This window comes from Fictibacillus enclensis, assembly GCF_030123385.1.
GTDB classification, from domain to species: domain Bacteria; phylum Bacillota; class Bacilli; order Bacillales; family Fictibacillaceae; genus Fictibacillus_C; species Fictibacillus_C enclensis.
Genome location: NZ_CP126109.1, coordinates 3,735,735 through 4,658,480, shown reverse-complemented (window position 1 = coordinate 4,658,480; position 922,746 = coordinate 3,735,735). Strand labels below are relative to the sequence as shown.

Genomic DNA, 922,746 nt, shown 5'->3' with positions numbered 1-922,746 from the left:
TCATAACAGGTCCCGGAAGAGAAATTGGTGCGGCGATGGCAGCCAGTGAAAAGATCGATATGATCAGTTTTACCGGAGATACAGCGACCGGAAAGTCGATCATGGAAACAGGGGCCAAAAATATCAAAAAGATCGCGCTCGAACTTGGAGGCAAATCCCCTAATATTGTTTTTGAGGATGCAAATCTCGACAAGGCGATTCCGATCATCGGCCGTTCCATTTTTATTTCCGCCGGCCAAATCTGCATGGCCGGGTCCAGAGTAATTATTGAGGAATCCATTAAGGACACAGTGGTTCAGCGGTTGAGAGAATATGCCGAACAGCTCAAGGTGGATAACGGCCTTTTGGAAACATCCGATATGGGGCCGCTTGTGTCGCAAAGTCAATTGGACATTGTCCAAGGCTATTGCGATCTGGGGCGTCAGGAAGGGACGATTGTAACAGGCGGTGAGCGCTTGACCGGGGGATCGCACGACCTGGGCTATTACTTCCAACCGACCATTATTGACGGCCTCGCGAGTGACAGCAGGGTGATGCAGGAAGAAATTTTCGGGCCTGTACTCGCTGTTCAGACGTTTTCGAGCGAAGAAGAAGCGCTTCATCTGGCAAATGACAGCGACTTTGGGCTTTCTGCGGGAGTATGGACATCCAACCTTAACCGCGCCATGCGTTTGTCAAAAGGGATTGAGGCTGGAACCGTATGGATCAATACGTATAATAAAAACTTCCCTGAAGCAGAGTTTGGCGGCTACAAGCAAAGCGGTCTGGGCCGGACACGGGGCGTGGATGGTTTGATGGAATACTGTGAAACGAAGCATGTCCATATTGAAGTCGAAGAACTGGGGGAGGAAGTATGATGCAGAGTAGTTCCATTACTCAACAGTCGGAGCAAAGCTACTCCTTTCATCTGCCGACCCGAATTGAATTCGGGTTTGGTAAAGCCTCCATACTTGGCGGACACCTAGCTGCAATGGGAGTGAAACAGGCGTTTATTGTAAGTGACCAGGGAGTGGTGTCCGCAGGATTATTAAGTAACATTAATGCCTCTCTTCAAGAAGCTGGCATCTCATCTGAACTGTATCTCGAGGTGGAGCCGGATCCCAGTTTTAAAACGATTGACAGAGGAGCGGATTGTTTTCGCAAAAGTAACTGCGATGTCCTGATCGCCGTTGGAGGGGGCAGCGTGATGGATACGGCCAAAGGAATAAGAATCGTAGCTCAACACGGTCAAAGTATTGGGGATTACGCAGGAGTTGAACGGATCAAAAGTGGTTCGGTCATTCCGCTTGTCGCGGTACCGACCACCTCCGGGACGGGCAGTGAGGTTACGATTTTCGGAGTTTATTCGGACTGGGAAAACCAGGTGAAAGTAACCGTCAACAGCCGATATATGGCACCGACATTGGCCATTGTGGATCCCGAGCTGACATTGGGCCTGCCGAAAAAAATGACCGCATCCACCGGAATTGATGCATTGGCCCATGGAATTGAAACCTACTTTTCCCGCCGGGCCAGCCCGGCAACCGACGCACTGGCGACAGAGGCAATTGCAACGATAGGCTCTTCTTTAAGAGCAGCGGTGGAGAAAGGTCATGACAAGGCGGCACGGACCCGGATGTCGCATGGAAGCTTGCTCGCAGGCATGGCATTCAATAACGGATTGCTTGGACTGGCGCACGCCATTGGCAGCGCGCTTTCAGGACATTGTCACGTGCCCCATGGCATAGCGATCGGGTTGTTGCTTCCGCATGTCATCGAGTTCAATGCGGGAGAAAATGTTCAAAAAGCAGCAAACATTGCGAACCTGCTGGGAATCCATAATGGATCGTCTTCATCCCTAGCGGCGCAGGCAGCAGAAGCCGTAGCTCAACTGGTTTCCGATATTGGTCTGCCGACCCGGTTAAGAGACGTTGATGTATCTGAACATCAGCTTGGTGTTATCGCTTTGGATTCTTTCAAAAGCGGAATGATGAAGTGGAACCCGAAACAGCCGTCCGAGGCTGAGGTGCTGGAACTGTTGAAGAAAATATACTAATCCAATGGGGAGGTATGTTCGATGGCTGAAGAACTGGTATCTGGTTTGGATGAAAGTACGGATGAAGTGGCCTGGAAGCTTTATCGAAAAGCGATTCGGTTTGGCACGTGGGATCCTGCTGAAATTGACCTATCACGTGACAGGGAGGACTATGAAAGACTGGACAAGGATTTGCAAGACTACCTCATTCACTTTTGTACCGGTTTTCTCGATGCGGAAGAAAATGTGGCCTTGAAATTCTGTCCATGGATCATGCTCGGGGCTTCCACTCAGCAGCAGGCCTTTCTTAGCACGCAGCTTGTGGAAGAATTCAAGCATACCGAATTTTTTCTTCGCTATTTTCAGGAAGTACTCGGCATCCACAGGACTGAAGGTGTGCAAAATGCGGTTCAGCAAAAGCTGGACGAGCGGGGCAAAAGGATGCTGAACGCTCTGGAAGGCAGTGAAGAGCAGAAGGAAGAGGCGCTGGTGGAGGGGCTCGCCCATTACCAGGGAATCATTGAAGGCGTACAGGCCATGGCAGGTTACGACGTTTTCGAAGCCGTGTATGGCAGTAAAGGGATTTTGCCGGGATTGAAGGAAGGATTCAAACGGATCAAGGAAGATGAAGGGCGTCATGTCGGATTTGGACTCCGCATGCTGAAGCTGCTCGCCAAACAGGAAAAGCATGCAGCCCGCATACGGAGAGTGTATGAAGAATATCGTCCTCTCATTGCGATCCGGTATGATCAGCCGGTTATCGTCAACAGCCGCCAAATCCCTGTTCCCCCTGAGGTAAACGGTCGAGAGCGCGTAATGAAACTTTTTGAGCGCCGCCTGAAGGATATTTTCGGAGTCGTTTCGGTGAGGTGAACAAAGGAGGATCTCAGGTGGCGAAATTAAATTGACCAACGATTTAAGAATTTAAAGTAAAAGGAGGCCGTTGTATGAAAGCTAGAACATTCCGTACATGGCTGGACCATCTTCAATCAAAGGGACGGTTGGCCGTAATCAATAAAAAGGTGAGTCCTGATTTTGAGATTGCGGCAGTGGCCAAAAAGCTTGATGGCCAAAAAGCGGCCTACTTCTCTAATGTAGATGGCTATAAAGTTCCTCTGGTTTCAGGAATATGCTCGAGCCGGCAGGATTTTGCAGATGCCTTGGAAACCGATGAAAAAGGAATCATTCCTAAATTCTCTAAGGCGGTTTCAATTCCAAAACCTTGCAGATTAATAGAAAAAGAGGATGCCCCAGTAAAAGAGAATATTATAACGGAAAACATCGATATACTGAAAACCTTTCCTATTCCTATACATCATGAAATGGATTCAGGTCATTACATCACAGCGGCACTGTTCATTACACGCGATCCGGACACGCGCAAGCAAAATGTATCGATTCATCGCCTGCAAATTTCAGGTAAGGACAAGCTTGGTGCATTATTGCTTCCGAGGCACACTCATCATCTATATAAACAAGCAGAGGAGCAGGGGAAACCATTGGAATGTGCGATCGTCATTGGTGTCGATCCGCTGACGCTGCTCGCCTCGCAGGCCAGTACGCCATTTGGCGTGGATGAGCTGGAAATTGCGAGCGCGCTGCATTCTGAACCGCTTGAAACCGTCCGATGCGAATCGGTGGACATCGATGTGCCTGCCCGCGCCGAAATTGTAATAGAGGGAAAAATCCTTCCTCATATACGCGAACCTGAGGGGCCATTTGGAGAATTCCCTAAATATTATGGACCGCGAAGCGACAAAGAAATTGTACAGGTCACTGCCATTTCCCATCGGCATAATCCCATCTTCTATACCATTGTCCCAGCAGGTTATGAACATCTTTTATTGGGAGGTATTCCTAGAGAGGTAAGCCTCCTCGAGAGCATACGACAGACAGTTCCTTCCGTAGCGGCTGTCCATATGAGTCCGGGAGGCACGTGTCGATATCATGCCATCGTTTCGATAAAAAAACGAAATGAAGGCGAAGCCAAGAATGCCATGCTGGCCGCTTTCGCCAACAGCTTTGACATTAAACATGTCGTAGTTGCAGATGAGGACGTTGATATTTTCAATATGGAGGAAGTCGAATGGGCAATCGCCACTCGTTTTCAGGCCAGCAAAGATATGGTTGTGATTCACGATGCCCAAGGTTCAAAGCTCGATCCATCTACCGATAACGGCTTAGGTTCAAAAACAGGTTTTGACTGCACCATCCCATTAAATAGTGAACCCATGAGATATAAGAGAATCACCATTCCGGGATATGATGAGCTAAATCTACAAGACTACCTTTCTGACGACTCGTCTGAATCAAAGAGAGAGAGTTTTGAAACAGACAAAGTCCTAACATGAAGGAAAGCACTCTTCGGGGTGCTTTTTTGGTGTTTATGGATGGGAGTAGGTTATGAAAATGACTTAATCAACAGGATGTTTCCGGAAAGACCGGTCAGCACCACATTTAAGTAGTCCACCCCGATATCGACACCAATCGTGTAGCCGGCATTTTTATTAAAAACAAGCATAACAGGCCGCCTGCCACCGCTTGAATGCCCCTGGCCAATTTCAAAAATCAGGTTGTCCTCCATCAGGCTTCCTTTTCTATAAAATGATTGAAAATAAAAATAATCATTGAAATAGTCTAAGAGTTTGATTATGATGTCTTTAAGTTAGTTTTTCCATTAAACAAACTAACTTTAGCAAAATCATACTCATTTTTTTAAGCGGTTAAGATAACGCTTACATAGCGGGGAGGATGTCCATGAAAAAGGTACTATCGGTTTTAGTGCTTGCGGCGCTTATATTTGCTGCCACAGCCCACGGTCAGGATTTACAGAAGGGCAAGAAGAGCGGTCAGATCGTAATCGGCTTGAGCATTGATGATTTGAGGCTTGAACGCTGGCAGAACGACCGCGATATTTTTGTAAAAGAAGCGAAAAAGCTTGGTGCGAAGGTAATGGTCCAGTCGGCCAATGGCGATGATACGAAGCAACTTTCCCAGTCGGAAAACCTGCTATCGCAAGGAGTCGATGTGCTTGTGGTGATTCCTCACAGTTCTGACGCCATGGCATCGGCAGTTGATTCGGCGGAAAAGCAGGGAGTGCCCGTTGTGGCGTATGATCGCCTTATTACAAACTCTAATGTAACGGCTTACATTTCGTTTGACAATGTAAAAGTGGGCGAAATGCAGGCGAAATACCTCGTGAATAAAGTGCCAAAAGGAAACTACTTTTTGATGGGCGGCTCTCCGACTGACAGCAACGCGAAGCTGTTCCGCAAAGGACAAATGAACGTGCTGCAGCCCTTGATCAAAAGAGGCGACATTAAAGTTGTCGGCAACCAGTGGGTGAAGGACTGGCAGGCAGATGAAGCGATGTCCATCATGGAAAACGGGCTCACGAGCAATAAAAACAACATCGATGCAGTAGTGGCATCCAATGACAGCACAGCAGGCGGAGCTATTCAGGCGCTTGCAGCACAAGGACTTGCCGGAAAAGTGGCGATTTCAGGTCAGGATGCGGATTTGGCAGGGGTGCAGCGGATTGCTGGCGGAACGCAAACGATGACAGTCTACAAACCAATCAAAAAACTGGCAACTGAAGCAGCCAAACTAGCAGTAGATGTCGCCCAAAAGAAAAAGATCAAAACGAACGGCAAGGTGAATAACGGGGAGAAGGACGTGCCATCCGTATTGCTCGATCCGATTGCCGTGGATAAAAAGAATATCAAGGAAACGGTCGTGAAGGACGGATTCCATAAGGAACAAGAGATTTACAAAAAAACGAAGAACACTAAAGAGTAATTGGAGGGTGCAAAATGGACAACGATATTCTTGTGATGAAACGCATCTCCAAAGATTTTCCAGGTGTAAAAGCCCTTGATGAAGTCACTTTTTCCGTCAAAAGAGGTGAGATTCATGCCCTGTGCGGGGAAAACGGCGCCGGAAAATCAACGCTGATGAAGGTGCTGAGCGGTATCTATCCACCAGGGACGTATGACGGGGATATCATTGTAAATGGTGAAGTAAAGCAGTTTCATACGATCAAAGACTCGGAAAATGCCGGAATCTCCATCATTTATCAGGAACTCGCGCTCGCGCCAGAGTTAACGGTAGCAGAAAACATTTTCCTCGGGAATGAAAGAGCACAAAAGGGCATCATTAACTGGGACCAGACGAATCTGGAGGCGAAAAGATGGCTCGATCAGGTGGGGCTGGATATCTCCCCTGAAAAAAAAGTCAAGGATCTTGGCGTTGGCCAGCAGCAACTTGTTGAAATCGCAAAGGCACTTTCCAAAAAAAATGACCTGATCATCCTGGATGAACCTACAGCTGCCCTCACGGAAAGCGAGGTCGAAACACTGATCGGTATTCTGGAGGAGCTCAGGCGCCAGAATGTGACCTGCATCTATATTTCCCATAAGTTGAACGAAGTGATGAGGCTTTGTGATTCGGTTACCGTTTTACGGGATGGGAAAACGATTGTTACGAAGCCGATTGATGATATGGATGAAGACAAAATCATTGCCTATATGGTCGGCCGGGAACTGACTCAGCTTTATCCGAAAAAAACTGGGGACTATATCGGTGGACCGGTTCTGGAAGTGAAAAACTTCAACGTCCATGACTATGCGGGCAGGCATGTAATTAAAGACGCGAGCTTTATGGCGCGAAAAGGTGAGGTCCTGGGCATTGCCGGCCTGATGGGGTCTGGCCGGACGGAGCTGTTTACGAGTCTTTTTGGTGCCTTTGAAGGAAAATACAGCGGAGAAATCACGATCGATGGGCAGAAAGCTTTTATTAAATCAGCAGCAGACGCCATTAAATATGGCATGGCCTATGTATCCGAGGACCGGAAAAAGACGGGGCTCGTGCTCGATATGAGCATACGCAACAACACGACAATGGTGGCGCTTGATTCCGTCAGTGGAAACGGCGTTATTGATGAAGCCAAAGAGGTGCATGAAGCGGAGAAATACATGAAAGTGTTCAGGACAAAGGCGCCTTCCATCGAAACGAAAGTCGGCACGCTAAGCGGCGGGAACCAGCAGAAGGTGGTGCTCGGCAAATGGCTCATGACAAGTCCGAAAATCCTGATTCTCGATGAGCCTACAAGAGGAATTGATATCGGCGCAAAGTCGGAAATTTACGCCTTTATCCATGAGCTCGCCAAACAAGGAATCTCAATCATTATCATTTCTTCAGAACTGCCCGAAGTGCTCGGCATGGCCGATCGTGTGCTTGTCATGTCGGAAGGCCGGATTGCCAAAGAGCTCTCCATCGAAGAGGCAGATCAAAATACCATTATGAAATGGGCTACAGGAGGGGCTGTCCATGCTTAATGCAAATGCGAATACACAAAGCAATCTTAATGATCCAGCGCCACAAAGGAAAGAAATTAAGCCAGAACAAAAAGGGAAATTCCGCCTGGATTTTCGTCAGTACTCACTTCTGATTGCCATTCTGGCGATTTTCGTTATCTTTACGATCGCGACAGACGGTTCATTCGTCACTTCGCGGAACCTGTCCAACCTGTTCCGCCAGATGTCGGTCACAGGGATCCTGGCTATCGGGATGACGCTTGTCATCGTTGCGGGGCATATTGATTTGTCCGTCGGCTCCCTGGTGGGTCTGACCGGGGGAATCGCCGCCATCCTTCATGTCTGGTATGACTGGAACACGTTTGCGGCCATCGGTATCGCCCTTATCCTCGGTGTCATCCTTGGCGCTGTGCAAGGCTGGTGGATCGCTTATAAAAATGTGCCCGCGTTTATTGTGACGCTTGGCGGAATGATGGTGTTTCGAGGTATTCTGATCGGGGTAAGCAACGGGGAAACGATCGCTCCGCTTCAGGATAATTTTAAAATGATCGGCCAGGGCTACATTCCATACACGGTCGGCTACATTATCGCCGTCATCGTTGTTGCCGCCTTGTTTGCTCTTTATTTTAAAAACCGTGTAAAAAAGATAAAGCTCGGCTTGCCGCTTGGCAATGAAAACGCGGCGTACGGAAGAGTTGCTCTTTTCTCGATCGTTTTTCTGCTGTTTGTCTACATGATGAACCGTTACCTTGGAATCCCGGCACCGATTATGGCAGTACTTGTTGTGGCAGGAATCTTTATTTTCCTTTCGCAAAGAACAACGTTTGGCCGCCATGTGTATGTAATCGGAGGCAACGCGGACGCCGCCAAATACTCGGGGATCAAAATCAAGCGCAATGTTCTCATCGTTTACATGCTGATGGGACTCCTCGCCGGAATTGCCGGAGTGCTCCTGACAAGCCGCCTGAACGCGGCAACCGTGGGGGCAGGGAACATGCTGGAACTGGATTCCATCGCAGCGGTCGTTATCGGTGGAACGAGCCTGATGGGTGGTGTCGGGACCATTATGGGTTCCATCATCGGAGCGCTGATCATGGTCAGCATCGATAACGGAATGAGCATGATGAACATCGAGCCGTTCTGGCAGTACATTGTTAAGGGCTCTATTCTCGTGATAGCGGTTTGGATGGATGTTTCTACGAAAAAGAAGCAATAAGGAACGAAAAATCAGGAGATTGTTTCTCCTGATTTTATTTTTGTTAGGTATGAGTTTTATGAAAATGACGTGATATGCAACTAAACCGTGTCGAACCGCAACTAAATTGTGTCGAAGCGCAACTAAAACTCCCGGAGCCGCAACTAAAATCACCGATACCGCAACTAAATGATGTCGAACCGCAACTAACCACAAAAAAGCCAGCCGGTTACACACTCCAGCTGGCCACTTATTTTTAATATCAACTAATAATATCCTCTATTTCTCCCAAAGCTCGACAAGTCGACCGTCAGGATCTTTAATCCAAGTAAACTTTCCATATTCACTAACCTCTTTTTTCTTTTCGAGAGGTACACCGATTTGTTCAAGATGATTCATCGTCTCGTCCAGATTATGTACTTGGAAATTCAACATCACTTGTTGTTCTGTTGGAAAATAATTGTCATCCTCGGTAAACAAAGAAAAGATCGTTTCATTTCCTGATTCGGGTTTAATCATTGTCCCGTTCCAATTTTCCAGATCAATCTCCAGCACTTCACTGTACCACTTTTTTGTAGCCTCCAGATTCTTTGTTCTCCAAAATATTCCTCCGAAACCCTTTATCATCGTATCTGACCCCTCTCTGTTAACTTATACAAGTTCATTATAACCTAGCCATTATCCTAATTTTAGAAGTTTGTGCGCAAAAAAGAAACTCATCTAAGGCTGACGAGTTTCTCCCTTTTTTATATCACTTCAACAAATTACGTTCCTTAAATAAATCTCTCTCCAATTTCACTGTTTTGCCACCGGTTTTGAACACTGCATACTCCACAGCGGGCTGTACCACCACGTTATCGAGCAGCAATTCTTCACCTTTGAACTTCAGCTTAAGTTCATGTGCACCTTTGCTTAGATAAACAGGGTGCTCTGCATTCGCTAACGTCAGAAAATCGGTATCCGGGGAAGGGAGGATCTTCATAAAGCTCACACTTCGGCCATCGACCTGAACATCAAGCTTGCCGGCAGAACCGGCTTCTTGGACCAGTGCACCTGACAACAGGTACAAGCCGCTCTTATCGACCGAAATCTTTTTAGAGATCACATCGGAATTTCCTAATCTAACAATCTTTCCGCTATAGGAAGCATCGCCAGTCCATGGGCTTTCAGGTGTCACCGTCTCCGGCTTGCCAAGCACCGTATCAAAATCTTCAGCTTCTTCTACAACCGCTGTATGCCGCTTAACGGTTTTTGCCTGTAAAAGCTTCTCTGCTTTCGGAATGGAATTTACCGTCTGCAACGCCATCAATGCTTCGATCGTCGACTCGGCACCGGAGTTCCAGTTTACTTTTCCGGTAACGCCATTTAATCCATCATAACCGCGGCCTGTCTTTGAATCATACATCACGGCATCTGCATTATTGTTGCCTGTAAACCAGGAGGCAGCGAGTCCCGCATATTGAGCATATTTTGGATCTTTCGTTGCTTTAAAAACCTCCGCAAATCCCTGTGTCAGCATGTTCACGCCATAGGCGATTTGCTCATCCTTCGCCATCGTTGGCGCCATTTCCTTGATGATTCCCGTAACAAGCAGATGGGAGAAGAGCTGGTCTGCTTCCTGCTGTGCGGACTTCACCCATTTCTTTTCACCGAGCACCCGGCCGGCTTTTGCCAAAGCAAAGGATTGGCCGCTGCCCCATGCATGCCAGAGGGTAGGGGAGCCGTCCCAGCCAAGATGGGCACCGTACGGGTACTGCGTATACGAACCATACTGAAACTCATTGAGTCCACGGCCCACTTTTTTCATTGAATTCTTTACACTCGCCAGAGGTTCAACCTCATAAAACTCAGCAAGACCCAGCAAGGCATTGGACATGGCGTCAAAGCCGCCGATCCATGCGGGCACTTTGTAACCGTGTACATTTTTGTATTCACCATAGTGCTCATTTACTTTTTTCTGCAGGGCTTTATTCGCTAAAAGGAAACTGTCCTTCAATTTAGCAGCATAAGGAGGATCAGCTTTCTTGAACACGCCGTATCCTTGTCCAATGGCCCACATCGCGCGTGCGGCCCACCAGTCAAACGACTTTTTGCTTGTCGGGCCATCGGTATTGATCGAGAGGTCCTTGTTCACAAAGTTATAAAACTCGCCGTCATCTGCCTGCATGTGCATGACAAAATTCAACGCTTTCTTCGCATTCTCCAGGGACTTCATATTCCCATTTTGCTCATAATCGTTCAAATACACGACCGCTGCACGGGCCACATCGTCCACGCAGGCAATCCCTTCACCCGACGCATCGACCCACTTGTAATCCGGAGCTTCCGAATAGATGTGGGTGATCAGCATGTCCACACCGTCAATTTTCACATCCTCGTTTAAAAAATTGAGGTGCTCCAGATTCACCGGTGTTTTTTCTTCCGACGGTTTCCCCGCCGCATGTGCATAAGCCGGTGACGCAAGACAAAAGGCCACCACAAACGCCAAAAGCATTCTAACTCTCTTCATAATCTTCCTCCTTTTTATGATGATAATTTATGAATCTTTTAAAAAGGTTGTTGCTTTGGAATGTAAGGAGTCTACTTTGATAAGTTGATTGGAGTGGAAGGTGCGAGACTCCGACGGGAAAAGCGGGACAGATAAGACCAGGGAGGCGCTCGCGCCGTTACCGCAGGAGCTTGCGACGAGGAGGCTCAGCGCCCGCCCGCGGAAAGCGAGCAGCCTGCAACGGAAATCAACCACTCCAAAGAGCAACAAAGGTTCCATCAACAGTCAACCTTTAAAAAAGTTAAAGCCTGAATTCATGAAAACGATTACGTAACTCCTCAAGAATTTCCTTTGGTGTCTTGTTCGTGGTGTCATAGAGGTAGGTCCGATTGGCGGGGTCATTCTCCAACTGGTTTAATAAAAACAGCGACCGGTCAACCAGGTTCACATCTCCCCGTTCCTGCAGCCGCTGCACAAGAAGATCTTCATCCGCCCGCAGCACAATATAATAAAGCTCAACATCATATCCGGACAGCTCCCGGCAAAACCACTCCAGTTCATCCTCCACCACATAATCGAGGAGAATATTTAAGCCGTGTTGGAGAAAATTACGAGTGATGGAGAGGGTGTTTTGCCAGACGATGGACAGTTGATCATCCCATGACGGCTGATCCCTGCCGACAAACATCGAATGAATGTCATCCCCCTGAATCAGGACGACTTTTTCCAAACTCTCAGCCAGCATTTTGGTGATTGTGGATTTACCTACTCCACACGGCCCGGAAAAAATGTAAATCTGGTTCATGAGTTGGATCTCGCTTTGGCGGTTGACTCCCGCACAATTAATTCCGCTGGAAGGAGCAGTTCGATGATCGGCTCGTCCCGGTACTGCATGCGCCAGGTGAGCTGCTCGACCGCTTTACGGCCGTACAGATCAAGGTCGATGTTCATCGTTGTGATTTTAGGAGTGGTCAGCCGGGAGAGCATGCCGTTGTCAAAACTAACCACGGACGCCGCGTCAGGTACAGAGATGCCGTGCTGCTGCAGGGCGGACCGGACGAAAAAGCCAAATCCGTCATTGACGCAAAACCAGGCGGTCGGCTGCACATCGAGCCCCTGCACGAGCCCATTCACATCCCGTTCATCTTCTTCCATTGCACTAAACACAAACTCATCTTTCCGCTCGATCCCATGCTCGGCGAGCGCCAGATCATAGCCTTCTAACCGTTCCTGATAGCTCGGGGAGAGCTTCGCGTTTCCGACATACGCGATATCCCGGTGGCCAAGCTCAAGCAAGTGCTTGACCGCGGTATAGGCACCGAACCGGTTGTTCGTTAAAATGGCGTCCGCATGGATGAGCGGGTGGTGATGGTCAATCATGACCGTCGGAATGCCGGTCGCGATCACCGCGTTCGTGTACTCGTTGCTGATGTGGGAAAGAATAAGCACACCATCCACTTTACCTTCCGCGATAAAGGAAGGTAGCACAAGATTATCCCGTGATTCAGTGTTCACTGACTGAATGAGCAGGTTCATGCCGTGCGCGGTCACTTCTTTTTCAATGCTCAGGTAGATTTCGCCGAAAAAGCTTTTCAGCGAAAAAGCATAATCCGACGCGATCAATCCGATATTGCCGGTACCCCGGCTGACGGGATCAATCGAGAGGGTATTCTTTCTCACTCGATAGCCCAGCTCTTGAGCTTTTTGTTCAATTCGTTTCCGGGTGGCGTCACTTACGCCCGGCTTTCCGGACAGAGCCTGGGAAACGGAGTTTTTCGATATATTCAATGCATCTGCGATATCCTGCATGGATACTTTTTTGGCCATAGGGTCTCAAACCTTTCAACGGATAATGACAATCATTGATTTGTCACGTTACAAAATAATCATAACCTAACTCGAACAACTGGTAAACAACTATTCATAAAAATCATCCATAAGACTTACTTGAAAAAAAGTTGACAGAACTTTTGTAATCATGTAAAACTGTAATTGTAAGGTTATTAATCACATTACAAAGTGACAAATATAATAAAATGTAATGTTTTCCAGCAAGAAAAAGGAAGGGCGCTGGATTTTTTTCTACTTATGAATGATAGCGCTGTCAAAAAACGTATTGGGGGATATTGTGATGAAAATGAAAAAAGCAGCATCACTATTGCTTGGAGCGTCAGTATTGGCTGGTTCACTTGCGGGCTGTTCAACCGGAAACCCGGCGAGCGAGGATTCGACGTCCAAGAACGGAACAACAACGATTGAATTCTGGGCTGCGCCAAACCCGCCGCAGCAAGCTTATTGGAAAGAAACCGCTAAAGCGTTCGAAAAGGATCATCCGAAAATCAAGATCAAGGTGAGCCCGATTAAGGAAAGCCCTACATCTGAAGCGAGCATCCAGTCCGCCATCGCGGGTAAGGAAGCACCAACCATGTCGGAAAACATCAACCGCGGATTTGCCGCCCAGCTGGCAGAAAGTAAAGCGATCGAGCCGCTGAACAAGATGGAAGGATACGACGATATCCTGAAGTCACGCAGCATGAGCAACACGATCAAAGGCTGGAAGTTCTCTGACGGCAACCAGTACGTACTGCCGATCTACTCCAATGCGATGCTGTTTGGCTGGAGACTCGATATCCTGAAAAAGCTAGGGGTTAACGAGCCGCCAAAAACATACAGTGAAGTGCTTGATGTTACAAAGAAACTGAAAGCAAAATATCCGGACAAATACTTGTGGGCAAAGCCTGACCTTGCTGACCCAACTGCATGGAAGCGCTGGTTTGACTTCTTCATGCTATATGACGCAGCATCTGGCGGCAACAAGTTCATCGAAGGCAGCAAGCTCGTAGCGGACGATAAAGCCGGTGTGGATGTGCTGAACTTCATGGACAACATCCGCAAGGAAAAAGGAATCCTGACCAAGCAGTCCAAGGATCCGTTTGAAACCGGTCTTGGCATCTTTACCGACATCGGACCATGGACCCTTCAATACTGGGAAGAGAAGTTCCCTGAAATGAAATACAATAAAACCTTTGCATTCTCTACGCCTCCAGTTCCGGATGGCACGGATACAAAAAATGTATCCACATTTGCGGATACAAAAGGCCTTGTAATCTATTCCTCTGCTCCTGAAAATGAGAAAAAAGCAGCGATGGAATTCATCAAGTGGATCTATTCAAAACCTGAAAATGACGTGAAGTGGATGGAGAAAACAAATCTTCCGCCAGCACGTGACGATTTGGCAACGAACGATGCGTTCAAAGAGATCTTTGAAAAGAATCCCGCACTGAAGCCATATGCCGAAGCGATTCCAAACGCCGTGCCGTCCATTGATAATGCGAAATACAATGAGCTTCAAACGTACATTGGCCAATATGCCGTCAACCCAGTCGTAAAAGGGGAAGTACAGCCGAAGAAAGGCTGGGAAAAGATGAAAGAGGCCATTGAGGGGGATCTCAAGTAATGAGAGCCAAAAATAACAACGGAATGGGCTGGCTATTTGCCAGTCCTTACCTTTTATACGGGCTGATCTTCTTTCTCATCCCGCTCGGCTGGTCGTTCTATCTATCGATCACCGACTGGAACCTGATCGCCCCGGTATTTCATCATGTTGGGATTGACAACTTCATCAAAGCACTGAAAAGCCCAGGTGTTCATGCCGCATTCTTCGTCACCTTCAAATTCATGATCGTGTTCGTGCCGATGGTTATCGCGTCATCTTTGATTGTGGCACTCGTCGTTCACGGCCTGCCGCGCTTCAAAGGCTTGTTCCTGATCGGCTTCTTCCTGCCGTATCTCGCATCCGGCGTTGTATCGTCCTTTATCGTGAAAGGATTTCTTTCCTACAACAGCCCGGTGAACACCTTCCTAAGAGGCCAGCTTGGACTCGACATCAACTGGCTCGGCACACCATTGTCGGCATTGCTACTTGTGGCAGTCATTATCGCATGGAAGTTTACTGGCTATTACGCGCTGATCTTAACGTCGGGCTTTGAATCGATTAACCAGGAAATTTACGAAGCGGCTGCCATTGACGGTGTAAACGGATGGCAGCGCTTTTGGAGAATTACCCTGCCGCTACTGTATCCGGCATTGTTTACGACCTTGATCCTTTCGATCGGCGTGACCTTCGGGATCTTTACCGAGGTGTACCAGCTGACAGGGGGAGGGCCGAACTTTGGGACCAACACATGGCAGATGGAAATCTACAAGCAGGCGTTCCAGAACCTGTCCGCCGGCTATGCATCTGCAGTTGCCTTGATCGCATCGGTCGTAACGTTCATCTCGATTTTTATCATTCGAAAATTCTTGGAAATGTGGGGGAAACGAAATGGTTGGACATAAGAAAAAATCACTCACCATCCGCTATATTATCGCGTTCCTTCTGCTTTTGCTTATGGTGTTTCCGTACCTGTACATGGTGCTGAACTCGTTTGCGGACTGGAGCCAGGTGGACCGTAAGCTGATTCCAACGAGCTTCACGCTTCATTCGTATGAATGGCTGCTGAACGGCGGGCAGTCCGCCGAACCGCGTCCATGGATTAGGGCCTTCTTCAACAGTCTGATCGTCTCATCCGGTTCAACCATTTTAATGATGGTTACAGGGGTGGTCGTGGCTTATGCGCTTGCCAAGCTGCAGTTCCGCGGCCGCAACTTCCTGAACAACGCCATCCTGTTTCAAATGTTTTTCCCGGCGATCATCCTGCTTGTGCCAACATTCCTGATCATCCAGCGCCTGGGTATGTATGACTCCTACTGGGGGATGATTCTTCCGAAAGCACTGAGCTTGTGGGCCATCTTCATGTACACCAACTTCTTCCGGGCGATTCCGGACACGTTTATTGAAGCGGCAAAACTGGACGGTGCATCCGACTGGCAGATCATCTTCCGGATCATATTACCGATGTCCAAATCCATTACGATCGTCGTGTTCCTGTTCTTGTTCATGGAACGCTGGACCGAGCTCCTGTGGGATATGATTGTCGTCAAAAGCGACAACATGCTGACCCTGAACGTGCTCCTGTCCCAGATGTTCGGTCCGTACGGCGGCTATCCGGGACCAATGTATGCGGCATCCGTGATCCTGACCGTGCCGATCATCATTCTGTTCTTGTTCTTTGCCAAGCAGTTTAAGGAAGGTATGCAATTTACACTGAAATAAGGAGGGTGAACCCTATGAAACTAACGAAAACCGATGTGAAAACATGCAGCGAGCTGCTGAACCAATACGAGAAAAAAGACAAGCCGGGTCTGCCGGAAAAGCTTATTTTTGAAGGTGTAGGAAACCATGACGTCTACAATATCTCAGCACCGTTTGAAGATGACGGCCAGCTCGTGATCGCCGGACGGGTGGAAGCCCGGGACAGCGAGCAGTCAGAGGTTCATTTCTTCATTCAATCCGGAGAAGTTTGGGTGCCAAGAGAAGGCGCTCCGGTCCTGAAGCTGCAGGATCCGTTTTTTACCCATATCGCAGGCGAGCTTGTTCTCGGTGGCGTGCAGACCTTTCCGCATCCTGCGATTGAAAATGCCCTTGGCTGGCGCACGGTTTTTTATAAAGGCAGCAGCATCAACGACCTGGAAGAATTCTTCAAAGGACCGGACGGCATGAAGGACCTCCGCATTGCCGAGCTGCTTAACGGCTCAATCGCCATCTTCACACGGCCGCAGGGCGAAAAAGGCGGCAGAGGAAAGATCGGATTTACGACCGTTCCTTCGCTTGATGATTTAAGCATTGAAGTGATTGATAATGCTCCATTGCTGGAAAATCAGTTCATTGACGACGAGTGGGGAGGGGCGAACGAGCTTCATGTCCTCTCCAGCGGGCTGATCGGGGTGCTTGGCCACATCGCTAGCTTTGATGGGCAGGGCGACCGCCATTACTATCCGATGCGCTTTATTGTGGATCCGAAAACCGGTGAGCATTCGGACATCGAGCTGATCGCTGTACGAGATGACTTTTTGCCGGGAGAAACGAAGCGTCCCGATCTGTTCGATGTGGTGTTCAGCGGCGGATTGGTGCGAAAAGAAGACGGAACGGCCGATCTGTATGCAGGCATCTCGGACGCCGAGGCCCATAAACTGACGATTCAAGATCCGTTCCTACCCTATGAGAGATAAGGAGACTGCAGCATGAACGTATATCGATATGAAGAGAACCCCTTAGTAACACCTGGTGATGTTAATCCTCACCGTGATGATTTTGAAGTGATTGGCGCGTTTAACGCGGGTATCGCCCGATACAAGGATGAAGTCATCATGCTGCTTCGCGTGGCAGAGCGTCCGGTGAGTGACGATCCTACTATTGTGAAAGCGCCCGTTTTTAATACGGAAAAAAATGAACTTGAAATCCTGGAGTTCGATACATCCGATGAGCAATACAATTTTGACGACCCGCGTACAATCCGGAAAAGCGATGACCTGAGCCGGTTCGCGTATCTTACGTCGTTATCGTATACACGGATTGCCCGAAGCAAGGACGGCCGCAACTTTACGATCGATCCTGAGCCATTCTACTATCCAACGAACGAGCTCGAGTCGTTTGGAATTGAGGATCCGCGCATCACGCAAATCGGCGACACGTACTATATCTACTTCAGTGCGGTTTCACCGGTTGGTGTGGGAGAGTCGATGATTTCGACAAAAGACTTTCAAACCATCGAGCATCATGGCATGATTTTTGCGCCGGAAAACAAGGACGTGCTTATTTTCCCAGATAAAGTGAACGGCAAATATTACGCGCTTCACCGCCCGGTGCCAAAAAGCACGGGCGCACCGGAAATCTGGATCGCCGAATCTCCGGACCTTCTGCACTGGGGAAATCACAAATATCTACTCGGATTGCGCGATGGCATGTGGGATGATGGCCGAATCGGCGGGGGAGCTGTACCGATCAAGACGGATAAAGGCTGGCTAGAACTTTACCACGGCGCCAGCAAGGACAACCGCTACTGCATGGGCGCGGTACTCCTTGATCTGAATGACCCGACGAAGGTTATTGCCCGCTCGGAAACTCCAATCCTCGAGCCCGAAGCAGACTATGAAGTGAACGGCTTCTTCGGAAATGTCGTATTCTCCTGCGGAGCATTAGTTGATGGAGACACCGTGAGAATGTATTACGGCGTGTCGGATACATCGATGGCATGTGCGGAATTGAGTTTGAGTGAGATTTTGGAATCGTTAACTTCATTCGTAGAAGCATAAGGAAGGAACGGCCCTCTGATCAGGGCTGTTCCTTTTATAATTTGCTCCCTATCTTACGACTGATCGAGTCGTAATCAAAAGTAAAAAAGGAACATACATACTTTTCACCAATATTGGAGGCATAAAAGAGAAAATCTTATCGTTTATAGCTGCATAGTCGTTCTGTAGTGGCGAGAAAGAACAGAAGAAGAGTGCGGATTGACCTGCACTCTTCTTTTTGAGCGGGTTTTTCGCTTCCACAATTTAACTTACTCTCGAAATCAGCTCTTTTATTCTCAAAAACTTACGACTTATTCTCAAAAACCATTTATTTACTCTCAAAAAGCCCTCTTTTATTCTCAAATGGTTTATGCCTATTGGATTTCGATAAATTTCGCTACAATCTTTTGCCGTTATAATAAAGCAACAAACTTCTATCCTGGTCGTTATATGGGATATGCATTGTCGGATTGTTTTCAGTTAATATCTTCTTCTTTTAGTTAGAGGTTATTGAATCGGTGATAACTTCACGGTTGCTTCGGTTTGAATCGTATATTCATCATCCGCTTCGAATGTATAAGAGGGGTTGCCGTTGCTGCCTAGAATCGTATTCACTTCTAAACCGCCGCCATAATCCCATACCACAAAGTTGCTTCCGGATCCTACCGGTGTTGCCAAATAGCGGCCGGCCGGAAGATCTTTTCCTACTGTATATTTACCTGCCTGAAGAATCTTCGGTGCGCCTTTCGCTTTTTGTATCTGCCCAGTTAATGAAGCTAGTTCTCCTTTTTTGCTCTTCACTTCGGATTGAAGATCCTTTAACTTGGCTTTTGCGTCATCCATTTCGCTGTTAATACTTGATATCTTTTCATCAGCTTTCGTACGAGCGTCTTTAAGCTGCTGCTCAATTTTGGCGCGGCCATTTTTCAATTCAGTGTCCAACGTTCCTTTCGTATCTTTAAGTTGGTCTTTTGTATCCTTTAGTTCATTCTCCACTTGGTCCCGGCTATCTATTAGGGCAACCACTTTCTCTTTTTCCTCTTGTTTTAATGATATATCTTTTTCCAGAGCATCTAACTCTTTTTGCAATTTCTCAGACTCATTTTTCTGTTTGTCTATATGTTTTTCAAGGGCAATTGAATCCAGCTTGCGCTCATTAAGGGATATTTTTGCTCCCCATGATCCCCAAACCACACCGATCAACAGCATAATAATAGCCCCAGCAATAATCCCCGCGACTTTAAATACGTTCTTCCACTTTGATGCCGGTTTCCTTCGTTCTAGTTCCATTTAACTCCCCCCGATTAGCGATTATTTTCTTTGCTGAAGAACAGGTATTATGTACCTATGTTATAGTATCGTCATTTTACATAATTTAGGACTTATTCCTAATGAATACATCATCATTTGAATCATTAGCAATTGATAAAAAGCCTCCTCCGAATACCCGATGAAGGATTAAGTTGCAGGCTTTTTTTATGGTCTAAAACTGCGCCAGTGCTGATTTTTAAAGGAATTGGCAAATAGTTGCACGTATTATTTCTTCATCCATAGTATATAAATTATAATATTACCTTGACAGTCACAGTACTTCATTGCATAATACTGATATGGAGGTAATTTTATGAGCGAGAACAAAATCACATCCGACCTGCTGCGTGGCCATACCGATACGATGATTTTACGGCTTCTTTCCGAAGCGGATCGTTATGGATACGAAATTGTAAAGTTGATTGCTGAACGGTCGGACGGCAATTATGAGTTAAAGGAAGCCACGATGTACTCCAGCCTTCGCCGGCTTGAAGCAGACGGCGATGTGGAGTGGTACTGGGGCGATGGATCTCAGGGAGGACGGCGTAAGTATTTTAAGATCACCGAAAAAGGCAAAGAGACTCATGCCAACAACATCAGCAATTGGGAGTATGCCAAACGTGTACTCGAAAAATTATTATAAGGAGACGTGACGTATGAACGAAAAATTAAATCAATACGTAAATGGCGTTTTTGCACCCTATAACGGGGTGAAAAGTGTGGATGAATTACAAGCGGATCTGCTGACCGATCTGCAGGAACGGTTCAACGAACTAAAAAAAGAAGGCAAGGACGATGAAACAGCTCTAGAGATGACGATTGACAGCATTGGTGATATCGAGCAAACGGTACAGGAGGTTGCCAACCTCACCCGATCATTGGAGCGTCAGGTGCTGACCAACCTCAGCTCAAGCGACTTAACAAATAGTGACTTTGCAGGGGTTACCGCACACAAAGGAAAGTTTGCGGGGAGCTCATTGCACGGCTCCGACTTCTCGGGCGCTGACTTGACCGGCAGCTCATTTAAATCTAGCGATGTGCGTGAAGCCAATTTCAACAACGCTAATCTGACAGACTGCACTTTCTCCACCTTAGACCTCTCCAATTCAAGCTTCAACCATTCCATCCTTGTGCGCACAAAATTCAGTAAGTCGTCGCTGGCCGGCGTCGAATTCAGAAATATAACCTTGACCGATGTGATGCTGACCATGACCGATCTTAGCAAAACCACCTTTGAAAATTGTACCTTTGACGGCGTGGACTTCACAAATTCTTCATTAGAAGGATTGAACCTGGATCATCAAACCTTTATCGGCGTCAAATTTGATAAGGCCGGGCTGAAAGAAGTGACGTTCAGAGGCGCAACCCTCAAAAATGTATCCTTCAAGGGACCTGCTTTGTCCAAGAGATTTTACCGTGCCATAAAAACCATCTGCTTTGACGATGCAAGAATGGATAAACTGACCTACGCCGCGCTTAAAGGCCTGGAAGCCGATTTATCAAAGGTTACGGTTATTTAAAGAGTTCAGAATAGGAGGAGAAGAGGATGCAAAACCAGTCCATTCAAGTAAAAGGTTTGCAAAAGTCCTATAAAAATCTTCATGTATTAAAGGGTGTGGATTTCGAGGTGGAGAAGGGCAGTATTTTTGCCCTGCTTGGTTCCAATGGAGCGGGCAAGACGACCATCGTCAGAATCCTCTCTACGCTGCTCAAACCGGACAGCGGGACGGCTGCCGTAAACAGCTTTGATGTTGTATCAGACCCTGAAAATGTAAGGCAATCGATCAGCCTGACCGGGCAGTTCGCCGCCGTGGATGAGGTGTTGACCGGGCGGGAAAATCTAATCATGATCGCCAGACTCCGGCACCTTGAGCAGCCCCGTCAGGTTGCGGATGATTTGCTGCAGCGCTTCGGGTTGACCGAGGCCGCTGACCGGAGGGCGTCTACGTATTCAGGCGGTATGCGCCGCAGGCTTGACATTGCGATGAGCCTGATCGGCAAACCGCAGATTATTTTCCTTGACGAACCGACGACCGGACTGGATCCCGAGGCGCGTATCGAGGTTTGGAAGGTCGTCAAAGAATTGGCTGACAGCGGAACGACGGTATTCCTGACCACTCAGTATTTGGAGGAGGCGGAACAGCTTGCCGATCAAATTGCCATCCTGCATGAGGGCAGGGTGATTGCCAGCGGTACGCTCCAGGAGCTGAAAAAGCTATTCCCGCCCGCGAAGGTAGAGTATGTAGAAAAACAACCTTCATTAGAAGAGATCTTCCTCACGATCATCAATAAAAAGGAGGAAAAGGTACAATGAATAAACATTTCTTCAGCGACATGGGAGTGATGGTTGGACGTTCGATGCGCCATATTTCCCGCAGTTTGGATACCATCATCACGGTGACGATCACTCCGATTGCCTTATTGCTGCTGTTCGTTTATGTGTTTGGCGGTGCCATTAAAACCGGCACGGATAATTATGTGAACTATCTGATGCCCGGCATCTTGCTGATCGCGGTTGCGAGTGGTATATCTTATACGGCTTACCGCCTGTTTCTGGATAAGTCAAAGGGGATCTTTGAACGATTTCACTCCATGCCGATTGCGCGTTCCACTGTGCTGTGGGGGCACGTCCTAACCTCGCTCGTATCCAATGCCCTTTCTGTTCTCATCATCATTCTCGTAGCGCTCATCATGGGCTTTCGCTCACCGGCAGGGGTGCTGTCATGGCTCGCTGTAGCCGGTATCATTGCATTGTTTACCCTCGCCCTCACCTGGATCGCAGCGATTGCCGGGCTGTCCGCAAAATCGGTGGACGGTGTCAGCGCCTTTTCCTATCCGTTAATCTTCCTGCCATTTATCAGCTCAGCGTTTGTACCCACCAATTCAATGCCGTCCGCCGTCCGCGCCTTTGCCGAAAACCAGCCCGTCACCTCGATCGTGGAGTCCATCCGTGCACTGCTGTCAAACCAGCCGGTGGGAAACGAGATATGGATAGCGCTGGCATGGTGCGTGGGAATTATGATTGTAGCTTATTTCTTTGCGATGAGGGCGTATAAAGCACGAATATGAAGATTCAAACGAAAAAATAGGAAACCCTACTCAAGGGTTTCCTAGGCTTTTTTTCGCTTATCCAAATACTTAACAAAAGCAACGATCGCCACACCGGCAGTAATGCCCCAGGTCAAAAAGAAGGCGAGACCAAGTCCGATGTTCGCATCCGCAGTGGGATGTTTAGCATCATCATACAGGGCATAGGCGAGCGGGAAGGCCGAAACGAACAACGCCAAATACAAAAGAAAGCTTTTTGAAAGTGTTCGGTCCCTGATTGTCTGGTGCAACGCAATGAACGACACCGCAAGTAAAAGAAACGTAAGGATAGACATGGAGATTCCTCCTGATCCTTGAATATACATACCTCTTATTTTACGATACGTTCTAATGATTGGTGCCTTGATTTACCTTTGTGCTGTTCAGTTTCTTCAGCACCTTAATCCGGTCCAGGTGCATGCCTTCATGATACAAATTACAGCTCAAAAACTCTTCGACCGTGGACATATACAGTCCCTGGGAAGTGGTATAGTCTTCCGCTGTCTTCTCCTTTAAACGGCCGCTGAATGTTGCTTCGATCCGGTCGATCTGATGTTCCAGCAGATTCAGGATTTCAGATAGACTGACCGGCATTTTTTGCCTGTTTTCCGGCTTTGTACCGGGGTTGAAAAGGGATGGAAACACCTCGGGCATCACCCAGTCTTCTTTGGCAAAATAAAAGGCATTCCTCTCCAGAATGTTATAAATGTGCCCCAGGTTCCACTTGATGTTGTTATTAAAACCCTCCGGAATGATCTCGGACTGTTCGTCACTCAGACCTTCCACGAGTTTCAGTGTATTTCCCCTGACAAAACGAAGCTGTGTAAACAGATACTCGCTCATTTGTCATTCTCCAATAGTTCAAAAATGATCTTCAAATCCTTGAACGTATCCATGTAGGCGTACCGTCCGCCGGTATACTCTCCCTTTTGAAGGAGGGACATGTTTTGCCCTTCCATCAGCATCACTTTTTCCTTCATGCCCTCCACCACAAACGCGATATGATGCGGGCCTTCTCCATGCTCATCAAGATACTCACGCCAGGTGCTTGGCTTTTCATCCGGCTGGATCAGTTCCAGCTGCAATGAACCCATGTCAAAAAAGGCCAGTATGGCGCGTGCCTCGGACGGCTTGCCCCTATATTCCGTCCGGGCAACGTCAGCTGGATCTGTCCAGTTGCACGGCGGCTTCTCCACGCCAAAAAAGTCAGCGTATGCCTGTGCCGTCTTTTCAATGTCATGAACGAGAATTCCAATTTGCGTAATCACGTTTGTCCCCAAAATGTTAGCTGGTGATTGCGTTTGATTTTGCATGCGAACCTCTCCCTTATGAAAGTTATGTACCCCTGTATATTCCATAGAAACCCAGCAAATCCCCCTTCTATTCCATCAAAAATATGTGATTGTAAGATACCCGTAACTATGTAACAATGTATTTCCTGAAAAGAAAGGGGCAGTATGTAAAAAATGAAGATAGTTAGCAAAGAAATCCAAACTTTGTCTATAAAATCTCTGCAGTCCACTCTTCGAAAGCTTGAAAATGCCTATAAAAGTATGAACGGTAAAGGATCAAATACAACCCTTGTGGAAAAGAGGCGTGATGCCGTAAAAGTTGGATTGGACTGTCTGGAGAACGCTTGGCATGGAACGGAATTTTCATACGATGAATAAGCCATCTTAGCTGCCAAACAAATTCTCCAAAATCTGCTTCCTTCTATTCAAAAACAGTATGAGAAAGCGAAAGAGGGCAGTGCCCAAAAGACGATCATTGAAAGACGGATCAGGGCGATTGATCTGGCCATAGAGGCCTTAGAGGATTACATCCAAAAGTAATTGTCTCTATTTTTTCGGTTCGACATGATTTAGTAGCATATCACGTCATTTTCATAAACCAAGCATAAAAAAAGCGTTCAAGATTTCTCTGCACGCTTACCTTTCATACAGCTCCAGTGGCAAATCATCCGGATCACTGAAAAACGTAAACCTTTTCCCAGTCCATTCATCCACCCGGACAGGCTCAACTATTACTCCATATTTCTCCAAATGTAAGACCGTTTCTTCAATATTCTCCACTTCAAACGCCAGATGCCGGAGTCCGCGGGCTTCCGGATAGCTTGGACGCTCCGGGGGATTGGGGAAGGAAAACAGTTCGATTTGAGCATTCCCAATCTCCAGGTCAAGCTTATAGGAGTCCCGTTCTTCCCGGTAAACCTCATTGATTACGCGCATGCCCAATATATTTACATAAAAGTTTTTGGAAGTTTCATAGTCGGAACAAATGATGGCGGCGTGATGAATTTTTGTTAGCATGGATGATATCTCCTTTATCTATGGATGCCGGGTACAATCGCCGGCTTTTAATATCTCTATTTTGTTTTACCGCATTCGGCTGCAAGGTCCACTGAATGCACTCCCCAAGTATTTTTATAATCTCTACCTTCAAATTAATCAATTGAACGAATCTTATCTATAAGAGTTTTACTTGCAGCCCTTATTTCCTCTACTAAACGATAGATTCGTATAACGTGATATGAATGATAAAAAAACTAAAAAGCAAATGGCATCAGTTGAAATTCATGTACTATCATCAGATGGCAAGAGATTGTCTGGACCCTAAATTAAAGGAAAGTTTAATACAAAAAGCCAATTACCACAGAAGTAATTTTAGCTATTAGAATTAAGGAGGAGAGTGCAGGAAATCTGCACTCTCTTTTTTTTATTTCGTTTGATTTAGTGTGAAATAATCGAGCTCTACCGCACCTCGGCTCTTGCTAAACGAAATATCATTTTTTCCTTTTTTTAGCTTTACCTTTACCGCTGTCTCCTGCCACTGGTCACTTCCTTCACCTTTATAAAGAATCAGCGACTTTTTGCCGTTAACATGAAGCACCTGTACCGTATTGGAACCTTCAGGTTGTTTATAACGAATGTTCATTTCATACGTTCCTGCCTTCTCCACAGAAATAGGGAAGCGAACGGAATTATTATGAGCGGACATCAAACCAACCTTTTGATGATTGGCCGCATCATACTCATTCACAACCTTGGCATTATTCAAGTATCCAAGCTCTGCTTCATACTGAAAAACCTTCGTCTTCTTCGGGACCAGATCAATCCGGTCAATTTCGGCAAAAAGCGTTCCTTTGGATAACCTGATTTTGTTCTTTCCTGCATCCAGATGGATGTCTTGTTCAGCATCTCGCCACGTATCCCATCCATAGCTTGGATACTTTACTTCACCTAACAATTTCCCGTTCAATGCCAGTTGATGAGTAGAAGTTTCACCCATGCCATTGGAATAGCGAACCTTCAATGTATAGTATCCAGGTGGTGCATCCACATTAAATTCCACAAAGCTATCGTTGTAATCAATCATGCCGACCTTGCTGCCGCCGGAAGCACTCGTATTATTTAAAATAGTAGCATGGTTTACTACTCCGTTTTCGGCTTCATAGGAATACACCTTTCCAGGAAGAGCGGGAACAAGCTTACCACCGTCTTCACCTGATGGTGCACGCAGTAGGGTATCGGCAGGCAACGGAGTTCCGAAGTTCGGTGTACCGTCCGCCTTCCACGTGAATTCCTGCATCCTCACATTCCGGTTCCAGCCAGCTCCCTTGAACTTGGCTGCATGATAAACGATCCAGTCTTCCTTGCCGTCCGGTGATTTGACAAAACTGTTATGGCCGGGACCATAGACATTGTCGGCAGGACTGCTTTTAAACACCGGCTCAGGATTCTTCGACCAGTCCCCAGCCTTCAACGGATCCTTCCCATTCAGCTTCAGCATACCCAGACAATAATCATCCGTCCAGCTGCCGCTCGCTGAATAAACAAGAAACACATCTCCCTGTTTGTTCTTCAAAATTTCCGGTCCTTCATTAATCAAAGGAGTCCCGTTCTTCTCCCAAGGCAGCTCCGGCCGCGACAATTCTACACGGTCACCTGAGATCGTCCATGGATTCTTCATTGGGGCGATATAGATCTGCTGGCTGACGTTTTTATCGCCTTCCCAGCCGGACCAGATAAAATAACGATTGTTTTTGTATTCCAAGACCGTGCCGTCAATGGCCCATTTGTCCGATGGATCAGAAATTTTCCCAAGTTTCGTTCCTTTAGGATAGGAGTACTTCCCGAGCGGGTCAGAGCCTTCGGATTCCAACACATACATCCGCTGCTTGCCCATGTCCCCGTCCCCGGCTGCAAAGTAGATGTACCACTTGCCATCCAAAAAGTGCAGCTCAGGAGCCCAGATGTTCCCGCTGTTTTCCGTACCAGGCTCAGGCGTCCATACCACCTTTTTCTCAGCATCATCCAGACCGGTCAGCGTCTTGGATTTCCGGATGGTCAAGTTGTTGCCGGTCGTCTGCATGTAATAGTAATAGCCGTCCGTGTGCTTCACCACCCATGGATCGGCACCATCACCAACAACAGGGTTCTTAAACAGCTTCATTTCTGAAGGAGCACTGGCGGACGAAGGGGAAGGGAAAAGTAAAGCTACAATTAAAAGCCCCAGAGTAAACGCATACATTTTTCTGATTTTCAATATACAACATCCTTTCATAAAGGAAATTTTGACTCCCTAAACAGTTTCACAGAAAAGACAGGATTCCTTCCTTTCCGCGGTTACTTCCGTAAAGTATTCGTATTTCGACAAAACTTAGGAAAATTCTGCAAAAATCTACATAGTTATTTCCATACTCAACCGTCTATTTTCCCAATACAGAAATAGACAAATCTAGGTTATCATATCTATACACCCATTAATTAAAGTAGGAGATATCGCACATGACCGATGAATTGAGTTTCTTCAGGGGTTGTATGTGGGGGTTGGGGATATCATTGCCGATCTGGCTAGTGATCTTTTTGACTGTTCATTACATCACGATTTAAAAAACAACTAAACAACGACAAAAAACGTCCGATATAGTGGACGTACCATTGAGTTTATAGAAGCCATAAAAGCAAAAGAGAGTGCGGCCAGGCACTCCCTTTTAAATCACTTTATTTCCACTTCTTTAATTTAAGCTTAAGAACATGGGATACTTCTTCTGCTTCCGCTTCGCTTAAACTCTCAAACTGCCCTTGGTACTTGACGATAAAAAAAGTACTTGAGGGCTTCTTTTTGTTGTACGTCAGGTCGTAGCCTTCGTCAATGTTGCACACTAACCGATACTGCTGATGGAAATTGAGAATATCCACTGGTCCACCAACCAGCTGTTCAAATTCCCTAGGTGAGTTCGGAATGTCGGTAATATACGGGCGTTTTTTTTCCGGCATTACCATCACGACGTGAAGTTCTGACATAATCATCCTCCGGGTGTCCATTGTTAAGTTCTTTATAAAGAACTACTATTAGTTTATTAAACCATATATCCTACACAAAATAAATGGTTTAATACAAAATATACCACATTATGAGTAATAGGTCCTATAAAAAGAACGATATTTTTAAGTTGTAACTATTAATTTCAAGGGTATAGTTCCTATTTCATAAAAACATTATAATACGCAGTGAGGAGGATAACCAGTAGAAAATAGAGTGGAAGATATTTCATAAAATTATTCAGGGAAAACAAAATATGAAAATTTTTTACAAAAAATATAAAATCATGTCTTTAAATACCAAATTCCTATGCTATAATACAGCGTATGTGAAAATTTTACTTATACATATTTTCGGAGGGTGTTATGGAAGAAACAATAAGTCTTAGAGATATTTACCAAACGATAAGAAAGCGAATCGTCATGATTGCCTTGATAGCTGTCATTGCAGTAGCGATTGCCGGAGTAATCTCTTATTTTGTTTTAACCCCGGTTTACCAGTCATCTACGCAAATTCTCGTTAATCAGAAAAAGTCGAAGGATGTACCGGAATATAATCAAGTCCAAACCAACTTGCAGATGGTAAACACCTACAGTGTGATTATGAAAAGCCCAGCCATTCTTAGTAAAGTGATAGATAACCTCAACCTTGATACAACAGTCGAAGCTCTCAACGGAAAACTCACCATCAGCAGTGAACAAGATACCCAAGTATTAAACGTAGCCGTTCAGGACGAAGATCCAGCGATGGCTGTCAAAATTGCCAATAATATAGCCTCAACCTTTAAAGAAGAAGTACCAAACATCATGAAAATAGACAATGTAAGTGTACTTTCCAAAGCAGAATTAAAAGATAACCCATCGCCCGTCAAACCAAATCCGAAAATGAACATGGCCATTGCTCTTGTTGTCGGACTGATGGCAGGAGTAGGACTCGCCTTTTTACTGGAATACATGGACAACACATTAAAAACAGAGCAGGATATCGAAAATTACCTGGGGCTCCCAGTACTGGGCACCATTCCAAAAATCACGGTAAATGATGAAAAAGCTCCTAAAGCACCAGCTAACCGAAGAAAAGCAGGATAAATTTATAGGGGGAAAATGCATTGAGCCGCAAGATGCGTAAGACGATTAACGATTTAACACAAAGAAGCTTAATCACACACAATAACCCAAAGTCGCCCATCTCTGAGCAATACCGTACGATCCGGACAAACATACAATTTTCATCCATTGACACACACTATCAAAGCATTATGGTTACTTCATCTAGTCCAGGAGAAGGAAAATCAACCACCGTTGCTAACCTTGCCGTTGTACTCGCTCAGCAGGGGAAAAGCGTTCTCTTAATTGACGGTGATCTGCGAAAACCTACTGTGCACTATACATTCAAGGTCAGTAACATCCAGGGAATCACGAACGTTCTTACCCGCCAAATCAGCTTGGAAGATGCAGCTCTACAAACAAGCGTTGAAGATCTGTCTGTATTGCCAAGCGGACCGGTTCCGCCGAATCCTTCTGAACTATTAAACTCAAAGTCGATGGAAATGCTGGTAGAAGAAGCGAAGAGCAAATACGATTATGTATTGTTTGACACGCCGCCGGTATTGGCTGTAACAGATGCCCAAGTGTTAGCAAACCGTTGTGACGGAGTGGTACTCGTGACAAGTAGTGGAAAAACAGAAAAAGAAGCGGCCATCAAAGCGAAGGAATTGCTCGATAACGCAAATGCGAAGATTTTGGGTGTCGTTTTAAATCAAAAAGAAATGAATGAAAACAGTTACTATTATTATTACGGGGCAAATTAACAAAAAATTTACACATTCGACAAAATATGCCCCTTTTCAAATTTGGTAATTATGCTACGATAGGAAACATATGAGAAAACATGGTAAAAAGAACCATTGACAGGTTAGGTCCGGTTACTTTGGTTCTTGGCACCATTTTTTGTGAAAGGGGAGTGGGTCTTTTGATTGATGTCCATAGTCACATATTACCGAGCGTTGATGATGGTGCACAGGATCTGGCAGAAAGTCTCGACATGGCCCGACAGGCGGTCGAAAACGGTATTACGACTGTATACGCCACACCTCATCATCGAAATGGCCGTTATGAAAACAGCAAAGACGACATCCTGATGAAAACGGATGAATTAAATCTCGCTTTATCACAACATCAAATTCCTCTAACCATACTTCCCGGGCAAGAAGTTCGCATTTATTCGGAGTTTCTGGATGATCTGGCAGCAGGTGAGCTGCTTACCTTAAACAACCAGAATAAATACATACTCATCGAACTTCCATCAAACCGCGTACCCAGTTACACCAGCCAAATCATTTACGAGTGTACCTTGCAGGACATTACACCTGTTATTGTCCATCCAGAACGAAACAGCGAGATCATGGAGAATCCTGATCTTCTATACAACCTTGTCAAAGAAGGGGCACTTACCCAGGTAACCGCATCAAGCATAACCGGAGCTTTCGGCAAGAAAACCAGTGCGTTTTCTATCAAACTAATAGACCATCATTTGACACACATTATAGCTTCCGACGCTCATAATATTTCGTCACGGGGCTTTTCTTTATGGGAAGCGTATAGCGAAATAGGTAAAAAGTCTGGTGAAACCATGTCTTATTACCTAAGAGAGAACGCACAGCTGTTATTAAACAATGAAAGTATTTATACAGAAGAACCAACTCAAATAAAAAAGAGAAAGCTATTGGGTCTTTTTTAAAGAACGAAACTTTTAAGTTGAAAAGGATGATAGGGATGAAAAAGGTTAGAAAGGCGATTATACCGGCAGCGGGATTAGGGACACGATTCTTGCCGGCAACAAAGGCCATGCCTAAGGAAATGCTGCCGATTGTAGACAAGCCGACGATTCAATACATCGTGGAAGAAGCGATTGAATCCGGAATTGAAGACATTATCATCGTAACCGGTAAAGGTAAACGTGCGATTGAAGATCACTTCGACCATGCGTTTGAACTCGAACAGAATCTTTTTGAAAAAGGCAAAATCGATTTACTTCAAAAAGTACAGCAGTCTTCCAAAATGGCAGACATTCATTACATCCGCCAGAAAGAACCAAAGGGTCTTGGTCATGCGGTATGGTGCGCACGTAAATTCATTGGGGACGAGCCGTTCGCTGTATTGCTTGGTGACGACATCGTACAGGCGGACAAGCCTTGCTTAAAGCAGCTCATCGAACAATACGAAAACACAGGCTCTTCAGTGATTGGTGTACAAACGGTACCTGAAGATCAAACAAGCCGCTATGGCATTGTGGACCCAACTTCTCACAACGGTAGACTGTATGGTGTTCAAAACTTTGTAGAAAAGCCAGCACAAGGTGAAGCACCATCCAACCTGGCAATTATGGGCCGTTATGTATTGTCTCCAGAGATTTTCCACTATCTCGACAAGCAGGAAAAAGGATCTGGCGGAGAAGTTCAACTGACCGATGCCATTCAAAAGCTAAATACCTTCCAAAGAGTATTCGCCTATGATTTCGAAGGAACACGTTATGACGTTGGGGAAAAGTTTGGCTTTATTTCTACCACATTGGAGTTTGCATTAAAAGATAAGGATTTGCGTCCTAGTCTTCTTCAGGAAATGGATCGATTAACTGCTCTGTTTAAAGCAGAAGCAACAAAGTAATTCAAACAAGGTGATGCCTCCTTACCTATATCAAAGGAGGCACTCGGTTATGCTGTGGGTGTCTTACAGCACCTTAGACGCGAGTCGTCGATAGCATGATGTGAGGACGGGTTAAATGCCCTCTTTACATATTAAATTATGAAAAAAAGAGAAAGGTGGGGATAAACAAGTGGCAGAACATTCGCAAGTCCGTCTGTTGGAAGAAACACCTGCTCAATTATTGAATTATGAAAAACGATTTGGGTACGAAGCAGCAAAACGTTTCATTGATATTATCGGTGCTTTGGCAGGACTTATTATACTATCATGGTTATTTCTGATCGTGGCTCTCCTTATAAAAAAGGAAGATGCAAAAGGACCTGTGTTATTCAAGCAGATCCGAGTTGGAAAAGACGGCAAAGAATTTTATATGTACAAATTTCGTTCCATGGTCACCGATGCCGAAAAACAGTTAGAGAAGCTTCTTCATTATAACGAGATTGCAGGCGCGATGTTTAAGATGAAGGAAGATCCACGCGTTACAAAGATCGGGAAGTTCATTCGCAAGACGAGTATTGATGAACTTCCGCAATTAATCAATGTACTAAAGGGTGATATGAGCCTGGTAGGTCCACGCCCGCCGCTTCCAAGAGAGGTACAAGAATATACCAATTATGATAGACAGCGTCTGCTGGTCACTCCCGGCTGTACAGGCCTCTGGCAAGTTGGCGGCAGAAATGATGTGGGTTTTAGTGACATGGTGGAACTTGATTTGGAATATATCAGCAACCGAAGCTTGCTGTTTGATATAAAGATTATCTTTAAAACAATTAAAGTGTTATTTGGTTCAGATAACGCGTACTAAAGGGTGGGAACTATGAATAAAGATAGCAAAATTTATGTAGCAGGCCATCGTGGTCTTGTAGGATCAGCCATTTTAAGAAGGTTGGAAGAAGAAGGATATACGAACCTCGTCTACAGAACAAGCAGTGAGCTTGATCTTCGTGATCCGCTGCAGGTGGAATCCTTCTTTAAAAATGAAAACATTGACTACGTATTCCTTGCAGCAGCAAAGGTTGGAGGAATCGTGGCGAACAACGAATACCCAGCTGATTTTATACGTGACAACCTGCTCATTCAGACAAACGTCATTGATGCAGCATATCGAAATGGTGTAGAGAAATTGATGTTCCTTGGCAGCACATGCATCTATCCAAAAATGGCACCTCAGCCATTAAAGGAAGAGTATCTGTTAACCGGTGAGCTCGAACCAACGAACGAACCCTATGCCATTGCAAAAATTGCTGGGATTAAAATGTGTGAATCGTACAACCGCCAATATGGCACTAAATACATTTCCGTTATGCCAACGAACTTGTACGGCGTAAACGATAACTTTGATTTGGAAACGTCTCACGTATTGCCGGCACTGCTTCGAAAGTTTCATGAAGCCAAAGAAAACAACAAACCGTTTGTAGAGATCTGGGGAACAGGAACGCCAAAACGTGAATTTCTTTACTCTGACGATTTGGCCGATGCATGTGTATTCTTAATGAATACTTATGAAGGCAATGAAATCGTGAATATCGGTGTAGGGGAAGACCTGGAGATTAAAGAACTCGCTTATAAAATTAAAGATGTAGTTGGTTATGAAGGCGAGCTGCAGTTTGATACTTCCAAGCCAGACGGCACACCAAGAAAGCTGGTAGATGTAACAAAGCTTCACTCTTTAGGATGGAAAGCAAATACTTCTTTAGATGAAGGTTTGCAAAAAGCGTACGAAGGATTCTTGAATTACCTAGAAACTGAAAAAGAAACCAATTTGGTTCGATAAGCGGAGGAAAATATGAAAAAGGCGTTAATCACAGGGGTAACGGGGCAAGACGGATCATTTTTATCAGAATTTCTATTAGAAAAAGGTTATGAAGTACACGGTATTATCCGCCGCAGCTCTTCTTATAACCAAGAGCGTCTGGAAGACCTTTTGACGGAAGAAGAAGCAAATGCTTTAATAAACAATTCTAACTTCCATCTTCACTACGGAGATGTAACAGATGCGACCAACATGATTAACATCATCAACCAGGTTCAGCCAGATGAAATTTACAATTTGGCTGCTCAATCGCATGTCCGTGTTTCTTTTGACATGCCAGCTTACACACTGGACGTTGATGGAAAAGGGACGCTAAATATTCTTGAAGCTGTGCGAATCTTGGGGCTAACAGAAAAAACAAGAGTATACCAGGCATCCACTTCTGAGTTATTCGGAAAAGTTCAAGAAGTACCACAAAGAGAAACAACACCATTCTATCCGCGTTCACCATACGGGGTAGCCAAAATCTACGGATTCTGGATTACAAAGAACTACCGTGAGTCTTATAACATGTTCGCCGTAAACGGAATTTTATTCAACCATGAGTCAGAGCGCCGTGGCGAAACGTTCGTAACACGAAAAATCACGTTGGCAGCGGCCCGTATTGCGCAAAGCAAACAGAAGAAGCTTTTGCTTGGTAATCTTGATTCTCTACGTGACTGGGGCTATGCAAAAGACTATGTTGAATGCATGTGGATGATCCTTCAGCATGACAAGCCGGAAGACTTTGTTATTGCAACAGGCGAAATGCACTCTGTTCGTGAATTTGCGGATTTGGCATTTAGACATGCTGGTATCCAGATCGAATGGATAGGTACTGGTGTAGAAGAAAAGGGAATCAACAAAGCAACCGGTGAAGTCATTGTAGAAGTTGATCCAAAATTCTTCCGACCTGCTGAAGTAGAGCAGTTGTTGGGTGATCCTACCAAATCTAAAACACTGTTGGGATGGAATCCTACTAAAACGCCTTTTGAAGAATTAGTTCGTATTATGGTACAAGCAGATATGAAGAAGGTTGAGAATGAAGATAAAGTTAAGAAGATGTTTGACTAAATTTTAAAAATTATACTGCAAGTATTTGAATAAAAGGATCTCTTTTCATTCTTAATATGACTTTTTTAGTTTGTAATTTCGTACAAGGTGGAGAAACGCATGATGAACTTGCATCAAAAAAAAGCAGTTTATATTGATTTTAAACAACAGGTTGAAAAGTATAATATACCTACTTGCAATATTCTTGGTGTAAATATTGCAGCTATTAATATAGAATGGCTTTTGAAATACCTCCGGCTAAATATAAAAAGTGAATCCGGAAACCGGTTAGCAGGTGATTATATTTGTGTTTCAAATGTCCATACTACCGTTATTTCATACGAAGAAGAAGATTATTGTAAAATTCAAAATGACGCATTAATGGCAATTCCTGACGGTGGTCCACTTTCAACAGTAGGTAGAAAGCGAGGCTTTAAGAGTATGGGAAGAATCCCTGGTCCAAGCCTTATGGAGGAATTGTTTAAGATTTCTTTAGAGAATGGATACCGACATTATTTCTATGGTTCTACTGAAGATACTTTAAATAAAATGTATACGAACTTAATAAAAAAATACCCTGGTATTCAGATTTCGGGATCATATAGTCCACCATTTAGGAATTTATCAGCTGAAGAGGATACCGACATTATAAAAAGCATAAATAGAACATCGCCTGATTTCATATGGGTAGGTTTAGGTGCTCCAAAACAAGAAAAATGGATGGCGAATCATCAAGGAAAAGTAAATGGCTTAATGATTGGTGTTGGTGCTGGTTTTGATTATATCGCTGGAAATATAGAAAGAGCTCCCGAATGGATGCAGAAGCTTAATTTAGAATGGTTCTTTAGACTTGTACAGGAACCTAAAAGATTATTTAAGAGGTATTTTAATACAAACAGAAAATTTTTGTGGCATGCAATTATAAGGGGGAAATGAGGATACTTTCAGAAATCATAAGAAATATAAAGTTACTTCGATGTAAATTAATTTTATTAAAAAAGAAAAATATAACCATAGGAAAAAACACTACATTTGGTCGCGGAACAGTTTTTTATTCACCAAATAGAATGAGAATAGGAAATAACGTATATATTGGGAAATATTGCTCGTTTGAAGCAGATATTGAAATTTCTGATGATGTTTTATTTGGAAATAATGTTGGATTAATAGGTAAATATGATCACGATTATAGCTATATTGGGAAGAGTATAAAAGATAGCCCATGGATTGGTGATTTCAACTATAATTTCAAAGGTAAAAATTTAAAAATTATTATTGAAAGAGACACCTGGGTAGGATATGGAGCAACTATAGTAAGTGGTGTTCGTGTTGGACGAGGCTCTATAATTGCAGCGGGGAGCGTTGTTTTAAAAGATGTTGAGCCTTATACAATAGTAGCTGGTAACCCAGCTAAAAAAGTTTCTAATAGATTTACAGCAAGTCAGATTGAAGAACATGAATCATTTTATGGGAAAAACAAAAGTGGAGAATTAAAAGAATGAAAGTAGGAATTCTTGTTACAAGTATTGGTAATTTTGGAAAAAAAGGCTATTATAACTCTCAGGAAATTGGGTTAGCCAAAGAGCTTGATAAATTATTTGAAAAAGTAATTGTTTATAAGTGTATTTCTGAAACAGAATCTCTTTCTATAGAAAAAATTCAAGGATGTAAACATACCTATATCCATTTACTTCCTACTAAAAATTTTGGTATTAACGGTTTTATTGATCTGCAACGGATTGATAATAGTATTGACGCATTAATATATTTTTCTGACACTCAAATTATTGTTCCGAAAGTATACAAGTGGTGTAAAAAAAATAATGTTAAGCTAATACCTTATATCGGAGTTTTGCAAAGTCATAGTGAAAATTTTATTAAAAAAAATATTATTAATATTTTATTTAAGAGAAACATTTCGGTTTATAGAAAATGTGATTGCTTAGTTAAAAATCCTCAAGTACAAAATAAACTTCAGTTTCAGGGGATTAAGGAATGCACCATTTCTCCTGTTGGATTAGATTTAAGTATATTAAAATCTGATTTTCAATTAACGGATTCATCTTTACTGAAAACAAAGTGGGGTTACTCCATCAATGATAAAGTTCTTTTGTTTATAGGAAGATTAGTCCAAGAAAAAAGACCATTAAAACTTATATCTATTTTCAAAAACATACATGTGGCTAATCCTGAATATAAATTGTTAATTGTAGGAAGGGGAGTGCTGTATGAGGAGATGCGAAACTTTATATCAGTAAATAACTTAGAAGATTCCATAAGAATTATCGAACAAGTTCCCAATACAAAAATTTGGGAGTTGTATAAAATTTCTGAGGCATTTATTAATTTAAATGAACAAGAAATATTCGGAATGGCTATTTTAGAAGCTATGTACTTTGGATGTAAAGTTGTTGCATCTAGAGCGCCAGGTCCTAATTATATAATTGAACATGGGGTTTCTGGATACTTGGTTTCCAATGACAAAGAGATAGTAGATGCAATACATTCTCAAAATAGTTCGCTCCAATTTGCCTCACGAGATAGAGTGGTGAGGTATTTCACTTGGAAAAATACAGCAGAGATAATCCTTAATCTTTTAAAAAAAGATAAAAGAAATGAATCCTATGGAGGATCAAATGGAAGTTAAATTAAAAGGTGCTTTTTTAAAATCTTTTGTTAGTAGTATATCACCGGAGATTTTGACTAAAATTTTATATTATAAAAATTTTAGAAAAAAATTGAATTTTAAAAAACCAGTATCATTTAACGAGAAAATTCAGTATTTAAAGATAAAAAAATATACAGATAATCCTACCATTACTCAATGTGTCGATAAGTACCGAATAAGAGAATATTTAAAAAAATATAACCTTGATAGTTTATGTCCAAAACTATATGGAGTTTATAATAATGCTGACGATATAGACTGGGACAAACTCCCCATGAGTTTCGTTATAAAGTGTAATCATGGTAGCGGTATGAATATCTTATGTTCTGAAAAAAATGAATTAAATAAAGAAGAAGTTAAGAAAACATTAAATACTTGGATGAAGAAAGAGTATTGGAAAATATTTGGTGAAACACAATACAAAAATGTACAAAAGAAAATTATTATTGAAGAACTGTTGGACCCCAATATTTTAACCTACAAATTTTACTGTTTTAATGGGCAAATTAAAGTATCTTATGTATCCCTAAACGGCGAAAATGGTGAAAAAGAAAAATATATAGATTTCTTTGATGAAAAATGGAATTGGATTCCAGTGAAGCTGTGGCCACATGAGCATGCACCTGTCCATCCAAATAAACCAAAAGCTTATGATGAAATGTGTAATATAGCAAGAACGCTTTCTAAAGATTTCCCCTTTGTAAGAGTAGACTTGTATAACGTAAATGGCGATATCTATTTTTCAGAATTAACTTTTGTCCCTACAGGTGGAATGATGAGATTAACTCCAGAAAGTGTAAATGAGGACTGGGGAAAATGGCTTGAATTATAATCTCATAACTAACTTTTTAAGGAGAACATTTGAATGAACTTTATTTCTATTATTACCCCATGTTTTAATAGTGAGAATACAATTAGGAAAACCTTGGATCAAGTACTTAATCAATCTTATCAAAATTTTGAGTATATTATTATTGATGGAGCTTCCACTGATAATACATTAAAAATAATAAATGAATATAAATCTAAGTTTGGCGATAAACTTCGTATTATATCTGAAAAAGATAATGGGATATATGATGCTATGAATAAAGGGGTTTCAATGGCGAGAGGAAATCTTATCGGCATTATTAATAGTGATGACTGGTTTGAATTAAATACATTGGAGTTAGTTAATCAGAACTATTCTGGTGCAAAGTATGAAATCCTTTATGGCATGCAAAAAAACTGGGAAGACAATAAAATAAAAAATGTTTTTATTAAAAGTCACGAGTTTATTCATGAACAGATGTTATCCCACCCAACATGTTTTGTTACTAAAAGCACTTATTTAGACTTTGGTAATTTTGATTTGACCTATAAATCATCAGCAGATTATGAATTTATGATAAGAATGGTTAAGTCTATGAAAGTTTGTTTTAATCCTATATATGAAATTATGTCCAACTTCAGGTTAGGTGGAATGTCCAGTGGACAGATCGGGGTAAGGGAAGATGCAAAAATAAGATATCATTATGGAATAATTAGTAAAAAGAAAATGTGGTTCACGATAATTAAAAGTTTCACTTATGAATTTCTAAAAAAGAAGAAATTGGTATAAATTAAAGGAGATTTTATGATAAGCATATTCTATCAAATACTAGGTTTATTGCATAATAAATCAATTTTTTTAGAAAAATTAATTACTAAAATTTTCAAGTTTATATTAAATTCTGTTTACCCTTTGTATTATAAGGTTTCAGGTATGAATAGGGGAATGGGTATTAATACCAGTAAGGTACGGAATGAAAAGATAATTATTTCCTTAACAACCTTTCCTAGCCGTATTAAAAAAGTATGGGTATGTATAGAGTCGCTACTAAGGCAAAGTGAAAAGCCCGATATGGTAATTCTTTGGCTTGCAAAGCCGCAATTTCCAAACGGAGAAAAAGATTTACCCAAGCAATTATTATTATTGAAAAAAAGAGGATTGAATATTCGTTTTACAGAAGATGATATGCGATCTCATAAAAAATATTATTATGTAATGAAAGAATATCAAGATGAAATAATTATTACCGTTGATGATGATACCTTTTATCCCGAAAATTTAGTGGGGAATTTATTGAAAAAGTCTTGTGAGAATCCAAACTCTATAATTGCTAATAGGGCATGGCCAATGGCTTTTAATGAGGCTGATGAATTGTATCCATGTAATGAATGGAGAAAGTTTGCTGTAGTTGATGGGATTAAAAAAAATCATTTTGTACAAGTGGGTGTTAACGGAGTATTGTATCCTCCAAGATCAATAGATGGAGACATAGCTTTTGACAAAGACTTAATTAGAAAATTATGTCCTTTAGCGGATGATCTATGGTTAAACGCTATGGCGACTTTAAATAACAAAAATGTGATTGAAGGCATTCCGTATGACAGATCAGTCATTTTTTTAGAAATCTTCGGTACTGCAAAATTCGGTCTAACAAAAGTAAATGTTGGCAGAAATAAAAACCAGGAGCAATTAGAAATGCTTATAAAGTATTTCCCAAAATATTTACAGACAATTAAGAAGAAGGTTGCTCTTATTTTAAATGATCTTTAAAAATATATTATGAATTATAATTAGATTGAAAAAGCAAAATATAAGAGAGGGCTACAATGAAGGTATTAAAAACCAAAGCTTCATTTCATATAAATATCAATACAATTCTTTTAACCTTATTATTCTTTTTTATGCATAATTGCTTTTATTTAGTAGATTCCTCTCATAAAATATTGGGAATCATAGGATATCAAGATTTTTTATTTCTATATTGTTTTCTAATATGTATATATTATTACACGAGATATCCTAAAAATTATTTTCAAGGAACCTTTGCTAAGGTAATTCTTTTTGTCCCAATTATAGTCATATTATCTAGTTTTATGGCTTACGCTTACTATGGCCAAAGTTTAATTTCCGGAATATTGACTCAGAGAGCATGGCTTATAACGATGTTTTTATATTTCCCGTTCATGGCACTAATTCGTAATGGAAAATTAAATTTTGAATCTTTCTTATCAATTATGTATAAAGTTGTTTTTTTTGAATTGATCCTCTACTTTATTCAATACTTTGTTGGTGAGTCAATGATGTTCCTAAAAGTTATTTACAATTATAGATACGGAACTTTAAGGCTTTACTGTGATACCGCCTACATGACTCTATTAGCAACATTTGCAACAGTAAAATTTATGAATAAAGAAAAAATAATAAAAAATGCATTCTTCATAACTGCTGTTATATCATACGTTTTTATAGTCAATAAAGGGCGAAGTGCTTGTATGATATTATTACTAACTATTGCGCTGGTTATACTTCTTAGCAAATCTAATATAATATATAAAATAGTTATTATGGTACTTGCTTCATTTCTCGGGTTATATGTTTTTTTGAGCACAGAAACAGTCCAAGAATTTATAGCTATTATTTTTCAAAGTGCTGATGATGTAACTTACAACGTGAGACTTCAAAGCCAACAATACTATTTGTCTAAATTGAATTCCACAAATGGAGCTTGGGTATTTGGATTTGGTTATCCGAACTCTACTAATCCGAATTCAATGGCTGCTACTGGTGTGTACTTAGGTTATCTTCTTGCTGATAATGGTATCTATGGTTTTTTATTTTGCTACGGATTATTAGGTGCAATTTGGTATTTATACAGTTTGTTAGTGCAAATTAAAAGTTCTATTAGGTTGCTTTATAAAAAAAGTAAGGATAGTGCAATGATAGTTACAGTCGTAATCGGGTTGGCATCAATAGTTACAAATGTCCAGTTTTTTTATTCTTTTTATTCTTTTTATAGTGTACTGGTATTTATAGCCATTGAGTTGTTATTTAAAAAATATGAAGTGATTTATAAGGTGAAAAATAATGAATTATTTTAAAGCTTTTTTATTAAATTTACATTATAAAAAAAAATATAAAGGTTGTAATATTAAAAGTCACGCACTAATGAGTAACGTAGATTTAGAAGGTGGAAATACTATAGGGGAGTATTCCCACATTAGGAACACTCGAATAGGATTTGGAACTTACATTCAACCTCATGCTAAAATATATCAAACAAGGATAGGAAGATTTTGTTCAATAGGTAATAATTTTTCTATTATTATGGGAAACCACCCTATTACAGATTTTGTATCAACTCACCCCGCCTTTTTTTCAAATCGAGGCCAAGCAGGTTTTACTTTTGTTAAAAAAAGCATCTTTGACGACTTTAAATATACCGAAAACGGCTTTTTGTGTGAGGTTCAAAATGATGTTTGGATAGGAGACGATGTTCGTATCCTAAATGGATTGACCATTGGAAATGGAGCTATTATTGCTGCGGGCGCTGTAGTAACTAAAAATGTGCCACCTTTTGCAATAGTTGGAGGAGTCCCTGCTAAAATAATTAAATATAGGTTTGAACTTTCGGAGATTGAATTTTTACAAGACCTTAAATGGTGGAATAAGGATATTAAGTGGATTCGGGATAACTCAGAACACTTTAAATCCATTAATTCCTTACGTAAAGTGTTGCAAATCAATCCCTAGCTGAACTTTTAAAATGTCCTTAAAGAGGGCTTTTTTTGATTGGCGAATGTCAGCAGGAGATGAGAGGTAAAAAGAATGAGAGATTCTAACGAGTACTTAGTAAGTGTGGTAGTCCCAAATTATAACAATCAGGATTATATTGAAAAATGTATAAAAAGTATTTTTGATCAGTCATATACAGGAGTTTATGAAGTGATTATAGTAGATGATTGTTCAACTGACAATTCAGTTCGTATAATACAAGACCTAATGAAGGTTTATTCAAGATTAAAGTTAATCCCTTTGAAGAAAAATGGGGGGGTTAGTAATGCGCGAAACGAGGGATTATTTAGTGTCAAAACTAAATATGTAACATTTATAGATTCAGATGATTATTATTTTAATAAGGAAAAATTAAAAAATGAAATGGAACTTATAAAAAAGTATAGAACAAAGATAGGAAAAGAAATATTATCTTATTCATCTGTTGTAAAAGCACAAAATGATTTATCAAGGTATTATTTTCCACCTTCAAATAAAAAAATGTATCTGCAAGGAAATGTTGAAGTCAATTTGTTGAAAGGTAGAAAATTTAAAACAATTATGAGAGATTATTGTCTATCTACAGAAATTGTTCGGAGTGTCGGTGGATATAATCCTAATCGCAATTTGTATGAGGATTGGGAGCTTTTATTAAAATTATCTAGTATTGTCGAATTTTATTGTACTTTTGAGTATGGAACCGCATATCGTGTTTCAATAAATGGGTTATCTCAGCGCCCAATTTCATTACTTAATAAAAAGAAAAATGAAATTTTCTATGAATTCTTAAATAGCAAAAATGTATGGGTAAGAGCAGAGATTTTACTTGTGAAAAAATTAGTAGATTTTAATTCTTCTTTAAAAAGAAAATATTATCTATTTAAAAAGTTTGTAAAAGGTGTACTACTAAAGACTGGATTATATTCGATTAATCATAACAACTAAAAAATATTTTTTAAAAATACAAGAATCAAATTGGAGAAGGTAGGTCCAATAAAATTGAAAACAAATATTGCTAAAAAATTTTTAGGGAATACTAGCTGGCTTATAGCACAGAATATATATTCAATGCTTTTGTCATTAGTAATTGGTTCTTTAACTGCAAGATATCTCGGGCCATCAAATTATGGAGTTTTAGGCTATGGTGCATCTTTAATCACATTATTTGTTTCTATTAGTAAGCTAGGATTAGACAGTGTAATATTAAATGAATTAATAGTACAACCTGAGAAAAAAGGTGATTACTTAGGTGCTGCTTTAGTAATGAGGCTCATAGCATCTATTTTTTCTGTTATAGGAATAAGTTTATTGGTATTTTGTATCGAACCCGGTAATGGGCTTTTACTAAAAGTAACATTCTTTCAGTCTTTGGCTATTGTTTTTCAAGTTCATGAAACATTTAATTATTGGTTTCAAACAGAACTAAAATCAAAATATTACGTTATATCTTCTATTATAGCGTTAACTATCACTGGTGTTTGGAGAATATACTTATTATATAGTAACGCATCAGTAGAATGGTTCGCGCTTTCGACGAGTATTCAGGCTTTAGTTATATTTGGAATAGCAATGATTATGTTTAGAAAATTAGCGAAACTTAAGCTAAATATTCATTTAACAGATATAAAATACTTATTGTCTAGGAGCTATCATTTTATTATTGCAAATTTATCAATTGCTATATATATGCAGATCGATAAAATTATGCTAGGAAAATTTATGGGAGAAAAAGCTGTTGGTATATATTCAGCCGCAATGACTATAGCATTATTGTGGGTATTTATTCCAAATGCCATCATAAACTCTGCACTGCCTCTCATAATTTCAGAAAGAGGTAAAAACTATAAAGGATATATTAAAAGGTTGCAATTTTTGATATTTACTATAGCAACTATAGGATTCTTGGCAGGGATATCTATTTTGGTATTTGGTAAGTTGGCCGTATCTATATTATATGGAAGTGCTTATATGCAATCTATTAATACACTATACATTTTAATTTGGTCAACATCCTTAGCTATTTTAGGAACAAGTCTAAGTGTTTGGATTGTAGCAGAAGGATTGAATGCATATCAAAAATATATGGCGTTAATAGGAGCAGCTGTAAATGTAGTATTTAATTTAATTGCAATACCTAAAATGGGTGTTAGTGGCGCTGCTTTAGCAACTTTTTGCTCTCAATTTGTTGTACAATTCATAGCTCCTTTGCTATTTAAACAAACTCGCCCTATGATTAAAATACTTTTGGGATCCTTTCTGATTGTAAACAGGGATAATTTAAACTTAGTTAAAAATTTGTGGTATTCAATGATAAAGAAAGATATTAAATCTTTTTCTGGTGAAAAATTGAACTAGATTATTAGTGTTTAAAGGTGGGACTATTATGAAAATTGCAGTGGCTGGGACTGGGTATGTTGGATTAGTGACGGGTGTATGTTTAGCTGAGAAAGGCCAGCTCGTTACTTGTGTGGATGTAGATTATAAAAAAATATCATTATTAAATTCAGGTAGATCTCCTATTTATGAACCTGGTCTTGAAGAGTTACTTGAAAATAATATGAGTCGATTGCATTTCACGACCAATTATCAGTTGGCATATCGGGATGCAGATGTAATATTTATTGGGGTAGGTACTCCAGAAAAGCAAGATGGATCAGCTAATTTAAGTTATGTTTATGAGGTAGCGGAGCAAATTGCTTTAAACATTGAAAATGATTGCGTGGTCGTTGTCAAATCTACTGTACCAATTGGGACAAACGATAAAATAGAGGCTCTAATTAAGTCTAAATTAGCACATAATGTAAATGTATATGTAGCCTCCAATCCGGAGTTTTTGGCACAGGGAACAGCTATTAGGGACACGTTGCATACATCTAGGATCGTTATTGGAGTAGAACAAAAATATGCTGGTAATGTATTAACAGAGGTTTATAAAAATTTTGATGCTCCGATTGTAATGACAAATAGAAAAAGTGCTGAAATGATAAAATATGCGTCTAACGATTTTCTTGCACTTAAAATATCTTTTATAAATGAAATTGCTAATTTATGCGAAATTATTGGTGCTGATATAGAAGATGTTGCACATGGTATGGGCTTTGATGATCGAATAGGAAACAGATTCTTAAATGCAGGAATAGGATATGGAGGATCTTGTTTTCCTAAAGATACCAAAGCCTTACATTGGTTAGCAAACTTTCATGATTATGAGTTAAAGACCGTAAAGGCAGCCATAGATGTAAATGAAAATCAAAAGCTTAAATTATTCAAAAAATCTCGTAAGTATTATGAGAGTTTGAAAGGTCTTAATGTAGCGGTATTAGGGCTAACATTTAAACCAGGAACCGATGATTTACGCGAAGCACCCACACTGGTGAATATTCCATTGATGATTGAGGATGGAGCGAATGTTAAAGCATGGGATCCGGTAGGTATGAAGAATTTTAAGAAATTACATCCAGAAGGTATTAATTATTGTAATTCCATTGAGGAAACTTTGAGAGATACAGACGTTTGTTTTATATTTACAGAATGGGATGAAGTTAAAGATATTGATCTTGGGACTTTCAGTAAAGTAATGAGATATCCAATTGTAATAGATGGAAGGAACTGCTACGATTTAGCAAGTGTAAAAAAAGCAGGAATTATTTATGATTCAATTGGTAGAGAAACAATAAACAGCTTAGAAACCGCTCTTGTATAGTGGTGAAATCAAGTATTAAACATTGTAAATAACTAAAAGCATAAAGGCTTTTTATTTTGGAGGAAAATAATGAAACTTATTCTTCTATCAGGCGGTTCTGGCAAACGACTTTGGCCGCTTTCAAATGATACACGTTCTAAGCAGTTCCTGAAAGTCCTGGAAAATGCAATTGGTGCAAAGCAATCCATGGTTCAAAGGGTATGGAACCAGATTGAGAATGTTGGATTAGCGGAGTCCACTGTGATTGCAACCTCTAAATCACAAACTGAAATGATTCACAGCCAATTAGGGGAACATGTTCCTCTGATCATAGAGCCCGAACGTCGGGATACCTTTCCAGCCATCGCGTTAGCGGCGGCTTTTTTGTTTGATGAAAAACAAACGGATCTGGATGAAACCGTTGTGGTACTTCCAGTGGATCCTTACGTCGAGGACAGCTTTTTTGCTAATGTCCAAAATGTAGAAGGTGCTCTTAAAGATTCCGGTGCCAATCTCGCTCTTATGGGTGTGAATCCTACCTACCCATCCACTAAGTACGGTTATATTGTGCCTGAAGAGGTAATTACCTCTAACGATTACTTTAAGGTAGAACGTTTTACTGAGAAACCGAGTGAGGAAAAAGCAGAGGTGCTTATTAATCAAAATGCATTATGGAACACAGGTGTCTTTGCATTTAAGCTTCAATACCTAATTGATATTTTGAAAGAAAAAGGATTGCCGCTTAGTTATAAAGAACTTTCTAAACTGTATCACCTGCTGCCAAAAATCAGTTTCGATTACGAAGTTGTGGAAAAAGCGGAACATATTGTTGCGGTACCTTACAGTGGATATTGGAAAGATCTTGGAACCTGGAATACCTTAACCGAGGAGATGGCAACAACCCAAATCGGCAAAGGTGTTATTTCAGATGATGCCAAGAATACTCATTTGGTAAATGAACTGGAGATTCCGGTGACCGTGTTGGGTGTTTCCGATGTTGTGGTAGCCGCCAGCCCGGACGGCATCCTGGTCGCCGATAAAGCGTCCAGTCCAAAGATTAAGGATTTGATTGCGGACTTTGATCACCCTCCAATGTATGAAGAACGTCTATGGGGCTGGTCTAAGGTCTTGGATTACGCCAAGTATACCAATGAAGAAATGGTGACTAAACGCATATGCATCCATCAAAACAAGAATTCAACGTACCACTACCATAACTTGCGAGATGAAGTATGGACGATTATCCGTGGTGAAGGCGAACTCATTCTTGATGAAAATGTCCGCCGTGTCAAAGCTGGGGATATTATTCACATATCTGCGGGTAAAAAGCATGCGATCCGTGCGATTAAAGAATTGGAGTTTATTGAAGTACAAACCGGGAAAGAAGTTGTAGATACGGACTTTGTCCGACTTTTCCATGACTGGGATGACATCATGGGACACTATTACAATTCAAAAGCTCAGGTTATTATTTAAACTGCGTAAGCCCACTGGCTCTGCCAGTGGGCTTATTTGTATATGGAGAACAACATGAAAACCATTGCTTATTATATTTCGGAATACGGTTTTGGCCATGCCACCAGGTCAATTGCCTTGATGAGAGAGATGTTAAGAACGGATAAGGAATTAAGAATTATTGTTTGTACCAGTTTTTCTTTGGAGTTTATTAGGGATTCACTGGTGGAGTTTGGTAATCGGGTTGTTTATCACAAGGGAGTAACCGATATTGGTTACATTCTTCAGAAAGGTTCATTGCAACTCGATAAGGATGCATTGAATACAGCGTGTCAGAATTATTTATTCAAGTCAGATGACTTGGTTAAACAAGAAATTGAATACTTAAGTTCTTTCAATGTGGATTGTATACTCTCTGACATTGTTCCTATTGTTTTTGAGATAGGAGATGGGATGAACATTCCGACGGTTGGTATTTCTAATTTTACCTGGTGGAGCGCTTATGAGGGAGTAATTGATCCCTTATTAAATAATGAGTTTAAAGCCATGTATGAGAAGATGGATCACTTCATTCAGCTGGCCGGCTGTAACGAGCCAGCGTTTGGACGGAAAAGTAACGAGCAGTTTGGTTTCTTTTGCAGGGAATCAGATGATAGAGAAGTGCAAAGGCTACGCGATCAATTGAATCCGTCTGGCAATAAGCGTATCGTGTTTATTCCTATTGGGATGAAGATTGAACTTAATATGGCTGAGTGGCCATTATGGAACAATGAAGACTGTGTATTTGTTGTATCCAGCCATATGGATATACAGCATCCTAATGTAGTGAAGGTACCTGCTGATTATACAGAAGTGCAAAACTATGTGGCTGCTGCTGATTTGGTGATATCAAAGGCCGGGTGGGGAACGGTCAGTGAAGCTGTGGTTCATCAGAAGCCATTGCTAATTATTGAGCGGGAAGAGATGAATGAGGATCGGAATACGATTAAGTATTTAACAAATTATAAGTTATGTAATCTTACACACCGCGAAAGAGTTATTGATTTTTCATTTGTAGAATTTAATGAGCATCTTATTTGCGTTGAAAACAAGAAAAATGAAATTACTAAAGAAATATTAAAAAAATTAAACATTAAAAAAGTGATAATCTAAATTGAAGATTAGTTGATTAGTAAAATGTCTAATTACTATAGAAGGGATTGAACAAAGATAATTGAGAGAATATTCACGAAGGTACCTGTATACATTTTTGGTGCTTTGATTTTTTTAATTTTATATATTTTTTCTTTTTTTGGAGGCTATCTGATTGTCTTTTCATTATGCGAACATTTTAATTTTGATTACAAGTCTAAATTTGTGTTATTGTTTGTCCCTGTTTTTATATTTGCAAATGTTATCACCTTATTTATAACTATCCTTATCCATATTATTTACGAACGGGGATATAAACAAGAAGACTTTATTCGAGTATTTACAAACATACATTTTTTGGTGAATTATTTTTATGGAGCGCTTTCTGTTATTTATGCCTCATCGGAAACTATGTTTAAAGGGTTAAAGGTTCCTCATTTTCTAAGTAAAGAAGATGGTAGTTGGAATTACTGGCTCATGGTATTTTTTATTGCTTTATCTAATAAAGAAATATATAAGACTTTTCAAATTGACCTGGAAAGTTCAATTAACAAATTAACTCAAAAATTAAAGCCTACTGTAATTATATTTAATAAAATAATATTATTTCTTAAAAAGATAGGTTGGTATTTAGTGATGTTAGTTCTATATTATTTGAGAATATTATTGCTTAATATTTTTAAAGGACTCTTTTTCTATATAAGATCCACTTTACTTATAATATATTTATTCACCCTATTATTAAAAGTGAAAATAAGAAGGAGAAAGAGCCAAATTGGTTCAAATTAATACACTCTCAATTAAAGTTTACGATGTGTTGCTATATGCTTTAATTAACGTTTTTGGATTTTTTTCAAAAAACTTTCGGCCATCTGGAAGGGACTAAAAGCATCAATGGTGCTCCCCGCTATATGAGAAGTAATTATCAGCTTTAACTGCTCATCATTTGTATTCAACAGTTCATGATTAGAGACATCCAGAGCAGCCTCCATTATTCTTTTCTTAATACTTTGAAGTAATGCTTTTTCATTTTTAAGACCGGAGCGGGCAGTCACATTATCTAATAGTTTCTGCCCGATAAAGTGTGAGTGTCCTTACTTAAGTAAAAACTTAGAGAAATTACATCTGAAGTCAAGACTGATTTCCAGTTAAGGATAGAAAACTCCTTTTATAATTATGAATGAAGTGAAGTTTAAAATTCATATTTCTTTACGGAGGTGCCCATGAACGAGCCTAAAGCTTATGGCGTATTTTCTAAACGAAAGAATTATGTTTTTAGAGATTCTGCATATATTCAATGGGGAAACAGTACCCGGTCCATTGGAAGCTGTCTTCTTCTCAATCCTGGTTCGTCAAAGTTAAGCAGTCATCTTAATAAAGAATTGGAGAATACAGGGATTGCAAGTGGTGGCATCACGCTCGATCCAACCATGCGGCAATTAACTTTAATGGTTTATAAGATGTATAAAGAACAACCTCAACTAGATGGAAGGCTTCATATTTATAATTTATTTAGCCTCCAGAATCCATCATCTGAAAAAGCGATTGAAGTGTTCGAAGAATTGACATCCACAGGTGAACTTGATGTTAATTGTTCAATGATTACGCTTGAGGAGCTTAAAGAGCATCCCTGGATTTTGCTAGGATGGGGATGCATGTATAAAGCGAGATGGATTCATTTAAAACAAGCTAAGCTCAACTGGCTTCAGCTTATTAAAGAATCTGGTATTAAATCATTTGGAAAAAGGAATGGGATGGGGGATAAGTATTACCATCCATGTCCTCAATTAATTAAAGACAGGGGCGCCATGGTAGATCATTTGGTTACTCTATACAAAGAATGCACATAATGATAGGAGTCACCCAATTGAAACTAGCATCTCAGAGTCTAAATACGCTCAAATATGGGAATTAATAGATTATGAAAACATTCAAATTTCTTATCGTTGTTGCCTGGACTCTTTTTCTTGGTATTCATACCTTTACGGACAATCTTGAAGCCCTGTTAGGCAGCCAGATTATTGAATTTAGATTGACCTCACCTGACTTCTCACACTTCTTCAGTTTCTCAGACATAACCTTGATTCATCCTAACTTTATTCTCATTAAAACCGGACACTTTTTAGGTTTTGCTATCATGGATCTTTTGCTTTTTGCCTGGTTAGGAAAGCATGGACGGGCTGCGGTTCTGTCCTTTGGTTTTGCTGTATTTACCGAAGTAATGCAGCTGTATTTTGGACGGGATGGCCGGTTGTATGATGTAATTATTGATACGATGGGGATTATTTCGGTGTATGTGTTGCTGAAGTCATTTAAAGCGAGACGTCACGAGTCATCGATGTAATGATGCAAGCCAAAAAATGAGAAGCATTGATTCCCTAGAATTGATGCTTTTTCAAGTATCTAAGGGGGACACATAATGAAAACGGAAATCCGAGTCATAGCTTCAGCGATTCATGTTATAAACCAACATGCGAAGAATGCACCTTCACTCTATTCCATTAAGCAGAGGGCAATTCAGGAATTGCTGAAAGATGGCCGTGCTCACAAATTAGGTCTGCATTATTCACCGAACTCGGGAAATGCGTGGCGGCAATTGGATGTGCTAATTAGGGTTGATGATTTTTTATTTCATATTCCCTCCACAAAAGAAGATCGGAAAACATTAGAGGTGTTAGAATCTAATCCTAATCATCGTAATCCCAAAGTAAGTATATCTTTAAATCGTGCCAAGCAAATTCTAAAGGTTTTTTATCCCCAGCCAAAGCCTTCTGTTGTTCATAAGCACCCTGCCCCAAAGCAACAAACTCCCTATATCGGGTTATCCACCTATCTGAATGGTAAAAAGAGATAATTATATTTTTAAGTCTTTCATTTAACTTGAGTATTTGTAACCGTCAACCGTGTTAGAGATTATTGAATCACGCCATCAGGCAAAGCGATCTTCAAAGGATAACTCGTTAATCCGTGGCGTTCCATCATTGATACTTCACCGATCAATTAAAATACTGTATGAGTCATGCAGATTCTATCAAGTATTGCGTCCGCGAGTGTCCCTTCACCATTTTTTCCTGCCACCCCACGGTGAATAGATTCGATGGCTGTAGTCATCCAGACAGATGAACTTTATGGATTGATAGATTACTTTCAAAACTTTCAATTAAGTTATAAGGACTTTGGCTGATTACAGCCATTAAAACTTACCGCATCTGCCATCTTATTTACCACCGAGTGACGTATGCTTTACCGTTTTGTGCCAATTTACTGACCATCTCACACAGGTAAGCCCTACAGGCCAAAGTCATTGGGTCTGCAGGGCTTCCGTTTTGCTTTCCTCAAGGTGCCTCAGGCACCGTTTATCTCTGAGCTAATCCGTGGCGCTCGCGCATAGAGACCTCCCCATCAATCAATATCTGATAGGAGTCATGGATGATCCGGTCGAGTATCGCTTCTGCGATGGTTTCGTTCCCTAATCTCAAGTGCCACCCGCTAGGATCGATTTGTGAGCAGTAGATGGTGGAGACTGTTTTATGTCGGGACTCAGAAATCTCAAGCAGAATTGCTGCTTCATCAGTCGTCAGATCAGTTAAAAGCCATTCGTCGAGAATGAGTAGGTCCACTTTTGTGTATTTTTTGATGAGTCGTCGATAACTTCCGTCAGCTGCCAGCTTCGCTAACGTGAGTTCATCAAGCAGTTCGGGTAATCGGATATACCGCACTCTGAAGGATTGCCGACAAGCTGATACGCCAAATGCGGTCGCAAGGTAAGTTTTTCCCGATCCTGTCGGACCCTTCAAAATCAGATTATGGCCATCCAAGATGTAAGCGCCACTGGCCAGCTTCAGTATCTGCTCTTTGTTCAGGCGGCGATCTGCGTGGTATTCAATATCTTCGATACAGGCATTAGAATTTATGAAAGAGGCGGCGTTGATCAGCCGATGCAGCTTATTGTTTTTTCGACGGGAATGTTCCAAATCGACGAGTAACGAAAAGCGCTCATCAAAGTCCATTTTTTGAAAATCTCTATTGGACGCCTGTTCCGCATAGGCCTCGGCCATCCCATTTAATTTCATTTCATTCAACTTGGTCATCGTTTGCTCATTCATTGGTATCCGCCCCTCCGTAATAGGCTGCTCCGCGCATGAAGCCATAATGGTTGTTGGTGCTTTCTGCCTTTCTTTTCAGCTCTAGCTCGGCATCACTTTTTTTGTTGTTCGCCAATAAGGTTTGGATACCTTTGACCGTAGGTCTGGCGGTCATCGAGATGATCATCTTACAGGCACGCTCAATTTCATACTTAGAGTATCGCCGTTCTGTCTTCTTCAGTGAAAAAATCGATTGAAGGGCCAACTTTTCTGTCTGCGAAGAGTCCAAAAGGTAGTGAATGACTTTTAAAGTGTTCCCACCGATGCTGCCCGCCCATTCCTTAGCGTTCTCTGGTGTCTGGTCGACATAGAGTTTATGGTTGTCAGGCATGTGGTCATGGGTCGTGGCCAACTGTCCAAACTTCCCATATAATCTTTTGTGAGAAGCGATTCGCATATGGTTGAAATAGATCTCGACGAGATTTTCTGAGAGACGTACCTCAACTTGCCGATTGATGTATTCATAAGGGACGGAATAAAACATGCTCTCGACAGAGACATGATAATCTGGTCGGACTTTAGCTGTCCTCCACTCAGACATTTTGTACGGTATTTCGGGAAGAGGAGAAAGGGCAAACTTCTCTTCTTCTTCAAAGGCGGAGAATCGACAACCCTGCTTTCGTGTAAAGGATCTGTGATTGAACTCTTCTAATTTTCCGCGAACCTCCCGGTTCAACTCTTCGATGCTGAAGCAGTGAGTATTCCTTAGTGCGGCGATAATCCAAGTGGAGATGACACCAACGGACCCTTCGACACTTGGCTTGTCTTTCGGAGCCCCTACTCGCGCGGGCATGACCACTGTTCCGTAATGGTCCGCCATCTCCCTGTATGTCGGATTGAGGACAAGCTCGCGCAACGTATGTTTGGTGACGCCGGCTTTCAGATTGTCTGGAATGACAATCTGTGTGCTTCCCCCGAAGTACGAGTACGCATGGTTATGGGCCGTGATCCAAGCGGACAAGTTCATGGACAAACTGGCTTCCGCATAAGACAACTGGCTGCACGGCAAGGTCGCCACGAAAATATAGGCTTTCGCTTTTTCACCTGTGTCCCGGTCAATGATGAAGGCGGTGGAACCGGCCCAGTCAACTTCCATGACTTCTCCTGGTTTGCGGCGGATGCGAAGCGTTGCCTTGTGTTTGTTCGCATAACTACTGTAATGGCGCACAAAACTCCGATAGGAGTAAGGAATTTTCTTGTTTACACGGCACTCCGTCTCATATTCATGATGGAGGAGCGACAACGTGACATTCGGTTTGGCCAGTTCTTTGTGGATGTGGTCAAAGTCGATGGGCTGCCTTCCTGAAGCCTTCAAAGATTTTTCAGGGAACAAAAATTCCTCGAGCCATTTGTCGGTCACATCTTCGTCTAATGGTTCTTTCAGCCCTTTTCTCTCTGCTCGCTCAATCACCTCCGTCACTTTTTGTCTCGAATTGCCTGTGCTTGACGCGATGCTTCTTAAGCTGAATCCTTCCTCCTTCAACCTCAAAATCCTGGAATATTGAAGCATAAAAAATACCTCCTATGTATCGATGTCACACCTGAGGATGTGCACATCAATTATATAGAGGCATTATATTTGTTTGGTCGGTATCATGTCATCAACTGGTAAATTCTTTGTCACTCTTTGGTAAATAAGATGTCAGACGTGGTACATTTCAATGGCTGTAATCACTTTGGCACATAAAAAATGTTAAAAAATTAAGAATTTTATAAAAAATTAGAAAAAATTGTAGACAAACGTAATTTCCTCGTTTATACTCTTTATTAATTGGAAGCGCATACATATTTTAAATGTATACGTATTCATGGTATTATTGATCTAAAATGAATACGTATACATTTTCTGAAAAAATAAAATGTATACGTATTCATAAAGAAAGGTACGAGAGATATGATGTCGTCAAGAGATGTAGCAAAAATTGCAGGTGTTTCACAAGCAACTGTGTCCCGTGTAATGAATTCGCCTGAAAAAGTAAAGCCGGATACTCGTATCAAGGTGTTAAATGCAATGGAACAGCTAAATTATTATCCTGATTCAATTGCTCGTAGCATGAAAAATGGCAGAACCTTTAATATTGGTCTTATTATTGGCGGACTGAGTAACCCTTTTTTCGCGGAGACAGCAGAAATCATCATCAAAACGGCAGGAAAGTATAATTGCCACGTTACTCTATGTGTTACGGAAGAAATACCTTGGAAAATGGATGAATCGATCGATCTTCTTATTACCAAACGCGTGGATGGAGTCATTATTGGCTCTGTTGGTAGGGATGACCCAATTCATCGCTTAAAGAACAATAATATTCCTTTTGTTCTTTACAATCGAAGAAGAGATCGGGAAGATGAAGATTATGTGATTCAAGATAATTTAAAAGGAGGATTTGATGCAGTATCCCACTTGATTCGTTTGGGTCACACGAAAATAGGAGCCCTTCATGGACCGGTTGCTTTTGATACCGTTGAAGAGAGGATGAAAGGCTACTATGAAGCGCTTTCTACAAACCATTTAAGAATCTATGATCACTTTGTTCAGGAAATTGATTTCACCGATACAGAGAGTAAAGTGGAACAAGCCATGAAGATTATGTTCAATGACCATGTCAAACCTACAGCTCTTTTCACAACGGCAGACTTTCTGGCGCTGGATGCAATTGAATATTTAATGGCGAATCAATATCGAATACCCCAAGACATTGCCTTAGTGGGATTTGATAATACTAAAATTTCAGGGCATAGCTTGATAGGGCTTTCTACGGTTGGACAGCAGGCTGGAGAGATGGCTAGATTAGCAGTGGAACGATTGATGAAAAAGATTGAGAATGAGGGAGGGAAAGAAAATTGTACTGAAATGGAACTGCAGAATCCTTGGAACATCAAGCTTGAACCTCAATTAATTGTTCGAAAAACCTGCGGTGCAAATCTGAAGGACCCAAATTAATGAAGTTACAATTAATAGGAACGAGGAGTTGATCACATGGTGTTTGTGAAATGGGTAGATAAGCTTAATCAAGTTCTGGAGAAGTTACTCGGACTTGTCCTAGCGGTGATGACCCTGGTGGTGTTCTATCAAGTAATGGTTCGATTTGTCCTCACCTCATTTGGTGGACAGTTTTCTGCTCCATGGACAGAAGAATTAGCAAGGTATCTTATGATATGGCTCGTTTTTATTGGTGGAGCAGTAGCTGCACGAAAAGCCAATTCACTTGCTGTTGAAATATTAATTCAATCTGTCCCGCCTTTGGTTGGAAGGCTAGTAAAAGTAGGTTCTCATATCGCCTCTCTCATCTTCTACGCATTCATTTTTGTTATTGGCTTAGTTTGGATACAGTTCGGGCTGTCAGAAACGTCTCCAGTGATGAAGGTGTCAATGTCTTACATATATGCTGCCATGTCAGTGGGGTCAGGATTGATGATTTTAAACACGATTACAATATTAGTAGATGCTTATGTAAATAAAAAAGACATTCTTGAGGTAATAGACGTAGAAGTGGAAGAAGCGTTAGCAGATTATAAGACGAACAGAAAGGAGACTGCTGTATGATCTCAGCGTTGTTTATTGCCATTTTGGTCTTTTTATTAATTAGCGTTCCTATTGCGGTTTGCTTGGGATTTTCATCCTTGGTGGCATTACAAGTAGGTGGTTATCCTCTAATTACTTTGGCTCAGGCCGTCTATGAAAGTTTAGATTCTTTTTCCCTGATGGCCATCCCCTTTTTTATATTAGCAGGCAACCTTATGCAGACTGGCGGCATGTCGAGACGTCTAATCAATCTGGCGAATGTATTAGTGGGTTGGTTTAGAGGTGGACTTGGTTCAGTATCTGTACTAACTTCCATGTTTTTTGCCACGATTTCAGGATCATCTTCCGCAACAACAGCAGCCGTTGGTTCAACGTTGATACCTGCGATGGAGAAGAAGGGCTATCCAAAAAATTTCGCCACGGCTACATGTGCCGCGGCCGGGGAACTTGGAGTTATCATACCACCCTCAATTCCTATGGTGGTTTATGGTTTAGTTGCAAATGTTTCTATCGGAAGCCTTTTCCTTGCAGGTTTTATTCCAGGTCTTTTAATCGGAATTTCCCTTGTTTTGACGATTATCATTGTTGCAAGAGTGAAAGGGTTCGACCTTGTGAATCGTACAAGTTTACGCCAATGGTTGATAGAACTGTGGAGAGCCTTTACCGACTCATTTCTAGCTTTAATAATGCCGATCATTATTCTCGGCGGGATCTATGAAGGTGTGTTTACACCCACAGAAGCATCTGTCGTTGCGGTGGTTTACGGATTTATTGTATGTATGTTTGTGTATCGAGAATTAAAATGGAAAGACTTACTCCCCATTCTTGGAAAGTCAGCGGTTGGAACCTCTATAATCATGCTGATTGTCGCCTACGCATCAATTTTTGGTTACATTTTGACTGCAGAAGAAGTGCCACAAAAGCTCGGAGAGGCTTTAGCCCACTTCTCAGATAGCCCCATTGTTTTCTTACTACTAGTTAACATCTTCTTATTCATCACGGGAACCCTCATGGAAGCATTAGTTTCTATTATTATTATCGCCCCAATTTTAGCACCGATTGCTGTGCAATTTGGAATCGATCCAGTTCATTTTGGAATTATCATGGTTGTTAATATGGCTATCGGGATGCTAACTCCTCCAGTAGCAGTAAACCTAGTTGTGGCTTGTCAGATTGCTAATCTAAAAATGAGTCAATTGACTCGCCCTGTTTTGCTCTACCTAGCAATATTAACTGTAGATGTATTAATCATCAGTTATATTCCCGCTATTTCGATGTGGCTTCCATCGCTTTCAAAATAAGAAAAGGAGGTAGAACTACTAGAAATTCGATTATATTCAGAAAAAATTGAGAATAGATGAGGTGTAAATTTATGAAAATGTATAAGAAACTTTGCTCCATTCTTATAGGATCTGTTCTTATGTTAGGCACTGTATTAACTGGTTGTAGTAATATTACGAATGGTGCAGAATCCGGAAAAAACTCAACAAAAGTCGTAAATTTTAAATTGGGTCATACTCTGGCACCGGATAGTCATTATAATGTAATGGCTAAAGAATTTGCAAAATTAGTAGAGAAAAAGTCCAAAGGAACGATTAAAATTACTGTATTTCCTCAGTCCCAGTTGGGCGGTGAAGTGAAAATGATCCAAGGCGTACGTTCGGGATCAATGGATATGGTAGTCACCGCACAGGCACCTCTAGAAAATACGATAAAAGAGTATTCCATTTTTGATGTGCCTTATTTGTTTGACAGCATTGACCAGGCGAATAAAGTCCTGGCGGGAGAAGTAGGCAAAAAATATTTAGATATGCTACCTCAACATGGTCTTGTCGGTTTGGGCTTTTTATCGGTGGCCGAGCGAAATGTATTTTCTTCGAAGCCAATTCACAAGGTAACCGATATGCACAAGTTTAAAGTGCGTGTAATGCAGGCCCCCGGTTATGTAAAAGCATATGAATCTCTGGGAGCTCAACCTACACCTATGGCGTACTCAGAAGTGTATCTTTCCTTGCAGCAGGGAGTAGTGGATGGTGGAGATACATCTCCAGACCAATTTGTCATGGATAAGTTTGTGGAAGTGTCTAAGTATTACAACAAGACAAAGGTACATTATTTACCAGCTTTACTTATCATGTCTAAGAAAAAGATGGATGCTTTAACACCAGAACAACAAAAAATTATTAAAGAATCATCTAAGGAAGCGTTGCAAGTAGGTATCGATTATTACAAGAAAGCTTATGATGAAGCGATCAAAACTTCAAAACAAAAAGGGGTTAAAATAATTGAACCTGATTTATCAGAATTTAAAAAAGCAACGGAAAAAGCCCAAAATGATTTGTTAAACGAAATTCCAAACGGAAAAAAGCTCTTTGACGAGATTCAATCGGCAAAATCTAAATAAAGGTAAAAACTAAACAAATTATGACAGGAACCTGGCGGTAATTATCTGATTATTAGAAAGAGAGGGAATATTTAAAAAATGGGTAAAAGACCGAATATGGATATTTTTAACTATAATGATACGGCAGAGTTTTCAAAAACAGTGACTGAATATGATGTATATGCTTTTGCAGGAATTGTTGGAGATTTTTACGGTGTACATCTGAACGAGGAATTCTCCAAAAAAACTCGTTTCGGTAAAAGGATAGCACAAGGGGCATTATCTGTAGGTTTTCTCGCTACGCTTAACGGTTATATGGCGGCACGAGTACCTGAACCAGGTGCTGTTTCCTATCGCTACGATGTGACGTTTACTGCACCGGTATATCTTGGCGATACAGTGACTGCACGGTTAGATTTGGTAGAAAAGGAAGAAGAAAGGAACGTTTGTATTTTTCAAGCCACTGTTACCAATCAAGATGGGGCGGTTGTAGCAGAAGGTAAGACGTATTTAAAAGTCTTATAGACCTATAAGATATGAATTTAGACCAGAATTTTTTCATTCCGTTTAGAAAATACAAAAAGAAAGGGGTTTTCACCAATGATTGTCCAATGTGACGTACTCGTGATCGGTGGAGGAGCTGCAGCAGGTCGTGCTGCTATAGAGGCTCATGATCAGGGATCTTCAGTAGCAGTAGTTATGAAGGGAGCATTTGGAACAAGCGGTGCCAGTGCTTTTAAAATAGCCGAAATCGCTGGATATAATGTGGCTGACGGTTTAGTAGACCCTGCAGATAATCCAGACACACACTTTTCTGATATTATGCGGGCAGCTGCGGGTATGGCAGATCCTGAACTCGCTAAGATACTTACTGAAGGTGCTATTGATTCTCTGCGGGGTTTGGAGCAGATGAACATACCTTTCCATCAGGATGACGACGGGAAATACATGGAGGTTCTCGGCTGTTTTGCTACTAAACCGCGAATGCATCTCATACCAGGACACGCAGAACCCATTGTTCATGCACAAAAGGAAGCTATATCAAACCGTCAAATCCCTGTCTATGAATGGATGTTTTTAACCAAGTTCCTGGTTGACGATAACCGTATTGCCGGTGCGATTGGCATTAATCGCGAGGGGGAGCTAACAATCTTCCACACGAAAGCAATAATTATGGGAACAGGTGGAGCCGGTCAGCTTTTCTCTTATAATATTAATCCAGCTGATATTACGGGTGACGGTTACTCTATTGGGTTCAAAGCCGGTGCTGAACTCGTCAATATGGAATTTATGCAAGCAGGCCCCGGTTTGATTTATCCATGCAAAAATATGTTTAATTCCTGGTTATGGGCTTTACATCCTAAAGTAACCAATGGGTTAGGAGAAGAGTTCATTCATAAGTATCTACCGCCAGGCATGACATTAGAGATGTGCATGGACTTAAGATCCGGGCACTATCCGTTCTCAAGCTACGATGGTTCTCAGTGGATTGATATCGCCATCCAATCCGAAATTAAAGAAGGCCGGGCTTCAAAACATGGAGGAGTTTATGTCGATTTTACGGATATCAATATAGATAAACTCCTTAAAAAGAAGCGCGGGGAAGAACTAAACAGGTCATGGAATATTACAGTAAACTGGTTGATTGAAAACCGTAAGCTGGATCTTCGCAAAACCCGGGTTGAAGTGGCTATATTAGGACACGCCATCAATGGTGGATTGTTGATTGATGACAAGGCGGAAACGAGGGTCAGCGGACTTTTTGCTGCAGGGGAAACTGCGGGTGGACCACATGGTGCTGACCGATTAGGAGGGAACATGATTCTGACTTGCCAGGTGTATGCAAAAATCGCTGGACATTCAGCCGCAAATTTTGCGAAGAATAATGAATTGATCCCACTGCCTCATGACCAGATTGAAGAGGAAACAGTGCGATATCGTGTATTACGTTCCATTAATGGGTCTATTAAGCCGCATCATATTAAAAAAGAATTACAGGAAATCATGTGGAGACACGTCCTAGTCATTCGGGGTGAAGATAGTCTGACCATAGCCCTGGAGAAGTTAAGGTCCCTTCGAGAAAAATGCCAATCACAAATGATTGTAAGCAACAACAAAGAACTGATGAATGCGATAGAAGCAGAAAATCTAATATTGGTAGGTGAGATTATCACAAGAGCAGCATTATTGAGAAAAGAAACCAGAGGAAGTCATTTCCGAGTAGATTTTCCAAGCAGGAATGACAAGGAATTTCTTTATCGCATTGCATCTCATATGCAAGGCGATAATATAGAACACCGTACATTAGAAAGTGAAAAAGAATGGGTTAGGAGCTATCCTTATGAAATTGTCCACGCTTGATAACATACTTGTTGAACAAATAGGAAACGTCTTGATAGCCAAAATCAATCGACAGGACAAGCTCAATTCATTCAGCCCAAGAGTATTGGAAGAATTTAATCAAGTTCTCGATCAAACTGAACTCGACAAATCAGTAAAAGTTCTAGTAATTACAGGAGCTGGTGAAAAAGCTTTTGTTGTTGGAAACGATGTCACCCAATTAAAAGAGGTAGATACCGTCGGTGCCTATGAACAAATGGTGGCAGGACAGCAAACTTTCCTTCGAATTCATGAATATTCAAAACCAGTGATCGCGATGGTAAACGGTTATGCCCTCGGTGGCGGCTTTGAATTAGCTCTGTCATGCGATATGGTGATAGCTTCTGAGAATGCCCAATTCGGCTTTCCAGAAATCAATCTGAACACCATGCCGGGATGGGGAGGTACACAATTGGCCGTTAAAAAAATGGGGATTAACCGGGCGAAGGAGATGGTCCTGTCCGGTAAATACTATTCGGCGGAGGAATGTATACCATTCGGATTTGTCAATAAATTATGTCCATTAGAGAAGTTGAGACAGGAAACACTGGAACTAGCAAACACCTTAGCGAATAAAGAGGCCTTCACACTGAAGATGGCCAAAGACGCTTTAAATCGCGGAGAAGAGCTAGACATCGCCCATGGATTCCGCTATGAAGCGCAAGCCTATGCCGTTAATTTTAGTGCCCCGCATGCAAAGAAAGGTTTTGAATCATTTTTAAATCGAAAAAAACAGAGGTAGGTGCTCTTCGATGTTAGTTAAGGTAAAAGAAGAACAAAAAATGATACGCAAAGTGGTCCGAGAATTGGCCGAACGTGAAGTTGCCCCTATGTCAGAGAAATTATGGGAGCACCAGTCATTCCCTTATAAATTTTGGAGGATGGCCGGAGAGCTTGGTCTTATCGGATTACCGTATGAAGAAGAGTTTGGTGGGGGCGGTGGGGATTGGCTATCTTTTGTCATCGTGCTGGAGGAGCTTGCCCGGGTCGATTGTGCGGTTGCTAACGCGATTATGGCTAATTCCTCGGTTGGTAGTTTGATCAGCAATTACGGAACAAAAGAACAAAAAAACAAGTATCTTAAGCCTATTTTAACAGGTGAAAAGATCGGAGCTATTGCCTTAACTGAAGCTAATGCAGGATCTGATGCTTCGTCTATTAAAACCCATGCGGTGCTTGACGGGGATGAATGGGTGTTAAATGGTTCCAAGATTTTCATTAGCAATTCGGATAACGATATAACAGGACCGGTTGTGCTGGCCGCAGTAACTGGAAAGAAAGAAGATGGCCGAAACGAGATATCGAATTTTATAGTTCCCAACCGAACTCCTGGTTTCACGTATGGCCGAAAACTGAATAAAATCGGATGGCGTGCTTCCAGTACGGGTGAACTTTTTTTCGAAAATTGCCGTATTCCAAATGAAAATCTTCTTGGGGACCGTGGATCTGGTTTAAAGCAAACGCTTACCACTATTAATACCGGTAGAATCTTAATCGCCTCCATGGGATTAGGGATCTTACAAGGGTCATTAGACCGCTCCATTTCCTATATGAAGGAGCGAACTACATTTGGTAAAGCGTTAACCGAATATCAATCTCTTCAATTCAAAATTGCAGATATGGCAACACATACTGAATTGGCACGACTAATGATCTATCATGCAGCGTCTCTTAAGGATGATGGCAAACCATTTGATAAAGAAGCTTCTATGGCGAAACTGTTTGCAACTGAAAAAGCAATGGAAGCTGCCCATCAAGCGATTCAAATCCATGGAGGTTACGGAATCATGAGTGAGTACGCCGTTTCACGAGCTTTTGGGGACGCTAAGGTGTTGGAGATCGTGGAAGGTACTTCGGAAATTCAACGAATGATCATTTCTCGCATGCTTTTGAAATAATCACAAAAGGGAGGATACAACGATGTTAAACGGAATCAAAGTCTTAAGCTTTACGCATTTTTTGCAAGGTCCCTCAGCCGTCCAGATGCTAGTTGATTTAGGAGCGGACGTGGTGAAAATTGAGTCTCCAAAAGGAGCATTCGAAAGACACTGGTCAGGTTTTGATGCGTTTGTTAATGATGTGAGCGTTTTTTTCTTACTAGGAAATCGCAATCAACGAAGTTTATCCATTGATCTCCGGACAAAAGAAGGTAAGGAAATCATTTATCGGATGGTTAAAGAGGCGGATGTGCTCGTCGAGAATTTCCGACCTGGAGTGATGGACCGACTTGGATTCAGTTATGAAGCGCTTAAAGAAATAAACCCTCGATTGGTTTATTGTTCCTGCACCGGATATGGGTCCGATGGTCCTTATCTACAACGTCCTGGGCAAGACTTGCTGCTGCAGGCAATTAGCGGATTATCACTAGTTTCAGGCGGCAAGGACGCACCTCCTACCCCAGTCGGTTCAGCTATAGTCGACCAACACGCCGCAGTACTAGCTGCGTTTGGTATCGTATCTTCCCTCCTGAGCCGTGAAAAAACAGGACAGGGCCGAAAGGTCGAAAGTAATCTTTTAAACGCTGCTCTTGATTTGCAAATTGAGCCACTCACTTATTACTTAAATAAAGGGCCACTTTGGGAGCGAAGTGATCTCGGGAGCCGATTCCATCAAGCTCCTTACGGTATTTATCAAACCAAAGACGGATGGATCGCGATCTCTATGACTCCGATCGAAAAGCTAAACAAAGCCTTTAACAATAATGAGTTAGAGCAATATACTTCCCAGGACCAAATGGAAAAACGGGAGGAAGTTAACCAAATCGTTTCCCAGGTCATCAAACAAGAATCAACGGATTATTGGTTCTCAGTATTTGAAGACAACGATATCTGGTGTTCACCAGTCAACGGTTATGAAGAGGTTGAAAAGGATCCGCAGGTGGAATGGAATAAAATGATTATGACTGTCAATCATCCCGATGCGGGCCAAGTGCGTCTACTAAACCACCCTGTTCGATATGAGAATCATGAGTTAGGAGTCAGCCAACATCCTCCTCGTCTGGGTGAACATACAATAGAAGTTTTACATGAGTATGGTTATTCCGAAGAAGAAATTGAGAAGTTCCTACAAAGTGGGGTTGTAATTGAAAACCAAAGAAAATTGGAGCGTACAGGGGGCTAGAAAATGAGTACCTTGCTATTGAATATGGATGATATTGAAATTGGTAAACAACAAACCACCATTCGTAACATAACGGATGAGGATGTAGAGGCATTTGGCCGCCTTTCTGGGGATTTCAATCCACTTCATATGAATGATGAGTTTGCATCCAAGTCCCACTTTGGTCGCCGGGTGGTACATGGAATGTTTACAGCAGCTATAATATCAGCCACTCATACTGATTTAACAGGACCCGGTTTTGTTTATGTCGGTCAGGAACTTAATTTTAAAGCCCCTGTTTATATCGGGGATACGATTACTGTTACTGTAACGGTAACAGGGAAAAAAGAAGACAAGCGTATACTTATATTAGAAACGATGGTTTCAAAGCAGGCTGGCTCAGTTGTTCTACAAGGAAATTCAGCATTAATGGAATTAGAAGGTCTAAAAGCTAGACGGGTAGTATCACAGGAGACTGAACATGCTTAAAAATTGGAAGTTTCATAGTGCTAGTTCTATCCTTTTTGGCAATGGGGCCATTCATCAACTTCCTAACTTGATTGAAAGGTTTAAACCAAAAAGAATAGTCTTGATAACAGACCCCGGCATTGTAAAAGCCGGAATTGCAAATCGGGCTACAGAAATTCTTCGGGACGTGGGGATTAAGCTGGTAGTCTACGATCAAGCGGTTCCTGAACCAACGATGGCATCAGTCTTAACATGTTTCTCACAACTGGAAGAATATCAGCCTGATTTACTTATAGCACTCGGAGGAGGATCTTGCATTGATTTATGCAAAATGATCTCTTTATTGCTTACCTATGGTGGACATCCCGCTGACTATTTTGGGGAAGCAAAAATTCCAGGAAGTATACGGCCAATTATTGCGATTCCGACTACCGCGGGTACCGGTTCGGAAGTCTCTCCGGTCACAATTGTAACTGACGAACAGACGAATTTAAAGGTGGGAATATCCGATCAATCTTTAAGGCCAGCTGTAGCATTGTTGGACCCAGAACTTACGGTTAAGCTACCACCATACATTACGGCGTGTACTGGTATGGATGCCTTATCCCAAGCGATCGAGTCCTATTTTGCAATAGATTACCGATATATAGAAGCCGAAGGAAATCTGATTTACCAAGGATCCAATCCAATGAGTGATGTGTTTGCAGAGAAAGCTATCCGCCTTATTAGTGAAAATTTGTCTACCGCTGTACATCAAGGAAGCAATCTGGCAGCACGATCAAATATGCTTTTGGGGAACTTATACTCAGCTTTGGCTTTTACCAATTCGGGCACGTCTTTAATTCATGCCTTGTCCTATCCCATCGCGGAAATCACCAAAAAACCTCATGGGGAAATTATTGGTCTGCTTCTTCCCTACGTTATGGAATATAACATGTTTGCTGATGTAGACCGTTTTTCAGAAATTGGTATCTTTCTAGGGGAAAGGGGAGAAGGAAAATATAATCTTGCAAAGGCTGGGATAGAATTCGTATCCAGGCTTGTCGACGATCTTGGGATGCCGACAAGGCTTGAGATGATAGGAATAAAAAGAGAACATTTTGATTTAATCGTAGAAAAATCTCTTGGGATCGATAGGCTTATACGGATAAACCCTAAAAAACCACAGTTTGAAGGTGTGAAATCTCTCCTTAATAAAGCTTTTTAATAGAAGTGAGAAAAATAAAGGATTTCCCAATTTTATTAGGGGAGGTGAAAAGATGAGATTAAAAGATCAGGTTGCGCTTATAACGGGTTCCACTTCAGGACTGGGGGAAGCTATTGCGAAACGTTTTGCTCATGAAGGAGCAAAAGTTATCATAGTCGGGCGGAATCAAGAACGGGGAGAAGCTGTTGCTGCGACGATTCGGGGGCAGGGCGGAGATCCCATGTTTGTGTCCGCTGATGTTACCTCTGAGCAAAATGTTAAAACCATGGTGGATAAGGTTATCAATCGATTTGGTACGATTGACATTGTCGTCAATAATGCAGGTCTTGTCCTACCTGGAAGTGTCATAGAGATGACATTAGAGCAATGGAATAAGGTTTTTCAAATGAATGTAACCTCCACTTATCTTGTTAGCCACCATGCAATCCCTTTATTGTTAAAACAAATGAGGGGATCCATCATAAATATTTCCTCCGAAGCGGGATTAAAAGGTTTAAAAAATCGCTCGGCATATTGCGCTGCAAAGGCCGCAATTGTGGGTTTAACCAAGGCAATGGCGGTTGATCATTCTTCAAAAGGAATACGTATTAACTGTATCTGCCCAGGTACCATTAAAACCCCAATGATTCAGGAAATAATTGAGAATCACGAAGATCCTGATGGAATAGAGAAAGAATTTTTAAACAGGCGTTTAACACCCGAATTAGGAACCCCAGGGGAAATCGCAGAAGCAGCGTTATATTTTGCTTTACCGGAAAACCGTTATGTAACAGGTGCCATTTTATCCGTAGATGGAGGGGCTTTGGCTAAATAATTCCTTGGTAATGCTAAAAATGTATACGTATTCATTCCAATTTCATACGAAAAGCATGTGACTTTGATTCGTTATTTTACTTGTTTTATTGTGTTAATTGCAATGAATGATAAGTATGGTTATCGTTAAACGTCCATATGAGTAAAAATAATGAGAATCAACATTAGTAGGAATTAAAAAAACGAGGAGGATCTATTATGCGAATTGTACGTTTTTTGGATGGAAATAATGTTCCGACACTAGGCGCCATAACCGATAATGAGAAAGTGTATCCATTGCCATTCATAGACTTTTTGGAGTTGATCAGTGAAGCTCATCGTAAAGCGGTAAAGCCTGTTGTTTTAATTCAAGACGTAATTGAAACCACCGATCCTTATATCGAAAAGCCGACGAATCTTAAGTTACTAGTACCTATTGTTGCTCCGGAGGTATGGGCTTCTGGTGTCACTTATGAAAGAAGTAAACAAGCAAGAAATTATGAAGCAACAGGTGGAAGAGAGGATGCCACCACCTATTATGATAAAGTTTACGATGCAGAAAGGCCGGAGATATTCTTCAAATCAACGGCTGCCCGAACTGTTGGCCCGAACCAGGAAGTCTACCTTCGAAGCGATTCCAAATGGCAAATTCCAGAGCCGGAACTCGGGCTTGTACTTAGCAAAGAAGGGGAAATATTGGGATACACCATTGGCAACGATATGAGCTGCCGCGATATTGAAGGGGAAAATCCACTGTATTTACCACAAGCAAAAATATGGAGAAACTCTTGTTCTATAGGTCCAGCCATCCGATTAGCTGAAACAGTCGAAGATCCTTATTCGTTCGAAATAAAATGCGCCATTTACCGGGACGGAACGAAAGTGGTAGAGGGTACAGCGAGCACAGATCAGCTGAAGCGTAAGTATGATGAGTTGGTTTCCTATCTTGGACGCGACAACGAGATTTTCGATGGGACTATTCTATTAACCGGCACCTGTATTGTCCCACCAGACGAATTTACGCTAGAGAACGGAGATAACATTGAAATTGAAATATCGGATATCGGTGTATTAGAGAATGTGGCTAAAACACAAGTGAGAGGGGATGTCTTAACTTCTTAAAATTACATTTAACAAAGAGAAATAGGTTAAATCTTAAGTAAAACTAGCTGATAGCAAGTAACAATTAGAAATCAATAAACATATGCGTCATTAATAAAGGAGTGATAGATTTGACTGTGAAAACTGAAACAAAAACATACCTTAATTATATCAATGGTGAATGGGTTCCTTCTTCTTCACAACATGTGTATGAAAGCATAAATCCCGCCAATAAGAATGAGATTGTGGGATATGTACAAAAATCAACCCAAGAAGATCTAGACCGGGCGGTCGATGCTGCGAAGAAAACTCAACTTATATGGAGAAATCTATCAAGTCCCGCCAGAGGAGAATACTTGTACAAGGTAGCAAATTCGCTAGAAAAAAATATCGATGAAATAGCTGAAACCATGACGAAAGAAATGGGAAAAACTTTCGTAGAAGCAAAAGGTGAAACCGCGCGAGGAGTAGCTATTCTTCGCTATTTTGCGGGGGAGGGTATGAGAAAAGTGGGGGACGTAATTCCTTCCACAGAAAGCCAAGCTCTAATGTTTACGACTCGTGTACCATTAGGAGTAGTAGGAGTTATTTCCCCTTGGAATTTTCCTGTGGCCATTCCAATTTGGAAAATCGCACCAGCAATTGTTTATGGAAATACCGTTGTATTAAAACCTGCTCAAGAGACATCGGTTACAGCTGCAAGGGTAATTGAATGCTTCCATGAAGCGGGATTGCCGGGCGGAGTCGTTAATATGGTTACTGGTCCAGGATCTGTGATCGGTCAGGGAATCATTGATCATCCTGATATTCACGGAATTACTTTTACGGGTTCTGACCAAGTAGGCAAGCGAGTGGGACAAGGGGCCCTTGCCCGTGGAGCAAAATATCAGCTTGAAATGGGGGGCAAAAACCCTGTAATTGTCGCCGAAGATGCTGACCTTGATTTGGCTGTTGAAGCGACGATTAGTGGTGGTCTTCGTTCTACAGGACAAAAGTGTACAGCTACCAGCCGAGTAATTGTACAGAAAACCGTGTATAACGAGTTTAAAGAAAAACTTCTTTCGAAGGTAAAAGAGATAAAGGTTGGCAACGGTCTTAATAGTGACACGTGGATGGGACCGTGTAGTAGTGAATCCCAATTAAATACGGTTCTTTCATATATCCAAAAAGGGTGGGACGAAGGGGCAACACTACTTCATGGTGGGAATAGGTATGAAGTGGAAGAATTGAAGAATGGATTCTTCGTTCAGCCGACAATATTTGAAAATGTTAATAGCAGTATGGCGATCGCCCAAGAAGAAATTTTTGGACCGGTTCTTGTTTTAATTAAGGTTGAAAACATTGAAGAAGCGTTACATATCGCCAATGATGTTCAATTCGGATTAAGTGCGTCTATTTTCACTTCGAATATTGGAAACATGCTTTCCTTCATTGACAATATGGAAGCTGGGCTTATAAGAATCAATGCCGAGTCGGCGGGGGTAGAATTGCAAGCTCCATTCGGTGGAATGAAGCAATCTAGTTCTCATTCTAGGGAGCAAGGACAAGCTGCCATTGAATTTTTTACATCTATTAAAACAGTGTTTGTCAAACCTTAAAAAGACACTCGGTCATTTAGAAACCCAGGGAATATGGGTTCCTTGTTTAGCCTTTCTATTTTATAAACAACTTTGATTTATGAATTGCCATCGGTTGATGCCATAAGAACTTATCATCAAAAACAAATTTGCTTGTTCTGGCCAGAGCATTTACGTAAACTGAACCCTCAGACTTACTTTGTAGATTTGAGCGAAAAAGTTTGGCAAACAAAGATGGATCTTTTAAAAAGTATACTCACCTGAACACATTTATTGAGCTGGAGCTGAGATTTTTCAACTTTGAAACACGAAGCTTTACTTTATTGCAAAGGGGTAATTGAGTTTGCCAATTATTCAGGCTGTTGACCGGGCCCTCCGTATCCTGGATTTGTTTAATAAATACGAAAAAGAACTGAAAATTAATGACATCAGCTTGCGAATGGGACTTCATAAAAGTACTGTCCATTCTTTATTAAAGACACTTCAGCAGCACAGCTATATCGAACAAAACTTAGACAACGGAAAGTACAAGCTGGGAATGAAACTGTTTGAAAGAGGAAACTTTTTCATTAATAGTTTTAGTATCCGAACGGTTTCCAAAAAACACCAAATTGAAATCTCAAAGATAACAGGAAACACAACCCACCTTGTCATCCTTGACGGAAAAGAGGGGGTCTATATTGACAAAGTCGAAGGTTCAGCTGACACCATTCTATATTCAAGTATTGGTCGTAGAATTCCGGTTCACTGCAGCGCAGAAGGAAAAACGCTTTTAGCCTTTAAAGGGAAGGAAGAAATGCGAGCACTTTTAGAGGGCTACGATTATATAAGCCATACACCAAATACTATTACGAATGAAAACGACTTTTTGGCTGAGCTAAAGAATGTAAGAGAAAACGGGTACGCTGTAGATAACGAGGAAAACATACCCGGTGTAATGTGTATCGCAGTTCCAATCCGAAACCATACAGGAAATGTTGTTGCTGCAATAAGTATGTCGCAAAGGGTACACCTTATTAATAATTCACTGTTAAATGAACGCGTTAATATGCTTAAGAAAACAGCAGAAATAATTTCACACAAATTAGACTGCGATATTCAGACTTACAAATATGAATAAAAATAGGAATTCGTAAGTTGCAGCAAAGGTATTGTGCGGATTTAGTTCGTAAAAAAATGTCCCAATTATTCATATAATTTTAGTTGATGAATTGGAAAGATTAGAACGAAATAGAAAAATGAGATCGTTACTTCTTAAATAGGGATGTAATAAGACTTCCTATTACAGGGGTGCTGACAATTCAATAGGCATTTTAGAACTTGTGTCGATCTTTCGACATAAGTTCTTTTTAATGGGGAATTTTTATGAAAGGAAGAATAGAAGAAACGGTCTAAAACTCCCCCTTCGTAAACTTGTCCCCATGAACCTCCAAAAAGTGTTTGTTTGATTCATTGAACTCCTTTACCGTTTGAAACTCACTCAGCTCTTTAAAATTCGTAATTTTTCCAGGCACCATGTGACTCTTCCTCTCTATAAAAAGATCTTCACACTTTAAATAGAGAAAAAGGAGTCATTACTTTGAAAACTTTTTTGGTAATAAACCTTTTACCATGTCAGGACCCACCGTATATGGAAAACGTACGGTGGGTCCTGACAATTACAAAATGAATTATCAGAATATTATTGACATTTAAACAGGTCGGTGATATTTTAATTTTAATTAGTCATAGTTTAGGATTAATTATTAGAGGGGGTTAGAGGATGCACTTTTTGGATTGGTTGGTCTTGGGTTTGTTTTTTATTGTCATGCTGATTATTGGATTCTGGTCATTCAAAATGGTCAAAGGATCCGAGGACTATTTTGTCGCAGGGGGGAAAATGCCCTGGTGGTTATCGGGAATTTCTCATCACGTATCAGGCCATAGTGGTGCTGTATTTGTGGCGTATGCAGGATTAGCGTATACACAAGGAGTCAGTCTTTATTTTTGGTGGGCGCTCCCTATTTTCGTAGCCTGTACGATTGGTGCGTATTTATTTGCACCCCGATGGTCCCGGCTCCGGTCAACCTTGAACATTGAGTCACCCACTGAGTATTTAGCACTCAGGTATAACATCCCGACACAGCAAGTCATTGCCTGGAGCGGAGTACTGCTCAAGCTATTTGATGTTGGTGCCAAATGGGCGGCAATTGGTATTCTCCTAAATGTGTTTACGGGGATTCCCATTATGACAGGTGTATTAATCTCTGGATTGATTTCTCTTGTCTATATTACGGTTGGGGGATTGTGGGCAGACGTACTAAATGACTTTGTCCAATTTGTCGTTCAGCTTCTTGGCGGGATCGTTATGTTTGTTGTGGTCATGATGAAGCTTGGCGGACCGAGTTCCTTTATGGGAATATGGGACCAGCTTCCAGCTGCAAACAGTGATCCATTCAGGGAACCCTATACTGCCGGATACGTTATAATCTACGCCTTTATCGTACTGCTCAGCTATAACGGGGGGACGTGGAATCTGGCGACACGCTTTATTTCCTCTCCTTCTGGTAAAGAGGCCAAAAAGTCATCCTTGCTTTCCGCTATTCTTTATCTCATTTGGCCGATCATTTTGTTTTTCCCAATGTGGGCAGCTCCGTTGATCCTGCCTAACTTAAAAGATCCTACACAATCCTATGCTCTTCTCACCCAGGAACTTCTCCCGCAAGGATTGGTCGGTCTTGTTCTTGCTTCACTATTTGCTGCCACCATGTCCATGACATCCTCTGATTCGAACACCATTGCTTCTGTTATTACCCGTGATATCCTGCCTGTTATGTCCAAACGGTTTGTCCAGATGTCCCAAAAACGGGCATTAAAAATTGCCCGTATTACAACACTCCTATTCACTGCTTTAACACTGATAGTCGCTATTAATTCTGACATGTTCGGAGGCGTCATCGGATTATTAATCACATGGTTTGCCGCACTGGTAGGCCCGGTTTCCATTCCTATGCTGTTTGGACTTCTTCCTGCATTTAAGCATTGCGGTCCGGTAGCGGCTATTGTTTCTATTGCAGCGGGGCTTGCTGGATTCGTTGTGGTGAATTATGGTCTCGACGTATCTTTAGCGGTTCAGGTAGGTACACCTGTCCTCATTTCATTTTTTACCTATAGTGCAGTGGGCTGGCTAAACCGTAATCAGCCAGTGTTATCAGATGTTGACGACTTATTAGCTTCCTTAAGCAGGAAGGAAAAAGATAAAGCTGGAGATGGAAGTGATCTCGCCTTATAAGAGGTATAAAAAAGGAGAGAACCATGAATTTCAACGAGCTATTAAAGAATACCGAACGACATGTCCAAACCTCCTTGCTGCCGTTTTGGGAAAAAGCGATGGACCATGTTTACGGCGGAGTGTACACATGCTTTAACAACAAGGGGGATACTCTTCTTTCACGGGATAAGTATACCTGGTCACAAGGAAGGTTTTTATGGATAGAGAGCCGGCTGTATCAGATGATGAAAAAGGGCTTGATGAATGGAGACCAGGAATTTTTCCTGCAGCATGCAGAAATAACATACGAATTCCTGAGGAAAAATGCTTTTTTGGAGAACGGAAACTGTGCTTTTTTGCTAACGGAAGACGGAGAAAAGAAGGAAAGTATAAAAGGAGAAGGGTATGATACGAGTTTCTTTGCAGACTGTTTCGTCATACTTGGCTTTTCCGAATACAGCAGAGCTACAAGGAACCAAGAAATTCTAACGGAAGCTATAAACACGTTTAACCATCTCTTGAATCGGTTGGACATGGGAAAGGTGAGGAGTGAACCCTATCCGGTCCCTCAGGAGTTCTCTTCTCATTCGTTTCCGATGATTCTCTTAAATGTGGCTCAGGAGCTGGCAGATTCAGCAGAGCAGCTCGGAAGTTCCGATGCACCATTGCTTGAACAGCAAGCGGCAGGGTTCATGACGGATGTGATGAATACATTTCGGATGAAGGACGGGACGATTCAAGAATTAAAGACAGATGAAGATCCATTACGCGATACACTTTTATACCGTCACCGAAACCCCGGACATGGGATTGAATGCATGTGGTTTGTGATGGCACTGGCCGAAAAAAGGAACGATAAAAAAACGATGGAAGACGCATGCACGTCCATTCTAACGATACTGGAGGGAGGCTGGGACCAGGAATATGGAGGCCTTTACCGATTTATTGATGTGGATGGAGGAAAGCCACAAGGGCGGAGAATTAGTACAGAATACGAAAGGCTGATCGAAGAAACATGGGATACGAAGCTCTGGTGGCCTCATTCAGAGGTGCTGTACGCCACACTTTATGCGTTTTGCTATACGAGGAATCCTGTGTTTGAGCAATGGTTTCATCGTATTCAAGAATATGTCTTACAGACGTTTCCTAATGAAAATCAAGATGTAGGAGAGTGGATCCAAATCAGGGATCGCAAGGGTATGCCTATTAATAAGCTGGTAGCTTTGCCGGTGAAGGATCCCTATCATATTTTGCGTAATTTTTTATTAATGATCGAACTGCTTCAAAAGCAGCATGGCGGAGAGTGATGAATGATGCAGTTGTTTCTTGGAACATCAAAAGTAGATATCACACCGGAGCATCCCGTTGAACTTGCTGGATATGCCCATAGACAAACTCCCTCTGAGGAGGTGAAGTCGCGGTTAAACTTGCGGGCATTTTACTTTTCCTGGCATCAAGGAAAGGAAGAAACGAAGCATGCTGTGCTGTTAATTGGCGACTTGATCTGGTGGGGATCGGACTATGTATCGCTTCTCAAAAGAGAAATAAAAAAAGAGTGGGGTATTGAGTGGGATGCCATCATCTTACATGCGACCCATAATCACTCAGGGCCTCAAACCAGCAATCATTTTACTGCTTACTTGGGCAAGGCGGATGAACATTACTTAGAGTTTCTGAAGCGACAGTTACGGGACGCAATCGAATCGGCAAGAAATAATACAGAAGCCGTTGCCATAAAAAGAGCAGCGACCACTTGTCACATTGGAATGAACAGAAGGCAGTTTGATCATGGGAAAATCGTGATGGCACCGAATCCTGACGGCGTGATAGACTCTGAGGTCATTCTATTAAAGTTTATAACAGCATCCGGAAACATGAAAGCCTTGTTAACGCATTATACATGCCACCCCACCACGACAGGTGACAATGCTATATCCTCCGAGTTTCCGGGCCATGCAATGGCAGTTCTTGAGGAATCGTATAATCAAAGATTCTTAGCAGGATACCTTCAGGGATGCTGTGGAGATATCCGGCCTGCTCTAATCAAAGAAGGAGAATTTTACAGAGGTAAACAGGAGGACATCGAGCGATTGGGAATGAAGCTGGCAAAAAAAATTGACGGAGTATTAACCAATGGTCAGTGGAGCAAGGTTGAAGTAGAAGAGTTTCAGGTTCATAGCTCTGAGATTCGTTTAGCATTTTATGACCATCCTTGTTTTGAAGATACAATACAGCCTGTTGAATTGAAGAGTGAATGGAAAAGGGCTGTGCAGAAAAAGTTCTTTGGTCAAGGTAATACGGTCCCATTGCGAATGACATTGTGGAAGATTAGCTCGAACCTATCATTTCTTACCTTTAATGCTGAAGTGGTGGCTGAATATGGACTTCAACTTAAAGAGAAATATGACGGAAAAATTATACCGCTTCCCTACAGCAATGGGATGATCGGCTATGTACCAACAGCCAACCAAATTTCCGAGGGTGGCTATGAAGCGATTGAGTCTTGTTCTTACTTTGCATTGCCCTCTCCATTTTCAAAAGAAATTGAAAAGGAAATTTATCGAGGGATAGATGAACTCATACTGAAAGGAGAATGGTTATCTAATGGAATACAGCCCTGAAATTGTTAAGCAGTTTGATCATTTGAATGTAAAAGTATTTTTGACCAGGGAAGCTATGGGGATAGAGGCTGCGTCAGATGTTGCAGATAGATTAATAGAGCTTTTGTCTAAACAATCAGAAGTAAGAATGGTTTTCGCGGCTGCTCCTTCACAAAAGGAACTGCTGGCAGCCTTGGTTCATCATCCTGCGATTGACTGGTCACGAGTTATAGCTTTTCATATGGATGAGTATGCCGGTCTGGCTGAAGATTCACCACAGAGCTTTGGTTACTTTTTAACAACTAGTATTTTTTCAAAAGTTCCCTTTAAACGCACGTACGTAATCAATGGAACAAATCCATCTCATGAGGAATGCAGACGTTATGCTGAGCTAATCAATGAAAAACCGATTGATATTGTGTGTTTGGGAATCGGGGAGAATGGTCATCTTGCTTTTAATGATCCGCCAGTTGCTGATTTTAAGGACCCTGAAACGATGAAAGAAGTAGAACTGGATGAAGCATGCAGACAGCAGCAAGTAAATGATGGCTGTTTCGCTGCCTTTGATGACGTGCCAAAAACAGCTTTGACGTTAACTATTCCTGCCTTGATATCAGGACACTTTCTGTTTTGTGTCGTTCCTGGCCCTACTAAAGCAACTGCTGTCCATCAGACGTTAAATGGAGAAATCTCTGAGCGTTGCCCGGCATCCATTTTACGAATTCATCCAAACTGCATTCTCTACTTGGACAGCGACTCATATGGTGGTGAGTAGGTGAAATTACAAGCCATTCACTATAAAACTGGTCGCCCGATAGATGTAACGATTGAAGAGGGAACATTTTCAGCGGTAAATCTTCACCCTGCAGAAGAATCTTTACCTTATATAGCGCCTGGCTTCGTAGACATCCAAGTCAATGGGTATAGAGGAGTGGATTTCAATACACCACCATTGAATTTTGAGTCGATTAAACAGGTATGCCGTGCATTAGCGAGTCAGGGAGTAACCACTTTCTTGCCAACGGTCATCACCAACAGCCCTGACCATATTCTTGCTTTACTACAGGCGATCCGAAAAGCAGCAGAACAAGATGATGTCATAAACCAGATGATGGCGGGCATTCACTTGGAGGGACCCTATATATCTCCGAAGGATGGCCCAAGAGGGGCTCATAATAAACAGTATGTCAAAGGACCAGACTGGACGGAGTTCCTTGAGTGGCAAGAAGCATCAGGAGGAAGGATATCAATTATAACCCTATCACCTGAATGGCCGAATTCCGTTGAATTTATAAAACAATGCACGTCTCAAGGCATTGTTGTATCCATAGGGCATACCTCAGCCGATCCTGAACAAATTCAAGAAGCGATTAAAGCTGGCGCGCAATTGTCCACTCATCTTGGAAACGGAGCGGATCTCTTCTTAAAGAGACATCCAAATTATCTCTGGGAGCAACTGGCCAGTGATCATTTATCGGCAAGCATGATTGCTGATGGCTTTCACTTACCTGATTCTGTGTTAAAGATTTTTATCAGGATGAAAGGAGAGAAAGCCATCCTGATCAGTGATTGCGTCTCATTAGCTGGTATGCCTCCTGGAAAATATGATCTGCATATCGGGGGAGCAGTAGAACTCCATCCATCCGGCAGGCTTTCTATGCGGGATCAACCCGAATTATTAGCGGGTTCCGCCCAGCCTCAACTCTGGGGAATAAATCACCTCATAAAAAGCGAGATATGCGAGCCTGAGAAGGCGGTCAATATGGCGTCTCTTCATCCTGCTGCATTGCTGGGTCTTCCGCAACAAAGGGGAATTTCAGCGGGGGCTCCAGCGGATTTTATCCTTTTTCACCGGACTCCAGCGGGAATTGAGGTTATCGAAACTTACAAACGAGGGATAAAGATGTACAAGAGTAGGGAGGCATATGTATAATGAGCGATCGTTTAACCACTCAGTATTTGGAACAAGTAACGAAGCATATGAAGAAACTTCATGATGAAGAAGGGGAATCCATATTAAAGGCTGCCCGAATGGTCGCAGACCAAATTAAAGAAGATCGACTGGTCTATGCATATGGTCCAGGTGGGCATTCCAATCTGGGATCTCAAGAGCTATTTTTTCGCGCCGGTGGCCTGATGCATGTGAGTGCCATTTTGGATGAGGGGACCTTGTTAAGCAGCGGGGCATTGCGTTCCATGGCTATAGAGAGGACTCCGGGATACAGTAGTATTGTTATGGATGAATACGGACTTCAGCAAGGTGACCTGCTAATTATCATCAATGCTTATGGCATCAACTCAGCAACGATCGATGCGGCATTGGAGGCGAAAAAACGGAGCATTCGGACCATTGGCGTCACCTCAAGAAGTCATGCAGACGAAACTCCAGCTGATCACCCGGCAAGGCATCCATCAAAAAAGAATTTGTATGAGTTAGTAGATGTCGTTCTCGACAGTTCGACCTTCGCTAATTCGTTCCTGCTAAATGCCATGGCGGCAGAAGCAATCGGGATGTTGGCAAAGGATGGTGTAACTCCCCCTATATGGAAGAGTGGCAATGCCTCAGGCGGAGATGAGTGGAATGGACAATTCATTGAGCGATTCAAAGGTAAAATCAAAAAATTGTAGTGTTTGGATTAAACATATAGGAGTCTGAGAATGAAAAGCAAAGGTACCGCGGTCTTACGGGAACAAAATCAAAAGAAAATTCTCGATTACATTCGGGCACATCAGCCTTGTTCGCGACTGGAAATTGCTCAAGACCTTGGCTTGAGCAAGAATACAATTTCGTTAATTGTCGAGCAGCTTTTAAAAGATGGCATTGTGGCGGAATCGGGGATTAAAGAGCTTCATGGAGCAGGAAGGCCAAGAATCATGCTGACCTTGGTACCGGATGCCTTTCAGTCGATTGGACTTCTTGTTCAACAAGATAAACTGGAATACGTGGTACTGGATTTTCGCTTAAATGAAATAGAAGAAGGAGAATTACGGGTTAGTTGTGATCATGATGTTTTACAAGAGCTTATACGACTTGCTGAACAACTTTCGAAGCGTTATCCGAACTCAAAAGGGATTGGCATAGGAATCCCGGGTCTTGTTGATCCGGAAACAGGATATGTGTACCAATCCTCTAAATTGGATTGGAAGAATATCCCCTTGAAACAGGAGATAGAACGTATAGTTAACCAGCCTGTGGCCGTGTTTAACAGTGTAAAAATAGCAGCAGAAGGGATGTTGAAAGATGAGAATCCGCTTTCCAGCTATTTTTATATTCGAATCAGCGAAGGTGTGGGTGGCGCCTATATTATCAATGATCATATTGTGAATGGAAACAGCTGGACTGCCGGTGAAATTGGACATATTTCGGTGGACCCGGAAGGACCGCTTTGTAAATGTGGGCAACGCGGGTGTTTGGAGCAAATGATAGGTTTAAATGCTCTTAAGGAGTATGCAAATCAAGTGATGGGATATCAAATGAATACTAATGATTGGATCAAAATGATTCAAAATGATAGTAGGCTGAATAAGGAAATCACAAGATACGGCCTGTTATTGGGACGTGCACTGGTTCAAGTTATTCACTTGATCAATCCTCAAAAGATTATTATTGATTCTCCGTATAACATTTTCGATCCATTCAGAACCAACACGCTGGAATATTCTCAAAAACATACACTTCCGTATGCCTTTGAGAAAACAGAAGTTACCTTTACCAACGAAAGGTTTTCTCCAGCTAAAGGAGCAGCAATATCCATCCTGTTGAAGGATTAATTTAAAACAGCGAGCGTTTATTGATAAACGCTCGCTGTTTTATTTACTTTTTTACCGAAGAAATCCTCTTAGAGAATTAAAGTATAGAATGCAAAAGGATTGAACGCTTACTATCAATAAAAGATTACACCGGAGTTATACGGGATCATCTATGTGAATCTATTGGAACGTATTCTCGCTATCTTATCAAGTTTTGTCAGTTTCCTAACTTATTAAAGATTTCCTTTGCCAACTGCTTAGGACTATTCCTAAAAGCATCAATGGTACTTCCGGCAATGTGAGTAGTAATCGTTACATTATCCAGCTTTAACAGTTCATCATTGTGTTCCAAGGGCTCGTGGTCAAAGACGTCTAGGGCAGCGCCCATGATTTTCTTTTCCTTAAGGCTTTGAACTAATGCTTTTTCATCGATGAGACCGGAGCGAGCCGTGTTGATAAGAACGGAGGAAGGTTTCATTTTATCCAGCTCCTTCTGACCAATAAAGTGCTCTGTGTCCTTGCTCAGACGTAGATGTAGGGAAACTATATCTGATTCCCTTAGCAAAGTATCAAGAGCCACTTTCTTATATGGAGCAGGTATGTCATTCGTGTACTCGTCAAAAATGATAATATTGCATTCTAATGCGTGTAAGTACTTGGCTAACCGTATACCGATATTACCGAACCCCACTATCCCTATGGTCTTGCCTGCAAGTTCAGGTATGGCATCACTGTTAGGGAAATCTTTGATCCAGTTTCCTTGTTTTAAAGCTGCATGAGAACGGGCAATGTTTCTTACTTCAGAAAGAATCATTCCTAAAGTGAATTCAGCCACAGCTCTGGCGTTTCGGCCGGGCGTATTGAGGACTTCGATATTTTGTTGAGCGGCAGCTTCCTGGTCGATATTTTCTGTACCGCCCCTTAGAACACCAACGATTTGTAATTTCTTTGCTTGTTGAAGAACCCTTTTCGTCACTGGTGCAAAATGAACAATGAGCAAATCAAAGTCTTCAATTCCTTCATATAACTCTTCTGGAACTGAAACTGCCTCAGGTCCCTTGGTTTCCACTTCAATATTATCTTTTTGCAGCATTTCTAAGGAGGAATGGTTCCATTCTCTTACTTCAATTTCGATTCCTTTTGATTTTAGATCGGATAGACCGTTTTCCATCACATCTGAAGGAATAAATAAATCGGATATGGCTAACAACTTCAAGAAAATCATCTCCTATGCGCGTTTGTTGGACCCCAGTAAGTGGATTTTTTGTGCGACGACTTCTGCAAGCGAATGTTTGATAGGTGACAGCATATCTTCTGGCAAAGGGTCAATTCGATTCAAGTTCGCCGCTGCTTCTTTCAACCCGTTTGCCATGGCGATTCTACAGTCTGCATACAGGTTCACTTTGGTGATTCCGTTGGCTATTACTTCTTTGATCTGATGTTCAGGTGTGCCGGATCCTCCGTGCAGGACAAGGGGAGACTTGCTGATTCTATTAATCTCTTTCGTGCGCTCGATATTCAAATTGGGTTCCGCATGATAAACGCCATGGGCTGTCCCAATGGACACAGCAAGAGCATCACAATTGGTCCTTTCGATAAACTCGGCTACCTGTTTAGGTTCCGTCAGCATGGAGTCTGTACCATAATTGCCACCAAGTTCATTTCCACCAACATGTCCTAGTTCAGCTTCTACACTGATATTGTAGGAGTGGGCATAATCCGAAACTTCTTTTGTCAGCTTGATGTTCTCCTCAAAAGGGAGGCTCGACCCATCAATCATAACGGAAGTGAATCCGTGTGCTACAGCTTCTTTAACCAGGGAAAAATCCATGGCATGATCCAAATGCAGCACAATGGGAATGCTGTATTGAGAAGCTACGGTTTTAATATAATCCGCAAGAAACGCAAATCCTTTTGGCTCACGCAGGTTATGCTCCAGGCACATAAGAATGACAGGTGATTGTTCCTTCTCCGCCGTGTCCAGGATGGTTCGCACCATGATATCACCAATGCAGTCAAATGCGGGTACCGCATATTGCTTTTGTCGAGCATCCTGTAATACTTCTTGTAACGTAACTAGCATATATCGTTCCTCTCCTTTTTGTTATCTCATCAGCATGCCGCCAGTGGCATCCAGGGTCGCTCCGGTGATGTAGTTTGCTTTTTCCGATACCAGGAAAGTTGCAATATCAGCAATTTCATTGGGCTGTGCCACCCTGCCTAAGGGAATACGGTTGACATAGTAGTCTTTGTTCTTCTGCAGGGCATCACCAATCATGTCGGTTTCCACAATTCCCAAAGCCAGTGCATTTACATTGATACCTTGCCCCGCTACCTCTCTTGCCAGGGATACCGTAAAGGAAACCACACCGGCTTTACTTGCAGCATAGTGTGAGTGACCCGTGGTAGAGCCGTGAAAAGCAGCCTGGGAGGTAATGTTTAATATTTTTCCTTTTCTCTTTTCTTCTGATAACATTTGAACGAACGTTTGACAGGTAAGAAAGACAGAGGTGAGGTTCACTTGCATGGTATGGTTCCATTCCTCTAAGGAAATGTCCTTTACCCAGTTTTTCGGCCAGATACCGGCATTGTTCACTAGAATATCTACGTCGCCAAAGGACTCTTTAGCGGCCTCGATTAATTTTCGGCATTCCTCTGGGTTATCTAAGTTGGCTTGAACAGCAATGGCGCTGCCGCCGGTTTGTTTGATCTGGTTGACCGTTTCCTCCGCTGCTGATTGACTGTTGTTGTAGTTAACTACAACATGGGCACCTTCTTGGGCAAGCGCTAAGGTGATTGCACGTCCTACGCCTCTTGAGCCTCCTGTTACAATAGCTGTTTTTCCGTTTAAATTAAGTTCCATTTTGATGATCAACTCCTTGGTTATTGCCAAATAGGCTCCAGTGCACCTAGTACTTTATTAAAGTACATATATTTTTCCTCATATACAGCCTGGCACTCTTGATTAGGGGTATATGTTTTTCCTACTTTTATCATTTGTTGAGCGGCCTCTGTAAAGGAGGGGTACTGTCCGGTTGCAACAGCGGCACAGATCGCAGCACCTAATGTTCCTTGTTCGGTTCCTTCAACGACTTCAATGGGTGTTTGAAGTATATCGGCAAACATCTGCATCCAAACCTCCGACCGCGTCGCTCCTCCTGCAATTCGAATGATTTCGGGCTTGCTTCGGTATTTCAATAATTTATCAACATGAATTTTATGGCCAAACACTACTCCCTCATAGAGGGCCCTTAACATATGAGCCTTTGTATGCCAGCCGTTAAATCCAAAGAAGCATGCCTTTGCATTAGGGTGGACATTAGACCCAAATAAAAAGGGGAAGAACAAGATATTGGATTCAGTGGGTTGTGTTTTTTCAACCATTTCATTACACAACTGATAAACGGAGATCTTTCGTTTCTTTGCTTCTTCGTATTCGTGATTGAAGTATTCTTTAACAAACCACTCCAGGTTACTGGCAGAAGTGGGGCTCCCTTCAAGGGTCAGCCAGTATCCAGGTATACAGTAGATGGAAGTCATGAATAGTTCTTTATCAACGACCGGTTCTTTGGTTATATACTCGTTAATGCTCCATGTACCTGCGACGATACACAGTTTCTCTTCATCGGTGATTCCTGTTGCGATAGCAGAGGCATCAATATCAAATAATCCTCCGGCTACTGGAGTCCCTGCTCTCAGCCCGGTGAGCTGAGCTGCCTCCTCAGTTACATATCCACAAATTTCCCCGGAGTATTTTACAGGAGGCAGTTTGGTAAAGACTTCTTCGATTCCTAATGTACGAAGGATCTCCTCATCATACTTCCGTTCCCTGATGTTAAATAGACTGGATCCGGAGATATCTGTTATTTCTGCATGGGGCTTACCTGTAAGCTTATAGCGAATGTAATCCTTGCACATGAATACCCAACGAGTCTGGGAAAGAACCTCAGGTTGATATTTCTTAAACCAGGCTAATAGGGCTGCCGGTTGACCTGCCCAGAGGGATTGCATGGTCTTTAAAAGTACTTTATCTGCTGTGCCATCGTCATTCCATTCACTAATAATGTCTTTTGCCCTTGAATCAGTGGATATAATTCCATTTGTTACAGGCTCTCCATTCTCATCCACTAAATAGATTCCATTTCCATGTCCGGTTGTAGCGATTCCAACAATATGGGCAGGGTCAATTCCCGATTGATGTAATACTTCTTGAATGACCTGAACATTTGCCTCCCACAGCTCATGCATATTTCTTTCGGTGTGACCGGGTGAAGGCATAAACATTTCTGTTGTACGGCTGGCTACTGCCAGTTCTTTTCCGTCTAACGTAAATAATCCTGCTTTGGTAACCGTTCCACCATTATCAATTCCCAATATAAACTTTGGCATAACCGTCAGCTCCTTTAAGAAAATAGCTTAGATAATTCGATGAAAATCCAGCCTAATGGAGTGGTCGCACCTCCAACCAGATTGGCTAACTCTGTCGTTGATGATACGTTGGCTGGAAGCTTTACATTAACCATTTCCGCAGCTTCCGTGTAATAAGGAGCGATTGAAGTACCCGCATACAAGACAAGAGTGACGATCACAAGTCCCGTAATAAATAATCGAATCAAATTTTTCTTTAAATATGGAGCCGCCATTGGAATAAGGAAAACCAGCGAGGCCAGATCGACAAAAGGAAGGACCTTATTTCCAGGCAGTAAAATGGCCAGTAAAAGAGCACCCGGAATCAAGAGCAATCCCGTAGCCAGCACTGCCGGATTTCCGACCAGTAATGCTGTATCTAGACCAATATAGAACTCACGGTCAGGAAATCGCTTCTTTAATAACGCTTCGGCGGCTTCCCGGATAATGTCTAACCCTTGCACCAAGATGTTTATCATGGAAGGCAACAGCACCATGACGGCAGCAACTTTTATACCAAGCGTAAGAATATCAGCCACATTAAAGCCGGCCAGTATGCCTAACAGAACACCTAAAATCGATCCTAATGTCAGCGGCTCACCCATAATCCCATATTTCTTTGTGATTTCGTCTGGAGAAGCCTTAACATTCCTTAGACCGGGGATCCGTTCGATCAGCCAATTCATCCCAATCCCAATCGGAACAAAGATTGCGGAGGTAGCGTGAGCAAAAGAAATACCCTTCAGGTCAAACTCCTCTTGGATTCGTTTGGCTGTTATGTCCGCAATGATAATGGCGATGAGAAAATGCAACAACGAAACGATGACTGAGATGGTAATGCTTTTTGTAATGGCATAAACAACACCACCTGTCAGCATAAACTGCCAGTAATTAAAAATGTCAATATTTACTGTTTTTGTTAACTTTAATAGTAACAGAACGAGATTTAAAATAATTGCTCCAAATACAACAAATGGAACAATAGGAGTACCCCAGCCTATCGTCGCACCGACAGGCCATCCTGGATCCACAACGGTTAATTTTAATCCAAAGCGGTCAACCATCGATTGTGCTGCCGGTCCCAAGGAGTCTAGAAGCAAACCGATTACCAAATTGATTCCGACAAAACCAATGCCAATCAACATAGCGGCTTTAAACCCTTGGCCGATTTTAATTCGGAAGACCAAGGCCAAGATAAAAAAGATGATCGGCATCATAACCGCAGGTCCTAATTGAATGATGGAATTGATGATTCCCATTTACATCTCCCCCTTATTATTTTTACAAGCCAACCGCAGTTCCTGCGCCTCACCTCCTGCGCCTCACCTCCTTTAAAAATAAAAAACCCTACAGAACACTAGCTTTTGCTAGTGCCCTGCAGGGTTTTATCGATGTCACATCACCCATCTAAACTATTTTGTTTTCCATAGGTCGGAGCTGCTGGTAGTAATCCCGTGAAATCCAGCATTAAAGAGCTCTGCAACGTCTTCCTTTGTGGATATAAAACCTCCAGCTAAAACAGGAGCTTTTTTGAACGTTTTGATCTGCTCGATAAAATGTTTTGCAAAGGGACCGGGCAATACTTCAATGGCATCCAATTGGCTGCCGTTTGTACTTTTTAAGCCGGTTTCCAATGATCGGGAATCGAGTAAAAAAAGACGATGTATGCTGAACAAACCTAAATCTTTTGCCTGGTTAATAATTTTAACATTGGGGGAGATAATGCCATCTACTTTAAACAGATCACGAAGCATTTTCAGGCCAATGGGATCCTTATTTAAGCCCCCAACCAGATCCAAGTGCACAATGACTTTTTTATTTGATTCATGGCATTTTCTCGTAAGGCTCTGTAAATTCCCAATGTGAGTCTCAGAAAGGAGAATAATTGGAGATACACTTTTAAGTGCAATTCGCAGCTGTTTAAGATCTCTGACAGATGGAATGACTGTGTTTTCTAGTATAAAGCTAGTACTCATGAAGACCCACCTATTTATTAAAGCGTTTACATAGATAATAATAATAACTTGTCGAAATTGTCAATTACTTTTATGAATATTAGATTATCGAACAGTTTGTGTTAGACACATGCCCGTGATGTGCTACCTGTAAAAAACCAGTATTTCTAAGCCTGGATGCATAAGACATACTATAAAATTCAATGTTCTCATCATTCATCCGAAAACAGGTGGTTTTTCTTAAAGAAAATCGGTCGTACAGTTTTTCCTTTGAAAAAGTTGTCTACAAATGATGCTTGCTTTCCAGGATGATTTCCTCGTCTTTTTGTAACATAAACTCATCGTCGCCGATGAGACTTTCTATTAAACTCATGTTGGCAATGAAAAGTTTAACCCTAAATTCGACAATATGAGCTTTCAAGAAGCGGGCAGGTGCCAAAAGAACTACGTGATCTAATACAGGTTGGTAAAAAGGATAGAGTTAAAGAGTTAGCAAAATAAGGTAAAATATGATGGCGATTAACTTTTATAGGGATTTATACGGTAAAGTGCTAAGGACGAAAGGAGGATGGCCGTTATGCTCGGGTTTTTGGATGGTGTGCGTGTACAAAGGCAGATTGAATCGATTAATCGGGATATACAACAGATTAAAGAGGTTCAGCAAGGCCTTCTTACCTTGCAAAAAGATACAAATACGCTCTCTCAGAATATTGCTCGTGATGTGACTCAGGAAACGCGGGAAGACATTTGGAAGGGAAAGAAGCAGCAGGGGTACAAGGACATGTATGAGTCGCTGGACAAGACACTTTCAAGCTTTAAGGGTGACATCGGACAGCAGGTCTATTACATGGATTACTGGATCTCCTATTTGGAGGGCGAACGATCCAAGTTAATGGTGTCCCTTCACGAAATTAAAGAAGCACTGAAGAAGCAGGAATCCAACAAATAAGGCAGGAGGGACTTCATGGAAATTAAAATAGAACCTAATCGGCTGGCAAGCTTGTTCAAAAGAATGCTGGAGCATCAAAACCGGTCGAAGAATCTTCAGCACAGACTGGAAAGGGAAACCGGAAAAGCCAGTTCCATCCTCTCTCGTTCTGAATTCCCGCCTCCGTTTTCAGGACAGATTTCCGCCATAAATGGTAGTATAAAGGAAACGAGCCAAACGATCGTACAGACGCTCGAATACCAGGCCGCCTGGCTCTCGTATTTTGCCCATAAGGCCTCTGGTGCCGATAACGTACCGCTCTCGCTCACCCAGGCCACAGCGATCCTTACGAAGTACGACGACCGCTTCAAGGATCCCGGCAAGACAGATGGCATCAACGCAGGCAAGCTGGCAAAAGACGCTGCCGGAGAACTAACCGGAGTATACGATGCCCAGCGTGCCGCCACTGGTATTGACCCAGCCACCGGAGAAAAAATCTCCGGATGGAGCAGAGTTATGGCCGGAGGAATGTTTGTCTTTGGGCTTACCCCTGTCGGAAAGGGTGTTAAGGCATTCAAGGTTGTGAGAACGGCTGATAAAGTGATTGGAGTGGCGAAGGAAGGGCAGGCCGCGAGGAGAGTTGTTGGGTCTGCGGATGTTATTAAGGGTATTAATGGAGCTTCTAATAGTGGTGAAAATCTAAGTAGAATAGAATATTTACGTAATAAATATGGCCGGTTTTCTCCACAAGAAATAAATCATAGGATTAATTTGCGTGGGGCTGTCGCTGAGGAAGTTCAAAGATTAAATAAACAGGGTCTTTCCAACAGAGAGATGGGACCAGCAGTTTCTGGCACTCTTGATAAAACAACAGGTAAGTATTATTTTGGTATTAATAATACTTCAGGTAAGGTTCCCGAAGAGCTACACCCTATGATAAAACAGCGGATTACCGATATGCCGAAAAGTATTAAAGAAGGATATAAATATACGTATGGTGCAGGCTCTCACGCAGAAGTTTATTCATTAAATAAAGCGTTGCTTGCAAACCCGGAAGCAGGTGCTTCAAATTTTATTACCCATGTAGTAAGATCCGGTAAAAAATTAAAACCTGCGGGTATGATGATGCCAACCTGTCCACATTGTAATTTCATTACTGAAGGATTTGAATTTAGTTCAGAGGTGAAAAAGATTGGAAAATCAAATTGAAATTTTAAGTAAAGAATATGTTATAAAACACGGGGTAGACTTTGACGAGGAATTATGGTTTACCTCATACAGTGATGAAGTTTTAGATAATCCTGAAGATCAGAATGGCAAACCTTTTACTGGTTTGGCTTATGAATTATATGATAATGGTAATTTGATATACTATACAAATTATATAAATGGTTTTATTGAAGGGGAGTTAGTAGAGTTTTATAAAAATGGAAATTTAAAGTCTGTAAAAAACTTAATACATGGTCAAAGTAATGGGATTGAAAAAATCTGGTACGAAAATGGGGATTTGAAATTTGAAGGTGAGTACAAATTTGGTATAGCTCTTCATTATACAGAATGGGACACTCAAGGCCAAATAGTCAAACAAAAACTATCTCCTACAGAAGCAGATTTAGAATTAATTCAGTCTTTTTCTGAAAGTAATAATCAATGAAAAATGTGGATTCTAATATGAAGTTAATACATGAATTCACCGAGATTCAGAATCAATTGTCATCTAAAGTTAACTTGAATAATAGCTTTGATGTTAGTGAAATCGAGACTATTGCGGGAGTAGATTTAGCTTACTGGGATAGAAATAATACGACATGTGGTACATGTTGTATTGTTATGATTGATTATCATACCAAGGAAGTTGTCGAAAAGGTATATAGTCATGGAGAAATAAATGTTCCTTATATTTCAGGTTTCCTAGCTTTTCGTGAGTTGCCCTTAGTACTTGAAGCCGCTAAGAAACTATCTAAAGAACCTGATCTATATATGTTTGATGGCAACGGGTATTTACACTATCGACATATGGGAATTGCTACTCATGCTTCAATGTATTTAAACAAGCCAACAATTGGAGTGGCAAAGAGCTATTTAAAAATAGAAAATATTGACGTTTCGATGCCTAAAGACGAAGTAGGCTCGTACAATGACATTGTAATTCACGATGAAGTTTATGGTAGAGTCTTGAGGACTTCACAACATGTAAAGCCAATCTTTGTTTCTTGTGGAAACTGGATTGATTTAGATACTAGTACTCATATTGTCATGAACTGTATCAATAAAGAAAGTCGCTTGCCTATTCCTGTAAGAGTAGCCGATATAGAAACTCATAAAATGAGGAAGAATCTAATGAAGGATTAATAAGTGTATCTTGATCATATTAGTTGAAGACTAACCTTGAATGGCAATGTGCTTTTCAAGGTTTCTTTATGATGAATATTGATAAAAACTATGAGTAATATTGGTCGATTGAAAAAAATTATGGAAGAAATTACAGGATTATGACGATGCAGTATCTGATGAAGATTCATTTGCTACCGATACAACAAAAATGATTTAAAAAGAAATTCTGTTCTTTAAGTGTAATCTGAAAAAGCCCTCAACGTTTCTTTATTATAATCAGAATTGAGGAAAGTATTTTAAAACAGGGTTTCTAAAGGGAAGCTAATGTATTTTTGTATTCTAAAAAAAAGGTTTGGCGTTATGCTGAACTTTCTAGCAAGTTGTAGAGATAATAGGTTAGCAAATAGTTTAATAAGCCGAGTCAGTAGTGTGCTGGCTCGGCTTTTTTGCATTATCTATTAATTTTTCTTCACCGACGAAATCCCCGTCGAAGTAATTGCCTCTACTGTTTCCAAATACTTAGCTTCCCGCTCCGGTTCTGAGAGGAAATGCAGGCTGATCCGGTCGATGAGGTAAAGCATGCTCATGTCGAGGCCGGTCAGCAGGAAGTTGTTCCTGGCGGGATGGATGGTCCAAAGAATGGCATCCGACTGCTTTGTGAGTGGGGTGTTGCCAAAGGCCGTCAGTGCGATTAGTTTGGCGCCTTTTTCTTTTCCTTTGCTTACGGATTGAAGAAGATCTACCGTCTGGCCAGATCGTGAAAAGGCGATGATTACGTCTCCCGGCTGCTGCAGGGTGCTTTTGATGACCATCAAGTGCGGATCCATTACAGCTTCTGAAACAAAACCCATCCGGCTGAGCCGGTAATTCAGCTCCTGTGCGGCAAGACCGGAGCTGCCCAGTCCATAAATGAACAGTCGTTTGGCTTCCCGAAGCAGGGTCATCACCTGGTCAAAGGCCTGGTTGTCCGATAGGGAGCGGACATCGGCCAGCATCTCCCGGTAGGAGGAAGATAGGGTATGTTCGATCCCTTCCTCACCTGTCTTTTCAGAGCCCGAAGCAAGCTTCACCTTCATTTCCACGAAGCTTGTGCAGGAGGCTTTTTTGGCGAACCGGGTGATGGTGCTCACCGATACGCCGGTTTTTTCGGCCATCTCCTGGATCGAGCTGTGGGACGCACCGTCCGGATCGGACAGTATATAGTCGGCAATATTTTTTTCCTTTTGGGAAAGGGAAGAATAAATACTTTGAATTTCCTTAAGCAGGGAAGCCATCGTCTACATCCTTTTATCTCTTAGTTTCAGCGGCAAATCGTGCGGTGATTTGCTGAGGCCGGGTAATGGCACCGCCAACCACGACGGCATGCACACCAGCATCGAGCGCTTCTTTTACCATTTCAGGTGTCATGATGTTTCCTTCCGCAATGACGGGAAGGGATACGTTCTGGAGGACTTCTCTTAAAAAGGCGAAGTCGTTCTCATACAGCTTACTGCCTTTTGTTTCGTTTGTATAGCCAAAAAGGGTAGTCCCCACACAATCAAAGCCCAGCTCCTCCGCTTGCTTTGCTTCTTCCACCGATGAGATGTCTGCCATAAGCTGGACCTTCGGATTCTGTTTCCGCGCATAGGACACGAGCTCTTTTAATGGTAGTTCATCGGGACGTTTTCTTAGAGTAGCGTCCATTGCGATCATTTCGCAGCCGCTTTCGATCAGTTCGTCCACTTCTTTTTTCGTTGCCGTGATGAATACCTCACTGTCATCATAATCTCGTTTTACAATACCGATGACAGAAAGGCTGACCTCCTGTTTAATGGCAAGAATGTCCTCTTTCGAATTGGCCCGTATGCCTGAAGCTCCACCTTCCTTGGCGGCAAGTGCCATCTTCGCCATGATATAGGAGCTGTGAAGCGGTTCGTGTTGTAAGGCCTGGCACGAAACCACCAGGCCGCCGTTAATCTGTTCAAGCATACTTTTCCCCTGCCATTTCTTCTACTTCGTTTTTAATAATCGTGACATCCGGTCCATAGATGATCTGGATGCCGTTTCCTTTCTTGATCACCCCTTTGGATCCCGTTTTCTTTAGAATCTCTTCATCAATGAGTGCCGGATTATTGACGGTCACCCGGAGCCTTGTGGCGCAGCAATCCACGTTCTGCAGATTTTCTCTGCCTCCAAGTCCCTGAATGACTGCCTCGGCACGTTCGCTTCCATTTGTAATGTTCACGGAGGCTTCACCCGCATCTTCCCGCCCTGGTGTTTTGAAATTGAACTTCTTGATCAGGAAGGTGAAGGAAAAGTAATAGACGAAGAACCACGGAATTCCGACCACCGGCACCATAAGCCAGTTGGTTTTTGCGTTCCCCTGAAACACACCAAATAAGAGGAAGTCTATGAAACCGCCTGAGAATGTTTGGCCGATCGTAATTTGAAAAATATGTGCAAGCATGAATGCCATTCCGTCCAAAAAGGCATGCAGCACATAGAGCATAGGAGCGACAAACAAAAATGAAAATTCAATTGGTTCTGTGATACCGGTCAAAAAGGAGGTGAGAGCAGCTGAAGCCAGCAGTCCGGCCACTTTTTTCCGGTTTTCAGGTTTGGCTGTACGGTACATCGCCAGACAGGCACCGATCAAGCCGAACATCATCGTAATAAAGCGTCCGGACATGAAGCGGGCCGTACCGATATAAAAGTGCTGTGTGCTTGGATCGGCTAATTGCGCAAAGAAAATACGCTGTGTGCCTTCCACCAATTTTCCGTCCACGGTTAGTGATCCACCAAGACTGGTTGTCCAAAACGGCATATAGAAAATATGATGAAGCCCAAACGGTCCGAGCATGCGGAGCACAAAGCCATAGATCAGCGTGCCGATATAACCGGTCGCTTCCACAAGGCCACCCATCTGAAAAATACCTTTCTGGATGAACGGCCAGACGAAAAAGACGACGGCTCCAAGCAAAATTGCTGAAAAAGATGCAATGATCGGAACAAACCGGGACCCGCTGAAGAACCCAAGGAACTGTGGCAGCTGTTTTTTGTTATAGCGGTTATGAAGCCAGGATGTCATGATCCCGACGACCACGCCGCCAAACACTCCCGTTTCCAGGGTCTGAATCCCCAGACTCATTCCCTGTCCGGCAGCCGCAGGATTCTTTGCGTCCATTGTTCCGGTAATCGTTAATAGCGCAGAAATGGTCGCGTTCATGACCAGGAAGGCAAGAACACCTGCGAGGCCGGCTGTTCCCTTGTCGCCTCGTGCCAGACCAACAGAAATACCCACCGCAAAAAGCAAGGCCAAATTGGCAAACACTACGTTTCCCGCACTCGACATAATCGTAAATATGGCTTGAAGCCAGCCAATGTCCAGAAACGGATACGCTTTTATCGTATTCGGGTTCGACAGCGCTCCGCCAATCCCCAGCAATAGCCCCGCTGCTGGCAATACGGCAATCGGAAGCATAAACGATTTACCAAACTGCTGTGCCTTCTCGAAGAAACTACTCATCAAGTAACCCCCCTTTTATGAAAATGATTTTCATGTTTAGTATAAGAGTAAAGAGGGAGGGAGGTCAAGAAAGGGTTTCAAAGGATTTTAACAAAAGTAGTAAAAATATTCTTTTAATTCTAAAAAATATATGCTAATCTTATAAAAAATAAAGTATTACTTAAATTTTTACTGTGTCATTGAATTTTATGAAAGGGCGTACTGCATGGAAGACATTTATAAGAAAATTAAAGATTTACGGCAAAAGAAAGGCTTCACGTTAAAAGATCTAAGTGAACGGACCGATTTGTCGGTTAGCTTTTTATCCCAGGTGGAAAGAGGTTCATCTTCACTCGCGATCACCTCACTAAAACGTATAGCCGATGCGTTTGAAGTTCCGATCACCTGTTTTTTTGAAACTGAAACGAATTACAACTACATCGTAAAAGTAGAACATCGAAAGCCTTTTACCATTGAAGGGTCTTCTGCCAGTTACACAAGGTTAAATGGTGAATTTTCAGGCCGTTCCCTTGAACCTCTTTTAGTTACCCTCTCTCCAAAGCAAGTCCAAACCCAAACATCCAGTCATCCAGGTGAAGAATTTTATTATGTGTTAAAGGGAGCTGTCCTTTTTACGATTGATGGAAAAGAATATTTCGTCAGAGATGGCGACTCGATTCATTTTCCTTCCAATGTCCCTCATTTTTGGGAAAATCCATTGAACGAAGAGTCCATGATTCTCTGTGTATTGACCCCGGTTATTTTTTAATTTACATATCAATGAAGGGAAAGGTGGTTTTCAGGCATGAGAGTAGCAACTGACATAGGTGGTACGTTTACCGATCTGGTATACGTGGATGAAAAAGGAAAGATCGGGGTGGCAAAAAGTCATACGACTCCGCCACATTTTGAGCAAGGTGTTCTCGATGTAATGGAAAAGAGCGGGATTGACCAGACCGCCATCGAGACATTTATCCATGGAACGACCGTCATTATCAACGCGTTAACTGAACGCAAAGGAGTGAAAACGGGTTTAATTACGACAAAGGGATTCCGGGATGTTCTTGAAATTGCACGAGGTAACCGGCCGGACTTGTTTAACGTCCGATACGAGAAGCCATCACCGTTTGTTCCCCGCTACCTCAGGCAGGAAGTAAACGAACGTTTAAATTACAAAGGAGACGTTCTCTCTCCGCTTGATCCGGAAGAGGTCAAGGAAGTGGTGGAATATTTCCGAAAAGAGGGAGCCGAGGCTATTGCGGTGGCTTATCTTCATTCCTATATCAACCCGGTTCACGAAAAGAAAACGATCGAAGTGATTAAAGAAGTATGGCCGGAAGCGGTAATAACGGCTTCCCATGAAGTCACGAAGGAATGGCGGGAGTATGAGCGGACGAGTACAGCGGTGCTAAATGCTTATGTTAAACCGATTGCTGCGTCTTATGTTAACCGTCTGAACAGCAAACTGCTTGAAAACAAAGCAAAAAGCCAGAACTATATTATGCAGTCGAATGGAGGGACAACCACCTTTGGACAAGCGAAGGAAACGCCGATCAATATGGTGGAATCTGGTCCGGTAGCAGGAATTTACGGAGCAGCCGTACTGGGGGAATTGATTGGAGAAGAAAACATCATCGCGTTTGATATTGGTGGTACAACAGCAAAGTGCTCGTTGATCAATAAGGGTGAAGTAAAGGTTTCCACTGACTATTACATCGAAAAAAATGATCGAAATGCCGGTTATCCGATTAAAGTGCCGGTTGTCGATATTGTGGAAATCGGCAATGGAGGGGGCTCTATCGCTTGGATTGATGAAGGAGGTTCCCTAAAAGTTGGACCGCAATCGGCTGGGGCGGTTCCCGGACCGGTCGCTTACGGACAAGGAGGAACAGAACCGACCACAACGGACGCCAACCTGCTTTGCGGTCGTTTATCCCGGGATAACTTTGATTATTCCGTTGATCTTGAGTCGGTCAGAAGAGCAATTAAGGAAAAAGTGGCTGACCCGTTTGGCATAAGTGAGGAAGAAGGAGCGCTTGGCATCATCCGGATTGCCAACTCCAACATGTTGAATGCCCTGAAGCTGATTTCCGTCCGTAAGGGCTATAACCCAAAAGAATTCACACTCGTCGCTTTTGGAGGCGGAGGCTCAATGCATGCGGCTGCATTGGCTAAGGAACTCGGTGTCAAAAAGGTCGTCGTTCCTGTTGCATCGTCTGTCTTTTCAGCTTGGGGCATGTTGATGACTGATTTGCGCCATGATTACATCCAAACGTATATTAAACGATTGTTTGAGCTGGAGGTTTCGGAATTCAACCAGGAATGGGCCAAGCTTGAACAGCAGGCTTTCCATCAATACAAGGAGGAAGGCGTTTCTGAAGAGAACATTCTGTTCACACGCTTCGCTGATATGAGGTATCTTGGCCAGGAACATACCGTTAAGGTTCCGGTGCCTGAGGGTGAACTGACGAAAGACTCACTTGAGATCATGACGCAACGATTCCACAGCCTTCATGAAAAAAATTATACGTTCAAGCTCGAAGAATCCCCAACAGAAATTGTGAACCTGCATCTTACCGCTTTAGGGACCGTACAGAAACCGGAACTTCCGAGGCTGGAAGTTGTAAATGGAACAAAAGATGAGGCGCTTAAGGAAGTGCGAAACGTATTTTATGAAGAAGCTGGCTGGCGGGAGACACAGGTCTTTGATCGTGAGTTATTGGGGCCAGATGTTGAAATCCAGGGACCTGCCATTGTGGAGGAACCGTCGGCTGCGACGGTTTTGTATCCAGGTCAAACGCTGACGGTGGATGCCTATGGAAACTTACTCATTGATACGGGGGTGGAATAAGATGACAGCTGAAGTGAATGTGAAAATTGATCCGTTTACACTGGAAATTGTAAAGGACTCCTTGATTGCGACAGGAGACGAAATGTTTTTGGCGCTGGCGCGAACGTCCATGAGCCCGATTATCTATGAGGTGTTGGACTATGCGAGCGGGTTGACAGATTCCAAAGGGCAGTTGCTGACACAAGGGAATGGGGTAACCGGGTTTATCGGCATGCTAACGTTTATGGTCAAGCAAACCTTGAAAAAATTTGGCGGCGAAGGTGACCTGAAGCCCGGGGATATTATTATCATTAACGATCCGTATGGCGGGGGAGGTTCTCATCTTTCTGATGTTGGCCTTGTTATGCCAATCTTCCACGGAGAGGAGATCGTCGCTTTTTCTGCTAACAAAGCCCACTGGACAGAGGTCGGTGGGAAGGATCCGGGCTCGTTCAGCAATGATGCAACTGAGATTTTCCAGGAAGGGCTGCAATTCCCGTGTGTGAAGCTGTTTGATGAAGGAAAAATCAATCAGCCTTTAATTGATATCATTCAATCCAATGTCCGGTTTCCGGATCTGTCACTCGGTGATTTATGGGCCCAAGTGGCCGCTCTTCGCACCGGAGAAAAACGTGTGAAAGAGCTTTGTGCTAAACACGGAAAGGATGTTGTACAGGCATCGGTTGAACATCTGCTGAACCATGGTGAACAAATGGCGCTGAAGGAACTGAAAAAGCTGCCGAAAGGAACCTTTGAAGCTGAAAGCTATATTGATGACGATGGATTTCAAAATGGACCGTTTAAAATTCAGGTAAAGGTCACGATTACGGATGAAGAATTCCGCTGTGACTTCAGGGGAAGCCATCCGCAGGTACCAGGACCGATCAACTGCTCATACACCGCCTTGGTTTCCGCGGTCCGCACAATTTTCCTGGCGCTCACCAATCCTTCACAGGACGTAAATGATGGGGTGTTCCGCCCGCTGACCATTATTACTGATCCAAAGTCAGTGCTCGCTGCTGAGCGGCCGGCTCCCGTATCCATCTACTGGGAAAGCATGCTTGCTGGTGCAGATCTGATCTGGCAGGCGCTTGCGCCACACTTGCCTGACCGGTTATCTGCTGGACATCTGCTGTCGGTATGTGCCGTAACCTTGTCTGGTAATCATCAGGATACGAACGAACCCTTTCTCATTGTTGAGCCTTCTGTTGGCGGCTGGGGCGCCGGAAAAGGAATGGACGGAGCAAGAGGACAATTTTGTATTGGTGACGGTGAAACCTATAATGTTCCGATCGAAGTGGCCGAAACCCGCTATGGAGTCATGATTGATGAATACAGTCTGCGAACTGACGGAGCAGGTTCTGGCGAGTACATCGGCGGAGCAGGAGTAACCCGTTCCTACCGCGCCATGAGTGACAACCAGATGGTTTCCGCGACATTTGGCAGAAACAAGTTTGTTCCATGGGGCTTCAATGGAGGGGGAGATGGTTCCTCAAACGAGTTTGTTATTGAGAAGGCAAACGGGGAAATGGACGGGCCGTTCGGCATTTATCCTCGCTATCCATTAAATAAAGGGGATGTCGTGAAATTGATGACTGCCACTGGAGGTGGTTATGGAAATCCGATGGACCGTCGAGCGGACCAAGTTGCCTGGGATGTGAAGAACGGCTATATGACTGTGGAACAGGCTAAAGAAATTTATGGAGTAGTTGTGAACCCCCATACCTTTAAGGTAGAAAGGGTTTCAGAGATCAGGGGGAGCAGCAATGAACATCATTAATCTTCAGGACGTATCACCCGAAGAAAATCAGGCGTATTCCCTCCGGACGGTATTTCAGGAACTGACCAAAAATACCTCCGTGAAAATTGGGACAGTGACGGTTTATCCGGGTGAGAAGGTCCCACTGTCCGGCGTTTCTAATCATACTGAAGATGAATATTCCATCATTACGAAAGGAACGCTGCTTACCGAAATCAACGGAAAGCAATGCCGTGTCTCTTCTGGACAGGCTACCTTTATTCCAGCAGGAGAGGAACATACGGCGTTTAATGATGGTGAGGAAAATTGCGAACTTGTTTTTGTGATGGTAGGGTAGGGCCTTGTTTTTTACAAGGCCTTTTTCATAATAAACGAATGGGGGATGGGGATGTATGGAGGAAACGGGTTGGAACAAAACCGGAAACGATGAAGCACTTTCAGCTATACCTCTGGAAAAACGGCAGCACTGGCTAACACCGGCGATGATTTTTGGCGGGCTCGAATTTACGATTCCTGTATTGATGGTTGGGGCGACCCTGGTCGGTGCCTTTGGTTTATCTTCAATATTTTGGATTTTGGTCGTATCACTGCTGGTTTTTCAATGGGTTGGCAATGCGGTTGCCGGTTATATGGGAGCGAAAACAGGGCGCTCCTCCTCTGTGATTGCACGCACGAGCTTTGGCGCACACCAGGCCCGTTTTATTGTTGGCCTTACCATCTTTATTGTCTCCCTTGGCTGGTGGGCTGTTCAGACGGCTGTTGCGGGGAATGCCATATCCGCCATGTTTGGCATTGATTATGAACGGGATCTATTCGCATGGGGAATTGTTACCGTCATTGCCGGGCTGCTGTTTGCCATTCCTTCCATTATTGGTTACGGTTCCATGAAATGGACGGATTACATTGCGGTGCCCGCGGGACTTCTGCTTGTTGTCGCAGGTATTTTCTATGCCTTAAAAAATACGGGCTGGGAGACCATTACCGCATGGAAGCCAACTACCTCCATGTCCTTTCTTGCAGCAATCAGCCTAATCATTGGAGTCAATGTCTCCCAATGGGTGATTGCTTCAGATTATACCCGTTACGCCAAACCTAGAGTTAAAGACAACATTCTAATCCCGCTTGGAATTGTGGCTGTTGGTTTTCCACTATTTTATGTAGGAGCTATCATGTCGGTTGGTGTAGGCGATGCCGATATTGTCAATGTTATGATGAAGCTCGGGTTTCCAGTATGGGGCTTTCTCATTCTCTGGTTTGCCACATGGACAAGCCAGCTTGTGAACAATTACAGCATGGGGCTTGCACTGGCTAATATGCTGAACGTCAACTCAAATAAAGGGCGTGCCCTGCTTACGTTGGGCGGAACAATCATTGCTATTATCGTCGCTCTTATGGGAATACTCGATCATTTCATGGATTTCCTGTACATGACGGCCTTGATTTATCCTGCTATTGCAGGTGTCATGATGGCTGACTTTTTCTTTTTGCGCCGCCAGCAATGGGTCGACAATCCCGGATGGAACTGGATGGCGACCATTGCACTTGTGGCCGGTACACTTGTCGGTTACCTGACTCAATATGCGACATCCTTTGGGCTTCCAGCCGTTCAATCCCTTATCGCCTCAGGAATTGTTTACCTGATTTCCATGAAAATAAAAGCAGCGGTCAAACCGGATCACTTTTGCTCAGTTAGGGAAGGGGAGGTAATAACACCTGCCGTACAGCAAAAAATTTAATGGAAAAATGAAAGAGCGAGCCTAAGGGAGGCTCGTTTTTTATTTCCCATTCTTAAATGACAGGGTTTTCAATAAAAACATACAGGTAGAAAAGCCTATAACTGGCTGGTAGAATATTCCTATATATCATTTACCTGAGGTGTGAAAATGCACAAATCTAGTATGGATCAACCAACGATGACTTCAAATAGTGATTTGGTTGAACGCTTTGAAGTAGCATTCAACCAAATCCACCATATCTTAAAACGCCTGAATCCCAATGAATACAACGATGCTTTTATGAAGCTTCTCACGGACTCCAGCCGCAAACACCGGGTGATTCAGCAAGTGTATTATGACTTAAAGCAGTTTGCTAAGCTGCGAAATGCACTGGTTCATGAAAAACTGGAGCGGAAGACCTTCATTGCCACCCCCCATGAAAACACGGTTCTTAAAATTGAAAATATCGCCAAGCTGCTATCCAAACCACCGACGGTTTTAGATATTGCAACGGCTTTTGTTGTGTCGGTAAACCCCTCAACACCGCTTAAAGAGCTGATAAAAATAATGGGCGCTTCTTCGTATAATCAATTTCCTGTCTATGAGAACGGTGTGTTTCGGTTTCTGATCTCAGAGTATGGATTAACGAAGTGGATGGCGGCTTCTATTCACAAAGGAAGTATCCATGTCGAAGGAAAAACAGTGGAGAATCTTAAGCCCTATGAAGAGCATCATAATGTCGTGTTTGTTAAACGTACGATGGATATCTTTGAGTTAGAGGATATTTATGAGGAATCCTTTCAGGAAAAAAGAAAGCTGGAGGCGGTTATCGTCACCGAGAACGGTTCACCGCTGGAAGCTCCCTTAGGTATTGTGACCTCATGGGATCTTATTGAGATTGATTTATTGGTAAGCAGAGACTAGCAATATGAGCGAAAATGGGTTGCAAGTGCGGTAGTTTAGTAAGAATGTAAAGAATTTAATGGGGTTTGGGGGGATAAACGGTCTATGTTTAATTTTGAAGAAAGCCAGGAGATGCTAGATCGGTTTGAGTTTGACCTTTTACCGGATATACATAGAAAAATCAATACGGGGAAGTCAGGGGCAGAGATCTACCTTGTCCAATATATTAAAAAAATAGAAAAGAAACGCCGCCGGGTGCCAGCTCTCGTGAAGATTACCTCCATTGAAGAAGGAGAGCGGGAAGAGGCAGCATACAAAATGGCTCTGCATCTTGCAAGTCAAGCAGAAATGAATCATTCTATTCCAAGTGTCCTGGATATTAAAACGTTTGAAAATCAGCATGCGGTCATGTATGAGTTTGCCGGAGCCGCAGAGAGTTTTACAATCAATGAAGCCATTGAAAAACAGATGGCTGTTGATTATTCTGGCATCATCAATGAGGCATTAAATTTTATAAATGGTTGGGGCGTAGAGAAAAAAAGGATCCTCTCTCCTTATGATCATATGATTGAAACGCTAGGGACAAAAAGGTGGGAGACGCTGTTTCATCCCATTAAGGAATTGGGGGCTGATACCAATTCTGCAGTACTGAGTTTTCATGGTAATCTATTCCCAAATCCTCTCGTTTACCTGTACAATAAAAATCTATGGAAAGAAGAAACCATGTATGTCAAACACAGTCATTCACATGGAGACTACCATGGAAACAATATTATCGTCACCGATAAAAACAAGAGTGATATTTCTATTATTGACTTTGCGGAATTAAAGCAGCATACGAATCTTTTTTATGATTATCGGTACTTGGAGCTTCACCTTTTGCTGGATTGCTTTCCGTTGGGGTCCAGTGACAATCAGGATAAATGGATGGAAATCGGCAGTTATGTGACACGAGACCTCATGAAAGAGCTTCAGCAGCCACTTGATATTCCGGATGGCATTGCTCCGTTCGATAAGATCTTGCCTTGTTTTGGAGCGGAATTTATTGAAGAGGTGGGCGAAATCGCTGTTAAGGATTATCAGCCGTCCTACTATATTGCAGGAGTATGCGCCGGATTGATTTATGCGAGAAGAACAAAAATAAATGTATTGAACCGGTTTGCCGCTTTTGTTTATGCCCTATTTAACCTGAAAAAGGCCCTCCGATGCTTGAACATTAGTTTGCCCAATGAGGTTTCCCTTCCGCTGGCATGGCCTGCCGACCGGGAGAGTAAGGAGCTTGAGCAGATCATCCGGGAAAAGTTGTTTTCGATTTACGCACAGCCGATCGTAAATACATTGACCAAAGAACTGGAATATGTTGAGATCCTCACGAGATTTAACAGCAAGAGTCCTGATTACTGGTATGACATGGCGAGAAGGGATGGCCGATTGGATGAGATTACGATTGCTACCTGTGAAGAATTTGTCCAAAATGCAAACTATTTAAAAGAATTAAAGATTAAAGGAATCTTTTATAATTTGGAAGCCGATTTGACGAAAGAGACAATCGTGAAATGCATTGAGCTGTTAAAACAGACTCAGCTTTCGTTCACGATAGAGATCACGGAGCATGTAAAGAAGGACTTGGAGCTTTGGAAAAGTATTGCGGAAGAAGAGGGCGTTGCTATTTCTTTGGATGATTTCGGAGAAAAAGCCGCAACCGAGCTGGAAGAGATTACAGTTTTGCAGCCAGCTTTTGTAAAAATGAAAAGAAACAAGCTGCAGGAGTACTATAGTGCGATTATGGATTTGGACCGCCAATACATCCGAAAAATGGTCATCGAGCATGTAGAAGAGGAAGAATTGAAGCAGCTTACACAGGATGGTATTAAGTATGTTCAAGGCTGGCTCTGTTCTGTCGCGAAAAAACTCAAGGACATTGATGCCGACCAATGGAACGCCGGTTTTTTAAAAGGATAAACCAATGGGAAGTGTAAAAGATGAAAATCCAACAATTAGATAAAATGAGCGCAGCCATTGAAATGGCTGCGGCTGCTCATCAAACACAAGTCAGAAAAGGGAATAAGAAGCCTTATATTTCCCACCCCTATTTTGTAGGAATGCTGCTGCTGGATGCAGGCTGCACGGAGGAGACGGTTCTTGCCGGTATTTTACATGATGTGATCGAGGATACGGATGTCACTGATGGAGTCATTCGTTCAGCATTTGGCGATCGGGTTATGGAGATGGTGGAGGGAAGTTCTGAACCGGATAAATCTCAATCGTGGGAAGCGAGAAAAAAGCATACGATTACGTATTTGCAGAAAGATGCTTCGGTGGAAGTTTGCCAAATTGTATGCGCCGATAAGCTCCATAATGTCCTTTCGTTAAGGCAAGATCTGGAGAAGCAGGGAGAGGCCGTTTGGAGCCATTTTAAACGAGGCAAGGATTTGCAGGAGTGGTATTACACCTCACTCGTTGAGGCACTTGGCCGTCGGGTAGGGTCATTCCCGCTGTTTCTCCAATTAAAAAAAGAGGTGCAGAGCCTCTTTTATCGTTAGATGTGCTTCATAAAGGCTTGGTTGACGAAGTTATTTTCGGAAGAGAAGTGCTTTTTAGATAGGAAGAAGTACTTGATGAATGACTAACGAAGCGATCGGGAATTAGCGAAGCACGAACCAACTGAAACAATCGTTGAAAAATGAATTGAATATCGTGAAGAAGTGCAAAAAAACGTCAATTCGATCGAATTGGCGTTTTTTCGTGTTGCTTATCGACGACTGTGTTGCAATGATTCCTTCATGTTATCAAGATTAAAAGGAAGGATGTAATTCTTTACCCCCACTGCAAAGAAGGAGGAAAAACTTAGGGGTTAGTTTTACGATCCCGTGTTGCAACATATGTTTTACAACAGGATGTAAGGAGGGGCCAAATAACATGCCAAATGGATTGAAATATAATATTAGAAATCAATTTGTCATTGGTGTTAATGATCGTACACTTGCAAAATTGCTAAAGACTTTAGCGTTAAACGGAATAAATATAAATGGTTTTCAACAACATAAAACTAGTAGTTTTCAGAATATCTTACGATTTGTAGTCGGGAAAACTGAAGGTGAGAATAATAACGATCTTCAAACCGTTAGAGGCATTCTTAAACAATTGCAAGTGGAATGGTGGGAAAAGAAGGTGATTCAAATTCTTGAGATTGCATCAGGCGCTCCAGGACAATTAGGTATGGTATATGGGGCATTGTGGTGTAGAGTAAAGATTGAGACGATATACTTAGGAGAAAACACAAAATTATATTTAGATGTCTCAGATAATCAAGAAGCCATTTCTATTTTATCTGCTCCAGAACTTAAACTTTGTAAGTGAAAGGTTAATGAAAAAAACTCTTGGAAAAAGGGAACTGATTTTCCGCTATATATACGCTCCATTTGCCAGCTGCAAATAATATCGTTTAACTCAGGATTTATTATCATTTATCAAATAATCATGATTATTTGATAAGATTGAACATAATTTAGGAGTAAGTCGCTCAAGTGGGTAAGCACATACTGAAAGTCTTCTCTCCTTTTGAATTACCTCATTCGCCTTGCATTCATACTTTTGTACCAACTCATCATTGGCTTCTTGAGAACTCCATTCGACGTGGGCCCATGTCCATGCTGGCTTATTTTCCTGATCTAGAACCATTGTATGGCTGGAGAAGTGATTGACAATGGTGTGTGTGTGAAAATCTCCATTTAAAAGATAAAAGTCAAAATTATTTATAAGAAGGATTTCTGACATCTTGTCAGCAGGAATTAAGCTCTCCATTTTCTCTTTTAATTTCGGTAAGTTTTTCGCACTCTCTACCACTAAAATGCGATGTTGCCTTTTCAGACCTAACAAGATAAAAGACACGAGATTGGATAGGTACTTCTCTTCATTTTCATATTTATAAAAAATATGACCTTGTTTTAAATCCCTTAACTCCTCGATTGGTTGCCCCATGATAACCATCCTTAATGTATGATAAATTCATCAATTACCTGATAACCCTTCAAGTATGTAATTTGCAGAAAACTGGAAAACGATGTCGTGTTTATAAACAGATTAAAACGGTACCTGACGTTGCCTAACTCCCATGAAATTGGCTTTCATTGATTCCATCAACAACTAACTGTATATTTATATTACTAAAAATGTGGTTCATTTTCATTGCAAATTAATCCCTGTAATTTTTAGTAAATTGCTTTTCTTGTAAGATCTGAGTCCTGTTACAGAAATTATCCCAAATTCTTTAAATAGTAAGCTAAAAATCTTAAGTAAGTTCTGTAAAAGTATCCATTTTGGATGCCCATCCAATTGTCAGGTACTTCTTCAGCATTATTTTCCTAGGCGCGTGGGATTACATAGGTGTTGTAGTTTCTTCTTTTTTTGCTGTTCTGTGCTTCTCATAAATCCGAAACCCATCCCTCACCCGTTTGTTTGAGGATTTTGTATTATGTTCCCATGACCAATAGGCCAAAAACGTAAGCAAACCGCCGAGTAAACTAATCATTATCAGTACAGCTATGTATTTAAAATGGTACGTTCGGTACATGATGACCAAAGAAAAGAGAGTAATGAGTGCGAAGTTGAAGCAAGCGGAACGGGTGATGCGGATTTTCGTCCGGATGTAGTCCAACTGGTTCGCCTGGTTTTGGTCATTTGTAAGAAGGATGAGCTCCCTTGCTGTTTTTCGGTTTTCGTCCCTTGTTTCTTTTTTCCTCTTTCTAAAAACTACATCATCTACAAAATTATCGATCAAAATACCAAGTGTATAAATAAAGGGAAGCATAAGGACAAAAAGAGCCAATAATGTGTCCTTGTTGGTGCTCTTTAAATAACCAAACAAAGGCTGGAAAAAATCCACGCCCAAGACCATGACGGCGCATAAAACCAAAGCGATAAAAAAATGAAATCCATTAATGAGATGCTCAATCAGCATATTTGTCGTATTTCCCATACCGATCCTCCATACATAATAAAAATGCCAAGCTTTATTATTTTATAGTGAATGACCATTTTTGTGAATAGTTGGAATAAAAGAATATAAAGCGAAAATCTTCTTTGCCTCGTTAATAATTGGTTGAGAGGTGTAAGAAGTACTAGATGAACCAAGTGATGTTGGTAAAAACGATAGAGTTAAAGAATTAACAGAGTAAGGTAAAATAGGATGATATCAAGATTTCAGCAGCAAATCGCATGTTTATGAAGGGGGAAAGGTCAATGATACTAGAAGCCGCTATGCTTCAAGTGAAACCAGGGATGGAGCAGGAATATGAAGAATCATTTCGCAAAGCATCTAAGATTATTTCATCTATGAAGGGCTATATTTCACACGAATTACAGCGTTGTATGGAAGAAGAGGGTAAATATTTGCTTCTTGTTAAGTGGGAGAGTTTAGAAGACCACACCGTAGGATTCAGGCAATCAAAGGAGTATCAAGAATGGAAATCGTTATTACATCGTTTCTATCACCCTTTTCCGACAGTGGAACATTTTGAAAAAGTACATCTGGCACAAGGGGATTCTAATTTATGATTAAGGGACTCCTAAACATTGGAGTCCGACCATGATCTAATCAAATATCGGGATATCATAGATCATGTCATTGAATATTTAAAAAACCATCCTGAAACGGGCAGCCAAAACATCATGAAGTTAGCTTGGAATGGGGATAATATCGCTTATTAGAGCTTATTAAACGATTGTTTAAAAGAGTTGCAAAGGATGACTTAAACTTATCCTACTTGCTTTTATTTGAACATGAGACATTCAAATGATCCCGTGAAGTTATTGAGCAAAATTGCTGAACTCCATAAGTGAAGTATCTGTTACCGTGCAGCATCACACCATTCTTCATGAATTCTCATTATCTTTTTCTAAATTAATAATATATTTTAGACCAGAATGTGCATCTTTAAAAATTGGTGCATCAATACGCTCTTGTATTGCTAATGCTAAATCAGGATTAATTCCTACTATAATAGATTGAACACCGATTAAGCGCAATGTTTCAGTCAAACGGTTAAGGTTATAATGCACAGTTTCATCAAAACTCGTAACACCAGCGAGACTAAGCATAACGTAACGAATTCTTTTGTCTACACATTCTTGTAAAACAGTTGATATAATATGCTCTCCCCGTAAAACATTCATATCCCCATATAAAGGTAAAGCTATTGTTTTATCCCAAATGTGTAGTATAGGTACCGAAAGTTTTTGAATCAGTTGATCCTTCCTTCGCTCTTCCTCATCTTTTGTTGTCATATCCATTAACATTACTGTATAACCAACTAGTTCTTTATTGTCCTGGATAGGGGTAATGATAATATCAGCAATAATTTTGCTTTTTATATTAATTCTTGCCTTATGGCCATCCTTAATACCTTTGTCCATAATGAAGCGCTGGTTTTTAGGGTTTTTATGAAAAAAGTCCATATTTTTCCCAATGATCTCATCAATTGAATTTAAACCGTATAACGGATAGATGTTTTTCATCACTTCTTCTGCTTTCTTGTTTACCCAAACGATCCTGTATTCAGTGTCTGAAATGATGATTACTTCCCCAATGCTATTTAACAAGTCAGCATTTGATATGTTTATTCCTATCTGGTCCATAGCGAAAACTCCTTTAATTCAGTTGACCTTTATTATAGCAAGTTGTATCCCGAAATATTAGTGACTTATTTATCTTTTGAAACAAGAATCTGCCTAGAATTTGCCGAACTCACCCATTTTAGGAAATAAAAACGAGGTAAATCCACACAGAATTGAGGGAGTTCACCAAACCTGCCCTTTACATCTACATATTCACATTGGAACAATCACAAGTCCAGTAATAGCTATTGGTAATATGTCATTTATTAATACCTTGAGTTCTTATTATATTTTCGATTGGCAGTAGATGAATCGCAGCAATAAAGTTAAGGTGTCAAAAGTCCTAGTTAACTAAAAGGTTGGTAAAAAAGATACCAGTAAAACAAAAAATTTACAGAAACCGCCAAATGAAAAACCAATTTCTCAGTATTAAAATGAGAAATTGGGTTTCATTTCTTTTCACATCTTGGTGGTTTCATGAGCGCGATAGAAAAGAGAATACTTCTGTTCTCTTTTCTACTTTATACTATGCAAATACAATAGGAAATGCTTGGACATTTTATTGAAAATTAGTTTTTGTAAAAAAAAGAGAGATTAAAAAGAGACCAGGATTCTATCCAAGGTCTCTACGCCAACATAAAATCAATCTTAGCAACTGTGGCGGTTTTTTTTCTTCTTTTTACATTTGAAAATGAAACTAGAAGAACTAGAAGAACTAGAAGAACGTCTACATTTTGAGGATCGTTTTGAGGATCGTTTAGAGGAACGCTTGTGATGAGAAGAAGAGCTAGAGCTTCTTTTTCCGGATTTTTTTGGCATATGTCTTCCCTCCTTAAAAGAACAGAGAAACATAGTAACTTTTCTCTGTATTTTATATTATTCAGGTGTGTTCGTTTTTGTTTGGACAAGCATATAAAACAGAAAAAAATAATTTTTCTATTTGAACTGTCACTAGAATAATAACTTATATAAAAGTTATAAATGGTTTCTAACATCCTATGGGTCTGGTGTTGATATATTTAGGAGGAGCTAAGTCAAATATATCTCCTGTTGTTATTCAGATAGAGAGATATAGAAATTTAGGAATGAATAAGAGCTCGTTGACGACAATACAGCAAAGAACTTTTATAAATTTCTATCTCAGAGGATTAAAAGAGGCTGTAAATGAAAGGATAAAAAGGTAAGCTTTCTATAATGAAATAGCGCAAAACAATCCTTTAGAATGGCGCCCTATAGCCATATACCAATTATTCTCGCTCTTTTGGCCAAGAGCCTTGTTGTTTACGAATTAATACAATTTGTCCGATGTGGTACACGTTGTGCAAAATTTGACGAGCCAGACCCCCAACAAGTTCCTCATCCAATTGACCGTCATTCACTTGTGCCAGTGATTTACGCAAGTCTTCACAAATTAGGTGTGTTTCTGACAAGACGGCCTTCCATTTTTCAAAGTCTGTTGGATCCCCGCTATCCCCAAAGGTATTCTCTGACAAGATTGCCTCCCATTTAGAATTTGGTGGTTCCCCAATATCTCCAAATGTAGCTTTGTTATCAGAGGCCTCTTTTTTAGACGTTGTATCATTGATTTGTCTAACAAGCAGGGCATTGTAATAATTTAGATGGTTCACCGTCTGCCAAATGGTATTCCCACCTTCAGGAGGCTGCCAGCTTGCATCTTTGGAATTTAAACCTTTAAGAGCAGATTCTAAAGGCAAAAACCAGGTCTCCGTATTCCAGATAAAGTCAAATTCCATGCGAAAAATATCCATCAGTTCCAGGCTCATTTGCTTCCTCACTTCCATCACTCCTTTATATTTATAGTTTAGATCGGTTTAACAATAAAACAACTCACAAATGGATCGTAACATAAGAGAACAAGCAGACCCTATAGGATCTGCTAGTTTGATGTAAGTCTAAAGGCCCGCGTCATTAGCTGTTTTGCAAAAAGTCTCTCATAAACGTGGTTTCTCAAGTTGAGGAGCATGTCCCACATCGTCTGACGGTTTTTATCTTTTTCATTTTTGCTACATGGATTCGTAATTAATCGTCATATTCAATCTTGTTAATTCACTGCCTGGGTTATGGTAGGCATGGTTGCAGTTGGCTTTAAAACGGATCGACTGATCTTTTTCGAGTAAGTAGGTTTGCCCGGATATCGTTAATTCGAGCTGACCGTCAAAAACGGTAATGTATTCCTCCGTGCCATCGTGATGAGGAGCTGCATCTAAATAGCCTCCTGGCTCAATCTCTACCATGTATATTTCAAATTGCTTGTTGTTTTCGAAGGGGAAGTAGGGATATACTTTATATTTCCCATCATTCTCGGGCAATTCCAATAAGTCTTCTTTTGAAATGATTGTTATATTGTTCGCTGATTCTTGAATGAGCGAAGTGAATGAAACCTTTAGTCCATTCGCGATTTTCCACAGCGTTGTTATGGTTGGAATCGATTCTCCGCGTTCGATTTGGCCTAACATGGTTTTGCTGACACCGGTCAACTCAGATACTTTATCCAAACTTAATTTATTCATCCTTCTGAACGCCTTCATGTTTTCGGCGACCACAACATGGATTTCCTTCACATTTATCCCTCAATTTTTTATTTACAATATAACGTATAAATTATACAATTTAAAGCACAAGACGCTATAAAGTATATTTGTGCTTTATAGCATACAAGGAGTGTTGCCATTATGTCCGTGTTGTCACTGTTGGTTTATGCTTTTGTTGCAAGCTTCACCCCTGGGCCCAATAATATTATGTCATTGTATTTCGCCAATCAATTTGGTTTGAAACACACGTTTAGATTTTGTGTAGGAGTGGGTCTTGGATTTTTCATTTTATTGTCGATCGCTAATTATTTTACCGTTGCCTTAAACACCGTTTTTCCACAAGTTGAGTTCATTATGAAACTATTTGGCTGTCTCTATTTGCTTTACCTGGCTTATAAGATCATGAAGAGCAAGCTGGGGAAAGAACAACAGTTCAACAGCCGATACAACAATATGAAATCAGGTGCGATGTTGCAATTTATCAACCCGAAAGGAACCGTTTATGCCATTACGGTCACGGCCACATTCATTGCTCCTTTTTACCATCATTATTTGTCTCAATTCCTATTTGTCATCTTGTTGGCTGTGATTGGATTCCTTGGGACATTCAGCTGGAGCTTGTTTGGATCCTTGTTTAAGAAGTGGATTGCACAATATCAGATGGTTTTCAATATTACCATGGCTTTGCTGCTTGTTTATACGGCGGCTGCGATTTTGTTTCATTAAAACAATACCGGTACCAGAAGCTGATATGGGGTATTTTTTACTCCTTGTTTTATTTGTATTGGCTTAATTTAAGCCCTTTTAAATATACTTTTAACATTTTGGTTTTCAACAATGGACATGCTATAATTAAGGAAATATAAGGATGAGAAATGAGGAATGAAAATGAAAAATTTGTACTCAATCCGTCCACAAGATTTTACAGAATTCGAAAATATGATGACTGATTTTAGTAAAAGAGCAACTATGCAACCTTCCGATAAAGTTGTTGAAGTCAAAGTAATAAAAACCCAGCACGCTCCTGTAGCTGTAGTTATTGATTCGAAGGAAGACGATAGTATGAAACCAGAAAAGAGAAGATTGACGGTTGAAGAAAAATTAAAACTTGCCGAGAAAATTGTAGGTAAAGCAAAGTATTTTGATCGAGAGGGTCTTCGAGAATCAGATTGTATCGCCAATCGAGAAGATTGGGAGGAAGACGCTGAGTGAGGCTGTTGTTTGATACCAACATCTGGGCAATTTATGAAAAAGGATATGAACCTGTTATTAACTATATTCAAGAAAGAATTAAAGAGGGACGAGAACACGAATTTTGTATGTCTCGGATGATTCAACATGAGTTGCTTTCAATTCAAAGCTTTGACACTGAAGATGAAATTAAACATAGTCGCCTTTCCATGATTGAGATGTGTGAAAGCTTTTTTGAAGTTGATGAGCAAACCGTTTTACTTGCTGCAGAAATAAGAAGAAGAACTAAAAGAAATGGACTAACTATAAAAGCTCCAGATGCAATTATTGCTGCAACGGCTAGAATCCATAATGCTAGGTTAATTAGTCACAATGACAAAGACTTTTTATGGGCGAGCCGGGAATATGATATTGAGTATTATAATCCTATTTTAGATAAAGACCATTATATTTCGTTTAATAGACGGTTTAACCAAGAAAATAGTTTAGAAGAAAAGTAGGAATAGCCTGGAAGGGTTATTCCATTTTAAATAAAGGGAAAAGATGCGATCCTGCAAAGGGACCATATGAATAGAGGGAAGAACACCCGTACCCTCCTCCGGTACGGGTGTATCTTTTCCTTTTTTTAATTCAGGTTCTAATTCACCGAAACTCCCTCTTCCTCCGCATACGAAGCATCCGCTTGTCTCTTAAGCCGGGCAGATCCATACAGCACATAGTAGACCAGAGACACTAGGAAAATACCGAGAATCACATAGATCAAAGGGACCGATGTGCCAAACAGCATCATATTGGTGGTCAATACGCTGTATTTAATGATGCTGTACAAACACACCAATCCGAGGATCAGGGCAATGCTTGGCACAACCGGATACTTTACCTTAAATGGACGTGCCAGCTCCGGTTCTTTTTTACGAAGAATGAAGAGGGAAACCATGCTGATGCAGTACATCATCATTGCCCCGAAAACAGAAAGGATGATGAGCGCGTTGGCGAAGCTCGCTGAGCCTGCACAGATCACACCGATGGCTCCAGGAATCAAGAGGCCGCCGACCGGAACGCCTTTCTTGTTCGTTTTGGCCAAGAACTTCGGGAAGTAGCCATCTCGTGCCAGGGCGTACGTCTGTCTGGAGAAGCCCATGATGATGCCGTTCAAGCTGGCGATAAGGCCAAACAATCCGATGATGGCCAAAACGGTTGAAAGGCCGTTGTCGTATACGGAGGACAGCGCCTGGGGAAGGGGATAATCGGCAAGCTTACCGTTTCCTCCGCCAAGACCGGCGGTAACAAAAAGCGTAAATAATGTAGCTGTAGCTAAAGTGATGATCGCACCAATAAAGCCTTTGGGAATGTCTTTTCTAGGATTCTCTACTTCTTCCGCAGCCATCGCTCCGCCTTCAATCGCCAGGTAAAACCAGACGGCAAACGGGATAGCGGCCAGGACACCTGTCGGTCCATTCAGAAAGGAGTTGCCGTTCAAGATGTTGGAAGCCTCCACATGAGGCAGGCCAGCGACATAAAAGATGGACAAGCCGATCAGTGCCAGAATGGTAGCGGTAAGCTCAATGACGGCAACTTCCTTAACGCCGATCAGATTTAAGAGGATGAAGAAAATAAATGCTACGACCGTGGCGTACACCGGGTTCACAGCTGGAATGAGGAAGTGAATGTACGCGCCTGTAGATACCGCAATGGCTGGAGGCGCGAATATGAATTCAAGCAGACACGCCATTCCTGCCATATAGCCGCCAAACGGTCCCATGGCTCGTCTCGCATACGCGGAAGGACCGCCGGATTGGGGAATGGAGGTGGAGAGCTCCGCATAGCTGAACATAAAGGTCGTGTAAAAAACGGTGACAATCAGCGTAGCAATCGCAAGTCCGATAATCCCACCCTGTTCAAATCCATAGTTCCATCCGAAGTATTGCCCCGAGATTACCATCCCTACTGAAATTGCCCATAAATGAATCGGCTTTAAATGTTTTTGTAGCGCCATCTCTACTCCTCCTTTAGTTGTGTTTACTTAAGTTGATTTGGGGACTTTTGTTTCAAAAAGTCTTCATTGATTAGTTGATTGAAGTAGAAGGTGCGAGATCCTCGAAAATGAATTTCACATTTACTTCGTGCGATGTCTCGCTGCCGAATCGTTCCTTGTCCTGCAGGAGATGCGGGACAGGTGAGACCAGGTAGGCGTTTACGCCGGTAAGGTAGGCGTTTACGCCGGTAAGGTAGGCGTTTACGCCGGTAAGGTAGGCGTTTACGCCGGTAAGGTAGGCGTTTACGCCGGTAAGGTAGGCGTTTACGCCGGTAAGGTAGGCGTTTACGCCGGTAAGGTAGGCGTTTACGCCGGTAAAGAAGGCGCTTGCGCCTGATGGGCTCAGCGCCCGCCCGAGAAAGTAGGCGCTCGCGCCGGTAAAAGCGAGCGACCTGAAACGGAAATCAACCACTTCCAAAGACAACGAAATCGCACTTAAACAATGAGGTGCACACCGCTTGTCTTCTGCTGAAGCATCTTGTCAATCAAGGTTCCGATATGGGCGGCGGCTTCAATCGGAGGCGTTCCCCGTTTATGGATATTCGAAATGACCATGCGATCGGATTCCTTTTTACCTTTGCCCGGCTGGTAGCACATGTAGGCACTCATCGATTCGGCGCTCATCAGTCCCGGCCGTTCCCCGATCAAGAGGACAAGGGCTTTTGGCTTTAATATCTCGCCAATTTCATCCATGCAGGCGACGCGCCCACCTTTAACAAAAAAGGAGGTTCCGATCTGAAGATTGTAGGATTCCAGGGAATCGATCAATGCCGGATAAACGTCACTCAGGTTTTCTTCAATGGCCTTTGCGCTTAATCCATCCGACACAACGACCTGTACATCCGGTGCCTGCAGGCAGTTTTTCTGAAGGACGGCCTTTGCATCGTCGGCCAATAATCTTCCGTGGTCGGGCCGTTTTAAGTAATGTTCCATGGATTCCACTTGTGTGGTCACCGAGAAAAGGTTGAATTCGGACAGGATTTTGTCAGGCACGGTGCCGTATACCGAATCGACAGCAGCTGCGTGATCGGTACGAAATTGAAGCACATCCTTGGTTAAGGGCCTTGTTCCTGTCCGGCCGACGCCAATGCGGGCAGGGGTGAATTGTTTGAGCGTTTCAAGCGGATCTCGTTTTGAATTTGCCAACATGATAAGCCACTCCTTACGTTAGATTCATAAAAATCGTCGGATCGCCAGCCTTGGAGGTAAAAATGCCATTTTGCGTGATGCCTTGCTCTTCAAGCCACTGTGCAAAGAGGGGAGCAGGGGTCTGGCCGAGCACCTGGCGGACAGTAGCTATGTCGTGATAGCTCAGGGACTGGTAATTCAGCATGCAGTCATCGGCCATCGGTACGCCGATCATAAAATTTACACCCGCCGTTCCGAGCAGCATGCTCAGGTTGTCCATGTCATTTTGGTCGGCATCCATATGATTGGTGTAACAGACGTCAACGCCCATCGGCAGGCCGTGCATTTTGCCCATAAAATGATCTTCGAGACCTGCCCGGAGGACCTGCTTGCTGTTATACAAATATTCCGGTCCGATGAAGCCGACCACAGTGTTTACGATGAACGGCTTATAATGGCGGGCGAGGCCGTAGCACCGGGCTTCAAGTGTCACCTGGTCAATGTCAAAGTGGGCTTCAGATGAGAGTTCCGAGCCCTGGCCGGTTTCAAAGTACCAGCGGTTCGGGCCGGCTGCTGTTCCTTTTTCCTTGATCAAAGCGGTCGCTTCATCCAGCATGGAAAGGGAGATCCCAAACGAATCATTGCCAACTTCGGTACCAGCCAGACTTTGAAAAATCAGGTCAGCAGGCGCGCCTTTTTCGATCGCTCTCATCTGGCTGGTCACATGGGACAGCACACAGTTTTGGGTGGGAATCGACCATTCATTGATCACATTTTTCGTTTCATGCAGAAGGGCATAGATGTTGTCGGTCGTGTCAATGACGGGATTGATTCCAATCACCGCGTCACCGATTCCGTAGCTCAGAGCTTCATATAAAGAAGCTCTCATGCCCTTGATGTTATCGGACGGGTGATTGGGCTGGGCTCTGGAAGCGAGAATTCCTTTTTGGCCAATCGTCGTCTGGCAGGTGGTTTGCACTTCAATTTTGGAAGCAGCCTGAATCAAATCCAGATTGGACATGATTTTGGCGGTAGCGGCAATCATTTCACTGCTCAATCCTTGGCTAAGTGTTAACAAATCATCGCTGACGTGCTGTTCAGACAGGATATATTCCCTCAGCTCGGCGACGGTCCAGTTTTTGATGATTTCATAAACGGCAGCCTCGACCTGGTTTTCGATGAGTGCGGATACGTTGTCTTCATCGGGACTGAGCAGCGGGTAATTCCGAATTTCAGAAAGGGTAAGATCTGCCAGCACCTGCTTAGCGGCCATCCGTTCTTTCATGGAGCTGGCGCTGATTCCAGCCAGTTCGTCTCCGGAACGTTCTTCATTTGCTTTTGCCATGATTTCTTTCAGACTATGAAATGAAAAGGTTTCTCCTAATAAGGTCGTCGTTTTATACATGGTCAGTCTCCTTGAAAGTGGTTTGGATTAGGATGAAAAAGCCAGGGTTTTTACCGAAACGGAAATAGCTTCTCCTGCGACTGGCAATCCTAAATCGATAAAGTCTCCATGTGTAAAATCAATCTGATCCAGACAAATGATATCGAGCGTTTTGCTCTGTTTGGCGAGGGCCTGCCCCAACGCTTTTGCGATATCCTGTTCACATAGGACGACAAGGCACTTTGCTTCCTTAAAACAAGCGGTAAATTCAGCAAGGATAACTTTTGTCAACTGCTGAAGCATTGTATAGCTGCAGTATGGAAAGTGAGATAACGCCATAGCAACCGGAGGATCGTCCTCACTAAAAAGAGTGGAAGCCTGTTTTAATGCTTGTTGAACCCGTACTTGAAACCGCTCGGGCTCCCACTCCTCTTCCTGCTGTACGGGTACATCCACAATGGGAACGTTTTTTAGCGGAAGCCGGTCGGACTTGATATAGACGGTTGATCCGCTCACTTCCGTATTTTGCATGCCGGCACCAATGACCGTTGCCCGTGCGGTTTCAGGCGCCTCAGATACACCCAGAGCTTGAATATGAAAGGCAAGAAGCGGGCCGATATCTCCGTGCACGGTCACTTCCTCTAACGTTTCCGGCTTTTTCCCTTTCATCATGGCTCCCACGCCGCCTGACACGAGCAGGGTATCGGGCTGGATCGCGGACCTCGTATGAGGAGACACGAGCAGGGAAGAGGCTTTCCTGCTTCCTTTGACGTAATTGACCGTTTCTTCCGCCATCAGCTGGCAGATGGAAGAGAGTTGTTCGAAGCTCGCCTTTTCTCCTTTCCTCAATGGATTGAAACTATTTTCTAAAAATTCAGTCAAATAGGAAGAGACGTAGGTCACTTGGCCGTCCTTATCCAGACGAATCAGTCTTCCGCCCACATGAAGGGTGAACGTCTCAATGACTTTTCCGTCCTGACATAAAGCAATGTTGGCTGTGCCGCCACCCACATCGATATTTGCGATTATTTCACCGGTTTGAGTGGAGCGTTCGATGGCTCCTGATCCTTTGGCAGCCAGCACGCCTTCCAAATCGGCTCCTGCTGTCGCAACCACAAAGTTTCCGGCATGCTCCGCCAGGTAATGAACGATTTTCTCTGCATTTTGCTTGCGGGCACTTTCGCCTGTAATGATAACCGCTCCCGCATGGACTTGTTCCAGGGTGACCCCGGCTTGTTTGTACTCCTTCTGTAGCAACTGCGTTAATTGCTCTACATCAATTTCAACTTCGTTTACCAAAGGGGTGGTATAGATGGAACTGGCATACGTCACCCGGCGGTCGATAATTTGACAGCCTGGCAGCGTGAACTGATCCTGTGATTGTGCAATCAACAGCTCACTGATTATCAGTTTGGTTGTGCTTGTTCCAATATCTAATCCGATGCTTGTCATCCATTGCCGGGTCATATCACCAATTTTTCATCTCCTTTTGAATATGTTGACTATCAAAGTACAGATTTCCGACATCTTTCACTAACTGTGTCACAAAATCTAACAAACTTTCATGTGAAAAAGGTTACAAAAGTTAAAATAGTGGCAGATTTGACGCGATGTAACCGCTTTCTAGCAGTCTAACATGTTTTAGCAAGGGAACGAAACAGGTAGTAAAGCCTATATCCGTTTGGGATGATACTCCCAGACTTATTGCGTTAAAAGGTATCCTGCCATTCATGTTGAAAGTAAAGAGGTAGAGGTGAGGGAAATGGTCAAAGCAGATAAGTTCGCCTCCTAAAATCGCAAAATTACATTTTAGGAGGCAAATCAAATGACATTTCATATCATTGATCGCCAAAATTGGGATCGAGCTCCATATTTTGAACATTATTTAAGCCCAAGGTGCAGCTATAGCGTAACAGCGAATATTGTTATTACGAAGTTGATAGAAAGGCTTCAAACCAAAAAACTCAAGTTTTACCCTGCTTTTATTTACATGGTCAGCAAGGTTGTAAATGAGCATACCGAATTTCGAACGGGCTTTAACGACGGGGTATTAGGCTATTGGGATCACATGCTGCCAAGCTATACGATCTTCCACAACGATACCAAGACGTTCTCCAGCATATGGACGGAGTTCTCGCAGGATTATTGTGAGTTTTATAACAACTACAATGAAGATATGAAGCGATATTCTGATGTTCAGGGCTTTTTCACGAAAAGCCATGAACCTCCAAACACCTTTCCGATCTCCATGGTACCCTGGGTCAGTTTTACAGGGTTTAACTTGAATATAAACGAGGATAACAACTACTTATTGCCCATCCTTACAGGCGGAAAATATTTTAACCAGGACGGTAAAACACTTTTTCCATTAGCCGTACAAATGCATCATGCGGTATGCGACGGGTATCATGCGAGTTTGTTTATTAATGAGGTGCAGGAGCTGGCTGATCGATGTGAGGAATGGATCTTTTAAAAATAAAATGTAGAGGGGATGTATATGAGATTATCAACTTTAGTCATAGACGGGGAAGAGAAGGCTGCTGTTATAACAAACAATGGAGCAATCTCAATAGAAACGATCAATCAACAGTTTCAACAACGATTTGAAACCAGGGTTTTTGAAATCATTCAGTCTAACCAGCTCACCCATCTAACAGATTGGTATGACGCAAAGGACAGTGAAGAGCTCGACCAGGTTTGTGAAGTGATTCCGGGAGAGCAACTAAAATATGCTCCTCTATACAAACATCCAGGAAAGATATGGGGGATTGGTTTAAACTATGTGGAACATGCATCAGACCTTAGTGAAAAGGCGCCGAATACTGAACCGGCCAGCTTCATGAAGCCTGATACCACCATTATTGGATATAATGATACGATTCAGGTTCCTTTACAATCGGAAAGAACAACAGCAGAGGCGGAGCTTGGAATCATTATTGGACAGGAATGCAAGGACATTTCCGAGGAAGATGCTCAGTCGGTTGTAGCGGGTTATACGACGATTATTGATATGACGGCAGAAGATATTCTTCAGAGAAATCCCCGGTATCTAACACGATCAAAAAGTTTCGATACATTCTTTAGCTTTGGTCCTGAGCTCGTAACACCTGATGAAGTTGAAGATGTCCATAAATTGAACGTCTCGACGATTATAAATGGTAAAGTGCATCGGAAAAATGTGGTGGCCAACATGACTTTCCGGCCTTGGGACCTTGTATCCTTTCATTCAAAAGTGATGACATTGCTGCCAGGAGACATTATTTCAACAGGGACACCAGGTGCAGTGGTTATTAGGGACGGGGATATCGTAGAATGCCAGATTGATGGCTTTACACCATTGATAAATAAAGTTGAGGACCTAAAGGTAACGAAAGCAAAAAATCAAGCTGATAAAGCTGTAACGCAAAACTAATAAAAAATAAAATGCCATCCAAGTGATGGCGTTTTATTCTTAGCAGACTTCTTTCTTTTGGTGAAAGGATTTAAACGCTTGTTTAAAAACAAGAAGATGAAAACAACAACACTAATGATTACCATGAAAGTCACAGTTGAAAATGGAATCATTACCGTTCCGAACTCAGCGGGAATTGGCTATGAACCAAGTTTGGAAAAAATCAATAAGTACACGACATACAGTCAAACATATAGTTCAAATGAAATAGCAGCCGTTTAAAAAGTCTACAAAAAAAGCTCATCCTTACCAATGAACTGACCTAGCTAATTGGGACAGAAAAAAACACCTAGGCTGCCATGCTCCTGAATTCTACTGGAGTATGGCAGTTTAATTTTGTAAATGGTCGATTGTAATTATAATAATACATGTAATCTTGTACTTTTTCTTGTACAATGGAACTTGTAAGACGCGGTCTTAGCGGGCTGCTGAATTCTTCCGACTTTAGCGAGGAATGGAAGGATTCGATGACGGCATTATCCAAGCAATTGCCTTTCCGGGACATGCTTGTGATGATGCCTTTTTCTTTTGCCTTTTCCTGAAAAGCATAGGAAGTATATTGAGCTCCCTGGTCACTATGCAAGATCACCTCGTAGGTTTCTCGTCCTCTGCAGGCGTCTTCCAGGGTTTGAGTGACGAGCGAGGTATCTTGTTTATCACTGATTCGATAGGCCAGGATTTCGTTGTTGTACAAGTCCATGATGGTCGATAAATATAACATCTTTTCTCCATAAGGCAAATACGTAATATCTGTGACCCATTTCTGATTGGGCTTCTCTGCTGAAAAGTTTCGCTCCAGAAGATTGGCGACGATACATTTGCTTTCTCCTGCCGTATAGGAGGTTCTCTTTGGTTTTACCCGGCATTGAATGTTGTATTTCTGCATGATCTTCTGCACCGTATTTCGATGAGCTTTCATCTGGTGGTCTTTGTAGAGAAGGTCTCGCACCATTCGGTGCCCAATCCGGTATTTAAATGCTTTACACAGGGCCAGAATCTGTTGTTCCAATGGAGTGAGATCCCACGACTTGTTTTTCCACCGATAGTACGTGGACCTTGGAACCTTTAATCCTTCGCAAATCATGGCAATGGTGTACTTCTCTTTAAATAGATCCACTAATTCGACGAATACTTCTGGAACCACTTCCTTTCGATCTCCTGATACTTTCCCACTAATTCTTCTCTCATCTCATAAATGGCTAATTTTCGTTTAAGTTGTTCAAGCTCACTTATCTCTTCCGGTCCTTTCCCAAAGGTATATTGTTTTCCAATCGGTTGGGCTAACCGTTGTTCCTCCCCATCTCGAAACCACTTCATCCACGTTTTAATTTGCGTACGATTCTTAATCCCAAATTGATTCATCAGTTCCTGGTTGGAATACTCTCCTGTTAATTTTAGACGAATCACTTCTCTTTTTAGCTCTTCAGAATAGATCTTCTTTTTTCTCGCCATGAGAAAAACACCTCCACTTTGTCGATATTTGTATATACGACCATGGGGGTGTTTTTTCCTTTGTCTCATTTAATTAGGTCACTCTACCAAATTGGGATGAGCTTTTTATAGTTATAAAAGTTTTTTGTTCTGTAGTGGTTTTAAGTCCTATTTTTAACCTATGAAGCCTTCACTGTAACTGCTGATGGAGCTTTTGCGCTGAATCTGCTAATCACCAGGCCTACAATAGTACCAACAAGTGCAGGCACGATCCATTCTAATCCAACAGAGGATAGGGGAAGGAGGTTTCTCAAGGTTTGAATTGGCCCTAAATCAAGGCCGAACGTATTTAAACCGTTGATTACGGCAAATACAGCTGTAAATAAGATCGCGCTTCCGTAGACTTTTTTCGCATTCTTAAAGAAGCGATGGAAAAAGGTTAGTGTGATTAATACGATTGTTAACGGATAAGCAGTGACAAGGAACGGCACCGAAACTTTAAGGATTTGGTTCAATCCCAGGTTTGAAAGGGTGAAGCCTACAAGTGTAACGGCTAACACGACCGTTTTGTAGCTTGCTTTAGGAATCAGATTCGAAAAATATTGGCCACAGGCTGATGTTAATCCGACTACTGTGGTGAAGCAGGCTAACGTAAAAATTAAGCCGAGCAAGGTTTTACCGCTCTGTCCCAATAAAAGGGTCGAAGCCGTTGAGAGAATTTCGGTGCCATTCTCAAACGAACCATTGGCCTGCATTTTTCCACCAATTAATCCGAGACTGATGTATACCAATGAAAGCAATACCCCGGCAACCAACCCGGCTTTCAACGTATAGTTCGTTAATTGTTTTCTATCACGGACGCCTCTTTGCTGGATCGCTGTAAGAATGACAATTCCAAATGCCAGTGCAGCAAGGGCATCCATTGTGTTATACCCTTCAAGGAAGCCTGTAGAAAAAGCACCGGATTCATATTTCGCTGATGGTGACTGGAGTGGCGCATCCAGTTTAACAAACCCGACTACGCACAAGACAACCATAGCTAACAGTAAAACTGGAGTAATCCAACGGCCCATGTATTTTTCCATTTTGGAAGGGTTTAAGCTGATAACATAAACAAGGGCAAAGAATAGAACAGTGAATAAGAATAAAATCAAAGATGAGTTCACTGATTTTCCAAGAAAGGGTTTAACTCCCATCTCATAAGCAACATTGGCGTTTCGCGGAATAGCAAGGAATGGTCCAATCGATAAATAAATGACAACCATAAAGGCTGTACTGAATAGCGGATGAACGCGATTTCCGATGGTTTGGACGCCGCCTTTTACAAGGGAAACGGCGAACAGCACGGCAAAGGGCAATCCCACGCCGGTAACGATAAATCCTGTCATGGCGAGCCAGTAAGATGTACCAGACTCCGCTCCAAGGAATGGCGGGAAGATCAGGTTTCCGGCTCCAAAAAACATAGAAAATAACATCAATCCAATAAATAAGGTGTCCAGTTTTCTCAAAGTAATCTCTCCTTTATTGTTTTTTAAACATAAAAAAACCCGTCCCTAATGCAGGGACGAGTTTGTGCTCGCGTTACCACCCTTATTCCGCAGCTAACAAGCTTACGGCTCTCAGTCAACGTACAATCATACGTGTTCCTTGTAACGGCGGACAACCCGTCAAAGCTTACGAATGTTCAGCTTTGCACCTCAGAGATGATATTCGGACAAGACCTGAACATCGGCTTTCACCAGACACCGACTCTCTTTAGGACAGGATTCCTATCTTACTCTTCTCGTCATTGATTTTAGTTATAAAAGTAATTTAGCAAACGAAAATTGATAAGTCAATATTTTTTGGTAATTTTAAATATTGGTAACTCAAACTAAATATGGGTTGGGAAGGAAGCGGGAGGAAACGGTTGAAGACTGGTTTGATCGAATGGATTATAAGTCGGAAACGAAAAGAGAGATTGCGGATTTATACAGAAAGGTACGATATGGTGAGCATCCACTTACAAAACAGGAACTGGACGTATAAAAAAGAAATATCTCAGAGTTGAAAAAGGAAATAAAAAGAGCTTCAAAAGAGAAGTAATGCTAAAAGCAGTGCCATTTCTGATGGGAAATGGCACTGCTTTTAAACGATTGTTTAAACTGCCTTTATTCCCTTTATTCCCTTTTGCGAAAAAAACGACAAAGCTCTTCATATGTTTCATTTGGCGCTTCTTCCGCAAGATAGTGCCCGCAGTCGAGTTCCCTGCCTTCGTGGGTCGCCCAGTCCTGCCAAACGTCAAGCACATTATACCAGCGTGGGAGCATTCCTTTTTTGCCCCAGAGCACAAGAGTAGGGCATTGGATTTTTTTATTTCCCCGGTCTGCTTCATCAAGCTCATAATCAATCGAGGCACCTGCCCTGTAATCCTCGCACATCGCATGGATGGTTCCGGGCTCGTTGATCCACCGCAAATAATCCCGAAGTGCTGCCGGGTCAAACAGCTCCTTTTTCCCGTTGAAGTAAAGGTGCTCTGGGTTTTCACCAATCATTTTTTCTGGAAGGTCGTAAGGCTGGGCCAGAAAAAACCAATGAAAGTAGCCCATGCCAAAGTCCATCGTCGTCCTGCGGAAAGCTTCTCCGGTTGGTACGATGTCGAGGACTGCCAGCCTTGTCACCTTTTCGGGTTCGTCAAGGGCTAACCGGTAGGCGACCCTGCCGCCCCGGTCGTGGCCCGCTATGGCAAATTCGGTATAGCCAAGCTGATTCATGAGCGATACCATATCCTTTGCCATGGCCCGCTTGGAATAAGGATAGTGGTTCTCATCCGTTCGTGGCTTCGAGCTTCCGCCGTATCCTCTTAAATCAGGAGCAATCACCGTAAAGTGTTTGGCCAAAAGGGGTGCTGTTTTATGCCACATGACATGAGTCTGGGGATGGCCATGAAGCAGCAGCAGCGGTGGTCCTTCTCCGCCAATGCGGACACGCAGTGTAGCTTCACTGGATTGTATTTATTTTAATGCGAAGTGTTCAAACAACGCAATCTCCTCCTTTCATTTCCATTACCCTGTTGAAATGGACGGATAAACTGCAGTTTCTGTTGGGAAATCGCGCTGCTTTTAAACGCTCGTTTAACTATTATTCTTCTTCATTCCCTCTGGAAATAACGTTACCTTTTGCATCATAAACGGTCACCTTCACCGGCAACTTTACTTCATCTTTTTGAAAAGTCGCATACCACACCCACAGGTCATCCCGGACGAAGAAGCGGTTTGGCTGTACATGGCCTTCACTGTTAATGACGATGGTCTTAGCCTCGTCCTCGGCAAACCCGTATATGATGGACAAATTCTTTTGGACCTTATTTTTTACCTGCCAGATGATCGGGCCTCTGTCGCCACGCTCCTCGTTAAATTCCTGGAAATTCAGCATCGGGTAAATGAACTTTTTAAATTCGGTAAATGCATTATTGGTCAACGCGGGAGTAATCCCTGTACTGCTCTCGGCAAAAACCAGATGTGAGTCAGCATCAAACAAACGAATTCCTTTGCAGTCACCATCCTGGTCCGCCACTCTTTGGCAGACCTGCTCTTCGAGGGATGTGTCGGGAATGTCAGGAGGAGCTGGGCTGGCCGGACTCGATGGCCGTGAAACAAAAAAGTAAATCACCACAATGATCCCTATACAAAGTACACCTAATACCCATTTTTTACTCATCTTCAAAAGCCCCCGTTTCAACTTCATTTTAAAGATATTCCGTTTCTGTGAGGTTTTTCCTTTTTGTTACCCATCATATGTTGCCTTCGAAATGACCATGAGGAAATCGGCCTTTGGCAGGATATGGATTAGACGAACCAGAAAAGCGATTTTATAATAGAGGAAGAAAACGTTTACAGAGGAAGAATCCTTAAAAACAGGCGAGGGGAGGTGTACACGATGGCAGAGTATGTATCTAAGGCAAATCGTGAAGACAAAGGAATGATTTTTACATTTTCGAAAAGAAACCAGCAATTTGTCTATTCGTATTCTCATGGGCCTTTGCTGGACCAAATCCATGGGGGCCAGGAGATTACCGGAAAAACCGTTTTTGACCTGTATAAGAATGCGCCTGATCTGGCACATGTTATCCATGAATATTATGAAATGGCGTGGAATGGAGAGTATGTGGAATACGAAGTTCATTTTCGGGACAAAGAGTACCTCACCAGTCTCCGTCCTGTGGCCGATCAAGGAACAGTAGCTCAAGTGGTGGGGATATGTACGGACATCACACTGCAAAAAGAGCAGGAAAGAAAGTTGGCCCATGCGATGGCACGATCCGACTTTCTATCAAAAATGAGCCACGAGCTCCGCACGCCGCTGAATGGCATACTGGGATTTGCCCAGCTTTTGGAATTGGAAGAGGACTTAACGGACACCCAGTATGATTTTGTACAGGAAATACTAAATGGCGGAAGGCACCTGCTGGAATTGGTTAATGAGGTACTGGATCTATCACGCATCGAAACTGGCAACTTGAAGATAGCCATTACTGAAGTTGAGCTTCTAACGGTGCTCCAGGAATGCGTTAAGATTGTTAATCCGATGGCCAAGAAGAAGAATATTACGATCGATGTACAGCGTGATCATTCCAATACGACGATGCGGGTGCTGGCGGATCCTGTACGCCTGAAGCAGATCTTCCTTAACCTGTTGAATAATGCGATCAAATATAACCGGGAATTTGGAAAGGTGTATCTCTACTGTCACCAGGAAGGCGATCATCAGGTGATCCAGGTGGAGGATACAGGAGTCGGTTTCTCAGCCTCCGAGTATAATAAAGTGTTTGTTCCTTTTTATCGAATTGAAGGTTCCAAGGAAGAGGGGACGGGGATTGGGCTCTCGCTGGTCAAACAGCTTGTCAATCTGATGGATGGAAAGATTTCTGTGACCAGTACGAAAGGAAAAGGAAGCAATTTCAAGGTCACTCTGCCTGTCCCTCCTAACCTAAAGACAGGAGTCAGGTGGGGAGAAAACGTGGAACCCGACGGCACGGATATGGAGAAAACCGACGTTTACCGGTTGCTCTATATTGAAGACAATGAATCTAATATTCATCTTGTCCAAAATATTCTTAACCCACAGCCTGCGTATTCGCTTCTTGTTGCCCGCACGGCGAAAGAAGGGCTGGCCCTGCTGGCACACGAAAAAGTAGACATGATTTTACTGGATATTAACCTTCCGGACATGGATGGCTATGAAATGATCGACATCATCAGAGCCTCAGACGCGGCCAAGGATACAGCGGTCATTGCTGTTAGCTCCATGGCAGCTTCCGGAAACATACAGCAGGCGCTTGACAGGGGCTTCGATCATTATGTGACGAAGCCGATCAATGTCAAGGAATTTCTGACTGTGATCAATGATGTACTGAACAATACGATTCACCAAAATATACCCGATGCGAGAATTTACAGCACAGGCCCGCATGGTGAGCAAGCCGTATCGGCAAAAACGCTGCAGCTTTCCCTGGAAGACCTGAAGAAAATCAATGAGAAAAAGTATCGGGCTGCCATTTCCATGCATTATGCCGGGAATGATTGGGCAAGAACCCAGGTGGAAGGATTAACCGTAACGTTTGAACGAATGGGAATTGAGGTCATTGCCGTTACCAATGCAGAATTTAACTGGGAAAAGCAAGTGGCTGATATTGATGGAATCGTTGCCAAACAACCGGATATCCTTGTAAGTATTCCTGTCGATTCGATCAAGACGGCAAAAGCTTACCAAAAGGCGGCACAGTCCGGCATCAAGCTGATTTTTATGGAAAACACACCGGAAGGACTGAAGCATGGCGAGGATTATGTCAGCATCGTCTCCGCCGACCACTATGGAAACGGTGAGGAATCCGCCCATATCATGGGTGAGCAGCTGAAAGGCAGGGGCTCAATTGGAGTCATTTACTATGAAGGCGATTTCTTTTCCACTCGGCAGCGGACCACAGCCTTTGAAAAAACAATCAAAGAACACTATCCCGGCATCCGAATTGTCGAACGGGTGGGAATCAAAGGTCCGGACGGCGGAGAAGAAGCCACTGCCTGTCTGTTGGACAGGCATCCCGGTCTGAATGGCGTGTTTGTCGTATGGGACATACCAGCGGAAGGGGCGATGACCGCGGCCCGCAAGGCAGGAAGAGACGATTTGGTCATCACAACGACAGATCTTGGTATCCATGTTGCTCTGGACATGGCTCGTGACGGACTGATTAAAGGATTGGGCGCCCAACTTCCGTATCAACAGGGAGTGGCCGAAGCCATTTTGGCAGGTTACGCCCTTCTTGGCCGACAGGCACCGCCTTATGTCGCGGTGCCGGCATTAAAGGTGACCCAAAGGAACATGCTGGAGGCCTGGAAGCTCGTGTATAACATGGAGGTACCGGAAAGGATCCAAAATGCACTGCAGGAAAAAGGGAGATGATGAGATGAAAGTGCTGATTGCTGAGGATGATGCTTCTTCAAGAAAACTGCTTAAACTGTTTATCGACAGTCTGCCTGATTACCATATTGCAGGAGAAGCAAAAAACGGGGAGGAATTAATTCAATATGCCGCCAGTGAAAAGCCGGATATTGCATTGGTGGACATCGGCATGCCCTTGTTAAATGGGATGGAGGCTGTCAAGGCGTGCAAGGAATTCCAGCCGTCCATGCAGGTGATTTTTATTACGGGACACGACGATTATGCTCTTGAGGCATTCGAAGTGAGGGCGGTGGACTATATTATGAAACCGATCGAACGGAACCGCCTGTACGGAGCTTTGGATAGGGCGGCACAGGTGATTTATTCACAGGGTGAGAGGGTGCCGACCGTTAAAAAGGACCTGAAGATCAAGCAGCAGAGAAACATCATTTTTATCCCGTTGGACGACATTTTGTTTATTGAACGGATGGACCGCAAGTCTGTCATTCATACGAAAAACAAATCCTATGAGACGAATGAACCGCTGGCAAGTTTGGAAGTGGCTCTGGATTCGAGGTTCCAGTCATCACACCGGTCATATATCATCAACGCGGAGCATCTCGTGCGGATTGAAGCAGCCGGACAAATGTACAAAGCCTATTTTAAGGACTACGGGGAAACCGCAAAGATTTCCAAGCATAAAGTCGACGAACTGCAGCGGTATAAGGCGTTATAAGATCACTTAAAATAGGTTGAACACGGAAATACAAGAGGAAATCGAGAACTTACTGGCCAAAATTTGAGATTTACTGTCCAAAACAACGATTCCACTGTCCAACCATTCATTATAGAAACGGGCTGTCCAAGAAGTCTGGAAGCCGTTGATTTTCGTTCCAGGCCGCTCGCTTTTACCGGCGCGAGCGCCTACCTTCGCGGGGCGTGCGGTGAGCCTTACCGGCGTGAACGCCTACCTTTTGGCGCAAGCACCTGCGGTACCGGTGCTAGCACCTACTTAGTCTCACCTGTCACGCTAGTCCCACAGGACAAGGAACACTTCGGCAGCGAGAACATCGCACGAAGAAAATGTGAAGTTCATTTTCGAGGAGTCTCGCGCCTTCCACTACAATCAACTTTCATGGAAGTTTTTTACGCAAAAAGGAGCTGCCTGAGGGTCAATTTTTGACTTTCAGGACAGCTCCTTTTTTATTTTTTAAAATTTGTGGTTTTTTTGTTTCACTGGATTAATTAGACGTTCGAATATTAAAAACACCTGGTCCGAATGGAAGAAAAAGCGGTCTGAAAGCGGTTAGACAACCGAAATGTATGCGATTACAATGCCGTTATAGATAGTCTGACGAAACACAAAAACAGAAGAGAGAGTCTAGATATGGCAGGGATAAGAGATGTAGCTGAGCAGGCAAATGTATCGATTGCTACGGTGTCCAGGGTGCTGAGCAAACCGGAAACAGTAGCAGAAGAGACGATGAAAAAGGTCATGAAAGTGATTGAGCTATTAAACTACCAGCCCAATGCAGCAGCCCGCCAGTTGAGGCTGTCGGAAACGACCACGATATTGGTTGTAGTCCCGGATATAACGAATACCTTTTTTTCAAAGGTGTTGAGAGGCATAGAATCGGTCGCCATCGAGAATGGATACCAGGTTCTTCTTGGCGACTCGGCCAACAATGCGGAGCGGGGGAAAGGATACCTGAATATCCTCCGCCAAAAAAAAGCTGCCGGGATGATCTTGCTGACGGCTGGGATTGAGGCGAAGATCGTTGAGAAAATCGCCCTTGAGTATCCTGTGGTTCTAGCCTGCGAGTACTTAGAAGGTGTCAACGTACCCACCGTATCCATCGATAATGTAAGCAGTGCACGCAAAGCGACTGAGTACCTGATCCATCTGGGTCATAAGAAAATCGGGCTCATTTCGGGCCCGATGAACAGTGTGCTTGGGCGCGACCGGCTAAAGGGCTTCTACCAGGCAATGGCCCAGTACAACGTAAAGGTTGAACCTGAACTGGTTCAGGAAGGGGATTTTTCCTACGAAACCGGCTTTAACATGATGCTGAAGCTGCTGGCGTACAGCCAAACTCCAACCGCGGTATTTGCAGCGAATGACGAGATGGCCTTCGGTGCCATTAACGCGGCCGAACAGAAGGGATTATCGGTGCCAAGGGATATTTCAATTATAGGGTTCGATGACATCCAGTTTTCAGCCATTTTTAAACCCGCACTGACTACTGTATCTCAGCCGGCATTCCAAATCGGAACGAAAGCGATGGATCTGCTGCTAAGGCTGATGACAAAACAGAGGTTCAGCAAAACCAAAACCCAGTACATTTTGGAAAACCAAATCATCACCCGGGATTCATGCCAAAAGCACGATCAGTAAACACAACATGTAAACGTTTACGAATCAGCAACCAAATGAATAGGCAAAGGAAAGCCAAAAATTTTTGAAACGACTGTAAACGTTTACAGTAAGGTGGACCGATAAATGCTGAAAAATGACCTGAGAATGAATGTAAACGTTACTAAACATCCTTAAGGAGGTGGTGTTGGCGGTATTCTGCTTCCCAATCATGAATCTTAAAAACCATCAATTAAGGGGGAAAAATAATGAAACTCGGATATCAAACAAATACATGGGGCGGGGTCGTCGGCCATCCGGCAGGAGTTACGTCCATAAAAGATTTATTCTATCTGGCCAATGGATCAACAGAGGAAGCGTTACAGGACATTAAGGATGCAGGTTTTAAAGGGTTTGAACTCTTTGATGGAAACCTGATGGAATACAAGGACCAAAAGGAAGCGTTCAAGGAATTGATCAAGCGGCATTCCCTGGAGTTTGTCGGGGTATACGCAGGCGCTAACTTTATCTACCCGGATATTTGGACTGAAGAGCTGCTCCGGCTGGAGGAAGCAGCATCACTCGCTTCAGAGCTGGGGGCACGGCATTTCGTTGTTGGCGGGGGAGCCGTCCGGGCGAACGGAATATTGGACAGCGACTACCGTCAACTGGGGGAGGCACTAAACCAGGTTGCAGCGCTTGCGGAAAAATACGGCCTCATCCCGAGCTACCATCCTCATTTGGGAACGATTGTTCAATCACCGGATCAACTGGACAAGCTAATGCCGCTGACGACCATCAATCTTTGCCCTGATACCGCCCATATAGAAGCAGGCGGAGGGGACCCGGTTGAAGTGATCAAAAAATACATCAACCGCATCAAATATATTCATTTGAAAGATTACCGCGATGGCGCGTTTGTCCCTCTTGGTGAAGGAGTACAAAAGTTTGACCAAATGATTCGCCTTCTGGATGACGCGGGCTATGATGACTGGATCATTATTGAACTGGATCAATATGAGGATCCGAAAAAAGGAGCAACGATCAGCCGCGAGTATTTGACTCAATTTGAAAAAGTTAATAGATAGGGAGGTTAGGTCCATGAAAAAGATAGGTTCTGTTGTAACGGCTGCCGCCCTGGCCGGCATGCTGGTGCTTACCGGCTGTGGAAAGCAAGATGCAAGTTCGAGTGCCAATGGAAAAAGTGAAACCAGTGATCTGAAGACACAGGAATCACCGAAATCGGGTCCGATTACGATCAACCCGAAGATTGAAGACAAAGAGATTTTAGGAAAGGGTCCATATGGCGAAAAGGCGGTTTCCGCCAAAACATTGAAGCTGACAGAGGCCGAGATTGCCAAGATCAAAAAAGGTAACTATAAAGCGGCCATTGTCATGCATTACACAGGAAACGACTACTCCACCGCCCAAATCCGGGCGCTTAAAGCGACCTTTAAACGGATGGGCGTGAAGGTTATTGCGGTAACCGATGCTCAATTTAAAGCGGAAAAGCAGGTATCGGACATCGAGACGGTCCTGGCAAAAAAGCCTGATATTATCGTGAGTGTTCCGGTTGACCGCGTTTCGACCGCCGGAGCCTTCAAAAAAGCGGCGGATGCTGGTGTAAAGGTCGTGTTTGTGGATGGCGTTGCGAATGACCTGAAACCTGGAAAAGACTATGTCAGCGTCGTGTCGGGTGACAATTCCGGAAACGGTGCAGCTGCAGCAGAGGTAATGGGCGAGAAGCTGGGCGGAAAAGGAAAAATCGGCGTAATCTATCATGATGCTGATTTCTTTGTCACCAAGCAGCGGTCCGATGAGTTTGAAAAAACGATCAAGGAAAAATACCCAAAGATCAAAATTGTAGCCAGAGCCGGTATATCAGGACCGAATGATGGCGAAAAGGTCGCTTCAGGAATGCTTACCAAATACCGTGACCTTGATGGACTGTTTGTCATCTGGGACGTGCCGGCCGAAGGGGCACTGGCTGCTGCACGGACGGCAGGCAAGGATAATCTTGTCGTTACAACGACCGACCTTGGAACGAATGTGGGCTTGGAAATTGCCTCCGGAGGTATCGTGAAAGGCCTGGGGGCCCAGTTGCCTTATGACCAGGGAGTAGCGGAAGCGATGCTGGCGGGCTATGCGATGCTTGGAAAGAAAGCACCAACTTATGTAGCGGCACCGGCTGTAAAGGTAACTAAGGATAATGTATTGGAATCCTGGAGACTGGTGTACGGGGCGGACGCTCCAGATGTTATCAAGGATGCTGCAAAATAAAAAACACAGGAGGAATGATTGAAATGAAACGATTTAACGTAGGAATGATTGGCGGAGGATTTATGGGAAAAGCACATGCACTGGCGTATGCAGGCATGCCGATGTTCTTTTGGCCGGCACCGGCGGTTCCCCACCGTCACACCATTGTAGATGTGACGGAGGAGCTGGCAAAGAACGCAGCGATGAAGCTGGGCTTCGACCACTATGAAACGGATTGGAGAAAAGTAGTGAACGACCCGGAAATCGATGTAATCGATATTGTCACGCCCAACCATACCCATGCCGAAATCGCGATCGCAGCGGCCAAGGCTGGTAAGCACATCATTTGTGAAAAGCCGTTGGCGCTCGGTGCCGAGCAAGCAAAAGAAATGCTGGATGCCGTAAATGAAGCCGGTGTGAAACACATGGTTGCTTTTAACTACAGAAGAACGCCTGCTGTTGCATTGGCGAAAAAATATATTGAAGAAGGGCGAATCGGCAAGATTTTAAGCTTCCGTGGTACGTATCTTCAAGACTGGTCAGCTGACCCTGAATCCCCGCTCTCATGGCGCTTTCAGAAAAAGATCGCCGGATCTGGTGCGTTGGGTGATATCGGGACACACGTTGTTGATTTTGCGCGTTACCTTGTCGGCGAAATTACAGATGTGAATGCTGTAACGAAAACATGGATTCCTGAACGACCGGTTCAAACCGGAGGTACAGACAGTCTCGGGAACGTAAAAGGTGGCGCGGACGTTCCAAAGAGCCCTGTGGATGTAGACGATGAATTCATTACGATGGTGAAATTCGACCAGGGCGCTATTGGAACCATTGAAGCGACCAGAAATGCCTGGGGACGAAACAATTACCTAACGTTTGAAATCCATGGCGAAAAAGGTTCTCTCGCCTTCAATTACGAACGCCGTGATGAACTGCAAGTATGCTTCTCGGATGATCCGGGAGACGCAAAAGGGTTCCGTACCGTTTACACAGGGCCGAATCACCCGTATGGCGAAGGATTATGGCCAATACCGGCACTGGGTATCGGCTACGGGGAAACCAAGATCATTGAAACCTATGACTTTTTCAAATCAATCACAGAGGATACTGTCGTTTCACCAAACTTCCATGACGGCTACAAAATCGAAGCCATTGCTGACGCGATTCTTCAATCGGCAGAAAACAGCCAATGGGTGACGGTGGCAAAGGAACTCTCCGAAGTGAAATAAACTGAAGTGAAATTCGATAAGGGCTGCCTCTATAACGCAGTCCTTATTAGCTAAGAGGGTGAGTGCGTGGAACAGCCATTGCTTATGATGGAGAATATTTCAAAGTCCTTTAACGGAATCACTGTTCTGGATTCCGTGGGTTTTTCAGTAAAGAAAGGTGAAGTGCATGCGCTGATGGGAGGAAACGGCGCAGGCAAATCGACCTTGATGAAAATATTAACCGGTGTTTATTCAGCTGATCAGGGCGATATTTTTATCGATGGCAAGAAAGTAGAGATCCATAATACGGATGACGCCCGAAACAATTTCATCTCCATGATCTTTCAGGAATTCAGCTTGATTCCTTCATTGACGGTCGCGCAGAATATTTTTCTGACGAGGGAATCAAAAACTTCCTTAGGGCTTCTTAATGATAAACAATGCATCGAGGAAACAGAAAAGCTTCTCGAGGAGTTGGATGTGGACATCCACCCCAATGATATAGTTGGTAATCTTGGCGTCGGTTACTGGCAGATGACGGAAATTGCGAAAGCTCTGTCCCAGGAAACCAAAATTCTTGTGATGGATGAACCGACATCCTCTCTGACCCAAAAAGAAACAGAAATCCTGTTTTCCTTTATTCAAAGGCTGAAAAACAAGGGATATGCAATTATTTACATCTCTCACCGGATGGAGGAAATTTTTGAAATATGTGATCGGATTACCGTGCTGCGGGACGGGAAGTTTGTTGCCACTGAGGAATGCAGGGACACGGATCTGGACACCGTGATCCAGCACATTGTCGGAAGGGATTCCAACAAGGCCTTTGAATGGAAGGAACGGCCGTATTCAACCGATGTCACTCCTGTCCTGGAAGTCAAAAACCTGCAAGCCGGTTCAAAAGTAAAAGATGTCAGCTTCAAGGTATTTCCGGGAGAGATTCTTGGTATTGCGGGATTGATGGGCAGTGGCAGATCAGAGACGGCGAGGGCCATTTTCGGAATCGATGCGAAAGAAGGCGGAGAGATCCTCATTAACGGGGAGCAGAAAACAATCAAAACAGCTCCGGATGCGATTGATGCCGGATTGGCCCTCATTCCAGAAGACCGCCGCATGCAGGGGTTAATTCTTGAGCACAGCGTCAAAGAAAATATTATCCTGCCCATTTTATCAAAATTAAAAAAGGGGCCGGTTCTTGATGAGGCAAAAGCGAACGAAATGGCCAGCCATTTTGTCGAGAAGCTGAGGATTAAGACCGACGATATTTTTAAGACGTCCCGTTTACTGTCGGGTGGAAACCAGCAAAAAATCGTACTTGCCAAATGGCTGGCAAACAATCCCGAGATTTTGATTTTGGACGAGCCTACGATCGGGGTGGATATCGGTGCAAAGACCGAAATCATTGATGTGATCCGCGAGCTTGCTGACAGCGGTAAAGCAATCGTGGTTATATCGTCAGAATTCCCCGAACTTATGGCGCTTAGCGACCGGGTCATCGCCATGCACAATGGCCAGGTCGTGAAGGAATTAAGAAGAACAGAAATCCATTCAGAGGAGGAGCTTCAGCATGCCATCCAAGGAAATTAATGCTCCGGGCCAGGTTGTCTTAGGCAAAAGCAAGCCGCGGCCGGTTCAAAAGTTAGATTGGAGAAACTATATTGTTTATTTTGCATTCATCGGGGTCCTGATTTATTTTTCCATTTCTCTGTTCGATGAAGGCTTCGTCTCAACGGATAATCTGTTGAATATCGCCAGACAAACAGCCATGATCTCGATCATGGCTGTGGCGATGACCTTTGTCATCAGTACGGGAGAAATCGACCTTTCCGTAGGATCAACCACCGCACTTGCTTCTTTAACTGCGGCGCTTGCCATCCAGTCCGGATTCGGAATGCTTGGCGGACTTGTGGCAGGCCTTGGTACAGGGCTTATCGTCGGACTGATTAATGGCTTATTAATCACCAGGTTTGTCATTCCTTCGTTTCTGGTGACTCTCGGGATGATGGGGATCGTTAAAGGGATGGCCATGTGGGTTACCGATACGGCTCCAGTGCCCATCATCAACTCTGCCTTTAACTTTCTGTTTGGTTCGGGAGATATTGGTTCCGTTCCCATTCTATTAGTTTGGACATTGCTTGCCACTGTTGCCGCTCATATTCTTCTGAGAAAAACCTCCTTCGGCCGGCAGACACTCGCCACCGGCGGGAATGAAAGCGCTGCAAGATTTTCCGGGGTCAAAACCCATCGCATCAAATTGATGGTCTTTCTGGGAACAGGATTGGCAGCAGGGTTTGCCGGAATTCTCTACGCCGGTCGCATGCATGCAGGACGCTATACGTTCGGTGATGGTGATGAACTATCGGTTATTGCCGCAGTTATCCTTGGCGGGACGAGTCTTTTCGGCGGGGTTGGTACGGTGATCGGGACATTGATTGGATCCTTGATGATTGGTACCATCAACAACGGATTGATCATCATGGGTCTGGATGTCAGCCAGCAAATGATGATTAAGGGACTCATTATCATCCTGGCTGTAGCGTTTGGAAAGAAAGCGATGAAAAATTAACAGAAGCGCAAAGGAGCATGAAGAGTGGAAAAGATAAAGGTTGGCATCATAGGAACAGGCTTTATTGGGCCCACCCACATTGAAGCCATCAGACGTCTTGGCTTTGTTGAGGTGTATGCCCTGGCTGAAAGCAGCCAGGATTCGGCTGAAGAAAAAGCAGCGAAGCTTGGCATTCCAAATGCTTACGGCGATTATCGTGAAATGCTGAAAAACAAGGAAATCCAGGTGGTCCATAACTGCACACCGAATCATCTGCATTTCGAGATCAACCGCGACATCATTTTGGCCGGAAAGCACGTATTGTCAGAAAAGCCGTTGGCCATGTCCAGCAGGGAATCGGAAGAGCTGCTGGCATTGGCCACGGAGAAGAAGGTTGTTCACGGTGTCAACTTCAATTACCGTCAATTTCCGGTTTTAAAACAGCTCGAAACGATGGTCCAGAACGATGAAATCGGAAAGGTGAACCTGGTGCACGGGAGCTATTTGCAGGACTGGCTTCTGTTCGATACGGACTATAACTGGCGATTGGCACCTGGTACAGGGGGAAGATCCAGAGCGGTAGCCGATATTGGATCCCATTGGTGTGACACGGTTCAATATGTGACCGGGAAAAAAATTGTGGAAGTATTTGCGGACTTGGCCACTGTCATTCCAGTAAGGAAAAAACCGGTGGTGAATGTCTCAACATTCGGCGGCCAGCAAACAGAAGATGAAAGTTACGAGAATGTACCTATTCATACGGAAGATTATGCTTCGGTCCTTGTCCGGTTCAATGATGGAACGAAAGGGGTATTCACCGTTTCACAGGTCAGCGCAGGACGGAAGAACCGGTTAAGCTTTGAACTGAACGGCAGTAAGTGTTCTGCCTATTGGAATCAGGAGGAGCCGGAGAAGCTGTGGATTGGGCACCGTAATCGTGCCAATGAGGTCCTTTTGGCGGATCCTGCCCTCTTCTCGGCGGATGCCAAGTCATCCATCCACCATCCTGGCGGACATAACGAAGGGTGGCCCGATGCATTGAAAAATATGATGCTGAACTTTTACACGTCTATCCGTGATGGACAAACATCCGGAGCTGAGGCCAATTTTGCCACATTTGAGGATGGCCACCTGTCGATGCGCATCACTGAAGCTATTTTGGAAAGCAATGAGCATCAAAAGTGGGTGAAGGTTGGAGCCGGTCAGGAGGTCTTTTCGTGAAAATTGGTGTGTTTACCGTCCTCTACCAGAATCTCTCGTTTGAAGAAATGCTGACCAAGCTTTCGGAAGCAGGCGTTGATGCAGTTGAGTTAGGCACTGGCAATTTTCCAGGAAACAGCCACTGCCATACGGATGAGCTCCTGGATGCTCCTGATAAGCTGAGAGCTTTCCAACGGGCACTGGAAACGAGAGGGATGACAATCAGCGGATTAAGCTGCCATGGCAATCCGCTGCATCCCAACCCTCATGCGGCAAAAGAGGCGCATGATGTCTGGCGAAAAACCGTGTTGCTCGCTGAAAAGCTGGAGGTCCCTGTTATCAACGGCTTTTCAGGCTGTCCGGGAGATCATCTGAACGCCAAATATCCGAATTGGGTAACTTGTGCCTGGCCGCCTGAGTACAAGGAAATGCTTGATTGGCAATGGAACGAGGTCGTCATTCCCTACTGGAAGGTAGAAGCAGCCTTCGCACAGCTTCACGGAATTGAACGAATCGCCCTGGAGATGCACCCGGGATTTGTGGTGTACAATCCGGAAACGCTCCTCAAGCTGAGAGAGCATGCGGGTCCGGTGATCGGTGCCAACTTTGACCCAAGCCATCTCATCTGGCAGGGCATTGATCCTGTTGAAGCGATCAAAAAACTTGGCCGTGAAGATGCCATCCATCATGTCCATGCGAAAGACGTGTACCTTGATCAGGCCAATATCAAGGTCAACGGTGTCCTGGATACAAAGCATTACAGTGAAATATTGGATCGTTCATGGACATTCCGGTCCGTCGGATACGGTCATGACGAAAAAATGTGGAAGGATATCATCAGTACACTTCGTGCGGTCGGGTATGACTATGTCATCTCCATTGAACATGAAGATATGCTGGCTTCCATTGATGAAGGATTAGGCAAAGCCATTTCTTTACTTAAACGAAACGTATTCAAAGACAAAGCGGCCGAATTATGGTGGGCATAAACAGAAATTCACTGAAAGTACAGGAGGGACAACGTATGACGATGCAAGCTGCCTTTTTTCCAGGTAACAAGAAAGTAGAAATACGTGAAGTGGAGATTCCGGTTCCCGGTCCGGGTGAAGTGCTGATCAAAATGAAGGCTTCGGCCATTTGCCGGAGCGATATGAGCTTGTACTATGGCAGCTCCGTTTTCTCGGGCGACTCCACATGTGGCTGTCATGTTCCGGGCCATGAACCAGCAGGGGTCATTGAGAAGGCAGGGGAGGGAGTTTCCCAATTTCAAGCCGGTGACCGTGTCGCAGTTTATCTGGCGGTCGGCTGCGGGGAATGCCCTTCCTGCAGGAGCGGCTACAAGATGTTTTGTGAGGAATTTAAATGCATTGGGTTTGACGCTCATGGCGGGGATGCAGACTACATGGTGGCTCCGGCTGAAAACTGCATGAGACTGCCGGATGAAATGGACTTTATTACAGCCGCTGTTTCAACTGATGCAGTTGGAACCTTGTACCACGCCCAAAAACGATTATCCGTATCGGGAAGAGATACGGTTGTGATCTTCGGCATGGGTCCCATGGGAGGAGCCGGGGTGATGATCGCAAAAGCACTCGGCGCGCGAGTGATTGCGGTCGATATGATCCACGAGCGGCTGGAGGTCGCCAAAGAGCTGGGAGCAGACCATGTCATCAACGGTGGCGAAGCTGATGTACTGAATGAGATTGCCCGCATCACCCATGGCACGGGAGCAGACGCGGCGATCGACTGTTCGGGAAGTCCGTATGCCGAAAACAATGCGCTGGACTGTGTCAGAGCCCACGGCAGAGTCGCTTTTATAGGAGAAAGCAGGGAAACAACGATCAAACCGAGTGACCAGCTCATCCGCAAGCAGATTACGTTAATTGGCTCATGGTACTTTCCCATCCATGAGTATGACGAAATTGCAGATTTTATTATCAAAAAAGAATTGCCTGTCGAAAAGCTGGTGACGCACACATTTAAACTCGAAGAAGCGGAACGCGCCTTCCAACTCTTTGATGAACGGAAGACAGAAAAGGCGGTCTTTGTTTGGGAATGACCCATTTCAAGAGGGAGGAGATGCAGAAGTGAAAGGAATATCTTTTAATACATGGGTGTACAGCAGTTTTCCGGTTTGGGTACCTTCCTATCCGTTGGATGAGGTCATCAGCAGGCTGTCTTCCTTTGGCTATGATGCGATCGAAATCGGGTGTGCGAGCCCCCATGCCTGGCCTGATTATTTATCAGGCGACAGAAGGCAGGAGGTGCTCAAGCTTCTAAAGCAAAAGAATTTGAAGGTATCGGCAATGCTTCCTGCACCAGGGGGCGGTCCCGGCATGAATGTCAGTTCTCCGCTTGCCGAAGAGCGGGAATTCACGATTAATCATTACAAAAAGATCGTGCAGCTGGCTCATGAATGGGAGTGTCCGACTGTCATCTATGTTGCGGGCTGGGTGGTTCATGGAACCTCACAAAAGGACGCCTGGAATTACAGCCTGGAAGGATTGGGAGAAGTGGCGAAATTTTCGGAGGAGCTTGGCATAACACTGGTGGTCGAACCCACTCCCGCGGACAGCAATCTTATTGAAACAGCGGATGATGCTCTGCTGTTAAGCGAGCAGACAGGCGCCTCTAATGTAAAAGTCATGTTTGATACCTTCCATGCTCTCTATCGAAACGAAGTGCCCAGTGACTATATCTACCGGATGGCCGATCAGCTGCACCATGTTCACATTTCGGATAATGACCGCCTTCCTCCCGGACAGGGCAGAGGGGACTTTGATGCCGTAATAAAGGCTTTAAAGGATATTAAATATGACGGCTACTTGTCCATGGAGGTTGGGTTTCATACCAGACAGTCGGAACCAGACTGGTACGCCAAAACGTCGATTGAGTTTTTGAAATCGAAGCTGCAGGATGAACGAAAGATTGTGAGTTTATAAAAGTTAAAGGGGAGAGATCGAAATGGCGCAAAAAATTAAAGACCATAACGGTGAACACGTTATCCATGGCCGTGAAACAGTAAATGGTGTTCGACTTCACTACTATACAGCTGGACAAGGGGAACCGGTTGTCCTCTTGCATGGTGTTCCCAAGACGTCGTATTACTGGCGCAATGTGGTGCCGAAGCTATCCGGGAACTATACGGTTGTCGTACCTGACCTTCGCGGGTTCGGGGATTCGGGCCGTACGCTCGATGGCTATGATATGCCCAATATGGCCGAGGATATTGCTCAGCTTATGACGGCGTTGGGCCACGAAACGTTCTATCTTGTAGGTGAGGATTGGGGAGCGGCAGTTGCTTATGCGTTGACGGCGAAATATCCTGAACGAGTAAAAAAACTAGTGTATCAGGAAATGCTTCTTCCCGGGTTCGGTCTTGAAGAGTGGTCCCATTTAACACTTGAGAATGTAAAAACAAATCATTGGATTTGGCATATCAATTTTTACAATGTGCGTGATTTTCCTGAACTTTTAATTAGCGGTCGTGAAAAAGCCTATTTTTCTCACTTTATTAGACATGAATGTTATGACCCTACCGCGATCACTGAGGAAGCCATTGATGAGTATGTGCGTTGCTATTCTGCACCTGGCGGGCTCCGTTCCATGTTCGAAGTCTATCGTGCCACATTTCAGGATGCTGAATTTTTCCTGGAAGCATCGAAAACGAAGCTGCAAATGCCGGTACTTGCCCTGGGCAGCAAATATTTTATAGCTGAAGAGTGTACAAGGGAAATGAACCTGGTTGCCGAACATGTAGAAGAAGTAATTTTGCCGTGGGGCCATCAGTTGGCCGAAGAATGTCCGGAAGAATTGAGTCGTGTATTGCTCGATTTTATAGGAAAATAAACAAGCTATAAATCTCTTTTTGAAAGCGATTTAAATGATAAATATAAAAGGAGAGTAGATGCAAATGGCAGAGCTTAGCTCATATGGAGGCAATGTGAATCGAACGTTTGAGGCAACGGGATACTTCAGACTTGAGCGCGAAAATGAGCGCTGGTGGCTTGTTGATCCGAAAGGGAATCAGTTCGTGACCGTCGGGGTTAATCATGCGGATGAAACCAATTTAAAGTATGACCATAACTTTGATATCTGGAAAACGAAATACGGCTCACGGGAAAATTGGATCAAAGGGTTAAGCGAAGATCTTAAAAGCTGGGGGTTCAACACAATCGGCTGGACAGGGGACTATATCAGCGGAGACTGGGGAGTAGCCCTTGATTGGTTCGGTGATCCGATCAACCTGGGGCATTCACAAAGCTGGTCAGCGGCCGATTATAAGCATGCCGATATGCCGTATTGCTTACAAATAAGGGTTTCTGAATTTGAGGATTGGAATGGACATCCGGTGTATCCTGACGTCTTTTCCCATGAATTTGAAATGTATTGTGACTATCTGGCGCGGAGCATCTGTGCCGACCATGCCGGCAGCAAGAATTTAATCGGGTATTTTCTTGTCGATATTCCGGCATGGATCCGCCATGCAAGCGGCAGTGATTTTAAACAGCTGGAAGATTTAAACGAGCAGGAACGCAGCAGTAAACTATACGAGGTAGCGGCGAAATATTACGAAACCATCACAGCAAGCATCAGAAAGTACGATACTAACCACCTGATTCTCGGGGACCGGTTTAACGGCAACAAAGGAATCCCGGAGGAGGTGCTGAAAGCCATGAAACCTTATGTTGATGTGCTGTCGGTCCAATACTTCACAAGCCCGGATGAAGCGGGTTACCAGCAAATGAAGGAAGATCTTGCCCGGTGGCAAGCCATCGCTGACAAGCCTGTTGTCATCGCAGATATCGGAAACTGGTGCAAAACGCATATGAATCCCAACCGCGTAAGTGACATTCATGATCAGGCAGGACGAGCTGACGATTATATCGCCTCACTGAACACGGTTCTTCATGAGCCATGGTTCCTTGGCTGGCATTGGTGCGCCCATCTCGAGAACAAAGCAAGAGGATGGGGAATCAAAGATCCATACGACGAACCTTACGCTGATTTTGTTGATCCAGTCAAAGACTTTAACAAAGGTGTCTATCAAAAGATTGAGGATCGTGTAAAGCTCTAAGAATAAGAGCGGTTTTTTCCAAGAAGGCCTGTGACTGACTGCAGGCCTTCTATTTTCTTTGCAGATTAATCACTCCTATATTCCTTTAATCGTGCAGCATTGGTTTCAACTTGTTGATAATATGGGTTAATCGATCAGCATTTTTGTTGTATACTCTTTGAGCATCCTTAGATTCGGTTTGCAGCGCAAACATTTCTAAATCGGCCTGACATTTTTTTAAGGAGGCTAAGAGTAATGGCTTTTCCTGGGGAGAAGGCACTTGGATTTTATCATCAAAAAGATCCATCGTTAACTGGCCATATGAATCAACTTGAGCCAAAAAGACATTATCGAGAGAAACTCCGGCTTTATCTAGTTCCTCATTTAACCACCCTCGGTTTAATCCACGATTGGACAGGGGCTCATCTAAAATGTTTCCATCCATAATGACAGTTTGGGGTTCTTTGATAGGGGCAACTTTAATTTGAAGATCTTTTGCAGTAAGAGGCTGGTTTTCCTTTTTTAATAAAACACTCAGATGTCCATTCGGCTCTAGTAAAGCATATTCAACGTCAGATACTTCAAAGACATTTTTATCGCGAAGCTGTTCAAGCAATTCATCAATGGTATACCGTTCCTTTTTTAAATTATCCTCCATTATTTTACCGTCTTTTATTATAATTCTTGCCTTACCCTCTGCAAAATCCCTTATTTTTTTACTTTTCATGGAAAAAAGTCCAATGGCAAAAGGAACCAACGACCAAATGCTCATACTAATGAGACCATGTATGATATTTCGTTCCAATCCCATCGTGACTTCTGCTGCAATACTTCCTATGGTGATCCCAGTTACATATTCAAAAAAAGACAATTGTGATAATTGTTTTTTGCCCAGGAACCATTTTGTTAATAAAAAGAGGGTGATCAAAAAAATAAAGGAACGTACAACAATATCTACCCAATCTAACATAACAATCTCCTTTTATCCCGAATTTCTATTTCCCTTTATATTGTGGTTCTTCGGATTCAAGCTGTGCGATTCTTTGTTTTAAATCTGAAATCGCTTTTCCCACCTCTAACATACACTCATGAAATAATTTTTTCGCATCGTCTTCAGAAGATTTTTGCGCTAAATTACTCAGTGTTGCTTCTGCTGCTTTTAACGTTACCATGCATTGTTTGACATTGGATGCTACTGTCATTTGCGGACCTCCCTTATCCTTTGGGTTTAAATAGTAATGCTCCTATCATTCCAAAAATGATGGCTGCGGATATACCCGCACTTGTTACCTTAAACATTCCGGTGATCACACCAATAATTCCATGTTTTTCCGCTTCTGCCATGGCTCCATCCACAAGAGCATTTCCAAAGCTTGTAATTGGAACCGTTGCACCGGCTCCTGCAAAATCCATTAAAGGCTCATATAAGCCCACCCCGTCAAGAATCGCACCCACGACAACTAAAGTGGCCATTGTATGAGCAGGAGTCAATTTAAAAACATCAAACATAATCTGGCCGATCACACAAATCGCCCCACCAATGACAAAAGCCCAGAAAAAAATTGCCATTTACTCTTCACCTCCATATTCGATGGATACCGCATGAGCAATGCAAGGAATCGTTTCCTTTTGCTGAAAAGTTAAAGGAGATAGAAGAGCGCCTGTTGCCACGACAAGCATTTTCTTAAATTCCCCTTTTTTCATTCGATTTAATAAATGCCCGTAAACCACCGTTGCAGAACATCCACAACCGCTTGCTCCAGCCAGTACAGGTTGTCCTTCCCGGTAAATCATTTTTCCGCAATCTTGAAATTGCCCCTTCTTGAAAGACAAACCGTGTTTATTCATTAAGTCGAGAGCGATATGATGGCCGATTTTACCTAAATCACCTGTAACAATGAGGTCATAATAGGAAGGTTCTATTCCACAATCTTTTAAATGTGCCTCAATGGTATCTACAGCTGCTGGTGCCATAGCCCCGCCCATATTAAATGGATCAGATAGTCCCATATCGACCACTTTACCAATCGTTGCAGAAGTCACGCGAGGTCCCTTTCCCTTGTCACTTAAGAGGGCACTTCCGGCTCCAGTTACCGTCCATTGGGCGGTTGGCGGTTTCTGCCCGCCATATTCTGTCGGATATCGAAATTGTTTTTCTACCGCAGCATTATGACTTGCAGTTCCAGTCAATAAGTACTTTGCGCCTTTCCCATTAACGATCAATGCACCTAGAGCGAGACCTTCCATTGAAGTGGAACACGCGCCGAATAATCCTAAGTAGGGAGCTTCCAGTGTTCTGCAGGCAAAACTCGTCGACGTAATCTGATTAATGAGATCCCCGGCTAAAATAAATTGAATATCTTCTTTTTTTAGACCGGCTTTTTCAATCGCAGTGTCACAAGACTCTTCAAACAAAACCGTTTGTGCCTGTTCATAAGAATCTTGGCCGAGCCATAAATCTTCGTGAAGGAGGTCAAAGTCTTCAGCGATTCGCCCATTGGCTTCAAAGGGTCCCCCGACCGTTCCGGTTGAGATAATCACAGGCTTATTTTCAAACACCCATGTCCGATGTCCATTTAACATTTAAAAACCTCCATATTGAATAATAAGGGTTTTAATGATGGCAATAACGAATGCAGAAAATACACCAAATAAAATAACTGAGCCTGCTAACTTAAACATGTTGCTGCCGACACCAAGAACAAATCCTTCTGTCCGGTGCTCGATCGCAGCGGAGATGACAGAATTTCCAAAACCCGTAACCGGCACCGCTGTACCCGCCCCACCAAACTGTGCCATCCGGTCATAGACTCCAAATCCCGTTAACAGCATAGAAATGAAAATTAAAGTAGCAACAGTCGGATTCCCTACGTTTTTTTCTGTAAAATCAAAATAATTGATATACATAAAGGAAATGAGCTGTCCTACTAAACAAATAAAACCACCCACGAAAAATGCTTTAATACAATTGGATAGTACGGGTCGTTTGGTTTCCCTTTCTTCTTGAAATTTTTGATATTCTTGTTGAACAGGCGTTACTTCTTTGTTGTTATTAGCCATTAAAAGGTTTCCTTTCTACAAAAAGAATTTTTTATGCTTCGTCCGTCGCTTTAGCTTTTATCTTTTGAAGTTCTTTATCAATTTTTTTCGAGTTCATTTTTGGTTCATCTACTTTATTTTCCAATTCCTCAAGTTTTTTTAAAATTTTTTGATCGGTACTGACATACACTTTCAGGTCGGGAAATTGTTTCTCCAGCCGTTTTTTAATTTTCTTTCGCAGACTTTTTAACTGAAAGCGTTCTAAATGTTTTGGTTTTGCCGCCACAAACATCTCCTTATCAGAGTTTACTGCTTTAACATCGATGATTTCTTCCATAGAAAGAATCTCTTTTTTTGCCTTTTGAGAAGCAGACTGTTGGGTTTGGACATAGGCAATTTTAGTTGAATTTTCATTCTTTTTTTTACTTTCCTCTTTTGGTTTATTACAGCCGCTATTCAGTAGGAGTAAAACCAAAAGAGGGATCAAAATACCCTTTGGTTGAATTTTTCTCATACGATCACCCGTTCCTCAAATATGTAAAAAAGAAATTGGAAAAGGATGACATGGTCACCCTTTTCACTGATCTCAATCGGTTTACTGTTGTTTATATTGTGGCTCTTCTTGTTCAATTTCTTGCAGACGCGGACTTAAAGAATCCACGATTGTCTGGGCTTGTTGGGCGCAGTTTTGAAACAATTGCTTTGCCTGCTGGTTTTCAGTATCAAGAGCAAAAGTCTCAAGACTTGCCTGAGCACTTTTTAATCCTGCCAGGGTTGTTTTTAAATTGCTTGCGACTGTCATTTGGTTTCCTCCTATATCATATTTTAAGTCAAGTCGGCTGAGTCCCCTATGTTCTTCAATTCGTGAGGGACTTGGTTTCTTGTCCAGAGTCATCAGAACGATTTTATTTTTATTTAATAGAAGCTACAATATACAGGAAAATACAGGAAGGCCTAAGATGATGGGGAGATAGCGAAGTAACAACCACCTTAAATGATCAAAATAATATAGTTCAGATATGAACAAAGAATTTTAAAATGTAGCTTGAAACAAATATGAATAGGATTTTCCCAATTATTCCTTCGGTTGGAGTTGGTGTTGCTGCGTATCAAATGATGAGTGGTAATAATGTGGAAAGTGAAAAACATCTGCGTATCTAATGGTCTGCTTTGTAAACGATTACAGGTTACCGGATGTTTGATCCTGTTGCTGCATGCCGGTTCCCAGTCTCATCATGTTTGAGGCGAACTGGTATTTGAACACACATCAACCCTATAGCAAATAGTTAAGAACACAACTGGTTATCACCTCAATACGCAAATTGCCTGAGAATTACTTTTTAAAACGGATAACACCACTTCCTCAGGTAATTAAAAAAGGAGAGCACCACCCTCCATCGGAAATAGAAGGTTGGCATCCTCCATGAATTTATTTATTGAGGTATATTATTGTTATTGTTTGGCATCTGCTGGTTATTTGACAGGTTCTCCTAGGCAAAGAGTAAAGATCATTTTATATAATATCCAAAGGTGTTTTTCTTGTTGGTTTTGGAAATACCTCGTCAAGTCTGTTCAGATCTTCTATGGTCAATTGAATCGTAGCAGCTTGAGCATTGGCTAAAACATGTTCTTCCTTAACCGCTTTTGGGATAGCAATTACGTTGTTCGAACGAATGGTCCACGCAAGAGCAATTTGTAATGGTTGCATATTGTATTTTTCCGCAATCTCAATGATGGTTGGATCGCTTAGTAATTGTCTTCTTAAGCTTCCTCCCTGGGCCAGGGGACTATAGGCCATAATTGGCATGTTATGTTCATGATGCCAGGGTAGGAGATCATAATCAATTCCTCTAGAACCTAGATGATATAACACTTGATTTGTCACACATTTTTTTCCGTTAGGGGTATTCCACAACTCAATCATATCTTCCGTATCAAAATTAGAAACTCCCCATCTTGCAATTTTACCATCCTTGCGCAGTTTCTCCATTCCTTCAATCGTTTCCGCCAAAGGAACACGGCCTCTCCAGTGTAAAAGATACAAATCAAGATAATCTGTTCCTAATCGTTTTAGACTATTTTCACATGCGCTTTCAATCAAATCTAACCCGGAATGATGAGGATATACTTTCGATACTAAAAAAACTTTATCTCTACGCCCCTTGATTACCTCACCAACCAAACGTTCGGAATCGCCATTTCCGTACATTTCAGCCGTATCGATTAGCTTCATGCCTAGTTCTATTCCAAGTTGCAAAGCTTTGATTTCTTTGTTTTTCGATTGAGGATTTTCACCCATGTACCATGTTCCTTGACCAATACTTGGAAGAAAGGTTCCATCAGCTAAAGTTACGATACGTTTTTCAAGTGAATGCTTCATTCTCAATATTTTTTCATGGTCATGTAAACTCAATTTCATCATTCCTTTCAAAGCTCACCTTGTTTTTCTTGAACGAAAATTCCTTTATTACCATTTATTGAAAAACTGGATTATAATTTTTCAAAAAAAATGTGGCTATACATTGTTGTAGTATAGCCACAAAAATAACATATTAATGCTCACTTACACCAAATGAGCTCCGCCATCAATAAGAAGAGCAGTACCGGTTGTAAAACCATTTTTCACTAAGTACACGTAGGCCTCTGCAATGTCTTCAGGCTGTGCCACGCGATTAACAGGTAGCTGCTGTGCAATGTTGCTGTATAAATTTTGTCTTTGCTCGTCAGGCATCCCTCCGTAGAGTGGGGTGTCTACGATACCAGGTGAAACAACATTTACCCGTATAGGGGCCAGGTCTACTGAAAGCCCTCTAACCAATCCATCGATCGCTGAATTGATCGAAGCAAGTGTAGTTGCCCCCTGTGGCGGACGGATTCCATAAACACCAGAGGTCAATGTGATAGAACTGGTATCATTTAAGTACGGAATAGCAGCACGAACGGTTGAGTATTGCCCCCAAAACTTACTATCAAACGCTTCTCTAACATCCGCAACAGGTAAGTCACTAAAATGACCCATTGCACCTTCACCTGCCGTAACGACAAGGTGATCAAAATTCCCTACCATTTTAAAAAAGTCAGCTAGTTTTTCTTCACTGCGAAAATCAATATTGTATCCTTCCACATTACCACCGAGTACATTCTTTGCCTCCGATAGTTTTGCCTCAGAACGACTTGCAATAATGACTTGAGCAGATTCATCAAGAAATGCCTTTGCTGTGGATAATCCGATACCAGAAGTACCTCCTATTACGACTACACGTTTTCCTTTTAATGACATTGTATGAACCCTCCTTGAAAAATTCTTTTTAGGTTGTATCTGAAAACAATATTACATACTACTTTTGGTGAAAATAATATAAACCAACGCTACATTATTTTATTTTGCTAATAGTTTTAGCGCTTCACGATTGAATGCCGGGATATCATCTGGAAAACGGCTAGTCACAATTTTATTGCTTACCACAACTTCTTCATCTTTGTAGTTAGCCCCTGCATTTTTTAAATCATTACGAATAGATTTGAAACCAGTTATGTCGACGCCTTTTAACAGGTCTGTATCGATCAATACTTGTGGTCCATGGCAAATGGCAAAAACAGGTTTGCCTTCTTGGATAAATTCTTTTGCGAATTGACCAAAGCGGTCATCTTCACGAAGTAAATCAGGGGAGAAACCACCTGGAATAAGCAAAGCATCAAAGTCTGCAGGATTAACCTCATCAATGGCTTTATCAATTTTTACGGTTGCGCCTTTTTTACCAGTGACTTCATTTCCTGCATGTTTATCAATTGTAATTACTTGATGACCAGCTTCTTTGAATGCTTCTGCAGGTTCTGTAAATTCAACATCCTCAAATAAATTGGTGATAAGTGTAGCAATTTTTTTGTCCAATCTAAAAACCCTCCTTGTAATCGCAAAAACTTTCTCACAAAAACTGCTTATAATTAATGGAAGAGGTGGGCTCGAAATTTACTTCCGAACCACTCTCTATCCAACTAAAATGTAACTAACGTAATGCTTTAACAAGGGCTTTTCCAAATTCTTTAGCCCCTTGTGGACCATCGCCAGTAATAATATCATCGTATGCAACAACATGTTGTTCAACATAGTTAACGTCAACAGCTATCAATTCGTTCTTTTGAACGTCTACTGGATAGCAAGTTGCTTCTCTTCCAGAAAGCAAACCAGTTTTAGCAACTGTAACAGCCCCTGCACAAATTCCTGTTACAAGAACTTTCTCATTGTAAGCTTGCTTCAAAAAGTCTTGTAATTTTTGATTTCCCCATAGATGATCATTTGTACCAGATCCTCCAATGACCGAAACAACATCAAATTCTGTGGGCGATACGTCCGAAAAGATAACAGAAGCAGTTGCTTTTCCATCATAGTCACCAGTAATTTCACCTGCCACGGTGCTGGCAATGGTTACTTCGACTCCTGCATTTTCAAGTTCTTCTTTTGGTTTGAATAACTCATCTTCATTAAAACGTTCTGGCGGTATAATTAAGAGTGCTTTTTTACTCATTATTTTTTTCTCCTCAAAAAGAAAAAGATTTGTTGATAACACTTTTTCTTATATTGTATTTTTACTTGTGGTTGTTAACCATTTCAGTGAGCTGTGCAAGTTCTAGTGGATTGCGAAAAGCATCAGCTGAAGAACTTCCAACGCACAATCGGTGAAAGGTTTAGAAATGAGAACGGTATATCAAATTTTGTATGCTCAGATATAGATTTATCCCTTTTTCAAAAAGTCTGTATTACATATGCTTTGAAATTATTTCTGTCAAAGCTTCTTTTGGATTGAACCCGATAACCTTATCTACAGCCACTCCGTCTTTGAAAAGAATCAACGTTGGAATGCTCATGACTCCAAATTTTCCTGCTGTTTCGGCGTTTTCATCTACATTAAGCTTGATAATTCTAACGTTGTCACCCATTTCACCATCGATTTCCTCCAATACAGGTGCAATCATTTTACAAGGACCACACCATGGTGCCCAAAAATCGACTAAAACTAATCCCTCTTTCATTTCAGTGCTAAATGTTTGATCTGTTACGTGTGAGATAGCCATTATGATATCCTCCTATTCATTCTTATAATTTTAATGAAAGTATTTTTTTTGCTTACAAAAAATACAATATTACCCCCCTTTTTTAATGTAATTAAAAAAGTTACAGTTTGCTTAGTTTGCAGTTGATGGTCTGGTAAATGTCCCTAACAAACTAATCTATTTTAAAAGCCACTTTCCAAATTGATTGCTTCCTGTTCAAAAGGAATTACTGTAATTTTAATGTTTACAGTTTGTGAAGTCAAGAAAAATTAACTTGATATTCTCAAATTCCATCCTTAATGGGTATACACCGATGAAAAGTTCTCATCTTATTTTCATTTTTCACCTGAAGCAGATTTTTGATGCCGAATCCATGAGCAAAGAAGTAGAAGCCGATAACTCCATTTATTTAGTCACTTTTATTTAATCCATTAATTTACAGTTGACCCCATAAACTGTAATGATTAAATTTACAGTATAGCTAGAGGAAACGAGCTTAAATATTGTATCACATGCGCTTAATGAATTTTATAGATGAGACTCGGACGTGGAAAAACATTTTCAAAGGAGGAAGGAAAACGATGATTGAAGTATTCGTTACAGTTAATTTTTTAGATAGAAATTATCAAACCAATGTTATTGTAAATAAAGAAATGACATGGAAAAAAATTAAAAAAATAGCAGAACAACAAGTCAAAAAACAATGGGATCTTTAAATGTATAACTGCCTATACAAGGCATCGAATTGCTTTTTCATTAGAAAAAGTGGTGACAGCGGTTTCCATTATTGCTTGACAAGCTAAACTGTAATATTTAATATTACATTATATTATAATTATTAAAAGGTGAAAAGGTAACTGTATATTAAAGGGCTTTTTTATTTGTTAGGGGGTAGGGCCATGAATAGTGATTTTACGCTTGCCATTCATAGTTTAACGTTTCTTGCATTGCAGCTGGACCGGATGTCAACAAGTGATGCTATCTCAGAGAGTGCCGGTGTCCACCCGGTACGCATTCGTAAAGTGTTAAGCTTGTTAAAAAAACATGGATTTATAAAATCAAAAGAAGGAACCGGCGGCGGATTTATTTTTACTCTAGACCTTAGTGAAGTTAATCTTTGGGATATATATATGATAACCTCTGAAGGTGCTCTGCAGCCTAAGTGTCCTGATTCAAATGAAAATTGTATTGTGGGCGCGAATATGAAAAGAGTATTATTTACAATTTTCTTAGGTGCGGAAGAACATTTGGGTGAATTTTTAAAGAACTATACAATTAAAGAAGTTGTCGATCTTGTAAATCAAGAAAAAAATAGCGGCTGTGACTAATGGCCGTAGACTTCTTTTTATTAAATGTAATAAAAAACATTACAGATTTATCTAGGTGATATATACCCGATGACTGTAGCTTAAAAAGAGGTTCTTTCTTGATCCATAAAAAAAATAACTTAAGAAGGTGAAAATGGATGTTGACGAATGGTAATTCCGTTTTGAAAACAGGTGATTGGATTAAGGGAACATTAGGGGATGGGGAATTAATAATTGGTTATATTAAGTCACAGAGTATGCTGGAGGAGTTGTTAAAGTAACGGTTGCTACGAGTGACAATCGTAAAATGCTTGGCAAAACAATTCCGACTTTAAGTAAAAATGTTAGGAAACTGCCACTTTCTAAGGCGGTAAACAAGGAACAAATTCTATTATAGATTTTTTAAATTAAATTTTACCGGGTTTGGAAACTTTCATTTTTTTTCGTGAAAAATTTGCGATTACACAATATATTTTTTGAGGAGTGTTAAACATGGCTAATATGAAAGTAAATGTGAACGCTGTTTGGAATGACGGAGTAAAAGGGAATGGAAAGCTTAGTGCAAACTTCCTTGAAACAAAAATTGCTATACCTGCATCCATAGGAGGAAGCGGGGATGGAGCAAATCCAAAAGAGGTACTTGTTTCATCTGTGACAACTTGTTATACAGCAACTCTTGTGTTTGTGCTCGAAAGTAGAAAGTTACCTGTAGTGGAGCTTACGGTGGATTCTGAGGCTAACATTGCTGATAATGAGTTTAAAATTACGCATTATCCACATATTGTTTTATCTTCTGATGCAACTCAAGAACAGATCGAATCAGCACAAAGAGCTGCAGAAGCGGCAGATAAGGGATGCGAAGTGGGAAATCTATTGAAAAAAGCAGATGTTAAAATTGAGGTTCAACCCAAAGTTTCCTCTAAGTAAAGTATTGACCTGAATATTTAAATAATTTGTTAGCGTAGAGGGGCAGGCAAAAAGGGAGCTTTGGATTCGAATTAGGGATGCCGGGTTTTTAACTTGATCAATTACCTTCTGATCAACCTTTGGGGGTCTTCCGCTAACTTGCAGCAGAGCTAATACTAAAGAAGTAAATTCGTGTCCCAGAGGAATACCGGCAAAAGTTACTCCAGTGTCTTCGCCAACACGATTTACACTAAAGCTAGGGGTTCTCGGTAATTCCGTTTGTACTACTGTAATTTTTGGTGACATGGTTTTTCAGTTACATTCCAACCACCATTGGTTCGGTCCTCTTTTATTTGTTTAGGCATGAAAACAGATGGGTGACATTGAATCCCGAGAATTGGTTGATGCTGTACTTAATTTTAGTTGCTTTGTATGAAATCCACTCAACAATCAGGGACTTTTATCCTGATTGGAATGGCAGGTCCTCAAAATCTTATAAAGGATGTGGCATCGAGCCACCAATTAACCCGTTTATTTCCTGCATAATTTGGGGATAACATATATAACCCTTTTACTTGCTTGCCCCCCATGACAAGCAAGACCCCCTAGTGAGCCTGGAGGATGACAGACCTTCAGGCTTTTTTTATGGCTGTGAACCTCTATTAGTAGTGAATTTGTCCGATGTAATTTACATTTACTTCTTTTATTTGAAACCTGTTCCATAAGGTGTGTTATAATTCTAAATAAGAACAAAATGTTATTTTTATCGAACGTGATAAAGGTAGATGGGGGACAATTATGGCCATTTTAATCACTGGCGGTTCAGGTTTTATCGGCAGTCATACCTGTATCGAGCTATTGAATGCGGGATATGAGATTGTTGTATTGGATAACTTATCAAACAGCCACATTGAATCATTAGAACAGGTCCGTGAGATAACAGGAAAGTCTTTTGTTTTTGAACAAGTGGATTTATTAGATAAAAATGAAGTAATGAGAGTATTTTCGGATCATTCGATTGAAGCAGTTATTCATTTTGCTGGCCTAAAAGCGGTTGGTGAATCCGTATCTAAACCGCTTTTCTACTATTATAATAATGTAGCCGGAACGTTGGTGCTTTGTGAAGTCATGCAGCAATTTGGCGTAAAAAATCTGGTTTTCAGTTCATCAGCCACAGTTTATGGTCTGACAGATCAGGTCCCGATCTCCGAAGGAGCACCTCTCGATGCCACCAATCCGTACGGACGCACAAAGTTAATGATTGAGGAGATTCTTCGAGATCTTTGTGTGTCTGATAGAGAATGGAGCATTTCATTGCTGCGTTATTTTAACCCCATCGGTGCTCATGAAAGTGGGAAAATCGGAGAAGATCCCAATGGAATACCCAATAATTTAATTCCGTATATTACTCAAGTTGCCGTTGGAAAACTGCCTAAGCTCCAAGTTTTCGGCGATAACTATGAGACAGTGGACGGTACGGGCGTGAGAGACTACATCCATGTCGTGGATCTGGCGAAAGGCCACTTAAAAGCTTTGGCTAAAGTCTTAAACAGTAAAGGTATTGAAGCTTACAATCTGGGGACCGGTAATGGCTATAGTGTCCTTCAAGTTCTGCACGCCTTTGAACAAGTGGTTGGCGTAAAAATCCCATTTGATGTTACAGATCGTCGGCCGGGAGATGTGGCGATCAGTTATGCAGACCCATCAAAGGCCCAAAGTGAATTGGGATGGAAGGCAGAGAAAGATATACATGAGATGTGCCGTGATGCATGGAATTGGCAGAAGAACAATGTAAATGGTTTCAGGGGTAAGGTGTTACAATAATAATCTTTTTAAGACTAAAATCGATATATTATGACCTTGGTTTAAGCCAAGGTTTTTCAATAGGAAAGACTTGTCCAGCAAAAAATAAGGACAGTCTTTCCTTCTATATTAAAGTGTAGCTGATTGTATAAAGTCAGGCATGGTGGGAATGCGGATATAATGTCCGCCTCGACTGTACCCGTCCCATTTTATTCTCTCCCTATTTTGCGGTTACTCCACCGTCAACCGGCAGTTCAATTCCGGTAATATGGCCCGTTTCGTCTGAAGCCAGGAATAAAACGGCCGTCGCAACTTCCTTCGCGGTTCCCAAGTTTGGTAAAGTGATTTGCGATAAAAAGTGCTGTACGGCACACATTTGGAAATAACATCGCGCTTAAATTGCCCATCACATATATCGTGGATGATATCTTTCCGCATACTCAGCAAAAGATATTAAAAGAAATTCTTTTATCCGATGTTCAGCCCAAATAAGGTGATTGATTTTGAACAAAACAACCCGTACAAAAAGAGGACCTGGTTGCCCATGAGGCATATCAGGTTATTTTTTTATTAGACAATTTATTAAATTTGTCTTGCAATTCTGACAATAATAGGTATACTAAATGTAACCGATTACATTTTACACACAGCAGAAATCATTTCAGGAGTATAGGGGATGCACCAATGGTAAAGATGAGCGATGTGGCAGAGAAGGCGAATGTTTCAAAAGCAACGGTTTCACGGGTTCTGAGAAGTCCGGAAACCGTGAAAAAGGCAACGCGGGATAAGGTGCTGGCGATCATTGAGCAGTTGAATTACCAGCCGAACATTTTGGCGCGGCATTTCAGGCGAAGTGAAACGAATACGATTCTTGTCGTGATCCCGAACATCATGAATACGGTGTTCTCCCATATTCTTGGCGGAATTGAACATGAAGCCGGGAAGCATGGATACCGTGTAATTCTCGCCAATACGAACAAGCAGGTGGAAAAGGAGTATGAGTATCTTGACCATTTGAGACAGCGCCAGGCGGACGGCATGATTTTGCTGTCAGCCCGGATGGATAAAGGCGTCTTATCAGAAGTGATGAAACAGTATCCGGTTGTTCTCACTGCAGACTATCTCGAAGGCATTCCCATTCCGACGGTGACCATTGATAATGTAAGCAGCGGCCGGACAGCAACCGAGCATCTGATCAAGCTCGGCCATTCCCGAATCGCTCATATTACCGGTCCGCTTCATCTGCTGGTCAGTCAGGACCGCCTGAAAGGGTACCGTCAGGCGCTATTGCAAAATGACCTGGATGTTGACAACATCCTGATCCAGGAGGGCGATTTTTCCCATGAATCAGGGTACAACCAGATGACCAAGCTGCTGGCGCTGGAACATCCGCCAACTGCGGTGTTTTCGGCCAATGATGAAATGGCGACAGGCATCATCAAGGCGGCGAAGGATCATGGTCTCTCAGTTCCTGAAGATCTAGCGGTTGTGGGATTTGATAACGTCAAGCTCTCCGCCATTTATGACCCGGGCATTACGACCATCGCCCAGCCGATGTTTGAAATGGGAAGCAAAGCAATGGAGCTGCTGCTTCAGCAGATTAACGGGGATGAAACGAGCAAGAAACAATACGTGCTTCAAAATGAGCTTGTGATCCGGGAGTCCTGCGGAGCAAATCAGAAAAAACTCGGTTAGTCATGTAATGGGTTACATTTTACAGACTTAAGAACCCCTTTACTTTAGGGGGTTAGCAACAATGAAAAATGAAACCGATTACATTTTAAAATATGCTCTATATAAAAAAGGAGAGGTTGTTTATGTCCAAACGCATACCTGTTGCGCTGCAGATGTTCACGCTGCGCAATGAAACAGAGAAAGATTTCACAGGAACGCTGAAAAAAGTAGCGGAAATCGGCTATGAAGGCGTAGAGTTTGCTGGATATGGCGGGCTGGAGGCTACTGAATTAAAGAAGGTGCTCGATGATCTTGGATTAAAAGCTGCATCCAGCCATGTGCCATTGACGACATTGGAATCTGAACTGAGCTCTGTTATTGAGTATCAGCATGCGATTGGCAACAAGCACATTGTATGTCCGTTCCTGCCGCCAGAGCGAAGAAGCGAACAGGATTACCGTGAACTCGTTTCCATTTTGAATTCTGTTGGTGAAACCTGTTACAAGGAAGGCTTGTCCTTCGCGTACCATAACCATGATTTTGAACTTCAGCCGCTGTCTGATGGGCGAAAGCCGCTTGAACTGCTGCTTGAGGAAACCAATCATGACTGGGTAAAGGCAGAGTTTGATGTGTACTGGCTGACCAAAGCGGGAGAAGATCCTGTGAAGTGGCTTGAAAAGTATCAGGGACGCACACCGCTCGTTCACTTGAAGGACATGACGACAGACGGTGAGAAATTCTTTGCGGAGCTTGGCACCGGCGGCGTGGATCTGTCCGCGATTTTAAATAAAGGAGAAGCTTCCCAGGTGGACTGGTGGGTTGTCGAACAGGACCAAAGCCGCCGCTCACCGCTTGAAAGCATCGAAATCAGTTTTCAATACCTCACCAAGAACTACATAACGGCTTAAATCTATTTAAAAACAAGAAAAGAGGGGATTGCTGTGAAAAGAGTAGTGTTGATGTTAAGCCTTGTGGCAGCACTGTTGTTATCAGCATGTGGGTTAAATGGCGGTGGATCGAAGGAATCATCTGCCGATGGTTCAGGCTCCAAAGGGAAAAAGACGCTGGAATTGTGGCAGATTGATCCGGGTGAAAAGGAAAAGGTGTATAAGGAAGCGGTCGCACGCTTTGAGAAAAAGCATCCAGATGTAAAGGTGAAATTCCTTACGATTCCGAACGACGCTTACAAGCAAAAGCTTTCTGTTGCGATGTCCGGAAACCGTGCGCCTGACGTGTTTACAAGCTGGGGCGGCGGCTGGCTCAAAAACTTTGTGGACCAGGATAAGGTGCTTGATATTACAGCTGATACAGACAAAGAGCATTTCAACAAATTGGCGCTCGACAATTCAACGTATGACAACAAAGTATACGGATTGCCGCTGGGCTTATCCGTCGACGTGATCTTTTACAACAAAGAAATCTTCAAGAAATACGGGTTAACCCCTCCGAAAACCTATGATGAGTGGCTGAAAGTCATCGATACACTGAATAAGAATGACATTATTCCTCTTGCCTTGGCTAACAAGACGAAATGGCCAGGTGCTTATTATTTCATGAACTTCGCGAGCCGTGTTGGCGGAACGGACTTGTTTGACAGTGCGTTACACCGTACGGGCAAAACCTTTGATGATCCTGCTTATGTGAAGGCAGGAGAGCTGATACAGGAAATGGTGAAGAAAAAAGCCTTTAACTCTGGCTTTAACGGCATCCCGTATGATGAAGGTCAAAGTCGCCAGCTTATGTATTCCGGCAAGGCGGCTATGATGGATATGAGTCTTGCATTTGTAAACAACATGAAAGAAGAAGCGCCTGATTTTGCGAGCAAGCTTGATTTCTTCATCTTCCCGACCGTTAAAGGCGGCAAAGGTGACCAAACAAATCTTGGCGCATCGGCAAGTCCGGTTTGGTCTGTAGCGAAAAACAGCAAAAACCAGAAGCTGGCCACTGAGCTTGCCAAAGAGATGACTAGTACGGAAACTGCAAAAGCCTATGTGGAGCGTACAGGATCCTTAACTTCAGTGGATGGCGTGGCTCCGAAAGATGAAATGGGCAAACGCTTCTATGAAGCTGTAAGTAATGCGACACACCTTCAAATGCCTTACGATCAGACCCTTCCTCCAGAGCTTGCGGAGCTTCATAAAGACACTACACAAGCGGTGTTCGGTCTGGACATGACACCGCAAGAAGCAGCGAAAAAGATGGAACAAAAAGCGAAGCAAGACCTGAAGAAAGAGTAAATGACGGAGGATCAAAGGGGCGGGCAGCCCCTTTGATTCTTTCCTTCATAAAACGTGAGGAGGGATGACGTGGAAACGCAATTAAAAGGAGTACGCACGGCAACACCCGCGGCGCAAGCAGCTACACGGCCAAAGAGAAAGTCATTGAACAAATTCATAACGATCAGCTTATTTTTGGCCCCGGCCATCATTGTTTATATCCTTTATGTGCTCTACCCGATCTTCACGACGCTGCTCTACAGCTTTTACAAGTGGGACGGGGTCGGCGCTGGTGAGTATGTGGGTTTGCAGAACTATATTAACCTGCTGAGTGATAACGTGTTTTGGACGTCGCTTACGAACAATACGTGGGTAATCCTGACATCGATTTTTGTGCAGATTCCGCTCGGGCTGATCATGGCACTGATGCTCCTGGCACCGATTCGCGGCATCCGGTTGTTCAGTGGAATTTATTTTTTTCCATTCTTGATTTCAACCGTTGCAGTCGGTTTGTTATGGGTACTGATGCTTGATCCGCTGAACGGAATCATCAATCAGATTGTGAGTGTGTTCGGCTTTGAAAATGTGGAATGGCTGAGCCAGAGCAACACGGCCATGTTTGCGGTCTTGCTCGTAATTGTCTGGCAGTTTTCCCCGTTTTACATGATTCTCTTTAAGGCAGCGATCGTCGGAATTCCGGAAGAGCTGTACGAAGCGGCGGAAATCGACGGGGCGAGCGCGTTCACGAAGTTCTTCCGTATCACCTTGCCGCTTTTGATGCCAACGATTGTGAGCTCATCCATCCTCGCGATTGTCGGATCTCTGAAGGCGTTTGATATTTTCTACGTCATGACCGGCGGCGGGCCGAACCATGGTACGGAGCTTCTCGGAACGTACATGTTCAAGCAGGCGTTCGTGAACTTTAACATGGGCTATGCCAGCGCCATCGCGTTTGTCATGTTCTTCCTGGCCATGATTGTGACCATCATTATTCAGGCGCTTGATTATTACCGGAAAAAGAAAGGAGCCTATGTATGAATGTAGCGATTAAAAAAGTCCCTTTGTATGTGATTGCCCTTATTCTGCTGGTGTTCACAGGCTATCCCTTTCTTTACATGATTTCCACCAGCTTAAAAAGCCGGACGCAGTTCTTTGAAAAGCCGTATTCCCTTTTTTCATCCTTTACGTTGGAAAACTTCAAAAGTGTGTTTGAAATGGGACTTTCCCGTTATTTTTTCAACAGTATTCTTGTATCAGTCATTGCGGTGTTTGCCGTTATGCTGATTGCAGCGCTTGCCAGCTATCCGCTGAGCCGGATGAAGTTCAAACTGAACCGTGTGGTGTTCCTGCTGTTTATCGCGGGAATGATGCTTCCGATCCATGCAACCCTCATCCCGGTTTTCAAGCTTTCCCAAAGCATGGGATTGTATGACACCGTTTGGGCGCTGCTTGGGCCGTATATCGCATTCAGTTTGCCGATTTCGATCTTTATTTTGACGCAGTTCATGCAGGAAATTCCGGCGTCACTGGAGGAAGCCGCAAAGATTGATGGCTGCAGCCATTTCGGCATTTTCTGGCGTGTCATTCTGCCGATGCTGACTCCGGCGTTGATGACCGTTTTAATTTATAACTTTATCCATCTATGGAACGAATTTATTTTTGCTCTCGTGCTCATTTCAAGTCCTGAAAATATGACCCTGCCGCTAGGATTGCAGGATTTTAAAGGCGAATTTTCCGTCAACATTCCGGGCTTAATGGCCGCACTGACCCTCGCCAGCCTGCCGATTCTTGTGGTCTATATTTTCTCGCAGGAAAAAGTGGTCAAGGGACTTGCCGGCGGAGCAGTAAAAGAGTAATAGACAGGAGAGAGATACCATGAAAAAGATTAACATTGGACTGATTGGCTGCGGTGTGATCAGTGATATTTATTTGAAAAACTGCAGCAGTTACGATCATCTGGAAGTAGTGGCTGTATCCGATCTGGATCAGAAGCGGGCAGAAGAAAAGGCCCAGCAGTACAACATTCCGTCTGTTCTTTCAGTGGATGAACTGATCCATCATGAAGATATTGGCATTGTGCTGAACCTGACACCTCCGGGCGGTCATTATGCGCTTTGCCTGCAAGCGCTGAATGCGGGTAAGCATGTGTATGTGGAAAAGCCGCTTTCGGTTTCTGTTCCGGAAGCTCAGGAACTGATTGATACGGCAAAAGAAAAGGGACTGTTGATCGGTGCTGCGCCGGATACGTTCCTTGGAGCAGGACTGCAAACATGCCGTGCCTTGATTGAGGACGGAGCCATCGGCCAGCCGGTTGCGGCGACGGCTTTCATGATGTCACGGGGACCGGAGCAATGGCATCCGAGCCCGGCGTTCTTTTACCAGGCGGGCGGCGGACCGATGTATGATATGGGCCCCTACTATCTGACCGCCTTTATTTCACTGCTCGGACCGGTAAAACGCGTAACCGCTTTAGCGGGCATGCCGTTTCTGGAACGTACGATTATGTCAGGAGAAGATGCGGGCAAGAAAATCCCTGTTCATACACCGACACATATTTCAGGTAATGTGGAGTTTGAAAGCGGAGCCATTGGCACGATTATCACAAGCTTTGACGTGCAGGCGAGCCGGCTTCCTTTTATCGAGATTTATGGAACGGAGGGAACGATCTCCGTTCCGGATCCAAACACATTCGGCGGTCCTGTCGTGTTGAAGCAAAAGGGATCTGACGAGTGGGTGGAGCAGGAGCTTGTGTCTGAAACAGTGGAAAATTCAAGAGGAATCGGAATCGCTGATATGGCAGATGCGATCTTGGAAAAACGGCCGCACCGAGCTTCAGGTGAACAAGCGTTTCATGTGCTGGAGATCATGCACGGATTCCACGAGGCGGCGTCACTTGGCAAGCATTATGACATGCAGAGCACTTACAACCGCCCTGCAGGTGTAAACGAAACATTAGTATCAGGAGGGAACTAATAAATGAACACATTGCGAGTTGGAGTTATTGGCTGCGGCAGTATCGCGAGAAAGCGCCACCTGCCAGAATATGAAGCGAATGAACAGGTGGAAATTGTAGCAGTTTGCGATCTTCTCCCGGAACGGGTGCAGGAAACTGCTGAGCAGTATGGAGCTGCCAGCTATACCGATTATGAAGAGCTTTTGAAAAATCCGGATATTGATGCAGTCAGCGTATGTCTGCCTAACTACCTGCATGCTCCTGTAACGATTGCGGCACTAAATGCTGGCAAGCACGTGCTTTGTGAGAAGCCGATGGCTACATCGAAGGAAGAAGCAGAAGCGATGAACAAGGCGGCTCAGGAAAGCGGCAAAACATTGATGATCGCTCATAACCAGCGTTTTGTGGCTTCCCATCAGAAGGCCAAGCAGCTGATCGATAATGGTGACCTTGGCAAAATCTACAGCTTCCGCACCACGTTCGGCCATCCCGGACCGGAGCAGTGGAGCATCGACGGCCGCAACAGCTGGTTCTTTGACAAAGAAAGAGCCTTTATCGGCGCGATGGGTGACCTTGGCGTACATAAAACCGACCTCATGCGCTACCTGCTCGGTGAGATCACCGAAGTCGGCTCGTTCATCGATACAAGCGCGAAGGAAAACACCGAAGTGGATGATAACGCGGTCTGCATTTTAAAGACCGAAAAAGGCGTTATTGGCACCCTGGCTGCAAGCTGGTCCTATGTTTCAGGCGGAGACAACTCAACCATCATTTACGGTGAGAAAGGCATTCTCCGTCTGGAAGATGATCCGAATTATTCCCTCGTCGCTCAATACAAAACCGGAGAAACCGTCAACTACGAGCTGGAGAGAATCCAGTCCAATGATAAAGGCGGACAAACAAAGTCCCATGTCATCGACCACTTCACAGACGCTGTCCTGAATGGAAAAACTCCGCTTATCACGGGAGAAGAAGGCATGAAGTCATTGGATGTGATCCTCGCTGCGATTGAGTCGAACGAGACCAAGCAGATTGTGAAGGTTGGGGTGAGTGAGGGGAAAGCTCTTACTCATCAATAGAGTATTCATGATAAAGAGATGACCTCGGTATTGTTCCGGGGTCGTCTTTGTTTTTGGGGGGAGAAGCTGATGTTATAATGGATCACAAAGTGGATGGAGGGGAAGCAGATGTCTTATGAAGTTGTACATACCAACGTATTTTCTTTAGAAGAAGGTGGAGGAAATCCATGTCCCGTTGTGTTAAATGCCGATGATTTAACAACAGAGGAAATGCAAAGGATGACAAAGGACTTTGCTCATGAAACAGCTTTCGTGTTAGAACCAACTCGTCCAGATTGTGATGTAAAGTTTCGTTTTTTTGTTCCATTACATGAGATGGAAATGTGTATCCATGCGACAATTGGAAGCACCACCGTTCTTGTAAAACGGGGATTGATCAAACACTCACCGCTTCAGGTGGAGACCTTGTTAGGGCCTGTTAAAGTGGAATGGGAAGTAAGAGGATCGGATGTAGACGTTACTGTTGAACAATTCTCCCCGGAATTTAAGGACGAAAACCCTTCAAAGGAAGACGTATGCAAAGCATTAGGTATTGGAATGGATGACATTCATGACTTTCCTGTTCAATCTGTTTCTGCGTCTCGTTATAAATTAATCATTCCATTAAAAAGCGTTGAAACACTTAATCGTCTTACACCCGTTTATGAATACCTTTGGAAATTATGTGATGAATATCATACGACTGGATTTTACCCTTTTGCGATTGAACAAAACAACGGGCAGAGTGTCCAAGCTCGTCAATTTCCCAAAAGAGCCGGGTATAACGAAGATCCGGCAACAGGTGTAGCTGCGTGTGCATTAGGTGCCTATTTAACCGAACATAACGTGTTTTCATCATTATCGGAGGGGTGGAACAGTTATCGAGTGATCCAGGGAGTCGCTATGGACCGGCCAAGTATGATTGTTGCTGAAACATGTAGTAAAGAAAATAAAGTAATCCGCACTCGAATTAAAGGAAACGCACTAGAAACACGTTAAGTGTTTTAGTGCGCGAGATTTTATAGGGTGTATTGAAAGGCTTTCACTACAATGCCATCGTCAAGCGGAGAAAAGTCGAGCTGGGGTAACCGCTTGAAACCCATTCGCTCATAAAGCTTAACGGCACTCTTCATAAAATCTGCCGTATGGAGACCGACCGCAGGATAGCCTTTGGCCTTGGTTCTAACAAGGCATTCTTCAACGAGCGCTTTTCCAATCCCCCGCTTCCGGAACGAAGGGTCCACCACTAGCATTCTTATTTCTGGAAAAGTTGAAATCCCAGTCAGTCCATCATAGGCATCGGTTTCTGGAGGGAATACTACGATACTTCCAGCAATCTCCCCGCCCCATTCTGCGACCAAATACTCTGCTTCTTCCTCCGTGCTGACATCAGCAGAAATGGCCTTTAATAATACCTGCAAATGCGCTTCAGGTACATCTTGTTCATACTGTGAATAAGCGTTAATTCTTTGTTTCTGAAGGAAATCATATTCCGACTCCTTCGCCGCTCGAACGACTAACATGTACAACCCTCCTGAGAATAGTGTAGGTACATCTTACAATAGTTTAGAAGGTGGTTAAATAAATAATAACTTCAAATTGACTTTTATCGGTTTATTTACGATATTTCCACTATTTTTTCTCGCAGCGTCCTTTATATAGAGAGTTGTTGTACAGCAAACTAAATTTATGAATGTTGCTCAAGATAGTCTATCAATTGGGTATTTATTATATTTTAATTAGTATCATCTTTGTTTTTTCTAAAATATAGATTTCAAGGACAATTGATATTTTTGGCTTAATGATGCAGTAAAAACAAAAAGGTGCGACTAAAAAGGCCGCCCCCACTATCAATCACCCAAGATTCTATTAATTTTCTTCATTGCACGATGTATTTGTTCCTCTTTTAAATGGCGGGATGCTTGTAAAGGGACAAGAACTCTAAACACTTTTGAAAGCTTTGCATGAAGCCCTGCAGGAGGATCCTTATCAAAAGCTGCATCTTTTATGAGGTGTTCATATTTAGATATAACATCCCCTGTAGCAAAATCATCATCCCGACGAAAGGGTTTGTTACTTTGCAAGTTTGCTAGGGTTTGTTTCAGCAATACTTTATTATTCTCGATTACTCCAACAATGGTATTTTGGGTAATAACCCGTAAAGCGTGCACTTGATCCTTCAATACTTGCGTTTCCGCATTTTCCTTTTGCACGTACAGGTAAATGTTCACTCCGAGCGAGAGAACAAACAGTACAGCAAATAGAATGACATACTTTTTCAAATGGGTTCACGTCCTCAAATGGGTATATGGAAACAATATCCTTCTGAATCATATATCATAATTATGCTTATGCCTATGAGTTTAAATTAACAATTATATCCATTTTTTATACTTGCTTCAAGGTCGAATGTAGTCGGTGGGATGATGCAGGTCGTTGCGTCATCCTTTTCCTTTTTGAAAATGACTTGTTTGGTGAAGTTGGCAAAACGGTGAGTAACGTCCTCATTTTGGTGAGTAAACGATGAAAAACGGTGAGTAAACCAGGATTTTCCGTGAGTAATCACCATCAAAACGTGAGTAAAGCCGCAAAAGCAACCTTCCCCTCCATAAGAAAAACTGCTAACGTGTAAGCAAGCCAATCACTACTGTAGAAGGAGGACGTTTATTGAACCTGCAGACTCAAAATCGCTCCCCGCTTATTTCCCTTTATGAAAGTAAGCACAACGAAAAAGACGTGGTCCAGCCCCATCACCATCAAAACCACCAGATTCTCTACATCCTGGATGGGGAAGGGATCTGCATGTTAGATGGCGTGGAAAATACACTTAAAAAAGATTGTTTTATGATTATTCCGCCCGGGGTGGAGCACTCCATCCATTCTCACTCGAAAACGAGTGTGCTTGTTCTGGAATTTGATTCAAGCACGCTGGGTGAGGACATTCAGCAGGAGGTCATTCCTCATGTTTTTCAAAAAGCGTGCGTGCTGCGGCTGAATACGTTCGACAGCAGTGATGTCCGGCAGCTCCTCCGGAAAAAACTGTATGAACAATCCCACCGTGATCTTTTTTGGCAAATGGCACTCAAGAACTCGTTGAGCGAGATGCTTATCATCATTTCACGCTCCTACACACAGGAGGCGGCGGACCTTAATTCGCTAAGAGTGGAGCAGCTGAAGCGGTACATCGAAACCCGTTACTTTGATATCCGCAGTGCGGAGGAATTGGCGAACCGGATCGGCATCAGCAAACGTTACCTTCAACAGATCTTCAAAGAATACTACAGCATGACTCCTCTTCAGTATTTAACCGAAGTCCGCATAGGGCGGGTAAAGAAAGAGCTGCTTGAAACAGAAAAGGATATTGTATCGATCTGTTTTGAGATCGGCTTTGAATCGTTATCTACGTTTTACCGGCTGTTTAAAAAAATGGTCGGTGTCTCTCCAAATGTCTACCGAACGACGTACAAATCAAAATGAGTTCCGAAATTGAGAATTTCATTCGCTATCTAGTAAGACAGGATGAGCTTATGCCTTTAAACTGACGTTAAATCAATGAGGAGGTTAGAGCCATGACGACTCATAATGCAGGTGTCATTTTAAACGGCGTAACAGGAAGAATGGGAACCCGGCAGCACTTGATCCGTTCCATTCTGGCCATTCGTGAACAAGGCGGTGTGCAGCTGAACAACGGTGATGTGGTGATGCCGGATCCGATATTGGTCGGGCGAAATGAAAAGAAGCTGGCAGCTCTGGCCGAAGCTCATTCGCTCAGCCGATGGACAACTGATCTGTCCGAAGCGCTGCAAGACGAGTACAACGTGATCTATTTTGATTCCCAAACAACCGACCGTCGGCAGGAGGCGATTAAACAGGCGATTGCTGCCGGAAAGCATATCTATTGTGAAAAGCCGACAGCCACCTCAATGGAAGGTTCCCTGGAGCTTGCTAGAATGGCAGAGGAGGCTGGTGTCAAAAACGGTGTCGTGCAGGATAAATTATTCCTTCCAGGCATTATGAAGCTCAAACGCCTGCTGGATGCCAACTTTTTTGGTGAGATTCTATCGGTCCGCATGGAGTTTGGCTACTGGGTGTTTGAGGGGGACTGGCAAGAATGCCAGCGTCCATCCTGGAACTATAAGAAGGAGCTGGGCGGAGGCATTATCGTGGATATGTTCCCTCACTGGCGCTATGTGCTGGATGACCTGTTTGGCGGGATAAAAGCCTTGTCGGCTGTGACTTCGACACACATTGGGACCCGGGTGGATGAAGAGGGAAATACATATAATGCCACAGCAGATGATGCAGCATATGCCACCTTTGAGCTGGAAAACGGTGTAATTGCGAGCGTTAATTCTTCCTGGGCTGTAAGAGTCAACCGGGATGACCTTCTCACCATACAAGTGGACGGAACCGAAGGAAGTGCAGTGGCAGGGCTTCGCCAGTGCAAAACACAGCACCGGATTAACACGCCAAAACCGGTATGGAACCCGGACCTTGAAAATACCATCGATTTTCAAAGCCAGTGGAGCGAAGTCCCAGATAACCAGATTTTTGACAACGCTTTCAAGGTGCAGTGGGAGTTATTTTTTAAACATGTCTATCAGGATGATCCGTTTCCTTGGGATTTGCTCGAGGGAGCAAAAGGAACGCAGCTTGCCGATCTCGGACTGCAATCAGCCAAAGAACGCCGCTGGCTTGATGTGCCGGAATTGACCACAGCAGGGAGGGTGAAGGATGAGCACTATATATCTTCCAGTTCCTGATGGCACCGCGTTTCACTATCATCTTGAGAACAAGGAACCACTTGCAAAATCAAAATCAACGGCTGCCCCGTTTCGTTCAAGAACTGCATATGCCGCAGCCCATGTGGTCGCCAATCCTTTCTCGCAGAGTAAAAGGGATGTTATCGATTGGGAGCTGACCCTGCATTATCGGCGCCATTTATGGTCACTTGGCTTGTCGGTGGCAGAAGCGATGGACACCGCGCAGCGCGGCATGGGCCTTCAATGGGAGGACGCAAAGGAACTTATCACCCGCTCTGTGAACGAGGCCAAGGCAGTTGGCGGAGGGATTGCCTGTGGCGCCGGGACCGATCATCTTCGTGATGATGAACAATTTTCGCTCGCCGCGATTTGTGAAGCCTACGAGGAGCAGGTTGCTCATATAGAACAGGCCGGAAGCCAGGTGATCCTTATGGCCAGCCGCGCGCTGGCTGCCTCTGCCCGGTCCCCTGAAGACTATGAGTTGGTATACGGAAGAATCCTGAAACAAGTTTCAAAGCCGGTCATTCTTCACTGGCTCGGAGATATGTTTGATCCGAAGCTTGCCGGCTACTGGGGATCCAACGACCTGGATGAAGCAATGGAAAACTGTCTGGCGATCATCCGAAAATATGAAAACAAGATCGACGGGATCAAAATCTCATTGCTTGATGACCAAAAAGAAATCAAAATGCGCCGGTTGCTGCCAGCTACGGTGAAAATGTATACCGGTGATGATTTTAATTATCCATCTCTGATCGAGGGAGACGAAGTTGGCTATAGTCATGCCTTGCTGGGCATTTTTGACGGGATTGCGTCTGTTGCTTCCTCCGCTCTGGGAGATCTGGACAATGGAAACCTGGCGGACTACCGGAAGAAGATGAATGTGACCGTTCCCCTTTCCCGACATATTTTCCAAGCACCGACGTACTGTTACAAGACGGGCATTGTGTTTCTGGCGTATCTCAATGGGCATCAGCCTCATTTCCGAATGGTAGCTGGCGCGGAAAGTACGCGTTCCATCCTGCATCTCTCTCAATTGTTCCAGCTCGCTGACCAGGCGAACGTGCTCGCTGATCCTGAGCTCGCCATAAAACGAATGAAGCCTTTGCTTCAACTGGCCGGTGTTCATCAGATGGAGGCCGTCAAATGAGAGGCGCTGTGGATGTGAAAAGGCTCAGCTTAAACCAGATCACAACGGAAAACTGGTCGCTGCCCGAGGCGATTGAAGGGTGTCTTAGACAAGAGATTGAAACGATTTCAATTTGGCGGCATAAAATCGCCGATATCGGATTGAAGGAGAGCAGCCGGTTGATACGGGAATCCGGCCTGAATGTGTCCAGTGTATGCCGGGGTGGAATGTTTCCTGCCCTGTCAGCTTCAGAGCGTAACGAACGGATTGAAGACAACAAGCGCGCGGTAGAAGAAGCGGCAGAGCTCGGGACAGAGGTGCTTGTGCTTGTTTGCGGTCCTTCTCCTCATAAAGATCTAACAGAAAGCCGCAAATGGGTGCAGGAGGGAATCGAAGCGATCCTGCCGTTTGCCCAGCAGCATGGAGTGAAGCTTGGCATTGAGCCTCTGCATCCGATGTTTGCGGCGGACCGATCGGTGATTACCACACTTGCTGAAGCAAACGACCTGAAAAATAGAATGGGATCAGATCAGGTTGGCGTGATCGTGGATGTGTTTCACATATGGTGGGATCCCTATTTGTACGAAGAAATCGACCGTGCCAACGGGAGCATTTTTGGATTTCATGTTTCTGACTGGAAGGTGCCGATCACCGATCTGTTAATGGGCCGTTCATTGATGGGAGAAGGAGTCATTGATATCCCGCGAATCCGGAATGCAGTCGAACAAAATGGCTACCACGGGCCGATTGAGGTTGAAATTATGAACAAGGAACTGTGGGAGATACCTGGCGATGATAACCTGGCGTTGATCAAAAAGGCATTTGCTCAGCATGTCTAATTCTTCAACAAATTATAGCAACATCTGTCATCAATCCCGATAAATGAAGCAACTTGAACAAAGCATGCTGATTCCCAACCTTTTACCATAAGAGGAAGGAGTATGTCATATAGGGAGTGATTTCATGAAATTGGCGTTTACCACGCTTGGATGTCCAAACTGGAACCTGGAGACGATGATCTTCCGTGCCGTTCAGTACGGTTATCAGGGAATCGACTTTCGTGGGTATCTGGGGAAAATGGAAATCTACCGGCTGCCTGAGTTTTCGACGAAGCTGGAAGAAACAAGGGACCGATTCAGGGAAGCTTCACTTGAAATTCCCTGCTTTTCCTGTTCGGTCCGCTTATTTACCGAATCAACGGAGCAACGAGAAGAGTACCTTGCAGAGTTGAAACAGTATGCCGATCTTTGCGAGTATTTTGGAACCCCATTTATCCGGGTGTTCGGCGGTTTGATTGGGGACCGTGAGAAAGAGGAAGCGATAACCATTGCCGCTCGGAATACGGCGGAGTATTTTAAGGTTATCGAAGGTCGGCCGGTCACCCTGCTGCTGGAAACACACGATGACTGGACGGGCTGCCAGGTTGTTCAGGAGCTGCTCAGCCAGGTGAATTCTCCTCAGCTGGACGTTTTATGGGATGTTCATCATCCATACCGGATGATCGGAGAGGAACCGGAGCAAACGTGGAACGTATTGGGAGATAGAATCAGGTATACCCACTGGAAGGATTCCTATGTGAAAAAAGAGCATAAGAGAGGCTATCAGCTTTGTCTGCTTGGAGAGGGAGATATCCCGCTTTACCGGATGTATCGTTTGCTGAAGGATCAAGGCTATGAGGGGTACTTTACGCTGGAATGGGAGAAGGTCTGGTGCCCTGAAATTGAAGAGCCGGAAATTGCGTTTAAGCAATATGCTGACTTTATGAAACAGTTGGAACAGCAGGTCTCCTCTGGTCCGACCATGAAATTCTGACACCGGGAGGAAGCTATGATCAATTTTGCGATTGCAGGATGCGGAAGGGTGGCAGCCGTTCATGCGGAAGCGATCCAACAGGCGCAAGGAGCTAAGCTTCTTGCTGTTTGTGATACCAACGAGGAACGTCTTTATCCTTTTGCACAAAACTATGGAGCGGAGTCTGCGTTTACTGATTTCAGAGCAATGATCAATGATCCCACTATCGATGTGGTCAATATATGCACTCCGAACGCCCTCCACGCGGAAATGGCCATCCAGGCAATGGAAAAGGGCAAACATGTCATGATCGAAAAACCGATGGCATTATCGATTCGTGATGCAGACCGGATCATCGAAACGGCGAAAAAACACCATGTCAAAGCAACGGTCGTTCATCAAAACCGGTTCAATGAAGCGGTTCAAACGACAAGAAAAGCACTGGAAGAAGGCAAGTTTGGAAAAATGGCTTACGGGACGGCGAACATCCGCTGGCGTCGGGGCCAGGAATATTATGATCAGGATGCCTGGCGTGGAACGACCGCCATGAAGGACGGCGTTTTGATGAACCAGTGCATCCATACCATTGACCTGCTGATTTGGCTGATGGGACCGGTCAAAAGCGTGATGGGAAAAACCGCAACCCGCACGGTGGATATTGAAATGGAGGATGTGGGCACCGCCCTTCTTGAATTCCAGGATGGATCCATCGGCGTGGTTGAGGGAACAGGAGCTATTTATCCAGCCGATCTCGGAGCAAGCTTGAATTTATTCGGAGAAAACGGCACCGTCTGCATTCGCGGTAACGCGGCTAACCAAATTGAAAAGTGGCGCTTCTCCACCTCCTTTCATGAAGAGGAAAGCAAGATGGTCTCCGATCAAAGCAACCTTCCCGACTCCGTGTACGGCGAAGGCCACAAAACCATCGTCACCGACTTCATCCGGGCCATCCAAACAGACACCGAACCCTACGTCTCACTCCAAGAAGGCCGAAACGCCATCCAAGTCATTCTAGCCATCTACGAATCTTCCAAAACAGGAAAAGCGGTTGAACTAAGAGCACAGCAGGACATGAAGAAAAATTCACTCTTATCAGGCTGACAATGATTTTTTAATAGGGAATTGCTTTAGGAGCATTCTTGAAAAGAACTACACTGCTAAGTTGATTGGAGTGCAAGGGCGAGACTCCTGCGGGAAAAGCGGGACAGATGAGACCAGGAAGGCGCTCGCGCCGTTACCGCAGGAGCTTGCGACGAGGAAGTAGGCGTTTACGCCGGTAAGGCTCACCGCACGCCCCACGGAAAGCGAGCGACCTGGAACGTAAATCAACCACTATCAAAAACATCCCAGCATAAAGAAAATACAAGGAGGCATCACATGGAAAACGTAAGGCTTGGAGTCATAGGAGCAGGAAACATGGGAGGAGCACACGCACGCTATCTTCTCAACGGAGAAATCAACGGAGCCATTCTCACCGCCGTCCTCGATTCGAGCGAAGAACGAGCAGAGGCACTAAAAAAAGAACTTGGCAGCAATGTACAGATCTTCACCGACGAAGATTCATTCTTCGAATCCGGTCTGTTCGATGCCGTACTGATCGCAACACCACATTATTTTCATTCTCCGCTCGCCATCAAAGCATTTGACCATCAGTTGCATGTGCTTTGTGAAAAGCCGGCAGGTGTGTACACCAAACAAGTCCGTGAAATGAACGAAGCCGCCGAAAGAAGCGGAAAGGTATTTTCCATGATGTACAACCAGCGCACCAATCCGCTGTACCAGAAGCTACGGAATCTCATCCTTACGGGAGAACTGGGCGAAATCCGCCGGGTGAACTGGCTGATCACCAACTGGTACCGGTCGCAAAGCTATTACGATTCAGGCGGCTGGAGAGCCACATGGGAAGGAGAAGGCGGTGGTGTGCTCATCAATCAGTGTCCGCACCAGCTCGATCTGTGGCAATGGATGACAGGCATGATGCCCAAGCGCATGCGTGCGTTTTGCTATTTTGGCAAGCACCGGGATATCGAAGTGGAGGATGATGTCACCGCTTTTGCGGAGTATGACAATGGCGCGACCGCGGTCTTTGTTACGACAACAGGAGAAGCTCCGGGAACGAACCGGCTGGAGATTGCCGGCAGCCGGGGCAAGGTGGTTGTTGAGAACGGAAAGCTCGATTACTGGAGGCTGCGGGTATCAGAGCCTGAGTTTAACCGTGAATACAAAGGCGGCTTCGGGGCACCGGAATGCTGGAAGGTCGAGGTGCCGATTGAAGGCAAGGAAACGGCGCACCGCGGCATCACCCAGAACTTTGTGGACGCCATCCTGGAGGGAACTCCGCTCATTGCACCGGGAATCGAAGGGATTAAGGGGCTTGAGCTTTCCAATGCGATGCATCTTTCCACATGGCTGGATGACTGGGTGGAATTCCCGGTAAACGAGGATCTCTATCTGAAACATCTGCAGGAAAAAGAGGCACAATCCACCGGGAAAAAAGATAAAAACAGCGTTGTGCTGGATGTTGGCGGCACGTACTGATAAAGGAGCGGACACATGAGCAAACAAGACGGCATGAATTATGCCCCAAAAGGAAAACCAAACCGGGTGGTGGCAGAAGGTGACTTTTTTATCGCTGCCGTTGCCCTGGATCATGGCCATATTTACGGCATGTGCAACGGCTTGATTGAAGCGGGTGCCACGCTGAAATGGGTGTATGATCCCGATCCGGAAAAAATTGATCAATTCAAGAACGCCTTTCCGGAGGTCCAGGTCGCTTCCTCCGAGGAAGAAGTTCTGAATGATCCGGACGTTAAGCTTGTGGCCGGTGCCGCCATACCCTCCAAGCGCTGTGAACTGGGCTTGCGGGTGATGGACCACCAAAAGGACTATTTTACAGATAAAACGCCTTTTACCACATTGGAACAACTGGAACAGGCGAGACAAAAGGCAACAGAAACCGGACAAAAGTACATGGTGTATTACAGCGAACGGCTCCATGTGGAATCGGCAGTGTTTGCCGGAGAGCTGATCGATAAGGGAGCGATCGGCAGGGTCATCCAGGTGACAGGCTTTGGCCCTCATCGTTTATCGGCATCATCCAGACCAGATTGGTTTTTCAAAAAAGAAACGTATGGCGGAATTCTTTGTGATATTGGCAGCCATCAGATCGAGCAGTTTCTTTTTTATACAAAGTCAAAGAATGCCAAGGTGCTCTCAAGCAAGGTTGGAAACTACAGCAGCAAGGATTATCCCGAGCTTGAGGACTACGGAGACGCTACACTCGTCAGCGATAATGGGGCAACCCAATACTTTCGGGTCGACTGGCTGACGCCAGACGGACTCCGTACATGGGGCGACGGAAGAACGTTCATTCTTGGAACGGAAGGCTATATTGAAATCCGTAAGTACATTAATGTGGCGAGTGAAGACAGCGGGGATCACCTGTATTTGGTGAATGGCGAAGGCGAACAGCACTTTCACCTCACAGGCAAAGTGGGTTATCCGTTTTTTGGCGAACTGATCCTGGACTGCCTGAACCGGACGGAAAAGGCGATGACCCAGGAGCATGCCTTTAAAGCGGCGGAATTGTGCCTGATTGCCCAGGAGAATGCAATCAGGGTGGAATAGAAAAATTCAAAGGGCGGGCTGATAACATGAAGTTTTCTGTGTTTACTGTAATGGCACCGGATGCAACACCTGAACAGTTACTAGGCTATCTGAAGGAATACGGTTACGAGGGAGTGGAATGGCGGTTTAAAGAAACGCCTCATGAACTCAAAAAGGAAGAGCCGAGCTTTTGGGGCAATAACCTGTGCACCATTGCCCCGGATATCACCGATGAAGAGCTTGCGCATTTGTCGGCTGTAACAAAAGAAAACAACATTGAAGTAACGAGCGTGACGCCTTACCTGGCCTGTGGTGATCTGGCGGCAACGGAAAATGTTCTGAGGGTGGCACAATCACTCGGTGCATCAACGGTACGCCTTGGTGTTCCCCGGTATGACCGAAACCGAAATTACAATGATTTGTTTAAGGAAGCTGTGGCCTACTTAAAAGAAGCGGAAGAGATGTGTAAGCAATACGGCGTTAAGGGACTGGTCGAGACGCATCATCAGACGATTGCTCCAAGCGCCAGCCTTGCCCATCGTTTGATTTCTTCCTTTAACCCTGACCATATCGGAGTGTTATATGATCCGGGCAACATGGTGCATGAAGGATTTGAAAATTACCGGATGGGAATGGAGCTTCTCGGACCGTACCTCGCTCATGTTCATGCGAAAAACGCCATCTGGAAACAAAGCGGGCAGGCAGAGGACGGAAGTGTTCAGTGGAAAGCAGAATGGGCCTTGCTGGAAAAAGGAATCGTGGACTGGAAGCAAGTGATTCAGGACTTAAAGGCGGTTGGCTATGATGGATATATTGGCATCGAAGACTTCAGCCAGGCACTGTCAACGAAGGACTCCCTGAAGCATCATGTTCAGTCGTTGAAAAAACTGCTGAATGAAACGCTGGCGGTATAAAGGAGGAGGAGAAGACAATGAAGCTTGGCTGTTGTACAACCATCGAAAATGCCGCTATTGCCAAAGAAGCCGGTTTTGATTTTCTGGAATGTACGGTGGTATCCCTCGTACCGGAAAATGATGATGACTTTCCTGCTATCCTGGAACGCTACCAGGATAGCGGGCTACGGGTAGAGGCCTGCAACATCTTTTTGCCGGGGTCACTTAAAATCACCGGTGAACACGTGAACATTTCAGCAGTTGAACGCTATGTTGAAAAAGCGCTTCTTCGGGTGAAGCAAATCGGGGCGGACACGGTCGTTTTTGGGAGTGGAGGCGCCCGGTCCCTGCCCGATGGATTTTCCAGGGAAAAGGGAGAGGAGCAGATCGTTCAGTTTCTTGAACGTGTGGCAAACTACAGTGATGCGCTCGGCATTACGATCGTTATCGAGCCGCTGAATCAAAAGGAAAGCAACATCATTAACTCGGTTCCCGAAGCAGTAAGGATCGCCAAGAAGGTAAATCGTCCATCCATCCAGGTGCTGGCTGATTTTTATCATATGGATGAGGAAAATGAGCCGCTTGAGCACCTGGCTTCCGAAAAAGACTATATCCGGCATATTCATGTGGCTGATACCGGAAGGCGGGCGCCCGGTACGGGGACCTATCCTTACGGCAGGTTTGTTTCCTGTCTGAGCGAGGCGGGGTACAACGGCCGGATCTCCATCGAATGCCAGTGGCAGGATTTTGAGGCGGAAGCAGGTGCAGCAAGGCAGTTTTTATCATCGGTTCTTTACTCCCGGAAAGTATAATCAGGTTAGCTTTTCGTTTTAAATCGTAAAGGGGGAGAAAAAAATTGGAGGAAGAATTCTTTGTTTCTGAGTACCGGATGTCCAAAGAGATCAAGAAAGAGGACTATGATTTTCATTCCCATGATACGTACGAGGTGTATTTCTTTCACAGCGGCCGATGCAAGTACATGATCGGTGATGAAATCCATCACCTTCAGGAAAACGACATTATCATTATGGATGGTTTGACACTGCACCGGCCTTACCCTGAAGAAGAGCAGCCTTATATCCGAAGCGTGATCCAGTTTTCCGGAGAGTGGCTGAAGCCTGTGCTCGCCAATTTAAAGGTGCCGGAGCTGTTAAACCCTTTTTATATGCTGAACAATTGCTTGTTCCGCGGGGTGGATCAGGACATGCTGCTTGAAATCGAAGAGCTGATCAAGAAAATAGCACAGGTCGGTTTTTCAAGAGGGTACAAGCAGGAGGACAAGTTTGAAAACCGGCTGAAGGAAGGCGAAGTGACTACGCTTCTCGTTCAGCTGTTGTTTAAAATCTATGAATTGAGCAAGTTGAGGATCGTCAAAATTCCCTCCGTCAAGTCGGAAAAACGCATGCACGTCGACCGCATCATCCGGTGGGTGGAAGACAACCGGGAAAAGAACATCAAACTGGATGATATCGCCAAGAGCCTGAATATCAGCAAATATTATATGTCCAGAATCTTCAAGTGCGTAACCGGCTTTACGATCATGGAATACCTGATGAGCTGCCGCATCAAACGGGCCAAGTATTTGCTCGAAATGCACCCTGAAATGTCGATCCTGGAGGTGGCATTGGAGTCTGGATTTGAAAATTCCTCGCATTTTAGCCGCTTTTTCCGCAAACAAGTTAAAATTACACCTACCGCTTACCGCAACGAGCGTACCATAAGTGAACCGCTGGATCAGATCGGAAACTATTAAAACAAAAATAGAGCAATATCAGACAAATTTTTCAAAAAAAAGGACTATCCTGCAACCTTTAAATTATCCGAAAATTAGTAAAATTAAAACAGATAAATGAAAGCGTTTTATATTTCAGGCAAAACCTTGATTTTCCCGCCAATTGAAAGGAGGCTGTCATGGCTAACAACAGCATTGAGCTGAACGTACAAATGGAAGTGGAAAAGGTGCGCAGCAAACGAAAGGACTGGGGGCTCAAATGGTATGTTTTCCTGATTCCGAGTTTCCTGGGGATTCTGCTGTTCATGGTCTACCCTATCTTTGAATCCCTTCGGCTCAGTTTCTATCAATCCAACGGAACGGTCGAGCATTATATCGGACTCGCAAACTTTAAGTCTGTTTTAACCTCGAACTCGTTTTGGAACGCCGTATGGAATACCTTTTTTATCGGTATCTTTCAAATCATCATTACCATTCCACTCGGTTTTATCTTTGCATCGATCATCAACTCTACCAAACGGGGCCAGAATTTTTTCAAAGTCCTCTATTTCCTGCCTAATGTTACGTCCATTGTTGCCGCCGCCATGATTTTTGCTTTCGTTCTTCATCCGGAAATGGGAATCGTCAACTATGTTCTGCACGCCATCGGGCTGCCGACACCAGGCTGGCTTTCTGATCCTTCCACCTCAAAGTGGGCGGTCATTATTCTTGCGGTCTGGCACTGGGTTGGTTTTGTCATCATCATTTGTCTTGCCAATCTCCAGGCGATTCCGAGCGAAATGTACGAAGCCGCAAAAATCGACGGGGCAAGCGGGCTGCAGCAATGGTTTTTTATCACCATTCCCAATATGGCAGGAACCTTTGCCTTTTTGCTGATTACCGGATGGATTGGAGCGCTGCAGCGATTTAATGAAGTCTATGTGCTGGGCGGACCAAACGGAAGTCCGGCGCGGTCCATTCAAACGATGGGAGCGTTTATTTACGAACGAGGCTTTACAGGGTTTGAGTTCGGAATCGCTTCGGCTGCGACGTACATCATGTTCATTTTGATACTGGTCTTCACGTTCATCAACCTGAAAGTTTCCAAGATGAAAATCTAAGTGAAAGGGGGATGTGTTTCATGAAAGCTGGACTTTCCTATAAAAAGAGAGAACAGATTGCAGGAGGCTTCAAATTCATTATTTTGCTGCTGTTTGGCCTGCTGCTCATTACGCCTTTTGTTTGGATGGTGAGCGTGGGATTTGACCGCACCGCCAATGTCACGATGCCCTTTCCGCCCAAATTAATACCGAAGCACCCATCGTCGTTTAACTTTGGCATTGTGTTTGAAAACGGAAGCCTGTTCAAGGCCTACCTCAACTCTGCGATCGTTACCGTCAGTTCTGTGTTTATCGGTGTATCGGCATCGCTTCTCGCAGGATATGCGTTTTCCAAAGGACGGTTCAAAGGAAAAAAGGTGTTGTTTGTGGTGGTGCTTTGCACGCTCATGATTCCAATGGAGCCGCGCCTGATTCCATTGTACAAGCTGTTTAATTCCGTTCATCTGCTTAATACGTTCTGGCCGCTCGTTCTGCCGTCTCTGATCAGCGGCATGCTGATCTTTCTTTGCAAGCAGTTCTTTGACCAATTACCGGACACGCTGAGAGAGGCCTCGCAAATTGACGGGGCAGGGGAATTTACAACCTTTTTCCGCATTTATCTTCCTCTTGCCGGACCGATTGTGGCAACGATGATTATTTTAGCCTTTATCTGGAGCTGGAACGATTTCATGTGGCCGCTCGTTGTGCTCAACAGCAAGGAGCTTCAGACCGTCCCTCTGTATCTCGCCAGCTTCTCGCTCGAGAACGGGACAAGCCTTGGCGGATTAACGATGGCACTGGCGACCATGAGTGTCCTGCCGATCGTCATTTTGTATCTGTTTTTACAAAAATACATCATTCAGAGCATTGCGCTTAGCGGAGTAAAAGGAGAGTAGGACCCATTTTAAAGGAGGCGGAGAAATGAAACATGTTCGGAAGGGGATTTCGTTATCGCTCATTTTGATTCTGGCTGTAATGGCCATGCTGACCGGCTGTTCAAGCTCGGATACTTCAGGAAAAGCGGATGGAAAGTGGGCAGGGAAAAAGATTAAAGTGCAGATGATCGGAGACTTCAAGGACAAAACAGCAACTGATCCAATCACGGGAAAGAAAGTGAAAGGGATTGATGTGTTAAAAGAGGAATTTGAAAAACAGCATCCCGGTGCATCCGTGGATTTCATTCTGATGCCGTGGGAAGGATATACGGAAAAAACGCAGGCGATGATTACCTCCAATGAAGCCGATGTATATCAGATGCCTGGACTCGCGGATTTCGCGCCTCAGGGTGTACTTGAACCTCTTCAGCCGTACATCGATAAAGACAAAGAAATGGATCTGGACAAGTTTATCGATAGTCAGGTGGATGGCTGGAAGGTGCTTGGCAAGGATGACGACAAACTGCAAATCTACGGTCTTCCGTTTTTGGGAGACGCGCGTTTTATCGCGTATGACAAAAAGCTGTTTGACGACTGGGGTGTTGACTATCTTTCCGACCACCCGACCATGAAGGAGGTTGCGGAAAAGGCTAAACAAATGACCGGGAAAAACCCGAAAACCGGTAAGCAGAACTATGGCATCTGGTTCCGCGGTGACTGGTCCTCCGCGTTCACCTTGATCGATCTGGCTGAAGGCCAAAACGGTAAATGGGGAGAAGGGTTTGCCTGGAAAGATGTGAAGTTCAATTTTAACTCTCCGGAGATGAAAAAAGGGCTGGACTGGCTGCTCGACATGAAGAATTACGCGCCAAAGGGCCTTGTCAGCAATCAGGGTTCAGAAAAATGGCTCACCAAGGATAACAACGTTGCCATCATGATGAATCAGGGGCCTGGCGATACCATCAAACCGACCTATGCTCAAGGGTTAGAAGACCGAATCGGAATCGCCCAGGAATTCAAGAACAAGGACGGCAAAGGCGGATTGTTTGCAGGAAGTCCGCTCGCGATTGCCAAGAGCAGTAAAAATAAAGACCTGGCCTGGGAATGGATTAAATTTGCGACCGATGAATTTGCGCAAAAGTACGTCTTTGAAGAAGTTGGTGCCATTCCGGCCATTAAAGCCGCAAAGGATTGGAAGAGTACAAAGGAAATGCCGCTCATGCAGCCGGTGTTCGAAGCCATGAGCAGTCCGTGGACACCACGCTATCCTTGGGGCTCCTCACAGCCGCGCTTTACCTTAACATCAGAGGTTGAGGCTGCCTTAACCGGCAAGCGTACGGCACAACAGGCATTGGATAAAGCGCAACGCGAGAGCACCGCCTGGGTGAAAAATAGAAAGTAAGTTGAAGGAGGAGGAGAAATCCTCCTTTCTTTGCATAGGAGGGATGTTGGATGGACGGTACAGCCTTTGGAGGCTTTTACATGGCCTGTGTGTGGTTTGCGCGTTTCGCGTTTTTAAGTGTTCTGTGGATTCTTTTCAGCCTGGCAGGATTGGTAATCGGCGGTGTTTTCCCGGCAACCGCCGCACTGTTTGCGGTCGAGCGTTCCTGGATCCGAAAAGAGGAAAGCCCTTCGCTAGTTCGTCAGTTTTGGAAAGAATATCGAACTCAGTTTGTAAAGGCGAACCTGTTGGGGTATTTTATGGTGCTATTCGGAATGCTTCTGTGGGTAAATGTAAAACTGGTGTTTCCCGTCGATTATTTTTTGGTTGGTGTGCTGAAAGTTTTGCTACTTGGTTTGTTCTTTTTATATGTGATCGTCCTTCTGTATCTTTTTCCGGTGCTGGCCCATTTTAAAGGCGGACTTCTGGATTGTGTGAAGAATGCCTTGTTTGTTGGGTTGTCCTCACCGTTGATGACGGTGCTGAGCGGCCTGAGTATCCTGGTGGTAACGTATATTTGCTATGTGATCCCGGGGCTTGCTGTCTTTTTTTATGTGAGTGGTGCAGGCTTTCTTTCGATGTGGTTTTCTCATTGCGCATTTCTCCGGCTCGAAGGGAAAGCAAAAGCAGGTGGATGGAATGGATAATCCAACGCGGCTCCTATGGCTCGACACGATGCTCACCTTGGCCAGAACACCGCTTGGGGCGTTGGCCAAAAGAGAGCTGAAAGCAAACATGAAGGTGGAAATGAAAGAAGGAGCAGACAGAGAATCGTATGTTCATCTGGAAACACTTGCCCGGCTCCTTGTCGGGATGGCACCGTGGCTTGAAGGGAAATCAAAAGGCAGTGAAGAACGTCTTCGAAAGCATTATAGCCAGCTGGCTCGTGAGGCGATTGATGCTGGAACAGACCCGTCATCACCCGACTATATGAATTTTTCACAGGGCTTTCAGCCGATTGTGGACACTGCATTTTTGGCCCAAGCCATTCTCCGGGCGCCAATTGAACTTTGGGAGAAGCTGGATGGCCGGGTGAAGAGGAATGTGGTTAATGCTTTTAAAGCGACCCGATCAAGAAAACCCGTGTTCTCTAACTGGCTGTTGTTTTCTGCGATGATTGAAGTGGCTTTGCACCGGATGGGTGAAAGTGACTGGGATCATATGCGGATTGACTATGCCATAAAGCAGATGGAGCAATGGTATGCGGGAGATGGCGTCTACAGTGACGGTCCCCATTTTCGTTTTGATTACTATAATAGCTTTGTTATTCAGCCTATGCTAATCGATGTTTTGGAGGCGGTTGGTTCTCATTATGATGACTGGCATGAAAGAGCGCAGACGGTAAAAGAGAGGTCGCGCCGCTATGCAGAAATTCTTGAACGGTTGATCTCGCCGGAAGGAACATTTCCGGCTGTTGGCCGTTCGCTCGCCTACCGATGCGGTGTTTTTCATACGCTGGCTCAGCACGCGTGGCGAGAGGACTTGCCGGAGAGTGTGTCTTCCGCCCAGGTTCGGTGCGGATTGACTGCCGTTTTGGAAAAGTGCCTCCTTGCAGCCGGAACGTATACGGACGATGGTTGGTTAACGGTCGGATTTTGCGGCCATCAGCCGGGAATTGGTGAAGGCTACATTACGAATGGCTCTGCCTATCTTTGCTCGTTGATCTTTTTGCCATTGGGCTTGCCGGAATCAGTTTCCTTCTGGCGTGATGAGGATGAAAGCTGGACGTCAAAAAAGGCTTGGTCCGGATTGGATTTTCCGATGGATCATGCATTGAAAAGTTAAGTGGGAAAGGAGTGCAAACAGTATGAAAGGATTATTTATCATGGACGAGGCGCCTTTTGATTGGGTGTACCCGTCAACTATACGACAGCAAATTGAAGATCTGGTTGGTATGGATCTTCCTTTTTTGACTAAGGACCAGGTTAAGGAAAATAAATCCATTCTAAAGGATGCTGAGGTCATTTTTTCGGGATGGGGAGGGCCAGAGCTCGACGAAGCGTTTTTGGCGGCAGCACCCCGTCTGAAAGCTGTTTTTTATGCGGCAGGAACAGTAAAAAACATTGCCACTCCGGCGTCGTGGAGAAGAAACATCCGAATTTTCAATGCGGCTGAAGCGAATGCCATCCCAGTAACGGAATTTGCGCTGTCACAAATTCTGTTTTCCTTAAAAAGCGGCTGGAGCTATGTCCGAAGCATCCAGCGGGATCATGCTTACCCGGGAAAATCGATATCTGCCGGGGCAGGGGCATATGGAAGCACAGTGGGAATCATTTCACTGAGTAAAATCGGCCGCCGGGTGTGTGAGCTGCTTGAACCGTTTGATGTGAAGGTCATTGCCTATGATCCATATGTAAGCGAAGAGGCTGCCGGAAGTCTGGGTGTGGAGTTGTGTTCACTGGAAGAGGTATTTCAGCGGGCAGATGTTGTTTCCCTGCATACGCCGTTATTGGACGAAACACGGGGGATGATTACGGGACAGCATTTCTCCCTGTTAAAACCAAATGCCAGTTTTATTAACACCGCGCGCGGGGCCATCGTACGAGAGGATGAAATGATAGAAGTGTTGATGCATCGTGAGGATATCACTGCGGTCTTGGATGTGACCTATCCCGAGCCGCCTGTACCGGGATCACCTCTATTTACCCTTCCCAATGTGGTGCTGACCCCGCACATTGCTGGCAGTAAAGGATCGGAATGTGCCCGCATGGGACAAAGCATGCTGGATGAATATCAGCGGTATTTGAAGAATGAACCGCTAAACTGTGAGGTGCTGGAGAAGGACATGGGGATTATGGCTTAACGAAGGAGTTCGGCAACCTCGGTGAGTAATTTGACAAAGAAGATGAACCCGAGACCTGTAAAATAAGACATGTCGCTGTTACACTGGATCTCCACAGATAGACTCATCATGATCAGCATCACATCAACTAAAGCATAAACACATAACTTAAATGGAGAACCCCAGATATGAATGTCTTTAAAAAAGATAGGAGATATTATGACCTTGACCCTGCGAATGTACGCAGGGTTTTTTATATCAAGCTTGGTTTCCATCTGCATCAGCTCCTCACCATTCAATTGATATCTCGTAGAAAGTTCATAATTGATAGAACCAACGCTAACGTACTGATGCCCAGTACTAGTAAGTAATACTTCTTGTTTTCATTCTGTATGAACCAAAAAATACTTAGGATAAATATCATCAAGCAGAAAAAAAGAGGGGCCCATATGTCTGAAGATATACCGAGAAAATAAAAGTTTCGATAATAAGAAACTATAGCAAAGGTAAAATTAGCTCCTGTTAAAGCTATAAAAAAGAGGTTTTGTAGGCGTTTTTTTCGTTTCATACTCCAGATCCCCTTGGTAGGTTTAAAAGCCATTCTTTTTTAAACTACCACTCTGCTCAACGATCGAACCTTTTTATTGTAATATTGGTAATAAATTACTAATTATTCTGGCTAGCATGTAAAACAACCCACTTATCTAGAAACGCCGCTAATATAATTCCAACACTATACCTCACCAAATCCACAGCAAGAAACCCTTTTCCAAGAATCAATGCTCCCAGTAAAGTATCCCGGATCTGGTTGATCCAATCATCTTGATAGAGCTGTGAGAATTCAACCCCAAAGCTGAACAGAAAACTAAGCAGTATGGCTGTACCCAGGCTTTTTCGTACGAATAAATACCGAAATGCAAAGTACACCATGGCCGCCCAAAGAGCATCCCCCGCATTCTCCGCAAAAAATGCTGGAAGGGAGGAGCCGTATAACCTTGAGGCCAGGCCAAGCATAATCATGATTATAATCAACAAAAGATAGATGGCTCGTTTCAATTCATTCACTCTTTCATAAGAGATTAAAAACCCTGTCAGATAATCTAGCATATTTTAACATATATACCTCTCCTGTTCGTATAATCGATTGATGTAGAACCTGATAGCGGGAGCAGAGGATATGTGGATCTACATACATACATAGATGAAAAAAACGGCTGACCTAAGGTTTCTGGTCAGCCGTTTGTTATTTTCTCCGTATCCCGATCCTTCTTCCCGCCTCTTCTGGTTTTGATAGAATTTGCTGGTCTTTTCCGAGAGTATCAATCTTGGATTGAATGGCGGGCGGAAAAGGGGCTGCACGGCCAGTGGCCATATCCATGCCCATCAGCATTTGCTCGCTGATTGCCAGACGATTTCCTTGTTCATCATTCATCGTAAAAAAGACATGCAGACGTTTTGAGTCAAAGTCCAGGAGCTGAAGAATGATATGAAGTTCCTGATTCAAATGCGCTTCTTTTAAATAAACCAGATGGGTTTCCAGTGTATAGATCGAGTACTGATATTCTTCACGAAACTCAGCATCAATGCCAAGAGAATCCATAAGTTGATCGACCGCCTTGCTGAAGACAAGAGCATAGGCCGAATCGTTCATATGGCCGTTATAGTCGATCCAGTCACTGTGCACAGCCGTTTTCAGCAAAGGATTGATAAAATTACCCATCACTTTCCCTCCAAATCTATCAGTTAGAGTCTTCCGTTTAAATTGGCTGCCGGCCAATATTTTGAAAGCAATTGCTGCAATTCGATCAGAAAGTCGTCTCTGCGCTTTTCTAAATCAGCGATAGTGTGATCCTTCGTTTGTTGTTCACAGCCGTCAATCACTTTATTGCTTAATTCCTCGGTAAGTTCGGGGGCAACGAGTTTCGTCCAAGGCAGTTTCAAGGCGGGTCCGAATTGCTCAAGCATGTGTTTCATTCCTTGTTCTCCGCCCGCCAAATGTAACGTTAGGAAGGGTCCCATCAGCGCCCAGCGCAGACCGGGACCGTATACAATGGCAGCATCTATTTCTTCGGTAGTAGCTACCCCGTCATTTACAAGATGGAGTGATTCTCTCCAAATCGCTTCCATCAAACGGTCAGCCACATGACCCTCAATTTCATTTGAAATGACCAGCGGCTTCATCTTGATAGAATGATAGAATTGCTCAGCCCTTTGGATCACTTCGGGAGAGGTCTTCTTTCCTCCCACAAGCTCAACAAGAGGAATCAAATAAACCGGGTTAAACGGATGGGCAACAATTACCCGTTCCGGTCGACCGCAATCCGACTGAAGCGTGCTTGGCTTCAACCCGGATGTACTTGAAGCAATGATCGCCTCAGGCTTGGCATACTCATCGATCTGAGCTAACAAGCTGCGCTTGATATCCTCTCGTTCAGGAGCGTTTTCCTGAATAAAATCCGCATGTGCCACTGCTTTTTCCAGGTTGGGTTCAAAGGTTAGCTTATCCTTTGAAGCGCCCTTTGCGAGTCCAGCTTTTTCAAGCGCTGGCCAAGCTGTTCCCAAAGCGTTTTTCACTCTGGATTCCGCTCCAGGTGCAGGATCCGTAGCGACTACGTCATAACCTTGTGACAAAAAACGGGCAATCCAGCCGTTCCCGATTACACCTGTTCCAACGACCGCTATTTTCTGTATCGAATGATTATTCATGGGGAACTCCTTTTGCAAACGGGTTGTTTAATTTTAAGTGTTTTCTCGCTTCTGCTGGTGTCATCGGGTTAGCTCCAAGGCCACCCATGATACCGACGACCTTGTCCACCAGCTGGGCATTGGTTCCCAAAATCCCTTTACCAACATAAAGGTTATCTTCCAGACCAACACGTACATTGCCGCCAAGCAGCATGGATTGAATGGCTGTTGGGAGTTGCAGGCGTCCAATGCCAAACGCTGACCAGTGTGCGTTTGCCGGCAAGCTGTTCTTCATATACAGCATCGTTTCAGCATCAGCTTCTGCTCCCCAAGGAATGCCTAGGCAAAACTGGAACATCGGATCCTCATCAATCAGACCTTCGTTGATGAGTTGTTTGGCAAAGCGCAGATGGCCGGTATCAAAGCACTCCAGTTCTGGCTTCACGCCGCTTTGCTGGATGAGCTTTGCCTGTTCACGAAGCCAGGAGGTCGTACTGATATAGAGCTGGTCACCGAAATTCAGGCTGCCGCAATCGAGCGTGCATATCTCGGGTAGAAGTTTACTAATAGGTTCATGGCGTTCTGCAGGCAGCTGGATGTCTGTACCAGGTCCGCCAGTGGCCGGGTCCTCATTGCTTGGCATCCAGTCTCCCCCGCCTCCGGCTGTAAGATTTAAGATGACATCTGTTTCAGATTCACGAACCCGCTCTACAACTTCACGAAAAAGTTCAGGGTCATGACTGATTCCACCGGTCTTTGGATCACGAACATGGATATGGGCGATGGTAGCACCAGCTTTGGCGGCTTCGATGGCTGATTCTGCGATTTCCTTAGGTGTGACTGGAACGTGCGAGCTTTTTTGGGTCGTTTCTCCTGCACCGGTTACTGCACACGTTACAATAACATTCTGATTCATAGGGATTCCTCCTTAAAAAGGGTAAAAAAAAGAAAATGGAGTGAATCTTCCATTTTCTTTTTCGTTGTACGTTGGAGCTCAACTTTAGGGTTTAGGAACATGCTTGAAGATCTCGCCGCTTTCAAAGAAATCGACCAGGCGGGACAACCATTGATAATAATCCAGCCATTCTTTTGTTTCTTTTAGAAGATCATTGACCTTAAGTTCCATCTCTTCCGTAAGGGTCTCATTATCCAATATGCCCTTTATCTCAGCTGACAGTTTTTTTTCAAACATTTTATTCTTGTTGATCGTTTTTTGCCAGTTGGAGGTAAACAAGGAAATAAAGGTTTGGTAGTAGTCCTGCTCCACGTTATATAAATCCTTCCGAATACCCTTCTCAAACACTTTTTCGGCAATATTCAGATCGACCATTTCCCTGACAACCTGACTCATACGGGTCTTGCTCATACCCGTAGCTTCTGATAGCTCATCAAGCGTCATCGGCTTTCGATTCATATAAATGATGCCTAATACCCGCCCGACAGTTGTAGAAACACCATAGGTGTGCATATTGTCAGCAATTTTCTCAACCAGTTGATCTTCAACATTCCTTATTTTCACAGATGGCTGTTTTTCAACCAAATGAATCACCCTTCCAGTTACCAGCTTCTTCATGAGCCAATGTATCACAAACCCGCGAAAACCAAAAATGAATATATCAAAGAAAACCAAGGCAATCAGCAAGCAATTGTAAGGAAAAGCCGGTCTGTACTTATTATCAGAATAATTTTACGTAAATATTGTGCATTTTATGCAATTTGTAAACTTTTTATTTCACAAAGTTTAATTTAAGCTTAAGATAGCACAAAAGTCACGGAATGTTGTTAACCAATGTGAGATCCGAATCATAAGAGGAAATTTACGGAGGTGTTTTATCATTGCTGAAATTTGATCGAGTTTCAAAAGTGTATAAAGGAGGAAAGAGAGCGGTTAACCAATTATCACTGGAATTTGAAAAGGGCGAATTTATTTGTTTCATTGGCCCTAGTGGATGCGGAAAAACAACGACGATGAAAATGATTAACCGACTCATCGAGCCAACCGAAGGGAGCATCTATATTAATGGAGTGGATGTATTAAAAAAGGATCCGGTTGAGCTCAGAAGAGAAATTGGCTATGTGATTCAACAGATTGGGTTGTTTCCTCATATGACCATCCAGGAGAACATTTCCATCGTCCTTAAATTGTTGAAATGGCCGGAAGATAAACGGCGCGCCCGGGCAGAAGAATTGTTATCCCTTGTGGATATGACACCAGAATATCTGGAGAGGTACCCTCATGAACTGAGTGGGGGCCAACAGCAGCGAATTGGCGTTTTACGTGCGCTGGCTGCCGATCAGCCGTTGATTTTAATGGATGAGCCGTTTGGTGCTCTTGACCCCATTACCAGGGATTCTCTGCAAGAAGAGTTCAAGAAACTGCAGAAGAAATTGGATAAAACCATTGTGTTCGTCACTCACGACATGGATGAGGCTCTGAAGTTGGGAGACCGAATCGTGATTATGCGGGATGGAGAGCTGGTCCAATGCGATACACCAGATGAGATTCTCCGCAATCCGGCCAACGATTTTGTTGAAGAGTTCATTGGGAAAGACCGTCTGGTACAAGCGAGGCCGAACATTCAAACCGTTGAACAAATCATGAATCCGCAGCCTGTAACGATTACCGGGGATCGTTCGTTATCCGAAGCGATTCAAGTGATGAAGCAGCATCGTGTGGATTCCTTGCTGGTGGTTGATGAAAGTAACATCCTTAAAGGGTATGTGGATGTTGAAATTATTGACCAGAACCGGAAAAAAGCCAACTCCATCAAGGAAGTCCTTAAAACGGAATTCACCGTGCAAAAAGATGACCTGGTACGTGACACCATCCGAAAGATCCTTAAAAAAGGAATGAAATATGTAGCCGTTGTGGATGAAAATCAGCGTCTTGCCGGCATTGTGACGAGGGCGAGCCTGGTTGATATTGTTTACGATTCCATCTGGGGCGAAGCAAGGGAGGAGATGCAATGGACGCCGTCATCCAATTTTTAAGTGAGTACGGCAGTGAAATGGCGTATAAAACGTGGGAACACTTATATATTTCATTACTTGCCGCTTTGCTTGGAATCATCATCGCTGTTCCGCTTGGTGTAGCCTTAACAAGGGTTCCAAAAGCAGCAGGAGCGGTAATGGGGATTTTGGGAATTGTCCAGACCTTCCCAAGCTTTGCGATTTTGGCCTTTTTTATTCCTCTTCTCGGGGTGGGAAAAGTTCCAGCCATTATAGCTTTATTTTTTTACTCCGTTTTACCGATTTTGCGAAATACCTATATTGGGGTGAAGGACGTGAAACGCAGTCTGCTGGAGGCAGGACGCGGAATGGGAATGTCCGGCTGGGAGCGGATCCGCTATGTGGAATTGCCGCTTGCTGTTCCTGTCATTATGGCGGGCATCCGGCTTTCAACCGTTTACTTGATCGGCTGGGCAACACTTGCTGCCTATATCGGTGCCGGCGGCCTCGGTGATTATATTTTCAGTGGGCTGAATCTGTTTCAGGCTGAATTTATTATTGCCGGTGCGGTGCCTGTCACCATACTGGCCTTGCTGACCGATATTCTATTGGGCAGGCTTGAACGTTGGGTAACACCCAAAGGAATGAGAAAAATGAAGGAAGCTGCTTAGGAAGGAGACAACTCATGAATAGCGTAAAACGGCTTACTATAGTCGCTGCCGTTATGGCAGTTCTATGCCTCAGTGGCTGCTCTCTTCCAGGATTAAGCGGCCCGGCAAAAAACACGATTGCCATTGGTACCCTGGGTACTTCTGAATCTCAAATCATGGGGAACATGGTTCGTCTCATGATTGAGCATGACAGTGATTTGAAAGTCAATATGGTCAATAACCTTGGTTCGTCTACCGTTCAGCATCAGGCCATGATGAACGGTGACGTGGATATTACGGCAACACGGTATACGGGAACGGATCTGGCCGGGCCATTAGGTATGGAACCTGTAAAAGATCCGAAGAAAGCCCTGAAAGTGGTTCAGCGGGAATTTCAAAAGAGATACGACCAAACGTGGTTTGATTCTTATGGTTTTGCCAATTCGTATGCGTTTACCGTTACGAAGGAACTTGCCGAGAAAGAGAATCTTCATACCGTCTCGGATTTGGAGAAACATGCCCAGAATCTTAAACTTGGTGTAGATAACGCCTGGTTAAAACGAAAGGGAGACGGTTATAAAGGATTTACGGAAAAATACGGTTTTGAGTTTGGAAAAACCTATCCGATGCAGATCGGCCTGGTCTATCAGGCAGCAGCCAAAGGTAAAATGGATGTGGTGCTCGCCTATACAACCGATGGACGGATCAAATCTTATAACTTAAAAGTACTTGAAGACGATAAACAGTTTTTCCCGCCATATGATTGTTCTCTGGTTGCACGGAATGAAGTGCTGAAGGAACATCCGGAACTGAAAGGCAAGCTTGAAAAGCTCTCTGGAAAAATTGATACGGAAACGATGCAAAAGATGAATTTCGAAGCGGATGGAAAGAAGAAGGAACCGTCCATTATCGCAAAAGAATTCCTGGAGAAACATAACTATTTTGAATAGGAGGTGCCAAATTGGAGACGATCAATGAAATCATAAACTATTACATGCAGAATGGAAGTTATGTTTGGGAACAATTTTACCGGCATTTTCTCATGTCGGCCTACGGCGTGTTATTTGCTGCCATTGTAGCGATTCCTGTTGGCATTCTCATCGCGCGCTATCACCGGCTTGCAGGCTGGGTCATTTCATTGGCTAATGTCATTCAAACGATTCCTGCTCTGGCCATGCTGGCGGTGCTGATGCTCGTCATGGGGCTTGGCACCAATACGGTGGTATTTGCACTCTTTCTCTATTCACTGCTTCCTATTATTAAAAACACGTATACGGGAATCCGGAATGTGGACCATGCCTTGCTCGAGTCAGGAAAAGCGATGGGCATGACCAAATTTCAGGTGTTGCGGATGGTAGAGCTCCCATTGGCGATTTCAGTCATCATGGCTGGGTTGCGTACCGCATTGGTCATCACCATCGGGATTGCCACCATTGGTACATTTATTGGCGCCGGCGGATTAGGGGATATCATTCTTCGCGGTACCAACGCAACCGATGGCACATCCATCATCCTCGCCGGAGCCATTCCCACTGCAGTAATGGCTGTCCTGGCAGATGTAATGATGGGATGGCTGGAGAAACGATTATCACCGAATAAAAAGACGAAGAGACCTCTGCAGCAGAATACCGCTGCATGATGCGGCCTTACCAAAGGGACTGGGAACAGTCCCTTTTCTTGTTGCCTTTTTCATCACCTTCAATAATAATAAATGTAGGAAAATTCTAAAATTATTGAAGGAGGCGCTCATGTACCGGAAAGAATTCTATGTGTTAGACCGTAAAACGCCAATTTCTGCTGTCATCCGAAACTACAGGAAAGAAGATTTTGATGATTTGATTGCGGTTCAGCAGGAAAGCTTTCCGCCTCCTTTTCCTCCCGATCTTTGGTGGAAAAATGAGCAATTGAGGAATCACGTGGAATTATTCCCCCAGGGAGCGCTTTGTGCAGAAATCAACGGAAGAATGGCCGGTTCAATGACCGCTCACCTGGTTCATTTTCAACCGGATGATCCGGACCATACCTGGGAAGAGGTGACAGACGGCGGGTATATCCGAAATCACCAGCCAGACGGTAACTCACTGTATGTAGTTGATATTTGTGTGCGCCCTTCCTATAGAAAGCTTGGAATCGGCAAATGCCTGATGAACTCCATGTATGAGATTGTGGTTCACCATGGGCTTGAGCGGCTGATTGGCGGAGGAAGAATGCCGGGCTATCATGAAAAATGCAGCAGTCATACACCACAGGCGTATCTCGAATCGATTGTGAAGGGAGAGTTTCATGATCCGGTCATTACGTTTCTCATGAGCTGCGGCCGTGTTCCTGTCAAGGTCGTGGAAAACTATCTGGAGGATGAAGAATCCAGGAACTGTGCAGTGCTGATGGAGTGGAGGAATCCCTTTTTAAAAAAGGGATGAGGCCTTGCTTGTAACATAAATAACTAAATAATAAGTATAAATAAGAACCCTGATGCGGGAACATCAGAGTTCTTCCTACAGCTATTGGCAAGTGCGGTGGCCGATTTTATGCAAAAGTAACCACCTCAGGTTGTCTTCGCGGACAGGGTGGTTACTTTTTTTGTTTCATGAACTGATAGAAACATAAAATTTTGCTAGATTTTCACTACTAATTCCCTTCACCCTGACATAGGTTGTATTAAGAGATTTGAGCAACCAGAATGGAGGGGATGTATGAAACGGGGATTATTCTTTTTTATGGCGTTTATTATCGTAACCGGTCTTTGTACGGGTATGAAAGTCAATCAGCTGCTTTTTGCAAAATATGAAGATAATGGGACTTCCCCGGCTGGCCTGATAGTGGCCGGTGTTAATCCGAAGCAGCTGGAGCGGGAAGCGAAAAGTCAGATGAAACGGGATATCGAAGAGGAGTTCCGCTCTTCCATGTCCTATACCTTTGGGGATTTGAAACGATACCATTCGGTTCTGGATACGCAGGCGGTTCTGGCTAAAAAGGAAACCTTCTTTATCATCCAATCGAAAAATGAGTCCTATAACGAACAAGTGGAGCGATTCTTCACTGTAAGTCTTGACCATTTCAGCACAGAAGCTGATCCTGAGCGCCGTGTGCACCAGGTTTGGCTGGTTGATAAGGATTTTACGATTCTTAAAAAGCAGAAAGTATTTTGAATAGCTACAACGTGTAAAAGCAGCCGCCTCTCGTCCGGACGTAGAGGATGGCTGCTTTTTATGTTATACTATAGGTATGACACTTTTTCAGCTCTATTCTCTTATGGCGAATACATAAGTGTTTTTGATGCAAATAGACTAATGACATTGTGCCACGGCCCCCCATTGGATTTGAGGAGCCGGGCCTTTTCTTATTGGAGGAAAGATAGAATGAAAAATCAACACGTTCATATGTTGTCTGTTTCCAAGCCGGCTGGATGGCTTTTGATTTTGGGTATTATCTTTGCCGGCGCTAATCTGAGAGCGCCATTAACCTGTGTAGGGCCGCTCATCGAGATGATAAGGGAGAATACAGGGATGTCCAACACACTCGCGGGTATGCTGACGACAGTGCCGCTGCTCGCTTTTGCGTTGATCTCGCCACTGGCGCCGAAAATGGCACGTAAATTCGGCCTGGAGCACACGCTCTTTGGTGCATTGCTGTTACTGGGCGCAGGTATTTTATTGCGGTCTGTTCCTCTCTCATCCGGATTGTTTGGCGGGACGGTATTGCTTGGAGTTGCCATAGCGGTTTGCAACGTTCTGCTTCCGAGTTTAATCAAAAGAGAGTTCCCGAACAAGGTAGGGTTGATGACAGGAACCTATTCGGTTTCCATGAACATGTGGGCAGCCGTTGCTTCCGGAGTGAGTATTCCCATTTCAAAAGGATTGGGCTATGGATGGCGCTTTGCGCTTGTGTGCTGGGTACTCATCTCGCTCGTTTCCATTCTTGTTTGGCTTCCTCAGCTAAGGATGAAGCATGTTCCCATATCTTCTGTAAAAGGCACATCCATGTGGGGTTCAGGGCTTGCCTGGAAGGTGACGCTGTTTATGGGGCTGCAGTCCACCGTTTTTTATTCGATTATTACTTGGCTTCCAGCCATTTTGCATCAGCAGGGACTGAGTCCTTCAAAAGCCGGCTGGCTGCTGTCACTGACTCAATTTGCTAGTCTGCTTCCAACGTTCTTCGTTCCGGTTTTGGCGGGCAGGAGCGCCGATCAGCGAAAACTCGTAGCCTTTACGGTCCTCTTTTTACTCTTGGGCTATGCCGGCATTCTTAGCGGGATAACCTGGCTCGCTCCTCTCTATGTGATTTTGATTGGGATCGGCATCGGCTCAGGATTCGGCTTGGCGACCATGTTTTTTGTGCTTCGGACGCAAAATGCCCATCAGGCGGCAGAGCTTTCAGGAATGGCGCAATCGGTCGGTTATTTGCTGGCTGCGATTGGACCGGCCCTTTTTGGCTTTTTGCATGATAAAACCCATAGCTGGACCCTTCCCCTTACAGTGTTGGTCGTGGCCGGCGTGCTACTTTTTTTCGTTGGCATGGGAGCGGGAAGCAACCGGTATGTGAGCGTTGAGAAAGATACTGATGTTCTTCAGAAAAAAGCTTTATAACGTAAGAAAACAGGCTGTTGAACACGAACAGCCTGTTTTTTTATATGGATTTTTAAGGCAGGAGATATACCATATAGTGCGGATAATCCTGTAATTGCTCTCTTCTTAACTTACCTTCATCCACTAATTCATCAAGTCCCTTTTCCACTTCGATTGCTTGGACTCCATACAAATCTGCCATTTTTACTGGTGAAACCGCCATATGCTTCGGCACTTTTGCTGAGGATACAATCATCGCCGTGACTTGCGAAAGTAATTTTTCCTTTTCCATTTTTTGATCCACTCCTTTATCACATCTATCAAAATCCTAACCAATCTCTTCTTTTCCTATGCAAATCCATTTTAATTCCCTTCGGTTTTGGCAATGCTTGTTAAAAAGAAACGAAATTGGAATAAAAGGAGGCTGATTTATTCAATGGAAGACAACCATTTTTCCATACAAATCAACGGAAAAGAATTTCCTGCTACAGAAGGCCAAACCATTCTGCAGGTGGCCAAATCACAGAACTATGAGATTCCGAGCATTTGTTATCACCCTGACCTTGGTACGATTCAAACGTGTGATACCTGTTTTGTGCAGGTAGAAGGCGAACTGGTTCGTGCTTGCTCCACTAAGGCTACACCCGGGATGCAGGTCGATTCACTGTCAAAAACCGTCAAGGATGCACAGTACGAAGCGATGTCCCGCATTTTAAAAAATCATGAGCTCTATTGCACGGTTTGCGATAACAATAACGGCAACTGCGTGGTGCATAATACGGCTGAATATCTGGAGATTGAGCATCAGAAATATAAATTTGAAGCGAAACCTTACCCGCCGGATAACTCACACCCTTTTTACCGCTATGAACCGGATCAGTGCATTTTGTGTGGAAGGTGTGTGGAAGCCTGCCAGGATTTGCAAGTGAATGAGACGCTGACCATCGACTGGGAACGTGAAGCTCCACGCGTGATTTGGGATAACGATGTTCCGATCGATGAATCATCATGTGTTTCCTGTGGCCATTGTGTCACGGTCTGTCCCTGTAATGCACTAATGGAAAAATCGATGCTTGGAGAGGCGGGGTATCTGACAGGCATTCCGGCCAACATGCTTGGACCGATGATCGATCTTACGAAGGAAGTCGAGCCGGGGTATAAGGAGATTTTCGCCATATCCGAAATGGAAGCAGCCATGCGGAAAGCCAGGATCAACCGGACAAAAACAGTGTGTACATACTGTGGGGTAGGCTGCAGTTTTGAAGTTTGGACGAAGGGCCGGGAAATCCTGAAGATCGAACCGAGTGAAGAAGCTCCGGTTAACGGAATATCGACCTGCGTCAAAGGAAAATGGGGCTGGGATTTCGTTAACAGTGACAACCGTCTGACGAAGCCTTTGATCCGAAAAGGAGAAGAGTTTGTTGAGGCTACCTGGGAAGAAGCGTTGAAACTCATTGCGGAAAAGCTGACAGGCATAAAGGAAGAGCATGGTGCTCATTCCATCGGCTATATCGCCTCTTCCAAATGCTCGAATGAAGAGAATTATATTTTTCAAAAGTTTGCGCGATCCATTATGGGAACCAACAATGTGGACAATTGCTCACGATACTGCCAGTCTCCGGCAACGGCAGGACTGTTGCGGACCGTTGGAATTGGCGGTGATGCCGGAACCATTAAGGATATTGCAGCATCTGAGCTGGTCATGGTTGTTGGGGCCAATCCGGCAGAATCCCATCCTGTTCTGGCTACCCGAATTAAACGTTCCCATAAATTGCACGGGCAAAAATTAATGGTCGTTGATCTGAGGAAAAATGAACTGGCTGAGCGGGCTGATCTGCATGTTCATCCCAAACCGGGTTCAGATTTGATTTGGCTATCAGCAGTTACAAAGTACATTCTTGATCAAGGATGGGAAGACAAAACATTTTTGGAGAAACGGGTCAATGGATTTGAAGAATACCGGTCATCATTGGATAAGTTCACACTGGAATACGCCGAGGAAAAAACAGGATTATCCAAAGAAACGTTGATCCAGATGGCAACCATGATTCATGAGGCAAAGTCGGTCTGTGCCTTATGGGCAATGGGTGTCACCCAGCATATGGGAGCGACCGATACGAGTACAGCAATCTCCAATTTGCTGCTCGTGACAGGAAACTACGGACGAACCGGAACAGGTGCGTATCCGCTTAGAGGACACAACAACGTTCAGGGGGCGTGTGATTTTGGCACGATGCCTGCTTGGATGCCGGGTTATGAGCCTGTCCAGGACAAAGAAGTGCGCGAGCGCTATGAAAAAGCATGGGGCGTCAAGCTTCCGGAAGAGCCGGGACTGGATAACCATCAAATGGTGGAAGGTATCCATAAAGGAAAGTTAAAGGCACTTTATTTGTTCGGTGAGGATATGTCACTCGTGGATTCCAATTCGAATTTTGTGGATGATGGCTTTGAAAAGCTGGAATTCTTTGTGGTGCAGGACATTTTCTTCAGTAAAACCGCTCAATTTGCGGATGTGGTTTTACCGGCAGCACCAAGTCTGGAGAAGGACGGTACATTCGTCAACACGGAACGCCGCATCCAGCGTTTTTACAAGGTGCTTGAGCCGCTTGGCCAGTCGAAACCGGATTGGGAAATCTTTCAGGAGTTGGCTAACCTCATGGGAGCCAATTGGAACTACACACATCCTGGTGAAATTATGAAAGAGGCGGCCAGTCTTGCCAAGTTTTTTGCCGGTGTAAGCTATGATCGGCTGGAAGGATGGAACAGCCAGCTTTGGCCGGTAGCAGCAGATGGTACCGATTCTCCGCTCTTGTACAAGGAGAGGTTTGCATTTCCTGACGGCAAGGCGAAGCTGGTTGCTGTTGAATGGACTGAGCCGTTTAAGCCGGGTGAAGAGTTCGACCTGCATTTAAATAACGGCCGTTTGCTTGAACATTTCCATGAAGGAAACATGACGTACCGCTCAGAGGGGCTTACACACAAAGTTCCTCATCCTTGGGTGGAAGTCTCGCCAGAGCTTGCCCGTGAACGGGAGCTTGAGGACGGGGCACTCGTTGGCCTGACTTCCCCGTATGGCCATGTGGAGGTCCGGGTAATCGTCACCGACCGGGTGAAAGGCAATGAGCTATATCTGACCATGAACACTTCTGAGGACATTGAAGCGGTTAACAAGCTGACGAGCAGCTACCACGACATTATGACTCACACACCGGCATATAAGGAAATGGATGTCAGGATGGAAGTTCTCGAAACTTCCGGAGAGCCTCCATTACCAAAAGTGAATCACCGATTTGGGAACCGTATTCCACAAATCAGTGTCCGCGTGGAAGCCAAGTGGAAGCGTGACGATTTCACGCCGATTGAAGAGTTGATAAGGGGGGACGAATATGGCGAAAGCAATCAGGCAAATTAAAAAGGAAGCCCGCACCCGGGAAGAAGAACAGGCAGAAGCAGTGGCAGGAATTGTTCGGGAACTGGCTGACAACAGCGAAGCGATTCTGACCATGATTAGCATTGTGAAAAACCTTCATGAAATGGGGGCACTGGATACTTTATCCGCTCTTATTGAAAAACGTAACGATGTTGGAGTAATCGCAATTCAGCAAATTAACAAGCCTGAAATACACAAAACGATTAAAAACGGAATAAACGCCTTTAATTTTCTCGGTACCATCCATCCGGATCAATTGAAAACGATGCTTTCCGGGATGAGTAAGGGGCTTGAGAGAGCGGCCGATTCTGCAGAAAAAGAGGATACCCCAAGTCTCTGGCAACTGGGAAAAAGCATGCGCACTCCTGAAACGAGAGCCACGATGGCCATGATGATGGAGTTTTTGCAGGGCATGGGCGAAGGCATAAATGAAGTACCAAGACACAAGAAATAAAGGATGAAACGCGCATTGGAAGCAAAAATCATCAAAATTAAAGGGCTTGAAAATGAGCAGGATGCCGATACCATTTCAAATGCACTTCAGCATGTATGGGGTATTGGGCAGGTTGATGTCAACATCAGCCGGGGAGAAGCAAGCATCAGCTTCGACCCAAGTATGGCGTCCTATGAGGATTTTCTTCAGGCCATCCATGAGAGAGGCTATGTTGTGGAGGATGGTCTTCAGTGATTCAGATGAAAAAAGGAGAACAAACGCATGAAAAAATGTGAAATCTGCGGATTGGAAGAGCCGCTCGAAAACCACGAAGCAGGCGATTCCCCGAAAATTCTTCATCTCTGTGAAAGCTGCCAAAATGACCGCAAGTTCGATGGATTAGATCATGTTTAAAAAGGAAAAACAGGTGAACCGGAATAAGGGTCACCTGTTTTTCCTTTTTCCTCTAATCGGATCTATTCTGAAGGAGTTGTTGCTTTATGGCAGTAAGGTCTGTGCAAACAAAACTGGCGCCCGTCAATTTTCCCTCCATTGAATATATTGGTTTTCCAAAAATGTCATACATATGAATGCCATCGGACATGTCATAATGAATAAGCTTGCGCTGGGGCTGGTCCGTTTTAATGATTTTATACTTCAATGCCATAAATTCTTTGGAGCCTGCATGATCGATTAATTCATCATCTCTCTTTCCCAGTAGAAAATTGGGCGCATCGTAATCAGACGGAGGATTAAAGGCCCATGTGTACCGGAGCTGCAAATCGCAGTGGGCAATGGATACAGGTGAGGAGGATAAGACTTCATTAAAAGGTTCATTAAAATAGTTCGAGTAAAACCGTGCCGTATCAAAGTTTAGTACTTCGGCTATTCTTCTGGCGACTTCCTGGCTCGGAACCCTTTTTCCCCATTCAATTTGGGAGTAATAGCTCCTGTCGATAAAAGCAGCGGATGCGACTTTTCCCTGAGACATGTTTTTTTGCTGTCGTAATTGTAATAACCATTTTCTCATTGTGACCACCTGAAACTTTTCTTCTCTTTTTTCTATGATTATAAACCTGGATGAAATCAAATCAATACTAATAATGTGAATTCATGATAAATTTTGGTCAAAAAAGGAAAAAATCACTTTATCTCTATGTTTCAGATGATAAAGCGGTTCTTCAGGCTGGGTTTACTCTATTCTTGTAATTGATTGGTCTTTGTAGGAATTATTGTAAAGCATACTTCATCCTATGTTTGGAACAATACCATTGTATTTACGATAAAAAGGAGGGGTATCAAAATGGATCAACAGAAAGTATTAGCTGCCCACGAGTCTTTGGACTTACATGAGGCCATTAACTTTAAAACGCTTTGTATCGCCAAGTCTAAATTAATGCAAGGACTGGTTTTTGATGATGATCTTAGGAATTTAATGAAAAAAGATGTTGAACAATCAATACAAGATCTGACTGAATTGCAGTCCCTCTATGAACGAGCACCTTTTCAAGCTCCTGTTCCTCAAAATCGCCCCACTCCCATCATTGATGGAAAGGAAGGTACCATCCATTGAATAATGATTATTTGGACCCGATAAACTCGCTGCATATGCCTGAGATGGCAGACACTACCTTTGCCATGGACTTTCTTCTTCGTGCCAAAGAAGGTGTTCGCAACATAGCTGTAGCATTAACCGAATCCGCATCACCTGATGTCCGTGCCACATTAAGAAAACAATTGATGCAGGGCATAGCGATGCATCAGGAAATATCTGAATTGATGATCAAGAAAAAATGGTTCCATCCTTACGAATTAACGGAACAGTACCAATTGGACCAGCTATCGGCCAACAATACGATGAAAATCGGCAAAATGAACCTGTTTCCTGTTGAGACCAATCGAAAGGGCTTGTTCGATCGGACACCTGATGAACATTGACACTGGAGGTTATATAGTATGAAGGCGGTAACGTATCAAGGGATAAAAAATGTTGTTGTGAAAGAAGTGCCAGACCCTAAGATTGAAAAACCGGATGACATGATCATCAAAGTAACCAGTACAGCAATATGCGGTTCTGATCTGCATTTAATTCATGGCATGATCCCTAACCTGCAAGAGAACTATGTCATTGGACATGAACCGATGGGAATCGTTGAAGAGGTTGGCCCTGAAGTGACTAAAGTAAAAAAGGGAGACCGTGTCATCATTCCATTTAACATCGCATGCGGTGAATGCCGTTTCTGTAAGGACAATTTGGAAAGTCAATGCGACAATTCAAATGATAATGGAGATATGGGAGCCTATTTCGGCTATTCCGGTACAACTGGCGGTTACCCAGGCGGGCAAGCGGAATATTTGAGAGTTCCTTTTGCCAACTTTACTCATTTTAAAATCCCGGAGACCTGCGAGGAACCTGATGAAAAGTTAGCGGTTATTGCGGATGCGATGACCACTGGTTTTTGGAGTGTCGATAATGCGGGCGTAAAGGACGGGGATACCGTTATCGTTTTGGGATGCGGTCCCGTGGGACTTTTTGCACAAAAGTTTTGCTGGCTAAAAGGGGCGAAGCGCGTGATTGCCGTTGATTATGTCAATTACCGCCTGCAGCATGCGAAACGGACAAACAAGGTTGAAATTGTGAACTTTGAGGATCATAAAAATTGTGGAGAATACCTGAAGGAAATTACCAAGGGCGGTGCGGATGTAGTCATTGATGCGGTTGGTATGGACGGAAAAATGACAGATATGGAGTTTCTTGCCAGTGGGTTAAAACTTCACAGTGGTGCATTAGGTGCCTTTATCATGGCGACCCAGGCTGTCCGAAAAGGCGGCAATATCCAGGTGACCGGCGTTTATGCGGGAAAATACAACGGTTTTCCATTTGGAGATATTATGAATCGCAATGTCAATATCCGCTCCGGACAAGCACCTGTTATTCACTATATGCCTTATATGTTTGAACTCGTTTCTACAGGAAAGATCGATCCGGGAGATGTGGTCAGCCATGTCCTTCCGCTCAGTGAAGCGAAGCGCGGTTATGAAATTTTTGATACCAAAACGGATGATTGCATAAAAGTCGTCCTGAAGCCTTAGGAAGGAGGATTGAAAATGAACTATGCTCTGCACGAAGTACTTGAGGTTCAAGAAATGGCCGCTTTTAAAACAAATTGTTTAACCAAGTCCAAAACGATGAAAGCACTGGTCAGTGACCCAAGGCTAAAAGAAATGATGCAGCAAGACATTGATCTTTCCACCAGTCAGTTGAACGAATATACCTCTGTTTTATCCAATGCAAAGCAATCGTTAGGAGCTGAGTTAAATTGAATTCAATCATTGAAAACTTAACAGGAATGGATGCCATTTCCGACCAGGTTGTTGCGATGGATTTATTGATTGCGGCAAAAAGCGGTGTCAGAAATTACGCGATGGCTGCCACAGAAGCCGGAACACCTGAAATCAAAGAAATGTTAACCCGGCATTTGGAGGAAGCCATAGAGATGCATGAACAAATTTCCGGTTATATGGCGGAAAAAGGATGGTATCATGCTTGGGATACGAACGAGCAGATCCAATTGAATTTGACAAATATGAATACCGCTTTGAATTTGCCAACACTATAGATGATGTAAAGGGGCTGTCTGAAAAGTCAAAAAATGACCTTCAGGCACCCCTTTTTGCACGAAAAAACTTCGTGGAAAAGTTGATTGTAGTGGAAGGTGCGAGACTCCTGCAGGACTAGCGGGACAGGTGAGACTCCCGAAGGTGCTTGCGCCAAAAGGTAGGCGTTCACGCCGGTAAGGCTCACCGCCCGCCCTGCGGAAAGCGAGCGGCCTGGAACGAAAATCAACGACTTCCAGACTTCTTGGACAGCCCCTTATTTATTGTCAGTATGCAGGAGCAGGCAATTCATCTATGTTCATGCGAAGCAAACTATACGGCTTTTCCCGCAGATCCCTTCCATAATGAAACCTGGCCTGCCGGTGTAATTGGTTCACAATCACATATAAGTATTGATCCGGTCCAATCGAAAACGTATCCGGCCATAAAAGCCTCGGGTCATGTGCAATGGTTTCCATGTTTCCGTTCGGCATGATCTTTCGTATGCTGTTGTTTTCATAATCCCCTGCATAGACGTTTCCTTTTGCCCCGGTAATCATTCCGTCAGATGCCCCTTTTTCCCCCAAATACTCCACCCGGGAAAGTAAGTCCTTCTCCGGTATCGTTCTGTCTCTCAGGGCTTCTGTTGAAATGGAGAACAGATGACGGCTGGTTAATGGACAAAAAAATAATGTCTTTCCATCCACAGAGATCGCGATACCGTCAGACGCCAGTCGAAAGGGAGAAATGGAGCCGTCTTTATTGCGGTTCATCAGTATTTTACCTTCTACTTTTGGCAAGAAATAGGGATCGGGTGATGTAGGTGGGGTGCCACTTAACCGTCTGAATGCGTTTCCGGTTTCTAAATCCACAACAATGATCGCTCCTGGACCTTTGGAGGATGAATCTGTGATATAGGCATAACCGGCTTTTCCTGCGCGAAAATCAAAGCGAACATCATTCAAATATGTGGTTGGCAGGATGACTTCTTCTGTAAAGGTATACACATTTCTGATTGTATTTGTTTTTAAATCAACAGCGACCAGTTTTGCTCCCCCTTTAATCGGTTCAGAAAAATTGGGTGCTGCTGTATCCAAAACCCAAAGTGTTCCCCTTCCATCAGCCACTACACTTTGGACACTGATAAATGACATCGCAACGTTTGTTGGGTTATCCAAATTTGCTGCCAAATTTGGATAAGGCTGTAATTGATCACCCGCAATTTCAGCCACCGTAAATTTCACGTCATCTCCCCATTTCGGAAAGCAAACGAAAATACGCCCGGTTTCTGACACGGTAACGCCAGTAGGCATAGCCCCATAAAATGAATAAACGAGTTCAAACTTACCGAAATATTTTTCCATAGGCAGCATAAAATTCATCATCTCCCTCATCGATTTGAACCGATATTACCTATATATGACCGGCAGTTTTTCTTGTGCATGGCAAAGAACATGGGCGGAGCGCTTGCTTTTTTCTTTGGTTAAAATCTTTTCACTTGTACATAATAAATGCAGAAACTATCAAGGTATTCGGTCAGGTGGTAGGTATTGATGTTCCGTAAAAGGAAAAGGAAAGCAGCCAATGAGCAAAATAAAGAAGAGAAGAACGGAATGATGAGTGAAGCTGTAACGCTCGATTTATTAAAACAGGCAACTGCGAAAATGGATGATGCTAAAATCGTGCAGCGGCAAACAAACAACGGGGCTTCTTTTTCGCTTGTATACATACAAACGCTGATCGACAGGGAGAGGCTGAACGAAGCCATTATTGAGCCTCTTCTTCAGAGTGAGGATCAGGCGTTTATTCAATGTATATCCACCTGCAGCGTTTTAAGAATCCATTCAATGGAAGAAGCGAAAGAATACATGCTGTTTGGTGCTGTTCTCATCCATGATCATGAGAATAGTGAATGGTGGGCGGTAAAACTGGAGAATTCGCTCAGCCGAGCGATCGAAAATTCGGATACTGAGACGATAATGTACGGGCCCAAAGACAGCTTTACGGAAAGGATTGAGCAGAATGTGTTCATGATTCGGCGGCGTCTGCCCGTTACGGAGCTAAAAGCAGAAAAGTTCCAGGCAGGTTCGAATACCAAAACCCAGGTTCAGCTGCTGTATATGGAAGGAATTGCTAATCCTGATATCGTCGAAATTGCACGAAAAGATATTTCAAAAGTGAACTTTGACATGATTTTGGAGTCCTCCAATCTTTCCGCTTTTATGGATGATCATACGCACAGTTTGTTTCCACAGTTTATGCAGACGGATCGTCCGGACTCGTGCGCCTATTCACTGGGGCTTGGCAAGATTGTTATTCTGCTGAATGATACACCTTTTGCACTCATCGCCCCCATTACCTTTTTTCATCTGTTTCAATCTCCAGAAGATTATGTTCATCGCTGGGTGATTGCCAGTTTTTTACGAACCCTTCGTTATTTAAGTTTTTTTATAGCCATCACTTTGATTCCTCTTTATGTGGCATTAACCACTCATCATTATCAGATGATTCCGCTCCAGATTCTGTATGTACTCATGGAATCACGGACCAAACTGCCGTTCAGCCCATTTTGGGAATCACTGATCATGTTGGTTATCATTGAAATTATTAAAGAAGCGAGTTTACGGATGCCGACAAAAACGAGCCAGACCATTGGAGTTATTGGCGGTATTGTCATCGGACAAGCTGCTGTTGATGCGGGATTTGCCAGCAAGGTGCTGATTGTTCTTGTGGGAATCTCGGCAATTGCAAGCTTTTTAGTGCCGAATTATTTAGTCACAAAAGCAACTACCATCCTTCAATTTTTAATTCTTATTCTTGCATCATTTTTTGGGATCTTGGGAATTGCCTTTGGATTGATCCTCCTGCTCGCTCATCTGAATGGTCTTTCTTCCTTAAAACAGCCATATTTTGCACCGGTTGCTCCGCTTTACTGGAGAGATTGGAAAGATCTTTTTGTTCGCGCACCATTGCCATGGGATAAGCTGCGGCCGGAATATTTGAAGACGGTGAAAAAATGGCGGGTTTCAAAAGAGGAGGGGAGCGAATGAGCAGCAGATTTCGCTTGTTTGATAGAACTGCTGTTATGGGAAGTGGTTATATCTTTGCCATGGTGAACCGGATGCAAATGCTGTACTACGTATTAATTTTGCCCAAACATTTGGTCCATCCTTATATGATGGCAGGGATCCTTGGAGTGGGTGTTCTTTCGCAGATCAACCTTTTGATTCTGGCCAAATATTTAACATCGAATTATTTTGTTCTGGGTTATCGCGGCTTTGTCCAATTATTTAGCGAAAAGATTGTCCGATTCTTTGCACTTCTGGGGATTTTTTTCATTTTAATTAAAGTGACCGTGACCACTTTGGGGTATGTCGAAATTGTCCACCAATTTATGTTTCCCTCGATGAAGACGAGCTGGCTTATTTTCGTCTTGATGGCATCCGGGTTTTATATCGCTTCTCAAGGGATGGAGAAAACGATTCGTTTGTCCATCATCGGTTTTTTGGCCACAATCTGGGTGATTCTTGTCTATATTCCATATTTCTTGCCGCCCATTGCCGAAACTCATCATTTGTATCCGTTGGTGCCGGGGGAGGTTTCACTTCATTCATGGTACGGACTGCTGATGGTTTGGTCTGCCCTCTCCGGACCTGAATATTTAGTTTGCCTGGGCCCCTGGATCGGTCCTAAGGAAAAGATTTTAAGGGGAATGAGTATAGGCAATGCACTCTCAGTCTTTGAATACCTTGTTCTGTTTGGGGCGTGTCTTCTCTATTATGGTTCACCCTATTTGGAGAAGATTAGTTTCCCGGTTGTGAACATGATCCGCTACCTGCAGTCACCTGGTTTTGAAAGGGTGGATCTTATATTAATTTCTCTAAACATGATCTATTTTCTCTATTTGATTGCCCTTTTTTTATTATGTTTGTATGGAGCAATAAGAATCGTGGCAGGGAGAATAAACATCAAGACGAATCGCAAGGGCTTTTTAGGAAGTGTAATTGCCGTTTTTATCTGTATGCTGGTCATTAATGGCTGGTACTGGAGGGAAGGACAGGAATTAAATGTGTGGGTAACACTGCAGCTATGGCTGGGTGCAATAACCTACCTATTGGTTCCTTCTGTACTTGCCATTGCGATGAGATGGAAGAGGAGGCAGTCATAGATGAAGATTTTCTTGTCCATCATTTGTATCCTCCTCGTTTTTTCAGGCTGTTCCTCACCTTTTGTTGAAGACAATACGGTTGAGGAGATTGCTCCGGTCACCTTTTGGTCCCTGAATCAAGGGGAAGGGGGCGAATTGGAAATTACGACCCTCGTCCCTCCGGTTACTAATGAGAAAAAAAGGCTGTTTACACTGAATGTGGATTTATTAAAGCAGGGGAAAAAAGAATTCAACCTGAAGTTTTATCGGGAATTGAAGCTTGGCCAGCTTCGCATGCTGATCATTAATGAAAAGCTGGCAAAAAAAGAAATCCTCCCGTTAATTGATACGATCCTCTCAGATCCAGATGTATCTCCGCGCCTTTTTCTTGTACTGGTCAGAGGGAGCTTTGAAGATTTTTTAGAAGAGGAAAGGAAAGTGCAGAAGAACCTGGATTATTACCTTTATCGGATGTTTCGGCATTACGAAAGAAGAAATCAAGGAGAAATGAGCATCGTCAATTTGCATGATTTTATGGAAAGGGTCTATTCTCCTTATTCCGATCCAGTGCTTCCGATATTCAAGGCAGACAAAGATAATTTTACGTATGATGGAACGGCTTTATTTAATGAAAATAAGTATGTCGGTTCCATTAATAAAAGGGAAGACCAAATGTTTCAGCTCATTGCCAATGACCATTATTTAAAGAATCTTCCCATCCCGCATCTAAAGGTTTCCTTGGGCCAGGTACGCTCCAAGGTTCATATGCAGGTCGATGATCAATTCAAAACGTTAAACATTCATGTTTTGATAAAGGGAAGAATCGATGAATACCGAGGACACCTAAACTTACTCAGTCGAAGTGAAATGAACAGGATGACCCATGATATCGAGTCTTATTTACAACGGGAAACCGCGGGGCTTGTAAAGGAAACACAAAGGTTAAAGATAGAACCGCTGGAAGTGGGAGCCCATACGCTCTCTCCCTTGGTTCATCCAATGACAAGAAGGGTATGGCTGGACCATTATGAAAAAATGAAGGTTCATGTGAAATACTCGGTGAAAATAGAACCGCTAAGTTTGTAATTAAAAGGAGCTGGTGTTTGCCAGCTTTTTTTGTTTGGAACGAAAGAGTTGCTTTATGATGAACAACGCGACTATAATAGCAATAGTGAAACGATACGTATCGTTTCGTTTAGAGGGTTTTGGAGGTTGTAAAAAATGAATCAAACCAAACAGCCAAGAAATAAGGAAAAAATTTTGGAAGCAACCATCAGCGTATTGGACCGTACAGGTTATTTGTGTTTGACGATTGAGGGGATTGCGGCAGAAGCTGGTGTGGGAAAAGCGACCATTTACCGATGGTGGCCAACGAAAGCTCATCTTGTTCTGGATGCCTTTTTAATGGTGACGGAGTGTGCGTTTCCATTCGATCTCAATGATTCGATCAAAAACAATTTTGTGCAGCAGCTAAAAAACCTGGCGGATGTGTTCAGTACGACACTCGGCCGGTCGATGCTTGCCATCATTGTGGAGGACAAGGGAATTTCTGATGCGTTTTATACTTCGTACCTGAGTCTGCGCCGAAGGGATTCAGCTGCCTTTTTGCGCCAGGCCATGGAAAGAGAAGGGATTGAAGCGGAAGTTAATATCGGTATCCTGCTCGATATGCTCTTTGGTCCGATCTATTTTCGCATTCTCATTTATAAACAAACACCAGATGAACGCTTTATTTCTGAGCTGGTGGACCATGTGATTGCTGGTATTTTACCGGCATGCAGTGGAAAGTAAGCAAGTAAAGGAGACCTTTAGTGAAAAATAATAATAATAAATATACCATTATGACCCTTATTTTACTGTGGAGCGGATTGGTTATCATCTCGAGCATGTATGTGACCATCCCGCTCACCACCGTGTTCACGGACACTTTTCATGTTACAGCCAATCAGGCAGCCTGGATTGGAAGTTCATTTTCATTATGCTACGCGATCGGTTGCCTGCTGTACGGACCATTTTCCGACAAGTATGGCCGTAAAATTTTTCTTGCCAGCAGCATTAGTGCGTTAGCGATTGTTTCTTTTATCATTGGATTTATTGATCATTTTTCAGGATTAGTGATGCTCCGGGCATTTGAAGGTCTGATTGCTGCCGCCTTTGCTCCGATCTCTTTTGTTTATGCCGCAGAAATGTTTTCGCCTGAAAAGCGTCTGACAGCAGTCGGCTTTATCAGCTCGGGTCTTTTGATGGCAAGCGTGGTGGGGCAAGTGTTCAGCGGGGCCGTCAACCATGCGTTTGGATGGCACGCCATTTTTACCATTTTGGGCGTTGTTTACCTGGTTTCAAGCCTGCTTGTCATTTTCTTTTTGCCAAAGGACGATATTCCACGATCGCAAGGCAGTGTGATCGCTCAATTTAAACAAACAAAACTGTTGTTTCGGAACAGACAGCTGATGATGATCTATATCATTACATTTACTCTCCTGTTGTCCCTGGTTGGCATGTATTCCGTGCTAGGCAATTATCTGACTTCTCCTGAATGGGGATTGTCTGCCCGGCAGATCTTGTGGGTACGGGCCTTCGGTATTATTGGGATGCTGCTCTCACCGTTTGCCGGCAGGATCGCGGGAAAACTGGGCAATGGCCTGATGTTCCGCGGCAGTTTGGTTTTAAGTGTTGCCGGTCTGGCAGGACTTGGTTTCAGCCATAATCTGCCGATGCTTATAGTGACCACTGTCCTGTTTGTTGCCGGAATCGCGTTGATTACACCCATTTCGATTACGCTCATCAATCAATTGTCAGGAGCCGCAAAGGGAAGCGCCATTTCCTTCAACGCCTTTATTTTGTTTTTAGGCGCGAGCACCGGACCATCCGCCGCCCTCTATATAATGAGCCGCGTCTCCTATCAGAGCGCCTTTGAATGGCTGAGCCTTTTTATGGCCGCTGGATTCGTGATCTCTCTGTTTATCAAAACAAGCCCTGGACAGACAGAGGCCATATCGTCTGTTAAGCAGGTTTCATAAGTGAGACCGGAAGCACCCCGCATGAGTCGGGGTGCTTTTTTTTGAAAATGATGTGTTATGCAACTTTTCCATGTCGAACCGCAAGTAAATCTCCGAACACCGCAACTAAACCGTGTCGAACCGCAACTAACGACCTCGCGCGCAAAAAAAACGGGCCGCCTGAGTTGAGGAGGCCCATTAAAATGCTTTTCTCCGTATTTTTTGCGATAAATTCTTCTTCTAAAAACTGTTTTTTAAGATATAATCCCCTTCGGCACAAGCTCCACAACAGCATGTGAACGATTATGGGCTCCGAGCTTTTTTATAGCTGTTTTCACATATTGTTTAACTGTAAGCTCGCTTATTTTCATCGAATTTGCCATTTCCTTTGTGCTTTCTCCCAGGAAATTCTCTTCATGACTTCCAATTCTCTTTTGGTTGTATAACGCCCAATCACGCTCTCCAGTTCCTTATATCCGTCCTCAAATCCATTTCTCCCACGTTACATTTTCTAGTTAAGGTTACTTATCTCTTCGAAAGGCTAAAGAACTTAGTTTATTGAATATCCAAACTTAAGATAAAGTGATATAATATTCTAAATGTTTTGTATATGCAGGAGTTTAGTGAAAAAGTTCTTAAAAAATCAAAAAAACAATGGGTCAGAAGAAAAAAAGGGAGCGATTATACCATGAAAAAAAACGCGTTAATTGTTTGGGGCGGCTGGGATGGTCATGAACCGGAGCAGATTTCTCAAATTTTCAAAGGAATCCTTGAAGAAGAAAATTTCAATGTTGAGGTTTCAAATTCTCTTGACTCTTATGCAAATGCAGAAAAACTAAAATCACTGGATTTGATCGTTCCGCACTGGACAATGGGCGAGATTGAAAAGAAATATGTTCTTAATATTTCTGAAGCGGTCATGAATGGTGTCGGATTGGCGGGGTGCCATGGCGGGATGTGCGACTCCTTCCGAAACAATGTAGACTGGCAATTCATGACAGGGGGGAATTGGGTGGCGCACCCTGGAAATGATGGAGTGGAATACATGGTAAACATTAAGCATTCCACAAGTCCTCTCTTGGAAGGTCTCTCTGATTTTAAAGTGTTGAGTGAACAATATTACCTCCACGTTGATCCCGCTGTTGAAGTATTAGCAACGACACGCTTCCCGGTGGTTGACGGACCGCATGCTGCCAATAAAGCGGTGGACATGCCTGTTGTCTGGACAAAACGCTGGGGCCAGGGACATGTTTTCTATAATTCTTTAGGCCATAAAGCAAATATTGTGGCTATGCCAGAGGTTACTTTTATGATGCGTCGTGGTTTTCTTTGGGCTGCTGGAGGCAAAAAACGAGCCAACGATCTGTTAGTATCAGCCTTTGGAGCATCAGGTAACGGAAACGGCCGTATCTACACAGGAATGGGGGATAGCCAATAAAATGAAAAAACTTAAAATCGGCATTATCGGCTGTGGCTACATTAGTTCTATTTACATGAAAAATTGTACGGAATTTGAGCACCTGGAGCTGGTGGGGTGCGCGGATTTGGATGTAGAGCGGGCAAAGGCGCAAGCAGACACGTTTAATATCCCTAAGTCATGCTCTGTCGAAGAACTGCTTTCTGACCCGGAAATCGAGTTGATTATTAATTTAACCATTCCCAAAGCCCATGCTGCTGTATGCATCCAGGCGCTTGAAGCGGGAAAGCATGTGTTTACGGAAAAACCACTGGCTGTTACACGTGAAGAGGGAAGACAAATTTTAGAAACGGCCAAAAAACATAATCTCCTTGTTGGGAGTGCACCAGACACCTTCCTGGGAGCTGGCATACAAACGGCGGTCCAATTAATCGAACAAGGTGAAATTGGTGTGCCAATTGGAGCATCTGCCTTCATGATTTCCCGCGGGCACGAGCATTGGCATCCAGACCCTGCATTTTATTATGACCTTGGCGGGGGGCCGATGTTTGATATGGGACCGTATTACTTAACGGCCCTGGTAGCTCTTTTAGGACCGATTAAACGAATTTCTGGTTCCACTCGCATTAGTTACCCTGAAAGAACAGTGCTTAGCCAACCAAAAGCAGGAACGAAAATTAAAGTGTCCACCCCGACTCATATTTCAGGCGTGATTGACTTTGAATCGGGAGTAATCGGAAATATGACAACCAGCTTTGATGCCATTGGCGGTACATCACTTCCTCCTATTGAAATTTACGGCAGCGAAGGGACTTTGCTTGTGCCTGACCCGAATACGTTTGGTGGTGCCGTAAAAATAAGAAAGCGCGACGAGATTGAATTTAAAGAGGTACCTCTAATGTTTGGTAATGATCAAAACAGCAGAGGACTGGGTGTTGCCGATATGGCCAAAGCCATCCTTGAAGGCGGGAAATACCGGGCAAATGGCAGACTGGCTTATCATGTTCTAGAAGCCATGCATGGCTTCCATGATTCCTCAGACAGCGGAAGACACTATGTCATGCAAAGCACCTGTGCTCGCCCGGAACCTGTGTCATTGGAATTGCAAGCGAAGTAGATTCCTTATTTTTAGGTGAACATTATCTAATACGTCATATTAGCTTTTGTAAGCACTTTCATAGAAAGGATAAAAACAAAATATGAGAGTGAAGGAGACATGTGAAGATGGAGAAGTTGGCTGAGCAATTGCATACACTGCCCCTGAAATCAGTACAGATCAAGGATCGGTTTTGGTCCAGGTACATTAAACTGCGGGATGTGGTCGTTCCCTATCAGTGGGAAGCGCTAAATGACCGCATTGAGGGAGCTGAACCGAGCCATGCAATCAAAAACTTTAAAATTGCTGCGGGGGAGGAAGAAGGATCATTTCACGGCATGGTGTTTCAGGACAGTGACGTAGCGAAATGGCTGGAAGCGATCGGGTATTTATTAGACAGAAAAAGATGAGAAATTGGAAAAGATCGCGGATGAAGTCATCGATGTGACCGCAAACCTGGGCCAACCGGGGAATTGGAGAAATGAAGGTATGGGTAGATGCAAGGGCGAATGTATAAAGAGACACTGAATTCAATGTTGGAGGCTAGATGAATTATGAAAACAATGCAACGCCCTAAAGTCATATCCCCAGGTTTTTTTGGCAGCGTGATTGCTGCCGATTCCAGACGAACAGTATTTGATTTCCACAATGAAGTGCTGATTGCCAGGCAGGCACACATTGATTTTCTTTTTATCGGAGATTCCATAACGGAAATGTGGGATACAGAAACGTATTTTGGCGGAAAAGGAAACCGAATCGTGAACCGGGGAATTGGGGGAGACACGACCACCTACATGCTGAAGCGCTTTGATGCTGATTGCGTTCAGCTCAAACCGAAATATGCTGTCATGAAAATAGGTATCAACAATTTATGGGCACTTGATGCTCCAGTAAGAGGGGAACGAAAGGATCAGACAAAACTGCTTGCAGAGGTAGATTCTGACATTGCAGAGATGGTCAGAAAGGCGAAGGACGGCGGGATTATCCCGGTAGTTTGCTCGCTTCTTCCAACAAATATTGAAACGAACTTGCAGACCTGCATCCGCAATGAGCTTGTTCTTAAAATCAATGAGCAGTTGAAAGAGCTGGTACAAAACGAAGACATTCCTTATGTAAACTACCATCCTCATCTGACAGAGCCCGATGGCAAAACGCTTCGTCCGGAACTTGCTGACGATGGCCTTCATCCGCATGTGCTTGGGTATGATATAATGGCTAAAGTTTTGCGTGAGGAATTAGAAAAACAGGGTATTACTATTTAATAAAAAGTGTACCAAAAATCAAGCCAGAAAAGGGAATTCCTTTTTCTGGCTTTTATTGTGGCTCTGTTTCTGGAATGAACACTTAGAATTTGGTTTTGTTTACAGGGATATTTTTAAATTTGTCGAAAACCAAATAAGCCATGTAAATCCAGGAAGTAGGGAACGGTATGTGGGAGTCTATCCAAAGCATGTGCTTGCATGTGGTATTTATTCTTTTTACGATTCTAATCTATCAAGTCTTCTTTAAAGAAAGAGAAGAGGAACGGAAAAAAATTCGTTCGAAATTCTTTTTGTTCATGCTCATTATCTTGGTTTTTACAATGAGCCAGCCTGTCCTTTATTCGGAAACCTATAAGTACGACTTTAAAGCAGTCGTGATTATTTTGTCCTTTTTATACGGAGGAAAAAGGGTAGGGTTTGCTGCTTTTTTGGCATTGCTTATCATTGGGTTTTTGACAAACCAGAAGCTGTTGATCCTGTTAGGCAATTATTCAGTGTATTGTCTTTTGTTGCTCCTTGTCACCCGCATGTTTCATCGCTATCAGATAAGGGGCAAGGTCCTGGTGATCAGCTTGTTTTATATGATGATTCCGATCACCAGAGGGATTTTTCTTGAACTAAAAGGAGATGATCGGCAAACCTATTTCGAACTAGGCTCTTCGCTTATTGTATTGGCCACCCTGATTGCTATCGTCTACTTAATTGAGAACATGGAAGAGCAGCTCAAAATGAAACAAGAGCTGATGCAGGCGGAAAAAATGAATGTGGTGAGCCAGCTGGCGGCTTCTGTTGCACATGAAATCCGCAATCCTATGACATCGGTGCGGGGATTTATGCAGTTATTGCAAAAAGAAGAGTTAACGAAGGAGCAGCAATTGTACATAAACATCTCCATTGAGGAATTGGACCGGGCTCAGGAAATCATTAATCAATATCTGGCACTTTCCAAGCCCCAAACCGATCAATATGAGATTATTGATTTAACATCCCTTATTCAGCAATCCATTGACGTGATGCAATCGTATGCTATTCTCAACAGCATTCAGATCACACAGGAAGTAGAGCCGTCTCTCGAAATTGAAGGATTGAAGCTTGAAGTTCAGCAAGTATTCATCAACATTATCAAAAATGCGATTGAAGCCATTAAAAGTGATGGTGAAATCGGGATATCGGGCAGTAAAACGGCCGATGGCTTTGTCTCCATTCAAATCAAAGATAATGGAGTAGGCATGACTAAAGACCAGCTCAAAAAGCTGGGCAGCCCCTATTACTCAACAAAGGAAAAGGGAACCGGATTGGGATTGACCGTTTGCCATCAAATCGTAAAGCAGATGGGCGGGCAAATTTTGATTAACAGCGAGTTAATGAAAGGAACATGCTTTACGATTAATTTGCCAGCTTATAAGAAAAAATCAGAAGAGTATACACCATGACGTTCGGCCAATGCCGGGCGTTTTTTATGTCTTCATGGAAAAATCACTCGAAAATTGTCGACTAAATATTCAGAAAATAACATTGACTTCGAATGAAACCGATGGTAAATTAATACCTAATAATATAACAATATATAACGTATTATAATGTTGTGTATTGTTTTGGGTATGCGCGCACCCGAAAAATTCAATAATTGGAGGCAATATTCATGAGTACAGAATTAGTGGTTGACGTAAAAAAACAAGTTCAGGCAGCCCTTGAGGAAGTTAAGAAAAAAACAATCGAAAACGTATTTTTTGTCGCATGTGGAGGATCATCCGCTATCATGTATCCAAGCAAATATGTGATTGACCGTGAGGCGAAAAAAATCGACGCCCACTTATACAGCTCTAATGAATTTATCCACCGTAATCACAATAAATTGGGTGAAAACTCCCTGGTCATTCTTTGCTCCCACTCCGGTAACACGCCAGAAACTGTAGAATCTGCAAAATTTGCCCGATCAAAAGGAGCGCTGGCCGTTTCCTTGACGAATGTGGAAGGTTCTCCGTTGGCTCAAGCCTCTGATGTTGTCCTCAAGTATGAGTGGGGAGAAGAAGCAATTGCCTTCACAACGAACTACTCCGTTCTTTATCAGCTTGTTTTTGGTGTATTAAAAACAATTGAAAACAATGATAAGTTTGCACTGATCGAAGAAAGCCTTGAAAATCTTCAGCAGGTATACGAAAAAGCAGCAGAGCTATACAAGGGAAATGCAGAGGATTTTGGCCAAATGTACAAAAACGAAAACATTATTTACACGATGGCCAGTGGCGCCAACTATGGAGTGGCTTACTCGTTTGCAATCTGCATCCTGATGGAAATGCAATGGATACATTCCCACGCCATCCATGCGGGTGAGTATTTCCATGGGCCGTTTGAAATCATTGACCAGGAAACGCCGTTCATTATCCTCCTTGGTCTGGATGAAACGAGACATCTTGAAGAACGCGCGCTGGAATTTTCCAAGCGTTATGGCAAAAAACTGATTGTCCTTGATGCCGCTGATTTTGATTTCACAGGTGTACGTGAGGAAGTGAAAGGTTACATTGCTCCATTAGTCCTAAACTATGTGTTGAGAACTTATGCGGATCGACTGGCTGAAGAGCGCAATCATCCACTATCAACGAGAAGATACATGTGGAAGGTTGAATATTAAACCTATCAAGCGTTTACAGGGGGAGGAAAGGAAATGAAACGACTGCTACTTTTAGGTATGATCACCGCCATGATGCTTTCATTCATGGCGGGTTGTACCTCCAGTTCGTCATCAGGAAGCGACGATGACACCGTTGTACTCCGTTTTTTCCATCGTTGGCCGACAGAGCCAAAAAAGCAATACTTTGAAGATGCGGTGAAAGAGTTTGAAAAGTCCCATCCGAACATCAAAATCCAAACCGAAGCCGTTTTGAATGATTCCTACAAAGACAAAATCCGGGTGCTGCTTGGCTCGGATAATCCTCCTGACGTGTACTTTTCCTGGAGCGGCGAATTTGCCTACAATTTCGCCCGTGCCGGACAAGCCTATGATTTAACCAAGTATGTAAACGATGATAAAAAGTGGTCAGATCAAATCATTTCTTCTCAGTTTAAGCCCTTTACCCTGGATGGGAAAATTTACGGAATTCCCTGGTCAACGGACGGCAAAGCCTTTTTTTACAACAAAAAGATTTTCAAAGACCTCGGTTTAAAGGCACCGACTACCTGGGATGAATTGCTCTCTGTTTCCAAAGACATTGAGAAAAAGGGCATTACACCGATCGCTTTCGGCAGCAAGGCACCTTGGACAATCTCTCACTACATCGGCTCATTGAATGCCCAGATGGTACCGGAAGATGTCATCGAAAAAGACTATAACCTCAAAAATACGGATAGTGAATTTACAAATCCGGGATATGTGAAAGCCCTGGAAAAGTTTAAAGAGCTCGAACCGTACTTTAATAAGGGTGTTAACTCGGTGGACCACGAGTATGCACGCCAATTGTTTAACAGTGGAAAAGCAGCGATCGGCTATTTCCAATTAGCCGAGATTGGAATGATTGAGCCAAGCCTGAAGAAAAATCTTGGGGTGTTCAACACGCCGGAAATTGAAGGCGGAGAAGGAAATCCGAACTCGATCACCGCTGCTCCAGAAGGAATCATGATTTCTTCCAAAACCAAGCATCCAAAAGAAGCGATGGAGTTCATTAAATTCCTCACGTCCAAAAAGAAGGGTACGGAACAGCTGACAAAGGTCAGTGAATACAGCGCTGTTAAAGGAACAACCAATGAAACGAATGCTTCCAAGCTTCAGCAAGATGCCATTAAACTGATTGTAAATGCCGACAAAACCTATCTCTGGTTCGATACAGCAGTGGATATCAAAATTGTTGATGCTTATTTAAAAGGATCACAGCTGATGCTCAATGGAAAGAAAACACCAAAAGAAGTGATGGCGGACGTTCAGAAAGCCGCCAATGGATTGCAGAAAAAATAAAAAACGATGATGAGAAGGTGGTTGCACGTTAACCACCTTCTTTTAAAAAAAGAAGAGGTGAATCCATTGCCGATCAGAAAACTCGTCCCGTATCTGTATCTTGCACCTTGCATAGTGATGATGGGGCTTTTTGTATATTATCCAATCGTGGAAAACTTCAGATTCAGTTTTTATGATTTCTCGGCTTTCTCCCCGGACAAGGCATTTGTCGGGTTTACCAATTTCATCAACCTCTTTCATGATCCGGTGTTTTATACCGCATTAAAAAATAACGTCTGGTATGCCGTCATCTCGATCATCTGCCAGGTGTTTGGCGGACTGATTTTGGCCGCTATTCTCGAGGATCCCATTACCCGGTTCATCAGCAGTTTTTTTCGGACGGTTTTCTTTTTGCCGGTGGTTATCTCGGTTACGGTCATCGCATTGCTTTTTACCTTTGTCTATGAGCCGAACATGGGAATCCTGAACAGCTTTCTGCACGGATTGGGACTGGACTCCTGGGCAAGGGAATGGCTCGGTGATTCGGAAACGGCGATTTTCGCTGTGATTGCCGTGTCCCAATGGCAGAGTATCGGTTACACCATGATGTTATTTATCGTTGCCATTCAGGCGATTCCTAGGGAAATTTATGAAGCAGCAGAAATGGATGGAGCCGGTAAAATCCGCAGGTTCCTTTCTGTTACGGTTCCACAGGTGAAAGAGATGTTTTTTGTCGCTTCTCTAATTACGCTGACAGGTGCTTTTACTGTTTTTAATGAACCGTATATTTTAACGGGAGGCGGTCCCGGCAATGCCAGTGAGGTGCTTGGTACTCTTCTTTACAGCTCAGCTTTCGCCAAAGATCAGATGGGCTATGCATCCGCCATTGCCACCGTTATTCTCGTTCTCACATTACTCGTGTCCTTGGTTCAAATGAAGCTATTCCGAACAGGGAAGGATGATTGATTTGGAAACCAAAGCAACGATTGATTACACCTACAATGTACCGGTCAAAAGAAGACGGAAGAAGGCGAAAATCAAAGGAGCTGTCCCACTTTATTTCATTTTAGTGGTCTATTTTATAGTGGTGGCGTACCCGCTGTTCTGGATGATTATTAATTCCTTTAAAACCACGGACGAAATTTTCTCCAACAGCTGGGCCATGCCGGAGAAATGGCTGTTTTCCAACTATTCCCACGCTTGGGAGACAGGAATTTCAGGATATTTCGTGAATAGCTTAGTCGTTACTGTCAGCACCTGTTTAGGGACCGTGTTCATCAGTGCACTGGGGGCTTACGGGTTAACACGGTTTTCCTTCAAAGGAAAAAATGCGCTTCTTATTCTTTGCATGGGAGGAATGATGCTCTCCCCGCAAGTCAGTCTTGTTCCTTTATATAAGCTGATTCAGGCTTTGGGCATCCATGATACGTATTTGGCGCTGATTCTTCCCTATGTCGCTTACCGGATCCCCATCACCATTTTGCTCATCCGTGCCGCTTTCCTGGATGTGCCAAAGGAAATTGAAGAATCTGCTGTCCTTGATGGATGCGGTTCATGGGCTGTGTTCACCAAGATATTTTTACCGCTGAATTATCCGATCCTTTTGACCGGGATTATTCTTACGGCGTATTTTACATGGAACGAGTTTATGTTCGCGCTCATTTTTGTCGATTCAGAATCGCTGAAAACCATACCTGCCGGGCTGATGCAATTCAGGGATGCGCTGCAGACCAACTGGGGAGTTCTTCTGGCAGGTTTGATGATTTCGGCAGCGCCTATTATTCTCTTATTTTTATTTATGCAAAAATATTTCATTCGCGGCTTGGCTGCAGGCAGTGTAAAAGGATAAGAAAGGATTGGAATACAAATGAAATTAATAGCGATTGGTGATAACGTAGTTGATGTTTACCTGGAACGGAATGAAATGTATCCGGGAGGGAACGCGCTGAATGTAGCGGTGCTGTCACGGCAGTTCGGTGCGGCTGAAACAGCATTTATAGGTATCGTAGGAAATGACACAGAGGGTGATCATATCCTTGAATCTCTGAAAAAAGAAAATGTGGATGCCAGCAGGGTTCGCCGGGCAATCGGGGAGAGCGGAAAAGCCTACGTTAATCTGGATGAAAAGGGCGACCGTATTTTTGTGAAATCCAATAAAGGAGGCATACAGTCTTCCTTAAAGCTGAGACTAACAGAAGAAGATTATGAATCTATTAAACGCTACGATGTGCTGCACACGAGCATTTACAGCAGTCTGGAGGATGAGTTGCCCCGGCTGCAGAAATTGATCCCTCTTTCTTATGATCTTTCCAATCACTATACCGATGAGCTGCTCCAAAAGGCATGTCCTTATCTTACGTTTGCTTTTGTTTCGGGAAGCGATTTAACGGAACTGGAAATTGATGCATTGATCGCTAAAATTCATACATTGGGAACCGCCAATGTGGTGGTCACCAGAGGCTCCAAAGGCGTAATTATGTCAGATGGATCCAACCGGTACATTCAGGGCATTGAGGAAGCGGAGGTCATTGATACGCTCGGAGCAGGAGACTCGTTTATTGCCGGATTTTTAACAAGCTTCTTTAACCAGTCTTCTATTGAAGAGTCCTTGCAGTTCGCTGCCTTAAATGCCGCAAGAACCTGCGAAGTGATGGGAGCATTTGGCCATGGCAAATCGTTGATGGTATGAAAAATGGAACTAGCCAGCAATGGCTTAGTTCCATTCTTTTAGGTTGAAATGGTAAATGCAATATGAGTCGTTGGTACTTTAAAGGTGGAAATATGAATGGGCACTCCTTGATCGTCAAATACAGTTTTATCAATATTAAATACCATGGCCCCGGGATCACAATCCAGATACTCGGCCTCCGTAGCAGAAGCAGGTACAGCGGTCAAAATCTTGGTGGAAGAGGTGGATTGCATGTTCACTTGATAAATATTTTTCATAACATCATAGGTGGATTCATATTCAAAAATGTTCTCCATCAGTTTTGGAAAGCGGATCAAGGAATAATGGACAATATCAATGGTGAATGGCATGTCATCAATAAACATCAGGCGCGAAAGATTCAGTACAGGTGAACCCACTTCAATCTGAAGAGCCTCGGCAACTTGTTTTGTCGCTTTTATTTCCTTGCATTCCAATACTTTTTTCGAGGAGTTCACTCCCAATTGCTTGCTGAAATCGGAAAATCCTTCAACGGTAATCAGCTCCCGTGCCACTTTTTTTCTGGAAACAAACGTACCTTTGCCTTGCTTTCTTTCCAAAAGCCCTTCTTCTACCAATTCTTGAATGGCTCGTCTCACAGTAATCCGGCTCACACTGTAAAGATCACAAAGTTCAGCCTCGTTCGGAATTCTGTCCCCTGCTTTATAGACCCCTTTATCCATCTCATCTTTTATGTTGATTATCAGCTGTTCATATAAAGGAAGGGAACTGGCGTTGTTCAATTTCATTGATTAAGGTTCCTCCTAGTATTAAGTCATTATATAATATTATATAACAAGTATAATATAAAGTCATATGGTTACTACGTTCTTATAAAACTATTCGGCAGACAAATTAAATTGGCTGCTTATTCAGTGACACTCCTTACTAATCCCTTTTCTTTGTTATAACTACTTTGGCTTTGATTCATCATTTTTTCATCAAAAAATATTCAAGAAGTAAAAAATTTCCTGTATACTATCTATAGTGAAATACGTATGGGGGGTATATTGTGAATGAAAGTAGATGTTCTTATAATAGGAGCCGGACAAGCGGGAATAGCCATGAATTATGCTCTTAGAAATAAAGGATTGCATACTTTAATGATTGATTCTAATTCAAGAATCGGCGAATCATGGAGAAAGCGTTATAACTCTCTTGTATTGTTTACTCCAAAAGAATATAGTTCTCTTCCTGGTCTTACGATGGAAGGGAATCAACAAGACTTTCCTACAAAAGATGAAATGGCTGCTTACTTGGAAAAGTATGTATCTTATTTTGAATTACCGTATCAATTGAATATAAACGTTGAAAGTGTAACAAAAAAAGCAGAACTCTTCTCTATAGTGACAAACCATGGAGAATTTACATCAAAGAATGTAATTGTTGCAACTGGAGCCTTTCAGAAGCCTTTTATACCGCCAATAGCAGAAGTGAGTGGAAAGGATGTTTTTCACATTCATTCATCCGAGTATATCAACCCGACAAGATTGGACGAGGGATCCGCTTTGGTTGTTGGAGGTGGAAATTCTGGTGCTCAAATAGCAGTGGAATTAGCTAATGAAAGAAATGTATGGTTAGCAGCCAGCCATCCTTTTAAATTTTTGCCACTGAGGATCTTGGGAAAAAGTACGTTTTACTGGTTAGAAAAAATGGGTTTACTATATGCTGGCATAAATACGAAGAAGGGAAAATGGTTTTACAATCAGAAAGACCCCATTTTTGGTGGTGAATTAAAAAAATTAATAGCTACAGAAAAGGTAGCCATTAAGCCAAAAGTGGTTAACGTCAAGGGAGATGAAGTCGAATTCGCAGATAGCAGCAAGGTTCAAATCAAAAATATTGTATGGGCAACCGGATTTGTCCCTTCTTATGAGTGGATTCGAATTGAAGGGGCATTATTATCAAATGGCAAGCCAAATCATAATAGGGGCATTAGTCCGGTTAAGGGATTGTATTTTATCGGATTGCCCTGGCAGAATCAGCGCGGTTCCTCACTTGTTTGTGGTGTAGGAAGAGATGCTTATTACATAGCAAATCATTTAGCCTAATTCTGATGTTTAACCTGCCATTAGGATTTCACAGGGCTGCTGAAAGCCTTCCAGTAAAAACACTTCTCTTGATCATTAAACGGTGAATAAATAAAAAAATAGGCTGCCGAGAGTTTCTCGACAGCCTCAATACTGAGAGCTATAAAGCCCTATAAAATTTGTATAGGTTACATTCCCCCTACAACGTTATATTTCATGTGTATTCTCTAAATGTATATCTACTTGATTTTACTACTTATTCCTCTCCGAAGCCGTTCTTGGAGATTCTTACATACTAATGGCCATTCTTCACGGAGGATTGAATAGTAGGCTGTATCTCTAACACTACCATCATTTGCTGGAACGTGGGATCTTCGAATCCCTTCAAAGGTGGCACCAAGTCGCTGTATAGCAGAACGGGATCGTGCATTACGAGCATCTGTTTTCAGAGTGACTCTAATTGTATGCCAGACATTAAACGCATGGGTAAGCATAAGGAGTTTACATTCTGTATTGACTCCGGTACGCTGGACTGAATGCGCGTACCAAGTGCTGCCAATTTCAGCTACTGTTGGTGGATCTGTATCTGTTGGTAAAGCTCCAACACCAACACCTGGCGGCCAGGGCGATGGCCAGGAGAAAATTTCAAGGTCAAGAAATCTTGTAGTTCCGACAACACGACCTGTTTCAATGTGCCGAACAACAAAGGGCAATTCACGGCCTTTTGAATAGGCGGTAAGAGCTTTATCAATGTAGTACTTAGTCTCTTCTATTCCGTTTGGAACAGTGGTATAGGCATAAGTTGATCTGTTTTCAGAAGCAGCTTCACAAAGATCAGGAATATGTTCTATTTTTATTGGTTCTAAACAGACTAAAGAACCGTAAAGAGTTACAGGGGTTAGCATCTTAACACAACCTCCATTTGACGAGAACTTTTTAAAAGAACCCGTTTTATTAAAATAGATAGGGTAAGAAGGATACAATATGCTAAAATTTATTTCTATAAAATATGTATTAAGAATTTAAACCCTTATGTGAGTTAAATTAATTCAAACAGAGTAAAGAAATTTATCCCTTTAAAAATAACAAAAACAGAGAGAAAAGTAATAAGATGAACCCAGCGGAATACAAAGAAGAAAATTAATGGGTTGAGCCATTTGGTTCAACCTGTTTCATCAATTACCTGGACACCTAAGTCATAAAAGGGAGGGGCTACAGGCCCTTCTCTTTTTTTTATACCTTAATTTTGTACCAATCTGTCTTAGCTTTCACTATTCTGATTAGAATTTGATTTGCTTATAATCGAAGGGAAATGAATGAAAAGGAGGCAGATTACATGGCGACGCAGTTGAAAGTGGCTTCACCGCTTTTGTTGACAGATGACCAAATCAAGAAGTTTATTACAGACGGATTTCTCATCCTGAAAACAGACTTCTCCAAGGAATTTCATGAAACGTTAAACACGCAATTAAGAATGGTATATGAGGAAGAAGGAAACCCGGGGAACAATCTCTTGCCAAGAATTCCGGAACTGCAAAAAGTGTTAGAACATCCTGTCATTACAGGGGCATTAACCAGTGTTCTGGGTTCAGATTATATGCTTCATGCTCACCGCCATGGCCATTATAATGCTTCTCCGGAAGCCGGAGGGTGGCATAAAGACAGCTACTGGGGATATCAACGGATGCGCAATCATCATCCATGGTGGGCGATGATCATGTATTTTCCGCAGGATACGCCTCGGGAACTCGGGCCGACGGGGATTATGCCAGGAACACAAAATTATGAAACCCGTATTTTCCAGGATGATGATACAAAGGAAGAAGCCTTAGCCAGTGGAAAGGCAGGAACCTTTACACTGATCCATTATGATATTTGGCACAGGGCAACCGCAAATGTGCTGGGTGAACCGCGCTTTATGCTAAAGTTTGAGTTTATGAGAATGAAAGCACCGGCAGTTCCAAGCTGGGCTCATGAAGAGCAAGCCTGGAGCAAGCCAACGTCTTCTCAAGCTCTCCCGGAACAGCATGAGGTGATGTGGGAAGATACGTGGAACTGGCTGGCTGGAAAGACGGGAAGCCTGGCAGGGACAAAGCCGAAGGAAGAAGCTGAGGTTAAAGCACTCGTACACCAACTGGAGGATGAATACGAACCGCGGGCGTTAAATGCGGCCTACGAACTTGCCTGCAGCGGGAAACATGGGGTATACGAACTTTTGCAAGCTCTATATCATGAAAATGTAAGAGTATCACGGCTTGCCGCCTACGGCCTTTCCATTGCTGGACCTGAGGCAGTTTCCGTATTAATTTCTGCTCTGGAGAATGGCCGTCCGAGAACGGTCGTGCATGCGGCTTTTGCATTGGGTGAGCAAGGACCTCAAGCGGTAAAAGCAGTGCCTCAATTAATTCAATGTTTACGTCATCCATCAGAGAAGGTTCGCCGCACCGCAACAGAGGTGCTTTCCATGATTGGTGAACTGTCAGAGGAAGTGGTTCAGGGGCTCGCTCAATGCCTGGAGGATTCAGATGTGCAGGTTCGCTTTATGGCCGGTCTCTCTCTTGCACGCCTTGGCTCAACTGCCGCCGCCGCAGTTCCATCGCTGGAAAAAGCACTGAATGATGAGAACCGGTATGTTCGGGCCCATGCGGCAGAGGCGCTCCGTTATATTGGAACGGAGCAAGCAAAGGATACCCTCATCCAATTTCTTTTTAATTCGCGATGGTGCCCGACCACTACTCCGGCAAATCCGTTTTATCCTTGAAATAATCTGGCTCCGTATCCATACGGAGCTTTTTTTTGGTGTTTGTAGCTCCGGAGCGCGAGATCATCTCCCGATAGTTTTTCGGTGAAAATCCAATCTGTTCCCGGAACATCCGTGAGAAATAAGAAACCTCCATACCAAGCGAATCTGCGATAGCAGATACACTCTGATCGGTGAACAGCAACAGGTGTTTTGCCCTTTCGATGCGCTGGCGATTGATGAATTGAATGGGGGACAGACCAGTATATTTTTTAAAAACAGAAATAAAGTAATTAGGGTGAAAACTTGCGATGCGGGCCAGCTCCTCAACCGATAAAGAGTCATGGAGATGGCTTTCGATGTACTGCAAGATCTTATCCATTTTTTCAAAGGACGGAACCGTACGGGAATCAAACTGGATATCTTGACTTTGTTCAATAAAGTCGGCCATGATTTCAAGCAGTATCGAGTGAATGCGAAAGCCGCTGGATAAATCCCCTTTTTCGGAATAGAAGATCAGCTGCTTAAATTTTTGGATTAACAGCTCTGGATCACGGGGTTTAACAAATACCGGCGCCTGGATGATTTGAAACAAATGAGCATCATTAACTTTTGAGCTAAAGTGGCACCAATACTTTCCGAACGTATTATGGTCGTTAAGGGTTCCATACGCTTGGGTGGAACCAGCCGGAAGCAGATAAAGGTCACCCGGTTTGGGGTAATAAATCTTGCCGTTTGTTTTTACAAAGCCTTCACCCTCCATAATAAAATACAGCTTGTTAAACTCGGGAACATAGCTGTCCTCGGCCCAGGTAATGGGAACTTTCGTATATCTGGCAATGGACAAGTCCAGTTGAGCATTCGTCATATACTTTTTCCAGAAGGTAGTTTGCTGCATGTTTTTTTCACCACGCCTGTCTTGTCTGTTTTGCTCATTATATCAATATATTTGAAAAATTTGAGTGTGGGAGCTGTATACCGTTTTATGAAAATGACGTGATATGCAAGTATTTCTTGTCGAACCGCAAGTAAATCCGACAGTGCCGCAACTAAAGCGTGTCGAACCGCAAGTAAATTCCGATCTCCCGCAAGTATTCTATGTCGAATCGCAAGTAAAGGCCCAGCCACTTCTCACAATCCCCAAAAAGAAGGATAAACCAATAGGAAGCGCGAACTTTTTCATCAATAAATAGAGGAGCTGATGTGTATTTGATCGTGAAAAACCGAAAGTTACCGATCCATATACGAAAACTAGAGGCATTATTACGGAGATTACCTACGGAACATGTGAAACGAAGAGAGATTGAGGAACAATTGGCCCGCCGAATGGCTGGATACCGGGGAGAGCAATCCCTGGACTATTATCTTGGGTTTCTTACTAATTATTTCATTCTCCATGATCTCCGGCTCCCAGACCGAGATCATCACTTCCAGCTTGATACGCTTCTCATTTCCCCGTATTTCATCCTCATTTTAGAAGTGAAAAACATTTCAGGCACTCTCATTTTTGATGACCACTTTAAACAGCTGATTCGCGTTACTCCAGAAAAAGAGGAAGGCTTTCCGGATCCGATCCTCCAGGTAGAACGCCACCGCGATCAATTGTCAGGCTGGCTTTCCGCACAAAAACTTGAAAAGGTTCCGATTGAAACGCTGGTGGTGATCAGCTATCCCAATACAGTGATTAAAAACACGCTGTTGAATCTGGCGCCCCATTTATCAGAAAAGGTCATTCATAGTGGCAACTTACTTACAAAAATCAAAGCTTTTGAAACCCTCCACAGCAAGCCCCTTCTCACTCCCCAGCAACTAAAAAGGATTTCGAGAAAACTCCTCATGAGCCATACCATTTCTAACCCAGCTGTTCTTCAGCAACTTCAAATCCAGTCACATGAAATTCTAACTGGTGTCCAATGTCCCGAATGTTCTTCACTGCCACTGATCAGACTGCATGCCAAGTGGATCTGTCCAAGCTGCGGTTCCTTGTCAAGAGACGCACATTTCTCTGCCCTCAACGACTACAAGCTCCTCATTGACCTCAGCATCTCAAACCGCGAACTTAAAGATTTTCTTCATTTGTCCTCCATGTATGCAAGCTCCAGAATTCTTCATTCGATGAATCTCCCTTATTTAGGCTCGTATAAAAATCGACGGTACATGATGTCCCTTGATGATTGAGAGGGAGCTCAAAAGGGCCATCCATGAAGCGTGGGTGGTCTTTTTTTACGGTTGTAGTTTTATGAAAATGACGTGATATGCAAGTATTCTTTGTCGAACCGCAAGTAAACTCAGGTTTACCACAACTAAAGCGTGTCGAACCGCAAGTATTTCACGATTTACCGCAAGTATTCCTTGTCGAACCGCAAGTAATGCACGCACACATCCCAATTCCTCCAACAATTCTGACAGAAAAACTAGTAACCCTCCCCGGTCTGTGTTATTTTTACTATATCAGAGTTACGTACAACTTTGAAAGTTGAGCATACAAGTAAAGAAAACAAAGGATGGATGAAGGGTGAAGGAAAACTCAAAGTACATACAAGTGAAAAATCAGATAAAAGATTGGATCCTGGAAGGGAAAGTCAAACCGGGAGAAAAGATCTATTCGGAAAATGAGCTGGTTAAACGATTTGGCGTGAGCCGCCATACGGTAAGGCAAGCGATCGGCGTGTTGGTTCATGAGGGCTGGCTGTACCGTGAGCACGGATCCGGAACGTTTTGTTCCAACCGGCTGCTTCAACAAACGAAACGAGAGAGCAGCAAGAACATCGGTGTCATTACCACGTATATGTCGGATTATATTTTTCCATCGATTATCCGCGGGATTGAACAGTATCTTTCCAGCCAGGGGTATTCGTTGATCATGGCCAGTACCAATAACGATTTGGAAAAAGAAAAACAATGCCTGCAGACGATGCTGAGCAAAAATATCGATGGTTTGATCGTTGAGCCGACAAAGAGCAGCTCGGCGAACCCGAACATCAGTTATTATTTGAATCTGGAGCAGCACCATATTCCTTACCTGATGATCAACCAGTACTACCAAGAAATCAATCCGCCGCACCTTGTCATTGACGATGAAAAGGGAGGCTTTATGGCGACCGAGCATCTGATTCAATACGGCCATAAGAAGATTATTGGTATTTTTAAAAGTGACGACCTGCAGGGTGTTAACCGGATGAAAGGCTATATTGATGCCTTTCGGAAATACAATCTCCCATTTTTCCCTGACATGATTGTTACCTATACAACGGAAAACAAAGAAGAAAAGATTGCTGAAATTCGTTCCTTACTTGAAGGGAAAGACCGACCGACCGGAATGGTCTGCTATAACGATGACGTGGCTTTGAGTGTTCTGAACATCGTCCGCAGCCTGAACTTAAGTGTCCCGGGAGACCTCTCGATTGTGGGTTATGATGACTCCCAGCTGGCAACCGCATCTGAAGTGAAGCTCACCTCTATCGCCCATCCAAAAACACAAATGGGCATTGATGCAGCGAAACGGATTATTGCCAAAATCGAAGGGAAATCGTTGGAGAATGGGACAGATTCAATGGTTTATGAGCCCGAACTGATTGTAAGAGAGTCGACAAAAAGGCTGGCTTCCAAAATAATTACATGAATTTTTTGAATTTTCTCCTTGAAATTTGTAGAAACGGTGCTACAATAAAAAACAAGTGATGCGTACAAGTTATTGTGCATAGAAGCGTATGTATGAAAGTGATTAATGACTTATCCCCTTTGTCATCTCACAATGCGTACGCTTTTGTTTCGACTTGTACGTACATCATTCTTTCTTTGTAAACGCTTACTAAAAACTTTGAGTGTAAGAAGGTGAATGAATGAGTAAGTATTCGATCGGCGTGGATTTTGGCACGCAATCAGGAAGGGCGCTTTTGGTGGAAGTGGCCACGGGCAGGGAGGTTGCAACCGCGGTAAAGGAATATTCTCATGCAGTGATGGACCGCGAGCTGCCCAGCGGCAAAAAGCTGGAAGAGGACTGGGCGTTGCAGCATCCGCAGGATTACCTTGAGGTGCTCCAAACCACCATTCCCCAAGTGTTGAAGGAAGCAGGGATATCCGCCAATGATGTAATCGGGCTTGGCATCGACTTTACCGCCTGCACGATGCTGCCGGTGGATCATGATGGCACACCACTTTGTATGCATGAAGGGTATCAGGATCATCCGCATGCCTATGTGAAGCTATGGAAGCATCATGCGGCACAGGAGGAGGCCAATCGTCTCAACGAAACCGCCGAACAACGGGGAGAAAATTTCCTGGCAAGGTATGGCGGGAAAATTTCATCGGAATGGCTGATTCCAAAGATTTGGCAAATTTTAAATGAAGCACCTGAAGTGTACGAAGATGCCGCTCATATGCTTGAGGCGACCGACTGGGTGATCTCCCAATTGACCGGATCGATTCAGCGAAACAGCTGTACTGCGGGCTACAAAGCGATTTGGCACAAGCAGGAAGGCTATCCGCCAAACGACTTTTTCAAAGCACTCGATCCAAGGCTTGAACACGTGGTGGAGGAAAAGCTGAGTGCACCGATTGTCCCGATCGGTTCGAAAGCCGGGGAGCTGACAGAAAAAGCAGCTGAGCTGACCGGGTTGAATCCAGGGACAGCCATTGCGGTCGCGAACGTTGACGCGCATGTCGCCGTACCAGCTGTTGGCATCACAGAGCCGGGTAAGCTGCTGGCCGTGATGGGAACCTCCACCTGCCATATCCTGCTGGGTGAAAAAGAGGAAATCGTTCCAGGCATGTGCGGTGTGGTGGAAGATGGCGTCATTCCGGGGTATCTCGGTTATGAAGCGGGACAATCGTGTGTAGGTGATCATTTTGAATGGTTTATTAAAAACGCTGTACCGGAAAGCTATCAAAGAGAAGCGGAAGAAGCAGGCAAGGAAATTCATCAATACCTTACCGAAAAAGCGGGGTCGTTGAAAGCCGGCGAAAGTGGTCTTCTGGCGCTGGACTGGTGGAATGGCAACCGTTCGGTGCTTGTGGATGCGGACCTTACCGGACTGCTGATCGGCGCGACGCTGGCGACCAAGACGGAAGAAATCTACCGGGCGCTCATTGAAGCGACGGCCTATGGCACCCGAATGATTGTGGAAACGTTCCGAAAATCCGGTGTCTCGGTTCATGAATTTTACGCTTGCGGGGGCATTGCTCAGAAAAATGCCTTCATGATGCAGGTGTATGCGGATGTACTGAACATGGAGATCCGGATATCCGATTCGGCGCAAACTCCGGCACTCGGAAGTGCGATGTTTGGAGCAGTGGCTGCCGGCAAGGAGAACGGGGGCTATGAAGATATCCAGGAAGCGGCCAAACATATGGCGCGGATTAAGGATCAAGTGTATCAGCCCCGGGAGGAAAACGTTGCGGTCTACAGCGCGCTGTATGATGAATATGCCAGGCTGCATGACTATTTTGGACGCGGAGAAAACAACGTGATGAAGACATTGAAAACGATCAAGAAACAAGCAGGGGAGGTTATGCACCATGCTTGATCAGTTGAAAGAAGAAGTGTTGGAAGCAAATCTTGCGCTGCCAAAGCATCAGCTTGTTACGTTTACATGGGGAAATGTAAGCGGTATCGACCGCGAGACGGACCGTGTTGTCATCAAACCGAGCGGCATCCCTTATAATCAGCTGAAAACAGAGCATATGGTGGTGGTTGATCTGAATGGTGATGTGGTGGAAGGGAACTTAAATCCATCCTCTGATACGCCAACCCATGTTGCGCTGTACCGGGCTTTTCCCGATATCGGCGGCATCGTCCATACCCATTCACCATGGGCAACCAGCTGGGCGCAGGCCGGCCTTGCGATACCGCCGCTTGGCACCACGCATGCTGATTATTATTACGGCGAAATTCCGTGCACGAGGGCATTGACTGACCTGGAAATTCAGCAGGATTATGAAGTGGAAACAGGCAATGTGATCATTGAAACGTTCCGTGAGCGGGGACTTGAGCCCTCTGCCATCCCTGGGGTGCTTGTGACCAACCATGCGCCGTTTTGCTGGGGGAAGAATGCGGACCAGGCGGTGCATAATGCGGTCGTTCTTGAGGAAGTAGCGAAGATGGCGCTTCATACCCTGCAGCTGAATCCTGGAATTCCGGCAATCAGCCAGGCCATTTTGGACAAGCATTACCTGCGAAAGCACGGTGTAAATGCCTATTATGGCCAGAAACAATAGACCAACTTGTCCGTATGAGTAGAAAGAGGAGGAGCTTATGATTGGAACAGCATCGTATGAATTTTGGTTTGTAACCGGGAGCCAGCATCTTTACGGAGAGGAAACGATCCGCGAGGTGGAGGAGCACTCCAAAATCATGGTGAGAGGGTTGAATGACCATATCGCTGGAGAGGGTTCAATTGTCTTCAAACAGGTTCTGACCCAGCCGGAAGAGATTCAAAGGCTCTTTTTGGAGGCGAATCTGGATAAAAAATGTGCAGGCATCGTGACATGGATGCACACCTTTTCTCCGGCTAAAATGTGGATTTCCGGCCTGAAATCCCTGCAAAAACCCCTTTTGCACTTACATACACAATATAACAGGGACATCCCGTGGGATTCCATCGATATGGATTTTATGAACACGAACCAGTCGGCACATGGTGACCGGGAGTATGGCTTCATTAATTCGCGAATGAACATTGCCCGCAAAGTTATGGTGGGCCATTGGGAGAGCGAACAGGTTCATGCCAAGCTGTCCGGCTGGATGCAAACGGCGGCTGCTTTTGAAGAAAGCAAGCATCTGAAAGTGGCACGCTTTGGTGACAACATGCGTGAAGTTGCGGTAACCGAAGGCGACAAGGTCGAAGCGCAAATCAAGTTTGGCTGGTCGATCAATGGCTATGGAGTGGGAGAGCTGGCCGAATATGTGCATGCTGTCAGTGATTCGGAGGTCAATCAGCTTTTCGAGGAATACAGCACGCTTTATGATATCGCAGAAAGTGGAAGAAAAGGCGGGGAGAAGCATACGTCCATTTTGGAGCAGGCCCGCATTGAACTCGGCATGAGAGCTTTCCTCGAAGACGGCGGGTTCACCGCGTTTACAACAACCTTTGAAGACCTTCATGGGATTCCTCAACTGCCGGGACTTGCCGTACAGCGGCTGATGGGAGACGGATACGGATTTGCCGGTGAAGGAGACTGGAAAACAGCGGCCCTTGTGCGTGTGATGAAAATGATGGCCAACAACAAGGATACGTCCTTTATGGAGGATTACACGTATCATTTTGAGCCTAACAATGAGCTCGTCCTTGGCTCGCACATGCTTGAGGTCTGTCCGAGCATTGCTGCGAACAAGCCAAGAATTGAAGTCCACCCGCTTTCGATCGGAGGAAAAGCGGATCCTGCCCGGCTCGTGTTTGACGGTAAAGCCGGACGCGGACTGAATGCTTCCATCATCGACCTGGGGCACCGTTTCCGTCTGGTCATTAATGAAGTGGATGCGGTTCAGCCGGTCGAGAACATGCCGAAGCTGCCGGTCGCACGCGTGTTATGGAAGCCGCAGCCGTCACTTGCTGAATCGGCGGAACAATGGATCATAGCGGGAGGTGCACACCATACGTGCTACTCTACCGTATTGACGCCGGAGAATCTGAGAGATTTTGCAGAAATGTGCGGAATCGAATGTGTACTGATCAACAATGATACAAAATTTCATGCTTTCCAAAATGAACTTCGCTGGAATGACCTGCTTTACCGATAAAATTTCAAGGAGTGGTGATTGATGGCACAACTGGACAAAGCAAAAATGATCGTGGACAAGGATTTTCGCATTGCAGAGATTGATGAACGGATTTACGGGTCTTTTATTGAGCATCTGGGGCGGGCCGTTTATGGAGGAATCTATGAGCCGGACCACCCGTCAGCAAACGAACACGGATTTCGGATGGACGTCATTGAACTTGTAAAACAGCTGAACGTACCGATCGTCCGGTATCCCGGTGGAAACATGGTGTCGGCCTATAACTGGGAAGATGGAGTTGGGCCGAAAGAGGAGCGGCCAAGACGGCTTGAGCTCGCCTGGCGCACGATTGAAACCAATGACGTGGGAACGAACGAATTCGCACAATGGGCAAAGGAAGCGAATTCCGAAGTGATGATGGCCGTGAACCTGGGAACGCGCGGCATTGATGCGGCCCGTAACCTCCTGGAGTACTGCAACCACCCGGAGGGCACGTACTATAGTGATCTTCGCATTAAGCATGGCTACAAGGAACCGCACAAAATCAAGACATGGTGCCTCGGCAATGAGATGGACGGTCCTTGGCAGATCGGCCATAAAACAGCAGATGAGTACGGCAGGCTGGCGGCAGAGACGGCCAAAGCCATGAGGCTGGTGGATCCTTCTATTGAACTGGTATCATGCGGAAGCTCCAGTATTGGCATGCCGACGTTCCCGGAATGGGAAGCAAAAACACTTGATCATACCTACGATTACGTGGATTTTGTATCGCTTCATCAGTATTATGGCAACCAGGACAATGACTCTGCCAACTATTTAGCCAAAACCATGGACATGGATCATTTTATCAAAACCGTTATTTCCACTTGTGACTATATCCAGGCGAAAAAACGAAGCAAGAAAAAAATCCATTTAAGCTTTGATGAATGGAACGTCTGGTACCATTCCAAAGACCATGATGCCAAGCTGGATCCATGGACCATTGCACCGCCACAGCTCGAGGATCATTACAATTTTGAAGACGCATTGCTCGTCGGAAGCATGCTGATCACGCTTCTGAAGCATGCGGACCGTGTGAAGATGGCCTGCATGGCGCAGCTCGTCAATGTTATTGCCCCGATTATGGCTGAGCAGGGAGGATCCTGGAAACAGACGATTTTCTATCCATACATGCACGCTTCTGCTTTTGGAAGAGGAGTTTCTCTTCAGCCGGTTGTTTCTTCACCGCTTCATGACACGAAGGATTATACAGATGTCCCTTATCTTGATTCAGCTGTAGTTTACAACGAAGAAAAAGAAGAAGTGACGATTTTTGCCTTAAACCGCCATCTCTCTGAATCTCTTCCGCTGACTGCTGATGTTCGCAGTTTCGCAGATTACAGATTGGTAGAGCACATTGTGCTTGAGAATGACGATTTAAAAGCGGTTAACTCGCTGAATGAAGAAAAAGTAAAACCTCATGGAAATGGTTCTGCCGAGCTTAAGGATGGAATCATTGAAGCTCAGCTTTCAAAGGCGTCCTGGAATGTGATTCGCCTGGCCAAATAAAGGGGAGGTGCCTGGCATGTCATTCATAGAGTCTGTCACATCGGCGTTTCAGTCCTGTTCATGCGGTTCGATTCACCATGAAATTAACATGAAAAAAATCTTGATTTCGGATGAGACGGTGTACAGGGAAATGGCCGCTTTTATCAAGGAACAGGGGTTCAAAAAAACCGTACTTGTTTGTGACGGGAGTACGCTGAAAAGCGCAGGGAACAAGGTCAGAGAGATACTGGAGTCCTCGGGGATTTCAGTTTCTCTGTCCCTGATTTTGCCGAATCATCATGGAGACGTTGCAGCCGATGAAAAATCACTGATTCAAACGCTGCTGGAAACGCCAAAGGACACGGATGTGCTGGTGGCTGTCGGCTCCGGTACCTTGCATGATATTGTCCGGTTCGCCTCACATCAGCGTGGAATTCCCTTTATTTCTTTCCCAACCGCCGCTTCTGTGGATGGATTCACCTCAGCGGGTGCCCCATTGATTGTGAGGGGAGAAAAGAAAACCATTCAGTGCATCGCACCCATCGCATTGTTTACGGATATTACGGTGTTAAAAGATGCACCGCCAGATTTGGCCGCGGCAGGGTTTGGCGACATGCTAGGAAAAATAACATCGCTCGCTGATTGGAAGATTTCCCGCTGGATGGCAAATGAACCGTATTGCCCGACAGGAGCTGATCTTACAAAAGAGGCATTGGAAAACTGTCTGTCTCATTTGGAGGAGATTGCCGCACGGAGTGAAAAAGGTTTGACTGTTTTATTGGAGTCTCTGATTATCTCCGGCCTTGTTATGCTCGTCCTGGATCATTCCCGGCCCGCGTCAGGTGGGGAGCATCATCTCTCCCACTACTGGGAGATGGATCTATTAAAACGGGACGCTCCTCAACTTTTGCATGGCGCGAAGGTGGGAGTGGCCTCTGCCCTTCTTACTTCAATATATAAAAGATTAATAGAAGAAATGAACAGGAATCAAGAATTCACAGATCCGGTAAAAAACAGTAGATATCAGCAGCATCAAATGAAGATTGCCCAAACGTACGGTGAGTTGCCCGCTGAAAAACAGATGCAAGAATGGCTAGCAAAGGTTGGGGGACCCACCACCATACAAGAGCTTGGAATCACCCAAGAACTATTGGAAGAGGCATTGCAGCAGGCGCATACCATCAGAGACCGGTGGACCGGCTTGAAAATGAAAAACCAGCTCAGATTAACACCACAGCAGTAAAATTCAGTTCATACTGAGGGGGGTTAATGATGAAGAGGAAGGTTTCGTGTGTTTTGGCTGTTTTGCTCGTAATTTCACTTTTGTCCGGATGCAGCGTGAATACGGCGAGCGGTCCGGCCAAATCAAAAACAACAACACTAACATACTGGACGTTCAATGGACTGCACGAGGCATTGTTTCAGGATGCCGCAACAAAATGGAACAAGCTGCATCCTGACCGGAAGATTAAATTAAATTCAGTTGTCTATCCTTATGGCCAGATGCATGACAATTTGTCGATCTCTCTGATCGCAAATCAGGGTGTACCGGATCTGGTGGACATTGAACAAAAGCGGTTTGCGACCATGATTAAAGGCAAAAACGTTCCGCTCGTGGATCTGACATCCCTGGTGGCGAAAGACCGCGACAAGTTTGTGGAATCACGGCTTACCATGTACAGCAAGAATGGAAAACTGTACGGCATTGGTACCCATGTAGGAACTACTGTGATGTACTACAACATGGACATTATGAAAAAAGCCGGGGTGGACATCGATCAGATCCAGACATGGGAGGATTATGTAAACGCTGGTAAACAGGTAAAGCAAAAAACAGGAAAGCCGATGACCACAATTGAAACAAAGGATCCGAATAATTTCCTGCCTATGATTGTCCAGCAAAAATCTGGTTTCTTTAATAAAAACGGCAAGCTCATCCTGAATAACAAAATCAACGTAAAGACACTCAAGTTTCTCAGGGATATGGTGTACAAGGACAAAGTCGCTATTCCCACTCCCGGAGGGAATCATCACGCAGAGGAATACTACGGGTTCATGAACCAGGGAGGTGCTGCTTCTGTCATGATGCCGATTTGGTACATGGGGCGTTTTCTGGACTATATGCCGGATTTAAAAGGGAAAATTGCGATCCGACCAATGCCGGCCTGGACAAAAGGCGGAGACCGTTCAGCGGGAATGGGCGGTACGGCAACCTCTATTCCAAAGGCATCCAAGCATATTGAGCTTGCCAAGGACTTTTTGCAATATACCAAAGCGTCCAAGGAAGGCAACATCAAGCTGTGGACGGTGCTCGGCTTTGACCCGCTCAGATGGGATGTGTGGGATGATCCAGCGCTGAGAAAAGAGAACAAATACACTGACTACTTCACAAACGGTACCCGCCTGTTTAATATGCTTCTTGAGCTGAAGGATGAAATCAACCCGCTTTATATGACAAAGGACTTTCCGGCCGTTTCAGATAAGCTGGCCACCCAAATTTTATACAAAACCATTAAACTGAAAAGCGAATCACCGAAGAAAGCACTGGATGATGCAGCCAGAGAACTCAAATAACCTGATTTCTAAAGCGAGGGGGATATTGATGAAGGTGGTTCAAAGCAATGCCCAGTCTGTCATCCTTTCCAAGGAGAAGAAAAGAAGCCGGTTATCCGGCTTGCTGTATTCGAGAAAAGTGGCTCCTTATGTGTTCGTTGCTCCGTTTATTGTTTCTTTTTTGGTGTTCTTTGCCTATCCGCTCATTCAGACGTTTATTATGAGCTTTCAGGAAGTGCTGCCAGGTGAAACAACCTTTGTGGGATTGGAAAATTACAGGAGGCTGAATAATCCGACGTTTTATACCGCGTTGCTGAATACGGTTCAATACACGTTCTGGACTCTTGTTGTATTAATTCCGATTCCTTTGGTGCTGGCGGTTTTATTAAACTCCAGGATGACGAGGTTCAAGAATATTTTTAAATCGGCGCTTTTCATTCCTGCACTCACGTCGACCATTATTGCTGGAATTGTCTTTCGGCTCATCTTTGGAGATATGGATTCTGCGTTCATGAACTCCATTCTTATCAAGCTTGGTTTAAAGCCGGAGCTGTGGCTTTCGAGTGAGAGCACAGGAATGTTCGTCATGGTGCTGCTCGCCTCATGGCGGTGGATGGGTGTAAATATGCTCTATTTCCTGGCCGGCTTGCAAAACATTTCGAATGACTTGTATGAAGCGGCGGAAATTGACGGTGCTTCCACGTTCCAGAAATTTTTTCACATCACACTGCCTAGTTTGAAGCCTGTAACCGTCTATGTGCTGACCATCAGCATTGTCGGCGGGTTCCGAATGTTTGAGGAAAGCTTCGTATTCTGGCAAAACTACTCTCCTGGTGATATTGGATTAACGCTCGTGGGCTACATTTACCAGCAGGGATTGGCTTACAACAATATGGGACTTGGCGCCGCGATCGGTATGGTTTTGCTAGTCATTATTTTAATTGTAAGCGTTATCTCACTCAAAATCTCCGGTTCATTTAAGGAGGAACACTGAGATGAACAGAAAACAAAACACAGCCCTTTCAAAAGTATCGGTCAACGCGTTTTTTATCCTTTTGTGTCTCGTCACGCTGTTTCCGTTGTTTTCTCTCGTTCTTGCTTCACTTAAGCCTTCCACAGAACTGCTGAGATTTGGTTTGAATATGAAACTGGATTTTCATGTGATGAGCTTTAAGAATTATGCCTATCTGTTTCAGGGAGGAAGCATTTATTTCGAGTGGTTTAAAAACAGCTTGCTGCTTCTGGTTATTTCAACCGCCCTTACGCTGTTTTTCTCATCGATGGTGGGATACGGTCTTGCCGTCTATTCGTTTAAAGGCAAAAACGTCCTTTTTCTTCTGGTTCTTTTTATCATGATGGTGCCCCTTGAGATTATGATGCTGCCCCTTTTCAAGATGACAGTAGCGCTAAAGATTGTTGATTCCTACACTGGGGTGATCCTGCCCTTTATCGTGGCACCTGTTGCGGTGTTCTTTTTCCGGCAATATGCGCTCAGCCTGCCAAGAGCATTGCTGGAATCTGCCCGGGTGGACGGCTGTACAGAGTTTGGCATTTTCCTCCGGATCATGATGCCGCTCATGAAGCCGGCGTTTGGAGCCATGGCCATTTTGCAGGCGTTGGGAAGCTGGAACAACTTTCTCTGGCCGCTCATTGTGCTTCGGTCCAAAGAGATGTTTACCCTGCCCATTGGGTTTGCTTCACTCTTGAGCCCGTACGGCAATAATTACGATCTGCTTATTTCCGGAGCGGTTTTGGCGGTTATCCCAATCATCATCATCTTTTTATTCTTTCAAAAGTACTTTATCTCCGGCTTAACCTCCGGGGGTATCAAGGGATAAAAGAAGAGGAGGAGAGGCAGGTATGAAACGGACGGTAAATGGTATGGTGCGGCTGTTCTTGTTAAATACGATGTGGCTGATTTGTTCACTGCCGATTGTCACGATTTTCCCGGCAACGGCTGCAATGCTCGGTGTCATCCGGGATTGGAGGCTTCAAAAGGAGTATCCCCTGGTCAGCCGCTATTGGTCACATTTCAGGGAAAACTTGAAAGCCAGTTTGATCATTGGCTTGGCATTGTCGCTATGGATTCTGGCACTGCTGCTGAATGTGGACATTATCCTGCAGCTAGGCACGGTGCTGCGCTGGATGCTGCTGCCGGTTACCGTGGCTTTGCTTCTCGCCGCTGTTTTTGTCCTGCTGCTCTCTTTTCCTTTTATGGTGCATTACGAGCTGGGTCTTAGAAGCATGTTGAAAAACACCCTGTATTTCGTGGTGATCCAGCCACACGCAGCGTTTCTTTGTCTGCTTCTTTTTTCACTCTCGGTATGGCTCATACTCACGGTGCCGTTCCTTGTTTTTATAGTAATAAGCCCTGCAACGTATCTCATGTATCGCGTATGTGATCACTCGTTTCAAAAAATAGAAAACATGAAGCGCATGACCGGAAAGATGTCTTCCATGATCGGACAGTAATATTTCAGACTTCAAAGGAGATATTTTAATGAAAAAAATCCTTTCTGTCATTCTGCTGCTTACGATGCTACTGGTCCTTTCTGCTTGTAGTTTGGAAAAAGCAGAAAGCACCAACAGCGGTTTTGTGGGCATTTCCATGCCAACCAAATCGTCGGAGCGGTGGGTCAATGACGGTGAAAATATGAAAAAACAATTTACGAAGCTTGGTTATAAAACCGACCTGCAGTATGCGGAGGATGTGGTTGAAAACCAGGCTGCCCAGCTTGAAAACATGATGACCAAGGGGGTCGACGTGATTGTCGTAGCCCCTATCGATGGAACGGCCGCCCTCACAAATGTACTTGAACGGGCGCATCGTGAAGGCATCAAAATCATCTCGTACGACCGGCTGATTTTTAACACGGATTATATTGATTACTACGCCACCTTCGACAACTTTAAGGTGGGTGTTCTTCAAGGAAAGTACATCGAAAAGAAGCTCGGCCTGAAAACGAAAAAAGGTCCGTTTAACATTGAACTGTTTGCCGGTTCACCGGATGACAATAACGCGTATTTCTTTTTCGATGGCGCGATGAGCGTGCTGAAGCCCTACATCAAGGAAGGCAAGCTGAAGATTCCGAGCGGGCAGGATAAATTCAATCAAGGCGCAACCCTCCGATGGGATGGTTCGCTCGCACAATCCCGAATGGATAATCTCCTCAGTGCCCACTATTCCGATAAAAAGCTGGATGCAGTGCTGTCTCCTTATGACGGCATCTCCATTGGAATCATCTCCTCATTAAGGGGAGTGGGGTACGGAAAACCGGATAAGCCGCTGCCGGTCATTACCGGACAGGACGCGGAGCTGGCCTCGGTCAAATCCATTCTCAAGCATCAGCAGACGCAAACTATTTTTAAGGATACGAGAAAACTCGCGGAGCAGGCGGTTAACATGTCTGCGGCGCTGCTGCATGGCAAAAAAGCGGAAGTCAACGATACCAAAACCTACGATAACGGCAAAAAGGTTGTTCCTGCCTACCTGCTGCAGCCGGTTTCGGTCGATGCAGACAATGTGGAAGATGTACTTGTCAAAAGTGGCTATTATACGAAGGAACAGCTTGGGATCAAATAGCAGCTGGGAGGTTTAAATACCATGTCAGACATCATATTGGAAATGAAAAACATCACCAAGGAGTTTCCGGGCGTCAAAGCGCTAGACGGTGTATCCCTGAAGGTTAAAGAAGGAGAAATTCATGCGCTTTGCGGGGAGAATGGCGCCGGTAAATCGACGCTCATGAAGGTATTGAGCGGCGTCTATCCCCACGGCACATACTCAGGAGAAATTTTATTCAACAGAAATTCGTGTGCCTTCAAAACGATCAAGGACAGTGAACAGCTTGGCATTGTCATCATCCATCAGGAGCTGGCGCTGGTTCCTTACCTGTCGATCGCTGAAAACATTTTTCTTGGAAACGAGCAATCCCGGCGCGGAATCATCAATTGGCACCAAACCACCATGAAAACCAAGGAATTGCTGGAGAAGGTGGGATTGAAGGAGAATCCGGATACAAAGGTGGGAGACATTGGGGTCGGAAAGCAGCAGCTCGTGGAGATTGCAAAAGCGTTATCCAAAAACGTGAAACTGCTGATTCTGGACGAACCAACGGCCTCACTCAATGAAAGGGACAGTGAAAATTTGCTGCAGCTGATGCTGGAGTTTAAAAAGCAGGGCATTTCCTCTATCATCATCTCCCATAAGCTGAACGAAATCGAAAAGGTCGCCGATTCGATTACGATCCTGAGGGACGGGCAGTCCATTGAAACGCTGTCGATGAAGGATTCACAAGTGAATGAAGACCGGATCATTAAAGGAATGGTGGGGCGCGATCTGACGCATCGTTATCCTGACCGCCACCCGAATATCCGCCAAACGATCTTCGAGGTAAAAAAATGGAATGTGCATCATCCTCTTCATGCCCACCGAAAAGTGATTGATGACGTTGATCTTCATGTCCGAAGCGGTGAGATTGTCGGAATTGCCGGCTTAATGGGAGCAGGGCGCACAGAGCTTGCGATGAGCCTTTTCGGAAAAAGCTACGGCAAGAAAATCAGCGGCCAAACCTTCCTGAGAGGGGAGGAAGTGATGCTCGATGGGGTGGACAAGGCGATTGGCCATGGCCTTGCCTATGTATCCGAGGACAGAAAAGACAGCGGCCTGATTCTGATGGAGGATATCAAAACGAATATCTCGCTTGCGAGCTTAAAGCAATTCTGCAGCCGGTTTGTGGTGAACAAAAACAAAGAGGTGCAGGTGGCCGAGGAATACCGGAAGAAGCTGAACATTAAAACACCGAGTGTCCACCAAAAGGCAGGACTTCTAAGCGGAGGGAACCAGCAGAAAATCGTACTGAGCAAATGGATTCTTTCCAATCCGGAACTGTTGATCCTGGACGAACCGACACGCGGGATTGATGTGGGCGCAAAGTATGAAATCTATACGATCATTGATGAACTCGCACAGCAAGGAAAAGGAATCCTCATGATTTCTTCAGAACTGCCCGAGCTGCTTGGTATGTGCGACCGGATCTATGTCATGAACGAAGGCCGGATCACAGGTGAAGTCACGCGCGAAGAGGCAAGCCAGGAAGTGCTGATGAGATACATGACAAAACGTAAGGAGAGTGACCACCATGCAAAGTCAGCTGGAAGTACCGAAAAAGCAAGATAAACAGCAAGAGCTTTCCGTAGGACAGGTTATCCGGAATAACATGAGACAGTACACGATGATTATTACCTTGATCGTCATTATGCTTTTTTTTCAACTGTTAACCGATGGCTTGCTGCTCAAGCCGCTTAACATTACCAATCTCATTCTGCAAAATGCGCATATTCTGGTGCTCGCTATTGGAATGGTCCTTGTCATCATTACCGGCCACATTGACTTATCCGTTGGTTCTGTGGCTGCTTTTGTGGGTGCCGTTTCGGGCATTATGATCATTAACCATAATGTTCCTACCTTCCTGGCCATCATCATTTCGCTCATTCTTGGGGCAGCGATCGGTGCCTGGCAGGGATTCTGGGTCGCTTATGTTAAAATTCCGGCCTTTATCGTCACCCTGGCCGGCATGCTCATCTTCCGCGGACTGACGATGGTCGCCCTGGAAGGCAAGTCCATTGCACCGTATCCCGATGCGTTTCAAAGCATGAGTGCGGGATTCATTCCTGACTGGCTTGGCGGCGGTTCACTGCACGTGACCACGATGGTCATTGGATTGGTGCTATCGCTTCTTTATGTGTTCAATGAATGGAAAGCAAGGAACAATCAAATCTCCTATGGTTTTGATCTACCACCGGGCGGCTTGTTTATCGCAAAGCTTGCCGCCATTTTTATCGTGCTGAATCTGTTTGCCTATGTTTTGGCCACCTATGAAGGCATTCCCAATATTCTTGTGATCCTTGGCGTTCTTGTTCTCCTTTATAGCTTCGTTACGAATCAGACGACAGCGGGCCGCCATATTTATGCGATTGGCGGAAACGAGAAAGCCGCACAGCTTTCCGGCATCAAAACCAAGAAGGTTACCTTTTGGGTATTCGTCAACATGGGCGTATTGTCTGCGCTTTCCGGCCTGTTGTTTGCTGCCCGTCTGAACGCGGCTACCCCTAAAGCAGGTAACCTGTTTGAGCTGGATGCCATTGCTGCCTGCTTCATCGGCGGTGCTTCAGCCTACGGGGGGATCGGAACCGTTGCAGGAGCCATTATTGGCGGTCTTGTGATGGGAATCATGAACAACGGCATGTCCCTTCTTGGCGTCGGCATCGACTGGCAGCAGGGCATCAAGGGCTTTGTCCTTCTCGCTGCCGTGGCGCTGGATATCTATAATAAGAATAAAGCGGCTTGATTCTTGTGAGAAATGTGAACCCCTCTTCAGAAAAAAAGAAGAGGGGTTTTTTATCCTTCCTAACGAGAAGACTCCTTACTCAAAATTCGTCGGAATTTAGGTGGAGGGTAGTTCAAGAGACTACTAAAAATATTTTAGTAGTTTTTTATAATACTACTAAAATGAAGGGCAGATCAAACAGCATTAATCCGCATCAGCTGCACATCGGAAACCCAGGTGCCCTGCAGAGCTATCAGGTGTATTTGCACTTCTTGCCGCCACGCGGTACCGATTGCAATAAGATCGATGACATAAATACGATCCGCCCTTAGTAACTTTTGAGTGCCCTTTTATTGGACCTGCCGGGTTATTAAGGTTCGACTCATGAGTAGAACTGAACCAATCAGAGCACCACTCCCATACATTGCCTACAGAATTATAGAGGCCAAAATTATTTGGGGGGTAGGCATACACTGGTGCTGTACCCACATATTTGTCTTTTGCAGTGTTTTCATAAGGGAACTTCCCTTGCCAAATGTTGCATTGGTGAACCCCATTTGGAGTTAGTTCGTCACCCCATGGGTATTTTTTTTGTTCAAGTCCCCCTCTTGCTGCAAATTCCCACTCTGCTTCCGTTGGCAAACGTTTCTGTTTCCAATTGCAATAATGCATGGCGTCATTCCAAGAAATATGAACGACCGGGTGATCCAAACGATGGTAAATGGTTGAATCTGCACCCTCGGGATGTTTCCAATCAGCACCATTCACAACAAGCCACCAGGGTGTTCCTTGAGGTGCTTGATTCACTTCCCGTTTTACTTTTTCAGATACAAACTGGTGGAAAACAAATGACCAACCATACTTTTCCGCTTCTGTTACATAGGAAGTACATTGTACAAACTCAGCAAATTCTTTGTTTGTCACAGCATACGCATCGATGTAAAAAGGATCCAGATGTACTTCTCGGATTGGTCCTTCTCCATCGGATGCGAAGCCTTCTTGGTCATTAGTGCCCATTAGAAAATTTCCGCCTTCCAAAAGGATCATGTGTTCTTTTTCGGTAGTTACCCCATTAGATCTCATACTCTTTGCCTTAACATATTTCCGTTCCATTCGGTTTGGTGTACAGCAGGTTTTATGCTTCAATTTATTGTTCCTTTCTCCAAAATTGAAGTAGGCTTTATTCAAATTCTTTTGGATGGCGTTTTTTTAGCTCAGGAATATATGTTTCTCTTCCGGTTTCTTTTAGTCTTTCAGAATACATTTTCAAGTGTCCATTTGCATGAAATGGTCCACCTTCTTTCATCACTGTCCATAATGGATCCACATCCCCATCCATTGTTGTCATCATTTCATCATGCCATTCGTTCAAATAATAAACAGCTTCCTTACAAATGTCTCTCCGTTCGCTTGCAATATTATGTTGTTCATGTGGATCTTCTTTTAGGTTAAATAGCATTTCTTTGTCAAAAAGATGATACCCGTCATGATACGTACGTATATAGAGCCAGTCGTCAAAACGAACCCCGCGCTGGCAAACATGGGCACATTGTGATATGACAAGAAATTCTCGGTTATTCTCTTTCCGTTCTTTAAGAACCGAAGCATAGCTGGTGCCGTCCCAACTTGTTTTGGCAGGTTTTTGTAACATTTCTGCCAGTGTGGGCGCTAAATCCAAGCTATAATGCAATCCATGATCGACATGGCCTGAAGTGATTCCCGGCCATCGAATAATCATAGGAATCCGGCATGTTCCGTGGTCAGCTGTTCCATGTTCACCATAGATTCCTAATTCTCCTAGGTTCTCTCCATGGTCTGCTGTAATCACAATAATAAGGTCTTCCATTAATCCTTGGTTTTTAAGCTCTTCAAAAATCCTTCCAATATGGTCATCCATATAACGAATTCCGATATCATACCCATCGATCATTTTTTTCATATCTTTCATGTCCTTGATCTCAACAGGATATCTTGGATATTGAGGCAAGGGGTTGCTCCAAAACATGTCGATCTCATGGACGCTATGTGGCCCGATCATATCTTTGTGTCTTTCTAATACTTCTTCATTCAGCCATTCTGGAATATCATCATTTTCAAATGGATTACCAAATTCTTCCGGCGCGCGGTACGGTGTATGCGGATCCCAATAATTCACGTATAGGCACCATTGATCCTTCTCTGCATTTCGTTTGATCCAATCCAGTACAGTTGGGGTTACTTCTTCTGCAGATTCCATCCCACAGTTGCCAGTGTTATAAATCTCATTAAATCCTGCATTAAAGTGCCATGCTGAATGTCTTTCAGAGAATGGGCTGATAAGTGCTGTACGCAACCCTTCAGAACGGAGAAATCCAGGAAGACTTTCACGTACGAGCCGGTCCTGAAAATCACGTTTGGCACCTTCATGCCGTAGATCTGCTGCTGAGCCGCCGTGCCCAACCGCTCCGTGGTGTATTCCGAATTGGCCTGTCATAAGGCTCGTCCGTGAAGGAAGACAAGGTGCATCAGGAGTATAATAATTTGTAAATCGGACACCTTCATCTGCGATCCGATCAATATTTGGTGAAGTATTTCGATGATAGCCATAGCAACCTAAGTGATCTGCCCTTAAGGAATCGAGGTCTAAAATTAACATTCTCATGCTCTTAAACTCCTTCCGCCATTTAAAGTACCAAAATATTTATTGAAACGTTTCGACAGTTATTAGTATAGAGAGTTAAAAATTTAATTTCAATAAAAATTCAAATTTTCTGCTAACATTAGAGATCAGGATTTATTCTTGTAGAGGGGCTGGGAACGCGAGAAACTGGTTGGAAGAAGTCCAGGATGAACAGTTTGTTCAGTCGGATTACTACTTGCAGTACAACAGCCTGATTCAATCCCAAAAGCTTGCTCATTTACTAAAAAAGCATGATGTGATCATGAATTTCTACGGACATCCCAAATTTATGCCGTACGTTACCAATTACATCAGCTAACGTCATGACTATTTTAAATATGTCGATAACAGGTGTTCAGAAAGAATGAGTTTCAATAAGATATCAGCAAAAAGGCCCTTTTCCTACTTGGAATAAGGGCCTTCCTTAGTGTTCGGGTAATGCAGCTTTTCGGAATGCTTGATTTTAAATTGTTTCGGTGATTCACCGGTAAACTTTTTGAACAGCATAGTAAAATAATTGGGATTATCGTAACCGACAAGCTGGGCAACCTCACGCACTTTTAAATTAGTTGAGACCAAAAGCCGCTTCGCTTCTCCCATCCTTCTCTTAATCAGATAATGGATGGGGGAGAGGTTCGTCTCTTCCTTAAACACATGGGAAAGGTAATAAGGGCTGATGAAAAAGGCTTCGGCAAGGTCCTCCAGTGACAGTCTTTTCGTATAGTGCTTGTCGATATATTCTTTTATCTGGTGTGCAAGTGACTCCCTTGATTCAGCCGAAATATCACTGTGATGCAGATGAAGGATGCGGTAGATCAACGTAATGAGAGAGATCAGTAAATGTTTCGAGACTTTTTCATACCCATCCTCTTTTAGTGCCGCTTCATCAAAGATTTCGGCTAACAGGGTTTCTATTTTGGGAGAATATTTGGTGCGTCTGATCACAGGCTCGATGCCTGAAGGGATGATATGAAGATCGTCCAGCCCTGCAATGGAAAGGTTGGTAATTCCGCAAAAATAGGTTTTTAACGGCTGAGAAGGGTTGGACCATTCCTCGTGCAGGACATCTTTATTGTAGATGAGGGTATCGCCTTGTGATACTTCATAAGTGGTCCCATCGATCGTAAACGTCCCCTTACCGGCACAAATATGGACAATTTCGCTTAAGTTGTCATGCTTGTGGCTGGAGAACTTCCAGTAGGGATTGTCGCAGATCTGCCCGGCATACAGAAGATGAGGGTCTTTATTGATTAACAAAGTTTCAGGGGAGAACGATTCTTGATCAAGTATGTCTCTCAATACAATAACCTCCCAATTCGTTTGAGAACCATCTGAACAGGATGGTTCTTTTTAGTGTATAAGAGAAAATGCTTGAAATCCATAGAGAACCGCAAGATATGAAAGGTTTTGGTAAAGGTGAACAAGATAGTGTTGTTTTCTAAGTTAGGAGCGGAACAAAGGTAACGATTACGAGTTTCATAGGAGATAACCGCAAGATTGTATAGATTTTTAAAGAGAAAGACAAGATTGTTAATTGTACGAAAACAGTCAAAGGACTACGATAAAATCAACATCAAACCACAAATAAAAAAAAGGAGGAAGAAAGATGAACAAACAACAGCTCAATAATATTCTCGAAATCGCAGTTCCGTTAAACGAGAGAAAGAACCATGAACCGCTGCGTGTGCTGAGTGAAGACGATTGGACGTTTTGGAAAGAGAACGGATATGTGATTGTGCGGGATGCCGTTCCGAAGGATCACCTTGAGCGTCTGGTCAACTTGATTTGGGATTTTGAAGAAAAGGACCCTCAGGATTCTTCCACCTGGTATAAGCCGGCAAGGCGAGAAATCCAAATGGAGGAGCTGAAAAACACAGGAATGGTGGAGCTCTACAATCATCAGTACCTGTGGGACAACCGGATGTTTCCGAAAGTTTATGAGGCATTTACAGACATCTGGGGAACAGAAAAATTGTGGGCGAGCATCGACCGGTGCAACCTCAATCTTCCAATGAAGCCAGGCCATGAATACAATAGCTTCATTCATTGGGACGTGGATACTTCGCTTGATCCGATTCCAGTCAATGTACAAGGAGTCTTGTCCCTTGTCGATACGGATGTCGATATGGGCGGGTTTCAATGCATTCCGGAACTTTACCGTGATTTTGATGAGTGGGTGAAGAAACAGCCGGAAGACCGTGATCCGCATAAACCGGATACGACCGGGTATACGCCGACCAAAGTTGTCACAAAAGCCGGTGATCTGCTCATTTTTAACAGCATGCAGCCGCACGGTATTCGCCCAAATTATTCGGATAAGCCCCGTCTTGCACAGTATATCTCCATGTTCCCTGCACAAGAAGGTAACGATCAATTGAGGGAAACGAGAATTCAATCATGGAAGGAAAGAATACCTCCAACCGGAAAAGCCTTTCCGGGAGATCCGCGCAACCTGGAGCATCAAAAATACGAGACAGCACAGCTCTCGGAATTGGGAGAAAAGCTGCTGGGATTGAAAAAATGGTAGATTTTGAAGCGGTGCCCTGGTGCACTGCTTTTTTCTTTGAATGTTATTCCTATTTGCAGGTGATTCGCCTATAATTGAAAAAAATAAGAGGGGGGCCTGCCGATGAAAGAATTGCAGACTGAGAGATTGCGCTTGAGACCTTGGGAACCATCCGATTACAAAGATTTATACGAGTATGCGAAGAGTGAGCAGGTGGGTCCAAATGCCGGCTGGAAGCCTCATAAGGACGAAGAGGAAAGTAAGGGAATCATAGATTTATTTCTAAAAGAGGACGAGACCTGGGCGATTGAGCTGCCTTCAGAAGGAAAGGTGATCGGCAGTATCGGCCTGCATGACCGTACACCTGATTTGTCCCTCGTATATCTAAATCAAAAAGAAATAGGTTATGTGCTGAATCCCGCTTATTGGGGCAATGGCTATGTTCCTGAAGCGGTAAACACTGTGCTTCAATTTGGTTTTGAAGAGCTGAACCTCGACATTGTATGGTGCGGCCATTTTGATTTTAACCATAATTCCAAACGGGTGAATGAAAAATGCGGCTTCAATTTCCGGTTCAGCCAAGAGAAAATTTTGGAGCGTGTGGATGGGAAAGTAGTTACGTCTTTATACTACAGCATTCTTAAGGAGGAGTATGAGGAACGCACGCAACAAGTAGAATAGCAGAGTGAGAGAAAATACCGTTTGCGAACGGTATTTTTTTGGGCCGTTTTATGAAAATGATGTGTTTGGTGAGTAAAGCAGGTAAAACGGTGAGTAAAATAGGAGTTTCCGTGAGTAAATGTAATCGAATGGTGAGTAATGATAGAAATTCCGTGAGTAAGCCAACAAAAGTCGTGAGTAAACGCCGCCCATCACTTCAAAAATATAGCAGGTCTTCCCGCCTGAACAGGGAATGTATAAAATAGATGATTTTTCGTCAAGAAAGGGGTGCCTGCTGTGAAAGTTGTCATCTTGGGCTATGGTTTTATTGGAAATATTCATTTAAGTGCCTATCAAAAAATGAATGACGTTGAAGTTGCCGGAATTTACTCGACCACCAAAACAGGGAGCATTGAGGGAATACCGGTATACAACGATCTGGACGAGTGCTTGGAGCATGCGGATGTGGTAGATATTTGCCTGCCAACCTTTATGCACCGTGAAGTTTTTGAAAAAGCGGTAGCCAAAGGCAAGCATATTTTTCTTGAAAAACCGATGGCACATACAGAGGAAGACTGCCGATTCATGCTGGAGCAGGAACAGCGTTCGGATGTCAAAGTCATGGTCGGACAGGTGCTTCGTTATTTTCCCGAGTACCGCCAATTAAAAGAAAATATTAATCCTGGGAAGCCGGCGTCTTCGCTGCTATCACGCAGGTCACAGCTGCCGGTTAGCGCGAAAAACTGGTCGTTGGAACGGAAGAACAGCGGTGGCGTCATTCTTGATCTTTTACTGCATGACATTGATTTTGCACGCTGGGCGTTTGGGCCTGTTACTCGGATCTTTGCGCAAAGTGACACTGAGCATTACTACGCATTACTGACCCTTCGTCATGAGAACGGGTCTATCACACGGCTGGAAGGAAGCTGGAGGTATGACGGCGGTTTTGTTCAGGAAGTAGAAATCGCGCAGGAAAATGAGCTCTTTACCTACAACAGCCAGGATGTCTTGCCGCTGCAGGTTCATCAAAATGTCTCTGCTTCAAAAGATTCCACCGAGATTCCGGCCGTACTTTTACGGGATGACCCTTGGTATCTCGAGCTGAGGGAATTTATAGACGCCATTCGGAACGACCGGCCGGTTCCCATTACACTCCAGGACGCCTATGAAAGCACGAGGGTGGCTTTGCTGGCCTTGAAGTCAGCGGACGAAAAACGGCCTATTTCCTTAGTAAAGGAGCTGAATACCTGATGAAGGTCTCTATTTTATCAACGGCTCACGTCCACTTTGAAGCCTTCGCGAGTGCGGTAAAGCAATGTACGGGTACGGAGCTGGCCGGAATTTATGATGATGATGCTCATCGCGGAAAAAAGAAAGCGGCTGACCTGCAGACGGTCTTCTTTGAAAATATCCATGATGCGCTGGCGGTATGTGAGGCGGTGGTCGTCTGTTCAGAGAATGCCAAGCATGAGGAGCTGGTGCTTGCGGCCATTGAAGCGAATAAACACGTTCTCTGTGAAAAGCCACTGGCCATATCTACTGTCAGCGCGGAGCGGATGGCGAAAAAGGCCGTGGAACAGGACGTGGTATTGGCTACCGCTTTTCCATTGAGATTCAATACTCCGGCCATGGAAATGAAACGAGTGATTGAGCAAAAGCAAATTGGGGAAGTGCTCGCTTTTCATGGGGTAAATCCGGGGCAATGCCCGAAAGGCTGGTTTATTGATAAAAAGCTTTCAGGCGGGGGCGCACTGATGGATCATATCGTGCATCTCGCTGATTTGATGAGATGGCTGACCGGAGCGGAAGTTTCAAAAGTATATGCAGAAGCCGATTCCTTTTTGGTTCCGTGCATTACGATTGACGATGTGGGACATGTCCAGCTCGAGTTTAATAACGGCATCATTGCCGATATCGACCCAAGCTGGTCACGGCCGGAAGGCTTCCCGACATGGGGAGGAATAGATCTCCGGGCTACTGGAACCCAAGGGGCAGTTGATTTAAGGGCCTACGCACAGAAGGTGACTCAATACAACAATACGAAGACCCTTCACCACGATTACGGTGACTTTGAATACTTGTATATGATGAATGCCTTTGTAGAAACCATTGAAAATCAACAGACCGAGCTTGCGAATGCCTGGGACGGAGTGGCGGCCACCAAAATTGTGGATGCTGCCTATCAGTCGGCAAAGGAGCATGAAGTGGTCACCATTGCATGAGCACCTTTTTGAAAGGTGCTTTTTTTCTCCCTATTTATGTAATTTTAATTGATTATTATTCTCAATTAGGATAGGATGTTAATAGATTACGAAGTTTCTCCTTCTCATTTTTTGGAGATTCACATTTTAACAAGAAGGAGGGGGCATCCATCGATACGATCAAACGTTTCGCCTCATATTATAAACCATATAAAGGGCTGTTTATTCTGGACTTCAGCTGTGCGGTTTTCGTTGCTCTGCTGGAGCTTGCATTTCCTGTTGCCATGAACCGTGTGATTGACGACTTGCTGCCAACAAGCAACTGGCGCTGGATTTCGATTGCTTGTATCATTTTGCTGTTTGTTTTTATCTTGAGCACGTTCATGAACTATGTGGTCACCTACTTCGGTCACCGGCTTGGGGTGGGCATTGAAACGGATCTTCGCAGAGATTTGTTTGCCAAGCTGCAGAGACAGTCCTTTTCGTTTTTTGACAACAATAAAACCGGCCATCTCGTATCCGGTTTGACGAATGACTTAATGGACATCGGCGAAGTGGCTCACCACGGTCCGGAGGATTTGTTCATCGCGATGATGACGATCGTCGGTTCCTTTGCCATTATGTTTAACATCAACTGGCAACTGGCTTTAATTCTTGCTGTCGCGATTCCGATCATCATTTTTGTTTCTCTCTTTTACAGCAAAAAAATGTCCAAAGCGTTTCATACGATGTATGAAAAGATTGCCGGTTACAACGCCCGGATTGAAAACAACATTGGCGGAATCCGTATCGTGCAATCTTTTACAAAAGAAGAGCATGAAATTAACTTGTTCAAAGGCACAAATGCCGGCTTTCGCATTGCCAAGCTGGTTGCCTACAAAATCATGGCGTGGAGCAGCTCCATCAACTTCGCCCTTATGAAGATCATCTTATTGCTGGTTCTCGGCTGCGGTTCCTGGTTTGTTATTAACGACCAGATGACATATGGGGAGTTTGTCGCGTTTGTCATGCTCTCTAACGTCTTCATCGCACCGATCAAGCACATCAACCAAATTCTCGAGCTGCTGCCAAAAGGGTATGCAGGGTTCAGGCGGTACCTTGAAGTATTGGATATGGAGCCTTCCATTAAGGATAAGGAAGATGCGATTGAGGTTGCCCATGTCCGTGGTGACATCGCATTTGAAAATGTAAGCTTTGATTATGAAGAGGACCAGTCTGTGCTTGAAAATATTTCGTTCCGTGTTCGGGCCGGGGAAACGCTGGCTCTGGTAGGGCCATCCGGCGGCGGAAAAACGACGCTGTGCTCTTTGATTCCCCGTTTTTATGATATTACTGAAGGAACGATCACCATCGACGGCATGGATGTGCGTGACCTGACATTGCAATCGTTGCGCGGCCAGATCGGTATCGTCCAGCAGGATATTTATCTTTTTGACGGAACGATTCGGGACAATATTATGTATGGTGACTTTGAAGCGAGTGAAGAGGTGCTGTGGAACGCCATCCGAAGCGCTCAGCTGGAAGAACTCATCGAGAGTCTGCCGGAAGGGCTTGAAACAACGATCGGCGAGCGCGGCGTGAAGCTGTCGGGCGGGCAAAAGCAGCGCATTTCCATCGCCCGCATGTTTCTGAAAGACCCGGCGATCTTGATTCTGGATGAGGCTACATCGGCACTGGATACGAAGACCGAGCGTGCGATCCAGGCGGCGCTCGATGAATTGTCCAAAGACCGTACAACTATTATCATCGCCCACCGTTTATCCACCATTCGCAATGCCGATAAAATCATTGTCGTCAAAGACGGACAAATTCAGGAAGAAGGCAGCCATGAAGCACTGGTTGCCGGTGAAGGAGATTATTATCAGCTGCTGCAGACGCAGATGGTGTAACAAATTCTATAGACGCATTGAAAAAGCTGCCAAACGGCAGCTTTTTTGTAATTCTAGTAAAAACGTCGGAGATATTTTTAAAGAATTTAGCGAACGTTGGATAATCCTGCTTTATTTTGTAATATAAATGTAATGGTGGTGCTATATTCCTGTTACCTACGTGCTATATAGTTAGACAGGTAGAAAACAACAGGAGGAACACAACTCAATGTTAAAAAAGAATCTTCTAGCATTATTGTTGCTTGCCGCTATTTTTACTACAGTCCTAGTATCACCATCCAAGAGTGAAGCTGCTTCGACTACATACCATACAAAAGCCATTTCGGTCGCTAAGTCCAATTTGGGCGTCCGCTATCTTTGGGGAGGCATGTCTCCAAGAGGGTTTGACTGCTCCGGACTAGTGAAATACTCATATAGCAAATCAGGAAAGACGCTGCCTCGTACAGCAGCTGAAATGTATAATAAAGGAACAAAAGTGAAATCTCTAAAGGTTGGCGATCTTATGTTTTTCGCACCCAACAGAGCTTCACGCCCTACGCATGTTGCCATGTACATGGGAAGCGGAAAAATGATTCAGGCCGCTACCTCCCACGGAGTTTCCATTACAACAACCAGCAACAGCTACTGGCATCCGCGCTATATTGGTGCAAAAAGAATATAATTAATCAAACCGCTCCTATATGGGCGGTTTTTATATTTTTATAAAACTGCAGTTTGTACAGGAGTAATTTTTTTGTAGACTGCAATCATTGCAGCCTTTCGCAAATTCATACAGTTTTCTGCATCCACACCCTCTTTTTTTGTGGTTTATCATTATTTTAATAATTGCTAAAATTAAAAATATGAAAGCGTTATCAAATAAGGAGGGGTATTATGGATGGAAGAGAGATAAGGAATTGTATGGGCCGTTTTGCCACAGGTGTAACCATTGTTACTTGTGATACAGAGGAAGGTACTCACGGTTTAACGGCAAATTCATTTACATCTGTTTCTTTGGATCCTCCGCTTGTTTTGGTTTCTGTGGATAAGAAAACCAAGGCGTTAAAGCGGTTGAAAAAGAATTGTTTTACAGTGAACATTTTAAGAGAGGAACAACAGGATGTGGCGATGCATTTTGCCGGACGTCCGCTTGCGGTACCGCCGTTTGATTGGGAAGAAGGAACCCTATGCAATCGCCTGAAAGATACACTGGCTTATATCGAGTGTGAACCATGGGCGGAATATGATGGAGGAGATCATATTCTTTATGTTGGAAAGGTTCAGGATTTTAAATATAACGAGGGAAATCCTCTTGGCTATTATTGTGGTAAATTCTCAGCTGTTGTCACCAAATCAGTCTGAAGCAATGGAAAGTGGGAAAAGGTATGAAACCTTATCAGTTACTTTTTGAGAATTTAATCGATATAAATCCCCGCACTGGCATGATCAAATTCAACAATAAACGAATGGCCTTATTTTCCGTAGAAGCATTAGGTTTTCTCAGAAGAGACTTGGTCAATACGTTAGGGATGGAGAGGGCGAAAGGGTTTCTTATGAGGTATGGCTGGGCATGCGGTTATAAGTCAGGGGAAAATATTGAAGAAATATATGAATGGAAATCCAAAAAGGACCTGTTGCTGGCAGGTCCATACCTTCATTCACTTGAGGGGGTTGCCACTGCGGAACCGGATACCATTGAGATTAATGAGGAATACCTTTACTTTACAGGGCAGTGGAAGGATTCTTTTGAAGCCATTGAACATACAAAGCATTACGGCCACAGTAAGGATCCAGTTTGCTGGATTCTTGTTGGCTATGCGAGTGGCTATTTAACCAAGACCTATGGAAAAAAGGTTTTGGTATACGAGGAAAAATGTCTGGGGAAAGGGGATACCAACTGCCGTTTTGTTGCCAAAAGATTGGACTTGTCGGATAAACAGCACCGCCAGGATCTAGGGTACTATGAAACTGAATCTCTTTTATCTGAATTGGACAGAGTCTATAAAGAGGTACAGGAACTGAATGATCATATTATGGAATCAGAGCAGGTACAGAAACAATTAACAGATATGATGCTGGCAGACAAAAGTATTCAGGAAACGGTATCCTTTATTGCAGATATTCTTCAAAAAAGTATTGTAATTGATTTGGATCACGGCACACCTATTAAAAATTTTATGGCCGGCTCTCATCAATCGTTATACCATCAATGGAAAGATGATGGTAAAACAAACTGCAAAAACAAAGAATGTATCGAAACCTTTCCGATACAGGCGAACACTAAACACCTTGGAATAATGATACTCATTAGCGATCATCCTCTTAATCAAAAAGAGAATCTGATCATCCAGCGTTCGCTTAAAATTTTTACGATACAGCTTTTTCACCAGAAGAAGCTTGCTCAATCCATTTGGGAGAAGAAAGCCAACTGTTTTGATGATCTCATTCGTAATAAATATGATGACAGCATGTTTCAACATAATATGAATGTATTTGATTTTAACCCTAACGTCTCAAACCGGATTCTTACCATTCATGTGCAACCGACATCCTTAAAGGAACCGGTGCTTCAATACTTGGTGAATGACTATCCGAAAAAGGATATTTTTTTTATGGGCCACGACATCGTTTTTATTTTGGATAACCCAACATGTTGACGACATAGAGAAGTTCTCCAAACAGCTTCATGCTTCGCTTCAAATTAAGTTTAAGCAGGCGACCACTTACCTTAGTGTGGGCCGGGTGGCTGGACATGTAAAGGATTTGGCAAAGAGTTATCAAGATGCATGCCATATTGGTGAATTTATACGGCTCGCCTATCCAACCGAAAGCAGAGCTTCCTATTTTGAAGAGCTAGAATCGGTCATGATGCTTCTAAAAGGCACGAACCAGGAAGAGATGATTGATTTTTGTAGAAATACTCTGGGGAAATTAATCGAATATGATCAACTGAATCAAGGGAACTTGATTATCACGCTAAAATCGTACCTGGATTATAACGGTAATTTGCAGCAAACGGCCGATAATCTTCATCTTTCAATTGCGGGCCTTCGTTACCGTATGGAGAAAATCGAGTCCATATGCAAGGCCGACCTTAAAACAGGCGCTGGCCGGTTTAAATATCAGCTGGCCACTGCTGTTTATTTTGCCATTCAAATCATCAATAAAGATTTAACCCTTACCGATTGGAATCTTTCACAATAACGCCTTTGCAGGATCCATTAATTATTACGCGCAACCATTGAAAGGGCAGGTGTAATTTATGCAGGTAATTGTCAGAGCAACGGTTGATGACGCAGAGGAAATTCTTACGCTTCAAAAAAAAGCGTATATTACGGAGGCAGAAATCTATAATAATTATGAAATTGAACCATTGATACAGTCTCTGGAGAATGTTAAACATGCATTTGATACGAGTACGTTTTTAAAGTGTGTGGAAAATGATAGCATCATAGGTGCAGTCAAGGCAACTGAAAAGGATGGAATTTGTTATATCGGGAAGTTAATGGTTCATCCTGATTGCCAGAATCAAGGTATTGGAAAACGCTTAATGTCCGAGATTGAGCGCTTGTTTACGAATGTCGATTATGAATTGTTTACCGGCAGAAAAAGCTATAAGAATATAGCCTTTTATGAGAGTTTAGGTTATCGAGGGTTTAAACATGAGAAATCTCCAGTAGACGGAACATTGTTTTTATACATGATGAAAAATGGTGAAAAATAAACAGAAGTTTAAAAGACTAAGTGAGGCCAATGAACCGGCTGCACTTAGTCTTTTTTAATCTAATAAACACTGATTTCTAAGTTGGGTCTTCCCAGAAGCTCACATGCCATATCCATTTTTTTGTGCCGAATGAGATTTCTGATTCGTGTTGATGAAACGGTTTTCCCTTTGGAACATTTGATTAAAGGATGAATATGTGTGACAAAGTTTTCGGCCAAACAGGCTGTTGTTCCTTCTTTTCCTTTGCCGAACTGGAAATTCGGTCCTACCCACACTTCCCTGGGAGATAATCCGCTTAGTTCGTTCATAAAATCCTTTGCTTCTCTCGTTGTATATTGCTGGTTGAAATCTGCTAAAATCACATAATCAACATTTAATCTTTTAATGAATTTCAATTTTTCGCTCACCGGTGTTAACAGCAATTGATTTTGAAAGTATACACGGGGTGGGGGATCAAAGGTGTAGACAACGGAAGGGACATTCAGATCCTTTGCCCGCCTGACAGCATTGGAGATGAGTGATTGGTGCCCGATATGAATACCGTCAAAGGCGCCTATGGTTATGACACATTGCTCGAGTTTTAACGTCTTTTCTCTGTATACTTGCAATGTTATCTCTCCTTATTTAAGTCGTTTCCTCTACCTTTTACTTGGAAAAATAACTAACGTCTTCAGGGTTGATCCATACATCTGTTGTCCAGCCATCCAGGTCATAATCGTTCATGCATTCCTCTGCAAAGTTTTTAAACCGATCAGCCTCTCCGGTTTCCTCTGCCACATGGACATTTTCCAGGCGAATGTTTTCGTGGTTCCCGGAATAGTTTCTTTCATAGAGTTCATGCCTGCCTCCATATTCCGTCCCCACAACATCCCAAAGCAATTTGATGAGCTTTATTTTCTCCACGGCCTCTACTCCATAGGATCCTCGGTATAATTTGTCCAGGTATGGACGGAGTTCGGGATTTTTCCAGTCATGGACACTGGAAGGCTGAACAATCAGACTGCCGGCTACTACGTTTTCGATAATTTCTTTGATTTTCGGCCAACCTTCTGACATAAAGACACGATATGCCATGCCGTAATTCAGATTGGGAAGAACTGTACCGTTTCGTCCCTGGTCTGGATTCAAAGCCATGGCATCGCTCATGGCCCAGAACATGTTTTTCCAGGCTAATACTTCTCCCACGTTTGCCTGAACGCCACGGAAGGTATCAGTTCCATTGATTTTAACAGCTTTCAGGAGCAGTCCCGCGATAAAATCCAGTTTCACAGCCAGACGTGTCAGTCCGTGAAATGTAAAGCGGTTTAGGAATCCGCTGTCTTTAAAAAAGCTGTTGATCTTATTAATATCCTTGTAGATAAAAATATTTTCCCAAGGAATTAAAGCATTATCAAAAATAAGTACAGCATCATTTTCATCAAAGCGGCTGCTTAAAGGGGAATCATAGGGACTGCCCATGACAGCAGCATTCATTTCGTAGGAAGTTCTGCACACCAGCTTCACTCCCGGTGTATCCATGGAAGCTACAAAGCAAAGGGCCATGTCCTCGTCTCTGACTGGGGCAGCACCATAGTTAGCGACAAAATTGTAGTTGGTTAAGGCCGAGCCGGTCGCTACCATTTTTGCTCCGCTCACAATAACGCCTTCCTCTGTTTCTCCTACGGCTTTAATGAAAATATCTTTTACAGCCTCAAGAGGTTTGTTACGATCCACCGGCGGATTAATGATCGCATGGTTGAAAAACCAGTTTCGTTCCTGTGCTTCCTTGTACCATTTCCGTGCATTATCTGCATATTCACCATAGTAATCTGGATCGGCGCCTAATGTTGTCAAAAAGCTGGCTTTATAATCTGAAGATCTCCCCATTTGCCCATAAGAAAGCTTGGCCCATTGGGCAATGGCATTTCTTGACTTTAAAAGGTCCTGTGCATCTTTATCGACTTGAAAAAACTTGTGGGTATAGCCCCCATTTCCAGTGTCCGTCTCTACAGTTAATATGTCTTTTGTTTTTTCCTCATGAAGCGCGTCGTATAATCTTGCGATTGATCTTGCGGAGTTCCGAAAAGCAGGGTGTGTTGTTACGTCTTTAACTTTCTCCCCGTGAATCCAAACTTCACGGCCGTCTCTCAGACTTTCCAGGAAATCCTGGCCTGTCAGCGGGGTTTTGACCAGTTCTTTTTGTTGGGTACTCATTTCATTTCCTCCTTTTTAAAGCGCTTTCAAACTATAATTTCATTATGGATAAGCAAATGAAATAATTAAACTGTAAAAACATAGGGACAACTGGTTACTTTCTTATACAATTTGCAGGACATATAGCATAATTGCTGAAATAATCCATATTATTAAGAATTAGAATGGTCACGCTGGATTCTTTACTAAAAAGAGTTTTAATAATTATTTGTAGTTAAGGAATCAATGATTACGCTTACATTAAAAGAATATTCAAAATTTATAATAAACTTATTGACTTGTCATTTTGAAGCTGTTAACCTTAATTTTAAAATTGATCAGAAAATTCAATGACGAGAACAGTAGGATAATATTTTTGTTCCAAAGAGAGCCGGATTGGGTGGGAGCCGGTGAACAAACATTATCTGAAGATCATCTCTGAGAAGCAAAGCTGAACGATAAAGTAAGCTTTGTCGGTAGTTTCCGTTAAAATGTCGGTTGACTAAGAGCCGGAGCCTGTTTTCGCTCCGGAACTAGGGTGGTAACGCGAGCCAAACTCGTCCCTAAAAAGGGATGAGTTTTTTATTTGTAAAAAATATGGGTTTTTTATTTGTGAAAAAACGAACGGGAAAGGAAGAGGAACATGGAACAGGTACAGCAAAAACAAAGAACGGTGCTGGTGGAAGACATCATGATCGCCAATCAGCGCATCAAGGATGTGGTCCTTCATACCCCTTTGCAATATAATCCTTTATTGTCCGCACAGTATGACTGTAAATTATATTTGAAACGGGAGGACTTGCAGGTGGTCCGCTCCTTCAAGATCCGCGGGGCGTATAACCGGATTAAGAAGCTTAGCCCGCAGGAGCTCGCCAACGGCATCGCATGTGCCAGTGCCGGAAACCATGCACAGGGTGTTGCCTATTCCTGCCACCTCTTGCAAAGCAACGGCAAGATCTTTATGCCGACCACTACGCCAAAGCAAAAAGTGAACCAGGTCAAGTTCTTCGGCGGCGAACACGTTGAAGTAGTGCTCACAGGTGACACGTTTGACGATGCCTACGAGCAAGCGATTGCCAGCAGCCGCGAGGAAAACCGGACGTTTATCCATCCTTATGACAATGAGGACGTAATTGCCGGGCAAGGGACGGTCGCAGTGGAAATCCTGAATGACTGTGATGATAACATCGATTACATGTTTGTCCCGATTGGCGGCGGCGGACTGGCAGCTGGAATGGGCACATTCATGAAAAGCGTATCTCCGCAAACGAAGGTCATTGGCGCGGAGCCTGCTGGGGCGGCAGCGATGAACGAATGCATGCTTAAGGGAAAACATGTATGCCTCGACCGTATTGATCCGTTTGTGGACGGTGCTGCTGTAAAAAATGTAGGGGAGATCACGTATGAAATCTGCCAGCAGATCTTGGACGATATCGTGGTAGTACCTGAAGGAAAAGTTTGTTCCACGCTTTTATCGCTTTATAACAAGAATGCAATCGTGGCTGAACCAACCGGATCGCTTGCACTTGCTGCACTGGACGAGTATGCAGAGGAGATCAAAGGCAAAACCGTCGTTTGTGTTGTGAGCGGAGGAAACAACGACATCGGCCGCATGCAGGAAATCAAGGAACGTTCCATGATCTATGAAGGCTTGCAGCATTATTTCATTGTTCATTTTCCACAGCGGGCCGGCGCGCTTCGTGAATTCCTGGATGAAGTGCTCGGACCTGATGATGACATTAACCGATTTGAATATACGAAGAAAAACAACAAAGAAAGCGGGCCGGCCCTGGTCGGCATCGAACTGAAGCACAAAGAGGACTATCCGGAGCTGATCGAGCGGATGAACCGCAAAGGATTTGCCTATCAAAATGTCAATCAGGACAAAACATTGTTTCAGTTGTTGGTGTAAGAGGGAGAAAGATGGTACAAATATGTGCCATCTTTTTTTACTTCTTCGATTTAAAGCAATAAGGCAGGAATAAGAGGAAGGTTATAGAAAACGTTACACTGAAAACTGAAGCAAAGGAGTGAAGAAAATGAACACAAAAAATGATTGGGAAAACCTTCTGGTGCTAGAAAGGAACCGGGAGCCGGCACGCTCTTGCTTTGTCTCCTATGAAGACAAAGTATCTGCCCTATCTTATGAAAAAGGAAGATCCTCCAGGTTTAAGCTGCTTAATGGAATGTGGAAATTTTATTATGCAGATCAGCCGGCACTGGCACCTGTTGGTTTTCAAAGGGATGACTTCAATGTTGAGAACTGGGATGAGATCCCGGTGCCTTCCAACTGGCAAATGAACGGTTATGGACATCCTCATTATACGAATGTCCAATATCCGTTTCCTGTAGATCCACCCTATATTCCCAATGAGAATCCTGCGGGTTCCTACAGACGGGAATTTTATGTACCGGATGGCTGGCAAGAGCAAAACATCCTTCTCCGTTTTGAAGGTGTGGACAGCAGTTTTCACGTGTGGGTGAATGGCGAGGAAGCAGGATACAGCCAGGGGAGCCGTTCGCCTTCGGAATTCGATATCACTTCTCTCATCAGAGAAGGTAAAAACACGCTGGCTGTACAAGTCTATCAATGGTCTGAAGCGAGTTACATAGAGGATCAGGATATGTGGTGGCTAAGCGGGATTTTCAGAGATGTGTATTTAATTGCGCAGACTCATGTTCACGTGAACGATTATTTTATCCGGACAGAGCTGGACGAAAACTATCAGGACGCTGTTCTTCATTTGGATGTGGACGTGCATAATCATCATTCGAAAAAATGTAAGGGCTACCACGTAGAAGTATCGTTATTGGACAGGGATTTTAAAGCTGTAAATGGTGTTGATAAAAGAGAGGAAATCTCAGTTGATCCTTTCGATAAAGCACGGCTAACGCTGTCGATGCCCGTAATGAATCCTGAAAAATGGTCAGCAGAATCACCGTATTTGTATCACCTTCTTCTTACGCTTAAAGATGATCAAGGAAATACGATCGAAGAACTAGCAGCCAGAACAGGATTCCGCAGTGTTGAACTAAAGGACGGATTATTCCTTGTTAACGGAGTACCGATCAAGCTGAAAGGGGTTAACCGGCATGACCATCATCCTGATTTTGGACGTGCGGTTCCGCTGGAATGGATGATCGAAGATGTGAGGTTGATGAAGACTCATAACATCAATGCCGTGAGAACCTCTCATTATCCAAACGATCCGAAATTTTATGACCTGTGTGATGAGTATGGATTATATGTGATAGGTGAAGCTGATCTTGAATGCCATGGCTTTGTATTTACTGATAATATGCACCAGCTCAGTGAGGATCCGGACTGGCAGGAAGCGTATATGGACCGGATGCGCCGCATGGTCGAGCGGGATAAAAATCATCCTTCCATTATTATGTGGTCGCTTGGAAATGAGTCGGGATTCGGCCAGAACCATGTGGCGATGGCAGAATGGGCCAAACAACGAGATCCTTCGCGTCTCGTTCATTATGAGGGAGAAGTACGGGAAATCATGGTCAAGGATGACAACAACCCGAAACGCGAACCCGTTGCCTCAGATGTGTTCACCACCATGTATACCGCAGTTGAGATCATGGACCAATTGGGGAGCCGGACCGATTTGGAAAAGCCTCATATTTTATGTGAATATGCGCATGCCATGGGAAATGGACCTGGAGGATTAAAGGAATATTGGGAAACCTTCTATAACTATCCCCGCTTGCAGGGCGGTTTCGTCTGGGAGTGGCTGGATCACGGCATTCGCCAACAAACAGCGGATGGTGAAGAATACTTTGCCTATGGTGGAGACTTTGGCGAGCAGCCTCACGACGGAAATTTCGTGATCGACGGACTGGTTATGCCGGATCATACTCCTTCCCCAGCATTGGGCGAGTACAAAAAAGTCATCGAGCCGGTATTGGTGGAAGAGCGGGATTTGAAAAACGGGAGAGTTTCCATTCTCAACCGCTATGATTTTCTTTCACTTAATCACTTGCAGTTAAACTGGTCCATTGAAGCCGATGGCAAACGAATGAGCAGTGGAGTCGAGTTACTGGAGGATATTCAAGCAGGTGAAACGAAAGAGATAGCTGTTCCATATGCTCTTCCGGTTGTCATTCAGTCTGGAACAGATTACTGGCTGAACCTTTCGTTTACCTTGATCTCTGATACTGCTTGGGCAAAAGCGGGGCATGAGGTCGCCTGGTCGCAGTTCAAGCTTCCTGTTCACGCAGAAGCTGCGGTAATGGACAGACGTGTTATGCCTGATTTGGAAACAGTGGAAGAGCCGCATAAAGTGCAAGTAAAAGGCCAGGCATTTGAGGCCGTGTTCAACAAATTGAATGGACGAATGGAATCTTGGACACATGAGGGGTCTTCTGTGCTGGAAAAAGGGCCAAAGCTTCACTTCTGGAGAGCACCGATCGACAATGATTATTTGGCGAATTCAGGATGGAAGGCGGTATCTTCCTATGACCAGTGGGTGGAACATGGCCTGAATCAGCTGCAGCAGCGGTTAATCTCTTTCACATATGAGGTTTCTGTTGATGATAAGAGCGTTAGACTTGCGGCCAAATATCGAATTGCACCGGCTAAGCTAAGCTGGGGGATTTCTGCAACGCTAATGTACGAGATTTATGGAAGCGGCGATGTGGTTTTAAAAGCAGAGGGCCGGCCTGAAGGGAACTATCCTGCCACACTGCCGAGAATCGGACTGCAGCTTGAGCTGCCGAACGAATTGGATCAGGTGAAGTGGTATGGCAGCGGACCAGGAGAATCCTACATTGACAGCAAGCAGGCTGGACGAATTGGAGTCTGGAGGACTAATGTAAATGGGCTTTACACACCATACGTGCTGCCACAGGAAAACGGCAACCGGCACGAAGTCCGCTGGGCGTCGTTTACCAATCATTATGGCACTGGCTTGTTTGCAGGAGGAATACCCGTGATCGATTTCGGTGCTTCCCGTTATTCGGTGGAAACGCTAGAGGCCGCCAAGCATACGCATGAGTTAGTACAAGAAAATCATATTGTGCTGCATCTGGATCATCAGCAGCATGGGCTTGGATCTGCCAGCTGCGGCCCGGATGTATTGAATAAATATCAGCTGCATACGGGGGATTTTCAGTTTGCCGTCCGCCTGAAACCTTTTAATGAGGGGCAGATGCCGGCTGCGGAGCTTGGAAAGATCAGTTTTGAAGAAAAGATTCGTACGGTGAAAAGTTAAATAGACCAAGTAGGATGACGCGGTAATCTCTGCGTCATCTTTTTTTATGAAAATGATTGGTTTGGTGAGTAATTGTTCAAAAATGGTGAGTAATGACCTGATTTCCGTGCGTAATTGGATGAAAACGGTGAGTAAGACAAAAAAATCCGTGAGTAATCCGCACGAAACCGTGAGTAAAACAGTTGTTCCGATGCTTTTGCTCTGTCTCTCGGTTCCTGATACAAAGGTTTCCGTTTTAATTTGTTTGGGTAGTGTCTCTCCAAGGTGGTTTGTACGGAAAATATCTGCATATTCTCTGCCGCCAAAGGGATAATATGGAAGTATTTGTACTATTCGTGACAGTATTCAAAAAAGGAGTGTGCTTATGAAGAGAACAGTTGCTGATCTGTTGGTCGAGTCGTTGAGAAGTGCCGGTATTGAACGAATTTACGGAATTGTGGGAGATTCACTGAACGCTGTGCTGGACTCCATCCGTCGTTCTGGAAAAATTAAATGGATTTCGGTCCGCCATGAGGAAGTTGCTGCCTTTGCAGCCGGATCAGATGCAATGTTAAGCAACAGTATCGCAGTTTGTGCAGGGAGCAGCGGTCCGGGGAACCTGCATCTGATCAACGGGCTTTATGATTGCCACCGCAACCGGATTCCGGTTCTGGCCATTGCGGCTCATATTCCAAGTAACGAGCTTGGCGGGCAATACTTCCAGCAAACCCGTCCGGAGCTTTTATTCCGGGATTGCAGCCATTATTGCGAGGTGCTGACACGTCCTGAGCAGATGCCGCGCATGGTCACGATGGCCATGCAGCACGCCATTGGCCAGGAAGGGGTATCCGTCATCATTTTGCCAGGAGATGTAGCTTCTCTTCATGATGAAGAAACGGTACCTCCGCAGGTGATTCATGTGACCAAGCCGGTCGTGCGCCCATCGGATGAAGAACTTGAAAAGCTGGCCGGTTATTTAAATAAAGGAAAAAAAGTGACCATTCTTGCCGGTGCAGGGTGTGCAGGCGCGCATACGGAGGTCATCGCCCTCTGTGATGCCCTGAAATCACCGATGGTTATTGCGCTCAGAGGGAAGGAACATCTGGAGTACGACAATCCATATTCGGTTGGTCTGACAGGGCTCATAGGATATGCCTCAGGCTATCATGCCATGATGGAGTGCGACGTGCTGCTCATGCTCGGAACCGACTTTCCATACCGTCAGTTCTTCCCTGAAAAAGCGGATATTCTCCAGATCGACATTCGCGGGGAACACCTTGGACGAAGAGCCGCGCTCAGCTATGGGCTGGTTGGTGATGTGAAGCATACAATTGAGGCACTGCTTCCGTTATTGAAGGTGAAGAAAGATACCGGCCATCTGGACAAGCACGTCAAAGACTACGCCAAGGTGCGCAAAGATCTTGATAAGCTGGCAACCGGTAAAAAAGGCAAAGGGCCAATCCACCCTCAATATCTAACCAAGGTCGTTAGTGATTATGCTTCGGAAAACGCGATTTTTACGTGTGATGTTGGAACGCCGACGTTATGGGCTGCCCGTTATCTTCAAATGAGTGAGGGACGCCGCTTGCTGGGGTCATTTAACCATGGGACGATGGCCAACGCATTGCCGCAAGCCATTGGCGCCCAAGTGTCTAGAAGAGATGCCCAGGTGATCTCCTTATCAGGCGACGGTGGACTGGCCATGCTCATGGGGGATCTTCTTACCCTGAAGGTTCATCAGCTTCCGGTCAAAGTGGTGGTCTTCAACAATACTTCATTAAGCTTCGTGGAATTGGAGATGAAGGCGGCGGGATATCTGGAGACAGGAACGTCACTTGGGGAATTCAATTATGCCTCAATAGCTGAAGGAATGGGCATTAAAGGCATTCGCGTTGAGGATCCAGGTGACCTGGAGGATGCGGTTAAACAATCATTTAACCATAACGGTCCGGTGCTGCTTGATGTGGTTGTCAACCGTCAGGAGCTTGCTCTTCCGCCGAAAATCGAATTCGAGCAGGCACACGGCTTTACAATGTGGATGCTCAAGACTGTGCTGAACGGAAAAGGAGATGAATTGGTCGATCTGGCCAAGACCAACCTGTTCAGATGATAGAAAATAAAGTAAAAGTGCCAAGCGGGATGACCGCAAGGCACTTTTTTTTATGTTTGCTGATCGCTTGCAGTTTTGGGTTTTTTTCGAAAGCGATTGTAGACTTCCAGAATAATCAATGTAAAAACAGCCACCCAGATGAAGCTAAAGCTCGTCATTAGCAGAAAACTGACAATCCCAAAAATGACAGCCATTATCCGTGCATAAAACATTTGGTTTGTTGCCTTGCAGATCATCACGCAGATTAAGCCAAACAGAATCGAAAGTATGAGCATCACTGGTAATGCATGAAACAAGCCTCCCATATTCGCCCCCTTTCTTATTTTCTATACCATCATCCATAAATAAATTGTACACTAATTCGAATGGTAATTACTGTATAATTTATTAAAAATGGGGTGACACCATGCTTTATTTTATATTTAAGCTTATCGTAGGAGTCTTGTTTACACTAGCCGTCTCTATGTTTGCGGTTGGCTGCAGTAAAGCTGATGCATTTCTTGAATAACGGACCAGACCATGGATAAGAAGTGCGATCATTTTGGCGAGTGTTATAGGAGGAGAACTGCTTATCGTTTGGTGTATTTCCACCTACAATCACTGGTTTTTGTGGATTGTTTGTTTGGTTGGGGCTGCTTTTGCCTGGTGCTCTCTTTATCACATCCATTTATGGAAAAGCGTATAACAACAGCACGAGCACAACCGGGAATTTTTGTGTCAGAGACAGCCAAAGTGAAATCACCATTCACCGTACCCGGTGGAACCCGGTTACTATGGGAACCTTGCTTTTTTCAATAGGAAGCATTGCATTTACACTCATTTACTATCATAAGTATTTTTAATCGAATAAAAATTTACATTAAATGGTTAATGCGCATGAATTTAGGGGAATAGCGATACAAAAGCATGAAAGAGGTGAAGCCGTGATCCAAAAAGTGGTGTTGGTGGCTGCTATTGCTTTTGTATTCGCTGTTGCCTATTTTTCGTTTGCCGCTGTACAGCCAACCAGGTATAAGGATTCACATGGAAATCAGGTAGTGAAGGGATCCGATCTTTGGAACCAGGTATCCTACCGTATTACGGAGAGGAAAGGGAAACCCGACAGCTGGTACACAGTAACAGAAAATGGTTATGGACATACAGAGGAAAAAGAAGCAACCATCAGATATCTTAACCGTTATAAACAACATGTCGCGCATATAGGGTATATGGAAGCAGCTATTCATATCCTAGCAACGATCTATGCTGCTGGGAGTTTGATCGCTTTTATGTACCGCAAATCAATAAAACCCCAATCCATGGAGGTTATAAAAGGTGCAGTAGCAATTGCTTTACTGGCAACCTATTATATTGGCAGCACAAGCTGGATTCAAATGAATTCGAGAGCTGAGGATATTTCAGAGGATGCGGTAGAACATGCAAGACAATAATAATGACTTTCGATGTGGTTATGAGAGTAAAGGAGACAGATGATGCGACTCGTATTGTCGATAATAGGCGGAATGGCTGTTATGATTTTTGTCACGTTTTATACCTTTACTGCAATGAGCAGTCAGGAACAGGACCGCAGCAAGTTAATCACCCTGTCGCGGGATCACTGGCATCAATTGCACTATAAGCGGATTCTGGATTCACGTAGTGATACGAAGGAATGGACACTGGGCACTAAGTACGGAGTGATCCATGTTTCTGAAAATAAGAAAGAAAATGGTATGAAGGATTTAGAAGCTTTGGGGGCCGTTAGAGACGCGGGGCACAGTGAATCTCTTCTCTATTTCCTCACTGCTCTTTTGCTGGTGGTAACCGGCGTGTTTTACATTAACCGCAGGCGAATCACCCAAAAAAATCCTTACTTGTTAAAAGCGTTGCTGTTCATTTTACCTATTATTATTTTAGGTACCGTGATAGGAAGTGTTCAAGGTGCTGCGAGAGCGGGTGAACGCGCAGAGAAGGTGTTTTTAGAGATGGAAAAATAATAAATGAGGTGTTCATGTGAGCCGGCGTTTTCTGGTACTTCTGGTTACAGTTGCAGTTTGCTACGTAGCTTTATATCTTTTTCTTGATTATGCGCACTCGTCTTATCGTGAATCAAAGGTTGTTATGGTATTTCAAAACCATGATTATTGGAGTGATGTGTCTTATCGTCAGAAGGTCTTTATAAAGAGTGACCTGCCCACAGAGTGGACGCTATCTGTCAGTGAAGGAAAGAGCCGAACGTATGTGGAAACCGAAAAGAATCAAGAATTCCTTAGGGATTTTGAAATGAGTTTAAACGAAGCTGCTTCAGAAGAAAGACAAGCCTTTACCTGGGGAGCAACCACCTTATTAATCTCTTTTTGCTTTTGGCTTTACAGAAAAGAGTGGATTCCGCCGAATGACAAACATCCAAAACAGTGGCTTTTTCTAGTTGGCGTTTTAGTGTTCTACTTTGGCATTTTTGTTTTTCAACATGTGCAACCTGCCTTATACGCCAAGGAAGATGCCGAGGATGCCTATTATGACCTGCGTGTCGGTTTCCGGCAATAATAGATTTGGCGCAAAAAAACCTCTGCAGGTGGTCTTTGAGGGGCAGTACAAGGGTGACGTGTAGTTTGGAATCAGGGTATTAGCCTAAAATTTATTGAAAGTAGCAGGTATCCACATGGCTATTTTTTAAAAAACAGCGAAAAAGCAGGGTGAAAAAACGAAGTCGTTTTCCCGCCTGCTTTCAATGTAAGCCCTTATTAGACAGTTCTTGATTTTAATTTAAGCTGAGAACGATTTTTCAGAAGATAGTTCTACATCTTGTGCGACGGAAGGGACGTTAAAAATATGATGATGAATGTATTCATATGTGTTTTTTGTATTTTGGCCATCTGTACATTCCATTAGCTTGGCATACTGAGCTAAATAAAAGGATGATTGGGGCCGTGCATAGTTTTCTGAAATTTGGGAATGCAGCTCATTAAATTTTTCGGTAATATCACCAAATGCGATCTCTTTTTGTAGAATATTAGGTGAACCATATTCCTTCTCCGCCAACTCTTTGTCTTCCCAGTAAAAGATTACATTGCTTCCGCCTGCAAATGCATAAAAGGTGATGGAAGAGTAATCTGAAATGACAACCTTACTGCGGAGCAGGGCATCTTTAATATCTCCGACAAAAAAGTAGGATTCATATTGTTTATAAATGTCGGGAAACTGTTCCTGCAGAATGATTTTTGATTTTGGATGGAGAACGACATTGACCTTTTTATCTTGATAATAGGGTTCCTTTCGGATCAGCTCCAGGAAAGACAAATAGCGATCTAAATAGCTGCCTGGTTCGATACTTCCGGTAAGGTCCCATGGACGCCACGTCAGCATAAAGGTAATGTCAGTCTTTGTGTTCGTCTGTTCTTGCACATATAAATCAAGGTTTGGAAGTCCTGTGACCATGATTTCTTTTTCAGTATAAGTCGTATTCTTTAAAAATAAATCTCTCTCGAAATTAGAGTTAACCAGAATATAATCCGGGGCAATTGGTACTTTTCGGTTAAAGTATCCTCTTTCAAAAACATTGGTTGCCATACTCGGGCCGTGCTGAAGCATTACTTTTTTGTTTGTCTTAAGAACCTTTCTTTTTATGCGGTAGTCATTATCATACAGCCTTCTTTGGATGTGACTGACTAGATCAGAGGAGAGAAAGCTTCTTGCCAAAAAGATATAGAGAAAAGATAGAAAACTATTTTTAGCCACAATGCGTTTACCGTATTTTTGCTTGAGCTCTTGAAATTGAACATGATCCTTATCAAGGATATAAACGCAGACATCCCCCTTTTGATAAGCATACTTAAAAAGCTCAAAAGCGGATTCTGAGGCCCCCATACTGAACTTCTCGAAATAAATATCGTACTTTTCTTTATTTAACATTATGAAATGTAGCAGATACGCGAACACTTCTTTCACCGCAATCCATTTGCTCATAATACTGGTGACCACAATGACATATTGGCCAGTAATTGACTTTCTCACAAATAATTCACTATTCATTTTCTTTAAGCGGGTTGAGGTGGTATTGTATAAATAATGTTTTTTATTATAGCCATGTTTTGAAGCGGATTTCAGGTTGTACCAATAATTGTTTTCGTTATGATCAATTTTAATATAGACAGGTATATTAATAGAACTGGTTTCTAAATAGTGCTGATAGATCAATTTAACGGGAACCCAGCACCAATAAGCATGAAAAAGCAGTGTAAGTTTTCCTGTGTTAAATGCAAATCGTTCCCTGACTTTTTTCGGAAAGAAAAAATGAACCCTTACATTAACACTTTTATCATAGCCAAAGGATAAATGAGTTTCATTAAATGAGTTATTCTTAAAGCGCATAATCCCCAAAAACAAAAAATGATACAAAAATAAGAGAACAGTGCCTCGAATTGCCGGTGTTTTCTCAACCTTATCAATGTATTTTTCAAAATGGTTCTGTCTTGTCTTAAGAAAAGCAAGGTTTTGCTTGGAATCTACATAAAAAACAATTCTCTCGTGAACAAACTTTCCTTGTTTGGTGCGAATCTTGCGTAAACTCATTGTTTGTAATACGGTCAACGGTTCGTGTTCAATCAGTTTCACCACTTTTCCAGTTTCCTGATTATACACATAGTATTTTTGGTGAAGTTTTTTCTTTCGATCATTTATACTCTTAGTGCCATTAAAAGTACAATAACCATCTGTAAGCATTGGCTGGTTATTCACTTTTTTTCCAAATATTTTGCCTATCCCCATCTTTTTCCCCCGTTTTAAATTTAATACAAAATGAAACAAAATTTCACAAAAACAGCCATTATATACCATGATATTATTATAGTAAGTGATTAAGGTCAACCCAAATAGAAATAAAGACCTAGCAAGCCGGCCTTAACCTTATTTATTATTCCTGGTATGGAGGTTTTATGATAAAAAGAATGGTCATTACATTATCAGTCCTTTTCCTCCTTTTCCTTGTATTGTTCGGCAGCTATAAACTTATGAACGCCCGGAACTTTCAAATATTCGGCGGATTGATAAGCCATGTGAACACGAATGAAAAGGTGGTCGCCGTGACCTTCGATGACGGGCCAACGGAAAACGTGGATGCCCTTCTTCCTGTACTTAAAAAGTATCATGCAAAAGGAACGTTTTTTCTGATCGGAAATGAGCTGGAAAAAAATATGGCGGAAGGCAAGAAGCTGGTAAAAGCAGGTCATCAAATTGGCAACCATACGTATTCCCACAAACGGATGATCTTCAAGTCACCTTCTTTTATCAAGCGAGAACTGAAAAAGACAAATGCTTTGATCCGCCAGACCGGCTACAAGGGAGAGATTAATCTCCGCCCGCCAAACGGAAAAAAGCTCGTCGGATTGCCGTATTACGCAAATAAATTTCACATGGACACCATTACCTGGGGCCTCGAGCCGGACACCTATTACACCTCGGTGGAAGACAAGGTGAATTATATTGTGAAAAATGCGAAGCCCGGTTCCATTATTCTTTTTCACCCGATGTATGATAACACCGGGAATGAACTGAAGTCGGTGGAGAAAACACTCGATGCTTTAAGTAAAAAGGGTTACCGGTTTGTAACGGTGAATGAACTGCAGAAGATGAAATGATAAAAACAGCACAAACTTAGAAAGTTTGTGCTGTTTATTTTAATGGAAAAGGATTGTTTTCACCTGGTTCGGCTGTACTACCGTTTCAAAGCTGTTGTTTTGCACCTCTTTGTCTTCCAGCGGCTGTTCATTTAAATTGACCAACTGTACACGTTCAAGTTGGTGCCGTGCCTGGAAGGAGGCTGTAAGCTCTTGATGAGCCCCGTTGTAAAACCGGAGAACGTAACCATCTTCTTTTTCAGCTTTTTTCAAGGTGCTCATTATGGCTCCAGGTTGTACTTCTTTCAAAAAGCTATAGCTGAGGGGTGTCTTGACTTGTGAATCATTCAGTTTCATGGCATTGAACGGAATCTTGTTATAAAACTGAACCGGTGTTACATATTCCTTCGCCATCCGTGCTACATTCGCTTTTAACGTAGATTCAGGATGAATGACAAGGGCAAAATCGAGCTGAATTTTGCCAAGGAGCTGCGAATCAGGTGTGGGAAGCTTAATGCCGGAAGGGCGCCCTGGCCGTCTCAGCATATTTTCCTTACCTAGCACGCCTACACTTCTAAACAGGGTGATAGCAATGGTATCGTAGTGATCACCGACAATTTCAAATTCTCTGGAGCTGTTTGTCAGGACACTCACGCCGCAATCTTCATCGGAAAGTCCTGCAAAACTAAGCATCGGATAGATGGAGTCCGGCCGTTCATCCCACTCCTCTTGTTTCCAGATATCCATCGCCGGGTCTACGACCTCACGTTTAATGGTGCCAAACTGATTATCGGAAACCGACAAGGAGGAAGCGATTCCTGTTGGAACCAAAGCCCGTAAACGATGGTCTTTTGCATGGTTTTCAATATCAAATACAACTTCGATGACAGGTTTATGGCGAGGGACTGTCAGGGTTATTTGGACAACTACCGAACTGTTAAGTTTTTGTGCTTTTCGCTCGTTTAAATCTCCCGGAACTGGCAAGTTGTACTGAATGCTGATAACCGAATTAAATTGGTTTTGTTTGATTTCAATATCGGCTTGTGCATCTTTGCTGTAGATTAGTTTTTCATCCGGAAGCGGAGAGAAATCATACTCATCCCCGTCATCTCCTCCGTCTTCCAGTAAGAACACATTTTCAAAGTTTTTCTTTAACCTTTTATCAAAAATGTTGAGTGTTCCGTTGGGATTTACGGTGATCTCATAATAGTCTGATTCAACTTTGTCCGTCTTTGATCCAGCAATCTTCAAGTCCTGATCTTCTTCCTCTACAAAATAGGTTTTATAGCCGAGAGCAGGAATTTTGTCTTTTAACTGCACGGTATATTTAATAAAAGGATCATAGTTCCCGTAATGAACGATCTGCCTGTCGATCAGGCCGGGGTCCATGATTTCACGATCAAGTACTTCGAAATCAACAGGAGAGGAGTTCTCATCCTTAAGAGTAAATGACTTCAGCTTGGTAATAACTGTTGTTGTCAGAACCTCTTCGCGTTCATAGGGAAGAAGGTTGAAGGCGCAAAGCCGGTCGTGCTCCCGCTTTGTATCCATGGCATCTGTAATTCTGCGTTTGTAAAAATGAATAAGCTGGTCAACACGCTCTTCAGCCAGGAAGAAGCGGTTGTATATCTCCTGATGCACCTTGTCTGAACAGCAGCAGCCGATACTGTCATGCGCATGGTTTTTCATGATTTCCTTCCAGATCGGTTCAATCAGACCGTGGTGGTATTCAAAGCCAAGACTGTAGGCGAGTGATGCGAGCGGCTCCAGAATGTTCGTTATTTTATTTTCAATCCGCGTGTTGGCTGCTTTAATGTCCATGCGAGTGGAATAAATACTGCGGTGGACACGGGAATATTTGCCGTCAAGGAATTCTCCCTTTAACGTTGGCAGGTGATGATTTTTTTCAAGCTCGGCAAAAATGTTTTCATAGCGGCTTAAAAAGAATTCCCGGTCAGGATACAAGTTTTGTAGCTTTTCAATAATGGTAAAGATGTTTTTTTGAATTGGCATCTGGTCATGGCCGTTCGGAAGAATAATGTTTTCTGTAGTAGCTCCACGGTCTAGGACCTTAAAATACTTCTCCATCCGCTCCTGCAGTTTTTCTTCGTCCTCCGGCAGGTATTTACCGATGGCATATCCCAATGGAAAAAGCTGTACAAGTACTTTTGAGCCTTCGTCCGTTTCCCAGTAGAATTCCGTGTTATCTGTACCATGGCGCTCTGAGGTGCCTCGCCAAAAAATAGAGTATTTAATATCAAATCCTTTTAGAATTTGAGGCATTTGTGACGATTGACCGAATGAGTCGGGCAGGTAGCCAATTTTCATCGGACTGCCAAACTCTTCACAGTCTTTCAGTCCGTATAGCAGGTTCCTGACGATGGACTCTCCGCCAACAACCATCTCATCGGTTTGCGTATACCATGGACCGATGATCAGTTTGCCGGATTGGACCAGTTTCCTTACTCTTTCTTTGTTTTCAGGCTTAATGGCAAAATAGTCTTCCAAGATCGCTGTTTGGCCATCGAGTACATAATAAGGGTAGTCAGGATGATTTTCGAGCATTTCCATGATTTCTTCCATGTTGTTCACAAGCAATATGCGTGATTCTTCTGTTGAAAAATACCACTCTCTATCCCAATGCATATGGGGAACGATATGAACCTTTTTCATGATGTCCTCCAATTTCTCTGTAATTCCACCTGATTATGCGGCGGTTTTGGTTATCTGTTCTTTTTTGTTTTTTCGCTGGCGTGTGGCAATGAGCAGGAACATCGAGATGGCAGCACCCATAAGTGCAGCACCAAACCAGATTCCGGCTGCAGCCAGTATAGGCTGACCTTTAAGGAGAGCTAGGGAGAAAATTCCTGCACCTGGTACATTTAATCCGATGTGAAAATAAGAGACAATAGCCCCTGTCACAGCCGACCCTGCAATCAGGGAAGGAATGACCCTCAGTGGATCATTGATCATGAAAGGAATAGCTCCTTCCGTAATACCTGCCAATCCCAATAGCCAGGTTTGCTTTCCGACTTCCTGCTCCGCTTTTGTAAAATATTTTTTCCCAATGATTGTGGCTCCGGTAACCGAAAAAGCAGAAACCATTTTGACCGAAGCGAAGGTTGCATAAGGCACAATATTTCCACTGGCCATGGCACCAATACAGAAGGTGTAAGCCGCTTTGTTCACAGGTCCCCCGAGGTCGAAGGAAACCATTGCCCCGATGATCGCCCCCATGATTAAAGCGTTCGTTCCGGACATGCCTTTCAGCCATTCGATCAGTCCTTCATTCAAAAAAGCGAGAGGCTTACCGATGAGAAACAGCATGATAGAACCGACGACGAGTGTGCCGGCGACCGGGTACAGCCAGAAGCTGATGAATCCGGCAAAGGTTCCTTTTGGTTTCACTTTTCGCTTCAAAAACTTAAGAAAATAACCGGCGAGCAGTCCGCCCAGCATGCCGCCAAGGAATCCGCTGCCAATCAGGTTGGCAGCAACACCTGCTGCAAAACCAGGTCCCAACGCGGGTTTATCTGCGATGGAATAGGCCATGTAGGCCGCTAAAATAGGTACCATCAATGTGCCAAGCAAGGTTCCGCCAAGCTGGCGTAAGAGCCATAGCCACGAGCCTTCCTGGTTATAAAGATCCTGCATGTCAAATGCCTGGGAGAACAGGACGGCAGCGGCAAGGGTCATTCCACCGGCGACAATAACAGGGATGATATAGGAAATTCCCGTTAAGATGGAATCTTTAATTTCTATTTTGAAGCTTTTTGAATCGCTTTCATTTTCTGTTGTAGAAATCGCGGTAAATTCTTTTTTGCTGCTGTTTTCGGATTTTTCAAGAGCCTCGTTCACAATCTTCTTTGCATTTTTTAAGGGTGCAGCCACAGAAGTTTTCACTTTTGGAAGATGGACATAGCGGTCTTCATCTTTAACTGCCACATCCGTCGCAAAAATGACGGCATCTGCTTCTCGAAGCTGGGTATTCGTATGTCTTCCATCAATACCGTTTGCCCCTTGTTTTTCAACAATGACCTCCACACCGAGTTCTTTGCCGGCTTTTATAAGGGCTTCGGCTGACATGTAAGTGTGTGCGATGCCTGCGGGACAGGCTGTCACGGCCAACACAGTTTTATTGTTCTGCGGCGCTTGTTCATTACTGATTGTTTCTTCTGTTTCCTCATGCTTATCCAGTTTTTGAAAAAGCTCATTGTTGTCTCTGGAATCGATCAGCGAATTTTTGTATGTTTCGTCCGATAACCGTGTTACCAGCTCTGCCAGCAGAGAAAGATGGGTTGACCCTGATTCATTTTCGGGTATGGCCAATAAAAAAATGATTTCCACTTGATTGGATGGATCAATGCTCTCCCAGGAATCCAGTGGCTTGTCTAAAGTAAGGACCACAAAAGCGGCTTCTTTTACAGCAGTGGATTTTCCATGAGGAATTGCCAGCCCACCTTCAAATCCGGTAGGTGATAAGCTCTCCCTTTGCATAACTGCCTGGTAAAACGCTTCTTTTGAATGAAGTTTGCCTTGTTGGTCCAACTGATCAATCATGTATTGAATGATTTCTTCCTTTGACGAAAAAGACTTATGGGTACCGATCAAATTCGGGGATGTAAGCCTTTGCAGCAACATGCTGAAACCTCCCTTTCGCTAGGTTTTCTTAATGTGAATTCATCCTAGCACAAAAAAAAATAAGAAGATGTTTTCTTCTTATTTTTACACTCTCTTCGTTTTAAATAGCGTTTTCATGTGTAATTATACACACTGACAGGGGGAGAAATTAACCTACTTTTTACTAGCAGACCAGTAAGTTTCTGACAGTGCTCTGAGGACGATCATGAGTGGAGTACGGTCGGTAATATTATAGCCATTCAACTCTTCTCGTGGTGCATAGCAGTACAATTGAAGATCTGCCATGCGTTCAAGGGAGTTGTGGCTAAAGTGGGTCAGCGAGATGATTTTAATTCTTCTCTCCTTGGCGAGGTTCGTCATCTCCAGAACAAGCGGTGTCTCACCCGACAGACTGATGACAAATAAAACATCATCTGCGTTCATACGTTCAATTTCGTGAACCGTTTCATGACGGTGTAGTTCAAAGTCTGCTGCCTTTCCGGTGACCTTTAAATTTTTTACCATCATTTCGCAAAAGGGAGCAGTATCTCCCACTCCAAAGAAAAGAACATGATTGGCTTCCCATAGCCATTTGACCACCTGGGACAGCTTGTCATGATCAATTAATTCCATTGTTTTCATGACGTTCTTGTAGGGGCCCTCTTGATGGATGTTATTTTGTAGTTCCTCTTTTAGATTATTTTTTAACTGGGAATAGCCGTCATACCCCAACTTTTTTGAAAGACGTGTAATGGTGTTGGGAACGGTAAAAAGAGCAGCGGCCAGTGCTTGAATGGATAACTTCACTACCTCCTGCTTGTTGTTGATGATGTATTCAATAATTTGATCATCTGTGTCGTTCAGCTTGTATTCATATTGATGGGCTCGTTCCTCAAACTGCATAAGCATTCACCTGCCGTCCAACTGATATTCTTAATATCTCATTATATCAAAAATCCATGTGGCTTTCGTACAGGTGACTCGGCCATTATACAGCCTTCTTCATTCTGGTGTTCGGCAGCAGCCGTGCTTTTTCCAACCGGGAACGAACGGTAATGCCGATCCAGCTGGCGAGGAACGCTTTGATCAGCCCGACTACGATAAACGGATAAGCCCCAGCGGCCAATGCCTTGGTCCAACTGAGGTCGACCACAAATTTGAGCTGGACGACACCGAATAAAAGCGTGATTACCATTCCGGCAGTGTTGGCCATCATGGCGTTTGTAAGAGTAAAAGACGTTTTTTCAAGGAGGAGGCCCGTAATGAATGCGGCAAAGATAAATCCGATGATGTAGCCTCCGGTTGGCCCGATAATGACGCTTAAGCCACTTTTTGCTTCGGCAAAAACAGGTACTCCTGCAGCCCCAACGGCCATATAGCCGATCATGGTCAGTGCACCAAAACGGCGACCCAAAATGGTAGCGGTGATTCCGACAGCAAGCGTCTGTCCACTGATGGGCACAAGGGGAAGCGGGATTTCAATTTGCGCCAAAATCGCTGTCATCGCCACAAACAAGGCGCAGATGATGGTCGTGCGCAAACGTGTGGATTGGTCCATAGCATGTCTTCCTTTCTTTATTAATGTAAACTTTATATAATTAAAGGTTAACATTAGAAATGTGAATTGATAAGTTATTTTTTTCTATATGCCCTCATAAGTTCTTTTTATGTTTTGCCTTCATAAGGAGGGGAAGACAAAATATACAAATACTTACAAGGGTGGGTTCATCAAATGAAGTTTCGTTTTTTGGCAGCAGCCATACTATTGACCGTATTTATGCTAGCCGGGTGCAATTCCGGAAATACGGCATCCAAAGATAACTCCTCCGGCAAGCCGCAATCTACAAAGGAAGAGAAAGGTGCAACAAATGATTCCAAAGCGAATCAAGAAAGTGACTCCTCAAGCGGTAATGATTCTTCAACCGAAGCAAATAACAGCACTGAGGACAACAACGATAAACCTTCATCAGACGATGTCCATGACCAGGATGTTAACAAAACAACCTATAAGACCAACGAGGAAGCTGCAGAAGCGATAAAGGGCTACGAAAAAATTGAGCAGACGAATGTGGATCTGGGGCATGATATTAAAGCTTTTGCTGAGGGGGCGGCGGGTCATCAATATCTTTCATGGAATGAAGGCCGCTGGCTGATCCAGGTGAATTATCCATCCGATCCCCAATATGCAATAGATAAAAATGTCGATGGGTTAGGGTTTTCCAAGAAGATTGTTGCCTATTTGGAAACTCACTATCTGCCGGCCCCAAAGGATAAAGGGATTGTGAAAATTAATGGATTTAAAGACTCCGGAGTGACGACCGTTCAGTGGCAAAAAGGAAAAGTGGTTTATGAGATCAAGTCAACGAAAAATAGCCCGATTGAAACACTGGAGAAAGCAGTGGAAGCAGGGAAGAACCGTTAAACAATTGTTTAATTGAATGGAAAGGAAACAGCCACTCTGTGTATTTTTGGCAGAGTGGCTGTTTTTTTATACCGATTGATAGCTTTGCAGCATGTGTTCAATGAATTCTTTAATGGTGGAACTCATGAATTTTTGTTTCCGGTATACGATTCCAACTTCTTTCAGCGGAATGGAAGGAATGATGGGGATTTGGCGTATTTTCCGGGTGTCAACGGTGTTCAAATAGGACTTGGGCAAAATGGTGATGCCCTGGTTCAATATGGTCATATGAAGAAGCGAATGCATGTCCGACAGTTCAACGGCCGGTTTGATCTGAAGGCCAAGGCTTTTGAAATAGCCGTCGATATACTGGCGGGTCAGGTACTTCTCCTGCAGCAAAAAAAGAGAATGCCCCGACAGATCTTTAATGTGAATGTACTCATTTTCAGCCAGGGGATGTTCATTTGATACGACCAGTGTAAATTCATCTTTAAACAACACTTTATGTTCCAGCTGGCTTTCGTTGATTGGCAGAAGAACAATGCCCACCTCAAATTCATTGTTCAGTGTTTTTTCTATAATTTCATCTGTGGCAATGTCGATGATGGATAATTCAATACCAGAATACTTTTTTTGAAAAGTGGCGAGTGAAGGCAGGAGCAGATGGTTGCCCGAACAACCGATTGTAATCTTGCCTCGCTGCATCAAGTTGATTTCGTCCATTTTCATATGAATTTGGTGAACTTCTGAAAAGATGCGCCGGGCATGGTATTGGAGGACTTCACCGGCCTGTGTCATTTGAATTTTTTTGCCGACACGGTAAAACAAGGTGGCGCCTAACCGGCTTTCCAAAATTCGTATTTGCTGACTGAGTGTTGGCTGGCTGATTCCTAGCCTTTCCGCTGCTTTCGTAAAATGCAGTACTTCACAAACTGCTAAAAAGTATTCTAAAAGACGAAGATCCATAGACTCTACCTCAATCATAGTTTCTGCCTATGAAAACCATAGACACAATAGTATTGTAATGCAGTTGTACGGACACTTACAATATTGGTAAACCATTTATTTTAAATATTTAAACAATTTCAAAGACGGATCAAAAGGAGAGTTTGTTGTGACGAGCAAATATACGGCAAGCACGGCATTTTTGGAAGCGCTTCATGAAGCGGGCGTGTCCTATATCTTCGCAAATTTTGGAAGTGATCATCCGGCTATGATTGAAAGTCTGGCAGAAGCGAAAAAAAGCAGCAAGCTGTTACCGGAAGTCATCATTTCACCACATGAAATGGTCGCTTTGAGTGCGGCCAATGGCTATGCACAGGTAACGGGTGAGCCTCAGGCTGTGATTGTTCATGTTGAATGTGGGACACAGAACCTGGGAGGTGCCGTACATAATTCAGCAAAAGGGAGGACACCGGTCCTCATTTTTGCGGGAGCTTCACCGTTTACTCAGGAAGGAGAAGCTACGGGAAGCCGCAATGAGTTTATCCATTGGATCCAGGATGTGGCGGACCAGCGGGGAATCGTCCGGGGCTACACCAAGTATGATAACGAAATCCGATCCGCAAAAAATATTAAACAGCTTGTTCACCGGGCGATACAGTTTGCGGCAAGCGATCCTAAAGGACCCGTGTATCTGGTGGGGCCAAGGGAAGTGATGGAGGAAGAAACAGAGCCTGTTGCCATCGAAACCGACCGCTGGCAGCCGATTGCTCCATCCGCTCTTCCCCCTCAAGGGATAAAAGAGATCGTAAATGCTCTAACCAAGGCTCAAAAGCCGCTGATTGTAACGTCATATGCGGGGCGAAATCAAGAGACTGTTAAGGAATTGATCCGTCTCAGCGAACGGTTGGCGATTCCGGTAATCGAGTCTGTTCCTAATTATATGAATTTTCCTTCCACCCATTCAATGCATTGCGGCTATCAATGGAATGCTCCAGAACAAAATGAACTGCTGGCAGCGGCTGACTGTGTGTTGGTAATTGATAGCGATGTTCCCTGGATTCCGCTGATCAATAAACCTTCCTCTGAATGCGACGTCTATTATATCGATGTAGATCCGTTGAAAGAGCAAATGCCTTTATGGTACATCCCGTCCAAACATTTTTTTAAGGCGGATTCATACACCGCACTTTTGCAATTGAATGAATGCGTCAGCAGCTTGGTTTTAAATGAGGGAGAGATTGAGAAAAGACGACAGCGGATCACTCGCATTCATGAATCCCAGCGAGCTGAATGGCGGCAAAAAGAGCAAATCAATGGAGAGGAAATCTCACCAGAATATTTAACGGCATGCATACGGGAGATTACGGATGAAAATACGATTATTTTGAATGAAGGAATATCAAACTATGAAACCATTTATAAACATATGCTGGCGGAAGCTCCAGGAAGCATCATGGGCAGCGGGGGCGGGGCGCTCGGCTGGCATGGAGGGGCAGCAATCGGAGCTAAACTTGCTGATCCTCTTAAAAAGGTAATCAGTCTGACAGGAGATGGTTCCTATTTTTTCAGTGTTCCTTCCACTGTTCATTGGATGGCCAGAAAGTATAATACGCCTTTTTTAACAATCATCTACAACAACAGGGGCTGGAAATCTCCGAAGCTCTCAACTCTTGGTGTTCATCCGAACGGTGTGGCCAATGAGACAAATGAATTTTGGGTAGATTTTGCTCCACCGTCCGACCTGGCGGGAATAGCAGAAGCAGCTGGCGGTGCTTACGCAAAAGCTGTAAAGCATCCGGATGAATTAAAAGAGGCCCTGAAACAGGCTCTAGCGGCGTTGGAAGAAGGACGAAGCGCCGTTCTTGATGTTTACCTTCCCTCCATTCAAAGCGAAAACAAGAAACCGGCACACTCCGGACTCTACTCTCATTAATCAAAAGACCAAAGGAAAGGAATGAATTTATTGATAACGGCTGCTGGTATTTTTACGAATGTTAACAAGCAATATATCAATGGAGAATGGAAGGAAGGAGGCACAGGAACAAAAGCTCATATTGTAGATCCGTATGATCGGAGTCTGTTGGCTGAAGTGGTATTGGCTGGCCGAGAAGAGGTGGATGAAGCCTATCAGTCAGCGAAAGCTGCCCAAAAAAACTGGGCAGCCGCTCCGGCAGAGGAAAAAGTAAAGGTCATGGAAAATGCTATCTCTATTCTTAAGGAGCATCAGGATAGGGTCATTGACACATTGGTCCGTGAAGCGGGGAGCAGCAGGTTGAAGGCAACGATCGAGGTTCAGGCAGCTCTCGGTATTATGCGGGAAGCCATGACGTTTCCCGGCAGAATGGACCCTGTTGCCATGACGTCCCACATCCCCGGAAAAGAAAATCATATCGTTCGCAAGCCTGCAGGGGTCGTTGGCATTATTTCGCCGTTTAACTTTCCTTTTCACCTTTCAATAAGGTCCATTGCTCCAGCTATTGCCACTGGCAACACCGTGGTGCATAAACCGGATTTGCAGACGGCGATCTCGGGCGGAGGAATCATCGCCAAAATTTTTGAGCTTGCCGGTCTGCCAAAAGGAGTGTTAAATGTTTTGCTCACCACTCCTGCCGTGATTGGAGATTATTTTATCGAACATCCGATACCACGAGTGATCTCCTTTACCGGGTCCACTCCAGTTGGGAGAAAAGTAGGGGCGCTTGCCGGACAGCATTTAAAGAAGGCAGCCCTTGAACTAGGAGGAAACAATCCGTTTGTTGTATTGGAGGATGCAGATATTCAACAAGCTGTGGAGGCTGCAGCTTTTGGGGCCTTTTTGCATCAGGGGCAAATCTGTATGAGCATTAACCGTATTTTTGTTCCGCGGAAAATCCATGATGATTTTACAGCACGGCTGGTGGAAAAAATCCGGAGCATCCCATATGGAGATCCCAAAGAACCAGAAGTCATTATTGGACCATTGATCAATGAAAATCAGATAGAAAAATTTTTGAACGTGGTAGCAATTGCCAAGCAGGAGGGTGCGCATTTGGCTTTGGAAGGGACAAGGATTGGCAATATCATTTCTCCGTTTGTTTTTACAAATGTGACTAACCAATCGACTGTCGCTCAAACGGAACTGTTCGGCCCCGCAGTTTCTATTATTCCGTACGATTCAGAAGAAGAAGTGCTGGAGCTGGCAAACGATACGGAGTTCGGATTAAGTTCGGCTGTTTTTACCGCTGATCTTCAAAAAGGATTTCAATTTGCGCAGAAGATAGAAAGCGGAATGACACATGTAAATGACCAGACCGTAAACGACGAAGCTGAGGTTCCGTTTGGCGGGGAAAAATGCTCCGGCCTTGGCCGCTATAACGGTGAGTGGGCGCTTGAGGAGTTTACCACCGTGAAGTGGATTTCCGTTCAGAAAGAAGCAAGACACTATCCGTTTTAAAAAGGGAGGACATACACAATGCGTACACAGGTAGGAATTATTGGAGCTGGACCAGCAGGATTAATGCTGTCCCACTTGCTTCACTTGCAGGGAATTGACTCGATTATCATTGAAAACCGGTCACGTGAAGAAATTGAAGGAACGATCCGTGCCGGATTGCTTGAGCAATGTACGGTAGATCTTATGAAATCAACAGGTGTAGCTCAGCGCATGATGCGTGAAGGCCATATTCATGAGGGAATTGAACTGCGGTTTAAGGGGAAAGGCCATCGGATCAACATTCATGACCTGACAGGAAAAAAGGTTACAGTGTACGCACAGCATGAAGTGATCAAGGATTTGGTACAGGCTCGCCTGGATGCTGACGGAACGATTATTTTCAGTGTTCATGACACCAGCCTGCATGACCTTGACACCACGCAGCCGACGATCCGTTTTAAGTGGGAGGAAACCGGGGAGCAAGAGGAAATCATCTGTGATTATATTGCAGGATGCGATGGATTCCATGGCCCAAGCCGGCCCGCTATTCCGGAAACGGTTCGAAAGGAATATCAAAAAAAGTATCCGTTTGGATGGCTTGGAATTCTTGCAGAAGCCCCGCCCTCTTCCCCTGAACTGATTTATGCCAACCATGAGCGCGGCTTTGCGTTGGTGAGTACACGTTCGCCAGAGATCCAGCGGCTCTACCTTCAAGTAGACCAAAACGACAAAATCGAGAACTGGTCTGATGAGCGGATCTGGGAGGAGCTGCAGCTGCGCCTTGCGTCTCATGACGGTTTTAAGCTGATCGGAGGGCCGATCATTCAAAAGAATATCGTTTCCATGCGCAGCTTTGTGTGTGATCCGATGCAATATGAACGGCTTTTCCTTGCCGGGGATGCAGCTCACATTGTCCCGCCAACCGGCGCAAAAGGGCTAAACCTCGCGATGGCAGATGTCCAGGTGCTGGCTCATGCGCTGGGTGAATTCTACCGTGAGAGGAATCCAGGTTTTCTCCAGAACTATTCGGATACGTGCCTGCGCAGAGTATGGAAAGCCGAACGCTTTTCGTCCTACATGACGACGATGCTTCACCGCCATGATGAACATACTCCGTTTGATCAGCAGATCCAGCTGGCGGAATTGGACTATGTCACTTCTTCGAGAGCGTCCTCCACGAGCCTTGCGGAAAATTATGCAGGTTTGCCGGTTGAGTGCCCAAAGGATTGGATCAAGGAATTAGAGACACCACTGTTAAAAAACTAACAAAATTGAAAGCGATTTCTTCCTTTTCTCGTTTCTGAGAGGTATGCTGAAGGTATGGGAACAGAGAGGGGATGAGTGAAGTTGGAAATGAAAGATTTGAAAGATACGATGCTTGGGGCATTGGGCATAGAGATTGTTGAACTTTCCGATGAGAAGGCGGTCGCGACCATGCCGGTCCACTCGGCCACACACCAGCCGTTTGGACTGCTGCATGGCGGAGCATCCGTAGCGTTGGCAGAAACCATTGCGAGTATTGGAACCTATCATTTTATTAATGAAAACACCGAGATGGCCGTCGGAATGGAGATCAACGCCAACCACCTCCGCGGCAAAAAGGATGGACTCGTAACAGCTACCGCAACACCGCTACATAAGGGCAGAACCTCCATGGTCTGGGACATTAAAATTACCGATGAAGCCGAGAAATTGGTGTGCGTGTCCCGCTGCACTATGGCTATCATGAAAAAGAAGTAAGAAAAAGGCCTGTTGAGGGCCTTTTTTGCGTCTTTAAGAGGGTGTTGCGCCGGGATTCGGGCGAGTTTTTTCACTTCACAAAAAAACAAGAGGAGCCTGTCCTCTTGTTTTTTACAGTCCACTATAACGCCAGCCGGCTGTATGAACCTTCTAAATGTTTTTCCATAGCCTGCAGAACTTGCTCCAGATCTCTGTTTTTTAACGCAGCAATAATTTGACGGTGTTCTTCTGTTCCTTCTTTAACATCAACCTGCCCTTTTGGATGGTATAGACGGGAATTATGAAGATGAATATTTAATCCCTTCCAGGCTTGCAAAAGATAAGGGTTACCCGCTATTTCAAATAAATAAATATGAAACTTTTCATCTGCATCAATAAACGGACGAAATTGTGTGTAAACAGGCAGATCGGGAATGGTAATCTGGCTTTCTTCTAAAATGCTTTCCAATTGAAGGATAGCATCCTCTGTAATGTGCTCCACTGCTAATTCCATTGCATTTAATTCAAGGATTTTTCGTGTTTCGTACAATTGTTTAAAGGCTTTTTGATCAAGAAGAGGAGTCACAATATATCCCCGGTATGGAGTGAAGTCTACCAGACCTTCAGCATAGAGACTGGATAATGCCTCACGAACCGGAACAATGCTGCAGCTTAATTCTCCTGCAATTTGATTGATTGTTACCTTTTCACCAGGTTTTAATCGTTGATCCAGAATTTCACCTTTAATGTATTCACGTATTTGGCTTACGACCGATTGTTTCTCCAATTGCATAACCATATCATTTCCTCCTGACACTTTAGGGTTAAATCGTTGATGACAGATAAAAGACCCTAGTACTCTATTTAATTTTATCAAAATTTTCTAAAAACATATTGCGCAATTACATATCGTGTATTAGGATAGATCGTATAATGATATATTATTATACGATCTATAATCTGTCATTACTTTTTATTACATACAACTAGACTGACTTTAACGCTTAAATTAATTTTTCGCACTAAAAAGAAAGCGTTTACAAAGGAGGTTAATGATGAGCATACATTTTCGAAATGTCATGATGCGGCCCAATGACAATGTCTCTACCGCTCTGACAGACATTCCCGTCGACAGCTTGGTAAGTGTGAAGTGTAATCAGCAAACGATGGAAGTAACAGTAAAAGACACCATCGAATTTGGGCACAAGTTTGCCGTCGTCACTATTCCAGAAGGGAGCGATGTGGTCAAATACGGCGAAGTCATTGGTGTAGCCGTAAAAACCATTGAGGCGGGCGAACACGTTCATATTCATAATGTCGATGGAAAAAGAGGAAGGGGAGATATAACCCATGGAACAGAATCTGCTTTGGGGATATAGGCGTCCGGACGGGAGAGTTGGAATCCGAAATCATGTGTTGATTTTGCCAACGATTGTGTGTGCCACGCAAGCAGCTAAAAATGTGACCGAACTCGTGCAAGGCACAGTATCGTTTATTCACCAGCATGGCTGTGCGCAGGTTGGGGTTGATTATGACCAAACCTTCCGCACCTATGTAGGAATGGGGACCAATCCGAATGTGTATGGAGTTATCGTGATGGGACTTGGTTGTGAAACTCATCAGGGAAGAAGTGTCGCTGAAGAAATTGCCAAGTGTGGAAAGCCGGTTGAACTTGTGTCCATTCAGGATCATGGTGGGACTCTTGCTGCAACGGCTGAAGCGGCCAAGATTGCGGCACAAATGGTACAGGATGCCTCTGCGCTGGTAAAGGAACCATTTGACATGAGTGAGTTAATCGTTGCTACAGAATGTGGAGGTTCGGATGCCTGCTCTGGTCTATCTGCCAATCCTGCCGTAGGTTATGTGAGTGATAGAATTGTCGATCGGGGTGGCACAGCCATTTTGGCAGAAACAACAGAATTGATTGGTGCCGAACATCTGTTGGCAGATCGTGCGGTGAATGACCAGGTGGCGCAAAAGGTATACCAGGTCATTGAAGCAATGGAGAGCCGTGCGATACACATGGGTGTCGACATCCGAACTGGAAATCCGAGTCCTGGTAACCGGAAAGGCGGGTTGACTACGCTGGAGGAGAAGTCATTGGGAGCTGCAGCGAAAGCAGGTACACGGCCACTACAGGAGCTAATCGACTATGCGGAACGTCCTTCTGAGAAAGGGCTAGTTTGGATGGATACGCCAGGCCATGACATTGAACAGTTATCTGGAATGGTTGCTGGTGGTGCTCAAATTGTTTTATTTACAAGCGGGCGAGGAACACCAACGGGTTCACCCATCGCTCCAGTTATTAAAATCGCAACCAATACCTCCATGTTTGAAAAAATGAGAGAAAACATGGATGTGAATGCTGGAACAATTATCGAGGGTACGGAAAATCTCGAGTCGGTTGGCGAGCGTATTCTTAACGAAATTGAACGAACAGCCAATGGGAAACTAACTAAGTCAGAAATTCTGAAACAGTATGATTTTGGCATTTGGCGAATCGGTCCTACATTTTAAATCCTTTTTGTAAGCATTTACTAATAGTTGGAAGAGAAATGAGGAGGTAGAGATATGAATATTAAACAATCGATTGAAAAAGTCCCTGGTGGACTTATGGTCATTCCTTTACTCGCCGGTGCTTTAATTAACACAATCGATCAATTGCATATTCCTTTCATCATGAACTTCCTTAAAGATATTGGTGTAGCTGCAACAGAAGATGGAAATTATGAGCTTTTACGAATCGGTGGCTTTTCTCAGGCACTTTTTAAAGATGGTGCACTCACTCTGTGTGCCCTTTTCCTATTCTGTGCCGGAAGCCAGATGAATTTGAGGGTTGGTGGCCGGGCACTGAAAAAAGGAGTACTGCTGACTTCCTCAAAATATGCAACAGGCGTTATTATCGGAGTGTTATGGGGTTTATTATCAGATCCGGTGCATGGTTTTTTGGGCTTATCCACCATGGCCATTATCGCGGCTATGACCAATGGCAATGGAGGAATGTTTGCTGCTCTCACCGGACAGTATGGCAACCGATCGGATGTAGGAGCGACTGCCGTTCTGTCCTTGAATGATGGTCCTTTTTTCACACTGATGGCGCTAGGAATGATGGGGGCGAATTTTCCGTTCATCGCTTTTGTTGCCGTGCTGTTGCCGATTTTAATCGGTATGCTTCTGGGAAACCTGGACAAAGAGATTCGTTCGTTTTTGGCAGCAGGTGAATATCTGGTTATTCCGTTTTTCGCCTTTGCTCTGGGAACAGGCATGAATTTATCCAACTTCTTTAACCCCGAAGTGGTGGGTGCCGGGCTAGTATTGGCCTTAATGACGGTCATTTTTACTGGTGGAATGGGGGCCCTTGTATTCAAGCTTTTCCGGGAAAAAAGCAAAATTGCTCCTTGGGCGGAAGCCTCTACAGCTGGTAATGCCGCTGCTACACCTGCTGCCATCGCTGCAGCTGCAACAGTGGCCAGCGGATCGGGTTTGATGACCGCTTCTCAAGCGCAGGTTTATCAGGATCTCGTGGCTGTCGCGACTGCCCAAATATCGATATCCACGATTACAACAGCCCTGCTTTGCCCTGTTGCCGTGATTTTAGTAAACAATTATCAAACGAAAAGAGGCATCAATGGAAAAGTAGAGTTTTATGGAGAAACCGGTGAAAGAAAAGGGGAAAAAGAAATTGCAGCAGGAGATGTACCGGTTTCCTGATTCGAAAAAGGCCTGTTGAGGGCCTTTTTTCTTTTTAATAAAAATTTTCTAATTTCGCGTATAGGACAAGTTTGGTCCCGGGGACAATGAAGGTAAAGGAGGACGATGCTGATGAACACATTTGAAGTCATCTCGTTAATGCTCAGCTTTGGAATGTTTGTAATCGCTGTTCTCGATTTTCACAATCACGACAAAAACTCCTGATCCAGACCCAGAAAATGATCCGTACCGAAAAGGGCCCGAAAAGCGGGCCTTTTTTTAGTGATCCATTTATAGGTTTGTTTTTGTTTGAAAATGTTCTATATTAGTAAATACAAAGTAAGCTTTTTTGGAGGATATAGCTTTATTTTAAACGTATGAAAAAATATTGAGTTTGCTAGAAGAAAATAAAATTGTAAAAGTAGCTCAGCTAAGCCGGGATCTTAACGTAACAGAGAAAACCATCCGCGGCGATTTGGAAACGCTCGAGGAGAGAAAGCTTCTGAAGCGGGTGCACGGGGGAGCAATTTTGCCCGAGGAGGATCACCGGATTCTTCCGATTGCCGAACGGTAGTCCGGCCAAAACGAAGTGAAGCATGCGATTGCTGCCAAAGCTCTTGAACTCATCTCACCAGGTGAAACCATTTGACGGCTTTGATTCAATTTGCACGGATTGAGGAACTGGATGATATCGTGACAGACCAGGATTTAGACGCCGATTTAAAAGAGAAACTCGAGAAGAAAAAGATAAAAATCTATACCATTTAAAGAAGGATGACAACATTTAAACGTTGTCATCCTTTTTTGCTCTGCTTTAATCAAACCATAATAAACAAGAAAGAACATTCTCGGACACAAAGGGCAGGAGGAAGACCATGATTTCACTTTTTTCGTTGAAAGGAAAGTATGCCCTGATTACCGGGGCGAGCCGCGGCCTTGACAGGGAATGGCGGTCGGCCTTGCCGAAGCAGGAGCTACGGTAATTGGTGCCGGAATGAGCGATAGGTCAGAAACCCAGCAAAAGATAGAATCTTTTGGAGGCGCTTTCCATGGATTGAAGGCTGATCTGTCACAGCCAGATGCCGTAGGAAAATTGGTAACAGATGCGCTTTCCGTATCAGGGCAGATCGATATTTTAGTCAATAATGCAGGCATCATCCGCCGGACAGAGGCGGAACAGTATTCGGATGAAGATTGGTATGATGTGAACCAGGTTAACCAGCATGCGGTGTTCCAGCTATCGCGAGAAATTGGCAAGCATATGCTGGAGCGCGGAAAAGGGAAAATTTCTTTGATGACATGGACGTTGTGAATATGGAAGATTTGAAGTAATAGAATGAGAGATGAAGGCTAATCCGGGTAACGGGTTAGCCTTTTATTATGAAATAAACGTAGCGAGAATTGTTGAAATGCATTTGGCTTAAACAGTTTGAGAATAAATCGGATGTTTTTGAGAATAAATGAGCCGGATTTGAGAATAAATCGTGGATCTTTGAGAATAATTCATGTCGATTTGAGAGTAAGTTAATTTTTGGAAACGCAAAATGAGCCCGTTCGCGGATAAAAGCTCCTGTTTCGCGGATAAATCGCCATTTTCGCTGATAATCACTACAAATTCGCGCATAAGTTAATTCCTGGAATCGAATAACTGCAAAAATATAAACCTGCCGAGTTTAAAAAGTTGAAATAGTGTGAATTTGGGTATAGCGCTGGTGAATAAGAAAGGAGGGAGCCATAAAACCTTGGAACAGGTAAACCCCAATTTTTCACTGATGAAGATGCTTGCATTTTTTATCCCGCTGGGCTTCTCGGCCAGCCTGACGTCCATAACCCATGTGATCATCAACGGAACACTCGGCCGTGCGGACCATGCGGAAATCATCATCGCCAATTACGCGATTGCGCTGTCTCTGTTTGGCATTATTGAACGACCTGTTCTTGTTTTCAGGCAAACTTGCTCGGCACTGGTTAAAGGCAAGGCGTCATTTCAGGTGTTGTTCTCTGTCTTTGTGAAGGTGACGATTGCCATTTTTCTCGTTTGCGTACTAATTGGATTTACACCGCTCGGAAACTGGATTTTTCTCACGCTGTTTGATGCCGATCCTGCCACACTGCATCAGCTATTTTCCACCTTTCGGATCATTGCCCTTGTGATTCTGTTCTCCGGGATGCGCTGTCTCTATCAGGGAATCATCATTAACCACTTCGAAACAAAGTGGATTACAGCCGGTGTTATTTTTCGCCTGGCAGGCATGCTCCTCATCTCGTTTGGCCTCGTCCACTTTGATCTGGTTCAATCCAGCTCGGCGGGTGCGCTCATTTTCTTGACGGGAATGGCCATCGAATGCGGGTTCAGTGTGTGGAGAGGCCGTACCATTCTGGCGGAACAGGGAGAGGTCGATGAGCCGGAGCTAAAGAAAAAAGAAATTTATTCGTTTTATACGCCGCTCGTATTCTACTTATCCTTTCAGACCATTATCATCCCGATCATCTACGCGTTTCTTGGAAAAATTGAAAATGTCCCTATCGGAATTGCTTCCTTTGCTTTGGCCTTCAGCATCACCAATCTCGTTTTAAGCTTTTTTATGTATACCCATCAGTTGGTGCTGCAGTTTTTTAAGAAAAACAGAAGCACGGTTATCAAATGTGTCGTGTTTTTCAGCCTTGTCCCTTCACTGCTTCTTTGTGTGCTCTGTTTTACACCGGCGGGGCTATGGTTCATGAACCATATTATGGGTACCAACGAGGCACTCGGGCAGGAATGCTTAAGCGTTTTGAAATTTTTTATTATCAAGACACTCGTTTTTCCGTGGGTGGATTTTCTGGGAGGCATCCTTATGCTGCAAAAAAGTACACGGAGCATGCTGAAGCCTCAAGTTCTGAATATCATTACCGTGTGTGTATTTATTGTGCCATTGGTTTACTTCCTGCCTGATCTGAATGGGCGCGCCGGAGCCATTGCCGCTTCAATCGGTGAATTGGCGGGCTTGCTGGCGGTTTATCAGGTGGTTAGGAGGGTCACCCAACGAAAAAATCCTCAAGCAGGAATGTCGGAAAATTTCTAAAAAGGTATTGTGTTTGGAAAAGTGAAGTTGTACAATTAACCACGAGGAAAATTGTTAACGTGAACATAGGAACATTTTTGAAAGCGGCTTTTTTGTGGTGAATTCTCATCGGGAAAGCCGTTTTTCAGAACTCTGTATTGTTAGCGTTAACATTTTAGAAAATTAAGAAAGTTGGTGGAAGAATGGCAAAGTTTATGGATGAGAATTTTTTGCTCAAAAATGATATTGCAGTTACTTTGTACCACGATTATGCACGTGAAATGCCAATTATCGACTATCACTGTCATTTAAGTCCGAAGGAAATCTATGTAAACAAAACCTTTAAAAATATCACCGAAGCCTGGCTCTCAGGTGACCATTACAAGTGGCGCGTCATGAGAGAAAACGGCATCTCGGAAGAATACGTAACCGGAGATGCACCAGATTACGAGAAATTCCTGGCTTGGTCCAAAACCGTTCCAATGGCGATAGGAAACCCGCTTTACAACTGGACACACCTTGAGCTTCAGCGCTTTTTTGGGATCTATGACATTCTAAATGAAAAAAGTGCGCCGCAAATTTGGGAGAAAACAAATGAGCTGCTGAGCAGCGGATCATTTGGAGCAAGAGACTTGATCGTGAAATCCAATGTAAAAGTAATCTGCACAACCGATGACCCGACAGATTCTCTTGAGTATCACGCACTTTTGAAAGATGAAGCCGACTTTCCGGTAAGTGTCCTGCCAGGGTTCCGTCCGGACAAAGGCTTAGAGATGAATAGAGATACGTATCTTCCATGGGTGGAAAAGCTTGCAGAATCTGCTGAACGCAGCATTGAGAATTACGATGAATTTCTTGAAGCCCTTGAATCCAGAGTCCGTTTCTTCCACTCTTTAGGCGGACGTGTTTCAGATCACGCCATCGATTCCATGGGCTTTGAAAAAGCAAGCAAAGAGGAAGTCGCGCAGATTTTTGCAAACCGTCTTTCTGGAGGTACTGTATCCCGTCAGGACGAAACCAAATATAAATCGTATACGCTCCGCTTTTTGGGAGAATTGTATGCAGAGCTTGACTGGGCCATGCAATTCCATATTAACGCCTTGCGTAATAATAACAGCAGAATGTTGAAAACCATCGGACCGGATACCGGTTATGATTCAATGAACGATGAAGGAATCGCAAAGCCACTTGTTCATCTGCTTGACTCGCTCGATGCGAACAATAAGCTGCCAAAAACGATTCTTTATTCCTTAAATCCGAATGATAACTATGTGATCGCAAGCATGATTAATAGTTTCCAGGATGGTGTAACACCAGGGAAGATTCAGCATGGAACCGCGTGGTGGTTCAATGATACGAAGGACGGAATGCTCGCACAGATGAAAGCGCTGTCCAACGTGGGCTTGTTTAGCCGATTTATAGGAATGCTTACTGATTCCAGAAGTTTTCTATCGTATACACGCCATGAATACTTCAGAAGAATTGTCTGTAATCTGATCGGTGAATGGGTGGAAGACGGGGAAGTGCCGGAGGATATCGAATTGCTCGGCAGCATCGTCCAGGGCATTTCCTACAACAACGCGAAGGACTATTTTCAGTTTCAAGCGAGTGAAGTAAACGTATAAGCAAAAAAAGATTCCCTGCTCAGCATAGAGGGCCAACAATATACTGAGCGGGAATCTCTTAGAAAAACTATAGATTAAAATTATATCGTACAAAAAAGGCAAGTTCAAATATAATCACAGAGGTGCGAAAATGAGTGCAGAGCTGGCAAAAAAGGTCGTGCCAATAGAGACAGAAAAAAGACTGTCTCTAAAGGAAAAAGTGTCTTATGGTTTTGGTGATTTTGGCAACGGTTTCATGTTTGACCTGGGCCAAATCTATCTTTTAAAGTTCTTTACCGATGTCGCAGGCATCCCGGCAGCATTTGCGGGTACCATCTTTTTGGTCAGTAAGCTGTTCGCTGCGATCACTGACCCGATCGTCGGTTCTTCCATCGATTACCGGAAGAATATTGGAAGCCGCGGCAAGTTCCGTCCTTACCTTTTGATCGGAAGTATGGTACTTGCGCTGTTAACCATTTTGATCTTCCTGTCTCCGGATCTGTCAACGACCGGAAAACTGATTTATGCCTATGCGACCTATATGCTGTGGGGACTCGGCTACTCTTTTGTTAACATACCGTACGGTTCACTAGGTGCAGCAATGACCCAGAATGCGGATGACCGGACGTCCATCGCGACCTTCCGCCAAATTGGTTCTCTCGGCGCCTTGTTCATTACGAGTGTCGCTGTTATGCCGATTCTTGTGAAGTTTGACAACCCGAAAGTGGGCTATCCGGTCGTGATGGGGCTGTTCGCGGTCATCGGAGTGATCTGGTTTTATGTATGCTACCGAAATTGCAAGGAACGTGTCGTGGTAAAGGAAGCACCAAGAGAAAAGCTGACGTTCAAGTCTGTCATCAAGACGTTTGTGCAGAACAAACCGTTGCTGACCCTCGTTCTGATGACGATTTTCTCGATATCCGCCTACAATATTAAATCAGCCATGCTTGTGTATTTTGCTCAGTATAACCTTGGAAACGTAGAACTTATGGCGTATATGAACTTTATCATTATCGGTTCTTCTTTCCTTGGCGTGGTGTTCCTGCCCAAGCTTGTAAAAATCTTTGGCAAGAAACAAACGGCGATGATTGGTTTTGGGATCAGTGTGGCAGCCGACCTGGTTAACTTTTTGATACCGTCCAATGTGTATATTTTTACGATCCTTGCAAGTATCGCATTTATCGGAATCAGTATTCCAAACGGCATCACCTGGGCGCTTGTTTCCGACATTATCGATTATGGCGAATGGAAGTCAGGCGAGCGTAAAGAAGCAACAACGTATTCGCTGTTTAACTTTTCACGCAAGCTGGCGCAATCGTTGTCCGGCTTCCTTTCAGGGATTGGCCTTGGGCTTGTTGGTTATGTGCCGAACGTAGCACAGACCGCAGGTGCTCTTATTGGAATAAAAGCGCTTTTGCTCCTGTATCCTGCGCTTGCGCTGACACTGGCCATGATTATTGTTGGTTTCTTGTACAAGCTTACAGACAAACAGCATGCCCGGATTGTCACTGAACTTCACCAAAGAAGTTAAAGTTTTTTGAAAACGGGGTACATGCAGGTTTAGCTGAGGGAGCCTGCGTGTTAAACTAGAAACAAAGATTGCAGATTAAGGACTATGGCAAAAGGATGAAACAAGTATGGTAACGATAAAAGATATTGCTAAACTGGCGAATGTTTCTCATACCACGGTGTCAAGAGCGCTTAATAATAGTCCTTACATTAAGGAACCAACCAAGCGGAGGATTCTTGAAATCGCTTCCCAGCTCAACTATACACCCAACTACAATGCCAAGAACCTTGTGATGCAGAAGTCGCATACAATCGGCCTTTTTTTCACAAGCATCACAAACGGAACATCACCAATCTTCCTGGCGGATACCATCAAAGGGGTAAACAGTGTGATCGGGCAGGAATTCAATCTGTTCGTGCGGGGAATCGATGATTACGATGACTTTTCTTCCATTAATAATATGAGGTTTGACGGCATCATTTTAATGAGCCAGAGTGAGGTCGACAACACCTTCATCTATCATGTTATGCAGAAAAGGATTCCTCTTGTTGTCCTGAACCGGGAGATACAGGAACAAGGCCTGATCAACTTGCTCTCCAATGACCAGGTGGGAGCCCGGCAGGCAGTTGAACATTTAATTACCAATGGACACAAAGACATTGCTCTAATTGAGGGGAAAAGAGGGTTCAAATCGGCACAGGCCCGCAAGGAAGGGTATATGGCCGCCCTCATTGAAAATGAGCTTTTGATTCATAAGGAGTATCAGGTGGAGGGCCATTACGATATGCAGAGCGGGTACACCGCGATGAATCAATTGCTGAACCTGGACCGTCCTCCAACGGCAGTGTTCTGTTCCAATGATGACATGGCCATTGGGGCGATGAATGCGGTATTTGCCAGAGGCCTGAAGGTTCCCGATGATATGTCCATCGTCGGCTTCGATGATATCGGCTTCGCCCAATACACAACACCAAGGCTGACTACCGTAAAACGCCCGGTTGAAAAAATCAGCATTGAAGGGGCAAAGCGTCTATTGGCCGCCATCAGCCAGGTCCCTGGGCAAGGTGTCAAGCTGTTCGAAAACACATCATTGATCGTCAGGGACTCTGTAAAGGATCTGAAAGAGGAAAAAATGTAGGTCCTTTATGTTACACCTCTGCAAAGTTTCTTCACTGACAAGTTGATTGGAGTGAAGGGTGCGAGATCCTCGAAAATGAAAATCACATTTTCTTCGTGCGATGCACCGCTGCCGCAGCGTTCCTTGTCCTGCGGGAGTAGCGTGACAGGTGAGACTGGGGAGGCGCGTGCGCCGACAGGCTCACCGCACGCCCCACGGAAAGCGAGCATTCCGAAACGCAAATCAACCACTTCCAAGAGCAATAGAGCTTGGGGAAAACTAAAGATAAACGCCCGTTTAAACCTAAACGGGCCTTTTTTTCAAAATGTATTGTTCACGTGTGCAAAAAGACAATAGGAGGGGTTGGATTGGAAACATTAAATCGAACCATGGCCGGGGTTACAAACCGTTATCCCGAGAAGGTGCTGCAATTTGGAGAAGGCAACTTTTTGAGAGCGTTTGCAGATTGGCAAATTCAGGAGATGAACGAAAAAGCAGATTTTAATGGAAGCGTTGTCGTTGTCCAGCCGAGAGGTTCAGGGAAAATTGAGCGTCTGAATCATCAGGAAGGCCTTTTTACCCTTTATCTTCAAGGAATCAAAGAGGGACAGGAAGTCAATGAGCACCTCGTAGTAGATTCCATCAGCCGCGGCATCAACCTGGATCAAGATTATGATCAATATCTGCAGCTGGCTGAAAGCGAAGAACTGCGATTTGTCATTTCAAACACAACGGAAGCCGGCATCCGGTTTAACGAGAATGCTAGATTAGAAGATCGTCCTCAGGAGGGTTTTCCGGCGAAATTGACCGCTTTTCTTTATCACCGGTTTCAGGCGTTCAGCGGGGATTCTTCCAAGGGCTGTGTAATGATTCCGTGCGAATTGATCGAGAACAATGGACCGGAGCTGAAAAAAGTCGTACTGCAGTATGCCGAGCATTGGAACCTGGAGCCTGCATTTGTGCAATGGCTTCACGAAGCCAACACATTTTGTTCGAGCCTTGTAGACCGGATTGTGCCGGGCTATCCAAAAGACTCGGGTGAAGAAAAAGAAGCAGAACTGGGATACCGTGATGAACTGATGGTGGTATCAGAGCAATATTATCTTTTTGTGATTGAGGGGCCAGAGTGGCTGAAGAATGAGCTTCCATTTGAAAAAGCAGGCTTGAACAGCTTTATCGTGGATGACCTTACCGCCTATCGTGAACGCAAGGTGCGAATTTTAAACGGTGCCCATACAGCCATGCTTCCTGTGTGCTATTTGTACGGATTGGATACGGTGTCACAGTCGGTGAATGATGAAGTGGCCGGAGCATTCGTTAAAGAGCTGATCGCAAAAGAAATTATTCCGGCGATGAAGTACAGCGAGGAAGAGATGAAAGCTTATGCCCAGGATGTTCTTGAGCGCTTTAGAAATCCGTACATTCACCACTTTTTAAGCTCACTTGCACTTAATGCCATTTCGAAATTCAATGCGCGGAATGTGCCGACCCTGGTGGATTACGTGGAAAAGAAACAGAAGCTTCCCCAACGCCTCACTTTCTCGCTCAGCGCTCTCCTGTACTTCTATAAAGGAAAAAGAGGAGAGGAAGACATTCCGCTTGATGACAGTCCTGAAATTATAGAAGAGTTTAAGGAGCTTTGGCAGAAAGTCGACAGCAAAGAATTGCAGCTGACTGCTTTCGTTCAGGACGTACTCTCCAAAGAGCAGTGGTGGGGAAGAGATCTCTCGTCGATTTCCGGGCTGACCACAGCGGTCGCCGAGCATTTGAAAGTCATTGAAGATAAAGGGATTGAGGCTGCACTTTTCGAAGTCAATGCTGCCTTAATCAAATAAAGGAGCGGTATCATGAAGGACTATTTGCAAATCCATGAAAACGATAATGTCATTTTGGCTCTCCGCGATTTGAAAGAGGGAGAGGTGCTCTCTGCAGGAGGACAAGCAGTGGTGTTAAAGAGCGCGGTAGGCCGCGGTCATAAGGTGGCGCTTGCCGATCTTCCTGCCAACAGCGATGTGATCAAATATGGTTATCCCATCGGCCATGTGACTGAAGAGGTGAAAGCGGGAGAATGGGTGCATACCCACAACACGAAAACCAACCTGTCTGGAACCGAGGAGTATGAGTACCATCCGAAGAAAACAGAGCTCGCTTATACAGAAGAACATCTGACGTTTCAAGGCTATCGCCGGGAAAACGGCAAAGTGGGGATTCGCAATGAACTTTGGATTGTTCCAACCGTAGGATGCGTTAACGGCATCGCGGAAAAAATTATCAAGCGTTTTGAGAAGGAAGTCGGGGACATTGCGCCTTTTGATAACGTTCTTGTACTCAAGCACAGCTATGGCTGCTCCCAGCTTGGGGATGACCATGAAAACACACGGCAGATTCTGATTGATGCGGTAAACCATCCAAACGCCGGAGGAATCCTTGTGCTTGGGCTTGGCTGTGAAAACAATGAATTGCCTGCCTTTAAAGAGGCACTTGGATCTATCAATGAAAACCGGATCAAATTTTTGGTTTCACAGGAGGTCTCAGATGAAATTGAAGCCGGGGTGGACCTAGTCAAAGAAATCCATGCGGCAGCAGAGGGAGACCGGCGCGAAGAGGTTCCGGTTTCAGAATTGAAGATCGGCTTGAAGTGTGGCGGATCGGACGGCTTTTCCGGCATTACAGCCAATCCGCTTCTTGGGCGGTTTTCAGACTATCTTATCTCTCAGGGAGGCACGACCGTTTTAACCGAGGTGCCGGAAATGTTTGGTGCCGAAAAACTATTGATGGAACGGGCACAGGATGAAGAAGTCTTCCACAAAATCGAGCATCTGGTGAATGATTTTAAGGATTATTTTCTTCAGCATGATCAGCCGGTTTACGAAAATCCGTCTCCGGGCAATAAGGCTGGCGGTATCACAACATTGGAGGACAAGTCGCTTGGCTGCACGCAAAAGGCCGGTACATCAACGGTTGTGGACGTGCTGAAATATGGAGAAGTATTAAAAAATAATGGATTAAACCTGCTGAGTGCACCGGGCAATGACCTGATTGCTTCAACCGCTCTGGCTGCCGCGGGATGTCATATGGTTCTTTTCACCACAGGCCGCGGAACGCCGTTCGGAACATTTGTCCCAACCATGAAGATTTCAACCAATACTCAATTGTTTGAAACAAAGCCGCACTGGATTGATTACAACGCCGGAACGCTGCTTGACGACGATGTTTCGAGCGAAGAAGTGACAAAGGATTTTCTTCACTATGTCATCAAAGTGGCAAGCGGTGAACAAGTAAATAACGAAAAAAATGACTTCAGAGAAATTTCCATCTTTAAGTCAGGTGTAACACTTTAATCAATAGAGAGGGGTCGGTTAGATATGAAAGGAATCATTTGCGAAGAACCCAATGCATTCAAACAAATTGAGGTAGAAAAGCCTGTGCCCAAGGAAGGAGAGGCACTGCTAAGGATTCGCCGGGTTGGCATCTGCGGCACGGATCTGCATGCATTCAGCGGGAACCAGCCATATTTTACCTATCCCCGCATTCTTGGACATGAGCTATCCGGTGTCATTGAATCCATCGGCGCCAATCCATTTGGCTATAAGGAGGGCGATCAGGTAAGCATTATTCCTTATCTGGAATGCGGAACATGTGTGGCCTGCAGAAACGGAAAAACCAACTGCTGCACAGATATGAAGGTGCTTGGTGTCCATGCGGATGGCGGAATGAGAGAATGGATGGCTGTTCCAGTCGATCATCTGATCAAAACGGAGGGCCTAAGTCTGGATGAGGCAGCCATGATCGAGCCTTTAAGCATTGGCGCGCATGCGGTAAGACGCTCCCGGTTGAGAGAAGGTGAGAATGTACTCGTGATCGGGGCAGGGCCAATCGGTCTTGGCGTTATGGCGTTTGCCAAAGCGGAAGGTGCCCGGGTTTTTGCCATGGATCTTGATGCCGAGCGGTTAAACTTTTGCCAAAAGTGGGCGGATGTTGATGGGATTGTAAATGCAGCAGATCAGCCGATCGAAAAACTGATGGAGCTGACAAACGGCGAACTTCCGACCGTTGTTCTGGATGCAACAGGTAACGCACGTTCCATGATGAGTGCGTTTGATTATGCGGCACATGGCGGAACCCTTGTATATGTTGGGTTAGTTAAGAGTGACCTAACGTTCTCAGATCCTGATTTTCATAAAAAGGAACTGACCCTGATGGGCAGCCGAAATGCCACACGGGAAGATTTTGAAAAGGTGCTGAATACAGTAAAAAGCGGGGAAGTTGATCTAAAGCCATACATTACCCACCGCTCAAACCTGGATGAAATGATCTCAGATTTTGATGGCTGGCTCAAGCCGGAATCCAAAGTGATTAAAGCCATTGTCGAATTTTAAACAGATTTTTTTAAATTAACAGATTTTTTGTCTTGCGTTTGTAAGGGTTTTCATATACGATGTTACTAAACCGGTTTACCAAACCGATTTAGTTCGGTTGTCTATGAAACAGCCCATACATTTTGCTTTTTAAGTTTATAGAATGCTTTTGCTCAAGATGGTTGCATTGGAAACTTCATTGAAAAATTGATTGTAGTGCAAGGTGCGAGACTCCTACGGGACTAGCGGGACAGGTGAGACTACAGGCTCACCCCCCGCCCCGAGGAAAGCGAGCAGCCTGGAACGAAAATCAACCACTTCCAAGAACTACAGAGCTTATAGAAAAGAAAGGGGTAGAAATGTGCCAGAACAGTTCGGGATTTTAACCATGGGTGATGCGATGATCACGCTGAACCCTGCAACAACAGGGCCGCTGCGCTTTGTTGCCAATTTTGAACGAAAAGTAGGAGGAGCGGAACTCAATTTCGCGATCGGCTGTGCAAGGCTTGACCTTCGCTCCAAATGGATCAGCCGGCTCGGAAAAGATGAATTCGGACGTGTTATTTACAATTTTGCCAAGGGGGAAGGCGTGGACATGAGCGATGTGGCTTATGTTGAAGGACATCCCACTTCACTTAACATAAAAGAAATCCGTGAAGACGGATCCGGCAAAACGTTTTACTATCGTTACAACTCACCGGTGCTAACGATGGAACCGGAAGACATCACAGAAGAGATGTTTAAGGATATTCACATTGTTCATCTTACCGGTGTGTTCATGGCGATTGACCGCAAGAACCTGGATATCGTACACCGCGTACTGTCCATTGCCAAAGAAAAAGGTATCCTTGTTTCCTTCGATCCGAATATTCGCCTGAAGCTGTGGAGCATTGAGGACGCCAGGGCGGCCTATCATGATGTGTTCCCTTATGTAGATATTCTTTTAACCGGCCGCGATGAAATCAAAAGCATCATCGGTACAGACGATGACAAAGAACTGGCAGATTTCGCCCGGCGCTATTCCATCAGCCAACTGGTCATCAAAGACGGAGGAGAAGGTTCGGCGCTATACATCGATGGACAATGGGTGCGGAAAGAAGCCTATTCCGTTACACCAGTAGATACAGTAGGCGCAGGAGACGGCTTTGATGCAGGGTACCTGTACAGCTTCCTTCATGGGTTTGAGCCGGAAAAGCGGCTTCAGTTCGCCAATGCGGTTGGTGCACTGGTTACGACCGTATCCGGCGATAATGAGGGACTGCCGCTCCTTGAAGAAGTGTTGTCTTTTGTAAACCAAGAAGCCGTTGTAGAACGATAGAACGATAGAACGATAGGGAGGAAGAATTATGGCAACAACAACATTGTCAGCGCAGGAAGCAAAAGAACTGGTAAAACAAAAGCTGATGGATGCCAGGCTGAACGAAAAGGATGCCGAAAAAGTGGCGGACGTTCTTGTTCATGCGGATCTCAGAAATGTGAATTCACACGGGGTGCTGCGGACAGAGCATTATGTGAACCGTCTGAAGATGGGAAGCATCAATCCGGAGGCGAAGCCTGTGTTTAACGAAACAGGACCGGTGACCGGGGTACTGGACGGTGACGACGGATTCGGTCATGTGATTGCTGATATCGCCATGGATCATGCGATGGATATGGCGAAAAGAAATGGTGTGGGCATGGTAACCGCCATGAACAGCAGCCATTGCGGAGCACTCAGTTATTTCGTGCAAAAAGCAGCCGAAGAGAAACTGATCGGCATTGCCATGACACACACTGACAGCATTGTGGTACCGTTTGGAGGAAAATCCTCTTTTCTTGGAACGAACCCAATCGCCTATGGTGTACCGGCTAAAGAGAAGAAACCATTTATTTTGGATATGGCGACTTCGAACGTGGCATTCGGAAAAATCCTTCAGGCGCGCGAAGAAGGAAAAGAGATTCCTGAGGGATGGGGAGTGGACGAGCATGGTGTTCCCGCTACCGATCCGCATCAAGTCGCTTCTCTTTCAACCTTCGGCGGCCCGAAAGGCTACGGACTTTCTGTAATTGTCGATGTATTCTCAGGGCTTTTGGCAGGTGCCGCGTTCGGCCCGCATATTAGCCGGATGTATGAAAATTTAGATCAAAAAAGAAAACTTGGACATTATTTCTGTGCCATCAATCCATCATTTTTTACAGACAGAGACGCATTTCTAGAACAAATGGATGCCATGATGGAGGAACTGCAGCAGGTTCCGCCTGCACCAGGCTTTGATCGAGTATATGTACCAGGGGAGATAGAACAGCTTCACGAGGAGAGAAACGTAAAGAACGGGATTACGATTGCACAGCCAGTGTATGAATTCTTGAAAAGCAGGTGAAGAAAATGAAAGCGGTTCAAGTACGAAAAGCGCATGACCTCGTCACAGAGGAAATCGAAAAGCCAGTCATTGTAAACGATGATGACGTTCTGGTCAAAGTAAAGCGGGTGGGTATTTGCGGATCGGACATGCATATTTATCATGGCACAAACCCTCTCGCTACGCTTCCACGTGTCATTGGCCACGAAGTGACCGGCCAAGTGGAGCAAGTAGGAGCGGCGGTTAAGCACCTTCAGCCTGGAGACCACGTGGTGGTTGAGCCGATTTCATATTGCGGAACATGTTATGCATGCCGCAAAGGCCGGCCGAATGTTTGCTTGTCCCTTTCTGTTTTCGGCGTTCATGAAGATGGAGGCATGAGGGAATACCTGGTGCTGCCGGAAAAACAGCTGCATTCGGTTTCAGCGGAACTGCCTTGGGAAGAAACGGTGATGGCTGAGCCTTATACCATTGGCGCGCAGGCCGTTTGGAGAGGCCAGGTGGAAGAAGGCGACACCGTTCTTATTCAGGGAGCAGGGCCGATAGGAATTTGTATTTTAAAAATGGCAAAGCTGCAGGGCGCATCTGTTATGGTGACCGACCTGAATGAAGAGCGACTGGCGTTTGCCAAAGAAAACGGTGCAGATGTAACGGTCAATGTTCAGCAGGAGGATGTGCTGGCTCGGGTTCAGGATTGGACTGACAATGAGGGAGCCAATGTTGTTATTGATGCGGTTTGCCTTCCTTCGACCTTTAAATTATCCGTTGATGCGGTTTGCCCGGCAGGAAATGTGGTCGTTCTTGGCTTCGATGAAAAGGAAGCGGGAATCTCTCAGCTTCCTATTACGAAAAAGGAAGTAACGATTACCGGTTCCAGACTCCAGACCAACCAGTTTCCGAGAGTCGTAGAATTATTGAATAATGGAAAGCTTACGCATGACGGGCTTGTGACCCATACTTTTTCGGTAAATGAGGTTCAAGACGCCTTCCGGTTTGTTGAAGAGCATCCGGATCAGGTGCGCAAGGCGATTATTACGTTTGATTAAAGGAGGAGAAAGAGCATGCTGCCAAAGTATTCAGTTTATCAGCAGTTGATGGAAGCAAAAGTGGTTGCCGTTGTCCGCGGACAAAACAGCCACGAAGCCATTCAGGTATCAAAAGCAGCCATTGAAGGCGGAATTACCGCCATTGAGCTGACCTATACCACTCCGGAAGTGGAGGAAGTGTTTAAAGAATTGCGCCACATGAATGTGCTTTTGGGTGCAGGTTCTGTAATGGATCCGGAAACGGCAAGACACGCCATTTTATCCGGAGCGAAATTTATCGTAAGCTCCCATTTCGTAAAAGAGATCGCAACACTTTGTAACCGCTACAGTGTTCCGTATCTGCCAGGTTGTATGAACATTTCCGACATGGCGCTCGCCCTTGAGGCGGGATGCGATGTGCTGAAGCTGTTCCCGGCCAATACGTTTGATCCGTCATTTATTAAATCCGTAAACGGCCCGCTGCCTAATGTCCGTATCATGCCAACAGGTGGAATTTCATTGAAGAATATGAACGACTGGCTGAGTGCCGGCGCAGTGGCTGTCGGGGTAGGCAGTGATTTAACCAAAGCCTTCCAGAAGGGCGGATATGATGAAGCGGTATCGTTAAGCAGAGAGTATATCGCGAAAATGAATCAACATTCGGAGGTGTAACATGAATATTACGTTTCGATGGTACGGGCGGGACAATGATACCGTAACAATGGAGCATATCAAGCAGATTCCTAACGTGAAGGGAATTGTTTGGGCCCTGCACCAAAAGCCTGTAGGTGAAGTATGGGAAAAGGAAGAGATTAAAGAAGAAGTAGAGTACATTCAGAGCCATGGCTTTCATACCGATGTCGTGGAAAGTGTGAACGTCCATGAATCCATTAAACTCGGAAACAGTGAACGCGATCGCTACATTGAAAATTACAAACAGACGATCCGCAATCTCTCCGAATTTGGCGTAAAGGTCATCTGCTACAACTTTATGCCGGTCTTCGACTGGACACGGACTGACATGTACCGCCCACTTGAGGATGGTTCCACGGCTTTGTTTTTTGAAAAAGCAAAAGTTGAAAATCTCGATCCAGAAGAGCTGATCCGTACGGTGGCAGAAGCCTCAGACCTAACGCTTCCGGGCTGGGAGCCTGAAAAGATGGCAAAGATTAAAGAGCTTTTTGAAGCTTATAAAGAAATTGATGAAGAAAAGCTTTGGGATAACCTGAAGATCTTCCTGGACGAAATTTTGCCGGTAGCCGAGGCATACGGCATTCAAATGGCCATTCATCCGGATGATCCGCCATGGTCCATCTTCGGATTGCCGCGCATCATTACAGGAGCAGAAAGCTATGAACGCTTGCGGGCGATTTCCGATTCTCCGGCCAACGGCATCACAATGTGTACAGGTTCCATGGGTGCCAATCCTGCCAATGATATGGTCGAGATTGCGAAAAAATATGCAAGTATCGCTCCGTTTTCCCATATCCGAAATGTAAAAATCTATGATAACGGCGATTTCGTGGAAACGTCCCACCTGACAACGGATGGTTCCATCAATGTCCAGGGTGTGGTAGAAGAACTGCACAAGCAAGGCTACAACGGATATGTACGTCCCGATCATGGACGCCATATCTGGGGTGAGCAATGCCGTCCGGGTTATGGCCTGTACGACCGGGCTCTCGGGATCATGTACTTGAACGGCCTGTGGGACGCCTATGTCGCTCTAGCCAAAAAAGAGGTGGAAGTATGATTCCAGTTCACGAAAATCTCAATGGCAAAGCCGCAGTAATTACCGGCGGAAGCGGTGTGCTGTGTTCTGAAATGGCACGAGAGCTTGCCCGTCATGGTGTTAAGGTGGCTGTACTGAACCGTACCGCGGAAAAAGGCAAAGAAGTGGTGGATGAAATTGTTGAGGCAGGCGGAATGGCTCTTTCGGTTTCTGCTGATGTGCTGAACCGTGAGTCACTGGAGAAAGCAAAAGAGGAAGTCCTGAGCCGGTTCGGCTCTGTCGACCTGCTGATTAACGGAGCAGGAGGCAATCATCCTGACGCCATTACGGATGTAGAAATTTATGAAGAAGAAGGGCAAGGAAAATCCTTTTTCGATATGGATGAGAACGGGTTTTCAAGAGTGTTTGCGACCAACTTTACCGGCTCCTTCCTTGCTTCCCAGGTGTTCGGCAAAGAGCTGCTGAAATCCGAATCAGGTGCCATCATTAACATTTCATCTATGAGCGCCTATTCCCCGATGACCAAGGTTCCAGCCTATAGCGCAGCGAAAGCTTCCATTAACAACTTTACGATGTGGATGGCGGTTCATTTTGCGGAAACAGGTCTCCGGGTCAATGCGATTGCACCAGGGTTCTTTTTAACCAAACAGAACCGTGACCTGCTTCTAAAGGAAGATGGCAGCTATACGGACCGCTCGAAAAAAATCATCACGGGCACACCAATGAAGCGATTCGGAAAACCGGAAGACCTTCTCGGTACGCTGCTCTGGCTTGCCGATGATTCGTATTCTGGATTCGTCACAGGCATTACCGTCCCTGTTGATGGAGGATTTATGGCGTATTCCGGCGTCTGACCGGATATGCTGTTTTCTCCGGCTGATTGTAAAGCGCTTACAGTTTGCTTATACTAGTGAAATATGACGAATTAGACGGGGATGCATAATGAAAACCATTACAATCGCAGACGTGGCCAAGCATGCCAATGTTTCCAAAAGCACGGTTTCACAATTTTTAAACCAGCGCTTTGATTATATGAGTGAAAAAACCAAACGAAAAATCGAGGCAACCATTCAGGAGCTGAATTATCAGCCGAATTTCGTAGCCCGCAGCTTGAAGCAGAAATCTACCTTTACGGTGGGCGTGGTGGTCGCCAACATCCTGCATACCTTTTCCACCCAGGTAATCCGGGCCATCGAAGACTATTTTCATGAGCAGGGCTTTCACATTATTGTCTGCAATGCAGATGATGAGCCCGCCAAGGAAAAGAAGTACATTGAAATGCTGCGTGCCAAACAGGTAGACGGCATTATCATTTTTCCGACAGGTGAAAACCGGGCTTTGTATGAAAAGATGAAGCAGGATCGTTTTCCGATCGTGTTCATGGACCGGACGATTGAGGACCTTGAAATATCGACCGTGATGCTCGATAACCATGCTGCGGCGAAACTCGCTGTAGACCGTTTTGTTGAACAGGGGCTGGACAGGATTGCTATCGTAACAACGTCCATTATCCGCAACATCAGCCCGAGGGTGGAACGGATTGAAGGATACAAAAGAGCGATAGAAAAACGCGGTCTTCCTATTCGGGAGGAGTACGTTAAAACAGCGGATGTTGACCACATCTCAGAAGTGCTCTCGGAACTGTATTCTTTACCCGAGCCGCCGCAAGCGATTTTGGCAGGTAATGATATCGTTCTCGTTGAGGTATTGAAGTTCATGAAGGAAAAGGATATTGCCATACCTGAGGATACATCCGTTATCGGAATTGACGACGTTTCGTTTGCCAGCTTCTTTACCCCGCCGGTCACGACAATTGCTCAGCCGGCTGTGGAAATGGCAAAACAGGCCGGAACTATTCTTTTTAAGCAGATTAAAAACAGTGAGCAGGCAGAGCAATGGATGTACCGTTATGAGCCGACACTTATTTCAAGACATTCAGGATAAAAAGGGATAACTTTTCCTGTAAAAATAAACCGGTTTACTCCGGTTCGCTTTCAACAGTCAGAAGATTCACACAGTATAGGGGAGGGTTTTTTAGATGTTTACAAAAGAAAGGCTTCCAGTTATTATCTTGTTATTTTTAGCCGGAGTCATAAATTATTTGGACCGTTCAGCATTATCCATAGCAGCACCATTTATTCAGGATGATCTGACACTGTCTGCGACACAAATGGGTTTGATCTTCAGTAGTTTCTCGGTAGGTTATGCGATTTTTAACTTTTTGGGCGGAATGGCGTCTGACCGCTATGGCGCGAAGTTGACCCTGTTCGTGGCCATGGTGGTTTGGTCCCTGTTTAGTGGCGCGGTTGCGCTTGCTTTCGGATTCGTCAGCCTGATGATTATCCGTATCCTGTTCGGAATGGGGGAAGGACCTCTTTCGGCCACCATCAACAAGATGGTCAATAACTGGTTCCCTCCGACCCAGCGGGCTTCTGCTATCGGATTGACGAACAGCGGTACCCCGCTTGGCGGAGCAATTTCGGGACCGATCGTCGGTATGATCGCAATTGCCTTCAGCTGGAAAGTTTCCTTTGTGCTGATTATGATCATCGGATTAATTTGGGCGATCTGCTGGTTCAAGTTTGTTAAAGACAAGCCGGCAAAGCGTATGGGCGATGCTCCTGCGATGAAAACAGAAGTTGCTCCTAAAGAGAAAATTCCGTTGACGTTTTACCTCAAACAAAAAACAGTACTCTTTACTGCATTTGCTTTCTTTGCTTACAATTACATTCTTTTCTTCTTCCTTACCTGGTTCCCAAGCTATCTGGTGGAAGAACGTGGCTTAAGTGTAAAATCGATGAGTGTGATCACGGTTATTCCATGGATCTTAGGATTTATCGGCCTTGCAGCCGGCGGGTTTGTATCCGACTATGTGTTCAAGAAAGTCGCTAGAAAAGGCGTTCTGTTCTCACGTAAAGTCGTTCTTGTTTCTTGCTTGTTTGCTTCAGCGGTATGTATCGGATTTGCAGGATTGGTTACCACAACAGTAAGTGCTGTAACTTTAGTAGCACTTTCCGTATTCTTCCTGTACTTGACGGGTGCCATCTACTGGGCAATCGTTCAGGATGTGGTTGATCAGCAGAATGTCGGTTCCGTTGGCGGTTTCATGCACTTTTTGGCCAATACAGCGGGTATTATCGGGCCTGCATTAACCGGTTTTATCGTGGACAAGACAGGAACCTTCTCAGGGGCATTCCTGCTCGCCGGCGGCCTTGCCATATTTGCATCTCTTGCGGTTATTCGCTTCGTCCGACCGATTATTGTGAAGAAATCTGAGGTGGACATAGAGGATACAGTGACTTATTAATTTAATGAAATTGATAAAACCGGACTCGTTGGAATGGAGTCCGGTTTTTTTATTTGTGTAAAAAAGGATTTATCTGAGTAGAAAAGAAAGTAGTTGAGTGGATTTTTTGTGTACTGAAGATATTTGGAAAAAATGAAGCGGGTTATGGAGAGGATAAAATGAAAGTGATTGGTCTTATTGGTGGAATGAGCTGGGAATCTTCCGCTGAATATTATCGGATGATGAATGAGGAAATCAAGCGAAGGTTAGGAGGCTTACATTCGGCCAAGTGCATTTTATATAGCGTTGACTTTCAAGAAATTGAACGTTATCAGTCAGAAGGAGCATGGCAAAAGGCGGGTGAAGTGTTGAGTAATGCTGCACGTTCTTTAGAAAAAGGCGGAGCTGACTTTATTGTCATTTGCACGAATACCATGCACAAAGTAATAGATGCCATTCAAGCATCAGTTAACATTCCTCTTTTACATATCGCAGATGCAACAGCGGACCGAATCATAGAGAACGGCTTACATTCAGTTGGCTTACTTGGCACCAGGTACACAATGGAGCAGGATTTTTATAAATCACGTTTGGAGAGTAAAGGTATACAGGTGATTGTGCCAAAAGAAACGGAAAGAGAAATGGTAAACAAGGTGATTTACGAAGAATTATGTTTGGGGAACATTCGTCAAGATTCAAAGGATGAATATAAAAAAGTGATCCAAGGATTAATCGAATCAGGTGCTCAAGGAATTATTTTAGGCTGTACAGAAATTGGCCTATTGATCAAGCCCGAGGATTCGTCCGTTCCTCTGTTTGATACGACGAACATACATGCATTGGAAGCTGTAAACTTGTCCTTAAAATAAATCTTATGAGTTGAAAAAAGAATGCGAGTAAGAAAAACATCAGGAGGAAAGCTGCTATGAAATTTGTGTTGTTGTTTGGCCCGCAGGCTGTCGGGAAGATGACGGTGGGGCATGAGCTGGCAAAGATGACGGATCTGAAATTGTTTCATAATCACATGACAATTGATTTGGTTCATCACTTTTTTGATTACGATACAAAAGAAGGATCACGCCTCGTTCATTCCTTTCGCGAGCAGATCTTTGAAGAAGTCGCCAAGAGTAATCAGAGCGGCATGATTTTTACCTATGTATGGGCCTTTAATGAGCAGGAAGACTGGGACTATGTGGATCGCGTATGCAGGATTTTTGAGAATCAAGGAGCCGATATTTACTTTGTCGAGCTTGAGGCAGATTTGGATGAACGGCTGCAGCGGAACAAAAGCGAATTTCGTCTGGCGCAAAAACCTACGAAACGGGACTTGGAGTGGTCAGATGGGGAACTGATTTCATCTATGGACAAATACCGGCTGAATTCCCACGAGGGCGAGATCAAAAGAAAGCCCTATTTGCGGATGAACAATACGAAGTTGAGTGCAGAAAGGACGGCCATAAGGATAAAAGACGAATTTGGGCTGTAATTTAATAGATTTTAAGTGAAAAAGCCTCATTTTTGGGAGGCTTTTTTTGCTTTTTGGAGCGGTGGAGGTTACAAGCCGAAATCAATGATTACCCGCCAAAACCATATTATGTAAACTTCCGGCACACTTCGACCCCCCTCCCCTGCTTGTCAGATAATCTCCCCTTCTTTTTCTATTTAACACATTGCAATATTTTGTCATAAACAGTATCATTATATTTAATATATTGTAAGAATATTCAATTTATTGAAAAGGGGTGGAAGTATTTGTCGGAAATGCCCAACTTAGATTCAAACACGCCCTCTGCACCACAGCAAGAGCCCCTGATCTCCTTAACGGGTGTGTCCCCCAGGATTGAAGTGTATCCATTCTATTACCACAACCATCTGCCCGGCTCGGAGAACGATTGTTTTCTGCGAAAGGGAACAGTGGAAAAACTCATCAACGCGGCAGAACAGCTGCCGCCTGGCCTGAAGCTGGTCGTCCTTGACGGCTGGCGGTCCTATGAAACGCAGCTTGCAATCTATGAAACCATTAAAAAAGACCTCGAAGATCAACAACTCACCCCAGAAGAAATGCAGATTGAAATTTCCAAATATGTAGCCATTCCCACCCGGGACTTGATGAAGCCGTCGCCCCATCTAACTGGCGGAGCCGTTGACCTTACGCTCGCCAACGAGCAGGGCTGGCTTGACATGGGAACCGGCTTTGACGATTTTACCGAAAAAGCGCAATTGGAATGGTATGAACGAAAGGCGAGTCTCACCCCGCAGGAAAAAACCATCCGTGACTACCGCCGCTTGTTGCGACAGGTGATGGAAAACGCGGGCTTTGTGTCCAATTCAGAAGAGTGGTGGCATTACGATTATGGCAACAGGAGGTGGGCGAACGCGACAGGCGGCTCCATTTTGTATTACGGAATTGAAAGGTAGACAGCGAGAATCGGTATATCCGTTTTTAGTTAATAAAAATAAGGGTTATGGAGGAAAACAATGAAAAAGAAAATGAGTATACTGCTGATTGCCGTGATGATTGTTGCGTTGTTATCGGCCTGTGTAAAGAATTCAAACGCCAAGCCGTCGGGCGGCGAAGGCTCCGACTCCCATTCAGAAGCGGCAAGCGGCAAAGATGTTTTAACCATTGCAACAACAGCAGAACAGGGGACGATCGATCCGGCTGTAACTATGGATAATTCCGCATGGAAACTTACATATCCGGCCTACGAACGTCTTGTGGAATATGACGGAGGAAGCACGAAGGTCAAACCCGGACTGGCCAAAGAATGGAAAGTGAGCAAGGACGGGAAAACCTGGACGTTCAATTTAAACGAGGGACATAAGTTTGCCGACGGGACAGCGGTTGATGCGGATGCTGTCAAAAAGAGCTTTGAACGCCTCAAAAAAATCGGCAAAGGTCCATCAGAAGTATTTAGTGTGATTTCAAACATTAAAGCAGAGAATCCAACGACGGTGGTATTCACACTCAAAGAAAATTTCCCGCCTTTTATCTCGACACTGGCAGCCAACTATGGAAGCATCGTCAATCCGAAAGTGATGGACCATGAACAAAACGGCGACATGGGCCAAAACTATCTGGCCACCGCCACGATGGGAAGCGGTCCGTACAAGCTGGCCAATTGGAAAAAGGGTGAGTATGTAAGGCTGGATCAAAACAAATATGCCTCCAAGAAGCCTTCCTTCAAAAAAGTCTATTTTAAAATCGTAGCTGATCCTTCCGCACAGCGTCTTCAGCTGGAAAAAGGAGAAATTGATATCGCCGAGGGTATTCCGGTCGATCAGATCAACGCGGTGAAAAAGATTGAAAACGCGAAGCTGCTTCAGGAACCGAGCTTGCTTGTTGAATATGTTTACGTGAATTCGACCAAGGGCAATGAGGCGCTGAAAAATAAAAAAGTCCGCCAGGCGCTCAGTTATGCCGTTGATTACGACAAACTGATTGATGCGGTGCAGCAGGGTTACGGAACTCAGATGCGCGGACCGATTCCAAAAGGACTTTGGGGCCATGACGACCAGGCCAAGCAGTATACGTATGACAAGGATAAAGCTAAAGCATTGCTGAAAGAAGCGGGAGTTTCCAATCTCAGCCTCGACCTTTTGTATTCGGACAACAAAACATGGTGGGAAACAGAAGCACTGACCATTCAGTCCAATCTAAAGGACATCGGGGTTAAAGTCAACCTGAAAAAAGTAGCGTATGCGACCTCGCGGGAAATGATGGACAAAGGCGAGTTTGATCTGGCGCTTGGCATGTGGAGCCCTGACTTTGGTGATCCGTATGCATTCATGAACTACTGGTACGATTCCAAAAACTTCGGACTGGCCGGAAACCGCGCGTTTTATAAAAATGATGCCGTCGATCAGAAGCTGAGAAAAGCGGCCACCTTAAATGATGCCAAACAGCGCGAGAAGCTGTATCAGGAAGCACAGGACACCGTGATTGATGATGCTCCTTATATTCTTCTGTACCAAAAGGACTTCTTGATGCCTATGAGCAAAGATGTGAAAGGGTTTGTGTATAATCCGATGCTTGAGAGCATGTACAACCTTGCAGATATGTCCAAATAACCATAAAGCGGAGTGTTAACCATGAAGAAAATGATTATTAACCGGCTGGGACTCCTGATTTTTGTGGTGTTTGGTGTCACCCTTATCTCCTTTTTGCTGTCGCATGTCATTCCGGGCGATCCTGCCCGGATGATGGTGGGGCAGCGGGCGAATGAGAAAACACTGCAGCAGGTACGGCAGCAGCTCGGGCTGGACCAGCCTCTTTTCATTCAGTATGAAACGTACATGAAAGGCATTTTAAGCGGAGATCTCGGCACATCGATCCGTACGCAAAAGCCGGTGATTGATGACCTGGAAGCCTTTTTCCCGGCGACCATGGAACTGGCCATCATTGCCTTTATCTTTGCTTTGGCGGTCGGCATCCCCCTTGGTGTTCTAGCGGCGGTTAAAAAGAACAGCTTCTGGGACCATGCCAGCCGGATTTTCTCCATCGGCGGGGTTTCTACTCCCGTGTTTTGGAGCGGGCTTGTGATCATCCTTATTTTTTATGGCTATTTAAATTGGTTTCCTGCAAACGGGCGATTGGATATGAACATTCATCCTCCGACACACATAACCGGTCTGTATATCGTTGACAGCTTGCTCAGCGGGGACATGGTGGCGTTAAAAAGCAGTCTCCATCATATTTTGCTGCCGGCCATCGTGCTTTCTTACGCACAACTGGCCGTGATTACCCGCCAGGTGCGTGCGAGCATGCTGGAAATCATGGAACAGGAATACATTCGTACGGCGATTGCCAACGGAATCCACGGACCGTTTCTCTTTTTCCGGTACGCGCTCAGGAATGCGCTCATCCCCACTATAACGGTTGTCGGCATTTCCTTTGGATCCCTTTTGGGAGGAGCGGTCGTGACAGAAACCATTTTCGGCTGGCCAGGCATGGGAAAATATGTGGTCGACTCGATCGCCTATCTTGATTTTCCTGCGATGATGGGCTTTACACTGTTGATTGCGGTCGGCTATGTGATCATTAACCTGATTGTGGATCTCACCTATTATGTTCTTGATCCGCAAATCAAGGGATAGGAGGTCAGTTATGGAAACACCACTGCAAACGGAAACGAGCCAGCCGAAGCCGATTACCTCGGTCCGGCCGTTTTGGTACAAGCTGAAACAAAATCAGATGACCTGGGCAGGATTGGGGATTTTGGGTGTGATCGTTCTGTGCTCTCTGATCGCTCCCATTCTCACACCTTATAACCCCACTCAGGTCGATATCTCGCAAAAGTTTCTGGGTCCTTCTCTTCATCATTGGTTTGGAACCGATGAAGTCGGCCGGGACATTTTAACAAGAATTTTGTATGGTGCACGAATTTCTCTGGGAGTCGGCATTACGGTCATTATCATGGCAAGTGTAATAGGAATCTTGATTGGCACCGTTTCCGGCTACTTTGGCGGTGTGATTGACGTGATCATCATGCGGATCATGGATATGGTCATGGCCTTTCCGACGCTGATTCTGGCCATGGCCTTGGCGGCAGCATTAGGTCCGAGCCTGCAAAACGCCATGCTTGCCATAGCTATTGTAAAAATTCCGGTCTATGTCCGCCTGGCCCGAGGGGAATCGCTTGTGCTCCGTGAAAAATTGTTTGTGAAGTCAGCCCAGTCGTTCGGAATCAATCCATGGCGCATTATCGGCAAGCATATTGTGCCTAACTCGGTTTCTCCTGTCATTATTCAGGCAACGCTTGATGTCGGTGATGCGATTCTCATGATCGCAACCCTCGGCTTCCTTGGTCTCGGGGCCCAGCCGCCAACACCGGAATGGGGAGCCATGATCAGCATCGGCTGGAAGTACCTGCTGGACTTTTGGTGGTATCCGACCTTTCCAGGCCTGTTCCTTTTCTTATCTGCAGGATCGCTCAATCTAATTGGTGACGGAATCCGAGATATTTTGGATCCGAAAGCCGGACGCTAGGAGGGACATCATGGTACTCGAACTGAAAGATCTGTGCGTGGATTTTACAGGCATGAGAGGAAAAGTCAGAGCACTGAACAATGTCAGCCTTTCGATTGAAAAAGGGGAGGTGCTTGGCGTTGTTGGTGAATCGGGATCGGGAAAATCGGTCACCGCACTATCCATCCTTGGACTGCTTGGCTCGAATGCCAACATTTCAAACGGTGAAATCTCTTATTCGGGGCAAAATCTTTTAACGCTTGGTCCAAAAGAAATGCAGAGCCTGCGGGGCAAGAAAATCGGCATGGTGTTTCAGGAGCCAATGACGGCCCTGCATCCGACAATGAAGGTCGGCAATCAGCTGGCTGAAGTGATCAAACGGCACCGGAGTGTATCGAAAAGGCAAGCCTGCAAGCTTGCAGTCGAAGCGTTAAAAGAAGTTCACATCCATGACCCCGAACTTGTGGCCAAAAAGTATCCATTTGAACTGAGCGGCGGTATGCGGCAGCGGATTGTGATCGCCCTGGCGATGTCCGCACCGCCTGACCTTTTGATCGCGGATGAGCCGACAACCGCACTTGATGTGACGATCCAAAAGGAAATTTTACAGTTGATAAAAGAGCTGAATGACAGGCGGGGCACATCCGTGCTGCTAATCACCCATGATCTGGGCGTGGTGTCAAATGTGTGTGACCGGGTGATGGTGATGTACGCGGGAGAAGTGGTGGAAGAAGGGATAACGGAAGAGGTGCTGAATGCTCCTTCGCATCCTTATACCGAGGCATTGCTCCATGCTCTGCCTGATCTCGCGGATCCCGGAGAGCCGCTTAAGGCCATTCCGGGTGAAGTTCCTGATTTACAAAACCGTCCTGCTGGCTGTGCCTTTGCGTCGAGATGTCCGAAAGCGATGGACATTTGCGGCGTTTCCGCTCCGGCCCTGGAACCTGTATCAACTAACCGCTCAGCTGCCTGTTGGTTAAGGAGGGATACCCATTGAACACACTCATCGATTTTCATTCTGTAGATAAATCGTTTCATAAAGGAAAACAATCGGTGAGGGCGGTCGTTGATGCCAATCTTACCGTAAAAAAAGGCAGTGTTGTCGGTCTTGTGGGCGAATCGGGATCCGGTAAAAGTACGCTTGGTAAGATGCTGATTGGTTTGGAGATGCCGTCTGAGGGCAGCATTTACTTTGAGGGCACACCGCTTTGGAAAAAGAAGAAATTCATGCGTCCCCGTCCCGGTGATATTCAGACCGTTTTTCAGGATCCGCAATCTTCTCTTGACCCCCGGATGCGTGTCAAAGAAATCATTCTTGAACCGCTTTTGGCGCTTGGCAGCAGAGAGCGAAAGGAAAAAGGCGGACGGGAACGGCTCACTTCGCTAATGAAGCGGGTGGGTCTGAAGGCTGAACATCTTGACCGCTATCCCCATGAGTTTAGCGGCGGACAACGGCAGCGGATTGCTATTGCCAGGGCACTCATTACCGACCCATCTTTTATCGTTCTCGATGAACCGACTTCCGCCCTTGATGTTTCGGTTCAGGCACAGGTGCTTAACCTGCTGAAGGAACTGAAAAATGAGCGAAATTTAACGTACCTGTTCATTTCCCACAACATGTCGGTCATCCGGTACATGTGTGATGTGATCGCAGTCATGTATAAGGGGCGAATTGTGGAATCCGGCCCGGCCCGTGAGCTGTTTGAATCTCCACGCCATCCGTACACAAAGATTCTCTTATCCTCACTGCCGAGTATTTTTGGGGAGAAAGGGCCGGTGTTAAGCTTTGCTCCTCCTGCTGAAAAGGAAACGGGGGAGGAGGCGTGCGGATTTTTTGACCGCTGTCCCTTCCGGATGGATGCTTGCTTAAAAGCCCCTGCATTCGAAGCCATCACCGAAGAGCATGGTGTAGCGTGCCATCGTGAAGGATAGGGAGGAGGAATCACATTGATTCAGGGGGAGCGGCTTAGGGAACTGCGAAAGCAGCGTAATTTTACACTTCAGGCGTTAGCGGCACAAACTGGCTTAAGCTCAAGCCTGCTGTCTCAAATCGAGCGGGGACTGGTGGACCCGACTGTGAGCACGTTTTGGAAAATATGCACTTGCCTCAACGTTCCTCTAACCTATCTTTTTGAAGGGGTGGATGAGGACCGGTTGGTGGTAAGGAAGAACCAGCGCCGGAAGATTCAGCTGTCGGACGAAAAGGTAAGGTACCATCAGCTGACCCCCAACCGAAGCGGAAAGCTGGATTTTCTTATGGTGGAAATCCAGGCCGGCGAGATGAAGGAGGCCGAACTGGTTGCTCATTCTGGTGAGGAGTGCGGCATTGTGCTTCAGGGTGAGCTGATCGTCATCCTTGGGGATCAGGAAATTCACCTTCAGGAAGGTGACAGCATCCACTTTTCCAGTACGACGCCGCACCGGTATGTAAATCCGGGGAGTGATGCATCATTATCCATTTGGGTGATGATCGCCACCTGATTTTGGGGTGAAAATGATAGATTATAAGGAAAAAGGCCTCCGAAAAAGAGGCTTTTTTGCTTGTTGGATGTATTTTTGGTCCGTTTTGGAGCTGGGTGAATGGTTTTTGGGGGTGAAATTTTGCGCTGGAATTGGGAATACAAGCCGAAATCAAGAATTTACCCGTTAAAACCAGATTATGTCAACTGCCGACCGCGCTTCCGGCCCAAAACCACATACAAATCTAGTTACTTTTTCAAAATCCCCAAATATTCAACCCACGGACCTACATCGGCACGATAACGTTCAGCCATGACCCGGACGATCTGGGCAATATGAGTCAAATCGTGCAACGTCCATGTGGAGATCAGTTCTCTCGCTTTAACGGTGCCAAAAGCGGGATGGGTGCCCTTGCGTTCGAGCGCATCACCCTCATCATTCATTAAAACTCTCAGCCTCGCAACATTTTTTTCACGAATCTGGGTAAAGTCCGTCAGCTTTTTTTCGATTGTGCTATCCTTTTGTTCATTCAAATGGGCGTACCGGTCAAACGGAGGAAACGGCCGGCCTTCTCCTTCTTGAAGGATCCATTCCAACCGGGGAATCCAGTTGGTTTTCTCTCCCTCAATGAGGTGGTCGACCACTTCAACGGCATTCCATGTCCCTTCCCCTTCATTGCAGTGAAGCCAGCCTGGCGATAATCCCGATAAAAAATGCTGCAGTGTCCGGGGTGTGCGCTCCAGCACTTCGATCGCTTCGTTCAGTGTAAAGTTCATTTCATCACCCTTCCTTTCTCAAAAAGAAATTCAATGAGGGTGAATCAAATTCCTCTACTCTTAGGAACCTGAATCCGCTGTGAAGGTTTTCTGACCAGTCCGAAATAGGAAAGGAAGGCAAGAAAACTTGCAGAAAAAATGACCATTCCCATCGGAACCGCTGAATTTTCGCCGGCCACCCCGACAAGCGGTGCGGCGAGCGAACCGAGGATAAACGGCAATAAACCGAGCAAGGCGGACGCGCTTCCGGCAATATGCCCCTGGGCATCCATCGCGAGTGAAAAAGAAGTCGTGGAGATGATCCCAAGTGAACTGACAAAAAAGAAAATCGGGATAACGACGGCGGCCAATGGTGCTTTTAACAGTACCGAAATGAGCAGTACAGCTCCCGCCAGGTTGGAAACGAGTAAGCCGATTTTTAAAAACGTCGTCTCCGGGATGATATCTGTTAACCGGCCGACAAGCTGGCTTCCGAGCATTAAGGCAAATCCGTTGATGCCAAATAAAATACTGAAAACCTGGGGAGATACACCGTATATATTTTGATAAACAAACGGGGTTCCGGATACATAGGCGAAGATTCCCGCGATAATAAAGCCTTGTGTAAACGCGTAGCCAAGAAACTGACGGTTTTTCAATAAAGAGCCGAAATTTCGGATAACCTGAAGCGGATCGCTTGGTGTGCGCTTCTCACTCGGCAGCGTTTCTTCCAATTTGGCAGAAACAATCAAAAACAAGATCAAGCCGATACAGGCCAAAACAATAAACACACCGGTCCAGTCGGTGAACGCTAAAATGGTGCCGCCGGTTACCGGGGCAAGGATGGGCCCTAGGTTGTTGACCAGCATCAACAAAGCAAAAAACTTGGTAAGTTCCTTGCCGCTGTACAGGTCGCGAACGACGGCCCGGGAGACGACCAGCCCGCCTGCTGCCGAGAAGCCCTGGATAAACCGGCTGGCGATAAAGAAATAAATATTCGGGGCAAAGGCACAGGTAAGGGAAGCCACCAAATATAAAATCAGAAAAATAAGCAAGGGTTTGCGCCGGCCCTGAACATCACTCATGGGGCCGATGATCAGCTGCCCCACGCCAAGGCCAAGCAAACAGGTGGTTAAACTGATTTGCACCAAAGACGCGGTCGTGTCAAATTCCTTTGCAATCGTAGGAAAGGAGGGCAGGTATGTATCAATGGTGAACGGGCCTAAAAGGGCAAGAGAACCTAAAAGAAGTGCAAGCTGCATTCGTTTTCTTTTTGTTATTTCAGTCAATGTTATCGCCTTTCTTCTCTATTAGTTTTATATAAACCGTGTTCTATAATACTGAACAAGCGGGAGACTTTTATTAATTATAGAGGATAGATTACCAGATTTAAACTTTTATAAACTGACTTTTCAAATATTATAAAAAAAAGAAAAACCCCGCCCAACTTTATGGGCGGGATTTCTTCTAATCCGCAAGGGTATTCGCTGACTGATCTTCATATGATGCTCTTGCTGCGTTTCTCTTTTTCAAAAGGAAGAAGGAGCCAATCACCACAGCTGTAACGAGTAAGGTGAGGAAAAGCTGCGAACGCATCGACCCAATGAAGGCCATCGATATTAAAATCACGGTGATGCTGACAATCACAAAATACGATAAAGCGGGGAAGAGCCACATTTTCAGCTCCAGGGCTTCGCCAGCCGCCTCGGCCCGGCGCCGGATAACGATGTGTGAAATGGCAATGGCCAGATACACAATTAACGCGATGGCACCAGAGGCGTTAATCAAAAACTGAAATAGCTTGTCCGGTGAAACGAAGTTAAAGATGGCTGCGATAAAGGCAACCACTGTTCCTGCCCATACAGCCCGGACGGGTACGCCCTGTTTACTTAATTTAAGAAATGCTTTTGGCGCATCTCCACGGCGGGCAAGCGAGTAGATCATCCGTGAATTGGTATAAAGCGCCGAGTTTAAACAAGAGAGAACCGAAATTAATACGACGATGTTCATGATCAATCCTGCACCAGGGATATTGACCATCTTCAACATGGTAACATACGGGCTCTCAAGGGCTGTCGTAGAGTTCCATGGCAGCAACGTAACGAGAATGGCAACGGAACCAATGTAGAAAATGAGAATCCGCCACACGACGCTTTTGATGGCAACGCGGATTGTTTTCTTTGGATCTTCTGATTCACCTGCAGCGATAGCGGCAATTTCGGCTCCAAAATAGGCAAAGATAACAGTAGCCACACCAAGGAAAACGGAACTTACGCCATTTGGTGAGAATCCGCCGCGGCCGAGGAGGTTTTCCGTACCTGGTGTTTTGATGCCTGGGAACAGGTGAAAAATAATCGCCAGGCCAAGACCCATAAAGAGGGTGATGGCCACAATTTTAATCAATGCAAACCAGTATTCAAATTCTCCAAATGATTTTACAGAGAAGATGTTTGTTAAGGTCAATAAAACGGTTAGGACCAGACTCCACGTCCAGATGGGAATGGAAGGAATCCAACCGTGGACGATCGCTCCGCCGGCCACAGCCTCGATGGCGATAACAATGACCCAGAAGAACCAGTAGAGCCATCCGATGGTATATCCCGCCCAAGGCCCGATGGCTTCACGGGCATAAGTGGCAAACGAACCGCTGTCAGGATTTCGTGCCGCCATTTCACCAAGCATTCTCATCAGAAATACGACGAGCAAGCCGGCAAAGGCATAGGAGAGAACAGCACTTGGCCCTGTTGAACGGATGACAGATCCGGCGCCCACGAACAGCCCTGCTCCGATAATCCCACCTAAGGAAATCATCGTAATGTGCCTTGTTTTCAGTTGTTTCTGAAGTCCTTCTTTATTTTTCATTGATTTTTCGCCTCCTTGACTTTTTTGTGCGGAATGGAAGTTCAGCGATTACAAGCCAATGGAAACATATTTCACTTCCAAATATTCTTCAATTCCAAAGTGGCCGCCTTCACGTCCCAATCCGCTCTGTTTCGTGCCGCCAAATGGTGCCTGCGCAACGGACGGCAGCGCATCGTTCAAACCGACAATGCCGTAATCCAGTTCTTCGGAAAGGGTAAGCGCCTGAGTCAAATTTTCCGTATAAAGATAAGCCGCAAGGCCGTATGGCGTATTGTTTGCCCGTTCAATAGCTTCTTCTGCTGTTTTAAACGTGGTGATCGGAGCAAGCGGTCCGAAGGTTTCCTCGTTCATGCACAGCATGTCATCCGTGGCATTGGCAATAACCGTTGGCTCCATGAACAGAGAATCCCCTTTGGCGGATCCTCCGCAAGCCAGGCTTCCGCCTTTTTCGATGGCATCCTGCAGATGGTTTTGGACTTTTTTGACGGCATTTTCATCGATCAGAGGGCCGATGTCGGTTCCTTCTTCCAGACCGTCTCCCACTTTCAAGGCGGAAACCGCTTGGATAAACGCTTCGGTAAACTCTTCTGCGATGGATTCCTGTACATAGGCACGGTTGGTGCAGACGCACGTCTGGCCGGCATTGCGGTACTTCGAAGCCAGCAGTCCCTGTACGGCTTTTTCAATATTGGCGTCCTCCATCACGATAAAAGGAGCATGGCCGCCGAGCTCAAGAGAGATCTTTTTTACAGTATCTGCTGCTTTTCGCATGAGCAGCTTGCCAACTTCAGTAGAGCCGGTAAATGATATTTTCCGGACGCGGGTGTCCTCCATCCAGGCATCGGAAATGGCGGCTGCGTCACCGGTAACCACCTGCAGCACGCCTTTTGGAATGCCCGCTTCAATAGCCAGCTCTGCCAGCCGGATGGCAGTAAGCGGCGTTTGTTCAGCCGGCTTGACGACCGCTGTGCAGCCAGCTGCAAGGGCAGGCGCCACCTTTCTTGTGATCATTGCGGCCGGGAAATTCCACGGCGTGATGGCTGCAATTACACCGACCGGCTGCTTTTGGACAAGCAGCCGCTTATTGGTATGGGAAGCGGGAATGGTTTGACCGTAAATCCGCTTCCCTTCTTCTGCGTACCAGGAGATAAAACTGTTGGCGTATGTTACCTCACCTATCGCTTCCTTCAATGGTTTGCCTTGTTCCCGGGTCATCAATTCCCCGAGTTCTTGTTTGTTTTCTTCGATCAGCTGGTGCCACTTCATGAGCAGGGCGCCTCGGTCTTCAGCCGTACGCCTGGACCAGCTTTTGAAGGCATGGTGAGCAGCATCTGCAGCGGCTCGTGCTTCATCAAATCCTCCGTTTGGTACGGTAGCGACGACCGTGTTGTTTGCCGGGTTCGTTACTTCAATGAAAGATTGCATGTGTATCACTCCTCAATGCTGTTAGTTGGATGCAGAAACGGCTGTACGCTCGACGGCCTCAATGGATTCATTTAAAATTTGGATTAGCTCGTTGATTTCCTGCTGATTGATAATCAATGGTGGTGCGAAGACAAGGGTATCCTGATTGTCGAACACGACGGAACGCACGATCAGTCCACGTTTTGCGGCTTCTGCCAGCACCTTAGGCGCCAATGGTTCAGGGAAGCGTTCGTTTGTTTCTTTATTTTTAACGATCTCAACCGCACCAATCAGGCCGAGAGTCCTTACATCTCCGACGATGGAACGTTCGGATTGAATTTTCTTAAAGCCTTTCAGCAACTCTTCACCCATCACACGGGCATTGTCGATCAGGTTTTCGCGCTCGAGGATTTCAAGATTTTTAAGTGCAACCGCACAGGCCATCGGATGTCCGCTGTACGTGTAGCCGTGAAGCAGCGTTCCTTCGGACAGTTCGATGAAGTCGTTGTGCATCGTTTCGGAGATCATGACGCCGCCGAGCTGAGCATAGCCGCTTGTGATCCCTTTAGCAAAACACATCATGTCAGGAGCGACATCATAATGATCGATTCCGAAATACTTGCCGGTACGGCCGAATGCTGTGATGACTTCATCCGTAATAAAAAGAATGCCAAATTCGTCGCATATGCTTCGGATTTCTTTAAAATAGCCTTCGGGTGCGATGTGCACGCCGCCTGCTCCCTGAACGGGCTCCGCGATATAAGCAGCGACGGTTTCAGGGCCTTCCTCCTGAATTTTGTCTCGTAATGCCTGCGGCGAGAAATGGTCCACATAGCAAAAATCAGGTGCCAGTGAGTTAGTGAAATCACGAAACGGTTTCAGGCCAGTTGCACTTGTGGCTCCCATCGCCACCCCGTGGTAGGACTGTGAACGGGAAATGATTTTTTTGCGCTCCGGCTGCCCTTTTAAAATCCAGTAATGGCGGGCAAGCTTATAGGCAGTATCATTGGATTCCGAACCGCCTGAAGTGAAAAATGTGGCGGTGAGGTTCCCTGGTGCAATTTCTGCAAGCTTGGCCGCGAGCTTGATCGCCGGTTCGTTTGAGAAGGTGGCGAAACAGGAGCTGTAGCCCAGTGTTTTCATCTGTTCGTATGCAACCTGAGCAATCTCTTCCCGCCCGTGGCCGATATTCACGTTCCAGAGAGAGGAGAGGCCGTCAATTGAGCTTCTGCCCTTGAGGTCGTAGAGGCGGACTCCTTCTCCCTTGGTTAAAATAAATTCCGGACCGTTCGCTTGCTGCTGTTTGATTGCGGTCGTCGGATGCAAGAAATGCTTTTTATCGAGTTCTGCCAATTGTTCATAGGATTTTTGATTTTCCATCATAACCACCCTTTACTGAATAATTATAGTTTTCTGACTTAATAACGCTTTCATTATTACTAATGCAAGTTCTGTGCCAAACGGTTTGACGGGCATCCTCCTATGGTTTGATTCATAAATGAATTAACCACGATGAAATTCGATTCACTTATGAATTATCGATTCAATATTGAATTAATGCCATATTTTTTTAGCCGCCTGAACACAGTCGGCTGGCTTAACCCCAAATATTCTGCCATTTCATACGTAGACTTGCAGTTTCGGCTTGCCCGAAGGAGCCAGCTTTTTTCTACAGCTTCCAGTGCTTCCTGGAGGGAGGATGCTGGAGTATCAACTTCCGGGACATGGTCTATTTCCTTTTTTTGCACAAAAGGAAGATATTCCGGCAGAATCATTTTTTGTTCAAGGGTAACGACAAGACGTTCCATCAGGTTCTCGAGCTCTCGTACATTACCGGGCCAGTCATGCTGCCAAAACGCCTTCAGTGTTGAAGGATGGATGGTCTTTTCACTGCCATACTTTTCGTTAAATACCCTTAAAAAGGTTTCGGTCAGCTGATGAATGTCTTCTTTTCTTTCCCTGAGAGGGGGAATGCTGATTGGGACGACATTCAGCCGGTAGTAGAGATCATCACGAAAGGTGCCGGCTTTTACCATTTCCTCAAGGTTTCGGTTGGTCGCAGCCACGAGGCGGAAATTGACGGTACGGGTTTTCGTGCTGCCCATTCGTGTAATTTTCTTCTCCTGAAGAACTTTAAGAAGCTTCACCTGGATGGAAAGAGGAAGCTCACCCACTTCATCCAAAAACAGCGTTCCCTGATCCGCAAGTTCAATCAATCCCACTTTCCCTTTTGCACTAGCACCGGTAAAAGCACCCTGCTCGTAGCCAAACATTTCCGACTCAAAAAGACTTTGCGGAATGGCTCCACAGTTCACTTCAATCATCGGTTTCTCCCGGCGGTCACTTCCGCTGTGAAGCGCTTTGGCAAACACGGTTTTACCAACCCCCGACTCACCCTGTAATACCACCGTTGCTTCACTTCGGGCCACCTTGTTGACGAGCTCCCAAACTGTCTGCATCGGACGGCTGTTGATGATGACATCCGTCGGGATGGATCCCCTGACACGAAGCTGCTCAATTTCCGATTCGTAGCGCATCATTTTCTGCTGCAGCTGTTCATATTGTTCCTTCAGGTCTTCCATTTCCGTCATATCATGCGAAAAGCTGATGACCCGGATGATTTCGTTATCTTCATTAAAAAGGGGAATACCGCGTGTCATGATGACTTTCCCAGTCCCCGTTTTTTGCATAAATGTAATCGGTGCTTTCTGCTGAAGCACACTGAGCGTAACCGAAGGACTGAAAATTTTCTTCTGCTCTAGCTCTTTAACGGACGCGCCAACAAGCTCCTCGGAAGAAATCCCGTACATCTCCTTGCTGTTTTTGACTGCCCGCAAAATGATGCCTTCGCTGTCGGTTACGATGATGTTTTCGCCGGATTCGTTGATAATTCCCTCGATTTCCATCTCCAGCAGTCTTAGTTGTTCATCCATGGCTACAACTCCCTGATTTATTGAAACATTATTCTGATTATTAATTAGGATAACACAGCTTCTCTTGAAAAGGAGTAGGAGGATTACGGTTTCCAGTACTTCACAAAAATCATTTTTTTCAAGAACCCATCATAGAGTGTAAAGCGTCTAGCAAAAGAAAAAGAGGACAAACTATGCTAATCTGATGGTAGAGTAAATTGAAGAAAGGAATGTTTTGATGGGAGTGGAACTGGAACAAAAAGAGATTAAGCTGATTGCCCTGGATATGGATGGAACGTTATTGAATGATGAACTGGAAATTTCACAAAAAAACCGGCTGGCGATCAGGGAGGCACAGGAAAAAGGTGTACATGTGGTGCTCAGTACGGGACGATCACTCCTTACATGCCGTGATTATGCAAAATCGCTTGAGCTAAAATCGTATCTGATTACGGTAAACGGCAGTGAAATCTATGATGGAGAGGGAAACCTGGTTGAGCGGAATTCGCTTCATAACGATGAAATTGCAAAACTGATCGAGATGACGAAGAAGCATTCGGCCAAGTTTTGGGCCGTTTCCACTGATAAGGTTTGGCGCGAGAACTTTCCGGAAAATGCGGCCGAAATGGAATGGCTGAAATTTGGTTTTAATATTGCCGATGATGAAGTCCGCAAACTGGTACTGGAGGAGCTGGCACTTAATAAGGAGCTTGAGATCAGCAACTCCAGCCTGACCAACATCGAGATCAACGCGGTCGGCGTTACAAAGGCAAAAGCGCTCAACCGTGTTTGCAATGAACTCGGTATCACGATGGATAATGTGATGGCGATGGGCGATAGTCTGAATGATATCCTCATGATCACAGAGGCGGGCATTGGTGTAGCCATGGGCAATGCGCAGGATACAGTAAAAGAAGCAGCCGACTGGATCACAGGAACCAACGTGGAAGACGGCGTAGCGCAAGCAATCCGAAAATGGGCGTTATAAGGTAAAAAGAAAGAGGGAGGAGCTGTCCTGAAAGTCAAAAATTGACCTTCAGGCAGCTCCTTTTTGCGTAAAAAGCTTCCAGGAAAGTTGATTGTAGTGGAAGGCGCGAGACTCCTGTGGGACTAGCGTGACAGGTGAGACTCCCGCAGGCGCGTGCGCCAAGAGGCTCACCGCACGCCCCACGGAAAGCGAGCGGCCTGGAACGAAAATCAACGGCTTCTAGACTTTTTGGATAGCCCCCTTTTTTTTGCGTTTTATTGGGGAGGACGGGGTAGCGATTCGACAAACCTGCCCGGAAGTTTCGCAAAGTTGCCCGGGAAATGCTGAAACCTGCCCGAAAACCCCGTAAACTTGCCCGCAAAATTCTCCAAAAACCTGCCCGCAAACTCCCTAACCAACCACTCCCCAACAAAAATAAGCCTCAAGGCGTAGCTGAAATACAGCCGCAGTACATTTCTGGAGAATCTTCCGGGCCGTATGATAGGAATATGAAAATTTTAAAAGATATTTACAAATTCTGGTTTATATTTTCCGGGATTGTAAGTATACTGGGTTGTGAGGCTTTAAATGCTAGGTATAAAGGACCGAACAGCTGACCTTTGCCTCACATACATAGGAGGGGGAGTTGAAAAACAAGACGTTTCTTTTCAACAAGAGATACACACGGTGAAATGAAGATGGGGAGTGGGAAATGTATGCAGTCTATTACAAATTGGGCTTTTCGCAATAAAGCCCCGGTCACGTTGTTTGTAATCATAGCGCTTATCATTGGAGCGGTAAGCTATTTTCGTTTGCCGATGGAATTTCTTCCTGAAGCAGATAATCCGCAGGTGAGTGTGGTTACGATCGGCCAGGGATATGATGCCGGATCAATGACAGAAAAAGTGACCGAGCCGGTAGAGCAAGCAGTATCCGGTGTAAAAGGAAAGTCATCCGTTCTGTCAACAACGGGTGATGGCTATTCGCAAATTACGATTAATTTTGATTCGAAAACCGATATGAAGGAAGCAAAGCGGGAAGTGCAGGATGCGGTGAGCTCGCTGAAATTCCCTGAAACCGTCGGGAAACCGCAGGTATCACAGCTGAATACGTCCATGATTCCTGTAGGGCAAGTCTCCTTTACGTTTGCTGACGGCCTGAACAAAGAAAATATGGAAAAAGCGAAAAATCAACTGCTTCCGCTTTTCGACAGCAAGAAAAGCATTTCACAGGCCAGCATTTTTGGAGAAAATACTTCCCGTGTGGAAGTAAAGCTGGACACAAAGAAACTGAAAGAAAAAAACATACCGGTCAATAGTGTAATGAGCGTCCTGCAAGGACAGAATGCCTCTGTAACGGCAGGCGGTGCCACCATTGACGGCAAAAAAAGCACGATTAATGTGACGGATAACCTGACTTCCGTACGTGCGTTGGGAAAATTAATTATACCGGTTCAGGCTGCTGATCCGAAGGCACCTCCGGTCCGTTTGAAGGACGTAGCAACCGTTAAGCAAAGTAAAATGGAAGATACCGTACTGCGCATTAACGGGAAAGAAAGCCTGGCCATCACGGTATTTAAGGAAAACAGCGCCAGTGCCGTAACAGCGGGCAATGATGTCAGAGATACGGTCAGCAAAATCAATAAGGAGTACCCTGGGGTAAAAGCGAAAACCATTTTTACAACAGGAGAAATGGTGGAAAACTCAGTAAACAGCATGATGAAGGAAGTGCTGCTTGGGGCATTGTTTGCCACGATCGTTATTCTTGTGTTTCTGAGACGAGTAAAGCCTACTCTGGTAACGATTGTATCCATTCCGCTATCGCTTGCGATTACACTGCTTCTTCTCTGGCTGTCCGGCGTTACATTAAACATCCTGACGCTTGGCGGTGTGGCGGTAGCCGTTGGCCGCCTGGTGGATGACAGTATCGTTGTGGTAGAAAATATTTTCAGACGAAGCCAGGGCAAAGCCTTTACAAAAGAAAATGTACTGGCGGCGACAGGAGAAGTTACGCGTGCGATTACGTCTTCCACATTGATCACCGTTGCCGTGTTCCTGCCGATGGGTCTGGTCAACGGCTCACTGAAGGCGTTTTTATTACCGTTCGGATTGACCGTCACCTATTCCTTGCTGGCGTCCCTTTTAGTAGCGTTAACCGTCGTTCCGCTGATGAGCCAGGGCATGCTGAAAAATATGAAGCTTCCGGCACACGGGGAGCCGAAGCGATATTTGAACCTGTTAAAATGGTCGTTGAACCATAAGTATGTACCGATTATTGTAGCTGTTGGTGTGCTGGTCGGAGCAGTCGGCATGTATGTCTCCCTGCCAAAGGGTGAGGTAAATGCTGAAGATGCCAGTATGGTAGCTGTGAATATGGAGTTTCCATCCAATACCCCGACAGATGAAATCAAGGATCGAATGAAAACCTTTGAAAGCAAGCTTGCCGACCTGAAAGGCTACAAGTATTTGCTGACGCAATATGGAGTCAGTGAAGACGAAGCGAAATATGGCAGCGTGAGTTCATCGGATGTCGTGAAATATACGGCCATCATGAAGGAAGACGCGAATGCGGACGATTTCATCAAAGAAGTGAACAAAGCGAAAAAAGAGGAAAGCGGAGTAACGATTACCGCCTCACCGGGAACCATGTTTGGCTCCGGCACGGGAACCTCTGAAATTACGTACGACATCCAGGGGAATGACAAAAATGAACTGGCAATCACATCCAAAGAGCTGATGAATGAAATCAAGGATGTGAAAGGGGTCAAGAAGGTTTCAAGCAACCAGGATAAAACCGCCCCTGTTTATACGGTTAAAGTTGATACAGAAAAAATGAACACCGAGCAGGCCGCGCATCAGATTGCTTCCCTCATTCAGCCAATGCCAATTGGAACCATCACGCTCGATGATAAAACCACACCGGTTCTGCTGGATGCAGGTATCAACCCGTCGAAGGATTCGGATCTTGATGACCTTTCTGTTCAGACGGCACAAGGCATTCAGCCGCTGTCCAAAGTGGCGGACATTACGATGGAAAACAAGCCAAGCACAGAGCTGCATAAGGATGGAAAGCCATACATCCGCATTTCTGCGGAAGTAAAGCCTGATAACCTTTCTGCTGTGGCTGCTGCCATCGATAAGAAAGTCAAAAAGCTAGATCTTCCAAAAGGCATGAACCTTGAAAAAGGTGGTGCGGCAGAACAGCAATCCAGCGATTTTGCGGACCTTGGAACGACAATGCTTGCGTCTATCCTGATCGTTTATCTGATCATGGTTATCACGTTTAAAACGTTCCGGGCACCGCTTGCGATCCTGATGACTCTTCCACTTGCCTCCATTGGTGCGGTTCTTGGTCTCTTGGTCTCGGGTGTTCCGGCAGATCCAACGGCACTGATTGGCGGACTTATGCTGATTGGAATTGTGATTACGAATGCGATCGTGCTGATCGACCGCGTGAAGCAGAACGAGGAAAAGATGATCATCCGCGATGCCATCATCGAAGCGTGCGGCACGCGTCTCCGCCCGGTTGTTATGACAGCTGTTGCCACGATTTTTGCGATGCTTCCGCTCCTCTTCTCCCACACGGAGGACGGCAGCCTCGTATCCAAATCGCTCGCGGTAGTTGTAATCGGCGGACTGACGGGTGCAACGGTCCTCACCCTTGTTATCGTTCCGGTTTTCTATGAACTGCTTCACTTCAGAAAATCCAAGCGCCAGCGTGTTGAAGCTGCACAGGATACCGTTCCGTTAACCAAAAATGCATAAATAAGACTGCCTCTTAAGTAACATACTTTTGAGGCAGCTTTTTTTTACCGATATCAGCCCTTTTCCAATTCATCACCATACAGAGGGATAACATGTAATTGGAACCTCTGCATAAGTTTTAGTATGATGGACAAAAAGGAGGGAATCCATGAGAAGTGCGAATCCGAGTTTAAAAGATTCAACGTTTACGAATCTGAAAAATCAGGGGCTGAATCACCCGATGACATTGCAGGGAACTGTGAACAGGACGTTCATCCTTCTTGTGCTCATTTGTGCCACAGCATTTTATACATGGAATCAATACTATGACGGTAAAGAGATACATGGGCTGCTTCTTGTTGGGGTGATTGGTTCTCTGATCGTATCCCTGTTCACCATATTTGTTCCAAGAGCGGCTCCCTTTTCAGCCCCGCTTTACGCACTGCTTGAAGGACTGGCCCTCGGCGGCATAAGTGCCATGTACGAAGACAAGTATTCAGGGATTGCCACTCAGGCGGTCGTCCTCACGTTCAGCGTGCTTTTTGGCCTGTTAATTGTCTACAAGCTGGGATGGATCAAGGTCACCAAAAACTTCAGGATCGGAGTCCTTTCCGCCACGCTCGGCATTCTCATTGTTTACCTCGTAGATCTGGTGCTCCGCTTCTTTGGTCTTCAGGTTCCCTATCTTCACGAAACCGGCTGGCTAGGTATTCTGATCAGCCTCGTGATCGTTGGTGTAGCTGCCCTTAATCTTGTGCTGGATTTTGATTTTATTGAATGCGGTGTGAACCGGAGAGCACCCAAATACATGGAATGGTACGCAGGCTTTGGCTTGATGATTACCCTTGTCTGGCTGTATGTTGAAATTCTCCGTCTGCTGTCCAAAATCCGAAAATAAATAGCCAGTAGCCATTGGGATATGGAAAGAAGTTTCTCTCTTATTTTAATGATAGATATTCGCCAGGATTACGAGAATCACGGCCACAATAATAAAACCAAAACCCATACCGGTCGCTTTCGCCCGGTAATAAAGAATGCCGGCATAAATCAATACAGCCGCAGCACAGATGGCGAACAGGGGAAGATGAGGGAGGACATACCGGTCAAAGGAGTTAAAACCTGCTAAACTCAAAAAAACCGCCTCTTTTCTAAAGTATTGGTTCATTTAGCATACAATAATTCATTAAAAAAGGGTAACTGCAGTCGTTGCAGTTACCCTTCATTATTGGAATCAAACAGTGCCGGCCTTCATGAGCATTCCGGCTAACGGGCGCTCCATCAGGTTTTCCATCCATTGGGCGGTATCAATCAATTGCTGGAGATCGGTTCCGGTTTCGATTCCCATTTCATGAAACATATTCACCATATCCTCTGTACAGACATTGCCGACGGCTTTTGGTGCAAAAGGGCAGCCGCCAAGACCGGCAATGGAAGAATCGAACCGTTTTACACCCGCCTGATATCCAGCGAGAATGTTCGCCATTCCCAGTCCGCGGGTGTTATGAAAGTGAAGGCCGAGTGAAAGGTCCTGCCCGAAAGCCTCCAAAAACCGGGAAACCACTTCGCCGACCTGAGCCGGGTTGGCCATTCCGGTGGTGTCTGCCAGCGTGATTTCGGTGCATCCCGCTTCTAAAAATTTTTCTGTGATTCCAAGAACATTTTTTAACGGGACTTCACCCTCGAATGGGCATCCGAAAGCGGTGCCGAGCACGCCGGCCACAATTTTTCCGGCAGACCGTCCTTCCTCAATGACAGGAACCAGTTCTGCTACCGCCTGCTCCACTGTCCGCTTTGCATTTTTAAGATTAAAAGTATCACTGGAAGTCGTAACGACATGAAGTGCATCAATGTTCGTGTTAAGAGCACGCTTAAGCCCCGAAGCGCTTAAAACCAGGCCGCTATAGCGGACATCCTCCCGCTGCGGAAGCCGGGAAACGATTTCTTCGGCATCGGCCATTTGCGGAACCACCCTAGGGTTCACAAAAGAAACACACTCGATATTGCGGATGCCCGCGGAAATTAAACGTTCGATTAAGTCTAGTTTGGCCTCAGCAGAAAGCAGTTTGCTTTCATTTTGAAGACCGTCACGTGGGCCAACTTCACATAGTTCAATCATGGTCCTGCCTCCTTTATGAGGGAGTGGTTATTTGTTCAAAATTGTTTAACACATGATCCCGTCCCTGATAAATGTGTTCATGCATCGCAATGCGCGCCCGTTCCGGTTCCCGATTGGTGATCGCTTCCAGTATCGTTTTGTGAACTTCAAACGATTGAACGATCTGAAATTGGTTGTACCAATAGAACGACCGGAAGACGAGCGGTACGACTACGACCTTGGAAATGTGGAAGTAAAGGTGGTCATTTCTGGCCGCTGACACGATGGCTTCATGAAACTCCTGGTTGACCTCTGTAATTTCCCGGATGCAGTCAATATCAGATTCCACATAGGTTTGTATGACTTTTTCATATCGGTTATTAGCGTCTTGCATTCGTTTAAGATCATCTGCTGTTCTATGGATGGCCGCCTGGCCTGCCGCATAGCTTTCGAGAATCGTCCGCAAATCATAGATTTGGCGGATATCCTCTCTGGTAAAATTTCTTACTCCCACGCCGCGTTTCAAGGGAATAACAAGTCCTTCTGCTTCGAGTTGTTTAATAGCTTCCCGAATCGGCGTACGGCTTAAACTGAGAGTTTTGGCGAGTGTTTCTTCCGCAAGCCTCGCACCCGGCTCGAATTTGCCTTGAATGATGGAATCCTTTATAAACTTGTATGCATCCATAACAACACCTCATATTGATTGTATACAATAGAAAAATAGTTATCAATATTTTCCGAAAAAACAGATAAGAAAACGCTTAATTTAATTAAATTTACCTATTTTTTAATAAGCTGTTGACTTCTTGTATACAATGACTTAAATTTGTATACATAATTCAGAAAATTTCGTAATAAACAGCTGATTGGCTCAGGATAGGAGGAATCAAATGGAAACCAATCAACTTCCGCTGCAGGACTTAAGGGTGCTTGAGCTTGGAACGCTGATTGCCGGTCCGTTTTCAGGGCGGCTGCTTGGCGATTTTGGTGCGGAACTTATTAAAGTGGAACCGCCGGGAAAAAGTGATCCCATGCGAAATTGGGGAAATTCGAAGGAAGGAACCGGCTTATGGTGGCCCGTTCAATCCCGCAACAAAAAGTCCATCACACTCAACCTGCGTGATGAAGAAGGTCAGAAAATTTTAAAGGAGCTTGTCAAACAAACGGATATTATTATTGAAAATTTCCGGCCGGGTACGATGGAGAAATGGAATCTGTCGTACGAGGAGCTGTCAGAGATCAACCCGAGGCTGATCATGGTCCGGACATCGGGTTATGGCCAAACTGGTCCGTACCGGCACCGTGCAGGATTTGGAAGTGTCGGCGAGGCAATGGGCGGACTTCGTAATGTGACAGGCTTTCCAGACAGGCCGCCATCAAGGATCGGAGTTTCGATTGGCGACACACTGGCTGCGCTATTCGCGACGATCGGCTGTCTGGTTGCGGTTCATGAAAGAGAATCGTCCGGGCGGGGCCAAGTGGTGGACACGGCCCTCTACGAATCTGTATTTTCGGTCATGGAAAGCATGATTCCGGACTATTTGCTTGCCGGCTATGTTCGGGAGAGGATGGGGAATATCCTTCCCGGTGTGGCTCCATCCAACATTTATTTTACAAAGGATAAAACATATATCGTGATTGGAGCGAACGCAGACGGTGTATTTAGACGGCTATGCGAAGCGATGGGACAGCCGGAGCTTGCCGATGATCCGAAGTATGCCACACACGGAGCACGCGGGGAACATATGAAAGAGCTTGACCTGCTGATTGAGGAATGGACTAAAACGCTGGATGCCAAAGAGTCGCTTGCCATTCTGGATAAAAAAGGGGTGCCCTCTGGATTGATTTACACGGCAAAGGAAGTGCTGGAGGATCCGCAGTACAAAGAAAGGGAAATGATCGTCAACGTGGAGCATCCGACTCTTGGACAGTTTCCGATGCCAGGTGTTGTTCCCAAGTTGAGCCGCACACCAGGCAAGGTCAAATACCCTGGGGCCGAGACGATGGGCAAGCACAACTGCGAGATTTACGGAGAGCTGCTTGGCTACAGTGAGGATAAGCTGATGGAATTGCAGGAAAGACAAGTTATTTAAGGGCAAGATTGAAAGCGGTTACGAGAAATGAAAATGGGATGGAGGAGGAAAAGGGAAATGAAGAATGGCGGGATCAAAGAACCGATTCAGAAGAAATGGATATGGCTTTTGCTTTTGCTGATTGTTTTGGCAATCGTTCCGTGGTATTTTCCTGAAAGTGCAGTAGAGCCTTTTGTACTCGGATTTCCTTTGTGGGCGTTTCTCTCCACAGTTTTTTCTATTGTTTTGTCTGCCTATCTGAGCTGGCTTTGCCTCAAGCAGTGGAACATTGTGGAGGATGAGGAAGAAGCGGAACGGTCAGAGGAGGTTCAGCGATGAAACTGACATTTGCAGGAATGGATGGCATCATCATTTTGTCCGCTTTTGCGGTGATCATGCTTGTGATTGGCTATCTTTCAGGCAGGGGTGAAAAGAACATTCATCACAGTCTTTCGGGTTATTACCTGGCCGGAAGAAACCTTGGATTTATCGCCTTATTCTTTACTCTTTATGCCACGCAGTACAGTGGAAATACCATCGTCGGTTATGCGCCTAGCGCCTACCGAACGGGTTTTTCCTGGCTGCAGTCGATCTCATTCATGACCATCATTATCGGCATTTATCTTTTGTTTGCCCCAAGGCTTTATGTGGTCGCCAAACGGAAGAAATTCATTACACCGACCGACTGGCTCGAGTTTCGTTTTAAATCCAAAGCGGTCACACTTCTCAGTATATTTTTAATGCTGTGGGGGTTGGGGAATTACCTGCTTGAACAGCTGGTGGCGATCGGGCAGGCGGTTGCCGGCATGACAGGCGGAACCATTCCCTATCAAATTGCGGTTATTGCCTTTGTACTTGTCATGCTGGCCTACGAATGGATGGGCGGCATGAAAGCAGTCGCCTTCACGGATGTCATGCAGGGCATTATTTTGATGATTGGGATCTTTGTTTTTCTTATTGGTGCCTTGTATTTGGTGGGAGGAAACTTCAGTGAGGTGACAACCTATGTCCATCAAAATGAGCCGGCCAAAGTGGCTGTTCCTCCTGCTGAAACGTCCATCAACTGGTTGAGTATGCTCGTGCTGGTCGGCCTGGGGGCAAGTATTTATCCTCACGCCGTGCAGCGGATCTATTCGGCACAGAGTGAGCGCACCTTAAAGAAGTCGTTTGCCCGCATGGCATGGATGCCACCAATTACGACGGGTTTGGTATTTGTCATTGGGATTATTGGGCTTATGCTGTTTCCTAACCTGGATACAGGCGGATCAGAGCAGCTTGTTGGTCTTATGGCGAACAAGATTGCCGCCATCCATCCTATCTATTACTGGACGATGATTATCTTTTTTGGGGGAATAGTCGCCGCCATTCTGTCCACAGCTGACTCTGTCCTGTTAAGTTTTTCATCTATGCTGTCTAATGATGTGTATGGAAAGTTCATTAATCCAAATGCATCGGAACATAAAAAAGTCATGGTCGGAAAAGTGGGGGGCGTTATCGCCATCTTCGGCCTGCTTGGCATCGCCTGGAATCCGCCAGGCACACTTTATCAGATTTTTGTTCTGAAATTTGAGCTTCTTGTACAAGTCTTCCCGGCCTTTGTTCTCGGGCTGTACTGGAAAAAAATGAGTGCGAAGCCCGTGTTTTGGGGCATGCTGATAGGCGCTGCTTTTGCAGGCTACCTGACACTGACCGGTCACAAAACGGTGTATGGCATTCATGGAGGAGTAATCGGACTGATCGCTAACTTTGCCATCTGTGTACTCGGTACTGTTTTTGCCAAAGCAACGGCAAAGAGCACCTTGAAGGAAGAAGAGGTTGCTGTTTTGGAATTAAAGGCATAATCTGCTGCATCACTTATGGAGCCATCCAGCATTGCTGGGTGGCTTTTTCTATGAAAATGATGTGTTTGGTGAGTAATTGGCATGGAATGGTGAGTAAAGCTCCTATTTTCGTGAGTAACCGGAGTCAAATCGTGAGTAATCACACCAAAACGGTGAGTAAATCATGTCGAGCCGAGAGTAAACAACAAAGCTGAGAAAATGAATTCATAAAAAACACCTCCCAGAGGCGGTTTTATTTTAAAAAATCAGAAATAACAGAAAACGAGTGAAAAATTAGGGTACTATCTTAATTTTTTCGGATTATCAAGAGTTTTGAAACCGTTTACAATTAAACTATCGTTTAAACAATTGATTGAGGGGGCGTAAAAGATGAGTAAACGGTTGAGAGCAAGAGCGCTTTTGGTTGTCTCAGCATTGATGCTGGTCCTGATGTCGGCCTGTTCGGGTAATGGCGAAAAGGCTTCGGGCAACGGAAGCGGGGATAAGATTGAACTGACGTTTTGGAACATATGGACGGATCCTTCCCCACAAAATAAGGCGAGCTTAAAGGCGGTTAAGAAGTTTGAGAAGGAACATCCAAATATTGTTATCAAGCAGCAAAACATTCCTCATGACCAGTTTAAGGTCAAGGTGAAAACGCAAGCGGCTGGCCAGCAGCTGCCGGATCTGGTTCAGGTATGGCCGGGGGCTGAGCTGACACCGCTCGTAAACGGCAAGCTGATTCAGCCGCTCAACAGCATATTGAGCCATTGGGACGGCCTGATCAAGAAAAACCAGCTCACCGATTACAATGTGGACGGAAAGCAATATGCACTTCCGGCAAACGTAACGCCAACGAGCCTTGTTTACTATAATAAAAAGATGCTTGCCAAAGCAGGGTATAAGGAATTTCCAAAAACCTATGAAGATTTCAAATCGCTCATCAAAAAGCTGAAAAAGCAGGACGTCATTCCGATCACGCTTGGTAATAAAGCGCAATGGGTACTGCAGTCTTCCTACATTTCTATGATTGGTGACCGCATGACAGGAAGCGATTTCCTTCCTGATGTATTAGATGGCAAAAAGAAGTTTACGGATCCGGAGTTTGTCAAAGCAGTCGGTGTAATTAAGGAACTTGCGGATATGAAGGCCTTTAACGATGATTTTAATTCTATTGATAATATCCAGCACAGAGACTTGTTCGTCATGGGTGATGCGGCGATGATGATTGATGGTGCATGGTCACTCGGTCCTGTACTTGAGGCGATGGACGATGACAGCAATATGGGGATTGCCCTTTTCCCTTCCATTGATGGAGGCAAAGGCAGCCCTGAGGCTGTTTCTGCAGTAACAGGGACAGGCATTGCCCTGAACAGCAAGCTGAAAGGCGAGAAACTGAAAGCCGCACAGGAATTCTTAAAAAGCTTTTACAGCAAAGACTACTATACTGACTTGATGAAAGCAGATATTTTGGTTCCTGCTGATATTGATCCGCCTAAAGGGGTGAGTCCGGCCTTGAAGCGGGTAGCGAAGCTCACAGGCGACCATATTGCACCGGTTTATGATGCCACTCTTCCGGTGGATGCAACCGATGTGATCAATTCAGGGCTTCAGGAGGTTACGCTCGGTCAGATGACGCCGGAACAGCTTGCCAAAAAACTGCAGGCAGCGGTGGATAAAGAAAAGTAAAAGGATCAGTTGGAAATCAAGTAAACTTGCTTGATTTCCTCCTTTTTAAGGAGGGATACCATGCATCTGTTAAACCGCTATAAGTGGCCGGCCCTTATCGGCATCGCGCCGGCACTTGTAATCTATCTGTTATTTGCCATCGTTCCTATCATTCTTTCCTTCTATTATTCGGTCATGGATTGGGACGGTTTTACAGAAATGAAGTTTGTAGGACTGGCAAACTTTAAGGAAGCACTGCACGATCCCGTATTCTGGGGAGCCTTGAAGAATAACCTGCTGGTCGTGGCCGCGTCCGTCTTTGGCCAGGTTCCGCTCGCCCTTTTCTTTGCTTTGCTGATCAACCGCAAGCTGAAATTTGGCAAGGTGTTCAGAACGCTGGGCTTTATGCCGGTGGTCATCTCGACCGTCATTATCTCTCTTGTCTGGGGAATGATGTATAACTCGAGAAGGGGACTCTTCAACCAGCTGCTAGAAGGAGTGGGTCTTGGCGACTGGGCGCAGAACTGGCTGGGAGATCCGAAATGGGCCATGTTTTCTGTCTGTGTGACGATCATCTGGCAGTTTATCGGGCTGTATTTGATCATCTTTCTGGCGGCACTCCAAAATATCCCGGAAGAAATCTATGAAGCGGCAAAAATTGACGGAGCGTCCGGCCTTAAACGGACCTTATACATTACGCTGCCCATGATGAGAAACACCATCATGGTGGCCGTTATTCTTTGCATCAGCGGGAGCTTGCGGACCTTCGACCTCATTTATGTGATGACAACGGGAGGGCCGGGCCATACGACCGAAGTGCTGGCGATGTACATGTTTGACCAGACGTTCTCTTCGACACGATACGGCTATGGAAGCACCTTGTCGCTCTTTATCTTTTTCTTCAGTCTCGCGCTGGTCTACCTGTCTACTCTTATTCTGAGAAAAAGGGGGGATTAAAATGGCTCATGTGATGGTGGAAAAACAGAAAAACACCGAGCTTCGAAAAGAATCAAACAAGGGCAGGCGTTTTTCGAAAAAGGCGCTGATCTATCTTTTGCTTGTGATCTATGGGCTGGTGAACGCCTATCCGATGTTCTGGATGTTTCTGAATTCGTTTAAAAGCAATATCGATTTTGCGAAGAATCCGTTTGGATTGCCGATGCAATGGCTGTTTGATAACTATAAAACCGCATGGGAGACGGCAAAGCTAGGCACCTATTTTTTCAATAGCGTCATTGTTTCCGTGGCAGCGGTGGCGGTAACGATTTTTTCCGGGGCCATCGCGTCCTACTTTCTGGCGCGGTTTGCTTTCAAATGGGGAAAGATGGTGTACGCCTTCTTTGTATTCGGCATGCTGATCCCCATTCATGCCACACTTGTTCCGATGTTTCTGCTCATGAAGTCTTTGGGCCTCTTAAACACACATCTTGGATTAATATTACCGTACATTGCCTTTAACCTGCCCATCACGATTTTTATCCTCGTGAGCTTCATGAAGTCCTTTCCACGAGACATTGAGGAATCGGCGATCATGGACGGGTGCGGTGTTTTCCGGATTTTCTTTTCGATCATCCTTCCAATGACCCGGCCGGCATTGGCCACAGTCATTATCTTGAACTTCATCAATAACTGGAACGAATTTTCCTTTGCGCTTGTGCTGATTAATGATGATTCGTTAAAAACACTTCCGCTTGGGCTGGCAAACTTCGCCGGGCAGTTCACCACCAATTATGGCGCCCAGATGGCAGGCCTTACAATGGCCGTTATCCCAGTAATCATCATTTATTTATTGCTTGAGGACCATCTCGTGAAGGGGATGACAGCCGGTGCGGTAAAAGGCTAAGCTAGTGTTATACGAAGCATAACAGGAGTAGATGCGATGAAACGGCTTCTCTATTTTCCGGACTGGCAGCTGAGGTGGAAGTTCTTATTCATTTTCCTGGCACTGGTGATGATCCCGATGATTGCCTTCAGCTTATTCATTTATTCACAGGCAAACCAGGCCATCCAGCTGCAGGCGATCGACAATACGAAAAGCCATCTGGAGAAGGTGGAAGACAATATGTCAGCTGCCATTCTCAGCATTGAAGATATTTCTTCCTACATGATTTACAGCAATGACTTCCGGACCTTTTTAACAACACCAAGTACCCCGGAGAATCAGGTCCGGCTGAAACATCTGGAAGAACGGATCAACGGCTATGCGGTTTTTCATTTGAATTCCAAACCGTATTTGGATTCCATCACGCTTACCGGCCTTCATAACAGCCGGATCCATATCGGCACTCCGCTGGAGAAGAATGAGGAGGGCGTCTGGGAAAGAAAGGCGAAGGCGCTTTATGGCAAAGTATTTTGGAGCGAGGCCTATACGATTACAGATGATTGGGGCCGAAAGAAAAAGGTCGTCAGCTTGTTCAGGGTAATCAATGATATCAACAATATCACACGGCCAATTGGGCTGGTGACCATCCGGCTGGATGCCGCCAAGCTGTACCAGCTCATTGAAACCGATTCAAAAAGTCTTCAGCAAACCTTTGTGCTGGATCATAATCAAAAAGTCGTCCTTCACCATGATCCATCATTGATTGGAAAAACGTATCCCGATAAGAAGTTTATGAATAAGACGCTGCAGCAAAAAGAACAGGGAGGATCCTTTCTTTACGAAAAAGAATCAGAGCAATACCATGTGGTCACCCAGCCGCTTGAAGGAACAGATTTGGTTCTTGTCGCCATTGTCGACAAGGCGAATGTAGCGGAAGGCTTAAAGAAGATCATGGATTCGATCATCATGATGATGGTGGTCCTTACCTTGTTTGGAATCCTGGCCATGGCGGGTTTTTACCATTTTAATATTAAGCGGATCGTTCGTTTGACGGAGCAGACCCGGCAAGTGGAAAAGGGTGACTTTTCTGCGAATGTCCTGGTCCATTCCCGGGATGAAATCGGATTGCTGGGCTTACGATTTAACAAGATGGTGGAGAGGATTCAGCATTTGATTGAAAAAGAATACAAGATGGAAATCCGCAGCAGGGAAGCGGACCTCAAGCTTCTGCAAAGCCAGATTAATCCTCACTTTCTGTACAACACACTTGATATGATTCGCTGGACAGCCAGGCTTGAGAATGCGATGGACACGAGCAAGCTGATCGAACAGCTTTCCAAAATGTTTCGAATCAGCCTGAACCGGGGCAAGCCATGGATAACGCTTGAGGCCGAACTGACCTACAGCCAGAGCTATTTGGCACTGCAAAAAAGAAGACTCGGAAAAAAGCTGGAATTCACGCTGTATTGCGAAGCCGGAATTATGGAAGCTCAGGTGCTTAAACAGTTGATCCAGCCACTTATTGAAAACAGCCTTCAGCATGGATTTGAGAATATGCGTAAAATCCGGAAAATCTATATCCGCTGTTTTCAGGAAGACAACAGGCTGGTCATTGATGTGATGGATAATGGCAAAGGATTTTCTCCTGAAGAGGCTGCATCCGCCATGAGAGGAGGCTTTGCCCTTCAAAATATTCAGGACCGGTTAACGAGCGCTTATGGGGACCGGGGAACGCTGGAAATCCGGAAGAAAGAATCCGGGGGAGCATGGGTCAGGCTTGTTTTTCCTTTTGATGCCGAAAAAAGTGAAGGTGATGGCTATGACGCTGAGAGTGTTGATTGTGGACGATGAACCGATCATTGTGCAGGGACTGAAGGAAACCGTGCCATGGGACCAAATCAATGCAGAAGTTGTTGGAGAAGCTTATGACGGTGAAGAAGCGATTGAGATTTTGCAGGAAACTGAAGTGGATGTTATTTTATCCGATGTGAAGATGCCGGTTATGGATGGATTGAAGCTGAGGGAATGGGTATATAAGAATGCCCCGGGAATAGAGACGGTAATGGTCAGCGGCTATGAGGAGTTTGAATACGCTCAGCGGGCCCTCCGGCTCGGTGTAAAGGATTATTTGCTGAAACCGGTGGACATTGAAGAATTAATGGTTCTTGTCCAAAAAATATCAAATGAAAGACGGCATGACCTTGAAAAAGAGTGCAGACAGCATCTGCAGCGGCTGCTGACGGACACGGTCCTAGATCACGAAATGGATGGGGAAGACCGCCGTTTTACGTGTCTGGAAGGAAAGCATTTGCTTTTACTGGGCAGTGAAATGCAGCAGTACCATGAAAAAACAGAGAACCTCAATCCAGAGCAGGAACAAGAATTGAAACAAAGGTGGAAAGCAGCGCTGGAAAACGAGTTGAACTCACAGGATATGATCAGTGCCTCTTTTTTCAGTGACCAAAATCGGCTGATAACCCTTTGCCTTGCAGAAAATGACGATAAGGAAAAGGAGCATTTCCTCCAGGTGCAAAAGGGTTTGGAAAAGAAGGCGGGGATCAGCTGCTTCTTGTGCATGACTGCTGTTGAGTTAAGTCAGGATCTGAAAAGTGGCTATCAGGAATTACTGCACGGCCTGGATGGGTATCCGTTTCAGCCCGAACCGGTTTATTGGTCATCGGAGGTAGGGGATTCATCCTGTTCTTTTTCATGTGAAGAAGAAGTGAGGCATGTGTTTCAGCTGGAAGCAGATGATACGGCCGAAGCGGCAGAAAAGCTTTTTCTGAAGTTCTCCGACTGCCGGTATACGGCTGGCGCGATTTGTATGGCCATTTCATCTGTTGAACACAGCCTTTTGGAAGGGTTTCCAAAGGCTGTTCGCTTCGAGTTTTTAATGGGAGTGAACCCGACCGTATACAACTCGTACGATCAGCTGAAAAACCTGTTTTTAAAGGATCTGTCATCTTATTTCTCGTTTCAGCAGAGAGCAGCCCATGAAGGATCACGCTGGCTGATTAAGAAAGCGGTTTCTTATATTCAAAAGTATTATGCCGAGGACCTGAAGGCAGGTGAAGTAGCGGGCATTATCCATGTTTCGCCAAATCACTTCAGCCAGCTGATCAAGCAGGAAACGGGAAAACATTTTAATGAATTTTTACACGAGGTCCGGCTGGAACAGGCGAAGAAATTGTTAAAGGAAACCTCTTGCCGCGTTTTTGAGATTGCAGAGAGGGTGGGATACCGCGAATACAAATACTTCGTTCATATCTTCAAGAAAAGTACGACACTTACGCCAACCCAATACCGGAATCTGGTTCACGCCCATGGCGGGCACGAAAGAAATCCATATGAAGAAAGGGAGAGAATGTGAAATGAAGCTATCAGGCGAATGGAAGCTGAAGTGGTTTGAGCCGGGGAAGGTGCCTTCTCTGGAAATAGCAGCTCCATCCTATATCGATCATTTTTGGATGGGGGCGTCTGTCCCGGGAGACGTTCACTCCGAGCTTTTGAAGAAAAGGCTCATTGAAGATCCATTTGTAGGACACAACGACCTGGCCAGCAGCTGGGTGGAAGAAAAGGAATGGTGGTACCGCACCACGTTTCTGTGGGAGGATGAATGCCTGGATGAGGAATATCTGCATCTGGTTTTCGAAGGACTTGATACGTACGCGGCCATTTATCTTAACGGAAAAGAAATCGGAAACACGGAAAACATGCTGGTGGAGCATACCTTTGAGGTTACCCGGCAGGTTCAACAGGGTAAAAATGTGATCGCCGTTAAATTCGATCCCATCGCCATCCACATGAAAAACAAGGAAAAGGATTATTGGTGCAGTTATGGAAAGGAACGTATCTGGACACGCAAGGCTGCGATGAATTTTGGCTGGGACTGGGGGCCGCGCCTCGTGACTGCGGGAATTTGGAAGGATGTTTCCTTAAAAAAATACACAAAAGCCCATCTTGAAGGAGTACACGCAAAAACGGTGAAAGTTGAAGAGGATAAAGCGCTGATCGAGGTGGAAGCTGACATTAAACAGTCGTTTAAAAACAAAGAAACGCTGATCCTGTCAGTTGAACTCAGGTCCCGGACAGAAGTGGTCACCTCCGAAACAGATGTGCTCTACCGTAATGGCAGAACCACAATGGAGGTGCCTCAGCCGAAGCTCTGGTGGACGCACGACCTTGGCGACCCATACCTGTATCAATTAAGAATAGAACTGAAGGATGAAAGCGGAGCGGTCCTTGATGTTCATGAACAGAGCTTTGGCATCCGCGAAATTAAGGTGGAACTAACCCATGAAAACGGAGAAAACCTGTTTGCTTTCAATTTGAACGGTGTCAGGATTTTTGCCAAGGGGGCGAACTGGATTCCTGTTCACAGCTTTATCGGCAGTGCAGAAGACAGCAGATATACGAAGCTTCTGGAACTGGCCAAGGACGCTCATATGAATATGATGCGTGTCTGGGGCGGGGGCATCTATGAAAAGGATATCTTTTACAAGGAATGTGACCGGTTAGGACTGCTTGTTTGGCAGGACTTCATGTTTGCCAACGCCCTTTATCCTGATTACAACCGGAATTTTATGCTCAATGTGAAGGACGAAATCACGAAGGTCATAAAAAGGCTGAGGAATTACTCATGTCTGGCGATCTGGTGCGGCAATAACGAGATTGACTGGATTTATGACCGCAAGCATTCGGATGGCGAGATTACCACACCATTTTACGGAGAGCGCATATATCATGAAGTGATTCCGGAGCTGCTCACAGAGCTCGATCCTGGCAGGCTGTATTGGCCAAGCTCTCCCTTTGGAAGTTCGGGAGACAGCGACCACGATGATGAAACGGTGGGTGACCGCCATAACTGGGTGGTTTGGCACGGAAATGTCGAGCCAAGAAAAAAAGGAGAGCCGGTCATTCAGAACATTTCGCTTGAAGGGGTTTCTTTTAAACAGTACAAAAAGGATTATACCCTCTTTTCGAGCGAGTTTGGCATGCATGCGTCTTCCAACTCTCATACCTTGTCCAAATACATTCCAGAAGGCGAGTTTTATTGGAAAAGTGCAGAGATGTCCTACCGGAACAAAGATCATTTTCATGAAAAAGGGATTCTTCTTATGGAAGGGTTCACCGGAGTGCCGGATACCATTGAAGAGTATATGAACTATTCGATGCTGACCCAGGCAGAAGGGCTGAAGTACGGAATTGAACACTACCGGCGCCGCAAGCTGTACACCAGCGGTGCGCTCATCTGGCAGCTTAACGATTGCTGGCCGGGCACCAGCTGGTCCATGGTCGATTATGAACTCCTGCCTAAAGCGTCCTATTATTATGCCAAAAGGTTCTTTGCCCCTGTTCTTGTTACGCTTGACCATGATCCCGGCAGCGACCTTGAACTCACGGTGATCAATGATCAGCTGCAGCCGGTGAACGACTCGGTGACGCTGGAAGTGCTTGATTTTAATGGAGCAACAGTATTTTCGCGGAAACTGGATTTTGAAGCGGAAGGAAACAGTGTTTTATCCCTTTTCAAATTTACAGAGGAGGAAATCCTTCAGGGGAAAAACGCGGGTGAAGTGATGGTTTGCCTTTCTTCAAGAAATGGAGCGTTCCCGGAAAACAGATATTATTTGCGGGATTTCAAGGAGATTAACTATCCGGAGGCACACCTGGAAATCGAAGAAAGCAGAGAGCAGAATACCATCACTGTCAGGGCGGACAAACTCGCCCGTTTTGTAAAAATCGATGTTGATCAGGAAGAGGTGCTTTGCTCGGATAACTTCTTTGATCTGCTTCCTGGTGAGGAAAAAACCATTTGTATTCGGTCTTTAAAAGATCATGAGGTCAATTTAGAATCTCTGAGGGTCTCTGCCATTAATGCGGACTCAGTGAAAGCAACGGAAACAGAAGCCATACAACTTTAAGGAAAAGGAGCGAACGTGATGACACAGGAATTGTCCTTCAATGCAACCAGCACAAAAAGCACTTTGCAGCTAAAAGACTGGAAGTTCAAGGCATGTGATGAACAGAACTGGCTTTCTGCCGAAGTACCGGGATGTGTGCATACCGATCTACTAAAAAACGGGCTGATCTCTGATCCGTTTTACGGTAAAAATGAGCTGCAGCTTCAATGGATCGATAAGAAAGATTGGGAGTACGAGACCACGTTTGATGTGCCTCATACCATGCTTTCCCTCGACCGGCTGGAGCTTCTGTTTCACGGGCTGGATACGTACGGTGAGGTTTACCTGAATGATACGCAAATTCTAAAGACAGACAATATGTTCAGGGTATGGAAAAAGGATGTTAAGGAGCACCTGAAAGAACAAAACAATGTGCTTCGGATCCGCTTCCACTCGCCCATTGAAAAAGATCTCGTAAAACAGGAGAAGCTCGGCTATAACCTGCCTGCGGTCAATGACCATTCGCAGGACGGAGAAGTAGGCGACAAGACATTAAGTGTGTTTGCGAGAAAGGCGCCGTATCATTATGGCTGGGACTGGGGCCCTCGTTTTGTGACGAGCGGAATCTGGAAAAGCGTTGAACTGGCAGGCTGGTCAACGGCAGAGATTAGCGACCTTTTTATTCAGCAGAAAAAGGTTACTTCCTCTTCCGCCGAACTGACCGCTGTCGTGGAGATTGAAACGGAAAAAGAGGCTGAAGGCACCCTCCATATAGAAGCAGAAGGAATCAGTATCTCACAGGATGTACGATTGGCTGTTGGAACCAATACGGTAGAAATCGAACTGAAAATCACCAATCCGAAGCTCTGGTGGAGCAGAGGCCTGGGTGAACCGTATTTGTATGATTTTACTGCATCGTACGTTCAGGAAGAGCAGATGATTACGGAAAAAACGGTACGCACAGGGCTGCGTTCAATCAGGCTGGTTCGCGAAAAAGAGGAACAAGGCGCTTCCTTTTACTTCGAATTAAACGGAGTACCGGTTTTCGCCAAGGGAGCCAACCATATTCCAAACGACAGCTTTGTGACCGAAGTGACCTATGAGCGGTACAAACACGAAATCATCAGTGCAGAACTGGCGAACATGAACATGCTCCGGGTGTGGGGCGGCGGAATCTATGAAAACGACGAGTTCTATGAACTGTGTGACCAGCACGGGATCTTGGTTTGGCAGGATTTTATGTTTGCCTGCAGCATGTATCCTGGCGACCAGGATTTTATGGACAATGTCAAGGCAGAGGCGGAGGATAACATCAGACGCCTAAGAAACCATCCGTGCATTGCCTTATGGTGCGGAAACAATGAGATGGATGTTGCCTGGGCCCAATATGATGAGGAAGCGGGATGGGGATGGAAGCAGCAGTATTCACAGGAGCAAAGGGATGAAATCTGGCAATCCTATGATACACTTTTTCATCATCTGCTGCCGGAAGCCGTTCAACGGCTCTCGCCTGAAATAGCGTATTGGCCGTCATCGCCGATGGCCGATTGGTCCAATGACCGCCAGCAGCATTCAAACTATGTATCCGGCAGCGGTGACATTCACTACTGGGACGTGTGGCACGGCTCTAAACCCTTTGAGGAATACAACAGTCATGTTGGGCGCTTTATGAGTGAATACGGGTTTCAATCGTTTCCGGAATATAAAAGTGTAAAACAGTATGCGGAAGATGAGGATATGGAACTTGAATCGGAAGTGATGCTTCACCACCAGAAAAACGGCCGCGGGAACGCCCTGATTAAAGAATACATGGAAAAGTACTTGCCGGTAGCGAAGGATTTTCCGTCGTTCCTTTACATGAGCCACGTGCTTCAGGCTGAGGGCATCAAGTCTGCCATTGAGGCCCACCGCAGGAAAAAGCCCTATTGTATGGGAACCTTGTACTGGCAAATGAATGACTGCTGGCCAGTAGCCTCATGGGCTAGTATGGATTATTACGGACGCTGGAAGGCACTGCATTATTATGCGAAGAAAAGCTTCCAAGATGTTATGGTGTCCATTGACGGAACGAACAGCGAAAAAGTGGATGTTCATGTGATTTCGGATCAGTTGGATCCGGTGGAAGGAACACTGATTTCGAGGCTGCTGAATTTCCAGGGTGAGGTCATCAGGGAATTCAAGGATGCTGTTAACCTCGAAGGGAACACAGGCAACGTAATATTGTCCCTGTCCACGGCCGAGCTGTTGGATGGACAGAATCCGGCAGGAACTGTCCTTCAGGCAGAGCTTGTTGCAGATGAAAGAGTCATAGATTGGAAGGAGCATTATTTTGTGTCCGGAAAAGAACTAAAGCTGCAGAAGCCGGTGCTGTCTATAACAAGGGTCAGTGACAGTGAATACATGATTGAAACGAATACGCTGGCCAAGCAGGTATGGCTTTCCGCAGAAAACGAGGGCGTGTTTTCGGATAACTATTTTGATTTAATTCCGGGAAGGCCAAAGCGGATTCAATTTTTCGAGCGCAAAGATGGAGCGCTTGTCTTTGGGTCACCGGAAAATTTGGAAGTTCAATCTATGTATGATTTTATGAAAAGGTAACCATGTTTGTACTTGTGGGAGTTAATATCCGTTCCAGGATGCTCGCTTTCCTCGGGCGGTCGCTGAGCCTTACCGGCGTAAACGCCTACTTCCTCGTCGCAAGCTCCTGCGGTAACGGCGCGAGCGCCTCCCTGGTCTCATCTGTCCCGCTTTTCCCGTAGGAGTCTCGCACCTTTCACTCCTATCAACCAATCGATGAAGAATAAAAAGACTGACCCGGGCGCTTTAAAAGGCTTTCGGGTCAGCTTTTTCATGGGTCTATGGTATAATGAATAAAAATTTAGAAAATTTAGAACTCGGAGGGATAGATTCTTGAATGTACCGATGCTGTTGCCTCAGTTTTTGGATCGTGCCGTCAAGGTTTATGGAAAGAAAGCAGCAATCGTAGGGGAAAATCGAACGTATACATACAGAGAAATAAACGACCGGGTTAATCAGCTGTCACGTGGGTTACAGGAAGCGGGGATTAACAAGGGTGACCGCGTGGCCTATCTGGCACCGAACACATCCGAAATGTATGAAGGGTTCTATGGGGTGCTGCAGCTGGGAGCGGTGATGGTGCCGCTCAACACCCGCCTGAAGCCTGAGGATTATTTGTACATCCTCAATCACAGTGGCACAAGGGTATTATTTGTCGATGCTGAGCTCCTTCAGCTGATCAAACCGGTTTTTGACGAGCTAACGACTGTAGAGGCGATTTTCGTCCATGGTTTGGAAGAGGATCAGGAAGCCTGCCGGTCGTATGAAAAATGGCTCAGCGGTTTTGAATCTGATCCTGTTGACCGGCCGGATATGGATGAAAATGATCTGGCCACACTGCTTTACACGAGTGGAACGACAGGCAAGCCAAAAGGAGTCATGCTGTCTCACCGCAGCAATTTTATGCATGCGCTTACAACGCAGCATCACCTGCGTGTATCGGATCATGATGTGCTTCTGCATGTATTGCCGATGTTTCATGTGAATGGCTGGGGATCGCCTTTTTATTACACAGCAAACGGTGCCACTCAAGTGTTCTTGAAAAAGGTGGTGCCAGCTCATATTTTTCAAAAGGTGAAAGAGAACAGTGTCACGGTAATGCACATGGCGCCGACGGTTTTAAACGGACTGCTTCAGTATGCCGATCAGCAGGCGGAGGAAGCCAAAACAGAACAAAATATCCGGATTGTTATTGCCGGTTCCGCGCCGCCTCCTGCGTTTGTTAAAGCGGTGGAAGAAAAGCTGAAGTGGGAGTTCATTCAGGTGTACGGCATGACAGAAGCTGCTCCGCTGATCACAACCTCGATCATCCGGGACACCCAGCAGCATCTGGATCCGGAGGAAAAGTATCGCCTTAAAGCCAAGGCCGGCTATGAGTTTATTGGCAGCGAGGTGAAAGTGGTCAATGAAAACGGAGACGAAGTGGCACCGAACGGAAAAGAGATTGGTGAAATCATTGTTCGCAGCAACACGGTAATGGAAGGGTACTGGAATAACCCGGAAGAAACCCATAAAGCCATTCGCGATGGTTTTTATCATACAGGGGATATGGCGTTGGTCGATGAGGAAGGAAACATCGAGATCGCCGATCGGAAAAAGGATATCATTATCTCAGGCGGTGAAAACATTTCATCCATTGAAGTGGAAGCGGTGCTGTATGATCACCCCGCGGTACTTGAGACAGCGGTCTTTGCCGTGCCGCATGACAAGTGGGGAGAAACTCCTCAGGCTGTCGTTGTACTCAGAGAAGGCTATGACACGAGTGAAGACGAACTCATCACCTTTGCGAGAAGCCGGATGGCCCATTTTAAGGCGCCGACAATCATTAAGTTTGTTGACGAACTGCCAAAGACTGCATCTGGTAAGATCCAGAAGGTTCATCTCAGAAAAGCCTACTGGGAGAATAAAGGAAAGCTGGTAAACTAGTTTTGTATAGAGGACCGGGCTTGCGCCGGCCTCTTTTTTGGTTTGCGGTTTTATGAAAATGACGTGATATGCAACTATTTAGTGTCGAACCGCAACTAAACTTGGCTGTACCGCAACTAAATCGTGTCGAACCGCAACTATTGCACGTCGAATCGCAACTAAACCGGCTGCACCCGCAACTAAACCGATCCAGCCGGCCTTCCAGACCCCGAAAAACGCAAGAGAGCAGCTGAACATGTCAGCTGCCTGCTTCCTTAAGTAATTTTTGTTTGGCCGTATAGGCCATATGAAAGTATTTGCTCGCTTTTTTGTCATTTGAGACACTGTAGAATTCGGAGGCAAGCTTTTCCGCATAATCCTGCACATAACCCCACAACTGCATGGATTCGAAATAGGAAAGGGCATCAGATGCTGTTTTTTCAAGCTGTTCTGCGGTAGCTGAATGATTGCAGTCGCTCAAAATGGAAAAGTGATGAATATATTCTTCGTTTTGTGCATCCCGAGCGATTTTTAAGCCCAGTGTAATCCACTCATTGGCCCGTTCGAAATTTCTTAGCTTTACTTGTTCACGGGCAATCAGATAGGCAGTTTTATAATCGGTGTTTTTCTCTTCAAATGCTTCGCTTAAGTGAGCGAGCGCTTTCTCAGAGTAATTTTGTTCTGCATACAGCATTCCCAGATTATAGCGGATTTTCAGTTCAAACGGTTCTTTTTTCAGTGTGCTGGAACGAAGAATGTCGAGTGCAGAGAGAAAATGATCTTCAGCTTCCCTGAACTGTTTTAACGAAGTGGAGGCTAGGCCGATGACGTTTTCGCTGCCGGCAAGCTTCACTTCATAACCGGACTTGTCCTCAAAATACTCTTTGGCTTTAAGGGCATGGCGGACGGCAAGCAGAGGCTGGCGTATATGATAATAAAAGGTGGCGACTTTATAGTTGAACTCTGCTTTTTCAATGTCATCGGTAAACTGATTTAAACGTTTTTCAGCAAGCTGGTAGTGAAGCTTGGCTTCCAGGTAATTTCCGGTTTCTGTGGCATAAATGGCTTTGAAGAAGTGAAAGTAATAAGATAAAAAGTCGTCGGTTTCTCTTTTTTGCCCTTCATTCAGATGGTTCAGGGTATACCTGGCCTCCCATAAATCGTCGATCAGCAGTTGATACCTGAAGCATAATAAAGAGTAATAGATAAAAAGAGTCTGGGTAGGATCAATCTCCATGTTTTCAATCTTTTCGTCAATCTCCAGCTTGAGTCTGCGGGATTCTACGAGGTTTTGTGAAAGAATTTCACGGTACCAGCTGTTTAACAGCTGAATCATCTGATCCGTACTCGTCAACTCTATTTCCATAACATTCGCCCCACCTTTTTGCATAAATTTACATTTTAACACAATCTTAGCATATTGGGCTTTTTAACGATTGAGTCAATTGACGCAATTAATAGAAAATTCATCCGTTCCTTTTCTCCTACTTTTTATGTCCAACGAAAAAAGGGAAGGAGGCCGCTCTCTCTCTTCCCTGAATGCTATGTGAAGTTCTGGGTGTGCACCTGAGCAACGATCTGGTTACCCATTCGTTGTAGAAAATGTTTTCCCGTGTTCGGCATTCGGTACGGCTGATTGTTCCGCGATATAGCCACCAATCAATAAAGCGCCAGCTAATGCAATACCAACAAGAGCACCTGTCATTTTCTTCATATTGACACCCCTTAAAAATATTTTTAGTTTTCAGTCTGCTGAAGCTACAAGATGTCAGACCCCCCTGACCTCCTTCCTTCAACAATGTTTTACAATTTACAACAATAATAGCAAATATCAATAGAATTGGAGTGGGTAATTTGTTTTAATTTTCAAAAATTTTACATCAGTCTAATTTACTAATTTTTCCTGAATAAAAGATCCCCCGCAGAACATTAGCGGGGGATCTCATCGTTGGGCTATTTCTTTTCAAGCTCTTCCCATTCCATATGAGTTTGCGGAAAGCCGTTGGCCTGCCATTCCGACCGGTAGGTGGAATCAAGCTGCGTTAATCCTTTTTCCTCGGGATCTTTGTTGGCGTCCACGCTCTCCATTCGGTCGACCCGCAGGCTTCTTTTGTGATCCACGTCCGGCAGAACATTTGGCGAGTGTTTTTTTAACCGGTAGGAGTTAATGGCAAGTACGGCACTTGTAGACAGGGCTGATCCAATCAATATGTTTCTGGTTGAGCTTCTCATAGTTTACCTCCATCAGCTAGTGTTAAAAGTGATCTATACCCTTCTATACCCGTTTTTTGTGTAAAACCCTCATTTTTTATTTTCGGCAAGGTAATGCTCGACTTTGTTAACACCGCCGCCAAATAGACGTTTGCCCGTTCCGGTGTAGGTGTATCCGAAATCATCCTTTTGTTTGTAATGATTAACGGCCTTGTCCAGATCATGAAAGATTCTGTGCAAGTAAAGCAATGCTGTTTTGTCCTTCTCTTTGGACACTATTTCAGCCAGCTCTCTGGCATTTTGGAAATCCTTTTTTACCGTTTCACTTTTTACCGTAACAGAACGGATTTCATTCACCAGTTCAATGGCGTGAGTTTGCTGATCCGCCCAGTTGATCGTTTCGTCCTTGTCATAGCAAAGCGTTTTATTATAGTACTGATGGGTGGAATCGATCAGTGTGCTATAGGGGACTTCCCCTCCTGGTTCTGTGGCTTCGACCTCCTCGGTTACAGAAGCTGTTGACAAGTAATACCATCCCAGTCCGGCCAGACTTACCAGAAGCACGGCAGCCAAAATGAAAAACTTTCTTTGGTTTTTTATAATCGTCAAACGCTCACTTCCTTTGTTTTTTGAAATTACCAATTTTTAGTGTAACTTTTATTGGCTTTGATCGACTAATAAGGTGTAATCCAAATAATCAGGGTGATAAAAAGAGAGGGGTCTTAAAAAATGAAAAAAATGATTGCTTCTGTTTTAACTGCTTCTGCATTGCTTATGGGAGTTCCTTCTGTGGCCGGTGCCCAGACCGCCCCCGATTACTCCATATTTCAACTGCCAAAGTCAGGAGTTCTGAAATCCGGTGACCATGGAGAAAACGTGAAAATCCTTCAATGGGCATTAAATAAAGTGATGAATGCAGGGTTGAAAACAGACGGAATCTTTGGCCCAAAAACAAAGAAAGCCGTCATTGCCTTTCAAAAGAGTGCAAAATTGGTTCCGGATGGGATCTATGGGAAAAAAACGCATGCTGCTCTGTCTGAAAAAGTGAACTCTTACGGCTTTCCGGAAATCGTGTTGAAAGAAGGCAGCAAGGGGAATGCGGTAAAAATTCTTCAAAAAGCACTGAATGAAATTGGATCTTCTCTCAGTGTGGACGGCATTTATGGCCCGAAAACGAAAGCGGCAGTCCTCAAGTTTCAAAAGAAATATCCAGAGCTAAAGGATACAGGTATTTTTGATGCTCCAACACGAATTCTCCTGGATAAAGTACTGCACGACTAATCTGATTTTGTATCCACCCGAAAAACGGGCTGTCCAAGAAGTCTGGAAGCCGTTGATTTTCGTTCCAGGCCGCTCGCTTTCCGCGGGGCGTGCGGTGAGCCTTACCGGCGTGAACGCCTACCTTTTGGCGCAAGCGCCTGCGGGAGTCTCACCTGTCACGCTAGTCCCGCAGGAGTCTCGCACCTTCCACTACAATCAACTTTTCATTGAAGATTTTTTACGCAAAAAGGGGATGCCTGAAGGTCAATTTTTGACTTTCAGGACAGCCCCTTTTCTTTCTCTTTACTTGGTTACGAGCACTGGACATTCCGCTTCAGATAACACCTGTTGGCTTACACTGCCCAGGACCATACGCTTCAGCCCGCTCAGTCCCCGGCTTCCCATGACGATCAGATCCATATCATGAACTTTTGCATAGTCACAAATCGACTTTGCTGCATCCCCTTCAAGAATTTCTGTTTTCACATGGTCTGTATAGTGTAATGCTGTATTTCTTGCTTCCTCCAATAACGTTTCGCCCTGTCCTTTTTCCGAAGCGGCGGCGTCCCTTACTTCCTGCTCGACTGATCCCTTGTAGGCTGCCATTGTAAACCCTTCCCCATAAAGCGGGTAGGCCGGTTCAGCCAAAACATGGGCGAGCGTCAACTCGCTTCCTGTGCTTTTTGCCAGTTCTGCACCATATTGCAGGGCTTGATGACTTCCTTCTGAGCCGTCAAGCGCAATCATCACTTTTTCATACTTCATCTTATTCTCCTCCTTTGCAAAATACTGGCGGGCCGAAGCATTCTTATACTTATCTCATAGCCTATTTCGGATTTTCCTAAACAAAAAAGGAAAGAGCGGGTCCTAACTCTGGATGTGTTCTTTCCATTTTTAATTTTTTTCCAGAATCCAGAGTGCCATTTGAAGGGCAAAGGCATCCTTGAACTTCCTGGGATCATAACCGGTTTCTTCTTTTATTTTGTTGAGTCTGTAGATGAGTGTATTCCGGTGGATGTGGAGGCTGTCTGCGGTTTGCTGCAAATTCAGATGGTGATCCAAAAAACACTGCAGTGTGCCGGTTAATGAAAGCACAGAGTTTAGTAGTACACGGCGTGAAAGCCTGGCAGCTGCAACAGGGTTCAACTGATGGATCAGCGCCTGGGCTTCAAGCTTTGCGAACAAAAGCACCTCCTCCTGCGGATCACCGATTTCAAGAGCAAGGATGCAGTCTTCGTACGATTGATGAAATAATTCCAGAGTGGAGAACGGTGTGCTGCAGGCTATTCGGAACTTGAAATGGTGGAATTTCAATAGCTGCAGGACCGCCTCTCGCTTTCTTTTTCCTTCGTCTTCTTTTTGATAGGAAAAGGCCATACACAATCGTTTGGTATGAACAAATCCTGCCAGGCAATGATCCGATCCCGCAGCCTTTTCCAGCTGCTGGATAAGCACCGAACGAGACAGGGATTGACCTTCGTCCAGTTCAATAACCAGTGTCTGGAGGGTGGGGGGCAGTTCAATCTTCAGAAGGCCAAGCCGTCGAAGAACATGCTCGATGGATGGCTGTTCGCTCAGCAAGTCCTCGATAATCATATCCTTTGTCCGCTGCTGCCATTCAGTCTGGCTGGCCATATACGACTGTTTCACCATGAGCTCTGTGGTCATTTTCACCAATCCGGCCACATCTTCTATTTCTTTGGGATTACCGGTGATCCCGATGACCCCGACAATTTGCTGGTCAAAGACGATAGGTAGATTAATCCCTGGCTGGGCGCCTCTCCATTTTCCATCATGGTCCAGAGGAACAGTAAAAGGTTGTTCGCTTCGCAGCACTTCCAGGGCACCCTCATGAATATGATAGAGGCGCGATGAATCACAGGAAGCGATGATGATGCCCTTACTGCTCATGATATTCACATTGCGGTTTAGCCGGGATGAGGTTTCTTTTACGATCATTTCAGCGATTTCAGTCGTTAGCATGTCGTTCTCCTTTGGTTATTTTCCACAAAAAATTATAAAAAATAAAAGCGATTTGTAGAGGTTTTATCCATAGATTTATAATTTTCAGACAAGTATACTATAACCAACCATATAATGAAAGCGTTTTCTAAGGGGGTTCAGGGTTGAAGATTGTTATTGCGCCAGACTCATATAAAGGAAGTTTATCGGCAACGGAAGCTGCAGCAGCGATCGAACGCGGGATAAAGAAGGCGAATCCTTCAATTGAAACGGTCATTGTGCCGGCGGCTGACGGCGGAGAAGGAACCATGGACACACTTGTTGCCGCGACTGCCGGTGAGAAGAAAGAAGTGAGGGTAACCGGTCCGCTGGGACAAGAGGTTGTGGCATCCTATGGCGTATTGGGTGATACCAGCATGTGTGTGATCGAAATGGCTGAAGCCTCAGGGCTTTGCCTGCTTACGCAAGAGGAACTCAATCCGCTGGCTTCTACCACATTTGGGACCGGACAGCTGATCAAACAGGCACTGGATGATGGATTCCGCTCCTTTATTCTCGCTATCGGTGGGTCAGCCACCAATGATGGCGGTGCAGGTATGCTCCAGGCGCTTGGTATGAAGCTGGTGGACAAAAATGGAGCCGAGATCGGTTCCGGAGGCGGAGAGCTAAGCCGTCTGGAAGTTATTGATGACACAGGATTTGATCAGAGAATTAAGGAGAGTACCTTCCTCATTGCGTCGGATGTCGAGAATCCGCTTGTCGGGAAATCCGGTGCTTCAGCCGTTTTTGGCCCGCAAAAGGGAGCAACAGCAGAAATGGTAAACGTGCTGGATCAAAACCTTTCCCATTGGGCGGATAAAGTGGAAGAACTGACAGGAACAAGATTGCATGACCTGCCGGGAGCCGGGGCAGCGGGCGGGATTGGAGGAGCCTTTCAGGCGTTTTTTTCCGCTCAGATGAAGCGTGGCGTTGATATCGTGACGGAGTATGCCGGTCTTCCCGAAGCTCTTGATGGAGCTGATCTTGTCATAACGGGAGAAGGCAGGGTCGATTTTCAAACGGCTTCCGGTAAGACGCCGATGGGCGTAGCACAGAAAGCAAAAGAAAAGGACGTTCCAACCGTTATCCTTGCCGGCTCGGTCGGCGATGGCGTGGACGTTCTCTATCAATACGGCATCATCAGCATCACGAGCATCATTCAGCAGCCACTAACCCTTCAAGAAGCAATGGAACAATCATCTCAATTGCTGGAGTATAGTGCAGAACAGGTTGTCCGAACATTTATTCATGATAAACCAACAAGCGAAAGCGGGGTTCTACACTATGAAACTTAAACAAACGATTGAAAAAGTACCCGGAGGACTCATGGTCGTTCCACTGTTGTTCGGGGCGTTACTGAATACTATTGACCAGCTTCATTTGAAGCCGGTGATGAATTTCTTAAAATCGCTCGGTGTTGCCAAAACGGAAGAAGGCTACTACGAATTTTTGCGCATAGGAGGCTTCTCTCAGGAACTGTTTAAAGACAGTGCGCTCGTTCTGATTGCACTCTTCCTGTTTTGTGCAGGAAGCCAGATGAACTTGCGGGTTGGAGGAGCAGCACTGAAAAAAGGGATCCTGCTTACTACTTCCAAGTATTTCACCGGATTGGCGGTTGGTTTGCTGTTTGGTTATTTCTTTGATCCGATGGACGGGTTGTTTGGACTTTCCACACTGGCGATTATTGCGGCCATGACGAACGGAAACGGCGGAATGTATGCGGCCCTTACCGGCCAGTACGGAAACCGTTCCGATGTAGGCGCGGTGGCGGTGCTTTCGTTGAACGACGGACCGTTTTTTACACTCATGTCACTTGGACTGCTGGGATCAAGCTTTCCGATCATTTCCTTTATTGCCGTACTGCTGCCGATTGCCATCGGAATGATTCTTGGAAACCTGGACGAAGATATCCGTGATTTCCTGAAAGCGGGAGAAATTCTGCCTGTACCGTTCTTTGCCTTTGCTTTGGGAGCGGGAATGAATCTTGCCAGCTTTTTCAATCCGTCAGTCGTTACAGCAGGTCTGACCATTGGCCTCATGACTACGATTCTTACGGCATCTACGGGAATTCTTGTATTTAAATTATTTAAAGAAAAAAGCTTCATTGCACCGGTTTCGGAAGCATCGACGGCAGGAAATGCGGCAGGTACTCCGGCAGCGATTGCGGCCGCTGCATCGGTTGCAGCGGGGTCGGGAATGATGAGTGCTGCAGAGGCGCAATCCTACCAGGATATTGTAAACGTTGCTACTGCGCAGATTTCGATCGCCACACTGACAACGGCCATTTTATGTCCGATTGCGGTGATTCTTGTAGATAAATGGCAAAAGGCGAGAGGAATCGACGGCAAGCTGGAGAAGTTTGAATTGGAAGGACGGGACCAAAAAGAGAGAAGCGTACCTTCAACTTCAGCGTAATGGACAGTTAAAAAGGAGAGAACAACATATGGAGACAACTTTGTTATACGGAAAAGAAGGGCTGAAACTGAATCTCCCTGAAAACACGTTTGTTGTGGAACCGAATAACCTTCCGGGAGTTGAGAACAAAGAGCAGGCGATTTTGGATGCGTTGAGAAATCCGATCGGTGCACCGTCACTAAAGGAAAGTGTCAAGGCGACAGACAAAGTAGCCATTGTAATCAGCGATATTACAAGACCGACACCAAATGACGTGCTTGTTCCTCTGCTCATTGAGGAACTGGATCATGTGCCGCTTGAGAACTTTGTGATCATCAACGGGACAGGCACTCACCGCGACCAGACAGAGGAAGAGTTTGTGCAAATGCTCGGCCAGTGGGTCGTCGATCATATCAAGATTGTCAATAATCACTGTCATGACCTGGATTCACTCGTTAATGTGGGAAGAAGCAAGTTCGGCTGCGACGTCTATTTGAATAAAGACTATGTGGAAGCCGATTTCCGCATTGTTACGGGATTCATTGAGCCCCACTTTTTTGCGGGATTTTCGGGCGGCCCAAAAGGCATCATGCCTGGCATTGCCGGTATAGAAACCATTATGACCTTTCATAATGCTCGAATGATCGGGGATCCACGCTCCACTTGGGGCAACATGGTGGATAACCCGGTTCAGGAAATGACACGCGAAATCAATGCGATGTGCAAGCCGCATTTTATGTTGAACGTGACGCTGAACCGGGAAAAGGAAATCACCAATGTGTTCGCCGGGGAGCTGTATGAGGCACACGATAAGGGATGTGCGTTTGCCAAGGAACATGCCATGATCCGCTGCAAAGAGAGGTTTGATGTGGTGATCACCTCCAACTCCGGCTATCCGCTTGACCAAAATTTGTATCAGGCAGTTAAAGGAATGAGTGCCGCTCACAAGATTGTGAAAGAGGGAGGCTCCATCATTGTTGCCTCCGAATGCTCTGACGGGCTGCCTGACCACGGGAATTACTCGAAAATTTTTCAATTTGCCGAAACACCACAGGAGCTGCTCGATCTGATCAATGATCCCGATTTTAAAATGTTCGATCAGTGGCAGGTTCAAAAGCAGGCGGTCACCCAGGTGTGGGCAGATGTTTATGTCTATTCCAAGCTGACCGATGAGCAGGTAAAAGGAGCCATCCTGATGCCGACCCATGACATTGAAAAGACACTGGAAGAGTTAAAAGAGAAATACGGACCTGAGATGACAATAGCGGTGCTGCCACTCGGGCCGCTAACCATTCCTTATGTGGAAGAACGGAGGGGTTCTGTTGTTGGATAAGTATAAAAAACTGCAGGATATTTTACGAGAAATGAAAACCGTAGTGGTCGCTTTTTCCGGAGGGGTGGACAGCACTTTTCTATTAAAAGTCGCGCTTGATACGCTTGGAAAAGAAAACGTGCTGGCGGTCACTGCAGACAGCGAGACCTATCCGTTTGAGGAACTGCAGGAGGCAAAACGGTACGCAGCGATGCTCGGCGCACGCCATGAAGTGATAGAAACCTCAGAACTCAGCATTCCCGGCTATTCCGAAAACACCTCCAACCGCTGTTATTTTTGCAAGAAGAGTTTGTTTGAGCATCTGATTCCGATTATGCATGAACATCACTATGAAAATATCGCGTTTGGTCTCATAGCCGATGACATGGGAGAACATCGGCCGGGAACAAAAGCCGCAAGAGAATACAATGTACGGGGACCAATCCAGGAGGCCGGTTTGTTCAAAAGCGAAATACGTGAGCTTTCCCAGCAGTTGGGACTTCCTACATGGGATAAGCCCTCCTTTGCCTGCCTTTCATCAAGAATTGCCTATGGAGAAGAAATTACCATCGAGAAGTTGAGAAAAGTGGACCGTTCCGAACAGGCCATTCGTGCCATCGGCATCCGTCAGGTACGGGTCCGCACGCATGGTGACATTGCCAGAATTGAAGTAGTGCCAAAGGAAATGAACAGGCTTCTTGAACATCACGAAGAAATTACAAAGCAGCTGCAGGAGTTTGGCTACAGCTATGTAACGATGGATTTGACCGGCTATAAAAGCGGCAGTATGAACAAAGTGCTGGCAGAAACCAAAACAACGTAGAGAAGGAGATTTCATGAAAAAATTCGAAGACCTCGGCTTCAGTAAGGTGGACCTGGATCGCGAGAAACGTACAGGCTATCCTGAAGTCATCTATGGAGAAGGAAAAACAGCAGATCAGATTAAAAAAATCATGGAAACCCTGATTGAGACCCATGGGAAGGCTATGGTTACCCGGCTTTCCAAAGAGAAGGCAGAAGTGATGCTCGCCGTATATCCTGATGCTCACTATCACGACGTTTCCAGAATTCTTTTATACGGACCTCCGCGTGAGAAATACGGTGGGGATGTGATGGTTATCGCGGCAGGCACCTCCGATCTTCCTGTTGCAGAGGAAGCGGCCATTACCGCCGATTGGATGGGCTGCAAAGTCAACCGCCTGTATGATGTTGGGGTAGCGGGCATTGACCGGCTGCTGGCCTATCGGGAAGATATCACAAAAGCCAGTGTGCTGATCGTTGTGGCCGGTATGGAAGGAGCTCTGCCGAGTGTGATTGGAGGCATGGTTCAGCGTCCGGTTATTGCGGTTCCGACTTCTGTGGGGTATGGTGCCCATTTGCAGGGTCTTACTCCGCTTCTCGCCATGCTCACCTCCTGTGCGTCCGGAATGAGTGTGGTGAACATTGATAATGGATTTGGTGCGGCCTATCAGGCGGCTCTTATTTTAAAACTCGCAAATGAGGGGATTGCCAATGAAACAGCTTTATCTTGATTGCCAGTACGGCATTTCCGGTGATATGACACTTGCTGCGCTTTTCGACGTTGGCGCTGATCTTTCCTACGTAACAGAGCAGCTGAAGCAGCTTCCGATTGATTCGTTTCACATGACCACCAAGAAAGTCGATAAGAGAGGAATCTCAGCGAACCTGCTTGACCTTCAGTTTAAGGAAGCGGAACTGGTAGGTGCCGCACATGTCCATGAAGCAGGCCACAGCCATTCTCACGAACATGACCATCACCATCATCACGATCATGAGCATGAACACAGCCATTCGCATGAACATGATCATCATCATCACCACCATGACCATGTTCATCGGAAAGCATCAACGATCTTGGAGATGATTGAAACAAGTGAGCTTCCTGTTCGGGTAAAGGAACGGAGCCGGCGTGTATTTGAAGTCATCGCCGAAGCGGAGGGTAAGATTCACGGAATGGATCCAAAGGAGGTTCACTTTCATGAGGTGGGTGCCATGGATTCCATTATTGATGTGATCGGAGTATGCCTGGCGCTCGAAGATTTGCAGGTTGATGGAATTGTAGCCTCACCCGTCCCGACGGGCTATGGCAAGGTGAGGATGGCGCATGGACTCTATCCCATTCCGGCCCCTGCGACGGCCGAGATTCTTAAAGGAGTGCCGCTTGAGGCTTTCCATGTAAAAGGCGAACTGACCACGCCAACAGGAGCCGGCTTCTTAAAGGCGCTTGCCGATGACTATGGGTATATGCCACCTCTTGTCATCGAGAAAATCGGATATGGAGCAGGACAAAAGGACTTTGAGCATCCGAACGTTCTCAGAGCAATCCTTTTTGAGGAGAAAGTAAAGTAGAAAAGCCCGGGAGAGAGCGGGAATTGCGATCTCCCGAGCCTTTTTGTGTGGTTTTTTACCAGTTTGTGAGTGATGCCGGTGGATAGGTGGAGGGTAATCGAAAATTTACTGTCCGCGCAACTAGTTTGACCTGTTATATACCGGACGGGGGTATATCCTCTCACAATCACCCAGTGATTTTACTTTGAAAATATTAAACTTACTAATTGCTTTTAAATTAAAAATAGTAAAATGAGACCATTTTCAGAAAAATAAAAAAACGGATTGACATCCTTTGACAAGATGTACTATGATTATCACAGTTATTAGTTATACAGAACACGGTTTTATATTATAAAACAACTAAGACATTGCATTTCCAGAAACAATCATCATTTTGTAAGGAGGGCAGTGTCTTTTGTTTAAAAATATAACAGAACAGAGTTTTATAATGTAAAACCATTAGTCCTCCGCTATGCTGCTTTTTTATTTTTTTGCAGCATGATGGCAACGCTTTCAAAAAAACGTAAAAAACCAAACGAAAGGGTGGTTAGGGTGAAAGTCAAGAAAAGCTTGGGTGTTGTAATGGGCATCATGCTGATGCTGTCCCTGATCCTGTCGGGATGCGGCAGTAAATCCACTTCCTCATCGGGAGAAAAAACAAGGACCATAAAAGTCGCCAATTATTTTGCCAAGGATCATCCGCAGAATGTGGCGTTGCGAGAGAAATTCAAGCCCATGGTTGAAAAGGAATCCGGCGGCACGCTGAAAGTCCAGATCTATGACAACAGCACACTCGGTGCCGAAAAGGAATTTTACGATGGTGTTCGAAACGGCACCATCGAAATGGGGATCCCCGGACTGATCATGCAGTCGGATATCGAAAAAATGGCGGTTCCGGAATGGCCTTTCCTTTTTAAAGACTATGAACATGTAAAAAAGGTGCTCAACGGCCCAATCGGAAAAGAACTCACTGAGGATCTTGAAAAGAAGCACGGTGTTAAACCGCTGGCCTGGAGTGCCAATGGTTTCCGAATGTTCTCAAGCAGCAAACCCATCAATAACATGGATGACTTTAAAGGGCTGAGAATGAGAATGCCAAACATTCCAAATTACATAAAACTTGGCAAGCTGCTTGGCATGAATGTAACGCCAATGCCGATTTCTGAAGTGTTCTCGGCGCTGGAGCAGAAGGTGGTAGACGGCCAGGACAATCCGATTGCCACGTTAAAAGCATCAGGCTGGTACGAAGTGCAGGACCATGTACTGGAATCCAATCACATGTTCAGCCCGAACATTTATATCATCAACAGCAAATTTTTCAACAGCCTGTCTAAAAAGCAGCAGAGCATCATAGAAAAAGCATCAAAAGAAGCCGCTGATTATGAATTTGGCTTGATGGAAAAAAGCTACGACAAGGACAAGCAGGATCTTGAGAAGGAAGGCATTAAATTTACCGCACCTGATGCCACTTTTAAACAAGACATGGAAAAAGCAGCGGATCCGCTCTATAAGGACTTTTACAAAAAGTACCCGTGGGCCAAGGACCTCGTAGCCAAAATCAAAAAAGAAGCTGAATAAGGGGGAATCCAAAATGCTTCAGAAAATAAGCAGGATCGCAAACGGTATCCTGAATGGAGCCATCGCCTTTTCTCTGGCCTCGATGGCCATCCTGGTGTTTGGAAATGTCGTATTGCGGTACGCCTTTAACTCGGGAATCACTTGGTCTGAAGAAATGTCCCGCTTTCTGTTTGTTTGGATGGTGTTCTTTGGGGCTATTGCCGCTCTGAAGGATAACATGCACCTCGGTGTAGACCTGGTCGTCAATCTGCTGCCAAAGACACTGAAGCGGACCATGTTTGTTTTCAGCAATCTCTGTGTGCTGTTTATCCTTTGGCTGCTGCTTGATGGAAGCTGGAAAATGACGGTGCTTAACATGGACAGCATCGCTCCTGCAACCGGCATCTCCCTTTCCTGGGTTTATGGGATCGGGCTGGTCACAAGCCTCTCAATGGCAGCCATTATCATCACCAACATGGTAAAAGTCCTTTTTGCTAAAGACAAAGACAGTTCATTCTCGCTCATTGCAGCGGTGGATGATGTCAGCGTGGAACAAAAAGAGGTAAGGGAGGGATAAGGACATGCTCGGTGTATTTTTAGGATCATTGTTTGGCTCGCTCGTCATTGGTGTACCGATCGCTTTTGCGCTCATTTTGTCAGGTGTGGCACTCATGTTCGTTATGGGTACGTTTGACAGCCAGATTATTGCCCAAAACCTGATCAACGGGGCCAACAACTTTTCTTTGATGGCCATCCCGTTCTTTGTGCTGGCGGGTGAACTGATGAATGCGGGCGGGATTTCCAAAAGGATTGTCAGTTTTGCGATGTCGCTTGTCGGGCACATCCGCGGCGGTCTTGGGTTTGTGGCCATCATTGCGAGCGTGCTGTTTGCCGGTTTATCAGGTTCAGCGGTGGCGGATACCGCAGCGCTTGGTGCCATCCTCATTCCAATGATGGTCTCAAGGGGCTACAATATCGAACGTTCGACGGGTCTCATATGTGCCTCCGGAATTATTGCTCCCGTCATTCCGCCGAGTATTCCGATGATCATTTTCGGCGTAACGAGCGGCGTATCCATTACCCAGCTTTTCATGGGGGGAATCATTCCCGGCATCATGATGGGGGGCGGGCTGCTGGTGGTTTGGTCGTTTATCGCAAGAAAGGATGACACCGAGCTGCCAAAGCGGAGCACAGGAAAAGAAATTCTTAGTGCCATTAAACAGGCAAGCTGGGCGCTCTTCCTTCCCGTTATCATTATCGGGGGCTTGCGCGGCGGTATCTTTACACCGACTGAAGCAGCAGTGGTTGCTGCCTTTTATGCCTTGTTTGTCGGATTGTTTGTCTACCGGGAGATTAAAGTGAAGGAATTGTACAGTGTGCTTGTGGCAGCGGCCAAGACGACGAGCGTGGTTATGTTTGTTGCTGCAGCAGCGATGGTCTCCGCCTGGCTGATTACAGTGGCCAATGTTCCAACGGAGATTGCGAATATGCTGAGCGGTGTCATTGACCATCCACTATTGCTGCTTCTTTTGATCAATTTGCTGCTGCTTGCCGTTGGATTGGTTATGGATTTAACTCCAGCCATTCTTATATTTACACCGGTGCTTCTTCCGGTTGTAAAAATGGCAGGGATCGATCCGGTGTATTTTGGAATTGTGATGGTCATCAACCTCTGTATTGGATTAATTACACCACCGGTTGGAACCGTTCTTTATGTAGGTTGCGGAATCAGTAAGATCGATATCCTAAAGCTAACCAAGGGGATATTGCCTTTCTTGATTGTTCATGTGATCGTTCTTCTCTTATTGATTCTGTTCCCGAGCATTATTACGGTTCCTCTGAAGTGGCTTACTTAAAAGAAGGAAGGTTCTGTTATGACAACATTTAAAGTAGTGGTTACCGACTGGGAATATAATGATCTTCGGTATGAAAAAGCAGTATTTGAACAATACCCGGAAGTTGAATTGATCGGTGCTCAATGCCGGACAGAGGAAGAAGTCATTGAGGCCTGCCGGGATGCGGATGCATTGATCAATCAGTACGCACCTCTTGGAAGGGAGGTCATTGATCAGCTCGAAAAATGTCAGGTGATTACGCGCTACGGGGTTGGTGTGAATACGATCGATCTGGAGGCGGCGACCGAAAAAGGCATTTGCGTTGCCAACGTTCCGGACTATTGCATGGATGAAGTGTCTGATCATGCGCTTTCTCTCCTTCTTTCTGCAAGAAGAAAGGTCGTCAAAGCGAATGAGCAGGTAAAAAAAGGAAATTGGGATTTTAAAGTGACCCAGCCGATTCACCGGCTCCGCGGGCAGGTGCTCGGACTGGTAGGGTATGGAAAGATTCCGCAAAGCCTGGCTGAAAAGGTGCAGCCCCTTGGGTTAAAGGTCGTTGCTTTTGATCCCTACTATCCTGCGGCAGAAGCAAAAAAGAAGGGGGTACAACTAGTTTCTCTGGAAGAATTATGCCGGGTGTCTGACATCATCTCTGTCCATGCCCCGTTAACAGAAGGGACAAAAGGCATGATCAATGCCTCCCTGTTTTCCCAAATGAAAAATGATGCTCTTCTCATCAATACGTCAAGAGGGCCGGTAGTGGATGAAGAGGCGCTAATTGAAGCGCTCGAAAAGGGAGAAATCGGAGGAGCGGCTCTGGATGTAATTGAGGAAGAACCGATTGCTGAAAACCATCCCTTCCTCTCCATGGATAACGTAATCCTGACGCCTCATGTGGCTTGGTATTCTGAGGAAGCAGCCAAAGAAATGAGAACAAAAGCAGCGCTTGGTGTGGTGGACGTTCTGATCTGCAAGGAGTATCCAAAGTATCTTGTAAACAAGCAGGTGGAAGAGCGGTCCGTGCTGAAAAGCAATCAGCCGGAAAGCCGCTATGCGATGAGTTAGTCAATCTGATGAGAAGGGGGAAATAGAGTGAAAAATTGGGTGAAGAAACTGGCAATTGGAGTCGCTATCCCGGGCATGTTGATCCTTGGGGGCTGTGGAGCAACGAAAACAGGAGGATCCGAAAAAGGCGGGATACAGGAACGAACCATTAAAGCAGGGATTGGGTTAAATGAAGATCATCCGGAAGGACAAGGCTTGAAAAAGTTCAAAGAGCTGGTTGAGAAGAAAAGCGGCGGGAAAATGAAGGTGCAGAACTTTTACAGCGCCACGCTTGGCGATGACCAAAAAATGACCGAGGCGCTGCAGGGGGGACTTCAGGAGGTTACCATTCCTTCCACCTCACCGCTTGTTGGAATGATCAAGGAATACGGCATCTTCGACTTTCCATTTGTTTTTAATACTGAAGAAGAAGCGTACTCCGTTCTTGATGGAAAAGTGGGGCAAGAGCTATTGAAAAAGCTGCCGGAGCACAAGCTGATTGGACTGGGGTATTGGGAGAATGGATTCCGCAACCTGACAAACAGCAAACATCCCGTGAAGACTGCGGAGGATTTTAAAGGATTGAAGATTCGTACGATGCAAAACGAGGTTCACCTTGATGCATTTAAAAAGCTCGGAGCCAACCCAACTCCAATGGCGTTTTCCGAAGTCTTCACCGCGCTTGAAAGCAAAACGGTCGACGGACAGGAAAATCCGCTCGCGACTATTAAATCCAGCAAGTATGACGAGGTTCAGCCCTACTTAAGCATGACCAAGCACGTGTACACACCTTTTGTTTTTCTTGTGAGCAAGCAGTTCTGGGACAAGCTTTCAAAGGAAGAACAAAAAATCATGAGAGATTCTGCGCAGGAAGCAGGAAAATACCAGCGTGATCTGAACCGCAAAGAGAACGAAAAAGCTCTCGAGGATTTGAAAAAAGCTGGCATGAAGGTCAATGAGGTCTCCGACGCTGAAAAAGAAAAAATGAAAGAAATCGTGAAGCCGGTCACAGACAAATACGCGAAAAAGTTTGGACAGGACCTGGTCGATGAAATGATGTCAGAAGTGGAAAAAGCGAGGAAAAAATAAGAGAAAAGTCAGATAAGGAGGAAGAGGGATGGAGATCATATCACAGTTGCTGCAGGATATAGCCCTTCCAAAGATGATGAAAGTGAAGCAATCCTTTCATGCTCCTGAACTTGATGACACCGCACAGGCCGTTCAGCAGACATTAAAAGAAACAGGCGTACTCTCAAGGATATCGCCTGGTGACCGGGTAGCCATCGCCGCGGGTAGCCGCGGTGTGGCCGACCTTCCCATACTTGTCAGGGAAACGGTCAACGCTGTCATATCAGCAGGGGGTTCTCCTTTTATTGTGCCTGCCATGGGCAGCCACGGCGGTGCCACGGCTGAAGGGCAGCGTGAAGTGCTCGAGCAGCTCGGTATCACCGAAGCATCGGTCGGCGCACCGATTGTATCCAGCATGGAGGTCGTGCAAACCGGCACGCTTGAAAACGGCCTGCCTGTTTACACCGATAAAAATGCCGCCAGTGCAGACAAGGTGATCGTTATTAACCGGATCAAGCCGCACACGGCTTTCCGAGGCCCGGTTGAAAGTGGTCTGATGAAGATGATCACAATTGGCCTTGGAAAGCAAAAAGGGGCGGAGGCCGCGCATGCCTACAGCTTTAAGTACATGGCAGAGCATGTTCCCCAAATGGCCAAGATGGTTATGGCCAAGATTCCGATTATTTTCGGACTTGGATCCATTGAGAACGCCTATGACCGACCAGCCAAAATTGTTGCCGTTCCTGCCGAGGAAATGGAAGAAAGAGAGCCGGGGCTTTTGCTTGAAGCGAAAGTGCTCATGCCAAAAATTTTATTTGATCCAATGGATGTGCTGATTGTTGAAGAAATCGGCAAAGACATTTCAGGGGACGGGATGGACCCGAACATTACCGGACGTTATGCCACTCCTTATGCGTACGGGGGACCTGACGTTTCACGCATTGTCGTGCTCGGTTTAACGGAGAAAACCCATGGCAATGCCAACGGAATCGGACTGGCGGATACAACCACCAGGAAGCTGTTTAACAGCATCTCCTGGGAAAAGGGCTACGCCAATGCGCTCACCAGTACGGTGACATCGGTGATTAAAGTTCCAATGGTTCTTGAGGACGAAGAGATGGCCATAAAAGCGGCCATCAAAACGTGCAATGCCCGTGACCTTACAAAAGCAAGGGTGGTACGTATTCCAAACACGCTGGATCTTCAGCATATATGGATTTCCGAGAGCCTGAGAGAGGAAGCGGAAGCCCATTCGGACATTGAAATCCTGTCTGAACCGGCAGAGATGTACACAGCTGGCGAAGCCCGGTGACCCTGCTTGTCATTTATAGCCTCATGGTCATTTTTTACACGATCAGCCTGTTTGCTGACAGCTTGCTGCTTGATGAGGTGACAGGGATTTTCGCCATTCTGGCACTTGTTCTTTCCTTTCCTAAGGCAAACGGGCTATACCGTGCAACAGGAACCGTTTTTATTCTGGTGGGTGGGCTTCTCTACCTGTACTTGCAAAAGCCGCTGCTGGAGCTGCCGCATTACATGACATCAACCATTGTCCTGCTCGCCATCTTTTATGTACTGCCTTTCATCAACAGCATCATTGTTGTGGGGAGGTACGATAAAAGTGTGAACCAGCTGCTGAAGCGGCGGGTGGGAAATTTGGGGCAGTTGTATTACCGGAGTTCGCTTGTCAGTTTTTTGCTGGGGTCGTTTTTAAATATCGCTACGATCCCGCTGGTTGAATCAGTTCTCCGCCGCAATCTGCAAAAAGCAGAGGACAAATTGAGGGATATTTTTATCAGCCGTGCAATGCTGAGAGGCTATGCCCTGTGTCTCGCCTGGAGTCCGATGGAGATTCTGGTGGCGATCAGTGTGGACATCACTCATTCGAATTATGTTCACCTGCTTCCGTGGCTTCTTTTGTTCTCTGTCACGTTGCTTGGAGTAGACTGGCTGATTGGCCTGAAATACCGCAAATATCAGGTAGAACAGGCGGCAGCGTCAGAAGCGGCACCATTGGACGGAAGGATCCTCAAAAAATCCGGGGTGCTACTTCTTTATTTAAGTGTTTTTATTGCAGCAGTCATCGGAGCGAGGCGGGTGCTCAACACTGATTTTCTAATGGCGGTCACGCTTGTCATTATTCCCTACTCGTTTCTCTGGGCTCTTCTCGTAAAAAGAATCAGATCCTACCTGGTTTATAGTTTGCGAGTCTGGAAGCACAGGGCATCGTCCCAGCAAAACTTTATGGTTTTGTTTCTCTCCGCAGGCTTTTTAATTAGTACACTTAAAGTTTCACCGTTTTTAAAATGGCTGCAGCAGCCGTTTGGAGCCGTGGAGCATTGGCCCGTGTTGCTCTTTCTGCTGATTCAGGTTCTTTTTCTCGGTCTGGCGATGATCGGATTTCATCCGCTTGTGACCATCAGTATTCTGGGGGAGGTCATACAGCCTCTTTTGGGAGAGATCAATCACTTAAGCTTTGCCGTCGTTCTTATTTCATCTGGACTGTCCACTGTCATGGCGGGCCCTTACAACATTACGGTGTCTTTAACAGGCAGTCTTCTGCATCAGAATCCATACCGTGTTTCGTTCTGGAACATCGGGTTTGCATTTCTCTACAGCAGTATGGGGACAATGATTGCGCTTCTGATGCTGTAACAGTTTACTAGTTTAAAAGGTGGCGAAATATTGTGTTGTATCCATATATCGAAAATTCCTATAATCCATATCGTGACAATGTTCAGGGTAAGGCCAATGAGCCCATTTGTGTGGCCGGCCTTTTGGACCGGGCGAAACAAATTCTCGGGCCAACCTATGAAGGCGATGCGCCGGATTGGACCCTGGAGGAAATTTATAACCGGCTTCATGAAAATGCGCCGCGTATTGCCATTATCGGGGGATCTCCCGACCATCCGGCCCATATTATGGACTTTCAGACATCGTCCAGGGCTGCGCTGCGCATCTGGCAAAACGGAGGGGTTCCTTTTTATTTTTCCACACCGGTCATGTGTGATGGAACCGCACAAAGCAATCAGGGAATGAGTTACTCCCTTCAAAGCAGAAATGCGGTTGCGGAAATGGTCGTCAACCAGATTGAGGCGCACAGCTATCATGGCGCTTTTGTCATCCAGGGCTGTGACAAGCAGCCGCTTGGAGTGGTAAGTGCCATGGCCCATCTCGACCGCATCCGGAACTATCGCGGGGAAGCGCCGTTCTTTGCCACATTTGCTCCTGCCCATGTTTTACAGGGAGGAACCATTCCAGAAGGCCTTTTTGAAGAGCTTGAAGCGGTTGCCCAAAAAGCGGAGCAAAACGGAGCGGATGACATCGCTTATGATCTTCGTGATGCGATGGCTTACATTCTTCAATGTTCATCCAATACCGCGTTCCAGGGCGTTCTTCAGCGGGCCAAGGAAAAGGGATTCATCTCCCAGGCGGAACACGATGATTATGAAAAGCGCCTGGCGGTCAATACGTGCGACGGGCTTGGCGGGGTTTGTGCGTTTAACGGAACCGGAAACAGCTCGCGGCACCTGGTTGCCGGTATGGGGCTAGTTCACCCTGAGCTGGAGTTGCTGACCGATCCTCCGACACAGGAACAGATCAATGCCGCGCTTGATCCGCTGGCAGGCATGATTAACCAGCAAGCCTTCGGGGCGTCCAACATTATGGCTTCCAACATTAAAAATGCCGTCCGCATCCACAGCGCATCCGGCGGTTCCACCAATTTGATGATGCACATCGTGGCCGGGATGCTTTATGGCGGATTCAAGTTCAGCCTGCATGAAATGGACCGCATTCATCACGAGGTGCCGGTGCCTGATTTGTTTGACTACAGTCTCACCCAGGGCAGGGACATTTTTGCACTGGCGATGCAATGCTGCTCAGGAAACAGCCGCGGCATGGAATCATTATTTTATGAACTGCTTCAAAACGGGGTGCCGATGGATGTAGATGCTCCAACCGTAACCGGCGCGAGCTGGCGCGAGCGGCTGGAAAAAGAACATAAGGTGTCCATTGAGAAGATTGCTGAAAATCCGGTCATTCTTGATAAGCCAAGACGGCCATACAGTGGTGTTGACGTACTCAGCGGAAACTTTTTTGAAAGCGCTGTGGTTAAGATCAGCGGGATGACGACCCTGCAGCTTGATGAGTTCGATAAAAAGGCGGCGTTTGTTCTTTATTATGACAACGAAGAGGACGCCAACCACAGCTTACTGGATGCCGGGCTGGTTGACAAGCTAAGAAATACGAAAGCATTCACCCATGAAAATCTTCTTGCTGCTGTAAACCAAAATGCGCCGGACCGATATGAAGCCTTGAAAACCCATTCTTATAATGCGTTATTCGATGCCATGGTGGAAGAGGGGATCCTTAAACTCGCGGTTGTGGTATCCGGCCAGGGACCTGTCGCATTCGGCATGCCGGAAATGTTTACGCCGATGCAGCACATCAACGCAAACCGTAAGCTGAAAAGGATGGCAACACTGATCAGTGACGGGCGTTATTCAGGTGTTACCTACGGAGCCGCGGTAGGCCATATGACCCCAGAAGCCAAGGGAGACGGCGGAATCCTTTATCTCCAAACGGGGGATGTACTGTTTCTTGATTTCCGTGAGCGCACCATTCAGTTCATGGACGAAACGGCGTTCCAGCGTGGACAACAGGTATTTAAATTTGAGCATATTCGCCAGCAAAGAAAAGAATTGGCAGCTTCCCGCATGAAGGCTATCTCCAAACGCCAGCGCCAGGTAGCCGCAAGCAACAGGATGTCCAGCCATACAGATGCAGCTCATGGTGTGGTTCCGCTTCAAGTGTTTGAGGAAGCAGATTTGGACTACCAAAAAGATGTTGTTTCCCTTAATCTTGCCCAACATTAATTGAAAGGAAGATATCTAATGGAAGAAACGAAAAGAGCTATTGAGAAATTGGGTTTCCCTCCCGGAGATTGTCATGACCTCCCGTCCTCGGAAAAAACATTTCCTGATGGAGCGCAGTACCGTGTTGAAATCCCAAGTGTGGAAGGCCCGGCATCATTTGAAGCGGTCATTGAGGCCTGCGAGCAATATGACGTTGGCATTCACCGAATCTCACAGGGAAGTGGAATTATGCTTTTGACCGACGACGAGCTTGAGCAGATGGCAGCTATCGGCAGAAGAGAAAACCTTGAAGTCAGCTTGTTTGTTGGCCCGCGTGGCAGCTGGGATGTATCGGCCATGCAATGGGCAAGTGCCGGAAAAATTGCCGGCCTTCGTGTACAGGGAATGGATCAGCTCATCTATTCCATCGAGGATATCAAGCGCGCCTGCAAGGCCGGAATCCGGGGGATTTTAGTGGCGGATGAAGGATTATTGTGGCTCGTTAATGAATTGAAAAAGACGGGGGAACTTCCTGCTGACCTGGTGGTTAAAGTTTCGGTGCAGGTGGCACAGGCGAATCCAATTTCGATCCGTCTGATGGAGCAGATTGGTGCCGGAACGTACAACGTGCCGACCGACCTTACGCTTTCAAGGCTCGCAGCGATCCGCCAGGCGGTTGATCTTCCGATCGATATTTATGTGGAAGTGCCTGATGATGTCGGCGGCTTTATCCGCCATTATGAAATACCAGAAATCATCCGGGTAGCGGCGCCGGTTTATATTAAATTCGGTTTGCGCAATGCTCCTAACATTTATCCTTCCGGGACTCATCTTGAGCAGACCTCGATCGCGCTTTCTAAAGAGCGTGTAAGACGAGCCAAGCTTGGCCTCGAGATGATCAAGCGTTATGCTCCGGATCTCAAGGTTTCAGAAAAAGGGGCCGAGGGAATCGCCGTTCCTTTGCCAGGCGGAAAAGTAGCAGCGCCTTGATCCAAGGCTATAGAGCGCTTACAGCTTTTGGCATGTCCTGCAAGGCAAATCCGGTTGTATCCCCCTTGTGGTGTGGTACTATAAGGGAAAAGACAAGCCATCAAACTTTATCAAAGGGTGATTGAGACATGCCAATTATTCAATCCGTAGACCGGGCGCTTCGTATTCTGGACCTTTTTGACGAATATGAATCGGAATTAAAAATAACCGACATCAGCTCAAGAATGAATTTACACAAAAGTACCGTGCATTCTTTGCTTAAAACACTACAGCATTACAACTATATTGAGCAAAATCCTGAAAATGGAAAATACAAGCTGGGTATGAAGCTTTTCGAGCGTGGGAATTTTGTCATCCATAACCTCGATATCCGGTCTGTTGCGAAAAAGCATCTCATGGAGCTGTCCATGAAAACAGGAAACACCATCCATCTTGTTATTTTGGATGGAAAAGAAGGCGTTTACATCGACAAGGTCGAAGGATCTGCAGCCACCATCCTGTATTCCCGGATCGGGCGAAGAATACCAGTGCACTGCAGTGCGGTAGGAAAGGCGCTTGTGGCCTTTAAAGACCAGGAAGAACTGGCTGCCATTCTCAAGGATTATGAGTACATCAGCCAGACGCCTAAAACCATTACCAATGAAAAGGATTTCTTGACTGAACTCGACAATGTAAGAAAAGAAGGCTTCGCCATGGATAATCAAGAAAACGAACCTGGCGTTTCATGTATTTCGGTTCCGATCAGAGACCACTCGGAACATGTGATTGCAGCCATCAGCATGTCGCAGCCGGTACACCGCATTAATAAAAAAGCGATCAAAGAGATTGCCGAGATGCTGAAAGAAACAGCAGAAAACATTTCACGGGAACTTGGATTTGGGGTAAAAGCCTCGTCCATTTAAAACAGCGCTCCTTATGCCAGGAGTGTATCCTTTAATGAGAACTCAGTTTTATAATATAAAACCAAACAAAAGGAGAATACGAGATGCGCATTTTACGATACAAAAACAATGAAGGTACCTACAGTCTGGCTGCTTTAGCAAACGATGAAAGAGTGTATGATTTGCCTTATGCCGATTTTTTGGAACTTGTTTCAGCAGCAGAAAAAGCAGAAATCACTCCATTGAATCATGTTCAGAAATTGATTGCGGGACAGGAGCCGCAAAACGCAACGTTTGGTGAGCTGGAGCTCGGGGTTCCTATTTTGGCTCCTGAGGTCTGGGCAGCGGGTGTAACGTATGAAAAGAGCAAAGAGGCACGAAACTATGAAGCGACTGACGGGAAGCTCGATGCCGAAACATTTTACGATAAAGTGTATGATGCGGAACGTCCCGAAATCTTTTTTAAATCCACAGCGGCACGCACGGTCGGACCGGATCAGCCGGTTTACCTTCGAAGTGATTCCAACTGGCAAATTCCTGAGCCGGAGCTTGGGCTGGTACTCGACAAGAACGGAAAGGTACTGGGATACACGGCTGGAAATGACATGAGCTGCCGGGACATTGAAGGAGAAAATCCGTTGTATCTTCCGCAGGCAAAAGTATGGAAAAATTCCTGCGCAATAGGTCCAGTGATCTTACTTGCAGATGCAGTGGAAGATCCTTATGACTTTGATTTTGCCTGCCGCATTTACCGTGGGGAAGAAAAAGTGGTGGAAGGCACGGCCAATACGAAACAATTAAAGAGACGGTTAGATGAACTTGTGGATTACCTGGCAAAAGACAATGATCTTTTTGACGGAACCGTATTATTAACGGGAACCTGCATCGTCCCTCCAAATGAATTCACACTGCAGGACGGAGACCGGATCGAGATCGAAATTTCTTCCATCGGTACGTTGAATAATCGGGTAAAAACACAAAAAAGTAAAATTTCAGCGACCCGCTAACCAACAAAAAGACTGAAAATTAGGTATGATGGGAATGTTGAAACAGTTATTCGGGAGGAGGATCGTTTCATGGGAGTTCAATATAAAACGGTAATGATGAAGCCTTCGGACAACGTGGCCATTGCGCTGATGGATCTGCCGAAGGGAGCTGTTATTCCAGTTGTTTGTGAAGGGCATCAACAGGAGGTGCAATTGGTTCAGGATATCCGCTTTGGCCATAAATTCGCGGTCAAGCCGATTGCGGAGGGAGCGGAGATTCTGAAATACGGAGAAATCATTGGCCGGGCATCCTCTGAAATCAGCATGGGCGAACATGTTCATGTACATAATCTCGAAGGCATTAGAGGAAGGGGAGATAAAGTTGAATCTCGAGTACAGTAATCAACTGCTCGGATACCGGCGCCCTGACGGTAAGGTCGGTGTCCGCAACCATGTGCTGATCCTGCCGACGATTACGTGCGCCACCCAGGCCGCCAAGCAGATCACCGAGCTCGTGCAGGGTACCGTCAGTTTCATTCACCAGCACGGATGCGCCCAGGTGGGAGAGGACTATGACCAGACGTTTCGAACCTATGTCGGGATGGGGCTGAATCCCAATGTTTATGGTGTTGTCGTACTTGGACTGGGATGCGAAACGCATCAGGCACGCAGCGTGGCGGGTGAAATCGCCAAAAGCGGAAAACCTGTCGAGGTCGTTTCCATACAGGATAACGGCGGTACCTTGATGACGATTGCCCAGGGCGCAAAGGTGGCAGCCAAAATGGTGCAGGATGCCTCGGCACATCGCCGCGAGCCCTTTGACTTCAGCGAGCTGATCGTTGGAACAGAGTGCGGCGGATCCGATGCCTGCTCAGGCCTTTCTGCCAATCCGGCAGTTGGCGTGGTGAGCGACCTGGTCGTGGAGGCAGGCGGTACCGCGATTTTGGCTGAAACGACAGAACTGATCGGAGCGGAGCACCTGCTGGCCAAACGGGCGGTCAATGATCAAGTGGCTAAACGGGTGTATGAAGTCATTGAACAGATGGAAAACCGCGCCATCCTGATGGGTGTGGATATTCGTACAGGCAACCCGAGCCCGGGCAATATTGAAGGGGGCTTGAGCTCGCTGGAGGAAAAGTCACTCGGTGCATCCAATAAATCAGGAACAACGCCTCTTCAGGAATTGATCAATTATGCGGAGCCGCCTTCGCAAAAGGGTCTGGTCTGGATGGACACCCCGGGGCATGACATCGAACAGCTGACCGGAATGGTCGCAGGCGGTGCACAAGTGGTTCTGTTTACAAGCGGACGCGGAACACCAACCGGCTCACCGATTGCCCCGGTGATCAAGATTTCAACGAATACCGCCATGTTCGAAAACATGAGCGATAACATGGATTTGAATGCCGGGACGATCATTGAAGGAGAAGAAACGATTGGGGAAGTCGGACAGCGGATTTTTGAAGAGATCAAAGAGGTTTCTTCAGGCAAACTGACCAAGTCGGAAATTCTGAAGCAGCACGATTTTGGCATATGGAGAATTGGACCTACATTTTAAAAAAAGAAAGGGAGCGATGAACAATGGCAGTACAAACACAGGTGAAAACATTTTTGAATTACGTAAACGGAGAATGGGTGGAAGCCTCAACGAATGAAACCATCTCCTGCATCAATCCGGCAAACAAACACGATGTGGTGGGCAATGTACAAAAATCAGGAAAAGAAGATGTGGACCAGGCGGTAGCTGCAGCACACAACGCTCTCGCCTCATGGAAAAAGCTGTCCGGTGCAGCAAGAGGAGAATTCCTTTATAAGGCAGCCAATATCCTGGAAAGCCGTGCCGATGAAATTGCTGAAACAATGACAAAAGAGATGGGAAAAACTTTAGGAGAAGCCAAGGGTGAAACGCTCAGAGGCGTGGCCATTCTTCGCTATTATGCGGGAGAGGGCATGCGCAAGACAGGCGATGTCATTCCATCCAGCGACAGTGAGGCATTAATGTTTACAACACGTGTTCCGCTTGGCGTTGTTGGCGTTATTTCTCCATGGAACTTTCCAGTGGCGATCCCGGTTTGGAAAATGGCACCTGGTCTCATTTACGGAAATACCATCGTCATTAAACCGGCACAGGAAGCGGCCGTAACAGCAGTAAAAGTGATCGAGTGTCTGGACGAAGCAGGAATTCCTGCCGGAGTAGTGAACATGGTGACAGGTACCGGTTCTCAGGTCGGACAGGCCATCGTCGATCATCCGCAAGTCAACGGTATTACGTTTACCGGTTCCAACCAGACAGGAAAAGCGATAGGCCAGGCCGCATTGGCGCGCGGAGCAAAATACCAGCTCGAAATGGGCGGAAAGAACCCGGTGATCATTGCGGCTGATGCTGATCTTGATCTTGCGGTAGACGGGACCATCAGCGGCGGTCTTCGCTCAACCGGGCAAAAATGTACGGCAACAAGCCGTGTGATCGTTCATGAAGATGTGTATGACGCGTTCAAAGAAAAATTGCTTGCCAAAGTCCGAGAGCTAAAGGTTGGCCCTGGACTTGAAGGTGAAACTTGGATGGGGCCGTGCTCCAGTGAAAAACAGCTGGAAACAGTTCTCTCCTATATTGAAAAGGGACAAGCAGAGGGAGCAACCCTTCTTTACGGCGGACAGCGCCTCGAGGCACCTGAAACGAAGGATGGCTTTTATGTCGAGCCGGCTGTTTTTGAAAATGTGGAAAGCGGCATGGCCATTTCGCAGGAGGAAATCTTCGGCCCGGTTCTTGCGTTAATCAAGGTGGGAACGATTGAGGAAGCGATTGAGATGGCCAACGATGTGGAGTTTGGATTGAGTGCCTCCATTTATACGACCAACATCAGCCATATGCTTTCCTTTATTAACGATATGGACGCCGGGCTTGTACGTATTAATGCCGAAACAGCGGGTGTAGAGCTTCAGGCTCCATTTGGCGGCATGAAGCAATCGAGCTCCCACTCAAGAGAACAGGGGCAGGCTGCCATTGAATTTTACACATCCATCAAAACGGTATTTGTCAAAGGCAAATAAGGCTTAAATGAGGGTGATCGGCGGACAGGGTTCCGCTGATTAACCCTCCTATTTTATGTGAAAAGGAGAAGATGAACATGATTACGGTTACCTTTGAAAAAGATGGACAATGGGTATTGGGAATAAAAACGGAGCGCGGCATTTTGGATGTTGGGGGTGCTGCCCGCTCACTTGGTTCAGATGCGGTACCGCAAACTGTCTCTGATTTGATTGCCAAAGGAGAACAGGGGAAGGCTGCTCTGCAGCAATTTGCAGATTCAGAGATGGCGGCCAGGGAAGAATTTCTTTACACCGAGGATTCGTTGAAGATTGGTCCATGTGTTACAGAACCACAGAAAATTATATGTGTTGGATTAAACTACAAAAAGCATGCCGAAGAATCAAACATGCCGCTTCCTGAATCTCCTATCCTTTTCAGCAAGTTCAATAATGCTCTGGCGGGTCACCAGCAGGAAGTCAAATTGCCGGCGCGCTCATTGCAGGTGGATTATGAAGTGGAATTGGCCATTGTGATCGGAAAAACCGCCAGCAAGGTCAGTGAAGAAGATGCTCTCGATTATGTATACGGCTATTGCACAGCAAACGATTTGTCGGCACGTGATCTGCAGTTTAAAACCGGACAATGGCTGCTTGGAAAAACGTGTGATGGCTTCTGCCCGGTCGGTCCTTATCTGGTTAGTGCGGAAGAAGTGAAAGATCCAAACGCTCTGTCGTTAAAGACCGAGGTCAACGGAAATGTTCGCCAAAACTCGAATACTGCAGATTTGGTGTTTAACTGTCAGGAAATTATCAGCTATGCATCAGAACATATGACGCTGCAACCGGGGGATCTCATTTTGACTGGTACACCAGAAGGCGTCATCATGGGAGAACCGGAAGGAGAAAGAAACTGGCTTAAAGATGGGGATGAAATAACCGTAGAGGTAGAAGGGCTTGGAAAACTGACCACAATTATGAGAAAATAGAGAAAAAACAAAACAGGAGCTTACATATGGAACTACTCACGATTTTATTGATGGCCATGCTGCTTGGCTTAAAGCATGCGCTCGATCCGGATCATCTTGTGGCCGTCACCACGATTGTCAGTGAAAAGAAAAAAGCCCGTTTTTCCGCACTGGTCGGTGCTTGGTGGGGGGTCGGCCACATGACCACGATTCTGGTTGTGGGAAGCGCCATTATCTACTTCAATCTTTTCGTCTCCCATTCAGTGGAAATGCTGCTGGAAGGTGTTGTTGGCGTCATGATCATCTATCTTGGTGTGAAAGCGTTTTATACCTTGCGTGCTTCCCACAAGCATGAACATGCCGTTTCAGGAAGTGGCAGCAAGTGGATGCTCAGACCGTTGATCGTTGGCCTGCTGCACGGCCTGGCCGGGAGCACGGGAGTCGCTTACTTGTTTTTAAGCACCATCCAAGACAAATATTTAGGAGTGATTTATCTGCTTGTCTTTGGTGCAGGAACATTGATCAGTATGGTGCTCGCCACCCTGCTGATCGGGCTGCCGTATTCTTGGTCATCGGACCATAAAAAAATCAACCTTCTGCTGACGCGTTTTACAGGCGTGCTGAGCGTCTGCTTTGGCGTCTATTATTTGTATAAAACCCTGTTCATCTCTTGATGAACCAGGGTTTTTTCTTTGGGTTGGTGTAATTGAGTGAGTCGAACCTTGTCGAAAACCATATAGCTTATACTGTTTGAGAATAAAATGCTAGGTTTTGAGAATAAAGAAACCGGTTTTGAGAATAAATCCAGTTTTTTGAGAATAAACACGGTAAATTTGAGAGCAAGTTAAATAATGGAAGCGGATTGAGCTCCCAATAAGCCTCGCAAGCCCCCATGTTGAGGGCAATCAAGCCTTATAATGCTTCATCGCCGCCAATTTTGCATCATCGTACACGTTTTGGAGGGGAACATTGTGTTGTTCCGCGGCTTTTTTACAATCCTCATATTCCGGAGAAAATTTAATCGGTGCCTCTTGATAGATTCCGATTTTCACAGATACTTCACCGTATGCAGTCTCGGCCCTATAAAACTCCCTGCCGAGGCGGTGACAGGAGACAGGATAATATCGCAAACCAAAGCTTGAGGTTTCACGAAAGATTATTTCTTCAAGCAATGGCTGCTTTGCTTTGTCCGAAAGTATGGATAGCTTATAGGCGGGACGGTTCTTTTTCATATAGATGGAAGTGTAGTACACATCGTTGGCACCGGCCGCAAACAGCCTGTCCATCGTGTACGATAGCGTTTCTCCGCTGCAGTCATCCAGGTTCACTTCTATGATTACCATCTCATTGTCAATATGTTCTTGTGCATGGCGTGCGCTAAATGCATTCATGCTGCGGCTCCTTTCATCTTCGTTCGTTCTTTTCATTATATCGTACACCTATTTAATTGTACTGTGAAAATAAGGTATGATAGGAATGATTGTAAGCGGTATCAAAAAGGGGGATGTTATCATGAAGGATAACCAAAACCGGCAGGAAGTCAATGCCACAAGTTCAGAAACCAGCATCCATACGGATTTTAAAAATAATATGACATACGGGGAATATTTGCAGCTGGACAAAATTTTATCGGCACAGCGCAGATTATCCGGACATCATGACGAGGTGTTATTTATTGTGATTCACCAGGTCAGCGAGCTGTGGATGAAGCTGATACTGCATGAGATGCATGCCGCCATCGACTGCATTAAGAAAGACGACCTGTCCAGTGCGTTCAAAAAACTGGCACGCGTGTCAAAAACACAGTCACAAATCATCCAGGCTTGGGATGTGCTGTCCACCATGACACCATCTGAATACATGGAATTCCGGGATTCACTCGGCCAGGCGTCCGGCTTCCAGTCTTACCAATACCGGATGATCGAGTTCGCTCTTGGCTACAAGACACCTCATGTTCTGAAAATCTATGAAAAAGATCCAAAGCTACTAAAAGAACTGAGACAGGCATATGAAGCACCAGGACTCTATGACGTGGCCATCCAGGCGCTGAATAAGGCGGGAATTTCAATTGATGAAGAGGTCCTGAACCGCGATGTCACGCGGACGTATCAGGAGAACGAGTCTGTCCGCAAAGCCTGGATCACGGTCTATAAAAATCCGCAGCAATACTGGGATCTCTACGAGCTTGCAGAAAAATTGGTGGATATTGAGGACTGGCTCCAGCAATGGCGCTTCCGCCATATGAAAACCGTTGAGAGAGTAATAGGTTTCAAGCGGGGAACGGGCGGTTCTTCCGGGGTTGGGTACTTGAAAAAAGTGCTGGAACAGCGGTTTTTCCCGGAACTGTGGGATCTTCGTACGGAGTTATAAGAAGAGAAGTGTCAGGAATGATGAAATGATGAATAACCATGCTAAATCAGCCATTTTGAATAGATTTAACGTTACACAGTCGATTTTTTTAGGTTCGGGAATGGAAGCCGAGGTGTATGCTTTATCCGACCATAAGGTACTGAAAGTTTATAATCACATGTCTGATCTTAATAAACAATGGAGCTTAAAAGAATTTTATGCCGGGATCAATTCTGATGGTTTGGGCTATGAGCTTCCGTATATTTATGATGTGTTTCTGGAAAATGGGATTTTAGTTACCACCGAAAAACGGATTGAGGGCAGCAATATGCGAAGTCTGCTCTCAGACATGAGCTTTAATGAACAAAGCAAAATGATGAAAATCTACCTGAAAGCGCATCTGGAGCTGCAGCAGATTAAAGGAAAATCTACGATCAAAGGGTTTGTTTTATTTGATGGACCGGGCATGTCCTCCATAAAAATCGACAACTGGTATGATGTATTGAAAGAAAAAATACGTCAGAAGACACCGGAATTAATGCGCTATTTTAAAGGAGATATTGTGGATTATGAGAGAAAGTTAAATGATCTGATGACGATCTTATCTAAGGGGTACAAAGGGGAGTATTCATTAATCCACGGAGATTTTTTTCCTGGGAATTTATTAATAAATACAAGTAGCCAGGTTACGGGTTTAATTGATTTTGGGTTGATGACCATGTATGGCGATCCGTTATTCGATATTGCCATCGGGTGGGTATGTTTTGATATGTACGATGAATTTCATTCAAATATCCGTGAAAGATACCTGAATATCATACTTTTAACGTTAGGTGAGGGCGTCAGAAAAGAACTGTATTTTTATGTTCTGGTCTATAGCTTCATTACGGCGAATTTTTATTCCGGGGATTGCTCAGATGGTCATTATCAATGGTGTGTGGAAAACATCAATAATAAAAACTATTGGAATGCTTTATAAGGCATTTTAATACTGTTGATCTGGTTTGAAAAAATGCGGATCCACATCAAAATGCCTGGAGACGATTTTTTGAAAAAAGGCAGATTCCCGTTTCAACTGGGGAAGGCTTGGAACGGTTAAGGGAACGCCAAAAATCGGTCCGCTGACATTAATGGTAAACCGGCCTGGGGCAATGAAGCTTCCGGTCACACGAATCTGGTCGCTGATCAGGAGGATAGCCAGACCGATATCGATCACATCCACAAGTGTCGTTGCCGCCTGGTTTCCTCCAATTCCTTCGAGCCGGCTTTCGCCAGTCAGCGGGCCGCCCAAAGAAACCCGAAAACCCCGGGGAGTCAAAAAGATTCCGATAATGGTGATTTGTCCGCTAAGCAGTAAAGCCGCCGTTGCCAAATCGATTCCCCGCTGGATTGCGCCAATGAGTTGAAGTTCTTTTTCTGTCTGTTCCGCTGTTTTCGCCATTTGCCTCCCCCCACAGTTGTATCTTATTCCTCACTGTCGGGAACGGGAATGCAAGACAACTTTAAAAGATTTTTTGTCATCCACAAGTACAGAGTACATGTCCCTGAAATATAGTAATAACAACATTCACCACAAAAGGAATGATAGGATTGGCTTTTTCATTGACCGATATACCAACTGTCAGGCCGGCAAAAGCCGGTGTATTTCTGCTGGCGCTTCCTCTTATTATCTTCATTTTTTTCTTTACACAAACCAAGCCAAGCGATGAGGTAAGCCAGCCGCAATAAAAACGGAGCTGTCCTGAAAGTCAAAAATTGACCTTCAGGCAGCTCCTTTTTGCGTAAAAAGCTTCCAGGAAAGTTGATTGTAGTGGAAGGCGCGAGACTCCTGTGGGACTAGCGTGACAGGTGAGACTCCCGCAGACGCTTGCGCCAAGAGGCTCACCGCACGCCCCACGGAAAGCGAGCGGCCCGGAACGAAAATCAACGGCTTCCAGACTTTTTGGATAGCCCCGTCGTCTTTTTATTTTCGAAAGTCAGGATTGTTCTTCTGAAAGCCAAGCCAGGCATTCAAGACACCTTTTTCAATTTCTTCTCTTGGCGCATGGAGTCGTTCTTCGGTTCCTCCATAGCCCACTTCCAATTTTTCATCTCTCAATCCATTAAAAATGGTATCCGCAAAATCATCAAGTGGAGCACCAAAGGTATGAAGTCCAACACCGCCCAGATCGGTATTGACGGCTGGAGGGAGGATTTCCACAACCTCGACACCGGTTTCTGCGAGCTGGTGGCGCAGGGTCACCGTAAAGGAATGCATAGCTGCCTTTGTTGCACTGTAGACCGGAACCCATACCCCTGGCTGAATGGCCAAACCGGAGGTAACGTTCATGATGGCGGCCCGCTCCTGTTTAACGAAATGAGGGACAAAAAGCATGGTCAAATGCATCGGCCCTTCCACATTAATAGCCAATTCATTTTGATAGTACTTCCAGTCTTTTGTAGTATTTAACAGGTTGACCCGCTGCTGAATGCCGGCATTATTCACAAGCACATTTAAATCCGGGAATTCCTTGGTTGCCCATTCTACGAGACTGATGCGCTCCTCTTCCTTGGAAACATCACAAACCTTCGTATGAAGCTCTGGAAATTTCTCTTTTGCTTCGTCCAATTTTTCCTGACGTCGTCCAACGATGATTACCTTGTTGCCTTCTTTTAAAAAACGTTCGGCAAAAGCCAGTCCGATGCCTGAGGCCCCGCCTGTAACCAGGATAGTATTACCAGTCAATTTCATTGATGTTCCTCCCTGTTCGTAAAAATTAAAAATGGCACGTGAATCTAATATACCCGTAAACCCGGCTCCAAGAAACGGAGTGTCTATCCGTTTCGAAAATAGGGGTATTTTTTGATACCACTTTCACCGTTTAAGCAGCATCCCATTTTCTTGCTTGTTTCGCTTTTAATCTTACAAACAGCATCATGATAGCTCCGAGTAGCGGGCCTGCGGCTAGAACCATAAAACCGAGCAGGTAGCTTGAAGTAGTATCTACTACTACTCCTACAACGAGCGGAGAGATGAGAGAGCCAAGCTGCCAGATAGCATTCACCAGCCCCATGGCGGTTCCGATTTGCTTTTCACCGACCAGTTCGCCAATAATAGCGGTCATGACAGGGCTGTAGATAAACGCAGTGATCCCGAGAATGGCGGTCAAAGGCACAAGAATGCCTGTATGCGTGTTGATACCGAACCAAACCAAAACGGGAGCAAATAAAAACAGTGCCCAAAAGGCGATGGTTTTTTTGTTAAAATAGTCTGAAATAAAACCGATGAGCGGTTTGCACAACAGGCCAGCCATACCATAGACCGCCATCATTTTCCCCGCTTCCACCAATGAGAGATGAAGATTGTGGTTCAAATAGGTATTGGCCCAGGTGGCGGTTCCCCATGTCGCCCATAAACCGCCAAAACCGGCGGCTCCAGCCAGCAGCAGATTTTTATTCTTTAATACCTCGAACATCTCCTTTACGGAGACGCCTTTTGTTTTTGTTCCATGATAGGTATTGCTTTCTTTCAGAAAAAAGAAGCTCAGGATAATACCGGCGATAGGCAGCAATCCTGCGATCAAAAAGGCGGAGCGCCAACCATGGTTTTCCGCCACAGTGGGAACAAACAAGTTAACGACGGTGACCCCAAGTGAGGTTGCTGTCATGAAAAGACCGATGGCAATGCCTCTTCTTTTCGCTGATACATGGTCAAAGATTGCGGCCATTGAGGCAGAGAAGATGGCACCAGAGCCAAGGCCGGCCAAGAGCCGGAAAGCGAATCCTTGTTCAAACGTATGGACCAAAGACATGCTCAGCGTAAAAACTCCCATCGTTAAATATGAGCCCAGCAAAACTTTTCGATAGCCGAACCGGTCGGTCAACAGACCACCCGGAAATTGTGTAATCACATACCCGATGTAAAAAGCGGTCATGTAGCTGCCGGCATTTGCGGCTGACAAGCCCATATCCTTGGAGGCGAGCGGAATGACAGGTGGCCACGACAGTCTGTCCACAAACGAAAACATATACGTCATCCACACAAGCACCACAACAGTAACCGGCCGAATCCAGTTGTTTTTCATAGCAATTATCTCCTTACTAAAATCAATATGTTAATTATTTCACATTATTAAATATAGCAAATAAGTATTTTAAATGCATAAAAAAACCTTCTTGAATGGGGGATTCAAAAAGGTTTACAAGGTGAAAAAGGTCAGCACTGATAAAAGAGTAGAGGTGATGGTCATGGCGATAAGAGGGCGCAATGCACGATTTTTTAAGGCATCTAAATTGACGTTCAAGCCGAGACCAACCATTGCCATCGTAAGGATAAAGGTATTGAAATTTGAGACCATTTCTGAAACACGCGCTGGAATGATGTCTCCAAGTACATAACTGCCCAACAGGCTTGTCATGATAAATCCAATAAGAAACCAGGGAAATTCAATCTGTGTTTGGTGTTTTTGGTTTCTCGGAGCGCGTTTTTTCATCCAAAACATGAAGAAAAAGCTAAGCGGTACAAGCAAAAAAACACGACACAGCTTGGCAAGCAAGGCCATCGCCAAAGTGTCCTGGCCCGCGGGCGCGGCAGCCAATGCCACATGAGCGATCTCATGCAATGTAAGTCCGGCCCATGCGCCGTACGTACTGTCCGAAAGAGGAAGCAGCGGATGAATGACGGTATAAAGGACGGAGAATAGTGTCCCCATTAAAGCAATAATTCCAATACTGATCGCTGTATCTTCTTCCTTTGATTTAAGAATGGGTGAAACAGCAGCAATTGCGGCCGCACCGCAAACTCCTGTGCCTATTCCAAGCAAAAGAGATATGGGGGCGTCTGCTTTGAGCCATTTAGCGAGGACATACATCACAAGAATGGAGAAAGAAACGGTTCCAATACCGCGGAGCAAGAGCGGCAGTCCTTGATGAAAAACAACGTCAATGTTCAGTTTTAATCCATATAAAATAATGGCAAATCGCAGCAGTTTTTTTGCAGAAAATTCAATGCCAGGGCGGAATTTTTCAGGGTATGCTGAGACTTGCCGATATCCAACAGAGATGAGAATGGCACTTGCCAGCGGTCCAATATAGTGAAACCCGGTCAGTTTGGATAAACCCAGTCCAAGTAAAGCAATAAAAAATGTGAAGGCCATACCTCCCAGAAACGGCAGTGGCCAGCTTTTTAACATAGGATTCGATGATTCGCTGTATTGCATTGTTATTTCCTCCTCTATGTCTTTATGCTATGCTGAAACCAATCATAAGTAAAATCACTATTATGGATACCAATGATAACTATTTTGTTATAAACGAGATACACTATGAGTTGAAATGTGAAAGATTGGGGGGCGGACACTTGAATCAGGAATTGCATGTATTTGTAACGGTTGTTGAAAAAGCCAACTTTTCACATGCTGCCCATGCATTGCATATTACACAGCCGGCAGTAAGCCGTTATATTAAAAACCTGGAGAACACGATGAATGCGAAGTTGCTCGAGCGAAGCAATAAGATGGTGCAAATGACAAAAGCCGGGGAGATTGTTTACCATTATGCCAAGGAAATTTTAAACCTGTACGGAAAGATGAATGTTCTTGTGACTGATTTAATGAGTGAACCGGGCGGGAAGCTAAACATAGGAGCAAGCTATACCTACGGGGAATATATTTTGCCTCATATCATTGCTTCGATTCGCACTGATTTTCCGCAGATTACACCGTCTATTGTGATTGGCAACACACGGGAAATTGTTCAGCAAGTAAGGTCAAGAGACATTGATGTGGGAATTATTGAAGGTATGATTACAGATGAACATGTGGTAATGGAGCGTTTTTCAATGGATAACCTGGTGGTTGTTGTTTCAGCTGAACATGATCTGGCGGGGAAGGAATCTGTTTCTTTTTCTGACCTTGATGAAGAAATATGGATTGTAAGGGAACAAGGATCTGGAACCCGTGAGGTGACGGAGCAAATGTTTGCAGACCATAAGCTCATTCCGGAAACCATAATGGAGTTTGGAAGCACACAGATCATTAAGGAATCCGTTGAGGCGGGACTCGGAATATCTTTTCTCTCGACATCGGCAATCCGGAAGGAGCTGGAATTAGAAAGGCTGAAGGTCCTTGATATTCCAGGTTTTCCCATACGGCGCCCCTTCACGCTGGTCACGCAGGATACCGCGTTTCGGACAAAAGCTATGGAGGTATTTTTTAAAGCTATAAAAGCAACTTGAGATTGTTTCTTTGTGCGTTGATCAAAAAAATATAGTAGTATTCTACAAAAGAGAAAATCGATTAGAGGGGGACGCTGTTTTGGATAAAAAATACGTGATTGGCGTTGACTATGGAACCGAGTCTGGCCGTGTATTACTTGTTGAAGTCGGTTCGGGAAAAGAAGTTGCCACAAATGTGACCGCTTACAAGCACGGAGTATTGGATAAAACATTGCCGGGAGGAATAACACTTAAGGCGGACTGGGCGTTGCAGCATCCCGGAGATTATCTGGATGTGCTCTCCGAGTCCGTGCCTGTCGTTCTTGAGAAGGCAGATGTGTCTGCAGATGATGTGATTGGTTTGGGAATTGATTTTACGGCATCCACTATTCTGCCGCTCGATCGCAAAAGAGAGCCGCTTTGTTTTATGAAAAAATGGAAGAATGAGCCGCACAGCTATGTAAAGCTGTGGAAGCACCATGCGGCACAGCCGGAAGCGGATGATTTTACGGAAGTGGCTGAAGAAAGAGGAGAAACCTTTCTCAAACGGTATGGCGGGAAGATATCATCGGAGTGGATGTTTCCGAAGATATTGCAGATTCTGCGGGAGGCACCTAAAGTGTTTGAGGAAGCGGATCTGTTTATGGAAGCGTGCGACTGGCTGACAAGCAGACTGACCGGGAATTTGCACCGAAGCAGCAACACCACCGGATACAAAGCATTCTGGAACAAAAAAGAAGGCTATCCTTCATCTGAATTTTTCACTGCGGTGGACTCCCGTCTTGAAGATATTTTGGAAACGAAGATGCGCGGAGACGTGCTTTCCATTGGTGAAAAAGCAGGCGAACTGACCGAAGAAATGGCCCAAGTGTTGGGACTGAAACCAGGTATAGCTATAGCGGTAGGGATTATTGATGCCCATGCGGGTGTTCCTGCAGCGGGTGCTGTCCGGCCGGGACAGATGGTTATGGCAATGGGCACCTCCACCTGCCACATGTTGATCACAGACAAAGATCAACCGATCACAGGAGTCTGCGGAAGTGTCGAGGATGGCATCATTCCCGGATACATCAGCTTTGAGACAGGACAAGTTGCCGTCGGTGATTCATTTGCGTGGTATGTGGATCAGGCTGTTCCCGGTTATGTAAAAAAAGAGGCGGAGGAAGCTGGACTGAATGTGCATCAGCTGCTTGAAAGAAAAGCGGCTGCATATCAACCGGGACAAACCGGGCTGATCGCGCTGGATTGGTGGAACGGAAACCGCTCCGTATTGGTCGACTCCCAGTTATCAGGAGCAATCATAGGGTTAACCCTGGCCACCAAACCCGAAGAAATCTACAGGGCGTTGATCGAGTCTACCGCCTTTGGCACCAAAAAGATTATTGAAAGCTTTGTTCATGGCGGAGTGGCGGTGGATGAAATCTTTGCGGTAGGGGGCCTGCCTGAACGAAACCGCCTTTTGATGCAAATTTATGCTGATGTGACCAACCGCGAAATCAAGGTAGCTGACTCCAGCCAGACGACAGCACTTGGTGCTGCCATGTACGGGGCGGTAGCGGCCGGAAGCAAGGCAGGGGGCTATGATTCCATTTTTGATGCGGCCCAACATATGGCTCGCGTGAAGGAAGAGACATACAAGCCGATTCCTGAACATGTGAAGATTTACGAGAAATTATACAGTTACTATCTGGAGGTTCATAATTTTTTCGGACAGGAAAAAAAGTCGCTGATGCATGGGTTAAAGAAATTGAAGAAGTAAGTGTAGGCATCCTGTTTTATCGCAGGATGTTTTTTTGTTTTAAACGAAATAAAACAAAAGTAAAATTGACAAAACAAAAACAAATGATAGAATTCTACATAACTTATATTTTGAGGAGGATATGTATGGACTATCAGCAGCTTTTTAGCTTGAAGGGGAAGACAGCTCTTGTCACTGGGGGAGGACGAGGACTTGGAAAAGCAATGGCCGATGCCCTGGCCCAGGCAGGTGCTAACGTTGTCATCGCGGATATGGATCGTGACACGGCGAAGCAGAGTGCTGAAGAGCTTACCGCTCATGGGGTGAAAACGCTTGGACTTCAATTGGACGTTACGCAGGAGGAAGAAGTCAAAAGCTGTATTGATGAAATTGAAAGCGGTTTCGATAAGATTGATATTCTCGTTAATAACGCTGGCATTTGTCAGAAAGTCACGGTTGAAGAACAAAGTCTGGAAGATTGGAAGAAAACGATGGATGTTAACGTGAATGGGGTTTTCCTTTTATCCAAATATGTGGGAAAAGTGATGAAGGATCAGGGTGGCGGCTCTGTCATTAATGTGGCTTCCATGTCAAGCTTCATTGCCAACACCGAAGCGCAATGTGCGTACAATGCATCAAAAGCGGCTGTAGCCATGATGACCAAGTGTCTGGCATCTGAATGGGCACCTTATAACATCAGGGTTAATGCCATTGCCCCTGGATATATGAAAACGGAAATGACAAAACCCATTTTTGCTCCTGGCGGTGAACTGGCACACGTCCTGGACTTGGTGCCGATGAAACGGCTCGGTGAACCTCATGAACTCGGCGGATTGGCCATCTATCTGGCATCCGATGCTTCCACATTTGCCACCGGTTCTACCTTTCTTGTGGATGGCGGATATACCATCTGGTAAAAAACGAAAAAAAGCAGCTCACTAATCATTAGTGCGGCTGCTTTTCTTTATTCCGTTTCTATCGTAATCAGTTCCACTCCATGTTCCGCCAAAACGGGTTTTTGGCTGTTTGCCTCAATGTTGTCCGTAATGATGATGTCGATATCGTCGAGAGAGGCAAAGGACGCAATCGAGTTTTTGAAAAATTTGGAGTGGTCGAGCAGAGCTACAACTTTTTTGCTCGCCTTCACCATGGCTTTTTTCAATTCAACTTCGTATACACTAAAATCGGTCAACCCGGACTCGAGTGAAAAGCCGTTGGCCGACGTAAACAGAAGGTCGATGTTGATCTGGTTCAAAATGTTTACGCCAAGGGTTCCTTCTAAAGAGTGAGAGCCTCGTTTTACAATGCCGCCGAGTAAAATTACAGTGATGTCCGGGTGCTCGTTCAGTTCAAGAGCGGTATTGATGCCACTGGTCACAACGATCAGGCGGATGGGCTTATCTTTCAGGATTCGGGCCAGCTCAAGAGCGGTAGAACTTGCATCAAGCATGATACATTGTCCGTTTTCCAGCATGGCTGCTGCTTCCTTGGCGATGGCGGATTTTTCGATTTTGTTTTTCTTTTCACGGATAGAGAAGCTTGTTTCATTATCGGAAGAATCGGCGAGCACCGCACCTCCATGTGTGCGCTTGAGCAATCCCTCTTCTTCCATTTTTGTTAAATCGGTACGCAGGGTCGCTTCCGATACTTGAATTTCCTTAGCGAGTTCTTTAATGGATACTCGCTGGCTTTCATTCAATCTATTAAGAATGACTCTCCGGCGTTCAGGTACAAACATTTTTCCCACTAAGATCACCTACAAATCAATTAGTAAATTTATTTTTGTAATCGTTTTACATTTATTATTCTATTACACCATCTTTCATAAACATTGTAAATCAATAATAAAACAAAACAAAGTGAAAATAAATTATAAAATAATCAAAAATTAATTGACTATTTAAACAAATGGTGATTATAATAGACCCAATACATCGCAATATCGAAAACAAACGATAGAAAAAGAAAAAATACAATAACAAAAAAGAGGAGGAAAGGGATTTATTCTAAGAGAAATGAAAGCGTTATCTATAAAGGGGCTTTTAAAAATCTATTTAAGGGAGAGATTGTCATGAATATGAAAACCGTAGCGGATCAAGAAGCAAAGAATACAAGTATTCCTAAAACCATGAAGGCTGTAGTCGCTTATGCACCGGGAGATTACCGCTTTGAAACGGTTCCGGTTCCCGAGGTTGGGGAAGGTGAAATCCTGGTAAAAGTCGAAGCTTGCGGGATTTGCGCAGGGGACTTAAAAGCATTTGACGGGGCACCAAGCTTCTGGGGTGATGAAAAGCAGCCGGCTTATATTAAAGCGCCTATGATTCCGGGTCATGAATTTATCGGCCATGTGGTGGAGCTTGGCGAAGGAGTTACCGAATTTGAAGTAGGGGAACGCGTCATTTCAGAACAAATCGTTCCTTGCTGGGGTTGCCGCTTCTGTAACCGAGGACAATACTGGATGTGCGAGAAGCATGATTTATACGGCTTTCAGAATAATGTAAACGGTGCCATGGCGGAATACATGAAATTCACGAAGGAAGCGATTAACTACAAGGTGCCTGATGAACTTCCGATCGAAAAAGCCATTCTGATTGAACCGTATGCATGTTCCTTCCACGCTGTACAGCGTGCACAGATTCAGCTCGGTGATGTCGTCGTGCTGGCGGGTGCCGGTACACTCGGGCTTGGTATGATTGGCGCAATCAAGAAGTCAGGACCAGGAAAATTGATTGTTCTGGATCTTTTTGAAGAGAGGCTGGAGCTGGCTAAAAAGTTTGGAGCGGACATGGTACTCAATCCGGCGAAGGATGATGTGAATGCAATTGTAAAAGAACTGACCGACGGCTATGGCTGTGACATTTATATTGAAGCCACAGGAGCACAAAAATCGGTAGAACAAGGGTTAACGATGATCCGCAAGCTCGGCCGTTTTGTGGAGTTCAGCGTATTCAAGGAGCCTGTGACGGTAGACTGGAGCATCATCAGCGACCGGAAAGAGCTTGATGTGCTTGGATCCCACCTAGGACCATACTGCTATGAACATGTCATTACAGGCATTTCCAATGGAGATTTACCAACAGAAGGTGTGGTCACCCACACGCTTCCTTTGGAGGATTTTGAGGAAGGATTCCAGTTGGTGAAAAAAGGAGCAAAATCTCTGAAAGTTGTGCTTAACCCAAATCTGTAACCATCGGGCGGCTGTTGAAGAGGCAGCTGCTTCTTTATAAAAATGAGCAGGGGAGGAAACAAAATGGACGGGCTATTAGGTAAATTGGGCATGGACCGGAAAATGGCTTTAGGTTATTTCGGCGTATTGATTTTTATGATGGGAGACGGCCTTGAACTGGGATGGCTTTCTTCTTACTTTACAGATCATGGGTTATCCGTGCAGCAGTCCGCGCTGGTCTTTAGTGTATATGGCTTTGCGGTAGCGATAGCGGCCTGGCTTTCCGGGGTTCTTGCGGAAGTGCTCGGTCCGAGAAAAGCGATGATGCTTGGGCTTTCCCTGTTTGTAGCCGGAACACTGGTTTTCCTTACGTTCGGAATCACCAGTATGAACCTGGCCATCATTCTACCAACCTATGCATTACGGGGGCTCGGCTATCCGCTTTTCGCCTATTCGTTCCTCGTATGGGTAACGTACTATGCGCCATCCGATAAGCTTGGAACAGCGGTGGGCTGGTTCTGGTTCGCCTTCAGCGGCGGATTGAACGTCCTTGGAGCCTACTATTCTAGCTTTGCGCTTCCCGTTTTGGGAGAAATGAAAACCCTTTGGAGTGCACTCATCTTCGTTCTGCTTGGTGCGACTGTTGCGATTTTCCTGAACAAGGACAAAAACCACAGCAAGAAATTTGAAAATAAAAGTGAAGCCTTCAAGTATCTTTTAAAAGGCGTAACCATTGCTTTTGAAAATCCGAAAATCGGTATGGGCGGAATCGTTCGAACCATCAACACATCAGCAGCTTATGGATTTGTGGTCTTTATGCCTGCATTCATGATGGACTTGGGCTTTACGCGTTCCGAATGGCTGCAGATCTATGGTTCACTGTGGACGAGCAACATCATTTTTAACCTGATATTCGGTATTGTAGGTGACAAGCTGGGCTGGAGAAACACGGTCATGTGGTTTGGCGGTGTGGGATGCGCGGTTTTCACAGCAGCATTCTATTATGTTCCGCTGGCGGCTGGTCCGAACTATTTTGTAGCTACCGCCGTTGCCGCATGCTATGGCGCTTGTCTTGCCGGCTTCGTTCCATTATCCGCACTCATTCCGTCACTTGCTCCGGAAAACCGCGGCGCAGCGATGTCCATCCTTAATCTTGGTGCAGGATTGAGTACCTTTGTAGGACCTGCAATTGTTGGGGCATTTATCGGATTGGTGGATACAGTGGGTGTGATCTGGATTTACACAGGCCTTTATTTGATCAGTGCCGTGCTGATGAAATTTGTCACCCTTTCCAAGAAAGAAGCAGAAGAAGCGGAAAGAGTTTCCCAGGAGGAATTTCAAAACGCACAAAAAGCGTAGTATTGATACATCAAAAATAGAGAGAAAGGGAGTTGCATAATGAGGATAGGATTGGGTTCTGACCATAATGCCTTTGATATGAAAGAAAGCGTAAAAAGCTATATAAAAGAATTGGGGCACGAAGTCATTGATTATGGCTGCCATTCATGCTCTGAGGTGGATTATCCGGAAGTGGCTTTTGAAGTCGGCCAGGACATTATGAAGAACAAGCTGGACCGTGGAATTTTATGCTGCGGCACTGGGATTGGTGTAGCCATCGCTGCAGGAAAAGTACCCGGCATCCGGGCAGCCCTTTGCCATGATACGTATTCAGCAGAACGGGCACAGTTAAGCAACAGCGCCCAGATTTTAACGATGGGAGCAAAAGTCATCGGTGTCGAAGTCGCCAAACAGGTGGTGAAAGTGTATCTTGAATCTCACTTCTCCGGGGGCAATTCTGGAAGAAAGGTACAGCAGATCACAGACAAGGAGCAAGAGTTTTTAAAAGGGGAGAGTGCACCGCATGAAAAAACTTATAAATAATCCAAACCGAGTCGTTGAAGAAATGATTGAAGGCTATGCTAAAGCTCACCCGCATCATGTCCGGGTACTGGAGGAAAACGGACGCTCGATTGTAACCGCCAAGGAAACAACAGAAGGAAAGGTCGGTGTTTTAATCGGGGGTGGATCCGGACACGAACCAGCTTTTATGGGCTATGTCGGTACCGGGATGGCAGACGGTGTTGCGGTTGGAAATATTTTCGCTTCACCACCGCCGGATCCGATTCTTGAAGCGACAAAGGCGATTGATAAAGGAGCGGGCGTCATCTACGTATATGGAAATTACGCAGGAGACCTCATGAACTTTGGCATGGCGGCTGAACTGGCTGAGCTTGAAGCGGACATCCAGGTCGGAAAAGTCATTGTAACGGATGACGTTGCTTCAGCTCCGAAAGAAGAAAAGGAAAAGCGCCGCGGCATTGCCGGAGAATTTTTTGTCACGAAGGTGGCAGGAGCCGCTTCTGAAAAGGGATACAGTCTGGAAGAAGTGGTTCGGGCAGCCAATAAAGCAAATGATCATACCCGTACGATGGGAGTCGGACTTTCACCTTGTTCACTTCCGCAAACGGGAAAACCGAGCTTTGAATTGGAAGAAAACGAGATGGAAATCGGCCTGGGGCATCATGGAGAACCAGGAGTGGAAAAGGGAGATCTCCAGCCTGCAGACCAGGTGGCGGATCGCCTCGTTCAGGATATTCTGGCTGATATGCCAATTGGCGAAGGAGAAAAAGTCGCTGTTCTTGTAAACGGCTTAGGATCGACCACCAAAATGGAACTTTATATTGTTTACCGAAGAGTTGAACAAATCTTAAACGAAAAGGGCATCACCATACATCGTTCTTTTGTGGGTGATTACAGTACTTCACTTGAAATGGGTGGATGTTCCGTTACCTTGATTAAGCTTGATGATGAACTAACAGAATTTGTAGATGCAGCGGCGGATTGTCCGATGTATGTTCAACGATAAGGAGGAGATCACATGTCTTTTTCAGCAAAAGAATTAAAAGCCTTTTTACAGAGTGTGGTTGAAACGATTGAGGAAAATAAAGACTACTTGTCCGAGCTTGACCGTAAGCTTGGTGATGGTGACCATGGTGTGACCATGTCCATTGGCTGGCAGGCCGTTCAGGAGAAATTGCATAATGAATGGAAGGATGAAGATGATTGCGGGAAAATCAGCATCTCCGCCGGCCGTACCTTCCTGAGTGCGGTTGGTTCAACCGTAGGTCCTCTTTATGCGACAGGGTTCCTGCGGGGAGGAAAGGAAGTCCAGGGCAAAAATGAGCTTACCGGAGAAGATCTTTACAACTTCTGGACCGCTTTTATTGAAGGAGTAAAGGAAAGAGGACAGGCGGAAGTGGGAGATAAAACGATGATCGACACGCTGCAGCCTGCACTGGATACGCTAAAACAGGAATATGCGCGTTCCGGCAGTTTTGCAGAGGCGTTTTCAAAAGCGGTTGCATCTTCAAAGGAAGGCATGGAATCGACGAAAGATCTTTTATCGAAAAAAGGAAGGTCCAGCCGTTTGGGAGAGCGTTCACTCGGCAATCAGGACCCTGGCGCCACTTCTTCGCACCTTATTTTAAAAGCATTTGAATCGGTAATGACATCCGTCCAGACGGCTTAATACGTAAAAAGCAAGAGGGCAGCTGAACTGAAAATTCGTCAGGAGGCCGCCCTCTTTTTCTATGTCCATAAAAAGGTGGGGAGGAATAGCATGAGCATGAAATTGGATAACAAAGAGGATATTCAGCAATTGGCGATGGATTTTCTCGCCGTTGCACAGGAAGCGGCCATCTCTTCGTATCCCTGGGTCGGCAAAGGAAAGAAAAATGAAGCTGATGGCGCTGGAACCGAAGCCATGCGTACAAGGATGGGATCTATTGCGATGGACGGGACCGTTGTGATTGGCGAAGGTGAATTGGACGAGGCACCGATGCTGTATATCGGTGAACGTGTGGGAACAGGCAGTGGCCCTATGGTAGACATTGCGGTCGATCCGGTGGAAGGAACAACCTTAATGTCAAAAGGACAGGATAATGCTTTGACGGTGATTGCCGTTGCCGAAAAAGAGCATTTGCTTCATGCGCCGGATATGTATATGAGAAAAATAGCAGTTGGTCCGAAAGCGAAAGGAAAGATAGATATTGAGGCACCATTAACGGAGAATATTCGCTCGGTCGCTCGTTCTCTTGGAAAAGACGTCAGTGAGGTTACGGTCATGATTCAAGACCGGAGCCGTCATCAATCCCTGATCCAAGAGGTGTTTGAGGCAGGAGCTAAGGTAAAACTCTTTTCGGACGGTGACGTTACTGGGGCGATCGCCACTGGAATTGAGGACATTGGTGTCGATCTGCTTGTAGGTACAGGCGGGGCGCCAGAGGGTGTCATCGCTGCAGCTGCTTTGCGAAGTCTTGGTGGAGATTTTCAGGCTCAGCTCGTTTGCCAGAATGAGGAGGAGTTCAATCGCTGTGTTGGAATGGGGTTGAGCGATCCAGATTGTATTTTACGGATGGATGATCTGGTGAGAAGTGACCGGTGTTTTTTTGTCGCGACAGGCATCACAGATGGCATCCTGCTGAACGGTGTTCGTAAAAAGGCAGATGGCTCTATGCTGACGCATTCATTCATCACCATCGGAGGACGAGGAAATAACTTTCAGTTTGTTGAAACCCGCCACTAGGGATGTGGCGGGTTGTTTTTTTGTGGTGGTGTGGGGATGTAAGGCGGGCAATTGCCCGGAAAAGTGGGAAAGTCGCCCGGAAATTCGACAAAGTTGGCTTCAAAAAATGAATTTACCGAGTACGGGTAAAGGAAAGAAGACCGTGTATTATCTTCAATATGATTGACGTATCTTTAGTTATCTGATATTCTACCATGGTAAAGCAATAAACTATCAAAAATGGTTTCTCAAGAGGCGCGGTGGTGAAACACCTTGCGTTTTTTTGCGTTCTCATATATACGGAAGGAAATGTTCAATGGATACAACGAAAAAATGGGGGTTTTGGCTGTTGGCCGCCTTCGTTATCGGAAATATGGTTGGATCGGGGATTTTTATGCTGCCGAGCACCCTGGCCCAGACCGCAAGTCCGCTGGGAGTAACGATTGCATGGCTTGTTACGGGCTTTGGCGTCATGATGATCGCTCTAATCTTCAGCAAACTGTCGATCCGTCGTCCCGATTTAACAGCGGGTCCGCAAAGCTATGCGAAAGCTTTGTTTCAATCAGAAAAGGCTGGAAACATAGCCAGCTTCAGCATGGTATGGGGCTATTGGGTTGCCAACTGGATCAGTAATGTGGCAATGGTAACAAGCTTTGCCGGCTACCTTTCCACGTTTTTGCCGATCATGAAAGCAGGGAACACGGTTTTCTCCATCGGTTCACAGAAAATTTCTCTGGGACATCTGATTACATTTGTGGTTTGTACGGTTTTACTTTGGGGCATTCACCTTATTTTAGTAAGCAGTATGAATGGAGCCGGAAAGTTGAACTTTATTGCGACAGCATCCAAGGTCGCCGGATTTGCGCTCTTTATTGTCGCAGCTGTTTTTGCGTTTCAATCCTCAAATTTTGGTCAGTTTTACACGCCGGTCACTGACAATGCGGGTGCTTCACATGGATTGTTCAGCCAGGTCCAAATGGCCGCGATTTCCACGCTCTGGGCGTTTATCGGGATCGAATCGGCGGTTGTTTTGTCCGGCCGTGCCAAGTCCCAGCATGATGTAAGCCGTGCAACAATCTTTGGGCTCATCGTGGCTCTTGTGATTTATATGGCCATCACACTTCTCATGATGGGTATTTTGCCGCAAGATGTGCTGAAGGCATCCGACAAACCGTTCGTTGATGCTCTTTCTGCCTTGATTGGAAGCGCAGGTGCAAACATCATGGCACTGCTCGCGCTTGTTTCCTTGTTTGGTGCAACGATCGGATGGATCCTATTGAGTTCTGAAGTTCCCTTTCAGGCAGCCAAAAAAGGGGTGTTTCCTTCCTATTTTGCAAAAGTCAATAGAAAAGGGAGCCCTGTCCGTTCCTTGACTGTAACGAATGCCATGTCACAACTATTAATTTTTTCAACCATCTCAGGAACCATCAGTCAGGCCTATACGTTCTTAACAACTGCCGCTACCCTCGCCTATTTGATTCCATATCTTGTATCAGCGGCGTTCTTCCTGAAGCTTACACTCAAAGGGGAAGCATTGGAGGGCATGAAAGTCAGCCGGTGGAAGGATGGATTAATTGCCATTATTGCTCTTGTCTATTCCATCTGGATCATCAAAACCGGGACCGCAGACTTGAGAACATTTGGCCTTGGCATTGGCTTGTTCCTTGCCGGTTTTATCATTTATCCCTTCATTACCAAAAAACCACGCCAGAAGAAGACGGTATCTTCTGTTTCGGCTGAACACTAAATGGATTACAAAAGACCAACCAAGAGAGGTTGGTCTTTTTTTCATTTTGTTTTGCTAATCTCAGGCTTCACCCACAGCTTTCTGAAATCGGTCCAGCCGAAGTCGTTCAGCCGGACACCCTTCAGCAAAGCAGGATAGTTCCATTCTTTTGCGATATGATACAGGTGAAGAAGTATCTTTTGTTCATAAAAATACGTTTCAATGCTGTCGATGATCTCTTCCCGTTTTTCATAGTCCTCTTCTTGTAAAAACTCCCCCAAGTAGCGATCAAGCACCTCGATTTGCTCAGGAGTTAAGAGGGACCGCATGCTTCGTTCCCCTTTCAAAAAGGAAAGAAAGCCATATTGGGCATCCCGTTCGAGCACTTCCCCCTTGGAGATCATTTCTCCATCATGCTGCTCGGTATCCAAGAGCGAATAGGGGGACAGATTAAGGTAAATTCCAACCTCGCGAAACCGATTTTGAATCCACTCCGCCTCTCGAAGTCCTTCACTCGTGTAATCCAAATACTTAAACGTAAGCACTTCTCCATTGTATGAGCTTTTCTTCAATAGCGAACGGGCCCGCGCGATTGAGGAGGGGGGAAATGATGATCGCTCACTGCGTTCTGGCCATAAGCTGCTGGCCGGACTCCCCCGTCGTCCGCCGAGTTCAGAAATGAGCCGGTTGGGGTCAATCAGCTCAGCAATTGCCTGGCGGAAATAAAGGTCATGATGCGGTCCTTCCCTTTGGAAGTTAAAGACGAGGTAGCGAGAGCCCGTATTGTTTACTTTCATATGCCGGTTCTTGGTTGTTCCACTTCCAGGCAGTTCATAATCGACAATCCGGTCAGGATTAAGTTCCACAAACCAAAGCTCAACACGATCTAGGAGCGGCCGGCCATTAAAATGGTTATCAAAGGCTTCAAGTACAAATACGCGATCGTTATATTCCGTCACATTAAATGGGCCTGTTCCAATCAGTTCTCTCCCTGTCATGATAGGGACGTCTTGAGGAAGGATGGCCGCGTTGAAGGAACTGAGATAATGAAGAAAGAACACATTTGGCCGTTTTAATCTCATCGTAATTCCGTATTCATGAAAAGCTTCAATCGATTGAAGCTCAGAAAAAAGGTGGCGAAACGGTGATTGAACATCTGGGTCCTTTAATCGTTCCAGTGAGTATTTGACATCTTGTGAGTTGAGGTTTCTGCCATGGTGAAACCTCACGCTTTTTCGCAAGAAGAACGTCCACTCCGTATATTCTGAATTTACTTCCCAGTGATGGGCAAGGTGAGGTTCGAAAGTTTCGGTGACCGAATTGTAGTTGATCAGTGTATCAAAGATCTGGCGGACAAAGTGGGCTTCGGCTGCTGTGTAGGAAAAGGCAGGATCCAGGGCAGCGAGAGGCCGCCTCATCGGGATTTTAAGCAAATCCACGGAACTGGACACGGTTTGCTTCACCTGAAGGCCAAAGTTGTTCTGCATTTGCATCTGCAGTTTTTGAGCGAGATGTTCCGGCATAAGGGGACGTTTAATAAACTCCGCTGCTTCTGCAATCTGGTTTTTTGCGAGAAGTTTTGAAAAATAAGCTTCTGCAGCTTCCTCCAGATCGTAATGAAAATGCACCTTCGATCGGTTGCCCCGTCCTTTACCTGGAACCCAGGTGAGCCATCTTTCTTCGCCCATCCGTTTTAACAGCAGATTGACGTTTCGTTTCGTGCAATAAAACAAGGATTCCAGCTGGCTGACAGTGACTTCTGCGGGTTGATCATCTTTATGCTCGGGGTGCTGAAGATGAAGGGTAATGTAGTAATCGAGGATTTCCATGCTGGCTACCTCCCTAAAAGGTGAAATTCTTTTTTGAATTTTACACTTTTTCTGCGCCTTTTACTAGAGGAAAATAAACAGCAGATAAAGGGATTGGTAAAAGGAGGGAAATGCATGTTTAAGAATTTGCATCCGAATATTAAAATCAGAATCATTACTTCGTTTATGACCCGAGTGGTAGGGACGATGATCTTTCCGTTCATGGCGATCTACCTCTCGGATAAGCTTGGCCAGGCGCTGGCAGGAATTATCCTGCTGATCAATGTGTTCGTCTCGATCCTGGTAGGGTTTTACGGCGGATATGTGTCGGACCGGGCAGGACGGAAAAAGGTGATGGTGATTGGACAGCTGTTCACTGTCATAGCCTTTTTGTTTATGACAGCGGCCAATTCACCATGGTTTGATTCCGCTTGGGTTACCTCGTTTATGATGCTCATCCAAAGTATTAGCTCCGGGTTGATGAACCCGGCAGCTGAAGCGATGCTGATTGACGTGAGTACAAAGGAAAATCGGAAATTTATGTACAGCATCAATTATTGGGCAGTGAACCTGTCGATCGCGCTCGGTTCCATTGTCGGTGGCTTTTTGTTCAAGTCCCACCGTTTCGAACTGTTTATCGCTATCACGGCGGTAAGCATCATCACACTATATCTTGTTGCTTATGTAATGAAGGAGTCTTTCACCCAGACAGTTACTGTCACTGAAAAAATCAATGTATTTAAGGACATGGCAGCAAATTATCAAACAGTCATGAAGGATCGATTGTTTTTATGGTTCTGTATTGCTTCAACCTTGATCGTAGGTATTGAGTTTCAAATGGGTAATTATATCTCTGTCCGGCTGGAAGAAGAGTTTGTATCACACAGTGTATCGCTGGGCGATATGTTCTCGTATCACCTTGACGGGTTACGAATGATCAGCTGGCTTCGGACATTCAACACCGTGCTCGTCGTTTCAGGTACCATATTAGTTACCAGATGGATGCGAAAGTATTCTGACCATAAAGTGATCTATACAGGATTTTGGATGTACACCGCAGGCTATGCGGTACTTGGATACAGCAACTCTGCCATCCTGCTGGTGGTTTGCATTTTCATCGCAACCATCGGTGAACTCATGTATGTGCCGGTTAAACAATCGATCATGGCTGATATCGTGAATGATGATGCGCGGAGCTCGTATATGGCTGTACAGGGACTAACCTTCCAGGTGGCGAAAATTCTAGGTGCAGCCGGAATCACGATCGGTTCCTTTGTTCCCTCATGGGGAATGGCGCTTGCCTATCTTGTATCTGGCATGCTCGGAATCTACTGCTTTACTAAAGTCACAGGACCATTGAACAAGGGAATAAAAAAAGCAGCCAAAAAAGCAGCTGCTATCTAAAAAAGAGGGGCTATAAAGCGCCTCTTTCTTGCAAGAATTTATATCGTATTGTACGATATAAAATGAGGTGAACAAAATGAATGTTGAGTTTTTAAATAAATGCTGGACGGATTTGTATTATTTTCTCCATTACAGACACGAGGAAAAATTGACCCACCAGAACGTGCGCTGCATGCAGGCGGTCAAAAAGAAGACAAAAGCTTCCGTCGCCGATCTTGCAGAAGTGCTTGGGGTTACACACCACTCTGCCTCTGAGCATGTAAAGCGGCTGATGGAAAAAGGATATCTCCAAAAGGAACGGTCACCCGAAGATAAAAGATCGGTATATGTAAAACTGACAGAAGCGGGGGAAGAAGTACTCAAACGAAACTCTGAATTAGATGAACAAAAACTGAAAAAAGTACTGGATCGCTTAAGCGAGGAGGAACAGCAGAGTGTAATGGCTGTTTTTCAGAAACTGAGAGAGGAGGCCAGGAATGTATACAATCGTTAAAATTACCGTTTCCGCTCTCGTCATTGGTGTCATTACGGCATTAGCCAAACATTCACCCCGTTTTGGAGGAATCCTTGCCGCCTTGCCGCTTGTCAGCCTGCTCAGTCTTTTTTGGCTCTACACACAGGGCGAGCGGGGTGACCACTTAAGCCAGTTTTTATATGGCGTGCTTTATGGACTGCCGAGCACTATTGTTTTAATTTTTATTGTAGCCCTTTCTTTAAAGCATTCGCTCCCGTTCTTATTATCAGTTGTACTTGGTGTCGGTGGCTGGGGATTGTGCCTGCTCCTGCAAAAATTCCTTCTATCGGGTGTTCTGTTAAACTTCCGCTAGGTTATGTTTCTGAACGATAAGTTTTGCCAAGCTCTTCTGCAAGGCCATAGTAGTGCCGGAAATTATAGATTAAAGGATTCCATTTGGCAGGATCGACATGGTTTTCTCCTTTTACTATGTTTGAATGGGCATGAACATGAACGGATTCCGTCTCTACGACAGCAAAGAATGGTGAATATTCCGGGATACGAATATGCATTACTTTAGCTTCAATCTGCAAGGGGCATTCCGGAATTCGATCAGGTTTAACGCTGATGGATGAAAACGATGAGAAGCCAGCAACCGCAAATTTGTCTTTTTTGTAGGTAAACCCTAAGTTCTGTTTAAAGTCTGGGACTGGATCAGTTCCCGTATAAGGAGCTAGCATCTCGACTTGCTTCCAGAGCGAAGCATCAGGAATGTTTAACACACATTCAGGAGTGCGTTTCAGATTTTCAAAGGCTTTTCCGCCAAGTCCAATTCCTAAAACAATACTACTTCCAAGCGCCCATGACGATGAGATCGGGCTGATATTGGTGGTGTGGTCCTCATTTAAGGTGGTAAGGAGGATGACCGGTGTACCGTAGTAGAGGATTTTTGGTGTAATTGTTTGGATATTTTTCATAGGTTCTGCCCCTTTTCTTTATTTGTATTTATTGTAGTGCAGGAATTTTTCGATGTTCATCGAAGTATGGATGCAAAAGGAGGAGATGATCAATTGGCACAATCCAATGTGGCGGAAATCGCATCGATCGTAAGTGAATCGTCGCGTGCTGCCATGCTGACGGCCTTGATGGATGGAAGGTTTCATACAGCTAGTGAACTAGCGTATAGGGCAGGTATAAAACCACAGACCGCCAGCTTTCACCTGTCTAAAATGCAAGAGGCTGGTGTGATTGCACTAGAAAAGCAAGGGCGGCACCGTTATTACGGTATCCTTAATGAAGAGGTCGCAAAGGTGATGGAATCACTGCTTTTCATAGCGCCGCCTGTAAAAATAAAATCGTTAAAACAGTCCTCTCAGGATAAGGCGATTCGCTATGCGAGAACGTGCTATGACCACCTTGCTGGAAATGTTGGCGTTCAGCTGACAGATGCGTTGCTTAAAGCTGGATTTCTTGAAGAAGAAAAAGAGAATTTCATCGTACCGGAAGAAGGTGTTCGTTTTTTTGGTGAAATGGGTATTGATCTCGAAAGGATAAGAAAGAAGCGCCGCTCCTTCTCTTTCCGGTGCCTGGATTGGAGTGAACGGCGCCATCATCTTGCTGGATCATTAGGAAATGCTCTGTTGGAACGGTTTCTGGAGCTCGGATGGATGCAGCGGGTTCCACACAATCGAGCGGTGAAAATTACGGAAGCTGGGATAACAGGATTGAAGAGAACATTTGGAATAGATCTTTCATCGGAGGAAAAATAAAATGTCTGTCCATAAAAAGGTCCAATCAGAATCAGGACTGAGAATGCTTGAAAACGTTCGTGAAATCTGTACTCTATTTCCAGAAACAGTGGAGCATATCGATGGCTTTGGTCATACATCGTTCAGGGTGAAGGATAAACCTTTCATCATTATGGGAGAGAACGAACACGGAACCTCCCTGGCGATAAAGACACTGCCTGAAACACAGGAAATCCTTTTGCAGGAGGAGCGGTTCTTCAGGCCGGCCTATATCGGTCATCATGGCTGGACCTCGATTTACAATTCGGAAGAGATAAATTGGGAAGAAATTAGAGGTCTTATCTATGAAGCCTATTGCCGCACAGCACCCAAACGGCTGATCAAAATGATACTTGAAGACCATTAAATAAAGGAAAGGAAGTACATAACATGAATGAAAAAATAGAAGATTACCTGCTGAACAACAGAGATACCCATTTGAGCCAATTAAAAGATTTTTTGGCGATCCCGAGTATCTCCACCCTGCCCGAACATAAAGGTGACATTGAAAAAGCTGCAGAATGGATGGCCGAGTCCTTAAAGAGATTGGGAATGGATAACGTTAAAGTCTATGAAACGAAAGGGCACCCGGTCGTCTATGGAGATTGGATGAAAGCGGAAGGCAAGCCAACCGTGCTAATTTATGGCCATTATGATGTACAGCCGGTAGATCCTGTGGAACTCTGGCACAGCCCCCCTTTTTCTGCGGAAATTCGTGATGAAAAGATTTATGCCCGTGGAGCGAGTGACGACAAAGGACAGACCTTTATGCATTTGAAAGCACTGGAGGCCATTCTTGAAACGACAGGCACATTGCCGCTTAACTTCAAATTCTGTATTGAAGGAGAAGAAGAAATGGGAAGCCCGAATCTTCCTGCGTTTGCAGAAGCACATAAAGATCTGTTGGAGGCTGACCTTGTGGTTGTCTCCGATACAGGAATGATTGAAAAAGGAAAACCATCGATCACTTACGGGCTAAGGGGCTTATGCGGACTTCAAATCGATGTCAGGGGACCGAAAGGCGACATCCATTCCGGACTTTATGGCGGGGGAGTACAAAATCCAATACATGCCCTTGTGCAAATTGTAGATTCCTTCCGCAGCGAGGACGGTCACATTCTTGTGAATGGCTTTTATGACGATGTTTTAGCAGCTACCGAACAGGAGAAAGAGGAATTTGCCTCGCTGGCGTTTAATGAGGAGGGGGTAAAACAGGAACTTGGGGTCAATGAACTGGCTGGAGAGAAAGGATATTCCTACCTTGAGCAGACCTGGACACGGCCGACTCTTGAAGTGAATGGCATCTATGGCGGATATCAAGGCGGCGGTCTGAAAACCGTATTGCCTTCCTCTGCACATGCAAAGATCTCGTGCCGCCTGGTGCCCAATCAGGATCCTGGCAAAATAGTGGAGGTGCTCAAGCAGCATATCATTCAACACCTTCCTGCCGGTGTGGACGTGGAATTAACACCATTTGACCAGGGCTATCCTTTTTTAACACCGATTGATCATCCTTATGTCCAAGCCGCCGGAGCTGCTTATGAACAAGTGTATGATGTCAAAACAACCTATATCAGAAGTGGAGGTTCAATTCCGATTGTAGCGACTTTTACACAACTGTTTAATTTGCCGGTTGTCTTAATGGGGTTCGGCCTGCCGAGTGAAAATTTCCATGCACCAAATGAGCATTTTCATTTAGAGAACTTTGATAAGGGTCTGCGTGTGCTGTGCCATTATTGGAACGATCTAGCCAAAATGTAATAATAAATTCCGGATTGCCCTTGTTGTTTAGACAGCAAGGGTTTTTTGTGCTGTTCATGTACAAGCAGGGGTAGTGAAAACTGAATAGTTTAGTAGCAGGAGGTGACAGTTGTGATGAAAAAGGGATGTAATTGTTCAGGGCGTAAGCCTCAAGATAATCGTAAGCCCATTAACAAAATCAAATTTGGACAACAGAAAGGAAGCTGCAATGGCTGCTCAAGATCCAACAAGCCGGTGCAGTTCTTGTAAAAGTGCTAGAAAAAACATGATGTCGATTATTTTCCGGGAAATATGCTGGCTTATGTCGTTTATTTCTATGGAATGGCGGATACACATAAGTACAGGCGATAAGAAAATAGAAGTAGACAATTCCTGCACGATAATCTGACAAGGATTTTTCTAGAAGTGTCATAATCTAAGCATAAGAGGTTTATCAATAAAATTTACGGTTAGAAAATGTAACGGATTTCTATTTTTTATAGCCATAATTCCGTATAGTTGCATAAAGATAAGTACTACAAGCCTGAGAATAAAAGGAGAGGCGTGTAAACCAATGGCTACCTATCACAATAAAAAGTTTGTGTCTGTGCCGGTACACGATGCGGATTCACCTATTTTTTTCACCTGCATTCAGGAAGGGTTGATTGTACGTGCCACTTATACAGGGGAGGAAATCCAATGCGGGAGGTTTGTTGGTATGGTAAACCAGCACGGAGAACTGCATTTTACGTACCATCACGTAAATACTAAAAATGAACTGCGGAGCGGTGAAGGCAGACTGTTTCCAGAACGTCTTTCAGATGGCTCCTTGAAATTATCAGGAAGCTGGCAGGGAATGAATGGCTGGACCATGGAAAGTATGCTATGTTATTCCCAAACCGCAAGAAAACTGAAAACAAGTGTTTAAGGTCCCACGGTGCTTTTGCACCGTTTTCTTTTGTTTGTCGAAACCAACTGGGAATGTATGGTATGTTTATACGAGGCATTGTACATATATCAAGGAGGGAGCAGATGGAGAAGAAGACAATTGGACTTTTGTTCATAATCGTGGTGCTTCTGTTGTTTTCCGGTTGCTCAAACGGAAAACAAGCCAAAATCAAGACCATAAATCATGTGGATACAGGAGTTCTTCGAAAAAGTGCAGGTACGTATGTTGGTGACGCTTCAAAGGATAGGGAGATCATCAGACACCTCGCAGGCGGAGAAACGCTTAAAACAATTGATCTCACCGGCCAATCGATGAAAATAATTTATGGACATAAAGAGGGTGGCGTTTTTTCAGAGGAAGAGATTAATGAGTACTGGTTTAATGGAAAAGACAGAGCGTTGAAAAACTTTTACTTTAACGGAATTTACTTAACGCTGCTTGTTCCCAATGCAAAGGGCTACAGCCTTCAGGTAAATGAATCTCGTCTTTCTCTTTCCCGAGATAAAATGGTGTCTGTTCTGTCCAGGCATTTTTCTGACTTTCCCCAGGGTGAAAAAAGTTGGGACAAGAAAGCTGTGTCACATTTCATACATACAAATGAATCGAAAATAAAAGAAATGGCGGTTCATTATAAACAATACTTCTAGAAAACGAAGGGGTTGTCCAAGAAGTCTGAAAGCCGTTGATTTTCGTTCCAGGTCGCTCGCTTTCCGCGGGGCGTCCGGTGAGCCTCTTGACGCTAGCATCTGCGGGAGTCTCACCTGTCACGCTAGTCCCGCAGGAGTCTCGCACCTTCCACTACAATCAACTTTTCATGGAAGCTCAAAAACGGGCTGCCTGAAGGTCAATTTTTGACTTTCAGGACAGCCCTTCGTTTTTATCTGAAGATATCGTACGACACAGTACCGCTTTTAATTGTGAGTGATTTTAATTTTTGGTTGGCTTCCGGATTGGCCTTCAGTTCGGTCATAAACTTGTCATACGCTTCCTGCACAGAGGAGACAGTGTATACTGCCCGTTGACGTTTGTTCTCGGTTGCAGCCTCTACCAGAAAGAGTTCAAAGGTATCTTTGTTCAACAATCGCACCCCCATAACGTTATGGTTATAACATTCTTCAACTCTTTACAGACTCCTGCATGTTACGAAAAAGTAAAATTTCTATTTAAAAAGGAATTAGTGGGTATTTTTTACTTTTTTGTTATTAATAGGTTTCGCTGTCCTGCTGTTAGGTAACTGGTAAGTGAAACACTATTTTAAGATAAAAAATGGGAGGTCGATGAATTGAATTTGAAGAAAACCTTTGTTTGTTTAACGGCAGCTGGAACTTTGGCGATGCAGGGAGTGGTGCCCCTTGCCGCGCATGCTGAAAGCTCGCAAAAATCAGAAGTTGTTCAACAAGGAAAACCATATCCTGGCCATTTGATTAAAAGGGGAGACAGTGGAAAAGATGTTCGGACGGTTCAAAACCAGCTGGATAAAAAAGGATTCCCAATCTATGTGGATGGCATCTTTGGAAAAATGACAGAGAAGAAAGTAAAGATGTTCCAAGCCCGTTCAGCACTTACCATTGATGGCATCGTTGGCAAGAAAACATGGACCGTGCTGAATGTGGATCTCTTTCCGTATCCGGGTCATCTCATCAAACAGGGAGATAAAGGTGTGGATGTGAAACGAATCCAGGCCCGACTGAACGAAGCGGAAATTGATGTTTCCATTGACGGCATGTTCGGTCCGAAAACAAAAATGGCAGTAGAAAAGTTCCAAAAGAAATTTGGACTGCAGGTGGATGGCATTGTAGGGCCGGAAACATGGGATATCCTCTTTAATTATGCAGATAATATTTAAAGATAGTAAGGTAAAAAGACAGCGCCGAACGCTGTCTTTTTTTGTTTCATACAAAAGATTTTGTCGCAAACTTTTACACCCTTGTGGTTCCAATATATAGTAGAATATAATCGGGTGATAGATTATGCTAAAAAAACTATTAAGAAATGTAGATTACAGTTTGGTTATTGCCACGATTGGACTGGGTGTATTCGGCCTAGTCATGATCTACAGCAGCAGTTATTGGATAGCTTTTCATTATGATCTTGAAGCGGACTATTTTTTTAAACGTCAGTTGATTTTTATACTCGCGGGTATGCTCGTATTTTGCTTTGCATTAATTTTTCCTTATAAAGCCTATATGAAGCTGACCAAACCGCTGATTCTGGTAACCACCTCTTTGCTGGTTCTGGTGTTCTTACTAGGAAAAGTGGTAAATAATGCTCAGTCTTGGATCAGCCTTGGCGGTTTCAACCTGCAGCCGGCTGAAGTGGCCAAATTGTCGATTATTATTTATTTGTCTTCTGCTCTTGCAAAAAAACAGTCGTATATCTCCGACTTTAACCGGGCAGTTGCGCCACCGTTGGTTGTAGTCGCTTTGATTGCTTGCCTTATTCTCATGCAGCCTGATTTTGGGTCCATGCTGATTCTGGTTTCAATCGCCGCATGCATCCTGATTTGTGCAAAATTGCGTTTTCGGCATCTGCTGTTTCTTTCCTTATCTTCCATCATCTTAATGACGGTATTCTTTATGTTTGTTGCGAGTGATGAACAAATCTCCCGTTTTAAAGGAGCATATGCGCCTTTTGAGCATCAGAAAGAAGGATATCAGCTGATCAATTCGTATGTCGCCATTTCTGCGGGTGGGATGGATGGCGTTGGCCTTGGCAATGGGATTACGAAATATGGGTATTTGCCAGAGGGGCAAACGGATTTTATTATCGCAAATGTCTCCGAAGAGTTTGGGTTTGCAGGTGTACTTGCTGCCCTCACCGGTTTATTTTATCTTGTGATCAGAGGGTTTATTATTGGCTTAAGAAGCAAGGATACGTTCGGCCGCCTTCTGGCCTTTGGGATTTCAAGCATGATTGGTGTACAATCCTTCATAAATTTAGGAGCGGCTACAGGACTTTTGCCGGTAACCGGTGTTCCGCTGCCTTTCTTGAGTTATGGAGGATCTTCGCTTCTTGTTTTGATGTTTTCGATGGGCGTTCTGACCAATGTATCTGGTTTTGTGAACATGAAAAGTAAGTCAGCAGACGAACAGCCTGTTCCTGATGCCAAGCCGGTCAACTATTCCTCTGCAAGCACAGTTGTTTCCTTTCAAAAAAAGAAACCGGCTCACTAAAAAGAGACACCACCTGTCCCATTGGCAGGCTGTGTCTCTTTTTTATCTTTGCTTCTTTTTCATGCTTTTTGTTAAATATCCGCCTTTAAAGCTTCGAATCTCAAAGGAGACAAGAAAGGCTTTTGGCGCCAGTTCATTGACAATTTGCAGAAGTTCCTTCTCCCTGCTGCGCTTCGAAAGTACGTCAAGCCGGAACCGGGCATTGTCTTCTCGCCCTTCGCCCTGATACACCGTTACACCAAACCCTTCTGCACGAAGCCGGTTTACCAGTTTCTCAGAACGATCCAGCAAATTTATTTGATGGGTTACATAACCGATGGCTAATTTATTTTCCAGCACACCGCCAAGCATAAGGCCAGCTCCAAAGCCGATCGCATAAGCGATAATGTTCCAAATGTTCGACATATCTTGAAACACGATACCGAGTGAGAGTACATTAATCGCTGCTTCTACTACTCCAATTACACTGGCCTTTCGCGTTTCTCCTTTAACAAGAAGTATGGTCCGGAGAGTCACGATGGGGAGAAGGGATAACTGCATCAGAAAGATAATTAACGGCTGCCACATATGGGGATCCTCCTTCTATCGTTGATTTATCGTGACAGTGTAACACAGCTTCGTATATATTCCTATTCGGGAGTCTGTGTTTTTAATTGCTCGTCTATTGCCACGCATTTGTGTTTATATTTAACCTTAATGATGAGCAGCAAAACGCTATATCAAAATGAAAGCGATTCCAACATAAAAATAATACAAAGTATCTTGCTTTAATAGTAGAATTGAAAAAGAATTCTATAGAAAGTCTGGTGTTTGGATGAAACGGTTCATATGGTATTGGCTGCCAGTCCTGCTTGTCGCTGGCGGAATCTTTTATTCGTCAGCCACTCCTTATAAACAACAGGATATGAGGCCGACCCTCTCTCAATTTTTGAATCATGAAAAGATAGCCAGTATTTTTTCTTCGGTATCTTTTCAGTATGCGGGCAGCGAAGTAAGTGTAGAAGCGTTGGGAGCTGCTGGATTTGTAGAGTTTTTTATCCGCAAATGTGCTCATTTCTCTGTGTATTTCTTGCTTGGATTTCTGCTATTCAGGGTTCTCCGTTTTTATTTCTCAAAAGGAAAAACGGCATTGTTTTCCTTTGTTCTAACTGTCGCCTATGCCGCGTCTGATGAAATTCATCAGCATTTCACTTCTGGGCGTTCTCCACACGTGGAAGATGTGATGATTGATGCTTGCGGGGGAACGGTGGGCATTCTTATTGCTTTCCTGTTATACAGACGGTATTTCAGAAGTAACCCGTAATAAGGGTTCATGATCAGCCGCCATCAGCCGATACTATCAGTGAGTAAAAGAAGGCGGTGGCTTGTTATGAAAAAGAAAAAAGTATTATATGTTTTGATTTTTATTATTTGCCTGGGAAGTCTCGGGTACGGAAATATCCAATACAAACTGAAGCTGGAAGATAAAGCAGAGGCTGCGAAAAAGGATCTGGAGGATCAATGCGCAGGCAGCAAGGAAAGGAAAGAGAGTAGCACAATGCCTGATGTCAGTGCACTGACCAAGAATCTTCCGGAAAATGCTCAAGAGGTCATTGCGGAAAGATGGAAGGCTGGAGAAACCGTGAAGGTGGGAGCGATCGGCTCAGAAACCACCTCGGGGGAAGATAGCTGGGGTACGCTTTTTCAGCAGAAACTGCAAGCGGCGTATGGCAAAGAACACATAGAGTTTTTACCAAAAGGGTTTAAAAATGAATGGTCCATTACGGTCATTAAAGATAAAAAGTATCAGCCGTTGCTGGACCAACGTCTGGATGTGCTGTTGATTGAGCCTTTCTTGCTCAATGACAACGGAAAAATTAACATAAGGGATACCCTGGCAAGTCTGGATATCCTGCTGGCTGATGTAAAAAGAGCAAATCCTGAAACCGTTGTTTTACTGCAGCCGCCCAATCCGATTTATAAGCCCCGCTTTTATCTTGATCAGGTGAACCAGCTAAAGCGATATGCAAATGAAAAGGGAATGGCATATATCAATCACTGGTCTGCCTGGCCGGATCAGGAATCAGAAGAGCTGAAGATGTATGTGAATACAGAGAATCATCAGCCAACAAAAAAGGGTGAGCAGTTGTGGGCTGACGATTTGGCCGACCTGTTTACAGGAAAGTAAAAAAACTCCCGGGAATGAACGGTTTACTGTTGCTGACAGTTCACTATAAGGCCGGGAGTTTTTTTGCGGGATTTGCTTTTTCTTGTCGTGATTTTCAGTGAGCGGTCCCATAGGCTTCGACAGCTTATTAATGGGAGACGTTCTATGATAAAAGGGTATAGCTTGGCCAATCAACCCTAAAGTTTCCTTTTGAGGACGAAAACTTTAGAAAAGATGGTATTGGAGGGTCAATGATGCTCATGTTTATCGCTGGATGCTTTGTCGGATCCATCCTGACTGTCTTTATCATGAGTCTGTTGTTTGTATCCAAACGTTCAGATGAAATGAGCGATAGACAGCACAGGAACAAAGAAGAAAAATAAAAAGGTGTACTGCACCTTTTTATTATCTATTGGGACTGCCTTTTCTTAATCTCTTTTAGAGCCACCAATTTCAGGGCTTTCATTTCTTTGGCGGACAGCTTCTCCTCTAACGTTGCTTCCATTTCACGTCTTTCATCTTGGGAGACGCCATCCAGTGCTTTATTTTTCATCTCTTTTAACTGATCCAGACCAACCTTGTTAATCACCGTTTTCATCGCTTTCTCCTTGGTGTGAAACGGGAGGTCCTTTTCCTCTGCAAGCGAATTAAGATCTTTGCCATCTTCCACGTATTGTTCAATGGCGGGATCATCCATCAATTTGTCGATATCCTTGTTGTCCACGATTTGTGTTGAAACTTCATTCACCAGCTTGTTGGCTCCGTAGGTCACAAGAGCTTTATAGCCGAAGTATCCAATGCCGCCAATTAACAGGACAAACACAAGTACCCACTTCATCATAGAAATTGCCCCCAGGCTTTTTGTCTACCAGGATTTTTATAGCTTCCTGACGGTTTATCAGTACATTTCCTTCATCTGCTTTTCAGTCCCCTGGATAAATACCGGTTTTTTTGAGGGATCCATCCATCGAAGCAGCTGTAGCACGTTTTCTTTGGAAGTAGCCGTACAGCCTGCTGTTGGTTTGTCGGAGGCTCTCCATACATGAAAGAAAATGGCGCTTCCGTCACCTTTGACGATAGGATCCATATTGTATTCAATAACGGCACCATAATGGTACAGAGGCTCCAGCTGCATTCTCTCAAATGACTTCCATCGTTTGTTAGGGTCTCCTTTGTAAACGATCCATTTGTTATAATCCTTGGACGTTACATCGTCCACCCAATAGTCGTACTGATCGGTTTTCGTGTACTTGAGGGTGATTCCTGAAGGCTTTTTGACGGTTCCAAAGCTTCGCCCAATATCATAGATACCGGCAGGAGATTTGCCATCACCTTCTTTTTTGGCAGGGCTGATTCCATTTTTGCCGATTACGGCCGGCATGGAATATTTCTTGACCCATTTTTTCTTCACATATTCATACGCTGTAATTTTGCCTGTAAATTCATCTGCTTTATCTGCTGTAACAAAAACGATTTGTTTGGCTTTCTTTTCTTTATAAACCTTATTGAGCAGTTTCTTTTGGTGAGAGGGTATGGAACTGGCATAAGCGGGTGTAAACACACTAAACACGAGGATACCTAAAACGAGAAAACTGAGAACTTTTTTCATCATTCATTCCTTTCTTAAACTGTTTTTCTTTTATTATACAATTTCTTCTATATCAGGAAAGCTCGTGCTCTGTTTTTAAGCAAAAGAACCTAGTAATCTTACAGAGAATGTGTATTTTTTACTAGATGGAAAAGTAGAGGGCAAAAGGGTGTATGCGTCTGTATCGAATCAAACCAATCTTTTGACCTTTATTTAACAAAAAGATACGCAAATATTCTTATGTTCTGAAAGAAGATTATACACGTATAATTAGAGAGTTAGGGAGAAATGACGAATCTTAGGGGGGAAAAGCATGAAAAAAACGATATGGTCTTTAGTACTGGCAGCTGTTGTCAGTTTGTCTGCATTCAGCTTTACACCGTCTGCATCGGCAGCCAGTTATGTTGACCCTATTCAGACGTATACATACTCGGAGATGACTACCGATATGAAGCAATTGGCAAAAGCGTATCCGGATCTGGTCCAGTATCGTGCGCTTGGCACAACCAAATATGGAAGGATGGTCTGGGCAATTAAACTCGGAAAAGGGGATGCCACCGTCTTCTATAATGCTTCTCATCATGCCAGGGAATGGATTACAACGAACATTGCGATGGAAATGGTAGATGCCTACGCGGATGAGTATAAGAAAAACACCACCTATCAGGGCTATAATGTTCGCAGTCTATTAAATGATGTGTCGATCTGGATCGTACCGATGGTGAATCCTGACGGAGTCACTCTTCAGCAGTCAGGTCTTAAAGAGTTTCCAAAATCGGCCCACAGCGGGTTGATTAAAATGAACAAGGGAAGCACCAATTTCAAAAGATGGAAAGCCAATGCGCAAGGCATTGACCTGAACCGCCAATATCCAGCAGGCTGGAATGAGATTCCACGAAGCGAAGCACCAAGCCCTTCTTATCAAATGTACAAAGGAACAAAACCGCTCGAAGCACCGGAAGTGAAGCTGCTCTATAATTTCACCTCCTATGTGGATCCTGAAGTCACCATTTCTTATCATACATCAGGGCGTATTCTGTATTGGCACTACCTGAATAAAAAGGAAAATTATAACCGCGATTATGCGATGGCGAAAACCATTTCGTCCATGACAGGCTATCCTTTGGTAAAACCGAATGACAGCAAGAAGGGAGGGGGATATAAGGATTGGTTCATTACCCAATATGGACGACCGGCCTTTACCCCTGAGCTGAGCTATCATGTCGGCGCAACCAATCCTCCGGTTTCCGTCATTAATGAAGAATGGAAGCGCAACCGTAAAGCCGCATTGTTTGTGGCTAATGAAGGGAAAAAGCTGTGGGAAAAGAAGTTTACAAAAACAAGCAAAGTTATAACAACTTTTGCGCCGTTTAATCTTTACGATCGCCCGGGTTCAGCTTACAAAACGAGTACAAAGCTTAAAGCGCAAAAGCTGACAGTCATCGGAACGAAAGGGAACTATTTCAGAATCAATACGAAGGATTACGGCAAAAAGTGGATCCTAAAGGACAATTATGTATCAGGAACCGTGACCGATTTCCATACAAAGCCAAAGAACTTCCTGGTAAAGGAGAGTACACCGCTCTACTATTCTCCGATATCAACCAAGAAATCCACCAGCAACCTTTATCCGGGTGAAGTAAAAGCCATCAAGTCATACGGCAGCTACTACGCGGTAAAGACGAAATTTAATTATGATTTATGGATTAAAAAGGACAGCAAAATTACTGAATTTAATCCGGCAGCGGTCAATCAGAAAATTGTTCTGAAACCGGACGCCACACCGCTGTATTTGTTGCCGCTTGATTCCAAGAAAACCGATACGAACCTTACACCTCAGACCGTAACCGCAACGAAAAAGTGGAACAACTGGTTCTATGTCGAAGGCAAGGACAAAGACAAGAAGGCTGTGAAAGGCTGGATCAAACAATAAGAAATAACAAAAAAAGGCTGCCGTTTGGCAGTCTTTTTCAATTCAAAAAGCATCTGAAAACATACCCCAGGCCACTAAGGAACTGTAGTTTTTTTAAAACACTAAAAAAAGTCCACGGGAATTGTGGACTTTCTTTTATTGCTTATGGTTTTGCTACATCAACAATGCGGTCTTCATCTTTTGGATCTACCGTTTTTAGTTTTGCGACATAGTCTCGAAGGTTTTCCCAGTCAGCAAAACCAAGATCGGTTACACGGCCATCTTCATACGCTTTTTTGAACACCTGATAGTTGTCGCCGCCTTTGGCTGTAAAAGCATTGGTTGCTACAACATAGTCCTTTGATGGATCAAGAGCAGTAAATTGACCAGGCGTTTCTTCTACTTCGGCAGATACGATACGCTCTCCGGCTGGCTTAGAGCTGTCAAACTTAATTTTCATACCAGACATGTGCAGGAACGCACCGCTTTCATTTGGTACTTGGTCTACACTGTGCTCAAGAGCCTGCAGGATTTCTGTTCCGGTCAGATTCATCGTGGCCAGTGTGTTGCCGAAAGGTAGAGTGGTCAACACTTCGCCAAGTGTTATGTCACCTGCATTGATTTCCGAGCGGATTCCGCCCCCGTTTTGTAAGGCAATGACGGTTTTTGAATTAAATTGCTTGGCTTTATCGAGCATTGCGTCTGTAATCAGGTTGCCAAGCGGTGTCTCGTTGCTGCGGACGCTTGGACCGCCAGTTGATGAACGAGGGTTTTCCAATGCTTTAACCGCCGTTGCACCCGTTGATGTATTCTTTAGATCATCAATTTTTGAAGAATACTTTTTCAGAAGATCTGCCGCCTCAGGGTCTTCCTGCTGGTCAGCCACTTTAATCAGTTTGCCATCTTCCTTTACTACTTTTCCGTTCTCGTCGAAATCAACGTCAAGTGTTCCTAGGAAGTCGCTGTATTGGTAGGCTTGAACGATAACGGTTGGATCTTTGTCTTTTCCATTTTCGTCTGCGGATACCACTACAGGCTGATCAAGCTGGGTATGGCTGTGTCCGCCAACAATAACATCAATGCCATCGACCTGTTTAGCAAGCTCCAGGTCATTATCATACGCAGGATTATCGTCATACCCGATGTGGGTTACAGCAACGATTTTGTTAATGCCGCGGTCTTCGAATGATTTTACCGCTTTTTCTGCTTCATCTTTATAGTTTTTGAATACTACCGCTTCAGGGCTGGAGATATCCTTTGTTTCTTCAGTCGTTAATCCGAATATCCCCACTTTTTCTCCATCCACTTCTTTTACAATGCCGGTGTAGATATTTCCGTTGTTCGGAGAAGAGGAAATCTCATTGGATTGCAGTCCGTCAAACAGGCTGTCTTTTGAAAAATCCACATTTGCACTGACGAACGGGAAGTTGGCCTTTTGGATAAAGTCGGATAATGCTTTGTGGCCATCCGGACTTGCGCCAAGATCAAATTCATGGTTGCCGAATGTCATCACATCATATTTTGCGAGATTCATAAAATCAAGGTCTGCTAGTCCCTTGAATTCGTTAAAGTAAAGGGTCCCGGAAAACACGTCTCCCGCATCAATCAGCAAAGAGCTTGGCTTTTGGGCACGCACATTTTTGATAGCTGTGATGCGTTTTGCCACATTATCAAGATGAGCGTGTGTATCGTTTGTATGCATGAGGGATAAGGTAAAGTCTTCTGGCGCGCTGCCTTTCAGGTCATACTTGTAGATTCCGAAGCCTTTATCATCCGTTTTTCCTGTGTAGGAGATTTTGCTTTCAGGTGTTAAGTATTGTGCACCATTTGGTGAAGAAGTGAAGGTGACCTCAGCATCTCCCTGGATGGGTGCGATGGACCAGTTGTTATCGGCTGTTGGAGTGATTTCTTTCTGTTCCGTGATATAGTCCATCAGGATCTGACGGTTTTCATCTGCGGAATCCACGACATATTCGGCACCTTTGATGCCCGGGAAGTTTCCGCCGCCAGAGGCACGGTAATTATTGGTGACAACGATAAAGTCCTGATCCGGATCAATCGGCTGTCCGTTGTATTCAAGGTTATTAATACGGTTGGAATCCGAAACCTTTTCGCCTTTGACATCATAGCGGGCAGGCTTTGTTACATCGATTTGATAGGTTACACCATCAATAACATCAAAGTTGTATACAGGGAAGTTGTCATTTAACAGCTTTTGTTCCCCTGATTTCATCGGATCAATGGTATTGAATTTCCCAGCTGACATCTCAAGCCATTCTTTTACATCAGATCCTTTGATTTTTATCGCTTTCAGCGTGTTATCGTATAAATACAAATCAGCTGCACTGCGGATGGTCAGGTCGCCTTTTTTGATTTCTGTGAATTCGTCAACGCCATTACGTCCTGCTTTGAATGGAGCGCCAACAGATAGAACCGGTAAATCTTTGTATTGCGGTTTGCTGGTTTTGATATAGTTTTCTACGTACCATTTTTGGGCATTGGTGACGACTTGAACGGATGGGTCATCTTTCACCAGCGCAAAGTAGCTGTAAATATCGTCGGTTGTTTTGCCGATCGGTGTATTCACATACTTAATGGTTGCATCAACGTCTTTTTTGACCGCGTTCACGATTTTAGCATCTTCTGGTGCTTTGTAGCCGGTCGCTTTATCGTAGATGGCCTTTGTGGAGGATTGCGTGTTGTAAACCTTCCACTTGTTTTTTACTTTTTGAAGGTTGAGGTCAATGATCCCCAGGTTGCTTCCGCCGTAACCAGCTTGAACAGCCGGTACACCATTGATGGTTCCTTTTGCATTGTCGACACCAGGAAGAACGTTTCCTTGTGCGTCTTTAAACAATGGATCGAGCGACTTTTCGTCCGCTGCAGGGAACACTTTATGTGTATGTGAGAAGGTAATAGCGTCAATTTCCTTCACTTTGCTTAGTGAGTAGATGACATCTTCCTGGTTCTTGGTATCTCCATTGAACCCTGAGTGCGTCATGGCGATAATGATATCGGCACCCTCTCTTTTCATTTGCGGAACAAAGCGTTTTGCAGTTTCAATGATTCCCCGTGTCATTACTTTTCCTTCAAGATTGTTTTTGTCCCAATCCATGATTTGCGGTGTTACAAGACCGAGGTAACCGATTTTTAGCGTGCTTTTCTTGCCGTTCTGGTCAACTACTTTTTTCTTTACAATTTTATATGGCGTGAATTTGTTCTTATTGTTGTAAGGGTTGTCATCTTTGTCTAGTTTAAAGACGTTGGCGTTAATATAAGGGAAGTTGGCGCCTTTAATCGCATTCTGCAAGTAGTCCAATCCATAGTTGAATTCGTGGTTTCCGAATGTAGCCATGTCATAGTCCATCTGATTCATCGCTTTATAGACGGGGTGGATCTCGCCTTTTTTAAGAGGATCGATTTTGGCTTTATATGTTCCAAGCGGTGTTCCCTGAATCAAGTCCCCATTGTCTACGAGGACACTGTTTTTTACTTCTTTGCGTGCTTGCTTTACAAGTGTGGCTGTCTTGGAAATTCCAAGAACATCGGAAGGTGCAGCTTTATAATAATCATAGGCTACAAGATTTGTATGAATATCGGTAGTTTCCATGATACGAAGATTGGTAGGTGATGTGGAAACTGGTGTTGCGAGGTTCTTGCCAAAATTGCTGGTATCGCCGTTGTAATTCTTTACGACAGAAACCTGGACCCAGTAGGATGGATTTTTGGAATTGAAGTGTGCTGAAAACTCGGAGCTTTTCTTGATGTCGGTTTTAACCGCTGCTTGTGATACGGTTTTTTTACCCTTCATCAGCTGGAAAACAACTGCTTCTTTGCCAGGGTTCCCTTTTTGAGGAGTAACGGTGACAGAAGCATTTGTGCCCTTGGAGAAATCCACATATGGAGCGGATATTTTAAATGGTTCTTTTGGCGCAGATTTCTTGGCAGGTTTTGCTGCCGCAAACGTTGGGTTAGCCAATTGAGAGGAAACTAGTCCAATGGCGAGAGATGAGGCCAGTAACTTCTTGAAAGTTCCAGTAAACGACATAGATTCACAGCCTTTCCTTATTTTGCACTGCTCAAATAATATATCACGAAAGTCCCAGAAGTTTGTAGAGTTTTTTGAATTATTTTGAAGATAAGTGCTGGGACAAAAGGATGGAGGCAGATGGAAGAAGGATTATGGCGCTTTATGTAGAAATTTCTTTTGCTGGCGGCTGATCGATGTTTCAGCTGTTCTATATAGAAGGAGGAATAAAACGATGAGCGTCCTTCCATGCCAAGGCTGCAAGGGACTATGCTGCGGTCCAGTAGCGATAACTGAAACAGAGCTAAAAAAAATCAGAAAGAAAGTAAAAAGCATGCCTCGTAAACTAAGGAATGAACTTGAGCAACAGACGCGCTATTTCGGAACGTGCATCTTTTATGACATGGAAAAAGACCGGTGCGGAATATATTCAGCCCGGCCGGAGGTCTGTCAAAAATTTGGCTACCATAAAGAGTTGGTCTGCTTCAAAAACCCGGGACTGGCAGTTGATGGCCAGCCCATTGAACACAGAACGATCGGGATTTTGTCGGTGGATTATACATGGAACGACTTTAAGTAAAGCTTCTTGCGTAATTTTTGTTGCTCTTAAAAGTAGTTGTTTTCCCTTCCAGGATGCTCGCTTTTTTCATTTTCGAGGATCTCGCACCTTTCACTACAACAACTTATCAATGAAGGTGCAGGAAAATTGTTCCCAAGCAACAGTCTTTTTGTAAGGGCTATTAATATCCTTTATTATAATCCACGGCATTAATGGAAAGGGATTTATTGTCGAGATAGTCTTTCAGATTGGGAATAAAAATATCCTCGATGACGCGCTGGTCGTAATACTCGGTAGACCCTGCTGTGTGGGGAGTGATAATGACATTCTCCATATTCCAAAGAGGACTGTTGTCGTCGAGCGGTTCTTTTTCAAACACATCAAGACCCGCTCCGGCGATTTCTCCGGTATTCAGTGCCTGGATCAAATCCTCTTCCACTACAATGTCACCGCGTCCGATATTGATGAAGAAAGCGGTGTTTTTCATGAGCTGGAATTCTTTTTTGCCCAGCATGCGGTTCGTTTCCTTGGTTAATGGGAGGGTCACAACCACATAGTCACATTCAGGAAGGAGATCGTGCAGCTCTTCAGATGTATACATTCTGTCAATATATTGCTCAGGTTTTCCTGAATGGCGCATACCAAGTACCTTCATTCCAAAGGCTTTGGCAATTTTGGCTGTTTCACGTCCGATGGCACCTGTTCCAAGAATGCCCAGGGTTTTGCCATGGATTTCAAGCTTCAGGTTGGAATGGTCCCATGTTTTGGATTGCTGGTTGCGCACGTATGTATGTATTTTTCTCGTGAGGCCGAGCATGAGCGCAAAAATGGTTTCGGAAATAGGGAAAGCATGGACGCCGTTGGCGCTGGTCAGTTGAATATTCTCGGAGGAAAGGCGGTCGAGCGGAAGATTGTTGACCCCGGCACTCCAGGTTTGTACCCATTTTAAGGGCGCATTTTCACGATCTAGCGTGTATTTTTCCATTCCTTTTTTCCAGCCGGCAATGATCTCTGCATCAGGAGCTTCCTTTTGCCAAATCTCCTTGTCCTTTCCTGTCACAATGGTCCAATCGGGAATGATTTTCTGTACCTTTTCCACATAAGAATCGTCAATATTTTGAGCAATGAGCAATTTACGTGCTGTCATCTTATCCCATCCTGTCTGTGTGTTTTTGTCCAGTTTACCAGAAGGTGAGAAATTTTTGTTTAAACATGCTCTTGGGCTAAAGTGTTCTGTTACGATAAGAAAAAAGGAGGAAGTCATTTGAAGGCGATTATAGTAAAAAACTTTGGAAGTTCAGAAAACATGACATGGTCGGAAACAGCTGTCCCTCAGATTGGTTCCGATCAGGTATTAATCAAAGTAAAAACTACTTCTGTCAATTATGCCGATATTAAAGCAAGGGTAGGGACAAAAGGGAAGGGGAATCTTCCATTTATTCCGGGACTGGAGGCAGCAGGGATTGTGGAGAAGGTTGGTCCTGATGTGCTGAACATCCATGAAGGCCAGCGAGTGCTTGCTTTTCCTCATGATGGTTCATACGCGGAATATGTGAGAGCAGACGCTCAATTGACATTTCCCATCCCGGACAGTATGACATTTGAGACGGCAGGCTCCTGCGGAATTGTTTCCTTTCTTTCGTATCACCTTCTGGCTAATCTTGCAAAAATGATAAAAGGGGAAACGGTTCTCATTCATTCTGCAGCCGGAGGTGTAGGCACTACGGCCATACAGACAGCCCTTGCCCTTGGAGCAGGAATGGTGATTGGGACCGTAGGAAATGAACAGAAAATGCAATTTGCTAAGGACGCCGGTGCTCATTATGTTGTTAATTATGAAAAAGAAGATATCTCTCAGCTTGTAAACGAGCTGACAAATGGAAAAGGGGCCGATATTGTTCTTGATTCAGTAGGAGGAAAATTAACGGATCAGAGCTTTGACTGCCTGGCCAAGTACGGAAAGCTTGTGGTATTTGGAAATTCGAGCGGAGAGTACGGCACCATTCCAGCCGGCAAGCTGCATTCGAGCTGCCGTTCGGTTTTGGGCTTCAGCCTTGGAACCACAAGAAAAGAGCGGCCTGAAGTACTGCAGAAAATGGCTCTTCATGTGTTTCAATTACTGGAAGCGGGCCAGCTGAAAATCAACATCGGAAAGAAATTTCGTCTAAAAGAGGCAGCGGCAGCCCATGACTGGGTGGAAAGCAGGAAAAGCACTGGTAAAGTTCTGCTAATGGTAAATGAGTAAATCAACATGTTCTGTAAGACCATTTGTTTGTGAGACTCGATAATTTTTTACAAGGTTTACGTTAAACAGACAGGATTTTCAGGTTTGTAAACTGAATAGTTAACGAGTGCATCTATTCACAGACTTAACAGCCTGTTCAGGCAGAAAGGACGTGCGAAATAATGAAAGCGCTCTCCAGCTTTTTCACCGCTCTCGTTCAACGGTTCTTACCAGATCCTTTTGTGTTTGCGTTAATCCTTACAATCGTTCTTTTTCTCTCAGGAGTGATTTTCACCCATCATAGCCCTATTGATATGGTGGAGTTCTGGGGATCTGGATTCTGGAACCTCCTTGCCTTTGCCATGCAAATGAGCCTTGTCCTTGTTACCGGACATGCACTTGCGAGCTCCCCGCTTATTAAAAAGTGGATGGTTAAACTTGCTGGAGTAGCGAAAACTCCGGTACAGGGTGTGATTCTTGTTGTTGTAGGCTCCGGAATCGCCTGTTTCATCAACTGGGGTTTCGGATTGATTGTAGGGGCGTTGTTTGCAAAGGAAGTGGCCAAGCGTATTCCGGGATCCGACTACCGGTTTCTGATTGCTTGTGCCTATATCGGGTTTCTTACCTGGCATGGAGGATTATCGGGATCCGTTCCCCTTGTGGCTGCAACGCCGGGAAATCCAATGGAAAAAACGGCAGGACTGATTCCGCTCACTCATACCATCTTTACAACTTATAATTTGTTTATTACTCTTGCGCTGCTTATCGTTCTGCCCATTATGGCCAAGATGATGATGCCAACAGGAAAAGATGTGATCGGGATTGATCCGAAGTTGTTAGCAGAAGATGAGGTTTCTGCGGCTACCGCCACTGCTCCTGTTGATACGAAAAAAACATTTGCGGTTTCCATGGAAAACAGCCGGCTGCTGAGCTTGGTCATCTCGGTACTCGGATATTCTTATATTATTTATTACATAGTTCAAAACGGATTTAAAATCGATATAAATACTGTTAATTTACTATTTTTCACGACCGGTCTCCTGCTGCATGGTACACCGCTTTCCTACATGAATGCTGTTTCCAATGCGGCAAAAGGTACCGCAGGCATTTTGATTCAATTTCCGTTTTATGCGGGTATTCAAGGGATGATGGAGCTTTCTGGACTGGGCGGCATGATTACCAATGCGTTTATTTCTATTTCCAATCCTTCAACCTTTCCGTTCTTTGCTTTTCTAAGCTCAGGATTTGTAAACTTTTTCGTTCCGTCAGGCGGCGGACATTGGGTGGTACAAGGTCCATTCATCATGCCTGCGGCCAAGGAGCTTGGCGTTGACTCTGGTGTTGCTGCCATGGCGATTGCCTACGGTGAAGCCTGGATGAACATGGCTCAGCCGTTTTGGGCGCTGCCCGCACTGGCGATCGCAGGGCTCGGGGCGAGGGACATTATGGGCTATTGTGTTACCACGCTCCTGGTTTCTGGTGTTATCTTTGCGGTAGGTTTGTCGTTCTTTTAGTCATTTGCAAAGGGGGACTACTGATGGAAGTTACTGCTTTTGACGGGATTGCAGCTCGGCTGAGGGCTGCCGGCTGTGTTTACGCGGAAGAAGAAGCACGGCTTTTGCTCTCTGCTGCAGTGTCTCCCGAAGAACTGGACAGAATGACAGAAAAGCGAGCAGAGGGAGTGCCTCTTGAACATGTAATGGGTCATGCGGATTTTTGCGGATTTCGGATTGAGTTAGATTCTCATGTATTTGTTCCCCGCCGGCGTACCGAGTTTCTCGTACATCAGGCTGCGGAGATAATAAGGGCGGGAGATGCTGTGGTGGATCTTTGCTGCGGCTCTGGAGCGGTAGGGGCCGTACTTGCCGAGCTTATGCCTGGTATCAGGCTTTATGCAACTGACATTGATCCTGCAGCTGTAATATGCGCGCGCCGGAATGTTAGCAAGGCGGACGGGAAGGTTTTTGAAGGGGACTTATATGAGCCGCTGCCAAAAGTCTTGCTTGGAAGCGTCAATGTTCTTGTGGTAAACGCCCCTTACGTTCCTACGAATGCACTGTCATCTCTTCCGGCAGAAGCGCGTATGCATGAAGACCGGATAGCGCTGGATGGCGGCTTGGACGGACATGATATCCAGCGGAGGGCAGCGATTGAAGCAGGATCCTGGCTCGCACCTGGAGGAAGTCTGCTCATGGAAACAAGCTCCCGCCAATCAGCAGAAACATGGCGGATTTTTCAGGAGCAGGGCCTGAGTTCAACAGTGGTCTGTTCCTCAGAGCTCCAAGCAACAGTGGTTATTGGCACAAAGCAAAAAAGCCGGATCAGCGCGTTTTAGCTGATCTGGCTTTACCCGTCTGGCGTCTTATCTTTTTGCTTTTCGGTAACCGGCTTTTTGGGCTTCTGCCTCTGAGCAAAACATGACCTCGGCTTTTGTTACATCATAAGATTGGCCGCCGGGAACATGGTAGATCATCGACTGCTTATTGCCTTTTATGTTGCATTTTCCTTTGGGTTTCTCATTTGAAGGGGGATTGGCAGGCTGTTTGTTTTCATTAGAAGATGGGCTCTTGGAATTTTCATGAAAACCGTCCTTCTGGGCATAGTTCTCGATGGACCAGATGCCAATGCCTTTTTGCTGGGCTTTTTCCTGTGTGGCGCGGAACTGGTCTACATATTTTGTATTGGGCGGATACACATAAGCCACCCGGGCCAGTCCTTTTTCCAAAAGCAGCTGGTTAAAGTTTTGTTTGCCAATCCATATGTAAGCAAGCAGTCTTCCATACTTGTCACGTTCGGAAATATCCAGCTCAACGCCTACTTTTTTACCGGTTAACTGTGTTTTTGTAAATTTTGAACTCTCCGGACCGAATGGCTGAACACCAAGCCTTGGGTGTTTCGTTTCGGGAGTGTCCACGAGCAGCATACGGACACGTTCTGTTTTTCCATTCTTGAATTTAACATCGAGTGTATCTCCATCTACTACATATGTGACAGTTGCGGGTGTTCCTTTAATCGCAGCGCTCTGCCCATCGGGAATGCTGATCTCCTGAACCGGTGAGCATGCGGCAGCGAACACAGCTAGTAAACATACCATTGCTATACCGAGCAGCTTTTTAGGGGAATTTTTTTCCACGATCTTCGTTCTCTCCTCTATCTATGTATTGCCGATAATTTGTAAAATCACAAAAGCTATTATACTACGTTATTCACTCACAGAGTGTTTTTCAATAAAAAAAGCATCATGATCGATTAGATCGTGATGCGGTCTGTGGCTGACTGGCGGTTAAGCCAGTTCAATGTATTGGTAAGAAGTTCATTAAAATGATGGATAGAAGAAAAGGTATGATTCGCTCCTTTAATGAGCTTACATTCACTAGTTCCATGAATTCTATGGGAGCCGCTGTCATAGAACTGGGTGCAGTATACGCTTGGAATGTCTTTATCCTCTGTTCCATGGAGAAGTAAAATGTCACCTGTAAACTGTGCCAGCTCCTTCATGGGCTGGTAGGATTGAAGGGACTGGAGAAAATCAGCTTTTAATGAATATCCCAGATGATCAACATACCCTTTTGTCGTTAAACTTTGGCATTCGTCCTTTCCAACAATATTCACGATATCATGGTAGGGATTTCCTACCGAAGCCCAGAGAATCAGGTCTTTTACCCTCGGATCGACTGCCGCAGTCTGAACCGCCACGGCTCCTCCCAAACTATGGCCAAGGAGAATGATCTCCCTGGAATCGACGCAGGGCAGCTTTGAGGCATAATTAATAGCAGCCTGTGTCTGACTGATTAAATCTTGAAATGTATTTTCTCCATAGCTGCCTTCGCTTTCTCCACAGCCGGCATAGTCAAAACGCAAAACGACAAACTCGCTCGCGGAAAGCTGCTTGGCCGTTTTTACAAAGAGGCGGTCCACACCGATTCGGTTGCTTGTAAAACCGTGGCAGATGATGACAATCGGCAATTTGGCCTGGGGAATCCCTAAGGTGTGCCGCGGATAGTGAACGGTGGCGGTTAATTTGCAATCCTTCCATAGAAAACAACCTTGCTTTTCCATATGAACATCTCCTCAATCCTTTATAATTAACTAATCTTATCTTTTTAGTAGGAATTAAAGTAAATAAAAACCCCTTCTTATGTTTCCTGAAACATAAGAAGGGGTTGAATGAACGAATCACGTCAACACATTTCTTATCTTTCAAGCCAGCAGCTTGTTGAATGTGGCACAGTGCTCCTAAGGGAGTCTGTTGCCGAGGCTTCACAGGGTCAATTCCCTCCGCCTCTCTGGATAAGAAGTATAGAATTTTAATTTAATGTATGATATTTTTAATAGTTTGTCAATTGTATAAGATAAGTTGATTATAGAATATGAACCTTTTCAAAAAAAGGTATCAAAAATAATGCATTTGTCCCTTCCTTTTCTTCTGCAGTACATTAAAGTATGTTGGCATTAAATCTTTTATATTGTAAAATAATAACATAGTAGATTAATAGAATGATTAGGAAGAAGGTTGAGCGTGTTAGAAAAGATTAATCATCAGCTAGAGCGATTCATGCCACTCATTACCCCGGTCAGTGTACTCTTGGGCATGCTTTTGACACATGAGCTAAAAAACTTTCTGTTTCTCGTTCCGTGGATTTTTGCGTTTATGACATTTTCGGGCAGCCTTGGCTCAAACTTTACCCATTTACGCAATACGTTGTCTCGTCCTATCCCCATTTTTATTGGGTTGGCCATTCTGCACGTTATTATGCCCTTGTGGGCGTGGGCAGTGGGACACATTGCGTTTTCCACCGATCCTTACACCATTACCGGACTGGTGCTTGCTATGGTCATTCCGTGCGGAATCACAAGCAGCATGTGGGTTTCCATTTATAAAGGAAACAGCACCCTTGCGTTATCCATCATATTAATTGATACATTGTTATCGCCTCTTGTGGTTCCATACAGCCTTTCTCTCTTTGTCGGAGAGTCTGTAGCCATCGAGGAATGGCCGATGGTCAAGGACCTGCTGGTTATGATTGTCATTCCTTCCATTGTAGGCATGATCCTAAATCACAAGACGAAGGGAAACATCAAATTGACGTTGGGAAAACGGATCGCCCCTGTATCGAAAATTTGTATGGCAGTCGTAGTCGCGATTAATGCATCGGTGGCAGCTCCTTATCTGAAGCATGTGGATAAAAAGCTGGTGTGGATTGGAATCATTGTCTTTTTCATTGCAGCCAGCGGATATTTAGTGTCTTTTTTAGTCAGTATTTTGCTGAAATATAATAAAGAAACAATGGTTTCCATGGTTTTCTGCGGTGGAATGAGAAACATCAGTGCGGGTTCAGTAATTGCACTCACTTATTTTTCCCCGATGACAGCCGTACCTGTCGTGATCGGGATGCTGTTTCAGCAGATCCTTGCATCGGTCTATGGTTTTGTTTTGTCTAAACATTTTGGAAGACAGACCCAGCATCATAACAATGAAAGCACATCGGCATAAAAAAGGAGTCCCTAAGGCTCCTTTTTTGTCATTATTTTTCCTTTTTAACGGATAGGATGAAACGTACCAGCAGTGTTTCGAGCTGCTCATCCTTTATCTTTTTTCTGTTGAAATGCTGGTGAATGTGTTTTTTTAGCACTTCATTGCTCATCACCATTCTCCTTTCTTCTTTGTTTTACTGTTTTTTTCTTGTTTTTTTTAGTTAATCCCTGCCTGCTGTCGAAAGAAGGGGTAATATGTCTTACTTGATATATGTACGAAATTTGAATTTTTGTGATTATATTACCATTGTTGCTTGTTTATATTACCGGATTTGAGGAGGTTAAAACCTTTTTAAAGAAAAAAGTGCTTAAGGATTTTTATCACTTTTTAATCCAAAGATGTTAGTTTTTTTACACCTGCGATCTGCAAAAGTATCGGGATAGACTCAGAGGGTTTTATATTAATATGGAAGAGGAAGTTCCAGGTCCGCTGTTAAGGGACAGTGAAGATGTGATTCGCACGATTGAAAATATTGATGAAGTGCTGGAACAGTATAAAGGCAACTATGAACGTTTTTATGAAAAATTTTGCGGATGGGAAAAAGGAAATGCAACCAAACAGGTTGTAGAGCACGTGTTTAAATCGTAGATGATTGATGCCGGTGATGATCACCGGCTTTTTTTGATGGGGTTTACAGGAACATATGTTCGTTTTGTAATTTGATTATGGCACGTAACGTGGTTGTTGTCTACCATTTCTTTCTAAACTGTTGAAAATTGAAGAACGATAAAACACGGAAATTATGTGAATTCGTCAGGATTTTCGTTCTTCCGGGCAGTAAATATGCTATCATCAATTGTTGAAATGATAAAAGAAGAGGAGCCTGCTTTTTCATGAACATTCTTGTTGCTGAAGACGACATCCATCTTGGAAAGTTAATTGTCCATATGCTCAAAAAAAATGAATATCATGTGGAGTGGGTGACCAATGGTGAGGATGCCTATGAGGCAGCTCTTGCCCGTGAGTTTGATATTCTGATTCTTGACTGGATGATGCCGGGACAAAACGGCCTGGACGTGTGCCGGCGATTGAGAAACGGGGGCTGCTCCCAGGCGATTTTAATGCTTACCGCAAAAGATGCGGTACAGGATCGGATCAATGGCCTGGATGCAGGTGCGGATGATTATTTGGTCAAGCCGTTCGAAATTGATGAACTTTTGGCCAGGCTTCGTGCACTTTCCAGAAGAAACTTTGCTCCCATTGTTGAAGAAAAGGTTGTGATCTTTGATATTGTTTTGAATCGGACCAGTTATAAAGTGAACTCCTCCAAGCGGGAAATTCAACTGACACCAAGAGAATTTCAGTTGTTTGATCTGCTTGTCCGCAATAAAGGGCAAGTTCTTCCACGGGAAACCATTTTGGACAGGGTATGGGGAATTGATGCCGATGTTTCTGCTAAAACGGTGGATGCTACAGTAAAATTGCTTCGTAAAAAGTTGGGAAAGCTGACGAAAAAGGAAGTCATTGAAAGTGTCCGCGGGGTGGGATATCGTCTTGAAAATTAATTTCTTCGCCCGCTGGAACCCCTTAAGAAATTTGAATTTAATCAGCCGGACACAATGGCGGCTGACCATGATTTATACGGGAATTCTTATGCTGTTTTTGATCTTGTTTATGGTGATTGTATATTTTTTGATGTACGGTGTGATCGTCAACAGCCAGGAGACCCAGTTGAAGAAACTTGTGGATCAGGAAGTTACGGTCATCAAGGAAAAACTGATAAAGGGGAAAAAACCCTCCATTCAGAATTTTGTCATGCTGTCGGATGAACAGTTTTTCTATTATGTGGTCGATGCGAAAGGGAAGCTTTTGACGGGGGATGAGCTCTATCACAAGCTCCGTCCGAAGCTTTACCGAAAGCTTGAAGGATGGAACCCGGATCCGAATGAGATTAAATACGAGAAATTGAATGTCACTTATTATGTGCCTTGGGAAGAAAGCCCGAACAACCGGCACATCGACTTGATGATGGCTGGAAGAAAAATTTACAAGGGCAATGAGTTCATAGGTATTTTATATGTAGGTAAAAGTATTTCCAACCGGGTGGAATTGTTTGACCGTCTTTTAAATATTTTTGCGGTCCTACTTGTTGTTTTTGCTTTTGTTGCCTTTTTTACCAGCTATTTTATGTCCCGAAGAGCGATGTCTCCCATTTCTCGCTCCTATACGAAACAGCGCGAGTTTGCCGCAGATGCCTCTCACGAGCTCAGAACGCCTTTGAGTGTGTTGCTTTCTTCCATCAATGCATTGGAAATGGAAAAGAAATTAAACGAAGATGAATTTTCACATTTTGTTCTTTCCAATATGAAATATGAAGTAAAGCGCATGATTAAGCTTGTCGGGGATTTGCTTACGCTTGCCCGCTCGGATGCGGAAAATACCGAATTGGTAAAAGAGGTATTTGATTTTCAAGAGCTGTCGGAAAAGGTCATAAAATCCATTGAAACCCTTGCCGCCGAAAAGCGTATAACATTAAAGATGAATGTGCAGAACCGGCTGTTTGTGTACGGAAACCGGGAACGGCTGGATCAGCTGCTTTATATCCTGCTTGAAAACGCCATAAAGTATTCTCCGGAGGGAGCGGAAGTCCAACTGGATTCGAGAATGGAACGTAAAGAAAAATTAAAATTTCTTGTTATTTCGGTTGAAGATGAGGGAATAGGGATACAGCCGGAAGAACGCGCTCATATTTTCGAACGGTTTTACAGAACAGACAAATCCCGCTCAAAACAATTCGGGGGACACGGGCTGGGGCTTGCAATCGCCAAATGGATTGTCGATTCTCACGGCGGATGGATCCATGTTGGGGGCAAGCAAGGCAAAGGAAGCGTTTTTACAATTAAAATTCCGCAATAATAAGCGAAAAGGACGGGTAAACAAGACTATTTTAAGAAAAAATAAACAAAAATAAAATTAAATCTTCGCTTTTCATCATATTTTCACTTTTGCTATTTATAATAAAATAGACTAAAATTTACAGGTGCGATTATTCACAGCTGCAACAAACGATCTAAGAAGACCTACTGTTTATAGAGGTACTAGAAGAGGTGAAAGAATTGAAGGGTATTTTAAAGGCTGGCCAAAATGTTGTTCAGAAGCATATTGGTTTTTTCCTTTTAGCTGTTGTTCTTTTTTGGCTAAAAACGTATACAGGCTATCTAGTTGAATTTAATCTTGGTATAGAAAATAAAATGCAGAAATTTTTGCTGCTGATCAATCCGATCAGTTCAGCCATTTTCTTTTTCGGATTAGCTCTGTTTGCAAAGGGCAGGAGAGCGTATATATGGACCATTGTACTTAATTTCTTCCTATCCTTTGTTTTATATGCAAATATTGTGTATTACCGTTTCTTTAATGATTTTATTACGATGCCCACGCTTACCCAAACGAAAAACTTTGGGGACCTTGGCGGCAGCATCTGGGAACTGCTTAAGCCGTATGATCCGCTTTATTTTATTGACACGATCATTTTGGCTGTACTGCTGTTCGCAAAGTTTATCAAACCGGAACCTGTACGCATGGCCCGCCGCAAGGTTCAAGTGGTCCTGGTATCGGCGATTGCATTGCTAGTCATTAATATCGGACTTGCAGAAACAGATCGTCCTCAGCTGCTGACAAGAACGTTTGACCGCAACTATCTGGTTAAATATTTGGGAACATACAATTATGTCATTTATGATGCAATCCAGAGCATGCGTATTTCAGCTCAGAAAGCATCTGCGGATTCCAGTGATATGGGAGACGTACTGAATTATAAAGATGCGAACTATGCCAAGCCAAATCCGAAATACTTTGCGAAAGCAAAAGGCATGAACGTGATTTATATCCATCTGGAATCATTCCAGAATTTCCTGATCAACTATAAATTAAACGGCCAGGAAGTTACACCGTATCTAAATTCATTTACAAAAGATAAGAATACATTGTACTTTGATAACTTTTTCCACCAAACCGGACAAGGTAAAACATCAGATGCAGAATTTATGCTTGAAAACTCCATTTATGGACTTCCGCAAGGCTCTGTATTTACGACAAATGGAAATAACACATTCCAGGCTGCACCTGCGATTTTAGGACAAAAAGGATATACATCTGCGGTATTCCACGGGAATTACAAAACATTCTGGAACCGGGACGAGACATATAAATCATTTGGCTATGATAAGTTTTTTGATGCCAGCCATTATGATATGAATGATGAAGATGTAGTCAACTATGGACTTAAGGATAAACCATTCTTTAATGAATCCATTCCATTGCTAAAAACATTGAAGCAGCCGTTTTATACCAAGTTCATTACATTGTCCAACCACTTCCCGTATCCAATCGATGAAAAAGAAGCATCCATTGGACCTGATAATACAGGAGACGGGTCTGTTGACCGCTACTTCCAGACCGCGCGTTATCTGGATGAGGGTGTAAAGAGCTTTATTGACCAGCTAAAAGCTTCCGGTCTTTATGACAACTCTGTGATTGTCATGTATGGTGACCATTATGGTATTTCTGAAAACCATAACGAAGCGATGGCGAAAGTATTAAACAAAGAAGAAATTACGCCATATGACAATGCCCAGCTGCAGCGTGTGCCGTTAATGATTCATGTCCCAGGCATGAAGGGCGGGGTGCAGCATCAATATGGCGGACAAATTGACCTTCTTCCAACATTGCTTCACCTTCTCGGAATCGATACAAAAGAGTATGTTCAGTTTGGTACCGACTTAATGTCCAAACAGCATCAGCAGGTTGTTCCTTTCCGTAACGGAAGCTTTGTGAGTCCGAAGGTTACGGCCATTAACGGCAAGTACTTTGACAGTAAAACGGGAGAACCCGTGAAAAAAGATAAAGAAATTCAAAAAGAACAGGAATTTACTGAAAATGCGCTTTCGCTGTCTGACAAAGTGGTGTATGGTGACTTGCTTCGATTCTACACACCGCGTGACTTTAAGCCAGTAGATCGTTCGAAGTATGACTACAATAACCGTGACCAGGACAGCAGCAAAGCGAAATCAGAAGATCAGCCAAAGCAGGAAGACACATCTGCAGCGGAACAAAAACAAGAACAGCAATAACTGGAAAAAGCATTGCCTTTGTGGCAATGCTTTTTTTGTTTTATGCGGTTTTGGGAAGCGGTGCGGACACGGCTTTTCTTTTTCGCCGGATATTGCCGACAAGATAGGCCCCTCCTGGAAACAATGAAATCAGTTTAATAAGGCCCATGGAAAGAATAAGAGTAATGAAAAAGAGTGAAAATACCTGAAGATAGGTTTGTTCGAATAGTTGAGCCGTATAGGAAGCGAGATAACGCTGCACTTGCCAATGAACCAGGTAAATGCCAAAGGAATAGTTGCTTATAAGATTAATGATTCGGCTTCCTGGCAAACGCTGTCCCCAGGCGAGAATAAACAGGCTGACAGCCACCGTTAACGGAAACAAGTCAAGGCGTTTGGAGCCTACTCCTGTATATCCCGCTTTGAAAAAAATATAAACAAGAGCCAGGCTTAACCCTACACCGGCAATCGTCAGGTACCGGTATTGTTGGAGCTTTACTGCCACTGTTTTATAATGCTTGCCAATGGCGTAGGCCACCGCAAAATAAGCAAACCAGGCGGTAAAAGGCACCTTTAAATACGACAGATTTTCTTTGATGCTATGATGTGATCCTTCCATGAATTGGAAGTGAAGGCTCATCACAATCAAACTGACAGGCAGCAGCCAGGAGACCGGAATCTTATACTTCGTCACCAAATAATGCAGGGCGTAAAACTGAAAAATAATAAGGACAAAATATCCTTCGTAATTTCCGAGAAGGTTCTTTTGAATCATCAATCCGATATCAACAGCAGGATTCAGGTGATAGCTCACAAGGGCGTCGATCACTGCAAATGCTAGAAACGGAGCGAGTATCCATTTCAGCCGTTTTTTCCAGAAATTTTTTGGAAGCCCATCCGGGTACCGGTTCGCCAGAATAATCTCGGATAAGATGACAAAGGTAGGGGTGGCATAGCATAACGCCACACGAAGAACGCTGTATGCTTCTGACGCCGGATAACCTCCAACCGAGACCGCAGTTTGGGAGGTGCTGTGCAGGAAAACGATGCTCAGGCAGGCGATGGTTCGTAAAAGGTTCCATTCTTTAATCACGGGTTTCTCCCCCTTTTCACTAAAACAGGTCATCATCACCATACCAATGAAGAGGATGAGGGAGCAACGGATTCTGCCAATCTTAACAATGCTTTATATAATGTTTATAAAACCTTTACAGAAAAGACGGCAGTCCTTGAAAGGACATGCCGTCTTTTCCTGTTATTTAATGGGAATGAGAATATCCATCTGCATGGAATCCGGGTTTGCGCTTCGTTCATCATACCATTCAATTTCCAGGCCTCCGGCATGTTCGTAGCCTGAAGAGGGAAACCATTCTTTAAAGACAAACTGCCAGGTCGCCTGGATGCTGTTAGAAAACTCATCATCCGGAACACTCGGGGTGGTGAACACTGCAAACCTGGTTTCAGGAATATGCATTAAAACCAAATCAGAAGGAGCATTTTCTGCTGTCGTTACTTCTGAACCAATCAAGTAACTGAAGGTTCCGTTCTCAGGGTTGGAATTTGTACAAATGCCAAGCTCTACGGATGGTTCTTTTTTGTTGGGAATCGCTTTTCTCATTTGCGGATTCTTAAGATAGTCTTGCCAGAATACAGGGATCTCCTTTAAGTTTCTCCCTTCCTCGCTGGTTGTTTTCAGCTCGTAGCCAAGTACGCTGAACGCTGGTTTTACCATGATTTTCGGCTGCATGAATGGTCCTCCTATTATGGGTTGGTTGGTGAGGGCTGCTTTTTGAGGCAGTGTGAAGGTATGTGGCCTCGCTCTGCGAAACTGTGTCGGTGTTACGTTGAACTGCTTTTTAAATGCCCGGTTGAACGATTCATGCGAGGCAAACCCGCACGAAAATGCAATGTCTACAATTTTTTGCCGGGAATGAACAAGCAGTACTGCACCATGGGCCAGTCTTCTTTTCCGGATGTATTCCATTACCGGGTGCCCAACAAGCATCAAAAAAACCCGATGGTAGTGAAAAGGCGAAAAGCATGCGATGTTTGCCAGGACTGGCAAGGTCATTGGTTCCTCCAAATGCTCTTCAATATAATCAATGGTGTCTTGTATGCTTTTGCCATAATCCATCATGACTGCCCCCTCATCTCTATCTTAAAAGATGCCAATCAACAATTCTTAACCTTTTTTGCTATTGTTTAGATATTCGTGATTGAAAGAATAAACGCCTTTTCTTCCAGCTTAATGGTAATATAAGAGTGTTGTGTAAAAACGTACGATTTTAGAAAAGGAAGGCGAGTTTGTATGTTCTGTGACCTGGGAGATATTCAAATTCATTATGAAAGATACGGAAAAGGAAAGCCGGTCGTTATGATTCACGGGTTTACTCCCGATTATCGTTTGATGGAAGGCTGCATGGAACCGGTATTTGCAGGCAGAGACGGCTATGAGCGAATTTATCTGGATTTGCCGGGAATGGGCCGTACCAAAGGCGAAGAATGGATAAAAGGAACGGATGATATGCTCGATGCTGTGCTGCGCTTTATTGATGCCATTCTTCCTGAACAATCGTTTTTGCTGGCCGGAGAATCGTATGGGGGCTACCTGGCAAGGGGAATAGTGGCCAGAATTGGTGAGAGGGTGGATGGCCTGTTGACTATATGCTCACCGATTTATGCGGAGCACGAGAAACGGATCCTGCCTGAGCATACGGTTTTGAAAAGAGATGACGAACTGATTGCATCGCTCACTCAGGAAGAAGCGATGGAGTTTGCTTCTATCGCGGTTGTGCAGGATCAATATACGTTAGATCGGATGAGAAAGGAGATCACTCCTGGAATTATGATGGCTGATTCTGCGTTTTTGGAAAAAATCCAACAAAATTATGCTTTTTCTTTTCCCATTGATCTTACAGAGCCCTTTGTAAAGCCTTCACTATTCTTAACCGGACGCCAGGATGCGGTTGTAGGGTATAAAGATCATTGGGAGATTCTCGACCAATTTCCGAGGGCCTCGTTTGCCGTATTGGACAGAACGGGGCACAACCTGCAGATTGAACAGCCCGCCGTGTTTAAAACACTTGTCGATGACTGGCTAAGCAGGGCAGATGAAGCCGCGGATTAGTAAGTCCAAAAACGGGGACGTTTACGTTTAGCAAATGGAGCTTCATTGATCAGTTGATTGGAGTGCAAGGTGCGAGACTCCTCGAAAATGAATATCACATTTTCTTCGTGCGATGTATCGCTGCGGAAGCGTTCCTTGTCCTGCAGGAGTAGCGGGCAGGTGAGACTATGTAGGCGCTTGCGCCTGTAGGCACCGAACGCCCTGCGAAAGTAGGCGCTCGGCCGGTAAAAGCGAGCATCCTGGAACGGAAATCAACCACTCCTTGTAAGAATCATAGAAAAACAGAAAGGTGAATGATGCATGAGAATTAGAGAGATAAAGAAAGAAGCATGGATTGCGCTGAAAAATAAATGGGGGCTTGCGGTCCTGCTAACGATTCTTTTGGGAATTTTCACATTCGTTATTCCAGACTTGTTCAGTGCGTATGCAAGTGGCGGATTGTCCAATTATTATTTAGGTGATACCTATGAAGGTGATATTACCTCCCTCATTGTGGGACTCATTCTTTATCCTGCGGTGATCGGCTATAACTGGGTGTTTCTCAGTCTCATCCGGAGAGAACCGCAAGGCGTTAAAAGCATGTTCCGTCCTTTTGCAGTCATCGGAACCTATTTAAAACTGATCGGAACGACAATTCTTATTTGGCTGTTTACCGCACTATGGACCGTGCTTCTAATCGTGCCTGGCATCATTAAAGGGCTTGCCTATTCACAGACGTATTATGTGCTAAAGGACAATCCGGATCTGCCAATTTTACATGCGATTACGGAAAGCCGCCGGCTGATGGACGGCTATAAATGGAAGTTCTTCCTTCTTCAGCTCAGCTTTATTGGCTGGATCATATTGGCAACCCTTACTTTGGGACTTGGATTCCTCTGGCTGACACCTTACATGACGGCCTCTTCTGCCGAGTTCTATAATGAAATCCGCCAGGCCAAAGCGGGTGACAGATTGAATTAATAACGTTTAAAGGGCATTCTGCGATTTGCAGAATGCCTTTTTAAATGAAAAAATCCTTACTTATTCCTCCAATAACAAAAATTCTCCAGTTTCCAAATGGGATCCGTAATGTTCTGCTTCTTCATGGGAAACTCCGAGAAAAATTAGCCGTTCTTTTCCGGAAAGATTCTGTGAAAAAGAGGAGTTGTCGGATTGGTCCAAAAAATGCTGGATGATTTGTTCGTTATCTTGTTTTTCTTCAATGGTTTCATATGGGCCAACCACGATAAAGGTTCCGTTTTCGTGTTCCGTTTTAATATCATTTCGCTGATCAACCGCTTCCTGCTCGGTTTTATAAACACCGACTACCTTCAACATTTTTCTTTCCCCTCCCAGCTGTTATTTAAATAATGAAAATAACTTTCCAATCAATACCCGATTTGTGTCTATTTGTAACATAATGTCTCAAAGACTACTTCCAATAATTTTAAAAAAATTCATTTTACTAGAAAAGAAAAGTGATATAATAATCCAATAAAACCAGACAGAAAATAGGAGAAAACAGCATGAAAACATTAAAACGTTCGCTAGCGGTTTTAACCGCAGGAATCATGGGGGCAGGTCTGTTTGGCACCTCTGTTTATGCAAAGGACAACGGACTTTCGCAACGGAATACATATTTTAGTACACAAACGATTAATCCGCCAAAAGCAGCTATCGATTTAGCCAGGATAAACAAGAGAGAACTGATTGTAAAAATAATAAAATCAGAAAAATTCAACCCTGCTTCCTATGGGCTGGTATCTGTCACCGAACCTGACATCTTAAAAGAAGAAGGAATACAAGTTTTCGCTGTTCCCTCTCAACGTGATTATGAAACCATACTTGCCAAGGTGCAGAAAGACACTGCTGTTGATTATGCAGAACCCAACTATCTTGCTCAAAAAACAGCCGTTTCAGGGGAACCTAACGATCGGCTGTACAGCCAGCAATGGGCACTGAAAAAGATTCACTGGACAAAAAATCTGGGCAACCCGACTGCCGGACAAAAACCGGTCATCGTGGCTGTTTTGGATACCGGAGTAGATGCGGATCATCCGGACCTAAAAGGCAAGGTATTAAAAGGCAAGGACTTTGTGAACCATTTTAAAACAGCTGACGATACAGTGGGGCATGGAACCGAAGTGTCCGGCATTATTGCAGCTGCGGTTGACAACAAAAGAGGCATCAGCGGAATCAATAACAACGTCAGGATTCTCCCTGTCCGTGTCGGCGGCAAGGTCAGCTTCCCAAGCTCAAGCATTGTCGCCGGCCTTCATTACGCGATAGACCACGGTGCAAAAGTGATTAACATGAGCTTTGGGGGAGGAGAACCAAGCGAGGCCCAGTACGATGCTGTTCTGGAGGCTGTGAGTAAAGGGATTACGCTGGTTGCGGCCTCGGGAAATGAACATCCGGTGTATGGTGTCAGTTATCCTGCGGCGTATCCGCAAGTGATCAGTGTCGGAGCGACAAGGTATAACGATGTGATTGCACCTTTTTCAAGCCGCGGACCGCAGCTTGATTTGACCGCACCGGGAACGGAGATCATGACAACAAAGAGAAACGGTACGTATGGCAGCAAGGATGTGTCGGGTACCTCGTTTTCAGCACCCATGGTATCAGGTGTAGCTTCACTTTTATTAAGCAAGAATCCTTCTTTGAAGCCTCAGCAAATCGAGTATATGCTTGAGAAATCGGCGTTTACGCCAGACCGGTATAAAAATGCGGCGGGTCTTTCCGATTTTTATGGTTATGGAAGAGTGGAAGCTGCGAAGGCTTTGCAGGTTAAAATGCCGTCAACAGCAGGTGATGCAGCCGATATGCCTTCCAAGGCAAAGTTGGTTAGTCTTGGAAAATCCTATACCGATCGCTTTAATCTACCGTTTGACGGGGACATGTTCAAATTCAAGTTAGCTAAAGACCGAAATGTGAGAATTGAAGTATCTGCCGTTAAAGGGATGGATCCAGTCATTGCTGTAAACCGCATGGATAAGAACGGACGCCTTACCTATGAAAAAATCCAGGATAAGAATGGGATTGGCAAAGGAGAAGTGTGGTCTGCCAAGCTTAAATCAGGCACCAGCTATATAACGGTATACGAAGCAAACAATCATTGGTCCACAAAATCATATACTATGAAGCTTAAATAAGTGGATGACACACGAAGAGACTTTCCTTAAAAGGAGAGTCTTTTTTGTTTGTTTAAAAAAAGTTTCGTATTTTTGTAAAAAAAAGAGGTATTTACTAATTTTTGTCAAATAAAAAAGAATGCTTTTGAAAAGCGGGGTGGGAGGAAAAGAGAACCAAGGACAGTGAAAAAGTAAGAATTTATACTGAATTTTGGAGGAGCACAGATGAAAAATTGGAAAAAACAAATGACTGCGGTAGGTTTGTCTGCCAGTTTGCTGGTGACAGGCTATTCTGCTGTGCACGCGGAAGTCAAAGCACCATCCGCGGGGAAAACATCAAGTGTACCGGCTGCACTTGAAAATGTTAAAAAAGCAAACAAAAAGGATAATCATAAGCCGCTGTTCAGTGATGATACACTGGTCATCAAGTACACCAAGCCACTGACGGCAAACGATCATAAAAAAGCCGGAGGAAGGGTAATCCGCTCATTCAGCCAGTACAATATGACGGTTGTAAAAGTGAGCAATAAAAATAAATTTGATCAAGCCATGAAAGCTTATCAAAAAATGGGGAAAGTCACCGGTGTTTCTCCAAGTGTGCTGTCCAAAACACTTTCCACCCCGGATCCCAAGGTAAATAAGCAATACAGCTTATCCCTTCTGCAAATTGAAAAGGCGCAAAAGCTTGCCGGCAAAAACGCGGTGAAAGTGGCTGTCATTGACCAGGGTGTAGACCGAAACCACCCCGAGCTTAAAGGACAGGTCGTCAAAAGCGTAAATGTGGATGACCCAATGAACCAGGCGCTGCCTGATTTTCATGGCACACATGTCAGTGGAATTATCGCAGCGAAAAAAGGAAATGGAGTGGGCGGATATGGAGTCAATCCAAACGCTAAGATTCTTTCTTACGATGTTTTTGACCGTGGGGGCGGTGCCTACGATTATTCCATTGCAGATGCCATCCTGCGCGCTGTGAATGATGGAGCCAAAGTGATTAACATGAGCCTTGGCGGCTATGCGTCTTCTCCGCTGATTGAAGAAGCGGTAAAAACGGCAGTAAAGGCAAACGTAACAATCGTAGCGGCAGCCGGCAATGAGGAAACAGATGAGCTTTCCTACCCTGCAGCATATGAAGGAGTTATCAGCGTCGGCTCCACGAATGCCAAAAACAAGCTTTCCTGGTACTCCAATTATGGTCCGTCTGTGGACATTGTAGCGCCTGGGGAAAATGTCTATGCTCCTCTGTATGATTATGAAAAGAAATCAACCTTTGAAACCATGAGCGGAACCAGTATGGCAACTCCTGTAGTGGCGGGAACGGCTTCCCTCATTCTCTCAAAATATCCAACATTGAAACCGGCACAGGTAGAGTACATTTTGGAACACACCACCAAGGATTTAGGTGCCAAAGGTTTTGATTCAAAATATGCACACGGACTTGTTCAGCCATTGGCAGCAATGAAATTCAATGTAAAGAAAATACCTGCCAGTGTAAAACGGCCGCAAACCGAGCGTGAAGTACTTCAAGCTGCCTCATCCATATCTCCAAAAATCAACAAGGAGTATGCAAAAGAAGGCAAGATCACCAAAGCTTCTGAAGAAAGATGGGTAAAGTTTGAAGTGAAGAAGGGTGAATATATTCAAACGTTCCTTACAGGATCCAAAAACTACGATCTGAAGTACAAAATCCATCTGTACGGCACAGACAGCAGGACGATGGTGGATGTCGACAAGCTGAAGAAAAACGGCACAGAAGGAAAGCTTTTTAAAGCGCCATTCAGCGGAACACTGGCCATCGGGGTAAGTGATGTGAATGGAAACTATGATGATTCCAAAGCAGCCACCTCCCGTTATTCTCTGAAAATCAAGCGGCTTTCGAGCATTCCGACGGACAAGAATACGATGGAAAAACCATCTAACATGTCAAAGTTTCCTTATCGTGCCCACGGGACGTTTACCGGAGAAAATGAAGATGAGGATTTCTACACATTTAAGGTAGACAAGCCGCGGGTTGTCAAAGTAAAAACAAGCGGTGTACCAGGTGTGAACAGCATGCTGAAGGTTTACGCCGAGGATCCTTATAGCGATGAGGATCCGGAAGAAGGAATGCTCAGTGATGAGGAATCTGAAGAGCAACTGATGGAGCCCATGTTCTATCAGAATGCCAATGGCTATGGAAAAGGAGAGACGATTGTATTTGAAGCGGTACCTGGCGTGAATTACATGGTGAGCACAACCAACCAGGCAGAGATTATGGATGGTATGTTTGACTTTTTCATGGATGAATCCATGCTGGAAGCAGATGCTCCTGAACCTTCTGCTATTCCATACACTATTGCAGTAGAGAACAAGAAAATTGGCCCGGATGAGGACGGTCTGCCATATACCGATGAAGATGAATCACCTGAAGGAGAACTGGCAGCCAAGAAAATTAACGTGAAAGAATATGCATCACTCAAACAGAAAGAACGTAAAAAATCGCACGCGCAAAGCGTTGTAGTGATTATGGATGACGAAGAAGACGAGGATATGATCGAGGTCCAGGATATCGTGGACAATGCGCTGCCATACTCCCTTGGAACGAAAAAAACAGGTGGTCTTCAGCAGCAAATTGACGAAGACTGGTTTGCATTCACGCCAAAGCAGGACAGCATCTATAGTTTCACCTTAGGAACTGGGGAAAAGTATAGCTTTGAGGTGTATCAACTGATCAAGGAAAAGGATGAAAATGGTGATTCAACTCTTGAACTTGGATATGTCGCCGAAAATATGGACTGGTGGACCGGTGAGTTGAAGGACCATGTAATTGCTGACTTTAAGAAAGGGAAAAAATATTTTATCCGTGTCAGCAACGATTACACAACAGATTCCATGCTGTATGATCCATATCAATTCAGCTCCAAGCTTCTGGTAGCCAATCCAAATGATAAGAATGAGCCGAATGATGATCTCAACCATGTCAAAGATCTTAAAAACAACAAAGCGACTGGAATGTTCTCGACGACTGGAGATATCGATGCTTTCTACTTCAAGGCAAAAGAGACAGGAATCTCCAACGTGTCCCTGACGAAGGGAACAGCAACAAAAGCGTTGAAAGCGAAGTACCCAAGTGAGCTGCTGCAGGATTATTATGGGTTGGTTTTATTGGTCGATGATAAAAACGGCAACCGCAAACTGGATGATTTCGAAGCAGATACTGCCCGCGAGGTATATAAAGGGATTTATGGCTCGGAAACAAGAGGATCGTTCCAAACGAGAAAGGGCAAGGGGTATTTCTTGATCGGAATGGGCTTTTTCGATAACACACCGGAGCTTTCCTTCATTCCGTATACCCTGCAAGTGCAATCGGCAATGAAGAAGGATGAAGATACCCAATCAGTCATCAAAGGAAACAAACCGTCCAAACCGCTGTCACTGAAAAAAATAAACAGCAAATCCTATAGTGGAACTGGTTATTTCAATGTGGTCAGTCAAAGTGGGGGAGATGCCGACTGGTACAAATGGACGCTCAGCAAAAAATCAAAAGTGAAGCTGACGCTCGATACCTCACTGGACATTGATGGTGTGATTACGGTTTACAAGAATGGCAAGCAAGTGGCAAAAAGCGACTATTACGGCAGCGGAGACGCTGAAGTCCTTTATGCCACACTGGGCAAAGGAACATACCACATTAAAGTTAAAGACCTTAATGGCAATGCCTCTGTTCATGCTTATAAGCTGAAAGCGGAAATCCGCTAATCGTTAGCACTGAAAATTAGTAAAGGCCGGGTACCCAAAAGGTATCCGGCCTTTGCTTTTTTAGGTTCTCTGGATTAAAAAAGAAAAGTGACTAAAGATACAAATGATTATGCCGATACTTAAAAAGAGAGGACTTCAGTCCCGTTTTTTTCATGATAGAGGAATTTAGCGGAGGAAACCCCAACTTTCTTCCTAAATATACAAAAAATTTAAAATTTACTTGTGTTCGGACGTTTTATTCCGCTATATTTAGAAGTATATGGCACTTATGGTCGAATAAGGAGGAATATACATTTGAAAAAGGGTAACGCAAATGCGGTCAAAACTCTGGTCATTTCCTCGGCATGCGCGGGGGCTATTCTTTTGCTTCCATCAAAAGGTGAGGCGGCATTAGGAGATCAAGTGTTGAAAAACGGAATGAAGAATCCTGATGTCAAAGAACTGCAGCGGGAACTTATGAAGCAAGGTTATTTAAAGTCCAAGTACATTACCGGTTACTATGGACCACTTACCACCAATGCTGTCAAAGAGTTTCAACGAAAACATCATCTTGTGATCGATGGTGTGACAGGGAAGATGACGGTAAAGGCAATCACAAAAAAAACAGCAGCTCCGGCTCCCAAAAAGGCGGCAGGCTATACCACCCTGAAACAAGGCTCACAGGGGTATGAGGTAGACCGGCTGCAAAAACGTCTGAGGGAACTTAAGTTTTTTACCTACTCCAAAATCACTGGCTATTACGGAAGAATTACGGCAGAAGCAGTCAAGTCGTATCAGCGGTCAAACCACCTTTCCGTAACGGGGATCGCAGATGATAAAACGCAAAAAGCCATTTTTTCATCCGCTTCGCCTGCACCTGTTAAAACGCCGGCACCAGCCGTACCTGACGGGCTGCAAAAGAATGACAGAGGTCAAAAGGTGTATGAACTCCAGTCCAGTTTAAAGGCGCTGGGATATTACAAGTACAACCTGGACAGCATTTTTGGCAGAATTACAGAAGCAGGGGTAAAATCATTTCAGCGCACCTGCAAGCTCCCGGTTACAGGAGTTGCGGACAGCAGAACAATGGAAAAACTTAAGGAGGTAGCCGGAAAAAAGAATGACACCACACCAGTTGTTCAGGGTTTAAAACTTCATTCCACCGGCCAGGAGGTTTATCAGCTTCAATCCAACTTAAAGGTACTTGGCTTTTATACATATAAAGTGGATTCGATCTTCGGAAAGATCACAGAAGCCAGCGTGAAGTCATTCCAAAAGGCAAATGCACTTTCCACGACCGGAATCGCAGACAGCAAGACCATCGAAAAAATCAAGGCAGAAGTGAAACAGAAGGGGATTGAACCAGCTAAACCGCAAACACCTGCAAAAGCTTTTAATGTAATCAACCTTGTAGGAGACGCAGCAGAGCTTGTCGGGACACCCTATACTTGGGGCGGCAATACGGTTTCCGAAGGTTTTGATTGCAGCGGATTTTTGGTGTATCTATTCAAAAAGCAAAATATCCAGCTTCCTAGGACCGTCGCTTCCATATGGAATGTGGGGAAAGTCGTAAGCAGCCCAAAAGTAGGGGATATTGTCTTTTTTGAAACATACAAAAAAGGCCCTTCCCATGCAGGGATTTATATTGGCAACAACCGCTTCGTACACAGCGGATCATCCGGTGTGACCGTAAGTGATTTTGGGCTATCGTACTGGAGCAGCCGTTATCTCGGATCCAAGCAGCTCTATTAGAAAATGAGAACAGGCAAACAAAAAGAACGTCCATCCCGAAGGATGGACGTTCTTTTTTGGGGTTAGGGGTTAGGTGGTGGCTTATATTAAGAAAGTACCCGCCTCTTCCTGAAGCTAAACATGGAATTGCAAATATTTTTTCTGATTCTTGTAGCAGGATTGACGGAAAGATAAAATAAAGGTAGCATGATACACTAATGAATCAAGGTATAGACTGCCGTGAATGAGCGAGGTAATACATGATGAAAAAGAAAATCAAAGTCATGACGATCTTCGGAACCCGTCCGGAAGCTGTGAAAATGGCTCCTCTCGTCATGGAATTAAAAAAGTATCCTGAAGAAATCGAACCAGTCGTAACAGTAACGGCCCAGCATCGGCAAATGCTTGATGCGGTACTGGACACCTTCAGCATTATACCCGACTATGATTTAAATATTATGCAAGACCGGCAAACGTTAAGCCAGATTACGATTAAAGCCCTGGCAGGCCTCGAAGGAATCCTTACCGAAGTGAAGCCTGACCTTGTGCTTGTCCATGGTGATACAACGACGACGTTTGCGGCGAGTCTGGCTGCTTATTATCAGCAAATCGAAGTTGCCCATGTTGAAGCGGGTCTTCGTACGTGGAACAAATACTCTCCATTTCCTGAAGAGTTAAACCGCCAGCTGACAGGGGTAATGTCAGATTTGCATTTTTCGCCAACCGGTGCGGCTGCAAAGAACCTGTTGGAGGAGAACAAAACCGGGGACACTATTTTTATTACGGGAAACACAGCTATTGATGCCTTAAAAACGACGATTCAAGAGGTTTATACTCATGAAGTGCTGGAGAAAGTCGGGAAAGACCGGATGATTCTCGTTACCGCTCACCGGCGCGAAAACCTGGGGGAGCCAATGAAGAATATTTTTAAAGCGATCAAAAGGCTTGTAGAAGATTATGAAGATGTACAGGTTGTTTACCCTGTCCATTTAAATCCTGCGGTAAGGGAACTTGCAGCTGAAATCCTGGGGAACGACCCGAGAATTCATTTGATTGATCCGCTTGGGGTCATCGATTTTCATAATTTTGCTTCCCGGGCTTATCTTATTTTGACTGACAGCGGCGGGGTGCAAGAGGAAGCTCCTTCGCTCGGAGTCCCGGTACTGGTGCTCCGGAACAATACGGAACGGCCGGAGGGGATTGCGGCAGGTACGTTAAGACTCGTTGGAACGGAAGAAGAAAACATTTACACTATCACGAGTGAACTTCTTACCAACGGCCAGGCATATGAAGAAATGGCGAGAGCCTCCAATCCTTATGGTGATGGCCAGGCCTCCCGGCGGATTGTTGAAGCCATACTGTATCATTACGGACTCAGAACTGAACGCCCAGATGCTTTTCGCGCATAAGCGCCATACTAAAAAGGATGCCAGCAAACCATGCTGGCATCCTTTTTTTAGGAAACAAATTCTTTATTTTTTAACGATGACGGCTGTGGCTTCTGTTCATTTCTTAACAGCCAATCCATTTTCGGCTCAACCAACGGTTTAAATAGATTAATGATGAACTTCCTGGTGATGAGCCAACACGTAAAGAGGGCAAATAGAGCAGCGACTGCAATCAGCGCTATAGGATGTTCAGCGACTTGATCAGGAAGCAAGCCTCGATACACCCGAACAATGGATGAATGAATCAAATAGATGAAAATCGAATAGATGCCTAATTTATTGAACAGGACAAGCTGCTTGTCCTGAGAAGTTAAAAGCATAATGGCGATGGATAGAACAGTAACTCCAACGTAAATGGCAATCTGTATGAGAGCGCCTTTCACGAATGACCATTCAAAATGGCTGTAAGAATCCCTCATGAACGTAATGGCAGTATCCCAATTATGGTTGGTGAAAATGACCATAAACCCAAGAAAGCCGAGAATGACAGAGGCTGAAACCCATTTTCCTGGCATCTTCCACGTTTTGGAGCGCGCAGCCAAAGCTTTTAAGATATTTTTTTCAGCCAATAAATAGCCAATCAAGAAATATGGATAGAAATTAACAAGTTTTCTCAACGAAAACCAAGTGGTCACATCATTTACGTAACTGACCCAAATTGCAAGTGCGATAGCTGTAATCAGCGGAAATCGTAATTTGGTCACATAAGGTGTAATCATGCCCCAGACGATAATTCCCAACAAAAACCACATGGTCCAGTAAGGCTGAAGCAAATCGAGGACCCTGCTGTCCGAGTGAAGAGTAATCATCTCCTGGTCATTAATTAATTTTGAGAGCACCCCGTTGATCAACTGCCAGATTAAAAAGACGGCAAAAAGCTGGACGGTTCGCTTAAATTTGTTCGGCCGGTAGAAATAGCCGCTAATGATGATAAATAAAGGCATATGAAATGTATAAATAGCGTTGTACAAGTACAAAGGCAGGGTATTTCCATCCCAGTCCCTGTATATTTCGATTGAATGTCCGAATACGACCATGAATATCAAAAGACCTTTTATGTTATCAAACCATGGTATGCGTTTGCTGGCCATAATTTCCTCCTTCCCCTGTTTACCAAAACTCCGAGCAATATACGGTTATTTATTTTAACGAAAGCTGATAAAATGCGTCAACCGCGTGCATGAATTTACCAGCCACACTGTTAGTAACCTTTTTCTGTGCAGTTGAAACCTTTATCTCCACATTTTTCGTCAAAAAGATCTATTTGTTGTCGAGGTATTATGACCTATTACAAATTTTTGACAATAATTGTCTATTGATTGTCAAGAACATAGGTTGGTGTTATATTTTAATTTAGACATTTTGACATCAATCAACAAGATGTGATAAATAACGTCAAAAAATATACTGGATTTCGAATATGTAAGTAAGGGTACTTTAAATAGAGAAAGAAATCAGAGGGTGTATTACTGAAAAAGGAGCTGACATTTGTGATCTATGCAGAGATTCTTGCGGGCGGAAAAGGAACCCGAATGGGGAATATCAACATGCCCAAGCAATTTTTAACATTGAACAATAAACCGATCATTATTCATACAATTGAGAAGTTTATTCTAAACGACCGGTTTGATAAAATTTTGGTGGTTTCACCTAAAGAGTGGATAATTCATACAAAAGATATCATCAAAAAATATATAGCTGGTGATGACCGCATTGTTGTGGTTGAAGGCGGAAAGGACCGAAATGATTCCATTATGAGCGGAATTAACTATATTGAGAAAACATTCGGCCTTAATGATGATGATGTGATCGTTACACATGATTCGGTTCGTCCGTTCCTGACTCACCGGATTATTGAAGAAAACATTGATTCCGCTTTGGAATACAGAGCTGTTGATACAGTGATTGAAGCGATTGATACCATTATTGAATCCACAGACGGAGAAATCATCTCCAATATTCCTGTCCGAAGCTCAATGTATCAAGGACAAACACCGCAAAGCTTTAATATTAAAATGCTTGTGGACCATTATCATTCCCTAAGTGATGAACAAAAAAACATCCTGACTGATGCCTGCAAAATTTGCGCGCTCAAAGGGGAGAATGTGAAGTTGGTTAAGGGCGAAGTGTTCAACATCAAAGTAACTACACCGTATGATCTTAAAGTGGCAAATGCCATTATCCAGGAGAGCATCGGCCGATGATTAATCAAGTATATCGGTTAGTTTCTCCCCGCCAATTTGAAGTGACATACAATGATGAGTCTCTTCAGACGGATTATGTGGTCGTTCGCCCTACACACTTATCCATTTGCGCTGCGGATCAGCGGTATTACACAGGCACCCGCGGAAAACAGACCATGGCCAAAAAATTGCCGATGGCTTTGATTCACGAAGGGATCGGCAAGGTCGTGTATGATGCAAAAGGGGAATTCAAAGCAGGAACTCCGGTTGTTATGGTTCCCAATATACCGACTGAAGAAGATGACATTATTGCAGAAAACTATTTAAGATCCAGTAAGTTTCGCTCCAGCGGATATGACGGTTTTATGCAGGACTATGTTTTTCTTAAAAGAGACAGGCTGGTGCAGCTACCCGAAGACATGAGCCCTCATGTAGCGGCTTTTATCGAGCTGATTACCATTACCATGCACGCGCTCGTACGTTTTGAACAGAAGGCACACAGCAGAAGAGATACGTTTGGCGTATGGGGAGACGGAAACCTTGGATTTATTTCTGCTCTTATTCTTAAAAAGCGTTATCCGAACAGCAAGGTCTATCTGTTTGGAAAAACCAAATATAAGATGGAGCACTTTTCCTTTATTGATGAAGCGTATAATATTGACGAAATTCCTGATGATGTCCGGATTGACCATGCATTTGAATGTGCAGGCGGCAAAGGGAGCCAGGACGCGATTAATCAAATCATTGACTACATCCATCCGGAAGGTTCCATTGCGATCCTCGGAGTTTCCGAATATCCTGTAGAAATCAATACCCGTATGATCCTGGAAAAAGGGTTGACGGTTATTGGAAGCAGCCGAAGCGGCAAAGCGGACTTTGTCAACACCGTTGAATTTATGAAAGAGATTCCGGAAGTCGTGGAGTACCTCGAATTGCTGGTTGGTTCCGTTCACGAAGTACGTACAATTCAGGACATCATCGATGCGTTTGAGAAGGATTTGACAACATCTTGGGGAAAAACAATTATGGAGTGGAAAATCTAATTGAATATCTTTCCCTGCCATAAAAAAATGAAAGGGGAGGATGGAAAATGTCATTCTTGAAATTGCTGCCCACCATAGCAGTCAAGCAATTTATCCGTGTGATCTTCTTCCTCTGTTCCATCCTCTTTCCATTAAAAATGAACAAGGTTACCTTTGCGTCTTATCGATCCGATAAGCTTACGGGTAATCTTGCTTACGTTTATAAAGAGATTCAACGAACCAGGAAGCAGCAATATGATATGTTTTTCTTATTAAAGAAGTTCGATTCCTCATTTGCAGGAAAACTGGATTACGTGTTGCACATGATTAAGGCCAGCTATCATCTGGCGACTTCCAAATATTTTTTTATTGATGACTATTACTTTCCGGTTTATTGCATCAAGCCAAGAAAGGGATCGGAAATCATACAGTTATGGCATGCGGCCGGTGCGTTTAAAAAGTTTGGTTACAGTACGATTGACAACTCGTTTGGCCCGAGCCGAAAGTATTTGGAGCATGTGAAGGTCCATTCGAACTATTCAAAGGTGGCCGTCAGTTCATCAGAGGTTATTCCATATTATGCGGAAGCGTTTGATATGGAAGAAGAGAAAATCAAGCCATGGGGGGTGCCGAGAACGGATTACTTCTTCATGAAAGATAAGCATGCGAAGGTGAAGAACCGTTTTTATGAAAAATACCCGCAGCTGAAGAACAAGAAATTGCTCCTTTATGCGCCGACCTTTCGGGGAAAGAGCCATTACCAGGATCAATTTGAATGCCCGATCCATTTTGGAGCAATGCAAAAGGTACTGGGAGACGAGTATGCCCTGCTTGTTCATTTGCATCCGTATATTAAAACCCCGGTGACGATTGAGCCTTCTGTCGAGCAATTTGTATTTGAAATCAAGCAGGACTTTACCATCAATGAATTAATGATTATTTCAGATCTCCTGATTACAGATTATTCGTCCGTTATCTTTGAATACAGCTTGCTGGGGCGTCCCATCGCATTTTTTGCAACGGATTTGGAAGAATATAAATCTGAACGCAACTTTTATTATGATTACCAGTCTTTTATCCCGGGTCCGTTCTTTAATGAAACTGTGACGCTGGGGAATTGGGTCAAGCAAGGTGAGTATGACTATCAGAAAATCAACGCATTCAGAGACCGATTCTTTGACTATGCGGATGGCAGAGCAGCTGAACGCTTAGTAAATGCGATTATGAAATAAAAGCATTCATTCAATTTGATACAGCAGAAATGAGGAATAGATTGGAGTTCAGTAAATGATTACGAGGGTTAAAAGAAAACTGAGAAAGATGCTGGGCAGGAATAATAACCAGCAGCAGCAACTTCCTGACCAGGATTTAATAATTAATGACAAGCACGTTATCATAAAAAAAGACCAGTTGGAGCCGACCCTTCCTCTCATAAAGGAAATGGCGGGTGTCAGAGATAATCTGGTGCCCAGACGGAAGATTACCCATCTATCCTTTACGGGCCCGGTAATGAAAATCAAAGGTTATTATTACTTGGACGATATTCCTATTCACGAAGATGATTATGTGAAAAAAAGATTGATACTGATCAATGTGGTCAAGAAGAACCTGCCGGACATTCACATTCCATTGCAGGATATAAAAGTTGACGGATTGCACCTGAATGAAACAATCAGTGAGGATTATAAATGGGCCGGGTTTCAGGGGGAGATTAATTTTTCCCGCATTGAGCTGGGGAACAAACCGCTGATTGATTCCGAATATACGTTTTATATCGAAATCGAAATGAATGTTCCTGGACAAGATTTGGTGAGGAAAAGGTTTCCGCTTGGAAATATCGAGTCCTTCCTGCCAAATGGTTTTTATTCTGCCAAAATGGAGTACTTCTCCGCAAGAAGGCACTTGAAATACAACCTTTTGGCCACATATGACCGAGAAGTAAAAACACTAAAATTGGTTTCGTCCAAATTGAAGGATTTTGATCCGGCTGAACTTGATATGGATGAAGCGATCAGAAGAACGCCATTTTACCGATTCTTTTATTCCAAAGTGTTCAAGCAGATTTATAACTTTTGCTGCCTCTTCCCGATCAAGGAAAAAAAGGTGTTGTTTGCCTCTGACAGCCGTGAAGATATGAGCGGGAATTTTCAGTTTGTGTATGAAGAAATGCTGAAGAGAGATCTCGACTTTGATTATCATTTCATGCTGAAAAAAGGGGTGGGGGTCAAGAAGAGTTATGCTGAACTGATCCGGCTTGCATATGATATGGCAACATCCAAATTTATTGTTCTGGATGATTTTTATCCGCTCGTCTATCCGCTGAAAATCAGGGATAAGGCTGAGCTGGTTCAGCTCTGGCATGCGGTTGGGGCATTTAAGACGTTTGGATTCAGCCGTTTGGGAAGACCCGGTGGACCGTCTCCGAAGTCATTAAACCACCGGAATTACACAAAAGCCATCGTCAGCTCCCATAATATTGGTAAGTATTATGCTGAAGGCTTCGGCATTTCAGATGAGTATGTTGTACCTACCGGAATACCGAGAACTGATGTTTTCTTTGATGAAGCTTACCAAAAAGAAGTGAAAGATCGATTATACGAGGAATTTCCATTCTTAAGGGACAAAAAGGTCATTACCTTTGCGCCTACCTTCAGGGGCAACGGTCAGCAATCTGCACATTATAATATGGAAATGCTGAATCTTGACAAGATTTATGAAGAACTGAAAGACGAGTATGTCTTCTTATTCAAAGTTCACCCTTTTGTTAAAAATGATTTTAGCATTCCTTATCAATACAGCGAATTTTTCTATGACTTCTCGTCTTACCGGGAAATCAATGATCTCCTATTTGTAACGGATATTCTGATTACGGATTATTCTTCCGTTTGCTTTGAGTACGCTCTGTTAAACAAACCGATGATTTTCTTTGCGTATGATGTAGAGGAATACATTCAAAAAAGGGATTTCTATTTTGATTACCATTCCTTCATTCCTGGCCCGCTTGTCAAAACAACAGACCAGCTGGTTTCTACCATCAAAAGGGAAGACTTTAAAATGGAAAAGGTCCAGCCGTTTGTAAACTACTTCTTTGATGACATTGACGGGAAGGCGAGTGAACGGGTGGTTGACCGTATTTTCCTCGGAATTGGGGAAGAGGACGAAGAAGAACTTCAATCATAAATTTAAAGGATGAAAGAGATACCCTCTCTTTCATCCCTTTTTTTTCATTTAGGATTGATTGAAGAGCCGAACGGGAATGGACAAGAAATATCCATACAGAAAGGTTTGTCAGTCATGAAGAAAAAGGTATATATGGTCATCGGCAATATTGATATTGATAAGGGAGGAATCACAAGGGTGATGCTGAACCGCTCCTGGCTTCTGTGTGAGAGGGGATACAGTGTTACCCTTTTAACATTGAATTTCAAGAAGAACTACCCAGAGGTGGAAGCAGCCCTAAAGGGAGTGGGGCGGCTGCATCCCGACGTAGAAATCCTGAACATTCATGATTTTTACAAAAAAAATACGTCAGGCTATAAAGAAGAAGCCATTTCAGAGTCCGAAGAAGATTATGTGGTTCATCGTGGTAAGCGTCATGAACGCTATTTTAAAAATGGAGTATTAATCAAAGATAAAAAACGTGATGACCATGGAGAGCTTGAGTATATTGATTACTTTAATGAAAACCGAATAAGGTCGAGGCGGGATGATTTTTACCAGGGGCAATTGTATAGAAAGGTGCACTTTCATCCGTCCACGGGAAAGGCAACAGTGAGGAATTACTTCACGGAGGACGGATTTTGTTATTTAAGCCGATGGTATGATGAGGAAACGGGGGAGCCTGAAAAAATATTTTTGTTTGATGCCCAAGACCGTACCTGTAAAATGTATACATCCAATGAAGATTTTCACGTCAGCTGGCTGAATAAAATGTGCAAACAGGCGGAAGGGAAACCCTATGTCATTTGCGACGGGCCTGGCAGCGCAGCCAAAGTTTTGGATATCGACAAAGACCGGGCTTACCGGATTCTTGCTGTGCATACCAATCATTTTTCTTATCCTCATAAGAAGGGCAGTGACGTTAAAAAGAATCATAAAGAACTGTTGGACCGGTTCAAGGAGGCAGACGCTCTTGTGCTGTTAACTGAAGAACAGAAGCGGGACATTGCGGAGCAATACGGAAATCCGGGGAACATTTATGTGATTCCCCACTTTGTTACACCTATGGAGGATACGTTTTCTATTCAAAAGGATCCTCATTTGATTTCGATGGTGTCCAGGCTGCATGAAGAAAAAGGGCTGGATGAGGCCATCAGAAGCTTTAAACAGGTGGTTGGCCAATTCCCGGAAACCCGGCTTGAAATACATGGGTCGGGACCGGCAGAGGCAGAACTCGCAGAACTGATTGCCGAAATGGATTTACGGCAGCATGTCCAGTTAAAAGGGTACTGCGATCAAGTGGGACATGTCTTCAAACAATCCCTTTTTACGGTGCTTACCTCCAAATATGAGGGGCTCAGCCTTGTGATTATGGAATCGATGGCGAACTACACTCCCGTGATCAGTTACAACATTAAATATGGCCCTTCTGATCTCATTGACCACGGCGTTGATGGATATCTCGTCCAAAACCGCAGTCAGGATGAATTGGCCCACTATATGCTTGAGCTGCTAAAGAACCCGGAGAAAGCTAAGACAATGGGGGAGGAAGGGTATAAAAAGGTAAAAGCAAAATGGAATGAAGAGCTTCATTTCCAGCATTGGGAAACACTGTTTGAAAAAATCAGCCATTAAAAAAGCTTTCAGACTGAACGTTGTCTGAAAGCCGAACAAGCTGCATAGAGGGATGCAGCTTGTTTTTATTTTTGCGGTCGTTTGATCGCGTTTAAAACGGGTTTGTAATTTTGGCTGACCAGTCCTATGCTCTCCACCACCAGTTCGATTCCGATGGTCAGAAGCGCCAGTATAATCATGGATCCCCAAAGCGTGGAGGTGGAAAAAATGATGGCAGCCAGTCCGAAAACCGAGCTCATGGCATAAATAATAAGAACGGTTTTTTGGTGTGAGAACCCAAATCGAAGTAAACAATGATGAAGATGTGATTTATCTGCCAATGAGATGGGCTGTTTATGAACGATCCGGCGAATGATAGCAAAAATCGTATCGGAAATGGGAACCCCCAAAATGATAACCGGAACAACCAAGGAAAACATGGTTACATTTTTAAATCCGAGAAGGGAAACGACGGCGATAATAAAGCCCAGGAAGAGGGCACCTGTGTCTCCCATAAAAATCTTCGCCGGATAAAAATTATGAAAGAGAAAGCCGAGTGTGCTGAATAACGTTACAGACGCAATCATCAGGACAAATGCATCACCCATGATCATCGCCATGATCGAGATGGTAATCAACACAATGGAGGAAACACCTGCAGCGAGCCCGTCCAATCCATCAATTAAGTTGATGGAGTTCGTGATGGCCAAAATCCAAATCACCGTGACAGGGGCGCTCAACCATTCCAGTTCAAGCCTTCCATTAAAGGGAAGGTTAATAAAATTTACTTGAATATCCCCCATGAAAACAATGATTAATGCGGCAGCGATTTGTCCCAGGAGCTTAAGTTTTGGAGAAAGCTCGAATTTATCATCCAGGAAGCCTGTCAGTATAATTACCGATGCCCCAAGAGCAATGGGCCAAACGGTTTTATTCGGTGGGTGAGCGATCAGGATGCCGAGAATGAAGCTGATAAAGATGGCCAGTCCGCCAAGACGGGGCATCACTGTTGCATGAACCTTCCGCTCAGATGGCCGGTCAACGGCTCCCACCGCCAGTGCCAATTTTTTAATTAGTGGAGTTAGACTAAAAGAGGCAAGAAAACATATAAGCAATGTCAAAATTAACATTCGTACACCTCATATCGATCCATGTTCATTACGAAAAGGATTGTCGATTCATTTGATTATTTGTTGAAGAATATCTCTTTATGGATTATATCATAGTCATTAAAAATATACGTATAAAAACTACAAAATTTGTAAATGCTGTTAAGATCGGACAACAAAAAAATAAGCCCCCTACATGAAGGGCTTATCAGCTGGTGTAATATTTTTCTGAAGCTTTTGCTGTAGAATTTTAAACGCAAATTGCGGCAGCGCCATTTGGCGTTTCCAGCGGGAAGGCTGTCTAACCAGGCGGTAAAACCATTCCAGGTTCATCTTCTGCCAGATTTCCGGTGCCCGTTTTGCCTCACCGGCAATAACATCAAAGGTGCCGCCGACACCGATAAAGATCCCATGGTCAAACGATGGCATGCTCTTTGAAATCCATTGTTCCTGGCGGGGAGCACCCAATGCCACAAGTATAATATCGGGCTTTGTGCTTTCCACCGTCTTCATGATCTGATCATCAGCCAAGTCGAAATAACCATGATGATAGCCGGCAATCTTCACATTTGGAAAGTCGCTTTTAATTCGGTCGGCTGCCTTTTCCACCACGCGGTCCTTGCCGCCAAGCAAGTAGACGCTGAGCCCCTTTTTATTCGCAAGCTTCAACAGTCTCATGGTGACATCAAATCCCGGTACCCGTTCAGGAAGGGGAACTCCGAGAAGACCTGCCGATTTTACAATTCCAATGCCATCGGCTGTCACATAATCTGCTCCCTGAATAATATTCATCAACGTCTCATTTTTGCGGGCATCCATGACAATTTCGGGGTTCGCAGTGACAACAAATGTCTTTTCACGATTCTCGATGTGGGTACCTAGCGTGTGGACGAATTGTTTTACGGTTGTATTTATAAAGTTTATTCCTAGTATATTTACTGTATTTTTCATAACATCAGATCCTCACTTTTTCATACGTGTACGTATGTAGGCTCTTAAACTACCTTACTATCATCCTATTAAAATAGGTCCATTTCCATAAAAAGAAGGAAATGTAAAAACTTCATTAAGAGCTTGTAAAAAAAACTTAAAGATTATATTATGAGTAAGGGTACCAAAATGCAAGTATTTTTACGAATTATTATATCATGAATGAGCTGCTTTTGTAAAAGTATGATTAATTTTTTGTAAATACACCTTGTATTTTGTCCTTGAAGTAAGGCTTTATTGTTGCGGAGGCTCTCGATAAAACTTTACGTGAAATTTACCTTTATATCATAGATTTAAAACATAGGCCGAATATCGTCGGACTGGTAATTTTTTTCATTCTAATTAGTAGGAGTGTGAAGGCCATGAGAAAAGTATTGACTTATGGGACATTTGACTTGCTTCATTGGGGACACATCAATTTGCTGAAACGGGCAAAAGATTTGGGAGACTATCTGATTGTGGGCCTTTCCGGAGATGAATTTAACGCAATTAAAAATAAAAAATCATACCACAGCTTTGACAATCGAAAAATGATTTTGGAGTCCATTCGCTATGTGGACGAAGTGATTGAGGAGAAAAGCTGGGATCAAAAAGTAAGAGACGTAGTGGATCACAATGTGGACATCTTTGTTATGGGAGACGATTGGGAAGGGAAATTTGATTTCTTGAAGGATTATTGCGAAGTAATCTACTTGCCGCGTACGATTGGAATCTCTACTTCCCAGATTAAAAAGGATTTATTTTCGGTGAACAATGGTTAAGGAAATCGCTATCTGGCTGTATTTATTTTATTTCAAGCTTCAGTTTGGTTTTTTCAAACTCTTTCCTCTCAGGAAAGATAAAGTGACCTTTGTTGTTTCGTTTGGAGACAATTCGGTTTTTCTTTATGAAGAATTGAAAAAGATGCAGCCGGATAGCTCTATTGTTTTTTTGGCTAAAAAAAATGCAATACCCAAATTGAACCCTTATAAATCAGATGCAAAACTTATTACATTTGATAATTCAATAATAAGTATAGCTAGATCGGCCTATCACCTGGCCACTGCCAAAGTGGTGCTTGTGGATAATTATTTTGGTTTCCTTTCAGCAATTAAATTTAAGAATGAGGCAGAATGCATTCAACTTTGGCATGCTGCGGGCGCTATTAAAACGTTCGGATTGAAAGATGAGTCCATCACCTATAGAAGCCGGCAGGCTCGTAAGCGATTTTTAAATGTTTACAAAAACTTTCACAAAGTTGTTGTTGGATCTGATACGATGGCTAATATATTTAAGGAGGCCTTCCAACTTTCATCCTCAAACTTTTTACGGACCGGTGTACCTAGAACCGATCTTTTTTTTGATGAAAAACAAATACGCGGCATTAAAGAGAAATTATATCGAGAAAACAACGCGTTAAAAGGAAAAAAAGTGATTTTGTATGCACCCACCTATCGTGATCATCTTTTAAATCAATTTAAACTGCCGCTTGATCTTGATCTGATGCATCGTGAATTAGGCGATGATCATGTTTTATTAATACGAAGCCACCCTGTACTCGCGCATAAGATGGATATAGAATCACGTTATCCAGGATTTGTCTACGATTATTCCTCCAGATGGGACGTCAACGAGATTTTATTGATTACAGATATTTTAATTAGTGATTATTCTTCCATTCCATATGAATTTTCACTTTTAAATCGGCCGATGATTTTTTATCCATATGATCTTGAGGAGTATTGTAAATCCAGGGGACTATGGGATAATTACGAAAATTTGGTCCCAGGACCAATCGTTTTTGACAGTTATGAATTGATAGAGGTAATTAAAGAAAAGGGTTATGACATGAATAAAGTTCAGCAATTTTCGGCTAAGTGGAACCAATATCACTCCGGACACTCGAGCCGGTTATTGGCTGAATATATTCTTGATGCAGAAAGAGAGAGAAACGTAAATGCAGGCGGAAGTTAACATACAGATCCAAGACGGTTTTGCACCAACGAAAAAAAGAAAGTGCATCCTTCATACTATCGAATTCAATGAAAATGTTGCTATTATAAAATATCTTTTAAAGAACAGTTCAGTCTTTCAGGAACCATTAGAAGGACATCTTTTAATGGTTGAACGTAACACGGGTCTTGAATGGGAGGTCCCGTTCACCGTTTTAGAAGCAAATGAACAGTATTATGTCTTTGAATCCCAGTTAGATCAATTAGAAATCGGAAAAGGTCTTGTTTGGGATGTATATCTGATAATTCATGCAAAACAGGCGGTGTCTCCTGACGAACAGCAGCATGAAAATGCCAGCTCTGAAGATGACTTTGATGAAGGTGAAGCTGCTGAAGAAGAAACTTCAACAGAGACTGATAATGATAGTGTAATCGAAAATGATAGCGAAGAAGAACCAGAAACGGAAGAAACGTTTGAAGAATATGGAATTATTGAAAAGAAATACCGTATGAGAACGAAACACGCATTTCTGGAACTCGGTGCTGTTGTGCACCCTGAGACCAAACAGGCTATAACACCATATACGACGAATAAAGGCAACCTTTCCTTCAAAGTCCATGACCGCGGTACGTTGATCAAAGTTGAGAGTGCAGAGCTTGATAAGAGAGGAAATGTAACAATAGAGGGCTTTTATTTTTCTCCGTTCTCCGATGAAAATGAAGCATTGGAAAAAGCATTAGTTATTAGGGGCCCCGAAGGATTTGAAGAACTTGCGATCCCCTTTGTGACTCTAACCCGCAAAGACCTTAATCCCTACTATCAGGAGCAGCAGCCTTATGTGGCGATGGGTTTTAAGGCACTGCTTCCTGTGAAAGAATTCTGCAATATGGATGAAAATTCGACCTTCCGTTTATATTTTAAATGGAAGGATGAGGAAGGGGCAGCCTCTGATCAAGAAGATCGGGCATATCCGCTTCAACTGCTTTCCTTTAAACGAAGAATTCATAAGTCCATTATCATCAATATGAATAACAGAAAAAAGAAGGTCTCCCTCATTACCCGCAAAAAAACGAGATCGCTTGTTATTAAAGTGGTTGAGTACAGCCTTTTACAAGAACTGAAGAAAAAGGTACGGCGTACAATTACGAAGGTAAAGCAGCATAAAAAGACGAAAAAAGCATATATGGTGGCCTTCAAAATGGCAGGCTATCTGCCGGTTAAGAAAAATTTAGTAATGTTTGAAAGTTTTCTTGGTAAACAGTACAGTTGTAATCCGCGTGCGATCTACGAATACTTAAAAGAGAACCGTCCTGATCTCGAACTGGTTTGGAGTGTTGATGGAAGAAGCATCAGCAAGTTTGAAAATGCAGACATTCCTTATGCTAAACGTTTTTCAATCAAATGGCTGTTTAAAATGGCGCGCGCACGTTACTGGGTAACAAACAGCCGAATGCCGCTATGGATTCCAAAGGCAAAACACACCGTTTATTTCCAAACCTGGCATGGAACACCGCTTAAACGTCTGGCAGCTGACATGGATGAAGTCCATATGCCGGGAACAAATACAAAAAAATACAAAGCCAACTTTCATAAAGAATCAAGCAAATGGGACTATCTTTTATCCCCAAATGCCTACTCAACCGAAATTTTTCGGCGTGCGTTTAATTTCCAAAAAGAAGTGGTGGAAGTGGGATATCCTAGGAACGATGTACTCTACATGAAGAACAATCCAGATGATATTAAAGACTTTAAAGAGAAACTTCAACTTCCACAGGATAAAAAAGTCATTCTTTATGCACCTACATGGCGTGATGATCAATTCTACGGTAAAGGGCGCTATAAATTCGACCTCGAGCTTGATCTCTTGCAGCTAAAGGATAAATTTGGGGAAGATTATGTTATAGTGTTAAGGATGCATTATCTGGTGGCGGAGAACTTTGATTTGTCGCCATATGAAGGGTTTGTTTTTGATTTCTCTTACCATGGAGACATAAATGAGTTGTATCTCGTATCAGATATCATGATAACTGACTATTCTTCTGTGTTTTTTGATTATGCAAACCTTAAGCGTCCGATGCTTTTCTTTGTATATGATATTGATTCTTATCGTGATAAATTAAGGGGCTTCTATTTTGATTTTGAAACGTACGCACCAGGACCTTTAGTGAAGACAACAGATGAAGTTATTTCAGCCATAGAGAAAATTGAGTCTGATGGATTTGAGATTCAATCAGAGATCTTTGATGACTTTTATGAACGATTTTGCTATTTGGAAAGTGGACAATCTTCTCACAAAGCCGTTCAAAAAGTATTCTAAACCAATCTCTTTGGGAGAGGATTACTAAACATGATTTCAGCTTTTAAAGTACTAAAAGAACAAATTAACAGCTTTTACCTCATGATTCGTTTATCGATGTATGAGCTTAAAATAAAGAATAACAACAACTATTTGGGAATGCTTTGGGAGGTCATTAATCCCGCTATCCAGGTTGCAGTTTACTGGATGGTGTTTGGAATGGGAATCCGGCAAGGAAGAAGTGTAGGAACTGCCGGTCAGGAAGTTCCCTTCCTGCAATGGCTTGTAGCCGGGATTATCGTGTGGTTCTTTATCAGTCCGGCCATTTTAAACGGCTCCAAATCGATTTATACAAGAATAAAAATTATCGCCAAGATGAATTTTCCGTTGAGCGTCATTCCGAGCTATGTGATCTTTTCCATCTTCTATCCGAATGTGATGCTGCTCATAGTGATCGGGGTTATTTTTCAGTTCACGGATCACGGGAAGATCTCGCTGTATTACCTGCAGCTTCCCTATTATATGATCGCTGCCATAGCGCTTGTATTTTCCCTGTCCCTGATCACGTCAACCCTTTCAACGATTGTGCGTGACGTACAGATGTTTGTGCAATCGATCATGCGGATGCTGTTTTACATTACGCCAATTTTATGGGTTCCGAAAGGTGATAAACTGCCTGAATTCATTAAACTGATTATAAAAGGGAACCCTTTTACTTATATTGTTGAAGGATACCGCGACGCGCTGTTAAGCAGGGCATGGTTTTTTGAACATTGGGAACACACGCTGTATTTCTGGGGCTTTGTTCTGGTTCTATTCATAATAGGTTCCGCACTCCATGTGAAATTAAGAAACCGATTCGTGGATTACTTGTAAGAATACAGGAGAGATGGACATGAGTAACAAAACCGTTATAGTACGCGATGTCACAAAAAAATATAAAATGTATAAAAAGCCGGCCGAAAAGCTGCTTGATATTATTTTGCCGAATGGCTACGGCGAGGATTTTTATGCGATTCAAAACCTCAGCTTTGAAGCCAACAAGGGCGATGTTATCGGGATTGTCGGTGTGAACGGATCAGGAAAGTCAACCTTGTCCAACCTCATATCCGGCATCATTCCGCCAACATCCGGGACGATTGAATTAAATGGTGAAGTTTCCCTGATTGCGATCGCCTCAGGGTTGAACAACGAGCTGACAGGCCGGGAAAACATTGAGCTGAAATGTTTGATGCTTGGCTTCAGCAAGCAGGAGATCAAACGGCTTGAACCGGAAATCATCGAGTTTGCCGAGATTGGAAAGTTCATTGATCAGCCCGTTAAGAAATATTCAAGCGGAATGAAGTCGCGTCTTGGATTTGCCATTTCGGTAACGGTGGATCCTGATATCCTCGTTATTGACGAAGCATTGTCTGTAGGAGACCAAACCTTCGCTGATAAATGTTTGGATAAAATGAACGAATTCAAAGAGCGTGGCAAGACTATTTTCTTTATTAGCCATTCCATGGGCCAGGTGAAAAAGTTCTGTGAAAAAATCCTTTGGCTGGAATACGGTGAAGTTCGTGCTTATGGGCCGATGAAAGAGATTCTTCCGAAGTATCAGGAATTTCTAAAGGAATACAAAGCCATGTCGAAGGAAGAAAAGAAACGCTTCAAACAACAAGTGCAGCTCAAACAGAGCGGCCAAAAGAATGAAAAAAAGTTGCAAACCTCATCTGCAAAGTAAAGCCCCAGATTAGCCCTTGTTGAAGAGAATGGGTGCTGCGTTCATAAAACGTCAGGCACCCTTTTCTAATATACTTCATGTATACGCTTACACTTGTGGTTCATTGAGATATGATATGAGGGAGAATGAAAAATGAAAAATCGAACCGGCATTTTAAATCGAATCATACATATGCTGCGGCCGGGAAAAAAGGTTCGCAAAAGAAAGACATTTAAGCAATGTTTGATGATCATGCAAACCGGGGAGAAGGTGGCCATTGAAGGATATTTAGATTCCCATGTCCGGGTCAGGGAGCTTCTGTTTTTATCCCGGAATACCGGTGAGCTGATCAAGGTAGCTGAAATAGAACCATCCCCCCGTTTTTCGTTTGAAGTCCGGGTGAGTGACATTGAATCCCTTTTTCCTGGTGAAGAACGAACAAACTTTGATCTGTTCCTTGGAATACAGCGCCCTGCTGAAGAGGTAACGGAAGACTTACTGGAAGGGAAGCAGGACCAGGCGGTGTTTTATCCCCGAGCAGATGGCGGACAGGATATTTGCTATCCAATCCGCCTCGGCCGCTTTGCTGAAATGGACTATAAGGAATTTGTTCCTTACCAAACTGAAGAAGGTTTAAGTTCATACCTTTATGTTACGAAAAAAGGAAATGTATCGTTTGTATTCCGGGGAATGGTGAACATAAAGCCGAAAGTACAGATTGATGAGATGTACTTTCGAAAAGACAAGCTTTCCTTTAATGGAAAACTTTTTACAAGGGATGCCGGCATCAAGAACATTCAATTGCTACTAAAGGGCCGTGATACGAACGTGGAAAAACGGTTTCCCGCTGAAGTAGAAAAGATGCATGAAGAAACGCTGTTGAAATTTGGAATGCACCGCTACAAATATGGAGTGAATGTGGATTTCGAGCCGTTGTTTAACGACCCGATGTACAGCCAGGATATTTATGATTTCTTCTTTGAACTGAGCTTTGGATTTCCACATCCACCAGTTCTGGTCAGAATTGGACGGCCGAGATTTCGGGTGAAGTATTTTTTGCGGGATGGCTATGCCAGGGCAGGAGAAACAACGTATGCCCTTGCGCCTTACTTTACTTTTAAAGGCTTTAACCTTTCCCTTCAAGTAGATGAATTCGAGGAAAGCACCTACAGGTATTTAAGAAGAATCAAGCGATGGGCATGGCTTCTACGGCCTTTCTATAAAAAACGGAACATTTGGCTGGTGGGAGAACGCCCGTATAAGGCACAGGACACCGGATACCATTTCTTTAATTATGTACGAAGGAAGCATCCCGATCAGAATGTATATTATGTGATTGAGAAAGATTCCCCGGAATTAAGAAATGTAGAAGCATTGGGCAATATCCTTTACTTTAAATCTAGAGAGCACATTTTTCATACCTTTATGGCACAAAAAGTGATCGGTTCTCATCACCCGGATTATTTGTATCCGCTACGGACCAAACAGTATAAAAAAGCGATAAAAGCCACAAAAATCTTTTTGCAGCATGGAGTAATGGGAACCAAAAATATGGTGGCCAACTATGGGAAACGGGCGCCAGGCTTTGATACAGACTTATTTTTGGTCAGCTCCGACTTTGAAAAAAACATGATTGTTCATGATTTTGGCTACGACCCTGACGAAGTAGCCATTACCGGGCTTTCAAGGTTTGACAGTCTGCTCGCAGAGGATGTTAAGAAAAAGCGGCAGCTGCTGATTATTCCAACCTGGCGGGACTGGATTATTACCGATGAAGTGTTCATCGAAAGTGAATATTTTGATCGCTACCGGGAGCTGATCAATCACCCGCAGCTGCATGAATTAGCGGATTCGCTGAATTTTGAAATCGTATTTTGCCTGCATCCGAACATGCAGAAGTTTACATCCTTTTTTGCCGATTCTCCTGTACGAATCATCAGCCAGGGAGAAGTGGATGTTCAGCTGCTGCTGAAGGAAAGCGCCATGATGATTACCGATTATTCATCGGTCGGATTCGATTTCAGCTTCCTTCATAAACCGATTCTCTATTATCAGTTTGACCAAAACCGTTTTATTGGAAAACGTCCGTCTCACCTTGATCTGGAAAATGATTTGCCGGGAAGAATCGTACTTGATGCAGAGGAGATTCTTACAGAGGTGAAAAAATACGCAAAAAATCACTTTGCTGCAGAAGAACAATACATCAGACGATCCTATAAATTTTTAAAATACAGGGACCGGCATCATAATGACCGGATTTATGAGGCAGTGTCAGAATTTCCTGCGAAAAAGCATCGGATCCGTTCTGTTCAGGATGATGAACTCATTCAGGCGTTTTTGCGGCGGTATCGTAAAAGCAAATACTATTTTCCATCCATGCGTGTCTTTTATAAAGTGGCACAGCGTATCCTTCCGGTTGATGAAAACCTGATTGTTTTCGAGAGCGGTGTGGGTAAGCAGTATGCCGACAGCCCTCGCGCCATTTATGAGGAAATCCTCAGACGCGGGCTGAACTATAAAAAGGTTTGGATCTACAACAAAAAGGGTGCGTTCATGGACCCGGATACGAAAGTCGTTAAACGACTTAGTCCCAGCTATTATTATTATCTTGCAAAAGCACGGTACTGGGTAAACAATCAGAACTTCCCGACCTATCTTGGGAAACGGAAACAAACGACCTATATCCAAACCTGGCACGGAACACCACTTAAGAAGATGCTCTTTGATATTGAGCAGGTGGAGGGACGGGACGAAGGATATGTCGAGAGAGTGCATAAAGCAACCAAGACGTGGGACTATCTTATTTCTCCGAGTCCTTATGCCAGTCAGGCATTCAGAAGTGCATTTCGCTATAAAGGCGAGATGCTCGAGATCGGCTATCCCCGTAACGACATTTTTTACAGGGAGGACCGAAGCCAACTGACAGACAGCATTCGCCAGCAGTTGAGCATCCCGGAGGATAAAAAGGTGATTCTGTATGCACCGACCTTCCGGGACAATCAAACGTCGAAAAACAACAAGTTCACCTTTGAACTGCAATTCGATTTTGAGCAAATGCAGCGGGTACTGGGAGATGACTATGTGCTTCTGCTTCGTATGCATGTGGTTGTCAGCAACAAGGTGTCCATTCCTGAAGAATACAAAAGCTTCGTATACAATGTTTCAAGCTATCCGGATATCCAAGATCTGTATCTGGTGACAGACGTATTGATCACCGACTATTCTTCGGTCATGTTTGACTTCGCGAATATGAAGCGGCCGATTCTCTTCTTTACGTATGATTTTGAGATGTACCGTGATCAATTGCGGGGCTTCTACATGGATTTTGAAAAAGAAGCACCCGGGCCGCTGCTGAGAACCTCAGACGAAATGACGCAGGCCATTAAAAATATTGAGCGTGTTAAGCATGACTACAGTGAGCGATATACGGCTTTTCATGAGAAATACTGCAGCCTCGAAGACGGTGGCGCAGCGGGACGGGTCGTCGACCGTTTCTTTGCTTAAAGTAAAAAAAACGCCCCTAAAGCAAATGTAGAGTGACCTAATTAAATGAGACAAAGGAAAAAACACCCCCATGGTCGTATATACAAATATCGACAAAGTGGAGGTGTTTTTCTCATGGTGAGAAAAAAGAAGATCTATTCTGAAGAGCTAAAAAGAGAAGTGATTCGTCTAAAATTAACAGGAGAGTATTCCAACCAGGAACTGATGAATCAATTTGGGATTAAGAATCGTACGCAAATTAAAACGTGGATGAAGTGGTTTCGAGATGGGGAGGAACAACGGTTAGCCCAACCGATTGGAAAACAATATACCTTTGGGAAAGGACCGGAAGAGATAAGTGAGCTTGAACAACTTAAACGAAAATTAGCCATTTATGAGATGAGAGAAGAATTAGTGGGAAAGTATCAGGAGATCGAAAGGAAGTGGTTCCAGAAGTATTCGTCGAATTAGTGGATCTATTTAAAGAGAAGTACACCATTGCCATGATTTGCGAAGGATTAAAGGTTCCAAGGTCCACGTACTATCGGTGGAAAAACAAGTCGTGGGATCTCACTCCATTGGAACAACAGATTCTGGCCCTGTGTAAAGCATTTAAATACCGGATTGGGCACCGAATGGTGCGAGACCTTCTCTACAAAGACCATCAGATGAAAGCTCATCGAAATACGGTGCAGAAGATCATGCAGAAATACAACATTCAATGCCGGGTAAAACCAAAGAGAACCTCCTTTACGGCAGGAGAAAGCAAATGTATCGTCGCCAATCTTCTGGAGCGAAACTTTTCAGCAGAGAAGCCCAATCAGAAATGGGTCACGGATATCACGTATTTGCCTTATGGAGAAAAGATGTTATATTTATCGACCATCATGGACTTGTACAACAACGAAATCCTGGCCTATCGAATCAGTGATAAACAAGATACCTCGCTCGTCACTCAAACCCTGGAAGACGCCTGCAGAGGACGAGAAACCTACGAGGTGATCTTGCATAGTGACCAGGGAGCTCAATATACTTCCTATGCTTTTCAGGAAAAGGCAAAAGAAAAAGGCATCATCACAAGCATGTCCCGGAAAGGCAATTGCTTGGATAATGCCGTCATCGAATCCTTCCATTCCTCGCTAAAGTCGGAAGAATTCAGCAGCCCGCTAAGACCGCGTCTTACATGTTCCATTATACAAGAAAAAGTACAAGATTACATGTATTATTATAATTACAATCGACCATTTACAAAATTAAACTGCCATACTCCAGTAGAATTCAGGAGCATGGCAGCCTAGGTGTTTTTTTCTGTCCCAATTAGCTAGGTCAGTTCAAATGGGCTTTAGGGGCGTTTTTGTTATTTTACGATATCGGCGACTTTTAAGGCCAGTTTTACACTTTTGCGATTTAGTGTTCCGCGTTGCTTTTTAATGATTTTATCTTTTTCACTAATTTTGGCATTTAGTTTTTTCTTGGTTTGCTCAGCTTTGGCTTCTTCTTTGGCATTTACTTTAGGGTAATAGCTTTCCCACCGCTGAACCATTTCCTCTTTTGTGCAGCCGATAATGGTGCCAATAGGAGGACGAAGCTTGATTTGATCCAGCTTGTTATCGAGCGGCACAGAAGCAGGAGTGAGGGTTTCTTTATAAATATGATCAAGATTGTTTTTGTTCAGGAAATCGATATAATGATCGAAGTTCTTGCCCTGATTTTTGGTCACGGATTGGAAATCAAGTGTTTCGACCAAATCCATAATATTCGTTTGATCGGTGATTTCATTGGCCATAATATGAGTAAGGTTGTGGTACTCTGCCAACTCTCTCATGCGGGCATCTTTTGGAATGAGGATGCTCGGTGTACCTGCCAGAACAGCAGCAATATTTCCATGCAGCCGGGCCCCAAAGCTTAAGTCCGCCTGTTTTAGGAAATCGAACCAGCCGGTCGCATTTAACGGATAACGCACACGGTCTTCCATATATAATGGGTGGGACATGCGGTTCGGATAGCTGTCCTTTGCGTTGGATACAGAAGGGGCGCCTACATAGGTCATCACCATTTCTTTCATCCATTGCGGAATAAAGTAATGATTTGGAAATTGGTTCATGCTTCTGTCAATAAAATCGAGCACATTCTTAGGTGAAAGGCGTGAAGAATTGACGCTGACCATGGAATCCGGTGTAATATTTGTTTTGCGTATTTTCAGCTCTCTTCCATACGCATACATGGAAGGGCAGCCAATAACTGTGTGATCGACTCCTTCACGGAAACCGAGTCTTGAAAGATAGTCAGAAGTAATTTGACCGCGCAGGCCGATCATTGAGGATTTTTCCAGCACCGCACTGACAAATGCTTTTACATCTTCATCAAAAGAGAATCCTTCATTGAGTTTTGGTTCAAACGGCGCGCGAAGGCCAACCCCAATTACGATAACCGGGATTTTCAGTTTTTTAATCAGCTTCGTATATTTGCGCAGCGATGGTACGAAACTTTCACGGAACGCATCTGCTAAAGGAATAATGTAAGCATCGTATTTTTCGTTAATCTCATCTGCATATTTAGGATCAAAATCATAACGGTCTGCTGTAATTGTAGCCCCTTCTGTCATGAGGGTACGGAACACACTGTATTGGTACACCAGGTTTCCTACATTTCCGCCGATTGAATTGTTGACAATAATCTGCGTTGGATCGTAATCGTCAAACGGCGCCATGCCAGCGCGAATAATCATATTTTTACTCAATTTCTAAATCCCCCTGTTTTCTATCGTTATTTTAGAATAAATTTATATCAACCTTTACTTATACCCGTTCTCTAACCATCTTAAAAGCTTAATTTACGTACCGGAAAATGTCAATTGATTCCTAGTTTGTAAATTAGGGGTATTCATCCATTAATTTCTTTAGGAGGAAGCAAGGGGAAGAAGAAAAAAAGCTGGCCATGATTGGCCAGCTTTCCTAGAACGTTTTAATTTGTAGTGCTGTTTGTATCTGTTGTTCCTGTTCCTGAGTAGTCCAGATGTTCTTTCAATTTGTTTGAAACATCGAGTACTGATTGCTCGTCTAAGGAATAATAATAGATATTATTGATCCTTGCATCGCTGCCTTTCAGGCTCAACGATTCAATATTGTTTATTGATTTTGCGTATTTAAGGAGTGCAATCATGTTACCCAGCGTAAAGTTGGTGGACATGTTGTCTCCGACGTTTTCAATCAGCTGACCATACTTTGGAATGGACTTAATTTGTGTGGATTCTTTAATGATGGCTTCCACGATTTGTTTTTGCCTGTCGCCCCGCATGATGTCAGAGTCTGCATGCCGGGTACGGGCATAAGCAAGCGCTTCTTCAGGATTTAAGCGTTGCTTGCCGGGTTCAATGGTAATGGCTTTCGGCCGGTCCTGGCTATCCTGCTCGACAATTTTCTTTTTCACATCCACATCCACGCCGCCAAGCGTGTCTACAATTTGCAAGAAAGCATCGAAGTTAACACGTACATAGTAGTCTACTGGAAGGTTAAACAAGTGTTCCACAGTATCAACAGTCAGGTCGATGCCGCCATAGGCATGGGCATGTGTGATTTTATCCTTGTTGATCCGGCCAGGTATCTGAACGTAAGAGTCACGCGGGATGCTGACCATTTTTACTGATTTCCGTTCCCGATTGAAGGTGGCTAAGATCAGGGCATCTGTACGGTTGCCTTCAAATCCCTTTTTACCCTTCCGGTGTTTACTGTCATCAATACCTGCAATCAGAACAGAAAAGTTATCCTTGCCTGGATCAATGGCATTGAGACGAAGATTCGATTTTTCTCCCCGTGAAAGCGTCTCTTGCGCTTTTGATGAAGCATTCGCTAATTTATAGGTTAAATAAGATCCGAAACCGACTGTTCCTAAAAGAATAAGAATCAGTGGAAAGACGATAAATTTAATGCGTCTTTTTTTCTGCTTCTTTTTCCGCATTTGTTGACGGTCCATCTATTATATTCTCCTTTTTGTCTCTTCTTTTATCTATATGAGTTAATATTTTGGTTCGTTTTTACTGCTGGAACAACAGAGTACCTTCCCGTCCCTTGTCGAATACCCTCGACATAAGGAACGTAAATTTATGGAAGCATACAATAAAGATACCTTTAAAGTTGTGTAAATTCAATAAAAAAATTATAAAGAATATTACATTTTAATGAAGAATACACGTGCTGTAAAGCCTTATACCGCATTATTTTACAAAAGTTTCATAATAAATTTAAGTTGTGTTAACAATCAACCCCTATCATAAGAACTCAGGCCTCCTTATGGAAAGTTAAGGTTTCAGAAAAGGAAATGGCCTTCGAAAGATTAAGAGAACGGCCTTATACGGGCCAGTTTTGGAAAGAATGAAAAGAGCAGCAAGGATACCAAGGATGGTGAACACATTGCAAAACGTGAAGGAAACAGCAAGAAAGCACATGATTCTTATAACCAACCGTTATCCCTATCTGCCCGGGGAGCAGTTCTTGGAAACTGAAATGAAGTATATGGTGAACCTATTTGAAAAAATAGATATTGCTTCAGTCAATGGCAGTGGTGAAAAGCGTATGGTACCTGATCCTATTCAGCTGCATTCCATACCGGGAAGACCGGGAGGCACAAAAAAGTATATTCATACCTTTTACAGTGTAACCGCCGACCCCCAGGGACGCCGCTGGCTTTCAGCGGAGCTACCGAAGGCCAGGGCTTTTGGAAGCAAAGGATTGATGCAGCTGGCCAATTGGCTCAGCCATGCCCTCAGGATCCGTGACGAAATAAAGAAAAAATGGCTCGATGATCCCGGCTTTGCCATAAATGATGCCGTGTTTTATTCCTACTGGCTGACGCCGGCAGCAGTGGCGCTGGCCATGCTGAAGGAAACCTATCCGGAACTTCTCGCCGTCTCACGGGCTCACGGCGGGGATGTATATGATTACAGGCATTCACCTCCTTATCTTCCATTTCAGGAAAGAGTGATTAACGCGTTAAATTCCGTGAGCATGATTTCCGAGGATGGGAAACGATTTTTGGAAGGCAAGTATTCAGGTGCAGGGGCTAATCTTCTTGTTCACCGTTTGGGTACAGAAAAACCAGGATTTACGTCTTCTCCATCCACCGATGGGATCTTGCGGATTGTAACCTGTTCGTATGTGAAGCCTGTGAAACGACTGGACCTGCTTGCAGATGCTTTAAAGCAGACAACCATTCCGATCTATTGGACCCATATAGGGGATGGGGAGGATCGTGAAAAGCTGGAAAGAAAAGCAAGGGAAGAGCTGGATGGCCGGATTGCCATTGATTTCAAGGGGCACTGGACCCAGCAGCAAATCTTTGAATTTTACCGAACCAGCCCGGTGGACCTTTTTGTTAATGTGAGTGCGAGTGAAGGAATACCGGTGACCATTATGGAAGCATTCAGTACAGGAATACCTGTCATTGCGACGGATGTTGGCGGAGTGAGGGAGCTGGTCGATGAGAGCAACGGCTTCTTGATTCCATCTGATGTCTCTGCAGAGGAACTTGCGGGTTATATCGAGAAATTTGCAGCTTTGCCCGTTGAGCAAAAACAAACCTATCGTGAGCATGCATATGGTAAATGGGAACAGGAATACAATGCTCAAAAGAATTACCACAGCTTTTTAATGAGTGTAAAGAATGGGAGCGGTTCTTGATATGAGCGACGACAACCGAAGCTTTGTCAGAAACAGTTTCTTAACGTTTTCCAGACAGGTGACCAATATCGTAATCGGCATTCTCCTGCTGGTAGTGCTTGCCCGGATTCTGGGACCTGCGGGGCAGGGGAAATACTCGCTGATCACCCTTCTTCCTACGGTATTGCTCACCTTTTTGACCTTGGGCATCAACACCTCCACCATTTATTACATCAGTAAAGGGGAGGTTAAGCTCAATACTGTCTATAACAACAATATTATCATCGGCACATTGCTGAGCCTTGTCAGCATAGGGCTTGGAGCGGTCGTCATCTTCTTTTTTTCCGAAAAGTTCTTTAATGAGACACCGCATGTTCTCTTGTACTTGTGCCTGCTTGCCCTGCCATTCATGTTTTTGCGTGAATATTTTCAGACGGTCTTTCAGGGATTGCAGGATTTTAAGCTGTTCAATACCGCGATGGTGGTGAACCAGCTTGGCATATTGGCCTTTGTTGCTGTATTTGTGCTGATCTTCAGACTTGGTCTGGAAGGAGCAATCCTGGCGTTTATTGCAGGGAACTTGATTAACGTTGTTTATATGGTCTATCAGCTGAAAAAAAGGCATAAATTGCGCTTTGATATTCGGGGATTCTCATGGGAGTACTTCCGAAAATCCGTTAAATATGGATTGAAGGCGCATATCAGTAACTTTGCGAGTTTTCTGAACTACCGCATTGTTATCTTTCTTATCGGTTTCTTCATGGTGGATTCGGCAGTGGGGATTTATGTCACCGCGATGAATATCGGGGAAAGACTTGCTATTTTTGCAGCATCGGTGTCAAATGTTCTTTACCCTAAAATTGCCGCCATCGAAACCGAAGAAGAACGGAACCATCTGACCTCGCTGGTGTCACGGAATATTTTAGCGATTACGTTTGTGATTGCATTGGCCGGTACACTCATCGCAAAGGATCTGATCGTCACATTGTTTGGCGAGCAATATGAAAATAGTGCAAATTTGCTGCGGATCATCTTGCCGGGTGTAGCGCTGCTTTCGGTTGAAAAGATATTGTCCAACGACATCGCGGGTAGAGGAAAGCCGGAGTTAAACATGTATCTGTCCATTTTTAATGTGCTGTTTAATTTGCTGCTGAACGTTGTCCTTATACCGAAGTATGGTCTTAACGGTGCAGCGCTTTCGGCGACCATTACCTATTTTGTCAGTTTTGTGGTCAAGATTTTTCTCTACAAGAAAGTCACGAACGAACCATATCACCGCTTTTTGCTCGTAAAGAAAAGCGATCTGCGGCTCTATAAGAATGTCATTCGCAAACTAAAACTCAGATATTAGCGGGGGGAACAGAGCATGAATGTATTGATTACAGGCGGTGCTGGCTTTGTAGGCACTTTTACGAAAAAGGCATTGAAAAATGAAGGGTACAACCCGATTCTGCTGGATAATTTTCTGACAGGCAGCACATCCAATGTCCAATTGGATGATGTGATCATTAAAGGCGATATTTTGGATACCTCGCTAAATGAGGTGCTGGAACCTTACGGGATTGATGCCATCATCCATCTGGCGGCCCAGACCAGTGTGCCGTCTTCTGTAGTCGATCCGGTGAACGACTTGCAATTGAACATTGAGGGAACGGTCCGGATGCTGGAATTGGCCCGTTCGCTTTCAGTAAAGAAGTTTGTCTTTGCCTCCACAGCAGCGGTTTATGGAAACAATGAACAAGTGCCGCTCAAAGAAAGTGAACATCTAATGCCAACCGCTCCGTATGGCGTCTCCAAGGCTTCCTGCGAGATGTATGTTTCGGCTTTTTGTGAGGCGAATGGTATTGGCTATTCCATTCTTCGCTATTCCAATATTTATGGCCCGAAGCAAACAAAGGAAGGGGAAGGCGGAGTCATTAAAATCTTTTTGGATAAACTGCTCAACGGGGAGCAAGTGTCCATTTTTGGAGACGGAGGACAGACCCGAGACTTTATTTTTGTAGAAGACATTGCACGTGCCAATTGTGCTGCATTGCGGGTGGAAAACGGGATTTACAATGTCAGCTCCAATGAGGAAATTACCGTGAATGAGCTGTACCGGATTATGGCGAGGGAGATGGGCAGTCCGCTTGAGCCGGTTTATGGCGAGCCGCGTGAAGGGGATATTTACCGCAGCTGTCTGGACAATCAAGTGTTCATGGGCATTTCCGGCTGGAAACCCGAAATATCGCTGACCGAAGGGATCCGGGAAACGGTCAGACAAATGCATCGCGCCGAGAATTTAACATAATTGAATACAAGGCAAGAATATATATATAGCACTCTTCTTTTTTAGGAGGGTGCTTTTTCATATGCAATTCGAGATAAGAGTACCGATTAATTTCTGTTTATTAAGAATATGTAAATCTCGAATCGCAGACAGCGTAAGCCATTGAAGAAAAAGGCCCTAAAAACGGCGCGTTTTTGTAAATCGGCTTAACAATCTCTTAACCGAGAATTTACCTGAATTTGCTTGGAAATACTATAAAATGAACGAAGAAATCTAGTGAAAAGCAAGCCAGAATGAAGGAGTTTTGTCGATGCTTAATTTTGCAATTGTAGGATGCGGTCATATAGCGAAAAAACATGCAGAAGCCATTGAACGGGCAGAAGGAGCAGCACTTATCGCTGTCTGCGACACCATCCCGGAGAATATGGAATTCTACAGAGATACGTATAATGCCAGAACATACACGAATTATACGGAAATGCTGGGCAACAAGGATATAGATGTCATCAACATTTGCACACCAAGCGGCTTTCACGCGTCATTGGCCGTTCAGGGAGCAGAAGCGAAAAAACATATTGTCGTAGAAAAGCCCATTGCTCTTTTATTGAACGATACAAACGCAATGATTGAAGCGTGTGAACAGAATGGCGTAAAACTTGCAGTCGTTCATCCGAACCGGTTCCGTCCGGCAATGAAGAAGCTGAAGGAAGTAATCGAGAGCGGGAAGCTTGGCAAAATCAGCCACGTGAACGCTACCGTCCGGTGGAATAGAAACCAGGCTTACTATGACCAGGCTCCCTGGAGAGGAACAAAAGGGCTGGACGGCGGTGTTCTAATGAACCAGGCGATTCATAACCTGGATTTAATGCTCTGGATGATGGGTGATGTTCATGAGGTATTCAGCATGAGCGCAACCCGCATTCGTGATATAGAAGCCGAAGATGTGTGCACCGGTCTCGTCAAGTTTACGAGCGGGGCACTGGGTGTGATCGAAACAGCCACCACCATTTATCCAAAAAACTTTGAAGAATCCCTCGCCATCTTCGGCGAAAAGGGAAGCATCAAAATTGGCGGACCAACCGCAGTCAACGTGGAACACTGGGTGGTCGATGGAACAACTGAACTAGAAACAGAGGAACTTATGAAATCCATTAAGGCGGACCCATTTGGAAAGCCGGGCCATCAATGCATCATCGAGGATATGGTCGAAGCGGTTCAAGAGAACCGGGAACCCATTGTAACGGGTGAGGACGGCAAGAAAGCACTGGAGCTGGTCCTCGCATTGTATGAATCATCCGAAAGCAATCAGCCGGTAAAAATGCAACCTCAGGAGGTTTTAAACTAATGGAAACCCTACAGCGAACACAACGGGATGTAACACAGCAATTGCTGAACAAGATACAAACAAAAGAAGCAGTCATCGGAGTGGTTGGACTTGGCTATGTGGGACTTCCACTCGCTGTTGAAAAAGCGAAGGCAGGGTATAAGGTCATTGGTTTTGATGTCCAGGAAAGCCGCGTTGACATGGTGAACGACGGCATTAACTATATTGGAGACGTTGTGGATGAGGAACTGGCAATGCTCACTTCCACGAAGCAGATCCGGGCGACCACCGACTATTCACTGATCGCAGAAGTGGATGCAGTTGCTATCTGCGTTCCAACACCGCTTGATATTTATCGCCAGCCTGATACATCCTATGTAGAAAGCTCAGGAAAAGAAATTGCGAAGTTCCTCCACGAAGGCATGCTCATTGTTCTTGAGAGCACAACCTATCCGGGTACAACGGAGGAATTGCTTCGCCCGATTCTTGAGTCTTCCGGATTTACGTGCGGAAAAGAATTTCATCTCGCTTATTCTCCGGAACGGGTGGATCCGGGCAATAAAGTGTTTAATACAAAAAACACACCAAAAGTTGTCGGCGGCGTAACCCCGGCTTGTACTAAAGTTGCTTCCGCTCTTTACCGGGCAGTGCTGGAAGGCGAAGTTCATGAAGTAAGCAGCCCTTCTGTTGCCGAAATGGAAAAAATTCTTGAGAACACCTTCCGAAATATAAATATCGGCCTGGCAAACGAAATGGCCATCCTGTGCGACAAAATGAACATCAACGTATGGGAAGTGATTGATGCAGCGAAAACAAAGCCATACGGTTTCATGGCCTTTTATCCGGGACCAGGACTTGGCGGACACTGCATTCCAATCGATCCATTCTACCTTACCTGGAAGGCGCGTGAGTACAACTATCATACCCGCCTGATCGAAACTGCTGGAGAAATCAACAACAGCATGGCCGACTTTGTACTCGAGCGAAGCATGAAGATTCTCAATCAGGAAAAGAAAGCCATGAATGGTGCCAACATTGTCATCCTCGGGGTTGCCTACAAAAAGGATATCGAGGATATGAGGGAATCGCCGGTTATTCCGATTCTTGAAAAGCTTGATACAGCGGGCGCCCGGTTTACGGTAGTTGATCCTCACGTCAAAACCTTCCGCTACATGGGAGGCATTGTCGAAACACACGAGCTGTCCAAAGAGGTGCTGGAGAATGCCGATCTTGTTCTCCTGACAACCGACCACAGCGCATTTGACTATGAACTCATCGCTGAACACAGCCCGGTGCTGTTTGATACAAGAAACGCGATGAAAGAACTCTCTTCCAAAGTAAAAACGTACCACCTGCTATAAAAATACTTTAGGAACATTTGCGTAAAGAACCCACTCCTAAGTGAAACAAGGTTACGAAAACAGTCACAAAAGAAAAAACCAGGCCCATCCGGTCTGGTTTTCCATACCAATGGTAAACTCACAAACTGAAGGTAGTGAACCACCGTGAAAATCTGTCATTTAACTTCTGTTCATCCCGCAGATGATATCCGTATTTTTGTAAAAGAATGCCGGTCACTTGCGCTTGCGGGACACGATGTATATTTAGTAGCTCCCAATACCGAAAATAAAATCATAGATAACGTAAAAGTAGTTGGCATAACGTCAGCCTCAGGCAACCGTTATAAGCGTATGGTGGATGCGGCAAAATCTGTTTACAGAGCGGCCATTGAGATTGATGCAGAGGTGTATCACTTTCATGATCCCGAGCTCATGGTCATTGGCCTTCTTCTGAAAAGAAAAGGCAAAAAGGTAATCTACGACGTTCATGAAGATGTACCGGAACAGGTATTGTCCAAGCAGTGGATTCCAAAGCCGCTCAGAAAAAATATCTCGGTATCGGTCAGAAGGATGGAAAAATTCGCAGCAGCCAAATTTGATGCCGTCGTAACCGCAACACCTACCATTACCAAACGCTTCAAAACCTATAATGCGAATACGGTGACGGTTCACAACTTTCCGATCTTGCAAGAACTGATAGAAAACTCGCCTAGGGCAGACCGTAACAGAAGAAAAGATAACAGCTTTCTGTATATTGGCGGAATTACTGAGCTTCGCGGGATAAAGGAAATGGTGCTTGCCATTGAATTCCTCAATGGCCGGGGAGATGAAGGAGAATTGGTCCTGGCCGGGAAGTTTGCTCCTCCAGCTCTTGAACAGGAAATGAAGCAGAAGGATGGATGGCAGCATGTTGACCATAAAGGCTGGCTAGGGAGAAGCGAGGTAAAAGACGTTCTTTCCCAATCCACCGCAGGCCTCGTTTTGATTCGGCCTGAGCCGCGCTACATGGTGTCGTATCCGATTAAATTGTTCGAATACATGGCTGCCGGTATTCCGTCCATCGCTTCCAACTTTCCGTTATGGGAGGATTTCGTGATCGGCAACAAATGCGGATTATGTGTGGACCCGCTGGATGCAGAGGCAATCGCCAATGCGATGAAATGGCTGATGGATCATCCGGAGGAAGCCAGGCAGATGGGCGAGAACGGAAGAAAAGCGGTCATTGAGAAATACAACTGGGAAAAAGAAAGCCAGGAACTGGTTGCGTTATATGAGAGGCTGGCAGGAGCCGGCAACAGGTCTTTAATATGGAGTGAGTCAGATGAAGGTATGGATTTTAAATCACGTAGCGTTAAAACCGTCGGAAACAGGAATAACCAGACACTATGACATTGCTCATGAACTGGTAAAAAAAGACCATAAAATCAGGATTTTCGCAAGCAGCTTTCTGGCTTACCGGTTTGTCTGGAGAAACAAGCACAAGAAAAATTACAAAGAAAATGTGAATGGCGTCATTTTTGAGTGGCTGTGGACTCTTCCTTACCAGGGGAACGGAGTTATGCGGATTTTGAACATGATCTCGTTTTTCTTCATGGCCCTGTGGAGAGGGATGATGAAGAAGGAACGGCCGGACGCCATTGTGGGATCCTCGGTTCACTTGTTTGCCTGCCTGGCTGCCTATTATTTAAGCCGGTGGAAAAAAGCTTCCTACATTGTAGAGATCAGAGATTTATGGCCAAGAACCTTAATTGAGCTCGGATCGATGTCAAAATACCATCCAGCTGTTCTCATGTTCGGAGCGATTGAGAAGTTCGTATATAAAAGAGCAGATCAAATCATCGTCACACTGCCGGGAGCCGCAGAATATATCAAGGAAATGGGTGTGGACGAGAGCATCATCCATGTGATTCCAAATGGCATCAATATGGATCGTATGGAAGAAAAGGAAGGCAAGAGCTCTCTTCGCGAAGAAATTGAGAGTATTAAAGAAAAGCACGGGCAGGTCGCCATGTATGTGGGTTCCCATGGGGTGGCCAACTCCCTGGAAACCGTCGTTAAGAGCGCGAAGTTCATTCCGACAGACCAGGCAGCTTTTGTACTTGTGGGAGACGGGCCGGAAAAAGACAAGTTGAAGAAGCTGGCAAGTGAATATCCGCATGTCTACTTTTTTGATGGCATTCCTAAAAAGGAAGTCATGCCAACGCTTGACCTTGCGGATGTTCTTCTGGTTTCCATGCTGGACACCACACTCTATAAATACGGGATTTCCCTTAATAAGCTGAACGACTACCTTTTGGTCGGAAAGCCGATCCTTTTTGCAGGCAATGTATCCAATGATATCGTAGCCGAAGCAAAAGCGGGGGTAACTGTACCTCCCGAAAAGCCGGGAGCGTTTGCTGACGGGCTGGTTGAACTGCTTCACCTGAGTGGGGAAGAAAAATCGGAAATTGCCCGCAGCAGCTACCGGTATGTGAACGACAAACATAACATCACAAAGCTGGCAGACCGTTTCCTGGATATTTGCGCTTATCGCGAACGTAAAGCGGAAACTCCGTCGTACCAGTTTTCAAGAAACTAAGCCAATACTACACAGAAAGAGGGATCATGAATGAAAGTGCCAATGCTTGATCTATCAGAGCAATATCAGTCATTGAAAGAGGAGATTTTTGCAAGCCTGGAGGAAATCATGTCAGGGTCTCGTTTCATCCTTGGGGACAATGTAAAAAAACTGGAGCAGGATGTTGCGGATTACAGCTCTGCAAAATACGGAGTCGGGGTAGCGAACGGAAGTGATGCCCTTCATATCTCCCTGCTTGGATGCGGAGTGAAAGCAGGGGATGAAGTCATCGTACCCGCTTTTACCTTTTTTGCCACTGCAGGAGCAGTAGCAAGAGCTGGTGCAGTACCTGTATTCGTGGACATCGATCCAAAAACGTACAATATTGATCCGGCGAAAATCGAAGCAGCGGTTACTGAAAAAACGAAGGCCATCATACCTGTACACTTGTACGGACAGATGGCGGACATGGAACCAATTGCTGAAATCGCCAAAAAGCATAACCTGGCGATCATTGAAGATGCAGCACAAGCCATCGGTTCCAAATACAAAGGAAAAAATGTTGGAGAACTTGGCACGACGGCAACTTACAGCTTTTTCCCAACAAAGAATCTGGGAGGCTATGGAGACGGCGGCATGATCATTACTAATGATGACGACATTGCTGAAACCATGCGTGTGATTCGTGTCCACGGCAGCAAACCGAAATACTATCATCATATTTTAGGCTACAACAGCCGTCTGGATGAACTTCAAGCCGGCATTTTGAATGTGAAGTTTCCTCATTTAAATACGTGGAGCGAAGCACGCCGCGAAAAAGCCGCAGTATATACTGAATTGCTGAACGAAAAGCTTGGGGATCTGGTCGTAACGCCTTTTGTGGAAGAACACAACTACCATGTTTTCCATCAATATACGATTCAGGTGCCTGACCGCAGCGGTTTGCAGGAATTTTTGAAAGAGAAGGGCATCGGTTCGATGATTTATTATCCAAAGCCACTTCACCTTCAGCCTGTATTCAGTGAGCTTGGTTACAAGGAAGGCGACCTGCCTGAAACCGAAAAAGCGGCCGAAACCGTATTGTCTCTTCCCATGTTTCCGGAATTGAAAAGAGAGCAGCAGGAGTATGTGGTCGAACAGATCGCAGCTTATTTCAGCAACCATCCTGCCAAAGCAAAAAAAGAAACATCTTACGCATAATAAAGGACTAGGGGAAAAAGAGGTGAATCCATTGACAGTGTGCCAGGGAAGAAACGTTGTAATCGGAGAACATGTACAGCTCGGGGAGAATGTGATGATCGGGCATAACGTCGTCATTTATGACGGAGTCACGATCGGCGATAACTGCATCATCCAGGACAATGCCGTGATCGGCAAACAGCCGGCACGTGCAAAGAATTCGGCTTTGCCGGAGTTAAAAACCTTGCCGCCTGCACAAATCGGTTCAGGTGTAACGATTGGTACCAATTCTATCATTTATGCCAGTGCGGAACTTGGGGATGATGTTTTTGTTGCTGATCTCGCAACCGTGCGCGAGCGGGTAACGGTGGGTGAAAAAACGATTATCGGGCGCGGAGCCGCCGTTGAAAATGACTGTGTGATCGGTGTGAAATGCAAGATTGAAACCAATGCCTACATTACGGCTTATTCGGAATTGGAAGATCTGGTTTTTATCGCCCCGGCGGTCGTTACGACCAATGATAACTATATGGCCCGTTCAAAGGAACGTTTTAAGCATTTTAAAGGGGTTACCGTGAAAAAAGGAGGAAGAATTGGGGCCAACTCAACCATTCTTCCTGGCAAGGTAATCGGACAGGAAGCAGCAGTTGCTGCCGGGAGCCTCGTGACCAAAGATGTGGAGAACGAAAACCTGGTAGCCGGACATCCGGCCAGGACGTTCCGGTCGGTACCTGAAGATCAGCTGCTCAAAAACCAAGTGTAACCTTCTGCAGTGTTTTCCTCAACCACAGCCAGGAACACACAACTTTGGAGGAAGGCGAGGAGAGGGGAAATAAATGCCGGATTTGCGTAATATTCTTGAATCAAAAATAACTCAAGTCATCCTTGCGCTTCTGTTTGCGGTGTTTGCAGGCAACTGGCTGCTGGGCAAAGTACCTGTCCAGTCACCGGTTCTGCTTTCAGGAGCGCTTGTGGGCTACATCATACTCATTGCCGTTTTTCTTGCAGCCAGACCGGTCATCCAGGAGATTCCTTTTACAACACTGCTGCTTTATCTCCTGGTTTTCACTTCCTTTTTGGGAGCCGGAATTCTCAGCATCCCGGCCGGCCCGGTCACCATGTTTCCGTACAGGATGCTGTATATGGTCATGGTGCCTGTTTTCCTTTACCTCGCGCTCTTTCAAAAGGAAGGACTGCAATGGGACAGGGTGAAAATCAAGCCGGCTTTGTATTTTCACTTGTTTTGGGTGCTGTATGCCCTGTTTTCCTTAAGTTGGACACGCTCTTTTTCCATGGGGGCCGTTGATCTGATCTTTCTCGTCATTGGTATTTCCCTCATCTTTTTCATGGTATTTTTCCTGAAAAAAGAAGAGGAATATATACATGTGTACTGGATCTGGCTCGTGATGTTTGCCGTACTGACGGCAATCGGGCTCTGGAACCATATGACACACAACCATCTCGCCATCTCAAGAATCAATCAGGTGGCAGAGTATCAAAAAGGAATCCCGACCTCTGTGTTTGTGAACGAAAATGATTTTGCCAGTTTTCTCTCTGTCAGCTTTTTTCTGGCCCTGGCCTTTGTGCACCGCACAAAATCATGGCTGTTGAAAGCAGCAGGCGGAGCGGTGATGCTTGTTTCTCTTTATGTACTTGTTTACACGTCATCCCGGGCAAATTTTATAGCCATCCAACTGGGGCTGTTCTTCTGGTTTGTTTTTTTAACGAACCGGAACGTCAAAAAGGTCCTGATTCTGATTGGGGCAGCCGGGGGAACTGCTTTGGCCGTGGTGTACCCGTCCAAACTTATGGCGGCTGTTTCAAAAGTAGAAGGCATGCTGGTGTCCCTCTTGACCACCAATGCTCCGGAAGCGAAAATTACCTCGGTGGACATCCGATCCAACCTGATCAAAAACGGATGGTTATTTTTTGAGAGAAGCTTTGGATTTGGAATTGGTTCAGGAAACGCCAAATACTATCTGATGCATTTTGCCGAATACCCGACAAAGGGAATTATAAACGTCCATAATTGGTGGATGGAAATTCTGGTCAATTACGGCGCCTTGATTTTTATCGGGTATGTACTTTTGTATTTGTGGGTCATCCTGCAGCTTTACCGCATATTCAGACAATCTCATACCCGCTATGAAAAAATGATCAGTGAAGGGCTTCTTGGCGGCATGATCGCTTTTTCGCTTTCCTGCATCAGCCCAAGCTCACAAATATCATTAAACTATCTTTGGCTTCTCTTCGCATTCTCCTTGAGTTTCATTAATTACTGGAGAGTGAAACAAAATGAGGAGTCATATCGACCAATGAAGTAAGGGAGTAAGTGTATGGACAAGGAAATGAAAGAAATTACAGAAAGCATCTGGCACCGATTTAAAAAGTTCTTTATTTTATTGCTGCTGATACCGATATTAACCACTGTGATTGCTTATTTTTTAGCGTCCAGGGAACCCGGCACTTCCCAGGCCGATGCCAAAATAAAACTGGGATCTGCAGAAAATTCAACTTTGAATACCCCAGACAGTGCGAAAGAGTATCTTTTGAGTGATGAGTTCCTTCGGTCGGTCAAGGGCTTGAGCAAGGATGAGGAAAAAGAGCTGAAAGAAAAACTTCAGGTGGTGCCTGAAACCGACACCATCATTACCCTGACCTTGAGTGATGAGAATAAAAACAAAGCAAAAACCCAGTTGAAGTCTGTTGTAAAAGCCTTTATGAACGAAAGCAGCAATCAGTCTGAAAAATGGAGAACAACCCTTGATCATCAGATTAAAAAGGTGGAGGGAACCGAGGTTTCAGGCGAAGGCACCATCAAAAAAGAAGAATATCTGTTTGATCTCAAAACAAGAATGCTAAAAATAAAAGATCCGAAACTGCTTGGAAAAGTAGATACAACAGACACGAATGCCAATCCGAAACGAAAAGCTATACTAGGTCTCCTGGTGGGATTAATTCTCAGTGCTTCACTGCTCCTGCTTCCAGAAATTTTTAAAAAGTAGCGTTAATTCTCTTATTTGGTGGAATAAAGAAGAGATGGCTAAACGAAAAAGCCAGTGATGAAGCAGGACTCAAAACTGTAAGCATAGTTTTACTTTTGTTTATGGCCGTTTCGAGATATAATTTCTGAAGAGATGAATGCGAATTTTCATGGGGTGTTGTTGGGCAACATAAGCAGGGTGGAACTTGCTTAAAATCCATTGAAGAGTTAAAAAAAGAGGGATAACATGAATGTTCAATTGATCATTGCTGCGGTGGTGTCATTCGCAGTGGTCGCAATCGCCATGCCGTTCATTATCAAACTGGCGATTCGGCTGGGTGTGACGGACAAACCAAATCAACGAAAAGTTCACGATAAAATAATGCCCCGCTGGGGAGGAGTTGGGATCTTCCTCGGAGTGGTAGTTGGATATTTTGTCTCGGGCCTGTATGAAATGCAGCTAACCGGGATCATTGTTGGCGCTGTTCTTATTGTCATGATTGGCATGATTGACGATAAATTTGAGTTAAGCGCGCGAATGAAGCTGGTGGGCCAGATTTTTGCCGCCCTTCTCGTTGCCTCTACCGGGTTAACGATTGAATTGATAACCATACCTTTTGTTGGTACATTTCATTTAGGTCCATGGGCATACATTACGACGATTTTCTGGATCATTGCCATCACCAATGCCATCAACCTGATCGATGGGCTGGATGGCCTTGCAGGAGGCGTGTCCATCATTGTAATGATCACCATTGCGATCATGGCCGGATTAAACGGAAACATGATGATCCTTACATTGGCATTGATCATCGCTGCTTCAACGGCAGGTTTCCTGATGTACAACTTCAGCCCGGCTAAAATATTCATGGGGGATGCAGGTTCTCTGTTTCTCGGCTACTCCATTTCCATTCTATCCTTGCTGGGATTGTACAAAAGCGTCACGCTTTTCAGTTTTGTCGTACCTATTATCATACTTGGTGTTCCGGTGTTTGATACATCCTTTGCCATTATCCGAAGAATGGCAAACAAAACGCCGATTTCCGCTCCGGATAAAGGACATCTGCATCACCGTCTGATGAACCTGGGATGGTCGCACCGAAAAACCGTGCTGGTTATCTATGCACTCAGCATCATTTTCAGCGTAGCCGCCGTAGTTTTTGAATCCAGTACGTTATGGGGCTCTGTGGTGATTGTTATCGGTTTGCTGCTCATGCTCGAAGTAATTGCCGAAATCATCGGCCTCGTGCATCATAAATACCGCCCGGTGCTGTACCTGTACAAGAAATTTATCGGAACCATGCAGGTAAACAGTCCGGATAAAGACTAACAGCAAAATAACCTACGAAAGTGTCAGGCCATTACAAGAGCCTGGCACTTTTTGTTTTGATGACTTGCTTTGGAGAAATTTTCAAAGGCCGAGGAAAGCGAGCATCCTGAAACGGAAACCAACTCCTCCCCTGCCTTAAAATAATGAAGAAAATCCTAAAATAATACAGATATTTGGTCCCTTTTCAGGAAGAGTTTATTCTTATACTATATGTAAACGCTTTCAGTTATATGAAGTATTTTTATTTCAGGAGGTGAGTGATCCCGCGTTTTATAAGTGTCACTATTAAAAAGGAGGACCAGGTATGATTCAGTTGAAAAGAAAGGCGGTTGCGCATGTGCTTCTTTCCTCTGCTATTGCGGTCGGCATGCTGAATGCACCAGGGCTTGCACGGGTACACGCTGAACCGGAGACAAAGGCAGTGAAAGATTTTTTTACCTCATTTGAAAATGATCAACAAAAACCAACATGGGAAAATACGGTGGAGACCGATCCAAACGGCAACAAAATGTCATCGGGGATTGACGGAAATATTCAGTATGACGGCATTCAAGGGGACATTACGAACAAAGTAGAGGAGGTACGGGTCAGTGCGGAAAACCCACCGAACGAAATCGGGGAAAAACTGATTGACAGGGATGTCAATACAAAATGGCTGGCTTTTGAACCGACAGGCTGGCTTCAGTTCAAGCTGTCCGGGCCGGAGACGGTGGTAAAGTATGCTGTTACATCGGCCAACGATTATGAGGGCCGGGATCCGAAAGCATGGGAGCTTCAGGGTTCTAATGATGGCAAGAACTGGACCGTGCTGGACACACGAAATGATGAGGATTTCCCCAAGCGATTTGAACGCAAACTCTACACGTTCGACAATGACACTCCTTATTTGTATTACAGGCTTAACATCACAAAAAATTCGGGAGACGGCCTGACTCAGGTGGCTGAAATTGCCCTCTCCAACGGCATTGACGTTCCTAAGCCACCAGCAGCCGATATGAAGTCCGAGGCAAGCAGCGGGCCGCTGACGTCCTATACGGCGAAAACAAAAGCCGGCTGGACCGGGACAAAGGCCTTTACCTATTCAGGCACACATCTTGAAAAGGGCCGTGCCTACTCATACAACAAAGTTTTTGATGTAAATATCAAAGTCAATTCAAAAACGCAACTCTCTTATTTCATTCATCCGGAATTTACAGACAGCGACCAGAACGATTACTCCAGTACCTACGCCTCGGTGGATCTCGCATTCTCCGATGGTACCTACCTCCATGAACTGGGCGCGGTGGATCAGTACGGCATCCCGGTAACTCCAGAAGAACAAGGAAAATCAAAAACCCTTTATGTGAATCAATGGAACTATAAGTATTCCAACATCGGTGCCGTTGCGGCCGGCAAAACGATTAAACGTATTTTGGTTGCCTATGACAACCCCAAAGGGCCGGGAATATTCCGGGGAACGGTGGATGATATCAAGATCACCGGGAATCCTGTGCAAAAGAACTACAACAATCTGACCGATTACGTCAACATTTTGCGCGGAACACAGTCCAACAGCACGTTTTCACGAGGCAACAACTTTCCGGCCATTGCCGTTCCGCATGGCTTCAATTTCTGGACACCGGCTACGGACGCCGGATCCACGAGCTGGCTATACAGCTATAACCAAAGCAATAACGAAAACAACCAGCCGGAAATTCAGGCATTCTCCTTAAGCCATGAACCAAGCCCATGGATGGGAGACCGGCAGACGTTTCAGGTGATGCCGTCCGCTTCAGAAGCTGAAAAGCCGGATGCCGACAGAAAGGCAAGAGCCCTTCCGTTCAAGCATGAAAATGAAACCGCAAAGCCCCACTATTACAGTGTGAAGTTTGATAATGGGATAAAGGCAGAAATTGCGCCAACCGACCATGCGGCCATGCAGCGTTATACGTTTAAAGGAGACACCTCCAGCCTTATTTTAGACAATGTAAACAATAATGGAGGCATCTCAATCAACAAAGAAAAAGGTGAAGTAACCGGCTATTCGGATGTGAAAAGCGGATTGTCCACCGGCGCTTCCCGCATGTACATCTATGCCACGTTTGACCAGCCGATCATAAACAGCGGCAAGCTGACAGGAGAAGGCAGGGATAATGTAACCGCATATGTCAGGTTCGATACGAAAGACCAGAAAGCAGTCACCATGAAAATTGCGACTTCCCTGATTTCCATAGCCCAGGCCAAGAAAAACCTGGAACAGGAGATTCAGTCGGACGATACCTTCCAGTCCATTAAGGAAAAAGCTCAGCAAAAGTGGGAAAAGCTGTTGAGTAAAATTGAGGTGGAGGGTGCCAGTGAAGACCAGCATGTGACGTTGTATTCCAACATGTACCGGCTGTTCTTGTATCCGAACTCCGGCTTTGAAAACACAGGCACAAAGGACAACCCGCACTATCAATATGCAAGTCCGTTTTCACCGCCTGCTGGCAGCAGCACTCCTGAGGCAACCGGAGCAAAGATTGTGGACGGTAAAACGTACGTGAACAATGGTTTTTGGGATACGTACCGCACGGCATGGCCGGCCTATTCATTCTTTACTCCGAACATGGCCGGGGAGATGATCGACGGATTTGTACAGCAATACCGCGACGGCGGCTGGGTATCCAGATGGTCCTCTCCCGGCTATGCAAACTTGATGGTCGGCACCAGCTCGGATGTGGCATTTGCCGATGCCTATTTAAAAGGTGTTCACAACTTTGATGTGAAAAGCTTCTATCAATCCGCCATCAAAAACGCTTCCGTTGTCAGCCCGAACGCAGGAACCGGAAGAAAGGGTATATCACAGTCTATTTTTGATGGTTATACCAATACATCGACTGGTGAGGGACTATCTTGGTCAATGGACGGCTATATCAACGATTATGGCATCGCAAACCTGGCCAAGGCACTCGGCAAGGAAGCGGGCAAGAATGCTTCGGATCGTGCCCAATATAAAGCCGATGCAAAATACTACATGAACCGGGCACAAAATTATGTTCACCTGTTTAACCCTGACACCGGATTTTTTATGGGAAGAAAGGCAAATGGAGAGTGGCGCACGTCTGCGCAAGACTTTGATGCCCGTGATTGGGGCGGAGATTATACGGAAACGAATGCGTGGAACATGGCCTTTCATGCTCCGCAGGACGGACAGGGTCTGGCCAATCTGTATGGAGGCAAAAACGGGCTCGCAGACAAACTGGCCGAGTTCTTCAGTACCCCGGAAACCGCACTGCATGCCGGAGCTTATGGCGGCGTCATCCACGAGATGAGAGAGGCGCGGGATGTTCGAATGGGCATGTACGGCCACAGCAACCAGCCAGCACATCACATTACGTATATGTACAATTATGCCGGACAGCCTTGGAAAACGCAGGAGAAGGTCCGTGAGGTGCTTGAGCGGCTGTACATCGGAAGCGAAATCGGTCAAGGATATGCCGGGGACGAAGACAATGGTGAAATGTCGGCCTGGCAAATCTTCAGTGCACTCGGTTTTTATCCTTTAAAGATGGGCAGCCCGGAATACGCGATTGGCGCACCGCTATACAAGAAAGCAACCGTTCATCTGGAAAATGGCAAGAGAATAGTCGTCAACGCGCCAAAGAACAGCAAGAAAAATAAATATATCCAGGGATTAAAAATCAACGGAAAAAGCTACAGCAAAACCTACCTGCTCCATTCTGACCTTGCAGATGGCGCACGTTTGGATTTTGATATGGGACCAAAGCCTTCTTCATGGGGAACCGGCAAAAAGGATGCTCCTGCTTCTATTACACCGTCTTCCACTGATGGATCAAGACTTGCGCCGCATCCAATGAGTGACTTGACCGACCATAGCGGCGGGAAGGCGAGCGATGGGGATGCTGGTACACTGGATGCTCTGTTCGATAATACTTCATCAACGAGAACAACGCTGAATGGTGAAAACCCAATCGTTCAATACAACTTTAATGAGGCAAAAAGGGTACAAATGTACACCTTGACGTCAGGAGCGGATGGAAGTGACGGCGACCTGGCAAACTGGATGCTCAAAGGTTCAGCTGACGGCAGACACTGGACAATACTGGATCGGAGGACAAATGAGAAGTTTTCATGGCGGCTTCAGACGAAAGTTTACTCCATTAAGCATCCTGGTAAGTACAACTATTACAAACTGGAATTCGCGGGAAGCACAAGCACCAAATTAGCAGAGGTTGAACTGCTTGGAAGAGACCTTGCAGGTGATATTCATCAATTGGAAACCTCTTTAAGAACGTTTCTGCAGGCCGGGGAACTAAAGAATCCTTTGAAAAATGACCTGATTCAGAATGTAAAGGTGGCTAAGGTTTTTGAAGAAAAAGGACAGTATAGGAATGCTGCAGCGTATATGAAAAAAGCAATTAAACAAATCAACGCAGCAGCAGTGGGGAAAGAGATTACCAGAAAGGCAAAAAAATCATTGGCAGCCGATATACACGCTCTGCTGAATTCTCTACAATAACGAAAAGCACCTGCCGGGCCGGCGGGTGCTTTTTGTCTTATTAATTGGAATCTTGTCCAAGCTCACTGCTGTCACCATTGCTGTTCGATGAAGCAGCTCCTTTTCCTTTGTAGTCCAGGATTTCCTTGATTCGTTCGCTGGCTTTCTGGACAGTGGCTGGATCTGGTTCAAAGAAATACTGACCATTGATGTATTCATCCTGTCCGCCAATTTTGATTTGTTCGAGTTTTTTATTCTGGATGCTGCTGTAGAAGTTTCTCATACCGAACAATTCTTTAAGAGAAATATTCGTTTGAACATTACTTCCGACGGACTGCAGCAGATTATCTGCGCGCGAAATGGATTTGATCGAGAGGGCCTTATGGGCAACAGCTTCCATTGCTTGCCGCTGGCGGTCCTGACGTCCAAAGTCACCGCGCTTATCTTGTTTACGCATTTGAACGTAGGTTAATGCTTCATCACCATTCAGATGCATTTTTCCTTTATGGAAGTAAAGCTTCTTGCCTTTCAGGTTTTTCTGATCAAAGTCAAACGGCACATTGACATCTATGCCGCCAACAGAGTTCACCACTTCTTTGAATCCCTGGAAGTTGGTACGAACGTAGTAGTCAATCGGCACATCAAGGAAATTTTCAACGGCATCTATGGTTGCCTCTTCCTTATGGCCTTTCTTACCGTACGCATACGCGTGTGTAATTTTGCTTTTGCGGCCAATTACTGGCAGATAAGTGCGGGAATCCCGCGGGATACTTGTGATGGCTACTTCTTTCGTATCCGGGTTAACGGTAAGCACCATCAATGCATCGGTGTGCCCCGGTGAACCCTTGTAACTCTCTACGCCCATTAAGAGGATGTTAACAGGGTCTTTACCCATAGCGACTTTATCCATGCGAAGATCAGATTTATTGCCATTAGCCAGGCCTTTGTAGCTGTCATCAGCTGTTGTTTTCACTTTATAGGCCAAATAACCGGCGTATGCCACGCCGCCAAGCATTAAGAATACCAAAAGAACGAGCATCAGGCGGAGTAGACGGCGGAATGGACGGCGCTTCCGTTTCCTGACTTTCCTTCTGACAAGCCGTGTCGGCTGCCTTTCTTCGTTATAATAACTCATGTTTTATTCCTCACTTTAACGGGAAAATTCCCTGATTAGTCTGTCAACAATTTTGCCCTACAGTCCATAGTCTTCGACATAATCTGAGTTAATTGGGGATAGTTTTACAGAATTTTTTCTTCCAGATATTCCAGAGAGCCGTCTTCTATTGTAGCATTTGCATTTGTAAGGTTTATTACGTATTCTTTAAAGATTTGTATGTTTTCTGCGGCCACATACGTTACGATTTCGACTTGTTCCAGATAGTTAATTTCTTTAATCAGGTAGGGGGAGGACCGCAATTCATTTTCGACTTTTCCGAGAAGAGTGTAATCAATTTTTATATGAACCATTTGCATCAGTTTGCGTTCAACGACACCGATGGCGTTCAGTCCTTCACTCACGCTTTTTCCGTATGCACGGATGAGCCCGCCTGCTCCCAGTTTAATTCCGCCAAAATAGCGGGTAACCACAACAACGACATCTTTTAATCGGCGTTTTTTTAGTACTTCGAGCATCGGAACACCAGCTGTTCCGCTCGGTTCGCCATCATCATTTGCCTTTTGAATTTGGTCGTGCTCCCCAATCAGATAGGCTGAACAGTTATGGTTAGCGCTGTGATGCCTTTTTTTGATGGATTGGATAAACTCGTTGGCTTCTTCTTCTGTAGCTGCACGGGCGATATGGGCAATAAATCGGGAACGCTCAATCACAATCTCGTGTTCTCCGGTTTCTTTCACGGTAAGATAGTTGGATAACATAATTAGGGTGCTCCTTATTTATTAATTTAATAATCAGTTTCTATAATGAAATAAAATAGCCATTGGGCAAGTCATGAAAATTTAACGTGGAAATTCTCTTGAAAAGCTACAAATACAAGGGATTTAGTGCTATCCTTCATTATAAGGCGGGATAGTCTTTCCTACAAATTTCTTTGAATAATAGACATAAAATTCCTTTTTGAGCCGAAGATTATATGGAATAAATGTTTTTATTTGGATTTATGGTAAGAAAGTCCCGAGTGTAAATTAGGTAAGATGGTTCTCGAACTAAAGTCTGTTCTTCTTTATCGTTTTAATTGGAGGATATTTACAAGATGGCAGCTAAAACACAAATTGACCCAAAGCTTTTAGATGGCATTCTTACGGAAACCATCAATACCGTTAAAGTAAGCCAGACCCAAGTTTTTGATATCAGCGAAGAATCCAGACAAGAATTTTTACGGCTGGCCAAAGAGCTGGATGATGTAAAAGAAAAAGCGCTTGAGGCTATCGACCGGTCGGATCTGCTGGAAGAGAAATCAAAAATCGCCAGATCAAAACTTGCGCAAGTCAGCAAGCATTTTGAAAAGTACAGCGAGGGCGACATCCGTGAGGCCTATGAAAGTGCAAACGCCATTCAGATAGAAATGTCGATCGCCCGCCAGACTGAGAAACAATTACGTGAAAAAAGAGATGATCTAGAAAGACGCTTAAACGGACTGAAGGAAACCGTGTCGAAGGCGGAATCGCTTGTCGGCCAGATTTCGGTTGTTCTGAATTACTTAAGCGGGGATCTTTTAAAAATTAATGAGCTTGTGGAAGATGCCAAACAGAAACAGGAGTTCGGTCTGCAGATCATTGAGGCACAAGAGGAAGAGCGCCGCCGCGTATCACGCGAGATTCATGACGGCCCTGCCCAACTGATGGCCAACGTGCTGATCCGTTCTGAACTGGTGGAAAAGGTGTTCAAGGAAAAAGGTACACAAGCAGCAGTCGGTGAAATCAGAGACTTACGCGAGATGGTCCGTGCCTCACTAAGGGAAGTAAGGAGAATCATTTACGATCTCCGTCCCATGGCGCTTGATGATTTAGGACTCATCCCAACCTTAAAAAAATACCTGCGCAACGTCCAGGAAAGTACGGGTATTGAAATCGAGCTTGTGTCAATGGGGAATGAACGAAGATTTCATACAAAGATGGAAATAGCGTTATTTCGGTTAATTCAGGAAGCTGTCCAGAATTCATGCAAGCACGCTGATCCGAAAAACATTTCGGTAAAAATAGAATTCACAGACCGCAAAGTATCTTTATTTATAAAAGATGACGGAAAAGGTTTTGATGCCCAAGGGCAGCAAAAAACCAATTCGTTTGGATTAATTGGCATGAGAGAACGCGTGGAACTCCTGGAGGGAACGCTCAGGATTCAATCACGCTTAAATTATGGAACCGGGGTTTATATTCAAATACCTATACGAGATCGGGAGGGTTCAGAATGAGAAGTCTAGATGTTTATGAGTCCAGTGCAGAGGCACCGGAAAAAACAAGAATTGCTATTATTGATGATCATCGTTTGTTCAGAGAAGGTGTTAAACGCATCCTAGATATGGAAGACGAATTTTCTGTTGTCGCAGAAGGCGATGATGGTTCCGAAGCTGAGGATATCGTAAGCGAACATCATCCGGATGTCGTGCTGATGGATATTAACATGCCCAATATTAATGGTGTGGAAGCCACACGCCGTCTGGTTGAAAAAGCTCCCGAGACAAAAGTTATCATCCTTTCCATACATGACGATGAGACCTATGTGTCCCATGCGGTTCAAACTGGTGCATCAGGTTATCTGTTAAAGGAAATGGATGCAGACTCTCTTATCGAAGCCGTTAAGGTTGTAGCTGAAGGAGGAGCGTACCTTCATCCGAAGATTACGTATAACCTGCTTAATGAGTTCCGCAGACTGTCAACAACGACAAAGACGAATAATGCAAACCCTAACACGATAGGGCTGCAGGAAGTGGAATACAGAAAGCCGTTGCACATCCTGACCCGCCGTGAATGTGAGGTTCTGCAATTGCTTGCTGACGGAAAGAGCAACCGCGGCATTGGAGAAGATCTGTTTATTTCCGAAAAAACAGTGAAGAACCATGTGAGCAATATTCTTCAAAAGATGAATGTGAATGACCGTACCCAAGCTGTTGTTGAAGCGATCAAAAGTGGCTGGGTGAAAGTAAAATAAGTGAAACATATGATGAAAGCCGGGTACTTAAGTGAACCTGGCTTTTTTTAGCTGTTTTCATATTCTTTGTTGCTCTTGGAAGTTGTTGATTTCAGCTTCAGCTCCAAGTCCGGGCAAGGAGATTTCTACGATTGTTCCTTCTCCCGGAATGCTTTTAAATCGCACACTTCCATTATGGTTCTCAATGATTTTTTTACTGACGAATAAACCGAGGCCTTTTCCGCTCTTTTTGGTGGTGTAAAACGGATGGCCCAGCTGCTGCAGCTCGCCAGAAGACATTCCAATTCCTTCGTCCTTAATATAGATGAGCAAATTTCCTGTATTACCTGCCGCTGCCGTTACAGTAACGTTACCTCCCTCGGGCATGGCTTCAATGGCATTTTTAAGCAGATTGACAAGCATTTTTTTGATTTGGTTCTTCTCGCCCCTGATCTCCCCACATTCAATGAGAAACTTGCTGTTTATTATGACATTAGTAAGATTTGCCTGGGTGGTCAAAAGGGTTGTCACCTGCTTGATGAGGGGAACCACATCAATTGACTTGGTGATGGTCATGTGTGGCTTGGCCATCACCATAAACTCGTTGGTGATGAGATTAATGGACTCAATCTCGTCCAGCATAATATTTAAATAGTTCTTCATTTCAGGAGAAGAAGGCGCGTTCATCATGGTTTGGGTAAACCCTTTGAGTGTGGTCAGCGGATTACGGATTTCATGGGCGACTCCTGCAGCCAGTTCTCCGACAACGGCTAATTTTTCTGAATCACGGATTCTTTGTTCGACCTGCCGTACGACCGTCAAATCTTTCATCGTTCCAACAATTCCCCGGATCTCGTTGTCCACATAATAAGGAATGTTGGTTACTTCTGCATCAAACACATTTCCATTCTTTTGCCTGATGCGGGTTTCAACCTGCAGCGACTCTCCGCCAAGTGTACGCTGAAACAGCGACTCCATCCGGCGGGTATTTGTGTTTGCTAAAAGAAATGTATACGGTTTTCCGATCAGTTCCTCTGACGTATATCCTGTAAGTTCTTCAAGGGAACGGTTCACCACAGTCAATGTACGGTCTTTGTTAATAATGTAAACGCCGTCAGGATTAAGTTCAATTAAGGAATGATTCTGCTGTTTGCTTTCTTTCAGCAGGGCAGACTTAAGCTTAAGCTGTTGGTCGCTCCATTTTCCCATCATATAAAGCAAGGAAATAAAGAGAGTGGCTACTGCGACAATCGCAGTAGCGATCAAGGTCAGACTTCCAAGGGATGGATCGTGGCTCATATGGAGAACATGATGGGATTTCATGTTCATGGCTTTTTCAGCTGTATAATGTAAACCTGCCATTGCAGCAGCCATCAGCACACTGCTGAAAAAATGGGATAAGAAGGAAGGGTGGCTCGTCTTAAAGTGACGGTACATTGCCAGTCCTGATAAGAGATACGCACATGCAGCGGCAAGAGAAAAGACAGATAGATCGTAGCGAATGGCCGCAGTGGGGAAAATGGCCATCATGCCGAAATAATGAAGTCCGATCATGCTTGTCCCCATAATCATTGCAGAAATGAACAGGTTCCTCTTTGCGAAATAAAAGGCCAGCCAAGCACCCCCGATCGCAAGTATCATGCACAAAAGGAGATAGGACAGATCATGATGGACTTTCAGTGACATATTGATCGACATCATCCCGACAAAATGCATGCCCCATATTCCGATCCCCATGGTGATGGATGCACTGAGAAGCCAAAGCCGGCGGGAAGAATTGGTTTTACGGCTACTTCTTCGGGCAAAATCTAAAGCTACAAAGGAATAAATGACGGCTGTGATTACGGATAAGGCTGAGATGTATAGATGATGCTCCATGGTAGGAAAGTCCCTCCTCCAAATGAATATATTTTACTATTTCTTACAGGTTCGATATTTTCCTTCCTTTTGTGACAAATTGCCACCTTTTTTAAATTTTGCCGTTTAAGCTGGAGCGGCGCATAATCCGTTTCTTAAACAGCGTATGCGGGTAAACTCTATGAAAAATTTAAAAAAATGGGAGAGTGCCATAAATGGGAGAAAAATATTACATCGGTGTGGACATTGGGGGAACAAATGTGGAAAGTGCCCTTTTTACACCGGATGGCATGATTCTTGCGGGCCGTGAATTTCCCACACAGGAATTTGTGGATTCGGGTGTCCTCGAGGAACTGGCCAAACAGACGAAAGAGATGGCAGAGGAAAAAAATATCCCATGGGAATCCATAGTGGCTGCAGGTATTGGAGCGCCGGGTGTAATCGATCCTGCCAAAGGAATCGTATTTAACGCACCCAATCTGAAATGGAAGGATTATCAATTGAAACAGGAAGCTGAGGCTTTATTCGGTGTTCCGGTTTATGTAGATAATGATGTGAATACAGGATTATTGGGAGAAGTCTATTACGGAGCTGCAAAAGGTAAGGAAAACGTTCTGCTGTTCATGATCGGAACCAGCATCGGGGCTGGCATGCTGGTGAACGGAGAAATTTACAGAGGTGCTCACTGGGCATCAGGTGAAGTAGGACATATGATCAGTGATCCCGAGGCAGCCTCTGGCGGATTTACCCCTATTAGAGAAGGCTATGGATTTTTGAGCAGCAAGATGGGAGGCGTCGCTATAGCCCATCATTACCGGGAAGCCAAACGGCTCGAGGGCGATTCTTCGGAAGAACAGCTTAAAACTATTAGTACAACAGACGTTTTCAGGCTGGCGGATGAAGGGGATAAACTCGCCAAAGGCATCATCCGTGAAGGGATCATTCATATGGGGATGGCCATTGTCAACGCAGCCGCTCTTCTCAATCCGCAAATCATCGTTCTTGGCGGAGGAGTCGCGTTATCGGGTAAGTGGTTTATCGGAAAGATCAGAAGCATGCTGGAAGAGTTTGTTCCATGTCCGACGGAGCTGGTGCTCGCAGGTTTAGAGGACCAGTCGGCGATTTACGGTGCACTGGCGCTTTGCCAGCTGATGCATAAGGAAGAAGTGAAAGCAGGAAAGGGTTAACGAGTCAGAGAAATTAAATAAAAACAAAGAAATGCGCCGTTTTGATGAAACCGGCGCCTGTTTCGTGTAAACTACTATCGTAGAAGAGAGGATGAAAAAAATCTCTGACAGGAAAGGAAATTACAATGAATAAGGTAGCTATTATTACAGACAGCACTGCCTACATACCAGAGCACGTCAGAAAAGAAAAAAACATTGTAATGATTCCGCTCAACGTTATTTTTGGCAATGAAACGTACAAAGAAGAAGTGGAACTCAAAAAAGATGATTTTTATGAGATGGTTGGTAAGGGAGGAAATCTTCCGAAAACGTCACAGCCATCGATCGGTGAATTAGCGGATACGCTAGAAGCTTTATCCAAGGAATACGATGAAGCGGTCATGATTACGTTATCCAGCGGCATCAGCGGTACCTATCAAAGTGCACTCAGCTTGGCGGATATGGTTGAGAACATAAAGTTCTATGTGTTTGATTCCGAAATCAGCTGTGCCCCCCAAGCCCATTACGCTTATACAGCAGTAGATATGGCCAATGAAGGCGCGGACGGAGCGCAGATCATGGAGAAGCTGAACGAAATCAAATCGCAGGGGATTCCAGCTTACTTTGTAGTGAATGACCTAAACCATCTGCACCGGGGCGGACGAATGAACGCGGCTCAGCTTTTGGTAGGGAACCTTCTTCAAATTAAGCCGGTCCTTCATTTTCAGGATAAAAAGATCGTTCCATTTGAAAAGATACGTACAAAGAAAAAAGCGATTGGCCGGATTCACCAACTGATGGAGCAATCTGTCAGTCCAGATGAAAGGTTCCACGTCAGCGTCATCCATGCGCAGCGTGAGGAAGAAGCAAAAGAAATCGCCGCAGAAATTCAGGCAAAATACCCGAACGCCAGTGTAGCTGTCGATTATTTTGGTCCGGTTATCGGTACCCATCTCGGTGAAGGCTCGCTCGGCATTACGTGGATGAAAAACTAAATCATTATACGGAGGGATTTTTATGAAAATTCCTTATCAACAGGAGACGACATCATGAAGTTTGTCTCCTTTTTTGTTGATGGAAAAACCAGAATAGCTCCTGAACCATCGGCACCGCTCGACCACCATCCTCCTCCCGCTTCCTTTTACAATCTACCCGATTTTGACCCACCCCCTTTGAACGAAGACTTCGCTTTTAACCCCACCCTTCAAGCAGAACTTGCCGGCAAACTCCTTCTATTGGATGAACTTTCTCCCTCTTTGGAAGAGATACAACAGCACTATAATAATGGCTATATTCAGTACAACAAAGGAATAGACGATGAACAGGGAAATTGGAAATGCAACCGGTGCGGGAACTGTGAACCCCATATGTTTGCCTCCTTTTCCTGTTATCGCTGCAAGGAACCGCAATGTGTGTACTGCCGTAACTGTATTATGATGGGCCGTGTCAACCAGTGTACACCGCTCGTTTCCTGGATCGGCCCCGGTTTGAACTGGAAGAACAGGAACAGTGCACTACTGGTGTGGGACGGTATGCTGTCACCTGCCCAGGAGAAGGCTACTAAGAAGCTGGTCGGGAAGATCGGTGTAAGAGACGAGCTGCTGATCTGGGCAGTGTGTGGAGCGGGAAAAACCGAGGTGCTTTTTCAAGGGATCGAAAAAGCGTTGAAGGATGGACAGCGGGTCTGTATCGCTACTCCAAGGACCGATGTGGTTCTTGAATTGATTCCCCGTTTAAGAAAAGTGTTTCCCGGTGTTACTTTGTCGGGTCTCTATGGAGGCAGTAAGGATAAAATGGACGGTGCCCAGCTTATCCTTTCAACGACGCATCAGTTGTTCCGTTTCCGCAAGGCCTTTGATTTGATCATTGTCGATGAGGTGGATGCCTTTCCTTTTTCCTATGATAAAACCCTGGCGCATGCCGTACAGCAAGCCAAAAGGGAAGAAGCGCTGATCGTTTATTTAAGTGCTACACCTGACAGGAAAATGAAAAAACGGGGAGAACATGGTGAGCTTTCATCTGTAAAAATCCCGAAGCGGTATCACGGATTTCCGCTGCCCGTTCCCCGTTTTCTCTGGTGTGGCCATTGGAAAAAACGATTGAAAAAGAACAAGCTTCCTCAAAATGTGATGAGCTGGATCAGCCATCAGATGGAGAGGAACAGGCAAGGGTTTCTTTTTGTGCCTTCTGTCCGGACGTTGGAGCAGATTGTCCCGATCTTGAAGGAAGTAAACCCTTTAATTGAAGGTGTCCATGCAGAGGACCCCGATCGAAAGGAAAAAGTAATGAGGTTCCGGAATGGCGAGACGCCAATTCTGGTAACGACCACGATATTGGAGCGCGGTGTCACAGTCCCATTTACTGATGTGGCAGTCCTTGGGGCCGAAGAAGAGATTTTCAGTGAAAGTGCGCTTGTTCAAATTGCCGGCCGTGCCGGCCGCAGCAAGGATGACCCTGCCGGAGAAGTGCTGTTTTTTCACTATGGGAAAACCACCGCCATGGTACAGGCGAAACGGCATATCGAACAAATGAACAGGGAGGCGGGTCTGTGAATTATTGCTTATACTGCCACGAAGCGTTTTATGAGCCGGTTAGCTGGTCATTTATAGTCGGACTTTCGGAGGCGATGCTTTTCTGTGAAGAGTGCACTTCTTCCTTGCAGGCGATTAACGGGGAATTTTGCGAAATATGCGGTAGGTCGTTTACCTTATTTCCCGAGCAATATCGACAGAAACAATGCTGCACGGACTGCATTCGTTGGGGAGAAAGTAAGGAATGGAGCGGAGTGGTGACGAAAAACAGGTCATTGTATGTCTATAATGACTTTTTAAAACAGATCATCAGCACGCTGAAATACAGAGGAGATGCGAAGCTCGCGCAAGGGTTTAGGGCGCCATTTCGTAAGCTGTACAAAAAGGAATTCAGAGGAATGCTGATTGTTCCAGTTCCATTGAGTGTGGAAAGGCACTACGAGAGAGGGTTTAACCAGGCCCAGCTTCTGGCTGAGCTGCTGGGAGGCGAATTACTATTTCCTTTGGAACGGGTCATTCATGAAAAAAAGCAAAGCAAAAAGTCGAGAAAGGAACGGATGGATATCAAGGAGAACATCTTTCAAGCATCAAAGGAAGCGGAAAAAATCAGGGGACAGAGCGTTCTTCTGATCGATGATGTCTATACGACAGGTGCCACCATTCGCCAGGCGGCGAAAGTGATGTTGGAAGCTGGGGCATGTGAGGTTTCGTCTATGACGGTGGGGAGATAGTGGCCCCAATGCCAAATAGGTAAAAAGTGCCGAGAAATCGGCGCTTTTTTATTTATTGATCGCTTTGGTCGGAAGGAAGGGTGCGAACAAACTATGAAATTTCGATCTTAAACTCCGATATAACAGATAGAAGCTACAGAGGAGTGAACCTGAGTGAAAGAGTTAAAGAACTGCCCCAACTGCGGAAATCTGTTCGTTAAGCATCTCCGTCCGCTTTGTGACACCTGTTTCAGAAATGAAGAAGCGATGTTTGAAAAAGTAGCCTCCTATATCCGGAAAAAGGAGAATCGGCAGGCATCATTGCATGAAGTCCAGGAAAACACAGGTGTTCCTGAAGCGAAAATCACATGGTTCATCCGGCAGGGGAGAATTCAGGTGGCGCATCTTCCGCATTTTTATTATGAGTGCGAGATGTGTGAACAGCCCATCCAGGAAGGACGGTTGTGCCAATCCTGCAAAAATGATATCAGAATAGAACTGGAAACCCGTCCAACGGAAAAAAATTATGAAAAACTAGGAAAGTCGTACCACATTAAGTGATCAATGCTTCCTATTTTTGCCCGAAAACTTCATCTCTCTCGTTTGAAGCCGATATAAAGAATAGTCAAGCAGAAGTTTTTATCCTGCAGAAGAGGTGTAACTTATGAAGATTAACAGCATAAATCACGTCAATATGAATCCATATACAAGGCAAAACCAGCCTTCCTTCATGAAAAAAGAGGAAAAGATGAACCCGAGTGATGAACTTCAAATCTCGACAGAAGCAAAGGAACTTCAATCCTCAGAGCAAATTTCAACCAGCAGGCAGGAAAAGCTTCAAGACATTAAAGACAGAATCGAGGCCGGTCGGTACTATGCTGATCCGATGGAAGTGGCCCGCAAATTTTATGAGTACTGGAAAAACTAGGAGGAAATCATGTCATCCCCACAAATGATTCCCATGCTGCAAAAATTGCTTTATGTCCATAAAGAATTAAACCATCTTGCTTCAGAAAAAACGGAAACCCTAAAAAAAGGGGACGTGGCTGCACTTGATGCTTTGCTTGAAAAAGAAAATGAGCATGTCAAAACGCTGAGGGCGCTTGAAGAAGAGCGAAACCAAACCAGCTCACTTACGATGTCTGAGCTGATCGAGCAGGCAGCGCCGGCAGAAATACAACAGCTGCAAGATCTTCAGGAGCAGCTGAAGAAAGAATACCTGTTGTTAAAACAGCAAAATCAATTGAATCAACAATTGCTGCACCAATCCCTGCAATTTGTGAACATGTCGATGAACATGTTGATTCCCGAGCCCGAGAAACTGACCTACAGTTCTTCGAAGGCCAACGGATATTCAGGAGCAAGCAGCTTTGCTTTATTTGATTCAAAAGCCTAGAACGGAGGAACATCCATGGTATCAACATTTCACGGGCTAGAAACCGCCCGAAGAGGGATGACGGCTCAATCCTATGCCCTTCAAGTGACCGGACAGAATATCGCCAACGCCAATACATCGGGCTATACACGGCAGCGGGTGAACTTTAACCAGACCGAGCCTTACCCCGCTCCATCCCGAAACCGGCCGCAAATCCCCGGACAAATGGGAACCGGTGTCGAAGCCGGTTCCATCCAGCGTGTAAGAGAAGACTTCCTGGACGTACAGTTCAGGGGTGAAAATACAAAATCCGGCTACTGGGGAGCACGAAGCGAGGCGCTCGAGAAAATGGAAGATATCATGAATGAGCCAAGCGACAACGGGTTGTCAAAGACACTGGATCAGTTCTGGCAATCCCTTCAGGATCTTTCGGCCAACCCGGGAGATGACGGAGCCCGCTCGGTCGTCCGCCAGCGCGGTATGGCCGTCGCGGAAACGTTCAACTATCTATCAAACTCACTTTCTTCCATTCGCGATGATATAAAAAGCCAGGTCGATGTTTCGGTCAATGAAGTGAATTCGATGGTTGAACAAATCGGTGGCATCAACCAGCAGATCAGTGAGATCGAACCCCACGGCTACCTGCCGAATGATCTGTATGATGAAAGAGACCGGCTCGTCGACCGTCTGTCTCAGCTGGTGAATATCAAAGTCACCAAGAGTCCAAGCAGTGATACCTCATCCAAGCTCGCTGAAGGAAATTACACGATTGAATTGATGGACTCATCCGGAGCCTCATTAGGAAAGCTGGTCGACAGTAACACGTCGACTCAAAAACTCGGAATCTCGGAAAGTGACGGCAGCATCTCCGGCTTTACATTGGGCGGTAACCCGCTTGCATCAACCAATGTAGGCGGAAAGCTGGAAGGGATGACCTCCGCTTACAACAACGATTACCCTGAGATGTTGAATCAGCTGGATCAATTGGCATTTGATTTTGCCAAGGAATTTAATGAGGTTCATCAAAGCGGCTGGAGCCTGAATGATATCAACAGCGGCACGCAAAGCCATCTTGATTTCTTTACGGTGGGCAGTGATGTAAACGCGGCCGCCAAAGGGATTAAGGTTTCCACCTCTATTATGGATGATCTGAAAAATATCGCCGCCGCATCGACACAGGCGACAGGCGACGGTAATAACGCCCTGAATTTGGGCAATGTGATGGATACGATGCAATTGAAATCAAAATATGCCAGTGCGATTGGAAAGATGGCCGTTGATGCCGAGCAGGCGAACCGGATGAGTGCAAATGCTGATACCCTTGCCACATCGGTTGACCAGCGCCGCCAGTCGGTGAGCGGGGTATCACTGGATGAAGAGATGACGAACATGATTCAATTTCAGCATGCCTATAACGCATCGGCGCGCATGATTACAATGGTCGATGAGATGCTCGATAAAATCATTAACGGGATGGGGATTTTAGGAAGGTAGGTGACACATAAATGCGGGTAACACAAAGCATGCTGTCAGGAAACATGCTGCGCAACTTAAGCAGCAGCTATGAAAAGATGGGACGCTTGCAGGATCAGCTTTCCACAGGTAAAAAGATTACGAGGGCATCACAGGATCCGGTTGTAGCCATGAAGGGGATGAGCTACCGCACGAATCTTACACAGGTGGAGCAATACAAGCGAAACTTTTCTGAAGCCTACAACTGGGTGGAAAGCACGGATGCAGCTCTTGATAAAGCAACAAGCGCCCTGCAGCGGATTCGCGAGCTTACCGTTCAGGCATCCAATGGAACGTACGAGGAAAATCAAAAGGCTGCCATCGGTCAGGAGATTCAGCAGTTGAAAGAACACTTAGCAACAATCGCCAACACACAGGTCTCCGGAAAGTACATTTTTAACGGAAATGATACGTCGAAAGCTCCCGTTACTCTAACGGATGGAGAAGTTACACAGGTTTCTACAAATGAGAACGATGTGAAAATCGAGCTTTCCAAAGGCATTCAGCTTGGAGTAAACGTAAAGGGAACTGAAATCTTCACAACGAGTGATGAACCAGGGAAAGGGTTGTTCAGCGATTTGTCTGCGCTGGAAAAGGCATTGAATAACCAGGACACGCCAAACGGCTATTCCAAGGAGATCGGTAACTTTCTAGGACTGCTTGACGGGCATATCTCCAAGGTGGTGGCAGAACGGGCAGAACTAGGAGCCAAAAGCAACCGTCTGGAGCTGATGGAAGACCGGGTCGATGAGCAGGAAGTGATCGCTAGCCGCATTCTTTCTGATAATGAGGATGCCGATATTGAGCGTGTCATCACGGATATGAAATCACAGGAAAGTGTGTACCGTGCTGCTCTTGGCGTAGGATCGCGCATTATTCAGCCTTCGCTGCTGGACTTTTTACGCTAAAAAGTTGGGAAGCCTTACCGGCGTGAACGCCTACTTAGTCTCACCTGTCATGCTAATCCCGTAGGACAAGGAACGCTGCGGCAGCGGTGCATCGCACGAAGAAAATGTGATTTTCATTTTCGAGGATCTCGCGCCTTCCACTACAATCAACTTTTCATGGAAGCTTTTTACGCAAAAAGGAGCTGCCTGAAGGTCAATTTTGACTTTCAGGACAGCCCCTTTCTTTTTAGGAGGAGATTTGATGGCCATTCCACAGCTAACGTTGCAATCGACAAAAGCACAGATTTCCATTACAACGACTCTACCGGTCCAGGAAATCCGGCAGCGGCCTGCAGATCTCAGCATTCAGCAGCCAAAGGCAGATCTTCGGATTGAAACCACGCCCGGCAAGCTGACCATTGACCAGTCTCAGGCGTGGGCGGATATGGATTTAAAACCGATTTCCAAGCGAATCGAGGAGTTTGCGCAAAATGGATACAACGATTGGCTGGAAGGCCTGGCGCGAATGGCAGAGCAGGGAGACCAGCTGATGAGGATTGAAGATGGCGGCCTGCCCATTGCTGATCAGGCCAAAGATAACAGTGAAGACCCGATGCTCGAATTCAATATCGGGTTTGTGCCCTCGCCTTTTAGTGTAAAAACAAACTATGAACCAGCCAAAGTCAATATCGACTGGCAGGTGAATAAGCCGGTGATAGAAGCGATCATCAATCGTCCGCAGCACAGCTACAAGCCTGGAGAAGTCCACACGGAAATGAAGCAGTACCCAACGTTAACGATTCAAGTGGCAGAACCAAAAATCAATCAATTAAAATAAAGTGGTGAAAAACATGAAGCTGAAAACAAAATTTCATGAAGAAATTGAAATGGAAGAAAGCAACATCATTACCTTTGAGCATGGCATTCCCGGATTTGAAGAGGAAAGGGAGTTTATCATTCTTCCTTTTGAGGACACGCCGTTTTCTATTTTACAGTCGGTAAAAACAGCAGGCCTTGCGTTTGTGACTGCCGATCCCTTTATGTATTTCGGAGACTATGACTTTACTCTTCCAGATGCAGTCGTGGAAGGTTTGGAGATCAAGGAACAGCAGGATGTATTTGTTCAAGTAATTGTAACGCTTCGAGACGAACTGTCAGAATCTACGGCCAACCTGCAGGCACCGGTTGTAATCAATAAGGTGAACAACCAGGGCAAACAGGTTGTGTTAAACGACCGCAACTATACGCCAAGGCACCAACTATTTGGCGAAGCAGCGGCAGAGCGGGGTGTGTAGAAATGCTCGTACTGACAAGAAGAACAGATGAAGCGATCAAGATTGGTGATGACATTGAGATTACTATCCTAGGGATTGAAGGAGACCAGGTGAAGCTTGGGATCAATGCCCCAAAACAGGTGGAAATTCACCGCAAGGAAATCTATCTTTCCATCAAGCAGGAAAACAGCGATGCCTCGAATACCAGTCTGAATATTATGGATCAATTAAAGGCATTAAAAAATAAAAACTATTAAACATTTAAGCCCTAAAGACGATATAAATGGTAGCAAACGAGAAAGATGTTTGACGGCCGCAATCGTCTTTTTTGTTTGAAAACACACCCAACCACAAGGACGTGGGCGGAACACATTTCAAGGAGGAAATTTAAATGCAAATCAATCACAATATCGCGGCGCTTAACACGTTCAACAAATTAAACAGCGCTTCTAATGCACAAGCTAAATCTATGGAGAAATTGTCTTCAGGTCTTCGTATTAACAAAGCTGGAGATGATGCAGCTGGTCTTGCAATCTCTGAAAAAATGCGTGGTCAGATTCGTGGGTTGGATATGGCTTCTAAGAACTCTCAAGATGCTATATCTCTAGTTCAAACTGCTGAAGGAGCTCTTAACGAAACACATGACATTCTTCAACGTATGCGTGAACTAGCAGTTCAATCTTCTAATGATACAAATACAGGTTCTGACCGTAACGAAATACAAAAAGAGATTAATCAGTTAACTTCTGAAGTCGATAGAATTGCTGATACAACACAATTTAACACAAAAGTTCTAATGAAGGGTGCATTTGGAACTACTACTGCATCTAGTAATACTACCAACTTGGAAGTTGTTTCTTCTAAGGCTGAATCTATCACTGCGGGCACTTATTCTATCGCGGTAACTAGTGCTGCATCTCAAGATAAATTTACTGGTTCAACTGACTTAGCAGGTGGTCTTACAGTTACAGCTGGAGTTAATGATACATTTGTTCTAAACAATGTCTCGATTAAACTTAATGCTGGTACTTACACAAAAGATGATATCGTAAATAAAATAAATGAATTTAGCAGTGAGACACATATTACTGCATCATTAGATAATACAGATGCAACTAAGGAATTGGTATTAACTGACGATAGATTTGGAGCGCATACTACTACTTTCTCTGGTAATGCAAGTGCAGATTTAATGGGTTCCGCAGTTCATACAACAACTGGCGCTGATGCTGTACTTAACACAGTTGGCGGAGTTGCAGTAACTGCAACCGCAGATTCAAACGATGGTAGAAAATTGACTGTGACATCTGGTGCTTTAAAAGGTATTGAACTAAATGTTAAAAATACAAATGGTGCTTCAGTTACAGTTAACAAAAGTAGCCTAACAATGCAAATTGGGGCAAATCAGGACCAAACATTTAAAATAACTATGGAAGATATGGGATCTAAATCTCTAGGAGTTAAAGATTTAGATGTAACATCTTCAGCAAATGCAACAGCCGCTATAACTACTATCCAATCAGCTATAGATACTGTGTCAGCCGAGCGTTCTAAATTTGGTGCATACCAAAACCGTTTAGAGCACACTATCAACAATTTGAATACATCTTCTGAAAACCTAACCGCTGCGGAATCTCGTATCCGTGACGTAGATTATGCTTTAGCTGCTTAAGCAGTGACAAGCACAGTCGTCCTGACTGGTAACGGTCAGTGATCATAATCGGGTGAATTGCTGGAAACCCCTTAAGCTTTTCTTGCCACAACGTAGTTGGAAACAACAGGCGTGAAGGTTTGAAAAAAGAAAAGATTGGGCAATCAGCAGCCAAGCTCCTGTCTCGAAAGAGTGGAGAAGGTTCAACGACTAGGATAGACCATCTAAGGCGAATGCTACGATGATGAAATCCATAGGTGAAACAATGTATCATCAGCATTGTGAATCCAAAGTGCCCGACCCCTACTAGATTTCTCTAGAGGGTGAAGATATAGTCTGGTCATTTATGAAAGTAAATGTTCGCACGATGGCGAAAGAAATGATGAACCAAACAAAGAATTCTATTCTTTCTCAAGCAGCACAAGCAATGTTGGCTCAATCGAATCAGATGCCTCAAGGTGTACTTCAACTTCTGAGATAATGATTCATAGGGCGTCTAGCTTGGTAACGAGCTAGAAAATCACTGGGTGAATTGCTGGGACTTCCTAAAGCTTTCTCAACCACAGCGTAACTGTAAACGGTCGGCGTGAAGGTTTGAAAATGATGAAGATGAAACAATGGATAATCAGCAGCCAAGCTCCTGTCTCGAAAGAGTGGAGAAGGTTCAACGACTAGGATGCACTGTCTAAGGCGATTGCTATGACAATGAGATCCGTAGGGCGGTCAACCGTTCGAAGTGCCCAGCCCCTGATATAAAAGGGTGAAGATATAGTCTATTCTGCAACTGAAAAGTGCAGCGGCAAAGCAAGCCAACCAACAACCGCAAGGAGTTCTTCAACTTCTTCGTTAATATTATTGATGGTCATCTCTTTGGAGGTGGCCATTTTTAAATAGGAAACACAACTCAATAATTTTACTATTCCTGAATCCGGTTTTTTGTTGGAGCTGATTTATTAGCAATAGGGAGTCTAAAGGGATGGTTATTTGATAGGCAGAGTACTCTTCTGAAGGATTCATTTCTTTCATCGTAAAAAACAATGTCTTTAACCCCTCGTTACTTTGAGTTAGCTGTATCAAACAGGGGAGGCTTTTCATCGCTTCTATTATTGTCCCTGTTGGTTTGGTGGATATTAGGTTTTTAGGAAGATATACCGTTGTTCGTTTTGAGGATATGATTTGATATGTCGAATTAACGGGAGGTTTCTTTCGATCAAGAATTACATAGGGAGCAACTAAGGAAAGGAAATACATAACTTGTGGTTGGTCATAAAGTATTAGTCGATTTTGTTGATCCAATTTAAACATCAACTGAAATTTTGATTTGAGAGTATTTATTAAATAAAGGTTTTCTTCGTGTGTGAAGTAATCGGTGGAGAGTATCACCTTTTTCAATTTATCCTCCTTTTTTAATAAATGTCCATCATCTTGATACCACCAAGCTAAACATTGAGGATTCATTGCCAATTCAATAATTGTATTTGGAATAACCTTTTTGTTCCCGTTATACCAATAAGGTTTTAGCAATTCTATAAGTGGACTGGTTTTTGACTGGACATAAAAGTGCTCAGTAAAACCTGCTTTAATACGGGGGTCTTTTACTTTACGATATATAGGCGGATTTAAGGGCAGATAACTGCAAAGGCTCCTATAACAATAGTCACACCATGAAAAGTCTTCAATTTTATGTGAAAACCTTAATCTCGATTTTCTGCCATTCTGAATTGTTAGATTGGCATCTCCTAATAACTTCCCAGTAATCATAGATAGTGCCTCTGTTGGAATTTCTTTAATATTTTTGTATTCCATGTCCTTTCTCACATCCTTTCTTCCTTCATTTTACTCCTATTTACCTGCTAAGTACTGCTTCAGTTCTTAGTTTTTTCGCCGATAAAATAAGTAGAAACCAAATGGGAGGAGTTCATTTGAGTATTCATCCGATTTCTTCTGTTACGCCTGTCAATCCAATATATAACCGAACACAAGGCGAGCCGCAGTCCCAGCAGCAGGATCTTGCATCACAAGAAAATGGCTCAACTCAACCAACCAAAAAGGAACTCCATGACATTATTAATGGGATCAACAACATGCTGATTCCCTCACATACGTCATCGAAATTCGTTTTCCACGAAAAGCTGAACGATTACTATGTTCAGGTGGTGGACGACCAGACGAATGAAGTGGTACGAGAAATCCCATCCAAGAAGTTTTTGGACATGTATGCCGATATGCTCGATTTTATGGGGATATTCGTGAATCGGAAAATTTAAAGCGAGGTGAAGTGAATGAGTACATTGCGCATCAGCGGCCTGGCCAGTGGGATGGACGTCGATTCCATGGTGAAAGAGATGATGAAGGCCCAACGTTTGCCGCTCGATAAATTGAATCAAAAGAAACAGATCCTGGAATGGCAGCGGGATGACTACCGGTCGATGAATACACTGCTTTCCACCTTAAAAGATCAGACCTTCTCGATGAAGCTAACGTCTTCCTACCGGTCAAGAACGGTCACTTCCTCAGACGAAAGCAAAGTTACAGCAACCGCGAGCTCAGCGGCGAATCAGGCATCATACAACATATCTTCCGTTGAAAAGCTGGCGAGTGCGGCAACGAAGGTGAACGGCGGCTCCCTATCCAAATCAACTTCTGACAAAATTGATGCCAACGCCGGGCTTTACGATCAAATGGCGAAGTTCGCAAGCTTTACCGACAGCACAAGCACCGGCTTTGACTGGAAGCAGGGAAGCATTGAAAAGGAATCAATTAATGTCAGCTCTGCAACCGATACAATCCAGCTGAAACAAGCCAATCTCGACAGTTCACTGCTCTCCAGCAGCATCATCAAAGTAAACGGCAAGGACTTTCAGGTGGTGGATTCGTTTACCGATCCGAAAACACCGGGACAGGTCATGGTTGGACAGGACGGCAAGCTGACGTTCAGCGAGCAGCTGGCAGCAAACAGCTCGGTGTCTGTTACCTATTTTACACCTGATCATACGGATACCTTTACAGCCTCCGGGGCAACAAAAGATTTTCAGCTGACGAAGTCCTCCATCGCCCAGGGATCTTTATCTTCCGTAACCGTAGAAAAAGCAGATGGAACAAAAGACTCCTACAGTATTGTGACGGATAAAAGCCTTCTAACGAGTGGCTCCAACAATGTGTATGTAGACGAAAAGACAGGCAAGCTTTCATTCGCAGACAACGTTGAAAAGGATGCAAAAGTATCCGTGACCTACAAAGAAAACTTTTTCACCTTTGGTCTCCAAACGTTCAATACCGAAGGAAAAGCGGTCAACCAAACCTTTGCGGTCAATGGAGCAACGTCTTTAAATACAGTCATCAATCAAATAAATACGTCCTCTGTTGGGGTAACGGCGTTTTATGATACCCAGACCGACCGGATGACACTTACCCGGTCACAAACCGGGAACTTCAATCCTGCTGGCAATGAAATCATTACATCAGGCGCATTTTTAACGTCAGCGGCCCGGTTTGACGATACGGCGACAGAGAGCGGGGGAGAGAATGCCGTTTTTACGGTCAATGGACTCAGAACGGAGAGAAACGCCAATACGTTTGCCATGAACGGCGTTACCTTTACCTTAAAGCAAACCTTTGACACAGGAACGGTTTCCCTTGCGGTTGGAAATAATGCCGATGATGTGGTAAAAAACATCAAAAACTTTGTCGATAAGTACAATGAGACGATTTCCAAGATCAAGGATAAAGTCTCCGAAGAACGCTACAGAAGCTACCAGCCGCTTTCTGACGAAGAGCGGCAAGGAATGACCGACAAGCAGGCAGAGCTTTGGGATGAAAAGGCGAAGAGTGGCTTAATTAAGGGCGATACAGTTCTTAATTCCGCCTTAAATGAAATGCGCCAAAACCTGTATGCCACGGTAACTGACAGCTCCATCAGTTCAAAGTACAATCAGCTTGCAAAAATTGGGATTACCACAAGTGCCAATTACCTGGAAGGCGGAAAGCTCGTTCTTGATGAAGCGAAATTGAAAAAAGCGATCGAGGATGATCCGTCATCCGTGGAAAAGCTGTTTACAGCAACAAGCTCTGTCAGCAGTGAAAACGGCTTGATGCAGCGTTTGTACGATACACTAAATAAGTCGATGAACAGCATAAAGGATAAAGCGGGATCGTCTTTGCTTGTAAACAATCAGTTTGTCATCGGTAAGGAATTAAATGATTTGAACACAAGAATCGATGCCTTCAATAAGCGGCTGACTCAAATTGAGGACCGATATTACAGCCAGTTCACGGCCATGGAGCAGGCGATTCAGCGTTCGAACCAGCAGAGCACGTACCTTTCCCAGTTTTTTAGCAGCTGATTCTAACAACCAATAAAGGAGTAAGATCATGAGTTTACCCAATCCGTATCAGTCGTATCAGAACAACTCGGTTCAAACGGCATCACCCGGTGAACTGACGCTGATGCTGTATAACGGCTGTTTGAAATTTATCCAGCTTTCAAAGCAAGCCATTCAACATAAAAACATCCAAGAAAAGAATACGAACTGCCTGAAAGCACAAAAAATCATTCAGGAGCTGATGGTCACCCTGAACATGGATGCTTCGGTCTCCGGCACACTGTTGCCGATGTATGATTATTTGAACCGCCGGCTGATCGAAGCCAACATTCAAAGCAATGTGGAGATTTTGGATGAGGTGGAAGGTTTAGTGAAGGAATTGCGTGATACGTGGAAGGAAGTTATCCAGATCAACCGACGCCAGCAATATGGACAGGGTGGTCGTGTCTGATGGGAACCATTTCACGTCTTCTTGAAATCACCCAGCAGTTGAGCGCGCATGTTATGAAGGGACTGCCGAAAGAGGGACGAGAACCTTATATCCAGCGTGTGAATGTACTTCTCGATCAGCGTGAGGCTTTGCTGGAGGAAATTCCGGCCCATTTTACAGAGGAAGAAAAGCGCATCGGGCTCGACATCCTTCAGCTGAATGAAGGTTTTGAACCGGAACTAGATCGTCAGCTGAATGAAATTAAAAGGGATATTATGCTGATGAACCAAAAGAAAACCCAGTCCGCGCATTATGCCAATCCATATGCCTCGGTTTCGGGTGACGGGATGTTTTTTGATAAAAAGAATTGAACATGAAAAAAGAGCAACGGACTCGATGGCCGTTGCTCTTTCTCTTATTGATGTTGTACCAGGTTCACATGATCTGCTTTTCCATCTTTACCGATGATAAATTCCAGTTCAAAATCACCGGTTTCATAAATGTAGCTGGTCTCTCCCGTGTTTGGAAGGTGACGGATATGATCCGCGCTTCCGATTTCATCGCCGAGCATCTTCACGGTAATACCGCCGATGCTGTGGTCACGCTCGACATTGGTTCCAAAGTTTCTGATTTCCTTAATGACGTTATCTTTGTCATATGAAAAGTCATATCCGGGATTTCCCATTTCGGCATGGTAAATCTCAAAGTCGCTGTTTTTGGAGATAGGGGTACTTGGAGGTCCCCATTTTTCATGAACGTCTGCCTTTGTTGTTTTCCCGGTATAAAAGTCGAACGCATTGTTTGGGAAGTGGCCTTCATAAGCACTGTAATAAATGGTTGTTAGTTTATCTGCGGCATCTTTTTTCGCTGTGCTCTGATCGGACGCTGTGGCAGATGCAGCATGTGCTGTGTCGTTAAAGGAGATCATGCCTGTTCCTAAAACGGAGCCCGTGAGCAGTGAAGCTGTCACCAGTAAATTTGCTCGTTTTTTCGGTAACATTGTATCCCTCCTATCTATAGTTTCTTCCACATCTGTTAAAAATTGAAACCTTAATTCACTGCGCGTTCCACAAGTCTTGCATAGGCGAGAGCGCCTTTCGGTTTAAGATGCACCCCATCTTCGTAAAAGTAGGAGGATTGCCCATTGCTTGCCTGGTTCCAATTGACAAGCTTGGTGTGCGGATGTTTGGCAGCCACTTCCTGAATCGTTTGATTGACTTCTTTTTCCCACGGACGCGGTACCTTGCTGTTAATAAGGACAATGTTTTTATCCTTGCCTGCCTCATTCAGTACACTGACCAGCTGTTGTTTGGAGAATGGTCCGTTTGTTCCGAGTCCAATCACGACGGTGTCACCTAGACTACCCTTTGCTTTCATCTGATCAATGACTTTTGGTGCGTCTGTCAGCTGCCTTCCGATTTTGGCATCCACCGTGGCGTCCGGGAATTTTTTCTTCAGATAAGGAGCCACATTGACCATGACGGAGTCGCCGATGACCGTAATTCTGTGGTCTTCTTGCTTTGGAGCAGGTGAAGGCTTCGGATCTTTTTCAGGGTGCTCTTTTTCCTTATGTGACGTTTTTTTCTTAGGTGTTTCTGGTACAGGATGTACATATTTTTGAGCTTCTTTTTTCTCCTGCGCAGCTTCAAGTTTTTGAATGCCGGGCACAACAACCGTATATAGTATGATCAGAACAGCAAGGGCTGAACATCCGAGAATGGATTTCTGAAATAGGGTGGCCCTTTTCCATGAAAATTCTGTTACTGCCCGTTTTTCTTGACCAGTATTTAATGCACTTCGCCGCACAGGCTCTTCGATAAAGTGCCAGGAAATGGTTGCTAAAAGAATAATTATCCCAAACTGCACCCATCCAAGCCATGATGAGTGCTCTGCCGTCTGTGACGGCTGGGTGAGCACAATGACCGGAAAGTGCCATAAGTAAATGCCGTACGATCGTACACCGATCCAGCGCAGCGGCTGCCATCCCATGATGGCCCCAAGCTTGCTCGCGGGGTGGGCAAGTGCTGCGACAAGAAGAGCCGTACATATGGATAGCAGCACCATGCCGCCCCGGTACAAAAAGGAATTAAACTGGCTGGTCAGCATAATCAGCAACAAAATACCAACAAGGCCAATGGTTCCCGCCATGTCCAATGCAATCCTTGGTTCTCTTGGCAGATGAATGGAAAGCTTTCGGCTTGGCCAGATCAGAGCAAGTGCCGCACCAATGAGCAATGAAAAAGCTCTCGTATCGGTTCCATAATATACACGGCTTGGATCCTGCCCGGATGTATAAAGAACCGCCATCAAAACAGCCGATAGAACGGCCGCTCCGAGAATGAACCGGAGAAGGATGTTCCGTTTCCCGATAAACTTCAGGCCGATCAGCAGCAACAGCGGCCATACTAAGTAGAACTGTTCCTCGACTGCCAGGGACCAGAGGTGGTTAAGTGGCGACGGCGGTCCGAATTGGGCAAAATAGGAGACTTTATGAAAAATAAGCCACCAGTTGCTGACGTATAAAAGAACAGAAAGCACATTGCCCCAGAGGTCGAGCAAAAAGGAACGCTCAAACATCAGGATCCACAAAATCACAATGAACAGCATGGACAGCAAAGCCGGCAGCAGTCTTCGTGCTCTTCTGATCCAGAATTTCTTGAAATCTATTTTTCCAGTCCTGAGGTATTCGGTTGCAATGATGTCTGTTATCAGGTAGCCGGATAAAACAAAAAAGATACCCACACCCAACAAACCGCCAGGCGCAAAGCCAAGGTTCAAGTGATAGGCGATCACCGCCAGCACTGCCAATGCTCGTAACCCGTCTATGCCGGGCATATACCTTTTGCTTTTTTGGGTAGGTTCAGGCATGCAATTTCCCCCTAACCAAAAAAAGGTTGTTTTGACTATATGTAAACGCTGCTTCCGCTATATTTACGCTGTTCCTTTTTTGCAGAAAGCCCTTGGTGATCAACATCATCGTTCTCCCTTCAAATAAGCAAGTCTTTTAATCTCCCATAATAGTTTAGTGCTTTTTAGAGAGGATGGAAACAAACCGTTTCTACTATTTTCGACAAAAACTTTTACTAAAAAATGTCGAAGTTCAGGGGAATATTTCCTATCACCCACTATAGTTCAATTGGTTTTTGACATTCAAGGATTATAATGCCCATCCAGCGGGAATGGGAGAAATGTCATGCGTAACAGGTAAAAATAGCTAAAAGATGCAAGATATTAGTAAAAACGACTAGTTCATAAGGCGATATTCCTTCTTTACAATAGGAAGGTAGAGAAAAGGCAGGCGGTGAAACGGATGTTATTTGATAAACAAAAGTACAGAATGCAGGCAGAAATGCTCGATTGGTATTCGGGAAAAGTATCCGAATCCATGAACCAGCTGGATCAGTTGGGAAGAGAACGTGCACAGGTTCTCACAAAGGCTCAGAGCTGGGAGAGCAAAAGCAAGAAAACCTATCAGCAGATCATGTCGGAGGCAGGAAGCACCCATTATTCAGCAGCAGGTACGGGAGAGCAGTTGAAAGAAGCTTTGAAGCGTGAAGCGAATCGCTTGAGGCAGTTTGCGAGCGAATTGGAGAGGAAGGAAAAGCTGGAAGAGGCAAAAAAGCTTGAAGAAGCAAAAAAGAATCATAGCCCTAGATAAATTTTGTTCTGGGGTTATTGATTTACTACATAGGTGTTAGGAAAGGAAAACAAGCATGGGTTGTTTAGGGTCAATTTTTCGCTTCACCTTATTCCTGGTCTGTCTGCTTCCCCTAATGTGGACAGGCTTTTTATCCATTTATACATTCTTTACCGCTTTGTTCGGTGGGAGCTGGGCCAATTTTGGCAAGGTGTTTTTAGTATGGATGATCCTGAGTTACATCATTGGCTGTGTTTGAAGCCAAGTGGAAGGATACCGATATGGGAGATACTTTTTTAGGCGTTGTCCTGGAACTTTGCAGCATCATGGTCTATCGTACGGTAAACCGGGTGGGCAGGATGGTAACCAGAGGGTAATTAATTAAAGGAGTTATTTATGGAAACGTGGGACGTCTACGATAAAAGGAGAAACAAAACAAATAAACTTCATGTGCGCGGCGACTCGTTGGCGGATGGTGAATATCATATTGTGGTTCATGTGTGGATCAAGAATGATAAAGGTGAAATCCTTCTGGCAAAAAGACATGAGGATAAGCATTTCCCCAATCTTTGGGAGTGCCCGGGTGGTTCGGTATTGGCCGGTGAAACGAGTTTGCAAGGTGCTTTGCGGGAAGTAAAAGAAGAAATAGGGATTACGCTGTCCCGGTCAAATGGAAGGTTGCTGAAAAGCGAGCGGCGTGACCATTTCCAAGATTTTTGTGATGTTTGGCTTTTCCACCAGAGTTTTGATCTTAGAGCGACTAACCTTCAAAAGGATGAAGTCATTGATATTAAATGGGTAACAGAGGCAGAGATGGACAGTATGTTTGAATTCCACTGTATGGTCCCTGTTCTTGATTATTATAAAAGCATGCAATGGTAGCAAGAAGTTGTCTTAGGGAATAGTGTCTCTAAGACTTTTTAATTTTCTCTAATTTCCCCGTCATTTCTAACCATTTAATTTCCAAAAGTGATGTATAATGTTGAGGGTACATAAAATGAATAAGGATTCATCTGCTGGAGATGAGGCAAAGCGAGGTGTGACATGAAGGGTCCAGAAATCATTAAGGACTTATTCGAACTAAAAGAAAAGGGATATATAAAGTATAACGATTATTTAAAGGTGGTTGAAGGGATCAATCGCTATGAAAAAGACCAGCGGCGAATTGCTGAAGGAAAAGAACCTTCGATACAGGCGCGGGAGGAACAGGAGCCACAGTTTGAGAAAGAAAAGGATTTTGTTCAACCCGTTCAACAGCCCATTCTCTCCAGTACTGCGCCGGCTGCTCCGCCTTTGCCAAAGCCAAGGCCGGTTCCGGCAGCTTCTCCAAAACCAGCGCTTATGGCTGAACAAAAACGCGAGCGCAACCTGACCCTGCTTATGGCAGCGGGAGTTGTGCTGCTGTTAATTGGCGGTCTGACGCTCGCAACCAGCCAATGGGATGTGTTCTCGCCGTTGGCAAAAACGATGCTTGTTGGCGGAATTGCCGCTTTGTTTGGCGGGTTGGGAGTTCTTTCTCAACGTGTGCTGAACATTAAAAAGACGGCGTTTGCTTTCTTTGTGCTTTTTGCGCTCTTTCTGCCGATTACGATTTTGTCAGCAGGGTTTTTTAAGCTTTTTGGCAGCTGGCTGAGTTTTTCTGGTGACGGAAAGTATGTACTGGGTGCTGTTACAAGCCTCGTATGTCCGCCGATTTACTGGAAATTTACGAAGTCTTTCGGCTCCAGGCTGTTTGCCTGGTTTACGCTCATTGCTTCGGCTATCGGCTATGGATTTATTCTTCTCGCGCTGGGTGCGGAGAAGAATGTGTTTTACTTTTTGTATGCACTTGGAAATGCGGCGTATATTTATCTGTATCATGTCCGGAAAACGAAGGACAGGGAAGATATCTATCAAAAGGTGCTCCCGGTCTTTATTCAGGCCAACCTTATTTTATCATCGGTCCTCATTATTGTTTCCTTTGAACAGCCGCTGTCCCAAAGCTTTAATTTAATTTTGACCGCTGCACTGTATTTGGCGATGAGAATGGTCAACAAGCGGGTGGAATATGAACTGCTTTTTATGGCATTTATCTCCTACGGTTTGTACCAGCTCGTTGTACAGGCGGCAGGAGCAGGATTGGCGCTTGTACTGATACCTGTGGTGCCGGTTGTTCTGCTTGCGGTGGCGCGCTTTTCAAAAGGCAATTTGAAAAAGTACTACCAGGTTGCCAACGCAGCCGTATCGGTCATTGCCTTTTTACTCGTGACAGGCAAAGGACTTATGCTCTCTGGAGGAGAAGGAAGTGTATGGATGCTGCTGGGGTATCTGGTGGTTGCCGGAAACTTCATTTATCTAAGCTATAGCACGGCGTTTCGTTTGTTTCCGTACCTCGCGTCCTTTTATATTTTTATTGCATCATCCGAGGTCTATCACCTCACCAGCTTAAACGATATGAAGTATTGGGCGCTGGCCATTGGATTATCAGGACTGGTGACCTATGCGGCAGGTCAATGGATCAAAACTCTCCGGCGTTCGGGCTTGTTTGTCGGAGGCGCCTTTCTTCTGATTGGTTTTGGGTTCACCCTTTTAATTCCGGAATATTGGCAGACGGCACTGCTCTCGCTTGTTCTGACAGGGATGGCAGCACGGCACTACCGGCTTGAAAAGGATCTTGCCAAAAAGATGGCCAGTGCAGGCGTTTCCGTCTTTGGCTTTTTCACAGGATTTTCGGCGGGGATGGCCTTGATCCCTGATCCGGACAGGGCACTATCGGTCGGGATTGGAACCATTCTTCTGGCGGCTCTTTATTATTGGAGAAAGAATGACAGAATCCTTGGACAATATGCGGTGATGGGAGCCATCTTTGCTTCCTTCATCAGCTTCCTGGCTTCGTTCAGTACGGAGGCCGATTGGGTTCGGCTTTTGTGCAGCGTGTTGTTTGCGTTTATGGTGTTTGTCGGTACACGCTATTTTAAGCAATATTTTGGGTTTGGCATCGTGCAGGCGGGCTTGTTCTTTGTGTTTTACTCTTTCCTTCACTTGATTGCAGAACCCGTCAATGAACGGCTCACGCTTATTATTTTGTCCGCTCTGCTGTTTGTTTCGGGAGAGGCATTAAAACGTGTGGACCGGCAAAGCCATCTTCCAACGCTGGTGGTCAGCCAGGCGGCTCTGCTGTATTCAGTGTTTTATACGTTTATTACTTCAGGGGAAACCTTGCCGTATTTTCTTCTTACGGTTCTTTACGGACTGTATGTCTGGCGCTCTGTCCATGAAGCAGAATTAAAATACAGTCTGTATGCGGGACTGACCGTGTTATCCATGGCCTTCGGTTTTACCGTAAACGAATGGTTCCCTAATGAGATTCGTTTGTTATACAGTTTGGTGCTGCTTGCTGCTTACTTTGTTGTTTCAGTGGTCTGGAAGGAACGGCTCAGGTGGTATATTGTTCCATTTTCGATTCTGGTCATGGCCGAGTATCTTGCGGATTCGTATTATGCAGGAGAGGTTTTGCCTCTGTGGTTTTATGTAGGTGTGGTCCTTGTATTCATGGCGTTCTTTCAATCTCTTAAAGGAAATTGGAGAATTGCTGTGGCGTTTCCGCTAATCTACTTTTGGCTGATGATGGCCAACATGATTGACCTGTACAGCTTATCCGCACAATTAAGTGCGCTTGTCTGGTATGCGATTGGGCTTCTGTTCACAGCTGTAGGAATGTTTATCTATGAAAAACTCTACCATCCTGAAAACGGTGAAAAAGTAGATTTGTACGGAATTGCAGGACTCATCTATGTATGGACCGGCTGCCTGCAGGCAGTGGATTGGGTATTTATTGGCGGGCTGTTCGTGGTTGCGGTGCTGCTGTACCATCATTCTTTACGGATTGCAGCTTTTCCGATGGTTCAAAAGAGCCTTCAGACCGTCTCTTTGGCGGTCGGACTGCTAACCTATTATACAATTCTTGATATGTTCCATGTTCCAAGCGTGATCATCACGGAACTCTATGTGCTTCCATGGATTCTTTTAAGCTATTTAATTACACAAAAAACGTGGAACCTGAACGAAAAGTCGGTCATGATTGTTCAATACAGCCTTATCGGCCTGATATCCATCATCTTGATGGTCGATGCCATGTACAGCTATAAAATTGCTGATGCCGTCATTTTGGGTTCTCTTGCTGTGCTTAGTATTCTGTATGGATTTATCTCCAAGCAGAAAAGCTATTTCTTCAGTGGTTTGATTGTGCTCATCGTAAATGTGTTCGTGCAGACCCGTCCTTACTGGGGCAATATGCCATGGTGGGTGTATCTCCTCATCGCCGGAATTTTGCTCATCGGGTTTGCGGGCTACCATGAGTTCAAAAAACAAAAGGGGATTGAATCTCCATCATTGAAAGAGCAGTTTCAGCGAAAATGGGGCACATGGTTTGGTGCCTGGAAATAAGGAAAAAGGACAGTTCCGTGTGAGGAACTGTCCTTTTTTGTATCAGCGGGTCCACCCGCTTGCTTCCAAAATCAGATTCTTCAATCAAAAGTAGCCTCCTCTAAATAAACGAGCTTTCTACCTGGTTGGCAGAGCAGTAGTATTCACTGGACCGTTTGTATTGTTTTTTTCGGTAATAATAATCGCCAAGCTGTTCATAGCACATCCGGATATACATAAACTCATCTTTTTTCTGAAAGATGGGAAGGGCGATTTCTTCCAAAAATATTTTGTAGTCTTCGTCGTTTCGGCGCTTTGAAACCTGAAATTGAAGAATCTTAAGCAGACAATAGGTTTCGTTCAGTTCGCCTTTTAACAGCTCAAGTCCTTTGGTGATCCAGCGGGTGGCATCTTCGGTTTCATTGAGCTGGAAAAGGTTGTTGGCCAAAAGATAGATGGTCAGTTCTCCGCCTTGGAGGTCATTGCGTGCATTCAGAGATTTTAAAAAGTATTCAATGGCTTCCCATGGTTTCTTCATTTTGTGATAAACGATTCCCATATTGTGATAGATATGTATTCGTAAATGGCCGATATCCGGCAGTGATTCAATGCCTTTAAGCGCTTTTTCAAAGTATGTAATGGCGGTAGAATGTTCATTGATCCGGTTATAATCAATCCCAAGAAGAATATAGCAATCAATGACTTTCTTGAATTGAATGTTTTTATGAAATTCCTCCATCGCCCTTTCGGAATGGAAAATGGAAAGGGTGATTTTGCCCAGCCGGCTGTAAATCAAGGCGAGCTGGTAATGGTATTCTGGTTCACTGACATAATCCTTTGCTTTTAAGTAGAGTTCAAGTGCTTTTTGAAAATGGCCTTTCAAATATTCGTAAAGCCCGGAAAAATAATAGTAGTAGGCTGCTGTTTCTTTCGGCGTGTATTCAATGTATTTTTCCGCATGAGCTAATTGTTCTTCCGCACTGTCGAATTCTCGCAACAAGAGAAAGTGCCGGGTGGCGCACAAGTGAAACATGGATAAAAGCTCAATATCCTTAATGCCTTTCATTTTTTTTTCGATATTGATGTAATGGTCCTTTGTCGCAGACCGCTTCCTCGCTTTTATGTCGTCATACCAGCTGTAGATTAATTTTTTTATTTCATTGGTGGAGGAGGACTGCAGCAATTCGTCGTATTCTATGTTTAGTTTTTTGCAAAGCAACTCAAGGATCTCTTTGGAAGGAACAATGCTGTTGTTCTCCACTTTACTAAGGTAGGGAACGGAACAAATTCCCGAAGTGAGTTGTTTTTGGGTTAGTTTATTTTTTTCTCTGAAATATTTGATCTTCTCTCCTCTAATCATAATCCACCTCAATCCCTCTTCATCATTCTCATCATATCACATTAAATAACTGATTTTTCCTATTATATACATAATTTATGGGGCATTTGGCAGTTATTTGTCAATAAATGAGGACGCAGCAGGAAAGAAGAAGGAATATGCCATATTTCCTAGGAAATAGATTGACGAATGCTGTCCTATTCTCCTGTTTTTTCTGCTGGCACAGGAAATTTTGCTTTTAAAAAGAAATTAGGCATAAGGCGAATAATGAGAAGGAGTGGGGTCCTTGAAAAAAAAGGTTGGTATCATTGGTGGCGGAACGACTGGATTGCAGCTGGCTTATGCTTTAATGGAGGATTTCGATGTCACGATCATCTCTCACCGCACACCGGAGCAGGTGCGAAGCGGGAGAATCATGTCCACGCAGGTCCATTTTGGCCCGGCACGTGAACGGGAAAAGAGATTTCATATGCCAGATTGGAATAGTGAGCAGATGATTACGAGCATTCATATAACGGTAGGGGACCAAAAGCTGTTTGCAGGCCGGCTGGAAAAGCAAGCATTATCCGTGGATCAGCGGCTTTCTTATTCAACGTATGCAGAGGACTTAGAGAAAAAGGGTGTTACGTTTCAGCAAAGAAAGATCACCGAACAGGACAGGGAGACATTAGATGAAGAATTTGACCTTGTAGTGGATTGTACGGGAAAAAATGGTCCGATCTTTCCGTTTCCGATTGAAAAAGAACTCACTCCGTTTCAGGGGCCACAGCGAAAATGCATTGTAGGCTACTTTAAGGGAGTTAAGCCGGTCTCTCCCTGCGGAGTCAGTGTAACGGTGATCCCGGAGCTGGGGGAAATGTTTGAGATTCCGGCTGAAGCAGAGTCCGGCCCGGTCACTATCCTGTTTATCACAGCTGTCCCTGCTGGCCCGCTTGATATGTTTAAAGGAATGAAATCTCCGGAAGCCTTTACGATTAAAATGAGAGAAGCGGTAGAAATGTTCTTTCCGGAGATTCACAGCCGTATTGTTGATGAACTGTTTGCGCTAAGTGATGAAAATGGCTTCCTCCAGGTTGCCATTACGCCTGAGGTGAGAAGGCCATATGTGATGGAGGAACATCAACTCATACTGGGATGTGGAGACAGTGTGGTGCTGAACGATCCGATTACCGGACAAGGATGCAACTTGTCTTCCTACTGTGCGGAGCAGCTGTCTGAACTGCTGGTCGAACATAAACATGATGACCACTGGGGTGAGGAGCTGGGGATTTTATATTGGAATAGAATTAAGCATTTCGTTAAAGAAGTAACAGAATGGACGAATGCGATGACACAGCCGCTACCCGGACATGTTATTCAGATGCTGCTCGGCGGGGCACAGGATCAGGTAACTGCCGATCAGGTAGCCCGCTGGTTCGAAAATCCTTCGAGTGCCCATCAGGTTTTTCTGGCAAAAGTGTAAAACAACTGAAATTAGTGCCGATCTTCCATATATAGGAGAATCGGCGCTTTTTTGTCGTTTCTAGTCCAAACATCCCGAATGATTACAATTATTAGGAACTTAGTCTAGTACCTCCATCCTTCTTTGTTTTTTACAATAGAAACACAAGAGATTGAGCAGGCGGTGAATCTATGATTTTTGATAAGCAAAAGTATCGGATGCAGGCTGAGATGCTGGACTGGTATTACGGTAAAGTTCAGGAGTCCATGCAAAAGTTGGACCAGCTGAGATGGGATCGCAACCGGGTACTGACGAAGGCGTCGAGCTGGGAAAGTAAAAGCAAGGCGTCCTATCAGCAAATGATGTCGGAAGCGGCAAGCACCCACTTTGCTTCGGCAAGCTTGGGTGAACAGTTAAAAGATGCGTTGAGGCGGGAAGCGGCTCGGCTTAGAGAACAAGCCGATGAGATGGAGAGGCAGGAGAAGCTTCATGAGTCGAATCAGTGTCAATCCCGATGAACTGGAAGACCTGGCTGCTGATTACCAGGCAGAAAGTTGATTAAGGTAAGATAGGGCAAAGATCATACTGATAATTTAGTGTTGAAAACGTCAAATCCATAATGTAAAAGTTGAAGGCATGTGGACGCACTGAATGATGAGCAGAATAAATGTGATGAGGAGAAATCCGATAGCGCATGGTTACATGAGTCTAATTGGTATGTAATAGAAGATCACGGTGATCGAAAAGGAATTTATGTACCAGCCATCTACCCTGATGGGAAAATCTATTGGCGTTTTCTATAATGAAAGGTAGCAAAGCCCCAGGATCTTACTCAACCCGGGGCTTTTCTTATTCCTATTTAGAAAACTCTGTTTCCAGCGCCTGTACGATCTGCTCCACGGACAATCCCTGGCCGCTCTGTACGGCAGCCAGGAAGGCTCCTTCCACAAGCGGAACATCCTTGAATTGAATGTTCCGGTCCCCGGTATACAGCTCGAGGGCCATTTCGGCGTTCATGGTGGCAGAGCCGATGTCGGTTAAAATGATGGCATCGTCTGTGATGGAAGAAAATGCTTTTTCGATTCGGGAGACGTCGGTTCCGATTTTCCCGCCATCGAGCCCGCCGGCATTATGGATCTCCACGTTGGCTGCCATCTCGGCAAGCAGCTCCTTCAAACCGTCAGCTAATTTTTCACTGTGGGAAACGAGGATCAAGTTAACCATTCAGCACCTCCGCTATCTGGCGGAGCAGGATGGAGCTGGACAATGCCCCAGGATCCTGAAGACCTTTGGAGGCATCGCCGAAGTACGAAGCCCGTCCTTTTTCCGCTTTCAATTCTTTTGTATCTGCCAGCGCGTTTTCAATCACCGTCTCAAGCGGCCCATCGCTCTTAAGCGCCTCAGTAAAGGGCTCCAACACGTCCAGCATGGTTTTCTGGCCGGCCTTGGATTTTCCGCGTGCAGCCACACCGTCCGCCGCCTCTTTAAACCCGTCGTATAATTCATCACCCTCTACTGAGCTTTTGCCATTCCACTTGGTAGCAAATTTTACAAAGACAGTACCGAAAAGAGGGCCGGATGCGCCCCCGACTGTTTTGATCAATGTCATGCCCACAAGCTTGGAAAGCTCCCCAAGATCTGCAAAGGAATCTTTATCCTCCAGTTCTTTTTTTACAGCAGTAAACCCGCGTGACATGTTGATGCCATGGTCGCCGTCACCAATTTCCCGGTCCAGGTCCGTCAGTTCATCTTTTTGCTTCTCAATTTGATCCGCTGTATTCAACAATGCTGTTTTCAGACCTTCTGTGGTCAGTTTCATATTATTCACTCCTCACTGGAAATCCAATGGTTTCTGAAGGGGCATCCAGGTACCCGAGCAATTCATCATCGACAGCCAGCAGGGTAATGGAGAAACCGTGCATTTCTAACGAAGTCATGTAGTTTCCTGTATAGCTGCGGGCAATCGAGTATTCTCTCTGTTCCAATTGTTCACTCACATATTTGTAGGCGAGGTACAGTTCTGAGATAGGAGTACCGCCCATTCCGTTTACCATCAGGGCAATCCGTTTGTCGGTTACTTCTGCGGTCAGCCGGTCGAGCAGCTCCGACACGATCTCATTTACAGGTGCGACAGTTTTCCGTTCAATGCCTTTTTCCCCATGGATGCCGATCCCGATTTCCATTTCGTTTTCGTGAAGCTCAAAGCCCGGCTTGCCGCTCTCTGGCATATAACATGGGGAAAGAGCCATGCCAATGGAACGAACCTGATTAATGGCTTTTTCTGCCGCTTTTTTGACTTCTGATAGCGATTTTCCTGCTGCGGCGGCTGCACCAGCAATTTTATGAACAAAAACGGTTCCGGCCACACCACGCCGATCTTCTGCATTCTTAATCGCAATATCGTCATTAACAATAACCGTTTCAACCTGTATGCCTTCAAGTTCAGCGAGTTCCTTGGCCATGTCAAAATTCATCACATCACCTGAATAATTTTTGACGATCAGCAGCACGCCTGCGCCGCCGTCAGCTGCCTTGATTCCTTCCAGCACCATATCCGGCGTCGGTGAGGTAAATACTTCACCGCATACGGCAGCACTCAGCATGCCTTCTCCAACGTAACCTGCGTGTGCCGGTTCATGGCCGCTGCCTCCTCCCGAAACCAGCCCAACCTGGCCAGAAGGGGTGCCGTCTTTGCGTTTAATGACATTTACACCTTCTATCTTTTCATAGTAATCAGGATGGGAGCGAACGAGTCCATCAACGATGTCTGTTACAAATTGATTAGGATCCTGCAAGAGTTTATCCAACGTCATCTCTCCTTATCAGTATGAAAATTCGAAACGCTTACATTGTATTCCCTTCTGTTTATCTTATCAACCTTCTTGCTTCAAAGAAAAAACCCTGTCTATGCAGGGCGTATTAATGAGTGGATTCCACATCGTCCATTTCAATGTTCGGGTCGTCAAGTCCGGCGTGGACACCCCAATAATAAAAAATGAGAGAAAGAATAGCCGCAACAAGGGTATCCCAAGGGGCGTGAATAAGATGATCGGCCTTTGTTCCGGGGCCATAGCTGCCAACAAAAGACATGGCGAGCAGGAACAAATAATAGATAATGAGCCACCATCCGGATTTCAGGTGCAATTTAATCTCTTCTTTTGAAAAGGAAGAGGAGCGGTATGCAGCGATAAAATAAAGGATGAGGGAGAGGATGATGATCGGAATGATAAAAGAAACGACCTTCCACGTGCTCCAATAAATCACCAGGGTTGCTCCAACGAATGCAAGCGGGGTAACCACTTGGGCACCTTTTAACAAAAAGGGGCGTTTAAGTTCCGGAAGCTTCTTTCTGAGCGACATGAGCGACACGGGACCGACCACAAATGTCAGCGCTTTTAACGAGGTGCTCGCATCGACCAGATCAGCCCATGCCTGAAAGCGGTAAGGAAGCATCCAAATAATCGCCAGTACCAAGGTAAGCCAAAGCGCAGCTCTTGGCAGTCCGCTTTTCTTATCGATCTTACGAAATATTTTAAAAAAGTAGCCGTTTTTCGCCCAGGCAAACAATGAGCGGGCAGTTGCCGAAAAATAAATATTCCCGGTGGCTGAAGGAGAGATGACGGCATCAACAAGTACAAGATTGGCGAGCCAGACAACACCCAGTGCAGTAGCCAAATCTGCCCAAGGAGAATCAAAGTGAAGGCCGCTCCAGCCATCGCTCAGCTTGCCAGAAGGTACAGCCCCGATATAGGCAATCTGCAGGAGCATATAAACCATCAAACCGATCAGGACCGAATAAATAATGGCAAAGGGGATACTTTTCTCGGGGCGACGGGCTTCTCCGGCAAATTCAATCGGCTGACGGAAGCCGTTGAAGGCGAATACAATTCCAGCCCCAGTAACCGCTGCAAAGATTCCTTTTGTTCCACCGGGCGATGCGCCGGTGACGGCAAAATTGGAAGCATCAAAATGCATGAATAAAACGATGATGATGATAGAGGGGACAACGAATTTAAAAACAGTAAGAAAGGTGTTGATCTTTCCAAACAACGCGACACTCCAGTAGTTAAGGATAAAGAAGAGAAGAATTAATCCGATCTGTACAGAAAATCCTCCTATGGTCGGTGTTCCATCCTTGTGGCCAAGACTGTCAAACCAATACTCCAAATATCCCCGTACGGCCTGGGATTCAATACTGATGACTGCCGAGTAGGCCAGCATGGATATGAAACCAATCAAAAAGCCGACGACAGATCCATGGGTAAAATCCGGGTAGCGGACAAAACCTCCCGCCACAGGCATGGCTGCCCCGAGTTCAGCGTATACCAGCCCGATCATCATGATGATGACTGCTCCGATGATCCAGGAAATCCAGGCATAGGGGCCCGCATACTGAGCTCCTGTGGCTGCAGCATACAGCCAGCCCGAACCAATGATGGAGCCAAGCCCGAGAAACGTGAGATCGAGTGTGTTTAACCTTCGTTTGAATGTTCCATTGTTTTGATTGGACGCCATACCTTTCATCTCCTGAACGGTTAATGTTGTGTAATGATTAGTTTGAAAATTCCCTGAATCATCCAGCTATAAACACGGGAGAAAATAGAAAAACCAGTTTCTCAGGTCTGGGTTCTGAGAAACTGGTTTTTTTTATCTTTTTATCATATTGAAATGCGCGTTCAACTGCCCCCTAATCATCGTATCCCGCAATTTTTCCTTTTGGATGTGCTCCTGTGCTTTTTTCAGCTCCTTCCTGATCTCATGCGTCTGAACCCCGTCTTCTCTCTTGTCTGCTATGCTCATCAGCATCTCCACATCTGAAAAGGAATACTTGCGTGTGCCTTTTTCCGTACGGGCGGGAAAGATTAAATTCCGCTCTTCATAATACCGGATTTGTCTCACTGATAACCCTGTTAAGTCTTTAACCGTGCCGATGGAAATCACTTTTTTCTCTTTATATGATGAACTCTCATAAGACACCCACATCACTCCTTTATCAGTGGTGGCACGAAGTTCTTTCCATTACTATAAAGCTTTCTGAATAGATTGAAAAGTGGTATGTTAGATTTTCTGACATACGTTTTGGGGGTCTGAAAAAAGGGCGGAAGGTTATCTTACAGGTTGAGAGATTTCTTCCCGTTCCTTTCGTATACTGAAATCAATCATTCCGGACGAGGGGAGAGAAGCTTTTGTTACGTTTCATCGGACAGTTTGTGATCATCCTCGCCACCCTGGCTGCCGGAAATGCACTGTCATCCTTTTTTCACTTGCCGGTTCCCGGAAGTATACTGGGGATGTTTTTGCTGTTTCTCGGCCTGCTGACAGGAGTTGTGAAATTAAGATGGGTGGAAGGTGTCGCGAACTCCCATCTCCGTCATATGACCTTGCTTTTTATTCCGCCAGTAGTGGGTCTGTTTTTAAACTGGGGAGCGGTTCACATTCAGCTATGGAAAGTGCTCCTTGTTCTTTCTTTAAGCAGTTTGTGCATTCTGTTAGGAACAGGATACTCAGTGGAATTATATGAAAAGAGAAAAAGGAGGAGAAACGGATGAGCATCACGTTTGGCAACACTCTGTTAAGTATTGTGGCTACAGCATTGACCTATCTGTTCGGTCTGCGAATTTACCGCAAATCCAATCAGAAGTCCTGGCTCAACCCTTTATATACGGTAACGTTACTTCTTTTTCTTTTACTTCCATTCTTGCATATGGACGTGAAATCTTATGAAAAGGGAAGCAAAATCTTTTCCCTTCTGCTCCAGACGGGAATCGTATCCCTGGCCATTCCTATTTACAAGCAATTTCCTCTGATTAGGAAAAACATCAAAAAAATCACCGTGGGCATAGTAAGCGGCGGGATGGCAGGTATTGCCTCTTCTGTAGCATTTGCGTTCCTTCTTGGATTAAAGGGCGAAGTAGTGGCGTCCCTGCTGCCGAAAACAGCCACATTGCCAGTCGCTTTGTCTGTGTCCAGTTCCCTTGGCGGAACAGCACCGCTTACCATTCTTTTTGTGTTGATTTCCGCTCTTTTTTCGTTGATCGTCGGTCCTCATGTGCTGGATGGTTGCAACATCAAGAGCAAAACGGCACGCGGTCTTGCGATGGGAATTTCCGCCCAGGCGCTTGGCGCAAATCGTTCCTTTCAATGGGGAGAGGAAGAAGGGGCAATGGGAAGTGTAGGAATGACAACGACCGCCATTCTGGTTTCAGTGACAATTCCAATGGGCATGCTGTTCATAGCATATCTATAGAGAAAGGGGATTTTTTGTAATGGAACAGAAAAAGGAAATTCTGATTACAAAATTAATCGAAGCAGGTTTTTATAAATCCGAAAATGGGCATCTTCATGAACTGACATTAGAAGAGCTTTTGAAAGAATATCAAACCTTAAAAATGAAGCCATTTTGTTAATGAAATAAGAGATTCTAATAAAAGAGCAAAGAATCCATCCGGTTGGGAAAGGGTTCTTTGCTTTTTCTTATTGTCTATTTTAGAACAGTGAGCATTCGGGCAAGTTTCACAGATTACCGGGCAGCTTTTTATGATTTCCAGGCAAGTTTTGCAGACATCCAGGCAAGTTTCGCAGATTTGCGGGAAACTTTTTAAATTTTCCGGGCAAGTTTGTCGAATTACCACCCTGAGTGCTCGCTGGTTAAAGTCCAAAATGTACTTAAAAAATGATTCTTGTTATATTCAGAAAATACGTTATAATACAAAGAATACAAAAATTTAGGAGTGAGAAGTGTGAAAGCGTTAGAGAAAGTCAGTGCGTTTTTCGGCAACACGTTTGCGGTCTGGGTGCTATTAATAGCAGTGGCCGCTTTTGTTTATCCTCAAGGGTTTACTTGGATCGGAAATTATATCGTGTGGCTGCTGGGGATTATTATGTTCGGCATGGGATTGACCCTGTCCGGCTCTGACTTTAAGGAAGTCGCCAAACGGCCAAAAGACGTAGCCATTGGTGTGGCCGCTCAATTTCTCATTATGCCGCTGCTGGCATTCGGGCTGGCAACCTTATTGCCGTTGTCACCGCAAGTTGCGGTAGGAGTTATTCTTGTTGGGTGCTGTCCTGGTGGAACGGCCTCCAATGTTATGACCTATTTGGCAAAAGGAGACACTGCGCTGTCTGTTGCCGTAACGTCTGTATCCACAGTGCTTGCCCCCATTTTGACGCCATCATTGATTTTATTATTTGCAAGCAAATGGCTTCCTGTTTCACCGGGAGATTTATTCATATCTATAGCCAAAATGATCATCATTCCGATTGTTCTTGGCATTATCGTAAAGATGCTGCTTGGCAAAAAAGTGGAAGCAGGTGTGAAAGTCCTTCCCCTTGTTTCGGTTATCTGTATTGTGGCCATCGTTGGGGCGGTTGTCGGTGGAAGCAAAGAGCAGATTGCATCCACTGGGCTTGCTATTTTCGCAGTGGTTGTTCTTCATAACATGCTTGGATTGTTGCTCGGATACTGGGCGGCGCGCCTGTTCAAGATGAGCCCGCCGAAACAAAAAGCGATCTCCATCGAAGTGGGCATGCAGAATTCCGCGTTAGGAGCAGGATTGGCCAGTGTCCACTTCTCTCCGCTTGCTGCGGTACCGAGTGCCATATTCAGTGTCTGGCATAACATTTCAGGCGCCCTGGTGGCGACCTATTATAGAAAGCAAGCTGAAAAATTGGAGGCAAAGGGAGACCGCTCTCCATCTAAAACAGCGTAAAACTGCCGAACCTTCGGCAGTTTTTCTTTGTGGTCTGTAACTTTTTTCTCTTTCATCCGTATATATGGTATGGTTTTAGAAGAATGACAGTTTCTTACTTTCTTTCCGTGAATTTTATTGGAGGAATGATGAATGGCTGAAAGAGCTGAAAAGAAAAACCAGTCCAGGATTTGGACGGTTTTGGCTGGAATCGGATTGTTTATTTTAGGTAAATTAAAATGGGTTTTTGGATTATTAAAGCTGGGGAAATTTGCAACATTGGCTTCCATGTTTGTATCCGTTGGTGCGTATGCCATGTTTTTCGGTTGGAAATTTGCCGTAGCCCTGGTCTATTTGCTGTTTGTTCATGAGATGGGTCACCTGGTGGCCATGAAACGGAAGGGGATACCGACCTCACCTGCGATTTTTGTACCGTTTATGGGGGCGGTCATCGGCATGAAAGAAATGCCGAAAAACGCGAAGGATGAGGCGTTTGTGGCTTATGCCGGCCCGTTGTTCGGCCTGCTTTCGTTCCTTCCTGCGGTTTACCTGTATGAAACACAGGGGTCGCCTTTCTGGGGATTGGTTGTCTTTTTGGGTGCATTTATTAATCTGTTCAACTTGTTCCCGGTCTCTCCGCTTGACGGAGGACGAATTGTTGGAGTCCTTTCTACCAAACTATGGCTGATCGGCCTCATCTGTATGATTCCTTACATGTTTATTTCTCCTGACCCGATTATCTTTCTTATCTTCCTGTTTGGGATTGCTACCTGGTGGAGAAGAGTGAGAGAGGATTATGTCTTGCAGGAAAGCAAGCAGTCGCTGGAACTTCATCAGAAGGAAGAAGAAAAAATTCATGAACTGGTCCGGGAGATGGAGGAATATCGTGATCTTCCCAATTTTCCTTATATCGTGGATACCTTTATCGATGAAGGGAGAATTGAAAAGGAACGGTTGATCCGTAATCTTCCTTCAGGTTTTACCTGGCCTTTTGTGCATGATAAAAAACGGCTGAAAAAAGACGCGATGCTGACGGAAATTAACCTGCTGCAAAAGCGGGAAAAATATTTTCTTTTTCTATACAAGCATGAAGTTATGAAAGAAAAGGAAAAGGAGCGGCTGCTTGCTGAGCAGGAGTTTCATACCGGGGAAGATATGGGTGCTGAGCCTGAAGGCGGTCGTCCTGAAAAAGTTGTTGAAGCCTATCTTATGGCAGTAAAGGAGGAGGCCCAAACCCAGCAAGAGGAAGTGGATCGCCGCAAGAATTATTATGTGGCCAGCTTAAAAACAAAAATTGTGGTCCTTCTTTTGTATCTTGCTCTGGCAGGTGTCCTGTCTTATTTCGCAATGTATGGACATACCATTATGGAAGTCCACCGCGAACTGCTTCAGCGGTAATTAAAAAATGCCCGGCATACCATTTTTATGGAAGCCGGGCGTATTTTATTATTTTCGTATTCCATAAATGATTAGCCCCAGACCGGCCACAATCCAAAGCAATTTTGCCGTGCTGATCTTGGCTGTGATGCCGACTAACCCTAAGGACATGGTCGAAAAGAAAATAAAAGGTCCGATAATGGACAGCGTGGAATTGATCAGCAAGGCTTTTTCAACTGAATTAAAACGGAGCATTAAAAATGCGGCACTTACTTCGCATACCCCGGACAGAATCCTGATCATGGCCATGCCGAGGACGATTTTCTCAAATACTTGAAACATACAGTCAACCCCCATGAAGTGCATGCTGCACGTAGTCGCCGGCCGTTATGTACCCGTACAATAAATGGCTGTCCTTATACTATATGTTGTCCACCCCAAAGTAGAAGTTGAAAGCAAGTGCCTTTTCAAAGGGCTGAAATCACTTGTGAAATGTGTAGATTTATTTGGTATTTTACAAAATAGTTAAAGAAAAAGATTATTCGACAAAACTTCTTATTATTCGCTAAATGATACGTTTGACAACATTTTTTTAAATGTGTAATACTATGAATGTATAGGGCTCCTATACAGATTGTCATGACGAAGGGATAGTGAAAGTACATGCAAGGAAAAGTAAAATGGTTTAATGCAGAAAAAGGATTTGGCTTTATCGAAAGAGAAGATGGAGATGATGTATTCGTACATTTCTCAGCCATCAATTCAGAAGGTTATAAGTCTCTTGATGAAGGCCAAGAAGTTGAGTTTGAAATCGTTGACGGAGCTCGTGGACCACAAGCAGCTAACGTAACCAAACTATAATAATAACTAGCCGATACCTCGGATAATAACCCAGCATTCTTAGAATGCTGGGTTATTTATGTGAATCAATATTCTTCTTCAGATTTGTGAACCTTTTTAAATTTGCCAAACCGTGAACCGAGGTAATAGGCGCCGAGGATGATGGCTACAAAGCCAAGACTGATAAAAAATCCTACCCGCTGATTGGTATGCAGGAGAGACCCTGCGATCGTAAAGGCAATGAGAGCAATACCCAGATAAGAGGTTAACGGATAGGATGCAGATCGGTAATGCTCTTCGCTGGAGCCAATCTGTTTTCTTTTTTTGATATGGGAGGACAGAATGATCACCCAGTTCAAAATCAGCATGATACCAGCAGAGGTTGTCATATATTCATATACTGTGTCCGGCAATAAAAAGGAGAAAAGGACAGAGATCGCAAGGCCGATACCGCTCAAGCCGAGAGCACCGGCAGCAACTCCGCGGCTGTTCTTTTTCTGAAGGCGTCCGGGAGCATCACCGTCTTTGGCCAGGGAAACCATAATGCTGGTTATCGAGAACAGAGCTCCTACCATGGTAGAAAATGCAGCACTGATCAGTATGACGTTGAATATCGTGTCCAGATAAGGAATAGGGAAACTTGCCAGCGCTTTGACAAACGGGCTTTTGTCCTCATTAATGATGTGAAAGGAAACCATCATCAAAATAAATAGAATACTGACGGCGTACAGCACTGTTAATGCGATGACGAGAAATGTACCGGCTTTTGGTACATCTTTTTTATTTCTTAACTCTGTGGAGAGAACCCCCAGCACTTCAATTCCACCGTAGGAAAATAAAATAAAAATCATCGCGGACCAGAAACCTGAGAAGCCGTTGGGAAACCAGCCGTGTGCAAAGGAAGCAGAAGAAAGACCTGCCTTCGCACTGTCGGGGGAAATGACGCCCGTCACAGCGAGAATCCCAAATCCAATAAACGCAACAAGAGTGGATATTTTGATCACCGCAAAGAACGATTCAATGCTGCCGAAGTTTTTTACGCCGAGCAGGTTAATCCCAAGCGCAAGTATAGAATAAACAACAGATAAGAGCCAGAGGGGCACATGGGGCAGCCAAAGCTGTGTAAAGATGGCCAGGGCTGTTACTTCACTGGACATGATCAAAACACCGGCCGTCCAGTAGATCCAGCCGCTCATAAATCCGACAGGATGGCCGAATGCCTGACCGGCATATGTCCGGAAAGAACCGGGCTGTGGATCCTGTACCGTCATTTCAGCAAGTGCACTAAAGACAAAATAGGCCGTTAAACCGGCAAGGAGGTAGCCAATCAGCACGGAAGGCCCTGCTGAATGGATGGAAAGTCCAGACCCCAGAAAAAATCCCGCACCGATCACTGAGCCAATGCCAATCAATGAAAGCTGCCACCAGGCGAGTTTATGGGATTTCCCTTTCTTAACCTTGCTTTGTTGGACATTTTTCACACTTTGTTTAACAACATTTTGGTTATGCATATCGATCCCTCCTATACCTTACATACCCATTGTGCCCGAAACTTAGCTTTCTATTGACTGAGTCGAAAATTGTCGAGAAAGAAATTTTATTGTCAAGATATTTTAAAGTTTATGAAGGAATTGTTAACGGGTATATCGAAATATATATACATCACGGAAGGAGGAGTTAAGATATGCAATTTAACATTCGTGGAGAAAACATTGAGGTGACTCCAGCTTTAAGGGAATATGTTGAAAAGAAAGTTGCAAAACTAAAGCGCTATTTTAACGAAACTCCGAACACTGACGCATATGTCAATCTAAAAGTTTACAACAATACTCAATCAGTCGAGGTAACCATTCCGATGACAGGGCTGCTGCTAAGAGCAGAGGAAAGCCACACCGATATGTATGCGGCAATTGACCTCGTAATTGAAAAATTAGAGCGTCAGATTCGTAAACATAAAACAAAGGTGAACCGTCGTTCCAAACAAAATGGAGGCATTCATGAAATGATTGCCAACAGTGCAGATGCCACTACAACCATTGTTTTGGACGAAGAGGAAGACGAATTTGAGATTGTCCGTGAAAAACGTTTTGACCTTAAGCCAATGGATACCGAGGAAGCCATTCTTCAAATGGATCTGCTTGGACATAACTTTTTTGTTTACAATCATGCAGAAACCGGCACGACCAATGTGGTGTATAAACGAAAAGATGGAAGATACGGCCTGATCAGCCCGGAATAACCATTAACTCTAAATAACGAAAAAAAACAGCCGGCAAAAGAGCACACAAATGTGTTTCTTTGCCGGCTTTTCTGCTGTATTTCATTTTTATCAGAAAGGACTTTTCTGTGTGAGGCGAGAAAACAAAAGGATACAGAAACGGAGGTTTTTCATGGAATTGCAACAGCAGCTGTCAGAAATAAAAAAACTTCAGCAGCAATGCGAAGCCGAAGAAAATTTACAACTAAAATTGAACTGGGACATGCTTGAACAGCGTGATGGCAATAGAAAGGAGGACTTTTTTCATTATGAGGAAGGGGAGCTTTGCGCCTTCCTGGGGATCTATGGATTTGGAAGCAAAGCTGAACTATGTGAAATGGTGCTTCCCGCCTGCCGCAGAAAAGGAATTTTTACAAAGCTTTTAAAGGAAGCCATAGAAGTTGCCAAATAAGAGTATGATGAAATCCTGCTCAATACACCGGCAAATTCAACATCCGGCCTTGCCTTTTTAAAACAAGTGCCATGCGGATACGCTTTTACCGAACACCAGATGAAGTGGCAGGAAAAAGTCGTTGAAGCATCACATGACGTTTCTTTAAGACCAACGAGGCCCGCTGATCTTGAGTTTGAGATGCAGTTGGATGTTGAATGCTTTGGCTTTTCGCTTTCAAAAGCCCAAGAGTATAATCAGCGGATAAAAAATGAAAAAGGACAGGACCGGTATGTGATTGAGAAAAACGGAAAAGCGGCAGGGAAAGTAAGAGTGGCCGCAGCAGCGGGGGAAGCCTGGATTTACGGATTTGCAGTTACTCCGGCAGAGCAAGGAAAAGGGATTGGCCGGAGTGTACTGAATTCTCTTATTTCCTTGGAACAGTCGAAAGGTCATTCGCTGTTCCTGGAAGTGGAAACACAAAATGCACACGCCCTGAAACTTTATGAATCCTGTGGTTTTACGTCCTATAACATACAGGACTATTATCGCCTTTCGCTTTAGAACATGAACGGCTGCGCATTGTGTTTTTTGACAATGATGCCTATAATCTACATGAACATGAAAAAGGGGATATTGAGATGAAAAAAATTCTAAAGACCTACCGTTTTCCGCTCATACTGTTGTTATCCATTGTGATCGGTTGCATCATAGGTTTTACACAGGGCAAGGAAGCCGCTGTTTTGAAGCCGTTTGGTGATTTATTTTTGAATGCGATGTTTATGATCGTTGTTCCGCTTGTCTTCTTTTCCATCTCATCAGCCATTGCATCAATGGGCGGTGTCAAGCGATTCGGAAAAGTAATGGGTTCAATGATGGTCGTGTTCCTTTTTACAGGGGTTGTGGCTTCTGTCATCGCGATGGCCGGTGTGAAAATTTATTCACCGTCCAAAGGAGTGAACATCGATCTTGTTAAACCGGAAGATGCCGGTGATAAGGTTTCCATTGGGGATCAAATTGTACAAACACTGACGGTTTCGGATTTCTCCGAGCTGTTTTCACGCAACAACATGCTTGCTCTTATCTTATTTTCAGTACTAATGGGTATCGCTGTTACCATGATTGGCGAAAAAGGAAAACCGTTCGCATCCTTCCTGAAATCAGGCAGTGAAGTGATGCTGAAGATGGTCAGTCTGGTCATGTATTATGCACCAATCGGGCTTGGCGCGTACTTTGCTGCCCTGATCGGTGAATTTGGGCCAACGCTGCTTGGTTCCTATTTCCGTGCGGTCCTTTACTATTATCCACTTGCTATTATTTATTTCTTTGGAATTTTTACGCTTTATGCACTTATGGCCAACGGAAAAGACGGTGTTCGCCTTTTCTGGAAAAACATGCTTTCTCCATCGTTAACCGCTCTGGCCACCTGCAGTTCGGCCGCTTCCATCCCGGTTAACCTGGAAGCCTCGAAAAAGATGGGTGTTCCGGATGACATTAGTGAAACGGCTGTGCCGCTTGGTGCAACGCTTCATAAGGACGGCTCAGTTATGGGCGGTGTCCTTAAAATCACATTCCTTTTCGGGATTTTCGGCCATGATTTTTCGGGTATTGGAAACTACCTGCTTGTGCTTGTCGTTTCCCTGCTTGTTGGCATGGTGATGGGTGCGATCCCACAAGGCGGAATGATTGGCGAAATGCTCATTCTTTCCTTGTTCGGATTTCCTGTGGAGGCACTGCCGATCGCAGCTGCCATCTCCACGATTATCGATCCGCCGGCCACCCTTCTTAATGCAACTGGTGACAACGTAGCCAGCATGCTTACTGCACGTCTGGTGGAAGGTAAAAAAAGGATGAAAGAAACCGTCATGAGACTTGGCGAACAAAAGGGAGCATAATTCCTTCGGGCACGGCCAATTACGGCTGTGCCTTTTTTACATAATTTGAGGGTTTAAAAGGTCCTGTGAACGTCCATCCTAGATGGAAATTCCCTTTCGAAAAAAGGAGGAACAGGGCAAAAAGTCACGTTAAGGTTTTTTGTAAATTCTTTTACATTTCCCCACTTGGATCGTTTTTTCTTTATACTGGGAATCAGAGAGTTTGTGAAAGAGCGTGTAAAATAATTGAATTGACAGCCATAGAAGTTTCGGCTTTCTTGTCGTAAAATTCACAAACTGATAGAATAAGTAATAGCACTTATTTCCTGAACAGAGGAGCGTTAGCAGATGATAGGATTGCTTAAAAAGATTTTCCCGAGCACGAACGAACGAAATTTAAATAGATACCAAAAAATTGCCGACCAGGTGGACGGACTGGGAGATGCCCTGAAAGGTCTTTCGGATGAGGAACTGAGCCAAAAGACCGAGGAATTTAGAGAGCGCGTCTCCAACGGAGAATCTCTTGATGCTCTTCTTCCTGAGGCATTCGCGGTAGTACGTGAATCGGCTGACCGTATTCTCGGATTACGTCCTTATCCTGTTCAGATCATGGGGGCAACTGCTCTTCATGAAGGCAACATTGCCGAAATGAAAACAGGTGAAGGTAAAACGCTTGTGGCGACCATGCCGGTGTACTTGAATGCACTTGAAGGCAAGGGTGTCCATGTTGTTACGGTCAACGAATATCTTGCACGCCGTGACTCCGAATTGATGAGCCCGTTGTATAACTTCCTTGGCCTTACTGTCGGGTTGAACATTTCCGATATGTCCAGAGAAGAAAAACAGGAAGCGTATGCCGCGGACATTACTTATGGAACAAACAACGAATACGGATTTGATTACCTTCGGGATAACATGGTGGTCTATAAGGAACAAATGGTTCAGCGTCCTCTCAACTATGCGATTGTCGATGAGGTTGACTCCATCCTGGTCGACGAGGCGCGTACACCGCTGATCATTTCCGGTTCGGCTCAAAAGTCAACTGAGTTGTATATGATGGCTAACATGTTTGTCCGTACACTGAAAAAAGAAGAAGATTACACAGTCGATATTAAAACGAAAAATGTTCAGCTTACAGAAGAGGGAATTACGAAAGCTGAGCAATATTTCAATATTGATAACTTGTATGATTATAACCATGTTACGCTGAATCACCATATTAACCAGGCATTGAAGGCCAATGTCATCATGGTTTTGGATGTTGATTATGTAGTTCAGGATGGCGAGGTTGTTATCGTTGACCCTTTCACCGGCCGCTTGATGGCAGGGCGCCGTTACAGTGAAGGGCTTCACCAGGCCATCGAGGCAAAGGAAGGTCTGGAAATCCAGCGTGAGAGCATGACGCTTGCGACTATTACGTTCCAGAACTATTTCCGTATGTACAACAAACTTTCCGGTATGACGGGTACAGCGAAGACGGAAGAAGAAGAATTCCGCAATATTTACAACATGGAAGTCGTGGCAATTCCCACGAACCGTCCGATTGCCCGTGTTGATAATTCTGATTTTGTCTATAAATCCATGGCAGGGAAATTCCGCGCCATTGTTAAAGAAATTCAGGAACGCCATGAAACAGGCCAGCCGATTCTTGTGGGTACGGTTGCTGTTGAAACGTCAGAACTTCTTTCCCAGATGCTTCGCAAAAAAGGAATCCCGCATAATGTTTTGAATGCGAAAAACCATGAACGTGAAGCAGAAATCATTGAGAACGCCGGCCATAAAGGCATGGTGACCATTGCGACCAACATGGCAGGCCGTGGTACGGATATCAAGCTTGGAGAAGGAGTTCGCGAAGTCGGCGGCCTTCATATCCTTGGTACGGAGCGCCATGAATCCCGCCGTATTGACAATCAGCTTCGCGGTCGTTCAGGACGTCAGGGAGATCCGGGATCTTCTCAGTTCTACATTTCCATGGAAGATGAATTGATGCGCCGATTTGGCTCTGACAACATGATGAACATGATGGAACGCCTTGGAATGGATGAAGATACGCCGATTGAAAGTAAGCTGGTTACCAAAGCGGTTGAATCCGCACAAAAACGGGTGGAAGGCTCCAACTTTGATGCCCGTAAGCAGTTGCTTCAATATGATGATGTTATGAGACAGCAGCGTGAAATCATCTACAAACAGCGTCAGGAAGTTCTGGATGCCGAAAACCTTGGGGACATTGTTCTCCAGATGGTGGATTCCACTATCGACCGCATTGTAAAAGCTCATACGCAGGAAGAAATCGTGCAGGAAGAATGGGATCTTGACGAAATTGTTAACTATTCCGTGGCAACCTTCCTGAATGAAGAGGATGTGACAGCTGATGATCTTAAAGGTCTTGATCAAGAAGAGATCATCGAGCTTCTGAAAGAAAAAGCACACGCTGCTTTTGCTGAAAAGGAAGCACTTATTGAACCTGAGCATATGCGCGAGTTTGAAAAAGCGGTTATCCTTCGTGCCGTTGACTCCAAATGGATGGATCATATCGACCAGATGGAACAGCTGCGCCAGGGGATTCACCTTCGTGCCTATGGCCAGAATGATCCGCTTCGCGAGTACCAGTTCGAAGGCTTTGAAATGTTCGAAGCGATGGTTGCGGCCATTGAAGAAGAGATTTCCATGTACATCATGAAAGCTCAAGTTGAACAAAACATGCAGCGTGAGCAAGTGGCAGAAGGAAAAGCCGTGGTACCGAGCGATAAGCAGGAAACAAAGCGCAAGCCGGTGAAAAAGAAACAGGACATCGGACGCAACGCTCTTTGCCCGTGCGGAAGCGGTAAAAAATACAAACAATGTCATGGAGCGGAGAATTAATTCCCCCGGGATGATATAATAAGAAAAGGTGCAGGGAGAGTCGGAGGATCCAGACTCTCTTTGCTGTGTCTATTTACAACAGCTAAGCATATACTCACGATGAACCAAAAATACGAGGTGGCAGAGATGGAATTAGTAGAAATTAAGCAGGAACTCAATATTATGGCTAAGCGATTAGCGGACTTCAGGGGGTCTCTTTGACCTCGACCAAAAGAAGGCAAAAATAGCCGAGCTAGACGAAAAGATGAGCGCACCGGAATTTTGGGATGACCAAAACGCGGCACAAACCGTGATCGGTGAAGCCAACGGAATAAAGGAGCAAGTCAACCAGTTTGAAGATCTGAACGGCCGTTATGAGGACTTGGAAGTCGCGCATGATATGCTGAAGGAAGAGTTTGATGCTGACATGCAGAAAGAACTGGAACGCGATCTGAAAGATTTGGTTGATGCGCTGAATACGTTTGAGCTCTCGCTGCTTTTAAACCAGCCGCACGACAAAAACAATGCGATTCTTGAGCTTCACCCGGGTGCCGGCGGAACGGAGTCACAGGACTGGGCTTCCATGCTTCTTCGCATGTACACCCGCTATGCGGAACGAAAAGGATTTAAGGTGGAAACGCTGGATTATCTTCCGGGAGATGAAGCGGGTGTTAAAAGCGTTACCCTTGGCATCAAAGGCCACAATGCCTATGGCTATTTGAAAGCGGAAAAAGGGGTTCACCGTTTAGTGCGAATCTCCCCGTTTGACTCATCAGGCCGCCGTCATACATCGTTCGTTTCTTGCGATGTGGTTCCTGAACTTAATGATGATGCAGAAATTGATGTTCGTACGGAAGATTTGAAAGTGGATACGTACCGTGCCAGCGGCGCAGGCGGACAGCATGTAAATACGACGGACTCGGCCGTTCGTATTACGCATATCCCGACAAACACCGTCGTATCCTGCCAAACGGAACGTTCACAGATTAAGAACCGTGATCGTGCCATGAAAATGCTGAAGGCCAAACTGCTGCAGCGCAAGATTGAAGAACAGCAAGCCGAATTGGCGGAAATCCGCGGGGAACAAAAAGAGATCGGCTGGGGAAGCCAGATCCGCTCTTATGTGTTCCACCCGTACAGCATGGTCAAAGACCATCGCACCAACACCGAGATGGGGAACGTTCAAGCGGTAATGGACGGAGATATTGAATCCTTTATTGATGCATACCTTCGTTCGCAGATTAAATAATTTTTGTAAAAGGAGCTGTCCTGAAAGTCAAAAATTGACCTTCAGGCAGCTCCTTTTTGCGTAAAAAGCTTCCAGGAAAGTTGATTGTAGTGGAAGGCGCGAGACTCCTGTGGGACTAGCGTGACAGGTGAGACTCCCGCAGGCGCGAGCGCCAAGAGGCTCACCGCACGCCCCACGGAAAGCGAGCGGCCTGGAACGAAAATCAACGGCTTCCAGACTTTTTGGATAGCCCCTTTTTGGTTTTATGAGATGATGAAAAAGCAGCCCGGAGTTTTCACCGGGCTGCTTTTTTTGCATGGATATGTAGTTTATTGAAGGGGCAGGGATTGTTCAGGTATAGGTACACTGCGCTGCAGAACCTCAATTTCATGTTCAAGGTAGGAAATATAATGTTCCATCTGTTCAAAGCGCTGAAGCACCGCCGAATGATAATGATCCAAATCCTGTTCAAACCGGTCAAAATTGTGTTCCATTGTGTCCAGCTTTTTTTGATACACATCCAGTCTGCTCAGTGCTTCCTCCATACGCTGCAAAATGAGAAGATACATCTTTTTCTCATCCATTTTTTAAACATCGCCCTTTCTGTCTCGGAGTTTAGTTCAATTTTAACCGAATCTTGTCCGAAAATGTTAAGAATCTTTCGACAAAAGTAAAATAGTAGGAATACCCCTTCCATTTATTCCTTTACCGCGTCATCGGAATCTCATTCACAGGGCAGACTAGTAGTGATATAATGAGTCGGGTTTTATGGTTTTACAACTAGAGAACGTTCGGAAAGTAGGTAAATGAACGAATGATGACAGCTTTGCGAAGACGCAGAGGAGTTTTGCCGCCAAAAGCAGAACTCGCTTTGGAATATATTTTTGTAGTGATCGGGTCTGCTTTTGTTGCCCTGGCTTTTTCTGTTTTTTTATTGCCCAATAAAATTGCTTCCGGCGGTGTCAGCGGGATCAGCACCATCCTGAAATGGGTGGCCGGCTGGGATCCTTCCTACGTGCAATGGGCATTGAATATTCCGTTGTTTTTTGCAGGTATTATTTTTCTCGGAAAACAATTTGGCGCAAAAACACTGATTGGTACTGTGGTGCTGCCCTTGTTTGTTTTTCTTTTCACTGGCTGGGGAGCTGCGACGAATGACCCCTTGCTCGGTGCTTTATTTGGCGGATTGGGTGTCGGGGCCGGCCTTGGCATTGTCTTCAGAGGCAAGGCTTCAACAGGCGGTGTAGACTTGCTCGCCCAGATTATTCATAAATATTTCGGAATATCGCTTGGAACATGTATCCTCTTTATCGATGGAACCATCGTGCTGACGTCAGCCCTTGTTTTTGGTCTGGAAAAAGCCCTTTACGCACTAATTGCCATGTTCTTAACCGCAAAAACGATTGATGTGGTCCAGATGGGGCTTGGAGTGTCCAAAGTCGCTTTGATTATTTCAGACCAGGAAGAAGAAATGAGGCAGGGAATCCTGACTGACCTTTATCGTGGTGTGACCAAGATCAATGCGCTTGGCGGTTATACACAGGACGAGCGCCCGATGCTGATGTGCGTTGTTGCACAATACGAAGTGACAAAATTAAAACAGTATGTAAAAGGAGTGGATCCTTCCGCATTCGTCATCCTGCTTAATGCAAACGAAGTGCTGGGGGAAGGATTCAAACGAGCATAAATTTAACGATAAGAAGCGGTTGGATCTCAATTTCAAACGCTTCTTTTTTTTCGGTGAAAAAGGATGCGAAATATTGAGAAATTATGGATATGGCTTAATTCTTTCACTTCTACCGACAAGACAGGGCTAGTACAGGCGAAAGGGTATGTTTGTTAACTATAAAAAACTGTTCAAGTTAAATACCGGCATGGCAAGGAAACAGGCCGTCCCCGCATGTTTTCTAAAGAATGCGAAAGCTGTCGGATTTTCTTTGGCGGCAGACCTGAAAGATAGGTAAATAGTCCCTTGTTTTGATTCAAGAAGTTACTAACTTGAAATCAAACTGTAATAAAAATCGCAAAATCCGATGTTATAATAGGAATTACGGGAAAAAACACCAGTTTTATATGAATTGGTTAAAATAGATTGTCGAATGAAAAAAGTGGTTGGGGAAATTAGAGTTCATGAAATAAGGAAGTGAATTACGTTGATAGAAATGAAGGATGTATGGAAAACATATCCCAATGGCGTGATGGCCTTAAACGGGATTGATATCTACATAGATAAAGGTGAATTTGTTTATGTAGTCGGGCCAAGCGGTGCCGGCAAATCCACTTTCGTTAAGTGCATGTACCGGGAAGAAAAACCGACAAAAGGTTCCATTCTTATTCAGGGGACCGATCTTGCGAAGCTGAGAGAACGGCATATTCCAAAAATGCGCAGAAAAATTGGCGTCATTTTTCAGGATTTCAAATTGCTGCCGAAGCTGACTGTATATGAGAACGTCGCTTTTGCGCTTGAAGTCATTGAAGAATCGCCGAAAGTCATTCGCCAGAGGGTCATGGAAGTTCTTGATCTCGTAGGGTTGAAGAATAAGGCACGTTCTTTTCCTGATGAACTATCAGGCGGAGAACAGCAGCGTGTATCCATTGCACGGTCCATCGTCAACCATCCTCCGGTTATCATTGCGGATGAACCGACAGGGAACCTTGATCCGGAAACGGCTTGGGAGATCATGGACATTTTTAAAGAAATTAATGAACGTGGCACAACGGTAGTTATGGCCACCCATAATAAAGATATTGTGAACAGTTTCAAAAAGCGCGTAATTGCCATTGAAGGCGGCAGAATCGTGCGTGACGAACAGAAGGGGGAATACGGGTATGAAATCTAGAACCCTAAAACGTCACTTTGCAGAAGCATTTAAAAGTCTCGGAAGAAATGGCTGGATGTCATTTGCCTCCGTTAGTGCGGTAACAGTTACTTTATTGCTTGTCGGCGTTTTTCTAGTGGTGCTATTGAACTTGAACCATCTCGCCAGCCAGATTGAAGGCGATGTGGAAATTCGGGCGTATATTGACCGCACGACCAAACAAAGCGAATATAACGATTTGCAGCAGAAAATGGAGCAAATCCCGAATGTGAATGAAGTCAAATTCCAGTCCAAGGAAGACGGACTTCAGGAATTGATTAAAAGTCTTGGAGATGAAGGGAAGGCTTTCTCTTCCTTAAAAAATGAGAATCCATTACCAGATGCCTTCATCATTAAAACCAAGAAGCCTCAGGATACATCAACTGTCGCTTCTGAAATTGAAAAGTATGATCATATCAAGAAAGTAGATTACGGACAGGGAACCGTTGAGCGATTGTTCAAAGTGACAGGCGTAGCCAGAAATGTCGGACTCGTACTGATCGTTGGATTGATCTTTACAGCAATGTTCCTCATTTCCAACACGATTAAACTTACAATTCTTTCCCGCCGCAAAGAAATTGAAATTATGAAACTGGTAGGAGCTACAAACGGATTTATCCGTTGGCCGTACTTTATTGAAGGCTTTACCCTTGGTCTGATGGGATCGATTATCCCGATTCTCGTGGTGATATTTGGATACGAGTTCCTGCATGGACAAGTGAACAACCAGCTTGATACCGTGTTCGTTAAATTATTGCCGGTCTATCCGATGGTGCTTCAGCTTTCTATAATGCTGGCCGTAATCGGAGGATTGATTGGAGTATGGGGAAGCATGACTTCCGTACGCAAATTCCTAAAAGTATAATTCAATTACAGGGGTAGAAAAGGGGAGGACTTGAGTTGAATAGAAAGATCGCAGGATTAACACTATCATTGAGCCTCGCTCTTAGCGGTATTACAGCATACCAATCATCTACGACAGCCAGCGCAGAAACGCTAAAGAGTATTAAAGAGAAAAAAGAGGCGAATAAGAAGAAACAAGACGCAGCAAACGAAAAGCTTAAACTAAATGAAAAGAACCAGGAAGCAACACGAAATGAAATTGCACGAATCGATCAATCAACCGCTGATACGGAAAGCAAGATCACCAAAAAAGAAACAGAGATTCATAATACAAAAGATCAAGTGGAGCAGCTGAAAAAGGAAATTGAGGTTGTTCAAAAACGAATTGATAAACGGGACAAGCTCTTAAAGGACCGGATCAACTCCATGTATCAAAGCGGCGGAGCAGTCCAGTATCTTGAGGTAGTGCTTGGATCCAAGAATTTCGGTGATTTCCTTGACCGGGTAGTAGCGTTAAATCTGATTGCCGATCAGGACCGCCAGCTTCTTGAAGAGCAAAAGAAGGACAAAGAACTGCTTGAAGATAAGAAAAAGACGGTTGAAGACAAGCTTGCTGCTTTGGAAGATAAAATGAAAGAACTGAAAGATTTGAAAAAGCAGCTGGATGCTCAAAAGAAAGAGAAAACAAGATTGATGGCATCCTTAAAGAAAAAGCATTCCAAGATTGAAGACGACGTTGAAAAATACGAAAATGCGGCTGAGTTGTTAAACAGCCAGGAGCAGGCCATTAAAGAAGAGAAGGCACGCGCCAAACAGGCAAGTGAACAACAGAGCACCAGCGGCAGCGCAGGGAAAAATGCTTCCAATACAGGCTCTGGAATGATTATGAAGCCGGCAGCCGGTGTTTTCACCTCTGGCATTGGTTCACGCTGGAACAAGTTCCATGCCGGCGTGGATATCGCCCAGGCTGGAAAAGTTCCGATTTATGCAGCGGCTGACGGAACAGTGATCCGTTCCGATTACTCTTCCTCTTATGGAAATGTAATCTTTGTTACGCATAACATTAACGGCCAGACCTGGACAACGGTTTACGCCCACATGAGAGAGCGTGTTGTACAGGGCGGTTCGGTAAAACGCGGACAGCTCATTGGCTATATGGGGAACACGGGACATTCATTTGGTCAGCATCTGCACTTTGAACTTCACAAAGGGCCATGGAATGCATCCAAATCCAATGCCGTTGACCCTCGTCCATATATGTAAACAGAAGAAAAATATGGACATAAAAATACAAGCTGTTCATAATATAAAGTAGGAGTCACGCGGACATACATCAGGTCCATCTCTTACTTTGAAAGTGGCATCGCATCCGGAAGGTGTGATGCCTTTTTCTGCAAACAAATGAGGTGAGCGAAATTGAAAAGAAAAGTTGTTGCACTTCTTATGGTATTATCGCTTGTAATTGGAGCGGGGGGCATGTATGGCTGGATGAAGTGGTCACAGAATGACCAGTCCATCGGCAATGCAGGAACGGTCAATGAACTGAAGAGCACGAAAGCACCAGTCAACCAAGATGAGGAATTTGCAAAGCTTCAAAAGACCTATCAGCTGATTTCCTCAAGGTATTACCAAAAGGTGAGTTCGGATAAATTGCTGGAAGGTGCCATTGATGGAATGGTAAAAACCTTGAAAGATCCTTACTCTGTCTATATGGATGAAGACACGGCGAGCCAGTTTACCCAATCGCTGGATTCGTCTTTTGAAGGAATTGGAACGGAAGTCAGCATGGTCGATGGCAAAGTGACCGTCATCGCTCCATTTAAGGATTCTCCTGCCGAACGTTCAGGAGTAAAGCCAAATGACCAAATTGTTTCAGTGGATGGAAAAAGTCTGGAAGGTCTCGACCTGTACAAGGCAGTCCTCAAAATACGTGGGAAAAAAGGGTCAACCGTCACACTTGGCATCAAACGAAAAGGTGTGAATGACACCTTGAAAATTGATGTAAAACGAGATACCATTCCGATTGAAACGGTTTATTCGAACGTTCAGAAAGTCGACGGGAAGAAAATCGGGGTGCTGAACATTACTTCCTTCTCGGAAGACACCGGGTCGGACTTTAAGAAAAAATTGAGTGATCTGGAAGGCCAGGATATTCAAGGCCTGGTCATCGATGTCCGCGGGAATCCGGGAGGGTACCTGGACGCGGTGGACAGCATGCTGAAGGAAATAATTCCTGAAGGCAAGCCGTTTGTTCAGATCCAGGACCGCAAAGGAAACAAGCAGCGCTATGTTTCCGAACTGAAAGAAAAGAAAGACTACCCGATCGTCGGACTCGTTGACGGGGGAAGTGCATCCGCTTCTGAAATCATGGCAGGAGCGTTGAAAGAAGCGGGTGGATATCCGCTTGTTGGTGAAAAAACGTTCGGTAAAGGAACCGTTCAGCAGACCATTGATCTTGGGGACGGCAGCAATGTCAAGCTGACCCTCGCCAAATGGCTGACTCCGGATGGGAACTGGATCCACAAGAAAGGGATTAAACCGAATTATGCGGTGAAGCAGCCGGCTTACTTCTATTCCAGCCCGCTCAGCATCGAAAAACCACTTGCATATGATATGAACAGCGAACAAGTCAAAACCGCACAAAAAATGCTGAAAGGGCTGGGCTTTGATCCCGGCCGTTCGGATGGATATTTTGATGAAAAAACTGAAACCGCCGTTACAGCTTTCCAGAAAGCCAACAAACTAACTCCATCCGGAAAAATTGATCAAAAAACAGCGGGTGAGATCGAAAGCAAAATCATTACTCAAGTCCGTAACAAGAAAAACGATCTCCAGCTTCAAACGGCATTGGAAATTGCGGCAAACAAAAAGAACTAAAGAGAAAACCCGCAGGCTCGAGGCTTGCGGGTTTTCTTATGAATGAATTTACAAAATCCACACATTTTCTAACACTCCGACATCTTTTCAGGTTATACTTATAAAGATTAATGAGATAAACTTTTTGAAAATAACATTCCAGGCGGATGCCGGAATCGACTAAAAATAATTAAGAAAAGATGCTTTAAGGAGAGATTTGTTCCATGGATATTTACTTTAAAGAACTGCTTGATGGAATAGCGGGTCTTTTTTTGCATCCACTTTCATACGTATTTGTGATTCTTGCTTTTGTGATCGGCTTTAAGCGGGTTAAACGGGAAAGGAGAGAATTTAAAGTAAAAGTCCATCCGGTGATTGATAACTTGATTCAATCCTTTTTTCCCGGTCTGTTGATCGGTGTTCTGTTCTCGGCTGTCCTGCTTGGGACAGGTATCGCGATTCCGATGGGAATGGTTGCTTTAATCGGGTTAATGTATTTGCTGCTCGGTTTGACCATGAAAACCAGGTTTCTTAACCCTGCTTATGCGATCGGACTGGCTTCCATTGTTGCCCTGTTTCTTCCGGGGTTTGAGACAGGTACTGATTTTATTGACAAGTGGGTCAGGGATGTACAGAGCACACCGCTTGATTCACTCGGCATCCTGATGGCCATGCTGGTCATACAGGAAGGAATATTGATTATCTGGAAAGGCTCCAGCAGGACGTCACCCCGGCTGCTGAAAGGAAAGAGGGGGCAGTATATCGGTGCCCATGAAGCGACACGGTTTTGGCTTGTACCGCAATTTTTGCTGATCCCCATGGGCGCTATTCCGGCGCAGGGAGACTGGCCGATGTTCGGAATGCAGGCGGTTGGCTACTCCATCCTGCTCGTTCCGTTTGCTGTGGGCTTTCGTCAGCTGAATGCCCATTCGCTGCCACAGGAAGCGATTAAAGCTACAGGTAAGCAGGTATTGGCGCTGGGCGCATTGATCGTGGTTATCACCCTTGTCGGTGTGTTTACCGATCTTCCGCTCCTTGCTGTCATCGCCCTTATTGGTGGAATGCTTGGCCGGGAACTGATTACTGTTATTAACAGCCAGAAGGACGATCACGGGAAACCCTTCTTTACACGCCGCAACAATGGCCTTGTGGTTCTCGGTGTTGTGCCGGGTACCCCTGCTGCAAAGATGGGGATTCAGGTGGGCGAAGTGGTTATGAAGGTAAACGGTGTTTCCCTGAACAATGAGAGCGAATTTTACCAGGCGCTGCAGATCAATGCCGCGTTCTGTAAACTCGAGATTCTTGACCACCAGGGGGAAATCAGGTTTGCCCAGCGTTCACTTTACGAAAACGAACACCATGAATTGGGTTTGCTGTTCGTTCACGAAGTAACCGAGAGAAAGAGTGTGGAAGTTTCGTAAACAAGAAAGCAACAAAGAAAAAGGCATGCCCATGTGCGGGTATGCCTTTTTTGCTATGAACCGTATGGTGGCTGGTAATGCGGCTGTTGATAATATCGGATGGCGTTTTGTGGCTCCGGTCGATTGCCGCAGTCCGTTGGAGGGCCGATGAACATGGTGGGCTGCACAGGGTTTACCGTTTGCTGCCATTGATTTTCGTTCATGCAATAAGTGTGGGCCATGATATTGGCAGGGGTAAACTTGAGCAGATCTGACCCCAAAATGACATCAGGTGTTGGCGAGTTAAAAATGGCCAGCAGATGGGTTTGATCCGTGGTGGCTACTTCATAATGCCACCAGCCTTGAGGAACGTTGGCCACTTGCCCGGGAGCGATGGAAAAATGCATAAATTGTTTGGTGAAAGGGTTGAAAATGGAAACGACAGCAGCACCCGAAATGCAGTACACCAATTCAGCCGCATTTTGGTGATAATGAGGTTCCACCACATTATTGCTGCTCAAAAAAATATCCAGCAGGGATACATTGTCCAGCGTGTTCAGCTCGTTGATACCCAGCACATTAATGTAATTTTGCCGGTCTTTCGTCACGACGTTCGTATTGATGGTCGCGCTGAATTGCACGGAAGGGGATGTATAATTCAAGTTTTGAGCCATATTCCATTCCTTCTTTCCCTCATGACATGATTACATTAGGCTATGCGAATGCCCATATAACGTGAATCCTTAATCGACCTGCCTGCATCACGGGCAGGCTTTTTTCATTTCGTTTGTCCACTTTGTGACAATCCGCACACAACAAATAAAAACAGCCTGGAACAGTGACATTTATCACATATGAGATAAGCCCTATCGTTATAGCATGAGATAGTACTTATTTCACATAAGAGAAAACGTAAATAGAAGAAAGGAGAGGTTCATATGAGCAAGCGATTTTCATCCGGCCGCCTTTGGAGGGTAGCCGTTCTGGCGGCAGGTCTGCTGGTGTTTTTGTCCGGTTGTGACCGGCGCTATCTGATCTTCAATCCATCCGGCCCGGTGGCGGAAAAGGAACTACATTTGATTATTTTATCCGCAGTGCTTTGTGCTGTTGTGGTCATTCCAGTGTTGGGGCTGCTTATCTTTATCATTTATCGGTACCGCGATAAGCCGGGCAATAAAGCTCCTTATACGCCGGAGTGGAATGACAGCAAAATTTTAGAAATTGTCTGGTGGGGAGTTCCGATTATTATTATTGGTATTTTGGGTGTGTACACGGCAAAAACTACCTACTCCCTTGTAAGGCCGCCGGTGGAGGATGTGAAGCCGATCACCATTCAGGTAACTTCTCTTGATTGGAAGTGGCTGTTTCAATACCCGGACCAAAAAATTGCTACCGTTAACTATGTCGAAATCCCAGCCGGTGTTCCGGTCCAGTTTCATTTAACGTCGGATCAGATGATGAACTCGTTCTGGGTACCTGAGCTTGGCGGTCAGGAATACACCATGCCGGGTATGGCGATGAGGCTTTGGCTTCAGGCGGATCAACCGGGAACCTATTACGGCTCCGGTGCCAACTTTACCGGAAAAGGCTTTGCACACATGAAGTTTAAGGTGGTAGCCAAACCACAGGCTAGATTTAATCATTGGGCCAAACAGGTGAAAAAGACCGCTCCTGCACTGACTGAAGCAAAATATCAGCAGCTTGCCCAAAAAGGCCTGGCGGAAAAGCAAACCTACTCTTCATATCCCGAGAAGTTATTCCTCGACACGATCGACCGCAATGGAGGCAAATACATGAAGCCAGGAATGAAACACGGCGGACACGACATGTCGATGATGGACAACGATAACGAATAGAAACGAAAGGGGGAAAAACAAGTGGGAGAAAAAGCGAAAGGATTTTTTGTAACGGGTGACCCGCTTATCTATGGCGCAGATGTATCCATAATCATCACGCTGCTTGGCATTCTTATTTTTCTGACGTATTTCAAAAAATGGGGCTGGCTGTGGCGCGAATGGCTCACAACTGTCGATCATAAAAAAATCGGAATTATGTACCTGGTGTCGTCCTTACTCATGCTGTTCAGGGGAGGGGTGGATGCCCTCCTGATGAGGATGCAGCTTGCGATGCCGAACACTCATTTTCTGCAATCGCAGCACTACGATGAAATTTTCACCACACACGGAACGATCATGATTCTTTTCATGGCGATGCCGTTCATGTTTGCACTTTTTAACATTGTTATTCCGCTGCAAATCGGAGCCAGGGACGTGGCGTATCCGTTCCTGAATGCGATGAGCTTCTGGCTGTTCTTTTTCGGCGCATTGCTCTTTAACTTGTCCTTTGTGATTGGCGGATCTCCGGACGCAGGCTGGCTCAGCTATCCTCCGCTTTCCGAATTGGCCGGAAGCCCCGGCCCGGGACAGAACTTTTATATCTGGGGAATTCAAATTTCCGGAATCGGCAGCCTGGCGACCGGCATCAACTTCCTCGTGACCATTTTAAAAATGCGCGCACCCGGAATGAAATTGATGCAGATGCCGCTGTTCACATGGTCGGTTCTTTCCAGCTGCATCACCATCATCTTTGCATTCCCGGTATTGACAGTAACACTCGCGTTGTTGTTTGTTGACCGCTTTTTCGGTGCTCATATCTTTACAGCTACAGGCGGCGGAAATCCGATGATGTATGTCAACCTGATCTGGATGTGGGGACATCCTGAAGTGTATATCGTTGTCCTCCCGGCGTTTGGCATTTATTCCGAGATCGTCAGCACGTTCTCCAAAAAGAAAATCTTTGGCTACAAATCGATGGTTTTTTCCATGATGATCATCTCGGTACTCGGTTATTTCACCTGGGTCCACCACTTTTTCACCATGGGGGCCGGAGCCGATGTAAATACGTTCTTTGCGATCACAACGATGGCAATCGGTATTCCGACAGGGGTTAAGATATTCAACTGGCTGTTCACCATGTTCCGGGGACGAATCACGATGACGCAGCCCATGCTCTGGACGCTCGCATTTATTCCTTGTTTTCTCGTCGGCGGGGCAACCGGTGTGATGCTTGCGGCAGCGCCTGCAGATTACCAGTACCATAACAGCTACTTCCTGATTGCCCACTTCCACCAGACGCTGATTGGCGGTGTCGTTTTCGGATACTTGGCCGGACTTTATTATTGGTGGCCGAAAATGTTCGGGTTCAAACTGAACGACCGCATTGGAAAATGGGCTTTCTGGACATGGAACATCGGCTTTTATGTATGTTTTATGCCGCAATATGCCCTTGGATTCATGGGTATGACCCGCCGCGTATACACGTACGGCTGGGATATGGGCTGGGCGCCGTATAACATGGTGTCAACTGCTGGTGCCTTTCTGATGGGAATCGGATTCGTCTTTCAGGTCTGGCAGATTCTCTACAGCATCAAGCGTGGTGAGCGGGATCTGACAGGCGATCCATGGAACGGACGGACACTGGAATGGTCGATCCCGTCGCCTGCGCCACACTATAACTTTGCCCATCTTCCTGAAGTAAAAAGTGACGATGCCTGGTGGGACATGAAAAATCACAGATATGGAGCTGCCGTTCAGGACAACATCAAAGAATATACACCGATTCATATGCCGAAAAACTCAGGGATTCCGTTTCTGATGTCGGCATGCTGGTTTGTGGCCGGATTCGGACTTACGTTCGAGTGGATTTGGATGGGAGTTGCCGGGCTTGCTGGAGTTGGTATTTGTTTGCTGGCCCGTTCCTTCCAGAGAAACACGGATTACTACATTCCTGTAGATGAAATCAAACGGACAGAGGCTTCTTTAGGGAGGGTTGTGTGATGGCACAATCAGCTATCTCAGTGGATGCTCATCACGAGCACCAGCACGATACGTTTAAACTGCTTGGATTTTGGATTTTTCTCGTGACTGACTGTATTATTTTCGCTTGTTTGTTCGCCGTATATGCCGTTTTGCGGACACATACGGACGGCGATTTAACCGGGCGGGAGCTGTTCGAGGTGAAGGGCTTCACCGCAGAGACCTTTATTCTGCTCGTGAGCAGCTTTACGAGCGGTCTTGCCTCACTCGCCATGCATAAAGGCAGCAAAAAGCAGCTCCTTGGCTGGCTTGCGGTTACCGTTTTGCTCGGGTTGTCATTTGTAGGACTTGAGATCACAGAGTTTGCCAAGATGGCGTCCGAAGGGGCAAAAATCTCAACGAACGGGTTTCTCTCTTCCTTTTTCACACTGGTCGGTACGCACGGCCTTCATGTATCCTTTGGATTGATCTGGATGATCGGTGTGATGGTGCAGATTGGCCGGCATGGCATTGACTCGCTGACAAAAGAAAAGGTCACCATCGTCGGACTGTACTGGCACTTTCTCGATGTGGTCTGGATCTTCATCTTTACCGTCGTCTATTTGCTGGGGGTGATGTAAATGGGCAGTCATGAAAACCACGGTTCAGCCAAAACGTATATTCTTGGATTCTTGTTTTCGCTGCTTCTAACGGCCATTCCGCTGTGGCTCGTGATCCAGCACGTGATGAGCAAAACGGCGCTGACCGTTTCAATATTGTTGATCGCCGTGCTTCAATTGATCATCCAATTCTTCTTTTTCATGCACATCAGGGAGGGTGAGAAGCCAAGGTTTCATGTCATGGCACTCGTTCTCGGAGCGGTCATGGTGTTCACCATTGTCGCCGGCTCCATCTGGATCATGACCTTCAACTCTCAAGTTCACTAAGGTGATAGACCGTCCCCTTGGTGGAGCCGGTTGTTGGGAGGTTTAGGGCGGTGAGGAGATTAGTAGTCGCTGTTCTTGAAGAAAGGTGGAGGAAGTCTCTGCATTGTTTATTATTGATCGTTTCTTGAAATAAGTAGTAATAGTCTTTTAAAGAGGGAATGTGGGCACTGTTTGAAGAGTGATAGCAGACATTGCAAATCCACTTTCCTCTTTTCCATTGCATGGGGATAGAGTTTCATTTTGGACAATAAACACCTTTGAGAAGGTCTGTGTGGGAAAGAGCAAATCGAATTTGAGGATTTATTGATTCGGGTGTGTGTTGTTGCAGGAAGTATTTTGTAAGTTTCTTTAGTTGTCTATTAGTTAGTACTTCTTTAAGATGGACACTGTCGAAGTGCTCAATATTTTTAGTGAGTACAGAACTCCTTGTGATAAATTTTCTTATGCTCGCACTGCTTTTAGTGTGTACAATCGTTCGTGGACTGCTGATCACAATTAGAGTTTCGATGGGAAGCTGAGGTAAATGCTTTTGTTCCAGCCACTGTGACAATTGCTCTCTTTGTCGTTGTATTTGTAAAACAGGGTCAGCAAATCCTTCTTCAACACCATCTTGAATGCGAATCAGTTGATGAAAGTTCTGATCAAACAATAGAGGTCCCGAGATATTCTTTACTTCAAGGATTAAGAAATAATAGGGTGTTAGAAGGAGAAGGTCAAGCTGAAAAAAGCCGTTGTTACCAGGAAGACGCAGATCATGGAAGATAAAGTGTTTTTTCAGAGGAAGATTCATTAAATAGTAGTCTAGAGAGAGTTCGCCCCGATAGCCTGCAAGGCGCTGAGCCAGTTCTTTTTCAAGTTGGGGGCGTTTGATATGGTTATGTGGCAGCCTGCGTGTTAATGCTTCCAATTTTTTAATAGTAGAAGGGACTAATAATGGTTTGACGATCATAGCAACACTCCTTTTCTCAAAGATTCCTCTTTTCTGTAGATAAATCCTGCTTAAAAAGAATCCAATGATAAGCCAAATTGGTGAATTGCACGAAATTTGTTTGGAATTGCACGAAAAACCAATTAATTTGCACGAAATGTAGGATTAATTGCACGAAACTCTGAATAATTGCTTATTGCTGAATTTTCACACAACTTTCTCACCCCACTCACACCCCCACCAAACAAAAAAATACTGTAAATCACCTCCGATAATTTACAATTTTTGTCCTATAATCCCGAACTTTGTAACATTTTGAAATATAGATGTAATATAGCTGTCCTAAAAGTTCAGTTTGTTAATGATATAATTACGGATGGGAATTAACGAGGGTTGTAGGAGTAAGGTTAAGGAGGAAATGTAATTGAAGCAAAGAGTTTTAAAGGCTTTTTTATCACTTAGCATCGGTTTTAGCGTTTTTTCATACACTTCAGCGCATGCGCAGACCTTAAGTGATATACATAAGAAACAAGCCGAAAATGACGCGAAAAAGCAGAAAAAGAATGCACAAATCAAGGAAGTTCAAGGCCAGCAGGATCAAGTGGTCCAAGAACTTGAAAAGATCGAATCAAATCTCGAGCAAACAAAGAATGATATCGAGACGAAAAAAACAGAAATTGATGATACGAAAAAAGAGATTGATAGACTGAAAGATGAGATTGCCAAGATTCAAAAGCGAATTGAAGAGCGGGACGCGCTTTTGAAAGAGCGTGTACGTTCCATGTATGAAAGCGGAGGCGCTGTAAAGTACCTGGAAGTGGTTCTGGGTTCACAAAACTTTGGTGATTTTCTTGATCGATTGATCTCATTGAATATGATTGCTGAATCGGATAAAGCTCTTCTTGAAGAACAGAAGCGAGATAAAGCCAAAGTAGAAGAAAATAAAAAAGATGTGGAACAAAAACTGGGATCACTTAATGCGAAGCTCCAGGAGCTTAATGGACTAAATGACAAACTAAAAGCTCAAAAAGAGGCGAAAGACAGATTGTCTGCTTCCTTGAAGAAAAAAGAATCACATCTTCACGAAGATGTGACAAGCATTGAAGAGAAGAATGACATTCTAGCGGCTCAGGAAAAAGCGATTAAAGAAGAAATCGCAAGAGCCAAGCGCGAAGCAGAACAGCGTAAGCGTGAAGAAGCTGCACGCAAAGCAGCAGCAGAAAAGGCCGCTCAAAAACAGGCAGCAGAAAAACGTGTGGCTGAAAAAGAAAACCGGCAGGCACCAGCACCGGCGCCTGCTCCGAAACAAAGCACGCCACATGTGTCAGCAAACTTTATCTGGCCGGCCAAGGGTTATGTTTCCTCTCCGTTTGGAACACGTTTTGGAGGAAGTGACTTCCACCCTGGCATCGATATTGCAGAAGCAGGGTCAGGGAATCCGATCGTAGCAGCAGCTGATGGTACGGTGGCTCGTTCTTACCTGTCGTCTTCTTACGGAAATTGTGTGTTTGTTTCATCCTACATTGACGGACAGCTTTACACTACCGTTTATGCACATATGAGCGAGCGCATGGTCAGCACCGGACAAACTGTAAAACAAGGCCAGCGGCTTGGAACCATGGGGAATACTGGACACTCTACTGGTCAGCATCTTCATTTCGAACTTCATAAAGGACAATGGAATTACGCGAAATCCAACGCGGTTAATCCAATTCCATATTTGCATTAATTCACAACATGAGGGAAGCAGGAGACAACTCTAGCTTCCCTTTTTTAATCTGGTAAAAAAGAGGTGAGAAGGGTGAAGGTTGGTGAGGCAAGGAAAAATGGTGCCGAATGGACTAGGAACTTTGCGGAGTCGAGCGAATGGGTGCTCGGTGCCTATTTTAGCGGCTCCACGATTGAAATGAACAATGATGAAGATCTCCCCGTGGGTTCGGATGTAGATATTGTTGTGGTTACCACCCTCCAAGATCCGCCTATGAAACTCGGAAAATTTCTCTATAAAGGAACACTGCTGGAAGTGACCTATCTTTCGCAGGAACAGCTTTCTTCGCCGGAAAAGGTCCTCTCTTCGTATCATCTTGTGGGGAGTTTCCGGGTTGATACGATCTTTTATGACCCCGCCAACGTTTTGCAAAACTTGCAGCGTGTTGTTTCGACAAAGTTTGCTCAAAAAAAGTGGGTACTCACACGATGCGAGGATGCGAAAAAACGAGTGGAAACGGGTTTGAATTCTATCAATTCTAAAGTGCCGCTGCACGAACAGGTGATGAGTTTTCTCTTTGGTTCAGGGGTAACGACTCACATTCTTTTGGTTGCTGCTCTCCGCAATCCGACCATCCGGCTTCGTTTGGTCAAGGCGAAAGAAGTACTTGAAAATTACCGTCTAGAGGGATTTTATGAGGAGTTACTCGAACTTTTGGGATACAGCCATTTCACTCCAAAACGAGTGGAATATCATTTGAACAATCTCGAAAAAACATTCGATGTCACCGTTAATGTATCAAGGACACCCTTCTTTTTCAGTACAGATATTTCAAAGGACAGCCGGCCGATCGTAATGGAAGGGAGCAGGGAACTCATCAAAAAAGGCTTACACAGGGAAGCTGTCTTCTGGATTGCTGCGACATTTACACGCTGCCATACCATTTTGGCAGCCGATGCCGATGCAAATACACAATCCTCGCATCTCCCTGCCTTTCACGAGTTACTGAACGAGCTTGGACTATCATCTCATCCCGATATCATAATGAAGTCCCGGCAAGTCCTCGAATTTTTGCCAGGTGTTTGGGATACAGCCGAGAGGATCATTCACGAAAATCCTGAAATCATAGATAAGTAGGCATGCCTGTTTTGAGGCATGCCTTTTATCATGTAAATCACTCGTTAGAGCGATATTTAAATCATTGAAATTTGTCTATACTGAGAATGGCTTTATTATTACGAGTTCGGAGTGACGCCTTTGCGAGTCTTTATTTTTTTATTATCAGCATGGCTGCTCATCCTGCCATACAAAACTGAGGCACATGCCTTTCTGGTGAATTCCAATCCGGCTCCGGAGAGCACAATCAGCCAATTGCCATCCACAGTCGAACTGACATTTAATGAACGGCTTGAGAAGGAATTGTATTCATTAAAAGTTCTGAATGACAAAGGTAACCCCATCACGAAAAACCCGACGAAGATGAGTCAAAACCAACGTAAATTGACATTGGACCTTCCACAAGAAAAAGAAGGGGTCTTTACGGTCCAATACTCGGTGATCTCTTCAGACGGCCATCCGGTATCTGGCGCTTATTTATTCACTGTAGGGCAGCCTTCACAAAATAATAAAGTTACGGTCGATGGCCCGGCGGGAGAAACCGGTCATCAGGGCAGCGAATATAACCTTGCTTCCCTGGTCATAAGAACCCTGTATTACGTCTTTTTGCTGCTGGCTTCCGGCTGGGTGCTATGGAAATCTTTCATTCCATATTCGAAAAAAGAACAAAAAGAAGCGTACATCAAACACGGGAGGCTCATTCAGAAGGTCCATCTTTTTCTACTGGCCGGATTCATTTGCATCCAGGCCAGCATATTGCTAAATGGACAAAACTGGGCGGGTTTTCCTGACCTCCTGTTCCATACGGCAATCGGATGGTCTTGGCTCCTGTCATTGGCAATATCTGCAGCAGGGCTGTTCTTAACGTATAGAAGGACATGGTTTGATTTGGTCTGGGTCATCCTGCTGCTTCTGGCCAAAAGCTTGAATGGGCATGCGGCAGGGCAACAAATGGCCCCGGTCACTATGGGTCTGGATACCCTTCACCTATTGGCTGCTGCTCTATGGGCGGGAGGACTGAGCTATTTGTTTATCAGTTGGAAAAAAGATAAGGACCATAGTACTTTCTTTTTTAAACGATTTTCAGTAGCGGCTTTAATCAGCTTGATGGTCCTGATTTTAAGCGGTTTGGTATACACCGTTTTCTTACTGCCCAGAGTATTCTATCTCTGGGATACCGCGTGGGGCATTTTATTAACAATCAAAGTGGTTATTGTGATTCTTGTTCTTATCACCGGCGCACTCCTCCGATCTCATAAAAAAAGAAAAAAGGGCAGAAATGCGGTTCATGCTCTTTTGAAAGTGGATCTGACGTTAATGGGGCTGATTCTTGTGATTGTTGCCTTGTTTACACAGCTCAGCCCGACCCCGCAAAATAAGCCGCTGAATTGGGATGAAAGCAAAGGCGGCATTCATTTTGAAACAAAATCGTCTGTCCTTCAGCCGGGAATCAATGATTTTAGCATCAAGGCGGCGAGCTCAAAAGGGAAACCGTCGATTGAAAAGGCTGAACTGCGTTTTCAGTCTATAGACCGACCGAAAGTCCCGGAGATCATCGTTCCCCTGAAACCGGAAAAGGGATCTAATGGACATCAAAAGATCTTTCGTAAATCTGGTGCCTACCCGCCATTCTCCGGTGAATGGAAAATGACCATTGCTGTTGTTAACGAAGATGTAGAGGAAATTTCAATTACCAAAACCATTAAAATTTACGAACTGCAGCTTTAGCAGTTGAAAGGATGTATTTATAATGAAGAAAAAATGGATTTCCATGCTAGGTGTCTGTGCTGCTGCTCTTTTTATGTTTGCAGGCCCGGCTAGTGCCCATGTGGTGGTCTTTCCACAGCAAACCACTCAAGGGACGTATGAAAAGTTTTCTGTACGGGTCCCAAATGAAAAAGATATTCCAACCGTTAAAATCAAGGTGGAAATTCCAAAGGATGTGGAGATTTCGCGGTTCGAACCCATGCCAGGCTGGAAATATACGGTTGAAAAAGACTCTACGGGCTTGATCAAAAGCGTCACCTGGACGGCCGAAGGCAAAGGGCTTTCTTCAACAGAATTTACTGAGTTTAATATGCAGGGTAAGGTAGGGGACAAGGCAAATAAAATTGTCTGGAAAGCTTACCAAACATATAAAGATGGAAGCACTGTCGCATGGGAGGGGCCGGAAAGCTCGGATACACCTGCTTCAGTTACTAAAGTGATGAAAGGAAACGGAGACGAGCATGGCGATATGCACGGAACCGCCAATGAACAGGAAGAGACTGCAACGGATGATGAAAACGCAAACTCATCCACACTTCCGCTCTATCTTTCAGGTGCAGCTGTATTGCTTAGCCTGATCTCACTGATTCTATCTGCCAGAAAACGAAAATGATTGAAAGGATTCGCATACCAGGCGGATCTTTTTTTTATATCACTCCGACCATAAGAGCAAGAATGAGGACGATTTACAGGGTTGGGGACTGTTAGAATAAGAGCAGAATAAGGAAGAGGTGAATGGCAAAATGAACATGAAGCTTCAGGACCGGTATGATTATATTGAACCCGGTGATCCAAAGCATGAAGCATTGTATGAAAAGATGCTGAAAAAGGAGGAGATGTCAGGGTATTATACCGGAGTAACAACGACAGGAATTGCCTGCCGTTTCGGGTGCAGTGCCGCTCCGCCTCAAAAGGATAACACAGTCTTCTCAAGAAGGCTGTTTGATCTCATTGCTTTTGGCTTTCGTGAATGCAAGGTGTGCCGGCCTTTGACCTATGGGACGGAACAAGATGAGGTTGAAACGTTCGCTGAGCTGATCCTAAAGGCTGACCATCCGGAAAAATATTTAAAGCAGGTGTCTCCCGGGGATACCTCATATCGTGCGGCGCAAAGGTGGTTTGAACAGAAACATGACGGTGACTTGCAGAAGTACATGTATGTTAAACGTGTGAACCATCTTTTAAAAAGTGAGAACAACCAGGACTTTGAATATACCAATATCATTACTTATCAAAGGTACTGGACGCCGATCGGAGTACTTATCGCCTGTTTTTATGAAGGAGAGTGCTGTCTGCTGGAATTTATGGACCGGCGTGCGCTTGAAACCGAACTTCTTTTTCTGAAGAAAAAGCTCAATGCCAATTTTAAAAAAAGAGCTGGCGCAGTAAGCCGGCAGCTGGGGAAAGAGCTGCAGGAGTATTTCACAGGCGAACGTCAAACGTTTACGGTTCCCGTTGCGAGCATCGGAACCGCTTTTCAGCTCCAAGCCTGGGATGCGTTGAAAGAAATTCCCTACGGCACCACACGCAGCTATAAAGGGCAGGCGGAGCATCTGGGACGTCCGACAGCCGTCCGGGCGGTTGCCAATGCGAACGGAAAGAATCGTATTTGTATCCTGATTCCGTGTCATCGGGTGATTGGGGACAACGGAGATCTTAGAGGATATGCCGGGGGATTGGACAGGAAACAGTTTCTTCTTGAACTTGAAAAAAGCAAAGGCTTACAATAAGAGGAAAAAGGGGGCAAAAGGGATGGACAGTCTGTCATTTAATGAAATGTGGGAAAAAATTATGGCGTGTGACAGTTCCTATGATGGGTTATTTTATACAGCTGTTAAAACGACAAAAATTTACTGCCGCCCTTCCTGCCGCTCTAGGAAACCGAAAAAGGTAAACGTCGAATTCTATGATACAAGGACTGAAGCGATGAAAGCAGGATTTCGGGCGTGCAAAAGGTGCCAGCCGGATACCGGGCTCTCTCCGCAGGCTGAGCTTATCACCAGGGTGAAAAGCTTTCTTGTCGATCACTTCAAAGAACCTCTCACCTTGCAGGACGTTGCCCAGCATGCGGGTGTCAGCCCGTTTTATCTGGAGCGGCAGTTTAAGGGATTGACAGGAGACACTCCCCGGACCTATTTGGAAAAGATCAGGCTGGATAAAGCGGTGTACCTGCTTACGCACACCTGTCTAACCAATCTCGAAATCTGCTATGAGGCAGGCTTTCAGAGTACTTCAAATTTCTATAAAGTCTTTCGAACAGCCCTGAACTGTTCTCCAAGTGAGTTCAGGAGCATAAAAGAGGGAACATAAAAAAACACTTTCAATGGGAGCGAAAGTGTTTTTTTATTTTTTTAATCAGTTCGCTTTTCCTGCTACACTGCGGTCAGGTCCTACATATACAGACTCCGGACGGAAGATCGTGTTGTCTTCGGCCTGCTCCAGCACATGTGCGTTCCATCCAACCATCCGGCTGGCGGTAAAGGTTGGGGTGAACAAATCAGGCTCCATCTGGATGGCTTTCATGATGGCGGCAGCATAAAACTCCACATTGGTATACAATGAACGGCCGGGTTTGTATTCTTTCAGCAGTTCAACTGCCATCCGCTCGGTTTCCAAAGCCAGGTCGAGCCATGGATCTTCACCCGCCGTTTGCAGCAAGCGTTCTTTTAAGGCGAGGGCCCGAGGATCGTGGGTTTTGTAAACGCGATGGCCGAATCCCATCAATTTTTCTCCGCTTGTTAATTTGTGTCTAAGCACCTTTTCAATATCGTTTGCCTCGGAGATTTCATTAAGAAGATCAATCACGCCCGATGGAGCTCCGCCGTGAAGTGGGCCTTTCATGGTTCCGATGGCGGATGTGGCTGCTGATACCAGATCAGATTCAGTGGAAGCTGTCACCCGCGCAGCAAAAGTAGAAGCGTTCATTCCGTGTTCCAGCGTCAGGATCATATAGGCTTCAAGCGCGTCCGCATGGGCTTTTAAAGGAAGAGAACCATAAAGCATGTAAAGATAGTTTTCAACATGACTCAAGTCGGGATCAGGAGATACCGGAGCGTTCCCTTCCAATGTGCGTTTGCGGTAAGCAATGATGGAAGGCACTTGTGCTGTCAATCGAATCGCTTGTCCAATGGTAGGCTTCCAGTTGTAATCGACTGTGCCTTCAGAAGAGACCGCTGTTCGGATCACGCTCATCATGTCCATGTTTTTCGGAAGCCCGTCAATGAGTTTTTTCATTTCTGAAGAAAGCATGCGATGTTCGCTCAGTTCATTTTTTAAAGTGCTTAATTCATGGTCATCCGGCCATTTTCCGTACCATAAAAAATAGGCCGCTTTTTCAAAGGATGCTATTTTCATCACTTCACTGATCTCGAGTCCTCTGTATAAGAGAATGCCATTCTTTCCGTCTACCGAACTGATGGAAGTCTCCACAGCGACAACCCCTTTTAGTCCTTTTGCTGCATTCATTGTAAACCTCTCCTCCTTTTATTCTTTGATCCTATTGTATGATGGATATATAATTAGGAAAATTAAATCTTTTTAAATGAATTAATTAAGAAATATAATAAGGAGAAAATGATGGAGTTTAAGTGGCTTTATACATTCATAACCGCAGCTGAGACAGGGAATTTTAGAAAAACGGCAGAGCTGCTTTATATATCGCAGCCTTCGGTCACTGTTCATATTAAGCAGCTAGAAAATGATATCGGGGTATTACTCTTTCATCGGGAGGGAAAGAAAGTTAAGCTGACGGAAGAGGGAAAACGATACTTGGATCATGCGAAAGAACTGATTGCTCTTTATGAAAACGGACTGGAGGATATGGCTTCCTTCAGCCAGGGCTTCAGCAGCAAGCTGATTTTGGCCATTTCACCGCTTATTGCGGATACAATTTTGCCATTTGTGCTAAAACGTTACTTAAATCAACATCCGGAAACGGAAATAGAGGTTAAAATTATAGAGTCTGAGCAAATTGAACAAGCCGTTCTGAATGAAGAGGTGGATATCGGCTTGTCATGCCTGCCCACTGCCAATCCTGATCTGATCTGTGATCTTCTCTATACAGACAGGGTGATGTTTGTTTGTGCACATGATGGAAGGGACTTGGAATCAGCACCGCCACTGGATGAAAAAGAGATTTTGGAATCTCAGTATCTGCTGACACACAATCATCCGGGCTATTGGGGAGCCTTAACCAAGAGTATTAAAACCCGGTATCCGGGAGTGCGAATGATGAGAGTATCACAGGTGCATATTACAAAAAGATTTATTGTGGAAGGACTTGGGGTTTCCTTTTTGCCTGCTTCAACAGTCAGGAGGGAATTGCTGGAGGGAAGGTTGCTGGAGGTGGACTGCCCCTCAATCCCGCTTCCCGAAGCTAACACCTATGCGCTCAGAAAGTACGACCATCGAAAACAAAGGGAATTCCTTTCCTTTGTAGCCGGCCACAGAATTTAAAAAGGAGAGAAAACCAGATGAAAAAGAAACTCGCGATGTTCAGTTTGGCGATGCTTCTACTTGCCGCATGCTCGTCCAACAATGCCGACGAAAAGAAAAAGTACCATGAAGGACAAAATATGGAGGCGGCTGAGAGCATCTATAAGCAAAATTGTGCCTCCTGCCATGGCAACAATTTGGAAGGCGGAACCGGTCCGTCCCTGGAGAAAATCGGAAGTAAATATTCCGAAAAAGAGATCATGAGCGTCATTCTGAGAGGAAGAAACGGCATGCCCGCAGGGATTTTAACCGGTGGCGACGCGAGGCTTGTTGCCGAATGGCTGAAAAAGGAGCATAAATAGGTTTACTACAGAGAGACACAACAAGCAAAAGGAGCTGTCCTGAAAGTCAAAAATTGACCTTCAGGCAGCTCCTTTGCGTAAAAAGCTTCCAGGAAAGTTGATTGTAGTGGAAGACGCGAGACTCCTGTGGGACTAGCGTGACAGGTGAGACTCCCGCAGGCGCTTGCGCCAAAAGGTAGGCGTTCACGCCGGTAAAGCTCACCGCACGCCCCACGGAAAGCGAGCGGCCTGGAACGAAAATCAACGGCTTACAGACTTTTTGGATAGCCCCTTTTAGTTTTTTATAAGATAGGAGACAGGAGCCGGGAGATGGACTCCCGGAACCGGATCCAGCGGGAGCGGTGCTGATATTCTTCCCAGGTCAGTTTACGGGACAGTTTGACATCCTCCTGGAAGGCATCGGTCAGCTGTTTCGCTACATCTTTATTATAGATAAAAGCATTAATCTCAAAATTCAGCTTCAGACTGCGGATATCGAAATTGGCTGTACCGACAGAGGAGATCTCATCATCTACTACGATAGATTTGGCATGGATAAAGCCGTTGTCGTAAATATACACGTTGGCTCCTGCTTTCAGCAAACCGCCGATATTGGAAAGTGAGGCCCAATACACAAAAAGATGATCAGGCTTGTTGGGAATCATGATATTCACATTGACGCCGGAATGGCAGGCAATTCGCAACGTGTCCAGCAAGCTCGCATCAGGGATAAAATAAGGTGTTTGTATGGTGATGGACTTTTTGGCCATCGAAATCATTTTGATATAGCCGTCCTTGATCTGCGGCCACTCCGATTCAGGCCCGCTTGTAACAATCTGCATGCCGACCGTTCCCTTGGCGTCTTCATTGGGGTATAAAACCGGATCATAATCAATATCGTGTCCGTACGACGCCTGGTTCCAATCAAGTATGAAGCGGGTTTGCATGGAAAGGACCGCTTTCCCCTGAATTCTCAGGTGGGTGTCACGCCAATTTCCAAATCTCGGACTGAGGCCAAGGTACTCATCCCCAATATTAAACCCGCCAACATACCCGATTTTTCCATCGATAATGACAATTTTACGATGATTGCGGTAGTTCATACGAAAATTAATAAAGGCAAATTTGCTTGGGAAAAAGACCTCCACTTCTCCTCCCGCTTTTCGAAGGTCGGCAAAGAAGTTGTTAGGAAGGGTTCTTGATCCGAGCTCATCATAAAGAACTCTGACTTTTACTCCCTGTTTGGCTTTTTCAATAAGAGCATCGCGAATTCTTCGGCCGAGATTGTCTTTTTTTATAATGTAATACTGCAGGTGGATATGGTTTTGTGCCTGATCAATATCATGAAGAAGGTTTTTAAACTTTTCTCCGCCTGTCGTATAAATATCTACAGCATTGTCGCTTGTAAATGGAGCTTCATTGTTTAGAAGCTGCATGTAGATTAAATCCTGGCTCGCCCGTTCCGGCTCACTGCTAAATTCAAACGAGCCATCGCGGATGTGGGTGATCTGTTTTTTTAACATCTGCTCCAGTCCAAGCTTTTTGCGGTCATCCCAATGGAAAAGCCGGTGCCTGTTCAAATTTTGGCCGAGCATTAGATATAGAAAGAAGCCGCCTAAAGGAATGAAAACAAGGACAAGGAGCCAGGCCCAAGTGGAGCTGGCATCTCTTCGTTCCTTAAAAACGATGATGGCGGCAAGCAGTATATTTAAGATAGAAAAAAACATTAAAACGTAAGAAAATATGTGCATTGAAAATATTTGCATAGTTTCTCCTTACCTAACAGGATCGGTGTAAAAACCTAGATGTTTACCATATCATATTCTTCAGACTTAGTCGTAATTCTTTACATATAAATAAGAGGAAACTCCTTCTTTTGCCACCTTCTATTATATATGAATCAGCACTTTTTTCCATTTATTCGGATATAAAGTCCCCTCAGAAGGAAGCATATAAGAGTATTTGGGAGGATAACTTAAGATATGTAAGTATATTATGGCTAATCCTAGGCATTCCTAATAGCACCTGTCACATACTTATATATCCTAGAATACATAATTTGGTGTAACAAGGAAACTTCTATACAATAAAAAAGTTACTGTTATTTGTTGTCGTATAATGTCGAAGAACAGAGGTGATTAAATGGATGCAAAAGTCAGTGTAAAAAATGTAACGAAAATCTTCGGAAAATCTCCGAAAACAGCCGTACAATTATTAAAAAAAGGAAAATCCAAAAGAGAGATCCTTAAAGAAACAGGCAGTACGGTAGGAGTAAACAATGCATCGTTTGATATCTATCCCGGCGAGATCTTTGTGGTCATGGGGCTATCCGGAAGTGGTAAATCAACCCTGATCCGAATGCTTAACCGGCTGATCGATCCTTCAAGCGGTGAAATTTTGATTGATAATGAGGACATCGTTAAAATGCCTCCAGCGAAATTAAGAGAGGTACGCCGAAAAACCATCTCCATGGTATTTCAAAACTTCGCACTTTTCCCTCACAAAACCGTGCTTGAGAACACAGAATACGGATTGGAAATTCAAAACGTTTCCGCTTCAGAGCGAAATGAAAAAGCAATGAAATCCCTTGAGATTGTTGGATTAAAAGGGTTTGAAAACCAGCTTCCATCCCAACTGAGCGGAGGTATGCAGCAGCGGGTCGGTCTGGCAAGAGCATTGGCGAGCGATACAGATATCCTTTTGATGGATGAAGCGTTCAGTGCACTGGATCCGCTTATCCGTAAAGATATGCAGGACGAGCTTCTTGAAATTCAAGACTCCATGCATAAAACCATCATTTTTATAACACACGATTTGGATGAGGCTCTTCGAATTGGCGACCGGATCGCCCTTATGAAGGATGGAAGCATTATTCAGATTGGAACTCCTGAAGAAATCATGATGAATCCTGCCAATGAATATGTTGAACGGTTTGTTGAAGATGTGGACTTATCACGTGTACTTACCGCTTCGCATGTTATGAAACGTGCAGAGAAGATCTCGCCGGACAGAGGACCGCGTGTGGCGCTCCAAATCATGAAAGATCAGGGATATTCCAGCATCTTTATCGTAGACCGCAAGCAGCGCCTGCTTGGAGCAGTTACTGCTGATGCAGCGTCCATGGCAGTAAAAGAGGGCAAAACGATAGAAGATGTAATGCATAAAGACGTGTTGACAGTAAAGGAAGACACATTGCTTTCCGATTTGTTTGAACCAATGACCAACACCCAGATTCCGGTTGCCGTCGTAGATGAAGAAAAACGGCTGAAAGGAATTATTATTCGAGGTGCGGTCATCGGGGCACTCGCTGGAAACCGTGATGGGCTGAATGGAAAGGAGGATGACGAATGAATTTTCCGAAAATCCCTTTAGCACAATGGGTTGACCACTTAGTAGACTGGATTACCAGCACGTTTGACCCGCTTTTTAGTGCAGTTACAAGTTTTATTGAAGGACTGCTGGACAATCTTGTTAAGGTTCTTGATATCGGTCCTCCTATCCTGCTGATCTTGATCATTACACTTTTCGCGCTCTATACATGCCGATGGGGTGTAGCCATTTTTTCTTTGATCGGATTATTATTGATCGATAACCTTGGGTATTGGGATGCGACAGTTCAAACGATCGCACTCGTGCTATCATCAGTCGTTCTTACGATTATTATTGGTATTCCGCTTGGGATCTGGGCATCCCAGAACGATACCGCGAAAAAAATCATTACTCCTATTTTGGACTTTATGCAGACGATGCCTGCATTTGTTTACTTAATTCCTTCGATCCTGTTTTTTGGAATCGGAGTCGTGCCTGGTATTCTGGCATCCGTTATTTTTGCGGTACCGCCAACCATCCGTCTGACGAACCTCGGAATTCGGGAAGTACCTGGCGACCTGATTGAAGCGTCAGATGCATTTGGTTCAACCACAGGTCAAAAGCTGTTTAAAGTACAGCTCCCGCTTGCCGCTCCAACCATTTTGGCAGGGGTTAACCAAAGTATTATGCTGGCGTTATCCATGGTGGTTATCGCTTCACTAGTTGGTGCACCCGGATTGGGAGCTGAAGTGTACCGGGCTGTTACTCAGATTAAAGTGGGACAAGGTTTCGAAGCGGGTCTGTCTATCGTTATCATTGCGATTATTCTTGACCGTGTTTCACAAAACCTTCGTAAACCGCTTTTGGGCAACGTCATCAACAAGAAATGGGTGTATTCTGTTCTCGCAGCAGTTCTTGTGATTGCTTATGCAGTAACAGCATTCAGCCAAGCTGCCGTCACAAATCAAACAGGTTCTAAAAATGTCGGTGACCAGGTCAACTATGAAATTACAGGTATTGATCCTGGGGCAGGCCTAATGAAAGCCACTGAAAAAGCGATGAAGGATTATGGCTTGAAAAACGAATGGACGCTGAAAGAAGGTTCATCTGCAGCTATGACTGCAGAATTGAAAAAGGCGTATGAGAAGAAAGAGCCGATTATCATTACCGGCTGGACACCGCACTGGATGTTCAGTAAATATGATCTGAAGTATTTGAAGGATCCTAAAGGTTCGTATGGTAAGGGTGAATCCATTCACACGCTAACCCGTAAAGGATTCAAGCAGGACAATCCGGGCGCCAACAAAATTCTGGATCAGTTCTACTGGAAACCAGCCGATATGGAAGATGTGATGGTGAAAGTCCAGGATGGTGCAAAACCTGCGGATGCTGCAGCGGATTGGATTAAATCACATAAAAAGCAAGTGGCGAAATGGACCAAAGGCGCACCAAAAGGCAACGGCAAAGAAGTCAGCCTTGTTTATGTAGCCTGGGAATCTGAAATTGCGAGTACGAATGTAATTGCAAAAGTACTCGAACAAGAGGGCTATAAAGTAAAACTTCAGCAAGTGGAAGCAGGCCCGATGTTTGCCGGTGTGGCAGGCGGGAGCGCTGATGCAATGGTTGCTGCCTGGCTGCCAACCACTCACAAGGATTACTACGACAAGTACAAAGGCAAGTTTGAGGATCTTGGACCAAACCTGAAAGGTACAAAGCTTGGTTTGACGGTTCCGAAGTACATGGACATTGATTCCATTGAAGATCTGAAAAAAAGCAAATAATTGATGGAGGAAGGACAGCCGCTTTAGGCTGTCCTTTTTTTACTTAGACTAATGCATTCACTTCGCTAATAAATATATAAAGGAATACGCAAAAGCAGTGAATGGGGAGGCCAGCATGAATAACATCAATTGGGTTGTCAGTGATCCATATGTGTTTCAAACCCTTCAGACTGTAATTGGTAAGGCTGTTGTTGTTCAAACGGAAAGGGGTTCTGTCCGGGGAACACTTAAACAGGTGGTACCGGATCATATTGTCGTTGAATCCGGAGGCAATTCGTTTTATATCCGAACCCAGCAAATCATCTGGGTAGTCCCGAATCCGCAGCTTGTTCCAGAGTAACTCAGCCAGCAAAGAGATGGCGGCGAATCAAGCGGAGATCAGCGGAGGTGGAGCAACATGATGAAACGGGTCAATAAACTGGCAATTGAGCTTCCGAGGCCGGAGTATGGAGACATGAACGGAGCTGCGGCCGTTCAGGAACTGCTCGGCGGGAAGTTTGGGGAAATGTCCACACTTAATAATTACATGTATCAATCGTTCAATTTTCGCGGGAAGAAAAAGTTCAAACCGTTTTATAACCTGGTAGCAAGCATAACAGCCGAAGAGTTTGGCCACGTGGAGCTCGTGGCAAATGCAATCAATTTATTGTCATTTGGCAATACCTTTCCGGGCGACCCGGATATGACGCCTTTACAAAACGGCAAGGACGCACGTTATTCATTGCACTTTACCACGACCGCGCAGGCCGCCTATCCTGGGGACGGAATGGGCCGTCCATGGAATGGGGATTACGTAACCAACTCGGGTAATCTCGTGGCGGATCTGCTTCATAACTACCTGCTTGAAATTGGAGCCCGTACCCATAAAATGAGGGTGTACGAAATGACAGATCATCCGACAGCACGAACGATGATTGGCTACCTGCTCGTCCGCGGAGGGACGCATATTATTGCTTATGCAAAAGCCATTGAAGTGGCAACGGGTGTGGAGGTAGGAAAGATGCTCCCGGTACCGAGCCTTGATAATAACAAATTTGATTATGCGAAGCCATTCATGGACCAGGGACTCTATAATGTGCTTTATACATGGGGTGAACCGGAGTACCGGGACATCAGCAAGATCTGGAAAGGGAAGAACCCTGAAACCGGTCAGCAGTTAACGGTTATTGACGGCATGCCGGAAGGAGGAAAGGTGCCAGACTTTGAGGAACTGCCCGAAGAGTTTGCCCCAGGTATTGACCGGGACGATTATCAGCGGATTTTAAAGCGGCTGATGTCGAATTTGTAAACGAAAAAACCCTGGCAAAGCTGCCAGGGTTCTGTTTATTGAAGAGCTTTCTTTAAAATGTCCAAGTTGCCTTTCATTAAGCTGATATAGTCTTTATCTCTGTCTTTTTTAGCTGGCGATTCAAGGTTGTGAAAGGACAGGGCTTCAGCACCGACTTCAGATTTTACTGTATCTGCAACCCGGGGTTTCACGTTGTCCTCGAACAGCACATATTTAATGTTATGTTTTTTAGAGAGCTCGATAATGGACTGCAGCTGTTTTTGCGTCGGTTCGTTGGAAGGAGAAAGACCGGAAATCGGAATTTGCTTTAATCCGTATCTTTTTTCCCAATAGCCGTATGCTGCATGGGAAACAAGTATTTCCTTTTTCGGACTTTTATCAATCGTGGATTTATAATCCTGATCGAGAGCTGTAAGCTTTGTTTTTAACTCTTCATAATTCTTCTCATAATCGTTTTTATGCCCAGGATCTTTTTTTACAAGAGCATCTTTAATATTTTCAGCCATTTTTATCGAATGAACCGGATCAATGAACACATGCGGGTCAATATCGCCATGATTATGTTCATGCTTATGATCTTGGCCTTCCGCATGTTCTTCCTCAAGTGAAATTCCTCTTGTAGCCTTTACGACTGTTGTGTGTGTTTGATCAAGGGTATCAATGGCTTTATCCGCAAAGCCATCCAAACCGGCGCCGTTATAGATGAAAAGGTCGCTATCTGACAGTTCTGACATGGTTTGTACGGTCGGCTCGTAATCGTGTGGTTCTACACCTGCTGGAACCACATTTTTTACATCAACATACTTTCCACCAATTTTACTTGCAAAATCCTTGAGAGGAAAAATAGTGGTTTTTACTGTTAATTTATTAGGATCTCCATTTGAACTTGTTTCCTTTTGGCCAGAACAGGCAGCAAGCAGAAGTGAGAAAATCGATAGTATCGCAATAAGTTTAAGGTATTTCATCATCATCACCCTCTCCGTTAAATCTCTTTTCAAAATATATCGTAATCGTTACGATTTGTAAAGATATTTATTGAAAATGGAAATGGGAAATGGTGGTTGTTCATTCTTAAAGCATGCATCCTAAAAGAGAATGGTTAGAAAACGACTTTAAAATCAACTTCTTTGACAAGGTTGTCCTTCAGGAGTACACTGTAAAGCGTAATTATTACGATTTATAACAAGGAGGATTGACTGAATTGGCAAAAAAATCAATGGTTGAACGAGAATTAAAGCGACAGGCCATCGTTGAGCGATACGCCGAGAAGAGAGCAGAGCTAAAAGCTAATGGAGATTATGAAGGCTTGAGCAAGCTTCCAAGAAATGCGAGTCCCACACGGCTTCATAATCGCTGTAAAGTAACAGGACGGCCAAGAGGCGTACTCCGCAAATTCGAAATGTCCAGAATCGCTTTCAGGGAACTTGCCCATAAAGGCCAAATCCCTGGTGTTAAAAAATCCAGCTGGTAATCCAAAAGCATTCTTTCCGAAGCAGGAAAGAATGCTTTTTTGTCAATTTGCGGACAGACTGTCGACACTGGGATAGACATAAGGTTCTTTTGGTTCTTCGATTTTTTTCAGCTTGCTGATTTGAATGATCAGTACCTTTTGATTTCAAAAACATCACAACAAACAAAAACCGATCAATTCTTTTCGGAAGGTTCCTGTATTTCTGTTTAACTGCATCCTGTTAAACTCCCTGTTTCAATGGATATAGATTTCATGTTTTCCTCCTAAATAAAACGTAATTTTTACGATTTAAATCCTATCATATTCTCTTCGAAAGTAAAGGACAATTAAGATAGGAACCAGATTTATTCTGGTCGGTTGCTCCATTTTCATGTTAAGATAAAACATAATGATTACGATTTATACAAAGGTATTAAGGGAGGAACCAGAAGATGACAACCCATAAAAAAATTCCAACATACATATTAAGCGGCTTTCTTGGTTCAGGTAAAACGACGGTATTGTTGAAAATGCTTGCCGACTTTAAAACCAGAGGCCTTAAACCGGGAATTGTATTGAATGAGCTGGGGCAAGTCAATGTGGAAGGGCATCTGTTCAAAGGTGAAAAAATGCTGGAAATGCTGGACGGCTGCATCTGCTGTACGATTCAGGATGACCTGCGGGAGGAGCTGCAATTCTTTTTGCAGGAAGAAAATCAGGTGGATGTTCTGTTGATCGAGGGAACGGGCGTGGCGAATCCGAAGGAAATTCTGGAGGCTCTTACTGATCCGCGGCTTCATGACGGGTTTAAAACCCAATCGGTCATCAGTCTGGCAGACGCCAGCAAATTTCTTGAATACCAAAGCATTTTCTCCAGTTCGAGAGAGATTCGGGAGATGCTGAATGAACAGATGAGCAGCGCCACGCTCATTCTTTTGAACAAGATGGACCTTATTCAGGAAAAAAATAAAGATAAAATCTATAAAAAATTGAGAAAGCTAGTTAAAGGTGAAGTGGAAATCATTGAGACGGTGTATGGCAACGTCTCTCTTGATGAACTGTTAAAAAAGCGGATGAGCACGGTCTCCGTTACCCTGGGTGAAAGTGAGACAAATACCCACCATCATCATGACCATCACCATCACCACGAGCATCCGTTTAAAGCGGTTAAAATTGAAAATATTCCGGCAGTGGAGCGGATTCGCTTTGAAAAGTGGCTGAAAAAATTACCGGAAAGTGTGCTTCGGGCGAAGGGGATGGTGCAACTGGCTTCTCCAAGTGGACTCTATCAATTTCAATTTGCCTCAAAAGAAGTGGAGATGGAACGGATGGAAGACCAGGAATGCTCTACGTGTCTAATTTTGATTGGCTACAATATGCTGGTTGATGACCTTCAAACATCATTCCAGAAGGAAGTTCTGCAAACGCTGCATGCATAAACAGATTTTAACGGACCAAAGGCGGGAATATGGTAAACTGGCTGTTGAACAGTGAATTGAAGGAGGATACATCGAGTGATACGTTTTGGTGTGATAGGTACAAACTGGATTACAGATGCCTTTTTGAAAGCAGCAGGTGATCTCGAAGAGTTTAAGCTGAATGCAGTTTATTCGCGGACAGAGGAAAAAGGCAGGAAATTTGCAGGGAAACATGGAGTTTCGACAGTTTACACGGATTTTAATGAATTTGCTTCATCCGATTTAATCGACGCGGTTTATGTGGCAAGCCCAAACTCATTTCATGCCTGGCAGGTCATTGAGCTGATGAAACATGGCAAGCATGTGCTTTGCGAAAAACCACTTGCTTCAAATGCCGATGAAATCAAGGAAATGATTGAATCGGCCAAGTCGAACAACGTGGTTATGATGGAAGCAATGAAATCAACATTTCTTCCCGGCTTCAAAGCCGTCAGGGATCACTTGTCCGAGATTGAAACCATCAGAAGGTATGTGGGCAACTACTGTCAGTATTCTTCACGATATGATGCGTACAAGGAAGGAACGATTCTTAATGCGTTCAAACCAGAGTTCTCAAACGGAGCACTCATGGACCTTGGCACATATTGCATCTACCCGCTGGTGGTGCTGTTTGGCCGGCCAAAGTCGGTTAAAGCGAGCGGAATTAAGCTTGAGACCGGGGTGGACGGAGAAGGCAGCATTTTACTGACCTATGACACGATGGAAGCGGTCATTACGTATTCGAAAATTACCGATTCCTCCCTTCCTTCCGAGATTCAAGGGGAGAAGGGAAGCATTGTCATCGACCGGATCCATACACCGGAGAAGGTCGAATTACGGTACAGGGGCGGAGATTCACGGGATATCTCAGTTTCTCTCGAACATGAACCGATGTACTATGAAACGAAAGAATTCATCTCCTTGATTCAGCAGGGAAAACTGGAATCGGATATCAATTCGCACGATAACTCGCTTGCCGTAATGGAAATAATGGACGAGGTTCGCAGCCAGCTGGGCGTTGTTTATCCGAATGACCGTAAATAATAGGAAGATTAAGCTGCTCAAACAGAAAATTTGGGCAGTTTTTTTATTTTCAGGAAAAACTAATACTAAATTAAAGAAATTTTAAAAATGGTCTGGTAGGCTGTTAGGGCAATTTGAATGGAGTGGGGAGTTGAGATTCAATGAAGATACTTGTTGTAGAAGATGATAAGGGAGTACGTCAGGGAATTGAGAACCTTCTTTTGGACGAAAAATATATAGTTGTTTCTGAGGAAAACGGGGAGGATGGACTTTTCTCGGCAGAGGACGGCGAGTACGATGCGTTAATTCTGGATATTATGCTCCCTGGAATGAACGGATTGGAGATTGTCAAAGAATTAAGAAACCAGGGGAACCATGTTCCTATCCTATTATTGACAGCGAGGGATTCTGTAGAGGACAGAGTAAAGGGGCTCGATGCCGGAGCGGACGATTACCTGATTAAGCCGTTTGCCGGGCCGGAATTGCTGGCTCGGCTGAGAGTCCTCTTGAGAGACAGAGGGACAACTCCGGCAGAGGAGCTTTCCTTTGGCAACATTACCTTGAACAAATCAGAATACGATGGTTATGTTGATTCGAAAAAGCTCAGTTTGACCGTTAAAGAATATCAGCTGCTTGAGTATTTCTTAAGGAACCCAAATCAAATTCTTTTAAGGGATCAAATTTTTAACCGGGTTTGGGGGTATAGTTCAGACGTTGGTTTGAATGCGGTTGACGTATATGTGCATCATCTCCGGAAGAAACTTGCTCTTCATGGCTGTGAGCATCTTCTGAAAACCGTCAGAGGCATCGGCTTTATGCTGCAGGAGGAGAAGTAATGTTCAGGAAAACCCGAATACGGCTGGTCGTCATGAACACAGTTGTTCTTGTCCTTGTTCTTTGTGTGTTCAGTTCGGTTATATATGGCTACATGCATTATGTGGTCTATCATAACATTGATGATAAGCTGCATAACATAGCCGGGAAGCTGAAGAAAGAAGGGTATAAGGAAGTTGACAGTGAGCATAAAGAAGAGCGGGAAGAACGGAAGGTCAGCTATCTTTTATGGGACAAGAACGGCGCGTTTGTCAAAAGCTTTCCGGAGCATACCGCTTTCCAAACAGATCTTGCCGGATTTACACCTTCTACGTCTGACCGGCACGTTCTTTGGAACAACGAAAGTAACGAACATACCTATCGGGCTCTCGATATAAACGTAAAGGGTAAATTGCCAAAATCAGTTTCAAGAGCGGACATTGAACATCTCCAGCTGGTGCTGAATATTGATCCGGAAGTTTACATGCTTAAAAATCTTCTTAAGCTGATTGTTGCATGTACGCTCCTGGGTTTGGCCATTTCAATCTTGACCGGGATGTTCCTCGCTGAGAGATCACTTATTCCCATAAGAGCCGCGTGGAATCGTCAAAGCTCGTTTGCAGCTGATGCTTCCCACGAGCTTCGCACTCCGTTATCCGTCATCCAGACCCATTTGGAAAACGTATTTCGGCATCCGCAACATACGGTTGAACAAGAAAGTGTTGCGTTGTATAACAGTTTAAAAGAGGTGAAGAGGACCAATAAATTGGTTGCTGATCTCCTCACTCTCGCACGGACGGATTCAAATGAGGCAATGCTCTTAAAAGAAATTTTTAATCTCACTGAACTGATTACAGATGTGGTTGATCAATTTTCATTTATTGCAGAAACAAGGAATGTCAATTGTTCAAGCACGATAGAAAGTGACATCTACTTTAATGGGGACAAGGAACGCATTCACCAGCTTCTTATTATTCTTTTGGATAATGCCTTAAAGTATAACGAGGAAGACGGGAGCATTTTCCTGATCTGCAGGAAGGAGCATCATGACATCCTTCTGGTGGTTAAAGATACGGGCATAGGCATTCAAAAAGAAGACCTTCCGTTGATTTTTGACCGTTTTTACAGAGGAGATAAAAGCAGATCCCGGGAAGAAGGGGGAACGGGTCTTGGACTTTCCATCGCCAAGTGGATTGTGGAAGAGCATAAAGGAAGCATTAAAGCGGAGAGCCGTCCCGGAAAGGGCACTGAGATTCAGGTACGGCTTCCTGTGGGCATAAATAAAAGTCCCGCCAAAGAATAATGGCGGGACAGGGTTTAAGGAAAATGCTTGCGGCCGGCGGGTCGGGAATAAGAAGTTTGCCTGAGGTTTTGTAAATATGAAGAAAACTCCTTTTTGTTGGCGTTCCATGCTTTCCATACATTGGCCGCCAGTACACCGACCAGAAGAAAGGAAAGGCCGCCAAACAGGACATAATCCGCAAGGCTTATTACGGCTGCAATTCCTCCAAACAACACTTGATCCTTGTATTTGGCAGGTGAGGTTGGCGGATCGGTCACCATGAAGAAAGCCAGGAACAAAACGGATTGGATAAATGGTGGCCGCAATGCATCCGTTACATCTCCTGTACCCATCAAGCTTAAGACAAGCAAAAGGATAAAATAGATGCCCAAAAAGGAAAACACTTGTGGAAACTTGTTCACTTTGCTGGTTATAAGATATCCTTCAATCAGTACAAGGGGGATGAACCAAACGGGAAGAGTGGCCATACCTCCCCACCAGCTTTGGCCGCTATGAAAAAGAATGGCCGCAAACAGCAGGCCGAACGCTGCAGGATTAAAAAGAGGTTTGCGCTTAAATGATAAAAGGTTCTTTGAGACAATGGCTGCTGCAGAAGCAGCGGCTGAAACATAAAGCGGTGAGGCTTCACTCAGAACAAGAGCAATGATTAATCCTGTTATTACTGCACCATCCCAGCTGATGGTTTTTCTTTTTTGCCTAAGCGAAAAAATCATATCCACCGCAACTGCAGCTAATACAGCAGCTGCTATACTGCCAAGTCCCTGAAAAGGATGGGCATGGATGCTTCCTGTAAAGGAAAGAACAAGTAAAAGACATAAAAGGTAGCCTTTTGGCTTTTTAAAGAAGGCTGCAGTTTTTTTTGCAGGGGCAGACTTGGTTTTTACATTAGAAGGAGGGGCCGTTTTTTTTCGGTCCATTCTGCTTTTTCCTTGCTCAGGTAAAGTATTGTAATTCATAACGTTCCTCCATTTGGTTGGTCTTCTCTATGGTCAAGTCATGGTCCACCAGAATACCGCCACAGCCCATCTTTTCCAAAAATGCTTTGCCCTTTGGCTTGCCAAGTATAAAAGCTGCCGTTGAGTATGCGTCTGCAGCCATTGTATAAGGAGCTATGACGGTTGTACTGATGTAATCTGAAACGGATTGTCCATTGACGGGATCTAAAAGATGATGAGCAAAAGGAATCGTTTTGCTCTGCCGTTCATAGCTTCCGGAAGTGCAAACCCCCGAGTCGGTCAATCTCAGCAAACACAGAATATTTTTTTTGTTACCGGGATGCTGGATGCCAACCTCCCACAACTCGTTATTTTCATTTCTTCCGCCAACATATACATCTCCTCCAGCATTAATGGAGAAACCATGCATTCCCTGAAAGTGGCGGATGGCCAGGTCGACAGCAAAACCTTTGGCAACAGCCCCCAGGTCCAGAGACAAAGGCTTCCGCAAAAGAATGGTTTGTGTCTTACGGTTCAGGATCATATCCTTGTAGGTTGAAGAAGTATCGATACGTTCAAATCTGGGCGCCAGCTGGCTGGTCAGATAATGCCGATTGAACCCATGAGCAGCAAGGAGTCTCCCAAGGGTTGGATCAAACGCTCCATTTGTCAGAATGGCCATTTGTTTGGCAAAGCTCAATGCTTCAAACAATACGGCACTTACAGGAACCGCTCCACCACATGTTCTTGTTAAGCGGGATAACTCGCTGTCTGCATCAAAGCGGCTGCAGATTCTTTCTACTTCGTGAAAAACATGTATGGCGCTTTTTATTTTTTCTTTACTATCTTCTTCTGAATGGGAAGAAATGGCCGTAAAATGAACCAGTGTACCCATTATCAGTATGCTTTTTGTGTGTTTGTACAGTTCATTCATGGTTGATGATCCTTTCGTTTGAGCTATATCTTGGCTTGCTGAATACAGTCATCGACAGCCTGCTGAAAATCCTCCGTGCTTAGTGTCGCCCCGCTGACAATGTCGACGTTTGCACTTTGACGAATCAGCACCTGCTGAGGAAGGTCCTGTATATAAGAAGGTGAATAGTGCGTATCGCAATTGGTAATTTCAACATCCGTGATTTTGTCTTTTTTGAAAGTAACGGCTACTTCCACTGACCCGATATGGTTGGTGGCCTGTCCGATAAAGGTTCCGTCTTTGTACACTTTATTGGTAGGCACACTATTTTTTGAAACTTGACGGGGTGGTTTAGCACGGTTTGCCGGTGTGTCAGTTTTTGTATTTGTATGATCAGTGTGAGTATGTGGTTCTGCAGCGCTCTGGGCAGGCTGTGATGACACAAATCCCGCCAAATATACGGCTCCTATGGCAGAAGAGCATAGGGCAATCATTTTATTTCCCATTTTCGCCATTTTATTCCCTCCTGTCCTTGGGATAGAATTAGTGTAAAGCGCAAGTTTTAAAAAACTTTTAAAAGGAAATGAGCAGTAACAGAAATAGTTTCAGTGAGGAGAGAGGATATGACATCGATGAGGGTAAAAAAAGCGATCATTCCGGCAGCAGGATTGGGTACACGATTTTTGCCGGCGACAAAAGCCATGCCGAAAGAAATGCTTCCGATCGTGGATAAACCAACTATTCAATATATCGTGGAAGAGGCAATCAATTCCGGAATCGAGGATATACTGATCGTTACCGGAAAAGGGAAGCGGGCGATTGAGGACCATTTTGATTACTCATTTGATCTGGAGCAGAGTTTATTCTCGACAGGCAAGGTCAAGCTATTGGAAGAGGTACAGCGCTCTTCGGAAATGGCTGATATTCATTATATCCGGCAGAAACAGCCGAAAGGGCTCGGTCATGCGGTTTGGAGTGCGCGGAAGTTTATCGGCGATGAGCCTTTTGCCGTGTTGCTCGGGGATGACATTGTCCAGGCAGAAACTCCCTGTATCCGCCAGATGATAGAGCAATTTGAACGCACGGAGTCCTCCGTGATTGGGGTAAAACCAGTCCCAGACGAAGAGACCAGCCGGTATGGTATTGTGGAAACAAGCTCAAAGTCCGGGCGACTTTACGAGGTAGCGAACTTTGTGGAAAAACCGCCTGAGGGTGAAGCGCCCTCCAATCTTGCCATCATGGGCCGCTATATTCTGACACCTGAAATCTTTTCCTTTCTGGAAAAACAGGAAGCAGGAGCCGGCGGTGAAATTCAACTGACCGATGCCATTCAAAAACTGAATCAAGTTCAGCACGTATATGCCTATGAGTTTGAAGGGAATAGATATGATGTGGGAGATAAACTGGGCTTCATCACCACTTCAGTTGAATTCGCTCTGCAGAATGAAGAGCTTCGCGAACCTCTCCTTCATTATTTAAAAGGAAGAATACTGAAACAGCCTTAAAAAAAGCACCTAAGGATAAAATGTGAGGAGTTGCAAGATGGCTAAGTACTGGTCAGATCTACAGCCTGAAAAAAAACATCTGATACTGGCATGGGCACTTCTTTTAATTTTTATGTCTCCTCCTTTTATTCTTGGTGAGGATGCACACATCAGGGTGCATGATAATATGGACTCGAACATTGCATGGTACAACGTGCTGAAAGAAAGCGGCCAGTTATTCGGCCCGATGGACAGTGTCATTCCCCAGATCATTAATGGCCTTCCGCGCAATGCGTTTGGAACAGAGTTCAGCCTGATTCAATGGTTTCACAATTGGTTTTCATCCATGACAGCCTACGCGCTGAGCCAGGCGGTTACCAGGATTTTTGCTTTTCTTGGCATGTACCTTCTATTGAAAAAACACATCCTGCCAGACAAGAAAGCCTATCCTGTATCGGTTTGGGTATCGGTTGCCTTTGCACTCACTCCGTTCTGGCCATCGGGTATGCTTAGCACCCTTGGCCAGCCTCTTGCCTTATGGGCCTTTTTGACAATCCGGAAGCATGAGGACACATGGAAGGAGTGGCTAACACTTATTCTTCTTCCTTTATACTCCAGTTTTGTTCTTGGATTTTTCTTTTTTCTCAGTGCTTTGGGTGTGTTTTGGCTTTGGGAACTGGTCACAAAAAAGCGGTGGAATTTACGTTTTTTGGGAAGCATTGCATTGATGACAGCCATTTATCTTCTGATTGAATACAGGCTTGTTTATTCACTGATAGTCCCGCAAGCCCCAACCAGCAGGGATGAATTCCAGATTTCGACCCTTGCGTTCTTGCGATCCGTCCAGCTCGTGTTCAAAAACTTTCTTTTGGGACATACCCATGACATGACGGTACATACAGTCGTCATTTTACCTGTGTTGTTTGTAGCGCTGTATAAATCCTGGGGCAGAAAAAAGGATGAAAAGCAAGTAAAGCTCTTTCAGTTTTTATTTTTACTTAATGTTTTCCTGTCCGTTTGGTATGCTTTCTGGTTTTATAAAGGCTGGATTCCCATCAAAGATCACTTTCACTTTCTTACTACGTTTAACTTTGCAAGGTATCATTTCCTTCGCCCGCTTGTCATTTATGTACTCTTTGCATTGGGCATTTGGATGTTATGGGATAAGGAGAAATGGCGGACGTGGATCCGGGCCGGTTTGATGCTTCAGGTTTTTATCCTGTGCTGTTTTAATGAGGAAATTTATTATCGTTTCTGGCAAACCCCTTCGTTTAAACAATTTTATGCGGAGAAGCAATTCCAGCAGATTGAAAGCTATATTGGAGAGCCACAATCCTCCTATCGTGTAGCCAGTTTGGGCATTCATCCTGCGATCGCTCAATATAATGGATTTTATACGCTGGATACGTACAATAATTATTATCCGTTGTCCTATAAACACGAGTTCCGTAAAATCATTCAGAAAGAATTGGAAAAGAGTCCGCGGCTTGCCGCTTATTACGACGATTGGGGAAACCGCTGCTATTTGTTTTCGGCAGAGCTGGGAAAGCGTTATAACTACACGAAAAACTCCAAAAAGAGAATTAAGCATCTGCAGCTTAACACGACTGTTTTTACACGGATGGGTGGAGAATACATTTTATCTGCGGTTCCGATTGTAAATACAAAGGAAAATAATCTGCAATACATAAGGAAATTTACTCAGCGTGACTCGGCATGGACTATCTATCTTTACCGTGCCGTCAAAGAGGATCAATTATGAAAACAGGAACCGGTGGAAAGTGGATGAATCATTCGTTTGTGCGTTTCTTAATGGTAGGTGTGGTCAATACACTTGTCGGTTTAGGATCCATCTATCTTCTGCTGCATGGTACAGGGGCTTCGTATTGGGTGGCTACATTTCTGGGAAATGCCATTGGTGCTTGTGTCAGCTATGTATTAAACCGGGTATTTACATTTAAAAGCCAATCTCCCGTCAGCGGCAGCATTATGCGCTTTATCGCAGTCATCCTGGCTTGCTATGTTATTGCCTATTATGCGGCGATCCGGATGGCTGTTTGGGGCATTCATGCCCTGCTGCCCGAATATGGCCAGGCTGCGGATGATGCAGCGGTATTGATTGGAACAGGGCTTTATACGTTGTTGAATTATGCGGGACAAAGATGGCTGGTGTTTCCCCCAGAAAAAGGGGTCGGAGGCCATCTTTAGCTGCTTGATTTTGAGGGTTTAAAAGAGTATCATTATAAAACTGGGTTTTTTATTATTAAAGGAATGATGGATATGTTGACTTCAAACTTTAAATTGACCGGCCAATCCTGAACCGCAAAGCGGTTCGGGATTTTTTTTTCCTAAGGGAAACATTATTTTAGGAGGGGAACATGGAAATCGTACATGAAAGAGAGAAGATTGGAAAAAGGGTTGCCTGGCTTGCATTGGTCAGCAACTGTATATTAACCATAGGGAAAGTTGCAGTGGGGCTGCTGGCCGGAAGTGAATCTGTGTTTGCGGACGGAATTCACTCGGCTGCGGACATTGTGGCTTCTATAGCTGTTCTCGCTGTGGTCGGCATTTCCAATAAGCCGCCTGATGAGGACCATCCGTTTGGACATGGGAAAGCAGAAGTTCTGAGTGAAGGCTTTGTTGGAATCATTCTATTTCTTGTCAGCATTTATATTGTTGTTGAAGGGATTCTTGGTTTCCTGGGGGAGCCTGAAGCTCCTGAATACATTGCATTGGCGGCGGCTCTGTTTTCCTATGTTGCGAAACATCTTCTGTATCGCAATTCAATGAAACTTGGAGAGAAGTATAACAGTAAAGCCATCATAGCGATCGCCTTTGACCATAAAGCAGATATTGTGGCTTCTCTGGCTGCTTTTTTTGGTGTAATTCTTTCCATTATCGGCGAGAAATATAATATACACTATTTGCTCTATGGCGATGCAGCAGCGAGCTTGATCGTGGCCTTTCTCATACTAAGAATTTCTCTGAAGCTTCTGGGCTCGTCGATCGACATCCTCATGGACAAAAATATTGAGAAGCCGGTTCTTTCTCAATATCGAAAAGTCGTCATGGAGTTTCCCGATATAAAGCGAATCGACCGCATGAGAGCAAGAACACATGGACATTACATTATTTTGGACCTGCGCATATCGGTTAATTTTGATTTGAGCATTAAAGAAGGGCATGATATCGCCAGAAACCTGAGAGATGAACTTCAAACACAGTTTCCGGACATATCAGAAGTCTTTATCCATATCAATCCATACTTTCCCGACAAAGAGTGACTGATGTCACTCTTTGTTTATGCTGAAGAAAAACGGGAATAGGTTTTGCATAAGAAATGAAGGAGGAGATCTCAAATGAAAACGATTAATGTTCAGCTTGAATATACGGCAGAAGCACCTGAAACGTTTGATAAGGACCTTCGTAACAAGTTAAATGATAATCTAAACAGTTTAGGGCTTAAAGTAGTTTCAATTGCAGATTTCGGCTCATCAAATGATAACCTTCCAAGCTCGCAATCCGGAAAAGCAAAATCTGATGCTTCAGGAAATCAGGTCGACATTATCCCTGATGACAATACTTCGGCGGGAGGCCAGTCCACTCCTGATGAACAGCTGCCCGGCCATGAAAATTCCGGAAAATAGATAACAAGACACAAAGCTTCTCATCTTCGGATGGGGCTTTTTTTTTGACTCAAGAAGCAGGAGCAAATGAATAAATCTGCATGCGAAGGAAATAGAAGAAAAATGTCGAAATAAGCAGTTAATCCCGTTAACAGCTGAATATGTAGTAATATATCCTCAAATCAAAACAAATTTGTTGAAATAAAAAGGAATAATACTTAAATTGTTGAAAGGTATGTGGAGTACAGTTTCGTTTTACATTCTGAAGTTTTTACATAATCCCATATCCCGTGCCAGTAGGAAGTAAGCACTACCAATAATCCAGGAATAGAGGTGCTTACCGTGAACTATCACCAGGTTACGGTTGAAATAAAACGTGAATGCGATATCTCCATCGCCCGGCAGGAGGGAAAGGTACTGGCACGGGAGATCGGATTTAATGCAGTTGATCAAGTGAGAATTAAGACAGCAATATCCGAGCTTGCAAGAAATATCTATCTCTACGCAGGGGAAGGAAAAATCATTGTAGAAGCGATCAGGGAAAACCATCGCGCCGGTATCCGTGTTTCGGCAGTCGACCACGGGCCTGGTATTCAAGATATTAATCTGGCACTCCAATCCGGTTACACCAGTTCGGGAGGATTGGGAGCAGGCTTGCCGGGTGTTCAGAAGCTTATGGATATCTTCAACGTTCATACCATGCTGGAAGTAGGAACCGAAGTTACCGCCATCAAGTGGTGTATGCAACGATTAAATTAACAGCCGCCAACTCCTGATGGAAAAAGGAATAGCGGCTTATTTTTATTCTTCTTCCATTTCTATACCGTGTTATGAGATAAAAGAAAAACACCCTCCCTTATGACCGAAGGCGGGTGATGTTTTTTGATTTTATTTTTTTGGAATGAAAAAGGGACCGGTTCATAAAAGATAGTTTCCGGGCATTTCCCTTGTAATGAATAATCTCCAATAGTTGATTCAGTGCTTTTAACTGGTCGGTTTCGTTCATGCGGATGCGCCTCCTTCTTCCTAGACTATATGGAGAAGTGACGGCTGATATGTTTGGGGAACAAAAAAATCAGGTTAAGTATTTCTTGTGGGTGACGGTGTTGAGCAAGATGTATTGTCCTTCTTTTAACACTTCAGCATATAATTTGGCTTCGCTTTCCGAAACGCCAATCATTATGAGTTTTTGCAGAATATTTGGTGGAGCTGGCAGGTTTTTTTGAGGCTCAGAGGGGTTGACGATGATCATGTGTTCTGTTTTCATGCCATCTTTCTTAAGTAACTTTAGTTTATTGAGAACTTTATTTTCTGAAGGATAAATACCAATAACCCTGCGAGTATTCATGGAAAAACCTCCTGTTTAATTGTTAAATCCCAAAATAAAAGGGAATATTCTGTAAATTCCCTTTGTAGGTAACTTCAAAACTCTTTTTTTAAAACTTTTTTTATTTTTATGTTTGAACAAGAATTAATGAGGGTAAAAAGCTTTTGAAGCAACTCACCCCCTTTATTGCCAAAGCCTCTAGGTTTTGGTTTTTTTTTCTGCAAAAATTATATAAGTTGGTGTACCGGGGAAAGCAGAAAGAATAGAGGTAAAAAAGAATGACAGTTATTCTGGCAACGGTATTGCCGATGGTAAAGGGGGGAACAAACCTGGTATCTGCAAGCCATTGCCGCATGCTCCATTGTGATCGGATTTTGGCTGGGGTTGGGCATCCATAAAAAAACAGGCACGTAAAGTGATATATATAAAGGTCTGCCTTTTCAGAGGGCGGGCTTTTTTTGCCTATATGAGCGAATTTCTTTAAAAAAAAGAAAAACAGTAGCATACTATACATTCTTCCATGCGGTATTGATTTCCAATATTTAACGCGCGAATATTTGTTCGTAAAAATTAGAGTTTCACAGGTTTGCTGTGTTATAATCTTATTAGCAAAATTTAGGACGGAGGTTATGAATGTGAGCGAAACATTTGAGCTCGTATCTTCTTATAAACCTCAAGGAGACCAGCCTGAGGCAATACGTCAGCTTGTAAATGGGATTAATGAGAAGAAGGAAAAAATGACGCTTCTTGGGGCTACAGGTACAGGAAAAACCTTTACGGTATCCAATGTCATCAAGGAAGTAAACAAACCGACTCTGGTTATTGCCCACAACAAAACGCTTGCCGGGCAGCTCTACAGCGAATTCAAGGAATTTTTTCCGAATAATGCTGTTGAATACTTTGTAAGTTATTACGATTACTATCAGCCGGAAGCCTATATTCCGCAGTCTGATACATTTATAGAAAAAGATGCAAGCATTAACGATGAAATCGATAAGCTAAGGCACAGTGCCACGTCTTCCTTGTTTGAAAGAAAAGATGTCATTATCGTATCCAGTGTGTCCTGCATCTATGGCCTCGGGTCCCCGGAAGAATACAAGAGCATGGTCATTTCGCTGCGTACCGGAATGGAACGTGACCGCGACCAGCTCTTGAGGGATTTGGTAGACATTCAGTATAACCGCAATGATATTAATTTCACCCGCGGTACTTTTCGCGTGCGCGGCGATGTCGTGGAAATCTTCCCTGCTTCCCGTGATGAACGGTGCCTGCGTGTGGAATTTTTTGGTGATGAGATCGACCGGATTACAGAGGTAGATGCCCTCACAGGTGAAATTGTCGGCGAGCGTAATCATGTGGCCATTTTTCCGGCATCCCACTTTGTCACCCGTGAAGAAAAAATGAAGATGGCCATTCAGAGGATTGAAGCTGAACTCGAAGAGCGGCTGAAGGAATTGAATGATGCCGGCAAGCTGCTTGAAGCCCAGCGATTGGAGCAGCGCACCCGCTATGATATTGAGATGATGAGTGAAATGGGCTTTTGCTCGGGGATTGAAAACTATTCTCTTCATCTGACATTGCGCCCCATCGGATCCACCCCGTACACACTTCTTGATTATTTTCCCGATGATTCCATGATCGTGATCGATGAGTCGCATGTGACACTGCCGCAAATCCGCGGAATGTACAATGGTGACCAGGCACGTAAAAATGTACTCGTTGAACATGGATTCCGCCTGCCTTCAGCGAAAGACAACCGACCGTTGACGTTCGATGAATTTGAAGGAAAAGATAAGTTTCAGCACATTTATGTATCTGCAACACCCGGCCCATATGAAGAGGAGCATGCTCCGGAACCCATCCAGCAGATCATCCGGCCTACCGGATTGCTGGATCCAACCATTGAAGTGCGTAGAAGCAAAGGTCAGATTGACGATCTTCTTGGTGAGATTAACGACCGTGTTGCCAAAAATGAACGCGTGCTCGTGACCACGCTCACCAAAAAAATGTCTGAAGATCTGACTGATTACCTGCAGGAAATGGGTATAAAGGTAAGATACCTCCATTCTGAGATTAAAACGCTGGAGAGGATTGAGATCATCCGGGATTTGAGGCTCGGTGTGTTTGATGTGCTTGTGGGGATTAACCTTCTCAGGGAAGGACTCGACATTCCTGAGGTTTCTCTTGTTACGATACTCGATGCGGATAAGGAAGGATTCCTTCGTTCCGAAAGATCCCTGATTCAGACGATCGGCCGTGCGGCACGTAACAGCAACGGACATGTCATTATGTATGCCGACAAGATCACCAGATCCATGGAGATTGCCATCGGTGAAACACAGCGACGCAGAAACGTACAGATACAGTACAACGAGGAACATGGCATTGTGCCGCAAACGATTAAAAAAGCGGTTCACGATGCCATCCGGGCCACTCAGGCGGCAGAAGATGCTGAAGAGTACACATCCAAGGCACCAAAACAGAAGATGAGCAAAAAAGATCGAGAAGCCTTCATCGGGCGAATGGAAGCTGAAATGAAGGATGCGGCAAGAAATCTGCAGTTTGAACGTGCGGCAGAACTTCGCGATTTGATACTTGAGCTAAAAGCTGAAGGGTAAGGTGATAACAAGTGTCTACGAATCAAAACATTACGGTGAAGGGTGCACGCGCTCATAACCTGAAAAATATAGATATTACGATTCCTCGTGACAAGCTCGTGGTTCTGACAGGACTGTCAGGATCGGGGAAATCCTCGCTTGCTTTCGATACCATTTATGCCGAGGGGCAGCGACGCTATGTCGAGTCCCTCTCGGCCTACGCGAGGCAGTTCCTTGGGCAGATGGATAAGCCGGATGTTGACTCCATTGAGGGCCTTTCTCCCGCCATTTCCATCGACCAGAAAACAACGAGCAGAAACCCCCGTTCCACAGTAGGAACGGTCACAGAGATTTACGATTATTTACGGCTTCTGTTTGCCAGGATTGGGCGGCCGGTCTGTCCGAATCATGGCATTGAAATTACCTCTCAGACCATTGAACAGATGGTTGACCGCATTCTCGAATATCCTGAACGCACCAAGCTTCAAATTTTGGCTCCGGTCGTTTCCGGTCGAAAAGGAGAGCATGTCAAAATTCTTGAGGATATCAAGAAGCAGGGCTATGTTCGTGTACGAGTGGACGGAGAGCTTTTGGATGTCAGCGAAGACATTAAGCTTGAGAAGAATAAGAAGCATTCCATCGATGTGGTTGTCGACCGGATTGTAGTGAAGGAAGGAATCGCCACCCGACTGGCGGACTCGCTTGAGACGGCATTGAATTTGGCAGGCGGAACGGTAACGGTGGATGTCATGGGAGAAGAAGAGCTTTTGTTCTCTCAAAACCATGCGTGTCCGTATTGCGGATTCTCCATTGGGGAACTTGAGCCAAGGTTATTCTCCTTCAACAGCCCATTCGGAGCCTGCCCATCATGCGACGGACTCGGAATGAAACTGGAGGTCGATCCGGAACTCGTCATTCCGGACTGGGACCTGACGCTAAATGAAAATGCCATTGCACCATGGACGCCTGTAAGTTCACAATATTATCCGCAGCTTCTGAAAAGCGTGTGCACTCACTTTGGCATCGATATGGATGTTCGCGTAAAGGATCTGCCAAAAGATCAGCTTGATAAAATTTTATATGGCGGCGATACGGAGCGAATCCGGTTCCGCTATAAAAATGATTTCGGGCAGGTTAAAACGAGCGATATCTACTTTGAAGGAGTACTTGCGAACGTAGAACGCCGTTACAAAGAGACAGGTTCGGATTACATCCGTGAGCAGATGGAAGGCTACATGGGCCAAAAAGCATGTCCGACCTGCAAAGGATACCGTTTGAAAAAAGAGGCGCGGGCTGTGTTAATTAATGGTCAGCATATTGGTGAAGCGACAGCGCTGTCCGTGACCGAAGCCAAGGAATTTTTCGAGAACCTCGATCTTACCAACAAAGAACGCGCGATCGCCCGTCTTATTCTTCGTGAGATCGTTGACCGGATCGGATTCCTCGTTAACGTCGGCCTTGATTATCTGTCCTTGAACCGCGCGGCAGGAACATTGTCCGGTGGAGAGGCACAGCGAATCCGTCTGGCCACACAGGTAGGTTCAAGGCTGATGGGTGTGTTGTATATTCTCGATGAACCGTCCATCGGACTTCATCAGCGGGACAATGACCGGCTGATCCGTACGCTTGAAGAAATGAGAAGCCTCGGAAATACGCTGATCGTTGTCGAACATGATGAGGACACCATGCTGGCGGCCGATTATATTATCGATATTGGCCCTGGAGCAGGTGCCCATGGTGGAACGATTACGGCACAGGGCTCGCCGAATGAAATTATGGATGATCCAAATTCCCTGACCGGGCAATATCTGTCAGGCAAACGGTTTATTCCGCTGCCGTCCCAAAGAAGGAAGCCGGACGGAAGGAACATTGAAATTGTGGGAGCTACCGAAAATAACCTTAAAAACGTAAAAGTGAAAATTCCATTGGGGCTCTTTACCGGAGTAACCGGTGTTTCCGGTTCAGGAAAAAGTACGCTCGTCAATGAAATTCTTCATAAGGCATTGGCCCAGAAGCTTCATAAAGCGAAAGTAAAACCGGGGCAGCATAAGGAAATCAAAGGGCTGGAGCATATTGACAAGGTTATTGATATCGACCAGTCCCCGATCGGACGAACTCCTCGTTCCAATCCGGCAACCTATACCGGTGTGTTCGATGACATCCGCGATGTATTTGCCTCTTCCAACGAAGCAAAGGTTCGCGGCTACAAAAAGGGCCGGTTCAGCTTCAATGTAAAAGGCGGCCGCTGTGAAGCATGCCGCGGGGATGGGATCATTAAAATTGAGATGCATTTCCTACCGGACGTGTATGTGCCATGTGAAGTGTGCCATGGAAAACGCTATAACCGTGAAACGCTGGAAGTGAAATACAAAGGAAAAAATATTGCGGATATCCTGGATATGACAGTGGAAGAAGGGGTTGAATTCTTCGCCAACATTCCAAAGATCAACCGCAAGCTGTCCACCATCCTTGATGTCGGATTAGGATACATCAAGCTGGGCCAGTCTGCGACTACCCTTTCCGGAGGAGAAGCACAGCGGGTGAAGCTTGCTTCCCAGCTTCATAAGCGTTCAACGGGTAAAACGATCTATATCCTTGATGAACCGACAACAGGACTGCACGTTGATGACATTTCACGTTTGCTCAAGGTGCTTCAGCGCCTTGTGGATAACGGAGATTCCGTCGTCGTGATCGAGCATAATCTGGATGTTATCAAACAATGTGACTACTTGATTGACCTCGGACCGGAAGGCGGAGATAAAGGCGGTACCCTCGTGGGTGCAGGAACGCCCGAAAAGCTTGCCGAGGTTGCCGAATCTCATACCGGCCGTTATTTGGCGCCGATTTTAAAACGTGATAAAAAGCGAATGGAAACATTGCTGAAACAAAAAGAATCAGTAACAAAATAATTTGAGGCAAAAAGAAGAGCCTGCGAGAAAATCCTCGCAGAGCTCTTCTATTTTTTTAGAAATAGTAATAGCTTGTATATAAGAAAGTTGATCAAAAGGACGATCAAACTGCCGACCAGGGCAGCCAGAATCCGTTCACCAGCAGAATAGCCGGCTCCTGTGTCGGAAAACGCACTGTATACAATTCCTGCCACCATAAGCACGGTTAAAAAAATCGTAAAAAATTTAATTCCTTTTTCAGTTGAAAACATGTTATCCTCCATTAAGATTTCCCTTTCTAGTTGGGGAGCCAGTTACCCATAAAAACTGTGGGAAGGCAAAAACAAATATCCTCTTCTAAGATAGCTTATAATAAGGGGAAAAAACAAATACTCACCTTATTTTTAAAAGGATGTCTTTTTATTTGGTAGAATTACAAAGGGTAATCCTTTTCATTGCAGCAGTAAACCAGGAGGAAATGCAGCATGAGCACAAATTTAAATCGTATTTTGTCATCTCTATGTTATTTCAGCATGTTTTTTGCCCCGTTTTTATTTCCAGTCGTCATTTATTTAGCTGTGCAGGATCAAGAGGTCATGAGACATGCGAAGCGGTCCTTTCTCTCGCACCTTTTTCCCGTCATCGCTATTCCTTTAAGCATCATTATTGTGGCCGAAACCGAATTCAGCATCACATCCATTGTGGTGTGCGCCATTCTGTTTGGACTGAGTTCACTCGTAATTATGGCATGGAATATTGTTCAGGGAATAAAAACCTTAAAAGCATAAATGGTAGTGCGGTATCCACCGACCGGAACAGAAAAGAACCCTGCATCCAGAAACAGCCGGCGCCGGTTTTTAAACTTTGAAGGAGGCGTCAAGTTATATGGAAGAGCGAAAAATGATTTTAAACATGCTTAACGAAGGCAAGATATCAGTGGAGGAAGCTGAAAAATTATTGCTTGCGGTTAATCATAAAAAAACGTTTGCGCTGCCTTCGGGGACATTGGGCAAAAAAAATAAAGACCATAAAAAGGTGCCTTCCCAAGGGTTTAAAGTAGGGAAGTTCTTGAACCGGGTGGTTAAGCGGATTAAGACCGCAGACTTTGACCTGAATTTTGGTCCTCATGAGGATGTCCATTATATTTTTGAAGACCGGCATGTTATGTTTGAGGACATTGATATAGAAATTTATAATGGTTCTATCACCCTTGTACCGTGGGAACGAAATGATGTTCAAATTGAATGCGAAGCTGAAGTGTATAAAATTCCGGAAGGGACAGCAGCAAAAACGAAATTTCGCAATGAAACCTTCTATGACTGCGATGCCACACGGCTTCGTTTCTATGCGAGAAATAAACATCAAAAAGTGAATGCAGTCGTTTCTATTCCAAAAAAACAATATCACGAAATCAAGTGCGTGACATTCAACGGCGGAATCAAAACGAGTGATTGTCAGAGCCGCCACCTGGAACTGAAATCTACCATAGGGTCTCTGTTCGTCAACCGATGCGGCGGCGATAAATTAAAAGCGGAAGCTTCCAATGGGAGCATTACGCTGAAGGAAAGCAATTGGAAGGAACTCGTTGCAGAAACAATGAATGGCCCCGTCCGGCTGAACGGAAAGTCCGAGCAAATCCGGATTGAGACCATCAACGGATCCATTTATTACCGTTTAGACACACCGGCATCAGGGTATGCATCTTTAAAAACAGTGACGGGTAAAATAGAAGCAGAATTACCGGAATCTCTTGAAGTGGAGGCAAGTCTGAAAACCTATGTTGGCGGACTTGTCAGCGACTTTGACGGTATGGAAGTGTTGGAACAAAAAAAGGAAGTTACGAAGAAGTTTCTCCGTTTTATTGCAAATAAGGGAAGTGAACCGGCCTACCGGATGGAAGCCGAGGCGAAGACAGGCTCCATTGCTGTACTCAAGGCAAAACAGGAAGGCTGATTATTCCGAAAGAAAGTGAAGTGCAGTAAATGTTTATGAATTGGATCATCTCTCTGCTTGTTAACACCGTCGTACTTATGGTGGTAGCCGGCTATTATGAACCGTTTAAATTGGAGGGGGCAGGGGCAGCCCTGCTGGCCAGTATTATCCTCTCCATTTTCAACCTCTTCATCAAGCCCGTTTTGGTTTTATTGACACTTCCTGTAACGGTTTTGTCTTTCGGGCTATTTCTGATTGTTATTAATGCGGTTCTTTTAATGCTTACGGCTGAAGTCATGGGATCGAGCTTTGAAATTGACGGGTTTGGCGCTGCTTTTCTGGCAGCGATTATCATTTCAATATTGAATTTGCTGATCCAAAACTTCATTATTGAACCGATGCAAAAAAGGAAGCGTTCCAGCTAGGGGCGCTTTTTTTAGAAGATAGAATACGTTCCTGTTGTAAAAAGGAGGGGAAACATGGAGTCACAAAGGCTGATCTATCGAGCATACACCAAAGAGGACGATGAATTCTATGCTTCCATGTGGGGACAGCCGGATATTGTCCGGTACATAGGCAAGGGACTAACCAAAACGAAAAAGGAAGCGGTCCGCAGTTTGGAGAACTGGATTCTTCCAGGGTATAAAAACGGGATGGGGCTGTTTGTCATCATTCTGAAAGAAACCGGGGAGCCCATTGGACATGCCGGCCTCGTTCCCCAGGTCGTGGAAGGACGAAAAGAAACAGAGATTGGCTATTGGCTTAAAAAGCCATTCTGGGGAAAAGGATTTGCTTCTGAAGCTGCCGGTTTTTTTATGTCCTACGGCAAAGCTGAGCTTCATCAAAGCAGACTCATCTCATTGATTCATCCTAAAAATGCAGCCTCCATTGCGGTGGCGAAAAAGCTGGGCATGGTCTATGAAAAAACAGTATTCTTTAATGGAAGCCGCACGCGTGTTTATGCAACCGGCCAGCCGCAAACCCTATGGGAGGCATTAACTTGCGATTAAGCCCGTAAATTGTGTTTTGTTTCCGTATTGCTGATAGTGTTACAATAAAAAGGAATGCAAGAACTATAGGAGGATACCATGGCAAAAGTACATACAAAAGAGTTGATTGATAAGTTTCAGCTTGAACTGGTCAGCGGGGAAGAAGGCGTTCACCGAACCATCACCACCAGCGATATTTCCCGGCCGGGTCTGGAGATGGCTGGATATTTTACATATTATCCGGCAGAGCGCCTTCAGCTTTTGGGTAAAACGGAACTGACCTTTATCAGTGAGCTGCCGCAGCCGATTCGAAGAGAGCGGATGGAGCAGCTGTGCACGGATGAAACACCGGGAATTATCATCTCTCGTGAAATGGAGGTCCCGAAAGAACTTCTGATTGCTTCACACGGGACAGGCGTTCCGATTATGCGCACAAAAATGACAACGACCCGGCTGTCGAGCAGGCTGACCAACTACCTCGAAAGCAGGCTGGCGCCAATGACCGCTGTCCATGGTGTTCTTGTTGATATATATGGAATCGGTGTCCTGATTAAAGGGGACAGCGGGGTAGGAAAAAGTGAGACGGCACTGGAACTTGTCAAACGGGGCCATCGTCTGGTGGCCGATGATTCGGTCGAAATCCGTCAGGAAGACGAAGAAACACTGGTCGGCAGTGCACCTGAGCTGATTCAGCATCTGCTCGAGATCCGGGGACTGGGAATCATTAATGTGATGACCTTGTTCGGGGCCGGAGCCATCCGCAACTACAAGAAGATTTCCCTCATTATTCATCTTGAAACCTGGGACTCTAAAAAGGTTTACGACCGGCTCGGGCTGGAAGAAGAAACGATGAAAATTCTGGAAACAGAAGTTCCGATCTTAACGGTTCCTGTCCGCCCCGGACGAAACCTTGCTGTTATTATAGAAGTGGCTGCCATGAACTTCCGCTTGAAGCGAATGGGGATGAATGCGGCCAAACAATTTAATGACCGATTAACTGACGCTATTGCTTCAGGCGACGATATCGAATTGTAATACATTAGAATAAGAAAGCAAAAGGAAGTGGAACCGTGGATTCAAGTATTCAACCAATCGACCGCGTTGCCTTTGAGCTGGGGCCGATTACTGTGTATTGGTATGGTGTAATTATTGGTTTAGGCGCCCTGCTGGGACTGTGGATTGCCGTTAGAGAGTCGGAAAAACGAGGGCTCGGGAAAGATACATTTGTGGATGTTGTCATGTGGGCGGTTCCGATCGCAATCATTTGCGCAAGAATTTACTATGTGTTGTTTGAATGGGATTTCTACAGCAAGCATCCTGGAAAGATCATTGCCATTTGGGAAGGCGGAATAGCTATTCATGGAGCACTTATCGGTTCGTTTTTAACCGCGTATATCTTTTCAAGGGTCCGCGGCATTTCCTTTTGGAAGCTCGCCGATATTGCGGCTCCGAGTATTATTCTCGGACAGGGAATCGGACGCTGGGGCAATTTTATGAACCAGGAAGCCCACGGGCGTGAGGTCAGCCGCAGCTTTTTGGAAAATACACTTCATCTGCCCGATTTTATTGTGAACCAAATGTACATAAATGGCGTCTATTACCATCCTACGTTTTTGTACGAATCGCTATGGGATCTTGCCGGGTTTGTCATCCTGATGCTGCTGAGGCGGGTCAACCTGAAAAGGGGAGAACTCTTCTTCAGTTATGTCATCTGGTATTCCATCGGCCGTTATTTCGTGGAAGGCATGCGTACGGACAGCTTGATGCTCACTTCGAACCTTCGGATTGCACAGGTCATCTCGCTCGTTTTAATTGCCCTATCCATCATTCTCATTGTGTATCGCCGCAAAACGGGATTGGCAGAGAAGCGCTATCTCGAAGGATAACAAGAAAGGAATCTGACACATTATGAAAATCAATACCGCACTTTTTGATTTGGATGGGACACTGATCAACACGAACGAGCTGATTATCGCATCCTATCTTCATACGCTTGATAAATTCTTTCCTGAACAATACAACCGGGAACATATCATCCCTCTCATGGGGATGCCATTGACCGAAACGATGGAGCATTTTGACAAAAACCAGGTGAAGGAACTGATCGAAACCTATAAGGAACATAATCTATCACATCATGAAGAACTGGTGACCGAATTTGAAGGCGTGATCGAAACGATTGAAACCCTTCACAAGAATGGATATAAATTGGGGATTGTCACGACTAAAATGAGGAATTCTGTTAATCTGGGACTGAAGATTGTCGGACTGGACAAGTACTTTGAAACCATTGTAACGCTCGATGATGTGGAACGCGCCAAGCCTGATGCCGAACCGGTGGAAAAAGCGCTTGCGCTGCTAAATGCCAAACCGGAGGAAGCCATCATGGTCGGTGACAGCAAATACGATATTCTGGCCGGAAAAAATGCCCGTACAAAAACAGCCGGTGTTTCGTGGACCATACGGGGAAGGGAATACCTTGAGGAGTTCTCTCCCGACTACATGCTCGATCATATGACAGATCTGCTTACGATATTAGGAGAGAGATAACGTGAGAAAAACGGAACGGTATCTTGTCCAAGGCAAAAATTCGCTCTATCAAATTTACGCTACCGTTCCATTTTGGAAGGTGGCAAAGAATTTTATGGCCATCCAAATCGCACGCTATACTCCTTTTCTTCCGGTGAAAAACTGGATGTACAGAACTTTTCTGGGTATGAAGGTGGGAGAAGACACGGCTGTTGCTCTGATGGTGATGATGGATATCATGTTCCCGGAACGGATCACCATTGGGAGAAATTCCGTTATTGGTTACAATACGACCATTCTTGCTCATGAATACCTCATTTCCGAGTATCGTCTCGGAGATGTGCACATTGGGGATGAAGTCATGATCGGAGCGAACAGCACCATTTTGCCTGGTGTCTCCATTGGGGATGGAGCGATCGTGTCGGCTGGAACGCTTGTGCACAAGGATGTACCTGCGGGCGCTTTTGTCGGAGGAAATCCGATGCAGATGATTTATACGAGTGAAGAGCGTGAAGGACGTGAACGGGAAAAAAGTTGAATTTTGTCGTGCTTTCGCCTATTGGGTTTTCTGTACGTTAGGAGTATACTTAAAGCAAGACAACTCGGTAAGCAGGAGGGAAGTAACTTGAACCGGAAATCTTTTTCTATTTTTTTTGTCAGAGATACATTCAAAGTAGGGCATTTAATGGATGAGTGCAACGTGAGCCAGCATCCTGCAGCCCAGGCGAGCAACAATACAGAACATCTTGCGACAAGGGATGCTTACCGTTTCCGTGCAGCAGTTTCCAAGCTAAAAGGAAGCTCGTTTGTGAAGCATTATGAACTTCACGACGATAAAGCCAGCGTGTATTATTTTGGCGATTATACATCCTATCGAAAGTTGGTTCCTCAGACTTCTCTTACAAAAGAAGATTACCTGCATTATCTGGGTTCGGAGGAAGCTGTCTGTCAGCTCCTTCTGGATTCTACCGTTTACTTGCTAAAAGAACTCCATTTCCTTAATCATATTACGATCGAAATTCCTAACCATGGAAAAAAGTACACCGTCAGTGTTTCTCGCACTGAACTTAATGAGCACCTGAATTGTGAGCTTTCGGACATGAAAGATGGGCACCACCATCGCTTTTATCTGCTCTGCCGCGAGTATGAGGTAAAGAACTTTGCCGCCCATTTTGTTAAAAAGAAACGCATTCGCAGAAAACAATAGTAGATTATAACTAAACTCAAGCTTTCTCTTTTTTGAGGCGTTGGGTTAAACATCGGAACCCAGCTGACTCATGGTAGGCGGCTGGGTTTTTTGTTTTTTAAGGAGCTATTCCATTAAGGATTCCATCATCTCCTGGTTCAATGGGCCGATGTGTTGCTGAACGATTTTGCCTTGGGGACTGATGACAAACGTAGTCGGAAGCGTCACCACATGAAATCTTTTACTCACTTCACCTGTTTCGTCGAGCAGAATGGGAAACGTCAGCTTGTGTTTATTGGTAAAGGCGCGGGCGGCCTGTACAGAATCTTCAGAAGTGAGATGTACCGATAGGATTTCGATCGGTCTCCGGCTGTTTTCTTTATAAAAGCGCTCGATTTCTGGCATTTCTGCCTGGCAGGGAGGGCACCAGCTTGCCCAAAAATTTAAAAATACGGTTTTACCTTTAACCTGCGACAGAGTCACCTTCCGGCCATCCAATGTTTTCAGCACGAAATCAGGAGGAACATTTCCTCGTTTAAGGCCGGTGGTTGAAACGGCCTCCGCTTTACCTTTTGTTTCGTCACTCTTTAGCCAAAAGAAGGATGTACTGCTCAAACCCAGCATCAAGACCAACGCAGCATAGGTTGGAAGAAGACGCCCCTTTTTCCTGGTTAAAAAGATGGCCAGTATACCTGAAACTATCAGGCAAAAAAGAGAAGAAACTACATCTTTTGCGAGAAAGGCTTGAAAACCTCCATACAGGAGTAAAAAGGAAAATCCCACCAGACAGAGAATATGTAAAAAGGCGGAAAGCGAAAGAGAAGATCGAGAAAGCTGAATGAATACATACAAAAGGGCTGAGGCTGCACCAATCAGGATACCCGGTTTGCCCCCGGAAAAATAGAGCAGATAGACGGGATGTTTGATAGTCAGGACTGGGTGCAGCAGAAAATAGCTTATTTTCCATACGAAAATCAGTAACAGGACTGCATTCCACGTGAGGTGCCATTCCTCCAGTTGTGCTTGGGTTATTCTTTGCTTTAGATAAATAGTACCAAAGGCGGCCAGAAAGGAAATCAGCAAACAGCCAGTTTGTACATCCAAATGCAGGGCTCCCCATTGAATATAGTCTTTCAAAATCAGTCTCCTCCTTCTCTGCGTACGTCTAGTATTACCATATACGCAATAAAGGACAAGTATGTTATCACATTTGGTAAGGAGGAAAGCCAGTGGGCGTTGTAGAAGATAAAATTCGTGAAAAGTTTAAATGTGTAAAGTGCGGCCATGGCCGGTGCAAAACAAAAGAGCTTGCGATGACTGGATCGGGGCTCAGCAAGCTGCTGGATCTCCAGCATAATCATTTTTTATTTGTTTCATGTGAGAACTGCGGGTATGTTGAAGTGTACAATCCATCCATTCTGGAAGGAAAGAAAGGACAGCTTGGAACCATTCTGGATCTTTTCTTTGGATAAAAAAAGCTTCAGCACAAAGAGGGCATGTGCTGAAGCTTTTTCTTTTTGTCTTGTTACAGCAGATAGAATCCCACACCCATGATCATATAGGCAGCAAGCAGGGTCAGTCCTTCAAACCAGTTGGTGTCACCGTCATTTGTCAGGGAAATGGTCAGAAAGACGGCCAGCACCATGGATACCAGTTCGGGCATCGAAAATACAAGGGACATTTGCTTTTCGAAAAATACCGAAACCAGAACCAGTACTGGTGCAACAAACATAGCAATCTGAAGGGTGGAACCAACGGCAATCTCGACCGTGATGCCCACTTTGTTTTTATAGGCCATCATCACGGCAGAGGCATGCTCTGCCGCATTACCCACGATAGCAACAATGATGATCCCAATAAAGATTTCACTCCAGCCGAGCGTCTCGCCTACCTCTTCAAAGGTATGGACAAGGTTCTCGGATATGTACGCAACAGCCAGTGTGGCAAGGCCCAGCACAAGGATGGATTTTGACTTGGTCCATTCCGCCGTTTCTTGCTCCTCATTTTCTCCTTTTTCTTCGTCATAGGCATAAACTCCGCGATGTGTGACGAGTTTAAAGTATAGAGCAGCGAGATAGAGAACGATCATAATGGCAGAAACCCAGATACTGAGAGTAAATGATTCCTGATCATTTAGTGTCATGGAGAAGACTTCAGGGAATACAAAAGCGACGACGATAGCAAAGATCATCAGACCTGCATTGTGCTGGGCATCATGAACATTGAACCTCTGACGCTTGAACTTGAGTCCGCCAATAAAGAAGGATAACCCTCCAACCAGTAAGAGATTTCCCAATACAGAACCGGTCAGGGAAGCGAGCACTACAGGAACCAGGCCGGCTTTTAAGGCGAAAATGGAAATAATCAGTTCAACTGCGTTTCCAAAGGTAGCATTAAGCAGTCCGCCAATCCGCGGTCCAACCACGATCGCCAAACTTTCCGTTGCCCTCCCCATATAAGAGGCCAGGGCTATAATCGTGACACAATAAAGAACGAACGAGATTACGGCCGGCCAGTGGAGCAAGGCCGCTGCCACAGACAAAGGAACACCGGCTAAAATGAGTATAAAAAATATTCGATTGATCACAGAGTAAGCTCCTTTATCATAATTTTTTAATGATCTTGTAGCATTATTCCCTCTTTTTATCTTCTGTAACGTATTTTAACGCGTTTAAAAGAATGCATGCAATAGGTTAAAGAGGGGGATGTTGACGAACCGCAGAAAGAAGTGTAGACTACAACGTATAATTTATCTCGGTAGCATATTAGCGAACTAAAGCATAAGTGAAGGTGTGAGTCGATGTCGAAGCCATTTGTTTTTGAAAAGCCAATGGGAATGAGGGATACTCTTCCTGTTTTATATCAAGTAAAGCAGCAGGTTCGAACCGTAATGGAACAGGAAATCCGTGAATGGGGATACCAATTCATCCAAACCCCTACACTCGAATATTACGATACGGTGGGAGAAGCTTCCGCCATACTGGATCAGCAGCTTTTCAAATTACTGGATTCAGAAGGGAAGACGCTCGTACTGAGACCGGATATGACGGCTCCGATTGCGCGTGTTGTTTCCTCTTCTATGAAAGATGTTTCTTATCCGATCCGGCTGGCTTATGATTCTGCGGTGTTCCGGTCCCAGCAGCGGGAGGGCGGACGTCCGGCGGAGTTTGAACAGGTTGGGGTGGAATTAATCGGAGATGGTACTTCAAGTGCGGATGCCGAAGTGATTGCACTGATGGTATCCACTCTTTCGAAGGCGGGTTTGCAGGAGTTTAAAGTAGCTGTCGGACATATTGGTTTTTTGAATGAACTTTTTATTGAAGTTCTTGGAAACGAAGACCGTGCGGAAGAATTGTTACGCTATTTATATGAAAAAAATTATGTGGGCTATGCCAGCCATGTGAAGAACCTTCCTTTATCTTCGATTGATAAAAAGCGACTGCTGGATCTTCTTCATCTCCGCGGAGGAGAGGAAGTACTGAAGTCAGCTGAGGATTTGACAGCAGTTGGAGGAAGAAAAGCGATCAGTGATTTAAGAGAGCTTTTGAACATTCTTGAACTGTATGGTGTGCAGGATAAGGTGGTCCTTGATTTTACGTTATTCAGCCATATGAGCTACTATACAGGAATTGTTTTTGAAGGGTATACCAATGAACTGGGTTTCCCGCTATGCAGTGGAGGGCGTTATGATCAGCTCTTGGGTGAGTTCGGGCGAAGTGCCCAGGCGATCGGGTTTGGTATCAGGCTGGATTACCTCCTTGAAGCACTCAGTGCAAAGGAACCATCCGCTCCACGGTCATGCATCATTTTTAGTGCGGAAAACCGAAAAGAAGCCATTGCCAAATCTCGTGAACTTCGGGAACAGGGACGTTCAGTCGTGGTTCAGGATATATCGGGTGTCGGCAATGTGGATGAATACAGCGGCCGGTTTCAAGAAGTGATTTATGTAATCGGTAAAAGCGAGAGAGGAGAGGCACGATGAGCAGTTTACTCACAGTGGCGATGCCAAAAGGCCGTATTTTTCAGGAAGCTGTAGAATTGTTGCGCCAGGCGGGCTATCCGCTGCCTCCCGAGTTCGAGGATTCAAGAAAGCTGATCATTGAGATCGTAGAGGCGGGTATGCGTTTTATCCTGGCCAAGCCGATGGATGTTCCAACCTACGTGGAACACGGTGTGGCGGATGTCGGCATTGCTGGAAAAGACGTCATGCTGGAAGAAGAGCGGGACGTGTATGAGGTTCTTGATCTGAAAATCAGTGACTGCTACTTGGCGGTGGCTGGTCTCCCGGAACAAAAGGAGCATTCCGTCGCACCGAAAATCGCAACGAAATATCCGAATGTGGCAGCCCACTATTTCCGGGAACAAGGGGAACAGGTGGAAATCATTAAATTAAACGGCTCCATCGAGCTCGCTCCGCTGATTGGCCTGGCCGACAGAATTGTGGATATTGTATCAACCGGTAGAACATTGAAGGAAAACGGACTGGTTGAGCTGGAGAAAATCAGGGAGATTACTTCCCGTATTATTGTGAATCCTGCAAGCTACCGCATGAAGGCTGGCGTGATCGACGAACTGGTCGAGCGTTTAAGCAAAGTGGTGGAGAGCAAGGAGGAGATCAGGTGAGGATTGAACGGTCAACAAATCTAAACAGCTTGAAACGAAATATTGATCAGGACTCAGAAGCCCAGCTGAAAGCGGTAAAGAGCATCTTAACCCAGGTACGTGAGCAGGGCGATGCGGCATTGTACGAGCTTACCGAGCAATTTGACAAGGTTCTGCTGAGTGAGCTGGAAGTAACAGAAAAAGAGATCGAGCAGGCTTACAGCGAAGTCGATGACGAAATGATTGCCATTATAAAGGAAGCGGCAAAGAATATTGAAGACTATCATGTGCAGCAGAAGAAGCAGTCCTGGTTTATTACGAAAGAAGACGGAACGCTGCTTGGACAGAAAGTAACGCCGCTTGATTCAGTCGGTGTGTATGTGCCTGGAGGAACGGCAGCCTATCCATCTTCGGTGCTTATGGGTGTCGTTCCGGCGAAGGTAGCGGGAGTCGGGCGAATCGTACTCGTTTCCCCTCCAGGAAAGGACGGAAAGCTTCCGGCTGGTGTACTGGTTGCCGCCAGAGAAAGCGGGATCAGCGCGATTTATAAAGCAGGCGGCGCCCAAGCGATTGGCGCGCTTGCCTACGGTACAGAAACCATTCAGAAGGTGGATAAAATCGTCGGGCCGGGAAATGTATACGTAGCATTGGCGAAACGGGAGGTCTTCGGCACGGTGGATATTGACATGATTGCCGGACCGAGTGAGATTGCCGTGCTGGCTGATGAAACCGCCAATCCGGTTTATGTGGCTGCCGATTTACTGTCACAGGCCGAGCATGATCCGCGTGCCGCTGCCTTTTTGGTTACCACTTCTGAAGAACTCGCAAACCAGGTGTCGGCGCAAGTGGAATTACAGCTTAAAACGCTGCCTAGACAAGAGATTGCCCGGGAATCGATTGAAACGTATGGAGCGATCTATCTGGTAGACAGCCTGAGCCAGGGTGTAGACGTCATCAACGAAATCGCTCCTGAGCATTTGGAAGTCATGACAGAGCAACCAATGGAGCTTTTAGGGAAAATCAAACATGCAGGGGCTATTTTTCTAGGGCCGAATTCGTCAGAGCCGGTAGGAGATTACTTCGCCGGAAGCAACCATGTATTGCCGACGAGCGGAACGGCACGCTTTTCCTCGCCTCTCAATGTGGATGATTATACAAAAAAATCGAGTGTCATCATGTACAGTGAAAGCGCCATACAGGAAAACGCAAAAAAAATTGCAGCATTTGCCCGGCTTGAGGGATTGGAAGCCCATGCCCGGGCAGTAGAGAAAAGACTGGGGGAAAGTGAACATGAGTAACCGGACGTATTCAATCGAACGAAATACAAAAGAAACACAAATTGCCCTTTCTTTTGATATTGATGGAGACGGGCAGGCATCGATTGATACACCTGTTCCGTTTTTAAACCATATGCTCGACGGCTTTGCCCGCCACGGGCTTTTTAATTTAAAGGTAAATGCCACTGGTGATACCGAAATTGATGACCATCATACGACTGAGGATGTGGGGATCTGCCTAGGAACTGCGATTAAAGAGGCGCTAGGAGATAAGATGGGGATCAAGCGCTATGGCAACGCGTTTGTGCCGATGGATGAAACCCTTGCACAAGTTGCCATCGATTTAAGCAACCGCCCGCATTTGGAATTCCGGGCAGAGTTTCCTTCCCAAAAGGTAGGAAACTTTGATACCGAGCTTGTACATGAATTCTTCTGGAAACTGGCTCTTGAAGCGCGAATGAATCTTCACGTGATTGTTCACTATGGCACCAATACGCATCATATGATCGAGGCGGTCTTCAAGGCGTTTGCCAAGGCGCTGGATGAAGCCACCCTCATCGACCCGAGGGTGAAGGGTGTTCCTTCCACAAAGGGGATGTTGTAAATGATCGGCATCATTGATTATGGAATGGGAAATCTTCATTCGGTAAGCTCGGCGCTCAAACGGCTGGAGCAGCCCTATTTTCTGTCCGATAAAAAAGAAGAGCTGGATCAAGCGGACAAGCTTCTTTTGCCTGGTGTGGGATCGTTTAAGGATGCCATGCTGATTCTGAATGGAACAGGCCTTACCGAATTTATAAAAAAAGAAGCGGCAGCCGGAAAACCGCTTTTAGGAATTTGCCTCGGCATGCAGCTGTTATTTGAAGAAAGTGAAGAGAATGGCCTCACAAAAGGACTGGGACTTCTGCCTGGCAGAGTTGAACGGTTTTCAGGGGTCGCAAATAATGGAGAAGCATACAAAGTGCCTCATATGGGATGGAACAAACTGCAGTACAACCGCAGATCTCCTCTTATTGACAACCTTGAGGAAGGTTTTGTTTATTTTGTTCATTCGTATGTGGTTCAAAGCGATGATCCCGAAACTGTCATTGCAGAGGCGCAATACGGGGACAGGGCTGTACCGGCCGTCGTCGGCAGGAACAACATTTTCGGCACACAGTTTCATCCGGAAAAAAGCTCGGAAGTCGGTATGACGATCTTGGACAATTTTTGCAATCTGGCAGAGGAGGCAAAGGCATGAGCGAATTTATCTTGTATCCTGCAATTGACATGCGCGGCGGAAAATGCGTAAGGCTGCTGCAGGGAGATTACAACCAGGAGACCGTATACGGAGATTCTCCATTTGATATGGCAAAGCAATTTGCAGAAGCGGGAGCCAAGTGGATTCACATGGTCGACCTGGATGGCGCGAAAGCCGGAGAACGGGTCAATCATCAGCATGTGGTCAGGGTGGCCAATGAACTTCAGGTGTCGGTGCAAATCGGCGGGGGCATCCGTAATGAAGAAGATGTCGCTTTTTACCTGGAGGAAGGCGTAAACCGGGTGATTCTGGGAAGTGCAGCCATTTCGAATCCGGAATTTGTTGTTAAAATGCTCAGGAAGTATGGCAGCCAGATTGCCATCGGAATTGATGCGCGTGACGGATATGTTGCAACAGAAGGCTGGCTCAACACCTCAGAGATCGAAGCGTCCGAGCTGGCGGAGAAGCTCGGGAATGAAGGAGCTGAGACGTTTATTTTCACGGATATCTCCAAAGACGGTACGCTAAAAGGGCCAAATACGGAAGCCATTGGTGAGCTCGCTGGATTAACCGGTAAAAATGTCATTGCTTCAGGTGGTGTAAGTTCTCTTGATGACCTGGCTGCCTTAAAGGCAGATCACCGCGGCATCGGTGGTGCCATTATTGGAAAGGCGCTTTACACAGGACGGTTTACACTGCAGGAAGCGTTGGAGAAGGTGAAATAAATGCTGACAAAACGAATCATTCCTTGCCTGGATGTAAAAGAAGGCCGGGTGGTAAAAGGAATACAGTTTTTGAATTTGCTTGATGCAGGTGACCCTGTGGAGCTTGCGGCTTTTTATGACAGAGAAGGCGCCGATGAGCTTGTTTTTTTGGATATTTCAGCTTCACATGAAGGACGCCAGACGATGATCGACGTGGTGGACCGGGTAGCGAGCCAGCTGGCCATCCCTTTTACAGTGGGAGGAGGCATTAACTCACTCGAGGACATGAAACGAGTTCTTCGGGCCGGAGCAGACAAGGTGTCGGTAAATACAGCAGCCTTGCTGCGTCCCGAGCTGATTACCGAAGGGGCGGACTATTTTGGTTCACAGTGTATCGTCACGGCGATTGACGCCAAGTACGATGAAAGCCTTGGTTCCTGGAGGGTGTACACGCATGGAGGACGCAAGCCGACTAATTGGGAAGTGACCGATTGGGCCCGGGAAGCCGTCAAGCGTGGAGCCGGCGAAATCCTGCTGACAAGCATGGATCAGGACGGGGAAAAAACCGGGTTTAATCTTGCGCTGACCAAAACCGTCAGCGAGGCGGTAACCGTGCCTGTTATCGCTTCAGGCGGAGCCGGCAATGCCCAGCATTTTTATGAAGCTTTTACAGATGGAAAAGCGGATGCTGCTTTGGCCGCAAGTATTTTTCATTATAAAGAAACCTCGGTCCGGGAAGTAAAGAAAGACCTAAAAGAAAAAGGAGTGGTGATCCGATGAACCTGTCTTCCATCAAGTTTGATGAAAAAGGATTGATTCCTGCGATTGTCCAGGATGCGCGGACAAAAAAGGTATTAACCCTGGCTTATATGAATGAAGAGTCACTGAAAAAAACGCTGGAGATTGGTGAAACGGTGTTTTACAGTCGTTCCCGCCAAGAGCTTTGGCATAAAGGGGAAACGTCGGGTAACACTCAAAAAGTGATCGATATCCATGTGGATTGTGACCAGGATGCCCTGGTGGTGTTTGTGAATCCGAAGGGACCTGCCTGCCATACTGGTGCCGAGAGCTGTTTTGGAGCTGGAGCTTCCGATCCGTCTGAGGCAGAAAAGAGCGGGAAAACCTCTTATGGAGACATTGTTCCTGGTAAAGAAGACAGCCAAGGAAAACCGCAGGATATTTTGAATGTGCTGCAGGGACTCATTGCCGAGCGCGAACGGGAAATGCCGGAAGGGGCCTACACGACCTATCTATTTGATAAAGGCGTGGACAAGATCCTGAAAAAGGTCGGAGAAGAAGCATCAGAGGTTATTATTGCTGCGAAAAACCGCGATAAAGAAGAGCTGAAATGGGAAGCAGCCGACCTGATTTACCACCTTCTTGTTCTTCTTCAGGAACAAAAGCTTCCGTTTGCTGAAGTTTTGGGTGTATTAGAGGAACGCCATACATCAAAAGACCGTAAATAAGTTTTTGTGAGGCCGCCGGCGAGGTTCCGGGGGCCTTTTTGTCCCTTCACTGGCCGAATTGGCGTAATTTTGGATAATTGGGCGCAAACTCATAATATTTGAGCATAAATTAAATTAATTGGGCGAAAAAGCAACATAATCGAGCAAAACTGAATTCAAACTACTTCCCTGTCCCACATTTCTAAAATAATTTCAAAAATATGTTAAAATTGTACTTGTATTCACCTGCCCAATACACTAAACTAGTGAGAAAACAATTTCGTGAAAAGTAATGAGAGGAACGAGTAGTAGTGGTCTCCCTGTTTTAGAGAGCCGGTGGCAGGTGCAAACCGGTACAAAGACCCTTATGAATTACCTCCTCGAACTTTCTTTGTGAACGTCCGGATCCTGCGGATCGTAGCAAGGAACGGCATGAACCGTTATTTCACCGAGTGGAAGCGATGCTTCAACAAGGGTGGTACCGCGTGAAAAACCACGTCCCTTTTATAGGAGGGATGTGGTTTTTTTATTTTAATCAGAAAGGAATGGTTTTGATGAACAAGAGTATGGAGCAGCTGTCTGCATTCCAGAGAAAAGAGATGGAAAGGCAATATGCGTTGTATGCCAATGGCGTGAACGAAATCATTCCTGCCCTTGAGCTGAAGCAGAAGATTGCCAAATCGTTGCTTAAAAAGAAGCCATTGAAGGTGAAGCTGGGTCTGGACCCTTCCGCTCCGGATGTGCATATCGGGCATACCGTCGTGCTGCAAAAACTGAAGCAGTTTCAGCAAAACGGCCACATTATCCAGCTGATTGTGGGAGACTTTACAGGAAAAATCGGGGATCCCACCGGTAAGTCCGCCGCCCGGAAACAGCTGACAGATGAAGAGGTTAAGCATAATGCACAGACGTACGTTGAGCAGTTTGGAAAAGTCCTGGATATGAAGAAGGTGGAGCTTCACTATAATTCCCAGTGGCTGCGCCTGCTGAACTTTGAGGATATCATCCGGCTGGCGGGCAGTATCACCGTTGCCAGGCTGCTGGAACGGAACGATTTTAGCCAGCGGATCTCCACTGGAAAGCCGATTTCTCTTCATGAATTTTTTTACCCGCTGATGCAGGGCTATGATTCGGTGGTTCTGGAAAGTGATATCGAACTTGGCGGAACGGATCAGCATTTTAATGTATTGATGGGGCGGCAGCTTCAAGAACACTACCAAAAAGAAAAGCAGGCGGTCATACTGCTGCCTTTATTGGAAGGTCTTGACGGAGTGGATAAGATGTCAAAATCGAAGGGCAATTACATCGGCATTCATGATAAGCCCAATGATATGTTTGGGAAAACGATGAGTATTCCTGACGAGTTGATTCCCAAATACATCGATTTGGCCACTGATTTTGATCTTGAGAAAAAGAAATTGCTGAAGGAGGATTTGAAGAGCGGCAGGCTTCATCCCCGTGATGCCAAAATCATGATTGGTGAAAACTTCGTGACCATGTTTCATGGAAGGAAGGCATCAGAGAGCGCAGCCCATCATTTTCAGCAGGTTTTTCAAAACAGAAAACTCCCAGAAGATATACCAACCATCGTGTGGCAAAAAGCCCCCAAAATCACGATAGTCGATCTGATTGTCGAGCTGGAACTGCTCCCGTCCAAGAGCGAAGCGCGCAAAATGATCCAAAACGGAGGAATTAAACTGAACGGGGAAAAAGTGGTAAACAAATCACTTGAGATTGAGATAAAAAATGATACAATCATTCAAGTAGGAAAAAGAAAGTTCTTAAAAATTACGTTATAGATCATCATCACCGTTTCCCTTTTCGGGAGGCGGTGATGTTCTGTCAAGAAGAAGTGGATGACAAAAAGTGTCTGCAACATCCATATTGCCGATTGATCTTATCTATTTATATAGGAATATGAAAGCATAAAAAAACCTTTGTCGAAAGTTTCCTTGACAAAGTTACAAAAAGGGTATGCAAGACACTTTTGGTGTGTGGTATACTTTTTTGGGTTGAATGGAACGGAGAGAAAAAAAGGCTATGTAATGGACCTTTTTACATAGAATTGGAGGAAAGAATGAAAAAGGAAAAACACGCGGAAAGTGACATGCGAATACTTCCTTTCATGCAGGATGGAACCGACTATTTCCATCGGGGTATTAAAGCTTATCAGAAAAAGGATTTAAATAAAGCGAAGCGTTTTTTTGAACGGGCGGTGCACTTACAGCCGGAAGAACCGACATTTTATTGCCAGCTGGCCACCACATTGGCCGAGCTGGGTGAATATGATAGATCAAACCTGTATTTAGACCAGGTTCTTGAAACAATGGGACAGGACATTAGTGAATGCTATTTTTTCATGGCAAACAATTATGCGCATATGGGAATGTTTGCAGAGGCCGAAACGTACGCTTCTCTTTACATGAGAAAGGACCCGGACGGCGAATTTGTTGATGATGCACTTGAATTGCTGGATCTCATCCACTTTGAAACCGGAAGCGAGCCGCTGACAGAAGAAGAGGAGCTGATTGTCGGGCATGAAGAGGCACGCAGCAGTATTGAAAACGGTGAGCTTGACGAAGCAAAGGCTCAGCTGGCAGACTTGATCCGCAAGCATCCTTCGTTCTGGGCGGCCTATAACAATCTTGCATTGACCCATTTTTATTTAAAAGAATATGACGAAGCATTGGGCGTGCTGAACCAAATTCTTGAGAAAAACCCAGGCAACTTAAATGCTTTGTGCAACCTTGCCATTTTTTATGAACAGCTCGGCCGAATGGATGAAGCAGCTCAGCTGGTGGAGAGCCTGAAGAAGGTTTTCCCCATCCATCCCGATCACCGTTACAAGCTGGGCAGCACCTTTGGGTATTTCAATGAGCATGACTATGCGAACCGCTGGCTGGCTTCTATCAACAAGCATTATTATTTCAATGACCCGGCCTATCTTCATTTCCTGGCAGTTTCTTATTTTGCCACAGGAAAGCAGGAACGGGCCCTCAACTGCTGGTCAAAGGCACAGGAAATCGATCCCGATGGACAGGTGGCGCCGTACTATTTAAAACAAGCAAGAGAAGGATTACTTACGGTCACAGGAACAGATTACCAGTACCGTGTCCCTTGGATGGCTAAACAGGAAATAGCCCAAAAAGGCGATTTTGTGCAGCGATTTAATAATGTGACGCGCGGCCTTCAAAAAAATAAATTGGTGCATTTAACCCTGATGAGGGGGAACAATAGCGAGGAAAACATTGAAATGCTCAAGGCGTTTTGCGGAAGGCTTGAAGAGCATTCGGTTCTGAAGGAAGTCGCAGCCCATCTGTTACTGGAGATGGAACCTAAAATGCCAGTTTCCATTAAACGAGAAGACGGGGAACATCAGGTTGAATCCATGTCACCGATTGTGGCAAGCGGATTAAACATTTTGTCCATTCTAAAAGAGAACGGCGCGTCGATTGATGATGATGTTACGTTTTTGTGGCTTGAAACCATGATTTTGGCCCGTTCCGACAGTTCCCTTTTAAGGAATCATACGGCCATTGCGGCAGCAATCGATTATGTGGCAAGGAAAAGAAAAGACGGCGCGTCGCAGCGCCAAATTGCAGAGTTGTATGGAATTACCGTTTCCATGCTTGCCTCCCGTATTCAGTTTATCAAACGGGGCCTGGAACGGGTGGATTGAGCAAATCGATGGACGAAACCGCTTTGGCCCTATACCATGTAGGTACAATATCCGATATCTAAAGAAAGATGTTCTGGGGATGGACAAAAGGAGTGGATCAAGATGAGTGAAGAGAAAATTTACGACGTACTAATCATCGGAGCAGGTCCCGCCGGTATGACAGCTGCTGTCTACACATCACGGGCAAACCTCAGCACATTGATGCTTGAGCGCGGAATTCCGGGTGGACAAATGGCCAATACCGAGGATGTTGAGAACTATCCGGGATTTGAAACCATCCTGGGGCCTGAGTTATCCAATAAAATGTTTGAACATGCCAAAAAGTTCGGGGCAGAATATGCCTATGGCGATGTAAAAGAAATTATCAATGGTGAAGAATATAAGACGGTTGTGACTGGAAGCAAACAATTCAAGACACGTTCCATTATCATCGGAACTGGCGCAGAGTACAAAAAACTCGGCGTGCCCGGAGAAAAAGAATTCGGCGGACGCGGTGTTTCCTACTGTGCGGTTTGTGACGGAGCGTTCTTTAAAAACAGAGAGCTTGTCGTGGTAGGCGGAGGAGACTCAGCAGTGGAAGAAGGCGTGTATCTCACACGTTTTGCCACCAAAGTAACGATTGTTCACCGACGTGATAAACTGCGTGCCCAACAAATTCTTCAACAGCGTGCGTTTGATAATGACAAGGTGGATTTCCTGTGGAATCACACCGTCAAGGAAATTCATGGAGAAAACAACAAGGTCAACAAACTGACCCTTGTTAGCACGGAAACAGGTGAAGAACGTGAATTTTCTGCCGATGGTGTATTTATCTATGTTGGTATGCTTCCGTTAAACGGAGCGTTCCTGAACCTCGGAATTACAAATGAGGCAGGTTACGTGGAAACCAATGATTTAATGGAAACCAGAGTTCCAGGAATTTTCGCTGCCGGAGACATCAGGGAGAAAACACTGCGCCAGATTGTAACCGCAACAGGTGATGGCAGTATCGCTGCCCAGTCTGCACAGCATTATGTTGAGGAATTGAAGGAACGGATCAAAGCCTAAATCCGTAATTGTGTTTTAATCAGAATGTAACAGTGGTGAAATAAAAAAGGGGTACTATAAATAATAAGAAATTGACCCCCTTTTTATAAAGTGCAAGACTTTGGCGCGGATAGCTTCCGCGCCCTTTTTTTGTGGAGCTGGCAAAAACCCTCGGAAAATGACGGAACGAGTTCGTTGTGAGGGACCCCCATTTTTAGTATACTAAAGTTAATGTAACAGCTTATCGAGGTGAACATTGTGCAAAGAGTAACAAACTGTGTACTAGTTAAAGAAAATGAAGTGCTCCTCCTGCAAAAACCAAGAAGAGGCTGGTGGGTTGCGCCAGGCGGGAAGATGGAGTCAGAGGAGTCCATCAGGGATTCAGTCATCCGGGAATATCGCGAAGAAACAGGAATCTACATCAAGAATCCTCAATTGAAAGGCGTATTTAATTTTATTATTAAAGAGCAGGACAGGATTATTTCTGAATGGATGATGTTCACCTTTTTAGCAACCGAAGCTGAAGGAGAAGCATTGGAAGAAAGTGAAGAAGGGAAGCTTGCCTGGAAACCTGCTGCAGAAGTAAGAAACCTGCCGATGGCTCCTGGCGATCATCACATTCTTGACTATGTCCTGACCGGAGCAGGAATGATTTTTGGAACGTTCACTTATACACCGGATTTTGAACTTTTATCATACCGCCTTGATCCGGCATAAGAAACGGTTATCAGAGAGCCGGAACTTCACATACACTATAGACAAACCGATTCGACAAGGGGGAGAGCGGCCATGGAAAAGCAGGATGTACAAATGGTAATCATTACAGGGATGTCAGGTGCCGGAAAAACCGTAGCGATGCAAAGCTTTGAAGACCTTGGTTTCTTCTGTGTTGATAATCTTCCGCCCGCCCTTCTGCCTAAATTTGTAGAGCTTATGGAAGAGTCGCATGGAAAGCTGAACAAGGTGGCGCTTGTTATGGACTTACGGGGCCGCGAGTTTTTTGACCAGCTGTTTTCAACGCTGGACCAGCTTCCTGTTCATTCGCACATTCAGCCGCAAATTATTTATCTTGAAAGCAAAGATGCCGCACTTGTCCGCAGGTATAAAGAAACGCGGCGGTCGCATCCGTTGGCGAAAAGCGGAAACCCTCTTCAGGGCATCATGCAGGAAAGAGAAATGCTTGAAGAACTGAAGGGCCGTGCACAGCAGGTGATCGACACGACTGACCTCAAACCGATTCAATTGCGCGAAAAAATCATTGAGCGTTTTTCACCGGAAAAATCGCATCCGTTTACAGTGAACGTTATGTCGTTTGGGTTTAAATACGGAATGCCAATTGATGCGGATCTCGTGTTCGATGTACGGTTTTTGCCGAACCCGCATTACATCGATCATATGCGTCCAAGGACAGGGCTTGAGCCGGATATCTCAGAATATGTACTGCGCTGGCCGGAAACCAAGACGTTTCTTGAAAAACTGATCGATTTGTTAAACTTTATGATCCCGCAATATAAGCGGGAAGGAAAAAGCCAGCTGATTATCGGAATCGGCTGCACAGGAGGCAAGCACCGTTCGGTTGCTCTGGCAGAGTACATTAAAAACGCTCTGTCCAAGGAATTTGTAACGTTGAGCAGCCATCGTGACATGGGAAAGGATAAGTCATAAATGAAACCTATATCAAAAGTCGTCGTTCTGGGAGGGGGAACAGGGCTCTCTGTTCTTTTGAGAGGCTTAAAAAGGTTTCCGGTAGATATCACGGCCATCGTAACGGTCGCTGATGATGGCGGAAGCTCAGGGCGCCTTAGAAAAGATTACGATATGCCTCCTCCAGGCGACATACGCAATGTTCTTGCCGCCTTATCAGAGGTAGAACCGCTTGTGGAACAGCTTTTCCAGCACCGGTTTACAACGGGTGACGGCATTACCGGGCATTCCCTCGGAAATTTGCTGCTTGCTGCCATGCATGATATCACAGGGGATTTCGTCATGGGAATCAAGGAATTAAGCAAAGTGTTAAACGTGCGTGGACAGGTGCTTCCGGCAGCTAATAAAAGCGTTATCTTAAACGCAGAATATGAAGATGGATCAATCATCACAGGTGAATCAAAAATTCCTTTGCGGAACAAACGAATCAAACGTGTATTTTTGACACCTGACCATATAGAACCGCTGCAAGCAAGCGTGGATGCGATCAATGAGGCCGATTTAATTGTGGTGGGACCGGGAAGCCTTTATACGAGCATCCTTCCCAATTTATTGGTTGGGGGTATTCGGGAGGCAGTTTCTAAGTCAACGGTGCCTAGAGTTTATGTTTGTAACGCCATGACCCAAAAAGGGGAAACCAACCACTTTTCAGCCAGTGACCATGTGCAGGCACTGATTGACCATTTTGGGGAAAAAATCATTGATGTAGTGATTGTAAACAATGAAATTATACCTGCCGAGTTTCTTGAGCTATATCGCGAAGAAGGAGCCGAGCAGGTTCTATGTGATATGGAACGTTTAAAATCTTTTGGTTTTGACATTATTAGTGATAATATAATCCAATACGGCACATTAGTACGCCATGATGCGAGACGTGTATCTGAACTTCTTCTTTCGTTGCTGTAACGAAGAAAATAATCAGAAATTCAGGCTGACAGCAGCAGTGTTACCCTCACGTTACCGTACAGGACAGGAGAGGGGTGAGAAAAAGATGTCATTTGCAGCAGAAACCAAAAAAGAACTAACCAAGCTTGAAATCAAAGATTGCTGTGCAAAGGCGGAACTGGCGGCACTTATTCGGATGAATGGCTCCATTTCTTTTTCCAACCGTCAGATTGTTTTGGACATTCCAACTGAAAATGCAGCAATCGCCCGTCGAATCTATACATTGATTAAGAGAGTATATTCCTTTCATGTAGAGCTTCTTGTCCGTAAAAAGATGAGGCTGAAAAAGAACAATGTCTATATTGTAAGGCTGACTCGGGAAGCAAGGACTCTGCTTGAGGATTTAAATATTATAGATGAAACCTTTACATTTAACCGCGGCATTGCAGATGAGATTCAAAAAAAAGCGTGCTGCCGCCGATCATACATGAGAGGAGCTTTTCTTGCGGGCGGTTCCATTAACCATCCTGAGACAAGCTATCATCTCGAGATTTTTTCCATGTATGAAGAACATACTGCCGCTCTTTGCGAATTAATGAATACCTTTGATCTTAAAGCGAAAATGCTCGAGCGGAAAAAAGGGTATATTATTTATTTGAAGGACGGTGAAAAAATATCCGAATTCCTTACTCTGATCGGCGCGCACAATGCGATGCTGTACTTTGAGGATGTAAGAATTTTAAAGGATATGAGAAACTCGGTGAACCGTCTGGTAAACTGCGAAACAGCCAACCTGAATAAAACAGTCGGGGCAGCGATGAGGCAGGTTGAAAACATTAAGTTTATTGAAAATGAGGTTGGACTAGAAGTGCTTCCCGATAAGCTCCGTGAAATTGCCGAACTCAGGGTGGCTCATCAGGAAATCACACTGAAAGAGCTCGGGGAAATGGTTTCCTCCGGACCTGTCAGCAAATCCGGTGTCAATCACCGTCTGCGTAAGATCGATGAAATCGCTAACAAAATTCGTTTAGGCCAACCCATTTCTAAATAAAGCACCCCATCATTTTATATATCTATTAAGGAGGAACAGCCATGATTGAAAAGCAGGTAACCGTTCAATTGAAAACTGGACTGCAAGCTCGTCCCGCAGCCTTGTTTGTTCAGGAAGCGAACCGTTACAATTCGGAAGTGTTTGTTGAAAAAGACGGAAAGCGTGTAAACGCAAAAAGCATTATGGGTATCATGAGCCTTGCCATTGGTTCAGGCGTGGATATTACCATCTCTGTGAGCGGCCATGATGAAGAAGAAGCCATGAAGGGGCTTGAAGCTTTTATTACTGAACGCGACTAGGACAAGCAACAAATAAAAGGGCAAAAGCCGTTTGCGATGATGAGATCATCGTTATTCCACTTTTGCCCTTTTGTTATTTTTTTGTTTTGGCGAACATTGCAAGAATCACTAGAAAGATAACAATTACGCCGATGGAAATCAAGACGTTGTAAAAATTCATTCCACCCTCCAAATTGAAAAAAGCCGCTCATTGGCGAGCGGCTTTTTTTATTCTTTTAAAGGTTTTTTGGATCTTCGACAGAAGAAATCACTCGGTCAACCAATCCGTATTTTACAGCATCTTCAGCCAGCATAAAGTTGTCGCGGTCGGTGTCGCGCTCGATGACTTCAAGTGGCTGTCCAGTTCTTTCGGAAAGAATCTTGTTTAGTTGTTCACGCATTTGGATGATGCGGCGGGCATGAATTTCGATATCCGTTGCCTGACCGCGCGTTCCGCCGAGCGGCTGGTGAATCATGACTTCAGAGTTCGGTAGGACATAACGCTTTCCTTTTTCACCGGCTGCAAGCAGGAATGCTCCCATGGAAGCAGCCATACCAATGCAGATCGTTGAAACATTTGGCTTAATAAAGTTCATGGTGTCATAAATCGCCATACCAGCTGTAATGGATCCGCCAGGACTGTTTATGTAAAGGGAAATATCCTTTTCAGGATCCTCGGCAGCCAAGAAGAGCAACTGGGCCACGATGGAGTTTGAAACATTGTCGTCAATTCCGCTTCCAAGCATGATAATACGGTCTTTTAACAGACGGGAGTAAATATCATATGCGCGTTCGCCACGGTTTGTTTGTTCAATAACTGTAGGAATTAAATTCATGAATAATCCTCCTTATAGGGTGTGTTTTCATGTGATACTGCCATCATACAAAAAAGGTCAAAAAAGGTCAAACGAAAAGCTTCTTATATGTTAATTCTATGTAGAGGCGCAACAATCCTTTATTTAACAATATGTTTGGACTATCTTCATCATTCCCGGGTTGCCGGGATTTAAACGTACCCGCCCTAAAGTTTTCAGAGATAAAAAGTGTTGTGCCAGCAGATAAACGTCTGCACCTTACGAATTTTTTATATTGTTGTACGCTTCTTCCAAGTTGCGGATCCGCCTGACAATTTCTCCGTTCTTATTTAAATGGTCGTTGATGAGCGTGCCTACGATGGAGCGGTAATACGCATTCATGGCATGGGATTTTGTAAACACATCCTTGTTCCGCTCGATATATTGCAAAAAGTTCTCTTCGAAAAATTTCACTGAAAATTGTTCAGCCATTGTTTTAGCACTCCTTTTTTCAACTGTTTATATCGTATCAGATTCCTTGTTACTACCCTAATGAAAAATTTCAGGGTGTAAACATTAAATAATATTTCTCCTCCTTTTGACAATTGGAAATTCCCGTGATATAGTTGTGCTGACCATATACGTGTTATGATGCTGGATGTAAACGGTAAATGTTTTGCTTTTAGTTAGTAGCAATGTAACATGGTTCCAATTTTTAAAGCGCTTTAAACGCGCTGACAGGAGGATATACCCATGCAAAACGGGAAAGTAAAATGGTTTAACGCAGAAAAAGGATTCGGCTTCATCGAAGTTGAAGGCGGAGACGATGTATTCGTACACTTTTCTGCAATCCAATCTGAAGGTTTCAAATCTTTAGACGAAGGTCAAGAAGTATCTTTCGAAATCGTTGAAGGTGCTCGCGGACCACAAGCTGCTAACGTTACTAAACTTTAATAGCGTGATAAAAAGAGCCAGTCATGGCTCTTTTTTGTTTTTTGGAAACAGCTTCTATCCAAGAAAAAGTGTTGTGCTTTGCGAATCTGTAGTATCATAGCTATAGGAGGGATTCGTATGGAGCTGGGTTTATTTCAACAACAAAACTTAAGTCTTGTTATGACAGCTGAGCTTCGCCAGGCCATTGCCATCCTGCAATATCCTTGCTATGAACTTTCTCGGTTTTTACAGGAACAGGCGGTAGAGAACCCGTTAATCGAGTTGTCCGAATCATCCGCTGTTTTCGAGAAAAGTAAAAAGAAAGCGCTTCAAAAAGACCGTTCTCACCAGGATGCTGACATAATCGGGAGGATGCAGCCGGCCGAATTAACCATGCATGACCATCTTCTTCATCAGGTGCTTGATATGCCTATTTCTGAAAACCAGGCAGCTGTGGTGCGTTACCTTATACTGAATATTGACGAAGCAGGGTATCTGGACATTACCAAGGAGGAAATGCTTGAACGCTTTTCCATTCCTTCTGCTTTATTTCATGAGTGCATCGATTGGCTGCATCAGCTGGAGCCGGCTGGAATAGGAGCAAGAAACCTAAGGGAATGCCTGATTCTTCAGATGAAGGCATTGGGGATGTCAGAGCATGATCTGCCGTATCAGGTGGCGGATCACTATCTGGATCTGCTCGCAGAGAGAAAACTGAGGCAGATTGCAAGTTTGCTCGCTGTTACCGTCCAGGAGGCTGAACAGGCGGCAGACTTTATTCAGTCACTTGATCCTAAACCAGGCAGGAAACTCTCACAGCCATCTGATATGGGTTACCTGTATCCCGATTTATCCGTCACTGAGAACAATGGGAGCTATTCCCTTGCCGTTAACGAACAATTTACGCCCAAAATCCGGTTGAATGAAGGCTATGCCGATCTTCTCCAAACAAAAGCCGGCGGGGCTGCACAATACTTGCAGGAACACTTCCAAAAGCTTCAATGGCTGCAAAAGAGCCTGGAGCAGCGGAAAAACACGCTGATCATGATTGCCAAAGAGATTGTATCAGCTCAGCAGCGATTTTTAAAGTGGGGACCGGAGCACCTTGTTCCCATGACCTTGAGGGAGGTCGCTGACCGGATCGGTATGCACGAATCGACTGTCAGCCGGGCAGTCAAAAACAAAGTCATTCAGACGCCAAGAGGAGCGTTTGAACTAAAGTATTTTTTTACAGCCAAGATAGAAACAGTAGGCGGAGAGAATGCATCTGCACAAACCGCAAAGCTCGCGATCAAAAAACTGGTTGATTCCGAGGACAAAGTCAAACCCCTTTCGGACCAGGCGATTGCCGAAAAGCTGATTTCGGAAAAAGGGTTAAGTATTTCAAGAAGAACTGTAGCGAAATATAGAGAAGAATTGAATATCCCTTCTTCATCCAAACGGAAAAGGTACTCATGACAGCTCTTAAGCCAAAGAGCTGTTTTTTTGTTTCTTCTTGGAGTTCGTTCTTTAGGTATACTTTGAAAACTTCATTGATCCGTTGTTTGAAGTGTAGGATGCGAGACTCCGGTGGGAAAAGCGGGACAGATGAGACCAGGAAGGCGTTTCGCCGGTCCTCAAGAGCTAGCGACGAGAAAGTAGGCGTTTACGCCGGTAAAGCAGGCGTTTACGCCGGTAAAGCAGGCGATTACGCCAGCCAGGCTCAGCGCCCGCCCGCGGAAAGCGGGCGTTCCGGAACGGAAATCAACCACTTCCAAAAATGATACAAAAGCAAATGAAAAACATGGTAAAATTAGATGAATAAAACGAGTCCAATGGGGGAACAACTAAATGAGTCCAATTACCATTACCTTTTATACGAAAAATCACTGTCCTCTTTGCGATAAAGCACATATGATATTAGAGGAGCTCCAGGAAGAAATGCCATTGGAGATCCGCAAGATTGATATTTACCAGTCAGACGAACTGATTGAAAAATACGGGCTGATGATCCCGGTAATAGCGGCAGAGGGTGAAGAGCTTCAATACGGACAAATCAATAAAGAGAACTTAAGAAAGCGCTTACTAACAATTAATAAGTAATTTTTGTTGAAATGTTGTCACATCTTTTGTTAGAATGAAGAAGACTTAAACGATAGTCATTTTTTTATCCCCTAGTCGGGACGCAAAATGACTATCCGGGACGATTTTTGTCCCTGTGGTATTGGACTCCTCTGATGTTCTGCCGTATACAAGATAGGGGAATGCGCGATGAACGATTTAATAGAAGTACAGAAGAAGCTTTTGCCAGATCTTCTGGAAGTCATGACAAAACGGTACAGCATTTTAAAAATTGTTCGTTTCCATGAACCAATCGGCAGACGAAATCTTGCAGTTAACCTTAATATGACGGAAAGGGTTCTCCGTTCTGAAGTTAACTTTTTGAAAGATCAGGGGCTGCTGTCCATTCTTCCTGGAGGAATGTCACTGACACAAGAAGGATTGAGTGTCCTTGAACGGCTTGAAGTTCTTATTAATGAACTTTCCGGACTTCGCGTTTTAGAAATGAGGTTAAGGGAAAACTTAAGTTTGTCGGAAGTGATTATTGTTCCGGGCGATAGTGATAAAGAGCCATGGATTAAAAACGAAATGGGGAAAGCGGCTGCCATGAGGCTTAAGCTGGAGCTCACCGGTCATCATGTGATTGCGGTAACCGGTGGAACAACCACTGCCTCAGTCGCTGAAATGATGACACCCGGGACGAAAGACCAGGATCTTCTGTTTGTACCGGCCAGAGGCGGTCTTGGTGAAAAAGTCGAAAACCAGGCGAACACCATTTGTTCGACCATGGCAGCAAAAGCCCGAGGAAAGTACCGTCTGCTTCATTTGCCCGATCAGCTGAGCAAGGAAACCTACCTCTCACTGATGGAAGAACCCGGGGTAAAAGAAGTGATGGAACTGATTCATTCCGCAAGTATAGTCATCCATGGGATTGGCGATGCTAAAACAATGGCAAACAGAAGAAATTCTTCTTCTGCTGTGCTCGAAAAGCTCGAACGCGAAAAAGCTGTAGCGGAGGCTTTTGGCTACTACTTCAATCAAAAAGGAGAAGTTGTCCATCGCGTTCGAACGATAGGTCTTCAATTGAACGACCTGAAGCATAGTGATTTTATCATGGCTGTTGCCGGTGGCTCTTCGAAAGCGGAAGCCATTGCAGCATTTATGAAGCATGGTCCGAAAAAAGTTCTGGTGACTGATGAAGGAGCCGCTAATAAACTTCTTTCAGGAACATGAAAATCTATGTAACTTTTTGTGACTAAAGAGCATTGCTCTTTAACTATAATTTTCTTCTAAAAATAAGGAGGTCATTTTAAATGGCAACTAAAGTTGGTATTAATGGATTTGGCCGTATTGGTCGTAACGTATTTCGTGCAGCACTAAACAACCCTGAGGTTGAAGTAGTGGCAGTAAATGATTTAACTGATGCAAACATGCTTGCTTTCCTATTAAAGCATGACACAGTGCATGGCAAACTTGATGCTACTGTTGAAGTTGGTGAAAATTCACTAATCGTAAACGGAAAAGAAATCAAAGTATTGGCTGAGCGCGACCCAGCTCAATTGGGATGGGGAGACCTTGGTGTAGAAGTAGTAGTTGAATCTACTGGACGTTTCACAAAACGTGCAGATGCTGCTAAACACCTTGAAGCTGGCGCTAAAAAAGTTATCATCTCTGCTCCTGCAAGCGATGAAGATATCACCATCGTAATGGGCGTTAACGAAGACAAATACGAAGCAGGAAGCCACCACGTTCTTTCTAATGCTTCTTGTACAACAAACTGCCTTGCACCATTTGCTAAGGTTCTTAACGAAAAATTCGGTATCAAACGCGGTATGATGACTACTGTTCACTCTTACACAAATGACCAGCAGATCCTTGATCTTCCGCACAAAGATTACCGTCGTGCACGTGCTGCTGCAGAAAACATCATTCCTACAACAACTGGTGCTGCAAAAGCCGTTTCACTAGTACTTCCAGAGCTTAAAGGAAAACTTAACGGTATGGCAATGCGTGTACCTACACCAAACGTATCACTAGTTGACCTTGTTGCTGAACTTGACAAAGAAGTTTCTGCTGACGAAGTGAACGCAGCATTGAAAGAAGCCGCAGCTGGCCCTCTTAAAGGAATTCTTGGATACAGCGACGAGCCGCTTGTTTCAACTGACTATAACGGAAACACTAACTCTTCTACAGTTGATGGTCTTTCTACAATGGTTATGGAAGGCAACATGGTAAAAGTTATTTCTTGGTATGACAATGAAACTGGTTATTCCAACCGTGTTGTAGACCTTGTTGACTTTATTGCTAAAAAAGGACTTTAATAAAAGAGAGAATTAAACTGGAGGGGAAGGGTTGTTAAAGGCCCTTACCCTCTTTCCTTTGAAACCACTGATTTTATGGGAGGCGGGCATTGATCTGAACTTCCCGTTTTCTCATGCCTGTTTTAGGTTAAACTAGGTTGTGAACCAAGGATTCTCTTCTTCTCTATTCAAGACTGTCAGGAGGTTATACTTATGAACAAGAAAACAGTTCGTGACATCGACGTTAACGGCAAAGTGGTGTTCTGCCGCGTTGACTTTAACGTTCCGATGGAAAATGGGGAAATTACCGACGATACTCGAATTCGTGCGGCTCTCCCAACGATTCAATACTTAACAGAGCAAGGGGCCAAAGTGCTGTTGGCCAGCCATCTTGGACGACCGAAAGGCCAAGTGGTGGAAGAGCTTCGCTTAAACCCGGTAGCCCAGCGTTTGAGCAATCTTCTTGGAAAAGAAGTTGTCAAAACAGATGAAGCTTACGGGGAAGAAGTGAAAAAGGCGCTGACTGGCCTTGAGAACGGAAGCGTCATCCTTCTTGAAAATGTCCGTTTTTATCCTGGAGAAGAAAAGAATGATCCTGAACTGGCGCAAAAATTTGCTGAATTGGCAGATGTCTATGTGAATGATGCGTTTGGTGCGGCTCACCGTGCCCATGCATCCACAGAGGGAGTTGCAAAGCTTCTTCCGGCAGTTGCAGGCTTTTTGATGGAAAAAGAGCTTGATGTACTTGGAAAAGCTCTATCTAATCCTGAACGTCCGTTTACAGCCATCATCGGCGGCGCAAAAGTAAAGGACAAAATTGATGTAATCAATAACCTTCTTGATAAGGTGGACAACCTGATCATCGGCGGCGGTTTGGGCTATACATTTATCAAAGCGCTAGGCTATGATGTTGGTAAATCACTGCTCGAAGAAGACAAAATCGAAACCGCGAAGAGTTTTATGGAGAAAGCGAAGGAAAAAGGCGTGAACTTCCTGATTCCTGAAGATATCCTTGTTGCGGACGATTTCTCTAATGATGCCAATACAAAAGTGGTAGGCATTGATTCCATCCCATCTGATTGGGAAGGTCTTGATATTGGTACGAAAACGATTGAAAAGTACCAAAACACCATTAAAAATTCGAAGCTTGTAATATGGAATGGGCCAATGGGCGTTTTCGAAATTGATGCGTTCTCCAAAGGTACTCGCTCCATTGCAGAAGCACTTGCAGAAGCAAATGACACTTACAGTGTGATTGGCGGCGGAGATTCTGCAGCAGCCGTTGAAAAGTTTGGCTATGCTGATCAAATGAGCCACATCTCCACAGGTGGCGGTGCTTCTCTTGAATTCATGGAAGGCAAAGAGCTTCCAGGAGTTACCGCACTGAACGACAAGTAAGTCCTTTAGTATTGCATTTGAAATGAAATCGACGAAGATTCGTGCAATCTCCCGCATTGTCCTCTGAACCTTGCGGGCGCTTTGTACGTTCTTAGGAAGGTGAAAAACATGCGAAAACCGATTATTGCAGGAAACTGGAAAATGAACAAAACACTTTCAGAGGCAAAATCATTTGTCGAAGAAGTGAAAGGATCCATTCCATCTGCTGACACAGTGGATTCTGTCGTTTGTGCTCCGGCATTGTTCCTCGACGCTCTTGTACAAGCATCAAAAGGGACAGACCTTGGAGTAGGTGCGCAAAACATGCACTATGAAGAAAGCGGAGCATTTACTGGGGAAATCAGCCCGGTTATGCTGAAGGATCTTGGAGTGAGCTATGTTGTTCTTGGCCATTCTGAACGCCGTGAATATTTTGGTGAAACAGATGAGCTTGTTAACCAAAAAACAAAGGCAGCATTCTCACATGGATTGACTCCAATCGTGTGTGTAGGTGAAACGCTTGAACAGCGTGAAGCTGACCAGACAAAAGATGTCGTTAAGACACAAACGGAAAAAGGACTTCAAGGCCTTTCTGAAGAACAAGTCAAACGTACTGTGGTTGCTTATGAGCCAGTATGGGCAATCGGTACTGGAAAAACGGCTTCTTCTGAAGATGCCAATGAAGTATGCGCTTATATCCGCAGTGTGATTGCTGGACAATTCTCACAACAAGCGGCAGACGCAGTCCGTATTCAATACGGCGGCAGTGTAAAACCAGGCAACATCAAAGAATTGATGGGCATGTCCGATATTGACGGAGCTCTTGTTGGAGGAGCAAGCCTTGAACCGCAGTCTTTCCTTCAACTTTTGGAAGGTGTAAACAATGCCTAACAAACCTGTAGCACTGATTATTCTTGATGGATTTGCATGCCGCGATGAAAAAAAAGGAAATGCCGTAGCGCACGCAAAGAAACCAAACTTTGACCGATATTGGGAAACTTATCCCCACAATCATTTGACTGCATGCGGTGAAGCGGTTGGGCTTCCTCCGGGACAAATGGGGAACTCTGAAGTCGGGCACTTGAATATTGGTGCAGGCCGTATTGTTTACCAGAGTCTTACCCGTGTAAACCTTGCGATCAAAGAAGGGGAATTCTATGAAAACCCTACGTTCATTGATGCCATGGACAATGCGAAGAAAAAAGGGACAAACCTTCATATTTTCGGCCTTCTTTCCGATGGAGGAATCCATAGTCACATCGACCATATTTTTGCCTTGCTTGAAACGGCCAAGAGACAGGGAGTAGAAAAGGTATACCTTCATGGCTTCCTGGACGGAAGGGATGTTCCTCCGCAATCGGCAAAAGGTTACATCCAAGAGACGCTTGATAAGATGAAAGAGCTTGGTGTAGGACAAATTGCAACCTTGTCTGGCCGTTACTATTCAATGGACCGCGACAAGCGATGGGATCGTGTAGAAAAATCATACCGTGCCATGGTTTATGGGGAAGGACCTGATTATACCGATCCGCTTGAAGTCGTGGAAGACTCCTACAAAAATGAAATCTACGATGAGTTCGTTCTTCCTTCTGTTCTCAAGAAAGAAGACGGAACGCCGGTGGCTACCATTCAGGATGGAGATTCAATTATCTTCTGTAACTTCCGTCCGGACCGTGCTATTCAGATTTCCCAGGTGTTCACAAACGAAGACTTCCGCGGATTTGACCGTGGAGACAAGTTTCCAAAGGACATTCATTTTGTATGTCTGACAAACTTCAGTGAAACGGTAAAAGGTGATGTCGCATTCAAGCCGACGAACCTGGATAACACACTCGGTGAAGTGCTATCTCAGCAAAACTACAAGCAGCTGCGTATTGCAGAGACAGAAAAATACCCGCACGTCACGTTCTTCTTCAGCGGCGGACGCGAAGCTGAATTTGAAGGTGAAACGCGGATTTTGATTGACTCTCCAAAAGTAGCGACGTATGACCTGAAGCCGGAAATGAGCGTATATGAAGTAACCGATGCTCTATTGAAAGAGATTGAGGGAGAAAAGCATGACGCGATTATTTTAAACTTTGCCAATCCGGATATGGTTGGACATTCCGGTAAGCTCGAGCCTACAATTAAAGCGATTGAAGCTGTCGATGAATGTCTCGGCAAGGTAGTCGATGCCATCCTTGAAAAAGACGGTTATGCCATTATTACAGCTGACCACGGAAACTCTGATGAAGTGGTAACGCTCGAAGGCAAGCCTATGACTGCTCACACAACCAACCCGGTGCCGGTTATTGTAACGAAAAAAGACATTGAACTTCGGGACGGCGGCAAACTTGCCGATCTCGCTCCGACATTCCTGTCATTGCTTGGCGGCAAACAGCCGAAAGAAATGACCGGCGAATCATTGATCAAAGATTGAATCATGCAACCGTAATTAGGCAATCGACAGAGGGCCCCTGGAGGTTCGCCTGATTCCTGAAATATCAACCACAATTGAAAAGGAGAGAATAACTATGTCAGCAATTATTGAAGTTTATGCTCGTGAAGTATTGGACTCCCGCGGGAATCCAACAGTAGAAGTAGAAGTTTACACAGAGTCCGGTGCATTCGGACGTGCCATCGTTCCAAGCGGTGCATCAACAGGTGAATATGAAGCAGTTGAGCTTCGAGACGGAGACAAAGGCCGTTACCTTGGTAAAGGTGTAAAAACAGCAGTAGATAACGTAAATACCATTATCGCTCCTGAATTGATTGGCTATGATGCATTGGATCAAGTCGGCATCGACAAAACGTTGATCGAGCTTGATGGAACTGAAAACAAAGGGAAATTGGGAGCTAACGCCATCCTAGGTGTTTCCATGGCGGTTGCCCGTGCTGCTGCAGACCTTCTTGGTATTCCTCTATACATGTATCTTGGAGGATTCAACTCTAAAACTCTTCCAGTTCCAATGATGAACATCCTGAACGGTGGAGAGCATGCCGACAACAACGTGGACATCCAGGAATTCATGGTAATGCCTGTTGGCGCTCCGACTTTCTCAGAAGCTCTTCGTATGGGTTCTGAAATCTTCCACAGCCTGAAATCCGTTCTTAAAGAAAAAGGATTGAACACAGCTGTTGGTGACGAAGGCGGATTCGCTCCTAACCTTTCTTCTAACGAAGAAGCGCTTCAAACAATCATGGAAGCTATTGAAAAAGCAGGATACAAGCCTGGAGAAGAAGTTCGTTTGGCAATGGACGTTGCCTCTTCCGAGCTCTTTAACAAAGAAGACGGAAAATACCACCTTTCTGGTGAGGGTGTAGTTAAATCTTCTGAAGAAATGGTTGCTTTCTATGAAGATCTTGTTTCTAAATACCCAATCATCTCAATCGAAGATGGTTTGGATGAAAACGACTGGGAAGGCCACAAGCTGTTGACTGACCGTCTTGGCGACAAAATTCAACTTGTTGGGGATGACCTTTTCGTAACTAACACAAACAAACTGGCTCAAGGAATTGAGCAAGGCGTGGGTAACTCCATCCTGATCAAAGTGAACCAAATCGGTACGTTGACTGAAACATTCGACGCAATCGAAATGGCAAAACGTGCAGGCTACACTGCAGTTATCTCTCACCGTTCTGGTGAAAGTGAAGACAGCACAATTGCTGACATCGCAGTAGCAACAAACGCCGGCCAAATCAAAACAGGTGCTCCGTCCCGTACGGACCGCGTAGCGAAATACAACCAATTGCTTCGCATCGAAGACGAATTGGCAAGCATCAGCCGCTACCCTGGTTTGAGCGCATTCTACAACCTTAAAAAGTAATTTTAGTAACATAAAAACAGGCTGGAACCATTTGTGGTTCCAGCCTGTTTTTTTAGTTCATAACGTAAAAAACCTATGCTAAATAGGTGGCAAACGAACTGCAGAATGCAGAATAGAAGCTAATTCCCTATAAAACGGTGGCGTTCAACAAATGGGTCTAAAAGAAAAATGAATAATTATAATGAATTTTCAAATTATTATTGTTTTTGTATATTGGATCCAGTATCCTATTTATAACACAACCGAATTAGGTTTATGAAAGAAGGTGTACCATGAAACTTGCTGGGGAAGTAACGATTTATGAAGTAGGACTAAGGGACGGTCTGCAGCTTGAATCCAGGATTCTAAATGTTGCGGAAAAAAAGAGAATTGCTGATCAATTGCTCAAGGCGGGGGTGTCTGAACTTGAATTTGGCTCATTTGTACATCCAAAGCTGGTTCCGCAAATGGCCAACACAGCAGAACTTTATACTGAATTGAAACAGTCTGTCAGTGCTAAATTAGTTGCACTTGTCCCCAATCATAAGGGCATTCAGCTGGCCGATGATAGTGGTGTGCAATTCATTAATTATGTTCTATCGGCAAGTGATACCCACAATCAGCAAAATGTCCGTCAAACCACTGATGAATCTCTCAATCAATTTCAAAAAATGTCGCAGTATGGTTTCGACCATGGTATGGAGCTGAACGTTACTGTAGCCACCTCATTTGGCTGTCCTTTTGAAGGACAGGTTCCTCAATCACGCATCATGAGCATCATTGATACCCTCACTGAAAGCAATATTAAACGAATAACCCTGGCTGATACTACGGGAATGGCAAATCCAAAGCAGGTCTATGATCTGACCAAAGCTGTTAAGGATGAATGGAGGACAATGGAGTTCGGTTGCCATTTTCATAATACGAGAGGAATGGGGCTGGCCAACATTCTGGCGGCGATGGAGGCGGGAATTACCATCTATGATAGTTCAATTGGAGGCCTTGGAGGGTGCCCTTTCGCCCCTGGTGCAACAGGTAATGTGTGCACAGAAGATGTGGTCCATATGCTGGAGGAGATGGGGGTTCATACCGCCATTGATCTTGATCAACTGCTCGCGGCTTCCGAAGAGATGAAAAATAGACTGGGTCATGAACTGCCCGGACAGGTAATGAAGGCTGGTAAAAGCTCCCGCTTATATCCCATTCCTGCTCAATGAAGAAAGGATGATGAAAATGACAGTAGCAACTTATGAAACCATTACTTTATCAAAGGCAACTCAGCATGAGGGAATTACGATCCTGACTCTGAACAGGCCAGAGTCCATGAATGCGTTGAACACGAAGATGGCCATTGAACTCATTGAAGCACTGCATGAACTGAAGTATGAGGAAAGTCTTTCGGTTCTTGTACTAACAGGAGAAGGAACCAAGAGCTTTTGTGCGGGAGCGGATTTGAAAGAACGAAACGGCATGAGCCATAAAGATTGGAAGAGGCAGCACGATTACTTTGAGGAAGTCACCACAAGCATCCGTTCTTTTCCTTTTCCGGTGATTGCAGCGGTTAACGGCTATGCGCTCGGCGGAGGATTGGAAATCGCGCTAAGCTGTGACCTTAGAACGGTGGCCGCTCATATGCAGGCAGGGTTGCCTGAAGCAAAGCTTGGGCTCATTCCCGGAATTGGCGGAACGCAAATGCTGTCCCGTCTGCTGCCAATTGGGTTGGCTAAGGAAGTTTTATATACAGGAAGAAAAATAACCGCTCAGGAAGCTCTTCAATGGGGGATGGTGAATGGTGTATATCCGGCTGAATCTCTTATGGAGGAAACATTAAAGCTGGCGGAAAGTATAGCTTCCAATGCCCCTCTGTCCTTAAAAGCGCTGAAAAAGGCAATAAATCACGGGAGCGAAACAGACCTTGCGACCGGGCTTGCGCTTGAGCTTGAAGCGTACTATAAATGCGCGGATTCAGAAGACAGGCTGGAAGGAATCCGGGCATTTAATGAAAAACGAGAGCCAGTGTGGCAGGGAAAATAATAAATAGATAGGAGTGATTTGATGGCAAAGGCAACAGCAGTTAATGCTGAACACGAAATGATTCGCAAGAGTGTTAAAGGATTATGTGAAAGGTTTCCTGAGAGTTATTGGAGAGAGCTGGATGAGGGACACGATTATCCAACAGCATTTGTGGAAGCGCTAACAAGTGAAGGCTGGCTTTCTGTGCTCATCCCGGAAGAGTATGGAGGAGCGGGGTTGGGTATGGAAGAAGCTTGCATCATTTTAGAGGAAATCAATCGTTCCGGAGGAAATGCAGGAGCCTGCCATGCGCAGATGTACACGATGGGTGCCCTGCTCCGGCATGGAAACGAAGAACAGAAACAACGGCTCCTGCCCAAAATTGCAAGTGGAGAGCTGCGTCTGCAGGCATTTGGGATTACAGAACCCACTGCAGGCAGTGACACAACCAGTATTCAAACCTTTGCAGAAAGAAAAGGCGATAAATATATTGTACATGGGCAGAAAATCTGGACGTCAAGGGCTGAACATTCTGATTTGATGATGCTTTTGGCCAGGACTACCCCAAAGGATAAAGTGGAGAAGAAAACGGACGGTCTAAGCTTATTTATTCTTGATATGAAAGAGCAAAAGGACAAAATTGATATCCGGCCGATTGACACTATGATTAACCATGCAACGACTGAAGTGTTTATCGAAGGAGCGGAAATTCCTGTTGAAAATTTGATTGGTGAAGAAGGGAAAGGCTTTCGCTATGTGCTGGGGGGGATGAATGCAGAGCGAATTTTGATTGCCTCTGAATCGGTTGGCGACGGCATGTATTTTGTGGATAAGTCGGTACAGTATGCCAATGAACGAGTCGTATTTGGCCGTCCGATTGGGCAGAACCAGGGCGTCCAATTCCCTATATCCAAGTCCTATATGGATATCCAGGCGGCGAAGCTGATGAGGGATAAAGCGGCACAGCTCTTTGATGAAGGAGAAAATTGCGGGGCAGAAGCAAACATGGCCAAATACCTTGCATCTGAAGCAACCTGGAAAGCGGCCAATGCGGCGATGGATACGTACGGAGGGTATGGGTTTGCGGCGGAATATAACATCGAGCGGAAATTCCGGGAAGCACGTCTCTTTATTGTGGCACCTGTTACAAATAATCTTGTTGTGAGTTTTGTGGGGCAACACGTTCTTGGGCTGCCAAGGTCATTTTAATTAACCCAAACAGAGAGAAGGAGACTGTCATATGGAAGGACCATTGAGCGGTATAACTGTAGTGGATTTAACAACCAATATTTCTGGGCCAAGCCTAACCATGATACTTGCTGATCTTGGAGCTGAAATTATTAAGATTGAGCGCCCGGATAACGGCGATGATTCCAGGGCGATGGGCCCGTTTTGGGAAGGTGAGGGTGTATATTTCCTTCATATTAATCGTAATAAACAATCCATGGTTGTTGATTTGAAACAGGAGAGTGGACGCCAAATTGTTTATGATTTAGTGGGCCAGGCAGAAGTGTTTGTTGAAAATTTTCGTTTTAATAAGTGTGAGCAGCTTGGATTGGGCTACGATAAGCTGAAGGCGATCAACCCCTCACTGGTTTATTGTTCTCTTTCAGCATACGGACAGGAAGGTGAGCTCAGGGAACGTCCGGGATATGATGCCATTGCTCAAGCAGATGCTGGTCTTATGGGTATAAATGGATCGGAAGGATCTGAGGTTTCACGTATTCCGGTTTCCATTCTGGATCAGGGAAGCGCAATGTGGGGAGCCATTGGTATTATTTCTGCTTTATTTCATCGGGAAAGGACAGGAGAGGGACAGTTGGTGACCACCTCATTATATGAAACGGGTGTGTTTTGGATGGGGTATCATATGCTTTCATGGCTTGTTACAGGCAAAGAGCCGGAGAAGATGGGGGCAAATCATACAGCCTTTGCGCCCTACGGAGCATTTCAGGCAGGTGACGGTCTTCTTATGATTGGAATTTCCAACAATTCATTGTTTAAAAGGCTTTGCAGTGTTCTCGGAAAGCTGGAATGGGTGGAGGATCCCCGCTATAAAACGAATCCGGCGCGAGTTCAGAATATGAAAGAATTGGCCGTTAAAATAGAAAATATCCTGCAAGAGAAAACTGCAGATGACTGGGTAGATCTCCTTGCCCGCGGGGGTGTGCCCAGTTCAAAAATAAAAAGAGTTTCTGAAGTTGCAAATGATGAACAGTCAGAAGCGGTTGGGATGTGGTCGAATCTGCTCCATCCGGAAATAACCGATTTCAAACTTCCGCGCCTTCCTTTTTCTCTGAGCGAATCACCAGTTTCCATAAGGAAGGTGCCACCGAAGCTTGGCGAGAATACGATGGATATTTTGGAGAGGGCAGGATACAGTGAAGAACAAATGAGAAGTCTTCTTGATACAGGTGCTATTCAAGGAAATCTTAAAGTGAAAAAATAATTAAATCAGGCATCCCCCTTAAACGACGAGGGGGATGTTTTTGCCATTCAGATTGAAAATTTAAATAATTAGGAATATAATATAAGTAAACCTGTCGACAGCCGACATGAGAAGAGGGGAAACGATGAACCAGTTATCCTTGCAAAAAGCATTACCTTACTATCAGCAAATCCAGCAGACGATAAAAGAACAAATATGGAAAGGGGAATACAAGCCGGGAGAAAGAGTGTACGAAGCACAAATTGCCAAACAGTTTTCCATTAGCCGAAGTCCGGTAAGAGAGGCGATACGAACATTAATACATGAAGGATTGCTTGTAATGGATGAAAGGTCACAAATCTCTGTATATAAGCCTTCATGGGAGGATGTGAAGGATATTTATGATTGCAGGCTTTCACTTGAAACCACAGCTGTTGCTCTTGCAGCAGAGAGAATTACGAATGAGCAGCTTCATCTGCTTGATCAAGTGCTGCGAGATACAGAGGAGGCCATCATTAAAGGTGAAAAGTCAGAAATAGTTGTCCTCAATGCCAGGTTTCATGACCTCATCATTGATTACTCTGGGAACAGACGATTAAAAAAACTGGTGGAAGAACTGGCTTCATTAACCTACTATTACAGAAGCTTAAATATCGTAGGTCCTAAACGGGCTGAAGCAATTCTTGTAGGTCATCGAAGGATCTTTACTGCCATTGGGGAAAAGAAACCAGAAAAAGCAGCTCTTGCGGTCAGAGAGCACACAGAAGAAGATTTAAGAAATTTGTCAGCACTTTTCGAACAATAAAAGAAATAAGAGGAGGAGTTTACGAATGAAGCATTTTGAAATCGCTGTCATATCAGGAGATGGAATAGGGAAAGAGGTCGTTCCGGTTTCATTAAAAGTGCTGGATACAATTGCCGAGCTTCATGGAGGGTTGAAATTTACATATAAAGAATTCCCGTGGAGTTGTGAATATTATTTGGAACATGGGCAGATGATGCCAGAGGACGGACTAGAAACGCTGAAAAACTTTAATGCCATCTTTTTGGGAGCTGTAGGAAACCCCCAAATTGTTCCTGACCATGTTTCGCTTTGGGGCCTCCTGATCAAAATCAGAAGAGAATTTGAGCAATCAATCAATATTCGTCCGGCCAAATACTTTAAAGGACTGCGGTCACCGCTCACCAATCCGAATGATTTTGATCTGATCGTGGTGAGGGAAAATAGTGAGGGGGAATACAGTGAAGTAGGTGGAAGAATCCATAGCGGCGAGGATGAAATGGCTATACAAAATGCGGTATTTACAAGGAAAGGGACAGAACGGGCTATGAAGTATGCCTTTGAACTTGCTAAACACCGCCGCGGGCATGTGACTTCGGCTACTAAATCCAATGGTATTGTGCACACTATGCCATTTTGGGACAGTGTATTTAACGATGTGAAAAAGGAGTATCCGGACATAGAAACAGCTTCCTATCATATTGATGCACTGGCTGCCTTTTTTGTCACCCGGCCCCAAATTTTTGATGTCATTGTGGCGAGTAACCTGTTCGGCGATATTTTAACAGATATCGGGGGAGCCATCATGGGAAGCATAGGCATTGCACCTGCTGCCAATATTAACCTGAACGGTAAATATCCTTCAATGTTTGAGCCTGTTCATGGGTCCGCTCCAGATATAGTAGGGAAAGGAATTGCCAATCCGATCGGCCAAATCTGGACAGCCAAAATGATGCTGGATCACTTTGGGGAAGAGGAGCTTGGCCAAAGACTGCTTGATGTGATTGAGGAAGTTACAGAAGACCAATTTAAAACACCGGATATTGGGGGCACCTCTTCAACCCATGAGGTTAGCCAGGAAATTTGTGACCGCCTGCTAAAAAGCAAAACGCTGTCTAAACGATAAAAAAAGCGGCTCAGGCTTGGTGCCTGAGCCGCTTTTTATTTTTTTACATCTAAAAACTATTTTCTGCTTTCAGCGTCCTTGATAATATCGGGACCGATTTTTTTTGCCCATTCTTTATAGACAGGCTCCAGTGCTTTTTTAAAGGCATCCTTTTGTTCGCTGGTTAGTTTTGTGACCTTGGTTTTTCCCCGGTCCTCCATTTTCTTCTCTGCATCTTTGTTTAGCTGGGCTGCAGATTTCCTGGCGACTTTTGTTCCTTTTTCAATCCCTTTTTGAATAATGGCCTTCGTTTCATCGTTAAGTCCGTCCCAAAACTTTGTATTGGTTAAAAGAGCATAGTCGACTCGGGTATGACCGATATCGGTCGTATACTTTTGAACTTCATCAAACTTTTTGGATTCTATATTACTATATGTGTTTTCTTCACCATCAACGGTTCCCTGCTGAAGGGCTGTATAGAGTTCTCCAAAAGGAATGGAGGTTGAGCCTGCTCCGAGTGTTTTATACAAAGATTCAAGTAACTGTCCACCCTGTGTTCTGATTTTCATGCCTTGCAGGTCTTCAGGCTTGGTAATCGGTTTTTTATCATTTGTAATATGTTTGGCACCGTTTGGCCACATGGATAGACCCAGAACCCCATCTTTTTCAAGTCGTTTAAAGATCTCCTTCCCTTTTTCACCATCCCAGAAATCATCAGCAGCCTGGTCCGATTCAAACAGAAACGGCATTGCCGGGATATTGAAGCCCGGATCATTACCCACAAGTTTTGACATATCGGGAATAATGAACTGAGCATTGTTCGCTACCAGATTCTGATATTCATCCTTGTCACCAAACAACTGGCTGTTCGGGTAAACCTGCACCTTAATCTTGCCGTCAGATTCCTTTTCAATCACATCTTTCATTGCGAGGGCGCCTTTTTGTTTTGGTGTATTTTCAGCAACGACATGAGAGATCTTAATGGTCATTTTTTGAATGCCTTTGTCATCAGCAGATGTTTTACTGCTGGAATTACAGGCTGCGAGGCTGAGCGTTAGTACAAAAAGCAGTAAACCTGTTATCAGTTTCTTTACATTCTTCATCAGAATTCCTCCCTGTTAATAGATAAGTGGCTATATAGGTAAATAATTCTGTATGATCGGCGTTTTCAGGCAATGCATGCTGTGCTTCCTCAAGCTTTTGACAGACCGCTTGCGGAAAAGCCGTAGCCGCGCCCATATCTTCATAGAGTCGGCTTGCCATCTTAACATCCTTGCTCATTAACTCAAGGCTGAAGCCGGATTGGTAGCTGTTGTTCAAAATAAAGGATGGAAACTTGTATTCTGTGGAACCACTTCTGCCGGTGCTATTGTTAAAAACATTAATAGCAGTCTCCGGCTTTACTCCGTAGTTTTCTAAAAGATGAATCGTTTCGCAGGTTGTCAGAAGATGGGCAGCAGATAAATAGTTATTCACAGCTTTGATTAAATGTCCGCTGCCGATGGGGCCGACATGGAATAGTTTACTTCCCATTGCTTCAAGCAGTGGTTTACATTCTCTGAATAAGGAGTCCTTTCCGCCAGTCATAATGGTCAATGTGCCTTCGGCTGCCTTTTTTATGCCGCCGCTGACGGGAGCATCCAGAAATCCAAGGCCAAGCGCCTTTAATTTTTGCTCATTCTGCCTGGTGTCTTCGGGATACGAGCTGCTCATGTCGATGATGGTTGGCTTACTCTTCAGATTACCAGATTGATAGATGTCCAAGAGAGAGTCGATGATCGTGTTGACGGTCCTGGAAGAAGGAAGCATCAATATGATGTATTGTGTGCTATGTATGATTTCTTCAAAAGTGGAAGGGACACCGCCAAGCATTTGAAATTGCTTCATGGTTTGTTGGTTAAGATCCATGCCAAATACAGGGTAGTTCGCTTTTAGCAATTGAACGGCCATGGGGAAGCCCATTTTCCCTAAACCGATAAATCCTACCTGGTTCAAGAAGGAAAGATGCCTTCCAATTCTTTATGCAGGGAACCTATGCGCGGATGGGCTCGTCCGCTGGCAGTGACAACAGCTGCGATGATAATCTCAGCATTTCGTGGAGCGTCAGGAATTCTTGTTTCAAAGGTCATATGATGGCTTCTTATTTTTGGGTCCATTTTGTGCTTAATCGCCAGATCAATTGAACTTCCCGCTGAACCGCGTTTCTCGGCGGACGGAAGGAGAGTTTCCGCATTGTCGCACAATGTTCGAAACGGATTGCCAAACGTGAGGGTATGGATAATCGCTGATCCGTGTTCGATTTCTCCATCCAATCCAACGAGGGCACCCTTTCCATAACCTTCTACATCCGCTCCGGTGATCCCAAGCGCTTCCATAGCTTTTTGAGGCAGCAAGGCCCCGAGTTTTTCGGAAGCGCTTTCAATTAGTGGCTGAAGATTTTCTTCATATCGGCCTGCAAAGGGGTTTTTAATAACAGCAAGTGATGCTGCTATCCTGACAGGATTTTCTGCTTTTTTAAAGCCTTCAATATACGTTTCTTCTGAAATCGTAACAATTTTCCTGATCTCCAGTTCCATTTCTACACCTTCCTTTTTGTTAGATTGGATACAATCATCCCTGTCGACAGCCGAATTCTTTGTTGTAATTTTGAGTATAACAAACTATTTAAATCTTGTGAATACATAAAAAATAATAAAAAATTAAAATTTTCTGTTTATTTTTGTTGGATCACATAGTATATTGAGAATTAATCAAGTTGCATAGATTGGATACAATTTATGAAAAAAGGAGTTGATCGCATGAAACTCTTTAAATGGCTGGACATCGTAGAGGAAGGCTTAACAGGGGTGCTGTTTATCGGAGGAGTACTTGTCAGTTTATATGGAGTTTTTACACGTTACGTGTTAAATGCTCCTACTGCATGGGTGACAGAAATCTTTGAGTTTTTGATGGTATGGGCCATTTTTATTGGATTTGGCCGAGCACTAAAAGATAATCGCCATATTATGGTGGAATTGCTTTTCGACAGGCTTCCTTTCCAGTGGAAGAAGATCTTTGCTGCACTCAGTAATTTGATTGGTGCAGTCTATTCATTTTATTTGGCCTATTCGTCTCTTGAATTGATAACGCTTTCAAAAATGCAGAACATAAAAACGATTGATGTGGGACTGCCCATTTGGATCACCTATTTGGTCCTCCCCATTGGGATGGGGCTTTTAGGTATTTACTTTCTGGTTAAGGCAATTAAGAGCGCAAGGGGTGAACGGAAAGAGTTTCAGGGTGAACTCGATCATTTGTATGAGGAACTTGTAGAATCGCCAGAATCTAAAGGGAAAGAGGTGGGGGCATGAGTCCGGTTCTTGTGCTGTTCCTAGTATTTGCCCTGCTGTGTATCTTGAGGGTTCCGATCGCTGTGAGTCTTGGACTTTCCAGCATTGTTGCTCTATCCATGATTGATTTCACGTTATATACCGTTATTCAAAAAATGTTTAACGCTTTGAATTCCGCTACCTTAATGGCGATCCCAGGCTTTGTTCTGGCAGGAATCATTATGTCAAAAGGAGGGATATCCTATTACTTGATTGAAGCGCTTAAATCCTGGATTGGACATATACGCGGCGGCCTGGCGGTCGTTACGGTGATTGCCTGCATGATTTTTGCTGCCATTTCAGGATCCAGCCCGGCAACAGCCGCTGCAATCGGCAGCATCATGATCCCGGGGATGGTGGAAGCCGGTTACAGCAAAAAGTATGCGATGGGATTAGTGGCTGCTTCAGGCACACTCGGCATACTTATTCCACCTTCTATTCCGCTCATTATTTATGCCTCTGTTGCTGAAGAATCTGTAGGGAAGCTATTTGCAGCAGGGGTCATTCCTGGTTTGCTGCTTGGAGGGATTTTGCTGATTTCAGCGATCATCAATGCAAGAATCAACAACTACGGAAAGCTGCCAAAACAGAGCATGGAACAGCGCATGAAAAAGTCTGTAAAAGCGATCTGGGGCTTTCTTTTGCCCATTATTATTCTGGGCGGAATTTACTCGGGGATTGTTACACCGACAGAAGCCGCTTTTGTAGCCTGTTTCTACGGGTTTATCGTCTCGGTTTTCATTTACAGGGAACTTAACTTTGCAAAGTTTCGAGAAGTGCTGAGGGAATCTATCAATATTACATCGATGATTTTTTTGGTCATTGCTGCCGCCATGATTTTTGGAATGTTTCTCACCACAGAACAGGTACCGCAAAACTTTGCCCTATGGATTGAACAGAGTACAGCCAACAAGTGGATTTTTATGATTGGGGTAAACCTCATGTTCTTTGTACTTGGCATGTTCCTGGAATCAGTGGCGATCATTCTGATAACCTTGCCAATTCTTCTTCCGGTCCTTGCTTTATTTGATATCAATATCATCCACTTTGCCATCATCATGACCATCAACATGGAATTGGCCATGATTACACCGCCTGTGGGATTAAACTTATTTGTTGTCAGCGGAATTTCCAGGGAAAAGGTAGGAGCGGTGGTACAGGGCGTTCTTCCATTTTTCGCACTGATGGTTCTCGCTCTTGTCATTGTGGTTATTTTTCCGCAGTTAGCCCTTTATTTGGCAAAATAATGTATACTCTACACCAAGAATATTAAAGGGGTAATCACTATGAAACAAGCCTTCGATTATGCAACGCTTCAGGAAAAAGTGACCGCGATGATTCGTGAATCGATTTTCAAAAAAGAATATAAACCCGGCGAGCGGCTGGTTCAGGATGAATTGGCCCAAAAGCTTGGGGTTAGCCGGATGCCGATTCGTGAGGCACTCAGATGTCTGGAGCGGGAGGGTCTGGTTGAAATGCTGCCTCACAAGGGAGCGCAGGTAATTGGAATCACGAAAGAAGATATCGAGGAATTGTATTATCTTCGCTCAATGTTTGAAGGAATAACGGTTCAAAAATCCATGAATTTCCTTACAGAGCAGGACATCTGGAATCTCAAAGTGCTCATTGAACAGATGGACAAGGATATTCAGGTGAACAACCTGGATTCCTATATCAAACACAATCAGGAGTTTCACGTTTTAATACAGAAAGGCTGTAACTGGAAAAAGATAAAAAAACTTTGCAGTGAATTTATTAATGGATATGCGGCTCATTTGCCGAGTCTTGTGCCCGAGACCATGCAGGTTTCCAATGAAGAGCACAAGTTGATGCTGCAGGCCATTGAAGACAAAGATCCCATTAAGCTCCGGCAAATGATGGAATTGCATATCACACGGTCAGGAAGTGCGCTTACTCGGCTGTTGGAGTAAGCCTTGCTTTTTAGTTTTCCTGGATCCAATATCCTTTAATGGAGGGATGTTATGAAAAACATGAACCGTTCTTATCTATTTGTTCCTCCTGTTTCATCTGAAATGATTGATAAGGCTCTAAAATCTGAAGCAGACCATGTCATCATCGATTTGGAGGATGCAGTGGCATTAGGAGAAAAGGAAGAAGCAGGGAAAAGAACTCTTCAAAAGCTTTTAGACAGGACGAGCAACAAGGCCGTCTGTATAAGAATTAACGATATAACAACGCCGTTCTGGAGGAAGGATGTTGAAATAGCGATTGAGGGTAACGCTGACTCCATTATTATTCCAAAGGCAGAAAGCGGAGCCAACATTCAAGTGGTCTGCGAGTATATGGAAGAACGGCTGAATAGAAGAAAAATCTCATATTCTCCTGAAGTTATGCCACTGGTTGAAACGGCAAGAGGTGTTCATGAAGCATATGAAATCGCTTCCTCTCACCGGTCTGTTTCCAGGCTTCTTTTCGGTTCCGTTGACTTTTCCCTCGATGTTGGCTGTGAACCGGATGGAAATGGGGAAGAACTCCTGTTTGCTCGTTCTCAAATTGTAATCGCTTCCCGGGCAGCCGGAATCGAGGCTCCTGTCGATACGGTTTTTACGGATATAAAAAATGAGGAAGGATTAAGAAATGAAACATTAAGAAGCAAGAGGCTGGGCTTTAGGGGGAAGCTTGCTATTCATCCTAAACAGCTTCCGGTCATTCATCAAGTTTTTTCGCCTACCCAAAAAGAAGTGGAGGAGGCTGAAGCTATTGTACATGCCTTTGAAGAAGCAGAATTAAGAGGCTTGGCTTCACTATCCTTAGGCGGAAAAATGATAGATTATCCGGTCTATAAAAAAGCCAAACGTCTGCTAACACTTTCAAATCAAAAAGGAGAATATCAACGATGGTGACGAAACAAACTGCAAATCATATTCGTAACGCCGCTATTGAGGATATGAACGCAAATGCCGTAAATGAGGCAAAACGCAGCCTGCTGAACTGGCTCGGGGTTGCGATTGGAGCGGCTAACCATGAATCGATGGACAAAGTAATATCTGTAGCAAAAACGCTTGGGAACCCTTCCATAGCTAGTGTGTTAGGAAGAGATGAAAAGGTTGATATGCTTTTTGCCGCCTTGCTGAACGGCATGTCCTCTCACATTTATGATTTTGATGATACGCTGCTGGAGACGGTTCTCCATCCATCAGCTCCGGTTTTTCCGGCAATCCTGGCATACGGGGAGCAAAACGGAATTTCGGGAAAGGAAGTGCTTGAATCCTTTATTGTGGGTTGTGAAGTGGAAGCAAGGCTTGCTTTAACGGTATACCCATCGCACTACTGGAGAGGCTGGCATATTACAGGAACAGTCGGGGGTATAGGCGCTGCTGCAGCAATAAGTAAACTGATGAAACTTGATACGGAAAGAACAGCATATTCTCTTGGTATTGCTGCGACAGATCCAACAGGTCTAAGAGAGATGTTTGGAACGATGACCAAGCCCTATCACCCGGGAAAAGCTGCAATGAATGGGCTTCTTGCCGCCTTGCTTGGGGAACAAGGATTCACCAGTTCAGTGACACCGCTTGAGGCAGAACGAGGGTTTATTAAAGTTTTATCAGAGGAGGCAGACATGACGCTCCTCACAGAGGCATGGGGAACAAAATGGGAGGTTGAGAAAAACAGCTATAAACCTTTTGCAAGCGGCATCGTTACCCATCCGGCCATTGACGGAATCATTTCGCTTGCAAGGCAATACAAGCTCAAGCCTGAGAACATTCAATCCATTGAGATCAAAGGACATCCCCTTGTAAAAGAACTGACAAGCAAAGAAAAGATCAGAACAGGGTTGGAGGGGAAATTTAGTGTATACCATTGTGTGGCAGCGGGTCTTCTTCATGGAAAAGCAGGGGTAAAAGAGTTTACAGATGAATGTGTAAATGACCATGCCTTTTCAGAGATCAGAAATAAGACCAAACTTGTGATTGATAAAAGATTAAAAGAAGACCAAGCGGAAGTAATAGTCACTCTAAAGGATGGAAGTCAATACAGCCATTTCGTCGAACAGTCAATCGGGAGTGCAGGCAACCCGATGACGGATCAGCAATTAAAGGAGAAATTTAAGGAGGTCACCGGGGATATTGTTAGTGAGGAAGCGAAAAACAGATTAATAGATGTTGTGTACCATTTTGAGGAATTGGAAGATTTAAACGAATTTTTCAGTTTATGCAGACCGGCAGAACTGGCAAAAAAATAAGAGTATATTTACCTGAATGAATGAGACATTGATAGGAAGTTTGTGCCTTTCCTTATCAGAATAATCTGGACAATTAAAAATGGATTCTGTATCCTAAATGCAAACAGTCTCATTTAAGAAAGGTAACCAATATGAAAGCAAAACCAGAATTGCGGATTGAGAATAGAGATACACTTCATTTAAAAGTCACAAATGTTATCAGGGAAGCCATCATCAGAGGTGATTTTAAGCCGGGGGAAAGGCTTAAGCAATCAGACCTTGCTGAGCAGCTTGGAGTAAGCAGAATGCCTGTACGAGAGGCCTTCCGCAAGCTGGAGGCTGAAGGTCTCATTCAGTTGGAGCCTCATAAGGGAGCCATCATTAAATCCATTCATAAGGAAGAACTTGAAGAAATTTATTCCTTAAGGGCAGAAATGGAAAGGATGGCTGTTGTGCAGGCAGCAGATCTGCTCACAAAGGAAGATTTGGATGCACTTAAAGCCCTTGTTGAAAAGATGGAAACAGAGACCGATCCTGAGGATTTCGTTTTGGCTAATATTGAATTTCATAAACTGCTTATCAAACGATGTACGTGGAACAGGCTAACCAGTTTTATTAGTACATTGTGGAGCGGGCTTCCTCAGCAAACCCCTCATCTCATCAGCGGGCAGATTGATAAATCAAAAATTGAGCACAGGGAAATTTATGAGGCTCTGAAGAATAAGGATAAGGAAAAGGCAGGGCTCCTCGTTTCTCAGCATATTCTCCGGACGGGGGAAATGCTGATTCAGAGTCTCTCAAAAGATGCGCAGTAATTGCGCTTTCTTTTTACCATTTTAATTTGGATCCAATATCCTATAAGGAATACAGGAGGTAGGAACATGACATTGACGGAAGTGCTCTCTGAATTTGTTTATCATCTGAAATATGAGGACTTAGAAGAAGAGGATGTGGACTTTACAAAGCTTTGCATTCTTGATTGGTATGGCTCAGCACTCGCGGGAAGCAGTGAGCCTCCTGTACAGGCATTAAAGGATTTGCTGGAGGAGTGGGGAGGAAATCCGCAGGCTTCTCTTGTTACTGGCGGAAAGTCTTCCATTGGAAATGCTGTACTGGTCAATGGAGCTGCGAGCCATGTAGTCGAACTGGATGATATTCATAAATCATCGATTATTCATGCCGGGACAGTGGTTATTCCTGCTGCACTTGCCATAGCAGAGGCGTATCAATTAAGCGGAAAAGAGCTGATTACAGCAATAGCTGCTGGATATGAGGTTTGTTACAGGATTGGAGAAGCGGTATCGCCTTCACATTATTATTATTTCCACAATACAGCTACGTGCGGAACGTTTGGTGCAGCCGCAGCAGTTGCCAAACTGCTTCAATTAAATCCTGTACAAATGACCCATGCACTGGGCAACGCCGGAAGCCAGGCCGCCGGACTTTGGGAATTTATTGAGGACGGAGCCATGACAAAACAGCTTCATACCGCAAAAGCAGCTTACAACGGAACGATGGCAGCTGTACTGGCACAAAAGAATTTCACCGGGGCCTCGCGTATTCTAGAGGGAAGAAGAGGCTTCTTTGAGGCCATGACAGAACAGGCTGATGCCCAAAAAATCACGGAGGGGCTGGGCAAGCAGTTAAAAATCAGGGAGAACAGCTTCAAAATTCACGCTTCCTGCCGCCATACCCATCCCGCAGTGGATTGTGTGCTGAAAATTAAACATACCCATGAATTCGAGCTTGAAGACATTCAATCCATTAAGGTGAAAACCTATAAAACGGTTTTGGATATTACGGATAAACCTGCCGTAAATTCCATTTATTCATCCAAGTTCAGTACCCAGTTTTGTGTGGCTCTTGCGATGCATAAAGGCTCTGCCTCGCTTTCCGATTTCAATGAGGAATCGCTTCAATCACGAAACATCAAGGATTTGATGGGGAACGTTGGGGTTGAGGAAGATGCTTATTATGAAGCGGCCTACCCTGAAAAGTGGGGTGCGAGTGTGGAAGTTAAGCTTCAAAATGGAATCAGCTATTCGGCACATACGGATTTTCCCAAGGGAGATCCGGAACAGCCAGCAAATAAGGATGAGCTTGTGAAGAAATTTATGGAGCTCACGGGAGATAAATTAGTGGATCCACTGGGGGAGGCAAGCCGGATTTTAAAGCTGGAAGAGATCAATGTCCCAGATTGGATTTCCCGTACCATCTCAACCGAAAATATTGGAACTGCACAATAGATGAGTCATTTCAGGAGGATGTTATGAAAGCGATTACCTATCAGGAGATTGTGGAAAAAGTAGCCCAAATGTGCCAGGAAGCCAATTTCGAGCTTGGTGGGGATGTGATGAGCGCCTTTCGGTCGGCTTTGAAAACAGAAACTTCGGAAACGGGTAAAGACATTTTGGGCCAGCTTATTGAAAATGCTGAGATCGCAGCAGCTGAACAAGTGCCGATGTGCCAGGATACGGGTGTTTCTGTATTTATCGCAGAGCTTGGAAACAATTGCATTATTGAAGGGGGAAGTCTTCAGGATGCGATAAATGAAGGTGTAAGAAAGGGATATGATGAAGGTTTTCTAAGACATTCTATCGTAGACCATCCCCTTACACGGGAAAAAAGCAAAGGTTATAATACACCATCGGTCATTCATATTGAAGTGGTTCCGGGTGAAAATCTTGTTCTTCATATGTCAGCAAAGGGCGGGGGAAGTGAAAATATGAGTGCCCTTCAAATGCTGAAGCCTGCCGATGGAGTAGAAGGAGTAAAGACGTTTATTTTGGATACGGTATCCAAAGCTGGCCCCAATGCCTGCCCACCACTCGTTGTTGGTGTGGGAATTGGAGGAAACTTTGAACGGTGTGCGTATTTGGCTAAAAAGTCCTTATTCAGGCCGATAGGTGTACGAAGCGAAAGACCTGAAATAGCCAGCCTTGAAGCAGAGTTGATGGATCATATCAATGAGCTTGGCATTGGGCCGCAGGGGATGGGAGGAAATACGACGGCACTGGATGTGAAAATTGAAATCGAGCCATGTCATATTGCCGCCCTGCCTGTCGCTGTGAACTTAAATTGCCATGCAAGCAGGCATAAAGAAATTCGGCTGTAGGAGGATGCTATGACACCGAAAACGATTAGAAATCCGTTTGAGCCAGAAGAAGCTGAAAGGCTTAGAGCAGGTGAACGCGTTCTGATCAGCGGCACGATCTATACCGCACGTGACGCTGCACATCAACGAATGTATGAAGCACTGAACAGGGGTGAGTCTCTTCCTATAGAAATAGAAGGACAGACCATCTATTATGTAGGTCCTACACCGGCGAGGCCGGGACAGATGATTGGATCGGCAGGACCGACAACCAGCGGAAGAATGGATAAGTATACTCCGGCGCTGCTGGACCTCGGTTTAAAAGGAATGATAGGAAAGGGGCTCAGGAGCAAAGCGGTTACCGAATCCATACAGAAAAATAAAGCCGTCTATTTTGGTGCAATCGGGGGAACGGGAGCTTTGCTTGCAAGAGCTATTACCTCGTGTGAAGTCATCGCATACGATGATCTTGGGCCGGAGGCGATTCACAAGCTGACCATCAAAAACTTTCCCGCAGTTGTCATCATTGACAGTGCAGGAAGTGATTGGTACGAAATCGGCAGGCAGCAGTTTGCCGAACAGCAGAACATGAAGTAAAAGCATGCGACAATATCGTATGCTTTTTTTAATCTGTTGATAAAGAAACCAAAGATAGATATTCCTTGTTACATAGACTCATATTATGATAAGTATTACAACAATAGAATTTTTGAGATTGAAGGGGGAATGAGGAACATGTCGATGTTCGAAATGAACCTTGAGCGGCTCTGTATCCGCGATATTAAATCGAGTGATGCAGGCGTCATTGCTCACTGGAAAAGCGATCCTTTGTTTCGAAAGATGTCTACCGGAAGCATGACCATTATCAACGAAGGCAACCAGCGGCAGGATATCGAAAAAAGCCTTGTGCTCCCAAATGAAACTTATTTGATGGTAATGGAAAAGAAAAGCAGGAAGGCGGTGGGCTATGTCCGCTTTAACTGGATGGGGAGTATTCAGCGTTTCGGGTGGCTCCGGTTCGGGCTGGGCGAGGAGAGAGGAAAAGGATATATGCGCGAAGCTTTGAAAGGGATATTTCAACATCTATTTCAGGAGGAAACGCACAGGATAGATGCAGAGGTATACGAATATAACGAGAGAAGCCTGCATCTTCTTGATACTCTTGGTTTTAAAAGAGAGGGTATCAGGCGGCTGGCTCACTATGATGAGGAGCACTATTATGATATACATGTGCTTGGCCTCCTGAAATCAGACTGGCAGGAGCACGTGATTAAGTCTGCCCGTCAGACGGCCGTAAAATAACCTTTTCATTTTACGGCAAAGCGTTATAATGAAAATAGCTGAATAACGGTTAAGGTCTGTTTTATGTCAAATAAAACGTTAAAAGGGAAGCTGGTTCAAGTCCAGCGCGGTCCCGCCACTGTAATCGGTAGAGCTTCTTTTATATCCACTGTTCGTTAAAGAATGGGAAGGAGAAGATGTTCGAGATGACCGAGAGTCAGGAGACCTGCCTTAGCCGCATGTGCGATCCTTCGAGGAAAAGGTGAAGCAATTGTAATCATTGAAAAATGAGTTACTGTTGATTCGCTCTCCGAAGGGAGGGCTTTTTTTGTTTGCACAAAACGACCAGCTAAAAGAAGTACATACAGGAGCGTGGAAAACGTGAAGAAATTAACTCAGATTACCATGATGCTGCTGCTCGTCATCGCCGTCATGGCCGGCTGTTCAGCCGGAAACCAGTCAGCAGACAAAAAAGAAAAGGGTGCCAATTCACCAAAAAGTGAATTCCCCGTAACCATTAAAGATGCATCAGGCGAAAATGTAAAAATTGAGAAGAAGCCAAAGAAAATTGTCTCGCTGATTCCGAGCAATACCGAGGTCGCATTTGCACTCGGTCTGGACAAGGAAATCGTCGGTGTTTCTGACTTCGATAATTATCCGGAAGCTGCCACAAAAAAACCGAAGATTGGCGGCATGGACTTTAACGTCGAAAAGATTGTTGGCATGAAACCGGATCTTGTGCTTGCTCATGCTTCAAGTGCACACACTTCCAAGCAAGGAATCGACCAGCTCAAAAACGCTGGTATAAAAGTTGTTGTAATTAATGAAGCACAGAACTTTCAAGACACGTACAAGTCCATAAACATGATTGCAAAAGCAACAGGCACCCAAAAACAGGGGGATAAGATCGTTAAGTCCATGAAGGATGATCTTGCCGACATCAAAGAAAAAGCAAAGCAAGTGAAAAAGGAAAAGAAAGTCTGGGTGGAAGTGGCACCGGCTCCTGAAATTTATACAGCAGGTAAAGGAACGTTCATTGATGATATGCTGACCGCCATCCATGCAAAAAATGCCGCGGGAAGCCTGAAGGGATGGTCAAAGGTTTCAGAAGAACAGCCGGTCAAATACAATCCCGATGTGATCGTGACCACGTACGGATATTATTCCAAAAATCCGAAAGAGCAGATTCTCTCCCGTAAAGGATGGAAAGACATTCCGGCTGTTAAAAACAAGAACATTTATGATGTGCACTCAGACAAGGTGACAAGACCGGGGCCGCGTTTGATTGAAGGAGTGGAGGAGCTTGCAAAAGCCATCTATCCGGACGTATACAAAAAGTAAACTAATTATTTCATACGGCGCAGTGCTGCTGTTAATGTGCCTTGCCGTTGCATTGGGGATTTCGGTAGGTTCCATACCTATCCCCCTTTTTCATGTTATTCAAATATTAGGCGCCCATATTTTTCACTATCCTGTTCCCGATAATATTGATACATCGATGGTCAACATCGTCATGGCGATCCGGTTTCCGCGGGTCGTGCTGGCCATGCTCGTGGGAAGTGCGCTGGCGCTTTCCGGCACGGCGTTTCAGGGATTGCTGAAGAACCCGCTGGCTGATCCATATACGCTCGGTGTGTCGTCAGGCTCGGCACTCGGGGCGGTTATTGTCTTATTCTTTGGTATTCAGCTGCCGTTTCTTGGCAGTTTTACGCTGCCGGTTTTCAGCATTATCATGGGGTTTCTTACATTGATCGGTGTAATTTATTTTGCGAGGCTTGTACAGCGAAACCTTTCTGTTGAGACCATCATCCTGGCCGGGGTGTTATGCAGTTCCTTTCTCGGGGCGGTCACGTCACTGTTGATTGCTTTAACCGGAGATGAACTGAGACAGATCATCGGCTGGCTGCTAGGCAGTGTTTCGATGAGAGGCTGGGCCTATGTAGAACTGATTGCTCCCTTTTTAATCGCAGGATTGCTGATTCTGCTGGCAAGCGCGCGTGAACTTAACGCGCTATCATTCGGTCAGCAGGATGCCAGGTCCATTGGAGTTGATGTTAAAAAACATACGTCGCTTGTTTTGTTTGGAGCTTCGCTTCTGACAGGGTCGGCCGTCTCTGTGTCGGGGACCATTGGGTTTGTCGGTCTTGTAATACCCCATATGGCCCGCATGATCTGGGGAGTTGATCATCGCCATCTGCTTCCGCTTTCCATGATGCTTGGAGGCGTGTTTATGGTTTTGGTTGATTTGCTGGCACGGACCATTATTTCACCGACGGAACTTCCTATCGGTGTACTGACCGCCATTATCGGAAGTCCGATTTTTGCGGTAATCTTTATTCGTTATCGGCGAAAGAAGGTGACTACATGATTAACGTACAACAGCTTTCCGGAGGCTACGACGGCAAAAAGGTTGTGGACGATCTCTCGTTTTCCGTGGAGAAAGGGAAAATTACCGGGATCATCGGACCGAACGGAAGCGGAAAGACAACGCTCATGAAAATGATCAATGGAATGCTTCCGTTTCAGTCTGGTGAAGTGTTGATCAAAGACAAACCGATCAGCAGCTATTCCGCCAAGGAACTGGCAAGAATTATCGCCGTATTGCCGCAGCATGCCGAGAGTTCGTTTGATTTTACGGTAAGAGAGGTTGTGGCGCTTGGACGCTATCCGTTTTATAAAGGATTATTAAAACATTCAACACCACATGACGATGAAGTGGTTCAAAACTCCATGGAATTTACAGGGGTTGAGGAGTTTGCGGATAAAAGTATACAGCTGTTGAGCGGAGGAGAGCGGCAGCGTGTTCTGTTGGCCAAGGCGCTCGCACAAGAGCCTGAAATTTTGCTGCTGGATGAACCGACCAACCATCTGGATTTGGCCTATCAAATGAAACTGATGGATCTGTTAAAGGATTGGGTGGAAGGCTGCCAGCTGACGGTCGTGGCCATTCTTCATGACCTGAATATTGCCAGTCTGTATTGTGACCAGGTTCTTCTTCTGGATAAAGGGAAAATGAAGGCGATTGGAAAGCCTGGTGACATTATGGACAGCAGGATGCTTCAATCGGTATATAAGACGAACTTAAGCCGGCAGGAACATCCGAAAAAGGCAAAGCCGCTCATTGCGCTCGTTCCCCGGCAGGAGGACGAACGGAAGGACCTGTCTGAGATTGTCCTCGAGGCTACACCTGAAACCATGATTTTTCGCAGTCCGTTCTCGTTGAAAACCATGTCATCTGCTCTCATCGGGGGAGGATATCAGTGGGCCAACACATTTGTGAACCGCCATGTGGACAAAAATTATAATGTGGATGATGCCCAAAAAGAATTTGAGGATTATCTGTGTTCCATTTCTCTCAATCCAAACGATACCGTTGGCATGATGACAGCGGCGAGGCTTCAGGATGCTGGAATGGTATCGGTCGAAGAAAAAGGTGTAAAATTGCTTGTCGCCTCCACTGTGGGAACAGGCAATGCGGTCGATGCGGGACGGTCGTGGGAACGAAAGGATCAGCCCATGCCCATTGGTACGATCAACATCTGGATTTTCATGGAGGGTAAGCTGACGGACGAAGCCTTTGTTCAGGCGATGATGACGGCGACAGAAGCCAAAGCGGGGGCACTCCGCGACTATGGCATTAACGATCCGGTAACAGGAACTCCAGCGACCGGTACATCGACCGACAGTGTTTGTATTGCCGCAACCCAAAACGGAGAGGAAATGAGGTATGCGGGGACGATCACACCTGCAGGAAAAGCGATTGGAAAAGCGGTCTATCAAACGGTAGGAACCGCTATTGAAAACTATAGAAAGAGAATGCTGCAACCATGATGATTGCTTTACATTTACTGTCGATTGTTCTTGCTCTGATCATTGACCAGCTGATCGGTGATCCCCGCTGGCTGCCGCATCCGGTGAAAGGGTTCGGCAAGATGATCAGCCGGCTGGAACCATTGAACAGAGGAAACTATAAAAAGCTGAAGGGGCTCTTCATGCTCTTTCTTATTTTGGCTATAACTCTGGCACTCTCATTTTTTCTTGTTTTCTTTGCGTATTCGGTTCATATGATTTTAGGTGTTTGTCTCGAGTCTATTCTGATTTCTACGACCATCGCAGCAAGAGGGCTGAAAGAAGCAGGGCGTTCCGTTTATGACCCGCTTGTCCGCGGAGATCTGGAGGAAGCCAGAACGAAATTAAGCTGGATTGTGGGAAGAGACACACAAGGCCTTCCTTCTCAGGAAATAGTGAGAGGTGCGGTGGAAACCGTGGCAGAGAATACGAGCGATGGCGTAACTGCCCCGCTTTTCTTTGCTTTTATCGGTGGGGCTCCGCTTGCCTTGCTGTACCGGGCCGTAAATACATGCGATTCCATGGTAGGCTACAAGAATGACAGATACAAAGACTTTGGCTGGGCATCAGCCAGGCTGGATGATGTGCTGAATTATATTCCTGCCCGTCTTACAGCGTTTTTGATGGTCTTTCATGCAATGATGAAGAAGCGTCTGACGTTTGCCTGGCTGAAGGAAGAAGCCCGTCACCATCCGAGTCCCAACAGCGGCTGGGGAGAAGCAGCTGTTGCCGGGCTGCTCGGCATACGGCTCGGGGGAACCAATTATTACAAAGGCCAGGTATCTTATCGCCCGTTCATCGGCCGGGCACAATACAGCCTGAAACCGATACATATTGAAAAGACGATCGTCATCATGCAGCAAGCAGTCACATGGTTCACGATTATATTACTTGCAGCGGGAGGGATCTATATTGTTGCTGCCCAATCATGGAGCTAACCCGGAGCTGCTGGCCCGATCGCTTCAGACTGAACTGAGGGAAAACAGCCTGGATTTTAGTGTGAACGTTAATCCGTATCCTCCGCTCGTCAATCTGAAGGAGGTTTGGGGATCTCTTTATGAAGCGATCCTTGAATATCCCCATCCATCTGCAGCTCCTTTTGTGCAATTGGCAGCGGAAATGGCCGGGCTCGGTCCTGAACAGGTTCTGGCGGGAAATGGAGCGGCAGAGCTTATTTTTCTCATCGCACAGGCCTACAGAGGCACTGATGTGCTGATTATTGAACCTGCGTTTTCAGAATACAGAGAAGCATGTGAAGCGAATGGATGCAAGGTTGAGAGTTTTATAACGCAGGAGGAATCAAAATGGGGGATTTCTTTTGAGGAATTAGAAAAATCCCTTGAAGGCAAACAGCTTTGTTTTCTGTGCCAGCCCAATAATCCAACAGGAACTGCTCTTGATTCAGTTCAATTGGAAAAGCTTTTGCAACTTTGTTCAGAGAAAAAGGTGACCCTGGTTGTCGATGAAGCGTTTGTTCATTTCATGGAGAATCCGGTAACTGCTGTGCCTTTATTGGCTCATTTTAACAACTTGATCCTACTGCGTTCCTTAACAAAGATGTTTCACTTGCCCGGTCTGCGGCTCGGCTACGCCATGTCGTCCTTAGATTTGATTTTAAAAATGAAGAAATACCAGCCACCGTGGAGTGTAAACGGACCGGCACAAAAAATCGGGATGCTTTGTCTTGCGCAGGAAAAACCAATTGCTGCTGATATTGCTGAAAAGACGGCAAACGAACGAAACCGGCTGTTTCCTGTCTTGCGCCGCCTGGGCTTCGAGCCCTCTCCTTCTCTAGTTAATTTTTATTTGTTACGAGAAAAGGGAGAAGAAAAGGACCAGATGGACCTGATTAAGTATTTACTCTCAAGAAGGATTATTGTCAGGCATACCTTCAATTTTAACGGCCTGGAAGGAAGATTTATCCGTCTGGCGATCCGGACGCCCGAGGAAAATGATGTGCTGATGGATGTTCTTGAAGGGTGGAATGCATCATGCTGATTTTTATAACCGGAGGTGTGAGAAGCGGAAAGAGCTCATTTGCTGAAATGGTAGCGGTATACCACGGCAATAAAGGGTACCGCCTTCATTATGTCGCCACATGCGACCAAAGTGGAGAGGAGATGGCCGGGCGCATCAACCGGCACAGGGAGGACCGTGAGAAAAGCGGGTACGCTTGGAAAACGTGGGAACAGCCCAGGAATATTCATGACTTGTGCACCGTTTTTAAACAAGAGGAAGTGATTCTGCTCGACTGTTTAACCAATCTTGTCAGCAATGAGCTTTTTGACGGGTGGCAGGAAAATAGGAACCAGTGGGAAGGGATTGCGTTTCGGGAATTGGTTTTTCAAAAAATCATGGATGCAATCATGGAGCTGGAGAAGCAATGCGGAGTCCTGATTATCGTTTCCAATGAAGTGTTTCAAGGTCTGCTGCCCGATGACAGCGGAACGTTTTACTTTATGCAGATAATGGGGCATCTGCATCAGCATATTGTGAGGCAAGCCCACTGGGTGTACCAGGTAGAGTTTGGCATGCCGATTTTACGCAAAGGATATGATGCGGGTGAAAACCAATTCACAGCCTGTACGGTTTAGCTCATTGTACGGCTTGGGGCTGGCTTTGCAGTTTTTAACGGCCTTCCCCATTCGGACAGCGTTCCCGTGGACGAAGGAAACAAGTAAATGGAGCGTGCACTGGTATCCGGTTGTTGGCCTGCTGCTCGGCGGATTAACTGCCGTTCAGGCGCATTTTCTGAGTCAGCAATCGTTCATATCTCCTTTGATGGTCAGTTTTTATTTATTCAGTTTTTCTGTCGCATTAACAGGTGGACTGCATCTCGACGGATGGATGGATTGCAGTGATGCCTATTTTTCATACGGAAGTAAAGAAAAAAGGCTGGAAATCATGAAGGATCCGAGGACCGGAGCATTTGGCGTTGTATCCGTCCTATTTCTGCTGAGCTGGCGTTTTCTGTTGATCTACGAAAGCCTGAGGATTGCACCTGAGAAGAGCTGGCTGCTGTTTCTGCTCATTCCGTTTCTGGCCCGTACCAGTATGGGCTGTCTGCTAATTTCTGCTCCCCTGGCTAAGGAAGAAGGCATGGCATTTGCCATCAAGCAGAATATTTCAAAAATGAGCTTTGTAATGTACGCATTATATTTCTTGGGTGTGGGAGTCGGTTCATGGCTTGCAGGCATGCTTTTTTTATTTACGGGTCTGACGATCTTAGGAGCTTTGTTTTTTCTTGTGAGCAAACGGTTTGCGACCATTGAGTTTGGCGGAATTACAGGAGACGCGCTTGGTGCGAGTTCAGAAGGGATGGAAACCGTATTATGGCTCGGAGGGTGGCTGTTACTCTCCTTCGTCACGGGCTGACGCTGGAGAATCAGCAAAAGAAATACATCGGATACAGTGATCCTCTTCTTTGCGAAGAGGGTAGGAATGAACTGAGAGAAATGCAGGGGAAGGAAAGCTTTTTACCTTCAGATGTGGTCCTTTCAAGTGACCGGAAACGGTGCTTGGAAACCGCAGAAATTCTTTTTCCAGGCCAGCAGATCATCACGAGTCCGGCACTTCGGGAGATCCATTTTGGCGAATGGGAAAATCAAACATATAAAGAGCTTTGTCATGACCGCCACTACAGAGAATGGATTGATGATCCATTTGGAACCTGCCCTCCCGGGGGAGAGCCTTTTCATGAATTTGATAAACGTCTGCGTTCAGTCTGGGAAGAGGAGATCTGGCCATTGGCGGAGCAAAACGGACATGTGATAGTGGTCACCCATGGCGGTCCGCTCCGCTTGTATTTATCGATGTTTGCTCCTGAACCAAAAGAAATGTGGGAGTGGAGTGTTTCCCATGGAAGAGGGTACACACTGGTTTGGAAAGAAAACAAAGGGAGGTTAAATGCATTATGCACTTTGTTACAGGAGGCGCCTTCCACGGTAAAGCCAAGTGGGTGATGGACACCTATTCAGCCTCGAGGAAGATGGAGGGCTGGTTTAATCTGTATGACGCCGTGTGCCCAGAGGCCGATGAGTTCATAACTTCGCTTGTCGTACTTGAAGGAATGGAGCAGCTGGTGAAGAAGGTTGTACAGGAGAATAAAAAGGGTACAAGAGAAGTGCTTAAGAAAAAACTGCAAGCCTGGCTGAAATGGGAATCAGAAGTGCCCGGCCGAAAGCTTGTTTTGATCGGAACGGACATCGGAAAAGGCATTGTGCCGATGGAAGAAGAAAACAGAAGGTGGCGGGATGTTTCCGGCTGGTTTTTTCAAGATGCAGCCATGGCAGCCGAAAAAGTGCATGTGGTCTGGTATGGGCTGGAACAGACGATAAAATAAAGGGAGATGATCGGAATGAAGCTTTATACACGTACTGGCGATGAAGGAAAAACAAGTGTAATCGGTGGACGGCTGGATAAAAACCATATCCGTGTGAATGCTTATGGAACGCTTGATGAGCTGAACAGCTTTGTTGGGGTGGCCGTTACAAAGCTGCAGGATGCCAAGTATGACGATATCCGGAACGAACTGGTGAAGATCCAGCATGAGTTGTTTGACTGCGGCGGCGATCTTTCAGCTGTAAAAAAGGATTATCCATACAAAGCAAACACTGACATGATCACGTTCTTGGAAGAGCGCATTGATGAATACATTAAAGAAGCTCCAGAGCTGGAACGCTTCATTCTTCCGGGAGGTTCAGAGGCTTCAGCCGCGATTCATGTTTGCCGTACAGTAGCAAGGCGGGGAGAGCGGGAAATTGTGGCGTTGAAGCAGGAGAATGAAATCAACCCGGTTGTTTTAAAATACGTGAACCGCTTATCCGATTACTTTTTTGCCATTGCCCGGGTGATTAATTTCCGCGAAGGCGTAAAGGACGTGGAGTACGAACGAAGTGCGATCGTTTTCCGTGGAGGCAAGCGAAAAGAAAATGACACGAAATAAACATATCGCGCTGTTTACGGCGTTTGTTTCTCTGGCTGTAGCCGGTTCGTTTATCAAAATTCCTTCTCCAATAGGCAGTGTGGCCTTTGATTCCATGCCTGCCCTGGCTGCGGCTGCGTTAATGTCGCCATGGTCAGGGCTTGCTGTGGCCTGTTTTGGGCATTTGCTAACAGCCGCCCTGGCCGGTTTTCCTTTGGGACCGCTCCATTTAGTGGTAGCGGTTCAGATGGGACTCCTGGGCTTCTTTTATGGCGTGCTATACAGAAAAAATGCGAAAACGGCTGCCACATTGATGTTTATAATAGGAAACGGTGTCCTGGCTCCGCTCTGCTTTTGGCCTGTTTTGGGAAAAGCGGTCGTTCTCGGACTTATCCCAAGTCTGCTGGCTGCTGCTGTGCTGAATGGTTTGACCGCACTTGTAATCATCCCGCGAATAAAGCCGGCGTTCCGGCAGTCTGCCATGAGGATAAACCATGAAAAGAAATCGTGATATAACCGTGCAGGGCTTTGGCTCTGGGCAAGTGGCGGTGATTGCCGCGGATAACTCAGGGGGAATTGGCAGCCTTCCGATGGATGAGGTAAAGGTCTCTTATGAGGTAGTCGCCCAGTATGGCGCCCGGGTCTGCGCGATGGAAGTGCTGGCTGCCGGGGCACTGCCTGTTTCGTTCATTATCCACTCCTTTAATGGTGAAGGGGCATGGAACGAGCTCGTGACAGGAGCACAAAAGACGTTTGCGGAGCTTGGTCTCGATACTATCGAAATCACAGGAAGTACCGAGAGCAATATGAATATGGTTCAGTCCGCTTCTTCTTTCACAATGATCGGCAGGGCGGCGCCAAGTCATCTGAAAATTGGAATCGCACCATCCCATGCAAAAGTGGCCGTGATTGGTGCACCCCTTGTCGGGGAGGAAGTAATCTCCCGTTCGGGTGAAGTGATATCATTGTCTCTTTTCCGTCAACTGCTCGGAACAGACGGCATTTATGAGATCCTGCCGGTCGGATCCAAAGGCATCGGCTACGAGCTCGAGGTGCTGTGTGGTTCATCAGCAAGGTTCAGGAGTACTCTGCCTTTGGATAAATCGGCCGGACCATCCACTTGCGTCCTGATCAGTTATGACGAAAAACAGCAATACGCCATCAGGAATTTGTGCGGAATGCTGTTTCATGAACTGGATCCGTTACTTTAATTGTGACTGTTCATTAAAAAAGGTTCGGTAACCGTATTGAACAAAAAGGATAACGCTAAACGAGACGGATCCGGCAATTCCCAGCATGATGGCAATCTGATATTCAATGGCGGTAAGCGGTGAGATACCGGACAGGATCTGGCCGGTCATCATGCCCGGAAGAAAGACGATCCCCATGCCGACCATGGAGTTGATCGTGGGAAGAATGGCGGAGTCAAACGCACGGTCGACCAGTTCTTTGGAAGCGGCTTTCGGGGTTGCTCCAAGCATCAGGGCTGCTTCCACCATGCGTTTTTGCTTTTTCATGCCCTCCACAAGGTGATTGACCCCAAGCGTTATCCCTGTCATGGCATTCCCAATGATCATCCCGGCAATCGGTATAACATACCTCGGCTCAAACCAGGGAGAGAACTGAATGACCACATAGTTGAAAAATAGAAGGCTGACCAGAGTGCCGATTGTCATCGAAACAGCGATGACTTTTTTTAATGAAGAAGATAAATCGTATTTGATCCGCTTAAAAACGTTATAAATCGCAAAGATTTCCATGAGAGCGAAAATGAAAAGAGTCAGAAGAGGATGCGGGTGCTTGAATACATAGGTGAGAATATACCCCGCAAGCACGAGCTGAATCGTCATCCTTAGTGTCCCGATAATGATCTCTTTTTCCCTCGCAATCCCTCTCCACTTCACAATAACCGTTAAAATAATGATGAAGAGATAGGCAGACAGAAGCTGCCACAATGAGATATCAATCATTTTATCGTTCATGTGCAGCCTCCTTTATTTTCTGATTGTACCTTTCAAGATGTACCGGCACGTCAGCGTAACGGTCTGCAATTTGCTTGGAGTGGGTGACCATTACGACAGTTGTGTTCTTTTGTTTGGCCTTTTTCAGGAAGGATGAGATGACCTCATCTGCTGTTTCGTCATCAAGGGCGGATGATGGCTCGTCCAGCAGATAAACTTCCGCTTCAAGCAAAAGAACACGGGCCAGCGCAAGCCGCTGCTGCTCTCCGCCGGACAATCCCTCTGCATCTGTTTTTAATGATTTTCGTAAATGCACACTATGTAAAGCTTCTTCAAGCACTCGATCATCTGGCACCGCTTTCTCCGAGAACACCAGTCCGGCGACAAGATTATCTTTGACGGTGCCGGGAAATATGGCGGGCATTTGCTGAAGCATGATCACGTTTCTTCGATGCTGTACAGGATCAAGCGTGGCGATATCCTTCCCTTTGTAGAACACCTTGCCTTCATCCGGGCTGATCAGGTGATTCAGCAGTTTCAGCACCGTTGTTTTTCCGCTGCCGCTTTCTCCGGTAAGAATGCTCACTTTATTTTCTTCAATACGTAAATGACCAATCTTCAAAATATCTTTATAGCGAATCTCTTTTAGTTCAAACATGGGTCAATGCCTCCTTCCTGACAGCCCCTTTATGGCACGATAAATTATTTGGAATACATTGCCGAACGAATTCCCGTATGATACATTAAGTATAGTGTAACGTTGTCCGTGGAGGTGTGACAAATGCAAACAGCAGCAACAGTTTTATTGGTGATTGTTTCGATCGCACTTATTATAGTCGTTGTTCTTCAATCTGGCCGTTCGGCAGGATTATCAGGAGCGATTACTGGTGGCGCCGAGCAGTTATTTGGAAAACAAAAAGCCCGTGGAATGGATGCCGTCCTGAGCAGGCTGACGATTATTCTCGCCACATTGTTCTTCTTGTTGGCGATTGCGGTAGCGTATTTTATTTAATGATACCCCAACAGCAGGTGAATTTTTCACTTGCTGTTTTTATTTTTTTGTCCGGCAGTTTGAAAGCTTCTTCCAATAGGGATATGGTATGATTTTTTACGGACATTATAGGGTAACTAATGATAAAAAAGGTGATAATATGATTGGCTGTCTTTGTCTTCATGGCTTTACCGGCAGTCCGTATGAAGTAGAGCCGGTTACCCGCTATTTAGAAGAACATACCGATTGGCTGATTTCAGTGCCGACCTATCCGGGGCATGGAGAGCAATTGATGCTGAAGGGGATTACACACAAGCTTTGGATCGATGAAGCAGAACGCGCCTTTTTGGAATTGCGGAAAAAGAGCGACACGCTCTATATTCTCGGGTTCTCCATGGGTGGAATGATCGGCGGTTATCTTGCATCGAAGTACGGATGCGATAAACTCATCCTGCTCAGTGCCAGCGCTTACTATATGAACCCGGCACAGATGGTGAAAGATATCAAGGACATGATCATAAAAGGTATACGGGGAACGCTGAAGGATGATGAACTGTACCTTCGATACCGGAAAAAGTTTATGGATACTCCGCTTTCCGCCACGTTCGAATTCCGGAAGCTCGTCAAAACGCTCAAGCCCTCGTTTCGTGCTATTGATGTACCTACGCTGATTATCCAGGGGGAGTGCGACGGACTGGTGCCGCGCAAGAGCGCAGAGTATATTTATAAAACCATACCATCGAAACGTAAGAAGCTATGTTATTTAAAAGAATCAAAGCATATGATCTGCCACGATGTGAATCAGGAACAGCTGATCGAAGAAGTTTTTCAATTTTTAATGGAACCACGAAGTAAGGGAGAGTAAGCAGCATGATGAAAATTACAGCACCAAAACCATTTATGTTTGAAGGAGGAAAACGGGCGGTATTATTATTACATGGCTTTACCGGCAGCTCAGCGGACGTTCGCATGCTGGGCCGTTTTCTGCAAAAGAAGGGATACACCTGCCATGCTCCACAGTACAAAGGGCACGCTGTCCCACCGGAAGAACTCGTACATACAGGCCCGGATGACTGGTGGAAGGATGTTATGGATGGGTTCAACCTTCTAAAAGAGAAGGGACATACGGAAATTGCCGTTTGCGGATTGTCGCTTGGCGGTGTTTTTTCATTGAAACTGGCAACCGAGCAGCCGGTGATGGGTGTCGTGCCAATGTGCGCACCAATGCATGTGAAAAGTGAAGAAACGATTTACCAGGGTGTGCTGGAGTATGCCCGTGAATACAAAAGCCGAGAAAATAAGCCGCGGGAGCAAGTGGATCAGGAGATGGAGGCGTTCAAAAAGACCCCTATGAATACCTTAAAGGGCCTTCAACAGCTCCTGGGTGATGTGCGAAATTCCATCGACATGGTATACGCACCTACATTTGTTGTACAGGCTAGACATGACGAGATGATTAATACGGACTCTGCCAATATTATTTACAATGAAGTGGAAAGCGATCTAAAGGATTTGAAATGGTACGAAGAGTCCACTCATGTAATTACACTTGGCAAGGAAAAGGAACAGCTGCACGAGGATGTTTACACCTTCCTGGAAAAGCTGGACTGGACCGTGGAGTAACGTTTTTCCCATAAGGAGGAGATGTAGTGAATAAGCAGCAACTGCTCGCATTCATGAAAGAAGAAGCATATAAACCGCTTACCGTTCAGGAACTGGAAGACGCCTTTGGGCTCCAGGAAGCGGATGATTTTAAAATTTTAGTTCGCACACTGAACGAGATGGAAGACGAGGGACTTGTTGTCAGAACAAGAACAAACCGATATGGTCTTCCTGACAAAATGAATCTTGTTCGAGGAAAGGTGCAGGCTCATGCGAAAGGGTTTGCTTTCGTCCTCCCTGAAACAGGAGAAGGAAAAGACGTCTACGTTTCTCAGGGAGACATGGGCAGTGCCATGAACAATGACGTGGTGCTCGTACGCCTTAACACCAATTCAAAAGGCTCACATCCGGAAGGTACCATTATCCGCATTCTGGAGCGTGGTGTAACAGAAACAGTAGGAACCTTCCAGCAAAGCCGCAGTTTTGGGTTTGTGGTCGCTGATGACAAACGGATTCCAAATGATATTTTCATCCCGGCTGAAGGGGTAAATGGTGCCATTGAAGGCCATAAAGTCGTTGTTAAAATCACCAAGTACCCTGAAGGGCGAAACAGTGCAGAAGGAGAAGTCATCCACATTCTCGGCCATAAAAACGACCCCGGCGTGGATATCCTTTCCGTCATTTTCAAACACGGGCTGCCAAGAGAGTTCCCTGAAGAGGTGCTTGAACAGGCAAACAGTGTGCCTGACACCATTGATCCGAATGATATCGAAGGCCGCCGCGATCTGCGCGACCAAACCATAGTAACCATCGATGGCGAAGATGCTAAGGATTTGGATGATGCTGTTAATGTGATCAAGCTTGATAACGGCAATTATAAACTCGGTGTCCATATCGCTGATGTCAGTCACTATGTAACTGAAGGATCACCAATCGATGAGGAAGCGTTGGAACGGGGTACAAGTGTGTATCTCGTAGACCGGGTTATTCCGATGATTCCTCACCGCCTGTCCAACGGAATCTGTTCATTGAATCCGCGGGTGGACCGCCTGACGCTTTCCTGTGAGATGGAAATCACGCCTAAAGGCGAAGTAATTAAGCATGAGATTTTCCCGAGTGTGATCAAAACTGTTGAACGGATGACCTACACGAACGTTCGGAAAATCCTTCAGCGTGAAGACGATGAAGTTTTAAAAAGGTATGAGCCGCTAATTCCGTTTTTTGATGGAATGGGCGAACTGGCCGAAATTCTGCGCAAGCGCCGATTTAACCGAGGTGCTATTGACTTCGATTTCAGTGAAGCCCGTGTTATCGTCAATGATAATAGCGAGCCGCAGGAAGTGGTGCTTCGCGAACGGTCGGTAGCGGAACGCCTGATCGAGGAGTTCATGCTGTGTGCCAATGAAACAGTAGCCCAGCACTTCCATAAAGCTGATCTTCCGTTTATGTATCGGATCCATGAAGATCCGGACGCAGAGAAACTTCACCGTTTTCTCGAATTCATCGCCATGTTCGGCTATGTACTGAAGGGCGAAGTGGAAGACGTCCATCCGCGTTCACTGCAAAAGCTTTTAGAAGAAGTAAAAGGCGAGCCGGAAGAAATGGTGATCAGCAAAATCATGCTCCGTTCCATGAAGCAGGCGAAATACTATCCGGAAAGCCTGGGCCACTATGGACTCGCAACAGAATTTTATACGCATTTCACTTCACCGATCCGGCGTTACCCGGATTTGATCGTTCACCGCTTGATCCGAACGTATCTTATCAACAAAAAGACCGATCCAAGCACGGTGGCAAAATGGAAGGGACAGCTTGAGAAAATCGCCAAGCATGCTTCCGACAGGGAACGCCGCGCGGTGGATGCCGAGCGTGAAACTGATGATCTGAAAAAAGCAGAATTCATGCAGGATAAAATCGGGGAAGAGTATGATGGTGTCATCAGTTCCGTAACCAACTTTGGGTTGTTTGTGGAACTTCCGAATACCATTGAAGGTCTCGTACATGTGAGCTATCTGGCTGATGATTACTACCGCTATGATGAGAAGCATATGGCCATGATCGGTGAGCGTACAGGAAACGTGTTCCGGATCGGGGATGAACTGGCTGTAAGAGTCATCAATGTTAACCTTGATGAGCGGGCGATTGATTTTGAGATCGTGGGTATGAAGGGAACACCTCGGAAACGGGGAAAAGACCGTCCAAAAGTCATCGAAGGCGAAGGACGAAAGCGAAAAACACGCCGTCCTGAAGCCGACCGAGGGGACAAAGGCGGATCAACAAAAGGCAAGAAAAAGCCATTCTATAAAGGGAATATCACGAAAAAGAAAAAGAAGAACAAAAAGAGATAAACCGGTGCAGGGAAACGTCAAGCAGTTCACAGCTGTATTTGACGTTTCTTGACCAATTAGGTATAATTAAGGTTGCATTTGTTTTGGGGAGGTCATGAAACATGCCAAGAGGAGAAGGAAAACTTGTCGCTCAAAATAAAAAAGCGCGGCACGATTATCATATAGAAGAAACCTTTGAGGCAGGCATCGTCCTCCAGGGTACTGAAATCAAAGCTATCCGGGCAGGCCGGATCAATTTGAAAGATTCATTCGCCCGTGTGCAAAATGGAGAATTGTTTCTCCACAACATGCACGTGAGCCCGTACGAACAGGGAAACCGCTATAATCATGATCCGCTAAGAACACGCAAACTGCTTCTTCACAAGAAGGAGATCACCAAGCTTTTGGGCCAAACGAAAGAGCAGGGATACTCGATCGTACCGTTAAAGCTGTATCTGAAAAACGGATTTGCGAAGGTTTTAATCGGCTTGGCCAAGGGTAAAAAGAACTACGATAAGCGTCAGGATCTGAAGAAAAAAGATGCCAAGCGTGAGATCGAACGTGCCTTCAGGGATCGCCAAAAGGCATAAACTGGAGAGTGTGTCAGGTTGAAAAAAGCGCGTAAAAATGCTATACTTTATTTTGTTGCTAACAACTGAATAAAAAGTTGCAGCAGCTTTAACTTCCCGTAAGATTCACCCCGGGATTTCTATCATGGGGACGTTACGGATTCGACAGGGGTAGTTCGAGCTTAAGTTGCGAGTCGAGGGGGTCGGCCTCGTTAAAACGCCAACGCCTATAACTGGCAAAACTAACAACAACCTAGCTTTAGCTGCGTAATAGCACTTTAGCTGATCCTCCCTCCATCGCTCATGTGGTAGGGTAAGGGTCTCACTCTTAGTGGGCTACGCCGGCTGTCCTCCGCCTGAGGACGAAGGAAGAGCGCAATCAGGCTAGCACTTCAAACGCCTGTCGATAGGCAGCTGAAGTCGCGAAACGCGAATCTATCGACTACACTCGTAGAAGCTTAAGTGCCGTTATCTTTGGACGTGGGTTCGACTCCCACCGTCTCCACCAATACATAACTGTTGGTGGTTTTTTATTTATTTTTTTCAATAATGTAATGAAAGCCTAAAATTTCTACGGTGAAATTTTAGGCTTTTTTAGTTAAAGCTTCGCTAACTTTTCTTCCTTATGAATGTCTTCCGTTCCGCCATCCATAGCTGTCTTATAATAGGAACATTTATGCTGGATGACCTCCATTGTCTTTTTCAGCTCTTCCATCTGTGCTTCCACATTGGCTTTTCGTTCCAAAAACATGTTATATCGTTGCTCTAGCGTAGAATCCCCCTCTGAACACCAGTCAATAAAGGTCTTGATTTCCTTAATCGGCATCCCGGTGGCTTTGAGGCATTCAATGACTTTTAACGCACGGATATCGGATTCTTTAAACAATCGATTTCCATTTGGAGTCCGTTCTACAAAAGGCATAAGGCCCTCTTTGTCATAGTAACGCAACGTATATACAGTAAGGTTCAATTCTTTCGCAACTTCGCTTATGGAATATGTCTTCATTACTAATCTCCTTCATATAGACTTCGAGTTAACTCTATGGTTTGGGAAATTCTATCACTGAATGTAAGACATGTCAAAGTCACCTTGGGGCGAAGTGAAAATTGTTTTTGAATATAGGATGTAATTGCTTGACCTAGAGTTAGCTCTAAGGAATAACATGGGTTTATAAGAGAAATAGTTCTCTTGTAAACAATACATAAATGGAGGTTTCTTTCATGATAACTGCTAAAGCACGAGCTGTAGATGGTCCGGACACCCCCTTTCGAGAAGCTGAAATTATTCGGCGCGATCTGGATACGCACGATGTTCTTATTGAAATTAAATTTGCAGGCATTTGCCATTCTGATATCCATACTGCTCATGGTGAATGGGGCGAAGTGAATTATCCACTTGTGCCAGGACACGAAATTGCGGGATTTGTCACGGAGGTAGGAGCAGAGGTCACAAAGTACAAGGTTGGTGACAGGGTAGGCGTTGGATGTATGGTCGACTCCTGTGGTGAATGTGTGAACTGCCAAAAAGGGGAAGAACAATATTGTCTTAAAGGAAATGTTCCTACTTATGCAGGTGTTGATAAATACGGAGAGCCAACTCAGGGTGGTTATTCTACCCACATCGTTGTAACAGAGGACTTCGTCGTCAGAATTCCTGATAACATCGAGCTTGACGCAGCAGCACCATTACTTTGCGCAGGGATTACGACCTATTCTCCATTACAGCATTGGGGGGCTGGTCCAGGAAAGAAAGTAGCGGTTGTTGGTATGGGGGGTCTTGGCCATATGGCGGTGAAAATTGCACATGCTATGGGTGCCGAGGTTACGGTTCTGTCCCAATCGTTGAACAAAAAGGAAGATGGTTTGGAGTTTGGCGCAAAAAATTACTATGCCACAAAAGATCCAGAAACCTTCCAGAAGCTTGCCGGAACCTTTGATTTGATAATCAATACGGTAAGTGCAAAGATTGACATGGATGCTTACTTCTCACTTCTCACGCTTGACGGTACACTTGTCAATGTCGGTGCGCCTGCAGAGCCACTAGAAGTAAATGTGTTTTCTCTTATCGGTCATCGCCGTTCATTTGCCGGTTCAATGATCGGAGGAATCCGTCAGACACAGGAGATGCTGGATTTCTGTGCAGAGCATAACATTGCTCCTAAGATTGAGGTCATTTCAGCTGACCAAATTGACGAAGCCTACAAGCGCGTGCTGGCTTCTGATGTAAAGTATCGTTTCGTCATTGATACAAGCACAATCTAAGTTGTGTTGTAAGAAGCCCCAAAGCCTGGCTATTGGGGCTTTTTTCGTGTGTTTTAAAGAGATAATCGACAATTACGATTCATATGTTGGATAACCGTCAAATGCGGACATATTTAACGATTGAATGTAACCGATTTCCATTTATATTGATAGACATATGATGTTTAATCAACAGGTGTTTTATCATACTGCTAAGAGAAGGACGGCTTTTTTTATTGACAATTTTGGAAACATGGTTGACATCTTTCTGGGAATCTCATAAAATTGAACTCGAGATTGATAATCATTTTCAATTGATGAAATTATATAGATTTTAGTTAAGGTTTAAAAGGAGGCCTCATTGATGTCCAGGCTGCACGCTGAAAATTTGACGGTTACATACGGTGAAAGGGATATAGTGAAGAATCTCGGAGTTTCCATTCCGGATGGACAAATTACGGCGATTATCGGGCCAAACGGCTGCGGAAAGTCAACGCTTTTGAAAACGTTGTCCCGTATTTTGAACCCGAAAACCGGCATGGTGTATCTCGATGGGAAAGGAATCAGTAAAGAACCCACGAAGGAAATTGCCCAAAAGATGGCGATTTTGCCTCAGTCCCCGGACGCACCTGAAGGACTGACTGTGGGTGAGCTTGTTTCCTACGGAAGATTTCCTTATCAAAAAGGTCTTGGAAAACTTACGAAAAAGGATTACGAGGTCATTGATTGGGCTCTTCAAGTTACCGGCATCCATGAATTTAAGGACCGTCCGGTAGACGCCCTCTCAGGCGGACAGCGTCAGCGGGTATGGATTGCGATGGCTTTGGCGCAGGAAACAGACATCATCTTATTGGATGAACCGACCACGTACTTGGATATGTGCCACCAGCTCGAAGTTCTTGAACTGTTGGACCACTTGAACAGAGTGGAAAAACGGACGATCGTCATGGTGATTCATGACCTGAACCACGCTGCCCGCTTTGCTCATCACATGGTAGCGATGAAAGACGGCTCGATTCAGAATGAGGGTACACCTGAAGAGGTGATGACACGCCAGGTGCTTCGAAACGTATTCAATATCGATGCCGAAATCGGTATGGACCCAAGAACGAGGAAGCCGGTGTGTCTGACATACGATATCATAAAGCCTGTTGAGCTTGTTGAGAACTTGGCGTAATACTGCGCCTTTCTTTTTTACCTTCAATTGAGAATGATTATTATTGATAAAGTATAGGGGGAACTTGTAAAGTGAAAAAGCATACAAAAAAACTGTTTATTGGCTTGATGGCCGTCGTTCTTATGCTGGCGCTGTCAGCTTGCGGCAATAAATCTGAAGAAAATGCTGATTCTGATAAAAAAGAATCCAAAACAAGAATCTATAAAGGCGAAAATGGCGATGTAAAAGTTCCGGCCCATCCAAAGCGTGTGGCCATGATGGCAGCGACATATGCAGGAAACCTGCTTGAGCTGGGAATTACGCCTGTAGCCGTTAACGAATATCCGAAGCAAAACAAATTTTACGGAAATAAATTGGACAATGCGGAAGTGGTGACACCCGATTCTTATGAAAAGCTTCTCGAGCTCAATCCTGATTTGATCATTACCTACTCCGATGATAAAAACCTCAAGAAATACAAAGAGATTGCACCAACCGTCACCATGACGTACGACAAATATGACTACCTTGAGCAGCATGTTGAAATCGGAAAAATGGTAGGGAAAGAAAAGGAAGCAAAAGCATGGGTAAAAGAGTGGAAGAAAGAAGCAGCTGATGCCCGTGAAAAAGTACAATCTGCCATCGGTAAAGATAAAACGTTTATGGTTATGGAAGCTTATGGAAAAGACATGTATGTTTACGGAAAGAACTGGGGACGAGGAACTGAGGTTATTTACCAGGCGCTGGGCCTTAAAGCACCTAAGAAGCTGCAAGAAGATGTGTTCGGACCTGGCTGGAAAGCGATCTCTACGGAAGTCATTCCAAAATACGCAGGCGATTACATTTTTGTTGGAACCGGTTCAGGCAATCCCGACAATTCCTTTATGAAGTCAAACGTATGGAAACAACTTCCTGCTGTAAAAAACGGACATGCGATCAAATTTGATTCAGAATCGTTCTACTTCAATGACCCGATTTCCCTTGAAAAAGAACTGGACTTTGTCGTAAAAGAACTGACAAAAAAGAACTAAATCGCATAAAGAAAAGGGTAGCAAGCCATGTTCAAGACAAAAACCAAACAAATTAAAGATCATACTGTATATTCTCGGCCGACAGCAGGAACAGCCATCCTGCTGCTCGGCCTTGTTCTGCTTCTCGTGAGTGTCGGGGTAGCTATTTCGGTCGGAGCGGCGAAGATCAATGTTCTTACCGTTTGGAATGCCGTTTTAAATTATGACCCTGGCAGGGAAGCCGACCGGATCATTGTCAGTCTTCGTTTGCCAAGAGAGCTCGGAGCGGCGGTGGTTGGAGCGGCTTTTGCCGTCAGCGGTGCAATCATGCAGGGAATGACCCGCAATCCGCTTGCAGATCCAGGGTTACTCGGTTTAAATGCCGGAGCTAGTTTTGCTCTTGCCTGTGTGTTTGCGTTTTACTCAGGAGCAGATTATTTAACGGTCATGATAATCTCCTTTATCGGTGCGGGTATTGGAGCGGGAATGGTATTTGGCTTGGGATCGATGAGGAGAGGCGGACTTTCTCCGATCCGCATTACACTTGCCGGTGCCGCAGTTTCTGCCCTTCTTTCGTCACTGGGAGAAGGCATCGCGTTATACTTTAAGCTTTCCCAAGACCTTGCGTTTTGGACGGCCGGCGGAGTATCGGGCACCAGTTGGACACAGATTAAGTTTATCGTTCCCGTGGTTGTGGTGGGAATTGTGGTCGCTGTCCTGTTTTCAAGGCAATTGACGATGCTTAGTTTTGGTGAAGAAGTAGCAAAAGGGCTCGGACAGAATACGCTGCTCACGAAAATGGTTTTGATGACGGTGGTGCTGATTCTGGCTGGTGCAGCCGTATCACTGGTGGGCGCGATTGCCTTTGTGGGACTAATGGTTCCGCATATTGTCAGATTTTTGGTTGGTACGGATTATCGCTGGATCATCCCTTGTTCCGCCGTCTTTGGAAGTGTGCTGATGGTTTTGGCCGACACCTTCGGACGGGTGATCAATGCGCCCTACGAGACCCCTGTGGGAGCGGTCGTGGCGATGATTGGTGTTCCGTTTTTCCTCTACCTTGCCAGAAGGGGAGGAATGAGCCGTTGATGAATCCCGGTCATGCAAAAAAGGTAAGAATAACGATCATATTTGCGATCGTATTGCTGATCGCAGTATTAACTATTAGTGTGGGAACGGGCTTTGCCTCACTAACTCCTGCAGAGCTGTTCCGGACGATTTTTGGACAAGGAACACCGAAAGAAAATCTTATTTTGTTTGAGTTCAGGCTGCCGCGTATTTTTGTAGCTATTCTTGCCGGAATGGGACTCGCGGTTTCAGGTGCCATTCTTCAAAGCTTAACGAAAAATCCGCTGTCAGATCCGGGCATCCTCGGTATAAATGCCGGTGCCGGACTGATGGTGGTCGTTTACATTATGTTCTTTACTGTGGAATCATCCAGTTCGCTGTATATTCTTCCGCTTTTTGCTCTGGCAGGAGGGGGAGCAACCGCAGCGATCATCTATATCATGTCTTACAAAAAAGGGGACGGGGTTGAACCAGCACGACTTGTGCTTGTGGGAGTCGGTTTGGCAGCCGCTCTCGCGGGAGCTACCCTGACCCTGGCGACCAGGCTGGATATGGAGAACTACGCGTTCATGGCCAACTGGCTCGCAGGGCGGATTTGGGGTGATGATTGGGTTTTCGTCCTTTCATTGCTTCCCTGGATTTTATTGCTACTTCCGCTAACCATGGTTAAATCAAATGTATTGAACATGCTGAACTTGAACGAAAACGTGGCGATCGGGACTGGTGTGAATGCCGGAAGAGAACGAATTGTGCTGATCATCATGGCTGTTGCCCTTGCTTCAGCGTCAGTGGCTGTCAGCGGCGGAATTGCCTTTGTGGGCCTTATGGCTCCGCATATCGCAAGGTCACTCGTCGGTCCGCGGCACCAATACTTTCTGCCGCTGGCAGCGCTGATCGGAGCGATTCTGCTTCTGGCCGCGGATACGATTGGAAGAGTCGTTCTTGATCCGAGCGGCATTCCGGCCGGTATTATCGTAACCTTGATAGGGGCGCCATATTTTATGTACCTGTTGGCGAGAAAATAAGCGATGCATGAAGCTGAGGCTGGTTGTAAACCAGCCTCTATTTCTATAAGATGTAAAAGTTGACATGATGAGCTGATTACCATATTATTATGTAGACCGATCACTATAATTTTGAGGTGGAAACTGTGGCTAATAAAAAAGAAAGCACGAGGAATTGTATATTAGGTACTGCTTCCCGCCTGTTTCAATGCCAGGGATACCATGGCACGGGTTTGAAGCAAATCATAGAGGAAAGCGGAGCACCGAAAGGCTCCATTTATTATCATTTTCCAGACGGCAAAGAAGAGATTGCCCTTGAAGCCATTGAATGGATGAAACAGCATGTACTGCAGTCAGCAAGAATGGATTTAAGCGGCAAGGCGACAGCTGTCGAAGCGTTTGGACATCATATTGAGAAGGTTTCTTTTTTATTTGATTCTGAGCAGAAGACCACAGGATTGCCCATTGGACTGATCGCTTCGGAAACAGCTGAAACCAATCCGAAGCTCCGGGAAGCATGCAATTCCGCTTTTTCAAACTGGCAGTCTTTGTACGCTGAGGTGCTTGTGGGATTCGGGTTTAATGAAACTAAAGCAGCCGATTTGGGTATAACCATTAATGCGCTGATTGAAGGAGGCTGTATTTTATCGATGACGAATGGCAGTGGGGACCCATTGCGTTCGATCGCAAAGCAAATACCATTTTTGCTTATGAATGAAGAATAGAGAAAAAGTATCACTAGTATAGGGGGAAAAAACAAAATGGCATCTGAATCACAAGTAACCGCCAATGAAAGCGGTCTTGATCATATAAAAGTAACACCCGTTATCATCTCTTTTGTGGTAGCCGGGTTTATCGGGTTATTCAGTGAAACAGCTTTAAATATGGCGTTGAGCCATTTAATTCATAGTCTTGGCATCCACGAAACGACAGCACAATGGCTGACAACAGGGTATTTGCTTACCCTCGGGATCCTGGTTCCTGTATCTGGCATTATTCTGCAATGGTTCACGACCCGACAGCTTTTTATTACTTCACTGATTTTTTCAATTATAGGTACGTTTATAGCCGCTATAGCACCTGCCTTCAGCGTATTGATGATCGCACGCGTTGTGCAGGCTCTCGGAACCGCATTGCTGTTGCCGCTCATGTTTAATACGATCTTATTCATTGTGCCGCCTTATAAACGGGGAAAAATCATGGGGATTATAGGTTTGGTGATCATGTTTGCCCCGGCAGTTGGTCCTACTCTATCGGGCCTGATTCTTAAGAATCTAACATGGCACTGGATCTTCTGGATATCGCTTCCGCTCTTGGTGATGGCCCTCATTTTTGGTATGTTTTTTATGCAAAATGTAACAACACCAACAAAACCAAAAATTGACTTGATTTCTATCGTACTATCCTCTCTTGGATTTGGTGGGATTGTATATGGATTCAGTTCTTCTGGAGAAAGCGGCGGATGGAGCAGCACGCCGGTCATTATTGCACTCGTTGTTGGTGCGATTGGACTGCTTTTATTTGTCATTCGCCAGTTGAACATGGAAAAGCCAATGCTGAATCTGAGAGCTTTCCGTTATCCGATGTTCTCACTTGGCGTGCTTATGGTTATCGTATGCATGATGGTTATTTTGTCTTCCATGATCCTATTACCGCTTTACCTTCAAACTTCTCTGGCGCTAAGCACATTTGCCGCAGGGCTTCTTCTCCTTCCAGGAGGTGTGATCAATGGTCTTCTATCTCCTGTTATGGGAAGTCTTTTTGATAAATTCGGACCTAAGTGGCTCGTGATCTCCGGACTGGTGATTACACTGGGATCCATGCTTTGCTTTTCAAGAATCACATTGGACACAACTTCCGGAACAATTGTCATTCTTCATATTTTAATGATGATCGGAGTCTCTATGGTGATGATGCCTGCGCAAACGAATGGCTTGAATCAGCTTCCAAAGGAATTGTATCCGGACGGAACCGCGATCATGAATACCCTTCAGCAAGTGGCTGGGGCGATCGGAACTGCAGTTGCGATTTCTATTTTATCTTCTGGGGTACAGCGTTATATGGAAACAACCGATGATAAGACCAACCCGTTGAATCCGCTTCTTGCTTTTACAGAAGGCGTGCAGCAGGCATTTATATTTGCGATTATCATTGCGATTGTTGGATTGATCATTTCATTTTTCATCAAGCGTGTAAAAGTCTATCGAGAAGCATAATTACGTTTAGAGTGAGTGCCCTTGGCGCTCACTCTTTTTTTCTCATCAAATTTTAATCTTTCTCCAAAGTTGTTCTAATGTGGCATGGGTAGGATTTAATCATAACCAATAAGGAGGAATAAATGATGAAAAAGAAAACGAAAATTGACAGAAAAGACCTGCTGTTGTGAGCAGGTCTGTTAGTTTCGGTTTTTTAACGCTTCAACCTCTTTTTCCAACAGCTCCACTTTTTTGTGAATCTCATGATGTGGAACTGTGTCTTTCCTGGTCATCAGGATGATGGAGCCAGCTGAGATGACCACTAGGCCAATCAGTGCAATGAAGAAAAACAAATACAGATCAGACAATCAACTCAACTCCTTTAAGGAGTTGAGTGCTCACCTCCCATTCACACCCCAACCGCAAACAAAAAAGAGCTGAATCCTCAGCTCTTCTCAGTTCACTAAAGCTTTTTATTTTATTGGCTCTGCATTAAACACCTTAACATCAAGTGGGCGAATCAAATAATTTGGCACTTTTTCCACAAATTCTGTGAAATGGCTGCTCTTGTTGTGAGCGTCTACTGCCTCTAGGTCCTTCCAGTTCTCCACCATCAAGTAAGTGCTGGCTTCCACTGTATCTTTAAAAAGATCATAGGAAACGTTGCCGCTCTCTTCTTGTGATGCAGTAATCAGATGCTGGATCTCTACAAGAAAATCTTCTTCCTTCGTTGGATTAACGAACATTTTTGCGTGAATTAATATCATTATTATTCTCCCCTTTGTAAATGTTGGATTATTTCCATTCTGCCACTTTTGCAACAGGTAAGCGAACAGATTGGTACCCAGGATTTGCAGCTTTTCCGATGGAAATCAACATAACAGGTACATATCGGTCCTTGTCCAACCCGAAAGCCTCAGCGATTTGGTCCTTTTCATAACCGCCGATCGGGCATGTATCATAGCCATGCGCACGGGCAGCCAGCATAAGACTCATGGATACAATTCCACCATCGACGAGAACAACGTCTTTATTGTCTGCGGGATCGATGGTTTCAAAGTGAGCAGAAAGCTTTTCCATCATTTGTTCTTTCACTTCTTGTGGCATAAATCCTTGTTCAACCGCATTGCTGTAAATTTCTTCTCCGTTGTCAAAGTTGTTCAGATCGCCAAAGACTGCGATCATAGCAGCTGATGTTTCTACCTGAGAAGAATTGAATTTCGCCAAAGGCAATAGGGTTTGTTTTGCTTCGTCACTTTCAATGACAAGAAAACGCCAAGGCTGCATGTTGGTAGAAGAAGGCGCCAACGTCGCTTTTGACAGGATTTCTGTCATTTCTTCTTTGCTGATTTTAACAGAAGGATCGTAATAACGGATCGAACGGCGTCCTGTTAAGATATCATTATAGTCATTGATGAGTGTTGTATTCATGAGTACATTCTCCTTTATTTGTGTTGTTCTAGGGTGTCTAAAGGTTAACCTTCAATTTGTTCGGCGTTCTGCTGCATGCGCTGAAGCATGTCAACAAGAACAGGGAGTTCTTTTTCTGTAAAACCTTGAAGAAGGTTGGTGACAAACTGATCCCTTTCCTTTCGATAGGAAAGGATTTTGCTGCGGCCCTGCTCCGTCAAGCTTACAAGGGTGACGCGGTTATCCTGCGGGTTCTTTCTGCGGTTCACCATTCCTGAAGCCTCCAGTTGTTTTAAATGCCTGGTGACAGCTGCGTTATCAATGTGCACCACTTTTTGCAGCGTGGTTTGGCTGATCTCTTCTGCATCATATAAATGCTGGAGAAGCTCCAGGCGGGACTGGCTGATTCCGGTACATCGTTCAAACTTGGGACTGATCTGGTAGTGAAGCTCCCGTAATATATAAGCAATTTGCGCTTTTGACGCGCATGAATGGTCCATGGAATCTCCTCTTTCCTATTTAAAAAATAGAGTGAAGGGATAATCTTTGACACCTCAATATTTGATACGTCAAACAATATAACGCGATTAAAATGTTTTGTCAACAAGAGTGTTTTAAAGTTAAGGATTCATTAAGCTTCACGAATTAAACTTTGTTTATACTTCATGAAGAACAGAGATCTATTCAACTTTTAAATACAGGAGTGTGTGATAAATGAATAAAAAAGTGAAGTGGTCCGTCATCTCCGTTAGCACAGTGACGGAGGAACCATTTATCTTGGAGCTGTAATGATACGTGCAAAAAAACTTAGTCATTGATAAAAAATGCCCGCGGCATACACCGTGGGCATTTTTATCTATAAAAGCTCAATGCCCATAATCCGGGCGATATCCTTCCGGTCACTTTCCAGCTCTTTGATACCTTTTAAGTTTGCCAGCATTCCTTGAAACACCATTTTGTTCGGTGTTTCTTTTTCATTTTCACTCAGCAAAAATTCAATGACACTTTTCAGTTCATCCCTTTTTTCTGCCGAAAGGGGAAGGCCGTCCATGGTTTGTGCCATTGTAAAAAGGCGCTGGTGGATGGTATCCTGCAAGGTTTGTTCGCTATGAAGATGCAATCGCGAAAACAGTTTTTCCAGATTATCACTGGAGATCATCACTGCGTTCTTTTTCTTCAGGCCAGCTACAATATCATCAAGCCGCTGAAGCAAAAACTCTGCCAGGGCCTCCGGCTGGAGAAGCTGGTCATCGAAAACAAAAATACGGATGTAGGTGTTTTGCAGCCCCTGAGCCATCAGGATTAAGTCTCCCAAATGAGGAGTAATATCCTCTCCATACAGTGCGAGCAGGTTTTTCTCCAGCCATTTCATCGACTTGTACTGCGTTTTCAGCATATGCTTCCGCATTTCTTCGTTGATTGTGGAATTTTGTTCCCTGAAATGCATGATGATAAAGTTTTTATGTTCCGTAAAGGAAGTAAACAGCGCAATCATCTGCCTTTTGATTGTTTCACGTGGAGGCAGGTTTTGGCCTTCAATTTCTGAAATTCTATGGGTGATTTTATCATTATAGAAATGAAAAAGAGCTACCATCAATTCTTCTTTTGATGAAAAATAATTATAAAATGCTCCTTTTGACATTCCGGCATGATCGGTTATGTCCTGGATCGATGTTGAATGAAATCCTTTCTCTGCAAACAGAGCAATCGCAGATTCAATTATTTCGACTTTTCTTTGTTTCATCCTAAACCTCCGAGTAACTGTTTTTTCCAATTAAATTGCCAAAAGATATCTATTGATCATTGGTTCTGTATAATTCCTTGCATTACAGCTGACGGTCCGATATATTTAAAACTGTTATGACCGTTCGTTTATATTATAGCATAATCCGACTGGTCAGTCATTAGTGGAGGGAGCAAGAAGAATGAGTGCAATTATCCGATTCTGTTTAAAGAATAAATTTGCCGTTTGGCTGTTAACGCTGCTTGTCGTAGCCACCGGATTGTATTCCGGTTTAAATATGAAGCTCGAGACGATGCCGAACATCAACACACCGATTGTGTCCGTATCAGCAGCCTATCCAGGTGCAACACCTGAAGAGGTAGCAGATAAAGTGACCATTCCGATTGAGAAGAAGGTCAAGAATCTGTCAGGAGTGAATTCGGTCACTTCCTCTTCTTATCAAAACGTCTCATCGGTACAAATCGAATACAGTTTTGATAAAGACATGGAAAAAGCAAAAGAGGAAGTACAGGAAGCTCTTGCCAACATTAATCTCCCTGATTCAGTGGACGATCCAAGGGTGTCACGGCAAAGCTTTAATGACCTTCCGATTTTGTCGTTAAGTGTATCCGACAAGGACAAATCGCTGAAGGAACTTACCAAGGTCGTTGAAGATGATGTCGTTCCAACTCTTGAAGGAGTGGAGGGCGTTTCATCCGTACAGGTAGCCGGACAAAACGTGGAAGAAGTCCAGCTTGATTTTAAAGACGATGAATTAAAGAAAAACGGATTGACGGAAGACAGCGTCAAGCAATTCATTAAAGGCGCCAATTCCTCCATGCCGCTTGGTTTGTACAATTTTAACAACACCGAAAAATCGGTTGTTGTTGATGGAAATATTACCACTGTAAAAGAACTGAAAAACCTTGAAATCCCGGTAACACCCCAAGCATCTGGTGCAGGAGGTCAGGGCGCAGGCGCATCTTCGGGTCAAGGAGCCCAGCAGCAGTCGGGCGGTCAAGGAGCCCAGCAGCAGTCGGGCGGTCAAGGAGCCCAGCAGCAGTCGGGCGGTCAAGGAGCCCAGCAGCAGTCGGGCGGTCAAGGAGCCCAGCAGCAGTCTGGCGGTCAAGGAGCCCAGCAGCAAGCTGGAGGTCAAGGAGCTTCCCAGCAGGCTGCTGCAACTCAGCAAGCGCAGCCAACAGAACTTCCGACTGTAAAGTTAAAAGATGTTGCTACCATCAAAACCGTCGGAAAAGCAGAGTCCATTTCAAGAACGAATGGCCAGGAATCCATCGGTCTTCAAGTGATCAAATCTGCCGATGCCAATACGGTAAATGTGGCTGATGCCGTAAATAAAGAATTAAAGCAGTTGAAAAAAGAGCACGAAGGTTTGAAGACGGTCAACGTATTTGACCAGGCAACACCAATCAAGGATTCGGTCAGTACGATGCTGAACAAAGCGTTGATCGGCGGATTGTTCGCCATCATCATTATCCTGCTGTTTTTACGGAATTTCCGCTCTACCATTATCGCGGTTATTTCTATCCCGCTATCGCTGTTAATGGCGATTCTGGCGTTAAAACAAATGGACATCACGCTGAACATTATGACCCTTGGAGCCATGACGGTTGCCATCGGCCGGGTAGTGGATGACTCTATTGTAGTGATCGAAAATATCTATCGCCGGATGTCACTTAAAGGGGAAGAGATTCGAGGCAAACAGCTTATTACAGCTGCTACCCGAGAAATGTTCATTCCGATCATGTCTTCCACGATTGTAACCATTGCCGTTTTTTTACCATTGGGTCTAGTAAAAGGGCCGGTCGGTGAGCTCTTTATGCCGTTTGCCCTGACGATTGTTTTTGCCCTTGTGGCATCCTTAATCGTCGCGATTACCGTTGTACCGGCTTTTGCTGATTCTTTATTTAAAAAAGGATTAAGCAAAAGGAAGGAAGAAGACCACGAAAAGCCTGGCGCCCTTGCCGGTTTTTACAGAAGAGTATTGAACTGGTCGCTCAGCCATAAGATTGTTTCGTTCGGTCTTGCCATTCTTTTGCTTGCAGGCAGCTTGTTCCTGGTACCGAAGATTGGCGTCAGCTTCCTGCCGTCAGATGAACAGAAGATGGTCATTGCTACCTTTAATCCGGAACCGGGCCAGACGAAAAAAGAAGTGGAAGATGAGGCACTAAAAGCAGAGAAACTTCTGCTGGACCGCAACCATGTTAAAACGATTCAATATTCCGTTGGCGGGGAGAACCCGATGAACCCTGCGGCCAGCAATCAGGCCATGTTCTTTATGGAGTACGACAAAGATACGCCTAACTTTGAAAAAGAACAGAAGAAGGTCATTGATGATCTCAAGGGAACCTCCGACAAGGGAGAATGGAAGGCGCAGGACTTTGGCGCTACCGGTGGAAGCAACAAGCTTGAAATCCAAGTCTACGGAAATAACATGAACGACATCAAACCGGTAACCGAGAAGGTCCAAAAGATTCTCAACGACCGGAATGATCTGAGAAACGTTGGTTCCAGCCTTTCTAAAGCGTATCAAGAATACACTCTTGCCGCAGATCAGGAAAAGTTAAGCAAGCTTGGTCTTACAGCCAGCCAGATTGGCATGGCATTGAACGATTCAGGTGATCAATCCGCCTTAACAACCCTGAAGAAGGATGGAAAAGACGTCAACGTTTATGTGAAAGTGGATAAAAACAGCTACAAGAATATTGATGATCTTACCGACAAGAAGCTGCAGTCAGCGACTGGAAAAGAAGTAGCCATCAGTGATGTCGCCAAAGTAAAAGAAGGTGAAACCGCAGATACCGTTACACGTAAGGATGATAAGATTTATGCGAGTGTAAGCGGTGATGTGACGAGCAAGAACGTGAACAAAGTGTCCACGGACGTCCAAAAAGATATCGACAAACTGGATCTTCCAGATGGAGTGGACGTCAAGATGGGCGGCGTTACTGAGGATATTAACGAGTCCTTTACTCAACTCGGCCTGGCCATGCTTGCCGCGATTGCGATTGTCTATTTTGTACTTGTCGTGACGTTTGGCGGCGCTCTTGCACCATTTGCGATTTTGTTCTCCCTTCCGTTTACGGTGATCGGTGCGCTCTTGGCACTGTATATCGCGGGTGAAAGCATCAGCATTTCTGCCATGATTGGCGCTCTGATGCTGATTGGAATCGTGGTAACAAACGCAATCGTGCTGATTGACCGCGTGATCCATAAGGAAAATGAAGGACTGTCAACAAGAGAAGCACTCTTAGAGGCAGCAGCCACCCGCTTGCGTCCGATTCTGATGACCGCATTGGCCACCATTGGCGCATTAATCCCGCTCGCCCTCGGGTTTGAAGGCGGAGGCTTAATCTCCAAAGGCCTTGGCGTTACGGTTATCGGCGGTCTCACCAGCTCCACGTTGCTGACCCTGATCATCGTGCCAGTGGTTTATGAGTTTTTAATGAAGTTAACGAGAAAAAACAGAAAGCGCAAAACCGCTGAATAATTGGTTTTAAGAGGTCTGCCCGGCTGGGGCGGACCTTTTTATGTGGAGGGGTTTTTGGGTAGTGAAGCGAATTATAAGTAAGTGAGGTGATGAAAAAATGACAGTAGAAGAAATCATGAACCAGCTGGAAGAAATGGGCTCAGAGCAAACGAAGAAAACCTTTATTAGGCATGGCGCAAAGGAACCATTTTTTGGCGTGAAGGTAGGTGACTTGAAGAAGCTGGTTAAGTTTGTGAAGAAGGATCAAGAGCTGATTCTCGCATTGTATGATACAGGAAACCATGATGCGATGTACCTCGCCGGACTTGCGGTGGATCCGAAAAAGCTGACACGAGAGCAGCTGGAACAGTGGGTAGATAAAGCGTATTGGTACATGCTTGCGGAGTATACTGCAGCCAATGCAGCGGCAGAAAGCCCGTTTGCGCTGGAGCTGGCGCACAAGTGGATGAATGATGACCGGGAGATGGTGGCTGCATGCGGCTGGAGCACCTATGCGGGCTATATGTCGATTACCGCGGACGAAGAACTGGACCTGGAGGAAATTCGAGGGTTGCTGATACGGGTGGAAGAGACTATCCTCGGGGAGCGAAATCGTGTTCGCTACGCCATGAACGGCTTTGTGATCATGGCCGGAAGTGCCGTAGCCGAACTGCATGACGAAGCCTTTGCCGTCGCAGACCGGATCGGCAAGGTTGATGTGAATGTCGGCAACACTGCCTGTAAAGTCCCGCTTGCTGCTGACTATATCTTAAAAGTGAAGAACCGCGGCAAGGTCGGCGTGAAAAAGAAGACCTGTATTTGCTAGTTTGGATGTTGATGGGGAAGGAGGTAGGGCTTTGTGATGTGAATAAATATGTCGAAATTAGTCGAAATGCATTGAGGTTAATCGGTTTGAGAATATTTGAACCAAATTTGAGAATAAAGTGATTTGTTTTGAGAATATATAAGATTTTTTGAGAATAAAAGCAGGTATTTTGAGAGTAAGTTAAATTTTGGAAGGTGTAGGACACCTATTTTCTATAAAATTAAGCAAAGGAATGATCAAATGATCGTTAAAAAGCGGCAACTACCGCTAATGATTCAAAAATTACAATCATTATTGCGCCGATTACCTAAAAATCACTCGAAAATCCCCTATATTGAAGAAAATCTCGCAAAAAAGATGGCCGGTTACAGAGGAGAATACTCCATAGACTATCCCCTTAGCTTTCTGGCCTCTAAGGACTACTCCATTCTTCATGATCTTCGCCTTCCACATAACGACTACTTCTTTCAGATCGATACCTTACTCATTTCACCCCGTTTCATACTCATATTAGAAGTGAAAAACATCGCAGGTAAACTATTTTTTGACCAGGGGTTCCATCAGTTGGTTCGCACGCTGAACGGAAAGGAAGAGGTTTTTCCCGATCCGGTCCTTCAAGTGAAACGGCATGAGACTCAGCTTAGTTCTTGGCTAAACAAACATAAAACCCCTGAAATTCCTATTAAATCTTTTGTAGTAATCAGCAATCCAAACTCCCAAATTGCAATTTCCCCCGAACATAAATATCTTCGTAAAACGATCCTTCATCGGGAAGCCCTCCCTCTTAAAGTCTCTGAATTAGATACTTTTCATGAGAATGTACTTACGGATAAACAGTTAAGGAAAATCATTCGTCTTCTATTAAAACAACACAGTGAGGCAAACTCCGATATCTTAGAGCAGTTTGATATAAGAAGACATGAATTACTAAAAGGAGTTATATGCATGGACTGTGGCCTCACACCAATGGAAAGAAGACATGGAAGCTGGTTTTGTGCAAACTGTTATTGTACCTGCAAAAAAGCGCATATTGATGCTCTTAAAGACTATTCCTGTCTGATTAGCCAGGCGATCACCAACCAGCAAGCAAGGGAGTTTCTTTGTATCTCTTCAATTCATTTAACCACTCGATTATTGCAATCAATATCCACACACCACGAAGGAAATCACAAATCCACCATCTACCACCTCCCCTCCAGCGACTAGCCCACTTTTTCATTTCACTTTTCCGCTCCAATGCCGTATACTCAGATACTAAAAGGCAAAGAAATGGAGATTGGGCAAATGAATGAACAGGCACGAAACACGAATAAAGCGAGACTGCTGATCAGCTGTGGAGACCAGCCGGGAATTGTGGCGGCGGTATCACAGTTTTTATATGGCCAGGGAGCAAATATTGTGGAATCCAACCAGCATTCCACGGACCCGGAAGCGGGAATGTTCTTTATGCGCGTGGAGTTTGAAATCGATAACCTGCACGAGCGGGCGGACGGGCTGAAACAAGCGTTTTCGAAAATCGCCTCCGAGTTTAACATGGACTGGCGGCTGTCACTGGCATCCAAACGAAAAAGGACAGCCATTTTTGTTTCAAAAGAACCGCACTGTCTGCTTGAACTTTTATGGGAATACCAAAACGGGGATTTGGATGCAGATATTTCGCTTGTCATCAGCAATCATGAAACTTCAAAAGGGTTGGTGGAGTCGCTAGGCATTCCGTTTTATTACATACCGGCGAACAAGGACATTCGCCAGGAAGTGGAGGAAAAACAGCTTCAGCTGCTGGCTGAGTATAACATTGAACTCATCATACTGGCGCGTTACATGCAGATCTTAACACCAAATTTTGTATCAAAACATCCTCACCGCATCATCAACATTCATCATTCCTTCCTGCCGGCTTTCATTGGGGCCAAGCCGTATGAAAGAGCCTATAACCGGGGTGTGAAGCTGATTGGGGCAACGTCTCATTATGTAACGAATGATCTCGATGAAGGTCCAATTATCGAGCAGGGAGTTGAGCGCGTTAGCCACCACCATAATGCGGAGGATCTGAAGAAAATTGGCCGTTCGATCGAACGAAGTGTACTGGCGCGTGCGGTAAACTGGCATCTGCAGGACCGTGTGCTCGTTCACGAAAACAAAACCATTGTTTTTAATTAATTCAAAAAGTTTTTTAAAATAGGACTTTTTTCGCAGATATTGTCAAACCATGACGAATGTACTAAAATGACCATTATTAGCAAAAAATAATCCTTGTATAGTATCAGTACAATCGAATTCGGTCTGATAGTCTCTACCTGGCAGCCGTTAAATGCCGGACTACAAGGAAGTATGAATACATCAATGGAATGGTCACTTATCTTTGTTGGGAAAAAAACCTTTTTTCTCATATGGATAGACCCATTGCCCTTGTTTTCATGCTTTCTGTCCGGTGGACGGTGAGCGGGAAATAAGGGCTTTTTATATACGGAAAAAAAGTGGGAGTGGTTGGTTTGTATTTTTTGATTAATCTGCTTGGCATCCTGGTTGTGGTTGGCGTTGTTTTTGCGTGTTCCCCAAACCGAAGAAATGTGAAATGGAAATCGATCGGCGTTTTGTTTGTTGTTGAGCTGCTGATTACGTGGTTTATGCTCGGAACGAAAATTGGTACGGCTATCATTGACCGGTTTGCGGCGTTTTTCTCCTGGCTCATTCAATGTGCAAATGACGGTACGGCGTTTGTTTTTCCATCCGTTATGGCGAACGAAAACGTTGATTTCTTCTTTAGTGCCTTGCTTCCTATTATTTTTGTTGTTACCTTTTTTGATATTCTTTCGTATTTCGGTATTTTAACGTGGATCATTGATAAGGTCGGCTGGGTCATTTCGAAAATTTCCGGTTTGCCAAAGCTTGAAAGTTTCTTCTCCATTCAGATGATGTTTCTCGGGAATACCGAAGCGCTTGCAGTTATCCGCCAGCAGCTGGTGGTGCTAAAACAACACAGGCTTTTGACGTTCGGTTTGATGAGTATGAGCAGTATCAGCGGCTCCATTATCGGTGCGTACTTAACGATGGTGCCGGCAACCTATGTGTTTGCGGCGATTCCGCTTAACTGTCTCAACGCGCTGTTGCTTGCTAGTATTTTGCACCCGGTGGATGTATCGAAAGAGGAGGACGTGGTTTACGTTCCGCCGAAGGAAGAAAAGAAAGATTTCTTCTCCACCATTTCAAACAGTATGCTTGTTGGTATTCGCATGGTCATTGTCATTCTCGCCATGGTCATTGGATATGTGGCATTAACGTCTGCGGTAAACGGCATTCTCGGCTTTTTCATCCATGGTCTTACGATTCAAAAAATCTTCTCATTCATCTTCAGTCCGTTTGCGTTCCTTCTGGGGCTTCCTAAACATGATGCCATGTACGTGGCGAAGTTAATGGGGATTAAACTGGCAACCAATGAATTCGTGGCCATGATGGATTTGAAAACACAATTGAAATCACTCCCGCCGCACACCGTTGCGGTTGCCACAACCTTCTTAACCTCATTTGCGAACTTTAGTACGGTCGGTATGATTTATGGAACGTACAACTCCATCCTCGGAGAAGAAAAGTCTGTGGTGATCGGTAAGAACGTTTGGAAACTGCTTGTGAGCGGAATGGCCGTATCACTATTGAGTGCGATGCTTGTTGGACTTTTTGTTTGGTAAAAAATAAGAAGACCTTTCGGAATTATTTTCCGGAAGGTCTTTTTTTTTCATTTTTTCACAAAAAATAATTTGACAATAAACAAACGGCATCATAATATGTTTGTAAATAACTAAACGATAATAGGAGTTGTTTGTTTAATGGTTATATCCGATCGTTTTTGGGAAGCGCCGCTTGAGGACCTGAAAAAGGGTTATCTCGAAGAAAAGGAACAGTTTGTTTGCCTGCTCTGCGGAAATGAGGTAGAGAAGGGCATTATTTATCCACAGGACAATATTCTGTATGAAGCAGAAAAATTCATGAATCTTCATATTCAAAACGAACACGCATCGGTTTTTGATTATCTTATCGGTCTTAATAAAAAGCTGACCGGACTTACGGATCACCAAAACCGGCTGCTGCGTCTTTTTTATGAAGGAAAAAGTGACACCGAAATCAAGAAGGAGATGGAAGTCGGAAGTACTTCGACCATCCGGAACCACCGGTTTGTTTTAAAGGAAAAAGAACGACAGGCGAAAATGCTGCTGACACTGATGGAACTGCTGAAAGAAAAGGATGAGCATGCGCCGTCACTGATCGCGCCTCACCAAACAGCTACCATGGTGGATGACCGGTACAATGTGACGAAAGAAGAGCAGGAGAAGATGCTTAAAAAGTATTTTATTGAGGGAAGCAAGTCATTAAAAACATTTCCGGCAAAAGAGAAGCAAAAGCTTGTGGTATTGCGTGAAATTTCAACCTTGTTTCATCCAAAAGAGACCTACTCCGAAAAGGATGTGAATGAGGTATTGAAAAGTGTTTATCACGATTTTGTCACGTTGCGAAGATATATGATCGAGTATGGGTTTCTGGATCGAAAACCGGATGGAAGTTCCTATTGGCTGAAAAAATAAGAGAAGGAAGGAAACAGTTTTGAACAGAAAGAAAGAATTAAAGCAGCAATATCTTGAAACAAAAATTGAAGCGGGTGTTTACGCCATAAAAAATACTGTGAATCATAAAGTGTTTGTGGGAAGCACCCGGAATTTAAAAACATTAAACGGTCGAAAGTTTGAGCTGGAGCAAGGTTCCAGTACGAACAGAGAGCTTCAGACTGACTGGAATTTCTACGGAAAAGATGCATTCCAATTCGAGGTGCTGGAAACGCTGGAGAAAAAAGAAACGGGTTACTTTAATGAAAAACGGGAACTTGAAGTACTGGAGGACAAATGGCTGCAAGAGCTGAAGCCATTTGGAAGCCGTGGCTATAATAAGGAGAAACCGCGATGAATGGAAATGAAGCGTTATTATTGCGAATCATTGGTACACCTGACAACATTATTCAGGTGAGCGCCCATTATGCCCGGATTCTTTTCTGGTCGCTCCCGGTTTTGTTTCTTTATTCGGTGTACACAACCTTCATGAGGGGAACCGGGGATTCCAAGACTCCGTTTTACTTTCTGGTTGTGAGTACGGTACTGAATATTGCTTTTATGCCGGTGTTTGTGTTTGGCTGGATGGGTTTCCCTGAGACGGGTGTTTACGGTGCGGCTTATTCATCGGTAGTTTCTACCGTTGTTGCCTTTATCGCGATGATTTTTTACTTGCGAAAAACCAGTCATCCGCTTCAGTTTGATTCCTCAATTGCCAGCAAACTGAAAATCAACAAGGAACTGCTGAAGCTGTTGCTAAAGCTGGGTATTCCATCCAGCATCAGCATGATCCTGCTGTCCATATCGGAGATTGCGGTTATTTCGTTCGTCAACCGGTATGGATCAGATGCGACTGCCGCTTACGGGGTCGTTAACCAGGTGGCAAGCTATGTACAGATGCCAGCCATCTCATTGAGTATCGCGGTATCTATTTTTGCGGCTCAATCGATTGGAGCCAACCAGATGGAACGGCTGAAACTGGTCATTCGGTCAGGACTGGTGCTCAACTACTTGCTTGGAGGAACCATCATTATCCTGATCTACCTTTTCTCCCGGCCGATTTTGAGTTTGTTCCTGACCAACGGGGAGACGGTGGATATCGCTCACAGTCTTTTGGTGATCACATTGTGGAGCTATGTGATTATGGGCCACTCCGCGATATTAAATGCCACAATGAGAGCGAGCGGTACTGTCCTGTGGCCAACGATATTGAGTATTCTGCCCATTTGGCTGGTTGAGGTTCCGCTTGCTTATTACCTCTCCCAATATACCAGTCTTGAAATCAGAGGAATCTGGGTCGGGTATCCCGCCGCCTTTATTGTTACGCTTGCCCTGCAGTATGCGTATTACCGGTTGTCATGGAAGAATAAACAGATTGTCCGTTTGATTGATTAGTCAAAAAACCGCTTTGGGTTGAAACCAAAGCGGTTTTCATTCGTAGTAGGTAAGGGAGTGCAAGCTTTCAGGAGGTTTGTTATGCAAAACTGGATTACCGATGTGATTGAACAATTCGGGTATATCGGCGTGTTCTTTATGATTGCCCTTGAAAATATTTTTCCGCCAATTCCGTCCGAAGTAATTCTCACGTTCGGAGGAATGATGACATCCTTTTCCAAGCTTACGGTGTGGGGTGTGATTCTGGCTTCCACGGCGGGTTCTGTATTTGGAGCAGCAGTGCTATTTAAAATCGGTACCTATCTCGATGTTCCGCGACTCGAACGAATCGTTGACCGATGGGGACATATTCTAAGGTTGAAAAAGGAAGACATTCATAAAGCGGACAGCTGGTTTGACCGGTTTGGCTATTGGGCGGTGTTCCTTTGCCGGCTCGTTCCCTTAATCAGAAGTTTGATTTCCATTCCGGCGGGGATGTCAGGCATGAGGTTCAGCCTTTTTCTGTTGTTCACAACGCTCGGCACATTGATTTGGAATACGATTCTGGTCTATGTCGGCGCCGCGTTTGGCCGAAACTGGGAGCAGGTGGTTCATTTTATGGACATCTATTCCAACGTGATGTATGCCTTGCTTGCTGCTGGACTGCTGCTCTTCTTGTTTTTATATGTAAAGAAGAGAAGAGGAAGATAAGAAAAAACAGGAGAAGATTCATGCTTCTCCTGATTCTTGTGCCATCATTTTCCTATAGGTGCTCCACCATCCTGGGTAAGAACCGTTTTTGAAGGGGTAAGAGGAAAAACACCGGACGCAGTCAGTACACCCAAAATAACAAATCCTACTCCAAACAGCTGTGGGTAAGTAACCGCTGCTCCTGTTATAGCAGAAATGATCATCGTCACAACTGGAACCAGGTTGAAAAATAAGGACGTTTTACCAGCTCCTATTTTTTGTATGCCTAGATTCCACCATAAATAACCGAGCACGGACGTACATAAAGCCATAAAGAGAATCGCTCCCCAGACATCTGGCGGAATAGAAGCGAATGGAGCAGAGGATTTTGAAAACACAGAGAGGGCAATCAAAGCAGCGGAACCAAACAGCAACGGGTAGGCAGTTGTCTCAAGAGAAGTGCTGCCTTTTACCCATTTTCGGCCTAGCACGCCATAGCTTGCCCAGCAAAGGTTGCCGCCGAGAATTATCAGATCCCCCTTGGAAAATGACAGGCTCATTAAGGTTACCAAGGAGCCCTGTGTAATCACCAGAGCAACACCGATGAAAGCAAACACAATACCAGTAATACGTTGTATGGTCAGTTTTTCTTTCAGAAGAACCTTGGCCAATAGTGACGTTAAAATAGGATTGGTACCCATGATGAGTGCTCCATTGATTGGAGTTGTATATTTCAGGCCGGTAAAAAACAAGGCATTAAAACCGAACACCCCAATGATGCCAAGTGCGATATAGGGCAGAAGGTTCCTGGAAAGGGTTGACTTCTTCATCCCCTCTTTAAAAGCAAGAATCAGGAAAAGAACGATCGTGGCAATGCCAAAGCGCCAGGCAGCTGCGGAGGCAGGCGAAAAAAAACTTACAGCATATTTCCCAAGATTGAATGTGGCTCCGGTAAATACTGCAAAACCGAATAGAAGAATATAGACTCTTTGATTTTTCATCTCTTCGCATCCTCTTCCAATAATGTGTAATATGTTTGCAGTTTTTCCTTGGTGATCATCATGATGCCTTCCAGTTCCCGCTTTTTCTCTTCCATGTTTCTCAGATGCTTTTCCAGGATGTTTACTCTTTTCGTCAGAACAGGGACGGCCTTGTAATCCGGGTCTTCCTCCCGACTGTCCCAGATGCACCCATCCTGCACGAATTCTTTCATTTCTTCCAAGGGCATCCCGGTATCCTTCAGGGTTTTTAAAAACATGATGAATGCCATATCTTTTTTCGAATATAAGCGCTTATGGCCATTCTGCCTTTCGGGTTCTGGAAGTAATCCCAGCTTTTCATAGTAACGCAGTGTATGGGCACTGATGCCCGTATTTATTGCCGCTTCACCGATCGTATACATAATAAATCATCCCTTTCTTTTTTAATCAAGATTACAACTTAGAGTCAGCTTTAAGTCAATGGTAATTTGGAAAATAAGCAAACCGTCTATGGGATTTTTATTTTCAGGTACATATATATTTTTGCTCCATTCACCGTAAGATAGCACATAAGGTTTGTTACAATAAGAAAGAAAAACAAATCACAGACAAAGAAGGGGTCTGGCAAAATGAGTAAATTAGTAAAGATGAAAACGGTGCTTGTTACGGGGTATGCAAAAGCGCCACAGGGAAGTTCCATGTTTGAACTATACAAAACTTCCGGCATTGTTATGGAAATTGACACAGAGACCAATTTGATTGTGAATGCTGAATTTACCTTTGTTACAGAACTGGCAAGGGACTTCTTGAGAAGAGTGATCGTTGGTTATGATCTTTCTCAGGGGATTGACGGTTTGGTTCAGAGAATAGAAGATTATTATTATACTCCATCCACCAATTCAGTCATTATGGCGGTAAAAGCGGCGTACAAAAGATATATGGAAAAGATGAGACAGTCGCAAACAACTCATTGAAACCGTTTGCAGTTCTTGCTATAATAAACAATAATTTAAGAGTATACGATTGGAAAGTGTCTTCTTAATGGTGAAACACACCCATTTCACAGTAATTAGGAAAGCCCCGCTATCCATAGCAGTAGGGAATCGTGTCAGACTTCTTATGCCTATGGTTTAGTGTGGGCTTTTTTTGGTGCTCTTTGGAAAGGAGATGGATATTTAAATATTAAGTATTCAAAATTTTCTATACTAGTGACATAATAGATTTGAAGGAAAAGTTTTATCGTGACGAGTTTAGAAAACGCTTTACTAAATTATGAAAAGGGGACTGGAGATGAAAAGTGAAGCAAGTGCAGGCACGGAACTCAACCCTACGTCTATGAAAAACGCGGGAGCTCCGCCACAGACATGGGGCCAAAAACTGAAAATGATCGGTCCGGGCTTTGTTGTGGCGGCTACCGGTGTGGGAACAGCTGATATGATCACAGCTATCGTTATCGGAACATCGTTCGGGATGACCTTTGTTTGGGCGATTATTGTAGGGGCCATTTTAAAATACTTTTTGAATGAAGGAGTAGGCCGCTGGTATTTGGCCACCGGACAGACGATCTTGCAAGGGTGGCATTCACTGGGAAGATGGGCAACGGGTTATTTCGGTGTTTATTCTGTCATCTGGGGATACATATATGGTGCTGCCGCAGCCTTAACATGCGGTCTTGGCATGCATGCGATGTTTCCCATCATGCCGGTTTGGGCTTGGGCGGTTGTTCATTCGTTAGTGGGCTTTGCCCTCGTTTGGACAGGGCGTTACCTTTTGTTTGAACGGATCATGACCGTATTGATTGGTGTGATGTTTATTACGATTATCGGGACTGCCCTTCTCTTTTTGCCAAGCTTGGGAGAATTTGCGGGTGGTATTGTTCCTAAAGTTCCAGATGGGTCCTTCGTACTTGCGCTCGGTTTGATTGGCGGAGTAGGCGGAACCATCACCATGGCATCCTATGGGTACTGGCTGAAGGAAAAAGGATGGAACGGCAAGGGCTGGATCTCTATTATGAGACTGGATGCCAAAGCCGCTTACGCCATGACTGGACTTTTTTCCATGGCCGCTCTGATTATTGGAGCCAAATTTTTATATGGTACAGATGTGGAACTTCGTGGAGACCAGGGGCTGATCAACCTTGCCCAAATGCTGGGTGAAGAATTTGGGACCCCATTGAGATGGCTGTTCCTGGTTGCCTTCTGGTCCGCTGCCTTTACCTCACTTCTTGGTGTATGGAACGGTGTGCCTTATCTGTTTGCTGATTTTATTAAAACGATTCGTCTGAAAAAAGGAGAAGTTAAATCTGTAAAGCCGGTCTCAGAAAAAGAGCCGATGTATCGTCTTTACCTTGCATGGCTCACATTTCCTCCGATGCTGATCTTTTTCTTCGGAAAACCGGTGGAACTGATTATTCTGTATGGAGCCCTTGGCGCGTTGTTCATGCCGTTTTTGGCCATATCACTTGTGGTTCTCCTGAATTCGAAACGGGTCGAGGCGGAATATCGTAACAAGTGGCTCGCTAATGCTGTACTTATTGGCAGTGTATTGATGTTTGTTTTTCTTGGGATCCATGAGCTGCTAAATATCTTTAAATAATCCTCAAGGAAGGGCCTGTTCAAAGGGACAGGCTCTTTTTGTATGGAATAAAGGACTTTTGGTAAAATAGAGCCAATTAACTATAGAAGAAAGTAAGATTATGATAAAAGGATGTGAACAGCAGGTACGATCTGCTGAATGAAAATGATAATAAAAATTGTAATTGCGGATGATAATTCATTTATACGGGAGGGCATGAAAATCATCTTAAGCACGTATGGAGATTTTGAGGTGCTCGCGACGCTTAATGATGGACAGGAGGCAGTGGACTATTGCAAGTGGAACAAAGTGGATATCGCTTTGCTTGACGTTCGGATGCCGAACATGAACGGAGTGGAGGCAACAAAGCTGATTGCGGAGCAGACGGCGACAAAGCCGGTAATCCTCACAACCTTTGATGATGATGAATACATATTTGATGCCATTAAAAACGGGGCAAAAGGGTATCTATTAAAAAATACTGAGCCCGAGCGGATCAGAGAGGCCATAAAAAGTGTTTATCATGGCCATACGGTGATGCAGGATGTGGTGCTGGATAAATTAAAATTAAATATGGACGGAAGCAAAAAAGATGAGCACAAGATTGATGCCAGCTTGTTTACAGAGCGTGAAATGGGCATCATGGCACTGATCGCCAAAGGATACTCCAATAAATCCATCGCCAAGCAGCTCTTCATATCGGAAGGTACGGTTGCCAACCATATCACGTCTATTCTGGGCAAAACCGGACTGGAGCATCGGACACAGATTGCCATCTATTATTTAACCGGGTCTGTTGGGTAGGGGCGAAATAAATGGAACTATGGATCATTTACACCAAGCTGGTCGTTGTGCTTTTTCTTGCGGTCAGCTATGCCCACGCCAATGTGGATAACCTGCCGAACATCGTTTTTTGCCTTCTTCTGTATATCAGCATGAATAGTATCATGTATGTATTCAGCAAGGAAAGAATCAGACAAGGGATTCTGCTGGGGTCGGTCATCCTCATCTGTCTGTCCTTTTACGATGTGAACCCGCTGTTGATTCTGCTGCTGCCCATCAATTTTTATGAGTTGGCATCTCCTTTTATTAAAGTGAAGCCAGCCCTTTTGACACTGGGATTGATTCCGGTTTTTTACTTGCCGGAAGCAGAATATCTTTATGGCCTGGTGTCCGCTTTTAGCTTCGTGTCGTTTACGATGGCTACCCGCTATTCGGAAAAAATGATGATGTATGAAGATAAGCTCGATAAAATGAGGCATGATATACAGCGTCTTACGGCCAGTCTCAATGAGAATCAGGAATTCATTAAACAGTCGGAATACACCAACCGCCTGGAGGAAAGAAACCGGATCTCCCAGCAAATTCATGACAGCATCGGACACTCCATGACCGGAGCACTGATTCAGATGGAAGCGGCGAAAAGTCTGCTCAGCCTGGATACGGAAAAAGCAAAGGAGCTTATGCAAAACGCCATTTCCATTTCCAAACAAGGCATTGAAGATATACGGATCACTTTAAAGAACATGAAACCTCCAACAGAACAGATGGGAGTACAACGGTTGAAGCTGATTCTCGAAGAGTTTTCTGTCAAACACCGGATCAAGGTTCCTTTTGTCTATAAAGGCAATATAGATATGATCACACCGATCCAGTGGAAGATTATCACAGAAAATGTTACTGAGGCATTGACGAACGCATTAAAATATAGCAGAGCAACGGAGATTTCCATTGAAATTCATGTACTCAACCGGATGGTCAAAGCAGAGGTTAAAGATAATGGAAAAGGTGCCCAAAAGGTTGTAAAAGGCCTTGGCATCATGGGGATGGAAGAGAGGACCGCATCAGTGAACGGAACCGTCATTGTTGATGGGACGAACGGATTTTCCGTTACGACCCTTCTTCCCATGGGCTAAAGGAAGGTACTCATGGAAAGAACATGAGAATTCTCATATGAAAAGAGTGAACTAATGCACTGCGTTGGTTCGCTCTTTTTCCGTATACTGACACTATAAAGAATAACACGAGGTGAGATGGATGAACGTTTTGGAAATTAATAATCTTACAAAAAAATTCGGTGACTTCATCGCTGTAGACAATATGTCCCTAACGATTAAAGAAGGAGAAATCTTCGGCTTTCTTGGTTCGAACGGAGCCGGGAAAAGTACCACAATCAATATGATTGCAGGGTTGCTGAGGAGCAACGAAGGAGAAATCAAAATTCTTGGCAAGAACATTGCAAGCCAAAGCAAGTTTGCCAAAAGAAACATCGGCATCGTTCCACAGGATTTGGCCATTTACGAAGATTTGACAGCCTATGAGAATGTCCGCTTTTTTGCCGGGCTTTATGGCCTCAGAGGTACAGAACTGAAAGACCGGGTAGAGGAGGCGCTAAAGTTCGTTGGCTTGCTGGATAAACAGAAGAGCTTGCCGAAAAACTTTTCCGGCGGCATGAAGAGAAGGCTTAACATCGCATGTGCCATTGCCCATAAGCCCAAACTCATTATCATGGATGAACCGACAGTCGGCATTGATCCGCAGTCGAGGAATTATATCCTGAATTCGGTTAGGCAATTGAACGAGATGGGATGCACCGTTATCTACACGAGCCATTACATGGAGGAAGTTGAAGAGATCTGTACGAGAATTGCCATCGTGGATCACGGCAAAGTCATCGCAGAAGGTACGAAAGAACAGTTGAAAGCCATCATCACGGATACGAAAGACATCTGGGTCGATGTAAAATCCAACGAAAACCTGGAAGAAAATGCGATTAAAGAAATTAACGGGGTAAATACCGTTCAAGTCGAAGAAAACGTCGTTAAAATCAACTCCCAGGCCGAGGTAAGCAACCTGAATAAAATCATCCAGTATTTTATCAACCGCAACATCGAAATCCGTTCCCTCGAGGAGAAAGCACCCAACCTCGAAACCGTCTTCCTCACCCTAACCGGAAGAAACTTGAGGGATTAAGGAGTTTTGGCGATAGCCAAAATCTCCTACCATTAACAAATGGCAAAGCCAAAAGTTCCTACCATTAAAAATGGCGATAGCCAAAATCTCCTACCATTAACAAATGGCAAAGCCAAAAGTTCCTACCATTAAAAATGGCGATAGCCAAAATCTCCTACCATTAACAAATGGCAAAGCCAAAAGTTCCTACCATTAAAAACAGCGCTAGCCAAAAGTTTTTACCTTATTGAGCCTAACAGAGAAGCTCAATTTGTTTGTAGCTTCATTAGGGTTGATTTGAAGTGAAGGTGCGAGACTCCGACGGGAGATGCGTGCCATGTGAGACCAGTGAGGCGCTTGCGCCAAAGGGCTCAGCGCACGCCCCGCGAAGGTAGGCGTTTACGCCGGTAAAAGCGAGCAAGCTGAAACGAAAATCAACCCAATCCCAAAGCAACAAAGCTTACGAAAAACCAGCTTTACCAAAAAAACTTAAGGAGGTCCTCCCCTGTGAACGTGTTAAACATTGCACTTCTGCAGTTGAAAATCAGCATCAGGGATAAACGAACAATTATCTTCATGCTGGCGTTTCCTATCGTCATGATGCTGGTTCTTGGATCAGCGTTATCGAATGCGTTTGATAACCAAGTAAAAATAGATAAAATGAAGGTCCTTTATAAAGAAACCGACAACACGAGCATAGCACCCTATTTTGAACAATTCACGAAAGCGGCCAAAAAGGAAAATATTCATTTTTATAAAGCCTCGGATACAACCGATGGTAAAAAGGCAGTAAGGCAAAACCACTATGATGCCTATGTAGAGGTTTCCACTAAGGGAATGAATTTCTACGGCAGTGAACGGAACAGCATCGAGAGCAGCATTGTTCAGGGCATGCTGACTGCTTTTGCGGATAAGTATAATCTAGTGAGCCAGGTGGCCAAAGTGAAGCCCGATCAGACACAGGCGGTGCTGGCGAGCGGAACCTCACATGATTATGTAAAGGAAACATCTTTGAACGCCAAAAAAGCACCAGGTTCGATGGATTATTATGCGGTGGCGGTAACCACAATGATTGCCCTATATGGAGCGATTGGAGCAACCTTCCTGCTCAGAGGGGAAAGAACCCGAAATACAGCAGTGCGCCTTGCCGTTGCACCGATCAACAAAGCTGAAATCTTTCTGGGTAAAATCATCGGAAGCATTGTGCTAAACCTGTTGTCTCTTTTATTGATCGTTGCTGTAAGTTCATTCTTGTTTAAAGCGAACTGGGGAGATCATCTCGGTTTCGTTATCATCATTCTGCTGTCAGAAGTTTTCCTTGCTGTCAGCTTCGGCCTTGGCATCAGCTACATGGTGAAAACCGGTGAGGCTGCAAGAACGCTCATTCTGATTATTCTTCAGCTTGCCTCATTCTTTGGGGGTGCGTATTTCAAAATTGAAGGCGCAGACGGGATGATGAAGTTCATCATGAACCTTTCCCCGATTACATGGGCGAATACAGCCATAACCAAAATTATTTATAACAATGATCTCGCTGCCTCTCTTCAAGTTATTGGTTTAAACCTGGGTATTGCGATTGTCTTTTTAAGCATTGCCATCGTCTCGTTTAAAAGAAGGGAAGGGTTTTAAATGAAAGAAGCTCTTTGGCTCATCTCAAATTCGTTGAGATCTATCGTAAAAAACAAAAAACGATTATTTACCTACCTGTTTGTTCCGCTGATTGGTATTCTTATCGGGATCGCCGCTTACGGGAACACAGGCCCGACTACGATGTATGCAGGTGTCGTTAATCATGACAATGGAAAAATAGCAAAAGATACTGTGAAATTCATCAGCGGAATCAATCATGTCAAGGTCTCTAACATCGATTCTTCAAAAGTAAACGACCAGATTGCATCTGGAAAACTGGATTGTGTAATCATCCTGGATTCAGGCTTTTCAAAAAGTGTGATGAATGGAAACCCGGACCATATCGAGATGGTTTCGATTAAAGGTGCCTCTATCACAGGCTTTGTAAAATCCTATGTGAACAATTATCTGTCCAATGTGGCTTCCTTGAGCAAAGCGGCAGGAGGAGATCACACCGCATTCCAAAAAATGTACGATCAGTACAAAGATTCAAGCTTTAAGGTTAACGCTCAATCATTAAAGGACACGTCCAAAAATAATGACATTACAGGCCAGACGATCGGCTTCCTCATCATGATTATGCTCTCCAGTGCAGGCGGATTATCAGAGATTATCATTCGTGAAAAGGAAAACAGAACGTATTTACGCTTAATGTCATCGCCAATCAACAGCCGGATCTATGTCTTTTCCAATGTGGTTGTGAACATGATTATCATGACTGTGCAAATTTTAATTACACTCACAGTGATGACAAAGATATTTCACATTTCTCCAGGTGTTCCATTCTGGACGATGGTTGGAGTACTATTGATCTTCGCACTTGCCGGAGTAGGATTATCGCTTGTTATTACTTCCTTTGCGTCCACTACCGCTTCCTCAGGAGCGATGCAAAACCTGATCATGACGCCAACATGCCTTTTGGCAGGCTGCTTCTGGCCGGTGGAAATCATGCCAAAGACCATGCAAAAAATTGCGGAATTCCTCCCGCAGAGATGGCTGCTTGATACCATCACCCAGCTGCAAAAAGGGCATTCGCTCAGCAGCCTTTCCATGAATATTTCCATTCTATTCGCCTTTGCGTTGGCATTCTTCATGATCGCCATTTACAAATTCAGCCGCGGAAACAACGTAAGAAACTTTATTTAATAGTAAATCTCCTTTGGTTATCCAAAGGGGATTTTGCGTTATGGCTTTAATACGACTTTAATACATTCATCCTGATGATCGTTGAAGGTTTTATAAGCCGCGCTTGCCTGGTCGAGCGGTACGCGGTGAGTGATAATTTCTGTTGGATCAAACTCTTTGTTGGCAATTTTATCAAAAAGCATCGGCATGTAATGAATCACAGGGGCCTGCCCCATTTTCAGGGTGACGTTCCGTTCAAAGATATTTCCGAGCGGAAACATATTATACATGGATCCGTAAACACCGGTCATCTGGATGATGCCGAATTTCTTTACAGCTCTGATGGCGATCTGTATAGCACTCAGTGTCCCGCCCTGAAGCTTTAACTTTTGCTCGATAGCTTCCACGGCTGACTTTTTGCCATCCATCCCGACACAGTCGATGACAACATCTGCTCCCCCATGGGTAATTTCGTGAATATGGGCGCCCATATCATCAAACTGATCAAAGTTGAAGGCTTCTACATTGTTCATCTTGACGGCATGGTTCAAACGGTAAGGGAGATTGTCCACAGCGATGACCCGCTTGGCACCTTTCATCCAGGCGAATTTTTGGGTCATCAGACCAATAGGACCACAGCCGAGGACAACAACCGTATCTCCTTCTTTTACCCCGGCGTTTTCTACGCTCCAGTAGGCAGTAGGAAGAACATCTGACATGAAGAGGACGGCCTCGTCTTCGAGTTCAGCAGATTCCGGAATGACAAACGGCATAAAGTTCCCATATGGGACGCGCAGGTACTCAGCCTGTCCGCCGTTGTAGTCCCCATAGCGCTCGGTAAATCCGAAGTATCCGCCTGTATCAAATTCAGGATTTCGGTTTGAATTATCACATTGGCTTTCCATCTCATGCTGGCAATAATAACAGTGGCCGCATGAAATGTTAAATGGTAAAACAACACGGTCCCCTTTTTTCACACGGGTAACATCAGGCCCGACTTCTTCCACGATGCCCATTGGTTCATGTCCAATCACATAATCCTTTTGCGCAGGAAGAGCTCCCTGATAAATGTGCAAATCCGATCCACAGATGGCAGTGGAGGTAATGCGTACAATAATATCTTCTTTTTCCTGCAGTCTGGGATCTTTTACATTTTTTACTTCGATCTCTTTTGCTCCCTGGAACGTAACGGCCTTCATAATCAACCTCCTAAATATGGTATAAAATTCTATACCCTTTGTGAGATTTTTTTATCCATCATTTACTTAAACGTTAAAAAAAGCAGCTCTCGCAAGGAGAAGCTGCTTTCGTCAGTCATTTATGGATTGGTTGACCACATGCCTGCATTTTTGATGAAAATACGCGGATTTAATTTAAGTTGGGAAACCATGAACTCTGCCATGTCTTCCGGCTGCATGACTTTTTCAGGATTGCCGTCCGTCAGGTTGGTTTCAATCGCCAGGTCTGTTGCGACAGTACTTGGTGTAAGGGCACTGACCCGGATATTGTGTTTTCTTACTTCGAGCATGAGAGATTCTGTTAATCCAAGAACTGCAAATTTGGAGGCGCTGTAAGCACTCGTTACCGGTGCTCCTTTTTGTCCTGCAGAGGATGAAATGTTAATGATGTCGCCCGCTTTTCGTTCAATCATTTCCGGCAGGACCGCTCGGGTGACATTGTAGACACCCATAACATTCACGTCTATGATGTTTTTCCACTCTTCTGGCGAAAGCTCGAGAAATCCGCCAAATTTGGCGACCCCGGCATTGTTGATTAAAATATCAATTTGATTTAAATCAGAAGTAAGGGTTTCTACCGCTTTTACAACTGCATCATAGTCGGTGACATCAGCTTCAGCGACAGATACTTTTACTCCATATTCCTTCAGTTCTGCTGCCGTTTTTTCCAGGTTGGCAAGGGTCCTTCCCAGAAGACCGACATGAATGCCTTCTTTCGCAAAAGCGATAGCTGTAGCCCGGCCAATACCCCGTCCTGCCCCGGTGATGAGCGCCGTTTTTCCCTTTAATGTCTGCATAAATATTCCTCCTTTATGTACTCGGGAAGGACCGCTAAAAGCAGTCCAATCCCTGTAAATCTTATTCTACTCCAGATTGGCATGACGGCCGAACATGGTGTCGGTATCAAGCCCTTTTCTTTCCATAAAACGCAGAATCACCGCATCGAAAAACAACAGCAGTGTTTGTTCGAATAAGGATCCCATCGGTTGAATGGTTTTATACTCGTTATCCGATTGGTCCTTTGGAGAGCCTGGCAGTTTCACGCAGGCATCTGCCATTTTTCCCAGCGTTGAGTCAGGGAAAATGGTAACGGCCATTACTTTTCCACCAATGCTTTTGGCTTTTTCCGCCATCGTGATCAAGCTTTTCGTTTCCCCAGAGCCTGAGGCGAAAATGATAAGGTCATTTTCGGTAAAGTTGGGAGTCACCGTTTCACCGATTACATAGGAATCAAGCCCCATATGCATCATCCGCATAACGAAGGATTTTCCCATCAATCCGCTTCGGCCGGCTCCTGCAACAAAGATCTTTTTGGCAAGGAGAATTTCATCCACAAGCTTTTCTGCTTCTTGATCTGAAATTAAGTCGGCAGCTCTGCTTAATTCCTTCACAATTTCCGAATAATAATGTGAAGCTTTCATAGTTAATTCCTTAGTGTTGCTTGATTAATTCTTGGATTTTAGCTGCAGTTTCTTTTTTGTCATCTTGTCCGGTAATACCACCGCCGACAATGACAAGATCAGGCTGTGCTGCCACAACTTCAGATAAGGTTTCAAGTTTGATGCCGCCAGCAACAGCTGTCTTTGCGTTTTTAACCACGCGTTTGATGGCTTTCAAGTCTTCAAACGAATTTTTTCCTGCCGCCTGTAAATCATAACCGGTATGAACACAAATATAATCAACACCAAGATTATCGAGTTCTTTCGCGCGTGTTTCAATGTCTTTAACAGCGATCATATCAACAAGGATTTTTTTGTTTTGTTTTTTGGCTTCTTCCACAGCACCCTGGATGGATGCATCTTCAGCAGCGCCAAGAATCGTAATAATGTCTGCACCGGCTTCGGAAGCTTTCATTACTTCGTATCCTGCAGCATCCATGATCTTCAGGTCAGCCAGGACCTTCAAATTCGGGAATGCTTCTTTCATCGCTTTAACGGCTCCAAGGCCTTCATTAATAACAACCGGAGTACCGATCTCCACGATATCAATGTGATCTTCTACTTCTTTCACCAATTCGATGGCTTCTTCTGTATTGACAAGGTCTATCGCTAGTTGTAATTCCATTGTTAGTTCTCCTCCTGTGATGTCTTATCTAGGTTGATGCAACCTATAATATTTCCTTAAACGATAATTGTCATTCGTAAAGGATAGTTGTAAGTATACTCCTTATTTACATTATGTGAAGTACTGACTTTAATATTACATAGTGCCAAAAAGTATACTATGAGTTATACTAGGGGTGGAGGTGATAAAAGATGTCTAGAATGGATGGAAAGATGTTTAACTGCGAAAAAGAATTAACACTGTCCGTCATCGGAGGCAAATGGAAGATGATCATTTTATGGCATTTGGGGAAAGAAGGGACCAAACGTTTTGGTGAACTGAAAGCGTTGATTCCCGGCATAACACAGCGCATGCTCGTCAACCAGCTGCGAGAGTTGGAAGAAGACAAGATTATTCATCGAGAAGTCTATCCCGTTGTTCCGCCTAAAGTGGAGTACTCATTAACAAAGCAAGGCAAAAGCCTGATGCCGATATTGGATGCCATGTACCAGTGGGGAAAAGATTACATGGTAACCATGGATATGAAACCGCTGGATGACGCAAAATAATCCCGTCTTACCATGGACGGGATTTTTTCTTTCAAAAACTATTTGTGTTTCATGAATGCAAAGGGTTACAATGAGTATTATTCGAATGCCGTGTGGTGATCAAAATTGAAACTAAGTGAAACAGACCGGAAAATTTTAGAGCTTCTTTCGCACAATGGACGAATGTCCTATGCGGAAATCGGCAAGGAATTGAACATTTCCCGAGTATCCATCCGGGATCGTGTGCATCAGATGATGGAAGCTGGCATCATTGAAAAGTTCAGTGTTGTCATCAATTCGGAAATGGTCGGAAAAACGGTATCTGCCTTTTTTGAAGTGGACTGTGAACCCGCTTATCTCGTGACAGTCGCAGAGAAGCTGGTAAACAATCCAAGTGTGGCAAGCTGCTATCAGATGACAGGTCCAAGCACCTTGCATATGCACGTGCTGGTAGAAGACTTTCCGTCATTGGAAAGCTTCATCAATAATGAACTTTACGGTATAGAAGGAATTACAAGAGTTGAATCCCACATTCTGCTGCGGCGATTTAAAAGCCGGTCGGGATTAAAACTGTAGGCATCTTACATACAAAAGCCGCTCGGGTCACCAGCACCCGGGTGGCTTTTTGCCATTTAACGAATAGGCCAGATGCTGTATTTAAGCAAGAATGAACAAAACATGCTGGCACAGATGGGCATCTTTCAGGATGTGGGCAAATTCAAGATCGATCCGGGCATCCTGAACAAACCAGGACGCTTGACGGACGAAGAATTTGAGATTATGAAAAGTCATCCGCAGTATGCGGTACTTTATTGAAAAGGCTGGGTGAAATTCCCGAACTTAAAAATTAATAAACATACAAAAAACAAGCGACACAATGGAGAGTGCCATTACGAGCAGCGCTAAGAGCAGAAGAAAGAATGTAATTGGGGATATCTATCCTAATGGTTTCAGTTTTATTTTATATTCTAACGGTAAGTGGATGTCTAGAAAGAAGCTGGGCATTCATACGATTGATGAGGCTATCGATTGGGTTATAAAAGATATTCGGCGAATGAGTAGAGATTCAAAAAAATAGTAGATTATCTTACTATTTTAGTAGCAAAAAAAACCTTTACTGAATATGTTAGTTATTGAATGATGCGAATGATTGTACAAGCATAGCATTTATTCACTGATTTAACTTTTACGGAGGGTTGGTAATATGGGGAACATGAGGAACACAAGGAATTTAAGCCTATTTAACAATTTGAACAACATGTCATCAGACGAGGTATTTGAAATTGGCGCTAATTGCCTGTTAGTATTAAAAAACCGCTTTTTTGCAGTCGTAGAAATAGAGTCGGAGGTTCCAGGGGTTGATCTAGAAGTGTTTGTGATCATCCGTATAGATGAACAAACCGCTATGCAACTCCACGATGCAGGATTGGAATTTTGTGAAATCGTGAATAGAATACCGGGAGCAACAGAGGGTGTAAATGTAGAGTTCAAATGTATTTTTATCAATAAAAACCAAGCGTTTGCATTGTTTGATGTAGAAGATGATTTTGACGAGGCAGTATTTGTGAGAATTTCTTTGGATGAGGCTAAGCGTTTAATACGCAGAGGCGCCATGCAATGTACCGTAATTGATGCTCGAAACAATAATTCTAATTGCTAGATATAAAAAGGTGCATTAAAGGTGCCAGGCATCACTCATTACACAAGTGTGTAACGGGGGTGCCTGGCACCTTATTGTTGTTTTGGTAAACACCATATTTTTTTAATAGCCGCACAGCCGCCACTATGATTGTAAATCTTTGGCAGTATTACTATTTTTGCTCTGCTTAATTGGTTAACTTACTATTTTAGTAGCAAAAAAACCTTTACGGAATATGCTAGTTATTGAATGATGCAAGAGTGCTGCCATAGGAAAGGCTTATTGGACAAGCATGGCATTTATTCACTTAACTTATACGGTAAAGGGTTGGTATAATGGGGAAAATGAGGAACACGAATAATAGTCTTTTTGGAAATTTGAGCAACATGACGCCAGAAGAGATTTTTGAGATTGGGGCCAACTGCTTGTTGGTACTGGACAATAAGTTTTTTGCTGTCGTTGAAATTGAATCTGCTGTTATGGATGTGGAGCTCAGTGTGTATGTAATCATTCGAATTGATGAAGCCACTGCACGGAGACTTCATAATGCTGGTCTTGAATTTTGTGAAGTAACACGAACCGTTCCTCACGAGAGAAACGGAATTACGGTAGAGTTTCAATGTGTGTTTATTCAAGGCAACAATGCTTTTGCTTTGTTTGATGTGGAAAATGATTTTGACGAAGCTGTATTCGTTAAGATCTCACTCTCTGAGGCTAAGCGTTTAATACGCCAAGGCGCCATGCAATGTACCGTAATTGATGCTCGAAACACTAATTGCTAGATATGAAATGGTGCTATTAAAGGTGCCAGGCACCACTCATTACACAAGTGTGTAAAGGGGGTGCCTGGCACCTGTTTTTTTAGTTATCTCTTTGCTGCATCTACGATACGACCTTCGACTTTAGGGTCGACGGTTTTGATTTTTGCTACGTAGTCGCGAAGGTTCTCCCAGTCAGAGAAGCCAAGATCGGTTACGAAGGAAGCAGACTAATCGTATGCTATTCGCAGGGTGAATTTAATGGAGCATTGGTTCTGGTTCAAACCGGCAGGATATCTGCTCGTCCGGATTGCCAATCCCTATTTTCAAATCAAGGACAGTGATGGTGATCAAAAAGAATAGAATCTCATTGAGAGGAGCGGAAACAGTGTTTCGATTGGAAAATCGGAATATATGATCGTAAAGGAACATTCCGAGATTACAGAATGGACGCTTGTCATATTAAAGCCCATGAGTTTTTTAATGGAAGGGTTGTCAGTGGTCAGGACTTCTGTACTTATATGACTCCTTTTGTAAAAGGGAAACTCTTCGCTCCGCTTTATGATGTTCTTGATGGAAACTTGAAGGACTCTTTTGTAAAGGGAACCACTGAGGCGTATGCGATCGACAATAAAACATACGGCCTCCCACTGGAGCTGAACATCGCTCCCATCTACTATAAATCTATCTCTTGCTCTTCCTAAAACTCCGCATTGGGAAAACTATATAAAGGTTTGGACGGAAGGAAACATCAGCCAGTATTTTTTTAATAGTTTCACCTCTACGGTTTCAGCTGTCATACTTACGATCATGCTCGCAAGTATGGTAACGTTCGCCATTACACGAATGAAATGGAAAGGAAGCAGGCTGGTTTTGGGGATTTTTATGGTCGGTTTAATGATCCCTGCGCATTCAACCCTTATACCGCTATTTAATACCTTTACGAAGATCGGTCTGATTGATAATTCATTGTCAGTCATCCTTTCCTATACGGCCTTTAACCTGCCAATCACCATTATGATTTTACTTGGCTTTTATGAGGCGCTGCCAAGGGAAGTGGAAGAAGCAGCGGTATGGACGGGAAGGTTATTCAACTGTTGTGAATGGATAGTGAGAATTACGTATGCCAACTTGTTATGGATACTTTTCACCGCAGCCGGGCTTGGTGTCTTTGGAATCATGCCGGCAACCGCGGCACTGTTTGCTGTTGTAAGGAAATGGCTGATGAAAGAAGAATTTCCAATTGGGTTTACTTTTCTTCACTACTTCAAAAAAGAATTTAAAACTTCCAACCTGGCAGGTTTTCTTTTGGGGATTTGTGGAATTCTTCTGTATGCAGATTATCACTTTCTGTTAACAGCGAGCGGTGCCTTTCGGATTAGAGCAGCAGCACTCCTGCTGCTCTTCCTGTTTTGTTATTGCCTGACCGTACTGTTCTTTTTTCCTGTTTTCGTTCATTACGAGCTGGATTTGTTCGGATACATAAAAACGGCGTTTTTGATCGGGATGATGAACCTCCACGCTGTATTTTTCATGGCTGTGGCTGGGGGCTCTGGTTTATCTTCAAATCAGTTATCCCGGATTTCTCCTCTTTTTGGAGCCGTTTCTCCAGCCATACTGATCATGGCAGGAGGCTGCTATGGATTCAATCGTATGAAAAGGCTGCAGTTGAGCAGAACAGCACCAGGACACAGATGATGAATTGAAAAGGAGCGTGTCTTATGAATTACCGTGAATTGGGAAACACCGGAATGAAGGTAAGTGAAGTAAGCTTTGGCACATGGGCAATTGGCGGATCCTGGGGACATACAAATGACGAGGATTCGTTAAAAGCATTGGATTATGCAATTTCCGAAGGTGTGAATTTTTTTGATACTGCCGATGTATATGGAGACGGCCACAGTGAGGAATTGCTTGCAAAGGCAACAAAGGGAAAAGAGGACCAAATTTATATCGCGACGAAGTTTTGCAGGCAGGGGGACATCCAGTCCCCGGAAAACTATTCCTATGAAACGGTTAAGAAGTATTGTGAGGACAGCCTGAGAAGGCTTGGCCGTGAAGCAATCGATCTTTACCAAATTCATTGCCCGGCAACAGAGATTCTGAGGGACGGGCAAGTTTTTGATGTGCTTGACACGTTAAAGAAGGAAGGAAAAGTAAGGAATTACGGAGTCAGTGTGGAGACTGTGGAAGAAGGGTTAATCTGCCTGGAGCATCCGAATGTATCCAGTCTTCAGGTGATCTTCAATATGTTCCGTCAAAAGCCGCTCGAAGCATTGTTTCCCCAGTCGGCAAGCAAAAAAGTCGGTATTTTGGTAAGGCTTCCGCTTGCCAGCGGACTGCTTACGGGCAAATATCAAAAAGGCCATGTATTCGAGGAGGACGATCACCGGAATTTTAATGAAAACGGCGAAGCATTTAATGTGGGTGAAACCTTTGCAGGACTCGGTTTTAATAAAGGTGTGGAACTGTCTGATCAGCTGAAGTGGATCGCGGATGGCAGACCTTCCATGGCAAGTGCTGCCCTTCGTTGGATTATGGACCAGTCAGAGGTCACCTGTGTGATCCCAGGGTTTAGAAACGAGAGGCAGATCGAACAAAATCTACAAGCGCTTGATACACGCCCGTTTTCTCAAGAAGAACTTGAGCGCATCAGAAGTTTTTATGACTCTGACGTAAAGCAATTTATCAGAGGAGCTTATTAAGTACTAAAAAGAGTTTGCTTAAACACCTCCTTTCAGGAGGTGCTTTTTTTATTTTAGCCCGTTGAAAAAATATTCAAGAAATTTGCAAAATTATGTAGAAAATATTCAGAATTTATTTTATAATCTAAAATAATACGATGACGTTTGTAAATTTAAAATCTATTTATAGCTAACAAACGTAATTTAGTTTTAATTTTTATAATCGAATGTTAGAAAAGGGCTTGAAGTTGGCTGTTTTAATTGTTCAACGGTTTATACAGTTGATATTGCTGTTGATCGGAATTTCATTCATTGTTTTTTTGAGCACATTGCACCGGGTGATCCTGCCAGTATCATTGGAGGTCCGACCGCATCAAAGGCTGATATAAAAGCCATTCAAGAAAATTTGGGGCTTAACAAACCCATCCTGGTTCAATACTGGGATTATCTAAAAGGGGTGTTTAGCGGGAATCTCGGATTCTCCTATCATACCAAGCAATCGGTCACAGAAGCGTTAACCGAGCGGTTTCCTAACACGCTTAATCTTGCCATTGCCAGCATCATTGTTGCGGTGGTCATTGGGGTTGCAGCCGGAATTATTTCAGCTCTTAAACATAATTCACTGTTTGACGCATTAAGCACCATGATTGCTATTGGCGGCATTTCCATTCCGAATTTCTGGCTTGGAGCAGTTCTTATACTCATTTTTGCCGTGAACTCGCAATGGCTTCCGGTTGGAGGGCTGACCGATCCTTTCTGGACAATTGAAGGAATGAAACAGCTCATTTTGCCGGCTCTCACGCTTGGCACCGGGTCGGCAGCAATGATCGCCCGCATGAGCCGTTTAGCCATGCTTGAGTGATCCGGGCTGACTATGTCGCGGAAATTGAAGAAGGCCATTATATCGCATGCCACGAAAGATAGTATGTTAATCAGAAAACGATATGAAAAATTCCGAATGAATACTATAATCAAAAACATATGATGTACATATGTAAATTAATAATTTCATTTTTATTAACAAACGGAATTTAATTGTAAGTTTTTTGACCGAATGTTAGAATGATGAGGATTATTCATATCCTCATGGCAAGAGAGGGGATCACAATGGATCAGCAAACGATTGAAAAAACAGAAGAACAATTGCTATTTAATCATCAGCGGTACCCATATGCTTCACAGCGTTCAGCCATGTACAGTACAAGAGGAATGGTAGCGACGTCCCAGCCTCTTGCAGCACAGGCGGGACTTGATATGCTGAAAAAAGGCGGCAATGCGATTGATGCTGCGATTGCAACAGCTGCCTGTCTGACGGTAGTTGAGCCCACATCCAATGGAATCGGCGGCGATGCCTTCGCATTGGTGTGGACAAAAGGGAAACTCCATGGATTGAATTCCAGTGGACCTGCTCCGCAAGGTATTTCTGCGGATGCCTTGAGAGAAAGGGGCTATGAAAAGATACCAAAGTTTGGCTGGGAACCTGTCACTGTGCCCGGTGCCCCGGCAGCCTGGGCAGAATTATCCCGGCGTTTTGGCAAGTTGCCTCTCACAGAAGCCCTGAAGCCGGCCATTGCCTATGCAGAAGAAGGCTATCCGGTTTCACCTGTTTTAGGAAAGTATTGGAATAAGGCTTATCATGCATACAAGAAGGCGCAAAAACATAATGAATTCCAAAGCTGGTTTGAAACGTTTGCGCCAAATGGAAGAGCTCCCGAAATCGGGGAGGTATGGCGCTCACCGGGTCATGCCGCTACATTAAAGGAAATTGCGGAAACAGAGGCTGCATCGTTTTACCGTGGCGCGCTTGCTGATCAGATCAGTGCGGCTTCCGAGGCGGAAGGCGGTTTTTTGAGAAAAGAAGATCTGGCCGCTTTTTATCCTGAATGGGTGGAGCCAATCAAAGCGGACTATAAAGGATATGAAGTTTGGGAAATTCCGCCAAACGGACAGGGCATTGTCGCTTTAATGGCATTAAATCTCTTAAGTGAGTATGATTTCCCTGAGATAGAATCCGCAGAACGTTATCACAAACAGATTGAAGCCATTAAGCTTAGCTTTATGGATGCCAAAAAATATGTGACAGATACTACCCATATGAAGGTGACAGCTGATGCTCTTTTGTCAGAGGAATATACGGAAGAGCGACGACAGTTGATCGGTGAGGAAGCCCTTCTTCCTGAACCGGGTACTCCGCCTAAAGGGGGAACCGTTTACCTGGCAGCGGCAGATGAAGAAGGAAATATGGTTTCTTTTATACAAAGCAATTACATGGGCTTTGGTTCAGGGATTGTGGTTCCGGACACAGGAATCAGTCTTCAAAACAGAGGACATGATTTTTCCCTGGACGAAGATCACCACAACTGCCTTTGCCCGGGAAAAAGAACCTATCATACAATTATTCCCGGCTTTCTGACCAAGGATGGAAAACCGGTCGGCCCGTTTGGTGTGATGGGGGGCTACATGCAGCCGCAGGGTCATGTCCAGGTGATCATGAACACGATTGATTTCGGCCTCAACCCGCAATCTGCACTTGATGCACCGAGATGGCAATGGATAGAAGGAAAAGAAGTTCTTGTGGAACGTTCGGTGCCGCAGCACATCGCAGAGGAACTGGTTCGAAAAGGCCATGATGTAAAAGTAGCGACGGACGGCGGAGCCTTCGGACGGGGACAGATTATCTGGAGAAATTCAGAAACTGGGGTCCTGACAGGAGGAACCGAAGGACGAACAGATGGAGCTGTAGCTGCCTGGTAGGAATATGTGTAAGGATTTGATGAAATGACATATCTTAATTTATTTATCGCCTTCTTTCGTTCGGGCATTTTGGGATATGGAGGAGGACCTTCCTCCATACCGCTTGTTCATAAAGAAGTGGTAGGAAACTTTAAATGGATGAATGATGAAGAATTTGGTGACGTGCTGGCACTTGGAAATGCGCTTCCCGGGCCGATCAATACGAAAATGGCCGGCTATATCGGCTACCGTGTTGCCGGTATATTGGGTATGCTGGTTGCCATTCTGTCATCCATTCTGCCCACCATCATTCTTATGATCGTGCTTCTGACTTCATTGGCACAATACAAGGACCAGCCATGGGTACAGGGCATGACCAAGGGTGTGCTTCCTGTTGTTGCTGTGATGATGGGAGTCTTGACCTGGCAATTCTTTTCCAGCTCTAAAAAGGGTCTGGGCATTAAACTTAGCCTGATCCATATTGTAGTTGGAGTGATTTTACTTCAGGTGCTCGGGGTTCATCCCGCTTTTCTCATTGGTGCCCTGCTCGCGTATGCGCTGTTGAAGCCGGAAAAAAAGAAACAGGAAGAACCTGTTGAGGAAGCAAAGAGGGGAGAGGGTCTGGGATGATTCTGTGGCATATCTTTCTCGCATTCTTTATCCCGGGCATACTGGGATACGGAGGAGGACCTTCCTCCATTCCACTGATCGAAAATGAAGTGGTCGGACGTTATCACTGGATGACGGTGAATCAGTTTACTGAAGTTCTTGCGCTGGGAAATGCGCTTCCCGGACCGATTGCCACCAAGATGTCAGGCTATATCGGCTACATGCAGGGAGGCGTTCTTGGTTCAATCGTTGCTACAGTTGCAACGGTAGGCCCTTCGCTATTTTTGATGATTGTTTTCCTCGGTGTGATCTACAAATACAAGGATTCACCCCGGGTGAAAAAAATGACCTTGTTTGTTAAACCCACCATTGCCGTACTTCTTGGCATTATGACGTATAACTTTTTTAAGCAATCGGTGGATACGTCCGGATGGATACAAACAGCGGCCATTGCCCTGCTCAGTTTTCTGTTAATGGAAAGGCTGAAGGTTTCACCTGTGATCGTCATTGTCGCCGCCATTGGGTACGGAGCCCTTTTTATGGCGTAAATCAAAAAAGAGGACACCCTGCGCGCACGCAGAATATCCTCTTTTTCTTATTATTTGACGGTTCTTGTGCTTCTCAGAATAATGGGTAAGATCGTCCCGGCAAGTACAAGCCCAAAAGCGATTGCCCCCGAAATTAAAAAGGTTTGGGATCCAAGCTGAATCGCTTCATTATAATCATTTTCAACGAGCTGCCTCATCGTATCATACGCCCCGCCACCGGGAACGAGCGGAATGATGCCTGAGACACTGAAAATAATGACCGGCATTCGGTAAATCCTTGCGTAAAGATGACTGATGGCTGCAACGACAAAAGAGGCCAGCGCGGTGGCGAGAACCAGGTCGAATTGATTGTTGCCTGACATCCCTTCAAAAATCAGCCAGCCGATCATGCCGCAGATACCTCCTGGAATTACCGCTTTTCTCGGTACATTAAAAAGAATACCGAAGCCTGCTGAAGCAATGAAACTCGTCCAAATGGCTTCAAAGATGTGCATAGGGTTCCTCCTTACAGCGTTACAATGACAAAGGCAATTCCTGTGCCGATGGCGAAGGCAGTGAGCATGGCCTCTGCACCCAGAGAGATTCCGGAAACCAGATGGCCGGCCATCAGGTCCCGTACGGCATTGGTGATTAAAACACCAGGCACAAGTGGCATGACAGCGCCAATAATGATTTTATCCAGCTGGCTTCCCATCCCGGATGTTATCGCCAGTTTTGCGACTAATCCGATTACAAAGGCAGCAAGCAGTTCAGAGAAAAAACGGACCGAAATATAGCGTTTGATCACGAGAAAAACAACATATCCTGCGCCACCGGCAATCATCGCCGGCATAAAATCACGCCAGTTTCCCTGAAACATGAGGGCGAAGCAGCCACTGACAAGAATAGCGGCCAATGTTTGCACCCATGCTGGATAAGCCTCGGGTGTTTTTTCTATTTTTTTAAGCTCTTTTCTCGCTGTATCCAAGGAAAGAGACTCGCTCGCCACTTTTCTTGAAAGATCATTGACGAGGACGACCACATGCAAATCGGTGGAGCGGTCAACAATCCTTACAATCTTTGTATAATCCATGGTGCGTCCTTTTTCAAAGAGAGAAAGAATGATCGCTGTCGGTGTAACAAAAACTTGAGCGGCTTTCATGCCGTAATTTTGCGCAAGGCGGGTAATGGTATCCTCTACACGGTAGGTTTCTGCACCGTTTTGAAGCATAAGCCTGCCTGCCAAAAGGCAGACTTCCATTACGTCTTCAATTTTATTTTGGGTCAATGTAAGTCCCCTTTCAGCAAATTAATTTAATTGATAGCGATCGGTCTTTGTAAACTGGCGCCGGGCAAAGAGAACAGTAAGAGCGAACAAAAAGGCCGCAAACAAAAATTCCACCCGGTTTCCAAGCTGATAGAAAACAGAACCAAAAATTGGACCCGCAGCCATCCCCAGGTACCTGAAAAAGTTATACACACCAATCGCTGTCGCCCGATTTTGGGTAAAGGCTCTGGCCAAGAGCGTCGTCTGGACAGGAAGCGAAAGGCCGAGGCATAGCCCGAACAGGGAGATGCTTACGATCAATACAGGCAAAGATACCGGTGAGAGAATGACGAATAATATGGTTGCCAGGACATTCAACGACGAAGTGATTAACAAAAATGACCTTGGGTTGCTCTTCTCCTGAAGCCGTCCGCCGGTAAAGCTGCCAAGCACTAGAAAAAGTGACATGGGAAGAAAAACAAGTCCTTTTTGTCCAGCTGACAGCCCATAAAAGGAGGCTAAAAGATTGGGAAGAAAAACAAGGAAATTATAAAACGAATAGTATTGAATAAATCCAAGAAGGATGACCGCAAGCCCCGTCCTATCCTTTAAAACGATTGTAAAATCAGAAAAGCTGAATCCTTTTCGTTCCGGACCCTCCGGCTTGGTTTCCGGAAGCAGCTTCACATTGGCAAGAAACATGATGAGTCCGGTGCCAGTCAGCACCCAAAAAACTCCTTGATATCCAGTATACCCTCCAACAAAGCCGCCTACAACGGGGCCGATTACGGGTCCAAGTGTAACGAGAGTCTGAAAGGTTCCCATGGATCTCCCAAGTGATTTACCTTCAAACAAGTCCCCAATAACCGTGGTGGCCACTACCGATCCAGCTGCAATACCCGCTGCCTGAAAGGCACGGAAAAACAACAGAACCCAGATGGAAGTTGATAGGGCAGCGCCTGCAGAAGCAACAATATAGAGTAAGATGGCCGGCAGCAAAATTTTGCGCCGTCCAAGCTTATCTGTCAGCGGTCCGTATACCATCTGCATCATTGCCAGTACGAACGTAAAAATAGAAATCGTCAGGTTCACAATAAATCCTGACGTCTGAAAATCATGCTGGATTTCAGGCAAAATAGGAGTGTAAATCGTTTGGGTAAACGGTCCGAAAAACGCAGCAAACCCCACACAATAAAGAATGACTTTCTTATTCAATGAACAAATCCGCCTTTCAAGAAAAAAACGTTCTACGCAATCTGCCTCAATCATTACATAGAAACAGCCTTTAACTATTCATTATATGTACTTTTCTTTTTCTCATTTTACACCTTTACGTACTCCTGGCAAAGAATAAATAACCTCTCTTTGGTTCAATCTAAAACATAGAAATACTAGGCTTTAGAGGGCAGGTGAACAAATGAAGAACCATCGAAGCAATAAAAACTCAAAGCCGGTAACCATGAATGCAGATGAAAACCTGCATGTTATTCAATCTATCCTTCATGGAACAAGTGATTTAAAAACCAGAACCATAACCTATCAGAAATCTTCAGGAGTTATTATCTATCTAGAATCTATTGCGGATACAGAGAAAATACAGCAAAGCGTGATTGAACCATTAAACAGAGCCATGGATGAAGAGGGGACCGTTGAGACGGTCATCACCAATACGGAGCTTTCGTTCATCGAAGAGCTGCATCAGGGAGTTGGAAAGCTTCTAACCGGTTCCTGTCTTTTATCATTGGATGGCATGTGCGGCATGTATGCGGTCAATGTTACCAACCAATTGACAAGGACTCCGGAGGAACCAACCAACGAAAAAGTGGTCCGCGGATCTCATGAAGGATTTGTGGACAGTCTGACTCAAAATCTTGGGTTGATCCGAAAGCGTCTTGAAAATGAAAATTTGGTAGTCAAACAGTATGTCATCGGGCAATCCACCAATACAAAAGTGGCGTTAGTTTATATGGATGATCTCGTGAATAAAGAAGTGCTGTCAGAGATCTTCAGGAGAATCGAATCGATATCGGTCGACATGGAGTTTAGTCCAGGTTATTTGGAAGAGTTTATGGAGGACAAAACATTTTCTCCATTTCCCCAAATGCTTCCCACGGAGCGGCCGGACCGTACCATGGCCCATTTACTCGACGGAAGGGTGGCGGTTTTATCGGAAGGTACTGCAACCGCATTAATTCTGCCGGTAACATTTCTATCTTTTTTTCAGTCCCCGGACGATTTTAACAGCAGGGTACTGTCAGGGTCGTTTTTCCGGTTGCTTAGAATGGTAAGTTTTCTAGTCGCCATGACGCTGCCAGCTGTTTATATCGCAATCATCGGATTTCATTTTGAGATCCTTCCGAACGAATTGATTCTTCCAGTGAAAGCCTCATTGGAAGGAATCCCTTTTCCTCCAATCATTGAGGCATTTGTTATGGTGTTTACGATCGAATTGATCCGGGAGGCGGGGGTCAGGCTTCCTACTCCCATCGGCCAGACCATCGGTATTGTGGGCGGTTTGGTGATCGGGGATGCGGTTGTAAGCGCGGGTTTCATTTCCAATGTTATGGTCATTGTCATTGCTGTGACAGCGGTCGCTTCATTTACGGTGCCCACTTATGAGATGGGGGCCTCGATACGGATTTTGACCTTCCCCTTAATGATTGCCGCGTCACTTCTTGGTTTTCTTGGAATTGTGATGGGATTGATGGTGATCCTGCTTCATTTATGCAAATTGGAGTCTATTGGCACGCCGTATTTTGCCCCTTTTGCTCCATTGAATTTAAGTGGATTAAAAGATGCTGTCATCCGTTTTCCGCTTTGGAAAATGAACAATCGGGCCATGGACACGCTGCCGCAAAAAAGAAGTCAGCGTAATACAAAAGGATGGAAGAAAAAATGAAGCTGAAAAGAGAAGACACCATTACATCCTTTCAATTCATTTTTCTTATTATTCAGGCTCAAGTTGGGGTCGGGATATTGTCCATGCCGTTTAACATTTACACGGCAGCGGGGCATGATAGCTGGATTTCCGTTCTCATAGGCGGGTGCGTCGTACAAGTTCTGCTCATTTTGTTTTGGATTCTGATGAAACGGTTTCCGTCCATGACGCTGTATGAGGTTTTGGATAGCACCACCGGGATCTTCATCGGCGGGGTCATCAAAGGCTTATATATTATTTATTTTATTCTCGTGGGATCGAGCATCCTTTCTTTGTTTGCCGAAATTATCAACATTTGGATCCTTCCGTTAACTCCACGCTGGCTGTTGATCGTTCTCATGGCAGGGATAGGGATTTATGCCGTAAGAGGGCCGGTAAAGTTTATAGCGAGATTTTATGTTTTTGTCTCCCTTTTGCTTATCGTTTTTGTGCTGCTTGTCATTTATTCATTTTGGGAGGTTGATTACTTAAATATTTTTCCCATTGGAGAAAAAGGGATCATGCCTATTGTAAAAGGAACCGAAAAAGCACTTTTTTCAATGATCGGTTTTGAGATGTATTTAATCGTGGCTCCCTATGTCCAGTCCCCAGCCATCAAAAAGTTGAAATCAGCCAGTATTTCCAATGTCGTGGTTACCATATTTTATTCCTTTTTAACGTTTATTTGTATTTTGTTTTTTGGCATCAAGGAATTCATCCTCGTGCCGGAGCCGCTGTTATACATGATCAAATCGTTTTCATTCAAAATATTGGAGCGTATTGATTTGTTGTTTTTATCCGTGTGGATCGTGTCTGTTGCCACCTCTTACATGGCTTATTTGTTCGCTGCTTCAAGGGGGCTGATGTCGTTTTCCAAAAAAAATAAAGAACATTCCCCTTATGTTTTCTATGCAGCCATTCTATCTGTCCTTATTTCACTAATGCCGGAGGGCGTTTACAAAGTGGGGCAGTTTTCGACGTTTGTCACCTATTTGAGCTATATCTTTGTCCTTGGGCTGCCTGTTTTGCTTTTATTGCTTTCATTACTTACTCATCGAAAGGAGAAACAGCAATCATGAAAACATTGTTGACAAAAAAGAAATGGTTTCTCCTGGGTACGCTGTTAATGGTCATCGGATTGCTTACCGGATGCTGGGATCAGCGCCTGATCAAAGAATCAAGGCTAATTCTGGCAGTGGGACTGGATCTGGAGCCAAATGGGAAAATCATTGATACGGTGGTTTATCCGGTCGTAAACAAAGGCTCCAACGCGATGTCATTGGTGAAAAGTGTAGTCGTTTCATCCACTGGGGTAACAACAAGGGATGCCCGATTTAATCTGGATAAGAAGGTTTCCCAGATGTTTGATGCGTCCAAAAACAGGGTTTTTTTGATCGGTGAAAAACTGGCTCAAAAAGATATCTATTCAAGTCTCGATGTCATCTACCGTGATCCCAGAGGGTCGGTAAATGCCATGGTGGCAGTTGTGAAAGGCAAGGCGAAAAAAAGTCTTGAAATTCAGCCTCGGGATTCTACTCTGATGAACATCTATTATCCTGAGCTTCTGCGGAGCACCAGTGCCATCGGTTTATTTGAAATTGAAACGGTACAGTCCATTTGTACACTGATGTTTGATGAAGGAAACGATTATCTGCTTCCGTACCTGAGGATTAATGAACAGCAGCAGCGTGCGGAAGTGATCGGCACAGCCATGTTTCATAAAAGAAAGATGACCGGAACCTTAACCGGAAAAGAATCGACGTTGCTGCTTCTCATGAATGGAGTGAAACAGGATTATCCCAGGTTCACCTTTAAGATTAATGACCAAAAGGAAATGAAGGAACGAAATTATATTACGGTCCTTGTCAAGGATATCCAACGGAAAATGAAAATACACATCACCCCGGACCAGAAAGTAAGGGTAAAACTCGCATTGGAGATGGATGTCAACGTGAACGAGCTGCCCGTGGATCATCTCGATAGTGCCGGGAAAGCAACCGAGTTAAACAAGACACTGACACGGGAGATGACCGCACTCGCTAAAAAAACTCTGGCAAAAACACAAAAGGCTAATTGTGATGAGCTGGGGATTGGCAAACGAATCCGTTCTTTTCATTATGGAGATTGGAAAAAAATGAATTGGGATAAGGATTATCAAAACATTTCCATAGAGCCAGAAATTCAAGTAACCATTATACAGCATGGGATTATTAACTAAACACAAAAAAGAAGGACATAAAAGAGTCCTTCTTTTTACTGCCTGCGCACGGATTAGAAAATCCAGCCCCAGTTATTACAGCAGCAGTGTCTTCTGCGTCTGCAGCATTTCTTCTTTTTCTTCTTTTTGAAGCAGCAAGAAGAAGAGGAAGAGGAAGATTCACATTCACATTTTTTATGCTTTTTCTTTTTGCCGCAGTCGTGGTGGCCTCCATCATACTGTTGCTTACCGCCATCTTTTCCACCGTCTAACAATTGGCTGTAGTCAGCAGATTGTTTTTGGTAGTTAACGGAGTAGTTAACATTTTTGGAGTAGGTTGGCGGAATGTGCGCCTTTTCCACACGATAGAACTTGCTAGAGCTGCTAGAGCTGCTTTCATGCTTTATGTGCTTTTCGTGTTTTGGTTCGTAGCCCATCAGAGCATCCCCCTTGAATTAATTTCCAGAATTGCATTCCGGTTAAGATATCATATGAAGGGCTGCAAAAGGTGGACTAGACCCCTGCTCTATTTTTTTGAAATATTTTTTTAGCTTCAAAAATCTTTATTCGGCGATCTTTAGAGGCTTCTATTCCATTCCGTTACGGTTGCGCAATTCCCGAATCCATTTTTTCAAAAAGGAAATACCAAGCAATAGACTTGCGGCAATGCCTGTAACCGTGACAAACAAAGCGAGATACTCAAAAAAACCAAAAGAAGATATCTTGCTCAATTTGATGGGGCTCTTTAATTCCTCAATCACCATATTCATACCATAGATCCCTGTAATCACTGTATAAATCGTTAGGATGGAAATAAGATAGTTATTTCTTTTAGCTGATTTTTGGTCCTGATATTGATAGAGAGTGGACAAGGTTTGTTTTACATCATCATAAAGCTCTTGGTTTTGCAGGACCTCTTTCAGTTTAATAAAAATATTTCTTCCCTGGCTTTGCGCAGCAAGTTCCAAAAAGAAGAATCGTGCTGAAAAGAGAGTAATTTCTCCAATTAGTTTTTCCGTTTCTTCATTATCTTTTTCAAGGTGTACCTGGGAATAACGGTTGGATAAACGAAGAAGCACAATTTTATGAAACAGATTCAGCAATAAGCCGTAATAAAACTCTCCGTACATCTGATCCAGTTGGTTATCTCTTTCCACCCCTGTGGCGTTGGTCATGCAACTAAAGACGTGTTCATCGATCAGATAATAGGTTTTTGGGGCCCAACGGTGATAACCATTTTCTATGCAATAATCGTGGATATAGTCTTTATTGCAGGAACTGATCTCAGGTTGCCCCTCATCATTTAAACCATCAAGCTGCGATCCTCTAAACAGGTCGCTCTCATGCAATTTGGCGCCTTTTTCAAATTGAAATAGGACTTGTACATACATTCTTTCATCAATAAAAAAGGGCAATGATTCGTAATGAGATCCATTTACCTGGCCGACATCCAGATAACGGGTAAAGTTGGGAAGAAGGACGTTAAAAAGAAAAGTCTCTACTTGCTGGTACGTTTCGTTTTCAAACAAAACCACAGCCTTACGGTCATCCCTTGTACGATTCTCAAGGACTCTGAACCGTGCGGCAAATTCAATCGCTTCGGAATACGAGACATCCTTTATGCTGATCCGCAAGGTAATGAACCCCAGCTCAAACGGCAGGAGAAACACATCGATGGAATTAATCGTAAAAGGCACTTTGATGAGATTGGATTGGAGTTCAGCGGTTATTCCAGTTGCTTTTGAATACCTTCGAAAGGTTAACCGGTGTTCTTTTTTGGGAAAAAGTACGTCTGAAGTAAAAGGAAGGAAGTAATGCTCCAATTCTTTATGAGAAATTTTATTGTTTCCACCGTAGTAGGCCTTTTCCTGTGTCTTGCTTGTTAAGGAAAAGAATTCATACCCTTTATGTTTTAAGTAATTGATCGCTTCCCCAGCACAATCCTCTTTCATTGAAAAAGGAAAAATAAAATGAAAATAGGAGGATTCCAAAGGGGGATCTTCTTTATTCAGTACCGTTATCATTCAGATTTTTCACCTCTTCTACATCCTTCCCTTTACGTAAAATGAAATAACCTCCATTTTTTCATTAATGGGCTGCACTTGTGAACTTTATGAACATAACAATCATTATGCATAAAATCTTTTTATACTAAAAACTCCTGCTATGATAGGAGTGGAAGCGCTATTTTAACGCTGGATTTGCAGGACGAAGTAAAGAATAATCTGGTAAAATATAAACAATATTAAACTAATGTCACGGTTAATGAAAGAAGGATGTTATACCGATGAAACAAAACGGCAATGATATAGCTGATATTTTCCGTACTGCTATGATTGGGAGTGCCGGTGCTCTTTTGTTTTTGTTGATACATAGCCCGCTTCCCTGGCTGTTGGGATCACTCACCGCCGTTGTGCTGGTGAGAAAATTCCTGAAATTTCGATTGAAGTGGCCGGTTGGCTTCAGGCATACCGCCATCATATTTTTGGGAGCGATGCTGGGTACATCATTTACGTCAGGCACCATCAAAGAGATGGGTTTGCAATTTCCATTTATGGCGGCATCCACAGTCATCACGGTGCTGTTTTGCCTGGTACTGGCTTATTTCACGGTGAAACATATCAAAATCGATCTGGCCAGCAGCATATTTGGAAGTGTACCTGGTGGAATGTCTCAAGTCGTTGTGATGAGTGAGGAAACAAAGGAGGTTGATACGACCACCGTTGTGCTCATGCAGACGATCCGATCGGTTTCTGTCATATTTTTTGTACCCTTTTTAACGATTCATGGCATAGGAGGTGACGCCCGTCCTTCTGTGTCTCCACATGTCAATAGTGCTGATACAGGAAGCTGGACCCTCTATGCCTTATTCGTAGCGATAGCGCTTATAGGTGCATGGGCGGGAAGAAAAGTTAAACTTCCTGCCGGTTTTTTAACCGGCCCGTTGATTGCAGTCGCGCTCACAATGTTAACCGGTCTTGATGCACCGCATATTCCGTCTTATCTCTTAATTATTGCCCAGGTTTTTTTAGGGATACATATTGGACGTCAGTTTAATCCTCAAATGGAGGGCAAGATAAGAAAACTTGGGTTTTACACGATTGGCAACAGCCTGCTTCTTGTTTTATTTTCACTGCTGATTGCATTTCTTCTTACAAAATGGACACCGATGAATTTTACGACTGCATTTTTAAGCGCAGCGCCGGGTGGAATTGCTGAAATGGGTGTAACGGCATCAACCGTCCATGCGGATCTTTCCATGGTGACCAGTTATCAGCTGTTTCGTATCTTTTTTATCATGTTCGCTGTTTTGCCATTCGCACAATGGGGTGTGAAAAAGTGGAAAAAACTGGAGGGGACAGCCTGAAAAAAGCTTGAAGAGCCATCAATCGATGATTCTTCAAGCTTTTTTGATTTCGGTCAATTCAGATTACGCCGTTCTTTGTTCTGATTGGGAGGAGCGTTTCTTTCTCTGCCAAATGGAAACAACCAGATAAAGAACAAGGAACAATCCCATAAATAGAGCAGAAATGCGGTACATTCCTGAATAATCGGCATGCATGGCAATTACACCAAGCAGCATGGAGCCGGCGGCAACACCAAAATCCAGTGAATTAAAGAACATGCTGTTTGCAAGACCACGCTGCTCGACAGGAACTTCCTTGATCATCCAAGCCTGAATGGACGGCTGAATCATTCCGTAGCCCAGTCCATAAAGGAGGGCAGCCAAAATAATATATAAAGTGGACGTCGCCAGGGAAAGGGTAACCAGACCGCCCATTGTAAAAACAGCTCCTGCAATCATGATGCCAAAGTGGCCTTTGCTGTCAAAAATCCTACCGGAAAAAGGCCGGACAAGAAAAATTGCCAACGCATTAAATAAAAAGAAGCTGCCGATGTGGGAGAGGTGAGCTTCTTTTCCATAGAGGGCAAGAAAGCTCAATAATCCCCCATAGGTAACGGAAAGCAGCAAATTCAACAATCCCGGTAAAGCAATCTTTTTTAATGCAGCACCGGTATTCTTTTTTGATGAGGAAGTAGATGCTGCGGATCCGGCTTGTGATAAGTCCACTGACCGATTGGCAAATGCAAGGGGAAAAATAAGAATAAGTACGAGGGTACCTGCGGTAGTCAATGTTCCGAAACCGAAGCTTCCAAGTAACGAAAGGCCAATGATGGGCCCGATGGACATGGCCAGGCTGGTGGAGAGACCGAAATATCCGATACCTTCACCCATCCGTTGCGGCGGGATGACATGTGCGGCCATGGTTGGCAGTGTTGTACTTGCCAATCCGAAACCAATGCCAAATAGTACCCGCATGACGAGGAGAAGGGCAATCGAACCGCACCAGTAGTAACCGGCTGTTGCCAATACAGCAATCGCGGCGCCTGTGTACAGAATGATGGATACTTTTCCTTTTCGCAGGAGACCGGCGGCAAAAAAACGTGTAGCGATGGCCGATAAAGCAAAAAGACTCGTTACCAGACTAACGGTAAAATCACTGGCATTAAACGCACCCTTGGTATAAACAGGGAACGAGGGAAGAAGCATTTGCAGGTTAAGAAATAAAAGCAGGTTACACAGGGTGATCAGAATAAATTCCTTGCTCCACAGTTTTTCTTGATGGGTATTCAATAAACATTACTCCTTACTATTCATTGCTGCATCAATATTTTCATTCATTTGGTGCAGCCATTGTTTTATTTGTTCAATCTGCTTTGGCTCCAATCCGGCGACCACTTCATTCATGGTGCTTTCTTCAATAGGGGCGATCTGTTCCGTGATCTCTCTTCCTTTGTCGGACAGGGAAACAATAAAAGCACGGCGGTCATTCTCGCTCATTTGCTTTTGAATCAAGTCTTTTTTTATAAGCAAATCCAGAATACGGGCTGTGGTCGGCTGATCCTTGGCCGTCCGTCGCGCGAGCTCTTTTTGATTGATGCCCCGCCCTTTATGCAGCTGATAAAGGACAGACCATTGCTCCGGCGTTACGTCATATTCCCGAAATCGGTGCATAAGCAGGTGAATGATTTTTCGGCTTGTTTGGTTCATTAAAAAGCCAATTGAAACATGCTGATTTGGAGAATCCATCTTTGAATTTTCCTTTCTTAACAAAATAATTGTCATAACAACTATAAGTATAACATGTAAATTAAAAAATGCAAGACAGTAAAAAACCTCCGCAGGCAATCCTGCGGAGGCGAAAGGGCTATACCCATTTATATATGAGTTTTTGATAAATTTTATCTGCTGGTTTTTCGGTATCAGGGTATATATCGATAATCATCATTTTTTCACCGTCAATGTTTTTTTCGAATGATTCCCCAATCCATACCTTCATTTTTTTGCACTTCCAAAATCGTTTTGAACAGCAAGCAGCGACGTTCGAGAACAGAAGTCAATATTTACTCCTTGCTTTTGAAGTTTTTCAATAAGCTCCTTTAATTTTTTTGTCATTCCATCTCATTCCTTTTTATTAGAATTATGGTCAACGGTTACTTATTTCATCTGGTCTTACCATGCTGCCGATCATTGCTTATCATACTCTTAGTATAACGGGGGCAAGTCGTTTTAGTTGACTTTTAAAAAAAATCACACAACTATCTTTTTCCGTTCTAAAACGAAATCCAAATAAAAGTGTTGACCAACCTGTATATACAAGTTACAATGAAAAATGTAATACATGTATATACAAGTTTCGCTTTTGTTTGAAAGCGATTTAATCGTTAAAAACCGTTGGAAACACAATTTAATAAATATAAGCTTTGGCAATTTAACGTTTGTACAGAGCTTTTTTTGAAAAAGATGATGTAAACGGTAACAAGGGGGAAATCAATATGGATATCAGACAAACAGCGGAACAGATTACAGAAGCTGTAGGCGGCAGGGAAAATATCGCAGCAGCGACACATTGTGTAACCCGGCTTCGCTTTGCGCTGAATGATGAGTCAAAGGTTAATAAAGAAATGCTGGAGAACATTGATGCGGTCAAAGGGTCATTCTCCACTAATGGCCAATTTCAGGTGGTGATTGGCCAGGGAACGGTTGATAAAGTATACCAAGAATTGGTTGCGGTTACAGGCATCGGTACAGCAACGAAGGAGGACATTAAAAATGCAGCTGAAAGGAAATTGAATCCTCTTCAAAGAGCTGTTAAAACGTTGGCGGATATTTTTATCCCAATTCTGCCTGCCATTGTTACGGCTGGTCTTTTGATGGGAGTAAATAATATTCTTACAGGTCCCGGCATTTTTTATGATGGAAAATCATTTGTTGATGTGAATACAGCTTGGAAAGATTTCGCTGATATGATCAATGTCATCGCTAATACTGCGTTTGCGTTCTTGCCTGCATTGATCGGCTGGTCCGCTGTCAAAAAGTTTGGCGGGAATCCTTTGCTTGGAATCGTGCTCGGGTTGATGCTCGTCCATCCAAGCCTGCTGAATGCATGGGATTATGGTAAAGCGCTTGAAGCAGGAAAAGTGCCGCACTGGAATTTGTTCGGCCTTGAAATTCAAAAGATCGGATACCAGGGACAAGTTCTGCCTGTTTTGCTGGCATCCTATGTACTCGCTAAAATTGAAGTGTTTTTAAGAAAAAAGATTCCTGATGCTTTTCAATTGCTCGTGGTTGCACCGGTCGCTTTACTCGTTACAGGATTCCTTTCTTTTATCGTGATCGGTCCAATTACATTTGGAATTGCGAACTGGCTCACAGATGGACTTGTTGGTATTTTCGATCAATATGCAGCTTTAGGCGGCTTGATCTATGGCGGAATCTACGCCTTGCTTGTTGTAACAGGTATGCATCATACCTTTCTGGCTGTTGACCTTCAGCTTATTGGCAGCAAGGGGGGAACGTTTTTATGGCCGATGCTGGCTCTTTCAAATATTGCGCAAGGATCTGCAGCACTGGCGATGATGTTCCTTTCTAAGGATGAAAAAGTGAAGGGCTTATCCTTTACTTCAGCTATTTCAGCTTACCTTGGAATAACCGAACCCGCGCTTTTTGGGGTGAATTTGCGCTTCAGGTTCCCGTTTATCTGTGCCATTATTGGTTCAGCCATTGCGGGCATCCTGATTACAGTAAATAAAGTACAAGCCTCTTCCATTGGGGTAGGTGGTATACCCGGATTTCTATCCATCTTTCCTGACAAATGGGGACCATTCTTTATCGGCATGGCAATTGCCATTGTGGTTCCGTTCGTATTAACATACGTGTTCGGAAGGATAAAAAAAGTAAAATAGATGACATGTGAGCTGGCTCCGATAATCTGAGCCGGCTTGGCATAGTTTTAAATCATGTAAGGCGGTGGCAATGTGGAACAACCATGGTGGAAAAAGTCGGTGGTATATCAGATTTATCCAAAAAGCTTTAAGGATACGACCGGCAGCGGAACAGGCGATTTGAACGGAATTATTGAAAAGCTCGATTACTTAAAGGTTCTTGGGATCGATGTGATTTGGCTCACCCCGATCTATGAATCACCACAAAAAGATAACGGCTATGACATCAGTGATTATTACAAAATTCATGAAGAATATGGTTCAATGGAGGATTTCGAGAGACTGCTGTCGGAAGCGCATCAACGGGACATTAAAATCATCATGGACATCGTGGTCAACCATACATCAACCGAGCATGCCTGGTTCAAGCAAGCACGCTCATCCAAAGACAACGAATTCAGGGATTTTTACATTTGGAAGGACAAGCCGAACAACTGGACATCCAAATTTGGCGGTTCGGCATGGAAATATAATGAAGTGACCAATCAGCATTATCTTCATCTATTTGACGTAACACAAGCGGATTTGAACTGGGAAAATGAAAAGGTTCGTGAAAAAGTTTATGAGATGATGAACTTCTGGTTTGATAAAGGTGTGGATGGTTTCAGGCTGGATGTGATTAATCTGATCTCCAAAGATCAGGACTTCCCTGATGATGACGGTACAGTAAAGCCGGGAGACGGCCGGAGATTTTATACAGACGGACCCAGGGTTCACGAGTTTTTGAAGGAAATGAACAGAGAAGTCTTTTCGAAGCATGAGAGTTTGACAGTGGGAGAGATGTCTTCCACTTCCATCGATCACTGCATTCAGTATTCCAACCCTGAAAGCAAAGAGCTTAGTATGACCTTTAATTTTCACCATCTGAAAGTGGATTATCCTGACGGCGAAAAATGGACAGTCGCCGATTTTGATTTTGTAGCACTGAAACGCATTTTATCCGAGTGGCAAATCAGGATGCATCAAGGGGGAGGCTGGAACGCCTTGTTCTGGTGCAACCATGATCAGCCGAGAATTGTTTCCCGCTATGGAAACGATGGAGAGTACAGGGAACAATCAGCGAAAATGCTGGCTACCGTCATTCATTGCATGCAGGGAACCCCATACATTTATCAAGGGGAAGAGCTCGGAATGACGAATCCCGGTTTTGAGCGTATTAATAAATACCGGGATGTTGAAAGTTTAAACATCTATAAAGAATTAACCCATGCAGGGATGAATGAGGAAGAAGTTCTGGCCATTTTGAACCAAAAATCCAGAGACAATTCACGGACTCCGGTTCAATGGGATTCCACGGAAAATGCCGGATTTACAACAGGCACCCCGTGGATCGATGTAGCGCAAAATTATAAGGACATCAATGCTGAAAAAGCCGTACAGGATAAAAATTCAGTATTCAGCCATTATCAAAAATTAATTTCCATGAGAAAAACGATGAATATTTTCACCGATGGAGACTATCAATGGATCGATGAAGAACACCCCGCCATTTTCGCGTATACAAGGAATACAGAAAATGAAAGCCTGATGGTGGTGAATAACTTTTATGGAACAGACGCGGAATGGGTTTTTCCGGAGGGAATTGAGTTTGCCCCCCATAAAGCAACCGTTCTGTTATCTAACTATGAGGATTCACCAACCCTTGCGAAAACGGTACTGAGACCCTACGAATCCATTGTTTATCATATAAAAAAGTAGTGATAGAATATTCTTGGTGGTAAACATGAAAACAAATAAATACCTGATGATCTATCAGGAAATTTCACAACAGATTGAAAGAGGAGAATGGGCTCCCGGAGTTCAGCTGCCTTCGGAAAACGAGCTTGCCGAACGATATGAGACCTCCCGTGAAACCATTCGAAAGGCATTAACTCTTTTGGCGCAACGAGGTTTTATTCAAAAAATCCGGGGGAAAGGTTCCATTGTACTCGATTTAGCAAAATTTGATTTCCCGGTATCCGGTCTTGTCAGCTTTAAAGAACTCGCATTAAAATCCGGAAAGTCCTGGAAAACAGAAGTCCATGAGCTGGATGTGGTGACACCGGACCGCTTTCTGCAGCAGCAGTTAAAAGTAGAGAAAGAAGACAGAGTCTGGAAAGTAACAAGAGTAAGGGAAATGAACGGGGAGAAAATTATCCTCGACAAGGATTTCTTTAACCAGCAATATGTAACAGAGCTAACCTATGAAATTTGCGAAAACTCGGTTTATGAATATATCGAGAATGAGTTGGGGTTAAACATCAGCTTTGCGAAAAAAGAAATTGTGGTGGAACAGCCGACGGAAGAAGACCTTGCGCTATTGTCTCTCGATGGTTTTCATAATGTTGTCGTGGTGAAAAACCATGTATACCTGGATGATGCCAGCCTGCTGCAATATACAGAATCCAGGCACCGCCCCGATAAATTTCGTTTTGTTGACTTTGCCAGAAGAAATCATTAATTCTTCCAGACAGTGTACATCCATTGTCTGGATTTTTTGTTGGTGTCTCATAATACCGGAGGAAGGTCCCAGTAAACCTGAAAAAATGTTAGAATAGATATGGATACTCGGAAACAGAGGAGGGTACACATTGGCAATCGAACATGATTTACAGGAATTTATCCTGCAGAACAACGATACATTAAGCAATGAATGGGTAAAGCTGCAGGAGCAAAAGTTTACAGCGTATAATGCTTCAGCAGAAGATACAAGCAGCGAGAGACTGGAGCAAAATCGGACGTTTAACCAGATTATTTCCGGGATTTTTGTAAGTGACAATGTTAACTTTTCTGCATGGTCGGAACAAGTGGCTGTAAAACGGGCGAATCGGAACATTCCTCTCCATGAAACGCTCGAGAACTTTAAAAACTACAGAGTGGTCTTCTGGGAATGGATTATGAAGTTCGTCCGGGAAAACGAGGATTCCATTTCTTTGGAAGTGCTTGGAGAATGGAGCAGAAAAGTAAACAGCTGCTTTGATCATGTGATTGAGCTTTTCACCATTTATTTTCAACAGGTCAGTGATGCCCGGCTTCAATCACAGCAGCAGATGATCATGGAATTGAGTGCCCCGATCATTCCCGTGTACTCGAAGATCGGTGTTTTGCCGCTAGTCGGTGAAATCGACACCTATCGTGCTCAAATGATCAAAGAGAGCAGCCTGGATAAATCCACAGAGTTAAAGCTGGAGCATTTAATTATCGACCTTTCCGGTGTGCCTATCATGGATACAATGGTTGCCAACGAGCTGTTTCAGGTCGTACGGGCGCTGGCGCTGCTTGGCATTCAAACGACGGTCACCGGGATTCGTCCGGAGATTGCCCAGACGGCAGTACAGCTCGGAATCGATTTTTCCAACATTTCAACCTACGCTCATTTGAGCCAGGCGCTTCCTGTCATTGTAAACGAACATGAACTTTCATAAGGATTCTTCTCACAAAACCACCTTTTTGTATAAGGTGGTTTTTGTTTTGAGCGAAAACCTTATACAAGGATAAAGCAGGGCGGATTAGGGGTAGTATAAGTTTATGTGCTCAATATGGACGTTGAAGGAGGTTACATTTTGAAGTATGCTATCTTTCTTTTAGGTCTGGCAGTGGTATTCATACTCGCATATCTCGTAAGCAATAATCGCCGCCAGATTAAGTATAAGCCTATTCTTATCATGCTGGTCCTGCAAATTGTGCTGACATATCTTTTATTAAATACAGGGATAGGTCTGGTTCTTATACGGGGCATCGCAAATTTGTTCGAAAAACTTCTCCGTTATGCAGCCGATGGTGTAAATTTTGTCTTTGGTGGCATTGCCAATAAAGGAGCCATGCCGTTCTTTTTTAATGTGTTGCTTCCGATTGTGTTTATATCGGTATTGATCGGGATTGCCCAGCATTTACGAATCCTCCCCGTTATTATCAAGTGGATTGGATGGCTTCTGAGCAAGATAAACGGGTTGGGGCGGCTTGAGTCCTATAATGCTGTAGCATCTGCCGTTTTCGGACAATCAGAAGTCTTTATTTCTGTGAAAAAGCTGCTAGGACATATGCCGCAACACCGGCTATATACACTTTGTACATCAGCAATGTCAACAGTTTCCGCATCCATTCTTGGCGCGTATATGACGCTGATCGACCCCAAATATGTAGTAACTGCACTCATGCTCAATCTGCTTGGCGGCTTTATTATCGTAAACATCATCAATCCATATGAAGTAAAAGCGGACGAAGATATCATTGAAATCCAGGAAGAAAAACAGACGTTTTTTGAAATGCTGGGTGAGTACATTATGGATGGATTTAAAGTGGCTATTATTGTCGGGGCGATGCTGATCGGGTTTGTTGCCCTCATCAGCGCCATTAACGATGTATTCAATCTGGCGTTTGGCATTACATTTCAAAAGTTGCTCGGTTACGTATTTGCGCCGTTTGCCTTTATCGTGGGTGTACCTTCTTCAGAAATTGTTACGGCTGGCACAATTATGGCTACCAAGCTTGTTTCCAATGAGTTTGTGGCCATGCTGGATTTGTCCAAAATAAAAGGGCTTTCAGAACGAACGTTGGGCATTGTGTCGGTATTTCTGGTTTCATTTGCGAACTTTTCTTCCATTGGGATCATTACCGGTGCTGTGAAAGGCCTGCATGAGCAAAAAGGGAATGAAGTAGCAAAGTTCGGGCTCAAATTACTGTATGGTGCAACCTTAGTCAGCCTTTTATCGGCAGCTGTGGTCGGCGTCATGCTGTAAGAAATGATGGAAAAGAGGTGAACTGCAGAGTTCATCTTTTTTTGTGAAACTTTGTTGACAAAAGCTTTATTGGCTTTTATAGTAGTAACTGAAAATAATTATCATTGATAATGATTATCGTTATCATAAATAAAAGGAGGAATAAAAATGTTGGCAAACTTTTGGCTTTCTTTTCGAGAAGGGCTTGAAGCAGCATTGGTTATTGGCATCATCCTGACACAGATTGTAAAGATGGAAAAATCTCATCTGAAGAAAATGGTATACATAGGAGCGTTAGCTGGTTTTCTTTTCAGTCTGGTCGGCGGATACATTACTTTTAATGAAGCAAAAGAATTGGAAGGAATGGCAGAGGAAGTCTTTGAAGGTGTTATAATGCTGGTTGCTTCTGGATTGATCGCCTTCTTTATCCTGTGGCTTCATAAAAGCAGTAACATTTCCCAGTCGATACAGTCTAAAGTCGCCAATCGATCTACGGCTGCCGGTATTTTAATTCTTTCATTCTTATCTGTCTTTCGGGAGGGAATGGAACTGGCTGTTTTTAACATGACACAGATTAGCCAGCATGCCTCAGCACTGGCAGGTGGGAGTATTTTTGGAATAGCAGGTGCTGTACTTGTCGCTTATCTGTTGTTTAAAACAACACTTAAGCTCAATCTCCAGTTTGTGTTTAAAGCGTTAGGCATCATATTAATCGTATTGGGTGGAGAGATGTTTGCTGAAGGACTTGAAAAACTGATCGGCGGAGAAATTGTCGAAATTACAGGTCTGATTGTTTTTATAATACCTTCTCTCTCTATTTTTTTAAAACAAGAAATCCAGCGGATTTCCCAAAGGAAACAAGTCGGAAAAGCGGTGTAACGAAAAGCGCTATGTTATTGGACATAGTGCTTTTTTTTGGAAAGAAGACGTAATTGGATGATTTTTTTATTTAACTTTAGTAAAATAAATTGTGGCAAGTTGCAACATTTGCTATTTTACAGGCCATAAAGGATGGTTGCTGGAGGTTCCGAAAGGATGGCTACAATGAATAACTTGGAAAGTAAGCAGATTAATGTAGGCAGAGCCCATTTTGGTTGGGAGCCTGGTAAAGGGAGTTTTTTGTTTGAAGGAGAGGATGCTATCCTCTTTTGGATCAACTCTGCTTTTAAAACATTTCTCGATACGATAGAAGAAGTTTCCGGTGATGAGTCGGCCAGTGTTGTTCTTGAAACGACGGGTTACCGTATGGGATTAATCGTTGGAGAGTTTTTTTATAATGAAGAAGCAAGTCCCGAGCAAGTCATTCAAATGCTTCCGGGTATCTATTCTTCGGCAGGATGGGGAACGCTCGATATTGTCCATTTCTGCCAAAATGAAAAGAAGGCCGTATTGCGGATGACCAACAGCTGGGAATACCGCATAAATAAACTGCAGGGCAAGAAAGAACACGGAACATTTATTCCCGGACACTGGGCAGGAGTACTTAGCGGTTTATTCGGTGAAAACATTTGGTATCGTGTGACGTCCAGCCAGTTGGAAGGTAAAGATTACTGTGAGTTTGAATATTTCCCTTCCTCCATTACGGTTAATGAGAATATCCACGAGTTAGCCCGCCGCAAGGAACAGGTGGAAATTCATAAGCTTGAGACAGTAGTGCAAGAGCGTACCAGGGAGCTTTCCGATCTCATAAAAGAAATTTCTTCACCCATCATCCCTGTGTTGGATCATATTGTAGTCATACCATTGCTGGGTAAGTACAATGAAGAGCGTTCAACAGAACTGCTGGAAAAAACGATTCACGAACTACCGAATTACGATCCTGACTTTTTGATTTTGGATGTAACAGGGTTGGATGAAGAGATCAGCGAACTTACCGTTTCTCTTTTTCATCAGCTGATCGCTGCAACCAGCCTGCTCGGAATAAAAACGATCATGGTGGGAATCTCACCGGGACTCAGCATGAAAATGACACATTCAAACTATCAAACCGCTGAAATCAAATATTTTGCCAACTTAAAACACGGCATTCATTATGCACTAGGGGAAAAAGGAAAACGGATCATATAAAAAAATCGCAGCTACGGCTGCGATTTTTTTATATGAGAAAGCATTTTTTTATTTATTGATTACATCATTAATGAAACGGTGGCGGGATCAACTTTTGAGTACAATTAGGACAATAGGTGTATTCCTGATCGTTCACAAGAGCCTTCACTTTTTCTTCGCTGTTTGTAAAATCTCGATGGTCGGTTACGATCAAATGATGCTGGCAGGACTGACAAATATAAGCCGTTTGGTGAATGACCAGCATATGATGGTCCACGAGATAGCGTGACATGAAAACCCCCCCAATATTTTGGCTTGATAATATCCTAACAAATTAATGTTGCAAGGGTATTACAGCGAGATCAAAATTTGTGAAAAATTCAGATCATTCCACCCCTTCCTTATAATTTAAACCTCCAAAGAAGATTTTTCGTTTTCAAAGGTAAAGCTTCGAAAACAAGCATAAGTATTAGTGGAGGGAGGGGTAGTATGTTCAAAAAACGGTTTAGAGTGAGACGGCGACCTTTCCATGGGCCACTGCCTTTTAAGACGGTAGTAAAATATTCCTTCTTGATCTTCGCAGTGATCGTCCTGTTCAGTTTGTGGTTTGCAAATAAAGCTGTTGATCCTCTATTAATGAATATTGCTGAAAGTGAAATGAAGGGAATTGCTACAGAAACGGTGAATGATTCGCTCGCAGAGAGCATGGAACGAGTTGATCTTAACAGTCTTGTGGTCGTTCGTCAGGGAAGTCAGGGTGACACCCCGACGTACAGCTTTAACCCTGACACTTATAACTCCTTCATTACGAACATAACGAAGGATATCCAAAAAAAGCTTGGGAATAAAAAAACGAAGCACATGCCGGGCCAGGAAAACTTTCAATCGGTGGATTATTATATCCCGTTAGGTGCCTTAACAGGAAACGCATTCTTTTCCGATATTGGCCCGAAAGTCCCCGTTTCCATGTCTTTATTGGGCGAAGTAGAACCGGAAGTGAAAACCAAAGTAACTGAAGCTGGGATCAATAACGTATATTTGGAGATATTTGTTCATATTAAAATGAATATACAGGTCGTCATCCCATTTGCCTCGCATAAAGAGCCTATAGAGACCAAAATTAAACTCGGAGAGATTTTTATTCCGGGCAGTGTTCCTGATTATTATGGCGGCGAAAATAATAGCCTTCCTCCTCCAGCGATTGTTCCTAAAAAAGAATAATAGGGCAGGAAACATGCTGCAGTTCTTGTTTATTTTTGAACGAATCCGGGAAATATTCTCTTTTATACAACAGGGAAATTAATCAGCTACCAGACGGAGGAGTTCATCATGAAAAAGCAAGTCATACTGATCGCAGCCTGTTTCCTTTTACTTGCAGGAGGTCTCATATTTTCGATCACACAACTTAATATTCTTTCTGTTTTCGCTTCTTTTTCCCACTACAAAGACTCGGAGATGAAAAATGAAGGGCGGGATTTTACAATGGCCGCTCTTGGCGATTCCTTATCATATGGAGTCGGGAATTCTGGCAACAGTGGGTATGTGGGGAAGGTGGAAAAGCGTTTGGAAGGACATCTGAAAAAAGAAATTACAGTTAAAGATTATGGTGTTCCAGATGATACGAGTACACAGCTGCTGAAAAGGATGCAATCTGAACAGCTTAAATCGTCCATAAGCCAGGCTGATATGATTTTCCTGAACATTGGGATGAATGACTATCTGAATAGCTTGCTTTTGTCAAAGTCGAAACCAAAAGAAGCAGACCAAATCATTCAAAAAGCACTGCTGATCTATCAGCATAATCTAATGGTTTCTTTCAAAAAAATACGAGAAGAAAACCCGAAAGCCCACATTTATATGGTTGGTATTTATAATCCTTTTCCCAATCGAAAAGACAAGTTGCAGGAGAGCAAGCTGATTCACGAGTGGAACCGGATGGCAGTGAAAGTAATTTCCCGCCAAAAAAACACCACATTTGTTTCGGTTGAGGATGTATTCACGGGTAAAAACAAACAAGTCTATTTTTCTGATGAGCTGCATCCAAATAAAAAGGGATATACTCTCATTGGGAACCAGGTTTATAACCGCCTTAAATTAAACTGAATCAAAAAAAGCAGCTTCAAAATCGAAGCTGCTTTTTTCTCTCTATTGAGTATTACCCATAATTATGTGTACCCGGTGTGATTTTTCTAAAACATAAAAGGTTTTTTCGGATTTTTAATGGAGGAGACTGCAATAAAAAACGCACCAGAACTAATTTCAGGTGCGTTTAATCATTCGTTATTATCCTACCAAACGGATGAGCATATGAGCGAGAGCGTGCTGTTGATCCTTGTCGCCCACCTTCCAAAGCTCCTGAAGCAGCTTTTCCTCGGAGTTCTTTGGCTCTTCATGTGCAGCAAGATAATCCGCCACTTTTTCTGCGGCTTTTGCCAATTGCTCTTCGCCTAATCCCAGTTTTTGGCCTTTGCTTACTTTGTCGGAAAGATACCCTTTAAATTGCTCAAAATCTTGTAAAATCTGATCTTTCTTTTCGGAGTCCATTTGTGCTACTTTTTGATCCACATTATTTACATTTGTGTCAGCCATTTTTGAATTCCTCCTAAAATGTAAGATAGTAGAGTAGTACCCGCTCCGGTAAAAAGTCAACCCTGATTTTTAACAAAAAAATATTACAATTGTTAAACAAAATGTCTACAGATTGGCTTTGGGATCTCTTGGTTCCTGTGGGCGCTGATCATGGCGGCTTTCCTCTTTATCTTTTGGTTTCTCTTCTTCCTCGAAGAATTTACTGCGTATTAAGGGTTCATTTCCATAAACGATCAACCGGTCACCTTCCTGAATTTCCTGCTCGTACAAGTTTTCTCGAACCGGCATATCTCCACGGATCAAGAGGATGATGTGAACATCTTCCCCCCGCTTAATTAAGGTATTAACTTTTTTACCCACATAGTAAAAGTCATCCCTTACCTCTAGGGTAGTAATAAAGTCATCTTTATCAAAATAAAGTACATCTTTTATAGGCAGTTCGGAAAGTGGATAGCTGTCTTTTGTTTCCTCTTCTACTGTCTTTGAAAAGAAATGCCGGATCTGGGGGATTTTTAAGATAAACAGCAAAACGAGCAAACTTGAAGAAATAACCATGAGTTCGGTCGTTTTAAAATCATTGGACAAAATACTGCTGATTGAAGAGATAATTACTGCAAGGGAGAAGGCGCCAAAAAGAATAAGAAAGGCACTGATCTTTCTTCTTAGCGGATGATCAATAATCAGCTTTGATTCATCTGTGGTAAACCCTGTACCGGTCAGCATGGAGATGACCTGATACCGGGAAATCTTTTTTTCTAATCCTGTAAACACCAACAGCGTTGATGCAATTTCAATGACGAGCCCAACAATAATTAAATAGAGAAGAATAAAAAAATAACCCATTTTACAGCCTCCAATAGTTGTGTCTTTTCAGTTATTCCATTGTTTGCGGGTTTTAAAACAAACGACACATCCATTTACTAAGAAAGGAACTTTCTTCTGTAACAATAAGGACGATTGTAAGTTTTTTCTTCAACACGGTTTAACAAAGGCTGGTCCAAAAACACACAAAAATTATTTCCCCTGACGGAAAATGTAGAGTATTATTTTAAATAAGGTCTATGGCCGGTGCCTGTTTTTGCACAGGTCTTCTTTAGAATAAGCAAAGGAGAAGTAGATATTATGGGACAGCAGGCAATTATTGCACTAAGTATCTTTTTAATTACATACGGTTTAATCATTTCTGAAAAAGTACACCGTACCATCGTTTCCATCCTCGGCGGTGCCCTTATGGTTGCTTTCGGAGTCATTGACCAGGAAGTGGCAATCCACCATATTGATTTTAATACGATAGGGCTTCTTGTCGGAATGATGGTCATGGTGACCATTACCGCCGAAACCGGCCTTTTTAAATTCATCGCGATCTGGGCGGCGAAAAAGGTGAAAGGAGATCCGATCAAAACCTTAATTATCCTTGGACTGATTACAGCAGTGGGATCAGCCTTTTTGGATAACGTAACAACAGTTTTGCTCGTTGTTCCTGTTACCTTCAGTGTGACAAGAAGGTTGAACCTGAACCCGATTCCTTTTTTAATGACGGAAATCTTTGCTTCCAACATCGGAGGAACCGCCACGATGATCGGCGATCCACCCAATATTATGATTGGAAGTGCGGTCAAGGAACTTACCTTTTTAGCCTTTATTAAAAACCTTTCCCTGGTCTGCGCCATTATACTGGTGGTTACCATTGTGATTATGGCTTTCTTTTACCGTAAAGGCTTAACAACGAAGCCAGAACTTGTAGCAAATTTAATGAAACTGGATGAAAAGAGGGAAATTGTCGATCACAAACTGCTTCGCAAATGCCTTTTTGCACTGGGGCTGACGATTGCAGGCTTTTTTCTTCATCAGTTTATTCATGTGGAAACCGCAACCATCGCTCTTTTCGGTGCCTTTTTGCTGTTGCTTATGGCAGGGGAAAAGCATCTCGAGTACGCATTGGAAAAAGTGGAATGGACAACCCTTTTCTTTTTTATCGGATTGTTTGTCATTGTCGCCGGCCTTGTTGAAACCGGCATTATTGCGAGTGTCGCCAAACAGGCGATGGAGTGGACCGGCGGTGATCTTAAGGCAACAACCTTTTTGATTCTTTGGATGAGTGCAATTGCTTCAGCCTTTGTGGACAACATCCCATTTGTAGCCACCATGATTCCCATGATCAAGGAAATGGGGAACATGGGAATCACCAATCTTGATCCGTTATGGTGGAGCTTGGCTCTTGGCGCATGTCTGGGAGGAAACGGCACGCTGATTGGAGCGAGTGCCAACCTGGTCGTGGCTGGTCTTGCGGGCAAAGAGGGCTACCACATTTCTTTTGTTAAATATATGATTATTGGATTCCCACTCATGATTTTATCCATTATTATTTCCAGTGTTTATGTGTATTTGCGTTACCTCATGTAGTAAAAAAACCCCTTCTGTCCAGAAGGGGTTTTTTGCATTTTAATCATGAAAGGCACAAGCATAAAAGTTGATAAGTATACATAAAGGAAGTAGGGTAAATATACTAACACACTGACGGATAAAAGCGGAAACTACTCTAAGAATAGATGGTGAGACCATGATCGATTTTGTTAAAACTGACTTTCAGTACCGATGGATGGAAAAGCTTAAAGAACTACGCTTACAGTTTGCAGAGCGGGCACCTTTACATGATGAGGAGGGTACGTTTCCATTTGAGAATTTTAAAGACCTGGGAGAGGCCGGCTATTTGTCATTGACCGTACCGGAAAAGTATGGAGGACAGGAAATTAGTCTGTACGATTACATTTTATTTCAAGAAGAAATTGCACGGGGAGACGGCTCCACAGCTCTATCTGTCGGCTGGCATCTTGGTGTGGTTATGGATTTGGATGACCGCCAGTCATGGAAAGAGCAAACATTTGAGAAGCTTTGCAAAAGCATTGTTCATTCCAAGAGTCTCGTAAACCGGGCATCGACAGAGCCCGCAACCGGAAGCCCGACACGAGGGGGCAAACCCCAAACAACAGCAGAGCGAAAGGGAAATCAATGGATGTTAAATGGCCGAAAATCATTTACATCCATGGCACCGGCCCTGGATTACTCGATCATTTCTGCTTCAGTAAAGGATTCGGATCAGGTTTCTTCTTTCCTTGTCTCTCATAAGCAGCCTGGGGTTTCCATTGAAGAAAGATGGGACACTTTGGGGATGCGTGGCACGCGAAGTGATGACCTGGTGCTGAAAAATGTAGCAGTTGAGTCTGAGAATCTCGTGGAAACTGCAGATCAGGAGGGCAATCAGCAGCTGCCAAAAGGCTGGCTTCTCCATATTCCTGCATGCTATCTGGGCATTGCAAGAGCAGCAAGGGACTTCGCTGTTGAATTTGCGAAAACGTATGAGCCAAACAGCCTGAAAGGGCCGATTAAAGACGTCCCTGAAGTGCAGCGGAAGATCGGCTTAATGGATGTGGAGCTTTTTAAAGCCAGACAGCTCATGTATGGCGTGATTGAACGCTGGGAAGCTGAACCGCAAAACAGAAAAAATCTTGGCAGCTCTCTGGCTGCGGTGAAATATGTGGCCACCAACAGTGCGAATGAAGTGGTGGACCTGGCCATGAGAATTGTCGGCGCACACAGCTTGTTCAAGGATAATCCGCTGCAGCGGTATTATCGGGATGTCCGGGCAGGACTGCATAATCCGCCGATGGATGATGCGGTCATCGCCCTGTTTGCCAGGCAGGCCCTATCTGATTAAACATAGACGGAGAGAGGTGGATGTATCCACCCTCTCTTTTTTAAACTGTAAGAGCATTTTAGTGATGAGTAATCTCTGAACCATTATCACAGTATTTGGGAAATATTGTTGCTAAAGGGTGAAAGGAGAATGGTCATTTAGCGCAGAATATGTTGGTTAATCACTATGATGAAACGGGGTGTACAGGATGAGAAACAGTTCTGAAGAAAGAACGGTACAGATTCTGGGTGAACATTCGCTTAACCTGCTTCACAACAATGGTCTTTTAGTTGTCAGTGAAGACGAATGGAATGAACTCCAAACTGTAAAAAGGGAATCTGAACTGGAAATAAAACGGCTGAAAAAAGAATTGTTTCATGCGGCCAAAAAACTGGCTACCTGGAGATCCTTTGGAAAATCATGCAGCTAATAGCCTGGATGTTATTTTTTTATAAGATGGGGTAAAGTAGAAATAAGCTTTGCCCTTTACATAGGGTAGGGGGGTATGGTAAGTTATGAGTAAGGAGATGATTGCAATGGAGATTGAAGAGCAAGATATGCACTGTTCTGCCGAAAGGAAAAGTCACCATTCGGATAAAATGAAAAGCAATCTGCTGACCAGGCTAAACCGTATTGAAGGACAAATACGGGGTGTAAAAGGTATGATTGAACGCGATACGTATTGCGATGATGTTCTTACTCAGCTTTCTGCCATTCAATCTGCCCTGAACAGCGTTGGAAAACTTCTTCTTGAAGGTCATATGAGAAGCTGTGTAGTAGAGCGCATACAAGAAGGAGAGCTTGAAGTTATAGATGAGCTCTTGATTACTGTAAAGAAATTAATGAAATAAGCCATATTGAAGGAGGATATTACCATGGAGAACGTAACATTGAATGTTAAAGGAATGTCTTGTGCGCATTGTGTGAATGCAGTAGAAGGAAGTGTAGGCAAACTTCCGGGTGTAGAACAAGTTCATGTACACCTTGAAGAAGGAACAGTGGAAGTAAAATATGATGCCAATAAAGTTGGACTGGATAAAATAAAAGATACCATTGATGATCAGGGTTATGATGTAGCCTGACGGTATAAAGAGAAACGTGCGGATGCGCGTTCTCTTTTTGGATAAAAATATACCCTACAAGGGTATAAAGAGGTGAATTTCATGGAACCAAATCTCAAAGAAACGACTCTGCCAATCTCCGGAATGACCTGTGCAGCCTGTGCGATGCGTATAGAAAAAGGACTGAAAAAGCTGGATGGAGTTGAAGATGCTAACGTTAACCTGGCCTTGGAGAGATCAAAAGTCGTGTATGATCCCCAGAAAACGTCATCCAAACAATTTCAGCAAAAGATAGAAGACCTCGGCTACGGAATTTCAGGAGAAAAAGAAAAGTTAGAGATTACTGGCATGACCTGTGCCGCCTGTTCTGCACGAATCGAAAAAGGGCTGAACAAATTGGAGGGTGTCATTGAAGCCACTGTGAATCTTCCTCTTGAATCGGCAACGGTGAGCTACTTGCCTTCGCAGGTTTCTGCCGCCGATATGATCAGGAAAATAGAAGACCTCGGGTACGGTGCCCGTCTCAAAAAGGGCGAAGGCGAACAAACGGCTCAGCTGAGGGAAAAAGAAATTCAAAACCAGCTCGGCAAATTTCTTTTTTCACTGATTCTTTCCTTGCCGCTGTTATGGGCAATGGCCAGTCATTTTTCATTTACATCCTTTCTTTATGTACCTGCAATGTTCATGAACCCCTGGGTGCAGCTCGCTCTGGCTACCCCGGTTCAATTTGTCATCGGCAAACAATTTTATAGTGGGGCCTACAAAGCGTTGAAAAATAAGAGCGCCAATATGGATGTTCTTGTCGCACTTGGAACGTCAGCTGCTTATTTTTACAGCCTTTATCTCAGTATTCGTTCGGCTGTCAGAGGACTTCATATGCCTGAATTGTATTTTGAAACCTCCGCTGTATTGCTTACATTGATCATTCTTGGGAAGTGGTTTGAAGCAAGGGCAAAGGGAAGATCTTCTGATGCGATTAAAAAACTGATGGGTCTTCAAGCGAAAACCGCACTGGTCGAGCGGGATGGAAGTGAAGTGGAAGTGCCACTGGCAGAAGTCATCCCCGGAGATTTGGTTTACATCAAGCCGGGAGAAAAGGTGCCGGTGGACGGAGAAGTCGTGGAGGGCCGTTCGGCTGTTGATGAATCCATGCTGACTGGAGAAAGTGTTCCTGTGGATAAGGAAGCCGGTGACCTTCTGATCGGGGCAACGATCAACCGCAACGGATTCTTAAAGATGAAGGCGACAAAGGTTGGAAAAGATACGGCATTATCCCAGATCATTAAAGTAGTTGAGGAAGCGCAAGGTTCAAAGGCTCCGATTCAGCGGCTGGCTGACCGCATCTCGGGAATATTTGTCCCTATTGTTGTTGGATTGGCTGTCCTGACATTCTTGATTTGGTTTTTTGGAGTTTCCCCTGGTGATTTTTCAGAATCACTTGAAAAACTGATTGCGGTACTTGTTATTGCCTGTCCGTGTGCGCTTGGGCTGGCAACGCCTACGTCCATCATGGCAGGATCAGGAAGAGCAGCCGAGTACGGCATCCTTTTTAAAGGCGGAGAGCATCTGGAAAATACCCATCGCATTGATACGGTCATACTGGATAAAACCGGGACGGTGACCTATGGACGACCGGTTGTTACGGATATCCTGCCAGAAAACGGTATGGAAAAGGAAGAACTGCTGTTACTGGCTGGCAGTGCTGAAAGAAATTCAGAACATCCACTGGCACAAGCGATTGTTGAAGCCATGAAAGAGAAAAAATTAACGGCCCTTCCTTCACGTGAATTTGAAGCATTGCCTGGGCATGGAATCAAAGTTCACATTCAAGACCGGTCTGTTCTTATTGGCAACCGCAAGCTGATGAAAGAATATGGAATCAACCCTGAAAAAGCCTTTGGAAAAATGAAGGAATTAGAGGAACAGGGAAAAACGGTTATGCTTGTCGGTATAGAGGGAGGCTTCGCAGGCATGTTGGCGGTTGCTGATACGGTTAAAGAAACATCGAAGGAAGCGGTTGGGCGTCTGAAGGAGATGCATATTGATGTCTGGATGATCACCGGTGACAATGACCGCACAGCAAATGCCATCGCCCGTCAGGTTGGAATCGAGCATGTGATTGCAGGAGTACTTCCGGAAGGAAAAGCGGAAGAAGTAAAAAATCTGCAGGAAAAAGGGAAAAAAATAGCGATGGTCGGTGACGGAATAAATGATGCACCTGCTCTGGCTTTAGCGGATATTGGAATGGCCATTGGGACCGGTGCGGATGTAGCTATGGAGGCCGCGGATATTACATTAATCCGGGGAGATCTAAACAGCATTGCCGACGCCATTTTTATGAGTCGAAAGACCATTCGCAACATTAAACAAAATCTGTTCTGGGCATTTGCCTACAACGCGATTGGAATCCCTTTTGCCGCTTCCGGATTTTTGGCTCCCTGGCTGGCAGGGGCGGCTATGGCCTTCAGTTCGGTATCCGTTGTGCTAAACGCCCTAAGGTTGCAAAGGATCAAATTGTGAAGGTGGAGTCTGGTGATGCCTGCGATTATCAGAAAATGGGTACTTTCAGCTGCTGGGATTCTGATTCTCATTATGGCAGCTTATGGCTTGTTAACGGGAAAGTGACCACCTATCCTTTTATCGTAAATGTCAAAAAAATCCAAAAAAGCTTCGGTCATGCTTAGCATACCGAAGCTTTTTTGTGTGAATCAGCCTGTTCTTTTTGAAAGAGAAAGATTGCTGGTTTTTTTGTTTTTACGGAGGCTGTACACGATGCCCGCCACCCAGAGTACCCCAAGAATCGTATACACGGACTGTAAAGATGTTCCTGAAACCCCAACCGTTTGAAGGATGGTGCGGGCATTCGTAAAGATAATTAGTCCGCCCACCACAACACCGAGAATATGGGAAGGAATAATCTTAACAAGATAAGCTGCGATCGGTGCAGCAATCAATCCGCCGGCCATAAGGGCAATGACCCACATCCAGTTCACCTGATGCCAACCAAGGGAGATCAGGAAACCGATGGTTGCGGATAAGGCAACCGCAAATTCACTTGTATCAACAGAGCCAATGACTTTTCTTGTAGACGTTCCGTTTTTGGCCAGCAGGACCGGAGTGGCTACCGGCCCCCATCCTCCGCCGCCTGTCGCATCAAGGAATCCGGCAACCAATCCCAGGGGAATGAGCTGCTTGCGGCTGAACGCTTTTTCGTGCTCCGTTACTTTATTGTTCTTTTTAAATAAAAAACGGTAAAGAATATAAAATCCTAGAAATAGCAGGAAAAAGGATACATAAGGCTTTACAATGTCACCGGGAAGGCTTGACAAGAAGCAAGCGCCAGCGAAGGCACCGATTGATCCCGGAATAATAAGCCGATAGATAATCTTTTTATCCACATTTCCAAAGCGTATATGAGAAACCCCGGAAGCTGCAGTAGTAACGACTTCAGCAAAATGCACGGAAGCCGAGGCAACGGCGGGTGCGATTCCGAAGGCAAGCAGCAGGGAAGTTGAAGTCAGTCCGTAGGCCATACCGAGCGATCCGTCAATGAGTTGGGCCACGAGGCCGATTAGTGCCAAGACAATCAATTTTTTCATGGTTTACTCCTCCTGTCACGTAAAAAAAAAGACTCCTAACTACTGTTTGTTAAGAGCCTTCGGTTTTTCCGATCAGCTTAGTGTGATTAAATTAATATTTACTATATTCAATAACAGTGAACTCTGTCAATAATATTTAAACAAATTTTCAATAAATATTTTTTAATCCGATATGAATAATAGGGTTTCCTTTGTAATAAATATGTGGTATTATTTAAAAAAATAAAAAAACTTATCCAGAGTGGTGAAGGGAACTGGCCCGATGAAACCCGGCAACCTGCAATTTTTGCAAGGTGCTAACTCCAGCAGAATGTTTATTACATTTTGGAAGATAAGGTAATATGTTTACCTCGTCAGCCTTTCCGAAATGGGAAGTTTTTTTTATTGTCCAAAAGCGAGCAAACCAGAGAATAAGGAGGTTCTGATGTGGTAAACGGTCCAAACCAGGATGAAATTTTTGAGCAGTTGAAAGAAATGCTGAACAGTATAAGATATGGTTCCATTACATTGATTGTTCAAGATGGAAAACTGATCCAGATTGAAAAAAATGAAAAGGTTCGATTCAAGTAAACCATTCGCTGACTAGAAAACTAGAGGCGGATGCTTCCATATTTGTTGATATATCGGCCTTTTTTTATAAAAATGTGCAAAAGGATAAACATTTTGCATCGAGAGCCATATGCTTACTAAAAGGGGTGGTTTACTATGCTTAAGTATGATACATGGGAGGAGCAGGAACATGATTTCCCGTTCCCATCAGACAGCGAAACAAAAGGCGCGATGGAAGTCCTGCAATGGGCCTACGATTATTACGGAGATGAATTGGTTTATGCCTGCAGCTTTGGCATAGAGGGCAGCGTACTCGTAGATTTGATTTCAAAGGTCAAGCCCGATGCACGGGTTGTTTTTCTTGATACGGGCCTTCATTTTAAAGAAACCTATGAAGTTATTGAAAAAGCGAAAGAAAAATATCCGTCACTTAATATTGAAATGAAGAAACCGGCACTCACTGTCGCCGAACAAGCGGGCGAACATGGTGACGAACTATGGAAAAGGAATCCAAACCTATGCTGCCAAATCAGAAAGGTGATTCCACTTGAAGAAACACTGAGCGGTGCCTCAGCGTGGCTTTCAGGGCTCAGAAGAGAACAGTCAGAAACAAGGCGCAATACTCAATATGTGAATAAAGATAACCGCTTCAAATCCATTAAAATATGTCCGCTGATCCATTGGACGTATAAAGACATATGGAGATATGCACATAAACATAGTCTCCCCTATAATACGTTGCACGACCAGGGCTACCCGAGCATCGGATGTCAGCCTTGTACTCTTCCTGCCGATTGGGCGTCAGGAGATGCAAGATCTGGCCGTTGGTCCGGTCAGGGTAAAACAGAATGTGGTCTTCACCAATAATTTCAATTACAGGAGGAACAATTTAAATGGCTATTTTACCGCACGGAGGAAAACTCATTAACCGATACGAACCAGAATATTCAACAAACCATATTCAAAAAGAAGTGGAACTGGATGCCACCTCATTGAGCGATCTTGAGCTGATTGGGATAGGAGCATATAGTCCGATTACCGGATTTCTGACAGAAAAAGATTATTTATCAGTTGTAAACGATCTCCGTCTGGCAGATGGCGCAGTATGGAGTATTCCGATCGTCCTTCCGGTACAGGAAAAAACAGCACGTACCCTTTCAACCGGTGACGAAGTAAAGCTTACGTTTAACGGGGAAACCTATGGTGTCATCGAGGTGCAGGATGTTTACCGTCCGGATATTAAACATGAAGCACAGCAAGTCTATCAAACAACCGATGTTGAGCACCCGGGAGTAAAGAAGATTTTAGAACGCCCTTCCTATTATATTGGTGGTCCGGTTAAACTGGTAAAACGTCCGAAAAAGGACCGGTTCAATGAGTACCGTCTTGATCCAGCGGAAACCCGCAAAGAATTTGAGGAACGGGGATGGAAAACGATTGTGGGCTTCCAAACAAGGAACCCAGTTCACCGTGCACATGAATATATTCAAAAAACAGCGCTTGAGACAGTAGACGGACTTTTCCTTAATCCGTTGGTTGGTGAAACCAAATCAGACGATATTCCGGCTGATGTCCGTATGGAAAGCTATGAAATTCTGCTTAAAAACTACTATCCGAAAGATCGTGTGTTCCTGGCCGTATTCCCGGCAGCGATGAGATATGCCGGACCTCGCGAAGCTATTTTTCATGCCATGGTCCGTAAAAACTTCGGCTGTACACACTTTATCGTCGGAAGGGACCATGCCGGAGTCGGCAACTATTACGGCACGTATGATGCTCAGAAAATCTTCACCCGATTTACATCCGAAGAGCTCGGGATTACTCCGATGTTTTTCGAGCACAGTTTTTACTGTGTAAAGTGCGAGGGAATGGCATCTTCCAAAACATGCCCTCACGACAAGGAATATCATGTCATCCTTTCCGGAACAAAGGTAAGGGAATTGCTGAGAAACGGAGAGCTTCCACCAGCCGAATTCAGCCGCAAAGAAGTAGTGGAAGTCCTGATTAAAGGACTAAAAGAAAAAGAACCGGCAAAGGCATAAGGAGGAGCAAAATGAGTCAGGCACAAAACATTACATGGCACCAGTCGGCTGTAACCAAAGAAGACAGAAGAAAACAAAATGCCCACCAGAGCTTTGTCATCTGGCTGACAGGATTGTCCGGTTCCGGTAAATCCACTCTGGCGAATGAATTGGCAAAAGAGCTGTATCAGCGCCAGGTCAGAAACTATGTGTTGGATGGCGACAACATCCGCCACGGGTTAAATAAAGATCTTGGGTTTTCAGATGAGGACAGGAAAGAAAACATCCGTCGGATCGGAGAAGTATCTAAATTATTCGTTGACAGTGGAACTGTCGTTCTTACAGCTTTTATCTCTCCTTTTATTGAAGACCGGGAGAGCGCAAGACAGATTCTTGGTGAAGGCGAATTTCATGAAATTTATGTAAAATGCCCGCTTGAGGAATGTGAGAACCGGGATCCAAAAGGATTATACAAAAAGGCAAGAAAAGGCGAGATCCGGGAATTTACCGGAATTGATTCACCATATGAAGAACCAGCTTCACCTGAATTTGTTGTGGATACACAGGCCTCCAGCATTGAAGAATGTACGGCACAAGTTATTGCGTATCTTGAAAGCAAAAATCTGATTTAACTTTTAAATATTTTAAGGAAGGCAGGTGATGAACATGGGCAAAGTATATTTGGTGGGAGCAGGGCCGGGTGATGCGGAACTTATCACTGTAAAAGGTGTCAGATGTATCAGGGAAGCAGATATCATCCTTTATGACAGGCTTGTGAATAAAGAGCTGTTGAATTATGCCCGTCTGGATGCCGATTTGATTTATTGCGGAAAGCTGCCGGGTTTTCATACCATGCAGCAGGAAACGATCAATCATTTTCTTGTTAAGCATGCCAAAAATGGAAAAACTGTCACCCGTTTAAAAGGTGGAGATCCATTTGTGTTTGGCAGAGGCGGGGAGGAAGCAGAGGTCCTTGTTAAGCATCAGATCGAATTTGAAGTGGTACCGGGAATTACATCTGGCATCGCTGTCCCTGCTTATGCAGGGATTCCGGTTACTCACCGGGATTTCAGTGCGAGCTTTGCCATCGTCACCGGCCACAGAAAAGAAGGACAGGATGAAGTGCAAAAGTGGAAAAGCCTGGCCAAAGGTATTGATACGATCGCTATTTATATGGGAGTCAAAAATCTTCCCTATATCTGCGAAAGTCTGATAAAGTATGGTAAGAGCAAATATACCCCTGCAGCTTTGATTCAATGGGGATCAACAGCCGAGCAGCGGACGGCCACCGGGACGCTTGCTACCATTGAAAATGTGGCCAGGCAGGAAGGTATAGAGAATCCCAGCATGATTATTATTGGAGAAGTCGTGGGACTCCGTGACCAAATCAGCTGGTTTGAAAAGACACTGGCCAAAAACGAACCTTCTTCTATTATGATAAGTGAGGCGTTGTAAATGAAAGCATTGCTCCTCATCTGCCATGGCAGCAGAACAAAAGCTGGTACGGAAAAGGCAAGAGAATTTGCCGAGCAGTGTATGAGGCATATTGATTACCCTATTAAAGAAGTTTGTTTTTTAGAGCTGTCCAAGCCGGACATTGCCAAAGGTGTCGAATCTTGCGTACGGCAAGGAGCCACTTCTATTTGTGCTATTCCTATTCTTTTATTGACAGCGGCTCATGCAAAAGAAGACATTCCCAGAGAACTGCAGATCCAGCAGGAACGTTTTCCACATATCGAGTTCTCATATGGTAAGCCCTTTGGTGTTCATGAATCCATTTCTTCATTATTATGGGAACGGATTACAGAATCTACGGATGCTTTTAAGGAAAAGTCACTCATCCTGCTTGTCGGCAGAGGGAGCAGTGACCCTGACGTGAAAAGGGATCTAAAGGCTATTGCTGCTCATCTTGAGGAAAACTATAAAATTCCTCCCATTGAAACCTGTTTTCTAACTGCAGCACAGCCCAGCTTTGAGGAAATGCTGAGACTGGCCGGATGGGGATATGAACAAGTGATTGTTGTGCCTTATCTACTGTTTCCCGGCATCCTTTTAAGCGGAATGAAAAAGGCCATTGCCGAGCAGGCCAGGGAGACTGGTCAGGAGTTAATCCTGTGTGAGGCGCTTGGCTATCATCCCGTTCTTCAAGAGGTACTGCTTTCGAGGATAGATGAGGCCCAAAGACACCGGACGGTTGTGTAGGATGTATCCGATTGTTCTTGAGCTGAAGGGAAAGCAGGCTGTTGTTGTCGGTGGTGGAACGGTAGCTTTTCGGAAAATCCAAGGTCTATTGGAAGCCGGCGCGTTCGTGCAGGTCATCAGCCCCGAAGCTACTGATGAGATTAAATCTCTTCATGCTGCCAATAAGGTAATGTGGAAACAGAAAAAAGCGGAGCCAGTGGATTACGAGGATGCTTTCATTATTTTTGCAGCTACCAATGATCCTGTAGCGAACCAGGAGGTGGTCCGGTATGCCGGCCCATCCCGCCTGGTTAATGTCGTCGACCAGCCTACACTTGGCAGTTTTACCGTTCCTGCAGTAGCAAGAAGAGGCCGATTAGTACTCTCCGTTTCTACCGGAGGAGCCAGTCCCATTCTTGCTAAACGAATCAGGAATGATTTGTTGGCCGCTTATCCGGAGGATTACGCAGGCTATACGGAATTCCTTTTTTACTGTCGGGAAAAGCTGAAAAAATGGAAGGCTTCCCCTGATGAAAAGCAGAAACTTCTTCATGAAATGCAGGACGAACAGTACATTCGCTCTGTTGAAAAACAACAGGCATTCATCGATACACTTGACCAAAAAGTCACCTGATTTGGAATTGCACACAGTGCAAATTCCCAGGTGGCTTTTTTATTTTTGTATAGTACATATACCGAAATATAAATATTCTAAAATTTTTTGCGGAAAAGCGAAACCTTTTCTTATAATTTACGTTTATATGTATGAAGCGCGCTAGAAGTATTATGAAAAAGAAACATGTTTTTCCAAAACGGAGTCAGTAGTATGCTATAATGATCCCATATAATGGATAAAAAGGAGAGGGTTTAAGTCATTTGAAAAAGGAGAGTGCCGAATGGAGATCATGGGTTATCCAATGGAAACAGTCTACCTGACAGGACTTATTATTTTTGGATGTATCACGTTTTTATATGTACTGGTAAGTGATTTGATTCACGGGGCATTTGATGTATTTTCCCATATCCTGAACCCGACGCTCTTGCTTTCCTTTTTCACCTTGCTGAGTGCGGGAGGATATATTCTGGAAATGGTGACCCCGCTCAGCAGCTGGTTAATAATGGGCTTGGCAGCTGGCGTCTCCTTTGTTCTGGTGTCGCTGCTAAATATCTTTGTTCTGATTCCCCTTGCCTCTGCAGAAGCGTCTTTAAACTACTCGGAAGCAGACCTTCGGGGAAGGATTGGGAAGGTCATCACTTCTATTCCAACCAATGGATTTGGGGAGGTATTTATTGAAGGAATCAGCGGAAATATCGCCAAAACAGCGGTCAGTTTGAATAATGAGCCGATCGGGCAGGGAGAAAAAATTCTTATTGTGGATGTAAAAAGCGGAGTCGTTCATGTATTGCCATATGAACAGGCCGCAATGCTGTAAATAAATGAACAGGGGGAAACAAGATGACACCTATTTTTATCGTTGCAGGTATTGCTGTATTTATCGTTATTGCGTTAGTTGCAGTTTTTGTTACCAAGTATAAGACGGCAGGTCCGGATGAGGCACTGATTGTTACGGGGAGCTTTCTCGGGAACAGAAATGTAAATATCGACGAATCAGGAAACAAAATAAAGATTGTCAGGGGCGGAGGAACTTTCGTATTCCCGGTATTTCAACAGTCCGAACCACTGAGCCTTCTTTCGAGCAAGTTAGAAGTGCAAACTCCCGAAGTATACACCGAACAGGGGGTTCCTGTGACGGCTGATGGAACCGCCATTATCAAGATTGGCAGTTCGATAGGAGAAATCGCAACAGCGGCAGAACAGTTTCTTGGAAAAACCAAACAAGACCGCGAGCTTGAAGCAAGAGAAGTTCTGGAAGGGCATCTGCGTTCCATTCTTGGCTCCATGACCGTGGAAGAAATCTATAAAAACCGTGATAAGTTTTCCCAGGAAGTGCAGCGAATTGCTTCACAAGATCTGGCAAAAATGGGTCTTATCATCGTTTCCTTCACAATCAAGGATGTAAGGGATAAAAACGGATACCTGGAAGCACTCGGTAAGCCGAGAATCGCCCAGGTGAAGCGTGATGCAGATATTGCGACGGCAGAAGCGGAGAAAGAAACCCGTATCAAGCGGGCAGAAGCAAATAAAGAAGCACAAAAGTCAGAGCTTGAGCGTGCGACCGAAGTGGCTGAGGCGGAAAAAATCAACCAGTTGAAAATTGCCGAATACCGCAGAGAACAGGATATAGCCAAAGCAAAGGCGGACCAGGCCTACCATCTGGAAGAAGCACGCGCGAAGCAGGAAGTAACGGAGCAGCAGATGCAAATCAAGATTATTGAACGTCAAAAGCAAATTGAATTGGAAGAAAAAGAGATTGCGAGACGAGAGAAACAATATGATTCTGAAGTGAAGAAAAAAGCGGATGCAGACCGTTACTCTGTAGAGCAAGCGGCAGAGGCGGAAAAACGCAAACAGGTTGCTGAAGCAGATGCCCATAAGTACAGAGTAGAGGCAATGGCAGCAGCAGAAGCCGAAAAAGTGCGGCTCGAAGGGCTTTCCAAAGCAGAAGCAGAACGTGCAAAAGGGGAAACCGAAGCCGAGGTTATCCGTCTGAAAGGACTGGCTGAAGCAGAGGCGAAAGAAAAGATTGCCGAAGCCTTTGAAATGTTCGGTCAAGCGGCTATTCTTGATATGATCGTCTCCATGCTTCCGGCTTACGCGAAGGAAGTTGCCAGCCCGCTTTCCAATATCGATAAAATCACAGTAGTGGATACTGGCGGCAATGGTGAGAACGGAGGAGCGAATAAGGTGACTGGCTATGCCACCAACCTCATGGCTTCCCTTCAGGAAACGTTAAAGGCATCATCTGGAATTGATATGAAGGAACTGATTGAGAATTTTTCAGGCAAGGGCAATGTACGACAAAGCATTGACGGACTAAGATACGACCTGGCGAAAAAAAGCAAGGAGCCGGGATCCATAGACCGCAGCGAAGACCCAGTGCCGGTGGAATAGGAAGCAATAGAAAGGGATGACCTGATTGTTCAGGTGATCCTTTTTTATTGAAAACTTTTTAAAGGATGCGTGTGGTTTGCAGGAGATCTTCCTTGACAAGTTGATTGGAGTGCAAGGTGCGAGACTCCGCCGGGATATGCGTGACAGGTGAGACCAGGTAGGCGTTTACGCCGGTCAATGAGGCGCTAGCGCCGACGGGCTCAGCGCACGCCCCGCGAAAGCAGGCGCTCGCGCCGGTAAAAGCGAGCATCCTGGAACGGAAAGAAACTTCTCTCAAGAGCAACAACGGATACTGCTTTTAAAAATGAAGTCTAAAGGAACCCCAGGAAAAGCTGAAGGTCTTCGAGAACCATTTTACCGCCGTATCCGATAAACAGCACACCAAACAGAATATCCAAATGGGATTGAAAGCGGGCTACTTGTTGGCGAATGCGCTGCATGCCGACGACAGGAAGAATCGCAAGATACCAGCATGAATTGCCGGAAAGAAAAATCAGGGCACTGCCAAATGGCTCTGACGCCAGTTGTTGGGCAGTAACGAATTGAGGGAAAATGCTTAAAAAGAAGAGGCTGACCTTTGGATTTAGAAGATTGCTCCAAAAACCTCGCTGATAGGCAAGAAGGGAAGAAAGGGCAATGTGTGTAATGCTCGATGGAGCATGTGCAGGCGAAATTCTCCTAAACAGGTTGTGATAGCCTAAATAAATTAAATATGAAGCCCCGGCCATGCGGATTAACAAGTATAATAGAGCTGATTCCTTTAAGATGACTGACAATCCAAGAACAGCCAGGGTAAGATGGAGGATAAAGCTTGTACGATTTCCAAGAAACGTGACGTAGCCCATACGTATCCCGTGGCTGAGCGTATGCTTTGTCATCAACAGAAAATCAGGACCGGGAGAAGCTGCAAGAGCCAGTCCGAGTAAAAACAGAATCAGCATAATTGGCCTCCAAGTATAGTAGCTTGTATACTCTCACTATATGTTTGTCCATCGCATTTCAGACACAAAAGGAACTATTAGGCAGACGGGAAGTGAAACAATGAAATTATTCCATTATCATTTTTGGACTGATCGAGTAGAAGAAACGGAAAATTATTATCGAAAACTGGGGTTTACTGTTGCAGCACGGTATGCGATGGAAAAGGGTACGGTCACACCTTATCATCCGCCGCTTGAATGGGAAGACTTTCGGGAGAATGCCCTCCTTTTTCGGATCATTGAGGTTAGAAGGGGAAAGGTGAATATTACATTAGGTGCAGGCAAGAAACCGATCTTTGACCATATTGGGTATCTTGTGAGCGAGGAAGAGCTTGAACACATTTGCAATCGGGCGGACGTTATGGGCTGGAAAACGGAAATCGGAGCACGCAGAACGTTTATTTTTACGCCGTACCGTTTTAAGATTGAACTCCAAACAAGAAAAGAAACGGTGAATGATGAGAAAATATCGATCTCCAGGATGATGATTAAAGGACCAGATGAATCCTTTAAAAGAGATCTTGAAAGGCTTTTTCATCGTAACTTGGAGGAAATTGTTTTTGAAGAAGGAGAGCAGCTTCAACTTCAGGAAGTCTGGATGAATGGTGTGGAAGGCAGCAGCAAAGACCCGAACAAGGTTATCGTTACAGGCTGCTAAAAAAAAGCAGGAAGCCTCTATTTTGGGGGGCTCCTGCTTTTTTTTCTTTCTATTATAATGCGGATAATTTTAATTCCTTAAGACCGTAAACAAATGTGCTCTCAATCGGCTCAAGGGAAAAGCCGGAGCTTCTTTCAAAACGCGGATACCGTTTGATCCATTCTGCCATCGCAATCTCGGCCTCAAGCCTTGCAAGAGGTGCACCCAGGCAAAAGTGAATACCCTTTCCGAATGCGAGATGAGGATTAGGCTTTCTTCGTATATTGAATTGATGGGCGTTCTCAAATTGCTGTTCATCCCGGTTTGCAGACCCCATCCAGGCAACGACAATATTACCTGCTTTAATTTGGGAGCCATTGAGAACCGTATCTTCTTTTGCAACACGGCTCATGGATTGTACAGGGGAACGATACCGGAGCACTTCTTCAATGGTAAGCGGAAGGGCTCCTGCAGGATCTTTCAAAATCTCTTCATAAACCTCGGGGAACTCAGTAAAGCAATAATAAGCATTGCTGATTAAGTTTGTTGTGGTTTCATTTCCTGCAACCAAAAGGAGAATACAAAAACCGATAATCTCATCTTCTGTGAGCATGGTTCCTTGCATTTCTGCATCAATCAGTACAGATATGATGTCTTCACCTGGCTGCTTTCTTTTCATGGCAATGATTTCTTTAAAATAAACATAAAGCTCGTAATACGTTCTCTGCTGATTTTCTTCCAGTCGTTTAATCGCCTCGGGGCTGTTATCCGTTGGTCCGGCAACCACCCATTCTGACCAGTCCTTGAATTTAGCCTGATCTTTAATCGGTACGCCCAATATTTCGGCAATCACCATTACAGGCAGCGGATAAGAGTACTGCTTGACCAAATCAATTTCAGAAGGGTCCTGTATTTCGTCCAGCAGTTGGTTTGCAATTCGCTCGATGCGGGGCCGCCAGTCTTTCATAACCCTTGGAGTAAATGCTTTGTTCACCAGGGAACGCATTTGTGTATGCTTAGGCGGATCGATGCTGATCAAGCTAAGCTCAATGGGAGAGGCCTGTTCTCCTTCCTGCCTTCTTGAGCGGTTGGAAGAAAACAAATCCTTATTTTCTAGTACATTTTTTACGCTTTGATAGTCAAAAGCATCCCATGCTCCCCGCTTTTCATCCCAACGCACAGGAGTTTCCTTTCGCATCTTTTCATACCAGGCAAACGGTTCATAACGTTCTTCTTTCGTTGAAATTTCTGATACTTGTCGAAATGCTGTTCGAATGGAATTATCCACGGTCGCTTCCCTCCAATTTTTGGGTGGTTACATTTAAAGGATACGTGCAATTCCCAAAAAGTACAAAGAATATCCCTCTAAATATTTTACTATTTCAAATATTCAGGATTTAATTAGTTTTACTTATGGAAACAACGAGCTTTTATGTAATTTTCATAAAGGAGCGGGTTGCATATGATAAAGATGAAGGGAGAGGGTTCCATGGATATTAAAGCAAAGGTTCAAGAGCAATTTGGCAAGAATGCGGACAACTACATTACAAGTCCGATCCACGCAAAAGGCAAGGATCTTGAACTCATGGTGATGCTTTCAAATGCCACCGCACAAGATCGTGTGCTGGATATAGCCACGGGTGGAGGCCATACGTCAAACGCATTTTCTCCACATGTAAAGGAAGTGACCGCTCTTGATCTGACGAGTGAAATTCTTGTAGCCGCCAAGCAGTTTATAAATGAACAAGGCCGTAACAATGTTTCGTTTGTACAGGGAGACGCTGAAAACCTGCCATTTGAAAAAGAATCGTTCGAACTGGTCACATGCCGGATCGCTCCGCATCATTTTCCAGATGTGAAAGCTTTTGTGTCAGAAGCATTCCGGGTGTTAGTGCCGGGTGGAAGATTTCTTCTGATCGACAATACGGCTCCGGAAATTCTGGAATACGATCAATTTTACAATCATGTTGAAAAAAGGAGAGACCCCAGCCATTATCGTGCCTGGAAAAAGTCAGAGTGGCTTCAGCTTTTTGAAGAGACGGGATTCACATTTGAACAGATGCACGCCTTTAAAAAGGATTTTGCTTTCGACAGCTGGTGCAGCAGGATGCAGTTGGCTTCAAAAGACAAAGAAGAATTGGAGAACGACATGTTATCAGCATCTGAACGTGTAAAAGAGTACTTCATGATCAAGGAAAAAGAAGGTCATGTTCAGGCATTCACTGGTGACGCTGTGTTTATTATAGCAAGAAAATAAGGAGGAAAGAACATGGGAATTGATTTTCACGATCCTTCTGTTACGTTTTCCTATGCTTCGAGAACAGCATCCGATGAATGGAAAACCCTCATTAAACCCTATATTGTTTCTTCGGAATCCATGGCGATAGATATCGGGTGCGGCGGGGGGATTTATACAAAAGCTTTGCTGGAGCTTGGCGCCAATCACGTGACGGCACTCGATTTTTCTGAAAACATGCTGACTGCTGCAAAAGAAAACTGTTCAGATTATAAGAGACGGGTCAGTTTTAAACAGGGCGAAGCATCCTGCACCCACCTGCCTTCTTCGGTAGCTGATATCGTTCTTGAGCGGGCGGTGATTCATCACCTGAACGATTTGGAGTCAGCTTTTGTAGAAGCTTTTCGTTTGTTAAAAACAGGCGGAACTTTCATTGTTCAGGACAGAACTCCCGAAGATTGTCTGCTGCCCGGTTCGTCTGAACACATCCGCGGGTACTTTTTTGAGAAAGAACCTGTACTTATTAAACAGGAAATAAAAAGACGGTTTTCGCATGAACGTGTTCACTCCGTATTAACAGAAGCGGGCTTTACAGGTATTAAAGAAATAAAGCTGTGGGAAACAAGAAAATCATTTTCCGCGTTTCAGGAATTGGCCAGTGATTTGAAAAGCCGTACAGGACGCTCTATTTTATTTGAACTGAATGATGAGCAGCTGAATGCTTTGGTAACTTTCATTGAAGACAAACTGAAAAACGAAAAGTCTATCATTGAACGTGACCGCTGGACGATCTGGTTTGCTACCCATCCCTAACTTCAAAATACGTCAATTTCCGGGGAAATAAAAATGCAAAGAGCTTGTAATCAAAACGTAAACGACCAACTTTTATGAAATTTGAAGTTTTTTGCCGCCGTAAAGGGTATTGTTTACTAAGTTAATGATTTGTGAGAGCTAATTGTCACAAAAAGGAGGTAAGGACCTTGGAGATACGCAAAGCCCTGCCCGGAGATGAAGAGGCCATCGCATTTGTTCATGTAGACAGCTGGCGGACCACATACAAAGGAATCGTCGATGAGGAATATTTGCAGAACATGACTGTGGAGGACAGAAAGGAAATGTGGAAAGGAATAATAGAAAAACCATTGCCGGAAAATTATTTATATGTGGCTTCCATCAGCCAGGAAATTATTGGTTTTTGCTCGGGAGGTCCTAACCGTTCTGGTCGGTATCCGTACGATGGAGAGCTTTATGCCATTTATATTCTTCAGGAATATCAGCGGCGTTCGATTGGAACCAGTCTGATCCGCCGGCTGGCGCAAAGTCATCTGGATTCAGGTTACCATACGATGATGGTTTGGGTTCTTCAGGATAATCCGTGTAAAATTGCCTATGAAAGACTGGGCGGCATTTTATTGGGAAAAGAAGAGATTCAAATTGGAAGTCAAGAGTTGGTGGAGGAAGCTATCGGTTTTGACCTTGCAAGGCTGCTGAATTTATAATTCATTTCTTCTTTGCAGTTTATAACGAATAAAAATACGTTCCATCAAGGAGATCAGCTGGGTTTCATAATCTTTCCTTTCATCTGCACTATTGGCATTGTTTATTTTTGTCTTCAGTAGTTTTACTTTTTCTTTTTCGTCTGGTGTTAATTGGTGGGAAAGGATCATAATATCCTCCTCCTAACGGGATGGTGTTGAGATACTTTACCATGGAAATTGTCAGTTTATCTACAAAAGTGTGAGATTATCTAACGTTAAAAACCCGGTGAAGGTCGTGAACCTCCATCCGGGCTTTTTTATAAGACTATTATTCTTTAACGCTGATAATGATTTTTCCTTTGGCATGGTGGGATTCGCTTAATTCATGTGCGGCCCTGACCCCTTCCTGTGTCAGTGGGAAGGTTTCTCCAACAAATGGCTGAATCTTGCCTTCTTCGATCAGTTTGCCGATTTCAGCAAGTTCTTCACCGTCAGGATCAAGAAAGACAAAGCCTGCTTTCACTGAATGATTCGTAGCATCTTTTTGAACAGGGGGGCTGACGATGGATACAAGCACGCCTCCGGGTTTGATCACTTTATAGCTGTTCTTCTGTACATCGCCGCCAATCGTATCAAAAACAATGTCCACCGGTTGAACTGCTTTAGTAAAATCTTGTGTTTTGTAATTGATAAATTCATCTGCACCAGATTCTCTAATGATACTCTCGGAGTCCTCACTTCCTGTAGAAATAACGTGAGCTCCTTTGGCCTTGGCAAGCTGAATCGCAAAGCTGCCAACGCCTCCGCCTCCTGCATGAATCAAAACTCTTTGCCCCTCTTTAATTAGCGCGAAATCCACCAGGCATTGCCATGCCGTTAAACCGACAAGGGGTATAGAGGCCGCTTCCTTAAACGTCAGATTCTTCGGTTTTAATGCGACCAGTTCTTCGTCCGCCGCCAGCAGTTCTGCGTACGTTCCATCCCGCTCGGTTGCGGGCCTCGTAAATACTTCGTCTCCCGGTTTAAATTTCGTAACTGCTGAGCCCGTTTCTTTTACTACTCCAGCAGCATCCCACCCTAGAACGACAGGGAACTTTAATTGGAGATTGTCCTTTAAATAGCCTTCGCGAATTTTCCAGTCCACCGGGTTTACCGAAGTGGCATACACCTCAATGAGAACATCCTTTGGACCGGGCTTGGGAGTATTTACGTTCTTCTCTACCAGTTGATCACGTCCGCCGTATTCATTAATAATGATCGCTTTCATTTTCTCACCTCTACTATAATAACTGTATCTCAAAAAGGTTTCCCTTATTGTGCTGTGTTAAATCAGAAAGTGGTTGACAGTTTTCCGAATGCATTATATAGTGATTTACAATCGCACGAGATTAGTTGAGAAGAGTAGAGAAGGTTTAAGAAAGACAATTACAGATTAAGAGCAGAGCCGAGCTGAGATTAGCGGTTATGGTTGCTAATCTTCGTCTCTCATCAAGAAGGGATGATTATATTGATTCAACCATCATTGGAAGAAGTGAAACAATTGGCAGGAACCTACAATTTGATTCCTGTAAGCATTGAATTATTTGCTGATGTACATACAGTGATTGAACTGTATCAAACGTATTATCAGGAAGATTACTCTTTTTTGCTTGAAAGTGTGGAAGGCGGACAGCAATGGGCCCGCTATTCCTATATCGGAAAGAACCCATTTATGGTTGTCTCCTGCAAAAAAGGGCAGACTCAAGTAAAGAAAAAAGATCAGGATGAAACCTATTCAGGTCATCCGATTGAAATCCTTAAATCTCTCCTCAACCAATATAAAAGTCCCGCGCACAAAAACTTGCCTCAGTTCACAGGTGGAGCTGTCGGCTATTTTGGATATGATATTCTCCAGTATTTTGAAAAAATCCCGCCTCACAGTAAAGATATTCTGAACACCGACGATATGAAATTTCTGTTTGTCGATGAACTGGTTGTTTTTGACCATTTGAGGCAGTCGATCAACATTATTTGCAACCTTCACGTACCCCAAAATTATAACGAAAAACAAATTGAAGAACTGTACGAAGAGACACGCTTATCGATTGAGGCTACCATGAAACAGCTTGAGCAAAACGTAAAACAACCGGTGCCCTCATTTCGCTATCTTCCTCAGCAGGAAGTGGATATCAGCGGCGTAAAATCCAATTTGAGCAAATCCGAATTTTGTTCGATGGTAGATCAGGCCAAAGAATATATTACAGCCGGAGATATATTTCAGGTGGTTCTGTCCCAATGTTTTGAAAGTGAGACCAAGGCCGATCCGCTGACGGTTTACCGCGTATTGCGGATTGTGAACCCATCGGCTTATATGTATCTGCTCAAGCTTCCGGATGAAACCATTGTTGGTTCGTCCCCAGAATTGCTCGTAAAAGTTGAAGGGCAGCGGGTGAGAACCCGACCGATTGCCGGAACACGGCCCCGAGGGAAAGACATGGATGAAGATCAGGCATTAGCTGAGGAACTGCTTGCTGACGAAAAGGAAGTTGCCGAGCACCTGATGCTTGTCGATTTGGGAAGGAATGATATTGGCAGGGTATCGGAGTACGGAAGTGTGGAAGTCTCTTCTTTTATGGAGATTGAACGATACTCTCATGTCATGCACATTGTGTCTGATGTTACCGGACTGCTTCGTGAAGATAAAGATTTCTTTGATGCCTTGATCTCATGCCTGCCGGCCGGCACATTGTCCGGGGCACCGAAAATCAGGGCCATGCAGATTATCGCAGAACTGGAAACACAGGCTCGGGGAACGTATGCCGGAGCCATCGGCTACCTTTCGTTTTCAGGCAACATGGATTCCTGCATTACGATCCGTACCATTCTTTTTAAAAATGATAAAGCCTATATCCAGGCGGGAGCTGGCATCGTTGCCGATTCCGTTCCCGAGAATGAATACGACGAAACGTTCAACAAAGCCAAAGCATTGCTGAAGGCCATACAAGTGGCTGAAGCCATGGAACTGTATGCTTAAAAAAGAGCCATCCGGCTCTTTTTTACTTTGGATATTCAATTCACTCATTACGACCAGGACTAATGAGAGTAGCCAAATTTTGTGAGAAAGTAAGAATGAGTTTGGAAAAACTTAGGCCGATGCACATAAAATTTTTAACTGAAGGGGAACTGATATATAAAAACTGTACATACTATCATAATCCTTTCGAAGATTTGAATTTAAACCAAATGAGGTGGAAAAATGGCAAAAGAATTAACTGGCGTACATGCCGTTGTTACAGGGGGATCAAGCGGTTTAGGATATGCCATGGTAGAAGCACTTCTTGATGAAGGAGCAACGGTTGCAGTGGCATCCCGTCCGGGAGCAAAAATGACGGAAGCTGTAAATAACCTTCAAAATAAAGGATATTCGAATGTTTTTGAACTTCCATTGGATGTCAGGTCAGAGGGATCGGTACAAGATGCAGTGAACTGGGTAAAAACGGAATGGGGTAAGATCGATGTCCTTGTGAACAATGCCGGGATAGGCATGAGGACTGTAAACCCAAAATTCCTTACAGAACCACAGCCCTTCTATCAGGTCTCTCCTGAAGGGTTTCGAAACTTAATCGATACAAATGTGACCGGTTATTTCCTAACCTCCCGGGGATTCGCTCCTCTGATGGTCGAGCAGGGAAGAGGAAAAATCATCAATATATCGATGAATTATGAAACCATGAAACGAAAAGGATTTGTCCCATACGGCCCTTCTCGTGCCGCAACCGAGTCCCTGTCATTTATCATGGCTGAAGACCTGCGTGAATTTGGAGTGTCGGTAAATATGCTTCTTCCTGGCGGGGCCACCGTAACGGGAATGATACCTGATGATGTGAGAAGGGAACTTGAAGGAAACTCTCAGCTTCTGAAGCCGGAAATCATGGCAAAACCTATCGTTTATCTTGCTTCCGAGCAATCTGAAGGATTAACAGGTGAACGCCTGGTCGCAACCGAATTTGACAGCTGGTTAAAAAATAGAACCAAATAAAATGAGTGAAGAGACTTCTTCTTTGGCAATATGAATGAGTAGAGAAAAAGACTTATTTTTGCGGTTTTTCGTTCATCGGGCTTATGTATCTTTATGCTCCTCCAAATCCTTAAGCTGTTCGTTGCACACACTTTTCTTTACGATTTAAGTATTCCTTCTCCTGAAGATGCTAAACATCAGGATTTTTGTGTAATAAAAATAAGAAACTTTCACCATCATATAGACTATAGGAGTGTGATGGTAATGGATCTTTTAAAAGAGTTAACAGAAACAAACGGAGCGCCGGGGTTTGAACACCCGATCCGAAGCATTATGAAGCGCGAGATTGATAAGACGGGTGCCTCGCTTGTATATGATCATATGGGAAGCATCTTTGGCCAAAAGAAGGGCCCATCCGCAGGACCAAAAATTATGCTGGCCGGCCACATGGATGAAGTTGCCTTTATGATCAGTGAAGTGACAAAGGATGGGTATCTGAGATTTGTGCCGCTTGGCGGGTGGTGGGATCAGGTCATTCTATCCCAGCGCGTGCACATTCTTACGGAAAAGAAAACCTTTACCGGTGTAGTGGGCTCCAAGCCGCCGCATATTCTTACGGCTGAAGAACGAAAAAAAGTCGTTCCCATGCGCGAAATGTTTATCGATATCGGAGCGAACAGTGCAGATCAAGTAAAAGAATGGGGAATTCGTGTGGGTGACCCGATCATGCCCATATGCCCCTTTGAGATTATGCCGGATAATGATACCATTCTTGCAAAAGCATTGGATAACAGGGCAGGCTGCTATTTAGCGCTGGAAGTTTTAAAACAGCTGAAAGACAGCGAACATCCGAACAGCGTTTATTGCGGGGCCACTGTTCAGGAAGAAGTGGGGCTGAGAGGGGCAGCAACGGCTCCTTATGCCGTTGAGCCTGACCTGGCCGTCGCCATGGACGTAGGAATCGCCCAGGATGGACCTGGAGATAATTCCAATAAGGCGAAGCTTGGAGCAGGTCCGCTTATAACGTTCCTTGACTCATCCATGGTACCGCATGTTCCGCTTCGGAATCTGGTGATGGACATTGCAGAGAAGAATAATATCCCTTACCAGGTGGATGTCATGCTCGGTGGCGGGACAGACGCCGGAAGGTTTCATCTGTTTAAAAAAGGTGTTCCATCCATTGTCATTGGTGTGGCTTCCCGATATATTCACAGCCACGTTTCCATGGTCTCAAAAAGCGATCTTGAAAACACCGTAAAGCTGCTGGTTGCCTTTGTAAAAGAGATGGATGAAAACAAAATGAAGTCCTTGATAGATTTTTAGAAAAAATAAGCTACAATAGAGGGAAAAGGTGTTCTTTTAGGACGCCTTTTATTTTTTAAACCGTTTAAAGGGAGATTTGAATGAACACTACATTTTTATTTATTGGCGCTGGCCGTATGGCAGAGTCAATGATTAAAGGATTACAATCAGCGAAAGGCCAAAACGTTTCGATCATTGCGGCCAATCAGGGAAATAAGGAAAGGCTGCAGCATTTGTTTTCCATGTATGCGGTAGAAACAACAACAGATTGGCTGCATCATGTGAAAGAAAGCTCTGTCATTGTCCTGGCTATGCCTCCTGAAGCACACGAAGCCGTGCTGGAGCAGCTATCGACCGTGATTGAAGGTCAGCTTGTGATATCCGTTGCGGCAGGCATTGGACTTAAAAAACTGGAAAAACCGCTTCCGCCAGGAACACCAGTGGCATGGGTGATGCCCAATACAGCAGCAGAAACCGGTGAATCCATCTCGTTATATACGTATGCCGACACCTTAAATGAAAACCAGGTCAAGCTTTTGGAACTGCTTTTAAACAGCATTGGAAAGTCAGAGTATTGTACGGAAGAACAAATTCATAAGCTAACAGCCGTAACAGGAAGCGCTCCAGCGTTTCTGTATGAGTTTGCCTCTGCCCTGATCAATGCTGCAGCAGGCTATGGCATCTCGGAAGCTCAGGCAAGAAAGCTTGTCTCTCAAATGATTTATGGTTCAGCGGTGATGCTTCAGAGCGGAGTGTCTCCTGTTGACCTGAGAAACGCCGTGACCACTCCAGGAGGGGCGACAGCTGCGGGTCTGGATGTCTTAAATCAGGCAGACTTCGGAATGCTGATCGAAAGCGCGGTAAAAGCGACCAATGAGAAGGCCGCAGAACTTGGTGGGAAACAGGAAAACGAAGAGAAATAAACATACGGGTAAAATAGGTGATGTTGATGAGCAACAGTGTTTTAGCATGGATTGAGCATTATGAATATGCCGGTATTTTTTTGGCGCTGGCCCTTGGCTTAATCGGTTTGCCTGTTCCCGATGAAGTGTTATTAACGTTTTCCGGCTACCTTGTTTTCAAGGGAGATATTCATTTCAGTTTGGCCCTGCTGTCTGCGTTTTTGGGCGCCATGTCAGGCATTTCATTCAGTTACTTGTTAGGCTGTAAGCTTGGCCTGCCGTTTCTTGAAAAATTCGGCCCAAAAGTGGGGATTACTGAGGAGAAAATAACAAAAACACAGTCTTATTTTCAAAGGTATGGAAGTGTAATGATTCTGTTTGGCTATTTTGTCCCAGGGATCCGGCATGTTTCTGCTTATCTGGCTGGCTTTTCTGCCATGAGATTTAAGAAATTTGCTGTTTATGCTTATTCGGGCGGTATCATATGGAGCTTTACGTTCATTTTGGTCGGCAAAATGCTTGGCCCTGACTGGAGAATCGTCGAGCAATACTTCCATCACCTTGGAAAATATGTCTTGCTTGCAGTTGTGGCGGTGGGATTGCTTGCCTGGACTTTTTATAAAGCGATGTTGAAACGGACATAACAAAAGGAAGCAACGTATTTGGCATGAGTTTGGTATTCTACCGGGCTCATGCCTTTTCATTTTTCTTAACTTGTACTTTAAGGTTTATGAGTGTATGGAATAGAGAAAGGAGTAGATTAGAAGCTTCAGTCCAATTTTTATTTTTCGGGCTTCACCCAAAGCCGGGAGAGGCCTGATTGAAACAGTCGCAGAAAGAATAAGGTGCCATAATAAACCGCAAATACAACGGCTAGTACAATGATGATTGATATATGGTCCTCATAATGGGTCCTGTGCATCAATTCACATAAGCCGATGGTGAACGCTCCGGAAGCCAGAAAAATAGCATAATCCATAAGCTTTGGCTTGAAATGTACTTCTTCAACAATGGTGTGATAATGCAAAAAGGAAAGAAGCACACCGCTGAAATTAACTGCGATGATGACGCCATGGATTCCGAATGATGATTGGGAAGAAAGTGAAACAATCAGCAGGATGGACAAGATGTTGACCCAAATTGTTTGTGAAAATACATCCCGGGCGCGTCCCAGTCCAAACAAAATAGCCTGCAGCGGTGAAAGCAGATAATGAAACAAAATAAAAGGTGACAACAGCATAAGAAACTGGCCGGCTTGTGGTGAATGATAAAAAAGGACGGTCAGTTCATCTGCAAAAAAATACATCACAATGGAACACGGGATTCCATAAAGAAGGGTAATATGGAATGCCTGGTGAATCCGTTGATGCAAGGCATGATCATCCTGTTTGGAACGTGCCTCGGAGATGGAAGGCACCAGTGATACATACAGTGAATACCCGATAAAACCAGGGAAATATCCAATGGTCATTGCAAAGGCTGTGAGCATCCCGTATTGTTTGGTCGCAACGGATGCCGCAATACCGGCAAAGAGTAAACTTTGGGTGATCAGTATGGGGTTTACTGCTGCGGTCAGTGCATTCAAGATTCGCACACCGGTGGTAGGAAGGCTGACCTGGAATAATTTTTTTAATATACTTCTTTTAGATACAGGAGCTGTTTTTTCGGTTGCTGCCTCTCCTGTTGTGCGCTCCCCGAGCAAAAATGAAGCAGAAAAGAAAAACAGGGAAACGAGCTCCCCAGCCCCCAGGCCAAGCACGGCAGCGACTACCCGGTACTCGAGGGGCAGGTCTTTCACATAATGAAGCACATAAAAAATAAAACTCAAATGAGCCGTTTTTTCCAATAGTTGAGCAATAGCAATGGGTTTCATTTTCTGAAGGCCGCTAAAATATCCCTTTAGAATAGAGCTGGTCCCAATCACAGGAACAATCGGAATCAGCGCAAGCAGCGGATACCCCAGCCGGATATCGATGTTTTTCCACTTTAGCAAAAGCAAGGTAATGGCTGCACTGACAGCCACAAGAAGCAGGCTAAGTCCCATAATGACGAAAAACGATACTTTTACAATTTGCAGTCTGGCCCTTTCATTCTGGTGGACTTCTTCTTCGGCCAGTACCTTTGAAAGAGCGGTAGGAAATTCAAGGGCAGCAATTGTGATCAGCAATCCAATGACAGGGAGCGCCATCATGTAAAAACCCATGCCCTCACTGCCGAGTGACTGTGCAAGAAGAATGCTGACAACAAATTCAACAACCTTGGTATAAAGCATTGCCAATGATAAGATAAGTGTTCCTTTTAAAAATGTGCCCATGACTTCACCCTTTGTCCTATTCATTTCTTTATTATTTATATGATAGGGGATGAAAAAAAGAAGGAACTTAATTGTCGAATTTCTAGACAGATTTCAACAAAAAAATTAAAAAATTGTAAAAAAACGATACAAAATTGTATATTTTCGGTAAAATAAAGTTATATCCTAAACTAGTTGGTGTTGTATGGAAATTATTTTGCAAAACCTGTTTCATCATTACGGATACTTTGCATTGTTTTTTCTTCTTGCCCTTGGAGTTGTCGGGCTTCCCATACCCGATGAGTTTTTACTGACCTTTGCCGGATATATTGTGTACACCGGTGAAGTTTCTTTTGCGCTTACGCTGCTCGCTGCCTTTTTGGGCTCGGTAACAGGCATAACGATTAATTATTGGCTGGGCAGAAGTTTCGGTCTGCCTCTGCTTCTAAAATATGGACATAAGCTCCATTTAACCAAACAGCGGATACATACGTCTCAGAACTATTTTCAGCGTTTCGGGAAGCCGTTGATTATGTTCGGCTACTTTATCCCTGGGATCCGGCATCTGACAGCCTATTTTGCCGGAATGTCTTCGCTTTCCTACCGGGCCTTTGCATTGTATGCCTACATAGGGGCATTTATCTGGAGTTTACTGTTTCTCATGATTGGAAGGATTGTAGGCTCTAAATGGTACCTGGTTACGTCATTCGTACATAAAGCAAGCTTTGGCGGATTGGCCCTTCTGATTATTGTGGCAGGCATAACCTACTATTCATTCAAAACAAGGGGAAGAAAATCGGAGAGATACGACATTTCCAAATGGTAATAAACAGGAAACACTGCTACTTTCAGTGTTTCCTGTTTATTTAGCCTGAATAGCCGATTTTTTCTTTGATTTCATTAAGAAAAGGCTTTGCCTTCTGTCTCGCTTTTTCTGCTCCATAATGAAGGGTTTTATCAATTTCCCGCGAGTTGCTCATCAGCTCTTTGTAGCGCTGTCTTGGCTGCTCTAAATACCTTTTCATCACCAGGAAGAGCTCCTTTTTCACTTCTCCCCAGCCAATTCCCGATCGATAGTTATTCCGCATTTGCTCCACCTCATTTTCGGAGGCAAATTCCCGGTAGAGCAAGAAGAGAGAAGACTGATCCGGGTCTTTTGGGGCCTGTGGCGGAGTGGAATCTGTTACGATCCGTTTGATTAATTTTTCCAATTCTTTTTCCTCACAAAAGAGAGGGATCGTATTATGATAGCTTTTGCTCATCTTCCTGCCGTCAAGACCAGGAACCATCGCTGTTGTTGTATCCACCATGTATTGGGGAAGGGAGAATGTTTCTCCGAAAACATGGTTAAAGTGGGTAGCGATGTCCCTTGCAATCTCCACATGCTGAATCTGATCCTTTCCGACAGGGACGATATCCGATTGGAATAATAATATATCAGACGCCATTAAAATGGGATAAGAGTATACACCAATATTGATGCCCGCATCCTGATCAAGGCTGTTCTGCAGGTTTTGTTCTACTGCGCTTTTGTAAGCATGGGCACGGTTCATCAAGCCTTTCGGTGTCAGACAGGACAGAATCCAGGACAGCTCCATGATTTCAGGCACATCCGTCTGCCTGTAAAACGTTGATTGCTCAGGATCGAGACCCAAAGCAAGCCAGCTCGCTGCAATCCCATACACATAATCCTTAAACTGCTCTCTATTTTGCACGGTAGTGAGTGAGTGATAATCAGCGATAAAATAATAAGGCGAGTATTCATTACTGGCAGCCAGCTGCAGCGCCGGTTTAATCGCACCGATGTAATTGCCGACATGCGGCCGGCCGGTTGATTTAATACCTGTCAGGACTACTTTTTTTTCCATCTTTTCTCCTCCTGTTCAATAAAAAAAGGGGTAACCCGTCCCTGTAAAAGGACGAGTTACCCCGTGGTGCCACCTTAATTGAACCGCCCCAAAAGCAGTCCGCTCAAATAGTATCCAAAAGCCGAATACTTGTCTCCTTATAACGGCGAGACCCTTCCGTCAAAGCCTACTCCCAACAGGTTTCGGTTTGAAAGCTCAGAAGCCCATTCAATATCCTTTCCACACTGGCTCGCACCGCCCGCCAGCTCTCTGAAGTGCAACGTGATATTTACTCTTCTTCTTCAACGCTGAATATGATTGTTCTAATGTTATATTATGGAACTAGAAAAATCAAGATGAAATATTTGATAAGGGAACGATGCAGTCTGCTACATCATTTCTTGGTGAATTGACAACAGGTGAGACTTCAAAAGCTTCCATATGTTCACTCTCATAGGGTACAAGAAGCGATTTTAAATACTCGGTGTCCTGAATCGAGGGATCCAGCCAGCTGTCCTGCGCTTCTCGGTTGAGAATAACCGGCATGCGGTCATGAATCTCTTCCATAAGCTTATTTGGAATGGTTGTAATATGTGTGCAGGAGGTGATGATTTCACCCTTGTGGTCCCATTGATCCCAAAGTCCGGCAAAGGCAAAAGGCTTGCCGCTTTTTAACCGGATATGAAACGGCTGCTTTAACTTGTCTTCACGCTTCCACTCGTAAAATCCGTCTGCGATCACGAGGCAGCGCTTTGTTTTTAACGGACCTCTGAAGGATGTTTTTTCATCGACTGTTTCTGCCCGTGCATTGATCATTTTATAACCGATTTTGGGGTCTTTCGCCCAGAAGGGGATCAATCCCCAGCGGTACATGTGGGCTTTTCGTTTTCCGCCGTCTGCGGTAACCACAAGAACATCCTGAGAAGGTGCAATGTTGAAACGTTTAGGCAACGTGCCTGGAATGGTAACATCAAACTCTTCCTGAATAAAATCCATATCGGCATATAACGAATATCTGCCGCACATAAGAAACAGCTCCTTTATTTGTGGTACCTCCAGTTTAGCGTATCATTTCGTTTTTAACAAAAACAAAAAAGACCCATGAAAATCCATGAGTCCATTAATCGGTCATTATCCAACAACCACAAGATCTTTTTCTTTTGTTTCCAGCTTTTCGGCGATATCCCGGGCAATCCAGACACCGCAGGCGCTGGCTTGAGCAAGACCGCGGGTAATGCCCGCTCCGTCTCCGCCAACATACAGACCGGAAATTTCAGATTCAAATTTCTCATTAAGTTTTGGACGGGCAGAGTAGAACTTGGCTTCCACTCCGTAAAACAAAGTGTGTTCTGAAGCGATACCAGGTGTTACCTCGTTCAGGGCTTCGGTCATTTCAATTAAACTTTTCATCGTATTGTATGGAAGCACAAGCCCGAGATCGCCGGGTACGGCTTCTTTTAGTGTCGGACTAAGGAATCCTTCTTTCAGCCGTTTTTCCGTGGAGCGTCGTCCTTTCTTGATATCTCCGTATTTTTGAACGACAAGCCCGCCAGAAGACAACTGGTTCGCCAGCTTTGAAACTTCGTGGGCATATTCAGTCGGTTCATCAAACGGATCATCAAACTTATGGGAAACGAGTAGGGCAAAGTTCGTATTTGGGCTTCCAAGGGCCGGGTCTTTGTAAGCATGTCCATTGGCAAGCATGATTCCGGAATGGTTTTCAACCACCACGTGACCGGAAGGATTGCTGCAGAAGGTGCGGACCCGTGTTCCGACCGATGTATTGAAAATAAATTTCCCCTCGTACAAATGCGTGTTGATTTCTTCCATCACCACGTTGGATGTTTCCACACGAACGCCGATATCGACCTGATTGGCAGCCATTTTCAAACGGCGTTTTTTCAAAATTTTAGTCAGCCAGGATGAACCGTCACGGCCAGGGACAATCACAATTTTATCTGCATTCAATAGGGTGCCGTCCTTTAATTCCACACCAACAGCCTTGTGGGTGCCATCCACTTTCTCCGTAACAAGATCCAACACTTCTGCTTTATAGCGCATGCTGATCTTTTGTTTTAAATATTCATAGATGCTGGTCAGGATCTCCAGGTTTTGTTCTGTTCCCAAGTGGCGCACTTGTGCGCGAAGTAATTTCAACCCTGCAGCATACGCGCGTCGTTCGATATCTTTAACTTCAGCTGTCAATGGGTCGGTAATGGTATCCGTCGCCCCGTGTTCAAGATTAATGCTGTCTACATATTTAATAAGATCAACAACCGTTTCTTCCGGCAGATAATCTGTCATCCAGCCGCCAAATTCGCTTGTAATGTTAAATTTTCCATCAGAATATGCCCCTGCCCCTCCAAAGCCGTTCGTAATGGAACAGGCAGGAAGACATCCAGCAAATTCTTTTCTTCCGGCAGCAGGTGGGCATTTTTGAATTTTCTTCTGCAAAATTGGGCAATTTCTAGAATATATATCATGTCCTTTATCAACCAATAAAATGTTGGCATGCGGCATTTTGCGGGTCAGTTCATAGCAAGCAAAGATTCCGGCCGGTCCTGCGCCAACAACGATCACATCATAGGTAGTATTCATAAAAAACCTCCAGACACGTTTGTCTCAACCTTAGTAACTATAGCAAAATCCGAAAATAAACACAATATTTTTTACGAACTTTTTATAAATTTTTATAATTAATGTTCGGTTTTTAGTCAGATATTTGGAATAACCTTCTTTTTTATCTTTGATTTTAATGTAAAGAAGCTATCGTTTGAGTTTAAGTAATTTTTACAATGTTGAATGGGAGAGTGACGCTTGACTTTAGTAAGTTACATTTGTTACAATACTTACATAAAGTAAGTTAAACCCATGAAGGGAGAGAGTAAGATGGAAAAAAGAACTAGCGGAATTCACCATATTACGGCCATTGTAGGCAATCCACAGGAGAACGTTGATTTTTACGCAGGTGTGCTTGGTTTACGACTCGTGAAGAAAACAGTTAACTTTGATGACCCAGGCACATACCATCTTTATTTTGGAAATGAAGAGGGATCACCAGGAACCATCATGACGTTCTTCCCTTGGCCAGGAGCCTATAGCGGAAGAACGGGAGCAGGGCAAGTGGGAGTAACCTCTTTCGTCGTGCCGGAGAACTCACTTGACTTTTGGGAAAATCGTTTGACCACCTTTAACGTACCTTATGAAAAAACGGAGCGCTATGGTGAACATTACTTAACATTTGAAGATCCGCATGGGCTTCATCTTGAATTGGTGAGCCGCAGCGAAGGCAAGAACAGTGAATGGTCATTTGGCGGTGTCTCAGCCGATGTGGCAATCAAAGGATTTGGCGGCGCTGTGTTATTGTCAGGTGCTCCTCATAAAACGATGAACTTGCTGACAGATGTAATGGGTATGGAAAAAGTGGGAGAAGAAGGAGAGTATGTCCGGTTTAGAACATCTTCTGATTTGGGAAATATTATTGATGTGAAAACAACTGCACAACCAAGAGGAATGATGGGCACAGGTACCGTCCATCACATTGCCTGGCGTGCATCAGATTACGAAGACCACGAGCAATGGAGAAGCCATGTGGGAAATAACGGCTATGAAGTCACTCCCATTATTGACCGGCAATATTTTAACGCGGTGTATTTCAGGGAATCCGGCGGTATTCTTTTTGAAATTGCGACTGATCCTCCCGGATTTGCGCGCGATGAGCCAAAAGATGTTATGGGAAAAAATCTGCTTCTCCCGCCGTGGCTTGAACCTGAGCGTGAAAAAATTGAAGCGGTATTGCTGCCTGCTGATGCCCGCGTATTGAAGGAGGACCAATCATGATGAAGCATATTTTTAATAAAGGAACCAATGCAGATGCGCCAGTTTTGCTATTGCTCCATGGAACCGGAGGAAACGAGGAGGACCTCGTTCCTCTTGGTTCTCTCATTTCTCCGGAGTCTTCCATTTTAAGTGTAAGAGGAAATGTTTTGGAAAATGGCATGCCCCGCTTTTTTAGACGATTGGCGGAAGGCGTGTTTGACGAAGACGATTTAAAATTCCGTACAAAAGAATTGCACGATTTTTTGGATGAAGCCGCAGGCAAATATGAATTTGACCGCAATAACGTGGTGGCAGTCGGTTACTCCAACGGCGCTAACATTGCCGGCAGCTTATTGTTCCATTATGAAGAGAGTTTGCGCGGAGCTGTTCTCCATCATCCAATGGTTCCACTAAGAGGAATTCAACTTCCCGACTTAAACGGAGTTAACGTATTTATCGGCGCAGGAAAGAACGATCCGATCTGCCCGCCCCAGGAAACTGAAGAGCTGGAACACCTTTTGAAAGAGGCAGGAGCCGAAGTGGAAACGCATTGGGAAAATTATGGCCATCAGCTTACACAGCCAGAAGCAGAGCGAGCTGCGGCCTGGTTTCAAAAATACTACTTTTAAATTTGACCCAGGGGAAGGAGAACCTTCATGAAATCCATCGATCCATCACAATTATCTGACCGGGAAAACTATAAATTTCTGACGGGAAGCGTCATACCCAGACCTGTCGCTTTTGTTACTTCCTTAACAAAAGAGGGTATATTGAATGCGGCGCCTTTCAGCTATTTCAATGTTGTCTGTTCATCACCGCCGCTCATCTCTGTTTCTGTCCAGCGTTCAAACGGCAATCCAAAGGATACCGCCAGGAACGCTATGGAGGCAGGGGAGTTCGTGGTTCACATTTCCGATGAAAGCTATGTGGAAGCCATCAACAAAACAGCTGCCAGCCTACCACCAGATGAAAGCGAGGTGGAGCTCGCTTCCCTTACCCCGGTAGATAGTACGGCTGTCGGAGTTCCTGGACTGCGGGAAGCAAACATCCGTCTTGAATGTGTGCTGGACCAATCTATCCCCCTTGGCGGAACAAGTGAAAATCCCGCTTGCGATCTGCTGATCGGGCGGATCGTCCACTACCATATTAAAGATGAGCTCTATGAAGAGGGACGGATTGATGCAGCTGGTTTGAAACCGGTGAGCCGTCTGGCAGGCAATAATTACTCCAGGCTCGGTGATGTTTTTACATTAGAACGGCCGAAATAGCCAGCTGAATCGTATGCCGCATATTTTTTCAGGAGGGATCTTTAATGGAAAAAAGAGCTTTTGGAAAAACGGACATGGAAGTTTCAGTATTGGGATTTGGCGGGGCGGAAATCGGATTTTCCGGCGCTACTGCAGAAACGGTGGACCGGCTACTGGGCAGTGCGCTCGATGCAGGACTGAATTTTATCGATACGGCCGAATGCTACGGCAACAGCGAGGAATTGATTGGAAAAACGATGTCTCACAGAAGGAACGACTTCTACTTGATTACCAAGTGCGGACATGCCTCTGGATTTGACGCGCCGGACTGGGATCCGCAAATGCTTTCAGAGAGCATTGACCGCAGCCTGACGCGCTTGAACACCGACCGGCTGGACGTTGTTCTTTTGCACAGCTGCTCAAAGGATCTATTAAAGCAGGGAGACGTCATTGAGGTTCTTGAACGGGCGAAGGAACAGGGTAAAACCCGTTACATCGGCTACAGCGGGGATAGTGACGACGCTTTGTTTGCTATTCAAACCAATGCCTTTGATGTGTTTGAAACCTCCTTGAACATAGCAGATCAGCAAGCCATAGAACTGACGCTTCCAGAAGCGCAGCAGCGGGGAATGGGTGTGATTGCGAAGCGCCCGATCGCCAATGTTGCCTGGAAGTCTGGGGAAAAGCCGGACAATGAATACATTCAGGAGTATTGGGAGCGCCTGCAGCATCTGCAATATGATTTTCTGGACAATGAACTTACTGCCTCTGTGGAGAAAGCTCTTCGTTTTACATTAAGCACTCCTGGTGTTCATACAGCAATTGTTGGAACCCAGAATCCGGAGCGCTGGACCAAAAACGCACAGCTGCTTGCAAAAGGGGCACTGCCGAAAGATGAATATGACGCCATCCGCAACGAATGGAGAAAACAATCTCAAGAAAATTGGGTTGGCCAAGTATAAAGAAAACCAAAAACAAGGGGCTGTCCAGAAAGTCAGTGTAAACTGACTTTCTGGCAGCCTTTTTTTAAAATACTATAAAAAGTACACAAAAAAATCGTCCTCTTTAGTAAAATGAAAGTTACCACACCAACATCTTCACGAAAAGAAAGGACGATTTTTTATGCGCAATCTTACGATTACTACTGAAAATTATACCACGCAAACGAGCCTTCCTCTAGGGGGAATCCAAGAAAGTTCTTCTACTAAACGAAAATTAGCTCCCACCTTCAAACCGTACGATAACCAACAAGTTCAAATGATCTTTGATCTGCAGGAATGGATTCCAGCCCACCATGTGGCACGTGTAATTGATGAGATGGTGGAGGGCATTCCTGATGACCGGCTATTTTCTTATTACTCCGGCGGTGGACGGAGCTCATATCACCCAAAAATGATGGTGAAAGTCCTCCTCTATGGGTATTCACAGAAGGTCTATTCGTGTCGCGGAATTGAAAAGCTGCTTCAGGAAAATCTTCCGGCCATGTGGCTCGCAGCCATGCAGAAGCCCGATTTCCGAACGTTGAACGACTTTCGCGGCCAACGGATGAAAGCCTTGATGGATGAACTGTTTGAAACCATGATCAGGCAACTCATCCAGGACGAGTATATTACGATGGATCACTACTTTTTGGATGGTACAAAGATCGAAGCCGATGCCAATAAGTATTCTTTCGTGTGGAAAAAATCCACCGTGAAACATGAAGCGAAGTTGAAAGAGAAAATTCAAGAAACGCTGCACCACATCAACCGCCTCACTGAATTAGAAGCGTTGCCAGAAGGAGATGAAACCAGCGATGAGCTCTCCCTTCCATTAGAAGAAGCCGCAACGATTCTCGATGAAGAAGTCACGTCCCTGACGGATGCGATCGAGAAGGAAACGAATACCGAAAAACGCAAAGAGATGCGTAAGAAGCGCAGTATCTACAAAAAACCCTTGAAGCTTATTCGTCACGATTTCTTGCCTCGTTTAGCCAAATATAAGGAACAGAACGAACGGTTTGGAGACCGGAACAGTTACTCCAAAACCGATACCGACGCCACCTTTATGCGCATGAAAGAAGACCACATGAAGAACGGCCAGTTGAAACCCGGCTACAATGTACAGATGGCGACCGAGAACCAATTTGTTTTGTTTTATTCCCTTCATCAACGCCCGACAGATACGCGGTGTTTCATTCCTCATTTTGAGAAACTGGCCGCGTCTTCTTTACCGATGCCGAAAACCGTGATTGCGGATGCCGGTTATGGCAGCGAAGAGAACTATTTGTTTGCGGTCGGAGAAGAAACAGAACCGCGATTTGATTTTCTGATTCCCTATGGAAGCTATTTGAAGGAACAAACCCGAAGCTATAAAAACGAGATCAAAAACGCAAAGAACTGGGTATATGAGGAACTCGATGATTGGTTTATCTGTCCCAATGGCAGAAGGGTACCGTTTAAGAAATATCTGAAGAAAAAGAACCGATCCGGTCTGGAACAAAGTTTCAAGATTTATGAATGCGAAGATTGTACGGATTGCCCGTTTAAAACCAAGTGCACCAAAGCGAAAGGGAACCGCCAGGTGCATTGGAACACGATCTATGAAGAAATGAAGGCCAAAGCAAAAGCAGCCCTTGAATGTGAGGAAAAAGCCGCGATCTATGCCCGACGTAAAGTCGAAGTGGAAAGCGTCTTTGGCCACATCAAGGGCAATCGGTCGTTCCGCAGGTGGTCGTTGCGGGGACTGGACAAGGTACATGTAGAGTTTGGAATCGTGGCATTGGCCCACAACCTCCTGAAAGTAGCAGGCATTCGCCTGACTACTTTCAGGAAAAAAGAACAACCAAAAAAAGCAGGACGGAAAAACTTATCGTTTTTCCGTCCTGCTTTCATTTTAGGGACTTATTGGACAGCCCCTTGCTTTATTTTAGAAAAATAAACCCGATCATAACAATGGTGGGAATTCCGTAAATCAGGGACTGCTGAAAGGTCATTTCCCTATCCAGCCTTTCCTTCCATGTCTTGTATGCCGAACGTTTCTTCACATACCAATTACCGCTGTTCATGAAAATGCACCTCTTTTTGTAAGGGATTTTTTTAAAAGAAATCGTGTAATTGATTACTTTGAATTTTCCCGAAACGACATGTTTTTAACCTCGTATTCGACAGAAATTGCAGATTTTCACCGGAATTGTGGTAGCATAGTGGATGATGAAATGAGAAAAAAAGGGTTATCGCTACGATTATCCTTATAAATGGATTAAAATAGAAAAAGAGAGTGAAAAGCCAGGAGGGAAAGTGGAAGTGAAACAGAGATTAGGTATAATGTTGATCGCGTTGCTGCTCATGGTGATTGCCGGGTGTTCCGACAGTCCCAATCCCGAGCCCAGAATTAAAGATTATATGAAAAACTGGCAGTCTATGAACTTCGATAAGATGTACGATATGCTGTCTGACAGCAGTAAGAAAGCCATCAAAAAGGATGACTTTGTAAAAAAGTATTCTGCGATTTACGGAGGAATCAACGCTCAAAAGATTTCGATTAAGCCAGTAATTCCAAAAGAAGAGCCGGAACCTGATAAAAATGGAAACATTACGTATACATACAACGTGAAAATGGATACAGTAGCTGGCCCTGTAAACTATAAGCACAAGATAAAAATGAAGGAACAGGAAAAAAACGACAAGAAAAACTGGTACATTAATTGGGACTACTCACAGATCTTCCCGGGAATGGAGAAGGGGGATAAGGTGAGAGTACAGACCAATAAAGCAAAACGTGGAGAAATTCTCGACCGCAACGGCAATGGACTTGCCGTTAACGGGATGGCTTACCAGGTCGGAATTGTTCCGCAGAACCTTCCTGATAACAAAGAGGCCAGCAAAGAAGAACTCGCAAAAGTGCTTGGAATCGATAAGAAAACCATTGATAATGCCCTGAATGCTTCATGGGTCCAGCCTGGTTTCTTTGTTCCTGTTAAAACCATTGCTGAAGATGATCCGCGCCTGAAAAAGGTGGAGAAAATTAAAGGGGTTTCCACTCAATCGATAGAGACAAGGGTTTACCCTTATAAGGAAGCCGCGTCCCATCTTACCGGATTCGTTCAGCCGATCAAAGCCGATGAGCTTAAAAAACTGCAATCTCAAGGCTATGAATCTACCGACGTGATCGGAAGAAGAGGACTTGAAAAGTTTTATGAGAAACAGCTTCGCGGAACAAACGGCGGTGTCATCCGTATTGTTGATTCGGCGGAAAATGAAAAAAGTAAAGTGGCCGAAAAAGAAGCAGTTGACGGAAAATCGGTAACCTTGAACATTGATATGTATCTTCAGTCGGATCTGTACAATCAAATGAAAAAGGATGTCGGCACCGCTTCTGCCATCAATCCAAAAACCGGAGAAGTCCTAGCGCTTGTAAACAGTCCTGGATTTGATCCGAATGATTTTGTTCTTGGCATTTCCTCGTCGAAATATCAAAGCCTGGAAAAAGATCCGAAGCAGCCGATGTTAAACCGTTTCGCCTATACCTACGCACCTGGCTCTGCCTTCAAGCCGATTACAGCATCCATCGGCCTTGAAACCAACAAGCTGGATCCGAATAAGGAAGTTCAGATATCGGGCAAAAAGTGGCAGAAAAAGGGCTGGGACAAGAAGTTTGTAACCCGCGTGGCAACAGTGCCATCCGTCGATCTGGAGAAGGCGTTGATGTATTCCGATAACATTTATTTTGCTCAAACCGCACTGGCCATTGGAAAAGACGATATGGTAAAGGGCGCAGAAAAGTTTGGATTTAATGAAGATATACCATTTGAACTGGACTTTGAAAATTCTTCACTGACAGAGGATGATATCAATTCAGAAGGCATGCTTGCTGATACAGGTTACGGGCAGGGCAGAGTGGAAATGAACATTTTGCACCTCGGGCTCTCCTATACACCATTTATCAACAATGGCAACTTGATCGCTCCAAAATTGGAGAAAGAAGACAAGCCTGAACAAAAAATCTGGAAGAAAAATGTAATCTCGCCTGAAACGGCTTCAAGAATCCGGAGTGATCTTGTGAAGGTGGTGGAGGACAAGAGAGGGACCGGCTATAAGCCGCCTTTGAAGAATTTAGTTCTTGCCGGCAAGACGGGCACCGCCGAATTGAAGTCCAAGATTGGTGAAAAAGGTAAGGAAAACGGCTACTTCGTGGCATTCAATCAAAAAGATCCGAGCCTTCTGATTTCCATGATGATCGAAGGTGTTCAGGATAAAGGCGGCAGCCACTATGTTGTGCCGAAAGTCAAAAATACATTTAAATCGTATATGAAAGAAAAGCCTCTTCGCTAAGAAGAGGTTTTTCCTGCCTAAGGGAAGAAAGATAGTAAGTATATTTTCTTTATTCATTAAACAAAGGGTGATCTTCATGCAAACTCCTCTACTTTTTAATATGAATATTGGCACACAAAAACCGGAAAGCATCAGGAATACGGCAACCAAGTGCCCGTTTTGTGATCGAGAAAGCCTTACAGATATCCTGGAAGAAAAGGGAGATATCATTTGGCTGAAGAACAAGTATCCTGTGCTGGCCGATGCCTTTCAAACCGTTTTGATTGAAACGAAGGATTGTTTTTCGGAGCTTTCCGAGTACAGCAAAGACCATCTCTACACATTGATTGACTTTGGCCTTCAAGCATGGGAAAAAACAATTGAAAGCGGGGATTACAAATCCGTTATCTTTTTTAAAAACCATGGGCCGTTCTCGGGAGGAACACTTCGCCACCCGCATATGCAGATTATTGGCTTCAAGGAAGCGGATTACCATGAAAACATCAGTGCCTCTCAGTTTGAGGGCTTACCCATTGACCAGCAATATGGTATTGAATTTAACATATCCACCAAACCAAAAATGGGGTTTTATGAGCTGAATATTCTTATGAAAGACCGGGGAAAAACAAAGGAACTGGCGGATTACATTCAGTTGTCCACACACTTCCTGTTGAATCATTTTAATAAAAACTGCAGCAGCTACAACCTTTTCTTTTACCGGATGGATGAGACCATCATCGCAAAAGTGGTGCCGCGCTTTGCCGCTTCCCCGCTGTATGTCGGTTATTCCTTCCCGCAAGTCGCAAGCAATATTGATGCAGTCGCAGAAAAGATCAAATCGCTCTATTTATAGGACAGTAATTACATATTTTGCAGGGTAGACGGGAAGGGGAAAGGGGAATTTGGAGGAGAAAAAAGTAACTTGGCTGGAACTCTTTTACGATTTGTTGTTTGTAGCAGCAGTAGCCAAGGCAACACATGCGATACTGCATGTAGAAGAGGGTTATATTCATACTGAATATCTTGTGAAATTTGTATTGATGTTTGTTCCTATTTGGTGGGCATGGACCGGGCAGACCATGTTCATTAACCGGTTTGGTGAAGACTCTTCGTATCAGCGCCTGTTTATGATTCTTCAAATGGTGTTCGTATTGACCATGATCTCGAGTCTGTCTGTAGATTTTAATCATTATTATCTTTCATTTCTGATCGGCTATTTGGGCCTTAGAGGATTAACGGCCATTCAGTATCTGGTGGTTCAGGATGTGGAAAAGGGAGATGTAAAGCGTGTTGCCTGGTATTTGGGCAGAACCTTTTGGATCGGCATTGCTGTGTCCTCCCTATCCCTTTTCTTTGATTCCTGGTTTCGCTATGCGGTACTGTATGCAGGCATTGTTATTGATATGCTGATGCCCATCGTGGGGCGCCGTTATCTTGTAAAAGGCCCGCCACATACTGCTCATTTGTTGGAACGGTTTGCTTTATTAACCTTAATTCTCTTTGGAGAAACGGTGGTCAGTACGCTGGCCGTGATGCAGCCGCAAAAAGGGGATTGGAACTCTATCTCATTTTCCATTCTTTCTTTCATCCTGATCATCGCCATGTGGTGGCAGTATTTTGACAACGTGGAAAAGAAAGTGAACAAGGAAATTCAAACCGCGGGGCAAACCATCATATACGGCCATTTGTTAATTTTAATGTCGTTGAGTATGATTGCTGCTTCCATACAGCTGTTGTTTCTGCACGAAGTCGACTATTCATTCATCGTGTATTTTGTATTTGGTTCTGTATTCGTTTACTTTGTGGCTACCACTCTTGTCTTTCATCAATACAGGTATGAAAAAGATCGTTTAGGCTACCATCATCTTGGGCTTTTTTTAGGAGTTCTTGTTGCTTTCTTAATCATTAATCTTATTGTTTTAACCCCAAATATCTTGATTATTGGTGAACTGGCTCTGTTTTTTATCCTTTATGCTGTATTAACCACAAGGTGATCATATAAAAAAGGCGCTGTGCATTTTTTACATAGCGCCTTTTTGCTTTTTACTCTGACCCGCTGGGATCGACTTCATCCCATGACATGGTGGTTACTTCGGTAAACTCTCCGTTTTCAATCTCTTCTTCAGTTGCCTCTTGATTCAATTCCTCTGCGTCATTCATTCCGGGTGCAACAGTGGGTTCGTCTTTGCGTTCCTTTTTCATGGTGCTGTTCCTCCTTTCTATTTGCCTAGTATTCGAAGTATCCCCTGTAATTAGGAAATTACTCCCATCCGATCCTTTTCTTTAGGGAAAACAAGGGATTTTAACGCCTGTGGTGAAGTAGTAATCTAGGTACAAATGAGGATGCACAACCGCAATGGTTTTACATTTTTATCAATCCAGGGGAGGTAATCAATGATGATGAATGTGCCTTTACGTGTTACAGCGATGATGGAGCATGCCGAAATGTTTTTCCCTAAAAAAACGGTAGTCAGCCGGACGGCTTCTGGTATTCGAACGTTTACGTACCGTGAAATCGCCAATCGGACAAGGCGGCTGAGCAGTGCGCTGAAAAAAAAAGGGGTCCAAAAGGGAGATAAGGTAGGAACACTGGCCTGGAACCATCACCGACATCTCGAAGCTTATTTCGGGATTCCGGGAGCAGAAGCTGTTCTTCATACGATCAATATTCGCTTGTCACCTGCTCATATTGCTTATATCATCAATCATGCAAAAGACAAAGTGCTTTTGATTGATCAGGATATATTACCGCTGATTGAAGGGATCAGGGAAGAGATTACAGGTGTTCAATCGTTCATCCTGATGACCGATGAGCCAGAACTGCCTGATTCCCCATTAGAGCCGCTTTATCATTATGAAGCCCTGCTCGATGAAGGTGATCCGAACTTTGCTTTTAATCCGGATATTGATGAAAATGAACCGGCGGGCATGTGCTATACATCTGCCACCACAGGAAATCCAAAGGGTGTTGTCTATTCCCATCGGGGGATCGTTCTTCACAGTATGGCACTCGGCCATGTGGATGGAGGAAGTGTTTCAGAATCCGATATCTGTATGCCTGTCGTTCCAATGTTTCATGTGAACGCCTGGGGTCTTCCGTTTGCGGCCGTCTGGTTCGGGACCACCCAAGTACTTCCGGGGCCACAGTTTACTCCAAAGCTTCTTGCGGAACTGATTGAACAGGAGCACGTCACCATTACTGCAGGAGTGCCGACGATTTGGCTCGGATTGCTGAAAGTGCTTGATGAAGGGGATTATGATACAAGCAGTCTTCGCTATATTTTATGCGGGGGTTCAGCTGCACCTAAAGGGCTGATCCAGGCATTTGAATCCAGGCATGACATTCCGTTTGCACACGCATATGGCATGACAGAAACCAGTCCCCTTGTGGTTTTTTCCCGAATTAAAAGCTACCAGCAGGATTTCAGCGACGAAGAAAAGCTGAATATCCGGGCAAAGCAGGGATACCTGGTACCGGGCGTGGAAATGAAGGTAAAAGGCGCAAATGGAGATGTCAAATGGGATGGCAATGAAATGGGAGAGCTTCTTCTTCGGGGCAACTGGATCGCTGATGAATATTACGGTGAAGCGCAACCTTCCGCCTTTGAAGACGGCTGGCTTCATACCGGTGATGTTGTCACAGTGGATGAGGAAGGGACAATAAAAATTGTGGACCGCACGAAAGATTTGATCAAGAGCGGGGGAGAGTGGATTTCATCTGTTGATCTTGAAAACGCTCTCATCGCTCATAATGATATATTCGAGGCTTGCGTGGTCGCGGTTCCTGATCCAGAGTGGCAGGAGCGGCCGATCGCCTGTGTGGTGTTGAAGGAAGGAGCCCGTAGCACGGTCACTAAGGAAGACATCAAAGAGTATTTAAAACCGCAGTTTGCCAAATGGTGGATCCCGGACGATGTTTTGTTTATGGATGAAATTCCAAAAACATCGGTCGGCAAGTTTTTAAAACGCGCCCTCAGAGATCAGGTTCGTGATCATTATGCAAGTGAAGGTACAGTAGAGACGAAATAAACCATCAGGCTGCCTCTGCTTTTAGCAAAGGCAGCTTCTACATGAAAGAGTAGAGGTGTCAGACGTGTTAATTACAGAACTTCAGTTTAAAGATGAACTCCTGAAAACGATTATTGATAATGCCTTTCATTGCGTGGTTGTTGTTGACATTAACGGCATCATTACCTATTTAAATCAGGCGTATTGCGATTTTATTAAAGTGGATCAGCAAGAATCGGTCGGCAGGCATGTGACCGATGTGATTGAAAATACGAGAATGCATATAGTGGCCAGGACTGGAAAAGAGGAGATTGCCGATTTGCAGTTCATTGAAGGCAATTATATGATCGCGGATCGCCTTCCCATCCGTCAGGCCGGCAAGGTCGTTGGTGCCGTCGGAACCGTTACCTTCAGAGATACTGAAGAGTGGCGGACCATGAACTCCCATATCAAAAACCTGTTAACGGAACTGGAATATTACCGCAGTGTTCAGGAGGAGAATACCGGTGCGAAATATTCTCTCCATGATATTGTAGGCTCTTCATCCGAGGTTAAGGTTTTAAAAGAGCGGATCAAAAAAGTAGCGGCAAGTGACGTTTCAGTGCTGATTCGGGGTGAAAGCGGGACAGGCAAGGAACTGTTTGCCCACAGCATCCATCAATTAAGTGAACGCTCAAATAAGCCTTTCATCAAGGTCAATTGCGGTGCCATCCCGGAACATCTTTTGGAATCGGAGCTGTTCGGTTACGAGGAAGGAGCTTTTACCGGTGCCAAAAGGGGAGGCAAGCTTGGTAAATTTCAGCTGGCTGACGGAGGAACCATTTTTCTCGATGAAATCGGTGATATGCCCCTTCACATGCAGGTGAAGTTGCTGCGCGTGCTTCAGGACCGTGAAGTGGAAGCGGTCGGCAGTGTGAGGCCGGTAAAGGTGGATGTTCGTGTGATCGCGGCCACCAATAAACCGCTGGAGAAAATGGTAGAGGAGCAGCGGTTTCGGGAGGATTTGTTTTACCGAATCAATGTGATTCAGGTGAACATCCCTCCATTGCGTGACCGGCCGGAAGATATTAAAGAACTCTCCCGGCATTTTCTTGCCAAAATCAATAAGCGTTCCGGACGCCGGATACTGGGACTTCAGGAAGATGTAGCCGGTTTGTTTGACAGCCACAATTGGCCCGGCAACGCGCGCGAGCTTGAAAATGTCATCGAAGCCGCCGTCCATTTGTGCCATGGCGAGCGGATCACAAAAGACGCCCTTCCTGATTATTTAAAAGAAGTTTCCGTGCTGTCCCTGGGGAAACGCAGCCTGAAGGAGATCATGGAGGAAACAGAAAAGCGGGTGTTGCAGGCTGCGCTAAGGGAGCACCATGGCGACCGGCTGAAGACCGCCAAAACCCTCGGCATCGGCAAGACCAGTTTGTATGACAAGCTGAAGAAGTATGGAGTGGAGTGAGGGGGTGGAGCGGTTTTTGGAGGTTTGAGGTTTTTTGGTAGGTCGGGTGGTCGGCAGTTGACATAATCTGGTTTTGGCCAGTAAGTTTTCAATTTCGGCCAGTAATTTGTCCAAAACAGACAGTAAATCATTCAAACACGCTTGTATTTTACTTTTTGGTAGCTCAAACAGGGATTTTTACTTATCAAAGTCCCCTGAGTCATGAAAATTAGAAAGGAATGGGACATTTTTGATCCTAAAAGAGCGTAAAGTTCCACTTATTATTCAAAAATTAGGTGTTTTATTGAGAAGATTGCCTCACGATCATCCAAAACAGAAAGACATTGAGAGCAGTTTCGCTAAACATATGGCTGGTTTTAGAGGGGAAGAATCACTTGACTATTCATTAAGCTTTTTAGCCGATAAAAAGTGTGCCATTCTTCATGATCTCCTGTTATCGGATGGTGTTTATCATTTTCAGTTGGATACCGTTATTGTTACACCCCATTTTTTACTTGTTCTTGAAGTGAAAAATATTACAGGCACCCTTGTTTTTGATATGGACTTCAATCAGCTAATCCGGATTAATGAGCACGCTCAGGAAGAGGATTTTTACCCATGAAGCGGCTTCAGGGAAATTGGAATTGTCCTCATTGCTTACTTCTTCAAAAACAGCCCACCTGAAAGCTTTGCATGATTATTATCTTCTCTTCGGAAACTCCATTAGCAACAGCCAATTCAGACATTTTCTTCTTGTACCTTCCTCTTCCATAGCCAGCAAAATGCTGAGATCTCTTAAACTGCAAGAATCAGGCTCCTTCAAAAACCGAAAATACTTCTTAGCCTTTCCTGAGTAACCCTCATCTCCCCCAATCCACTTTGCTGATTTTCCAGGCGGACCATGGTGTCAGCCGTGCAACTGTGATGTTAATCAGCGTCTTTTCCACACCTTCATTTTCTCTGTAAATCACCGTTTTAACGGGAATAACAGTTTTGAATGTGCGATGTTTTTTGGATTCTTTCCCCTGAATATCATAATGGACGGCGGTTACGCCTTTACCCGCTTTCAAAAGCTTTTTGCGTTCCACTCCTTTTTCAGGAAGAACCGGTTTCATCAAATCCGGATCATTCTCTTTGAGTGACAATAAGTACATTTGAACAACCTGATGGGGGTTGGCATGATGCGCGTAATCTTCAAGTTTTCCCCCTGCTTTTAAGATCATCAGCTTATGGGAGGGATCAGCATTACGCGTTTTATGTGTGGTGCTTCCGGCGAAATGAATGCAAAAATGGCCCGGAAAGCCGTTTTTAAGCGCTCCTGCTCCGTGGGGCATGCCATGCATGGAAGCGGCCAGCATTTTCCCCTTAACCGGTATGAGGATGGCCCGCCGGCGCCAGCTCCATTTCCCGTTATAAAGGTGCTTTAGGACAGCAGTGTCTTTATAGGTCAATGGCTGGACGTCGGCGTGTTTGTTCCCGGCACGACGCTGTACAGAAAAATAAAAGCCGGTTTCCAGGTCAATGACCTTGAATTTTTTTCCGGTTGGCAAAATCCGGTTCACTTTTTGCCATTTTAAAATGGTTCCTTTTTCGGGTACAGGATAGACGGTAAAAGGAAATTCGCTTGCTTCTGCTGCATGGCAGGGGAGGATCATTAGGATAAGAACAAAAAGAAAAGTAATGCGGATTTGTCGGCTGTACATGTCTTTTAACTCCTTGAAATTAGTATCTTTTTTAATATCTCAAGGATCTCTAAAAATAACCGTGTTTTTTCCCGTTCCTAATGGCAAAGTGCCACATTTTAAGATTTCGGGCTTATCACATTGGGCCAAGTAATCACCTTTCTTCTCCTTATCCCATATCTTGTATATTATCCTGTGGGAACAGGGGGGCTAACGGTGGTTTATATAAAAGGGAAGCAACTGAACACAATAGAAGATATACCGGGATTCGGACAATTTTCTGAGGCCCAGCGTGCAACTGCGGTACGACTGCTGAACAGCAGGGAATCCTTTTTTTATGATAGTTCCAGGCAGCTTCAATTCGAAATCACGTATCGTGCAAACATTGTTTCATCCGCTTATGCGCTGAAGGATAGCGGAGCGCGTTTTGCGACGTTTCAAACAGCAAGAGCGAACCGGAATTTCTGGATTTTAACGGCCTATGGTGGATTTCTGATCCGTCCGGATGTCACACCGGCGGATGCGATTACCGATATTTTTGTTAATGGACGTAAATATGCCTTCGAATGTACCACCTCTATGATGATTATCCTCTATAAAGGGTTGCTGGAGACGATTGGGCCGACAACCTTTAATCAGCTGTTTCGGGGATTGTTGTTGTGGAGCACTGAACATGATGAGGACCTTCAGCTGACTGCCGTGATGAGCGGGGAGTCCTTGGCCGGGGACATTCGCTATATTCAAAATCCCGAGTTTCATCCTGCGACTCCTCAATGGCAGGGCGAGAATTTGATTGATTTAGGAAATGGGATGTTTTTCGGTCATGGCATCGGGGTGGGAATGCTCGGTGAATTCATTGAAGTTCTAAACCAGCGTAGGCGTCCGGGAGCCACGACGTCGGCTTTTTTGACCGCGCAGATCATCCGTCCGAACTTTAGAAGAATGGCTGAATACACAGGACATCCGCTTCGGCGTCTGCTTGTATAAAAAAACCACCCGGCAAATGATAACCGGGTGGTTTTTACTGGTCTTTTATTGAATGTAAGGAAGCGGGTTAACCGCGTTGGTTTTACCAACGTTCCAAGGTCCTTTATGGAGCTCGAAATGAAGATGCTGTCCAGTGGAGTGGCCAGTGCTGCCCATGTGTCCAAGAGTTTGTCCCTGGGAAACCGTCTGGCCGGTGCTTACTGCGCGGTCTCTCATGTGCGCGTAAACAGTCGTGTAAAGCTGTCCATCAATATAATGGGACAGAAAAACCACATTTCCGTATGAAGATGAGGTGTAGGAGCGGATTACCGTTCCGGATGCCGCTGCATGGATTGGAACAATACCTCCAGCTGCGATGTCAATGCCTGCATGGAACTTGTTCCATCTTGAACCAAGCTGTGAAGTAACAACACCTGCTGACGGGAAGATGAACTTTCCGGATGAACTAGGCGGTGTGTATGATGGCTCGGGTTTTGGCTCAGGCTTTGGAGCAGGTTTTGCTGGTGCTGGTGCTGGCGCAGATTCATGAGCCGGTTGGCTTGCTTTTTCCTTTGCTGCACGTTCAGCCGCTGCTTTTTGGGCGGCTTCTCTTGCTGCTGCTTCTTTTGCTGCTTTAGCCGCAGCCGCTTTAGCTGCCGCCTCACGACGGGCACGCTCTGCTGCTTCTTTTTTCGCTCGTGCAATTTCTGCTTTGATCGCTTTTTCCTGGTCGGCAAGAAGAGCATCTTTCTCTTCAAGCTGGCCGATATCATCATGAAGGTGGTTTTCTTCGCTGCGAAGCTGCTTCATGATCTTATTTTTCTTGCTTTTTTGATCCTTCAGCTGGCCGTTCAATGAATTCAGCTCATCTAATTGGCCGTTCAGTGAAGAAAGCTTTGACTCCACCTGCTGCTTTTTTTGTTCAACTGCCTCCTTGTCACGCTTATGTTCTTCCAGAATCGTTTTATCCTGCTCCGCAATGATGTTCAAGCTGATCATGCGGTCAAGGAAATCACCGAATCCCTGTGAACCAAGCAGCACTTCTATGTATTTTACAGCGCCGCCTGTTTCGTACATATTGCGAACACGCTCTTTCAGTAAGGCATCACGTGCTTTAATGCGTTTTTCAAGTTCTGCAATTTCACTTTTCAATTTTTCGATGTCCGCTTTTGTTTGAGCGATCTCATCTTTTTTGGTTTGAATATCGTCAGCTGTCTTTTTTAACGACGCTTGGAGTTTATCCAATTCCTTCAGGAGCTGGTCCTGTTCACCCTGTACTTTTTTAACCTGCTTGTTTTTCTTGGCTTGTTCCGCATGGTTTTCGGCTTGCTTTTGTTGAACATCTTTCAGCGTTTCTGCAGATGCTGATGTGTATGTAAATCCGGATAGTCCAATACTAATTGTTAATGCTGCAGTTAAAATCTTCCTCTTCAACAATAAGTCCCCCTTTTCGTGCAAATGTTACCAGTCTATTAATCACAGAGATTATTATAGCATTTAAAATCGACAAGTTTTCGTGAAATAATATTACATTTGTATTTCATAATGTTACAGCAATCGTTGTAATTTGACATTAACTTGGATAAATGAGCCAATTTACCTGGATAGAGGACATGATTTACTACAGGGTGAAACCTAATTTTGTCGAGTTTTATCAGAACCTCAGCATTTATGAAATAAAATAGTTTTATAATGAAAGAATTGAAAACAAATAAGAAAAAAAACAGCATCCACTGCAGGTTGCAGAGGATGCTGTTCCAGGGTTATGGAGTTGGTTTTTGACGGTCCAGTGGAAGGGTGATGCACCTAAAGGCACCGCCTGATTTAATGATCTCGGTAATGTCCACTTCAATCACGTGATAGCCTCTTTCTTTGAGTTTTGCATTGATTTTTTTATTTACCGGCAGGGCAAAAATGGTTTTGTCCCCGATCGACAATATATTTGTACCGAGCGTAAATTGCTCATCTTCATCAATTTCAATCGTTTGGTACCGGGAAGTCAGCAGTTTTAATTCTTCTTCATGGAATGCAGGAGGGTAAATGATGGCTTCCTCTGGTGATAAAACGTTGAACACACAGTCAAGATGCAAATATTTCTCGTTGAAGGGAACCGGAATGATGGTATAGTCAGGCTCATGCTTCTGGAGATTGGCAATCGCTTCCCGGCTTGTGCGGTGGCTCACACCAACATACACGGTTTTTCGGTCCAGAAGCACATCACCGCCTTCAATACTGTCATGCTGCAAATCCATGATCGTAATGTGCTCTTCATTCATCCACTCTTTCAGTATCTTTTCTTCTCCCTGCCTGATTTCCCGCCCCATTGCGGAGATATACAGCGTATGTCCGATGGTAAAGCCGATATCTCTCGTGAAAACCTGCTCCGGATATTCCTGTAAGGCTGGAAGACAGTGCACCTTAATCCCTTTCTCTTCAAGGGCCTTGATAAATCTCTTATGCTGTTTTACCGCAAGCTCTGTGTCGATATTTTCGTCAGCGTAGTATTTCTGTGTTTCATTGATGACTTCACGAATTTTCATGAACTTGGGCTCACAAAGAATTACATCTTTCAATTGGTCATATTCGCTATAACAGGCCATTTGATCCCTCATTTTCTACATCGTTTTCTCATCGCATCTGTAAAGACTCCTGCTATATTCTTTCCAAAAAACAAGAAAACATGCTAAAGGCTTAGCTTTCCAACAGCTTTGTAATGGTGTAAGCAATCATTTGCTGAGTAGCAATCAGAGTTGAAAGATGAAGGCGCTCGGTCCATTTATGCGCATCCCGGCCCAATGGACCTAAATTCATCACTGGCATCGTCAGCTCCTTCATTTCATCCAATGGAAGGCGGTAACGTTCACCGTAAACTGGCATGTTGTCCAGCAGCGGGCGAAGTTCCTCTTGTTTATAGGACAGGCCGACATAGCTCAAGTCGGAAAGTCCGGTAAAATAGTTTTGTTTTTTTAATGTGATTTGAAATTGTTTTTCAGCAAACTGGATGACATCTCCTGAAACCTCCTGGATCAATGAATCCTCCCTCGACGATACGGCTGGATAGAAGGGAGGGGCATAAAAAAGAACGATCATAGGCGCATATTGCTTGCAAAGGCTGGCCAGATCATTGACCAGCATGGTGGTTACATCCCGGTCATCGAGATGGGGATGGGTCGACAAAATATAGTTTTCACGTCTAGTGATCTCCTCCTGACCATGAAGTTCAAGTGCTTTTTCATACAGCTCCTGAAACGTTAAGACAGATATGGCGGGCTTTTTTACGTCAAAAGGGACCAGTTTTGAGTAAGCAAGCGCTTTTTCATAAAAAAAGGATTCCACGTTTTTGGCCGCCTCTTTTGCAAGTCCGAGCAGCTGCCGGTTCACTTCTGTAAAGGATTTTTCCATTAACAGCAAATTAAACATCGTGACGGCTGCATGAGGGATCTGAACGGAATAATGGTCTTTTAAATCTTTCTGAAGCAGATTGGCAGGTGGCGGTATGGCTTCATCCTCAAGCGTTTCGCAAAAGTCGAGATTCAGCTCCAGCCTTTTTGTGATTTCTGCTGTCATCAGATTACCGTTTAATCCGCCAAAGGGTTCACCCACATGGGTTTCCCGGCCATAACAAAGAAAACCGGGAAGTACTTTGCCCACTGTACCCGTGTACAAATAATGATTCTTGTCCCCTGGGTAGCGGGTAAAGGCAGGTTCTCCGTTCAGGCAGGCTTTATAGGAAATCGAGAATTGTTTTTTCAATTGCTCGAGAGCGGGGATGGCAGCAAGCATACCGGCGGAATTCACTTCTTCGTCGGGAACGGAAACCATCAAAATGTTTCCGGGGAAGTGACCCTCGGCCGCCTTTTCGATCATGGAAAGGTGAAGGGCCACGCCGGCTTTCATATCCATGGTGCCGCGTCCAAACAGCCATTGGCCATTCTCTAAATCTTCCATTAATTCATCCGGCAGATTTTGCAGTTGTTCGATTTGTTCCGTCAGTTCAGATGGACGGAAGGCAAGATGTTTTAAATCGCCATAGTCTTCTATGTTTACCACATCAAAATGGCTTAACAAGATAACAGTATCCTTGTGTGAGCCGTTTCGGACAAAGGCCGTTAATAGCTTGCGTCCATCCGGCATGGGGAGAAGCTGCAAATGGCCGGGGTTTTCTTTGTAATAATCCAGAGAGTTTAGCGTGTAGTAGAGATGTTCAGCCATCGCGATTTCAGCCGGTTCAGTGGAGATACTTGGTATCTCAACGAGTTCTTTTACAAGTGCCGTGAGTGATTCCTTGTCTTGCCATCTGCTCATATGATCCCTCTTTTCTATGAAGTAGCTTGCTTTCTATTGATTGATATTATCCTAACACAAATTGTAAATTCTTAAGAATCTTAAGAAAGATTGAAGGTTTACTGGGATTTATTGACTCCCTCACACTTGCTCTGTAACATCGGTTCTGTAACAAGCAATACAATGGCGGAGGGGAAAAGAATGATAGAGGTTAATGGGCTTTCTCATGAATTTCGAATTGGACAAAAAGGAAAGGAAAAAGTGGTACCCGTCCTTCATCATGTGAATCTGCATGTAAAGCAGGGAGAGATTGCGGCCATCGTCGGCAAAAGCGGTTCAGGAAAATCTACCTTGCTCAATTTAATCAGTGGCTATATCAAACCTGTTTCAGGAACAATCCAAATTAACGGTACGGATGTTACATCATTTAGTGAAGGGCAATGGGCGGATTTCCGGTTGAACCATATGGGATTTATCTTTCAAAGCTTTCAATTGATCTCCAGCATGACGGCTTTCGAAAATGTGGAATTGCCGCTTATCTTAAAAGGGGTGAATGAAAAGGAAAGGCAAAGACAGACCCAGGAAATGCTCGAAACAGTGGGGTTATCGGAATATGGCGGACATTATCCGGGCGAATTATCCGGCGGCCAGCAGCAAAGGGTGAGTATTGCTAGGGCACTTATCGTACATCCCCCGATTATACTGGCGGATGAACCTACCGGCAGCCTGGACAGTGACAATGAAAAGGAGCTCCTTGCTTTCATTCAAAAACTGAACAAAGAACGTGGAATCACCTTTTTGGTGATCACTCACGATCAGGAAGTGGCACAGATCGCCCACCGAACGATAGAAATAGTGGATGGGTATGTAATGGAGGGGGAGAAGATCTATGAAGTTCACGGATAGGTATCGTTTTGTCCGGGCAAATATGAAAAAGAATAAAACACGCGTGATTATGACCGTTTTGGCGGCAACGATTGGTTGTGCATTTTTAATCGTTCTTGCTTCAATCGGTTTTGGCATCCACAAAACAGCGATAAAGGATATTACGAACGGCAGCCTGATGACTGAGATTGAAGTGCATGGAGAAAAGCCTTTCACTCGGAAGGATATCCAAAAGCTCGATCAGCTTAAAAACACAAAAACGGTCACTCGCAAACAGATTGTTGAAAACAATCAAACGTATCGCCTGGACAAATATGAATCCCATTCAGAAACGATGGTTGCTGATATACCTGCAGAAAAGAAGGCGGGATTTGAATTGAGCAAGGGAAGGATGCCGATACATAAAAATGAAATCATAGTCGGATATGATTTTGCGCAGGGTCTTGCGAAACAGATTCCCGATGAGGAAACGAAAAATCTCTCGGAAAAGGAATTGCAGAACAAGTTGAAGGAAAGCCAATATAAAGGTGACCTGCTTGGAAAAACCGTTCAGCTGGAAATTCAGCAGATGAAGGGCAAAAGAATGGTAAAGAAAAACTTTCCGCTCACCATTGTCGGCATTGGAAAGAAACCATCCAAGCAATGGATGCTGAATGAATCGGTTTTTATTTCTGAAGGTTTGTTAAAAGATATTGAGCGTTTTACCAAAACACCACGAGGAATCATGAATCTGCCGGAAAATAAGCCTATAAAGATGGATTACAATGTATTTAATGATGTGAAAGTATACACCCATACAGCAGATGAGGTGGAGGGCGTTTCAGAAAAAATTGAAAAGATGGGTTACAGCACTTATTCTGCTCAAAATGAACTAAAGCAGATCAACGTGATTTTCCTGATTATTAAAATTGGCCTGATTACGGTTGGGACGGTTGCGGTTTTAATTGCCTCCATTGGTATTTTCAATACGATGACGATGGCTGTAACCGAGAGAGCACAAGATATTGGTATCATGAAAGCGATTGGTGCCCATCCGGGTGTGATCAAAAAAATCTTTCTGATGGAAAGCAGTTTTATTGGGATCATGGGCGCATTAATCGGAACAGCGATTGCGTATTTGTTCAGTTATGGTGTGAACCTTATTCTTCCTGTACTCATTGAGCAGTTTTTTCATGAGAAACCACCTGAAAACTTTTACTTCTCCTACATTCCGGTATCCTTACCATTGATCTGTATTGCCATTTGCTTCGGAGTCACCTTGATCTCCGGATTGCGTCCAGCCGTCCGCGCAACTCAAGTGGATGTTTTGAAAGCATTGAGAAGGGATATATAATAGAGTAGCTGCCTTTTAAAAAAAGGTGGCTTTTTAATTGGAATATAAAGCAAAATCACATGCTGCTTGATAAAATAAGGGATATAAAAGAAGTTGTTAATCGTGGAGAGGAAGCGAAGCAATGGTAGAAACAATAGAGGAAATCGGCCGGTGGATCAGCAGCCAAAGTAAAAAGGAGTTCATAAATCAAAATACGAGAGACCATGATTTTCTTTTGGATGCTGGCATGATTTCTGAATTTATTGATTTGATCGGTCAAAATTTGCATAAAGATAAGGAAGACTTAAAAAAAAGCATCGATCCTTGGACAAGGAGAGCGGCGGATTTCTATTACCGTTATCAAAAAGAGATGGAGACAGCCATCCAGGAGTTAAGTTTGCTGCGCCAGGAAATATGGAGTAAATTGGAGTACGCCTTTGAACAAGAGCTTTTTACAGGATTTAATGTTTTTGAGATGGGTTCATTGTTGATCAGAAATAATGATTATACCATCTACTCTTTAAGCCGGGCCTTTGAAAACAAATATAAGGATGATGTGGCTCATAAAGAAGAATTGCTGAAGGAGCAAGAATCCGTGATTTCTGAACTTTCGGTGCCTATGATTCCTTCTATTATTCCCGATACTATCCTTGTTCCTTTAGCTGGTGATCTTTCCGTATACCGACTGGAGCAAATTCGTACCAGACTTTTGTATGCTGTAGCCAGCCAGAGAGTGACCACCGTTGTGGTGGATTTTACAGGAATTACTTCGCTTCAGGTTTCGGCACTGGGAATACAGGAACTGGCTCTGCAAATTGAACAGTTGACTGCTTCATTGCGGCTCATGGGAGTTGATGCACTTTTAACAGGATTTAGTGCAGAGCTCAGCCTTGGCATTGTACAAGCTGATATCTCCTTAAATGTTCCGGTGTTTTCATCCTTCAAAAGTGCTTTAACGTATTTGGTTCATGTGAAGAATATTACAATAGAAGATTTAACCACAAAGTAAACGAATGTGCAGAAGGGTCTAAAGTTTCAGAAACTGGAAGTGTGACTGGAAAAATATCCTTCCAACGGTTTATTTCTATTGTTAAAGGTTTAAATGTCCTCCTTTTCCGTCAACACTTAAATGAGTTGACTTTTAAAGGAGGTATTTTTATGAAAAAATGGGCAAAGGGTGTGGGTATCCTCACGCTTGGTATCCTGCTTTCAGCTTGCAGCAGTAATAATAACGATATGAAAAGTGACCCAAAGTCGGAGGGGGCTTCAAGCATGTCCAAATCCTCGCCGATTACGGTCCAGCTCATGAATTCGCACGGACAGAAGGCAGGGACTGCGACCCTTGAACAAGCCGCTGAAGGCGTAAAAGTAAAAGTAGAAGCCAAAGGGCTGACCCCAGGCAAGCACGGCATCCACTTTCATGAAAACGGCGTATGTGAAGTGCCAAAATTCGAATCAGCCGGCAAGCACTTTAACACCACCAATAAACAGCATGGATTTGAAAACCCAAAAGGACCGCATGTGGGAGATTTAAAAAATATTATGGCCGACCAATCCGGAAATGCAAGCGCTGATTTAATGTCATCTCTTGTTACACTTCAGGAGGGCAAGGATAATTCTCTGCTGAAAGAGGGAGGTACGGCTCTTGTTGTACACGCCAAGGCGGATGATTACAAAACCGATCCTTCCGGTAATTCCGGGGACCGGATCCTTTGCGGCGTCATCAAAAAATAAAAACTCTAAAAACCGGCTTCTGGAAATAGAAGCCGGTTTTGTTTCTTTTTTGTACGAAGTAGCTATATCGTTTGGATTTTAACCGTTTCCTCCTTGAAAATATAAAAATTTGTTCGGAAAACAAACTTTTTTTCCGAACGATACTTTCTTTTTCTCAAGAATTATTTTATAATGTGTCTAACTTCATAGACTCGTATAATAGCAGGGATATGGCCTGCAAGTCTCTACCGGATCGCCGTAAATGATCCGACTACGGGTGTCGCATAAAACGTGTTGTTTTTTTGTTTAGTGAAACTTCATGTTTCTCTTTCGGGGGATCTAAGACCTGGGAGAACGCTTCATTCGTAGAGAGGCGTTTTTCCGGGTCTTTTTTTCGTACTTTTATCAGTAAACCCGCGTAAAGGAGATAGATTATGAACTTTCTTGAAGAAGTCATCTTAAAAGAAGGACAGGCATTATCGGAAAAGGTGCTTAAAGTAGATTCTTTCTTAAATCATCAGGTCGATCCTGAAGTCATGCGAAAAGTAGGGGAAGAATTGGCCCGGAGATTTATAGATGCTGGAATCACCAAAATCCTTACCATTGAATCGTCGGGTATTGCTCCAGCTGTCATGGCAGGACTGGAACTTGGGGTAAATGTAATATTTGCCCGAAAACGAAAGTCATTGACTCAAAACGAGGATTTGCTGACGGCCAATGTCTATTCGTTTACAAAGGAAGAGAAAAATGAAATATCGGTTTCAAAGAAGTGGCTGACTGCCGGTGAAAACATACTGATCATTGATGATTTTCTGGCTCACGGAGAAGCAGCGCTGGGGCTTGCCCATCTGGTGGAAGCGGCAGGTGCGAACGTCGCCGGGTTTGGAATTGTTATTGAAAAGTCGTTCCAGTCAGGAAGAGAGAAGCTTCTTAAAAAAGGCTACCGGGTGGAATCACTGGCAAGAGTAGCATCACTTTCAAATGGCTCCATCACCTTTACACGGCAGACAGAGGAGGCGCGTATCTGATGAAAATGACAAATGGAAAGTTGTTTTCACTGGGCATTCAACATGTTTTGGCGATGTATGCAGGGGCGGTGATCGTGCCTTTAATCGTGGGAGGAGCTTTGAAGCTTTCGACCGAACAGCTTGCCTATCTCGTTTCTATTGATTTATTAACGTGCGGTCTTGCAACCCTGCTGCAAGTATGGAATAACCGTTTTTTCGGAATCGGCCTTCCAGTGGTTCTTGGATGTACGTTTACAGCGGTAGGGCCAATGATTGCTATCGGCTCCCAGTATGGCATATCCGCTATCTATGGCTCCATTTTGGTCGCAGGCATTGCCGTTGTATTATTAGCTGGTTTGTTCGGCAGAATTCTTAAACTTTTCCCGCCGATTGTAACCGGATCGGTTGTCACAATTATTGGGGTTACCCTCATCCCGGTTGCCATTCAGGATATGGCAGGGGGCCAGGGAAGCAAAGACTTCGGCTCACCGGAAAACCTGATGCTGTCGTTTGGCGTGCTGGCATTTATCATTATCGTTTACCGTTTGTTCACCGGTTTTATACGTGCTGTCTCCATTTTGCTCGGCTTGGTGGCAGGAACGCTGGCGGCTTCCTTTATGGGAAAAGTCGATTTCGGACCGGTAGCAGATGCCTCATGGTTCCATATGGTACAGCCATTCTATTTCGGAGCTCCAACCTTCCATGCAAGTGCCATCCTTACGATGGTTCTTGTGGCCATTGTCAGCATGATTGAGTCGACCGGAGTATTTATTGCCCTTGGAAAAATCTGCGGCAAGGATGTTACACCGGAGCAAATGACAAAGGGATACCGTGCGGAAGGATTGGCGATCATTCTTGGAGGTATTTTCAATGCCTTCCCTTATACGACCTATTCCCAGAACGTCGGGCTTGTGCAGCTTTCAGGCATCCGGACCAAAAATGTGATCTATACGGCCGGAGGAATGCTTGTCGTGCTTGGCCTTGTTCCAAAAGTGGCCACGCTGACGACATTAATTCCTACACCTGTCATGGGAGGCGCCACGGTCGCCATGTTTGGTATGGTCGTGGCTTCCGGCATCAAAATGCTGAGTGAAGTGGATTTTGGCAAACAGGAAAACCTTTTGATTATCGCTTGTTCTGTCGGGATCGGCCTTGGTGTGACCGTTGAGCCGGATTTGTTCGCAAAACTTCCGCAGGGCATACAGATTTTAACCGATAATGGCATCGTAGCAGGCAGCTTAACGGCTATTGTCTTAAACCTTGTTTTTAATACAGAGAGAAAAAAGGTAAATGCTAAACAGCGGAAGGAAGCAGCTGTCCAGGCTATTTCCGTTAAATAAACAATAGCCGGGCAGCAGAATGGATGCTGTCCGGCTTCCATTATAAAAAGGTTTTTATTTCAAAAAATTCGGGTATAAATGGATAGAGCAAGTCAGCAAGTAAAAGGAGGAAAAAAATGAAATACTGCAAAGACTGTTTAACCATTCTTCATCACGATCATGGAAGTGAAGGGTGTCCTGTTTGTGAAGGAACCAATACACAGGACATCGTAATTACCGTGTTAAGCAATGAACGAAATAAGCAAGGCGCATAAGACATATGATATGTCTTATTTTTTTTGCAATTGCATAACTTCTCCCATTTTACTGTAGGATTTTCAGTGAAAGTGTATAATAAGTCATCCATTCATATTTCAAATAGGTAATGGAGGCATAAATTACATTTGCTCAATGGATTTCCTTTTGTTTACAATACAGATATCGTCATATTTGCTCAAAACACATCGAAATGTTGTGAAGTTATCAGCGTAACGCCGTTGTATAGAAGTTGGGAGGAATGTTTTACATGAAACAAACAATGGATGACAAAATAAAAAACAGGAACAGCTGGTTTAAAATCCTTTTGATCAGCTTATTTTGCATGGTACTCATGTTTAAAGTGGCCACGGCCAAATTTACGTTTCATTTTTCGGATTTATTATCATTTATTCTGGCTGTATTTGCGATCGCGATTTCTGTACTGTATTACTCCAAGGTGAATGAGGTCATTCAACTGCTGGGAGGAAACACCGGCAGTATGTTTAACCGAAACAGGAAAAATGATGGAACCTCTGTAACAGATGCTTCTGGGCCTGCGAAAAATGAAGCTGAACTGCAATTGGATCTGGAAGAACATAAAGACCAGCTGAAGCGGGTAAAAAAGGTGCAAAACGAGATCATTGACCGTCTGATGGCCAATCAGGATCTCCTTGAAGAGGATAGACGCGATTATATCGGCTATCTTTTGCAAAAAGAAAAAGAGGCTGCGATGATCCAACTCGATATGGATAAGGTGCTCACTCAGCTTTCCCAGCAGGATGAATCATTAGATGATGAAGGATCTGCTGACGGCAAGGAAATCAACAGTGTGAATGATGTAGTGGCCGTTCTGGGGAAAGATGTAATCTTGAGCGCAACGTTTGACGAACTCAATCAAAAGGTTAAAGCCGTTCAGCCGAAAATGAGCAGTACTGCTTCCGAAGCTCTTTTGGATGCCGGACTGGTTGACCAGCATTTCAACATCACACGTAAAGGGCTTAAAGAATTTCGCAGTACCGCCAAGAAAATGAAAAAAAGAGCATAATGCTGATTTTGAAAGCTCCCGTTGACGGGAGCTTGTTTTTTTTCCTTTAGAAGGGGAATGGATGCAATAAAGGAGGGTGTGCTGTGGAATTTACTATTCGAACCGTAAATGATCACCAGGAGCTGGAGAATGCAATCAAACTTTTGGGAAGGGTTTTTCCGGAAGAGCAGCTTTTTTCCAGAATCGCCTCGAAAAGGAACCAGCCTACTCATCAAGACCACATGGATTGCCGAGAAGGAGGGGGATATGGCCTCTGTCGTTCAAATCTTCCCTTTTTCCATTTGGGTGTCCGGAGTTGAGGTCAAAACAGCCGGCATAGGGAACGTGGCCACCCATCCGGACTACCGCGGGCATCGGCTGACCCACCGGATTTTGGAGGAAATTGAACAAAAGCTGTTTGAACGGCAATATGGTTTGTCCAACTTATTCACCGGTATTCCGGGTTTTTTATGAAAAGGCAGGATGGCAGACGGTAAATCAGCCCATTCCCATTATACAAGCCGGTCACATGAAACAAGTAGGGGACGGTGCGTTTCCTGGTGGTAAGCTGGACATTCAAACGGTAACCGGAAATGATTTGGAATCCATCCGTGCCATTTACGAAGCATTTTCAACTACCCTGAATGGCCCACGAATCCGGTCTGAAGATTATTGGAAGAAACAAATAGAAAACGAGAACGAGAACGATTATTTTCAAAAGGCAGTAAGGGACGAAACAGTGTTGTCGTATATTCGTGCTGAAAAAAGAGTGACGTCTTTACGATCCATGAACTTTGCAGTCTGGACGGAGAAAAAGACAGCATGGTTCCGTTAGTTCTTTCCCTGCTCGATCCCCAAATCAAAACAGTAAGGTGCCTGCTTCCCATGAACCATTTTATCTTGAAAGATGTACCTTATGATATAGAAGAAAATAGAGAAGGCATGTGGAAGATTATCGATCAGGATGAAGTGCTGCAGCAATTTCAATCCGTTTTTGAGAAGCGGGGAAGTCATCTTGGTATGGATCATCTGCAATTATCATTCCTTGGGGATTCCTGGCTTTTCAGCTGGGAGAACGGCAATACAGAGTTAAAGCAATCCGAGTTTCTTCACTATCTTATGAGGGGAGCGGATGAGATCCCTGATCGGCATTCAATGATTAAGGAGCTGTTTCCTGAGTCATCGTATATTTTTTGGTCCAAAGACCGGTTTTAAATCGTACAAGGAGGAAGAATCACAATGAAAGAACCCAATAAACTAATGGTCGTAGCACACCCGGATGATGAGATTTTTTTCGGGGGAGATGAACTGATCCAGGAAAAAGGCTGGAAAGTGATTTGTATTTCGGACCGAAATGATGCTACCCGCAAGAAGGAATTTGAAACCGTCATGAAAGAGGTTGGAGCAGAACATGAGATCTGGAACTATCAGGATGCCTGGACCGAACATGTGAATCGCCAAGAACTTGAAACCGATTTACGCCGGGTTCTGGCAGAGAGGGAATATAAGAAAATTGTCACCCACAACCTGAAAGGCGAATATGGCCATCCCGAGCACAAAGCTCTGTCAGAAATAATGCATAATTTGGTTGATAAAAATCTTTATATGTTTGATTTTACGATTAAGAAACTGCTGTTCGTCGATATACTCAAACGCAAGCTTGAAATTCTGGAATTGTATAAAAGTCAAAAACCAGCCGTGATTGAACTGCTTGACCTCATTGCCATTGCTCGGACCGTAAAAGTCAAATAAATGTGAACAGAGTAGTTTCCCCTGTGATTTTATGGTAAGTTACTAACGATACATAAAAACTCACAGGGGGACTTTTTTTCATATGCTGTTTGTTGCAAAGGCTGTTTTATATCTTGTTTTTTCTCTTTTTATCGGTACTTTTATTCTCTATTCCCTATCTGATAAACGGCGTCCCTCCATTCATGTTTCAAAGAAAGGGCTCTTGTTGTGGATTGCCCTCATCCCCGTGACGGCATTTTCTCAAGTGCTCGAACTGGCATTAAGTCTTGGGAAGGATTTTGGTTTCTGGCCAACCCTTAATGATATCTTATTTTCCTTTGACATCGGCAAAGGGTGGTTTTTTATTCTTGCCTTATCATTGCTTTTATTTGTGATGGTTTACTTTAACGATGTTTCGAACGACCGTTTTTTGTCCAGGCTTTCTTTAGGCATAGGCGTCGTCCTCACCATCGCAATTGGATATACAAGTCATGCGGCTTCACTAAATCAATGGGGCGGGCTTTTTGCACATGCCCTTCACTTTCTTGCCATTACAGGCTGGACGGGAACGCTGCTGATTGTCAGCTGGTTTTCAAAAGACAGGGAAAGACTGCCTGCCTTCTTTAAATGGTTTACTCCATTTGCCTTCATTTGCCTTCTTGCAACCATTGGAGGGGGAATTTGGCTGATGGGCTATATTGTTCCTGAATATTTCAACTCATGGATGATTGATTACGGACAGGCTCTTCTGATCAAGCATGTTCTTTTGATCGTTGTGGTCTTTTACGCAGGAATCAATACCATCTGGGTTCGAAAAAACATGGCTGACCCGTCTTTTGCTCAATACAAATGGATGAGACTCGAAGGGGTTATTCTGCTTATTATTTTTGCGGTAACCGGCTTTATGACCCAGCAGGAGCCTCCACATGATGTTTCACAGACATTGGCCTTTCAAAGGCCATCCAAACTGTTCACTGCCTTTGTTGACGGAAAGGTGAACATCAACTCTACTGTAGATATCGCTCCGACTTTGATCGGCGCAGGATTTTTGGTGGCAGGTCTGCTGCTGCTTGCCGTCAGCTATTTTACGATCCGACGGAACGTTTCAATGTTGGTGGTTTTCCTGCTATCTTTGGGCGCTGCTCTTTCGTTTTATCTCGCCGTCATGTTCTCGGCTTTCATATAAGGAAAAGCTGTTTGGTAACCTTTGTTGCTCTGAAAGTGGTTGATTTCCTCGCACCTTGCACTCTAATCAACTGGTTAATGAAGCTTATTAAAATAAAAGGTTCCAAAGGCTACATTTTAACAAGGATAAAAAATAAAAAGGGTTCCAACAGGGATCCTTTTTTTTGTTTGCCCGCTGCCTTTCTTTTTGGGAATACCCTTGTTACAATGGCGGAAACAGGAGGGATCAGCGATGGAACAGCAGCTTCGGGAACAGTTTGATGGTCTGTTGGAGAAATACACGGAATTGCTTCTTGGGGAAAGTGATGATGACAAAAAAGAAAAGGTGATGATGTGGGCTTTGTATTCCTACATATCGAAAACCATGCCTGCCTTGGCAAAGCATTGGAATGAGGAGTATCCGGAAGGAAAAGAAGGCATAAAAGAAGTAGTGTCCGAGATTAAACAACTGAATGAACAGCACCGCAGAAATAGCGGAAAATCTTGATTTTTTGCCGATGACAGAGAGGAGCTTCTCCCTTTCTTTCATATACTGATATAAGGAAAAAAACAAAACCCCATGCAGGGTTTTCAGCAAAAAATGTCGAAATTTTTCAAAAAAGACAATATAGGAAAAACTAATGATATGATTAAAGCGCATACATCATTGAAAGTTCAGTAAACTTCGGTGCATGGCACCATGAAAGAGAGAGACTGAATCTATAGGGGGAATTAACGATGGAACAGGCGATGAGAGATTTCTTTCTGTTTCTGGCAAAAAACAAAACGATGACAAAACTGGCAAAAAGGTACGGCCTGAAATTCGGGGCGAGCCGTTTTGTCGCCGGAGCTTCACTGGACAGCTCAATCTCGGCCATCAAAAAATTGAATGAAAAAGGAATGCCTGTCACGATTGACCATCTCGGTGAGTTTGTTGACAACGAACTGGAAGCAAAAGAAATGACAGAGCATTGTATTGATGCTATCAAAGCCATTTCAAAGGAAAATGTAAATTCCCAGTTATCCTTAAAGCTCACTTCCATGGGACTGGACATCAGTGATGACCTGGTGATGGCCAACATGAGAAAAATCATGGAAGCCGCCGAAAAATACAATGTATTTGTGACCATTGATATGGAAGATTACAGCCGGTGTGAAAAGACACTGGAAATCTTTAAAAGGCTAAAAAGTGAATTTGATAATATATCAACAGTGATCCAGGCGTATCTTTACCGGTCGCTGGATGACGTTAAAAATCTGAATGATTATCATCCCAATCTCCGGCTCGTGAAAGGCGCCTATAAAGAATCACAGGAAGTTGCTTTTCCTGAAAAATCAGATGTGGATGAAAACTATAAGAAGCTGATCGAAACTCATTTGCTGAATGGCAATTATACAGCCATTGCCACTCATGATGATGAAATTATCAATTATACGAAAGACCTGGTTAAAAAACATTCCATCCCGTATGACCAGTTTGAATTCCAAATGTTGTTCGGTATTAAAGTAGAGCGGCAGGAGCAGCTGATGCAGGAAGGATATAAAATGCGGATCTATGTACCTTACGGAAACGACTGGTACGGTTATTTCATGCGCCGCCTGGCCGAACGCCCGGCAAACGTCATGTTTGTCGTTAAAGGTGTATTTGGAAAGTAAAAAACGGGCTGTCCAAGAAGTCTGGAAGCCGTTGATTTTCGTTCCAGGCCGCTCGCTTTCCGCGGGGCGTGCGGTGAGCCTTACCGGCGTGAACGCCTACCTTTTGGCGCAAGCGCCTGCGGGAGTCTCACCTGTCACGCTAGTCCCGAAGGAGTCTCGCACCTTCCACTACAATCAACTTTTCATTGAAGATTTTTTACGCAAAAAGGGGATGCCTGTAGGTCAATTTTTGACTTTCAAGACAGCCCCTTTTTTTATTTAACTTTGATTTCCTGCCGTCGTAAGCGGATCGTGCTCTTCACCTGTCTTTAAGTCAATCACTTTCGTATTATCTTTCGGGACAGGAACGGTTTTGCTTTTTGGCGCTTTCTTGTGATTCTCCACCCAATCCACGAGCAGGTCAAAGGATTGATACACATACGGAAGCAGAGGCTGCATTTCTTTATGTGGATCCGTGGCCGCATTCCATACCAAACTGTCCACATGGTTTCCTTTCTCGATGGTGTACAGGCGGTGGAGATTGCCGCGGCCGTTTTTCTTGATCAGCTTGTCATAGGGATCCGCATGAACGGAAGGGAAAATCAATGAATCCCAGGAGCCTGTCAGGCTGATCAACGGAACATCGATTCTGCCAGTATTCTGGATGGCTTCCACATTCCTTTTTACAGAAGCAGGGCGGGTGTTGTAGTCATAGTTTTGAAAAATAGAGTCATAGGTCCGGTCCCTGACACCGTTGGTAAAATTCAAGTAATTTTGCCATGGAATCCGGTTTGGTGCATTAGGATCGAGCTCGTCCCTGTATATATTTAATGTAACAAACCAGTAGACCTGATCATGGTAGGACCAAAGATTTTCAGAACCCTTCGGAAGCCCGGCTTTATACAGTTCTTTTCTTGCCTCTGCCTGCTCGGAGGGTGTTCCGTACAATGCCCTTTCAGCTGAATTTACCACAGGGGTGAGAGATGTAATTAAATTCGGTTCATGCGCTCTCCATAAAACGCCTTCCCAATCAATTCCGCCATCAAATAAAGATGGCCTACCTGATTTTTTCATGCCGTCATGTTCGAGTGCATAGCGGACCACATAACCGCCATTGGAAATACCAACGGCATAGGTAGGGACGCGGTGTTTTTTTGTAACGAGTTTGCTCGCGGGGTTGTCCTTATCATTTTTCTTAATCAGTTGGTGAGAATAGTTCTTTTCAAGGTAGTGCTGGGCAGCAACCGTAATCTGTCTGAAACGCTGATGCCATTCGGAGATGCTGTCTTCCTCACTGGCCAGCGCATTCTTCACTTTTGCGAAAGGGTCGTCAGGATCGGATGTTCCTTGTGTACCTTTATCGATGGCTGCAAAAGCGTAGCCTTTCGAAAGCATATAGTCACTAAACAGAAGATCGGTTGAGGTTTCATTTCTGGTGGCCGGGATGCCTGCCACGACAAGCTTTCCGTTCCAGTCATGGGGCACCCTGATTACAAACTGTGCATCCTCGAATGCGCCATTTACTTGTGTTCCTGTAATTTCAGCAGGATTATTCAGTTTATTCCAGCCGGTGCCTTTCTCTTTATCTCCCCAATTGTAGGGGGCAAGACCAAGATTTCCATAAACGGTAGCTGCTTCATATTGTTTTGGATTTTTGGTCGTCAGCCAGTTGGCATCTTTCCCGTCAAATATCGTTTCTCTCACATTATGTGCGCCTTTAAAGTCGGGATGTGATTTTGTTTCTTTGTGGGCTTGTGCTGTTTGCATGCTTGAAAAAAGAAGTATAGAAGCAGCTGCTGTAATGCCAATCCATTTTTCCTTCACCTTAATTCCTCCAATCGAATAGAAGAAGAGCCCAGGTGAATTCAGCCGGGCTCCTCATGTTGTAATATTTCATGCTGCAGGATTATTGAGCAATATAACCGCCGTCGATTACGACGGCCTGCCCGGTTACTCCCGCGGCTTTATCGCTAGCCAAAAAGATGGCATAATCAGATATTTCTTTAACCGTAAGCAATCGTTTTTGCGGCACTAATGGATAGATTACTTCTTCAAGTACTTTTTCAAGCTCCACATTGCGGGTACGGGCCAGATCTGACAGCTGGTTCCGTACAAGCGGTGTATCGACATAACCGGGACAGATCGCATTGACGGTAATACCGTGTTCAGCGCCTTCAAGTGCGGCTACTTTAGTTAAGCCAATGACACCGTGCTTGGCGCTGTTATAGGCGGCTTTTCCGGCAAACCCGACGAGTCCGTTGATGGATGCCATATTGAGTATACGTCCAAAGCCTTGCCTTTTCATAATGGGAAAAGCATGCTTTGTAGCCATGAATGGAGCGGTGAGCATCACCTTGATCAGCAGTTCAAACTTCTCTGTCGGAAATTTTTCCAATGGTGACACATGCTGAAGGCCCGCATTGTTGATGACCACGTCCAGCCTGCTAAACTCACTGACCGTGTCATCCATGGCTTGTTTTAAGGCGTCTTCGTTACTAACATCACATGCAGTTCCAATGGCTTTAAAACCTTGTTCTTTAAGGGAGGCAGCCGCACGTTCTGCCTTTTCAGCGTTCAGGTCGCAAATGGCCACTCTTGCTCCTTCTTTCGCAAAATCAGTGGCGATTTCCAGTCCGATCCCGCTTGCAGCCCCAGTAATAAAAGCAACTTTATTTTCAAGTAATGCCATTTCGTCTGATTCTCCTTTTGGTGTATGTCAATTTCTCTCTTTATTCTTAAACAATTCCAAACAGGTAATAGAGGCCGATAACAAAGAATACTGCGATGGTCTTAATAACAGTCATCGCAAAAATATCCAGGTACGATTGTTTATGTGTTAAACCGGTAACCGCAAGCAGGGTAATGACCGCTCCATTATGAGGAAGGGTATCCATTCCTCCGCTCGCCATGGATGCGACCCGGTGAAGTACTTCTGGATCAATGCCGAGCTTATCTGCCTGTTCCACATATTTATCACCCATGGTCGCTAAAGCAATACTTAAGCCCCCTGATGCAGAACCGGTAATACCAGCAAGGGCGGTTGTTGTCACTGCTTCGTTTACGAGGGGATCCTGGATGGTGTCTGCCATACCTTTATTTACAGAGGCAAAGCCAGGCAGTGCAGCGATGACACCCCCAAATCCGTATTCGGAAGCCGTGTTCAGGGTTGCGAGCAAAGCGCCGCCGATGGAGACGTTGATTCCGGCATTAAAATTGTTTTTAACCTGCTTGAAGGCAAAAATGAGAACGGTTACAATTCCGATGACAAGGGCACCTTCCACTGCCCAAACTGCTGCGAGTTTAGGGATTTCAACAGGCGGAACATCCTTCATTCCGATTTTTGAAAAATCAAAAACGGTTCCGTAATATTTAGGAATCATAGAGGTGAATACCTTATTGAAGATTCCTACAAGAAGGAGGGGCAATATGGCAATAAATGCATTGGGAAGGTTCTCATCAGGAATCTGATCCGGCTCATTGATGTGGCCGGTTCCATAGCCCTCTCCCGCTCTTGCGGCTTTTCTTCTTCTCCATTCCAGATACGTCATCCCGACGCCTAGAACAAACAGTCCGCCAATCAATCCAAGCCATGGGGCAGCCCATGTATCGGTTTTGAAAAAGGTGGTGGGAATGATGTTTTGAATCTGCGGAGTACCGGGAAAAGCATCCATCGTAAATGTAAACGCCCCAAGAGCAATGGTTCCTGGTATTAAGCGTTTCGGGATGTCTGCCATTTTGAACAGTTCAGAAGCAAAAGGATATAGAGCAAACGCTACGACAAATAGTGAAACGCCGCCATAAGTCAGGATGGCGCCAACCAGAACGATGGCGAGCATGGCCCGGCTTGGCCCAATCAGTTTAATAACAGCTCTCGTAATCGATTTGGCAAAGCCGGACATTTCGATCACTTTTCCGAAAATTGCACCCAGCAAGAATACCGGGAAATACAGTTTAATGAACCCAACCATTTTCTCCATAAATACACCCGAGAAAAACGGGAGAACATGGCCCGGATCGGTCAACAATACGGCAAACAGGGCCGCGATTGGCGCAAACAGGATAACGCTAAAGCCGCGGTAGGCGACAAACATAAGAAAAAACAGCGCCAGTAAAATAATAATAATATCCACTACAAAAACCCCCTATACTTTTCATGCCAAGATTTCTTTTTTTTAAAACAGCTTTAATAAGCATCCATTTTAACGTGCTCTGAAATGATGAGAGACGGGTCGGTGCATTCCTTGATGTCCTCAATCGTGTAGCCTGTGGCTACTTCTGCAAGCAACAGCCCGTCTTCAGTCACATCAATGACGGCACGTTCAGTAATAATACGGTTGACAACACCCTTGCCGGTGAGGGGCAGGGTACATTCCTTTAAGATTTTGCTTGTACCGTCCTTGCTGACATGATCCATAATGACGATGATTTGTTTGGCACCATGAACAAGGTCCATCGCGCCGCCCATTCCTTTGATCATTTTTCCTGGAATCATCCAGTTGGCAAGATCGCCTTTCTCTGACACCTCCATACCGCCAAGGATGGCGATATCGATGTGTCCCCCTCGAATCATGCCAAAGGATTCCGCACTGTCGAAATAGGAAGCACCTTCTATGGCAGTGATTGTTTCTTTCCCGGCATTAATTAAGTCAGGATCAACGTCCTTCTCAGCAGGATAGGGGCCAATCCCAAGAAGCCCGTTCTCAGACTGTAGGACCACGCTTTTGTTGGCTGAAATGTGATTTGCAACCATGGTGGGCATTCCGATTCCCAAATTGACATAGAAACCGCTTTCAATTTCCTGCTCGGCTCTTTTGGCAATCTTTTCTCTTATCGCTTTTTTGTCTAGCATTTTCGTGCTCATATGCTCTCCTCCAATCTTCTAGTTTGCTACAGTCAGCTTTTCAATTCTTTTTTCCTGTATCCCAACGATTAGTGACTGAACATATATGCCAGGAGTATGGATCTCGTCGGCACCCAAGCTTCCTGTTTCACATAGCTCTTCAACTTCCACAATCGTAACTTTTCCGGCTGCAGCCATCATGGGATTGAAATTTCGGGCAGTTTTGTGATAAACCAAATTACCCATGTTGTCTGCTTTCGCGGCACGGATCAAACTGAAGTCGGCTTGAAGCCCTGTCTCCAGCATGTATTCTTTTTCATTAAATGTACGGATTTCCCTTCCCTCAGCAAGAGGCGTCCCTACTCCAGCAGGTGTATAAAAAGCCGGAATGCCTGCGCCGCCTGCCCGAATTCTCTCGGCCAATGTTCCCTGGGGGATGAGTTCCACTTCAATCTCTCCAGCCAGCACCTGGCGTTCAAACTCTTTGTTCTCTCCCACATAGGAACCAATCATTTTCTTGATCTGCTTGTTTTTCAGCAGCAGGCCAAGCCCCCAGTCATCTACTCCGCAGTTATTTGAAATGATGGTCAAATCTCTGGTTCCTGCTTCAACAAGAGCAAGAATCAAATTCTCCGGAATGCCGACCAGTCCAAAACCACCCACCATTAGAATGGATCCGTCTGGTATTTCTTTAACCGCTTCTTGAAACGAAGATAATACAGGCTTCATGTGATGTTCACTCCTTTTTCAGACTCGTTCAGTAGTCTTGCAAGTTTCATGCCAAGACTAATCCCACCTGTAGAATAAAGAGTTGAACGATTTGTGAACAATTTTAGGTTGCCGAATTTTCCGGTAATCCGGAAATGGCTGGTCTTCTTTTTTGAAAAAACAGAGTCTTATTATGATAGGAACTCATTCCGGAAAAGCGGAAAGTGTTCCGGGTTCTCGGAAAAACTATGAAATACCGTTCACCTTTTTCCATTGCTCGGAGAGAGACAGCGCAATTTCTTTAATGATTTTGTCGGTCTTGAAATAAAAAATATGGGAGAAGGGGGACCAGGATGTAAAAATATTTCCACTGCTAACCTCAATATCTTTTTTCACCGACCGGTTGTACACTTCATTTAATGATTTCAAGGGGAAAGCAATTACATCATCCTGGTCATAATAGTTGATCCATTCCCCACTTAAATGGGGAAAGTGTTTTTTGAGTTGAGGAGAAGGGACATCAATCGGTTTGTCAAAGTCGTTATACCGGAGGGTCCATAAAGGCATAGGAGTTCCGAGAGTATAAAAATTGGCAAGGGTTTCTCCATTTTCTAGAGGATTATCCGATTTTAATTGCTTAATGGCATCGGGAATCTTTTCTTGAAGATATTGCAGGTCATAAAAATAGTTGCTGGCAATCACCGTGCCGAGGCTGTGGGAAACAACGGTAAGAGGGGACAGATCACTGGTCTTCTCCCGAAGCTTGTGCATCCCTGAGGCTACCGCTTCATGCACTCTTTCATAATTTGGATTCAGATGTGGAAATGAAACGGGCGATGGCTGGTAAGCTATGGCATCACCGAAAAAACGGATAACAAACTGACGGAGGAAGGAATAGTTCAACGTTTTTTGTTTATTGACCTTTGCCCATAATTCGTCCTCCCGTTCATTAAAAACGCTACCCCAATAAATGGGCACCATCTCCACCTGTGAACCAGGGGCAGGGTGTAAGGAGGCAATATTTTTTGCAAAGTGGCTGCGGAGTGATTTCATAAAGTCGTCGGCATAGGTTTCATCTTGATTGCCGATCCCATGCAAAATGAGAATACCAAGTTTAATAGACATCATGCCACTTCCTTTCAATAGAGGAACCTTTTTACCATTTAACTATGACAAAAAGCTTTTAAAAAAGAAAGAAAATTCTATGTTGTCAAAATAATTGAAATGACTTATGATGAGTGTAGAACTAAATTTAAAAAGTAGTCATTTATTTTTGGGCTAAAAATGAATGAGTGTTCATTCAATAGCTGAAGGAGGAAATAAGATGGCCATAACCATTCAAAAGGCTGCTGTATTAGGGTCTGGTGTGATGGGTGCAGGAATAGCAGCACACCTTGCAAATGTGGGAATTCCTACATTGCTTCTGGATATGGTGCCGAGGGAATTGTCAGATGCCGAAAAATCCAAGGGTCTGACAGAAGAAAGTCCTCAGTACCGAAACAGGCTCACACTGCAGGCAAAGGAACGCATGCTGAAACAAAAACCGGCGCCCCTGGCGGTAAAAGAAAATCTGGATTTAATTTCAGTCGGGAACTTTACGGATGATTTATCCAAACTGAATGATGTGGACTGGATTATTGAAGTAGTTGTTGAACGCCTGGATGTGAAACGCCAGATATTTGAGCAGGTGGAGCAGTTCAGGAAAAAAGGGTCCATCATCAGCTCGAATACATCGGGAATCTCCATTGATGCAATGGCAATGGATCGGTCGGATGATTTTAAAAAGCATTTCCTGGGAACCCATTTCTTTAATCCGCCAAGATACTTAAAATTGTTGGAAATCATTCCAACGGAAGATACCAGCCCCGAAGTAGCATCCTTTATGAAGGAATTTGGGGAAAACATACTCGGCAAAGGTGTTGTTGTCGCTAAAGACACACCGAATTTTATTGCCAACCGGATTGGGACGTACGGTCTGATGGTCACTGTGCAGGAAATGATGAAACAGGGGTACAGTGTTGGGGAAATCGATTCCGTCACGGGACCGCTCATTGGCCGTCCGAAAAGTGCTACATTCCGGACACTCGATGTAGTTGGACTGGATACCTTCCTTCATGTGGCAAGAAACGTGTATGACCAGGTGGAGGGCAAAGAAAAGGAAGTGTTTGATGTTCCGCCGTTTTTAAATGAAATGGTGGAAAAGGGCTGGATGGGAAGCAAATCCGGTCAGGGCTTTTATCTGAAACAGAAGAGCAAGCAGGGAGGAGAAATCCTTGAGCTTGATCCTTCAACGCTGGAATACAAGCCACGGCAAAAGCTGAAAACGCCAACCACAGAACAAGCTAAACAGTTGAAGACAACAGAGCAAAAAGTGAAAGCGCTTTTATACAGTAAAGACCGGGCAGGTGAAATGCTGTGGTCTATCGTCAAACCAGTATTGATCTACTCGGCAGAAAAAGCCTACGAAATTGCAGATGATATTGTAGCCATTGATAATGCCATGAAATGGGGATTCGGATGGGAGCATGGGCCATTTGAAATCTGGGATGCCATTGGTGTCAGTGAATCGGTCAAACGGATGGAAGAAGAAGGCGAAACCGTTCCGGCCTGGATTCATGAGATGGTGGAAGGTGGAAATACCTCGTTTTATCAGACTCAGAATGGCGGGGTTTCGTTCTACCATAAAGGCGACTACAAAAAAGTCAATGAAAATCCAAAAACCGTTCATCTGTCACTGCTTAAAAATAAAGGCGGCCTTATCACGAAGAATACTGGCGCCAGCCTGATTGATATGGGCGATGGTGTTGCCTGCCTTGAATTCACATCACCAAACAATGCTATTGGGCCGGACATCATTATGATGATCCATAAAGCACTGGAAGAAGTAGAACGAAATTACGAAGGTTTGGTCATTGGAAACCAGGGCAAGAACTTTTGTGTCGGTGCCAACTTGATGCTGATCCTGATGGAAGCACAGGATGATAACTTTTTCGAACTCGATATGATGGTCCGCCAGTTCCAGAATACGATGAACATGGTTCGATACAGTAAAAAACCAGTGGTTACAGCAAACTTTGGCATGAGTCTTGGTGGCGGAGCAGAAATTTCCATGCCTGCAGCCGAAATGCAAATGTCCGCTGAAACGTATATGGGTCTCGTGGAAGTCGGCGTCGGACTGATACCTGGCGGAGGCGGAAACAAAGAGCTTCTTCGCCGCCAAGTGGAACGCCTGCCTAAAGGTGCAAAGCTTGATCTGCAGGGAGTCGTCAATCAAGTATTTGAAACCATCGCCATGGCCAAAGTGTCCACTTCTGCACAAGAAGCTGCAAAACTTGGTTACCTGCGTCCTCAAGACGGTATTTCTGTAAATGGGGATCACCTGTTATATGATGCCAAGCAGCGTGTGCTGTCTCTGGCAAAACAGGGCTATCAGCCGCCAAAGCGCTCAAAGATTCCGGTGGTCGGCGAAGCGGGTTATGCAACCCTTTGTCTTGGCGCAGAAACAATGCGTTTCGGGGGATATGTATCGGATCATGATTTGAAAATCGCGAAAAAGCTTGCTTTTGTGCTTGCAGGAGGAAGAGTTCCTGAAGGGACATTGGTTGATGAACAATATTTACTGGATCTTGAACGGGAGGCCTTCCTGAGTCTTGCCGGAGAACCAAAATCACAGGCAAGAATGCAGCACATGCTGACAAAAGGAAAACCGCTTCGCAACTAAAAGGAGGGGAAAACATGCAAAAAGATGCTGTAATCGTAGCAGGAGCAAGAACGCCGATAGGCAAAGCAAAAAAAGGATCCTTCGCTCAAATGCGTTCGGATGAGCTGGCAGCAATAACAGTAAAAGAAACGCTGCGTCGCGCAGGCGGATATGATGGTCCAATTGATGATCTGATTATGGGCTGTGCCATACCGGAGGCCGAACAAGGAATGAATATGGCCCGGCTGATCGGTGCACGCGCAGGTCTTCCGGATACCGTTCCGGCAATCACGGTCAACCGGTTCTGTTCTTCAGGACTGCAAAGTATTGCCTATGGCGCAGAAAAAATCATGCTTGGTCATGCACAGGCTGTATTGGCCGGCGGAGCGGAATCCATGAGCCTTCTACCGATGGAAGGGCATGTGATCAAACCGAATCCGCAGCTCGTGGAAACCGTCCCGCAATATTACATGGGAATGGGATATACAGCAGAAGAAGTGGCCAACCGGTTTGGTGTGACGCGTGAAGATCAGGATGCGTTTGCGGTCAGGAGCCATCAAAACGCTGCGCGCGCCATCAAGGAAGGGAAATTTAAGGATGAAATCGTTCCGGTTACCGTCACGAAACGATGGCTGGGTGAAGACAATAAACTAAAAGAAAAAGAATTTACGGTGGATACGGATGAGGGTGTTCGACCTGATACATCGTTGGAAGGACTTGCACGGCTGCGCCCGGCCTTTTCAGTTCGAGGTTCGGTAACAGCAGGCAATGCATCTCAAACCAGTGACGGGGCGGCCACTGTACTTGTAATGGACCGCGAGAAAGCAGAAGCAGAAGGGTTAACGCCGCTTCTTAAATTCAGAAGTTTTGCTGTGGCAGGCGTGCCACCGGAAATTATGGGAATCGGCCCTGTAGCTGCAGTCCCGAAAGCACTTAAACTGGCGGGCCTTGAGGTGGCTGATATCGGGTTGTTTGAATTGAATGAAGCATTCGCCTCCCAGGCGGTTCAAGTGATACGGGAGCTTGGTCTTCCTGAAGACAGAGTCAATGTTAATGGAGGCGGAATCGCTCTCGGCCATCCGCTCGGGTGCTCCGGGGCCAAACTGACGCTTACTCTTCTTCATGAGATGAAGAGAAGAGGAGAACAATTTGGAGTGGTAACCATGTGTATTGGCGGCGGAATGGGTGCTGCCGGCGTTTTTGAACTAGTGGGCTAAGCCAAAACAGGAGGGGAAAACATGTCTAACACAATGGAAAAAGTATTTAAAGGCGGAAGTTTTTTAGTGGAGGATATTCAGGCGGAGGATCTGTTTACACCGGAAGATTTTTCAGAAGAACATTTAATGATTGCTAAAACCACGGAAGATTATGTTGTAAAAGAAGTGGTGCCGCAAATTGACAAAATTGAAAATCATCAATTTGATATTTCAAGAAAACTGCTGACCAAAGCGGGAGAGCTCGGCCTGTTGGGTGCCGATGTTCCGGAAGCTTACGGCGGCCTTGAGCTCGACAAAATTTCATCTTCACTGATTACGGAAAAGTTTGCCCGTGCCAGAGGCTTCTCCTTAAGTTATGGCGCACACGTAGGAATCGGTTCTCTTCCTATAGTACTGTTCGGAAATGAAGACCAGAAACAACGGTACCTTCCTGATCTGGCCACGGGAACCAGAATTGCAGCATATGCTCTGACAGAACCAGGATCAGGTTCGGATGCTTTGGGGGCGAAAACCACTGCAAGGTTGAATGAAGAGGGTACACACTATATCCTAAACGGTGAAAAACAATGGATTACCAACTCGGCATTTGCAGATGTATTCATAGTATACGCGAAGATTGACGGCGAACAATTCTCTGCATTTATCGTGGAGCGGAACTTCCCTGGTGTTTCCACGGGTCCAGAAGAAAAGAAAATGGGAATTAAGGGCTCTTCAACAAGAACATTGATCCTGGAGGATGTTTCTGTGCCAAAAGAAAACCTGCTCGGCGAAGCGGGAAGAGGCCATGTGATTGCCTTCAACATATTAAATATTGGCCGTTATAAGCTTGCGGTAGGCTGCGTGGGCGGGTCAAAGCGCGGAATTGAGGTCTCAGCCAAATATGCCAATGAACGTTCCCAGTTCAAACGCAAAATCAGCTCATTCCCGCTCATTCAGGAGAAAATCGCTAACATGGCCGTAAAGACATATGCTTCCGAAAGCTCGGTTTACCGTACAGTCGGTCTTTTTGAAAAGCGGCTGGGCGGATTGGATACTGAGGCGCAAAAAGATGGCAAAGAAGTGGCAAAAGCCATTGCTGAATACGCCATTGAGTGCTCCCTGAATAAGTTCTTTGCATCAGAAGTTCTTGATTACGTGGTGGACGAAGCAGTACAAATCCATGGGGGATATGGCTTCATGGCCGAATATGAAGTAGAGGGAGCGTACAGGGATTCCCGTATCAACCGAATCTTTGAAGGAACCAATGAAATCAACCGTTTGCTGGTTCCGGGGACTCTTGTCCGCAAAGCGATGAAAGGTGAATTGCCGCTGATTGAAAAGGCAACTGCCCTACAGAATGAATTAATGATGATGATGCCTCAGGAAGTGGGAACTGAACCGCTGGAACAGGAGAAGTATCTCGTCAGCATGGGTAAGAAGATCATTTTAATGGTCGCAGGTCTTGCGGTGCAAAAGTTTGGTCAGAAGCTTGAAAATGAACAGGAAATCCTGGCAAACCTTGCAGATCTGGTTAGCGAGGTATACGCGATGGAATCAACAGTATTGCGTACGGAAAAAGCCATAAACCGAACCGGCCTTGAGAAGAACACACAAAAGCTGTTAATGACCCAGGTGTTCTGTCAGGAAGCCTTTAACCGTATGGAAGCTCATGCCAAAGAATCGATTATCGGAGTAGAAGAAGGTGATACCCTTCGCATGATGCTGTCTGCTCTGCGCAAGCTCACACGCCATACGCCGACTAATGTCATCAAGAAAAAACGTGAAATTGCCGCTGTTGTATTGGAGGAAGAACGTTACGTTATTTAAGTTTCATACTACCACTGCCTTATCTTGAAAATACTCTCTCACATTTGGCTCCGGTACATTGCCGGAGCATTTTTTTGTGTTAATCATGATGAGGCTGATGATTAATTTCCCTTTACGTGGCAACACTATTTTGTGTTACTATGGAAAGGAAGGAGTGAAACAAATGAGCCTGACTTTTTACCAGTATCCAAAATGCGGAACCTGCCAGAAAGCAAAGAAATGGCTGGAAAATCATGATGTTCCATTCGAATCTGTCCATATCGTTGAAAACCCTCCTTCAAAAGAGGAAATCAAGGAGCTTGTCTTGAAAAGCGGACTGGATTTAAAAAAATTCTTTAATACGAGTGGAATGAAGTACAGAGAGCTCGGCTTAAAGGATAAAATCAAAAGTGCTTCCGATGAGGAACTGTTTGATTTACTGGCTTCTGACGGCATGCTGCTGAAGCGCCCGATTGCCACCGATGGAACACAGGTGACCGTCGGATTTAAAGAAGATACATATCAACAGACATGGGCATCAAAATAGTTGCTTAACTATAATAAATTTAATATTATAGTTATTATAAATAACAAGAAAGCCTGGAGGGATACGAATGAATTTTCCAAAAGAATTGCGTTATTCAGAAGAACATGAGTGGGTAAAAGTTGAAGAAGGAAATAAAGTAAGAATTGGTATTACCGATTTTGCACAAGATGAGCTGGGTGATATCGTATTCGTAGAACTGCCGGAAGTAGGCGACGAAATCAAAGCGGACGAGCCATTTGGCAGCGTTGAATCCGTGAAAACCGTTTCCGAGCTTTATGCTCCAATTTCCGGAAAAGTGGTTGAAATCAATGAAGAGCTGGATGACAGCCCGGAACTCGTAAACGAATCTGCTTATGAAAAGGCATGGATGATTGTGGTTGAAGCATCTGATCTTTCTGAAACAGAAAACCTCATGTCAGCTGAACAATATGAAGAAATGACAAAAGAGGATTAATCCGTTACAAAGAATTTCAATGAGTAGGGCGCTTTTTTCCGGAGACAATAGAAACATCTTCTCCGGAAGGAAGTGACTTCATTGAACATGAACGATTCGAATCAAAATGCGAAATCAGATATCACAACCAAGGTGTATGGAAAAATGGATGCGGGTTACATGTCTTTGTTCCATGACAACCAAAAAATCGGACGCGTCGTTTTTTCCGATCAGGGCAATCAATATGAAATGGCTGAAGGTTTTGAGTTTGATGCTGAAAAAATCTATAAAAAGAATGATTCAGCACAGAAATATCCCAAAAGCTATGTTCAGGGATGCGATGAGGGCTGGTGTTAGTTCATGCCCTGTAAGTCCGATAATTATTTTGTAGCAAAAAAGGACAAGCCCTCGGGCTTGTCCTTTTTTGCTTGATATATATTAATCGTTGTTATTGCGGCTGTTACCGCCTTTTTGTCCAATATCTCTGTAAAAACCTTTATCGTGGCTTTCGGAAGTAGCTTCTCCGCCTTTTTTACCGATTTCCTGATAAAAATCTTTATCATGGCTGTCGGCTGTGGACTCCCCGCCTTTTTTACCAATGTCCTGGTAGAAGTCTTTATCATGGCTGGAAGCAGTTGACTCTCCGCCTTTTTGACCGATTTCCTGGTAGAAGTCTTTGTCGTGGCTTTCGGAAGTAGACTTCCCGCCTTTTTTGCCGATCTCCTGATAGAAATCTTTCCCATGGGTTTTGGATGTTTTTTCTCCGCCCATGCGACCTGCTTCTTCTCTGCTCATTCCATCTCTGTTGTCATTATTGTTTCTAGCCATTTCTAATTCCTCCTCTTATGGTAAAAAGTAATTTTTCAACAGTTGTTTTCTTGGTACTGTTGAACTTAGAGAAACAATATCCCCTTTTCGTTATGGTTAAACGACTTTAGGAGAAGTTAGTACGATTTTCCTTACTGGGTTGCCTTCTTGTGGTAATAAAGGGTGGTTACCCAGAAGAAACGGACAGTTTTATTAACATTTGAAAGAGGATTCTAATAAAATAAAGGGTATTATAATAACTAAGAGGAATATCAATCGTTTTAATACTTGTTCTTTAGAAGAAATAGGAGAGATGATTGATGGATAACAACAGTGAAAAAGTTATAATCGTTGAAGGCAAATCTGACAAGGATAAGCTGATCTCCATACTGAATGAGCCTGTTGAAATTATCTGCACCAATGGAACAATGGGGCTTTCACGCCTCGAAGAACTGGCAATCGAAATTGAAAACAGAGATGTTTATATATTGGTTGATGCAGACGAAGCCGGTGCAAAACTGCGAAAAATGCTGCAAAGAGAACTTCCGAACGCTGAACATTTATACATTCATAAGATGTACCGGGAAGTGGCAAAGACACCACTCATGTACCTTGCTAATATTTTGCTGGGTGCCCGTTTTACGATAAATAAAAATTGTTTGGGATAGGAGGAATGTATGTACCGCTTTTGCCTGTTGCTGCTGCTGATCTTGACTGCATGTTCTTCTGAGGAAACCGGAAAAAAAGAAAAGCGACCACAGGAAAAAACAAAGATTTTTGCAAAGAATTTAAACGTCCCCTGGCAGATCGATTTTTATAATGGAGAGACCTATATTTCTGAAAGGACCGGGAAAATGACGAAAGTGACGAAACAAGGAAAGAAGGTTCCTGTGTCATTATCATTTTCCAAAAAGGTTCTTTCAGAAGGGGAGGGTGGTTTCCTTGGCTTTTTATTTGATCCGGAGGCCGGGGAGAATCACAGGGCTTATGCCTATTACACGTACCAGGAAAAGGGAAAGGTGTACAATCGAATCATCTCTTTAAAAGCAGGACAGGCATCCTTGAAAGAAGATCGTGTGCTCATTGAAGGGATACCGGGAGGGTCGATTCATAATGGCGGAAGAATCAAATTTGGACCTGATGGAAAACTGTATGCAACCACCGGAGATTCAGGGGATGATTCGCTTGCCCAGAACAAGGACAGTCTTGCTGGAAAAATTTTAAGAATGAATGCCGATGGATCCATACCAAAGGATAACCCGTTTAACCATTCTTATGTGTATTCCTACGGACACCGCAATCCACAGGGGCTTGCATGGGATGGAGACAAAATGTTTTCAACTGAGCATGGTTCAACCAACTATGACGAAATAAACGTGATCAAAGCTGGGAAAAATTATGGGTGGCCGGTCATCAAAGGGGATGAATCCAAAGAATACATGGAAAAGCCTCTTCTTCATTCGGGAAGAAAGACATGGGCACCGTCGGGTATTGCCATCAAGGACAACAAGATTTATATTGCCTGTCTGCGCGGAGAAAAGATCATTAAAGTAAACACATCCGGCAAGCAGATGGAAACGATGGCGAGCAATCATGGCCGTCTCAGGGATGTTCAAGTTCATAACGGGACGCTTTATTTCTTGACTAACAATAAAGATGGCAGAGGAACACCGAAACAAAATGATGACAAGATGCTCGAAATGAGCAGTTTTTAAAGGATTGGGGAGAAGTATGAAGGATTTAACCAACTTAGAGACACAGGATTATATTGAGGAGTCGGCAGAGGTACCGGCGGCTCTCTATATTCAAACACCACTTTGCGGCACCTGCAAAATGGGCAGGCGAATGCTTGAGATCACACTGGAAGCGTTGGACAAGCCAGGAAACAAAAAGCCCAAGGTGGGCGCAATCAATTTAAATGCCATGCCCGAACTGGCTGAAAAATACAACATTACCAGTGTACCGTGCCTCCTTTTTTTAAACCGCGGGATTGCCGTACGCAAGATTTATGCCATGCAATCTGTTGATTTTTTGTATCATAACTTAAAAAAGTACCTTTAAAAGGCACATTCAGTGTCTTTTTTCTTTTTTAGGGGGTGTTTTTTAAATGTAATACATGGTTGGTGTGGTAAAATAAAACAAAAATGTGTAAATCATTTTACATCACATTTCAGCCATTAAAACAGATGAAATTCCCTTGAAAAAGCTATGATACCAAGCAAGACAGTGGTAATTTCTGATTTATCGGCACAGATGCCAGTTTTTTCTTTTTCAGAAACGTGACAGAAAGATTACAAAAAGGCAGTAGTCCTGTAATATTGTTATACAACTGTATCCTACAAACCTACAAATCAATGGTATAAATGTATAGGAGAGCTTGAAACTTGTTTGCTCCTGTCGACTTTTGGGGAATTTCGTCCTTCGAAAGTTAAAACAACCTGGATTTAAGAGGTGAAATAATGTCTACTGCATTTGTATCAAGAATAAAAAACAGCGCTAGCGCTATAAATAACATTGAAGATAAAGTTATGAACATCCAAAGAGGAAATGATTTTTTACGAAATGAACTGATTGAAGCCTATCAGCCCTTTATTAAAAAGGTGACATCAAAGGTTTGCAGTCAATATATAGATCGAACAATGGACGAATTTAGTGTAGGTCTGTATGCATTCAATGAGGCAATTGATCAATATCAGGAAGGACAGGGAAGCCGATTCCTCTCTTTTGCTGATATGGTGATCCGCAGAAGAGTGATTGATTATATTCGTAAAGAAGTAAGGCAGAACCGGTTAATTTATCTCCAGCCTGATGAAGAAGACGAAGAAGGCCGCGTTGAGGATAGCTATGCTGAACAAAAAGCGGCAATGGATCATTATGAAGAAAGCATTCAGGCTGAAAATCGTGTGTATGAAATTGAGGAGTATCAAAAGCTGCTAAAAGATTTCAACTTGAATTTCAAAGTGCTAAGCAAACATTGTCCGAAGCACGTCGATGCACGTGAAAATGCGAAAGAAATTGCCCGGCTGCTCGTTGAAAACCGGGAAATGGCTGAGTTTTTATTGGAGAAAAAACAACTTCCCATAAAAGATTTGTTAAGCATGGTCTCCTGCAGTCGTAAAACGATAGAGCGAAATCGAAAGTATATAATAGCGGTATCGCTAATATATCTAGGGGACTTTAAAGCGTTAAAGTCTTATATTCAGCCTTAAATAAGGGGAAGTTAAACGGTTGTAATTATTCGTGTGGCCTAAAAGCTGGCTCATGATGGTTATGATACGAAGCAGATCCTTCGCCTTCAGGGGGGATATGTGGAATGAAAAACGGTATTTTGATGGAAGTTAAGAAAGGAAAAGCGATTCTTTTAACAAAAGACGGGTCATTTGTCTCGGTTAAACTGCCACGGGGAAAAAAACTGGTGCCGGGAATGGAATATGACGTCTCTAGTTTATACAGAAGCAAGACCAGGCGCTTTTTTCTTCCTTCACTTTCTTTGTCTATAGGAGCACTACTCATATTTGTGTTATTTTCGGGTGTAAACCCGTTGAGCCGCAACGACCATACTGTTGCGGCTTATGTCAGTTTTGACGTGAATCCGAGCCTCGAGGCTGCGGTTAATAAAAATCTTCAGGTCGTTCAAGTAAAAGCGTTCAACCCGGAAGGAGAAAACCTGATCCACTCCCTTCAGTATGCGAAGGATGTCAGCCTGTTTCAATTTGCTTCTTCACTGTTGAATGCTTATGACCAACAAGGTTATCTTTCCAAGAATCCGGACGTGCTGATTGCGTCTACTATTGTGGATCAAAGTGATAAAAAGATGTCTTCATCCCTCCAAGATGCTGTAACAGCCATTAAACGCAATGCTGCTGTCTATAATGAGAAAGCAGCCATCGTCATCAAGAACCTTGATGTAAAAAAGCGTAATGCAGCAAAGAAAAATGGAGTATCCCCAGGGAAATATTTGATGTATCTTGATGCAAAGCAAAACCATGATCCGCTTTCTTTAAAAGACGTCAAAAGGATGTCATTTTCTGAGCTGAAAAAAAAGATGGAGAAGAAAAACGAGCAACCGCATAAAAAGAATAAGGAAAACATGGAAGTACCCGAAAAAATCAAGCGGAACGAGAGAAATATCCAGCCGGAAAAGACCAATCCAAAAAAGGCGGTTAAACAACCATCCGCCAAGACTGAACCAGTAAGAAAAACCTCATATAAAGAAACGAATAAAAAAGCGGATCCGATGCAAAGCAATAAAAAAATGACAGTTAAATCTGCTGAACCTGCCCAGCAGGAGAATAGGAAAGTGATGAGTCAACATAATCAGGCCGAGTTTCGTTCATTCGGCTCTGTACATAAACATCCGGATAAAAAATGGAAGAAGCCACCGGGAAAAGGCCAGCCAAAGCCGCAGCCCTCTTTCCGAAATTCACCGAAGGATCAAAACAAGATGAAGGTGAAAACCATACCCGTCCATAAGAAAAAGATGAACAAAGACAAACCGGGGCCGCAAAAACAACGGTTTAACCATGAGAAAAAGTGGGGCAGAGGCCAAGCCACGCCCAAAAAGGAACATCCAGGTCATCGTCATCAAAAGAAAGCAAGCTAACAATCGACAGAAGTACCCTTTAACTGTCGAAGGATCCTTACAGGAAGAGGTTCCAGCCTCCTCGAACCCTTTTAGAAGGGATATTACGAGGGGGATTTTTGATGAATTGGGATCAATGGGTGGATCATATTCAAAAAACAGATTTTCTCCGTCCGCTTGTGGGTAACGAGAGGGCGAGTGTGTCACTGGAAGGGAAAACCATCTGTATCACCTTTATCAACACCATCACGGAGAAGCAAAGAAATATCCTGCTTTCAGGCAATGATGAGGAATTACGGCTTGTTTGCAACGGTGAAAGTCATTTGAGCAAGCTGATCAAACAAGGAAAGCTGTCTTTTACAGGGACATACAGAGAACAGTTAAAACTCGAATCATTACTGTACTTGGCACGCAGTCAACGAACAGGGACAAAAGAAATGGTTTGACAGTAAAAGTACGTGATGATAAAATCCATACTGCAAGCTGAAAACTTAAACATTTCGTTCTTATCGCGAGAGGTGGAGGGACTGGCCCGATGAAACCCGGCAACCGTTAAACAGCAATCCTGTTTAAAATGGTGCCAATTCCTGCAAAGCGCATGCTTTGGGAGATGAGAGATGGCGCATATTAATTCAATGCCCTTCTGCTCATATTCGCAGAAGGGCATTTTTTATGAAAGTGAGGAATCCAGTCTTTTGATAACTTTAGATGCAGTGCGCAAGATCTTTAAGACGAAAGACGGACCGGTCAATGCGGTTGACCAGGTCAATCTTACAATAGATCAAGGTGAAATTTTCGGAATAATTGGATATAGCGGTGCCGGAAAAAGTACATTGATCCGTATGCTGAACATGCTGGAACCGCCGACGAGCGGAAGTGTAACGGTAGCCGGACAGGATTTGTCCAAGCTGAGCAAGAGCGAGCTTCGGAAAGCTCGTCAGGAAATCAGCATGATTTTCCAGCATTTTAATTTGCTTTGGTCCCGTACCGTAAGGGAGAACATTGCTTTCCCTCTTGAAATTGCCGGGGTGGCAAGAGCTGAACGGTTAAGACGGGTGGATGAACTGATTAAACTGGTTGGCCTCGAAGGCCGGGGAGAATCTTATCCGTCCCAGCTGAGCGGAGGACAAAAACAGAGGGTCGGTATTGCCCGGGCATTGGCCAATAACCCAAAAGTGCTTCTTTGTGATGAAGCGACATCGGCGCTTGATCCGAAAACCACCGACAGCATCCTGAATCTGTTGGTTGAGATTAACGAAAAACTCGGATTGACGATTGTCCTGATTACTCATGAAATGCATGTCATACGGAAGATCTGCCATCGGGTGGCTGTCATGGAAAACGGAAGAGTGGTAGAGCAGGGACCAGTCCTGGACGTCTTCCGTCATCCTTCTGAGGAAATTACGAAAGATTTTGTGAAGCAGATCACAGAACCGGAAGAAACAACGGATGTGATTAAACAGCTGGCTTCAGAAAAGCCGCAAAACAAGATTGTACAGCTGACATTTGTCGGAGGACGCGCTGAGCAGCCTGTTATCACAGATGTTATCCGAAAATTCAACGTTCAGGTTAACATTCTTCAGGGCAAGGTTTCACAAACACAAAACGGTGCATATGGATCACTCTTTATACAGCTCGAAGGGGTTGATTCAGAGGTTTCTGATGCAATCAATTACATGAACCAACAGCAGGTCGAAGTGGAGGTGGTTTCTTATGAGTAATCTGTTCCCGAATGTAGAATGGGATGTGATGTTAACATCTACAGATCAGACGCTGTACATGACTGCAGTAGCTGTAATTGCCACCTTCGTTATTGGCTTGTTTTTAGGATTGGCTTTATTTCTTACGGGGAAAGGAAACTTGTGGGAGAACAAGCTTTTTCATGTAATTACAGCGGCAATCGTTAATATTTTTCGTTCGATACCCTTTATCATCTTAATCATTTTGTTGATACCATTTACACTCTTTTTGGTCGGCTCCATGCTTGGTGCCAATGCTGCGCTCCCGGCACTTATTATCGGGGCAGCGCCATTTTATGCACGAATGGTTGAGATCGCTCTCCGCGAAGTGGATAAAGGAGTCATTGAAGCTGCGAAATCCATGGGATCGAGCAATACCCAAATCATATTTAAAGTGCTTATTCCTGAAAGCTTGCCCGCTTTGATTTCAGGGATCACTGTAACCTCCATCGCGCTTGTGGGCTATACCGCAATGGCTGGTGTGGTTGGGGCAGGCGGTTTGGGTGACCGGGCTTTTCTAGACGGTTTCCAGCGTACACAAAATGATGTAACGTTTGTTGCCACAGTTATTATTTTGATTATCGTCTTCCTTATCCAATTTATCGGGGATACTATTACCCGACGCCTGGATAAACGATAAAAATAGACAATCAGGAGGAAAACCATGAAAAAATTGATTACACTCGTTCTTTTGTTGGCCATGACAACAGCCCTTGCTGCGTGCGGTGCAAACAGCGGAGGAGACAAAAAGCTTGCTGATAACAAAATTGTTGTAGGGGCATCCAACGTTCCGCATGCCGAAATTCTTGAACAGGCTGTACCGCTAATGAAGAAAAAAGGAATTGATCTTGAAATCAAAAAGTTTCAGGACTATGTATTACCGAATAAAGCTCTTGCAAATAAAGAGATTGATGCCAACTACTTTCAGCATATTCCTTATTTAGAGTCACAAATGAAGGAAAACAAAAACTACAAATTTGAAAATGCAGGCGGAATTCATATTGAGCCGATCGGTGTATACTCCAAAAAGTATAAATCGCTAAAAGACCTTCCAAAGGGCGCAACCATCATTATGAGTAATTCTGTAGCCGACCATGGCCGTATGCTGTCACTGCTTGAAAAAGAAGGACTGATCAAGCTCAAAAAAGGCAAAGGCTATAATGCTCAAATCAAGGATATTGCAGAAAATCCAAAGAACCTTAAATTCAAAGCGGATGTTGAAGCAGGACTACTTCCAAAAGCCTACCAAAATGGTGAAGGCGATGCGGTGCTGATCAATACCAACTATGCGATTGATGCTGGATTGAATCCTCAAAAAGATGCGATCGCACTTGAAGGCGCAGATTCACCGTTTGTCAATATTATCGCTGTACGTAAAGGCGATAAAGATGCCAAAACAGTCAAAACCCTTGTACAGGTTCTTCATTCAAAAGAAATCCAGGATTTCATTAAGAAGAAGTACAAAGGAGCAGTTGTACCAGTAAACAAATAAGGTGCCATAAAAGGACAGCCACAGGCTGTTCTTTTTTTTGTCCCATTGTAATAAAGTTAGATGACTTAAAACTAACCAATCAGGGAGGGGTACAAGATGGACGTTCAACAGCCAGCGGGATTTTGGATCAGGGTAGGAGCCTGTTTGCTGGATGGCATTATTATCGGCATACCATTAGCTATCATTGGTTTTTTAATTACCGGAGACTTTGCTTCCGATCAACCGGGAGAAAATTGGTACCTCGATATCATCAGTTTCCTCTATGCCCTATTGCTGCCCATCTATTGGCACGGGTACGTGGTTGGAAAGAGAATCTGCGGGGTTCGGATCGTTAAAGCTGACGGCAGCAAGCTGGGGCTTGGTGCCATGCTGATGCGAGTTCTGGTCGGAGGGATTATTTACGCAGTAACGCTTGGAATTGGATTGATTGTCAGTGCTTTAATGGTTGGGATTCGAAAAGATAAAAGAAGTATTCATGATTTTATCGCAGGAACCTATGTCACCCATCTTCCGCCTCAAAAGGAAGGATAAGCAAAGAAGACGGCTTCCAGGTCCGGAAGCCGTCTTTTTTGTTTTCGTAACTTTGTTGCTGAAAATTCCCACAAAAATGCTTCTATTCTAAAACGATGGATGTAATCTCCGGCCTGCAAAAGAAGCGAAAGGGAAGGTGGGTCGTTCCCATTCCTCTGTTGGTATACAAATGTTTCTCTTCTGACTCATAATGGCCGGTGTGATATTTTCTTCCCATACGTGAAGTGATAATTGGCCCGTACAGCGGCATCCGCACTTGACCGCCGTGGCTGTGGCCAGACAGCTGAAGATCGATGGGGAATTTTGAGCTTACCTTAAAATAATCCGGTTCATGGGCGAGAAGAAGTGTGAACTGATCCTCCGGAATGCCCTCCAGAGATTTCTCAATATCTGCCTCTCCTTGCAGGTAGTCATCAAGTCCTGCGATATAGAAGCTGTCATTCCCCTTTATCAGTTTTCTGTTCTCATTTACAAGCAGTTCGAAGCCGCTTTTTCTCAATAGCTCAGAGATCGTATCAATGTCTTCAAGGTAATCATGGTTTCCGAGCACAGCGAATTTACCAAGCGGAGCTTCAATACTTTTTAAGCCTGGTATGCTTTTTACTGCAGACCTGCGAGAACGTTTCGAATTGACCAGGTCTCCGGTAAAAATGACAAGATCCGGTTGTAGCTCCTGTATTTTTTCAGCCATCTTATTGATATGTCTTGCCCTGAAATGAAATCCAAGGTGGAAATCACTGATCTGTACAATATGTACCCCTTTAAACGCTTCGGGAAGGCGAGGCAGTTTGATGGTCACTTTCTTAATGTCAAACCAGTAAGGCTCTATGAATGAAGAATAAATTGCGGCAGTACCTGCAACAGCTGCTATTGTCCCTAATCCAACAGATCCGGCAATCAATGATTTTTTAACTTTTTCCTCTTCCATCTCTTTCTCCTTCTGTTTTCTTATAACGTCTTTTCTCTCATTATATTCCCTTTTTAAGTGGAAACAAAAATTTCTGTTGGAAAAAGTGAAAGGCATAAGACAAGAAGCATTAACTCATACTAAGACTTGTCTACTTTAAGGACAGGAGGATGAAACAAATGGAACATCAAGAAATGCCCGGAAAGAATTCAACGCAATTTCATTTGATCAGGTATAAGGAAGGCCTTGGAAAGTATACGGATCATATGCCTGAACTGGCCCATTCCTACAATGAATTTACCCGTCACTGCTTTAAAGAGGGGGAAATTACTGAGAAAAATAAACAGCTGATTGCCTTGGGAATCAGTATTTGTGCCCAGGACGAATATTGTATTATTTATCACACAAAAGGGTGTCTGGATCAGGGAGCCAGTGAGAATGAAATCCTCGAAGCTGTTGGAGTAGCAGCAGCTTTTGGAGGAGGTGCGGCGATGAGCCAGGGAGTGACACTGGTACAGGAATGCATTCAGGAATTAAATAATCCCATGCAGTAAAAGGAGTTCCAGAGGGAGCTTCTTTTTTCGCTTTTCAGAAAATGGAAGAACGGGAGAGGATTTAACCGGATTTATAAGGATATGGAAGGCAGTAAAGTGCATCCGGTGTATACCCTATAGGCTTTTTTTATATCGTAGAATATGGAAATTGATAAGGAATCATACGTCTGTTAGGCTAATAGTGTATACAATTAGTGTTCATAACACGAAAGGATGATTTATTATTCACTCGATTAAAGTTAACCACACTTCTGAAATGGAAAAGGCTATGCACAAGAATCATGGCATTGGTTACGCTGAGTATGAACGCAATCTTGACAAACGATTGGATATTGAACAAGAACGTGAAAAAGAATATCAAAAAAGTTTGGAAGTAAGTAATGAAATGGAACGAAAAATCCTATAGTATATGAAGTGGGATCAGCATTCAACCAATGAATGCTGATTTTCTGTTTGATTTATCTTTTTCCGGAAAGCTCATAAGGTTGAAGATAAAATAAATTTGTTATAATATTAGAATGAGAATAAATTGAGAATGGAATGAGAGAAGCTTTCATTCTTGTTCACATTAACAATATATTTCATTGAAATATAAGATGGAGGTAAATGCATATGTCTACACCAAACTTAAAGATTGAAAACCTGCGTGTTTCTATCGAAGACAAGGAAATTATCAAAGGGTTAAACCTTGAAATAAATGGCGGGGAAATCCATGCAATCATGGGACCGAACGGAACAGGTAAATCCACTTTATCTTCAGCGTTAATGGGGCACCCAAAGTATGAAGTAACCGAGGGTAACGTTACATTTGACGGAAAAGATCTTTTTGAGATGGAAGTTGATGAACGTGCAAAAGCAGGACTTTTCCTTGCAATGCAATACCCAAGTGAAGTAAGCGGTATTACGAATGCGGACTTTTTGCGCTCTGCCATTAACGCCCGCCGTGAGGAAGGCCAAGAAATCTCTCTCATGAAATTTATCCGTGAGCTTGATAAGAAAATGGAACTTCTTGAAATGGACAGCTCATTTGCACACCGTTACTTGAATGAAGGCTTCTCCGGTGGTGAAAAGAAACGCAACGAAATTCTTCAATTAATGATGATTGAACCGAAAATTGCAATTCTTGATGAAATTGACTCCGGTCTTGATATTGACGCACTTAAAGTTGTTGCCAAAGGCATAAATGAAATGAGAAACCCTGAGTTTGGCTGCTTGATCATCACTCACTACCAGCGTTTGCTTAACTACATTACGCCGGATAAAGTCCACGTAATGATGCAAGGACGCATTGTGAAATCAGGAGGACCTGAACTTGCACAGCGCCTTGAAGCAGAAGGCTATGACTGGATTAAGGAAGAACTCGGAATCGAAGACGAAACTGTTGGCCAAGAGGCGTAAGCAAGTTAGGAGGATTTGTACATGTCAGTTGAAACTTCATTTAAATACGACAAAGATTATGTAAGCAAGTTCTCTGAAAGCCGCCAGGAACCACAGTGGCTTTTAGACCTTCGCTTGCGCGCTTTGGAGCTTGCACAGCAGTTGCCAATGCCAAAGCCGGATAAAACGAAAATTGATAAATGGAACCTTACTGAATTTAACCATATCAGCAGCAAAGAGAACGGAACTGAGCTGCCTGAACAAGTAAAAGCCCTTATTGGTGAAGATGGGGAAGCAGGAAACCTTCTTGTCATTCAAAACGGGAAAACGCTTCGTTCATCAGTAACTGATGAATTGGCTGCACAAGGCGTAATTTTTACTGACCTTGTTACGGCTGCGAAAGAACATGGAGACCTTCTTCAGAAATATTTCATGCAGGATGGAGTCAGCGTTGATGAAAACCGTCTGACAGCTATTCACGCTGCCTTAGTCAACAATGGAGCGTTCATCCATGTTCCTAAAAATGTTGAAGTAAAGGCTCCGCTTCAAGCGATTTATTTCCATGATGATGAGCAGGCAGGACTTGTAAACCACGTCATCGTTGCAGCAGAAGACAACAGTTCTGTAACCTATGTTGAGAACTATCTTTCCACCAACAATGAAGGAGACTCTGTCTCCAATATCGTATCAGAAGTCTTTGCAGGTCCTGGAGCGAAAGTCGTTTACGGTGCCGTAGACAACTTGGCCAAAGGCATGACTTCTTATATTAACCGCAGAGGCCGTGCGGGACGCGATGCCAGAATTGAATGGGCTCTGGGTCAGCTGAACGACGGAAATACGGTTTCAGATAATACAACACACCTTGTAGGCGATGGGTCATTTACTGATACAAAAACGGTAAACATCGGCCAAGGTGATCAAAAGCAAAACTTTGTGGCTCAAATTTTCCACCACGGAAAAAGCTCAGAAGGCTACATCCTGACACATGGTGTAATGAAGGACGCTGCGAGTTCCATCTTTAACGGAATTACGAAGATCGAGCATGGTGCGACAAAATCGAACGGTGAACAGACAGAACGCGTCTTGATGCTGAGTGAAAAAGCACGTGGTGATGCCAACCCGATCCTGTTGATTGATGAGGACGATGTTACCGCGGGCCATGCTGCTTCAGTCGGACGAATCGATCCGATTCAATTGTTCTATCTTATGAGCCGCGGGATATCAAAAGCTGAGGCTGAACGATTGATCATCCATGGATTCCTTGGCCCTGTGGTGAACGAAATGCCGCTTGAATCCGTGAAAAAACGTTTGGTTGAGGTAATAGAAAGGAAAGTAAGATAATGAACGCACAAGAAGTAAGAAAGCTGTTTCCGATCCTGCATCAGGAAGTCAATGGAAAACCGCTTGTTTACTTTGATAGTGCCGCAACTTCCCAAAAGCCGGTACCTGTCATTGAAGCGCTGGAAAAGTATTACCGCGAATACAATTCAAACGTTCACCGTGGTGTCCATACCCTGGGTACCCGGGCAACGGATGCCTATGAAGGTGCACGCGAAAAAGTCCGCCGTTTTATTAATGCAAAATCCACGCAGGAAGTGATTTTTACACGGGGGACAACAACTTCTATCAATACAGTGGCAGCCAGCTACGGTTTGTCCAACCTGTCGGAGGGCGATGAGATTGTCATCACGCCGATGGAGCATCACAGCAACATTATTCCATGGCAGCAGGTGGCCAAGAAAACAGGAGCAACGCTTAAATATATTCCATTAAAAGAAGATGGTTCCATCGATCTTCAGGACGTGGAAAACACAGTTACTGAACATACTAAGATTGTATCGGTTATGCAAGTTTCCAATGTTCTTGGCACCATTAACCCCGTAAAGGAAATTGGCGCCATTGCCCATAAACACGGGGCGATAATGGTGGTTGACGGAGCACAGAGCACACCTCATTTGAAGGTCGATGTTCAAGACCTCGATTGTGACTTTTTTGCTTTTTCTTCCCATAAGATGTGCGGACCAACAGGCATTGGAGTCCTATACGGGAAAAAAGCGCTTCTCAGCAAGATGGAACCTGTAGAATTCGGCGGTGAGATGATTGATTTCGTTGATCTTTACGATTCAACATGGAAAGAACTGCCGTGGAAATTTGAAGGGGGTACCCCTATTATTGCAGGTGCCATTGGCCTTGGTGCCGCGATTGATTTTCTTTCGGATATTGGGCTGGACAATATCCACAGACATGAGGAAGAGCTTGCGAAGTATGCAATCGAACAGATGTCTGAAATGGAGGGAATTACGATTTACGGACCGAAAGAGCGTGCCGGCATTGTAACCTTCAATATCGACGACGTCCATCCACATGATGTGGCTACTGTACTAGATGCAGAAGGGATTGCCGTTCGTGCTGGCCATCATTGCGCACAGCCGCTGATGAAATGGTTAAATGCCTCTTCCACTGCCCGTGCAAGCTTTTATCTGTACAACACCAAAGACGAGATTGATTCTTTCGTAAAAGGATTGGTCACGACAAAGGAGTATTTCGGCCATGTCTTCTAATTTAGATCAGCTTTACCGCCAAGTCATTATGGATCACTACAAGAACCCGCGCAACAAGGGTCAGCTTGGTGAAGATACAGTGACCATTAATATGAATAACCCGACATGCGGTGACCGCATCCAGCTCCACCTGAAAGTGGAGGATGGAAAGATTGCTGATGCGAAGTTTGATGGCGAAGGCTGCTCCATCAGCCTGGCCTCTGCCAGTATGATGACGCAATCGGTAAAAGGCTTATCTGTTGAGGATGCGATCAAGCTTGCTCATATCTTTTATGATATGATGCTTGGAAAAGATTATGACGACACCTCTTTTGATCTGGGGGATATCGAAGCCCTTCAGGGTGTTTCCAAATTTCCTGCCAGAATCAAATGTGCAACACTTGCCTGGAAAGCAATGGAGAAGGGCGTCGGAAACGAAGAAGAGATTTAATAAAGCGAACAGGACAGGAGCAAGGTGCCCTGCCTGTTTCCTTGTGATAAATGCATGATGTGCTACAATAAGAATAAGTGCCATTGCAAGAGAATTGTATCCTTTAAGGAGGGATGAAACGATGGCTAAAAAAATGCCTGAAATCGGCGAATACAAGTATGGTTTTCGCGATAAAGACGTTTCGATTTTCCGCTCAAAACGCGGATTGACAAAAGAAATAGTAGAAGAGATCTCCAAAATGAAAAACGAACCACAATGGATGCTCGATTTCCGTTTGAAATCATTAGAGCAATTTTATAAAATGCCTATGCCTCAATGGGGCGGAAACCTAAAAGACTTAAACTTTGATGACATTACGTACTATGTAAAGCCGTCCGAGAAGTCTGAAAAGTCATGGGATGAAGTGCCGCCAGAAATTAAAGCGACATTCGACAAACTTGGAATCCCTGAAGCTGAGCAAAAATACCTTGCTGGCGTTTCTGCACAGTATGAATCAGAGGTTGTATATCACAATATGAAAGAAGATCTTACTGAATTGGGTATTCTGTTTACCGATACAGATACTGCGCTTCGTGAGCATGAAGAGATCTTCAAGCAGTATTTCGGTACTGTTATCCCTCCATCCGATAACAAGTTCGCAGCATTGAACTCAGCTGTATGGTCCGGCGGATCCTTTATCTATGTGCCAAAAGGTGTGAAATGTGATACTCCGCTGCAAGCCTATTTCCGAATTAACTCGGAAAACATGGGTCAATTCGAGCGTACATTGATCATTGCCGATGAGGACAGCTCTGTACATTACGTAGAAGGATGTACAGCACCGGTTTATTCAACCAATTCACTTCACAGTGCGGTTGTAGAAATCATTGTTAAGAAGAACGCCTATGCGCGTTACACAACGATTCAGAACTGGGCAAACAACATCTATAACCTTGTTACAAAGCGTGCGGTTGCCGAAGAAAATGCAACAATGGAATGGGTCGACGGAAACATTGGTTCACGTTTGACCATGAAATATCCTGCTGTTGTCATGAAAGGCCGCGGAGCAAAAGGCACTATCCTTTCCATCGCGATTGCCGGTAAAGGACAGCACCAGGATGCAGGGGCAAAAGTTCTTCACCTCGCACCTGACTGCTCATCCACCATTGTTTCGAAGTCCATTTCAAAACATGGCGGTAAAGTAACGTATCGCGGAATTTCACACTTTGGGCGCCGTTCTGAAGGATCCAAGTCCAATATCAAGTGTGATACGCTGATTATGGATAACCAATCCACATCAGATACCATTCCGTACAATGAAATTTTGAACAACAACATCACGCTGGAGCACGAAGCTACTGTTTCTAAAGTTTCAGAAGATCAATTGTTCTATCTCATGAGCCGCGGTATTTCTGAACAAGAAGCAACAGAAATGATCGTAATGGGCTTCATCGAGCCATTTACAAAAGAACTTCCAATGGAATATGCGGTTGAAATGAACCGTCTCATCAAGTTCGAGATGGAAGGTTCAATCGGTTAAATGATGAAAAGCCTTGGTATATAAGCAAAATACCGAGGCTTTTTTGTGTGTAAATTAGTGTCGTGCCAACTTTGTGCCAACTCAAAATTTTTTTAAGTTTAAAAAATCATCTTATTCAACAAACGGGCAGGTTAGTAATAAGCAGGAATCTTTTTAGTTACATAGAAATTATACATAGCATGGAGTTAACAACCAAGGAGTGATTTTTTTGGGGAGGCTTTAAAATAAGGTTGCACATTACTTAAATGTTAATCAAAGAGAACTTGTCAACACATTGCTTCCAAAAACATTAGAAGACATGAAAATTACATTTACAAACCAGGACTTGGATATTCATTTTGAGATGTTGCATTTGCTATTGGAAAGAGTATCCAAAAGCATGTTGGTAAGCAAAGAGGAAACCACAGAAAATGAGACGGGGTATGATTCTCTAAACTACTTCTTCGACAAAGGAGTTCAATTAAAACAGACTGTTGCTGTACTTAGCTCATTTCGGTTGTCATTGCTCAAATTTTTGCGACAGTCGCAAATCATTGACAAAAGCGAAATGGAACAAGGGTTGGAGATTTATGAAAATATTATCTTTGCTTTTGATGAAGCGATTCGAATGACAACACAGAAGTTCAACGACCAAGCGGAAATCGCTCAATTTTGGATGGACCGAGAACTGGATGATGTCAATGCCTCAGTAGTTTGTATTAATGAAACTCATGCAGTTATGCCCCTGGTGGGAAAATTTTCGCCATCACGCATGAATAATCTACTGCATCATACATTACGACAATCATCTCTACAAGATGTTCAAAAATTGATAATAGACTTTTCTGGAGTTTTAAATTTTGATAAAGAACTCGGTATATTGTTGTTTGACTTAATTCATGGGTTGAAAATGCAAGGCATAGAAGTTGTTATCACCGGAATAGCACCATATATGGCTAAAACTTTAACAGAACTTAGTTTGGATTTTTCCAATCTTAAGCTATACGGGAACTTAAAACAGGCATTATAAAGATGACACTTGAAAATCTGTGTATACATAGTATGTAGCAAGAAATTGAAATATTGTACTTAAACATACGGGTGCGATTGTTGAAGAAATACGACTATTTATTGAAAAAAAGACCTTGGTATTAGTTTTATACCAAGGTTTTTTACGTAGAGAATGGATCGCTTCTTTTTTGCGTGGTTTTATTTCTCTTTGTATAAACGGAGAATTTATTTAGTTCATCAGCTTCAATTTTGTCCGTAACATCTAAATAAATATCAGCTGTAGTCTTTATCGTTTGATGTCCGAGGCGCTGCGAAACATATTTAATGCTTGCTCCTGCTTCAAGTAATAAAACAGCATGTGTATGTCTGAAAACATGTGTGCCTTTGTAACTGACATTTGCTTTTGTGCAGTAGCCCTGAAATGTCTCACGTATTATAGAGGGGGTAAGATACCTCCCAAGAAAATTTTGGAATATAATCCCATCGTTATTCCGTTTGAATTGATTGTGTTTTAAGATCATCTGGTTTTGTAACAGCTTGAACTTTTTAAGTTCAGCTACTAATCCTTCATCAAGTTTAATTGTTCTATAAGAGGATGAATTCTTAAGGGAAGTTATCATTGTGTTATTGTTATCATCACGGCTAGTTTGTCTTTCAATCGTTAATTTATCACCCTTAAGGTCAGTCCATTGTAAGGCAAGTGCTTCGCTTATTCTTAATCCTGTTTGGCTTAGTAAATAAATAAGCATAAAGTACAGACGATACTCCTTATACCTTTGATGCTGATAAGTTTCCATAAAGTCAAGTAATCGATTTAAATCACTTAAAGAATAATATTTAATATCTTTATTAATCCGTATCTTATCTTTAACGGGTATTTTCAATTTGTTCGTTGGATCTTTGTCTAATATCTCCATATCGTGAACCGAATAATGGAATATGCTTTTGAGTACTGATAAATATTTTAATCGAGATCCATAGGAGTAAACCTCATGTCCGTTTTCATCTTTGAATTCAGCATAATGATTCATCCATTTCTTAATCTCAGGCCTTTTTATTCTAATTAACTTTTTATTCCCGAAATAAGGGAGTATGTGTATTCTTACTATGACTTCTAATTGTCGAAAAGTAGAATCTTTAACAGAGGATTTTTTATGGTTATATAACCATTCTTGTACAACATCATCAAACATTAAATCCCGGTCATTTAGTGTGTGGCCATAATAAATTTTTTCTTCTACAGCATTTGCCTCTATTTGGGCTTCTTTTTTTGTACGAAAAGTCCCAATACTCATTAATTTTCCATGTTTAAAAACACGCGCTTGCCACATCCCACTGCTTAGTTTTCGGAAATTAGCCATCCATGTTTCTCCTCTATTTTAGTTTTTTATTTAAGAAGAGCAGATTTTAAAACAGTTAGAAATTTTTAAGTTCAATTCTCCATTACTTTTAATAATCCATCAGCAAAGTATGTAGAGGATGATCCGCATCTGTGACAATAACGAGATGACTTATCAAGTATTTCTCCACAACCTCCATGAAAATCATGCCATTTATTATTTCTCTTTGAATCTTGGTATGAAGATCCCGTACATTTGTTTAATAAAAAAACACCACAGATATTGCAATAATTTGATTCGGAAGGTAAGTAGCCATTTTCGCACTTCGGGCATACCTTTTGAGTCTTGTTCAAGTTTTGGTTTGTTAATATACCTAAATTTATCAAATCATTCCGGCAAAGATTTTCTTCTTTTGTTAGATTGTTGCTGCCGCAACATGGACAAAAGTCTACCTGAGCAGTTGAAAAGAGATAATTACAGCTCAAGCATCGTTGAGTATTCTTAATCTTAAAAATGAATTCTTGAAATAATTGGATAACTGGGTGGCTAGGAGAATACTTAATACCAAATTGAGCACCTTGCTTTATAAACTTATATACATTTATAGAAGCCTCACTTGATATGTCGCATAAATTAGAAATGTCATTTGGGTCATTGATCTTTAGTTCGTTTAAGACTGGAGGAGGGGCTAATAGTTCTCTTGCGAAGCAGTTTGCTTCACTTTCGAATTCGTTGTATTCATCTTCTGTAAGTGAACTTCTAGCCAAGGAAGAATTATTGCTGATTTTGTTATGGTTCATGACATAATGTCCAAGTTCATGGGCAAGAGTCCACCTTTTCCTGCCCTTACTAGGTATCTTATCGTTGTATAAAATCAAATACTCATCTAAGGATTCATAATATAAACAGCATCCTTCATGACTGTTTACGAGATTACAAACTTCTTTATGTGAAAATCCTCTCTTTTTTGCAAACCAAGAATAAGTTCTTATTTTTAGATTCGGGAAACTGTATGCAATTTGTTTCACCCGAACAGGCAATTCTTTTACGGTACTATTCTTCAAAACATTATCTGCAGATTTCTGGGCTTTAACGAAGTCCGCTTTATAGGTCGTCTTCCTCGTCAAATTCATCACCCTCTTCATTTTCTGTATCTAAAAATGAAAGTTTCAGCATTTTTATCATATTTTCCATTCTTTCTCTGTCTTTACCTGTAAGTTTATTTCTTTGTCTTTGAATTTGCTTAAGATCATTATCATCTAGTGAGATATTTGAATATGGATTATTCGTGCTGCCTAAAAGGTAATCAGTTGTTACGTTAAAAATGTTCGACATTTCTAGTAAGACATTCCCTGGTGGGACGACCCTGCCCGATTCGTAATTTGCCACGTTAGATCTTTTCATATCTAATTTTTGTGCTAATTCTTCTTGAGAAAATTCATTTTCCTGTCTGCATTTTTTTATGCGGGTTCCAATTAACTTCTTTCTTTCAATGTCCATTATAATTCCTCCAAGACAAAATACGTTTATTAAAATGACGTTTTTATTATTGACGTGCTTTTTAGTGTGTGTTATGGTTTAATTGTCAATTAAAAACACAATTTATAGAGAGGTGATATTTTGAATAACGTAAAGCTTCGCCGATCGCGCTTTCGCTTTTTACGTAAGAAGTTCAATATTACCCAGCGTCAGTTATCTATCGATTTAGATGTTAGTGAAAGCCACATTCGGAATATTGAAAGCGGAAGAGGTAATCCAGATGCAAAGCTATTATTTAGATTAACGAAGTATTTTGACACAACACCGGAATACTTATTTCCAGATTTAGCTGACGTAGCCATTAAAAAGTTTACTAAAAAAACATGTTGTCATTATTATAAACGTCCAGTTTAATTACTACAACACCGGCTGACATAGTTTTAATAAAGAGGAGGTTTTCTAATGTCTAATCAATCAGTGCAAATAGAAAGTGCCCCAAAACTAATTGAAGTACAGGTGGATGAAGAAGCAATCAAGCGAATGTACCATGAAGCAATTGAAAGAAGAATTGAAAAGCTGGAAAATGAGTTAGTTTATTGGGATTCTAATGAGTTAAAAAGGCGCACTTGTATGAGCTGGAATACTATTCTTAATAATTTTTTCTTTGAAAAGGATTTTCCGAAAATCAAAGTAGGTGGTAAGTGGTATTTTCCGGCCACAGAAACAAAAAAGTTTTTAACACAGTGGCTATATCAATTAAAGTAAATTGGTGCAGTTAAGGAGTGAGTTTAATGGCAGAAGTTAAATGGATTAAACTAAGTGTTCAGATGTTTGAAGACGAAAAAATCCGATTAATTGAGAGTATGCCTGAAGCTGATATGCTGCTTATTATTTGGGTAAAGCTCCTAGCTCAAGCTGGTAAGACAAATGCAAATGGCTATATCTACTTGAATGAGAAAGTTCCTTACACAGATGAAATGTTGGCTACGATATTTAATCGGCCGCTCAATATTGTACGACTGGCTCTTAAAACATTCCAAGATTTTGGAATGATTGAGATGACAGATGATGAATTCATTGCGATCAGCAACTGGGAGAAACACCAAAACGTTGAAGGACTTGATAAGATCCGCCAGCAGACCCGAGATAGAGTAGCGAAACATAGGGAAATGAAAAAGCTTAAGGCTGGTAACGATACTGGTAACGTTACACTAACGCAAGGTAACGCAACAGATATAGAAGTAGAAATAGATAAAGATATAAATATAGAAAAAGAAATAGATAAAATAAAAGATCGTAAAAACACAGGATTAAAAAACTCTAAAATCCATGAATATTACCATTCTAATTTTGGCAAAGCGAATGCTCAAACCCAAAGAGAATTAAAAGTATGGATAGAAATATTGAATGAAGAGTTGGTAATGGAAGCATTGAAGCGCTCGGTTGCAGCTAAAAAAGCATCATGGTCTTACGCAAGGGGTATCCTCTCGAACTGGGTGAAAAGCTACGTTCATAATTTATCGGATGTGAAAGTACTGGATAACAATTTCGCTAAAAAGCGTAAGGAGGGTGAACATGGCAAGCCGTCTGAACAACATTATCGAAACACTACGCCAGAAGCATTTACAATCACCGGTGGACAGGTGGGAAGGATTGGAAGAGGAAGACAAGCCTAATTGCTCAATTTGCAACGACAAGGAGATTGTCATCTATCGAGTACACAAAGATACAGAATGGCAGTGGAATGAGACCTTGCAATCGTGTGTACCAGTCAGTAGAGTTCTAGAAGTTGATTACCATCTTGGGAGGGTGTGTTCTCCTGGGGATGCTTGGGAATGGCACGACAGTTACTCAGAAAGGTGCAGTTGTGTGAAACAGAAAAGCATTAAGAACTTGCTGCGGTCCTCTGAAATTACTGAGCAGTTTAGAAAACATGAGTTTAAAAGCTTTGTGACCGAAGGAAAGGACCAGGTGATAAAGGACGCCTACCAATGTGCGAAAGAATATATTTTAGAATTTGACGAAATTAAAAGAAGCAGATCTAATAGCATTGCCTTACTGGGACAACCGGGTAGTGGAAAAACCCATCTGCTCACAGCTATAGCCAATAGCTTAATGAAAAACAAGCAAGTATCGGTTCTTTATTTTCCATACGTCGAAGGCTTTGACGATCTAAAAGATGATTTCGAAAAACTAGAAGAGAAGATGAGTAGAATGAAAAAGGTAGATGTGTTGTTTATCGACGATCTCTTCAAGCCGGTGGGAAAAAGCAGATGGCCGCGAGCCACTGAATGGCAGATCGAAAAAATGTATGCCCTCATCAACTACCGATACTTGAATCATCTTCCTATCTTAATTTCTTCCGAGTTAACGGTAGATGAATTGGAACATATTGATGAAGCGTTAGGAACTCGTATTTATGAAATGTGTAAGCATTATATGGTACTTATTCTAGGAGAAAAGAAGCGATTAAACCAGAGGCTCAGTTAGAAAAGTTTATTTCCATGTTACGAATTATCATGCGATGCAAACTGCAGATGTATGGGTTTTTCTTAAGGAAGAGTACCATTAAATTCATGCTATATGGTTACATGGGTGGAATATATTAGTATCCTGCAGGTGATTAATGATTTTTTCGAAATAGTATTATTATTCTAATAATACAAAAGACCTGTTTTCCCTGTTATCTATTACCTATAAAGTAAAAATATAGTACAATGCAGTCGAGTGTACAAATCTATATTCTCTGTTATTGTAGAATAATCTGGATTTGAAGCTCATTTTAATATGATTACACCTCAGAAATTGGCAAATATCACAATCTAATAACGATTTATGCTTCCCAAAAAAGAAATCAAAACATCTAGGTTTTTCATACTGATGATCCTTTACTTCATGGATGGTAATTCATCTCGCAAAATATCTTTTGAAAATGTCCAAATGTTTAAGCTGGAGAAAAAGAAGTCTCCACTTTAAGCTTCAAAAGTTAAATGTTATGCGACTAAACATGAAAGGAGTGATCTGTTTTGGCTGTAAAAAGATTAACCTACCTTGATTTAAAAGACGCAAAAAGCATTAGAACTTTTAACAACGAGACATATATTCTAAAAGGAACACTTGCGGTAGATGAAGAGAATGGGAATATTGAAAAGTTGGCGGACATTTATTATCGAGTAAGAACAGCCATTGGGCAAGACGAACAGATCATTGCAAAACGCAAAAACACATTTGACGAGTTGTTACAGGTAAATTCGAACAAAAGATTTGCAAAAAAGAAATATAAACCTTGAAGTGATCGTGGCAGCAACATGTGTTCAGAATGGACACCATACAACTGAATATAAGTGCCTTCCTCTAAAGCAGACACATAGGGGTTCGGTTAACAGATAAGGTTAGGCGAGTGATTCCTAAAACTGGTCGGTGTCGAACTATTCCGTACAGGTTCTTCGTATAATGCCAAAAACGATGTGCTTTGTTGGGCAGAGACATCATATCTCTGACAATCCAACATAGGGTTCTGTTCCAGCCATAAACAGATATAAAATTTTTGTAATCTTCTGATTAGATGTTGCTGCCACGACATCTTCCCGAAAGGGTGACTACATTGAAAAAACATCTGCTCCTTGGGTTCATTGCCATTTTTTTAATTCTTGCAGCATGTGGAAAAGACAGTACATTTACTGATATGAATTTTGATGAATTAAAAAGCTTTGTTTCGGATAAAGAAACAGGATTTATTTTCTTTGGGTATGACAAAGAAGATCTAGACAAAAACAAAGAGCAAGTTAGTAAAGCGTTAGAGAAGAATGACTCCAAAAGCCGTTTCTTCAATTATCGTAAAGAAGTATCGAATAAGCAGTCCCAGACGTTCAAAAAGGATACGGGAACAGAACAATCCAGGGATTCTTTAGGTTATTACGATAAGGGAGTTTTAATGGCTGAATTTGAAATGCCAAATAATTGGACTGATGAAAAAGTGAAGGATTTAAATAAGTTTATAAGCCAAATTAGCGAATAAAAGGAGTGGATAATATGAGTGAAAAGGTTACTGCAAAACTGCTAAAGAAACAAAAGGAAAAAGTTGAAAAGCTTATGTCCGTTTTCGGTACCGAATATAATGATTGGCTTTATGAACAACATGAGAAGTATTTGAAAGAAAATAACGACCGGGCCTTAGAAGAATTGTTGAAAATAAAAGAACAATATTCCTAAAAACAAACACCCTTAGATGAGCATGATCGAGAAGAACACCTGCAAGCTAACAATAAAATTCCAGTGGAGGGATAATGATGTTAGATCTGTTAAATCACATGGTGTTGGGTGCAGCTGATGGAATGGACGGCCTAATCAAAACCGGAACTTCGATTCTTAAATGGGCTCAACGTTTGGGCTTAATTGGAGCAGCTATTGCGTTTTGTATCGGTGGTTACTACTTAATGCTTGGTGGAGATCGAGGTCGTGGTCGTTCAGTAGGATGGTTCATTGGTGGAGCAGTGGGATTGGTTATTGTAATGGGAGCGTATGGTTTGGCATCTGGAATCGACACTAATATAAAATTCGGTGGATAAAAAATTCTGAAATGACCTTAATTTATAAGAAAGAGCTCACTTGAACAAAGTTGAGCTCTTTTTATTTTTATTGAAGGGTGTGACAATATGCTGCAGGTTGTATTTACTGAACTAAATGATAATAGCATTAAGAAATTTGAACGAATTGATTTTGTAGAAGCTGTAAAACAAACCATGATATTGGAGCAGAAGTACCGAGAAGAAAAGAAAATAATAAGTGGAAGCTTTTATCTAATTGAAAGTGAAAATGATAGCACAGCACTTTATACTGGGACCTTCAAATTTGGTTCAAGGTATGCCCCGAATCTCTACATTCATATTAAGAAGAAGCTGGAAGAAATAAAAATGAACCGGCAGCAACAACGAGACCGTATTGAATTGATTGCAAAAATGGAAGATGGACTACCAGAGATTTATAAAAAGGAAGAAGTGATTGAGAATGCGCATTTGCTTAACCTCAATGTTAGCCGCATCTCAAGATTGAAGAAATGGCAGAGACGTTCGATTTATGCTCTGACTGGACTATTAGGTTTAGCGTTAATCGGTACGATCTTCTACATGGTCATGCTTGTGGCCCAATACGATGTGGCTTATTCAAAAGAACAGGATAAATTGGCTGCTCAAGGTAAACAATTGGATATTTACGAACAAGGACTGTTAGGAAAGCATGATGCGTTATTAGATTATTTTAAAGCAAATAAAATTAACCTGAGTGACGAAGAAAAGAAGATCTACGCCAATTTATTATTAAAAGACAGAAAGTACAAAGAGTTGGTTTCCCTGTACAACAACGATTCAGGCTATATTGCAACCATGATCTCAAAGCAGGGTGACATGGATGCTCTTAGAGCATTTGATAAAAACTTTCCTTCGAATGAAGGCAAATTTGATCTTTTTTATGCTGATAAGAAATACAACGAGTTGTTAGCCGTAAAAGATGTTGATATGACCGTTAAAAGAAGTGAAATGAAAACCTATGCATTGATGAAAACAGGGAAAATTGAAGAAGCGAACGCTGAGCTTGCCAATAATAATAACAAGGATTTAAAAGCGAAGATCACCCAATATGAAAAGTTATCGAAAGAATTAAAGGAGTTTAATGAGGCGATAAAAGTGGCGAAAAATAGTAAAAAAGCCAAGGAAGTAAAGGCTTTATCAAAAAAGAAAACCGATTTGGAAAAACAATTTAACGCCATTTAAAGGATGCTCTTAATGAGTGTCCTTTTTAAAATCGAAGGAGGAAGCTATGACTAAGGTTTTTTCTCACAATAAGACAGTCTTCATCATAGGTCTTATGGTATTTATACTTGCATTCACACTAATTAATGGCTTGGTCAATGTTGTTACTAACACCATTATGACGATTCTAAATACAAAAGATGTTCTCAATCCAGATCCTGTGCAGATCAACTGGAGTACTTTTTTTGGTTTTCATTTCAAGTCCTTTGCTTTCTATGGAGCATTCACTTTAATTGCTCTCATCTGTTCAAGCATAGTGGTGTACAAGATCCGTTCAAACTTCCGTTCACTTGAAGATGGGCAAAAAGGAACGTCCAGGTTTACGACACTTGAAGAATTAAAAAAGCAATACAAGGCTGTACCTGAAAAAACTCAAGAATTTGAAGGCAGAGGTGGTGTTCCGGTTTCACGGTATAAAAACAAGTTATTTATTGATGATAGTCCTGTCAATAACCTCTGGATCGGTACCACACGTTCTGGTAAGGGTGAGATTGGAATGTTCAGTATGATAGACATTTACAGTCGCGCGAAGCAAAAGGCTTCATTGATTATGAATGATCCCAAAGGAGAATTGTATTCTGCTTCAAAAGAAACACTGGAAAAACGGGGATACCATGTGGAAGTTTTAAACCTGATGAAACCAATGGAAAGCATGTCTTATCAAATACTCCAACTTGTAATAGATGCGTACAAACAAAAAGACTTTTCAACTGCTCAACAGCTTGCCCAATCCATCAGTTACATGCTCTACTATGATCCGCAAGCAAAAGATAAATTTTGGCAGGAATCCTCTATTTCGCTTTGCAACGCTTTAATCCTGGCTATATGTGATAAGTGTATCCGAGAAAATAAGGATGAACAAATTACAATGTATAGCGTGGCGAATATGCTTACCAACTTAGGAACTAAAAAAATCGTTGATGAAGAGACAGGGATAGAAACCGACGCCCTCGATGATTACTTTTCAAAGCTGCCTCCTGATAATGTTGCCAAGATGCAGTATGCCACTCTAAATTTCTCTTCTGGTGTAACTAGAGCAGGAATTTTAGCAAATACGTCCGCAAAACTAGGGATATTCACTTTAGATGCAGTAGCAAAAATGACGTCAAAAAGCAGTTTTGATCTGAAGCGAATAGGATTTGGACGAAACTTGGTAGGTTACGCTACTCCATTGACAAGAATCGAGATCATTTTTTCAAATGAAGAAATGGAATCGGTTAAAACGGATGTGAATGGAAGGTTTGAAATTAACTTTGTTAACGAGATACACGAGGGAGACACTTTATTACTTAAAGAAAAAGGAACGGAGGATGGGTTGAAGGTTCATGTGAAGGAGATTGATTCCAACACTGGCAAAGTAAAGGTCACGTGTACCGAGGACTTGGGAAGTATTCGGATTGGAAAAATGGATTACTTTATCAAGCCGACAGCTGTGTTTATGATTACTCCTGATTATGATGCTTCTTTGCATGTGATTGCCTCACTCTTTGTTAAACAGCTTTATACAGAGCTTGCGAAAAACGCTTCTGTCGCTAAAGGAAACAAATGCTTACGTGAAGTCGTTTTTATACTGGATGAATTCGGAAACATGCCGGCTATTGAAGGCATGAGTAACATAGTAACTGTTTGTTTAGGCCGTAACATGAGGTTTAATCTCGTCATTCAAGCATACAGCCAGTTAAAGGAGAAATATGGAGATGGATGGGAAACCATTGATGGAAACTGTGGCAACACCATCTATATTCTGACTACAGATACGGCCACAGCTGAAAAGATCGCTAGCAAGTTAGGGGATCAAACCATTACGACAAAAAGTAGGAGTGGTGGCACACTTTCTTTCGATAAAAATAAAACAGAAAGCGTAGATGCCAGAAAGCTGCTAAATGCGAATGAGTTAATGCAGCTGCAGGAAGGAGAAATGGTTGTTATTCGAATCATTAAACGACAGAATTTAAGCAAAAGAAGAATTACGCCATATCCGATCTTTAATACCAAAGATACGGCCATGAAATATAGGTGGGAGTATCTCTCTGAATACTTTGATACCAGTAGATCAATTAATGACATCGATATTCCTTGTTTACATGCAAACGTCGATTTAAAAACTTTAGTCATTGATTTTGATGATACCTATGTAAGGCAGGAGGCCCAGGGATCTCCTCTTGCACAAGAAGTCTTAGCAAAACAGGAAGTTGCTGCTACTGCTGAAGTCAAAGTGAAACAGGAAAGTGATATAAGTATATCAGAACCCTTTACCTCCGCGGAGCCGAAAGATAAGGGTTCTCTTCAGTGGAAGGAAATGAATGTGAAAACCTTCTTTCAAAATGATAATGCCATTGTAATCATTGAAAGAAGTGTGGCGAATGTTGTTGACTTACAAATGCCTGACATTAAAGAGATGAACATCATTGATTTTATGGACTTGCTTGAGAACATGGTTGATAACAATGTCCTAAAATCAAATATTCATGCTGCACTTAAAAGCAAGTTCAAAAGATTAATAAGTCAATATGAAGGAGGGACTTCAGATTGAAATATGAGATCTTGGCTTTGTTAGAAGAACACAAGGAAAACATTTTGAAAGATGGGAAAATCCTCGTTGTTTCTCTTGATGACGGCATATGTACAATCGAACAAGGATTGGATGAAGCACCTTTCATTATTAAAGTTGAAAAATTTGATAAGAAGTATCCCATGACAATCCATGAGTTTTTAGATCTGAAGTGACTTGTGTTGTTGTGTCAATGAGGGAGTGAGGATATGAGTGATAAAGAAATATTGGACGTCCTTCTAAAGTTTGGGGATAACCTATCAGATGGCTGGATTATTATGGACGTCTTTAGAAGCCTGGGTTGGATCATCATACTTGGTCTGGGATGGTTGGTTGATAGTCTTGAGAATGTTACAGATTCCATACTCGGACTAAAAACGTTCTTCGCTGATAGTGACATAACTGGTCTTGTTCAAATGCTTAAGCCATTATCAGTAATCTTGATGGCCTTTTCGCTGCTTTATACGGGCTACTTGCTTATCTTTCAAAAGAAGATTGATAGAGAAGGCATCATTATTAATGTCTTTCTTGCATTAGTCGTAATTGCCTTGCTGGGATCAGGTATGAATCAAGCCGACCATTTCACAAATGATGCAGTAACAGCACTAAATGGGAAAGAAGAGGGCAGCTTGGCAGACACCATCATAAAAGATGGAATCGTTGATGTTGCTCTCTATGATCTACAAGAATGGAAAAAACCAGATATCAACCCTATAAACCAGATTCCAAAAGAAAATATCAGAGATATTGACGTTAATTCTTATTTAACTGATGGAACAAAATTGACGAAGGATAAGGAGTTATCCAACAATGGCGTGGATATTTTGTCTAAGAAATTAGACACATTGGGAGATGGCTCGCATGGGCTTCAGGATTTGGACGATGGGAATTTCATTACCGATATAACCAAGGAATATTACTACCGATATACGGTGCATTGGTTCACAATCATGGTTACTTTAGCGATTACGGCATTTACATTGCTGACGATAGCTATCAAGCTAGCAAAGTTATTTTTTGAATTAGCATTCAACTATGTGTTGGCAACTATTATTGCACCAGCTGACATCCATTCAGGACAAAAGACGAAACAAGTAATACAAAACATCCTAAATATCTTTCTTGTGACCATTATGATTTTTCTATCCATGAAAATTTACATCATTGGAACGGCATTTATTGATGACAAATTAGATGGATTACCCTATTTGATTGCCCTATTTGCTTTTTCTCTGGCAGTAATTGACGGACCAAATATTGTGGAACGTTTATTCGGAATCGACGCCGGACTGAAGTCCGGTTGGGGAGCACTTGCAGGAGCTTACGCTGGAAGTAAAGGATTAAACCATGGAGTTAAGGGGTTATCGAGTGCTGGCAAATCAGCTGCATTGAAAGGTATAGGCGGGGCTGCAGGTGTGGCTGGTATGGCTGAGGGACTAAGAAAAGGTGAAGATAAAGGGCAGGAACAAAGTAATGAGTCAAAAAACAACCCGAAAAACGGAAAAGGTGACACTCAAAACAAAGACGGAATGAAGGATAAAAATCCGAAGAGCGAAACGGACCAAGGAAAAGGATCGGAAGAGCTAAATGCTGGTCGAGAAGAGGTGGCTTCTTCGTTAGAACACGAAATGAACCATCAGGAGCAACAGAAGAATGACCGGTCTAAAGGAGGCAGTCTTCCGCCAGGTCTACATCAAGAGATGGCGGCAAACGGAAAACAAGGCAGAAAGGAACCTCAATCCAATTCAAATATGGATAAAAGTAATCAAAATAAGTCAGATGTTACGAATAAAGCACCTTCTAGTTCTTCTAACAACAGCATGAGTGGAAGTGTGGCAAAACAGGTTTCACATTCTTCTCAAGGGTCTGGAGGCACTTATAGCAGTGGTTCTAATACTAGTGTATCCGGTTCCGGGAATACAGGAACCCGTAGTACAGAAGTAGTTACTGATTCATCCATGGGTTCCTCAACAAGCACAATAAGTGCGCAAGATTCAGTTCCAACCCACAGTGGTAGTGAACATGTTATTGAGAGCCAGCCGATGTCGAGTGGAAGTTCATATAGTGATACAGGAAATTCACCTCCTGTTAGCTCGTTCGGATCAACAAGTCCTTCTCCTCCGACTGAGCGCAGAATAACTGAAAGTGTACGAGAAACAAGGCACGTTGGACAAGCCATGTCAGATAAAGTTAAAAGCAACCGTTCCTTTCAAAAGGTCCTGCAATCTTACCAAATCGGCCAAAATACCGGTGAGAGTGTCAGGAAGAAAATCGCAAGCTATAGGAAGAAGAAATGAAAAAGAGGTGAATTGGCTTGGCTAACTACAGAATACCAAAGGAGATCACAACTGAATTAAAAATCAACAAAGCCTTATATTTGTTTGATTTGCTTTTCATGGTAGCTTTACTGGTGCTCGCCATGGTACTGGGAAACGTGGTTCATTCCTCTCTTAAGATCCCATTTTATTTGTTCATGGGGTTTATTGGAATCGTTTTGATTATACGACCATACACCAATCCTAAAAAGCGAATGTACCAGGCGATTGTAATTGCATTCTCACGAAGAAAGGACACGTATTGCGCAATCGATAAACCAGACGAATTGGATGGTGATTTGTAATGCCTAAGCTAAAGAAACCGGATGAAAGCCAACCTAAATCTGTATTTGTTGAGAAGAATTTAAATTACGGTACGGAAACAACCATATTTGATGAAAAAAACCTTAAAAGAATCCAAGAAAAGAAAGAAAAAAAGGTGAAGATCAAGTCCAGTATTGCGGAAATTATGCCGGTCATTGATATGACTGCCAACGGATACTTTGAACTTCGGCAAAACGAATATTTGGAAATCGTTCAGTTGACATCAAAAGACATCTATTCCTTGAACACGGAAGATAAGAATCATGACATTTACTCATTCGCCTTTTTCTTGCAGTCCTATTTGGATGACATTAAATTGGTCCCATTAAATTTCCCTGTAGATACCAGTGTTCAGCAAAGCTTCATTCAAAGAAAAATGGAGAGAACTAAAAACCCGTTGTATATCCCATTTCTGCAAAAAAAGTTAAAAGAGCTGCAATTCATTGAAAGCAACCGAACAAACAGAGAGTATTACCTCTTCCTTTATTCAGATAACGAATACACCCTACTAAATAAAGTGAATCAGGTGAAACGACTATTACAAAGGACGTGTCCAATCATTGAGCTTTCTGACGAAAAAAAGATCAATATCCTTTATAAACTAAACAACCTTAATTCTAAAAGCAAAAATTAGGAAGGAGCAGCGCGTTATGGGAATATTAGCAACTGTTTTTTCTAAATTCAAGAATGAGGAAGAAATAATAACGGACAAAGAAAAGTATGGATATAATCCTTACCTGGTATCAGAGATCCAACCTCAAGGTGGAATCAAGTTTGAAGAGGCGTATCTGAGAAAGGGAGATGGATATGAAACCTGCATACATGTCTATGATTATAATTCCATCGTTTCGGACCTTTGGCTTGAACCTATCGTTAACATGCCAAATGTAGTAGCTACCATTGATATTTCGACGCCCAACCGAAAAGAAATCGTTGAATCGATCAACAAATCAATGGCCGAGCAAAACGTAAGGCATGAAACGGCAAAGGACAATATCGACCGTATCGATGCCCGGGAGAGTTATACAGAATTAAGCGATATGTATGATGCTATCACTCAGGGTGAAGTAATGAAACGAGTGCACCTTCGGTTGTATGTGAGTGCAAAAACAATTGATGAATTAGAAAAACTTACAAAGGAAGTTATGGAGAATTTAGAAGCTCAAAACTTTAGAGGCAGCGTGTTTCTAAATGAACAGGAATATGAATGGGAGGGTTTGTTGACCAGCTACACTGCACAATTAAAATACACCAATAAACGAAAAGGAAAAGAGATTCCTTCGCTATCTATTGCAGGTGGTTTTCCTTTTCACTTTACTTCTCTCGATGATCCATATGGAACGCATTATGGAACAACAGCGACAAGGGGAAATGTGATTTTTGATTTGTTTCACAAGGATTCACAACGGAAATTTTATAACGCGTTAATGATTGGAAAGATGGGTTCTGGTAAAAGTACGATGTTAAAAAAGGTGGCCCACGATAATTCAATTAAAGGATACTATACACGAATTCTGGATGTCACCGGAGAGTTTGAAGAGCTTACCAAGGAGTTGGGTGGAAAAGTAGTGGCTCTGGATGGGAGTTCTGGTTTAATTAATCCCCTTCAAGTTTATGCTACAGCGACCGATGATGATGGCAACGTCCTACCAGAAGGAAGCTTTAGACAGCATCTGAGTAAGTTGAACGTGTTTTACCGTTTTCTTAATCCCGAGGCTACCGATGCTGAACTAAAAGAATACGAGAATCTGCTGCGTTCACTGTATATCAAAATGGGCTTATGGAATGAAAACAGTCCTGCTGAGTCTACAATTACATCTAGAAAGGCAGAGGAATATCCGATATATACGGATTTTCTTTCTCTGGTTCAAGAAGAACTCTACGCAGATTTTAACAAGAAAATCATTCATGAAAACCTAAGCGAACAGCGTAAAGACCGGTTGGAGTTAATTGAGTTAAATGTACAAAACATAGTGACGAACTATGCTCAGTTATTTAACGGACATTCGAGCATGGACAACATCAATAATGAGCAAGTAGTATCTTTTCCCCTAAGACATCTATCTGAGTTAAAACCAGAAATATTTCAAGCTCAAGTGTTTAACATCATGAACATGCTATGGGATGGAATGCTGATTAATGGTGCCCCTCAACTCAGAGCATTCAATAAAAGACAGTTGAGATTTGAAGATGCGACCCGTTACTTAATTCTCATTGATGAGGCACATCACATTATAAATACAAGGAAGGGCTCAGAGCATGGAGTCGAGTACCTCCAGCGATTTATGAGAGAAGCACGCAAATATTTTGGAGGGCTATTCTTTGCAAGCCATCTGATTACAGACTTTGTACCCGAGAACTCGGACAAGGGTTCAGCTGAAGAAGTAAAGAAGCTTTTTGGACTAACACAATACAAAATTATCGGAGAACAAGATTCGGAATCCTTGAAAAAACTACAAGAAGTATTTACAAGTCAGTTAACCGAAAGTGAAGTATCACAAATTCCATATCTCACGACAGGTGAAGTATTCTTATGCATTTCAGGAGTAAAAAACATAAAACTGAAGGTTGATATTTCTCAGGAAGAATTAGACGTATTTGGTGGAGGTGCCTAATTGAATGCATGTTCTGGCATTAATCCCTAAAAAGTATTACGTCTGGGGAGGAATCATTTTAATAGCTGCTGCTCTCGTTTTAGTTATGGGGATTTTCACAGCATTTTTTGATGATCCAAAAGAAGAAGAGTATGGCACAGTCTTTGATCCAGAAGGATTAAATCTAGGAACACTCCCTCTTTCACCAATGGTTGAAAGGTATAGAAAAGATGTGGAAAGAGAGGCAAAAGCAAACGGAATACCACAGTATACCGATTTGATCCTTGCAAAAATGATGCAGGAATCTGGCGGTAAAGGTAAAGACCCAATGCAGGCTTCTGAGAGTCTTTGTGGGTACGTAGGTTGTATAAAATCGCCTCAAGCATCCATTAACCAAGGAGTGAAATACTTTAAGAAAATAATGGTTCAAGCCGGTAATGATATTTTGCTAGGGTTACAAAGTTACAACTTTGGCGGAGGATTTATTGGCTACGCTAAAGAGCACAACGGTGGCAAATATTCGAAAGAATTAGCTATCGAATTTTCAAAAATGATGTATAAAAAATTAGCGTATACAGGTGTATATTCCTGTATTAGAGGTGATGCTGTTCCGGCAGGTGCGTGCTATGGCGATGTACTTTATGTAGACGCCGTATTGAGATACTATCATCCGAAAAGCGTTGCAGCATTAGAGAATATACCTGTTGGAGGCGGAAATGCTGTAGCCAGTGCGAAGGGGAAACTGAAGGCTGTATTAACGGAAGCCTATAAGTACAAAGGGAAGGCTTATGTATTTGGAGGTAATAATCCTCAACAAGGATTCGACTGTTCTTCTCTCATGCAATGGATTTATAGAGAAGCCGGAGTGAACCTCCCCCGAACAGCAAATGAACAATTTAAAGCTTCAAAAAAAGTACAAAAATCTGATTTGAAGCCAGGGGACTTAGTGTTCTTTACAAACACCTATAATGCAGGTGTCCCAGTTACTCATGTAGGGATCTATCTTGGAAATAACAAAATGTACAATGCCAATAGTGGAGGAGTTGGAGAAACGGATTTAACGAACTCCTATTGGAAATCTCATTTGTATGGCTTCGGAAGAGTTGCCGATTTTAAAGGCTAGGAAGTGATGGAATGAATAGCATTAAGGTACTTAAGTCATTGGCTTTCTACTTTTTAATCATATTGCTCGCGATCAATATCTTTCTATTTACACAGCAGAAAAAAAAAGAAAAAAGTACAAAAGAAGTAGTGAGTCAAAATATAGAACTGAAAAACGAGAATGAAAACATGAAGAATAAAGTAAAGCTGTTCTCTCCCTCTGGAAGAGAACAGCACTATAATACGATGATTAAAGATACCAAAGAATTTATGGACTTAGCATATATTCAGAAAAAAGAAGGCTACGAAGAAAGAAGGGAAAAAGCAAAAGGATTAATGTCAAAAGAGTTACTTGACCGTTTCTTCCCGGCAGATACAACCTACCAAGATCAAGTCGCAACCACCATTTATAATGATGAGTACTACGTGAAAAAATTAGAACCTGATCAAAAACGGATAGACGTCATCGTTAAATTTAATCACGATCTGAAGTACTTAGCCACTGGAAATGTTGATAAAAGCCAACTCTTTGCATTGGTGACCTTTAAATTAGAAGGCAACAAATGGATCGCTGAAAAAGTCGAAGATGTGGAGGCAGACAGCACAAGCATGGTACAAAATAAATCCAAAAAGTAAGGAGTTGAGGGTGATATGTTAAAGAAAGATCGAGTTAATCTAAAAAGAAATTCATCGGTTTTCTTTATGGGATTCTTGACACTATCCATGCTTGGATTTATGTTTTTTTTATCTTCTAATTTCCTTATGAAAGAAAAAATACCCATTTTAAATACTGCGTTAGCAAAAGAAGAGTCGGTCTCAGGCAACGGATTAATTACCATAGATTCATGGATTTACGATGAAAAAAGGAACGAAATGGAGGTTACGCTGCTCACTAAAGATCTCAAAACCCTCGATGAAGACATCAGGTTTGAAGCATTCCAGAGAAATGGTGGAACTTCAACAATAGAAGCGAGAAAGGTATTCGAGGAAGATGGTATTTATGTATTAAAACTCTTCGGATTATCCAAAGAGTTTCAACAAGTGGCATTAGATGTCATAAAAGTGACTCAGAATGAGCTTGCGAATGAGGAAGAAATAAAGAAAGAGAATCAAGAAAATAAGGAGATTTTATCCACCCTTTATAGTGATCAGCGAAAGGTAAAACATCAATCAATCAAGGTTAAAACCAATGATGAATATGCCATTTATTTAGCAGATGTATTGATTGCACAAACGGAAAAAGAAATGGAAGAAGCTGAAAACTTAGAACGAAAAGAGCAAAAGAAACAAAATGAGTTAGAACATGCAATTGCATCCAATCAAGATGAAATGATTTATGAAACCGAAGAAGAAAAGGCTGAAACAGAAAGCATTATCAATGGCTACAAAATGAAAATAGAGGATTCTAAACAACTGGTGGCAGATCTTAATGCCAAAAAAGAGATTTTAAAAGATAAGAAAGAAAAGCTTGAATTAAGAAAAAGAGAATTGGATTTATCAATTTAATAGAGCTAGTATTAAGACCCATATCAGCCCACTAGATGTAAAAATAAGACCCACATCAGCCCACCTGAATAAATTCGATGTACCCATGAAAACACTAGGCTTTGCCTAGTTCCACAACGTAGTTGGGGACAGTTTTCCCTTATGCTCTTCTCTAATTGATGCAGCTCTCAGACACACTGTAGTGGAACAAAAAAGGAGCCGAATTAATGGAAATAAAAATAAGAAACGTCGATCCAATCGCTTTGAAAAAAATTGATGAGATGGCCAAGAAAAAATCAATCTCAAGACAGGAATATCTCAAATCAGTAATAGAAAAAACAGCATATGATCCAGAAACAAATGAGCAAATCAAACACTTGGAACTAATTATTGAAAAGAATGCATACGTGATGGAAGAAGCCACAAAATCGATTAGTAGATTGGAAAATTTGTTAGTTGAATTACTAGAAGAATAAAGGAGGTGGAGTACATTGGAGGCTATAGTATCGACAAGTAAAGAGGCAAGTGTGATTGTTAAATCGCGATTTGTTTTACCGGGATCACATGCCTTTAAAAATTATATCGATTATTTAGATAGAGATAAAGCCAAACGCGAGAGTACTAACGAAAACAATCTTGATTTTATGAACTATCAGGATTATATGGGAAACCAACATAAGACAACATCTCTTTTTACTAACCAATTCGATTCGTTGAATGAAGAACAAAAAGCGAAATTGAAACGAACGTTTTCCATCGCTCAAAAAAACGAATCCATTCTTTGGCAAGATGTGATCAGTTTTGATAATAAATGGCTAGAAGAACATGGGGTATACCATTCAAAAAGCCATTCAATTGATGAAATGAAACTGAAAGAAGTTGCACGTCTTTCATTGAATGAAATGTTAAAAAGAGAAGGATTAGATAAATCCTCTGTCTGGTCTGGCGCAATCCATTACAACACGGATAACATCCATATTCATATCGCAACGGTAGAACCTTCGCCAACCAGAGAAAGAGGTAAAAGGAAGTTAAAATCAATTGAATCAATGAAGTCAAAAGTAATTAACAATATTATGGACAGATCGGCTGACTTAAAAGTTATTAATGATCTAATAAGAAATCAAATGGTTCATTCAAAGAAAAATGACAATACACTATCGTTTAAAAATCGAAAGTTGAAAACAGACTTTTTTGAGATTTATCATTCCCTTCCGAAGGATCGTAAACAATGGTCTTATGGATATAATTCATTAGACAATGTAAGACCTCTAATCGATAAGCTGTCCAGGGATTATATTGAAAAACACCATAAAGAGGATTACCAAAAGCTGATCAATAAACTTGATAAAGAAACTGAAGTACTAAAGAAAACGTACGGAGCCAGTGATAATAAAAGGTATGCAGACTATAAAAAAAATAAGGTGGACGAGTTATACAAAAGAATGGGAAATGCTTTTCTTCAAGAAATGAAAAAGTATGATAAAAATCTAAAATCTAACCCAAACCTTCTTTTAACTCAGCAAACTAAACGCCAAGTATTGAAGGATAATCTGGGATTCAGACAATTAAAATATGGAATAGACCGGATGCTAAACAGTGAGTATAAAAATTGGAAAAATCAAATGGCATATGAACAGCTTCAACAACAAATTGATAGGGAAAGGTGATGGTCTCATGCCAGTGGATGAAAGAAATCGGTTTAGGGTGACACTCGATGATGAAGTTATGGATTACATGGAAGAAATTAAAGAGGAACAGAACTTTAAGTATAATGGTGACGCCATCACCTATTTAGTGAATGAACATAAACGACTGAAAAAGAATCAGTGGTCACTCAATTATGTTGCTGAAGTAGTGAGTCAAAACCTGTATCAATCGTTAAAAGATGAATTAGCCCGGATTCGATTAGGTACGAATAACACCGATCGAAACACCCAAATAGTGATCGAGTTGTTGAACGGGATCATGATTAATGATTCAGTAGATGACATCCTAACTACAGATCAAATGGAAGCTAAAGGTTTAGTGACTGCCAAAACTACAATACAGGAACGAATTGAATACAAAAGACAAAAACGAGTGGAATGGGAGAACTATCGCAAAAATAAGGAGGACATATTATGAGTTTCCAGTTAGCTTTGGTAAAAGAGATGGGGGATACAGATGTTGTGTTAGCTGTAGGGAATCAAGAATTTATCGTCCCTTTAAAGCCCGAAGAGGCAAAAGGTTTACACCAAGTATTACTGAATAGAGATGACGTCTTAGTGCCATTCAATGTAGAAGATAACAGATTAGAAATAGAAAGTATGGAGTATTATTTTGAATCAAATGTAGAGGAATTACAGGGTAATGATGAGGTCGAGCTGGATGATGAAGGAAAGGTATTGTAATTATCAAAACAACGGACGGTGATAAACTATGGCCAATAAGAATTACAAATCCAAAACCTTTAAGGAAAAGCAGCAAGAGATCAATGACTTAACCAATGTCCTGCATGATAAGGTCAATTCTTACTTTGAAACTCCGTCACAACTAAAAGAATATCTGGAATACAAATCAAGGTTTTATCAATATTCCAGCCGAAATATGGCGCTAATTGATCATCAGTTTCCCGGAGCTTTGGCCGTTGGAAACTTTGGATTTTGGAAAAAACATGGCTTTACAGTGAATAAAGGCGAAAAAGGTATTAAGATTCTTAAACCAAATCCATTTAACTATTTTAGACGGGATGGCAGAGATGAAAAGATCCCGGTTGCAAAAGCAACAGCTGAAGAGAAACAAAAGATTCGACACAAAGAGATTCCCGTTTTTACAGATCGCTACTACTCGCTTACTTATGTCTTTGACGTATCGCAGACCAACGCTACAGCGAAAGATCTGCCGGACATTTTTCCCAATAGGTGGCTGGAAGGCAAGGTAGAAAACTATTCGCTGGTTTATCAGTCGTTAGAAAAGGTAGCTGATAAATACGGTATTAATATCGTGGATCCATATGAAGAACTGGGAGCTGCAAAAGGAGTTAGTTATACCCAGCTGAAGGAAGTAGCTTTAAATCCCAGGAACAGTGAATTGCAAAATGTAAAAACATTAATCCATGAATTAGCTCATGCTACATTGCATACGAAAGAAACAAGATCGAATTACAACCATCACGAAAAAGAATTTCAAGCAGAACTAACAGCATTTACCGTGGCTTCTTATCTGGGATTGGACACAAGTGAATACAGTTTAGGCTATATTAGCCACTTTTCAAAAGACGAAACTAAATTCGATGATAAAATCCGCTTGCTGGATGAAGTCGTAAAAACTTCTCATGCTTTTATTGAAGTCATTGAGGAAGATCTGGTGGAAAACCGCAAAGCCAGCGCTAAAGACCGTAACGAACTTATGGCTTTAATTGAGTGGTCAGAGGCTGAAGGACTTCAACCTAAAGCAGTACTAAGTCTGAAGAAAATGAACGATTACTTACTAGCAGTAAACCGTGAATTAAGAACAGCTACTCATGAAATGATGGAAATTGAAACCAAGTATACAGTTACTGATTCAGAAGGTAATCGGTATGAACCAAAACCATTTGTCATGTCCAAAGATGAAGATGAACAGCCCTTTTCCTCTCTGTTGGAGCAACTACAGATTCAAGAGCCAGATCTATATAGAAAAATGACCGAAAATTTTGAAAGTAAAAGTGCTCTAGAGAATAAATTCATGAATTACCAATTGTCCTTACGGAAGGAAAGCGCAGGGGACCTTAGTGAAGAAGCCGTTCTGGAACGCTTAGATTTTGAGAATGACTACTATGAAAGTAAAAGTAACCTGCTGAAATCTGGTGCTGTATCTAGTGAGGAAGTAAGGAACTTAGAAGAAAAAGTAAAGGATTCTATTCGAAATGACAGACAACCGGTAAAACAAACAAATCAGAAGGCTTTTCATCATGAGGAAGGATTAAGAAGGTGAAGAAAGGAGAGGGCATACCATGGAAAATGGGCAAGGTAAATCTGAACATATTGTTTCTCTAAACCTGACCCATGATGAAGAGATGATCGGGTCCTTTGACATATTGGATGGTGAAAGTGGAAAAACTTATAGCCTGCCAGTTTGGGACGGGGGAAATCGGGATAACCTCTATATTTCTCCTCTTGATCCGAAGGTGGATCTGCATGTAAGAGATGTTACCTACCTAAGTGATGTCTTGGATTCTGATGTTTATAATCGAATTCAGCATGCTTATGATACATCTCAAATGGACTCGCTCATTTTACATGAGGACGATTTACAACATGGTAAATCAGAAATGATTGAGAATGAACGGTTTGCGAATTGGATTGAGCGTAGTGAAAATAGTTCACCTTCATTCACCGAAAAAGAAATGTCATTGTACCAAGATATGCAGGAAAAAGGTTACCCACCGATCTATGCTTTAGAAGCTATGAAAAGCACAAAAGATCATCAAATTAACTTAGATGTTGCTGAGAAAATCATTAAGAGGTACGTGAATCAAAGGAATGAAGACCGCCCCTTGGTTCAGTCCAAAACGGATGATCAGGAAAGGCAGCAATACCAATTACTTTCGGCAAAAAAAGATCATGAAAGCGGCACGCTGCAAATGAAATATATGGATCGGAATAATGCCGGATTTAAATCCAAGACGTTCTCTTACAGCAAGGAGTCTGGAATGGTTTCAGAGTATGAAACCAACATGATAATGGATCGGAGCAACCTTCTTTCTCCAAAGATGACGATGATTAAAGAAATAAACATTCAAGAAGTGAAACAAGAATCGATACAAAGTATTAATGAGAAAACAACGACTCATATTACCCATGAAGAAGGATTAGAACGTTAATCACTCAGGAGGTGGGAAGATGACTCATCGTGTAACGTCTGATGAAATTTCAAGAGCCAGGGAGATCCATTTGATCGACTATCTAGAAGCAAAAGGTGAACCCATAAAGTCAGAAGGTGCTCGTCAGAGGTTTTATCGCCACCAGGAACATGACTCGCTTGTTTTTAAAGATAATATGTATTACTGGAATAGCCGGCAAGAAAAAGGAGTAGGAGCTATTTCATTTGCCATGATGTATTATGACATGACTTTTCCCGAAGCAGTTACCGATATTAATGGAGGAGAGTATAAGGACCGAACGTTGAAAAAAGGGGAGTTTAGAAAAGAAACAGTTGCTGAACCCTTTAGTTACCCTGACTTCTTAGAAGTGAAAGACCGTACCTCTGTAAAAAACTATCTCATAGTGCAACGAAAGATTGATCCTAGGATTGTAGATTGGTTGTTTAAAAAAGACCTTTTAGCTCAAGATAAGAAGCAAAATGCTGTCTTTAAATGGCGAGAAAATGGCGGGAAGGGGAAAATTGTCGGGGCTGATCGTCAAGGCACGATAAAGATGCAGAATAAACGGGGAACGTTTAAGCAGATCATGCCTAACGGTAAGGAACACGGTGGATTTACGATTGATGTAGGAAGGCCGGATAAAATTATTGTATTTGAAAGCCCCATTGATATGCTTTCTTATTGGTCGATTAAGGGGAGAGAATTGCAGGATGCTCGATTGGTGAGTATGAACGGCCTAAAACCCAAAACCGTTTCCCAAAGTCATTTAGAGGCTGCAGAAGAAGGCTATGAAATTAAAAAGTGGGTGCTTGCTGTTGACAATGATTCTGGTGGTTTGGAGTTTATAGGAAAAATGAAGAACCTTGTTAAAGAAGAGTTTCTTGAAGTGAATTTACCTCCCAAAACCGGACAAGACTGGAATGATGAACGAAGAGGGCGGTTGGTTCAAACGCTAGTAAATGATTTTAATGAAAAAGAAGTGCTGGAGCGTTGAAGTACTTATTGATTTGTACCAGGAATATTAATAAAGGATCATAAGGAAACATAACGTTAGCCCCAGCTCAAATGCCGGGGCTTTTTAAAATGCTAAATCCTTTGGTCAACTAAGAAATTTGTTTAATATTGGAAGGAAAGGGCTTATGACAGTAATATGATTAGCTGCTGAAGAAATAAATTTTTCATATCGACTTTTAAAATTCTTTGTACCAACTGTATTCTTTAATTCATCTGTTTCTTTTAATAGACGACTTTTTTCTGCTTCTTCAATAACTAGAGATTGGATGGATTGCTTCAGATGATCAAATACTTCCAAATCGTTTTTTATGATAACGTTAGTATTGGTAGAGTTGTCTGTACTATTAATGCTAAAATTAGCAAAATCACCACCATGGTTGTGGTTATGTATTACGGTCCATTGTTTTGTCTCCAAGACAGAACTTCTGCTTACTTTAACCCTATAATGGGCAGGAGTGCCAAAAGCCTTTTCTGTATATCCTCTATCTAATACTATATAATTTTCTTCTAAGCCGTTTGGTAAAACTCGAATTATTCGATCTCCTTCCTCAATAGGTAATGAGCAATCCGCAATTAAGACATAATCAAGGTTTATACCTGCTCGAATATCACTATACATTGTTCCGTTCTTCTTCTCGACAATTATAAGATCTTTCATTAAGCTTTTGATCATCTCAGTTTCATCTTTAATTTTAAAATATTCTTTTTGTAATTTTTCAGGCATAAAATCAATATACTCATCTAGGTCTATATCGAAGTGAAAGTTAAAGTTTAATGGGTCAGCCTTATAATGGCTTAAAAATGCTGGAATAGATTGAAAATCTAGATCTTCAAAACACCATTCCAAATAAAAGTGTACATCGTCGAGGTCAGATAAGCAGAATCTTTCATCGTCGTCATTGTCTAATTGTTCATTTTTTTGTTTAGGGAAAAATATCTCATTATCCTGATCGACCTCCGCCACATATGTTAATACTCTCCATAATACTTGCTGATGAAGAGGATCAAGACTATATGTGTAACTTTTGTCTTGCAAATACTCTCTTAACTCAGCAACTGCCTTCATACATTTTTCTTTGTTAGTTCTATATAAAAAAGCTGGAAACAATCTTTGATAAAGCTCTTCATTCTCGTCTTCCATCTCTATATCAGCGATATCAAAATAAAAGTAAAAAATTTCGTATAATCTTTTATGAGCTTCTTTGAAAAGGGACTTATCTAAGTTTTCAATATATATTTTTATCAATCTAATCTTCTCCTTATAACGATAATAGTTCCATATTATTACAAACTTAGTGAGTAAAGGAGTCTTTTTTATAAAAAATATTTTGTGAATTAATATTCAGTTATTAAAACTGTCGGCAATCCAAGACATGTTCGATTTATCCCTTGACGAAGTCGGGGGATAAATCAGGACATGTCGGATAAATCCAGATGGATTTATCCAAACCGTACACGCTTAACGGAGGGTACCTAGCTACCCTCCGTTAAGACGTTTCTTTTACTTTAATGCCCTGCCCCCAGTTAGGGGGCAGGGGGCTTGTTTACTTCTTCTTCTTGTCCTGGCTCTCCTGAATCTTCTTCTGGGTCTTCTTGCTGACCGAGATCTTCATGTTGCTGCCGACGTCATTCGGGTTCGGCTTGCCGTCCTTCTTACCCATGTGAACCTCCGGTTGGTGTCTTCGGGGATTTTCCCCTGCTGACATGAACTACTCTATCATGCGTACCGGGTCTGTCAAAGCGAAATCGATGTGGCCTGAATCACATCTGAACCAGTGGTGCTGGTCCGGTTTCCAGCATAGAATTTAGATAGCAAGAACAACAAAACAGGGAGAAGACATGGCTCTGGCAATGTCAATCATTCTCGGGCTTCTGGGAGCTGGCGGTTACTTCCTGGTCGTTGGGGAGTCAAATACCCCGGCTGATCGGAAGAAGAAGAAGCTGGGTCTGTGGCTCAATCTGGTCGCACAGATTCCGTGGGTGGTCTTTAACCTGACCACTGGGGCGTGGGGACTGTTCCCTGTCAACGTCATCACCGTCATTAGCAGTATTCGGGGGCTGCGCCTGCTGTGTATGGCCGACGAGTCTGATACGGAGTAATACAACAAGGGAAAGCCTTCCGCCAACAAGGGCGGGGGCTTTCCTTTGTTGTAAGTAAGGCGAGCGCAAAGATACAGCGGGGTCAAATTTTTTTCTTGTAGTAATTTCTTCTATGTAAGTGTGTAGAAGAGTGGAGGGACTGTTCCACCACGACGACGAAGCAGAGTACCTAGTAATAATTCTCGGCGGCTATTTAGCTTATTTTTACTAACTTACAGGTAGGATAATTGATATATAGAATTGGAACCGGACAGTCTTATGTAAGACTACTAGAACATCGTGAGAACAGGGACTTTAGTTTCTTTTTTCTCTTTCTTTTATTTGATATCGTTAACAAAAAGGGTTTAAAATCCAAAGGAGGATTAAAATGGAAACAGAAAAAGCTCCAAAGAGAGGGAAGAAGATTAGCCTCATTCTTTTAAGCCTGTTCTTAGTTGGGATGATCGCTGTTATTATTTTTAATTTTACGCGTCCCAGTGGAGATGAATTGGTGAATAAGTTTGAGGCTGGAGTAAATCAAGGAGATATTGATTCGTTAAAGGACATTGTAAAGAGCAAGGATGGTGTTACGATTACAGATGACAACCTAAAGCAGTTAACGGCTTACGCAAAAGATGAACCTGATTATTTAAAAGTACAGGTATTTTTAATGAAAGCGCAAACAGCTATTGAGGAAAAAGACGAAGAGGCTAAATCGCGAAATCCACTCTTTGAAAGGGCCACTGAAGGAGAAATATTAAAGGCAGGCGATTATTACATAACAAAAAAGGGTGGACTTTTCTCTTCATATCACATCTATCCAAGACCGTATTCCTTAACAGTTTCTTCCGATCAACCTGGATCAACAATCAAACTGAACAATAAGAAAGTGTTGGAAACAAAAAAGGATAATTTAGAAACGACCGTACGTAACTTGGCCCCTGGGACATATTCTGTACAGGGATCAAAGAAGTACGATTATGCAGAAATACAGAGCAAAGACGAAGTTAATCTATTTGAAGATGAAAAATTCAGTAAAGAAGTTTCTTTGGAATTAACCGGAGAAAAGATACCAATTGTAGCTAATGTAGAAGGAGTTTCTATCTTTGTAAATGGCAAGGATACTGGAAAAAAAGCAACCATTCAAGAGGAGGGAGGACCCTTCGGCTCAAGTGGCGAAGAGGAAGAATCGTATGGTCCCTTCTCTACTGATGGATCTGTGGAAATATACGGAGAATCGAAGTACCCTTGGGGAGTTGCGAAAAGTGAACCTGAGACGGTTACCGAAGACACAGGTAGTATTGATGTAACGCCAAGCCCGTTTGTTAATGACGAGGTTAGGGATCAAATCGTTAAAACCATCAATGATTTCGCAAAACAGCAACTTGAAGCCTTGGTAAAACAAGATGCATCGGTTATTAAAACAGCAACAGATAACATTGTTAAAGAGCATGCAGAGGATATCCAGTCAGATAAATCGTACGACAACTATTGGAAGGGTAAAGCGATAGGCACGCGTATTGATATTGATAAGGCTACGTTAGCCAACAAAGAAGATGAATTTCAAATCGAGGTACCTGTTGAATTTCATTATAAATTCAAAGAGTATAACAAAGGATGGGATGATGAAGATCCCTTAGAAGAAGAGTTTAATACGGATACAGTAATTCTAACTTATAATGATGAATCAAAAAGCTGGCTTATCAGTGAAATTAATTCGAGTTATTTTGGTGATGATGAAATGAAAGGTAAGAATGTTATAAAAACAAAGTTTTGAGGCGTGAAAAATAACAACAGTAGAGGTGAGTTCGCTTCAAAAATGGCTAGAGCAATCTGTCTAGCGTCTGATAATGATAACCCTTGATGTATGTGTAAATTTTATCTCAAAGAAAATTAAGAATGGCTTTTTCAAGGGGTAAGAGTATGGATAAATTAATTATATAGTTTTCTCTGTGTGAGAGTGGGTTAGGTTAACCAATTAACCCGCAAACAAAACCCTGAGTTATGGAAACAGCTGAAACTCCGGGTTTTTGCTTGTTTAGAGTGGAGAGGGGTTTTTGGAAGAAAAATTATAGAACTCACTTCTTGAATTCTTTCTATTTCTATATCTAGGAATTTTACAAAGGTCTTTTGTGTCCAATAATTTAATTTATTTTTACATCAATCAAATCCTCTTGTTTAAGTTTATGTATTTCATTGTGGTAATCCACTATCCTGAATTCCCCTTTATAGGTGTCTACAAAGTGTACCTTTCCAATCAATAAATAAAAGTCGTCGTCTTTAAAATATGTAAAGCATAAATACAAATTTTCAGACATTGCTTCACATATGGTTTCTTCTATCAGTTGGAGTTGCTGCTCATCAAGTTCTGGTTTTACTTTTTTACTTTGGTCCCTGTCAAATTCCCTTAATTGTTTAACATGCTCTGGCAGCATCATCGCTGTCCATTTAATACTACCTCTGTCTCTGATCAAATTGGCCACCTCCTTTAGATATAATATAACCGAACAAGTGTTCTTGTAAACCGTATGATTTTATCCTATATTGCAATTTATTGTCATAAGACACAATCTCATTATTGTAAAATTGTGTTATTGTGTTACCTTTGAATAGAATGAGATTAGTCAATGAAATTTAAAATGAACAATTCGGAGGGATATACATGAATAACGAGGAAGAAAAATTAAAAGCCAAGTTAAATGCTCAATTAGATCGTATTAATAAGCAGCATGATACCATCCGAAAATTAAAAGGGGATAGAGAACCCTATAAACACCTGGATAAGAAAGATACGGTCACAGTCTACACAAATGATAAAAAAGCAATGAAGTTCTGGGAAGAATAACCCATGGAGAACGAAAAGTCCGTTCTCTCCATGGGTGCTCTTTGCAAAGCAAAACTTGAATTCAAACATGTGGAAACCGGTGAGTCGGTTCAATCCTCTCCGCGGCCAGTTCTTGTACTTCGAGATCTTGAAGATGGAGCAGTTCAAATCGCCACGCTTACTTCAAGAATAGAAAAAAGACACGTAGCAGAAATTGGCCACATCCTGGAAGATTCTTTAGAATACGGATTGATTAAGAAGTCTGCAGTTCTTTGCTCTCCTTATAATATTGGTTATTTATCCAGAGAGAACCTTTCAGAACCATTTGGAAAAGTACCGTTAACCGAAATGGTAAAGGTATTCGATAAGGTGGAACAGGTCAATAAAAAGGAACATAACTTACATATGAAGTTAGTCAGTGAACATGAAAGGTGATAATTTTACCGTTCTGGCAAAGAGCCGTTTATACTACCTTGCTAAATTCAAATGAGGTGGCCTAAAACTATGAACAGAACACAGCAAAGTGCAAATCAAAAAAAGAACGTTAGGTATATATTAAACATTTTTATATACCTGACTTTATTGGCTTCTGTAGGATTTGTTATTTTCCTTTTAGTCACTCATTTTACAGATATGCTTTTACTTTTGCTGTTAGGGTTTTGTATTGTAGTTGCAATTATTATTTTTTGGAGAGTCTTGTTCTGGATTACTGGAGCTGTAGCAGTTATTGTTATTATCTGTGTAGGTATTGCTCTATTAGGTTACATTGGAAAAATATTGCAATAAGCCTTAATGTTTTAAAGGTTTTATTTCGACCAAAAATAAAAACTATTTATTCATTGCGATATGAATATCAGCATTACTGTAAAAGCATAATGTGTGAGCCTTTGAATATAAGGGCTTTTTTTTCTGGAAAATTATATAATAGATTAACAACCTATTAACCATAGAATGGAAGTGAAAGAATGAATAATAGAAAACCAATTGGTGAAGAAACAAGATATCGGTTACTGAACTGGAACATTGGTCAAATTCCATCAGAACGACTTTCGGGATTCTTCTTAGCTCATGAGAATTATGAAGAAATAGAGCCTTCACAACCAGGGGGAGGGGCGGATGGAAAGAAAGATTTTCTGTGTAAAAAGGATGGACTTCTATGGATTGGAGCTTGTTATTTTGGGATTGGAGAAAAAGACTTTGTACGTGATATAAAAAAGAAGTTTAAAAAGGACTTAGCTGGTGTTCGCTATAACAATGCAAAAGGAATTGTGTTTATAACAAACCAAAAACTTTCGGAACACCAAAAAGGTATTCTAAAAGGCTTAACCAAGGAATTGAAGGTGGATCTAATCCTCCTTGATCGTATGGTGCAAATATTAAATAGTGTTTCCGGTTATGGTGCCCGTCGGGAATATCTCGGTATAGAGATGTATGAGGAAGAAAAGGCTGCGTTCTTCAAGTGGCAACTGCAAGAAATTAAATCGCTTAATAAAGCTCAATTTGATGCTATTTGTGGTTCAAATAGTATGTTAGTTACTAATCCTCCATATGTCGGACCAGAAATTTTTAAGCACAACAATAGTTTAAAATCTAAAAGACCTAAAGTATATTTAATTCTCAAAGGTATTGTAACTGAACAAATTTTTAATTTGATTGAATATAAACCCGCAACATCTAATTAAAGGAACAGCTTGGTTCCATTTTAAAATATTGCAGAATCAAAAGGAATTAAGGTTTGAACAATTATTTGAAATCATTCTTAGAATATCTAAGGCGTATCTTGTATAAGTGGAAGGGGAAAGTTGGCAAATCTTTACGCTTACAAAAGCATTTGTTGTCACTAAGGGTAAGCTCCGCACTTATTACAACGCCCTTAAAGGAGATTAATTATTGGATAAATTATTAAAAGAGATCTCAAACACTATGTTAAAAAACGGAAAAATTGACAAAGGGAAAGTATTAACCATTGCACAAACCTATAACCATTCAGAAGACTTTTATAACTACGCTAATATATTCAAAAAGACCGGAAGAAAAGTTGCAGAGGAAATGATGGCTGATAATAGGATTGAAAAATTAGATACCATTTTCTTCCCTGTTGTATTTTTATATAGGCATAGTATTGAACTTATCCTAAAAGCTATTGGTTTTAAGTATATAGAGTCTAGGGAATCAAGGAAAAACTTTTTGAAAGAGACATTTCATAATTTAAGTTTGATACTTGGTGAAATCGAACCTTTTTTAACAGAATTTATTTCTGTTGACAAAAAGGGATACGAATGGTTAAAACAGCTTTTAAATAATATGACTGATATGGATAGAGAATCAGATTCATTCAGATACCCTTTTAAAATATTAAGAAATAAAAACGATAAGCCAGTGTTTAAAATGAAATGGGTATTTGAAAAACAAACTCATATTGATTTAATTAAACTGGTTAATAAGATGGAAATTGCTTTTGAAATACTTAATAACTATTATTCAGAGAAATATATAAAAACCGATGAACATCTTAGCTATCATCCGGAGTTTTTAGAAGAGGGTGGAGATTATTATGCCCAGAGTGTAGTAGGATTTGCTTACAATAGAAGCAAAATGTATCTATATATTAATGGGTACTGGAAAGCAGCTGAGCTACTGATGGATGAAGCATTTAAGTCTTCTACTAAAATCAATTTAAACTTCCTTCCTGCTTGTTATTTATATAAAAATGCACTTGAATTATCTTTAAAAGAGATTCTTTTTGATGTTTATAATCAAGAAAAAGCACTAGAGCATATATATCAAAAAAAACACAGTGTTTTGGGCTTATGGCAGTGTATTGAAGGGAGAGTATTAGATATTGCTAAAGGTTCGAAAGAAGACTCTATATATACTTACAATTTTGGATTGTTACATGAAATACATACTTTTGATGGTAGATCAGATAAATTTAGATATCCAGTAGATAAACATTTGGAGTACCATTTTAAAGAAGAAAAAAAATATAATATAGAGAATTTTAATAATCTTTTTTATCAAACATTAACTTTTTTAAACGGTATTTCTGGAATGATTGATCATTACAATGAAATTCAAGCAGATTTTGAAATTGAAATGAGTAGTTGGACAGACTATTATTGATTGTATGTATCTTTTCGAGTTGAATTACAAATTGCAACTATTAATTAATAGTGTTAAAGAGAAGAAAAAAATCTTCTCTTTTTTATTTAATCACTTTTTTTATTTTTAAAATTTTAAGACATATGTTGTAAGTTTTTTGCTCATGTATTTTGTAAAATGAAAAGCAGTATTTTTATTTGTTTTTACATGATATACAAATGATTTTCCTTTTTGTAATGCTATCAATTCGGTTTTCCCAAGTATATTGACAATCAGGACATCTCCAAAATCTCCTTTTTCCAGAACCCACGAGAACATCTAAGGGTGTATCCTTATTTTTTTCGAAATCCCAATACTTTAAAAGATCAGGTCTTGCATTTTGAAGTAACTTTTCAGGTTTTTGCTTTTTACCGGAACAGTAGGGACATCCATTTTTATTTTTGCCAATTCGATTTGGGATATTGCTTTCCCATGTATGTTCAGGATTTTTTTTACACTTCCAAAAATATTTTTTATGACCTCCCATTTTTAAAAGTTCTAAATTCGCATTTTTATTTTTCTCAAAGTCCCATTCTTGAAAGATATCAGCATGCTGTTGTAATATTTCTCCGTTTTTCTGTCTTAAATTGATTTTATTGCACTCTGGACATGAAACTTTGCTGTCTGGAGACTGTATCCAACGATGGTTCCTTCCGCATTTCCAATGCAATCTTAGGGTAGAATAAATTCCTATATCACTAGGAGCATAAACATTAGATTCAAAGTCCCAATATCGCATTAACTTGTGATTCCTTAAAATTGGATTCTTTATAATCGTTTTCGAATAGCATCTTGGACAATCCTTAAATCGTTTTGTTCTTCTGTTGATTTCTTTATACCACTCATGTCCTTTGTTGCATTTCCACCAAGCACTTTCTTTATTTCCGCATAATAACGTATCCATATTTAAATGCTTATTTTTTTCAAAATGCCACTCGTTAAAAAATATTGGATAGTCTTTTAACAGCTTACCTGGATGTCCATCACAGGGTACTTTGGGCTCTATATCCTTCATTTCGCATTTTGGATTAGGGCATCTATAAGATTTCCTTCTTTCGATATAATCAATTCGTTCTTGCCATGCGTGATTGCATTTTTTACATCTCCAAAATGCATTTGATTCAGATTTAGGAGTGAATTCAAAAGGGGTTTTTTTATTTTTTTCGTCGTCCCAGTATTGAAATACCCATGGACGTTGGGTACCTAGTGAATTTTCTATACTAACTTTTCGACCGATACAATAAGGGCAGCCTTCATTTTTACTTGCTAATCTTACCCTTATTCCGCTTTTAAAAGAATGTCCCTTAGAACACTTCCACCAGGCATCTTTAGGAGAACTTGGAACAACTTGAGAAGGATATATTTCATCAACATTGTTTTTCTCAAGATCCCAATATTCAAGGATTGCTGGGTTTAAACTTTCTAAAGAATTCGTTTCATCTACATAGAGATTTCGGCAATAAGGACACCCATATCCCATTTTTGTTCGTGTATATATAATAGCTTCCCATTCATGTCCGCATTTACCTAACCACCATACTTTTTCCTTTGATCCAAAGGGGAAGTATTCAGGTTTTAAAATGCCATTTTTTTTAGGATGCCATTGCGCTGCAATTTCAGGTGTCTTTTGAAAAATATTGTTTTTTGCCCTGACACGGTGATACATTTCCAAAATTCGTACTCGGTCTTTGGGTACATCAATTTCAAATGAATAATCATCTATACCTAAAAGAATCATTAATTTATGCATCATTTGAGTTCTAATTACATCATTTATTCTTCTACCCTCTCCAATCATTAATTCATCTTCTTGATTTTGAGTTAAAGAAGGTAGTTCTCCTTCGCGTACGTTAATAATTCTGATTCCAGCTCTTTGAAAGGTCAGTCGTTTTCTTAAATCTTTCTCAAATTTATTTTTGTGGGTTCTGGAGCCATCGTATTCTATAGCAATATTTAAATTCTCTATATAAATGTCTGCTTCAAATGTTTCTCCATAGATATTTAATTTTTTACGATTCTTAATATTAGGAAATATCTTTTGAAGATAATAAAGGATGCATTGTTCAGAGAATGAAGTATTTGTTCTCTTAAAGCATTCAGGACATCCAACGCCGCGCTTGGTACGGGGATGTATAATTGCCTCCCATTCGTGCCCATACCTACAAAACCACCAAACTTTTTTTCCTGAGCCATTCGTAAAATCATTAGGTGTCAAATCTCCATTTTTTTTATAATTCCATTCAGCTGCAATAGGTGGCGAAAGAGTAGCTAATGAGTTTCCTTTATATGCTTTTAAGTTAGAACAATAAGGGCACCCACTATTCTTTTTAATTCGATTATGACATGTAGCTTTATATGAGGGGTGGCCTTTTTTACAAATCCACCAGACTTTCTTACCTGAACCTACCGTAAGTGTATTGATTAAATTTTTTTGGTTCTTTATATAATCATATTCATTTAATAATTCTGGGTGGTATTCTTTTAGTAGCTTTCCCATATCTATCTCTCCTACTCTCCTAGTGTTCTACTGGTGATTGGTGTAATAGTTGCAACTCAGCTTTCTTCAAGAATTCTGTAAAAGATTGGATTTCCCTTTGCACATAGATGTTTTTTTTCCGTGAGGTTCAAACGTTTCAAGAACGACTATTTATCAAGAATAATATAAAGAAAAAGAGGTTTATAAAGGTGAAGATTACAAATGTTCTCCCGTTTTTTTATTTCTCCTAAAGCCCCTTTCTTGTGAACGAGAATCCGGGTCTATGGAAGACCGAGTAGATTAGGCTAATACGAAACGACTCTTTCAGGGGTTAGGTCAGTAATGGGGAACAAAGGACCAAAGCAAAAATTTATTTACCGGACTCAAAATCGTGTTCCTTCGGGAGTGTCGGTTCGACATCGACCACCGGTACCATTACATAACTAATCAGCATGTATATAAAAGACTTCTTACACTTGTAAGAGGTCTTTTTTTACGTTTGTACACAGAAGGACCTAGAAGAGCTATTTATGAGAAGTAAAAGTTAATGAAGGTGACGCAAATAAATACTCGTTTAAGGGCTCTTAGATCGCTCTACAACTTCCTGCAAAAGAACAAATACCTTCTTTCCAGTCCAAGGAAGAACATAAAGCTACCCGGGGATCGTCAAAAGGCAATTGAACAATTGATTAACACAATTAGAAAAAAAAAGTCGTTTGTTTGTTTTAGGGACGAAGTGATAAGCTGGTCTTTTTAAATACTGGGGTTCGATTATCTGAGTTAGCTGGAATCAACGTTGGAGATGTTAGGGGAAACAAGATAATTATTAGGCAGACAAAAAATTTAATAAGTACACAGATGAAAGCTCAGTCTAAAATTATTGAGAGCTTTAAACTGCTAGGATAAGATGCTTCTCAAAAGTTCAAAGAAGAGCAGGCTAAGCCGGAGGATTTAAGTAACGATCCACTTTTAAAAATTATTGGAAGGGTTTAGGTTATAAGATGCCTATTTGTATTTATATTTAGTTTTTCTTAAAAAATAATTTTTTGAATAAATTTAAAATCACTTCTTCTAACTTCCCTAAAAATACATTAAAATAGGAGTTACAAAATAATGGAAGGTGATTTTTAAATGAAAATTAGATTCCTCCAATTGTCTGACCTACATTTTCACCACCAAAACTATAATACAATGAAAATGAGAGATGAACTCGTTTCTTATTTAGGAGAAATGAAAAAGAAAGCCGGCTTCAACTTTCTACTAATAACCGGAGATATTGCTCATCGGGGTGATTCTTATAATGAGGATATTAAAACGTTTTTAAATGATCTTATTAATGAAATCGAAATTCCTAAAAATGAGGTTTATATTATACCAGGTAATCATGATATCTCCCGAGAAGATAAAATGAGGTCACTTTTAATTGCTGGTATTTTAAGTTCCGCTAATCCTTCTGAAAAAATTGATGAAATCGATGAAAAGAGTTTTGAAACTTTATTAAATGCACAATCAAATTTTTTTGATTTTTATGAAGACTTTTTAGGAGTAGAATATCCAAAAGAGGAATTACACTTTTTAAAAAGTGCAGAGCACTATAATGTATTTTCGATTAATACTTGTATAATCTCCGACAAAGGAGGAGAGGAGGGCAATTTATTAGTAGGGAAGAAAAAATTTTATAATGCAATAAATAAATTACGAAAAATAGATAATGAAAAAAAGCTAAATATTGCAATTGGCCACCATACCTTAGCTTGTATTCATCCTAGTGAGAAGCAGTCCATTATAGCTAATTTTGACGATAAGGGGATTGACTTATATCTTTCAGGTCATGTTCACAGTCCTGCTTATAATGTAACTGTTAATTCAAGTGCGAACCCATTTGTTGAGTTAGTAAGTGGTGCAGTCGTATCTGATGAATACGCTATTCCAGGTTTTGTGGTCGTAGATGTTAATTTGGATAATGGAGAAGCTGAAGCTTGTTTTCATATTTGGAACACGTCAAATGATTATTGGGCAGTAAATAACCAGATAGGAAGGCGAACAAGGAATGGTATGATGGAATTTAGTCTTGAGCGCCTAACTAAAAAAAAAGATAGTAATGGTGAACTCTTCCAAGATGAATCTGTACAAATCGACGAAAATGAATTCAAACAGTTTATAATTGATTTTCATGAAAAATTAAACTTTGAGGGGCCTACAAGAAGTAATTTAGATAATAAAGTGGAATTAGAGAATAAATTTTACAATATGAAGTGCAGTGATACTTTTCAAAAAAGATTTGAACGTTATTCCCGATATTTTGGGACTATTTCAAATATAATGGAGTCTACAGCATATGTTAGTGCAGATAAGAAGGATTTAATTGCAGAAATTATTATTGATAAATACCTTGAAATTCATAATAACTTTAACAATGGCGATGAAATTTTCCAGAAAATTTTAGATGAAACAAGCAGTCAATATGAAAATTTACTACCATACTCAAAACTAAAAACAAAAAGATATATCAAAATTCTATCTGCTTGGAGTATTTATGAATGTGATATTTTTAACGAAAATAAAAGGTTCGCTGAGAAATGAACGAATTGATTTTTAATGATTCTACGATGTCAATAATTAGAAATTCGATTTATTTATATGCAGTTGAAAATAAAACCATTTCTTTTGGAAAGGAATGTATCTCTCTTGATGAATACCGAGGATCCAAAAAAGAACAAGGAAAAACAGGTATGAATTATTTTTTGCTATCAAAATATCTTTCAGTAGAAGAAAATGTATTATTTACTGCAAAGGTACTATATGAACTTTTAGATAATAAACGACAACATGTGGATCAATTATTTTTAGATTTTGCAAATAAGCAAGATATTACAATTAATCTGAATGTAGAAAGAATATTATATTTGGCATTAACCTTTTTATTTTCACTAGGAAAAGTAACTATTATTGAGAATATGATTGAAAAAGTCGAGGATGAGGCTACATTATGATAATACAAAGTTTATATGTTATTTCATTCGATAAGGGGGATATCCTAAAAAAATATTCTTTTAACGAAACAGGAGTAAACATAATTCTCGGGGAGAAACGGGAGAATAATGATGAAACAAATGGTGTTGGTAAATCGACAATGATTGATTGTCTTTCATTTTTACTAGGTAAAACAATTCCAACCTATTACTCCAATAATGAGATACTCTTAAAGAAAGATATTTTTATTGCTCTGCAGATAAAATATAAAGATAGAATACTTTTTTTAGGTAGATCTTTTAATAATCCACGCTACGGTTATACCTTAGAACATATGAGGCCAGCACTATTAATTGAGGAATGGAAAAAAATCAGTTTAAAAGAATATAAAGAGATTGTAGAGATAACAGTTTTAAAAGAAACTTGTGATAATATCTCATTTGCTGCATTAAGGGAATATATAATTAGGGATGAAAAGACAGGATTTAATGATGTTCTTTTACCAAATAGAAGTAGCCTTAAACAATTTAGTCTCCTTAATTATTTATTTTCAATGCCATACCTCACTGAACTGGAAATCAAATCATTTAAAGATATCATCGATAATATGAATAATGAAATTAAAATGATAGAATCAATGAAAGTAAATATAACCGCGCTAAGGGTAAAAGAAGAGGAACTAACTACGTACATTGAAGAGTTGGATCAAAGAATCAAACAAGCTAAAACTACATTGCATTATAACAAAAGCTCAAATAGGTACACTGATATAAAGAAGCAACTAAATGGAATACAGAATCAAATTTTTGAATACGAGCATATATGCAATCAGTACCAAAAAAATATTGAAAATTTACAAGTAAAAGCTAATGAAATAAAACAACTTGAAAATGTGGAGAAATTTTATCAAGATTTAGTGGGGTTTTTCCCCAATGAAGTAAAAAAGAATTATGCTAAAGTAAAAGAGTTCTATGACTTTATGGTAGAAAGCAGAGGGAATTATTTTAAGGATAAAATTTCTTCTTTAAAGTTGAAATTGAAAAAGCTGTATGAAGAAAAAGAAAATATAGAAAATGAATTAGAAGAGACAACGAGAATTTTTAAAAGCATAGATTATGTGGAAGATATAACAATAGTAATGGATGAAAAAAGAAAGAAGGAATTGGAATTAGCAGAGATCCGGGTTAGAATAAGAGATTATAATAAAAAAAATGAGATTGCAGAAAAAATTAATGAAATACAACAGGAAATCATAAGAATTAACATGATGAGATATGATGAGTTTTTGTCATATAGTAATAAAATAAGTGAACTCCATCATTTATTTAACGAATTGATGGGAGTAACTTATAAACAACATGGATTCTTGGTTTTTGAATATGATAACAGAATAAGCTATGCTAGTAATTCAACTACTGGTAGGGTCAAAATAAGTTGTTCGATTCCAGATGAAAGATCACATGGAAGGTTACATATGAAAATAAATATGTTCGATTTAACCTGGTTTATTAACAGAATTAATAACGACCTTGGCATTAACTTTCTTGTTCATGATGGCTCTTATTCAAACCCTGATCCATATGTAAAAGGCACTTTATTGAAGTTTTTAAATAAAAAACTGAAGGAAATTGGAAAAGGACAATATATTATTACGATAAACAAAACAGAATTGTTAGAAGAGGATTTAAATTCTTTCGAAAAAGCTGGTATGGTAATTGCAAAGCTGGACAGATTAAATAAGAATCAGAATAGGTTTTTTGGTTTTAAATTTTGAGTTTAAGTATAGATCTTTTTTTACAAGAAATCACCTTGAATTTATTATCAAGGTGATTTTTCTCTATTAAAATACATGTTCATGTAATTTATTTTCGTTATTAGGGAATTTTTTATTTCATTTAACAATTTTAAGCGTTTAGTATCTTTTATTTCTCTAATTTTAGTTTTAAAGTCTTCTGCGTTTTCTTATACAATTCTTCCGAAATTTTTATGGCGATTTACAAATTTCGTTCTCCAGATATAAGAATGGGGGATGATTGTAGATGTTGCCAACAACAGAGCATCTAATTCAACATTTGACAGATAAAATGATAAATCAAGACATAGCAAAGACATAGCAAAGATTTATAAAACTTCATTTCAAAAAATAAAACAACTAATTGTTTATGGCATTCTAAAAATGTAGCGTTTGGCAGTTAATTTATGTATCCCTTCAGGGCATAAAAAAAGCCTTGCCAACATCCTCATATCAACATACACTCCTTTTTGGGCAATTCAACAACAGGAGGTATGAGTTCAGGAGATGTTAGCAATGGCAGAAATTGATTATATCAGACACGAGGCAAATAGAAAAGGTAATGCTTATCGAGAGATTGCGAGAAAACTAGCCTATGATCCAAGAACCGTAAAGAAGTATGCGGAGATGGAGGATTTTAGTCCAGAAATCAAACCGGTTCAGGTACGTAGCGCAAAAGTGATGGATCCGGTGAAATTGATACTGGATACATGGATTAAAGAGGATTTCAAAAAGAAAAAGAAATTCAGACGAACAGCGAAACGCATGTATGACATGTTGGTGGAGGACTATGAATTTAAAGGTTCTGACCGTTCTGTCCGGCATTATGTATCCAAGCAGAAGAACAAACTGGCAGAGGAAACGGAACAGGCCGCCTTACCTTTAGAAGCAAAACCGGGTACCGCCCAGGTAGACTTCGGAGAAGCACCCTTTCTACATAACGGACAACAAGTGGTCCTTCCCTTTTTAGTCATGTCTTTCCCGTTCAGCAATGCTTTTCTTTTTCAAGCTTTTCCGGCTCAGAATAAAGAGTGCTTCATGGAAGGCCTGAAACGAATGTTCCACTACATTGGCGGAGTGCCGAAGGCCATTCGGTTTGACAACCTTTCAGCCGCCGTCAAAAAGATATTGCCGCATGGAGAGCGTGAGCTAACGGAATCCTTTCAGAACTTCGTTCTTCACTATGGATTTAAGCCGGAGTTCTGTAATCCCGCCAGTGGCAATGAAAAAGGCCATGTCGAAGCCATGGTCAAATACACACGCAATAACTTCCTGATTCCGGAGCTGCCCCTTCAAAATCTGGAGGACTTGAATCAAACTTTCTGGAGGAAGGCAGAGAAAGACCGAAATCGAAACCATTACCAGAAGGAAGAACTCATTGCCAAACTATATATGGCAGACCAAGGACAGTTCTTACAACTGCCAGCAAAAGAGTTTGACTGTGTGCGTTATGAAGAGGTTAGGGCAGATAAGTATGGCTATGTTCGAATTGAAAATAAGATCTACTCCTCCTCCCCTCGCTTTGCCAAACAGAAGGTTTTGGCAAAGATTTCATACAATCAAGTGGCGTTATTGACCGAGGATTTCAACTTGATTGTTGGCCATGAACGCTTATATGGAGAGCAAAAACAATCGGTAAAATGGCAGCCTTATCTATCGCTGATGGCCAAACGGCCTACGGCCATCAAATACACCGGCTTTTACGAGCAACTTCCGGAGGAATGGCAGACGTATCTTGAGCAGTGTACGATTCATGAGAAACAGCAAGCTCTCCAGCTGCTCTCTGTATTCTTGAAGGAACATGACTTTCAAATGCCTACAGAAGCTCTGCGTCTTGCCTCCGAGTGTGGTCATCCTTCGGTCGACTCCATTAAACAAATCTTCTATCAGCTTCTTAATGGGAGAGGTCAGCGAAATAACATTGATGTACAGAAAGGTCTACCTGATGTGCCTTCTGCCGTTAGAGGGCTGGCCCATTATGACCATTTGATGGAAACAGACGGTGACGCAGGATGAACCCAAACATTCAGGAATACGCCAAACGCTTAAAGTTAAGCTGGACTCGGGAGCATTATCATGAAATTAAGGCGGAGAGTCACGAAGAGTATTTATTGCGGTTAATGGAACATGAAATTCAGCATCGTGAGGAACGAAAAACCAATCTCCTACTATAGCAGGCAACGCTGCCGAAGGTGGCCGGAACCCCGTTTGACTGGAAGGACATCAAGCTGGGGCAAGGTTTAACGAAAGATTATATTTTGCATGGCGGGTTTTTGGAGAATCAGGAAAACCTGATTTTTTATGGCGGGGTCGGAACAGGAAAGACGTTCCTGGCCAGTCTGATTAGCCTCCACGCCATTCAGCAACAAGGAAAGAAAGTGAAGTTCTATACCGCTGCATCCCTGGTGAACCAGCTCTTAGATGCCCACGAGAAAGGCTCGCTGAGCCGATTATTCAAACAGATTGAGAAACTAGATGTACTCGTTCTTGATGAGTTGGGTTATATTCCTCTTCACAAGCAAGGAGCTGAACTTCTCTTCCAAGTCATCTCTTTGTGTTATGAAACAAAGAGCATGATCATCACAACAAACCTTCAATTTGGGCAATGGAACCATGTATTTGGCGATCCCATTTTAACGGAAGCTGTCATAGACCGCCTCATACACCATTCACATCTGGTGGTATTCAGTGGCGAAAGCCATCGTTATCGGGAATCGTTGCTTCAAACGAAGTAAAAATGGAACATAAGAGCGATGTTGGCAAGACAGCATTTTTAATTGCCATTTGATGCATTTTTTTATTGCCAAATACACTAATAAATAGGTATTAACTTAATTCAGCTGCTTAAGTTCGTCGGAGAGTTTTATCAGGAAGAAGATGCAAGGCATTTTGAAGTAGAGCTTATCCAAAAATATAAGAAGCAAGGGCTATGTAAGTTCAACAAGAAGAAATATTGATCTTACTTAAAAGTTTACGAGTTCATATATAATGCTGTTAGCAAGAGTTTGGTTCTTGATGGGGACTCAAAATCGTGTTCCTTCAGGAGTGTCGGTTCGACCCCAATCTCCAGTATGTAAAAACACTATAGTAAATATTTCCCTATAAGATGTATAATTCTCTTATCTGAGAGAAAAGGGGATATTGAAATTGGACTGGAGTAAATTTTGTAAGTAATGTGAAAGAGAAAAAGTCATGGAAAATATACGGTAATTGTTTTAGGGAACGCATCCATTTCGTTTTCGTGCCAATTTTGTGCCAACTGAATTTGAAAACCATTGAAAAGGTTTAAAGATGGAAATAGGGAAAACCATGATTTAACAAGGTTATGCAACGATTGAATATGTTATGAAAGTCTTCATTAATCACGTTCGAGATGGAGGGTGCAATCGGTTAATATTAAAAAACCCTTGGTATATAAGGAATATACCAAGGGTTTTTCTTTGTGAGAATCGGTTCGTGCCGATTTGAATTTTTTTACTAGCAGATATAAGAATCTTCTAGTTCAAAATATAATACAAAGGTGCACATTTTTGCAATTAGTATTTGCTCGGGGCTATAAGCAACTGATGATAATGCATCAGATGACAAAATAGCGAGAGGCTTTTGTTTTAATAAGTTTTTGGTCCTTCTGTTTCGCAAAGCGCGGGGAAGACGAATATGTATTGTTATCGATTCGTACATAGCCGTATTTATCTGCCTTGACCTCTTCATAGCGCACACAGTCAAGCTCTTTTGCTGGCAGCTGTAAGAACTTTTCTTGGTCTGCTGTTAAAGCCGATGTTAAAATCCCCCATCTAAAATAGAACCATAGGTTTGAGAGGAGCCATGGTTCATGATAAGTAGAGGGGATTTTTAATGATCAAAGATATGTACAACAAAGGAATGAGCATATCAGACATCTCAAGGGAGCTGCAGATGGATCGGAAAACGATTCGAAAACATATCCACTCTGCAACTGCTCCTTCGAAGCAGAGCCGAAAGAAAAAAAGCAAGCTCGATGCTTATAAAGAGTACTTACATAGGCGTATGATGGAAGACCATGTTTTTAATAGAGAGCGTTTGCTGGATGAAATTCGCCAACTGGGCTATCAAGGAGGAAAAACCATCCTGAAAGATTACTTAAAGCCTTTTCGGGACAATGCGAGAAAAAAATACACCATCAGATATGAAACTCTGCCAGGAGGACAGATGCAGGTGGATTGGAAAGAGATTGGAACCGTGATTTTAAACGGAGAAAAAGTGAAAATATCCATGTTTGTGGCCATACTAGGCCACTCAAGGATGAAGTATGTAGAGTTCACCTTATCCCAAGATCAGGAGCACGTGTTTCAGTGCTTAGTCCATAGTTTTAAGTACTTTGGGGGCATTCAAAGAACGGTATTGTTTGATAATATGCGGACGGTAACCGATGGACGTGAACAAGGGATAGTGAAGTGGAACCAGAGGTTTTCAGAATTTGCCTCTTACTATGATTTCATTCCAAAAGCATGTAGGCCCTACCGGGCTCAGACAAAAGGAAAAGTCGAACGAGCTATACAATATATCACGAACCATTTTTATGTCGGAACGGTTTACTTATTCCATTGAGGATATTAACCATCAGGTATCCCGGTGGCTCGACAGAATCTGAAATAGAAAAAAGAATGAAACAACAAGAGAGTGGTCACCGCAAGTGAAATGGTCAGAGGAAAAGCTGCATTCTATACCTGTCCTAGATTACGACACAAGCTATCGTACATACAGAAAGAAAGACACACTTTGATGGCACCTTCTCGTATAAAGGCCAAAGATGGCTTCTGGCAAAGGAATATGCAGGCAAGGAAATATTGATTAAGGAAATTATTGAACGGTAAAATCCGTCTGTTCCATCAGGGAACGGAGATTCAAGGCTTGAATCAGCACACGACCGTGGTTTCTCTAGCTGAAAAAATAAAAAGGAAACAGACTGCCGTGGTTGCCGCCCCGCATTCTGTTCCCTCGGTAGAGGTCAATACCCGTCCTCTGTCTGCCTATGATGACCTCGTAAGAGGTGAATCATGAAAAAGCAGATTACGGAGTACTGCCAAAAGCTAAACTTGTCCGTTATCGCTGATCAATGGTCAGCGTTAGCAGATCAAGCAGCTAAAGATAATGTACCATACTCCTCGTTTCTTTTCAGTTTATTAGAGGCGGAAGTCGTTGAAAAACAAGTTCGATCAACAACCACCCTTCTTAAACTGTCGAGGCTGCCGTTTAGAAAAACAATCGATGAGTTTAATTTTTCTATCCAGCCCACGATTGATGAGCGAAGAATTCGAGAACTAATGACTCTTTCCTTCTTGAAAGAACATGAAAATCCTATCTTTCTGGGACCGCCTGGCATTGGAAAAACACACTTAGCTGTGTCCATTGGCCTTCAGGCCATTTCTCAAGGGTATAAAACCTATTTTGTATCTGCTCACGACCTAATTATTCAGCTGAGAAAAGCCGATTCCGATGGTAAATTGGAAAAGAAATTACGTTCTTTTGTAAAACCTAGGCTTTTAATTATCGATGAGATGGGCTATATGAAACTGGATATCGGAGATGCCCACTACCTGTTCCAGGTCATCGCCCGACGTTATGAGAAGGGATCCATTATCTTAACGTCCAATAAATCATTCGGTGAATGGGGAGAAATGGTCGGCGATCCGGTTATCGCAACAGCCATATTAGACCGACTGCTTCACCATTCACGCATCTTTAACCTGAATGGTGAAAGCTATCGGCTGAAGGAAAAACGCAACAAGGATAAGCTCGAAAAATAGAAAACTGGGGATTTTTATACCGGACATTTTGGGGAAGTTATAACCGGCCTTGACAATAGGGGCAGTTTAGTTGAAGAAAGGTATAAAAAGAATGCGATAGTTTTGATTTTACTTAAAAACTATAAGCTTTAAAAACCAAGCATTCTTATTTTATAAATAAAGACATGAATGTAGGCTTTTTTTCATAATTTATTTTGGGGGTGAAAAAATGCCAAGAGTAAGTTACCGAAGTTCGGACATTGCCTTAGTAGCAAGGATGATGAGAGCAGAAGCCGAAGGTGAAGGAAAACAGGGAATGTTATATGTTGGAAATGTAGTTGTTAATCGTGTTAAAGCAGATTGTATAGACTTTAAAGGTATAAGAACAATTTCCCAAGCTATTTATCAAGTACAAGGAGGAAATTTTTCCTTTGAAGCTGTTCAAAAAGGGAATGTATTTTATCAAAGGGCAAGATCTTCTGAAAAAAGATTAGCAAAACAAACTTTGGATTATTGGAGAGAACACCCATCAAAATATGCTCTTTGGTATTTTAATCCATATGGTCCATGCCCTCCAACATGGTACGGTCAACCTGCATCTGGTCAATTTAAAAATCATTGTTATTATGAACCACAACCTGAAACATGTGAAAGTGTTTATACCGGAGGTTAAGCTTACTCTTTGAGTAACCTTCAGACCGTAGACAAACCCCTTTTAAAATTCTTTGAAAAGGGGTTTGTCGTGTTTTATAGGAAGATTAAGCTCCAGTTTGATTACAGCCATTGAAATGTACCACGTCTGACATCTTATTTACCAAAGAGTGACAAAGAATTTACCAGTTGATGACATGATACCGACCAAACAAATATAATGCCTCTATATAATTGATGTGCACATCCTCAGGTGTGACATCGATACATAGGAGGTATTTTTTATGCTTCAATATTCCAGGATTTTGAGGTTGAAGGAGGAAGGATTCAGCTTAAGAAGCATCGCGTCAAGCACAGGCAATTCGAGACAAAAAGTGACGGAGGTGATTGAGCGAGCAGAGAGAAAAGGGCTGAAAGAACCATTAGACGAAGATGTGACCGACAAATGGCTCGAGGAATTTTTGTTCCCTGAAAAATCTTTGAAGGCTTCAGGAAGGCAGCCCATCGACTTTGACCACATCCACAAAGAACTGGCCAAACCGAATGTCACGTTGTCGCTCCTCCATCATGAATATGAGACGGAGTGCCGTGTAAACAAGAAAATTCCTTACTCCTATCGGAGTTTTGTGCGCCATTACAGTAGTTATGCGAACAAACACAAGGCAACGCTTCGCATCCGCCGCAAACCAGGAGAAGTCATGGAAGTTGACTGGGCCGGTTCCACCGCCTTCATCATTGACCGGGACACAGGTGAAAAAGCGAAAGCCTATATTTTCGTGGCGACCTTGCCGTGCAGCCAGTTGTCTTATGCGGAAGCCAGTTTGTCCATGAACTTGTCCGCTTGGATCACGGCCCATAACCATGCGTACTCGTACTTCGGGGGAAGCACACAGATTGTCATTCCAGACAATCTGAAAGCCGGCGTCACCAAACATACGTTGCGCGAGCTTGTCCTCAATCCGACATACAGGGAGATGGCGGACCATTACGGAACAGTGGTCATGCCCGCGCGAGTAGGGGCTCCGAAAGACAAGCCAAGTGTCGAAGGGTCCGTTGGTGTCATCTCCACTTGGATTATCGCCGCACTAAGGAATACTCACTGCTTCAGCATCGAAGAGTTGAACCGGGAGGTTCGCGGAAAATTAGAAGAGTTCAATCACAGATCCTTTACACGAAAGCAGGGTTGTCGATTCTCCGCCTTTGAAGAAGAAGAGAAGTTTGCCCTTTCTCCTCTTCCCGAAATACCGTACAAAATGTCTGAGTGGAGGACAGCTAAAGTCCGACCAGATTATCATGTCTCTGTCGAGAGCATGTTTTATTCCGTCCCTTATGAATACATCAATCGGCAAGTTGAGGTACGTCTCTCAGAAAATCTCGTCGAGATCTATTTCAACCATATGCGAATCGCTTCTCACAAAAGATTATATGGGAAGTTTGGACAGTTGGCCACGACCCATGACCACATGCCTGACAACCATAAACTCTATGTCGACCAGACACCAGAGAACGCTAAGGAATGGGCGGGCAGCATCGGTGGGAACACTTTAAAAGTCATTCACTACCTTTTGGACTCTTCGCAGACAGAAAAGTTGGCCCTTCAATCGATTTTTTCACTGAAGAAGACAGAACGGCGATACTCTAAGTATGAAATTGAGCGTGCCTGTAAGATGATCATCTCGATGACCGCCAGACCTACGGTCAAAGGTATCCAAACCTTATTGGCGAACAACAAAAAAAGTGATGCCGAGCTAGAGCTGAAAAGAAAGGCAGAAAGCACCAACAACCATTATGGCTTCATGCGCGGAGCAGCCTATTACGGAGGGGCGGATACCAATGAATGAGCAAACGATGACCAAGTTGAATGAAATGAAATTAAATGGGATGGCCGAGGCCTATGCGGAACAGGCGTCCAATAGAGATTTTCAAAAAATGGACTTTGATGAGCGCTTTTCGTTACTCGTCGATTTGGAACATTCCCGTCGAAAAAACAATAAGCTGCATCGGCTGATCAACGCCGCCTCTTTCATAAATTCTAATGCCTGTATCGAAGATATTGAATACCACGCAGATCGCCGCCTGAACAAAGAGCAGATACTGAAGCTGGCCAGTGGCGCTTACATCTTGGATGGCCATAATCTGATTTTGAAGGGTCCGACAGGATCGGGAAAAACTTACCTTGCGACCGCATTTGGCGTATCAGCTTGTCGGCAATCCTTCAGAGTGCGGTATATCCGATTACCCGAACTGCTTGATGAACTCACGTTAGCGAAGCTGGCAGCTGACGGAAGTTATCGACGACTCATCAAAAAATACACAAAAGTGGACCTACTCATTCTCGACGAATGGCTTTTAACTGATCTGACGACTGATGAAGCAGCAATTCTGCTTGAGATTTCTGAGTCCCGACATAAAACAGTCTCCACCATCTACTGCTCACAAATCGATCCTAGCGGGTGGCACTTGAGATTAGGGAACGAAACCATCGCAGAAGCGATACTCGACCGGATCATCCATGACTCCTATCAGATATTGATTGATGGGGAGGTCTCTATGCGCGAGCGCCACGGATTAGCTCAGAGATAAACGGTGCCTGAGGCACCTTGAGGAAAGCAAAACGGAAGCCCTGCAGACCCAATGACTTTGGCCTGTAGGGCTTACCTGTGTGAGATGGTCAGTAAATTGGCACAAAACGGTAAAGCATACGTCACTCGGTGGTAAATAAGATGGCAGATGCGGTAAGTTTTAATGGCTGTAATCACCAGTTTGCCAGTTCTTTAAGATTCATGGCAGCGAAGGTAAGTCCGTATGGCGGAGGTGTTCTGCCTCTTCCAAAAATTCTTCCCATACATGCCGGTTAATCCACTTTCGATGGACTTTACTCTTTGTACACTGAGAGATCACCGGGCATTTCTGACAAATCAAAGGATCGGAAGAACTAAACCTGAGGATTCTCCAAATGTTTCCGAAGCGGAAGCTAGGTATATTCGCGAAAGTGAAGCAATCCAAGTAAATTCTGGCAAGGAAAAATCCTTTGGCTGGCTCGACAAATTCATTCGTTATCAAAAAGTAGCACCTTTAACTACATTTAAAAGTGTCTTTGCTTCCTGGAATATTTGGGGAAATATCCTCACTTATTTTTTAATGAACAGTGTAATATATGGAATTTTGACTTGGGTTCCAAGTTATTTGGTGAATGCAAAAGGCTACTCTTTTATGAAAATGGGATTCATAGCATCGATGCCGGCTGTTGGCGGTTTATTGGGAGCTATTCTGGGCGGATTTTTATCAGATAAAGTTTTCGAGAAAAGACGCAAACCTACTATGTTAATAACTGCTACTGCTGCAGCCGACATGATGTTTGTTATTATCAATATACCGGATATAACGGAGCGCTTGTTGCTCTCTGTCCTGGGTCTTGCTGGTATAGGCTGGCCTGCTTTTACGGCATATCCAATGGGTTTAACCACCAGAGATACCTACCCAGTAGCGATAGCTACAGTAAACAGCGGCGGCAATCTAGGCGGTTTTTTTTCCCCAATGATCGTAGGAGCTATTTTGGATACAACAAACAGTTATAACCTTGTGTTTGGTTACTTTGGATTCCTACTTATTCTTGAATTCCTAATCATTCTTAGTTTAAAAGAACCAATTCAGCATGAATATAAAACTTCACAAACTTAGCCCCCTGACCGTTCTTTTCGCAAAGATGTCCCTTCAAACAAAGAAGGGCGCTGTTAATACTATGGAATGCAGTTTATAAAATTCAACGTATCAAAGGCAATATAACTTAATGACTGTCAAACAGTAAAACCCGTTTCAAATTTTCAGTTGAAAGCGGGTTTTTGTTTCTTCCAACGAGGCATTGCAGTCACCGTTCGTTGCAATAGTCGGTGAAGGAGTCCATAAGCCTTCGCATTGCAATCGTTTGTTGATAGAAATACAGATTGAATGGCCGCCCCTTTTTTGGTTAACTTTCCCTTTATTGGCATTTCTTCTTTTTCAATCTGAACAAAGGGCACATACCTGACTTAGATCAATTCTATAAGCCCAGTTATCTCAAATAGTCGGCGGACTCGACAGGTCATGCCTCTTAGTATTAACGTACTATTGTTCATGATCGATGATTTAATTGCTCCGGCGAACACTCCTAACCCAACACTATCTATAAAATCAATTTTCTCAACATCAATAATGATTTTTTGTTTAGTTTGTTCGGACAAAGGGAAAAGTATTGCTTTTAACTTGGGTGCTGTGTAGCTCTGAACTTCTCCGACTAATTCCAAATAATGTGTACCGTTCAATTTTTCATGTGTAATATTAAGATCCATAACATTCCCCATTGACATACTCACAAGGCAAACCTCCAGGAGAAAAATTAGAAAACTTTTGTCGTAATTGAGGACCATCTGTGTTTCCTATTGCTCGTTAATATTGCGACAGCTCTTTCAATCGGTCAGTGGCCGATACTCCCTATGTCATAGTCTTTCTTAAGCTGTTCTATAATAGTGACTGATAAGCTTTATGCGCCTTTGTAACGTAGTGTTCGCAGAATTTCAGAACTACTTTGGATACATGCTCATGGAATTGTAAATCTACAATAATGGAGCCCGGTACTGACAGGCATAAAGTGAGTCGGCTGTGACTGGGGCTGCCCCTGCTGTCCAGGCACAAAATGTATAGGATGTGACTGATGCTGTCCCTGGTGCCCAGGTATCCAATGTACAGGATGAGTGTGCATCCCATGTTGTACAGGTGTCCAATGTGCCGGGGGGGTGTGAGGGTGAGGTACATGGTGTCCATGTGACCAATGGATATGGTGAGGATGATGTCCATGCGGCCATTGAGCGTCCTGGGTGTGTGGCATGTTATGCTGACTATGGCTGCTGCTATGATGACTATGTTGTTGTTGCACCATCACTCCTCCTGGAATCCATGCGCCAGGCTGCTGGTGTCGATTAACCAATAAAAAACCTCCCTTCATAAAATTGAATTAGAAGGACTTCTCTATCAGTTTATAAACGTATAGAAAAACTGTTCTGATGATAATGCCTAATCATATGTGAAAATGAACAAAAACAACATTTTTATTGTTATATTATAGTCTCTAAACCTCGATTTGTTGCAGCAATCAAACGTACATCAAAAGTATTACTTCAGTTCCGCCGACTTTGACTAACTCTTTTTGCTGCAGAACCCACAACAGCCTAGCCGGGAGATGGTATATCATATCAAACCAATTTCATCTAGGTAAATGGCGTTTTTTAGAATGTGAGCCTATGAGAACTAATACAACTCGAATAGACCATAATTACATCTCAAATAATCAGGTTGGTTGTATGAAAAAATATTTTACAATCGTTTATGCTTGCATATACGATTGTGTGTACATTTGTATTTTGTCGAATAAACCAATAAAAGTTAGTAAAAAGGAGCTTTGTGTTTTTCTCCTTTGTTTTCCCCAGTTAGGCTCCATCATCAATTCATAGGATTTCAAATAGTATCGCAGTACTGGATGTGTTCAACACAAGGGCAAAGACCCAAATTCCGTTAGCAAAAAAAGCCTGCCATTGGGTGGCGTTTCATTAACAAGGAATTTAAATGTGTTATTGGTAATCGGAACCTTAGATTCGGTTTAGTTGAAGAGATATTTTTTCCTGCAGGTTTGTCCGGTAACAGCAAAAACTAGAGGACCGGATCATTTTTATTGACCGTGCTAAAGCTATATATAGCTGTACTTTTACCTATAAAAGTAGTTTATAAAAATCACTCTTCGCAGTTACGAGCGAGTTATATAAGAACCCTCTAACCTTTTGTCCTTCAATAATTAACATCATAAACACTCCAATTAACTATTTACTATATCATTTGAATGATATGTACAAAAAGCGAACATACGCTCTAAAGGGATCATGTATTATTCTTTATTATTAATAATAGAGACTATAATAAAGTCAGTAATGCTGGTTATGTAAAAGTATCTAATTAAAACCCTGCCAAAATGGGGTCTTCAAGGTTGATTTCAGGCTGATATGGTATAATTAAAATGCAGTTACATAGAGCAGGGTGGCGGTGGCATCCCCTAAGAAGGGGGGTGTAACCGATGATGACTACTTACGAAGCTTTAACACTCATGATAGCATTCGCAACCTTAATCGTAATAATCATCTCAAACACAAAAAAGTAACCACCCTGTCTGGCCAGACGAATTAATGGGTGATTACTTTTTCTTCTCATGTTCGATTCGAGCCGCCGCACTTCTTGCGGGTAGCTGTAGAACTCTGATGTTCCCGCATCAGGGTTCTTTTTATATTATGCCTTCTCTAATCTAATTATATAATTTGTTTTTATCTTTTACAAGTAAAGGAATTAGCTAGGATTAGGCTCTATATTTATTGTTCTTCAATTTTATAAAAAGGAGGTGTAAGTGTTGAATTTCTTTTGACCATTCGAAATGGTAACTCGACTTGGGGAGCGTAGCTTCTATTATGGAGATGCACCCTACGACTATTTAGATATTGCAACCTTTTTAGACCTGAGTAAGGAATGTGAGCACTGATATTAAATACAACCCAGTGTAAATTTTTCAGATCTTTTTGTTTATTAAATTTAGCATTGAAAAAGCGATGGTTAGAATGAATATTGGAAAAGAATTAAGGCTGCACAATGAGACCTACGGATAAAGTTAAGTCTTCTTAATCAATAGTGGCTTTTTATGAGATAGTTACCCGTTCAGTTTTAACTGCGAAAAAATCTATTTAACACTATATAGTATTCGTCAAATAAACAAAAAAAACACTCCCTGTTTCTATGGAAGTGCTTTAACAAAACTGGTGCTTTAATGCAATTTGTCAAAAATCACATACATTGAAGAGGATTAGCGAAACCTTTGATAACAAACTACGTTGATAACCCAAAACAGAGGCTGGGGATGATTCTTCACGGGAATTTCCGTATTGGGGTACGGCGCCACCAACAGGATACATACTTACAACACAGCAATTACAACTGATTCAGCAACTTGTTGATTCCGGGACGCAGTCTCATCAGTACAGGCTCTAACCCTGGTCACCATCCACCTGGACATTTTAAAAGATATTACTATGGTTATCCTGCAAACCTATGGTTGCTACCCCGTTAATTGTGGATGTCCGTGGTATGGGGGGATTTATTAAAACCCGTGGGAAAGGAGCCAACATGGACAGACAGATTATTGATCATCTTCAAATATCTATGGGACCGTATGTGAAGACAGCATCATTTTTTCTTAAATACTCGGGGTAAAGTAAAATTAAATGGGTCACATGCTTGTTCTTTTACATTTACTTATAACAATGGAGAAAGCAGGCGAGCTCCCTGCTGAATAATCCGTTGTGAAAGAGAGCGCTGCTGTAAATCTTCCATGGTCAGCTGCAACGAATCACTAAGATCACGCTCGAATTGCTCTATGAGATCCCGTGCTACATCGATACTGTAAACGACTTCACACACCTCGTAATTAAGCCGAAAGCTTCTTATATCGTAATTTGCAGCGCCAACTTCAGCAATCTCCTCATCGACAATCATGACCTTCGCATGTAACAACCCTTTGTCGTACAGGTAGATTTGAACCCCTGATTCCAACAGTTCTCCGTAAAAGGTGGGGCTTGCAAGACCCACAATTTTTTGATCTACGTGGCGAGGAACCAGTAGTCTTACTCGGACGCCACGGGCCACAGCTGTCTTTATAGCAAGGATAATATCTTCATCGGGCACAAAATAAGGTGTGGTGATATCAATGGTTTTGGTAGCTTGTGTCACCAGAATAAAGTAGGCCTCCCGGACGACCGGCGTTGGAATGCCAGGATTGCCTTCTAACGTTTGAATGTACGCTTTCTGCAATGGTTCTATCCTTGAGAAAGTGTCTATATCCTCTAACGTGTCCATTTCAGTACGCCATTGTGCCGACCCTACGGAAACACCTGTCTTGCCCGGTATCTGCGATTTTGAAATGTTTTGTTGCTTTTCTTGATCTTGTGTTGTCTTCGACTTGATCCTTTCCGGCGCCGCGATGTTCCAGTGGCTGTCGAAAATAGTCTGCAAATCGACAGGCGCTTCACCTGTGATTCGCAAATGAGTGTCACGCCAGAATCCCACTTCTGGCTTTAAACCTGTATACTCATACCCTACGTTGATCCCACCTGTAAAGGCTTCCTTTCCGTCGATTAGTACAATCTTACAATGATCCCGATAATTCCAGTTGGAGAACATCCAAGGGAAACGCAATGGAAATATGGTCCGGCATTCAATCCCTGCATTCATCATCTCAGTGATCTTACGCTGCGGAAACTGGCGGCTACCCCAACCGTCTCTCACAAAGCGGATCTTCACGCCGGATGCGGCCCGTTCCAGCAGTAGGTCCGTGATGCGTCTGCCAATCTGATCATCCCGGTAGATGTAATATTCTAGATCAATCGTTTTTTGGGCGTTCTGTAGGGATTCAAGGAGTTTTTCATAGGTTTTAATGCCGTTTATCAGTACTTGGACTTTTCCCGCACGAAGTCCGTGAACACTTAATTGCCCTAAAGCATGAGCGATGACTGAGGCTGAGCGGCTAAATGAATCAGGCAACTTGTCCGACTCATGATGAGGAGAAATCAATTTTTTTCGACTAATACGAACAGGATTGGTTGTACTGAGATAAAGTCCAAAACCGATGATAGGCAAAATGAGGCAGAAAGCTAACCAATTCAAGGCCTTGGCTGGCCGGCGAACCTCACGAATCGCTATGATAAACATAAAGATCGTATTTATTATGTATAGCCAAAGAATCAACATCAACAAAAACCCTCCTTTTTTATTCTCTAACATGTGTAAATGGGTATGTAAGTATACAACTTTTTCAGACCATATGCTGGAATTCGTTTAGAAAACTAAAGAAAAAATTCATCTTGTTTCTAAATCAATGGTTTGGACTGTCAGGCTCTACGAAATATTTCTGTTTTTTAAACCCATTTTTTGGAAAGGATAATACTCATAAAAGCTTGGCAACATAATGCTTGAACTTTTGGTTCAATTAAAGGAGGAAAACAAATGACAGTCGCAAGCAATTTAAAAACAACCTTGGCAGGATTAAAAAGTGCTCAGGCAAGTCTTGAGACTTTTGCTCTTGATACTGAAAACCAGCAGGCAAAGCAATTGTTTCAAGACTGCGCCCAACAAGCCCAGACAATCGTGGATTCTTTAAGTCCGCGTCTACAAGAAATTGAACAAGAAGAGCCACAATATAAACAACAGTAAACCGATTGAGAAGGGTGACCATGTCATCCTTTTCCAATTTACATATTTGAGGAACGGGTGATCGTATGAGAAAAATTCAACCAAAGGGTATTTTGATTCCTCTTTTGATTTTACTGCTACTGAATAGCGGCTGTAATAAACCAAAAGAGGAAAGTAAAAAAAAGAATGAAAATTCAACTAAAATTGCCTATGTCCAAACCCAACAGTCTGCTTCTCAAAAGGCAAAAAAAGAGGTTCTTTCTATGGAAGAAATCATCGATGTTAAAGCAGTAAACTCTGATAAGGAGATGTTTGTGGCGGCAAAACCAAAACATTTAGAACGCTTTCAGTTAAAAAGTCTGCGAAAGAAAATTAAGAAACGGCTGGAGAAACAATTTCCCGACCTGAAAGTGTATGTCAGTACCGATCAAAAAATTTTAAAAAAACTTGAGGAATTGGAAAATAAAGTAGATGAACCAAAAATGAACTCGAAAAAAATTGATAAAGAGCTTCAAAAGATAAAAGCTAAAGCGACGGATGAAGCATAAAAAATTCTTTTTGTAGAAAGGGAACCTTTCCATGGCTAATAACAATAAAGAAGTAACGCCTGTTCAACAAGAATATCAAAAATTTCAAGAAGAAAGGGAAACCAAACGACCCGTACTATCCAATTGTATTAAAGCATTTTTCGTGGGTGGTTTTATTTGTTTAGTAGGACAGCTCATTTCCTTTATGTATATTAATTATTTTGATTTTACAGAAAAAAATGTAGGGAATCCGACTGTTGCTACTTTAATTTTCATTTCTATGCTGTTAACGGGGTTTGGAGTCTATGACCGGATGGCACAGTTTGGTGGTGCGGGTACAGCGGTGCCGGTTACGGGTTTTGGAAATTCTGTCATCTCCGCTGCGATCGAGCACCGGACAGAAGGATTTGTTCTTGGTGTCGGCAGCAACATGTTTAAGTTAGCGGGCTCAGTTATTTTATTTGGTGTATTTTCTGCATTCGTTATTGCCATCATTAAAACCCTTATTATTCAATATGGAGGTTTTTAAATGTTAAATGGACATCGGACATGGGTGTTTGAAAATAAGCCTGTGATTATCTCAACCGGAACGGTCGGGGGACCCTTTGAAGCCAATGGGCGAATCGCTGAAGACTTTGACCTTCTTCACGAAGATTTATGGCTCGGCCAAGATTCTTATGAACAGGCACAAACGGTTTTGTTTGAAGAGTCTTGTGACACTGCGATTGAAAAAGCCGGTCTAAGAAAAGAAGATATTCAATTTATTTTAGCCGGGGATCTCATTAATCAGATTACGTCGACGAGTTTTGCCTGCAGAACACTGGAAGCTCCCTACTTAGGATTATTCGGCGCGTGTTCCACTTCAATGGAAGGTCTCGCTCTAGGTGCATTGATCGTTAATGGGAAAGGCGCAAAGTACTTATTGACTGGAACTGCAAGTCATAATGCGGCGGTAGAAAAACAATTTCGATACCCGACAGAATATGGCGGGCAGAAACCGCCAACCGCCCAATGGACGGTAACTGGAGCGGGAAGTGCCCTCTTAAGTGACAAGGGAAAGGGACCTCGCGTGACTTCTGCAACGATTGGTAAAGTGGTCGATATGGGACTATCCGATCCATTTAATATGGGCGGGGCTATGGCACCAGCAGCTGTAGATACCATTGAGGCACATTTAAAAGATCGTGGAATAGAACCTTCCTATTATGACCTCATTGTTACAGGAGATTTAGGTAAAATCGGCCATCATATCGCTCTCGACTTAATGAATAAACACGGTTTGTCTTTCAAGAAGGGTCAATTTCAGGATTGCGGAAAAATGATTTACCGGGAAGGACAACCTGTACTGGCTGGAGCAAGCGGTTGTGGATGTTCTGCAACGGTGGTTTACGGGCATTTATTAAATCGAATGAAAAAAGGGGAATTTAAGAAAATGCTTGTCGTGGCAACAGGCGCTCTTCTATCTCCTTTAACTTTTCAGCAAAAGGAAACGATTCCTTGCATTGCTCATGCGGTATCCATCGAATATGGAGGTGAAGAGTAAATGGCAATTTTTTTCTGGGCTTTTGTCATTGGTGGGGCGATTTGTGTGATCGGCCAGATTATGTTTGATGTTTTTAAATTGACTCCTGCTCATACAATGGCCACTTTAGTTGTCGTGGGTGCGATTCTTGACGGGGTGGGCTTATATGAGCCTTTAATGGATTTTGCAGGAGCCGGTGCAACGGTTCCAATTACAAGCTTTGGAAATGCTCTAGTGGATGGAGCCATGGCAGAAGCGGAAAAACATGGCATTATTGGTGTGATCACCGGAATGTTTAAGGTAACAAGTGCGGGTATATCCGCAGCCATCATTTTTGGAATGATAGGAGCATTACTATTTAAACCCAAAGGATAAGGGAGGTCCGCAAATGACAGTAGCATCCAATGTCAAACAATGCATGGTAACGTTAAAAGCAGCAGAAGCAACACTGAGTAATTTAGCGCAAAAATCTTCTGAAGACGATGCGAAAAAATTATTTCATGAGTGTATGTTAGAGGTGGGAAAAGCGATTTCAGATTTAAAACAAAGAATCGCACAGCTTGAATCCGAAGAACCACAATATAAAGGGAAATAGAAATTCGAGATAAAAGGAGATTGTTATGTTAGATTGGGTAGATATTGTTGTACGTTCCTTTATTTTTTTGATCACCCTCTTTTTATTAACAAAATGGTTCCTGGGCAAAAAACAATTATCACAATTGTCTTTTTTTGAATATGTAACTGGGATCACCATAGGAAGTATTGCGGCAGAAGTCACGATGGGATTGGAACGAAATATCATACATGGTCTCATTAGTATGAGCATTTGGTCGTTGGTTCCTTTTGCCATTGGACTTTTTTCCATGAAAAGTAAAAAAATAAGGGATTTTGCAGAGGGTAAGGCAAGAATTATAATAAAAGACGGTAAAATAATGGAGGATAATTTAAAAAAGGAACGGTATACCATTGATGAATTGCTTGAACAGCTTCGCGATAAAAATGTTTTTGAAGTATCTGACGTTGAATATGCTTTACTAGAGCCGAATGGACATCTGAGTGTTTTATTAAAAAAGGAAAACCAGCCTCTTACTGCAAAAGATCTTCATATTAAAGTTGCCCCTATCAAAGAACCCCAAACTGTCATTATGGATGGAAACATTTTAGATGAGCCCCTGTCCAATCGTGGATTAAACCGAGGGTGGTTAAATGAGGAACTAGATAAAGCCGGAGTTTCTCTCGATAATGTCTTTTTGGCTCAAGTTGATTCATATGGCCAGTTAACGATGGATCTTTTTGATGATAAAATCCAAGTGCCTTCTCCCCAGGAAAAGCCATTACTCTTAGCCTCCTTAAAAAAATGTCAGGCCGATTTAGAAATGTTTGCGCTGCAAACCGAATCTAAGGATGCTCAAAGAGTATACAACAAAAATGCTGATCGATTAACCCATATTATCAACAAGTTGAAACCAATGCTGCACGATTAAAGGAATATAGGAGTGATTAATCTTGATGAAAAATAAAAACAAAAGGCGAAAAAATAGGAAATGGACTGGAATCAGTTAGAATATTTGATGGGAATCTGGAAAAGAACGTATCAAAGAAAAAGTGGTGCTATCCCTCAAAAGTAAAAACCAGAAGAGACCAATAAATTGTCGTTTACCTTTTTTAACCAGTTTTCGTTCAAGAATATCAACGAGTGGTACATAATGGTGGCCAGGATCGCAATAACGAAGTCCGAGCAGGACAAGAGTGAAATTAAATACTTAGAAATCATATATACCATGTAACCGATGCCTTCTTTGGCGACGAGAAACTCCTCCATGATCACACCAACCTATGCCAGACCCACATTTACTTTTAAGACATTAATAATGGTGGGAAAACTAACGGTTCAAGCAATTTGGAAAAAATGGCAGTCACCATAAAAGGGACACAAAAAGAGTACCAAGTATGGTTCCTAATATGAAACCGAAAATTGCTTCTAATAGAGTAACTCCTATATGAGAAAATAAATTGGCATCAATGATCTTGTCCAAAAAAAAGAATCCATGTCCGTTCAGGTAAATTTATTATAATGGATCTATGCATCCCTTATTTGAGGAAATTACTCTTTTGGGAGAGCAAGGAGGTTTATTTAATACCAAAAAGCACTAGGATGGGGATCCTAGCGCTTAATGGCTCAGAGAGTTTTCAGTGCCCCTTATAATCGGAGCTATTTTCAATTTTGTCCATTTTTTTTCTGTTTTAAACTGAAAATGTGCCCCTTTAAAGAGATCAATTATATAGGAATGAGATATTATTTTCATTCAAACGCAATCGTTTACGGAAGCGAGCATGGATACAAAAACAAAAGTAATTTTATTTGTATGTGGGTTGAAAGGATCGCTCCTGAATTTCCTTAAACATTCAGGGATGATCACGATCCACCCGACGGTATAAAAATCCTGCTAATCTTATATTCAGTCCAGTCCCGCAAGCAATGTACATAATAAAAAAAGATCCCTCTTTAAGTGAAATTGACTAAACGAGGACACAACGGTTGATGGGGATTTGTTGGAAAACCATCTATATTCACCTGATCACATTAATTTAAACAAATTAAGGGTGTCACTACAGGTAGGTTTATCCATATTCATTGTTCAGAGTGTTAAGAGGGCAGTTCTTCCTCGTACTACCTGAACAAATCCCAGAGCGAACTTGCATTTTTTTGCTAGATTGAAAAGACAATATGAATTATAAGATTGTTAACTGTAGATTTGTGAAATATTAATTGTTATGTTTATATACTTCGTTAAGGAGGGTCATTGGGCCAATGGGTGCTGTTGAACGAAATGAATATCGGTTTGAACCAGAATATAGTGTAATCAACCAAAATGGCGCGATTTATTACTTACAGCAAGTAACCAAGACGTAATTGTATACCTTCAAAAGAGGTGGATGCGAGGTGCATAAAAAAATCATTAAAGGACTTCTACTAATAAAAGCAGGTATTCTTACTTCTTAAAGATAATTACAGAAGGGAGATTGTCAATGATTGCGATCTAAGCAAGGGTGAGCACGGAGGAGCAGGTAACTCAGAATAAGCCACCACTTATTTTTTTTCCTCTAGACTGTCACTCGGTACACTATCCATATACAACTGAAGCAAAAGGTCAATAAAAAGCACCGCAATCGAGTTATATGACGTTATGTTATAGGACACATCAAGAGGTTCCCCTGAACCATATATCGGGAGAATCAAATCAGCCATTTCCGCCAGAGTACTGTTCCTGCTGCTTGTTATCGCTGCGATTTTAATTCCCTCTCGTTTCGCGATCTGTGCCTTCGATAGGGTATACGATGATTCACCTGATCTTGAGAACACCACCATTAGCTGGCTTTTTGCTAGTTGGTTCATATAGATCCCGCCGGGAGCGCTTACGTTAACCAGCCATGTATCCTTTCCAATGATTTGGAACCGCTGAGTGAAATATGTGGCGACAATCTCTGAAATTCCTGAGCCACACACACCTATGTAGGAAGAATGAGATAATAGTTGAATAAAGTGTTCTAAGTCCTCTTCATTTAGTTGGGTAATCGTGTTTTTATAGTTTTGCTGAAACGAATTCAGCAAAACTGAGGCCATTTTGTTTATCGATGAATCAGTGTCATTCTGATTGTCCTCAAGATAATCATATTGTTGTTTCAAAAAAAACTTTAGTTCACTGTAGCCGCTTAACCCCATTTTGACACTAAGACGGGAAATGCTTGATGTGGATACATAATTATTTTTTGCCGCTTCTCGAATGCTGTAGGTTTGCAATTGATCCATATGTTCAATTAAATCGAGAAGAACCATATATTCCGTATCATTGATGGTGTCCCCGATGGTAGCGAGGATTTTATTAAGCAATAAACGTTTCATCGTTTTCCCTCCAGATACCTATTATAAAATAGGGGACAGGGAAATCAAAGAGACCTGATGATAAGTCAGGTCTCTTTGGTTAAATATTATGCTAAGACTGGCCAGAAATCTTTATTTGCTTCGATCAGATCATCCAAGACAATCTTTGCCACTTCTGCTGAAGGGAATGTTTTATTGAGTGTAAATGCCTGTAGTGCTTTTTGGTATGATCTTTCCAATGCCCCTTCAACAAGCAATTTTTCAGAGGCTAGTTGCTGCTCGATTAAACCTTTGTAAAATAAACCAATGGGTTCTAATCGAATAGGTTCAGGTCCTCTGCTCGTTACATACGCTGGAATTTCGACCATTGCATCGGAAGGCAGGTTGGGAATCGCTCCGTTGTTTTCAACAATTAGGAGGAAGCGCTCGCGACGATCAAAGGCGATTGACATGGCTACATCAACGATAAAAGTACCATGGACACCGACATTGAACCCTTCTTGGAATTCACCCGTCTCCTCCAGATGCTCAATAGAGTCAAACAAGTTCTTTTCACGATGATCCATCACCCGGTTTGCCCTCGTGTACTCTGGATTTGTTTGTTCGACCACGGTTTGCGGAATCAAATAATATTGCAAGTAGGAGCTAGGCAGATACTCAGGGAAAAGCTGAAGCATTTTTGCCACGTTTTTATGCGCTTTAATCCAATCTACATCGGAGTGCTGCAGATCTTTTGACTGTTCCGGAGTTACTAGCCCGTTTACGCTCATATACTCACGCAATTCGTTCATACGGCTTTCACCTTTAACATACACGTCGGTAAACCAGCCAAAATGGTTTAATCCAAAGTAATCAACTTCAATTTCATCTTTTTTTGCGCCTAGAATTTCGGCCATGCGAAGCATCATACCTATTGGCATATCACAAATGTTCAAAATACGTGCATTTGGACGTTCTCTTCGAATGGCTTCGGCTACAATCGCCGCAGGATTTGAATAGTTAATGATCCACGCGTCAGGAGCAAACTGCGCTGCATAATCGCAGAGTTCTATCATTGGACCAATAGTTCTCAACCCGTATGCCATACCGCCCGGCCCACATGTTTCTTGACCAACAATCCCGTGGCCGAACGGAATTTTTTCATCCTTTTCACGCATAACATTACCGCCTACACGAAGCTGCGCAAAGATAAAGTCAACATCTTCAAATGCGGTTTTTGGTTCGGTTGTGGCTGTGATTTTTACGTTTGAATCAAATTCAGCGACTACTTTTTCTGTAATCATTGCCACTTTCCCCTGGCGTTCTTCATTGATATCATATAAACGAATTTCGCTAACCGGGAATTCTTCCTTCTTAAGCATTAGTGCTTTCGCAATTCCTGGTGTATAAGTGGAACCTCCACCCGCTACGGCAATTTTATAAGTTTTCATATTAGCACCTCAATCTCTGTTTGGTTTATTGATCTAGCTGAACGTCTAATGCTTCACGGTATTCAGATACCTTCATACCAAAAACAATATGAACTTCTTCTTCTGATGGCTTTGACATACCGAGAGAATCCGGTACCTTTTTGAGAGCTCCTTCATTCAACAGTGATGGGTCATGAACGAAAATTCGAAGGCGGGAAATACAGTTGGTGTAATCTTTAATGTTGTCTTTTCCACCCAGGTGTTCAATTAAGATTTTTGCTACTTCATTTTTATCAGCTTTTGAAATAATAAGCTTGGAGGCTGCCACTTCTGCGTGTAAAATCTCTTCCGTATCTTCTTCTGGTTCCCGTCCGGGTGTCATAATGTTGAATTTTTCGATATACCACTTAAACGTAAACATATAGATGAAGAACATCGCGACACCGACTAATGTGACAGGAATCCATGTTGACTTATGACCTTGGAAAACACCATTAAAGATAAGTTCGATGATGTTGTTACCTCCTAGGTAAGAAGCGTTCACTAAATCTAAAATAGCAAACGACAATCCAGTTAGAGCAGCATGAATCACGAATAATCCTGGCGCAAGGAACATGAATAAGAATTCGAAGGGTTCTGTTACTCCAGCAAAGAAAGAAGCACTCGCCGCCGAGATGGCGATAACTTTTGCTCGATTCTTATTCTTCGCCGCAAGATAGATCCCCAGCAAGGCACCAGGTACACCAAATACTTTAATTGGAGTCGCACCCTGGCCGAGCCAAACACGGGTAATATCGGAAAGGTCCCCGCTGAACTTGCCACACCCTAACGCAGCAGTTGTAATGGCCTTGGTACCTGTATAAAATTGTCCACATATTTCCTTTGTTCCCCCAACCGGTGTAAAGTGTGCCAACGAGTACCACACATGGTGAAGCCCGGTTGGAATCAGCATTCTTTCAATAAATCCGAATAAGAACGATCCAAATACGCCTGCTCCGGTGACAAGCTTGGCAGCGCTGTAAATTCCTCCTCCGATGACCGGCCAGATGAACGGAATCACAATCCCAACAACCATAAAGATAAAACCGGTGGCGATCGGGGGGAAATGTTTGCCTCGATAAAAGCTAAAAATCATCGGCAGCGATTGAGTCTTAAAGCGTTTGGTTGCCCAAGCTGAAACAGTACCAACAATAACCCCGCCAAGTACTCCAGTATCAATCGTTTGAACACCGAGCACCATCGTCTGCATTGCTTTTCTCATCTCAAGCGTTTGAGAAATGGCAAGCATATTGTTTTCACCGACGACTACATCCGGTTTGAGTGCCAACCCGAATGTAGACATCGCCAAGCTCGAGAAGGTAATCATAAATAAGTAACCCACTACAGCTGAAAAGGCCGCAATTTCCTTGGAACCTTTTTCCGACATTCCGATTGCGATGGATACTGCAAATACAAGCGGCATAAACCGTATGATAACAAGTCCGGATTCACTGAGAGCATTTGCAATAAATTGAACCCATGTGTTACCTAAGAAGGGAACTGCTTCAATAAAAAACGGGTTTTTCAAAACCGCTCCTAAGGATAGCAGCAGGACAAAGAATGACATAGCCGCTACGGCTAAAAGAAACGATCTTCCCAGCATGGAAAAATAACTTTGTAATTTCTTCCTCAAAATATAACCCCCTTTAAAACCCTCATATTTAAATGTGTGCGTTTTCAACATTGAAACTATATCACAGAATTTTTTGTTAATGTCTGTTCTTAAAACATGTTTTTTGTATTTTCCTCTAATTGAAACATGTTTTAACCTTCCTGCATTTATAGATACAGCACCCCTTATTCGTCTAGTATAGTAGTAGATCCATTAAGCTTCTTAATAGGAGGAGAAAATATGATAAAACATTACGATATTGTGGTGGTGGGTGGTGGACCGGCTGGAATTAATGCCGCTATTGCTGCTGGCCGAAAACATAAAAAGGTACTATTAGTTGAAAGGCATGGTTTTCTTGGAGGCATGTCCACCATTGCAAGCGTTTACCCATGGATGACATACCACAATGAAAATGGAACCCAAGTAATCAAAGGTATTGCTGATGAAATTGTCCAGCGCTTAAAGAATCGCGGTGCTTCTCCAGGACATCTTCGCGACACGTGTGGGTTTGTTTATAGCGTCACACCTTATGATCCGGAGGTGTACAAAGTTCTAGCTGTTGAAATGCTGGAAGAAGCGGGGGCCGACTTACTCGTTCATAGCTTTGTCGATACCGTTAAAGTTGAAAATAATCGGATTCAATATATACAGATCACCTCAAAATCAGGGCGACAAAAAGTTTACGCTGATATGTTTATCGATACTTCAGGAGATGCAGACATTGCATACTTGTCAGGAGCGCCCACTCTTAAGGGTCGTGATCAAGACCAAAAAACTCAGCCGTTAACGATGAAGTTTAGGATGCGGGGAGTGGATTTGAAAAAAGTCAAAGAGCAAATGATCAACCATCCAGAAAACTTTTTTAAAAAAACACCGTTTGATGACCTTCCAAATCTGCCATTGACTGCTGTGCAGGGTTTTTATAAAGAATGGAAGGAAGCGGATCTGCCAATTAACCGTGATCAGGTTCTTTTCTTTGCAGGTCCAGCAGAAGATGAAGTGCTTGTGAATATGACAAGGGTTCAGGATCTGGATAGCACAAAAATTGAGGATTTAACAAAGGCCGAATTTGAAGGCCGCAAGCAAGTGTTAATGGTGGCTGATTTTCTCAAAAATTTAATTCCTGGTTTTGAAAATGCTTCTATATCGAGCACTGGTGCCCAAATTGGAATTCGTGAATCTCGCAGAATTGAGGGGAACTATGTATTAACAAAAGAGGATGTGGTAGCCGGACGAAAGTTTGACGACGTTATTGCAAAAAGCGGTTATCCAATTGATATCCATGCTCCAAGCGGAAACGGAATGGAGATCTCATGGATAGAAGGGGACGGTTCGTTCGACATTCCTTATGGATGCCTTGTTCCTAAGAAGATCCAAAATTTACTTGTAGCCGGACGCTGTATGTCAACTTCTCATGAAGCACTTGCCACGACTCGTTTAACTCCGAGTGCGATGGCGGTTGGACAGGCAGCTGGAACAGCAGCTGCAATGACCCATACCAACGGAACAACTCCATCAAACATTGATATTAAAGAGCTTCAAAAACAGCTCGTTGAAGATGGGATGGTTTTAGTATAAAACTTTAGATGTTCACTCTCAAATTAACATGGAAAAAGCTTACCAAATAACGGTAAGTTTTTTCGTGGGTGTGTAAAACTTAAGGCTGACATTATTCTTCTATAAAACAATAGGATTAAAGCACCTGTGGTTGATATCGTAGGGGATAACACCGTTTTATTTTATAAAATGTAAATAAAACGTTATGTATAATAAACACGTCGTTGTTCGAGACCTCCGCCTTATCCTTCCGTTTTTCGTAACTCTCAAGTCGATAATATAGCTCTTACTTATAGGTTTAATTGGGGCATTTATATATCCAAAAGCGTTATTTTGGGTGGGGGGCCTCGGTTTTCTAGTTCTAAGTACGTTAGGAGTACTTTTAATTTTAAGTTTCCTGGGATTTTTCTTTTTTGAAAATGATTAAAAAACATGCTAAAAAAAGTACATCAGTCCATTCCTTTTTAATGGGATTTTGGGATATAGAATTAAAAATTAGAATTCCATTAAGGTAGAGCTACAGCTTTATACCGTCCTTTAAATTATCAAGAATAACAGAGCTTTGAATTTGCTGATGATATATTCTGCTTGCCTTTCGTGGCATAAATATTGTTTAGACACGAATTTGATAATGGTATTAATCAAACACAAAGTAGAAGAGCAATTGCTCTTCTGCTTTTCATCACTTGGATATTATTTCGATGAAATTCCCGTATTTGATGAGGAGACCAATTTATTCAGCAATTTCATTCCGTCAGGACCAGACCTGTACTGGTATCCCATCCTGCATGAGAATCATATCCTATTGAAATGTCCAAACCAAATGATGGTTACTGGGTCAGAGGAACAGGGAAAACTTATACCAATTAAGTCCATGAAAGAGACTCGTTTTTACACATCAGCGAGTCTTTCTTTCGTGTTTAAGAGGGATCAAAATAAACGGAAATGGGGAGTACTAGGTAAGAACAAAAAGTAAAACGATGTTAGTGTAAGCGTGAGTAATTAAATACTTGCATAAAATTTATTGTGATTGTTATAGGCAAAAAGCGAACCGAAAGTTCGCTTTTTTGAATAAAACGAAAAGCAAATGCATAATTAATCAAAATAATAAGATTACAATCATTTTAAAGGAGATGACAGTGATGGTTCCCTTTTTTCTTTATAAAACAACAGATAATCAGCTCCTCGCGTCTACCGCTAAACGTTGTAATCTAGAAATAGCTTCTATTAAAGATATAAGACGTGAATTATCCCAAAAGAAAAAAATGCGTGACGGATTGCTCAAGGTTAAAGAGGGCTATTTTTTATTTGATAAGCAAACTGAAAATTATGAAAGGGTTTTCCATGATTAATTCTGGAATGCTGGCTACAAAGGGGAATGTACATATCATAATCTATAAGCACTTAAAGTCAGAGGTGCATACAGTCTCTTTTAATGCGATCAAAATAGAATTCAAACTAGACGATGAGCTATTTTTTCAAAAAGAGAATTGGTTAAAAAGTTAAGGACTTTAAAATAAGTGCTGAATAGACCATAAATATCATAGACCGTTGGGCATTTGTTGTTGTAAGGAGGCTTGTCTAAAAACAATAGCATTTAGTGATCTAGATTCAACGTTTATAGTAGGAGCGACTACAATATAAACGATCTCTACTAGTACGGGACCGAGCTTGTTATGTTGCGGTACCAGGTTAGGCTGGGAGTTACGGTATAAGCAAAGCGTGAATTCTGTACGGTATAGGTTCCTGATTCTTGTAAAACTGCTATGTTTACGCCGTTTTCTTGTAACCTATACTCATTTTAAAAGTTAAGATAGTTCCGGCAGCTTTAGCGATAATGATCTCAGCAATCGAATCGATCTTGGCTTGATGTGGTCCGGGATTTGGCGGGCTGACACCAAGTAAAGAACGTCTTGAGGTACGTTAACTAGCAAACTGACTTTCTGACAGCTTTTCTTTTTTTCTTGATAAAATGCACACAAAAAAAATCGCCTCTTTTAGTAAAATGAAAGTTACCACACCCACAATTCACGAAAGGACGATTTTTATGAGCAATCAAATGATAAGATTGACCAGCTTGTTGTTGAGCTTGTTGCTGTCTTTGACGAGCAGCTTGTTGTTGCTGTTGTTGGTTATCCATGTTTTTCACCTCCACGAAATATAATTTACCCTGTATATGAGCTTTTTATCCTTTATGAACACCGATTAACTTGCTTCTATGAAGAACTGTACCCGCATTGATGCAACGATACGGTCCTTAATAACGAAGCAGAACAATGTTTTTTTCTTATTTCATCCATGGTTTACCCTAGTGGACTTCGTTTAGGATTATCCAAATCAAACAAAGATAATTGTAATTCGGAATCATCCAGTACCTTTATTCAAGGATTTAAGAACTTTCTCGCGAATTTTTTGTCGGAAGGAGAATTGGTGAAAGCTTCCGTACTGTGATGACTCTGAGCATGTCACCTGGCCTTCTGCCACTTTGGTGGAGGGAGGTGAAGAATGATGAGAACAATCAACCGCAATATTTATAAAAGGGTGAATGGCCTAATAAGAAAAAAGTTACAGAAAAAAGGAATTTGTTTTACAAAGAAGATGATTCCGTTTTTTATTAATCAATTTTTTTTAATTGTAACTGTAAAATTACCTTTCAAACTTGCAAGCTTATCTGTTCCGGACTCTATCCTACCTAATTTATTAAGTCCCTTTGCATAACCAAAATCCCCCAGAAGAGAACACGTTAGCTGCACTTCTTTTTTGTAAAAAAAATACATTGGAAAGTGAAGGATTGGTCTAGAGAAAAGCTTGCAAATTCGCTCTTTTAACGGTAGGCATACACCCTTATTGATGGTGAACATATATTAGAAAAAAAGGGTAAGGGTGATTGTATGAGTGGATCAGTACTTCATTATTATGCAGGTGGAAATACAGCTAAAGGATATATAAGTCTTTATCACTCTGCATTAAGGGGTTTAAACCGTGTGTTTTTGCTTCAAGGGGGTTTACGATCAGATAAATCTGCATTCATGAATACAATAGGTGAAACATTAAGTGCAGAAGGACATACTATTGAATTTTTGCATTGTGCATATAATAATGAATGGATAGAAGGGTTAATCGTTCCTGATGCCGGTATTGGAATTATTGACGATGCAGTGCCTGATATTGGCAATGAAATAGCAAACGAAAATCTGCAAATAACCATTCTTGAAAGTCTAAAGACCACTAAATATCTTTTTGAACATCATAATAAAATGCAACAGCTTAATATGGACATTTTTGCAAAATTGCAAAAAGCATATGCTACATTTGCAGAATCACTTAAAGCACATGATGACATAGAAGAAATCTATATCTCTAACATGAGTTTTGCTAAAGCCAATCAATTGACAAATGAGCTGATTGACCTTTTCTTTGGAGAGGAGAGAGCTGAAAAAACTTCAAATGTAAAACATCGTTTCCTAGGTGCAGCAACTCCAAATGGCGCAGTTGACTATATTCAAAATCTAACAGAAGATATATCGAAACGTTATTTGATTAAAGGCAGAGCGGGATCAGGGAAATCAACAATGCTGAAGAAGATTGCAGCTGCTGGAAAGGAAAAAGGATACGACGTTGAGATTTACTACTGCGGATTTGATCCAAACAGTTTAGACATGGTCATCCTTCGTGAAAAAGGCATCGCAATATTTGATAGTACAGCACCTCATGAATATATGCCTGAACGAGAAACAGATGAAATCATTGATATGTACGAAACTTGTATTACACCCGGTACGGATGAAAAGTTCGCTGCAGAAATCGAAAGAACAACCAAAGTTTACAAAGATAAAATGAAGGAAGCAATCTGTTATTTGGCGGAAGCAAGGAACATGATGGTTCAGCTTGAGGATCTTAAATGTATAAGAAACTCTGCTATTTCTGTTGGTCTTTATGGCATAGTGGAAGAGATAAAACTGATCTTGAAACTAAATAAGTAAAACCTTACAAGTAGAGCTAACCAACATTTAGCTCTATTTTTGCATACTGTTAGTTTAAAGCATCGAATAGGTGTATTCAGTTGATGCTGTTCACGATCAAATTGATAAGACACAATACAATCTTTGAGTCTCATACAGCATAAGTATGGTTATTCTCGATCATTACCTTACCTGAACAATCAATAAGGGAGAATGATTGACCAAAATCTCGACCAAAAAATGACCAAAATTATATAAAAAGATAAGATATATTTTGAAAACCAAAAAAAGTAATCTGCTGATATTACACATTTTAAGCCATATTTGAAAAAGAAAAAAAGGGTGAGATATGTTCTGGCCCTTGGGAAGGCGAACAACTGTATTAAAATTTAAACCCCTTGACACCTTGGTGTTAGGGGGTTTTGTTTGTTGTTTTGGTGGCCAGTTTTATTAGTTAAAATGCTCATTGACCACATTTTGAGCACTAAAATTTAATGGGGTTTTATTTATTAAGAAGCCTAAACATTATTCGCTTTATAAATGATAACAAATGTGTTATGAGAATACGTCATAGTTCATTTTGTCTCTTATTTTTACTACTTTATTAAACAATCTGACCGTGTTTAGTGTTGTGCGTTGCTAAAAAAAAAATAAAAGCCAAACCATCAAAGAGATTGAAACCAATGTGGCGTATCGATGGTTCCAGGGGTATGGGTTCGATGAAAAAATCCCCCACTTCTCCACCTTCGGTAAAAACTATGCCCGTCGCTTTCAGGATAGTGATTTGAACAGATTTTTACCGCAGTCTCCGGGAAGCGACCAACTACGGGCTGATCGATCCTTCGGTCGCCTTCATTGATTCTACTCACGTCAAATTTATTTTTTTACATTAATGCAGGAGTTAAGCCATTTAATGTCAAATTAAGACAATAGACAATAGACAATAATTTACGTCAACCGTTTACATACTGTGAAATTATTTACACCTAAACTTGGATAATGATAGTAGGGATTAACTTATTATGAGACATTCTTTTTTAACAAAAGGTAAAATCCTTTTATTTCTTACACTCATCTTTATTACCGGGTGTGACGCTAACGCCACCCAGCCATCATCGACCACGTCTTCGCCAAAAAAGAAAGAACAAATAAAACAAATAAAACAAATAGAACGCAAAGAACGCAAAGAACGCAAAGAACGCTTATTAGCAAAAGCGAAAGTCTCAGCCCAACAATATGATTATCAAAAAGCTATAACACTATTAAAAAAATCAAGTATTTTAAAAGATGAAGACATTCAAAATGCCATAGGTACATACGAAAAACAAAAGAAAAACCTTGTGACATGGCCAGACAATAGCAAGATCCCTCATTTATTTTTTCACTCATTAATCGTTGACCCATCCAAAGCATTTGACGGGGATGACATGGCCCAGGGTTACCAAGACTACATGGTGACCATCAATGAATTTAAAAATATTTTAAATCAATTATACGAGAAAGAATACGTCCTTGTGAGTATCCAGGATATTGCGAAACTAAACAAAAATGGGAAAATGGTTTATCAAACTATTAAATTGCCACCAAATAAAAAACCATTGGTATTGTCGCAAGATGATGTTAGCTATTATGAATACATGAAAAATGACGGATTTGCCAAAAACTTAACCCTTGATACCAATGGAAATGTGACAAATACCTACATAAATAGAAAAGGGAAACTCGTTCAAGGTGCATACGATCTAGTTCCTATCGTTGATCATTTTGTTGACAAACATCCAGATTTTTCTTATAAAGGAGCAAAAGGAATTATTGCGTTAACGGGGTATAATGGAGTTTTGGGATATCGAACGTCAGAGAGTGACTATGGCCCAAATAGTGATAAACCAAATCCAAATATCAAAAAGGATTTGTTGAAAGCGAAAAAAGTTGCCGTTGCAATGAAACAAGAAGGATGGAAATTTGCCTCTCATACTTGGGGACACCTAAATGCAGAAAAAGTATCCCTAGATCTCTTTAAAAAAGATACCTCCAAATGGGAACAAGAGGTCGAACCGATTGTCGGAAGCACAGACACTATTATTTTCGCGTTTGGCAGTGATATTGGAGATTGGGGACAATATTCCAATAATAAATATCATTATTTAAAAAGCCAGGGCTTTGATTACTATGCCAACGTTGACGCATCAAAAATTACCTGGTCTCAATTAGGTCCACATTACTTCAGGCAAGCCCGCATTAATGTGGATGGCTTACGAATGCGTGAAGCATTGGCCGGAGAAAACGAGGTATTAAAACATTTTTTTGATGTCAAACGTGTTTTTGATTCCTCACGACCAAAAGCAAAAACATTGATTCATTAGGTTTCACTGTATTGTTTTAGGCAAGAATTTCTTAATAAACCATTCACAAAAACAATTGTCGTAACGATTAAAAAGAATACAAAGAAAATTTAAAGCCATTCTTGTAAAGTCATAGAATGGCTTTTATTTAATAATCAATAGGACTAAATTTCACGGCTCTCTAAAAATTCGAGCCTTATCGAACGAAATGATTATCGTCGTCACGATCGTCACGATATAGGTAAAAAAGATAGAGTATCGAACAATGTCCGATCCGATTTTTTTCATATTATATAGGCTATATACTTGGCACCATTCGGCGATGTAACCGAATGAGTATTTTCCTGTATCATAACCAAAATGTTTCATGACCACATAACCAATGGCTTCTTTAATGTGGCTGTCTTCCTTCTCAAATGGAGCACCTTAGGCATGCAGAAGATAATGGCCATATTCATGGATAAGTGTTTTTAATTGCTAAAAGGCGTTTCGTCCTTTCTGAATGGCGATGAAGTTTTCCTTCGGATGAAATTAGCCATTGGCGTGACCCGTGTACTTCCATCTTCCAGCATTTGAACCGGTGATGGTCGGATAGCGTCTCCATCTGTCTGGTCCAGATCAAAGACATTGACATACCGAAAACCGTACCTTGTTTTTATTCCCCAGATGCCTTCTCCAGCAAAGGCGCCAAAATTTTAATCGCTTTTTCCCCTTTCTTTATATATCGGCCGTCCATTCTCCATTTATGAAAGTCTTGACCGCCGTTGCTGTCGGTCTTTGGCAAAAGATTAAAATCGTGTTGTTAAAGCTGTAGGAATGAAAACTGGCAATAAACTTTAGCCAATCGTGACACGCGGCACTCGGCTGACCTTGTGAATGCCTCGTTCTAACTGGTTTTTAACCCTCTTCTTACACTGAAAGGCTCTTCATTGGTTCTCCTCTTGAGCATATATGTCGCCCTTGTCGGATGTGTAGCACTCCTCATGATCAAGAAAATGAAAACAATGTTTGAAAAGGTCGAATCGCAAAAATAAGGGGGTCAAAAAGATCCAACTTAGTATTTCCTTTTTATACCCTTTCCCATTATTGGGAATCCTAGATCAAAAAGGGGGAGACGATGATCCAACCCGATTTTTTCTTCCTGCTCATGCAGTTCTCACGCATTCTTCAGATGGCACGTTTGATAAAAGGTGTGTACGCTTTTACTTTTGTCTCTTAGCGTTTTATCGTTAGAAATTAAGGTAAGCCCAATGACTTAGGGACCTTTAGAAAGCGATTTTTTCCTTTTTAGGGTCCGTTCGCCGACTTGGCTTAGCCAATTTTTTCGGTTAACGCCAGCTCTTCCGGCTGTCATAAGCCCACACTTTATAATGGATAGAACAAAGGAAGGAAAACGATACCATAAAGCACGTCACTGTGAGTGGGATAAAAAAATAGAATTTGTTGAGGAGTATTTTCAATATCCCAATACGCTTTACATTATAGGGATCAGCAAAAAGTAGTGTGAAGCCGTTATCAGATTGTGACACACAGCGCAAACGAGAGTCAAACTGAAAATCTCGTAACTTCGACGTCTTGTTTGATTTTCTTTAGGGATGCGAGGTCTGTTTTCAATGAGGAATTGGATTCAAAAACCAAACGGAAAAACAGCTTCTTATGGCAAACTTTTAAAAGTGCGTTCATATCAATAAATACACTTTACAAAAGCAAATATAAAGGCGAATACACAAGTAATTATACCCTTTGTCAAACTTTAAAAGATTTGGTCTTTATCAACAGATGATGGATGATAATTGATCGTTTAAGGAACAATCAATATAAACTGAAGTCGAGTGATAGAGTGATTTAAATGAAAACGTAGAACAGTGTTAGGAAATTGGTTTTAATATAATGGTTCAAATGGAGAAGGTGAAAGAATGATTAACTATTTAGGAACACCAAAAATAGAAACCGACAGATTAATCCTTAGAAGATTGGAACCTACTGATGCACAAAGTATGTTTGACCATTGGCTTTCAGACGAACGGGTAACTGACAATCTCATCAAAGGAGCACACAAGACCGTTTCGGAAACGTTTGAGTGGGTGGATGGAATTGTGAGGGAGTATAGCAGTAAAGAATTTTGTGACTGGGGCATTGAAATAAAAACTACCGGTGAACTAATTGGAGAAATCGAACTCTACAATTTTGACATTCCCACTGAAAACTGTGAAGTAGGTTATTCGCTTGGATGCAGATGGTGGCATCAGGGCTATGGGACTGAAGCGTTAAGAGCGGTTGTTGAATTTGGTTTTAGGTATATGAATATTCACAAAATATCCGCAGCACATAACATCGATAATGCAGCTTCTGGCAGAATTATGAGTAAAGTTGGGATGGCACAGGAAGGTATGATCAGGCATAAGATCCGCAATGCCAAGAATCAATACAAGGACTGTGCAGTTTATGGAATTCTCCAAGAAGATTATCTTAAAAATACTGTCAGTACCCCAACCTATATCCTTAATTTAGAATGATTAAATCCGGCAATCCAAAATAAGTGGTTTAATGATGTTCCTCTGAAGTAGGTCTCTTTTCCAGGCTTTTAAATGGCCGATGTCCGGCCGCAAAAGAAGCGTTCAAAACCTGGAAGAAGGTTCCCGTGCTGGAGCCAAGGAGGAGATCAAAGGAAGAAATCTGTTTGTTTCCTTGTTAAATTACACTAATAATCATTTATTTCCATTAATCCCGCATAGCATCTAATGGGCTGTTATTTCTTTCCTTTAAAATATCTAGAATGATTTCAATATGTACAGCTGCCCATGATTTTTCATGAAAGTGAAGAATCACACTTATGGTAAGAATAAAAACATATAGAAAAATAAAGACAATCCAAAGAAAGTTTCCTTCTTTGAATAGAAATTGATGTAATTGTTTCGAAAACAGAAAAAAAAGCCATGGTGCAGAGGATACAAAAATAGGGATGGTTCCCGAACCGTTTTTTTCTTTAATCATACGATAATAAATTTTTTTTAGTGTATCGCTATTAATTGAATGATAAAAATTGCAAATTTCTTCAACCTCAATAATTTCCTTTAATCCATTCAAAGTCTGGCCATTGTCAGAGGCCTTTTTTAGTTGAGAATAAACCTTATGAGCATCTCCACGTAATGAAAACATAGTTTAATCCTTTACCTCCATTAACAACGTTAAATCTTATTAGAAGGTTTCACAAAATTTTTAAATTTATGCATGGTATTTCGTCGAATAAACGAATAAAAGTTAGTAAAAAAAAGCTTTGTGTTTTTCTCCTTTGTTCTCCCCAGTTAGGCTCCATCATCAATTCATAGGATTTCAAATATGTATCGCGGTACTGGATGTGTTCAACACAAGGGCAAAGACCCACATTCCGTTAGCAAAACAGCCTGCCGCTGGATGGCGTTTCTTTAACAAGGAATTTAAATGTGTTATTGGTAATCGAAACCTTAGATTCGATTTAGTTGAAGAGATACTTTTTCCTACAGGTTTGTCCGGTAACAACAAAAACAGGACCGGAGGAAATGTTTGCGCTGCAAACCGAATCCAAGGATGCCCAAAGAGTATACAACAAAAATGCTGATCGCATAACCCATAGTATTATCAACAAGTTTAACCCAATGCTGCACGTTTAAAGGAATATAGGAGTGATTAATTTTGATGAAAAGCAAAAACAAAAGGCGAAAATGAAAGGGACTGGAATCAGCTAGACAACAATGCGGGTCAAATCGCCCATAAGATTAAATTGCTTAAGAAAACCGCGAAAAACGGAAAATCAGCTTCTCCTGATTGCCGGTGTTAACATGTGCAGGTACCCTGTTAAAAAATGCATTCAGTTGACAAGTAGAAAATAAGGCTAGCAATATAAACAGGAGGTGCAGTAAGTAGCTCTTTTATTTTTGCCTTTTGAAAGGAGTTGCGACCAGGGTTGGTGTTATTCTTTATTTATAAATTATTACAGCATTAAATCCTACAATCTTTTGCCTGAAGGCAACTAAAACAACGCCTTAGGGCGTTCTATCGCGGTTCGTTATCAAGACGATTACGTTGTATATAAGTCTTCAATTAAATCAAGGGTTTTACTCTTTGTATAGATAACCAGCTAAACATGGAAAACGTATACTAAGCAAAATTAGGTATGAGACATGGTGGGCCGAAATCAGCTCCTGAACATCGAAGATCATTTGGATTGTGTTGGTTAACATACGGTTTGAAAGTAGGAGGTAATGTTCGTTTGTAGAACATTCATTTTTCTATATTAAAATGAAATCCGAGATCGAGAAACCAAATAAAAACGTGATAACAAAAGATAAACAACCAAAAATGCTCCCTAGTGATTAAGGAGCATTCTTGTATAGAGGTTATTGTTGTTGGCCTTGTTGGCCCTGTTGACCTTGTTGGCTGTTACGTTGTTGAGACTGTTGGTTTTGCTGACGAACTTGTTGAACATTAGTTTCGCTACCAAATTCAGTCCCGTAAGATTGACCAGCCTGTTGTTGGCCTTGTTGGCCCTGTTGACCTTGTTGGCTGTTACGTTGTTGAGACTGTTGGTTTTGCTGACGAACTTGTTGAGCGTTAGTTTCGCTACCAAATTCAGTCCCGTAAGATTGACCAGCTTGTTGTTGAGCTTGTTGCTGTCTTTGACCAGCGTTTTGTTGTTGAGCTTGTTGCTGTCTTTGACGAGCAGCTTGTTGTTGCTGTTGTTGGTTATCCATGTTTTTCACCTCCATGAAATATAATTTATCCTGTATATGAGCTTTTTATCCTTTATAATCACCAATTAACTTTCTTTTATGAAAAACTGTACCCGCATTGATGCAACGGTACGGTCCTTAATAACGAAGCAGAACCATGTTTTTTACAAAGATAATTGTAATTCGGAATCATCCAGTACCTTTATTCAAGGATTTAGGAACTTTCTCGCGAACTCTTTGTCGGAAGGAGAATTGGTGAAAGCTTCCGTACTGGGATGACTCTGAGCATGTCACTTGGCCTTCTGCCACTTTGGTGGAGGGAGGTGAAGAATGATGAGAATCAACCGCAATATTTATAAAAGGATGAATGGCTTAATAAGAAAAAAGTTTATGAAAAAGGGATTTATTTCCTGCTAACGAATGGTTAGGAGCTGGAGGGGGTGAAGAATTGGAAAAGAAGTCTTATTATCATTTCATCGTTTACTATAAAGACAAGTTGGTCTTTGATGGTGATGAACATGCATTAAAAGAAATGGCTCCATCATTTGAGGCTAAACCACCGTATAAGGTCCTTGTTCCAGCTTCAGTACAAGCTATACGTCTTATTATTATTTAATTATATATTATTGTTCACTTGTTCATATAGTTGTTTTAAGTAAACTGATGCTGCAAATAACTGGTTTGATGGAAAAGTTCCTTGTGTACATCAAGATTGGAGTTATACTTGTTTGGTTTGTTACATATATATTCAGAAGTAATTCAAGAAAAAGTCCAATTTTCAGAGCCACCCTCAATGGGTGGTTTTTTGTCTGTGAAAACCAAGCTCGACAAACGTGAGCTTCGATAGGCACCTTACATAATTGAAATCTCACATCATTTCATACCAAAAATCCGCGTAATGAAAGACAGGTCATGTTGTTTTTGATGCGAAAATATTCTGTTTTCTTTCTTTTCTTGTTTAAAGATAAAAGATGAAGTTCAAATTTTAAAACAATAAGATCAAATACGATTATTATCGTCTTTACAACAAACCACCTAGGCATCAACCTTGAAGCGCGGTCTCAATTATGAAGGCAGCTAAACGCAATAAAATATGATGACCAATCGAGGATGTAAAGCGAAGCATCGTGTGAAGTCAACACCTAAGACCATGGGATAAAATATGAAATCTTGTCGGTATCCCTTAGGCACCAATGTATAAAATAATGTTCGATGGTCAGACTTCATAGTGCATCGGTTAGAGTTCAACGTCAAATCTGATGCGAATTCTGTAAGTTTCGTTATTGAAATTTCCAAGTTCCTTGTTTTGCGAACCAAATCTTATTGTTCCATCCTCTATGAACACTTTCCTAAATTTATGACTGAAGTGAAGACTCATAAGGGTAAGGATTAAAACTTAAGTAAGTATGAATTACTGTCTTTTTGGTCCATAAAAATTGTACGTTTTAAAAGAGGAGACACTTATGGAATTTGTTTATCGAGCATTCATGATATTTCTGTTTGGGTATTTGTTTTTAAGATTTACGGGAAAAAAGGCTATATCTCAAATGCACAGTTTTGATATGCTCTTTATCTTAATTATTGGGAATGTGATCAGTCAGCCGCTTCAAAAGGATAGTGTTTGGCAAGCTCTATTGTATACGTTTATGATTGTGGTGTTTTATAAAATCTTAATGTTTATTTCGATGAATAATAAATTACGATGGATTCTCTATGAAAGCCCTACTGTACTCATCCGGAATGGGGACATAGACCGTAAAGGCTTAAGGAAGGTACGTCTGCCAATGGATGAACTACTTGCACAATTACGGGTACATGGGTATACTGATACCCGGAATATCGCATTGGCTGCGATGGAAGACAATGGTCAGATCAGCGTCATTCCAAAATCAAAATATAGGGCAGTACAGCCGGGAGATCTTAAAATAAAAGTAAAAAAGGAGTTCATTCCGATTCCAGTCATTATGGATGGCCAAATTATCGACCATAACCTGAAGTATCTGCAAGTAGATAGGGAGTGGTTGTTAAAGAGGGTAAAGCAAAAAGGTACTACAGTAAGGGACATCATCCTGGGGACGATTACCGATTCCGGGACACTGCACATCGATACAAACAACCCTCATAATGAGGATAAAGGGCCATATTCCTACAAACCAGGTGAAGATAATTAAGAAAACGCAAACGCAGCGACATACTTTTTACCTTCGGGATACTTGTTAATATCTAACTGGGTACCGGGAAAAAATTGCCCCAGTCTACACCGAGTGTTTCAAGCGCCTTCGCAAACGCATTTTGTTGGGGCATCGTCTCGCACCATCAAGAAAGCAAGTGTTTCTCGTGAGGCTGAATTGACACAGGGCACCTGTAACCGTAGGTTGTTTTGAACTTTTTAACGAGGGGATAAAACCGATCCGAGATTGATCTAATCACCAATATTTACCAAAATTTTTGTTTTCTCATTTTGGAAAGGCCTGCAAAGTCCAGTTTTTTGCATTAATTTTTGCCTGTTTTCACAGCAAATATAACTTTTTCTATAAAGGAGTTTAGGATTAAAACGAATAAACCTTTAAGAACAAATCCATTTCGAAGGAGATGTAGTTATGGAGGATCTTGTGAAAGCAAATGTGGGTGAAAAAGTTTTGTTCGATAAAGAGATTATAGGCTTAGTGGAAAAGGTAAGTGAAAATGCGGTAATTGTTCAAATCATTAAAAATCACACCAAACGTGAGTTTGATAATAATAAAACAGTAATTTCTCATCGAATGTACAAAATAATGGCTAAAAACTGAGGCAAAGGGGATATTGTATGGGCTTTAGTCATTAAACCGAGTACATAGGGTTGTTCAACAAGAAAATTAAAATCGTGAGAAATCAGAGGGGCCCCACACTTAGTGGGGCTTTCTTTGGTATGTGCATGTATAACGGCGCAAGGAAGAGCGCTAAATTATTTTACTTTAAAAAGGAGATTATATTCCTTACCTAAAGTATTGAGTGATTATTCCAAAAACTTTTTGATTTACATATTGGAAACTGAGAGAATTGGCAGCAATGCATAGGGAAAAACTATTCTCTCCATATTTTTAAGGTATTCGCTCAGAATGATGCTTGAACGAGAAATTGAAACCAACATTGGTTTCTTACGGATTAACAGATGAAGCACAAGAATAAATGGGTTTCAAAATAATAGCGACCCATATAGACATGGGTCGCTTGTTTACACAAAGCTCCTGAAAGCTGAGAGAGTGACACCCTTGGCGCCTAAGAGTAGTTCCCAACCTAATAAAATTATACTGTACTTTCTAAAGAATCCAAAACCGGTTTACAAGACTTTGCGAACAACAAGAAAACCACAGGTGAAAAGAACAATTGTAAGTAAACCCTTACCCCAGTTAATAATAGGAAACATTTTACAAGTTAATGCATAAAAAATAGATTAAATTGGGATGTTATGTAAAAAAGGAGGTGAGTACATAATGGCAAATCGTAGTGGTGGTAATCGTAACCAAGTTTTAGTACAAGGTGCACAACAAGCAATTGATCAAATGAAATATGAAATCGCATCTGAATTTGGTGTGCAACTTGGAGCTGACACAGCTTCTCGTGCTAACGGTTCAGTAGGTGGTGAGATTACAAAACGTCTTGTTGCTCAAGCACAATCGCAACTTTCCGGAGGTTTTGGTGGAGCATCTCGTTAATTGTAGGTAATAATGTATAAGTTTTACTTCTCTCAAACAAAACATAAATGGATCAGGCTGCCTAAAAATAGGTAGCCTTTCCGTATTTTCGATTCAAAACTAGATCTCGTTAAAAGAGCAAAGGGATAACAAAATGAGGTCTACAATGGCAAAGCAGAAGGATTGATATCCCAATAATCATTAACATCAACAAAAGGGTAAAAAAATATCCATTTTTGTGTTAATTAAATGTAAATTTAATACATAACCATCGGTGGTTTGAACAAAAAATTTAAATTGGTTTTTTTTAAATACCGAAAAGCCTCGTCACAACTGGCATCGAGCGACCAAACAATACTGTGGTAAGGGTAAGGGTAAGGGCTCACGACCGTCGGTAATTTAGATGTTAATATTTTTCAAATTAAATTCCAGCATATTTGTTCAGTGTATTGCGCGTTCATCAGTACGCTGGTTTAATGGTCGCCAAGGATCAGGGAGACTGTGTGATATCGATTGATGCCGTCAGGATGATATCAACGACAATCCGAAGATGATTAAAAAGTACATGTTGGGCAATGAAATTGTATACGGCGTAAGAAGCAAAAGAGATACAGATACGTTTTTCAAACGGCTCACAGCATTGGGATTTTACCGTTTTATGAATAAAATTGGGATTGATCTGGTCGAGTACCATGCGCACTTCCGTCTAATGTGTTCCAGAGCCTTACATGAATTATCCAACTATAAAGAACAAAATCTTTTCCTTCGCGGCTTGGTTCCTCTTATTGGACTTCCATCTTAAACCGTTGCTTATGAACGGAAGGAGAGGAAGGCGTTGGGCCATACGGAATCCGGCTGGACCTCACTGATTATTTCGATTTGGCTCATCGGTGGTCTGCAGCTCCTCGGAATTGGCCTGTTAGGGGAATATATTGGGAAAATCTTCACGGAAGTAAAAAGACGGCCAAAATATGCCATTGAAATCGATAAATATACCAAGAAAAACACTGTTTTCCCGTCCGTTCATCTTGAAGGAACGCGAAATGATTAACCATTCTTTTTTTCGCTTCCTATTAGTAGGGGTGGCAAATACTGCAGTTGGACTATCTTCCATTTATATATTGCTTCATTGGGGAGGGTTGGGATATTGGCCGGCAACTTTTTTGGGTAATGCAGCCGGGGCATTGGTAAGCTATTTTCTGAACCGTACGTTTACCTTTAGAAGCAGTGAAAAGATGGGGAGCAGTTCGATCCGATTTGTGGCAGTCATTTTTGTTTGCTATTATGCAGCTTACTCATTAGGCAGGGAGACAGCTGACTTCTTGGCGAACACGGTTCATTTCCTTCCTTCCCTCTTTCAAAAAGATGTTTCTGTTTTGGCTGGGACTGTTCTTTATACACTATTCAACTACCTTGGACAGAGGAATTTTGTTTTCAGGAAAAAGGTGGAGAGGAGGAGACATGCATGCATAATTTTTCACGAAAAAAAATAGACCCTGCCATTGTTCTTATCCTTCTTTTTGCAGCAGGGTTCAGTCTGCTTGCATTTCTGGTAATGAGCAATGCCGTTTTCCCTGCTGACATGGCAATTATCAGCTTTGTCCAGGGATTTGAGTCTCCACTCTTCACAACCGTCATGAGATTTTTTACCTTTATAGGATCATTTCCCGTGGTCCTTGTTATCAGTGTGTTAATCCTTCTTCTCTTGTTTAAACTGTACAAACAAAAGGCGGAGCTGATCGTCTTCATGATTGTATTGGTGGGCAGCCCACTGTTTAATGAGTTGTTAAAACGATTTTTTCATCGGGTACGCCCTGAATACCACAGGCTAATAGACATCGGGGGATTCAGTTTTCCGAGTGGACATTCCATGAATGCTTTTTCTTTGTATGGAATTCTTGCTTTTCTCCTTTGGAGGCATATTCGCTCAAGAGCAGGAAGGACAGCTTTGGTACTATTTAGCGTTTTTATGATCCTTCTTATCGGTTTAAGCAGGATTTATCTTGGCGTTCACTATCCAAGCGATGTTCTTGGAGGTTTTACCGCTAGTGGATGCTGGGTGGCAGTGATGATATGGAGCTTTCAGAAATACAAAGATAAAAGGAAACAGCAAATGAAAAGTGGAGGCGACTGAGCTTGCAGTGCAAAATAAAAGTAGAAGGAATTAATCGATTTTTTCGGAGAGTCTATTTTAATGTGGACATGGAAGGTCGTGGCTAATGCTTTTGTAAACAAAAGCAATAGTGAAAACAAAATTAAAATTGTGCATAAATACCGTTTCTTGAGTACAAAAATAGGTTATTGGATACACAACCCGTTGGATGGGAAAAGATGCGCCCAAAAACTAATCTCTTTGATGAAAAACGGCAAGGTAAAGATGTAGATGTCTCCAATCATAATCTAGAAGAAATTAAACTGACAGCCAGCATTTCGGCGGAAGAAGGACTTTCCGTCCTTCAAAATCATTATAGCTTGCTTTGCCGTTCATATGAAACCTGATTCCAGTTTGATAATGGTTCGCCTTCTTCATTTTCCGTTTGAGTAGTCAAATACTTAAAGAGGGAACGGAGAGCATGGCAGCTATGCCGACTTATTACTGTGGTGAGGTGTGATTAACGTCTTGTAGATTCGACCTTCTTGTAGGGAGTCTCAAAGACACAAAAAATCTGATCTCCCTTACAGAGATCGTGTAAAGCTCTAAGAATAAGAGCGGTTTTTCCAAGAAGGCCTGTGACTGACTGCAGGTCTCTTATATTTTGGTGAATTTTGTTAAATGAACCATTTTTTTCGTGGTATTGGGTAATATTCACCGGCGACAAGTTCTGGCGGTACGGCTTTTTCAATTCGTAAAAGGTCAGATGAACTTAAATTCAGCTCGACTGCCCCGATTGCATCATGAAGTTGTGATTGCTTTCTAGCACCAATCAATGGGATAACATCCTCACCCTTAGATAAAGCCCATGCAATGGAGATCTGTGCGATGGTTACTTGCTTTTCTTCAGCAATTTCATGCAATGCCTCTACAAGAGCTAAATTCTTTTCAATATTTTCATTGGCAAACCGCGGACCATTTCTGCGTTTATCATCCAAATCTAACACCCGATCTTTTGACCATTTACCACTCAACAAACCTCTGGATAGGACACCATAAGCCGATAGCGAAATGCCTAATTCCCTTAGAGTTGGCAAAATATTTGATTCAATGCTCCTATTAAATAATGAGTATTCCATTTGCAGCCAACTAATTGGATGTGATGCATGTGCCCGGCGAATTATATCCACTCCTACTTCAGAAAGACCAATGTAACGCACATATCCCTTTTTGACCATATCCGAAATCGCACCAACCGTTTCTTCAATTGGAACGGTGGGATCTAGGCAGGCTGTGCCTGGTTGATAAAGATCGATGTATTCAGCACCTAAGCGAATTAAGGTATCCTCAAGGAAATTCTTTATTGTATGAGGGTGGTTGTCATTCTCCCGATAACTCTTGCCTTGTGAGTGTAGTTTACCATCGAATTTTACTGAAATGAATGCTTTTTCCCTCTGGATTCCTTGTAAAGCTTCACTTAGAAGTAATTCATTGTGTCCATCCCCATAGAAATCCCCTGTATCAAAGAGTGTAATGCCTTCCTCAAGTGCCGCATGGATTGTTGCAATACTTTCGTTTCGATCTGTTTTACCATATAGCCATGACATCCCCATACAACCAAGACCAATCTCAGAAACCAAAGGACCGTTTTCACCAAGTGCTCGTTTTTTCATTGATATATCCCCCTATCTAAAGTCTTCCCAGGTAATATCCACCGTTAAAATTTCTGCATGCTTTCCTTCAACAAATTTATTTAAGCTCTTTGTTGCTAACTCTGGTTTTCGAAAACAAACCAATTCTTTGTAATATCCAAACTTACGGCAAATTTCCGGTCTTACGGAGTGTATGCCACATCTATCTTTATCTAAATCATAAAAAATACATGTTCCATAATATCTGCTTTGATTCTCTAAATCTAAACGTACTTTAATAGGCATGGATTTTATTTTCTTTTTTATAATCTTAACTTCGCCTACACTGACAGGAACAGGACCGCAACATAACCCTTTACAACCTTGACATGGTAATGTCTCCATATTTACACTCCTTAATAAATATTTTTATCATTCCTATTAGATTAGTAGTGTAAATAACATATGAAAAAGCCTCGCAAAAATGCGAGGCTTTAAAAAATCTTTTATCGAAGAACTTAGTTTCATATGAAATCTTAGACTTAGGGCAAGAAGGTAAGAGGCCATTCTTTAAATGTATTATAACATAAATTCAGCATATTCTCAATAATTAGTTTTTTAAGATATAAAAGAAAAACCGGTCTAATCAGCAAGTTTCTTTTTCATATCAAGGCTAAATCCTGCTGGCTGCAATATACGGAGTTTGTAATGGTACGATTCCAAGTCAACGAACGGGTTTGAACCGTTACCGTAAAATGGTTAACAATAGGAGGGATTATAGTGGAATTAATGTGGTTTATTTTTTCTGTAGAAACTTGTTGATTGTAAGTAGACCGTGCTTGAACATTCCTGATTGAGGAGAGAAGAGGGGTATCTTTATATGCATTTTTATTTTATGGGTTGCTATGTACAAGAATTCGGGTGTAAAGTGAAATTGTTGTATTTTTTACAAATATTTGTAAGGAGGCAAAAGTGTATGAGCATGAAAAAATCGTTGATCTGTTTTTCAGCAGCAGGATTTCTTGCACTGCAAGCTTTACTCCCAGCCGCGGCGAACGCTAGCTCCGAGGTGAAATCAGAAAAAATGAGCGTGGCAGATCCTTATCCCGGCCATGTCATTAAATACGGGGACCGTGGATCTGATGTTAGAAAAGTACAAACACAGCTAAACAAGAATCGGATACCGATTACGGTGGATGGAATCTTTGGTAATGTGACTCTTAAGAAAGTGAAGCAGTTTCAATACTATCGTTACTTAAAGGCGGATGGTCTTGTAGGTCCTTCCACATGGCATGCTCTATATCACACGCCAGTGCCTTATCCTGGACACGTCATTAAGCTGGGTGACCGAGGCCAGGATGTAACAAGGATTCAGGCACGCTTAAACGATGCGGGGGGTTCGATTAAAATTGATGGCATCTTTGGACCGAAAACAGAAGTGAGAGTAAAAGGTTTTCAAAAAAAGCATCACCTTAGAGTGGATGGGATCGTTGGCCGGGAAACATGGGAAGTCTTATTTAATTACGAGGAATAGAATATAAAAAATGAGGCATCGGGAGAACTCATCCTGGTGTCATAGCCTCATAGAAAGGGATCTTCTTAGGTTAATAGGTCTAGGACGGTGTCGCAGTGTCCTAGACCTATTTTGGTTTAAGTGTTGGAATTCATCTGAATATCTTGAATCTGACTTAGTAATTGAAGAGCATTATACAGCAGCTGGTTATCAGTACCTTTTCACGCATGCCACTTATTTTTGCGATACTTTTTACTCCAATTTCGCCTATTAAATCGTTTATTTCTTTGATAACCCCTAAGTCTATATCGTTTCGGTTTACAGTTGCACCTGGCTTTACTGAACCTAAAGGAATCACCATTTCAGTGTTTGCTCTTTTGTGATTATCTTCTTCAACAACGCAGTAATGTCTACCGCCGTATTCGGATTTCGCATTATAGCCTAAATCTACAGATAGTATGACGCCCGGATCATATTTTAATGTATCGGTTTCAGAGTTAAATGTGCTTTCTTTTGCGATGTAATCTGTATGAGTGGTAATCCAATCAAGAAGATTTTGCTGATTTTTGTAATCTAAATTATTTAATATACACTGTTTGTAATTGTCGAGAACAGTATAAATGTTATATACCGTTTTGTGTTTCCACCTATAACCAGTGTTTTTTGGTATATTTGGAAAAGAAACACATTTTTTATATAGGGGGTCGGGATTACATTGCCGGTGACTTTAAAAGATCCCTGAAAGATAAAGAAGATAAAGAGAAGGACGAGAAAGCTTAATAAAAAAAAGATATAAAGTAAACAATAAGGGCGGAGGTTGATCGCCCATGTTAACGTTAAATATGATTGCTGGATTTTTGGGTGTAATGTTTTTCTTTTTAATTTTCTTTTATGGTCTCATTCGAGCATTTGTTTTAAGAGCAGGGGATCGTCGCGAGAATTCAAATTAGTAAGGTAGTTATACACCTAACGAATTGTCACAGAGAACGCGAGAGAAGCACATAATAGCAAAAAAAGCGGTTATTTTCTCAGCATTTTTGGGAACAAGAATAAAGACGACGTTCACAGACCCCTTTTCTCTCATTTTTTGTTGCACCGAAAGAGTCCGTTTTAAGGGCTCTTTTTACATACTAAATAAAACATTTTTTTGTTTACTTGAGTATTAGGATAGAATGTAATTGCGGATCAGAACATATAGGTTGGGTTGCCAAGGTGTTCTTTTTTTGTGCAAAAAAGGATGTATTCTTTTATAAATCACAGGGTACCATAAAGACATGCCCCCTATTCTGTCCTGGAATTTCTTAGCGGAGCGTACAGAAAAAGAGTCCGCCGCATCGGACTCTTTTTTTAATGGGTTACGGGGTATTATTTATTCATCACAGGGAATCATTATAAGACATGCCCTCTTATTCACCCCTTTCAAGGTTGAGAGCAAACAGAAAAAAGAGTCTATCACACCGGGCTCTTTTTTGTTCTTTTTTTGTTAGAAAAGAACGGGGTATATTTTATTCAACACAGGGCATCATAAAGACAAGCCCGATTATTCAACTCCTAACTTTTCTTGGTGGAGCAACAGAAAAAAGAGTCCATTAATGGGCTCTTTTTTAAATTCTTTTTCATAAAGAATGTTTACATCAATTTAGTTATACAAAGATACAAATACGGCTATATCTTCCTTTATCTCGGCCTAAACGAAAAGAGAGACAAGGGCTCACCTAATCGATCCAATGTTCAAAGGATGGGGTTCGTAATTTACCGGCTTTCGTGAGGTTTCGGTATTTAACGAGTCCTTTTATTTTTGGTCTCAGAAAGAAGTAATTATCATTCTGGCCAGATATGTGGTCGCGGTATCGTGAATAAAGTTCCATTCGATCGGCGGGTTTCATGAATTCCATTAATCCGGCGGGCGATCCGTTTTCAAAGGATAGAAGTACACCAAATTCATTTTTTCGAATCCCGGTAAAGTAAACGGGTTCGTATTGATAGTTGATCACCTTCAGCCAGTTTTTCGATCGTGCATCAGCATTATAGAGGGATTTTGATTTCTTCAATACGATTCCTTCTAATCTTTCTCTTTGACCAGGGCGAAATAGTCTAATCCTCTTCCGACGATATGTTGGACATAGGCGGCGTGAGGATGTTGCGGCAGGATTCGCTTCAGGAGTTCTTTCCGTTCGATCAACGGCAGATACATCACCGAATCATGATCATAGTAAAGGATATCAAACGCGCAGAAGGTTACGTGATGTTCGGATCGTCTGGATTGAAATCGTTCCATCATGGCATCAAAGTCCGGGCATCCTTTCTGATCCGTAACGATGATCTCTCCATCGAGGATCGTTCCGTATGGAATGTCGATCGAATGCAGTTCAGGAAAAAGCGCGGTTACATCGTTATGATGTCGTGTATATAGTTTCATTTGATCGTCCATCTTTGAAACAATCAAACGGATTCCATCTAACTTTAATTCTGATATGTAATCAGGATCGTCAAAGGGTTCATTGGATTTGTGCAATAACATAGGAGAAATAAACATTTAGTGATCACCAATTGTCATTGTAGTGCTTTAAAATAGAAATGTAATTAGGTAATTGATGGAAATGTAATTAAAGTGAATCTTATGACAATAATACACAAAAGGGCACGCTAACTCTCTTGCCACAACCAGTCCATTTTTCACGTATCTTATGCCAATGCGATAAATATTTTTGAGTAATTTCTATCTCCAATGAACACAGGGTTGATACCGTATACGGTCACACAACCTGGGATTCGATCCTCAAGGCCATCCGAGAATACAGAAATAGGTGCTAACGAAAAAAGCTACCAGTGGTAGCTTTTTTTCTATTCTCCGACCAGGCCGTCATGATCATTGTCACGCATATACTTGTATAACCAGTGGTCTCTCTTGAAGAATTCGGGCACGTTTCTCAACAAAGTCTTGTAAATCATTCAATGTGCCCGCCTTCTTTTTCCGCTGTTATACTATTAACTTTTATTTTGAAGATAATTATAATAATACATTCCATAGGCCCTCAGACGATTCAAATCTGAGGGCTTTTTTGAAAATTAAATTAGAACCCTGGGAAGAAATAAAAAGGGAAAAATCTTTCATAGAAGTTCTTTTTTATTTACAAAGTTAAAAATCCCTTTTTTAAAACGAGCCATCCTTCAACTCTGGTAAATACGGTGGTATCGGTACGTTTATGGTTGATGCCGGTACCTCAAGTATCTTTCCAATTTGAATATCGTAGGGTGAAATTAATGCGTTGGCTGTTTGTAAGTTTTCAACAGATATGCCATATTGATGAGCCAGAGATTGTAAAGTGTCTTCTTCAGTAACGATATGCTGGGTCCGCAACTTTTCGATTTTACATGCTGATTGCTTAAATGTTGGCTGTTTGGATAGGGGATCGGTAAAATCCGCTGTTAACTCATTTACGGCTTCCCGTCCTTCCCAACTGCCAAAATGAAATGGAACAAACACTAATCCTTTTTGTACCACATTTCCAATTCTGGCAGGAACCTCAATCCATCCACGAGGGGATGAGATACGTATCAATTCTCCGGGAAGAAGAGAAAGTAACTCTGCATCTGCCTCATTGATTTCCACATAACCTCGAGGAGCAGCTACATGCAAGTGAGGTGATCGAGCCGTTTTTGTCCTTGTATGCCAATGCCAAACAAGTCGTCCTGTCGTCAGCCACATAGGATACTCTTTTGACGGCTGTTCAGCAGGTGGCAAATAGGTGATTGGATAAAGGATAGCCCGACCATTTGGATTTTTCTTTTCATACTCTATTTTTGTTAAAGGGCGTCCTGTAAATTGATGTTTCGTAAAACTCTGGGTATATTCTGTTTCTGTAGGAAATTTAAAATCAGTATATAATCGAGTTGTACCCTCAGGATGCTCTTCATTTACAGGCCAGCGAAGTCCGTTATATTTTTCTAACTTATCGTAAGTTATCCCGCTCATATCACAAGGACGGCCACGAGAGACATTTTTCCACTCTTCAAAGCATTCTTCTGTTGTTGTGTAAGAAATTAACGGATTTCCATCACGATCCTTTAAGCCCATCCGTTTTGCAAAATCCAACAAAATTTCAAAATCAGTTCTTACTCCTTCCGGAGGGTTTACGGCTTTTCTTAATAAATTAATCGTTCGATCTGTATTCTCCATAACTCCCTCTTTTTCTCCCCATATAGCAGTTGGCAGAACAACATCCGCAACGGTCGCCGTCTCAGTTAAAAATGGATCCTGCACTACAACGAATGTTTTTTCAAATGCTGCTTTGGCTCGCCGTCTATTCGGAAGAGAAACCATGGGGTTGGTGCCAATATTCCAAAAGAACCCGATTTGGCCCATTTCCATCATATCAATTTGTTCCTCAATCCCTTTTTCCGGACCAACCGGAAGTTTCGCTTCATCCATATTCCATAGCCTTGCTATCTCTTGTATATGTGACGGATTGGCCGAATTCCGCTGTGCTGGAAAAGTTCCCACTCCTCCTGCAGACCGGTTGGCGGATGAACTCGGCTGTCCTGCCATATGGAATGGTCCGGAGCCTGGCTTGCCAATTAATCCTCTTATCAAATGCATATTATTAATGGCTACACAAGCTGTTGTAGCGTCAGCGCTTTGATAGACTCCCTGCAGAGTGGTGGTGATAAGTGATGGAGTTTTCCCCAGATGGGCTGCCACAAGCAGGAGAATGTCGATAGGTACCCCCGTTACTTCTGACGTTTTCTCCGGGGTCCAATATTTTACCGATTCCGCCATTTCTTGAAACCCGATTGTATGGTTATCAATAAAACTTTGATCAATCCAGCCATTTTTTAAAATCAAATGAACAATTCCATTTAAAAGAGCTACATTTGTTCCAGGATAAAGCTGAAGATGAATATCCGCTGCCTTTGCCGTGAGGGTTCTTCTGGGATCAACCGTGATGATGAACGGTTTTCCAGTTTTTTTCTTACGCTCCATAATCCGTTCAAACAGTACTGTACCCGTTTCCGCTACATTATGACCAAACAGCATGAGCGTTTCAGTTTCATCGATGTCATCAAAGGAAGCCGGGCTGCCATCCGCCCCAAATGATTGAAGCAGGCAAAATTCAGTGGTAGCTGTACAAAGCCGGGTATTGGCATCCAGTAAGTGAGTTTGAAGGCCGGCTCTGCCGATTTTTGCAATTGTGTAGTAATCCTCTAAAAAAGCTTGACCGGTTGAATAAATGGCAACGCTATTTGCCCCTTTCTGCTTTAGGGACTCGGTCGCTTTTTTTACAATTAAATCCATCGCCTCATCCCATGTAGCAGGAACCAACTTACCGGAAGAATCACGGATCATGGGAGTTAACAGACGGTCCGGGCTATTATTGGCATACCACTGATTTTCCCCTTTGGGGCCAAGTCTGCCCCTGTTAATGGGATGGGCACTGTTCCCCTTAATTCCAACTATCTTCTCATCTTTCACAGCAATATAGCAGCCACAGCCAATTGAGCATATGTTACAGGTACTGTATACCCACTTATCAACATCTCCCTGGCTGTAAACATTTATATCGGTTCTTTCAGTTTCCCAGGACATTAAACTTCCTCCTTGGATATTAGTTGTGAGAAAAAAGATCTTCCTGTTAGCGAAGGAAAGATATGTAAAAAGAAGGAATGATATACTTCGTTTGCTTAGCTCCATATATCTTTTCCAATTCGGCAGCTGAGTGTTCGAGGTTGGTCTTAATCTCCTGGAACAAAGGCTCCAAATTTCTCACTGATTCCAGGTAGGGAAGGCTCATCCATTCAACCGCTCTTTTCCATGCTCGAAAAGTAGGGTTGGCTATTTCATTATCATGATAAATAATTGTCAGAAATTCTGTCATGTTCTTTAGTTCGGCCCCATCATTAGAAAGCTCTAGCATTAGCTTTTTAACCATGTCTAATTGCTCTTTCAAAATAGTTTGAAGTAAAATCGCAATCGAGTGATCAGAATTTTCTATTTCCTTTAATGCTTTTTCAGTTTGGTTTTGAAGATCTGAAAATAACTCTTTCAGTTGTAACAATAAATTCCCCTCTTTCTTAAAAAATTAGAACACTGCTGTCAGGTCACATTCTTACTAGATTTCCCAATTAGTTTAGAAGTATACTTTAAGTAGAACCATTTTACTTCATTTAAAGTAAAAATCGGTTGGGTTTCAAATGGCGTGCAAAACGTAGCACCTTATGATAAACCACCAAAAATGCTCCCTAGTGATTAGGGAGCATTCTTTTATTGAGGTTATTGTTGTTGGCCTTGATGTCCTTGTTGGCTCTTACGTTGTTGAGACTGTTGGTTCTGCTGACGAACTTGTTGAATATTAGTTCCTACCAAATTCAGTCCCGTAAGATTGACCTGCCTGTTGGCTGTCTGTGATGACTCTGAGCATGTCACCTGGCCTTCTGGTACTATCTCTTTAAGCTTATGGAAAAAAGAAAAATTTGAAAACGATTCTAAGTTATAAGAGTTAAGAAAAAGGTTGTTAACAAAAAATAGCCTATTACAGTTCCATAGGGACCAATACATCCTATAAGAAAAGACGTTATATCTTAAGTAGTATACCTATCCGACCTATCCGCACCCTTGGTAATTCTCCACTTGAAAAAACCCAGTTGCAAAAGCAAATGGGTTTTTCCTATTATCTTATAACTATATACGGTCTCATCATCTCGTAATCCTCGTGCTCCAATATATGACAGTGCCAAACGTACAATCCTGTATACGGCCCAAACTTCATGATAATTCGTGTTACTTGCTCTGGATTAGCCCTTACTGTGTCTTTTTCTCCTTGTTCTTGGGGATCGGGGGGAATTATTGGTCCGGTATAATGGATGACCCCTTCTTTATTATATTTGTCAACATCAAAAGGTCTTCGGTCTAATACTTGGAAACCAATCAAGTGGATGTGAATGGGATGTGAATCCGTCGTTAAGTTAATGAGATACCAAATTTCGGTTGATCCTAATTTAGGATTTTCGGTTATGGGGGCAGCCCATCGTTTATTATCCAAAAGCATGAATTCCCGTCCATATTGATCCGTATTATCATTTAAGGTGAGGTATCTTACATTTGAAGCCATCTGTTCATTTAGCTTTTGAATGGGTTCCATGTCCTGGGGAATAACACTCGTATCAATACTTGAGAGTGGAATTGATACTCTAAATTGCATTATTGTCTTTACCAAATTTGCTGAATCTCCATCTGGAAAAGGTGAGGTGGCATCATTTGTCATGATAATGTTCTTTCCTTCAAGATTCGTAAAGTCAATGATAACATCTGTTCTTTCTGCAGGAGCTAGTAAGATTTCTTTGATCCCTACCGGATATTCCTTTAATCCGCTATCCGTCCCGATTTGATAAATGAATTGTCCTGAATCAAGTTTTATCCTGTAAAAACGGGTATTAGATCCATTTAAAAGACGAAACCGGTATTTTCGTGGTTCCACATTTAAATAGGGCCATACTTTTCCATTAACAAGGATGGTGTTTCCAAAAAATTCATGGATGATGGATGTTTTTAATTCTTTGATCGGTTTTGGTGGCTGGTTTGGATAATATAATGAACCGTCTGTATGAAAAGATCTGTCTTGGATCATAAGAGGGATATCATATTTACCGCTAGGTAAATTCAATAAACGTTCCTTTTGATCTCTTATAAGATAAAAACCTGCCAATCCCGCATATATATTGAGTCTAGTAATCCCAATCGTATGATCATGGTACCATAGAGTAACAGATCTCTGGTTATTATCGTACTGATATACTTCCTTTTTAAATTTTGGACCAACTTTTGCAAATCCATTGGTGAACCATGCATCAGGATAGCCATCGCTATCCGATTCAACACTAGCACCATGGACGTGTACTACTGTTCGTACATCCGGTACATCTCTATGGGCACCATGCACAGTATAATCTATTGGCAAAAGGTGTTTATCAGGAAGATTGTTGATCCATTTAATATATACTCTTTCTCCACTCTCTACTTCAATTGTAGGACCTGGATAGCTGCCTTCATAACACCAAACAGTTGTATCATTTAACTCACTATGGAGTGATTGCTTAAATTCCGTCATTTTCACTTCATAATAAGTCTGAAAGGAATCTTTCCATCGAGGTTTTAAAATAGAGGGGATAGGAAGTTCGTCTACAAATTTGGAGAGAATCATATTTATGCTCCTTTATAACCGCAATGTTCGATTCATCTTAATAAAGGATATAAATAATACAGGTCCTGTATGACAAACTCAAATGGTTTTTGCAAATATACCTATTATAAGAACTATTTACGCAACCCCTTTACTTTACCAGTCCTCCAATTAACCTTAAAAAGAAAAATTTGATCATGTAGCGATATTCAATTGGATAGCAAGTTTTAGGATCCTTTTAGGCGTCATTTTTTATTTATAGATCATTTTTTTCGGCAGCCACATGAAAGTAACCAAGCCATTATTGCATATCCTCTAAAGAGGTGATGCAAGGTGCATATCAAAATCATTGAAGGAACCTCTACTGACAAAATAAGGTTTTCTTACTACTCTTACCTTAAAGATAAATACAGAAGGGAGAAGCTCAATGATCGCGATCTATGCAAGGGTAAGCACGGAGGAGCAGGCAAAGAAAGGCTTCAGCTTGGAAGATCAGATCAAAGAATGCAGGAAGAAGGCAAAAACGGATGAAGTGATGGAATATATAGATCGAGGAGTTTCAGGAGAAATACTTGATCGTCATGCACTGACTAAATTACGCAATGATGTTAAAGATGGACTAATCACTAAAGTCATCTGTTTGTATCCAGACAGACTCTCCAGAAAGTTAATGAATCAACTCATTATTACCGATGAAATTGAAAAACGAGGTGTAAAGCTCGTTTTTGTAAATGGGGAATATACAAAAACTCCTGAGGGCAACCTTTTCTATAGTATGCGTGGAGCTATCGCGGAATTTGAAAAAGCTAAAATAAATGAACGGATGAGCCGGTGAAGAAAAGAAAAAGCCCGGCAAGGCAAGGTTTTGCGAAACTTTCAAATTTATGGGTATGATTACGATAAAGAGCAAGGGAAAATCATCATTAATGAAGAAGAAGCCAAAATTGTCCGCCTTATTTTTGAGTTGTTCACCCAGCCGAACTCAATGGTGGAAGGCATTAATGGTATAGCCAAATATTTAACAAGTAAAGGGATCCCTACCAAACGGGGGGGCTAAAGTATGTCATCGCCAGGTCGTTCGGCAATTATTGATTAACAGAGTGTAAATGGGAGAATTTTATCAAAACCGCTGGAACACAGAAGGATTGCTAGGAAACAAGTATAAGTCCAAAGAAGATAGTGTTCCAATGACAGTCCGGCCAAAAGAGGAATGGATACGAATCGAATGCCCTTCGATCATTGAAGAAGAGGTATTTAATCATGCTCAAAGTATATTAACAGAGTCAAGACGGAGATGGGCCAAAAAAGCCAAGAACGAATATTTGTTAAGTGGACTATTACGCTGTGGAGACTGTAATAATACGATGGTTGGTGTTAAATCAAAGAACTGGGGACAGACCGTTTTTATTTATACTGATAAAAAGAATACTTCTGGTGCGAAAAATCCAGGTTGCGGAAGAAGAGTTTATGTACCTAAATTAGATGAAGAAGTATGGGAAACGATATTAGAATGGTTAAATGCGCCGGAAGAAATTGCAGTTGCGACCGAAAGAGAAGAGGAAGAAAAACCTACCGACTTTGAAGAAATTGAAATTGAACGGCTTAAATCAGAAATCAAAAAAGTAAAAGCTGGGCGAAAAAAGTTGTTAAACTTATTTACTCAAGGATTGGATCTTTCAGAAGAAGAAAGAAAGCAATCATTAAAAGAGCTGAAAGAAAAAGAAGTCCGATTGGAAAAGGATTTAGATGAACTGAAAGCGAAGAAGAAAAATAACGAACAACATATGTACGGGAAAAAGTTCAGAAAAAGGCGCGGAGATACATCAGGATCTGAGAGGATCGTATCAATTAACGAGATGACTTCTTTTTTTGCCAGTTTTTCATTAATGATCAGCATGCGAAGTTGGCCAAACTTCAATTCCCGATAAAACTTCAGGTTGAATTCTTTTTTCCCCTGCTTTAATAAATCCACATTCAATGTAAACAGCCTTTTTTTCTCATTAGTAACCGGAGGAACGAGGGTCGTTATTTTAAATTTGCCTCTTTCCCCTTGATTCAGGGACCAAAACGTGACTGGAGCAATCTCCTCAACCGTATTGTTTTCAACATAAGGTGATGAACAGCCTGAAAAAACAAGGAGGATACAAAGGATGGACAAAAAAATCTTCATCTAAGACTGCCTCCTCTTCCATTTAATGGCAACGGCAAGTGCAGAAGGAACCAAAAGGTAGGTTATTGCCCCCAGCCATAGCTGCAGTGTTACCCATACATTTAATTCCTCTCCTTCCCTCCAGTACCAGCCATTAATGATCAGCATACAGATAAAAACGGCAATAATACTTCCTAAAAAGCCCTTGCGATTCGTCTGAATGTTTATTCTCCCTGCCGCGATTCTTATTGCTCCATACAAACATAATAAAAAAAGGGCAATCAAATAGAGAAAATAGATCATGTTTAGAGAAATAAAAATAAGATCAACCCTTTCCCAAATAGGTGACTGCAGATAACGGATCATGTTCACAACCGGGAAACTTATCTTCTCCAAATATGGTGAACCATAATAGAGAAGACACGCCACAAACAGAACAAGGTATTCAAAGACTGAGAGTGCATTGCCGATACTCATTCCCCTTAAAATCTTTTCCTTAGGGCCGATCCAGGGGCCGAGGCAAACCAAATATTCAGGTCCGGAGAGAGCGGACCAAACCAGCAGCAATCCGTACCATGATTGAAGTGAAACCTCCCACGGCACCAACGGATACAAATGATGAGTTTCGGCAATGGGCGGCAAAAAATATGGAATATAGACAAGAATCAACCAGATATTGGCCAAAAAACCGATGATGGAAAAACGAATGGTTTTCTCCATCCCTTGGGAAGCGATATAAAACCCGGATGCCATCAAGAAGAAAATAAGCCAGCTCGTCTTCATCGAGGGAAACATAAATTGGTGGACAATTTCGACATACCCTAAAGTGGTCACGATCACTTTCATTAAAATGAAGAAAATCCCGAGAAATGCAAAGACTCGGACGAGCTTTTCGCTAAATAATTGGACAAAGCCGCTATAACCTTGAACAAAATAATCCGATTTTAAATATTTGGCCAAAATCAAAAGGTTGATCTGCGAAAGAATACCCACTCCCAGGATCCCAAGAATCATATAAGGATGGACCAAATGTTTGGGCAATATTAATACGAAGTATAGCATTTGCATCCGGTTCACCATGGCAAAGATATAACCACTTCCCATAACAGCAGTTCTATCAAACAAGCGAAATCTGCTGCTCATTCGCTCCCCTCCTCTTTTGAAACCCGCCATTTTTTCACGGTCTTCAAATATTCCGGCCGCAGCTTAACCCACGGCAATGGTGCACGAACAAAAAGATCGTTCCAATCTCTCCAGTGAAGCGGGGCAACCGGTGCAAAAAATGGCTGTTTCAAGGAGGAAAGGCCATTCAGATGGGCGAGCAGGAGGATCATTCCAAAGGCAATCCCCAGAATCCCCAAAAAGGAGGCGAGAATAAGAAATAAAAATTGAAGGATGGTGGTTGCTTTTGTGACTAAATAATTTGGCACTAAAAAGGAGGCAATCGCCGAGATTCCGACAAGAACAATCAGCACCTTGCTGGCAAATCCCGCTTCAACAGCAGCTTGCCCGATGACAATGCCGCCAATAACTCCAATGGTCTGGCTCGTTTTTGTCGGCATCCGTAAACTCGCTTCTTTAATGATTTCAATGATAACCAACATGATCAGTGCTTCCCAAAATGGGGTGAACGGCAGTTTGGTCCGTGATTCCATGAGTACATACAGAATCTGGAGCGGGACCATCTGATAATGATGAGTGGTTAATGCCACATAAAGAGGAATCAAAGTGATGGCTATAAAAAAACTTAAATAACGAAGGGTTCGTAAAAAACTCGCAATCACCCAGCGATGAACATAATCTTCCGGAGATTGAAACAGATGAAAAAAGGTAATGGGGGCGATCAGCGCAAAAGGTGTATCATTCAGCAAAATAACGATCTTGCCAAGCCCCAGTGAATAGACACACGAGTCCGGACGGTCCGTCTGCATAAACTGTGGAAACAAACTGTGCGTATGATCATCCATAAAAGCGGCAAGATTGGTGGACTCCAAAATCATGTCAAAGTTCACTTTCGAAATATTTTCCCGTGCAATATCGACGATATCGGGATTGGCAATTCCTTCTATATACAGCATCTGAACCTGGGTTTTGGTATTCGAACCTGCCTGGAACCTTTCTGCTTTTAGCTCAATAATGGGCAGACGCCGCCGAATCATGAACACATTCTGCTCAATCCTTTCCGTAAAGCTGTCTTTGGGCCCATACATTATCGTCTCAGTTTCTGAATTTTCGATCGCCCGGCTGAGCGTATTCTCCAGTTTTACCACCCACCATTCATTATTCCCTTGATCATGGATGAGAACAGCGCCAAACAGCATGTGTTCTTTGGCTTCATCTATTGAATGGATTCTTAAAACGCTGGAGGTGGATATACCCTGAATAAACGGCTGATGCTTGCTCTGAAGAAGTGGCTGAATAATGGCCTCGTTCAGCCTCTCCTTGTCGATCAGCGTTTGTATGTAAACAAGCGTAAAAGAAGCACCGTTGTTTGTTTGCCTCTGCACGATTTCAGCATCATCCATTTTCGCAGTTGCCTGTTTTAATAAATCAAGCGTCACAGCCTCACTCATCATTCCGTTCTTCTCTTCTTTATTTTGCTCATTGGCTGCTTTCCTTTTCTTTTTACGGAACATCAATACCTACCACCTAACCGAATACCTTGATAGTTTCTGCATTTATTATGTACAGGTGAATAGATTTTAACCAAAGAAAAAAGCAAGTGCTCCGCTCATGTGCTTTTCATGCACAAGAAAAACTGCCGGTCATATAGGGGTACCACCACTGGTAGGACCCCTAGTTACATAAAGTGAATATCTGAAACTGTCAGCAATGATCTATTGCCGAACCAGTATAATTTGATCGGGCCTTTCGATCGTCCATTCAATGTAACCTCTATTGGCCAAGGAAGTAGTTTACACCTTTCGATTGACTATATTCACTTTGAAGGAAAAAAATTTTATGGATACCAACGTAATTATAAGGAACAAAGTTAAAATTTTTTGAAATTTATATACAGTTCGTAGCGTTAATTATTTTCATTACAAAAGCTAACTGATGGAGTAGATATGCGATACTGAATGAAGAGTAGCCGTTATAATAATGTCAAGTCGCTCTAGTAGATCAAACGAAGCCATCCGGCAACGCCGGGTTTTATCGCACACGGAACAGCAAAAACAGCAATGAATTCCTGTAAGGTATCTGGCTCAAGACGCCTTTTGTTTGAAGAATCAAGTAAGCCTTTAGGCTGTTTTTAATATTCTTTAGAATAGGTACATTAACGCATGACTTCTTTTGTGATACTTTGAAATGAAGCTAACACCACCCGCAAAGTAGATGTTAGTAACTGGTAATTAAACAGCTGGAGTCGGCAAGAAAAAGAGGGAAAAAAAGACGGCCGGCTATAGGTAAAATTCAAAGACTACAGATTACCAAGCTCTTCAAAAGTGGAGAAAGCGCTGTAGATATTGGCAGAGACTATGGCATTTCGAGAAGCACCGTTTATAAGGTATTAAATCAGACATCAAGTGACTAAAAAACAAAAAAGCCGCCCTATGGGGCAGCCATTATAGGGGGCTATTTCATATAATCCAAAAAAATAGAAAACAACAGCATATCTTCATACAAACTATCCCTAGACGTCAAATGTTATCCTCAGAAATGTATATGGCCACAAAAAAAGTCCTAGCGAGGCAGCGTTTTTTGTTTGTTCTAAAACCCCTTGCCATCACATAAACAACCTAAAAAACATGGAGCTTCTATTCGTTTCGAAAGGCAGCCAGAGATCCATCGAAGTGACTTACTGGTGCTTTTCCCTTTCCATTCCCTTAAGAAATTTTTCGCTGGAATACAGCAGAAACAGCGCACATCCAAACATAACAAGCATATCCCTCCATAATCCACCAGTGGTTACCCCTGGTTTAACAGGAAGAAGGCCCATTAATTGAAATCCCGTGATTCCTCCGTACAGAAAGGAAAGGAAGAGGTTAAGCTTCGTCCAGCACTTGAAAAATTGATAAACGGGTTTATAGACAAAAACAAGCGCTTTTCTGCTGATTTTCTGTATCGTTTTGTTTTGTCCATTAAACGACGAACAAATATTGGGTTTAAGAAATATTGACAGGTTGCTTTTGGATAAATAGCGCTTTTTTAATTTTGTTCAGCAATCGGGACAGATTCTTGAATAACACTTGGTAGTTAATTTGGATATTTATAAAAAATAGAGATTATGGAGGACTGTACTAAAAGTAACTTAGCAGAATAATTAAAAAAAAGAGAAATATTTTAAAATTGTATAATTCATTATTCATAAAATGGTATTATTATTAAAAAATTACCAATTTAGAGGTGGGAGTTTTTGATTAACACAAGATGGAAATATGAAGATTATCTTATTACAGTTGATAAAAGTGATTTAGAACTGGACGTTATTTATAACTTTTTAAGTAATGAATCATATTGGTCAAAAGGGATTTCGATGGAAGATGTTATAAACTCAATAAATAATTCTGTTCTCTGTTTTGGGATGTATTACATAGATCCGATTAATAAAGAGAAGAAACAAGTAGGTTTTGCAAGAGTCATTTCAGATTTAGTCACTTTTGCATATCTTACCGATGTATTTATTTTAAAAGACTTTAGAAAGCAAGGTTTAGGTAAGTGGTTGATTAAGATCATAATTGATTATGAAGAGTTAAAGATTCGTAGAATAATGTTATGTACAGACGATGGTCATACTTTATATTCAAAATATGGATTTGCCTCTTTAGATAAACCAAATCTGTTTATGCAAATTAAAGGGAAAGGGGCGATATAAATGAAACTTATACCTGAGTGTGTTAATTTAACAGAGTATTTAAAAGAATTAGAAGTAGTGGACTATTCACACCCCTTAATTCAAGAAAAGGTTGATGAATTAAATGTTAAAGAACTATCAGATATAGAAAAGGTTAAAGTTGCTTTTGAATTTGTACGAGATAAAGTATCTCATTCTTGGGATATACACGTAAAAGAGTTACCCGTAAAGCCTCAGTGGTTCTAAAATATATAGAGGGTATCTGTTATGCAAATCTAATTTGTTAGCATGTTTTAGCTTAAATTAAATAAGAAATAGGAGGGTTTTATGGCAAACTTACCTTCTCCAAGTAATAGAGTTCTTAAAAGATAATGATGTTGATTTAAGTAATATTGAAGACTTAAAGAGAGGTAATCCCAATAGAGGTGTCTTTTCATATAGGGCATATTCAAGAAAAAGATCTTACATTTTGAAAAATTGTATAAATAAGTGCGAATTTGATGTCTATACAAATCATTTCACTTTCTTCAATGAGAAAAACATCAATATCCCTGATTTATACTTTTCTTGTAGCCGAAATGGAGAAAATTGGATTATAATCGAAGATATCCCCAATATTTTTCCTAGGAGCAGATGAAGAGCAGATAGAGAACAAATTCACATACTCTACCGGCTGCATTCCAGTAGCTGGGAAAAGCGTATCAATTTAGAAAATCCTTATAAGGCATTCTGGGATGAAGAAAAAATGAAGAAAACATTACATTTGTTATGTGTGTATTGATGGGTCCCGCTTATACTTTAATACCGCTCTTCTTAAAAATCTCTCGGTTCATTAATTTGCAAATAGGTGCACCATTTTCTAACTTTGGATGATAAATATCATAAAAAAAGTCCAATTTTCAGAGCCACCCTCAAAAGGTGGTTTTGTCTGTGAAAACCAATGCTCGACAAACGCGAGCTTCGAATCGCACCTTACATAATCAAAATCTCACATCATTTCATACCAAAAATCCGCATAATGAAGACAGGTCATGTTGTTTCTGATGCGGAAATATTCTTTTTTCATTCTGTTCAAAGATAAAAGAGGAAGTTCAAATTTTAAAACAATAAGATCAAATACGACGATTATTATCCTCTTTACAACAAACCACCTAGGCATCAACCTTGAAGTGTCTCTCACTTATGAAGGCAGCTATGATGACCAATCGAGGATGTAAAGCGAAGCATCGTGTGTAGTCAATGCCTGAAACATACTTCCACCTAAGACCATGGGTAAAATGTCAAATCTTGTCGGTATCCCTTAGGCACCAATGTAATAAATAAAAGGGTGATTGTATGAGCGAAAAAATACTTCATTATTATGCAGGTGGAAATACAGCTAAGCTTGGTTGTTCTTTCGATTTCTGCAGCGAACTTTTCATCCGTACCGGGTGTAATACAAGTTTCGTACATATCAACATTGATGTGGCGTCATCTTCGGGTCTAATTATAGAGTTATAAGGAGCAATGACTATATTTGCCGTGAATGTAAAGAGAATAAAAATAAGTAAATTAAACTGCAAAAACGGTTAGAAAAAGACGACTCTCGATTCGATAATTGTATGTGAGTCGTCTTTTTTATGAAGCTAGTTATTTTCTATAAAAAACGCAAGTTTTTCAGCGGCCTCATTTATATTGGGTCTCTTCTATTTGATGTTTTATTCCTTTTATTTAAGCTATGTTTTAGTGAAAGTGAGACCAGGGACGAACCCCTTTACCTATTTTTAATTAGTTTTCTTTCAAGAATTTCGACAAGTTGGTACATAATGGTCGCAAGGATGGCAATAATGAGTAGTCCGAGCAGGACAAGTGTGAAATTAAATACTTGGAAACCATATATAATCATGTAGCCGAGTCCTTGTTTGGCAACGAGAAACTCCCCCATGATGACACCAACCCATGCCAGACCAACATTTACTTTTAGGACGGAAATGATGGTTGGGAAACAAGCGGGTAGAATCACTTCTTTAAAACAATGCAACTTCGAACCGCCCAATGTTTGGATAACTTTAAGATAATTAGGCTCAACATTTATAAATGCAGAGTATACCACCATGATGGTAATGATAATGGTAATTATGATACCCATCGCGAGGATGGATGTGAAATTTGGTCCGAGTGCGACAATTAATATAGGACCAAGGGCAACCTTTGGCAGCGCATTTAAAACGACCAGATACGGATCGAGCACTTTTGAGAGGAATGGCAGCCACCATAAAAGGGAGGCGAAAAGGGTACCAAGTAGGGTTCCCAACAAGAAACCCAAAATCGTTTCGGATAGTGTAATGCCCACGTGAGAAAATAGGCTGGCGTTAGTGAGCTTTTCCATCAACAGAAAACCTATCCGTTTAGGAGAACTGAATAATAAAGGATCAATCCATCCTTTATTGGAGGAAACTTCCCA

882 protein-coding genes, 1 other RNA gene, 23 pseudogenes, 6 riboswitches and 4 other annotated features (2 of these 916 running past the window's edge) are annotated in these 922,746 nt (G+C 43.7%); of the genes and pseudogenes, 677 read left to right on the top strand and 229 right to left on the bottom strand.

The window, feature by feature from the left end; genetic code table 11:
• The 4 genes from QNH15_RS24065 to QNH15_RS24050 all read left to right on the top strand — a co-directional run.
• A protein-coding gene (locus QNH15_RS24065) for an aldehyde dehydrogenase family protein (RefSeq protein ID WP_283891149.1) crosses the window boundary here: on the top strand, window positions 1-857 show its 3' portion. It extends 628 nt beyond the left edge of the window; 857 of the gene's 1,485 nt are visible here — the last part of the coding sequence; its start codon lies beyond the left edge, outside the window; its stop codon occupies window positions 855-857.
• The gene (locus QNH15_RS24060) at window positions 854-2,035 is read left to right on the top strand and encodes an iron-containing alcohol dehydrogenase family protein (protein WP_283891147.1); all 1,182 of its coding nucleotides are present in this window, start codon (window positions 854-856) and stop codon (window positions 2,033-2,035) included. Before QNH15_RS24065 ends, QNH15_RS24060 begins: the two co-directional genes overlap by 4 nt.
• Before the next feature lie 21 nt (window positions 2,036-2,056).
• Complete coding sequence (locus QNH15_RS24055) at window positions 2,057-2,887, top strand: R2-like ligand-binding oxidase (protein ID WP_283891145.1); 831 nt, start codon at window positions 2,057-2,059, stop codon at window positions 2,885-2,887.
• A gap of 74 nt (window positions 2,888-2,961) precedes the next feature.
• A complete protein-coding gene (locus QNH15_RS24050) occupies window positions 2,962-4,365 on the top strand; it encodes a UbiD family decarboxylase (protein ID WP_283891143.1) in 1,404 nt (467 codons plus the stop codon).
• A 68-nt stretch (window positions 4,366-4,433) separates the two neighbouring features.
• Here QNH15_RS24050 and QNH15_RS24045 read toward each other — a convergent pair.
• Window positions 4,434-4,604 (bottom strand): annotated as a pseudogene (locus QNH15_RS24045) (ROK family transcriptional regulator); the annotation flags it as partial.
• 167 nt (window positions 4,605-4,771) lie between these two features.
• On the opposite strand from QNH15_RS24045, the gene xylF reads away from it, so the two are divergent.
• The 3 genes from xylF to QNH15_RS24030 are packed head-to-tail and all read left to right on the top strand — an operon-like array spanning window position 4,772 to window position 8,545.
• On the top strand, window positions 4,772-5,812 hold the full coding sequence (gene xylF, locus QNH15_RS24040; RefSeq protein ID WP_283891141.1) for a D-xylose ABC transporter substrate-binding protein: 1,041 nt from the start codon (window positions 4,772-4,774) through the stop codon (window positions 5,810-5,812).
• A 14-nt stretch (window positions 5,813-5,826) separates the two neighbouring features.
• Window positions 5,827-7,350 (top strand): xylose ABC transporter ATP-binding protein, encoded by a 1,524-nt coding sequence (locus tag QNH15_RS24035; RefSeq protein WP_283891140.1) that lies wholly within the window; start codon window positions 5,827-5,829, stop codon window positions 7,348-7,350.
• Window positions 7,343-8,545, top strand: coding sequence for a sugar ABC transporter permease (locus QNH15_RS24030; protein ID WP_283891138.1), 1,203 nt, complete (start codon window positions 7,343-7,345; stop codon window positions 8,543-8,545). Before QNH15_RS24035 ends, QNH15_RS24030 begins: the two co-directional genes overlap by 8 nt.
• A gap of 258 nt (window positions 8,546-8,803) precedes the next feature.
• On the opposite strand, the gene QNH15_RS24025 is transcribed toward QNH15_RS24030, so the two are convergent.
• The 4 genes from QNH15_RS24025 to QNH15_RS24010 all read right to left on the bottom strand — a co-directional run bounded on the left by QNH15_RS24025 (window position 8,804) and on the right by QNH15_RS24010 (window position 12,839).
• Window positions 8,804-9,151 (bottom strand): VOC family protein, encoded by a 348-nt coding sequence (locus tag QNH15_RS24025; protein ID WP_283891136.1) that lies wholly within the window; start codon window positions 9,149-9,151, stop codon window positions 8,804-8,806.
• Window positions 9,152-9,275: 124 nt separating this feature from the next.
• Entirely contained in the window at window positions 9,276-11,033 is a 1,758-nt protein-coding gene (locus tag QNH15_RS24020) for a hypothetical protein (RefSeq protein WP_283891134.1), read from the bottom strand.
• A 280-nt stretch (window positions 11,034-11,313) separates the two neighbouring features.
• Window positions 11,314-11,817, bottom strand: coding sequence for a P-loop nucleotide/nucleoside kinase family protein (locus QNH15_RS24015; protein ID WP_283891132.1), 504 nt, complete (start codon window positions 11,815-11,817; stop codon window positions 11,314-11,316).
• On the bottom strand, window positions 11,814-12,839 hold the full coding sequence (locus QNH15_RS24010; RefSeq protein WP_283891130.1) for a LacI family DNA-binding transcriptional regulator: 1,026 nt from the start codon (window positions 12,837-12,839) through the stop codon (window positions 11,814-11,816). The genes QNH15_RS24015 and QNH15_RS24010 overlap by 4 nt, the downstream gene beginning before the upstream one ends.
• A 310-nt stretch (window positions 12,840-13,149) precedes the next feature.
• Between QNH15_RS24010 and QNH15_RS24005 the strand changes: the two genes are divergently transcribed.
• The 6 genes and pseudogenes from QNH15_RS24005 to QNH15_RS26300 form a co-directional block, all read left to right on the top strand.
• Window positions 13,150-14,469, top strand: a complete 1,320-nt coding sequence (locus QNH15_RS24005; protein WP_430667185.1) for an ABC transporter substrate-binding protein — start codon at window positions 13,150-13,152, stop codon at window positions 14,467-14,469.
• Window positions 14,469-15,350 (top strand): carbohydrate ABC transporter permease, encoded by an 882-nt coding sequence (locus QNH15_RS24000; protein ID WP_061973968.1) that lies wholly within the window; start codon window positions 14,469-14,471, stop codon window positions 15,348-15,350. The genes QNH15_RS24005 and QNH15_RS24000 overlap by 1 nt, the downstream gene beginning before the upstream one ends.
• On the top strand, window positions 15,337-16,167 hold the full coding sequence (locus QNH15_RS23995; protein ID WP_283891124.1) for a carbohydrate ABC transporter permease: 831 nt from the start codon (window positions 15,337-15,339) through the stop codon (window positions 16,165-16,167). Before QNH15_RS24000 ends, QNH15_RS23995 begins: the two co-directional genes overlap by 14 nt.
• A gap of 14 nt (window positions 16,168-16,181) precedes the next feature.
• A complete protein-coding gene (locus tag QNH15_RS23990; protein WP_283891122.1) occupies window positions 16,182-17,123 on the top strand; it encodes an MTP-1 family protein in 942 nt (313 codons plus the stop codon).
• Between the two features lie 12 nt (window positions 17,124-17,135).
• A complete protein-coding gene (locus QNH15_RS23985) occupies window positions 17,136-18,206 on the top strand; it encodes a BtaManbiosPhlase (protein ID WP_283891120.1) in 1,071 nt (356 codons plus the stop codon).
• 58 nt (window positions 18,207-18,264) lie between these two features.
• Window positions 18,265-18,363, top strand: a pseudogene (locus tag QNH15_RS26300) (SunI/YnzG family protein); the annotation flags it as partial.
• Between the two features lie 329 nt (window positions 18,364-18,692).
• Here the strand turns inward: QNH15_RS26300 and QNH15_RS23980 are convergent.
• Entirely contained in the window at window positions 18,693-19,475 is a 783-nt protein-coding gene (locus QNH15_RS23980) for a hypothetical protein (protein ID WP_283891118.1), read from the bottom strand.
• Window positions 19,476-19,809: 334 nt separating this feature from the next.
• Here QNH15_RS23980 and QNH15_RS23975 point away from each other — a divergent pair, with 334 nt between their 5' ends.
• From QNH15_RS23975 to QNH15_RS23960, 4 genes are read left to right on the top strand one after another with little or no spacing between them, the layout of a single operon-like run.
• Entirely contained in the window at window positions 19,810-20,139 is a 330-nt protein-coding gene (locus QNH15_RS23975) for a PadR family transcriptional regulator (protein WP_061973976.1), read from the top strand.
• Window positions 20,140-20,152: 13 nt separating this feature from the next.
• On the top strand, window positions 20,153-21,016 hold the full coding sequence (locus QNH15_RS23970) for a pentapeptide repeat-containing protein (protein ID WP_283891114.1): 864 nt from the start codon (window positions 20,153-20,155) through the stop codon (window positions 21,014-21,016).
• A 26-nt stretch (window positions 21,017-21,042) separates the two neighbouring features.
• Window positions 21,043-21,810 (top strand): ABC transporter ATP-binding protein, encoded by a 768-nt coding sequence (locus tag QNH15_RS23965; RefSeq protein ID WP_283891112.1) that lies wholly within the window; start codon window positions 21,043-21,045, stop codon window positions 21,808-21,810.
• On the top strand, window positions 21,807-22,565 hold the full coding sequence (locus QNH15_RS23960) for an ABC transporter permease (RefSeq protein ID WP_283891110.1): 759 nt from the start codon (window positions 21,807-21,809) through the stop codon (window positions 22,563-22,565). The genes QNH15_RS23965 and QNH15_RS23960 overlap by 4 nt, the downstream gene beginning before the upstream one ends.
• Window positions 22,566-22,606: 41 nt before the next feature.
• On the opposite strand, the gene QNH15_RS23955 is transcribed toward QNH15_RS23960, so the two are convergent.
• From QNH15_RS23955 to QNH15_RS23945, 3 genes are read right to left on the bottom strand one after another with little or no spacing between them, the layout of a single operon-like run.
• Window positions 22,607-22,879 (bottom strand): hypothetical protein, encoded by a 273-nt coding sequence (locus QNH15_RS23955; protein ID WP_283891108.1) that lies wholly within the window; start codon window positions 22,877-22,879, stop codon window positions 22,607-22,609.
• A 52-nt stretch (window positions 22,880-22,931) separates the two neighbouring features.
• Window positions 22,932-23,426, bottom strand: a complete 495-nt coding sequence (locus QNH15_RS23950) for a DinB family protein (RefSeq protein WP_283891106.1) — start codon at window positions 23,424-23,426, stop codon at window positions 22,932-22,934.
• Window positions 23,423-23,896, bottom strand: a complete 474-nt coding sequence (locus QNH15_RS23945; RefSeq protein ID WP_283891104.1) for a VOC family protein — start codon at window positions 23,894-23,896, stop codon at window positions 23,423-23,425. Before QNH15_RS23945 ends, QNH15_RS23950 begins: the two co-directional genes overlap by 4 nt.
• A 153-nt stretch (window positions 23,897-24,049) precedes the next feature.
• On the opposite strand from QNH15_RS23945, the pseudogene QNH15_RS26295 reads away from it, so the two are divergent.
• Window positions 24,050-24,415: pseudogene (locus QNH15_RS26295) on the top strand (hypothetical protein).
• Window positions 24,416-24,511: 96 nt separating this feature from the next.
• On the opposite strand, the gene gloA2 reads toward QNH15_RS26295, so the two are convergent.
• The 3 genes from gloA2 to QNH15_RS23925 all read right to left on the bottom strand — a co-directional run bounded on the left by gloA2 (window position 24,512) and on the right by QNH15_RS23925 (window position 27,889).
• Window positions 24,512-24,892, bottom strand: coding sequence for an SMU1112c/YaeR family gloxylase I-like metalloprotein (gloA2, locus tag QNH15_RS23935; RefSeq protein ID WP_283891103.1), 381 nt, complete (start codon window positions 24,890-24,892; stop codon window positions 24,512-24,514).
• A 406-nt stretch (window positions 24,893-25,298) separates the two neighbouring features.
• Window positions 25,299-27,128, bottom strand: a complete 1,830-nt coding sequence (locus QNH15_RS23930; protein ID WP_283891101.1) for a family 43 glycosylhydrolase — start codon at window positions 27,126-27,128, stop codon at window positions 25,299-25,301.
• Window positions 27,129-27,586: 458 nt separating this feature from the next.
• Complete coding sequence (locus QNH15_RS23925) at window positions 27,587-27,889, bottom strand: DUF3846 domain-containing protein (protein WP_283891099.1); 303 nt, start codon at window positions 27,887-27,889, stop codon at window positions 27,587-27,589.
• Between the two features lie 384 nt (window positions 27,890-28,273).
• On the opposite strand from QNH15_RS23925, the gene QNH15_RS23920 reads away from it, so the two are divergent.
• The 23 genes from QNH15_RS23920 to QNH15_RS23810 all read left to right on the top strand — a co-directional run bounded on the left by QNH15_RS23920 (window position 28,274) and on the right by QNH15_RS23810 (window position 50,829).
• Window positions 28,274-28,996, top strand: coding sequence for a YveK family protein (locus QNH15_RS23920; protein ID WP_283891097.1), 723 nt, complete (start codon window positions 28,274-28,276; stop codon window positions 28,994-28,996).
• Window positions 28,997-29,016: 20 nt separating this feature from the next.
• Entirely contained in the window at window positions 29,017-29,718 is a 702-nt protein-coding gene (locus QNH15_RS23915) for a CpsD/CapB family tyrosine-protein kinase (RefSeq protein WP_283891095.1), read from the top strand.
• Between the two features lie 161 nt (window positions 29,719-29,879).
• Window positions 29,880-30,647, top strand: coding sequence for a tyrosine-protein phosphatase (locus tag QNH15_RS23910; protein WP_283895749.1), 768 nt, complete (start codon window positions 29,880-29,882; stop codon window positions 30,645-30,647).
• Between the two features lie 35 nt (window positions 30,648-30,682).
• Window positions 30,683-31,573: a UTP--glucose-1-phosphate uridylyltransferase GalU gene (gene galU / locus QNH15_RS23905; RefSeq protein ID WP_283891093.1), complete on the top strand. Its 891-nt coding sequence runs from the start codon at window positions 30,683-30,685 to the stop codon at window positions 31,571-31,573.
• A gap of 196 nt (window positions 31,574-31,769) precedes the next feature.
• The gene (locus QNH15_RS23900) at window positions 31,770-32,417 is read left to right on the top strand and encodes a sugar transferase (RefSeq protein WP_283895746.1); all 648 of its coding nucleotides are present in this window, start codon (window positions 31,770-31,772) and stop codon (window positions 32,415-32,417) included.
• Window positions 32,418-32,429: 12 nt separating this feature from the next.
• Window positions 32,430-33,386 (top strand): GDP-L-fucose synthase, encoded by a 957-nt coding sequence (gene fcl, locus QNH15_RS23895; RefSeq protein ID WP_283891091.1) that lies wholly within the window; start codon window positions 32,430-32,432, stop codon window positions 33,384-33,386.
• A 12-nt stretch (window positions 33,387-33,398) separates the two neighbouring features.
• The gene (gene gmd / locus QNH15_RS23890) at window positions 33,399-34,478 is read left to right on the top strand and encodes a GDP-mannose 4,6-dehydratase (protein WP_283891090.1); all 1,080 of its coding nucleotides are present in this window, start codon (window positions 33,399-33,401) and stop codon (window positions 34,476-34,478) included.
• A 99-nt stretch (window positions 34,479-34,577) separates the two neighbouring features.
• Window positions 34,578-35,393, top strand: a complete 816-nt coding sequence (locus QNH15_RS23885; RefSeq protein WP_283891089.1) for a WecB/TagA/CpsF family glycosyltransferase — start codon at window positions 34,578-34,580, stop codon at window positions 35,391-35,393.
• Complete coding sequence (locus QNH15_RS23880) at window positions 35,390-35,959, top strand: acyltransferase (protein WP_283891088.1); 570 nt, start codon at window positions 35,390-35,392, stop codon at window positions 35,957-35,959. Before QNH15_RS23885 ends, QNH15_RS23880 begins: the two co-directional genes overlap by 4 nt.
• Window positions 35,956-37,104: a glycosyltransferase family 4 protein gene (locus tag QNH15_RS23875; RefSeq protein ID WP_283891087.1), complete on the top strand. Its 1,149-nt coding sequence runs from the start codon at window positions 35,956-35,958 to the stop codon at window positions 37,102-37,104. The genes QNH15_RS23880 and QNH15_RS23875 overlap by 4 nt, the downstream gene beginning before the upstream one ends.
• Window positions 37,094-37,957: an ATP-grasp fold amidoligase family protein gene (locus tag QNH15_RS23870; protein WP_283891086.1), complete on the top strand. Its 864-nt coding sequence runs from the start codon at window positions 37,094-37,096 to the stop codon at window positions 37,955-37,957. Before QNH15_RS23875 ends, QNH15_RS23870 begins: the two co-directional genes overlap by 11 nt.
• 33 nt (window positions 37,958-37,990) lie before the next feature.
• Entirely contained in the window at window positions 37,991-38,725 is a 735-nt protein-coding gene (locus tag QNH15_RS23865) for a glycosyltransferase family 2 protein (RefSeq protein WP_283891085.1), read from the top strand.
• A 15-nt stretch (window positions 38,726-38,740) separates the two neighbouring features.
• Window positions 38,741-39,706, top strand: a complete 966-nt coding sequence (locus QNH15_RS23860; RefSeq protein WP_283891084.1) for a hypothetical protein — start codon at window positions 38,741-38,743, stop codon at window positions 39,704-39,706.
• Between the two features lie 56 nt (window positions 39,707-39,762).
• Entirely contained in the window at window positions 39,763-41,034 is a 1,272-nt protein-coding gene (locus tag QNH15_RS23855) for a hypothetical protein (protein ID WP_283891083.1), read from the top strand.
• Window positions 41,021-41,686, top strand: coding sequence for a CatB-related O-acetyltransferase (locus QNH15_RS23850; protein WP_283891082.1), 666 nt, complete (start codon window positions 41,021-41,023; stop codon window positions 41,684-41,686). The genes QNH15_RS23855 and QNH15_RS23850 overlap by 14 nt, the downstream gene beginning before the upstream one ends.
• A 75-nt stretch (window positions 41,687-41,761) precedes the next feature.
• A complete protein-coding gene (locus tag QNH15_RS23845; RefSeq protein WP_283891081.1) occupies window positions 41,762-42,652 on the top strand; it encodes a glycosyltransferase family 2 protein in 891 nt (296 codons plus the stop codon).
• A gap of 54 nt (window positions 42,653-42,706) precedes the next feature.
• Window positions 42,707-44,062, top strand: coding sequence for a flippase (locus tag QNH15_RS23840; protein WP_283891080.1), 1,356 nt, complete (start codon window positions 42,707-42,709; stop codon window positions 44,060-44,062).
• A 28-nt stretch (window positions 44,063-44,090) separates the two neighbouring features.
• Window positions 44,091-45,410 carry a UDP-glucose dehydrogenase family protein gene (locus QNH15_RS23835; RefSeq protein WP_283891079.1) on the top strand — a complete coding sequence of 440 codons (1,320 nt, stop codon included), beginning with the start codon at window positions 44,091-44,093 and terminating at the stop codon, window positions 45,408-45,410.
• Window positions 45,411-45,479: 69 nt separating this feature from the next.
• Window positions 45,480-46,865: a sugar phosphate nucleotidyltransferase gene (locus QNH15_RS23830; protein WP_283891077.1), complete on the top strand. Its 1,386-nt coding sequence runs from the start codon at window positions 45,480-45,482 to the stop codon at window positions 46,863-46,865.
• A 54-nt stretch (window positions 46,866-46,919) separates the two neighbouring features.
• Window positions 46,920-47,996, top strand: coding sequence for a glycosyltransferase (locus QNH15_RS23825; protein ID WP_283891075.1), 1,077 nt, complete (start codon window positions 46,920-46,922; stop codon window positions 47,994-47,996).
• 1,202 nt (window positions 47,997-49,198) lie between these two features.
• Window positions 49,199-49,825 carry a hypothetical protein gene (locus QNH15_RS23820; RefSeq protein WP_283891074.1) on the top strand — a complete coding sequence of 209 codons (627 nt, stop codon included), beginning with the start codon at window positions 49,199-49,201 and terminating at the stop codon, window positions 49,823-49,825.
• 71 nt (window positions 49,826-49,896) lie between these two features.
• Window positions 49,897-50,319 carry a VanZ family protein gene (locus QNH15_RS23815; RefSeq protein WP_283891072.1) on the top strand — a complete coding sequence of 141 codons (423 nt, stop codon included), beginning with the start codon at window positions 49,897-49,899 and terminating at the stop codon, window positions 50,317-50,319.
• 75 nt (window positions 50,320-50,394) lie between these two features.
• Entirely contained in the window at window positions 50,395-50,829 is a 435-nt protein-coding gene (locus QNH15_RS23810; RefSeq protein ID WP_283891070.1) for a YkyB family protein, read from the top strand.
• Window positions 50,830-51,331: 502 nt separating this feature from the next.
• On the opposite strand, the gene istB (QNH15_RS23805) is transcribed toward QNH15_RS23810, so the two are convergent.
• Window positions 51,332-52,081, bottom strand: a complete 750-nt coding sequence (gene istB / locus QNH15_RS23805; protein ID WP_283889899.1) for an IS21-like element helper ATPase IstB — start codon at window positions 52,079-52,081, stop codon at window positions 51,332-51,334.
• Window positions 52,074-53,630, bottom strand: coding sequence for an IS21 family transposase (gene istA, locus QNH15_RS23800; protein WP_283889901.1), 1,557 nt, complete (start codon window positions 53,628-53,630; stop codon window positions 52,074-52,076). The genes istB (QNH15_RS23805) and istA (QNH15_RS23800) overlap by 8 nt, the downstream gene beginning before the upstream one ends.
• 384 nt (window positions 53,631-54,014) lie before the next feature.
• Here istA (QNH15_RS23800) and QNH15_RS23795 point away from each other — a divergent pair, with 384 nt between their 5' ends.
• The 16 genes from QNH15_RS23795 to QNH15_RS23720 all read left to right on the top strand — a co-directional run bounded on the left by QNH15_RS23795 (window position 54,015) and on the right by QNH15_RS23720 (window position 69,769).
• Window positions 54,015-55,061: a LacI family DNA-binding transcriptional regulator gene (locus QNH15_RS23795; protein ID WP_283891068.1), complete on the top strand. Its 1,047-nt coding sequence runs from the start codon at window positions 54,015-54,017 to the stop codon at window positions 55,059-55,061.
• A gap of 36 nt (window positions 55,062-55,097) precedes the next feature.
• Window positions 55,098-55,664, top strand: a complete 567-nt coding sequence (locus tag QNH15_RS23790) for a TRAP transporter small permease (protein ID WP_283891066.1) — start codon at window positions 55,098-55,100, stop codon at window positions 55,662-55,664.
• The gene (locus QNH15_RS23785; protein ID WP_283891064.1) at window positions 55,661-56,944 is read left to right on the top strand and encodes a TRAP transporter large permease; all 1,284 of its coding nucleotides are present in this window, start codon (window positions 55,661-55,663) and stop codon (window positions 56,942-56,944) included. The genes QNH15_RS23790 and QNH15_RS23785 overlap by 4 nt, the downstream gene beginning before the upstream one ends.
• Window positions 56,945-57,015: 71 nt before the next feature.
• Window positions 57,016-58,047: a TRAP transporter substrate-binding protein gene (locus QNH15_RS23780; RefSeq protein WP_283891063.1), complete on the top strand. Its 1,032-nt coding sequence runs from the start codon at window positions 57,016-57,018 to the stop codon at window positions 58,045-58,047.
• Window positions 58,048-58,125: 78 nt separating this feature from the next.
• Window positions 58,126-58,551 (top strand): MaoC family dehydratase, encoded by a 426-nt coding sequence (locus QNH15_RS23775; protein WP_283891062.1) that lies wholly within the window; start codon window positions 58,126-58,128, stop codon window positions 58,549-58,551.
• Between the two features lie 75 nt (window positions 58,552-58,626).
• A complete protein-coding gene (locus QNH15_RS23770; protein ID WP_283891061.1) occupies window positions 58,627-60,387 on the top strand; it encodes an FAD-binding protein in 1,761 nt (586 codons plus the stop codon).
• Entirely contained in the window at window positions 60,368-61,147 is a 780-nt protein-coding gene (locus tag QNH15_RS23765) for an enoyl-CoA hydratase/isomerase family protein (protein WP_283891059.1), read from the top strand. Before QNH15_RS23770 ends, QNH15_RS23765 begins: the two co-directional genes overlap by 20 nt.
• A 10-nt stretch (window positions 61,148-61,157) precedes the next feature.
• Window positions 61,158-62,303 (top strand): acyl-CoA dehydrogenase family protein, encoded by a 1,146-nt coding sequence (locus tag QNH15_RS23760; RefSeq protein WP_283891058.1) that lies wholly within the window; start codon window positions 61,158-61,160, stop codon window positions 62,301-62,303.
• 22 nt (window positions 62,304-62,325) lie between these two features.
• On the top strand, window positions 62,326-63,525 hold the full coding sequence (locus tag QNH15_RS23755) for a CaiB/BaiF CoA transferase family protein (RefSeq protein ID WP_283891057.1): 1,200 nt from the start codon (window positions 62,326-62,328) through the stop codon (window positions 63,523-63,525).
• 3 nt (window positions 63,526-63,528) lie between these two features.
• Window positions 63,529-63,993 carry a MaoC family dehydratase gene (locus QNH15_RS23750; RefSeq protein WP_283891055.1) on the top strand — a complete coding sequence of 155 codons (465 nt, stop codon included), beginning with the start codon at window positions 63,529-63,531 and terminating at the stop codon, window positions 63,991-63,993.
• A complete protein-coding gene (locus QNH15_RS23745) occupies window positions 63,986-65,179 on the top strand; it encodes a hydroxyacid-oxoacid transhydrogenase (RefSeq protein WP_283891053.1) in 1,194 nt (397 codons plus the stop codon). Before QNH15_RS23750 ends, QNH15_RS23745 begins: the two co-directional genes overlap by 8 nt.
• Before the next feature lie 52 nt (window positions 65,180-65,231).
• Window positions 65,232-65,993: an SDR family NAD(P)-dependent oxidoreductase gene (locus QNH15_RS23740; RefSeq protein ID WP_283891051.1), complete on the top strand. Its 762-nt coding sequence runs from the start codon at window positions 65,232-65,234 to the stop codon at window positions 65,991-65,993.
• A gap of 197 nt (window positions 65,994-66,190) precedes the next feature.
• The gene (locus tag QNH15_RS23735) at window positions 66,191-67,093 is read left to right on the top strand and encodes a fumarylacetoacetate hydrolase family protein (RefSeq protein WP_283891049.1); all 903 of its coding nucleotides are present in this window, start codon (window positions 66,191-66,193) and stop codon (window positions 67,091-67,093) included.
• Window positions 67,094-67,203: 110 nt separating this feature from the next.
• Window positions 67,204-68,670, top strand: coding sequence for an alpha-ketoglutaric semialdehyde dehydrogenase GucD (gene gucD / locus QNH15_RS23730; protein ID WP_283891047.1), 1,467 nt, complete (start codon window positions 67,204-67,206; stop codon window positions 68,668-68,670).
• Between the two features lie 72 nt (window positions 68,671-68,742).
• On the top strand, window positions 68,743-68,913 hold the full coding sequence (locus QNH15_RS23725; RefSeq protein WP_347343364.1) for a hypothetical protein: 171 nt from the start codon (window positions 68,743-68,745) through the stop codon (window positions 68,911-68,913).
• 79 nt (window positions 68,914-68,992) lie between these two features.
• Complete coding sequence (locus tag QNH15_RS23720) at window positions 68,993-69,769, top strand: IclR family transcriptional regulator (RefSeq protein ID WP_283891043.1); 777 nt, start codon at window positions 68,993-68,995, stop codon at window positions 69,767-69,769.
• Between the two features lie 271 nt (window positions 69,770-70,040).
• On the opposite strand, the gene QNH15_RS23715 is transcribed toward QNH15_RS23720, so the two are convergent.
• Window positions 70,041-70,166 carry a hypothetical protein gene (locus QNH15_RS23715; RefSeq protein ID WP_283891041.1) on the bottom strand — a complete coding sequence of 42 codons (126 nt, stop codon included), beginning with the start codon at window positions 70,164-70,166 and terminating at the stop codon, window positions 70,041-70,043.
• A 245-nt stretch (window positions 70,167-70,411) separates the two neighbouring features.
• On the opposite strand from QNH15_RS23715, the gene QNH15_RS23710 reads away from it, so the two are divergent.
• From QNH15_RS23710 to QNH15_RS23680, 7 genes are read left to right on the top strand one after another with little or no spacing between them, the layout of a single operon-like run.
• Entirely contained in the window at window positions 70,412-71,920 is a 1,509-nt protein-coding gene (locus tag QNH15_RS23710) for a sodium:solute symporter family protein (protein ID WP_283891039.1), read from the top strand.
• Window positions 71,921-71,943: 23 nt separating this feature from the next.
• Entirely contained in the window at window positions 71,944-73,206 is a 1,263-nt protein-coding gene (locus QNH15_RS23705; protein WP_283891037.1) for an AGE family epimerase/isomerase, read from the top strand.
• Between the two features lie 3 nt (window positions 73,207-73,209).
• A complete protein-coding gene (locus QNH15_RS23700) occupies window positions 73,210-74,520 on the top strand; it encodes a neutral/alkaline non-lysosomal ceramidase N-terminal domain-containing protein (RefSeq protein WP_283891035.1) in 1,311 nt (436 codons plus the stop codon).
• The gene (locus QNH15_RS23695; protein ID WP_283891033.1) at window positions 74,504-75,274 is read left to right on the top strand and encodes a glucosamine-6-phosphate deaminase; all 771 of its coding nucleotides are present in this window, start codon (window positions 74,504-74,506) and stop codon (window positions 75,272-75,274) included. Before QNH15_RS23700 ends, QNH15_RS23695 begins: the two co-directional genes overlap by 17 nt.
• Window positions 75,275-76,432 carry an N-acetylglucosamine-6-phosphate deacetylase gene (locus tag QNH15_RS23690; protein WP_283891031.1) on the top strand — a complete coding sequence of 386 codons (1,158 nt, stop codon included), beginning with the start codon at window positions 75,275-75,277 and terminating at the stop codon, window positions 76,430-76,432. It abuts the gene before it with no gap.
• On the top strand, window positions 76,432-77,127 hold the full coding sequence (locus QNH15_RS23685; protein ID WP_283891029.1) for a sugar isomerase domain-containing protein: 696 nt from the start codon (window positions 76,432-76,434) through the stop codon (window positions 77,125-77,127). Before QNH15_RS23690 ends, QNH15_RS23685 begins: the two co-directional genes overlap by 1 nt.
• A 30-nt stretch (window positions 77,128-77,157) precedes the next feature.
• Window positions 77,158-78,270: an ROK family transcriptional regulator gene (locus QNH15_RS23680; RefSeq protein WP_283891028.1), complete on the top strand. Its 1,113-nt coding sequence runs from the start codon at window positions 77,158-77,160 to the stop codon at window positions 78,268-78,270.
• A gap of 196 nt (window positions 78,271-78,466) precedes the next feature.
• Here QNH15_RS23680 and QNH15_RS23675 read toward each other — a convergent pair whose 3' ends face one another.
• The 6 genes from QNH15_RS23675 to QNH15_RS23650 form a co-directional block, all read right to left on the bottom strand.
• A complete protein-coding gene (locus QNH15_RS23675; protein WP_283891026.1) occupies window positions 78,467-79,465 on the bottom strand; it encodes a 2-hydroxyacid dehydrogenase in 999 nt (332 codons plus the stop codon).
• A gap of 12 nt (window positions 79,466-79,477) precedes the next feature.
• Window positions 79,478-80,332, bottom strand: coding sequence for a class II fructose-bisphosphate aldolase (locus QNH15_RS23670; RefSeq protein WP_283891024.1), 855 nt, complete (start codon window positions 80,330-80,332; stop codon window positions 79,478-79,480).
• A gap of 21 nt (window positions 80,333-80,353) precedes the next feature.
• On the bottom strand, window positions 80,354-81,112 hold the full coding sequence (locus tag QNH15_RS23665) for an SDR family NAD(P)-dependent oxidoreductase (protein ID WP_347343363.1): 759 nt from the start codon (window positions 81,110-81,112) through the stop codon (window positions 80,354-80,356).
• A gap of 20 nt (window positions 81,113-81,132) precedes the next feature.
• Window positions 81,133-82,638: an FGGY-family carbohydrate kinase gene (locus QNH15_RS23660; protein WP_283891022.1), complete on the bottom strand. Its 1,506-nt coding sequence runs from the start codon at window positions 82,636-82,638 to the stop codon at window positions 81,133-81,135.
• Window positions 82,639-82,652: 14 nt separating this feature from the next.
• Window positions 82,653-83,915 (bottom strand): PTS galactitol transporter subunit IIC, encoded by a 1,263-nt coding sequence (locus tag QNH15_RS23655; RefSeq protein ID WP_283891020.1) that lies wholly within the window; start codon window positions 83,913-83,915, stop codon window positions 82,653-82,655.
• 153 nt (window positions 83,916-84,068) lie between these two features.
• The gene (locus QNH15_RS23650) at window positions 84,069-84,632 is read right to left on the bottom strand and encodes a glycerol-3-phosphate responsive antiterminator (RefSeq protein ID WP_283891018.1); all 564 of its coding nucleotides are present in this window, start codon (window positions 84,630-84,632) and stop codon (window positions 84,069-84,071) included.
• Window positions 84,633-85,188: 556 nt separating this feature from the next.
• Here QNH15_RS23650 and QNH15_RS23645 point away from each other — a divergent pair.
• Genes QNH15_RS23645 through QNH15_RS23630 form a run of 4 tightly spaced genes read left to right on the top strand, consistent with a single transcriptional unit; the run spans window position 85,189 to window position 87,891 of the window.
• Entirely contained in the window at window positions 85,189-85,560 is a 372-nt protein-coding gene (locus QNH15_RS23645) for a hypothetical protein (RefSeq protein ID WP_283891015.1), read from the top strand.
• 15 nt (window positions 85,561-85,575) lie between these two features.
• Window positions 85,576-86,748: a YwqJ-related putative deaminase gene (locus QNH15_RS23640; RefSeq protein ID WP_283891013.1), complete on the top strand. Its 1,173-nt coding sequence runs from the start codon at window positions 85,576-85,578 to the stop codon at window positions 86,746-86,748.
• Complete coding sequence (locus tag QNH15_RS23635) at window positions 86,732-87,193, top strand: toxin-antitoxin system YwqK family antitoxin (RefSeq protein WP_283891011.1); 462 nt, start codon at window positions 86,732-86,734, stop codon at window positions 87,191-87,193. Before QNH15_RS23640 ends, QNH15_RS23635 begins: the two co-directional genes overlap by 17 nt.
• A complete protein-coding gene (locus QNH15_RS23630; protein WP_283891009.1) occupies window positions 87,190-87,891 on the top strand; it encodes an endonuclease V in 702 nt (233 codons plus the stop codon). The genes QNH15_RS23635 and QNH15_RS23630 overlap by 4 nt, the downstream gene beginning before the upstream one ends.
• A gap of 440 nt (window positions 87,892-88,331) precedes the next feature.
• Here QNH15_RS23630 and QNH15_RS23625 read toward each other — a convergent pair whose 3' ends face one another.
• Genes QNH15_RS23625 through QNH15_RS23615 form a run of 3 tightly spaced genes read right to left on the bottom strand, consistent with a single transcriptional unit; the run spans window position 88,332 to window position 91,378 of the window.
• Entirely contained in the window at window positions 88,332-89,147 is an 816-nt protein-coding gene (locus tag QNH15_RS23625; RefSeq protein ID WP_283891007.1) for a MurR/RpiR family transcriptional regulator, read from the bottom strand.
• A 13-nt stretch (window positions 89,148-89,160) separates the two neighbouring features.
• A complete protein-coding gene (locus QNH15_RS23620; RefSeq protein ID WP_283891005.1) occupies window positions 89,161-89,841 on the bottom strand; it encodes an N-acetylmannosamine-6-phosphate 2-epimerase in 681 nt (226 codons plus the stop codon).
• Window positions 89,834-91,378, bottom strand: coding sequence for a PTS transporter subunit EIIC (locus tag QNH15_RS23615; RefSeq protein WP_283891003.1), 1,545 nt, complete (start codon window positions 91,376-91,378; stop codon window positions 89,834-89,836). The genes QNH15_RS23620 and QNH15_RS23615 overlap by 8 nt, the downstream gene beginning before the upstream one ends.
• A 205-nt stretch (window positions 91,379-91,583) precedes the next feature.
• On the opposite strand from QNH15_RS23615, the gene QNH15_RS23610 reads away from it, so the two are divergent.
• The 9 genes from QNH15_RS23610 to QNH15_RS23570 all read left to right on the top strand — a co-directional run bounded on the left by QNH15_RS23610 (window position 91,584) and on the right by QNH15_RS23570 (window position 101,924).
• Window positions 91,584-92,126 carry a helix-turn-helix domain-containing protein gene (locus tag QNH15_RS23610; protein ID WP_283891001.1) on the top strand — a complete coding sequence of 181 codons (543 nt, stop codon included), beginning with the start codon at window positions 91,584-91,586 and terminating at the stop codon, window positions 92,124-92,126.
• Between the two features lie 36 nt (window positions 92,127-92,162).
• Window positions 92,163-94,208, top strand: a complete 2,046-nt coding sequence (locus QNH15_RS23605) for a hydantoinase/oxoprolinase family protein (protein WP_283890999.1) — start codon at window positions 92,163-92,165, stop codon at window positions 94,206-94,208.
• A gap of 1 nt (window position 94,209) precedes the next feature.
• Window positions 94,210-95,967 (top strand): hydantoinase B/oxoprolinase family protein, encoded by a 1,758-nt coding sequence (locus tag QNH15_RS23600; protein WP_283890997.1) that lies wholly within the window; start codon window positions 94,210-94,212, stop codon window positions 95,965-95,967.
• A complete protein-coding gene (locus QNH15_RS23595) occupies window positions 95,954-96,283 on the top strand; it encodes a cupin domain-containing protein (protein ID WP_283890995.1) in 330 nt (109 codons plus the stop codon). The genes QNH15_RS23600 and QNH15_RS23595 overlap by 14 nt, the downstream gene beginning before the upstream one ends.
• Before the next feature lie 55 nt (window positions 96,284-96,338).
• A complete protein-coding gene (locus tag QNH15_RS23590) occupies window positions 96,339-97,682 on the top strand; it encodes a cytosine permease (RefSeq protein WP_283890993.1) in 1,344 nt (447 codons plus the stop codon).
• Between the two features lie 147 nt (window positions 97,683-97,829).
• Window positions 97,830-98,585, top strand: coding sequence for a CBS domain-containing protein (locus QNH15_RS23585; RefSeq protein WP_283890992.1), 756 nt, complete (start codon window positions 97,830-97,832; stop codon window positions 98,583-98,585).
• Window positions 98,586-98,669: 84 nt separating this feature from the next.
• Window positions 98,670-100,526, top strand: coding sequence for an EAL domain-containing protein (locus tag QNH15_RS23580; RefSeq protein WP_283890991.1), 1,857 nt, complete (start codon window positions 98,670-98,672; stop codon window positions 100,524-100,526).
• A 20-nt stretch (window positions 100,527-100,546) separates the two neighbouring features.
• Window positions 100,547-101,107, top strand: a complete 561-nt coding sequence (locus tag QNH15_RS23575) for an HD domain-containing protein (RefSeq protein WP_283890990.1) — start codon at window positions 100,547-100,549, stop codon at window positions 101,105-101,107.
• Window positions 101,108-101,483: 376 nt separating this feature from the next.
• Complete coding sequence (locus tag QNH15_RS23570) at window positions 101,484-101,924, top strand: hypothetical protein (RefSeq protein WP_283890988.1); 441 nt, start codon at window positions 101,484-101,486, stop codon at window positions 101,922-101,924.
• A 90-nt stretch (window positions 101,925-102,014) separates the two neighbouring features.
• On the opposite strand, the gene QNH15_RS23565 is transcribed toward QNH15_RS23570, so the two are convergent.
• Together QNH15_RS23565 and QNH15_RS23560 are read right to left on the bottom strand one after the other, a co-directional pair.
• The gene (locus tag QNH15_RS23565; RefSeq protein WP_283890986.1) at window positions 102,015-102,545 is read right to left on the bottom strand and encodes an MEDS domain-containing protein; all 531 of its coding nucleotides are present in this window, start codon (window positions 102,543-102,545) and stop codon (window positions 102,015-102,017) included.
• Between the two features lie 397 nt (window positions 102,546-102,942).
• Entirely contained in the window at window positions 102,943-103,542 is a 600-nt protein-coding gene (locus tag QNH15_RS23560) for a hypothetical protein (RefSeq protein ID WP_283890984.1), read from the bottom strand.
• Window positions 103,543-103,805: 263 nt separating this feature from the next.
• On the opposite strand from QNH15_RS23560, the gene QNH15_RS23555 reads away from it, so the two are divergent.
• Window positions 103,806-104,120 carry an antibiotic biosynthesis monooxygenase family protein gene (locus QNH15_RS23555; protein ID WP_283890982.1) on the top strand — a complete coding sequence of 105 codons (315 nt, stop codon included), beginning with the start codon at window positions 103,806-103,808 and terminating at the stop codon, window positions 104,118-104,120.
• A gap of 318 nt (window positions 104,121-104,438) precedes the next feature.
• On the opposite strand, the gene QNH15_RS23550 is transcribed toward QNH15_RS23555, so the two are convergent.
• The 3 genes from QNH15_RS23550 to QNH15_RS23540 form a co-directional block, all read right to left on the bottom strand.
• On the bottom strand, window positions 104,439-105,200 hold the full coding sequence (locus tag QNH15_RS23550; RefSeq protein ID WP_283890981.1) for an STAS domain-containing protein: 762 nt from the start codon (window positions 105,198-105,200) through the stop codon (window positions 104,439-104,441).
• 1,226 nt (window positions 105,201-106,426) lie between these two features.
• Window positions 106,427-106,975: a DinB family protein gene (locus tag QNH15_RS23545; protein ID WP_283890979.1), complete on the bottom strand. Its 549-nt coding sequence runs from the start codon at window positions 106,973-106,975 to the stop codon at window positions 106,427-106,429.
• Window positions 106,976-107,203: 228 nt separating this feature from the next.
• On the bottom strand, window positions 107,204-107,761 hold the full coding sequence (locus tag QNH15_RS23540; RefSeq protein ID WP_283890977.1) for a helix-turn-helix domain-containing protein: 558 nt from the start codon (window positions 107,759-107,761) through the stop codon (window positions 107,204-107,206).
• 111 nt (window positions 107,762-107,872) lie between these two features.
• On the opposite strand from QNH15_RS23540, the gene QNH15_RS23535 reads away from it, so the two are divergent.
• The 3 genes from QNH15_RS23535 to QNH15_RS23525 all read left to right on the top strand — a co-directional run bounded on the left by QNH15_RS23535 (window position 107,873) and on the right by QNH15_RS23525 (window position 109,422).
• Entirely contained in the window at window positions 107,873-108,457 is a 585-nt protein-coding gene (locus tag QNH15_RS23535; RefSeq protein WP_283890975.1) for a LysE family translocator, read from the top strand.
• Window positions 108,458-108,619: 162 nt separating this feature from the next.
• Complete coding sequence (locus QNH15_RS23530; RefSeq protein ID WP_283890973.1) at window positions 108,620-108,943, top strand: hypothetical protein; 324 nt, start codon at window positions 108,620-108,622, stop codon at window positions 108,941-108,943.
• Complete coding sequence (locus QNH15_RS23525; protein ID WP_283890971.1) at window positions 108,940-109,422, top strand: type II toxin-antitoxin system VapC family toxin; 483 nt, start codon at window positions 108,940-108,942, stop codon at window positions 109,420-109,422. Before QNH15_RS23530 ends, QNH15_RS23525 begins: the two co-directional genes overlap by 4 nt.
• Window positions 109,423-109,559: 137 nt before the next feature.
• On the opposite strand, the gene eat is transcribed toward QNH15_RS23525, so the two are convergent.
• The 5 genes from eat to QNH15_RS23500 form a co-directional block, all read right to left on the bottom strand.
• Window positions 109,560-110,918 carry an ethanolamine permease gene (eat, locus tag QNH15_RS23520; RefSeq protein ID WP_283890969.1) on the bottom strand — a complete coding sequence of 453 codons (1,359 nt, stop codon included), beginning with the start codon at window positions 110,916-110,918 and terminating at the stop codon, window positions 109,560-109,562.
• 70 nt (window positions 110,919-110,988) lie between these two features.
• The gene (locus QNH15_RS23515) at window positions 110,989-111,381 is read right to left on the bottom strand and encodes a hypothetical protein (RefSeq protein WP_283890967.1); all 393 of its coding nucleotides are present in this window, start codon (window positions 111,379-111,381) and stop codon (window positions 110,989-110,991) included.
• An 11-nt stretch (window positions 111,382-111,392) separates the two neighbouring features.
• Window positions 111,393-112,106 carry an ethanolamine ammonia-lyase subunit EutC gene (gene eutC, locus QNH15_RS23510; RefSeq protein ID WP_283890965.1) on the bottom strand — a complete coding sequence of 238 codons (714 nt, stop codon included), beginning with the start codon at window positions 112,104-112,106 and terminating at the stop codon, window positions 111,393-111,395.
• 13 nt (window positions 112,107-112,119) lie between these two features.
• A complete protein-coding gene (locus QNH15_RS23505) occupies window positions 112,120-113,490 on the bottom strand; it encodes an ethanolamine ammonia-lyase subunit EutB (RefSeq protein ID WP_283890963.1) in 1,371 nt (456 codons plus the stop codon).
• Window positions 113,491-113,517: 27 nt separating this feature from the next.
• Window positions 113,518-114,936, bottom strand: a complete 1,419-nt coding sequence (locus QNH15_RS23500) for an ethanolamine ammonia-lyase reactivating factor EutA (protein WP_283890961.1) — start codon at window positions 114,934-114,936, stop codon at window positions 113,518-113,520.
• 358 nt (window positions 114,937-115,294) lie between these two features.
• Here QNH15_RS23500 and catA point away from each other — a divergent pair, with 358 nt between their 5' ends.
• The 3 genes from catA to QNH15_RS23485 are packed head-to-tail and all read left to right on the top strand — an operon-like array spanning window position 115,295 to window position 117,142.
• Window positions 115,295-115,942 carry a type A chloramphenicol O-acetyltransferase gene (gene catA / locus QNH15_RS23495; RefSeq protein WP_283890959.1) on the top strand — a complete coding sequence of 216 codons (648 nt, stop codon included), beginning with the start codon at window positions 115,295-115,297 and terminating at the stop codon, window positions 115,940-115,942.
• A gap of 24 nt (window positions 115,943-115,966) precedes the next feature.
• Window positions 115,967-116,881: a fumarylacetoacetate hydrolase family protein gene (locus QNH15_RS23490; protein WP_283890957.1), complete on the top strand. Its 915-nt coding sequence runs from the start codon at window positions 115,967-115,969 to the stop codon at window positions 116,879-116,881.
• A 57-nt stretch (window positions 116,882-116,938) separates the two neighbouring features.
• On the top strand, window positions 116,939-117,142 hold the full coding sequence (locus QNH15_RS23485; protein WP_283890955.1) for a hypothetical protein: 204 nt from the start codon (window positions 116,939-116,941) through the stop codon (window positions 117,140-117,142).
• Between the two features lie 67 nt (window positions 117,143-117,209).
• Here QNH15_RS23485 and QNH15_RS23480 read toward each other — a convergent pair.
• The 4 genes from QNH15_RS23480 to QNH15_RS23465 all read right to left on the bottom strand — a co-directional run bounded on the left by QNH15_RS23480 (window position 117,210) and on the right by QNH15_RS23465 (window position 122,050).
• A protein-coding gene (locus QNH15_RS23480; protein WP_283890954.1) for an IS3 family transposase occupies window positions 117,210-118,372 on the bottom strand; the annotation gives its coding sequence in 2 pieces (ribosomal slippage) (window positions 117,210-118,090 and window positions 118,090-118,372; 1,164 coding nt in all).
• A 158-nt stretch (window positions 118,373-118,530) separates the two neighbouring features.
• Window positions 118,531-119,859, bottom strand: a complete 1,329-nt coding sequence (gene brnQ / locus QNH15_RS23475) for a branched-chain amino acid transport system II carrier protein (protein ID WP_283890952.1) — start codon at window positions 119,857-119,859, stop codon at window positions 118,531-118,533.
• 49 nt (window positions 119,860-119,908) lie between these two features.
• Window positions 119,909-120,150: a binding site (T-box leader), on the bottom strand.
• 360 nt (window positions 120,151-120,510) lie between these two features.
• Window positions 120,511-121,323 carry an alpha/beta fold hydrolase gene (locus QNH15_RS23470; RefSeq protein ID WP_283895742.1) on the bottom strand — a complete coding sequence of 271 codons (813 nt, stop codon included), beginning with the start codon at window positions 121,321-121,323 and terminating at the stop codon, window positions 120,511-120,513.
• A 148-nt stretch (window positions 121,324-121,471) separates the two neighbouring features.
• On the bottom strand, window positions 121,472-122,050 hold the full coding sequence (locus tag QNH15_RS23465) for a hypothetical protein (RefSeq protein WP_283890950.1): 579 nt from the start codon (window positions 122,048-122,050) through the stop codon (window positions 121,472-121,474).
• A 219-nt stretch (window positions 122,051-122,269) separates the two neighbouring features.
• Between QNH15_RS23465 and QNH15_RS23460 the strand changes: the two genes are divergently transcribed.
• The 14 genes from QNH15_RS23460 (at window position 122,270) to QNH15_RS23395 (ending at window position 139,410) form a co-directional block, all read left to right on the top strand.
• A complete protein-coding gene (locus tag QNH15_RS23460; RefSeq protein WP_283890949.1) occupies window positions 122,270-124,789 on the top strand; it encodes a substrate-binding domain-containing protein in 2,520 nt (839 codons plus the stop codon).
• A 4-nt stretch (window positions 124,790-124,793) separates the two neighbouring features.
• On the top strand, window positions 124,794-125,504 hold the full coding sequence (locus QNH15_RS23455; RefSeq protein ID WP_283890948.1) for a LytR/AlgR family response regulator transcription factor: 711 nt from the start codon (window positions 124,794-124,796) through the stop codon (window positions 125,502-125,504).
• A 651-nt stretch (window positions 125,505-126,155) separates the two neighbouring features.
• Window positions 126,156-127,163, top strand: a complete 1,008-nt coding sequence (locus QNH15_RS23450; RefSeq protein ID WP_283890946.1) for a LacI family DNA-binding transcriptional regulator — start codon at window positions 126,156-126,158, stop codon at window positions 127,161-127,163.
• Between the two features lie 227 nt (window positions 127,164-127,390).
• Window positions 127,391-128,209 carry a sugar phosphate isomerase/epimerase family protein gene (locus QNH15_RS23445; protein WP_129479339.1) on the top strand — a complete coding sequence of 273 codons (819 nt, stop codon included), beginning with the start codon at window positions 127,391-127,393 and terminating at the stop codon, window positions 128,207-128,209.
• Window positions 128,210-128,222: 13 nt separating this feature from the next.
• Window positions 128,223-129,401 (top strand): substrate-binding domain-containing protein, encoded by a 1,179-nt coding sequence (locus tag QNH15_RS23440; protein WP_283890943.1) that lies wholly within the window; start codon window positions 128,223-128,225, stop codon window positions 129,399-129,401.
• A 23-nt stretch (window positions 129,402-129,424) separates the two neighbouring features.
• Entirely contained in the window at window positions 129,425-130,609 is a 1,185-nt protein-coding gene (locus QNH15_RS23435) for a levoglucosan dehydrogenase (protein ID WP_283890941.1), read from the top strand.
• Window positions 130,610-130,675: 66 nt separating this feature from the next.
• The gene (locus QNH15_RS23430) at window positions 130,676-132,175 is read left to right on the top strand and encodes a sugar ABC transporter ATP-binding protein (RefSeq protein WP_283890939.1); all 1,500 of its coding nucleotides are present in this window, start codon (window positions 130,676-130,678) and stop codon (window positions 132,173-132,175) included.
• Window positions 132,156-133,154 (top strand): ABC transporter permease, encoded by a 999-nt coding sequence (locus QNH15_RS23425; RefSeq protein ID WP_283890938.1) that lies wholly within the window; start codon window positions 132,156-132,158, stop codon window positions 133,152-133,154. Before QNH15_RS23430 ends, QNH15_RS23425 begins: the two co-directional genes overlap by 20 nt.
• A gap of 24 nt (window positions 133,155-133,178) precedes the next feature.
• A complete protein-coding gene (locus tag QNH15_RS23420) occupies window positions 133,179-134,354 on the top strand; it encodes a Gfo/Idh/MocA family protein (protein WP_283890936.1) in 1,176 nt (391 codons plus the stop codon).
• Window positions 134,351-135,322 (top strand): sugar phosphate isomerase/epimerase family protein, encoded by a 972-nt coding sequence (locus QNH15_RS23415; RefSeq protein WP_283890934.1) that lies wholly within the window; start codon window positions 134,351-134,353, stop codon window positions 135,320-135,322. The genes QNH15_RS23420 and QNH15_RS23415 overlap by 4 nt, the downstream gene beginning before the upstream one ends.
• 35 nt (window positions 135,323-135,357) lie before the next feature.
• Window positions 135,358-136,392: a zinc-dependent alcohol dehydrogenase family protein gene (locus QNH15_RS23410; protein WP_283890932.1), complete on the top strand. Its 1,035-nt coding sequence runs from the start codon at window positions 135,358-135,360 to the stop codon at window positions 136,390-136,392.
• A gap of 28 nt (window positions 136,393-136,420) precedes the next feature.
• The gene (locus QNH15_RS23405; protein ID WP_283890931.1) at window positions 136,421-137,275 is read left to right on the top strand and encodes a sugar phosphate isomerase/epimerase family protein; all 855 of its coding nucleotides are present in this window, start codon (window positions 136,421-136,423) and stop codon (window positions 137,273-137,275) included.
• A gap of 22 nt (window positions 137,276-137,297) precedes the next feature.
• On the top strand, window positions 137,298-138,182 hold the full coding sequence (locus QNH15_RS23400; RefSeq protein ID WP_283890930.1) for an alpha/beta fold hydrolase: 885 nt from the start codon (window positions 137,298-137,300) through the stop codon (window positions 138,180-138,182).
• 64 nt (window positions 138,183-138,246) lie between these two features.
• Window positions 138,247-139,410, top strand: coding sequence for a hypothetical protein (locus QNH15_RS23395; protein ID WP_283890929.1), 1,164 nt, complete (start codon window positions 138,247-138,249; stop codon window positions 139,408-139,410).
• 85 nt (window positions 139,411-139,495) lie between these two features.
• On the opposite strand, the gene QNH15_RS23390 is transcribed toward QNH15_RS23395, so the two are convergent.
• The 12 genes from QNH15_RS23390 to trxA form a co-directional block, all read right to left on the bottom strand.
• Entirely contained in the window at window positions 139,496-140,359 is an 864-nt protein-coding gene (locus QNH15_RS23390; protein ID WP_283890928.1) for a DUF421 domain-containing protein, read from the bottom strand.
• A 25-nt stretch (window positions 140,360-140,384) separates the two neighbouring features.
• Complete coding sequence (locus QNH15_RS23385) at window positions 140,385-140,591, bottom strand: DUF1657 domain-containing protein (protein WP_283889890.1); 207 nt, start codon at window positions 140,589-140,591, stop codon at window positions 140,385-140,387.
• Between the two features lie 13 nt (window positions 140,592-140,604).
• Window positions 140,605-140,958: a stage V sporulation protein AE gene (gene spoVAE, locus QNH15_RS23380; RefSeq protein ID WP_091004498.1), complete on the bottom strand. Its 354-nt coding sequence runs from the start codon at window positions 140,956-140,958 to the stop codon at window positions 140,605-140,607.
• Window positions 140,959-141,972 carry a stage V sporulation protein AD gene (spoVAD, locus tag QNH15_RS23375; RefSeq protein ID WP_283890926.1) on the bottom strand — a complete coding sequence of 338 codons (1,014 nt, stop codon included), beginning with the start codon at window positions 141,970-141,972 and terminating at the stop codon, window positions 140,959-140,961.
• On the bottom strand, window positions 141,973-142,449 hold the full coding sequence (gene spoVAC / locus QNH15_RS23370) for a stage V sporulation protein AC (protein ID WP_091004493.1): 477 nt from the start codon (window positions 142,447-142,449) through the stop codon (window positions 141,973-141,975).
• 31 nt (window positions 142,450-142,480) lie between these two features.
• Window positions 142,481-142,942 carry a YhcN/YlaJ family sporulation lipoprotein gene (locus QNH15_RS23365; protein WP_283890924.1) on the bottom strand — a complete coding sequence of 154 codons (462 nt, stop codon included), beginning with the start codon at window positions 142,940-142,942 and terminating at the stop codon, window positions 142,481-142,483.
• Between the two features lie 81 nt (window positions 142,943-143,023).
• Window positions 143,024-143,230 carry a DUF1657 domain-containing protein gene (locus QNH15_RS23360; protein WP_283890923.1) on the bottom strand — a complete coding sequence of 69 codons (207 nt, stop codon included), beginning with the start codon at window positions 143,228-143,230 and terminating at the stop codon, window positions 143,024-143,026.
• A 711-nt stretch (window positions 143,231-143,941) separates the two neighbouring features.
• On the bottom strand, window positions 143,942-144,850 hold the full coding sequence (locus tag QNH15_RS23355) for an aldo/keto reductase (protein ID WP_430667184.1): 909 nt from the start codon (window positions 144,848-144,850) through the stop codon (window positions 143,942-143,944).
• 141 nt (window positions 144,851-144,991) lie between these two features.
• Entirely contained in the window at window positions 144,992-145,708 is a 717-nt protein-coding gene (locus tag QNH15_RS23350; protein WP_283890922.1) for an SDR family oxidoreductase, read from the bottom strand.
• A gap of 99 nt (window positions 145,709-145,807) precedes the next feature.
• On the bottom strand, window positions 145,808-146,320 hold the full coding sequence (yraA, locus tag QNH15_RS23345; protein WP_062237301.1) for a cysteine protease YraA: 513 nt from the start codon (window positions 146,318-146,320) through the stop codon (window positions 145,808-145,810).
• A gap of 115 nt (window positions 146,321-146,435) precedes the next feature.
• Window positions 146,436-146,954 carry a DJ-1/PfpI family protein gene (locus QNH15_RS23340; protein ID WP_283890920.1) on the bottom strand — a complete coding sequence of 173 codons (519 nt, stop codon included), beginning with the start codon at window positions 146,952-146,954 and terminating at the stop codon, window positions 146,436-146,438.
• A gap of 232 nt (window positions 146,955-147,186) precedes the next feature.
• Window positions 147,187-147,501, bottom strand: a complete 315-nt coding sequence (gene trxA / locus QNH15_RS23335; protein WP_283890919.1) for a thioredoxin — start codon at window positions 147,499-147,501, stop codon at window positions 147,187-147,189.
• A gap of 560 nt (window positions 147,502-148,061) precedes the next feature.
• Between trxA and QNH15_RS23330 the strand changes: the two genes are divergently transcribed.
• The 3 genes from QNH15_RS23330 (at window position 148,062) to QNH15_RS23320 (ending at window position 149,714) form a co-directional block, all read left to right on the top strand.
• Window positions 148,062-148,196 carry a BA3454 family stress response protein gene (locus tag QNH15_RS23330; protein ID WP_129479365.1) on the top strand — a complete coding sequence of 45 codons (135 nt, stop codon included), beginning with the start codon at window positions 148,062-148,064 and terminating at the stop codon, window positions 148,194-148,196.
• A 183-nt stretch (window positions 148,197-148,379) separates the two neighbouring features.
• On the top strand, window positions 148,380-148,808 hold the full coding sequence (locus tag QNH15_RS23325; RefSeq protein WP_283890914.1) for an RrF2 family transcriptional regulator: 429 nt from the start codon (window positions 148,380-148,382) through the stop codon (window positions 148,806-148,808).
• Between the two features lie 471 nt (window positions 148,809-149,279).
• Window positions 149,280-149,714 carry an OsmC family protein gene (locus tag QNH15_RS23320; RefSeq protein WP_283890913.1) on the top strand — a complete coding sequence of 145 codons (435 nt, stop codon included), beginning with the start codon at window positions 149,280-149,282 and terminating at the stop codon, window positions 149,712-149,714.
• 87 nt (window positions 149,715-149,801) lie between these two features.
• Here QNH15_RS23320 and QNH15_RS23315 read toward each other — a convergent pair.
• Window positions 149,802-150,002 (bottom strand): annotated as a pseudogene (locus QNH15_RS23315) (alkyl hydroperoxide reductase subunit F); the annotation flags it as partial.
• Between the two features lie 489 nt (window positions 150,003-150,491).
• On the opposite strand from QNH15_RS23315, the gene galE reads away from it, so the two are divergent.
• A complete protein-coding gene (galE, locus tag QNH15_RS23310) occupies window positions 150,492-151,517 on the top strand; it encodes a UDP-glucose 4-epimerase GalE (RefSeq protein WP_283890912.1) in 1,026 nt (341 codons plus the stop codon).
• Between the two features lie 199 nt (window positions 151,518-151,716).
• Here the strand turns inward: galE and QNH15_RS23305 are convergent.
• A pseudogene (locus QNH15_RS23305) lies at window positions 151,717-151,860 on the bottom strand (SDR family oxidoreductase); the annotation flags it as partial.
• 320 nt (window positions 151,861-152,180) lie between these two features.
• Here QNH15_RS23305 and QNH15_RS23300 point away from each other — a divergent pair.
• The 8 genes from QNH15_RS23300 to QNH15_RS23265 all read left to right on the top strand — a co-directional run bounded on the left by QNH15_RS23300 (window position 152,181) and on the right by QNH15_RS23265 (window position 160,396).
• A complete protein-coding gene (locus QNH15_RS23300) occupies window positions 152,181-153,191 on the top strand; it encodes a LacI family DNA-binding transcriptional regulator (protein ID WP_283890911.1) in 1,011 nt (336 codons plus the stop codon).
• Window positions 153,192-153,313: 122 nt separating this feature from the next.
• Entirely contained in the window at window positions 153,314-154,078 is a 765-nt protein-coding gene (locus tag QNH15_RS23295) for a sugar phosphate isomerase/epimerase family protein (protein WP_283890909.1), read from the top strand.
• Between the two features lie 33 nt (window positions 154,079-154,111).
• Window positions 154,112-155,407: an extracellular solute-binding protein gene (locus QNH15_RS23290; protein ID WP_283890908.1), complete on the top strand. Its 1,296-nt coding sequence runs from the start codon at window positions 154,112-154,114 to the stop codon at window positions 155,405-155,407.
• Window positions 155,408-155,476: 69 nt separating this feature from the next.
• Window positions 155,477-156,424, top strand: a complete 948-nt coding sequence (locus QNH15_RS23285; protein WP_283890907.1) for a carbohydrate ABC transporter permease — start codon at window positions 155,477-155,479, stop codon at window positions 156,422-156,424.
• Complete coding sequence (locus QNH15_RS23280) at window positions 156,421-157,242, top strand: carbohydrate ABC transporter permease (protein WP_061975352.1); 822 nt, start codon at window positions 156,421-156,423, stop codon at window positions 157,240-157,242. The genes QNH15_RS23285 and QNH15_RS23280 overlap by 4 nt, the downstream gene beginning before the upstream one ends.
• 19 nt (window positions 157,243-157,261) lie before the next feature.
• Window positions 157,262-158,359, top strand: coding sequence for a Gfo/Idh/MocA family protein (locus QNH15_RS23275; protein ID WP_283890905.1), 1,098 nt, complete (start codon window positions 157,262-157,264; stop codon window positions 158,357-158,359).
• A gap of 3 nt (window positions 158,360-158,362) precedes the next feature.
• Complete coding sequence (locus tag QNH15_RS23270; RefSeq protein WP_283890903.1) at window positions 158,363-159,418, top strand: Gfo/Idh/MocA family protein; 1,056 nt, start codon at window positions 158,363-158,365, stop codon at window positions 159,416-159,418.
• A gap of 108 nt (window positions 159,419-159,526) precedes the next feature.
• Window positions 159,527-160,396, top strand: coding sequence for a PhzF family phenazine biosynthesis protein (locus QNH15_RS23265; RefSeq protein WP_283890902.1), 870 nt, complete (start codon window positions 159,527-159,529; stop codon window positions 160,394-160,396).
• A 20-nt stretch (window positions 160,397-160,416) separates the two neighbouring features.
• On the opposite strand, the gene QNH15_RS23260 is transcribed toward QNH15_RS23265, so the two are convergent.
• A complete protein-coding gene (locus tag QNH15_RS23260; RefSeq protein WP_283890901.1) occupies window positions 160,417-160,920 on the bottom strand; it encodes a GNAT family N-acetyltransferase in 504 nt (167 codons plus the stop codon).
• Window positions 160,921-161,247: 327 nt separating this feature from the next.
• Window positions 161,248-161,679, bottom strand: coding sequence for a hypothetical protein (locus QNH15_RS23255; protein WP_283890900.1), 432 nt, complete (start codon window positions 161,677-161,679; stop codon window positions 161,248-161,250).
• Window positions 161,680-162,064: 385 nt separating this feature from the next.
• Here QNH15_RS23255 and QNH15_RS23250 point away from each other — a divergent pair, with 385 nt between their 5' ends.
• The 17 genes from QNH15_RS23250 to QNH15_RS23170 all read left to right on the top strand — a co-directional run bounded on the left by QNH15_RS23250 (window position 162,065) and on the right by QNH15_RS23170 (window position 179,509).
• Entirely contained in the window at window positions 162,065-162,874 is an 810-nt protein-coding gene (locus tag QNH15_RS23250; protein ID WP_283890899.1) for an AraC family transcriptional regulator, read from the top strand.
• Between the two features lie 92 nt (window positions 162,875-162,966).
• The gene (locus QNH15_RS23245; RefSeq protein ID WP_283890897.1) at window positions 162,967-164,160 is read left to right on the top strand and encodes a Gfo/Idh/MocA family protein; all 1,194 of its coding nucleotides are present in this window, start codon (window positions 162,967-162,969) and stop codon (window positions 164,158-164,160) included.
• Complete coding sequence (locus tag QNH15_RS23240; protein ID WP_283890895.1) at window positions 164,132-165,310, top strand: dihydrodipicolinate synthase family protein; 1,179 nt, start codon at window positions 164,132-164,134, stop codon at window positions 165,308-165,310. Before QNH15_RS23245 ends, QNH15_RS23240 begins: the two co-directional genes overlap by 29 nt.
• Window positions 165,307-166,128, top strand: a complete 822-nt coding sequence (locus tag QNH15_RS23235; protein WP_283890893.1) for a sugar phosphate isomerase/epimerase family protein — start codon at window positions 165,307-165,309, stop codon at window positions 166,126-166,128. Before QNH15_RS23240 ends, QNH15_RS23235 begins: the two co-directional genes overlap by 4 nt.
• A gap of 124 nt (window positions 166,129-166,252) precedes the next feature.
• A complete protein-coding gene (locus QNH15_RS23230) occupies window positions 166,253-167,101 on the top strand; it encodes a sugar phosphate isomerase/epimerase family protein (RefSeq protein ID WP_283890892.1) in 849 nt (282 codons plus the stop codon).
• 15 nt (window positions 167,102-167,116) lie between these two features.
• Window positions 167,117-168,181, top strand: a complete 1,065-nt coding sequence (locus QNH15_RS23225; protein ID WP_283890890.1) for a Gfo/Idh/MocA family protein — start codon at window positions 167,117-167,119, stop codon at window positions 168,179-168,181.
• 276 nt (window positions 168,182-168,457) lie between these two features.
• Window positions 168,458-169,618, top strand: coding sequence for a Gfo/Idh/MocA family protein (locus QNH15_RS23220; protein ID WP_283890887.1), 1,161 nt, complete (start codon window positions 168,458-168,460; stop codon window positions 169,616-169,618).
• 15 nt (window positions 169,619-169,633) lie between these two features.
• Window positions 169,634-170,707 (top strand): Gfo/Idh/MocA family protein, encoded by a 1,074-nt coding sequence (locus QNH15_RS23215; protein WP_283890885.1) that lies wholly within the window; start codon window positions 169,634-169,636, stop codon window positions 170,705-170,707.
• Window positions 170,708-170,733: 26 nt separating this feature from the next.
• Window positions 170,734-171,600, top strand: a complete 867-nt coding sequence (locus tag QNH15_RS23210; protein ID WP_283890883.1) for a sugar phosphate isomerase/epimerase family protein — start codon at window positions 170,734-170,736, stop codon at window positions 171,598-171,600.
• 17 nt (window positions 171,601-171,617) lie between these two features.
• The gene (locus tag QNH15_RS23205) at window positions 171,618-172,391 is read left to right on the top strand and encodes a sugar phosphate isomerase/epimerase family protein (protein ID WP_283890881.1); all 774 of its coding nucleotides are present in this window, start codon (window positions 171,618-171,620) and stop codon (window positions 172,389-172,391) included.
• Window positions 172,392-172,435: 44 nt separating this feature from the next.
• A complete protein-coding gene (locus tag QNH15_RS23200) occupies window positions 172,436-173,332 on the top strand; it encodes an AraC family transcriptional regulator (protein WP_283890879.1) in 897 nt (298 codons plus the stop codon).
• Window positions 173,333-173,490: 158 nt separating this feature from the next.
• On the top strand, window positions 173,491-174,411 hold the full coding sequence (locus QNH15_RS23195; RefSeq protein WP_283890877.1) for a carbohydrate ABC transporter permease: 921 nt from the start codon (window positions 173,491-173,493) through the stop codon (window positions 174,409-174,411).
• Window positions 174,412-174,431: 20 nt separating this feature from the next.
• Window positions 174,432-175,286: a carbohydrate ABC transporter permease gene (locus QNH15_RS23190; RefSeq protein ID WP_283890875.1), complete on the top strand. Its 855-nt coding sequence runs from the start codon at window positions 174,432-174,434 to the stop codon at window positions 175,284-175,286.
• Between the two features lie 25 nt (window positions 175,287-175,311).
• A complete protein-coding gene (locus QNH15_RS23185) occupies window positions 175,312-176,667 on the top strand; it encodes an extracellular solute-binding protein (RefSeq protein ID WP_283890874.1) in 1,356 nt (451 codons plus the stop codon).
• A 50-nt stretch (window positions 176,668-176,717) separates the two neighbouring features.
• The gene (locus QNH15_RS23180; RefSeq protein ID WP_283890873.1) at window positions 176,718-177,353 is read left to right on the top strand and encodes a YesL family protein; all 636 of its coding nucleotides are present in this window, start codon (window positions 176,718-176,720) and stop codon (window positions 177,351-177,353) included.
• Window positions 177,346-178,491 carry a DUF2264 domain-containing protein gene (locus QNH15_RS23175; RefSeq protein ID WP_283890871.1) on the top strand — a complete coding sequence of 382 codons (1,146 nt, stop codon included), beginning with the start codon at window positions 177,346-177,348 and terminating at the stop codon, window positions 178,489-178,491. Before QNH15_RS23180 ends, QNH15_RS23175 begins: the two co-directional genes overlap by 8 nt.
• A 22-nt stretch (window positions 178,492-178,513) precedes the next feature.
• Complete coding sequence (locus QNH15_RS23170) at window positions 178,514-179,509, top strand: hydroxyacid dehydrogenase (RefSeq protein ID WP_283890869.1); 996 nt, start codon at window positions 178,514-178,516, stop codon at window positions 179,507-179,509.
• On the opposite strand, the gene QNH15_RS23165 is transcribed toward QNH15_RS23170, so the two are convergent.
• From QNH15_RS23165 to QNH15_RS23140, 6 genes are all read right to left on the bottom strand, one after another.
• Window positions 179,506-179,763 carry a hypothetical protein gene (locus QNH15_RS23165; protein WP_283890867.1) on the bottom strand — a complete coding sequence of 86 codons (258 nt, stop codon included), beginning with the start codon at window positions 179,761-179,763 and terminating at the stop codon, window positions 179,506-179,508. The two genes, QNH15_RS23170 and QNH15_RS23165, sit on opposite strands and share 4 nt — an antisense overlap.
• Before the next feature lie 391 nt (window positions 179,764-180,154).
• A complete protein-coding gene (locus tag QNH15_RS23160) occupies window positions 180,155-180,508 on the bottom strand; it encodes a ribosomal maturation YjgA family protein (RefSeq protein WP_283895738.1) in 354 nt (117 codons plus the stop codon).
• A 223-nt stretch (window positions 180,509-180,731) separates the two neighbouring features.
• Entirely contained in the window at window positions 180,732-181,208 is a 477-nt protein-coding gene (locus QNH15_RS23155; protein ID WP_283890865.1) for a thioesterase family protein, read from the bottom strand.
• Between the two features lie 23 nt (window positions 181,209-181,231).
• The gene (locus QNH15_RS23150) at window positions 181,232-182,194 is read right to left on the bottom strand and encodes an L-carnitine dehydrogenase (protein WP_283890863.1); all 963 of its coding nucleotides are present in this window, start codon (window positions 182,192-182,194) and stop codon (window positions 181,232-181,234) included.
• Window positions 182,187-183,089 (bottom strand): beta-keto acid cleavage family enzyme, encoded by a 903-nt coding sequence (locus QNH15_RS23145; protein WP_283890861.1) that lies wholly within the window; start codon window positions 183,087-183,089, stop codon window positions 182,187-182,189. The genes QNH15_RS23150 and QNH15_RS23145 overlap by 8 nt, the downstream gene beginning before the upstream one ends.
• Before the next feature lie 84 nt (window positions 183,090-183,173).
• Window positions 183,174-183,746 carry a GbsR/MarR family transcriptional regulator gene (locus QNH15_RS23140; protein WP_283890860.1) on the bottom strand — a complete coding sequence of 191 codons (573 nt, stop codon included), beginning with the start codon at window positions 183,744-183,746 and terminating at the stop codon, window positions 183,174-183,176.
• A gap of 263 nt (window positions 183,747-184,009) precedes the next feature.
• Between QNH15_RS23140 and QNH15_RS23135 the strand changes: the two genes are divergently transcribed.
• The 7 genes from QNH15_RS23135 (at window position 184,010) to QNH15_RS23105 (ending at window position 190,358) form a co-directional block, all read left to right on the top strand.
• Window positions 184,010-185,164, top strand: coding sequence for a betaine/proline/choline family ABC transporter ATP-binding protein (locus QNH15_RS23135; RefSeq protein ID WP_283890859.1), 1,155 nt, complete (start codon window positions 184,010-184,012; stop codon window positions 185,162-185,164).
• Window positions 185,140-185,793 carry an ABC transporter permease gene (locus QNH15_RS23130; protein WP_283890857.1) on the top strand — a complete coding sequence of 218 codons (654 nt, stop codon included), beginning with the start codon at window positions 185,140-185,142 and terminating at the stop codon, window positions 185,791-185,793. Before QNH15_RS23135 ends, QNH15_RS23130 begins: the two co-directional genes overlap by 25 nt.
• 14 nt (window positions 185,794-185,807) lie before the next feature.
• Window positions 185,808-186,722 carry an osmoprotectant ABC transporter substrate-binding protein gene (locus tag QNH15_RS23125; protein ID WP_283890855.1) on the top strand — a complete coding sequence of 305 codons (915 nt, stop codon included), beginning with the start codon at window positions 185,808-185,810 and terminating at the stop codon, window positions 186,720-186,722.
• A 44-nt stretch (window positions 186,723-186,766) separates the two neighbouring features.
• Window positions 186,767-187,411 carry an ABC transporter permease gene (locus QNH15_RS23120; RefSeq protein WP_430667183.1) on the top strand — a complete coding sequence of 215 codons (645 nt, stop codon included), beginning with the start codon at window positions 186,767-186,769 and terminating at the stop codon, window positions 187,409-187,411.
• 109 nt (window positions 187,412-187,520) lie between these two features.
• Window positions 187,521-188,192 (top strand): GNAT family N-acetyltransferase, encoded by a 672-nt coding sequence (locus tag QNH15_RS23115; protein WP_283890851.1) that lies wholly within the window; start codon window positions 187,521-187,523, stop codon window positions 188,190-188,192.
• A gap of 273 nt (window positions 188,193-188,465) precedes the next feature.
• A complete protein-coding gene (locus QNH15_RS23110; RefSeq protein WP_283890849.1) occupies window positions 188,466-188,921 on the top strand; it encodes a hypothetical protein in 456 nt (151 codons plus the stop codon).
• A gap of 210 nt (window positions 188,922-189,131) precedes the next feature.
• Window positions 189,132-190,358: a CynX/NimT family MFS transporter gene (locus QNH15_RS23105; protein ID WP_283890847.1), complete on the top strand. Its 1,227-nt coding sequence runs from the start codon at window positions 189,132-189,134 to the stop codon at window positions 190,356-190,358.
• A 52-nt stretch (window positions 190,359-190,410) separates the two neighbouring features.
• On the opposite strand, the gene QNH15_RS23100 is transcribed toward QNH15_RS23105, so the two are convergent.
• Window positions 190,411-190,629: a hypothetical protein gene (locus tag QNH15_RS23100; RefSeq protein ID WP_283890845.1), complete on the bottom strand. Its 219-nt coding sequence runs from the start codon at window positions 190,627-190,629 to the stop codon at window positions 190,411-190,413.
• A 144-nt stretch (window positions 190,630-190,773) separates the two neighbouring features.
• Between QNH15_RS23100 and fdhF the strand changes: the two genes are divergently transcribed.
• From fdhF to QNH15_RS23080, 4 genes are read left to right on the top strand one after another with little or no spacing between them, the layout of a single operon-like run.
• Window positions 190,774-193,749 carry a formate dehydrogenase subunit alpha gene (gene fdhF / locus QNH15_RS23095; protein ID WP_283890844.1) on the top strand — a complete coding sequence of 992 codons (2,976 nt, stop codon included), beginning with the start codon at window positions 190,774-190,776 and terminating at the stop codon, window positions 193,747-193,749.
• Window positions 193,724-194,221 carry a helical membrane plugin domain-containing protein gene (locus QNH15_RS23090; RefSeq protein ID WP_283890843.1) on the top strand — a complete coding sequence of 166 codons (498 nt, stop codon included), beginning with the start codon at window positions 193,724-193,726 and terminating at the stop codon, window positions 194,219-194,221. Before fdhF ends, QNH15_RS23090 begins: the two co-directional genes overlap by 26 nt.
• Before the next feature lie 15 nt (window positions 194,222-194,236).
• Entirely contained in the window at window positions 194,237-194,455 is a 219-nt protein-coding gene (locus QNH15_RS23085; protein ID WP_283890841.1) for a heavy-metal-associated domain-containing protein, read from the top strand.
• A gap of 27 nt (window positions 194,456-194,482) precedes the next feature.
• Window positions 194,483-194,614 carry a hypothetical protein gene (locus QNH15_RS23080; protein WP_276203876.1) on the top strand — a complete coding sequence of 44 codons (132 nt, stop codon included), beginning with the start codon at window positions 194,483-194,485 and terminating at the stop codon, window positions 194,612-194,614.
• A 52-nt stretch (window positions 194,615-194,666) separates the two neighbouring features.
• On the opposite strand, the gene QNH15_RS23075 is transcribed toward QNH15_RS23080, so the two are convergent.
• Complete coding sequence (locus QNH15_RS23075; protein WP_283890839.1) at window positions 194,667-195,230, bottom strand: helix-turn-helix domain-containing protein; 564 nt, start codon at window positions 195,228-195,230, stop codon at window positions 194,667-194,669.
• Window positions 195,231-195,503: 273 nt separating this feature from the next.
• Between QNH15_RS23075 and QNH15_RS23070 the strand changes: the two genes are divergently transcribed.
• Genes QNH15_RS23070 through QNH15_RS23050 form a run of 5 tightly spaced genes read left to right on the top strand, consistent with a single transcriptional unit; the run spans window position 195,504 to window position 197,820 of the window.
• The gene (locus QNH15_RS23070) at window positions 195,504-195,773 is read left to right on the top strand and encodes a spore gernimation protein GerQ (RefSeq protein WP_090234501.1); all 270 of its coding nucleotides are present in this window, start codon (window positions 195,504-195,506) and stop codon (window positions 195,771-195,773) included.
• A complete protein-coding gene (locus QNH15_RS23065; protein WP_061975298.1) occupies window positions 195,770-196,138 on the top strand; it encodes a spore coat protein in 369 nt (122 codons plus the stop codon). Before QNH15_RS23070 ends, QNH15_RS23065 begins: the two co-directional genes overlap by 4 nt.
• An 18-nt stretch (window positions 196,139-196,156) precedes the next feature.
• Window positions 196,157-197,293, top strand: a complete 1,137-nt coding sequence (locus QNH15_RS23060; RefSeq protein WP_283890835.1) for a zinc-dependent alcohol dehydrogenase — start codon at window positions 196,157-196,159, stop codon at window positions 197,291-197,293.
• Window positions 197,294-197,308: 15 nt separating this feature from the next.
• Window positions 197,309-197,524 carry a hypothetical protein gene (locus QNH15_RS23055; protein ID WP_265409856.1) on the top strand — a complete coding sequence of 72 codons (216 nt, stop codon included), beginning with the start codon at window positions 197,309-197,311 and terminating at the stop codon, window positions 197,522-197,524.
• The gene (locus QNH15_RS23050) at window positions 197,521-197,820 is read left to right on the top strand and encodes a spore coat protein (RefSeq protein WP_283890833.1); all 300 of its coding nucleotides are present in this window, start codon (window positions 197,521-197,523) and stop codon (window positions 197,818-197,820) included. The genes QNH15_RS23055 and QNH15_RS23050 overlap by 4 nt, the downstream gene beginning before the upstream one ends.
• Before the next feature lie 264 nt (window positions 197,821-198,084).
• Here the strand turns inward: QNH15_RS23050 and QNH15_RS23045 are convergent, their stop codons facing one another.
• Complete coding sequence (locus QNH15_RS23045) at window positions 198,085-199,179, bottom strand: L-dopachrome tautomerase-related protein (RefSeq protein WP_283895736.1); 1,095 nt, start codon at window positions 199,177-199,179, stop codon at window positions 198,085-198,087.
• Window positions 199,180-199,350: 171 nt separating this feature from the next.
• Between QNH15_RS23045 and QNH15_RS23040 the strand changes: the two genes are divergently transcribed.
• The 5 genes from QNH15_RS23040 to QNH15_RS23020 all read left to right on the top strand — a co-directional run bounded on the left by QNH15_RS23040 (window position 199,351) and on the right by QNH15_RS23020 (window position 204,964).
• Entirely contained in the window at window positions 199,351-200,847 is a 1,497-nt protein-coding gene (locus QNH15_RS23040; protein ID WP_430667108.1) for a spore germination protein, read from the top strand.
• Window positions 200,844-201,965, top strand: coding sequence for a GerAB/ArcD/ProY family transporter (locus tag QNH15_RS23035; protein WP_283890832.1), 1,122 nt, complete (start codon window positions 200,844-200,846; stop codon window positions 201,963-201,965). The genes QNH15_RS23040 and QNH15_RS23035 overlap by 4 nt, the downstream gene beginning before the upstream one ends.
• Window positions 201,966-203,030, top strand: coding sequence for a Ger(x)C family spore germination protein (locus QNH15_RS23030; RefSeq protein ID WP_283890830.1), 1,065 nt, complete (start codon window positions 201,966-201,968; stop codon window positions 203,028-203,030).
• 135 nt (window positions 203,031-203,165) lie between these two features.
• Window positions 203,166-203,735 (top strand): TetR/AcrR family transcriptional regulator, encoded by a 570-nt coding sequence (locus QNH15_RS23025; protein ID WP_283890828.1) that lies wholly within the window; start codon window positions 203,166-203,168, stop codon window positions 203,733-203,735.
• Between the two features lie 20 nt (window positions 203,736-203,755).
• Complete coding sequence (locus QNH15_RS23020) at window positions 203,756-204,964, top strand: MFS transporter (protein ID WP_283890827.1); 1,209 nt, start codon at window positions 203,756-203,758, stop codon at window positions 204,962-204,964.
• Between the two features lie 233 nt (window positions 204,965-205,197).
• Here QNH15_RS23020 and QNH15_RS26150 read toward each other — a convergent pair whose 3' ends face one another.
• Window positions 205,198-205,314 carry a LuxR C-terminal-related transcriptional regulator gene (locus QNH15_RS26150; RefSeq protein WP_347343385.1) on the bottom strand — a complete coding sequence of 39 codons (117 nt, stop codon included), beginning with the start codon at window positions 205,312-205,314 and terminating at the stop codon, window positions 205,198-205,200.
• Between the two features lie 317 nt (window positions 205,315-205,631).
• Here QNH15_RS26150 and QNH15_RS23010 point away from each other — a divergent pair, with 317 nt between their 5' ends.
• From QNH15_RS23010 to QNH15_RS22965, 10 genes are all read left to right on the top strand, one after another.
• Window positions 205,632-206,381, top strand: a complete 750-nt coding sequence (locus QNH15_RS23010) for a ThuA domain-containing protein (RefSeq protein ID WP_283890825.1) — start codon at window positions 205,632-205,634, stop codon at window positions 206,379-206,381.
• Window position 206,382: 1 nt separating this feature from the next.
• On the top strand, window positions 206,383-207,477 hold the full coding sequence (locus tag QNH15_RS23005) for a Gfo/Idh/MocA family protein (RefSeq protein ID WP_283890823.1): 1,095 nt from the start codon (window positions 206,383-206,385) through the stop codon (window positions 207,475-207,477).
• Window positions 207,478-207,584: 107 nt separating this feature from the next.
• A complete protein-coding gene (locus QNH15_RS23000; RefSeq protein ID WP_430667107.1) occupies window positions 207,585-207,866 on the top strand; it encodes a beta-L-arabinofuranosidase domain-containing protein in 282 nt (93 codons plus the stop codon).
• 144 nt (window positions 207,867-208,010) lie between these two features.
• Window positions 208,011-208,718: a GDSL-type esterase/lipase family protein gene (locus tag QNH15_RS22995; protein ID WP_283890821.1), complete on the top strand. Its 708-nt coding sequence runs from the start codon at window positions 208,011-208,013 to the stop codon at window positions 208,716-208,718.
• A gap of 167 nt (window positions 208,719-208,885) precedes the next feature.
• Window positions 208,886-210,151 carry an ATP-binding protein gene (locus QNH15_RS22990; protein WP_283890819.1) on the top strand — a complete coding sequence of 422 codons (1,266 nt, stop codon included), beginning with the start codon at window positions 208,886-208,888 and terminating at the stop codon, window positions 210,149-210,151.
• A gap of 209 nt (window positions 210,152-210,360) precedes the next feature.
• Window positions 210,361-211,350: an SIS domain-containing protein gene (locus tag QNH15_RS22985; protein WP_283890817.1), complete on the top strand. Its 990-nt coding sequence runs from the start codon at window positions 210,361-210,363 to the stop codon at window positions 211,348-211,350.
• Window positions 211,351-211,383: 33 nt separating this feature from the next.
• The gene (locus QNH15_RS22980) at window positions 211,384-212,667 is read left to right on the top strand and encodes an ABC transporter substrate-binding protein (RefSeq protein ID WP_283890815.1); all 1,284 of its coding nucleotides are present in this window, start codon (window positions 211,384-211,386) and stop codon (window positions 212,665-212,667) included.
• Between the two features lie 117 nt (window positions 212,668-212,784).
• Window positions 212,785-213,612 (top strand): carbohydrate ABC transporter permease, encoded by an 828-nt coding sequence (locus QNH15_RS22975; protein WP_283895732.1) that lies wholly within the window; start codon window positions 212,785-212,787, stop codon window positions 213,610-213,612.
• Between the two features lie 19 nt (window positions 213,613-213,631).
• On the top strand, window positions 213,632-214,495 hold the full coding sequence (locus QNH15_RS22970) for a carbohydrate ABC transporter permease (RefSeq protein ID WP_430667182.1): 864 nt from the start codon (window positions 213,632-213,634) through the stop codon (window positions 214,493-214,495).
• Window positions 214,496-214,513: 18 nt separating this feature from the next.
• A complete protein-coding gene (locus QNH15_RS22965; protein ID WP_283890810.1) occupies window positions 214,514-215,335 on the top strand; it encodes a PfkB family carbohydrate kinase in 822 nt (273 codons plus the stop codon).
• Window positions 215,336-215,373: 38 nt separating this feature from the next.
• Here the strand turns inward: QNH15_RS22965 and QNH15_RS22960 are convergent, their stop codons facing one another.
• A complete protein-coding gene (locus QNH15_RS22960; RefSeq protein WP_283890808.1) occupies window positions 215,374-216,102 on the bottom strand; it encodes a UTRA domain-containing protein in 729 nt (242 codons plus the stop codon).
• A 267-nt stretch (window positions 216,103-216,369) separates the two neighbouring features.
• Between QNH15_RS22960 and QNH15_RS22955 the strand changes: the two genes are divergently transcribed.
• Window positions 216,370-217,404: a flavin-containing monooxygenase gene (locus QNH15_RS22955; RefSeq protein WP_283890806.1), complete on the top strand. Its 1,035-nt coding sequence runs from the start codon at window positions 216,370-216,372 to the stop codon at window positions 217,402-217,404.
• 218 nt (window positions 217,405-217,622) lie between these two features.
• Here the strand turns inward: QNH15_RS22955 and QNH15_RS22950 are convergent, their stop codons facing one another.
• Window positions 217,623-218,288 carry a GNAT family N-acetyltransferase gene (locus QNH15_RS22950; RefSeq protein WP_283890798.1) on the bottom strand — a complete coding sequence of 222 codons (666 nt, stop codon included), beginning with the start codon at window positions 218,286-218,288 and terminating at the stop codon, window positions 217,623-217,625.
• Between the two features lie 431 nt (window positions 218,289-218,719).
• Between QNH15_RS22950 and QNH15_RS22945 the strand changes: the two genes are divergently transcribed.
• Window positions 218,720-220,144, top strand: a complete 1,425-nt coding sequence (locus tag QNH15_RS22945; RefSeq protein ID WP_283890796.1) for a HEAT repeat domain-containing protein — start codon at window positions 218,720-218,722, stop codon at window positions 220,142-220,144.
• On the opposite strand, the gene QNH15_RS22940 is transcribed toward QNH15_RS22945, so the two are convergent.
• On the bottom strand, window positions 220,116-221,021 hold the full coding sequence (locus tag QNH15_RS22940; RefSeq protein ID WP_283890795.1) for an AraC family transcriptional regulator: 906 nt from the start codon (window positions 221,019-221,021) through the stop codon (window positions 220,116-220,118). The genes QNH15_RS22945 and QNH15_RS22940 overlap by 29 nt on opposite strands.
• Before the next feature lie 317 nt (window positions 221,022-221,338).
• Between QNH15_RS22940 and QNH15_RS22935 the strand changes: the two genes are divergently transcribed.
• The 14 genes from QNH15_RS22935 (at window position 221,339) to mmsB (ending at window position 238,270) form a co-directional block, all read left to right on the top strand.
• Entirely contained in the window at window positions 221,339-222,301 is a 963-nt protein-coding gene (locus QNH15_RS22935) for a nuclease-related domain-containing protein (RefSeq protein WP_283895730.1), read from the top strand.
• A 337-nt stretch (window positions 222,302-222,638) separates the two neighbouring features.
• Window positions 222,639-223,745, top strand: coding sequence for a GntR family transcriptional regulator (locus QNH15_RS22930; RefSeq protein WP_283890793.1), 1,107 nt, complete (start codon window positions 222,639-222,641; stop codon window positions 223,743-223,745).
• Window positions 223,746-223,965: 220 nt separating this feature from the next.
• Window positions 223,966-225,648, top strand: a complete 1,683-nt coding sequence (gene araB / locus QNH15_RS22925) for a ribulokinase (protein ID WP_283890791.1) — start codon at window positions 223,966-223,968, stop codon at window positions 225,646-225,648.
• A complete protein-coding gene (gene araD, locus QNH15_RS22920; RefSeq protein ID WP_283890789.1) occupies window positions 225,641-226,339 on the top strand; it encodes an L-ribulose-5-phosphate 4-epimerase in 699 nt (232 codons plus the stop codon). Before araB ends, araD begins: the two co-directional genes overlap by 8 nt.
• A gap of 37 nt (window positions 226,340-226,376) precedes the next feature.
• The gene (gene araA, locus QNH15_RS22915) at window positions 226,377-227,861 is read left to right on the top strand and encodes an L-arabinose isomerase (protein WP_283890787.1); all 1,485 of its coding nucleotides are present in this window, start codon (window positions 226,377-226,379) and stop codon (window positions 227,859-227,861) included.
• Window positions 227,862-227,882: 21 nt separating this feature from the next.
• Window positions 227,883-229,388 carry an arabinosylfuranosidase ArfA gene (gene arfA, locus QNH15_RS22910; RefSeq protein ID WP_283890785.1) on the top strand — a complete coding sequence of 502 codons (1,506 nt, stop codon included), beginning with the start codon at window positions 227,883-227,885 and terminating at the stop codon, window positions 229,386-229,388.
• A 16-nt stretch (window positions 229,389-229,404) separates the two neighbouring features.
• Window positions 229,405-230,610, top strand: a complete 1,206-nt coding sequence (locus QNH15_RS22905; RefSeq protein ID WP_283890783.1) for a sn-glycerol-1-phosphate dehydrogenase — start codon at window positions 229,405-229,407, stop codon at window positions 230,608-230,610.
• 29 nt (window positions 230,611-230,639) lie between these two features.
• On the top strand, window positions 230,640-231,941 hold the full coding sequence (locus QNH15_RS22900) for an ABC transporter substrate-binding protein (protein WP_283895728.1): 1,302 nt from the start codon (window positions 230,640-230,642) through the stop codon (window positions 231,939-231,941).
• 25 nt (window positions 231,942-231,966) lie between these two features.
• Window positions 231,967-232,914 (top strand): carbohydrate ABC transporter permease, encoded by a 948-nt coding sequence (locus QNH15_RS22895; RefSeq protein WP_430667106.1) that lies wholly within the window; start codon window positions 231,967-231,969, stop codon window positions 232,912-232,914.
• 1 nt (window position 232,915) lies between these two features.
• A complete protein-coding gene (locus tag QNH15_RS22890) occupies window positions 232,916-233,758 on the top strand; it encodes a carbohydrate ABC transporter permease (protein WP_283890780.1) in 843 nt (280 codons plus the stop codon).
• A 22-nt stretch (window positions 233,759-233,780) separates the two neighbouring features.
• Entirely contained in the window at window positions 233,781-234,392 is a 612-nt protein-coding gene (locus QNH15_RS22885; protein ID WP_283890779.1) for a YesL family protein, read from the top strand.
• Between the two features lie 28 nt (window positions 234,393-234,420).
• Window positions 234,421-235,503: a multiple monosaccharide ABC transporter substrate-binding protein gene (gene chvE, locus QNH15_RS22880; protein WP_283890778.1), complete on the top strand. Its 1,083-nt coding sequence runs from the start codon at window positions 234,421-234,423 to the stop codon at window positions 235,501-235,503.
• A gap of 21 nt (window positions 235,504-235,524) precedes the next feature.
• Window positions 235,525-237,099 (top strand): multiple monosaccharide ABC transporter ATP-binding protein, encoded by a 1,575-nt coding sequence (mmsA, locus tag QNH15_RS22875; protein ID WP_283890777.1) that lies wholly within the window; start codon window positions 235,525-235,527, stop codon window positions 237,097-237,099.
• Window positions 237,062-238,270 carry a multiple monosaccharide ABC transporter permease gene (gene mmsB / locus QNH15_RS22870; protein WP_283890776.1) on the top strand — a complete coding sequence of 403 codons (1,209 nt, stop codon included), beginning with the start codon at window positions 237,062-237,064 and terminating at the stop codon, window positions 238,268-238,270. The genes mmsA and mmsB overlap by 38 nt, the downstream gene beginning before the upstream one ends.
• 183 nt (window positions 238,271-238,453) lie before the next feature.
• Here mmsB and QNH15_RS22865 read toward each other — a convergent pair whose 3' ends face one another.
• Together QNH15_RS22865 and QNH15_RS22860 are read right to left on the bottom strand one after the other, a co-directional pair.
• On the bottom strand, window positions 238,454-239,362 hold the full coding sequence (locus QNH15_RS22865; RefSeq protein WP_430667181.1) for a formylglycine-generating enzyme family protein: 909 nt from the start codon (window positions 239,360-239,362) through the stop codon (window positions 238,454-238,456).
• A gap of 67 nt (window positions 239,363-239,429) precedes the next feature.
• Entirely contained in the window at window positions 239,430-240,890 is a 1,461-nt protein-coding gene (locus QNH15_RS22860; RefSeq protein ID WP_283890775.1) for a sulfatase family protein, read from the bottom strand.
• Window positions 240,891-241,059: 169 nt separating this feature from the next.
• Here QNH15_RS22860 and QNH15_RS22855 point away from each other — a divergent pair, with 169 nt between their 5' ends.
• A complete protein-coding gene (locus QNH15_RS22855; RefSeq protein WP_283890774.1) occupies window positions 241,060-241,227 on the top strand; it encodes a hypothetical protein in 168 nt (55 codons plus the stop codon).
• Between the two features lie 83 nt (window positions 241,228-241,310).
• On the opposite strand, the gene QNH15_RS22850 is transcribed toward QNH15_RS22855, so the two are convergent.
• Window positions 241,311-242,207, bottom strand: a complete 897-nt coding sequence (locus QNH15_RS22850) for an AraC family transcriptional regulator (RefSeq protein WP_283890773.1) — start codon at window positions 242,205-242,207, stop codon at window positions 241,311-241,313.
• A 307-nt stretch (window positions 242,208-242,514) separates the two neighbouring features.
• Here QNH15_RS22850 and QNH15_RS22845 point away from each other — a divergent pair, with 307 nt between their 5' ends.
• From QNH15_RS22845 to QNH15_RS22800, 10 genes are all read left to right on the top strand, one after another.
• Window positions 242,515-243,435: a phytanoyl-CoA dioxygenase family protein gene (locus QNH15_RS22845; protein WP_283890772.1), complete on the top strand. Its 921-nt coding sequence runs from the start codon at window positions 242,515-242,517 to the stop codon at window positions 243,433-243,435.
• A gap of 102 nt (window positions 243,436-243,537) precedes the next feature.
• Entirely contained in the window at window positions 243,538-244,095 is a 558-nt protein-coding gene (locus QNH15_RS22840) for a GNAT family N-acetyltransferase (protein ID WP_283890771.1), read from the top strand.
• A 276-nt stretch (window positions 244,096-244,371) separates the two neighbouring features.
• Window positions 244,372-245,325 carry a Gfo/Idh/MocA family protein gene (locus tag QNH15_RS22835; RefSeq protein WP_283890769.1) on the top strand — a complete coding sequence of 318 codons (954 nt, stop codon included), beginning with the start codon at window positions 244,372-244,374 and terminating at the stop codon, window positions 245,323-245,325.
• Window positions 245,325-246,296: a Gfo/Idh/MocA family protein gene (locus tag QNH15_RS22830; RefSeq protein WP_283890767.1), complete on the top strand. Its 972-nt coding sequence runs from the start codon at window positions 245,325-245,327 to the stop codon at window positions 246,294-246,296. The genes QNH15_RS22835 and QNH15_RS22830 overlap by 1 nt, the downstream gene beginning before the upstream one ends.
• A gap of 149 nt (window positions 246,297-246,445) precedes the next feature.
• Entirely contained in the window at window positions 246,446-248,164 is a 1,719-nt protein-coding gene (locus QNH15_RS22825; RefSeq protein WP_283895725.1) for an ABC transporter ATP-binding protein, read from the top strand.
• A gap of 208 nt (window positions 248,165-248,372) precedes the next feature.
• Complete coding sequence (locus tag QNH15_RS22820; RefSeq protein ID WP_283890765.1) at window positions 248,373-248,825, top strand: C40 family peptidase; 453 nt, start codon at window positions 248,373-248,375, stop codon at window positions 248,823-248,825.
• A gap of 212 nt (window positions 248,826-249,037) precedes the next feature.
• Window positions 249,038-249,505, top strand: a complete 468-nt coding sequence (locus QNH15_RS22815) for a flavin reductase family protein (RefSeq protein WP_283890763.1) — start codon at window positions 249,038-249,040, stop codon at window positions 249,503-249,505.
• 23 nt (window positions 249,506-249,528) lie between these two features.
• Complete coding sequence (locus QNH15_RS22810; protein ID WP_283890762.1) at window positions 249,529-250,800, top strand: XylR N-terminal domain-containing protein; 1,272 nt, start codon at window positions 249,529-249,531, stop codon at window positions 250,798-250,800.
• A gap of 85 nt (window positions 250,801-250,885) precedes the next feature.
• Complete coding sequence (locus QNH15_RS22805; RefSeq protein ID WP_283890761.1) at window positions 250,886-251,347, top strand: helix-turn-helix domain-containing protein; 462 nt, start codon at window positions 250,886-250,888, stop codon at window positions 251,345-251,347.
• A gap of 58 nt (window positions 251,348-251,405) precedes the next feature.
• Window positions 251,406-251,867 carry a GNAT family N-acetyltransferase gene (locus tag QNH15_RS22800; protein ID WP_283890760.1) on the top strand — a complete coding sequence of 154 codons (462 nt, stop codon included), beginning with the start codon at window positions 251,406-251,408 and terminating at the stop codon, window positions 251,865-251,867.
• Between the two features lie 59 nt (window positions 251,868-251,926).
• Here the strand turns inward: QNH15_RS22800 and QNH15_RS22795 are convergent, their stop codons facing one another.
• Together QNH15_RS22795 and QNH15_RS22790 are read right to left on the bottom strand one after the other, a co-directional pair.
• A complete protein-coding gene (locus QNH15_RS22795) occupies window positions 251,927-252,475 on the bottom strand; it encodes an FAD synthetase (RefSeq protein WP_283890759.1) in 549 nt (182 codons plus the stop codon).
• A 37-nt stretch (window positions 252,476-252,512) separates the two neighbouring features.
• On the bottom strand, window positions 252,513-254,060 hold the full coding sequence (locus QNH15_RS22790; protein ID WP_283890758.1) for a 4-hydroxyphenylacetate 3-hydroxylase family protein: 1,548 nt from the start codon (window positions 254,058-254,060) through the stop codon (window positions 252,513-252,515).
• A gap of 320 nt (window positions 254,061-254,380) precedes the next feature.
• Window positions 254,381-254,607 (top strand) — a binding site (T-box leader).
• Window positions 254,608-254,682: 75 nt separating this feature from the next.
• Between QNH15_RS22790 and ilvA the strand changes: the two genes are divergently transcribed.
• The 3 genes from ilvA (at window position 254,683) to poxB (ending at window position 261,353) form a co-directional block, all read left to right on the top strand.
• Entirely contained in the window at window positions 254,683-255,951 is a 1,269-nt protein-coding gene (gene ilvA / locus QNH15_RS22785) for a threonine ammonia-lyase IlvA (RefSeq protein WP_283890757.1), read from the top strand.
• Window positions 255,952-256,078: 127 nt separating this feature from the next.
• A complete protein-coding gene (gene lacZ, locus QNH15_RS22780; RefSeq protein ID WP_283890756.1) occupies window positions 256,079-259,264 on the top strand; it encodes a beta-galactosidase, LacZ type in 3,186 nt (1,061 codons plus the stop codon).
• A gap of 364 nt (window positions 259,265-259,628) precedes the next feature.
• The gene (gene poxB, locus QNH15_RS22775) at window positions 259,629-261,353 is read left to right on the top strand and encodes a ubiquinone-dependent pyruvate dehydrogenase (protein ID WP_283890755.1); all 1,725 of its coding nucleotides are present in this window, start codon (window positions 259,629-259,631) and stop codon (window positions 261,351-261,353) included.
• Window positions 261,354-261,403: 50 nt separating this feature from the next.
• Here the strand turns inward: poxB and QNH15_RS22770 are convergent, their stop codons facing one another.
• The gene (locus QNH15_RS22770; protein ID WP_283890754.1) at window positions 261,404-261,658 is read right to left on the bottom strand and encodes a hypothetical protein; all 255 of its coding nucleotides are present in this window, start codon (window positions 261,656-261,658) and stop codon (window positions 261,404-261,406) included.
• A 309-nt stretch (window positions 261,659-261,967) separates the two neighbouring features.
• On the opposite strand from QNH15_RS22770, the gene QNH15_RS22765 reads away from it, so the two are divergent.
• From QNH15_RS22765 to QNH15_RS22750, 4 genes are all read left to right on the top strand, one after another.
• Window positions 261,968-262,195 carry a hypothetical protein gene (locus QNH15_RS22765; RefSeq protein ID WP_283890753.1) on the top strand — a complete coding sequence of 76 codons (228 nt, stop codon included), beginning with the start codon at window positions 261,968-261,970 and terminating at the stop codon, window positions 262,193-262,195.
• An 81-nt stretch (window positions 262,196-262,276) separates the two neighbouring features.
• Entirely contained in the window at window positions 262,277-262,783 is a 507-nt protein-coding gene (locus QNH15_RS22760; protein ID WP_283890752.1) for a hypothetical protein, read from the top strand.
• Between the two features lie 39 nt (window positions 262,784-262,822).
• Complete coding sequence (locus tag QNH15_RS22755; protein WP_283890751.1) at window positions 262,823-263,329, top strand: hypothetical protein; 507 nt, start codon at window positions 262,823-262,825, stop codon at window positions 263,327-263,329.
• Window positions 263,330-263,345: 16 nt separating this feature from the next.
• Window positions 263,346-263,879 carry a hypothetical protein gene (locus tag QNH15_RS22750; protein WP_283890750.1) on the top strand — a complete coding sequence of 178 codons (534 nt, stop codon included), beginning with the start codon at window positions 263,346-263,348 and terminating at the stop codon, window positions 263,877-263,879.
• Window positions 263,880-264,098: 219 nt separating this feature from the next.
• On the opposite strand, the gene QNH15_RS22745 is transcribed toward QNH15_RS22750, so the two are convergent.
• On the bottom strand, window positions 264,099-266,099 hold the full coding sequence (locus tag QNH15_RS22745) for a CDP-glycerol glycerophosphotransferase family protein (protein ID WP_283890749.1): 2,001 nt from the start codon (window positions 266,097-266,099) through the stop codon (window positions 264,099-264,101).
• 167 nt (window positions 266,100-266,266) lie between these two features.
• On the opposite strand from QNH15_RS22745, the gene QNH15_RS22740 reads away from it, so the two are divergent.
• The gene (locus QNH15_RS22740; RefSeq protein ID WP_283890748.1) at window positions 266,267-266,968 is read left to right on the top strand and encodes a polysaccharide deacetylase family protein; all 702 of its coding nucleotides are present in this window, start codon (window positions 266,267-266,269) and stop codon (window positions 266,966-266,968) included.
• Between the two features lie 39 nt (window positions 266,969-267,007).
• On the opposite strand, the gene mngB is transcribed toward QNH15_RS22740, so the two are convergent.
• The 4 genes from mngB to QNH15_RS22720 form a co-directional block, all read right to left on the bottom strand.
• Window positions 267,008-269,620, bottom strand: a complete 2,613-nt coding sequence (gene mngB, locus QNH15_RS22735; RefSeq protein ID WP_283890747.1) for a mannosylglycerate hydrolase — start codon at window positions 269,618-269,620, stop codon at window positions 267,008-267,010.
• Window positions 269,621-269,653: 33 nt separating this feature from the next.
• Window positions 269,654-271,588: a PTS 2-O-a-mannosyl-D-glycerate transporter subunit IIABC gene (gene mngA, locus QNH15_RS22730; RefSeq protein WP_283890746.1), complete on the bottom strand. Its 1,935-nt coding sequence runs from the start codon at window positions 271,586-271,588 to the stop codon at window positions 269,654-269,656.
• 153 nt (window positions 271,589-271,741) lie between these two features.
• Window positions 271,742-272,470 (bottom strand): MurR/RpiR family transcriptional regulator, encoded by a 729-nt coding sequence (locus QNH15_RS22725; RefSeq protein WP_283890745.1) that lies wholly within the window; start codon window positions 272,468-272,470, stop codon window positions 271,742-271,744.
• An 85-nt stretch (window positions 272,471-272,555) separates the two neighbouring features.
• Window positions 272,556-273,125 (bottom strand): biotin transporter BioY, encoded by a 570-nt coding sequence (locus QNH15_RS22720; protein WP_283890744.1) that lies wholly within the window; start codon window positions 273,123-273,125, stop codon window positions 272,556-272,558.
• A gap of 174 nt (window positions 273,126-273,299) precedes the next feature.
• Here QNH15_RS22720 and QNH15_RS22715 point away from each other — a divergent pair, with 174 nt between their 5' ends.
• Entirely contained in the window at window positions 273,300-273,989 is a 690-nt protein-coding gene (locus tag QNH15_RS22715) for a hypothetical protein (RefSeq protein ID WP_283890743.1), read from the top strand.
• A 66-nt stretch (window positions 273,990-274,055) separates the two neighbouring features.
• On the opposite strand, the gene QNH15_RS22710 is transcribed toward QNH15_RS22715, so the two are convergent.
• On the bottom strand, window positions 274,056-274,952 hold the full coding sequence (locus tag QNH15_RS22710) for a LysR family transcriptional regulator (protein WP_283890742.1): 897 nt from the start codon (window positions 274,950-274,952) through the stop codon (window positions 274,056-274,058).
• Window positions 274,953-275,082: 130 nt separating this feature from the next.
• Between QNH15_RS22710 and QNH15_RS22705 the strand changes: the two genes are divergently transcribed.
• The 4 genes from QNH15_RS22705 (at window position 275,083) to QNH15_RS22690 (ending at window position 280,065) form a co-directional block, all read left to right on the top strand.
• The gene (locus QNH15_RS22705) at window positions 275,083-276,846 is read left to right on the top strand and encodes a thiamine pyrophosphate-requiring protein (protein WP_283890740.1); all 1,764 of its coding nucleotides are present in this window, start codon (window positions 275,083-275,085) and stop codon (window positions 276,844-276,846) included.
• A 21-nt stretch (window positions 276,847-276,867) separates the two neighbouring features.
• Window positions 276,868-278,346, top strand: a complete 1,479-nt coding sequence (locus QNH15_RS22700; RefSeq protein ID WP_283890739.1) for an aldehyde dehydrogenase family protein — start codon at window positions 276,868-276,870, stop codon at window positions 278,344-278,346.
• Window positions 278,347-278,364: 18 nt separating this feature from the next.
• A complete protein-coding gene (gene pobA / locus QNH15_RS22695) occupies window positions 278,365-279,591 on the top strand; it encodes a 4-hydroxybenzoate 3-monooxygenase (protein ID WP_283890737.1) in 1,227 nt (408 codons plus the stop codon).
• Window positions 279,592-279,678: 87 nt separating this feature from the next.
• The gene (locus tag QNH15_RS22690) at window positions 279,679-280,065 is read left to right on the top strand and encodes a hotdog fold thioesterase (RefSeq protein WP_430667180.1); all 387 of its coding nucleotides are present in this window, start codon (window positions 279,679-279,681) and stop codon (window positions 280,063-280,065) included.
• A 121-nt stretch (window positions 280,066-280,186) separates the two neighbouring features.
• Here the strand turns inward: QNH15_RS22690 and QNH15_RS22685 are convergent, their stop codons facing one another.
• Complete coding sequence (locus QNH15_RS22685; protein ID WP_283890734.1) at window positions 280,187-280,843, bottom strand: GntR family transcriptional regulator; 657 nt, start codon at window positions 280,841-280,843, stop codon at window positions 280,187-280,189.
• A gap of 253 nt (window positions 280,844-281,096) precedes the next feature.
• On the opposite strand from QNH15_RS22685, the gene QNH15_RS22680 reads away from it, so the two are divergent.
• The 31 genes from QNH15_RS22680 (at window position 281,097) to QNH15_RS22530 (ending at window position 312,198) form a co-directional block, all read left to right on the top strand.
• Window positions 281,097-281,423, top strand: a complete 327-nt coding sequence (locus tag QNH15_RS22680) for a UxaA family hydrolase (RefSeq protein ID WP_347343362.1) — start codon at window positions 281,097-281,099, stop codon at window positions 281,421-281,423.
• Window positions 281,395-282,561 (top strand): UxaA family hydrolase, encoded by a 1,167-nt coding sequence (locus QNH15_RS22675; protein WP_283890733.1) that lies wholly within the window; start codon window positions 281,395-281,397, stop codon window positions 282,559-282,561. The genes QNH15_RS22680 and QNH15_RS22675 overlap by 29 nt, the downstream gene beginning before the upstream one ends.
• Before the next feature lie 54 nt (window positions 282,562-282,615).
• Window positions 282,616-283,755: a 2-keto-3-deoxygluconate permease gene (locus QNH15_RS22670; RefSeq protein WP_283890732.1), complete on the top strand. Its 1,140-nt coding sequence runs from the start codon at window positions 282,616-282,618 to the stop codon at window positions 283,753-283,755.
• Between the two features lie 111 nt (window positions 283,756-283,866).
• The gene (locus QNH15_RS22665) at window positions 283,867-283,959 is read left to right on the top strand and encodes a putative holin-like toxin (RefSeq protein WP_240482436.1); all 93 of its coding nucleotides are present in this window, start codon (window positions 283,867-283,869) and stop codon (window positions 283,957-283,959) included.
• A gap of 163 nt (window positions 283,960-284,122) precedes the next feature.
• Window positions 284,123-284,308 carry a DeoR family transcriptional regulator gene (locus QNH15_RS22660; protein ID WP_283890731.1) on the top strand — a complete coding sequence of 62 codons (186 nt, stop codon included), beginning with the start codon at window positions 284,123-284,125 and terminating at the stop codon, window positions 284,306-284,308.
• A gap of 71 nt (window positions 284,309-284,379) precedes the next feature.
• The gene (locus QNH15_RS22655) at window positions 284,380-284,502 is read left to right on the top strand and encodes a hypothetical protein (RefSeq protein WP_283890730.1); all 123 of its coding nucleotides are present in this window, start codon (window positions 284,380-284,382) and stop codon (window positions 284,500-284,502) included.
• 226 nt (window positions 284,503-284,728) lie between these two features.
• Window positions 284,729-285,046: an SDR family NAD(P)-dependent oxidoreductase gene (locus QNH15_RS22650; protein ID WP_283890729.1), complete on the top strand. Its 318-nt coding sequence runs from the start codon at window positions 284,729-284,731 to the stop codon at window positions 285,044-285,046.
• A 430-nt stretch (window positions 285,047-285,476) separates the two neighbouring features.
• Window positions 285,477-286,799, top strand: a complete 1,323-nt coding sequence (locus QNH15_RS22645; protein ID WP_283890727.1) for a multi antimicrobial extrusion protein MatE — start codon at window positions 285,477-285,479, stop codon at window positions 286,797-286,799.
• Between the two features lie 182 nt (window positions 286,800-286,981).
• Entirely contained in the window at window positions 286,982-288,403 is a 1,422-nt protein-coding gene (gene uxaC, locus QNH15_RS22640) for a glucuronate isomerase (protein ID WP_283890726.1), read from the top strand.
• 130 nt (window positions 288,404-288,533) lie between these two features.
• Window positions 288,534-289,913 (top strand): MFS transporter, encoded by a 1,380-nt coding sequence (locus QNH15_RS22635; protein ID WP_283890725.1) that lies wholly within the window; start codon window positions 288,534-288,536, stop codon window positions 289,911-289,913.
• Between the two features lie 106 nt (window positions 289,914-290,019).
• Complete coding sequence (locus QNH15_RS22630; protein ID WP_283890724.1) at window positions 290,020-291,030, top strand: LacI family DNA-binding transcriptional regulator; 1,011 nt, start codon at window positions 290,020-290,022, stop codon at window positions 291,028-291,030.
• Window positions 291,031-291,377: 347 nt separating this feature from the next.
• Window positions 291,378-292,844: a tagaturonate reductase gene (locus QNH15_RS22625; RefSeq protein ID WP_347343361.1), complete on the top strand. Its 1,467-nt coding sequence runs from the start codon at window positions 291,378-291,380 to the stop codon at window positions 292,842-292,844.
• A gap of 12 nt (window positions 292,845-292,856) precedes the next feature.
• On the top strand, window positions 292,857-294,350 hold the full coding sequence (locus QNH15_RS22620) for a UxaA family hydrolase (protein WP_283890722.1): 1,494 nt from the start codon (window positions 292,857-292,859) through the stop codon (window positions 294,348-294,350).
• Between the two features lie 24 nt (window positions 294,351-294,374).
• Window positions 294,375-295,388 (top strand): zinc-binding alcohol dehydrogenase family protein, encoded by a 1,014-nt coding sequence (locus tag QNH15_RS22615; RefSeq protein WP_283890721.1) that lies wholly within the window; start codon window positions 294,375-294,377, stop codon window positions 295,386-295,388.
• A gap of 367 nt (window positions 295,389-295,755) precedes the next feature.
• Window positions 295,756-296,685 carry a sugar kinase gene (locus tag QNH15_RS22610; protein ID WP_430667179.1) on the top strand — a complete coding sequence of 310 codons (930 nt, stop codon included), beginning with the start codon at window positions 295,756-295,758 and terminating at the stop codon, window positions 296,683-296,685.
• Between the two features lie 28 nt (window positions 296,686-296,713).
• The gene (gene allD, locus QNH15_RS22605; RefSeq protein WP_283890719.1) at window positions 296,714-297,727 is read left to right on the top strand and encodes an ureidoglycolate dehydrogenase; all 1,014 of its coding nucleotides are present in this window, start codon (window positions 296,714-296,716) and stop codon (window positions 297,725-297,727) included.
• A 5-nt stretch (window positions 297,728-297,732) separates the two neighbouring features.
• Window positions 297,733-298,752, top strand: a complete 1,020-nt coding sequence (locus QNH15_RS22600) for a zinc-binding alcohol dehydrogenase family protein (protein WP_283890718.1) — start codon at window positions 297,733-297,735, stop codon at window positions 298,750-298,752.
• Between the two features lie 15 nt (window positions 298,753-298,767).
• Window positions 298,768-299,403 carry a bifunctional 2-keto-4-hydroxyglutarate aldolase/2-keto-3-deoxy-6-phosphogluconate aldolase gene (locus QNH15_RS22595; protein ID WP_283890717.1) on the top strand — a complete coding sequence of 212 codons (636 nt, stop codon included), beginning with the start codon at window positions 298,768-298,770 and terminating at the stop codon, window positions 299,401-299,403.
• 1 nt (window position 299,404) lies between these two features.
• A complete protein-coding gene (gene uxuA, locus QNH15_RS22590) occupies window positions 299,405-300,484 on the top strand; it encodes a mannonate dehydratase (RefSeq protein WP_283890716.1) in 1,080 nt (359 codons plus the stop codon).
• Window positions 300,481-301,317: an SDR family oxidoreductase gene (locus tag QNH15_RS22585; protein ID WP_283890715.1), complete on the top strand. Its 837-nt coding sequence runs from the start codon at window positions 300,481-300,483 to the stop codon at window positions 301,315-301,317. Before uxuA ends, QNH15_RS22585 begins: the two co-directional genes overlap by 4 nt.
• An 88-nt stretch (window positions 301,318-301,405) precedes the next feature.
• Complete coding sequence (locus QNH15_RS22580) at window positions 301,406-302,407, top strand: substrate-binding domain-containing protein (protein WP_283890714.1); 1,002 nt, start codon at window positions 301,406-301,408, stop codon at window positions 302,405-302,407.
• 94 nt (window positions 302,408-302,501) lie between these two features.
• A complete protein-coding gene (locus QNH15_RS22575) occupies window positions 302,502-303,770 on the top strand; it encodes an MFS transporter (protein ID WP_283890713.1) in 1,269 nt (422 codons plus the stop codon).
• 158 nt (window positions 303,771-303,928) lie between these two features.
• A complete protein-coding gene (locus QNH15_RS22570) occupies window positions 303,929-304,618 on the top strand; it encodes an aspartate/glutamate racemase family protein (RefSeq protein ID WP_283890712.1) in 690 nt (229 codons plus the stop codon).
• Between the two features lie 56 nt (window positions 304,619-304,674).
• Window positions 304,675-305,235 carry an AAA family ATPase gene (locus QNH15_RS22565; RefSeq protein ID WP_283890711.1) on the top strand — a complete coding sequence of 187 codons (561 nt, stop codon included), beginning with the start codon at window positions 304,675-304,677 and terminating at the stop codon, window positions 305,233-305,235.
• A 275-nt stretch (window positions 305,236-305,510) separates the two neighbouring features.
• Entirely contained in the window at window positions 305,511-306,167 is a 657-nt protein-coding gene (locus QNH15_RS22560) for a M15 family metallopeptidase (protein WP_283890710.1), read from the top strand.
• 60 nt (window positions 306,168-306,227) lie between these two features.
• On the top strand, window positions 306,228-307,820 hold the full coding sequence (locus QNH15_RS22555) for an ABC transporter substrate-binding protein (protein ID WP_283890709.1): 1,593 nt from the start codon (window positions 306,228-306,230) through the stop codon (window positions 307,818-307,820).
• Window positions 307,821-307,841: 21 nt separating this feature from the next.
• On the top strand, window positions 307,842-308,846 hold the full coding sequence (locus QNH15_RS22550) for an ABC transporter permease (protein ID WP_283890708.1): 1,005 nt from the start codon (window positions 307,842-307,844) through the stop codon (window positions 308,844-308,846).
• 10 nt (window positions 308,847-308,856) lie between these two features.
• Window positions 308,857-309,738 carry an ABC transporter permease gene (locus QNH15_RS22545; RefSeq protein ID WP_283890707.1) on the top strand — a complete coding sequence of 294 codons (882 nt, stop codon included), beginning with the start codon at window positions 308,857-308,859 and terminating at the stop codon, window positions 309,736-309,738.
• 10 nt (window positions 309,739-309,748) lie between these two features.
• Window positions 309,749-310,714, top strand: a complete 966-nt coding sequence (locus QNH15_RS22540; RefSeq protein ID WP_283890706.1) for an ABC transporter ATP-binding protein — start codon at window positions 309,749-309,751, stop codon at window positions 310,712-310,714.
• Window positions 310,711-311,649 (top strand): oligopeptide/dipeptide ABC transporter ATP-binding protein, encoded by a 939-nt coding sequence (locus QNH15_RS22535; RefSeq protein WP_283890705.1) that lies wholly within the window; start codon window positions 310,711-310,713, stop codon window positions 311,647-311,649. Before QNH15_RS22540 ends, QNH15_RS22535 begins: the two co-directional genes overlap by 4 nt.
• A 15-nt stretch (window positions 311,650-311,664) precedes the next feature.
• Complete coding sequence (locus QNH15_RS22530) at window positions 311,665-312,198, top strand: cupin domain-containing protein (RefSeq protein WP_061975184.1); 534 nt, start codon at window positions 311,665-311,667, stop codon at window positions 312,196-312,198.
• Window positions 312,199-312,425: 227 nt separating this feature from the next.
• On the opposite strand, the gene QNH15_RS22525 is transcribed toward QNH15_RS22530, so the two are convergent.
• From QNH15_RS22525 to QNH15_RS22500, 6 genes are all read right to left on the bottom strand, one after another.
• Window positions 312,426-312,953, bottom strand: a complete 528-nt coding sequence (locus QNH15_RS22525) for a DinB family protein (protein ID WP_283890704.1) — start codon at window positions 312,951-312,953, stop codon at window positions 312,426-312,428.
• 44 nt (window positions 312,954-312,997) lie between these two features.
• The gene (locus tag QNH15_RS22520; RefSeq protein WP_283890703.1) at window positions 312,998-314,221 is read right to left on the bottom strand and encodes a Bcr/CflA family multidrug efflux MFS transporter; all 1,224 of its coding nucleotides are present in this window, start codon (window positions 314,219-314,221) and stop codon (window positions 312,998-313,000) included.
• A 178-nt stretch (window positions 314,222-314,399) separates the two neighbouring features.
• Window positions 314,400-315,794: an amino acid permease gene (locus QNH15_RS22515; RefSeq protein WP_283890702.1), complete on the bottom strand. Its 1,395-nt coding sequence runs from the start codon at window positions 315,792-315,794 to the stop codon at window positions 314,400-314,402.
• 48 nt (window positions 315,795-315,842) lie between these two features.
• Window positions 315,843-317,219 carry an NAD-dependent succinate-semialdehyde dehydrogenase gene (locus QNH15_RS22510; RefSeq protein WP_283890701.1) on the bottom strand — a complete coding sequence of 459 codons (1,377 nt, stop codon included), beginning with the start codon at window positions 317,217-317,219 and terminating at the stop codon, window positions 315,843-315,845.
• A 21-nt stretch (window positions 317,220-317,240) separates the two neighbouring features.
• Window positions 317,241-318,581 (bottom strand): aminotransferase family protein, encoded by a 1,341-nt coding sequence (locus QNH15_RS22505; RefSeq protein ID WP_283890700.1) that lies wholly within the window; start codon window positions 318,579-318,581, stop codon window positions 317,241-317,243.
• A 152-nt stretch (window positions 318,582-318,733) separates the two neighbouring features.
• Window positions 318,734-320,131, bottom strand: coding sequence for a sigma-54 interaction domain-containing protein (locus QNH15_RS22500; protein ID WP_283890699.1), 1,398 nt, complete (start codon window positions 320,129-320,131; stop codon window positions 318,734-318,736).
• 217 nt (window positions 320,132-320,348) lie between these two features.
• Here QNH15_RS22500 and QNH15_RS22495 point away from each other — a divergent pair, with 217 nt between their 5' ends.
• The 3 genes from QNH15_RS22495 (at window position 320,349) to QNH15_RS22485 (ending at window position 325,718) form a co-directional block, all read left to right on the top strand.
• On the top strand, window positions 320,349-321,098 hold the full coding sequence (locus tag QNH15_RS22495) for a Cof-type HAD-IIB family hydrolase (protein WP_283890698.1): 750 nt from the start codon (window positions 320,349-320,351) through the stop codon (window positions 321,096-321,098).
• A 695-nt stretch (window positions 321,099-321,793) separates the two neighbouring features.
• Window positions 321,794-324,841 (top strand): efflux RND transporter permease subunit, encoded by a 3,048-nt coding sequence (locus QNH15_RS22490; protein ID WP_283890697.1) that lies wholly within the window; start codon window positions 321,794-321,796, stop codon window positions 324,839-324,841.
• Window positions 324,842-324,989: 148 nt separating this feature from the next.
• Window positions 324,990-325,718, top strand: a complete 729-nt coding sequence (locus QNH15_RS22485) for a Bax inhibitor-1/YccA family protein (protein ID WP_283890696.1) — start codon at window positions 324,990-324,992, stop codon at window positions 325,716-325,718.
• 45 nt (window positions 325,719-325,763) lie between these two features.
• Here the strand turns inward: QNH15_RS22485 and QNH15_RS22480 are convergent, their stop codons facing one another.
• The 3 genes from QNH15_RS22480 to QNH15_RS22470 form a co-directional block, all read right to left on the bottom strand.
• Window positions 325,764-325,952 carry a hypothetical protein gene (locus tag QNH15_RS22480; protein ID WP_283890695.1) on the bottom strand — a complete coding sequence of 63 codons (189 nt, stop codon included), beginning with the start codon at window positions 325,950-325,952 and terminating at the stop codon, window positions 325,764-325,766.
• Window positions 325,953-326,051: 99 nt separating this feature from the next.
• Window positions 326,052-326,936 (bottom strand): hydroxymethylglutaryl-CoA lyase, encoded by an 885-nt coding sequence (locus tag QNH15_RS22475; RefSeq protein ID WP_283890694.1) that lies wholly within the window; start codon window positions 326,934-326,936, stop codon window positions 326,052-326,054.
• 13 nt (window positions 326,937-326,949) lie between these two features.
• Window positions 326,950-327,600 (bottom strand): GntR family transcriptional regulator, encoded by a 651-nt coding sequence (locus QNH15_RS22470; protein ID WP_283890693.1) that lies wholly within the window; start codon window positions 327,598-327,600, stop codon window positions 326,950-326,952.
• A gap of 205 nt (window positions 327,601-327,805) precedes the next feature.
• On the opposite strand from QNH15_RS22470, the gene QNH15_RS22465 reads away from it, so the two are divergent.
• The 11 genes from QNH15_RS22465 (at window position 327,806) to QNH15_RS22415 (ending at window position 344,703) form a co-directional block, all read left to right on the top strand.
• Window positions 327,806-329,008: a CaiB/BaiF CoA transferase family protein gene (locus QNH15_RS22465; protein WP_283890692.1), complete on the top strand. Its 1,203-nt coding sequence runs from the start codon at window positions 327,806-327,808 to the stop codon at window positions 329,006-329,008.
• A 57-nt stretch (window positions 329,009-329,065) separates the two neighbouring features.
• Entirely contained in the window at window positions 329,066-329,326 is a 261-nt protein-coding gene (locus QNH15_RS22460) for a hypothetical protein (protein ID WP_283890691.1), read from the top strand.
• On the top strand, window positions 329,323-330,828 hold the full coding sequence (locus QNH15_RS22455; RefSeq protein WP_283890690.1) for a sodium:solute symporter family protein: 1,506 nt from the start codon (window positions 329,323-329,325) through the stop codon (window positions 330,826-330,828). Before QNH15_RS22460 ends, QNH15_RS22455 begins: the two co-directional genes overlap by 4 nt.
• Window positions 330,829-331,197: 369 nt before the next feature.
• Window positions 331,198-332,496, top strand: a complete 1,299-nt coding sequence (locus QNH15_RS22450) for an extracellular solute-binding protein (protein WP_283890689.1) — start codon at window positions 331,198-331,200, stop codon at window positions 332,494-332,496.
• A gap of 60 nt (window positions 332,497-332,556) precedes the next feature.
• A complete protein-coding gene (locus QNH15_RS22445) occupies window positions 332,557-333,432 on the top strand; it encodes a carbohydrate ABC transporter permease (protein WP_283890688.1) in 876 nt (291 codons plus the stop codon).
• A gap of 1 nt (window position 333,433) precedes the next feature.
• Entirely contained in the window at window positions 333,434-334,318 is an 885-nt protein-coding gene (locus QNH15_RS22440; RefSeq protein WP_283890687.1) for a carbohydrate ABC transporter permease, read from the top strand.
• A 36-nt stretch (window positions 334,319-334,354) separates the two neighbouring features.
• On the top strand, window positions 334,355-336,148 hold the full coding sequence (locus QNH15_RS22435; protein ID WP_283890686.1) for a sensor histidine kinase: 1,794 nt from the start codon (window positions 334,355-334,357) through the stop codon (window positions 336,146-336,148).
• Window positions 336,117-337,667, top strand: a complete 1,551-nt coding sequence (locus QNH15_RS22430) for a response regulator transcription factor (RefSeq protein ID WP_283890685.1) — start codon at window positions 336,117-336,119, stop codon at window positions 337,665-337,667. The genes QNH15_RS22435 and QNH15_RS22430 overlap by 32 nt, the downstream gene beginning before the upstream one ends.
• A 1-nt stretch (window position 337,668) precedes the next feature.
• The gene (locus tag QNH15_RS22425; protein WP_283890684.1) at window positions 337,669-340,221 is read left to right on the top strand and encodes a beta-mannosidase; all 2,553 of its coding nucleotides are present in this window, start codon (window positions 337,669-337,671) and stop codon (window positions 340,219-340,221) included.
• An 18-nt stretch (window positions 340,222-340,239) separates the two neighbouring features.
• A complete protein-coding gene (locus tag QNH15_RS22420; protein ID WP_283890683.1) occupies window positions 340,240-342,798 on the top strand; it encodes a beta-mannosidase in 2,559 nt (852 codons plus the stop codon).
• A 312-nt stretch (window positions 342,799-343,110) separates the two neighbouring features.
• Window positions 343,111-344,703, top strand: coding sequence for a long-chain-fatty-acid--CoA ligase (locus tag QNH15_RS22415; protein ID WP_283890682.1), 1,593 nt, complete (start codon window positions 343,111-343,113; stop codon window positions 344,701-344,703).
• A gap of 78 nt (window positions 344,704-344,781) precedes the next feature.
• On the opposite strand, the gene QNH15_RS22410 is transcribed toward QNH15_RS22415, so the two are convergent.
• The 5 genes from QNH15_RS22410 to QNH15_RS22390 all read right to left on the bottom strand — a co-directional run bounded on the left by QNH15_RS22410 (window position 344,782) and on the right by QNH15_RS22390 (window position 347,502).
• A complete protein-coding gene (locus tag QNH15_RS22410) occupies window positions 344,782-344,940 on the bottom strand; it encodes a hypothetical protein (protein WP_283890681.1) in 159 nt (52 codons plus the stop codon).
• Between the two features lies 1 nt (window position 344,941).
• Window positions 344,942-346,048 (bottom strand): response regulator aspartate phosphatase, encoded by a 1,107-nt coding sequence (locus tag QNH15_RS22405; protein ID WP_283890680.1) that lies wholly within the window; start codon window positions 346,046-346,048, stop codon window positions 344,942-344,944.
• A gap of 216 nt (window positions 346,049-346,264) precedes the next feature.
• Window positions 346,265-346,396 (bottom strand): hypothetical protein, encoded by a 132-nt coding sequence (locus QNH15_RS22400; protein WP_283890679.1) that lies wholly within the window; start codon window positions 346,394-346,396, stop codon window positions 346,265-346,267.
• Window positions 346,397-346,635: 239 nt separating this feature from the next.
• A complete protein-coding gene (locus QNH15_RS22395) occupies window positions 346,636-346,914 on the bottom strand; it encodes a hypothetical protein (RefSeq protein ID WP_283890677.1) in 279 nt (92 codons plus the stop codon).
• Window positions 346,915-346,983: 69 nt separating this feature from the next.
• Entirely contained in the window at window positions 346,984-347,502 is a 519-nt protein-coding gene (locus QNH15_RS22390) for a hypothetical protein (protein WP_283890676.1), read from the bottom strand.
• 120 nt (window positions 347,503-347,622) lie between these two features.
• Here QNH15_RS22390 and QNH15_RS22385 point away from each other — a divergent pair, with 120 nt between their 5' ends.
• Window positions 347,623-348,174 (top strand): peptidoglycan-binding domain-containing protein, encoded by a 552-nt coding sequence (locus QNH15_RS22385; RefSeq protein WP_283890675.1) that lies wholly within the window; start codon window positions 347,623-347,625, stop codon window positions 348,172-348,174.
• A 282-nt stretch (window positions 348,175-348,456) separates the two neighbouring features.
• On the opposite strand, the gene QNH15_RS22380 is transcribed toward QNH15_RS22385, so the two are convergent.
• Together QNH15_RS22380 and QNH15_RS22375 are read right to left on the bottom strand one after the other, a co-directional pair.
• A complete protein-coding gene (locus tag QNH15_RS22380) occupies window positions 348,457-348,918 on the bottom strand; it encodes a universal stress protein (protein WP_061975132.1) in 462 nt (153 codons plus the stop codon).
• A 129-nt stretch (window positions 348,919-349,047) separates the two neighbouring features.
• On the bottom strand, window positions 349,048-350,136 hold the full coding sequence (locus QNH15_RS22375) for a CdaR family transcriptional regulator (RefSeq protein WP_283890674.1): 1,089 nt from the start codon (window positions 350,134-350,136) through the stop codon (window positions 349,048-349,050).
• 143 nt (window positions 350,137-350,279) lie between these two features.
• On the opposite strand from QNH15_RS22375, the gene QNH15_RS22370 reads away from it, so the two are divergent.
• From QNH15_RS22370 to QNH15_RS22265, 22 genes are all read left to right on the top strand, one after another.
• A complete protein-coding gene (locus QNH15_RS22370) occupies window positions 350,280-351,449 on the top strand; it encodes a glycerate kinase (RefSeq protein WP_283890673.1) in 1,170 nt (389 codons plus the stop codon).
• A complete protein-coding gene (locus tag QNH15_RS22365; protein WP_283890672.1) occupies window positions 351,439-352,569 on the top strand; it encodes a 2-keto-3-deoxygluconate permease in 1,131 nt (376 codons plus the stop codon). Before QNH15_RS22370 ends, QNH15_RS22365 begins: the two co-directional genes overlap by 11 nt.
• 28 nt (window positions 352,570-352,597) lie before the next feature.
• Complete coding sequence (gene larA, locus QNH15_RS22360; RefSeq protein ID WP_283890671.1) at window positions 352,598-353,881, top strand: nickel-dependent lactate racemase; 1,284 nt, start codon at window positions 352,598-352,600, stop codon at window positions 353,879-353,881.
• The gene (gene larE / locus QNH15_RS22355) at window positions 353,847-354,683 is read left to right on the top strand and encodes an ATP-dependent sacrificial sulfur transferase LarE (protein ID WP_430667105.1); all 837 of its coding nucleotides are present in this window, start codon (window positions 353,847-353,849) and stop codon (window positions 354,681-354,683) included. The genes larA and larE overlap by 35 nt, the downstream gene beginning before the upstream one ends.
• 13 nt (window positions 354,684-354,696) lie before the next feature.
• The gene (gene larB / locus QNH15_RS22350; protein ID WP_283890670.1) at window positions 354,697-355,392 is read left to right on the top strand and encodes a nickel pincer cofactor biosynthesis protein LarB; all 696 of its coding nucleotides are present in this window, start codon (window positions 354,697-354,699) and stop codon (window positions 355,390-355,392) included.
• Window positions 355,373-356,230: a nickel pincer cofactor biosynthesis protein LarC gene (larC, locus tag QNH15_RS22345; RefSeq protein WP_283890669.1), complete on the top strand. Its 858-nt coding sequence runs from the start codon at window positions 355,373-355,375 to the stop codon at window positions 356,228-356,230. Before larB ends, larC begins: the two co-directional genes overlap by 20 nt.
• Before the next feature lie 564 nt (window positions 356,231-356,794).
• Entirely contained in the window at window positions 356,795-357,790 is a 996-nt protein-coding gene (locus QNH15_RS22340) for a TRAP transporter substrate-binding protein (protein ID WP_283895717.1), read from the top strand.
• 13 nt (window positions 357,791-357,803) lie between these two features.
• Complete coding sequence (locus QNH15_RS22335) at window positions 357,804-358,346, top strand: TRAP transporter small permease (protein ID WP_283890668.1); 543 nt, start codon at window positions 357,804-357,806, stop codon at window positions 358,344-358,346.
• A 4-nt stretch (window positions 358,347-358,350) separates the two neighbouring features.
• Window positions 358,351-359,625: a TRAP transporter large permease gene (locus QNH15_RS22330; RefSeq protein WP_283890667.1), complete on the top strand. Its 1,275-nt coding sequence runs from the start codon at window positions 358,351-358,353 to the stop codon at window positions 359,623-359,625.
• An 18-nt stretch (window positions 359,626-359,643) separates the two neighbouring features.
• Window positions 359,644-360,669, top strand: a complete 1,026-nt coding sequence (locus QNH15_RS22325; protein WP_283890666.1) for a C-terminal binding protein — start codon at window positions 359,644-359,646, stop codon at window positions 360,667-360,669.
• 75 nt (window positions 360,670-360,744) lie between these two features.
• Entirely contained in the window at window positions 360,745-361,737 is a 993-nt protein-coding gene (locus tag QNH15_RS22320; RefSeq protein ID WP_283895715.1) for a TRAP transporter substrate-binding protein, read from the top strand.
• A 28-nt stretch (window positions 361,738-361,765) separates the two neighbouring features.
• Window positions 361,766-363,028, top strand: coding sequence for a nickel pincer cofactor-dependent isomerase, group 22 (locus QNH15_RS22315; RefSeq protein WP_283890664.1), 1,263 nt, complete (start codon window positions 361,766-361,768; stop codon window positions 363,026-363,028).
• Window positions 363,025-364,371, top strand: coding sequence for a hypothetical protein (locus tag QNH15_RS22310; protein WP_283890663.1), 1,347 nt, complete (start codon window positions 363,025-363,027; stop codon window positions 364,369-364,371). The genes QNH15_RS22315 and QNH15_RS22310 overlap by 4 nt, the downstream gene beginning before the upstream one ends.
• Window positions 364,372-364,400: 29 nt before the next feature.
• A complete protein-coding gene (locus QNH15_RS22305) occupies window positions 364,401-366,593 on the top strand; it encodes a dihydroxy-acid dehydratase domain-containing protein (RefSeq protein ID WP_283895713.1) in 2,193 nt (730 codons plus the stop codon).
• 18 nt (window positions 366,594-366,611) lie between these two features.
• Window positions 366,612-367,562 carry a U32 family peptidase gene (locus QNH15_RS22300; protein ID WP_283890662.1) on the top strand — a complete coding sequence of 317 codons (951 nt, stop codon included), beginning with the start codon at window positions 366,612-366,614 and terminating at the stop codon, window positions 367,560-367,562.
• 128 nt (window positions 367,563-367,690) lie between these two features.
• Complete coding sequence (locus tag QNH15_RS22295; protein ID WP_283890660.1) at window positions 367,691-368,464, top strand: IclR family transcriptional regulator; 774 nt, start codon at window positions 367,691-367,693, stop codon at window positions 368,462-368,464.
• 83 nt (window positions 368,465-368,547) lie between these two features.
• Complete coding sequence (locus tag QNH15_RS22290) at window positions 368,548-369,450, top strand: fumarylacetoacetate hydrolase family protein (protein ID WP_283890659.1); 903 nt, start codon at window positions 368,548-368,550, stop codon at window positions 369,448-369,450.
• A 69-nt stretch (window positions 369,451-369,519) separates the two neighbouring features.
• The gene (locus QNH15_RS22285) at window positions 369,520-369,831 is read left to right on the top strand and encodes a UxaA family hydrolase (RefSeq protein WP_283890658.1); all 312 of its coding nucleotides are present in this window, start codon (window positions 369,520-369,522) and stop codon (window positions 369,829-369,831) included.
• Window positions 369,812-370,987, top strand: coding sequence for a UxaA family hydrolase (locus QNH15_RS22280; RefSeq protein ID WP_283890656.1), 1,176 nt, complete (start codon window positions 369,812-369,814; stop codon window positions 370,985-370,987). The genes QNH15_RS22285 and QNH15_RS22280 overlap by 20 nt, the downstream gene beginning before the upstream one ends.
• Window positions 370,988-371,010: 23 nt before the next feature.
• A complete protein-coding gene (gucD, locus tag QNH15_RS22275; RefSeq protein ID WP_283890655.1) occupies window positions 371,011-372,480 on the top strand; it encodes an alpha-ketoglutaric semialdehyde dehydrogenase GucD in 1,470 nt (489 codons plus the stop codon).
• A gap of 77 nt (window positions 372,481-372,557) precedes the next feature.
• Window positions 372,558-373,445, top strand: a complete 888-nt coding sequence (locus QNH15_RS22270; protein WP_283890654.1) for a fumarylacetoacetate hydrolase family protein — start codon at window positions 372,558-372,560, stop codon at window positions 373,443-373,445.
• A gap of 26 nt (window positions 373,446-373,471) precedes the next feature.
• Complete coding sequence (locus tag QNH15_RS22265) at window positions 373,472-374,098, top strand: urease accessory protein UreH domain-containing protein (protein ID WP_283890652.1); 627 nt, start codon at window positions 373,472-373,474, stop codon at window positions 374,096-374,098.
• 231 nt (window positions 374,099-374,329) lie between these two features.
• Here QNH15_RS22265 and larC2 read toward each other — a convergent pair whose 3' ends face one another.
• Window positions 374,330-374,815 (bottom strand): nickel pincer cofactor biosynthesis protein LarC2, encoded by a 486-nt coding sequence (gene larC2 / locus QNH15_RS22260; protein WP_283890651.1) that lies wholly within the window; start codon window positions 374,813-374,815, stop codon window positions 374,330-374,332.
• A 121-nt stretch (window positions 374,816-374,936) separates the two neighbouring features.
• Between larC2 and kynA the strand changes: the two genes are divergently transcribed.
• Together kynA and QNH15_RS22250 are read left to right on the top strand one after the other, a co-directional pair.
• A complete protein-coding gene (gene kynA, locus QNH15_RS22255) occupies window positions 374,937-375,794 on the top strand; it encodes a tryptophan 2,3-dioxygenase (RefSeq protein WP_283890649.1) in 858 nt (285 codons plus the stop codon).
• A gap of 25 nt (window positions 375,795-375,819) precedes the next feature.
• Entirely contained in the window at window positions 375,820-376,752 is a 933-nt protein-coding gene (locus tag QNH15_RS22250; protein WP_283890647.1) for a phosphotransferase, read from the top strand.
• A 6-nt stretch (window positions 376,753-376,758) separates the two neighbouring features.
• Here the strand turns inward: QNH15_RS22250 and QNH15_RS22245 are convergent, their stop codons facing one another.
• A complete protein-coding gene (locus tag QNH15_RS22245) occupies window positions 376,759-377,214 on the bottom strand; it encodes a hypothetical protein (protein ID WP_283890646.1) in 456 nt (151 codons plus the stop codon).
• Window positions 377,215-377,363: 149 nt separating this feature from the next.
• Between QNH15_RS22245 and QNH15_RS22240 the strand changes: the two genes are divergently transcribed.
• On the top strand, window positions 377,364-377,501 hold the full coding sequence (locus QNH15_RS22240) for a hypothetical protein (protein WP_283890644.1): 138 nt from the start codon (window positions 377,364-377,366) through the stop codon (window positions 377,499-377,501).
• Window positions 377,502-377,736: 235 nt separating this feature from the next.
• Here QNH15_RS22240 and QNH15_RS22235 read toward each other — a convergent pair whose 3' ends face one another.
• The 3 genes from QNH15_RS22235 to QNH15_RS22225 form a co-directional block, all read right to left on the bottom strand.
• On the bottom strand, window positions 377,737-378,504 hold the full coding sequence (locus tag QNH15_RS22235) for an SDR family oxidoreductase (protein WP_283890643.1): 768 nt from the start codon (window positions 378,502-378,504) through the stop codon (window positions 377,737-377,739).
• Between the two features lie 130 nt (window positions 378,505-378,634).
• Window positions 378,635-379,837 (bottom strand): MFS transporter, encoded by a 1,203-nt coding sequence (locus tag QNH15_RS22230; RefSeq protein WP_283890641.1) that lies wholly within the window; start codon window positions 379,835-379,837, stop codon window positions 378,635-378,637.
• Between the two features lie 114 nt (window positions 379,838-379,951).
• Entirely contained in the window at window positions 379,952-380,971 is a 1,020-nt protein-coding gene (locus tag QNH15_RS22225) for a YeiH family protein (RefSeq protein ID WP_283890639.1), read from the bottom strand.
• A gap of 140 nt (window positions 380,972-381,111) precedes the next feature.
• On the opposite strand from QNH15_RS22225, the gene QNH15_RS22220 reads away from it, so the two are divergent.
• The 3 genes from QNH15_RS22220 (at window position 381,112) to QNH15_RS22210 (ending at window position 384,621) form a co-directional block, all read left to right on the top strand.
• On the top strand, window positions 381,112-381,987 hold the full coding sequence (locus QNH15_RS22220; RefSeq protein ID WP_283890637.1) for a LysR family transcriptional regulator: 876 nt from the start codon (window positions 381,112-381,114) through the stop codon (window positions 381,985-381,987).
• Window positions 381,988-382,066: 79 nt separating this feature from the next.
• Window positions 382,067-383,725, top strand: a complete 1,659-nt coding sequence (locus QNH15_RS22215) for a ribulokinase (RefSeq protein ID WP_283890636.1) — start codon at window positions 382,067-382,069, stop codon at window positions 383,723-383,725.
• A 125-nt stretch (window positions 383,726-383,850) separates the two neighbouring features.
• A complete protein-coding gene (locus tag QNH15_RS22210; protein WP_283890634.1) occupies window positions 383,851-384,621 on the top strand; it encodes an SDR family NAD(P)-dependent oxidoreductase in 771 nt (256 codons plus the stop codon).
• 47 nt (window positions 384,622-384,668) lie between these two features.
• On the opposite strand, the gene QNH15_RS22205 is transcribed toward QNH15_RS22210, so the two are convergent.
• The gene (locus tag QNH15_RS22205) at window positions 384,669-385,442 is read right to left on the bottom strand and encodes a DeoR/GlpR family DNA-binding transcription regulator (RefSeq protein ID WP_283895712.1); all 774 of its coding nucleotides are present in this window, start codon (window positions 385,440-385,442) and stop codon (window positions 384,669-384,671) included.
• A 339-nt stretch (window positions 385,443-385,781) separates the two neighbouring features.
• Here QNH15_RS22205 and QNH15_RS22200 point away from each other — a divergent pair, with 339 nt between their 5' ends.
• From QNH15_RS22200 to QNH15_RS22170, 7 genes are all read left to right on the top strand, one after another.
• On the top strand, window positions 385,782-386,891 hold the full coding sequence (locus QNH15_RS22200) for an MDR/zinc-dependent alcohol dehydrogenase-like family protein (RefSeq protein ID WP_430667178.1): 1,110 nt from the start codon (window positions 385,782-385,784) through the stop codon (window positions 386,889-386,891).
• A 63-nt stretch (window positions 386,892-386,954) separates the two neighbouring features.
• Window positions 386,955-388,229, top strand: coding sequence for an MFS transporter (locus QNH15_RS22195; RefSeq protein ID WP_283890630.1), 1,275 nt, complete (start codon window positions 386,955-386,957; stop codon window positions 388,227-388,229).
• A gap of 39 nt (window positions 388,230-388,268) precedes the next feature.
• Window positions 388,269-388,751, top strand: a complete 483-nt coding sequence (gene rpiB / locus QNH15_RS22190; RefSeq protein WP_283890629.1) for a ribose 5-phosphate isomerase B — start codon at window positions 388,269-388,271, stop codon at window positions 388,749-388,751.
• Entirely contained in the window at window positions 388,732-389,736 is a 1,005-nt protein-coding gene (locus QNH15_RS22185; protein ID WP_283890628.1) for a dihydroxyacetone kinase subunit DhaK, read from the top strand. The genes rpiB and QNH15_RS22185 overlap by 20 nt, the downstream gene beginning before the upstream one ends.
• A 12-nt stretch (window positions 389,737-389,748) precedes the next feature.
• Window positions 389,749-390,399 (top strand): dihydroxyacetone kinase subunit DhaL, encoded by a 651-nt coding sequence (dhaL, locus tag QNH15_RS22180; protein WP_283890627.1) that lies wholly within the window; start codon window positions 389,749-389,751, stop codon window positions 390,397-390,399.
• Window positions 390,400-390,489: 90 nt separating this feature from the next.
• Window positions 390,490-391,455 carry a class II fructose-bisphosphatase gene (gene glpX / locus QNH15_RS22175; protein WP_283890626.1) on the top strand — a complete coding sequence of 322 codons (966 nt, stop codon included), beginning with the start codon at window positions 390,490-390,492 and terminating at the stop codon, window positions 391,453-391,455.
• A gap of 295 nt (window positions 391,456-391,750) precedes the next feature.
• Window positions 391,751-393,181, top strand: coding sequence for an amino acid permease (locus QNH15_RS22170; RefSeq protein WP_283890624.1), 1,431 nt, complete (start codon window positions 391,751-391,753; stop codon window positions 393,179-393,181).
• 41 nt (window positions 393,182-393,222) lie between these two features.
• Here QNH15_RS22170 and QNH15_RS22165 read toward each other — a convergent pair whose 3' ends face one another.
• Window positions 393,223-394,989, bottom strand: a complete 1,767-nt coding sequence (locus QNH15_RS22165; RefSeq protein ID WP_283890622.1) for an ABC transporter substrate-binding protein — start codon at window positions 394,987-394,989, stop codon at window positions 393,223-393,225.
• A gap of 114 nt (window positions 394,990-395,103) precedes the next feature.
• On the opposite strand from QNH15_RS22165, the gene QNH15_RS22160 reads away from it, so the two are divergent.
• From QNH15_RS22160 to QNH15_RS22150, 3 genes are all read left to right on the top strand, one after another.
• On the top strand, window positions 395,104-396,372 hold the full coding sequence (locus QNH15_RS22160) for an MDR family MFS transporter (protein WP_283890620.1): 1,269 nt from the start codon (window positions 395,104-395,106) through the stop codon (window positions 396,370-396,372).
• 76 nt (window positions 396,373-396,448) lie between these two features.
• A complete protein-coding gene (locus QNH15_RS22155) occupies window positions 396,449-396,865 on the top strand; it encodes a MarR family winged helix-turn-helix transcriptional regulator (RefSeq protein ID WP_283890618.1) in 417 nt (138 codons plus the stop codon).
• The gene (locus QNH15_RS22150; RefSeq protein ID WP_061971749.1) at window positions 396,849-397,199 is read left to right on the top strand and encodes a DUF3147 family protein; all 351 of its coding nucleotides are present in this window, start codon (window positions 396,849-396,851) and stop codon (window positions 397,197-397,199) included. Before QNH15_RS22155 ends, QNH15_RS22150 begins: the two co-directional genes overlap by 17 nt.
• A gap of 1 nt (window position 397,200) precedes the next feature.
• On the opposite strand, the gene QNH15_RS22145 is transcribed toward QNH15_RS22150, so the two are convergent.
• Window positions 397,201-397,803: a flavin reductase family protein gene (locus tag QNH15_RS22145; protein ID WP_283890614.1), complete on the bottom strand. Its 603-nt coding sequence runs from the start codon at window positions 397,801-397,803 to the stop codon at window positions 397,201-397,203.
• Between the two features lie 66 nt (window positions 397,804-397,869).
• On the opposite strand from QNH15_RS22145, the gene QNH15_RS22140 reads away from it, so the two are divergent.
• From QNH15_RS22140 to QNH15_RS22120, 5 genes are all read left to right on the top strand, one after another.
• Window positions 397,870-398,595, top strand: a complete 726-nt coding sequence (locus QNH15_RS22140; protein ID WP_430667104.1) for an ArsR/SmtB family transcription factor — start codon at window positions 397,870-397,872, stop codon at window positions 398,593-398,595.
• Window position 398,596: 1 nt separating this feature from the next.
• Window positions 398,597-398,980, top strand: coding sequence for an MmcQ/YjbR family DNA-binding protein (locus QNH15_RS22135; protein WP_283890612.1), 384 nt, complete (start codon window positions 398,597-398,599; stop codon window positions 398,978-398,980).
• A gap of 23 nt (window positions 398,981-399,003) precedes the next feature.
• Entirely contained in the window at window positions 399,004-400,374 is a 1,371-nt protein-coding gene (locus QNH15_RS22130) for a dipeptidase (protein ID WP_283890611.1), read from the top strand.
• A 553-nt stretch (window positions 400,375-400,927) separates the two neighbouring features.
• The gene (locus tag QNH15_RS22125) at window positions 400,928-401,281 is read left to right on the top strand and encodes an avidin-fold protein (protein WP_283890609.1); all 354 of its coding nucleotides are present in this window, start codon (window positions 400,928-400,930) and stop codon (window positions 401,279-401,281) included.
• 104 nt (window positions 401,282-401,385) lie between these two features.
• Complete coding sequence (locus QNH15_RS22120) at window positions 401,386-401,949, top strand: DUF4825 domain-containing protein (RefSeq protein WP_283890607.1); 564 nt, start codon at window positions 401,386-401,388, stop codon at window positions 401,947-401,949.
• A 230-nt stretch (window positions 401,950-402,179) separates the two neighbouring features.
• Here the strand turns inward: QNH15_RS22120 and QNH15_RS22115 are convergent, their stop codons facing one another.
• Window positions 402,180-402,380: a hypothetical protein gene (locus QNH15_RS22115; RefSeq protein WP_061971759.1), complete on the bottom strand. Its 201-nt coding sequence runs from the start codon at window positions 402,378-402,380 to the stop codon at window positions 402,180-402,182.
• 204 nt (window positions 402,381-402,584) lie between these two features.
• Between QNH15_RS22115 and QNH15_RS22110 the strand changes: the two genes are divergently transcribed.
• Both QNH15_RS22110 and QNH15_RS22105 read left to right on the top strand, forming a co-directional pair.
• The gene (locus QNH15_RS22110) at window positions 402,585-403,148 is read left to right on the top strand and encodes a peptidoglycan-binding domain-containing protein (protein WP_283890605.1); all 564 of its coding nucleotides are present in this window, start codon (window positions 402,585-402,587) and stop codon (window positions 403,146-403,148) included.
• Window positions 403,149-403,272: 124 nt separating this feature from the next.
• Window positions 403,273-404,475 (top strand): FtsW/RodA/SpoVE family cell cycle protein, encoded by a 1,203-nt coding sequence (locus QNH15_RS22105; RefSeq protein ID WP_283890604.1) that lies wholly within the window; start codon window positions 403,273-403,275, stop codon window positions 404,473-404,475.
• 42 nt (window positions 404,476-404,517) lie between these two features.
• On the opposite strand, the gene QNH15_RS22100 is transcribed toward QNH15_RS22105, so the two are convergent.
• Entirely contained in the window at window positions 404,518-405,042 is a 525-nt protein-coding gene (locus QNH15_RS22100; protein ID WP_283890603.1) for a DUF2179 domain-containing protein, read from the bottom strand.
• A 247-nt stretch (window positions 405,043-405,289) separates the two neighbouring features.
• Between QNH15_RS22100 and QNH15_RS22095 the strand changes: the two genes are divergently transcribed.
• The 3 genes from QNH15_RS22095 (at window position 405,290) to QNH15_RS22085 (ending at window position 407,004) form a co-directional block, all read left to right on the top strand.
• Complete coding sequence (locus tag QNH15_RS22095) at window positions 405,290-405,778, top strand: VanZ family protein (RefSeq protein ID WP_283890602.1); 489 nt, start codon at window positions 405,290-405,292, stop codon at window positions 405,776-405,778.
• A 66-nt stretch (window positions 405,779-405,844) separates the two neighbouring features.
• The gene (locus QNH15_RS22090) at window positions 405,845-406,642 is read left to right on the top strand and encodes an SGNH/GDSL hydrolase family protein (protein ID WP_283890601.1); all 798 of its coding nucleotides are present in this window, start codon (window positions 405,845-405,847) and stop codon (window positions 406,640-406,642) included.
• A gap of 230 nt (window positions 406,643-406,872) precedes the next feature.
• A complete protein-coding gene (locus QNH15_RS22085) occupies window positions 406,873-407,004 on the top strand; it encodes a DUF3789 domain-containing protein (RefSeq protein WP_240482315.1) in 132 nt (43 codons plus the stop codon).
• A 26-nt stretch (window positions 407,005-407,030) separates the two neighbouring features.
• On the opposite strand, the gene QNH15_RS22080 is transcribed toward QNH15_RS22085, so the two are convergent.
• Window positions 407,031-407,462, bottom strand: a complete 432-nt coding sequence (locus QNH15_RS22080; protein ID WP_283890599.1) for a hypothetical protein — start codon at window positions 407,460-407,462, stop codon at window positions 407,031-407,033.
• A gap of 57 nt (window positions 407,463-407,519) precedes the next feature.
• Entirely contained in the window at window positions 407,520-408,233 is a 714-nt protein-coding gene (locus QNH15_RS22075) for a L,D-transpeptidase family protein (RefSeq protein WP_283890597.1), read from the bottom strand.
• Between the two features lie 289 nt (window positions 408,234-408,522).
• Between QNH15_RS22075 and QNH15_RS22070 the strand changes: the two genes are divergently transcribed.
• The gene (locus QNH15_RS22070; RefSeq protein WP_283890595.1) at window positions 408,523-410,142 is read left to right on the top strand and encodes a M14 family metallopeptidase; all 1,620 of its coding nucleotides are present in this window, start codon (window positions 408,523-408,525) and stop codon (window positions 410,140-410,142) included.
• Between the two features lie 142 nt (window positions 410,143-410,284).
• Here QNH15_RS22070 and QNH15_RS22065 read toward each other — a convergent pair whose 3' ends face one another.
• A complete protein-coding gene (locus tag QNH15_RS22065) occupies window positions 410,285-414,169 on the bottom strand; it encodes a bifunctional 2',3'-cyclic-nucleotide 2'-phosphodiesterase/3'-nucleotidase (protein ID WP_283890593.1) in 3,885 nt (1,294 codons plus the stop codon).
• 214 nt (window positions 414,170-414,383) lie between these two features.
• Between QNH15_RS22065 and QNH15_RS22060 the strand changes: the two genes are divergently transcribed.
• The gene (locus tag QNH15_RS22060) at window positions 414,384-414,728 is read left to right on the top strand and encodes a YkgJ family cysteine cluster protein (protein ID WP_283890592.1); all 345 of its coding nucleotides are present in this window, start codon (window positions 414,384-414,386) and stop codon (window positions 414,726-414,728) included.
• 160 nt (window positions 414,729-414,888) lie between these two features.
• Here QNH15_RS22060 and QNH15_RS22055 read toward each other — a convergent pair whose 3' ends face one another.
• Window positions 414,889-415,854: a D-2-hydroxyacid dehydrogenase gene (locus QNH15_RS22055; RefSeq protein WP_283890591.1), complete on the bottom strand. Its 966-nt coding sequence runs from the start codon at window positions 415,852-415,854 to the stop codon at window positions 414,889-414,891.
• Between the two features lie 117 nt (window positions 415,855-415,971).
• Between QNH15_RS22055 and QNH15_RS22050 the strand changes: the two genes are divergently transcribed.
• The 3 genes from QNH15_RS22050 to QNH15_RS22040 all read left to right on the top strand — a co-directional run bounded on the left by QNH15_RS22050 (window position 415,972) and on the right by QNH15_RS22040 (window position 419,266).
• Window positions 415,972-416,952 carry a quinone oxidoreductase family protein gene (locus QNH15_RS22050; RefSeq protein WP_283890590.1) on the top strand — a complete coding sequence of 327 codons (981 nt, stop codon included), beginning with the start codon at window positions 415,972-415,974 and terminating at the stop codon, window positions 416,950-416,952.
• Window positions 416,953-417,113: 161 nt separating this feature from the next.
• Complete coding sequence (locus QNH15_RS22045; protein WP_283890588.1) at window positions 417,114-418,445, top strand: TIGR00366 family protein; 1,332 nt, start codon at window positions 417,114-417,116, stop codon at window positions 418,443-418,445.
• Window positions 418,446-418,468: 23 nt separating this feature from the next.
• Complete coding sequence (locus QNH15_RS22040) at window positions 418,469-419,266, top strand: putative protein N(5)-glutamine methyltransferase (protein ID WP_283890587.1); 798 nt, start codon at window positions 418,469-418,471, stop codon at window positions 419,264-419,266.
• A 27-nt stretch (window positions 419,267-419,293) separates the two neighbouring features.
• Here QNH15_RS22040 and QNH15_RS22035 read toward each other — a convergent pair whose 3' ends face one another.
• Together QNH15_RS22035 and QNH15_RS22030 are read right to left on the bottom strand one after the other, a co-directional pair.
• Window positions 419,294-420,064, bottom strand: coding sequence for a thermonuclease family protein (locus QNH15_RS22035; RefSeq protein WP_283890586.1), 771 nt, complete (start codon window positions 420,062-420,064; stop codon window positions 419,294-419,296).
• Window positions 420,065-420,180: 116 nt separating this feature from the next.
• A complete protein-coding gene (locus QNH15_RS22030) occupies window positions 420,181-420,990 on the bottom strand; it encodes an alpha/beta hydrolase family protein (RefSeq protein ID WP_283890585.1) in 810 nt (269 codons plus the stop codon).
• 131 nt (window positions 420,991-421,121) lie between these two features.
• Window positions 421,122-421,228: riboswitch (SAM riboswitch) on the bottom strand.
• A 222-nt stretch (window positions 421,229-421,450) separates the two neighbouring features.
• On the opposite strand from QNH15_RS22030, the gene QNH15_RS22025 reads away from it, so the two are divergent.
• From QNH15_RS22025 to ltaS, 5 genes and pseudogenes are all read left to right on the top strand, one after another.
• Window positions 421,451-422,425, top strand: coding sequence for a bile acid:sodium symporter family protein (locus tag QNH15_RS22025; protein ID WP_283890584.1), 975 nt, complete (start codon window positions 421,451-421,453; stop codon window positions 422,423-422,425).
• A 399-nt stretch (window positions 422,426-422,824) separates the two neighbouring features.
• Window positions 422,825-423,055: pseudogene (locus QNH15_RS22020) on the top strand (CDP-glycerol glycerophosphotransferase family protein); the annotation flags it as partial.
• A gap of 245 nt (window positions 423,056-423,300) precedes the next feature.
• On the top strand, window positions 423,301-423,972 hold the full coding sequence (locus tag QNH15_RS22015; RefSeq protein ID WP_283890583.1) for a response regulator transcription factor: 672 nt from the start codon (window positions 423,301-423,303) through the stop codon (window positions 423,970-423,972).
• Window positions 423,962-425,323 (top strand): sensor histidine kinase, encoded by a 1,362-nt coding sequence (locus QNH15_RS22010; RefSeq protein WP_283890581.1) that lies wholly within the window; start codon window positions 423,962-423,964, stop codon window positions 425,321-425,323. The genes QNH15_RS22015 and QNH15_RS22010 overlap by 11 nt, the downstream gene beginning before the upstream one ends.
• A gap of 200 nt (window positions 425,324-425,523) precedes the next feature.
• A complete protein-coding gene (ltaS, locus tag QNH15_RS22005) occupies window positions 425,524-427,536 on the top strand; it encodes a lipoteichoic acid synthase (protein WP_283890579.1) in 2,013 nt (670 codons plus the stop codon).
• Between the two features lie 40 nt (window positions 427,537-427,576).
• Here the strand turns inward: ltaS and QNH15_RS22000 are convergent, their stop codons facing one another.
• Both QNH15_RS22000 and QNH15_RS21995 read right to left on the bottom strand, forming a co-directional pair.
• Window positions 427,577-428,608: an acyltransferase family protein gene (locus tag QNH15_RS22000; protein WP_283890577.1), complete on the bottom strand. Its 1,032-nt coding sequence runs from the start codon at window positions 428,606-428,608 to the stop codon at window positions 427,577-427,579.
• Window positions 428,609-428,770: 162 nt separating this feature from the next.
• Complete coding sequence (locus QNH15_RS21995; RefSeq protein ID WP_430667103.1) at window positions 428,771-429,652, bottom strand: GyrI-like domain-containing protein; 882 nt, start codon at window positions 429,650-429,652, stop codon at window positions 428,771-428,773.
• 171 nt (window positions 429,653-429,823) lie between these two features.
• On the opposite strand from QNH15_RS21995, the gene QNH15_RS21990 reads away from it, so the two are divergent.
• Together QNH15_RS21990 and QNH15_RS21985 are read left to right on the top strand one after the other, a co-directional pair.
• Window positions 429,824-430,642, top strand: a complete 819-nt coding sequence (locus tag QNH15_RS21990; protein WP_283890575.1) for an alpha/beta fold hydrolase — start codon at window positions 429,824-429,826, stop codon at window positions 430,640-430,642.
• A 300-nt stretch (window positions 430,643-430,942) separates the two neighbouring features.
• Entirely contained in the window at window positions 430,943-431,602 is a 660-nt protein-coding gene (locus tag QNH15_RS21985; protein ID WP_283890573.1) for a DUF975 family protein, read from the top strand.
• 60 nt (window positions 431,603-431,662) lie between these two features.
• Here QNH15_RS21985 and QNH15_RS21980 read toward each other — a convergent pair whose 3' ends face one another.
• Entirely contained in the window at window positions 431,663-431,959 is a 297-nt protein-coding gene (locus QNH15_RS21980; protein WP_283890571.1) for a hypothetical protein, read from the bottom strand.
• Between the two features lie 188 nt (window positions 431,960-432,147).
• Between QNH15_RS21980 and QNH15_RS21975 the strand changes: the two genes are divergently transcribed.
• The 4 genes from QNH15_RS21975 (at window position 432,148) to wecB (ending at window position 440,609) form a co-directional block, all read left to right on the top strand.
• A complete protein-coding gene (locus tag QNH15_RS21975) occupies window positions 432,148-433,773 on the top strand; it encodes a S8 family peptidase (RefSeq protein ID WP_283890569.1) in 1,626 nt (541 codons plus the stop codon).
• Window positions 433,774-433,977: 204 nt separating this feature from the next.
• Window positions 433,978-437,490 carry a S8 family serine peptidase gene (locus QNH15_RS21970; RefSeq protein ID WP_283890567.1) on the top strand — a complete coding sequence of 1,171 codons (3,513 nt, stop codon included), beginning with the start codon at window positions 433,978-433,980 and terminating at the stop codon, window positions 437,488-437,490.
• A gap of 294 nt (window positions 437,491-437,784) precedes the next feature.
• The gene (locus QNH15_RS21965) at window positions 437,785-439,221 is read left to right on the top strand and encodes a C40 family peptidase (protein WP_283890565.1); all 1,437 of its coding nucleotides are present in this window, start codon (window positions 437,785-437,787) and stop codon (window positions 439,219-439,221) included.
• A 242-nt stretch (window positions 439,222-439,463) separates the two neighbouring features.
• Entirely contained in the window at window positions 439,464-440,609 is a 1,146-nt protein-coding gene (gene wecB / locus QNH15_RS21960; RefSeq protein ID WP_283895709.1) for a non-hydrolyzing UDP-N-acetylglucosamine 2-epimerase, read from the top strand.
• Window positions 440,610-440,656: 47 nt separating this feature from the next.
• Here the strand turns inward: wecB and QNH15_RS21955 are convergent, their stop codons facing one another.
• A complete protein-coding gene (locus QNH15_RS21955; RefSeq protein WP_283890563.1) occupies window positions 440,657-441,739 on the bottom strand; it encodes an acyltransferase family protein in 1,083 nt (360 codons plus the stop codon).
• Between the two features lie 399 nt (window positions 441,740-442,138).
• Between QNH15_RS21955 and QNH15_RS21950 the strand changes: the two genes are divergently transcribed.
• The 5 genes from QNH15_RS21950 (at window position 442,139) to QNH15_RS21930 (ending at window position 448,647) form a co-directional block, all read left to right on the top strand.
• Complete coding sequence (locus tag QNH15_RS21950) at window positions 442,139-442,852, top strand: IspD/TarI family cytidylyltransferase (RefSeq protein WP_129479753.1); 714 nt, start codon at window positions 442,139-442,141, stop codon at window positions 442,850-442,852.
• Window positions 442,849-443,874: a ribitol-5-phosphate dehydrogenase gene (locus QNH15_RS21945; protein ID WP_283890561.1), complete on the top strand. Its 1,026-nt coding sequence runs from the start codon at window positions 442,849-442,851 to the stop codon at window positions 443,872-443,874. Before QNH15_RS21950 ends, QNH15_RS21945 begins: the two co-directional genes overlap by 4 nt.
• Window positions 443,875-443,921: 47 nt before the next feature.
• Window positions 443,922-445,085, top strand: coding sequence for a CDP-glycerol glycerophosphotransferase family protein (locus tag QNH15_RS21940; protein WP_283890559.1), 1,164 nt, complete (start codon window positions 443,922-443,924; stop codon window positions 445,083-445,085).
• 55 nt (window positions 445,086-445,140) lie between these two features.
• Window positions 445,141-447,033 (top strand): CDP-glycerol glycerophosphotransferase family protein, encoded by a 1,893-nt coding sequence (locus QNH15_RS21935; protein ID WP_283890557.1) that lies wholly within the window; start codon window positions 445,141-445,143, stop codon window positions 447,031-447,033.
• Window positions 447,034-447,147: 114 nt separating this feature from the next.
• The gene (locus QNH15_RS21930) at window positions 447,148-448,647 is read left to right on the top strand and encodes a glycosyltransferase (RefSeq protein ID WP_283890555.1); all 1,500 of its coding nucleotides are present in this window, start codon (window positions 447,148-447,150) and stop codon (window positions 448,645-448,647) included.
• Between the two features lie 65 nt (window positions 448,648-448,712).
• Here QNH15_RS21930 and QNH15_RS21925 read toward each other — a convergent pair whose 3' ends face one another.
• Together QNH15_RS21925 and QNH15_RS21920 are read right to left on the bottom strand one after the other, a co-directional pair.
• Window positions 448,713-449,756 (bottom strand): glycosyltransferase family 4 protein, encoded by a 1,044-nt coding sequence (locus QNH15_RS21925; protein ID WP_283890553.1) that lies wholly within the window; start codon window positions 449,754-449,756, stop codon window positions 448,713-448,715.
• A 171-nt stretch (window positions 449,757-449,927) separates the two neighbouring features.
• Complete coding sequence (locus QNH15_RS21920) at window positions 449,928-450,686, bottom strand: WecB/TagA/CpsF family glycosyltransferase (RefSeq protein WP_283890551.1); 759 nt, start codon at window positions 450,684-450,686, stop codon at window positions 449,928-449,930.
• Window positions 450,687-451,087: 401 nt separating this feature from the next.
• On the opposite strand from QNH15_RS21920, the gene tagD reads away from it, so the two are divergent.
• The 7 genes and pseudogenes from tagD to QNH15_RS21885 all read left to right on the top strand — a co-directional run bounded on the left by tagD (window position 451,088) and on the right by QNH15_RS21885 (window position 461,439).
• Window positions 451,088-451,486: a glycerol-3-phosphate cytidylyltransferase gene (gene tagD, locus QNH15_RS21915; RefSeq protein ID WP_061971829.1), complete on the top strand. Its 399-nt coding sequence runs from the start codon at window positions 451,088-451,090 to the stop codon at window positions 451,484-451,486.
• Complete coding sequence (locus tag QNH15_RS21910; protein WP_283890549.1) at window positions 451,479-452,678, top strand: CDP-glycerol glycerophosphotransferase family protein; 1,200 nt, start codon at window positions 451,479-451,481, stop codon at window positions 452,676-452,678. Before tagD ends, QNH15_RS21910 begins: the two co-directional genes overlap by 8 nt.
• Window positions 452,679-452,823: 145 nt before the next feature.
• Window positions 452,824-454,974, top strand: a complete 2,151-nt coding sequence (locus QNH15_RS21905; protein ID WP_283890548.1) for a CDP-glycerol glycerophosphotransferase family protein — start codon at window positions 452,824-452,826, stop codon at window positions 454,972-454,974.
• A 30-nt stretch (window positions 454,975-455,004) separates the two neighbouring features.
• Window positions 455,005-455,829, top strand: a complete 825-nt coding sequence (locus tag QNH15_RS21900) for an ABC transporter permease (RefSeq protein WP_283890547.1) — start codon at window positions 455,005-455,007, stop codon at window positions 455,827-455,829.
• Between the two features lie 19 nt (window positions 455,830-455,848).
• Window positions 455,849-456,640 (top strand): annotated as a pseudogene (gene tagH, locus QNH15_RS21895) (teichoic acids export ABC transporter ATP-binding subunit TagH); the annotation flags it as partial.
• 171 nt (window positions 456,641-456,811) lie between these two features.
• Window positions 456,812-460,162 (top strand): CDP-glycerol glycerophosphotransferase family protein, encoded by a 3,351-nt coding sequence (locus tag QNH15_RS21890; protein ID WP_283890543.1) that lies wholly within the window; start codon window positions 456,812-456,814, stop codon window positions 460,160-460,162.
• A 117-nt stretch (window positions 460,163-460,279) separates the two neighbouring features.
• Window positions 460,280-461,439 (top strand): IS3 family transposase gene (locus QNH15_RS21885; RefSeq protein WP_283895707.1). Its coding sequence is split into 2 segments (ribosomal slippage): window positions 460,280-460,559 and window positions 460,559-461,439, totalling 1,161 coding nucleotides; the frame shifts between segments, so codons are not numbered across the junction.
• Between the two features lie 59 nt (window positions 461,440-461,498).
• On the opposite strand, the gene QNH15_RS21880 is transcribed toward QNH15_RS21885, so the two are convergent.
• Together QNH15_RS21880 and QNH15_RS21875 are read right to left on the bottom strand one after the other, a co-directional pair.
• Window positions 461,499-462,869, bottom strand: coding sequence for a polysaccharide pyruvyl transferase family protein (locus QNH15_RS21880; RefSeq protein ID WP_283895705.1), 1,371 nt, complete (start codon window positions 462,867-462,869; stop codon window positions 461,499-461,501).
• A gap of 236 nt (window positions 462,870-463,105) precedes the next feature.
• Window positions 463,106-464,113 carry an LCP family protein gene (locus QNH15_RS21875; protein ID WP_283890541.1) on the bottom strand — a complete coding sequence of 336 codons (1,008 nt, stop codon included), beginning with the start codon at window positions 464,111-464,113 and terminating at the stop codon, window positions 463,106-463,108.
• Window positions 464,114-464,538: 425 nt separating this feature from the next.
• Here QNH15_RS21875 and QNH15_RS21870 point away from each other — a divergent pair, with 425 nt between their 5' ends.
• The 13 genes from QNH15_RS21870 to QNH15_RS21810 all read left to right on the top strand — a co-directional run bounded on the left by QNH15_RS21870 (window position 464,539) and on the right by QNH15_RS21810 (window position 483,275).
• Window positions 464,539-465,816, top strand: coding sequence for a glycosyltransferase (locus tag QNH15_RS21870; RefSeq protein ID WP_283890539.1), 1,278 nt, complete (start codon window positions 464,539-464,541; stop codon window positions 465,814-465,816).
• Entirely contained in the window at window positions 465,800-467,146 is a 1,347-nt protein-coding gene (locus QNH15_RS21865; RefSeq protein WP_129479775.1) for a flippase, read from the top strand. The genes QNH15_RS21870 and QNH15_RS21865 overlap by 17 nt, the downstream gene beginning before the upstream one ends.
• Before the next feature lie 15 nt (window positions 467,147-467,161).
• Window positions 467,162-468,085 carry an NAD-dependent epimerase/dehydratase family protein gene (locus QNH15_RS21860; protein ID WP_283890537.1) on the top strand — a complete coding sequence of 308 codons (924 nt, stop codon included), beginning with the start codon at window positions 467,162-467,164 and terminating at the stop codon, window positions 468,083-468,085.
• 289 nt (window positions 468,086-468,374) lie between these two features.
• The gene (locus tag QNH15_RS21855) at window positions 468,375-469,409 is read left to right on the top strand and encodes a Gfo/Idh/MocA family protein (RefSeq protein WP_283890536.1); all 1,035 of its coding nucleotides are present in this window, start codon (window positions 468,375-468,377) and stop codon (window positions 469,407-469,409) included.
• The gene (locus tag QNH15_RS21850) at window positions 469,409-470,749 is read left to right on the top strand and encodes a nucleotide sugar dehydrogenase (RefSeq protein WP_283890535.1); all 1,341 of its coding nucleotides are present in this window, start codon (window positions 469,409-469,411) and stop codon (window positions 470,747-470,749) included. The genes QNH15_RS21855 and QNH15_RS21850 overlap by 1 nt, the downstream gene beginning before the upstream one ends.
• A 144-nt stretch (window positions 470,750-470,893) precedes the next feature.
• Window positions 470,894-472,117, top strand: a complete 1,224-nt coding sequence (locus QNH15_RS21845) for a glycosyltransferase family 4 protein (protein ID WP_129479781.1) — start codon at window positions 470,894-470,896, stop codon at window positions 472,115-472,117.
• Entirely contained in the window at window positions 472,050-473,306 is a 1,257-nt protein-coding gene (locus QNH15_RS21840; protein ID WP_283890532.1) for a glycosyltransferase family 4 protein, read from the top strand. The genes QNH15_RS21845 and QNH15_RS21840 overlap by 68 nt, the downstream gene beginning before the upstream one ends.
• 30 nt (window positions 473,307-473,336) lie before the next feature.
• Entirely contained in the window at window positions 473,337-474,485 is a 1,149-nt protein-coding gene (locus QNH15_RS21835) for a DegT/DnrJ/EryC1/StrS family aminotransferase (RefSeq protein ID WP_283890531.1), read from the top strand.
• Between the two features lie 22 nt (window positions 474,486-474,507).
• Window positions 474,508-475,227: an acyltransferase gene (locus QNH15_RS21830; protein WP_283890529.1), complete on the top strand. Its 720-nt coding sequence runs from the start codon at window positions 474,508-474,510 to the stop codon at window positions 475,225-475,227.
• A gap of 73 nt (window positions 475,228-475,300) precedes the next feature.
• Window positions 475,301-476,788, top strand: coding sequence for an O-antigen ligase family protein (locus QNH15_RS21825; RefSeq protein ID WP_283890527.1), 1,488 nt, complete (start codon window positions 475,301-475,303; stop codon window positions 476,786-476,788).
• A gap of 12 nt (window positions 476,789-476,800) precedes the next feature.
• On the top strand, window positions 476,801-477,469 hold the full coding sequence (locus QNH15_RS21820) for a hypothetical protein (RefSeq protein ID WP_283890525.1): 669 nt from the start codon (window positions 476,801-476,803) through the stop codon (window positions 477,467-477,469).
• A gap of 225 nt (window positions 477,470-477,694) precedes the next feature.
• On the top strand, window positions 477,695-478,777 hold the full coding sequence (locus QNH15_RS21815) for a glycosyltransferase family 4 protein (protein ID WP_283890524.1): 1,083 nt from the start codon (window positions 477,695-477,697) through the stop codon (window positions 478,775-478,777).
• 304 nt (window positions 478,778-479,081) lie between these two features.
• Window positions 479,082-483,275 (top strand): GH92 family glycosyl hydrolase, encoded by a 4,194-nt coding sequence (locus QNH15_RS21810; protein ID WP_283890523.1) that lies wholly within the window; start codon window positions 479,082-479,084, stop codon window positions 483,273-483,275.
• Between the two features lie 40 nt (window positions 483,276-483,315).
• On the opposite strand, the gene QNH15_RS21805 is transcribed toward QNH15_RS21810, so the two are convergent.
• Entirely contained in the window at window positions 483,316-484,389 is a 1,074-nt protein-coding gene (locus QNH15_RS21805) for an LCP family protein (protein ID WP_283890522.1), read from the bottom strand.
• Between the two features lie 104 nt (window positions 484,390-484,493).
• Window positions 484,494-485,129, bottom strand: a complete 636-nt coding sequence (locus tag QNH15_RS21800; protein ID WP_061971869.1) for a YigZ family protein — start codon at window positions 485,127-485,129, stop codon at window positions 484,494-484,496.
• A gap of 335 nt (window positions 485,130-485,464) precedes the next feature.
• On the opposite strand from QNH15_RS21800, the gene QNH15_RS21795 reads away from it, so the two are divergent.
• Together QNH15_RS21795 and QNH15_RS21790 are read left to right on the top strand one after the other, a co-directional pair.
• On the top strand, window positions 485,465-486,625 hold the full coding sequence (locus QNH15_RS21795) for a sensor histidine kinase (RefSeq protein WP_283890520.1): 1,161 nt from the start codon (window positions 485,465-485,467) through the stop codon (window positions 486,623-486,625).
• Window positions 486,622-487,362 carry a response regulator gene (locus tag QNH15_RS21790; RefSeq protein ID WP_061971875.1) on the top strand — a complete coding sequence of 247 codons (741 nt, stop codon included), beginning with the start codon at window positions 486,622-486,624 and terminating at the stop codon, window positions 487,360-487,362. The genes QNH15_RS21795 and QNH15_RS21790 overlap by 4 nt, the downstream gene beginning before the upstream one ends.
• A gap of 57 nt (window positions 487,363-487,419) precedes the next feature.
• Here QNH15_RS21790 and QNH15_RS21785 read toward each other — a convergent pair whose 3' ends face one another.
• Complete coding sequence (locus tag QNH15_RS21785) at window positions 487,420-489,219, bottom strand: ATP-binding protein (RefSeq protein ID WP_283890518.1); 1,800 nt, start codon at window positions 489,217-489,219, stop codon at window positions 487,420-487,422.
• 194 nt (window positions 489,220-489,413) lie between these two features.
• On the opposite strand from QNH15_RS21785, the gene QNH15_RS21780 reads away from it, so the two are divergent.
• The 14 genes from QNH15_RS21780 (at window position 489,414) to QNH15_RS21715 (ending at window position 500,785) form a co-directional block, all read left to right on the top strand.
• A complete protein-coding gene (locus QNH15_RS21780) occupies window positions 489,414-490,385 on the top strand; it encodes an ROK family protein (RefSeq protein WP_283890517.1) in 972 nt (323 codons plus the stop codon).
• A 125-nt stretch (window positions 490,386-490,510) separates the two neighbouring features.
• On the top strand, window positions 490,511-491,359 hold the full coding sequence (locus QNH15_RS21775; RefSeq protein WP_283890516.1) for a DegV family protein: 849 nt from the start codon (window positions 490,511-490,513) through the stop codon (window positions 491,357-491,359).
• A gap of 54 nt (window positions 491,360-491,413) precedes the next feature.
• Entirely contained in the window at window positions 491,414-492,916 is a 1,503-nt protein-coding gene (locus QNH15_RS21770; RefSeq protein WP_283890514.1) for an ATP-dependent helicase ComFA, read from the top strand.
• Window positions 492,913-493,626, top strand: a complete 714-nt coding sequence (locus QNH15_RS21765; protein ID WP_283890512.1) for a ComF family protein — start codon at window positions 492,913-492,915, stop codon at window positions 493,624-493,626. Before QNH15_RS21770 ends, QNH15_RS21765 begins: the two co-directional genes overlap by 4 nt.
• A gap of 153 nt (window positions 493,627-493,779) precedes the next feature.
• Complete coding sequence (locus QNH15_RS21760; protein ID WP_283890510.1) at window positions 493,780-494,166, top strand: TIGR03826 family flagellar region protein; 387 nt, start codon at window positions 493,780-493,782, stop codon at window positions 494,164-494,166.
• Window positions 494,167-494,269: 103 nt separating this feature from the next.
• Window positions 494,270-494,533 carry a flagellar biosynthesis anti-sigma factor FlgM gene (flgM, locus tag QNH15_RS21755; RefSeq protein ID WP_283890508.1) on the top strand — a complete coding sequence of 88 codons (264 nt, stop codon included), beginning with the start codon at window positions 494,270-494,272 and terminating at the stop codon, window positions 494,531-494,533.
• 9 nt (window positions 494,534-494,542) lie between these two features.
• A complete protein-coding gene (gene flgN, locus QNH15_RS21750) occupies window positions 494,543-495,001 on the top strand; it encodes a flagellar export chaperone FlgN (RefSeq protein WP_283890506.1) in 459 nt (152 codons plus the stop codon).
• 15 nt (window positions 495,002-495,016) lie between these two features.
• Complete coding sequence (gene flgK / locus QNH15_RS21745; RefSeq protein WP_283890505.1) at window positions 495,017-496,474, top strand: flagellar hook-associated protein FlgK; 1,458 nt, start codon at window positions 495,017-495,019, stop codon at window positions 496,472-496,474.
• Window positions 496,475-496,485: 11 nt separating this feature from the next.
• Window positions 496,486-497,400 carry a flagellar hook-associated protein FlgL gene (gene flgL, locus QNH15_RS21740; RefSeq protein WP_283890503.1) on the top strand — a complete coding sequence of 305 codons (915 nt, stop codon included), beginning with the start codon at window positions 496,486-496,488 and terminating at the stop codon, window positions 497,398-497,400.
• A 241-nt stretch (window positions 497,401-497,641) separates the two neighbouring features.
• Window positions 497,642-498,217, top strand: a complete 576-nt coding sequence (locus QNH15_RS21735; RefSeq protein WP_283890501.1) for a DUF6470 family protein — start codon at window positions 497,642-497,644, stop codon at window positions 498,215-498,217.
• 13 nt (window positions 498,218-498,230) lie between these two features.
• Window positions 498,231-498,674, top strand: coding sequence for a flagellar assembly protein FliW (fliW, locus tag QNH15_RS21730; RefSeq protein WP_283890500.1), 444 nt, complete (start codon window positions 498,231-498,233; stop codon window positions 498,672-498,674).
• A gap of 2 nt (window positions 498,675-498,676) precedes the next feature.
• Entirely contained in the window at window positions 498,677-498,910 is a 234-nt protein-coding gene (csrA, locus tag QNH15_RS21725; RefSeq protein WP_283890499.1) for a carbon storage regulator CsrA, read from the top strand.
• Window positions 498,911-499,044: 134 nt separating this feature from the next.
• Window positions 499,045-500,325, top strand: a complete 1,281-nt coding sequence (locus QNH15_RS21720; RefSeq protein ID WP_283890497.1) for a flagellin N-terminal helical domain-containing protein — start codon at window positions 499,045-499,047, stop codon at window positions 500,323-500,325.
• A gap of 325 nt (window positions 500,326-500,650) precedes the next feature.
• Complete coding sequence (locus QNH15_RS21715) at window positions 500,651-500,785, top strand: flagellin (protein WP_009792986.1); 135 nt, start codon at window positions 500,651-500,653, stop codon at window positions 500,783-500,785.
• A 371-nt stretch (window positions 500,786-501,156) separates the two neighbouring features.
• Here QNH15_RS21715 and QNH15_RS21710 read toward each other — a convergent pair whose 3' ends face one another.
• A complete protein-coding gene (locus QNH15_RS21710) occupies window positions 501,157-502,122 on the bottom strand; it encodes an endonuclease (protein ID WP_283890495.1) in 966 nt (321 codons plus the stop codon).
• A 104-nt stretch (window positions 502,123-502,226) separates the two neighbouring features.
• On the opposite strand from QNH15_RS21710, the gene flaG reads away from it, so the two are divergent.
• From flaG to fliT, 4 genes are read left to right on the top strand one after another with little or no spacing between them, the layout of a single operon-like run.
• A complete protein-coding gene (gene flaG / locus QNH15_RS21705) occupies window positions 502,227-502,571 on the top strand; it encodes a flagellar protein FlaG (RefSeq protein WP_283890493.1) in 345 nt (114 codons plus the stop codon).
• A gap of 15 nt (window positions 502,572-502,586) precedes the next feature.
• Window positions 502,587-504,647: a flagellar filament capping protein FliD gene (fliD, locus tag QNH15_RS21700; RefSeq protein WP_283890491.1), complete on the top strand. Its 2,061-nt coding sequence runs from the start codon at window positions 502,587-502,589 to the stop codon at window positions 504,645-504,647.
• Window positions 504,648-504,675: 28 nt separating this feature from the next.
• On the top strand, window positions 504,676-505,077 hold the full coding sequence (fliS, locus tag QNH15_RS21695) for a flagellar export chaperone FliS (protein WP_283890489.1): 402 nt from the start codon (window positions 504,676-504,678) through the stop codon (window positions 505,075-505,077).
• Window positions 505,077-505,427 carry a flagellar protein FliT gene (gene fliT, locus QNH15_RS21690; protein ID WP_283890488.1) on the top strand — a complete coding sequence of 117 codons (351 nt, stop codon included), beginning with the start codon at window positions 505,077-505,079 and terminating at the stop codon, window positions 505,425-505,427. The genes fliS and fliT overlap by 1 nt, the downstream gene beginning before the upstream one ends.
• A 44-nt stretch (window positions 505,428-505,471) precedes the next feature.
• On the opposite strand, the gene QNH15_RS21685 is transcribed toward fliT, so the two are convergent.
• Window positions 505,472-506,056 (bottom strand): YjgB family protein, encoded by a 585-nt coding sequence (locus QNH15_RS21685; RefSeq protein WP_283890486.1) that lies wholly within the window; start codon window positions 506,054-506,056, stop codon window positions 505,472-505,474.
• 50 nt (window positions 506,057-506,106) lie between these two features.
• Window positions 506,107-507,924: an acyltransferase family protein gene (locus QNH15_RS21680; protein WP_283890484.1), complete on the bottom strand. Its 1,818-nt coding sequence runs from the start codon at window positions 507,922-507,924 to the stop codon at window positions 506,107-506,109.
• A gap of 442 nt (window positions 507,925-508,366) precedes the next feature.
• Here QNH15_RS21680 and QNH15_RS21675 point away from each other — a divergent pair, with 442 nt between their 5' ends.
• From QNH15_RS21675 to QNH15_RS21660, 4 genes are all read left to right on the top strand, one after another.
• A complete protein-coding gene (locus QNH15_RS21675; RefSeq protein ID WP_283890482.1) occupies window positions 508,367-508,714 on the top strand; it encodes a hypothetical protein in 348 nt (115 codons plus the stop codon).
• Window positions 508,715-508,938: 224 nt separating this feature from the next.
• Window positions 508,939-509,070, top strand: coding sequence for a hypothetical protein (locus QNH15_RS21670; protein ID WP_283890481.1), 132 nt, complete (start codon window positions 508,939-508,941; stop codon window positions 509,068-509,070).
• A gap of 19 nt (window positions 509,071-509,089) precedes the next feature.
• A complete protein-coding gene (locus tag QNH15_RS21665) occupies window positions 509,090-509,575 on the top strand; it encodes an NUDIX hydrolase (RefSeq protein WP_283890479.1) in 486 nt (161 codons plus the stop codon).
• A gap of 162 nt (window positions 509,576-509,737) precedes the next feature.
• Window positions 509,738-513,118: a hypothetical protein gene (locus tag QNH15_RS21660; protein ID WP_283890477.1), complete on the top strand. Its 3,381-nt coding sequence runs from the start codon at window positions 509,738-509,740 to the stop codon at window positions 513,116-513,118.
• A gap of 100 nt (window positions 513,119-513,218) precedes the next feature.
• On the opposite strand, the gene QNH15_RS21655 is transcribed toward QNH15_RS21660, so the two are convergent.
• Entirely contained in the window at window positions 513,219-514,457 is a 1,239-nt protein-coding gene (locus tag QNH15_RS21655) for a tetratricopeptide repeat protein (RefSeq protein ID WP_283890475.1), read from the bottom strand.
• Between the two features lie 265 nt (window positions 514,458-514,722).
• On the opposite strand from QNH15_RS21655, the gene QNH15_RS21650 reads away from it, so the two are divergent.
• Window positions 514,723-515,898 (top strand): styrene monooxygenase/indole monooxygenase family protein, encoded by a 1,176-nt coding sequence (locus tag QNH15_RS21650; protein ID WP_283890473.1) that lies wholly within the window; start codon window positions 514,723-514,725, stop codon window positions 515,896-515,898.
• 170 nt (window positions 515,899-516,068) lie between these two features.
• Window positions 516,069-516,395, top strand: coding sequence for a hypothetical protein (locus QNH15_RS21645; RefSeq protein WP_283890471.1), 327 nt, complete (start codon window positions 516,069-516,071; stop codon window positions 516,393-516,395).
• Window positions 516,396-516,732: 337 nt separating this feature from the next.
• On the opposite strand, the gene dhaM is transcribed toward QNH15_RS21645, so the two are convergent.
• The 5 genes from dhaM to QNH15_RS21620 form a co-directional block, all read right to left on the bottom strand.
• Window positions 516,733-517,101 (bottom strand): dihydroxyacetone kinase phosphoryl donor subunit DhaM, encoded by a 369-nt coding sequence (gene dhaM, locus QNH15_RS21640; protein WP_283890470.1) that lies wholly within the window; start codon window positions 517,099-517,101, stop codon window positions 516,733-516,735.
• Window positions 517,094-517,696: a dihydroxyacetone kinase subunit DhaL gene (gene dhaL, locus QNH15_RS21635; protein WP_283890469.1), complete on the bottom strand. Its 603-nt coding sequence runs from the start codon at window positions 517,694-517,696 to the stop codon at window positions 517,094-517,096. Before dhaL (QNH15_RS21635) ends, dhaM begins: the two co-directional genes overlap by 8 nt.
• A 1-nt stretch (window position 517,697) precedes the next feature.
• Complete coding sequence (gene dhaK / locus QNH15_RS21630) at window positions 517,698-518,684, bottom strand: dihydroxyacetone kinase subunit DhaK (RefSeq protein ID WP_283890468.1); 987 nt, start codon at window positions 518,682-518,684, stop codon at window positions 517,698-517,700.
• Between the two features lie 112 nt (window positions 518,685-518,796).
• Window positions 518,797-520,392 carry an APC family permease gene (locus tag QNH15_RS21625; RefSeq protein ID WP_283890467.1) on the bottom strand — a complete coding sequence of 532 codons (1,596 nt, stop codon included), beginning with the start codon at window positions 520,390-520,392 and terminating at the stop codon, window positions 518,797-518,799.
• A gap of 132 nt (window positions 520,393-520,524) precedes the next feature.
• Window positions 520,525-520,854, bottom strand: a complete 330-nt coding sequence (locus QNH15_RS21620; RefSeq protein WP_090235759.1) for a MerR family transcriptional regulator — start codon at window positions 520,852-520,854, stop codon at window positions 520,525-520,527.
• Between the two features lie 209 nt (window positions 520,855-521,063).
• On the opposite strand from QNH15_RS21620, the gene QNH15_RS21615 reads away from it, so the two are divergent.
• The 5 genes and pseudogenes from QNH15_RS21615 to QNH15_RS21595 form a co-directional block, all read left to right on the top strand.
• On the top strand, window positions 521,064-521,426 hold the full coding sequence (locus QNH15_RS21615; protein WP_283890465.1) for a CidA/LrgA family protein: 363 nt from the start codon (window positions 521,064-521,066) through the stop codon (window positions 521,424-521,426).
• Window positions 521,423-522,124, top strand: a complete 702-nt coding sequence (locus QNH15_RS21610) for an LrgB family protein (RefSeq protein ID WP_061971919.1) — start codon at window positions 521,423-521,425, stop codon at window positions 522,122-522,124. Before QNH15_RS21615 ends, QNH15_RS21610 begins: the two co-directional genes overlap by 4 nt.
• Window positions 522,125-522,143: 19 nt before the next feature.
• Complete coding sequence (gene fbpA, locus QNH15_RS21605) at window positions 522,144-522,284, top strand: Fur-regulated basic protein FbpA (protein ID WP_082635796.1); 141 nt, start codon at window positions 522,144-522,146, stop codon at window positions 522,282-522,284.
• A gap of 333 nt (window positions 522,285-522,617) precedes the next feature.
• Window positions 522,618-523,586 (top strand): bile acid:sodium symporter family protein, encoded by a 969-nt coding sequence (locus QNH15_RS21600; RefSeq protein ID WP_283890462.1) that lies wholly within the window; start codon window positions 522,618-522,620, stop codon window positions 523,584-523,586.
• A 132-nt stretch (window positions 523,587-523,718) separates the two neighbouring features.
• Window positions 523,719-524,262: pseudogene (locus QNH15_RS21595) on the top strand (site-2 protease family protein); the annotation flags it as partial.
• Window positions 524,263-525,011: 749 nt separating this feature from the next.
• Here the strand turns inward: QNH15_RS21595 and QNH15_RS21590 are convergent.
• The gene (locus QNH15_RS21590; protein ID WP_061971921.1) at window positions 525,012-525,284 is read right to left on the bottom strand and encodes a YqhV family protein; all 273 of its coding nucleotides are present in this window, start codon (window positions 525,282-525,284) and stop codon (window positions 525,012-525,014) included.
• A 321-nt stretch (window positions 525,285-525,605) separates the two neighbouring features.
• Between QNH15_RS21590 and QNH15_RS21585 the strand changes: the two genes are divergently transcribed.
• Window positions 525,606-525,803: a cold shock domain-containing protein gene (locus QNH15_RS21585; RefSeq protein WP_061971922.1), complete on the top strand. Its 198-nt coding sequence runs from the start codon at window positions 525,606-525,608 to the stop codon at window positions 525,801-525,803.
• A gap of 65 nt (window positions 525,804-525,868) precedes the next feature.
• Here the strand turns inward: QNH15_RS21585 and QNH15_RS21580 are convergent, their stop codons facing one another.
• The gene (locus QNH15_RS21580) at window positions 525,869-527,293 is read right to left on the bottom strand and encodes an amino acid permease (protein WP_283890460.1); all 1,425 of its coding nucleotides are present in this window, start codon (window positions 527,291-527,293) and stop codon (window positions 525,869-525,871) included.
• A 173-nt stretch (window positions 527,294-527,466) separates the two neighbouring features.
• Here QNH15_RS21580 and hpf point away from each other — a divergent pair, with 173 nt between their 5' ends.
• The 6 genes from hpf (at window position 527,467) to prfB (ending at window position 534,394) form a co-directional block, all read left to right on the top strand.
• Window positions 527,467-528,021, top strand: a complete 555-nt coding sequence (gene hpf / locus QNH15_RS21575; protein WP_283890459.1) for a ribosome hibernation-promoting factor, HPF/YfiA family — start codon at window positions 527,467-527,469, stop codon at window positions 528,019-528,021.
• Between the two features lie 151 nt (window positions 528,022-528,172).
• Window positions 528,173-528,451, top strand: a complete 279-nt coding sequence (locus QNH15_RS21570) for a GNAT family N-acetyltransferase (protein WP_283890457.1) — start codon at window positions 528,173-528,175, stop codon at window positions 528,449-528,451.
• 99 nt (window positions 528,452-528,550) lie between these two features.
• Complete coding sequence (locus QNH15_RS21565) at window positions 528,551-528,994, top strand: GNAT family N-acetyltransferase (RefSeq protein WP_283890455.1); 444 nt, start codon at window positions 528,551-528,553, stop codon at window positions 528,992-528,994.
• Window positions 528,995-529,071: 77 nt separating this feature from the next.
• Window positions 529,072-530,325, top strand: coding sequence for a dicarboxylate/amino acid:cation symporter (locus QNH15_RS21560; protein ID WP_283890453.1), 1,254 nt, complete (start codon window positions 529,072-529,074; stop codon window positions 530,323-530,325).
• A 327-nt stretch (window positions 530,326-530,652) separates the two neighbouring features.
• Window positions 530,653-533,166: a preprotein translocase subunit SecA gene (gene secA / locus QNH15_RS21555; protein ID WP_283890452.1), complete on the top strand. Its 2,514-nt coding sequence runs from the start codon at window positions 530,653-530,655 to the stop codon at window positions 533,164-533,166.
• Between the two features lie 126 nt (window positions 533,167-533,292).
• Window positions 533,293-534,394, top strand: a protein-coding gene (gene prfB, locus QNH15_RS21550; protein ID WP_283890451.1) for a peptide chain release factor 2 whose coding sequence is annotated in 2 segments (ribosomal slippage) — window positions 533,293-533,364 and window positions 533,366-534,394 — 1,101 coding nt in all. Because the reading frame shifts where the segments join, the coding sequence is not laid out codon by codon here.
• 308 nt (window positions 534,395-534,702) lie between these two features.
• On the opposite strand, the gene QNH15_RS21545 is transcribed toward prfB, so the two are convergent.
• Window positions 534,703-534,957: a hypothetical protein gene (locus tag QNH15_RS21545; protein WP_283890450.1), complete on the bottom strand. Its 255-nt coding sequence runs from the start codon at window positions 534,955-534,957 to the stop codon at window positions 534,703-534,705.
• 230 nt (window positions 534,958-535,187) lie between these two features.
• Between QNH15_RS21545 and QNH15_RS21540 the strand changes: the two genes are divergently transcribed.
• The 6 genes from QNH15_RS21540 (at window position 535,188) to QNH15_RS21515 (ending at window position 542,351) form a co-directional block, all read left to right on the top strand.
• A complete protein-coding gene (locus QNH15_RS21540) occupies window positions 535,188-536,060 on the top strand; it encodes a YitT family protein (RefSeq protein ID WP_283890448.1) in 873 nt (290 codons plus the stop codon).
• 466 nt (window positions 536,061-536,526) lie between these two features.
• Window positions 536,527-537,213 (top strand): cell division ATP-binding protein FtsE, encoded by a 687-nt coding sequence (gene ftsE, locus QNH15_RS21535; RefSeq protein WP_176716388.1) that lies wholly within the window; start codon window positions 536,527-536,529, stop codon window positions 537,211-537,213.
• Window positions 537,203-538,096 (top strand): permease-like cell division protein FtsX, encoded by an 894-nt coding sequence (ftsX, locus tag QNH15_RS21530; RefSeq protein WP_283890442.1) that lies wholly within the window; start codon window positions 537,203-537,205, stop codon window positions 538,094-538,096. Before ftsE ends, ftsX begins: the two co-directional genes overlap by 11 nt.
• Before the next feature lie 35 nt (window positions 538,097-538,131).
• A complete protein-coding gene (locus QNH15_RS21525; RefSeq protein ID WP_283890441.1) occupies window positions 538,132-539,337 on the top strand; it encodes a murein hydrolase activator EnvC family protein in 1,206 nt (401 codons plus the stop codon).
• Between the two features lie 153 nt (window positions 539,338-539,490).
• A complete protein-coding gene (locus QNH15_RS21520; RefSeq protein WP_283890439.1) occupies window positions 539,491-540,951 on the top strand; it encodes a S41 family peptidase in 1,461 nt (486 codons plus the stop codon).
• A gap of 203 nt (window positions 540,952-541,154) precedes the next feature.
• Entirely contained in the window at window positions 541,155-542,351 is a 1,197-nt protein-coding gene (locus QNH15_RS21515) for a PDZ domain-containing protein (protein WP_283890437.1), read from the top strand.
• Window positions 542,352-542,404: 53 nt separating this feature from the next.
• On the opposite strand, the gene QNH15_RS21510 is transcribed toward QNH15_RS21515, so the two are convergent.
• Window positions 542,405-543,004 (bottom strand): cupin domain-containing protein, encoded by a 600-nt coding sequence (locus QNH15_RS21510; protein ID WP_283890435.1) that lies wholly within the window; start codon window positions 543,002-543,004, stop codon window positions 542,405-542,407.
• Between the two features lie 264 nt (window positions 543,005-543,268).
• On the opposite strand from QNH15_RS21510, the gene QNH15_RS21505 reads away from it, so the two are divergent.
• Genes QNH15_RS21505 through cyoD form a run of 4 tightly spaced genes read left to right on the top strand, consistent with a single transcriptional unit; the run spans window position 543,269 to window position 547,071 of the window.
• A complete protein-coding gene (locus QNH15_RS21505) occupies window positions 543,269-544,186 on the top strand; it encodes a ubiquinol oxidase subunit II (protein WP_283890433.1) in 918 nt (305 codons plus the stop codon).
• A 21-nt stretch (window positions 544,187-544,207) separates the two neighbouring features.
• The gene (locus tag QNH15_RS21500) at window positions 544,208-546,166 is read left to right on the top strand and encodes a cbb3-type cytochrome c oxidase subunit I (RefSeq protein WP_283890431.1); all 1,959 of its coding nucleotides are present in this window, start codon (window positions 544,208-544,210) and stop codon (window positions 546,164-546,166) included.
• Entirely contained in the window at window positions 546,166-546,765 is a 600-nt protein-coding gene (gene cyoC, locus QNH15_RS21495) for a cytochrome o ubiquinol oxidase subunit III (RefSeq protein WP_283890429.1), read from the top strand. Before QNH15_RS21500 ends, cyoC begins: the two co-directional genes overlap by 1 nt.
• Window positions 546,766-547,071, top strand: a complete 306-nt coding sequence (gene cyoD / locus QNH15_RS21490) for a cytochrome o ubiquinol oxidase subunit IV (protein ID WP_129479870.1) — start codon at window positions 546,766-546,768, stop codon at window positions 547,069-547,071.
• Between the two features lie 235 nt (window positions 547,072-547,306).
• On the opposite strand, the gene QNH15_RS21485 is transcribed toward cyoD, so the two are convergent.
• Window positions 547,307-548,020, bottom strand: coding sequence for a nuclease-related domain-containing protein (locus QNH15_RS21485; RefSeq protein ID WP_283890425.1), 714 nt, complete (start codon window positions 548,018-548,020; stop codon window positions 547,307-547,309).
• Window positions 548,021-548,423: 403 nt separating this feature from the next.
• On the opposite strand from QNH15_RS21485, the gene QNH15_RS21480 reads away from it, so the two are divergent.
• The 6 genes from QNH15_RS21480 (at window position 548,424) to QNH15_RS21455 (ending at window position 554,900) form a co-directional block, all read left to right on the top strand.
• The gene (locus QNH15_RS21480; RefSeq protein ID WP_283890423.1) at window positions 548,424-549,728 is read left to right on the top strand and encodes a murein hydrolase activator EnvC family protein; all 1,305 of its coding nucleotides are present in this window, start codon (window positions 548,424-548,426) and stop codon (window positions 549,726-549,728) included.
• Window positions 549,729-549,800: 72 nt separating this feature from the next.
• Entirely contained in the window at window positions 549,801-550,844 is a 1,044-nt protein-coding gene (locus QNH15_RS21475) for a hypothetical protein (RefSeq protein WP_283890421.1), read from the top strand.
• A 120-nt stretch (window positions 550,845-550,964) separates the two neighbouring features.
• Window positions 550,965-552,551, top strand: coding sequence for a copper resistance CopC/CopD family protein (locus QNH15_RS21470; protein ID WP_283890419.1), 1,587 nt, complete (start codon window positions 550,965-550,967; stop codon window positions 552,549-552,551).
• Between the two features lie 22 nt (window positions 552,552-552,573).
• Window positions 552,574-553,203, top strand: coding sequence for a YcnI family copper-binding membrane protein (locus QNH15_RS21465; protein WP_283890418.1), 630 nt, complete (start codon window positions 552,574-552,576; stop codon window positions 553,201-553,203).
• Window positions 553,204-553,333: 130 nt separating this feature from the next.
• Entirely contained in the window at window positions 553,334-554,320 is a 987-nt protein-coding gene (locus QNH15_RS21460) for a methylated-DNA--[protein]-cysteine S-methyltransferase (RefSeq protein WP_283890416.1), read from the top strand.
• Between the two features lie 22 nt (window positions 554,321-554,342).
• Window positions 554,343-554,900: a bifunctional transcriptional activator/DNA repair enzyme AdaA gene (locus QNH15_RS21455; protein WP_283890414.1), complete on the top strand. Its 558-nt coding sequence runs from the start codon at window positions 554,343-554,345 to the stop codon at window positions 554,898-554,900.
• 45 nt (window positions 554,901-554,945) lie between these two features.
• On the opposite strand, the gene QNH15_RS21450 is transcribed toward QNH15_RS21455, so the two are convergent.
• Window positions 554,946-556,055 (bottom strand): citrate synthase/methylcitrate synthase, encoded by a 1,110-nt coding sequence (locus QNH15_RS21450; RefSeq protein WP_283890412.1) that lies wholly within the window; start codon window positions 556,053-556,055, stop codon window positions 554,946-554,948.
• Between the two features lie 111 nt (window positions 556,056-556,166).
• Between QNH15_RS21450 and QNH15_RS21445 the strand changes: the two genes are divergently transcribed.
• Both QNH15_RS21445 and cccB read left to right on the top strand, forming a co-directional pair.
• On the top strand, window positions 556,167-557,045 hold the full coding sequence (locus QNH15_RS21445) for a LysR family transcriptional regulator (RefSeq protein WP_283895703.1): 879 nt from the start codon (window positions 556,167-556,169) through the stop codon (window positions 557,043-557,045).
• A gap of 17 nt (window positions 557,046-557,062) precedes the next feature.
• Entirely contained in the window at window positions 557,063-557,386 is a 324-nt protein-coding gene (gene cccB / locus QNH15_RS21440) for a cytochrome c551 (RefSeq protein WP_283890410.1), read from the top strand.
• A 281-nt stretch (window positions 557,387-557,667) separates the two neighbouring features.
• Here the strand turns inward: cccB and cls are convergent, their stop codons facing one another.
• The gene (gene cls / locus QNH15_RS21435) at window positions 557,668-559,116 is read right to left on the bottom strand and encodes a cardiolipin synthase (protein ID WP_283895701.1); all 1,449 of its coding nucleotides are present in this window, start codon (window positions 559,114-559,116) and stop codon (window positions 557,668-557,670) included.
• A 391-nt stretch (window positions 559,117-559,507) separates the two neighbouring features.
• On the opposite strand from cls, the gene QNH15_RS21430 reads away from it, so the two are divergent.
• The 4 genes from QNH15_RS21430 (at window position 559,508) to QNH15_RS21415 (ending at window position 563,743) form a co-directional block, all read left to right on the top strand.
• A complete protein-coding gene (locus QNH15_RS21430) occupies window positions 559,508-560,716 on the top strand; it encodes a quaternary amine ABC transporter ATP-binding protein (protein WP_283890408.1) in 1,209 nt (402 codons plus the stop codon).
• The gene (locus tag QNH15_RS21425) at window positions 560,713-562,455 is read left to right on the top strand and encodes a glycine betaine ABC transporter substrate-binding protein (RefSeq protein WP_283890406.1); all 1,743 of its coding nucleotides are present in this window, start codon (window positions 560,713-560,715) and stop codon (window positions 562,453-562,455) included. The genes QNH15_RS21430 and QNH15_RS21425 overlap by 4 nt, the downstream gene beginning before the upstream one ends.
• A 115-nt stretch (window positions 562,456-562,570) precedes the next feature.
• Window positions 562,571-562,795 carry a YuzF family protein gene (locus QNH15_RS21420; RefSeq protein ID WP_061971948.1) on the top strand — a complete coding sequence of 75 codons (225 nt, stop codon included), beginning with the start codon at window positions 562,571-562,573 and terminating at the stop codon, window positions 562,793-562,795.
• Window positions 562,796-562,852: 57 nt separating this feature from the next.
• Window positions 562,853-563,743, top strand: coding sequence for a manganese catalase family protein (locus tag QNH15_RS21415; protein WP_283890403.1), 891 nt, complete (start codon window positions 562,853-562,855; stop codon window positions 563,741-563,743).
• Between the two features lie 35 nt (window positions 563,744-563,778).
• On the opposite strand, the gene QNH15_RS21410 is transcribed toward QNH15_RS21415, so the two are convergent.
• Window positions 563,779-564,708, bottom strand: coding sequence for a metal ABC transporter substrate-binding protein (locus QNH15_RS21410; RefSeq protein ID WP_283895699.1), 930 nt, complete (start codon window positions 564,706-564,708; stop codon window positions 563,779-563,781).
• A 236-nt stretch (window positions 564,709-564,944) separates the two neighbouring features.
• Between QNH15_RS21410 and rpsN the strand changes: the two genes are divergently transcribed.
• The 5 genes from rpsN (at window position 564,945) to QNH15_RS21385 (ending at window position 569,789) form a co-directional block, all read left to right on the top strand.
• Entirely contained in the window at window positions 564,945-565,214 is a 270-nt protein-coding gene (gene rpsN / locus QNH15_RS21405; protein WP_283890402.1) for a 30S ribosomal protein S14, read from the top strand.
• A gap of 431 nt (window positions 565,215-565,645) precedes the next feature.
• Window positions 565,646-566,632, top strand: a complete 987-nt coding sequence (locus tag QNH15_RS21400; RefSeq protein ID WP_283890401.1) for a CobW family GTP-binding protein — start codon at window positions 565,646-565,648, stop codon at window positions 566,630-566,632.
• A gap of 75 nt (window positions 566,633-566,707) precedes the next feature.
• Window positions 566,708-567,694, top strand: a complete 987-nt coding sequence (locus QNH15_RS21395; protein ID WP_283890400.1) for a Gfo/Idh/MocA family protein — start codon at window positions 566,708-566,710, stop codon at window positions 567,692-567,694.
• A 140-nt stretch (window positions 567,695-567,834) separates the two neighbouring features.
• The gene (locus QNH15_RS21390; protein ID WP_283890399.1) at window positions 567,835-568,509 is read left to right on the top strand and encodes a response regulator transcription factor; all 675 of its coding nucleotides are present in this window, start codon (window positions 567,835-567,837) and stop codon (window positions 568,507-568,509) included.
• Window positions 568,509-569,789 carry a sensor histidine kinase gene (locus QNH15_RS21385; protein ID WP_283890397.1) on the top strand — a complete coding sequence of 427 codons (1,281 nt, stop codon included), beginning with the start codon at window positions 568,509-568,511 and terminating at the stop codon, window positions 569,787-569,789. The genes QNH15_RS21390 and QNH15_RS21385 overlap by 1 nt, the downstream gene beginning before the upstream one ends.
• A gap of 14 nt (window positions 569,790-569,803) precedes the next feature.
• Here QNH15_RS21385 and QNH15_RS21380 read toward each other — a convergent pair whose 3' ends face one another.
• The 3 genes from QNH15_RS21380 to QNH15_RS21370 are packed head-to-tail and all read right to left on the bottom strand — an operon-like array spanning window position 569,804 to window position 572,152.
• Complete coding sequence (locus tag QNH15_RS21380; protein WP_283890395.1) at window positions 569,804-570,745, bottom strand: RnfABCDGE type electron transport complex subunit D; 942 nt, start codon at window positions 570,743-570,745, stop codon at window positions 569,804-569,806.
• Window positions 570,723-571,658 carry an FAD:protein FMN transferase gene (locus QNH15_RS21375; protein ID WP_283890393.1) on the bottom strand — a complete coding sequence of 312 codons (936 nt, stop codon included), beginning with the start codon at window positions 571,656-571,658 and terminating at the stop codon, window positions 570,723-570,725. Before QNH15_RS21375 ends, QNH15_RS21380 begins: the two co-directional genes overlap by 23 nt.
• Before the next feature lie 23 nt (window positions 571,659-571,681).
• Complete coding sequence (locus QNH15_RS21370; RefSeq protein ID WP_283890374.1) at window positions 571,682-572,152, bottom strand: FMN-binding protein; 471 nt, start codon at window positions 572,150-572,152, stop codon at window positions 571,682-571,684.
• A gap of 117 nt (window positions 572,153-572,269) precedes the next feature.
• Between QNH15_RS21370 and galU (QNH15_RS21365) the strand changes: the two genes are divergently transcribed.
• The 6 genes from galU (QNH15_RS21365) to QNH15_RS21340 all read left to right on the top strand — a co-directional run bounded on the left by galU (QNH15_RS21365) (window position 572,270) and on the right by QNH15_RS21340 (window position 577,506).
• The gene (gene galU, locus QNH15_RS21365; RefSeq protein WP_283895697.1) at window positions 572,270-573,142 is read left to right on the top strand and encodes a UTP--glucose-1-phosphate uridylyltransferase GalU; all 873 of its coding nucleotides are present in this window, start codon (window positions 572,270-572,272) and stop codon (window positions 573,140-573,142) included.
• 37 nt (window positions 573,143-573,179) lie between these two features.
• Window positions 573,180-574,883, top strand: coding sequence for a DUF6044 family protein (locus tag QNH15_RS21360; RefSeq protein ID WP_283890372.1), 1,704 nt, complete (start codon window positions 573,180-573,182; stop codon window positions 574,881-574,883).
• Window positions 574,880-575,329 carry a GtrA family protein gene (locus QNH15_RS21355; RefSeq protein WP_283890370.1) on the top strand — a complete coding sequence of 150 codons (450 nt, stop codon included), beginning with the start codon at window positions 574,880-574,882 and terminating at the stop codon, window positions 575,327-575,329. The genes QNH15_RS21360 and QNH15_RS21355 overlap by 4 nt, the downstream gene beginning before the upstream one ends.
• Before the next feature lie 176 nt (window positions 575,330-575,505).
• Window positions 575,506-576,405 carry a cation diffusion facilitator family transporter gene (locus QNH15_RS21350; RefSeq protein ID WP_283895695.1) on the top strand — a complete coding sequence of 300 codons (900 nt, stop codon included), beginning with the start codon at window positions 575,506-575,508 and terminating at the stop codon, window positions 576,403-576,405.
• 75 nt (window positions 576,406-576,480) lie between these two features.
• Window positions 576,481-576,768 (top strand): hypothetical protein, encoded by a 288-nt coding sequence (locus tag QNH15_RS21345; RefSeq protein ID WP_283890368.1) that lies wholly within the window; start codon window positions 576,481-576,483, stop codon window positions 576,766-576,768.
• 321 nt (window positions 576,769-577,089) lie between these two features.
• A complete protein-coding gene (locus QNH15_RS21340) occupies window positions 577,090-577,506 on the top strand; it encodes an anti-sigma regulatory factor (RefSeq protein WP_283890366.1) in 417 nt (138 codons plus the stop codon).
• A 97-nt stretch (window positions 577,507-577,603) separates the two neighbouring features.
• Here the strand turns inward: QNH15_RS21340 and QNH15_RS21335 are convergent, their stop codons facing one another.
• Together QNH15_RS21335 and QNH15_RS21330 are read right to left on the bottom strand one after the other, a co-directional pair.
• Window positions 577,604-577,753, bottom strand: coding sequence for a hypothetical protein (locus tag QNH15_RS21335; RefSeq protein ID WP_164988978.1), 150 nt, complete (start codon window positions 577,751-577,753; stop codon window positions 577,604-577,606).
• 69 nt (window positions 577,754-577,822) lie between these two features.
• Window positions 577,823-578,095, bottom strand: coding sequence for a hypothetical protein (locus tag QNH15_RS21330; protein WP_061971964.1), 273 nt, complete (start codon window positions 578,093-578,095; stop codon window positions 577,823-577,825).
• 614 nt (window positions 578,096-578,709) lie between these two features.
• Between QNH15_RS21330 and uvrB the strand changes: the two genes are divergently transcribed.
• Both uvrB and uvrA read left to right on the top strand, forming a co-directional pair.
• Window positions 578,710-580,692: an excinuclease ABC subunit UvrB gene (gene uvrB, locus QNH15_RS21325; protein WP_283890363.1), complete on the top strand. Its 1,983-nt coding sequence runs from the start codon at window positions 578,710-578,712 to the stop codon at window positions 580,690-580,692.
• A gap of 11 nt (window positions 580,693-580,703) precedes the next feature.
• Complete coding sequence (gene uvrA, locus QNH15_RS21320; RefSeq protein WP_425590572.1) at window positions 580,704-583,580, top strand: excinuclease ABC subunit UvrA; 2,877 nt, start codon at window positions 580,704-580,706, stop codon at window positions 583,578-583,580.
• Window positions 583,581-583,627: 47 nt separating this feature from the next.
• On the opposite strand, the gene QNH15_RS21315 is transcribed toward uvrA, so the two are convergent.
• Window positions 583,628-583,831, bottom strand: coding sequence for a TMEM199/VMA12 family protein (locus QNH15_RS21315; RefSeq protein WP_283890361.1), 204 nt, complete (start codon window positions 583,829-583,831; stop codon window positions 583,628-583,630).
• Window positions 583,832-584,044: 213 nt separating this feature from the next.
• Here QNH15_RS21315 and QNH15_RS21310 point away from each other — a divergent pair, with 213 nt between their 5' ends.
• From QNH15_RS21310 to QNH15_RS21270, 9 genes are all read left to right on the top strand, one after another.
• Window positions 584,045-584,347: a hypothetical protein gene (locus QNH15_RS21310; protein ID WP_283890359.1), complete on the top strand. Its 303-nt coding sequence runs from the start codon at window positions 584,045-584,047 to the stop codon at window positions 584,345-584,347.
• 97 nt (window positions 584,348-584,444) lie between these two features.
• Window positions 584,445-585,512: a DUF4097 family beta strand repeat-containing protein gene (locus tag QNH15_RS21305; protein WP_283890357.1), complete on the top strand. Its 1,068-nt coding sequence runs from the start codon at window positions 584,445-584,447 to the stop codon at window positions 585,510-585,512.
• A 29-nt stretch (window positions 585,513-585,541) separates the two neighbouring features.
• The gene (locus QNH15_RS21300; protein WP_061971970.1) at window positions 585,542-585,916 is read left to right on the top strand and encodes a phage holin family protein; all 375 of its coding nucleotides are present in this window, start codon (window positions 585,542-585,544) and stop codon (window positions 585,914-585,916) included.
• Window positions 585,917-585,970: 54 nt separating this feature from the next.
• Entirely contained in the window at window positions 585,971-586,501 is a 531-nt protein-coding gene (locus QNH15_RS21295; RefSeq protein WP_283890355.1) for a GNAT family N-acetyltransferase, read from the top strand.
• Window positions 586,502-586,579: 78 nt separating this feature from the next.
• Window positions 586,580-587,515: an HPr(Ser) kinase/phosphatase gene (hprK, locus tag QNH15_RS21290; protein WP_283890354.1), complete on the top strand. Its 936-nt coding sequence runs from the start codon at window positions 586,580-586,582 to the stop codon at window positions 587,513-587,515.
• Between the two features lie 35 nt (window positions 587,516-587,550).
• A complete protein-coding gene (gene lgt, locus QNH15_RS21285; RefSeq protein WP_283890353.1) occupies window positions 587,551-588,366 on the top strand; it encodes a prolipoprotein diacylglyceryl transferase in 816 nt (271 codons plus the stop codon).
• 22 nt (window positions 588,367-588,388) lie between these two features.
• Window positions 588,389-589,030 (top strand): pyrophosphatase PpaX, encoded by a 642-nt coding sequence (gene ppaX / locus QNH15_RS21280; RefSeq protein WP_283890352.1) that lies wholly within the window; start codon window positions 588,389-588,391, stop codon window positions 589,028-589,030.
• Window position 589,031: 1 nt separating this feature from the next.
• Window positions 589,032-589,547 carry an acyltransferase gene (locus tag QNH15_RS21275; RefSeq protein WP_283890351.1) on the top strand — a complete coding sequence of 172 codons (516 nt, stop codon included), beginning with the start codon at window positions 589,032-589,034 and terminating at the stop codon, window positions 589,545-589,547.
• Between the two features lie 87 nt (window positions 589,548-589,634).
• The gene (locus tag QNH15_RS21270) at window positions 589,635-590,216 is read left to right on the top strand and encodes a hypothetical protein (RefSeq protein ID WP_283890350.1); all 582 of its coding nucleotides are present in this window, start codon (window positions 589,635-589,637) and stop codon (window positions 590,214-590,216) included.
• A 105-nt stretch (window positions 590,217-590,321) separates the two neighbouring features.
• Here the strand turns inward: QNH15_RS21270 and QNH15_RS21265 are convergent, their stop codons facing one another.
• Window positions 590,322-591,332 carry a peroxiredoxin family protein gene (locus tag QNH15_RS21265; RefSeq protein ID WP_283890349.1) on the bottom strand — a complete coding sequence of 337 codons (1,011 nt, stop codon included), beginning with the start codon at window positions 591,330-591,332 and terminating at the stop codon, window positions 590,322-590,324.
• A gap of 92 nt (window positions 591,333-591,424) precedes the next feature.
• On the opposite strand from QNH15_RS21265, the gene QNH15_RS21260 reads away from it, so the two are divergent.
• The gene (locus tag QNH15_RS21260; protein WP_425590373.1) at window positions 591,425-591,667 is read left to right on the top strand and encodes a zinc ribbon domain-containing protein; all 243 of its coding nucleotides are present in this window, start codon (window positions 591,425-591,427) and stop codon (window positions 591,665-591,667) included.
• Between the two features lie 53 nt (window positions 591,668-591,720).
• On the opposite strand, the gene cax is transcribed toward QNH15_RS21260, so the two are convergent.
• Complete coding sequence (gene cax, locus QNH15_RS21255; protein WP_283895690.1) at window positions 591,721-592,779, bottom strand: calcium/proton exchanger; 1,059 nt, start codon at window positions 592,777-592,779, stop codon at window positions 591,721-591,723.
• Between the two features lie 216 nt (window positions 592,780-592,995).
• Between cax and QNH15_RS21250 the strand changes: the two genes are divergently transcribed.
• The 16 genes from QNH15_RS21250 to QNH15_RS21175 all read left to right on the top strand — a co-directional run bounded on the left by QNH15_RS21250 (window position 592,996) and on the right by QNH15_RS21175 (window position 608,107).
• Window positions 592,996-594,177, top strand: coding sequence for an ATP phosphoribosyltransferase regulatory subunit (locus QNH15_RS21250; protein WP_283890347.1), 1,182 nt, complete (start codon window positions 592,996-592,998; stop codon window positions 594,175-594,177).
• The gene (gene hisG / locus QNH15_RS21245) at window positions 594,174-594,818 is read left to right on the top strand and encodes an ATP phosphoribosyltransferase (RefSeq protein ID WP_283890346.1); all 645 of its coding nucleotides are present in this window, start codon (window positions 594,174-594,176) and stop codon (window positions 594,816-594,818) included. The genes QNH15_RS21250 and hisG overlap by 4 nt, the downstream gene beginning before the upstream one ends.
• Window positions 594,815-596,095: a histidinol dehydrogenase gene (gene hisD / locus QNH15_RS21240; protein ID WP_283890344.1), complete on the top strand. Its 1,281-nt coding sequence runs from the start codon at window positions 594,815-594,817 to the stop codon at window positions 596,093-596,095. The genes hisG and hisD overlap by 4 nt, the downstream gene beginning before the upstream one ends.
• A complete protein-coding gene (gene hisB, locus QNH15_RS21235) occupies window positions 596,088-596,678 on the top strand; it encodes an imidazoleglycerol-phosphate dehydratase HisB (RefSeq protein ID WP_283890342.1) in 591 nt (196 codons plus the stop codon). Before hisD ends, hisB begins: the two co-directional genes overlap by 8 nt.
• The gene (gene hisH, locus QNH15_RS21230; protein ID WP_283890340.1) at window positions 596,679-597,314 is read left to right on the top strand and encodes an imidazole glycerol phosphate synthase subunit HisH; all 636 of its coding nucleotides are present in this window, start codon (window positions 596,679-596,681) and stop codon (window positions 597,312-597,314) included. It begins immediately after the preceding gene.
• On the top strand, window positions 597,311-598,039 hold the full coding sequence (gene hisA / locus QNH15_RS21225; RefSeq protein ID WP_061971985.1) for a 1-(5-phosphoribosyl)-5-[(5-phosphoribosylamino)methylideneamino]imidazole-4-carboxamide isomerase: 729 nt from the start codon (window positions 597,311-597,313) through the stop codon (window positions 598,037-598,039). Before hisH ends, hisA begins: the two co-directional genes overlap by 4 nt.
• Entirely contained in the window at window positions 598,040-598,798 is a 759-nt protein-coding gene (gene hisF, locus QNH15_RS21220) for an imidazole glycerol phosphate synthase subunit HisF (protein ID WP_061971986.1), read from the top strand.
• Window positions 598,795-599,484 (top strand): bifunctional phosphoribosyl-AMP cyclohydrolase/phosphoribosyl-ATP diphosphatase HisIE, encoded by a 690-nt coding sequence (hisIE, locus tag QNH15_RS21215; RefSeq protein WP_283890339.1) that lies wholly within the window; start codon window positions 598,795-598,797, stop codon window positions 599,482-599,484. Before hisF ends, hisIE begins: the two co-directional genes overlap by 4 nt.
• Window positions 599,485-599,746: 262 nt before the next feature.
• Window positions 599,747-599,969 (top strand) — a binding site (T-box leader).
• 48 nt (window positions 599,970-600,017) lie between these two features.
• On the top strand, window positions 600,018-601,262 hold the full coding sequence (tyrS, locus tag QNH15_RS21210; protein WP_283890338.1) for a tyrosine--tRNA ligase: 1,245 nt from the start codon (window positions 600,018-600,020) through the stop codon (window positions 601,260-601,262).
• Between the two features lie 278 nt (window positions 601,263-601,540).
• Window positions 601,541-603,142, top strand: coding sequence for a tetratricopeptide repeat protein (locus QNH15_RS21205; RefSeq protein WP_283890337.1), 1,602 nt, complete (start codon window positions 601,541-601,543; stop codon window positions 603,140-603,142).
• A gap of 102 nt (window positions 603,143-603,244) precedes the next feature.
• The gene (trxB, locus tag QNH15_RS21200; protein ID WP_283890334.1) at window positions 603,245-604,189 is read left to right on the top strand and encodes a thioredoxin-disulfide reductase; all 945 of its coding nucleotides are present in this window, start codon (window positions 603,245-603,247) and stop codon (window positions 604,187-604,189) included.
• A gap of 237 nt (window positions 604,190-604,426) precedes the next feature.
• The gene (locus QNH15_RS21195; protein WP_283890332.1) at window positions 604,427-604,885 is read left to right on the top strand and encodes an NUDIX hydrolase; all 459 of its coding nucleotides are present in this window, start codon (window positions 604,427-604,429) and stop codon (window positions 604,883-604,885) included.
• Between the two features lie 72 nt (window positions 604,886-604,957).
• Complete coding sequence (rapZ, locus tag QNH15_RS21190) at window positions 604,958-605,833, top strand: RNase adapter RapZ (protein ID WP_061971992.1); 876 nt, start codon at window positions 604,958-604,960, stop codon at window positions 605,831-605,833.
• A complete protein-coding gene (locus QNH15_RS21185) occupies window positions 605,834-606,778 on the top strand; it encodes a gluconeogenesis factor YvcK family protein (protein WP_061971993.1) in 945 nt (314 codons plus the stop codon).
• A gap of 85 nt (window positions 606,779-606,863) precedes the next feature.
• The gene (gene whiA, locus QNH15_RS21180; RefSeq protein ID WP_061971994.1) at window positions 606,864-607,808 is read left to right on the top strand and encodes a DNA-binding protein WhiA; all 945 of its coding nucleotides are present in this window, start codon (window positions 606,864-606,866) and stop codon (window positions 607,806-607,808) included.
• A 41-nt stretch (window positions 607,809-607,849) separates the two neighbouring features.
• Window positions 607,850-608,107 carry an HPr family phosphocarrier protein gene (locus QNH15_RS21175; protein ID WP_061971995.1) on the top strand — a complete coding sequence of 86 codons (258 nt, stop codon included), beginning with the start codon at window positions 607,850-607,852 and terminating at the stop codon, window positions 608,105-608,107.
• A gap of 215 nt (window positions 608,108-608,322) precedes the next feature.
• On the opposite strand, the gene clpP is transcribed toward QNH15_RS21175, so the two are convergent.
• Both clpP and yvfG read right to left on the bottom strand, forming a co-directional pair.
• Window positions 608,323-608,922: an ATP-dependent Clp endopeptidase proteolytic subunit ClpP gene (gene clpP, locus QNH15_RS21170; protein WP_061971996.1), complete on the bottom strand. Its 600-nt coding sequence runs from the start codon at window positions 608,920-608,922 to the stop codon at window positions 608,323-608,325.
• 237 nt (window positions 608,923-609,159) lie between these two features.
• On the bottom strand, window positions 609,160-609,372 hold the full coding sequence (gene yvfG, locus QNH15_RS21165) for a protein YvfG (RefSeq protein ID WP_061971997.1): 213 nt from the start codon (window positions 609,370-609,372) through the stop codon (window positions 609,160-609,162).
• 261 nt (window positions 609,373-609,633) lie between these two features.
• Between yvfG and cspD the strand changes: the two genes are divergently transcribed.
• The 16 genes from cspD to QNH15_RS21085 all read left to right on the top strand — a co-directional run bounded on the left by cspD (window position 609,634) and on the right by QNH15_RS21085 (window position 625,663).
• Window positions 609,634-609,834, top strand: coding sequence for a cold-shock protein CspD (cspD, locus tag QNH15_RS21160; RefSeq protein WP_061971998.1), 201 nt, complete (start codon window positions 609,634-609,636; stop codon window positions 609,832-609,834).
• 117 nt (window positions 609,835-609,951) lie between these two features.
• Entirely contained in the window at window positions 609,952-611,271 is a 1,320-nt protein-coding gene (gene rpoN / locus QNH15_RS21155) for an RNA polymerase factor sigma-54 (protein ID WP_283890330.1), read from the top strand.
• Between the two features lie 98 nt (window positions 611,272-611,369).
• Window positions 611,370-611,576, top strand: a complete 207-nt coding sequence (locus QNH15_RS21150; RefSeq protein WP_283890329.1) for a hypothetical protein — start codon at window positions 611,370-611,372, stop codon at window positions 611,574-611,576.
• Between the two features lie 67 nt (window positions 611,577-611,643).
• A complete protein-coding gene (locus QNH15_RS21145; protein ID WP_240482324.1) occupies window positions 611,644-611,895 on the top strand; it encodes a glutaredoxin family protein in 252 nt (83 codons plus the stop codon).
• A gap of 168 nt (window positions 611,896-612,063) precedes the next feature.
• Window positions 612,064-613,086: a sugar-binding transcriptional regulator gene (locus QNH15_RS21140; protein WP_283890328.1), complete on the top strand. Its 1,023-nt coding sequence runs from the start codon at window positions 612,064-612,066 to the stop codon at window positions 613,084-613,086.
• Between the two features lie 80 nt (window positions 613,087-613,166).
• Window positions 613,167-614,174, top strand: a complete 1,008-nt coding sequence (gene gap, locus QNH15_RS21135) for a type I glyceraldehyde-3-phosphate dehydrogenase (RefSeq protein ID WP_129479911.1) — start codon at window positions 613,167-613,169, stop codon at window positions 614,172-614,174.
• A 192-nt stretch (window positions 614,175-614,366) separates the two neighbouring features.
• The gene (locus QNH15_RS21130; protein ID WP_283890325.1) at window positions 614,367-615,551 is read left to right on the top strand and encodes a phosphoglycerate kinase; all 1,185 of its coding nucleotides are present in this window, start codon (window positions 614,367-614,369) and stop codon (window positions 615,549-615,551) included.
• Between the two features lie 108 nt (window positions 615,552-615,659).
• Window positions 615,660-616,421, top strand: coding sequence for a triose-phosphate isomerase (gene tpiA, locus QNH15_RS21125; RefSeq protein WP_283890323.1), 762 nt, complete (start codon window positions 615,660-615,662; stop codon window positions 616,419-616,421).
• On the top strand, window positions 616,414-617,949 hold the full coding sequence (gene gpmI, locus QNH15_RS21120) for a 2,3-bisphosphoglycerate-independent phosphoglycerate mutase (protein WP_283890322.1): 1,536 nt from the start codon (window positions 616,414-616,416) through the stop codon (window positions 617,947-617,949). Before tpiA ends, gpmI begins: the two co-directional genes overlap by 8 nt.
• Before the next feature lie 94 nt (window positions 617,950-618,043).
• Window positions 618,044-619,336, top strand: a complete 1,293-nt coding sequence (gene eno / locus QNH15_RS21115) for a phosphopyruvate hydratase (protein ID WP_129479914.1) — start codon at window positions 618,044-618,046, stop codon at window positions 619,334-619,336.
• Between the two features lie 272 nt (window positions 619,337-619,608).
• On the top strand, window positions 619,609-620,532 hold the full coding sequence (locus tag QNH15_RS21110; RefSeq protein ID WP_283890321.1) for a hydroxymethylglutaryl-CoA lyase: 924 nt from the start codon (window positions 619,609-619,611) through the stop codon (window positions 620,530-620,532).
• A gap of 16 nt (window positions 620,533-620,548) precedes the next feature.
• Window positions 620,549-621,349 (top strand): enoyl-CoA hydratase/isomerase family protein, encoded by an 801-nt coding sequence (locus QNH15_RS21105; protein WP_283890319.1) that lies wholly within the window; start codon window positions 620,549-620,551, stop codon window positions 621,347-621,349.
• A 21-nt stretch (window positions 621,350-621,370) separates the two neighbouring features.
• Entirely contained in the window at window positions 621,371-622,537 is a 1,167-nt protein-coding gene (locus QNH15_RS21100) for an acyl-CoA dehydrogenase family protein (protein WP_283890317.1), read from the top strand.
• A gap of 31 nt (window positions 622,538-622,568) precedes the next feature.
• Window positions 622,569-623,777, top strand: coding sequence for a CaiB/BaiF CoA transferase family protein (locus tag QNH15_RS21095; protein ID WP_283890315.1), 1,209 nt, complete (start codon window positions 622,569-622,571; stop codon window positions 623,775-623,777).
• Between the two features lie 124 nt (window positions 623,778-623,901).
• Window positions 623,902-624,561 (top strand): GntR family transcriptional regulator, encoded by a 660-nt coding sequence (locus QNH15_RS21090; protein WP_283890313.1) that lies wholly within the window; start codon window positions 623,902-623,904, stop codon window positions 624,559-624,561.
• 25 nt (window positions 624,562-624,586) lie between these two features.
• Entirely contained in the window at window positions 624,587-625,663 is a 1,077-nt protein-coding gene (locus QNH15_RS21085; RefSeq protein ID WP_283890311.1) for a tartrate dehydrogenase, read from the top strand.
• Window positions 625,664-625,719: 56 nt separating this feature from the next.
• Here the strand turns inward: QNH15_RS21085 and QNH15_RS21080 are convergent, their stop codons facing one another.
• Genes QNH15_RS21080 through QNH15_RS21070 form a run of 3 tightly spaced genes read right to left on the bottom strand, consistent with a single transcriptional unit; the run spans window position 625,720 to window position 628,218 of the window.
• On the bottom strand, window positions 625,720-626,745 hold the full coding sequence (locus QNH15_RS21080) for a DctP family TRAP transporter solute-binding subunit (RefSeq protein WP_283890309.1): 1,026 nt from the start codon (window positions 626,743-626,745) through the stop codon (window positions 625,720-625,722).
• The gene (locus QNH15_RS21075; protein ID WP_283890307.1) at window positions 626,675-627,637 is read right to left on the bottom strand and encodes an NAD(P)-dependent oxidoreductase; all 963 of its coding nucleotides are present in this window, start codon (window positions 627,635-627,637) and stop codon (window positions 626,675-626,677) included. The genes QNH15_RS21080 and QNH15_RS21075 overlap by 71 nt, the downstream gene beginning before the upstream one ends.
• A complete protein-coding gene (locus tag QNH15_RS21070) occupies window positions 627,634-628,218 on the bottom strand; it encodes an amino acid synthesis family protein (RefSeq protein WP_283890305.1) in 585 nt (194 codons plus the stop codon). The genes QNH15_RS21075 and QNH15_RS21070 overlap by 4 nt, the downstream gene beginning before the upstream one ends.
• 222 nt (window positions 628,219-628,440) lie before the next feature.
• On the opposite strand from QNH15_RS21070, the gene QNH15_RS21065 reads away from it, so the two are divergent.
• The 22 genes from QNH15_RS21065 (at window position 628,441) to QNH15_RS20960 (ending at window position 647,555) form a co-directional block, all read left to right on the top strand.
• Complete coding sequence (locus QNH15_RS21065; RefSeq protein WP_283890303.1) at window positions 628,441-628,992, top strand: TRAP transporter small permease; 552 nt, start codon at window positions 628,441-628,443, stop codon at window positions 628,990-628,992.
• Complete coding sequence (locus tag QNH15_RS21060) at window positions 628,989-630,257, top strand: TRAP transporter large permease (protein ID WP_283890301.1); 1,269 nt, start codon at window positions 628,989-628,991, stop codon at window positions 630,255-630,257. Before QNH15_RS21065 ends, QNH15_RS21060 begins: the two co-directional genes overlap by 4 nt.
• A 39-nt stretch (window positions 630,258-630,296) precedes the next feature.
• On the top strand, window positions 630,297-630,941 hold the full coding sequence (locus QNH15_RS21055) for a GntR family transcriptional regulator (RefSeq protein ID WP_283890299.1): 645 nt from the start codon (window positions 630,297-630,299) through the stop codon (window positions 630,939-630,941).
• Window positions 630,942-630,992: 51 nt separating this feature from the next.
• Window positions 630,993-631,874: an HpcH/HpaI aldolase/citrate lyase family protein gene (locus QNH15_RS21050; RefSeq protein WP_283890295.1), complete on the top strand. Its 882-nt coding sequence runs from the start codon at window positions 630,993-630,995 to the stop codon at window positions 631,872-631,874.
• The gene (locus QNH15_RS21045; protein ID WP_283890293.1) at window positions 631,868-633,217 is read left to right on the top strand and encodes an MmgE/PrpD family protein; all 1,350 of its coding nucleotides are present in this window, start codon (window positions 631,868-631,870) and stop codon (window positions 633,215-633,217) included. Before QNH15_RS21050 ends, QNH15_RS21045 begins: the two co-directional genes overlap by 7 nt.
• A 131-nt stretch (window positions 633,218-633,348) precedes the next feature.
• A complete protein-coding gene (locus tag QNH15_RS21040; RefSeq protein ID WP_283890291.1) occupies window positions 633,349-634,011 on the top strand; it encodes a GntR family transcriptional regulator in 663 nt (220 codons plus the stop codon).
• Between the two features lie 66 nt (window positions 634,012-634,077).
• On the top strand, window positions 634,078-635,442 hold the full coding sequence (locus tag QNH15_RS21035; RefSeq protein WP_283890289.1) for an MmgE/PrpD family protein: 1,365 nt from the start codon (window positions 634,078-634,080) through the stop codon (window positions 635,440-635,442).
• Between the two features lie 23 nt (window positions 635,443-635,465).
• Window positions 635,466-636,311: a fumarate hydratase gene (locus tag QNH15_RS21030; protein WP_283890287.1), complete on the top strand. Its 846-nt coding sequence runs from the start codon at window positions 635,466-635,468 to the stop codon at window positions 636,309-636,311.
• Window positions 636,312-636,320: 9 nt separating this feature from the next.
• Entirely contained in the window at window positions 636,321-636,887 is a 567-nt protein-coding gene (locus QNH15_RS21025; protein ID WP_283890285.1) for a Fe-S-containing hydro-lyase, read from the top strand.
• Between the two features lie 138 nt (window positions 636,888-637,025).
• Complete coding sequence (locus QNH15_RS21020) at window positions 637,026-637,592, top strand: GNAT family N-acetyltransferase (protein WP_283890283.1); 567 nt, start codon at window positions 637,026-637,028, stop codon at window positions 637,590-637,592.
• Window positions 637,593-637,627: 35 nt separating this feature from the next.
• A riboswitch (cobalamin riboswitch) is annotated at window positions 637,628-637,819 on the top strand.
• A gap of 133 nt (window positions 637,820-637,952) precedes the next feature.
• Window positions 637,953-638,912, top strand: coding sequence for an ABC transporter substrate-binding protein (locus QNH15_RS21015; protein WP_430667102.1), 960 nt, complete (start codon window positions 637,953-637,955; stop codon window positions 638,910-638,912).
• On the top strand, window positions 638,875-639,939 hold the full coding sequence (locus tag QNH15_RS21010; RefSeq protein ID WP_283890281.1) for a FecCD family ABC transporter permease: 1,065 nt from the start codon (window positions 638,875-638,877) through the stop codon (window positions 639,937-639,939). The genes QNH15_RS21015 and QNH15_RS21010 overlap by 38 nt, the downstream gene beginning before the upstream one ends.
• Window positions 639,936-641,402, top strand: a complete 1,467-nt coding sequence (locus QNH15_RS21005; protein ID WP_283890279.1) for a heme ABC transporter ATP-binding protein — start codon at window positions 639,936-639,938, stop codon at window positions 641,400-641,402. The genes QNH15_RS21010 and QNH15_RS21005 overlap by 4 nt, the downstream gene beginning before the upstream one ends.
• Complete coding sequence (gene cbiB, locus QNH15_RS21000) at window positions 641,402-642,358, top strand: adenosylcobinamide-phosphate synthase CbiB (protein ID WP_430667177.1); 957 nt, start codon at window positions 641,402-641,404, stop codon at window positions 642,356-642,358. Before QNH15_RS21005 ends, cbiB begins: the two co-directional genes overlap by 1 nt.
• Window positions 642,333-643,418, top strand: coding sequence for a threonine-phosphate decarboxylase CobD (gene cobD / locus QNH15_RS20995; protein WP_283890277.1), 1,086 nt, complete (start codon window positions 642,333-642,335; stop codon window positions 643,416-643,418). The genes cbiB and cobD overlap by 26 nt, the downstream gene beginning before the upstream one ends.
• Complete coding sequence (locus QNH15_RS20990) at window positions 643,412-644,014, top strand: bifunctional adenosylcobinamide kinase/adenosylcobinamide-phosphate guanylyltransferase (RefSeq protein WP_283890276.1); 603 nt, start codon at window positions 643,412-643,414, stop codon at window positions 644,012-644,014. Before cobD ends, QNH15_RS20990 begins: the two co-directional genes overlap by 7 nt.
• A complete protein-coding gene (cobS, locus tag QNH15_RS20985) occupies window positions 643,983-644,795 on the top strand; it encodes an adenosylcobinamide-GDP ribazoletransferase (protein ID WP_283890275.1) in 813 nt (270 codons plus the stop codon). The genes QNH15_RS20990 and cobS overlap by 32 nt, the downstream gene beginning before the upstream one ends.
• Window positions 644,753-645,382: a histidine phosphatase family protein gene (locus QNH15_RS20980; RefSeq protein WP_283890274.1), complete on the top strand. Its 630-nt coding sequence runs from the start codon at window positions 644,753-644,755 to the stop codon at window positions 645,380-645,382. The genes cobS and QNH15_RS20980 overlap by 43 nt, the downstream gene beginning before the upstream one ends.
• Window positions 645,334-645,762, top strand: coding sequence for a bifunctional adenosylcobinamide kinase/adenosylcobinamide-phosphate guanylyltransferase (locus QNH15_RS20975; RefSeq protein WP_283890273.1), 429 nt, complete (start codon window positions 645,334-645,336; stop codon window positions 645,760-645,762). Before QNH15_RS20980 ends, QNH15_RS20975 begins: the two co-directional genes overlap by 49 nt.
• A gap of 15 nt (window positions 645,763-645,777) precedes the next feature.
• A complete protein-coding gene (locus tag QNH15_RS20970) occupies window positions 645,778-646,365 on the top strand; it encodes a cob(I)yrinic acid a,c-diamide adenosyltransferase (RefSeq protein ID WP_061972016.1) in 588 nt (195 codons plus the stop codon).
• Window positions 646,352-646,855, top strand: coding sequence for an ECF transporter S component (locus tag QNH15_RS20965; RefSeq protein WP_283890272.1), 504 nt, complete (start codon window positions 646,352-646,354; stop codon window positions 646,853-646,855). Before QNH15_RS20970 ends, QNH15_RS20965 begins: the two co-directional genes overlap by 14 nt.
• Complete coding sequence (locus QNH15_RS20960) at window positions 646,839-647,555, top strand: ATPase (RefSeq protein WP_283890271.1); 717 nt, start codon at window positions 646,839-646,841, stop codon at window positions 647,553-647,555. Before QNH15_RS20965 ends, QNH15_RS20960 begins: the two co-directional genes overlap by 17 nt.
• Here the strand turns inward: QNH15_RS20960 and QNH15_RS20955 are convergent.
• Both QNH15_RS20955 and QNH15_RS20950 read right to left on the bottom strand, forming a co-directional pair.
• Complete coding sequence (locus QNH15_RS20955; protein ID WP_283890270.1) at window positions 647,547-648,326, bottom strand: ABC transporter permease; 780 nt, start codon at window positions 648,324-648,326, stop codon at window positions 647,547-647,549. The two genes, QNH15_RS20960 and QNH15_RS20955, sit on opposite strands and share 9 nt — an antisense overlap.
• Window positions 648,316-648,963: an ABC transporter ATP-binding protein gene (locus QNH15_RS20950; protein ID WP_283890269.1), complete on the bottom strand. Its 648-nt coding sequence runs from the start codon at window positions 648,961-648,963 to the stop codon at window positions 648,316-648,318. The genes QNH15_RS20955 and QNH15_RS20950 overlap by 11 nt, the downstream gene beginning before the upstream one ends.
• Window positions 648,964-649,086: 123 nt before the next feature.
• On the opposite strand from QNH15_RS20950, the gene secG reads away from it, so the two are divergent.
• The 6 genes from secG to ssrA all read left to right on the top strand — a co-directional run bounded on the left by secG (window position 649,087) and on the right by ssrA (window position 654,302).
• Entirely contained in the window at window positions 649,087-649,317 is a 231-nt protein-coding gene (secG, locus tag QNH15_RS20945; protein ID WP_061972021.1) for a preprotein translocase subunit SecG, read from the top strand.
• Window positions 649,318-649,456: 139 nt separating this feature from the next.
• The gene (locus QNH15_RS20940; protein WP_283890266.1) at window positions 649,457-650,161 is read left to right on the top strand and encodes an alpha/beta hydrolase; all 705 of its coding nucleotides are present in this window, start codon (window positions 649,457-649,459) and stop codon (window positions 650,159-650,161) included.
• 5 nt (window positions 650,162-650,166) lie between these two features.
• Complete coding sequence (locus tag QNH15_RS20935) at window positions 650,167-650,919, top strand: alpha/beta hydrolase (protein ID WP_283890264.1); 753 nt, start codon at window positions 650,167-650,169, stop codon at window positions 650,917-650,919.
• 26 nt (window positions 650,920-650,945) lie between these two features.
• The gene (gene rnr, locus QNH15_RS20930; protein WP_283890262.1) at window positions 650,946-653,246 is read left to right on the top strand and encodes a ribonuclease R; all 2,301 of its coding nucleotides are present in this window, start codon (window positions 650,946-650,948) and stop codon (window positions 653,244-653,246) included.
• Between the two features lie 101 nt (window positions 653,247-653,347).
• Entirely contained in the window at window positions 653,348-653,815 is a 468-nt protein-coding gene (gene smpB / locus QNH15_RS20925) for an SsrA-binding protein SmpB (RefSeq protein WP_090235611.1), read from the top strand.
• A gap of 126 nt (window positions 653,816-653,941) precedes the next feature.
• Window positions 653,942-654,302: a transfer-messenger RNA gene (gene ssrA / locus QNH15_RS20920) on the top strand.
• Window positions 654,303-654,392: 90 nt separating this feature from the next.
• Here the strand turns inward: ssrA and QNH15_RS20915 are convergent.
• On the bottom strand, window positions 654,393-654,800 hold the full coding sequence (locus tag QNH15_RS20915) for a MerR family transcriptional regulator (RefSeq protein WP_283890258.1): 408 nt from the start codon (window positions 654,798-654,800) through the stop codon (window positions 654,393-654,395).
• 215 nt (window positions 654,801-655,015) lie between these two features.
• Between QNH15_RS20915 and QNH15_RS20910 the strand changes: the two genes are divergently transcribed.
• The 7 genes from QNH15_RS20910 (at window position 655,016) to QNH15_RS20880 (ending at window position 662,489) form a co-directional block, all read left to right on the top strand.
• Window positions 655,016-656,056 carry an NAD(P)-dependent alcohol dehydrogenase gene (locus tag QNH15_RS20910; RefSeq protein ID WP_283890256.1) on the top strand — a complete coding sequence of 347 codons (1,041 nt, stop codon included), beginning with the start codon at window positions 655,016-655,018 and terminating at the stop codon, window positions 656,054-656,056.
• A 343-nt stretch (window positions 656,057-656,399) separates the two neighbouring features.
• A complete protein-coding gene (locus QNH15_RS20905; RefSeq protein ID WP_283890254.1) occupies window positions 656,400-657,212 on the top strand; it encodes an ABC transporter ATP-binding protein in 813 nt (270 codons plus the stop codon).
• A gap of 71 nt (window positions 657,213-657,283) precedes the next feature.
• Window positions 657,284-658,222 (top strand): iron-hydroxamate ABC transporter substrate-binding protein, encoded by a 939-nt coding sequence (locus QNH15_RS20900; protein WP_283890253.1) that lies wholly within the window; start codon window positions 657,284-657,286, stop codon window positions 658,220-658,222.
• A gap of 27 nt (window positions 658,223-658,249) precedes the next feature.
• Window positions 658,250-659,290, top strand: coding sequence for a FecCD family ABC transporter permease (locus QNH15_RS20895; RefSeq protein ID WP_283890251.1), 1,041 nt, complete (start codon window positions 658,250-658,252; stop codon window positions 659,288-659,290).
• Window positions 659,290-660,294: a FecCD family ABC transporter permease gene (locus tag QNH15_RS20890; protein WP_283895688.1), complete on the top strand. Its 1,005-nt coding sequence runs from the start codon at window positions 659,290-659,292 to the stop codon at window positions 660,292-660,294. The genes QNH15_RS20895 and QNH15_RS20890 overlap by 1 nt, the downstream gene beginning before the upstream one ends.
• Before the next feature lie 125 nt (window positions 660,295-660,419).
• Window positions 660,420-660,998, top strand: coding sequence for a TetR/AcrR family transcriptional regulator (locus QNH15_RS20885; RefSeq protein WP_283890249.1), 579 nt, complete (start codon window positions 660,420-660,422; stop codon window positions 660,996-660,998).
• 36 nt (window positions 660,999-661,034) lie between these two features.
• Complete coding sequence (locus QNH15_RS20880) at window positions 661,035-662,489, top strand: DHA2 family efflux MFS transporter permease subunit (protein ID WP_283890248.1); 1,455 nt, start codon at window positions 661,035-661,037, stop codon at window positions 662,487-662,489.
• Window positions 662,490-662,668: 179 nt separating this feature from the next.
• Here QNH15_RS20880 and QNH15_RS20875 read toward each other — a convergent pair whose 3' ends face one another.
• The 5 genes from QNH15_RS20875 to QNH15_RS20855 all read right to left on the bottom strand — a co-directional run bounded on the left by QNH15_RS20875 (window position 662,669) and on the right by QNH15_RS20855 (window position 665,622).
• Window positions 662,669-662,836 (bottom strand): hypothetical protein, encoded by a 168-nt coding sequence (locus QNH15_RS20875; protein ID WP_283890247.1) that lies wholly within the window; start codon window positions 662,834-662,836, stop codon window positions 662,669-662,671.
• A gap of 105 nt (window positions 662,837-662,941) precedes the next feature.
• Window positions 662,942-663,235 carry a putative quinol monooxygenase gene (locus QNH15_RS20870; RefSeq protein WP_283890245.1) on the bottom strand — a complete coding sequence of 98 codons (294 nt, stop codon included), beginning with the start codon at window positions 663,233-663,235 and terminating at the stop codon, window positions 662,942-662,944.
• 28 nt (window positions 663,236-663,263) lie between these two features.
• Complete coding sequence (locus QNH15_RS20865) at window positions 663,264-663,899, bottom strand: nitroreductase family protein (RefSeq protein WP_283890243.1); 636 nt, start codon at window positions 663,897-663,899, stop codon at window positions 663,264-663,266.
• A gap of 44 nt (window positions 663,900-663,943) precedes the next feature.
• Window positions 663,944-664,378, bottom strand: a complete 435-nt coding sequence (locus QNH15_RS20860) for a MarR family winged helix-turn-helix transcriptional regulator (protein WP_061972039.1) — start codon at window positions 664,376-664,378, stop codon at window positions 663,944-663,946.
• 356 nt (window positions 664,379-664,734) lie between these two features.
• Window positions 664,735-665,622 (bottom strand): TetR/AcrR family transcriptional regulator, encoded by an 888-nt coding sequence (locus QNH15_RS20855; RefSeq protein WP_283890231.1) that lies wholly within the window; start codon window positions 665,620-665,622, stop codon window positions 664,735-664,737.
• Window positions 665,623-665,803: 181 nt separating this feature from the next.
• Between QNH15_RS20855 and QNH15_RS26145 the strand changes: the two are divergent.
• From QNH15_RS26145 to QNH15_RS20810, 10 genes and pseudogenes are all read left to right on the top strand, one after another.
• A pseudogene (locus QNH15_RS26145) lies at window positions 665,804-666,604 on the top strand (efflux RND transporter permease subunit); the annotation flags it as partial.
• 147 nt (window positions 666,605-666,751) lie between these two features.
• Window positions 666,752-669,109 (top strand): annotated as a pseudogene (locus tag QNH15_RS20850) (efflux RND transporter permease subunit); the annotation flags it as partial.
• 97 nt (window positions 669,110-669,206) lie between these two features.
• Complete coding sequence (locus tag QNH15_RS20845; protein WP_283890227.1) at window positions 669,207-669,914, top strand: DNA alkylation repair protein; 708 nt, start codon at window positions 669,207-669,209, stop codon at window positions 669,912-669,914.
• Window positions 669,915-670,154: 240 nt separating this feature from the next.
• Window positions 670,155-671,120, top strand: a complete 966-nt coding sequence (locus QNH15_RS20840; protein ID WP_283890225.1) for a nuclease-related domain-containing protein — start codon at window positions 670,155-670,157, stop codon at window positions 671,118-671,120.
• 78 nt (window positions 671,121-671,198) lie between these two features.
• Entirely contained in the window at window positions 671,199-672,074 is an 876-nt protein-coding gene (gene purU / locus QNH15_RS20835) for a formyltetrahydrofolate deformylase (protein ID WP_283890224.1), read from the top strand.
• A gap of 73 nt (window positions 672,075-672,147) precedes the next feature.
• A riboswitch (purine riboswitch) is annotated at window positions 672,148-672,256 on the top strand.
• Between the two features lie 150 nt (window positions 672,257-672,406).
• Window positions 672,407-673,600 (top strand): nucleoside transporter C-terminal domain-containing protein, encoded by a 1,194-nt coding sequence (locus QNH15_RS20830; RefSeq protein WP_061972044.1) that lies wholly within the window; start codon window positions 672,407-672,409, stop codon window positions 673,598-673,600.
• A 138-nt stretch (window positions 673,601-673,738) separates the two neighbouring features.
• Entirely contained in the window at window positions 673,739-674,491 is a 753-nt protein-coding gene (locus QNH15_RS20825; RefSeq protein ID WP_283890221.1) for a DUF2087 domain-containing protein, read from the top strand.
• A gap of 19 nt (window positions 674,492-674,510) precedes the next feature.
• Window positions 674,511-674,867: a GIY-YIG nuclease family protein gene (locus QNH15_RS20820; protein WP_283890219.1), complete on the top strand. Its 357-nt coding sequence runs from the start codon at window positions 674,511-674,513 to the stop codon at window positions 674,865-674,867.
• Between the two features lie 17 nt (window positions 674,868-674,884).
• Window positions 674,885-675,904 (top strand): annotated as a pseudogene (locus QNH15_RS20815) (MATE family efflux transporter); the annotation flags it as partial.
• A gap of 81 nt (window positions 675,905-675,985) precedes the next feature.
• A complete protein-coding gene (locus QNH15_RS20810) occupies window positions 675,986-676,594 on the top strand; it encodes a DedA family protein (RefSeq protein ID WP_283890218.1) in 609 nt (202 codons plus the stop codon).
• A 44-nt stretch (window positions 676,595-676,638) separates the two neighbouring features.
• Here QNH15_RS20810 and QNH15_RS20805 read toward each other — a convergent pair whose 3' ends face one another.
• On the bottom strand, window positions 676,639-677,574 hold the full coding sequence (locus QNH15_RS20805) for a DMT family transporter (RefSeq protein ID WP_283890217.1): 936 nt from the start codon (window positions 677,572-677,574) through the stop codon (window positions 676,639-676,641).
• Window positions 677,571-677,975 carry a MerR family transcriptional regulator gene (locus QNH15_RS20800; RefSeq protein WP_283890216.1) on the bottom strand — a complete coding sequence of 135 codons (405 nt, stop codon included), beginning with the start codon at window positions 677,973-677,975 and terminating at the stop codon, window positions 677,571-677,573. Before QNH15_RS20800 ends, QNH15_RS20805 begins: the two co-directional genes overlap by 4 nt.
• A gap of 207 nt (window positions 677,976-678,182) precedes the next feature.
• Here QNH15_RS20800 and QNH15_RS20795 point away from each other — a divergent pair, with 207 nt between their 5' ends.
• The 7 genes from QNH15_RS20795 (at window position 678,183) to QNH15_RS20765 (ending at window position 685,854) form a co-directional block, all read left to right on the top strand.
• Window positions 678,183-678,527 (top strand): DUF3870 domain-containing protein, encoded by a 345-nt coding sequence (locus tag QNH15_RS20795; protein ID WP_283890215.1) that lies wholly within the window; start codon window positions 678,183-678,185, stop codon window positions 678,525-678,527.
• 316 nt (window positions 678,528-678,843) lie between these two features.
• On the top strand, window positions 678,844-680,148 hold the full coding sequence (locus tag QNH15_RS20790) for an Nramp family divalent metal transporter (RefSeq protein ID WP_347343359.1): 1,305 nt from the start codon (window positions 678,844-678,846) through the stop codon (window positions 680,146-680,148).
• 144 nt (window positions 680,149-680,292) lie between these two features.
• Complete coding sequence (locus QNH15_RS20785; RefSeq protein ID WP_283895684.1) at window positions 680,293-680,931, top strand: response regulator transcription factor; 639 nt, start codon at window positions 680,293-680,295, stop codon at window positions 680,929-680,931.
• Window positions 680,932-680,942: 11 nt separating this feature from the next.
• Window positions 680,943-682,043 (top strand): sensor histidine kinase, encoded by a 1,101-nt coding sequence (locus QNH15_RS20780; protein ID WP_283890214.1) that lies wholly within the window; start codon window positions 680,943-680,945, stop codon window positions 682,041-682,043.
• A 121-nt stretch (window positions 682,044-682,164) separates the two neighbouring features.
• Window positions 682,165-683,100, top strand: coding sequence for an ABC transporter ATP-binding protein (locus QNH15_RS20775; protein WP_283890213.1), 936 nt, complete (start codon window positions 682,165-682,167; stop codon window positions 683,098-683,100).
• A gap of 486 nt (window positions 683,101-683,586) precedes the next feature.
• Window positions 683,587-684,708, top strand: a complete 1,122-nt coding sequence (locus QNH15_RS20770; protein WP_283890212.1) for an ABC transporter permease — start codon at window positions 683,587-683,589, stop codon at window positions 684,706-684,708.
• Complete coding sequence (locus QNH15_RS20765) at window positions 684,709-685,854, top strand: ABC transporter permease (protein WP_283890211.1); 1,146 nt, start codon at window positions 684,709-684,711, stop codon at window positions 685,852-685,854. It begins immediately after the preceding gene.
• 38 nt (window positions 685,855-685,892) lie between these two features.
• Here QNH15_RS20765 and QNH15_RS20760 read toward each other — a convergent pair whose 3' ends face one another.
• The 4 genes from QNH15_RS20760 to hxlA all read right to left on the bottom strand — a co-directional run bounded on the left by QNH15_RS20760 (window position 685,893) and on the right by hxlA (window position 689,135).
• Window positions 685,893-687,032, bottom strand: a complete 1,140-nt coding sequence (locus tag QNH15_RS20760) for a zinc-dependent alcohol dehydrogenase (RefSeq protein ID WP_283890209.1) — start codon at window positions 687,030-687,032, stop codon at window positions 685,893-685,895.
• Window positions 687,033-687,151: 119 nt separating this feature from the next.
• Window positions 687,152-687,868 (bottom strand): 3-ketoacyl-ACP reductase, encoded by a 717-nt coding sequence (locus QNH15_RS20755; protein WP_283890207.1) that lies wholly within the window; start codon window positions 687,866-687,868, stop codon window positions 687,152-687,154.
• A 66-nt stretch (window positions 687,869-687,934) separates the two neighbouring features.
• The gene (gene hxlB / locus QNH15_RS20750) at window positions 687,935-688,492 is read right to left on the bottom strand and encodes a 6-phospho-3-hexuloisomerase (RefSeq protein ID WP_061972056.1); all 558 of its coding nucleotides are present in this window, start codon (window positions 688,490-688,492) and stop codon (window positions 687,935-687,937) included.
• Between the two features lie 10 nt (window positions 688,493-688,502).
• On the bottom strand, window positions 688,503-689,135 hold the full coding sequence (gene hxlA, locus QNH15_RS20745) for a 3-hexulose-6-phosphate synthase (protein ID WP_283890205.1): 633 nt from the start codon (window positions 689,133-689,135) through the stop codon (window positions 688,503-688,505).
• A gap of 191 nt (window positions 689,136-689,326) precedes the next feature.
• Between hxlA and hxlR the strand changes: the two genes are divergently transcribed.
• From hxlR to QNH15_RS20680, 12 genes and pseudogenes are all read left to right on the top strand, one after another.
• Window positions 689,327-689,683 carry a transcriptional activator HxlR gene (gene hxlR / locus QNH15_RS20740; protein ID WP_283890204.1) on the top strand — a complete coding sequence of 119 codons (357 nt, stop codon included), beginning with the start codon at window positions 689,327-689,329 and terminating at the stop codon, window positions 689,681-689,683.
• A gap of 105 nt (window positions 689,684-689,788) precedes the next feature.
• On the top strand, window positions 689,789-690,238 hold the full coding sequence (locus QNH15_RS20735) for an Lrp/AsnC family transcriptional regulator (protein WP_283890202.1): 450 nt from the start codon (window positions 689,789-689,791) through the stop codon (window positions 690,236-690,238).
• Between the two features lie 102 nt (window positions 690,239-690,340).
• Window positions 690,341-690,478 carry a hypothetical protein gene (locus tag QNH15_RS20730; RefSeq protein WP_156412570.1) on the top strand — a complete coding sequence of 46 codons (138 nt, stop codon included), beginning with the start codon at window positions 690,341-690,343 and terminating at the stop codon, window positions 690,476-690,478.
• A 388-nt stretch (window positions 690,479-690,866) separates the two neighbouring features.
• A complete protein-coding gene (locus tag QNH15_RS20725; RefSeq protein WP_283890200.1) occupies window positions 690,867-691,322 on the top strand; it encodes a hypothetical protein in 456 nt (151 codons plus the stop codon).
• A 314-nt stretch (window positions 691,323-691,636) separates the two neighbouring features.
• Window positions 691,637-692,083, top strand: coding sequence for a hypothetical protein (locus tag QNH15_RS20720; protein WP_283890198.1), 447 nt, complete (start codon window positions 691,637-691,639; stop codon window positions 692,081-692,083).
• A gap of 494 nt (window positions 692,084-692,577) precedes the next feature.
• A pseudogene (locus QNH15_RS20715) lies at window positions 692,578-692,739 on the top strand (ABC transporter substrate-binding protein); the annotation flags it as partial.
• Between the two features lie 13 nt (window positions 692,740-692,752).
• A pseudogene (locus QNH15_RS26280) lies at window positions 692,753-693,757 on the top strand (DUF624 domain-containing protein); the annotation flags it as partial.
• 23 nt (window positions 693,758-693,780) lie between these two features.
• Window positions 693,781-694,764 (top strand): aldo/keto reductase, encoded by a 984-nt coding sequence (locus QNH15_RS20700; protein WP_283890196.1) that lies wholly within the window; start codon window positions 693,781-693,783, stop codon window positions 694,762-694,764.
• A gap of 227 nt (window positions 694,765-694,991) precedes the next feature.
• Window positions 694,992-695,622 (top strand): annotated as a pseudogene (locus tag QNH15_RS20695) (ABC transporter permease); the annotation flags it as partial.
• 228 nt (window positions 695,623-695,850) lie between these two features.
• On the top strand, window positions 695,851-697,497 hold the full coding sequence (locus QNH15_RS20690) for a gamma-glutamyltransferase family protein (RefSeq protein WP_283890194.1): 1,647 nt from the start codon (window positions 695,851-695,853) through the stop codon (window positions 697,495-697,497).
• Window positions 697,498-697,521: 24 nt separating this feature from the next.
• Window positions 697,522-698,106, top strand: a complete 585-nt coding sequence (locus QNH15_RS20685) for a chromate transporter (protein ID WP_283890192.1) — start codon at window positions 697,522-697,524, stop codon at window positions 698,104-698,106.
• Entirely contained in the window at window positions 698,103-698,633 is a 531-nt protein-coding gene (locus QNH15_RS20680; protein WP_283890190.1) for a chromate transporter, read from the top strand. The genes QNH15_RS20685 and QNH15_RS20680 overlap by 4 nt, the downstream gene beginning before the upstream one ends.
• A gap of 50 nt (window positions 698,634-698,683) precedes the next feature.
• On the opposite strand, the gene QNH15_RS20675 is transcribed toward QNH15_RS20680, so the two are convergent.
• The 3 genes from QNH15_RS20675 to QNH15_RS20665 are packed head-to-tail and all read right to left on the bottom strand — an operon-like array spanning window position 698,684 to window position 701,094.
• Window positions 698,684-699,127 (bottom strand): threonine/serine exporter family protein, encoded by a 444-nt coding sequence (locus tag QNH15_RS20675; RefSeq protein WP_090235534.1) that lies wholly within the window; start codon window positions 699,125-699,127, stop codon window positions 698,684-698,686.
• 11 nt (window positions 699,128-699,138) lie between these two features.
• A complete protein-coding gene (locus tag QNH15_RS20670) occupies window positions 699,139-699,900 on the bottom strand; it encodes a threonine/serine exporter family protein (protein WP_240482332.1) in 762 nt (253 codons plus the stop codon).
• 21 nt (window positions 699,901-699,921) lie between these two features.
• Window positions 699,922-701,094 carry an MFS transporter gene (locus QNH15_RS20665; protein WP_283890186.1) on the bottom strand — a complete coding sequence of 391 codons (1,173 nt, stop codon included), beginning with the start codon at window positions 701,092-701,094 and terminating at the stop codon, window positions 699,922-699,924.
• Between the two features lie 202 nt (window positions 701,095-701,296).
• Between QNH15_RS20665 and QNH15_RS20660 the strand changes: the two genes are divergently transcribed.
• Genes QNH15_RS20660 through QNH15_RS20650 form a run of 3 tightly spaced genes read left to right on the top strand, consistent with a single transcriptional unit; the run spans window position 701,297 to window position 705,014 of the window.
• On the top strand, window positions 701,297-702,778 hold the full coding sequence (locus QNH15_RS20660) for a spore germination protein (protein WP_283890184.1): 1,482 nt from the start codon (window positions 701,297-701,299) through the stop codon (window positions 702,776-702,778).
• Window positions 702,775-703,875, top strand: a complete 1,101-nt coding sequence (locus QNH15_RS20655; protein WP_283890182.1) for a GerAB/ArcD/ProY family transporter — start codon at window positions 702,775-702,777, stop codon at window positions 703,873-703,875. The genes QNH15_RS20660 and QNH15_RS20655 overlap by 4 nt, the downstream gene beginning before the upstream one ends.
• Entirely contained in the window at window positions 703,872-705,014 is a 1,143-nt protein-coding gene (locus QNH15_RS20650; protein WP_283890180.1) for a Ger(x)C family spore germination protein, read from the top strand. The genes QNH15_RS20655 and QNH15_RS20650 overlap by 4 nt, the downstream gene beginning before the upstream one ends.
• 53 nt (window positions 705,015-705,067) lie before the next feature.
• On the opposite strand, the gene QNH15_RS20645 is transcribed toward QNH15_RS20650, so the two are convergent.
• Window positions 705,068-705,430: a hypothetical protein gene (locus tag QNH15_RS20645; protein WP_283890178.1), complete on the bottom strand. Its 363-nt coding sequence runs from the start codon at window positions 705,428-705,430 to the stop codon at window positions 705,068-705,070.
• A 150-nt stretch (window positions 705,431-705,580) separates the two neighbouring features.
• Window positions 705,581-707,017: a magnesium transporter CorA family protein gene (locus QNH15_RS20640; protein ID WP_283890176.1), complete on the bottom strand. Its 1,437-nt coding sequence runs from the start codon at window positions 707,015-707,017 to the stop codon at window positions 705,581-705,583.
• Between the two features lie 263 nt (window positions 707,018-707,280).
• Between QNH15_RS20640 and QNH15_RS20635 the strand changes: the two genes are divergently transcribed.
• Window positions 707,281-708,360, top strand: coding sequence for an AbrB family transcriptional regulator (locus QNH15_RS20635; RefSeq protein WP_283890175.1), 1,080 nt, complete (start codon window positions 707,281-707,283; stop codon window positions 708,358-708,360).
• A 63-nt stretch (window positions 708,361-708,423) separates the two neighbouring features.
• On the opposite strand, the gene QNH15_RS20630 is transcribed toward QNH15_RS20635, so the two are convergent.
• The 3 genes from QNH15_RS20630 to QNH15_RS20620 form a co-directional block, all read right to left on the bottom strand.
• A complete protein-coding gene (locus QNH15_RS20630; RefSeq protein ID WP_283890174.1) occupies window positions 708,424-709,629 on the bottom strand; it encodes an MFS transporter in 1,206 nt (401 codons plus the stop codon).
• 6 nt (window positions 709,630-709,635) lie between these two features.
• Window positions 709,636-710,085: a MarR family winged helix-turn-helix transcriptional regulator gene (locus tag QNH15_RS20625; protein WP_061972076.1), complete on the bottom strand. Its 450-nt coding sequence runs from the start codon at window positions 710,083-710,085 to the stop codon at window positions 709,636-709,638.
• 118 nt (window positions 710,086-710,203) lie between these two features.
• Window positions 710,204-710,335, bottom strand: a complete 132-nt coding sequence (locus QNH15_RS20620; protein ID WP_276203856.1) for a hypothetical protein — start codon at window positions 710,333-710,335, stop codon at window positions 710,204-710,206.
• 496 nt (window positions 710,336-710,831) lie between these two features.
• Here QNH15_RS20620 and treP point away from each other — a divergent pair, with 496 nt between their 5' ends.
• From treP to QNH15_RS20585, 7 genes are all read left to right on the top strand, one after another.
• Complete coding sequence (gene treP / locus QNH15_RS20615) at window positions 710,832-712,241, top strand: PTS system trehalose-specific EIIBC component (RefSeq protein ID WP_283890173.1); 1,410 nt, start codon at window positions 710,832-710,834, stop codon at window positions 712,239-712,241.
• 72 nt (window positions 712,242-712,313) lie between these two features.
• Window positions 712,314-713,978 (top strand): alpha,alpha-phosphotrehalase, encoded by a 1,665-nt coding sequence (gene treC, locus QNH15_RS20610; protein ID WP_283890171.1) that lies wholly within the window; start codon window positions 712,314-712,316, stop codon window positions 713,976-713,978.
• Window positions 713,979-714,003: 25 nt separating this feature from the next.
• The gene (gene treR / locus QNH15_RS20605; RefSeq protein WP_283890170.1) at window positions 714,004-714,720 is read left to right on the top strand and encodes a trehalose operon repressor; all 717 of its coding nucleotides are present in this window, start codon (window positions 714,004-714,006) and stop codon (window positions 714,718-714,720) included.
• A 130-nt stretch (window positions 714,721-714,850) separates the two neighbouring features.
• Window positions 714,851-715,684 carry an STAS domain-containing protein gene (locus tag QNH15_RS20600; RefSeq protein WP_283890169.1) on the top strand — a complete coding sequence of 278 codons (834 nt, stop codon included), beginning with the start codon at window positions 714,851-714,853 and terminating at the stop codon, window positions 715,682-715,684.
• Between the two features lie 138 nt (window positions 715,685-715,822).
• The gene (locus tag QNH15_RS20595; protein WP_283890168.1) at window positions 715,823-716,998 is read left to right on the top strand and encodes a NupC/NupG family nucleoside CNT transporter; all 1,176 of its coding nucleotides are present in this window, start codon (window positions 715,823-715,825) and stop codon (window positions 716,996-716,998) included.
• Between the two features lie 147 nt (window positions 716,999-717,145).
• Window positions 717,146-717,856: an FTR1 family iron permease gene (locus tag QNH15_RS20590; RefSeq protein ID WP_283890167.1), complete on the top strand. Its 711-nt coding sequence runs from the start codon at window positions 717,146-717,148 to the stop codon at window positions 717,854-717,856.
• A gap of 165 nt (window positions 717,857-718,021) precedes the next feature.
• A complete protein-coding gene (locus QNH15_RS20585; protein WP_283890166.1) occupies window positions 718,022-719,044 on the top strand; it encodes an STAS domain-containing protein in 1,023 nt (340 codons plus the stop codon).
• A 67-nt stretch (window positions 719,045-719,111) separates the two neighbouring features.
• Here the strand turns inward: QNH15_RS20585 and QNH15_RS20580 are convergent, their stop codons facing one another.
• Window positions 719,112-719,315 (bottom strand): hypothetical protein, encoded by a 204-nt coding sequence (locus tag QNH15_RS20580; protein WP_283890164.1) that lies wholly within the window; start codon window positions 719,313-719,315, stop codon window positions 719,112-719,114.
• Window positions 719,316-719,512: 197 nt separating this feature from the next.
• On the opposite strand from QNH15_RS20580, the gene yunB reads away from it, so the two are divergent.
• Both yunB and QNH15_RS20570 read left to right on the top strand, forming a co-directional pair.
• Complete coding sequence (yunB, locus tag QNH15_RS20575) at window positions 719,513-720,244, top strand: sporulation protein YunB (RefSeq protein ID WP_283890162.1); 732 nt, start codon at window positions 719,513-719,515, stop codon at window positions 720,242-720,244.
• Between the two features lie 108 nt (window positions 720,245-720,352).
• Window positions 720,353-721,126 (top strand): GDSL-type esterase/lipase family protein, encoded by a 774-nt coding sequence (locus QNH15_RS20570; RefSeq protein WP_283890161.1) that lies wholly within the window; start codon window positions 720,353-720,355, stop codon window positions 721,124-721,126.
• 180 nt (window positions 721,127-721,306) lie between these two features.
• Here QNH15_RS20570 and QNH15_RS20565 read toward each other — a convergent pair whose 3' ends face one another.
• Together QNH15_RS20565 and QNH15_RS20560 are read right to left on the bottom strand one after the other, a co-directional pair.
• Window positions 721,307-721,612, bottom strand: coding sequence for a DUF3243 domain-containing protein (locus tag QNH15_RS20565; RefSeq protein ID WP_283890160.1), 306 nt, complete (start codon window positions 721,610-721,612; stop codon window positions 721,307-721,309).
• Window positions 721,613-721,717: 105 nt separating this feature from the next.
• Entirely contained in the window at window positions 721,718-722,455 is a 738-nt protein-coding gene (locus QNH15_RS20560) for a TrkA C-terminal domain-containing protein (protein ID WP_283890158.1), read from the bottom strand.
• A gap of 279 nt (window positions 722,456-722,734) precedes the next feature.
• Here QNH15_RS20560 and QNH15_RS20555 point away from each other — a divergent pair, with 279 nt between their 5' ends.
• From QNH15_RS20555 to QNH15_RS20530, 6 genes are all read left to right on the top strand, one after another.
• A complete protein-coding gene (locus QNH15_RS20555; protein ID WP_283890156.1) occupies window positions 722,735-724,015 on the top strand; it encodes an ArsB/NhaD family transporter in 1,281 nt (426 codons plus the stop codon).
• A 157-nt stretch (window positions 724,016-724,172) separates the two neighbouring features.
• Window positions 724,173-725,327 carry an acyl-CoA dehydrogenase family protein gene (locus QNH15_RS20550; protein ID WP_283890155.1) on the top strand — a complete coding sequence of 385 codons (1,155 nt, stop codon included), beginning with the start codon at window positions 724,173-724,175 and terminating at the stop codon, window positions 725,325-725,327.
• Window positions 725,328-725,514: 187 nt separating this feature from the next.
• Window positions 725,515-725,736: a hypothetical protein gene (locus QNH15_RS20545; protein ID WP_061972090.1), complete on the top strand. Its 222-nt coding sequence runs from the start codon at window positions 725,515-725,517 to the stop codon at window positions 725,734-725,736.
• Window positions 725,737-725,821: 85 nt separating this feature from the next.
• Complete coding sequence (locus QNH15_RS20540) at window positions 725,822-726,157, top strand: metal-sensitive transcriptional regulator (RefSeq protein WP_283890151.1); 336 nt, start codon at window positions 725,822-725,824, stop codon at window positions 726,155-726,157.
• Window positions 726,158-726,181: 24 nt separating this feature from the next.
• Window positions 726,182-726,388, top strand: coding sequence for a copper chaperone CopZ (copZ, locus tag QNH15_RS20535; protein WP_061972092.1), 207 nt, complete (start codon window positions 726,182-726,184; stop codon window positions 726,386-726,388).
• Window positions 726,389-726,469: 81 nt separating this feature from the next.
• Complete coding sequence (locus tag QNH15_RS20530; protein WP_283890149.1) at window positions 726,470-728,887, top strand: heavy metal translocating P-type ATPase; 2,418 nt, start codon at window positions 726,470-726,472, stop codon at window positions 728,885-728,887.
• 188 nt (window positions 728,888-729,075) lie between these two features.
• Here the strand turns inward: QNH15_RS20530 and QNH15_RS20525 are convergent, their stop codons facing one another.
• Window positions 729,076-729,966 (bottom strand): sulfite exporter TauE/SafE family protein, encoded by an 891-nt coding sequence (locus tag QNH15_RS20525; protein ID WP_283890147.1) that lies wholly within the window; start codon window positions 729,964-729,966, stop codon window positions 729,076-729,078.
• A 229-nt stretch (window positions 729,967-730,195) separates the two neighbouring features.
• A riboswitch (SAM riboswitch) is annotated at window positions 730,196-730,304 on the top strand.
• 115 nt (window positions 730,305-730,419) lie between these two features.
• On the opposite strand from QNH15_RS20525, the gene QNH15_RS20520 reads away from it, so the two are divergent.
• The 9 genes from QNH15_RS20520 (at window position 730,420) to floT (ending at window position 737,730) form a co-directional block, all read left to right on the top strand.
• A complete protein-coding gene (locus tag QNH15_RS20520; RefSeq protein WP_420889652.1) occupies window positions 730,420-730,536 on the top strand; it encodes a YezD family protein in 117 nt (38 codons plus the stop codon).
• Window positions 730,537-730,671: 135 nt separating this feature from the next.
• Complete coding sequence (locus QNH15_RS20515; protein WP_283890144.1) at window positions 730,672-731,382, top strand: phosphoadenylyl-sulfate reductase; 711 nt, start codon at window positions 730,672-730,674, stop codon at window positions 731,380-731,382.
• Between the two features lie 26 nt (window positions 731,383-731,408).
• On the top strand, window positions 731,409-732,557 hold the full coding sequence (gene sat / locus QNH15_RS20510; protein WP_061972096.1) for a sulfate adenylyltransferase: 1,149 nt from the start codon (window positions 731,409-731,411) through the stop codon (window positions 732,555-732,557).
• An 11-nt stretch (window positions 732,558-732,568) separates the two neighbouring features.
• On the top strand, window positions 732,569-733,168 hold the full coding sequence (cysC, locus tag QNH15_RS20505) for an adenylyl-sulfate kinase (protein WP_061972097.1): 600 nt from the start codon (window positions 732,569-732,571) through the stop codon (window positions 733,166-733,168).
• Between the two features lie 34 nt (window positions 733,169-733,202).
• Window positions 733,203-733,991, top strand: coding sequence for a uroporphyrinogen-III C-methyltransferase (cobA, locus tag QNH15_RS20500; protein ID WP_283890140.1), 789 nt, complete (start codon window positions 733,203-733,205; stop codon window positions 733,989-733,991).
• Entirely contained in the window at window positions 733,992-734,738 is a 747-nt protein-coding gene (locus tag QNH15_RS20495; RefSeq protein ID WP_283890138.1) for a sirohydrochlorin chelatase, read from the top strand. It abuts the gene before it with no gap.
• 1 nt (window position 734,739) lies between these two features.
• Window positions 734,740-735,351 (top strand): NAD(P)-binding protein, encoded by a 612-nt coding sequence (locus QNH15_RS20490; protein ID WP_283890136.1) that lies wholly within the window; start codon window positions 734,740-734,742, stop codon window positions 735,349-735,351.
• A gap of 262 nt (window positions 735,352-735,613) precedes the next feature.
• A complete protein-coding gene (locus tag QNH15_RS20485) occupies window positions 735,614-736,150 on the top strand; it encodes an NfeD family protein (protein WP_283890134.1) in 537 nt (178 codons plus the stop codon).
• A 23-nt stretch (window positions 736,151-736,173) separates the two neighbouring features.
• A complete protein-coding gene (gene floT / locus QNH15_RS20480) occupies window positions 736,174-737,730 on the top strand; it encodes a flotillin lipid rafts scaffold protein FloT (protein WP_283890133.1) in 1,557 nt (518 codons plus the stop codon).
• 311 nt (window positions 737,731-738,041) lie between these two features.
• Here floT and QNH15_RS20475 read toward each other — a convergent pair whose 3' ends face one another.
• The gene (locus tag QNH15_RS20475; protein WP_283890132.1) at window positions 738,042-738,671 is read right to left on the bottom strand and encodes a LysE family translocator; all 630 of its coding nucleotides are present in this window, start codon (window positions 738,669-738,671) and stop codon (window positions 738,042-738,044) included.
• Window positions 738,672-738,771: 100 nt separating this feature from the next.
• Between QNH15_RS20475 and QNH15_RS20470 the strand changes: the two genes are divergently transcribed.
• Window positions 738,772-739,368 (top strand): hypothetical protein, encoded by a 597-nt coding sequence (locus QNH15_RS20470; RefSeq protein ID WP_283890131.1) that lies wholly within the window; start codon window positions 738,772-738,774, stop codon window positions 739,366-739,368.
• Window positions 739,369-739,420: 52 nt separating this feature from the next.
• Here QNH15_RS20470 and QNH15_RS20465 read toward each other — a convergent pair whose 3' ends face one another.
• The gene (locus QNH15_RS20465) at window positions 739,421-740,635 is read right to left on the bottom strand and encodes a cytochrome P450 (protein ID WP_283890130.1); all 1,215 of its coding nucleotides are present in this window, start codon (window positions 740,633-740,635) and stop codon (window positions 739,421-739,423) included.
• Between the two features lie 174 nt (window positions 740,636-740,809).
• On the opposite strand from QNH15_RS20465, the gene QNH15_RS20460 reads away from it, so the two are divergent.
• The 3 genes from QNH15_RS20460 (at window position 740,810) to QNH15_RS20450 (ending at window position 743,082) form a co-directional block, all read left to right on the top strand.
• Window positions 740,810-741,604, top strand: a complete 795-nt coding sequence (locus tag QNH15_RS20460; RefSeq protein ID WP_283890129.1) for a class I SAM-dependent methyltransferase — start codon at window positions 740,810-740,812, stop codon at window positions 741,602-741,604.
• 12 nt (window positions 741,605-741,616) lie between these two features.
• Complete coding sequence (locus QNH15_RS20455) at window positions 741,617-742,396, top strand: class I SAM-dependent methyltransferase (RefSeq protein WP_283890127.1); 780 nt, start codon at window positions 741,617-741,619, stop codon at window positions 742,394-742,396.
• A 167-nt stretch (window positions 742,397-742,563) separates the two neighbouring features.
• Window positions 742,564-743,082, top strand: a complete 519-nt coding sequence (locus tag QNH15_RS20450; RefSeq protein WP_283890125.1) for a GNAT family N-acetyltransferase — start codon at window positions 742,564-742,566, stop codon at window positions 743,080-743,082.
• On the opposite strand, the gene QNH15_RS20445 is transcribed toward QNH15_RS20450, so the two are convergent.
• Both QNH15_RS20445 and QNH15_RS20440 read right to left on the bottom strand, forming a co-directional pair.
• Window positions 743,077-743,250 carry a hypothetical protein gene (locus tag QNH15_RS20445; protein ID WP_283890123.1) on the bottom strand — a complete coding sequence of 58 codons (174 nt, stop codon included), beginning with the start codon at window positions 743,248-743,250 and terminating at the stop codon, window positions 743,077-743,079. The genes QNH15_RS20450 and QNH15_RS20445 overlap by 6 nt on opposite strands.
• A gap of 139 nt (window positions 743,251-743,389) precedes the next feature.
• A complete protein-coding gene (locus QNH15_RS20440; RefSeq protein ID WP_283890121.1) occupies window positions 743,390-744,328 on the bottom strand; it encodes an NADP-dependent oxidoreductase in 939 nt (312 codons plus the stop codon).
• 240 nt (window positions 744,329-744,568) lie between these two features.
• Between QNH15_RS20440 and trpE the strand changes: the two genes are divergently transcribed.
• The 5 genes from trpE to QNH15_RS20415 all read left to right on the top strand — a co-directional run bounded on the left by trpE (window position 744,569) and on the right by QNH15_RS20415 (window position 749,906).
• A complete protein-coding gene (gene trpE / locus QNH15_RS20435) occupies window positions 744,569-746,074 on the top strand; it encodes an anthranilate synthase component I (protein WP_283890120.1) in 1,506 nt (501 codons plus the stop codon).
• Between the two features lie 222 nt (window positions 746,075-746,296).
• Window positions 746,297-747,079: an SDR family NAD(P)-dependent oxidoreductase gene (locus QNH15_RS20430; protein WP_283890117.1), complete on the top strand. Its 783-nt coding sequence runs from the start codon at window positions 746,297-746,299 to the stop codon at window positions 747,077-747,079.
• Window positions 747,080-747,322: 243 nt separating this feature from the next.
• On the top strand, window positions 747,323-748,381 hold the full coding sequence (locus QNH15_RS20425; protein ID WP_283890115.1) for a M42 family metallopeptidase: 1,059 nt from the start codon (window positions 747,323-747,325) through the stop codon (window positions 748,379-748,381).
• 80 nt (window positions 748,382-748,461) lie between these two features.
• Window positions 748,462-749,283: a pyrroline-5-carboxylate reductase gene (gene proC / locus QNH15_RS20420; protein WP_283890113.1), complete on the top strand. Its 822-nt coding sequence runs from the start codon at window positions 748,462-748,464 to the stop codon at window positions 749,281-749,283.
• Between the two features lie 26 nt (window positions 749,284-749,309).
• On the top strand, window positions 749,310-749,906 hold the full coding sequence (locus tag QNH15_RS20415; protein WP_283890111.1) for a DedA family protein: 597 nt from the start codon (window positions 749,310-749,312) through the stop codon (window positions 749,904-749,906).
• A 137-nt stretch (window positions 749,907-750,043) separates the two neighbouring features.
• Here the strand turns inward: QNH15_RS20415 and QNH15_RS20410 are convergent, their stop codons facing one another.
• A complete protein-coding gene (locus tag QNH15_RS20410; protein WP_061972113.1) occupies window positions 750,044-751,576 on the bottom strand; it encodes an oligosaccharide flippase family protein in 1,533 nt (510 codons plus the stop codon).
• 184 nt (window positions 751,577-751,760) lie between these two features.
• Between QNH15_RS20410 and QNH15_RS20405 the strand changes: the two genes are divergently transcribed.
• On the top strand, window positions 751,761-752,381 hold the full coding sequence (locus QNH15_RS20405) for a DedA family protein (RefSeq protein WP_283890108.1): 621 nt from the start codon (window positions 751,761-751,763) through the stop codon (window positions 752,379-752,381).
• 40 nt (window positions 752,382-752,421) lie between these two features.
• Here the strand turns inward: QNH15_RS20405 and QNH15_RS20400 are convergent, their stop codons facing one another.
• The 3 genes from QNH15_RS20400 to QNH15_RS20390 all read right to left on the bottom strand — a co-directional run bounded on the left by QNH15_RS20400 (window position 752,422) and on the right by QNH15_RS20390 (window position 756,000).
• On the bottom strand, window positions 752,422-753,423 hold the full coding sequence (locus QNH15_RS20400; RefSeq protein ID WP_283890106.1) for a tryptophan--tRNA ligase: 1,002 nt from the start codon (window positions 753,421-753,423) through the stop codon (window positions 752,422-752,424).
• A gap of 44 nt (window positions 753,424-753,467) precedes the next feature.
• Window positions 753,468-753,717, bottom strand: a binding site (T-box leader).
• Window positions 753,718-753,753: 36 nt separating this feature from the next.
• Window positions 753,754-754,428, bottom strand: a complete 675-nt coding sequence (locus QNH15_RS20395; protein WP_283890104.1) for an SOS response-associated peptidase — start codon at window positions 754,426-754,428, stop codon at window positions 753,754-753,756.
• A 105-nt stretch (window positions 754,429-754,533) separates the two neighbouring features.
• The gene (locus tag QNH15_RS20390; RefSeq protein ID WP_283890102.1) at window positions 754,534-756,000 is read right to left on the bottom strand and encodes an NAD(P)/FAD-dependent oxidoreductase; all 1,467 of its coding nucleotides are present in this window, start codon (window positions 755,998-756,000) and stop codon (window positions 754,534-754,536) included.
• Window positions 756,001-756,291: 291 nt separating this feature from the next.
• Here QNH15_RS20390 and QNH15_RS20385 point away from each other — a divergent pair, with 291 nt between their 5' ends.
• From QNH15_RS20385 to QNH15_RS20365, 5 genes are all read left to right on the top strand, one after another.
• Window positions 756,292-757,242 carry a ring-cleaving dioxygenase gene (locus tag QNH15_RS20385; RefSeq protein WP_283890100.1) on the top strand — a complete coding sequence of 317 codons (951 nt, stop codon included), beginning with the start codon at window positions 756,292-756,294 and terminating at the stop codon, window positions 757,240-757,242.
• A complete protein-coding gene (locus tag QNH15_RS20380) occupies window positions 757,242-757,850 on the top strand; it encodes an alpha/beta hydrolase (RefSeq protein ID WP_061972942.1) in 609 nt (202 codons plus the stop codon). Before QNH15_RS20385 ends, QNH15_RS20380 begins: the two co-directional genes overlap by 1 nt.
• A gap of 27 nt (window positions 757,851-757,877) precedes the next feature.
• On the top strand, window positions 757,878-758,489 hold the full coding sequence (locus QNH15_RS20375; RefSeq protein WP_283890098.1) for a flavin reductase family protein: 612 nt from the start codon (window positions 757,878-757,880) through the stop codon (window positions 758,487-758,489).
• A 44-nt stretch (window positions 758,490-758,533) separates the two neighbouring features.
• Window positions 758,534-759,430 carry an aldo/keto reductase gene (locus QNH15_RS20370; RefSeq protein WP_283890096.1) on the top strand — a complete coding sequence of 299 codons (897 nt, stop codon included), beginning with the start codon at window positions 758,534-758,536 and terminating at the stop codon, window positions 759,428-759,430.
• Between the two features lie 160 nt (window positions 759,431-759,590).
• Complete coding sequence (locus QNH15_RS20365) at window positions 759,591-761,387, top strand: IS1182 family transposase (protein ID WP_283890095.1); 1,797 nt, start codon at window positions 759,591-759,593, stop codon at window positions 761,385-761,387.
• Here QNH15_RS20365 and QNH15_RS20360 read toward each other — a convergent pair.
• A complete protein-coding gene (locus QNH15_RS20360) occupies window positions 761,371-761,514 on the bottom strand; it encodes a hypothetical protein (RefSeq protein WP_170834340.1) in 144 nt (47 codons plus the stop codon). The genes QNH15_RS20365 and QNH15_RS20360 overlap by 17 nt on opposite strands.
• Before the next feature lie 238 nt (window positions 761,515-761,752).
• Between QNH15_RS20360 and QNH15_RS20355 the strand changes: the two genes are divergently transcribed.
• The 3 genes from QNH15_RS20355 to QNH15_RS20345 all read left to right on the top strand — a co-directional run bounded on the left by QNH15_RS20355 (window position 761,753) and on the right by QNH15_RS20345 (window position 765,753).
• Window positions 761,753-763,780, top strand: coding sequence for a penicillin-binding transpeptidase domain-containing protein (locus QNH15_RS20355; protein ID WP_283890092.1), 2,028 nt, complete (start codon window positions 761,753-761,755; stop codon window positions 763,778-763,780).
• Between the two features lie 76 nt (window positions 763,781-763,856).
• Window positions 763,857-764,612, top strand: coding sequence for a DUF4931 domain-containing protein (locus QNH15_RS20350; protein WP_283890090.1), 756 nt, complete (start codon window positions 763,857-763,859; stop codon window positions 764,610-764,612).
• A gap of 49 nt (window positions 764,613-764,661) precedes the next feature.
• Window positions 764,662-765,753 (top strand): low temperature requirement protein A, encoded by a 1,092-nt coding sequence (locus QNH15_RS20345; protein WP_283890089.1) that lies wholly within the window; start codon window positions 764,662-764,664, stop codon window positions 765,751-765,753.
• Between the two features lie 49 nt (window positions 765,754-765,802).
• Here the strand turns inward: QNH15_RS20345 and QNH15_RS20340 are convergent, their stop codons facing one another.
• Window positions 765,803-765,961, bottom strand: a complete 159-nt coding sequence (locus QNH15_RS20340; RefSeq protein WP_164988987.1) for a hypothetical protein — start codon at window positions 765,959-765,961, stop codon at window positions 765,803-765,805.
• 195 nt (window positions 765,962-766,156) lie between these two features.
• Here QNH15_RS20340 and QNH15_RS20335 point away from each other — a divergent pair, with 195 nt between their 5' ends.
• The 3 genes from QNH15_RS20335 (at window position 766,157) to QNH15_RS20325 (ending at window position 769,821) form a co-directional block, all read left to right on the top strand.
• Window positions 766,157-767,788, top strand: a complete 1,632-nt coding sequence (locus QNH15_RS20335) for a long-chain fatty acid--CoA ligase (protein WP_283895679.1) — start codon at window positions 766,157-766,159, stop codon at window positions 767,786-767,788.
• Window positions 767,789-767,852: 64 nt separating this feature from the next.
• Window positions 767,853-769,220: a sigma-54 interaction domain-containing protein gene (locus tag QNH15_RS20330; RefSeq protein WP_283890086.1), complete on the top strand. Its 1,368-nt coding sequence runs from the start codon at window positions 767,853-767,855 to the stop codon at window positions 769,218-769,220.
• A gap of 283 nt (window positions 769,221-769,503) precedes the next feature.
• Window positions 769,504-769,821: a nuclease-related domain-containing protein gene (locus QNH15_RS20325; RefSeq protein WP_283890084.1), complete on the top strand. Its 318-nt coding sequence runs from the start codon at window positions 769,504-769,506 to the stop codon at window positions 769,819-769,821.
• Window positions 769,822-770,059: 238 nt separating this feature from the next.
• Here QNH15_RS20325 and QNH15_RS20320 read toward each other — a convergent pair whose 3' ends face one another.
• Window positions 770,060-770,902, bottom strand: a complete 843-nt coding sequence (locus QNH15_RS20320; protein ID WP_283890082.1) for a hypothetical protein — start codon at window positions 770,900-770,902, stop codon at window positions 770,060-770,062.
• A 195-nt stretch (window positions 770,903-771,097) separates the two neighbouring features.
• Here QNH15_RS20320 and QNH15_RS20315 point away from each other — a divergent pair, with 195 nt between their 5' ends.
• Window positions 771,098-771,868: a protein-glutamine gamma-glutamyltransferase gene (locus QNH15_RS20315; protein WP_283890080.1), complete on the top strand. Its 771-nt coding sequence runs from the start codon at window positions 771,098-771,100 to the stop codon at window positions 771,866-771,868.
• A gap of 45 nt (window positions 771,869-771,913) precedes the next feature.
• Here QNH15_RS20315 and QNH15_RS20310 read toward each other — a convergent pair whose 3' ends face one another.
• The 3 genes from QNH15_RS20310 to QNH15_RS20300 form a co-directional block, all read right to left on the bottom strand.
• Window positions 771,914-773,281: a murein hydrolase activator EnvC family protein gene (locus QNH15_RS20310; protein ID WP_283890078.1), complete on the bottom strand. Its 1,368-nt coding sequence runs from the start codon at window positions 773,279-773,281 to the stop codon at window positions 771,914-771,916.
• Between the two features lie 329 nt (window positions 773,282-773,610).
• Window positions 773,611-774,447: a dimethylarginine dimethylaminohydrolase family protein gene (locus tag QNH15_RS20305; protein WP_283890076.1), complete on the bottom strand. Its 837-nt coding sequence runs from the start codon at window positions 774,445-774,447 to the stop codon at window positions 773,611-773,613.
• Between the two features lie 91 nt (window positions 774,448-774,538).
• The gene (locus QNH15_RS20300; protein WP_283890074.1) at window positions 774,539-776,152 is read right to left on the bottom strand and encodes a M20/M25/M40 family metallo-hydrolase; all 1,614 of its coding nucleotides are present in this window, start codon (window positions 776,150-776,152) and stop codon (window positions 774,539-774,541) included.
• A gap of 180 nt (window positions 776,153-776,332) precedes the next feature.
• Here QNH15_RS20300 and QNH15_RS20295 point away from each other — a divergent pair, with 180 nt between their 5' ends.
• The 16 genes from QNH15_RS20295 (at window position 776,333) to QNH15_RS20220 (ending at window position 788,462) form a co-directional block, all read left to right on the top strand.
• A complete protein-coding gene (locus QNH15_RS20295) occupies window positions 776,333-777,037 on the top strand; it encodes an ABC transporter ATP-binding protein (protein ID WP_283890072.1) in 705 nt (234 codons plus the stop codon).
• Window positions 777,021-778,349 (top strand): ABC transporter permease, encoded by a 1,329-nt coding sequence (locus tag QNH15_RS20290; protein ID WP_283890070.1) that lies wholly within the window; start codon window positions 777,021-777,023, stop codon window positions 778,347-778,349. The genes QNH15_RS20295 and QNH15_RS20290 overlap by 17 nt, the downstream gene beginning before the upstream one ends.
• A gap of 121 nt (window positions 778,350-778,470) precedes the next feature.
• The gene (locus QNH15_RS20285) at window positions 778,471-779,337 is read left to right on the top strand and encodes an STAS domain-containing protein (RefSeq protein ID WP_283890068.1); all 867 of its coding nucleotides are present in this window, start codon (window positions 778,471-778,473) and stop codon (window positions 779,335-779,337) included.
• 149 nt (window positions 779,338-779,486) lie between these two features.
• The gene (locus QNH15_RS20280) at window positions 779,487-780,062 is read left to right on the top strand and encodes a superoxide dismutase family protein (protein WP_283890066.1); all 576 of its coding nucleotides are present in this window, start codon (window positions 779,487-779,489) and stop codon (window positions 780,060-780,062) included.
• A gap of 171 nt (window positions 780,063-780,233) precedes the next feature.
• Window positions 780,234-780,335, top strand: a riboswitch (purine riboswitch).
• Between the two features lie 140 nt (window positions 780,336-780,475).
• A complete protein-coding gene (locus tag QNH15_RS20275) occupies window positions 780,476-781,069 on the top strand; it encodes a xanthine phosphoribosyltransferase (RefSeq protein ID WP_283890064.1) in 594 nt (197 codons plus the stop codon).
• Window positions 781,069-782,388, top strand: a complete 1,320-nt coding sequence (locus tag QNH15_RS20270; RefSeq protein WP_430667101.1) for a nucleobase:cation symporter-2 family protein — start codon at window positions 781,069-781,071, stop codon at window positions 782,386-782,388. Before QNH15_RS20275 ends, QNH15_RS20270 begins: the two co-directional genes overlap by 1 nt.
• 116 nt (window positions 782,389-782,504) lie before the next feature.
• Window positions 782,505-782,642: a hypothetical protein gene (locus QNH15_RS20265; RefSeq protein WP_156412573.1), complete on the top strand. Its 138-nt coding sequence runs from the start codon at window positions 782,505-782,507 to the stop codon at window positions 782,640-782,642.
• Between the two features lie 251 nt (window positions 782,643-782,893).
• Window positions 782,894-783,670: a hypothetical protein gene (locus QNH15_RS20260; RefSeq protein ID WP_283890062.1), complete on the top strand. Its 777-nt coding sequence runs from the start codon at window positions 782,894-782,896 to the stop codon at window positions 783,668-783,670.
• Between the two features lie 129 nt (window positions 783,671-783,799).
• Window positions 783,800-784,123 (top strand): GNAT family N-acetyltransferase, encoded by a 324-nt coding sequence (locus QNH15_RS20255; RefSeq protein WP_283890060.1) that lies wholly within the window; start codon window positions 783,800-783,802, stop codon window positions 784,121-784,123.
• Window positions 784,124-784,178: 55 nt separating this feature from the next.
• Window positions 784,179-784,484 (top strand): hypothetical protein, encoded by a 306-nt coding sequence (locus QNH15_RS20250; protein ID WP_283890058.1) that lies wholly within the window; start codon window positions 784,179-784,181, stop codon window positions 784,482-784,484.
• Entirely contained in the window at window positions 784,472-784,864 is a 393-nt protein-coding gene (locus tag QNH15_RS20245) for a hypothetical protein (RefSeq protein WP_283890057.1), read from the top strand. Before QNH15_RS20250 ends, QNH15_RS20245 begins: the two co-directional genes overlap by 13 nt.
• Window positions 784,865-784,888: 24 nt before the next feature.
• Entirely contained in the window at window positions 784,889-785,401 is a 513-nt protein-coding gene (locus QNH15_RS20240; RefSeq protein ID WP_283890055.1) for a PIG-L family deacetylase, read from the top strand.
• Between the two features lie 82 nt (window positions 785,402-785,483).
• The gene (locus QNH15_RS20235) at window positions 785,484-786,566 is read left to right on the top strand and encodes a copper resistance D family protein (RefSeq protein ID WP_283890053.1); all 1,083 of its coding nucleotides are present in this window, start codon (window positions 785,484-785,486) and stop codon (window positions 786,564-786,566) included.
• A gap of 231 nt (window positions 786,567-786,797) precedes the next feature.
• Window positions 786,798-787,052: a YusU family protein gene (locus tag QNH15_RS20230; RefSeq protein ID WP_283890051.1), complete on the top strand. Its 255-nt coding sequence runs from the start codon at window positions 786,798-786,800 to the stop codon at window positions 787,050-787,052.
• A gap of 230 nt (window positions 787,053-787,282) precedes the next feature.
• The gene (locus QNH15_RS20225) at window positions 787,283-788,200 is read left to right on the top strand and encodes a proline dehydrogenase family protein (RefSeq protein WP_283890049.1); all 918 of its coding nucleotides are present in this window, start codon (window positions 787,283-787,285) and stop codon (window positions 788,198-788,200) included.
• The gene (locus tag QNH15_RS20220) at window positions 788,190-788,462 is read left to right on the top strand and encodes a hypothetical protein (protein ID WP_283890047.1); all 273 of its coding nucleotides are present in this window, start codon (window positions 788,190-788,192) and stop codon (window positions 788,460-788,462) included. Before QNH15_RS20225 ends, QNH15_RS20220 begins: the two co-directional genes overlap by 11 nt.
• Here QNH15_RS20220 and QNH15_RS20215 read toward each other — a convergent pair.
• The 6 genes from QNH15_RS20215 to QNH15_RS20190 all read right to left on the bottom strand — a co-directional run bounded on the left by QNH15_RS20215 (window position 788,459) and on the right by QNH15_RS20190 (window position 794,855).
• Window positions 788,459-790,003, bottom strand: a complete 1,545-nt coding sequence (locus QNH15_RS20215) for an alpha/beta hydrolase (RefSeq protein ID WP_283890045.1) — start codon at window positions 790,001-790,003, stop codon at window positions 788,459-788,461. The genes QNH15_RS20220 and QNH15_RS20215 overlap by 4 nt on opposite strands.
• An 82-nt stretch (window positions 790,004-790,085) precedes the next feature.
• Entirely contained in the window at window positions 790,086-790,868 is a 783-nt protein-coding gene (locus tag QNH15_RS20210; RefSeq protein WP_283890044.1) for a 3-hydroxybutyrate dehydrogenase, read from the bottom strand.
• 46 nt (window positions 790,869-790,914) lie between these two features.
• Window positions 790,915-792,309 carry a GntP family permease gene (locus tag QNH15_RS20205; RefSeq protein ID WP_283890043.1) on the bottom strand — a complete coding sequence of 465 codons (1,395 nt, stop codon included), beginning with the start codon at window positions 792,307-792,309 and terminating at the stop codon, window positions 790,915-790,917.
• A 53-nt stretch (window positions 792,310-792,362) separates the two neighbouring features.
• Window positions 792,363-793,040 carry a CoA transferase subunit B gene (locus QNH15_RS20200; protein WP_283890042.1) on the bottom strand — a complete coding sequence of 226 codons (678 nt, stop codon included), beginning with the start codon at window positions 793,038-793,040 and terminating at the stop codon, window positions 792,363-792,365.
• A gap of 18 nt (window positions 793,041-793,058) precedes the next feature.
• Window positions 793,059-793,748, bottom strand: a complete 690-nt coding sequence (locus tag QNH15_RS20195) for a CoA transferase subunit A (RefSeq protein ID WP_129480010.1) — start codon at window positions 793,746-793,748, stop codon at window positions 793,059-793,061.
• Window positions 793,749-793,973: 225 nt separating this feature from the next.
• Window positions 793,974-794,855, bottom strand: a complete 882-nt coding sequence (locus tag QNH15_RS20190) for a chemotaxis protein (RefSeq protein WP_283890038.1) — start codon at window positions 794,853-794,855, stop codon at window positions 793,974-793,976.
• A gap of 196 nt (window positions 794,856-795,051) precedes the next feature.
• Between QNH15_RS20190 and QNH15_RS20185 the strand changes: the two genes are divergently transcribed.
• From QNH15_RS20185 to QNH15_RS20160, 6 genes are all read left to right on the top strand, one after another.
• Window positions 795,052-797,448 carry a 3-hydroxyacyl-CoA dehydrogenase/enoyl-CoA hydratase family protein gene (locus tag QNH15_RS20185; protein WP_283890034.1) on the top strand — a complete coding sequence of 799 codons (2,397 nt, stop codon included), beginning with the start codon at window positions 795,052-795,054 and terminating at the stop codon, window positions 797,446-797,448.
• Between the two features lie 14 nt (window positions 797,449-797,462).
• Complete coding sequence (locus QNH15_RS20180; protein ID WP_283890028.1) at window positions 797,463-798,644, top strand: acetyl-CoA C-acetyltransferase; 1,182 nt, start codon at window positions 797,463-797,465, stop codon at window positions 798,642-798,644.
• A gap of 21 nt (window positions 798,645-798,665) precedes the next feature.
• Entirely contained in the window at window positions 798,666-800,450 is a 1,785-nt protein-coding gene (locus QNH15_RS20175) for an acyl-CoA dehydrogenase family protein (RefSeq protein WP_283890021.1), read from the top strand.
• Window positions 800,451-800,613: 163 nt separating this feature from the next.
• Window positions 800,614-800,976, top strand: coding sequence for an arsenate reductase family protein (locus QNH15_RS20170; RefSeq protein ID WP_129480013.1), 363 nt, complete (start codon window positions 800,614-800,616; stop codon window positions 800,974-800,976).
• 67 nt (window positions 800,977-801,043) lie between these two features.
• Entirely contained in the window at window positions 801,044-801,430 is a 387-nt protein-coding gene (gcvH, locus tag QNH15_RS20165) for a glycine cleavage system protein GcvH (RefSeq protein ID WP_061972160.1), read from the top strand.
• An 87-nt stretch (window positions 801,431-801,517) separates the two neighbouring features.
• Complete coding sequence (locus QNH15_RS20160) at window positions 801,518-801,766, top strand: YusG family protein (RefSeq protein ID WP_074440571.1); 249 nt, start codon at window positions 801,518-801,520, stop codon at window positions 801,764-801,766.
• 81 nt (window positions 801,767-801,847) lie between these two features.
• Here the strand turns inward: QNH15_RS20160 and QNH15_RS20155 are convergent, their stop codons facing one another.
• A complete protein-coding gene (locus QNH15_RS20155; protein ID WP_283890013.1) occupies window positions 801,848-802,237 on the bottom strand; it encodes a KGG domain-containing protein in 390 nt (129 codons plus the stop codon).
• 299 nt (window positions 802,238-802,536) lie between these two features.
• On the opposite strand from QNH15_RS20155, the gene QNH15_RS20150 reads away from it, so the two are divergent.
• From QNH15_RS20150 to QNH15_RS20105, 10 genes are all read left to right on the top strand, one after another.
• Window positions 802,537-802,884, top strand: coding sequence for a toprim domain-containing protein (locus QNH15_RS20150; protein ID WP_283890009.1), 348 nt, complete (start codon window positions 802,537-802,539; stop codon window positions 802,882-802,884).
• Between the two features lie 9 nt (window positions 802,885-802,893).
• The gene (locus QNH15_RS20145) at window positions 802,894-803,931 is read left to right on the top strand and encodes a PQQ-dependent sugar dehydrogenase (RefSeq protein ID WP_283890007.1); all 1,038 of its coding nucleotides are present in this window, start codon (window positions 802,894-802,896) and stop codon (window positions 803,929-803,931) included.
• A 16-nt stretch (window positions 803,932-803,947) separates the two neighbouring features.
• Entirely contained in the window at window positions 803,948-804,277 is a 330-nt protein-coding gene (locus tag QNH15_RS20140; protein ID WP_283890005.1) for a thioredoxin family protein, read from the top strand.
• 398 nt (window positions 804,278-804,675) lie between these two features.
• Window positions 804,676-805,425 carry an RNA polymerase sigma-I factor gene (sigI, locus tag QNH15_RS20135; RefSeq protein ID WP_129480016.1) on the top strand — a complete coding sequence of 250 codons (750 nt, stop codon included), beginning with the start codon at window positions 804,676-804,678 and terminating at the stop codon, window positions 805,423-805,425.
• A 104-nt stretch (window positions 805,426-805,529) separates the two neighbouring features.
• The gene (locus tag QNH15_RS20130; RefSeq protein ID WP_283890003.1) at window positions 805,530-806,819 is read left to right on the top strand and encodes an anti-sigma factor domain-containing protein; all 1,290 of its coding nucleotides are present in this window, start codon (window positions 805,530-805,532) and stop codon (window positions 806,817-806,819) included.
• 101 nt (window positions 806,820-806,920) lie between these two features.
• Entirely contained in the window at window positions 806,921-807,244 is a 324-nt protein-coding gene (locus QNH15_RS20125; RefSeq protein ID WP_283890002.1) for a hypothetical protein, read from the top strand.
• A 57-nt stretch (window positions 807,245-807,301) separates the two neighbouring features.
• Window positions 807,302-807,415, top strand: a riboswitch (SAM riboswitch).
• A 78-nt stretch (window positions 807,416-807,493) separates the two neighbouring features.
• Window positions 807,494-808,519 carry a methionine ABC transporter ATP-binding protein gene (locus QNH15_RS20120; protein WP_283890001.1) on the top strand — a complete coding sequence of 342 codons (1,026 nt, stop codon included), beginning with the start codon at window positions 807,494-807,496 and terminating at the stop codon, window positions 808,517-808,519.
• The gene (locus tag QNH15_RS20115; RefSeq protein WP_283889998.1) at window positions 808,512-809,177 is read left to right on the top strand and encodes a methionine ABC transporter permease; all 666 of its coding nucleotides are present in this window, start codon (window positions 808,512-808,514) and stop codon (window positions 809,175-809,177) included. The genes QNH15_RS20120 and QNH15_RS20115 overlap by 8 nt, the downstream gene beginning before the upstream one ends.
• 24 nt (window positions 809,178-809,201) lie before the next feature.
• Window positions 809,202-810,029 (top strand): MetQ/NlpA family ABC transporter substrate-binding protein, encoded by an 828-nt coding sequence (locus QNH15_RS20110; protein WP_283889997.1) that lies wholly within the window; start codon window positions 809,202-809,204, stop codon window positions 810,027-810,029.
• Between the two features lie 96 nt (window positions 810,030-810,125).
• A complete protein-coding gene (locus tag QNH15_RS20105; RefSeq protein WP_283889996.1) occupies window positions 810,126-810,560 on the top strand; it encodes an RDD family protein in 435 nt (144 codons plus the stop codon).
• A gap of 82 nt (window positions 810,561-810,642) precedes the next feature.
• On the opposite strand, the gene QNH15_RS20100 is transcribed toward QNH15_RS20105, so the two are convergent.
• Window positions 810,643-811,488, bottom strand: a complete 846-nt coding sequence (locus tag QNH15_RS20100; RefSeq protein ID WP_283889995.1) for a metallophosphoesterase — start codon at window positions 811,486-811,488, stop codon at window positions 810,643-810,645.
• A gap of 158 nt (window positions 811,489-811,646) precedes the next feature.
• Between QNH15_RS20100 and QNH15_RS20095 the strand changes: the two genes are divergently transcribed.
• The 8 genes from QNH15_RS20095 to QNH15_RS20065 all read left to right on the top strand — a co-directional run bounded on the left by QNH15_RS20095 (window position 811,647) and on the right by QNH15_RS20065 (window position 818,917).
• Complete coding sequence (locus QNH15_RS20095) at window positions 811,647-812,021, top strand: carboxymuconolactone decarboxylase family protein (protein ID WP_129480022.1); 375 nt, start codon at window positions 811,647-811,649, stop codon at window positions 812,019-812,021.
• Between the two features lie 256 nt (window positions 812,022-812,277).
• Window positions 812,278-812,427: a YuzK family famiily protein gene (locus QNH15_RS26335; protein WP_206738150.1), complete on the top strand. Its 150-nt coding sequence runs from the start codon at window positions 812,278-812,280 to the stop codon at window positions 812,425-812,427.
• A 206-nt stretch (window positions 812,428-812,633) separates the two neighbouring features.
• Window positions 812,634-813,419, top strand: coding sequence for a Fe-S cluster assembly ATPase SufC (gene sufC / locus QNH15_RS20090; protein WP_283889989.1), 786 nt, complete (start codon window positions 812,634-812,636; stop codon window positions 813,417-813,419).
• A gap of 21 nt (window positions 813,420-813,440) precedes the next feature.
• Window positions 813,441-814,739, top strand: a complete 1,299-nt coding sequence (gene sufD, locus QNH15_RS20085; RefSeq protein ID WP_283889987.1) for a Fe-S cluster assembly protein SufD — start codon at window positions 813,441-813,443, stop codon at window positions 814,737-814,739.
• Window positions 814,739-815,959 carry a cysteine desulfurase gene (locus QNH15_RS20080; protein WP_283889984.1) on the top strand — a complete coding sequence of 407 codons (1,221 nt, stop codon included), beginning with the start codon at window positions 814,739-814,741 and terminating at the stop codon, window positions 815,957-815,959. Before sufD ends, QNH15_RS20080 begins: the two co-directional genes overlap by 1 nt.
• Window positions 815,949-816,389, top strand: coding sequence for a Fe-S cluster assembly sulfur transfer protein SufU (gene sufU, locus QNH15_RS20075; RefSeq protein WP_283889983.1), 441 nt, complete (start codon window positions 815,949-815,951; stop codon window positions 816,387-816,389). The genes QNH15_RS20080 and sufU overlap by 11 nt, the downstream gene beginning before the upstream one ends.
• Window positions 816,390-816,510: 121 nt before the next feature.
• Entirely contained in the window at window positions 816,511-817,908 is a 1,398-nt protein-coding gene (gene sufB, locus QNH15_RS20070) for a Fe-S cluster assembly protein SufB (protein WP_061972198.1), read from the top strand.
• A gap of 379 nt (window positions 817,909-818,287) precedes the next feature.
• Entirely contained in the window at window positions 818,288-818,917 is a 630-nt protein-coding gene (locus QNH15_RS20065; protein ID WP_283889981.1) for an STAS domain-containing protein, read from the top strand.
• Window positions 818,918-819,059: 142 nt separating this feature from the next.
• On the opposite strand, the gene QNH15_RS20060 is transcribed toward QNH15_RS20065, so the two are convergent.
• From QNH15_RS20060 to QNH15_RS20050, 3 genes are all read right to left on the bottom strand, one after another.
• Window positions 819,060-820,259: a tyrosine-type recombinase/integrase gene (locus QNH15_RS20060; protein WP_283889979.1), complete on the bottom strand. Its 1,200-nt coding sequence runs from the start codon at window positions 820,257-820,259 to the stop codon at window positions 819,060-819,062.
• Window positions 820,260-820,330: 71 nt separating this feature from the next.
• The gene (locus QNH15_RS20055; RefSeq protein WP_283889977.1) at window positions 820,331-821,365 is read right to left on the bottom strand and encodes an ImmA/IrrE family metallo-endopeptidase; all 1,035 of its coding nucleotides are present in this window, start codon (window positions 821,363-821,365) and stop codon (window positions 820,331-820,333) included.
• Window positions 821,343-821,738 carry a helix-turn-helix domain-containing protein gene (locus QNH15_RS20050; protein WP_283889975.1) on the bottom strand — a complete coding sequence of 132 codons (396 nt, stop codon included), beginning with the start codon at window positions 821,736-821,738 and terminating at the stop codon, window positions 821,343-821,345. Before QNH15_RS20050 ends, QNH15_RS20055 begins: the two co-directional genes overlap by 23 nt.
• 120 nt (window positions 821,739-821,858) lie before the next feature.
• On the opposite strand from QNH15_RS20050, the gene QNH15_RS20045 reads away from it, so the two are divergent.
• The 25 genes from QNH15_RS20045 (at window position 821,859) to QNH15_RS19925 (ending at window position 843,734) form a co-directional block, all read left to right on the top strand.
• Complete coding sequence (locus QNH15_RS20045; protein WP_283889974.1) at window positions 821,859-822,131, top strand: helix-turn-helix transcriptional regulator; 273 nt, start codon at window positions 821,859-821,861, stop codon at window positions 822,129-822,131.
• A gap of 48 nt (window positions 822,132-822,179) precedes the next feature.
• A complete protein-coding gene (locus QNH15_RS20040) occupies window positions 822,180-822,482 on the top strand; it encodes a group-specific protein (protein WP_283889971.1) in 303 nt (100 codons plus the stop codon).
• Between the two features lie 26 nt (window positions 822,483-822,508).
• The gene (locus QNH15_RS20035) at window positions 822,509-823,393 is read left to right on the top strand and encodes a phage replisome organizer N-terminal domain-containing protein (protein WP_283889969.1); all 885 of its coding nucleotides are present in this window, start codon (window positions 822,509-822,511) and stop codon (window positions 823,391-823,393) included.
• Window positions 823,293-824,207, top strand: a complete 915-nt coding sequence (locus QNH15_RS20030; RefSeq protein WP_283889967.1) for a DnaA ATPase domain-containing protein — start codon at window positions 823,293-823,295, stop codon at window positions 824,205-824,207. The genes QNH15_RS20035 and QNH15_RS20030 overlap by 101 nt, the downstream gene beginning before the upstream one ends.
• Before the next feature lie 536 nt (window positions 824,208-824,743).
• A complete protein-coding gene (locus QNH15_RS20025) occupies window positions 824,744-825,007 on the top strand; it encodes a hypothetical protein (RefSeq protein ID WP_129480031.1) in 264 nt (87 codons plus the stop codon).
• A gap of 314 nt (window positions 825,008-825,321) precedes the next feature.
• Entirely contained in the window at window positions 825,322-825,735 is a 414-nt protein-coding gene (locus tag QNH15_RS20020; RefSeq protein ID WP_283889961.1) for a hypothetical protein, read from the top strand.
• Between the two features lie 14 nt (window positions 825,736-825,749).
• The gene (locus QNH15_RS20015; RefSeq protein WP_283889959.1) at window positions 825,750-825,929 is read left to right on the top strand and encodes a hypothetical protein; all 180 of its coding nucleotides are present in this window, start codon (window positions 825,750-825,752) and stop codon (window positions 825,927-825,929) included.
• A 77-nt stretch (window positions 825,930-826,006) separates the two neighbouring features.
• Window positions 826,007-826,285: a hypothetical protein gene (locus tag QNH15_RS20010; protein ID WP_283895676.1), complete on the top strand. Its 279-nt coding sequence runs from the start codon at window positions 826,007-826,009 to the stop codon at window positions 826,283-826,285.
• Window positions 826,286-826,372: 87 nt separating this feature from the next.
• Window positions 826,373-827,485 (top strand): hypothetical protein, encoded by a 1,113-nt coding sequence (locus tag QNH15_RS20005; RefSeq protein ID WP_283889957.1) that lies wholly within the window; start codon window positions 826,373-826,375, stop codon window positions 827,483-827,485.
• Between the two features lie 46 nt (window positions 827,486-827,531).
• Window positions 827,532-830,057 carry a VirD4-like conjugal transfer protein, CD1115 family gene (locus QNH15_RS20000; protein WP_283889956.1) on the top strand — a complete coding sequence of 842 codons (2,526 nt, stop codon included), beginning with the start codon at window positions 827,532-827,534 and terminating at the stop codon, window positions 830,055-830,057.
• Window positions 830,054-830,251 carry a hypothetical protein gene (locus QNH15_RS19995; RefSeq protein ID WP_283889955.1) on the top strand — a complete coding sequence of 66 codons (198 nt, stop codon included), beginning with the start codon at window positions 830,054-830,056 and terminating at the stop codon, window positions 830,249-830,251. Before QNH15_RS20000 ends, QNH15_RS19995 begins: the two co-directional genes overlap by 4 nt.
• A 33-nt stretch (window positions 830,252-830,284) precedes the next feature.
• On the top strand, window positions 830,285-832,372 hold the full coding sequence (locus QNH15_RS19990) for a pLS20_p028 family conjugation system transmembrane protein (RefSeq protein WP_283889954.1): 2,088 nt from the start codon (window positions 830,285-830,287) through the stop codon (window positions 832,370-832,372).
• A 17-nt stretch (window positions 832,373-832,389) separates the two neighbouring features.
• Entirely contained in the window at window positions 832,390-832,695 is a 306-nt protein-coding gene (locus tag QNH15_RS19985; RefSeq protein ID WP_283889953.1) for a DUF5592 family protein, read from the top strand.
• On the top strand, window positions 832,695-833,348 hold the full coding sequence (locus tag QNH15_RS19980) for a TraC-like domain-containing protein (protein ID WP_283889952.1): 654 nt from the start codon (window positions 832,695-832,697) through the stop codon (window positions 833,346-833,348). Before QNH15_RS19985 ends, QNH15_RS19980 begins: the two co-directional genes overlap by 1 nt.
• Before the next feature lie 16 nt (window positions 833,349-833,364).
• The gene (locus tag QNH15_RS19975; protein WP_283889951.1) at window positions 833,365-835,329 is read left to right on the top strand and encodes a VirB4 family type IV secretion system protein; all 1,965 of its coding nucleotides are present in this window, start codon (window positions 833,365-833,367) and stop codon (window positions 835,327-835,329) included.
• 4 nt (window positions 835,330-835,333) lie between these two features.
• Complete coding sequence (locus QNH15_RS19970; RefSeq protein ID WP_283889950.1) at window positions 835,334-836,431, top strand: bifunctional lytic transglycosylase/C40 family peptidase; 1,098 nt, start codon at window positions 835,334-835,336, stop codon at window positions 836,429-836,431.
• A gap of 11 nt (window positions 836,432-836,442) precedes the next feature.
• A complete protein-coding gene (locus tag QNH15_RS19965) occupies window positions 836,443-837,045 on the top strand; it encodes a hypothetical protein (protein ID WP_283889948.1) in 603 nt (200 codons plus the stop codon).
• 15 nt (window positions 837,046-837,060) lie between these two features.
• Window positions 837,061-837,915, top strand: a complete 855-nt coding sequence (locus QNH15_RS19960; protein WP_283889944.1) for a hypothetical protein — start codon at window positions 837,061-837,063, stop codon at window positions 837,913-837,915.
• 206 nt (window positions 837,916-838,121) lie between these two features.
• Window positions 838,122-838,370: a hypothetical protein gene (locus QNH15_RS19955; RefSeq protein ID WP_283889942.1), complete on the top strand. Its 249-nt coding sequence runs from the start codon at window positions 838,122-838,124 to the stop codon at window positions 838,368-838,370.
• Window positions 838,371-838,385: 15 nt separating this feature from the next.
• Window positions 838,386-839,564 carry a MobP2 family relaxase gene (mobP2, locus tag QNH15_RS19950; protein ID WP_283889941.1) on the top strand — a complete coding sequence of 393 codons (1,179 nt, stop codon included), beginning with the start codon at window positions 838,386-838,388 and terminating at the stop codon, window positions 839,562-839,564.
• 7 nt (window positions 839,565-839,571) lie between these two features.
• Window positions 839,572-840,021, top strand: coding sequence for a hypothetical protein (locus tag QNH15_RS19945; RefSeq protein WP_283889939.1), 450 nt, complete (start codon window positions 839,572-839,574; stop codon window positions 840,019-840,021).
• Window positions 840,018-840,287, top strand: a complete 270-nt coding sequence (locus QNH15_RS19940; protein ID WP_283889937.1) for a hypothetical protein — start codon at window positions 840,018-840,020, stop codon at window positions 840,285-840,287. Before QNH15_RS19945 ends, QNH15_RS19940 begins: the two co-directional genes overlap by 4 nt.
• Window positions 840,288-840,315: 28 nt before the next feature.
• Window positions 840,316-841,851 (top strand): ImmA/IrrE family metallo-endopeptidase, encoded by a 1,536-nt coding sequence (locus tag QNH15_RS19935; protein ID WP_283889935.1) that lies wholly within the window; start codon window positions 840,316-840,318, stop codon window positions 841,849-841,851.
• 19 nt (window positions 841,852-841,870) lie between these two features.
• A complete protein-coding gene (locus QNH15_RS19930) occupies window positions 841,871-842,740 on the top strand; it encodes a hypothetical protein (RefSeq protein ID WP_283889933.1) in 870 nt (289 codons plus the stop codon).
• Window positions 842,741-842,759: 19 nt separating this feature from the next.
• Window positions 842,760-843,734 (top strand): toprim domain-containing protein, encoded by a 975-nt coding sequence (locus QNH15_RS19925; RefSeq protein ID WP_283889931.1) that lies wholly within the window; start codon window positions 842,760-842,762, stop codon window positions 843,732-843,734.
• A gap of 105 nt (window positions 843,735-843,839) precedes the next feature.
• Here the strand turns inward: QNH15_RS19925 and QNH15_RS19920 are convergent, their stop codons facing one another.
• Entirely contained in the window at window positions 843,840-845,000 is a 1,161-nt protein-coding gene (locus tag QNH15_RS19920; RefSeq protein WP_283889929.1) for a hypothetical protein, read from the bottom strand.
• Between the two features lie 593 nt (window positions 845,001-845,593).
• Between QNH15_RS19920 and QNH15_RS19915 the strand changes: the two genes are divergently transcribed.
• Together QNH15_RS19915 and QNH15_RS19910 are read left to right on the top strand one after the other, a co-directional pair.
• Entirely contained in the window at window positions 845,594-845,854 is a 261-nt protein-coding gene (locus QNH15_RS19915) for a hypothetical protein (protein WP_283889927.1), read from the top strand.
• A 367-nt stretch (window positions 845,855-846,221) separates the two neighbouring features.
• Window positions 846,222-847,610: a TcaA 3rd/4th domain-containing protein gene (locus QNH15_RS19910; protein ID WP_283889925.1), complete on the top strand. Its 1,389-nt coding sequence runs from the start codon at window positions 846,222-846,224 to the stop codon at window positions 847,608-847,610.
• Between the two features lie 367 nt (window positions 847,611-847,977).
• Here QNH15_RS19910 and QNH15_RS19905 read toward each other — a convergent pair whose 3' ends face one another.
• Window positions 847,978-848,316, bottom strand: a complete 339-nt coding sequence (locus tag QNH15_RS19905; protein WP_283889923.1) for a YolD-like family protein — start codon at window positions 848,314-848,316, stop codon at window positions 847,978-847,980.
• Between the two features lie 179 nt (window positions 848,317-848,495).
• Here QNH15_RS19905 and QNH15_RS19900 point away from each other — a divergent pair, with 179 nt between their 5' ends.
• From QNH15_RS19900 to QNH15_RS19880, 5 genes are all read left to right on the top strand, one after another.
• A complete protein-coding gene (locus QNH15_RS19900; protein ID WP_283889921.1) occupies window positions 848,496-848,678 on the top strand; it encodes a hypothetical protein in 183 nt (60 codons plus the stop codon).
• Window positions 848,679-848,681: 3 nt separating this feature from the next.
• Entirely contained in the window at window positions 848,682-849,092 is a 411-nt protein-coding gene (locus tag QNH15_RS19895) for a hypothetical protein (protein WP_283889919.1), read from the top strand.
• A gap of 69 nt (window positions 849,093-849,161) precedes the next feature.
• A complete protein-coding gene (locus QNH15_RS19890) occupies window positions 849,162-849,443 on the top strand; it encodes a hypothetical protein (protein WP_283889918.1) in 282 nt (93 codons plus the stop codon).
• 179 nt (window positions 849,444-849,622) lie between these two features.
• Window positions 849,623-850,339: a hypothetical protein gene (locus QNH15_RS19885; RefSeq protein ID WP_283889917.1), complete on the top strand. Its 717-nt coding sequence runs from the start codon at window positions 849,623-849,625 to the stop codon at window positions 850,337-850,339.
• Window positions 850,340-850,547: 208 nt separating this feature from the next.
• Entirely contained in the window at window positions 850,548-851,780 is a 1,233-nt protein-coding gene (locus QNH15_RS19880) for a hypothetical protein (protein ID WP_283889915.1), read from the top strand.
• 172 nt (window positions 851,781-851,952) lie between these two features.
• On the opposite strand, the gene QNH15_RS19875 is transcribed toward QNH15_RS19880, so the two are convergent.
• The gene (locus tag QNH15_RS19875) at window positions 851,953-854,295 is read right to left on the bottom strand and encodes a zinc-ribbon domain-containing protein (protein WP_283889913.1); all 2,343 of its coding nucleotides are present in this window, start codon (window positions 854,293-854,295) and stop codon (window positions 851,953-851,955) included.
• A gap of 1,110 nt (window positions 854,296-855,405) precedes the next feature.
• On the opposite strand from QNH15_RS19875, the gene QNH15_RS19870 reads away from it, so the two are divergent.
• The 5 genes and pseudogenes from QNH15_RS19870 (at window position 855,406) to istB (QNH15_RS19850) (ending at window position 861,774) form a co-directional block, all read left to right on the top strand.
• Window positions 855,406-856,857, top strand: a complete 1,452-nt coding sequence (locus QNH15_RS19870) for a metallophosphoesterase family protein (protein ID WP_283889911.1) — start codon at window positions 855,406-855,408, stop codon at window positions 856,855-856,857.
• Window positions 856,854-857,267 carry an ABC-three component system middle component 6 gene (locus QNH15_RS19865; RefSeq protein ID WP_283889909.1) on the top strand — a complete coding sequence of 138 codons (414 nt, stop codon included), beginning with the start codon at window positions 856,854-856,856 and terminating at the stop codon, window positions 857,265-857,267. Before QNH15_RS19870 ends, QNH15_RS19865 begins: the two co-directional genes overlap by 4 nt.
• Complete coding sequence (locus QNH15_RS19860) at window positions 857,264-859,021, top strand: DUF2326 domain-containing protein (RefSeq protein ID WP_283889908.1); 1,758 nt, start codon at window positions 857,264-857,266, stop codon at window positions 859,019-859,021. The genes QNH15_RS19865 and QNH15_RS19860 overlap by 4 nt, the downstream gene beginning before the upstream one ends.
• A 525-nt stretch (window positions 859,022-859,546) precedes the next feature.
• Window positions 859,547-861,055, top strand: a complete 1,509-nt coding sequence (gene istA, locus QNH15_RS19855; RefSeq protein ID WP_283889907.1) for an IS21 family transposase — start codon at window positions 859,547-859,549, stop codon at window positions 861,053-861,055.
• Window positions 861,052-861,774 (top strand): annotated as a pseudogene (istB, locus tag QNH15_RS19850) (IS21-like element helper ATPase IstB). The gene istA (QNH15_RS19855) and the pseudogene istB (QNH15_RS19850) overlap by 4 nt, the downstream one beginning before the upstream one ends.
• Before the next feature lie 890 nt (window positions 861,775-862,664).
• Here istB (QNH15_RS19850) and QNH15_RS26275 read toward each other — a convergent pair.
• Window positions 862,665-862,799 (bottom strand): annotated as a pseudogene (locus tag QNH15_RS26275) (Mu transposase domain-containing protein); the annotation flags it as partial.
• A gap of 72 nt (window positions 862,800-862,871) precedes the next feature.
• Here QNH15_RS26275 and istA (QNH15_RS19845) point away from each other — a divergent pair.
• The 5 genes and pseudogenes from istA (QNH15_RS19845) (at window position 862,872) to istB (QNH15_RS19825) (ending at window position 868,038) form a co-directional block, all read left to right on the top strand.
• A pseudogene (gene istA / locus QNH15_RS19845) lies at window positions 862,872-864,079 on the top strand (IS21 family transposase).
• Entirely contained in the window at window positions 864,076-864,825 is a 750-nt protein-coding gene (gene istB, locus QNH15_RS19840) for an IS21-like element helper ATPase IstB (RefSeq protein WP_283889905.1), read from the top strand. Before istA (QNH15_RS19845) ends, istB (QNH15_RS19840) begins: the two are co-directional and overlap by 4 nt.
• A gap of 208 nt (window positions 864,826-865,033) precedes the next feature.
• Window positions 865,034-865,477, top strand: coding sequence for a cell wall hydrolase (locus QNH15_RS19835; RefSeq protein ID WP_283889903.1), 444 nt, complete (start codon window positions 865,034-865,036; stop codon window positions 865,475-865,477).
• Between the two features lie 262 nt (window positions 865,478-865,739).
• Window positions 865,740-867,296 (top strand): IS21 family transposase, encoded by a 1,557-nt coding sequence (gene istA, locus QNH15_RS19830; RefSeq protein WP_283889901.1) that lies wholly within the window; start codon window positions 865,740-865,742, stop codon window positions 867,294-867,296.
• The gene (istB, locus tag QNH15_RS19825) at window positions 867,289-868,038 is read left to right on the top strand and encodes an IS21-like element helper ATPase IstB (RefSeq protein WP_283889899.1); all 750 of its coding nucleotides are present in this window, start codon (window positions 867,289-867,291) and stop codon (window positions 868,036-868,038) included. Before istA (QNH15_RS19830) ends, istB (QNH15_RS19825) begins: the two co-directional genes overlap by 8 nt.
• Before the next feature lie 219 nt (window positions 868,039-868,257).
• Here istB (QNH15_RS19825) and QNH15_RS26270 read toward each other — a convergent pair.
• A pseudogene (locus QNH15_RS26270) lies at window positions 868,258-868,386 on the bottom strand (transposase); the annotation flags it as partial.
• Here QNH15_RS26270 and QNH15_RS19820 point away from each other — a divergent pair.
• Window positions 868,324-869,136 carry an MFS transporter gene (locus QNH15_RS19820; RefSeq protein ID WP_283889897.1) on the top strand — a complete coding sequence of 271 codons (813 nt, stop codon included), beginning with the start codon at window positions 868,324-868,326 and terminating at the stop codon, window positions 869,134-869,136. The pseudogene QNH15_RS26270 and the gene QNH15_RS19820 sit on opposite strands and share 63 nt — an antisense overlap.
• A gap of 347 nt (window positions 869,137-869,483) precedes the next feature.
• On the opposite strand, the gene QNH15_RS19815 is transcribed toward QNH15_RS19820, so the two are convergent.
• Window positions 869,484-869,801: an STAS domain-containing protein gene (locus QNH15_RS19815; protein WP_283895674.1), complete on the bottom strand. Its 318-nt coding sequence runs from the start codon at window positions 869,799-869,801 to the stop codon at window positions 869,484-869,486.
• Between the two features lie 337 nt (window positions 869,802-870,138).
• On the opposite strand from QNH15_RS19815, the gene QNH15_RS19810 reads away from it, so the two are divergent.
• Together QNH15_RS19810 and QNH15_RS26265 are read left to right on the top strand one after the other, a co-directional pair.
• A complete protein-coding gene (locus QNH15_RS19810) occupies window positions 870,139-870,414 on the top strand; it encodes a hypothetical protein (RefSeq protein ID WP_283889896.1) in 276 nt (91 codons plus the stop codon).
• 1,141 nt (window positions 870,415-871,555) lie between these two features.
• A complete protein-coding gene (locus QNH15_RS26265) occupies window positions 871,556-871,639 on the top strand; it encodes a putative holin-like toxin (RefSeq protein WP_354005837.1) in 84 nt (27 codons plus the stop codon).
• 1,139 nt (window positions 871,640-872,778) lie between these two features.
• Here the strand turns inward: QNH15_RS26265 and QNH15_RS19805 are convergent.
• On the bottom strand, window positions 872,779-874,269 hold the full coding sequence (locus QNH15_RS19805; protein ID WP_283895672.1) for a phospholipase D-like domain-containing protein: 1,491 nt from the start codon (window positions 874,267-874,269) through the stop codon (window positions 872,779-872,781).
• Window positions 874,270-874,524: 255 nt separating this feature from the next.
• Between QNH15_RS19805 and QNH15_RS19800 the strand changes: the two genes are divergently transcribed.
• The 7 genes from QNH15_RS19800 (at window position 874,525) to QNH15_RS19770 (ending at window position 878,243) form a co-directional block, all read left to right on the top strand.
• Window positions 874,525-874,731, top strand: a complete 207-nt coding sequence (locus QNH15_RS19800) for a DUF1657 domain-containing protein (protein ID WP_283889894.1) — start codon at window positions 874,525-874,527, stop codon at window positions 874,729-874,731.
• Window positions 874,732-874,796: 65 nt separating this feature from the next.
• A complete protein-coding gene (locus QNH15_RS19795; RefSeq protein ID WP_283889893.1) occupies window positions 874,797-875,258 on the top strand; it encodes a YhcN/YlaJ family sporulation lipoprotein in 462 nt (153 codons plus the stop codon).
• 31 nt (window positions 875,259-875,289) lie between these two features.
• Window positions 875,290-875,766 carry a stage V sporulation protein AC gene (spoVAC, locus tag QNH15_RS19790; RefSeq protein ID WP_091004493.1) on the top strand — a complete coding sequence of 159 codons (477 nt, stop codon included), beginning with the start codon at window positions 875,290-875,292 and terminating at the stop codon, window positions 875,764-875,766.
• On the top strand, window positions 875,767-876,780 hold the full coding sequence (gene spoVAD, locus QNH15_RS19785) for a stage V sporulation protein AD (RefSeq protein WP_283889892.1): 1,014 nt from the start codon (window positions 875,767-875,769) through the stop codon (window positions 876,778-876,780). It abuts the gene before it with no gap.
• A complete protein-coding gene (spoVAE, locus tag QNH15_RS19780) occupies window positions 876,781-877,134 on the top strand; it encodes a stage V sporulation protein AE (RefSeq protein WP_091004498.1) in 354 nt (117 codons plus the stop codon).
• A 13-nt stretch (window positions 877,135-877,147) separates the two neighbouring features.
• Complete coding sequence (locus QNH15_RS19775; RefSeq protein WP_283889890.1) at window positions 877,148-877,354, top strand: DUF1657 domain-containing protein; 207 nt, start codon at window positions 877,148-877,150, stop codon at window positions 877,352-877,354.
• Window positions 877,355-877,379: 25 nt separating this feature from the next.
• Window positions 877,380-878,243 carry a DUF421 domain-containing protein gene (locus QNH15_RS19770; RefSeq protein ID WP_283889888.1) on the top strand — a complete coding sequence of 288 codons (864 nt, stop codon included), beginning with the start codon at window positions 877,380-877,382 and terminating at the stop codon, window positions 878,241-878,243.
• Window positions 878,244-878,377: 134 nt separating this feature from the next.
• On the opposite strand, the gene QNH15_RS19765 is transcribed toward QNH15_RS19770, so the two are convergent.
• Window positions 878,378-878,581: a hypothetical protein gene (locus tag QNH15_RS19765; RefSeq protein WP_283889886.1), complete on the bottom strand. Its 204-nt coding sequence runs from the start codon at window positions 878,579-878,581 to the stop codon at window positions 878,378-878,380.
• A 990-nt stretch (window positions 878,582-879,571) separates the two neighbouring features.
• Between QNH15_RS19765 and QNH15_RS26140 the strand changes: the two genes are divergently transcribed.
• Window positions 879,572-879,673, top strand: coding sequence for a DUF5370 family protein (locus QNH15_RS26140; protein ID WP_289474426.1), 102 nt, complete (start codon window positions 879,572-879,574; stop codon window positions 879,671-879,673).
• A 177-nt stretch (window positions 879,674-879,850) separates the two neighbouring features.
• Here QNH15_RS26140 and QNH15_RS19760 read toward each other — a convergent pair whose 3' ends face one another.
• The 3 genes from QNH15_RS19760 to QNH15_RS19750 all read right to left on the bottom strand — a co-directional run bounded on the left by QNH15_RS19760 (window position 879,851) and on the right by QNH15_RS19750 (window position 883,723).
• A complete protein-coding gene (locus QNH15_RS19760) occupies window positions 879,851-880,663 on the bottom strand; it encodes a MurR/RpiR family transcriptional regulator (RefSeq protein ID WP_283889884.1) in 813 nt (270 codons plus the stop codon).
• 86 nt (window positions 880,664-880,749) lie between these two features.
• Entirely contained in the window at window positions 880,750-882,072 is a 1,323-nt protein-coding gene (locus QNH15_RS19755) for a 6-phospho-alpha-glucosidase (RefSeq protein ID WP_283889882.1), read from the bottom strand.
• Between the two features lie 25 nt (window positions 882,073-882,097).
• On the bottom strand, window positions 882,098-883,723 hold the full coding sequence (locus QNH15_RS19750) for a PTS transporter subunit EIIC (RefSeq protein ID WP_256226433.1): 1,626 nt from the start codon (window positions 883,721-883,723) through the stop codon (window positions 882,098-882,100).
• A gap of 219 nt (window positions 883,724-883,942) precedes the next feature.
• Between QNH15_RS19750 and QNH15_RS19745 the strand changes: the two genes are divergently transcribed.
• Together QNH15_RS19745 and QNH15_RS19740 are read left to right on the top strand one after the other, a co-directional pair.
• Window positions 883,943-885,280, top strand: coding sequence for an FAD-dependent oxidoreductase (locus tag QNH15_RS19745; RefSeq protein WP_283889878.1), 1,338 nt, complete (start codon window positions 883,943-883,945; stop codon window positions 885,278-885,280).
• A 1,118-nt stretch (window positions 885,281-886,398) separates the two neighbouring features.
• A complete protein-coding gene (locus tag QNH15_RS19740) occupies window positions 886,399-886,611 on the top strand; it encodes a hypothetical protein (protein WP_283889876.1) in 213 nt (70 codons plus the stop codon).
• 575 nt (window positions 886,612-887,186) lie between these two features.
• Here QNH15_RS19740 and QNH15_RS19735 read toward each other — a convergent pair.
• Window positions 887,187-887,399: a hypothetical protein gene (locus QNH15_RS19735; protein ID WP_283889874.1), complete on the bottom strand. Its 213-nt coding sequence runs from the start codon at window positions 887,397-887,399 to the stop codon at window positions 887,187-887,189.
• 365 nt (window positions 887,400-887,764) lie between these two features.
• On the opposite strand from QNH15_RS19735, the gene QNH15_RS19730 reads away from it, so the two are divergent.
• The 5 genes and pseudogenes from QNH15_RS19730 (at window position 887,765) to QNH15_RS19710 (ending at window position 894,079) form a co-directional block, all read left to right on the top strand.
• Window positions 887,765-887,977 carry a hypothetical protein gene (locus QNH15_RS19730; RefSeq protein WP_283889873.1) on the top strand — a complete coding sequence of 71 codons (213 nt, stop codon included), beginning with the start codon at window positions 887,765-887,767 and terminating at the stop codon, window positions 887,975-887,977.
• A 173-nt stretch (window positions 887,978-888,150) separates the two neighbouring features.
• Window positions 888,151-889,242: a hypothetical protein gene (locus QNH15_RS19725; protein ID WP_283889871.1), complete on the top strand. Its 1,092-nt coding sequence runs from the start codon at window positions 888,151-888,153 to the stop codon at window positions 889,240-889,242.
• 625 nt (window positions 889,243-889,867) lie between these two features.
• Window positions 889,868-890,096, top strand: a pseudogene (locus tag QNH15_RS19720) (transposase); the annotation flags it as partial.
• 147 nt (window positions 890,097-890,243) lie between these two features.
• Entirely contained in the window at window positions 890,244-891,584 is a 1,341-nt protein-coding gene (locus tag QNH15_RS19715; RefSeq protein WP_283889869.1) for a hypothetical protein, read from the top strand.
• A gap of 1,895 nt (window positions 891,585-893,479) precedes the next feature.
• Complete coding sequence (locus QNH15_RS19710) at window positions 893,480-894,079, top strand: GNAT family N-acetyltransferase (protein WP_283889867.1); 600 nt, start codon at window positions 893,480-893,482, stop codon at window positions 894,077-894,079.
• Between the two features lie 205 nt (window positions 894,080-894,284).
• On the opposite strand, the gene QNH15_RS19705 is transcribed toward QNH15_RS19710, so the two are convergent.
• Window positions 894,285-894,722, bottom strand: coding sequence for a hypothetical protein (locus QNH15_RS19705; RefSeq protein ID WP_283889865.1), 438 nt, complete (start codon window positions 894,720-894,722; stop codon window positions 894,285-894,287).
• Between the two features lie 1,217 nt (window positions 894,723-895,939).
• Entirely contained in the window at window positions 895,940-896,293 is a 354-nt protein-coding gene (locus QNH15_RS19700) for a gamma-type small acid-soluble spore protein (RefSeq protein ID WP_283889863.1), read from the bottom strand.
• A 427-nt stretch (window positions 896,294-896,720) separates the two neighbouring features.
• Between QNH15_RS19700 and QNH15_RS19695 the strand changes: the two genes are divergently transcribed.
• Window positions 896,721-896,888, top strand: a complete 168-nt coding sequence (locus QNH15_RS19695; protein WP_283889861.1) for a hypothetical protein — start codon at window positions 896,721-896,723, stop codon at window positions 896,886-896,888.
• 847 nt (window positions 896,889-897,735) lie between these two features.
• The gene (locus QNH15_RS19690) at window positions 897,736-898,443 is read left to right on the top strand and encodes a DUF421 domain-containing protein (RefSeq protein WP_283889859.1); all 708 of its coding nucleotides are present in this window, start codon (window positions 897,736-897,738) and stop codon (window positions 898,441-898,443) included.
• 17 nt (window positions 898,444-898,460) lie between these two features.
• Here QNH15_RS19690 and QNH15_RS19685 read toward each other — a convergent pair.
• A pseudogene (locus tag QNH15_RS19685) lies at window positions 898,461-898,622 on the bottom strand (manganese catalase family protein); the annotation flags it as partial.
• A gap of 250 nt (window positions 898,623-898,872) precedes the next feature.
• Between QNH15_RS19685 and QNH15_RS19680 the strand changes: the two are divergent.
• The 6 genes and pseudogenes from QNH15_RS19680 to QNH15_RS19655 all read left to right on the top strand — a co-directional run bounded on the left by QNH15_RS19680 (window position 898,873) and on the right by QNH15_RS19655 (window position 902,445).
• Window positions 898,873-899,061: a DUF2187 family protein gene (locus QNH15_RS19680; protein WP_283889857.1), complete on the top strand. Its 189-nt coding sequence runs from the start codon at window positions 898,873-898,875 to the stop codon at window positions 899,059-899,061.
• A gap of 684 nt (window positions 899,062-899,745) precedes the next feature.
• On the top strand, window positions 899,746-899,967 hold the full coding sequence (locus QNH15_RS19675) for an alpha/beta-type small acid-soluble spore protein (protein WP_283889854.1): 222 nt from the start codon (window positions 899,746-899,748) through the stop codon (window positions 899,965-899,967).
• Window positions 899,968-900,413: 446 nt separating this feature from the next.
• Window positions 900,414-900,997, top strand: a pseudogene (locus tag QNH15_RS19670) (glycosyltransferase family protein); the annotation flags it as partial.
• A complete protein-coding gene (locus QNH15_RS19665) occupies window positions 900,990-901,439 on the top strand; it encodes a GtrA family protein (RefSeq protein ID WP_347343346.1) in 450 nt (149 codons plus the stop codon). The pseudogene QNH15_RS19670 and the gene QNH15_RS19665, both read left to right, overlap by 8 nt.
• A complete protein-coding gene (locus QNH15_RS19660) occupies window positions 901,412-902,080 on the top strand; it encodes a phosphatase PAP2 family protein (RefSeq protein ID WP_283889851.1) in 669 nt (222 codons plus the stop codon). Before QNH15_RS19665 ends, QNH15_RS19660 begins: the two co-directional genes overlap by 28 nt.
• A 197-nt stretch (window positions 902,081-902,277) precedes the next feature.
• Window positions 902,278-902,445, top strand: a complete 168-nt coding sequence (locus QNH15_RS19655) for a hypothetical protein (RefSeq protein WP_283889849.1) — start codon at window positions 902,278-902,280, stop codon at window positions 902,443-902,445.
• A gap of 270 nt (window positions 902,446-902,715) precedes the next feature.
• Here QNH15_RS19655 and QNH15_RS19650 read toward each other — a convergent pair whose 3' ends face one another.
• Window positions 902,716-903,711: an aldo/keto reductase gene (locus QNH15_RS19650; RefSeq protein ID WP_283889847.1), complete on the bottom strand. Its 996-nt coding sequence runs from the start codon at window positions 903,709-903,711 to the stop codon at window positions 902,716-902,718.
• Between the two features lie 12 nt (window positions 903,712-903,723).
• A complete protein-coding gene (locus QNH15_RS19645; RefSeq protein ID WP_283889845.1) occupies window positions 903,724-904,074 on the bottom strand; it encodes a YkgJ family cysteine cluster protein in 351 nt (116 codons plus the stop codon).
• A 571-nt stretch (window positions 904,075-904,645) separates the two neighbouring features.
• Between QNH15_RS19645 and QNH15_RS19640 the strand changes: the two genes are divergently transcribed.
• Window positions 904,646-905,203, top strand: coding sequence for a peptidoglycan-binding domain-containing protein (locus QNH15_RS19640; protein ID WP_283889843.1), 558 nt, complete (start codon window positions 904,646-904,648; stop codon window positions 905,201-905,203).
• A 1,694-nt stretch (window positions 905,204-906,897) separates the two neighbouring features.
• Here QNH15_RS19640 and QNH15_RS19635 read toward each other — a convergent pair.
• The 4 genes and pseudogenes from QNH15_RS19635 to QNH15_RS19620 form a co-directional block, all read right to left on the bottom strand.
• Window positions 906,898-907,718, bottom strand: a pseudogene (locus QNH15_RS19635) (ATP-dependent DNA ligase).
• A 618-nt stretch (window positions 907,719-908,336) separates the two neighbouring features.
• Window positions 908,337-910,769 (bottom strand): molybdopterin-dependent oxidoreductase, encoded by a 2,433-nt coding sequence (locus tag QNH15_RS19630; RefSeq protein ID WP_283889842.1) that lies wholly within the window; start codon window positions 910,767-910,769, stop codon window positions 908,337-908,339.
• A gap of 46 nt (window positions 910,770-910,815) precedes the next feature.
• Window positions 910,816-911,238 carry a hypothetical protein gene (locus QNH15_RS19625; protein ID WP_283889840.1) on the bottom strand — a complete coding sequence of 141 codons (423 nt, stop codon included), beginning with the start codon at window positions 911,236-911,238 and terminating at the stop codon, window positions 910,816-910,818.
• A gap of 612 nt (window positions 911,239-911,850) precedes the next feature.
• A complete protein-coding gene (locus tag QNH15_RS19620; protein ID WP_283889838.1) occupies window positions 911,851-913,380 on the bottom strand; it encodes a multicopper oxidase family protein in 1,530 nt (509 codons plus the stop codon).
• A 406-nt stretch (window positions 913,381-913,786) separates the two neighbouring features.
• Between QNH15_RS19620 and QNH15_RS19615 the strand changes: the two genes are divergently transcribed.
• The 3 genes and pseudogenes from QNH15_RS19615 to QNH15_RS26330 all read left to right on the top strand — a co-directional run.
• On the top strand, window positions 913,787-914,194 hold the full coding sequence (locus QNH15_RS19615; RefSeq protein WP_283889836.1) for a recombinase family protein: 408 nt from the start codon (window positions 913,787-913,789) through the stop codon (window positions 914,192-914,194).
• Window positions 914,195-914,224: 30 nt separating this feature from the next.
• The gene (locus QNH15_RS19610; protein ID WP_283889834.1) at window positions 914,225-914,416 is read left to right on the top strand and encodes a recombinase family protein; all 192 of its coding nucleotides are present in this window, start codon (window positions 914,225-914,227) and stop codon (window positions 914,414-914,416) included.
• 49 nt (window positions 914,417-914,465) lie between these two features.
• A pseudogene (locus QNH15_RS26330) lies at window positions 914,466-914,804 on the top strand (recombinase zinc ribbon domain-containing protein); the annotation flags it as partial.
• A gap of 215 nt (window positions 914,805-915,019) precedes the next feature.
• Here QNH15_RS26330 and QNH15_RS26325 read toward each other — a convergent pair.
• From QNH15_RS26325 to QNH15_RS19595, 3 genes are read right to left on the bottom strand one after another with little or no spacing between them, the layout of a single operon-like run.
• Window positions 915,020-915,529, bottom strand: a complete 510-nt coding sequence (locus tag QNH15_RS26325; RefSeq protein ID WP_488259957.1) for a Ger(x)C family spore germination protein — start codon at window positions 915,527-915,529, stop codon at window positions 915,020-915,022.
• Window positions 915,530-916,651 (bottom strand): GerAB/ArcD/ProY family transporter, encoded by a 1,122-nt coding sequence (locus QNH15_RS19600; protein ID WP_283889830.1) that lies wholly within the window; start codon window positions 916,649-916,651, stop codon window positions 915,530-915,532. It lies immediately after the preceding gene.
• Window positions 916,648-918,144, bottom strand: a complete 1,497-nt coding sequence (locus QNH15_RS19595; RefSeq protein WP_283889828.1) for a spore germination protein — start codon at window positions 918,142-918,144, stop codon at window positions 916,648-916,650. Before QNH15_RS19595 ends, QNH15_RS19600 begins: the two co-directional genes overlap by 4 nt.
• Before the next feature lie 710 nt (window positions 918,145-918,854).
• Between QNH15_RS19595 and QNH15_RS26260 the strand changes: the two genes are divergently transcribed.
• From QNH15_RS26260 to QNH15_RS19585, 3 genes are all read left to right on the top strand, one after another.
• Window positions 918,855-919,043, top strand: a complete 189-nt coding sequence (locus tag QNH15_RS26260; protein WP_430667176.1) for a helix-turn-helix domain-containing protein — start codon at window positions 918,855-918,857, stop codon at window positions 919,041-919,043.
• 822 nt (window positions 919,044-919,865) lie between these two features.
• The gene (locus QNH15_RS19590; protein WP_283889827.1) at window positions 919,866-920,324 is read left to right on the top strand and encodes a GNAT family N-acetyltransferase; all 459 of its coding nucleotides are present in this window, start codon (window positions 919,866-919,868) and stop codon (window positions 920,322-920,324) included.
• Window positions 920,325-920,549, top strand: coding sequence for a transglutaminase family protein (locus QNH15_RS19585; protein ID WP_347343357.1), 225 nt, complete (start codon window positions 920,325-920,327; stop codon window positions 920,547-920,549).
• A gap of 1,507 nt (window positions 920,550-922,056) precedes the next feature.
• Here the strand turns inward: QNH15_RS19585 and QNH15_RS19580 are convergent.
• Window positions 922,057-922,746: the 3' portion of an ABC transporter permease gene (locus QNH15_RS19580; protein ID WP_283889825.1), read on the bottom strand. 114 nt of this gene lie beyond the right edge of the window; 690 of the gene's 804 nt are visible here — the last part of the coding sequence; its start codon lies beyond the right edge, outside the window; the stop codon is at window positions 922,057-922,059.

Coding starts and splice junctions, on each gene's coding strand:
- QNH15_RS24060 (WP_283891147.1), top strand. CDS start 854: ATGATGCAGAGTAGTTCCATTACTCAACAGTCGGAGCAAAGCTACTCC.
- QNH15_RS24055 (WP_283891145.1), top strand. CDS start 2,057: ATGGCTGAAGAACTGGTATCTGGTTTGGATGAAAGTACGGATGAAGTG.
- QNH15_RS24050 (WP_283891143.1), top strand. CDS start 2,962: ATGAAAGCTAGAACATTCCGTACATGGCTGGACCATCTTCAATCAAAG.
- xylF (WP_283891141.1), top strand. CDS start 4,772: ATGAAAAAGGTACTATCGGTTTTAGTGCTTGCGGCGCTTATATTTGCT.
- QNH15_RS24035 (WP_283891140.1), top strand. CDS start 5,827: ATGGACAACGATATTCTTGTGATGAAACGCATCTCCAAAGATTTTCCA.
- QNH15_RS24030 (WP_283891138.1), top strand. CDS start 7,343: ATGCTTAATGCAAATGCGAATACACAAAGCAATCTTAATGATCCAGCG.
- QNH15_RS24025 (WP_283891136.1), bottom strand. CDS start 9,151: ATGATAAAGGGTTTCGGAGGAATATTTTGGAGAACAAAGAATCTGGAG.
- QNH15_RS24020 (WP_283891134.1), bottom strand. CDS start 11,033: ATGAAGAGAGTTAGAATGCTTTTGGCGTTTGTGGTGGCCTTTTGTCTT.
- QNH15_RS24015 (WP_283891132.1), bottom strand. CDS start 11,817: ATGAACCAGATTTACATTTTTTCCGGGCCGTGTGGAGTAGGTAAATCC.
- QNH15_RS24010 (WP_283891130.1), bottom strand. CDS start 12,839: ATGGCCAAAAAAGTATCCATGCAGGATATCGCAGATGCATTGAATATA.
- QNH15_RS24005 (WP_430667185.1), top strand. CDS start 13,150: ATGAAAAAAGCAGCATCACTATTGCTTGGAGCGTCAGTATTGGCTGGT.
- QNH15_RS24000 (WP_061973968.1), top strand. CDS start 14,469: ATGAGAGCCAAAAATAACAACGGAATGGGCTGGCTATTTGCCAGTCCT.
- QNH15_RS23995 (WP_283891124.1), top strand. CDS start 15,337: ATGGTTGGACATAAGAAAAAATCACTCACCATCCGCTATATTATCGCG.
- QNH15_RS23990 (WP_283891122.1), top strand. CDS start 16,182: ATGAAACTAACGAAAACCGATGTGAAAACATGCAGCGAGCTGCTGAAC.
- QNH15_RS23985 (WP_283891120.1), top strand. CDS start 17,136: ATGAACGTATATCGATATGAAGAGAACCCCTTAGTAACACCTGGTGAT.
- QNH15_RS23980 (WP_283891118.1), bottom strand. CDS start 19,475: ATGGAACTAGAACGAAGGAAACCGGCATCAAAGTGGAAGAACGTATTT.
- QNH15_RS23975 (WP_061973976.1), top strand. CDS start 19,810: ATGAGCGAGAACAAAATCACATCCGACCTGCTGCGTGGCCATACCGAT.
- QNH15_RS23970 (WP_283891114.1), top strand. CDS start 20,153: ATGAACGAAAAATTAAATCAATACGTAAATGGCGTTTTTGCACCCTAT.
- QNH15_RS23965 (WP_283891112.1), top strand. CDS start 21,043: ATGCAAAACCAGTCCATTCAAGTAAAAGGTTTGCAAAAGTCCTATAAA.
- QNH15_RS23960 (WP_283891110.1), top strand. CDS start 21,807: ATGAATAAACATTTCTTCAGCGACATGGGAGTGATGGTTGGACGTTCG.
- QNH15_RS23955 (WP_283891108.1), bottom strand. CDS start 22,879: ATGTCTATCCTTACGTTTCTTTTACTTGCGGTGTCGTTCATTGCGTTG.
- QNH15_RS23950 (WP_283891106.1), bottom strand. CDS start 23,426: ATGAGCGAGTATCTGTTTACACAGCTTCGTTTTGTCAGGGGAAATACA.
- QNH15_RS23945 (WP_283891104.1), bottom strand. CDS start 23,896: ATGCAAAATCAAACGCAATCACCAGCTAACATTTTGGGGACAAACGTG.
- gloA2 (WP_283891103.1), bottom strand. CDS start 24,892: ATGCTAACAAAAATTCATCACGCCGCCATCATTTGTTCCGACTATGAA.
- QNH15_RS23925 (WP_283891099.1), bottom strand. CDS start 27,889: ATGTCAGAACTTCACGTCGTGATGGTAATGCCGGAAAAAAAACGCCCG.
- QNH15_RS23920 (WP_283891097.1), top strand. CDS start 28,274: ATGGAAGAAACAATAAGTCTTAGAGATATTTACCAAACGATAAGAAAG.
- galU (WP_283891093.1), top strand. CDS start 30,683: ATGAAAAAGGTTAGAAAGGCGATTATACCGGCAGCGGGATTAGGGACA.
- fcl (WP_283891091.1), top strand. CDS start 32,430: ATGAATAAAGATAGCAAAATTTATGTAGCAGGCCATCGTGGTCTTGTA.
- gmd (WP_283891090.1), top strand. CDS start 33,399: ATGAAAAAGGCGTTAATCACAGGGGTAACGGGGCAAGACGGATCATTT.
- QNH15_RS23885 (WP_283891089.1), top strand. CDS start 34,578: ATGATGAACTTGCATCAAAAAAAAGCAGTTTATATTGATTTTAAACAA.
- QNH15_RS23880 (WP_283891088.1), top strand. CDS start 35,390: ATGAGGATACTTTCAGAAATCATAAGAAATATAAAGTTACTTCGATGT.
- QNH15_RS23875 (WP_283891087.1), top strand. CDS start 35,956: ATGAAAGTAGGAATTCTTGTTACAAGTATTGGTAATTTTGGAAAAAAA.
- QNH15_RS23870 (WP_283891086.1), top strand. CDS start 37,094: ATGGAAGTTAAATTAAAAGGTGCTTTTTTAAAATCTTTTGTTAGTAGT.
- QNH15_RS23865 (WP_283891085.1), top strand. CDS start 37,991: ATGAACTTTATTTCTATTATTACCCCATGTTTTAATAGTGAGAATACA.
- QNH15_RS23860 (WP_283891084.1), top strand. CDS start 38,741: ATGATAAGCATATTCTATCAAATACTAGGTTTATTGCATAATAAATCA.
- QNH15_RS23855 (WP_283891083.1), top strand. CDS start 39,763: ATGAAGGTATTAAAAACCAAAGCTTCATTTCATATAAATATCAATACA.
- QNH15_RS23850 (WP_283891082.1), top strand. CDS start 41,021: ATGAATTATTTTAAAGCTTTTTTATTAAATTTACATTATAAAAAAAAA.
- QNH15_RS23845 (WP_283891081.1), top strand. CDS start 41,762: ATGAGAGATTCTAACGAGTACTTAGTAAGTGTGGTAGTCCCAAATTAT.
- QNH15_RS23835 (WP_283891079.1), top strand. CDS start 44,091: ATGAAAATTGCAGTGGCTGGGACTGGGTATGTTGGATTAGTGACGGGT.
- QNH15_RS23830 (WP_283891077.1), top strand. CDS start 45,480: ATGAAACTTATTCTTCTATCAGGCGGTTCTGGCAAACGACTTTGGCCG.
- QNH15_RS23825 (WP_283891075.1), top strand. CDS start 46,920: ATGAAAACCATTGCTTATTATATTTCGGAATACGGTTTTGGCCATGCC.
- QNH15_RS23820 (WP_283891074.1), top strand. CDS start 49,199: ATGAACGAGCCTAAAGCTTATGGCGTATTTTCTAAACGAAAGAATTAT.
- QNH15_RS23815 (WP_283891072.1), top strand. CDS start 49,897: ATGAAAACATTCAAATTTCTTATCGTTGTTGCCTGGACTCTTTTTCTT.
- QNH15_RS23810 (WP_283891070.1), top strand. CDS start 50,395: ATGAAAACGGAAATCCGAGTCATAGCTTCAGCGATTCATGTTATAAAC.
- istB (WP_283889899.1), bottom strand. CDS start 52,081: ATGAATGAGCAAACGATGACCAAGTTGAATGAAATGAAATTAAATGGG.
- istA (WP_283889901.1), bottom strand. CDS start 53,630: ATGCTTCAATATTCCAGGATTTTGAGGTTGAAGGAGGAAGGATTCAGC.
- QNH15_RS23795 (WP_283891068.1), top strand. CDS start 54,015: ATGATGTCGTCAAGAGATGTAGCAAAAATTGCAGGTGTTTCACAAGCA.
- QNH15_RS23790 (WP_283891066.1), top strand. CDS start 55,098: ATGGTGTTTGTGAAATGGGTAGATAAGCTTAATCAAGTTCTGGAGAAG.
- QNH15_RS23785 (WP_283891064.1), top strand. CDS start 55,661: ATGATCTCAGCGTTGTTTATTGCCATTTTGGTCTTTTTATTAATTAGC.
- QNH15_RS23780 (WP_283891063.1), top strand. CDS start 57,016: ATGAAAATGTATAAGAAACTTTGCTCCATTCTTATAGGATCTGTTCTT.
- QNH15_RS23775 (WP_283891062.1), top strand. CDS start 58,126: ATGGGTAAAAGACCGAATATGGATATTTTTAACTATAATGATACGGCA.
- QNH15_RS23770 (WP_283891061.1), top strand. CDS start 58,627: ATGATTGTCCAATGTGACGTACTCGTGATCGGTGGAGGAGCTGCAGCA.
- QNH15_RS23765 (WP_283891059.1), top strand. CDS start 60,368: ATGAAATTGTCCACGCTTGATAACATACTTGTTGAACAAATAGGAAAC.
- QNH15_RS23760 (WP_283891058.1), top strand. CDS start 61,158: ATGTTAGTTAAGGTAAAAGAAGAACAAAAAATGATACGCAAAGTGGTC.
- QNH15_RS23755 (WP_283891057.1), top strand. CDS start 62,326: ATGTTAAACGGAATCAAAGTCTTAAGCTTTACGCATTTTTTGCAAGGT.
- QNH15_RS23750 (WP_283891055.1), top strand. CDS start 63,529: ATGAGTACCTTGCTATTGAATATGGATGATATTGAAATTGGTAAACAA.
- QNH15_RS23745 (WP_283891053.1), top strand. CDS start 63,986: ATGCTTAAAAATTGGAAGTTTCATAGTGCTAGTTCTATCCTTTTTGGC.
- QNH15_RS23740 (WP_283891051.1), top strand. CDS start 65,232: ATGAGATTAAAAGATCAGGTTGCGCTTATAACGGGTTCCACTTCAGGA.
- QNH15_RS23735 (WP_283891049.1), top strand. CDS start 66,191: ATGCGAATTGTACGTTTTTTGGATGGAAATAATGTTCCGACACTAGGC.
- QNH15_RS23715 (WP_283891041.1), bottom strand. CDS start 70,166: ATGGTGCCTGGAAAAATTACGAATTTTAAAGAGCTGAGTGAGTTTCAA.
- QNH15_RS23710 (WP_283891039.1), top strand. CDS start 70,412: ATGCACTTTTTGGATTGGTTGGTCTTGGGTTTGTTTTTTATTGTCATG.
- QNH15_RS23705 (WP_283891037.1), top strand. CDS start 71,944: ATGAATTTCAACGAGCTATTAAAGAATACCGAACGACATGTCCAAACC.
- QNH15_RS23700 (WP_283891035.1), top strand. CDS start 73,210: ATGATGCAGTTGTTTCTTGGAACATCAAAAGTAGATATCACACCGGAG.
- QNH15_RS23695 (WP_283891033.1), top strand. CDS start 74,504: ATGGAATACAGCCCTGAAATTGTTAAGCAGTTTGATCATTTGAATGTA.
- QNH15_RS23685 (WP_283891029.1), top strand. CDS start 76,432: ATGAGCGATCGTTTAACCACTCAGTATTTGGAACAAGTAACGAAGCAT.
- QNH15_RS23680 (WP_283891028.1), top strand. CDS start 77,158: ATGAAAAGCAAAGGTACCGCGGTCTTACGGGAACAAAATCAAAAGAAA.
- QNH15_RS23670 (WP_283891024.1), bottom strand. CDS start 80,332: ATGCTAGTTACGTTACAAGAAGTATTACAGGATGCTCGACAAAAGCAA.
- QNH15_RS23665 (WP_347343363.1), bottom strand. CDS start 81,112: ATGGAACTTAATTTAAACGGAAAAACAGCTATTGTAACAGGAGGCTCA.
- QNH15_RS23660 (WP_283891022.1), bottom strand. CDS start 82,638: ATGCCAAAGTTTATATTGGGAATTGATAATGGTGGAACGGTTACCAAA.
- QNH15_RS23655 (WP_283891020.1), bottom strand. CDS start 83,915: ATGGGAATCATCAATTCCATCATTCAATTAGGACCTGCGGTTATGATG.
- QNH15_RS23650 (WP_283891018.1), bottom strand. CDS start 84,632: ATGAGTACTAGCTTTATACTAGAAAACACAGTCATTCCATCTGTCAGA.
- QNH15_RS23645 (WP_283891015.1), top strand. CDS start 85,189: ATGCTCGGGTTTTTGGATGGTGTGCGTGTACAAAGGCAGATTGAATCG.
- QNH15_RS23640 (WP_283891013.1), top strand. CDS start 85,576: ATGGAAATTAAAATAGAACCTAATCGGCTGGCAAGCTTGTTCAAAAGA.
- QNH15_RS23630 (WP_283891009.1), top strand. CDS start 87,190: ATGAAAAATGTGGATTCTAATATGAAGTTAATACATGAATTCACCGAG.
- QNH15_RS23625 (WP_283891007.1), bottom strand. CDS start 89,147: ATGGCTTCCCTGCTTAAGGAAATTCAAAGTATTTATTCTTCCCTTTCC.
- QNH15_RS23620 (WP_283891005.1), bottom strand. CDS start 89,841: ATGCTTGAACAGATTAACGGCGGCCTGGTGGTTTCGTGCCAGGCCTTA.
- QNH15_RS23615 (WP_283891003.1), bottom strand. CDS start 91,378: ATGAGTAGTTTCTTCGAGAAGGCACAGCAGTTTGGTAAATCGTTTATG.
- QNH15_RS23610 (WP_283891001.1), top strand. CDS start 91,584: ATGGAAGACATTTATAAGAAAATTAAAGATTTACGGCAAAAGAAAGGC.
- QNH15_RS23605 (WP_283890999.1), top strand. CDS start 92,163: ATGAGAGTAGCAACTGACATAGGTGGTACGTTTACCGATCTGGTATAC.
- QNH15_RS23600 (WP_283890997.1), top strand. CDS start 94,210: ATGACAGCTGAAGTGAATGTGAAAATTGATCCGTTTACACTGGAAATT.
- QNH15_RS23595 (WP_283890995.1), top strand. CDS start 95,954: ATGAACATCATTAATCTTCAGGACGTATCACCCGAAGAAAATCAGGCG.
- QNH15_RS23590 (WP_283890993.1), top strand. CDS start 96,339: ATGGAGGAAACGGGTTGGAACAAAACCGGAAACGATGAAGCACTTTCA.
- QNH15_RS23585 (WP_283890992.1), top strand. CDS start 97,830: ATGCACAAATCTAGTATGGATCAACCAACGATGACTTCAAATAGTGAT.
- QNH15_RS23580 (WP_283890991.1), top strand. CDS start 98,670: ATGTTTAATTTTGAAGAAAGCCAGGAGATGCTAGATCGGTTTGAGTTT.
- QNH15_RS23575 (WP_283890990.1), top strand. CDS start 100,547: ATGAAAATCCAACAATTAGATAAAATGAGCGCAGCCATTGAAATGGCT.
- QNH15_RS23570 (WP_283890988.1), top strand. CDS start 101,484: ATGCCAAATGGATTGAAATATAATATTAGAAATCAATTTGTCATTGGT.
- QNH15_RS23565 (WP_283890986.1), bottom strand. CDS start 102,545: ATGGGGCAACCAATCGAGGAGTTAAGGGATTTAAAACAAGGTCATATT.
- QNH15_RS23560 (WP_283890984.1), bottom strand. CDS start 103,542: ATGGGAAATACGACAAATATGCTGATTGAGCATCTCATTAATGGATTT.
- QNH15_RS23555 (WP_283890982.1), top strand. CDS start 103,806: ATGATACTAGAAGCCGCTATGCTTCAAGTGAAACCAGGGATGGAGCAG.
- QNH15_RS23550 (WP_283890981.1), bottom strand. CDS start 105,200: ATGGACCAGATAGGAATAAACATATCAAATGCTGACTTGTTAAATAGC.
- QNH15_RS23535 (WP_283890975.1), top strand. CDS start 107,873: ATGTCCGTGTTGTCACTGTTGGTTTATGCTTTTGTTGCAAGCTTCACC.
- QNH15_RS23530 (WP_283890973.1), top strand. CDS start 108,620: ATGAAAAATTTGTACTCAATCCGTCCACAAGATTTTACAGAATTCGAA.
- eat (WP_283890969.1), bottom strand. CDS start 110,918: ATGGCGCTACAAAAACATTTAAAGCCGATTCATTTATGGGCAATTTCA.
- eutC (WP_283890965.1), bottom strand. CDS start 112,106: ATGTTGGCAAATTCAAAACGAGATCCGCTTGAAACGCTCAAACAATTC.
- QNH15_RS23505 (WP_283890963.1), bottom strand. CDS start 113,490: ATGTATAAAACGACGACCTTATTAGGAGAAACCTTTTCATTTCATAGT.
- QNH15_RS23500 (WP_283890961.1), bottom strand. CDS start 114,936: ATGACCCGGCAATGGATGACAAGCATCGGATTAGATATTGGAACAAGC.
- catA (WP_283890959.1), top strand. CDS start 115,295: ATGACATTTCATATCATTGATCGCCAAAATTGGGATCGAGCTCCATAT.
- QNH15_RS23490 (WP_283890957.1), top strand. CDS start 115,967: ATGAGATTATCAACTTTAGTCATAGACGGGGAAGAGAAGGCTGCTGTT.
- QNH15_RS23465 (WP_283890950.1), bottom strand. CDS start 122,050: ATGAGTAAAAAATGGGTATTAGGTGTACTTTGTATAGGGATCATTGTG.
- QNH15_RS23460 (WP_283890949.1), top strand. CDS start 122,270: ATGGCAGAGTATGTATCTAAGGCAAATCGTGAAGACAAAGGAATGATT.
- QNH15_RS23455 (WP_283890948.1), top strand. CDS start 124,794: ATGAAAGTGCTGATTGCTGAGGATGATGCTTCTTCAAGAAAACTGCTT.
- QNH15_RS23450 (WP_283890946.1), top strand. CDS start 126,156: ATGGCAGGGATAAGAGATGTAGCTGAGCAGGCAAATGTATCGATTGCT.
- QNH15_RS23445 (WP_129479339.1), top strand. CDS start 127,391: ATGAAACTCGGATATCAAACAAATACATGGGGCGGGGTCGTCGGCCAT.
- QNH15_RS23440 (WP_283890943.1), top strand. CDS start 128,223: ATGAAAAAGATAGGTTCTGTTGTAACGGCTGCCGCCCTGGCCGGCATG.
- QNH15_RS23435 (WP_283890941.1), top strand. CDS start 129,425: ATGAAACGATTTAACGTAGGAATGATTGGCGGAGGATTTATGGGAAAA.
- QNH15_RS23425 (WP_283890938.1), top strand. CDS start 132,156: ATGCCATCCAAGGAAATTAATGCTCCGGGCCAGGTTGTCTTAGGCAAA.
- QNH15_RS23410 (WP_283890932.1), top strand. CDS start 135,358: ATGACGATGCAAGCTGCCTTTTTTCCAGGTAACAAGAAAGTAGAAATA.
- QNH15_RS23400 (WP_283890930.1), top strand. CDS start 137,298: ATGGCGCAAAAAATTAAAGACCATAACGGTGAACACGTTATCCATGGC.
- QNH15_RS23395 (WP_283890929.1), top strand. CDS start 138,247: ATGGCAGAGCTTAGCTCATATGGAGGCAATGTGAATCGAACGTTTGAG.
- QNH15_RS23390 (WP_283890928.1), bottom strand. CDS start 140,359: ATGTTAGATTGGGTAGATATTGTTGTACGTTCCTTTATTTTTTTGATC.
- QNH15_RS23385 (WP_283889890.1), bottom strand. CDS start 140,591: ATGACAGTAGCATCCAATGTCAAACAATGCATGGTAACGTTAAAAGCA.
- spoVAE (WP_091004498.1), bottom strand. CDS start 140,958: ATGGCAATTTTTTTCTGGGCTTTTGTCATTGGTGGGGCGATTTGTGTG.
- spoVAD (WP_283890926.1), bottom strand. CDS start 141,972: ATGTTAAATGGACATCGGACATGGGTGTTTGAAAATAAGCCTGTGATT.
- spoVAC (WP_091004493.1), bottom strand. CDS start 142,449: ATGGCTAATAACAACAAAGAAGTAACGCCTGTTCAACAAGAATATCAA.
- QNH15_RS23365 (WP_283890924.1), bottom strand. CDS start 142,942: ATGAGAAAAATTCAACCAAAGGGTATTTTGATCCCTCTTTTGGTTTTA.
- QNH15_RS23360 (WP_283890923.1), bottom strand. CDS start 143,230: ATGACAGTCGCAAGCAATTTAAAAACAACCCTGGCAGGATTAAAAAGT.
- QNH15_RS23355 (WP_430667184.1), bottom strand. CDS start 144,850: ATGATGAAATTGAGTTTACATGACCATGAAAAAATATTGAGAATGAAG.
- QNH15_RS23350 (WP_283890922.1), bottom strand. CDS start 145,708: ATGTCATTAAAAGGAAAACGTGTAGTCGTAATAGGAGGTACTTCTGGT.
- QNH15_RS23340 (WP_283890920.1), bottom strand. CDS start 146,954: ATGAGTAAAAAAGCACTCTTAATTATACCGCCAGAACGTTTTAATGAA.
- trxA (WP_283890919.1), bottom strand. CDS start 147,501: ATGGCTATCTCACACGTAACAGATCAAACATTTAGCACTGAAATGAAA.
- QNH15_RS23330 (WP_129479365.1), top strand. CDS start 148,062: ATGATTGAAGTATTCGTTACAGTTAATTTTTTAGATAGAAATTATCAA.
- QNH15_RS23325 (WP_283890914.1), top strand. CDS start 148,380: ATGAATAGTGATTTTACGCTTGCCATTCATAGTTTAACGTTTCTTGCA.
- QNH15_RS23320 (WP_283890913.1), top strand. CDS start 149,280: ATGGCTAATATGAAAGTAAATGTGAACGCTGTTTGGAATGACGGAGTA.
- galE (WP_283890912.1), top strand. CDS start 150,492: ATGGCCATTTTAATCACTGGCGGTTCAGGTTTTATCGGCAGTCATACC.
- QNH15_RS23300 (WP_283890911.1), top strand. CDS start 152,181: ATGGTAAAGATGAGCGATGTGGCAGAGAAGGCGAATGTTTCAAAAGCA.
- QNH15_RS23295 (WP_283890909.1), top strand. CDS start 153,314: ATGTCCAAACGCATACCTGTTGCGCTGCAGATGTTCACGCTGCGCAAT.
- QNH15_RS23280 (WP_061975352.1), top strand. CDS start 156,421: ATGAATGTAGCGATTAAAAAAGTCCCTTTGTATGTGATTGCCCTTATT.
- QNH15_RS23275 (WP_283890905.1), top strand. CDS start 157,262: ATGAAAAAGATTAACATTGGACTGATTGGCTGCGGTGTGATCAGTGAT.
- QNH15_RS23270 (WP_283890903.1), top strand. CDS start 158,363: ATGAACACATTGCGAGTTGGAGTTATTGGCTGCGGCAGTATCGCGAGA.
- QNH15_RS23265 (WP_283890902.1), top strand. CDS start 159,527: ATGTCTTATGAAGTTGTACATACCAACGTATTTTCTTTAGAAGAAGGT.
- QNH15_RS23260 (WP_283890901.1), bottom strand. CDS start 160,920: ATGTTAGTCGTTCGAGCGGCGAAGGAGTCGGAATATGATTTCCTTCAG.
- QNH15_RS23245 (WP_283890897.1), top strand. CDS start 162,967: ATGACGACTCATAATGCAGGTGTCATTTTAAACGGCGTAACAGGAAGA.
- QNH15_RS23240 (WP_283890895.1), top strand. CDS start 164,132: ATGAGCACTATATATCTTCCAGTTCCTGATGGCACCGCGTTTCACTAT.
- QNH15_RS23235 (WP_283890893.1), top strand. CDS start 165,307: ATGAGAGGCGCTGTGGATGTGAAAAGGCTCAGCTTAAACCAGATCACA.
- QNH15_RS23230 (WP_283890892.1), top strand. CDS start 166,253: ATGAAATTGGCGTTTACCACGCTTGGATGTCCAAACTGGAACCTGGAG.
- QNH15_RS23225 (WP_283890890.1), top strand. CDS start 167,117: ATGATCAATTTTGCGATTGCAGGATGCGGAAGGGTGGCAGCCGTTCAT.
- QNH15_RS23220 (WP_283890887.1), top strand. CDS start 168,458: ATGGAAAACGTAAGGCTTGGAGTCATAGGAGCAGGAAACATGGGAGGA.
- QNH15_RS23215 (WP_283890885.1), top strand. CDS start 169,634: ATGAGCAAACAAGACGGCATGAATTATGCCCCAAAAGGAAAACCAAAC.
- QNH15_RS23210 (WP_283890883.1), top strand. CDS start 170,734: ATGAAGTTTTCTGTGTTTACTGTAATGGCACCGGATGCAACACCTGAA.
- QNH15_RS23205 (WP_283890881.1), top strand. CDS start 171,618: ATGAAGCTTGGCTGTTGTACAACCATCGAAAATGCCGCTATTGCCAAA.
- QNH15_RS23195 (WP_283890877.1), top strand. CDS start 173,491: ATGGCTAACAACAGCATTGAGCTGAACGTACAAATGGAAGTGGAAAAG.
- QNH15_RS23190 (WP_283890875.1), top strand. CDS start 174,432: ATGAAAGCTGGACTTTCCTATAAAAAGAGAGAACAGATTGCAGGAGGC.
- QNH15_RS23185 (WP_283890874.1), top strand. CDS start 175,312: ATGAAACATGTTCGGAAGGGGATTTCGTTATCGCTCATTTTGATTCTG.
- QNH15_RS23180 (WP_283890873.1), top strand. CDS start 176,718: ATGGACGGTACAGCCTTTGGAGGCTTTTACATGGCCTGTGTGTGGTTT.
- QNH15_RS23175 (WP_283890871.1), top strand. CDS start 177,346: ATGGATAATCCAACGCGGCTCCTATGGCTCGACACGATGCTCACCTTG.
- QNH15_RS23170 (WP_283890869.1), top strand. CDS start 178,514: ATGAAAGGATTATTTATCATGGACGAGGCGCCTTTTGATTGGGTGTAC.
- QNH15_RS23165 (WP_283890867.1), bottom strand. CDS start 179,763: ATGGAAACCAAGCTTGATATAAAAAACCCTGCGTACATTCGCAGGGTC.
- QNH15_RS23160 (WP_283895738.1), bottom strand. CDS start 180,508: ATGATTATGCTTGGCCTGGCCTCAAGGTTATACGGCTCCTCCCTTCCA.
- QNH15_RS23155 (WP_283890865.1), bottom strand. CDS start 181,208: ATGGGTAATTTTATCAATCCTTTGCTGAAAACGGCTGTGCACAGTGAC.
- QNH15_RS23150 (WP_283890863.1), bottom strand. CDS start 182,194: ATGAATAATCATTCGATACAGAAAATAGCGGTCGTTGGAACAGGTGTA.
- QNH15_RS23145 (WP_283890861.1), bottom strand. CDS start 183,089: ATGAATCAGAATGTTATTGTAACGTGTGCAGTAACCGGTGCAGGAGAA.
- QNH15_RS23140 (WP_283890860.1), bottom strand. CDS start 183,746: ATGAAGAAGCTGGTAACTGGAAGGGTGATTCATTTGGTTGAAAAACAG.
- QNH15_RS23130 (WP_283890857.1), top strand. CDS start 185,140: ATGGACGCCGTCATCCAATTTTTAAGTGAGTACGGCAGTGAAATGGCG.
- QNH15_RS23125 (WP_283890855.1), top strand. CDS start 185,808: ATGAATAGCGTAAAACGGCTTACTATAGTCGCTGCCGTTATGGCAGTT.
- QNH15_RS23120 (WP_430667183.1), top strand. CDS start 186,767: ATGCAGAATGGAAGTTATGTTTGGGAACAATTTTACCGGCATTTTCTC.
- QNH15_RS23115 (WP_283890851.1), top strand. CDS start 187,521: ATGTACCGGAAAGAATTCTATGTGTTAGACCGTAAAACGCCAATTTCT.
- QNH15_RS23110 (WP_283890849.1), top strand. CDS start 188,466: ATGAAACGGGGATTATTCTTTTTTATGGCGTTTATTATCGTAACCGGT.
- QNH15_RS23105 (WP_283890847.1), top strand. CDS start 189,132: ATGAAAAATCAACACGTTCATATGTTGTCTGTTTCCAAGCCGGCTGGA.
- QNH15_RS23100 (WP_283890845.1), bottom strand. CDS start 190,629: ATGGAAAAGGAAAAATTACTTTCGCAAGTCACGGCGATGATTGTATCC.
- fdhF (WP_283890844.1), top strand. CDS start 190,774: ATGGAAGACAACCATTTTTCCATACAAATCAACGGAAAAGAATTTCCT.
- QNH15_RS23090 (WP_283890843.1), top strand. CDS start 193,724: ATGGCGAAAGCAATCAGGCAAATTAAAAAGGAAGCCCGCACCCGGGAA.
- QNH15_RS23080 (WP_276203876.1), top strand. CDS start 194,483: ATGAAAAAATGTGAAATCTGCGGATTGGAAGAGCCGCTCGAAAACCAC.
- QNH15_RS23075 (WP_283890839.1), bottom strand. CDS start 195,230: ATGAGAAAATGGTTATTACAATTACGACAGCAAAAAAACATGTCTCAG.
- QNH15_RS23070 (WP_090234501.1), top strand. CDS start 195,504: ATGGATCAACAGAAAGTATTAGCTGCCCACGAGTCTTTGGACTTACAT.
- QNH15_RS23060 (WP_283890835.1), top strand. CDS start 196,157: ATGAAGGCGGTAACGTATCAAGGGATAAAAAATGTTGTTGTGAAAGAA.
- QNH15_RS23055 (WP_265409856.1), top strand. CDS start 197,309: ATGAACTATGCTCTGCACGAAGTACTTGAGGTTCAAGAAATGGCCGCT.
- QNH15_RS23045 (WP_283895736.1), bottom strand. CDS start 199,179: ATGAATTTTATGCTGCCTATGGAAAAATATTTCGGTAAGTTTGAACTC.
- QNH15_RS23040 (WP_430667108.1), top strand. CDS start 199,351: ATGTTCCGTAAAAGGAAAAGGAAAGCAGCCAATGAGCAAAATAAAGAA.
- QNH15_RS23035 (WP_283890832.1), top strand. CDS start 200,844: ATGAGCAGCAGATTTCGCTTGTTTGATAGAACTGCTGTTATGGGAAGT.
- QNH15_RS23030 (WP_283890830.1), top strand. CDS start 201,966: ATGAAGATTTTCTTGTCCATCATTTGTATCCTCCTCGTTTTTTCAGGC.
- QNH15_RS23025 (WP_283890828.1), top strand. CDS start 203,166: ATGAATCAAACCAAACAGCCAAGAAATAAGGAAAAAATTTTGGAAGCA.
- QNH15_RS26150 (WP_347343385.1), bottom strand. CDS start 205,314: ATGAAAATAAGCGAGCTTACAGTTAAACAATATGTGAAAACAGCTATA.
- QNH15_RS23010 (WP_283890825.1), top strand. CDS start 205,632: ATGAAAAAAAACGCGTTAATTGTTTGGGGCGGCTGGGATGGTCATGAA.
- QNH15_RS23005 (WP_283890823.1), top strand. CDS start 206,383: ATGAAAAAACTTAAAATCGGCATTATCGGCTGTGGCTACATTAGTTCT.
- QNH15_RS23000 (WP_430667107.1), top strand. CDS start 207,585: ATGGAGAAGTTGGCTGAGCAATTGCATACACTGCCCCTGAAATCAGTA.
- QNH15_RS22995 (WP_283890821.1), top strand. CDS start 208,011: ATGAAAACAATGCAACGCCCTAAAGTCATATCCCCAGGTTTTTTTGGC.
- QNH15_RS22990 (WP_283890819.1), top strand. CDS start 208,886: ATGTGGGAGTCTATCCAAAGCATGTGCTTGCATGTGGTATTTATTCTT.
- QNH15_RS22985 (WP_283890817.1), top strand. CDS start 210,361: ATGAGTACAGAATTAGTGGTTGACGTAAAAAAACAAGTTCAGGCAGCC.
- QNH15_RS22980 (WP_283890815.1), top strand. CDS start 211,384: ATGAAACGACTGCTACTTTTAGGTATGATCACCGCCATGATGCTTTCA.
- QNH15_RS22975 (WP_283895732.1), top strand. CDS start 212,785: ATGATGGGGCTTTTTGTATATTATCCAATCGTGGAAAACTTCAGATTC.
- QNH15_RS22965 (WP_283890810.1), top strand. CDS start 214,514: ATGAAATTAATAGCGATTGGTGATAACGTAGTTGATGTTTACCTGGAA.
- QNH15_RS22960 (WP_283890808.1), bottom strand. CDS start 216,102: ATGAAATTGAACAACGCCAGTTCCCTTCCTTTATATGAACAGCTGATA.
- QNH15_RS22955 (WP_283890806.1), top strand. CDS start 216,370: ATGAAAGTAGATGTTCTTATAATAGGAGCCGGACAAGCGGGAATAGCC.
- QNH15_RS22950 (WP_283890798.1), bottom strand. CDS start 218,288: ATGCTAACCCCTGTAACTCTTTACGGTTCTTTAGTCTGTTTAGAACCA.
- QNH15_RS22945 (WP_283890796.1), top strand. CDS start 218,720: ATGGCGACGCAGTTGAAAGTGGCTTCACCGCTTTTGTTGACAGATGAC.
- QNH15_RS22940 (WP_283890795.1), bottom strand. CDS start 221,021: ATGCAGCAAACTACCTTCTGGAAAAAGTATATGACGAATGCTCAACTG.
- araB (WP_283890791.1), top strand. CDS start 223,966: ATGAGTAAGTATTCGATCGGCGTGGATTTTGGCACGCAATCAGGAAGG.
- araD (WP_283890789.1), top strand. CDS start 225,641: ATGCTTGATCAGTTGAAAGAAGAAGTGTTGGAAGCAAATCTTGCGCTG.
- araA (WP_283890787.1), top strand. CDS start 226,377: ATGATTGGAACAGCATCGTATGAATTTTGGTTTGTAACCGGGAGCCAG.
- arfA (WP_283890785.1), top strand. CDS start 227,883: ATGGCACAACTGGACAAAGCAAAAATGATCGTGGACAAGGATTTTCGC.
- QNH15_RS22905 (WP_283890783.1), top strand. CDS start 229,405: ATGTCATTCATAGAGTCTGTCACATCGGCGTTTCAGTCCTGTTCATGC.
- QNH15_RS22900 (WP_283895728.1), top strand. CDS start 230,640: ATGAAGAGGAAGGTTTCGTGTGTTTTGGCTGTTTTGCTCGTAATTTCA.
- QNH15_RS22890 (WP_283890780.1), top strand. CDS start 232,916: ATGAACAGAAAACAAAACACAGCCCTTTCAAAAGTATCGGTCAACGCG.
- QNH15_RS22885 (WP_283890779.1), top strand. CDS start 233,781: ATGAAACGGACGGTAAATGGTATGGTGCGGCTGTTCTTGTTAAATACG.
- chvE (WP_283890778.1), top strand. CDS start 234,421: ATGAAAAAAATCCTTTCTGTCATTCTGCTGCTTACGATGCTACTGGTC.
- mmsA (WP_283890777.1), top strand. CDS start 235,525: ATGTCAGACATCATATTGGAAATGAAAAACATCACCAAGGAGTTTCCG.
- mmsB (WP_283890776.1), top strand. CDS start 237,062: ATGCAAAGTCAGCTGGAAGTACCGAAAAAGCAAGATAAACAGCAAGAG.
- QNH15_RS22865 (WP_430667181.1), bottom strand. CDS start 239,362: ATGGAACGGAAATATGTTAAGGCAAAGAGTATGAGATCTAATGGGGTA.
- QNH15_RS22860 (WP_283890775.1), bottom strand. CDS start 240,890: ATGAGAATGTTAATTTTAGACCTCGATTCCTTAAGGGCAGATCACTTA.
- QNH15_RS22845 (WP_283890772.1), top strand. CDS start 242,515: ATGAACAAACAACAGCTCAATAATATTCTCGAAATCGCAGTTCCGTTA.
- QNH15_RS22840 (WP_283890771.1), top strand. CDS start 243,538: ATGAAAGAATTGCAGACTGAGAGATTGCGCTTGAGACCTTGGGAACCA.
- QNH15_RS22830 (WP_283890767.1), top strand. CDS start 245,325: ATGAAGGTCTCTATTTTATCAACGGCTCACGTCCACTTTGAAGCCTTC.
- QNH15_RS22820 (WP_283890765.1), top strand. CDS start 248,373: ATGTTAAAAAAGAATCTTCTAGCATTATTGTTGCTTGCCGCTATTTTT.
- QNH15_RS22815 (WP_283890763.1), top strand. CDS start 249,038: ATGGATGGAAGAGAGATAAGGAATTGTATGGGCCGTTTTGCCACAGGT.
- QNH15_RS22810 (WP_283890762.1), top strand. CDS start 249,529: ATGAAACCTTATCAGTTACTTTTTGAGAATTTAATCGATATAAATCCC.
- QNH15_RS22800 (WP_283890760.1), top strand. CDS start 251,406: ATGCAGGTAATTGTCAGAGCAACGGTTGATGACGCAGAGGAAATTCTT.
- QNH15_RS22790 (WP_283890758.1), bottom strand. CDS start 254,060: ATGAGTACCCAACAAAAAGAACTGGTCAAAACCCCGCTGACAGGCCAG.
- ilvA (WP_283890757.1), top strand. CDS start 254,683: ATGGAACAGGTACAGCAAAAACAAAGAACGGTGCTGGTGGAAGACATC.
- lacZ (WP_283890756.1), top strand. CDS start 256,079: ATGAACACAAAAAATGATTGGGAAAACCTTCTGGTGCTAGAAAGGAAC.
- poxB (WP_283890755.1), top strand. CDS start 259,629: ATGAAGAGAACAGTTGCTGATCTGTTGGTCGAGTCGTTGAGAAGTGCC.
- QNH15_RS22770 (WP_283890754.1), bottom strand. CDS start 261,658: ATGGGAGGCTTGTTTCATGCATTACCAGTGATGCTCATACTTTCGATT.
- QNH15_RS22755 (WP_283890751.1), top strand. CDS start 262,823: ATGATGCGACTCGTATTGTCGATAATAGGCGGAATGGCTGTTATGATT.
- QNH15_RS22745 (WP_283890749.1), bottom strand. CDS start 266,099: ATGGGGATAGGCAAAATATTTGGAAAAAAAGTGAATAACCAGCCAATG.
- QNH15_RS22740 (WP_283890748.1), top strand. CDS start 266,267: ATGATAAAAAGAATGGTCATTACATTATCAGTCCTTTTCCTCCTTTTC.
- mngB (WP_283890747.1), bottom strand. CDS start 269,620: ATGAAAAAGGTTCATATCGTTCCCCATATGCATTGGGATAGAGAGTGG.
- mngA (WP_283890746.1), bottom strand. CDS start 271,588: ATGTTGCTGCAAAGGCTTACATCCCCGAATTTGATCGGTACCCATAAG.
- QNH15_RS22725 (WP_283890745.1), bottom strand. CDS start 272,470: ATGCAGTTTGAGGAACGAGCCCATCAATATGAATACAAGCTGAACGAC.
- QNH15_RS22720 (WP_283890744.1), bottom strand. CDS start 273,125: ATGGACCAATCCACACGTTTGCGCACGACCATCATCTGCGCCTTGTTT.
- QNH15_RS22715 (WP_283890743.1), top strand. CDS start 273,300: ATGAAGTTTCGTTTTTTGGCAGCAGCCATACTATTGACCGTATTTATG.
- QNH15_RS22710 (WP_283890742.1), bottom strand. CDS start 274,952: ATGATTGAGGTAGAGTCTATGGATCTTCGTCTTTTAGAATACTTTTTA.
- QNH15_RS22700 (WP_283890739.1), top strand. CDS start 276,868: ATGAATTTATTGATAACGGCTGCTGGTATTTTTACGAATGTTAACAAG.
- pobA (WP_283890737.1), top strand. CDS start 278,365: ATGCGTACACAGGTAGGAATTATTGGAGCTGGACCAGCAGGATTAATG.
- QNH15_RS22690 (WP_430667180.1), top strand. CDS start 279,679: ATGAAAGATTTGAAAGATACGATGCTTGGGGCATTGGGCATAGAGATT.
- QNH15_RS22685 (WP_283890734.1), bottom strand. CDS start 280,843: ATGGTTATGCAATTGGAGAAACAATCGGTCGTAAGCCAAATACGTGAA.
- QNH15_RS22680 (WP_347343362.1), top strand. CDS start 281,097: ATGATGAGCATACATTTTCGAAATGTCATGATGCGGCCCAATGACAAT.
- QNH15_RS22675 (WP_283890733.1), top strand. CDS start 281,395: ATGGAACAGAATCTGCTTTGGGGATATAGGCGTCCGGACGGGAGAGTT.
- QNH15_RS22670 (WP_283890732.1), top strand. CDS start 282,616: ATGAATATTAAACAATCGATTGAAAAAGTCCCTGGTGGACTTATGGTC.
- QNH15_RS22665 (WP_240482436.1), top strand. CDS start 283,867: ATGAACACATTTGAAGTCATCTCGTTAATGCTCAGCTTTGGAATGTTT.
- QNH15_RS22650 (WP_283890729.1), top strand. CDS start 284,729: ATGAGCGATAGGTCAGAAACCCAGCAAAAGATAGAATCTTTTGGAGGC.
- uxaC (WP_283890726.1), top strand. CDS start 286,982: ATGGCAAAGTTTATGGATGAGAATTTTTTGCTCAAAAATGATATTGCA.
- QNH15_RS22635 (WP_283890725.1), top strand. CDS start 288,534: ATGAGTGCAGAGCTGGCAAAAAAGGTCGTGCCAATAGAGACAGAAAAA.
- QNH15_RS22630 (WP_283890724.1), top strand. CDS start 290,020: ATGGTAACGATAAAAGATATTGCTAAACTGGCGAATGTTTCTCATACC.
- QNH15_RS22620 (WP_283890722.1), top strand. CDS start 292,857: ATGAAGGACTATTTGCAAATCCATGAAAACGATAATGTCATTTTGGCT.
- QNH15_RS22615 (WP_283890721.1), top strand. CDS start 294,375: ATGAAAGGAATCATTTGCGAAGAACCCAATGCATTCAAACAAATTGAG.
- QNH15_RS22610 (WP_430667179.1), top strand. CDS start 295,756: ATGGGTGATGCGATGATCACGCTGAACCCTGCAACAACAGGGCCGCTG.
- allD (WP_283890719.1), top strand. CDS start 296,714: ATGGCAACAACAACATTGTCAGCGCAGGAAGCAAAAGAACTGGTAAAA.
- QNH15_RS22600 (WP_283890718.1), top strand. CDS start 297,733: ATGAAAGCGGTTCAAGTACGAAAAGCGCATGACCTCGTCACAGAGGAA.
- QNH15_RS22595 (WP_283890717.1), top strand. CDS start 298,768: ATGCTGCCAAAGTATTCAGTTTATCAGCAGTTGATGGAAGCAAAAGTG.
- uxuA (WP_283890716.1), top strand. CDS start 299,405: ATGAATATTACGTTTCGATGGTACGGGCGGGACAATGATACCGTAACA.
- QNH15_RS22585 (WP_283890715.1), top strand. CDS start 300,481: ATGATTCCAGTTCACGAAAATCTCAATGGCAAAGCCGCAGTAATTACC.
- QNH15_RS22580 (WP_283890714.1), top strand. CDS start 301,406: ATGAAAACCATTACAATCGCAGACGTGGCCAAGCATGCCAATGTTTCC.
- QNH15_RS22575 (WP_283890713.1), top strand. CDS start 302,502: ATGTTTACAAAAGAAAGGCTTCCAGTTATTATCTTGTTATTTTTAGCC.
- QNH15_RS22570 (WP_283890712.1), top strand. CDS start 303,929: ATGAAAGTGATTGGTCTTATTGGTGGAATGAGCTGGGAATCTTCCGCT.
- QNH15_RS22565 (WP_283890711.1), top strand. CDS start 304,675: ATGAAATTTGTGTTGTTGTTTGGCCCGCAGGCTGTCGGGAAGATGACG.
- QNH15_RS22560 (WP_283890710.1), top strand. CDS start 305,511: ATGCCCAACTTAGATTCAAACACGCCCTCTGCACCACAGCAAGAGCCC.
- QNH15_RS22555 (WP_283890709.1), top strand. CDS start 306,228: ATGAAAAAGAAAATGAGTATACTGCTGATTGCCGTGATGATTGTTGCG.
- QNH15_RS22550 (WP_283890708.1), top strand. CDS start 307,842: ATGAAGAAAATGATTATTAACCGGCTGGGACTCCTGATTTTTGTGGTG.
- QNH15_RS22545 (WP_283890707.1), top strand. CDS start 308,857: ATGGAAACACCACTGCAAACGGAAACGAGCCAGCCGAAGCCGATTACC.
- QNH15_RS22540 (WP_283890706.1), top strand. CDS start 309,749: ATGGTACTCGAACTGAAAGATCTGTGCGTGGATTTTACAGGCATGAGA.
- QNH15_RS22525 (WP_283890704.1), bottom strand. CDS start 312,953: ATGAACTTTACACTGAACGAAGCGATCGAAGTGCTGGAGCGCACACCC.
- QNH15_RS22515 (WP_283890702.1), bottom strand. CDS start 315,794: ATGAAAAATAAAGAAGGACTTCAGAAACAACTGAAAACAAGGCACATT.
- QNH15_RS22510 (WP_283890701.1), bottom strand. CDS start 317,219: ATGCAATCTTTCATTGAAGTAACGAACCCGGCAAACAACACGGTCGTC.
- QNH15_RS22505 (WP_283890700.1), bottom strand. CDS start 318,581: ATGATGGAAAATCAAAAATCCTATGAACAATTGGCAGAACTCGATAAA.
- QNH15_RS22500 (WP_283890699.1), bottom strand. CDS start 320,131: ATGGATGAACAACTAAGACTGCTGGAGATGGAAATCGAGGGAATTATC.
- QNH15_RS22495 (WP_283890698.1), top strand. CDS start 320,349: ATGGGAGTGGAACTGGAACAAAAAGAGATTAAGCTGATTGCCCTGGAT.
- QNH15_RS22490 (WP_283890697.1), top strand. CDS start 321,794: ATGCAGTCTATTACAAATTGGGCTTTTCGCAATAAAGCCCCGGTCACG.
- QNH15_RS22485 (WP_283890696.1), top strand. CDS start 324,990: ATGAGAAGTGCGAATCCGAGTTTAAAAGATTCAACGTTTACGAATCTG.
- QNH15_RS22475 (WP_283890694.1), bottom strand. CDS start 326,936: ATGATTGAACTATGTGAAGTTGGCCCACGTGACGGTCTTCAAAATGAA.
- QNH15_RS22470 (WP_283890693.1), bottom strand. CDS start 327,600: ATGGATGCATACAAGTTTATAAAGGATTCCATCATTCAAGGCAAATTC.
- QNH15_RS22465 (WP_283890692.1), top strand. CDS start 327,806: ATGGAAACCAATCAACTTCCGCTGCAGGACTTAAGGGTGCTTGAGCTT.
- QNH15_RS22460 (WP_283890691.1), top strand. CDS start 329,066: ATGAAGAATGGCGGGATCAAAGAACCGATTCAGAAGAAATGGATATGG.
- QNH15_RS22455 (WP_283890690.1), top strand. CDS start 329,323: ATGAAACTGACATTTGCAGGAATGGATGGCATCATCATTTTGTCCGCT.
- QNH15_RS22450 (WP_283890689.1), top strand. CDS start 331,198: ATGAGTAAACGGTTGAGAGCAAGAGCGCTTTTGGTTGTCTCAGCATTG.
- QNH15_RS22445 (WP_283890688.1), top strand. CDS start 332,557: ATGCATCTGTTAAACCGCTATAAGTGGCCGGCCCTTATCGGCATCGCG.
- QNH15_RS22440 (WP_283890687.1), top strand. CDS start 333,434: ATGGCTCATGTGATGGTGGAAAAACAGAAAAACACCGAGCTTCGAAAA.
- QNH15_RS22435 (WP_283890686.1), top strand. CDS start 334,355: ATGAAACGGCTTCTCTATTTTCCGGACTGGCAGCTGAGGTGGAAGTTC.
- QNH15_RS22430 (WP_283890685.1), top strand. CDS start 336,117: ATGACGCTGAGAGTGTTGATTGTGGACGATGAACCGATCATTGTGCAG.
- QNH15_RS22425 (WP_283890684.1), top strand. CDS start 337,669: ATGAAGCTATCAGGCGAATGGAAGCTGAAGTGGTTTGAGCCGGGGAAG.
- QNH15_RS22420 (WP_283890683.1), top strand. CDS start 340,240: ATGACACAGGAATTGTCCTTCAATGCAACCAGCACAAAAAGCACTTTG.
- QNH15_RS22410 (WP_283890681.1), bottom strand. CDS start 344,940: ATGTTCAGCTGCTCTCTTGCGTTTTTCGGGGTCTGGAAGGCCGGCTGG.
- QNH15_RS22405 (WP_283890680.1), bottom strand. CDS start 346,048: ATGGAAATAGAGTTGACGAGTACGGATCAGATGATTCAGCTGTTAAAC.
- QNH15_RS22400 (WP_283890679.1), bottom strand. CDS start 346,396: ATGAAGAAAATGACAGGTGCTCTTGTTGGTATTGCATTAGCTGGCGCT.
- QNH15_RS22395 (WP_283890677.1), bottom strand. CDS start 346,914: ATGAGAAGCTCAACCAGAAACATATTGATTGGATCAGCCCTGTCTACA.
- QNH15_RS22385 (WP_283890675.1), top strand. CDS start 347,623: ATGAAAAAAATGATTGCTTCTGTTTTAACTGCTTCTGCATTGCTTATG.
- QNH15_RS22380 (WP_061975132.1), bottom strand. CDS start 348,918: ATGAAGTATGAAAAAGTGATGATTGCGCTTGACGGCTCAGAAGGAAGT.
- QNH15_RS22375 (WP_283890674.1), bottom strand. CDS start 350,136: ATGCTAACGACTGAAATCGCTGAAATGATCGTAAAAGAAACCTCATCC.
- QNH15_RS22365 (WP_283890672.1), top strand. CDS start 351,439: ATGAAACTTAAACAAACGATTGAAAAAGTACCCGGAGGACTCATGGTC.
- larA (WP_283890671.1), top strand. CDS start 352,598: ATGGAGACAACTTTGTTATACGGAAAAGAAGGGCTGAAACTGAATCTC.
- larE (WP_430667105.1), top strand. CDS start 353,847: ATGTGGAAGAACGGAGGGGTTCTGTTGTTGGATAAGTATAAAAAACTG.
- larB (WP_283890670.1), top strand. CDS start 354,697: ATGAAAAAATTCGAAGACCTCGGCTTCAGTAAGGTGGACCTGGATCGC.
- larC (WP_283890669.1), top strand. CDS start 355,373: ATGAAACAGCTTTATCTTGATTGCCAGTACGGCATTTCCGGTGATATG.
- QNH15_RS22340 (WP_283895717.1), top strand. CDS start 356,795: ATGGGCATCATGCTGATGCTGTCCCTGATCCTGTCGGGATGCGGCAGT.
- QNH15_RS22335 (WP_283890668.1), top strand. CDS start 357,804: ATGCTTCAGAAAATAAGCAGGATCGCAAACGGTATCCTGAATGGAGCC.
- QNH15_RS22330 (WP_283890667.1), top strand. CDS start 358,351: ATGCTCGGTGTATTTTTAGGATCATTGTTTGGCTCGCTCGTCATTGGT.
- QNH15_RS22325 (WP_283890666.1), top strand. CDS start 359,644: ATGACAACATTTAAAGTAGTGGTTACCGACTGGGAATATAATGATCTT.
- QNH15_RS22320 (WP_283895715.1), top strand. CDS start 360,745: ATGTTGATCCTTGGGGGCTGTGGAGCAACGAAAACAGGAGGATCCGAA.
- QNH15_RS22315 (WP_283890664.1), top strand. CDS start 361,766: ATGGAGATCATATCACAGTTGCTGCAGGATATAGCCCTTCCAAAGATG.
- QNH15_RS22300 (WP_283890662.1), top strand. CDS start 366,612: ATGGAAGAAACGAAAAGAGCTATTGAGAAATTGGGTTTCCCTCCCGGA.
- QNH15_RS22295 (WP_283890660.1), top strand. CDS start 367,691: ATGCCAATTATTCAATCCGTAGACCGGGCGCTTCGTATTCTGGACCTT.
- QNH15_RS22290 (WP_283890659.1), top strand. CDS start 368,548: ATGCGCATTTTACGATACAAAAACAATGAAGGTACCTACAGTCTGGCT.
- QNH15_RS22285 (WP_283890658.1), top strand. CDS start 369,520: ATGGGAGTTCAATATAAAACGGTAATGATGAAGCCTTCGGACAACGTG.
- gucD (WP_283890655.1), top strand. CDS start 371,011: ATGGCAGTACAAACACAGGTGAAAACATTTTTGAATTACGTAAACGGA.
- QNH15_RS22270 (WP_283890654.1), top strand. CDS start 372,558: ATGATTACGGTTACCTTTGAAAAAGATGGACAATGGGTATTGGGAATA.
- QNH15_RS22265 (WP_283890652.1), top strand. CDS start 373,472: ATGGAACTACTCACGATTTTATTGATGGCCATGCTGCTTGGCTTAAAG.
- larC2 (WP_283890651.1), bottom strand. CDS start 374,815: ATGAATGCATTTAGCGCACGCCATGCACAAGAACATATTGACAATGAG.
- kynA (WP_283890649.1), top strand. CDS start 374,937: ATGAAGGATAACCAAAACCGGCAGGAAGTCAATGCCACAAGTTCAGAA.
- QNH15_RS22250 (WP_283890647.1), top strand. CDS start 375,820: ATGATGAATAACCATGCTAAATCAGCCATTTTGAATAGATTTAACGTT.
- QNH15_RS22245 (WP_283890646.1), bottom strand. CDS start 377,214: ATGGCGAAAACAGCGGAACAGACAGAAAAAGAACTTCAACTCATTGGC.
- QNH15_RS22235 (WP_283890643.1), bottom strand. CDS start 378,504: ATGAAATTGACTGGTAATACTATCCTGGTTACAGGCGGGGCCTCAGGC.
- QNH15_RS22230 (WP_283890641.1), bottom strand. CDS start 379,837: ATGAAAAACAACTGGATTCGGCCGGTTACTGTTGTGGTGCTTGTGTGG.
- QNH15_RS22225 (WP_283890639.1), bottom strand. CDS start 380,971: ATGCAATACAGCGAATCATCGAATCCTATGTTAAAAAGCTGGCCACTG.
- QNH15_RS22210 (WP_283890634.1), top strand. CDS start 383,851: ATGGACTATCAGCAGCTTTTTAGCTTGAAGGGGAAGACAGCTCTTGTC.
- QNH15_RS22205 (WP_283895712.1), bottom strand. CDS start 385,442: ATGTTTGTACCTGAACGCCGGAGAGTCATTCTTAATAGATTGAATGAA.
- QNH15_RS22200 (WP_430667178.1), top strand. CDS start 385,782: ATGAAAACCGTAGCGGATCAAGAAGCAAAGAATACAAGTATTCCTAAA.
- QNH15_RS22195 (WP_283890630.1), top strand. CDS start 386,955: ATGGACGGGCTATTAGGTAAATTGGGCATGGACCGGAAAATGGCTTTA.
- rpiB (WP_283890629.1), top strand. CDS start 388,269: ATGAGGATAGGATTGGGTTCTGACCATAATGCCTTTGATATGAAAGAA.
- QNH15_RS22185 (WP_283890628.1), top strand. CDS start 388,732: ATGAAAAAACTTATAAATAATCCAAACCGAGTCGTTGAAGAAATGATT.
- dhaL (WP_283890627.1), top strand. CDS start 389,749: ATGTCTTTTTCAGCAAAAGAATTAAAAGCCTTTTTACAGAGTGTGGTT.
- glpX (WP_283890626.1), top strand. CDS start 390,490: ATGAGCATGAAATTGGATAACAAAGAGGATATTCAGCAATTGGCGATG.
- QNH15_RS22170 (WP_283890624.1), top strand. CDS start 391,751: ATGGATACAACGAAAAAATGGGGGTTTTGGCTGTTGGCCGCCTTCGTT.
- QNH15_RS22165 (WP_283890622.1), bottom strand. CDS start 394,989: ATGGAAATCCTCGATTACTACATTACCCTTCATCTTCAGCACCCCGAG.
- QNH15_RS22160 (WP_283890620.1), top strand. CDS start 395,104: ATGTTTAAGAATTTGCATCCGAATATTAAAATCAGAATCATTACTTCG.
- QNH15_RS22155 (WP_283890618.1), top strand. CDS start 396,449: ATGAATGTTGAGTTTTTAAATAAATGCTGGACGGATTTGTATTATTTT.
- QNH15_RS22150 (WP_061971749.1), top strand. CDS start 396,849: ATGTATACAATCGTTAAAATTACCGTTTCCGCTCTCGTCATTGGTGTC.
- QNH15_RS22145 (WP_283890614.1), bottom strand. CDS start 397,803: ATGAAAAATATCCAAACAATTACACCAAAAATCCTCTACTACGGTACA.
- QNH15_RS22140 (WP_430667104.1), top strand. CDS start 397,870: ATGGATGCAAAAGGAGGAGATGATCAATTGGCACAATCCAATGTGGCG.
- QNH15_RS22135 (WP_283890612.1), top strand. CDS start 398,597: ATGTCTGTCCATAAAAAGGTCCAATCAGAATCAGGACTGAGAATGCTT.
- QNH15_RS22130 (WP_283890611.1), top strand. CDS start 399,004: ATGAATGAAAAAATAGAAGATTACCTGCTGAACAACAGAGATACCCAT.
- QNH15_RS22125 (WP_283890609.1), top strand. CDS start 400,928: ATGGCTACCTATCACAATAAAAAGTTTGTGTCTGTGCCGGTACACGAT.
- QNH15_RS22120 (WP_283890607.1), top strand. CDS start 401,386: ATGGAGAAGAAGACAATTGGACTTTTGTTCATAATCGTGGTGCTTCTG.
- QNH15_RS22105 (WP_283890604.1), top strand. CDS start 403,273: ATGCTAAAAAAACTATTAAGAAATGTAGATTACAGTTTGGTTATTGCC.
- QNH15_RS22100 (WP_283890603.1), bottom strand. CDS start 405,042: ATGTGGCAGCCGTTAATTATCTTTCTGATGCAGTTATCCCTTCTCCCC.
- QNH15_RS22095 (WP_283890602.1), top strand. CDS start 405,290: ATGAAACGGTTCATATGGTATTGGCTGCCAGTCCTGCTTGTCGCTGGC.
- QNH15_RS22090 (WP_283890601.1), top strand. CDS start 405,845: ATGAAAAAGAAAAAAGTATTATATGTTTTGATTTTTATTATTTGCCTG.
- QNH15_RS22085 (WP_240482315.1), top strand. CDS start 406,873: ATGATGCTCATGTTTATCGCTGGATGCTTTGTCGGATCCATCCTGACT.
- QNH15_RS22080 (WP_283890599.1), bottom strand. CDS start 407,462: ATGATGAAGTGGGTACTTGTGTTTGTCCTGTTAATTGGCGGCATTGGA.
- QNH15_RS22075 (WP_283890597.1), bottom strand. CDS start 408,233: ATGATGAAAAAAGTTCTCAGTTTTCTCGTTTTAGGTATCCTCGTGTTT.
- QNH15_RS22070 (WP_283890595.1), top strand. CDS start 408,523: ATGAAAAAAACGATATGGTCTTTAGTACTGGCAGCTGTTGTCAGTTTG.
- QNH15_RS22065 (WP_283890593.1), bottom strand. CDS start 414,169: ATGTCGTTTACTGGAACTTTCAAGAAGTTACTGGCCTCATCTCTCGCC.
- QNH15_RS22060 (WP_283890592.1), top strand. CDS start 414,384: ATGAGCGTCCTTCCATGCCAAGGCTGCAAGGGACTATGCTGCGGTCCA.
- QNH15_RS22055 (WP_283890591.1), bottom strand. CDS start 415,854: ATGACAGCACGTAAATTGCTCATTGCTCAAAATATTGACGATTCTTAT.
- QNH15_RS22045 (WP_283890588.1), top strand. CDS start 417,114: ATGAAAGCGCTCTCCAGCTTTTTCACCGCTCTCGTTCAACGGTTCTTA.
- QNH15_RS22040 (WP_283890587.1), top strand. CDS start 418,469: ATGGAAGTTACTGCTTTTGACGGGATTGCAGCTCGGCTGAGGGCTGCC.
- QNH15_RS22030 (WP_283890585.1), bottom strand. CDS start 420,990: ATGGAAAAGCAAGGTTGTTTTCTATGGAAGGATTGCAAATTAACCGCC.
- QNH15_RS22015 (WP_283890583.1), top strand. CDS start 423,301: ATGAACATTCTTGTTGCTGAAGACGACATCCATCTTGGAAAGTTAATT.
- QNH15_RS21995 (WP_430667103.1), bottom strand. CDS start 429,652: ATGATGGATTATGGCAAAAGCATACAAGACACCATTGATTATATTGAA.
- QNH15_RS21990 (WP_283890575.1), top strand. CDS start 429,824: ATGTTCTGTGACCTGGGAGATATTCAAATTCATTATGAAAGATACGGA.
- QNH15_RS21985 (WP_283890573.1), top strand. CDS start 430,943: ATGAGAATTAGAGAGATAAAGAAAGAAGCATGGATTGCGCTGAAAAAT.
- QNH15_RS21980 (WP_283890571.1), bottom strand. CDS start 431,959: ATGTTGAAGGTAGTCGGTGTTTATAAAACCGAGCAGGAAGCGGTTGAT.
- QNH15_RS21975 (WP_283890569.1), top strand. CDS start 432,148: ATGAAAACATTAAAACGTTCGCTAGCGGTTTTAACCGCAGGAATCATG.
- QNH15_RS21970 (WP_283890567.1), top strand. CDS start 433,978: ATGAAAAATTGGAAAAAACAAATGACTGCGGTAGGTTTGTCTGCCAGT.
- wecB (WP_283895709.1), top strand. CDS start 439,464: ATGAAAAAGAAAATCAAAGTCATGACGATCTTCGGAACCCGTCCGGAA.
- QNH15_RS21955 (WP_283890563.1), bottom strand. CDS start 441,739: ATGGCCAGCAAACGCATACCATGGTTTGATAACATAAAAGGTCTTTTG.
- QNH15_RS21945 (WP_283890561.1), top strand. CDS start 442,849: ATGATTAATCAAGTATATCGGTTAGTTTCTCCCCGCCAATTTGAAGTG.
- QNH15_RS21940 (WP_283890559.1), top strand. CDS start 443,922: ATGTCATTCTTGAAATTGCTGCCCACCATAGCAGTCAAGCAATTTATC.
- QNH15_RS21935 (WP_283890557.1), top strand. CDS start 445,141: ATGATTACGAGGGTTAAAAGAAAACTGAGAAAGATGCTGGGCAGGAAT.
- QNH15_RS21930 (WP_283890555.1), top strand. CDS start 447,148: ATGAAGAAAAAGGTATATATGGTCATCGGCAATATTGATATTGATAAG.
- QNH15_RS21925 (WP_283890553.1), bottom strand. CDS start 449,756: ATGTTAATTTTGACATTGCTTATATGTTTTCTTGCCTCTTTTAGTCTA.
- QNH15_RS21920 (WP_283890551.1), bottom strand. CDS start 450,686: ATGAAAAATACAGTAAATATACTAGGAATAAACTTTATAAATACAACC.
- tagD (WP_061971829.1), top strand. CDS start 451,088: ATGAGAAAAGTATTGACTTATGGGACATTTGACTTGCTTCATTGGGGA.
- QNH15_RS21910 (WP_283890549.1), top strand. CDS start 451,479: ATGGTTAAGGAAATCGCTATCTGGCTGTATTTATTTTATTTCAAGCTT.
- QNH15_RS21905 (WP_283890548.1), top strand. CDS start 452,824: ATGGTTGAACGTAACACGGGTCTTGAATGGGAGGTCCCGTTCACCGTT.
- QNH15_RS21900 (WP_283890547.1), top strand. CDS start 455,005: ATGATTTCAGCTTTTAAAGTACTAAAAGAACAAATTAACAGCTTTTAC.
- QNH15_RS21890 (WP_283890543.1), top strand. CDS start 456,812: ATGAAAAATCGAACCGGCATTTTAAATCGAATCATACATATGCTGCGG.
- QNH15_RS21880 (WP_283895705.1), bottom strand. CDS start 462,869: ATGATTATTCGCGCTGGCATGGCGCCGTTTGACGATTACGATCCAACG.
- QNH15_RS21875 (WP_283890541.1), bottom strand. CDS start 464,113: ATGGACCGTCAACAAATGCGGAAAAAGAAGCAGAAAAAAAGACGCATT.
- QNH15_RS21870 (WP_283890539.1), top strand. CDS start 464,539: ATGGTGAACACATTGCAAAACGTGAAGGAAACAGCAAGAAAGCACATG.
- QNH15_RS21865 (WP_129479775.1), top strand. CDS start 465,800: ATGGGAGCGGTTCTTGATATGAGCGACGACAACCGAAGCTTTGTCAGA.
- QNH15_RS21860 (WP_283890537.1), top strand. CDS start 467,162: ATGAATGTATTGATTACAGGCGGTGCTGGCTTTGTAGGCACTTTTACG.
- QNH15_RS21855 (WP_283890536.1), top strand. CDS start 468,375: ATGCTTAATTTTGCAATTGTAGGATGCGGTCATATAGCGAAAAAACAT.
- QNH15_RS21850 (WP_283890535.1), top strand. CDS start 469,409: ATGGAAACCCTACAGCGAACACAACGGGATGTAACACAGCAATTGCTG.
- QNH15_RS21840 (WP_283890532.1), top strand. CDS start 472,050: ATGAAGGTATGGATTTTAAATCACGTAGCGTTAAAACCGTCGGAAACA.
- QNH15_RS21835 (WP_283890531.1), top strand. CDS start 473,337: ATGAAAGTGCCAATGCTTGATCTATCAGAGCAATATCAGTCATTGAAA.
- QNH15_RS21825 (WP_283890527.1), top strand. CDS start 475,301: ATGCCGGATTTGCGTAATATTCTTGAATCAAAAATAACTCAAGTCATC.
- QNH15_RS21820 (WP_283890525.1), top strand. CDS start 476,801: ATGGACAAGGAAATGAAAGAAATTACAGAAAGCATCTGGCACCGATTT.
- QNH15_RS21815 (WP_283890524.1), top strand. CDS start 477,695: ATGAATGTTCAATTGATCATTGCTGCGGTGGTGTCATTCGCAGTGGTC.
- QNH15_RS21810 (WP_283890523.1), top strand. CDS start 479,082: ATGATTCAGTTGAAAAGAAAGGCGGTTGCGCATGTGCTTCTTTCCTCT.
- QNH15_RS21805 (WP_283890522.1), bottom strand. CDS start 484,389: ATGAGTTATTATAACGAAGAAAGGCAGCCGACACGGCTTGTCAGAAGG.
- QNH15_RS21800 (WP_061971869.1), bottom strand. CDS start 485,129: ATGTTATCCAACTATCTTACCGTGAAAGAAACCGGAGAACACGAGATT.
- QNH15_RS21795 (WP_283890520.1), top strand. CDS start 485,465: ATGGCAGCTAAAACACAAATTGACCCAAAGCTTTTAGATGGCATTCTT.
- QNH15_RS21790 (WP_061971875.1), top strand. CDS start 486,622: ATGAGAAGTCTAGATGTTTATGAGTCCAGTGCAGAGGCACCGGAAAAA.
- QNH15_RS21785 (WP_283890518.1), bottom strand. CDS start 489,219: ATGGAGCATCATCTATACATCTCAGCCTTATCCGTAATCACAGCCGTC.
- QNH15_RS21780 (WP_283890517.1), top strand. CDS start 489,414: ATGGGAGAAAAATATTACATCGGTGTGGACATTGGGGGAACAAATGTG.
- QNH15_RS21775 (WP_283890516.1), top strand. CDS start 490,511: ATGAATAAGGTAGCTATTATTACAGACAGCACTGCCTACATACCAGAG.
- QNH15_RS21770 (WP_283890514.1), top strand. CDS start 491,414: ATGAAGTTTGTCTCCTTTTTTGTTGATGGAAAAACCAGAATAGCTCCT.
- flgM (WP_283890508.1), top strand. CDS start 494,270: ATGAAGATTAACAGCATAAATCACGTCAATATGAATCCATATACAAGG.
- flgN (WP_283890506.1), top strand. CDS start 494,543: ATGTCATCCCCACAAATGATTCCCATGCTGCAAAAATTGCTTTATGTC.
- flgK (WP_283890505.1), top strand. CDS start 495,017: ATGGTATCAACATTTCACGGGCTAGAAACCGCCCGAAGAGGGATGACG.
- flgL (WP_283890503.1), top strand. CDS start 496,486: ATGCGGGTAACACAAAGCATGCTGTCAGGAAACATGCTGCGCAACTTA.
- QNH15_RS21735 (WP_283890501.1), top strand. CDS start 497,642: ATGGCCATTCCACAGCTAACGTTGCAATCGACAAAAGCACAGATTTCC.
- fliW (WP_283890500.1), top strand. CDS start 498,231: ATGAAGCTGAAAACAAAATTTCATGAAGAAATTGAAATGGAAGAAAGC.
- csrA (WP_283890499.1), top strand. CDS start 498,677: ATGCTCGTACTGACAAGAAGAACAGATGAAGCGATCAAGATTGGTGAT.
- QNH15_RS21720 (WP_283890497.1), top strand. CDS start 499,045: ATGCAAATCAATCACAATATCGCGGCGCTTAACACGTTCAACAAATTA.
- QNH15_RS21715 (WP_009792986.1), top strand. CDS start 500,651: ATGAAAGTAAATGTTCGCACGATGGCGAAAGAAATGATGAACCAAACA.
- fliD (WP_283890491.1), top strand. CDS start 502,587: ATGAGTACATTGCGCATCAGCGGCCTGGCCAGTGGGATGGACGTCGAT.
- fliS (WP_283890489.1), top strand. CDS start 504,676: ATGAGTTTACCCAATCCGTATCAGTCGTATCAGAACAACTCGGTTCAA.
- fliT (WP_283890488.1), top strand. CDS start 505,077: ATGGGAACCATTTCACGTCTTCTTGAAATCACCCAGCAGTTGAGCGCG.
- QNH15_RS21685 (WP_283890486.1), bottom strand. CDS start 506,056: ATGTTACCGAAAAAACGAGCAAATTTACTGGTGACAGCTTCACTGCTC.
- QNH15_RS21680 (WP_283890484.1), bottom strand. CDS start 507,924: ATGCCTGAACCTACCCAAAAAAGCAAAAGGTATATGCCCGGCATAGAC.
- QNH15_RS21675 (WP_283890482.1), top strand. CDS start 508,367: ATGTTATTTGATAAACAAAAGTACAGAATGCAGGCAGAAATGCTCGAT.
- QNH15_RS21665 (WP_283890479.1), top strand. CDS start 509,090: ATGGAAACGTGGGACGTCTACGATAAAAGGAGAAACAAAACAAATAAA.
- QNH15_RS21660 (WP_283890477.1), top strand. CDS start 509,738: ATGAAGGGTCCAGAAATCATTAAGGACTTATTCGAACTAAAAGAAAAG.
- QNH15_RS21655 (WP_283890475.1), bottom strand. CDS start 514,457: ATGATTAGAGGAGAGAAGATCAAATATTTCAGAGAAAAAAATAAACTA.
- QNH15_RS21645 (WP_283890471.1), top strand. CDS start 516,069: ATGATTTTTGATAAGCAAAAGTATCGGATGCAGGCTGAGATGCTGGAC.
- dhaM (WP_283890470.1), bottom strand. CDS start 517,101: ATGGTTAACTTGATCCTCGTTTCCCACAGTGAAAAATTAGCTGACGGT.
- dhaL (WP_283890469.1), bottom strand. CDS start 517,696: ATGAAACTGACCACAGAAGGTCTGAAAACAGCATTGTTGAATACAGCG.
- QNH15_RS21625 (WP_283890467.1), bottom strand. CDS start 520,392: ATGGCGTCCAATCAAAACAATGGAACATTCAAACGAAGGTTAAACACA.
- QNH15_RS21610 (WP_061971919.1), top strand. CDS start 521,423: ATGAGCATCACGTTTGGCAACACTCTGTTAAGTATTGTGGCTACAGCA.
- fbpA (WP_082635796.1), top strand. CDS start 522,144: ATGGAACAGAAAAAGGAAATTCTGATTACAAAATTAATCGAAGCAGGT.
- QNH15_RS21590 (WP_061971921.1), bottom strand. CDS start 525,284: ATGTTTCAAGTATTTGAGAAAATCGTCCTCGGCATGGCCATGATCAGG.
- QNH15_RS21585 (WP_061971922.1), top strand. CDS start 525,606: ATGCAAGGAAAAGTAAAATGGTTTAATGCAGAAAAAGGATTTGGCTTT.
- QNH15_RS21580 (WP_283890460.1), bottom strand. CDS start 527,293: ATGCATAACCAAAATGTTGTTAAACAAAGTGTGAAAAATGTCCAACAA.
- hpf (WP_283890459.1), top strand. CDS start 527,467: ATGCAATTTAACATTCGTGGAGAAAACATTGAGGTGACTCCAGCTTTA.
- QNH15_RS21570 (WP_283890457.1), top strand. CDS start 528,173: ATGGAATTGCAACAGCAGCTGTCAGAAATAAAAAAACTTCAGCAGCAA.
- QNH15_RS21565 (WP_283890455.1), top strand. CDS start 528,551: ATGAAGTGGCAGGAAAAAGTCGTTGAAGCATCACATGACGTTTCTTTA.
- QNH15_RS21560 (WP_283890453.1), top strand. CDS start 529,072: ATGAAAAAAATTCTAAAGACCTACCGTTTTCCGCTCATACTGTTGTTA.
- secA (WP_283890452.1), top strand. CDS start 530,653: ATGATAGGATTGCTTAAAAAGATTTTCCCGAGCACGAACGAACGAAAT.
- QNH15_RS21545 (WP_283890450.1), bottom strand. CDS start 534,957: ATGGATGAGAAAAAGATGTATCTTCTCATTTTGCAGCGTATGGAGGAA.
- QNH15_RS21540 (WP_283890448.1), top strand. CDS start 535,188: ATGATGACAGCTTTGCGAAGACGCAGAGGAGTTTTGCCGCCAAAAGCA.
- ftsX (WP_283890442.1), top strand. CDS start 537,203: ATGAAATCTAGAACCCTAAAACGTCACTTTGCAGAAGCATTTAAAAGT.
- QNH15_RS21515 (WP_283890437.1), top strand. CDS start 541,155: ATGGATATTTACTTTAAAGAACTGCTTGATGGAATAGCGGGTCTTTTT.
- QNH15_RS21510 (WP_283890435.1), bottom strand. CDS start 543,004: ATGGCTCAAAACTTGAATTATACATCCCCTTCCGTGCAATTCAGCGCG.
- QNH15_RS21505 (WP_283890433.1), top strand. CDS start 543,269: ATGAGCAAGCGATTTTCATCCGGCCGCCTTTGGAGGGTAGCCGTTCTG.
- cyoC (WP_283890429.1), top strand. CDS start 546,166: ATGGCACAATCAGCTATCTCAGTGGATGCTCATCACGAGCACCAGCAC.
- cyoD (WP_129479870.1), top strand. CDS start 546,766: ATGGGCAGTCATGAAAACCACGGTTCAGCCAAAACGTATATTCTTGGA.
- QNH15_RS21485 (WP_283890425.1), bottom strand. CDS start 548,020: ATGATCGTCAAACCATTATTAGTCCCTTCTACTATTAAAAAATTGGAA.
- QNH15_RS21465 (WP_283890418.1), top strand. CDS start 552,574: ATGAAGAAAAAATGGATTTCCATGCTAGGTGTCTGTGCTGCTGCTCTT.
- QNH15_RS21460 (WP_283890416.1), top strand. CDS start 553,334: ATGAACATGAAGCTTCAGGACCGGTATGATTATATTGAACCCGGTGAT.
- QNH15_RS21455 (WP_283890414.1), top strand. CDS start 554,343: ATGGACAGTCTGTCATTTAATGAAATGTGGGAAAAAATTATGGCGTGT.
- QNH15_RS21450 (WP_283890412.1), bottom strand. CDS start 556,055: ATGAATGCAGCAAAAGGACTAAAAGGGGTTGTCGCTGTGGAGACTTCC.
- QNH15_RS21445 (WP_283895703.1), top strand. CDS start 556,167: ATGGAGTTTAAGTGGCTTTATACATTCATAACCGCAGCTGAGACAGGG.
- cccB (WP_283890410.1), top strand. CDS start 557,063: ATGAAAAAGAAACTCGCGATGTTCAGTTTGGCGATGCTTCTACTTGCC.
- cls (WP_283895701.1), bottom strand. CDS start 559,116: ATGCACATATTTTCTTACGTTTTAATGTTTTTTTCTATCTTAAATATA.
- QNH15_RS21430 (WP_283890408.1), top strand. CDS start 559,508: ATGGATGCAAAAGTCAGTGTAAAAAATGTAACGAAAATCTTCGGAAAA.
- QNH15_RS21425 (WP_283890406.1), top strand. CDS start 560,713: ATGAATTTTCCGAAAATCCCTTTAGCACAATGGGTTGACCACTTAGTA.
- QNH15_RS21420 (WP_061971948.1), top strand. CDS start 562,571: ATGAATAACATCAATTGGGTTGTCAGTGATCCATATGTGTTTCAAACC.
- QNH15_RS21415 (WP_283890403.1), top strand. CDS start 562,853: ATGATGAAACGGGTCAATAAACTGGCAATTGAGCTTCCGAGGCCGGAG.
- QNH15_RS21410 (WP_283895699.1), bottom strand. CDS start 564,708: ATGAAATACCTTAAACTTATTGCGATACTATCGATTTTCTCACTTCTG.
- QNH15_RS21400 (WP_283890401.1), top strand. CDS start 565,646: ATGACAACCCATAAAAAAATTCCAACATACATATTAAGCGGCTTTCTT.
- QNH15_RS21390 (WP_283890399.1), top strand. CDS start 567,835: ATGAAGATACTTGTTGTAGAAGATGATAAGGGAGTACGTCAGGGAATT.
- QNH15_RS21385 (WP_283890397.1), top strand. CDS start 568,509: ATGTTCAGGAAAACCCGAATACGGCTGGTCGTCATGAACACAGTTGTT.
- QNH15_RS21380 (WP_283890395.1), bottom strand. CDS start 570,745: ATGAATTACAATACTTTACCTGAGCAAGGAAAAAGCAGAATGGACCGA.
- QNH15_RS21375 (WP_283890393.1), bottom strand. CDS start 571,658: ATGAATGAACTGTACAAACACACAAAAAGCATACTGATAATGGGTACA.
- QNH15_RS21370 (WP_283890374.1), bottom strand. CDS start 572,152: ATGGCGAAAATGGGAAATAAAATGATTGCCCTATGCTCTTCTGCCATA.
- galU (WP_283895697.1), top strand. CDS start 572,270: ATGAGGGTAAAAAAAGCGATCATTCCGGCAGCAGGATTGGGTACACGA.
- QNH15_RS21360 (WP_283890372.1), top strand. CDS start 573,180: ATGGCTAAGTACTGGTCAGATCTACAGCCTGAAAAAAAACATCTGATA.
- QNH15_RS21355 (WP_283890370.1), top strand. CDS start 574,880: ATGAAAACAGGAACCGGTGGAAAGTGGATGAATCATTCGTTTGTGCGT.
- QNH15_RS21345 (WP_283890368.1), top strand. CDS start 576,481: ATGAAAACGATTAATGTTCAGCTTGAATATACGGCAGAAGCACCTGAA.
- QNH15_RS21335 (WP_164988978.1), bottom strand. CDS start 577,753: ATGAACGAAACCGACCAGTTAAAAGCACTGAATCAACTATTGGAGATT.
- QNH15_RS21330 (WP_061971964.1), bottom strand. CDS start 578,095: ATGAATACTCGCAGGGTTATTGGTATTTATCCTTCAGAAAATAAAGTT.
- QNH15_RS21315 (WP_283890361.1), bottom strand. CDS start 583,831: ATGTTTTCAACTGAAAAAGGAATTAAATTTTTTACGATTTTTTTAACC.
- QNH15_RS21310 (WP_283890359.1), top strand. CDS start 584,045: ATGAGCACAAATTTAAATCGTATTTTGTCATCTCTATGTTATTTCAGC.
- QNH15_RS21305 (WP_283890357.1), top strand. CDS start 584,445: ATGGAAGAGCGAAAAATGATTTTAAACATGCTTAACGAAGGCAAGATA.
- QNH15_RS21300 (WP_061971970.1), top strand. CDS start 585,542: ATGTTTATGAATTGGATCATCTCTCTGCTTGTTAACACCGTCGTACTT.
- QNH15_RS21295 (WP_283890355.1), top strand. CDS start 585,971: ATGGAGTCACAAAGGCTGATCTATCGAGCATACACCAAAGAGGACGAT.
- hprK (WP_283890354.1), top strand. CDS start 586,580: ATGGCAAAAGTACATACAAAAGAGTTGATTGATAAGTTTCAGCTTGAA.
- ppaX (WP_283890352.1), top strand. CDS start 588,389: ATGAAAATCAATACCGCACTTTTTGATTTGGATGGGACACTGATCAAC.
- QNH15_RS21250 (WP_283890347.1), top strand. CDS start 592,996: ATGTCGAAGCCATTTGTTTTTGAAAAGCCAATGGGAATGAGGGATACT.
- hisG (WP_283890346.1), top strand. CDS start 594,174: ATGAGCAGTTTACTCACAGTGGCGATGCCAAAAGGCCGTATTTTTCAG.
- hisB (WP_283890342.1), top strand. CDS start 596,088: ATGAGTAACCGGACGTATTCAATCGAACGAAATACAAAAGAAACACAA.
- hisH (WP_283890340.1), top strand. CDS start 596,679: ATGATCGGCATCATTGATTATGGAATGGGAAATCTTCATTCGGTAAGC.
- hisA (WP_061971985.1), top strand. CDS start 597,311: ATGAGCGAATTTATCTTGTATCCTGCAATTGACATGCGCGGCGGAAAA.
- hisF (WP_061971986.1), top strand. CDS start 598,040: ATGCTGACAAAACGAATCATTCCTTGCCTGGATGTAAAAGAAGGCCGG.
- hisIE (WP_283890339.1), top strand. CDS start 598,795: ATGAACCTGTCTTCCATCAAGTTTGATGAAAAAGGATTGATTCCTGCG.
- tyrS (WP_283890338.1), top strand. CDS start 600,018: ATGAACAAGAGTATGGAGCAGCTGTCTGCATTCCAGAGAAAAGAGATG.
- QNH15_RS21205 (WP_283890337.1), top strand. CDS start 601,541: ATGAAAAAGGAAAAACACGCGGAAAGTGACATGCGAATACTTCCTTTC.
- trxB (WP_283890334.1), top strand. CDS start 603,245: ATGAGTGAAGAGAAAATTTACGACGTACTAATCATCGGAGCAGGTCCC.
- rapZ (WP_061971992.1), top strand. CDS start 604,958: ATGGAAAAGCAGGATGTACAAATGGTAATCATTACAGGGATGTCAGGT.
- QNH15_RS21185 (WP_061971993.1), top strand. CDS start 605,834: ATGAAACCTATATCAAAAGTCGTCGTTCTGGGAGGGGGAACAGGGCTC.
- whiA (WP_061971994.1), top strand. CDS start 606,864: ATGTCATTTGCAGCAGAAACCAAAAAAGAACTAACCAAGCTTGAAATC.
- QNH15_RS21175 (WP_061971995.1), top strand. CDS start 607,850: ATGATTGAAAAGCAGGTAACCGTTCAATTGAAAACTGGACTGCAAGCT.
- clpP (WP_061971996.1), bottom strand. CDS start 608,922: ATGAATTTAATTCCTACAGTTATTGAACAAACAAACCGTGGCGAACGC.
- yvfG (WP_061971997.1), bottom strand. CDS start 609,372: ATGGCTGAACAATTTTCAGTGAAATTTTTCGAAGAGAACTTTTTGCAA.
- cspD (WP_061971998.1), top strand. CDS start 609,634: ATGCAAAACGGGAAAGTAAAATGGTTTAACGCAGAAAAAGGATTCGGC.
- rpoN (WP_283890330.1), top strand. CDS start 609,952: ATGGAGCTGGGTTTATTTCAACAACAAAACTTAAGTCTTGTTATGACA.
- QNH15_RS21150 (WP_283890329.1), top strand. CDS start 611,370: ATGCGAGACTCCGGTGGGAAAAGCGGGACAGATGAGACCAGGAAGGCG.
- QNH15_RS21145 (WP_240482324.1), top strand. CDS start 611,644: ATGAGTCCAATTACCATTACCTTTTATACGAAAAATCACTGTCCTCTT.
- QNH15_RS21140 (WP_283890328.1), top strand. CDS start 612,064: ATGAACGATTTAATAGAAGTACAGAAGAAGCTTTTGCCAGATCTTCTG.
- gap (WP_129479911.1), top strand. CDS start 613,167: ATGGCAACTAAAGTTGGTATTAATGGATTTGGCCGTATTGGTCGTAAC.
- QNH15_RS21130 (WP_283890325.1), top strand. CDS start 614,367: ATGAACAAGAAAACAGTTCGTGACATCGACGTTAACGGCAAAGTGGTG.
- tpiA (WP_283890323.1), top strand. CDS start 615,660: ATGCGAAAACCGATTATTGCAGGAAACTGGAAAATGAACAAAACACTT.
- gpmI (WP_283890322.1), top strand. CDS start 616,414: ATGCCTAACAAACCTGTAGCACTGATTATTCTTGATGGATTTGCATGC.
- eno (WP_129479914.1), top strand. CDS start 618,044: ATGTCAGCAATTATTGAAGTTTATGCTCGTGAAGTATTGGACTCCCGC.
- QNH15_RS21110 (WP_283890321.1), top strand. CDS start 619,609: ATGAAACTTGCTGGGGAAGTAACGATTTATGAAGTAGGACTAAGGGAC.
- QNH15_RS21105 (WP_283890319.1), top strand. CDS start 620,549: ATGACAGTAGCAACTTATGAAACCATTACTTTATCAAAGGCAACTCAG.
- QNH15_RS21100 (WP_283890317.1), top strand. CDS start 621,371: ATGGCAAAGGCAACAGCAGTTAATGCTGAACACGAAATGATTCGCAAG.
- QNH15_RS21095 (WP_283890315.1), top strand. CDS start 622,569: ATGGAAGGACCATTGAGCGGTATAACTGTAGTGGATTTAACAACCAAT.
- QNH15_RS21090 (WP_283890313.1), top strand. CDS start 623,902: ATGAACCAGTTATCCTTGCAAAAAGCATTACCTTACTATCAGCAAATC.
- QNH15_RS21085 (WP_283890311.1), top strand. CDS start 624,587: ATGAAGCATTTTGAAATCGCTGTCATATCAGGAGATGGAATAGGGAAA.
- QNH15_RS21080 (WP_283890309.1), bottom strand. CDS start 626,745: ATGAAGAATGTAAAGAAACTGATAACAGGTTTACTGCTTTTTGTACTA.
- QNH15_RS21070 (WP_283890305.1), bottom strand. CDS start 628,218: ATGGAACTGGAGATCAGGAAAATTGTTACGATTTCAGAAGAAACGTAT.
- QNH15_RS21065 (WP_283890303.1), top strand. CDS start 628,441: ATGAAACTCTTTAAATGGCTGGACATCGTAGAGGAAGGCTTAACAGGG.
- QNH15_RS21060 (WP_283890301.1), top strand. CDS start 628,989: ATGAGTCCGGTTCTTGTGCTGTTCCTAGTATTTGCCCTGCTGTGTATC.
- QNH15_RS21055 (WP_283890299.1), top strand. CDS start 630,297: ATGAAACAAGCCTTCGATTATGCAACGCTTCAGGAAAAAGTGACCGCG.
- QNH15_RS21050 (WP_283890295.1), top strand. CDS start 630,993: ATGAAAAACATGAACCGTTCTTATCTATTTGTTCCTCCTGTTTCATCT.
- QNH15_RS21045 (WP_283890293.1), top strand. CDS start 631,868: ATGGTGACGAAACAAACTGCAAATCATATTCGTAACGCCGCTATTGAG.
- QNH15_RS21040 (WP_283890291.1), top strand. CDS start 633,349: ATGAAAGCAAAACCAGAATTGCGGATTGAGAATAGAGATACACTTCAT.
- QNH15_RS21035 (WP_283890289.1), top strand. CDS start 634,078: ATGACATTGACGGAAGTGCTCTCTGAATTTGTTTATCATCTGAAATAT.
- QNH15_RS21030 (WP_283890287.1), top strand. CDS start 635,466: ATGAAAGCGATTACCTATCAGGAGATTGTGGAAAAAGTAGCCCAAATG.
- QNH15_RS21025 (WP_283890285.1), top strand. CDS start 636,321: ATGACACCGAAAACGATTAGAAATCCGTTTGAGCCAGAAGAAGCTGAA.
- QNH15_RS21020 (WP_283890283.1), top strand. CDS start 637,026: ATGTCGATGTTCGAAATGAACCTTGAGCGGCTCTGTATCCGCGATATT.
- QNH15_RS21005 (WP_283890279.1), top strand. CDS start 639,936: ATGATTAACGTACAACAGCTTTCCGGAGGCTACGACGGCAAAAAGGTT.
- cbiB (WP_430667177.1), top strand. CDS start 641,402: ATGATTGCTTTACATTTACTGTCGATTGTTCTTGCTCTGATCATTGAC.
- QNH15_RS20990 (WP_283890276.1), top strand. CDS start 643,412: ATGCTGATTTTTATAACCGGAGGTGTGAGAAGCGGAAAGAGCTCATTT.
- QNH15_RS20980 (WP_283890274.1), top strand. CDS start 644,753: ATGGCTCGGAGGGTGGCTGTTACTCTCCTTCGTCACGGGCTGACGCTG.
- QNH15_RS20975 (WP_283890273.1), top strand. CDS start 645,334: ATGCACTTTGTTACAGGAGGCGCCTTCCACGGTAAAGCCAAGTGGGTG.
- QNH15_RS20970 (WP_061972016.1), top strand. CDS start 645,778: ATGAAGCTTTATACACGTACTGGCGATGAAGGAAAAACAAGTGTAATC.
- QNH15_RS20965 (WP_283890272.1), top strand. CDS start 646,352: ATGACACGAAATAAACATATCGCGCTGTTTACGGCGTTTGTTTCTCTG.
- QNH15_RS20960 (WP_283890271.1), top strand. CDS start 646,839: ATGAAAAGAAATCGTGATATAACCGTGCAGGGCTTTGGCTCTGGGCAA.
- QNH15_RS20955 (WP_283890270.1), bottom strand. CDS start 648,326: ATGAACGATAAAATGATTGATATCTCATTGTGGCAGCTTCTGTCTGCC.
- QNH15_RS20950 (WP_283890269.1), bottom strand. CDS start 648,963: ATGTTTGAACTAAAAGAGATTCGCTATAAAGATATTTTGAAGATTGGT.
- secG (WP_061972021.1), top strand. CDS start 649,087: ATGCAAACAGCAGCAACAGTTTTATTGGTGATTGTTTCGATCGCACTT.
- QNH15_RS20940 (WP_283890266.1), top strand. CDS start 649,457: ATGATTGGCTGTCTTTGTCTTCATGGCTTTACCGGCAGTCCGTATGAA.
- QNH15_RS20935 (WP_283890264.1), top strand. CDS start 650,167: ATGATGAAAATTACAGCACCAAAACCATTTATGTTTGAAGGAGGAAAA.
- smpB (WP_090235611.1), top strand. CDS start 653,348: ATGCCAAGAGGAGAAGGAAAACTTGTCGCTCAAAATAAAAAAGCGCGG.
- QNH15_RS20915 (WP_283890258.1), bottom strand. CDS start 654,800: ATGAAGACATATTCCATAAGCGAAGTTGCGAAAGAATTGAACCTTACT.
- QNH15_RS20910 (WP_283890256.1), top strand. CDS start 655,016: ATGATAACTGCTAAAGCACGAGCTGTAGATGGTCCGGACACCCCCTTT.
- QNH15_RS20905 (WP_283890254.1), top strand. CDS start 656,400: ATGTCCAGGCTGCACGCTGAAAATTTGACGGTTACATACGGTGAAAGG.
- QNH15_RS20895 (WP_283890251.1), top strand. CDS start 658,250: ATGTTCAAGACAAAAACCAAACAAATTAAAGATCATACTGTATATTCT.
- QNH15_RS20890 (WP_283895688.1), top strand. CDS start 659,290: ATGAATCCCGGTCATGCAAAAAAGGTAAGAATAACGATCATATTTGCG.
- QNH15_RS20880 (WP_283890248.1), top strand. CDS start 661,035: ATGGCATCTGAATCACAAGTAACCGCCAATGAAAGCGGTCTTGATCAT.
- QNH15_RS20870 (WP_283890245.1), bottom strand. CDS start 663,235: ATGATATTAATTCACGCAAAAATGTTCGTTAATCCAACGAAGGAAGAA.
- QNH15_RS20865 (WP_283890243.1), bottom strand. CDS start 663,899: ATGAATACAACACTCATCAATGACTATAATGATATCTTAACAGGACGC.
- QNH15_RS20860 (WP_061972039.1), bottom strand. CDS start 664,378: ATGGACCATTCATGCGCGTCAAAAGCGCAAATTGCTTATATATTACGG.
- QNH15_RS20855 (WP_283890231.1), bottom strand. CDS start 665,622: ATGAAACAAAGAAAAGTCGAAATAATTGAATCTGCGATTGCTCTGTTT.
- QNH15_RS20845 (WP_283890227.1), top strand. CDS start 669,207: ATGACAGTAGAAGAAATCATGAACCAGCTGGAAGAAATGGGCTCAGAG.
- QNH15_RS20840 (WP_283890225.1), top strand. CDS start 670,155: ATGATCGTTAAAAAGCGGCAACTACCGCTAATGATTCAAAAATTACAA.
- purU (WP_283890224.1), top strand. CDS start 671,199: ATGAATGAACAGGCACGAAACACGAATAAAGCGAGACTGCTGATCAGC.
- QNH15_RS20825 (WP_283890221.1), top strand. CDS start 673,739: ATGGTTATATCCGATCGTTTTTGGGAAGCGCCGCTTGAGGACCTGAAA.
- QNH15_RS20810 (WP_283890218.1), top strand. CDS start 675,986: ATGCAAAACTGGATTACCGATGTGATTGAACAATTCGGGTATATCGGC.
- QNH15_RS20805 (WP_283890217.1), bottom strand. CDS start 677,574: ATGAAAAATCAAAGAGTCTATATTCTTCTATTCGGTTTTGCAGTATTT.
- QNH15_RS20800 (WP_283890216.1), bottom strand. CDS start 677,975: ATGTATACGATCGGTGAAGCGGCAATAAATACGGGCATCAGTGCCCAT.
- QNH15_RS20795 (WP_283890215.1), top strand. CDS start 678,183: ATGAGTAAATTAGTAAAGATGAAAACGGTGCTTGTTACGGGGTATGCA.
- QNH15_RS20790 (WP_347343359.1), top strand. CDS start 678,844: ATGAAAAGTGAAGCAAGTGCAGGCACGGAACTCAACCCTACGTCTATG.
- QNH15_RS20785 (WP_283895684.1), top strand. CDS start 680,293: ATGATAATAAAAATTGTAATTGCGGATGATAATTCATTTATACGGGAG.
- QNH15_RS20780 (WP_283890214.1), top strand. CDS start 680,943: ATGGAACTATGGATCATTTACACCAAGCTGGTCGTTGTGCTTTTTCTT.
- QNH15_RS20775 (WP_283890213.1), top strand. CDS start 682,165: ATGAACGTTTTGGAAATTAATAATCTTACAAAAAAATTCGGTGACTTC.
- QNH15_RS20765 (WP_283890211.1), top strand. CDS start 684,709: ATGAAAGAAGCTCTTTGGCTCATCTCAAATTCGTTGAGATCTATCGTA.
- QNH15_RS20760 (WP_283890209.1), bottom strand. CDS start 687,032: ATGAAGGCCGTTACGTTCCAGGGAGCAAAAGAGATCGAAGTAAAAAAT.
- QNH15_RS20755 (WP_283890207.1), bottom strand. CDS start 687,868: ATGCAGACATTAAAGGGAAAAACGGCGCTCATCACCGGGGCAGGACGG.
- hxlB (WP_061972056.1), bottom strand. CDS start 688,492: ATGAAAGCTTCACATTATTATTCGGAAATTGTGAAGGAATTAAGCAGA.
- hxlA (WP_283890205.1), bottom strand. CDS start 689,135: ATGGAATTACAACTAGCGATAGACCTTGTCAATACAGAAGAAGCCATC.
- hxlR (WP_283890204.1), top strand. CDS start 689,327: ATGTCTAGAATGGATGGAAAGATGTTTAACTGCGAAAAAGAATTAACA.
- QNH15_RS20730 (WP_156412570.1), top strand. CDS start 690,341: ATGCTGGCACAGATGGGCATCTTTCAGGATGTGGGCAAATTCAAGATC.
- QNH15_RS20725 (WP_283890200.1), top strand. CDS start 690,867: ATGGGGAACATGAGGAACACAAGGAATTTAAGCCTATTTAACAATTTG.
- QNH15_RS20720 (WP_283890198.1), top strand. CDS start 691,637: ATGGGGAAAATGAGGAACACGAATAATAGTCTTTTTGGAAATTTGAGC.
- QNH15_RS20700 (WP_283890196.1), top strand. CDS start 693,781: ATGAATTACCGTGAATTGGGAAACACCGGAATGAAGGTAAGTGAAGTA.
- QNH15_RS20690 (WP_283890194.1), top strand. CDS start 695,851: ATGGATCAGCAAACGATTGAAAAAACAGAAGAACAATTGCTATTTAAT.
- QNH15_RS20685 (WP_283890192.1), top strand. CDS start 697,522: ATGACATATCTTAATTTATTTATCGCCTTCTTTCGTTCGGGCATTTTG.
- QNH15_RS20680 (WP_283890190.1), top strand. CDS start 698,103: ATGATTCTGTGGCATATCTTTCTCGCATTCTTTATCCCGGGCATACTG.
- QNH15_RS20675 (WP_090235534.1), bottom strand. CDS start 699,127: ATGCACATCTTTGAAGCCATTTGGACGAGTTTCATTGCTTCAGCAGGC.
- QNH15_RS20660 (WP_283890184.1), top strand. CDS start 701,297: ATGAAGAACCATCGAAGCAATAAAAACTCAAAGCCGGTAACCATGAAT.
- QNH15_RS20655 (WP_283890182.1), top strand. CDS start 702,775: ATGAAGCTGAAAAGAGAAGACACCATTACATCCTTTCAATTCATTTTT.
- QNH15_RS20650 (WP_283890180.1), top strand. CDS start 703,872: ATGAAAACATTGTTGACAAAAAAGAAATGGTTTCTCCTGGGTACGCTG.
- QNH15_RS20645 (WP_283890178.1), bottom strand. CDS start 705,430: ATGGGCTACGAACCAAAACACGAAAAGCACATAAAGCATGAAAGCAGC.
- QNH15_RS20640 (WP_283890176.1), bottom strand. CDS start 707,017: ATGATAACGGTACTGAATAAAGAAGATCCCCCTTTGGAATCCTCCTAT.
- QNH15_RS20635 (WP_283890175.1), top strand. CDS start 707,281: ATGAAACAAAACGGCAATGATATAGCTGATATTTTCCGTACTGCTATG.
- QNH15_RS20625 (WP_061972076.1), bottom strand. CDS start 710,085: ATGGATTCTCCAAATCAGCATGTTTCAATTGGCTTTTTAATGAACCAA.
- QNH15_RS20620 (WP_276203856.1), bottom strand. CDS start 710,335: ATGAAGGTATGGATTGGGGAATCATTCGAAAAAAACATTGACGGTGAA.
- treP (WP_283890173.1), top strand. CDS start 710,832: ATGGATATCAGACAAACAGCGGAACAGATTACAGAAGCTGTAGGCGGC.
- treR (WP_283890170.1), top strand. CDS start 714,004: ATGAAAACAAATAAATACCTGATGATCTATCAGGAAATTTCACAACAG.
- QNH15_RS20590 (WP_283890167.1), top strand. CDS start 717,146: ATGTTGGCAAACTTTTGGCTTTCTTTTCGAGAAGGGCTTGAAGCAGCA.
- QNH15_RS20585 (WP_283890166.1), top strand. CDS start 718,022: ATGAATAACTTGGAAAGTAAGCAGATTAATGTAGGCAGAGCCCATTTT.
- QNH15_RS20580 (WP_283890164.1), bottom strand. CDS start 719,315: ATGTCACGCTATCTCGTGGACCATCATATGCTGGTCATTCACCAAACG.
- yunB (WP_283890162.1), top strand. CDS start 719,513: ATGTTCAAAAAACGGTTTAGAGTGAGACGGCGACCTTTCCATGGGCCA.
- QNH15_RS20570 (WP_283890161.1), top strand. CDS start 720,353: ATGAAAAAGCAAGTCATACTGATCGCAGCCTGTTTCCTTTTACTTGCA.
- QNH15_RS20565 (WP_283890160.1), bottom strand. CDS start 721,612: ATGGCTGACACAAATGTAAATAATGTGGATCAAAAAGTAGCACAAATG.
- QNH15_RS20560 (WP_283890158.1), bottom strand. CDS start 722,455: ATGGGTTATTTTTTTATTCTTCTCTATTTAATTATTGTTGGGCTCGTC.
- QNH15_RS20555 (WP_283890156.1), top strand. CDS start 722,735: ATGGGACAGCAGGCAATTATTGCACTAAGTATCTTTTTAATTACATAC.
- QNH15_RS20550 (WP_283890155.1), top strand. CDS start 724,173: ATGATCGATTTTGTTAAAACTGACTTTCAGTACCGATGGATGGAAAAG.
- QNH15_RS20545 (WP_061972090.1), top strand. CDS start 725,515: ATGAGAAACAGTTCTGAAGAAAGAACGGTACAGATTCTGGGTGAACAT.
- QNH15_RS20540 (WP_283890151.1), top strand. CDS start 725,822: ATGAGTAAGGAGATGATTGCAATGGAGATTGAAGAGCAAGATATGCAC.
- copZ (WP_061972092.1), top strand. CDS start 726,182: ATGGAGAACGTAACATTGAATGTTAAAGGAATGTCTTGTGCGCATTGT.
- QNH15_RS20530 (WP_283890149.1), top strand. CDS start 726,470: ATGGAACCAAATCTCAAAGAAACGACTCTGCCAATCTCCGGAATGACC.
- QNH15_RS20525 (WP_283890147.1), bottom strand. CDS start 729,966: ATGAAAAAATTGATTGTCTTGGCACTAATCGGCCTCGTGGCCCAACTC.
- QNH15_RS20515 (WP_283890144.1), top strand. CDS start 730,672: ATGCTTAAGTATGATACATGGGAGGAGCAGGAACATGATTTCCCGTTC.
- sat (WP_061972096.1), top strand. CDS start 731,409: ATGGCTATTTTACCGCACGGAGGAAAACTCATTAACCGATACGAACCA.
- cysC (WP_061972097.1), top strand. CDS start 732,569: ATGAGTCAGGCACAAAACATTACATGGCACCAGTCGGCTGTAACCAAA.
- cobA (WP_283890140.1), top strand. CDS start 733,203: ATGGGCAAAGTATATTTGGTGGGAGCAGGGCCGGGTGATGCGGAACTT.
- QNH15_RS20495 (WP_283890138.1), top strand. CDS start 733,992: ATGAAAGCATTGCTCCTCATCTGCCATGGCAGCAGAACAAAAGCTGGT.
- QNH15_RS20490 (WP_283890136.1), top strand. CDS start 734,740: ATGTATCCGATTGTTCTTGAGCTGAAGGGAAAGCAGGCTGTTGTTGTC.
- QNH15_RS20485 (WP_283890134.1), top strand. CDS start 735,614: ATGGAGATCATGGGTTATCCAATGGAAACAGTCTACCTGACAGGACTT.
- floT (WP_283890133.1), top strand. CDS start 736,174: ATGACACCTATTTTTATCGTTGCAGGTATTGCTGTATTTATCGTTATT.
- QNH15_RS20475 (WP_283890132.1), bottom strand. CDS start 738,671: ATGCTGATTCTGTTTTTACTCGGACTGGCTCTTGCAGCTTCTCCCGGT.
- QNH15_RS20470 (WP_283890131.1), top strand. CDS start 738,772: ATGAAATTATTCCATTATCATTTTTGGACTGATCGAGTAGAAGAAACG.
- QNH15_RS20460 (WP_283890129.1), top strand. CDS start 740,810: ATGATAAAGATGAAGGGAGAGGGTTCCATGGATATTAAAGCAAAGGTT.
- QNH15_RS20455 (WP_283890127.1), top strand. CDS start 741,617: ATGGGAATTGATTTTCACGATCCTTCTGTTACGTTTTCCTATGCTTCG.
- QNH15_RS20445 (WP_283890123.1), bottom strand. CDS start 743,250: ATGATCCTTTCCCACCAATTAACACCAGACGAAAAAGAAAAAGTAAAA.
- QNH15_RS20440 (WP_283890121.1), bottom strand. CDS start 744,328: ATGAAAGCGATCATTATTAATGAATACGGCGGACGTGATCAACTGGTA.
- QNH15_RS20430 (WP_283890117.1), top strand. CDS start 746,297: ATGGCAAAAGAATTAACTGGCGTACATGCCGTTGTTACAGGGGGATCA.
- QNH15_RS20425 (WP_283890115.1), top strand. CDS start 747,323: ATGGATCTTTTAAAAGAGTTAACAGAAACAAACGGAGCGCCGGGGTTT.
- proC (WP_283890113.1), top strand. CDS start 748,462: ATGAACACTACATTTTTATTTATTGGCGCTGGCCGTATGGCAGAGTCA.
- QNH15_RS20415 (WP_283890111.1), top strand. CDS start 749,310: ATGAGCAACAGTGTTTTAGCATGGATTGAGCATTATGAATATGCCGGT.
- QNH15_RS20410 (WP_061972113.1), bottom strand. CDS start 751,576: ATGGGCACATTTTTAAAAGGAACACTTATCTTATCATTGGCAATGCTT.
- QNH15_RS20405 (WP_283890108.1), top strand. CDS start 751,761: ATGGAAATTATTTTGCAAAACCTGTTTCATCATTACGGATACTTTGCA.
- QNH15_RS20400 (WP_283890106.1), bottom strand. CDS start 753,423: ATGGAAAAAAAAGTAGTCCTGACAGGTATTAAATCAACCGGCCGGCCG.
- QNH15_RS20395 (WP_283890104.1), bottom strand. CDS start 754,428: ATGTGCGGCAGATATTCGTTATATGCCGATATGGATTTTATTCAGGAA.
- QNH15_RS20390 (WP_283890102.1), bottom strand. CDS start 756,000: ATGAATACTACCTATGATGTGATCGTTGTTGGCGCAGGACCGGCCGGA.
- QNH15_RS20385 (WP_283890100.1), top strand. CDS start 756,292: ATGGAAAAAAGAACTAGCGGAATTCACCATATTACGGCCATTGTAGGC.
- QNH15_RS20380 (WP_061972942.1), top strand. CDS start 757,242: ATGAAGCATATTTTTAATAAAGGAACCAATGCAGATGCGCCAGTTTTG.
- QNH15_RS20375 (WP_283890098.1), top strand. CDS start 757,878: ATGAAATCCATCGATCCATCACAATTATCTGACCGGGAAAACTATAAA.
- QNH15_RS20370 (WP_283890096.1), top strand. CDS start 758,534: ATGGAAAAAAGAGCTTTTGGAAAAACGGACATGGAAGTTTCAGTATTG.
- QNH15_RS20365 (WP_283890095.1), top strand. CDS start 759,591: ATGCGCAATCTTACGATTACTACTGAAAATTATACCACGCAAACGAGC.
- QNH15_RS20360 (WP_170834340.1), bottom strand. CDS start 761,514: ATGAACAGCGGTAATTGGTATGTGAAGAAACGTTCGGCATACAAGACA.
- QNH15_RS20350 (WP_283890090.1), top strand. CDS start 763,857: ATGCAAACTCCTCTACTTTTTAATATGAATATTGGCACACAAAAACCG.
- QNH15_RS20340 (WP_164988987.1), bottom strand. CDS start 765,961: ATGAAAAAGGAACGCAAAGACGAACCCACTGTTGCACCCGGAATGAAT.
- QNH15_RS20335 (WP_283895679.1), top strand. CDS start 766,157: ATGATGAATGTGCCTTTACGTGTTACAGCGATGATGGAGCATGCCGAA.
- QNH15_RS20320 (WP_283890082.1), bottom strand. CDS start 770,902: ATGTACAGCCGACAAATCCGCATTACTTTTCTTTTTGTTCTTATCCTA.
- QNH15_RS20305 (WP_283890076.1), bottom strand. CDS start 774,447: ATGGCCTGTTATAGCGAATATGACCAATTGAAAGATGTAATTCTTTGT.
- QNH15_RS20300 (WP_283890074.1), bottom strand. CDS start 776,152: ATGAGCAGATGGCAAGACAAGGAATCACTCACGGCACTTGTAAAAGAA.
- QNH15_RS20295 (WP_283890072.1), top strand. CDS start 776,333: ATGATAGAGGTTAATGGGCTTTCTCATGAATTTCGAATTGGACAAAAA.
- QNH15_RS20290 (WP_283890070.1), top strand. CDS start 777,021: ATGAAGTTCACGGATAGGTATCGTTTTGTCCGGGCAAATATGAAAAAG.
- QNH15_RS20285 (WP_283890068.1), top strand. CDS start 778,471: ATGGTAGAAACAATAGAGGAAATCGGCCGGTGGATCAGCAGCCAAAGT.
- QNH15_RS20280 (WP_283890066.1), top strand. CDS start 779,487: ATGAAAAAATGGGCAAAGGGTGTGGGTATCCTCACGCTTGGTATCCTG.
- QNH15_RS20275 (WP_283890064.1), top strand. CDS start 780,476: ATGAACTTTCTTGAAGAAGTCATCTTAAAAGAAGGACAGGCATTATCG.
- QNH15_RS20270 (WP_430667101.1), top strand. CDS start 781,069: ATGAAAATGACAAATGGAAAGTTGTTTTCACTGGGCATTCAACATGTT.
- QNH15_RS20265 (WP_156412573.1), top strand. CDS start 782,505: ATGAAATACTGCAAAGACTGTTTAACCATTCTTCATCACGATCATGGA.
- QNH15_RS20260 (WP_283890062.1), top strand. CDS start 782,894: ATGAAACAAACAATGGATGACAAAATAAAAAACAGGAACAGCTGGTTT.
- QNH15_RS20255 (WP_283890060.1), top strand. CDS start 783,800: ATGCAATCAAACTTTTGGGAAGGGTTTTTCCGGAAGAGCAGCTTTTTT.
- QNH15_RS20250 (WP_283890058.1), top strand. CDS start 784,179: ATGAAACAAGTAGGGGACGGTGCGTTTCCTGGTGGTAAGCTGGACATT.
- QNH15_RS20245 (WP_283890057.1), top strand. CDS start 784,472: ATGGTTCCGTTAGTTCTTTCCCTGCTCGATCCCCAAATCAAAACAGTA.
- QNH15_RS20240 (WP_283890055.1), top strand. CDS start 784,889: ATGAAAGAACCCAATAAACTAATGGTCGTAGCACACCCGGATGATGAG.
- QNH15_RS20235 (WP_283890053.1), top strand. CDS start 785,484: ATGCTGTTTGTTGCAAAGGCTGTTTTATATCTTGTTTTTTCTCTTTTT.
- QNH15_RS20230 (WP_283890051.1), top strand. CDS start 786,798: ATGGAACAGCAGCTTCGGGAACAGTTTGATGGTCTGTTGGAGAAATAC.
- QNH15_RS20225 (WP_283890049.1), top strand. CDS start 787,283: ATGGAACAGGCGATGAGAGATTTCTTTCTGTTTCTGGCAAAAAACAAA.
- QNH15_RS20210 (WP_283890044.1), bottom strand. CDS start 790,868: ATGGCATTACTTGAAAATAAAGTTGCTTTTATTACTGGGGCTGCAAGC.
- QNH15_RS20200 (WP_283890042.1), bottom strand. CDS start 793,040: ATGAGCACGAAAATGCTAGACAAAAAAGCGATAAGAGAAAAGATTGCC.
- QNH15_RS20195 (WP_129480010.1), bottom strand. CDS start 793,748: ATGAAGCCTGTATTATCTTCGTTTCAAGAAGCGGTTAAAGAAATACCA.
- QNH15_RS20190 (WP_283890038.1), bottom strand. CDS start 794,855: ATGATGTCTATTAAACTTGGTATTCTCATTTTGCATGGGATCGGCAAT.
- QNH15_RS20185 (WP_283890034.1), top strand. CDS start 795,052: ATGGCCATAACCATTCAAAAGGCTGCTGTATTAGGGTCTGGTGTGATG.
- QNH15_RS20180 (WP_283890028.1), top strand. CDS start 797,463: ATGCAAAAAGATGCTGTAATCGTAGCAGGAGCAAGAACGCCGATAGGC.
- QNH15_RS20175 (WP_283890021.1), top strand. CDS start 798,666: ATGTCTAACACAATGGAAAAAGTATTTAAAGGCGGAAGTTTTTTAGTG.
- QNH15_RS20170 (WP_129480013.1), top strand. CDS start 800,614: ATGAGCCTGACTTTTTACCAGTATCCAAAATGCGGAACCTGCCAGAAA.
- gcvH (WP_061972160.1), top strand. CDS start 801,044: ATGAATTTTCCAAAAGAATTGCGTTATTCAGAAGAACATGAGTGGGTA.
- QNH15_RS20160 (WP_074440571.1), top strand. CDS start 801,518: ATGAACGATTCGAATCAAAATGCGAAATCAGATATCACAACCAAGGTG.
- QNH15_RS20155 (WP_283890013.1), bottom strand. CDS start 802,237: ATGGCTAGAAACAATAATGACAACAGAGATGGAATGAGCAGAGAAGAA.
- QNH15_RS20150 (WP_283890009.1), top strand. CDS start 802,537: ATGGATAACAACAGTGAAAAAGTTATAATCGTTGAAGGCAAATCTGAC.
- QNH15_RS20145 (WP_283890007.1), top strand. CDS start 802,894: ATGTACCGCTTTTGCCTGTTGCTGCTGCTGATCTTGACTGCATGTTCT.
- QNH15_RS20140 (WP_283890005.1), top strand. CDS start 803,948: ATGAAGGATTTAACCAACTTAGAGACACAGGATTATATTGAGGAGTCG.
- sigI (WP_129480016.1), top strand. CDS start 804,676: ATGTCTACTGCATTTGTATCAAGAATAAAAAACAGCGCTAGCGCTATA.
- QNH15_RS20130 (WP_283890003.1), top strand. CDS start 805,530: ATGAAAAACGGTATTTTGATGGAAGTTAAGAAAGGAAAAGCGATTCTT.
- QNH15_RS20125 (WP_283890002.1), top strand. CDS start 806,921: ATGAATTGGGATCAATGGGTGGATCATATTCAAAAAACAGATTTTCTC.
- QNH15_RS20115 (WP_283889998.1), top strand. CDS start 808,512: ATGAGTAATCTGTTCCCGAATGTAGAATGGGATGTGATGTTAACATCT.
- QNH15_RS20110 (WP_283889997.1), top strand. CDS start 809,202: ATGAAAAAATTGATTACACTCGTTCTTTTGTTGGCCATGACAACAGCC.
- QNH15_RS20105 (WP_283889996.1), top strand. CDS start 810,126: ATGGACGTTCAACAGCCAGCGGGATTTTGGATCAGGGTAGGAGCCTGT.
- QNH15_RS20100 (WP_283889995.1), bottom strand. CDS start 811,488: ATGGAAGAGGAAAAAGTTAAAAAATCATTGATTGCCGGATCTGTTGGA.
- QNH15_RS20095 (WP_129480022.1), top strand. CDS start 811,647: ATGGAACATCAAGAAATGCCCGGAAAGAATTCAACGCAATTTCATTTG.
- QNH15_RS26335 (WP_206738150.1), top strand. CDS start 812,278: ATGGAAAAGGCTATGCACAAGAATCATGGCATTGGTTACGCTGAGTAT.
- sufC (WP_283889989.1), top strand. CDS start 812,634: ATGTCTACACCAAACTTAAAGATTGAAAACCTGCGTGTTTCTATCGAA.
- sufD (WP_283889987.1), top strand. CDS start 813,441: ATGTCAGTTGAAACTTCATTTAAATACGACAAAGATTATGTAAGCAAG.
- QNH15_RS20080 (WP_283889984.1), top strand. CDS start 814,739: ATGAACGCACAAGAAGTAAGAAAGCTGTTTCCGATCCTGCATCAGGAA.
- sufU (WP_283889983.1), top strand. CDS start 815,949: ATGTCTTCTAATTTAGATCAGCTTTACCGCCAAGTCATTATGGATCAC.
- sufB (WP_061972198.1), top strand. CDS start 816,511: ATGGCTAAAAAAATGCCTGAAATCGGCGAATACAAGTATGGTTTTCGC.
- QNH15_RS20065 (WP_283889981.1), top strand. CDS start 818,288: ATGTTGGTAAGCAAAGAGGAAACCACAGAAAATGAGACGGGGTATGAT.
- QNH15_RS20060 (WP_283889979.1), bottom strand. CDS start 820,259: ATGGCTAATTTCCGAAAACTAAGCAGTGGGATGTGGCAAGCGCGTGTT.
- QNH15_RS20050 (WP_283889975.1), bottom strand. CDS start 821,738: ATGGACATTGAAAGAAAGAAGTTAATTGGAACCCGCATAAAAAAATGC.
- QNH15_RS20040 (WP_283889971.1), top strand. CDS start 822,180: ATGTCTAATCAATCAGTGCAAATAGAAAGTGCCCCAAAACTAATTGAA.
- QNH15_RS20035 (WP_283889969.1), top strand. CDS start 822,509: ATGGCAGAAGTTAAATGGATTAAACTAAGTGTTCAGATGTTTGAAGAC.
- QNH15_RS20030 (WP_283889967.1), top strand. CDS start 823,293: ATGGCAAGCCGTCTGAACAACATTATCGAAACACTACGCCAGAAGCAT.
- QNH15_RS20015 (WP_283889959.1), top strand. CDS start 825,750: ATGAGTGAAAAGGTTACTGCAAAACTGCTAAAGAAACAAAAGGAAAAA.
- QNH15_RS20010 (WP_283895676.1), top strand. CDS start 826,007: ATGTTAGATCTGTTAAATCACATGGTGTTGGGTGCAGCTGATGGAATG.
- QNH15_RS20005 (WP_283889957.1), top strand. CDS start 826,373: ATGCTGCAGGTTGTATTTACTGAACTAAATGATAATAGCATTAAGAAA.
- QNH15_RS20000 (WP_283889956.1), top strand. CDS start 827,532: ATGACTAAGGTTTTTTCTCACAATAAGACAGTCTTCATCATAGGTCTT.
- QNH15_RS19990 (WP_283889954.1), top strand. CDS start 830,285: ATGAGTGATAAAGAAATATTGGACGTCCTTCTAAAGTTTGGGGATAAC.
- QNH15_RS19980 (WP_283889952.1), top strand. CDS start 832,695: ATGCCTAAGCTAAAGAAACCGGATGAAAGCCAACCTAAATCTGTATTT.
- QNH15_RS19975 (WP_283889951.1), top strand. CDS start 833,365: ATGGGAATATTAGCAACTGTTTTTTCTAAATTCAAGAATGAGGAAGAA.
- QNH15_RS19970 (WP_283889950.1), top strand. CDS start 835,334: ATGCATGTTCTGGCATTAATCCCTAAAAAGTATTACGTCTGGGGAGGA.
- QNH15_RS19965 (WP_283889948.1), top strand. CDS start 836,443: ATGAATAGCATTAAGGTACTTAAGTCATTGGCTTTCTACTTTTTAATC.
- QNH15_RS19960 (WP_283889944.1), top strand. CDS start 837,061: ATGTTAAAGAAAGATCGAGTTAATCTAAAAAGAAATTCATCGGTTTTC.
- QNH15_RS19955 (WP_283889942.1), top strand. CDS start 838,122: ATGGAAATAAAAATAAGAAACGTCGATCCAATCGCTTTGAAAAAAATT.
- QNH15_RS19945 (WP_283889939.1), top strand. CDS start 839,572: ATGCCAGTGGATGAAAGAAATCGGTTTAGGGTGACACTCGATGATGAA.
- QNH15_RS19940 (WP_283889937.1), top strand. CDS start 840,018: ATGAGTTTCCAGTTAGCTTTGGTAAAAGAGATGGGGGATACAGATGTT.
- QNH15_RS19935 (WP_283889935.1), top strand. CDS start 840,316: ATGGCCAATAAGAATTACAAATCCAAAACCTTTAAGGAAAAGCAGCAA.
- QNH15_RS19930 (WP_283889933.1), top strand. CDS start 841,871: ATGGAAAATGGGCAAGGTAAATCTGAACATATTGTTTCTCTAAACCTG.
- QNH15_RS19925 (WP_283889931.1), top strand. CDS start 842,760: ATGACTCATCGTGTAACGTCTGATGAAATTTCAAGAGCCAGGGAGATC.
- QNH15_RS19915 (WP_283889927.1), top strand. CDS start 845,594: ATGGCTCTGGCAATGTCAATCATTCTCGGGCTTCTGGGAGCTGGCGGT.
- QNH15_RS19910 (WP_283889925.1), top strand. CDS start 846,222: ATGGAAACAGAAAAAGCTCCAAAGAGAGGGAAGAAGATTAGCCTCATT.
- QNH15_RS19900 (WP_283889921.1), top strand. CDS start 848,496: ATGAATAACGAGGAAGAAAAATTAAAAGCCAAGTTAAATGCTCAATTA.
- QNH15_RS19895 (WP_283889919.1), top strand. CDS start 848,682: ATGGAGAACGAAAAGTCCGTTCTCTCCATGGGTGCTCTTTGCAAAGCA.
- QNH15_RS19890 (WP_283889918.1), top strand. CDS start 849,162: ATGAACAGAACACAGCAAAGTGCAAATCAAAAAAAGAACGTTAGGTAT.
- QNH15_RS19885 (WP_283889917.1), top strand. CDS start 849,623: ATGAATAATAGAAAACCAATTGGTGAAGAAACAAGATATCGGTTACTG.
- QNH15_RS19875 (WP_283889913.1), bottom strand. CDS start 854,295: ATGGGAAAGCTACTAAAAGAATACCACCCAGAATTATTAAATGAATAT.
- QNH15_RS19870 (WP_283889911.1), top strand. CDS start 855,406: ATGAAAATTAGATTCCTCCAATTGTCTGACCTACATTTTCACCACCAA.
- QNH15_RS19865 (WP_283889909.1), top strand. CDS start 856,854: ATGAACGAATTGATTTTTAATGATTCTACGATGTCAATAATTAGAAAT.
- QNH15_RS19860 (WP_283889908.1), top strand. CDS start 857,264: ATGATAATACAAAGTTTATATGTTATTTCATTCGATAAGGGGGATATC.
- istA (WP_283889907.1), top strand. CDS start 859,547: ATGTTAGCAATGGCAGAAATTGATTATATCAGACACGAGGCAAATAGA.
- istB (WP_283889905.1), top strand. CDS start 864,076: ATGAAAAAGCAGATTACGGAGTACTGCCAAAAGCTAAACTTGTCCGTT.
- QNH15_RS19835 (WP_283889903.1), top strand. CDS start 865,034: ATGCCAAGAGTAAGTTACCGAAGTTCGGACATTGCCTTAGTAGCAAGG.
- istA (WP_283889901.1), top strand. CDS start 865,740: ATGCTTCAATATTCCAGGATTTTGAGGTTGAAGGAGGAAGGATTCAGC.
- istB (WP_283889899.1), top strand. CDS start 867,289: ATGAATGAGCAAACGATGACCAAGTTGAATGAAATGAAATTAAATGGG.
- QNH15_RS19820 (WP_283889897.1), top strand. CDS start 868,324: ATGGACTTTACTCTTTGTACACTGAGAGATCACCGGGCATTTCTGACA.
- QNH15_RS19815 (WP_283895674.1), bottom strand. CDS start 869,801: ATGTCAATGGGGAATGTTATGGATCTTAATATTACACATGAAAAATTG.
- QNH15_RS26265 (WP_354005837.1), top strand. CDS start 871,556: ATGATGACTACTTACGAAGCTTTAACACTCATGATAGCATTCGCAACC.
- QNH15_RS19805 (WP_283895672.1), bottom strand. CDS start 874,269: ATGTTGATTCTTTGGCTATACATAATAAATACGATCTTTATGTTTATC.
- QNH15_RS19800 (WP_283889894.1), top strand. CDS start 874,525: ATGACAGTCGCAAGCAATTTAAAAACAACCTTGGCAGGATTAAAAAGT.
- QNH15_RS19795 (WP_283889893.1), top strand. CDS start 874,797: ATGAGAAAAATTCAACCAAAGGGTATTTTGATTCCTCTTTTGATTTTA.
- spoVAC (WP_091004493.1), top strand. CDS start 875,290: ATGGCTAATAACAATAAAGAAGTAACGCCTGTTCAACAAGAATATCAA.
- spoVAD (WP_283889892.1), top strand. CDS start 875,767: ATGTTAAATGGACATCGGACATGGGTGTTTGAAAATAAGCCTGTGATT.
- spoVAE (WP_091004498.1), top strand. CDS start 876,781: ATGGCAATTTTTTTCTGGGCTTTTGTCATTGGTGGGGCGATTTGTGTG.
- QNH15_RS19775 (WP_283889890.1), top strand. CDS start 877,148: ATGACAGTAGCATCCAATGTCAAACAATGCATGGTAACGTTAAAAGCA.
- QNH15_RS19770 (WP_283889888.1), top strand. CDS start 877,380: ATGTTAGATTGGGTAGATATTGTTGTACGTTCCTTTATTTTTTTGATC.
- QNH15_RS19765 (WP_283889886.1), bottom strand. CDS start 878,581: ATGGAGGAGTTTCTCGTCGCCAAAGAAGGCATCGGTTACATGGTATAT.
- QNH15_RS26140 (WP_289474426.1), top strand. CDS start 879,572: ATGGGTGCTGTTGAACGAAATGAATATCGGTTTGAACCAGAATATAGT.
- QNH15_RS19760 (WP_283889884.1), bottom strand. CDS start 880,663: ATGAAACGTTTATTGCTTAATAAAATCCTCGCTACCATCGGGGACACC.
- QNH15_RS19755 (WP_283889882.1), bottom strand. CDS start 882,072: ATGAAAACTTATAAAATTGCCGTAGCGGGTGGAGGTTCCACTTATACA.
- QNH15_RS19745 (WP_283889878.1), top strand. CDS start 883,943: ATGATAAAACATTACGATATTGTGGTGGTGGGTGGTGGACCGGCTGGA.
- QNH15_RS19735 (WP_283889874.1), bottom strand. CDS start 887,399: ATGGATAACCAACAACAGCAACAACAAGCTGCTCGTCAAAGACAGCAA.
- QNH15_RS19730 (WP_283889873.1), top strand. CDS start 887,765: ATGATGAGAACAATCAACCGCAATATTTATAAAAGGGTGAATGGCCTA.
- QNH15_RS19725 (WP_283889871.1), top strand. CDS start 888,151: ATGAGTGGATCAGTACTTCATTATTATGCAGGTGGAAATACAGCTAAA.
- QNH15_RS19715 (WP_283889869.1), top strand. CDS start 890,244: ATGAGACATTCTTTTTTAACAAAAGGTAAAATCCTTTTATTTCTTACA.
- QNH15_RS19710 (WP_283889867.1), top strand. CDS start 893,480: ATGATTAACTATTTAGGAACACCAAAAATAGAAACCGACAGATTAATC.
- QNH15_RS19705 (WP_283889865.1), bottom strand. CDS start 894,722: ATGTTTTCATTACGTGGAGATGCTCATAAGGTTTATTCTCAACTAAAA.
- QNH15_RS19700 (WP_283889863.1), bottom strand. CDS start 896,293: ATGGATAACCAACAACAGCAACAACAAGCTGCTCGTCAAAGACAGCAA.
- QNH15_RS19690 (WP_283889859.1), top strand. CDS start 897,736: ATGGAATTTGTTTATCGAGCATTCATGATATTTCTGTTTGGGTATTTG.
- QNH15_RS19680 (WP_283889857.1), top strand. CDS start 898,873: ATGGAGGATCTTGTGAAAGCAAATGTGGGTGAAAAAGTTTTGTTCGAT.
- QNH15_RS19675 (WP_283889854.1), top strand. CDS start 899,746: ATGGCAAATCGTAGTGGTGGTAATCGTAACCAAGTTTTAGTACAAGGT.
- QNH15_RS19665 (WP_347343346.1), top strand. CDS start 900,990: ATGATTAACCATTCTTTTTTTCGCTTCCTATTAGTAGGGGTGGCAAAT.
- QNH15_RS19660 (WP_283889851.1), top strand. CDS start 901,412: ATGCATAATTTTTCACGAAAAAAAATAGACCCTGCCATTGTTCTTATC.
- QNH15_RS19655 (WP_283889849.1), top strand. CDS start 902,278: ATGCGCCCAAAAACTAATCTCTTTGATGAAAAACGGCAAGGTAAAGAT.
- QNH15_RS19650 (WP_283889847.1), bottom strand. CDS start 903,711: ATGAAAAAACGAGCACTTGGTGAAAACGGTCCTTTGGTTTCTGAGATT.
- QNH15_RS19645 (WP_283889845.1), bottom strand. CDS start 904,074: ATGGAGACATTACCATGTCAAGGTTGTAAAGGGTTATGTTGCGGTCCT.
- QNH15_RS19640 (WP_283889843.1), top strand. CDS start 904,646: ATGAGCATGAAAAAATCGTTGATCTGTTTTTCAGCAGCAGGATTTCTT.
- QNH15_RS19630 (WP_283889842.1), bottom strand. CDS start 910,769: ATGTCCTGGGAAACTGAAAGAACCGATATAAATGTTTACAGCCAGGGA.
- QNH15_RS19620 (WP_283889838.1), bottom strand. CDS start 913,380: ATGATTCTCTCCAAATTTGTAGACGAACTTCCTATCCCCTCTATTTTA.
- QNH15_RS19615 (WP_283889836.1), top strand. CDS start 913,787: ATGATCGCGATCTATGCAAGGGTAAGCACGGAGGAGCAGGCAAAGAAA.
- QNH15_RS26325 (WP_488259957.1), bottom strand. CDS start 915,529: ATGAAGATTTTTTTGTCCATCCTTTGTATCCTCCTTGTTTTTTCAGGC.
- QNH15_RS19600 (WP_283889830.1), bottom strand. CDS start 916,651: ATGAGCAGCAGATTTCGCTTGTTTGATAGAACTGCTGTTATGGGAAGT.
- QNH15_RS19595 (WP_283889828.1), bottom strand. CDS start 918,144: ATGTTCCGTAAAAAGAAAAGGAAAGCAGCCAATGAGCAAAATAAAGAA.
- QNH15_RS19585 (WP_347343357.1), top strand. CDS start 920,325: ATGAAACTTATACCTGAGTGTGTTAATTTAACAGAGTATTTAAAAGAA.